This is a genomic window from Pseudomonas sp. ADAK2 TE3594, from assembly GCF_053628675.1.
In genome coordinates, this window is sequence record NZ_JBRJGV010000001.1 from 5,696,562 (window position 1) to 6,619,307 (window position 922,746).

The window sequence follows — 922,746 nt, forward strand, 5'->3', positions numbered from 1 at the left end:
GAAAGCCAAAGCCGCCGAACTGGCGCGGCAGATGCTGGAACGGGTCGGGCTGGGGGAAAAGTTCGATGCCTTTCCGGATCGACTCTCCGGCGGCCAGCAACAGCGGGTGGCGATTGCTCGCGCGTTGGCCATGTCACCGAAAGTGCTGCTGTGCGACGAGATCACCTCGGCGCTGGATCCGGAACTGGTCAATGAAGTGCTGAGCGTGGTCCGGCAACTGGCCAAGGAGGGCATGACGCTGATCATGGTCACCCATGAAATGCGCTTTGCCCGCGAGGTTGGGGATAAATTGGTGTTCATGCATCAGGGCAAGGTGCATGAGGTGGGGGATCCGAAGGTGCTGTTTGCCAACCCGCAGACGGCGGAGCTGGCGAATTTCATTGGGACGGTTGAGGCGGCGGGCTGATAGATCTTCAGTGCCTGCAAGGCCGCCTTCGCGGGCAAGCCTCGCTCCTACAGGGTTTGGCGCCGCACGCGGGTTCTGTGGGAAACACCGCACCCCTTTGCGCCGCACGCGGGTTTGTGGGAAACACCGCGCCCCTTTGCGCCGCACGCGGGTTTGTGGGAAACACAGATTCCTTGTAGGAGCGAGGCTTGCCCGCGAAGAGGCCCTCTGCAACGCCACGAATGCCACCCGTGGTAAAAGATCGCAGCCTTCGGCAGCCCCTATGCGTTGGCGGCAGCGTTTGATCGTGGCACGATGTCGAGGTTATCGACCGAGACCCCCTGACCATGCCGCAATCCCAAGCCAAGAATCTGTCCCTGATCGCCGCAATCGACCTGGGCTCCAACAGCTTTCACATGGTCGTGGCCAAGGCCCAGAACGGCGAAATCCGGATTCTCGAACGTCTCGGGGAGAAGGTTCAGCTGGCCGCCGGCATCGACGAAGAACGCCAACTCAGCGAAGAATCCATGCAGCGCGGGCTCGATTGCCTGAAGCGTTTCGCCCAACTGATCAGCGGTATGCCGCCCGGCACCGTGCGGATCGTCGGCACCAACGCCCTGCGCGAAGCCCGTAACCGCGCCGAATTCATCCGTCGCGCCGAAGACATTCTTGGCCATCCGGTAGAAGTCATCTCCGGCCGTGAAGAAGCGCGCCTGATTTACCTCGGCGTCTCCCACACCCTCGCCGACACCCCGGGCAAGCGCCTGGTGGCCGACATCGGCGGCGGCAGTACCGAATTCATCATCGGCCAGCGCTTCGAACCGCTGCTGCGCGAAAGCCTGCAAATGGGCTGCGTCAGCTTCACCCAGCGCTATTTCAAGGATGGCAAGATCACCCCGGCCCGCTACGCCCAGGCGTACACCGCGGCGCGGCTGGAGATCATGAGCATCGAGCACGCCCTGCACCGCCTGACCTGGGATGAAGCCATCGGCTCCTCGGGCACCATTCGCGCCATCGGCCTGGCGCTGAAGGCCGGCGGGCATGGCACTGGCGAAGTGAATGCCGAAGGCCTGGCCTGGCTCAAGCGCAAGCTGTTCAAACTCGGCGATGTCGAGAAAATCGATTTCGAAGGCATCAAGCCCGACCGCCGGGCGATCTTCCCCGCCGGGTTGGCGATTCTCGAAGCGATCTTCGACTCCCTCGAACTGCAACGCATGGATCACTGTGAAGGTGCCCTGCGCGAAGGCGTGCTCTATGACCTGCTGGGCCGTCATCACCACGAAGACGTCCGTGAGCGCACTCTCAGCTCGCTGATGGAGCGTTACCACGTTGACCTGGAACAAGCCGCGCGGGTCGAACGCAAGGCGCTGCATGCCTTCGATCAGGTGGCCGAGGATTGGCAGCTGGATGACGGTGTCTGGCGCGAACTGCTGAGCTGGGCGGCCAAGGTCCATGAAGTGGGTCTGGACATCGCCCACTATCAGTACCACAAGCACGGCGCCTATCTGATCGAGCACTCGGACCTGGCAGGATTCTCCCGCGAAGACCAGCAAATGCTCGCACTGCTGGTGCGTGGTCACCGACGCAACATTCCCAAGGACAAGTTCGCCGACTTCGGCGACGACGGCATCAAGCTGATTCGCCTGTGCGTGCTGCTGCGCTTTGCGATTCTGTTCCACCACATCCGCGGTACCCAGGAAATGCCACAAGTCGTGCTGCACGCCAATGGCGATAGCCTGGATGTGTTGTTCCCGGAACACTGGCTGGACGACAACCAGTTGACCCAAGCCGACTTCGCCCTCGAAGCGGAGTGGCTGACCCGCGTCAGCTTCGTGCTTAACGTCCGCTAATCAGAAGGCTGCCGAAATAACCCTGTAGGAGCTGCCGAAGGCTGCGATCTTTTGATCTTTCCCACAGACAACTCCCTGTCTGAATGGGCGCCAAGATCAAAAGATCGCAGCCTTCGGCAGCTCCTACGGGAAAATTCGTCCTCGGGCAGCCTTTGAATGGCTACCCGGGAGACTGGTCTTAGCGAACAGCCAGAATCGGGCTGCCCAAACGTTCAAGCAAGGTTGCCTGGGCACTGCGCGGGTTCTGGTTGCCGGTTGGCGTGTTGCGGATGTAGCGACCGTCCGCCTGCAGGCTCCAGCTGTGGGTGTTATCGGTCAGATAAAGCTCCAGCTCTTTCTTGACCCGCAAAATCAGCTTCTTGCCCTCGACCGGGAAGCAAGTCTCGACGCGCTTGTCGAGGTTGCGCTCCATCCAGTCGGCACTGGACAGGAACATCTGCTCCTCGCCGCCGTTGAGGAAGTAGAAAACCCGGGTGTGTTCAAGAAAGCGACCGATGATCGAGCGCACGTGGATGTTGTGGGATACGCCGGCGATGCCCGGTCGCAGGCAGCACATGCCACGCACCACCAGATCGATACGCACCCCGGACTGACTGGCCTTGTACAACGCGCGGATGACCTTCGGATCGGTCAGCGAGTTGAACTTGGCGATGATGTGTGCCGGTTTGCCGTCGAGAGCGAACTGCGTCTCCCGGGCAATCATGTCGAGCATGCCCTTCTTCAACGTGAACGGCGCGTGCAGCAGTTTCTTCATGCGCAGGGTCTTGCCCATGCCGATCAACTGGCTGAACAGTTTGCCGACGTCTTCGCACAAGGCGTCGTCGGAGGTCAGCAGACTGTAGTCGGTATACAGACGGGCGTTGGCCGCGTGGTAGTTGCCGGTACCCAAGTGGGCGTAGCGGACAATCTCGCCAGCCTCGCGGCGCAAAATCAGCATCATCTTGGCGTGGGTCTTGAAGCCGACCACGCCGTAAATCACCACCGCACCGGCGGCTTGCAAACGGCTGGCCAGTTGCAGGTTGGACTCTTCGTCGAACCGCGCACGCAATTCGATTACTGCCGTCACTTCCTTGCCGTTACGCGCAGCGTCTACCAGCGCATCGACAATCTCGGAGTTGGCGCCGCTGCGATACAACGTCTGACGAACCGCCAATACGTGAGGATCCTTGGCCGCCTGGCGCAGCAAGTCGACCACCGGGGTGAACGACTCGAACGGGTGCAGCAGCAGGATGTCCTGCTTGCTGATCACGCTGAAAATGTTCTCGCTGTTTTGCAGCAGTTTCGGGATCTGCGGGGTGAACGGGGTGTATTGCAGCTCTGGATGACTGTCCAGGCCGGTGATGCTGAACAGCCGGGTCAGGTTGACCGGACCGTTGACCTGATACAGCTCGGTCTCGTGCAGGTTGAACTGCTTGAGCAGGTAATCGGACAGGTGTTTTGGGCAGGTGTCGGCCACTTCCAGCCGCACCGCGTCACCGTAACGACGGGAGAACAACTCGCCGCGCAGGGCGCGGGCCAGGTCTTCGACGTCTTCGGTATCGACCGCGAGGTCGGCGTTTCGGGTCAGGCGGAACTGGTAGCAACCCTTGACCTTCATGCCCTGGAACAGGTCATCGGCGTGGGCGTGGATCATCGACGACAGGAACACGTAGTTGTCGCCGGGGCCGCCGACTTCTTCCGGAACCTTGATGATCCGCGGCAGCAGACGCGGTGCCGGGATAATCGCCAGACCGGAGTCGCGACCGAAGGCGTCGATCCCTTCGAGCTCGACGATGAAGTTCAGGCTCTTGTTCACCAGCAACGGAAACGGGTGCGTCGGGTCGAGGCCGATCGGGGTGATGATCGGCGCAATCTCGTCGCGGAAATAACGACGAACCCAAGTCTTGAGCTTGGTGGTCCAGTAGCGGCGACGGATGAAGCGGACCTGATGTTTTTCCAGTTCCGGCAACAGAATGTCATTGAGGATCGCGTATTGGCGATCGACGTGGCCATGCACCAGCTCGCTGATGCGGGCCAGGGCCTGGTGCGGTTGCAAACCATCGGCGCCAGCCTGTTCACGGGCGAAGGTGATCTGCTTCTTCAGGCCGGCCACACGAATCTCGAAGAACTCGTCCAGGTTGCTGGAGAAAATCAGCAGAAACTTCAGCCGCTCCAGCAATGGGTAGGACTCATCCAGCGCCTGTTCCAGCACGCGGATGTTGAACTGCAGTTGCGAGAGCTCACGATGGATGTACAAGCTGCTGTCATCCAGGCCGGGAATGGCAATCGCTGGCGCCGCAACAACGGGCTCGGCCACCACCGCGGGTGGAGCAGGCTCCAGCTCCGGCGGGGTTTCGGCGATTTGCTCCACCACAGGTTGAGCGTCTTTTACGGCAACTTCAGTGAGTCCTTCGGTATTCATCGAATGTTCCTGGGAGGGCTATTTTTGCTCTCGTAACAATTGAGCAGCACGGACGGCAAAGTAAGTCAGGATGCCATCAGCGCCTGCACGTTTAAAAGCGGTCAGGGATTCGAGGATAACCCCTTCGCTCAACCAGCCATTCTGGATCGCCGCCATGTGCATGGCGTATTCGCCGCTGACCTGATAGACAAAGGTCGGCACTTTGAATTCTTCTTTGACCCGGTAAAGGATGTCCAGATACGGCATGCCTGGCTTGACCATGACCATGTCCGCGCCTTCTAACAAGTCCGCCGCCACTTCGTGCAGGGCTTCATTGCTGTTGGCCGGGTCCATCTGATAGGAGGCCTTGTTGGCCTTGCCCAGGTTCAGCGCCGAACCCACCGCATCGCGGAACGGGCCGTAATAGGCGCTGGCGTATTTGGCCGAGTAAGCCATGATCCGCACGTTGACGTGATCGGCCAGCTCCAGCGCTTCGCGGATTGCCTGAATGCGACCGTCCATCATATCCGACGGGGCCACCACCTGAGCGCCGGCTTCGGCGTGGGACAGGGCCTGTTTAACCAGTGCGTCGACGGTAATGTCGTTCTGCACGTAGCCTTCTTCGTCGAGAATGCCGTCCTGACCGTGGGTGGTAAACGGGTCCAGGGCAACGTCGGTGATCACACCCAGCTCAGGGAACCGGTCACGCAGGGCTCGGGTGGCGCGCTGGGCGATGCCGTTGGGGTTCCACGCTTCAGCGGCGTCCAGGGATTTGAGCTCTGGTGGCGTCACCGGGAACAATGCCAGCGCCACAATCCCCAGCTCGACCCACTTGGCCGCTTCTTCCAGCAACAGGTCGATGGTCAGGCGTTCGACGCCCGGCATCGAAGCCACCGCTTCACGACGGTTTTCACCGTCCAGCACGAACACCGGCAAGATCAGATCGTCGACGGTCAACACGTTTTCACGGACCAGTCGACGCGAGAAATCATCACGACGGTTGCGACGCAGGCGGGTTGCAGGAAACAAACGGTTGGCGGGGGTAAAGCTCACGGCAGACTCCTGAGCCCGCGCTGGCGGGCGAGCGTGACAGTTATAAGCGGCCATTATGACGAACGTATTACAGTTATGTGCACCCCTGTGACAGGTAGCCGCATTCCATTGTCCTTGTAGGAAATGTTCACGTCGAGACACATTTGGACACTTTCATGAATGTGCACGAAGGGTTAGGCTGCGCGTTCATTTCGCCAGCACCCAGACAATGCTCCAACAATTTCTGCATGACTTCGGCTACTTTGCCCTTTTCCTCGGGACGTTTTTCGAAGGCGAAACCATTCTGGTGCTCGCAGGCTTCCTCGCGTTCCGCGGATACATGGACATCAATCTGGTGGTGGTCGTGGCGTTCTTCGGCAGTTATGCCGGCGATCAGCTGTGGTACTTCCTGGGGCGCAAGCACGGGCGCAAATTGCTGGCCCGCAAACCGCGCTGGCAACTGATGGGTGATCGGGCGCTGGAACATATCCGCAAGCACCCGGACATCTGGGTGCTGAGCTTCCGCTTTGTCTACGGGTTGCGCACCGTCATGCCGGTGGCAATCGGTCTGTCGGGCTATCCGCCGGGACGTTATCTGCTGCTCAACGGGATTGGCGCAGCGATCTGGGCCACTGCGCTGGCCGCAGCCTCTTATCACTTCGGCGCGGTACTCGAAGGCATGCTTGGCAGTATCAAGAAGTACGAGCTGTGGGTGCTGGGCGCCCTGCTGGTACTGGGCTTTGGCCTGTGGCTGCGACGGCGCTTCAAGAATGCCCGTCTGGCGAAGAAGATCTACGCCGACGAGCAAGCGTTGAAAGCCGAACAGGCCAAGTCCAGCGAACCTACGACGCCCATCGAGTGAAGCGGTTTCTACAACAGTAGAGACCGATTCCGCTGAGCAGACTGTAACTGAGCAGCCCTACCCAGCCCACCGCGCTGCCCGGCCATAGCCCGACCATTGGCGCCAGCCACACCAGCGGCAGGTTCGATGCCAGCCGCAACAGCTCCAGCTTCAATGCCTGCGGGCGATTTTCCAAGGCCACGCCCAACACAAACAACCCCAGTGCCACGGCACCCCAGCCCAACACCAGGGCCGAAGTCGGCAGGCTCTGTTCCAGGTTCATCAAGTAACTGCCCAAGGCGATGTAGACGCAAAATTGCAGCGCCACATACCACTGCTGGCGCCCGTCCAGCGGTACCTCGAATTTGCGGAACTGGCTCAGGTCCGATTTGTTCATCGGGTATTTGGCCGCCACATCCGCCGGCCGCCAACCGGTGCGCATGAACCAGATCCGCAGCTTGTCCCACCAGCGTTCGGCGCGCCGTGCGTCATCCCACAGCTGCGCATAGAACTGCACGTTCGCCCACAACGGATTCCAGCTCGCCAGTGGCGTGGTCACGCCGAAAATCACCGGTTCGTTGTCGTCCTCTTCCTGGAACGAGCCGAACAGACGGTCCCAAATAATGAACACCCCACCGTAGTTGCGATCCATGTAAAGAGCGTTCTGTGCATGGTGAGCCCGATGATTGGACGGCGTGACGAAGAACCATTCGAACCAGCCGAGCTTGGGAATGTGCCGGGTATGCACCCAGAATTGGTACAGCAGATTCAGCGCCGCAACGCTGACGAACACCAGCAGCGGCACGCCGAGCACGGCCATGGGCAGGTAGAAAATCCAGCTCAACAGAAACCCGGTGCTGGTCTGGCGCAAGGCCGTGGAGAGGTTGTAGTCCTCGCTCTGGTGATGCACCGAGTGGGCCGCCCAGAGGATGTTGCGCTCGTGGCCCATGCGGTGCAGCCAGTAATAGCAGAAGTCGTAGAAGACGAAAGCAAACACCCAGACCCAGACGCTGTCGGCCGAGAGCTCGATCACGGCAAGGTGCTTCAGGGCGAAGGCATAAGTCACCAGGCCGACGCCTTTGGTCAACAGGCCTGTGGTGGTCGACAGCACGCCGGTGCTGACGCTGTTGATCGCGTCTGCCACGCGGTAATTGCTCACCCCGCGCCAACGGTCGGCCAGCAACTCGACCGCAATCAGCACAAAGAAAAACGGCACCGCATACAGAATGAAGTCCATGACGCGCCCTGATCAGAATCGTTCAGCAGAGATTAGGTGTAGCCGCGAATTAACCCTATGGCAACGAATGACAAATTAGTGGACATTTAACGCCATGAATCTGGAGAAAAGCCCATGAGCAAAAAAATTGCAGTGATCCTTTCCGGCTGCGGCGTGTACGACGGCGCCGAGATCCACGAAAGCGTGATCACCCTGCTGCGGCTGGACCAGCGCGGTGCCCAGGTGCAATGTTTCGCACCCGATATCGCGCAATTGCATGTCATCAACCACGTTACCGGCGAAGAAATGCCCGAGTCGCGCAACGTGCTGGTGGAATCGGCGCGGATCGCCCGGGGCAACATCAAGGATATCCGTGAAGCCAGCGTCGAAGACTTCGATGCGCTGATCGTTCCTGGCGGATTCGGGTCGGCCAAGAACCTGTCGAACTTTGCCGTCGAAGGTGCCGGTTGCAGCGTTCAACCTGACGTCCTGGCGCTGACCGAAGCGTTCGCCGAGGCCGGCAAACCGGTAGGGCTGATCTGCATCTCGCCGGCCCTGGCGGCCAAGATCTACGGCCCGGGTGTGACCTGTACCATCGGCAACGATGCCGATACCGCCGCCGCGATGAACAAAATGGGCGCCACCCATGCCGAGTGCGCGGTGACCGACATCGTCGAAGACAAGGCGCGCAAACTGGTGAGCACTCCGGCGTACATGCTGGCGCAATCGATCAGTGAGGCCGCTTCCGGCATCAACAAACTGGTCGACCGCGTGTTGGAACTGACCCACGAGAACGACGACTGACACAGTTCAGTGTGGGAGCGAGCCTGCTCGCGATAGCGGTCCAACCATCGACATCAATGTTGAATGTGCCGGCCCCATCGCGAGCAGGCTCGCTCCCACAGGGACCACCGTCATGCTCAAGACTTGCGCGATAACCTCGTGAGTATCCGGTCCAGCGCATTGGCGAACGCCTGCTTCTCGCGGTCGCCGAACGGCGCCGGTCCGCCGCTCATCTGACCCTGCTCACGCAGATCGGTGAACAGGTTACGCACCGCCAGTCGATCGCCCATGTTCTGCGCATCGAACTCCTTGCCCCGTGGATCCAGCGCCGCGACGCCCTTCTTCACCAGCCGATCCGCCAGCGGTACATCGCTGCAAATCACCAGCTCACCTGGCACCGCGTGTTCCACCAGGTAATCGTCGGCGGCATCCGGGCCGCTGGGCACCACGATCAGCTTCACCAAGGCAAGGCCCGGTTTAATCTGCGGCTGACCGGCCACCAGCACCACTTCGAACTGGCGCTTGAGGGCGAATTTCACCACCAGATCCTTGGCCGCCCGAGGGCAGGCGTCGGCATCGATCCACACGCGCATATTATTTCCTCTGTTGAAAAGCATCGCGGGCAAGCCCGCTCCCACAAGGTTAGCGCTGAACCTGTGGGAGCGAGGCTTGCCCGCGAATATGAGCGCAGCGAATGCTTTTAAGAAACCGACACCCGCCGCTTCTCAGCCATCCGGCTACGGCTGTACAGCACGATAATCGCAATGATCGCCACAGCCTGAGCACTCAGCGAATAGGCATCAGCGTGGATCCCCAGCCAGTCGAAGTCAAAGAACGGCACCGGCCGCGTGCCGAAGATCCCGGCTTCCTGCAACGCCTTCACGCCATGCCCGGCAAACACCACCGACAACGCGCAGAGCAGCCCGGCATTGATGCTGAAGAACAACGCCAGCGGCAGTTTCGCCGAGCCACGCAGAATCACCCAGGCCAAGCCGATCAGCATTACCAGCGCCGTCGCGCCGCCAGCCAGTACAGCGTTATGCCCCGCTGGCCCCGCCTGCAACCACAGGGTCTCGTAAAACAGGATCACTTCGAACAGTTCGCGATACACCGAGAAGAACGCCAGGATCGCAAACCCGAAACGCCCGCCGCCGCTCACCAGGCTGCTCTTGATGTAATCCTGCCACGCCGCTGCGTGGCGGCGGTCGTGCATCCACACGCCGAGCCAGAGCACCATGACACTGGCAAACAACGCCGTCGCGCCTTCCAGCAGTTCACGCTGGGCACCGCTGACGTCGATCACATACGCCGCCACTGCCCAGGTCGCCAGCCCGGCCAGCAATGCCAGGCCCCAACCGATGTTGACGCTGCGCACCGCCGATTGCTGACCGGTATTGCGCAGGAACGCGAGGATCGCCGCGAGCACCAGAATCGCTTCCAGGCCTTCTCGCAACAGAATCAACAGACCGGAGATGTAGCTCAGCGACCAGCTCAAGCCATCACTGCCGAGCAGGCCAGCGGACTGTTTCAATTTGGCCTTGGCCGCTTCCAGACGCTGCTCGGCCTGGCCCACCGGCAAACCGTCCTGCAACGATTGACGGTAAGCCATCAGGGACTTCTCGGTGTCTTTGCGTACGTTGGCATCGACGTTGTCCAGAGAGCTTTCGACCAGCTCGAAGCCTTCCAGGTACGCGGCCACCGACAGGTCGTAGGCCTGATCGTGATCGCCGGCGCGGTAGGCGGCGATGCTCTTGTCCAGGGTCGCCGCCGTGTAATCAAGCAACTGCCCCGGGCCACGCTTGACCTGCGGCGGTTGCGCTCGTTGCGCGCGGAAGGTCGCGGCTGCTTGCGGACCTTCGGCGGCCAGCACTTCGGCTGGCGTCTGACGTGCCAGGTCGGCGATGTTGTAGGTTTTCTCGGATTTTGCCGCGGCCGGATCGGCGCTGAAGCTGGCGATGTAGGTTGCAAGGTCCCAACGTTGGCGATCATCGAGCTGATCGGCGAAGGCCGGCATGTCGGTGCCTTCGACACCCATGCCCAGCGTGTTGTAAATCGCATAGAGGCTCAGACGGTCCAGTCGCACGACATCGCGCAGATTGGTCGGCGGTGGCGTCATGCCAACGCCTGCCGGGCCGTCACCGGCGCCCGCGTCGCCATGGCACACCGAGCATTGCTGGGCATACAGCGGCGCGCCGCGGGTCGGGTCCGGGGTGATGACCGGGGCCTGGCTGACCTCATAGGTCACCGCCAGTTTTGCCCCCAGCTGCCGCGCCTGACGGGCGACGTCTGCGCCATCTTTACGAGCGGCGATTGCAGCGCCAAGGCTGCCGACGCCCTGCTCCAGCTCTGCGCGTTCGGGTTTGACCGGCAAATCGGCGATCAAACCTTGCAGCACCTTGAGGAATTCCTTCTGTTCTCGGTATTCAGACTCATCGATGACCTTGCCCGCCTCGACCGTCGCCGGGTAATCGGCGCCAATGTAATCGAGCAAATGCAAGGCCTTGGGCGCACCTTCCGCGGTTTCGGCCAGCGCATTGAAGCTGCAGAACGCGATCACCGGCAGCACGAGCCACGCCAGAAAACGAGAGGAGGCAATCATGAATAACTCTCAAATGGAAATACGAAGTAACACATTGTTCACTCTCAATGAGTTTCGCTCAAGCTTTGTTGGTATTTCCCGCGTGGCTGCGTATAAATTCAGCGGCCAATTGCCACCCTCCGTCGGTTTCGTTCAGGGAAGAATCAACGTCCATGCGTTCACACCTGTTTTTCTCACTGCTGTTAAGCGTTGCCCTGCAACTGACCGGTTGCGCCGCCTACCGCGACTACGACCTGGAACTGGAGCAAACGACCGCCCAGTTGAAAGCGGGAAATCCACAGGGCGCTCTCCAACTGCTGGAGCTGCACAATCCGTCAGAAGAACGGGATCTGCTCTACTACTTCGAAAAAGGTGCAGTCCTGAGTGCCGGTGGTGCGCTGCCGCAAAGCCAGGTTGCCTGGCGCAGTGCAGAGCAAATGGTGATCCAGCGCCAGGACACCGTCGAATCTGCCGGCACACAGCTCTTGTCCGCGATGGGCGATCATTGGGGCAGCATCATCAATGACAAACTGCGGCGCTACGATGGCTACGACTACGAAAAAGTCATGCTGACCACGCAAATGGCCCTGAACCAGTTGGCCGTGAATGACTTCGACGGTGCTCGCGCCGACATCAAGAAAACCCACGAACGTGAAGCACTGATTGCCCGTCAGCGGGAAAAGGAATACGAGCGACTTGAAGAAGAAGCCAAGGCTCAGGGCGTTCGCGTGCACTACAAGGATCTCCAGGGCTATCCCGTGATGACCCTCAATGCGCCCGCCGTGATCGCGCTGAAAAACGGCTATCAGAGTGCATTCAGTCACTACCTGGCCGGGTTTACGTATGAAGCGCTGGGTGAGCGTGATCTTGCCGCCCCGGGTTATCGCCAGGCCATCGAGTTGCGACCCGACCTGCCCTTCTTCGAGCAGGCATTGCGCGAACTCGACAAACCCGCAGCCAAGGCAAATGAAAGTGACGTGCTAATCATCGTGCAAAGTGGCCTGGCGCCGGCGCGCAGCTCGGTTCGTGTCCCCTACCCGGTGCGCCTGGAAGACAATCAGGTGATCGTCGCCAATGTGTCGTTTCCGGTGATGGTTCCCGACACGTCGACCCCGGCGTTCACGCAGATGACGATCGACGGTCGCAAACAGCAACTGATCCTTGTTAACAGCATCACCGACATGTCTTTGCGCACGCTGCGCGACGATATGCCGGGCATCATTCAGCGCACCGCACATCGCGCCTACCTGGCTGCTTCTGTTCAGGCTACAGACAACCGACGCAACCCGAGCAAAGCCTCTTACGTGACGCATTACGATGGCTTTGAGCACGCGGACACTCGAACCTGGCGCACGTTGCCCAACATCACCCTGGTGGCGCGCCTGCGCCTGAAAAAAGGCGAGCACCTTATCAGCCTGCCCAACGCGCCGGGCGCCGCGCCCCTGAAAGTCCGCATCGAGCAGAACCATCAGGTCATAGGCCTGCGAGCGCTGGGCGAGCGGGTTTACAGCAACGGAGTGGCTTTCGAACCTGTCGTTGCGCCTGAAAGCACTGCGGTATCCGGTCTGAAATAAGTAGTGGCACGTTGTGAAAAGATGCAATTAAAAAGCCATTACATGGCCAGCATCCCTGTTTATAATGCCGCGCCGTCGTTATTGCGATACGGCATTTAAGCTCCTCTTTTTATGAGGAATTGGCAGGACGCCAGTCTCCCTGCCGATAGGTCCCAACAGCCCGACCCGCACGCGGCTGCTTATATTCAGGGAAGACGTACCCCTTATGGCATTCCGCGCCCCCACTTTGATCGCGCTCAGCGCTGTCACTCTGCTTTCCGGCTGTTCGGCCTTTCGTAACTACGATTCGGAACTTGCACAAACCAACCAGCAACTGGCTTCCGGCAACGTCGACGGCGCCTTGACCCTGCTGGAAAAGAACAACACCAGCAAAGACAAAGACCTGCTCTATTACTTCGAGAAGGGCGAACTGCTGCGCGCCAAGGGCGACTTGTCCGGCAGCCAGAACGCCTGGACCAGCGCCGATCAGGTGGTGGGCAAGTGGGAAGACGCGGTCAAGCTCGACACCGACAAGTACCTGGCTCAGTTCGGCAGCTTCCTGGTCAACGACAAGGTTCGTCGCTACGAAGGCTACGACTACGAAAAAGTCATGCTGACCACGCAGATGGCCCTCAACCTGTTGGCGGTGAACGACTTCGACGGCGCGCGTACCGCGATCAAGAAGACTCACGAACGTGAAGCGGTGATCGCCGACCTTCGCGACAAGGAATACCTCAAGAGCGAAGAGCAGGCCGAGAAAGAAGGCGTCAAGACCCAGTACAAGGATCTTCAGGGTTACCCGGTGGCCAGCCTCGACGCGCCGGAAGTGGTCAGCCTGAAAAACAGCTACCAAAGTGCATTCAGCCATTACCTGGCAGGCTTCGTTTATGAAGCCCTGGGCGAGAAAGATCTGGCGGCGCCGGGTTATCGCAAGGCCGCCGAACTGCGCCCGAACACGCCGCTGCTGGAACAGGCACTGGTGAACCTCGACAAACCGGCCAAGAACGATGACAGCGACATCCTGATCGTCGTGCAAAGCGGCCTGGCACCGTCCCGCGACTCGATCCGCATTCCGCTGCCATTGCCAATCAGCAACAACGTGGTGATCACGCCGCTGTCGTTCCCGATCATCAAACCCGATACCTCCACCGCCACCTTCGCCCAGATCGGCGTGGACGGTCAGCAGCTGAACCTGACCCAACTCAACAGCACCACTGCCATGTCCCGCCGCGCGCTGCGTGATGACATGCCAGGCATCATCCTGCGCACCACCGTGCGGGCGATCACTCGTGGTGTGGCACAGAAGCAGATCAACGAAACCAACCCGCTGGCGGGTCTTGCAGTCGGTATTACTTCAGCCGTGCTCGAAGGTGCCGATACTCGTACATGGCGTACGCTGCCGGACAACACTCAGGTGGTGCGTCTGCGCTTGAAGAAGGGCGAGCACCACGTCACGCTGCCAAGCGCCGTGGGCGGCTCGGTCGTCAAGATCACCGTTGATCAGCGCTTTCAGGTCATCACCCTGCGCGCCGTGGGCAACCAGGTATTCGCCAACGGCTTGGCCGCACACGTGATCCCGAGCGCCAACGCGACCGCCGTGGCCAGCCTCAAACAACCTTAAGAACGGAGTCTTTGCATGCGTTTCAAATTCATCGCTGTCGTCGCCCTGGCCTTGCTGGCCGGCTGCGCCACCCCGCCACCACCGGAGCCAGGCAGCGCCGCCAGCAAGGTCGTGGCCATGGGCAAGCTCAAGAACATCGTGGTCGGCGCCATGCGCGTGGCCCGGGAAAACGGCTTCATGACGGTCAATGCGCAGCTGAGCAACACCAGCTACAACAACAAGACCTTCTACTACCGTTTTGCCTGGCTCGGCCCTGAAGGTTTCCCGGTTGCCGAAGAAGAAACCTGGAAAAGCCAGATGATGTACGGCGAGCAGACCAGTTTCATTCAGGCCATTGCGCCAACCGCCAAAGCCGTGGATTTCCGTCTCGAAATCAAAACGCCTTAAGCCCGACACCCTATTCGTTCAGTTTTAGAGAGCATTCCCATGTTTGCACGCTTTTCGTTCATCGCCGTCATCGCCCTCCTGGCCAGCGGTTGCGCCAACACTTCGCCAACGCTGGGCAGCAAAAACATCAGCTACGGTGACACCAAGGCCGTGGAAACCGTGACCAACGAGTTCGGTTCCACCGACCTGCAGATGATCGCCGAATCCATGACCCGCTCCCTGGCCCAGTCCGGCATCCTGCAAGGCCGTCCGGTGGTTCAGGTCTATGACGTGAAGAACAAGACCAGCGAGTACATCGATACCCGCGAAATCACCACCAGCATCAAGACCCAACTGATGAAGACCGGCGTCGCCCGCTTCGCCAGCGACAACACTGCCATGCAAAGCCAGGTTGACCAGCTCAAGCTGCAAAACCAGAGCGGCCTGTACAAGAAGAGCACCGTGGCCAAGACTGGCAACATGATCGCCGCCCAATACCGTCTTGAAGGTTCGATCAGCTCGATCGTCAAACGCAGCAGCGACTACAAGGACGTCTTCTACAAATTCAGCCTGCAGTTGATCGACGTTGAAAGCGGTCTGGCCGAGTGGATGGACGAAAAAGAGATCCGCAAAACCACGGAGCGTTAATCGATGCGCACATGGATTGGCATGATGGCCCTGGCTTGCGCGTTCAGCGTGCAAGCGGCCCCGAAAGTCGCAGTAGCGGACCTGGCGTATCAGGAACGGGTGGAACAATACGTCCACACTGTTTCGGCCCAGAGCAACCACAGTCAGAGCTATTACGGCGCCAGTGGTTCGTCCAGTTACGAAGAGTACGAAGCAACCAGCAGCTACATCGAGCAAGGTGAACTGCGAAAATTCACCGGCGACATCAAGGGCGAGATTCTGCGCACCGGCATGTTCCAGCTGGTGCAGGGCACGCCCTACACTGCTTCGTCCAAGGGTGACGTCTACGACGTGATCAAGCGCATCAAGGCCGGTAGCTTCAAGGGTGCCGACTACGTGCTGTTCGGCACCGTGTCAGACATCGACTTCACCCGCGACATGAACGAGCTGGCCAACACCGACAGCTATTCGGCGGTGCTGGGGCTGACGCTGGTGGCGGACTTCAGCCTGATCAACACCAAGACCTTTGAGATCACCTCGGCCTTTACGGCGATGGGCGAAGGTCAGGACACCAAACTGGTGAATGGCCGGGACATCCGGGTTTCACTGAACCGCCCACGGGTGGTACGTGACGTGTCCAAGGCGCTGGGCGAAGATGTGGCTGCGCAATTGAGCCAACAGCTCGGTGGCGGTGGCTACGAGCAGCCGGGGCAAGCGCCGTTGCGCAATAACCTGCCTCGGGATACGGCGCCGGTCATTCTGCACTGAGTCGGCTCTGATCGTTCCCACGCTCCGCGTGGGAATGCAGCCCGGGACGCTCTGCGTCCCAAAGAGCCGAACGCGGAGCGTCCGTTGAGGCATTCCCACGCGAAGCATGGGAACGATCAGGCGACCTGAAGAGGTCGCCTTTTTTGTGTCTGAAAGTTTTACACCGCCGCTTTGCGCAGGGTCGCCATAAACGCCGCCGCGCCGATGAACAGCCCGGCAAAAGTGCGGTTCATGCGTTTTTGCTGTTTGGGTGTGCGCAACAAACGCAGCACCTTCGCCGCCAGCCCGGTGTAGCCGGCCATGACGATCAGGTCGACGCAGATCATGGTCACGCCGAGAATCAGGTACTGGGCCACCAGCGGCGCATGGGGGTCGATGAATTGCGGCAGCACCGCGAGCATGAACACCAAGGCCTTGGGGTTGCTGACGTTCACCAGAAAACCGCGGAACACCAGCGCCATCGGCTTGCCAATCTGCCGGATGGCCGCGTCGTCGTTCATATTATTGGGCAGCGCGCGCCATTGCTTGACCGCGAGGTAGACCAGGTAGGCCACGCCGAACCATTTGATCGCATAGAAAGCCGTGGCGGAGGCCGCGAGGATCGCACCCACACCGGCGGCGACAATTGCAATCTGCAACGCCAGGCCCAGTTGCAGGCCCAGGGCGTTCCAGTAACCGCGCCAGAAGCCGTAGCGCAAACCGCTGGACATCGACGCAATGGCGCCGGCACCGGGAGAAAGGCTGATCACCCAGCAGGCGGCAAAAAACGCCAGCCATGTTTGAAGCACCATCGCACACCTCGACTCAGACTCGTGACAGACGTCTAAGCTAATGCGCCTTTGGGCCGATGACTACCGATTTTTTGCAGGACATGGCGACTGCCGACCAGTGTTTACGGCATGAAGGGCCCATCGTCTGACGGACCGCCATCGCGGGCAAGCCCGCTCCCACAGGGTTTCGGGCTGATCACAAACCTGTAATCCGACTCCAAAAAACTGTGGGAGCGGGCTTGCCCGCGATGGCGGTGTGTCAGGCAACAGAAGGCTTACTTTTCAAACCCGTTCGAAGGAAAAACATCAGTCCCGCGCCAGCGCCGAACTGAACGCTGGAAGAACAGGCTATTGGGCACTTGCACCATGGCGCTGCCGGTACCGAGTTCTTCGGCTTCGATCAGCGTGGTGTAGAGCAGATTGATCGCCACCACCCGGCCTTTGACGCCAGGCTTGTCGGTGGTATCCACCAACTCGACTACATCACCGATACGGAATGGGCCGACGGTGAAGATCAGGATCGCGCACAGCAGGTTGGACAGCACGCTCCACATGGCGAAAAACGCCACGGCGGCCACCGCAACGAAACCGGACAACGCCGTCCAGAGCACCGTGGCCGACACGCCGAGGCGTTCCAGCACGAATATCAGCGTGCTGCCCATGATCAGCCAGCGCAAACCGCCGCGCAGCGGCATGAAAAACTGCGGTGGAAACGGATAGCGCTCGCCCAGGCGAGTCAGGCATTTAGCGACAACACGCTGGGCGACATAACCGGCCAGCAGGATCAGCAGGATTTGCACAACCAGCCAGAGCGGCTCGCCCCACACAGCCGGCAACGGCAGTTTGAAGGCGTCCATCAGGACAGTGCCTCCAGCTCCGCCTGCATGCTTTCCAGCAGTTCCAGCGCTTCCATCCAGGCTTCTTCCAGTTCGGCTTCACGCACCTTCAGCTTGGCTTGTTCAGCCAGCAGATCACGCAAATCGTTCTTGCGCATCGGCTCGTAAATGTCGCTGTCGCCAAGGCTGGCATCGATCTTTGCCAGCTTCTCGTGCAGCTTGCCCAGCTCGGCTTCAAGCTTGTCGGCCTCGCGCTTGTGCGGTGCCAACTGCTGACGCAATGCAGCAGCAGCCTGGCGCTGAGCCTTCTTGTCGGTCTTGTCCGGATTGACCGGGGTATTGCTGACCGGGGCATTGCGCTGACGGTATTCGACCAGCCAACGGGCGTAGTCTTCCAGGTCACCGTCGAACTCCTCGACCTTGCCGTCTGCCACCAGATAGAAATTGTCGGTGGTGCTTTTGAGCAAATGACGATCGTGGGAGACCACCAGTACCGCGCCACTGAATTCCTGCAGGGCCATGGTCAGCGCCAGGCGCATTTCCAGGTCCAGGTGGTTGGTCGGTTCGTCGAGCAGCAACAGGTTCGGTCGATCCCAAGCGATCAATGCCAGGGCCAGACGCGCCTTCTCACCGCCGGAGAAATTCAGTACCGGCTCATCGATACGCGCGCCGCGGAAGTCGAACCCCCCGAGGAAGTCGCGCAAGGTCTGCTCACGCTCGGTCGGCGCCAGGCGCTGCAAGTGCAGCAACGGGCTGGCCTTGGAATCGAGGGAATCGAGCTGATGCTGGGCGAAGTAGCCAACGACGGTGTTTTCACCGCGCGTCAGGCGACCGGCCAACGGCTCAAGCTCACCGGCGAGGTTTTTGATCAGGGTCGATTTACCCGCGCCGTTCGGGCCAAGTAAACCGATCCGCGCGCCGGGGGTCAGTTGCAGCTTGACCTTCTCCAGCACGGTTTTATCGCCGTAACCCAGTCGAGCATCCGACAGGTCGATCAGCGGACTGGAAATTTTCGTCGACTCGCGGAAGACGAAGTCGAACGGCGAATCGACGTGGGCGGCGGACAGTTCTTCCATCCGCTCCAGCGCCTTGATCCGGCTCTGGGCCTGACGGGCCTTGGTGGCCTGGGCCTTGAAGCGGGCGATGTAGCTTTCCATGTGCGCACGTTGCGCCTGCTGCTTCTCGTAGGCCTGTTGCTGCTGGGCCAGACGTTCGGCACGAGCGCGCTCGAAGGCGCTATAACCACCGCGATACAGGGTGATCTTGCGTTGATCGACGTGGGCTACGTGATCGACCACGGCATCGAGGAAGTCCCGGTCGTGGGAAATCAGCAGCAAGGTGCCGGGGTAGCTTTTAAGCCACTCTTCGAGCCAGATGATGGCGTCGAGATCCAAGTGGTTGGTCGGTTCGTCGAGCAGCAACAGGTCCGAAGGGCACATCAAAGCCTGCGCCAGGTTCAGACGCATCCGCCAGCCACCGGAGAAATCTCCTACTTGCCGATCCATCTGCTCGTTGGTGAACCCAAGGCCGGCCAGCAGCTTTCGAGCCCGTGCGTCGGCGGTGTAGCCGTCGGCGCTGTCGAGTTCCGAGTGCAGGCGGGCCTGAGCGGCACCGTCATGGGCCGCTTCGGCTGCGGCGAGGTCGCGTTGCACCTCGCGCAGGCGCAGGTCACCATCGAGCACGTAGTCGACCGCCAGGCGTTCGAGCGTCTCGATTTCCTGGCGCATGTGGGCGATGCGCCAGTCGGCCGGCAGAAAGCAGTCACCCGAGTCCGGGTGCAGTTCGCCACGAATCAAGGCGAACAGGCTCGATTTGCCGGCGCCATTGGCACCGATGAGGCCGGCTTTGTGGCCGGCGTGCAGGGTCAGCTCGGCGTCTTCTAGCAGACGTTGCGGGCCACGCTGTAAAGTCAGGTTCTGAAGTCGAATCATAATGGCGGCGGAGTCTACCAGCTTCGCTCGCAACTGGCGCGAGTAGCACTATGTCCCTCTGACCTGTGGAGCTTTTCCGTTATCACTTACTCCCGTCGCGGGGTAGAACGTGCGTGCCTGCAATTGCAGTCGGCAGGCGTGAATGTGTGCCTGCTGCTGTGCGGGTTGTGGCTGGAAGAGCGTGGAGTTACCTGCAACAAACAACGCTTGCAGCTGCTTCGCGATGTAGCCGGGCCTTGGGACGCGGATGTCGTGCAACCGTTGCGCGCCTTGCGCCTGCAATGGAAAGCCGCCGCTAGCGAGGATGCCGGGCTGAATGATTTGCGCGAACAGGTAAAGTCACTGGAGATGGAAGCCGAACGACATCTGTTGTCGCGGCTGGAACGATTGGCACAGAGTTGGCCGCAGTATGAGGAGACCGAACGAACGGCCTGGCTCGAAGGTGTGGCGGCGGGTGCCGCCCACCTGGACCGCGACGCGCTGCATCAGCTGCGCGTCGCGGCAACCGGCACTTAGGAAGCGCTGGTTGGGGTGGTGCTGGTGCTCGACGGTGCGGCTGGCGTTGGCGCAGGCGTGGTGGTCGAGGTGGTTGCTGCTGGAGCAGGCGAAGCCGATGCAGCGAGCGCTGGAGCCGGGGTAGCTGGCTTGGCAGCAGGTGCTGTAGTCGGCTTGGCAACGGCCGCCGGTTTTTTCACGGCAGGCTTGGCGGCAGGTTTTACCGCAGGCTTCGCAGCGGCTGGCTTGGCAGCAGCAGGTTTGGCTGCTGGTTTCGCAGCGGCAGGCTTGGCAGTAGCGGTTGGCTTAGCGGCGGCTGCGGGTTTCGCGGCAGCTGTTTTGGCAGCCGGTTTAGCGGCAGCTTTTGCAGCCGGTTTGACAGCAGGCTTGGCTGCGGCAGTTTTAGCTGCGACAGGTTTGGCAGCTGGCTTGGCAGCAGCAGCTTTAGCGGCTGGCTTGGCAGCAGCAGCTTTAGCGGCTGGCTTGGCAGCAGGTTTTGTCGCAGCAGTTTTAGCGGCTGGCTTGGCAGCAGGTTTTGCGGCCGATTTAGCAGCTGGTTTTGCAGCTGCAGTTTTCGCCACGGCCGGTTTCGCAGCAGCGGTTTTTGCAGCAGGTTTAACGGCAGCTGTTTTGGCAGCGGCAGGTTTGGCAGCCGTCGTTTTAGCCGCTGGTTTCGCAGCACTGGCAGCGACTGGTTTTTTCGCCGCCGGTTTTGCGGCAGGCTTGGCTGCGGCTTTCACCGGAGCTTTGGCAGCGGGCTTGGCCGATGCTTTTGCAGCAGCCGGTTTGGCAGCGGCTTTCTTCGCAGGTGCCGCGGCTGGCTTGGCCGAACGCAGGGACAACGCCTTGCCGACAGCCTCTTGGACACGACCGACACCCTGGGCCAGTTTCAGGCTTTCTTGAGCGTCGCGTTTGAGTTGCAGGATGTAGCTGCGCGTTTCGGACTGGCGATCCTTGAGGGCATCGAGCAAGTCCTCAAGTTCTTTCACCGCCTCCTTGGCCTTGGCTTGCGCCTTGGCTTTGCCGGCCGCCGCAGCGTCCTGCAATTTGGTCCGGGATTTGTGCAACTTTTCCTGTGCTTTTCCGCGCTGCTTTTCCAACTTGGCGAGCAGTTTTTCAGCATCAGCCAAGGCTTGGGAACAAGCGTTTTCCAAATGCTCGAGCAGGCTGCCCGAGAGTTGTTGGAGTAAGTGCAACGGAGTATTTACTGGCTTCTTGGTGGCCGACATGGTTTACCTCCTGGCTGACGTGAATGCGGCTCATACTAGACCTCTGCTGCAACCGCCGCTAGGGCATGTTGACAGTATCGAAAGCACTACGTTGCAACGAAGTAAAAATGTTCTGTGCTTGTGCAAAACCAGTTCACCTTTGAACGCATTCACACTGGCATAATCCTGCGCATCTCAGGTCGGAGAGTGCCCATGTCGCGCTACCTTTTTTTATCGCTGTGCGTGTTTTTTTCCGTGGCCCAGGCCACCGAAAAAACCGCCGCAAATGACGCTCACGATCTCGCTTACAGCTTGGGCGCAAGCCTTGGCGAACGCTTGCGCCAGGAAGTTCCGGATCTGCAACTTCAGGCCCTGCTCGAAGGTTTGCAGCAAGCCTATCAAGGCAAGCCGCTGGCACTGAAAGATGAGCGGATCGAACAGATTCTGGCCGAGCATGAAGCCCGGGTTGCCATGCAATCGCCTGTGCCGCAAAGCGAATTGGCTTTGGAAAACGAACGACGCTTTCTCGCCGAGGAAAAAGCCAAGCCCGGCGTTCGCGAACTGGCCGATGGAATACTGCTGACAGAGTTGGCGCCGGGCACCGGTGCCAAGGCCGGTCCAAATGGCAAGGTCCAGGTGCTGTATATCGGACGCCTGCCTGATGGTTCAGTGTTCGACCAGAACAGCCAACCGCAGTGGTTCAGTCTTGATAGCGTAATCACGGGCTGGCGCAGTGCGCTGCAAAACATGCCGGTCGGCGCGAAATGGCGCCTGGTGATTCCATCGGCCCAAGCCTATGGTGCCGACGGTGCCGGCGACCTGATCGCGCCGTTCACACCACTGGTATTCGAGGTCGAATTGCGTGGTGCTACAAGCTGAAACCCGGAAACGAAAAACGGCGCGCATAGCGCACCGTTTTGAGGGTGTTGCTGGATAAGGTTCAGGCCTGAACCGAGTCCTCTTCCTTGTGAGCGGTGTGCAGCACTTCGATCAGGCAATCTTCCAGTTCGAAGCGTTCATGTAACAAGCCACCCAGCTCCTTGAACTTCTCCGCGACACACTTACCGGCATCACACAGGTCGTTGAACGCCAGCAGCTTCTCGGTAATGACGTCGATGCGCGGGTAGATCGTCTCGGCCAACTCCAGACCGCGAGTATCACCAAACGCCTTGGCTTCGCCGGTCAGCTGTTCGTAGATCTCGAAATGCCCGGCAGACACGTAGTCGACCAGCACACCGCAGAATTCCTGCAACGGTTTTCGGTTCTCGCCCAAAGTTTCGGGCTTGGCGCCGAGAGCATCATAGGCCCGAACCAGTTCGTGACGCTCCTGCAACCAGCGATCGATCAGCAGATGCACTCCACCCCAGCGTTCCTGAGCATTCTGACAACTTTCGAGCATGGTGATTCTCTCTTCCCTTGTGGGTCATGCTGCTCTACACCTGTCGCACACTTGAAAATCAAGAATCGACCAGGCAGAGCGTCATTCGAGCAACATAAATCCAATGACACGTGCGGGCCAGATTATGCCCGCGCGCCTATGGCTTCAAGGTACGCAGGAGATAAAGTTCATACAAGTGTTTAATCGCCCGCCAGTACCCGGTGCGACGACTCGCCGCTGAGCGGTCGCTGACACGCGATCCAGACAAGGCGCAACAACTGATGCCCGCCCAGAATCATCATCGCAACGAAGAACAGCAGACTCCACTCCGGGATGCTCAGGTCGAACAGCGTCCAGGAAATTTCCGCGCAATCGGCGGTTCCTTTGAACATTCGCTGCACGACACACAGCCAGGGTGTACTGGCGAACAGATCGGTCAGATCAGGCGAGCATGCCGATAACTGATGCACGGGATCGCTCTGCAACACCACCTGCCGCCACGCAGTGATGGTCCCCGCCAGACTGCAGAGCAGACCCAGCAGCCAATACAGGAACGATCCGAAGCGACCAGGCCCCTGCACTGAAGCCACCAGGCAGACACCCGTGAGCAGCGCCAGGCAAACCCGCTGCAACAGGCATAACCCGCAAGGCTTGAGGCCGACCGCATATTCCAGGTAATAGGAAACGCCCAAGGCCAGGGCACCTGCAATGAAAACCATGAAAAACAAGGAGCGTGAGCAGGCCAAAGACATGGCTTTTCCGTAACAGTAGAGACAGACGGTTACGGTAGAGGAAAGCGCGGCAGCCTTTCAAGGCAGACCACCACGGACACTTCACCAGAAGTGTAGGGAATTCCCGACAGCGTCGAGAGGATTTGATGTAGTCCTCTGTAGGACTTTGCCGGCGAAGGATTACAACGCTGAAACAGTGGTGGATTCGAAGCGACTGCGCTCTTATAAAAACATCAAAAGATCGCAGCCTTCGGCAGCTCCTACATAAGGTCCGGCGCGGAAATCAGGCGTGAGCCGGCACCGGCAGCGGTGCCGCCAGCAAGCGCTCATCCAGCAGACCCAAGCCCTCCTGGAACAGCTGATTACTGCGTTCGGTATCACCCAGTTGCGCCAGCAACCGCGCCAGTTCGGCGCAGGCTTCAGGGTTGCGCTGCACACGCAGGCTGCTCTCCAGATAATCCCGGGCCTTGCCCCACAGACTGCCTTGCAGACACAAACGGCCTAACGTCAGCAGCAGGCCCGGGTCGGCCGGATGATCCTTGAGCCAACCCTCGGCGGTGTGCAGTTGCCTGGCAGGGTCGCTGCCGCGAACCAGTCCGTACAGGCGTGCCAGATGGCTGTCGTATTTGCGCTTGAGGGCTGCACGCAGGACTTCTTCGGCCTCGACCTGCGCGCCCAGTTGCCGCAATTGCTCGGCATAGGCCAGCACCAGTTGCGGTTCCTGGCGCTGAGCAGCGGTGAGTTGCTGCCAGGCGCGATTGAGCGATTGCAAACCGACCGTTCCGTCCTCTTCCCGGTGCGCCGCCAACGAAAGATTTTCACCCCAGGCCCGGCGTTCCAGCTCAGCCAGTTCGGCCGGCGGTAATACCTTGTCCTTGCGTAACTCCGGCAACAAGCGAATCACTGCCGACCAGTCGCCCCGCTGCTGAAGCAGGCGCTGCAACTGGCGCAGGGTCTGGACGTTATGAGGATGACGCTCGTGCATGGCTTGCAGGGTCACCAGCGCGCCTTCAGTGTCGCCGCGATCAGTCTGCAATTGGGCATGGTTCAAGGCAATCGCCAGCTCGGCCTGGGGCTGTCGCTCCAGAGCGCGCTCCAACAGGTTGTCGCTTTCCTCGTAGTGACCTTGTTCGTTCGCGGCGCGGGCGGCACCCAGGTAGTAGAGCAACGGCTGGCGCTCGGCTTCCGCTGCGCGATACAGATGACGCTGCGCGCTGGCCCAGCGGCCCTCGGCCAAATCCAGCTGACCATGTTCGATTGCCACTTGCACTCGTCGACTGCGATTGCGCCGTGACCATGGATTGACCACCCCACCGGAAGTCGTCACCAGTTCGACCAACGCCTTGATGCCCCAGAACACCAGCCACAGCACAGCCACCAGGGCCAGGGTGGCCCACAGGCTCGATTCGTAACGGAAGGTCTTATAGGCGATCAGCACATAGCCGGAATGTTCGGCAATCGCCAGCCCCAGCGCGGCGGCAGCGGCAATGACCACGAACACGATCACATAGAGGCGTTTCATGGCGTTGCCTCCTGCGCAGTGCTCGCGGCAGGTTTGGCCAAAGGTTTCACCGAGTCTTCGGCATTGACGTTGCGCCGCTCAAGGTAGCCCTGAACCGCACTCAACGTGCCCGTCAGATCTGGCGTGACCACCGTGACTGGCTGCTTGCTCAACTCGGCCACCTGCTCCAGCATGATTTTGCTCTGAGGGTTATCCGGGTTGAAGTTGCTCTTGAGCACGTCCCGCGCCTCGGCCAGCGCCTGGGTGTAAACCGCGGCCTGGCCATTAAGCGCTGCCCACTGTGCCTGCTCCAGCGCCAGGCTGAGAGCCAGACGCACCTGGCTCAGGCTCTGCCCTGCCAGCAACGGACGGACATTCTTGTCGGCGTTGAAATCGATGCGGATATAACGCGAGATCTGATCCCACCATTGCGCCCAGCGACTGGCACCGTCGCCATCGGCGGTCAGGCCCAGCAGTGATTCGCCACGGTCCTTGTACTCAGGCGCCAACTCGGTGAGGTTGATCACCTGATCGCGCAAGGCACCCAGTCGCAGGAACAACCCGGTGCGATCCGGCTGTTCGGTACTGCGCAGGGCTACCAGGGTTTTGGCCACTTGCTCGCGGGCGGCAAAAGCCCCCGGGTCGTTTTGTTCACGAAGAATTTCATCGGCGCCCTGCACCAGGGCCTGGGCACTGCTGATGTCCTGCAACGCCGACAGACGCAGGCTGGCCAGACGCAGCAGGTGCTCGGCTTCGGCCAGACGCCAGTCCTTGCGGCTTGCGCCGAGGACGGTTTCCAGGCGTTGATTCAGGCGTTGCTGATCGCCTTGGAGTTGAGTGACCAGACGACTGCGCGCGTCGAGTTCCTCGGCGGCCGGCATTTGCTCGAGGCGAGCCGTCAGGCGCTGCTCGTTGAGCTTCAGGCTCTGTGCCTGATCGTTCAACGCCTGTACCTGACTCAACTGTTGCTGGTTATTGGCTTGCAGGTGACGCACCTGCCAGACTCCCCAGCCACCCACGGCAACACCTGCCGCGCCCAACAGCAGCGCGACGATTGCCAACCCATTGCCTCGGCGCTGCTCAACAGCAGGTGGCGCAGTTTCAACCGGTGCATCAGCCGATGCATCAAGCACGGGCCGGACGTCATCTTTAGGCAAGGCTGTTTCGCTCACGTATCCATCCTTTGCATTAGAAAACGGGCACGGGGTGTTCCCGTAACGCCGCCAGCAAGGCCGCGGCACTGGCGCCACGACAATCCACAACTGTTTGGGCCCCGGCGGCACGTGCCAGCTCGGCGACCCTGGGGCTTGGAACAAACAACGGCAGCCGCACCATGCTCGGCCAGGCATCGCCAGCCAATTGGTGCAGGTGCTCAAAACCCTGTCCACTGCTGACCACCAGCCCGTTCAAGCGTTCCGCCTCGATCCGGTCAGACAGCGTTGCCGACGGGTACTGCGGCAAACCGCGTCGGTACAACTCCAGATACTCGACACTAGCACCAAGCTCGCGTAAACGCTCAGCCAGCAGCTCGCGCCCGCCCTCCCCGCGCAGGATCAGCACCCGCGGATCGGGGCCGGCGACAGCCTCGCGCAACGGCGCAAGCGCAAGCAAGGCTTCGCTGTCATCGCCGTCGACCGGGAAGCTCACATCCAGCCCACTATCCTCGAGAATCTGCGCCGTCGCCGCGCCCACGCTGAACCACTTCAGGCCCGGTGGCTGCGGCCAGTACTGGTTGAGCAGACTGACAGCGATTCTAGCGGCCGGTTTGCTGACCACGATCACCGCGCAATAGCTATCCAGGTTCTGAATCACTTCGCGCATTGTGTCAGAGGCGGGAATCGGCTCGATATCCAAAAGCGGCAAGCTGCTGCTGAAAACCCCCGCGTCGGCCAGCACACGGGCAAGCGCCGCCGATTCATCCGCAGGGCGCGTCAGCAACAGGCGCCAGCCAGTCACTCGTGCCCTGCCTCGCCATAGACTGCTTTCAGAATGTCGGCGGCGCCCTGGCTCAACAGGTCTTCGGCCACTTGCACACCCAAAGCCTCGGCATCGGCCCGTGGCGCCCGGGCCTCGGCGCTGAGCAACAGGCCGCCGCTCGGATCACCCACCAACCCACGCAACCAGATCTGCTCGCCTTCAAGCACGGCGTAGCAAGCGATTGGCACCTGGCAGCCGCCATTCAAATGTTTGTTGAGAGCACGTTCGGCCGTAACACGGATGGCCGTGTCCTGGTGATGCAGCGGCGCCAGCAGCGCGTGGATTTCAGTGTCGACGCTACGGCATTCGATACCCACCGCGCCCTGGCCGCCAGCCGGCAGGCTGTCTTCGACGCTGATGGCCGAGGTGATGCGGTCTTCGAAGCCCAAACGAATCAAACCCGCCGCGGCGAGGATGATGGCGTCGTATTCGCCGGCATCGAGCTTGGCCAGGCGAGTGTTGACGTTGCCGCGCAGGAAGCGGATTTCCAGGTCCGGACGGCGGGTCAGCAACTGCGCCTGGCGACGCAGGCTGGAGGTGCCGACGATGCTGCCTGACGGCAACTCATCCAGGCTGGTGTAGGTATTGGAGACAAAGGCATCGCGCGGGTCTTCGCGCTCGCAGATGCAGAACAGACCGAGGCCTTCGGGGAAGTCCATCGGCACGTCTTTCATGGAGTGCACGGCGATGTCGGCTTCGTTTTCCAACAGCGCAGTTTCCAGCTCCTTGACGAACAGGCCCTTGCCGCCGATTTTCGACAGCGGCGAATCAAGCAGCTTGTCGCCGCGACTGACCATGGGAACCAGCGTCACGAGCAGGCCCGGATGGGCCTGTTCCAGACGAGCCTTGACGTATTCGGCCTGCCACAGGGCGAGAGCACTTTTGCGGGTGGCGATGCGGATTTCGCGAGAGGACATGGATCAATCCGTACTGAATAGATACGGCAGATAATAACAGCTCAGCCAAATCCACTTTGACTTGTATCAGAAACTGCACGGCCTCCCTGGCCCTCAATGTCCGGTAATAAGATAGAAATCCGCCCTGAATGGCGGATTAAAGCTGTTGCATCATTTTTCGCACGCCGGCCACATGGCGTCGGCTGACGATCAGGGCATCACCGTTCAGGCCTTTGAGAAACAGCTGGAAATGCCCCAGGGGCGTGCGTTGCAGCCGCTCGATGCGTTCGCGAGCCACCAGTGCGTTGCGGTGGATCCGCACGAAACGGTCGCCAAATTCGTCTTCGAGAGCCTTGAGTGGTTCGTCGAGCAGCACTTCACCGCCTTCATGACGCAAGGTGACGTACTTGTGGTCGGCAATGAAGTAGACCACCTGACCCAGCGGAATCAGCTCGATGCCTTTTCGGGTGCGGGCGCTGATGTGGCTGCGCGGACCGCTACCGGTTTCGGCCGCCGGGCGAGTCAAGGCCGCGAGCTGGACGCGATTGGGTCGCTCGGCTTTCTTTAATGCTTCGTGTAACTGTTCTGTGCGCACTGGCTTCACCAGATAGCCCACGGCGCTGGCCTGTAGGGCTTCCACGGCAAATTCATCGGGCCCGGTGCAAAACACCACGGCGGGCGGGGTTTCGCGTTCGCACAATCGTGCAGCCACTTGCAGGCCATCGAGGCCCGGCATGCGAATATCGAGCAACACGATATCCGGTTTGTGACTGTCGATCAGTGCCAACGCCTCTTCGCCGTTCGTGGCGCTGGGCTCCAGGACATTGTATCCCTCGAGTTCGCCAACCATTCGGCTCAGGCGCTCGCGGGCCAGGGGGTCGTCATCAACGATCAGGACATTCATATTGCGCTGGATTCCTGCGTGAGTCTCGCACAAGGATAGCGTAGACAGGTGAAGTGACGTCCGTCACCGCGATCCACGCTAAGACTAGCGCGAGGGCCAAAAAGTGCCGCGAGACCGGCGGCTAAATTTTTATCTGCCGCGTGACTGGCGGTCCAGGCCCGCACTGGCGAGGCATCGCCGTAGAGTTTGCTGATACACAATATGAACACCCCTCTTCTCTCTATAGTCAGCTGCAGCATCGAGAAGTGCGCTGATCCTCTGTCCAACTGTAGACGGTTGCCGGGACGATATTGCTCAATTGAAAAATATCGTTGCGCAATTTCCGTATCGCTTGCTTCGAGCAGGGGTGGCGCGATAAGAAAAAAACCTGTCGACCAGTGTCAGCGACAGGATTGGCAACCCTGTTATTATCCGCGTCAGCGTTTCACGCCACCTTTCTTCAAGCCGATACGAGCGAATTCATGAGCACTGACAAGACCAATCAGTCCTGGGGCGGCCGCTTCAGTGAACCCGTCGACGCCTTCGTCGCCCGCTTCACCGCCTCCGTCACCTTCGACCAGCGCCTGTATCGCCACGACATCATGGGCTCGATCGCCCACGCCAGCATGCTGGCCAAGGTCGGCGTGCTGACCGATGCCGAGCGCGACAGCATCATCGATGGCCTGAACACCATCCAGGGTGAAATCGAGGCCGGCCAGTTCGACTGGCGCATCGACCTTGAAGACGTACACATGAACATCGAGGCGCGCCTGACCGACCGCATCGGCGTGACCGGTAAAAAGCTGCACACCGGCCGTAGCCGTAACGACCAGGTCGCCACCGACATCCGCCTGTGGCTGCGTGACGAGATCGACCTGATCCTGGGCGAAATCACCCGCCTGCAACAAGGCTTGCTGGAGCAGGCCGAGCGCGAAGCCGCCAGCATCATGCCGGGCTTCACTCACCTGCAAACCGCGCAGCCAGTGACCTTCGGGCATCACATGCTGGCCTGGTTCGAAATGCTCAGCCGCGACTACGAGCGTCTGGTCGACTGCCGCAAGCGCACCAACCGCATGCCGCTGGGCAGCGCCGCGCTGGCCGGCACCACTTACCCGATCGACCGCGAGTACACCGCTCAATTGCTGGGTTTCGACGCGGTCGGCGGCAACTCCCTGGACAACGTGTCCGATCGCGACTTCGCTATCGAATTCTGCTCGGCCGCGAGCATCGCGATGATGCACTTGTCGCGCTTCTCCGAAGAACTGGTGCTGTGGACCAGCGCGCAGTTCCAGTTCATCGATCTGCCGGACCGTTTCTGCACCGGCAGCTCGATCATGCCGCAAAAGAAAAACCCGGACGTGCCGGAACTGGTTCGCGGCAAGACTGGCCGGGTATTCGGCGCGTTGATGGGCTTGCTGACCCTGATGAAAGGCCAACCGCTGGCCTACAACAAGGACAACCAGGAAGACAAGGAACCGCTGTTCGACGCCGCCGACACCCTGCGCGATTCGCTGCGAGCCTTTGCCGACATGATCCCGGCGATCAAGCCGAAACACGCGATGATGCGCGAAGCAGCCCTGCGTGGTTTCTCCACCGCCACCGACCTGGCCGACTATCTGGTACGCCGTGGCCTGCCGTTCCGTGATTGCCACGAGATCGTTGGCCACGCGGTGAAGTATGGCGTGGACACCGGCAAGGATCTGGCGGAAATGAGCCTGGAAGAACTGCGCAAGTTCAGCGACCAGATCGAACAGGACGTATTTGCCGTGCTGACCCTGGAAGGCTCGGTGAATGCCCGTGACCATATCGGCGGAACTGCGCCGGCGCAGGTCAAGAAGGCTGTTGCTCGCGGCCAGGTGTTGCTCGCCAGCCGTTAAAAGCTTCGCGGGCAAGCCTCGCTCCTACAGGGGTTCTTGTGGGAGCGGGCTTGCTCGCGAAGGCATTCTCAAGATCGTTACACGTCTACTTTTTGGACGCGATCATCTCCAGGAACGCTGGCATCGCCGCCTCCTTGTCCTTTGCGATCCGCTGCACATGCGGGTTCTGCCCCAGACGCTCCAGCAGCGCCTTGGCCGCCGGCATCCCGGCCAACAGATCGATATCGAACAGCTTCTGCGCCACGGCACAGGCCATCGGCACGCTGTACAGAAAATACAAATCCGCAATGCTGAGACTGTCGCCCGCCACGTAAGGGGCGAACTTGCCATGCCTGCCCAGCGAGGCGAACCCCAGCAGCAGCTCAGTCTTGGTCTTGTCCTTGATCGCCTCCGGCACAGACATGCCGAAAAACGCTTCGGGGTAGCAGGCGCGCGCCGGCAGTTCGATGTACAACTCGATTTCCTTGGCCAACGCCAGCGCCTGCGCTCGCTCGAAGGGCTCGCTGGACAGCAGCGGCGTGCCTTTCTGGCTCTGCTCGAGGTACTCGAGAATCACGCTGGTTTCATTGATGAAACCTTGTTCGACGCCCAGCACCGGAACCTTTCCACGCGGGCTGATGGCTAGCGTCTCGGGGGTAGTGCCCGGGTAAAACGGCACCTCTTCAAACGGCAGTCCCTTCTCCAGCAACGCCAGCTTGACCATGTTGTAGTAGTTGCTGACGCAAAATCCATAAAGCTTGAGCATTACATAGCCTCCAGGCCGTGCAGGGGGTTGGCAGCGCCAGTTATAGAACGCCCGGGCACTTCTTGCCAGCAGCATCACAGCGCTGAATGCAGGTAAACTGGCCGCCTTAACTTGAGGAGCCTGCCATGAGCGAGCCAACTGATATCGAGATCGACGAAGAAGAGTTCGCCGAAAACACCCTGATCGAAGCCATCGAAAACCAGATCGAAAGCGATAACCCGCCAGCGGCCAAGGCGACCTTCAACAAGCTGACCCTGGTGGGTTACGAGCGTGAGGAAATCCTCAACCTGATGGCCCACGTGCTGGCGGTGGAAATCGACGCGATCCTCGAAGAAGACCGCGCGTTCAACACCGAATGGTACGAAACCGCGCTGCGCGCGCTGCCAGAGTTGCCGCCAGAAAAGAAATAAGCCAGCACCCCCTCCCCTGTAGGAGCGAGGCTTGCCCGCGAAGGCCTCACCGCGGTCTATCTGCAAAACCGCGTCACCGTTCTTCGCGGGCAAGCCTCGCTCCTACAGAAACCACCCCCGCTACCTGCACCACCCACCGGGGAATGCCCCCCAAGGCGAAAAAACCCTGTTACGAGCACTGGACATGCTGCGCGAGTGGGATCACCTTAGGAGCGCTATCGTCCAATTCCTAGAAAGTCTGGAGTCCTTATGTCGCTTACCCCTGAGTTGGTTGCCGAACTGGAAATCCTCGCCCTCTTCAACCTGGACAGTTCCCAGGAAGGTTTGAAAATTCATCAGACCGCTGCCCCGAAAGCCATTGCCGCTGCCCAAAGACTGTTCGACAAAGAATTGATCACCCAGCCCGATGGCGGTTATCTGACCAGCCTGGGGCGTGACGCTGCACAAAATGTGCAAACCGTTCTAACCATTCTGTCCGTGCGCGAAACAGCCTGAGCCTCACCGCATCGCCCACGGAAACCTCTGTCACGGGATTTCCGCGGGCACACTTTGGTGTCCGCTGTCGCCGTGTGATAACAACCCGACGCCAGAAATACAAAATCAGCTGAAAAGTCCCGGGGCCGAGGCGCTAAACTGCCCCTCACCCTGAGCCCTCCCACGTCCGAGCCCCGCGAGCCGGATTGAGCTGACATGACCCGCACCCATGAAATCCGCCCCGATCTGGACGAGGGAATCGACCGCAAGGTTCTCAGCCAGCTGCGCGCCCGTTTTCTGAAACTCAACGAAGGCCGCATGGCCCGTGCCATGGAAGGGTTGTCGACCCGCCAGCAAACGGTACTGACCCTGCTGCCGCTGTTTTTCCATGTCAATCATCCGCTGTTGCCGGGTTACGTTTCGGGTAGCACCCCGGCCGGGCTGTCGAATTTCGAACCTGATGCCAACACCCTCGCTGAAGCCCAGCGCCTGACCCGCTCGTTTTCCTACAGGCCGCGCCACGGCAGCAATCCTCCGCGACCGATTCACGGCCTGTTCCTGATGGGCAGCCTCGGCACCTTGGCCCAGGCCGATCAGAGCGATATGGACGTCTGGGTCTGTCACGGCCCGGACTTGAGCGAAAGCGAACTCACAGAACTGCGCAAGAAATGCCAGTTGCTTGAGGTATGGGCCGCCAGCCAGGGTGCCGAGGCACATTTCTTCCTGATCGACCCTGCTCGCTTCGTGCTCGGCGAGCGCGATACCCAACTGAGTTCGGAAGACTGCGGCACCACCCAGCACTACCTGCTGCTGGACGAGTTCTACCGCACCGCGATCTGGCTGGCCGGCCGTACACCCATCTGGTGGCTGGTGCCGGTTTATGAAGAGTCCGCGTACGACCGTTATACCCATACGCTGTTATCCAAACGCTTCATCCGTGCCGACGAGACTCTGGACCTGGGGCATCTGTCGTATATCCCGCCCGGGGAGTTCATCGGTGCCGGGCTCTGGCAATTGTTCAAGGGCATCGAGTCACCGTACAAATCAGTGCTCAAACTGCTGCTGACCGAGGTCTACGCCAGCGAACACCCCAAGGTCCAGTGCCTGAGCCTGCGTTTCAAGCAGGCGGTGTTTGCCAATCGACTGGACCTCGACGAACTGGATCCATACGTCGTGGTTTACCGGCGCATCGAGGAGTACCTCACAGCCCGGGGCGAACCGGAACGCCTGGAGCTGGTACGCCGCGCGCTGTACTTGAAGGTCAACCGCAAGCTCACCGGCAGCAGCGGTCGCACCCAGAGCTGGCAGCGTTCATTGCTCGAACGCCTGGCCAACGAATGGCATTGGGATCAGCGTCAGCTCGCATTGCTCGACAGCCGTAGTCAGTGGAAAGTCCGCCAGGTCAGCGCCGAACGCCGAGCCCTGGTTGGCGAGCTGAATTACAGCTACCGCTTCCTGACGCAGTTTGCCCGCAACGAACAGACCGTCGGCCTGATTAACAAGCGCGACCTCAATGTGCTGGGCCGGCGGTTGTACGCAGCCTTCGAGCGCAAGGCCGACAAGGTCGAATTCATCAACCCGGGCATCGCGCCCGATCTGGCCGAAGACACCTTGACGCTGGTGCAGGCACCCAACAAGAAAGAACCGGGGCAAACCCAATGGGGGTTGTACAACGGCAGCCTGACCGCCCACGAGTGGGAGCATTTCGCGCCAATCAAGCGCAGCCGCCAGCTGCTGGAACTGCTCACCTGGTGCCACCGCAACGGCGTGATCGACAGCAGCACACGCCTGGCCCTGCACCCCGGCACCAGCGACCTGAGCGAATTCGAACTGTTCAACCTGCTCGGCAGCCTGCAACAGAGCATCGCCCTGCCCCTGACCACTGTCGCCGAAGAGCCTTTGCTGCGCGCCAGTGTGCCGAGCGAAGTGTTGATTCTGGTGAACGTCGGCATCGACCCGCTCAAGCACCATCGCGACCTGAACATCCTGATGACCACCGAGCGCACCGACTCGCTGAGCTACGCCGGCGTGCGGGAAAACCTGGTGCTGACCCTGGATCAGGTCACGCTCAATAGCTGGAACGAGGTGCTGGTCAGCCGCTTTGACGGCCCCCACGCCCTGCTCGACTGCCTGCGCGATTACCTCAACAACCTGCCGGACGGGCCTCAACAGCCCAAGCTGCGGGTGCGTTGCTTCTGTCACAACCGCGCACAATTCATTGCCCGACGGGTCGAAGAAATCCTCGACACCGCGCAGAACCTGCTGCTGAGCAAACTCAATCATCGTTACCTGATTCAGGTCCAGCAGCACTACCACGTGCTGGAGCTGGTGCCGGGCCAAGTCAATCACGTCGCCCTCGCCACTCTGCCGGCGCTGTTCGACTACCTCGGCGAAGAACTGGCGAGCTACAGCCCGTTTCATCTGGACCCGATGGCATTGGAAGACAACGACCTGGCGCTGATCCTGCCCATGGGGCAACCCGACTGCGTTCAGGTGTTCTACCGGATCAACGAACACCAGGCCGATGTGTATGTACTGGATGAATTCAATGCCTTGTGGCAGCAGCGTTTGCCTTATCACGACGAACAAAGCCTGTTGGTGCCGCTGCAACGCTTCCTGCAATCGATCCAGTACCGGCGCGATGCCTTGCTGCCGATGGACGCCGCCCAGCCACTGAGTCTGGACACGTTGTATTACCAGTTGTTGCCTTCAGGTAGCTCACGAGCGCGTCGGGTCGAAGCCCGGCCAGCACCACAAACGCCGGTCAACAAACCGTTCTATGACGTGCAGGCGATCGTCGGCAAAGCCGCACCAGGGCAGGTGCAGGTCACTCTGTATTGCAATCAGCGGGAATTTTCAGAGCTGGAACATGGCGACGAACTGTTCAGCGTAGTCGCCCGGGAAATCGTCGAGCAGCGCCGCGAGACTGAACGCTATCGCTGCTACATCACCGACCTGGACCTGTCGGGCCTGCTCGGTGATGGTCAGGGTTCAAGCCATCTGTATCTGCGCTACAAGGCCGACCTGGAGCGCGCCTTGAACGAAGCGCTCGAGCAGGTCTGAAGGGATATCATTCCGGGAAAGCGCCGCCATTGGCAGGCTGCGACTCGACTTCCAGCAGGGTCAGTTTGAGGGTCTTGCCACCCGGAGCCGGCCAGTCGATGTGCTGGCCGACTTTCAGGCCCAGCAAAGCACTGCCCACCGGCGCCAGAATGGAAATCCGGCCTTCGTCGGCGTTGGCATCCTTGGGGTAAACCAGGGTCAGGTGATAGTCCTTGCCGCTGCTTTCTTCACGGCAATGCACACGGGAATTCATGGTCACGACATCGGCGGGCACTTCCTCGTGACCGACCAGGGTATCGGCGCGATCCAGTTCGGTTTGCAACGCGATAACGCCCGGCAGCGTGTCATCCAGGCTGTCGATCAGGCGCTCCAGACGTTGTACGTCCAGACGGGTAAGGGTGATGGAAGGTGCGGTCATGATCAGGGCAGACTCCTTTCTTCTGCACGAAAAAAGCAAAACCCCGCCAGAAAAAGGCGGGGTTTTCACGAGCCTCGATGGGTTGAGGCGTATCTGGACACTATCACAGCTCAATAAATATACAAGTGAGGCCCAACACCGCCCCTTCCGGCTTATCGGGAAACCCTGTGGCGAGGGGGCTTGCCCCCGTTCGGCTGCGTAGCAGTCGTGAGCTTTTTGGGGCCGCTTCGCGACCCAACGGGGGCAAGCCCCCTCGCCACAAAAAAGCGCCGTTACCCAATAGAGTGATCAGACCGCAGATTTTCGCTGAACAGCCTGCGCACAAATCACTCGCCGCCGCTCATCGTCGGCCGAACGCCATTCGCGAATGTCTTCGACATGGCGAAAACACCCCAGGCAGACCTTCTGCTCATCCAGCCGACACACACCGCTGCACGGCGAAGGCACCGCCGGGCTGACATTGCTGTAAAGCGGTTTGGGCGGACGAACGGGGGCGGGCTGGGTCACGATCTCACAGACCTTCGAAATCGAGTTCGACGTCGGCTTGCTGCTTGACGATGCGTTCGAGCATTTCGCCCAGTTGCTCGTCGCTCTTGTCGCACATCCAGCGTTTGCTCTCTTCGTCATAATCAAAATGGAAGCCACCCGACACGGCCGCCAGCCACAGCTGACGCAGCGGCTCCTGACGACTGAAGATCAATTGGCTGCCGCTTTCGAACTTGACGGTGAGCACACCGGCCGAGCTCTCCAGATCGATATCCAGGCCACTCTCGTCGAAAATATCCTCCAGCGTCTGCTGGGTTGCATCGACCAGGTCGTGGAAACGGGCTTCGGTCAAACTCATTGCGGGAACCTCAAAAAGTGTCTACTCACGCTCAAGCGCCGCAAGATACGGGCGAGCCCCGGTGATTGCAAAGGATAACGATCAAGCACCGATATCGATATGGTAGCGCTGTACCTGTGGGAGCGGGCTTGCTCGCGAAGGGGCCAGCACATCCAACATGTTTGTTGACTGAACCAACGCCTTCGCGGGCAAGCCCGCTCCCACAGGGATTGCACCTCGCCGGACAACATCCGGCCAAGCCCCGCCGGACGGGAGCCCCGTCGCATAGGCAAGCTGCCGGGTGGCCGGTATACTCCGGCGCAATTAACGCATTTTCAAGGATTTCGCCATGAAGCGCCTGATCTCTTCCCTTGCTGCGCTCGCTTCGCTCGTCGCTTTTGTCAGCTTATTATCGGCCTGTGGTCAAAAAGGCCCGCTGTACCTGCCCGATGAAAATCAAGACCCTGCAGAGCAAGCCAAATCGTCGCAGCAGACTCCGTCGAAAGCACACAAGCACGACGTCTACCAATAAGGGAACGCCATGGACGCTTTTAACTACCGTGACGGTGAGCTGTTCGCGGAAGGTGTTGCCCTGTCCGCCATCGCCGAGCGCTTTGGTACACCGACCTACGTCTACTCCCGTGCCCACATCGAAGCCCAGTACCTGGCTTACGCCGATGCGCTGGCCGGCATGCCGCACCTGGTCTGCTTTGCGGTCAAGGCCAACTCCAACCTGGGTGTACTGAATGTCCTGGCGCGTTTGGGCGCCGGTTTCGACATCGTTTCCCGTGGCGAGCTGGAACGCGTACTGGCCGCTGGTGGCAGCGCCGACAAGATCGTGTTCTCCGGTGTCGGCAAGACCCGTGACGACATGCGTCGTGCGCTGGAAGTCGGCGTGCACTGCTTCAACGTCGAGTCCACCGATGAGCTGGAACGTCTGCAAGTGGTCGCCGCCGAGCTGGGCGTTCGCGCGCCGATCTCGCTGCGCGTGAACCCGGATGTCGACGCTGGCACCCACCCGTACATTTCCACTGGTCTTAAAGAGAACAAGTTCGGCATCGCCATCGCCGACGCCGAAGACGTGTACATCCGCGCCGCACAACTGCCTAACCTGGAAGTGGTCGGCGTCGATTGTCACATCGGCTCACAACTGACCACCCTGCCGCCTTTCGTCGATGCCCTCGACCGCCTGTTGGGCCTGGTCGACCGCCTCGGCGATTGCGGCATCTACCTGCGCCACATCGATCTCGGTGGTGGTTTGGGCGTGCGTTATCGCGATGAAGAGCCGCCATTGGCTGCCGACTACATCAAAGCCGTGCGCGAGCGTCTCGATGGTCGTGACCTGGCGCTGGTGTTCGAGCCGGGCCGTTTTATCGTCGCCAACGCCGGCGTGCTGCTGACCCAGGTCGAGTACCTCAAGCACACCGAACACAAAGACTTCGCCATCGTCGACGCGGCCATGAACGACCTGATCCGCCCGGCGCTGTATCAAGCCTGGATGGACGTCACCGCCGTGCGCCCGCGCAACAGCGCCGCTCGCGCCTACGACATCGTCGGCCCGATCTGCGAAACCGGCGACTTCCTGGCCAAGGATCGTCAACTGGCCCTGGAAGAAGGCGATCTGTTGGCCGTGCATTCGGCCGGTGCCTATGGGTTTGTCATGAGTTCCAACTACAACACCCGCGGCCGTGCCGCTGAAGTGCTGGTGGACGGTGATCAGGCATTTGAAGTGCGTCGCCGTGAGACGGTAGCCGAGTTGTTTGCTGGCGAAAGCCTGCTGCCGGAGTAAAACCATGCTGCTGCGTTTTACCAAGATGCACGGCCTGGGCAATGACTTCATGGTTCTCGACCTGGTCAGCCAGCACGCGCACATCCTGCCAAAACACGCAAAGCTTTGGGGCGATCGGCACACGGGGATCGGTTTCGACCAGTTGCTGATCGTTGAGGCGCCCAGCAACCCGGATGTGGATTTCCGCTATCGGATATTCAACGCCGACGGCTCCGAAGTGGAACAGTGCGGCAACGGTGCGCGCTGCTTCGCCCGCTTCGTGCTCGACAAGCGCCTGACCGCCAAGCGGCTGATTCGCGTCGAGACCAAAAGCGGCATCATCGAACTGGACATCCGCAACGATGGCCAGATCAGCGTCAACATGGGCGCCCCGCGCCTGGTGCCGGCCGAGATTCCGTTCCAAGCCCCGAACCAGGCCCTGAGCTATCAAGTCGACGTCGACGGCACCACGGTCGAACTGGCCGCGGTGTCCATGGGCAACCCCCATGCCGTGTTGCGGGTCAGCGACATCAACAACGCACCGGTGCATGAACTGGGACCGAAAATCGAACATCACCCGCGCTTCCCGGCACGGGTCAATGTCGGTTTTCTCCAGGTAATCGACCGGAGCCGTGCGCAGTTGCGCGTCTGGGAACGCGGGGCCGGGGAAACCCAGGCGTGCGGAACCGGCGCCTGTGCTGCTGCAGTGGCCGCGATCAGCCAGGGGTGGATGGATTCGCCGCTATTGATCGACCTGCCCGGCGGGCGTCTGTCCATTGAATGGGCAGGCCCAGGCCAACCGGTCATGATGACCGGCCCGGCAGTGCGCGTATACGAAGGACAAGTGCGTCTTTGAGTGAGCGAAATCCATGACCGACAAACCCCAGGTTCCCGCCCTACAGCCCGACGAATCCCCTTCCGAAAGCCTTGAGGCGGCGGCGATTGCCGCGTACCTGGAGGCTCATCCGGATTTCTTCATCGAGCACGAAGAACTGCTCCCGGCGCTGCGCATTCCGCACCAGCGCGGCGACACCATTTCGCTGGTCGAACGCCAGATGACGATTCTGCGCGACCGCAATATCGAGTTGCGTCATCGCCTCTCGCACTTGATGGACGTGGCCCGGGACAACGATCGACTCTTCGACAAGACACGCCGCCTGATTCTCGCGCTGATGGACGCCACCAGCCTGGAAGATGTGGTGATCAGCGTCGAAGACAGTCTGCGCCAGGACTTCCAGGTGCCCTTCGTCAGCCTGATTCTGCTGGGTGACAACCCTATGCCGGTAGGCCGCTGGGTGACCCATGCCGACGCGCAAACGGCCATCGGCGGTTTGCTCTCGGAAGACAAAAGCGTCAGCGGCAGCCTGCGTGAGCATGAACTGGACTTCCTGTTCGGCGAAGAACAGCGCAAGCAGATCGGCTCCACCGCTGTTGTCGCCATCAGTCACCAAGGCATCCACGGTGTCCTGGCCATCGCCAGCCGCGATCCGCAGCACTACAAGAGCTCGGTGGGCACGCTGTTTTTGAGTTACATCGCCGAAGTCATGGGCCGCGTGCTGCCACGGGTCAACAGCTCCTTGCGCTCGGTACGCTGACCATGGAACGACAACTGGACGCTTACTGCGAACACCTGCGCAGTGAGCGGCAGGTGTCGCCTCACACGCTGTACGCCTACCGCCGCGACCTCGACAAAGTGCTGGGCTGGTGCGTCAAACAGAACATCAGCAGTTGGGCTGCGCTGGACATCCAGCGCCTGCGCAGCCTGATCGCTCGCCTGCATGCCCAAGGTCAATCGTCCCGTAGCCTGGCGCGCCTGCTCTCGGCGGTGCGCGGGCTCTATCACTATCTAAACCGCGAAGGTCTGTGCGATCACGACCCCGCCAATGGCCTGGCACCGCCCAAGGGCGAACGCCGCCTGCCGAAAACCCTCGACACCGACCGCGCACTGCAACTGCTCGAGGGCGCGGTAGAGGACGATTTTCTGGCGCGTCGGGATCAGGCGATTCTGGAACTGTTCTATTCCTCCGGCTTGCGGCTTTCGGAACTGACCGGGCTCAATCTTGATCAGCTGGATCTGGCTGACGGCATGGTCCAGGTGCTCGGCAAGGGCAGCAAGACTCGACTGTTGCCAGTGGGCAAAAAGGCTCGCGAAGCGCTGGAGCTATGGTTGCCTTTGCGGACAATGACCAACCCGGCGGACGACGCAGTGTTTGTCAGCCAGCAAGGCCGGCGCCTCGGTCCGCGAGCGATTCAGGTACGGATCAAGGCTGCCGGCGAGCGCGAACTGGGGCAGAACCTGCACCCGCACATGTTGCGACACTCCTTCGCCAGCCATTTGCTGGAGTCCTCTCAGGACTTGCGGGCGGTGCAGGAACTGCTCGGCCACTCGGACATCAAGACCACCCAGATCTACACCCACCTGGACTTCCAGCACCTGGCGACGGTCTACGACAGCGCCCATCCACGGGCCAAACGCATTAAAGGCGATGATTCATGACCATCCAATTGATCACCTTCGACCTCGACGACACCCTGTGGGACACCGCCCCGGTGATCGCCAGCGCCGAAGTCGTTTTGCGGGAATGGCTGACCGAGCATGCACCGAACCTGGGCGCGGTACCGGTGGAACACCTGTGGTCGATTCGCGAGCGAGTGCTGAGCCACGAACCGAGCCTCAAGCACCGCATCAGTGCCTTGCGTCGGCGGGTGTTGTTCCATGCGCTGGAAGAAGCCGGTTATGGACATACCGAAGCATCCGACCTGGCCGATCAGGGTTTTGAAGTGTTTCTGCATGCGCGGCATCAGATCGAAGTGTTTCCTGAAGTCGAGCCGACGCTGGAGACGCTGGCCAAGCATTACGCCTTAGGCGTGGTTACCAACGGCAATGCCGATGTGCGTCGATTGGGGCTGGCGGATTACTTCAAGTTTGCCCTGTGCGCCGAAGACATCGGCATCGCCAAGCCGGATGCGCGACTGTTTCATGAAGCGCTGCAGCGTGGCGGCGCCACCGCCGAAACAGCGGTGCATATTGGCGACCATCCGGGGGACGACATTGCCGGCGCCCAGCAGGCGGGCTTGCGGGCGATCTGGTTTAACCCGGCGGGCAAGGTGTGGGAAGCACAGACGGCACCGGATGCCGAGATTCGTAGTTTGACCGAGTTGCCGGGGTTGTTGGCGCGGTGGAATACCCAACACTGACCTGAGTACACACATACCCCTGTGGGAGCGAGCCTGCTCGCGATAGCGGTCTGTCAGCCAACATCAATATTGAATGTGACGGCTTCATCGCGAGCAGGCTCGCTCCCACATTGGATCGCGCCCTGCCCAAGACTTTTGCTCCGCCCATGAAAAAGCCCGCAGCGACGGCGGGCTTTTTCAGCAAGCAAGAAGCAGGCGCTTAGATAGGCCGGCTGCCGTACTTGTTATCAGGCTTCTTGGGAGGATCGGCGACCACATTGGCCTCCACTTCCTGCACCTTGCCGCCCCGTGCCAGAAACTCTTCCATGGCCTTGGCCAGGGCATCGCGTTCCTTGTTCTTGGCTTCGACGCTCGGCAGCTCATCGACCGATACCGCAGCCTTGACCTTGCCTTTGGCAGTCGGAACGGGCGTATCACCGCCGTCATCTTCAGCGACGTCTTCTGCCGCCGCTTCAAGGCCTTCTTCGGTTTCGTCTTCGTCGCCTACTTCGAGGTCGTCGTTTTCCAGATCATCGTCGCTCATGTTCTACCTCATGACTTGCGAAAAGCAGATTAGTTATAGCCCAGCTTTGCCGTCTGTCGACGGCTGCCGGAAAAAAATCAACCACCGCTGGTAACCAGCGGTTTTATTCCCCTTCACCGTGCACGGTGGCGAGGACTTTACGGGCACCGCCATGATCACGGTGCTCGCCCAGATAAACACCTTGCCAGGTCCCCAACGCCAGTCGGCCTGCCGAGATCGGCAAACTGAGCTGACAGCCAAGTACGCTGGCCTTGAAGTGCGCCGGGAGGTCGTCCAGGCCTTCGTCGTTATGCTCATAGCCGTCTGTTCCTTGTGGGATCAGACGATTGAAAAATCGTTCGAAGTCGCGACGTACCGCCGGATCGGCGTTCTCGTTGATGGTCAACGACGCCGAGGTATGCTGTAGCCACAAATGCAACAGACCGACCCGACACGCCTTGAGTTCAGGCAAGCCGGCGAGTAATTCGTCCGTTACCAGATGAAAGCCCCGGGGCCGTGCCCGCAGGGTAATCAGAGTCTGTTGCCACATACAGTTCTCCGCACGTTCGGGGCGCATTCTAGCGCGCTCTGGAAAAAAACAAAGGCCCTAATATTCCTTCAATCGTGTAAGCCATTGGCCGTAGAAAATCGCCCGTCGTAAACGCGACTGAACGTGTGAGAAAAAACCTTTCAGCCCTTCCTCCACTGACAAATTCCAGACAAAAAAATGCCCGGCAAGCCGGGCAAATTTTTCATGCGCGTGCTTACAAGTTGTAGCCGCGTTCGTTGTGAAGCGCCAGATCGATGCCGACAGCTTCTTCTTCCTCGGTGATACGCAGCCCCATGACAGCGTCCAGGACCTTGAGGATGATAAAGGTGACGATCGCGGTGTAGATCACCGTGAAGCCCACGCCTTTGCATTGAATCCAGACTTGAGCAGCGATGTCGGTAACGGTGCCGAAACCGCCCAGCGAGGGTGCCGCGAACACGCCAGTCAGGATTGCGCCGAGGATACCGCCGATACCATGCACGCCGAAGGCATCCAGGGAATCGTCATAACCGAGTTTGCGTTTCAGGGTGGTGGCGCAGAAGAAGCACACCACGCCCGCCGCCAGACCGATCACCAGAGCGCCCATCGGGCCCACGGTGCCTGCCGCCGGCGTGATTGCAACCAGACCGGCCACCACACCCGAAGCGATACCCAGTGCGCTTGGTTTGCCGTGGGTGATCCACTCGGCAAACATCCAGCCCAGCGCCGCAGCAGCGGTGGCGATCTGGGTGACCAGCATCGCCATGCCGGCAGTGCCGTTGGCGGCGGCAGCGGAACCGGCGTTGAAGCCGAACCAGCCGAACCACAGCATTGCAGCACCCATCAGGGTGTAGCCGAGGTTGTGCGGAGCCATCGGGGTGGTCGGGAAACCTTTACGCTTGCCCAACACCAGGCAGGCAATCAGACCGGCCACACCGGCGTTGATGTGCACCACGGTGCCGCCGGCGAAGTCGAGCACGCCCCAATCCCACATCAGGCCGCCGTTACCGGACCAGACCATGTGCGCGATCGGTGCATAAACCAGGGTGAACCAGATGCCCATGAAGATCAGCATGGCGGAGAACTTCATCCGCTCGGCGAACGCACCGACGATCAACGCCGGGGTGATGATGGCGAAAGTCATCTGGAAGGTGATGAAGACCGCCTCGGGGAACAGCGCCGCAGGACCGGTCAGGCTCGAAGGCGTGACACCGGCGAGGAACGCCTTGCCCATGCCGCCAAAGAACGAGTTGAAGTTGACGACGCCCTGCTCCATGCCGGTGGTGTCGAACGCAATGCTGTAGCCATAAATGACCCACAGAATGCTGATCAGACCGGTAATGGCGAAACACTGCATCATCACGGAAAGAATGTTTTTCGAACGAACCATGCCGCCGTAGAACAGCGCGAGGCCGGGAATGGTCATGAACAGCACAAGGGCTGTCGAGGTCATCATCCAGGCGGTATCGCCGGAATTGAGGACTGGGGCCGCCACTTCGTCTGCCGCCATGGCCAGGCCGGGCATTACGAGGGACAACAGGGCTCCTAGCCCTGCGAATTTACGCAGAGTCATATTGTTTTCTCCTGGGGCGTTGGGTTTGTGGCGGCTTAGATTGCGTCGGTATCGGTTTCGCCGGTACGGATGCGAATCGCCTGTTCCAGATTGACCACGAAGATCTTGCCGTCACCGATCTTGCCGGTGTTGGCGGCCTTGGTTATCGCCTCGATAACCCGGTCCAGATCCTTGTCGTCAATGGCGACATCGATCTTCACCTTGGGCAGAAAATCGACCACGTACTCCGCGCCGCGATACAGCTCGGTGTGACCCTTCTGCCGACCGAAGCCTTTGACCTCAGTAACGGTAATGCCCTGCACGCCGATCTCGGACAGCGACTCGCGCACGTCGTCCAGTTTGAACGGCTTGATGATGGCAGTGACTAGCTTCATGAAAACTCTCTCCCGAATTGGTGGACTTGCCCCAGGAAAACAAACCCGACTCAAGTCTAAGCGCAGTGCCTGGCTTTGTAACGCATCGTTCGGCCTTACCTGCCCGTCCGACGCCAGCTAACCACTCCGCACGAAACTTCCCCCGTTCCGCTTGGCGCACTGCATTCGTCACAGCGACTGCATCAGTGCATGGGTCATCAGCGACTAAGCAGAAAGCTTGCCATCTATCCAAAACCCATTGATTTCAATGCCTTGGCCGCTGCCGTAAAGCCTATCGCCCGATTGACGCAACCGTTACGCACAACAACAGTGCGCGGCTGCCCACTCGACTGCGCGAAAAGCGTGCATCGCTGCTGCCGAGATTGACTATAGACACTGCGTGATACACTGCCCGCCATTGTTGACAGGACATTTCCCATGCTCGCGCCCAAAGACTTCCTCGACGCCCTGAGCGGCACCGCCTCCCGCCTCTTCAGCGGCGACACCCCACTGCCAAAAAGCGAAATCGAAAGCCAGTTCAAGGCTTTGTTGCAGAGCGGCTTCAGCAAGCTGGATCTGGTTAGCCGGGAAGAGTTCGACAGCCAGATGGTCGTACTGGCACGCACCCGCGCACGGCTGGAGAGCCTTGAGGCGAAAGTGGCGGAGCTGGAAGCGAAGCTCAATCCACCTGCTGACGCCGAGTAAGCTGATCGTTCCCACGCTCTGCGTGGGAATGCCGCCAGGGACGCTCCGCGTTCCGCTCCAGATGTGACGCAGAGCGTCACGGGATGCATTCCCACGCAGAGCGTGGGAACGATCATTCAATGTGTTCTGTAGGAATTGCCGAAGGCTGCGATCTTTTGATCTTAAGCCCCGCAAACATCCCGGCAACGTCCTACAAAGAACACCACCGCCGTCCGATTGCGTCGTAAGGCCCCGGCTCTTAAGCTCACCTTCTGCTGAATGTTCAGCACTGGGTTTGGCGACCCGGAAGCTTAAGGCGCACAACGACCATCCGATGGCGGGTTTATTTCCGCCATATCGAGTCATGGCGGCTGTGCGTGGGAGATCTTCGGGTCTGCCGGGTTCCTTTTGCTCCGGTTCGCCAACCCGCGTACAGCTGCCACCCAATCGTTTGGCGACGGTTGACGGCAGCCCCTTTAGCAAAAGGAGCTGTATCAATGAATAGCGATGACACTTACCTGCCCCCCCACATCTTCACCCGCCACAAACTTCACCTCCACGCCCTCCTCCTGGAAAACCAACCCTGGTTCAGCGCCCGCGACCTCGGCCGATTGCTCCGCCTCTTCCTCGACGAACGAGCGCTACGCAAACTCGATCCCGACCAACACCAGAATCTGCATATGCTCATCCACGGCACCGTCGAAAACACACTGCTCATCAGCGAATCCGGCGTCTACGCGTTACTGATCTACCACTACTGCCCCGAATACCGAGGCCTGCGCGAATGGCTGACCCACGACGTGGTGCCAGCCCTCAGAGACGCCCAACAACCCTCCTCAACCGAACGCCCGATCCTGAGCCTGCTGAATTGGCCGGAAATGTCATTGAGTTTGCTGCACTGGAATAACCAGCCGTGGATTCGGTTGCAGGATGTTCCATACGTGCTGCCTGATGGAGAGCAACCACGACGTGCAGTCAATGCTCCGTGGTGGAAGCGCGCTTCGCGAATACTTCAAACATTCTGAACAAAAAAACCCCACGCTTTAACGTGGGGTTCGTTCAAGTCTGAGGATCAGGCGCAATGTGGAAGACGTTCAACTTGATCCCGGATCGCGGCACCCCGTTCAATCTCAGCCTTGCGCAAATCGTAAGTCGATTGCAGATTCAGCCAAAACTCAGGAGTGGTGTCCAGGCAGATAGAAAGCCTGAGAGCCATATCAGCACTGACCCCACGACGCTGGAGCACAATGTCGTTCACCGTAGGTGTCGACACATTCAACGCTCTGGCCAAGGCTGCAGCCGTAAGGTTCAAAGGCTCCAGGTATTCCTCTTTGAGGATCTCGCCTGGGTGAACCGGGCGCATACCATTCTTAGTCATTACTCACCTCAGTGATAATCAACGATTTCGACATTCTCCGGTCCGTTAGGACCCCAGATAAAGCAAATTCGCCATTGGGCGTTGATACGGATGCTGTGCTGCCCTTTGCGACTACCCTCGAGCGCTTCCAGACGATTGCCCGGCGGTGATCGGAGATCTATCAACACAGCTGCGGCATCAAGCATCGTCAGCTTTCGTTCCGCGACATTCAAAATGGCTGACCACACACGGGTTCTTCCGCTGCGAAACAGGTACTCGGTCTCAGAACACTTAAAGCTAACGATCATAATTTAAAGCTTAACGTTATGCATTAATCTTGAGTGTATAACCTGAATTCACAAATGCAAACGTGCTATTTTGACTTTTGGCCTCCCCTTTCAAAAATCTAGGAAAAGGACTACCTGCGCCCTTCAGAAGGTCTGAAAACCAAGCTGAGTCCTACAAAAAAAACCTCCAATTCCCATTGCCTCACAAGTAAGCACATCTCTTAAGCTGATTGACTCGAACACTCATCCAGGCACGCGAGGTGTCTATGAAACGCAAAAAGCAAAAAGCGAAGCCGTTAATGATCGCTGAGTATCATGCCGAGGCGCTCCGTTTAGCCGGAAACGTTTCTGCCAGCCAACATCGCTTTTTTAAAGTGGCAGCAACGTATGGCAAAGAACTTGAACCTGATGGCTTGCTTGCAGGTGCACGAGCCTGACCAGGCTCCCCAAAGAAACCGCCCGAGTGGCGGTTTTTTTGTGCCTCACGATTGGCCTGCTTCGTACTTGCAACATCCAGTGAAAGTTTGTCGCCTAAACCACCCCACCAGAACTTCCTCCGCCAACTACCCTTCAAAAAACCGCAGGAAGCGGTCCTCGTCAGCTCAAGGAACGACCATGTCCCTCTCCATCGTCCACAGTCGCGCCCAGGTCGGCGTAGAAGCACCCGCCGTCACCGTAGAAGTGCACCTGGCCAACGGCTTGCCGTCGCTGACCATGGTCGGGCTGCCCGAGGCGGCGGTGAAGGAAAGCAAGGACCGGGTGCGCAGCGCGATCATCAATTCCGGCCTGCAATTTCCGGCACGGCGCATCACCTTGAATCTCGCTCCCGCCGATCTGCCAAAGGACGGCGGGCGATTCGATCTGGCGATTGCCCTGGGGATTCTCTCGGCCAGCGTGCAAGTGCCGACGTTGACGCTGGATGATGTGGAATGCTTGGGGGAGTTGGCACTGTCGGGCGCGGTGCGGGCGGTTCGGGGTGTGTTACCCGCTGCGCTGGCGGCGCGCAAGGCCGGGCGCACGCTGGTAGTCCCGCGAGCGAATGCCGAGGAGGCCTGCCTGGCTTCGGGGTTGAAGGTGATTGCGGTGGATCATTTGCTGGAAGCGGTCGCGCATTTCAATGGCCACACGCCCATCGCCCCCTACGCTTCCAACGGTTTGCTCTACGCCAGCAAACCCTATCCAGACTTGAACGAAGTTCAGGGGCAACTTGCAGCCAAGCGAGCCTTGCTGATTGCGGCGGCGGGTGCTCATAACCTTTTGTTCAGCGGTCCGCCGGGGACGGGGAAAACATTGTTGGCGAGTCGTCTGCCGGGACTGTTACCGCCACTGGCCGAGAGTGAAGCGCTGGAAGTTGCGGCGATTCAATCGGTCGCCAGTTGTGTGCCGCTGAGTCATTGGCCACAGCGTCCCTTCCGACAGCCACACCACTCCGCTTCAGGCCCCGCGCTGGTGGGCGGCGGCTCGAAACCGCAACCCGGCGAAATCACCCTCGCCCATCATGGCGTGCTGTTCCTCGATGAACTCCCGGAATTTGATCGCAAGGTATTGGAGGTATTGAGAGAACCATTGGAGTCCGGCCACATCGTGATTTCCCGCGCCAAGGATCGAGTGAGGTTTCCGGCCCGCTTTCAATTAGTGGCCGCAATGAACCCGTGCCCCTGTGGATATCTTGGCGAGCCCAGTGGTAAATGCAGTTGTACACCGGACATGGTCCAGCGTTACCGCAACAAACTGTCGGGGCCACTGCTTGACCGCATCGATCTGCACCTGACGGTTGCTCGAGAAGCCACGGCGTTGAATCCTGCATTAAAACCCGGTGATGACACTGCCACCGCCGCCGAGTTGGTGGCCGATGCACGAGAACGGCAACAAAAGCGCCAGGGCTGCGCCAATGCATTCCTCGATTTACCGGGCCTGCGCAGACACTGCAAGTTATCCACAGTCGACGAAACCTGGCTGGAAACAGCGTGTGAACGGCTGACCTTGTCCCTTCGAGCGGCCCATCGACTGCTCAAGGTTGCTCGCACCTTGGCAGACCTTGAGCAAGTCGATGGCATCAGCCGTGAACATTTGGCCGAAGCGCTGCAATATCGGCCAACAACACTCTAGCCGGCGTCACCCCTTGGTGAGATCAACCAACGGCGTCTGCCGCACCTCAGTCTCCCGCCCACCCTGAATCTCGCTCACCCGCTTCAACGCTTTATCCACAGCCGCCTTGTCCGCCAACAAGCTGTAGCTGATCCCGAACTGCTTCTGTTCCTTCGGCCCAATCGTCGGCACCAGGTTCAGTGGCCGCTGATACCGACGGTTGTAGGAAAAACTCGTCCCCGGCTCCAGCCCCGTGACATAGCCCTGCCCTTGGGTATCGGTGTTTTTCCACAGGGAGAACACGGGCAGTGTTTGAGTATTGAAGCCGACCGAGACACCCAGGCTGCCGGCCTTGTTATGCAACACGGTCAACGTATCGCCCTTGGCATCGGCATACGGCACCACGTTGTAAACCGTTTCGTCGTAGTCCTTGGTCGGTGCGCGGTAGGTTTGCCAGTCCGGCAAGTCGCCTTTGGCCTTGTCGTTGAACGGCGATACCTGTTTCACCGGCGCGGCGAAGCGGGCGCCCTGCTCCAGGAATGGGGTGCTGAAGTTGCTGTGATACAGCGCCTGGTATTCCTTCGGATAGTCGCCGTTATTGGTCAGGGTGTCGTTGAGGGCGAACGCTACGCTGCCGGGCTCGGTGACCAGTTCGGTCGCGACGGAGAAGTCGACTTTCTTGAACGCCTGTTCTTTCAGCTCGCCGCGCAGGGTGATGGCGTACGGCGGTTTTTCATCGATGTGCAAGGTGACTTTGTTCGCGGGGATGTTGGCGGCGCGACCGTGCAGGGTCAGCAGTTCACCATTGTCCATGCCGGGGTGGCCGACCCATTCGTAGCCGCAGCGGGTGACCAGTTCGTTGAAACCTTCCAGCCAGCCCAAGCCTCCGCGGCCGTTGAGTTCGATGAAGGATGGATTGACCACTTCCTTGACCGGCGAATCCCAGCCCATGCGCACATCGCCGACCGAGGCCTGCAGGACGTTCATGCCGCGAGTCGGCACCACCGAGAGTTTCATTGTGCCGTTATCGATGTCGACGATGCTGACACCCTCCTGCCGACCGCCATGCAAAGTACGCAGGGTCACACTGAAGGGTTTGTCGGTTTTTACACCGAGTTGCTGGCTGGTGATCTGCCAGTTCTGGGCGGCTTTGTCGGTGTCGAGCAAAACATAGTCCCAGGCCATGGCTTGGGAAGCAGCGGACAGTGCGCTGAGGGCAACGATAAGTTTGAGCGGGGTCATGGCAGCAGCCTTTCTTGGAGTTGTGCCATTTTTATAGACTTGAAGAAACGTTTCAGCAAGCATAAAAATCGAGACACTGGTGCTAAATGCCAAGGAAGACGACTAGAGAGGAATTGATCCGCAGATTGGGACAAATCGGGAATTGGGTCGATCCCTTCGCGAGCAAGCCCGCTCCCACATTAGATCTAAGGTGAACAACCGAGATCAACTGTGGGAGCGAGCCTGCTCGCGATGGCGATTTGAGCAGCGACTCAGCGAAACCGGTCAACCTCATGCCGCAAGTCCGCCGCGAGCTTCTCCAGCTCTTTGGCAGTCACAGCCAGGTTGGACACTACTTCGCGCTGTTCACTGTTCGCCAAAGCGATGCTTTGCAGATTGCTGCTGAGCAAGGTCGCGGTGCTGCTTTGTTCCTGGGTCGCGGTGGTGATGGCGGCGAATTGCTGACCAGCCGAGCGGCTTTGCTCATCGATCCGCGCCAGAGCCGAGGCGACGTTGGCGTTGCGCGACAGGCCTTCCTGCATCAACACGTTGCCCTGCTCCATGGTGCTGATGGCGTTGCCGGTTTCCTGCTGGATGCTTTGAATCATCCCGGAAATTTCGTCAGTGGCCTGACGGGTACGTGAGGCCAGGTTGCGCACCTCATCAGCGACCACCGCAAATCCACGGCCCTGCTCACCGGCGCGGGCGGCTTCGATGGCGGCGTTGAGCGCCAGCAAATTGGTTTGCTCGGCGATCGCGGTAATCACCCCGACAATGCCGCCGATTTCCTGGGAGCGCTGCCCCAAGGTATTGATCACCGTTGCGGTGCTGTTCAGTGCACCGGCGATTTGCTCCAGGGACGAGGACGCTTCGTCCATCGACGTACGACCGATCTGGGTTTGCTGTGCGTTTTCCTGCGCCAGACGCTGGGTGTTGCCCATGTTGTCGGCGATGTTCAGCGAGGTGGCGCTGAATTCTTCTACGGCGCCGGCCATGCTGGTGATTTCGCCGGACTGCTGTTCCATCCCTTCATAGGCGCCACCGGACAAACCGGATAACGCCTGGGCACGGCTGTTGACCTCTCCCGACGCTCGGCGGATGTGCTCGACCATGGTCGACAGGGCCTGGCTCATCTGGTTGAAGGCGCGGGCAAGTTGGCCGATTTCGTCATTACTCGACACGTTCAGGCGAACACTCAAATCCCCAGCGCCCAAGGCTTCGGCTTGATGCACCAGATCACCCAGTGGCGCCAGCTTGCTGCGCAGCAACCAGACCGCCGCACCGACCGCCAATAACATCGCCAGCAGGCTGCCGATCGCCAATTGAATGCCGACGCTCCAGGTCACCGCGCGGATTTCGGTTTTCGGCATGCTCGCCACCACCGACCACGGCCCGCCTTCGAACGGCACGGCAACACTGTAAAAGTCTTGCGACTTGTCGCTCCAGAAGTCGCCTTTGCCCGGTGTCTTGGCCAGACCGACGATGCTCGGGACCGCCTGATCCAGCGCTTGCACACCGGCAATCGGCACCAGCCATTTGTTCTGCTCATCCAGCAGTGCCAAGGAGCCGGTCTGGCCGATACGGAAGCGTTTGAGGTTGGCGAACTGTGCGTTCTGCGCGTCGGTGTAATCGAATCCTACGTACAACACGGCAATGACCTTACCGCTGCTGTCACGTACGGGGGTGTACTGCGACATGTAGAAGCGTTCAAAAAGCAAAGCTCGACCCAGGTAGCTCTGCCCCGCCATCAAACGGGCGTAAGCCGGGTTTGCGTGGTCGAGCAGAGTGCCAATGGCACGGCTGCCGTCTTGTTTGGTGACATTCGTGCTGACCCGAATGAATTCTTCACCGCTGCGAACGAACACGGTCGCGACGCCTGCAGTCATCTGCTTGAACTCGTCAACTATCTTGAAGTTGTTGTTCAGCACTTCACTCCCCAAACGCAGCCCGGGAGTCTGAGTGCCCGCCACGGCTACCGGTTCGTCCGGATGCACGCTCAGGCCAGTACTGAATCGCTGCTCGAACAGGCCGGCCAGGCGCTGGGTGCTTTCACGCAAGGTGCCGTGAAAGGTGCTCAGCTGATCGGCAAGCAAGCGGGCCTCGCTGGCCAGGTGTTCTTCGCGAGTGGCGAGGTTGGCGGTGTCCAGCGAGCGCAGGGCGAACACGGTACTGCCGCTGATGACAATCGCCAGTATCACGGCAAGCGCAAGACCCAGCTGTGAGGCAATCCGAGCACGAGGTTGAGACATGACAGCTCCTGACCCAGTGGCCGGATCAATCTGATCCCATCGCACACTCGGCAAAATTTCTGATTGTGGGGAAAACATGGAACCTGAACGAAGGTCCCATCAGCAGATTTTCGGCGGCAAAGCTGAATACTTGAGTAATTAACGGGGATATGGCTCAAGGCCGCCATTGCGGCGGCTCTATCGATTCAGCCCAAGCGTTCGACATCCGGTAATTCCATGGCCCGGACTTCGCCTTGCAGGAAATCGCTGAGGCGGCGCAAACGTTCGCCGCCGGGGCGGGTTTTCGGCCAGACCAGGTAATAATTCTCACCACTGGCGACGGCCGTCGGCCACGGCAAACTCAGACGTCCCTGTGCAACATCCTCCGCCACCATCAGCAAATCGCCCATGGACACGCCGTAACCCCGGGCAGCGGCGATCATGCCCAGCTCCAGCGTGTCGAACACCTGCCCACCCTTGAGCGAGACTTGATCGGTCAGGCCCATGCGCTCCAGCCAGTTGCGCCAGTCACGGCGGTCCGGCGTCGGGTGCAGCAGTTCGGTACTGGCCAGGCGCGCAACGTCCCACGGCTGATCCTTCAGAAGATTCGGCGCCCCCACCGGAATCAGCTCTTCGGGGAACAGGAAAGTCGCCTCCCAGTCCGGTGGAAAATGTCCGTTGCTGAGGATGACAGCGCAGTCAAAGGGCTCATGGTTGAAGTCCACCGTATCGATGTCCATCCAGGCGCTGGTCAATTGCACCTCGTTGCCCGGGCGCAAGTGTCGAAAACGGCTGAGCCGCGCCAACAGCCAGCGCATGGTCAGGGTCGATGGGGCTTTCATGCGCAGGATGTCGTCTTCGGCACGCAAGGTATTGCAGGCCCGCTCGAGGGCGGTGAAGCCTTCACGAATGCCGGGCAGGATCAGCCGCGCCGATTCGGTCAGTTGCAGGTTGCGCCCGCTGCGATGAAACAGCCGACAGGCGAAATGCTCTTCGAGCGTACGAATGTGCCGACTGACTGCACTTTGCGTGATCGACAGTTCTTCGGCCGCGCGAGTAAACGAGCTATGCCGCGCCGCCGCTTCGAATGCTCGAAGGGCGTACAAGGGAGGAAGACGACGGGACATCAGGAAGGCTCCTATAGCGCGATGGAACCAACTTATCAGAAACTCCCCAGCATGAGTTTTAATCATGCCACCCATCCTTTTTATCCCTTTGTGCAAACCCCGCAGAGCGCCGAGAATCGACGCTTCCTGTTATCTCTGACAATCGAGCGTGATGACCATGCAGCATCCAGCGCGTATTGAACTCTGGGCCATCCTGCGGCTGGCGGGGCCGTTGATTGCCTCGCAGTTGGCGCACATGTTGATGGTCCTTACCGACACCTTGATGATGGCGCGCCTGAGCCCCGAAGCGCTGGCCGGTGGCGGCCTGGGCGCGGCGACGTACTCGTTCGTATCGATCTTCTGCATCGGCGTGATCGCCGCCGTCGGCACCCTGGTGGCGATCCGTCAGGGCGCGGGCGACATCATCGGCGCGGCGCGGCTGACCCAGGCCGGATTGTGGCTGGCCTGGTTGATGGCGCTGGTGGCGGGTTTGCTGCTGTGGAACCTCAAACCGGTGTTGTTGCTGTTCGGCCAGACCGAAACCAACGTCCAGGCTGCCGGCCAGTTTCTGTTGATTCTGCCATTCGCCCTGCCCGGCTACCTGAGCTTCATGGCGTTGCGCGGTTTCACTAGCGCCATCGGCCGGGCGACACCGGTAATGGTCATCAGCCTCGCCGGCACTGTGGCCAATTTCCTGCTCAACTATGCGTTGATCACCGGCATGTTCGGCCTACCGAAAATGGGCCTGGTGGGCATCGGCCTGGTCACGGCGATCGTTGCCAACCTCATGGCGCTGGCGCTCGCGCTGCATATTCGTCGGCATCCGGCTTACGACGCGTATCCATTACGCCAGGGGCTGTCGCGGCCCAACCGTCAGTACTTGAAGGAATTATGGCGCCTGGGCCTGCCGATAGGCGGCACCTATGCGGTGGAAGTCGGCCTGTTTGCCTTCGCCGCGCTGTGCATGGGCACCATGGGCAGTACGCAACTGGCGGCGCACCAGATCGCCCTGCAAATCGTCTCGGTGGCGTTCATGGTTCCGGCGGGGCTTTCCTACGCGATCACCATGCGCATCGGTCAGCATTACGGCGCCGGGCAATTGCTCGATGCGCGGCTGGCCGGACGGGTCGGGATCGCCTTCGGCGCCGCGTCGATGCTGGGGTTTGCCATGGTTTTCTGGTTGCTGCCGCATCAGTTGATCGGCTTGTTTCTGGACCACAACGATCCGGCGTTCCGCGAAGTCATCAACCTGGCCGTGAGCCTGTTGGCGGTGGCGGCGTGGTTCGAGCTGTTCGATGGCACACAAACCATCGCCATGGGCTGCATCCGCGGGCTCAAGGATGCCAAGACCACATTCCTGGTGGGTTTGGGTTGCTATTGGCTGATCGGTGCGCCGGCCGCGTGGTGGATGGCCTTCCATTTGAACTGGGGGCCAACGGGGGTCTGGTGGGGTTTGGCGCTGGGGCTGGCGTGTGCGGCGGTGAGCCTGACGCTGGCGTTTGAATGGAAGATGAAGCGGATGATCAGACGCGAGCCGGCGTCAGAGCAGAATTTCCAGGTCGCGCAGCCAGATTGAGATCCCTGTAGGAGCGAAGCTTGCCCGCGAATGGCATCACGCGGTGTATCAGAGACACCGCGTGATGCCATTCGCGGGCAAGCCTCGCTCCTACGGTACGTCGTTAAGCGAGCACAACCTGCTGACTGGAACCCAAGGTCAAATACTCAACCAGTTCCGCCAACGGCAACGGCTTGCTGATCAGATACCCCTGCACCTGATCGCAACCAAAGCCGCGCAACAAATCCAGCTGCTCTGGTGTTTCCACGCCTTCGGCGACCACTTCGAGGTTGAGGTTGTGTGCCAGGTTGATCATCGCGTGCACCAGTTTGCGATTTTCTTCCCGCTCTTCCATGCCGCCGACAAAGCTCTTGTCGACCTTCAACAAGGCAATCGGCAGGCTGTTGAGGTGCACGAACGAAGAGAACCCGGTGCCGAAATCGTCCAGCGAGAAGCGCACGCCCAAACGCCCGAGGGCGTCCATGGTCTGCTTGACCAGATCGCTACGACGCATCACCGCGGTTTCGGTCAGTTCAAATTCCAGCCATTGCGCCTCGACGCCACGCTCGGCAATCAGCCGGCTCAGGGTCGACAGTAATTGGCTGTCCTGAAACTGCCGGAACGACAGGTTGATCGCCATGTGCAGCGCAGGCAGACCTCGTTCGCGCAACGCCTGCATGTCCCGCAAGGCCCGGGAAATCACCCAGTAACCCAGCGGCACAATCAAACCGCTTTGCTCGGCCAGCGGCACGAATTCGCTGGGGGGCAGCAAGCCGCGTTCGCCATGACGCCAGCGCACCAACGCTTCGAGGCCGACGATCTGGCCGTCCTCAAGGTTCAGGCGAGGCTGGTAATGCAACTCCAGCTCATCGCGGCGCAAGGCCCGGCGCAGTTCGCTTTCGAGGTCGGCGATGCTGCGGGCATTGCGATTGATCCGTTCGTTGAAAATGTGAAAGGTACAGCCCTGAGTACTCTTGGCTTGCTGCATGGCGATGTGCGCGTGCCACATCAATGGGTCGGCGCCGGCCTGCGCTCGTGCATGAGCGATGCCGAGGCTGGAACCGATCAACAGGCTTTCGCCATCGACCCAATAGGGTTCGGACAGGGCTTCGGTAATGCGTTCGGCCATCCATTCGGCGCGCTGAGGGGCGCGGCGAGTATCGATCAACAGGGCGAATTCATCGCTGCCCAGCCGCGCCAGTTGATCGCTGGCCTCCAGTTGGCTTTTCAGCCGCGAGACCACTTGCAGGATCAACCGATCGCCAGCCTGATGGCCGAGGGCGTCGTTGGCGTGTCGAAAGTTGTCGAGATCAAGGTGACCGAGGGCCAGGCCGCGGCCTTCGTTGTCGGCCAGGCGCGCCGCCAGCAAGGTCTGGAAACCCTGACGGTTGGCGATACCGGTCAACGGATCCTGCTCGGCCAGGCGCTGCAAAGTGTTTTCCAGCACGCCGCGTTCACGCACATGGCGCAGGCAACGGCGCAACATGCCGGGATCCAGCAGATTGCGCACCAGCCAGTCGCTCACACCGTCGGGCGGCGCCAGCGGCTCGTGTTCGAGCAGCAACACCGTCGGCAGGTTGCAACGGCCGGGTGCCGGCTGCAGAGCAGGAATCGTCAATAACACCGCGCTGCGGTTGTCATCGAACAGGTTGCTGACCGACTCCCAGCTCGGCGCGCTGAGCAGCACAGCCGAACTCCCCATCGGAGCCAGACACTCGCGCAACAACGCTGCCCACACCGGCTCTTCGGCCAGTAGCAGCAAACGCAAGGGTTCGACAGGCGTAGACAAGCTAGCTCCCTAGACTCTGCAAAGATGTAGGCGGCGGGCATTATGCCGCGCAGATAACCAATGACAAAATGACATCGGTTATCAAACACGGCTTTTGCGTCTTGAATACGAACATTAGACGCAAATTCACTGCGCATCCTGCGTGAAAGTAGCAAAACCGGCAAATAGAGATAGCGTGTTGCGTCACAAGTCGGAGAGAGCAGCACAATTCGCTGAGCCTGTTAAAATGCCGGCCCATTTCGCTAATGACTCCCTGATTTCGTATGTCCCGACTCAATCCCCGGCAGCAAGAAGCCGTGAGCTACGTCGGCGGCCCTCTTTTGGTGCTCGCCGGCGCAGGCTCCGGCAAGACCAGCGTGATCACCCGCAAAATTGCGCATTTGATCCAGAGCTGTGGCATCCGCGCCCAATACATTGTCGCCATGACCTTTACCAACAAGGCCGCGCGCGAGATGAAGGAGCGGGTCGGCACGCTGCTCAAGGGCGGTGAAGGCCGCGGCCTGACGGTCTGCACCTTCCACAACCTGGGCCTGAACATCATCCGCAAGGAACACGTGCGGCTGGGCTATAAACCGGGCTTCTCGATCTTCGACGAGACCGACGTCAAAGCCCTGATGACCGACATCATGCAGAAGGAATACTCGGGCGACGACGGTGTCGACGAGATCAAGAACATGATCGGCTCGTGGAAAAACGACCTGATCCTGCCGCCCGAAGCCCTGGAAAACGCACGCAATCCCAAGGAACAGACCGCCGCCATCGTCTACACCCACTACCAGCGCACGCTCAAGGCGTTCAACGCGGTGGACTTCGACGACCTGATCCTGCTGCCGGTAAAACTGTTCCAGGAACACGACGATATCCTGGAAAAATGGCAGAACAAGGTCCGCTACCTGCTGGTGGACGAATACCAGGACACCAACGCCAGCCAGTATTTGCTGGTGAAACTGCTGATCGGCAAGCGTAACCAATTCACCGTGGTGGGCGATGACGACCAGTCGATCTACGCCTGGCGCGGCGCCCGTCCAGAAAACCTGATGCTGCTCAAGGATGATTACCCATCCCTGAAAGTGGTGATGCTCGAGCAGAACTACCGCTCCACCAGCCGCATCCTGCGCTGCGCCAACGTGCTGATCTCGAACAACCCGCACGAGTTCGAAAAGCAGCTGTGGAGTGAGATGGGCCACGGCGACGAAATCCGCGTGATCCGTTGCCGCAACGAAGACGCCGAAGCCGAGCGCGTGGCCGTGGAACTGCTGACCCTGCACCTGCGCACGGATCGGCCATACAGCGATTTTGCGATCCTGTATCGCGGCAACTACCAGGCCAAGCTGATCGAGCTGAAGCTGCAGCACCACCAGATTCCGTATCGCCTGTCCGGCGGCAACAGTTTCTTCGGACGTCAGGAAGTGAAAGACCTGATGGCCTACTTCCGCCTGATCGTGAACCCGGACGACGACAACGCCTTCCTGCGGGTGATCAACGTCCCACGCCGGGAGATCGGTTCGACCACGCTGGAGAAGCTGGGCAACTACGCCACCGAGCGAAAAATCTCGATGTACGCCGCCACCGACGAAATCGGCTTGGGCGAGCATCTGGACACGCGCTTCACCGATCGCCTGTCGCGCTTCAAGCGTTTCATGGACAAGGTCCGCGAGCAGTGCGCCGGCGAAGACCCGATCTCCGCCCTGCGCAGCATGGTCATGGACATCGACTACGAGAACTGGCTGCGCACCAACAGCTCCAGTGACAAGGCCGCCGATTACCGCATGGGTAACGTCTGGTTCCTGATCGAGGCGCTGAAGAACACCCTGGAGAAAGACGAAGAAGGCGAGATGACCGTCGAAGACGCCATCGGCAAACTCGTCCTGCGCGACATGCTGGAGCGTCAGCAGGAAGAGGAAGACGGCGCCGAAGGTGTGCAGATGATGACCTTGCATGCCTCCAAGGGTCTGGAATTCCCCTACGTGTTCATCATGGGCATGGAAGAGGAAATTCTCCCGCACCGCTCCAGCATCGAAGCCGACACCATTGAAGAGGAACGTCGCCTGGCCTACGTCGGGATTACCCGAGCGCGTCAGACGTTGGCGTTCACCTTCGCCGCCAAGCGTAAGCAATACGGCGAGATCATCGACTGCGCGCCCAGCCGCTTCCTCGATGAGCTGCCGCCGGACGACCTGGCCTGGGAAGGCAATGACGACACCCCTGTTGAAGTCAAAGCCGTTCGCGGTAATACCGCATTGGCGGATATACGCGCGATGTTAAAGCGCTAGAATTGGCTACTTTTTAACCGCACACTTTTTACACGCCAGGCGCACATGGCGTCAGTAGAGGAAAGCTTCATGGAAGCACTGCACAAGAAAATTCGCGAAGAAGGCATCGTGCTTTCCGACCAGGTCCTGAAAGTCGACGCCTTTCTGAACCACCAGATCGACCCGGCCCTGATGAAGCTGATCGGCGACGAATTCGCCTCGCTGTTCAAGGATTCGGGCATCACCAAGATCGTCACCATTGAAGCCTCGGGCATTGCGCCGGCGATCATGACCGGTCTGAACCTTGGCGTACCGGTGATTTTTGCGCGCAAGCATCAGTCCCTGACCCTGACTGAGAACCTGCTGTCGGCGACCGTTTACTCGTTCACCAAGCAGACCGAAAGCACCGTGGCGATCTCCCCGCGCCACCTGACCAGCAGCGACCGCGTGCTGATCATCGACGACTTTTTGGCCAACGGTAAGGCGTCGCAAGCGCTGATCTCGATCATCAAACAGGCCGGCGCGACGGTTGCCGGCTTGGGTATTGTGATCGAGAAGTCGTTCCAGGGCGGCCGTGCGGAACTGGATGCGCAGGGTTATCGCGTTGAATCGTTGGCTCGGGTGCAGTCGCTGAAGGATGGCGTTGTAACCTTCATCGAATAAACCCGCTGCATCACCGAACCTGTGGGAGCGGGCTTGCCCGCGATGAGGTCATAACATTCAACATTGATGTTGGCTGTTCCACCGCCATCGCGGGCAAGCCCGCTCCCACAGGTTTTTGTGTTGGCTGTTACTGCGCGGTGGCCTTCAGGCCTGTCAGCAGTAACCGCTGAAACAAATCCTCTTTCAAACCCTCCGGTTTCGTCAGTTGCATCCGCTCCAGATGCACCGGAAACTCCGAAGGCGCTGGCGCATCCAGCGCAGCCTTGCCCAATTCCAGAATCTCCGTCAGTTTGAACTTGCTCTTCAACCAGTTCAGCGCCCGCAATAAGTCCCGCTCCTCAGCAGTGAAATCGCAGCCCAACGGATACTCCGGAAACAGATTCGAATGCCGAGCCTGAATGGCCTGCAACCGCTGTGGGCTGTTGTCGGCGAAACGCGGATCGAGGCGAAAATGCTTCGGCAATTTGCCAACGTTCTGCGCCTGCTCGATCAGCCCTGGCTGGAAACGTGAGTCGCTGATGTTGAGCAACGCCTCGATCACCGCCGCGTCGGTTTTGCCGCGCAAATCGGCGATGCCGTACTCGGTGACGACGATGTCCCGCAGATGCCGTGGGATCGTGCAATGGCCGTATTGCCAGACGATATTCGAACTGACTTCACCGCCCGACTCGCGCCAACTGCGCAGCAGCAGAATCGAACGCGCGCCTTCCAGCGCATGGCCCTGGACGACGAAGTTGTATTGCCCGCCGACACCGCTCAGCACCCGCCCGTCTTCGAGTTGATCGGCCACGCCGGCGCCGAGCAGAGTCATGGTGAAGACCGTGTTGATGAAGCGCGCATCGAGGCGCTGCAAGCGTTTGAGTTCTTCCTGACCGTAGAGCTCGTTGATGTAGCTGATGCGGGTCATGTTGAATTCGAGCCGCTTGCTTTGCGGCAACTCGCGCAAGCGCTCGTAGAAACTGCGCGGCCCGAGGAAAAACCCGCCATGCACCGAGATGCCGTCAGTCTGCGTAGCTTCGTCCAGTGTCCCGGCATTCGCCTGCTGCTGGGTTGGTACATCGGGGTAGACCTTACGCCGCACGATCCCGGCGTCGGCCAACACCAACAAGCCGTTGACGAACATTTCGCTGCAACCGTAAAGGCCCTTGGCGAACGGTTCGATACCTCCTTCACGCTCAATCAATTGCGCCCACTGGCTGAGATTCAGATCCGCCAGCAACGCCTTGTAACCGTCACTGTCAGCCTGCCGCGCCAGCAACGCTGCCGTCAGGGCATCGCCCATGGCGCCGATGCCAATCTGCAAGGTGCCGCCGTCGCGCACCAGCGTGCTGGCGTGCAGCCCGATGAAATGATCCTGGAAACCCACTGGCATATTCGGTGTAGAAAACAGCGTGGTGCTGTCCTTCGCGTCGATCAGCAGGTCGAAGGTGTCGATGCCGATTTCCGCATCGCCGGGCATGTACGGCAAATCGTTGTGCACCTGGCCCACCAGCAGGATCGTTTCCCCCGCCGCCCGGCGTTTGGCGATCATCGGAAGCAGGTCGAGGGTGATGTCCGGGTTGCAGCTCAGGCTCAGGCGATCGGGATGCTCGCTGTGGCTGGCGACCAGTTGTGCGACCAGGTTCAAGCCGGCGGCATTGATGTCCCGGGCGGCGTGGCTGTAATTGCTGCTGACGTAATCCTGCTGGGCCGGTGCGCAATCAAGCAGGCTGCCCGGCTGCATGAAAAACTGATTGATGTGAATGTTGGCCGGCAGGCTGTCGCGATGCAGGTCGGCGAGGAAATCCAGCTCCGGGTAGTCGCCGAACACCCGCTCGATGAAGGGTTCGAGGAAGCGCTTTTGCAAGCCATCGCCCAATGGCGGGCGTCCGAGGCACAGGGCGGTGTAAATCGTCAGCTGCCGCTCGGGCAGTTGCGCGATCCGTTGATACAGCGCATTGACGAAGTGATTGGGCTTGCCCAGCCCAAGCGGCAATCCCATGTGGATATGCGCCGGCAACCGCGCCAGAACGTCATCGACCGCCTGTTCGATAGAACACAACTGCACCATCTGATCCTCCCGCCCGTTCCATGAATTGGGGTTGGACCGAGCTTGCCGGGTCTTTGCTGCAAAGCATAGCCTCAGGGGTAAATCGCAGGCACAAAAAAGCCGCTCGTAAGCGGCTTTTCGCTGAAAATGAAGGCTTATTTCAGGCCAGACATCTTCTGGATGGCGCCCTTGAGCTCAGCATCGGCGCAATCGGCGCAGGTGCCTTTTGGCGGCATCGCATTGAGGCCGGAAATTGCTTTGGCGAGCAGGCCGTCAACACCACCTTCTTTCTTGGCGCGTTCGCCCCAGGCTGCAGCATCACCGATTTTCGGCGCGCCCAACAGGCCGGTACCGTGGCAAGCGTTGCAATGTTTCGCAATCACTTCGTCAGGGGTCTTGGCACCACCACCGCCACCAGCAGATGCTGCGACTTCCATCCCCTTGCACTCTTTGCCCTGCACACAAACCTGGCCGACTGGCTCAAGACGTTTAGCAATATCGTCGTTGGTCGCTGCTTGTGCGCTGACTGCCCAAAGGGCCAATACGGTTGCTGGTACGGCCAGCATTTTCATAATTAGATTCACGCGTTCACCCTCAATGGTGGCTAGTCACGCCCACGGCCACGGTTCGCAGGCGGGCGCAAGTATAGCGGTAAGCCCGTCACACTGAAACAACCCCAAAGTCGAAGGGGTCTTGTCGTGGGATGGGAATACAGCATGGGCGTCTCCACAATCCGGGCAGGACGCCTCTTCTCTTAGAAATTCGCTGGGGTAGCTGCGCTGATTAGTCGCGCCGGAGCATCGAACGGATTACGGAAACGGTGCGGCTTGGTACTTTCAAAGTAGTAGCTGTCGCCGGCTTCAAGCACAAATGTTTCGAGCCCGACCACCAGTTCCAGCCGCCCTTCCACCAGAATCCCGGTTTCCTCGCCCTCATGGGTGAGCATCTCGTCACCGGTATCGGCACCTGGCGGGTAGATTTCGTTGAGAAACGCGATAGCCCGGCTCGGATGAGCCCGGCCGACCAGTTTCATGGTCACTGCCCCATCGGAAATATCGATCAGCTCGTGGGCTTTGTAGACGATCTGAGTCGGTTTTTCCTGCAGGATTTCTTCGGAAAAGAACTCGACCATGGACATGGGAATCCCGCCCAACACCTTCCTCAGCGAACTGATCGAGGGGCTGACGCTGTTTTTCTCGATCATCGAAATGGTGCTGTTGGTTACACCCGCGCGTTTGGCGAGCTCACGCTGGGAAAGACCTTTGAGCTTACGGATCGATTGCAGTCGTTCACCGACGTCCAATGCTGGAGCCTCCAGGGATTCAGGTTGCAGGAATATTGAGCGTTATCATGGCGACAGCGTTCAGTATTTACAACACTTGGGCCTGAATCCAGTTTGGCGAAGCGACTTTCGGTCGGGAACGTTTTTCGTCAGGCCCCGGAATAGAGCAGCGGCACCCGACGCAGGTTGCAGAAAATCTGGTAAGGAATCGTGCCCGCGGCCGTCGCAACGTCACTGGCGAGGATATTTTTACCCCACAACTCGACGGGCGAACCAAGGCCGGCTTGCGGCACGTCGGTCAGGTCGACACAGAGCATGTCCATCGACACCCGCCCCAGTAACTGACTGCGCTGCCCGGCTACCAGCACCGGCGTGCCGCTCGGCGCCTGGCGCGGATAACCGTCGGCATACCCCATCGCCACCACGCCCACGCGCATTGGCTTAGGGGTGACGAATTTCGCGCCGTAACCAATTGGCTCGCCGGCCGGCAGTTCACGCACACAAATCACTTTCGATTCCAGGGTCATCACCGGTTGCAGGCGAGACGCCACGGCATTGGCCTCTTCGAACGGTGTCGCGCCATAGAGCATGATGCCCGGGCGCACCCAATCGCTCGGAATCTGTGGCCAACCGAGCACCGCCGGCGAATTACGCAGGCTGATTTCAGCCGACAACCCCTGACGCGCCGCCTCGAACACCGCAACCTGCTCGGCGCTGGTCTGGCAGTGCAGCTCATCGGCACGAGCGAAGTGACTCATCAGCACGATCTTCGCCACTTTGCCGCTGGCCAGCAGCCGTTGATAGGCCGCCTGGTAATCCGCCGGGTGCAGGCCAACCCGATGCATGCCCGAGTCAAGCTTGAGCCAGACCGTGATCGGTTTGCTCAGCGCGGCTTTTTCGATGGCTTCGAGCTGCCACAGCGAATGCACCACGCACCAGAAGTCATGCTCGACGATCAGCGACAGCTCATCGGCTTCGAAAAAGCCTTCCAGCAACAACACCGGCGCACGAATGCCGGCGGCGCGCAGCTCCAACGCTTCTTCGATGCATGCCACGGCAAACCCGTCCGCCTCGGCTTCCAGCGCCTGGGCGCAGCGTACCGCGCCATGACCATAGGCATCGGCCTTGATCACCGCGAGGGCCTTGGCCCCCGTGACTTCACGGGCGATCCGGTAGTTGTGGCGCAGGGCTTGAAGGTCGATCAGGGCACGGGCTGGACGCATGGCGGCAGACTTCTAGTCGGTCATTGAAAAAAAACCGGCGCTGGCTGACAGCGTGAACCGCCAACAGCACCGGGAGAGGGATCTTTCTGGCTTGGCTTTACGGTAGAGCGTTATGGCAGCGCGGCAACAACCGACAGCTCGACCAGGATTTGCGGTTCGCACAGCTTCGATTCGACCGTCGCGCGGGCCGGAGCGACGCCTTTTGGCAGCCACTGGTCCCACACCGAATTCATGCCTGCGAAGTGCGCATCGATGTCTTTCAGGTAAATCGTCACCGACAGCAGACGGTTCTTGTCGGTGCCGGCCAGATCCAGCAAACGCTCGATGTTGGCGAGGGTTTCACGGGTCTGCTGTTCAATCCCGGCGCTCATGTCATCGCCGACCTGCCCTGCCAGATAAACAGTGCTGTTGTGGACGACGATCTGGCTCATGCGTTCATTGGTGAGCTGGCGCTGGATTGACATGTTTTGCGGACTCCTTGAGTTTGTTGCCATAACGGGAAATATCGAGGCCTTCGGCGCTGATCTGCGGCGTTCTCTTCGCCATCAGGTCAGCCAGCAAACGACCGGAACCGCAGGCCATGGTCCAACCGAGCGTGCCGTGGCCGGTATTCAGGAACAGGTTTTTGAACGGTGTGGCACCGACAATCGGGGTGCCGTCCGGAGTGGTCGGACGCAGGCCGGTCCAGAAACTCGCCTGGGCCAGATCGCCGCCCTGAGGATAAAGGTCGTTGACGATCATCTCCAGGGTTTCGCGTCGACGCGGGTTCAACGACAGGTCAAAACCGGCGATTTCCGCCATGCCGCCGACGCGGATGCGGTTGTCGAAACGGGTGATCGCGACCTTATAGGTCTCGTCGAGAATGGTCGACGTCGGGGCCATCGCCGGGTTGATGATCGGCACGGTCAGCGAGTAACCCTTGAGCGGATACACCGGGGCCCGGATGCCTAACGGCTTGAGCAGTTGCGGCGAGTAGCTGCCGAGCGCCAGCACGTAGCGGTCGGCGGTTTCCAGCTTGCCGTCGATCCACACGCCGTTGATGCGATCACCGGCGAAGTCGAGGCGCTGGATGTCCTGGCCGAAACGGAATTCCACACCCAGTTTCGTGGCCATTTCGGCCAGGCGGGTGGTGAAGATCTGGCAGTCGCCGGTCTGGTCGTTCGGCAGGCGCAAGGCACCGGCGAGAATGTCGGTGACACTGGCCAGGGCCGGTTCGACCCGGGCAATGCCGGCGCGGTCGAGCAGTTCGAACGGCACGCCGGACTCTTTCAGCACGGCGATGTCTTTGGCGGCGCCATCGAGCTGCGCCTGGGTGCGGAACAGCTGGGTAGTACCGAGGCTGCGGCCTTCGTAGGCAATGCCGGTTTCGGCGCGCAATTCGTCGAGGCAGTCACGGCTGTACTCGGACAGGCGCACCATGCGTTCCTTGTTCACCGCGTAACGGCTGGCGGTGCAGTTGCGCAGCATTTGCGCCATCCACAGGTATTGGTCGATGTCGGCGGTGGCCTTGATCGCCAATGGCGCGTGACGCTGCAACAGCCACTTGATGGCTTTGAGCGGCACGCCCGGCGCGGCCCACGGCGAGGCATAACCCGGCGAAACCTGCCCGGCGTTGGCGAAACTGGTTTCCATGGCCGCCGCGGGCTGACGGTCAACCACCGTCACCTCAAAGCCGGCCCGTGCCAGATAATAGGCACTGGCGGTACCGATGACGCCGCTCCCCAAGACCAGAACGCGCATTTTCATATCCCTCATCGCGGCTTACCGCTGACGTTTATTGTGCAGACCGAAGATGTGGGCAGTTTAAAAAAGATTATCCAGTGCTTTTCACTATATAAGTGCCTATATTTGGCGACAATTCTCGGCAAAAACCCTTTTCACGGAGGCGCATCCCCTATGCGGACCAACACTCAGACCAAACGTGAGCTGGACAAGATCGACCGCAACATCCTGCGGATCCTGCAAGCGGACGGGCGCATTTCCTTCACCGAGCTCGGGGAAAAGGTCGGTCTCTCCACCACGCCCTGCACCGAACGGGTACGGCGACTGGAGCGCGAAGGGATCATCATGGGCTACAACGCCCGCCTGAATCCGCAGCACCTCAAGGGTAGCCTGCTGGTGTTCGTCGAGATCAGCCTCGACTACAAATCCGGCGATACTTTCGAAGAGTTCCGACGCGCGGTGCTGAAACTGCCCCACGTACTGGAATGCCATTTGGTATCAGGGGACTTCGATTATCTGGTGAAAGCACGGATTTCCGAGATGGCCTCGTACCGCAAACTGCTGGGCGACATCCTGCTCAAGTTGCCGCATGTGCGCGAATCCAAGAGCTATATCGTGATGGAAGAAGTGAAAGAGAGCTTGAACCTGCCGATTCCGGATTGAGGCTTTGTGGCGCCTGTTCAGGCCTCATCGCGGGCAAGCCCGCTCCCACAGGTATGGCGGTGAACCTGTGGGAGCGGGCTTGCCCGCGATGGAGTCGACTCGGACCTGTTGAAGTAACGCCGCTTCTTAAACCAGCACCTGCCGGGTAGAAGCCATATATTCATGAATCTGCTTCTCGACCCGCGGATGGATCAGCTCCACCGGCCGTCTCCCGTTGGGGCATGGCAACGTCTTGGTGGTACCGAACAGCCGACAGATCAGCGGTCGCTCGTCATACACCGTGCAGCCATTGGGGCCCAGATGGACGCAGTTGAGTTCATCCATCGCCGCATCCTGCTCGGCCCGGGTCTTGCGCGGCAGGCGGGACATTTCTTCGGGCGAAGTGGTCACCGGCCCACAGCAGTCATGGCAGCCGGGCACGCACTCGAAAGAGGGTATCTGCTGGCGCAGCGTGCGAATCTTCTGACTGTTGCAACTCATCGAAGCGGTGACCGAATGTGGAATAGACCGGGATTCTGACGCAAAAGCCCCGATCCAGACAGCGCCAACCGACCGGTGTTGCCCGCGTCCGAAGCGGCGGCTTATGCTCCGTCAACTTTTTCAAACACACGCATCAGGATGACGGATATGAACGCCCCCGTTCAGCAACCTGCCTCGAGCCATCAACACGCGGCCTCTTATTACGCCGCCAGCAGCCTGCCGCAGCCCGATTTGCCGGTGCTCACAGGTGATCTGGTTGCGGACGTGTGCGTGGTGGGCGGCGGATTCTCCGGGCTGAACACCGCGCTCGAACTGGCCGAACGGGGCTTCAGCGTGGTGCTGCTGGAAGCGCACAAAATCGGTTGGGGCGCCAGTGGACGCAATGGCGGGCAATTGATTCGCGGCGTCGGCCATGGTCTCGATCAATTCGCCAACGTGATCGGTGCAGACGGTGTGCGTCAGATGAAATTGATGGGCCTGGAAGCAGTGGAAATCGTCCGACAGCGGATCGAGCGTTTTCAGATCCCTTGCGACCTGACCTGGGGCTACTGCGACCTCGCCAACAAGGCTCAAGACCTGGAAGGCTTCGCCGAAGACGCCATCGAGCTACATAGCCTCGGTTACCGTTACGAAACCCGTCTGCTGCAAGCCAATGAAATGCACAGCGTGGTGGGTTCCGACCGCTATGTCGGCGGTTTGATCGACATGGGCTCCGGGCATCTGCACCCCTTGAACCTGGCACTCGGTGAAGCGGCCGCCGCCCGACAATTGGGCGTTGAGCTGTTCGAACGATCAGCGGTGACCCGCATCGATTACGGCCCCGAGGTCAAGGTCCACACCGCCCAGGGCACGGTTCGCGCGAAGACGCTGGTGCTGGGTTGCAACGCCTACCTCAACGATCTCAACCCGCAACTCGGCGGCAAGGTGCTGCCCGCCGGCAGTTACATCATCGCCACCGAACCCTTGAGTGAAGAACAGGCTCACGCTTTGTTACCGCAAAACATGGCGGTCTGCGATCAACGGGTGGCGCTGGATTACTACCGACTCTCGGCCGACCGACGCTTGCTGTTCGGCGGCGCCTGCCATTATTCAGGGCGCGACCCGAAAGACATCGCCGCGTACATGCGACCGAAGATGCTGGCGGTGTTCCCACAACTGGCCGGGGTGAAAATCGACTATCAATGGGGCGGGATGATTGGCATCGGTGCCAATCGCCTGCCGCAGATCGGTCGGCTCAAGGAGCAGCCGAATGTGTATTACGCCCAGGCCTATTCCGGTCATGGGGTGAACGCCACGCATCTGGCGGGCAAGTTGTTGGCTGAGGCTATCAGCGGCCAGCAGAGCGGAGGTTTCGACCTGTTTGCCAAGGTGCCGCATATCACCTTCCCGGGTGGCAAGCATTTGCGTTCGCCGTTGTTGGCGTTGGGGATGTTGTGGCATCGGATGAAGGAGTTGGTCTGATCGGTTAGCTGCATTCTTACGGGCCTCATCGCGGGCAAGCCCGCTCCCACAGGGATTAGAGGCGAACACAATTCTTGTGAACACCAGCAACCATTGTGGGAGCGGGCTTGCCCGCGATGAGGCCCGCAAGAACGCCCTGGAACTCAGATCCGCCAAAAAGGCTTGAGCCCCTCCTCCTGCGCCTCCTCCTGACTCAATCCGACATCCCTGAGCTGTTCCGGCGTCAATTCCAGCAACACCTTTCGCGTGTGCAGACGATGCCAGAACAGGCCCCAGCGACCCAGGCAGGACGGCGCGTTGCGCATCACCGCCTCGCGTGTGCCGTTTTTTTGCCCTGCCGCCAGTTCCTGACTGTGTAACGTCAGCCGCACATCGCTCAAGCCGTTCATTTTCGTCGCTCCTGTTTACTTGGGTAGCCAGAGCTTTCATGATGCGCGGACGGCGAAAAGCATTACAGATTCAACAAGGATGTATTAACTCCATACAGATTTTCCGTTTCAGCCTCTGAATCACATATTTTCGCCCCATCTGTACTGGTTAACCGAATCACTCACACCGAGACTGCGCCATGACCCTTTACGTCAACCTCGCCGAGTTGCTCGGCACGCGTATCGAACAGGGCTTCTATCGCCCCGGCGACCGGTTGCCCTCGGTGCGGGCACTGAGTGTCGAACACGGGGTCAGCCTGAGCACGGTGCAGCAGGCCTATCGAGTGCTGGAAGACGTTGGCCTGGCGATGCCCAAACCCAAGTCCGGCTACTTCGTGCCCGTCAGTCGCGAACTGCCGGAGCTGCCAGCGGTTGGCCGGCCGGCCCAGCGACCGGTGGATATTTCGCAGTGGGACCAGGTGCTGGAACTGATCCGCGCCGTACCGCGCAAGGACGTCGTGCAACTGGGTCGCGGCATGCCGGACATCACCACGCCGACCATGAAACCGCTGCTGCGCAGTCTGGCGCGAATCAGTCGTCGCCAGGACATGCCCGGTCTGTATTACGACAACATCTACGGCACCCTTGAATTGCGCGAACAGATCGCTCGCCTGATGCTCGATTCCGGCTGCCAGTTGAGCGCCAACGATCTAGTGATCACTACCGGTTGCCATGAAGCGCTGTCCACCAGCATCCGCGCCATTTGCGAGCCAGGAGACATCGTCGCCGTGGACTCGCCGAGCTTTCACGGCGCCATGCAGACGCTCAAAGGCCTGGGCATGAAAGCCCTGGAAATCCCCACCGATCCGCTCACCGGCATCAGCCTCGAAGCTTTGGAACTGGCATTGGAGCAATGGCCGATCAAAGCCATACAGTTGACCCCCAACTGCAACAACCCGCTGGGCTACATCATGCCGGAGGCGCGCAAACGTGCGTTGTTGACGCTCGCACAGCGTTTCGACGTGGCAATTATCGAGGACGATGTGTATGGCGAACTGGCCTACACCTACCCGCGCCCGCGCACGATCAAATCCTTCGACGAAGATGGCCGCGTCCTGCTCTGCAGTTCTTTTTCCAAGACTCTGGCGCCAGGCCTGCGCATTGGTTGGGTCGCACCGGGCCGTTATCTGGAACGGGTGCTGCACATGAAGTACATCAGCACGGGCTCCACCGCGCCGCAACCGCAGATTGCGATTGCCGAATTTCTCAAGGCCGGGCATTTCGAACCGCATTTGCGGCGGATGCGCACGCAATACCAGCGCAATCGCGACGCGATGATCGACTGGGTGACCCGCTATTTCCCCGCCGGTACCCGGGCCAGCCGTCCGCAAGGCAGCTTCATGCTGTGGGTCGAACTGCCGGAAGGCTTCGACACCCTGAAACTCAATCGCGCGCTGCATGATCAAGGCGTACAGATTGCTGTTGGCAGTATCTTTTCCGCCTCGGGCAAATACCGCAATTGCCTGCGGATGAACTACGCTGCCAAAACAACCCCGCAGATCGAAGAAGCAGTGCGCAAGGTCGGTGCAACAGCCATCAAACTGCTGGCGGAAACTGACTGACCTTTCTTCGGGATCCGGCGTCCATATAACTAACAACGGCCGCCACCGGAACATTCCCCGTGAGAATCAGACAGCCCCTGCTTGCTCTTCTGTTACTCGCCTCGTTCCTGGGTGGCTGCGCAACGCTCAATGCCCCTCGCGAACCCAGTCAGGCCCTGCCGGCGGCGGACTCGGCGTTCGGCCGTTCGATCCAGGCACAGGCAGCCCCCCATCAGGGCCAATCGGGCTTTCGCTTGCTCTCCGATAGCGCCGAGGCCTTCACCGCCCGCGCCGAGCTGATTCGCAACGCCCAAAGCAGCCTCGATCTGCAGTACTACATCGTCCATGACGGCATCAGCACACGAATACTGGTGAGCGAGCTGCTCAACGCCGCCGATCGCGGCGTGCGGGTGCGGATTCTACTCGACGACACCACCAGCGATGGTCTGGATCGGATCATCGCGACCCTCGCCGCGCATCCAAAGATTCAGATCCGCGTGTTCAATCCGCTGCACCTGGGCCGCAGCACCGTCGTTACGCGAACCATGGGCCGGTTCTTCAACCTGTCGCAGCAACACCGACGCATGCATAACAAACTGTGGGTGGCGGACAACAGCGCGGCGATCGTTGGCGGGCGCAACCTGGGGGACGAGTATTTCGATGCCGAGTCCAAAATGAATTTCACCGACATCGATATGCTTGGCTTCGGCCCGGTCGCCGAACAGCTGGGGCATAGCTTCGATCAATACTGGAACAGCGCCCTGAGCAAGCCGATCGAGCAGTTTCTCTCGACCAAGCCGACAGCCAGGGACCTGAAAAATACCCGGACCCGACTGGACGAGTCCCTGGAGGAAACGCGCAAACAGAATCACGCGCTCTATCAGCAGTTGATGACCTACACCACTCACCCGCGCCTGGACGTCTGGCGCCGTGAGCTGATCTGGGCCTGGAACAAGGCGTTGTGGGACGCACCGAGCAAGGTGCTGTCCGACGGCGAACCTGACCCGCACTTGCTGCTGACCACCCAGTTGGCGCCCGAGCTAAATGGGGTCAGCAAAGAGCTGATCATGGTCTCGGCCTACCTCGTACCCGGCCAACCGGGGCTGGTGTACCTGACCGGTCGCGCCGATGCCGGCGTATCGGTCAGTGTGCTGACCAACTCACTGGAAGCCACCGACGTACCGGCCACGCACGGTGGTTACGCGCCTTATCGCAAAGCCTTGCTGGAGCATGGGGTGCAATTGTTCGAATTGCGTCGCCAGCCCGGCGATATCGGTGATAGCGGCAGCGGACCGCGTCTGTTTCACAGCGGGGCCTACCGTAGTTCCGACTCCAGCCTGCACAGCAAGGCGATGATTTTCGACCAACAGAAAGCCTTCATCGGCTCGTTCAATTTCGACCCGCGCTCGGTGCTGTGGAACACCGAAGTCGGGGTACTGGTGGACAACCCGCAGCTCGCCGGACGAGTGCGTGAACTGGCACTGGAGGGTATGGCGCCGCCCCTCAGCTATCAGGCCCGGCTGGAAAAGGGTCAGATCGTCTGGGTCACCGAAGATGACGGCAAGCCGCACACATTGACCAAAGAACCGGGGGGTTGGTGGCGACACTTCAATTCATGGCTCAGCAGCATGGTCGGCCTGGAGCGGATGCTGTAGTCAGGAGGCTGGTGATGAATTGTGGCAAGCCCCCTCGCCACAGGGTTGTGCAGCGCTCAGGCTGGTTCGGCAACCGTACCAAACGCCCCTTGCCGCGACACCAGAATCACCAGTCCCAACGCGCCCGCCGCCATCAGCAATGGCAAGGCATGCCCGCTGATCCACTGGCTCCCGGCACCGGCTGCCAAGGGTCCGATCAGGCAACCAATGCCCCACAGTTGCGCGATATGGGCATTGGCGCGCACCAGCGCATCGTCGCGATAACGCTCGCCAATCAAGATCAACGACAAGGTGAACAACCCGCCGGCGCTGGCGCCAAACAACACCCACAGCGGCCAGATCAGTAGCGTGTCGATCAGCAACGGAATCGCCAGGCTCGACAGCAACAAGAGCATCGCACAGCCGGTAAATAACGTACGCCGTGACAAGCGATCGGCCAGCGCGCCAATCGGCAATTGCAGCAAGGCATCACCCACCACCACTGTGCTGACCATCGCCAAGGCGATTTCCGTGGTGAAGCCCTGACGCAGGCAATAGACCGGCAGCAAGGTCAGGATCATCGCTTCGAACGCAGCGAACAGCGACACCGCCCAGGCAATCGCTGGCAAGCCGCGGCAGAAGGTCAACAAGTCACCGAGGGTTACGCTGCAGGCTTCGCTGGTGGGTGCGCCGCCGCGGCCCAACAGCAGGAACGGTGACGTCATCAGCAAACCGACGCCAACCCAGAAACCATAATCGTGCTCGGTGCCCAACGCACCCAACAATAACGGCCCGGCCAGCTGACTCAATGCGTAACTGCTGCCATACAACGCCACCAGCCGACCGCGCCATTGCTCGACCACCAGTTGGTTGATCCAGCTTTCACCGAGGATGAAGACGAGGGTCAGGATTACCCCGATCATCAACCGCAGCACCAGCCAGATCGGATAGCTCGGCCACAGCGCAAGCAAGCCGATGGAGACCGCCCCGGCCCACAGGCACAGGCGCATCAGATTGGCCGTGCCAAGACGGGCCGCGAGATGGCTGGAGATTTTCGCCCCCAGCAGTACGCCAATGGCCGGCATCGCCGCCATCACGCCGATCGCGAACGAGCCGTAACCCCAGCCTTCCAGACGCAGCGACACCAACGGCATGCTGACCCCCAGGGCCAGGCCGAGACTCAAGACAGACGCCAAGACGGCGAAATAAGTCGCCCAACGCATGTTCCACACTCCTGTGGATATTTTATGTACAGCACAAAACACTGTGGGAGCGAGCCTGCTCGCGATGACGGAGCAACATTCAACATTGACGTCGACTGTCAGACCGCTATCGCGAGCAGGCTCGCTCCCACAAGGGATCTATGTTGCATCGGGCCCCGGATATGAACCGGAGCCCTGCTACACATTACAACTTAATCCAGGTCGCCTTCAGCTCGGTGTACTTGTCGAACGCATGCAGCGACTTGTCGCGACCGTTGCCGGACTGCTTGAAGCCACCGAACGGGGCCGTCATGTCGCCGCCGTCATACTGGTTGATCCACACGCTACCAGCGCGCAGTGCCTTGGCAGTCAGATGGGCCTTGGAAATATCCTTGGTCCACACCGCTGCGGCCAAGCCGTAAAGGGTGTCGTTGGCGATCGCAATGGCCTCTTCAGCGCTGTCGAAAGTGATGACCGACAACACCGGACCGAAGATTTCTTCCTGGGCAATTTTCATCGCGTTGCTCACGCCATCGAAAATGGTCGGCTCGACGTAGGTGCCACCGGTTTCCTGAAGAATGCGCTTGCCGCCCGCCACCAGTTTGGCGCCATCGGTGTGACCGGACTCAATGTAGGACAGCACAGTGTTCATCTGCTGGGTATCCACCAGCGCACCGACATTGGTTGCCGGGTCCAGCGGGTTGCCCGGCTTCCAGGTTTTCAGCGCCTCGATTACCAGCGGCAGGAATTTGTCCTTGATCGAACGCTCCACCAGCAGGCGCGAACCGGCGGTGCAGACTTCGCCCTGGTTGAAGGCGATGGCACCGGCAGCGGCTTCGGCGGCGGCTTGCAGGTCCGGCGCATCGGCGAACACGATGTTCGGGCTCTTGCCGCCAGCTTCGAGCCAGACGCGCTTCATGTTCGATTCGCCGGAGTAGATCAGCAGTTGCTTGGCGATCTTGGTCGAACCGGTGAACACCAGGGTGTCGACGTCGTTGTGCAGGGCCAGGGCCTTGCCAACGGTGTGACCGTAGCCCGGCAGCACGTTCAGCACACCTTTCGGAATACCGGCTTCAACCGCCAGCGCCGCAATGCGAATGGCCGTCAGCGGCGATTTTTCGGAAGGCTTGAGGATCACCGAGTTACCGGTGGACAGCGCCGGACCGAGCTTCCAGCAGGCCATCATCAACGGGAAGTTCCACGGCACGATCGCACCGACCACACCGACCGGCTCACGAGTCACCAACCCCAGTTGATCATGCGGGGTGGCGGCGACTTCATCGTAGATTTTGTCGATGGCTTCACCGCTCCAGCTCAGGGCTTGCGCCGCGCCTGGAACGTCAATGTACAGGGAGTCGCTGATCGGCTTGCCCATGTCCAGGGTTTCGAGCAGGGCCAACTCTTCGGCGTGCTGTTTCAGCAGGCCGGCGAAACGGATCATGGTGGCTTTGCGTTTGGTCGGCGCCAGGCGCGACCAGGCGCCGGAATTGAAAGTGGCGCGGGCGTTGTCCACGGCACGCTGGGCGTCGGCGGTATCACAGCTGGCAATCTTGCCCAGCAGACGGCCATCGACGGGGCTGATGCACTCAAAGGTCTCACCGGAGACGGCATCGGTGTATTCGCCATTGATGTAGGCGCGGCCTTCGATCTTCAGATCGCGAGCCCGTTGTTCCCAGTCGGCACGAGTCAGGGTGGTCATTCGAGTGTCCTCCTCTTATTGAATACGAGTGCCCCGCGTTCTATGCGGGTGCTGTCAGGAATTCTGCCCGGCCAGCCTGCTTTTCGGCTCAAGGCAACCGTTACCCTAAACCAGCGGCCGGTGAAGTTTCAATATATTTGACAAAAGGCTGGCAAACGGCCTTGCGATGTTCATTTTAATAAACATAGACTTTCAATTTTCCAGCGCAATCACGGGGGAATACCAGCATGAGCATTCAGGATATCGTCGATTTCAGCCAGGCCAACACCCAGCCCGATCGCTATCGGCCAGACCCGGCAAAAGTCCTCAAGGGCGACCCCGAGCAAGCGGTGTACAACCATTACAACAGCCCGTGCGGCCAGATGAGTGCAGGTGTTTGGGAGGGCGAAGTCGGCCAGTGGCGAGTGAACTACACCGAGCACGAATACTGCGAAATCCTTCAGGGAGTTTCAGTGCTGCGCGACGACGATGGCAATGCCAAGACCTTGCGTGCAGGTGATCGCTTCGTGATCCCTGCAGGGTTTCGCGGTACTTGGGAAGTGCTGGAGCCTTGCCGCAAGATTTATGTGGTGTTTGAACAGAAGGCCTGAGATTCACGATAAATAGTTACCGCACGGCTTCGCTGACCATGGCGGATGCTGGTATGGCTCCTGGAAAAAGGAGTCATACCATCATCTTTCACACGGAAGCGAACATTCATGAACAGACTCTTCACCACTGGACTTCTGGTAGGTCTCACCATTGCAATGACCCAGATGCAGGCGCACGCCGCCGAATCGAAGCAGTGCTATGCGCACCGGGCCAGCTATCTCATCGGCGAATATTTGACCCGGACGGTTTTGGAGCAGGCACGCGCGCAGGCACGCGCAGCCAAGGTTATAGTCAATCCCGTCACTCAGGAATTTGAACCCGATCGCCTGAAAATCATCACCGATCTGGACTTGAAGATTACTGGAATGTCCTGCGGTTGATCGCTCGGTGTAACCGTTCATTTGGCAACAAAAAAGGCCCGTATCTCGCGATACGGGCCTTTTTCGTAAGAGGGAAAAATCAATTACTTGATTTTGCCTTCTTTGTAGATCACGTGCTTGCGAACAACCGGATCAAATTTCTTGATCTCGATTTTGTCCGGAGTAGTGCGCTTGTTCTTGTCGGTAGTGTAGAAGTGACCAGTACCGGCGCTCGAAATCAAACGAATCAATTCACGCATGATTAGCTCCCTTAGATCTTGCCAGCTTTGCGGATTTCGGCCAGCACGACAGTAATGCCACGCTTGTCGATGATACGCATGCCTTTGGCAGATACGCGCAGACGCACGAAACGTTTCTCTTCTTCAACCCAGAAGCGGTGATGCTGCAGGTTCGGCAGGAAACGACGACGGGTTTTGTTGTTTGCGTGGGAAATGTTATTCCCAGTCACCGGACCCTTACCGGTAACTTGACATACTCTCGACATGCCTCAGCCCTCTAAAACCACATGCCCAACCCGGCATGGGTTGGCCGCTTAATCTCTCAGTCATTTGGCGCCAGGCGCCGCGTTTCTTTAGAGGTCTTACCGGCTACACCTACAGTGAAGGAACCGGGCCCCTAGAAAAGAGCGCTGCTTTATACCAGAAAGACTGGAGAGCAACAACATTCCGTGTGCGCGGACTTGATAAATTTCCCATTTTTCGGCCACCGGGCGCCTTGGATAAAGGCTGTCGTCGATTAAGACCGCTCGTCGCAGAGAATCGGCCAACCGACCGATTCCGGGTTTTCCTCGGTCCGCATCACCGAAACAAGCGCACATAGTCACCTTAAAATGAAAAAGGGGATAGTCATTTGCAAAAGAGCCCACTAGGGTAAGACTTTTCCAGACTGCACTTGCAGATGGGCCTTCGATCTGTAAAGGAATCCGACCATGCGCCTCGCTGCCCTACCGCTGCTGCTCGCCCCGCTTCTACTGAGCCCACAGGCTATGGCTGCCGCCCTGAGCGTCTGCACCGAAGCCAGCCCGGAAGGGTTCGATGTGGTGCAATACAACTCGCTGACCACCACCAACGCCTCGGCCGACGTGCTGATGGACCGCCTGGTGGACTTCGACACGGCCAGCGGCAAAGTGGTCGCCAGCCTGGCGGACAGCTGGGAAGTCACACCCGACGGCCTGACCTACGTCTTCAAATTGCACCCGCAGGTGAAATTTCACCGTACCGAATACTTCAACCCGACGCGTGACCTGACCGCCGAAGACGTGAAGTTCAGCTTTGACCGCATGCTTGACCCGGCGAACCCGTGGCACAAAGTCGCCCAGAGCGGTTTCCCGCACGCCCAGTCGATGCAGTTACCGGCGCTGATCAAGAAGATCGACGCATTGGACCCGCTTACCATCCGCTTCACCCTCGATCACCCGGACTCGACTTTCCTGCCCACCCTGAGCATGGGTTTCGCCTCGATCTATTCGGCCGAATACGCCGACCAACTCATGAAGGCCGGCACTCCGGAAAAGCTCAACAGCCAGCCGATCGGCAGCGGCCCATTTGTCTTCACGCGCTTCCAGAAAGATGCCTCGATTCGCTACAAGGCCAACAGTGAGTACTTCCGCGGCAAGCCATCGGTAGACCCGTTGATCTTCGCCATCACCCCGGACGCCAACGTGCGCTTGCAGAAATTGCGCCGCAACGAGTGCCAGATCGCCCTGTCGCCCAAACCGCTGGACATACAGGCTGCGAAGCAGGAACCGACCCTGAAGGTGGAAAAGACTGACGCCTTCATGACCGCATTCGTCGGCATTAACAGCCAGCATCCGCCGCTGGACAAACCTGAAGTGCGTCAGGCAATCAACCTGGCGTTCGACAAGGCCAACTACCTCAAAGCCGTGTTTGAAGACACCGCCGAAGCTGCCAATGGCCCTTACCCGCCGAACACTTGGAGCTACGCCAAAGGCTTGCCGGGCTATCCGCACGACGTGGCAAAGGCCAAGGCATTGATAGCCAAGGCCGGACTCAAGGACGGTTTCCAGACCACCATCTGGACCCGCCCTTCCGGCAGTTTGCTGAACCCGAACCCGAGCCTCGGTGCGCAATTGCTGCAGTCCGACCTCGCGGAGATCGGCATTCAAGCCGAAATCCGCGTAATCGAATGGGGCGAGTTGATCCGCCGCGCCAAGGCCGGCGAACACGACCTGTTGTTCATGGGCTGGGCCGGCGACAACGGTGACCCGGACAACTTCCTCACGCCGCAGTTTTCCTGCGCGGGGGTCAAATCCGGCACCAACTTCGCCCGCTACTGCAACCAGGATCTGGACAAGCTGATCAGCGCCGGCAAGACCACTGGCGAGCAAGGTGTACGCACCAAGCTCTACGAACAGGCCCAGGCGCAGATCCAGCAACAGGCGTTGTGGCTGCCGCTGGCTCACCCGACCGCCTTCGCGCTGACGCGCAAGGATGTTCAGGGCTATCAGGTCAGTCCGTTCGGCCGACAGGACTACTCGAAGGTCAACTTCAAGTAGTCACCTCAACACAAAATCCTGTGGGAGCGGGCTTGCCCGCGATAGCGGACTTTCAGACGACAACTATGTTGAATTTGCCATCGCCATCGCGGGCAAGCCCGCTCCCACAGGGACTTGCTTAGCTCCGTATCCCTCGTTCACATCCACCCATACTCGGCCATGGACAGCGGATCGCCGTCACCGACGATGAAGTGGTCGAGCACTCGCACATCGATCAAATCCAGCGCCTCTTGCAGACGCTTGGTCAGCATTCGGTCTGCCTGACTGGGGTCGGAGTTACCCGACGGATGGTTGTGGCACAGAATCAGCGCTGCGGCGTTATGGGCCAGAGCGCGTTTGACCACCTGCCGTGGATAGACGCTGGTGTTGTCGATGGAGCCGCGAAACAGCGCTTCGAACGCCAATACCCGGTGTTTGGAGTCCAGAAACAGGCAGCCAAACACCTCGTGGGGCTCATGGCGGAGCATCGACTTCAGATAATCACGAACAGCTTGCGGATTTTCCAGCGCCGACTTGTGGCGCGAGCGTTCGGCCAAATGCCGTCGGCCCATTTCCTGCGCCGCCTGCAACTGAGCGAATTTCGCGGGCCCGAGCCCTAACTGTTTGCTGAATGTTTGTTGATCCGCCTCAAGCAGCGAACGCAGGCTGCCAAACTGATTCAACAGGTGTCGCGCCAGATCCACTGCGCTTTTGCCGGATACGCCGGTACGTAAAAAAATCGCCAGCAGTTCAGCGTCCGAAAGACTCCCCGAGCCTAACTCCAGTAACCTCTCCCGCGGTCGCTCGGCCACCGGCCAATCGCGAATACTCATAACACCTCCATGTCTGTGGGCGCCGCTGTTCCATAGCGGTCGCTGTGATATCGTAGCCCATCTTTTTTGCTGGCGAATTCATCCCTGGGGAGGGGGTATCGCCAAGCAGTCATCAACGAAATGAAAGGCAGACCTATGCAGCGGCTGTATCGGAAACGCATCGTTCTGGGCGTCGGCGGCGGCATTGCTGCCTACAAGAGCGCCGAGCTGGTTCGCCGCCTGATCGATCAGGGCGCCGAAGTGCGCGTAGTCATGACCCGTGGCGGCAGCGAATTCATTACCCCGCTGACCATGCAGGCCTTGTCCGGGCATCCGGTCCATCTCGATTTGCTGGACCCGGCGGCGGAAGCTGCGATGGGCCACATCGAGCTGGCCAAGTGGGCCGACCTGGTGCTGATCGCTCCCGCCACCGCGGACCTGATCGCCCGTCTGGCCCAAGGCATCGCCGACGACCTGCTGACCACGCTGGTGCTGGCCACCGACGCGGTGGTCGCGGTTGCCCCGGCGATGAACCAGGCCATGTGGCGCGACCCGGCGACCCAGGCCAACCTGCAAACCCTCGAAAGCCGTGACCTCAAGGTCTTCGGCCCGGCCTCCGGCAGCCAGGCCTGTGGCGACGTCGGCATGGGCCGCATGCTCGAAGCCACCGACCTCGCCCAGTGCGCGGCAGACTGCTTCCAGCGCCAGGCGCTGACCGGCAAGCACGTGCTGATCACCGCCGGCCCGACCCAGGAAAACATCGACCCGGTGCGCTACATCACCAACCACAGCTCCGGAAAAATGGGCTTTGCCCTGGCCGAAGCCGCGGTGGAAGCCGGCGCCCGCGTGACCCTGATCACCGGCCCGGTGCACCTGCCGACCCCGGATCGCGTCACGCGCATCGACGTGGTCAGCGCCCGCGATATGCTCGCCGCTTGTGAAGCCGCGATCCCTTGCGACCTGTTCATCGCCTCGGCAGCGGTCGCGGACTACCGTCCGGAAGTCGTCGCCCCACAGAAACTCAAGAAAGACCCTACGAACGGCGACGGCTTGTTGCTACAGATGGTCCGCAACCCGGACATCCTGGCCACCATCGCCACCCGTCCCGACCGTCCATTCAGTGTCGGCTTCGCCGCCGAAACCGAACATCTGCTCGATTACGCTGCCCGCAAGTTGAAAGACAAGAACCTCGATCTGATCGTCGCCAATGACGTCGCGAACCCGAGTATTGGCTTCAACAGCGAAGAAAACGCCTGCAGCGTGATCGACCGTGAGCTGCACGCCACACTCTTCGCCCAGACCAGCAAGAGCAAAATCGCTCGCCAGCTGATCACTTTTATCGCCGAACGTCTGAACCAGGTTTAATTTACATGCACGCTTTGCAAGCCAAGATCCTCGACCCCCGCATCGGTACCGAATTCCCGCTACCGCAGTACGCCACGCCGGGCTCCGCCGGCCTCGACCTGCGCGCCATGTTGGAAAAAGACACCGTCATCAAGCCAGGCGAAACCCTGCTGATCCCTACCGGCCTGTCGGTGTACATCGGCGATCCGGGCCTGGCGGCTTTGATTCTGCCGCGCTCGGGCCTGGGCCATAAGCACGGCATCGTGCTGGGCAACTTGGTCGGCCTGATCGACTCCGATTACCAGGGCCCACTGATGGTGTCGTGCTGGAACCGTGGCCAGACCGATTTCAACATGGTGGTAGGCGAGCGCCTGGCCCAATTGGTGCTGGTACCGGTGGTTCAAGCCCACTTCGAAATGGTTGAAGAGTTCGTCGAAACCCAGCGCGGAACCGGCGGTTTCGGCCATTCCGGCAGCCACTGATCACAATGAGGCCGGGCGCCCTACCCGGCCCGAAACCTGCATTTTGTAATTCAAGGACGAAAAAATGCGCAGACCTCACCTGAAAGGTTTACCGCCAAAAATCAAGGCATTGGCCGGCCATTCGCTCGCGAACGCTGGCGACATGGCCATTGCACACCACGAACTCTCTGCCGAAAACGCCGTCATACCCTTCAGTTTGAGCCAGCCCACGAATTTTTCGCAGGCTTGTCCAGCCACTTTAGAGATGGAGCATTTCCAGAAATGAGCACCCCAGCCCAAGTCGCACCCAAGTTCCCCGACAGCATCTTCCGCGCCTACGACATTCGCGGCACCGTCCCGGAATTCTTGAACGCTGAAACCGCTTATTGGCTTGGTCGCGCCATCGGCTCCCAGAGCCTGGCCCAAAACGAACCCAATGTGTCCGTCGGCCGTGACGGTCGCCTGTCCGGCCCGGAACTGGTGGAACAACTGATCCAGGGCCTGGCCGACAGCGGTTGCCACGTCAGCGACGTCGGCCTGGTGCCGACACCTGCGCTGTACTACGCAGCCAACGTACTGGCCGGCAAATCCGGCGTGATGCTCACCGGCAGCCACAACCCGTCGAACTACAACGGCTTCAAGATCGTCATTGCTGGCGACACGCTGGCCAACGAACAGATCCAGGCCCTGCACGAACGCCTCAAGACCAACAACCTGAGCAGCGGCAAGGGCAGCATCACCAAGGTCGAAATCCTCGACCGCTACAACACTGAAATCGTCCAGGACATCAAACTGGCCCGCCGCCTGAAAGTTGTGGTCGATTGCGGCAACGGCGCGGCCGGCGTAATCGCCCCGCAGCTGATCGAAGCCCTGAACTGCGAAGTCATCCCGCTGTTCTGCGAAGTCGATGGCAACTTCCCGAATCACCACCCGGACCCGGGCAAACCTGAAAACCTGGTCGACCTGATCGCCAAGGTCAAGGAAACCAACGCCGATCTGGGCCTGGCTTTCGACGGCGACGGCGACCGTGTGGGCGTTGTCACCAACACCGGCAGCATCGTCTTCCCTGATCGTCTGTTGATGCTGTTCGCCCGCGACGTCGTGGCGCGCAACCCGAACGCGGAAATCATCTTCGACGTCAAATGCACCCGTCGCCTGATTCCGCTGATCAAGGAATATGGTGGTCGACCGCTGATGTGGAAGACTGGTCATTCGTTGATCAAAAAGAAAATGAAACAGTCCGGCGCCCTGTTGGCCGGCGAAATGAGCGGGCATATCTTTTTCAAGGAACGCTGGTTCGGTTTCGACGATGGCATTTACGCCGCCGCACGGCTGCTGGAGATCCTCAGCAAGGAAAAAACCACCGCGGAAGAGTTGTTTGCGACCTTCCCGAACGATATTTCTACGCCAGAGATCAATATCCATGTGACCGAAGAGAGCAAATTCAGCATCATTGATGCATTGCACGATGCGCAATGGGGTGAAGGCGCCGACCTGACCACCATTGACGGCGTGCGAGTCGACTATGCCAAAGGCTGGGGCCTGGTTCGCGCCTCCAACACCACACCGGTGCTGGTGCTGCGCTTCGAGGCCGATGACGAGGCTGAATTGCAACGCATCAAGGACGTTTTCCACGTCCAGTTGAAGCGTGTTGCACCTGATCTCCAACTACCGTTCTGATTCACCCGGAGCCCTGAATGACCCTCGAACGCGAAGCCGCCGCCAACACCGCCAAGGTCCTGTCCGAAGCGCTGCCTTACATTCGCCGCTATGTCGGCAAGACGCTGGTGATCAAATACGGCGGCAACGCGATGGAAAGCGAGGAGCTGAAAACCGGCTTCGCCCGCGACATCGTGCTGATGAAAGCCGTCGGCATCAATCCGGTGGTGGTTCACGGTGGCGGCCCGCAAATCGGCGACCTGCTCAAGCGTCTGTCGATCGAGAGCCACTTCATCGATGGCATGCGCGTGACTGACGCGCAGACCATGGACGTGGTGGAAATGGTCCTCGGCGGCCAGGTCAACAAGGACATCGTCAACCTGATCAACCGCCATGGCGGCAGCGCCATCGGCCTGACCGGTAAAGACGCCGAGCTGATTCGCGCGAAAAAGCTCACCGTTACCCGTCAGACGCCGGAAATGACCCAGCCGGAAATCATCGATATTGGCCAGGTGGGTGAAGTGGTCGGGATCAACACCGACCTGCTGAACCTGCTGGTCAAAGGCGATTTCATCCCGGTAATCGCGCCAATCGGCGTCGGCGCCAACGGCGAGTCGTACAACATCAACGCCGACCTGGTGGCCGGTAAAGTGGCCGAAGCGCTGAAGGCTGAAAAGCTGATGCTGCTGACCAACATCGCCGGCCTGATGGACAAGTCGGGCACGGTTCTGACCGGCCTGACGACTCAACAGGTCGACGACCTGATCGCCGACGGCACTATCTACGGCGGCATGCTGCCGAAGATTCGTTGCGCGCTGGAAGCGGTACAAGGCGGTGTGGGCAGCTCGTTGATCATTGATGGTCGGGTGCCGAATGCGATTCTGTTGGAAATCTTCACCGACACCGGTGTGGGCACCTTGATCAGCAATCGCAAGCGTCACTGATTCAAACTTAAAAAGATCGCAGCCTTCGGCAGCTCCTACGACAGTGGATTTTCGGATGTACGAAAACCCTGTAGGAGCTGACGAAGTCTGCGATCTTTTTTATGCGCGCAGGAAATGCCTGACCTAACTAAGCGAAACGTCTGACATCGCAAAGTAACCAATCTGCATAGGATCTTCCCTGAGCCCACAGGAGATCTACCCATGCAAAAAGACTATGCCCCATACGGTAGCGATGTTTCACCTGGCACCTATGCCTGCGTCGATTGCGGTCATGAGTACTCGAACCAGGCCAAGACCTCGATGCCGCCTTGCCCGCAACTCCGGAAAACACCACACACCCGTCATGGCTGGAAAATTCTTACCGGCCAGGGCGATGCCGTTGCTGATCCGTACCCGGAGAAAACCAGTAAACCCGTCGGGATCAAAAAGGCCGAGACGCTCAGCAGCACCAGCAAAGAATAATCCTGGAGGACTGAGCCATGCAGATCTCATTCACGATCGACGCCCAGGCCTTCGATCTGGAACAAAAGGAACCGGTCAAAAAGACCCTGAGGATTTCCGACCATGAAATCGCTCATGCCCTACAGCGAATAGCCAAGGCGAGTCTGACCGAATACCTGAAAATGCTGGTCGAAGGCGGCATGCCGAGCAGGGCCGATGAGGCAAAGCAGGATCGTTTGCTGTATCTGATTCAAAACTATTTCGGGCAAACCCTGCCAACCGAATCGCAGATATCGACGATCTTCCAATTGACCCAAAGCCAGAGCAAAACCCTGCTGAAGAACACCGTCTCGCGGTTTCGCAATCAACTCGACGAAATCCTGCAGAACAGCATGCGGGCCGTGATCGAATCCGCAGAGCACGCGCAAACGGTTTATCTGGTGGTGATCAGCTCTGACGTCATCCGTGATGAACTGAACATGCTGATCACGCAGAACCAGCCGACCTTCAAACCCATCACCAAACGCAAAGGCAGCGCCGGGCAGTTCGAGATCAGCGAAGACTCCCACGCCCTGCTGTGCCAGACGCTCGGTCTGAATGCCGTTCAGTGACATCGTCGCGGTCAGCGGCTTGCTGCTGACCCTGACCACGTTCATGTTCAATCTGGCGTGGCCCAGGCTGCATGAAGCGTTGGAACTGGATGAAAAACAATCAGGTCCGCTGGCCAGAAAACGCAGCCAAGGGAAAGTGATGAGCGTTTTGTTGGGCAGCGCCGTACCGCTGACTTGCGCCTTCATGGCGCTGTTTTACGTCAATCTGCCGGCCGCCGTGCGGATCATGCGCGGAAGCACGCTGGATCTGTGGGATTTCGACGTGGATCGCACGCTGTACGTGATGGTCGTTGTAGCGCTGCTGGTGTTTGCGCTGTTCAACTTGGGATTGACGCTGAAACTAATAGGAAAATGGCGAAGACTGCTCTGACGGCACAAACAAAAACCTGTAGGAGCGAGGCTTGCCCGCGAAGAGGTCGTCACATCCAACATGAATGTTGGATGTGAGATCGCTTTCGCGGGCAAGCCTCGCTCCTACAGGGATGGCGTCAGACGCCGAATTGGGCGCGGTAGGCTTCGACGGCAGGCAAGTGCTGCTTGAGCTGCGGATCGTCAGCCAGGAACTCGAGCACCTGGTTCAACGAAACAATGCTGATCACCGGGATGCCGAAGTCACGTTCCACTTCCTGGATGGCCGACAATTCGCCGTTGCCACGCTCCTGACGGTTCAGGGCGATCAATACGCCCGCGGCCTTGGCGCCATCCTGGGAAGCGATGATCTGCATCACCTCGCGAATCGCCGTGCCTGCGGTGATGACGTCGTCGATGATCAGCACGTCGCCGGTCAATGGCGCGCCGACCAGGCTACCGCCCTCACCGTGGGCCTTGGCTTCCTTGCGGTTGAAACACCATGGCAGATCACGGCCATGATGTTCGGCCAGCGCCACGGCGGTAGTCGCCGCCAACGGGATGCCTTTGTAGGCCGGGCCGAACAGCACATCGAACGAAATACCGCTCTCGACGATGGCTGCCGCATAGAAACGCCCCAGCTGCGCCAGGGCAGAACCCGAGTTGAACAGGCCGGCATTGAAGAAGTAAGGACTGGTGCGCCCGGACTTCAGGGTGAACTCACCGAAGCGCAAAACGCCACGATCAATGGCAAAACGAATGAAGTCGCGCTGATACGCTTGCATGAAAAAAACCCCAAATACCACGGATTTAGCTAATTAGGTAGACGCCGTGTATCATACCCGCACGCGATTTTTGGGGCCACTTATGCGGATCATCAGTGTGAACGTCAATGGGATTCAGGCTGCAGTCGAGCGTGGTTTGCTCAGTTGGCTGCAAGCACAGAATGCCGACGTCATCTGCCTGCAGGACACCCGCGCCTCCGCCTTTGAACTGGACGATCCAGCCTTCCAACTGGATGGCTACTTCCTTTATGCCTGCGAAGCTGAAGTTCCCGCCCAAGGTGGCGTGGCTTTGTACTCGCGGTTGCAACCGAAGGCAGTCATCAGCGGTCTCGGCTTCGAGACGGCCGACCGCTACGGGCGTTACCTGCAAGCCGATTACGACAAGGTCAGCATCGCGACCTTGCTGCTCCCTTCAGGGCAGAACGGCGATGAAGACTTGAACCAGAAGTTCAAGCTAATGGACGACTTCGCCCGTTATCTGGATAAACAGCGACGCAAACGTCGCGAGTACATTTATTGTGGCTCGCTGTACGTGGCGCAACAGAAGCTGGATATCAAAAACTGGCGCGACAGCCAGCAATCCCCGGGCTTCCTGGCACCTGAGCGTGCCTGGATGGACGAGATTGTCGGCAACATGGGTTATGTCGATGCCCTGCGCGAAGTCAGCCGTGAAGGCGACCAGTACAGCTGGTGGCCGGACAACGAACAGGCCGAGATGCTCAACCTGGGCTGGCGTTTCGACTACCAGTTGCTGACCCCGGGCCTGCGCCGCTTCGTACGTAGCGCACGCCTGCCACGTCAGCCACGGTTCTCGCAGCACGCACCGCTGATCGTGGACTACGACTGGACGCTGACTATCTAGGTTTTCGCTGACACGAAAGCCTGCTGACCGGTTGACGAAAATGCCCGTATCGAAAGATACGGGCATTTTTCTTTTGCGTTATACCTTCAAACTGCGGCGAAAAACGGCAGTGCCAGATACAACTTGATCACGATGACATTAATGATGTCGATGAAGAAAGCACCCACCATTGGCACCACTAGAAACGCTATCTGCGAAGGTCCGTAACGCTGTGTCACCGCTTGCATGTTAGCGATGGCAGTTGGCGTTGCGCCTAGTCCGAAACCGCAGTGCCCCGCCGCCAGAACTGCCGCATCGTAGTTGCTGCCCATCATTCTGAATGTCACGAAAATCGCAAACAGCGCCATGACCAACGCTTGCGCAGCCAGGATGATAAAGATCGGCAAAGCCAGTGCTGCCAGATCCCACAGTTTGAGCGACATCAGAGCGATCGCCAGAAACAGCGACAAGCTGACATTCCCCAACACCGAAACTTCACGCTCAAACACCTGATACAAGCCCAGCGCTGAAAGCCCGTTCCGTAAAATCACACCCACGAACAAGACGCAAACGAACGTCGGCAGCTCAAATGCAGTTCCTTGGAGCAGACCATTCAGGAGAGAACCAACCAGCAAGCTGACCGCGATCAGAGCGAGCGTCTCGATAAACGAAAATGGCGTGATCGAGCGCTCTTTGTTCGGTTGCTCAAAGCCCTTTGGCAGCTGCGGCTTTTCTTGCTTAAGGCCGGGCACCTGGACACGTTTGATGAGCAGGCGAGCGACCGGACCACCAATCAAGCCGCCCAGCACCAGCCCAAACGTTGCAGAGGCTATCGCGAGCTCAGAGGCAGAAGCCAGACCGTACTTCTCACTGAACACCGTTCCCCACGCAGCGCCTGTACCATGACCACCCGCCAAGGTAATCGAGCCTGTCAGCAGGCCCATCAAGGGATCGAGTCCCAAGGTTTTTGCAAGCGCGATGCCCATGGCATTCTGGACCACCAAAAGCGTAACGACCGCCAGCAGGAAGATCCCCACTACGCGCCCGCCTTTCTTCAGGCTGGCGAAGTCTGCGCTCAAGCCGATGGTGGCAAAAAAAGCCAACATCAAGGGCGTTTGCAGTGAGGTGTTAAATCGGACGTCAATATCAAGTCCCCGCAAAGCCAGGAGAAGCAGAGCCACCACCAGGCCGCCTGCTACAGGCTCAGGGATATTGTAGTTGCGTAAAAAACCGATTCGGGTGACTAGTCCGCGCCCCAATAACAGTACTAAAGAGGCGACCACAAGTGTTCCATAAAAATCGAGCTGAACCATTGGATTATTCTTTTATATATTCAGGGGCGAACTTTTTACCTGGACACGCCTCTTGAACAGGCTGATCTTCTCAACACTGATTTGCTTTAAATTCAAGGACCTTCAATGGTCTGAATATATCGAAATATTTCTGAAGGAATATTACTTGGAACAACCTTATCAACCGCGAAGTCTCATTGCCAAGCAGATAGGCGAGGCAGTTGTGACTAGAAGTGTAAGATAGCTAACCAAACTTTGAGCGGGACTTGGCATTTATCTAAAATGACAACCGTCGAACACGACTTGAGACATTTATTTAATTGCAAAAAAACAAATGCCCCGACAAGTCAGGGCATTTGTTTTAAAACTGCAATGTGGGAGCGAGCCTGCTCGCGAAAGCGATCTTTCAGTCACATCGACGTTGAATATGAAGGCCTCTTCGCGAGCAGCCTCGCTCCACAAGGGGGATTCTCATTGATCGCTATTTGATCAACCGCCAGGTGAACGGATACCGGTAAGGGAACCCTTCATTGGCTTTCACGCCAGCAATAATCGTCAACACCAGCGCACCGATCGCGACCAGACCAAACAGAAAGAACCCGATGATCACCACCATCAGCAGGAAGCAGATGGCGGAAGCAATGGCGACGGTGATCTGAAAGTTCAGCGCTTCCTTGCCTTGCGCGTCGATGAACGGGTCTGACTCGCGCTTCATTTGCCAGAGAATCAACGGCCCGATCAGCGTGCCGAACGGCAGCCAGATCCCCAGCAAGGCGGACAGGTGACAAAACATCGCCCACTGACGAACCTCTCGGGTCGGTGTGGGTAGCGGCAGTTGCTCGTCACTCATGGCGTCCTCCTTGTGTGGAGCAGTTCCGATCAGTCGGCCAGTGCAGCCTTCTGCAATTCGAAAATCTCGATCATGCCTTTCTTCGCCAGTGCCAGCATCGCGTTCAGATCTTCAGGCTGGAACGGCGCGCCTTCGGCAGTGCCCTGAACTTCGATGAAACCGCCAGTGCTGGTCATCACCACGTTGAGGTCAGTCTCGGCAGCCGAATCTTCCAGGTAGTCGAGGTCAAGCACAGGCTCGCCCTGGTACATGCCCACCGAAACGGCAGCGATCATTTGCTTGAGGGGGTCGCCACCTTTCAGGCCGCCGCGCTTCTTGATCACTTTCAAGGCGTCGATCAGTGCAACCATGGCACCGGTGATGGACGCGGTGCGGGTGCCGCCGTCAGCCTGGATAACGTCGCAGTCGACGTACAGGGTGACGTCGCCCAGCTTGGTCATGTCCAGCGCAGCGCGCAGAGAACGGCCGATCAAACGCTGGATTTCCAGCGTACGGCCGCCTTGCTTGCCGCGGCTCGCTTCACGCTGGTTACGTTCGCCAGTGGCGCGTGGCAGCATGCCGTATTCGGCGGTCAACCAACCCTGGCCCTGGCCTTTGAGGAAACGCGGCACGCCATTCTCGACGCTGACGGTGCAGATGACTTTGGTATCACCGAACTCGACCAGTACAGAACCCTCGGCGTGTTTGGTGTAGTTGCGGGTAATGCGGATCGAGCGGAGCTGATCGGCAGCGCGACCACTTGGACGTTTCATAGGGATTACCTGTACGGAGGACGGAAAACTGCCGAGCATTATAGAGCCGTGGGCCGCCAGTGGGCACTTCTAAAAAAATCGCCCGACGATTGAAGCCCCTGAATAGAGCTTAGCCGACGGCCTGCAGCTCTTTGTCACAGCGTGTGTTTGGGCGCATCCGCCCCACTGCGCTACAATCCTGCGCCTTTGCTGCCTGTCGGCTTTAATTCACAGATAGCGGGTCCGCGAACCATGGGTTACGCGCTGACCTGCATTGCGAGGTACCTCCATGGTGCACAGCATGACCGCCTTCGCCCGCGTCGAGAAAGCCGGCGTCCAGGGCACCCTGAGCTGGGAATTGCGCTCGGTCAACAGCCGCTACCTGGAACCCCACCTGCGTCTGCCGGAATCTTTTCGCGACCTCGAAGGCGCGGTCCGCGAAGCCCTGCGCCAGGAACTGTCCCGGGGCAAGCTCGAATGCACCCTGCGCTTTACCGAAGAAAGCACCGGCAAACCGTTGCAAGTGGACCGTGAACGCGCTGCTCAACTGGTCGCTGCCGCCGAGACGGTCGCCAGCCTGATCAAGAACCCGGCCGCACTGAACCCGCTGGAAGTCCTGGCCTGGCCCGGCGTACTGGTGGCTGATGCCGCCGACCCGCAAGCGCTGAATGCCGAAGCCCTGGCGCTGTTCCATCAGGGCCTGAAAGAACTCAAGGCCGGCCGCGAGCGCGAAGGCACTGAGCTGGCGCGATTGATCAACGAGCGCCTGACCTCCATTGAAGGGGATGTGGTGATCCTGCGTGAGCTGGTCCCGCAGATGCTCGCCACCCAACGCCAGAAAGTCCTCGACCGCTTCACCGACATGAAGGCCGACCTCGACCCGCAGCGACTGGAGCAGGAAATGGTCATGCTCGCGCAAAAGAGCGACGTCGCCGAAGAACTGGATCGCCTGAGCACTCACATCATCGAAGTTCGCCGGGTACTCAAGTCCGGCGGCGCTGCCGGTCGGCGCCTGGACTTCCTGATGCAGGAACTCAACCGCGAAGCCAACACACTGGGCTCCAAAGCCTTCGATCCGCGCAGCACCCAAGCGGCGGTCAACCTCAAAGTGTTGATCGAGCAGATGCGCGAACAAGTGCAGAATATTGAGTAAGGCAAACCCGACATGACCCACAGCACCGGCACCCTGTACATCATTTCCGCCCCTTCGGGCGCGGGCAAGAGCAGTCTGGTCAAGGCCCTGACCGACGCTGATCAGGAGATCCGTGTTTCGGTCTCCCACACCACCCGCGCCATGCGCCCCGGTGAAGTGAACGGCGTGAACTATCACTTCGTCGAACGCAGCGAGTTCGTGAAGATGATCGAGCACGGGGATTTCCTCGAACGCGCCGAAGTGTTCGGCAATCTCTATGGCACCTCGCAAAGCCACCTGCAGCAAACCCTGGACGAAGGCCACGACCTGATTCTGGAAATCGACTGGCAGGGCGCAGAACAAGTGCGCAAATTGATGCCCCAGGCCCGCTCGATCTTCATTCTGCCGCCGTCCCTGGAAGCCTTGCGTCAGCGCCTGAACAATCGCGGCCAGGACAGCAACGAGGTCATCGAAGGCCGGATGCGTGAAGCTGTCAGCGAAATGAGCCACTACGTCGACTACGACTACCTGATCATCAACGACGATTTCGCCCACGCGCTGCGCGATTTGCAGGCGATTTTCCGCGCCAATCAGCTGCATCAGAAGCGTCAGCAGCAGCGTAACGGAAAACTTTTGGCTGAATTGCTCGGCTAAACAGCACTTCCCAAAACCGCTGCAAGGGCTTTACATTGGCACTTATAGCGCGTTGAAGAGTCTGGTCAAAAAATCAGCGCTTCCCTAATCGCTGGTGATTTTTTAAACTGTTGAGTCCGCTCGCCCACCCGGGCAGCGCGCATATTGCATTCGCTCCGAGGAATACCATGGCCCGCGTAACCGTTGAAGACTGCCTGAACCACGTGGAAAACCGTTTTGAACTGGTCATGCTGTCCACCAAGCGTGCCCGTCAACTGGCCACCGGCGGCAAAGAGCCCCTGGTTCAGTGGGAAAACGACAAGCCTACTGTTGTAGCGCTGCGTGAAATCGCCGAAGGCCTGATGAGCTATGAGTTCATCGCCAACGCAGAAATCGTCGAAGACGAACCGCTGTTCGCAGCGTTCGAGGACGAGTCCAACGAGGCAGTATAAGTCCATGCCTGGTCGACGTAGCACGGCGCGGGGTCACAACGAACGGCAGGAATTATCATGCCGAGCATAGACGCCCTCGCCGATCGCTTATCGACCTACCTCGGCAAGGACCAGGTCAATCTGGTCCGCCGAGCGTACTTCTACGCCGAACAAGCCCACGATGGCCAACGCCGCCGTAGCGGCGAGGCGTACGTCACGCACCCACTCGCGGTTGCGAATATTCTTGCCGACATGCATATGGACCATCAGAGCCTGATGGCGGCCATGCTGCATGACGTGATCGAAGACACCGGTATTGCCAAGGAAGCGCTGCAAGCGCAGTTCGGCGAAACCGTGGCCGAACTGGTCGACGGGGTCAGTAAACTGACCCAGATGAACTTCGAGACCAAAGCCGAAGCCCAGGCCGAAAACTTCCAGAAAATGGCCATGGCCATGGCGCGCGATATTCGCGTGATCCTGGTCAAGCTGGCCGACCGCCTGCACAACATGCGTACCCTGGAAGTGCTGTCCGGCGAAAAGCGCCGGCGGATCGCCAAGGAAACCCTGGAAATCTATGCGCCCATCGCCAACCGGCTGGGCATGCACGCCATTCGCATAGAGTTCGAAGACCTCGGCTTCAAGGCCATGCACCCGATGCGTTCCGCGCGGATCAACCAGGCGGTCAAACGCGCCCGGGGCAACCGCAAGGAAATCGTCAACAAGATCGAAGAGTCCCTCAGCCACTGCCTGGCCATCGATGGCATCCAGGGCGAGGTCAGCGGTCGCCAGAAACACCTCTACGGCATCTACAAGAAAATGCGCGGCAAGCGTCGGGCCTTCAACGAGATCATGGACGTCTACGCGTTCCGGATCATCGTCGACAAGGTCGATACCTGCTACCGCGTGCTAGGTGCTGTACATAATTTGTACAAACCGTTGCCGGGGCGCTTCAAGGATTACATCGCGATCCCCAAGGCCAACGGCTACCAGTCGCTGCACACCACGCTGTTTGGCATGCACGGTGTACCGATCGAGATTCAGATCCGCACCCGTGAAATGGAAGAGATGGCCAACAACGGCATCGCCGCCCATTGGCTGTACAAATCCAGCGGCGACGAGCAGCCCAAAGGCACTCACGCCCGCGCCCGCCAGTGGGTCAAAGGCGTGCTGGAGATGCAGCAACGGGCCGGCAACTCGCTGGAATTCATCGAGAGCGTGAAGATCGACCTGTTCCCGGACGAGGTCTACGTGTTCACGCCCAAAGGCCGGATCATGGAGCTGCCCAAAGGCTCCACGGCGGTCGACTTCGCCTACGCGGTGCACACCGACGTCGGCAACAGCTGCATTGCCTGCCGGATCAATCGTCGTCTCGCGCCGCTGTCCGAACCGCTGCAAAGCGGCTCCACGGTCGAGATCGTCAGCGCCCCGGGCGCGCGGCCGAACCCGGCTTGGCTCAACTTCGTGGTTACCGGCAAGGCGCGCACCCACATCCGCCATGCGCTGAAACTGCAACGCCGTTCCGAGTCCATCAGCCTCGGCGAACGCCTGCTGAACAAAGTGCTCAACGGCTTCGACAGCTCCCTGGAAAAAGTCCCGGCAGAGCGCGTGCAGTTGATGCTCCACGAATACCGCCTGGAACTGATCGAAGACCTGCTCGAAGACATCGGCCTGGGCAATCGCATGGCTTACGTGGTCGCCCGCCGCCTGCTTGGCGAAGGCGAGCAGCTGCCAAGCCCGGAAGGTCCGCTGGCGATTCGCGGCACCGAAGGTCTGGTGCTCAGTTACGCCAAGTGCTGCACGCCGATCCCGGGGGACCCGATTGTCGGGCACCTCTCCGCGGGCAAAGGCATGGTGGTGCACCTGGACAACTGCCGCAACATCAGCGAAATCCGCCACAACCCGGAAAAATGCATCCAGCTCTCGTGGGCCAAGGATGTCACCGGCGAATTCAACGTCGAGCTGCGCGTCGAACTGGAACACCAGCGCGGCCTGATCGCCCTGCTGGCCAGCAGCGTCAACGCGGCCGACGGCAATATCGAAAAAATCAGCATGGACGAACGCGACGGTCGTATCAGCGTGGTCCAACTGGTGGTCAGTGTGCACGACCGCGTGCACCTGGCCCGCGTGATCAAGAAACTGCGCGCCTTGACCGGGGTGATTCGCATCACCCGCATGCGTGCGTAGCCCACCCTTCACAAGGAGTCATACATGACCAAGACCGTTATCAACAGCGACAAGGCCCCGGCCGCCATCGGTACTTATTCCCAGGCGATCAAGGCTGGCAACACCGTTTACATGTCGGGTCAGATTCCTCTGGACCCAAAAACCATGGAACTGGTCGAAGGCTTCGAAGCCCAGACCGTCCAGGTGTTCGAGAACCTCAAAGCCGTGGCTGAAGCGGCCGGTGGTTCGTTCAAGGACATCGTCAAACTGAACATCTTCCTCACCGACCTGAGCCACTTCGCCAAGGTCAACGAGATCATGGGCAAGTACTTCGACCAACCTTACCCAGCCCGCGCCGCCATCGGCGTAGCAGCCCTGCCAAAGGGTTCGCAGGTTGAAATGGATGCCATTCTGGTCATCGAGTAATGTGTCCGGCGCAGCCTTCCAAAGGCTGCGCCGATCTTGCTTTGAAAGGATTCCACCATGCGCCAAGCGCTAGCTCTCTCGCTGGTCGCCCTTCTCTTGGGCGGTTGTGCCAGCGACCCTGCCGACCGTGATATCAGCGGCACCTGGATCAATCAGTCGGCGATCGATGCTGCATCCAAAGGCGGCCCCCTGCGGGAAGCGCTCCAGGCCTATGGCCCGAACCTGGAATGGGACGTCAACACCAGAGCCGGTCAGGCCCGCTACACCAATGGTTTTGAAAATGTCGAAGGCAAGCTGCTGGGCGAAGAGTCCGGCGCCTGGAAAGTCGACTTTTATGGCAGCTCCGCCAGCGAGCTGAAGCGTGATGGCAAGCAACTGAGCCAGGCCGCCAACGACAACGAGCCGGAACAGGTTTTCGACCGTGCAGCGGTCCCGGCACCGGAAGGCGCACCGATTGGCGCGAGTTTCGAGCGAGCGCTGTATTCGGCTTATATGGGCGGCAGCTGGAAAATCCTCAGCGGCCCCGGCGAAGGCAACACCGTGCAGTTCCAGGCCGATGGCCAGGTTGCCGGCCTGCCCGGAGCGGATCGTTATGCCCTGTGCCTGGCGGGCGATTGCGCATCGATGAGCGGCGGCAACGACAACATCTGGCTGCAGGTGAACGGCCAGGGCAATACCTGGATCTTTGCGCGCAAGGGCAAGGAACTGGAGATTTTCCAGACGGTGAATACCGCACTGGCGGACGAAATGCCTTCGTTTACACCGGGCGATCGCAAGTGGTTGCTGGAAAAACAGTAACCCGAATCTGAAGCCAACAGATAACCCTGTGGGAGCGGGCTTGCCCGCGATGGCGGTGTAACAATCAACCTGGATGTTGAATGTTATGGCCTCATCGCGGGCAAGCCCGCTCCCACAGTTGTTGTGTGTAGCCGGATTTCAGCAGCGACCTTCGAGAATCGCCGCATACCCTTCACGAAAACTCGGATACTTCGGCTCCCAGCCCAACGCCTTCGCCCGGGCATTGCTGCAACGCTTGCTGCCGGCACGACGCACACTGGCGTCTTCGGCCCATTCAGTCACGCCCAGGTACTCCCGCAACCAGCCCACTACCTCGGCCAACGGCGCGGGCGCATCGTCGACGCCGATATAGCAATCGTCCAGCGCCACCCCGCGTCGATCCGCCTCAAGCAAAAACGCCAGCAACCCCGCCGCGTCGTCGACATGAATGCGGTTGGCGTATAGCGGTGGATCGATCGCCACGCGATAGCCGCGGCGGACCTGGGTCAGCAGCCACTCTCGACCCGGACCATAAATACCGGTCAGGCGCACGAGACTGGCCGGGATACCGCTATCGAGCGCCACCTGCTCGGCTTCGAGCATCAAACGACCCGAATAGCCGCCCGCCACAGTCGGCGATGTTTCGTCGACCCACTCGCCATCCTGCTGGCCGTAAACGCTGCTGCTGGAAACGAACAGCAGTCGATTCGGCACTTGCCCGTAATCGCTCAGCCATTCCAGCACGTACTGCAAACCCTGCACATAAGCGGCGCGGTAACCCGCCTCATTGTGATCGGTGGCAGCCGCGCAATACACCAGGTAATCCACCGCACCGACTGGCCAAGTCGCCGGGCAGTCTTTATTGAACAAGTCGCCGGCAACGCCGATCACGCCCTGTGGCAGGCGTGAGACATCACGCCGCAAGCCGTGAACCTCCCACCCGCAAGCCAACAGTTGCGTGGCCAGACGACCGCCAACATCACCGCAACCGGCGATCAAAACAGAAGGCGCGGACATCAGAAAACTCCCATCGGAAAGTCACAGACTAGCGCCGGCAAGGGACCAGCGGCTAGCAATGAAGGAAAAAAAGATACTCTATTACTTTTGTTAACAAGAATTACTTGCAATAATGCCTGCCACTTTTGTTCTCGGCCTCACGAGGCCTGGAAGAACATTTACCGTCTTTTCCTCTCAGGTCCGGCCAGCATGACACCCAATCAATTCCCCGCTTCGCCAACCAAACGACCTCGCGCCTGGAGCGCGGTGGCCGCCCTGCTGCTCAGCCTGATGCTGGCGCCGACCGCCGCATTCGCCGTTGAAACCTCTGTACCCGCAGCCGCCAACGTGCCAGCTGCTAACGCCACGCCTGACGTGCCGAGAAACCCTGACGGCAGCGTCGATACCTCGTCACTGCCACCAGAAGTGCAAAAAGCTTTGGCTGAATTCGGTGAACAGGCAAAGCTGATGGAAGAGCAGCTGGAAGAAGGTAATTCCCTGGGCATGGCCCATGACTTGTCGCCGTGGGGCATGTACCAGAACGCCGACATCATCGTGAAGATTGTGATGATCGGCCTGGCCATCGCCTCGATCATCACCTGGACCATCTGGATCGCCAAGGGCTTTGAGCTGATAGGCGCGAAACGTCGTCTGCGCGTTGAAATCGCCCACCTGAAAAAAGCCGCCACCCTTAAAGAAGCCAGCGCCACGGCGGCCAAGGAAGGCACCCTCGCCAACCTGTTGGTCCACGACGCGCTGGAAGAAATGCGCCTGTCGGCCAATAGCCGCGAGAAAGAAGGCATCAAGGAACGCGTGAGCTTCCGCCTGGAGCGCCTCGTCGCTGCCTGCGGTCGCAACATGAGCAGTGGCACCGGCGTACTCGCCACCATCGGTTCTACCGCACCGTTCGTCGGCCTGTTCGGTACCGTGTGGGGCATCATGAACAGCTTCATCGGCATCGCCAAAACCCAGACCACCAACCTCGCCGTCGTGGCTCCCGGCATCGCCGAAGCCCTGCTGGCGACTGCGCTAGGCCTGGTCGCAGCGATTCCTGCAGTGGTCATCTACAACGTCTTCGCCCGCTCCATTGCCGGTTACAAGGCACAAGTGTCCGACGCCTCGGCAGAAGTCCTGCTGCTGGTCAGCCGTGATCTCGACCACCTGCCGACCGAGCAGCGCAGCTCGCAACCGCACATGGTGAAAGTGGGGTAATCGGCCATGGGCCTGCATTTGAAAGAAGGCGCAGACGACGATCTGGCCGAGAACCACGAAATCAACGTCACGCCGTTCATCGACGTGATGCTGGTGCTGTTGATCATCTTCATGGTGGCGGCCCCACTGGCCACCGTGGACATCAAGGTCGACTTGCCTGCTTCCACCGCCAAACCGGCGCCGCGACCAGAGAAACCGGTGTTCCTCAGCGTGAAAGCTGACCAGCGCCTGTTCCTCGGCGAAGACGAAGTGAAGGCCGAGACCCTGGGTGTCACACTCGACGCCAAGACCCATGGCAAGAAAGACACGACGATCTTCTTCCAGGCCGATAAAGGCGTGGACTACGGCGACCTGATGAGCGTGATGGACGCCCTGCGCGCCGCCGGCTACCTGAAGGTCGGCCTGGTCGGACTCGAGACGGCAGCCAAAAAATGATCAACACGCGCCAAAAGCTGACGCGTTACAGCGGGAGCCTGGCCGTGGTGCTGGGCGTCCATGCGCTGGCCATTGCGCTGGCGCTGAACTGGACGTCGCGCCCGCCGATCGAGCTGCCGCCACAAGCGATGATGGTCGAGCTGGCGCCGGTTCCGGCCCCGCCACCGCCCGCACCGCCGAAGGTGATCACGCCGCCACAGCCACCGGCCCCGGTGGAAGAACTGCCGATACCGAAACTGGCTGAAGCGCCGAAGGCCGAAATCGCCGTGCCCAAACCGGTAAAACCCAAGCCGAAGCCTCAACCGCCCAAGCCTGTGGAGAAAAAGCCGGAGCCGCCGAAGGAGAAACCCTCCGAGGAAAAACCGAGCGACGCGCAACCGACCCAGGCACCGACGGAGAAATCCGCTCAGCCGGCACCCGGCCCATCACCGGCGCAGCAAGCGGCCAAGGCCAGTTGGCAAGGCGAATTGCTCGCTCATCTTGCCAAACATAAGAAATATCCGGCCGCTGCACGGATGCGGAACAAGGAAGGTTTGAACCGTCTGCGCTTCGTGGTGGATGCTAAAGGTAATGTGTTGTCATTCGAACTGGTGGACCGCTCCGGCAACGCCGATCTGGACCGGGCTACCTTGCAAATGATCCGTGAAGCCCAACCGCTGCCCAAACCACCGGCCGACATGCTGAACAACGGCTCCATCGAAATCGTTGCACCGTTTGTTTACTCGCTGGAACGTCGTCGTTAATACGCAATACAAGACCCTGTGGGAGCGGGCTTGCCCGCGATAGCGATGTAACAGCCAACTAAGAGGTTGGATGTGATGGCCTCATCGCGGGCAAGCCCGCTCCCACAGGGACATCCCTACTTCAGAAAGATCCGCGATCGCTAAAAAGGCACTCGAAAGGTGCCTTTTGCATATCTGGCAACGGCAAACCTGCATTGCCCGGTGTCACTCAACACACTCAGTCTGATAACGTGCGTCTATCGATTGCAGCCGGTATGCTTGGCCCGCAACTTCATGGACGCTTGCTATGACTCTGACAGAATTACGCTACATCGTTACCCTCGCCCAAGAGCAGCACTTCGGCCATGCCGCCGAGCGTTGCCACGTCAGCCAGCCGACCCTGTCGGTGGGCGTGAAAAAGCTTGAAGACGAACTCGGTGTGCTGATTTTCGAGCGCAGCAAGAGCGCCGTGCGCCTGACTCCGGTCGGCGAAGGCATTGTCGCCCAGGCACAGAAAGTCCTGGAACAGGCCCAAGGCATCCGCGAACTGGCCCAGGCCGGCAAGAACCAGCTGACTGCCCCGCTGAAAGTCGGCGCGATCTACACCGTCGGCCCGTATCTGTTTCCGCACCTGATTCCACAACTGCACCGGGTCGCCCCGCAGATGCCGTTGTACATCGAAGAAAACTTCACCCACGTGCTGCGCGACAAACTGCGCAACGGCGAGCTCGACGCGATCATCATCGCCCTGCCGTTCAACGAAGCCGACGTGCTGACCTTGCAGCTCTACGACGAGCCGTTCTACGTCCTGATGCCGGCCCAGCACCCGTGGACCCAAAAAGAATCCATCGACGCCGCCCTGCTCAACGACAAGAGCCTGCTGCTGCTCGGCGAAGGCCACTGCTTCCGCGATCAAGTGCTGGAAGCCTGCCCGACCCTGGCCAAAGGCAACGACGGCGCCAAACACACCACGGTGGAATCCAGCTCGCTGGAAACCATTCGCCACATGGTCGCCTCCGGCCTAGGCATTTCGATCCTGCCGCTCTCGGCGGTGGACAGCCACCATTACGCCCCCGGCGTGATCGAAGTACGCCCACTGAGCGCGCCAGTGCCGTTCCGCACCGTGGCCATCGCCTGGCGCGCGAGCTTCCCGCGGCCGAAGGCGATTGAAATCCTCGCCGACTCCATTCGCCTGTGCTCGGTGGCCAAGCCGCCAGCGCCGGTGGTTGCCGGTTAAGCGGCTGCCATGACCGAGTTGTCGCAAGTGTCGGTGACGGCACTCAAGGGTGTCGGCGAAGCCATGGCCGAGAAACTGGCCAAGGTCGGCCTGGAGAATCTCCAGGACGTGCTGTTCCATTTGCCGCTGCGCTATCAGGACCGCACCCGCGTGGTCCCGATCGGCCATTTGCGACCGGGTCAGGACGCCGTGATCGAAGGCACCGTCAGCGGCGCCGACGTGGTCATGGGCCGGCGCCGCAGCCTGGTTGTCCGTCTGCAGGACGGCACCGGCGGGCTCAGCCTGCGCTTCTACCATTTCAGCAACGCCCAGAAAGAAGGCCTCAAGCGTGGCACACGCATTCGCTGCTACGGCGAAGCGCGGCCCGGAGCCTCGGGGCTGGAGATCTACCACCCGGAATACCGCGCCATCACCGGCGACGAGCCACCGCCGGTGGACGAAACCCTGACCCCGGTTTACCCGCTCACCGAAGGCCTGACCCAGCAGCGCTTGCGCCAGTTGTGCATGCAAACCCTGACCCTGCTCGGCCCCAGCAGCCTGCCCGACTGGCTGCCGACCGAACTGGCCCGGGACTATCAACTGGCGCCGCTGGCCGATGCGATCCGTTACCTGCATCACCCGCCTGCCGATGCCGATGTCGACGAGCTCGCCCTCGGTCATCATTGGGCCCAACACCGGCTGGCCTTCGAAGAACTGCTGACCCATCAACTGTCCCAGCAACGCCTGCGCGAGAGCATGCGTGCCCTGCGCGCGCCGGCCATGCCGAAAGCCACGAAGCTGCCAGAACAGTATTTGGCCAACCTCGGCTTCACCCCGACGGGTGCCCAACAACGGGTCGGCAAAGAAATCGCCTACGACCTCAGCCAGCACGAGCCGATGTTGCGGCTGATCCAGGGCGACGTCGGCGCCGGCAAAACCGTGGTCGCCGCCCTCGCCGCGCTTCAGGCGCTGGAAGCCGGTTACCAAGTCGCATTGATGGCGCCCACCGAAATCCTCGCCGAGCAGCACTTCATCACCTTCAAGCGTTGGCTCGAACCGCTGGGCATCGAAGTCGCGTGGCTGGCCGGCAAGCTCAAAGGCAAAAACCGCGTGGCGGCGCTGGAGCAGATCGCTGGCGGCGCGCAGATGGTGGTCGGCACCCACGCGCTGTTCCAGGACGAAGTGCAGTTCAAGAACCTGGCGCTGGCGATCATCGACGAACAGCACCGCTTCGGCGTACAGCAGCGTCTGGCATTGCGGCAGAAAGGCGTCGGCGGGCGGATGTGTCCGCACCAGTTGATCATGACCGCCACGCCGATCCCCCGGACGCTGGCCATGAGCGCCTACGCCGACCTCGACACCTCGATCCTCGACGAGCTGCCACCCGGTCGCACCCCGGTGAACACGGTGTTGGTCACCGACACCCGGCGCGTCGAAGTCATCGAACGGGTGCGCGGCGCCTGTGCTGAAGGGCGTCAGGCCTATTGGGTGTGCACGCTGATCGAAGAGTCGGAAGAGCTGACCTGCCAGGCCGCCGAAACCACTTATGAAGACCTCACCGCCGCCCTCGGCGAGTTGAAAGTCGGCTTGATCCACGGTCGCATGAAGCCTGCCGAGAAGGCCGCAGTGATGGCCGAGTTCAAGGCCGGCAACCTGCAACTGCTGGTCGCCACCACCGTGATCGAAGTCGGCGTGGACGTGCCCAACGCCAGCCTGATGATCATCGAAAACCCCGAACGCCTCGGGCTCGCGCAGCTGCACCAACTGCGTGGCCGTGTCGGCCGGGGCAGCGCCGTCAGCCATTGCGTGCTGCTTTACCATCCGCCGCTGTCGCAGATCGGCCGTCAGCGGCTGGGCATCATGCGCGAAACCAACGACGGTTTTGTCATCGCCGAAAAAGACCTCGAACTGCGCGGCCCCGGCGAAATGCTCGGCACGCGCCAGACCGGCCTGCTGCAATTCAAGGTCGCGGACCTGATGCGCGACGCCGACTTGCTGCCCGCCGTGCGCGACGCCGCCCAGGCTTTGCTCGAGCGCTGGCCGGATCACGTCAGCCCGTTGCTCGACCGCTGGCTACGCCATGGGCAGCAATACGGCCAAGTGTGAGCACTGTCGCAGTTTCTGAGCCCTGGCTTTAAACAAGCTGGTTATACTCCTGCAATTGTTTGCAAACGGATACAGACTATGACCGAAGCTGCCCTCGCCCCCGAAACCCCGCACGCTCCGTCTGTTATTCGGCTGCTGCTCGGCAAGCTGGACATCGCCTACGAAGAAGTCCTCGACCATCACGGCCTCAACGCCGCACGTAAAGTGCAGGCGGTGTTGCTGGACGATGCCGTCGGCGCGCTCATGGTGCTGTTCCCCCAGAGCCAATTGCTGGACCTCAACCGCCTCGCCGAACTCACCGGCCGCCGGTTGACTGCTGTATCCACCGAACGCCTGGTAAAGATGCTCGGCAAACACAGCCTGAGCCTGCTGCCCGGCCTGCCGGCACTCACCAGCTCGCCGTGCCTGTATGAAGAAAGCCTGCTGCGCGAACCGATGTTGCTGATCAACTCGGGCGAGCCGGGCGTGCTGCTGGAAATCTCCAGCGACGCTTTCAAAACCATGCTCACCAAGGCCAGCGCCGGCAATTTCGGCGAAGCCGTGAACCGCATCCGCCCGAACCTCGATCGCCCCGACGATGACCGCGAGGAAATCACCCAGGCCGTGCAAGCGTTCACCGCGCGGCGCATCCAGCAACGTCTGGAAGAGACCATCGAGATTCCGCCGCTGGCCGAAACCGCGCAGAAAATCATCAAACTGCGGGTCGACCCCAACGCCACCATCGACGACATCACCGGCGTCGTCGAAACCGACCCGGCCCTGGCCGCACAAGTCGTCAGCTGGGCAGCGTCGCCGTACTACGCCTCGCCGGGCAAGATTCGTTCAGTGGAAGACGCCATCGTCCGGGTGCTGGGTTTCGACCTGGTGATCAACCTGGCATTGGGCCTGGCCCTGGGCAAAACCCTGAGCCTGCCCAAAGACCACCCGCAACACACCACGCCGTACTGGCAGCAATCGATCTACACCGCCGCCGTCATCGAAGGCCTGACCCGCGCCATGCCCCGCGCCCAGCGCCCGGAAGCCGGCCTGACCTACCTCGCCGGCCTGCTGCACAACTTCGGTTACCTGCTGCTGGCCCACGTGTTCCCGCCGCACTTCTCACTGATCTGCCGCCACCTGGAAGTCAACCCGCACCTGTGCCACAGCTACGTGGAACAACACCTGCTGGGCATCAGCCGCGAACAGATCGGCTCATGGCTGATGCGCTACTGGGACATGCCCGAAGAACTGGCCACCGCCCTGCGCTTCCAGCACGACCCAAACTACGACGGCGACTACGCCGAATACCCGAACCTCGTCTGCCTGGCCGTGCGCCTGCTGCGCGGTCGCGGCATCGGCTCCGGCCCGGATGAAGACATCCCCGACGCCCTGCTGGAACGCGTCGGCCTGACCCGCGACAAAGCCAACGACGTCGTCAGCAAAGTGCTTGAGGCTGAAGTGCTGCTGCGCGAACTCGCCTCACAATTCAACCAAACCTAAAAGTATCGCGGGCAAGCCACGCTCCCACAGATCACCAAAACCCTGTAGGAGCGAGGCTTGCCCGCGAAGAATCCAACTCGGTCCACCTGAATCACCACCCACTGTGGCGAGGGAGCTTGCTCCCGCTCGACTGAGCCAGCAACGACAGGAAGCAAGCGCCCTGCTATGATTTGACGGCAAATAGAGGGCTTTCCTATGACCCAAACAGCCAGTGTTGCAAGCCAAGTCCGTAAGCTTGCTAAAGAAAACAAGGTCACTGCTGGACGTGACGGCATGAGTCGTATGGCCGTGAGCATTACCCGTTTGGCTGGCGATGTCGTCGAGCTGGATGGCATCGAACAGTTGCTCGTCAATCTCAAGAGAAAAGGCGTTCTGACCAAGTCTGAAATCCTGGCGCTCCAAGGGCGCTATCTTCAGGAAAGGCGTGCACAGAAACGTAGCGCATGACTTTTGATCCGTTCGGCGACTTCGAAACTGCTGGATATCTTCAAAACTCGCTGCAACTGAAAGATCCCACTGAAGTAAAAGAGTCAGAGCATCTTTCGTTCGAATTGAGTATCGAAGATGCGCTTGCCTATTTGGCTAAGAAAAAGCCAATTGATTACAAGGCTGTACTCAAAGTTCACGAAATCCTGTTCTCCGGCTTCTATCACTGGGCAGGAAAAGACCGGAACGAGCTTGTCCCTCACCTGGCAGTCTTCAAGGGCTCCCTCGACGATCCCCGCAGCACCGTCTTCGAGCGCCCGGACTCCATCAAAATGTCTGTCGACTATGCGCTTAAGCTAGCAGCTGACAAGAAACGCTTCAGAGACCATCCCGGCGGGGTGATGGGTCAGCTGGCTTTCGCACACCCCTTCCTGGACGGCAATGGGCGCACGATTTTATTAGTCTTCATGGAACTCTGTTATCGAGCCGAGTTCGCCATCGACTGGTCAAGGACAAGCAAAGACGACTACCTGCGGGCACTCAGCGACGAGATCCGAGAGCCTCGCGAGAGGCATCTCGATAACTACCTCAACCCGTTCGTAGTCGATATATCCAGTCGTGACGAGTGGCCAGAGACCATCGGTGGTATCAGAGGCCTGGATGGCCTGGACAAGGAAGACATCACATACGAGAACCTGGACAACCCGCAAGTCCAGCAGATCTACAAGACATACCGGGCCCAGCCACTTGACACCCACGGGCCTCCTGAGTCGGATGGCTGAAGAGGCTGGCTTGCTCTCGAAAAATCCCGGCGAGCTACCCGAAAGACCTATGCCTTTGGCTTGGCCTTCTTCGGCTTCAAATACTTGGTCAACCCCTGAAACCAGATCACCAACGCCGGGTTGCCCTTGATCTGAATCGACTTGTCCTGAATCCCCGTCATAAACGCCAACTGCTTGTTCTTCGCCTGCATCGTGGCAAAGCCATACGCCGCGTCTTTAAAGGCAATCGCAAACGCAGGCTCGGCATACACGCCGGACTTACTGGTAATGCGCTGATCCTTCACAAAGAAATGCCGCGCTACCTTCCCGTCCAGGGTCTGTAGCTGAAACACCAATGCCTTGTCACCCAACTGCTGCTGAAACGCAGGATTAGTCCGACTGGCCTTACCCATCAACAAACCCAGCATCCACAGAAGAAAACGAAATTTCATGCGCACAGCCTCAAAAGAAAAATGAACGGCCGGCGCAGTGTAGCGGCTTCAAGCCAGAACGCCACTGTCGGACTGCGTTAGAAGAAGATGAACCGCTTTTCCCGCATGATGACCGCCAAGTCACGCTTTACCGCCTCAACCCTGATCGTTCCCACGCTCCCGCGTAGGAATGCATCCCATGACGCTCCGCGTCACACCCAACGCCCGCCCTACACCTGAAGAAACACATTCCTGTAGGAGCTGCCGAAGGCTGCGATCTTTTGATCTTGATGCCCGCAAACTTATCGGACATTTCCTTCAAAACGCCGGGCTGTCCATGAACTAGGCAGCTTGACCCCTCATCGATAACCTCTGTTCGTCACCGCAAAATCGGTGACTCGGACGTGCAAGTCCGGTGGAGTACAGATTCGGTTATGGCAATTCATCGAGCGTTTTCCTATGCTCGCGAATCGTTATGGCAGCTGTGTATGGGAGACCTTCGGGTCTGCCGGGTGACTCCACCGGTCTTGCACACCTATGCACAGCTGCCACCTCTTTCGAAGTGCACGCGAAATGGTGTCAGCTCCTTAAATCATGGAGTAACACTTAATGATCAAGCCAACACCGAATCCTCCTGAAAACCCAGCCACATCCCCCTACGAATCCTTCGATTCGAAAAAACTCCACGAAGCCGCCGAACGCGCCCTCGACCACCACCTCGGCCCGTTGCCCACTGAAAAACCCAAACGCAAAGGCAAACTCTTCACCGTCTCCCCCGACATCGACACCGAAGCCCTCCTGGCCAACGCCTCAGAAGACCTGAAGTCCATCAGCGCCATCGCCGCCGACCTGGCCGACGACATCGAAGGCACCCGCCGCTCAGTCGCCTTGGCGCTCAGCAGAATGGCGGATGGGGTGCAGTTGTTGGTAGAGCGAGCACTGGATCACATTGATTCGCCGAATCCGGCGGAGTATCGGGCTAAGGTGTAAACCTTATTCAGGATGGGACAACAGAAAGAAAAAGGGGACGTTGAGTCCCCTTTCTCAATGATCTCGACTCACCACTGACAGCCTGTCTCTGGTGACGCCTCCATGCTGATATCTTGATCGAACGAATACTTCTTTCCGGATTTATAGTTCGTATAAGTCATTCCATAAATCCGAGTACCCTGCCTGACCATTTCATACTCCCCCGTCAGCGCACCGTCAGCCACTTCTACCCACGTCGTCGTGAACTGATAGGGCCCATCTTCAGTCATGACTTCATGCTCAGTGCTCCGATGGACAAGAGCAATGGCCTTCTTCGACTTGCTGTACTTAACTCCCGCCACGTCCCACTTGGCGACCGAGTCGTAATAGGTTCTAAACTCAAAATTGATGCTTTTGCCTTCCAGCGAACGGAAACAAGAAACCTGTGTTGTGATCTCACTGCGGGCCGTCAGCGGCAATACCAACAACAGCATTAAAAATAACTTCTTCACAGATCCCTCTGATCTCATTTTTTTGAAAACGATGACGTGCTCTCAGTAGAGCTTACCGCATGCCTAAAGTGAAAAATCCGAGACCTCTGCAAGCCGCCAACATTGCCCACGAACAAACTGATACTCGAAGACATAATCGGTATCCGGCTTCTGCAGGATCGCCGTGGCGTTGTTGCCCCGCTCTTCCTTGACGGTCAACGTAAGACCGTCGGCCTCTCGTTTCACGCTATCCGGGATGATTGGAAACTTGATCTGATCACCGCTGACGCTGCGCTTTTCCATCTCAGGCTCGGGATCTCCCGCCACAGTCGTGACAAGTTGCAGCGGCTGTTGAACGAACGTTTTTTGCAGGTCTGCGCGCTCGGAAAAAGCTGCGAGGAACGCTGAAAACTCGTTCGAGGGACAAGCGATATTGGCCGCGTTACCACCAATTTTGCGCGGCTCCTGGCTGATGCCATATTCCAGTTTTGAATCCGCAATAATCTTTGCATCCAAGTCTGCCAGACGCTTTTTAATACTCGCCGCATCCTTGTAAGCACATTCAACATCTACGCCCGCTTCCAGGTCTCGCCCATCGCGACAGTCCTGCAATTCGGGATCTGGCGGGTCACCGGGAAAAAACCGCAAAGACAACTGATCCCCGTCCTTAATCAGTGGTAACTCCAGCGTCGAAAAGGAATAGCCCTCGAAACGGGCCGACTCCTTGTTCTTCGTGAGCACATACAGGGACTTGCCCGCTCGCTCAGGAAATTTACGCTCGAAGAAGAACACCGACACTATCTGTTCGCCAATGACCGGCGCTACATAGGTGAGTTCTGGTTTCGTAGCACTCATCGTTGCGTAGAAAATTTCACCATTGGGAACGTACGCGCCTGTCGTCTGACCTTTGAGCGTGCTCTTCAAGAAAAATACCGTGATTTTCTGCTCACCCACCGAAGCCACCACCGGAGCGTGCATCTGCTCGATGGTTTGCAGATCTTTAGCTAACGCTGGTTGTGGCGAAAAACCGAAGATTGATACAACCACGCACACACAACTAAAAAACCTGGCCACTTCCATTCACTTCCCTGTTGATCCACTAGCTGACCATTCTTCAAAGACTGTGCTGCCGATTTAAGGCCGCTCATAGTTGATCCTTTTAACCTCAGGACTCTCTTGCTGTAGCTGTCTCTTCGTGACGCCATAAGCCTTGATCAGCCCGTCCCAGGAACCTTTCGAACCAAACGACCGATAGCTATTGCTGTAGCTGTAATGCTCTAACCGTCCGACCGTCGAGTAGTAACCGCGCCATTCAGGGCAGGATCCGCACCCGCCATAACCGCCAATTGAAACTAGGCTGCCCTTGGTTCCTTTCACGCAATCCATCGCCACTACCACGTTACTCAACATCTTCGTCTTCGCACCGTCGGACGTGAGCTGTGAAACTTTGTCGATGTTGCGCCGAAGCACTTTGCCGCCGATGTTGATTGTCTGGTCGGAGCAGACCGGGATTACGTGGGTTTCAGTTTCTTGCACTGTCACGGATCGACAGGACGAAACCAACACCACTTCAACGCCGCCACACTGCATGACATCGCGTTGGGTGTAGGCATCCGAAGGAGCGGCGAAAGTTGGAAACGAGAGCAGCAGCGAAAGGCTGCCCGCGAGAAGACGCTGATTCATGGAAAATTCCTTTTCACCGTTAACTGGCTTGTTTTTTCGCGAGACACTTTGCATAGCCGTCGGCGAATTTGGCATCGAATGACAGTTCCACCGGTTCTTCCAGTTCAGCCGCGGCATTGAGCAACACTCGGGTATCCGGGATGTATTTGATCCAGCCGATGGTCCCGGTGCCATCCGTGTCATAGAGCAACTTGGCCCGCACGGTTTCACCGTCGTCATCGTCAATCAGAGAAAAACGGGGACAGACCACGTTTTTCAGATCATTATTGAAACGTGGTCTGTCCCCATTTCATGCGATAAATGTAATATGTGTATGCTTTTTCGTTCGTAACAACCATTAACACAAGTGCCATTCGGGACAGATTTATTTATCGAAAGTTAAATTCATCTCACAAATAAATCCGCCCCCTTTACGCCCCTTTACGCCTGTTAAGAGCATTAGCGCGTATCACAGCTCGGCCCACTGAGCACTTCACCGTCAATCTTAAACTTACATACCTCAGTAATGTCTGCGTCCTGTGTTAGAGACATAAGAGTTAGAGTGAATAAAAGTTCATTATTGGAAAACTCTCCTTTTTCCAGCACAACCTCCGAGAAATCGATGTTGAAGCTTTTTCCAGAAATACTGCAAAAATCCATTGAGTTACTGGCAGCACCTTTGCCACCTGGCTTTAGGACCTGAACTTTTATGCAAGGACTGCCCAGCGACTGATAGTAGCGAACCAACTTACCAGAAACGACAGCCGTATCGGCTTTATATATATTTACAACTGGATCTTTTTCATCCGCGGCCAAGGCGCAGCAGGAAAAAGCCAAACCTACCAACAGCATTAAGTTTTTCATTTCTCACCTTATAGATAATTTTTACGCCTAGTAAAGCGATCTAACGGAACATTTGACCAATTGTTTTGATTGGACATAACAGACTTCAATTCAGCCCTATTGTTTTGAACAAAAGGCCGCTGAACCAGTATCCTTGATGTCGGCGTATAATCCCCTCGATACCTCAGGTCCACAATCATGTCTTGAATTTTTGGATCAATCGCATCCCAATTCAACGCACCGTACTCACCAATATTAAAAGCCTGCCCTGATATTGTAATAACTTTATTTTTCATATCGTCATAAACAGAAGTAAACAATTTGTACTGCTGCTTACGCGTAATAAAGATTTTCCGAATCTCAGGACTGGCATTATTAAGATAATCTCTAGCGGCAGTACCGCTTAGGCCCTTCGACCCTATCAACCAACCTAGTAATGGCTCAGAAATGCCTACCGCTGCAAGATCACCCTGTGGATCCGACTTTTGACCAAGGTCATATCCCCTGCCAATCGTAATACCGGACGCACCACCTGGCCAATGCACTTTCCGACTGAAATACTGGTGCAAAGGGTTCGCGGAATCTTCCAGATCATTTCCCTCCGCATCAAATGTTAATTGACCTTTATCGACTTTAAGCCACTTCAAGTCATTGTCATCTTCCATGGCTAGAAAATTGGCAACAAACCCGACAGGATGAAAGTGATAAATCAACCCAGAAGCAACCGGGGACTTATCAGACAATTTATCCCAAAAAACATACCCATCTATTCTTTCTTTCTCATGTGCCAGAAGTTTCTTTGAAACCTCCAAAAGTGAGTCTAGTCTCTTCCATTTTTCAGATCCCGACTCTTCTTTCCACTCTGTAGGATGGTGGGCTACTAGCTTTGTCCATTGGTCTCTTGTGGCAGCACCCTTCAATGCCTCAGCAAGCTCAGTAGGTTCTACTTCACCATCACCGTTTTTGTCTATTTTCTTGAAAAGATCCTTAAAGAACTGGGGCATATCCTCAGGATCAAGAAAGCCATCGGCTTTCGGGTTACTTTCCTCCACAATTTGAAAGCCCATTTTCTTCCAATCGTGTGGAGTGATCATTTTCGCGTCAGATTTTTTTATCAATCCGGAAATCGGTTGATCGTCCTCAATGACGGAGACTTCATACCAATCCTCGCTGCCCTCCTTGACAACTGGCACCTTACCCAAATCGATAGCATGCTCATTCTTGGAAGGATCACTCGTCCCGGTAGCGGGCAATTTTTTCTTAAGCTGCGCACCTACCGGTAAATGCAGGTACTGCCTACCAATTTTCAAACCGGCGACGTTATCGAGGAAATCATTAACGTCGGCTTCGGCGCTGAATATCTCAACATGAACTTGGAATTTACTGTCCGTCATGCCCTGTTCGTCGACGAGATTTTCAGTTTTACCCAAGTAACCGATCGGGTCGCCAGCCTTGATTCCAATGCTAGTCGTCACAACCTCAAACTCTGTAGGCGTGAGCGTCTCCCACTGCACGTACTGGCTATCCGGATCGTTTTCGACAATGGCCCAGAAATTTGCTGGTACGTTCCCCGTGCCTGTCCATATGCTAGCTACCACCGGTGTACATGGGGCCATTCGCCGCAATTTGTTGTCGAGAACCAGGCTCACAACATCTTTGCTATCGAACGCAATAGTGCTGCTGGCCGTTATCTCTCGACTTTCTTCTATACGCGCACCTGCAGGTTGCCCATTCGTAGGGCTCGCTGGTGCGGCATACATCGCCAAGCGTTTGCACGTCCTAGCTTTTACTTTCCCTTGCCAATACTTTGGCTTCGCACGTTCTGGAACATCATCCGCGAGCCAAATACGTTTAGGTTGGGAGTTTTGGTAAGGTGCACCATTCTTCAGATAGGCGAACCAGACCTCTCTCCCTGCTTCACGAATTTTGTGTGACCCGTTCTTCACACTGCCGGAAAGGATTTTTCCTTTGGCATAGGTGACGTTGCCGACGCTTCTCTGCTCCAGCACCTCAAGCTTGGTGCCCGTAGCCAGTTTCCCGGGTGACTGAACGCTGCTTGTTTCGGGAAACTCGTCATACGCCTTGAAGTCATTTACCTTCATGGTCACTTTGGGTTTCGGTGTTTCTTCCTCGGATAGCGGGTAGCGCTTATAAGGCAGCAAATGCATATACAGACTGTAGAAGTTCAGCTTGTTTTGCTTGCCTTTGTTCGGCCCTTCTTCCGGGTTGGGTGCTGATTTGTACTCGTGACGCACCAGGCAGAAGGAGTTGGAATACTTCAGCTTTTTCTCGTTGTCGCCGAAGGTCGACTCCAGATAATCCTCGTTAAGGCGATACGCAACGACTTCGCCATCGGCCATGCAGCGTATCGGCTCATTCAGGACGCATTGTGGGGCACTTGCATCGCTGATGTGGATGCCCCCATGCCAAAATTTGTTGCTCCCCAGCAGGTAATGGCCTGACTTTTCACCTTCAAGTGCTTTGTAGACTTCCTCAGCATCAGTGAACTGTTTTCCGTCAGCCTTTCTAAAAGGATATTGGAAGTTCATTAACGGCGATGCCGCTGGAACAGGGGCGGGTGCAGGGGCAGGTGTCGGAGTTGGATTCCCCCCCGTCCTTGCCGACTCTTTAACTCTCAAAAACTTTGTAGGAACTGGCCAATACCAAGCCTTCCCCAAAGCACCGAATGGTGCAGTGGCTGGACCAGAGCTTTGTGCCCCAAAGAACTTGCCAAACTCAGAGTCTAATGTGCTGTCATAAAACTCGACAATCCCCGTATGATTTAACGTCTTATTTTCATGATTGGACGTTGCGTTAATCCAGAGGACGATATCTCCACGCGTTACATTAGCAGGGCTAATCACATCATAGTATTGAAGGGCCTCACCACCATTGAGAGCCGCTGTATTCTGATAAGGGACTTCGTAGCCGGCACTTGTAAGCAGCAAGTTAACCATATGAGAGCAGTCGACAACTTTTTTTCCATTCTCAACGTCAAAACCGTTCCCTCCCTCCTTATATCTATAATTAGCGCTGGTATAGTTGCTCGAAAAATCAAGTGGCTCTGTCATTTCTGCTTCCTGCAATAATCAATAGCAATAGCTGGCTTTGAAAGTTCCGGCTGGCTGCTTATTCAAACGGTCCAGATGTGCGATAGCCCCTTTACTGCCTTGTTTGGCAGCGAGTTGGTAGCAAGCAACCGCCCTGGACATGTCCTTTGTAACCAATTCTCCCGTTTCAAAGGCGCGCCCGAGTGCATTTATCGCGAAGGCACTTCCCATACGGGCAGCGTGCGTCAGCGCTTCTTCAGCCTGTGCTGGATGCTGGCAAGGGCCGTCAGAGGAAATGTTGTTACCAACGCAATAAAATAACGAAAGACTCATTGCCCCCTCCGGCAAGGTGGTTGCTGCTGCCTTGAATAGCTGCTCAACCTTCTCGTTTTTTAACTGCGGCGCCATACCGGAAAGACTCAAACTTGCAGCATTCAAACTGGCTTGAGGATCGCCGGAAGCTGCAGCGCATAGATAGTTTTCCAGAGAGGCTTCAAACAACTCCCCCGTGAGTCGGTACTGCTCCAGCCCCCCCAAACCTCTAAAGGCTTCCGCACGTTGAAAGCAAAAACTCTCTGCTTCGCTCATGTGAGGATTGCTCGCCGCTACGAGATCTTTCTCACTAATCGACCAATCCTCAACTCCCTCCAAGACCCAACACGCCTGCCGAGAAAAATTGAAGATCTTGATGTTGCTGTTACCCGCCCGCTTATCCACTACATTGAAGTGACTGTCGTCGATCGCTTCGACTTCGACACCTCCTGTCTTGTCTGTGGCTACGGGCGCCATTAGCGGAAACGCCAAATTGGAACTGTTGACTCCCGTCGTTTGCGGCTCAAAAACCCCATGTTCTCCCACCGGTTTCAAAACCTGCGACTTCACCGTCATCGCAGTCAACCGCTGCTGGGTTTCAGCATTCGTAGAGAACGCTGGAAGGAATTGGGCAAAATCCTCAGACGGGCACTCATCCGCATAAACGCTGCCATGAAACAGGCTCAGCAGCGACACACTGAAAACCGCTACAGCGAAGCCATTGCTCTTCTTCAACACACCATTCATGTCGATCACTCAGAAAACACAAAAAAAGCCTTCGGTTTAACCTTCTCAGGCGGCGCATTCCCCAACGCCTGATCCATCAAACTCCCCGCCTTATCCTTATCCGCAGCCCCCGGCAGCACCGGCGGCTTGATGCCAATCCCAGTCCCACTCCCCGCCGAACCACCCGCATTAATCTTCACCACCGGCCCAACCACCGTCACACCACCCGCATCCAGCTTGATAAAACTCCCACCAGCCTTAACCGTGAGTTCCATCCCGGCTTCGATAACAATCTTGTCCCCAGCCTTGAGGTGAATCTCCTTCCCGGCACTGGTCAGCTGTGCAGTTCCAAGCTTGATGTGCTGGTTCTGCCCAACCGTCAGGTGATCATCCACCCGCACTTCACTCTTGCGATCAGCAATCGTGGTCCGATGTTCCTCAGCCTTCAGCTCGGTGTAGGTGTTCTTCACCACCGTGTCGTGGCGTTCATTCCCCACCCGAATCTTCTGGTCGTGCTCGATGTTTTCATCCCAATCCCGCTGGGCATGAATAAAGATCTGCTCTGCACCCTTCTTGTCTTCAATCCGCAGTTCGTTGTACCCACCGCCCCCCGGTGAGCTGAGGGTTTTGAACACGGTGCGAGTTTTGTTGGCCGGCAGATCGTAGGGAACCTGGTTTTCCTTGTGGTACAGGCACCCAGTCACCAACGGTTGATCGGGATCGCCTTCGAGGAAGGTGACGAGCACTTCCATGCCGATACGCGGGATGGCGATAGCGCCGTAGCGGTCGCCGGCCCAGCTGGAGGAGACACGCATCCAGCAGCTGGTTTTGTCATCAGCCAACCCTTCGCGGTCCCAGTGGAATTGCACTTTGATGCGGCCGTATGGGTCGCAGTGAATCTCTTCGCCTTTGGGGCCGGTGACCATGGCGGTCTGGCTGCCGAGGACGCGGGGTTTGGGGTGTTCCAGGGCGGGGCGGTAGAACACGTTCCACGGGGTGGCGAGGAAGCGGTTGCGGTAGCCCTGGTGGAAGTCGTCTTTGTTGTCGGTGGTGTCGCTGGTCACGGATTCTTCGAGCACTTGCGGCTGTTTGCCTTCGTGGACGATTTCGGTGAGTAGCCAGAGGTCGTTCCACTCGGTGCGCGGGTGGTCGGAGATTTCCAGGAAGTGGCCGCTGGCGAGGGTGGTCTGGTCGCCATGGCCTTCGGCTTGCTGGTAGTCGGCGCGGTGGCGTTCGAGGGCGCGTTGGCTGAGGAATTTGCCGCGTGCGCGGTCGAGGAAGCGACCGGGGTAGTCGTAGTCTTCCAGATCCGGTTCAGTGCTTTCGCCGTCGGGTTTGCCGTCGGGTTTATAGCCGGCTTCAAGTCGCAGGTTGGGCTTTTCGAAGTCGTAGTCGCGGCGGGTGACGCGGCCGGTGCGGGTTTCCAGGCGCAGTTTGAAGCCTTTGATCACCGGTTCCTCGGCGACCATGCCGCTGCCTTGTACATAGGCGGTGGGCTGGCCGAGTTTGGGGAACACGGTCTGGTTGTCGCCGAACACCAGTTGGTGGGCTTTTTCGCTGTGCTGGAAGTGGTAGTGAATGCCTTCTTCTTCGCACAGGCGCTGGACGAAGTGCAGGTCGGTTTCGTCGTATTGCACGCAGTAGTCGCGGTCCGGGCACGGGGTGTTCAGCTGGAAGCGGTAGGCGTTGCCTTTGATGCCGTGTTCTTCGAGGATCAGCGCGATGATTTTCGGTGCTGACATCTGCTGGTAGATGCGCTGGTTGGTGCGGTGATGCAGGTATTGCAGCTGCGGCACCAGGGAGACTTTGTAGCGGGTCAGGCGCTTGCCGGCATCGCCTTGGGCGACGCGGTAGATCTGGCCGTGGATGCCACTGCCTTTCGGGTCGAATGCGAGGAACGCCTGCTTGTGCAGGAGCTTTTCCAGGTCCAGGTCCGGGTTTTCGCTGACCAGTTCGAGGTCGAAGCGATACGGCTGGCTGATGCCTTCGGTGCCGGTGAACGACAGCACTTGCAGGTCGCCGGCATAGTCTTCAACGGTCAGACTGAAGTGCGTTTCGTTAGCTGGGTTGAACATAAAGTGCTCCCTGTTCGAATGTCATCCGTTACGCCCGAAGTCGCAGACGTTGTAGCCAGGACGAAGTGGCGCCCATGGCGTCACGCAATTGGGCGGCGGTGATGGTGCGCTTGGCCGCATCGAAAGCCAGCGCCGTTCGCAGGGCTGGCCAGCAGTGTTTCGGTAGATGCTTGGGTGCTTGCAGTTCGCGTTCGAGGTGCCCGTCGCGGGCCTCGGTCGAGGGCAAGCGGCGGAACGGGTGTTTGCCGCCCGCCAACTCGTAGATCACGCAGGCCACGCCGTACACGTCCGCGCTGGCCGACAGCGGTTGGCCTTCGAGCAGTTCGGGGGCGGCGTAGCCAGGGGTCCAGGCGTTGAAGCGGTTGCGGCTCAGGTGCGGCAGGCCGGGCAAGATGCCCTCTTGTGCCTGGCCGAGGCCGAAGTCGAACAGGCGCACGCCCTCTTCGCTGAGCATCACGTTGCTCGGTTTCATGTCGCCGTGCAGCACGCCGCGAGCGTGGGCGTAGGCCAGCGCGTCGAGCAGCGGCAGCGCGATGTCGCGCAGTTCTTTCCATGGCAGGCCCAGAGGCCGCTCGCAGAGCAATTTGTCCAGGGTCAGCCCACGCATGAGTTCCATGGTGATGAAGGCGCGCTGGCAGTCGGTGTCCACTTCAAAGGTGTGCGGTCGCAGCACATTGTCGTGGCGCAGTCGTCGGGTCAGGGCGAACTCGCTGTAGAGCAAGGCGCTGGCGTCCGGCGACTCGGCAAATTCTTCGCTGAGTATTTTCAGCGCGATGTAAGGATCGGGATCGCCGAACTGTTCGCTCAGCAAGTCCCGTGCACGGTAAACCGCGCCCATGCCACCGGCACCGAGCAGGCGCTCGAGGCGGTAACGTCCCGCCAGCACGTCCGGCAGTTCGCCGATACTGGCCCGGGTCGGCGCCAGCGCAGGCTCGGACTGATGCGGCTTTCCGTTTAGAGGCGTGGCGAAGGCGAAGTAAGTCAGGTTATTGGCTTCTTCCTCGGTCACCAGCAGGTCGTCGATCAGTGGCATGAGTTCAGTCATTGGCGGATCACCACGGCGGTCAGATTGTCCCGGGCCGAGCCACGCAGAGCGCCGTCGAACAGACGTTCCAGCGCAACGTGCGGCGCGGTCAGGCTCAGGGCGTTGCCCAGGGCATCGCTAGTCAGCCCTTGATACAAACCATCGCTGCACAGCAAAAACGCATCGCCGGGATAGACCTCGAGTTCGAGCACATCCAGGGTCAGCTGCTCGGCAGCCCCGACCGCACGGGTCAGGGCGTGGGCGGCGGGATGAGCCTGGGCTTGCTCGACGCTCATGTTCTGCTCGTCGATCAGTTGCTGTTGCAGCGAATGGTCCTTGGACAGCTGATACAAACGCTGGCCACGCCACAGGTAGCAGCGGCTGTCGCCGGCCCAGATGCAGGCCGCGCGATTGCCTTCCACCAGCAGCGCCACCACGGTGCTGCCCATGATGCTGTCATGGCGCCCGGCGGTGACGGTCAACTCCTGACCCAATCGGCGGTTGAGCCAGTGCAGGCACTGGCGAATACCTTTGAGTCGTTCGTCGAAGTCGTCCTGTACCGGCAATTCCGCCAGGCTGGCGACGATCAACTGGCTGGCGATATCGCCGCCCTGATGACCGCCCATGCCGTCCGCGACCACCCACAGCCCCTGCTGTGGACAGTCGAGAAAAGCATCTTCGTTGCGCGCCCGAACCTTGCCCGGATCGGTACGCGCAGCGCTGCGCCAGGGACTGGCAACCAGCATCAGAGCTGCACCGGCATACGGAAAGTACGCAGCACGCCCATGTCGAACGGGTTCGGCGTGCGCTGGCTCGTCAGCAAGTAGTTGGCGCGCAGACCACCCACGTCAGCCTTGAGTACCAGCACGTCGCGACCGGTCAGGTACTCGGTCTGCATCAGGTCGAACAGACGGAACAGCGACCATGGGCCGGAGTTCTTCTCGATGCCGATCGGGCGGCCGGCCATTTTGTCGAGGACCAGGCTGGTGCGACCGTCTTCAGCGTCGGTCGGCCATTTGAACGACATCGGCACGATAGGTCCGTGACGGTATTCAATGGTCTTGTCGCCAAACTTGAACTCGGAACGGCTGACGGCCGGGTCGAGGGTGTACGGCTCCAGTTTGAACTGCACTTGCGGCTCGGCCGGGTTGCTGGCGAAGAAGCTCTGGCGGATCACTTGTGCCGCGGCCATCTGGTCGAGGTAGACCTTGGAGATCGGCATGCTGTGACCGTCGATGCTGCGCAGGCGGTAGTTGCCTGGATCGCCACTCACGAACGGACGCATGTAGTTCTCGAAGAAGCGGTCGGCGATGCCCTGGGCCTTGAAGAACTCGCGGAAGTCGCTGATAGCAACGTCGCTGGTGCTGTGGGCGCTGAACGGGTAACGCTTGTTGATCGCCTTGCCGTAGAAGCTGTACAGCTCGCTCTGATAACGCTGGTTCAGGTACTGGTAGGAATCGTTGAGCACCAGACGCCAGGTGTCTTCGGCCAGCACGTTGAACCACACGCTGACAGGGCGCGGCAAACGGTTCGACGCATTGCGCAAGTTGCTCAGCGCATCACGCTGGCCGCTCATGCGGGTCTTGGCCATTTCGAACGCAGCCTGCTCCGGCGCGCTGGCACGGGCCAGGCTCGACAGTTGCAGTTGCAGGTCGTTGAGTGCTGTCAGTGCCGGGGTCAGGTCAGCGGCCGGGCCGTTGTTGTCGTCCAGCAAGCGGTGCAGCGGTTCGAAGCGACGTTGCAGGGATTTCTTTGCGGTGTCCGGCAGGTTTTTGGTCGCGGCCATGTCAGACGCCGCATCCGCTGCGGCCGACGCCAGTTTGCCCAACTTGCCGAGCTTGCCCTTCTGCTCTCCCAGTTTTGCAGCGGCATCCGCGGCCTCATCAACCGGCTCAGCTTCCGCCGGGAACCGGGTGTTCTCGCGCACTTCCACCAGCAGTTGCAGCACTGGGGAGTTGGCGGACGTCAGGCCTGCCAGTTGCTCGGCGCCTTCACCGGCGTCGTTGATCGGTGGCAATGCCACCTGACCGACCGCTTCGCTCCAGAAATTGGCGTAGTCGCGGAAGTACAGTTGCTCCAGTTCGACCATCAGGCGACGCAAGTCCATGCCGCTGATGCCCGAGCCTTCGCCCAGTACCCAGTTGTCACGCAGGATATCGGTGACCAGCGCCGAACCCTGGACCGAGAAGTACTGCTGATAGCCTTGCTGGGTGTAGAACCCCGGAATCACGTAATCGGTGCCGACAAACAACGAACCCTGCGGGCCGATGTGTTGGCTCAGGCGGTATTCCGGCAGGTTGCGAGCCTGCTCGCGCAGCATCCGGTAAACCACGTTGGCCAGCGACTCGCTGCGCAGCACCTGACGCGCCTGCGCTACCAGTTGCTCGTTCAGCGGGTAGATAAACGGCTGCTTGAGCAAACGCTCGAAGTGGGTGTTCAAGCCGTTCTGCACTGCCGTATTGCCGGCGTAACGCAGGGACCAGTCAGTGGCGACCCAATCCTTGAGCCAAGCGGCATCGCGACGATCCTTCATGTTCAGCATCAGGTACGCACGCAGGCTGTTGAGCAGGCGTTCGCGGTCCTTCATGTTGGCGCGGATCTGCCCTTCCAGCAGGGTCGCAACCCGTGGCAGCAGTTGCGCTTCAAGCTCACGCTCGTAGGCGCTCTTGACCACCGGATTGGCGTCTTCGCCTTGGTACAGGCCACCGCGTTCGTGGTACGACACATCACCTTTGTTCGGGAAGACCTGCGTCGCCGCATAACTGGTGTCGAGGGTCTTGAGCACCGCCATGGAGTCATCACGTGCAGTCAGGGCCAAGCGTTGCTGATTCCAGGTTTGTGCCAGGGAACGCAGGTTTTCCAGACGCTCGTAGTTGGCCGAGAACCCGCCAGCCCAAAGCATGCCGAACAGCGCCAGTGCCGCCAGTGCGCCCACATACAACGCACGTTGGCCCCAATGGATGCGGCTGCGTTCGCGTTTGTCCAGACCGGCCAGATCGGCCTCGGGGAAAATTACTCGGCTGAGCAAATGGTGAATGAACCGCGAACGGCCACTGCGCAGGGTCGGCAGCACGCCGGCGTTCATCCCCAGATTGGCGCCGATGCCGGCGGTGGTCTGGTCCATTTCCTGAGTCAGGTGCGGCGCGCTGGTCAGGTAGAAACCGCGCAACTGGCTGACACGCTGGTAGCGGTTGCCGGTAAACGCCATGTCGACGAACAGGCACAGACGCTCGCCGATCTGCCCCAGTTGATGCGGGAAGTCGAGGATGCGACCACGACGCTGGGTGTCGCGCTCCTGGTGCATGCGCATGATCACCTGGCTGTTCAGGCGACGCAGCAGCTCTTCGAACTCGGCGCGCAGCACAGCCACGTCAGTGCCGCTCTGCTCTTTGCGGAAGCTGGTGCCGAGTACCTGATCGCTTTCTTCGCGGGTCAGCTGATCGAAGAACTCGTCGAAACCGAGCAGGCGGTCGGCCTTGCTCAGCACCAGATAAATCGGTACGTCGACGTGGAGTTTCTGATGCACGTCTTGCAGACGCGCACGCACCTGGCGAGCCAGGGTGTCGAGGTCTTGCTCGCTGCCGCCCAGCAGTGTTTCCACCGGGATGGTCACCAGCACACCGTTCAATGGACGGTTGCGGCGACGCTTGCGCAGCAGGTCGAGCAAGGTGCTCCAGGCGTTGCCATCGACTTCCGCATCCGGCTGGGTCAGGTAACGCCCGGCGGTGTCGATCAGCACGCCGTGGTCGGCGAAGTACCAGTCGCAATGCCGAGTGCCGAGGGTGTCGCGGGTGAGTTTGCGGTCGATCTTGTTGATCGGAAACTCAAGCCCCGAGAAGTCCAGCAGGCTGGTCTTGCCGCTGCTCTGCGGGCCGATCAGCAAGTACCACGGCAAATCGCTGCGCCAGCGTTCGCTGCGACCGCGATAGAGGCTCGAGGTCTTCAGGGTTTTCAACGCATCCTTGAAGCGCACGCGAAGCTCTTTCTGCTCTTCGTCGATCAGCTCTTCACGGCGGATACGGTCCTGGCCGTCTTCGGTTTCTTCCACAGCCTTTTTGCGTACACCGGCGCGCCAGCTGACGAAGACCATGGTCAGGCCCCAGATCAGGAACAGCACACTGATGGTCAGCAGGCGGGAGGTCGAACCTTCCCAGAACTTGTAGTCATTGACCGCCAGCAGCGGCCCGACGAACCACACCAGCAGCGCGACGAACAGCACCAGCAGCAAGGTCCAGACCCAGGTCTGGCGCAGGAATGCGCCGACTTTCTTGAAAAACTTTTTCATCACACGTCCCTGTTTACGGCTTCGACTGTGGCTGAACCGCGGCCGGATCCAGCTGCTGGTAAGGTTGCAGAACGGTTTCGCGTTGCTCGCCCAGTACCCAGGCGAAGCCCGAATACATCACCACCAGGCAGACCACAGTGAACAGCACCACCATCCACGCCGGCACGATGCGCACCAGGCTGCGGCGCTGATCGTTCAAGCCTTCCCAATGCGGCGACAGCTCACGCGGCACGTCGCCGCGCAGTTGACGAATCTGCCGATACAAAGCATCGCGGATGCCTTCGAGTTCGAGCATGCCGCGGGCTTGCACCCGGTACTTGCCTTCGAAACCGAGGGACAGGCACAAGTACATCAGCTCCAGCATCGGCAGGTGCTTGACCGGGTTTTTCGACAGGCGATCCAGCAGCTGGAAGAACTTCTCACCACCGAAGGTTTCGTTATGGAAGCTGCTGAGCAGGCTCATCTGCGACCACTCGCTTTCGTTGCCCCACGGCGTGGTGACGACGGCTTCGTCGACCACGGTGCAGAGCACGTAACGGGCAGCCATCACCTGGCTGCTTTCGGCGCCGTTATGCAGCGCACGCACTTCAAACAGTTTGAGCCCGGCAGTCAGTCGCTCGTTGAGCGCGTACAGGTCTTCGCGGGTGTCGCTGTGCTTGAGTCGAACCACTTCCGACAGCAGCTCGGACGCCGCGGCCACCAACGAATTGAGGCTGATGTTGAACGCTTCGGCCGGGCGCAGACGCGCGGCGTAGATCATCCGTTCTTCCAGCTGTTCGAAACGCGGCGGCGCAGCGAAGTCAGTCAGCGGACTCGACGCCGGGCCGTGGCCCTGGCGGTCGAGCAGGACGGTTTTGTCGTCCTGGTTGTATTCCATGTCCTTGATCATGTCGGTCAGTTCCTGATGGCCCAGAATTTCAGTTCAAGCTCGGCGAATTCGCCGGACACGTGAAACGCGAAGCCGCCGGAGCGCTCGAGTTGCGCCAGGTCTTCGGAACTGAGTTCGAGGATGAAATAGGTTTTGTTGGAGTGGAACGCGATCTGCCGTGGGGCCACCGGCAACGGTTTGACCTTGATGCCAGGCAGGTGCAGGTTGACCAGTTGGCGAATGCGCTCCACCGGGCCGACCTTGAGGTGCGCCGGCAAGCGATGGCGCAGTTCTTCGGAGTCGCAGTTGGCACTGGCCGCGAGCACGAACGAGGCCGAGCCCAGTAGTTTGTGGTCGTGCAAGGGCGACACGATGATCCCGTACTGACGCGCTTGCAGCACCAGTTCGATGGCGTGCTGTTCGAGCACCATCGACAGCACCTGACGAATCGCTTCCATCAGTTTGCGGAAGCTCGCGCCCTGGTCGCTGTGCTGGTAACGGCTGTCCAGACGCGGGCGCTTGCTCTCGCTGGAAAACGTCGCCAGATCACCGAGCATGGTCAGCAGCGTGCGGTACAACTCTTCCGGGTGAACCTGTTCCAGGCCGAGGTAATGGCGCAGCAGCATTTCGGTGCGGTTGATCAGTTGCAGCATCATGAAGTCGCCGATTTCCGCGCCACCGACCTTACCGTTGGAGCTGATCCGCTCGGCAATCGTGTCGCCCCGGTGGCCAAGCATGCTGATGACTTCTTTGAGGCACGACAGCAAGTAGCTGGAGGAGTGCGCCTGAATGTAGGTCGGCACGAAGTCGGGGTCGAGGCTGATCACGCCGTCGGGCGTGGTATCGAGCACTTCGCAGATTTTCAGCTTCACGTAGGCCTGGTCGCTCTGCTGCTCGCCGAGCAACAGTTTGAAGTCCGGACGACCGCAGCTGACCTGGCTGGCGGAGTCGTCGCCGGCATTGGAGTCGGCGACTTCCGCGTCGTACGCGGTGTAGCGCGCCAGCACGTCGGACTGCTCCGGGCGGCGAGACTCGATGTGGTTACCGGTGACCAGCGGCAGCGCCAGGTAGATCGGCGTGTTGCCAGTGTTCGGCGGCACGTCCAGGGCCAACGGCTCGGTGTTGCCGCCGAGTTCGAACAGGCTGCCGTCCGGCAGAATCCCCGAGGCCTGGCTGATCACCAGTTTGCCCATGTTGAGGAACTGCAAGTCGATTTCCAGGTTCAGGAAGCCCCAGATGTAGCTGCCCAACAACTGGGTGCGGGTCTTCATCTGGTGGTCGTAGTAACGATCGTTGTGCTGGAAGTGCTGCGGACGCAGCAGCATGCCTTCCTGCCAAATGACTTTATGGGAATTCATGATCAGTCATCCGCCTTGGCGAGCGTTTCATGGGTATTGCGGATGCCGGCCTGATCGAGGGTCAGGTCAGCCACGGTGACTTCCAGCGGAGTGATTTGCACTGTGTAGCGCCACTTGGTTTCCGGCAGGTCGCGGTAGGCCGCGAGCACGCCGACGTAACGGCTGCCCTCCTCCACACTGAGTTTGAGCTCGACGGTTTCACCCGGACGCAGCTCGAGTTCTTCGCTGGCCACCAGGTCCGGGACCAGGGATTCCTTGGCGCGTTCGTACAGGCTGAAGAAGTCGGCGTTCTCGAACGTCACCGGGTGCTTGAGCTCGAACAGACGCACGACAATCGGCGACGGACGCCCGTTGAGGTCCGGGTTCAGCTGATCGCTGCCGGTGAGCTTCAGGTTGACTTTGGTCACTTTGGAATACGGCGACAACGACGAGCATCCGGCCAACAGCACAAGGGCAATGAGCGCCGTCAGCGTCTTGAAAAAAGCGGTCGAGCAGCGAGACATGCGCATCATCCTTGGTGGTCGGTGTGAAGGGTGGAAATCAGGCGGATCTGTTCTTCGTAGGCCTGGGCAAAGTCGCGGGCCAGCAGGCGCTCGCTCCAGTCATCGTCCAGACGCAGAGCCTGGTGATAACGCCCGTAGGCTCTCCAGCGACTGCCAGAGGTGGCGAGCAACGGCTTGTTGTCGCGCTCGAAACGCAGGGTCAGCTGTTGCGGCGAGAAGTGTTCCAGGGTGCCGCGAACAGCGGCGCGGCTGGCGGTCAGCAACGCCACCTGATGCGCCTGCAAATCACGGAACGCACGGGAGATCGCTTGCGCCGCCGGCAACTGACCCGGCTTGTTGCCCTGCAACAAAATGCCCAGCGCTTCACCGGCATCGACGGCAAATTTCAGTGGATTCTTGTGGGTGCCTTGCACGGTGGTCTGGGCCAGGCGCAGTTCGTTTTTCAGTTCACTGCGGGTGCGCAGGCTCTGCTGCAAACCGCCGACGCTCTGCTTGAGCAGGCGTGCCGCGTTCAGGGCCAGGGCTTCGCGGGCGTCGTGGTCGAGGCCTTTGAGGTCCACGCCGAGGGCGGCACCGAAGTGTTCCCAGAAGCCTTCGCTCTGACGCGCCACAGCCGCAGGCTTCGGGGCTGGCGCAGGCTCTGCCGGGGCGTCGATCAGCTCCGGGACCATCAGGCTTTCCATGTCGATGCGTGCGTAGTCGGCGCGTTGACGGGTGTCCTCAATGGTGGTGCTCGGGGAGATCAGTTCGTCGATTTCCGAATACACGCGCTCTTGCTGGTCGAGGGCATTCAGCGGGTCGAGGTCGAGGAAGGCATCGTCTGGAATGATGCTGCCCGCGGCCTGCGGACGGCCAGCTTCAACGTCGAACGTCGCCGGGTCGCGCACCAGTCGCGCGCGGATCTCGAAGTCACCCAGCACGTATACGCTGCCGTGCTCGATGCGCATTGGCTCGCCTTTGCGCAGACGCGCACCGCTTTCGCTGTTCTGGATACCGTTGCTGCTGGTATCGGTCAGGAAAAACGTGCCTTCGCGGTAGCTGATCAACGCGTGGTGGTTGGACAGGTGACGCTTGCGGTCCGGGATGATCCAGTCGCAATCCTCGCCCCGGCCGATCACGCCACCGGCCTGCTTGAAGGTCTTCTGGCACAAATCCGTGGGCACGAACTGCTTGGTATTCAGCATTTCGAAAACCAGTTCCATGGTGATACTCCTTGCGGTCACTTGCCGCGATTGACCGCCTGCGGATCACCCAATGGGCGATAGGTGTTGTCGTTGTATTTGTAATTGCCGCTACAGCCGCCGAGGCCGCATAGAACGACGAGGGTCAGCAGGACGGCTTGCCAGTGACGAACAGGCATCAGAGGGTCTCCAGGGGTAGACAAAGCACAAAGCGCCGACCCGTTTGGGCGGCGCTGTTAGAAGCGAATGAGGTAGATCGGAAGGCTCTATTCCAAGCCCTATAGCCAATCACAAGGGAAATGGTGGCCCCCTGTGGCGAGGGGACTTGTCTCCGTTGGGTCGCGAAGCGGCCCCAAAACCGGCTACCCCGTTTGTTCAGGCAGACCGCGTTGGCTGAATTGCGACTGCTGCGCAGCCGAACGGGGACAAGTCCCCTCGCCACAGGGAATGCGCTGATCAAAGGGAGCATTCCAACCACAGTGTTTGGGTGGCAAAAGTTATGGTCAGCCATCGAAATCACCCAAATTGATATTCAGGCGCCCAAGGCGATAAAGCAGCGTGCGGCGCGGCAATCCGAGTTCGCGGGCGGCGAGGGTCTGGTTGCCGTCGTTTTTGCGCAGGCAGTCGAGCAGCAAACTGCGTTCGACCTGCTCCAGGCGTTCGCGCAGGTTCAGACTGTTGTCTTCCGGCATGGCTTCCATGCGCAGGGAGAAATGCTCGGCCAGCAACTCGCCGCCTTCGCACAACAGCACCGCGCGTTCGACCAGGCCTTTGAGTTCGCGAACGTTGCCGGGGAAGGCATAGCCGGACAGGTGATCCAGCGCCGCGTCGGACCAACGCACCGCATCGCGTTGCAAAAACGCGCAAGCCTTGTCGGCGAAGTGCCGGGCCAGGTCGAGGATGTCGCCTTCGCGCTGACGCAGGGCCGGCAGCTCGATCGGGAATTGCGCGAGGCGGTAGTACAAGTCCTCGCGGAATTTGCCTTCGCTGACCAGCACCGCCAAATCCCGGTGAGTCGCAGCGATGATGCGCACGTCGATCTTGTGGGTGTCGTTGGAACCCAACGGGCGGATCTCGCCTTCCTGCAACACGCGCAACAGCTTGGCTTGCAGGGACAACGGCATGTCGCCGATTTCATCGAGCAACAAGGTGCCGCCATTGGCTGCGTCGAACAGCCCGGCACGGTCGCGGTCGGCACCGGTGAAGGCGCCTTTGCGGTAGCCGAACAGCTCACTTTCCAGCAGGTTCTCAGGGAACGCCGCGCAGTTCTGCACGATGAATGCCTGGGAACGTCGCGGACCGCAGTCGTGAATCGCCCGCGCGACCACTTCCTTGCCGGTACCGGTCTCGCCGCGCAGCAGCACGGTGTACGGGCTGTGCAACACTTTGCTGATCAGCGAATAGGTCTGGCGCATCGCCGCGCTCTTGCCGATCAAGCCATAACCGCTGACGCTCGGGACGCTGACCGACGCTGGTCGTGTATCGCCGGCCGGCCGACGCAAACGTTGCAGCAAGTGCAATTGGCCGAGCACGAACGAGCCCAGTTGACCGAGGGAATCAGCAAAGCCTTGCAGGTCGATCTGCCGGCGACTGGCACACAGCAGCAAACCTTCGACAGCCTTTTGCTGATTGACCAACGGCACGCACAACAGTGACTGCCAGGGCGTGGCCTGGAGCGGCAGAAAACTGGTTTCGTGCAGGCTGCCGCTCAGCTCGCTGAGGCATACCACGCGGTTCTGGCACAAGGAGAATTGCAGCAGTTGTTCACCGTTGTAATCCGCCGGTAGGCTCGCCCCTTCCCGAGGTTGCAGAATGCCGTTCAGGCACTCGGCGTTCATCCCCAGGCAGGTGTGGGTCGCGTCCAGCAGGTACAGTTGCGTCAGCTCGCAACCGCTGAGCTCGGCCAAACCGCGCACGAAGTCACCCAGCAGCGCAGCACCGTCCGCCGCGCGCGACAGGCTGGCGAATTGCGCCAGCAAGGCTTCGGCATAGACCAGCGGTTGCGGCACTTGAGTGAACATCACACCCACCTCAGGCGAACTCGCACATCACGCTGGCGTCACCGTCGAGCGTCGCATGCACACGCTTGAGGCTTTCACCTGTGGCCATTGCGTCGAGCAAACGATCAGCCACCAACGGCAGCACGTGCAGGTCCAGCAAGTGGTCGATCAGGCGTGCGCCGCTGTCGCTTTGGGTGCAGCGTTCGGCCAGGTGATCGACGAGGTCCTGGGAGTAAGTGAAATCGAGCTGACGACGGTTCAGGCGATCGCCCAAACGGCCGAGTTTGATTTCGATCAGCTCGCGCAGCACCGGGCCACCGACCGGGTAGTAAGGCACCACGCGCATCCGCGCCAGCAACGCCGGTTTGAAGTGCTTGCTGAGCACCGGGCGAATGGTTTCTTCAAGGACTTCGGCAGTCGGCCGCGCACCGTTTTCGCAGAGTTCGCTGATGCGGTCGCTGCCCAGGTTCGAGGTCATCAGGATCAGCGTGTTGCGGAAGTCGATCTCGCGCCCTTCCCCATCGTTGGCCACGCCTTTGTCGAAGATTTGGTAGAACAGGTTGAGCACGTCCGGGTCGGCTTTCTCGACTTCATCGAGCAGCACCACCGAGTACGGTTTTTGCCGCACGGCTTCGGTGAGCATGCCGCCCTCGCCGTAACCGACGTAGCCCGGCGGCGCGCCGATCAGACGCGACACGGTGTGCTTCTCCTGGAACTCGGACATGTTGATAGTGGTGATGAAGCGATCGCCGCCGTACAGCAAATCGGCGAGGGCCAGGGCGGTTTCGGTCTTGCCGACGCCGCTCGGGCCGACCAGCAGAAACACGCCGACCGGAGCATCGGGCTTGTTCAGGCCAGCGGCAGTGGCGCGCATCGAACGGTCGAGGGCATGAACCGCTTGTTCCTGACCACGAATGCGGGTGCGCAGGTCGGTGGCGAAGCTCGCGACCTTGGCGTTGTGCTCACGGGCCAGTTGCGCCAATGGCACGCCGGTCCAGGCGCTGATCACTTCAGCCACCAGACGCGGGCAGACTTCGAAGCTCACCAGACGCTCCTTGACCTGGGCCTCGGTCAGGGCGCGGTGGGTTTCGTTCAGCGCAGTTTCCAGGGACAAGACGCTTTGTGCTTCGTCTATTGGCAGGGTTTCAATCACGGTGCCTTCAGCGTCTTCTTCAACCGTGATGGTCGGTTCGACGGCAGCGGCTTCACGGGCCTTGGCCAGTTGCTGACGCAGGTCCAGCAGGCGCTCGGCCAGTGCTTTTTGTTCGGTCCAGAGGGTTTCCAGAGCGACCATTTCTTCTTCGGCGTCGGCCAGGCGATCTTCCAGAGCGTCCAGCGCTTCATGGTCAATCAACAGACCGGCCTCGGCGTCGCGACGCAGGGCCTGACGCTGACGGCCACCTTCGGCCAGTTCACCACGTAGGCGTTCCAGGCTTTCCGGGGCGGCGGCAAGGCTGATGCGCACGCGGGCGCACGCGGTGTCGAGCACATCGACGGCTTTGTCCGGCAGCTGTCGGCCCGCCAGGTAACGGGCGGACAACTCGGCCGCTGCAACCACCGCGTCATCACGCAAATAGATGCCGTGGCTCTTCTCATAAACCTGAGCCAGGCCACGCAGAATGGTCACCGCTTCGCTGACGGTCGGTTCGTGCAGTTGCACCGGCTGGAAACGACGGGCCAGGGCCGGGTCTTTCTCGAAGTATTTTTTGTACTCTGCCCACGTGGTGGCGGCGATGGTGCGCAGCTCGCCACGGGCCAGGGCCGGTTTCAACAGGTTGGCCGCGTCGGAACCGCCGGCATTGCCGCCCGCGCCGATCAGGGTGTGGGCTTCGTCGATGAACAGGATGATCGGTTTCGGCGAAGCTTTGACTTCGTCGATCACGCCTTTGAGGCGACGCTCGAATTCACCTTTGACGCTGGCACCGGCCTGCAACAGGCCCATGTCCAGCGACAACAGTTCGACGCCTTTCAAGACTTGCGGCACTTCACCGGCCGCAATGCGCGAGGCCAGGCCTTCGACAATCGCGGTTTTACCGACGCCGGCTTCACCAACCACGATCGGGTTGTTCTTGCGGCGACGGGCGAGGATGTCGACCATCTGCCGGATCGCGCCATCGCGGCACAGTACCGGGTCGAGTTTGCCGTCGCGAGCCTGTTGGGTCAGGTTGTGGGTGAAGCGCTGCAGCAGCGATTCGCCGGGCACGGCGGGTTTGCCGGTGGCCGGTTGTTCTTTCTGCGACAGGGCGAATTCTTTCAGGCGCTCGATGTTCAGCTTGGCCAGCAACGACTGGTAGCGGCTGCCGGCGTAACGCATCGGGTTGCGCAGCAGGGCGAGGATCAACGCGGCTTGTTCGACCTGGCTCTGGCCCAACTCGAGGTTGGCCACCAGCAAGGCGTCTTGCAGCCACTGCACCAGTTCCGGGGCGAACACCGGGTTACGCGAGGCGCTGTGCTCGACCCGCGATTGCAACGCGGCGCTCAGTTCGCCAGCGTCCACTTCGGCATCCTGCAATGCCCGTGCAAGCAGGCCTTGCGGGCGTTCCAGCAAGCCCAGCAGCAGGTCTTCGACGAGGATCTTGCTGCCGCCACGGGCGACGCAGCGTTCGGCAGAACTTTCCAGATCACGACGGGTTTCGGCGTCCAGCGCCTGGATAAGTTGTTGCAGGTCTACGTTGATCATGTGTCATCTGTCCTTAATGAATTTTGCTGCCCAGGGTCACCACGCCGTCCGCTTTCTCGCGGCCGAGCCAACTGGTCCACCCCAGGCGACAGGCGTTCTGCTCACCGATGCGCAGTTCGCGGATTTCTTCCTGGCGCAGCACCAGGCGAATGTCGTAGTCGAGCGGGTCACGCAGGGTGAACCGCACCAGCGCGCACAGCGGCTGGTAGCCGAAACCGATCGGCAGGAATTCGTGAAAGCGTTGCCAGTCGAGTTCGCGGATGTGAATGCGGAATTTGCCGCTGCGATCGCGCACGTGCTCGCCCAGCACCAGGTCTTCGCCGAGCATGCTGTTGGCGCGGCCCAGGCGATTGCGCTGCTCGTCGAGGATCTCGACGCGGCGCTCGATGCACTGCTCGATGGTCAACTCGGCGTGCTTGAAGTAGTAACGCAGCACCGCTTCGATCAACGCCGCCGAATGCGCCCGCAAACTGAGCAGGCCGAGGTACGGCAGCAGGCGTTTCCAGTTCAGTTCCTGGGCCTTGCGGATCTCTTCGCCACCGAGGCCAATCAACGCAAACAGCTGCGAGGAAAACGGATCGAGGGCGCCGCTCTGGAAACTCGCGCGGTAGCGGTATTTGCGCCAGATCGGCAACATCAGCCGTTGCAGGCGATGGTGAAACAGGTCGAGGAAGTTGCGGGTCGGGTTGCCGTCTTCGCTGTCGCCCAGGGCCTGTTCGCCATAGAACGCCGGCAGCGGCGAACCGGAGCCGACCAGGCCGATCAGGTTGAAACGCAGGCGCGCGCGCATCTGCCCGTGCTCTTCGAAAAACTCCACGCGATCGACGTCGCTGCCAGGGAAACCCAGGCTCGGGTTGGCCTGGAATTCCAGCTGGTCGTACAGGTCGTCTTCGCTCAGGTGCGGGTGTGCATCGCGCAGCCGGTCAATCACCAGCAGCACGGCCTGAAACAGCGAGTACTCGCGTATTACCCGGGTCAGCCCGCTTAAAGCAGGGGCTGCAGGCCCATACGTGGTGTCCATTGGTACACCTCTCCCTGTGTGCTTTTTACCCGCAGCTCGTGGAACGAATTGAGACTGGCGTAAAGCGCGAAAAACTCGTTAAGAACCGAAGCGAACACGAACAGGTCGCCCTCGCCGATATACCCTTCCGGGTCGATGGTCAGCTCGGTGCGCAACCCGCGTACCGGCAACCCTCGGTGCAATCTGTCGACGTGTTGGTGCTTGATCGACTTGAGCCCGCCCAGCAGGCGCTTGCTGACTTTTTCTGCGTGTTGGTCGTAGTAGCGCGGCAGGTCGTAGGTTTCGAGAATCACCTTCAACGCATTGACGTCGGCCAGCGACAAATAGTTGAGCGACATGTTGCTGATCAGCTTCCAGAGGAAGTCACGGTTCAGCGGCGGCGCGAAACTGGAGGTGGCCGGCGTGATGTTGCGGAAACTCAGAAACTCCGGCGTGTCTTCGCAGGCCATGCAGATGTCGCCGAGCTTGAGCTTGCGCGGCAGGTTCTGGTTGGTGCACATCAGCTCGATCGACAGGGTTTCGTGGGCTTCGGTGTGGCGGATGCCGAAGCTCAGGTAGGTGTCGAGGCCGTCGTGCAGCAAGGACGAACGCTGGCGGATGCTGTAATGCGGACGGCTAGTCGGTACATCGAAACTCGGGTCGTGCTCGAAGGATTCGAACGGCACGTACTCCTGATAACCGAGGCCGCCGGGCTTCCAGCCAGTGACGGTTTCCACCGAGAACACGCCGCAGTTTTGCAGGTCGAACTCGGCCGGCAACAGCAGGTATTCGTCCTGTTTGCCATCGAGGCGAATGGGCAAAGCATCGTGCTCGAACAGGTTAACGATCGGCGTGCAGTAGAGCTTCACGTTGTCCAGGGTCGGACGCATACGCATGATGCCGCTCTTGCGAATATCGAAACGCAATTCGAGACCGCGCATCTGCTTGAGCGTGTCTTCCGGCAGCGCCTTGAGCAGGTCCAGACCGTTGATATCGACGAACAGGAACTTGTCCTGGAAGGCGAAATATTCCTGCAAGTAGCGGTAGCCGCGGAAGGTGTTCAGCGGATACGGGATCAACGCCTCTTCTTCGGCAAAACCCACCGGCTGCACACGGTCGCCCGGCATCTTGAACGCCATCGGCTGGCCGCTCACACCGTTGACAGGCTTGCCGGCGCCATCCAGCGGGATCAGTTCGATGCCTTCCAGGTTGCGCAACAGGCTCAGGTAAAGCATCTGGCTGATGTAGCGCTCACCGGCAAAGTGCAGACGCAGTCGACTCAGCTCCAACTCGCCAAGGTGACCATCGGCGCTCATCTCCAGGCGCAGACTCAACAGCGAACCGTCGCCCTTCACCGAGTAAGTCAGCGCAGCCAGATCCAGCGGCAGCACCTCGGTCGGATAGCACGTACGGAAACGGCAGCGCACATCATCGACCGGCACACTCTCCACCGGCGTATCACGCTCGACCCTCAACGCAGGCCCGGAACGCTTCAACGGGTCGAACTGCAAAATGCTGAACGCCGGCAGCGGCCGCATGTAGTTGGGCCACAGCAGCTGCATCAGCGAGTGGCTGAGCTCCGGCAACTCGTCGTCGAGCTTCTGGCGCAGGCGCCCGGTCAGGAATGCAAAACCTTCCAGCAACCGCTCTACATCCGGATCCCGCCCGGCTTGCCCGAGAAAAGGCGCCAACGCCGGGCTACGCTCGGCGAATCGACGACCTAACTGGCGAAGTGCGGTGAGTTCGCTTTGGTAGTAGTGGTTAAAGGACACGGGTTACCTGCCTGGTAGTGGAACTCATGAAAGAACTGCCTTTGGACTGCGCTCGATGTCGGACCTGATCATTGGACGGAACTCAGGAATGCGATCGGGCACTGCAATACCCTGCCCTTCATCGAACGAGCAGCGATCATTGGGTTCGGCCCATTAGAAAATTTCACGGAACACCCACTGATTGAATCGATAAAGGGCAGCCACCCCAAACATCGAGGTCATCAACCAAAATGCCGCGCAGACAAAAAAATAAACGCCGTTCATTTACACCCCCCCTCGGGGTTCGAGCCGAGGGAGTGAAAACAGAACAAATAAGGTGATGAACCATGCAAGCAAAAGCGTGTAATTGCCTTGCATGTTGCAGAGGGCCCAGCCTTTCACAACGGCATAACCAACAACGAGCTGCACAAGCAGAAAAGAAACAACCGCCAAAGGAACCGAGAAAAAATAGCTATAGGGCTCGGCAAATCCATGGACTGTTACTACATAGATTTCAAACACCGCGAACGGCAAAACCAATGCAAGTGCCAGTAGAATTATTGCTCTCACTTTTTTCGCGCAGCTCGTCAATTCCGCTCCTTGCAATGGAGCAGAAAACCGGGGGCAGTCCCTTTTAGCTTTCATTTTTCAACCCTTTCAAGATTCACTAAAGCTATTTCGCCTTCGCCTTATCTGAACTAAGCACTTTTCGCTGCTGAAGATAAATAACACCCTCTCCAGAGAAGGCGATCACACTATTAGCCGTGAGCGGCTCACTATTCTCATCTCCAAACTTGAGCCAGCCTTCGTCCCATAACTCGCCACTCTCATGTCTTACTTGCACGAAATAATAAGGAGGCTCCGACTTGGTCACTTCAATATACTGACCGCCATCGGCACCACCTCTCCAGTGGGAATTAGGATATTCACTGAGCAAATGTGGCTTATCTTTTGAAAAGTCCATAAAAAATATCACCCCCAAAGCTACCAACAAGGACAGTGCGCCAACAACCATTAGAAAGCGTTTCAACCAGATCAATCTTTTATCTCCAGCGTATCGGTGCTAAATATGTAATCCAGATCCGGCTTTGTTTCTTGGAAATCTTCCATATAGTCTTTTGGTATCACAGCGAAATATGACCTTTTAGGCGCTCCGAGATTGAGACTATCAACCAAATCAGCCACAAACGTCATGCAGTTATGGCTTCTCAAGCTGTACGGTTCTCTATCCATATTGGCGTTGTCTTTTTCTTTGTTTTTCAGCCACGCTTCGGCTTGAGCAAAGGCTGCGCCTCTAAGAACGACCCCGGATACATTGCTCGACTGCCCATAAGACGTAGACATGCTCCTCAAGGTTTTTTTGAGCGACAATTCAGTTATCGCTCCACCTTTGATCGTAACGTTAGACACGGGGCGTACCCTTACAATTCCAGGTGGACCTGCGCCTTCATAACGTCCGTATTCCCCATACTTCGTCAGACCTGTTTTCCCATTGACAATCAGCACACCTGCGTGACCTAAATCAGAGAATTTGTGACTAACACCCATTGCCTCAACATGAATCTTGTAGTCTGGAAAGACGACTGGAATTACGAAGTCTTGATCGCTTACCAAGTAAATTTGAACTGGCGTATGGTCTTTCGCGGGAGTTGTCGCAACAGTTGCGACTTTTACGGCCTGAGGCATTTCACTCCCCCCTAACCAACCAATTTGGAATAGCCGAAATTTGAATATTCTGAACTTGAGCTTTTGAACCCAGTGATTTAGACAGTCCGGTCTCGTCCGTTACACCTTGAATTTCCGAGCCATCTTCAAGAGTGGCGATGTATGCAACGTTTTTAAGTGGAGCTCCAGATACCGGGTCCATCAACTGAATACGTACATCAAAACCAAAAATGTTCAACGGAACTGGCGCCACAAACGGCACCGGCGTATGCGAATTCCCAATAATCACCGTCGAAGACCCAGCCGTAACCTTATTGCCATGAGTACCAACAGAACCCACAGTGGCCGCTGGTTTACCGTTGATCAAAACAGTCGTCGCAAGATCGCCAACCAGCGCACCACCACACGCCGAGGCATCGCCTTGGCTAGCGGCCGCGAGGCCGTCGAAGAACACGTCGCCAGAACCGGCGGCGATTGGGTTGGTGCCGTGGCCGGGGAGCGGGCAAGCGGTGGGGTCGGATACGCGTGCTGCGGGTTTGCCGGACATCGGAGTCTCCTTAATTGACCTTTACTTGACCGCTGCCATCCAGGCGCGCGGCGAAACTGACCTGGCGCTTGAAACCATCAACTTCCAGCAGGCCTTCGATGCTGAAGGACAGGCGAAGCTGATCGTTGTCACGCGGCAGGGAAATGACACGCACATTGCTCAGGCGTGGCTCGTAGGCTTCGATGAAATTTTCGATGGCCAAACGGGCCTGACTCAGGGAGTCGTGCAGGCTCAGACGCATGTCATTGAGATCGGGTAGCCCGTAATCGGACAGCGTTTGCACGCTGCCCGCACGGGTGCTGAGCATCTTGGCCAGATGGGCAGCCACGGACGCCATGGCGGAGACCTCGCGGCTCCAGCCGACGCGTTTGTCCGCGTCGCCACCCAGGCGTTCGAAAAGGCTGCCGTATCCAGTCATGAGTCGCTCCGTTTACTCTTTGTCCAGCTTGCCAACCAGCGACAGGGTGAAATCGGCACCCATGTACTTGAAGTGCGGGCGCACGTTCAGGCTGACGCGGTACCAGCCCGGCTCGCCTTCAACATCGCTGACGATGATCTGGGCGGCGCGCAGTGGACGACGGCCACGGACTTCGGCGCTAGGGTTTTCCTGGTCGGCCACGTACTGGCGGATCCACTTGTTGAGTTCCAGCTCGAGGTCGGTACGTTCTTTCCACGAACCGAGTTGCTCGCGCTGCAGCACTTTCAAGTAGTGAGCCAGGCGGTTGACGATCATCATGTACGGCAGTTGGGTGCCGAGCTTGTAGTTCAGCTCTGCGGCCTTGCCTTCTGCGCTGATGCCGAAGAACTTCGGTTTCTGCACCGAGCTTGCGGAGAAGAACGCCGCGTTGTCGGAGCCTTTGCGCATGGTCAGGGAGATGAAGCCTTCCTCGGCCAGTTCGTATTCACGACGGTCGCTAACCAATACTTCGGTAGGAATCTTGGTTTCGATTTCGCCCATGCTTTCGAAGTGGTGCAACGGCAGGTCTTCAACCGCGCCACCGCTCTGCGGGCCGATGATGTTCGGGCACCAGCGGAATTTGGCGAAGCTGTCGGTCAGCTTGGTGCCGAACGCGTAGGCAGTGTTGCCCCACAGGTAGTGCTCGTGGCTGTTGGCGACGGTTTCTTTGTACACGAACGATTTGACCGGGTTTTCTTCCGGGTCGTACGGGTTACGCAGCAGGAAACGCGGCACGGTCAGGCCAACGTAACGGGAGTCTTCCGACTGGCGGAAGCTCTGCCATTTGGCGAATTGCGGGCCTTCGAAGTGATCTTTCAGATCTTTCAGGTCCGGCAGACCGGTGAAGCTTTCCAGGCCGAAGAATTTCGGGCCGGCGGCAGCAATGAACGGCGCGTGGGACATGCAGGCTACGCTGGACACGTACTGCATCAGTTTCACGTCCGGCGAGCTTGGGGACATGTAGTAGTTGGCGATGATCGCGCCCACCGGCTGACCACCGAACTGGCCGTATTCAGCGGTGTAGATGTGCTTGTACAGGCCCGACTGCATCACTTCCGGCGAATCTTCGAAGTCGTCCAGCAGGTCGTCCTTGGAGACGTTGAGGATTTCGATCTTGATGTTTTCGCGGAAGTTGGTGCGGTCGACCAGCAACTGCAGGCCACGCCACGACGATTCCAGGGACTGGAAGTCCGGGTGGTGGAGGATTTCATCCATCTGACGGCTGAGCTTGGCGTCGATCTCGGCGATCATGCGGTCGACCATGGCCTTCTTGACCGGCTCACCGTTGTTCTGCGGCTTGAGCAGCTCTTCGATGAACGCCGATACACCGCGTTTGGCGATGTCGTAGGCTTCGTCGTCTGGCGTCAGGCGGGTTTCGGCGATGATGCTGTCGAGAATGCTGTATTCGCCATTCTCGTTACTTTTTTGCTGCGCTGCACTCGAACTCATAGTGTTGGCTTCCTTGGCTGATAGAGACTCAGGCGTCCTGGGCTGCGGCGTTCAGGCCCAGCTCACCCAGTACGCGACCGCGGGATTCGTCGTCGGCGAGCACGCCTTCGATGGCTTTGCGGAACGCAGGCGCGTTACCCAGCGGGCCTTTGAGGGCCACCAGCGCGTCGCGCAGTTCCATCAGTTTTTTCAGCTCAGGCACTTGCTCGACCAGCGAGGCCGGGTTGAAGTCCTTCATCGAGTTGACGCGCAGTTTCACGGCCAGTTCTTCAGTGTCGCTTTCTTCCTGAAGACGGTTCGGCACGCTCAATGTCAGGCTCAGCTCTTGCTTGGCCAGCACTTCGTCGAAGGTCATCTTGTCGATGCTGATCGGCTTGCGATCTTCGATTTTGCGTTCGTCCTTGCGGTGGGTGTAGTCACCGATTGCCAGTAGTTTCAGCGGCAGTTCAATCTCTTCCTGAGCACCGCCGGTGGCGGGTTTGAAGGTGACGTTGATGCGTTCCTTGGGGGCTACCGAGCCTTCTTTGGCCATGGCTTTTCTCCTTGCGGTTGTGGCCCGGGGGCCTATTCGAGTACCACTTCGAGATCGAGGTGGCACAGCCTGCGATAAATCTCTTCCTTGCGTTCACGCACTGCATGGTTCTGCGGTAACAACTCGCAGCAGCTATGCAGCAAATGCAGCACTTCCAGCGCAAGATCGGGCTCCCAGGCGTGCAGGCCTGAGTCCTGTAATGTTTGGTCGAGGGTTTCGAGTTGGGTCTTGGCCAGTTCGTATTTCTTGGCCATGAAACACAGCCGCGCGAGGGCGAACTGCCAGAAGAATCGAACCCGCCCGCCATGGGCACTTTGCAGGCCCTGCTTGAGGACCTGCACGGCGGCCTTGAGACCGTCCTTGCGCAGAACCGGCAAGACTTCTTCCAGGGCCAGCTCCCAGGCCGGCTGGGTATCGGCGACCTCGACCTTGCGTGGCGCACTGGCGCTTTGCAGGTGCGGCATGACGTGGGCGCCGATCCAGGCGCGGGTGGCCGGATCGGCGAACGGCGCGCCGTCATGGAAACGCAATTCGATGATGCCGGGCAGGCGCTGAACCAAAAGCGCGAAGTGGATTTCCACTTCGCGCATCGCCATCTCGGCGTTCAGCCCCTGGAGGCATTCCCAGACTATTCGCTGGCCATCGAACCAGAACGGCGCCTTCGCCAGGCTCGCCTCCAGCTCTACCAGCAGATCAGCGTATTTCCCCTGGTCATAGCGGTCTTGATAGGCCTTGAGTTTGTCCGCCGGCAGCCCGCGCAGAACGGTGATCTGCTCGGCGTTACGCTCGGGCACCGCGTCGATCGGCAGCCACAGCAGCGTGCGATTGAGGCGCAGGGCACGCAGGTCGGTGGCTTTCTGCTTGAGCCACCAGGCACACAACGGACGGGCGTTTTCCTGCTGGGCACGCAGGGCTTTGTGGGCTTCTTTTTCGTTGTCGATCGGTGCGCCGGGAGTTAACAGCTGGGTCGCGGCCTGCTTGACCTGCGCCACCGCGGCGCCCACCACACCGGGCTCCGGCTGATTGTCGGCGGCGCGCTGGACCATGTTTTTCAAGCGACGGGAAATCGGCAGCAGCAACGGCGCGTCGTCGCCCAAATGCTCGGTGCACGCGGCGTCGAGCCCTTCCAGATGCTCGACCAGACGGCGGAACAGCGGCAACTGCTCTTTGATCGCGACGTTTTCGTTCAGCACCTGCTCAAGACGCGGCACCAACCAGCTGACGGCTGCGGCGCGGGTGCGGGCCTTGTTCGGATGAACCTCAGCCCAGTGATTTTCACAGAGGTGGTGCAGCAAACCGAGGCCGGCCAGCAACCCCGGGAAGGATTCACGCTGGTACAGCGCCCAGGTCAACCAGGCGCCGACGCGCAAATCCTTGGATTGGGTGCGCAGCAGGTTTTCACTGTTTTCGCGGATTTTCAGCCAGTCGATCTGACCGCTTTCGTGCATGGACGAGGCTTTACCCAGCTCACTTTCCAACGCCTCATATTCGCTCGAAAAGCGAACATCCTCGCCCGCGAAATTCTCTTTTGAAACAGAGGCTTTTGCGAGTTCAAGGTAATGAGCGGAAAGTTTGCTTGAGTAGGACATCCGTGACCTTTAATTAGGATTACAGTCACGCGACCATTGGAGTTGAAATGGCGCCGGACAATATCAAAGAGCTGCGATGAGTCTCATCCAATTGAGTTCACGCTCTTTCAAGGCGCGCATCCTAATCACAATGATGGCCATTGGCAAGCATCCGATTAAACAATAAAACTGCGTCTTCGTTATTGCTGTAGGAGATCACCCTATAGGAGACCGGGGATCCCCTGATGCCGGTTTTGACTTCCCTACCCTCGACCCACCCCCCCCGCAACCATTGAGCCAGAGCGGTTTATCAACCCCACCAATAATCACAAGACATTCACACCCTGAAACGGAACCCAGCATGACAAAAATAAAACATAAAAAATGTAGGAGCTTTCCGAAAAGTTACAGTCATCCATGGACGTAGCGATAACTGACAATAAACAATACAGAGCGCCATCAAAATGATGGCACTTTTATTTCACCCATCTTTCTACAAATACGTACTCAGCTCGCCTCAAACTTCTTACAAAAGTATCGAAAGCCATTCGCGCATTGCTGACGCAACATTCTGGAATGCGGAAAACTCTGACGTACTTTCTGGACGAGTCCGACATTCATTCTTTTGCTCTGTTGTTAGCGTGCTGGACAGTTTGCGTTTGCTCACGCCGGGCATGGCTTGAGCGCCGCGATTTGTCTCCTCTTTCGGCTCAAGGACGAGCCACGGAAAGCAAAAGGATAAGCGCATGTTCGCCCCGGCCAATGCTGCTCATTTCACGTTGTTGATCCCAACGGTTCGCAACGATTTCAAAGTGCTGGCCTTTGGAGGCACTGAGGCCATCAGCACCTTGTATTCGATCCAGATCGAGCTGGTTAGCGAATACCCTGACTTCGATCTGGAAAGCTTGCTCAGCCAGCCGGCGTTTCTCCAGTTCGGTCTCAATGGCGAAGGCATTCATGGCCGTATCGAAGATGCGCTCATTGGTGAAGCCGGTAAACGTCTGACCCGTTATCACCTGACCCTGGTGCCCGCGCTTTACTACTTGCAGTTCAGCCACAACCAACGGATTTTCCAGTACCTGACGGTGCCGCAAATCATCGCTCAGGTCCTCGAGGGGCATGGCATTCAGGCCGATGCTTTCACCTTCAACATCGGAACGAATCACGAGCGCGAGTACTGCACTCAATACGGGGAAAGTGATTTCGAGTTCATCCAGCGGCTGTGCGCCGAGGATGGCATCGCGTGGCACCATCGGCATTCCCGGGAAGGCCATGTGTTGGTGTTCACCGACGACCAGACCTTCTTCCCCGAGCTGGGCGAAACCCCTTATCAGCAGGACTCCGGCCTGGTGGCGGAGCATTCGGTGGTCAGCCAATTCTCCCTGCGTTTCAGCACCCGCCCCAGCACGACCACCCGCCGACACTACGACCTGAAACGCCCGAGTCTATTGCTGGAAAGTCGCTTCACAGCCGAGTTCACTCCTGAGCTTGAAGACTATCGCTACCCGCTGTTTTTCGAGAGCGAAAAACGCGGTAAACAGCTCGCCCGGCAGACGCTGGAACGGCACCGTACCGATTACCAATTGGCCGAAGGCGAAAGCGACCAGTCGACCCTGCGCAGCGGTCATTTTTTCAGCCTGACGCAACACCCACGCGAAACCTGTAACGATCGATGGCTGTTGCTCAGTGTCACTCACGCTGGAAAGCAACCCCAGGTGCTTGAAGAGTCAGTTACCAGCGCTGCCAAACCTGAGGACGGTTTTACCCAGGGCTACCGCAACCGCTTCAGCGCGATTCCCTGGGACGTGTTTTATCGACCACCGATGCCTGCGCGAAAACCTGTGCTGGTCTGTCAGACAGCGCGTGTCACTGGGCCGCCCGGAGAGGAAATCTTTTGCGATGAGTACGGCAGGGTTCGTGTCGAGTTTCCTTGGGATCGGGCAGAACTCAACAGCGAAAAAAGCAGTTGCTGGTTAAGGGTTGCATCAAGTTTGGCGGGCGAAGGTTTTGGGGCGGTGACCATCCCGCGCGTCGGCATGGAAGTGGTCGTGACATTTCAGGAGGGCGATCCGGATCAACCGTTGATCACCGGTTGCGTGGTCAACAAGGTCACGTCCGTCGCTCATCAGTTGCCCGAGAACAAGACCAGAACGGTTCTGCGCAGCCAAAGCTCGCCGCGCAACGGCGGCTACAACGAACTGTCGATTGAAGACCGCACCGGGCAGGAAAGAATCTACCTGCGCGCCCAACGCGACATCGAGCAACTGATCCTCAACGACAGCCGCAGCCTGATCAGCAACGACCGTTTCGAGCAGGTGGACAACAACAGCACCAGCCTGATCAAGGGCGAGGAACTCCACACCACCCAAGGCGTGCGCAGCACGGTGATCGGCGGTGATGAACTGATCACTATCAGCGGCAATAGCAGCACGACGTCCACGGGGTCGCTGGTGATTCAGGCAGGGCAACAGACGCATGTCACCGCCACTCACGTGGTGATCGATGCCGGAATGAGCCTGACGCTCGAGGCGGGTGGTCACCACATCGTCATCAACGCCGGCGGGATCTTCAGCAGCGTGGCCATTGTCGAGGGCGGTGCGCCACTGGCGGGTATTGCGCCACTACAGGCGCTTCAGGCTGTGACCAGTAATCCGAATCCCGTCATTGCCAGCCCACTGTCTATCGTCACCGCCGCCCGCCAGCAGGCGGCGGACTACTGCCCGCTTTGCGAGGCTTGTCTCGCTGGCCAATGCAGCATTGGAGAAGTCGCATGAATGCACTCGAACAATGGCTACACGAGCAATCGCGATCCGGGCGGGATCTCTATCTGATGCTCGACACTGACGGTCAGCTCGACGAGCGCATGGCGTTGGCCAAGGAACTGGGAGCCGATCAGTACCGCAATTTGTATGTGGGTACGGCAGCCAACTCAATGGCGCCAGCAGGGCCTTTTCTTTTCCATATTGGCACCGTCAAACATCCGCTCATCCAGGCGCTGCTCGATGCGCCCGAGCGTCATTGGGGCTGGCTGGCGAGCGCGATCAACTTTGACCTTGATGCGTTGGTCACTCACTGGCGCGACCGGCTGGTGGTCGGCGAGCGCCCGAATCAGGCGCTGTATCGCTTCCACGATAATCGCGTACTGGGGCGCGCCCTGGCCTATCTGCAACCTGAGCAGCGCGCCGAATACCTTGGGCCGATCGCCAGCGTCTGCTACTGGCACGCTGAACAATGGACGGTCACTGACAACCCTGACCCCGGCGAACATCCACTGCCGCTCGCTCCGGCCTGGTTGAAAACCCCGACACCGGAAATTGTCTACGCGAACGTGCAGTTCGATAACACTCGCCGCTACCTCATCCGCGAGCACACCGAAGCCCTGGCTACCCTCGCCACACAGCTGAATGTGGATGACTGGTTATGGGGCCAGATTCAATTGGCCCGTTTGTGGGGCTGGCAGCAACCGGAGCAGGTGCATTTTTTGCTGACTCAGTGCTTGAAGGCGCCGGGTTACCTGCCGCCCCGGTCCTGGTTACCCAAGCCCGAAGAAGACCCAGCGGCACATTTTGAGCGCGTGTATCAGCAAACGCTGTATTGGCAGGGAAATGCTCCCGTATGAAGCGAGCCTTTCAAAACCTGACCCTCGGCGGTTGCCTCTCACTGACTCTGGGTTGTTCCGCGCTCGGCAAGTCGAACAGTTTCACTTTCGTTCCCGATTTTCCGCCTGACTTCAAGTACGAACTGACAGCCAAATACGTGCCCGCCCAAGGGCAAACGTGCACCGTGCCGGGCGGGAAAGGTACTCAGCTTGGATTCAACAAGGTCTACATGGAATACGAAGCGACTTCCGAGATCCCGCTTTACAGAACCGTGAGCGGCTGTCCGCTGGCGTTGAACCGTGTGGAGGTCGAGGTGACGGGCATTTTTGGCCCGGAACGAAGTGATAGAAGCACTGACTATGCCGCAATTGCCGTGCGTCCAGAGTTGTTAGAGCGACAGATGGGCACTTTCAACACTGACGGCGTAGGTGAGTTCTTTGGCGAATGCCAATGGTTTTTCCGCACAGTCGGCCCCAAGCGTTACCTCATAAAAATCCTTTACTGCAAAAAGACTGATGCGCAGGGGAACGTCGCGAAAAGTCGTCCCTTCACGGCATACACGCTCGATCAGTTACCAGGAAAAACAGTGAAACTAAAAATTACATTGGCCCGTGAGGAGGAGCCTTATATGGGCGACACATGGGTGAAGGTGCCTGACGGCTGGAAGCGCTGTATGGGAAAAGGTTTCGAAGACCAGCACGCGTTTTGTTACGGCAATCACAAGGATTTCAGCAACTTCAGAATGGTGGATGAACGGATCTGCACCATTTACCCAGGCTGCACGGAAAACAAGGAGGAAAACCCATGAGCGTCGAATCTTTGGCTGCGAGCGATATTCCATTTATGAAAGGCAACATCCACGCTTGCCCATTGCGTGGCCACTCGACAAGTTTTCAGCTAGTAGACGAGTTCGGTGATGGCAAGGCCTACTCCGGTTTGACTTACGAATTTACCGACTACGAAGACACCATTTACACCGGAAAACTGGATGACACCGGCTCTGCCAAAGTGGAAAACCACTTCTGTGGCCCGGTGTTGCTCAAACTGAACGACGAATATCGAGGACTTAATGATGATTACAGCGAATTAGTTCGCAGGAAGCATTACCCACTCCCCATCACCGAGCTCCAAGTACGCGCCGAAAAAACACATTTTTTCGACAAATCAGGCGTACGCACTCTGGCAAATCCAGCGAAGGACCTCGCAGACCCCGATGCCTATTACCAGGTTGAAGTAAGCGAACTGGTCAAGCACGTTGCGCATTTGCCGCCCTTGGCCTCGCGCAGTTCCCCACCCAATACGGTGTTACACACGCTGTTCCGCCAGCCCGCCAATACCAGGGCTTTGACACTTCGGAATAAAGAGGCCCCCTGTGGTGGAATGGGCGCTGTCATGACCCCAGCAGACATGGGCATGTCCGAACTTGGGTTCGCCCCGCCGCCGCCCAAGCCAAAAGGCATCGCCTTACTGCCGAACAAACATCATGTGCTGGAAGTCCGTCCGATGAGAGCGCTGCGACCGATGTTGTCGACTGGCAACGAGTTTTGCGCACTCAACCTCTATCAACTGGCACTGATGTCGACGTTGAGTTACACCGACTTTGGTCAAGACCCGAATACCCAGCCCGTCAAATCGGATAGCGTGACATTTCCACTGCGGCCCAGCAGTGGCAACTGGTTCGGTCATGCCCTGCCGCAATTTGATGAGCTATGGCAAGTCGATGGCTCACAGACTGCGAAGTTCTATCCCTTGTATGAAGAGGTGCCCTACTCCAAACGTCTGGAAGTGGTGCCGTTCGACCCGCAGTTGTACCCAGAGGTTAACGACCCTAAATTGGGTGATGAGCAGGAAAACCCGGCCAAGCTGCATTTCCTTGATGATCGCAATCTAGAGGAAAGCTCGGACACACAGGCTTTCATCACCCATCACGACGAGTTGATATTGATCAGTGTCAGGGGAACCAGTGAGAAAGGACCCGACGCCTGGCTTGATGCGGATGCACACCAAGTACCCTTCGAGGAAGGGGATGGCAAAGTGCACAACGGTTTTTATCGGGCAGCGAAAGTGGCCTACGCGTTTGCCGTGAAGTATTTGGAAAAGTTCTACAGCGGGCAAAAGCTGGTGATCTGCGGGCACAGTCTCGGCGGTGCGGTAGCGCTGTTACTGGGTGAAATGCTGCGACGCAATAATCGGTATCAACCGGAAATCGTGCTTTACACCTACGGCGCCCCCCGCGCCGCGGACTCAACCTTTATCGAAGCTGCAAAACCGCTGAACCACCACCGCATCGTTTTCCACAACGACCCCGTACCGAGCGTTCCTTCTACCTGGATGAACACGCCGTCCAACCGCGTTCCGATGTACGCCACCCATGGGGCGGTACTTGCCCTTCACCCGGTGGGTGGTTTGGCGTTTTTTGTAGGCGGGATCATCAACTTCACGGGTGACCCCTATGGGCATCACGGCCAGTTGCGTCACTTCATGCCGGTGGAATTTGGCGAAGGTCACAGGTCCTCCATCCTCTGGGAACCGGGTTGCAGCACGATCAAAGATCATGGTTGCGCCGAAGCGCTGCGGCAGTTTGATGGCTTGCCCAAGCGCGACTCATTTCTGCGGCAGGTGATAGATAACGGCCATCACTCGATGGTCGGCAGCTACATTCCCGGCTGCTGGGCCAGCCTGCGCCGCTGGCAGGAAGCGCTGGAAAAAAGACGCTCACTGGTGACTTTGACGGAATTCCAATGGGTCGGCGACGCCCTGACAAATGTCTCAGGACAGCTGAGTGCACTCAAAGCGAAAATCGAAAAACTCTCCCGTGCTTATGCCAATCCCGAGCGAGATGCCCAAGCGATAAGAGATCTTGAAAAAGAAGTCGAACAGATCGGCCAAACAAAGGCCCGTCTGCTAGCGCTGCACAAGCGGACAGTCATCGACGCTGATGTTTATGGCAGCTACGCCAACCAGCCCGAGTGGGTGCAGGAAAATCTGCTGCGCTGGAAAGCCCATCCGGAAAACATCGTTCAGGAACAGTTGGCGATGATTCCACCGGTCGCCGAAGACCACGACGCAGCCATTGCGGCAATGACCGGAGGGCATGCCGTGGGCACACCATTTCATCTGGATATTGATTCGGTTGTGTAGCTCTGCTGGTGAAACGAGCGCTGGATCATTTGCAAGCGCAGGAGATGGCGGCGCACAGCGCCAAGGTGTAACCAGTACAGATCACTCCCACGCAAAGCGCGTGGGAATGATCACAGACCTACAAAAACTCAATCAAGCATTCGGGCAAGGCACCGGTGCCCAATCGCCCAGGTCCGGGTTCTTGCACATGCTGTTGACTTGAGTGGTGCCTGCGCTGGCGACCTGTTTGCTTTCAGCCTGTTTGGCTTGTGCGGTCTGCAGGGTTTTCTCGGTGGTGACCGCTTCTTTCGGCACGGTTGGCAGCACCGGTTTTTTCGCCGGTTTCACCGCTTTTTTGCTCTTGGTCGGCGCCACGACTGGCGTGGTGTCGGCGGTTGCCACGGTGACCACGTCAGTGCGCTGTACGCCGACTTGCTGCAGGTCTTTTTCATAGGCCTGGGTGTAGTTGTTCAGGTCTTCGCTGGCTTTACCATTAACCGCGACGATCAGGTCGTTGGACTCTTTGAGGCCCGCGACGATTTCTGCCAGGCGCTTGCGGCCTTCGGTGTCGTTGACGGTTTTGGCCTTGCGGTCGGCGACCAGTTTGGTGAACGCGTTCTGGTAGCACTGCTGCGAAGTCTTGGCGTACGCGGTGCTGCGGTCGATGTCGGCGGCGCTTTTGTTGACGTCGGAGGCGTAGGACGCGATGCGCTGGTTGTCATCGGCGATCTGCTTCTGGCGCTCGGTGTAGTAACCGGCCGCGCCGCCCGCCAGGGCACCGCCCGCTGCACCGATGGCGGCGTTGCGGCCACGGTTCTCGGAGTCGGTCAGGGCGCCCAGCAGTGCACCGCCGACAGCGCCGACGGCCGCGCCGGTGACAACCGACTTGGTCATGTTCGAATCAGTGGCACGCAGGTGCTGCACTGGCTCGTAGCAGTTGGGGTAGTACTCGACCTTGGTGCTCGAGGCGACCTTGGAGGTCGGCGACGTGGCGCAACCGCTCAGTACGGTGCTGAAGCCGACGGCCATCAGCAGCAAGTGACGCTTGGAAAGCGAAGCAACAGGTTTACGGGAGGAAAGCATAGTTGTGTTCTCTTTTAAGTTTGACCAGCTCAGCACGGCCCACCGCCGCCTGAGTCCCTTCCAAGCTCGCTGTACAACGACGATCAAGACCGCTGAGCGTTCGATGCGAGCAATTCCTTCAATATCGCCGCCGGGTCGGCTCGTCGTTGCTGACGATAATCACCGACATGGCGAACGAATAACGTTGCGCGCGTTACCAGGCTTTTGCCCAGTATCGGCTTGCGCTCCAACTCTTCCTTGATGCGTTGAAACTGCGCCTGGATCACGGCATCGGTGTAGCGCGTGCCGGTCGCCAGGTTGTCGATATAGATCGCCACCGCGCCGTCCAGCGCGCTGCGGCCATTGTCGATGGCCGTGGCGAACAGCTTGGCGCTGGCCTCGTCCTTGGCGTCCACGGCCTGCTGGCGACTCTTCTGCAAATTGGTCAGGCGAATGTTGTAGTTGTTGACGGTCTCGGCCACCAGGGCCGCCGACTGGATCAGGTTGCCGGCCGCTTCCTCGCGCTGCTGGGCGATGAGCGAGACGTTGCGCTTGAGCTCTTCGTTGACCAGCCCGAGTTCGGCTTGCAGGCGTGGATCGACACTGGCAGCAATGATGCTGTCCAGGCGTTTGGTCGGGTCCTGGGCGTCGTCGATGGCATCGGTCAGCGAAGCCAGCCGACCTTCCTTTTCCCACTGGACGAACAGTTCCTTGTAGCGCGAACGTGGCGCCGACAACGCGCCAATCGCCACCCGGAACCCGGTGGTTTCGTTGTTTTGCTCGGTGCCGTCGGCGGCGAACAGCGGGTACTCGCGACGCATCCCGGTAAACAAGGTGCCCTCACCTTCCAGGTAGTTGCCGCCCTTGACCACGAAGCCGCCGTAGGTGCCTTGGCGGCGTCCGGCATGCACGAGCTGGAAGGACTCCTGGACCATTTCGGCGGCGTTGCCGATCACGTCGAACAGGCCGATGGGGTTTGGCAGTTTGGTACCGATCGGCATCAGCCGCGCTGCCTGGCCGGTGCCACCGGCGACCTGATTGAAGACGGCCCAATCGGCCAGTGGCCCGTCGCTTTCGCTGCCCTCCAGACGCCGGGGAAACAGGCGCCCTTCCAAATCCTGACGGCTGATGGCCTGCCCACCACGGGCGGCAAATTCCCACTCGACTTCGGTCGGCAAGCGCACAAAACCCAGCCCGCCCTCTTCCGCCGAGGTACCACGACCGCTCACCGGTAGCAGGTCCTTGTGGTATTTCATCAGCCAGGCGCTGTACACCGCCGAGAAGCGTTCGGCCTCGAATCGCGACAACTTCACCTTGGGCAAACGCCCGGCCATGCCTTGCGGCGCCTCGGCTTGCAGTGCCTCGCAGGTGGGCGCCGGCTCGCCGCTGGCCAGCGATTGCGCCTGGGCCATGACCTGAGCGTATTGGCGGGCGGTGACTTCGTATTTGCCGATGAAATAGAGCATCGGCTTGAGCGGGGTCTTGGTGTCAGTCTTGGGCATCAACGGCGTGATGGTCTTGCCCCAATCCTTGGGCAGATCCTTGAGGGTGAACTGGCCGTTGATAAAGTCCCGGCGGTAACCGGAAATGAACGACTGTTGATAACCGGCCTCGCCCTCGCTGAAGGGATAGCCGAGGCTGATCTCGCGGTCGTCCAGGGTGCCCTCGGCCAGAATGTACACGTAGCGGAACACCATCTGCCCTTCGCACGGCAACGGCAGGCTGACGTCATCGGGCAACGGCTTGGGGTTGTCCAGTTTGTCGGTGCTCTCATCGGCCCAGACGATGCTGGCCAGGCTCAGCGCCACGGCGGCGCCCAGTAACTTATACATCTCGGATTCCTTCAAACGCCTGGATACGCACCACTCGCCAGCCACCACAGGCCGCCGCCACGACGCTGACGCCGAGCACGGCTACCAAGGCCCACGCGTAGTGATGCACCAGCAGATAACTGGCGTATTCGCCCGGCGCCTGCGCAAATAAATGGTTCAGGCCCGATTGCGCCAGGCCATACAGCCCGGCGCTCAACAGGGCCGCGAGGCCGGCGCTGTACAGCGCCTGCAACACAACAAACAGCAACAGCGCCGCCGTGGAAAACCCCAGCAGGCGCAATACCGACAACGCTCGACGCTTGCGCTCGACCGCCGCCAGCGCACCGGCAAAAATCGCCGCAAATGCTCCCGACAAAGCCAATCCGGCGATGATCCAGAATACGATCGACAGGTTGCGGCTCAGCGATTGCACCTGGGCGATGGCCTGGGCCTGGGTCGAGACCAACAGGTTCTGCGCAGCGAAGTACTGACGTAGCGGCTCGACATCCGTGAGACGACGGGCGTACAGACGAAACGCCGGGTACACCCGTTGCTCCGTCACGCCCACCGCATCACCTGGCCAACCGAGCGCTGGAACGGCGCGGCCGTCCCGGTAATCTTCAGCCGCTTCCAACAAGGCCAACGGTGCGAACAAGCCGTCCCGGGCGAAGGCTTCCAGCGGCAATACGCGCAGCACCTGGACGCGAGTGCGCTGCGCCTCGCCACGACCGGCCACTTGCCGACCGACGCTGGCCTGCAGCCAATCACCGGCCTTGGCCCCGAGCTTTTCGGCGGCGGTCTGGCTGAGTAGCACCTGGTCCAGACCTTGGGGCACCGGCAGACTGCCGAGCAAGGGATCGTTGGCGGCGGTGGGGATCATTTCGACGGTCACCGTCGAAGCGCCAGCGGTCAGGTCCGCCGTCGCGGCAATCTGCCGGGTGCGCGGCAAGGCGAAAGCCACGTCGTCGCGCCGGCTCAATTGTTCGATAAACGCGGCACTGAACCGGCCGCCCCCCAATGGAATGATTTCCCGGGTGGCCGGGTCGTTTTCCAGGCGCTCGGTCAAACTGCTGACCAGGCCGAATTTCAAGCCGAACAGCACCAGTAGCGGTGCGACCACCGCCACCAGCGCCAGCACCGAACAGGCCGACAGCCACGCGTCGTTGCGGTAATCCTGCCAGGCCAGGGAAGCCACCAGCGCGCTGCGCATCAGCAGGCCTCCCCGAGGGTGGCGGTGACACCGCCATCAACGTCGCGATGACAACTGATGCGCCGCACCTGCAAACCGCTGGCGCGGGCCAGTGATTCGTCGTGGGTGGCGACGACGCAGCACACACCGTGTTCGCGGGCCTGGGTCACCAGCAACTGCATCACCCGTTCCGCGTTCAGCGGATCGAGGGCGGCGGTCGGTTCATCGGCCAGCAGCAAACGCGGCCCATGGGCCAGGGCGCGAGCGCAACTCACCCGTTGCCGTTGGCCGACGGACAAGTCGCCCGGCTTCTTGCCCAGTTGATCGACGATATCCAACGCCCCGGCCAAGCGATCCACGCTGCCGTCGTCTTTCAAACCGAGCAGTTTGCGCGACAGGTCAATGTTCCCACGCACGTCCAGAAAATTCAGCAAGCCACCGGTTTGCAGCACGTAGCCCAAGTGCCGGCGGCGCAGGTCCGCCAAGGCACTTTGCGCCTCTGCGCGCCACAGCCCGGTAATGTCTGTGCTGGTTTGGCCGGGCGAAAAATCAAACTGCCCAGCCTGATCCGGAGCCAGCACCAGCGCCAGCAAATCGAGCAAGGTGCTTTTGCCACAGCCACTGGGACCGACTACCGCCAATTGTTCACCGGCACGCAGTTGCAGCCGCGGAATCACCAGGCTGTAGCGCTGACTGCCGGTGCCCCGGTGTTTGTGCACTGCGCTCATGTTCAGCATCACGGCAGCGTCGACAACGGAACGCGGTACAAGGCATCACCCGGTTCGGCATCGCCGAAACGCACCCAGTTGGCCAAGTCGTTGTGAAAGGTTTCGTAGAGGCGGATTTTCGAGTCCAGTTCGTCGATAAAGTCCTCCTGCTCGGCCACGCTCAACGAAAGCCACAAATCCTGGGTCATGTTCAGCGACTTGCTGCGGTAGGGCAGCCCTTCCAGGTACTCACCCAGAACCCCGCCATCGGCCAGGTTGCCACCCTTGCGCAAGGCCGACGGATCGCGGCTCATGTAGGCACTGGCGCTGGCGATTTCCTGGAAGAAATTCTTCGGCGAGGTCTGGGTCTTGCGAGCGGCATCGACGATCAGTTTCAGCGATTGCTGCAAGTCGTTGAGCTGCAACTTGGTCAGCATCACACACACCTGGAACGCCGGCAGCGCCGGGTTGGTCAGGTCGCGGTCGGCGGTCCAGGCGCTGACCAGTTGCGGCGCCTGGCTGGCGGCTTTACGCCCCAGGAAGTCCATGTGCATCGCGTAGCCGACGGCTGCCGATTTGTCGCTCAGGCTCGGCGCGGCACTCAGCAGCGGCACGGTTTGCGGCTTGTCGCTACGCACCTGATGCACCAGGTCGGCAAACACCGAACCGATCTCGTCCACCCGCTCACCGAACTTGCGCACATCGGCGCCCGGCACCGGAATGTACAGGTCGCCGATCTGTGGGTTGGCGTCGGCGGTCAGGGTGCGGTATTGGCTTTGCGCACCGCTGTGGGTTTTCTTGCCGGCATCGCTGAGCAGGTGCAAGGCGTAGATCTTGATCTGCTTGCCCAGCGCAGCCTGGCGCACTTCGGCCTCGTTCATTTGCGTGGCGGCATACGGGTCGTTCTTGCGCAAGGCACCGGCATCCGTGACCAACAGAATCAGGCGCCCGCCATAGCCGGACCAGTCCATGCCCTCGACTGCTTCCATCACACCGGCAAACGCATCTTCGTTGAACGAATGGCTAGAGACCGTGGACGCCTTGACCTGCCGCGCCAGGTCCATGAAGCGCTGTGGGTCGCGGCCCTGGTCCAGGGTGATCAAGGTCTTGGCGACGTATTCCAGGCCCGGAGTTTTCTGGGTGCTGCTGCGAAACCCCACCAGGCCGAAACTGACACTGTCCTGCTCGCCCCGCTCGGCGATGCGGGTTTGCAGTTGGTGTACTACGTCGCGGACCTGATCAATGTAGGGCTGCATGGACACGGTGGTGTCCACGACCAACACCACGGCGGTGCGGAACGCGTCGGCATTGGCGGTGGTGATTGGCGTGTTGTTGGCAGCGGCCTTCGGAGCATTACCGGGGTCGATGGACGCGACGTTCAGCAACTGCACCGGCTGGCCGTTTTCATCGAAGCTCTCGCGGGAATCGAAGATCGGCAACAGGTAAAACTGGTTCTGCGGAACCGCGCTGGCGGCCGGTTCCAGGGCCAGCACCTGTTGGTTGTCTTCGTGATTCTGCTGGGCCTTGAGCAGCAGGTTTTTTGCCGCCGACGGATCTGCCAGCAACCTCTCCACTTCGCCGGGCTGACGCAGGAACATCACCGGCGCACGGCCGGAGCGTTCGGTGAACTTGAGTACCAGGCTTTGCTTCCAGTCGCTGACTTGCGCGGCCGGCAACCAGCCGTCACTGCGCCCGTCGGTGGCGGCGCCGACACGCAGCCACGGATTGCCATCAACCTCTTTGCGCTGATAGACGTAAAGCACGGAAAACGCCGGCAAGGCCTTGTCAGGGGTGGCCCCCGGTTCGCTGGCGAGTTTCGCCCCCGGTTTGCTGAGCACTCGTTGGAACAAGGTTTTTTTGCCGGCCATCAGCAGCGGCCGCTGACCGCCATCGACCTCCGTCGCCACGGGGGGGTTTACGGGTGGCGCCACGGTCGGCGGCGGGCTGGCCGGCGGTGCTGAAACCACCGGTACCTTGGCCTCGGCTTCGCCGTCACCGGACAGCCACCAATAACCCGCGCCACCCAAGACCAGCGCCACGGCCACCGCGACGGCGGCGAGTGCGAACACCGGCCCCTTTCGCTGCTCCGAGACCGTGGACGACGGCGTCGGCTTCACAGTCGGCGCAACAGGATTGGATCGAGGTTGTGGCTGCGCGGGGCCGGTCGGTATATCGATGGACACCGGTGTCAGTCCCGCCAGGTCATTGCTCACCGCAATCGGCACTACCGGAATTGGCAACGGCCGGATCGTGGTCGCTTCAACCGATTCCCGAGGCAGATTATCCAGCGCCTGCAACAGCGCCGCTGCATCCGGGAAACGGTCGGCCGGATCCTTGGCCAACAGCTTGCGCAGCACCTCTTGATAGCGACCGTGGTGCACTGGCAGCTCCGGCAACGGTTCTGTCAAATGCGCCAGGGCCGTTGAGAGTGCGTCGTTGCCGGTATACGGCAGTTTGCCAACGAGGATTTCGTAGAGCACAACGCCCAGGGCATAAAGATCGGCTCGGCCATCGATATCCTGGCCGCGCGCCTGTTCCGGGCTCATGTAGCTGGGAGTACCGACAGCGAAACCGGCCTGGGTGAACTGGGTGCGGTCATCCATGGACTTGGCGATGCCGAAGTCGGAGAGCACCGCCGTGCCATCGGCGCGGAACAGAATGTTCGCCGGTTTGACGTCGCGATGAACCAGCCCCAGCCCATGGGCATAGCCCAGGGCCGAAGCGATATGACGGATGTAGATCAGGCCCTGTTCCGGCGTCAGGCCGGCGGCGATGCGCTCCTTGAGCGTGCCGTTGGGCAGGAATTCCATGGCCATGTAATACAGTTCACCGACATGGCCGATGTCATGGATGGTGACCGTATGCGGGTGAGACAGGCGCGCCAGGGTTTTACCTTCGCGCAGGAAGCGCTCGCAGAAACTCGGGTCGGCCGCCAGCGCGGCGGCCATGACCTTCAAGGCCACCTTGCGCTCCAGCGAGCGCTGGGTCGCCAGGTAAACGCTGGCCATGGCGCCTTCGCCGATCTCGCCGTCGATGTCATAGCCGGGGATCAGAATATTCAGCGTGGAATTCATGACGGCACCTTCACGACGATGACGGTGATGTTGTCCGGAGCACCACGCATCAGGCCCAGGGACACCAGGCTGCTGGCGATTTCACCGGGTTCGTCGTGGCTCAGCACCTCGCTGATTTCATGGTCCTCGACGGTCTTGGTCAGCCCATCGCTGCACAGCAGGTAACTGTCGCCAGGCATCAACAGCAGATCGACCATCGCCAGCTCCAGTTGCGCCCCTACCCCAACAGCGCGGGTGACAATATTGGACCGTGGATGCACCCGGGCTTCAGCTTCGCTGAGCAGGCCGCTGTCCTGCAGATCCTGAACATAACTGTGGTCCCGCGAGATGCCTTCGAGCAGGCCGTCACGCAGGCGATACAAGCGGCTGTCACCCGCCCACAGGCACACGCCGCGCAAGTCACGCGTCACCAACGCCACCACGGTGCTGCCCATCATGGTCACGCCGCGGTTGGCGGTTTCTTCACGCACGGCGGCGTTGACCCGCAGCAGGTCGGTTTTCAGCGCCGCGACGTATTCATCCAGCGAACGGCCTACGGCAACGTTGCGCAGGCTATCGACGATCAGACTGCTGACGTAGTCGCCCGCCGCGTGCCCGCCCATGCCATCGGCGACCACCCACAGGCCGTTTTCCGGCCGGTCCAGGCAAGCGTCTTCGTTAACCTGGCGGACCATGCCGACATGGCTCTTGCTTGCGGACTTGAACGTCTTTCCAACGCGTGAACACATCTACACAACACCTTCTTGGCCGAGCAAAAATTGCGCAAAATCAGCGGCGGCCGGCAGTCCCTGGCACCGCAATAAAGCAGGGGCGATACGCTCCGAACCCTGGCCCCACCACAGGCTTGCGCCTTCGCAGGCCAGTTCGGCAAGCGCGGTCATTCGCGCCTTCGGGTCGGTGGCATTAAAACGATGCAGGCCGGCAAAACGGCTGCTTGGCGCGCGTGGCAGGTACGCCGGGCTGCCCAGCGTCTCCAGCCCTGCACCGAAGGCTTCGAAGCTCGCCTCCACGCTCAACGTGCTCAACAGCAATTGCTCAACTTGCTCAAACCAGACATCCGAGCCGCCTACCACCGACGCCGGGTCAGCGTCGTGATCCAGCAGCACCGCGACCGTCAGCGGAAAATACCGGCCAACCCGATCGATGCTCGGCATCACCACCCCAACGGCGGCCTGCGGCCCACACACACCGGGCCCGAGCATGAAGCGCCACAGCGGACTGACCAGATAGGCATCCAGCCAACGGTCCCCGAGGCTCTGGCTGGCGAGCAAACCCGCCGCCAGCCACGAATCCCAGGGGCCGATAAAACTCTGCGGCAAGCCACGGCTGACAAAGTCCCCGCGACTGGCCAGCTTTCCATAGAAACCCGGCGTGCTCATAAACGCTCCGGCAGGCTGAAACCGCTGAGCACACGGCTCTTGAACGGGTTGAAGGCACTGTTGGCCCGCAGCTCATAAGAGACGCTGGCGCCGTCGACCCGCAGCCGCAGGTTGAAGCGATCCGGCGAATTGCCGGCGGTCAGGTCCGATTGCTCCAGCAGGCGGAACCAGGCCCAAGGTCCGTCCAGGGTGATGCCCGAACGACCGCTGGCTGAAGGCGGCATGATCGAGATCCGCACCACGCCGATGCTGCCGGGGTTGGGCCATTGCATGGAGGTGGGGCGACTCGGGCCGTGGTCGTAGCTCAATTGCTGGCCGTCGAGGTCGAGCAAAAACTGGGTGATGGTGGCGTCCATCGCCACTGGCTTGAGTTCGAAGCGCACCATCGGCTGGGTGCCGCCGGAACGGAAAAACGCATCCCGGATGGTCGCTGCCCGCTGGAAGGTTTGCAGCACGCCCGGGGCGATGCCAAGCTTCTGTGCGGCGCCCGGCTGCCAACGCCAGGCCTGGGTCGAGGTATCCACGTACGGCTGCAGGTATTTGCGGAAATAGTTGTCCATCACCCCGCCCACACCGAAGAACTGGCCGAAGTCGTCCAGGGTCGCGTCCCGCGCACTGCCCGGCGACATTGGGTAACGCCCTGCCAGGGACTGGCGATAGATGTTCACCACTTCACTGGTCCAGGCCGCGTTCAGTTGATTGCGTACCCCGCCCATCATGCTGTTGGTGGTGGAGTTGACCACCGATTTGACCAGGCCCTGCACCAGTGGCGGCTGACGTTCGGCGTTGAGGCTGACCCGTGTCGCGGCCGCTGCGGCCTGGTTCTTGGCTTCGCCGAGCAAGGCGTCGCCGCTGGCGCCGACCATGGCACTGACCTGCACATACAGGGCGTTCATGTCGGCCAGCAGGCCGTCGATGGCCGCCGGCTCGCCTTCGTTTTTGCTGACGATGCTGTTGAGTTCGGCAAAATGCGCGGTGATTGGATCTTCACTGGCATCCACTGTGTTTTGCGTCGCCTGCTCCTGGCCGAGCAAGGTGCCCAAGCGCTCCTTGAGCTTGTCGACCCCGCCCTCCACCGGCGCGCCCTTGGCGGCCAGCAGGCGTTCTTCCTGTTGCAGGTCGGTTTCCTTCGCCACTGCTACCAGCAGTTTTTTCAACGGCGAGGTCGGGCCGGAAATCACCCGCAACACATCGGCGGCCTGGGCCACGCTGGTGATCGGTACGAAGTCGATATCAGCCAGCAAGGCATCCCACTGGCGCTGGTAATCCTGGAAATACAGGCGGCGTACGTCGGCGGCCAGGCTGACGACGTTCTGTTGTTCTGCCTGGTCGCGACCGAGCACCCACTGCTCCTCGGCCAGAGTGCCGGTCTGGTTCAGGCTGGTAAGCAAAAACCCTTGGCGGTAACCCTTGGCCGTGAAGAAGCCACTCAAGGGTTCGCCCAGCGGCTTGCCGCTCTTGCGGCTGAACACCAGCGCGGCATCACGCCCGGCCGCTTCGTTGATACGAAAGTCCGGGATGCCGTCCGGCAGTTTCTGCCGCTTGACCCGGTCATAGACGCGCTGGGCCACTGGCAGCTGCTGCAACTGCCGACGCAGGTCGTCGATCAGGCGCGGGTCCAGACGTGCGGTGGGCGGATGGCGCTCGAACAGTGCTTGCAAGTGCTCCTCCAGGGCCAGACGCTGCTCGGCCGGCAAGTCGCGCGGCAGGCTGCGATCCCAATCCAGGGCGATCCACGCCTTGATGAAGTCGGCATCGTAATGCTCGCTGTCGGCAAGCATCAGGTAGGCCTTCAAGCCTTCGTAAAGGAAGTCCGAATTGCCGCCGCCGTGCAGTTGCTCTTCGATGCGCGTGAGCAAGCGTGGCGCGAAGACCGCAATCAACAACTTGCGATAGACGCTGCCAGACTCGGCTTCAAGCATGTCGCCCTGATACAGGCCCAGGCCTTCGGCCCAGTTTGGCGAATCGTCGGCCAGGTGCTTCACCGCGTTGAGCAAAGGCAACACTGCAAGCACGTCCCGTTGTGCCGGGCTGAGGTTCTGCACGGACTGGCCCAGGGGCGCGACTTTCTGATCGACTTGCGCGATATACGCCTGGTTGGCGCGGTAACTGACCCACCACAAGGTCCCGACCACCAGCACCAGCACCACGGTCGAGGCCAGCACGCCCCGGGCAATCCACTTGCGCCGACGTTCGACTTTCGGGTTGACCCCCACCAGTCCACGCTCGGCAAAGGCCACGGCGCTGAAGAGTTTTTCGATGAAGTAACTGCGCCCGGTGCCGTTCTGGCGCGCCAGGTGCTGGCGATCCAGGTTCATGCTCTGGGCCATGGAGCCGATCAGCCGGTCAATCGGGCTGCCTTCCTGGGTGCCGCTGGTGAAATACACCCCGCGCAACAGCACCCGCTCTTCAAAGGCGTTGGGTTTGAATACGCCCTCAAGGAAGCTTTGCAGGCAATCCTTCAACGCGCCGAACTGTTGCGGGAAGCCGTAGATCAGATCGCGTCGCGCCGGGTCGCGTTCCTGTTGCAAACGCTCCACCAAACGATCGTTGAGGCGCTGTTCCAGGCCGGTGAATTCGCTTTGCAGATGAGCCAGTGGGCTGTCATTGTTTTTACCGTCGTCCAGGGCAAAGGTCATGCCCCAGACCTGCGCTCGTTCTTCCTTGCTCAGGGTATCGAAATACTCCATGAACCCTGGCACCAGATCGAGCTTGGTCAGCATCAGATAGATCGGAAAGCGCACGCCCAGTTGCGTGTACAGCTCCTGGATACGCAGGCGGATCGCGGCGGCATGGGCAGCGCGCTCGGCGTCGCTGCCCAGCAGCAAGTCGGAGAGGCTGATGGCGATAAACGCGCCGTCGATCGGACGCCGGGCCCGCTGTTTTTTCAACAGGCCGAGAAAACCCAGCCACGCGGCTTTATCGACTGTCGCGTCGCTGTCCTGGGTGGTGTAGCGCCCTGCGGTGTCGAGCAGCACGGCCTGATCGGTGAACCACCAATCGCAATTGCGCGTGCCACCAACGCCACGGACTGCCCCGGCGCCCAACTGCGCCGCCAACGGAAAATGCAGCCCGGAATTGACCAGCGCCGTGGTCTTGCCTGAACCCGGCGGGCCGATGATCACGTACCACGGGAGCTCGTACAGGTTACGGCGCTCGTCACCGCCCAGCTTGGCTTTCTTCAACAGCGCCAAGGCTTCATCCATGCGCTGGCGCAGGGTTTCGAGTTCCTCAGAAGTGGCGATGCTGGTCGGGTCTGGCGGGGTTTGCGCCGCCAGGCTGCGCATCACTTCGGCGGCCTGTCGACGAGCCTGGATAATGCGAAACACCCGGTAGGCGATCCACACCGCGAACACCAGAATGATCAGCGCCCAGCGCCGGCCTTCGGGCACCAGGAATTCAAGCAGCGGCCCGACAAACCAGATGATCAGGCTCAGGGCGATCAGCCCCAGCAACGGAATGACCCAGCGGATGATAAAACTGAAAAACGCCTTCACTCGACCCCCTCCGCCAATACTGTGATTTCGACCCGACGGTTGCGTGCGCGGCCCTCTGTTGTAGCGTTCGAGGCCAACGGTTCGGTGTCGCTGCGGCCTTCGGCGCTGAAGCGTTCGGGCTGGCCAGTCTTGGCCGAAAGGATTTGCAGCACCGAATTGGCCCGCGCCTCGGACAAGGCCCAATTCGATGGAAACCGCAAGGTGGCAATCGGGCGATTGTCACTGTGGCCGGTCACCCGGACCTGGCCCTTGACCTTGCGAATGGCATCGGCGATGCGCAGCATCAGCGGCTGGAAATTGTCGACGATGCTGGCGCTGCCCGAGGCGAACAGCTCATCGCCACGGATGGTCACCACTGAACGGTCAACGGCATCTTCCACAGCGACCCGACCGGCCTTGATTTCATCGGCGAGGAAGCCTGCCAGGCGGGGACGCTCGATCAGCTTCGGTTGCACCACCGGACGGTCGATGGCCTGCACCGGGATCTCGCCCAGCGCATGGATATTTTTAAACACCGGCTCGGCATCGGCGGCCAGTTTCAAGCGCAGGCCGAACAGCAGTGCCAGCAGTAACGCCACGCCGATGGCCACGGCGATCCAAGGCGGCATGAATTGCGCCAGCCGGTCGCGGGCCACGGTGACGCCGCGCCAATGGGGCGACAGTTCACGCTCATAATCGCCACGGGCGCTGCGGATGACTGCACTGGTGCGTTCACGCAAGGCTTCCAGTTGGCTGCGACCGTCGTTCATGACCCGATAACGCCCTTCGAAACCCAGGCACATGCACAGGTACAACAACTCCAGCAGATACAAACGTTCGCGGGGGCTTTGCAGGCAATGTTCCAACAGCTGGAACACCTTCTCGCCGCCCCAGGCTTCGTTGTGCACGGTGATCAGCAGGCTCTGTTTGCCCCAGTCGCTGGCCCCCCCCCACGGCGTACTCAACACCGCTTCATCCAGGGCGGTGCACAAGGCGTAACGGGCCAGCAACACATCGTTGCGCACCACGCCGGCAGCCTCGGCGCGCTCCTCGAACTGGCGCAGGTAGGCCAGTAATTGCGCCCGCAGGCTCGCCGGCGCCGGGTGGGCAATGGTGTTGCGCAAACGGGTCAGCAAAGCCAGCAACGGGCCAGCGGCGCTCTCCAGGGGGTTGAGACCTTCGGCCTTGCCGATCAAAAGCGGCGCGGCCGGCATCGAAAGTGGCGCGGCCTGGGCGCGACCAGCCTCCGGGCGGACCGGGTCGGCGCCACGGCCACCGGGTGTCGGCATGAATTGGGTACGATCGTCGTTGCTCATTGCGGTTTATCCTCGGATCGCCCAGAAAGCCAGGTTCAGCCCCGGGAATTGCCCCGCGATGTAGAACGCAAAACCGCCGGAGTTGGCCAGTTGCTGCCAATGCTCGCTGCCCCGGTCCAGTTCGTAATAGGTGGAGCCGGCGTGATACGGGATCTGCCGTGGCGCCACCGGCAGCGGCAGCAGGCCAATGCCCGGTAATTGCAGGTTGACCAGGTTGCGGATGTGCTCCACCGAGCCGACTTTGCTCTGTTGGCCGAAGTGGCTGCGCAGGGTTTCGGCGGGCACGTCGGCGCGCACCACCAGGATGAAACTGGCGCTGTCGAGCAGGGATTTGTCGGCCAGCATCGCGACGTGGACGCCATAGGCTTTTTCGACGATCGGAATCGGCGTGGCCTTGCTGTCGATCAGCATCGACAGCGCCTCACGCAGGGCTTGCATCACCGGCGCGAAACTCAGCGCCAAGTCATCGTGCTGGTACTGCGGGTATTCCTGGGGCCGTCGCCCGGAAGCGGTAAAGGTCGAGAACTCGCCGGCCAGACTCACCAGCTCGCTGTAGAACCGCTCGGGGTGCAACGGGCTCAACTGGCTCAAGTGCTGGATCAACGGCTGGGCACGGTTGACCAGTTGCAGCAGCATGAAATCGGCAATCTCCGAGGCACCACCGGCACCGGACGCCACCACTCGCCCGGCGAGGGCTTCGCCGCGCTGATGCAGCAGGCCCAGCAGTTCGTTGCGAAACGCGGCCAGGGGGTTGGAGGCGACCACATCCAGTAGCGGCGGGATGTAAGTGTCGTCGAGCACCAAGGCTCGGTCGGCGCGTTTTTCCTTGATTCGTACCAGGCCGATGGCGGCGTAGTCGCTGATGCCATCCTGGGCTACCAACAATCGCAGCGCCCTCGAGCCCACGGCCACCGGCGCCTGGTTTTCGAACGGCGCGTTGTCATCCCGGACTTCGCGCACCTGGCTCACGTAGCGCGCAGCGCCCAGGGTTTCGCCTTCGTCAACGGTATCTCGCGCACCGGCGCGCTTGAGCGGCAAGGCCAGGTACACCAAGCCATCGCGCAGGTTGTCATCGACATTCAGCGGGCTCGGTGCCAGGTCATCCTGGGGAATGTTGAATGGAGTGCCATCCGGCAGCAGGCCCCGTGCCGAGATGATCGCCAGTTTGCCCTGGGCCAGCAGGCCCTGGTCGATCAGCAATTCGGAGAACCCCCAGGCACCGGCCGACAACGGGCGGCTCCGGGCGTCGATGAGGTTCTCCAGGTAACGGTCATGCTGCTGAAAGTGCTGCGTTCCAATGAACATGCCTTCCGACCAGACCACACGATTGTTCCAGGACATGGGGGGCTCCGATTGCTTATTGGGCAGGGCTGGATGGGGAAACCACGACGGCGCTGCGCACGGCTCGCACGTCGAGGCTGATCTGGTATTCGGTGTATTGGCGCGGCGGGACATTCATCACCGCGCGCCACAACGACTGATCCAGCTCGCGATACCCCACCAGCACGCCGATATGGCGGGTGGCCGGGTCGAGGTCGCGCTGCAGGCTCAACTGCTGGCCGGGCTGGATCAGCACTTCGTCCTGATCGATCAGATCGGCGCCGAGTGTCGCCTGGGCCCGTTCGGCCAGTGCGAAATAATCGGAACGACCGAAGGTGGCGGCATTTTTCAATTCGAAAATACGCACCCGGACCGGGGCTGGCTGGCCAGTGGTGCCGGGGTTGAGCCCGGCAATGGCGTGAAAGTGCAACTCGACGGCGGCCGTGTCGGCCTCGGCCTCAGCCTCTTCGGGCTGGGGTTTGGCCGCATCCTTGGCACATGCGGTCAGCAGAAGCGCGGTGGCGACTGCGAGTAAAAACCTGGGAATCATCCTGCGTCCTCAATGACGTTTCAGCTATCCGTTGTTCCGTTCTTTGCTATGAATGGCGCTTTGCGATGGCGATGCTCAGCCGCGCCGCTGCCTTGTACTGTGTTCTTCGTAGGCGCGGCTGAATTCACGACCGAACAGGTCCTGGAAATCCTCTTGGGCCTCGCGGGAAATATTGCTGTAGAGCTCGGTGAATTGCTGCCAGTACTGGGCCTGTCGCGAGCCACTGAAAATGCTCGACAGGCCACCGGGCTTGCCCATGCGCTCTTCCAGTTGCCCCGGCTCGAAGCGCGCCAGCAGGTGCTTGATCGCCGCTTCCACGCCGGCCATCACCGCCAATTGGTGGGCACGCAAGTCATCGAAGCTGTCGCGCACAGCCAGGTCCGGCGCCATGAACGCCTGATTGCTGTGGCGCAACAGCAACAGCAATGCTTCATCGACGTTGGGAGCGAATTTCAGCGGGTTGTTTTCCACCGGTTGAATCATCGTCTGCTGAATGCGGAACTCGCCCTTGAGGCTGCTACGGGCGCGCAAGACATCGATCAGGCCTTCGACCATCAGCCGATAACTGCGGCCGATGCTTTCCATTTGTGCCTCGGCCTGGGCTTTGTCCAGCCGCACTTGATCCAGCCCGGCACCGCGCAGAAAGGCTTGCAACAGGTCGGGTTGAGAATTGTCGGCCGGGCTGACCGGATCGACCAGGCGTTCGACGACGGCCACGGGCGGTTCGCAAAGGGGTGCCGGTTCGATCGGTACGCTGATGTGAGGTACGGGCGGCGGCGCAACCTCTGTAACAGGCAGCGGGGCGATCGCCACCGGTGCAGGCTTGTCGCTGAACAGGTCCCAATCTTCCGGAATCACCGGGGCCGACACCAGCGGCGCAGGCCCGGCCACGGGCGTTGGGGCGGCGATCGGGGTCGGTGGACGGAAGTCATGCTGCTCGGCCGGGACATGGTCGGGCTGGGTGGCCGGCGGGACGCTGGTCGGTGTCAGAAAGTCGAACAGGTCCGGCATCGTGTCCATGGCCGATACGCCCTGAAAATGCGCAGGTGGTGTCACGGGCAACGACGTCGGCGTATTCACGACGGCGCCCTGACGCCCCATCAAGGCCTCGAAGCTGCTGGACGAATCGGCGAAAGGGTTGCCGTCGGTCACCGGCAGACTGAAATCGATACGCGCCTGGATTTCATAATCACCGATGCGGATAACTTCGCCATCTTGCAATGGCTCGCTGTTGCCCTTGCGCAGACGAATACCGGCCTTGACCAATTCCACACCGTTAGTGCTGTTATCAGTTAAGTAATACCGGCCATCTTTATATTGAACAACGCAATGTTTGCCGGACACCAAACGCTCTGGATCGGGCAATACCCAGTCATTATCAGAATTACGGCCAATTGCCATCACGCCCTGATCCATGGATTTCTCAGGGCACTGGCCAGGGGTAATTTTGTGATAACTAGTGATAGTCAAACACAGCGACATCTTGCCTCCTTGCTGAACACTTTGCGCGCGGGCGAATCGGGATTCACTCCCGCCAGACTCGCTCCGACAACCTTGCAAAAACAACCTTGAAACGGCTTTTTACCGGCATGATTGCTGATCTTAACCGGCCTGCGTGACAAAAAACCTGCATTAGTGCCTGCTTCGACCTATCGGTCGCGCAGGTTGTTAAGCACCTCACATCTGTCACACAGAGGAAATAGCTTACCTTGACAAGCCATAAGTACTACACCAAAAATGCATAACTTCTTGAATATACATGATGGCACTTTAAGATCACCGCATATCTAAAAGGCCATTACCCTCAAGGAAACATGTGAAGTTCCATTTGGAACTTACATGTGAACGGCCCGACTCTCGAACGGGCGATATGGAGATCAAATTCAGTGGAAGTGCCTTTGCTGCTCGCCGCCGTTTCCGCGACTTCGCCTTGTGGCGAAGATTTGGAATATGACGCGGATTTTTTGCGCCTGGAACGCGATTCCCAAGGCCAGCCCGAGCGCAGCATGGGCGATTCGATATTGCCTGCCGCCCCCCCTGAATGGCGCAGCATCCAGCAGCAAAGTCTGGATTTGTTGCAACGCAGCAAAGACCTGCGTATCACCCATTTCCTTTTGCAAAGCTCCCTTGCCCTCGAAGGCGTCACCGGCCTGGCTCGCGTCCTGACACTGATCAGTGAATTGCTCAAGCAATACTGGGCCGACCTGCATCCACGCCTGGATGCCGAAGACAACAACGACCCCACCGTGCGCATCAATGCCCTCGCCGGCCTGACGTCCGATGCCACCATTCGCCTGCTGCGTGAAAGCATCCTGGCCCGTTCGCGAACCTTTGGCGCTGTCAGCCTGCGCGCCGCCGCCAATGCCAGTGGCCTGCAAAGCTTCCCTGACGAAAACCTCGGCGCCGAGCAGCTCGCCGGGGCGTTCCTGGACAGCGATCCCGAACAGTTGGAAATCACCCGCGCCGCTTTGCACGAGGCCCGCAGCGTCGCCGAGGCCATCGAGCAACAGATCAGCGAACAAATCGGTTCCGCCCAGGGCGTTGACCTTGGCCCGTTGAAGCAACCGCTAAAAATGGCCCTGCAGATTCTCGGCCAGTTCGCCCCGCAGAGCGGCGACAGTCCCCTGCCCGATGCCATCAGCGACGACAGTGCCGCGCCGGTTGAACACTCCACCGCGCCGAGCACACCGCGCAGTACCGGCACTGGCGAAATCAACAACCGCGACGACGTGCTGCGCAGCCTGGACCGGATTCTTGCGTACTACAGCCGTCATGAGCCCTCCAGCCCGCTGCCGGTGCTGTTGAACCGGGCGAAGAATCTGGTGCACGCCGACTTTGCGGCCATCGTGCGCAACCTGATTCCCGATGGCATGAGCCAATTTGAAAACCTGCGCGGACCAGACAGCGAATAAAAGCGAACGGATCACGCAGTCACGTCACCGGTACCACCGATGACGCCAACACCGTCGCTTGAGCGACCAGGAGCAGCAACGTGGCGAAGCAAAGTTCTCAGAAATTCATCGCGCGCAACCGCGCGCCTCGAGTGCAGATCGAGTACGACGTCGAGCTCTACGGCGCCGAGAAAAAGGTCCAGTTGCCCTTCGTCATGGGCGTTATGGCGGACCTCGCCGGCAAGCCCGCCGAGCCTCTGGCGCCTGTGGCCGATCGCAAGTTCCTCGAGGTGGATGTCGATAACTTCGACTCGCGCCTCAAGGCCATGCAGCCACGCGTCGCGTTCCATGTGCCCAACGAGCTGACCGGCGAAGGCAACCTGAGCCTGGACATCACCTTTGAAAGCATGGACGACTTCAGCCCGGCCGCCGTGGCGCGCAAAGTCGACTCGCTGAACAAACTGCTCGAAGCGCGCACCCAACTGGCCAACCTGCTGACCTACATGGACGGCAAGACCGGTGCCGAAGAAATCATCATGAAGGCCATCAAGGATCCGGCGCTGCTCCAGGCGCTTGCCAGTGCGCCGAAGCCAGCCGAGCCTCAGGCTTAATCAGGACGAATGATCATGACCGATTCAGTACGTGCAGACGCTCAGACACTGGGCACCACCGAAGAAGCCAGCGAGTTCGCCTCCCTGCTGCTGCAAGAATTCAAACCCAAGACCGAACGCGCTCGCGAAGCCGTCGAGACCGCCGTGCGCACCCTGGCCGAACAGGCCCTGGCGCAGACCGACCTGGTGTCCAACGACGCCATCAAGTCGATCGAGTCGATCATTGCCGCCATCGACGCCAAGCTCACCGCCCAGGTCAACCAGGTCATCCACCACCCCGATTTCCAGCAACTGGAAAGCGCTTGGCGTGGCCTGCATTACCTGGTCAACAACACCGAGAGCGATGAGCAACTGAAGATTCGCGTGCTCAATATATCCAAGACCGACCTGCACAAGACCCTGAAGAAATTCAAGGGCACCGCGTGGGACCAGAGCCCGATCTTCAAGAAGATGTACGAAGAAGAATACGGCCAGTTCGGCGGCGAACCTTACGGTTGCCTCGTCGGCGATTACTACTTCGACCAGTCGCCTCCAGACGTGGAACTGTTGGGCGAACTGTCGAAAGTCTGCGCCGCCATGCACTCGCCGTTCATCGCAGCCGCATCGCCGACCGTGATGGGCATGGGCTCGTGGCAGGAACTGTCGAACCCGCGCGATCTGACCAAAATCTTCACCACCCCGGAATACGCCGGCTGGCGCTCGCTGCGCGAATCGGAAGACTCGCGCTACATCGGCCTGACCATGCCGCGCTTCCTCGCGCGTCTGCCGTATGGCGCCAAGACCGATCCGGTGGAGGCCTTCGCCTTCGAAGAAAGCACCGACGGTGCCGACAGCTCCAAGTACACCTGGGCCAACGCCGCTTACGCGATGGCGGTGAACATCAACCGCTCGTTCAAACACTTCGGCTGGTGCTCGCGCATCCGTGGCGTGGAGTCTGGCGGTGAAGTGGAAAACCTGCCGGCGCACACCTTCCCGACTGACGATGGTGGCGTGGACATGAAATGCCCGACCGAAATCGCCATTTCGGACCGCCGTGAAGCGGAACTGGCGAAGAACGGTTTCATGCCGCTGCTGCACAAAAAGAACACCGACTTCGCCGCGTTCATCGGCGCCCAGTCGTTGCAGAAACCGGCCGAGTACGACGATCCGGACGCCACCGCCAACGCCAACCTGGCCGCGCGCCTGCCGTACCTGTTCGCCACCTGCCGCTTCGCCCATTACTTGAAGTGCATCGTGCGCGACAAAATCGGCTCCTTCAAAGAGAAGGACGAAATGCAGCGCTGGTTGCAGGACTGGATCCTCAACTACGTCGACGGTGACCCGGCGCACTCCACCGAAACCACCAAGGCCCAGCACCCATTGGCTGCGGCCGAAGTGATCGTCGAGGACGTGGAAGGCAACCCGGGGTACTACAACTCCAGGTTCTACCTGCGCCCGCACTATCAGCTCGAAGGTCTGACCGTGTCGCTGCGCCTGGTATCCAAGCTGCCTTCGGCCAAAGGCGCGTAACACCGCCTTGATGTGATCGTTCCCACGCTCTGCGTGGGGATGCCGCCCGGGACGCTCCGCGTCCCAGTGACGCAGAGCGTCACCAGATGCGTTACCACGCAGAGCGTGGGAACGATCAGCAAAACACAATGTGGTAGAGACCACACAGGGAGAAAACATGGCTGTTGATATTTTCATCAAGATCGGCGACATCAAGGGCGAGTCCATGGACAAGGCCCACAAGGACGAGATCGACGTCTTGAACTGGAGCTGGGGCATGTCTCAGTCCGGCAACATGCACGTGGGCAGCGGTGGTGGTGCAGGCAAGGTGAACATCCAGGACCTGTCGCTGACCAAGTACGTCGACAAAGCCTCACCGAACCTGATGATGCACTGCGCCAGCGGCAAGCACATCGACAAGGTCAAGCTGACCGTGCGCAAGGCCGGCGGCGAAAGCCAGGTCGAGTACATGATCATCAATCTGGAAGAAGTGCTGGTCACGTCCCTGAGCACCGGCGGCTCGGGTAGCGATGATCGCCTGACCGAAAACCTCACCCTGAACTTCGCCAAGGTGCTGGTGGATTACCAGCCGCAAAAAGCCGACGGCACCAAGGAAGGCGGGCCGGTCAAGTTCGGCTGGAACATCCGCCAGAACGTCAAGGTGTAATCGAAGATGCCCCCGGCGTTATACGCCGGGGGTGTTTTGGTGCTTGCTCGAATCCAATCCTTTCCTATCCGGTGTCTGAGTCATGGCCAAGCCTTCGTTTATTAATTTGTGGAGCAGCTATCCCACCGTCAAGGATCCATGCGACCAGCCCTGGGGCAACCAGTGCGCGATTCGTATGAGTGTCGCGTTGAATGGCGAGCTGACCATCAAGGTCAACAAATCGACCTATACCGATCCCAAATGCAAGCATGACCATGCCCGTGGCGCCGAGTCTCTGGCGAACTGGCTGTGGCGGCATCATTTGGGGCGTCCGACCATTTTGAGTGGTAGCGCAGCCGATCGTCTGAAACTCAGCCAGAAGACCGGAATCATCTTTTTCAAGGATTGCTTTAGCCGTGCAAACGAGCCTGAAAGCGAGCGCTCAGGTGACCACATCGATCTATGGAATCGTGGCCGAACCAAAGGCTTCTTTGATGGTGATTTCCTTTCCAGACAGGTCTGGTTCTGGGAGTTGACATGATAGGGCCAATGCTCCGAGTGACACTCCTGTGCAGCCTGCTGATCAGCTTGAATGCCTGCGCTGAAACCGACCCAGACCAACTCGACGCGCCCGCTCGCACTCAAGGAACGTTCGCCGGCCAACTACTCAAGCTAGTCGACCAGAACGGTCAATGCGCCGTCCTCAAACCGGATCAGACTCATTTGGTACTGGGTATGGAATGGCCGTGCTATTTCAACCTGAACCCAAAGGGTGAATTGCGGGTAGAAATGTTCAGAGACGTCCCGATTTTCCTGGTTGAACGGAGCGTCCCCGAACCATCGCCTAGTCGGGACTGCGATACAAAATCCCAAGCCGTACGCAAAATCAACGGCGTTCTGGAAGCCTCGTCGGTCAACCCTAGCGCCATGTGCGGGCTCGGCCAGCAAGACCAGAAAATGTTTACGGCACTATTCCGGTGGTAACCGAAATCGTCATCCGCGATCGCCTGCAACCGTCCCTGCTGGCCCGGTTGAACGCGCCGAAGACGGTTGGTGCTTGTTCCAATCCAATCCTTTCCTGCCTGGCGTCCGAGTCATGGCCAAGTCGTTGGTCGTCAATGAAAAAGCACCTGCTCACCATGTGCCTGGCGATGAATTTGATTAGCCTGAGCGCATGGGCCGAACATGCCGAGATGCCAACAACCCAGGCAGTTTTTGTGGAACAGAAACTCCGACTGATTGACGATCAGGGACAATGCACGCTGGTCAAACCCGACCAGAGTCGCATGAAACTGGACATGGAATGGCCTTGCAGTTTCAGCCTGGATAAACAGCAGCAACTGCGAGTTGAGACTTTCAACGACATCCCGATATTTGCCGTCTGGCGCAGCGAACACATGCCCGCGCCCAGCCGCGATTGTCTCAGCAAAATGCAGGCTATTCGTCAGATACCTGAAGGCCTGGAGGCGGGTGCAGTTAACACATTTGCGTCCTGCGGCTCGGGCGGGGACCAAAAAATGTATGTGGGGCCATTTACGTGGTAACCGAAATCGCCACCCGCGATCGTCTGCAACCGTCCCTGCTGGACCGGTTGACCGATGACGACCCGAGCAATCCCAAGGAAAGCGCCGACAAGCGCGTGCTCTCCCTGACCCAATTGAAAGCTTCGGTGCTGCGTGACCTGGCGTGGTTGCTCAACACCACTTCATTGCTCGGCGCCGATGCGACGCTGCATACCCCGGCTGGCACGTCGGTGGTCAACTTCGGGCTGCCGGCGCTGGCCGGCAACAGTGCGTCGAATGTCGATATCGCGGCGCTTGAGGCGCTGATCCACCAGGCCATCGCTACGTTCGAACCGCGGATCCTGCGTAACACCTTGCGCGTGCGGGCCCGGGCATCCGCCGAGATGAACCACAACGCCCTGAGTTTCGAGATCGAAGGCGATCTCTGGGCGCAACCAGTGCCGCTGCGCCTGATGCTGCAGACCGACCTGGACCTGGAATCCGGCCATGTGCGAGTGATCAACGCCGATCAGCGGAGACGCTCATGAACCCGCGCCTGCTGGAACTGTACAACCAGGAATTGCACCACGTGCGCGAAAGCGCGGCGGAGTTCGCCCAGGAATACCCGAAAATCGCCAGTCGGCTGACGTTGTCCGGCATGGACTGCGCCGACCCGTACGTCGAGCGCTTGCTGGAAGGTTTTGCTTATCTGACGGCGCGGGTACAGCTCAAGCTCGATGCCGAATACCCGACCTTTACTCATAACCTGCTGGAAATCGCGTACCCCCATTACCTGGCGCCGACACCGTCGATGACCGTGGTGCAATTGCAGGCCGACCCCGATGAAGGCTCCCTGAGCAGCGGCTTCCCGCTGCCCCGGGACACGGTCCTGCGCGCCGCCCTGGGCCGCGAAACCCAAACCTGCTGCGAGTACCGCACCGCCCACGCGGTGACGTTGTGGCCGTTGCAAGTCAGCCAGGCCGAGTACTTCGGCAACCCGTCCGCCATGCTCGGGCGCTTGGCCGCCAGCGAACCCAAGGCCAAGGCCGGCCTGCGCCTGACCCTGCGCACCGGCGCCGAACTACCGTTCAACAGTCTGGCCCTGGACAACCTGCCGCTGTACCTCAATGGAGCAGACGAGCAGCCCTTCCGCCTTTACGAACAGCTGCTGGGCAATGTCTGCGCCGTGTTCGCCCGTCAGCCCGGCGGTGATTGGGTGGAACGCCTGCCGCAGGACGCACTGCGCTCCCAGGGATTCGACGATACCGACGCCGCGCTGCCAGTGGTCTCGCGGGCCTTCCAAGGCTATCGCCTGTTGCAGGAATACTTCGCCCTGCCCCACCGCTTTCTGTTTGTCGACTTCACGCAATTGAGCCGGGCGGTCAAACGTTGCGACGGCCAGGAACTGGAATTGATCGTGCTGTTCGACCGTCACGATCCGAGCCTGGAAGGCAGCGTCGGAGCCGCGCAGTTCCTGCCATTCTGCACCCCGGCCATCAACCTGTTTCCCAAGCGCCTGGATCGCATTCACTTGTCGGAACGGGTCAATGAACACCATGTGATCGCCGACCGCACCCGGCCGATGGATTTCGAGATTCATTCCCTGACCACCCTCACCGGCCACGGCACCGGGTCGGAGCAGCCTTTTTTGCCGTTCTATGCGGTGCGCGATCCGTCTCGCTACGGCCGCGACCAGGCCTGGTACACGGTGCGGCGCGAACCTCGCGTGCTGTCCAGCGGCCAGCGGCGCAACGGCCCGCGCTCGACGTACATCGGCAGCGAAACCTTCGTCAGCCTGGTGGACAGCCAGCAGGCGCCTTATCGCCACGACCTGCGCCAACTGGGCGTAACAGCGTTGTGCACCAACCGCGACCTGCCGCTGTTCATGAGCGTGGGCAATAGCAAGACCGACTTCACCCTGGCCGACAGCGCACCTGTCGCGGCGGTGCGCTGCGTGGCAGGCCCGAGCCGTCCACGCGCCAGCCATGCCCACGACGCCAAGGCCTGGCGGTTGATCAGCCAGCTGTCGCTGAATTACTTGTCCCTCAGTGAACAAGGCCAGGGCGCCGCCGCCCTGCGCGAACTGCTGCGCCTGTACGGCGACAGTAACGATGCAGCCTTGCAATTGCAGATCGAAGGCCTACGCGAAGTCAGCAGCAAGGCCTGCACCCGACGCCTGCCGATGCCCGGCCCGATTGTGTTTGGCCGTGGCCTGGAGATCACCCTGGAATTCGATGAAAACGCGTTTCGCGGCACTGGAGTCTTCTTGCTCGGTGCAGTGTTCGAGCGCTTCCTGGCACGCTACGTGTCGATCAACAGTTTTACCGAGACGGTGATCCGTACCACCGAACGCGGCGAGATCATGCGATGGAAAGCCAAGCCAGGACGCCGTCCGACCCTGTGAGTACTCTGGACGCGATGCACCAGGAGCCCTGGGAATACGACTTCTTCCAGGCATTGCGGCGCATCGAGTGCGAATCGCCTGAGCTGCCGCGCCTGGGCCATTCGTTGCGCCTGGCCGATGATCCGCTGCGCCTTGGGCAACAGGCCGATTGCACCTTCGCCCCGGCGACCCTGGCGTCGGTACAGCCGGGCGTCGACGGTTCGCCGGCGCGTCTGGAGCAGTTCTTTTTCGGCCTCGGTGGCCCCAACGGTCCGTTGCCGCTGCACCTCACCGAATATGTGCGCGAACGCCAGCGCAACAACGCCGACAGCACCAGCAAACGCTTCCTGGACGTGTTCCATCACCGCCTGCTGAGCCTGTTTTACCGGGCCTGGGCCGAAGCACGGCCGACGGTCAGCCATGACCGCCCGGACGATGACTACTGGTCGGCACGCCTGGCAGCACTGAGCGGCCGGGGCATGCCGAGCCTGCTCAAACAAGGGCTGATCCCCGACACGGCGAAGTTGCACTACAGCGGTCATCTGTCGGCACAAACCCGCTACCCGGACGGTTTGAAGGCCATTCTCAACGAGTACTTCGGCCTGCCGGTGGAGATCGAAGAGTACGTCGGCCAATGGCTGGAACTGCCGGAACGCAGCCGCGTGGGCGCCAGCGCCCATCAATTGGGCGTGGATTTTTGCCTGGGCCGTTACGTCTGGGATCGCCAGCACAAATTCCGCATTCGCCTGGGGCCACTCAAGCTGGATGACTACATGAGCATGCTGCCCGGTAGCCAACCCTTCAATGAGCTGGTGGCCTGGGTGGCCGAATACCTGGGCCATGAACTGGACTGGGACCTGAACCTGGTTCTGAAACAGCCCGAAGTACCGGCGCTGCAACTCAATCGCCAGTTCCGCCTGGGTTTCAATACCTGGCTGGGCAAGCCCGAAAAAGATGCCAAGGACTTAATACTGGCCCGGCATTACGCCGAGCAGGCCAACACCTCGCAAACCTCAAGGAACCAAGAGCATGGGTGAAATCAGTCGCGCCGCGTTGTTCGGCAAACTCAACAGCGTGGCCTACAAAGCCATCGAAGCCGCCACCGTGTTCTGCAAGTTGCGCGGTAACCCTTATGTGGAACTGGCCCACTGGTTTCATCAATTGCTGCAATTGCAGGACTCGGACCTGCACCGCCTCATCCGCCAGTTCAATATCGAACCGGCGCGCCTGGCCCGGGACCTGACCGACGCACTGGACCGTTTACCACGCGGCTCGACTTCAATCACTGACTTGTCCTCCCATGTGGAAGAAGCCGTGGAACGTGGCTGGGTCTACGGCAGCCTGATGTTCGGCGAAAGCCAGGTGCGTACCGGTTACCTGGTGCTGGGCATCCTCAAGACGCCGAGCCTGCGCCATGGGCTACTGGGGCTGTCGGCAGAGTTTGACAAGATCAAGGCCGAGGCCCTGAGCGAGCGTTTTGACGAATACGTCGCTGACTCGCCGGAAAATGCGCTCAGCGCCAGCGATGGTTTCAACGCAGGCAGCGTGCCTGGTGAAGCCAGCGGCGCCATGGCCCCAAGTGCCATGGGCAAGCAGGAAGCGCTCAAGCGCTTTACCGTCGACCTCACCGAGCAGGCCCGCAGCGGCAAGCTTGACCCGATTGTCGGGCGTGACGAAGAGATCCGCCAACTGGTGGACATCCTCATGCGCCGTCGGCAGAACAACCCGATTCTGACCGGTGAAGCCGGCGTCGGCAAAACCGCCGTGGTCGAAGGTTTTGCCCTGCGCATCGTCGCCGGTGACGTGCCGCCGGCGCTCAAGGACGTGGAATTGCGCAGCCTCGACGTCGGCCTGTTGCAGGCCGGCGCGAGCATGAAAGGTGAATTCGAACAGCGCCTGCGCCAGGTCATCGAAGACGTCCAGGCCTCGCCAAAACCGATCATCCTGTTTATCGACGAAGCCCACACGCTGGTCGGTGCCGGTGGCGCCGCCGGCACCGGGGACGCGGCCAACCTGCTTAAACCGGCCTTGGCCCGGGGCACCCTGCGCACCGTGGCGGCCACGACCTGGGCCGAGTACAAGAAGCACATCGAAAAAGACCCGGCCCTGACCCGTCGCTTCCAGGTGGTGCAAGTCGCCGAGCCGTCCGAAGACAAGGCGCTGCTGATGATGCGCGGCGTGGCCTCGACCATGGAAAAACACCATAAGGTGCAGATTCTTGACGAAGCCTTGGAAGCCTCGGTCAAGCTGTCCCATCGCTACATCCCGGCGCGCCAGTTGCCGGACAAATCCGTGAGCCTGCTGGACACCGCTTGCGCCCGGGTCGCCATCAGCCTGCACGCCGTGCCGGCCGAGGTGGACGACAGCCGTCGTCGCATCGAGGCGCTGGAAACCGAACTGCAAATCATCGCCCGCGAGCACGCCATCGGCATCGTCATCGGCACCCGTCAGAGCAACAGCGAAAACCTGCTGGCCGCCGAGCGCGAACGCCTGGCCGAACTGGAAAGCCGCTGGGCCGAAGAGAAAACCCTGGTGGACGAACTGCTCGCCACCCGCGCCACCCTGCGCGAGAGCGTCGGTGTAGTGGACAGCGACGTTGGCAGTGACGACAGCCACGCCCTGCGCGAGAAACTGGTGGACCTGCAACAGCGCCTCAGTGCCCTGCAAGGCGAAACCCCGCTGATTCTGCCGACGGTCGATTACCAGGCCGTGGCCTCGGTGGTCGCCGACTGGACGGGTATTCCGGTGGGCCGCATGGCCCGTAACGAACTGGAAACCGTGCTCAACCTCGACCAGCACCTGAAGAAACGCATCATCGGCCAGGACCACGCCCTGCAGATGATCGCCAAACGTATCCAGACCTCCCGCGCCGGCCTCGACAACCCGAGCAAGCCGATTGGCGTGTTCATGCTCGCCGGCACCTCCGGCGTGGGCAAGACCGAAACCGCCCTGGCGCTGGCCGAAGCCATGTATGGCGGCGAGCAGAACGTCATCACCATCAACATGAGCGAATTCCAGGAAGCCCACACCGTGTCCACCCTCAAGGGTGCACCACCGGGCTACGTCGGCTATGGCGAAGGCGGCGTGCTGACCGAAGCCGTGCGGCGCAAACCCTACAGCGTGGTGCTGCTGGACGAGGTGGAAAAAGCCCACCCGGACGTGCACGAGATCTTCTTCCAGGTCTTCGACAAAGGCGTGATGGAGGACGGCGAAGGCCGGGTGATCGACTTCAAGAACACCTTGATCCTGCTGACCACCAACGCTGGCACCGAGCTGATTGCCCAGGTCTGCAAAGACCCGCAAAACGTGCCCGAGCCCGAAGAGATCGCCAAGGCCCTGCGTCAGCCGCTGCTGGAGATTTTCCCGCCGGCATTGCTGGGCCGCTTGGTGACCATTCCGTACTACCCGCTCAGCGACGAGATGCTCAAGGCCATTACCCGTCTGCAACTCAACCGCATCAAAAAGCGCGTGGAGAACACCCACAAAGTGGCTTTCGATTACGACGACGCGGTGATCGACCTGATCGTCTCCCGCTGCACCGAAACCGAAAGTGGTGGGCGGATGATCGACACCATCCTGACCAACAGTCTGTTGCCGGACATGAGCCGCGAGTTCCTCACCCGCATGCTCGAAGGCAAAGCGCTGGCAGGCGTGCAGATCAGCGCCCGGGATAACGAATTGCACTACGACTTCAGCGACGCGGCATAGCCCCAGGAGGAATGCGGTCAGTGTGGGAGCTGGCTTGCCTGCGATTGCGGTGTGACATTCAGCATTGATGTCGACTGATATACCGCTATCGCAGGCAAGCCAGCTCCCACATTTGATGCGGTTCCGGCAGGGAGAAAGCGGCGCGGTGATTACAACGTTTACGGGATAACTGATGCTATTCAAGCAACTCTCACGCCTGGCAAAAATCACCAGCCCCCTGGGGCCGGATGTGCTGTTGCTCAAGGACATGGGCGGCGGCGAAGAGCTGGGGCGGCTGTTCAACTATGAGCTGCAACTGCACTCGCTGGACAACGCCATCGACCTCAACCAGTTGCTGGGCAAACCCATGTGCCTGAGCCTGCAACTGGACGGCGGTGGCGAGCGCTATTTCCATGGCATCGTTGCCCGTTGCAGCCAGAACGTCGACCAGGGCCAGTTCGCCAGCTACCAGGCCACGCTGCGGCCTTGGCTGTGGCTGCTGACCCGCACCTCCGATTGCCGGATTTTCCAGAACCTGACCATCCCGCAGATCATCAAGCAGGTGTTTCGCGACCTGGGTTTTTCCGATTTCGAAGATGCCCTGAGTCGGCCCTATCGCGAGTGGGAATACTGCGTGCAGTATCGCGAAACCAGCTTTGATTTCGTCAGCCGCCTGATGGAGCAAGAAGGGATCTACTACTTCTTCCGCCATGAACAGGGCCGTCATGTGCTGGTGTTGGCCGATGCCTATGGCGCCCACACCAGCGTGCCCGGCTATGCTTCGGTGCCCTACTACCCCAAGAATGAACAGCAGCGCGAACGCGATCACATTCACGACTGGCGCCTGGCCCAGGAAGTCCAGCCAGGCTCGCTGGAACTCAACGACTATGACTTCCAGCGCCCCAGCGCGCGAATTGACGTGCGCTCGGCCATGCCTCGTCCGCACACCGCCGGCGACTATCCGTTGTACGACTATCCCGGCACTTATGTGCAAAGCGCAGACGGCGAACATTACGCCCGCACCCGCATCGAAGCCTTGCAGACCCTGCACGAACAGGTCGAGTTCGCCGGTAACGCCCGGGGCCTGGGGTCGGGTCATTTGTTCAGCCTCACGGGTTTCAGCCGCCAGGACCAGAACCGCGAATACCTGATCGCCGGCGCCCGTTACTACATCGCCCAGGAAAGCGGGGAAAGCGGCGGCGCTGGCGCTTCGGTGCAGTTCGAAAGCAGCCTGACCTGCATCGACGCGCAACAAAGCTACCGTCCCCTGCCCAACACCCACCGGCCTATCGTCAAAGGCCCACAGACCGCACTGGTGGTCGGCCCCAAGGGCGAGGAAATCTGGACCGACCAGTTCGGCCGAGTGAAGGTGCATTTCTATTGGGACCGTCACGACCAGTCCAACGAAAACAGTTCGTGCTGGATTCGCGTGTCGCAATCCTGGGCCGGTAAAAACTGGGGCTCGATGCAGATCCCGCGGATCGGCCAGGAAGTGATCGTCAGCTTCCTCGAAGGTGACCCGGACCGGCCGATCATCACCGGCCGCGTCTACAACGCCGAACAAACCGTGCCTTACGACTTGCCGGAAAACGCCACCCAAAGCGGCATGAAAAGCCGTTCGAGCAAGGGCGGCACACCGGCGAATTTCAACGAAATCCGCATGGAAGACAAGAAAGGCGCCGAGCAGCTGTACATCCATGCCGAGCGCAATCAGGACATCGTGGTCGAGGTGGATGAAAGCCACTCGGTAGGTCACGACCGCAACAAGAGCATTGGGCATAACGAGACGGTGACCATCGGCAACAACCGCCTGCGTATCGTCAAACAGGAAGACATTCTTTCGGTGGGCCAGCGCAAGACCGACAGCATCAGCCAGAGCTACGTCATTGAAGTGGGCGAGAACCTGCGGCTGGTTTGTGGTGAAAGCATCCTGGAGCTCAATGCCAGCGGCCAGATCAACCTGACCGGCGTGCAAATCAGCTTCTATGCCAGCGGTGATGCCGAGTTCAACACCGGCGGCGTGCTGCACCTGAACAATGGCGGCGGCGCTGGCGCCACGCCTGATGGCCAGGGCGTCAAGGCCAGCATCGACGCCAACATCAATGCCGCGTTTCCCAAGCCCAAGGGCTAATCACGAGATCTGTGTTCCATGACTTACCGAATCAATGAATTCCAGTTCCAACTGCCGGCAGGCGAACTGCAAGACGCGTCGATCAACATCCTCAAGTTCCCTGAACTGGGCACTTCGCTGATTGTCAGCCGCAGCTTGTTGGCCGAGGGCGAAACCCTGCAAAGCAACTTCGACGACCAGCTCAAGCGTCTGGAAAAACAAGTGCAAGACTTGCGTTTTCAACCGGGCGTCGCCGTGCGTCTGGGCGCCAGCCAGGAAGTCGAAGGCATCGAGTTGCGCAGCCAGTTCAACAAGGGCAACGACAAAGTCTTCCAATACCAGTTGGCACTGGTGTTGCCCGGCACCCGCAAAATGCTCGCCCTGAGCTACGTAAAGGCCGAAAAACTCGGCGATGCCGAAGCCGCGCATTGGGCGACCATCAAGAGTTCGCTGCTGTTCGACGTTCCGGCCTGATGAGCATCCTGCATGTCTGATGCACTCTGGGCCGCCCGACTGGGCGACGCGCTCGATCACACCTCGATGATGGCCGACATCCTCGGCGGCGTGCTCGAGGTGGCAGCCAACATCGCGATTACCGCGCTGGCCACTGCCGCCGTGGTGGCGGCCACCGGCATCACGGTCGTCACCGGGGGGTTGGGTTGCTTCGTGCTCGGCCTGGTGGTGGGCACGATCGTCGGCCTTGCCATGAGCAAGACCGGGGCCGACAAGGGCCTGAGCAATTTGTGCGAGAGCTTCAGCAACGCGCTGTTTCCGCCCACGGTGCAGGCAAATATTCTCACCGGCTCGACCAACACCCTTACCAACAACATTCCCGCCGCCCGCGCTGCCGGAGCGATCCCGTCCCATGTCGCGCCGGCCGGCACCGAGCTGGCAATACCCGAGCCCGAAGCCGAAGCCAGTTACCTGGACATGGCCGAGAGCTTCTTCTCCCAGATGTGGCGCCCCACCGTTGCCACCCCGGCGCCAGGCGCCGTGCCCAAGCCGCTGGACCTGCTCGTCTGCATGAAGCATCCGCCAATGCCGCCGCAGTTTATGGCCGAGGGCTCGGACAAGGTCACCATCAACGGCCAGCCCGCCGTGCGCAGCGGCGATCGCAGCACCTGCGATGCCAAGGTCGTGTCGTCCGGGCTGATCTCCTCCAACGTGACCATTGGCGGCGGTTCGGTTGTAGTACGCGAGATCCGCAGCGGCAAGACCCCGGGCGTGGGGCTGGCGGTCACCGCGTTGCTGATGCTCAAGGGCGGCAAGGGGAAGTTCTTCAGCAAATTGCCGTGCATGCTGATCGGTGGCGCGACGTCGATGGCCGTCAGCAGCGCGATGGGCGCCATGGCCAACGCCGCCATGGGCTCGTCGAACCCGGTGCACGCGGCGACCGGGGCCAAGGTGCTGGGCGGCGATGAAGAGCTGGATTTCGTGTTGCCGGGGGTGCTGCCGATAGATTGGCAGCGCTTCTACAACAGCCGTGACGAGCGGCGCGATGGGTTGTTTGGCGCGGGTTGGAGTGTGTCCTATGAGGTGCGGGTTGAACTCCTGCCTCACCCCGAGGGTGGCGAAACGCTGGTCTATACCGACGAACAGGGCCGGCGCATCGACATGGGCTCGATCCCTCTGGGCGGCGCGGTGTTCAGTGCGGGGGAAGGGCTTAGTGTTCGACGGCATCTTAATGGGCAGTTGTTGATTGAAAGCGATGACGGTGTGTACCGCTTGTTCAATCCAACGCCGGGGAATGCAGCGCTGCTGCGCCTTAGCCAGCTGGGTGATCGTAATGACAACCGGGTTCACCTCGACTATGACGCCGCCGGACGCCTTGTAAAACTGCGCGACACCTTTGACTTGGTTCAGGTGGAATTGACCTACCTTCAGGCACGGGTCAGTCAGGTGGAACGGGTCTACCCGGACCAGCGCCGTGAAGTGTTGGTAAGTTATGGCTACGATCCGTCAGGCTACCTGACAGAAGTGCGCGATACCGCAGGCCAGATACAGCGCCGTTTCGTTTACGACAGTGAGCGGCGGATGACTGAGCATCAATTGCCCACGGGGTTGCGTTGCTTCTATGAATGGGCTTGCATCGAGGAAAAGGAATGGCGCGTGGTCCGGCACTGGACCGACGAGGGCGATGCCTACCAGTTCGACTATGACCTCGCCGCCGGTGTCACGCGCATCACCGATAGCTTGCAGCGCATCAGTACACGGCGCTGGAACACCCAGCACCAGATCACCGAATACACCGACAACCTCGGCCAGACCTGGCAGTTCGAATGGAACGACGAGCGCCAATTGCTCAGCGCCACCGACCCACAGGGCGGTCGCTATGAATACAGCTACGACGAGGCCGGCAACCTGATCGGCGAAACCGACCCGTTGGGCCGCAGCGAATCGACCTTATGGCTTGAACTCTGGGCCTTGCCGCTGGTGGAAACCGACGCTGCTGGCAACAGTTGGCGGTACCGCTACGATCAGCGCGGCAACTGCATCGCCGAAACCGATCCGCTGGGCCACATCACCCGCTACCGCTACGACACCCACGGCCAGGTCGTCGAGATCATCGACGCCACTGGCAAAAGCAAGAAACTGCGCTGGAACCCGTTCGGCCAACTGGTCGAGCACATCGATTGCTCGGGTTATCCGACGCGATTCAGCTACGACCACCGGGGCTATCTGCAAGTCATCACCGATGCCCTCGGCGAACGCACCCAATTCAGCTATGACGCCCAAGGGCGGTTGCTCAGCAGCCAATTGCCGGACGGGCGCACCGAGCAGTATCAGCGCGACGTCAGCGGCCAGTTGACCGGTTATACCGATCCGGCCGGGCACACCACGCTCTATCAACACAACCGCCGCGGCCAGGTCCGTCAGCGCACCGACGCCCATGGCCGGCAGGTGCAATTCGGGTATGACAGCTATGGGCGGCTGCAAGCGCTGACCAACGAGAACGGCGAGAGTTATCGGTTTTCCTGGGATGCGGGGGACCGGTTGACCGAGCAACAGGATCTGGATGGCAGCGCCAAGCGCTACACCTATGACCTGCTGGATAACGTCGCGGCGGTGACGGCTGTTCCGGCGCCTTACGGCAACGGCTTGGCCATTGTCCCCGAGACGCCCCCGGCCCCCATCGTTCATCGACTGGAGCGCGACGCCGTCGGCCGGCTGATCGCCAAAGTCACCGACGATGGCCGCACCGACTACACCTACGACCCACTGGACCAGCTCACCGCCGTCACCTTCACCGACCACCAGGGCAACGCACAAACCCTGAGCTTCGCCTACGACGCCCTCGGCCAGTTGCTCGAAGAACAGAGCGCGGCCGGCAACCTGCACTACCACTACGACGAACTCGGCAACCTGATCCAGACCCAACTGCCCGACGGCCGCTGGATCAATCGCCTGTATTACGGCAGCGGCCACCTGCACCAGATCAACCTCGACGGCCAGGTCATCAGCGACTTCGAACGCGACCGCCTGCACCGCGAAGTGCTGCGCACCCAAGGCCAGATCAGCACCCGCAGCGAATACGACCGCAGCGGGCGCTTACGCTCACGCCAACGCCGACACACCAGCCAACCCTCGCTGATGCCGGCCGCCGTGCAGAAACATTTCGAGTACGACCCCGCCGACAACCTGATCGGCAAACTCGACCAGCAACCCGCCGCGCAACACCGCCAACTGCTGCACTACGACGCCACCGGCCGCATCATCGCCAGCCAGGACAGCCTGCACGGCCAGCGCGAAACCTTCGCCTACGACGCCGCCGCCAACCTGCTGGACGGCCCACAACCCGGCGCCGGGCTGGTGGTGCACAACAAACTGCTGACCTTCCAGGACAAGCGTTACCGCTACGACGCATTCGGCCGGATGATCGAAAAACGCAGCGCTAAACGGGGCCTGCAGCGCTTTGCCTACGACGCCGAAAGCAGGTTGATTGAAGTGCGTAATGACAACGGCAGCATGGTCAGGATGACCTACGACCCGCTGGGCCGACGCATCGAAAAAACCGAGCACGACACCAACGGCTACCCGCTCGGCGAAACCCGCTTCACCTGGGATGGCCTGCGCCTGTTGCAGGAACATCGCCATCAGCAGACCAGCCTCTACCTCTACGAAGACGAAGGCTACGAACCCCTGGCCCGCGTCGACGGCACCGGCCCGCTGCAAAAAATCCGCTACTACCACAACGACCTCAACGGCCTGCCGGAACAGCTCACCGAAGCGGACGGCCACAACGTCTGGCAGGCGACTTATCGGGTGTGGGGCAACACGTTAGAAGAGGTGCGTGAGCCGTATTACATTGAAGAGCAGAACCTGAGATTTCAGGGGCAGTACCTGGACCGGGAAACGGGGCTGCATTTCAATACGTTCAGGTTTTATGATCCGGATGTGGGGCGGTTTACGACGCCGGATCCGATAGGTCTAAACGGCAGTTTAAATTTTTACGCATACAGCCCCAATCCCTTCGAATGGATCGATCCACTGGGACTGTCTTGCCGCCTAAACTCTGTAGGCAGAACGCCTGGGAAGAGCAGCCGTACGGGGAAAGCCGTGATAGCGCGGATGAGAGCCGAAGGTAAAATAATTGGTTCCGGAAAAAACATGAGATTCCAGAGCACCGACAAGAAATGGTATTCGATTAAAGACGCTGACATGGCGCATAAAACAGATGCCGTTAAATATTGGAACTCCAAAGGCGGTTTCCATGGAGCCAAAACCAAAGAAGTGAGGGGGTGGATGCGCGACCCAGATAACTATGAGCTGGAATACTATTCCCACAACCGGTCCAAAGGCGCACTACTCACGGACCGATACAGGGATTCCGGCGATTTTATCGGCCCAGCTGAAAAACCCATATATTAGGAAAGGATTGTTATATGAAAGATTTAGCAGATAAAAACCCCACGTTGGCGGATGAAATAATGGGCATCATGGCCTCAGGCAATGAGCTCGATGAGCAAAACAAAAAAAATGAAGCCCAGGCCTTGTACCAAAAAGCATGGGACTTACTTCCTGAGCCAAAACTTGAATGGACACCTTTGTCGTCATGGGTCACAGGTTCTTTTTTCAACCTGCACTTCGACAACGGTGACTTCGAAGCCGCTAAAGATTGGGCGCAAAAGACCCTGGATGGCCGAGAGTCAGATATCGATACAGGTCCGTTGATCAACTTGGGAATGGTCTACTTTGAACTGAAAGATTATTCACAGGCTTATAAATACTTTGACGATGCTTATAGCTTCGGTAAGGCACGAGCCTTTCAAGAAAGACCAAAAAAATATCTGAAGTTCTATTTAGAAAAAAAAGCCTGACCATGGCCGAGGGCTCTAGGGCCGACACCTGAGGTTTCAGGGGCAGTACCTGGACCGGGAGACGGGGCTGCATTTCAATACGTTCAGGTTTTATGATCCGGATGTGGGGCGGTTTACTACGCCGGATCCGATTGGGTTGGCGGGAGGGATCAATCTCTACTTGTATGCGGCCAACCCACTCGGCTGGGTAGACCCGCTGGGATGGAGTTGCTCGTCATCCATTAACAAACGAATCAACAAGCTGAAGAAGCAGGGCTATCAGGACCATCACATACTGAGCGACAAACACGACAGTACGAAAAATCACCCGCTGCTCAAATTGGCAGGGTTCGACCTGCAAAGCCGGCAGAACAAAATATTCCTGCCCAATAAAACCAAAGCTTTGACTGATGGGCGTTGATCGATCCACCAAGGACGCCATGCGGGTAGAGTCAATCGAAACCTTGGAAGCAAAATGGACCAAGTGGAAATAATCGGCAAACGAGACAACTGGAATCAGGCCCAATACCGCAAAGCGTTGGATAAAATAGTGTCCAACGAGCGCAAATTACTCCGCTCAGGCGAAAGGCAATTGAATAAAAATGCACGCCCTGGCGCTCATTACAATTAGGAGATCCAGAAATGATCTTAAGCTGGAAAGCCCCTATCTATTACAACGATAAATTGATCGGTTCATACGATGCGGAGCGCGGCTCCTATGAAACGGCAGGATCGAACTTTGACTATCTGTCACTCCTGAAAGGTGAGCCTTACCCTGCCGACATGGACAAACCCAAAATATTTTTTCCATGCAAAAAGAAAAAATTTCTGACTTACGACTGCTTATGGTTATTAGCCGACATCCCTTTGGTGAGCCAGCGGTTAGCGGACTTCCTCGTACAGAACGCCGGTCACTCTATTGAGCTCTTGCGACCCACGAGTATTGCTGCGGACGGGGAGCAAGTGAGCGAAGTCTATTACATTGTCAATGCTGCCCAGGCGATAAGTGCGGTTGATCACAGCAAGTCGGTAGCAGAGCTCTCTGACAATGGCTCAATACTCTACTTCAATGAAATTTGGCTTCATGATAACGCCGCGGAAATGGGCGCAATTGCACGCGAGCGTGACTCGGGAGATCTTTTGATTTCCCAAGAGTTGGCTGATGCCATGATCGAACAGAAATTCAAAAGCGACAAAGGGCTAGGCTTCTACACCGCTGAGCGCTCATTCACCCCCTATAAAAACCAAGCGTGATCTACTAGTGGAAGGCATTCGTTAAAAGCGTCAATCAACGCCTACAAAAAATGGGCACCCGACCCAGTCGGCGTGCCCATTTTTCCAGCTCGCACTCATCATGTTCCCTCGCCATCCGGTCAGTCGCCAAATCAACAAGGAAGTACTAATGCTTTCTACCTGGCGATTACGTAGGCAACCCCAATCCCGATCGAAAATGGTTTTCCAGTCGGTCCCACGCCAATGCCCGACAGTGTTTGTTTAAAAGCCTTGTAGGTAACGCCATGAAAGCTACAACACCTTGCGTCATTGCCTACGGCTACGCCAGAATCCGCCGGCTTGTGCGCCTTGGGGGCGGTCGGTAACTTGGTTCCTGTCACTGCCCATCAGTGATCGGGTTTAGTCGCTCGCTGGTAATTGAAGTGCACAAGCTTCTGTCAGACAGGTATTCCTACCTGCATTTGATGGTGGCTGTGCGTAGGGCACCTTCGGGTGCGCCGGCTTCTTCAATTCCCCGGTCCGACTAACCTGCGTACAGCCGCCACCCCTTCGTTTAGTCGGCGAAGTGTTGTCAGCATCACTCAAGGAATTGAAGATCATGTTTAAAGTTACACCTAACCCACCGGACACCGATCCGGTCTCCCCATACGAAAGCCCCGATTCAAAAAAACTCAACGACGCCGCCGAACGCGCCCTCGACCATCACTTCCCGCCAGCCGAACCAAAACCACCGAAACGCAAAGGCCAACTCTTCAGCGTCTGCCCGGGCATCAACACTGAAGCCCTCCTCGCCAATGCCTCGGAAGATATCTTGTCCATCAGCGCCATCGCCGCCGACCTCGCCGACGACGTGGACGGTTCACGCCGCTCCGTAGCCCTGTCGCTCAGCCGCCTGGCCGACGGGGTGCATTTGTTGGTAGAGCGCGCGCTGGATCACCTCAATGAGCCGGAAATAGCAGCGATTCTCGCCAGGAAACAAAGCCGAGTCGGCTGATCCGCCAGACAGAAAAAATGGGCACCCAACCTCGTTGGCGTGCCCATTTCTTATCCCGCTCACCCGCTGTGCGGGAAGTCGGTGCGTGTTACGGATTAACGCTGTCTTTCAAAGACTTGCCTGGCTTGAACGCAACAGTGTTGCTGGCTTTGATTTTGACTGGCTCACCGGTCTGCGGGTTCTTGCCCGTACGGGCACCGCGATGGCGTTGCAGGAAGGTGCCGAAGCCCACCAGCGTGACGCTGTCTTTGCGGTGCAGAGCGCCGGTGATTTCTTCGAGAACGGCGTTGAGGACGCGGTTGGCCTGTTCTTTGGTGAGGTCTGCTTTTTCCGCAATTGCAGCGGCGAGTTCTGGTTTACGCATTAGTGAAGCCCCTTTGACGGTTTTTTGTTGTTATGTCCGTGCTGTTCTCGTTGGAACAGCGCCTAAGGCGCCGCAGGTGCTCTACTCTGCGGCAGACGGGAGTGAGAATGGCACGCGCTTTAGAGCGGCGCCAGTCTCCCCGCGACCTTTGTGGGGGCAAAAGCGGGGTGATTCCGACAGAACGACCGCTATTTACGCCAGCAAGGCCGGAAGCTCTTTGTTCAGGGCGAGTTTTTCCATCACCGCCGCGCCTGTCAGGGCATAGCCCAGCAATTGGCCGGCGCTGTCGCGGCACAGCACCTTGATGTCCGCGCCCTGCCCTTCGACCGTCCAGACGCCTTCCGCGCCCCGTGGTGGCGGCGAAACCACCAATGGGCAGACCGGTGTTTTCACGGTGATCGGCATCGGGCCATAACTCACCGCTGTAGGGTTTCCGGCGAGGGTCTGGGCCAGCGCTCTCGCACAACTCATGAGGGGCATGACGTACAACAGATTCAGCCCATCGACCTCGGCGCAGTCGCCCAGGGCGTAAATGTTGGCATGGGAGGTTTTCAGGTGACGGTCGACCACCACGCCGCGATTGACCTGCACCCCGGCAGCGGCCGCCAGGTCGATGCGCGGACGCAGGCCGATGGCCGAGACCACCACATCGCAAAGGATGACCTGGCCGTCGGACAGGTGCGCTTCCAGGCCGTCTGCCACTCGCTGCAAGCGATTGAGCACCGGCCCGAGGTGGAAGCGCGCGCCCAGGCTTTCCAGGCCGGCCTGGACCGCAGCGGCCGCCGCCGGGTGCAGCAAGGTCGGCATGACCTGTTCGCACGGTGCAACCAGTTGCACCTCGTAACCACCGAGAATCAGGTCGTTGGCGAATTCGCAGCCGATCAAACCGGCGCCTAGCAGCAACACCCGACGTTTGCCGGCCGCGGCCGCGCGAAAGCGTGCGTAGTCTTCAAGATCGTTGATCGGGAAAACGGCGTCAGCGGCATCGCCTTCGATCGGCACCCGCACGGTTTCCGCGCCCCAGGCCAGGATCAAGTCGCGGTAGATCACCGCCTCTTCACCAATCCACAGGCGCTTATGGCCTGGGTCGATACCGCTGATGCGCGTGTGGGTGCGCACTTCGGCCTTCAATTGCTCGGCCATGGCGCCCGGTTCGGCCATGCTCAGGCCATCGGCGTCTTTATTTTTGCCGAAGCCGGTGGAGAGCATCGGCTTGGAGTAGGAGCGTCCGTCATCTGCGGTAATCAGCAGCAGCGGGGTTTCGCCATCGAGTTTGCGAAACTCCCGGGCCAGGTTGTAGCCAGCCAGCCCAGTGCCGACGATCACGACAGGTGCGTTCATTCCTTGCTCCTTGCTTGTCTTAGTTGATTTCAATCATTTCGAAATCCATCTTGCCCACGCCACAATCCGGGCACAGCCAGTCTTCCGGCACGTCCTGCCACGGTGTGCCCGCCGCAATACCGTCGTCCGGCCAGCCCTCGGCTTCGTTATAGATCAGGCCGCAGACCACACATTGCCACTTTTTCATTCAGGTATTTCCTCGGGATTCAGGCTTTTGCCGGCGCGAACGGTCGATAGGTGGAGCGCTGCCGTCCGGCTCAGGGCGTTTTGTACTGATCGCGCCCGGCAGATGCAAGCCTGTTCGGCGCAACGGCAGGCCGGATCAATCAAAATCGCCGTCTGACATGGTAAGCTCGCCGCCTCATTTGCTGCCAATAATGACTCACTGTGCCGCACTCAAAATTCCCCTCCCCGACGCCGCTCTGGCTCTCTCGAAGCCAACTGACGCCCCTCCCCGACACGTCTACGCTCGATTGGTTGTTCGATGAAGGATCGCTGACCCGGCGCTTGATCCGCTTGTCGAATGACGGTTTCAGCGTCACGCCGCTGTTTGAAGGCTGGCAACCGCTGCGCGCCGATGAATGTGCTGCGCTGGAGCTGGCCGAAGGCAGTGAGGGCTGGGTGCGCGAGGTGTATCTGCGCGGTCACGGTGAAGCCTGGGTGTTTGCCCGCAGCGTGGCGGCGCGTAGCGCGCTGCAAGGCGACGGGTTGCATATGGATGAATTGGGCAGCCGCTCTCTGGGCGAATTGCTGTTTTGCGATCAGGCGTTTCAACGCCGGGCCATCGAGGTTTGTCACTATCCTCAAGGATGGTTGCCGGTGGATGCCCAGGCGCCGGCACTATGGGGCCGGCGTTCGCGCTTCGACCGTGGCGCCCTGAGCGTGCTGGTGGCCGAGATCTTCCTGCCAACCTTGTGGAACGCCGCCCGCGCGCATCCGGAGAATTGCTGATGTACCAGAGCCTGCTCAAGTCCTTGAACCGCTTGAATCCTCGGGCCTGGGATTTCATTCAGCTGACCCGCATGGACAAGCCGATCGGCATTTATTTGCTGCTATGGCCAACGTTGTGGGCGCTCTGGATTGCCGGTGAAGGTTCGCCTTCATTGGCCAATATCGTGATTTTCGTGCTCGGCGTAGTACTGACCCGCGCCGGCGGTTGTGTGATCAACGATTGGGCAGACCGCAAGGTCGATGGCCACGTGAAACGCACCGAACAGCGGCCTCTGGTGAGCGGCAAGATCAGCTCGAAGGAAGCCCTGGTGTTCTTTGCTGTGCTGATGGGCGTGAGTTTCCTGCTGGTGCTGTGCACCAATGCGACGACGGTGTGGCTGTCGCTGGGCGGTTTGGCCCTGGCGTTCACCTATCCATTCATGAAGCGCTACACCTATTACCCGCAAGTGGTGCTAGGCGCGGCGTTCTCCTGGGGCATGCCCATGGCGTTCACCGCCGAAACCGGTGAACTGCCGGCAGCGGCCTGGTTGCTATGGATCGCCAACCTGTTGTGGACCGTGGGCTACGACACCTATTACGCCATGACCGATCGCGACGACGACCTGAAGATCGGGGTGAAATCCACGGCGATTCTGTTTGGCGACGCCGACAGGGCGATTATTTTGACCCTGCAAGGATTGGCGCTGGGTTGCCTGCTACTGGCGGGCTCGAAATTCCATCTCGGTGGCTGGTTCCACCTCGGGTTACTGGCGGCGGCCGGTTGTTTTGTGTGGGAGTTCCGGTACACCCGCAGCAAGGACCGGATGCGCTGCTTCCAGGCGTTTTTGCACAATCACTGGGCCGGGTTGGCGATTTTCGTGGGGATTGTGCTGGATTACGCGTTGCGCTGAAGGCAATGAGGGCAGATCCGCTCCCCGTGACCAAGTCCGAGGAGCGGATTACACGGGTCAGTGTTTCGGCATATGCCACATATCCTTGTACCCTTCGCCCTTCATATCGCCAGGCTTCATGTCCATTTTGTAGGTGTACATCGGCTTGCCGTCATAAGCCCATTGCATCGTGCCGTCATCACGCTTGATGATCGTCCATTCACCCTCGGCCTTGGCACCCGCTGGAGCCATCATCGGTGGCCACATCTTGGCGCAATCGGCATTACACATCGACTTACCGCCAGTGTCCTTGTCGAACGTGTAAACGGTCATGCCTTTGTGATCGACCATCATGCCGTCTTTCATCATGGCCGGTTCGGCGGCGAAGGCCAGGGACGGCAGCGTTAGCGCAGCCGTGACCAGCAGGGCCTTCCAGGATTGAGCAATGTGATTCATGGAAACCTTCCTCTTGTGGTTGTCAGGATTCGGACTTAGAGCTTAGTTCAGGATCACGACAATCGCAGGACGGCTAAAATACTGTCACACGACTGCAATAATTCCGTTATCTAATGCGGCGCAAGACAGTTAAATGACAAGAGGATTAAGGCATGGTTGGCAGGAGCATTCTGATCGTCGACGACGAAGCGCCCATTCGCGAAATGATCGCCGTTGCGTTGGAAATGGCCGGCTATGACTGCCTGGAGGCAGAGAACTCGCAGCAGGCCCATGCCATTATCGTCGACCGCAAACCGGACCTGATCCTGCTCGACTGGATGCTGCCCGGCACCTCCGGCATCGAACTGGCCCGCCGTCTCAAGCGCGATGAGCTGACCGGGGATATCCCGATCATCATGCTCACCGCCAAGGGCGAAGAGGACAACAAGATCCAGGGGCTGGAAGTCGGCGCTGATGACTACATCACCAAACCATTTTCCCCGCGAGAGCTGGTGGCGCGCCTGAAAGCCGTGCTGCGCCGAGCCGGTCCGACCGATGGCGAATCGCCAATCGAAGTCGGCGGCCTGCTGTTGGACCCGATCAGCCACCGCGTGACCATCGACGGCAAACCCGCCGAGATGGGCCCGACCGAGTACCGTTTGCTGCAATTTTTCATGACCCACCAGGAACGTGCCTACACCCGCGGCCAGTTGCTGGATCAGGTCTGGGGCGGCAATGTCTACGTTGAAGAGCGCACGGTCGATGTGCACATCCGTCGCCTGCGCAAAGCCCTCGGCGATGCCTACGAAAATCTGGTACAAACCGTGCGCGGCACCGGCTACCGGTTTTCCACCAAGGCCTGAGCCGACCGCCAGACTCGCTGACAAGGACGCATATTTTCCGTGAACCAAAACTGGCATGGCACCCTGATTCGCCACATGCTGTTGCTGGTCACCGCCTGCCTGGTGATCGGCCTGATTACCGGCTACTACGGCTGGAGCCTCGCCGTGGGCCTGGGCCTTTACCTGGCGTGGACCCTCAAGCAGTTGCTGCGCCTGCATGAATGGCTGCGCCTGCACAAACCCGATGAAGCACCGCCCGATGGCTATGGCCTGTGGGGCGAAGTGTTCGACAGTATCTACCACCTGCAACGTCGCGACCAACGGGTGCGCGGGCGCCTGCAAGCGGTGATCGACCGGGTCCAGGAATCCACCGCCGCGCTCAAAGACGCGGTGATCATGCTCGACAGCGATGGCAACCTGGAATGGTGGAACCGCGCCGCCGAAACCCTGCTTGGCCTCAAGACCCCGCAAGACAGCGGCCAACCGGTAACCAACCTCGTCCGCCATCCTCGCTTCAAGGAATACTTCGAGCAGGACAGCTATGCCGAACCGCTGGAAATTCCTTCGCCGATCAATGATCGCCTGCGCATTCAGCTGTACATCACCCGTTATGGCAACAACGAACACTTGATGCTGGTGCGCGACGTGACGCGTATCCATCAGCTGGAACAGATGCGCAAAGACTTCATCGCCAACGTGTCCCACGAACTGCGCACACCGCTGACGGTGATCTGCGGCTACCTGGAAACCCTGCTCGACAACGTCGAGGACGTGAACCCGCGCTGGACCCGTGCCCTGCAGCAGATGCAGCAGCAAGGCGGGCGCATGCAGACCTTGCTTAACGATTTGCTGCTGCTGGCCAAACTGGAAGCCACCGATTACCCGTCGGACAATCAACCGGTGTCCATCGACAGCCTGCTGCAATCGATCAAGGGCGACGCTCAACAACTGTCCGGTCAACGCAATCAGCACATCACCCTGGAAGCCGATCCGACGATTCTGCTCAAGGGCAGCGAAGCCGAATTGCGTAGCGCGTTTTCCAATCTGGTGTTCAACGCAGTGAAATACACCCCGGCCGATGGCAATATCCGCATTCGCTGGTGGGGTGACGATCAAGGCGCCCACCTGAGCGTGCAGGATTCGGGGATCGGCATCGACAGCAAACACTTGCCGCGCCTGACTGAACGCTTCTACCGCGTCGATTCCAGTCGCAACTCCAACACCGGCGGCACGGGGCTCGGCCTGGCGATCGTCAAACACGTGCTGCTGCGCCACCGCGCGCGGATGGAAATCAGCAGTGTGCCGGGCCACGGCAGTACGTTTACTTGCCATTTCGCCCCGGCGCAGGTGACTAAATCTCAGGTCATCAGCACTACCAACTGATACCGGCTAGCACGCGCCACTAGGCAATTGCCCGGTCAGCCGCTACATTGGCTGACTTGTGCCTGCCCTTCAGGCGCACTTTTTTCTTTCCTTTCGAATACACGGAACCCGCAAAACTCCATCATGGACCCTTCCCCTGGCTTGACCCTCGCGACACTCTTCGCCGATTTCGGCATGATTCTTTTTGCTCTGATCCTGGTTTTGCTCAACGGCTTTTTCGTTGCGGCGGAATTTGCCATGGTCAAATTGCGCTCGACCCGGGTCGAAGCCATCGCTGATAAAAACGGCTGGCGCGGACACATCCTGCGCACCGTTCACAGTCAGCTCGATGCTTACCTGTCAGCGTGCCAATTGGGTATCACCCTCGCCTCCCTCGGCCTCGGCTGGGTTGGTGAGCCGGCGTTCGCGCACATTCTCGAGCCGGTGCTGAGCGCCGTTGGCGTTGAGTCCGCCGAAGTGGTCAAAGGCGTGTCGTTCTTCACGGCGTTCTTCATCATTTCGTACTTGCACATCGTGGTCGGTGAACTGGCCCCGAAATCCTGGGCCATCCGCAAACCCGAGCTGTTGTCGCTCTGGACGGCCGTGCCGCTGTACCTGTTCTACTGGGCCATGTACCCGGCCATTTACCTGCTCAACGCCAGCGCCAACACGATCCTGCGGATCGCCGGCCAGGGTGAACCCGGCCCGCATCACGAGCACCATTACAGCCGTGAAGAACTGAAACTGATCCTGCACTCCAGCCGTGGCCAGGACCCGAGTGACCAAGGCATGCGCGTTTTGGCCTCGGCGGTGGAAATGGGCGAGCTGGAAGTGGTCGACTGGGCCAACTCCCGGGAAGACCTGGTGACGCTGGAGTTCAACGCGCCGCTCAAGGAAATTCTGGCGATGTTCCGTCGCCACAAGTTCAGCCGCTACCCGGTGTATGACAGCGAGCGCCAGGAGTTCGTCGGCCTGCTGCACATCAAGGATTTGCTGCTTGAATTGGCCGCACTGGATCACATTCCCGAGTCGTTCAACCTCGCCGAACTGACCCGGCCGCTGGAGCGCGTGTCTCGCCACATGCCGCTGTCGCAGTTGCTGGAACAGTTCCGCAAGGGTGGTTCGCATTTCGCTGTGGTCGAGGAAGCCGACGGTAACATCATCGGCTACCTGACCATGGAAGACGTGCTGGAAGTGCTGGTGGGCGACATTCAGGACGAACACCGCAAGGCCGAACGCGGGATCCTCGCGTATCAGCCGGGCAAACTGCTGGTGCGGGGCGATACACCGCTATTCAAAGTTGAACGCCTGCTGGGCATCGACCTGGACCACATCGAAGCGGAAACCCTCGCCGGGCTGGTCTACGAAACCCTGAAACGGGTGCCGGAAGAGGAAGAAGTGCTGGAAGTCGAAGGTTTGCGGATCATCATCAAGAAGATGAAAGGGCCGAAGATCATTTTGGCGAAGGTGTTGATGCTCGATTGATGCGCTGATCCAGATCCGCGTCGATCTCTTCGCGGGCAAGCCCGCTCCCACAAGGACTTACGCAGGACCTGTGGGAGCGGGCTTGCCCGCGATGGCGTTGGGTCTGGCAACCCATCACTGCTTGCCCAACGCAAAGTTGGGCAACGCGCCTACCGGTTGATTGAACTGGTACGGAATCGATACCAGCCCCAACCCGGTATTGCGCTGCACCACGAAGTGCAGGTGCGGGCCGCTGCTGTTGCCGGTGTTGCCCGACAGCGCCAGCGCACTGCCCACCGTCACTCGCTGACCTTCCCGTACGCTGACCGAACCTTTCTTGAGGTGCAGGTACACGCCCATGGTCCCGTCATCGTGCAATACCCGCACGAAATTGCCCGACGGATCGTTGCCGCGCCCGGTCTGGCCATTCTCGGTTTTCACCACCATCCCGCCGCGCGCCGCGATGATCGGCGTGCCTTCGGGCATGGCAATGTCCATCGCATAACGGTTCTTCGGCCCGTAGTGGCTGTATTGGCCATTGGCGCCCTGACTCAGCCGAAACGGCCCGCCACGCCAAGGCAGCGGGTATCGATAGGCCATGGCAGCCCCTGAGGGGTCACCCAGTGAATATTCGAACCTTGGGGTGTAGACCAACGGCTTTCCGGCCTTTGTCGCCTTGAGCAACGCCAGGCGAAGGTTGCTGCGCGCCGGCATGACCCGACGGATCGGTCGGCTCGGCGCGCCGCTGACGTTACTCAGCCCGGCAAAACTCAGCTCGATCTCGACCGGCGCATACAGATCGTTGCGCACGAACACACTGTCCATGCCCCTCTGCTTCTTGATATCGAGGTACACCTGCCGCTCAAGGCGCTCGACCATCCGGTCGCGAAAAACGAACACCTTCGCGCCTTTGGTGGGGCGATCGCTGTAAGAGACCACGCCACTGGCGTCGGTGGACCGATAAATCGTCATGGCCACAGCCGAGGTGGAGGCCATGAACAGACCACAGAAAAACAGCAGGCGCGCGAGCATGGGCAAGATTCTGTCGAGTAAGGCCTGGAAAAGAGCCTAGCAGCTGAAATGGACCAGCGTAGTCGACAGATGTTTCAGAATTGGCGGTTCAGGGGATGTGCGGTGCATTCGATGGCCCCTTCGCGGGCAAGCCTCGCTCCCACAGGTAAACGGTGAACCTGTAGGAGCGAGGCTTGCCCGCGAAGACGGACTGTCAGGCGGCGAAGATTACGCGCCCGGTACGAAATGCTTCTGCGCGGTGCCACGGGCGATCAGGCGGGAGATGTAGTCGAGCTTCTGCGCATCCTGGTCGACAAAGCGGAAGGTCAGTTGCAGCCACTCGCTATCAGGCTTCGGCTCGTGGGCGACGATGGCGTGCAGGTAGCCGTTGAGACGGGCGATTTCGGCGTTGTCGCCCTGCTCCAGGTCCAGTACGGCGCTGTCGAGGACTTGCGGCAGGGTGTCGGTGCGCTTCACCACCAGCAACGCTTCCTTGATGCTCAAGGCCTTGATCACGCATTGTTGAATGCCGCTCGGCAAGCGCAGCTGGCCTTGACCGCGCCCGCTGGCAGGCGCGGAAGCAGCGACCGGTGCCTTGACCGGCGGGCTGTTGAGCAAGCCGCGAGACGGTGCGGCAGCCGGGGCTGGTGCGGCGGCGACGACAGCAGCCTTGCCACCGGTCAACGCGCTCAGGGAATCGTTGCCGAACGCCGAGTTTATTTTGGTCGGCGCACCGCTCATCAAGGCGTCAAGTTTGCCGACCTTGTTCAGGGCCTGCTTGACCTTGGTCAGCAGTTGCTCGTTGGTGAACGGCTTGCTGACGTAGCCGGAAACGCCGGCCTGAATCGCCTGGACCACGTTCTCCTTGTCGCCACGGCTGGTCACCATCACGAAGGGCATGGTCTTGAGGTTGTCCTGCTCGCGGCACCAGGTCAGCAGTTCCAGACCAGACATTTCCGGCATTTCCCAGTCGCACAGGACGAGGTCGAACGCTTCCTTGGCCAGCATGGCCTGGGCCTTTTTGCCATTGATGGCATCTTCGGTCCGGATACCCGGGAAATAGTTACGCAGACACTTCTTTACCAGGTCACGAATGAACGCTGCATCGTCCACGACCAACACACTGATCTTGCTCATCCAACACCCCTTTAAAAATCCCGGCAAGCATAACGCTGGCTGATGGCACTTTGCCAAAACTCTTCAGTCACGCCGGGACTTTTCGTTCGCGGGTGCTGCTTTTCAATTCAAAAGCCACACAAACAAAAACGCCCAGCCAAAGGGCCGGGCGCTTTCCCAGGGGCAATCCTACTTATCGTCAGCTTTGCCCGGAACATTAGCGGTTTCGGCACTTGTGCCTTCAACTTCTTCTTTCATGCGCTTGAGGCCCAGGTGACGCACGTCGGTGCCGCGCACCAGGTAAATCACCAGTTCCGAGATATTGCGCGCATGGTCGCCGATCCGTTCCAGGGAACGCAGCACCCAGATAATGCTCAAGACCCGCGAGATAGAGCGCGGGTCTTCCATCATGTAGGTGGCCAGCTCGCGCAATGCAGTCTTGTATTCGCGGTCGATGATCTTGTCGTACTGCGCCACCGACAACGCCAGGTCGGCGTCGAAGCGGGCAAACGCGTCCAGGGCATCGCGAACCATGTTGCGCACTTGGTCACCGATGTGGCGAACCTCGACGTAACCGCGTGGGGCTTCGCCTTCTTCGCACAACTGAATGGCACGACGGGCGATCTTGGTGGCTTCATCACCAATGCGCTCCAGGTCGATCACCGACTTGGAGATGCTGATGATCAGACGCAAGTCCGACGCCGCCGGCTGACGACGGGCCAGAATGCGCAGGCATTCTTCATCGATGTTGCGTTCCATCTGGTTGATCTGGTCGTCGATCTCGCGCACTTGCTGGGCCAGGCCGGAGTCGGCCTCGATCAGCGCGGTGACCGCGTCGTTGACCTGCTTCTCGACCAGCCCGCCCATGGCCAGGAGGTGGCTGCGCACTTCCTCGAGCTCAGCGTTGAACTGCTGGGAGATGTGATGGGTAAGGCCTTCTTTACTAATCATGTTGGCGTCCTTGGAGCGTCCGGTAAGGTGCGGTGGACCGCAGCGTCAGTTCAGTGAGCAACAACCGCTTGCTAGCCGTAACGACCGGTAATGTAGTCTTCGGTCTGCTTCTTCGCCGGATTGGTGAACAGAGTATCGGTGTCGCCGAATTCCACCAGTTTGCCCATGTACATGAACGCCGTGTAGTCGGAAACCCGCGCGGCCTGTTGCATGTTGTGGGTCACGATAACAATGGTGAACTTGGATTTCAGTTCGTAGATCAGCTCTTCGACTTTCAGCGTGGAGATCGGATCGAGTGCCGAGCACGGTTCGTCGAGCAGCAGAACTTCCGGCTCCACAGCGATGGTGCGGGCAATCACCAGACGTTGCTGCTGACCACCGGACAGGCCAAGTGCCGACTCGTGCAGACGGTCTTTGACCTCATCCCACAGCGCCGCACCTTTCAACGCCCACTCGACAGCTTCGTCGAGAATGCGTTTCTTGTTGATGCCCTGGATGCGCAGACCGTAAACCACGTTTTCGTAGATGGTTTTCGGGAACGGGTTCGGCTTCTGGAACACCATGCCGACCCGGCGACGCAGCTCGGCCACGTCCTCGCCCTTGCGGTAGATGTTGTTGCCGTAGAGGTTGATCGCGCCTTCGACGCGGCAGCCGTCCACCAGGTCGTTCATGCGGTTGAAGGTGCGCAGCAGCGTGGACTTGCCGCAGCCGGACGGGCCGATGAAGGCCGTCACGCGCTGTTTCGGGATGTTCATGCTGACGTCGAACAGCGCTTGTTTGTCGCCGTAGAACAGGCTCAGGCCCGGCACTTCGATGGCCACGGTTTCCTGCTCGAGGCTCAGGCTCTGTTTGTCGCGGCCCAAGGCCGACATGTTGATGCCGTGAGTGTGTGCTTCGTGCTGCATGGGAGGCTCCCTGTGCTAACAAATTCGGTTCGTTGAACCGCTGGCTTGGTATTCGGGCCAGCGGCTTACTCAAAATCTCTGTCTGGCGCCGGTCCCTGTGGGAGCTGGCTTGCCTGCGATGGCATCACTGCGGTGTTACTGATAGACCGCGTCGTCTGCATCGCAGGCAAGCCAGCTCCCACAAGGGGCCGCGCCGACTTATAAATTTAACTATCCAGTGCTTTGTATTTTTCGCGCAGATGGTTACGGATATATACGGCCGACAAGTTGAGCGTGGCGATCACCAGCACCAGCAGCAGCGCCGTGGCGTACACCAGCGGCCGCGCGGCTTCGACGTTCGGGCTCTGGAAGCCGACGTCATAAATGTGGAAGCCCAAGTGCATGATCTTCTGGTCCAGGTGCAAGTACGGGTAGTTGCCATCCAGCGGCAGCGACGGCGCCAGTTTCACCACACCCACCAGCATCAGCGGCGCCACTTCACCGGCGGCACGGGCCACGGCGAGGATCATGCCGGTCATCATCGCCGGGCTGGCCATCGGCAGCACGATCTTCCACAAGGTTTCGGCCTTGGTCGCGCCGAGGGCCAACGAGCCTTCACGCACGGTGCGAGGAATCCGCGCCAGGCCTTCTTCGGTGGCCACGATCACTACCGGCACAGCCAGCAGTGCCAGGGTCAGCGAGGCCCAAAGCAGGCCCGGCGTACCGAAGGTCGGTGCCGGCAGTGCTTCAGGGAAGAACAACCGGTCGACCGAACCGCCGAGCACGTAGACGAAGAAGCCCAGACCGAACACGCCGTAAACGATGGCCGGAACACCCGCCAGGTTGTTCACCGCGATGCGGATCAAGCGAGTCATCGGCCCCTGACGTGCATATTCACGCAGGTAGACCGCCGCCAGCACGCCGAACGGCGTCACGATCATCGCCATGATCAGGGTCATCATCACAGTGCCGAAAATCGCCGGGAAAATCCCGCCTTCGGTGTTGGCTTCACGCGGGTCGTCACTGAGGAATTCCCAGACCTTGCTGAAGTAGAAGCCGATCTTGGTGAAGGTGCCCATGGCGTTCGGCTGGTAGGCGTGAACCACTTTACCGATACCGATTTCGACTTCTTTGCCGTTCGCGTCGCGAGCGGTCAGGCTGTCGCGGTTGAACTGAGCGTGCAGATCATTCAGACGCGTTTCGATTTCCTGATAACGGGCATTCAGCTCGGCGCGCTCGGACTCCAGGTCCGCTTGAGCGGCAGCGTCGAGATGGCCGGCCAGTTCCAGTTTGCGACCCTGCAGACGGATACGCTCGAGACCGGCGTTGATCGCGCCGATGTCGACCTTTTCCAGGGTCTTGAGCTGTGCGGCGAGCTGGTTGACACGATCGACACGCGCCTGCAACTCAGTCCATGCGGCCTCACCTTCAGCGATGACCTTGCCGTCCTGTTTGACGTTGACCAGGTAGCCATAGAAGTTGCCCCACTCGCGACGCTCGATGGTCATCAGCTCAGGCGGGGTTTTCTGGTTGGTCAGCCACTCGCCGACAATCCAGGTGAAGTCGGTGCCGTTCAGATCACGGTTGCCGACCTTGATCAGCTCACGGGTCATGAACTCCGGGCCCTGATCGGGCACCGGCAGGCCAGCGCTTTTCAGGCGCTCGCGTGGCACTTCTTCCTTCTGCACCACTTCACCGATGACAAGGTGGTTGGCCTGGCCCGGCACGTCATAACTGGCGTGGATCAGGTCCGCCGGCCAGAAGTGACCCAGACCGCGCACGGCAATCACCGCCAGCAGGCCAATGGTCATGATGACCGCAATGGACACCGCGCCACCGCTGATCCAGACGCCGGGGGCGCCGCTCTTGAACCATCCATTCAGGGAGTTCTGTTTCACAGACTTCTACCTTTCTTAAAGCGACGAGTATTTCTTGCGCAGACGCTGACGAATCAGTTCCGCGAGGGTGTTCATGATGAAGGTGAACAACAGCAGCACCAGCGCCGAGAGGAACAGCACGCGGTAGTGGCTGCCGCCGACTTCCGATTCGGGCATTTCCACAGCAACGTTGGCCGCCAGGGTGCGCAGGCCTTCGAACAGGTTCATTTCCATGACCGGGGTGTTACCGGTGGCCATCAGCACGATCATGGTTTCACCGACCGCACGGCCCATGCCGATCATCAGTGCAGAGAAGATGCCCGGGCTGGCGGTGAGGATCACCACGCGAGTCATGGTCTGCCACGGTGTGGCACCGAGGGCCAGGGAGCCCAGGGTCAGGCCGCGAGGCACGCTGAACACGGCGTCTTCGGCGATGGAGTAGATGTTCGGGATCACCGCGAAGCCCATGGCCAGACCGACCACCAGAGCGTTGCGCTGGTCGTAGGTGATGCCAAGGTCGTGGGAGATCCACATGCGCATATCGCCGCCGAAGAACCAGGTTTCCATGTACGGGCTCATGTACAGCGACAGCCAGCCCACAAACAGAATCACCGGGATCAGGATTGCGCTTTCCCAGCCGTCCGGCACTTTCAGGCGGATGGACTCAGGCAGGCGACTGAAGACGAAACCCGCCACCAGAATGCCGATCGGCAGGAGCATCAGCAGGCTGAAGATGCCGGGCAAATGCCCTTCCACATACGGCGCCAGGAACAGGCCGGCGAAGAAACCGAGGATCACCGTCGGCATCGCTTCCATCAACTCGATCACCGGTTTGACCTTGCGACGCATGCCCGGAGCCATGAAGTACGCGGTGTAGATCGCTGCGGCGACGGCCAGTGGCGCGGCCAGCAGCATCGCGTAGAACGCAGCTTTCAGGGTACCGAAGGTCAGCGGCGAGAGGCTCAGCTTGGGTTCGAAGTCGGTGTTGGCCGCAGTCGATTGCCAGACGTATTTAGGCTCGTCGTAGTTCTCGTACCAGACCTTGCTCCACAACGCGCTCCACGAGACTTCCGGGTGCGGGTTGTCGAGCAGCAACGGTTGCAGCTTGCCGCCCTGCTCCACAATCACGCGGTTGGCCCGTGGCGACAGGCCGAACAGGCCTTGGCCGTCGACCACCTGGTCCACCAGCAAGGTGCGGTGGGCGGTGCTGTGGAACACCCCGAGTTTGCCGGACGCGTCGAGGGCAACGAAGCCTTTACGACGTTCTTCGGCGGTGATTTCAACGATCGGCGCAGTGCCCATCTGGAAAGTACGAATCTGCTTCAGACGCAGCTCGCCATCCGGGTCGCGGGCCATGAACCACTGGGCGAGACCACCCTTGGAGTTGCCGACGATCAGCGAGATGCCGCCCAGCAATTGAGTGCTGGCGGTCACTTCGGCATTGCCATCTTCGAGCAACTTGTAGCGCCCGTTGAGGCTCTTGTCGCGCAGGCTGAAGACGTCGGCCTGAGCGCGACCATTGACCACGTACAACCACTGCTGACGCGGGTCGACGAAGATGTTCTTCACCGGCTCGGTCATTTGCGGCAGTTCGATGCGTTTCTGCTCGTTGGTGACTTCGCCGGTCATCATGTTTTCTTCGCTGGTCAGCGACATCACATGCAGCTGCGCACCGGTGGAGCCGGCCAGCAGCAGGGTCGAATCGGTAGCGTTGACGCTGACGTGCTCCAGGGCACCACCCGCCTCGTTCAGCGCGACCGGCGCTTCACCGTACGGGTACTCGATGGCCGGCGAGATGGTTTTCTTGCCTTCCGGGTAGCTGACTTTATAGGTGTGACGGAACACCAGGACCTGGCCGTTGGACAAACCCACCGCAACCAATGGATGGCCGGGTTGGTCTTCACCGATGGAGGTCACGCTGGTGCCGGCCGGGATCGGCAGGTCGACGCGGCGCAGTTCGGCGCCGGTATCGATATCAAAGAACAATGCCTGGCCGTTGTCGGAAACCCGCATGGCAACCTGGTTCTGTTCTTCGAGGGAGATCATCAGCGGCTTGCCGGCATCTTGCATCCAGGCGGGTGTGATGGCGTCTTTGGCGGTCAGGTCGGCACCCTGGAACAGCGGCGCGACGACATAACCGAGGAAGAAAAAGATCAGGGTGATCGCGCCAAGAACGGCGAGGCCGCCGACGAGGACGTACCAGCGGGTCAGGCGATCTTTCAGCGCACGAATACGGCGCTTGCGTTGCAGCTCAGGCGTATTGAAGTCAATTCGCTTGGGGGGATTTGTAGTCATGGTGGAGTTGGCCAGATCATTCATGCGCACACCCTAGCGATCCTGTATGACAGAAAGATGACAATGCAGTGACGCAACAAATCCGCCGCCAGCGGGAACTGGCAGTGGATCGGAAATTTGGGGGCCGGTATTTACCGGCATTTGTAGGAGCGAGGCTTGCCCGCGAAGGGGTCGTTACATTCAACATCAATGTTGACTGACCCGCCGCTTTCGCGGGCAAGCCTCGCTCCTACGCAGGTCCGGGGTTTAGTCCGGACCTAGGGTTTTACTTTTTTACTACGTTGTTGCCTTCTTGCAGACCCAGGTCAGCCAGTGCTTTTGCAGCAACCTTGGCTGGCAGCGGGATGTAGCCGTCTTTCACAACCACTTCCTGACCCTGTTTGGACAGAATCAGTTTCACGAACTCGGCTTCCAGCGGGGCCAGAGGCTTGTTCGGGGCCTTGTTGACATACACGTAGAGGAAACGCGACAGCGGATACTTGCCGTTCAGGGCGTTCTCTTCGGTGTCTTCGATGAACTCAGTGGTGCCTTTCTTGGCCAGGGCCACGGTTTTCACGCTGGCGGTCTTGTAGCCGATGCCCGAGTAACCGACGCCGTTCAGCGAGGAGCTGATCGACTGCACGACCGAAGCCGAGCCTGGTTGTTCGTTGACGTTTGGCTTGTAGTCGCCTTTGCACAGGGCTTCTTCTTTGAAGTAGCCATAAGTGCCGGATACCGAGTTACGACCGAACAGTTGCACTGGCTTGTTGGCCAGGTCGCCGGTCACACCCAGGTCGCCCCAGGTTTTTACGTCGGTTTTAGCGCCGCACAGACGAGTGGACGAGAAGATCGCGTCGACTTGTTCCATGGTCAGGTGCTGGATCGGGTTGTCTTTGTGTACAAAGATTGCCAGGGCGTCTACTGCAACCGGGATAGCGGTTGGCTTGTAGCCGTACTTCTGCTCGAAGGCAGCCAGTTCGGTGTCCTTCATCTTGCGGCTCATCGGGCCCAGGTTAGCGGTGCCTTCAGTCAGCGCAGGTGGCGCAGTGGCGGAGCCAGCGGCCTGAATCTGGATGTTTACGTTCGGGTATTCTTTTTTGTAGTTCTCAGCCCACAGGGTCATGAGGTTGGCCAGGGTATCGGAGCCGACGCTGGACAGGTTGCCCGACACACCAGTGGTCTTGGTGTAGCTCGGGATCGACGGGTCAACAGCGGCAACCGCGTTGGCAGTCGCAACGCCAGCAGCGACAAAAGTCATTGCCGCCATCAAACGCTTCAGTTTCATGCCTTACTCCTAGCAGATAGGTGTGTTAAGTCGGGGCCAAGTATCAGCAGGCCGTGTGAACACTCTATGGCTGAAATATGACAATTGGATGAAAGGCCAGTATTTGATTTTTTCGCAGGCAGACCGCGTTATCGTTCTTCGCGGGCAAGCCTCGCTCCTACAGGTCATGCATCAATTTTGAAATGAGGCTAATCCTGTAGGAGCGAGGCTTGCCCGCGAAGGCGTCGGTGCAGACGTTGCAAAAAGTCGGCTTAGCGACCTTTCTTCCAGAGATATCCACCCACCACAATCCCGACACCACAAATGATCGCCACATAATAGGCCGGCCCCATCGGGCTTTCCTTCAAGAGCAACGTCACCACCATCGGCGTCAGGCCACCGAAAATCGCGTAAGCCAGGTTGTAGGAAAACGACAACCCGCTGAACCGCACCACCGCCGGGAAGGCTTTGACCATCACATACGGCACCGCACCGATGGTCCCGACCAGCAGACCGGTCAGGGCATACATCGGGAACAGCCAGTCGGGATGGTTGAACAGGCTGTGATAGAACGTCCACGAACTGATCAGTAGCGCGGCGCTACCGAACAGGAACACCCGGCCAGCGCCGAAGCGGTCAGCCAATGCACCGGAGGCCACACAGCCCAGGCTCAGGAACACGATCGCCAGGCTGTTGGCCTGCAACGCGGTAGTCGGCGCGAAGTGGTAAACGGTCTGCAGCACGGTCGGGGTCATGAGAATGACCACGATGATGCCGGCGGACAGCAGCCAGGTCAGCAGCATGGAAATCAGAATCGCACCGCGATGGTCACGTAACACGGCGCGCAGCGGCACTTCCTCGGCCAGGGCCTTGCGCAATTGCAGCTCGGCGAACACCGGGGTTTCGTGGAGCCAGCGGCGCAGGTAGACCGAGAACAGGCCAAATACACCGCCTAGCAGGAACGGTATCCGCCAGGCGTAATCCGAGACTTCAACCGGTGTGTAAATGCTGTTGATTGCGGTGGCGACCAATGAGCCCAAAAGAATACCGGCGGTCAGACCGCAGGTCAGCGTGCCGCAGGCATAACCGATGTGCCGCTGCGGCACGTGTTCGGAAACGAATACCCAAGCCCCAGGCACCTCACCGCCAATCGCCGCGCCCTGGATCACCCGCATCAGCAGCAACAGGATCGGCGCCCACATACCTATCTGCGCATAAGTTGGCAGCAAGCCCATGATCAGGGTCGGCACGGCCATCATGAAAATGCTCAAGGTGAACATCTTCTTGCGCCCCAGCAGATCACCGAAGTGCGCCATGACGATGCCGCCCAGCGGCCGCGCCAGGTAGCCGGCGGCGAAGATGCCGAACGTCTGCATCAGGCGCAGCCACTCGGGCATGTCGGCAGGGAAGAACAGTTTGCCGACCACCGTGGCGAAGAACACAAAGATGATGAAGTCGTAAAACTCCAACGCGCCGCCCAAGGCAGACAGCGATAACGTCTTATAGTCGTTGCGGGTCAGCGGACGTGAGGATTGGGTGGGCTGCGCGATGCTCGAGGGCGCTGTGGTCATGGCAAGGGCTTCTCTTATAGTCGGATCTGCAACCTCAACAACGCTGGCGGAGGCTTGGGCAGGTTCGGCACGATAGCAAATTGTTCGAAAAAGCACATAGAGGCGCGTATTTGACGGTCGAAATGAGAACCGGACGGTCGTCTCGGAGTCTACCGATCGATATACTCCCAATATTGCAACGGCTTGCAAGGGGTTGCTGTGCGAAACCGTCGTTGGCATCCGTCAGCCGATTTCGCAGAGTTTCCCTTTAGGCGCCTTACGAAAAACGTGACGAACGTAGTATGTTCGGGGCTGAATCGTTTTTCTTAGAGACGGCTATTCAACCTGAAGTACCAATGAAGAGTCACGGGTCAGAGGCACCCCCGGCATGATAGAGCTCGAACAAGAAGATCCAATCCCGCAAGGCGACCTGGCCCTGCAAATCACCGCGCTTCCACGCGAAACCAATGGCTTTGGCGATATTTTCGGCGGCTGGCTGGTGGCGCAGATGGATTTGGCCGGCACCGCAATGGCCAGCAAGGTTGCTGGTGGTCGCGTAGCCACCGTTGCGATCGATCGCATGGCGTTCCTGGTGCCGGTAGCGGTGGGTGCTCAGCTCTCCTTCTATACCCAGGCCCTGGAAATCGGCCGCAGCTCGATTCAGATGATGGTCGAAGTCTGGAGCGACGATCCACTGTCCAGCGAATGGCGCAAAGTCACCGAAGCCGTCTTCGTGTTCGTCGCCATCGACGGCAGCGGCCGCACTCGTTCGGTTCCGCCTAGAGCTCGTTAAACCAGAGCCGGTAAAAAACGGTGCGTTAAACCCGGCGACCGTTTTGCGGTCCATTGCAGTCATTGTTCCTGATCGAGAGTTGCCCCATGAGCACGCCCAACGTTGAAGCCGTGAAACTGGATGAACTGAACTGCTGGCGCATCCGCCACGGTCAGGCCGAATTGCTGGTGGCCCAGCAAGGCGCGCACATCCTCAGTTATCAACTGGCTGGCGAGCCGCCGCTGATCTGGCTCAACGACGAGGCGGTGTTCAAGACCGGCAAGAGCATCCGCGCCGGTGTGCCGGTGTGCTGGCCGTGGTTCGGTAACCTGTCGCGCAACCCGCAAAGTGTCCAGGCCATGCGCGTCAGTCAGGATCCACCGACCGCCCACGGGCTGGTGCGGGCAATGGACTGGGAACTGGGCAGCATCGAAACCGAGGGCGAAAGCCTGAAAGTGGAATTTGTCCTGCCCTACCCCGAAGGCGGCCTGCCAGGCTGGCCGCATCAGGTGGGCTTGAAGCTGAGCATTCGTCTGGATGAGCAGTTACACATCAGCCTGACGAGCGAGAACAAGGGCGCTGAAAACGTCACCATCAGCCAGGCTTTGCACAGCTATTTCGCGGTCAGCGATGTGCGCGACGTACATGTCGAAGGGCTGGATGGCTTGAGCTATATCGAAACCCTGGACGACTGGAAAACCGTCACCCAGACCGGTGATCTGCATTTTACCGGCGAGACTGACCGCATCTATCTCAATACCCCGCCGAAGCTGAGCATTGTTGACCCACACTGGGAACGACGCATAGAACTGACCAGCAGCGGTTCGCGTTCAGCGGTGATCTGGAACCCCTGGGTCGACCGCGCCGCGGCATTCAGCGACATGGCCGACGATGGCTGGCAGCGCATGCTGTGCATTGAAACGGCGAATGTGATGGGGGATGTGGTGACGCTGGCACCGGGGACGAGCCATACCCTGGGCGTGAGCATCGCCAGCAAACCTCTCTAAGCAACACCACAACCCCAATGTGGGAGCGAGCCTGCTCGCGATGAGGTCATAACATCCAACATCAATATTGGCTGTTACACCGTCATCGCGAGCAGGCTCGCTCCCACATTTAAAAACCTACAAATCCGACTCTTTGACCACCCGCACCTGCGCTGCATCCAGCGCATACGCCGCATCCGCCAGGTCGTTGTTGACCTTCTCGATCTTCAACGTGCCCGTCACCCACAGCGGCGTGTAGATATCGTTCAGCTTCAAGCCTTGTGGATAACGCACCAGCACCAACTGGTTTGGTGGCGGTGGCGGCACGTGGATGCAAGCGCCCGGGTACGGCACGAGGAAGAACAACGTGCTGCGGCCCTTGGCGTCGGATTCCAGCGGTACCGGATAACCGCCAATACGGATGTGCTTGTCGTTCATCGACGGCACGGTTTTGGTCGAGTACATCACCGCCGGCAAGCCCTTGCTCTGCTTCATGCCACCCTTTTGGGTAAAGGTGCCGTTGGCTTCCGGGGAGTTGTGGTCGATTTCGGGCATGGCCTCGAGGGCTTTCTGGTCCGACTTGGGCATCAGTTCGAGCCAGTCGGTTTCCGGCAGTTCGCCGGCATGGGCCAAACCACTGCCCAGGAAGAGAAGAGTCAACAGAAGACGGCGCATGAAAGTGCTCGGCAAAGGATAGGACAATGTGACGATGGCAACGCCGAGCATTCTAGCCCTCTCCGGCGATGGCGCAGAGAGGGCTTTGTCACTTCAATCAGTTCTTTTTTATCAGGCCGTAGATCACCAGCAATACCACCGCGCCCACCAGCGCACCGATGAAACCTGCACCTTCGCCAGCGTGGTAAATGCCCAGGGCCTGGCCGCCGTAAGTGGCCGCCAGCGAACCGCCGATACCGAGCAGGATGGTCATGATCCAGCCCATGCTGTCATCGCCCGGTTTCAAAAACCGAGCCAGCAGGCCGACGATCAAGCCGATAAAGATGGTTCCGATAATTCCCATGGCATTTCCCTCTGATTGAATGGCTATGCGAAAGCCTAGACAGACTTTGGCATCCTGCCATCAGAGAACGGCGGCCCCTGAAGGTTCCGCCGCTGCCACATGAAACTATTCGGCGATGAGCGCTTCGACCTTGAGGATCTGCGCAGCCAACGTTTCACGGTCTGCACAACGCAGGTTGGCGTGCCCGACCTTGCGACCGACCTTGAACGCCTTGCCGTAGTGATGCAGATGGCAGTCATCGATCGCAATCACTTTCTCTACTGGCGGCACGACACCGATGAAGTTGAGCATCGCGCTCTCGCCGACCTTGGCAGTCGAACCCAGTGGCAAACCGGCAACGGCCCGCAGGTGGTTTTCGAACTGGCTGCACTCGGCGCCTTCGGTGGTCCAGTGCCCGGAGTTGTGCACGCGCGGGGCGATTTCGTTGGCCTTGAGGCCACCGTCGACTTCAAAGAACTCGAACGCCATCACGCCGACGTACTCCAGCTGCTTGAGTACCCGGCTGGAGTAATCTTCAGCCAACGCTTGCAGCGGGTGATCGGTGCTGGCCACGGACAGCTTGAGAATGCCGCTGTCGTGGGTGTTGTGAACCAGCGGATAGAACCTGGTTTCGCCATCGCGGGCACGCACGGCAATCAGCGAGACTTCGCCAGTGAACGGCACGAAACCTTCCAGCAGGCAGGCAACGCTGCCCAGCTCGGCGAAAGTGCCGACAACGTCTTCAGGCTTGCGCAGGACTTTCTGGCCCTTGCCGTCGTAACCCAGGGTGCGGGTTTTCAGCACGGCCGGCAGACCGATCGAAGCCACGGCGGCGTCCAGATCGGCTTGCGACTGGATGTCGGCGAACGCGGGGGTCGGAATCCCCAGGTCCTTGAACATGCTCTTTTCGAACCAGCGATCACGAGCGATGCGCAGCGCTTCGGCGCTCGGGTACACCGGGACGAATTGCGACAGGAATGCCACGGTTTCAGCCGGGACGCTTTCGAACTCGAAGGTCACCAGATCGACTTCATCGGCCAGCTGACGCAGGTGATCCTGATCGCCGTAATCGGCCCGCAGGTGTTCGCCCAACGCGGCTGCGCAAGCATCCGGCGCCGGGTCCAGGAAAGCGAAGTTCATGCCCAGCGGAGTGCCCGCCAGCGCCAACATGCGACCCAACTGGCCGCCACCGATTACACCGATTTTCATCGTCAACAACCTCAGGCGATGCGTGGGTCTGGATTGTCCAGGACGCTGTCTGTCTGCTCAGCGCGGAATTTCTTCAACACGGTATGAAATTGCGGATGCTTGGCGCCCAGGATGCTCGCCGAGAGCAGCGCTGCGTTGATCGCGCCAGCTTTGCCGATGGCCAGGGTGGCGACCGGAATGCCCGCGGGCATCTGCACGATAGACAGCAGCGAATCGACGCCCGAGAGCATCGAAGACTGCACCGGCACGCCCAGCACCGGCAGGTGGGTCTTGGCCGCACACATGCCTGGCAGGTGGGCCGCGCCACCGGCACCGGCGATGATCACCTCGATGCCACGGGCCTCAGCCTCTTCGGCGTACTGGAACAGCAGGTCCGGGGTGCGGTGGGCAGAGACCACTTTCACCTCGTAAGGGATGCCGAGCTTTTCCAGCATATCGGCGGTGTGGCTAAGGGTGGACCAATCGGACTTGGAGCCCATGATCACGCCAACCAGTGCGCTCATCGTCGTGCCTCTTCTCTCTGGGCGCCCGCAGGCGCGTCAAAAAACAACAAGCCACGCAGAATGCGTGGCTTGATTGTACGAATTAAGGCCAGGTAAAACCGGCCGAAGGCCGCGCAGTATACCTCAATGAAGCAGATAAACAGCCCCCGATGCGACCATCTGTCATACGGCGCAAAGTGCCGGTTTTATTGACCTCAAGGTCAATCAAATCCACCACAAATCCCTGTGGGAGCTGGCTTGCCTGCGATGAGGCCGGCATGGCAAACAATGATGTTGCCTGACACGCCGCAATCGCGGGCAAGCCCGCTCCCACAGGGTTTTCATTGTTCTCAGGAACCCGTTGTGCCTTGGGCCGTGCCGCCCTCCAGTTTGCGCCAGAGCAACCGCACATTGGCCTTGCGCACCAGCGCGCAGCGATACAGACGAATTTCCAGTGGCACATGCCATTGCGGACCGCCGCAGACCACCAACTCACCGCGAGCCAGTTCGGCGCGCACGCTCAGTTGCGGTACCCAGGCGATGCCCAGGCCTTCCAGCGCCATGCTTTTCAGGCTGTCGGCCATGGCGGTTTCGTAAATAGTGGTGAATCGCAGCGCCCGCTGGCGCAACAGCATGTTCACCGAACGCCCAAGAAACGCACCGGCGCTGTAGGCCAATAGCGGCACACTGGCCTCGCCCTCCAGGTCGAACAACGGTTTGCCATCGGCATCGGCGGCGCAGACCGGAAGCATTTCGGTGTCCCCCAGGTGCAGCGACGGGAAAATCTCCGGGTCCATTTGCATCGCTGCGTCCGGATCATAGAACGCCAGCATCAGATCGCAGCCGCCTTCGCGCAACGCGTGCACCGCATCGCCAACGTTGGTAGCCACCAGTCGCGTGGCGATGTTCAGCCCTTCATTACGCAATTGCGCGATCCAGCGCGGGAAGAAACCCAGCGCCAGGGAGTGAGCGGCGGCAACCTGCATCACCTCGCCCTGCCCGCCTTCCAGGTGATGAAGATGACGCAGTACTTCGCCCAGCTGTTCGACCACGGTTCGCGCGGTGACGAGAAACAGCTGCCCCGCCGCCGTCAACTCGACCGGTGTCCGGGAGCGATTGACCAGCGTCAGCCCCAACGCGGCTTCAAGGCTGCGGATCCGCCGGCTGAATGCAGGCTGGGTCACGAAGCGTCTTTCCGCCGCCTGGGAGAAGCTGCGGGTAGCGGCCAGAGCACTGAAGTCCTCGAGCCATTTGCTTTCCAGATTCATCACGCCCTCCCGGACACGCACCAATTTAGGTCACACGTTCGCCGCGCACGCGGCGTCACATGGGCATTATGCCGAATGCGCATAGGCTAGTGTTTAACAGCATTGGCCCAAAATTCTTCACAAGCCTAGCATTTGCAGTGTTCCGGCACAGACCGGGTCCATATCGAGATGATTTCTATCATGTCCTCCGCTGCATCTTTCCGCACAGAAAAAGACCTGCTTGGCGTACTCGAAGTACCTGCTCAAGCGTATTACGGCATCCAGACCCTGCGAGCGGTGAACAACTTCCGTCTCTCCGGTGTTCCGATTTCGCATTACCCGAAACTGGTTGTCGGTCTGGCAATGGTCAAACAGGCCGCTGCTGACGCCAACCGCGAGCTGGGTCACCTGAGCGAAGCCAAGCACGCTGCCATCAGCGAAGCCTGTGCCCGATTGATCCGCGGCGATTTCCACGAAGAATTCGTGGTGGACATGATTCAAGGCGGCGCTGGCACTTCGACCAACATGAATGCCAACGAAGTCATCGCCAACATCGCGCTGGAGGCCATGGGCCACAGCAAAGGCGAATACCAATACCTGCACCCGAACAACGACGTGAACATGGCGCAGTCGACCAACGACGCCTACCCGACCGCGATCCGCCTGGGTCTGCTGCTGGGTCACGACGCGCTGCTGGCCAGCCTCGACAGCCTGATCCAGTCGTTCGCTGCCAAAGGTGAAGAGTTCAGCCACGTTCTGAAGATGGGTCGTACCCAGCTGCAAGACGCCGTGCCGATGACCCTGGGCCAGGAATTCCGCGCCTTCGCCACCACCCTGAGCGAAGACCTGGCGCGCCTGAAGACCCTGGCACCTGAGCTGCTGACCGAAGTGAACCTGGGCGGCACCGCGATTGGTACTGGCATCAACGCCGACCCGCGCTACCAGGCCCTGGCCGTTCAGCGCCTGGCAACTATCAGCGGTCAACCGCTGGTACCGGCCGCCGACCTGATCGAAGCCACCTCCGACATGGGCGCCTTCGTGCTGTTCTCCGGCATGCTCAAGCGCACCGCGGTCAAGCTGTCGAAGATCTGCAACGACTTGCGTCTGCTGTCCAGCGGCCCACGCACCGGCATCAACGAAATCAACCTGCCAGCGCGTCAGCCAGGTAGCTCGATCATGCCAGGCAAGGTCAACCCGGTAATTCCGGAAGCCGTGAACCAGGTTGCGTTCCAGATCATCGGCAACGACTTGGCCCTGACCATCGCGGCCGAAGGCGGCCAGCTGCAACTGAACGTGATGGAGCCGCTGATCGCCTTCAAGATCTTCGACTCGATCCGCCTGCTGCAGCGCGCCATGGACATGCTGCGCGAGCACTGCATCGTCGGCATCACCGCCAACGAAGAGCGCTGCCGTGAGCTGGTCGAGCACTCGATCGGCCTGGTCACCGCACTGAACCCGTACATCGGCTATGAAAACGCCACCCGTATTGCCCGTGTCGCCCTTGAAAGCGGCCGCGGTGTGCTGGAACTGGTGCGTGAAGAAGGCTTGCTCGACGAAGAAATGCTCGCCGACATCCTGCGCCCGGAAAACATGATTGCTCCGCGTCTGGTGCCTTTGAAGGCTTAACCGAACGCTGGCTCTTTTGAAGAGCACGCTCACCAGGTCGAGGGACTAGACACCTCTCACCTTTTGAGGGCTTGGGGATTTATTCCCCCAAGCCCTTTTTTTTAACTCTTTGGCAGCCACAAACAGAATGTCTGTAAGCTGAAAAATGTGGGAGCGGGCTTGCTCGCGAAGGCGGTCTGATATCCACCCTTCAGGGTGACTGACACACCGCATTCGCGAGCAAGCCCGCTCCCACAAAAGAGCAGCTTCTGCATAAGCCCGACGCCGGTAACGTCGGGTGTTTCAAAGCTTCGTTTCGTCGCTTGCACCACAACCGTGCAGACGGATGGCACTCTCCTATGTATAGTGCCGGCCCTCTTCGCGTGAGCGGTCGTCGGTAACGAGGCCCAAACCCATGCGAACCCGAACTAATAACAAACCCGCGAAATGGAACCGGGACGAACCTTCGCCTAACCTGTTGTGCCGAGCACAATCGGGTGTAACGCGATGTGTCAACCACCCAGCATTCGCACACACAAAAAATAGCGAGGAATAATCCATGCTCGAAGTCATCAACGACTTCCTCTCAGGGAAAGTACTGATCGTGCTCATTGTCGGGCTCGGTAGCTACTTCACGATCCGCTCGCGTTTCGTCCAGTTCCGTCATTTCTTCCACATGTTCGCGGTGTTCCGTGACAGCCTGCGCAGCAGCGCCGGTCAACTCAGCTCGTTCCAGGCCCTGATGCTCAGCCTCGCCGGCCGCGTCGGTGCGGGCAACATCGCCGGTGTCGGTATCGCCGTGACCCTTGGTGGCCCCGGTGCCGTGTTCTGGATGTGGGTGACCGCGCTGGTCGGCATGTCCAGCAGCTTCTTCGAATGCTCCCTCGGCCAGCTCTACAAGCGCTGCGACTCCGAAGGCCAGTTCCGTGGCGGCCCGTCCTTTTACATTCAGCACGGCCTGCAGAAACGCTGGTTGGGCATGATCATGGCGTTCCTGCTGCTGATCACCTTCGGCTTCGCCTTCAACGGCCTGCAAGCCCACGCCGTAACCCACTCGCTGAACAATGCCTTCGGCCTCGACACCACTTACACCGGGCTGGGCCTGGCGGTATTGCTGGGTCTGGTGTTCATCGGCGGTATCAAGCGGATCGCCAAGGTCGCTGACCTGCTGGTACCGGTGAAAACCCTGGTGTACATCGGCGTGACCATCTACGTGATCGTGCTGCAGTTCGATCACGTTCCGGGCATGTTGATGACCATCGTCAAAAGCGCCTTCGGTCTGGACCAGGCGTTCGGCGGCCTGATCGGCAGCGCCATCGTCATGGGCGTGAAGCGCGGCGTGTTCGCCAACGAAGCAGGCCTGGGCAGTGCGCCGAACGTGGCCGCGGTGGCCTCGGTCGAGCACCCGGTCTCGCAAGGCGTGGTTCAAGCGTTCAGCGTGTTCCTCGACACCTTCGTGATCTGCACCTGCACCGCGTTGCTGATCCTGCTGTCGGGCTTCTACACCCCGGGCTTCGAAGGCGACGGCATTGCCCTGACCCAAAACTCCCTGGCTGCCGTGGTCGGTGACTGGGGCCGGATGTTCATCTCCGTAGCCTTGGCACTGTTCGTATTCACCTCGATTCTCTACAACTACTATCTGGGCGAGAACAACCTGCGCTTCATGATCGGTGAAAATCGCAAGGCGCTGATCGCCTACCGCGCATTGGTACTGGTATTGATCTTCTGGGGTGCCATCGAGAACCTGAGCACGGTGTTCGCCTTCGCTGACATCACCATGACTCTGCTGGCGTTCGTGAACCTGATCGCGCTGTTCCTGCTGTTCAAGGTCGGCATGCGCATCCTGCGTGACTACGATGACCAGCGCGCTGCCGGCATCAAGACCCCGGTGTTCGATTCGAGCAAGTTCCCGGATCTGGACCTGGACCTGAAAGCCTGGCCAGCCAATCCGACAGCCGCCGCTCCTACGGCCGTCGCCGAGCCGCAAGGCGTGACCGCAGCGCAACGCTGATCGGTAAAAAACCGGGCGCATCCCCTGCGCCCGGCGTGACACAGCTTGCGACCGGCGTCATGCTCGGTCGTAGGTTGTGGCAGCTTTTTTGATGCTGCCGTTCTGGTTCGAGCTTGAGACCACATCGCTGCCATCGCGAGCAGGCTCGCTCCCACATCGTTTTCGGAGAACCTCCATGAATTCCTCGACTTTTCCTGCTGCCCAGCACGTCATGGTGCTCTACACCGGCGGCACCATCGGCATGCAAGCCAGTGCCCACGGCCTGGCGCCGGCGTCCGGTTTCGAAGCGCGGATGCGCGAGTATCTGCACAGCCAACCCGAACTGGTGGTACCGCAGTGGCGCTTTCGCGAGATGTCGCCGCTGATCGACAGCGCCAACATGACGCCCGCCTACTGGCAGCAACTGCGTGAAGCGGTGGTCGATGCCGTGGATGTCCAGGGCTGCGACAGCGTGTTGATCCTGCATGGCACCGACACCCTGGCCTACAGCGCCGCGGCCATGAGCTTTCAGTTACTCGGCCTGCATGCCCGCGTGGTGTTCACCGGCTCCATGCTGCCGGCCGGCGTGACCGACAGCGATGCCTGGGAAAACCTCAGCGGCGCGCTGGTTGCCCTTGGCCAAGGCCTGGCACCGGGTGTTCATCTGTACTTCCACGGTGAACTGCTCGACCCGACCCGTTGCGCCAAGGTTCGCAGTTTCGGCCGTCATCCGTTCAAACGCCTGGAGCGTCAGGGCGGCGGCGTGAAAGCGACTTCCGTGCCGGCGCAATTGAACTACAACCAGCCTAAGCAGTTGGCGAAGGTCGCTGTGCTGCCGCTGTTCCCTGGCATCGGTGCCGATCAATTGGATGGCCTGCTCAACAGCGGCATTCAGGGTCTGGTACTGGAATGTTATGGCAGCGGCACCGGGCCAAGCGACAACCCCGCGTTTCTCGCCAGCCTGGAACGGGCGCGGGACAAAGGTGTGGTGGTGGTCGCGGTTACGCAATGTCATGAAGGTGGTGTGCAGCTCGACGTGTACGAGGCGGGTAGCCGTTTGCGTGACGCCGGTGTGTTGTCCGGTGGCGGCATGACCCGCGAGGCGGCGTTTGGCAAGTTACATGCGCTGCTGGGCGCAGGGCTTGAGACCGCTGAAGTTCGGCGGTTGGTTGAGCTCGACCTGTGCGGCGAACTCAGCTGACACAACACCAGACCTTGTAGGAGCGAGGCTTGCCCGCGAAGCTTTTGGCGCACTTGAGGACGCCTTCGCGGGCAAGCCTCGCTCCTACAGGGCTGGTCATAACCGGCATATAACTTGCTCCCCTTCCGGCATGCCCAACGCTGGAAGCACCCATGCTCCACTCCCATCTCACCACCCTCAATGCCGTCTCCCTGGTGCTTAACACCTTCAAGGCCGAAGGCCTGTCCAGTGAAGCATTGCTGGCCGGCAGCGGCATCAGTGCGGCGGATTTGAGCCGGGCGGATACGCGTATCACCACCAATCAAGAGATGCTGGTTTGTGCCAACGCTGTCGCGTTACGCCGCGATATCGGCCTGGAGTTGGGCCGGCGGATGCACGTTTCTTCCTACGGCATGCTCGGGTACGCCTTACTCACCAGCGCCACTTTAGGTGACGCCTTGCGGTTGGCGCTGCACTATCCGGCGCTATTGGGAACACTGTTCGAGTTGAGCCTGGAGGAAGAGGACGAGCGCATCTGGCTCACTGCGGGCGATTATCGGGAGAATCCGGCGCTGGCACCGTTCAATGTCGAGTTTTGCCTGGTCTCGATGAAAGTCACCTGCGAAGACTTGCTCGGCCACCCTCTGCCTCTGCTCGGCGCCCGCTTCGAACACCCTGCGCCGGATTATCAGGCGCGCTACGCCGAGCGTTTCGACTGCCCCTTGCAGTTCGATGCTGTGTCCAATGCCTTTGCTTTCGACAAACGCTGGCTCGAACAACCCCTGCCTCTGGCCGACGCCATCACGCACCAGGCCATGGCCGAGCGTTGTCGCAAGCAAAACACCGAATTCACCGGGCGTCAGGCCTGGCTCGGGCGTATCCGCCAACTACTCGCTGCGCAACTGAGCGCGGCGCCGGGCCTGGATGGGCTGGCCAAACAGTTGAACTGCTCGGCGCGCACCCTGCGGCGACATCTGAAGGACTTGGGCTGCAGCTATCAGGAACTGCTCGATGAATTGCGCTTCGAGCAGGCCAAGCGAATGCTCTGCGAAGATCAATTGCCGATCTATCGGATTGCCGAGGCGTTGGGGTTCAGCGAGACCGCAAGTTTCCGCCATGCGTTTGTGCGCTGGAGTGGCGTGGCGCCCAGCCAGTTCCGTCCTTGAGGATGGCGGCGTCCTGAATGCCGCCATCGCGAGCAGGCTCGCTCCCACATTGGATCTTCAGAGAACCCCGTATTTGTGTGCGGCGCAAAACTACTGTGGGAGCGAGCCTGCTCGCGATGGCGTCTTCAAGTACGCCAAAAGCTTCGCGGGCAAGCCTCGCTCCTACAGGGGTCGGATGCGTCATTCGAGGGCGCCTGTGTGCTTTTAAGGGGCGAATTTCGGTCAAATCTATTGGCCGTATCGATCCCCTTTTGGCCTTTCCTGCCATTCTCCCAAACGCCGCCCGCCGCAAGACTGTGTGCAACCGAATCAGCCTGCGGAGAACAAGAATGCTGACGATCTACTCGCACGATCACCACTTGCATCACGGCCGTTGTGAATTGATGGACGGGCAATTGATGCCCTGCTTCGAAATGCCCTCGCGGGCCGACCATGTGCTGGCACGCGTACAGTACCGCCGTCTGGGCCCGGTCGAGGCGCCGCAGGACTTCGGTCTCGGGCCGATCGAGCGCATCCACAGCCGCGACTACCTCGACTTTTTCAAAGGGGCCTGGGCGCGCTGGACCGAATTCAACACCGATGGCGACTTGCTGCCCTACACCTGGCCAGCCCGCACCTTGCGCCGAATCATGCCCACCAGCCTGCACGGCCAGCTCGGCTATTACAGCTTCGACGGCGGCGCACCGATTACCGCCGGCACCTGGCAAGCGGCGTATAGCGCGGCGCAAGTTGCCCTCACAGCCCAAGCGGTGATCCAGCGCGGTGCGCGCGGTGCCTTCGCCTTGTGCCGTCCACCGGGACACCATGCCGCCAGCGATTTGATGGGTGGTTATTGCTACCTCAACAACGCTGCCATCGCCGCTCAGGCATTCCTCGATCAGGGCCACAAAAAGGTCGCGATTCTCGATGTCGATTACCACCACGGTAACGGCACCCAATCGATTTTCTACGAGCGCAGCGACGTGCTGTTCACCTCGATCCACGGCCATCCGGAAGCCGAGTTTCCGTTCTTCCTCGGCTACGAAGACGAACACGGTGAAGGCCCGGGCGAAGGGTTCAACTTCAACTACCCTTTGCCCGCCGGGTCAGGCTGGGACCGTTGGAGCGCGGCGCTGGAGCAGGCCTGCAAAGAGATCGAACAGTACGGCGCCGACATCGTCGTCGTGTCTTTGGGCGTCGATACATTCAAGGACGACCCGATCTCCCAGTTCAAACTCGACAGCCCGGATTACCTGGCGATGGGCGCGCGCATCGCGGGCCTCGGCAAGCCGACGCTGTTCGTGATGGAAGGCGGTTACGCGGTAGAAGAAATCGGCATCAATGCCGTGAACGTTCTCGAAGGTTTTGAAAGCGCCCAATGAGGAATTAGAACAAATGAACCGACTCAAGCGTTTTATCGCTCCAGTGTTATGCGCCACCGCATTCAGTGGTGTCGTTCACGCCGAAGAGCGCACTTTGCGGGTGTACAACTGGTTCGACTATATAACCCCCAAAGCGCTGGAAGACTTCAAGGCCCAGAACACCCAGACCAAACTGGTCTACGACATCTTCGACACCAACGAAGCGCTGGAGGCCAAGTTACTGACCGGCAACTCCGGCTACGACGTGGTGGTGCCGTCCAACGTGTTCCTCGCCAAGCAGATCGAAGCCGGGGTGTTCCAGCCACTGGACCGCAGCAAACTGCCGAACTGGAACCACCTCGATCCCAAGCTGATGAAGTTGATCGAAGCCAACGACCCGGGCAACAAATTCGCCGTGCCGTACATGTACGGGACCATCCTGATCGGCTTCAACCCGGACAAGGTCAAAGCCGCGCTGGGCGATAACGCACCGGTGGACAGCTGGGACCTGATCTTCAAGGAAGAGAACATCAGCAAGCTCAAGCAGTGCGGCGTGGCCCTGCTCGACTCGCCGTCAGAGATCCTGCCGCTGGCCCTGCAACACCTGGGCCTGGACCCCAACAGCAAGAAGCCGGCGGACTACGCCAAGGCTGAAGCGCTGCTGATGAAGATCCGTCCGTACATCACCTACTTCCATTCGTCCAAGTACATGGCCGACATTGCCAACGGTGACATCTGCGTGGCGGTCGGTTACTCCGGCAGCTTCTCCCAGGCCGCCAACCGCGCCAAGGAAGCCAAGAATGGCGTGATCGTCGACATGCGCCTGCCCAAAGAAGGCGCGCCGATCTGGTTCGACATGCTCGCGATCCCCAAAGGCGCGAAAAACCCGGAAGACGCCTACACCTTCATCAACTACCTGCTGCAACCTCAGGTCATCGCTCCGGTCAGCGATTTCGTCGGCTACCCGAACCCGAACAAGGACGCCACGGAAATGGTCGACCCGGCGATCCGCAACAACCCGAACCTGTACCCGACCGAAGCGGCGATGAGCACGCTCTACACCCTGCAACCGTTGCCTCGTGATGCCGAACGTGCGCGCACCCGCGCCTGGACCAAGATCAAGTCCGGCACTTGAAACACCGCGCAAACCAAAGACCCGCGCCATCGCGGGTCTTTTTTTGTCTGCGATATTTATCTACCACCTGGCCCGGTTTGCGCCTGGGTACTGTCGGTTCGAGACGGCAGTACCTGCCCCCCATTCGCCAACCGGTTCCTGTCCATGACTGAAAACATCCGAACAAACACTTCATCACCGCTGCTGAGAAAAAGTCGCCTGGTCGATCAAACCAGCGGCGGCCCTACACTTCATGATGCCGCCGCGCAGCTTCTGCAAAAAGCCTTGAAGAAACGCTTTCCCGAACAAGACATCGACCCCGACAAAGCCATGCTTGCGTCGCCGGTATGGCACCCTCACGGAGGGGCTCTGGTCACCCATGGCAACCACTTCGAATCGCTGACCCACGTACTGGCACGTTTGGGCTTCACGAAAACAACAGCCAACTATATCGAAGGTGAACATTTCCTGACCCTGACGTCCCATGCCAGCGACCCCTCCACTTACCGGTCAGCATGGATGCGATCACCAGCCTGCTCAATGAACACGCGCCGTTACTGTTTGTGGCCTTCGAACAAAGCCAGCTGGACTACTGGAATGAAACCGTCGGCCCACTGCCGCGCTGGCAGATTCTGTCCGACACCCTGAAAGAGGCGCTCAACGTTCAGTCGGTCACTGGCTGGGACGCGGATCAGTGCACCCTTGGACGGCTCGTTTCGCTATGCCCCGACAAGGCGCTGCGTCAGAGCAGCGGCAGTGGGCTATCGGCTGTCCGCGCCTGCCTGCTCGATCTCGACCTCAACTTCGAGATGGCCGAGAGCAATATCACCCGGCACTTGATACTGCCGGGCGCGCTGGTGCTGACTGCGACCGTTGGTACCCGTGAACTGATCGTGATGTACACCATCACCGGCGGCTACGAATCGTTCAATTCCCTGGAGCAACTGGGCGCAGCCCTCCCCGAGCGAATCGACATCGATCTGAGAGGCCAGAGCCTGAAGTGGCGACTCTACGAACCCGAGGAAAACATTTTCGATGCCATGGTCTGGGCACTGGTGAGCTCTCAGCTCGACGCCATCGATGCACTCGACCCGGTCAGCCGCTCTCCATTGGCCCACACCTCCCCTCGACATGACGCGAGTGGCACTATCAGCGCCAAAGAACGTGCGCATGTGGAACAACTGACAAACGCCATACCCGAGTGGCTATCGACGGGATCGCTTGACGATATTCAAGCCTACGGCCGCTACCTGACCGATCTGGGAACCCTCAGAGACGAGGCCGACAGTGACGTCTTCAATGTCGAAGACATCCCCCTCATTCATACTTACGCCCAGCAGCAAATGCGCGATGCCATCGTCGCCGACAAAACCGACGAAGGCGCTGCCCTACTGCCACTGAACGATATTCGGATCACCATTACCCACAGCTTCGAAGCCGGTGGCTTTACCCTGCCCGACCCGCGCAACCCCAGCGTCGAAACCCTGGCCGAATTTGCGCTGTGCAATACCCGACCGTATAGCGCGACGGTGGCCTACGCCGATGGCACAGCCGTACCAGACTGGATGACTGTCTCTTTTCTGTTGCGCATGGCCAACGAGGTCAACATCGGCGAAACCTATCCGCAGTTGATCAAGCGCACACTCATCGACGACCCGGTGCAGGCCCTGCGCCACAAGGCCCGCTACTGCCGTCAGCTGCCATTGCTGCTGCCGTTGCTGGCGCTGGAGTACAAGCTCAAGCGTCAAGGTGGTGTCGATGAGCAGGGCTACCGTCAGGTCTGCCAACTGATGGAGTCGATCGAAAACAAATCGCCATCCGCAGAGTGGTCGGTGCAGATTCGCCCGCTGGCGTTCATGCCCCGCTATCGTCTCGGCAACACGCCGGATACTGTCGCGAACATGTACATCATCGGTCCGCGCGAGGGCTTGAGCGGCCCTTGCCTGCTTTATCAACCCTTGCTGGATCAACCGCTGCGCCAGTTTCCTTCCGAGCAGAACATGCTGTACGCGTTTTACCAGTCGGGCGAACTGCGCGACTCGATTCTGGCCTGGCTGCCCACCAGCGCGTTGAGTTTCGAATACGCCCAGTATGTGTTTTCCAACGGAATACCTTCGCCCTGGACGATTACCGAACTGGCTTTCGAGCCGTTTATCCATCTCGACCTGACCGCTTCCGTCGACCTGGCGAATACCCCCCTGAGCGGCGACATTCTCTCGACCCTGTTCACCCACAACAGCCAGGCCATGACCAGGCTCGCCGACCGACAATCCACCTCCAACGCCGAGCGTCGCTGGGCGCTGCTGGCCGACAGCGGCTGGGCAGTGTTCAGTGTGGCCACCAATTTTCTCGGCGGGTCGGCGGGCAGCGCCGTCTGGGTCTGGCAAAGCATCAATCAGATCCAGCAGGCACTGGATGCCCATGAGCGTGGCGACACAACTATCGAGTGGTCCTCGACCGGCGATGTCCTGTTGACTCTGGGTATCCTGCTCACGCAACGGGTCGCGACACGGCGCATTCGGCTCTCAAGCCCATTCGGCGAAAACACCTCGCCAAAACGGCTGCCCATGGATGAGCCTTTGTTCATTACACCCTCCTCTACAAAGCCGCCGACGGTCATACATGACACGACCCCGCTGAGCGCCGAACTGCCCGAGACTCATCTCTCGAGCCTGGCGCCCGTCCCGCTGGGCCGTATCAATGCAGGGGCGCAATTTCTACAACAGATCAATCGATTCCAGGTACCGGCGCCGAATCTGCCGGACGGTGCACAGCCCAATGCCAATCATCTCCATGAACTGGCGGGAAAGCTGTACGCCAAAGTCGGTGAGCGATGGTTTCAGGTCAGTGCCGAAACGGACGAACCGGTGCTCATCGTTGACCCGAACGATCCGTTGCGGTCCGGCTTTAGTGTGCAGTTCGACGAGGGCGAAGGTCGATGGCACTGGGATCTGAAATTGCGGTTACGCGGCGGCGGCCCGACCGGCCGGATCGCAGCCCTGCAGCGTGAAAAAACCAAAAGAAAGGAGCAGGCGTGGGCTGCACTGCGTCAGTTCATTGCACAGGAAGCCACTCGAAAAGCCACTCTGGACGAGGCCTTGAAACGCTTGGAGACCAACGACGTATCGACCACGATGTCCGACGAAGCCATAGCCACTTACCTCTCAAAGTCCGAGGAGCTGGCCAACGGATATCGCCAGGCGCTCGAAGACCTCGAAAAGTGGCGCGAAGCGGGGGGCGCGGGTGTTTTCTATCAGTCTCAGCTGATGCGGTTCACCGTTGAGCAGCATCGCTACCTCAGCGGCTGGCTGAGAATGAAGTTACGCGAATACGCGCAAATCGTCGTGCCCCTGGTCAACCCGTCGGAACGTGCGACAGCGATGCCTCGGACCGTGCAAATGGAAGCTGCACAAAAGGCCATCGCCGTGAGCGATGAAATGATTGACTGCCTCGCTCACCTGCACGCCTCATTGGACAGGTTGATGACCAACACCGGCGTTGCCCGCAAGGTCGCTGGCGATCTGAGAAAGTTACTGCCGTCATTCAATCGCTACGACCTTGAAGCCAATGAAATCGGCCTGTCCACCGAGCTTTGCCTGCGTGAAGTGCCCGGCAGCGACATGAGTCAGGTTCGTGAGCTTGTCGAACAGATTTTCGACAACGCGGCTGACGCGGGCCACGCCTTGAGGTCTGCTGACTCCGAGGCAGCGAATGTCGATCAGCTCACCGCCCTCGTCGATCACCTGGCAGACTCCGAACGACGTCTGCGGGAGCTCTCCGTCGCCTGGCCCAATCATTTGGAGCCGGTCCGATTCAAGCGCATTCAGACGCTGGTCGCGGATTTACATCAACTGGCGCGCAACCGTCTGCTCAACTTGCTTCCGGAACCTGAAGAAGTACCGGTCACCGCGATGGCCAGGCTCGAGCCGGTGCCCTCCACTTCACGAGCCATCATCAAGGTGAGCAAATCCCGGCCACGGGGGGGTGAGGCGCAAAAGACCCCGTCTACCGAAAATCCGGAGCCTGTCGAAGAAGTACCCATCGTCAAGGCGGCGACCAGGCGTGCGGCGCAACCGGCGGCACTGGATGATGAAGGTATCGTCGACAACGGGCTTTCTCTGGCCGTTGAACTCGATGTGTTCATCAAACGCCTGCGCACGGACGCACAGCGTCCCTCGCGCATTCCGGCGGACATGAAAGACCTGTTTGATCAACAGGCGACCCGTCTCGAACAAGCCGCCAATGACGTTGATGCGGTACTTGCTCGCAGAAGCGCCGATTTTCCAGTGGGGAGCTTGGGTACCGAACTGCGCGAGGGTGCCGCAAGAGTGCGGCGCGAAGGCATCAGCGTCTACGGCACCATGCTCATGGGGCGCAAACCCCGGGAGGCTTATCTGAAATGGCTGCAGGAACACAGCCAGGTCGAGATCATCAAAGACCAGCGCGGCCGCATCAAGACCAAACAGCGCAAGGACTACTTCCAGGAATACAAAATCGTCGACAAGACACGCCACAACAGACCGTTGTGGGTCGCGCACTTTCACTACGATAAATTGACCGATCCGGATGATCAGTTCACGGCGGCCCATCTCAAGTTCGCCGATGAGTATCTGCAAGAGCTGCCTGCCAAGACACGTCAGGAACTGAACACGTTCGATACGGTGGACAACGCGCTACGCCGGGTCGTCAATCCGCAGGTTCTGGATCTGTTTCTGAAACCAGAACCGCAAGAGTAGTCAACCGCCCCAGACCTTGCGCAAACGGGCCAGAGCCGCTTCGATCGCCGGCTCTGGTACGGCAGCAAAACCCAACACCAACCCGGCTCGCTGATCCAGCGGCGTCTGCGAGTCGGGCAACCAGTAGCTGCTCAAACCGTTGACCTCGACCCCGACGCTTTCGGCTTGATCGATCAACTCGCGCTCACGAGCCACGCTGCTCACCGGGACTGTCAGATGCAGCCCCGCTGCCACACTCGGCACGCTTCCAACGCCCTCAATGTTCGTCGGCCAATGGGCCAACAGACAATTGCGTCGACTCAGGGCGGCGCGGCGCATGCGACGGATATGGCGCTGGAAATGCCCGGCCGCCATGAACTCGGCCATCACCGCTTGGGTGCTCACCTCCGAATGCCGTACATCCACCGCTCGACGTTGGGCGAACGCCTCCACCAGCCCCGGTGGCAGTACCAGATAACCCAGTCGCAACGCTGGAAAAGCGACCTTGCCGAAGGTGCCGACATACAGCACCCGCCCATGGCGATCGAGTGCCGCCAACGGCGCCAGCGGTGCGCCGCTGTAACGGTACTCGCCATCGTAATCGTCCTCGATGATCCAGCCCTGGTTGCGCTCGGCCCAGGCGAGCAGGTCCAGACGTCGGGCCAGGCTCATGACCACACCGCTCGGGTACTGATGGGAAGGCGTGACGTAGGCCAGCCGGCAATCGCTCAACTGCGCGAGCGTGTTGCAATCGATTCCCTCCTCGTCCACCGGCACACCATGCAACCGTGCACCGGCTACCGCAAAGGCATGACCGGCGGCGCGATAACCCGGATTTTCGATCCCCACCCCATCACCAGGCTCCACCAGCAACTGTGCACAAAGGCTGATCCCCTGCTGCGCGCCACTGGTGATCACAATTTGCTCAGCCGTGCACTGCATGCCCCTCGAGCTGCGCAAGTAGGCCGCAATCAATCCGCGCAAGCGTTCATCACCCGCCGGATTGCCATAACACAGCTGCTGTAAATCCGGTTTGCGCCAGAAAGCCGCATTCAGCTTGGCCCAGACCTCGAAAGGAAACAGATCGAAGGCTGGAACGCCGACCCGAAATGCCCGAGGCGGACCACTGGGAGGCAAGGCCAGATGGTTCTTTTCAACGCGCCCCAAAGCGCTGCTGTGGATAACTTTACTGGATGAAACCACAGGTAAATCCAGCCAATTTGTGGATAAGGCTGTGGGTAACCCTGTTGAAAACCCTGTGGATACTTTTGTGGATATTTTTTTCACCGGCAACGCGGCTTGAGGCAATTGCGCCACGTAAGTCCCGTCACCAACACGCCCCTCGATGAAGCCTTCAGCGTAAAGCTGATCGTAGGTCCGGACCACGCTGTTGCGGGAAATCGATAACGCCGCCGCCAGATCGCGACTGGCCGGCAGTCGTGTGCCGCTGGCCAATCGTCCGTCGAGCACTCGCACCCGCAGCGCTTGATAGAGCTGACGACTCAGGCCCTGACGGCGGTCGAGTTCGATACCCGCCGGATTGAACGACGAGGGAAGCGGCGGATTCGGCATGGTAATGGACCTATGAAATTGGTCATTAATGGCTCTTACAACAGACCAATAGCCTGCCTAGGATGAACACATTCGCCAAGGAAAATTTCCATGTACACGCCCAGCAATTTCGCCATCGATGATTTGAATGAACTGCATCAGCAGATACTCGGCACTCGCCTTGCTGTTTTGGTCACCCATGGCGAACAGGGCCTGCAAGCCAGTCATCTGCCGCTGCTGCTGAATGTCGACCATGGCACCAATGGAACCCTCTACGGCCACTTCGCCAAAGCCAATCCGCAATGGAAGGAATTGCAGAACGGCGCCGAGGCGCTAGTGATTTTTGCCGGTGCCGATGCTTACGTCAGCCCCGGGTTCTACCCGAGCAAAGCCGAGCACGGCAAAGTCGTGCCGACCTGGAACTACGTTGCCGTGCATGCCTATGGCACGGCCGAAGTTTTCACCGACGCCGATCGCCTGCGCAATCTGGTCAGCGCTCTGACTGATCGTCATGAAGCGGGTCGCATCAATCCATGGAAAGTCGCCGATGCCCCCACCGACTACATTGATGGCATGCTCAAGGCCATCGTCGGTTTTGCCCTGCCTGTCCAGCGTCTGGAGGGCAAGCGCAAGCTCAGCCAGAACCGCAATGCCGCAGACATCGCCGGTGTGCGCGAGGGGCTGGCCGCCAGCCCTGATGTGCACGACCAGGCCCTCGCCCACTTGATGCGTTAAGGAATCAATATGAGTCAGATCGACATCCGCCAGGTCACCGCCGACGATCACGCTGCCTGGCTGCCGCTGTGGCAAGCCTACCTGCGCTTCTACAACACCGAACTGCCCGAGGCGGTGACCCAAAGCACCTGGCAGCGCCTGCTCGATCCGAGCGAACCGACCCATGGGGCGCTGGCCTGGGCCGATGGCAAAGCGGTGGGCATGGTGCATTTCATCTATCACCGCTCGAACTGGAGCATCGAAAACTCCTGCTACCTGCAAGACTTGCTGGTGACGCCAGAAACCCGCGGCACCGGTGTCGGTCGGCAACTGATTGAATTCGTCTACACCACGGCCAAGGCCGATGGGTGCTGCAAGGTTCATTGGCTAACCCACGAAACCAACGCCACCGCGATCCAGCTCTACGAGCGCATCGCCGAACGCCCCGGTTTCATCCAGTTCCGCAAAGGCCTTTAAGGTTCAAGGAGAGCAGCATGTCGACTTCACTCGCGGACTGGAAAGGTGTTCCGCCACCCTCGGTTCAACTGATCGAAGGGCGTTTCATCCGCCTGGAAAAACTTGACCCGGCGCGTCACGCCGACGGTTTGTGGGAAGCCCTGGAAGGCCCGGGCGCGGATCCGAAGCTCTGGGATTATTTGCCTTATGGGCCTTTCCCGGAACGCAGCGCTTTCAACGATTGGCTGAACAATCACGCGGCCAACAGCGATCCGTATTTCTTCACGGTGATCGACCGTGCCAGCGGCGACGTCCAGGGCATCCTCAGCCTGATGTCGATTGTCCCTGCTCAGGGCCGCATCGAGATCGGCCATGTGACCTTCGGCGCACCGATGCAACGTTCACCAAAAAGTACCGAGGCGGTTTACCTGCTGGCCAGGGAATCCTTTGCCTTGGGTTACCGGCGTCTGGAATGGAAATGCAACAACGGCAATGCCCGTTCCAAGTATGCGGCGCAGCGGTTGGGGTTCAGTTTTGAAGGGGTGTTCCGTCAGCACATGGTGGTCAAGGGGCAGAACCGTGACACGGCGTGGTATTCGATTCTGGATTCGGAATGGCCGGCGATTGGCGCGGGGTTCGAGCGGTGGCTGTCTGATGAGAACCAGACGGGGTCGGGGCAGGTGAAAACGTTGGTGGAGTGCCGCCAGTAATCTTCGGCGTCTGGCAGGACGCCTTCGCGGGCAAGCCTCGCTCCTACAGGTTTTCGGTTGATCATAAATCAACGCAATACCCTTGTGGGAGCGAGCCTGCTCGCGATTGGCATCACGCTAATTTCTGGGCCAACACCGCAATATGCTCCGGCCCGATCCCGCAGCACCCACCCAAATGGCTGGCCCCACGCTTCTGCCAATCAGCGGCCCATTGCAGATAACCCGGCGGGTCGAGATCGTCGCGCAACGGGTCCAGACCGTCATTGGCCGTGGCCTCTTTCGGTTGCGGCGGGAAGGCGTTGGCGTACGCGCCGATGTGGATCTTCACACCCAAACGTTCGAAGGTTTCCCGCGCCGCATCAATCGCCGCGCCGATCACTTCTGGCTGGCTGCAGTTGAACAGCAAGGTCTCGACACCCAACTCCGCCGCCACCGCGGCAGCCTCAGCCACGGGCTCACCAGAGCGCAAACGCGGCACTTCGTCGGTGTCTTCATCCTTCAGGGTAAACGACAGCCAGAACGGCTTGCCGTCCTTCGGCAGACCGGCATGGATCGCCCGCGCCTCGACGATCGAACTCTGGGTTTCCGCCAGCCACAGGTCGACATGCGGCGCCAGACCATTGACCAGAGGGATCAGCAGCTCAGTCACCCGGGCAGCGTCGAACAGATCTGGGCGATAGGAGCCGAACAACGGCGGCAATGAACCGGCCACGCGCACCGGTTTGCCCGCCGCATCGACTGCACGCCGAGCCAGCTCACCGGCCAACGCCGCAAGAGCCTGACCTTCAGCCGCGAAACGCTCTTCGCCAATATGGAACGGCACCACCGCGTAACTGTTGCTGGTGATCACGTTGGCACCGCTCTCTATATAAGCCGCGTGCACCGCCTCCACCGCTTGCGGCGCTTCACTCAAGGCCAGCGCCGACCATTCAGGCTGCCTGAACGGCGCCCCTCGGCGTTGCAGCTCACGACCCATGCCGCCATCCAGAATTACCGTGCTGCCTGCGCCCATATTCTTTTCACTCATAAGCTTATGAAAATAACTCACTATCAGAGTTTTTCTTATAACTATTTAATACGCACCACCCGGTTAATAACAACCTCTTTTTTTCAGGGATCAACTGTGAAATTTCAACCACTGCTGGCCCTGGGCCTGACGATTTTGGCTGCCTCTACCCAAGCCTTTGCGGGCGCTACTCTGGATCGCATCGAGCAAAAGAAAGAACTGGTGGGCGTGTTGATGGAAAGCTATCCACCGTTCTCGTTCCTCAACGATCAGAATCAGCTCGACGGTTTCGACGTTGACGTGGCCAAGGCCGTGGCGAACAAACTGGGCGTCAAGCTGCGCCTTGAAACGCCGTCCTGGGACGTGATCGCCGCCGGTCGCTGGAGCGGGCGTTACGACATCTGCATCTGCTCCATGACCCCGAGCAAAGCCCGCGCCGAAGTCTTCGACTTCCCGGTGGAGTATTACGCCTCCCCTGCGGTGATTGTGGTCAACGCCAAGAACGACAGCATTCACAGCGCCAAGGACCTTAGCGGCAAGAAAGTCGGCCTCACCAGCGCCTCCAGCTATGAAAGCTACCTGAACAAAAACCTGGTGATCGAAGGCGCCGAAGACACCCAACTGCAATACCCGTTCGAGAATGTGCAGATCGCTCCGTATGACACCGACAACGTCGCGTTCCAGGATTTGGGCCTGGGCGCTGGCGTTCGTCTGGACGCGATTCTCACCAACCTGGTGACCGCGCAACCGCGCTTGAACGAAGACAAGCGCTTCAAGCTCGCCGGTGAGCCGCTGTACTCGGAGCCGAACTCGGTGGCCATCGAAAAAGGCGACGCCCAGTGGGACGCCAAAGTACGTGATGTGTTTGCCCAGCTGAAACAGGACGGCACCTTGAGCAAGCTGTCGCAAAAATGGATCGGCGCCGACATCAGCAAATGACTTCTTTCCCCAAACCACCTCATCCGCCGCAACCGGTGGCTGAGTCGATGCTGCAACGGATTTTCGGTTTCCGCACGCGGCTGTACCTGACCTGGGCAGCGATGTTCGGCTTGTTCGCGAGTTTTTTCCTGAGCTTCGACCTGAAGTTCTCGATCATCCTCGACAAACTGCCTAACCTGATCGGCCTGCACCTGGCACCCAACGGCTTTCTGCAAGGCGCAGCGCTGACGCTGTTCTTGTGCCTGTGCTCAATCGTGGTGTCATCGCTGCTGGGCTTCATCACCGCCCTGGCCCGGTTGTCGAAAAGCGCGGTGGCGTTCGGTATCGCGAGCTTCTATGCCTCGTTCTTTCGCGGCACACCGCTGCTGATCCAGATCCTGCTGATCTACCTCGGCTTGCCACAGCTCGGCATCGTGCCCGGCGCCATTGCCGCCGGCATCATCGCCCTGTCGCTGAACTACGGCGCCTACCTGAGCGAAATCTTCCGCGCCGGCATCCTCGGCGTCCCCCATGGCCAACGCGAAGCATCGCTGGCGCTGGGCATGCGCGAAACCGTGATCTTCTGGCGCGTCACCCTGCCCCAAGCCATGCGCACCATCATCCCGCCCACCACCAACCAGTTCATCTCCATGCTCAAAGACTCGTCACTGATTTCGGTGATGGGGGTTTGGGAAGTGATGTTCCTGGCGCAATCGTACGGGCGCTCGAGTTATCGCTATATCGAAATGCTGACGACAGCGGCGATTGTTTATTGGCTGATGTCGATTGGATTGGAGCTGATTCAGGCGCGGATGGAGCGGCATTATGGGAAGGCGTATTTGAAGCGGGGTTAGGAAAAAGATCGCAGCCTTCCTGTCAGCTGAAATCGCGGTGAATCCGCACAACGCCCATCTTCAATCCAAACGGCCGGAACACCGCATTCAACGATTTCAGCGTCTGATTCCCTTCCCCATGTTCGATATGCACCAGCGTGCGCACCGAGACTTTGCACATTTTTGCAAACTGGGTCTGGTGCAGGCCTGTGACTTCCACCCGCAGGCGACGGACTGCCTCGCCAATCTCTAGGGTGCCTTGAGCCAGCCCCTCTTGAATGTTTTCTATGAGCACAGTGCGCTCGGCAACTGTCATGCTCATTTCAGGTCCCACTCTTTCAAGCGCTGCTCCAGGTTTTTCAAGGCTATTCGCGGGTGATTCATTGTTACGTCGGGCAATCCGCTATCAGCCAGAATGTCTGGGAGTGCCATCAAGCGTTTGGCATCTTCGCGCAAGCGTTCAAAAGAGCCCGGCGAGTCAATCAACACTGCCAGCGGATCATTCGGATCAGCAATGTCGGCCAGTGCCTGGCACACACCAAGCCAATTTACATCCCCGGCTCTTTCCAACTCTTTTGGCCACTTGGTGGTTCTTGTTACGCCTTCGTCGTCCATCACCATTGGTGCCAAGTCATAGATCGGTGCCAGTCGAAAGGAGGCCGTATCACGGATGATCGCGGTATTGCGCCCATGGTTATCCGAATTGCCGAGGATTTTGTTCAGCAGATCCCGACGCAAATAGTCAGCAACCAGATCCGGGATCTGGTCTGACTGCCCCGCATCACGCCAGAGTCCAGCGAGCAGCCGAATAACTTCCATGTGGTTCATCGGGCTACCTGGCGTGGTTATCTGCGCCAGTGAGTAGATCGACTCCACAGCAAAACGCTCGACACCCTGAAGGGTTACCTGACGGTCAAAGCGCTGCATCCACAAGCTGGGCTTTGTCGCTTCTTCCAAGGCCAAGCCCTGCACTGCCACCGTTTCGATGCCTAGTGTTTGTAGTGCCTTGTAGTAGTGGTACTCGCTTCTGAGGATGTCCTGATCGTTCCTGGTTCCTTTATTGCGAGAGAACTTCACGAACCAGTGCTGGGTAACGTTTGCGTCGTCCAGTACTGCATCGGGGTATAGATTTCCGTCCTTGCCCTGAGCCAGCAAGAGTTTCGGTGCCTCGCCACCTGCCCCCGTTGCCCCGCCAATCGCAGCGCCCTGCTCATAGGCATACTCGAGAAATCGGTTATCACGGCTAATGACGTCCTGACGCTCAAACCCCATCGCCTCACGCTGACCGACTACATCGACAGATTCCTTTATCCGCATATTGCCTATCGGTGCCGGAGTGCTTCGGGCCAGAAGAAAAAGATCCTCACTGATGTCAGCTGGTTTTTCTCTGCCTACCCGTTGCAGAAGAAATCGTTTTGCCGCGCCGGCAGGCGCAATGTCATGCAGAAATGCAGGTGCATTAGATCGCTTTCCCTCCCAATCCAATGGAAACCTGGCACTCACTGCCTTCGCAAAAGGAGTTGGAATGTCCTCATGGTTATCGACCAGATAGGTTTGTTCGTAACCGAAGCTGCATCGACTTTCGAAGCCTTTTTCAGGACTGTCGAAGCTCAGGAGCATAGCGTCGTGCCATTTTCCTGCCGTATAGACCTGTAAGGTCAGGTTATACATGTCGTCACCACCTGCATCTAAATGCGTTTCTTGAAGGTTATCTAACATTCCGCATGCAATATAGTGCATTTACCTCGATATGACTCTCACACTAAACGCAATAAAATGCAGATATTAATTCAACAGTAACGCAAAAACGCAAAATAATGCAGATCAATTTGATTCCTCGTCGAGACACCATTCTGTAAAAACCCTCCGGACCGGGTGATCGGGGTAGTGGCAGGCGAGTTTCTGATATTTCGCCAATGGAAGCTTCCGGGATTGCTGTAAGGAAAGACGCCTGATGGGCGGGTGAATTCGTACATGCTCTAAGCCCACTGTTGATTCGGCTACAAGCGAAGTCTCCGTGCCTTGCTGAACACCCGGAAATGCCCGGCATCCGGGAATTCGCATCGATTTTAGAGTTTGGTCTCCTTCCACGAGAGACTGAACCCGATGCCCATCCGACGCACTTTTCGACCCCATTGCATAGCGCTGGCGATTTCCCTCGCCCTCGGCCATGCAGGTTCTGCAATTGCTCAACAGCCAGCCGGCATCCCCCCGTCATTCGCCGACCAGATGGCATGGATCGAGGCATTCATCAAGGATCCGGATACCGTCACAACCAAGGTCACCAAGGCAGAATCCGGACCTGAAGGTATCGCATTAAAACTGGGTGACACCCATGACCTTGTCACCGTCAGCGGACGCGGTCGCTTCAATGGACTGGTTGACGGGGGCGGCGGCACAAACGTCCTGCAACTCGATGTCGCGAGCGGCGGCGAACTCGGGGAAACCCGGAACTTCAACGTCCTGCACATCAAGCGAGGCCAGTGGACGCTGACGGGAACAGAGGACTTCCGGGACGGCGCCGTGTTGATGGGCAACGCAGTGTTGACCAATCGCGGACGTATCGCCGGCCCAGTGTCGATTGATACACGAGCGACCTTTCGCGGCAACGGTCATGTCGGCCAGCTGACAGTAGCAGGCCGCCTTGAGGTCAATGCGTTGTACGGAGCGCCACAGGTGAGTGGCAATCTTGAACTGCACGACAGCGCCGAACTGGCCTATGAGGTCAATGCCGATGGCCGCAGTGAAACGATTAAAGTCGACGGCACCGCCAGTCTCGGCGATGCCACCCTGAAAATCGTCGCAGCAACGGGCGATTACCCGGCTACCAGCAAATATCGCATCATCGAAGCCAGCAAGGTGCAAGGCCAGTTCGGTAAGGTGCTCAATGACCTGGCCTTCATGACCCCTACCCTGCATTACGACGACGGAAAAAGTGTCGACCTGACCTACGCCCGCAACGATGTACCAATCGAGAGACTCGCAATCACTGAAAACGGTCGGGAACTTGCTCAAAGCATTGTGGAGCCAAAGCACATCCCGCAAGCACAGGCTCCCTCCGTTACAGCTGCGAAACCTTCCACCCAATTGAACGCCGCCGTCACCGCCCTGCTCGGCTCAAGCAAAGCCACCGCCACCTACGCCATCGAACAACTGGCCGGCGGCAGCAATGCCAATCTGGCCAATGCCACCCTGAGCAGTGTCAATCCGGTGAGCGGAAGCATGCTGTCAGCCATGCGCCAACTGGACAGCAGCGACCTCAACGGACAGAGCGGAGCCCCACGTCTGGCGGCGGGTGGTGAAGCCACTGGCAGGGTCTGGTTACAAGCGCTGGGTCACGGCGGCACACGGGATCGCGGTCATGGCAGCAGCGCCCTGCAACACTCCACCAAAGGTCTGGTACTGGGCGCGGATTGGGCGCTCGATGAACAGTGGCGCGTGGGCGTGATCGGCGGACAATCGCAGACGCGCCTGGACGGCAGCCAACTGAATGGCGACCTCGACAGTTGGCACCTGGGCGCCTACGCCCTGCGCCAAAGTGGTCCGCTGGCATTGCGCCTGGGCGCGACTCACAGTAACCATGATGGCAGCACCAAACGGCAGGTAGCTTTCAACGGTTTCAGCGATCGCCCAAAGGGCAGTTACGACGCCAGCACTCAGCAAGCCTTTACAGAGCTCGGTTACAACCTCGGCAGGGGCAACCTCAGCGCCGAGCCCTTTGCCAATCTTGGCTACCAACACTATCAACGCGACAGCTATACCGAAAAGGGCGGCGCGGCGGCACTGCAGGTCCATGGGCAAACACAGAACAATTTCAGCACCACCTTCGGCCTGCGCCTCGCACAGCTCAATACACTGGATAACGGCGTGCAACTGACGCCGCGATTCAGCGCTGGCTGGAAACACACCTACGGTGATGTCGACAGCAAGACTCAACAGCGACTGGCTACCGGCGGCAAGAATTACATCGTCGAAGGCGCCGCTCTGGATCGCGACAGCCTGATGCTTGATGCAGGGCTGGAGCTGGCGGTTTCGACTCGGCATACGTTCGGGGTCGGTTACAACGGCGAGATCGGCAATGACAGCCGCAGTCATGGCGTAATGGGGCAGTGGCGGATGGCATTCTGATAAAGCCACTGACTTGATGCAGAACCTGTGGGAGCGAGCCTGCTCGCGAATGCGATGTGACATTCAACATCATGGTTGGCTGATACTCCGCTATCGCGAGCAGGCTCGCCCCCACATTTGGCAGGTGGAATATCGGGCAAAAAAAAGGGGAGCACATGCCCCCCCGAGGTTTAAAACAGTATATCGAGGCTGTTAACTCAGCCTTCGATCTCGATCAGTATTTCGCCCGGGTTCACCCGGTCGCCCTTGGCCACGTGGATGGCGGTGACTTTGCCGGCGATGGCCGATTGGACTTCGGTTTCCATCTTCATCGCTTCGGTGATCAGCACGGCCTGGCCGGCTTTCACGGTGTCGCCTTCCTTGACCAGTACATCGACGATGTTGCCCGGCATGGTGGTGCTGACGTGGCCCGGTGCAGTGGCTTGCTTGCGCTTGCTGCTGCCACCGCTGACGAACTCGTTGAGCGGTTCGAACACCACTTCTTCCGGCATGCCGTCGATGGACAGATAGAAGTGGCGCTTGCCTTCCGACTTGACGCCGACACCGGTGATGTCGACGCGGTAGGTTTCGCCGTGAACGTCGATGACGAACTCGGTCGGCACGCCTTCGCCGCCGGCCGATGCCGCGCCGCCCGCTTCCGGAATCGGCAACAGCACTTCTGGCGTGAGGGTGCCGGCAGCGCGCTCTTCGAGGAACTTGCGGCCGATGTCCGGGAACATGGCGTAGGTCAGCACGTCTTCTTCAGACTTGGCCACGGCGCCGATTTCGGCACGCAGCTTGGTCATTTCCGGCTTGAGCAGGTCAGCTGGACGGACGTCGATGACTTCTTCGCTGCCGATCGCCTGGCGACGCAGTTTCTCGTTCACGGTGCCCGGCGCTTTGCCGTAGCCGCCTTGCAGGTAGAGCTTCACTTCGTTGGTGATGGTCTTGTAGCGCTCGCCGGCCAGCACGTTGAAGAACGCCTGGGTGCCGACGATTTGCGAGGTCGGGGTCACCAGCGGCGGGAAGCCGAGGTCTTCACGAACGCGTGGGATTTCCGCCAGCACTTCGCTCATGCGGTTCAGCGCGCCCTGCTCTTTCAACTGGTTGGCCAGGTTGGAAATCATCCCGCCCGGTACCTGGTTGACTTGAACGCGGGTGTCGACAGCGGTGAATTCGCTTTCAAACTGGTGGTACTTCTTGCGCACGGCGTAGAAGTACAGACCGATCTCTTGCAGCAGCTCCAGGTTCAAGCCGGTGTCGAACTCGCTGCCTTTAAGGGCGGCGACCATCGACTCGGTACCCGGGTGGCTGGTGCCCCAAGCGAAGCTGGAGATTGCGGTGTCGATGTGGTCGGCGCCGTTTTCGATGGCCTTGAGTTGGCACATCGCGGCCAGACCGGCGGTGTCGTGGGAGTGAATGAACACGGGCAGCGATTGCTCGCTTTTCAGAGCCTTGACCAACTCGCCAGTGGCGTACGGGGTCAACAGGCCGGCCATGTCCTTGATCGCCACGGAGTCGCAACCCATGGCTTCCATTTGTTTGGCTTGGGCCACGAACGCCTCGATGGTGTGCACCGGGCTGGTGGTGTAGGCGATGGTGCCCTGAGCGTGTTTGCCGGCGGCTTTCACGGCTTCGATGGCGACTCGCAGGTTACGCACGTCGTTCATCGCATCGAAAATGCGGAACACGTCGATGCCGTTGACTGCCGCCTTGGCAACGAAGGCTTTGACCACGTCGTCGCTATAATGGCGGTAGCCCAGCAGGTTCTGGCCACGCAGGAGCATTTGCAGACGCGTGTTAGGCAATGCCGCGCGCAGTTGGCGCAGGCGCTCCCACGGGTCTTCTTTGAGGAAGCGGACGCAGGCGTCGAAGGTCGCGCCGCCCCAGCATTCCAGCGACCAGTAGCCGACTTTGTCGAGCTTGTCGCAGATCGGCAGCATGTCTTCGGTGCGCATGCGGGTGGCGAGCAGCGATTGGTGGGCGTCGCGCAGGATTGTGTCGGTAACGTGGATTTGCTTGCTCATTGTTCTATTCCTCACAGGCCTGCGTGGGCGGCGATGGCGGCGGCGATGGCCAGGGCCAGCTCTTCGGGTTTGCGCTTGATCGAGTAGTTGGTCAGTTCAGGGTGGCTTTCAACGAAGCTGGTGTTGAACTGGCCGCTACGGAATTCCGGGTTACGCAGGATTTCCTGGTAGTACGCGGCGGTGGTCTTGACCCCTTGCAGACGCATGTCGTCCAAAGCTCGCAAGCCACGGTCCATCGCCTCTTCCCAGGTCAGCGCCCAGACCACCAGTTTCAGGCACATCGAATCGTAGAACGGCGGAATGGTGTAGCCGGTATAGATCGCTGTGTCGGTACGCACGCCGGGACCGCCAGGCGCGTAGTAACGGGTGATCTTGCCGAAGCTCGGCAGGAAGTTGTTTTTCGGGTCTTCGGCGTTGATCCGGAACTGCAGCGCGAAACCGCGGTGCTGGATGTCTTCCTGTTTCACCGAAAGCGGCAGGCCGGACGCGATGCGGATCTGCTCGCGAACAATGTCGATGCCGGTAATTTCTTCGGTGATGGTGTGTTCCACCTGCACCCGGGTGTTCATCTCCATGAAGTACACCTCGCCCTCGGCGAGCAGGAACTCCACGGTACCGGCGTTCTCGTAACCCACAGCCTTGGCCGCACGCACCGACAGATCGCCGATGTAGGCACGCTGTTCCGGAGTCAGTTGCGGGCTCGGAGCGATCTCGATCAGCTTCTGGTTGCGACGCTGGATCGAGCAATCACGCTCGAACAGGTGCACCACGTTGCCGAAGCTGTCGCCGAGGATCTGCGCTTCGATGTGTTTCGGATTGACGATGCATTTTTCCAGGAACACTTCCGCCGAACCGAAAGCCTTGGTGGCTTCGGAAATCACCCGTGGAAAGGCTTGTTCGAGTTCTTCGCGGCTGTTGCAACGACGAATGCCGCGGCCGCCACCACCGGAGGTGGCCTTGAGCATCACCGGGTAACCGATGCGGTCGCCTTCGGTCAGGGCTTCTTCGATGCCCGACACGTTGCCTTCGGTGCCCGGGGTGACCGGTACGCCAGCCTTGATCATGCTGCGGCGTGCTTCGGTCTTGTCGCCCATGCGGCGAATCACTTCAGCCGATGGACCAATGAATTTGATACCGCGTTCGGCGCAGATGTCCGCCAGCTCGGCATTTTCCGAAAGGAAGCCGTAGCCAGGGTGCAACGCATCGCAACCGGTTTCCACCGCCAGGTTCACCAGCTTGCGCGGGTTCAGGTAGCCGGCCAGTGGCTCGGCACCGATGCTGTGGGCCTCGTCCGCTCGCTTCACATGCAAGGCATGGCGGTCGGCGTCGGAATAGATCGCGACGGAGCGAATGCCCATCTCGGCGCAGGCACGCACGATTCGTACGGCAATCTCACCACGGTTGGCGATCAGGATCTTTTTTATCACTTGGAGGTTCCCTTGAGCCGGTGGTACCCACGACCTGTCACACCAGGTCGACGCGTGACCAAATGTTTCAATTCAGTCGCAGCTCCACACTAGCCTTCGCAAGGGATTAACAAAAATGAATAATAATTGGGTTACACATAAGCAAAGACTTATAGTTGAGGCATCAGCCTCCGCTCAGGATCTCTAGAAAATGCGTAAGTCATTGATGCGTATGACATTGCGTCAATTGCAGATCTTCAATGAGGTGTGCGACTTAAGGTCCTACAGCCGCGCTGCCGACGAAATGTCTCTCACACAACCTGCCGTGAGCCTACAGATTCGTCAACTCGAAGAGCTGATCGGCCAACCCTTGTTCGATTATGTCGGCAAAAAACTCTACATGACCGAGGCGGCCGAAGCGCTGCAGCGCGCCAGCCGGGACATTTTCGGGCGCCTGGAAAACCTCGACATGCAGCTTTCGGACATGCAGGGATCGTTGCAGGGCCAGCTGAAACTGGCGGTGGAATCGAGCGCCAAATACTTTGTGCCGCACCTGTTTGCCGCGTTCAAGCGCCAACATCCAGAAGTGAACCTGCAACTGACGGTGGTCAACCGTGGTCAGGTCATCCGGCGCCTGTCGGACAACCGTGATGATCTGGTGATCATGTCCATGGTGCCGCAGGACATGGGGCTGGAGTTCTTGCCATTTCTCAACAACCCGATCGTTGCCGTGGCGCCACCGGATCATCCGCTGTGCCACATGGGCCCGCTGCGTTTGCAGGATCTTGAGCCCTACACGCTGCTGATGCGCGAATCCGGCTCCGGGACGCGGCTGGCTTGCGAAGAATATTTCAAAGAGAAGCGCGTGCACTTCAACCAGACCCAGGAAGTCTCGTCAGCCGAAGCACAGCGTGAATGTGTGCTGGCGGGTCTGGGCGTGGCGCTGTTGACGCGTCACGCCCTGAACCTTGAGTTGGCGACCGGCGGATTGATCGAGTTGCCGGTCGAAGAGCTGCCGTTGTACCGCAGCTGGTGCCTGGTGCAAGCCAAGGCGAAACGGCTGTCACCGGTGGCGCACGCGTTCCTTGCGTTTATTCGCAGCGAGCGGGTGCAGATCAGCGCGCTGGTTGAGCGTTTCGACGGGAAGTTGCCGGTGCCGCCTGCCAGTAGTTGAGTTCGAGATCGTCAGGAAAATCGCCAATTTCGGCCAGTAGCTGGCGGCGTTCGCAGCGATCTTCGATGGCGCGGCGAAATTCCATGCGGCGCTGATCTTCTTGCTGACGACGGGTTTTGACGGCGCTGTTGCGTTCTTCGTAGGGCTGAGCCATTTCGAGTCTCCCAAGGCGAGTACGGGAGTTACAAGATAGGTGCGAGGGATGACGGTTTGGCGGCGGGAGGGTTACAGGGAGATGAAAGTAGTCGATTGATGTGGTGAATTTGATGACGCCTTCGCGGGCAAGCCCGCTCCCACAGGGTTCGGTGGTGTTCACGCCTTTTGCGCAACACCGCCGATCCTTGTGGGAGCGGGCTTGCCCGCGAATGAAGGTCGGAACGACCTTCCAGCAATCTCAGATCAGAATCAATCGTCCAGCGCTTTCACCGATTTGGGCGACAGCCGCAAGCTGCGAAGGCTGCGTTTGACGCTTTTCAGGTGATTGACCAGGCTCGGACCGCGGGCCATGGCCACGCCCATCGCCAGCACATCGATCACTACCAGGTGCGCAATGCGCGACGTCAGCGGCGTGTAGATTTCGGTGTCTTCGTGCACATCGATCGCCAGATTGACAGTCGACAGCTCGGCCAACGGTGTCTGGCTCGGACACAACGTGATCAACGAAGCGCCGCTCTCGCGCACCAGATTGGCGGTGATCAGCAGGTCCTTTGAACGCCCGGACTGGGAAATACAAATCGCCACGTCGCTCGGCTTCAGCGTGACCGCCGACATCGCCTGCATGTGCGGGTCGGAATACGCCGCCGCAGTCAGCAGTAAACGGAAAAATTTATGCTGGGCATCCGCCGCCACGGCGCCCGAAGCACCGAATCCATAGAACTCGACGCGCTGGGCCTGAGACATGAGCGACACAGCCCTCTGCAACTCCACCGGATCGAGTTTCTCGCGAACCTCCATCAGCGTATGCAGGGTGGTGTCGAAGATTTTCAGGCTGTAATCGGCGACCGAATCATCTTCATGGATCGCGAATTGCCCAAAGCTCGCGCCAGCCGCCAGGCTTTGCGCCAGTTTCAGCTTCAAATCCTGAAACCCGGAGCAACCGATGGCGCGGCAAAAGCGCACGATGGTCGGTTCGCTGATGCCTACGCTGTGGGCCAGGTCGGCCATGGAGCTGTGCATCACCGCCGCAGGATCAAGCAGCACGTGGTCGGCGACCTTGAGCTCCGACTTGCGTAACAGGTGGCGTGACTGGGCGATGTGTTGCAGCAGATTCAAAGGGCTGGACTCTTTGTTATTGGCAGGTGCCGGGGATGTAGCACGCTTGTAGTTATACTACATGAATCGGCTTTTTGCCTGCTCAATGCGTAACTCAATGCCCCCATTTCATGCGACATGCGCTCCATGTAGCCCTCTCGGTCCTTGTAGCAGCTGGCGAAGCCTGCGTTCGGCGGCGAAGCCGTCGTAAAACCTGCTTGCCGGATTTTTCCTGTTAAAGCGTATTCATCTTCACGACGGCTTCGCCGCCGAACGCAGCCTTCGGCAGCTGCTACAAAGGATCGGCATCGCGACGTAAAAGCTCGGCCAGGTCGACGGCCTCGACCGGACGACTGATCAAATAGCCCTGCACTTCATCGCAGCGCTCGACTTTCAGAAACTCCAACTGCTCCGGCCGCTCCACCCCTTCAGCCACCACCTTCAACGACAGGCCGTGGGCCATGGCGATGATCGCCCGGGTGATCGCCGCATCCTCGCTGCTCTCCCCCAGACCACGGATAAACGCTTGATCGATTTTCACGTAGTCCACAGGGATGCGTTTGAGATAGCTCAGCGACGAATAGCCGGTGCCAAAATCGTCGATCGCCAGTTTCACGCCGAGATCGCGCAATTGCTGGAAGGTCGCAATGATGTGCTCGACGCTGTCCAGCAACTGGCTTTCGGTGAGTTCCAGTTCCAGGTAGTGCGGCGCCAGGCCGGTTTCCTCCAGCACCTGACGCACCAGGCTGACCAGTTTCCCTGAACGCAATTGATGCACCGACAGGTTGACCGACACCCGAATCGGCTCCAGTCCCTGACGCTGCCACTCGCAGGCTTGCCAACAGGCCTGGCGCAAAACGAACTCGCCGATAGCGCCGATCAGCCCGGTTTCCTCGGCCAGGCCGATGAAATTCCCCGGCGGCACTTGGCCCAGGGTCGGGTGATTCCAGCGTACCAACGCCTCGGCGGCATTCAGTCGGCCGGTGGCCAGGCAGAGCTTCGGTTGATAGAACACCTTCAGCTGCTTTTCTTCGATGGCTTTGCGCAACTGGTTCTCGAGCTGCAGGCGCTCGATCGTGCTGGCTTGCAGACTGTCGGTGTAGAACTGGAAATTATTGCCGCCCAAGTGTTTGGCATGCTGCATGGCCATGTTCGACTGGCTGACCAGCGCGGAAATTTCCCGCGCGGTGTCCGGCAACAAGCTGATACCCATGGACGCACTGACCACCAATTCATGACCCTCGACAGTGACTGGCAAACGCAGCTTGGCCGACAATCGGGTCGCTACGCGCGCCAGGCTCGACAAGTTGCCATAGGCATCGAACAGCACCGCGAATTCATCGCCGGACAATCGGGCGATGGTGTCCGCTTCCGGCAGCGCATTGACCAGTCGCCGAGCCATTTTCTGCAACAGTTGATCGGCGATTTCGTGGCCGAGGCTGTCGTTGAGCAGTTTGAATCGATCCATATTGATGTGCAGCAACGCCAGGCTGCGCCGACCGCCCTGGCGCACCCGCTGATGAGCCTCGCGTAGTCGTTCGTGGAACAACGAGCGGTTGGCCAATCCTGTGAGTTCGTCGTAATGGGTGAGGTAGCGCATGCGCTCTTCGGACTCACGCCGAGCAGACAGATCGGCGAAGAAGCCGACAATGTGACTAACATTTCCCCGAGCATCGCGCACGGCATTCAATTGCAGCCATTGCGGATACAACTCGCCATTCTTGCGCGTTTCGACCAGCTCGCCCTGCCAGCTACCGTACTGCTCCAGCGCCTGACGAATCGCCGCGTAATGCCGGCGGGCGTCGCGGCTGCAGGGCAAATCGACCATATTACGCCCGAGCATGTCGTCGATTTCATAGCCAGTTACCCGACTGAAGGCCTGATTGACCGCGATCAACGCATAATTCGGGTCGAAAATCACAATGCCTTCGCTGGCCGCCTCGAACACTGTCGCCGCCAGTTGACGCTGTTCTTCCAGGCCCTTGCTGGCGCTGATATCGCGGCGGGTGCCGACCATGCGAATCACCCGACCATTCTCGGCGCGCTCAACCGCTCGGCCACGGTCCTCGATCCAGACCCAATGGCCATCGCCATGCCGTACCCGATACTCGATCTGATAATCCTCGCTGCGGCCCTTCAAGTGTTCGACCAGCGCCCGCTTTAGCGCAGGCAAGTCGTCGGGGTGCAACCGCGGCTTGAGGTGGCGGAGCATCGCCGTTACGTATTCCGGCTCCAGCCCGAACAACTCCTGAAGCTGAGTGTGATGGACTTCGTCGGTTTGCAGGTTCCAGTCCCACAACCCGAGCTCGCTCGCCTTCAACGCCAGCGCCAGTCGCGCTTCGCTCTTGCTCAAGGCCTGGCTGGCGGCGTCCAGTTCCAGACTGCGTTGGGCGACCCGGCTTTCGAGGTCGACCTGGGTTTCGCGTAACTCGTCTTCGGCACGGCGGCGCTGATCGATTTCCCGGGCCAGCTCGTGGTTGAGCTGGTCGCTGCGACTTTGCGCCTGCTGCAAGTGCTCGATCAGTGCCTGATTTTGAAAGCGTCGCAGCAGCCCCTGGTTGATCAGCCGATTGACCTGCCAGGCGACCACGCTCAACGAACCCAGCAAAATCAGGCCAAACCAGCCCCAGCCCTGTTCCTGCTCATCCCCGCCCCAGAACAGATAGCCGATGGCCGGCAACAGGCAGGGCAAGGTAAAGGACAGAAAAGCCGGCAGGCTGACGGCATAAGCGACGCTGGCCGAGAGCGCCGCAGCGCCGATCAGGCCGAACACCCAGGCTTGCTGCATGAAATTGTCAGCGGGCACCAACGCGATGCCGGCACCGGCCAGGGTCAGGCCAGTCATCGCAGAGCCGAGCATGAACATGCGACGCCAGACCGGATGGGCCTGACGGTTGGGAATCGCCGAATCGAAGGCTGCGACCTGAATCACCCGCAACGCCACCAGCGACAATAACCAGATCAGCCAGACGCTGACCACGAAGTAACGTTGCGGGCTCCAGAGCAAGCCGGCGCACACCAGACCATTGATCAGCATGAACAGCGTAGGCAACAGCGAGCCCTGGTACAGCAGGCGCGTGCGTTCGACCGCCATTTCCATGGCGTACTGTTTGCGGATAACCCGGGGCTCCACAGAGGGGCCCGACAGGTCGGAGCTGAGGGTCATAGGCAATGTTCTTGTTCTTATTAGTGAGCATGCGAGCCCGAATTGTGCACGGAGCATACACAAGCAAATGCCCGGACCAAACTGCCTCAGGTCATAAAACAGACAAAAATATCGGCCACCCGCATAGGCTCCAAAAGCAGCCAGACGAGCCCCGCCAACGCTTGCAGCCTGTGACCGACCGGTCGTCATCGGTGCTTCTTTCATCGGCTAATGCAAAGCTCGGTTTGCCCGGTGTGACGGCGCACCCTAGAATGCCCCGATGCGCGATGATCTCTCCCTTCTGCTGAACTCCCTCAACGATGCCCAACGTCAGGCCGTAGCTGCCTCCGTGGGTCGTCAGTTGGTCCTGGCCGGTGCTGGTTCCGGTAAAACCCGAGTGCTGGTGCACCGTATCGCCTGGTTGATCCAGGTCGAAAACGCTTCGCCCCACTCCATTCTGTCGGTGACCTTCACCAACAAGGCCGCAGCCGAGATGCGTCATCGCATCGAGCAGCTGATGGGTATCAACCCGGCCGGCATGTGGGTCGGCACCTTCCACGGCCTGGCGCACCGCTTGCTGCGGGCGCACTGGCAGGAAGCCGGCCTGAGCCAGACCTTCCAGATTCTCGACAGCGACGACCAGCAACGGCTGGTCAAGCGGGTAATCCGCGAGCTGGGCCTGGACGAGCAACGCTGGCCGGTCCGACAGGCCCAGTGGTTCATCAACGGGCAGAAAGACGAAGGTCTGCGTCCGCAACATATTCAAGCCAGCGGCGATCTGTTCCTGGCGACCATGCGCAGCATTTATGAAGCCTACGAGGCCGCGTGCCTGCGTGCCGGCGTCATCGATTTTTCTGAACTGCTGTTGCGCGCCCTCGATCTGTGGCGCGATAACCCGGGACTGCTCGCCCATTATCAGAAGCGCTTCCGGCACATTCTGGTGGACGAGTTCCAGGACACCAACGCCGTGCAGTACGCCTGGTTGCGTCTGCTGGCCAAGGGTGGCGACAGCCTGATGGTGGTCGGCGACGATGATCAGTCGATCTATGGCTGGCGTGGCGCGAAAATCGAGAACATTTATCAGTATTCCGACGACTTCCCGGATGCCCAGATCATTCGTCTGGAGCAAAACTACCGCTCCACAGCCGGGATCCTCAAAGCCGCGAACGCCCTGATCGCCAACAATACCGGGCGCATGGGTAAAGAGCTGTGGACCGATGGCGGCGAAGGCGAAGCAATCAATCTGTATGCGGCGTTCAACGAACACGACGAAGCACGCTACGTGGTCGAAACCATTGAAAGCGCGCTGAAAACCGGCTTGGCTCGTAGCGATATCGCGATTTTGTACCGCTCCAACGCCCAGTCGCGCGTTTTGGAAGAAGCCTTGCTGCGCGAACGCATTCCATACCGCATTTATGGCGGTCAGCGCTTCTTCGAACGGGCTGAAATCAAGAACGCCATGGCATACATGCGTTTGCTGGAAGGCCGTGGCAACGATGCGGCCCTCGAGCGGGTAATTAACGTTCCGGCCCGTGGCATCGGCGAAAAAACCGTCGAAGCGATCCGCGATCATGCACGCCATAGCGACGTGTCGATGTGGGAAGCCATGCGTCAGCTGGTGGCCAACAAGGGCCTGACCGGTCGTGCTGCCGGTGCTCTTGGCGCGTTTATCGAGCTGATCGAGAACCTCGCCGCCAAGTGCCTGGAAATGCCGCTGCACCTGATGACTCAGACCGTCATCGAGCAGTCGGGGTTAATCGCCTACCACCAGGCGGAAAAAGGCGAGAAAGGCCAGGCCCGGGTAGAAAACCTTGAGGAACTGGTCAGCGCCGCGCGCAACTTCGAAAACCCGGAAGAGGATGAAGAGCAGTCGCCATTGGCGGCGTTCCTCGGTCACGCCTCGCTGGAGGCCGGAGATACCCAGGCCGACGAACACGAAGACAGCATTCAGCTGATGACCCTGCACAGCGCCAAGGGCCTGGAATTCCCTTACGTGTTCCTGGTGGGCATGGAAGAAGGCCTGTTTCCGCACAAGATGAGCCTTGAAGAACCCGGCCGTCTTGAAGAGGAACGCCGTCTGGCCTACGTCGGCATAACCCGGGCGATGCAGAACCTGGTGCTGACCTATGCGGAAACCCGACGCTTGTACGGCAGCGAGACCTACAACAAAGTGTCGCGTTTCGTACGTGAAGTGCCGAAAGGCCTGATTCAGGAAGTGCGGCTGTCCAACAGCGTCAGCCGTCCGTTCGGCGGTGGCCAGCAGCAGAGCTCCAGCAGCCTGTTTGGCGGCAGCGAGATCCCGGACACCGGGTTCAGCCTCGGCCAGACTGTGCGGCACTCGGTGTTCGGCGATGGTGTGATCCTGAATTTCGAAGGCGCTGGCGCTCAGGCGCGGGTGCAGGTGAACTTCAGCGAAGGCAGCAAGTGGTTGATGCTGGGTTACGCCAAGCTGGAAGCCATCTAAAAGCGACCGTCAGGGACATTTCTGTGGGAGCGAGCCTGCTCGCGATGAACGATGACGCGGTGTTTCTGCTATTCCGCGCTGCAACTATCGCGAGCAGGCTCGCTCCCACAGTTTGATCGCGCAGCGGCATTTGTCGCTTTTCCTACAGAACCCATCCACTCGTCCTACAGACCCAAGTCAACAGGCCTTATTGCGCTGACTGAAGCTGAACACAACCTGTCAGGCAAAAGCCCGAAACACTCTGCCGCTAGCCAGCAACACTTCAGCTGTGCAACATGGCGCGCGTGCCATCCACAAATGGGAATTCCCTTTATGAAACGTTTTCTTAGCATCGCCATGGCGTTGTGCATTGGCCTGACGATGAGCCTCGACGCCAATGCCGCCAAGCGCTTTGGTGGCGGCAAGAGCTCCGGCGCTGCGCCGACTCACCAGACCAGCCAAATGGCTCCTTCTTCTGCTGCAGGCGGCGCTGCTGCCACTGCGGGTGCGGCCGGTGCTGCTGGCGCCGCTGCCAAGGCCGGCGGTGCTTCGCGCTGGCTCGGCCCTCTGGCCGGTATCGCGGCGGGTGGCCTGCTGGCCTCCATGTTCATGGGCGGCGGCTTCCAGGGCATGCAGATCTTCGACATCCTGATCATGGCGGTCATCGCCTTCCTGGTCTTCCGCTTCATCGCCGCCCGTCGTCGCAAGCAGCAGGAGCATATGGCTCCAGCCGGCGCGCCGATGCAGCGTGAAGTGTTCGAACAGAAACCAGCAGCCATGGGTTCGATCTTCGGCGGCTCGGCAGCGCCGGTAGCCGCTCGTCCGGTGATCAACGCGCCAGCCTGGTTCAATGAACACAACTTCATTGAAGCGGCCCGCAACCACTTCCAGTCCCTGCAGCAACACTGGGATGCCAACGAAATGGACAAGATCGCCGAGTTCGTGACTCCGCAACTGCTGGAGTTCCTCAAGCGCGAACGTGCCGATCTGGGTGACGGCTTCCAGTCGACCTACATCGATAACCTCCAGGTACAACTGGACGGCGTTGATGACCGTGCGGACAAGACTATCGCCACCCTGACCTTCAGCGGCGTGTCGAAGTCCTCGCGCTTCGATCAAGGCGAAGTGTTCAGCGAAAGCTGGAACATGGAACGTCCACAGGGCGAAAACCAGCCTTGGCTGGTGGCCGGTATCCGCCAGAACGGCTGATCACTTCCCGCGTTTCACCTGTTGTAATAAAACCCCGGCCTCGGCCGGGGTTTTCTATTTCGCGGTTGCATCTATAGCGAGCTACTGTATAAACCGCCCCAACTAAACCGCGCCATCAAGCAAGAGGATCCCGGACGTGGAAGAAATCATCGAACAACTGCGTGAAGCCAACGAACCGGTACCGGTCCCCTTGGAATTGCCTGACGAAGATCAGATTGTGGAAATCGAAGAGCAACTGTTCATCGATATCCCGTTCGTCTTCAGAGAGTTTTTGCTGACCGTAAGCGATGTTGTCTACGGCAGCCTGGAGCCGGTGACCGTCACCGATCCGCAGTCCCACACCTACCTGCCGGACGTTGCCGCCAACGCCTGGGATGCTGGCGTCGATCGCAGCATGATTCCGATCTGCCAGGACGGTGACAATTACTACCTGGTCGAAGAAGACGGCACCGTGGTGCTGTGGCTAGCCGAAGAAGAGCTGATCGCCGAAGAAACCTGGGAATCGGTATGGCACTGGGCGCGGGACGTCTGGCTGGAAAGCTGATCCGCCCTGATGCATCGCGTGTTCAATGCCCGGACGATTCCTTGTGATTGTCCAGCGTATCCAGCAAAGCCACCTGCATCCGCGTATGCACGCGGATGAACCAGCGCCAGAGCAGCGCCGCCACCGCGGCCGCGACTATGACGATCAGCACCAGCAACTTGTTGGTCGGCAGAATACTGGCCGACAAGGCTGCCAGCAGCAGGAAAATCACTAACAGCGAGAGTATCGGGATCACTTCGGCGATCACCCGACGCACTCGCTGTGTGTGCCGGCCGGCCATTTCCGGCTTCACACCCATCTCTGCCAGCAGCATCGACAGCGCCTTGAGCTTGCGATAGGCGGCGATCAGGAACGGCAGCGACAACAGCAACGCCCCGCCCCAGATCAACGCTTTCTGCCAGCTCGGGTCGCTGACCCAGGCTTGCAGGTAAACGGACATGCGCTCGGCGAAGAACGCGCCCGAGAGAAAGATCGCAACCACCAGCGCCAGATTGACCCCTACCTGCAACAGAATCCGCCGAATCATCGACGCCAACAGTGCACCCTCGCCCTGAGGCTGAATGCTGCGCAGCCATTCGCCATACATCCCCAGCACACGGCTCAGACGCTGCGGCATCACCGCAGCAAGCTTGATCGACAGCGGATCGGCCGCGCGGATCAGATACGGCGTCAACAGCGTGGTGATCACCGAAACGGCCACCGCCACCGGGTAGAGAAAGTTGCTGGTGACCTGCAGCGTCATGCCCAACGCCGCGATGATGAAAGAAAATTCGCCAATCTGTGAAAGCCCCATCCCCACTCGCAGTGAGGTGCGTCCGTCATTGCCGGCGATAAAAGCACCGAGGCCACAGGAAAGCATCTTGCCCAGCACCACAGCCACAGTGATCACCGCGATCGGCCAGGCATATTGCAGCAGGATCATCGGGTCGAGCATCAGGCCGATGGCGACGAAGAAGATGGCACTGAACAGGTCGCGGACCGGCTCGATCAACTGCTCGATCTTCAGCAGTTGCCGCGATTCAGCCATGATCGCGCCAATCAGGAACGCGCCGAGAACCATGCTGTATTCAAGTTTGACCACCAGCAGGCAGAAGCCGAAACACAGGCCCAGTACGGTGATCAGCAGCATCTCGTTGCTGTCGAATTTGGCCACATAGGCCAGCAGTCGGGGCACCAGCAGAATGCCGATAACCAGTGCGACAATCATGAACAGTGAAAGCTTGCCGACCGTGGAAAAGACCTCGCCGGAACTGACTGTGCCGCTGACCGCGATGCTCGACAGCAACGCGATGATGCCAATGCCGAGGATGTCTTCGACGATCAGCACACCGAAGATCAGCTGTGCAAAACGCTCGTTCTTCATCTTCAGATCGTTGAGCGCCTTGACGATGATGGTGGTCGAGGAAATCGCCAGGATCGCGCCGAGGAACAGCGAATCCATGGTATTCCAGTCGAACCAGCGGCCGATTTCATAGCCGATCCAGATCATCAGGACGATTTCCAGGAAGGCCGCGATGAACGCCGTGGCGCCGACCTTGAACAGCTTGCGCAGGCTGAACTCCAGGCCCAGGCAGAACATCAGGAAAATCACCCCGAGTTCGGCGAGGGTCTTGATGGTTGCTTCATCGTGGATCAGGCTGAACGGCGGCGTGTGCGGGCCGATGATGAAGCCGGCGACGATATAGCCAAGCACCACCGGTTGTTTGAGACGATGAAAGAGCACGGTCACCACACCCGCGATCAACATGATCACTGCCAGATCCTGAATGAAACTGATGGCATGCATGGCGTAGGCTCCTTGGAGTGGCCTTTCGAAGGGTAACACCGCGACTTCCGGCAGAAAGGCGGTGCAATATATGGAAACAGATCGATCCGGGCGTGACGGCGAACATCCGCCCGGCGTCCCGATAACTGTTGGTTTGAAAAACCAAGCACCCACAGAGGTGTAACCCCGAATCCTGCCTTGAACCCGTGAGTACGTTATGGAACCCGGAAACGCCCAGCTGTCGATGACGGTATTGATGACCCCCGACATGGCCAACTTCTCTGGCAATGTCCACGGCGGCACCCTGCTCAAATACCTCGATGAAGTGGCCTACGCCTGCGCCAGCCGCTATGCCGGCCGCTATGTGGTGACCTTGTCGGTGGATCAGGTGATCTTCCGCGAGCCGATTCACGTCGGCGAACTGGTGACTTTTCTGGCCTCGGTCAACTACACCGGCAACACCTCGATGGAGGTGGGCATCAAGGTCGTGACCGAGAACATCCGCGAGCGCTCGGTGCGCCACACCAACAGCTGCTTCTTCACCATGGTCGCGGTGGATGACCAGCGCAAACCGGCCGCGGTCCCGCCGCTGCAACCGCAGAACAGTGAAGACAAGCGTCGGTACATGCAGGCCCAGCAGCGTCGGCAGATTCGTCAGGAACTGGAAAAGCGTTATCAGGACATCAAGGGCGACGCCTGACGTGTTCGGTCTTTAGATCGCTTTCGCGGGCAAGCCTCGCTCCTACGGGTAATGCGCCATCCCTGTGTAGGAGCAAGGCTTGCCCGCGAAGCTTTTAAAGGCTGATCGCCGTCGCTTCGAACCGCACCCGCGGATGGGCAATCCGGTCCTGCGCCCGCACCAGTTCCAGCTCATAGCTGGCGCAGGCCTGGGTTTCCAGCATCACTTCATGCACCGCCGCCGCGGTGAATTCGAAGGCACTCACCAGACTGTCACCCAGCAGCACGCGCGCCAGGAACAGCCCGGCAGTCAGATCGCCAACGCCCACCGGCTGACGCGGAAACGCCAGCAGCGGCCGACGCAGGTGCCAGCTGCCTTCAGCGGTCACCAGCAACATCTCGAAGCCATCCGCCAATTTGCCGGGATAGTCCAGATGCTTGACCAGCACCGCCTTCGGACCGCGCGCCAGCAGCGCTCGCGCCATGGCCAGGCAATCGAACAATGACTGCGCCTTGCGCCCCGAGAAGCTGTTCAGCTCCAACTGGTTCGGGCACATGAAGTCGGCCACCGCTGCCGCCTCTTCCAGCAGAAAATCGCTGACCTCGGCTGGAACGGTGCAGCCCTTCTCCGGATGCCCCATCACCGGGTCACAGAGGTACACCGCTTTTGGATTGATCGATTTGATTCGTTCCACGCCCGCGAGAATCGCTCGGCCCTGGGCCGCACTACCGAGGTAGCCAGACAACACGGCATCGCAATTGCCCAGCTCGCCAATCGCGGCGATGCCTTCCACCAATTCCGGAATCTGATGCGGGGCCAGCACTTCACCCGCCCACTGGCCATATTGCGTGTGATTGGAGAACTGCACGGTATTGAGCGGCCAGACATTCACCCCGACCCGCTGCATCGGGAAAACCGCGGCGCTGTTGCCAGCGTGGCCGAACACCACGTGGGACTGGATGGCGAGCAGATGGGGCGTACGCTTCATTCGGTGAGTTTTCCGTCAAACGATTGAAATTGGAGCCGCGCAGTATGCGACTAAACACAGCCTGTACGACAGACCGGCGACGCAGTTAAGCTGGCACTATCTTGTTGGAGCACCCTGTTGATGCTGACCCTCGGAAATATCTTCGTGCTGATGCTGCTCGCCACCGGTGGCGCGTGGTTGTGGCACAACCACGGCTTGCGCGAACGCGCGCTGGAGCGGGCCATGCAGCATTGCGCCAAGCTGCGGATCGAGCTGCTGGACGGCAACGTAGCCTTGAAGAAGATCGCTTTCATTAAAGACGCCAACGGCCGTCGGCGCCTGGCCCGTGTGTATAACTTCGAATTCACCGTGACCGGCGAAACCCGCCACACTGGCACCATCACTCAGTTCGGCGCCCATAGCGCACAGATCGAGCTCGCGCCCTACCCGATGCCGTTCGACGACACTCCGCCGGTGGTCGATATCGCGAGGCCCAGAGCCGAGGTGATTGAACTGAGCCAGTGGCGGCAAGAACACACCAAGTGGCGTCCGTGAGTCAGATGTCAGTCAGTTAAAACCAATCGCGGGCAAGCCCGCTCCCACAAGGTTCACACTGTACCTGTGGGAGCGGGCTTGCCCGCGATGAGGCCTTCAAAAACGGCACAAAAACTCGCTAATTTGCCTAAGTGCGGCACCCCGCCAAACCTTCCTGCAGTTCTGGGACAGCCTGCTGCTCACTGAAAATCAGCTCAATACGCGAATCCCGACGCCATTCGCTGGGTTGCCAATCCAATAACGAGTTATCCAGCGCATTCGCCGACACCCAACCCTCTACGCTGTGGATAACCAGCTTCGCCCGCCGCCATTCAAGGCGCTCAAGCCACTCCCCGATCAATACGGAGTCGAATATCTGACTTGGATGCCACCGCCATCCAACACTCCAGCCGCCCTCTTGCGCCTGACTCAAGCAAATTGGCAGTGTGGGGTCGGTCCAGATGGCCGGCATCTGCGCCAATCCCTTGGGCACGACGAAGTTATCCACACCCCCGACAGCCTGAGCCCCGAGCCCCGGCAACTCACTCAATGGCAAAACCGCTTGCTGCGTCCAGTACAAAGGACGCGTCGGCAACCGCGCGGCGATTCGTTGGCGATCACTGTCGTCGAGGCCTTCTGCCTTGTTCAGCAACAGCAACCCGGCACTGTCCAACGCTTGCTGCTGTGCCGCAGGTAGCGGTTTTCCAGCCGCGAGCGCCTGGGCATCCAGCACCAGCACGCACGGCTGCACCGCCAGGACGCCTTGCCACGGCGCCTCCCTCAATTGCCGGAGTAACTGCGCCGGATGTCCCAGCCCAGAGGGTTCGATGAACAGTCGATCCGGTCGTGCCTTGCGCAGCAACCGCCCGAGGCCGATCTGAAACGGCGCACCATTGACGCAACACAAACAGCCCCCGGCCACTTCCCCCAGTGCGATACCATCGGCGTCCTGGGTCAACAGCGCGGCATCCAGACCGATCTGGCCGAACTCGTTGATCAACACCGCCCAGCGCTCACCCGCGGGCCGCTGTGCCAGCAGGTGCTTGATCAGGCTGGTCTTGCCGGCCCCCAACGGGCCGGCAATGACGTGGGTGGGAATGTTCTGCAACATGGTCGAGGTTTTCTGAGGAGGTAAAGGATGCGGTTGATGGGATGGTCGTTGCTTCTGGCGCTCACATCGGGCGAAGCGCTGGCCCAGGCCTGCGTGGTGCACAGCACGGCTGAGCGGCTCGACGTGAAGGTTTGCCAGCAAAACCGCAACATCCCGGAAAAACTGTTCGCCGATGGTTTCTGCCAGCCGAATCTGCCCGGGCAGAAAGTCGAGGTGCAGTACGTCGACCAATGCCCTACCGGCGCGTTCGGGGTGTGCAGCAACGCTCAAGTTGCCAATATGCCTTACCGGCAGGATATTCACTATTACGGCGTGGCCACCGATGCGGCGTATTTGAAGCCGTTTTGCGAAGCCCAGAGCCAGGGAACCTGGCTCAAACCTTAAGCGTTAACTCAGCCAGTCGAGGGTCAGGATCAAACGACGCTCGCCCGGCGCCGGTTGCGGCGAACGATGGATCAAACCGAAGCCTTCGTTGCCGTGCCACTTCTCCCCTTTAAGCAACGCCACTTCGCCACTGGTGATTTGCTGGATCAGCGACTCGTCCTGCGGTTCGGCGTCAGGTTTGCCTAATTGTCGGCGATCGATCGCCCCTTCTTTCAGCCACTGGCTGCCGATACCTGCGTAGGTGGTGATCAACCGCACCGGCACGTGATCGACGTGGAAACGCGGGCACATGGCTGTGTCCAGAACCCGCAGGCGCAGGCCGATACGCTGGGCGCCCAACAGGCAGGCGAAGGCGCTGACCAGCCATGAAACATCGGCGATAAAGCCTTCGTAGCCTTCCAGATCGCTGAAGCCTGAGGCTAAACCGTGGAGATTGGGTTCGGCGTCATCGCTGGGCATTTCCAGGGACAGCGACTCGGCCAGCGGCTCGTTCAGGGACAACAACAAACGACCGAAATCGGCAATGTGCGCCGGGAGTTGGCGTTGCCAGAGGGCGAGGTTCACGCCGTCGTCCAGAATCCCGGTCAGCGCTTTTGGCGTATCACCTTGAACCTGGCGAATGACCGGTCGCAGCTTAAGACTGGGCGCCAACATCAGGCGGCCGCCTCTTCGTGCCAAGGACCGAACGGATCGGGCAGTAACTGCCACCCCTCGACGCCCAAGGCCATTTCATCGTCCGTCAGCAGGCAGATATCGAGTTCGACGGTGAGTTGCGCGAAGTCGATGTTCTGGCCGATAAACACCAGTTCCTGGCGGCAATCACCGGTAGCCGTCGTCCAGTTTTCCATGATCCCGGCGGTACTTTCTTCGTCTTGCGGCCACTGGTTTTTTGGCACGAAGCGCCACCAACGCCCGGCAAAACCGTGGCGCATCAAACCGCCGGCCTGGGACCAGCTACCAGCGTCCCTGTGTTTGCTGGCCAGCCAGAAATAGCCTTTGGAACGCAGCAATTTGCCGTTCACCCACGGGCGGTCGATGAAGCTGAAGAAGCGCTGTGGATGAAACGGTCGCCGTGCCCGATAAGCCGTGGAGGCGATACCGTATTCCTCGGTTTCCGGTACGTGTTCACCGCGCAGTTCCTGCAACCATCCCGGTGCCTGAGCGGCCTTTTCGAAGTCGAAGCGCCCGGTATTGAGGATTTTCTTGAGCGGCACTTCGCCCATGACCATCGGAATGATTTCCGCCTGGGAGTTGAGCCGTTCGAGGATCGCGATCAACTCCTGGCGCTCGCTACTGCTGATCAAATCGATCTTGCTGATCAGGATCACGTCGGCGAATTCGATCTGCTCGATCAACAGGTCGGTGATCGAGCGTTCGTCTTCCTCCCCCAGCGTTTCGCCACGGGATGCGAGGCTTTCGGCAGCCTGATAGTCGAGCAGGAAATTCATGCCGTCGACCACGGTAACCATGGTGTCCAGCCGCGCGATGTCGGCCAGGCTCTGCCCTTCTTCATCGCGAAACGTGAAGGTTTCCGCTACGGGCAGAGGCTCGGAAATGCCCGTGGACTCGATCAACAGGTAATCGAAACGACCGTCCTTGGCGAGTTTGCTGACCTCTTCGAGCAAATCTTCGCGCAAGGTGCAGCAAATACAGCCGTTGCTCATTTCCACGAGTTTTTCTTCGGCACGGTTCAGGCTCACATCACGTTGAACTTCGCTGCCATCGATGTTGATCTCACTCATGTCATTGACGATCACCGCGACTCGCAAATTTTCGCGATTACGTAGTACGTAATTAAGCAGTGTACTTTTTCCGGCGCCGAGAAAGCCCGACAGGACGGTCACGGGGAGACGATTGGGCATCAGGTATTCCTCATCGGATGTGGCCGGTCAAATCGCCCGTTGATGGCGTTCGCGCAGCTCTTCACGTTCTTTGGCTTCAATACACAGAGTGGCGGTGGGTCGCAGCAGCAGGCGTTTGAGGCCGATCGGCTCACCGGTTTCGCGACACCAGCCGTACTCACCGCGAGCCAGGTGTTCGAGGGCTTCGTCAATCTTGTCCAGGAGCTTCTTTTCCCGCTCCAGCAGGCGCAGTTGCCACTGGCGCTGTTCTTCGGCGCTGCCGATGTCAGCGGGATCGCTGTGGGGTTCCTGCTCGCGCAACGCGTCGAACTCGCCGCTAATGCGCTCCTGCAGCTCGCTGCGCTGAGCCAGTAGCAGGTCGCGAAAGAAGCCTTGCTGGGCGTCATTCATGTAATCGGCGGCGGGTTGAGCGAGGAGTTCTTGTTCAGTCATGGCGGTGGATCATCAGAGCGGGTGTATTTTTATGTTATAGTATAACAACACAAATAAGCCACTCCCCTCTTGTTCCTCACGACAAAGGGCACGATGCTTTAGCTCGTTCGCCCCTTTGAGAAATGCCATGGGAAACGCTCTGAAATTCTCGCTGTTGAGCTTTTCGCTGCTGATCGCGGTCGATGCCTGGGGACAAATCCCTAGCCTGGCCAACTGCACCCGCAGCGCCAATCTGCTGGCTTGCGTGGATGTCGACGGCAATGCCTATAGCGTTAATACCGTCGGTAGCACGATCTATCTGCGCGGCTTCGAAGTAGCCGGCAAACGCCAATGGGCGCAAACCAACAGCCGCTACGGGCAACTGACATTCTTCACGGGCATCGCGTCCGATGGCGAAGCCTGGGTCGGCTACAACCGCCGGGTTGGCTGGACAACCATCAATCGTTTTTCCAGTTCCGGCGGCAGTAGCGGCAAGTTCACGTGTAGCCGGATGACTGGCTGCTAGGCCTGGGTCTTTTTCTGTTCCTGCTGCCAGGCGATATAGCTGTTCATCGGTGGGTTCTTCTGGAAATAGCGCTGTAAACCTTCGAACAAACCATCCGCCACGGCTTGCTGATGGCGGGCAGTCACCAGTCGCTGACTGTCGCGGGCGTTTGAGATGAAGCCGGTTTCCACCAGAATCGACGGCACATCCGGCGACTTCAACACGGCGAATCCCGCTTGTTCCACGCGCTTCTGATGCAGCGTGGTGATGCCTGCCAGACTGCCAAGCACCGTGCTGCCCAACTGCAAACTGGCGGCGATGGTGGCATTCATCGACATGTCGAGAATCACCCCGGCAAGCATCGGATCCTTATCCTTGAGATTGAGCAGGCTGGTGGCGCCCAGCAGGTCTGCACCGTTCTCCCGTTGTGCCATGAAGCGCGCCGTGGCCGAGGTCGCGCCGCCTTCGGACAGGCAGTACACCGACGCACCTGAAGCGGTGAGACGCGGCGCCGCGTCCGCGTGAACCGAGATGAACATGTCGGCATTGTGCTTGCGGGCGATCTCCACGCGTTTACGCAGCGGGACGAAGAAGTCGTCGTTGCGCACCAGTTTCACGTCGAAGCCCTTCTCGCGCTTCAGCCGCTTGGCCAGCAATTGGGCGATCGACAGCACCACGTCTTTTTCCCGCTCACCTTTGGCACCGACCGCGCCTGGGTCTTTGCCGCCATGACCCGGGTCGACCACCACGATGATGTCGCGCTTGGGGTGGGCCTTGTCGGTGACGGGTTCACGCTTATCCAGCGGCGGCGCCGCGATCTGTAGCGGCGCAGCGCTCTTCAGATCGAGCACCAATCGGTGCCCCTGCCCGTCCTGTGGTGCCAGCAGGAAACTGTTGAGCTGCACCGGGCCGCTGAGGTCGAGGACGATCCGCGTATCACCCTGGCCGAAATGTCCGGAGCGAATAGAGCGGATCACCGTGTTGCTGAGTGCCAATTGACTGAGGTCGCCACTGAGATTGGCGCCACTCAGATCGATGATCAGCCGCTGCGGAGCGCTCAAGGAAAACGTCTTGTATTGCACCGGCCCGCTCAGATCGAACACCAATCGCAGCTTGTCGTCCGAACGCCACAGTCGTGCATTGCGAATTTGCGTGGCCGACGCACTAAAGGGAAAAGCGAAGGCCGCGCTGGCCAGAATCAGGTTGAGCAAGTGACGTCTGTGCATGGTGAAGGCCCGCTCACGAAAAAGGCATCGTCGATTTTATTGTTATAATATAACATGCCAAATCAACTCCCACGATGGACCTGCTCATGAATGCGCTGACTCTGCCGGATATCGCCGCGCAGGCCTCACGCCAAGCCCTGCCACTTGATTGGGTGGGCATGTGCGGCATTGCTCTTCCTGTTTTATTCGATGGCCAGCGACTGAGCGCAAAGGCCGACGCTGGCGTTAGCCTCGACGATGGAGAGGCGCGTGGCATCCATATGTCGCGGCTGTATCTGGCGTTGGAAATGCTTGAGCAGGAAAACCTTTCGCCCGCGTTATTGCGGCGAGTCTTGCAGAATTTTCTCGAAACCCATGAAGGGCTTTCCCACAACGCTTACCTAAAAATTCACACCGAACTATTGCTCAAAAGACCTGCGCTCGTCAGTCCACTGGCCGGTTGGAAAACTTATCCGGTGAGCATCGAAGCCAGTTTGAAAAGCGCGATGTTCCACGTGGAACTAAAAATCGATGTGCCTTATTCCTCAACCTGTCCGTGCTCAGCAGCACTTTCGCGGCAGTTGATTCAGCAACAATTCGTTGATGACTTTGCCAACAAGGCGCTGCAACACGCTGACGTTCTGGCTTGGCTCGGCTCCACGAAAGGCATCGTCGCCACGCCGCATAGCCAACGCAGCAATGCGCAATTGCAGCTTCGTCTGGACGACTATCTGGATGACCTGCCGTTGATCGCCGCGATCAACGATGCGGAAGCAGCCCTCGGCACCGCAGTGCAAACCGCCGTAAAACGCGCCGATGAACAAGCCTTCGCCCTCGCCAATGGACAGAACCTGATGTTCTGCGAAGACGCTGCCCGACGCTTGAACCTGGCCTTGAAACGCTCCGCCGGAATCAACGCCTTTCACGTGCGAGTCGTTCACGCCGAAAGTCTTCATGCCCACGATGCTGTCGCTGAAAGTCGCTGGAATTGGGAGGCCGCATGATCCAATGCCAAGCCTTGCGCTGGGGCGCACCCGGTCAACCGCTCACTCCATCGGTGGATTTTCAGTTGCCCAAAGGAAGTCTGACCGCTGTCATCGGTGCCAATGGCTCGGGTAAAAGCAGCCTGCTAAAAGTCATCGCCGGTCTGCAAAAGCCACTGGCAGGAAAAGTCATCATTGATGTTCCACGCAAAGGCGGCCTTTCGTTCCTGCCTCAGCAGCAACATCTGGACCGGCAATTCCCCATCAGCCTGCAAGAGTTAGTGGCGGCCGGTTTTTGGGGCAGCAAGCAAACTCCGGAGATTCGCAGCCAGCGCCTCAAGTCTGCGCTGGAAGACTGGTGTCTGACCGGCCTGGAACATCGCCCATTGATGGCCCTCTCCGGGGGCGAATTGCAACGTGCCCTGCTCGCCCGCTTGAGTCTCGCCGAAGCTCCCTTGCTGCTGCTCGACGAACCCCACGCCGCGCTCGACGAACTCGGTCAGGCGCTGCTCTGGAAACACATCCACGCCTGGCATGCCGAAGGCCGAACCCTGGTCGTTGTGTGTCATGACCTGGCCGCCGTGCGTCAACACATCCCCCAAGCCCTATTGATCAAAAGCAGCGGCTGCGTCCTCGGTCTCAGTACCGATCTGATTCGCCAACAACCCCAGACGCAGGTGGCTTGATGATCGCTGCCGCTCAGCTTTGGCAACCGTTCCACGAATTCGTATTCATGCGCCGGGCGTTGCTTGGTGGTCTCGTTCTGGCGTGCAGCACGGCACCGCTTGGGGTGTTTTTGATTCTACGGCGCATGAGCCTGATCGGTGACGCGGTGGCTCATGGCATCTTGCCCGGCGCCGCATTGGGCTTCTGGTTCGCCGGGTTGAGTCTGCCCGCGTTGACCATTGGTGGCCTCGGCGCGGGCCTGAGCATGGCCGGACTGGCCGCCTGGATCACCCGCCGCACCGGCCTGCGGGAAGACGCGAGCCTAGCCGCGATCTACCCGATATCGCTGGCCAGCGGCGTGCTGATCCTCGGCATTGCCGGTAAGCGACTGGACCTGTTGCACCTGTTGTTCGGCTCGGCGCTCGCGGTCGATGGGCCGACTTTGACCGGCATGATTTGGGTCTCGGGCTTCAGCCTGATCGCCATGGCCCTCATCTACAAACCTCTGTTGCTGGACACCCTCGACCCGCTCTTTCTGCAAACCGTCAGCCGCCTCGGGCCATTGGCTCACGGGGTATTTCTGACCCTGGTAGTGCTGAACCTGGTGATCGGTTTCCAGGCCATCGGCGCCCTGATGGTGGTCGGTCTGATGATGTTGCCGGCCGCTGCTTCTCGCTTCTGGAGTCGTCGCTTGCCGGTACTGATGGTCATCGCCGCACTGCTCGGTTGCCTCTCGGTCTGGCTCGGCTTGTTGTTGTCGTTTTACTACTCGCTACCCAGCGGCCCGGCGATCGTGCTGGTGGCTGGCGCTTTGTATTTGCTGTCCGTGGTGTTCGGTCCGGTGCACGGTTTGCTGCGCCGCCCGCCTTTGCTCACATCCCAATGAGGTGTAACCCGATGCGCGCTTTACTCGTGCTGTTCAGTCTGATGCTGTCGATGTCACTGTCTGCCGCGGAAAAACTCCAGGTAGTCACCAGCTTCAGCATCCTCGCCGACATGACCCATCAGGTCGGCGGCGACCATATCCAGATCACCAACATGGTCGGGCCGGACGCCGATGCCCATACCTACGAGCCGACCCCGGACGATGCAAAGGCATTGCTCAAGGCCAGATTGATCATCAAGAACGGGCTAGGTTTCGAGCCATGGCTTGACCGTCTGGTGACCAGCACCGAGACCAAAGCCGCGGTCATCAGCGCCAGCCACGGTGTCATTCCACGCTCGCTGGATGAAGATGGCGAAACCATCCCGGACCCGCACGCCTGGCACAACCTGGCGAACACCGAGCTGTACATCAGCAACATCAGCAAAGCGCTGATCGCCGCCGACCCAGCTAACAAAATCGACTACGAACACAACAGCCAGGCCTACCTGAAAAAAATCTATGCCTTGCTCGCCGAGGCCAAAGCCAAGCTCGGTTCGCTGCCGCCGGGTAATCGCAAAATCGTGACCTCCCATGACGCCTTCAGCTATCTCGGTCAGGCGTACGGCATCGACTTCATGGCGCCTCAAGGGCTGTCCACCGAACGTGAACCGTCGGCCGCCGAAGTCGCTGCGCTGATCACGCAGATCCGTCAGGCCAAGGTCAAAGCGGTGTTCATGGAAAACATCAAGGACGCACGCCTGCTCAAGCAAATCGCCGATGAAAGCGGCGCGCACATCGGCGGCACTCTGTACTCCGATGCCCTCGCGGCGACCGGCCCGGCCAGCACATTCGCCGGGTTGTTCGAATACAACCTCAACACCTTGTATGAGGCGTTGAGCAAGCCATGATCCGCAAGAATCCTTCGGGTGATCTTCCGTTGATTGCAGAGTCGGCGTACGTGGATAAAACCGCCATCATCTGCGGCAAAGTGGTGATCGGCGAGAACGTGTTCGTCGGTCCCTACGCGGTGATTCGCGCCGACGAAGTGGACGACTCGGGCGAGATGGAAGCGATCACCATCGGCGCCAATTCGAACATCCAGGACGGCGTGGTGATCCACTCCAAGTCGGGGGCCGCGGTAAACATTGGCGAGTTCAGCTCCATTGCCCACCGCTCCATCGTGCATGGCCCCTGCACCGTCGGTAATCGCGTATTCATCGGGTTCAACAGCGTGCTGTTCAACTGCGCGGTGGGCGACGGTTGCGTGGTGCGGCACAACTCGGTGGTCGACGGTCGTGACTTGCCTGAAGACTTCTACGTGCCCTCCACCACGCGCATCGGCCCCAACACTGACCTGTCGCAGTTTCCACCGGTGAGCGTCAGCGCCTCGGAGTTTTCCGAGGACGTGGCGCGTACCAACGTCGATTTGGTGCGGGGCTACAAAGCCCTGCAAAACGAATTCTGACCATGAGCAGCGTGTTGATTCGCAACGCCCGGCTGGTCAATGAAGGTCGTGAATTCGACGGTGATTTGCTGGTAAGCCACGGTCGCATCGTCAAGATCGCCAGCAGTATCGAAGGTGAAACGGCCGCCGTGGAAATCGACGCCAACGGCCAATGGCTGCTGCCGGGCATGATCGATGACCAAGTGCATTTCCGCGATCCCGGAGCGCCGGACAAGGGCAGCTTCCATACCGAATCCAGGGCTGCAGTGGCTGGCGGTATCACCAGTTTCATGGACATGCCCAACACCTCCCCGGCCACCCTGACCCTCGCCGCGCTGGCCGACAAGAAGCGTCGAGCGGCGACGAGTTCAGTGGCCAATTACGGTTTTCATTTCGGTGTGAGCAACGACAATCTCGATACCGTCGCCGGGCTCAATCCTTGTGAGGTGGCCGGAGTCAAAGTGTTCATGGGCGCCTCCACCGGCAACATGCTGGTGGACGATCCACGGATTCTTGAGCGGCTCTTCGCCGAGGTGCCGACCATTTTGTTGGCTCACTGCGAACACACACCCAGCATCCAAGCCAATGCCGCGAACCTGCGAGAGCTGTTCGGCGAGCACCTTCCGCCCGCCGCTCACCCGCTGATCCGCAACGCCGAAGCGTGCTTTCGCTCCTCCTCAATGGCCGTTGATCTGGCCAGGCAACACGGCACCCGACTTCACGTTTTACACTTGAGCACGGCCCGCGAACTGGCGCTGTTCGAAGACCAGCCGCTGGCACAGAAACGCATCACCGCCGAAGTCTGTCTGCATCACTTGCTGTTCGATGATCGCGACTACCCGAGCCTTGGCAACCTGATCAAGTGCAACCCGGCGATCAAGACTCAGACCGACCGCGATGCCTTGCGCAAAGCATTGTTGAGCAATCGACTGGATGTGATCGGCAGTGATCACGCGCCTCATACCTGGGCCGAAAAGCAGCAGCCCTACTGTCAGGCTCCGTCCGGTTTGCCGTTGGTGCAACACGCCCTGCCCGCGTTGCTGGAGCTGGTGTCCGATGAGATATTGCCGATCACCACCCTCGTGACCAAGACCAGTCACCGGGTCGCCGATCTGTTTGCCATCCCCGACCGCGGCTACCTGCGCGAAGGCTACTGGGCCGACCTGGTATTGATCAAACCCGAGCCCGATGGCCTTGTCGTTTCCCGGCAACCGATCCTCTCTCAATGCGGCTGGACGCCTTTCATCCACCGTCGTTTTCGCCACAGCGTCAGAACCACGGTGGTGTCGGGGCAAATTGCCTGGCACGACCAACGTCTTAATGACAGCTGCCAGGGTTTAGCCCTACGGTTTATGCGCTAGCGCGCGTTATCGAAAACTTTCGAGAACACGATCATGATCCACATCACCCTGCCCGATGGTTCATTGCGTGAGTACGATCAGCCGCTGACTGTGTATGAAGTCGCTGCAACTATCAGTCTCGGGTTGGCCAACGCGGCGGTGGCCGGTCGCGTCGACGGCGTGTTGGTGGACTGTGGGTTCCTGATCGAGGGCGATGCCCGGGTCAGTATCGTCACGCCCCAGGAACCCGATGGCTTGGAGATCCTTCGCCGTTCCTGCGCGCTGATGCTGGCCATGGCCGTCAAACAGCTCCATCCGAATGCGCAGTTGCGAGCCGGATCGTCGCTGGGTGATGGTTTCTTTTATGAGTTTGCTTTCCAGCGCTCTTTAACTCTGGCCGAGCTGCCAGTTATCGAAGCGCGCATGCATGCACTGGCGACGACCAACCATTCGATCCGCCGGGAACCAGCTCCCCAGGCGACGTCAACCGAACGGTTATCGCTGTATCGCTTGGGGGATTTTGAAAGTTTCGCCGCTGGCCCGCATGTTCCCACCACCAAGGTATTGCAAGCGTTCACTCTGGACCATATCAGCGGCACGTCTCAGCAACGGATCTACGGCACGTGCTGGTCCAGCCAACAGGAGCTGGACACCTGGCGAGCGCCGCCGCAGGTGATGGTCGTGAACATCGATGAACGTCAGACCGCTTATGCGCACTCAGTGACCCAGGCACTGCGCCGCCGCGAACTGCGGGCCAACTCGGATCTGCGTAACGAGAAAATCAGCCACAAGATTCGCCAGCACAGCCAGAAAGTGCCGTATCTGTTGGTAGTGGGAGAGAAGGAAAAGGACGGCGGGTTTGTCAGTATGCGCAGCGGCAACGGAGAGAACTTCGGAGAGAAAGGAATTGAGGCGGTGTGTGAATTGTTGAATCCGCCCAAGATTCAAGGTGACTAAACGGACGTCATCGCGGGCAAGCCCGCTCCCACAGGGATCGCGTATGACCTTGTGGGGGCGGGCTTGCCCGCGATGCTTTTAGGCTCTTGGCTTCACTGTACCGCAATCCTGTCCCAACCACACAGCGCGAGTATCAAGGCTACCCTTCTGCTGAATGCCGGTGGCGTTGAAAGTGCCGTTGACCTTGGTCGTGAACTCTCGATCGCTGAGGAATGTGGCGACACCCGCACCTTGCGCTTTCGGACAGCTGAAACGGAATTTCCACTGATTGCCGGTGCGTTCGGTAATTTGCTGCTTGCAGCCCGATTGCGGGTCCGTCAGTGGAATGTTGTCGGTCTTCACCTGCTCAGGAGTCAGGCAAGCCCGAATCCCTTTACCGCCCATTGTGATGCCCTGCTTCTCCAGCTGCGCGCGCTGTTCAGGGGTCATCTGACTCTGTATCTGGCCGAGGATCAATTGCAGGTCGGGCAGGTTCTGGTCATCGACCTTCATGTTGCTTGAAGTCATTTCCCACAAACCCGGTTGCAACATCTGCGCCTGAGCAGCCACAGGAAGTGTCAAACCAAACGCAATGGCCAAACCCAGCAGACGAACGTTCATCGAGTAACTCCTGATCATTAGTGGCCGTTAGACGTCAGCCACGGGCTTCGGTTCATGGGCCAATTAAATAGCGACATTCTGCCCGGAACATGGTCTGTTAAGCATTGAATCTTCAGGAGCAAGGCTGCCCCATGGATTATTTTGGACCGCATGTTTTCGGTTATCTGATCGCAATGCTGCACACGCTGGGTTCGATTGCCGCCATCCATGCCGTATTGACCGTTCGGACCGCTCAGGGCTCGATCGCCTGGGCTCTGTCACTGCTGTTCATTCCCTACCTCACGCTTATCCCTTATCTGGTCTTCGGCCGCAGCACCTTCGATGGCTATATCAAGGCCCGGCGGCAAGCCAACGAGGAAATGCGCAAGGCCATCTCCGAGCTGAACTGGCGCCCCTGGGTAGAAGAGGCACTGGCTGCTCGTGCCTCCAGCGCCTACGCGTCTTTGAGGGCCATGCCGAAACTGGGACGCATGCCGTGCCTGGCAAATAACGAAGTGCGCTTGCTGATCGATGGCCAAGCCACCTTCGATGCGATTTTCGACGCCATCAGCAACGCCCGGCAAGCGGTGCTGATCCAGTTTTTCATCATCCACGATGACCGCCTCGGCCAACGCCTGCACACCTTGCTGACCAAGAAAGCTGCAGAGGGCGTGGCGATTTACTTGCTCTACGACCGCATCGGCAGCCACTCCCTGCCCCACAGTTACGTGCAACCGTTGCGCGATGCCGGTATCGAGGTCAAAGCCTTCGCTACCCGCAGCGGCTGGCTCAACCGCTTTCAGGTCAATTTTCGTAACCACCGCAAGATCGTCGTGGTCGACGGGATTGTCGGTTTTGTCGGCGGGCTCAACGTCGGCGACGAATACATGGGCGAGAAACCACCCCTGGCACCCTGGCGCGACACCCACGTGCAAGTGCGCGGGCCGGTGGTGGCCTGCATGCAGGAATCCTTTGCCGAAGACTGGTTCTGGGCGGCCCGTTCGTTACCGCCGCTGATCCTGCCGGAGGTTTATCCGGACGACGGCGTGCTCTGCCAATTGCTGGCCAGCGGCCCGGCGGATTCCTACGAAACCTGTTCGCTGTTCTTCGTCGAAGCCATCCATGCGGCGACGGAACGGGTATGGATCACCAGCCCTTACTTCATCCCCGACGAAGCGGTATTCGCCGCGTTGCGACTGGCGGTGTTGCGCGGTGTGGATGTACGGATTTTGTTGCCGTCGCGGCCCGATCACCGGATCGTCTACGCCGCTTCCAGCCTTTATGCCTTCGAAGCAGTACGCGCCGGGGTGCGCGTGTTCCGTTACCAGCCGGGGTTCATGCATCAGAAAGTAGTGCTGATCGACAGCGAAATCAGCGCCATTGGCAGCGCCAACATGGACAACCGTTCGTTCCGGCTGAATTTCGAAGTGATGTTACTGACGGTCGACAGCGTATTTGCCGCCGAAGTGGAACAGATGCTCAACGATGACTTCGCCCAGGCTCACGAGATCGCCAAAGAAGAAGGCCGGGAGACCCGCCGCCTGCAACAGGTCGGCATGCGGATCGCCCGGCTTATTTCACCGATTCTTTAAGGGTTGTAAATGTCGTCGCGGGTCCATGGCAGTTCATGGCTGCCATCGGGATGGGCTTTCACCGCGAGGATTTGATGCAGGTTGATCCAGCCTCTGGCGAAGGCATAGGCGCATCCCGCCAGGTACAACCGCCAGATCCGTAAAGCCTGTTCTGGCACCAGTTTGCCGGCAGCTTCCAGATTGTCCTCCAGGCGTTCGCTCCAGTGGTCCAGGGTCCGCGCGTAATGCAGGCGCAGGCTCTCGACATCGACGATCTCCAACCCCGCGTCACTGATCTCGGCCGAGATCATCGACAGGTGCGGCAGCTCGCCGTTGGGGAACACGTACTTCTCGATGAACTCACCGGCACCGCGCCCGACCGGACGACCGTCGATGTGTTTGGCGGTGATCCCGTGGTTCATCACCAAGCCACCCTCTTTCACCGCGCCGAACAAGGTTTTGCAGTACTCGGCAAGATTCGCATGGCCAACGTGTTCGAACATGCCGACACTGACCACCTTGTCGAAGCGTCCGTCCTGAGGCAAATCGCGGTAGTCGAGCAGTTGCAGTTCGATCTGATCCTCCAGGCCTTCGGCTTTCACCCGTTCGCGAGCCAGTTCCAATTGCTCCTTACTGAGCGTGATCCCGAACACCTTCGCGCCGAACTCACGAGCCGCATACCGCGCCAACCCGCCCCACCCGCAACCGACATCCAGCAGATACTCGCCTGGTTGCAACCGCAGCTTGCGGCACAGGTGACGAAACTTGGCTTGTTGAGCTTGTTCGAGGGTTTCACTGCCGGTTTCGAAATAGGCGCAGGAATACGCCATGTCGCTGTCGAGCCACAGTTGGTAAAACGCGTTGGAAAGGTCGTAATGGTAGGAGATGGCTTTGGCATCGGTTTCCTTGTCGTGAACCGAGCGCACCGGTTGCTCATCTTCGTCTTCGTTGATCAGCGCCTGACTCCATTCATCGCAGACACGAATCACGTCGCTGATGGAGCCTTCCAGCTCTAGCTTGCCTTCGACAAACGCCGCCCCCAACGCATCGAGGCTGGGATGGGTGAACTGGGTAACCATGTGGGGGTCCTTGACCACAATGGTGACGCTGGGCGTCGGCCCCAGATCGAACTCATGGCCGTCCCAGAGTCGCAATCGAAGCGGTAATTGCAGGTTCTGTAAGGCCGGTGGAAGTTGCGCGAGCATGAAAAGTCCCCCTTGTTTCAGACGTCAAATCTGAGGGTAGACCATCCTTGAAAAATAGCAGACTATCGAATTAATAGCCTTTTTCTATTCCCGGTGTTGCCTGCAACACTGAAACCATCCAACGGGCGATCGTTGAAAATGATCGCCTTACCCTAGATGACTACAAATCCGGCACACAGTTCTGAAAAGTTGTAGACGCTCACACCTCATCCTTAAGCTTGAGTAGGGGTTCCTGAAAGCGTAGCAAACGTCCGGCATTACCGAGCACTAATAACGTGCTCAAGTTGTGCAACAGCGCGGCAATCATCGCCCCTGCCGCGCCGAGCCAGCCGAATGCGGCGAACGCGACGATGGCCAAGGTCCAGCCCAACCCGATAATCACGTTGACCTGCAAGGTCTGCCGACATTGGCGACTCAAGCGCACACAGGTTCCGAGCCGGCGCAGGTCGCTGCCGATCAGTACGATATCGGCCGAAGCCAACGCGATGTCCGCACCGCCTGCGCCCATGGCCACACCGACCACACCGGCCTTGAGCGCCAGGGAATCGTTGATACCGTCTCCCACCACCATTGGCCGGAAACCGCTGCCAATTTCTTTCAGTACACGATTGAGTTTGTCCTCGGGCAAGGCCTGGGCTTCGACATCACTGATGCCCACATCCCGGGCCAGCGTGTGCGCAACACTCTGCCGATCCCCGGTGAGCAACAACTGACGACCCAAACCCAGTTCACGCAATTCGCTCAGGGCAAACCGCGCCTCGGGTTTGACACTGTCAGCGAGCAACAGCCAGGCGAGAAATTCACCGTTGAGTGCCAGCCCGGCAATCGGGCCGTCGTGTTCGGGCACAGCTGATGTGGCGATGCCCAATTGTGCGAACAGCTCCGGACGACCGAGGGCCGCTTCGCCCTGCTCGGTCATCGCCACGACACCCAGCCCCTGACGCTCATGAATGTCAGAGAGCAGCAGAAAGTGTTCCTGAGTGACCAGCCCGGCCAAGGCGCGGCTGACCGGGTGACTGCTGGCGGAACCGAGGCTGGCGGCGAGTTTCAGTACGTGACTGCGATCTTCCAGCGGACTGTCGATGGATTGCAGGCGCAAGGTGCCGAACGTCAGGGTTCCGGTCTTGTCGACCACCAACGACGTCAGGTCAGCCAACTCTTCAAGGAACGCCGAGCTGCGAATCAGAATCCCGTGCCGAGCCGCCACCGCCACCCCGGCAATGGCCGTGGCCGGTGCCGACAACACCAACGCGCAAGGGCAAGCCGCGACCAACACTGCGAGCATCGCTTGGGCATCATTGGTAACGAACCAGGTCACAGCCGCCAGCAACAACACCAACACCATGTAGCTGCCGGCATAGCGTTCGAGCAAACGGGTGATCGGCGGCTTGGAACGTTCGGCGCTTTGCATCAGCGCGATGACTTTACCCAGCGTCGATTCGTTACCGGTGCGGGTCACTTCAATGCGCAGCAGGCCATCGAGATTGATCGCCCCGCCGAACACCGCCATGCCCACGCCGGCTTCTATTGGCACCGACTCACCGGTGATCGAGGCGGTGTCGAGGCTTGCCTGACCGGACAACACCCGGCCATCCGCCGGCACGCGATCACCGGCACGCACCTCCACAAGGTCACCGGCCTTGAGGGTGCCGTTGTCGACTTCAACGACGGAACCGTCAGCCTGAATCTTGCGCGCGTGGCTGCGAGTCAGTTTGCCGAGGGCATGAATCGCTTCCTGGGAACCGATTACGCTGCGCTCTTCCAGCACGTGGCCGAAGATCATGATGATCGGCAGCAACGCCGCCGTGAGCAGATCGCCTGTGGCCCAGGCGCCGAGCATGGCCAGGGCGATCAGTTGATCGGTGATCCCGTGCAGGCTCGGATAACGCAGGCTGTACCACGCCGAACGCATGACCGGCACGGCTACCAGCAAGGAAGCAAAACCCAATAGCAATTGGCTTACACCGGTCTGCTCCGGCGACAACCAGCGCCAGATCAGCCCCAGCGCAAGCAACCCAAGCGCAAGCATGGCCAGGGTCAACTGGCGCGCGGCGCTGCGTTGTTCAGCCGAGGACAACATGCTCGGCGCGTCGGCGGTTTGGGCGGTCATTGCGCAGCTCCCTGAATGATCAGGCGGGAATCGTCTTTCGGATCAACCGTAGTTACCGAGCCGGCCTGCCCGAGAATCTTCGGCATCCGTTCACGGTAAATACGCAGCAGCATTTGCGGGTCGGTGCCCTGCTGTTGCGCCTTGGCCAAACTCAGCACCGTGGCGGTGTCGGCGGAGGCTTTTGCCAGGCGCTCGCTGGCTTGGGCGTGAGCCACTTGCAGCGTGCGGTCGGCTTGTTCGTTGGCGCTCTGAGTCAGCTTCTCGGCTTCAGTGCGCGCGTTGGCCACGGCTTTGTCGGCCTGCTGGCTGGCGGTTAACACCGCGTTGAACGCGTTCACCGCCGGGCCGGGCAGACTCGATTGCACATCGACCCGCGCCACTTCAATGCCCAACCCCTGCCCGGTCGCGGTCAGTTCGGCCAAGCGCTGATTGATGCCCCGCACCAGATCACCGCGTAGACGTTCGCGACGTTCGGCGGCCTGATTGTCGGCGCCGATCAGTTCCGGTCGAGCTACCAGAATGGTGTCCAGGTCTCGCGCAGCGGTGAGCGCCACAGCACTGCGCGTCACCAGCCGGTCCAGTGCCGGCAGCACATGTTCACCTTGGAGAACGAAGGCATAGGGTTCGGTGACTTTGTAGAACACCCGCACATCCAGTTGCACCACGCCCGCATCACCGGTCAACAAGTAACCAGAGCCGGCAAGCGCATCGCTGATCGGCGTGGCGAAACTCGCGACTCGATCCGCCTGCAATGCAGCATCGGTGCGCAGCATATTTTCCACCCGACGTTCGATCACCCGATCCGCTGCCGGCAACAAGATCACCTGCTGAAACGGGCGTGGCCATGCCAACAGCAAACCGGCATTTTGAATGCGATCCAGTGCGCCGAAGTGCAGCACCACGGCACGATTTTGCGGGTCGATTTGCCGCACATTGGAGAATGCCCATGCCAAAGCAGCCAGCACAGTCACGGCGTACAGAGCCAAAAAAGCCAAGCGCCCGGCCTGAATCCAGGGGCTGCTTAACTCATGTGTTCCACGTGGAACTAAACTCATGGCTGCGACCCGGGCTTGTTATCGAGTGTCGGCGGACCGTCAACCAACACGCGGAACGGCGCCGCATCGGTACGCAAAATCAGTTTGGTACCCGGCGTGACGATGGTGCCCAAGGTGTCGAGAGAGCGCAGCAAGTTGTAGAGCTGCGGCGAACCGGCGTAGGCACGACCGTAAATTTGCGCGGCTTCGACGCGGGATTGGGCTTCGATGTCCGCGGCTTTCACTGTCGCATCAGCTTGCACGATTCGCGCATCACGCTCGGCCGCCGAGCGAATTTGCGCAGCTTCACGCTTGCCGATGGCCGTGCGTTCAGTGGCGATTGTTTCACGCTCGGCGCGCATACGATCGACGGTGGCGGTCAACGTCACCGACGGCAACGTCAGACGTTCGATACCCACTTGCAGCACTCGCACGCCATAGGTGGTGAGCAACTGCTGATCGATCTGCTGACGCAGTTGCGCTTCAAAATCGGCGATGCGCACCTGGTTGGCGTCGGTGTTCACCAGGTTGGCCAGATCGAAACTGCTGGCGGTGGTTTCCAGCGCCGAGCCGACAAAGGTGCGGATCTGCCGCGCGGCTTCGTCCGGCTGGTTCTGTACGGCGCGCATAAAACGTTGCACGTTGTCTGGATCACCCTGCACCTGCCAGGCCACGTAGGCTTGCACGATGATGCGCAAACCATCGCGCGTGCCCACATCCTGCAAACCGCTGGAGGTGGTACGCAGCCGCAGATCCACCGGGATCGCCGCCTCGAACGGTGCCGGCCAGCGCCAGCCAAGACCCGGTTCCAGCAATACTCGCGATGGATTGCCAAAGCGAGTGATGACGGTGGCCTCTCCCGAACGCACTTGCACCAGGCTCGCCGCCGCGATGGCAAACGCCACCAGCAGCGCCGCCCAACCCATTCGCCGCCACGGGAAAGGACCCGCTTCGTGTGGTTCACCGTGGTGATGATGGTGATGGCCGTGGTGATGCCCGCCATGGCCGTGATCGTGGCCAGCGTGATCATCGTGATCATCGTGATCATCGTGATCGCGATTGTGTGTAGGCGTCGGCTGGCTCAATGGATGGCTCCTGGCTGAACGGTATTACGCGGCGGCGCAGCGTCAGCCGGCAGCGTGAATGTACGTAGGTCGATGGTCGGCGCATTGCTGCTGCCGCCCAGACGATGATCGAGAACCAGCAGCTTGGCGTTGGCCAAACCTTGGGTCAGTTGACTGAGGTATTGCTCCAGCACAAAGGCCTGGCCGGCGCTGGAATAAGCCTTTCGCTCGGCAGCAAATTTCAGGTCGGCGGCCTGAGCGGTCGAGTTGATTTCATGAGCACTGGCCGTGGCTTGATCGTGAGCGATGCTGGCTTGCAATTGCGCCTGGTTGGTCGCCTCCGCCGCGGCACCGCGCTCGCGGGAGATCAACGCCTGAGCAGCAATCTGCGCCGCTTGCACGCCGTGATAAGCGTTGGCCGCCCCCGCTGGCGGGTGGATGGCCTCGACCACCGTGGCGAGAATTTCCACGCCGCTATCGAGTTTTTGCAGATCAACCTGCACGGCGCGACCGATCTCTTCGGCCAGCCCTGCCCTGTCCTCGCCGAGCAAACCATCGAGGGTTCGTGAGGCAAAATCATGAACCAGAATCCGGCTGGCGGTGCTGCGGATTAGCGTTGGCACATCGGCGCTGTTGTACGTTGCTGCCAGCGCCGCCTGATCGCTCAGGCCGATGCGATAGACGAAGCGCACGTCCATATTGACGATCTGGAAGCTCTGTTTGTCAGCGCGGCTGCTGGCGATGACCTGGGATTTATCATTCACATGGCTGGCGTCCCACAATCGATTGGCAATCGCCGGTGCCGGACCTTCGGCCGGTTCGGCCGCGACTGGGGCCGACGTTTCACCCACGCTGGTGGCCAACTCATGGACCACGCCGTTTTCGACACTCAGCACGCGGCCCAACGGCCACGGCAAACCGGCGTGCAAACCAGGGCCGAACACTTCCACCGGTTTGCCGAAACGCTCGTAGATGCCTCGCCCTTGCAGTGGTATTTCGTGAATACCGGTGAGCGACCAACCCACGATGACCACCACTGCCAGCACCGGCAAAAACGCCCGGCGCATGTAGGTGAAAGCCCAGATTTGTCGCAGGTCGATACCGAAGCGGTTGTGCAACTCGTGCTGCAATGCGAGCAAAGGTTGCGGCGGCCAACGCAGCATGTCGGCGACAAAGCTTCGCGCCAGCAACGCCGGTTCCAGCTGCTCACGACGAGGACTGAACAGCGACAACACGGCCCGCAGCAGCAATTCGACGGCGACCAGTCCCGGCAGCAAGCCGATCAGCACCGCCAGACGCACCGGCCAGACCGATGTTTCACTGCCGAACAACAAACACAGGGCGCTGAGCACCAGGCAAATAATCGCGACCCGCGTCAGCTGCGCCAACGGTCCTGCTTCGGGCCACTGGGCGATGTTTTCCTGCGCCAGTTGCCGCTCCAGCACCAGCAAACCGAAAGCCAGCAGCAACGACAGCGCGGCGCCGACACTGGCCGACACCCCCAACGCAGCGGGCGGCAAGGTAAGGTTCCAGACTTGCTCGATGCTGTACAACGTCAACAACGCCCAGCCACCCAACCATAGCGTCGGTTTACCGATCTGCCCCAGCAAGCGCAACCAACGCTGACTGATCCGGTCCAGCAAACGCTCATACCAGCCTTCGGCGACAACGACTTCCTCAGCGACAACCACCGGCACCAACACGGCCGGATTCATCGCCCGCGCGCGCCACTGCGTTACCCACCAGGCCGATTGCAGGCCAGCGACCAGCACCAGCAAACCAGCGCTCTGATTGACCAGCAACGCAGGCCAGAGCGATTGCGGCGCAAACAGCCCGACAAAAAACGCCAGCACCAGCCCAATCGCCGTCAAGGCACCCAAACCGATCGCGAATTGCCGCAATCGACGTCCTTGAACGACCGCCTGCTGAAAGCGCGGCAGCCCTGCTATCTGTGCCCCATCGCCATCGAGATCGACTTGCATACCACCCCAGTCATTGCTCACTTCACCATTCGTTACGATATAACGAAAATCGTGAAATTTTCGTTCTAAATCGTTCTATCTAAAAGCGCTAAACCTGTCGCTAGGCTGAAGCCTTGACCGAAATGCTCCGAAACGCACATATTACGTTCGTAATTTTTGTTGAAGACTACTTTTATCGATCCCGTCCTTTCAATCCAGGAGTCCCACATGAGCACCTATGACGTCGTGATTCTGGGCGCAGGCCCCGGCGGCTATAACGCAGCGATCCGCGCTGGCCAGTTGGGTTTGAAAGCGGCATGCGTGGAAGGCCGCGCTACCCTCGGTGGAACCTGCCTGAACGTCGGCTGCATGCCGTCCAAGGCGCTGCTGCATGCCTCCGAACTCTATGACGCAGCCATGGGGGCGGAATTCGCCAACCTTGGGATTGAGGTCAAACCGGTGCTCAATCTGGCCCAGATGATGAAACAAAAGGATGAAAGCGTTACCGGGCTGACCAAGGGCATCGAGTTTCTGTTTCGCAAAAACAAGGTCGACTGGATCAAGGGCTGGGGACACATCGACGGGCCGGGCAGCGTCACGGTGACCGACAGCCAGGGTGGCAAGACCCAGCTGACGGCCAAGGACATCGTCATCGCCACCGGTTCCGAGCCCACTCCCCTGCCGGGTGTAGACATCGACAACAAACGTATTCTCGACTCCACCGGCGCACTGTCGCTGGCCGAAGTGCCGAAGCACTTGGTGGTGATCGGCGCCGGGGTGATCGGTCTGGAGTTGGGCTCGGTATGGCGGCGCTTGGGCGCCCAGGTGACGGTGGTCGAATTTCTCGACCGGATCTGCCCCGGTGTGGATGGCGAGGCAGGCAAGACCCTTCAGCGTTCATTGAGCAAACAAGGCATCAATTTCAAGTTGAGTTCGAAAGTTACCCGCGCCACCCCCTCGGCGGGCGGTGTTCAGCTCAGCGTCGAACCGGCTGCAGGTGGTACCGCCGAGTTGCTTGAAGCCGACTATGTGCTGGTGGCTATTGGTCGTCGTCCTTACACCCAAGGCCTGGGGCTGGAGAACGTCGGCCTCGCCACGGACAAACGCGGCCAGCTCGCCAACAAGGGCCATCGCACCGAAGCCGCAGGCGTCTGGGTGATCGGTGACGTCACCTCAGGACCGATGCTCGCCCACAAGGCCGAAGACGAAGCCATGGCCTGCATCGAGCAGATCGTCGGCAAGGCCGGCGAGGTCAATTACGACCTGATCCCCAACGTGATCTACACCAGACCGGAGCTGGCCAGCGTCGGCAAGACCGAAGAACAGCTGAAAGCCGAAGGTCGCGCCTATAAGGTCGGAAAATTCCCCTTCACCGCCAACAGCCGGGCGAAGATCAACCACGAGACTGAAGGCTTCGCCAAAGTATTGGCCGATGAGCGCACCGACGAAGTCCTCGGCGTGCACCTTGTGGGCCCGAGCGTCAGTGAAATGATTGGCGAATATTGCGTGGCCATGGAATTCAGTGCCTCGGCCGAAGACATCGCCCTGACTTGTCACCCACACCCGACCCGCTCCGAGGCATTGCGTCAGGCGGCAATGGATGTGGAGGGGATGGCGACGCAGATGTAGGGCCGATGATTTGGCGGTGACTGAACTGGCGCTTTCGCGAGCAAGCCCGCTTGTGTCTTGAGCAGGAATTAGACTGAGGGTGAGAGCGGGCTTGCTCGCGAATGGGCTGACTCGATCTAAAGTGGTAAATGCCCCAGCGGCAACGCCCCCGGGGTCTTCACCGTGTGAATCGCAAAGTTGCTGCGAATGTCGCTCACACCCGGCAATTTCAGCAGTCGCTCGGTGAGAAAACGGTCATAGGCGCGTAAATCCGGCACCACCACTTGCAGCAGAAAATCCGATTCCCCTGACACCAGAAACGCCGAAATCACCTCAGGTAATGCCGTCACGGCCAGGCGAAACGCTTCGGCCTGTTCATCGTTGTGTCGTTCGACTTTGACCCCGACAAACACCGTCAGCCCAAGGCCCACTTCATCTCGATCCAGATTGGCCTGATAGCCGCGAATCACTCCCGCTTCTTCCAGCATCCGTACCCGACGCAAACAAGGCGAGGCGGACAGGCCAATCTCGTCGGCCAATTGCACGTTGCTCAGGCGACCGTCCCGTTGCAGCGCCGCGAGAATCTTGCGGTCGTAGGCGTCCAGTTTCATGGTTTGGCAGATCCCGATGGTTCAATCATCACAAAATGGCAGGTTATGCCAAATATCGAAGCTTTAGAAGCTGACTACGCAACCACCTGCCCTGCTCTTCAGCCATAGACTGACCTCACCAAATCGACAACGAATGGGGTGCAACATGGCAGGACTCTGGCTGTTTTTCATGGCTCTGGCGGTGGTGTACTTGTTGCCCGGCCCGGACATGATTCTGCTGTTGCAGACCGGCGCGCGTCAGGGCAAAGGAGCGGCGCTGGCCACGGCGTTGGGGCTGGGCATAGCGCGTGGTTGTCATGTGGCCTTGGCTGCGTTGGGTTTGGCGGCGCTATTCAAGACGGCACCCTGGACCTTCGACGTGGTACGCCTGGTCGGGGCCGCGTACCTGCTGTGGATCGGCATTCAGTGCCTGCGCACCACGATGCTGCCGAGCTTGAACGGTACAGACGCAACGACCGAAAAACCGCATTGGCGCGAGGCGATCCAACGCGGTTTGCTGACCAACCTGCTCAACCCCAAGGCGCTGCTGTTCTGCTCGGTGCTGTTACCGCAGTTCATTGAGCCGCACGCCGGGCCGGTGCTCGCGCAATTTGCGACGCTGGGCGTGATGCTGGTCGGTGTGGGGTTGTTGTTCGACAGCGCCTACGCGCTGGCCGGCGCCGCTCTGGGCCGCTGGCTGCAACGCAGTCCATCGGCCCAGAGGGTGCAGCAGTGGTTGTTCGGCAGCCTGTTGATCGGATTTGCGGTACGGCTGACCTTTGTGCAGCAGGCTTGAGGGTTATTGCGCTCTACGACGGCGGCGACTGATCAATAACAGCGCCGCTGCCGTAATCGCTAACACACCGCCGATCTGCAATGGTTTTTTGTAGGGCCGCAGCACAGATCGCGCAGCATCGGTGACTTGAGTCACATAACGCTTATCAGCGCTCTGGAAGTCTGGATCCTGGCATTGATGACCGAAATCACCGGCCCAGATCACATACGGTCCCTCCTCTACATAACGGCGGTAGAACGCGCTTTGCTCTTGCAGGCTGGTACCCCACGTTGAAGCCTTGCACAGCACTGAAGCAAACGCCTGACTGGTATGGGGAAGGTGATCAGCGGCCTTACTCGCCAAGGCTGTGGCGATATAACGGTAATGGAAACGTTCATCCGGTTGCGCCACCGTGGCTTGCCGGCGCTGCACCTCACCCTCGGCTATCAGCGGCCCGACCTTGAGATCGGGAGCCTCCAGACTGTAATTACCGCCGAAGGTCGCGTAATCCGGGGACATTTCGTAGCCCAATAACTCCATCCCATCGTAGCGGGCCACTGTCGCGGCGTAGTAGTAAGCGAATGCCCGTTTGGTCGGCCACCATTTGGATTCAGCCTCCTCGCGCAGCTGCCCATACCACCTGGCTTTGGCCTGCAAATCTGAGTTATCAAAATACTCCGGCGCTTCGTCGTAACGCCCTTCGCGCAACAAACGCCGCCCGAGCAAATTGCGCAGGTTCGCGGCTACCGGCAACGGCACATAACTATCGCGATCCTGCTGGCTGAGTGGCGGCGGTGCGGGCACTTGAGTGTCGACGTACTGCTTGAGTTCATCGAGGGTCAGCACCCGCTCGGCAACGGTGGCCGCGTCGTACCAGTAAATGCTTTGGCTGCGATAGAGCTGGTCAAAGGCTTGCAGATAATCGCCGCGTTGCAGGGCCAGGATTGCGCTTTCGCCGTCGACCCGGCACTTGGGCTGCACCGTTTCGTAATCCCAGTCCGGGGTCCGTCGTTCACCCCAGGATTCATTTTGCGGGAAGGCCTGGGCTGCCTTGGCATAGGCCGCGGCGGCAGCGCCTTTGTCGCCATCACGCAACGCGAGTTTCGCCCGCAGCCACCAAGCGAGACCGCCGTCACCGGCCTGTTCGAGAAAGGCTTTGGCACTGGCGTAATCGCCCTGCTGATAGTTCATCGCTGCCAAGCGATCCGCATTATCCAGGCTGCCGCGAGTGCTGTTTTGCAGCAGCTTGATCAGTTTTTGTTCGTTCGGCGGTTGATCACCGAATGACCAGCCCAGTCGACTGATCAACGACGCCGTCACCAGTTGCTGCACCGCTTTGCCCTTGAGCAACACGGCCAGTTGATCGTCGGGCAGCGCAGCCAGATCGGCCATCAACAGCTTCAGCGAGGTGTAGCCCACCGCCGAACCGTGGAGGTTCTGCGTCGCATAAAATTCGATGGCGCTATCCCAATCACCAGCGGTGCGGGCCACCCGCGCTTCTTCGCCGAGGCTGGCAACACCCAGCTCCAACGGGTCGCTGAAGCCGTCGATACTCAATTGACGAGTCTGCTCGAACGCTTTGCGCGACTGAGCCAACAGGTCCGGGCCGGCATCCGCCTCTGAACTCATGGCAAACAGTGCTCGCCCCAACGAGTACGCTGCCCATGTACTGCGCAACGCGCGTTGGTCCGCCGGCAGTGCCAGCACTTTCTGAAAATACTCGGTGGCCAAACCATGGTCACCGGCGTTGAACGCCACAGCGCCCGCCAGATAGAACATGTGCTCGGCCGGCAGGCTCGCGCCTTGCTCTTCAACCTGACGGGCATCGGTCAGGCTGCGCAGCTGTTGCACCAGCGCTTGCTGCTCTGGCGTCAGACCGGCCTGTTCGGCGGTGTTCCGCTGACCCGCGTAATCCGGCGCATCGCCGTAACCGTCCCCCGGAATGTTGGTGGCTGCGGTGACATTTTTCAGTCCCGCGATGGCATGCCCGAGGCGGTTGATCTCAACGTTGAAGTTGCCTTCCGGCAGTTCCGCCAGCGACTGGCCACGGTTGTCCAGCAGTCGCATGGGGAAGTCCGGCCCGCAGGCCAACGCCGAACCCAACGGCAGGCTGAGGCTCAGGCAAAGCACATGGCGGGGCCAGTTACGGGTGAACATTCGAACCTCCTTGATCAATAGTTGCGCAGCGTGCCCAACCGATGGCGCGCTGCCCGCCGGCGGGTATTCGACCCTCGCGCAGGCGGGTGAAGGTAAGCAGATCCGGGCGCTGTTGCAATGCATAACCGGCCAATGCATCGGCGCCATCGCAACCCTGCACCGCCAATGTCAGGCGTTCGGGCCAGGCGCTGTCGAGATTTCCTTGGTTGCTGACGCTGATGTCGTAGAGGCCGTCCTGCGTCGAGAGCTTCAGCCCCACGCGGCTGTCGAGCGTATCGCCATGCGCCACAGCGATTAGTGTCGTCAGGCTCCAGGCCCTGCGATCATTGGCCAGCGGCAGGCGAAACCAGATCAGCCCGGCCAGATGAGCCGGTGGATCGGCGCGCAACTCGGCGCCGAGTTTGCTCAGTTGCAGCGGATCCGCCAGTAACTCCCGGCGTTTGCCGCCCCGCTCGATGGGCACTTCACTTTCCACGACCGGCGCGCCACTGGCCCCTGGCAACAACGCCACGCCATAAGCCGGCAGCGCCAGATAAAATGGTTTCGAGGTGATACGGCTCCAGGCCTTGGCCCATTGCCGGGCCTGATCCGGGTCGAACAGCCCACGCCGTGGATCGCTCACCGCGTGCACCTGCAATACGCTGCTGTCGACCGTCGCCAGCAGCGCCGGCAATTCGGGACTGTCGAGCCAGGCCGGCAACGCGGTGATGCTCAGTGGCAAGGAGGCCGGCAGAACCGCGCGTAAATGCGTGAGAAATTCGCGGTAAGCCGGTAGCCGGGCGTTACCTGCATCGTGGTCGATTTCCACGCCGGAGAGGATCAGCCCCTGCCCTTGCCAATCGCTGAGCACCTGCAGGATTTGCGCCGTGACCTCGTCCTGATCCAGACCCTTGAGTTGGCCATCCAGACGAACCACCGCAATCAGCGGTCGACCGTCACGCTTGAGCAGCGCCGGATCGATCCGCGCCCGGCTCCAGCCGACCTGCGGAAACGCCTGCAAGGCCAGTACGCGCAAGGTCGAGAAATCGGCGCGGCTGTCGCGCAGCGCGGCGTCATGGGCCGGCGTCCATTGCCGTTGCCAGACATAGAGTTGCTGATCGAGCGGCGGCGCGTCCGGTCGCTCGCAACCGTTGAGCAACAGCAAAGCGACAAGCAAGGCCGATAGACGAGCGAGAAAATACATGAAACCCCTTGAGCGAATCCGATCCTTGACCCCAATTGCTGCAAAGGATACAGCGACTTCCGCTTCAGGCTTGCAGGAAATGATCACCTGATTTTTCGAGAAAAATCCCTGTAGGAGCGAGGCTTGCCCGCGAAGGCGGTGTATCAGCCAACATAAATGTTGAATGTCAGGCCGTCTTCGCGGGCAAGCCTCGCTCCTACAGGGGGATTAGCTGTGTGGCGCAGGTTTTGGTATGGCAACGTTATCCAGCATCCGGTTCACCGCCAGTTCAGCCAGCATGACGATCTGTTGAATCGCCATCGCCGTGTGCCGGTGCGGCCCTTTGAACATGGTGAAACTCCATTCGAGGACTGGAGTTCGCCAACACTGCGACCAAGCAGAAGGGTGGCGAACCGTACGCGGGTTGGTCGACCAGGGAATGGAACCCGGCAGGGCCTAAGCCCTCCCACGCACAGCTCGCCATGAAGCAAGCACAAAAGTGCGCCAACCAAACCCGATCACTGAATTTGCAGCCCCCCCCAAAGCCTATCCACCCCATTTCCGACCGACAACCGTCAAAACTTGTCGGAAACATTCCCAAAAATCACTCGGTCTGTAGGACGACAACGATCAAAAATGGGAGCGAGCCTGCTCGCGATGGCGGCGTGTCAGGCGACCTCAATGTTGAATGTGAGAAAGCCTTCGCGGGCAAGCCTCGCTCCTACAGTGGATTTTCTGTGTTTCCCACATGGGTTACAGGTCCGGCTTGGGCTTGCAGGCGCGCATTCGCCTGCGCCCAGGTGCCAGTCAGCAAACTTTTGGGTGACACGCCGTCAAAGCGCCAACGCAAGGCCAGCGCCGCGGGCCGACGCACCACGCGCTCCACCTCGAATGTCCACAGCCGCTCGGCCCCTTGAAAGGCTTCGACCTGAGGGCCTTCGAGGATGACTTGGGTGCGACCGCTGAGGTGCAGCAGGTCGCCCGTATCGAAATCGATGAACAGCAAACCGGCTCGAGGATTGATCAGCAGGTTGCCCAGGGTGTTGAAGAACAGGTTGCCGGCGAAGTCCGGGATGGTCAGGCGATTGCCCTCTACCTGGACGAAGCCCGCCTGGCCACCCCGGTGAGAAACGTCCACCGAGCGTTGGCCATCGACGTCCACATAGCTGGCGACAAAGAAGGTATCGGCGCCGGCGATCATGGCTTTGGCCGCGTCATCCAGACCATTGAGGTGCTGCGCAATACGCGTCGCCGGATCCGCCAATGGCACTGAGCGAAACTGGCGCAATTGAATGTATTGCGGGCAATTGCCGAAAGATTGCTCCACCTTCACCTCGAAGCCACTCGCCGTCACAGCGCCAACTCGACCATTGAGACGGTTGCGACGGCGGGTGTGCAGCTCGATACCGAGCAGACCGATTGCCGCTCCATCTTGCAATTGCGCTGGGTCGTCACTGCCAGGCAGGCTGCTGAACTGCAACAGCGTAGGCTCGGGAGACTTCGCAAAGCCCGGCGCTCCTTCAAGAATGCTGGCCCAAGGGTTGCCGTCAGCATCCACCGCGCCGTACAGCATGAACGGCAGTTGCTGATAGAACGCGCGGTGTTGATCCGGCATCTCGCTGCGAATCACCCTACGACCTAATGTGTCCATTTTCTCGGCGACACCCACGTGAGCCTGCAACTGTTTCTCGCCTGCGTGCCAAGGTGAACGTTCCATAACGGCTTCTCCCCTGCGCTCCTCGCGCAATGTGAGCGGCCCGACTGAATCGGGCCGTGAGCATCAGGCAGTTTTTTGCAAACCGGCGACGGTGCGCGGCATGCCGACAAACCCTGGCAAGGCTTCAATCCGCGCCAGCCAGGCGCGGATGTTGGTGTAGTCGTCCAGCGACACATTGCCTTCGGGTGCATGGGCGATGTAGCTGTACGCGGCGATGTCAGCGATGGTCGGCTCGCTACCGACCAGATATGTCGTTGCGTCCAGTTCCTGATCGATCACTTTGAGCCAGGTGTGGGCATAAGCGATCACCTCTTGCGCGTTGTAAGGCGCACCAAACACAGTGATCAGCCTTGCCCTGCCAGGGCCAAAGGCAATCGGCCCGGCGGCAACCGACAACCAGCGCTGAACCTTGGCCGCACCGACCGGATCGGTTGGCAGCCAGTGGCCGTTGCCGTATTTCAGCGCAAGGTAGACCAGGATCGCGTTGGAGTCGGCCAGCACCACGCCTTGATCATCAATCACCGGAACCTGACCAAACGGGTTGAGCGCAAGAAAATCCGCTTGCTTGTGCGCGCCTTTGGCCAAATCGACGAAGATCAGCTCGGTCGGCAGTTGCAGCAGCGACAGCATCAGCTCCACACGGTGAGCATGGCCAGAACGTGGGAAGTTGTAGAGTTTGATGGCTTGCATGGTCGGCTCCGCTGGGTGGTGGCGCCGTTCAGGAAAGATCAGCGCCGATAGGGGGCTATCTTCCATCCGCAACCAAAACAACAGAATAACCAGCAAACGCAATCCATTATTTCACCCAGTGCAATAACCCTTCATCCGTGCAGGGCGGGGTGTTCGCGCAGTACCTTCACCGCGAAGTCCACAAAACTACGGACCCGCACCGGAGCCTTACGCCCGCCCTGGTAGACCACATGAATGGGCAATGGCGGCAGTTCGAAGTCAGCCAGAACGATTTCCAGCTCACCGGCGGCGACCTTGCTCGCCACTTGATACGACAGCACTCGGGTCAGTCCCAGCCCCATGGCGGCGGCAGTGATAGCCGCCTGATTGGCGGTGACCACCAGACGCGGTTCCGGACGAACGCTGATCGGCTCTCCCGCGTCAAGAAACGGCCAGCTTCTGTGCTGGCCGATGGACGAGGTGGCGATGATCGGGGCTGCGCTCAAATCTGCAGGATGTCGAGGCCGACCATGGTTGGTCAGGAATCCAGGGGAAGCACAGATCACCCGCCGCACTTCGCCCACGCGAATTGCATGTTGATTGCTGTCAGGCAACTCACCGATGCGCACAGCCACATCGATGCCCTCCTCGACCATGCTCACCACCCGGTCGACCAGTAGAGCGTTGATGCTCACTTCAGGGAATTGAGTCAGGTAACCGACCATGACCGGCGTGACGAATAACTCACCGAACAATACCGGCGCCGTGATCGTCATTTGCCCACGGGGTTGGGCGTGGCTCCCGGCTGCCGAATCCTCCGCTTCCTGCACCTCGGTGAGAATTCTCCGACAATCCTCCAGATAACGCTGACCCGCCTCGCTCAAATGCACGCTGCGGGTGGTACGTGTCAGCAATTGGGTGCCAATGCGTTTCTCCAGCGCTGCCACGGCTCGGGTCACGCTGGCCGCCGACATCCCCAACCGCCGCGCCGCCGCCGAGAAGCCTTGTTCCTGGGCGACAGTGGCGAAGACTTGCATTTCCTGGAAGCGGTCCATGGATTAACTCCTGAGCACTGAAAAACGCGAGGCCGACAGTTCCCGATTGGACCTGGATATCGCTGGAAGAGGATGAGCCGTGCAGTTTTACTGGCATTCTGATTATTGTGACGTATAACCCTGAACGTTCACGCTTTCAATTGCTGAGACCGTATCCAGATGCCCTCCATCTACCAACTTAAACCTGCCTTCCAGAATCTGTTGCGACCGCTGGTTCAGCGATTGTTCGATAACGGCACCACCGCCAATCAAATCACCGTGCTGGCCGGCGTCATTTCGGTCGTGACGGGCGTCGCGATTGCCTGTTTCGCCAATCACCTGTGGGTATTTCTGCTGATTCCCGTGTGGATGATCCTGCGGATGGCGCTGAACGCCATCGACGGCATGCTGGCCCGGGAATTCGGCCAGCAGTCGCGCCTCGGCGCCTACCTGAATGAACTGTGCGATATCGTTGCCGACAGCGCGCTGATCCTGCCTTTTGCCCTGATTCCCGACGTGAGTGTGTTGATTGTGCTGTTGGTCACGCTGTTGGCATTGTTCAGCGAGTACAGTGGCGTCCTCGGGCCGATGATAGGCGCGTCGCGGCGTTATGACGGCCCGATGGGCAAGAGCGATCGCGCGTTTGTACTGGGCGTCTTGGCCACCGGCATTGCGATCGGCTGGATCAACGCGTTGTGGATTAACGTTGTGTTTGCGGTGGTCGCCGTCCTGCTGGCTTACACCTTGGTCAACCGGGTCCGTCTGGGCCTGAAAGAAGTGCAGGAAAACGCCCCCTCGGCATAAGGCCTCAGCGTAAGGCTCCCCAAGCATAAGGAAAGTGCAATGCGTGAAACTCAGAATCAGACCTTCACTACCCACGACGGCGTCGAGCTGTTTTACCGCCATTGGCCGGCGACGGCCCGTAACCCGGGTGAACCGCGCAAGGCTGTGCTGCTGTTTCATCGCGGCCATGAACACTCGGGGCGTATCGCCCATCTGGTGGATGAACTGGACCTGCCAGCGTTCGACTTCTTTGCCTGGGACGCGCGCGGCCATGGTCAGTCGCCGGGCGCTCGCGGCGACAGCCCGAGTTTCGCCACCAGCGTGCGTGACGTGCAGACCTTTTGCGATCACCTGAACGCGACCCACCAGATCGACGAAGAGAACATGGCCGTGATCGCCCAGAGCGTCGGCGCGGTGATTGCCTCGACCTGGGTCCACGACTATGCACCGCGCATCCGCTCGTTGGTGCTTGCGTCGCCCGCATTCAAGGTCAAGCTCTACGTCCCTTTCGCCCGTCCGGGCCTGGCGCTGATGCGCAAATTTCGCGGCAACTTTTTCGTCAACAGCTACGTCAAGGCCAAGTTCCTCAGTCATGACCCGGAACGCGTCGCCTCCTACGACAGCGATCCGCTGATCACCAAGGCGATTTCGGTGAATGTACTGCTCGGCTTGTATGAAGCCGCCGACCGTGTGGTGGCCGATGCGCAGGCGATTCAAGTGCCGACCCAGCTGCTGATTTCCGGCTCGGATTTTGTGGTCCACCGCAAACCCCAGGAACAGTTTTTCGAACGTCTGGGCAGCCTGAAAAAGGAAAAACACATCCTCCCGGGCTTCTTCCACGACACGCTTGGGGAACGTGATCGCGCCGTGGCCGTCGCCAGCGCCAAACGCTTTATCCTGCAAAACTTTGAATACCCGCTGGACCGGGCCTCGTTGCTCGATGCCGACAAGATCGGCCTGACCTGCGCCGAATCCGAATCCCTCGCCGCCCCGCTGCCGCACAACTCGTTGCGTGACCTGTACTGGCGCATGACCCGCGCCAGCATGCGCCTGGGCAGCCGGTTGTCCGACGGGGTGAAGCTGGGCTTCGACACCGGTTTCGACTCCGGCAGTACCCTGGACTACGTGTACCGCAACCAGCCCACCGGCAAGGGTGGGCTCGGGCGGATGATTGATCAGAATTACCTGAATTCCATCGGCTGGCGCGGCATTCGCCAGCGCAAACTCAATGTCGAAGAGTTGCTGCGCCTGACCATGGCCAAGCTGCGCGAAGAAGGCCGAGCGGTGCGCATCGTCGACATCGCCGCCGGTCACGGCCGCTACATTCTTGAAGCCTTGCAAGGCGTCAGCCCGCTACCGGAATCGATACTGTTGCGCGATTACAGCGACATCAATGTACGTGACGGTGGTGCGCTGATTCGCGATAAGGGCCTTGGAGACATCGCGCAGTTCGTGAAAGGCGACGCGTTCGACCGCACCGACCTGGCGGCACTGGACCCAAAGCCGACACTGGCGGTGGTGTCCGGGTTGTATGAACTGTTTGCCGACAATGCACTGGTCGGCGGCTCTCTGGCGGGCCTGGCCGAGGCCGTGGAGCCCGGTGGCTATCTGGTCTACACCGGTCAGCCCTGGCACCCGCAGCTGGAACTGATCGCCCGCGCCCTCACCAGTCACCGTCAAGGCCAGGCGTGGGTGATGCGTCGGCGCAGCCAGGCGGAAATGGATCAACTGGTGGAAGCAGCGGGTTTTCGTAAAATCACCCAGAGAGTGGATGAATGGGGGATCTTCACCGTGTCCCTCGCGCAACGGGTGCAATGATGGGGGCTGCCCCGAGGGAGCCGGGTTTGCTGAAACCCGCTGTGCTCTGGTTGCTGGTACTGGCACCGCTGTTTTTCGCCAGTTACGGCTTTGCCACGTGGGTCACGGCGCAGCGCAGCGATGTCGGCACCTTCGTTTTCGATTGGGAAACCGCCATGCCCTTCTGGGCCTGGACCATCGTCCCCTACTGGACGATAGATCTGCTGTACGGTTTTTCGCTGCTGCTGCCCGATAGTCGCCATGAACTCAAGCGCCACGCCTTGCGCCTGCTGAGTGCTCAAGTGATCTCAGTCAGTTGTTTCCTGTTATGGCCGCTGCGCTTCACCTTCGAACGGCCTGAACTGGATGGAGTGTTCGGCTGGCTGTTCGCGGTGCTGGCCGGGTTCGACAAGCCGTTCAATCAGGCGCCGTCGCTGCACATCGCCCTGCTGGTGATTTTGTGGGTGATGTACCAACGGCACTCTCAAGGGTTGTGGCGCTGGCTGGTGCACGGCTGGTTCGCATTGATCGGGATTTCGGTGCTGACCACTTATCAACATCACTTTATCGACTTACCCACAGGCGCCCTCGCCGGCTGGCTGTGCGTATGGTTGTGGCCACTGGATCGGCCCAGCCCCTTGAGTAGCCTGCGGTTGGCCAAGGACCCGAAACGCTGGCGCCTGGCCCTGCGTTATGGCATCGGTGCGGCGATGTTCGCCCTTCCAGCCTTTGGCCTGGGCGGCGGATGGCTGTGGCTGATCTGGCCCGCCGTGGCGCTGCTGCTGGTGGCGCTCAACTACACGCTGCTGGACGCCGCCGGTTTTCAGAAACGCGCTGACGGCCGCCTTAGCCCGGCCGCCCGTTGGTTATTTGCGCCCTACGTGGCAGCGGCGTGGATCAACTCACGGCTTTGGACCCGCAAGCATCCGCAGCCCAATGAGGTTGTGGATAACGTTTGGCTCGGCAGGCTTCCCGACGCTGATCAGTTGGCGCCGTTCAACGCTGTGGTTGATCTATGCGCCGAGCTGCCGCTCAACCCGAGAGGCCGCGCCTATCAAAGCGTTCCGATACTCGACCTGACCGCGCCCAGCGCTGAGCAATGCCTCGCCGCCGCCCAGGCCATTGAACACCTGCGTCAGCAAGGTCCATTGCTGGTCTGCTGCGCTTTGGGTTATTCACGCAGCGCCACCGCTATCGCGGCCTGGTTGCTGCACAGCGGTCGAGCGGCCACTGTCGATGCCGCCGTGGCAATGATCCAGGCCGCACGCCCGCAAGTGGTGCTGCATCCGGCCCATCGCCAAGCCCTGGAGAACGCCTATGCCGGTTGATATGGAACTGCACGTGGTCGCCAGCCTGCTGCGCCGGGGTCGCACCCTCGACCAGTTATCCACAGGGCTGACCTTGCTGGGTGTGTTGTTCGGCCTGCTGCAACTGCTGCTGATCACCCCGACGGCGCCGTTCTTGATCCTCAGCGCCTGGCTGATCATCCTTGGGCTATGGCAAAAATACTGGGCGCTGCGGGTGGCCTTCGACGCTGACCTGTTTACCCTGATGGCCCGCGACGCTGACGCTTTGTCAGACCGCACTCAAGCCCTCGATCAGGCCCTGCAAAACCTCGGCCTGCAACCGGCCAACCGTGCCGGCCGGCCCTGGACCGAACGTCAGCGTGGGGGGCTTAAACTGCTGCGCAAACAGGCTGTCCTGCTGGTCGCCCAAGTGCTGCCACCATTGGCTGTCATTCTGGCCAGCCCTTGGCTGCCCTTCGCTGGATAAGGAAATCGTTAATGTTCGAACCTGTGGTCGCCACCCTCATCACCTCCATGGCCCGAACCGTTACTGGCGCCCGCAGCCTGTGGATGGGTTGCGCGCCGGAACCCGTGCAGCGCATCTATTTTGCCAATCACAGCAGCCACGGCGACTTCGTGCTGCTCTGGGCCTCGCTCCCTTCCACCCTGCGCAAACTTACGCGACCGGTGGCCGGTAGCGACTACTGGAACAAGAGCGCCTTACGCCGTTACATCATCAGCCGGGTGTTCAACGGCGTGCTGATCGACCGCGAGCGTAAGGACCCTGTGGATAACCCGTTGCAGCCCATGCTCGACGCCCTGGAGAAGGGTGATTCGTTAATCATCTTTCCCGAAGGCACGCGCAATCTGGAAGAGGGTTTGCTGCCGTTCAAAAGCGGCCTGTACCACTTGGCAAAAAGTTACCCACAGGCCCAGGTGATTCCGGTATGGATCGCCAACCTCAACCGGGTCATGCCCAAGGGCCGAGTGCTGCCACTGCCGCTGCTGTGTACCACCAGTTTCGGCGCACCCCTGCAACTGACTGAAGACGAGAGCAAAGAGCAGTTTCTTTCACGCAGTCGCGACGCACTGCTGGCCCTCGCCCCGGAGCATTCCTGACATGGATAGACAAACCCTGATGCTATTCGGCGGGATCGGCATGATCCTGGTGCTGGCCTCACTGATTGGCCTGATCCTCAAACTGCGCACCCGGGGCACGCCCAATGCAGTCATCGAAAACCTCAACGCCCGCATCAATGCCTGGTGGGTGATGGTGGTGGTGATCGGCATCGCCTTTTGGCTGGGCACCGGCGCTGTGATCCTGTTGTTTTACGCGGTATCGTTCTATGCGCTACGCGAATTCCTCACCCTCATGCCCACCCGACGCAGCGACTACCCGGCGCTGGTGGCAGCGTTTTACCTGGCATTGCCGCTGCAATATCTGCTGATCTATTCCGACTGGTACGGACTGTTCTCGATATTTATTCCGGTGTACGTGTTTTTGCTGCTGCCGATTCTTGCGTCTCTCGGCGGCGACAGCACGCACTTCCTCGAGCGAGCGTCGAAAGTGCAATGGGGCTTGATGATCGCGGTGTTCTGCGTGTCGTTCGTCCCCGCCCTGCTGACACTGGACATCGTCGGTTATGAAGGCCGCAACCTGCTGCTGATCGCGTATCTGGTGATCGTGGTGCAGCTGTCGGACGTGCTGCAATATGTATGCGGCAAGTTGTTCGGCAAACGCAAAATCGCACCCACTCTGTCGCCGTCGAAAACCGTTGAAGGCTTTGTCGGCGGCGTTCTGTTGTCCTCGCTGATTGGCGCAGCCTTGTGGTGGACTACGCCGTTCAGCCCGTGGCAGTCGTTCTTCATTGCGCTGCTGATCAACCTGCTGGGCTTTGCCGGCGGCATTGTAATGTCGGCAATCAAGCGGGATCGCGGCGTGAAGGATTGGGGGCACATGATCGAAGGTCACGGCGGGATGCTGGATCGACTGGATTCAGTGTGTTTTGCGGCACCGATCTTCTTTCATCTTGTGCGGTATTGGTGGACTTGAAATAGCTGACCTTTTTTAAACAAAAAAAGACCGCAGCCAAAGCTGCGGTCTTTTCATTTCATTGCTTGTGGATAACTTATTCCACAGTCACCGACTTCGCCAGGTTACGCGGCTGGTCAACGTCAGTGCCTTTCAATACAGCGACGTAGTACGAGAGCAGCTGCAGCGGGATGGTGTAGAGGATCGGCGACAGGATGTCGTGGATGTGCGGCATCTGGACGACATGAGTGCCTTCGCCATTGGTCATGCCGGCCTGCTCGTCGGCGAAGACGATCAGCTCACCACCACGGGCGCGGACTTCCTGGAGATTGGATTTCAACTTCTCCAGCAACTCGTTGTTCGGCGCCACGGTGACGACGGGCATATCGTTATCCACAAGCGCCAACGGGCCATGTTTCAGTTCGCCCGCCGGGTAGGCTTCTGCGTGGATGTAAGAGATTTCCTTGAGCTTGAGGGCCCCTTCCATCGCCACCGGGAATTGCGCGCCGCGACCGAGGAACAGTGTGTGGTTCTTCTCGGCGAACAGCTCGGCGATTTTCTCCACGATGCTGTCCATGGCCAAGGCTTCACCCAAACGGGTCGGCAGGCGACGCAGTTCTTCGACCAGCGTGGCTTCGACACCTTCGGCCAACGTACCGCGAACCTGCCCCAGAGACAGGGTCAGCAACAGCAGGCCAACCAGTTGAGTGGTGAAGGCTTTGGTCGAGGCCACGCCGATTTCGCGACCGGCCTGAGTCAGCAGCGTCAGGTCCGATTCACGCACCAGGGAGCTGATGCCGACGTTGCAAATCGCCAGGCTGGAGAGGAAACCCAGTTCCTTGGCATTGCGCAGGGCGGCCAAAGTGTCTGCGGTTTCACCTGACTGGGAGATGCTCACGAACAGGGTGTCCGGCTGCACCACTACCTTGCGATAGCGGAATTCGCTGGCGACTTCGACCTGACATGGGATGCCAGCCAGTTCTTCGAGCCAGTAACGGGCAACCATGCCGGCGTGATAGCTGGTGCCGCAGGCGACGATCTGTACATTGCGCACCTTGGCGAACAGCTCGGCCGCTTGGGGACCGAATGCCTCGACCAGTACCTGGTTATGGCTCAGGCGACCTTCGAGAGTGCGCTGTACTACGACCGGTTGCTCGTGAATTTCCTTGAGCATGTAATGGCGGAATTCGCCCTTGTCAGCCGCTTCGGCACCGTCACGGTACTGAACGCTTTCACGCTCGACGAGTGCGCCGGTGATATCCCAGATCTGCACGCTGTCGCGGCGGATTTCGGCGATGTCACCTTCTTCCAGGTACATGAAACGGTCGGTCACCTGACGTAGCGCCAGTTGGTCGGAAGCCAGGAAGTTCTCCCCCATACCCAGCCCGATCACCAATGGACTGCCACTGCGGGCCGCCACCAGGCGATCCGGTTGAAGGGCGCTGATCACCGCCAGACCGTAAGCACCGTGCAACTCTTGCACGGTCGCTTTCAGGGCTACCGTCAGGTCGGGTTGCACCTTGAGTTTTTCGTGCAGCAAATGCGCGATGACTTCAGTGTCGGTGTCCGACGTGAACACGTGGCCCAACGCCTGGAGTTGCTCGCGCAGGGCTTCATGGTTCTCGATGATGCCGTTATGCACCACCGCCAAACCGCCTGAGAAATGTGGGTGAGCATTGCGTTCACACGGCGCGCCATGAGTCGCCCAACGGGTGTGGGCAATGCCCAGACGGCCGACCAGAGGTTCTTCGATCAGCGCCTGTTCCAGTTCGCTGACCTTGCCCGGACGACGCGTGCGCAAGAGTTTTTCATCGTTGGTGTACACCGCCACACCGGCGCTGTCATAACCACGGTATTCCAAACGCTTGAGGCCTTCGAGCAGGATGGCAGTAACGTTACGTTCTGCGACTGCACCGACAATTCCACACATGCTAGTTCTCCTGACTGACGGCGGCGCAAATCAAATTAATGCCGCGGGCCTGAATCTGATCGCGTGCCGCAAGTGGCAGGCGATCATCGGTGATGAGGGTATGGACGCTGCTCCATGGCAGCTCCAGATTGGGAATTTTGCGGCCGATCTTGTCGGCCTCGACCATCACGATCACTTCGCGGGCAACCTCGGCCATGACACGGCTCAAGCCCAGCAATTCGTTGAAGGTGGTGGTCCCGCGCACCAGATCGATGCCATCGGCACCGATAAATAGCTGATCAAAGTCATATGAGCGTAGTACTTGCTCGGCCACCTGACCCTGGAAGGACTCGGAATGCGGGTCCCAGGTCCCCCCGGTCATCAACAGCACTGGCTCGTGCTCGAGTTCGCTCAAAGCGTTGGCGACATACAGGGAGTTAGTCATCACCACCAGACCCGGTTGCTGGCCGAGTTCCGGGATCATCGCGGCGGTGGTGCTGCCGCTGTCGATGATGATTCGCGCATGCTCGCGGATCCGCGTGACGGCGGCACGGGCAATGGCCTGCTTGTATTTGGAAACCGGTTGGCCAAGATCGGCGACCAACTCCTGAGGCATGGTGACCGCCCCGCCATAACGACGCAGCAACAGACCGTTGCTTTCGAGCGCCGCCAAGTCCTTGCGAATCGTAACTTCCGAGGTTTCGAAGCGCTTGGCCAACTCATCCACGCTGACTTCCCCCTGCTCATTGAGCAAGGCGAGGATGTTGTGGCGGCGTTGGGGTGTATTGCGCTTCGACATGGCTGGTAAGTTTCGATTCGAAAGATAACGTAAGCAATAAAAGCCTATTGTCGAAACTTCGTCAAGCGGGGCACGATAAAAATGATCTGTGGATAAAAAGCTTCGCGGGAAAGCCTCGCTCCTACGGACGGTGATATTCCGTAGGAGCGAGGCTTGCCCGCGAAAGCAATCTCATGGCCATCACATCGTGAACTGTGGATAACTCAGCTCTTCTTGATCTTCTCCGGCCGCTTCCAGCCATCGATGTTCTTCTGCCGAGCCCGACCCACAGCCAACTGGGCCTTACCCACATTCTGGGTAATGGTCGAACCGGCCGCCGTCGTCGCACCCGCTGAGATATCCACAGGCGCCACCAACGAGTTGTTGGAACCGATGAATACATCTTCGCCCAACACGGTTTTCCACTTGTTGGCGCCATCGTAGTTACAGGTGATGGTGCCTGCGCCGATGTTGGTACGCGCACCGATCTCGGCGTCGCCCAGATACGTCAAGTGCCCGGCCTTGGCGCCCTCGCCCATATGGGCGTTCTTCAGTTCAACGAAGTTACCCACATGCGCGCGAGCTTCCAGCACCGTACCCGGACGCAAACGAGCAAACGGGCCGGCATCGCTGCCTTCACCGAGTATCGCGCCTTCGATATGGCTGTTGGCTTTGATCTGCACGCCTTTGCGCAGGGTGCTGTCCTTGATCACGCAGTTCGGGCCGATCACCACGTCGTCCTCGATGACCACTTTGCCTTCGAGGATCACGTTGATGTCGATCAGTACATCCCGACCAACGGTGACCTCACCCCGCACATCGAAACGTGCCGGGTCGCGCAGGGTCACGCCCTGAGCCATCAGACGACGAGCAGCGCGCAGCTGATAGTGACGCTCAAGCTCGGCCAGTTGCTTGCGATCATTGGCGCCCTGCACTTCCATGGTGTCATGGGGGTGTTCGGTAGCCACCACCAGACCATCGCTGACCGCCATGGCGATCACGTCGGTCAGGTAGTACTCGCCTTGGGAATTGTTATTGGAGAGACGACTCACCCAATCGCCCAGACGTCCGAAAGGTAGCGCCAGAATGCCGGTATTGCCCTCAGTGATCGCACGCTCGACGTCGTTGGTGTCTTTATGCTCGACGATGGCGGTAACTTTGCCGGCGGCATCGCGGACGATGCGGCCGTAACCCGTCGGGTCATCCAGCTCAACGGTCAACAAGCCCAGTTGCTGCGGTGCAACCAGCTTGAGCAACCGTTGCAGGGTTTCGACCTCGATCAAGGGTACGTCGCCGTACAGAATCAGCACGGTGTCGGACTTGATGAACGGCACAGCCTGGGCCACCGCATGTCCGGTACCGAGCTGTTGATCCTGCAGGACGAAATTCAGGTCATCGGCCGCCAGACGTTCGCGCACCGCTTCGGCACCATGGCCGATCACCACATGGATGCGTTGTGGATCCAGTTGCCGGGCCGTGTGGATAACATGGCCAAGCATTGAGTTACCGGCAACAGGATGCAGGACTTTCGGCAAGGCCGAACGCATGCGCGTGCCTTGGCCGGCAGCGAGGATAACGATTTCAAGAGACATGACAGGCTACTAATCCTGGGGGTCAGCGGCTGCGACCGGGTGATGAAAGTCGGAAAAGAAAAAAGGGTAGCCGAGGCTACCCTTTTTAATCAATCGCGCAATAAGTCGATGGCCTGTTAGTGGCCGAACTTCTTGCGGATCTGCTGGACGGTGCGCAGCTGAGCTGCAGCCTCGGCCAGGCGTGCGGCAGCAGAACCGTAGTCGAATTCCGCGCCCCGCTCATGCAAGGCCTTCTCGGCAGCCTTAACGGCTTCCTGAGCGGAGGCTTCGTCCAGGTCGGCAGCACGTTGCACGGTGTCGGCAAGAACCTTGACCATGTTCGGCTGAACCTCGAGGAAACCACCGGAGATGTAATACACCTCCTCTTCCCCGCCCTGCTTGACCAGGCGGATCGGGCCCGGCTTGAGATTAGTGATCAACGGCGCGTGACCCAGAGCGATACCAAGATCACCCAGTGCACCGTGCGCAATCACCATCTCGACCAGACCGGAAAAGATTTCCCCTTCCGCGCTGACGATATCGCAATGGACTGTCATAGCCATCTGATTGCCTCAACCTAAATTAGCGCCCGTTGCCGGGCGCCGGGATTACAGTTTCTTGGCTTTCTCGATCGCTTCTTCGATGCCGCCGACCATGTAGAACGCTTGTTCTGGCAGGTGGTCGTAGTCACCGTTGAGGATGCCTTTGAAGCCAGCAATGGTGTCTTTCAGGGAAACGTATTTACCCGAAGCACCGGTGAAGACTTCAGCCACGAAGAACGGCTGCGACAAGAAACGCTGGATCTTACGAGCACGGTTTACCAACTGCTTGTCGGCTTCCGACAGCTCGTCCATACCCAGGATCGCAATGATGTCCTTCAGTTCTTTGTAACGCTGCAGAACATACTGTACGCCGCGAGCGGTGTCGTAGTGGTCCTGGCCGATTACGTTCGGGTCCAGCTGGCGCGAAGTCGAGTCGAGTGGATCGACCGCTGGGTAGATACCCAGGGAAGCGATGTCACGGGACAGAACGACGGTGGCGTCCAAGTGGGCGAAAGTGGTCGCTGGCGACGGGTCAGTCAAGTCATCCGCAGGTACGTATACCGCTTGGATCGAGGTGATCGAACCGTTTTTGGTCGAAGTGATACGCTCTTGCAGAGTACCCATCTCTTCGGCCAGGGTCGGCTGGTAACCTACTGCAGAAGGCATACGGCCCAGCAGTGCGGATACTTCAGTACCGGCCAGGGTGTAACGATAGATGTTGTCGACGAACAGCAGAACGTCGTTACCTTCGTCACGGAACTTCTCGGCCATGGTCAGGCCGGTCAGTGCTACGCGCAGACGGTTACCCGGCGGCTCGTTCATCTGACCGTAAACCAGTGCCACTTTGTCCAGAACGTTGGAATCCTTCATCTCGTGGTAGAAGTCGTTACCCTCACGAGTACGCTCACCCACACCGGCGAACACGGAATAACCGCTGTGCTCGATGGCGATGTTACGGATCAGTTCCATCATGTTTACGGTTTTGCCTACACCGGCACCACCGAACAGACCGACTTTACCACCCTTGGCGAACGGGCAAACCAGGTCGATAACCTTGATGCCGGTTTCCAGCAGGTCGTTGCCGCCCGCTTGTTCAGCGAAGGTTGGCGCAGGACGGTGAATGCCCCAGCGCTCTTCGGTGTCGATCGGGCCAGCTTCGTCGATCGGGTTACCCAGAACGTCCATGATCCGGCCCAGGGTCGCTTTACCGACTGGTACGGAGATGGCTGCGCCAGAGTCATTGACTTCCAGACCGCGCTTCAAGCCCTCGGTGGAACCCATCGCAATGGTACGAACCACGCCGTCGCCCAGCTGCTGCTGAACTTCCAGGGTGGTTTCGGCCGCGCTCACTACTTTCAGCGCGTTGTAGATGCTCGGTACGCTGTCGCGTGGAAATTCCACGTCGATAACGGCGCCGATGATTTGAACGATACGTCCGCTACTCATAGCTGGATCCTCTGAATATTTGAACCGTTAAACCGCGGCAGCGCCGCCGACGATTTCCGAGATCTCTTGGGTGATCGCAGCCTGACGCGCCTTGTTGTAGACCAGCTGCAAATCGCTGATCAAATCACCGGCGTTGTCGGTAGCGTTCTTCATCGCGATCATCCGCGCAGCTTGTTCAGCCGCGTTGTTCTCGACCACCGCCTGGTAGACCTGCGACTCCACGTAACGGACCATCAAGCCGTCAAGCAGCTCTTTGGCGTCCGGTTCGTACAGATAATCCCAGTGGTGCTTGAGTTCTTGATCCGGGGTTGCCACCAGTGGAATCAACTGCTCCACGGTAGGCGATTGCGTCATGGTGTTGATGAACTTGTTGGACACCACGGACAGGCGGTCAATACGGCCGTCCAGGTAGGCATCCAGCATCACCTTGACGCTGCCGATCAAGTCATTGATCGACGGCTCTTCACCCAGGTGGCTGATAGCTGCAACGACGTTACCGCCGAAGTTGCGGAAGAAAGCCGCACCCTTGCTACCCACTACACACAGATCAATCTCGACGCCGTTTTCGCGGTTTACCGCCATGTCCTTGACCAGGGCCTTGAACAGGTTGGTGTTCAAGCCACCACACAGACCACGGTCACTGCTCACCACAACGTAACCGACGCGCTTTACTTCACGGTCGATCATGAATGGGTGGCGATATTCCGGGTTGGCGTTGGCCAGATGGCCAATAACCTGGCGGATGCGCTCCGCATAAGGACGGCTAGCAGCCATGCGCATTTGTGCCTTGCGCATTTTACTGACCGCCACTTTTTCCATGGCGCTGGTAATCTTTTGCGTGCTTTTGATGCTCGCAATCTTACTGCGAATCTCTTTTGCGCCTGCCATGTAACACCTATCAGGTTAGCAAGCGGGAGCCTTGCGGCTCCCGCTGCGGCTTACCAGGTTTGGGTGGCCTTGAACTTCTCGATACCGGCTTTCATGCCAGCGTCGATTTCGTCATTGAAGTCACCCTTCACGTTGATCTTCGCCATCAAATCGGCGTGATCGCGGTTGAAGAAAGCAATCAGCGCTTGTTCAAAGCTGCCGATCTTGGCGATTTCGACGTCAGTCAGGAACCCACGCTCAGCGGCATACAGCGACAGCGCCATGTCAGCGATCGACATTGGTGCGTATTGCTTCTGCTTCATCAGCTCGGTAACGCGCTGACCATGCTCAAGTTGCTTACGGGTCGCTTCGTCCAGGTCAGAAGCGAACTGGGCGAATGCCGCCAGTTCACGGTACTGAGCCAGAGCGGTACGGATACCACCGGACAGCTTCTTGATGATCTTGGTCTGAGCGGCACCACCCACACGGGATACCGAAACACCGGCGTTCACTGCAGGACGGATCCCGGAGTTGAACATGGCCGATTCCAGGAAGATCTGACCGTCGGTGATGGAAATCACGTTGGTCGGAACGAACGCGGAAACGTCGCCAGCCTGGGTTTCGATGATCGGCAGTGCGGTCAGGGAACCGGTTTTGCCGGTCACTGCGCCGTTGGTGAACTTCTCTACGTATTCTTCCGAAACGCGGGATGCGCGCTCCAGCAGACGGGAGTGGAGATAGAACACGTCGCCTGGGTAAGCTTCACGGCCTGGTGGACGGCGCAGCAGCAGGGAAATCTGGCGGTAAGCCACTGCTTGCTTGGACAGATCGTCATAAACGATCAGCGCGTCTTCACCGCGGTCGCGGAAGAATTCACCCATGGTGCAACCGGAGTACGGAGCCAGGAACTGCAGTGCTGCAGATTCCGAAGCGCTCGCCGCCACGACGATGGTGTTAGCCAGTGCGCCGTTTTCTTCCAGCTTGCGAACCACGTTGGCGATGGTCGATTGCTTCTGACCGATGGCTACGTAGACGCAGAAAATGCCGCTGTCTTTCTGGTTGATGATCGCGTCGATCGCCAGAGCGGTTTTACCGATCTGACGGTCACCGATGATCAGCTCACGCTGGCCACGGCCGACAGGGATCATGGCATCGACAGCCTTGTAGCCAGTCTGTACAGGCTGGTCTACCGACTTACGCCAGATCACGCCTGGAGCAACTTTCTCGACCGCATCGGTCTCGGTGTTGTTCAGCGGACCTTTGCCGTCAACTGGGTTACCCAGTGCGTCGACTACGCGACCCAGCAGTTCCTTACCAACCGGAACTTCGAGGATGCGGCCGGTGCACTTGGCGCTCATGCCTTCAGCCAGAGACTGGTAGGAGCCCAATACAACGGCACCTACAGAGTCTTGCTCAAGGTTGAGAGCCATACCGAAGACGCCGCCCGGAAACTCGATCATCTCGCCGTACATGACGTCGGCCAGACCGTGAATCCGCACGATACCGTCAGATACGCTGACGACAGTGCCTTCGTTACGGGCTTGGGAGGTCACATCGAGCTTGTCGATGCGGCCCTTGATAATTTCACTTATTTCGGAAGGATTGAGTTGCTGCATTGCTCTGCTGCCCCTTCAAACTCAAGATTTCAATGCTTCGGCAAGGTTCGCGAGTTTGCCGCGAACCGAGCCATCGATAACCAGGTCGCCGGCGCGGATGACAATGCCCCCAATCAGGGATTTGTCTTCCTCGACTTGCAGGCGCACTTCCCGGTTGAGTCGTGCACTGAGAACCTTGGCGAGTTTGTCTTGCTGTTCTTGGTTCAATGCAAAAGCACTGGTCACTTCAACGTCTACCGACTTCTCTTGTTCAGCCTTGTACAGGTCGAACAGAGCGGATATCTCCGGCAAAAGCGGGAGACGGTCGTTTTCGGCAACGACGTTAATGAAGTTCTGTGCCTTGGCATCAAACTTGTCGCCGCACACGTCGATAAACGTGGCGGCCTTGTTTGCGCTCGTCAGTCGCGGGGCCTTGAGCACGCGCTGCATGGTGTCGTCTTGCGACACTGCTGCAGCCAGGCCGAGCATGGCTGACCAAGAGGCCAGTTGCTGGTGGGCCTGGGCGTGCTCGAAGGCTGCCTTAGCGTAAGGTCGGGCCAACGTGGTCAATTCTGCCATGATCGCCCTCGCTTAAATTTCAGCAGCCAGTTTGTTTACCAGCTCCGCGTGCGCGTTTTGATCGATTGTGGCACCCAGGATCTTCTCGGCGCCGCCGACAGCCAGTGCACCCAGTTGGGCACGCAGCGCGTCTTTGACACTGTTCAGTTCCTGCTCGATCTCGGCCTGAGCCTGAACCTTCACACGGTCAGCGTCGATACGGGCTTTTTCAACAGCCTCTTCAACGATCTGGTTACCGCGTTTCTTGGCTTGCTCAATGATTTCGGCTGCCTGAGCTTTCGCTTCGCGCAGTTGTTGACCCGCTTTATCTTGGGCCAACTCCAGGTCGCGAGCTGCTCGGGCGGCAGCGTCCAGTCCATCCGCGATCTTCTTCTGACGTTCGTGCAAAGCCGCGATGACCGGAGGCCATACGAACTTCATGCAAAAAAGTACAAAAATTAAGAACGCAACGGACTGGCCAATCAGGGTTGCATTAATGTTCACGCCAACACCTCGCTCGTTCGTTGCACAACACACTAATCACTCGACGATTCGAGTGATTAGCCAGCGAGTTGACCAACGAATGGGTTCGCGAAGGTGAAGAACAGAGCGATACCAACACCGATCATGGTCACGGCGTCGAGCAGACCGGCAACGATGAACATTTTAACTTGCAGCATTGGAACCATTTCTGGCTGACGCGCGGCGCCTTCCAGGAACTTGCCGCCCAACAGGCCGAAACCAATTGCGGTACCCAGTGCGCCCAGGCCGATCAACAGTGCAACAGCGATAGCGGTTAGACCAACTACAGTTTCCATCTTTCCTCCCGACTTTTACGTCGTATGGTTTAGGTTTTTTAGATTTTAAAGCGGTAAAACAAATCGTTTCATAGCCCTGTTCGGGCACCCACCCGTGTTACCGGATGGGACATCAGACTAGTCGAGACTGGTCTTAATGGTTCTCTTCGTGCGCCATCGACAGGTAAACGATGGTCAGCATCATGAAGATAAACGCCTGCAGGGTGATGATCAGGATGTGGAACACAGCCCACGCCCACTGCAGAACTACGCCCAGGCCGCTAAGCCAGAGCAGACCGCTGCCGAACATCACAGCAATCAGAATGAAGACCAGTTCGCCGGCATACATGTTGCCGAACAGACGCAGTGCCAACGAGATTGGCTTGGCAATCAGGGTCACGAACTCAAGCAGGAAGTTCACCGGAATCAGCAGGGCTTGAACGAAGATGTTCTTGCTGCCGAACGGGTGCAGGGTCAGCTCGCCGATGAAACCGCCGATACCCTTGACCTTGATGCTGTAGAAAATGATCAACGCGAATACCGACAGGGCCATGCCCAGGGTAGCGTTCGGGTCAGTGGTCGATACGGCGCGGAACGGAATGTGCGCGTCGCCGGAGATCCACATGGCTACTTGAGGAATCCAGTCAACCGGAATCAGGTCGACGGCGTTCATCAGGAAGACCCAGACGAAGATGGTCAGCGCCAGCGGTGCAATCACCGGGCTACGGCCATGGAAGCTGTCTTTCACGCTGCCATCGACGAATTCGACCAATACTTCAACGAAGTTCTGCAAAGCACCAGGCTGACCGGAAGTCGCCTTCTTTGCCGCCATGCGGAAAAGAAGAACGAAAATCAGACCCAACGCGACCGACCAGCCGAGAGTATCGACGTGGAAAGCCCAGAAGCCCATTTCTTTGGCTTCTGCTGCGGTATGGGCAAAACCCCACCCGCCAGTTGGGTGCTGACCGAAGGTCAGGTTCTGCAAGTGGTGCTGGATATAGCCCGAAGCGGTTGTCTCTGCCATGGTTGCCTCAAACGCCCTAAGGTCTCGAAAGTCTTGTTCTCATTAGCAGGGGAGCGAACCAGCTAACCAGTTGGGTCAGCACGAAGACGCCGAATACTGCTAACGGCGCCAATGGCTTCACACCTGCAAACGTCAATGCAAACAGCACTGCCGTCAAAATCAGTTTGCCCGCCTCGCCGGCATAAAAAGACCGGACGATGGCTTGGGCTGCTCGGGCGCCGGAAAACCGAAATGCCCTGTGAGCGAAATAAATATTGGGAAGCAAGGCTATCAGGCCTCCGCAGAGTCCTGAGTACCCGGCAACGACTCCATGCCATTGCCAGAGCGCCAAAGCGGCAATCAGCAAAACGACAAATTGAGCCATTAACACCGGAAAAACTGCCAGGCGATGGAACGGCAAGCGGTCTGGCGTGCGGTTTTCCATCTCTTTTGCTCCCCAATGGTCGGCTGCCAGAACTCAATAACCTGGCATAATTTGTGCCGACAAAATGCGCGCAGAGTATAGGGGCGGTTCTGCCCCTATTCAACTGTCAGGTAGTGATTTCCGACTTCACGCTACATGAGGAATTGTTTCAGCGGATGTGTGCAAGCACACCTTGAAGCTCATCAAGAGAGTTGTAGCCGATCACCAGCTGCCCCTTACCCTTCTTTCCGTGGCGGATCTGCACCGCAGAGCCTAGGCGCTCGGCCAGACGCTGCTCGAGTCGGGCGATGTCCGGGTCCGGTTTTGCAGGTTCCACAGGCTCCGGTTTGCCACTCAACCACTGGCGAACCAGTGCTTCGGTCTGGCGCACAGTCAGCCCCCGTGCGACAACATGTCGCGCCCCTTCAACTTGTTGATTTTCCGGCAAACCGAGCAAGGCACGGGCATGACCCATTTCCAGGTCGCCGTGAGACAGCATGGTTTTGATGACTTCCGGCAGCGCAATCAGACGCAACAGGTTGGCGACGGTGACGCGGGACTTGCCCACAGCCTCGGCCACTTGTTGCTGAGTCAGCTGGAATTCCTGCTGCAAACGCTGTAAGGCCACTGCTTCTTCGATCGGATTGAGGTCTTCACGCTGGATGTTCTCGATCAGCGCCATGGCGATGGCGGTTTCATCCGGCACATCGCGAACCATCGCCGGGATGGTTTCCTGGCCAGCCTGCTGGCTGGCACGCCAGCGGCGTTCGCCGGCGATGATTTCGAAGCGGCCGCTGCCGATCGGGCGCACCACGATCGGCTGCATCACGCCCTGGGCCCTGATCGACTGCGCCAGCTCTTCCAGCGCCTGAGGATCCATGTCCCGACGCGGCTGGTACTTGCCACGCTGGATCAGGTCCAGGGGCAGGTGCTGCAACTCACGCTGATCGGCTTGTACCGCTTGCTCTTCCAGCGAGCTGACAGTCGGACCACTCAGCAGTGCATCCAGTCCACGTCCGAGACCTCGTTTCTTGACGGCCATGGGGATTCCTTAAGTTGCCTGAGCAGCGGCGATGCGTGAGTTTTTGCGCTGACGGCGAACCATCTCGCCAGCCAATGCCAGATAGGCAATCGCGCCCCGCGATGATTTGTCGTACGCCAGCGCCGGCATGCCATAGCTTGGCGCTTCGGCCAGGCGGATGTTGCGCGGAATCACGGTGTCGTAGAGCTGATCGCCGAAGTGTTCCTTGAGCTGCGCCGATACGTCGTTCATCAGGCTCAGGCGCGGGTCGTACATGGTCCGCAACAGGCCTTCGACCTTCAGGTTAGGGTTCAGCAGTTCGGCAATGCGCTTGATGTTATCCACAAGGTCGCTCAACCCTTCGAGCGCGAAGTACTCGCACTGCATGGGGATAATCACCCCGTCGGCGGCAACCAGTGCATTGAGCGTCAACATCGACAGCGATGGCGGGCAGTCGATCAAAATGTAATCGTAGTTTTCACGGATCGGCGCCAACGCACTGCGCAGACGGCTTTCCTTCATCTGCATTTCCAGCAGAACGACTTCGGCCGCGGTCAGGTCGCGGTTGGCCGGCAGCAATTGATAACCGCCATGCTCGGAATAGTGCATGGCCTGGGCCAGATCGCATTCGCCGATCAGCAGGTCGTAGACCGAGTTTTCCAGGCCGTGTTTATCCACACCGCTACCCATGGTGGCGTTGCCCTGTGGATCGAGATCGATCAACAGCACCCGACGCTTGGTAGCGACCAGGGAAGCTGCGAGGTTGATGCAGGTGGTGGTCTTGCCCACACCACCCTTTTGGTTCGCTATCGCGAATACCTTAGCCATTCTTGCTTGTGTTCCCAATCATGCCGTGCGGCGCAGTATCAGCAGATGGCGTTGGCCTTGGCAACCGGGTACGGCCAGGGCGTGTTCGCTATCGAGGTGGAAGTCTGCCGGCAATGCTACCAGCTCATCGGCGGGATGAACGCCCTTCATTGCCAGCCAACGTGTTTCGGCGTCGCCCAAATGGCGAGTCCAGTTACTGAAGTTCTCCATGCTGCTGAACGCACGGGAAATGATCCCGTTGAATGGCAGTTCAGGCTGGAAGGCTTCGACGCGACTGTGGATAACTTGCAGGTTATCCAGTTTGAGTTCGAGTTTGACCTGGGTCAGGAAGCGGGTTTTCTTGCCGTTGCTGTCCAGGCAGGTCACTTGCGACTCGGGAAACAGGATCGCCAGGGGAATCCCTGGCATGCCGCCGCCACTGCCTACATCCAGCCAACGGCCGTTTTCGATGAAGGACATCACGCTCAGGCTGTCGAGCAAATGCCGTGAAACCATTTCGTCGGGATCACGCACGGCCGTGAGGTTGTAGGCCTTGTTCCATTTTATCAACAGGGCCAGATAACCCAGCAGCTGTGCATGCTGGGCGTCCGTCAGGTTGACACCGAGCTGGCGAGCACCTGTGGATAACTCTTCGGCGTGTTGCGAGGTGACCAACGAACTCAAGCGCTTTGCTCCAACTGACGGCCCGCGCCGCGTTTTTTCAAATGAATCATCAACAGCGAAATCGCTGCCGGGGTCACGCCCGGAATACGCGACGCCTGGCCCAGGGTCTCTGGACGGGTCGCGCCGAGCTTGCTCTGGATCTCTTTTGAGAGACCGGAGATGTTCGTGTAATCGATATCCACAGGCAGTTTGGTGTCTTCGCTGGCCCGCAGACGCGCGATTTCATCCTGTTGACGATCGATGTAACCGGCGTATTTGGTCTTGATTTCGACCTGTTCGGCGACCTGTGGATCTTCTGCGCCCCCACCGGTCACGGCGATCAGACCAGCGTAGTCGATTTCCGGACGGCTCAGCAGGTTGAGCAAATTGTATTCGTGGGTCAGCGGCGTACCGAACTTCTCGGAAATCGCATCGCCCTGCTCGGTGCCCGGGCGAACCCAAGTACTTTTCAGGCGTTGCTCTTCCAGATCGATGCTTTCGCGCTTCTTGCAGAACGCCGACCAACGCACGTCATCCACCAGACCCAATTCGCGACCTTTTTCGGTCAAGCGCAGGTCGGCGTTGTCTTCGCGAAGGATCAAACGGTACTCGGCGCGGGACGTGAACATCCGATACGGTTCCTGGGTACCCAGGGTAATCAGGTCGTCGACCAAAACGCCGATGTACGCCTCGTCGCGACGCGGGCACCAGGCATCTTTGCCCTGGGCGCGCAGCGCGGCGTTGGCTCCGGCCAGCAAACCCTGGGCGCCGGCTTCTTCGTAACCGGTGGTGCCGTTGATTTGCCCGGCGAAGAACAGACCGCCGATCACTTTGGTTTCCAGACTGTACTTCAGGTCACGCGGGTCGAAGTAGTCGTACTCAATGGCGTAGCCAGGGCGAACGATGTGCGCGTTTTCCATGCCGCGGATCGATTGCACGATCTGCAGTTGCACGTCGAACGGCAGGGAAGTGGATATTCCGTTCGGGTACAGCTCGTGGGTGGTCAAACCTTCCGGCTCGATGAAGACCTGGTGGCTTTCCTTGTCGGCAAAGCGGTGGATCTTGTCTTCGATCGATGGGCAGTAACGTGGACCGATCCCTTCGATCACGCCGGAATACATCGGCGAACGATCAAGGTTCGAAGCAATGATTTCGTGGGTACGGGCGTTGGTGTGGGTAATCCAGCAGCTGACCTGTTTCGGATGCTGCTCTTTGGAGCCCATGAACGACATCACCGGAATCGGCGTATCCCCTGCCTGCTCGGTCATCACCGAGAAATCCACAGTGCGACCGTCGATACGCGGCGGTGTACCGGTTTTCAGGCGACCGACACGCAATGGCAGTTCGCGCAGACGATGAGCCAGCGCAATCGACGGCGGATCACCGGCACGACCGCCGGAATAATTCTGCATGCCGATGTGGATAAGTCCACCAAGGAAGGTGCCAGTGGTCAGCACCACGGAATCGGCGAAGAAACGCAGACCCATTTGGGTGACAACACCGCGCACCTGTTCCTGCTCGACGATCAGGTCGTCAGCAGCCTGTTGAAATATCCACAGGTTCGGCTGGTTTTCCAAAGCTTCGCGGACAGCGGCCTTGTACAGAACCCGATCTGCCTGAGCGCGGGTTGCACGCACGGCTGGGCCTTTGCGGCTGTTCAATACGCGAAACTGAATACCGCCTTTATCGGTAGCCATGGCCATCGCGCCGCCTAGGGCATCGATTTCTTTAACCAAATGGCTTTTGCCGATCCCGCCAATGGCTGGGTTGCAACTCATGGCACCGAGGGTTTCCACGTTATGCGTCAGCAACAGGGTTTTTGCCCCCATACGTGCTGACGCCAGTGCTGCCTCGGTACCGGCATGACCGCCGCCGATGACGATCACTTCAAAACGGGAAGGGAAATCCACCACGCACCTCGTGCCTGCTTCAGTCAGGTAATCCGGAAATAGTTTGAGCTCAGGTTTTTGGACCTGGTCGGCAAGTATAGGGACTTCGCCCTTCCTAAAGAACCCTTTGCACAAAATTTAACCAGCTGTGGAGAAGTCGGGGTTATAGAAATTAAAAAGAGAGAAATTTATTAAATCTTTGTTTTTATGTTTATTTCTACTGAGCCACCTTTCTGTGGATAGATTGATATAGCCCTTTATTTTCAATGTGTACAGAGATTCAAAACCCTGTGGTCATGTGCCAAGGAGGCCCTTGGATAACCGCTTTAAGCCTGTGGATGAAAGGGGTGGTTATCCACAGAGGCGGTTATCTTCAGTTTTCAGGCCTTGTTATCAACTGCCCTTAGCGGCACTTATTCACAGGGCTTAATCCACAGAAAAGCCGCTGAATGAGCAAATCCCGGGCAAGGGAAATCCGCTCAAGCGAAGAATCTGCTCGGCACTGGGGAAAAATTTCAGGAAAGGAGAGAACAGACAGGCCCGAATGGCCTGTCCGTGAACATCTGAAGGGACTATTTACCGATACAGAAGCTGGAAAAGATCCTTCCCAGCAGATCATCAGAGCTGAATGCGCCGGTGATTTCGCCCAAAGACTGCTGCGCCTGCCGCAAATCTTCGGCCAGCAACTCACCGGCCCCCGCTAATGTCAGCTGCGCACGGCCATGCTCGAGGGATGCACTCGCATGACGCAGCGCCTCCAGGTGACGTCTGCGAGCACTGAAGCTGCTTTCGGACGTCTGCTCGTAACCCATGCAGGCCTTGAGGTGCTCGCGCAGCAACTCCAGGCCTTCGCCGGCAGACCTCGCACTGAGGCTGATCGTAACGTGGCCATCGTTGCTGACTTCCAGGACAATCGCTTCCCCCGTCAGGTCAGCCTTGTTGCGGATCAGCGTAACTTTCGCCGGATCCGGGCGGGTTTCGAGGAATTCAGGCCACAAGGCAAAGGGATCAAGGGCCTCGGGAGCTGTGGCATCGACCACCAGCAACACCCGATCTGCCTCGCCGATGGCTTTCAATGCCCGTTCGACGCCAATTTTTTCCACCTGATCATCGGTATCGCGCAGGCCGGCAGTGTCGACCACGTGCAACGGCATGCCATTGATGTGGATATGTTCGCGAAGAATGTCCCGGGTAGTGCCGGCAATCTCGGTCACGATCGCAGCTTCACGTCCGGCCAAGGCATTCAGAAGGCTGGATTTGCCGGCATTCGGCCGTCCGGCGATGACCACGGTCATGCCGTCGCGCAGCAATGCCCCTTGCCCGGCTTCACGCAGCACTGTGGATAATTCGTCGCGCACTTTGTCGAGCATGCTCAGGACATGGCCATCGGCGAGGAAGTCGATTTCTTCTTCGGGGAAGTCGATGGCTGCTTCGACGTAAATGCGCAGGGCTATCAGTTGCTCGGTGAGGTTATGCACACGCAGGGAAAACGCCCCCTGCAACGATCGCAGGGCATTTCGTGCCGCCTGTGCAGAACTTGCCTCGATCAAGTCGGCAATGGCTTCGGCCTGAGCCAGATCGAGCTTGTCGTTGAGGAAGGCGCGTTCGCTGAATTCACCCGGCCGGGCCAGACGACAGCCCAGCTCCAGGCAACGCTTGAGCAGCATATCCAGGACGATCGGGCCGCCGTGGCCCTGCAGCTCAAGCACATCTTCGCCGGTGAACGAGTTCGGTCCCGGGAAATAAAGCGCGATGCCTTCATCCAGCACCTCTTCGTTTGCACTGAGGAACGGGCCGTAATGGGCAAACCGCGGTTTCAGTTCGCGACCGCTGATGGCTTTGGCCGCCACACTCGCCAGCGGCCCGGAAATACGGACGATGCCCACACCGCCGCGACCTTGAGCGGTGGCGACGGCGGCAATGGTTTCACGAGGAACGCTCATAAACCGGTATCCAGACAAAAGTGACAGATAGCAAAACGCCCCACTAGGGGGCGTTTTGAGTGGTTATCCACAGTGTAAATCAGGCAGCCGCTTTGGTAGCCGCTTCGATTTTACGCGTGATGTACCACTGTTGGGCGATGGACAGGCAGTTGTTCACTACCCAGTACAGCACCAGACCCGCCGGGAACCACAGGAAGAAGAAGGTGAAGATGATTGGCATCATTTTCATGACCTTCGCCTGCATCGGATCTGGAGGAGTCGGGTTCAACTGCTGCTGGATGAACATGGTTGCGCCCATGATGATCGGCAGAATGAAGAACGGATCCTTGATCGACAGGTCAGTAATCCACAGCATGAATGGCGCCTGGCGCATTTCCACGCTTTCCAGCAGAACCCAGTACAGCGAAAGGAAAACCGGCATCTGCACGAGGATTGGCAAGCAACCACCCAGCGGATTGATCTTCTCTTTCTTGTACAGCTCCATCATGGCTTGCGACATTTTCTGCCGGTCGTCGCCATGTTGCTCTTTCAGCGCGGCCAGTTTCGGTGCCACTGCACGCATGCGCGCCATGGATTTGTAGCTGGCAGCCGACAGCGGGAAGAAGATCCCCTTGATCAGCATGGTCAGGAAGATGATTGACCAGCCCCAGTTACCGACCAGCGCGTGGATATGTTGCAGCAGCCAGAAGATTGGCTGGGCAATGAACCACAGAATGCCGTAGTCGACGGTCAATTCCAGACCTGGGGACAACTCTTTCAGCACAGCCTGGCTTTTCGGACCGGCGTACAGAACGGCGCTGGTTTCAGCTTTCGCACCTGGCGCAACAGTCATTGCCGGGGCGGTGTAGCCGATGATGTAGTTGCCTTTGCTGTCTTTACGGGTCTGGACGACGTTGTTTTCGCCCTTGACCGGAATCCACGCGGTCACGAAGTAGTGCTGCAACCAGGCAACCCAACCACCGGTGACGGTTTCTTTCAGCTGAGCCTTGTCCATGTCCTTCATCGACACTTTCTTGTACGGCTCGTTACTTGTCCACAGGGCGGCGCCCAGGTAAGTCGCGGTGCCGGTGGCGGTGCTGGAAGAAGGATCGGAGCTGGCATCACGCTTCAGTTGCGCGAACATTGCACCGGACCAGGGCTGAGCGCTCTGGTTGTCGATCAGGTAGGAAACGGTTACGTCATACAAGCCACGTTTCAGCGTGAAACGCTTGATGTAGTTGACGCCGTCCTTGCTGAACTTCAGGTCCGCGACCAATTGGTCTTGACCGTCAGCCAGTTGATAAATCTTCTTCTCGGAGGAGTAAACCGGACGACCGGCAGGACTTGCGTCCGGACCGTTGGTGCCGATCAGGCCGCTCTGGGCCAGATAAGTCCGTTCGTTGCCGTTATCGAACAGCTGGAATGGAATTTCCGGATGGTCCTGGCGACGTGGATACAGCGGCAGCGTCAACTGGGCAACATCACCACCTTGTGGATCGATAGCCAGGTTGAGCACATCCGTTTTGATCTGGATGAGGTCTTTGCTTGCAGCTACTGGTGTTTCAGCAGGTGCAGTCGCACTGGTATCGCTTGCGGCGCGTGGAATGTCGTCACTGACAGAAGCATTATTGCCAGTCGCCGTGTCCGGTAGGCCCGGTGCGGTAGTACTGGAAGCAACATTCTGAGTCGGCAGGGCAGCCTGGCCATAGTCCTGGTTCCATTTAAGGACCATAACGTAGGACACGATTGCCAGGGCGACGATCAGGATCGTGCGTTTGATATCCATGATTACTCGGCCATCGAAGAAGAACGGGAGGTAGGGATAGATGGAACCGGGTCATAACCACCGGGATTCCACGGATGACAGCGACCTAAACGACGAAAGGTCAGCCAGCCACCGCGCAGAAGGCCATGATTTTCTATGGCTTCATACGCGTAGCAGGAACAACTGGGGTAGAAACGACAGTGACTGGCCATCAGGGGACTGATGGCATAGCGATAAAACTGGATCGGAACGAGTGCCAGTTTACGCATCGGTACTGTCTACCCCTACAGTTTCGGTTTTGACTGCTGGTACCGGCTTGCTGCGTGCCAGACGCTTCCAGAGTTTGTCGAAATGCTGAATCAATTCGGGGCTTTCTACGTCACCCAAACCTTTGCGCGCGACGATAACAATGTCCCAACCGACCAGTAAATCCTGGTTCAGGCGAAACGATTCGCGCATCAGACGTTTGAGGCGATTGCGCTCGACGGAGAGCTTTACGCTCTTTTTCCCGATAACCAGCCCGAGACGGGGGTGATCAAGATCGTTGTTGCGCGCAAGGAGCAGGAGATTTTTTCCCCGGAACCTTGCCGGTAGGGGAGTCAAAGACTGCCTTGAAATGCCGGGGAGTAAGCAGACGCTTTTCCCGACTGAAGTCCTGACTCACCTCCAGTGCCGGCTTATCAAACTGCCAGACGCGCACGACCTTTGGCGCGACGACGCGACAGAACGGCACGACCGTTCTTGGTAGCCATGCGAGCACGGAAACCGTGGGTACGAGCGCGTTTGATAGTGCTTGGTTGGAAAGTACGTTTCATTGTCGTGTTACCTGGTTCGTCCACAACGGGCCGGAATGGCCCCCGTTTTAAGAGACCGGGGATTCTAGAGAAAGCAAGCCTCTAGGTCAATTTCCAACCAGCGTTTCCTTATAAATAGATCTCCAGACGATTTGCTCGCCGAAGGTCGTTCGCTAGATATAGAAATAAAGAAGGGAATTATTTAAAGCTTTTCTGTAAAGCTTATAAAAGCTAGGGCCACGTTCATCTGTGGATAACTACCTTCAGACCTTCTAAACCGTGATGTACAGAGAATGACAACTACGGTGGAAAACGGTGGTCAGCCTGTGCTGCGCTGTCGGATAAGCTGTGTGTGGAAAGGCTAGTTATCCACAGGCAGGTTATCCACCGAGTTTCGCCCCCACTTGTCCAGTGCCCTCATGGGCGGTTATCCACAGAGCTTATGCACATACCGTTGGTCTTCTTTTCGAGGGTTAACGCATTGATAAATCATGCCCTGTGCGCAACCTGCATGTGGATAAGTGGACGTCTGGTCGCTACAATGACCGCTTGTTTTTGCCTCACCGGCTTTCAACTTAGGGGATATCCGTGTCAGTGGAACTTTGGCAGCAGTGCGTTGAGCTTTTGCGCGATGAGCTGCCTGCCCAACAATTCAACACTTGGATCCGTCCACTACAGGTCGAAGCCGAAGGCGACGAGCTGCGTGTCTACGCGCCGAATCGTTTTGTTCTCGACTGGGTCAATGAAAAGTACTTGGGCCGCGTCCTTGAACTGCTGGATGAGCATGGCAATGGCCTGGCGCCGGCGCTTTCCTTATTAATAGGCAGCAAACGCAGTTCGGCGCCGCGTGCGGCACCCAATGCCCCGTTGGCCGCTGCGGCGTCCCAGGCCCAGGCCGCTCAAGCGCCTGTCAGCGCTCCGGCGCCAGCCCCGGCAGCAGCCTCGACCAAACGTGCGACACAAAAAGTAGCCGAGGTCAGTGAAGAGCCGTCCCGCGACAGCTTCGATCCAATGGCCGGCGCCAGTTCGCAGCAGGCCCCGGTTCGCTCCGAACAGCGTACGGTGCAGGTCGAAGGCGCGCTCAAGCACACCAGCTACCTGAACCGCACCTTTACCTTCGAGAACTTCGTCGAAGGCAAGTCCAACCAACTCGCCCGGGCTGCGGCTTGGCAGGTGGCGGACAACCCCAAGCACGGCTACAACCCGCTCTTCCTTTATGGCGGTGTCGGCTTGGGTAAAACCCACTTGATGCACGCAGTGGGTAACCACCTATTAAAGAAGAATCCGAATGCCAAGGTTGTGTACCTGCATTCCGAGCGTTTCGTTGCAGACATGGTCAAGGCCTTGCAGCTGAATGCGATCAACGAGTTCAAGCGCTTCTACCGCTCGGTGGATGCGTTGCTGATCGATGACATTCAGTTCTTCGCCCGCAAGGAACGCTCCCAGGAAGAGTTTTTCCACACCTTCAACGCCCTGCTTGAAGGTGGCCAGCAGGTCATTCTTACCAGTGACCGCTATCCGAAAGAAATCGAAGGTCTTGAAGAGCGCCTGAAGTCACGTTTCGGCTGGGGCCTGACGGTTGCCGTCGAGCCGCCGGAGCTGGAAACCCGCGTGGCGATCCTGATGAAAAAGGCCGACCAGGCCAAAGTCGATCTGCCACACGACGCGGCGTTCTTCATTGCCCAGCGTATTCGCTCCAACGTCCGTGAACTGGAAGGCGCGCTCAAACGCGTGATCGCCCACTCGCACTTCATGGGCCGCGATATCACCATCGAGCTGATTCGCGAATCCCTGAAAGACTTGTTGGCGCTGCAAGACAAACTGGTGTCTGTGGATAACATTCAGCGCACCGTCGCCGAGTATTACAAGATCAAGATCTCCGACTTGCTGTCCAAGCGTCGTTCACGCTCGGTAGCACGTCCGCGTCAGGTCGCCATGGCGTTGTCAAAGGAACTGACCAACCACAGCCTGCCGGAAATCGGCGATGTGTTTGGCGGCCGCGATCACACGACTGTTTTGCACGCCTGCCGCAAGATCAACGAGCTTAAGGAATCCGACGCGGACATCCGCGAGGACTATAAGAACCTGCTGCGTACACTGACTACTTGATGAACACCAGCGCAGCTTATTAAGGCAAGGGACTAGACCATGCATTTCACCATTCAACGCGAAGCCCTGTTGAAACCCCTGCAACTGGTCGCAGGCGTCGTCGAGCGCCGACAGACCTTGCCGGTGCTCTCCAACGTGCTGCTGGTTGTCGAAGGCCAGCAACTGTCGCTGACCGGTACCGACCTGGAAGTCGAGCTGGTCGGTCGTGTGCAACTCGAAGAGCCTGCGGACCCGGGTTCCATCACTGTGCCTGCGCGCAAGCTGATGGACATCTGCAAGAGCTTGCCGAACGATGCGCTGATCGACATCAAGGTCGATGAGCAGAAGCTCGTGGTGAAGGCCGGCCGTAGCCGCTTCACCCTGTCGACCCTGCCAGCCAATGACTTCCCGACGGTGGAAGAAGGCCCAGGCTCGCTGACCTGCAGCCTTGAGCAAAGCAAACTGCGTCGTCTGATTGAACGCACCAGCTTCGCGATGGCGCAGCAGGACGTGCGTTACTACCTCAACGGCATGCTGCTGGAAGTCTCGGCCGGGATCATCCGCGCCGTGGCGACTGACGGTCACCGTCTGGCCATGTGTTCGATGCAGGCCGATATCGGTCAGCCGGATCGTCATCAGGTGATCGTACCGCGTAAAGGTATTCTGGAGCTGGCACGTCTGCTGACCGAACGCGGACGGCAACGTCAGCATCGTGCTGGGCCAGCACCACATCCGCGCCACCACCGGCGAGTTCACCTTCACCTCGAAACTGGTCGACGGTAAATTCCCTGACTACGAGCGTGTTCTGCCTAAAGGCGGCGACAAGCTGGTACTCGGCGATCGTCAGGCATTGCGTGAAGCGTTCAGCCGTACCGCGATTCTGTCCAACGAGAAGTACCGTGGCATCCGTCTGCAACTGGCCAATGGTCAGCTGAAGATCCAGGCGAACAACCCGGAGCAGGAAGAAGCGGAAGAAGAAGTGGGCGTTGAGTACAACGGCGGCTCTCTGGAAATCGGCTTCAACGTGAGCTATCTGCTCGACGTGCTGGGCGTGATGACCACCGAGCAGGTTCGCTTGATCCTGTCCGACTCCAACAGCAGTGCGCTGGTACAAGAGTCCGACAACGACGACTCGGCTTACGTTGTCATGCCGATGCGTCTGTAATCATGCTCAGCAGAACCTAGATGTCCTTAAGTCGCGTCTCGGTCACCGCGGTGCGCAATCTGCACCCGGTGACCTTCTCCCCCTCCCCCCGAATAAACATTCTTTACGGCGCCAACGGCAGCGGCAAAACCAGTGTTCTGGAAGCCATTCATCTGCTGGGGCTTGCCCGTTCGTTTCGTAGCAGCCGTCTGTTACCCGTCATTCAATACGAGCAATTGGCGTGTACGGTGTTTGGCCAGGTCGAATTGGCTGAGGGTGGACACAGTGCGTTGGGGATATCTCGCGACCGCCAGGGTGAGTTCCAGATTCGCATCGATGGGCAGAACGCCCGAAGTGCTGCGCAACTGGCAGAGATCCTGCCGTTGCAATTGATCAACCCGGACAGCTTCCGCCTGCTGGAAGGTGCGCCGAAGATTCGCCGACAGTTTCTCGACTGGGGTGTGTTCCACGTGGAACCCCGATTCATGTCCACGTGGCAGCGCTTGCAGAAGGCCTTGCGCCAGAGAAACTCTTGGCTGCGACATGGTACACTTGACGCCGTTTCGCAAGCGGTTTGGGACAGGGAACTGTGCCAGGCCAGCGCTGAAATAGATGAATACCGCCGCGCTTACATCAAAGCCTTGAAACCAGTCTTTGAACAGACCTTGAGCGAACTGGTTGAGCTTGAGGGCTTAACGCTCAGCTATTACCGAGGCTGGGACAAAGACCGTGAGTTGAGTGCAGTGCTCGCCGGGTCCCTTCAGCGGGATCAGCAAATGGGTCATACCCAAGCCGGACCACAACGGGCTGATTTGCGTCTTAGATTGGGCGCACATAACGCCGCGGACATCTTGTCTCGTGGCCAGCAGAAGTTGGTGGTCTGTGCATTGCGGATCGCCCAAGGGCACTTGGTTAGCCAGGCCCGTCGCGGCCAGTGTATTTATCTGGTGGATGACCTGCCGTCCGAACTGGACGAGCACCACCGTCGCGCGCTTTGCCGCTTGCTGGAAGACTTACGCTGCCAGGTCTTTATCACCTGTGTAGATCACGAATTATTGAGGGAAGGCTGGCAGACGGAAACGCCAGTCGCTCTGTTCCACGTGGAACAGGGCCGTATCACCCAGACCCACGACCATCGGGAGTGAAGGCATTGAGCGAAGAAAATACGTACGACTCAACGAGCATTAAAGTGCTGAAAGGCCTGGATGCCGTACGCAAACGTCCCGGTATGTACATTGGTGACACTGACGATGGCAGTGGTCTGCACCACATGGTGTTCGAGGTGGTCGATAACTCGATCGACGAAGCTTTGGCAGGCCATTGCGACGACATCAGCATTATCATCCACCCGGACGAGTCCATCACCGTTCGCGACAACGGTCGTGGCATCCCGGTAGACGTGCACAAAGAAGAAGGCGTCTCGGCGGCCGAGGTCATCATGACCGTGCTGCACGCCGGCGGTAAGTTCGACGATAACTCCTACAAGGTATCCGGCGGTCTGCACGGTGTAGGTGTGTCGGTGGTGAACGCACTGTCCAAAGAACTGATCCTGACCGTTCGCCGCAGCGGAAAAATCTGGGAACAGACTTATGTCCACGGTGTTCCGCAAGAGCCGATGAAAATCGTTGGCGAAAGCGAAACCACTGGCACCCAGATCCACTTCAAGCCTTCGGCTGAAACCTTCAAGAACATCCACTTCAGCTGGGACATCCTGGCCAAGCGGATTCGCGAACTGTCCTTCCTCAACTCCGGTGTCGGCATCGTCCTCAAGGACGAGCGCAGCGGCAAGGAAGAGTTGTTCAAGTATGAAGGTGGTCTGCGTGCGTTCGTTGAATACCTGAACACCAACAAGACTGCGGTCAACCAGGTGTTCCACTTCAACATCCAGCGTGAAGACGGCATCGGCGTGGAAATCGCCCTGCAGTGGAACGACAGCTTCAACGAGAACCTGTTGTGCTTCACCAACAACATTCCACAGCGCGATGGCGGTACTCACTTGGTGGGTTTCCGTTCCGCACTGACGCGTAACCTGAACACCTACATCGAAGCTGAAGGTCTGGCGAAGAAGCACAAAGTTGCCACCACCGGTGACGACGCCCGCGAAGGCCTGACAGCGATCATTTCGGTAAAAGTGCCGGATCCGAAGTTCAGCTCCCAGACCAAAGACAAGCTGGTGTCTTCCGAAGTGAAGACCGCGGTTGAACAGGAAATGGGCAAGTACTTCTCTGACTTCCTGCTAGAGAACCCGAACGAAGCCAAGCTGGTCGTCGGCAAGATGATCGACGCGGCGCGTGCGCGTGAAGCAGCGCGTAAGGCCCGTGAGATGACCCGCCGCAAAGGCGCGCTGGACATCGCCGGCCTGCCGGGCAAACTGGCTGACTGCCAGGAAAAAGACCCTGCCCTTTCCGAACTGTACCTCGTGGAAGGTGACTCTGCTGGCGGCTCCGCCAAGCAGGGACGCAACCGTCGCACCCAGGCCATCCTGCCGCTCAAGGGCAAGATCCTGAACGTGGAGAAGGCACGCTTCGACAAAATGATCTCTTCGCAAGAAGTGGGCACCTTGATCACCGCGCTGGGCTGCGGCATTGGCCGCGACGAGTACAACATCGACAAGCTGCGTTATCACAACATCATCATCATGACCGATGCTGACGTCGACGGTTCGCACATCCGTACCCTGCTGCTGACCTTCTTCTTCCGTCAGTTGCCGGAGTTGATTGAGCGCGGTTACATCTACATCGCTCAGCCGCCGCTGTACAAGGTCAAGAAAGGCAAGCAAGAGCAGTACATCAAAGACGACGACGCCATGGAAGAGTACATGACGCAGTCGGCCCTGGAAGACGCGAGCCTGCACCTGAACGAAGAAGCCCCGGGTATCTCCGGTGAAGCGCTTGAGCGTCTGGTGAATGACTTCCGCCTGGTGATGAAGACCCTCAAGCGTCTGTCGCGCCTGTACCCGCAGGAACTGACCGAGCACTTCATCTACCTGCCAGCGGTGAGCATGGAGCAACTGTCCGATCACGCAGCGATGCAGGATTGGATGGCTCAGTTCGAAGTTCGCCTGCGCACCGTCGAGAAATCCGGCCTGGTTTACAAAGCCAGCCTGCGTGAAGACCGTGAACGTAACGTCTGGCTGCCAGAGGTCGAGCTGATCTCCCACGGCCTGTCGAACTACATCACCTTCAACCGCGATTTCTTCGGCAGTAATGATTACAAGACTGTTGTGTCGTTGGGCGCTCAATTGAGCACCTTGCTGGACGACGGCGCGTATATCCAGCGCGGCGAGCGCAAGAAGCCGGTCACCGAGTTCAAGGAAGCCCTTGAATGGCTGATGGCTGAAAGCACCAAGCGTCACACGATCCAGCGATACAAAGGTCTGGGCGAAATGAACCCGGATCAGCTGTGGGAAACCACCATGGACCCAAGCCAGCGCCGGATGCTCAAAGTGACCATCGAAGACGCCATTGGCGCGGACCAGATCTTCAACACCCTGATGGGTGATGCAGTCGAACCTCGCCGTGACTTCATCGAAAGTAATGCCTTGGCGGTTTCCAACCTGGACTTCTGATCCGGCATCAGGACGCTGTCTAGTCCTGAAATAGGTTTACACCTGTTTCACCCAACGCCCGATGCACCGCATCGGGCGTTTTGTATTTCAGAGAGAGGTGGTCTGCCTGTTTGAAATCCGCCGTGGGCGTGCCTAATGCAGGTTCAGGCCTAAACCCGAGTAAGCGATTTCATTTCAGTGAGGTTGGTTTTGCCGAGCGGGATCATGCCTGCGTTGCGCAGCCGAGCAATAACCGGTGCATCCTGTGTCGCCGACGCCAATTCGTTGCGGATAGCGGATCCCGCGGTGGTAAGGCTGCCAGCCACATCGATGAGGTCCTTTACCGTAAATGGAAGGCCATCCGCAGCATCTAAGGCATTGCCTTTTCCCTTCTCGATCAATCGCTCAGAACATTGATGCGCCTTTGGACTTGGCCAAATAGCGCCCCGGTGAATCCCCCAGGTTACGCCGAAATACCGAGGTAAATGCGCTTGGGCTGCTGTAACCCAGATCAATCGCCACTTCGGTGATAGATGAACCATTGCTCAGTCTGGATGTTGCTTCCAGCAAACAGACTTGTTGCCGCCAGAACACAAAACTCATGCCGGTCGCTTCCCGAAAACTTCGCGTGAACGTTCTACGGCTCATGTTCGACCAACTGGCCATTTCACTGATGGAAATATTCTGCGTGGGTGCATCAAGGAATCGATGGCACGAAAGAGCTAGTCGAGGTTCTGAGGGCAAAGGTGCGCTCAATGGAAGCTCCGACATGGCGCCGATTTCATCCACCAGTAGAGTCTGCACGGATTGGCTCCGGATATTGGGCGGTTGATCCGGATCAATGGCCAACGCCGCTTCCAACAGGTGCCTGAGCAGCGGCGAAACATTGTAGACCTGGCAATGCTCCGGCAAGTCGGCGCGGATGGAGGCTGCCTCATCGAGGTAAGTATTGATCATGGTCACGTCGCCGCGCATATGCATTTCGTGCGATACGCACGCAGGAACCCAAAGCGCTCTTTGAGGCGGGACAACCCAATTCCCCTGTTCGGTGAACATCTTTAATGCGCCTGTCGAGGCGTACGCAAATTGGCCACGACTGTGCGTGTGCCGCGCAAAAACAGTACCCGAGGAATACTTGCGCAGGCTCACCACAACGTCGGGGCTCCCGTGCTCGTGGAAATCCAATATTTGATTGATCGACATGGCCCGATTTTGACGAAAATAGACCCGCTTTAGCAAGCGGGCCAATATTTTGGACCATAGAATCGCATCTCCAAAATGGGACAATTCGAAGGGCGTGCGCGGGCTTGAGCAATTGCGCGGCGAATTTACCATTCTGATATTCGATCGACTGCGCAAGATGCTAATTGCCGTGCGCGATCGCGTCGGGGTCAAACCGCTGTATTACACCGAGCATGAGGGGGCTTGGTATTTCGCCTCTGAAGTTGAAGGCCTTGCTCGCGGCCGGAGTTTCAAATCCAGTCCGCCCAACGTGGTATTGACCTCCCTGGGTGATCGAATGGAAATGGCTGGCAGCCTGGAAGGTCGTCTGCTGAAAATTACAGGGCTTTGCCTGATGCAAAAACGGTTCGCATTGAACTGATTGGAATGCGGTGTGCCGCTTAATGTGAGGCTAGGGACATGCAGAAAAAACATTTGGTTCTGGCGATACTCGTCACCTTAGTGTGGGGAGTGAACTTTCCAATCACCAAACTTGGTTTACGCTCGATCGATCCCTTTGTGTTAACCGGAATACGCTTTGCGCTCGCTGCTATACCTTTGGTGCTCTTCATCAAGCGCCCCGCCATCAAGTTCAGCTATGTCGCCGCTTACGGCTTCATTTTCGGGTTGGGGATGTGGGGGGTGATCAATTATGGCATTCAGATCGGTGTCAGCCCCGGTATTGCTTCGCTGATCATTCAGCTCAGTGTGTTCTTCACCATGGGTTGGGGGGCGTTACTATTTAAAGAAAAGCTTCGCGGTGCCCAGCTTATCGGGGCACTGCTGGCATTGGTCGGGCTAGCGGGCATCATTTCCACCCAGCAAGGGGAGCACGCAATACTTGGAGTACTGCTGATTGTGCTGAGTGCAGTCGCTTGGAGCGTCGGCAACGTGATTATCAAGAAATCGGGTGTCAAAGAGATTTTTTCATTCATGGTCTGGGCCAGTCTGTTTCCACCCATCCCGCTCTTCTTCATCACTTGGCTCATGCAGGGTGCCGCGCCCTTTGAGAACCTGCAAAGCAGTCTCGACTTCACGGCTGTACTATCGATCGTTTTCCAGGTTTACCTGGCCACACACTTTGCCTATTGGGGATGGAATTCGCTGTTGAAACTTTATCCCGTATCAACAGTGGCACCGCTGTCGTTGTTAATTCCGGTATTCGGCATCGGCAGTTCGATGCTGATTATCGGCGAACACATCTCGACACCGAACTTGATTTCAATTGCGATCATCATTATGGGATTGGCAGTCGGCCTATATCGTAAGTCCCCTGGCACCATCCATGCCGCCCCCAGAGCCGGGTTACGCTCGGACTAAGGCGGTCGTGCCAGAACATTGATCGATTGAAATCTACATGGGTATTGATTCCCCGCGTAGAACTGCCGTAATGGACACTGCCAACGCTTAGCGTTGGCCTTTTTTATTGATCGTCGAAACGTCGTCATTCGCTAGCAGTGGCCACGCTCTCGAGCCGATACCCATACCCGTAAATCGTCAGCAGTTGCCAACCGCGATCGGCCGTCAGGCCCAGCTTGTTGCGCAGGCGATAAATATGAGTATCTAGCGGGCGGGAGGACGCTATTTCTTCATGGGTCCAAAAACGTTCATACAAGTATTCACGGGACAACGGTCGGCCCAGATTGGCGAACAGGCAGCGAGCGAGACGGTATTCCCGTTCGGTCAGGCTGATGGGGGTGGTGGCGCGGGTGACGGTGAGTTCGGCGTCGTCGAATTCGAGGTCATTGAAGGTCAGTATTTCGGTGGCTGCCGCGCGTTGCAGCCCATGCCGACGGAGCACCGCGCTGACTCGAGCCATCAGTTCGTTGGGACGAAACGGTTTGCTCACGTAATCGTCGGCCCCGGCGTTCAACGCCTGGACGATATCGCTTTCGGTATCGCGACTGGTGAGCATGATCGCGGCCGGTGGCACGTCCATGTGTTCACGGGTCCAGCGCAACAACGCCAGGCCGCTGATATCGGGCAGTTGCCAGTCGAGGATCAGCAAGTCGAAGGTCTCCCGCCGAAGTTGCCGTAGCAAGTCCTCTCCCCGCTCGAAGCTGTGCAACGTCCACCCCTGCTCTCCCGCTACGGGGATCTGTCGCAGTGTCTGTTCCACCCGGCGAAGTTCGGCGGGTTCGTCATCCAGTATTGCGACACGCATGCCGAGTGTTTCCTTCATCTCGTAAGTGCAAAGTTTAAGAAATTACCTGCGGGAGTTTAGGCTGATTGATTGAATCTGAACAATTGTGGCGAATTGCTGCGAACTTCCCAAGCATGGTTACGCTGATGTCACTTCGCCGGTAGGCGATGAACTATCGGCAGAATGCTCAAGAGGTACTGTGGGAAAGATGCACCTAAAGATTCTCTCTAATGGTTTCACAAGCCTGGCAGCATTGATGTTAGTGGCTGGCCTTGGACTGGGATGCACCACGGTCCAGTCGATTCCAGTCGTCGACCAGGAGGCTGTACCGCGTTACTTCGGCCCAACAGAAACAAACACGGTTATGGGGGATTCGCCCGGCTTTGCCCCGATGCACTCCCCACAGATAGACGCCGTACAACCTGACCCAACACATCAACGTTGGGTGTTTTAGACGCGCTCGGCCAATTCTGAACAAATATTGATAATTGCCTCACATGGCTTCCATGTCGGTAAATTCGTTGGCGCTGAGCGGCACAGGGGCATTGGGATGTGCTCCGACGCAGGGAGCGTCAAGCCAACCTGGCAGGACCGTCGATTGCCGGTTTTCGGTGGTCCGCACGTTCAGGGGGAAATACAGGGAGTGCCTGCTCGGCTCCGACACAGGGATGTGTCATCCCATTTCCTTTGCTTCCATGGCTATCTGCCAGAGCATCCGGTCAGGTATCGTGCGTCAAGCGCGTGCGTTTCCCGGCATGATTTCCATAAGAGCATAAAAGCCAATCCATGAACCCCATGACCTTATTGCTCTCACGCCGTTCTGGCGTCTGTCTTTTACTGGTTGCCGGCTTGATGGGATTGCTCACCCAGAGTGCATCGGCGGCAGTCTCCTCGGCAAAACGCTTGCCTTATATCGATGAAAACCAACAATGCCGTGGTCAACCGCTGCCGGCGACTGTCGAGCATCTGACCGGTGAAGCCTGGAAGCTGGACGCCAAAGGCAAGCAGACGCCGCTGCAGGAAGGTATGTCGATCGACGAGCAGGAAGGAGTCAAAACCTCGCCCTCAGCGTTTGTCAGCCTGTCCCTGGGTGATGGCTCGCGGGTGGTGTTGCCCTCCAGTTCCCATATCACCCTGCATCTCAATGAAGAACATTCGATCCCTCAGGTCATTCTTGAGCAGGGGCAGGTTGAGTCGTATGTGATCAAACGTCCCAGCGACCATGATCGCTTTCAGATCGTCACGCCGGTCGGTGTACTGGGCGTACGGGGTACGCACTTTCGGGTGCGCAACGATGACGGTGGCGAGGCGCTGCTGGAGGTTCTGAACGGACACGTGGCGGTCAACCGTGATGAGGAAACGTCGGGCTCCCGCCCTGCCCGGTCGGCTGCCAAACGGACTCAGAGCCCTGACGCTGACGAGGTCCAGGTCATGGCCCGTCAGGGTTTGCGTATTCAGAAACAAGGCACATTGACGCCAATCGACTTGCTACCTGCCCCACGTTTGTTGGGGCAAGGCGGTCAGACGGGTAATGTGCCTGTGTGGCAATTGATCATGAAACCCATCGAAGGGGCCACGCGTTATCGGGCGCAAGTGGCTACCGACGCAGCCTTTCTGGACATCAAGCAAGAGCAGTTTTCCAGCACGCCAGAGGTCAAATTCAGCGGGCTCAAAGCATTTTTCTACCATGTTCGCCTGTCGGCCTATGACGCTCAGGGGTTAGAGGGAGAGACCGGGGTGTATGACATTTTCTATTACCCCAGGACCACACGTGTCCAATAGCGCCTTGGCCGACGACCGATGAAGAGACGGCCAAGGAAGGATGACCGCGAGCCGACCCAGGCTCAGCGGTTGTTTCAGCGGATGGTGCGCGAGTGGCTGTGGGTCTGTCTGATCCTGTTGCCGCTGACGGCGATGCTGTCGATGAATCAGGGGCTGGCCCTGAGCAATCTGCTGTATGACAACCTGCGCCGGCTGAGTCCGCTGCCGGTGGACCCGCGAATACTCATCGTCACGATCGATGACTACAGCTTGCAGCAGCTTGGCCAATGGCCGTGGTCGCGGGCCATGCACGCGCAACTATTGGATCGGCTCAGCGCCGCGAACGTTAAAGGCGTTCTATTCGACGTTATCTTCAGCGAGCCCGATAGCCATCCCGGCAACGATCAGCTTTTGGCCCAGGCGGTCTGTCGGACCGGGAATGTTTTCGTGCCGCTGTTGCGCGAAGGCGTCGCACGTTATGGGCAGCCCTTGGGGGAAATCGAACCGGTGGCTGCGCTGAGCCATTGCGCCAAAGGTGTCGGGCACATCAATGCTGAAGCGGATGCCGACGGAATTGTGCGCAGTGTGTATTTAAGCGAAGGACCGGCGCAAAAAGCACGCCCTCAACTGGCCTGGCTGCTGTACGAAGAATCCCTTACCGATAAGGGAAATGTACCGATGCCTGGTACCCCGGCCCTGCCATCGGCGCAAGGCTGGCAGCGAGCCCACGAAATACGGATTCCTTTCATCCATTCCGACGCGGGCTTTCCCACTGTGCCCTACGTCAGCGTATTGCGCGGCGAAGTCCCGCCCGAGTTGTTGCGTGATCGCTTGATCCTGATCGGCTCGACCGCCCCAGGCCTGGGCGACCGCTACGTGACACCGCAATCGGCCAGCATCGGCACCACACCGGGCATCGAGATCCAGGCGAATATCCTCAACGGGCTGCTGCAACAGCGCAACATTGTGGTTCTCGATCAGCGTTTGGCGGCCTTGCTATCGGTGATGATTGTCGGTGAGTTGCTCGGCCTGTTGCTGGTACGTCCGCGTCGCGCCCTATGGCTGACACTGGGTGCAATGGCGGCCGCTCTACTGGGTTCGGGTGTACTGTTGCGGCTTGGTTGGTGGTGGTCACCGGCGGCGAGCCTGCTAGGGATGATGCTGGGATACCTGATCTGGAATTGGCGAAGGCTGAACGCGGTGCTCGCCTATTTCGGCTGGGAGCTGGCGCGCCTGGACAGCGAGCCGAAAGTCTTTCCCGAACGTCGTCGCACCCAGGCCCCGGCCGGTGATGTGCTGCAAGGGCAAATCGTCGCGCTGGAGCAGGCCATGAGTCGGACCCGCGACACCCGACGTTTCATTGCCGATGGACTTGAATACCTGCCGGTGGCGACACTGATCAGCGATCCGAACGGACGTATTCTGCTGGCCAACCGCAAGGCTCGAGAAGTGTTTTGTCGTGGCCTGGTGGGCGAGGACATGCTCGAGCAACTGAGCGACTTGGGTTACCCGGTGCCGTCCAATGGAATGCCATCTGCGTTGTCGACCCTGGAGCCGCTGGAGTTTCGTGACTCCCAGGCACGCAGCCTGCGTCTGGACCTGGCACCGCTGTTGCCAGCCGAGGGTGACGCCGTGATTGGCTGGCTACTGAGCCTCACTGACTTGAGCGTCGAGCGCGACGCCGAAGAACAACGAGCCGTGTTGCTGCGCTTTTTGTCCCATGACCTCAGGGCTCCCCATTCGGCGATACTGGCCTTGCTCGATGTTCAGCGGCATCAGGTATCCGGCGACACTCAAGTGTTCAGTCAGATCGAGTTACAAGTGCGCAAGGCGCTGAACCTGACCGAGGCTTTTGTGCAGTTGGCAAAAGCCGAGTCCGAGGCCTATCAGTTTCAGCCGAGCATGTTCGCGATGTTGTTGCTCGATACCTTCGACCAGGCCTCGAGCATTGCTCATCTGAAGAACATTCAATTACTGCATGACCTCGACGAAGACGCTGAAGCGCTGGTCCTGGCCGATCAATCGCTACTGACACGGGCACTGTTCAACCTGCTGGAAAACGCCATCAAGTACAGTCCGGCGGGCTCGCGGATCTCAGTGCGGGTGAGTTGTGCCGAGGGTTGGCTACTGTGCGAGATCGCCGATCAGGGGCGAGGGATTGCTGTCGATGAACTTCCCGAGTTGTTCAGTCAGTATCGGCGTTTTACCTCGGCTCACGGCAGCGACGGCCTGGGGCTGGGTTTGTCCATGGTCAAGGCAGTGGTTGACCGTCATGGCGGGAGGATTTCCTGCCATAGCGTGGTGGGGCAAGGCACGACGTTCAGCGTCCAGTTACCGCTATTGAGCGAGTGATCCAGACGCTTTCAACGGGCATAAAAAAACCGGCTATATCAGCCGGTTTTTTTACGTCCAAAATATACTTATGCACCTTTTCCGACGTTTTATTTGCTTAAGAAATATGTATGTAAATCATAAGCTTAAAAACTAAAAACGACGTTTTTCAACAAAACGGTACACAGGTTATCCACAGAATCTCAGACAGTCACTTGATCGGTAGCGTTGGGTGCCGCCGGGGCTGCTGGCAGCGAGCCCATCTCGCGCTGCATCTGTTCGTTCCAGGCCTGCACTCGATCATTCAGGTCGGCAATGGCTCGCGGCCCGTTACCCTCGGCGTACATCGGCGCGCCAATGATGACAGTGATCACGCCTTGCTGTTTCGCCCAACCGGTTTTTGGCCAGAACTTGCCGGCATTGTGCGCAATCGGCAGTACCGGTAATGACGCATTGACCGCCAACGCGGTGCCACCGCGGGAGAACTTGCCGATAGTGCCGTAAGGGACGCGAGTCCCTTCAGGGAAGATCAGTACCCAGACATTGTCCTTGAGCAGCTCATCGCCCTTCTTCGCCACATGTTTGAGCGCGGCCTTTGGGTTGCCACGGTCGATGGCAATCGGTCGCAGCATGGCCATGGCCCAGCCGAAGAACGGAACGTAGAGCAGTTCGCGTTTGAGCACCTGGCTCAGAGGCTCGAAATACGCCGAGAGAAAGAATGTCTCCCAAGTGCTCTGGTGGTTCGACTGAATCACGCAGGGCTGGTCAGGCACGTTCTCGGCACCCTTCACTTCATAACGGATACCCAGAAAGACTTTGCTCAGCCATAAGGCGCAGCGGCACCAGTACACGTTGATAAAGCGATAGCGCGCCTTGAATGGCAGAAACGGCGCGATAAAAAAGCTCAGGGTGCACCAGAGCAAAGAGCTGGTGCCCAGCAGCAGGTAAAAGAGGAAAGTTCTGATGGCCTGCAGTATCGACATGGCGACATTTACCGTTGCGGGCATTGCCCGCCTATTCAAGCGCACTCCCGATCAGTCCTTGGCCAGGATGTCAGAAGAGCCTTAGTTGTGGATAAGTTCCGCGGCAATCGCCGCCAGATCGTCAAAAATCAAGGTGCCCGCCGGTAGGGTCTTCCCCAGAGTCTTTTCGCCTTTCCCGGTCTTTACCAAAACTGGCTGAGAGTCGACGGCTCTGGCGGCTTCCAGGTCACCGAGAGTATCGCCGACGAACCATAGATTCGTCAGCGAAACGTTGTAATGCGCGGCGATGGTTTTCAACATCCCAGGTTTTGGCTTGCGGCAATCGCAGCCATCGTCTGGCCCGTGCGGGCAATAGACGATCAGCCCGACTTCGCCACCCTGCTCCGCCACCAGCTCGCGCAAGCGAGCGTGCATGGCATCCAGGGTGGCGATGTCGTAATAGCCGCGAGCGATGCCCGACTGGTTGGTAGCGACCGCCACCGTCCAGCCGGCCTTGTTCAACTGCGCGATCGCTTCGATCGAACCGGGGAGCGGAATCCACTCCTCCACCGACTTGATGTACGCGTCGGAGTCGTAATTGATCACTCCGTCCCGATCGAGAATCAGCAGTTTCAACAGCAGCCCCTTAGCCCAGCAGCGAAATGTCGGCAACGCCGAGGAACAAGCCACGCAGACGCGCCAGCAGCGCATAGCGGTTGGCTCGCACCTTGGCATCTTCGGCGTTGACCATCACCGCTTCGAAGAACGCATCCACCGGCTCGCGCAAGGCGGCCAGACGTGCCAGCGATTCGCTGTACTGACGCGCAGCGGCCATTGGCTGAACAGCCTGGTCAGCCTGCTGGATCGCCGAATACAGGGAAAACTCGTTGGCGTTGTCGAAGTACTTGGCTTCAACGACCGAAGGAACGGTGCCTTCGACCTTGCTCAGCAAGTTCGAAACGCGCTTGTTCACAGCGGCCAGGGCTGCGGCTTCCGGCAATTTACGGAACGCTTCTACCGCTTGTACACGCTGATCGAAGTCCAGCGCCGAGCCCGGCTTCAGGGCACGGACCGACAGGTAAGTCCCGACATCAACGCCTTCGTCTTCATAACGGGCACGCAGACGGTCGAAGATGAACTCCAGCACCGAGTCATTCAGGCCGGCAGCCTTCACCTTGGTACCGAACGCATTCACGGCAAACGCCACGGCGTCATTCAGGTCGAGGTCGAGCTTCTTGTCGATCAGGATGCGCAATACACCCAGCGCAGCGCGGCGCAAGGCGTACGGGTCTTTGCTCCCGGTTGGCAGCATGCCGATACCGAAAATGCCCACCAGCGTGTCGAGCTTGTCGGCGATGGCCACGGCCGCACCGGTCAGGGTGGTCGGCAGTTCAGCACCGGCACCGCGCGGCATGTACTGCTCGTTCAGCGCCAAGGCGACTTCTTCCGGCTCGCCGTCGTTGAGGGCGTAGTAGTAACCGGCGACACCTTGCATCTCCGGGAACTCACCGACCATCTCGGTCGCCAGGTCGCACTTGGACATCAGGCCGGCACGGGAAGCCCAGGCCGGGTTGCCACCAATGCGTTGAGCGATGAACGCGGCGAGCTTGGAAACGCGCTCGGCCTTGTCGTAGACGCTGCCGAGTTTTTCCTGGAACACCACGTTCTGCAGACGCAGGTTGAAGTCTTCGAGTTTTTGCTTCTTGTCTTGCTTGAAGAAAAACTCGGCGTCGGTCAGGCGTGGGCGAACCACTTTCTCGTTACCGGCGATGATCTGCTGCGGGTCTTTGCTTTCGATGTTGGCCACGGTAATGAAACGAGGCAGCAACTTGCCGTCGGCATCCAGCAGGCAGAAATACTTCTGGTTGTCCTGCATGGTGGTGATCAGTGCTTCTTGCGGCACGTCGAGGAAACGTTCTTCGAACGAGCACACCAGCGGCACCGGCCATTCAACCAGCGCGGTCACTTCGTCGAGCAGGCTTTGCGGCACGATGGCCGTACCTTCCTGCAGCGTCGCCAGTTCTTCGGTGCGCTTGCTGATCAGCTCGCGACGCTCGTTGGCGTCGGCCAGCACATAGGCTGCACGCAGGTCATTCAGGTAGTTGGCCGGCGAGGTGATGCGCACGCTTTCAGGATGGTGGAAGCGGTGACCACGGGAATCGCGGCCGGCCTTTTGCGCGAGGATGGTGCAGTCGATGACGTGGTCACCGAGCAGCATCACCAACCATTGGGTCGGGCGAACGAATTCTTCTTTGCGAGCACCCCAGCGCATGCGCTTGGGGATAGGCAGGTCGTTCAGGGAGTCTTCGACGATGGTCGGCATCAAGCTCGCGGTTGGCTTGCCGGCGATGCTTTGGCTGTAGCGCAGTTTCGGACCACTCTGATCGATTTCGCTCAGGTCGACGCCGCACTTCTTGGCGAAGCCCAGGGCTGCTTGAGTCGGGTTGCCTTCGGCATCGAACGCGGCCTGACGCGGCGGGCCGTCGAGGTTGATGCTGCGATCCGGCTGCTGGGTCGCCAGCGCGGTAATCAGCACGGCCAGACGACGTGGCGCGGCGTAGACGGTTTTGGTTTCGTAGTTCAGGCCGGCAGCTTGCAGGCCTTTGTCGATACCGGCCATAAATGCTTCGGCCAGGGTGTTCAGGGCTTTGGGTGGCAGTTCTTCGGTGCCCAATTCAACCAGAAAATCTTGAGCACTCATTGTGCAGCCTCCAGCTTGGCCAGTACTTCATCACGCAGGTCCGGGGTCGCCATCGGGAAGCCCAGCTTGGCGCGAGCCAGCAGGTAGGCTTGCGCAACGGAACGCGCCAGGGTGCGTACACGCAGGATGTATTGCTGACGCGCGGTCACCGAGATCGCCCGGCGCGCATCCAGCAGGTTGAAGGTGTGGGAAGCCTTCAACACCATTTCGTAGCTCGGCAACGGCAAGGGCTGATCAAGTTCGATCAGGCGCTTGGCTTCGCTTTCATAGAAATCGAACAACTCGAACAGCTTCTCGACGTTGGCGTGTTCGAAGTTGTAGGTCGACTGTTCCACTTCGTTCTGGTGGAACACGTCGCCGTAGGTCACCTTGCCGAACGGACCGTCAGCCCAGACCAGGTCGTAGACCGAGTCCACGCCTTGCAGGTACATGGCCAGGCGCTCCAGACCGTAAGTGATCTCGCCGGTCACCGGGTAGCACTCGATGCCGCCCGCTTGCTGGAAGTAAGTGAACTGCGTCACTTCCATGCCGTTGAGCCAGACTTCCCAGCCCAGACCCCAGGCGCCCAGCGTTGGCGACTCCCAGTTGTCTTCGACGAAACGGATGTCGTGCACCAGCGGGTCGAGGCCCACGTGCTTGAGGGAGCCCAGGTACAGTTCCTGGAAGTTGTCCGGGTTCGGCTTCAGGACTACCTGGAACTGGTAGTAGTGCTGCAGACGGTTCGGGTTTTCGCCGTAGCGGCCGTCAGTCGGGCGACGACTGGGCTGCACATAAGCGGCGTTCCAGGTTTCCGGGCCAATGGCGCGCAGGAACGTGGCAGTGTGGAAAGTGCCGGCGCCTACTTCCATATCGTAGGGCTGAAGTACCACACAACCTTGCTCGGCCCAGTATTGCTGGAGGGCGAGGATCAAGTCTTGGAAGGTACGCACGGCTGGCGTAGGCTGGCTCACGAAATTCACCTGTTTCTTGGGCTGCGATTTAAAGAGCGGGAGTATACCCGATTCGGTCCTGCGCACGCCCCCTGGAGCCTTATGCCACGCTGCTTTTGGTGTACCGAAGATCCGCTGTACATGGCTTATCACGATCAGGAGTGGGGCACGCCGCTACGCGATGCGCAGGGTTTGTTCGAGTTGCTTTTGCTCGAAGGGTTCCAGGCCGGGCTTTCCTGGATCACTGTGTTGCGCAAACGAGAGCGTTATCGCGAGGTGCTGTTTGGCTTCGACGTGCAACGCGTGGCACAGATGAGCGACGCGGAAATCGATGAATTGATGCTCGATCCGGGGATCATCCGCAATCGCCTCAAACTTAATGCCGCCCGGCGCAATGCCCAAGCCTGGCTGGCGCTGGAGGACCCGGTGGCGTTTCTCTGGTCGTTCGTCGGCGGAATGCCGGTGATCAATCATTTCAAGGATCGCAGTGAAGTGCCGGCGGTGACACCGGTCGCCGTCGAGATGAGCAAAGGCCTGAAAAAAGCCGGTTTCACGTTCGTCGGCCCGACCATTTGTTATGCGTTGATGCAGGCTTCGGGCATGGTCATGGACCACACTCGCGATTGCGATCGCTACGCCACCTTGGCGAACGGCGGTTAGAATAGCCGCCTCGCGCACAGCACAAGATCAGGAGTGACCTGTGGATAAGTTGAAAGGCGCCTTGCTGGTAGGCGCTCTGCGTCTGTTTGCCCTGCTTCCTTGGCGGGCCGTGCAGGCGGTGGGTTCGGCGATTGGCTGGACCATGTGGAAAACCCCCAACCGTTCCCGCGACGTGGTGCGGATCAACCTCGCCAAGTGCTTTCCGCAAATGGACCCGGCCGAACGCGAGCGTTTAGTCGGACAGAGCCTGAAAGACATCGGCAAGTCCCTGACCGAGAGCGCCTGCGCATGGATCTGGCCGGCTCAGCGTTCCATCGACCTGGTGCGTGAAGTCGAAGGTCTCGATGTGCTCAAGGATGCCCTCGCCTCCGGCAAAGGCGTGGTCGGCATCACCAGCCACCTGGGCAACTGGGAAGTGCTGAACCACTTCTATTGCAACCAGTGCAAACCGATTATTTTCTACCGTCCGCCCAAGCTCAAGGCGGTGGATGAGTTGCTGCGCAAGCAGCGGGTGCAATTGGGTAACCGAGTAGCCGCTTCCACCAAGGAAGGCATCCTCAGCGTGATCAAGGAAGTGCGCAAAGGTGGTGCCGTGGGCATTCCGGCTGACCCGGAACCGGCCGAATCCGCCGGGATCTTCGTGCCGTTCTTCGCCACTCAGGCCCTGACCAGTAAATTTGTCCCGAACATGCTGGCCGGCGGCAAAGCGGTCGGCGTGTTCCTGCATGCCCTGCGTCTGCCGGACGGTTCGGGTTACAAAGTGATCCTCGAAGCCGCCCCCGAGGCCATGTACAGCACCGATACCGAAACCTCCTGCGCAGCCATGAGCCAGGTGGTCGAGCGCTATGTGCGGGCTTATCCGAGCCAGTACATGTGGAGCATGAAGCGCTTCAAGAAGCGTCCGCCGGGCGAAGAACGCTGGTACTGATGCTGCTGTGGATAACTCCCGGTAAAATCAAAAGATCGCAGGCTTCGCCTGCTCCTACAAAAGGCGCGGCGTACACCCCGTAGGAGCTGCCGAAGCCTGCGATCTTTTGATCTTTTGATCTTGCGATTAGCCTGCGTTACTTCTGATCAGTGCGCCTGACGCTCAAGCTTTTTCAGAAACACCGTCATTTCCTTCTCCGCCTGCTTGTCGCCATGATTGCGGGCAGCTTCCAGACCCTGTTCCCAGGCCTGACGCGCCGCCGCGTAATCCGCCAGCGCCAGATGGGCCTTGCCCAGTAGCTTCCAGGCCGCCGAATACTTCGGATCGAACTCGACGCAGCGCTGGAAATGCTCTGCGGCTTTGGCATTTTCACCAAGATCCAGATAACCCTTGCCCAGGCCGAAGCGCAGCAGCGAGTTATCCACACCCTTGGCGAGCATTTTTTCCAGGGATTCGATCATGGTGGATTCCTTATTGAGGTTATTCAGGGATGCCTGTTTGTTCTTGAGATTGCTTTCGCGGGCAAGCCCGCTCCCACAGGAATCTCGGTCGTACACAAGATATGTGTTCACTGCAAAACACTGTGGGAGCGGGCTTGCCCGCGAAGAGGCCCGTCCAGCCACTGCAAATGCCGGATCAGAAGAAGCTCAACCCCACATGGAACAGCTTTTCCACATCCCGAATATGCTTTTTATCCACAAGGAACAGAATCACATGGTCGCCGGCTTCGATCACGGTGTCGTCGTGGGCGATGATCACTTCTTCGTCGCGGATGATCGCGCCAATGGTGGTCCCCGGCGGCAGGCCGATGTTTTCGATGGCCTTGCCGATCACCTTGCTCGATTTCGCATCACCGTGGGCGATGGCCTCGATGGCTTCCGCCGCACCTCGACGCAATGAGTGCACGCTGACGATATCGCCGCGCCGCACGTGGGCCAGCAACGTGCCGATGGTCGCCAATTGCGGGCTGATGGCGATGTCGATGTCGCCGCCCTGGATCAGGTCGACGTAGGCCGGGTTGTTGATGATCGTCATCACCTTCTTCGCGCCCAGGCGTTTGGCCAGCAGCGACGACATGATGTTGGCTTCGTCGTCGTTGGTCAGCGCCAGGAAGATGTCGGCGTCGGCGATGTTCTCTTCCATCAGCAAGTCGCGGTCGGAGGCACTGCCCTGCAACACCACGGTGCTGTCGAGGGTGTCCGAGAGATGGCGGCAGCGGGCCGGGTTCATCTCGATGATCTTCACCTGATAGCGGCTTTCGATGGCCTCGGCCAAACGCTCGCCAATCTGCCCGCCGCCAGCAATGACGATGCGTTTATAGCTCTCGTCGAGGCGGCGCATTTCACTCATTACCGCGCGAATATTCGCTTTGGCGGCGATGAAAAATACTTCGTCGTCGGCCTCGATCACCGTATCGCCCTGGGGCAGGATCGGTCGGTCACGACGGAAAATCGCCGCAACGCGCGTTTCGACATTCGGCATGTGTTCGCGCAGCTGTCGCAGTTGCTGACCCACCAGCGGACCGCCGTAATAGGCTTTCACTGCCACCAGTTGCGCCTTGCCTTCGGCGAAATCGATTACCTGCAACGCCCCCGGATGCTGGATCAGGCGTTTGATGTAGTTGGTGACGACTTGCTCCGGACTGATCAGCACGTCGACCGGAATCGCTTCGTTATCGAACAATTCGGCGCGGGTCAGGTACGCGGCTTCGCGGACCCGGGCGATCTTGGTCGGTGTGTGAAACAGAGTGTGAGCGACCTGACAGGCCACCATGTTGGTTTCGTCACTGTTGGTCACTGCAACCAACATGTCGGCGTCGTCGGCCCCGGCCTGACGCAGGATGGTCGGCAGCGAACCGCGACCCTGCACGGTGCGGATGTCCAGCCGATCGCCGAGGTCACGCAGGCGTTCGCCATCGGTGTCGACCACGGTGATGTCGTTAGCCTCGCTGGCCAAGTGTTCCGCCAGCGAACCGCCGACCTGCCCTGCGCCGAGGATGATGATTTTCATCCAGTCACTCCCTTAAAACCGGTTAACCGCGCGCGGCGGCAATCTTGATCAGCTTGGCGTAGTAGAACCCGTCGTGGCCGCCTTCCTGGGCCAATAATTGGCGACCGTGAGGTTGCTTGATACCGGCTTGAGTCGCGAGGTCCAGTTCACGGGCGCCCGGCGTGCGAGCGAGGAAGGCTTCGATGACTTCGGTGTTCTCGGTCGGCAGCATGGAGCAAGTGGCGTAAAGCAGAATGCCGCCCACTTCCAACGTTATCCACATAGCGTCGAGCAATTCGCCCTGAAGCACCGCCAAGGCGGCAATGTCGTCGGGTTGGCGAGTCAGTTTGATGTCCGGGTGACGACGAATCACACCGGTAGCCGAGCACGGCGCGTCCAGCAAAATGCGCTGGAACGGTTTGCCGTCCCACCAGGTCGCGGTGTCGCGGCCGTCGGCGGCGATCAGTTCGGCGCTCAGGCCCAGGCGTGCGAGGTTTTCCCGCACCCGCACCAGACGCTTGGCTTCCAGATCCACAGCAACCACGCCGGCCAGTTTGGACTCGGCTTCAAGGATGTGGCAGGTTTTGCCGCCCGGTGCGCAGCAGGCGTCCAGCACCCGTTGGCCTGGCGCCAGGTCCAGCAGGTCGGCGGCCAGTTGCGCGGCTTCGTCCTGCACGCTGATCCAGCCTTCGGCGAAACCCGGGAGGCTGCGCACGTCGGCCGCTGCGTCGAGGATGATGCCGTCCTGACTGTAAACGCATGGCGTGGCAGCGATACCCGCTTCAGTCAGCAAACCGAGGTAGGCATCGCGAGTGTGATGGCGACGGTTGACCCGCAAAATCATCGGCGGGTGAGCGTTGTTCGCCGCGCAAATGGCTTCCCACTGCTCAGGCCAGAAGGCTTTGAGGGATTTTTGCAGCCAGCGTGGGTGAGCGGTGCGCACCACCGGGTCGTGTTCCAGCTCGGCCAGCAGCGCTTCGCTTTCCCGTTGGGCACGGCGCAGCACGGCGTTGAGCAAGGCTTTGGCCCACGGCTTTTTCAGTTTGTCGGCGCAACCGACGGTTTCGCCGATGGCAGCGTGGGGCGGAACCCGGGTGTAGAGCAGTTGGTAGAGGCCGACCAGCAACAGCGCCTCGACATCGGCATCAGCCGCTTTGAACGGCTTTTGCAGCAACTTGGCCGCCAGCGCCGACAAACGTGGCTGCCAGCGAGCCGTGCCGAATGCCAGGTCCTGGGTGAAGCCGCGATCACGGTCTTCGACCTTGTCCATTTGCGTTGGCAGAGAACTGTTGAGTGAGGCTTTTCCGTTAAGAACAGCGGCCAGTGCCTTGGCGGCGGCCAGACGTGGATTCATTGAGCGTCCGCCGCTTGACCGAGAACGGTGCCGACGGCGAATTTCTCACGACGGCTGTTGAACAAGTCGCTGAAGTTCAGCGCCTTGCCGCCGGGCAATTGCAGACGGGTCAGGCACAGTGCCTGTTCACCGCAGGCGACGACCAAGCCGTCCTTGCTGGCACTGAGGATTTCACCCGGTGCGCCCTGCCCTTCGGCCAGGCTTGCGGCCAACACTTTCAGCGCTTCGCCGTTCAGCGTGCTGTGGGTGATCGGCCAAGGATTGAAGGCGCGAACCAGACGCTCCAGCTCAACCGCCGGGCGGCTCCAGTCGATGCGCGCTTCGTCCTTGTTCAATTTGTGCGCGTAGGTGGCGAGGCTGTCGTCCTGCACTTCGCCTTGCAGAGTGCCAGCGGCCAGGCCGGCAATCGCCTGCACCACGGCCGGTGGGCCCATCTCTGCGAGGCGATCATGGAGGCTGCCACCAGTGTCTTCGGCGCTGATCGGCGTTGTGACCTTGAGCAGCATCGGCCCGGTGTCGAGGCCCAGCTCCATGCGCATCACGGTCACGCCGCTTTCGCTGTCGCCCGCCTCAACGGCGCGCTGGATTGGCGCCGCACCGCGCCAGCGTGGCAGCAAGGATGCGTGGCTGTTGATGCAACCCAGGCGCGGAATATCCAGTACCACTTGCGGCAGGATCAGGCCATAGGCGACCACCACGAGCAAATCCGGTTTCAGTGCAGCCAGTTCAGCCTGAGCGTCTTCGTTGCGCAGGGTTGGAGGTTGCAACACCTGGATGTTGTGTTCCAGAGCCAACTGCTTGACCGGGCTCGGCATCAGCTTCTGCCCACGGCCTGCCGGACGGTCCGGTTGGGTGTAGACCGCAACGATCTCGTAAGGACTGTCGAGCAGGGCCTTGAGGTGTTCGGCGGCGAATTCCGGGGTACCGGCAAAGACAATGCGCAGTGGCTCAGTCATGGGAAGCTCTCAATTACAAAGCAGTCGCAAAAGAAAAAGGCTTGCCGCAGCAAGCCTTTGAAAGAAGGGCATCAAGCGTTCTGGCGATGGAGCTTTTCCAGTTTCTTCTTGATCCGGTCGCGTTTGAGCGTGGACAGGTAATCAACGAACAATTTGCCGTTGAGGTGGTCGCATTCATGCTGGATGCATACCGCGAGCAGGCCTTCGGCGATCAGTTCGTACGGCTGGCCGTCGCGGTCCAGGGCCTTGATCTTGACCTTTTGCGGGCGGTCGACGTTTTCGTAGAAACCCGGCACCGAAAGGCAGCCTTCCTGGTACTGGTCCACCTCGTCGGTCAGGACTTCGAACTCGGGGTTGATGAACACCCGTGGTTCGCTGCGGTCTTCAGAGAGGTCCATCACGACGATACGTTTATGCACGTTGACCTGGGTCGCGGCGAGGCCGATGCCTGGCGCTTCATACATTGTTTCAAACATGTCATCGACCAACTGACGCACTTCGTCGTCCACTACAGCCACTGGTTTGGCGATAGTGCGCAGGCGCGAGTCGGGGAATTCGAGGATGTCTAAAATGGCCATAAGCTCAATTGCTGCACGTGTGAGGTAAAGTCGGGTCGATGGCCTGGCGAGTCCGAGGATGCAGGCTACCGTTGTGAACGTAGCTTCCGGCTTTTCAATAAGGAGCCGGTAGCGAGCCACGAGGGCTCTGGCGTTTCACGCGAACGTACATAATAAAGGGATTCACCGCATGAGGAAATCACTACTCGCCTTGCTCCTTCTGGCCTCGGTCGGTTTTGCGCACGGGCAAGTGCAACTCAGGGAAGGTTTTCCACAGCAATACACCGTGGTTGCAGGGGACACACTCTGGGACATTTCCGCCAAATACCTGCGTGAACCGTGGGAGTGGCCGCAGCTTTGGCAGGCCAATCCACAGATCGAAAACCCCAATCTCATCTATCCGGGCGATACGCTGTCGCTGGTCTACGTCAACGGTCAGCCACGCCTGACCCTCAATCGCGGCGCTTCCCGGGGCACCATCAAGCTTTCGCCACGAATCCGCAGCTCGCCGGTGGCCGATGCCATTCCGAGCATTCCGCTGAAATCGATCAACAGCTTTTTGCTGAGCAATCGCATCGTCGACAAGGCAGAGGATTTCGACAAGGCGCCCTACATCGTCGCCGGCGATGCCGAACGGGTGCTCAGTGGCACCGGTGATCGAATATTCGCGCGTGGCCATTTCGACCCGGCACAACCGGTGTACGGCATCTTCCGTCAGGGCAAGGTCTACACCGATCCCCAGAGCAAGGAATTTCTGGGGATCAACGCCGACGACATCGGTGGCGGCGAGATCATTGCCACTGAAGGCGACGTCGCCACCCTGGCCCTGCAACGCACCACTCAGGAAGTGCGACTCGGCGACCGGCTGTTCGGCGGTGAAGAGCGCTCGATCAACTCGACCTTCATGCCCAGTGCGCCGGCAACCGACATCAACGGCTTGATCATTGATGTGCCGCGTGGGGTCACCCAGATCGGCGCGCTGGATGTCGTCACGCTGAACAAAGGGCAGCGCGATGGCCTGGCCGAAGGCAATGTGCTGGTGGTGATGAAAACCGGTGAAACCGTGCGTGACCGGATTACCGGTCAGCCATTGAAAATTCCCGACGAGCGGGCCGGTTTGCTGATGGTATTCCGCACCTACGACAAGCTCAGCTACGGGCTTGTCCTTAACGCATCGCGCTCCCTGGCGGTGATGGACAAGGTGCGAAACCCTTAAGCCTGCTCACAAGTTACCAACAGAGTTATCCACAGCTTATTCCCGATTCGACGGGACTATATAACGATCAAGGATGATCCATGTCGCTGTCTGCCTGTACGTCCGTTTCCCCTTCGGAACTGGAAGCCCGTTTACGCCTGCATCGTTTACCGGAACTCGGCCCTGCGCGTTTCAAGAAGTTGCTTGAGGCCTTCGGCTCTGCCTCCAAAGCCATCAGCGCACCGGCCAGTGCCTGGCGTGCATTGGGCCTGCCACTTGCCTGCGCGCAGGCCCGGCGCTCCAGTGAAATACGTGACGGCGCCAGTCACGCATTGACCTGGTTAGAGCGCCCGGGCCAGCATTTACTGATGTGGGACCAACCTGACTACCCCGCGTTGCTGGCGCAAATCAGTGATGCGCCGCCGCTGTTATTCGCCGCAGGCGATCCGGGAATTCTGGAGAAACCACAGCTGGCGATGGTTGGCAGCCGTCGTGCTTCGCGACCGGGCATGGACACCGCCGCCGCGTTTTCCCGCACGCTGGCCGGCGCCGGTTTTGTCATCACCAGCGGTCTGGCCCTGGGCATCGATGCTGCGGCGCATCAGGCGGCTCTGGACGTTGGCGGGCAAACGGTCGGCGTACTTGGCACGGGGCTTGAAAATTTTTATCCACAGCGAAATCGGCGACTGGCAGACGCTATGATCGCCTCGGGAAGCGCGGTCCTTTCGGAGTTCCCGCTGGACGCCGGCCCTTCCCCCAGCAATTTCCCCCGGCGCAATCGAATCATCAGCGGTTTGTCCCTCGGCGTGCTGGTGGTCGAGGCGAGTGTTGCCAGTGGTTCGTTGATCACCGCGAGGCTGGCGGCGGAACAGGGGCGTGAGGTGTATGCGATTCCAGGATCGATCCATCACCCTGGGGCAAAGGGTTGCCATCAACTGATCCGCGACGGTGCGGTGCTGGTGGAGACCATAGAACACATCCTCGAAGCCTTGCGCGGCTGGCAACGGTTGCCGTTATCCACAGAAACACCGACGGAAACTCACCCGCTGCTCATATTGCTCCATGCAGCGCCCCACACCAGTGAAGCCTTGGCGGTCACCAGTGGCTGGGCGTTGTCCAAAGTGCTGGCAGCGCTGACGGAACTGGAAATGGATGGCCGTGCGGTCTGCGAAAGCGGCCGATGGTTTGCGCGGGTAAACTAGGTTTTATAAGCAAGATCGGTAAACTGCGCAGAGCCTTATTCCGGAGAATCTTTCATGGTCAACAGTTGGCGTGTGCAACAAGCCGCACGAGCCATTCGCGCAGGCGCGGTGATTGCCTACCCAACCGAAGCGGTCTGGGGCCTGGGTTGCGACCCATGGGACGAAGAGGCGGTCTATCGTCTGCTGGCGATCAAGGGTCGGTCGGTGGAAAAAGGGTTGATTCTGGTGGCCGACAATATTCGCCAGTTCGACTTCCTTTTCGAAGACTTCCCTGAATTGTGGATGGACCGCATGGCCAGCACTTGGCCGGGCCCGAACACCTGGCTGGTGCCGCATCAGAATATGTTGCCCCAGTGGATTACCGGTGTGCATGAAACGGTGGCGTTGCGGGTTAGCGATCACCCACTGGTGCGGGATTTGTGTGCGTTGGTCGGGCCGTTGGTTTCAACCTCGGCCAACCCTCAGGGGCGGCCGGCGGCGCGGACGCGGATTCGCGTGGAGCAGTATTTCCGCGGGCAGGTTGATTGGGTGCTGGGTGGTAATCTGGGCGGGCGCAAGAATCCGAGCGTGATTCGTGATCTGGCGACCGGCCACGTTGTGCGCCCGGATTGAGTCCGCGTCATCGTTCATCGCGGGCAAGCCTCGCTCCCACAGATCCGAGTCGTATACGAATAATGTGCACGACCGAAATCCTGTGGGAGCGGGCTTGCCCGCGATGGCGTCCTCAAGGCAATAGAATCGTCGAGCCAGTCGTGCGCCGCGCCGATAATTCGGTCTGTGCTTTCGCCGCTTCAGCCAATGGATAGCGCTGGCTGATGTCCACCGTAAGCTTGCCGCTGATGATCATCTCGAACAGCTCATCGGCCATGCTTTGCAGGTTTTCAGCGTTGTTGGCGTAGGTCGCCAGGGTCGGCCGGGTCACGTACAGCGAACCCTTTGCCGCGAGAATCCCCAGGTTCACTCCGTCTACTGCGCCAGAAGCATTACCGAAACTCACCACCAGCCCCCGAGGCGCGACGCTGTCGAGCGACGTCAGCCAGGTGTCTTTCCCTACACCGTCGTACACCACCGGCACTTTTTTACCGTCAGTCAATTCCAGCACGCGTTGTGCGACGTTTTCATGGCTGTAATCGATGGTTGCCCAGGCACCATTGGCTTTCGCCAGGGCGGCTTTCTCTGCTGAACTGACCGTGCCAATCAGCTTCACGCCCAAGGCCTTGGCCCATTGGCAGGCCAGGGAACCGACGCCCCCCGCCGCTGCGTGGAACAGGATGGTTTCGCCACCCTTGAGTTCATACGTCTGACGCAGCAGGTACTGCACGGTCAGGCCTTTGAGCATCACGCCGGCGGCCTGTTCGAAGCTGATGGCATCTGGCAGATGCACCAGATTGGCTTCCGGCAATACATGAACGTCGCTGTAGGCACCCAACGGGCCACTGCCGTAAGCCACGCGATCGCCAATCTTGAAACGGGTGACTTCGCTGCCGACTGCTTCGACCACACCCGCGCCTTCAGCGCCCAGGCCTGATGGCAGGGTGGGTGGCGCATAAAGGCCGCTGCGGTAATAAGTGTCGATGAAGTTCAGGCCGATGGCCTTGTTGGTCACGCGCACCTGTTGCGGGCCGGGCTCGGCGGGTTGGTAATCCACGTATTCGAGCACTTCGGGGCCGCCATGGGCGCGGAACTGGATACGCTTTGCCATCTGCACTCTCCTTAGGTCTTGGCTTCTAGAGTTGTAGCGTCAAGCGCCCTATCGAACTCCCAAGCTTGATCTTCGTCAACTGCGGCGGCACAAGGTGCAGTGTTATCCTACGCAGCAATTTGCCGCCGGCCTGTATCAGCGCCGCGTAGCTTTGCCCGATTCAAGGTGATGCCATGACTACCCGCACCGAGGCCGTAAAAGCCTACCTGCTCGACCTGCAAGACCGCATATGCGCTGCCCTGGAAGCTGAAGACGGTGGCGCGCGTTTCGTTGAAGACGCCTGGACCCGGCCTGCCGGTGGCGGCGGTCGCACCCGGGTGATCGAAAACGGCGCGGTCATCGAAAAGGGCGGCGTCAACTTTTCCCACGTCTTTGGCAGCGGACTCCCACCCTCCGCCAGCGCTCATCGGCCAGAACTGGCCGGCCGAGGCTTCGAAGCCTTGGGCGTGTCTTTGGTGATTCACCCGCACAACCCTCATGTACCGACATCCCACGCCAACGTGCGCTTTTTCATCGCTGAAAAAGAAGGTGAAGAGCCAGTCTGGTGGTTCGGTGGCGGCTTCGACCTGACCCCTTATTACGGTAATGAAGAAGATTGCGTGCACTGGCACCGCGTCGCCGAACAGGCCTGCGCGCCGTTCGGGCCAGACGTCTACCCGCGCTACAAGGCCTGGTGCGACAGTTACTTCCACATCAAGCATCGCCATGAGCCGCGTGGCATCGGCGGCCTGTTTTTTGATGACTTGAACGAGTGGGACTTCGACACCAGCTTCGCCTTCATGCGCGCCATCGGCGATGCGTTTATCGACGCTTACCTGCCAATCGTGCAGCGCCGCAAGAACGATGCGTACACGGCCAAACAGCGTGAATTCCAGGAGTTTCGCCGTGGTCGTTATGTCGAGTTCAACCTGGTCTATGACCGCGGCACGCTGTTCGGTCTGCAATCGGGCGGGCGTACCGAGTCGATCCTGATGTCGCTGCCACCGCAAGTGCGCTGGGCCTACGACTGGAAAGCCGAGCCGGGCAGTGAAGAAGCGCGCCTGACCGAGTACTTCCTGCAAGACCGCGATTGGTTGGCCAAGGCCTGATTCCAGGGTTTGAGTTTTTGCATCGTCGGGGCTGCAGTCAAGATCGCAGCCTTCGGCAGCTCCTACGGTTGAGGAATGTAGATGGATCGTTACGTCGTATTCGGTAATCCGATTGGCCACAGCAAGTCGCCGCTGATCCACCGTCTGTTCGCTGAGCAGACGGGGCAAAAACTGGACTACAGCACCTTGCTGGCGCCCCTCGACGATTTTTCCGGCTGTGCCCAGGCATTTTTCCATGAAGGGCGTGGGGCGAATGTGACGGTGCCGTTCAAGGAAGATGCCTATCGTTTGGCGAACAGCTTGACCAAGCGAGCGCAGCGGGCCGGCGCGGTGAATACCCTGAGCAAACTGGCCGATGGCAGCCTGCTGGGCGACAACACCGATGGTGCCGGGCTGGTACGGGACCTGACGGTCAATGCCGGTTTCAGTCTCAAGGGCAAACGCATCCTGCTGCTCGGGGCCGGCGGTGCGGTGCGCGGGGCGCTGGAGCCGTTGCTGGCGGAGCAACCAGCGTCAGTGATCATCGCCAACCGCACGGTGGAGAAGGCCGAATTGCTGGCCGAATTGTTCGCGGATCTGGGGCCGGTATCGGCCAGTGGTTTCGATTGGTTGCAGGAGCCAGTGGACCTGATCATCAACGCTACGTCGGCGAGCCTGTCAGGCGATGTACCGCCGATTGCCAGCAGCTTGATCGAGTCGGGCAAGACGGTTTGCTACGACATGATGTACGGCAAGGACCCGACCTCCTTCTGCCGCTGGGCCAGTGAGCACGGCGCGGCGGTGGCGATGGATGGCTTGGGAATGTTGGCCGAGCAGCACGGCGCGGCGGTGGCGATGGATGGCTTGGGAATGTTGGCCGAGCAGGCGGCGGAAGCGTTTTACCTGTGGCGCGGTGTGCGCCCGGATACAGCGCCAGTGCTGGCCGAACTCCGACGCCAGCTCGCCGCGTAACCCCTGTAGGAGCGAGGCTTGCCCGCGAAGAACGATGATGCGGTATGCCTGAATCACCGCGGCGCTCCCTTCGCGGGCAAGCCTCGCTCCTACAGGGGGCTGTGTTTCAATCTTCGAAGCGAATCGGGCATTTCTCCGCGCCTTCGAGCTTCCTCAACTCCTCCACCACCTGCGGTCGCGCTCGCCGCAGGGTCAGGCTGCGATCCTGGCGTAGCAGCCGTCGCGCTTCCTGGTGCAGCATTTCCACGCCCGAATAGTCGATGAAGTTGATCTGCTGCGCCTCGATCACCACCCGCGCGCCGTGCATCCGTTGCAAACGCACTTGCAGGTAATGGCTGGCGCCGAAAAAGATTGAGCCACCGACTCGCAGAATGTCCTCGTCGCCCTCACGCCAATGCTGCACCCGTGGTTGCGAGGTGCGTTTGAGGTAGAAGAACAGCGAGGCCAGCACGCCGGCGTAGATCGCTGTTTGCAACTCCAGCAACAGCGTCGCGACACAGGTCAGTGCCATGACCAGAAACTCGGCACGGCTGACCCGCAGCAAGGCGCGAATGCCGCGATGGTCGACCAATCCCCAGGCGATCAACAAAATGCTGCCGGCCATGGCCGGGATCGGAATGTGCGCGATCAATACCGCGCCGAAGATAGCGAACAGCGCCACCCACACCGCAGAAAAAACCCCCGCCAGCGGTGAACAGGCACCGGCGTCGTAGCTCAGGGCCGAGCGGGTGAAGGAACCGGCTGACAGCGAGCCGGAAAAAAACGCACCGACCATGTTCGAGAAACCCTGGGCGCGGACTTCTTGATTGGCATCGAGCAACTGCTGCGAGCGCGCCGACAAAGAGCGGGCAATCGACAGGCTCGTCACCAACCCGAGCATGCCGACCGCCACCGCGCTAGGCAGCAGACGCAACACCAGGTCCAGATCCAGCGGCAACGGGCTGAAGGGCGGTAGCCGCCCGACAAAGGCGCTGACCAACTGCACATGGCCGAACATCGCTGGCCACAGCCACACCAGCAACCCGCTCAGGGCCAGAGCGATCAACAGCGTTGGCCAGCGCGGCAACAGCAGTTTCAGCACAATGCCCACCACGACCGTGGCCAGGCCTAGTACCAGTGAGGGTTTGTCCACTTCGCTGAGATGACTGAACAGCAGCACTAGGCTGTTCAGCGCCGTGGCCTGGTTGGGCACATCCAGCCCCAGCAGGTTTGGCAGTTGCCCAATGGCAATCACCACCGCTGCGCCGAGGGTGAAGCCCAGCACCACCGAGTGAGAGACGAAATTCACCAAGGCGCCGAAACGCAGCAAACCCAGCAGCCACTGGAAAATGCCCGCCAGGAGTGTCAGAAGCAGAATCAGCGTGACGTAGTCCTGCGACGCGGGCACGGCCAGAGGACTGACGCTGGCATACAGGACGATGGAAATGGCCGCCGTAGGGCCGCAGATCAAATGCCACGACGAACCCCAGAGGCAGGCGATCAGCACCGGGATGATGGCGGCGTACAAGCCGTATTCCGGTGGGAGACCGGCGATCAGCGCGTAGGCAATCGATTGTGGCAACGCGAGAATCGCGCCGCTCAGGCCGACGATCAGGTCACGGCCGACGCTGGCGCGGGTTTGCCGGGGCATCCAGGTCAGGAAGGGAAAGAGTGAATGGCGGCTGGGGAAGGCCATGGGTCCTCTCGGGCGGGGTTTTACGCAAGGGTATCAGGACTTCTGTAGGAGCGAGCGGTGCGGCGATCCGACTTGCCCGCGAAGGTCTCGACGCGGTTTTTCTGAAGAACCGCGTTATCGTTCTTCGCGGGCAAGCCTCGCTCCTACAGGGGCGGGTTAGAGTTTGGCTTTCACGGCCGGCAACGCGTCCTTCCCGTCCACGGTCTTCACACCGTCCAGCCACTTATCCAGCACCGCCGGGTTGGTCTTGATCCACGCCTTGGCCGCCTCGGCGTTGCTGACCTTTTTGTTCACCACCTCGGCCATGATGCTGTTTTCCATTTCCTGGGTAAAACTCAGGTTGGTGAGCAGCTTGCCGACGTTCGGGCAGGCCTGTGTATAACCTTTGCGGGTCAGTGTATAAACGCTGCCGGTGTCGCCGAAGTACTTCTCGCCGCCCTTCAGGTAATGCATTTTCAGCTGAACGTTCATGGGGTGTGGCGTCCAGCCGAGGAAGGTCACGAACTTCTGTTTCTTCACGGCGCGAGACACTTCGGCCAGCATCGCCTGCTCGCTGGATTCCACCAGTTTCCACTGACCCATATCGAAGTCGTTCTTCTTGATGATCTCCTGCAGCGAAATGTTCGCCGGGGCGCCTGAGCCGATGCCATAGATCTTCTTGTCGACTTCTTTTGGGTGCAGCTCGGCGTACTTGTTCAAGTCATTAAAGTTATGCACACCCGCGTCCCAAACGTAATCCGGGACCGCCAGCGTGAACTCGGTGCCGTCGAGGTTCTTCGCCAGTTGCGTAACGTCGCCATTGGCCACGAACTTGTCGTAGAAGCCCTGCTGCGCCGGCATCCAGTTACCCAGGAACACATCCACCTGGCCATCCTTCAGGCCGCCAAAGGTGATTGGCACCGCCAGCGTGTCGACCTTGGCCTTGTAGCCCATGCCGTCCAGCAGAAACCCGGTGATGGCGTTGGTTGCAGCGATGTCGCTCCAGCCAGGGTCGGCCATTTTCACCGTCTCGCAGCTTTGCTCGGCATAGGCCGAGGCACTGCCCAGAGCCAGAAGCCCGACCGTCAGTACTGTGGATAACCTTTGCATGGACTTCCCCTTAACATTATTGGTTTTGGCAGGGTTGTGGATAACGTGCTTTACGTTCCAGATCGTCGAGGTCGATGTGGTTACGCATGTATTGCTGACTGGCGTCTACCAGAGGCTGGTGATCCCAGCTCTTCAGCTTGCCGATCGTCAGGGCGTCGGCGACGAAACGCCGGCGTCGCTGACTGGCGAGCACCTGTTGATGGATAGCCGGGATATCCCATTTGGCTCGCGCTTCGGCGAGAAAATCCTCGAAAAGCTGACGATGTTGCGGCGAATGGCTGAGTTCTTCCTGTTCGCGCGGGTCGTTGTATACGTCGAAGAGCAGGCAAGGGTCGTCTTCGCTGTAGATGAATTTGTAGGCGCCACGGCGAATCATCATCAACGGGCTGATGGTGCCTTCGGCCATGTACTCACCGAACACTTCGTCGTGACCGCCCTGCCCTTGCAGGTGCGCAACCAGCGAGCGGCCGTCCAGCGGCAGACCCGGCTCCAGTGAGCCGCCGGCCAGTTCGACAAACGTCGGCAGCAGGTCGGCAGTGGACACCGCCGCGCTGACCCGCCCCGCCCCGAATTGCCCTGGTGCACTGATCAACAGCGGTACACGGGCAGCCATTTCGTACCAGTGCATTTTGTACCAGAGGCCGCGCTCGCCGAGCATGTCGCCGTGATCACCGGAAAATACGATGATGGTGTCGTCGATCAGCCCGGTTTCCTCGAGTGTTTGCAGAAGTTTGCCGACGTTGCTGTCGATATAGCTGCACGCACCGAAGTAGGCACGACGCGCGTCGCGAATCTTATCCACAGGCAGCGGCTTGTTCCACAGGTCATAGACTTTGAGCAGACGCTGGGAGTGAGGATCAAGTTGATCCTGTGCAGGTGTTTCGGGCAAAGGGATGTCGGCGTCGTCGTACAAATCCCAAAAAGCCTTGGGAATCGTGTACGGGTCGTGTGGGTGAGTCATCGACACGGTCAGGCAAAACGGCCGATCGCCATCCTCGCGGATGTGATCGAACAGGTATTGCTGGGCCTTGAACACCACCTCTTCGTCGAAATCCAGCTGATTGGTGCGCACGCATGGCCCGGCTTGCAGCACCGACGACATGTTGTGATACCAGGTTAGACGCACGTCCGGCTCGTCCCAGTTCACTGCCCAACCATAGTCGGCCGGATAGATGTCGCTGGTCAGGCGTTCTTCATAGCCGTGCAACTGGTCCGGGCCGCAGAAATGCATCTTGCCCGACAGCGCGGTGCGGTAACCGAGGCGCCGCAGGTAATGGGCATAGGTCGGAACATCGGCGGGGAAATCGGCCGCGTTGTCGTAGGCGCCGATCTTGCTCGGCAACTGGCCACTGACCAGGGTGAAACGCGATGGCGCGCAGAGTGGGCTGTTGCAGTACGCGGCGTCGAACACCACGCCTTCGGCGGCGAGGCGGCTGAGATTCGGCAGTTTGATCGGCGAAGGGCCGTAGAACGGTAACATTGGCGCGGCCATTTGATCGGCCATGATGAAAAGAATATTTTTGCGCTTCATGTGATCGCGGCATTCCATAGTGGATATTTATGCGAAAGTGCTGTGATCGAGCATGGAGTCCATCAATCTTGCGGTAAAGCCCATGCCAGGCAATGACTAGGATAAGCACAGCTTATGTATGACGCCCTTGGTGATTTGTCTCTGGACCTGCTGCGTGCCTTTGAAGCCGCGGCCCGGCAGCGCAGCTTCACCGCCGCCGCAGTCGAACTCGGCACCACGCAACCGGCCATCAGTCAGCAGATCAAGCGATTGGAAGAACAGCTCGCGACACGGTTGTTCGACCGTATCTATCGCGGCATTGAACTGACTGAGGCCGGGACTATTCTGTTCGAGCAAGTTCAGCTCGGTTTGCAGAATATCGATGCAGGATTGAGCGCGATCAGCGCACAGCAGCAACACGAAGTATTGCAAGTGGCCACCGACTTCGCCTTCGCCGCATACTGGCTGATGCCGCGTCTGCATCGCTTCCATACCGCTAACCCTCAAGTGGACGTCAGCCTGGTCACCAGCGAACGCAGCCACAACATGCTGCGTACCGATATCGATGTGGCGGTGCTGTTCGGCGATGGCCGGTTCAAGCAAGGCGAGAGTCATTGGCTGTTCAGCGAAGAGGTGTTTCCGGTGTGCAGCCCGCTGCTATTGAAGGACCGCGCCCTGCCCTTGCCAGCCCAGTCATTGCTGGAGTTTCCGTTGTTGCACCTGCGAGGCGAACACAGCAGCAACTGGTTCGACTGGAGCGGCGTATTTCGCGAGCTGGGAATCACCTCGGCCCCGGCCCCGGGACAACTGCGCTTCGACAATTACACCTTGCTGATTCAGGCGGCGATTGGCGGCCAGGGCGTTGCGATCGGTTGGCGGCACCTTGTGGATAACTTGTTGGCGCAAGGCCTGTTGTGTCGCCCGATTGCCGACACGGTGATTTCCAGGCTGGGGTATTACGTGGTCCTGCCCCAACGCAAACGGCGTGGGGCGTTGATTCAGCTGTTTGTGGATTGGTTGATGGTGGAACAGGCCAGCAGTGCGCAATCGCTCAATGGTCTTCCTTTGCCTTCGATTGCGGTGTAAAGCGAAAAGATCGCAGCCTTCGGCAGCTCCTACGCGCCTGTGGGCGCTGCCGAAGGCTGCGATCTTTTACTATTCCGACGTCGCAATAAAACTCACATGCTCACCCACATGCAGGTTCAGGTGCAGCTCATCGGCAATCCCTGTGGCTACCCTGTTCAGCCGTTCCAGCGCTGCGGCCAGGCCAGGTTCCAGGCTACTGCTGACGTGACTGAAATGCTCGATGGTCAGCCCGGGCACGCGGCGTGGTGCATTCACCAAGGTCCAGTGCAACGAGCTGCTTTGCAGAGCCTCGCGAATTTCTTCGGCGGCGTGGCGTTGCAACGGGTCTTCGATTTCCGGGTCGTCCAGCACCTCGAAATCGCCCACCACAAACAGCCGGGAAATGCCTGCGGCCTGCATGCCGTCGATCAGTGCATCCACCGCCAGCACCTCCTCGACCGGGCCGGGCACGATGGATTTTTCGATGTGTTCACTGTTCATTGGCAACCCTGGCGCATCGAGCAGGCAGATCACCGCCGAACAGCCGGCCACGCTCTGCTTGACCCGCTTGGCATCGAACAGGTCACCAGCCTTGGTGCGTAAACCCGGGCGCGGTGCGAGCGCGTTCAGGTCATCGAGAATCGCGATCACTTCATGCTGGCGCCGCAGCATTTCAGCCATCAGCGCACTGCCCAGGCTACTCATGGCACCATAAAGCACCACCTTCACCACTGGGGTTTCGGCATTTTTCATGGATGTGCTCCGTACTAGCTGCCTATATAGCGTGTGACCTGCGGGAAGCGGGGTGGGTTCGACAAGTAGTTTTAGAGGGGGGTTGAGATGCAACAGATCAAGGGTTACCACGCCCATGTCTACTTCGATGCCAGCACCCTGCCACAGGCTCGGGCCTTGTGTGAGCAGGCAGCGCAATTGTTTCCACTAAAGATGGGGCGCGTGCACGAACGCCCGGTCGGCCCGCACCCGGACTGGAGCTGCCAATTGGCTTTCGAGCCGCAATACATTGGCGAGGTGTTGCCGTGGCTGGCGCTCAACCGCAAGGGTTTGGTGGTGTTCCTGCACCCGGACACGGGCGACGATCTGCTCGACCACACCGAACATGCGATCTGGATGGGCGCGATCCGGCCGCTGAACCTGTCTATTTTCTGATCAGAGTTTTTCTTGGGCCTCTCCGGGCAAATGCTCGTCCAGATGCAGCCATGGCAAACGACTGTCGGTCCAGATATGCCGTTCGGCCGGTGCTTGCTCGGGATGGTCAAGGGTGGCGATGGTCACGTCGATGCTCTCGGGGCTGAGCTTCGTCACCAGCGCCAGTTGCGCTCCACAATTGCGGCAGAAATACCGCACGCAGGTGGACGAAGACTCGTACCGGGACGGCGTACCCGCCGTCCATTCAAATGCTGAGGCGGGCACGGTGATCCAGGTGGTCACGATCCCGCCACTGACCCGCCGGCAAATCGAGCAATGGCAGTGAGCGATATCGTGCAATGGGCCGCTGAATTGATAGCGCATTTGTCCGCAGTGGCAGCCGCCAGTGTGAAGTTCGCCCATGTTTTTTCTCCTGACCCCGTGTTTACGGACTCTCAACCCGGCCGACGACCGGTTGCACATTCGGTCAATGCTTTCACCAGCGAAAGCTGGCTGAAAGCTTCCGCGATTAGGATCGCCCTCACTGCCGGCAACAGACCGGTTGGCCAATGCGAGTGTTTTATCGCCCGCCCGGTCCATTAAACAACAACAATGGTGATTCTGATGTCCGCTACTACCCGCCTCTTCGCTGTCACTCCGCCCGTACGTCTCGTGCTTCCCGTTCTGCGCTGACCCCATCCGGTTCGCCATTCCCTAGCCGCGCTACGCCTGGAGTATTCCTATGCTGACTTTCCTTGGCTTCGCCATGGTCATCACGTTCATGTACCTGATCATGACCAAGCGCCTGTCCGCGCTGATCGCTCTGATCATCATCCCGATTATCTTCGCCCTGTTCGGCGGTTTCTCGCCGAAGATCGGTCCGATGATGCTTGAAGGCATCACCAAGCTCGCGCCGACCGGCGTGATGCTGATGTTCGCCATTCTCTACTTCGCCCTGATGATCGACTCCGGCCTGTTCGACCCGGCCGTGCGCAAGATCCTCAAACTGGTCAAGGGCGACCCGTTGAAAGTTTCGGTTGGTACCGCCGTACTGGCGCTGATCGTGTCCATGGACGGTGATGGCGCGACCACTTACATGATCTGCGTGGCCGCCATGCTGCCGCTCTACAGCCGCATCGGCATGAGCCCGCGGATCATGGCCGGTCTGATCATCCTCGCCGGTGGCGTGATGAACATGACCCCGTGGGGTGGCCCGACTGCCCGTGCGGCCAGTGCGTTGCATGTCGACCCGTCCGACATCTTTGTGCCAATGATTCCGGCGATGCTGGCCGGCGTGGTGGCGATTCTGGCGATTGCCTACTTCTACGGTAAACGCGAGCGTGCGCGTCTGGGTGAATTGCACTTGGTGGGCGATGAAATCGATCACAGCGAAATCAGTGTTTCGCAGTTCCCGGATGCCCGTCGTCCGAAGTTGATCTGGTTCAACGGCGCACTGACCCTGGCGCTGATGGGCACCTTGATTGCCGGCCTGTTGCCGCTGCCGGTACTGTTCATGGTGGCGTTCAGTATTGCGATGATCGTCAACTACCCGTGCCTGCAACAGCAGAAGGACCGCGTTGCGGCCCACGCCGGTAGCGTACTGGCGGTGGTCGGGTTGATCTTTGCCGCGGGTATCTTCACCGGTATCCTGACGGGCACCGGCATGGTCGACGCCATGTCGAAAAGCCTGCTGGCGGTCATCCCGGATTTCCTCGGGCCGTACCTGGCCGTGATCACCGCGCTGGTGAGCATGCCGTTCACGTTCTTCATGTCGAACGATGCTTTTTATTACGGCGTGTTGCCGGTACTTGCCGAAGCCGCCAGTCATTACGGTATAACCGCAGTGGAAATGGCACGTGCCTCGATCGTCGGTCAGCCCGTCCACTTGCTGAGCCCGCTGGTACCATCGACTTATCTGTTGGTGGCGCTGGCCGGTATCGAATTCGGTGATCATCAGCGGTTCACCCTGAAGTGGGCAGTGCTGGTTTGCCTGTGCATACTGGTCGCTGCGTTGCTGATGGGGATTTTTCCGCTGTTCAGCACTCTATAAGCCCAAGACTCACCATGACGGGTCCAGGCTTTGTTGTTTGAAGCCTGGGCCCTTTGTGGTTTAAACACTCGCTCAAAGGAATACACATGGAATGGCTGACCAACCCTGAAATCTGGGTTGCCTTCTTCACCCTGACTGCCCTGGAGATCGTCCTGGGCATCGACAACATCATCATGATTTCGATCCTGGTCAGCCGCATGCCCAAGCACATGCAGGCGCGCACCCGGATTTTCGGCCTGGCGCTGGCCATGATCACGCGGATCCTGTTGCTGCTGTCGATCACCTGGGTCATGCGTCTCACCGCCGACCTGTTCGAAGTGTTCGGTCAGGGTATTTCCGGGCGAGACCTGATCCTGTTCTTCGGTGGTCTGTTCCTGCTGTGGAAGAGCTCGCAAGAGATGTACCACGCGCTGGAAGGTGAAGATGAAGGCGGCGACGAGCCTTCAGGCAAGGGCGGCAATTTCCTGTACACCATCATCCAGATCGCGATCATCGACATCGTGTTCTCGCTGGACTCGGTGATCACCGCGGTGGGCATGGTGTCCCACGTACCGGTCATGGTCGCGGCGATTGTCGTTGCGGTACTAGTGATGATGTGGGCTTCTGGCACCATCAGCGAGTTCATCGACAAGCACCCGTCGCTGAAGATGCTGGCGCTGTCGTTCCTGTTGCTGGTGGGTACCGTGCTGATTGCCGAATCGCTCGACGTGCACTTGCCAAAAGGCTACGTCTACTTCGCGATGGCGTTCTCGCTGGCGGTGGAAGCGATCAACATCAAGATGCGCACCGCGATGATGAAAAAGAGGAAGCAGCAGGAGCCGGTGAAACTGCGCAAGGATGTTCCGGGTCAGTAACCCGACTCTGTGTGGGAGCTAGCCTGCCCTGTAGGAGCGAGGCTTGCCCGCGAAGGCGGTGTGTCAGTCGACATTGTTGTTAACTGACACACCGCCTTCGCGGGCAAGCCTCGCTCCTACAGGCAGCTTCGCTCCCACATTTGTTTGCTCAATGTGCTATCTGTACGCCCCCTTTCTCTCCTCTACAGCAAACTGTTTTCATGACAGTTTTGTTTCAATCGCCTCTTTAGCTATGCGATGCTGGCGCCCAGACCGTTAGCCAACTACAGCTTAGGGGGCGGTCTCAATTAATTTCCCTGCCGCGTTGTCGCCTTAAAGCGGGCCAGGCAAGGCGCAGGCCGCTGGGAATGGTTGTTCCCTTTCCAAGGCCTGCAACGCAGCCTGGCCCGCTTTAAGGCACAACCCGAAGGGCCGGGCCTGCTGTTGTGCAGGGCTGCGTTGCTCGAAGCTTATTTGGAATGACCAAACCACGCTTCTCGCGCCTTGCCCTGCACAACAGCAGACCCGGCGCGGCAGGGAAACTAATTGAGACCGCCCCCTGGTACAGAACGTAGAAAAACGCGCGGCACCATAGACTTGCCCCACTGGGGCGCTACCACCACAGGGGGCCTGTATGCTCACCCTGCTCAATTTGTTATCGGCCGTGGCCCTTTTGATCTGGGGCACGCACATCGTCCGAACCGGCATCCTGCGGGTTTATGGCTCCAACTTGCGCCACGTGATTGCCCATAACATGTCCAGGCGCTGGCTGGCGTTTGTCGCCGGGATCATGGTGACCGCCATGGTCCAGAGCAGCAATGCCACTGCCATGCTCGTGACCTCGTTTGTCGGTCAGGGCCTGATGGCGCTGACCCCGGCGCTGGCGACCATGCTCGGCGCCGACGTGGGTACCGCACTGATGGCGCGGGTACTGACCCTCGATCTATCGTGGCTGTCGCCGCTGCTGATTTTCCTCGGGGTGATTTTCTTTCTGTCGCGCAAGCAAACCCGGGTCGGACAGATGGGCCGGGTCGGTATCGGTCTGGGGCTGATTATTCTGGCGCTGCAACTGATCGTCGAGGCCGCCGCGCCGATCACTCAGGCGCAAGGGGTGAAGGTCATCTTCGCCTCGCTGACCGGCGACATTCTGCTCGATGCCTTGGTCGGCGCGCTGTTCGCGATGATTTCCTACTCCAGCCTGGCCGCCGTTTTGCTGACCGCGACCCTCGCCGGTGCCAGCGTGATCAGTCTGCCAGTGGCCATCGGCCTGGTGATCGGTGCCAACATCGGCAGCGGCATTCTTGCTTTCCTCAGTACCAGCATGCAGAACGCGGCCGGCCGTCAGGTGGCGCTTGGCAGCCTGTTGTACAAACTGATCGGCCTGCTGCTGATCATTCCGGTGCTCGACCCGTTGGTGCACTGGATGGACAGCCTCGACTTCAGCCCTCAGGAAATGGTCATCGGCTTCCACCTGCTCTACAACACCGTGCGTTGCCTGATCCTGTTGCCCAGCGTCGGGCCGATGGCCAAGCTCTGTGCGTGGTTGCTGCCAGAGCGGCCGGACATCAATGGCACGGCCAAACCGCGGCATCTCGACCCGACCGCGTTGGTCACCCCGAGTCTGGCGCTGGCCAACGCTGCCCGAGAAACCCTGCGCATCGGCGATCTGGTCGACAGCATGCTCGAAGCCATGCTCGACGTGCTGCGGGGCAAACAGACCGCCGTCACCCAGGAAATTCGCCGCCTGACCGATGATGTCGAAGCGCTCTACAGCGCCATCAAACTCTATCTGGCGCAAATGCCCCGCGAAGACCTCAGCGAACAGGACAGCCGGCGCTGGGCGGAAACCATCGAGCTGGCGATCAACCTGAAACTCTCCAGCGACCTGATCGAACGCATGCTGCGCAAGGTTCAGCAGCAAAAAACCTCGCAACGCCGGTCTTTTTCCGAGGTGGGCCTGGAGGAGCTGGCGGGGTTGCACAGTCAGCTGATTGCCAACCTGCGTCTGGGGTTGTCAGTGTTCCTTAGTGCCGACCCGGAAAGTGCTCGCCAGTTACTGCGTGAGAAACGTCGCTTTCGCGCACAGGAACGCCGCCTGGCCCACGCTCATGTCAGCCGTTTAAACCGTAAGATCGTACAAAGTATCGAGACCAGTTCGCTGCACCTGGAGCTGATTGCTGACATGAGACGCTTGAATTCACTGTTTTGCAGCAGCGCCTATGCGGTGTTGGGCACTTCGGACACCGGTGCTCTGGCGGTCGACGATTTGACTGACATCACTCATTCACCCTGAACGTCCACAGTTGCCTGAAGTCTGTTGAACTTACGCTGGTCGTACGGAAACTCGTTATGCGCTGTCTGCTGTTCGCTTGTCTGCTGCTCGGTTCACTGCCTTCAATTGCCCTGGATCGCTTTCAGGTCGAGGGCTACACGTTGCGCAACGGCCTGCAATTGGTCCTCAAACCGGGCACCGAGCGCGGGCATGTGGCGATCCGGTTGGTGGTTGGCGTGGGCCTGGACGATTTCAGCTGCGCCGACAAGGAACTGCCGCATCTGCTCGAGCATTTGCTGTTCAGCGGTATCGACGCCACCGGCGAAGGTGGCCTGGAAGAACGCATGCAGGCCCTGGGCGGTGAATGGAATGCCTACACCAGCAATGCCGACACGACCTTCGTCATCGAAGCCCCGGCGAAAAACCAGCGCAAGGTCCTCGATCTGTTGTTGGCGCTGCTGACCCAGACCCGGATCGACGACAATGCGATCAACGTCGCCAAGCAAGTGGTCGAGCGCGAAGACGGTGGTCATTACTCGCACCTGCAACGCTGGCTGGATCGCCAGGATCTGGGACACACCGCCAGTAATCAGTTGGCGGTGGAACTGGGCCTCAAATGCCCCGAGCGCGCGCAAGTCGATCACCTGACCCGCGAGCAATTGGAGAAGGTGCGCAAGGACTGGTATGCGCCCAACAACATGACCCTGATCGTGGTCGGTGACCTCGACCGCTTGCTGCCGGCCTATCTGGAACGGGCCTATGGCGCGCTCGAAGCGGTTGAGCCTAGCGCTCACCTGCCGCTGCCAGACATTCAGGCCAGCGCGGCCCATGAGCGTAATTTGAGTAAAGGTTTCGTCGGTGGCGGTGCCAAATTGCATTGGCTGGTGCCGGAACCGGTGCTGGAAGACCAGCATGACGAAACCTTCGACCTGCTCAAGGACTATCTGGATTGGGCGCTCTATCGCCAGTTGCGCCTGGTTCATGGATTGTCTTACGGGCCTTCGGCCGAGCGCGAGGTGTTTGGCGGGGTGGGTTTCATGAGCCTGAACGCCGACCTTGATCGCGGCGACGTGCTGGCAGCGGAACAGGTGCTGGATGAGCTTAAAGCCGATCTGCTCAAGAACGGCCTCGACGCCGCCACCTTCGCCCGTCTCAAGCAAGCCGCCATCGCTCGCCAGGCCTGGGCCGTGCAAGGCAACAGCGCCCTGGCGGACTATTACTGGAGCGCCCTTGGCGACTACGAGGACGGCCATTTCGTCAACCCGGCCAAGGCGCTGCAAGACGTGACACTGGCCGAGGCGAACAAGGCAATGCGCGAGTTGCTGCTGCAGCCGGGGTATCTGCGGATCGAGAAGCCGCTGATGAGTTATGACCAGGTGATGTGGGGGATTGTCGGGGGATTTGGACTGATGGTGCTTGGAATATTGGGTTGGCGCGTTCACCGCAGAAAGAAATGATTTCCCTGTGGCGAGGGAGCTGTGTGGCGAGGGAGCAAGCTCCCTCGCCACAGGGTTTTGGGTTTGATCAAAGTGACCGCAAGTCTCGCCACGGGGCCCCTCTGGCGGTACCCTGTCGGGGATTTTCCCCACGACTATTGTGAACCGCCGAATGCCGAATCTGACCCTGTACGTACAGCGCATCCTGGAATTGATGAAGCGCTATCCCGGGGTCATTGCGCTCGGCGGTTTCATTTCAGGGGTCGGCAGCTTCATGCTGGTGGATCGCCAACAGGGTCTGGCGACCTGGATCACCACCATCATGCTGGTCAGCTGGGTCTGGCTGATGCTGGAGAACAGCCTCACCAAGCTGTTCACCAGGGTGTTCAAGCGCGAAATACCCCAGCCACTGCTGCGTTATGCGACGCAGATGATCCATCAGGAAAGCCTGTTCTTCGTCCTGCCATTCTTCTTAATCACCACCACCTGGAACAGCGGCCAGTTGTTCTTCACTGGATTACTGAGCATGGCAGCGCTGATTTCGATCATCGACCCGCTCTACTACAAATGGCTTGCACCGCGCCGCTGGGCATTCCTGGCGCTGCACACCCTAACCCTGTTCGCGGCCCTGCTGACCGCCCTGCCCGTCATTTTGCACCTGACTACCGCCCAGAGCTTCAAGCTGGCGCTGGGCATTGCCATGGTGCTGTCGTTCCCGAGCCTGGCCTCGATCTTCCCGATTCGCACCGTGCGCAATGCGTTGGCGATCCTCAGCATCACCGTCGGCATCGGTGCCGCCGGTTGGGTGCTGCGCTCCTGGGTTCCACCGGCGACCCTGTGGATGACCGATGTGGCGATCAGCACCCAAATGCAGGACCGCACCCCCGGCAAGAGCCTGGAAGAAGTCAGCGCCGAGCAGATTCGCGGAGGTGGGCTGTACGCGTACACCGCGATCAATGCTCCGCGAGGTCTGGCCGAGCGGATTTATCACGTCTGGATGTTCAACGGTAAAGAAGTCGACCGTATCCCGCTGGACATCAACGGGGGGCGCAAGGAAGGCTATCGCGCCTGGACCCATAAGCAGAACTTCCCCGGCAACCCCGCAGGCAAATGGCAGGTCCGGGTGCTGACAGAGGACGGTCAGTTGATTGGCGTGCTGCGTTTCAAAGTCATGGACAGCACACCCATCAAAGAAAAGTAACGCGGTTCGTGCTATTAGTCAGATCTGCGTAATAGCCGAACAAGCACGGAGCTTATGACTAGCAGCACAATGCCCGGCAGTGCCCGACTGGACACCTCGCACAGCCCTGCCCTGTTGCGGGTCACGGGTGACTGGACGCTCGCCCATTACGCCGATCTCAGCCGCCTGAGCGAAAAGCTTCGCGGCCAATACGACAACAACACCCACATCGATCTCAATGGCCTCGGCGCGCTCGATACGGCGGGTGCGTCATTGCTGGTGGAGTTGCTGGGAGCCGAGCGTCTGGGCAAATCTGCCGAACACCCCGATTGCACCCTTTCCTCCGCTGATCGCGCCTTGTTGCAGACGGTGTACTGCTCGCTGACCGATTTCTGCGTGCCGATCAAAGAACCGGAAATCAGCGTCGGCATTCAACTGCTGACCCGCATCGGCCGTGCGGTCGACGCGGTCTGGCAGGACACGTTGCAACTGTTGGGTTTCGTCGGCCTGATCCTGGAAACCATCGCTCGCGGGCTGTTTCGTCCAAAGCGCTGGCGCCTCACGCCGATGGTCGCCCACATCGAACAGACCGGCCTCGACGCCGCCCCCATCGTCGCCTTGCTGACGTTTTTGGTGGGGGCTGTGGTGGCGTTTCTCGGGGCGACGGTGCTGGCGAGTTTCGGTGCGAGTATTTTCACCGTGGACCTGGTGGCGTTCTCTTTTCTGCGGGAGTTCGGCGTGTTGCTTACGGCGATCCTGATGGCCGGCCGCACCGCCAGTGCGTTCACCGCGCAGATCGGTTCGATGAAGGCCAACGAAGAAATCGACGCGATCCGCACCCTCGGCCTCGACCCGATGGAGTTGCTGGTAGTCCCCCGCGTCCTGGCGTTGCTGGTGGCGCTGCCGATGTTGACCTTTCTGGCGATGTTGTCAGGGATTGTCGGCGGTGGCGTAGTCTGTGCGCTGTCGCTGGATATCTCGCCGGCGATGTTCCTGTCACTGCTGCAATCGGACATCGGCGTTCAGCACTTTCTGGTGGGGATCGTCAAAGCGCCGATTTTTGCGTTCCTGATTGCCGCCATCGGCTGCCTCGAGGGCTTCAAGGTCAGCGGCAGCGCCGAGTCCGTCGGCGCGCACACCACGTCCAGTGTGGTGCAGTCGATTTTCGTGGTGATCGTGCTCGACGCCGTGGCTGCGTTGTTTTTCATGGAGATGGACTGGTGAGTCGTTTACCCCGAGCGCCTTCAGAGGCGGTGATCGAAGTCCGTGGGCTGTGCAATCGCTTCGGCCGCCAGAGCGTGCACGAAAACCTCGACCTGGATTTGTACAAGGGCGAGATTCTGGCGGTGGTCGGCGGTTCCGGCAGCGGCAAATCGGTGCTGCTGCGCAGTATTGTCGGCCTGCGTCAGCCCAGCGAAGGGCTGGTGAAGGTCTTCGGCAAGAACTTGCCGAGCCTGTCGGAACACGAGCGCTCGCTGGTCGAACGGCGGTTCGGTGTGTTGTTCCAGAAAGGCGCCTTGTTCTCTTCGCTCACCGTGACCGAGAACGTCGCCCTGCCCCTGATTGAACACGCCGGCCTGAGTCGTGCCGACGCCGAGCATCTGGCGGCAGTGAAAATGGCGTTGGCCGGGCTGCCATTGTCGGCGGCCGACAAATATCCTGCTTCACTGTCCGGCGGCATGATCAAGCGCGCGGCCCTGGCCCGAGCACTGGCGCTGGACCCGGACATCCTGTTTCTCGACGAACCCACCGCTGGTCTAGACCCGATTGGCGCCGCGAGTTTCGATCAACTGATCCTGACCCTGCGCGATGCCTTGGGCCTGAGCGTGTTTCTGGTGACCCACGACCTCGACACGCTCTACACCATCACCGACCGGGTGGCGGTGCTGGCGCAGAAAAAAGTGCTGGTGGCGGACGCCATCGACAAGGTGTCGGAAACCGATGATGCGTGGATTCACGAATACTTCCATGGCCCTCGCGGCCGCGCGGCGCTGACGGCCGCTAACCAGCTCAACGAGGTCTGACATGGAAACCCGAGCTCATCATGTATTGATCGGCCTGTTCACCGTCATAGTGGTGGCAGGCGCCCTGCTCTTCGGTCTGTGGCTGGCCAAGTCCAGTGTCGATACCGAATTCAAGGATTACGAAATCGTCTTCAACGAGGCGGTCAGCGGCCTGTCCAAGGGCAGCGCCGTGCAGTACAGCGGGATCAAGGTCGGCGACGTGGTGATGCTGCGCCTGGACCCGAACGATCCGCGCCGGGTGTTGGCGCGGATTCGCCTGGGCGGAGACACTCCGATCAAAGAAGACACTCAGGCCAAGCTGGCGCTGACCGGGATCACCGGGACCTCGATCATCCAGCTCAGCGGCGGCACGCCACAAAGTCCGACGCTCAAGGGCAAGGACGGCAATTTGCCGACAATCGTTGCATCACCCTCGCCCATTGCCCGGTTGATGAATGACAGCAACGATCTGATGGCGGGCGTGAACGTGTTGATGCACAACGCCAATCAGTTGTTTTCCTCGGAGAATGTCGCGCGTATCAGCAGCACCCTGGAGAACCTGGAGCAAACCACCGGCACCATTGCCGATCAGCGCGGCGATATTCGTCAGGCGATGCAGCAACTGGCTTCGGTTGGCAAGCAGGCCAGCGCCACACTGGAACAGACCACCGCGTTGATGCGCAACGCCAACGGCCTGCTCAACGATCAGGGCAAGCAGATGTTCGGCAGTGCCGAGCAAGCGATGAAGTCCCTGGAACAAAGCAGCGCGACCATCAACACATTGCTCTCCGCCAATCAGGATTCCCTCAACAGCGGCATGCAGGGCCTCAATGGCCTGGCACCGGCGGTGCGCGAGTTGCGCGATACGTTGAGCTCGCTACGAACCATTTCCCAGCGGCTTGAGGCCAACCCCAGCGGTTACCTGCTGGGCAATGACAAGAACAAGGAGTTCACGCCATGAAGCTGGCTCATCTCGCCCTCCTCGCCGGTTTTGCGTTGGTTGCTTCCTGTTCGATTTTCCCCAAGACCGATCCGTCCGATGTCTATCGACTGCCGTCGGTACAGCGCGACACATCGGCCCAACACGGCACGCCGCAGCGCTGGTCGTTGCGGCTGGCCAAGCCTCAAACCAGCGAAGCCTTGAACAACCCGAAAATCGCCGTAATCCCTCAGGGGGATCTGATCAGCAGTTACAAGGCTTCACGCTGGAGCGATCCGGCACCGGTGCTGTTGCGCAATCGTCTGCTCGATGGTTTCCAGCGTGACGGTCGCGTACCGTTGCTCAGCACCGATGACAGTAATTTCCAGGCGGACCTGGAACTGGGTGGCAACCTGCAAGCGTTCCAGACCGAGTACCAAGGCACGGCGGCGAGCGTGGTCGTGCGCCTGGATGCGTTGTTGGTGCGTGGGTATGACCAGCGAATCCTTGCCAGCCGACGCTTTGAAGTGCGTCAGCCGTTAAGCGATGTGAAGGTGCCGGCGGTGGTGACCGGTTTTGGCTTGGCCAGCGACCAGTTGACGGCGCAGGTGGTGGCTTGGACGGTGGAGCAAGGTCAGAAAGTTGCGCCGCCGCTGAGGCCTTGAGGCCACCGCTGAACCCCTGTGGGAGCGGGCTTGCCCGCGATGAGGCCGGAGCATTCAACATTTCTGTTAACGGTTAGACCGCCATCGCGGGCAAGCCCGCTCCCACAGGATTTTCGGTCAACCAAAGAACCAGTAGCACACCCCGATCGCGCCAAGAACACCCGCCAGTTCCGCCAGCAACGCACACCCCACCGCATGCCGTGCCCGCTGAATGCCCACCGCACCGAAGTACACCGCCAGTACATAGAAGGTCGTTTCGGTACTGCCCTGAATCGTCGCCGCCACCAGCGCCGGGAAGCTGTCTACCCCGGAGGTTTTCATGGTTTCAATCAGCATCGCCCGCGCGGCGCTGCCGGAGAAGGGTTTGACCATGGCTGTCGGCAGCGCATCGACGAAGCGCGTGTCCCAACCGGCCCACTCCACCAGATGACGAATCCCGTCCAGACCGAAATCCAGCGCTCCGGACGCCCGCAGTACGCCCACGGCGCAAAGCATCGCCACCAGATACGGCAGCAGGTTCTTGGCGACGTCGAAGCCTTCCTTCGCGCCTTCGACGAACGCTTCGTAGACCTTCACTTTGCGTAACGCACCGATTACCAGAAACAGCATGATCAGCCCGAACAGCGTCACGTTGCCGAGAATCGATGACAAGCCCGCCAGAGCGGTCGCTGAGAGCGTCGCCAGCAACGCCATGAAGCCACCGAGGGCGAGGGCACCGGGAATCAGATACGCCAGCACCACCGGGTCCCAGACGCGCAGGCGCTGCATGAACGCTACGGCCAGGAAGCCGACAATGGTCGAGCAACTGGTGGCGAGCAGGATCGGCAGGAACACCAGGGTCGGATCGGGCGCACCTTGCTGGGCGCGGTACATGAAGATGGTCACCGGCAGCAGGGTCAGGGATGAGGCGTTGAGTACCAGGAAGAGGATCTGCGCGTTGCTGGCGATGGTGTCGCTGGGATTGAGCTCTTGCAGTGCTTTCATTGCCTTGAGGCCGATCGGCGTGGCGGCGTTGTCCAGCCCCAGGCCGTTGGCGGCGAAGTTCAGCGTGATCAGGCCGATGGCCGGGTGACCGGCCGGCACTTCCGGCATAAGGCGCAGGAATAGCGGGCCCAGCGCCTTGGCCAGCCATTCGACGATGCCGGCCTTCTCGGCAATTCGCAGAAAGCCCAGCCAGAGAGTGAGGGTGCCGAACAACAGGACCATGACCTCGACCGACAATTTGGCCATGGCGAAAATGCTTTCCACCATCGCCGCGAAGATCCCGGCGTTGCCGCCGATCAGCCATTGCGCCAGCGCCGAAACGGCAGCCACGATGAAGAAGCCAAGCCACAGGCCATTAAGCATCAGTCAAATCCCCCGGAAGATGCGGCGAATGATAGCGGGGTAGACAGAAACGACAAACCCCGGATTTCTCCGGGGTTTGCTTGCGAGATTGCGTCATACACGTAATGTGCATGCTACCTCGTACTGTAGGAGCGAGGCTTGCCCGCGAATGGGACGCTGCGGTGTTTCAGTTACACGGCGTTATCGTTCTTCGCTGGCAAGCCATGCTCCTACAGGTTTTTGTGTCAGTTGCTGGAAATTTCGCCAACCGGCAGCTTTTCCTTGCTGCGCCAGTGCGGCAGGGAGTTCCAGTAGCGCTGGCCCTTGGCGTCGTCGTACATGCCTTCCCAACGTGCGATGACCAGCACGGCGAGGGCGTTGCCGATCACGTTCAGCGCGGTACGGGCCATGTCCATGATGCGGTCGACACCGGCGATGAACGCCAGGCCTTCCAGAGGAATACCGACGCTGCCCAAGGTGGCCAGCAGCACCACGAAGGACACGCCCGGTACGCCGGCGATGCCTTTGGAGGTGACCATCAGTGTCAGCACCAGCAGCAACTGTTGGCTGATCGACAGGTCGATGCCGTAGAGCTGGGCAATGAAGATTGCCGCGATGCTCTGGTACAGGGTCGAACCGTCGAGGTTGAACGAGTAGCCGGTCGGCACCACGAAACTGCAAATGGCTTTCGGCGCGCCGTAGGCTTCCATCTTCTCGATCACGCGCGGCAGCACGGTTTCGGAACTGGCGGTGGAGTAGGCCAGTACCAGCTCATCCTTGAAGATGCGCATCAGCTTGATCACCGAGAAACCGAACAGGCGAGCGATCAGGCCCAGCACCACGAAGGCGAAGAAGGCGACGGCGAAGTAAACCAGGACGACCAGTTTGGCCAGCGGCAGCAGAGAGGCGAAACCGAAGTTGGCGACGGTCACCGCGATCAGTGCGAACACGCCGATTGGGGCGTAGTTCATGATCATGTGGGTGACCTTGAACATGCTTTCCGACACGCCCTGGAACATCTTCACCAGCGGTTCGCGCAGGTCCGATTGCAGGCTCGACAGACCGAGACCGAACAACACGGAGAAGAAGATGATCGGCAGCATCTCGCCGCGGGCCATGGCCGCAAAGATGTTCGACGGGATCAGGTTGAGGATGGTCTGGATGAACGCGTGTTCATGCTGCACCTCGGCGGCAGTGGCCTGGTACTTGGAAATATCCACCGTACCCAGGGTGCTCATGTCGATGCCGCTGCCCGGATGGACCACGTTGGCCAGCACCAGACCGACCAGAATGGCGATGGTGGTGACGATCTCGAAGTAAATGATGGTCTTGAGACCGATACGCCCGAGTTTTTTCGCATCCCCTACGCCAGCGATGCCGACGACCAGCGAGGACACCACGATCGGGATCACGATCATCTTGATCAGACGGATAAAGATATCGCCTGCCGGTTGCAGAACGTTGCTGATCCACCAGGCCTTTTCGGCACTGAAATGGTTAAGCAGTGCACCAATTGCTATCCCCAGAACCAGACCGATGAGGATCTGCCAGGCGAGGCTAAGCTTTGCCTTCTTCATATCTTTACCCTTACTTGCGTTTGACTCAGGCTGATGCACGAACTGAAACGCACAATGGCGAACAAGTCTTGCATCGACCCCCGTATAAGGTCCCCGCGAGCGAGCATTTACAGCTCTCAGGCAGCGAAAAAGGCGCAACTATTCCGATGCTGGCAAGCGCCGTCTAATGCCGTAAACGCCTACCCTATGCCGAATCGGCATGAGATTTTTCATTCGAAACCCGCGTCCCAGCCGGTTCGAATACGACATTTTGGCGGGCATAAGTGCCGTGAGCCGGCCATTTCAGCGCAGGTTCATGTTTTTTGAATAAGTAAAAATTTGGGAAAATGCCTACGTTTGACGGCGAATTTTCTTCTCGTGAAAGTCGGGGCTTTCTCGATATACGGTCACGAAGAAATACCGCGAAACTGTTTTGCGGGGAATATGCAGCAGAAACAGATGAGCTGAGTGCTCTAGATCAACGTTTTGCACGTTGAAGCTCTCCGCAAGTTCGTCGAGCCGCTCAGGGCCCCGGCGAACTTGCGTCGCAGCTGTGCCTGACCCGGCCCTTGCGCAGGTACTCCCTGTACCCGTAGGTCACTCCGACCTGAAGCAGTCAGAACGTCCCGACCCCTTGGTCATGCGTCTACCGTCCTCGGGCAGCGCAGTGGAAAGAAGCGCTGTGGCCTCTTTCGTGTTTCGAAACTCAATACCAGTCTGGATCTTTTTTAATTGTTCCATCAATTGAGCAATTTATTGGCGCATCTGGCCATCATTGGCCGGCATCGTCATGGCACTGCCGCCCAGAAGCAGGGCGGCTGCCACTGTCTTTAACGAAATGGCTCATGTTCACCCTCGGCCGCGACGGCCAAAGAAGAAGGAAGCAATGAACATCACCAGGAACACGACAAAGAGAATCTTGGCGATACCCGTGGCGGTGCCCGCGATACCACCGAAGCCCAGTACTGCAGCGATGATGGCAATGATCAAGAATGTAATTGCCCAGCTCAACATGGTGATTCTCCTTACGCTTTCTGTTTAAAGGTGTTGCTTGTGGTGCTTTTCCCGGCGCGTCGAGTGCGCCAAGTTCATTTGCTTAAAACACCCAACGTTCCTGAGGCGTCTCATCCACAGGCTGGGCCTGGTCGACGTCCATCATTCGCATCGAGTCGCTATCAGCCAGGCTGCTGCTGACGGCGCTGAAGTGGGTTTGAGGCGTGTGTGGAATCGACAGGTGCGGCGTCTCTGGCTGTTGGCTCTGTTCCCAACGCAAGTACTGTTGGCCGCCAATCAAGGTGATCAATAGCGCCAGCAGGGCAAACAAGCCTTGCTGGACAAGCAATGGCGAGATACGCAATTGGGCGGCACCTTGGCGATTCATCCTGAAGTTCCTCCCACGCTGGGGTAGTGATCTTTGGCGGGCGCTGGTTCATTAGATGCCCTGTTACCCAGACTCTTGCAGCCTGCATGCCATCTTTTTATCTGAATTAATTCTTTAAAAATCAATAATTTATATTGTTTGTAAGAACCGTTTTGGACGCATCCTGCACGATGGCGCCACTGAAGTCGTGCGTAATGCACGATGAACTCATGAAAACTTTCAATATTTTTGGAATTGAGGGAAGGGCGCAGATGTCAGAAAGGGACGCAGGCAATCGCCGAAGAACGGTTCGTTAATAAAAAATTAACTAAATCAGTGAGTTACCTTGTTACTAAGTAGATAGCTCCGCTGATTTGACTGAAATCGGCCACAATCAATCATGCAACTTGCCCGATTTCTCTGGGCCTAACCAAAATCAACCATGTAAAGGAGCGCAGGAACATGGAATCAGCCACTGAGCATCAAGGCCGCATTCTGCTGGTGGACGACGAGTCCGCCATCCTTCGAACCTTTCGCTATTGCCTTGAAGACGAAGGCTACAGCGTGGCCACCGCGACCAGCGCTGCTCAGGCCGAAGCCTTGTTGCAGCGCCAGGTTTTCGATCTGTGTTTCCTCGATTTGCGCCTGGGTGAAGACAATGGGCTCGATGTACTGGCCCAAATGCGCATCCAGGCGCCCTGGATGCGGGTGGTGATCGTCACTGCTCACTCGGCCGTCGACACTGCCGTGGATGCGATTCAGGCCGGTGCCGCCGACTATTTGGTCAAACCCTGTAGCCCCGATCAGTTGCGTTTGGCCACCGCCAAACAGCTGGAAGTACGGCAACTTTCGGCACGCCTGGAAGCCCTCGAAGGTGAAGTGCGAAAACCCAAAGAGGGCCTGGATTCCCACAGTCCGGCCATGAAAGTGGTGCTGGAAACTGCACGCCAGGTCGCCAGTACTGACGCCAACATCCTTATTCTCGGCGAATCCGGCACCGGTAAAGGTGAACTGTCACAGGCCATTCACGGCTGGAGCAAACGCCAGAAGAAATCCTGCATCACCATCAACTGCCCATCCCTGACTGCAGAGTTGATGGACAGTGAGCTTTTCGGCCACAGCCGGGGCGCATTCACCGGTGCCAGCGAAAGTACCTTGGGGCGTGTCAACCAGGCCGACGGCGGAACGTTGTTTCTCGACGAGATCGGCGATTTTCCTCTGACTTTACAGCCAAAATTGCTGCGTTTCATTCAGGACAAGGAATACGAACGCGTGGGCGACCCGGTGACCCGTCGCGCCGACGTGCGAATCCTCGCAGCAACAAACCTCAACCTGGAAGACATGGTTCGCGATGGTCGTTTTCGTGAAGACCTGCTCTATCGCCTGAACGTCATCACCTTGCACCTGCCGCCGCTTCGTGAGCGCAGGGAAGATATTCTGAACCTGGCAGACCGCTTCCTGGCGCGCTTCGTCAAAGAATACTCGCGTCCGGCCCGGTGTTTCAGCGACGAGGCCCGCGAAGCGCTGCTCAGCTACCGCTGGCCGGGTAACATTCGCGAACTGCGCAACGTGGTGGAGCGCGCGAGCATTATTTGTCCGCAGGAGCGGGTCGAGCTCAGCCACTTGGGCATGGCCGAGACCCCGACCAACCACACGCCGCGCATCGGCGCTGCGTTGAGCCTGGATGAGTTGGAGAAAGCTCACATTGGCGCGGTCCTCGCCACGGCCGACACGCTGGATCAGGCGGCCAAGACTCTGGGTATCGATGCTTCGACCCTGTACCGCAAACGCAAGCAGTACAACCTGTGAGTCGTAACCGATGAAACTGGCGATGACGTTGCGCACCCGGCTGTTTCTGAGTATTTCCGCACTGATTACTGTGGCGCTGCTTGGGCTCTTGCTCGGGCTGGTCAGCGTGATGCAGATGGCGGGGACTCAGGAAGCCCTCATCCGTGACAACTTCGTCACACTGGATCTGGGATTGAAGCTGCGTCAGACCCTGGGTGATCAACTGATCATCGTGCTTGGCGAGAACCCTGACCCTGCGGCGTTCGAGGCATCCAGGCAGCACGCCCTTGAATTGTTTGACGAAGGCATTGCTCGCGAGCCGTCCAGCGAGGGTGCCCAATATGGTTTCAGAAAGGCCAAGGCCGATTATCAGAGCTTGCTGCAGGCCTTTGATCTTTCCCGCGCTCCGGTGCAGGTAGTCAGTGATGACGGGGATCTCACGGAAAAATTCAACGCGTTGCGTAATGGTTTGATCGCTGAACAGAAGCGCGCACTGGAAAACATCACTGAGATCGAGCACAAGGCCCGGGAGCGGGCACTGTTGATTGCCGGCCTGCTTGGGTTGGTCGGCGTGGCGGTGTTGTTCATCGGGTTCATTACCGCCCATGCGATCGCCCGGCGTTTCGGGGCTCCGATCGAGGCTCTGGTGCAGGCAGCTGACAATATCGGCCAAGGCAATTTCGAAGTGACCCTGCCGATTTCCTCCGCGGTGGAACTGAACCAGTTGACCCGGCGTTTCGGAATCATGGCCGAGGCATTGCGTGAGCACCAGGCTACCAATATCGACGAACTGCTCGCCGGCCAACAACGTTTGCAAGCGGTGCTCGACAGCATCGACGACGGTTTGCTGATTATCGATCGTCAAGGTCATCTCGAGCACCTCAACCCGGTGGCTCAGCGCCAGCTAGGCTGGGACACCGATCGTCTCGGCCAAGGGCTGGGTACGGCGCTTGAGCGTCCCGAACTGGATGAACAACTGCAGTTGGTGTTGCGCGGCGGCTCTCTGGAACGAGCGCCGGAAGACCTGGGCATCGAGGTCGATGGGGAGTCGCGATTGCTGACGTATAGCCTGACGCCGGTCAGCCATACCCAGGGTCATATTCTCGGCGCCGTGATGGTGTTGCATGACGTCACCGAACAGCGTGCCTTCGAACGGGTACGCAGCGAGTTCGTCTTGCGCGCTTCCCATGAGTTGCGCACACCGGTTACCGGGATGCACATGGCATTCGGCCTTTTCCGCGAACGGACGCATTTTGCTGACGACTCCCGCGAAGCTGACCTGCTGGACACCGTCAACGAAGAAATGCAGCGCCTCATGCAGTTGATCAACGACCTGCTGAATTTCTCTCGCTATCAAAACGGCCTGCAAAAACTCACGCTGGCACCGTGCTCCATCGAAGACTTGCTGGATCAGGCCCAGATACGTTTTGCCGGCCCGGCACAGGAGAAAGGCATTGAGCTGCTGGTGGAAGTGCAGGGACCGTTGCCGCGGCTGCAAGCCGATCAGGCGCAACTGGAGCGGGTGCTCGACAACCTGATCGACAACGCCTTGCGCCATACCTCCCCTGATGGACTGATACGCTTGCAGGCCCGGCGCCATGGAGAGCGGATGATTATCAGCGTCGAGGACAACGGCGAAGGCATTGCTTACGGCCAGCAAGGGCGGATCTTCGAGCCCTTTGTTCAGGTCGGCCGCAAAAAGGGCGGTGCCGGGCTCGGTCTGGCGCTGTGCAAGGAAATCGTGCAGCTGCATGGCGGGCGGATGGGGGTCTACTCGCGGCCGGGGCAGGGGACGCAGTTCTACATGGCACTGGCGATATAAACCGGAGCCCCTCTCAGGCTTCGTCATCCAGACGTCGGGTGGTCAGTCGGCGGCCACGGGTAATCAGTTCGATGAACTGCACGGCGCTCAGTGCGTGGGCGAACAACCAACCCTGGCCGAACTTCACCCCTTCGCTACTCAAAAACACCGCTTGGGCTTCATGTTCGATGCCTTCTGCAATCACCTTGAGTTGCAGGGCCTGAGCCATGCGGATGATGTGCGGTGCCACGCCGCTGCTGGCGGCATCATGGCCCAGCGCGTCGATAAACGCCTTGTCGATTTTCAGGCAGTCCACCGGTAGGGTTTGCAGGTAGGCGAGGCTGCAATAGCCGGTGCCAAAGTCGTCGATCAACACCTGATGCCCGACATCCCGCAGGGCTTGCAGGTTTTCTCTGGCCACCACCACATCCACCAATCCGCGCTCGGTTACCTCAAAGGCAATCTGCCTGGCTGCCACTCGGTGCACGCTCAGCAAGCGCGCCATCACCTGACCGATACGCGGCACCATGACATCGCAGGCCGCCAGGTTGACCGAAATGTACAGCTGTGGATTGGACCGCAACAGTTGCCCGAGCTGTTCCAGCAGGCGCTGTAATACGAAGTCGGTCATCTGGCGAATCTGGCCGGTATTCTCCGCCATCGGAATGAACAGGTCGGGACTGGTCAGCGTACCGTCCGGCCTTCGCCAGCGCAGCAGGGCTTCGGCACCGACGCAGTTGCGGCTGTCGAGGTCGAAGATTGGTTGATACAACACTTGTAGCTCGCCTCGCCGTATGGCGCCTTGCAGTTCGGCATCCAGCGACTGACGCTGGCGTACCAGCAAAAACACCAGAATGCCTACACAGGCACTCAGCGCCAGGCTGGCCGGCAGTAGCCACCACCATACCGCCGGCACATGTATTCCGGTGCGTGGGGTGATCAGTACCAGTTGGTATTCGGGGGTGTTAGTGGGCATTCGGTAAATCAGGCGGGTATGGGTGACTTGCAGCGCATCGCGGCTTTTCGGAGGCCAGGGTTCCGCGGGGGGCCAGGCCTGCGCGACACCGAGTACCGGAATCGCCCGGGTGCCGTGGTCGAGCACCACCAACAGGCTGCTCCCCGGAGACAGATCGACCATGTCGGTCAAATGCCCGCGGGACGTCGCCACCCGGAAATTGCCACGCCCAAGCATCAGTGCGGCGCGGTTCTCATCGGGTTCGGTGGTGGTGTTCAGCCAATAGCTGTAGGTGGGGCCCTTGATGTCCGGCGGTCGGATCAGCGATACCCCTTCCTGGCGGGGGCGGTTGGAGCAGGTTCGCGAAGTGTCCATATAAGCTGCTTCATAAACGAAGCGGTAATTGAAGCTGACCTGCTGCAGGGTGGCGATCATTTCGTCATCGCAACCTCGCAGCGGTTGGGCTTCCAGGTCATCGAGGCTTTCGCGCAACTGCCCGAACAACTGCTCCAGGCGGACCAGAAAGCGTTCTCCCTGGGCATTCATTTCCTGGCTTTCGTTGTGCTCGACTTGATTCATCGCCACGAACAAACTGCCAACTGTTAGAAGCGTTGCGCTCAAGGCAGTAGCCAGCATCGCCAAAAACAAAGGGCGATAGAACCAGCTATGCAGTCTCTCCCGAGCAGCAGGCATCATGGAATATCCGAAGAATTACCAATGAGTTATAGCTGCTGATTTGGAAAAAGCGCTGACCGTCGGGCGGGCGTCATTATTTTGTCTGATTCAACACCTGAAGAATCGCCGCGGTTTGTGCGTCCGGTGTACCGTCGAAACGGGAAGGGCGAAAATGCAGCTGAAAGGCGGCCAGTACATTGCGTGTTTCTACATCCAGTTCGCCGGTTTGCGGCGTGGCATAGCCGAAGCGGGCAAGCTGTCCCTGAAACCAACTGATGCTTGGCAGTTGCACGGCGAACTGCGCTTGCTGCCGCGCCACGGCCTGCTCGTTCGGCCAGATCCCCAGGCCTTCGGCAGCCAGGCGCTTCCAGGGGAACAGCGGGCCGGGGTCGAGCTTGCGCATCGGTGCGATGTCGCTATGGCCAATGATATGGCGGGGGCTGATGCCCTGGCGCTTGCTGATGTCCTTGAGCAGAAAGATCATCGACTGAATCTGGGCTTCGCTATAGGGATACCAGAGACGCCCGGTGGGGGTGTCCTCAAAGCCCTGGTTAACGATCTCGATACCAATGGAACTGGAGTTCAGCCAGGTCCGGCCTTGCCATTCGCTTTCGCCAGCGTGCCAGGCCCGGAAATTTTCATCCATCAGCTTATAAATGGTGGCGCGCTTGTCGTCGCTAATCAGGTAGTGGCTGCTGACCTCGCCATGGGTCAGCAATTGCAGCGAGGTCTCCAGGGATGCGGAGGTGTAATGCATCACCACGAACTGAATGCGACTGTCGTGATTGGCTGAAGGGTGGCTGGTATCGATTCGGGGGCCGCTGGCACACCCGGCTAATAGAAGCAGCGACGCAATAAGAACAAGACATTTCATGGCGGGAGGCAGTACACGCAAGACAATAATGCAACAGTGTAACGGTATTGCCTTGTGCGCAGAGGGCAAAAAGTGCTGTTTTAAACAAAATGGAACAATTAGCTATCAGCCCAGTTCTATTCGATTCCGGCCATTATTTTTCGCACGATATAGCGCCTGATCAGCTCTTTTAAGCACAAGATCGCTATGTTCGCCCGATCTGAAGGCGGTCAGTCCCATGGAAATAGTGACGGTGACTCGCTCGCCCTTGAAGTGAAACGGGCAGGCTTCGATCGATGCGCGCAAGGTTTCCAGCAGCTTCGCGCCCACCGCCGGCACCGTGGCAGGCATCAACAGTACAAACTCCTCACCGCCGAACCTGGCAATGAAATCTGTCCCGCGCAGACGCTTGCGTAGCACGCTGGCGATGATTTTCAGTACCTTGTCACCCGCCAGGTGGCCATAGTTGTCATTGATGCGTTTGAAATGGTCGAGGTCGAGCATTGCCAGCAACAGGGTATTGCCATGTTGTTGCCATTGGCCTATCTCGTGCTCCAGGCGTTCGCTCCAGGCTGCTCGATTCGGCAGGCTGGTCAATGGATCGATCAACGCCTTCTGGCGCTGTTCTTCGAGATGCTCGCGGTAGCCCAGGGCTTCCTGCTCCATGTGGGCAACCCTTTCGGCCAGGCTTTGCAGGCGGGCTGCTACTTCCTGCTCGCGCTCGTCCCGCTGCTTCTGGTGTTGGTCCATGGTGCCGAGCAGGCCTTCGAGATGGTTTTCCAGCACATGCTTGAGATCATCAAGGTCTGCCGCTTCCTGCATGCTGCTTTGCAAGCCGTCGACTTGCTCGCGAATCTGCGTGTCCATTTCCCGCGCGGCCGAGCGGTTGTCGGCGTGGCCGTCGCTCGCGGCTTGCAGGTTGCTCTGAAATGACTCGAGGCGTTCGTTGAGTTGCTGCAGATAGGCTTCGAATTCGTGCTGGCCGCTGTCGGTGATCGCCAGCATCAAGGTTGCCAGGTCATCGAGGATCGGTAGCAATTCGTACCAGTTCAAGCCATTTTGAAGGCGATCGCGCATCGCCTCGGCTTGCGGACGATGACGCTCGGGCAGCGTCAGGTCATCGAGAAGGCCCAGCAGCGTATCTTCGATATGCTTGGCGACAGAGCTGTAGGACGGCTCCGGCGAGTCCGGCAGGGCATACAGAATATCGTGCTCGGGCTGCTCTGGATCGATGGCCATCGGAGTCAGTTCATCGGGATTGATTGCCGACTGAGCCTGAGTGGCCGATAGGGTAACCGCTTGAACCGGTTCTTGTGGTTGCTCGATATTCGGTCGGATTTGTAATTCCGGGACCTGGCTGTTTGTAGCTTCTGGCTCAAGGACAGGCGGGACAAACGCCACGACTTCAGCCGCAGGTGCCATTGCTGTTGGCGCCTGAAGTTGCGGTGGCTCAGGGCGTGCAGCGGCGGGTAGGGCGGCTTCTACGGTTGGCAACACCACTTGTTGCGGTTTATCGGCGGCTGGCGAGAGATTGGCCATCGCTTGTGGAGGCTCGGCCGGTACCGCAACCGGCTCGACAGGTTGCGGGGCAGGCATTTGCGATTCGGAGGCGGCGAGCTGTGGCGCGGTCTCTTCCGTTTCCCTACCGAACAACCGCTGCAGGAAGCCCGGACGATCAGGTTCGGCAGGGTTCTCCAGCAGGTTCAAGGCTTTGCCTTGCAAGCCACTCAGCTCGCTGAGCAGCAACGGGATTTCGCGAGCCTGGCCTACGCGTCCGTCCAGCTGTTTGGCGAATTTTTTCAGCGGTCGGCTTACTTCCCGGGGCAGCGGCAACGCTTGCAACTGAGAGACCAGCGCCGTCAGGGCTGCACTGACTTGATTGACCCGGGTTTCCCGGCGTTGCTCGGAGTCGAGCACGGCTTTTTCCAGGCGCGGCAGCAAGGCTGCCAGGCCGGCGTCCATGTCATCGGTGCGTACGACTTCGCGCATTTCCTTCATGCATTGGTCAACGGCGCGATCGGTACCTTCCGCGGCGAGGGTACTGCGCACCAGCCCGCGACGCAGCAAGTCGAGCCGGGCGTCCCATCGACGTTCCAGCTTTTCTTGTTGTTCGATGCTTTTGAGGTATTTCTCTTTCCAGCGCTGTGTTTCGTCGCTCATTCAGGCAGGACTCAACGCGGGCAATGCATCGGCCGTGAGCGAACCCGGCAGACGAATCTCTACCGCGACCGGCAGGTGATCGGAAATGGGCTGTGCCAGCACTTCGACCTTTTCAAGGGTCAGAGTGGGGCTGAGCAGAATATGGTCCAGGCAACGCTGCGGGCGCCAGCTGGGGAAGGTCGCTTCCAGTTGCGGCGCGAGCAGGCCCAGATCACGCAACGGGGAGTTTTGCAGCAAGTCACTGGCATGGGTGTTCATGTCGCCCATCAACACCTGGTGTTTATAACCGCCGATCAACTCGCGGATGTAGGCCAGTTGCAGGCTACGGGCGCGAGCGCCCAGCGCCAGGTGCATCATCACCACCACGAGCGCCTCCGGACCTTCGCCGAAGCGCACCAGAATGGCCCCGCGACCCTTGGGCCCCGGCAGTGGATGATCTTCAATCGCCCACGGGCGCAGGCGGCTGAGCACGCCATTGCTGTGCTGACCGAGATGACCGAGATTGCGATTGAGTTGTTGATACCAGTAGGGGAAGGCACCGAGTTGCGCCAGGTGTTCGACCTGATTGACGTAGCCTGATCGCAGGCTGCCGCCATCGGCTTCCTGCAAGGCGACCAGATCGAAGTCGCCCAGCAGATTACCGATTTTTTGCAGGTTGTCGGCGCGCCCGGTGTGTGGCAACAGATGCTGCCAGCCGCGGGTCAGATAGTGCCGATAGCGCTCGGTACTGATGCCGACCTGGATATTGAAACTGAGCAAACGCAGACGGCTGTCCACGGGCAACCCCGTCGATTCCAGGTGATGCTCGTTGACCCGCGGATGATGCAGGCCAACGATGCGTTCAGTTCCCCAGCGGCGCATGGCAGGTGCCGCGCTTAGTTGGCGACGGCCTTGGTTGCCGCTCGCTCTTTGGCAACCAGTTGGTCGGCCAGTTTCAGCGCTTGTTCGGCACCGCCGGCAGAGCCGATGTCGAAGCGATACTTGCCGTTGACGATCATGGTAGGCACGCCGGTGATTTCATATTTCTTTGCAAGTTCTTTGGCTTTGTTGATCTGGCCCTTGATGGCGAAGGAGTCGAAGGTGGCCAGGAACTTGTCCTTGTCTACGCCTTGGGTCGCCAGGAAGTCCGCCATGTCTTCTTTGTCGGTCAGTTTCTTGTGTTCTTTCTGAATCGCTTCGAAAACTGCCGCGTGAACCTTGCTTTCGACGCCCATGGCTTCAAGGGTCAGGAACATCTGGCCGTGTGCGTCCCAAGGGCCGCCAAACATGGCCGGAATGCGCACGAAGTTCACGTCGGAAGGCAGTTTTTCAACCCATGGGTTAATGACGGGTTCGAAGGCATAGCAATGCGGGCAGCCGTACCAGAACAGCTCCACGACTTCGATTTTGCCAGGCGCGGCCACCGGGACCGGATTGCTCAGTTCGACATAGGGCGCTTCAGGTTTTTCGGCGGCTTGGGCAGTCATGCCGAACAGGCTGGCAGCGACGAGTGCGGCGCTGATGATCAGATTACGCATGCTTTACTCCTGGACAAATTGGGTCGCCTCGCGCGACCTGTTTTCAGACAGATCCTGGCGGGCTTGAGTTTGTAGTGTAACGGCAGCGGCCACAAAAAAGGGCAGCCAAAGCCACCCTTTTTATGTTTGCATCGACGGATTAATCGAGTGTTAACGTTGCAAGAGATGTACATCTCCAGCAACGCTTGTTCGATCAGTCTCAGTGCAAGCCTTGAATATAGCTGGAGACTGCGGCGATATCTTCGTCGCTCAGCTTTTTAGCGATGCTCTGCATCGGTTTGGTATCGCCGTCGTTGGTGCGGCCACCTTCTTCCTTGCGGAAGTCGGTCAGTTGCTTGCCGACGTACTGGGCATGCTGGCCACCCAGATGCGGGAAGCCTGCAGCGGCGTTACCGGTACCATTCGGCGAGTGGCAGCCAGTGCAGGCGGGCAGGCCCTTGGCCAGATCACCGCCACGGAACAGTGCTTCACCGCGAGCCACGACTTTCGGGTCGGCGGCGCCAACGCTGCCTTTCTGGCTGGCGAAGTAGGCGGAGATATCAGCCAGGTCCTGATCGCTCAGGTTGGTCAGCAGGCCGGTCATTTCCAGTACCGTGCGTTTGCCGGACTTGATGTCGTGTAGCTGCTTGTTCAGATAACGCTCGCCCTGACCTGCCAGCTTCGGAAAGTTAGGCGCCATGCTATTGCCATCCGGGCCATGACAGGCGCCACATACTGCGGCTTTCGCCTGACCAGCAGTCGCATCACCTGCAGCATGGGCAATGCCGGAGATCCCCACGGTCAACAGCAGACTCACGATCAATTTGTTCATCAGCTAATCCAACTACGGCTAAGGGTTAAAGAGTTATGGGCCGGGTTTACTCGCTCATCCACTGGATGATGGCTCGGTAATCCTCGGCACTGCAGTCCATGCACAAACCACGCGGCGGCATCGCCTTGAAACCCTGGGTCACGTGTTGCACCAGCGTCTCCATACCTTTCGCCAACCTCGGCGTCCAAGCTTCCTGATCGCCCTTGCGGGGCGCCATGGGTAGTTGGCCGGAATGACAGGCACCACAAACACGGTTGTACACAGCTTCCGGATCCTGTGTAGCCTGAGCGCTGTAAAGCGGCATCAAGACACCGGCAGCTAGCAGCCATTTCGTCATAAAACGACCTTTTCAGGGTTGAGAGCGTGCTGCGTTCTAGTGCGCAATCAAGGTCAATCGCTCTCGTGAACTTCATCCTACGCTGGGACAAAGCGCACACAAAATCTGCGGCATTATATACTGGCGTCACTGAAACGGAAACGACACTGCTTGCCGCGTCCATTCCCGGCGCCGCCCACATCGGAAATCCCATGCAACTCAAGAACCCCATCCTCGGTCTGTGCCAACAGTCCACCTTCATGCTCAGCGCTGCCAAAGTCGACCAATGCCCCGACGACGAAGGCTTTGAAGTGGCCTTCGCCGGGCGTTCCAACGCCGGCAAGTCCAGCGCGTTGAACACCCTGACACACGCCAGCCTGGCGCGGACCTCGAAAACACCGGGTCGCACGCAGCTGTTGAACTTCTTCAAGCTAGACGATGAACGCCGTCTGGTCGACCTGCCGGGTTACGGTTATGCGAAAGTACCAATCCCGTTGAAGATGCACTGGCAGCGTCACCTCGAAGCCTATCTGGGCGGTCGTGAGAGTTTGAAAGGTTTGATTCTGATGATGGACATCCGTCATCCAATGACCGATTTCGACCTGCTGATGCTCGATTGGGCTGTCGCCAGCGGCATGCCGATGCATATTTTGCTGACCAAGGCAGACAAGCTGACCTACGGTGCAGCGAAAAACGTGCTGCTCAAGGTTCAGTCGGAAATCCGCAAGGGCTGGGGCGATACGATCACTATCCAGCTGTTTTCGGCACCCAAACGCTTGGGTCTGGAAGACGCCTACACTGTATTGGCGGGCTGGATGGAGTTGGCGGACAAGGGCAGCGAGGCTGCCGAGTAAGGCTTTACAGGTGAAAAGCCAGGCAAAAAAAACCCCGGACTTCATATGGGGAGGGAGAAGTTCCGGGGTTCAAGCTCCGGACCGCTAGGGCGGGGTCCAGATATCTGCCAACACTTAACACAACATAGGAGCATCGAAGGGCTTCACCAGCCATTCAGTATCTCTGAGTGGCGGTTCACGGATTTAGTTCAGACTATTTTCAAAAACCATTGGAAATAATCGATGTCATTTTCCGCACTATAGCCCTTCGTTATTTTGTGCTGCGGCATAAGGCCGCAGCACCGGCGTCTTTCAGGCCGATCAGTGCGCCTCATCCCAGTTGTTGCCTACGCCTACCTCGACCAAAAGTGGTACATCCAGCTGTGCTGCGCTACTCATGTGTACGCGAATGTCCTCACGCACCTGGTCGATCAGGTCCTCACGCACCTCAAGCACCAATTCATCGTGTACCTGCAGGATGACTTTGGCGTCCAGGCCTGACGATGTCAGCCAGTTATCCACCGCTACCATGGCTTTCTTGATGATGTCCGCCGCGGTGCCTTGCATCGGGGCGTTAATCGCTGTGCGCTCCGCAGCTTTGCGCAGGGCTTGGTTTTTCGCGTTGATTTCCGGCAGGTACAAGCGACGACCAAAGATGGTTTCGACGAAACCTTGCTCGGCGGCCTGCGCGCGCGTGCGCTCCATGTATTCCAGTACGCCGGGATAGCGGGCGAAGTAGCGATCGATGTAGGCCTGGGACTGTTTGCGGTCTACGCCGATCTGCTTGGCCAGGCCAAACGCGCTCATGCCGTAGATCAAACCGAAGTTGATGGCTTTCGCGCTGCGACGCTGATCGTTGGTGACCGCGTCCAGCTCGACGCCAAACACCTCTGCGGCCGTGGCCCGGTGTACATCGAGGTTGTTGCGGAAGGCGTGCAGCAAGCCTTCGTCCTTGGCTAGATGCGCCATGATCCGCAGTTCGATTTGCGAGTAGTCCGCGGCCAGTAGCTTGTAGCCTTTCGGCGCGACGAACGCCTGACGAATCCGACGACCTTCGGCGGTACGGATCGGAATGTTCTGCAGGTTCGGGTCGATGGACGATAAGCGCCCGGTGGCGGCGACGGCTTGCTGGTAAGACGTATGAATGCGCCCGGTGCGAGCGTTGATCTGCTCTGGCAAACGGTCGGTGTAGGTGCTTTTGAGCTTGCTCAGCGAGCGGTATTGCATCAGCACCTTGGGCAGCGGGTAGTCCTGTTCGGCCAATTCGGCCAACACCGCTTCGGCAGTCGAGGCCTGGCCCTTGGCGGTTTTGCTGAGTACGGGCAAGCCGAGCTTTTCGTAGAGGATCACGCCCAGTTGCTTCGGCGAACCCAGGTTGAATTCCTCACCGGCAATGGCAAAGGCCTCGCGCTCAAGGGCGACCAGTTTCTCGCCCAGTTCGACGCTCTGGATGCCCAGCAGGTTGGCATCCACGAGCGCGCCTTGGCGTTCGATTCGGGCCAGAACCGGCATCAGCGGCATTTCAATCTCGTTGAGCACTTTGCCCAGGCTTGGCGTTGCTGCCAGTTTTTCCTGCAAAGCCAGGTGCAACTGGAAGGTGACATCGGCATCTTCGGCAGCATAGGGGCCTGCCAGCTCAAGAGAGATCTGGTCGAAACTCAGCTGTTTGACGCCTTTGCCCGCGATCCCTTGAATGTCGGTCTTGCTTTGGCCCAGGTACTTGAGCGCCAGGCTGTCCATGTCGTGGCGGGTGGCCGTCGAGTCCAGGACGTAAGACTCGAGCATGGTGTCGTAGGCAATGCCCTGGACAATAATCCCGTTGCTCTGATCGCCACCGATGGCGCAGTTGGCGAGGATATTGGTTTCGAACTTGGCGTGTTGGCCGACTTTCAGTTTGTTCGGGTTTTCCAGCAGCGGTTTCAACGCCAACAGCACCGTGTCGCGATCCAGTTGCTCCGGCACGCCCATGTAGGAATGGGTCAGCGGAATGTAGGCCGCTTCGTTGGCCGCGACGGAAAACGACAGACCCACCAGTTGTGCATGTTGTGCATCGCTGCCGTTGGTTTCGGTGACGAAGGCGATCAACGGCGCCTTGTCGAGCTTGTCCAGCCAAGCCTCGAAATGCTTCTGGTCGAGGATGGTTTCGTACTTCGCTTCGGCAGCGTCCGGCTGTTCCTGGGCAACCTCGACAATGTCCTGCCCCGAGCGCTTGGCGTCACGCTGGTTCTCTTCGAACCAGCTTTTGAATTCCAGCAGGGTGTAGAGCTCGGCGAGCTTGTCGTGATCCGGCTGGCCCATCTGCAGGTCATCGAGACCGACGTCCAGCGGCACGTCGATCTTGATGGTGGCCAAGCGATAAGAAAGAAAGGCCATTTCCTTATGTTCTTCGAGCTTGGCCGGCAGGGTTTTTGCGCCGCGAATCGGCAGGGACGGGACGATGTCGAGCTGCGCATAGAGCTCGGTAAGGCCGCCATTCACGCCGACCAGCAGGCCGGAAGCGGTCTTGGGGCCGATACCCGGAACGCCCGGGATGTTGTCGGACGAATCGCCCATCAGTGCCAGATAATCGATGATCTGCTCGGGAGCGACGCCGAATTTCTCCTTCACGCCCTCCACGTCCAGCGCGCTACCGGTCATCGTATTGACCAAGGTAATGTGCCCGTCGACCAGTTGCGCCATGTCCTTGTCGCCGGTGGAGATCACCACCGGACGGTCGGCCGCCGCGCTGCTGCGGGCCAGGGTGCCGATCACGTCATCGGCTTCGACGTTGTCCACGCACAGCAATGGAAAGCCCAGGGCCTTGACGCTGGCGTGCAGCGGCTCGATCTGGACCCGCATGTCGTCGGGCATGCTTGGGCGATTGGCCTTGTATTCGGCGAACATCTCGTCGCGGAACGTCCCGCCCTTGGCGTCGAATACCACAGCGAACGGGCTGTCCGGGTACTGCTTGCGCAGACTTTTGAGCATGTTCAGTACGCCCTTGACCGCGCCGGTCGGCAGGCCTTTGGACGTAGTCAGCGGTGGCAGCGCGTGAAAGGCGCGGTACAGATAAGAAGAACCGTCCACCAGGACGAGGGGGGCTTGGCTCATGAGCAGGATCAACCTTTTCGGCGGGTCCGGCGCTAGAATAGCGGGACCGTTGACGACAAAGGGACAAGGTTATCATGCGCACACTAAATCGCTTGTTGCTGGCTGGCTTGTTTGCAATCACCCCATTGGCTGTCATGGCGGCGGACGACGCGCCCTCGGCGGACCCGGATGTAACAATCCGCACGGAAGGTGACAAAACCATTCAGGAATATCGGCAAAATGGCTTTTTGTACGCCATCAAGGTGACCCCGAAAGTCGGTAAACCGTATTTCCTGGTGCGCGCTGATGGCTCGGACGGTAACTTCATTCGCTCGGACCAGCCGGATATGCTGATTCCGTCGTGGAAAATATTTGAGTGGTAAACCGCTCCTAACTTAAATCGGCGCCGGCAGTCGCGGCGCCCGTACTGGCAGTTTTAACCATGTCTGTGTTCACCCCCCTGGCTCGGCCCGAGCTGGAAACCTTTCTCGCCCCTTACGGGCTCGGCCGCCTGCTTGATTTCCAGGGGATCGCCGCCGGTAGTGAAAACACTAATTTCTTTATCAGCCTGGAGCAGGGCGAATTTGTCCTGACCCTGGTCGAGCGCGGTCCGGTGCAGGAGATGCCCTTCTTCATCGAACTGCTCGACGTGCTGCACGACGCCGACCTGCCGGTGCCTTATGCTCTGCGCACCACCGACGGCGTTGCGTTGCGCGAACTGGCCGGTAAACCTGCGCTGCTGCAACCTCGTCTGGCGGGCAAGCACATCAAGGACGCCAACGCGCAGCATTGCGCCCAGGTCGGCGAGCTGCTGGCTCATCTGCACTTGGCGACCCAGGCCAACATGATCAAACGCAAAACCGATCGCGGCCTGGACTGGATGCTGGAGGAGGGCACGCAGTTGCTTTCGCATCTGAATGCCGAGCAAAGCGATTTGCTGCAACGGGCGCTGGATGAAATCACTCAGCAGAAGACGAAAATTCTGGCGCTGCCGCGAGCCAACATCCATGCGGACCTGTTCCGCGATAACGCAATGTTCGAAGGCACGCACCTGACCGGGTTGATCGACTTCTACAACGCCTGTTCGGGGCCGATGCTCTATGACGTGGCGATTGCCTTGAACGATTGGTGTTCGGACGAACAAGGGCAGCTTGATGGCGCTCGGGCGCGGGCATTGCTGGGGGCTTATGCCGCGCTTCGACCGTTTACCGCTGCCGAAGCCGAGCTATGGCCGACCATGCTGCGCGTGGCATGCGTACGGTTCTGGTTATCGCGGTTGATCGCCGCGGAGTCTTTCGCCGGGCAGGACGTGTTGATTCACGATCCGATGGAGTTTCAGCTGCGCTTGGCGCAGCGGCAGAAGGTCAGCACGCCGCTACCTTTCGCCCTCTAAAGCATCGCGGGCAAGCCACGCTCCCACAGGGTTTGTGTCGTTCATAATATTGGCGAACGACACAAACCCTGTGGGAGCGTGGCTTGCCCGCGATTGGGGGCGACACAATTTTCGGAACTACAACGACTCCAAACACCCCGCCAAATCATTCCCCAGCTTTTCCAACACCTGCTCATACCCCTGAGCGGTCGCTGGCGTGTACCCGCCCAGTGCATCCAGTTCCGCCAGTTTCACCGGCAGCCCGGCCACCAGGGTTTCTGCCAGGCGTGGGCGCAGCGGAGGCTCGCTGAACACGCAGGTCTTGCCGACTTCCTGCAACCGCGTGCGCATCGCTGCCACGTGTTGGGCGCCGGGCTGCACTTCGGCAGCGACACTGAACACGCCGGTGTGCTTGAGGCCGTAAGCGTCTTCGAAGTAGTCAAAGGCTTCGTGGAACACGAAATATGGTTTGCCCGCGATACCCGCCAGACGGGCCTTCAGGCGCAGGTCTAAAGCATCCAGGCGCTCATCGAATGCCTTGAGGTTGCTCTGGTAGCGCGCCGCGTTGGCCGGGTCGGCGGCGCTCAGATCGGCGGCCATTTTGGTGGCGATCACTCGGGCGTTGATTGGTGACAACCACAAGTGTGCATCCAGGCTGCCGGGGCGGTGATCGTGATCATGCTCGTCGGCTTCTTCGGCGTGGGAATGGTTATCTTCGGCGAAATGTCGCAGTTTCAGGCCAGGCAAGTCCTGCACCGCGACGCTGGGCAGCGTACGACCTTTCAGCACGCGAGGCAGGAAACCTTCCATGTCCGGGCCGATCCAGTACACCAGATCCACCGATTGCACTTTCCGTACGTCGGAAGGGCGCAGGGCATAGTTATGGGGCGAGGCGCCAGGCGGCAGCAAGACTTCCGGAACTGCTACACCGTCCTGTACCGCAGCGGCGATCAGCTGCAGGGGCTTGACGCTGGTGAGGACTTTGACCTCGGCTTGAGCTGAGCCAATCAGCAGAAAAGTTGCGACAAATGCGACAAAGATAGAAAAAACTCGGGACACGATGACCACTCGAAGAGGCGAGAACGGGTAACATAATAACGTCTCTCACAAAACTCGTCGCCGCTCATGCCTAAAACACCGATTGCCAGCCGTCCCCACGACCACTCTCATTGCGTTCATAGCGCACTGTCTGAGGCCGATGCCTTGTGCGCACGTCAGGGGCTGCGCCTGACCGCTTTGCGCCGGCGGGTGCTGGAACTGGTATGGCAAAGCCACAAACCGTTGGGTGCCTATGACATTCTGGCGGTGCTCAGCGAGCAGGACGGCCGCCGCGCCGCGCCTCCTACCGTGTACCGCGCACTGGATTTCCTGCTGGAAAACGGTTTGGTGCACCGCATCTCCTCGCTGAACGCCTTTGTCGGCTGCAATCACCCGGAACACGCCCACCAAGGCCAGTTCCTGATCTGCCGCGAATGCCACGCCGCCATCGAACTCGAACAGAAATCCATCAGCGACGCGATCATCAATAGCGCCAAAGATGTCGGATTCATCGTCGAGGCCCAGACCGTTGAAGTGATCGGTCTCTGCTCGGGTTGCCAGGGGGCTTGATGAGCAACGCGCTGATTCGCCTCGAGCAGGTGGCTGTCACCTTTGCCGGGCAAAACGTGCTGGACAACATCGAGCTGAGCGTCGAACCGGGGCAGATCGTCACCTTGATCGGCCCCAATGGTGCCGGCAAAACCACGCTGGTGCGCGCCGTGCTCGGTTTGCTGAAACCGGACAGCGGCAGCGTCTGGCGCAAGCCGAAGTTGCGCGTCGGTTACATGCCGCAAAAACTCCATGTTGATCCGACCCTGCCGCTGTCGGTGCTGCGCTTCTTGCGTCTGGTCCCGGGCGTGGACCGCGCTCGGGCGTTGGCCGCTCTTAAGGAAGTCGGTGCCGAACAGGTCATCGACAGCCCGGTGCAAAGTGTTTCCGGTGGCGAAATGCAGCGGGTGCTACTGGCGCGGGCGTTGCTGCGCGAGCCGGAATTGCTGGTGCTCGATGAGCCGGTGCAAGGTGTTGATGTGGCCGGTCAAGCCGAGCTCTACAGCCTGATTACACGCTTGCGCGACCGTCATGGTTGCGGCGTTTTGATGGTCTCTCACGATCTGCATCTGGTGATGAGCACCACCGACCAGGTGGTGTGCCTGAACCGCCACGTCTGCTGCTCCGGGCATCCCGAGCAGGTCAGTGGCGATCCGGCGTTCGTCGAACTGTTCGGAAAGAACGCACAAAGCCTGGCGATTTATCACCACCATCACGACCACGCTCACGACCTGCATGGCTCGGTGGTCAGCGCGGCCCCGTCGGCCCCTACCCACGTTCATGGAGATAGCTGCAAGCATGGCTGATTTTCTGCTCTTTGCCCTGCTTGCAGGTCTGGCCCTGGCGCTGGTCGCGGGCCCGCTGGGTTCGTTCGTGGTCTGGCGACGCATGGCCTATTTCGGCGACACGCTGTCCCATGCCGCATTGCTCGGCGTGGCATTGGGTTTTCTGCTGGATGTCAGCCCGACCGTTGCCGTCACGGTAGGCTGCTTATTGCTGGCGGTATTGCTGGTGACGTTGCAACAACGGCAACCACTGGCGTCCGACACGCTGTTGGGAATTCTCGCACCGAGCACGCTCTCGCTTGGCCTGGTGGTACTAAGCTTCATGCATGAAGTGCGGATCGACCTGATGGCTTATCTGTTCGGCGATTTGTTGGCGATCAGCCCGACCGATCTGGCCTGGATTCTCGGCGGTAGCGCGGCGGTGCTGGCATTGCTGGTCACGCTGTGGCGACCTTTGCTGGCGATCACGGTGCATGAAGAACTGGCCAAGGTGGAAGGTTTGCCAGTGGCGGGGTTGCGCCTGGCGCTGATGTTGCTGATCGCTGTGGTGATTGCGGTGGCGATGAAAATCGTCGGCGTGTTGCTGATTACTTCGTTACTGATTATTCCAGCGGCTGCGGCACAGCGTCACGCCCGCTCGCCGGAGCAGATGGCACTGGGCGCGAGCCTGCTGGGCATGCTCGCGGTGTGTGGCGGGCTGGCGTTGTCCTGGTTCAAGGACACCCCGGCCGGCCCGTCGATTGTGGTGACGGCCGCCGCGCTGTTTCTGCTGAGTTTTGTCCTGCCCCGTCGAGGGGTGTAGACTTGCTCGTTTTTTGCGCAAATAGAGAGTCGCAGGAATGAAGCTGTTCGCCTCCCGTTATCTGCTCCTTGTCGCATTTTCGCTGCTGCTGGGCGCTTGCCAGAGCACGCCACCGGCAGCCACCGAGGCCCCCGATGCACGGGCCACGGCTATCGCACAGCTGGAACAAAGCCTGGCCAGCAGCGAGCTGGCCACCGCCGAAGGACAATTGGCGGCCTTGCAGGCCGAGTCGCCCAACGATCAATCCCTCGAGCAGTACCAGCGGCAATTGGCTGAAGCTTATTTGCTGCGTAGCCAGATCGTGTTGCAAAAAGGTGATGTGAATGCAGCCGCCACCGCCCTCAGCCGTGCCCGGGTATTGATGCCCAAGGCCCCGGCGCTGACCGGTGGTGTCAACAGCGCCATTGTCCATGCCCGCAAGGCAGAACTGGATAAAGCCGAAGCGGCTCTCAAGGCTGCCGAGGCCAAACCTCAGGCCAAAGTCATCGACCCGACGGCTGAAAGCACTACGGTGGCGTTGAATCTCACCGATATGAGCAAGCTTCGTCGTCAACTGGATGCCATTGCCGCCGATGTGGTGAATTATCAGTGCGACGTGAGCATTCAGGCGCCACGCACTCAGGATTACCCTTGGCTGGCCACGCTGCTGACCAAGCGGGTGAAGAAGCTGGATTCGGAGTTTGATCTGAAGCTGGAGAAGCAGATTCTGCGCAACATTCCGGCGCAGATGGTTTTGAGTCCGCGCAAGCCTTAAAAGCTTCGCGGGCAAGCCTCGCTCCTACAGGTGCAGCGTAAACCCGGTAGGAGCGAGGCTTGCCCGCGAAGGCGTCCTCCTGTTCGATAAAGATCCTCAAGCCGGAATCGCCTTGGCCTTTGGCTCCCTATCCCAAACCCGATGCTGTCCGATCGCGGCAAAAAACGCCTCGAACAGCTTGGCATCGTTACCCACGATTACCCCCGCATCCACTTCCAGCTTCAACACATCCAACAACTGCCTGGCCTCGCTATGCAGCGCAATCGCTTTCAAGTGCTTATAAGCCTCCAGCAGGTAATGCAGCGCCACGCCATCGGTACTCAGTGCCTTGATCGACGCCGCGCCACCTGGCACGAACACTGCGTCGAACGCTACAGAAGGCAGCCCTTCCATAGACGCATCCACCGGCAGCGCTTTGCCATCGGCGGTTGTCACGGGGGCCGAGGTCGGGCCGAGCAGTTTGGCGTGCGCGCCTTCGGTCATCAGAGCCCTCTTCATCGCATCAATCGCCGCGCCGTCCACCCCGTTGGCCGCCAGAATGGCTACTTTTCGGGTTTTGATGTCCCCCGACAGCAGGTTGGCCTGGCTCAGGGCAGGGGAATGGTCGAGTGACGTTTTACGCACCTCGACCGTTCCGGCCTTCGGTACCGGCAAGCCCAGGTTCTGCGCCACGCGTTTGGCCAGTTCCAGATCGATATTGGCCAGGATCTCATTCACCTGCCGGGTACGAATAAATTCGCGTTCGACCTTGCCCAGCTCGAAGCTGTAGGCCGCGATGATGTGTTCCTGCTCATGCTTGCTCATGCTGTGAAAGAACAGCCGCGCCTGAGAGAAGTGGTCGCTGAACGACTCACTGCGCTGACGGATTTTCGCAGCGTCGATGCGCTCTGGATAAGTCTCGAAGCCGCCGTCCTGCGCTGCCGGTGGGGTTTCTTTCGGCCAGCCGCTGTCGATGGAGTTTGGCTCGTAGGAAGCGCGTCCTTTGTCGATGGTGGTTCGGTGCTGCGCATCTCGTTGACCGTTATGGAACGGTGACACCGGGCGGTTGATCGGGATCTCATGAAAATTCGGCCCACCCAGTCGGCTGATCTGCGTATCGGTGTAGGAAAACAACCGGCCTTGCAGCAACGGGTCATTGGAGAAGTCGATCCCCGGCACGATATGCCCAGGGCAGAAGGCAACCTGCTCGGTCTCGGCGAAGAAGTTGTCCGGGTTGCGGTTGAGCACCATCTTGCCCAGCGGAGTGATAGGGACGACTTCTTCGGGAATGATTTTGGTCGGATCAAGCAGGTCGAAATCAAAGGCATGTTCGCTTTCTTCCTCGACGACCTGTACGCCCAATTCCCATTCCGGGTAGTCCCCTATCTCGATGGACTCCCAGAGATCGCGACGGTGGAAGTCGGTGTCTTTGCCGGCGAGCTTCTGCGCCTCATCCCACACCAGCGAGCAGGTGCCGGCGGCGGGGCGCCAGTGGAATTTTACGAAGCGCGCCTTGCCTTCGGCGTTGATCATGCGAAACGTGTGCACGCCGAAGCCCTGCATGGTGCGCAGGCTTTTGGGGATCGCCCGGTCGGACATGGTCCACATCACCATGTGCGCGGATTCCGGTACCAGAGAAACAAAGTCCCAGAACGTATCGTGGGTCGAACCACCGGTAGGAATATCGTTGTGGGGTTCGGGTTTTACAGCATGTACGAAGTCAGGAAACTTGATCGCATCCTGAATGAAGAACACCGGCATGTTGTTGCCCACCAGATCGAAGTTGCCTTCGTCGGTAAAAAACTTCACCGCGAAACCTCGTACGTCCCGCACGGTATCGCCTGATCCACGCGGACCTTGCACCGTGGAAAAGCGCACAAACACCGGCGTTTTTTGGTTTGGGTCTTGTAGGAAACCGGCCTTGGTCAGTGAGGAATGGGTTTCGTATGGCTGGAAGTAACCGTGGGCACCGGTGCCACGGGCATGGACGATGCGTTCAGGAATGCGTTCATGGTCAAAGTGCGTGATCTTTTCACGCATGATGAAGTCTTCCAGCAATGACGGCCCGCGAGCGCCGGCCTTTAACGTGTTCTGATTGTCCGCGACCTTCACACCCTGGTTGGTGCGCAAGGCCTGGTCGGTGGCATCGGAGCGAAATTTTTCCAGGCTGTCGAGCTTGGCATTGGTGTTGCTGCGGTCCAGGGTGGCGGTCCCGGCCAGTGCGCTTTTGGGGGCGGCAGGCTTTTTAGTACTCATCAGACGTAAACTCCTCGTTGCGATTCCCGTCGTGGCCAAGGCTTATGAGCCATTGCGCAGACAAGGCATCCAGGCATTCTCGAGTTGCTTAATCAGTGACCGATGGCGCGTTGGCGCCGTTCCCTTTTTCTGACCTTTGATCGCGTTATTGCCAAATCGTTGGTTGAATGCGGAATAAATGCTAATAACCTCTATACGGACAGGCTAAAATACGCGCCCGGCTAACCGCTGATCCTTTTCCAACGCGCCCCACAAGGTTCGCTACGTGATCGAGTTTCAAAACGTCCACAAAACTTACCGCGTCGCCGGTAAGGATATTCCCGCCCTGCACCCGACCAGTCTGACGATTGAGAATGGTCAGGTTTTTGGTCTGATCGGCCATTCCGGCGCGGGAAAAAGTACCCTGCTGCGTCTGATCAACCGCCTGGAGAACGCCAGTGGCGGCAAGATCATCGTCGATGGCGAAGAGGTCACGGCGCTGGATACCAATAGCCTGCGGCGCTTCCGTCAGCAGGTCGGGATGATTTTCCAGCACTTCAACCTGCTGGCGTCCAAGACCGTTGCCGACAACGTCGCGCTGCCGCTGACCCTCGCCGGTGAACTGTCCCGTAGCGAAATCGACCGGCGTGTGGCGGAGTTGCTGGCGCGGGTCGGCCTGTCTGACCATGCGAAAAAGTACCCGGCGCAATTGTCCGGTGGTCAGAAGCAGCGTGTCGGCATCGCCCGCGCCTTGGCAACCAAACCGAAAATCCTGTTGTGCGATGAAGCTACCAGTGCCCTGGACCCGCAAACCACGGCGTCGGTCCTGCAACTGCTGGCCGAGATCAACCGCGAACTGAAACTGACCATCGTCCTGATCACCCACGAAATGGATGTGATCCGTCGGGTCTGCGATCAGGTCGCGGTGATGGATGCCGGCAAGATCGTCGAGCAAGGTTCGGTGGCCGAGGTATTCCTGCATCCCAAGCATCCGACCACCAAGCGCTTCGTGCAGGAAGACGAGCAAATCGACGAAAGCGAACAGCGCGACGACTTCGCTCACGTACCGGGGCGCATCGTGCGTCTGACCTTCCAGGGCGAAGCGACCTACGCGCCATTGCTGGGTACCGTCGCCCGGGAAACGGGCGTGGACTACAGCATCCTGGCCGGTCGTATCGATCGCATCAAAGACGTCCCTTACGGGCAATTGACCCTGGCCGTTACTGGTGGCGACATGGAAGCGGCGTTTGCCCGCTTCACCGCAGCTGACGTCCACATGGAGGTGCTGCGCTGATGGAAGTCCTGATGAGTTTCTTTTCCAACATCGATTGGTACGAAATCTGGCTGGCCACCGGCGACACCCTGCTGATGCTCGGCGGTTCGCTGTTGTTCACGGTGCTGCTGGGCTTGCCCTTGGGCGTGCTGTTGTTCCTGTGCAGCCCGCGCCAGTTGCTGGAAGCCAAAGGCGTCTACGCGATGCTGTCGCTGGTGGTGAACATTCTGCGTTCGCTGCCGTTCATCATTTTGCTGATCGTGATGATTCCGTTCACCGTGTTGATCACAGGTACCTCCCTGGGTGTTGCCGGTGCGATTCCACCGCTGGTGGTGGGCGCAACTCCGTTTTTTGCACGACTGGTGGAAACCGCCTTGCGTGAAGTGGATCGCGGCATCATCGAGGCGACCCAGGCCATGGGCGCGACGACACGTCAGATCATCACCAATGCCTTGTTGCCGGAAGCCCGTCCCGGCATCTTCGCGGCGATTACGGTGACAGCGATTACACTGGTGTCCTACACGGCAATGGCCGGTGTGGTCGGCGCTGGCGGTCTGGGCGACCTGGCGATCCGTTTCGGTTACCAGCGTTTCCAGACGGATGTGATGGTTGTGACGGTGGTGTTGCTGCTGATGCTGGTTCAAGTGCTGCAAACCGTTGGCGACAAATTGGTTGTCCATTTCTCACGTAAATAAGTCATGAGCCGGCCATTCGCTGGCAGGCGCCATACGGGCGTCTCACAAGGAGTTAGCTGAATGAAAAAACTACTCGTCGCATTCGCTGCCGTTGCAGCCTTTTCCGCACACGCTGCCGACACCCTGACCGTCGCAGCCACTCCGGTGCCTCACGCGGAAATCCTCGAGTTCGTTAAACCGGCCCTGGCCAAAGAAGGCGTGGACCTGAAGGTCAAAGTCTTCACCGACTACATCCAGCCGAACGTGCAGGTGGCCGAGAAGCGTCTGGACGCCAACTTCTTCCAGCACCAGCCGTACCTGGATGAGTTCAACAAGGCCAAGGGCACTAACCTTGTCAACGTTGCCGGTGTGCACCTGGAGCCGCTGGGCGCTTACTCCAGCAAGTACAAAGCGCTGACCGAGCTGCCGGGCGGCGCCAACGTGGTGATCCCGAACGACGCCACCAACGGCGGTCGTGCGCTGTTGCTGCTGGCGAAGGCTGGCCTGATCAAGTTGAAGGATTCGAACAACATCCTCTCGACCGTCAAGGACATCACCGAGAACACCAAGGACCTGAAATTCCGCGAACTGGAAGCCGCGACCATCCCGCGCGTGCTGACTCAGGTCGATCTGGCGCTGATCAACACCAACTACGCGCTGGAAGCCAAGCTCGATCCGTCCAAGGATGCGCTGGTCATCGAAGGCAGCGACTCGCCGTACGTGAACATCCTCGTTGCCCGTCCGGACGACAAGGACAGCGCGGCGATGCAAAAACTGGTTGCTGCCCTGCACAGCCCGGAAGTGAAAGCCTTCATTCTCGAGAAGTACAAAGGCGCGGTATTGCCGGCGTTCTGATGTTGAAGGGGACGCAGAGCGTCCCTGGCTGCATTCCCACGCGGAGCGTGGGAACGATCAAAAACGGGGACGCATTGATTGCGTCCCCGTTTTTTATGCCTGAAATACCACCCCTGTAGGAGCCAGGCTTGCCGGCGAAGGCGCCCGTGAGATCGCTTTCGCCGGCAAGCCTGGCTCCTGCGGTTCTGTGTTGGTTATTCGCGCTTGAGCATTACCGGCAACTGCGCCACCAGTTTCTGGTTGTTCAACGGTGCACGAATGAACCCACGCTGCGTTCCGTCCGGGCCGAGCACCGCCAGGTTGCCGCTGTGGTCGACGGTGTAGTTAGGCTTGCTGGTGTCCGCCGGAATGAACGGAATACTCACCGCATTGGCCAGTTTCTGAATGTCTTCGACCGAGGACGCAGTCAGCCCGATGAACTGTGGATCGAAGTAGCCCAGGTACTGCTTGAGTTGCTTGGGCGTGTCGCGATTCGGGTCGACGCTGACCAAAACGATCTGCAACTTGTCCACCGAGTCCGCCGGCAGTTCGCTCTTGATCTGCCGCAGCTGGGCGAGGGTGGTCGGGCAGATGTCCGGGCAGAAGGTGTAGCCGAAGAACAGCAAACTCCACTTGCCTTTCAGCTCGTTGACCGCCACCGGCTTACCGTCCTGATCGGTCATCTTCACGTCCGGCAGGTTACGGCTTTGGGGCAACAGGATGATCCCCGCATCGATCAGTGCCGTCGGGTCGCCCTGGTTTTTTCCGGTCAGTACTTTATTGATGGTCAGGCCCAGGATCAGCGCGATCAAGGCGACGAGAATGAAGACGGTTTTCTGGGTTCGAGTCATAGGTTCAACAGTAAGTAGTGGTCTACGAGCAGCGCGATAAACAGCAGGAACAAGTAGTAAATAGAGTACTTGAACGTGTTGATCGCCGCGTGCGGCCGAGTGCCACGGTACAGCACCACGGCCCATTGCAGAAACCTCGCGCCCAATACGAGGGCACAAATCAGGTAGAGCACGCCGCTCATGTGGATCACGTAGGGCATCAGGCTGACGGCCAGTAGTGCAAAGGTATAAAGCAGGATGTGGACTTTGGTGTAGTGCTCGCCATGGGTCACCGGCAGCATCGGAATGTCAGCCTTGGCGTATTCCTCCTTGCGGTGAATCGCCAGTGCCCAGAAGTGCGGCGGGGTCCAGGCGAAGATGATCAGCACCAGCAGCAACGGTTCGGCACTGACATGACCGGTGGCGGCGGTCCAGCCGAGCAGCGGCGGGGCTGCACCAGCGAGGCCGCCGATGACGATGTTCTGCGGCGTCGCACGTTTCAGGAACCCGGTGTAGACCACGGCATAACCGAGCAACGACGCGAGGGTCAGCCATGCCGTCAACGGGTTGGTGAAGGCCAGCAGCAAGGCCTGGCCGAGCAGCGCCAGCACCAGAGCGAAAGTCAGCGCAGCGCTCGGAGATACCCGACCTTCGGCCAAGGGCCGCTTGTGGGTCCGGGCCATGACAGCGTCGATGCGTCGGTCCACCACATGGTTGACCGCCGCCGCACCGCCGGCACACAAGGCGATCCCCAGATTGCCGAACACCAACACCGTCCACGGCACCCCGGCGCGTGTCGCGAGAAACATGCCGACCAGCGAGGTGATGAGCATCAGCACCACCACTTTCGGCTTGGTCAGCTCCAGGTAATCGCGCCAGATTGCCTGACTGTGACGTTCGCCGATCAGGGTCGCCATGGCATTTCTCCTTTTATTGTTATAGGCCCGGCCGAGTGTTTACGCAGGCTGAGGCGCCAGCGTACCGGGGGCTGATGCTTGACCCGAACCAGGCTGGTTCGCGCGTGATAATTGACCAGCACCATTGTCAGTAGCAGCGCTGCGCCACCGGCGTTGTGGGCGACGGCCACCGGCAGCGGCAAGTGAAACACCACGTTGCTGATGCCCAAGGTGATTTGTGCGGCAAGGGCGATTAGCACCATGGCGGCCAGGCGCGTCATGCCGACGACCTTCAGTTGCCAGGCCAGACCGAGCAGAACGAGGGTGACCAGTAGCGCGCCAATACGGTGAGTCAGGTGAATTGCGGTGCGGGCATCGCTGTCCAGTTGCCCGCCCAGGTAATTGGGGCCGATGTGTTGGGTCAGGTGAAAGCCGTTGGCGAAATCAGTCGGTGGCAGCCATTGTCCGTGGCACATCGGAAAGTCGATGCAGGCCACCGCCGCGTAATTGGAACTGACCCAGCCACCAAGGGCAATTTGCAGGATCACCAGCAGCAAGCCGGCGGTTGCCCAGTACTGCAAACGCCGTGGCACGGTCAGCGCCGGCAATACACCGGACAGACGCAAGGTCAGTAGAAACAACAGGCTCAAGGTCGCAAAGCCACCGAGCAAATGCCCGGTGACCACTTGCGGCCACAGCTTGAGTGTCACCGTCCACATGCCGAACGCCGCTTGGCCGATCACCACCGTCAACAGGAAAAGCGGTAACTTGACCGGCTGCCCCGGATGATGACGATGGACCCAGGCGCGGCCCGCCAGTACTGCGATCAATAGCCCCAGCGTGCCGGCGAAGTAGCGATGGAGCATCTCGTTCCAGCCTTTGTGGGCTTCTACCGGCGCGTCGGGAAAATGCAGTTCGGCATGGGCCAGTTGGGCTTCACTTTGCGGCACGCTGATAAAGCCGTAGCAACCGGGCCAGTCCGGACAGCCGAGGCCTGCGTGGGTCAGGCGTGTGTAGGCGCCGAGCAACACCACAATCAGTGCCAGCAAGGTGGCAAACAGCGCGAGGCGAAATCCAGGTTTGGCCATGACGATGCCCTTATCCGATGTTCGACAGTTTCAGCAAATGGCGCAGGTCGTTGAGCAGGTCCTTGCCCTTCACCGTCGGGTCGTAGCGCAGCACCAGATTGCCGTGAGGGTCGATGATCCACAGGTGCGGCGTGTCATTGCTCTGCGCGCCTTTAATATAGGTCGGCAAGTCCAGTGAGTAGCGTTGCAACTGCGGGTACTCGCGTTGAAGTTTAGTCTCGTAATCGCTGTTCAGTGGCTGCGCGATGGCTAGCGCATGGCTGGCGCGGGAGGCATCGCGACCGAGGCCGATCTGGATCTGGCGCGCCAGATAAACCAGCTGCTGGCAGTCCACCGAACAGTCCTTGGGCGCGGTCACCAGCAACTGCCAGCGGTCTTCTTGCGCCGGTACGCCGATGTCGGCGCGGGTCTGGCCATTGCCGATCAGTTCGCCGTGATAACTGCGGCCCTCCGGCACCCAGAACTGCAATTTGTACATGCCGGTGGCGAGGATCATCGGACCCACCACTCCCAACAGGATCAGCAACAACTGCAAGCGCCCGCGCCGACGATTTACCGGCGTTTTCGCCTCAGACATGCCGAGTGGATTCATGGCCGCTCCCATTATTTTTCTCCTTTGCGTTGTGCCAACCGAGATAGAGGTAAAGGCCGAGCAGGGCTATCGACAGGGCGAACCACTGCACGGCATAAGCCAAGTGTTTTTCCGGCCCCATGGCCACCACCGGCCAATCGGCCTGGTAGGTCGCGGGACCGCTTTGCGCGCGTAATTCGTAGGCGAAACCGTCACGCTCAAGCGCTGCCCAGAGCCTGGCAGGTTCAATGGCGGTGACCAGTTGTGGCCAGGTCGTGGCGTCTGGGTCGGCGTGCAATTGGAACGTTGCGCCGGGGGAGACGTAGACCCAGGCGTCGAGGCTCAATGCCTGAGTCGGTGTGGTGAATGACGGCGGTGTGCGCCGATCCGGCCACGGCAACCAGCCGCGATTGACCAGCAGCCAGAGCCCGGTTGCCCGGTCCTGGAACGGTTGCAGCAACTCGACCCCGACCTTGCCGTCGCGCTGACGGTTGTCCAGCAGCAGGCTGTGTTCGGCGTCGAATTGGCCATGCAGGCGAACCCGGCGGAAGGCCGGATCTTCGGTGTGTTGCAGTTCAGTGCTGGCCATCGGTTCGGCCACCCGGCGCTCGGCGTAGCTTTGCAGCAGCGCGCTTTTCTCCGCGCCCCGGCTCAACTGCCAGAACCCGAGTGACACCAGCAAAGGCAGCAGCACCGCGACCACCAGGGTCGGCACGAGGCCCGGCCGGAAGCGTTTCATGGCGTCGCCAGAAAGTCGGTAGTCGCGATAGCTATACTCAAATGCATCGCCTGTCCCCCGGAGTGTCACCATGCTCAAAGCAGCCATCGTCCTGATGCTGATTGCCACGGTTGTCAGCCTGTTCAGCGGCCTGTTTTTTCTGGTCAAGGACGACAGCCACTCGAATCGCCTGGTCATCGCCTTGAGTGTTCGTGTTGCGCTGGCCGCCGCCACTGTCGGCTTGATCGCCTGGGGTTTTTTCAGCGGCCAGTTGGTATCTCACGTGCCTTGGTAGGCAGAGAGTCAAGGCTCAGAGCACGTAGACGAAAACGAACAGGCCGATCCACACCACGTCCACGAAGTGCCAGTACCAGCTCGCCGCCTCGAAGGCGAATTGATGGTCGGCATCGAAGTGCCCGCGCATGATCCGCATCAGCATGACGAACAGAATGATGGTGCCGATGGTCACGTGGGCGCCGTGGAAACCGGTGAGCATGAAGAACGTTGCGCCATAGATGCCTGAACCCAGGGTCAGGCCCAGTTCGTGGTAGGCGTGCAGGTATTCTTCGGCCTGGAAACCGAGGAACGCGCAACCGAGCAACACGGTCAGCGCCAGCCAGATTTTCAGCGCGCCGCGATGGCCCTTCTTCAAGGCGTGGTGAGCAATGGTCACGGTGACGCTGGAGCTCACCAGCAGCACGGTATTGAGCAGCGGCAGGCCCCAAGGGCTGATGACTTCCTTGGGGGGAGGAAAGAGTTTCGAGTCCGGGTTGTTCAGCAGCGGCCAGGTGAATTCAAACGCCGGCCACAGCATGTGAGCGATGCCTTTGGTGCCTTCACCGCCCAGCGCCGGCCCCGCGATGTTGCGCACATAAAACAACGCACCGAAAAAGGCGATGAAGAACATCACCTCGGAGAAAATGAACCAGCTCATGCCCCAGCGGAACGAGCGGTCCATCTGTGCGCTGTACAACCCTTGGCGACTTTCCTTGATCACCGTACCGAACCAGCCGAACAGCATGTAGGCCAGCAGCAATCCGCCGACGAAAAAGATCAGCGGGCCGTGGGATTCCGGCCGCGCAGCCTTCAGGTCGTTGAACCAGGTGCCCAGGCCGAACACCGTGACGAACATGCCGACCGTGGCGATAATCGGCCATTTGCTCTGGGCTGGAACGTAATAATGTTCATGAGTTGCCATTTATTGTTCTCCTTATCGGGCACGCTTTAACGCCTAACCGCCGGTGCTTGCTGCAACAGCCACGGGCGGATGACGTGCGGTGATATCGAACAGCGTGTAGGACAGCGTCAGGTGCTTCACATCCTTGGGCATGTCGCGGTCAACAATGAACCGTACCGGCATCTCGATTCGTTGGCCGGGCTGCAGCACCTGCTGGGTGAAGCAGAAACATTCGGTCTTGTGGAAGTACGCCGCAGCTGCGCTGGGCGCGATGCTCGGCACCGCCTGGGCACTCATCGGGCGATCGGTGGGGTTGTGGGCGATAAAAATCATCTCGTTCACCGCCCCCGGGTGAGCGGTCAGCTCATCACTCTTGGGATAGAAATCCCAGGTCATGTCGGCGGAGTTGGTTGACAGAAACTGCACGCGAACCTGCCGCGAGGCGTCGACCGTTTGCTCGCCTTCATACTGCCCGGAGGTTTTGCCATTGATGCCGAACGCCTTGCACATCACGTCGTAGATCGGCACCAGGGCAAAGCCGAAGACAAACATCGCTACCACCACCAGCAACAGGCGGGTGACCAGTTTCTTCATCGAGATCGAATCAGCCATGATGCTCAACCTCCACCGAGAACTCTGTGGGAGCGGGCTTGCCCGCGATAGCGATATGTCTGACACACCGCGCCGCATGCATCGCAGGCAAGCCAGCTCCCACAAGAATTCCTACAAGGCCGAGGCGTTTCATTTCACTTCCGGCGGTGTGGTGAAGGTGTGATACGGCGCCGGCGACGGAATGCTCCACTCCAGGCCTTCTGCTCCATCCCATGGTTTGGCCGGTGCAGGCTCGCCGCCACGAATGGTCTTGATCACGATGAACAGGAAGAAGATCTGTGTGGCGCCAAACATGAACGCGCCGATCGACGACACCATGTTGAAGTCGGCGAATTGCAGGTTGTAGTCCGGAATTCGCCGCGGCATGCCCGCCAGCCCCACGAAGTGCATCGGGAAGAACGCCATGTTCATGCCGATGAACGAGAGCCAGAAGTGCAGCTTGCCGAGGGTTTCGTCGTACATGTGGCCGGTCCATTTCGGCATCCAGTAGTAGGCCGAGGCGAAGATCCCGAAGATCGCCCCCGGCACCAGCACGTAGTGGAAGTGCGCGACCACGAAGTAGGTGTCCTGGTACTGGAAATCCGCCGGGGCGATGGCCAGCATCAGCCCGGAGAAGCCGCCAATGGAGAACAGAATGACGAACGCCACGGCGAACAGCATCGGCGTCTCGAAGGTCAGCGAGCCTTGCCACATGGTGCTGGCCCAGTTGAACACCTTGACTCCGGTGGGCACCGCGATCAGCAGCGTGGCGTACATGAAGAACAACTCGCCCACCAGCGGAATGCCGACCACGAACATGTGGTGCGCCCAGACGATGAACGACAGGAACGCAATACTCGCCGTGGCGTAGACCATCGAGGTGTAGCCAAACAGCGGCTTGCGCGAGAAGGCCGGGATGATCGAGCTGACGGCACCGAAGGCCGGCAGGATCATGATGTACACCTCGGGGTGGCCGAAGAACCAGAACACATGCTGGAACAGCACCGGATCCCCGCCACCGGCGGCACTGAAGAAACTGGTGCCGAAGTGGATGTCCATCAGCATCATGGTCACGCAGCCGGCCAATACCGGCATCACCGCGATCAGCAGGAACGCGGTGATCAGCCAGGTCCAGACGAACAGCGGCATTTTCATCAACGTCATGCCGGGGGCGCGCAGGTTGAGGATAGTCGCGATCACGTTGATCGCCCCCATGATCGAACTGATCCCCATCAAGTGGATGGCGAAGATGAAGAACGTCACGCTTTCCGGCGCGTAGGTCGTCGACAGCGGTGCATAGAAGGTCCAGCCGAAGTTCGGCCCGCCGCCGGGGGTGAACAGGGTCGATACCAGCAGGATGAACGCCGCCGGCAGCAGCCAGAAGCTGAAGTTGTTCATCCGCGGCAGGGCCATGTCCGGCGCGCCGATCATCAACGGGATCATCCAGTTGGCGAGGCCGACGAAGGCCGGCATCACCGCACCGAACACCATCACCAGGCCGTGCATGGTAGTCATCTGGTTGAAGAATTCCGGCTGGACGATTTGCAGTCCCGGCTGGAATAGCTCGGCACGGATCACCATGGCGAACGAGCCGCCCAGCAGGAACATGGAGAACGCAAACCACAGGTACAGCGTGCCGATATCCTTGTGGTTGGTGGTCAGTACCCAGCGCATCAGGCCTTTGGCGGGGCCGTGGGCGTGGGCGGTGCCGGTATGAACATGGTCATCGACTACAGCAGTCATGTCCTGTCTCCTGCAAACGGATGGGCTGGGCGGGCCGGGGCGTCATGCCCCGAGCGGTTCCTTACATGCGCAATTAACCGGGTCATTTGCTTTCCGCCTGTTTCAGCTCCAGCACTTCTTTAGGGGTGACCATGTCGCCTTTGTTGTTGCCCCAGGCGTTACGTTCGTAGGTCACGACCGCTGCGATATCGACTTCCGAGAGTTGCTTGCCGAACGCCGCCATGGCGGTGCCGGGCTTGCCGTGGAAGACAATGCTCAGGTGATCCTTGATGGGGCCGGTGGCGATTTTTGAGCCCTTGAGCGCCGGGAACATCGGCGGCAGGCCCTGGCCCTCAGCCTGGTGACAGGCCACGCAAGTGGTGTGATAGACCTTGTCGCCGCGCTCCTTGAGTTCGTCGAGGGTCCATTCCTTGCTGGTCAGCTCTTTGAGTTGCGCAGCTTCCGCCTTGCGTTCGCCCAGCCAGGTTTCGTAGTCGGCCTTTTCCTTGACCTCGACCACGATCGGCATGAAGCCGTGATCCTTGCCGCACAGCTCGGCGCACTGGCCACGGTAGATGCCGGGTTTTTCGACACGGGTCCAGGATTCATTGACGAAGCCCGGAATCGCATCGCGCTTGACCGCAAAGGCCGGCACCCACCAGGAGTGGATGACGTCGGCGGAGGTCACCAGAAAGCGCACCTTGGCACCGATCGGCAACACCAGCGGCTTGTCGACCTCCAGCAGGTAATGCTCGCCCTTGGTTTCCTTGTTGTGGATCTGATCGGCGGGAGTGGTCAGGTTGCTGAAAAACTCGACGTCCTGACCCAGGTATTTGTAGTGCCACTTCCACTGATAACCGGTGACCTGGATATCGATATCCGGCTCAGTGTTGTCGTACATCTTGATCAGGGTGGCGGTTGCGGGGACCGCCATGGCCACCAGAATAAGCAGGGGCACGATGGTCCAGAGAATTTCGACGGTGGTGCTTTCATGAAATTTAGCGGCCACCTGCCCGGTCGAGCGGCGGTGGATCATCATCGACCAGAACATGGCGCCGAAGACGATGATGCCGATCACTACACAGATCCAGAAAATGGTCATGTGCAGGTCGAATACTGCGTGACTGATTTCAGTCGCTCCAGGCGCCATATTCACAGTCCAGGCCGCTTGCGCCTGACTGAAAATCGACCACAACAGGAGGCCCATCCAGACATGTGGATGTCGCATCATTGCGGGTTCCCCTTATAGTTCTTTTTATCCCGCCGGCTTTCACCTGCGGCAAGGGAGCGGCTTTTTCAGACTACGAACTTGAATCGCCGAGCCTTGCTGCATATGCAGTCGGGCGTCATCAGCTAACTCCATTCAGAACCGAGTATAGACAGCGACTGCCACCTCGCAACGCGATGGCGTAAATCGTCTGAAACAGCTTGCACTTGCGTTCCAGGTCACGATTGGAGAAGGATGCAGACGAGTGGTGGCAAATCGATATAACGTAGGCGTCTCAAGGATGAAATAATTATGACAAATACGTCTTAGCATTTTTCGTAAGCCAGCTAAGTTATGTCTTCCCTATTTCATTGCCTTTGTTTCCTGGAGTTTTCATGAACACCGCCGCATTGCGCGAGCAGATCCAAAAAGCCCAACAACATGAGGCCGAGACCGGCCTGCTGACTCGTCAGCTGGAAACCCAACTGCCGCACCTTCACTCCGCCATCCAATTGCCGGATGTCGATGCCAACGGCGTGATGACGCGTTTTGTGGCCGCGTATATAGAACAAGTGCCGGACCTTCTGGATGCGGCCAATGAAGTCGCCAGGGAAGCGGGCATCGAATCGCAGATCAAGCCGGTACTGAAAATCGCCGAGCAGTTCTTCCTCCAGCCACCGGCGATCATGGCCGGTCACGTCGGCCTGGACAGCCTGCTGGACGAAGCCTATCTGGCGCATCGGTTGGTCGAAGAGGTCAACGACCTGTACATCAAGCATTTTGGCCAGCCACTGATCCCCTTGGACATGACTGTTGCCAACCTGATTGCCCACCAACTGATCGGCGAGGAATTTGCCAATCAACTGGATGAGGCGGTGCATCACGCTGTGGACGAGATGCTTAACGATGAAAGTTTCGCGCTGGAGTCGGTAGAGGCCTACCGCGAGAAACTCAACAGCCCGGACACCGGCGCCGCCTGGAAGCGCTGGCCGTGCCTGTCGCGCCAATTGGGCGTGGGCCTTGAGCTGGATCAGCCAGCGGCGTAACTGCCTGTGTAACCCTTGCACGAACGAGACTTGCCCTTGTAGGAGCGAGGCTTGCCCGCGAAGCTTTTGGCGTACTCGAGGACGCCTTCGCGGGCAAGCCTCGCTCCTACAGGGGGTTGCCTCAACCCGCCGTTGAGCCAACGCCAGCGGTGGTACGCAACCGTCCTTCAAGCCTGCGCTTCAACCCCCGCGCTTCAATTAACAGCTTCGAGCCCTTGGCCGCATTGGCCCGGCCCCACTCCTCAAGCAACTCCAGACACGAGTGATCGATATAGCTCAGATTGTTGAGCGGTACATGCACCGTTGCACCTGCCGGAATGCTCCCCAGCACTTGGGTCAGCGCCGGTACCTTGAGGAAAGTCGCCGCCCCCACCAGTCGCAGTTCCATCTCGCCGTCTGCCGGCAGATCGATCAGGCTGATTTTCAGGCGCGAAGCCTTCCAGGCCAGTTTGGCCAGCGTCAGGCCGAAGCCGATCAGCACGCCGGTCAGCAGGTCGGTGAAGATGATTGCCAAAGCGGTCGCCGCATAGGTGAACATCGGCATCCGGCCATAACGGCCCAGACCGCGAAAGGCCTTGAGATCCACCAGTTTGAAGCCGGTGTAAACCAGAACCCCCGCCAGACTCGCCACCGGAATGCTTTGCAGCACGCTCGACAGCAGCAGCACGAAAGCCAACAACCACAGGCCATGAAACACCGTCGACAGTCGGGTGGTGGCGCCGGCCTGGACGTTGGCCGAACTGCGCACGATTACCCCGGTCATTGGCAGTGCACCGAGCAGACCACACAGCATGTTGCCCACACCTTGCGCCGACAATTCACGGTCGAAGTCCGAGCGCTGGCCGCTGTGCATGCGGTCCACAGCGGCGGCCGAAAGCAGAGTTTCGGCGCTGGCGATAAAGGCCACGGCGAAGGCAGCGATCAGCAAGGCCGGGTCTGCCAGGTTGAGCAGGTCCGCCGGGCGCAGCCAATCGATGGCTTGCGCCAGGTTGGCCGGGACTTCCACGCGTTTGACCTGTAATGCGAGCATCAGGCTGGCAATCGTTGCCAGACCGACCCCCAGTAAGGCTCCAGGAACGAAACGCAGAGAGTGCGGGCGAAACTTTTCCCACAGCCACATTACGGCAATGGTCGACAGTCCGAGCAAACCCGCTTGCCAACCAAACGACGGCAAAGCCTGAATCACTGCAGCGGGGAAGGCCGCCAGATTATCCAGCCCCGATGGCTTGGGCACAGCGTCGAGCATCACATGCACCTGTGACAGCACGATCAGCACTCCAATCCCGGCCAACATGCCATACACCACAGCCGGCGCCGTGACCCGAAACCAGCAACCCAGTTTCAAACGCCCGGCCACCAATTGCAGAAAACCCGCCAGCAGCAGGATCGGCCCGAGCATGGCGATACCATGCTGGCGCACCAGTTCGAACACCAATACCGCCAGGCCCGCCGCCGGGCCGCTGACTTGCAGCGGCGATCCGGCAAGCCAGCCGACCACCAGACCACCGATGATGCCGGTGATCAGGCCTTTGGCTGGCGGCAGCCCTGAGGCGATGGCGATGCCCATGCACAAGGGCAGGGCGACCAGAAACACAACCACCGAAGCCAGCAGCTCCCGTGGCAGAACAGCTTTTAATTGAGCGGCACGCATGGTGACTCTCCCGGAGTTTTTTTCAGGCGTGGCAAAGCCGTGCCGCCTGATCGGCAGCCTCGGCTAAACCATACTTAGGAGGATTTAGAAGCGCGCTTTGGGCGTCGCCACCGGAATCGGATGGCTGCCATCGAGCGGCAGGAAACAACCCTGATCCGCGTCGTAAGCCTGGATTTCGCTGGTTTCGATGTTGTAGACCCAACCATGGATAAACAGCTGACCGTTGGCCATGCGCGAGGCCACCGATGGATGCGTGCGCAAATGCTGCAACTGAGCGATCACATTCTCCTCGGTGAGGATGTGCATGCTCTCGTTCTCGTCAACGCAATGGCAGTTGTCCTGAACCATGGTTTTCGCCACTTCCGCATGACGCAGCCAGGCCTTTACCGTCGGCATCTTTTCCAGGCTCTGCGGGTTGAGCACGGCGCGCATGGCGCCACAGTCAGAGTGCCCGCAGATAATGATGTGCTGCACGCCGAGGGCCAGCACTGCGTATTCGATGGCCGTGGAAACACCGCCGTTCATTTGCCCATAGGGCGGCACGACGTTGCCGACGTTGCGGGTCACGAACAAGTCGCCGGGGGCGCTTTGGGTAATCAGTTCGGGAACGATGCGTGAATCGGCACACGCGATGAACATCGCCCGAGGCCGCTGGGCCGTGGCGAGTTTTTTGAAGAGTTCTTCCTGCTGCGGAAAGATCTCGTGATGAAAGTGCAAAAAGCCGTCAACGATATGCTGCAGCGCTGCATCGGCGGTTTCCGCCTCGGGTTGGGCTGAAGCCGACGCAGCCAACGGCTGTTTATCCTTGTCACTCATGATTCATCCTCTTTGGCGGAGTCAGGGAATTTTCCCGTTTTGTCCGGTATGAAGCCCAGTGGCTGTTTAAAAAACATCCAGGTCGAAGAGCCAGACCCGTCAGTCACTCGATGAACAAGGTAGCCGTTGAAACTTAACTCAAACTGAATAAAACGCTCTAGAACGAGTGTTCCAGGTCACAAAAAACGTGACCAGCCTAAACGCGGCGTATCGTTTTCACTACTCAACCATAGGGCTAATTGTCCTTAAATCAACGACATTTGGCGACCCGGCGGACAAAAGGCTTCGCAATCCAGATTGAAACCTTCCCGATTATTGAGCCCCAGACGCTTGATGGTTTTGGCGAAGCGTTGCGCCAACAGGTCGGCAAACGGCCCTTCACCGCGCATTCTGGCACCGAACCGGCTGTCGTAGAGCTCGCCACCACGGCTTTGGCGGATCAGGCTCAACACATGAGCTGCACGCTGAGGATAGTGGGCGGCCAGCCACTCTTCGAACAGCGGCGCCACTTCCAGCGGCAGGCGCAACATCATGTAGGCCGCACTTTGCGCGCCGGCCGCATGGGCTTCGGTCAGCAGGCTTTCGAGTTCGCTGTCGTTGATCATCGGAATCATGGGTGAACACAAGACCCCCACAGGAATACCGGCCTCGCGCATCACCCGAATTGCCCGTAGCCGCGCCTTGGGTGCCGCGGCGCGAGGTTCGAGGATGCGTTTGAGTTCATCATCCAGCGTGGTCAGGCTGATCATCACCGCCACCAGCCTTTGTTCGGCGAGTTCGGCCAGCAAGTCCAGATCGCGAAGAATCAGCGAACCCTTGGTGATAATGGTCACTGGATGGCGGTAACGCAGCAGCACTTCGAGAGTCTTGCGGGTGATTCTGTGTTCACGTTCGATCGGCTGATAAGGGTCGGTGTTGGAGCCCAGGTTGATCGGCGCGCATTGATAGCCGCGTTTGGACAGTTGCTCCTCCAGGACATCGGCGGCGTTGGTCTTGGCGATCAGTTTGGTTTCGAAATCCAGCCCCGGTGACAGGTCCCAATAGGCGTGACTGGGGCGCGCGTAGCAATAGATGCATCCGTGTTCGCAACCACGATAGGGATTGATCGAGCGGTCGAAGGGTAAATCCGGCGAGTTGTTGCGGGTAATGATGGATTTTGCCGTTTCAATGCGCACCTCGGTGCCTTGGGTGATTGGCGCTTCCTGATACCAGCCGTCATCCTCGGCCACTGAACGGTTAGGCGCGAAGCGGTTGTGCGGGTTGGTGGCGGTGCCGCGGCCGCGAGGGGGCAATGGCGTATGCATGGGAGGAGATCCTGAGTGCTGTATGTGCATACAGTATACGGGCGTGACGGAGTCGACCAGTGCCGTTCGGCGCCTGACAATTTTAAGCTTCGTCATTATGCGAAACATAAAGCGCGTGGCACTTTTATCTGTGTTGTTAGTATTCTTCACTTCACACGAAGTTGTCGTGTTCTCAATATTAAAAGGATTTAATAGATGTCTGTATACAATCAGCGTGGCGTGTTTTTACAATTACTGGCTCCTTCAATCGTTAGTCCAAAAGAAGTTCGGGTTTCCATGCAGTTTGCGCTGAAGGAAGAAGGTTATGATCCTGAAAACCAAGCACTTACGTATTCGCTGCTGGACTCCAGTACCCGCGAGGCGGTGTCGAATGATGGCGGTGTGACCTTTACCATGGGTGGAGCACCCGATGTCAACGGAAATGGTGGAATCGACGCGCAAGATAAAGTTGTGTTGGTTGCCTTGGCGAAAGCCTATTCAAAAATCATTAACCCTTGATTGCAACTTGGCTTCAGCTATCCATGAATATTGATAAGTTTATGGCTCAGTGATTGCTCCTAAACGATACGGAACTTCTCCGTGTCGTTTTTATTAGAGAAGTTCATAGGGGTTGCGAAGAAATCCGCATGAGCCGTTCAATTCACGATTCTTTGACGGCAGGCTCACAGGCCTTTGACTGCTCGCGGCTGAAGCTATGCAGCACTATTCAATACGGTTGTCCGAGCATGTCCCGACTGCACCTCTTGCCTGCGACATTTCTATTGTCACTGGCCGCATTTTTCAATCTGACATTGGCCCATGCGGACGACATCGCGTCCCCCCGCCCGGCGGAATGGGCCCAATCGGTCGAAGTGCAATACAACCTCTATCAAATGTCCCCGACGCTCTATCGCAGCGCATTGCCGGATCAGGGAGCGGTGCCGTTACTGGAAAGGCTCAAGGTCGCAACCGTTATCAACTTCTTGCCCGAATCGGATTCACGCTGGTTATCCACGCCAGGTATCGCGCAGGTACAGCTGCCTTATCGCACCAATCACGTGGATGATGCGGATGTACTCAAGGCCCTTCGCACAATTCAGACCGCCGAGGCCAAAGGCCCTGTGCTTATGCACTGTAAACACGGTTCGGATCGTACCGGCCTGATGGCCGCGATGTACCGGGTGGTGGTGCAAGGCTGGAGCAAAGAGGATGCCCTGAACGAAATGACCCAGGGCGGCTTTGGTGACAGCACCCATTTCAAGGACGGTGTGCGTTACATGATGCAGGCCGATGTCGACAAACTTCGTACGGCGCTGGCCAATGGTGATTGCAGCACGAGTCCATTTGCCAGTTGCTCGATGAAGAACTGGTTCAAATCGGCCCATGTCGAGTAAGTAATACCTTCCACTGCGTGGCGCAGTGGAAGGTGGTTTCCGGCACTCAGTGTTGCTCGTCTGGCTTCTTCTTCAACTTCGGGTTCGGGAAAAACTGCACGGCCTGAACCTTGGCGTCCGGCACCTTGAGCGCCGAGGTATTGACCCGCGTGCCCAACTCCTTGGGCACCGACAGACCTTGTTCATTCAGCGTATCGGAATAACCGCAGGCCACGCACTCGCGATGCGGAACTGTGTCCTCGCTCCACATCATCAACTTGTCCGGCTTGCTGCAGGCCGGGCAGACCGCCCCGGCGATAAAGCGTTTTTTGGTAATCACAGGTCCCTCACTCATGCTGCCGCGTCCTCACTCAGGCCGCTGTGGCGCAAGAGTGCGTCAATCGATGGCGCACGGCCACGGAAGTCGACGAACAGCACCATTGGCTCTTGGGAACCACCACGCGCCAGGATCGCTTCACGGAACGCGCGACCGGTCTCGGCATTGAGCACTCCGTCTTCTTCGAATTTCGAGAAGGCATCGGCCGACAATACTTCAGCCCACTTATAGCTGTAGTAACCCGCCGCGTAACCACCGGCAAAGATGTGGGCGAAGCTGTTGGGGAAGCGGTTGTAGGCCGGCGGACGCATGACCGAGACTTCGTCGCGCACGCCTTCGAGCACTTGCAGCACGCTGCGGCCGTCGCCGTGGGTGGCGTGCAATTCGAAGTCGAACAGCGAAAACTCCAGTTGGCGGACCATCATCAGGCCGGACTGGAAGTTCTTCGCCGCGAGCATTTTCTCCAGCAGATCCTGAGGCAACGGCTCGCCGGTTTCGTAGTGACCGGAAATCAGCGCCAGACCTTCCGGCTCCCAGCACCAGTTTTCCATGAACTGGCTTGGCAGCTCGACCGCATCCCAAGCCACGCCATTGATGCCGGACACGCCAGCGTGCTCGACGCGGGTCAGCAGGTGATGCAGGCCGTGACCGAATTCGTGGAACAGGGTGGTGACTTCGTCGTGGGTCAGCAGGGCCGGTTTACCGCTGTCGGCCGGGGTGAAGTTGCATACCAGATTCGCCACCGGGCTTTGCAGCACGCCGTTGATTGTGCGGCGATGATCGCGGGCGCCGTCCATCCAGGCCCCGCCGCGTTTGTTGGCGCGGGCATACAGGTCGAAGAAGAAACGACCGACGTGCTGGCCGTTTTCCTTGATTTCGAACAGGCGAACGTCCGGGTGCCAGGTATCGAAGCCTTTCAGCTCGGCGATCTCGATGCCGTACAGGCGCTGGACGATGCTGAACAAACCACCCAGAACCTTGTCGATCGGGAAGTACGCGCGAAGGGTTTCCTGGGCGACGCTATAGCGCTGTTCGCGAAGTTTTTCCCCGTAGAAACCGCTGTCCCAGCTTTGCAGGTCCGGGCAACCCTGTTCGGCGGCGTAGGCTTTGAGCTGTTGCAGATCCTGGGCGGCGAACGGCTTGCTGCGTTTGGCCAGGTCGCGCAAGAAACTCAGCACCTGATCATTGGATTCGGCCATTTTGGTGGCCAGGCTCAGTTCCGAGAAACTGGTGAAGCCCAATAGTTTTGCCAGCTCCTGACGCAGGTCGAGGATTTCCTCCATGACCGGGCCGTTGTCATTCTGACCAGCATTCGGGCCTTGGTCCGACGCACGGGTGCAGTAGGCGGCGTAGACTTCCTCACGCAAGGCGCGGTCCTGGGCGTAGGTCATCACCGCGTAGTAACTCGGGAATTCCAGGGTGATCAACCAGCCATCCAGCTCTTTGGCTTGCGCGGCGGCGGCCATTTGCGCCTTGGCCGACTCGGTCAGGCCGGCGAGGGCGGCTTCGTCGATGACGTGCTTGGTCCAGGCCTGAGTGGCGTCGAGCAACTGGTTGGAGAAGCGGCTGCCCAGTTCCGACAGTTTGCTCTGCACGTCGGCGTAACGCTTTTGTTCGGCTTCAGGCAGGTCGATCCCCGACAGACGGAAGTCACGCAGGGCGTGTTCCAGGATCGTTTTCTGCGCCACGTCGAAACCGGCGGCCTCCGGGCTGTTGGCCAGCGCTTCATAGGCCTGAAACAGTTCACGGTTCTGGCCCAGCTCGGTGGCGTAGGCGCTCAGGGCCGGCAGGCAGGACTCATAGGCTTCGCGCAACTCAGCGCTGTTGCACACGGCGTTGAGATGGCTGACCGGGCTCCAGGCGGCGCCCAGACGATCGTTGAGTTCATCCATCGCCAGCACCAGGCCAGCCCAGGTCGGTTGTTGGCCCTGGGTTTTGAGGATGTCGACGACGGCAGCACGGTTGTCAGCCAGGATCTTTTCAATGGCCGGTTGCACGTGTTCGGCACGGATCGCCGAGAACGGCGGCAGGTCGTAGGACTGCAGAAGAGGGTTGTTCACGCTCACGGTTGGCACCTTGGCTGGAAAACATGCGGGAAGAAACATGGCCCCATCTTAATTACAATCGACGCTCACCGCAGCTATCAGCAAAAGAGAGAGAGCCTATCGTGACCCTTCGCAAGTATCAGAACCACACGCCGCTGCTGGGTAAAGGCGCCTTTGTCGACGGCTCGGCAGTGGTGATCGGCGACGTTGAAATCGGCGAAGACAGCTCCGTCTGGCCGCTGACAGTGATCCGCGGCGACATGCACCGCATCCGAATCGGTGCACGCACCAGCGTGCAGGACGGCTGCGTGTTGCACATTACCCACGCCGGACCATTCAACCCCGATGGCTTCCCGCTGCTGATCGGTGACGATGTGACCATCGCGCATAAAGTCATGCTTCATGGCTGCGCCGTGGGTAACCGGATTCTGATCGGCATGGGCAGCATCGTCATGGACGGTGCGGTCGTCGAGGACGATGTGATCATCGGCGCCGGCAGCCTGGTACCCCCGGGCAAGCGCCTGGAAAGCGGGTTTCTCTATGTCGGTAGCCCGGTGAAACAGATCCGACCGCTGACTGACAAGGAAAAAGCCTTTTTCACCTACAGCGCGGCGAACTACGTGAAGCTCAAGGATCTGCACCTGACCGAAGGCTACGACCAGCTCCAAGCCTTTTAATAACGGAAAGTGTCTCGCTATTGCTCAGGAATTTTCATGCATTACCAAACCGTACTGTTCGACCTTGATGGCACGCTGACCGACCCGCGCGAAGGCATTACCCGCTCCATCCAGTTCGCCTTGGGCAAACTGGGGATCGATGAGCCGGACCTGACCAGGCTCGAGCACTTCATCGGTCCGCCGTTGTTGCAGGCGTTCATGCAGTTCTACGACTTCGACGAGCCCAAGGCCTGGGAAGCGGTGAACTTCTATCGCGAGCGCTTCAAGGTCACCGGTCTGTATGAAAACCGCGTGTTCGACGGCGTCACGCCACTGCTGGAAAGCCTGGTTGGGCAAGGGCGACAGCTGTACATCGCGACCTCCAAACCATGGATTTTCGCCCGGGAAATCGCCCGGCACTTCGACTTCGCCAAGCATTTCAAAGTGATTTACGGCAGCGAGCTGGATGGCACGCGGACCAACAAGGTCGAGCTGATTGCCCACTTGATGAGCGAAGAAGGCCTGGACCCGGGTAATACGCTGATGATTGGCGACCGTAAACACGATCTGATCGGCGCTCGCAGCAATGGACTGGACGCGGCAGCGGTGGGTTATGGGTTTGGCAGCCGGGAAGAGTTGAGCGCCGAAGCACCGGCGTATCACTTCGAGACGCTGGAGGAGATGCATCAGGCGTTTTTGCAGCGTTAGTTGAATTGCCTTCGCGGGCAAGCCTCGCTCCTACAGATGATCGAAGGCCCCTGTAGGAGCGAGGCTTGCCCGCGAAGGCGTCCCCCCAGACACATCCTGAGCAACTGTTCTCACTCCAATCCCTTCTAATCGTCCTAGCCTTAACACTCCGGCCACGATCAAGGAGGATCATCATTGCCAGAACTCAAACATGCTCATCGATTGCGCTCCGGGCGATATTCGGAGTCCGGACAGATTTACCTACTGACCGCGGTGGTTTTGAATCGAGAACCGTTGTTTCGCAACTTCAAGAGTGGTTGATGCTTTAAGGACGGCTGAGCGAGAAGAGTTTGCGACAACGTTAGCCTGGGTTGTGATGCCCGATCATTTTCATTGGCTGATTGAGTTAAAAAATACTCAGCTACCTACATTGATGGCCCGTACCAAATCCCGGATTGCAGTGACGGTCAATCGCTCGATTCGCCGTCAAGGTCCGGTTTGGCAGCACGGCTATCATGATCGCGCCATTCGCAAGGAAGAAGACTTGCAGGCAGTTGCTCGATACATCGTCGCCAATCCGTTGCGAGCGGGGCTGGTGGAGAAGATTGGGGACTATCCGTTGTGGGATGCAATTTGGTTGTGACATTCAAAGACGCCTTCGCGGGCAAGCCTCGCTCCTACAGGAAGACGCGTAAATTCCGTAGGAGCGAGGCTTGCCCGCGAAGAGGCCCGCTCAGCCACCGGAGCTCGCTGATCCGGCCAACACTTTCAACGCCGCCTTACGCTCCCCGACCGGCAATGCGCCCAATTTCTCCACCGCCGCATAAAACCTCAGCCAATCCTCATCGACTTGCCCGAACAACGCGGCAAACGCCGGTACCCATTGGTCATACAAACCAAACGGCAACAGTCGGGCATTGTTCATCGGGGTGTTGATCCAGGCATCGTAGCGTTTGTTCCCGGCCCATTGGCTGTCGCGTAGCGTCCGGTATTCACGGCGCAATTGTTCGAACTCTGCCGCTTTGCGCTCGCGCATGTGCTCGGCAGGCAGTGGCAGGGCGTATAGCCGCTCCAGCCTCTTGCGGGTGTCCAGAACCAACTGGATGAACTGATCGCGTTGCCGCACCAAAGCTCCATTATCTGGTGGCATGCCTCGGAATGCGCGCCATTGGCGAGTGCCCTCCTGCTCGACGAAGGTGGCGAAGGACTCGTTGAACTCGGTGTCGTCTTTCACATAAAAACGTTGATGGGCGAGTTCGTGGAAAATCAGCGTGGCCAACCGTTCGTCGCCCCAACCCATCATCGAGCTCATGATCGGGTCGTTGAACCAACCGAGCGTCGAATAGGCCTCGACGCCGCCAATCGACACGTCCATACCTTGCAATCGTTGCAACGCGGCCTCACCGCGGGCAGCGCTCTGGCTGTAATACCCGCGATAGGCGACGCAGCCGGCGATGGGGAAGCAATGGTTCTGCGGCTTCAGCGAAAACTCCGGCGTGGCAAAGACGTTCCAGACTACAAACGGTCGGCCGATGTCGGCGTACAGGCGGTAGCTCTGGTTGTCCGGCAGGTGCAAGCGCTGGCTGGCGAATGTCCGGGCCTTTTGTGATTGGGCCAGATGCGCGCGCAATTGCTGATCGCGACCGGGATCGGCAATCACACTGGAAACCGGCTCCCGTGCCCGCAGCAAGTGCAGCTGACCACTGGCCAATTGGCCGTAATAGCTGATGCTGGCGCAGCCGTTAAATAACAAAAGAAGCATCCCCGGAAACAAAATGCGTAAAACGCGATCAAGTAACCCAAGGCTTGGACGCGGCCTGATCAAAATGAATCATCCCTGGAAAGTCTGCCCGCAAGACTATCCCGCCTATTGGAGCTCCGCTATGCGCAAGTTGATGCTGACGGGAGGCCTGCTGATGCTGGCCGGTTGTGCTGGACTGCCCACCCCTGATCCTTCGCAGGCATGGATCGATCTGGATTCACGGCAGGAAGACACCGCGCTGCAAGCGGTGGAAGTCGATGACAAGGCTTCCATCGATAAGCGCTACTTCGAGGTGCAGCCGGGTAGCCATGAACTGACGGTTCGCTACTTATTCGCAGTCCAGCCGACCAATATTGGCCCCGACGCCGAGCCGCTGTGGCGCGACTGCCAGTTGAATGTGAAATTCAAAGACTTCAACGCTGGTCAGCGGTATCAGCTGCAAGCGGGGTATATCGGCTTTAGGCCGTGGGCGAAGCTCTATGATCAACAGCGAAAAGTGATTGGACAGGGCACACCTGCAGGCTGCCAACGTACTTGATCGACGCTATGCTGAATGATCAGTCCTTGGGAAATTCATCATGCGCAGGTTGTTGCTGTTGCTCGCTGCAGGCGCCTTTGTCGGTTGCACGAGTCCGTTGCCGGCGGTCGATCCGCAGATGGCCTGGGTCGACTTCGCTACGCCGAGCCCCGGCGGGAAACTGCTGATGGCCGAACGGCTGGACAACCAGCGGCTGAGCGACGGGCGTTACTTCCAGGTCACCCCGGGTAGCCATGAACTGAGGGTACGTTTCGACTTTGAAGTGTATGGCGGTGGCTCGGGCTTGATGAATGCTCCGCTGGAGCGGCTGTGCTACCTGACCATTAACTACGACCATTTCGAGGCCGGCCAGCGTTACCTGCTGGAAGCACGTTCTCTGGCGTTCACCCCCAGCGCCCGGCTCTATAACGCCAAGCGGGAGATTGTTGCCGAGGATCGACTGACCAACTGCGTCATGTGAGACGAATCAACGGTCATTTTTTTGGTAGATGATTTTCTTGGTGCCGCCTTCGCATGAGCCGACGACCATGTTCTGATCGTGGACTTCGTCGTTGGTGACGATTTCCAGCGTGTAGGACGAGACGTTATTGGACTGGATCTTGGCTTCGATCTCGGCCTTGAGTTCCTCACAGGATTTCGGTGCCGCGAGAGCCGATGTGGCCAGCGTGCAACAGATAACCGCCAAGGCAAAACGTTTCATGGTTGAAGCTCCCTTAAGGCAGCGCGCATGGTGATGCGCTGAAGCTGCTGTCATTTATTCGACCACAGTTTTGTCAGTCAGGTTATGTTTCAGGACAAAAAAAGACCGCAACCTGCGCAAGGGAGCCCGCGAAGGCTGCGATCTCTTACCAGCTAGCGTATCAACCCATTATCAGCTGACCAACGTCGCATCCAGGCTGATTTTCGCATTCAACACTTTGGACACCGGGCAGCCTTCTTTGGCCTTGTTGCTCAGTTCCTCGAATTGCGCTTGGGTCGCCCCGGGGATTTTCGCCTTGAGAATCAGTTTTACCGCTGTGATTGCAAAGCCACCGTCAACCTGGTCCAGGGTAACTTCGGCATTGGTGTCGATACTGTCGGCCTTAAGGTTGGCCTCGCCGAGAATCATTGAAAACGCCATGGAAAAACAGCCCGCGTGAGCCGCGCCGATCAGCTCTTCCGGATTGGTGCCTTTACCCCCTTCGAAACGGGCCTTGAAGCCGTAGGGCGCGTCTCTGAGGACGCCAGTTTCCGTGGAAATCGAGCCGATACCGGTTTTCAGATCACCTTCCCAATGAGCCGATGCTTTCTTTGTGATAGCCATGTCTGCCTCCTCAAGATCCGGCGCGAAACGTCGCGCCTTCGTGGTTTTCGGTTACCAGGGTTCTGAGGATAGACCGTCAGGCAAAGTTCACCTCATCTGATCGGTCCTCTAATCGCGCAGGAATTTTGTCTCTCCTATTGAAACTCGGGTATATGCCCTCATTGCATAGAACACGCTTATAGACTCGGCAGGTTTTCGTTCGTGAAAAAACCTGCTTACCCATTGGAGAAGCAGGTTCATGAAACGACTATCCGATATCAAGTTTTCGACCCTCGATCTGGTGCCTGTGCGGGAGAACGGCAGTGCGGCCCAGTCTCTGCGCAATTCCCTGGACCTGGCGCAACACGTCGAAAAATTCGGCTACAACCGCTTCTGGGTCGCCGAACACCACAACATGGACGGGATTGCCAGTTCGGCGACCTCGGTTCTGCTGGGGTACTTGGCTGGCGGCACTTCGAGTATTCGTGTCGGTTCGGGTGGCGTGATGCTGCCCAACCACGCGCCACTGGTGATCGCCGAGCAGTTCGGTACCCTTGAAAGTCTGTACCCGGGACGGATCGACCTGGGCCTGGGTCGCGCGCCTGGATCCGATCAAATGACCGCTCGCGCCTTGCGTCGTGAGCGCTCCGGCAGTGCCGACGACTTCCCGCAAGACGTGACTGAACTGATGCGCTACCTCGGCCCACGCACGCCGGATCAGCGGATCATTGCCATGCCAGGTACCGGCACCAATGTCCCGGTCTGGTTGCTGGGTTCGAGCCTGTTCAGTGCGCAGTTGGCGGGTGAGCGCGGTTTGCCCTACGCCTTCGCTTCACATTTCGCACCGCGCTTCATGCATGAGGCGATTCGCGTTTACCGCAACCACTTCAAGCCTTCAGCGGTTTTGGATAAGCCTTACGTGATGCTTGGCGTGCCACTGGTGGCTGCAGACACTGATGAGCAAGCCGACTATCTGGCCACTTCGGTCTACCAGCGGATTCTCGCGTTGATGCGTGGCCAGAGCCTGGTGCAACGCCCGCCAGTGAAGACCATGGACGGCCTGTGGCTGCCTCATGAGAGAGAGGCGGTCGGTGATTTCCTTGGCCTTGCCATGGTCGGCAGCCCGCAGAAAATTCGCGCCAAGCTTGAAGTGCTGATCGAGCAGACTCAGGCGGATGAGCTGATTTTCACCTGCGACCTGTACGAACATGCTGATCGTATTCACTCCTATGAGTTGCTGGCGCAGGTCATGAAGGGCTGAAGCGCAGCAGCACCCACAAAAAAGCCGACGCCATTGCGTCGGCTTTTTCATTATCGAGGGCAGGTCAGCCCTGCTTGTAGACGATTTGCCTGGAGCCTTTTTCACAGGTGCCGACGACTTTTCCGTCAGCAGCAGCGCCTTTGTCGACGATCTCCAGTGTGTAATTGGAAATGCCCTTGGCATCCAGTTTCGCTGCGATTTCGGCTTTCAGCTCGTCGCACGACTTGCCTTGGGCAAAGGCTGTTCCCGCAAGGCTCAACAAGCCTACCGCCAAAATAAACTTCTTCATGGGTTGCACTCTCTGGTCGGATCAATAGGGGAGAGCATCCAGCTATCGGCTGGATGCGCTCACCGCGTAGCGCTCTGCCATTCCCTATGGCATTCGGCCAGCGCGCAAGTTCAGAAGACTAGCTCAAACTCAGCTACTGGCAATCCGGAATCCGACTTTGAGCGTCACCTGGAAGTGTGCTGCTTTGCCGTCCTTGATGTGTCCGCGGGTTTCGGTCACTTCAAACCATTCCATGTACTTGAGGCTTTTGTTGGCTTCGGCCAGGGCATTGTTGATGGCGTCTTCAATGCTGGTGGTGGATGAGCCAACCAGTTCGACTTTCTTGTAGGTGTGATGGTCAGTCATGGCGTTCTCCTAAGGGTGTGAAATACAGCCTAGCAGTGATTTTTCTTATTTCTTCTGTCGACCAATCCGGATGGAAGTTCAGATTTACTGCACTTTCTCCAACCCCTGAAGTCCCAACCAACACACGCAACTCAAACAATGCAGGAGAGCCACCATGGCCAATACCTCGTTACGCAAAGCCTCATTGCAAAGCATGGAAGCCGAAATCGAGAGTCTGCTGAAATCGTTGGAAAGCCTGAAGGACGACGCCTCGGACGAGTCGCGTAAAACCCTTAAAACGCTGAAAATCAACGCCGAGAACGCGCTGAAGCATTCGCGTCATCTGCTCTCCGATGCCTATGAAGAGGTCAAGGTCAAAACCCGTGAAACCGGGATCGCGACACGTGACTACGCCCAGGAACACCCTTGGACTACAGCCGGTGTCGCCGTTGGTGCGCTGGGCCTGCTCGCGGCCTATTTATTGTGCAGACGTGGTAACTAAGGTGCCTGGCGCAGTTCGTTTTTAAGCCACTGCGCGAGCTGCCGAGCGCGCCCGTCCGCAGCGCGCTTGGGTAGCCACAACGCCAGTTGTGCCGGGGTTTCACAGAAACCCCATGGCGCAACCAGGCGACCGGCTTTCAAATCCTCGGCCACCAGCGGTTCGGGAGCGATGGCTACACCCAATCCGGCGACTGCTGCCTCCAGCAAATAATACAAATGCTCGAAACCCTGACCGTACTTCAGTGCCTTGCCGTCGAGGCCGCTTTGCTGTGCCCAACTCGGCCAGGCTTGCGGACGTGAGGTGGTGTGCAGCAAGGGCTCGGTCAGCAGCGCATGAGCCGGTGCATTCTGCAGCCTTTCGCAGCCGACGAATCGTGGGCTCATGACCGGGCCGATGCGTTCGCTGGCCAATTCGTAGACCTGCATGTCCGCCGGCCATGGCGGCTCGGCAAATACCAACAGAGCATCCAGGCCGGGCCGCCGTGGATCAAGATCGCCTTCGCCAGCCGACAGGTGCAAACGCAGATCCGGCAGATCCGCATTGAGCCGCCCCAAACGCGGAATGAACCAGCGCGCCAGCAGGCTGCCCGAGCAGCCGAGCACGAACGGCGCATCGGCAGTGCTTTGGGTCAATTCGGCGCAAACGCTGCGCAATCGCTCGAAGGCTTCACCGCTGACATCGCGCAAACGGACACCGGCATCTGTGAGTTTCAGGCCGCGTCCATCCTTGATGAACAGACTAACCCCGAGGTGTTCTTCCAGCGCCTTGAGTTGTCGGCTGACCGCACCATGAGTGACGTGCAGCTGTTCGGCGGCCTGGCTGACGCTGTTCAGGCGGGCAGTGGCTTCGAAGGCGCGAAGGGCGTTCAGCGGAGGAAGGTCGTGGCTCATGGTATCTGTGAGTTTTCCTGACAGGTTGTGGCGATCTTATCGGTTTTCAGTGCGGGACGTCAGGGGTAGAGTGAACCCCATCGTCACCTCTCGAATACAACTGGAGCGACCCATGACCCAGACTAATCTGCGCAACGGCCCCGATGCCAACGGCCTGTTTGGCGCGTTCGGCGGCCGCTACGTCGCCGAAACCCTGATGCCGTTGATCCTCGATCTGGCCCGCGAATACGAAGCGGCCAAGGAAGATCCGGCGTTCAAAGAAGAATTGGCCTACTTCCAGCGAGATTACGTCGGACGTCCAAGCCCACTGTATTTCGCCGAGCGTCTGACAGAGTTCTGTGGCGGCGCGAAGATTTACCTCAAGCGCGAAGAGCTGAACCACACCGGCGCGCACAAGATCAACAACTGCATCGGCCAGATCCTGCTGGCGCGGCGCATGGGCAAGAAGCGCATCATCGCTGAAACCGGCGCCGGCATGCACGGTGTGGCGACCGCCACCGTGGCCGCGCGTTTCGGCCTCGATTGCGTGATCTACATGGGCACCACTGACATCGAACGTCAGCAAGCCAACGTGTTTCGCATGAAGCTGCTGGGCGCCGAAGTGATCCCGGTGGTCGCTGGCACCGGCACCCTTAAAGATGCGATGAACGAAGCCCTGCGTGACTGGGTCACCAACGTCGACAGCACCTTCTACCTGATCGGCACCGTGGCCGGTCCGCACCCGTACCCGGCCATGGTTCGTGACTTCCAGGCTGTGATCGGCAAGGAAACCCGCGAGCAGTTGCAAGCCCAGGAAGGCCGTCTGCCCGACAGCCTGGTGGCGTGCATTGGCGGTGGTTCCAACGCCATGGGCCTGTTCCACCCGTTCCTCGATGACAAGAGCGTTGAGATCATCGGCGTCGAAGCCGCCGGTTACGGCATCGAAACCGGCAAGCACGCGGCCAGCTTGAACGGCGGCGTACCGGGTGTGCTGCACGGCAACCGTACTTTCCTGTTGCAGGACGACGATGGCCAGATCATCGACGCTCACTCGATCTCTGCCGGCCTCGACTATCCAGGCATTGGCCCGGAACACGCCTGGTTGCATGACATCGGCCGCGTCCAGTACACCTCGGTGACCGACGACGAAGCCCTCGACGCATTCCACAAATGCTGCCGCCTGGAAGGGATTATTCCTGCACTGGAAAGCGCCCATGCCTTGGCCGAAGTGTTCAAACGCGCACCGACCCTGCCGAAAGATCACCTGATGGTGGTCAACTTGTCCGGTCGTGGCGACAAAGACATGCAGACCGTGATGCACCACATGGAACACTCTCAACAAGAGCAATCCAAGCAGGAGAAACACTGATGAGCCGCCTGCAAACGCGTTTTGCCGAACTCAAGGAACAGAACCGCGCCGCCCTGGTGACCTTCGTGACCGCTGGCGATCCGAGCTACGACACGTCGCTCGCGATTCTCAAAGGCTTGCCGGGAGCGGGTGCCGATGTGATCGAGTTGGGCATGCCCTTCACCGATCCGATGGCCGATGGCCCGGCGATTCAACTGGCCAACATTCGTGCCTTGGGCGCCAAACAGAACCTGGCGAAAACCCTGCAAATGGTTCGCGAGTTCCGCGAAGGCAATAACGAGACTCCGCTGGTGCTGATGGGTTACTTCAACCCGATTCACATGTACGGCGTGCCGCGTTTCATCGCTGAAGCCAAAGAGGCCGGTGTCGATGGCCTGATCGTGGTCGACATGCCGCCCGAGCATAATGGCGAGCTGTGCGACCCGGCACAGGCGGCGGGCCTGGACTTCATCCGTCTGACCACTCCGACGACTGATGATGTGCGCTTGCCGACTGTATTGAACGGCAGTTCCGGCTTTGTTTACTACGTATCGGTGGCGGGTGTGACCGGTGCGGGTGCGGCGACTCTGGAACATGTCGAAGAAGCCGTCACCCGTCTGCGTCGCCATACCGATCTGCCGATCAGCATCGGATTTGGTATCCGCACACCGGAGCAAGCGGCGTCCATCGCGCGTCTGGCCGACGGTGTGGTGGTGGGGTCGGCACTGATCGACCACATCGCCAATGCCTCAACGCCGGATCAGGCTGTGGAGGGTGTACTCAGCCTGTGCGCGGCCTTGTCTGATGGCGTACGTAAAGCGCGGGTCAGCTGAAGGTAAAGTTCCTGATACAGAGGAATTAGAGCTTCTCAGCACAGACTAAACAGCAAGACCGAGGGCTTCAGGACTACGTTCTGAAGCCCTTTTTGCTGTAAGGCTGTGAGGAAAGACCTGATGAAAATGCCGAAACGTCTGATTGCCAGCCTGGGCGTGCTGATGCTCAGTGCGACTCCATTACTGCACGCCAGCGCCGATCAGCGCGACGATAACGGCCGAGGCGGGCCGCAGCAGGGTCATTACGATAACCGCGGTGACAATCGTGGCGACGATCACCGTGGCTCGCAGGACAATCGTCGCGGCGGTCCACCACGGGATTTCGGCCCGGTGCGTCAGACTATCCACGATAACCATGGTTATTTCGTACGCGGTGCGCCGCCACCTCCAGGTGTTCATCTGGTCCGTGGCCGGCCGTTGCCTCACGGTTATTACGGCGAACGTCTGGATAACCGCGCGTTGGGCCGACTGCCGTATTACCCGGGTTACGAGTGGCGTCGAGCGGGCGGCGATATTGTGCTGATCGCCGTAGGCACCGGGATTGTTTATGAGATTCTGGATGGAGTGCTCTACTGACCGCTCGCGGTTGAATACAAAAAGATCGCAGCCTTCGGCGGCTCCTACAGGGGAATGCGATACCTCTGTAGGAGCTGCCGAAGGCTGCGATCTTTTGCTTTCAGGGCAACTCCAACCCACCCGCAGCCTTGTGCAGCTTGCGCAAATGTTCGCCAACCTGCTTCAGGTTGGCTTCATTGGCGGCCATCTCGGCGGCTCGACTCGGTTCGAGCAGTGCTCTCACTTCCTTGTCGAGATCCCCGGTCAGCGCTTGCAGCTGCTTCTGGCGCAGATTGCTTTCCGACTCCAGACGCGTCCACTCGTTCGGTTGCGGCAAACCATAACCACCGGTGCCGAGCAGTTCGGCCGGACGACTGAGGAAGCCGCTGTTGGCGAGAATCTCCTGCAAGGTCGCATTGGCCTTATCCATGCCGCCATTCTTCAGTTCCCGAGCACCCAGATAACGTTGCTTCACTTCGTCCTGGGCCAGCACCATCTGCTGACGGAAACTGGCCTGCTCCAGCAGTAGCAATGCCGCGCTGGTGCGTAAGTCAGCCTGATCAATCCATTTGCGGCGCTCTTCAGCTTTCAAGGACAGCCAGTCCTCGACCTTGTCCTGCTTGATCGGCAAATGCTTTTTCAGCACTTCGAACATCGCTTGATAACGCTCGCGGAAGGAGTCGAAGCGATAGCCCAGGCGCAGTGCTTCGCGGGGATCATCCAGCACGCTGGTGTTTGCCAATCCACGGCCCTTGAGCACTTCCAGCAAACCGTTGGGCATGATGCTGTCGAGGCCGACCAGTTGCGCATTGTTGGTGCTGCTGCGCAGTAATTTCAGGCCTTCTACCGCGCAGTTGTTGGACAGGAAAAAATAGTTGCCGTCGTAACTCCAGTGCATCTCCGCGGCGTGTTCCACCACGTCTTCGATCTCGCTGTGCGACAGGTTCAGCGGCACCGATGCCAGGCTGCGCAGTTCGGTCTTGGTGTATTCGTCGATCACCTGGGCCAGCGGCAAGACAAACAGGCGTGACGGATATTTACCCACCAGGCCATCCCAGCTCGACAACTGTAGGTCACCGACGAAGGCGCGGTAGGACAACACCAGATGCTGATCCAGATCCAGTCGACAATCCGGCCCGCGAGGCCGACCCGGTGCACAGATCACCAGTCGCAGCATGCTGTGGCCCCAGCGGCTGACCCAGTTCTGGTTGGCTTCTGCCAGTAGATAGTCAACAGCGTAAACCCGCTCCGGATCGACCTGACCCAAGGGCTGCTTGGCGAAGTCGTTACCCGCATTGAGGAAGGCGAATGATTGGGCGCATGTGTCTTTGGCGGCGGGCGCCCAACCGAAATGTTCTTTGTAGTAGCGATACAGCGCAGGACGACGGCAGGCATAGCTTGGGTCGAGGAGGAAGTACTCCATATTGACCGCGACGAACTCCTTCGGGCTGCTCGTCTCGTAGATGTCCGGGCTGCGGGCAATCTGCCGGTTGTGCTGTTCGCGCTCACCGCGTCGACCGACGTATTGCGGCCAGCCGGCCAAATCCAGCAGACGAGGATCATCGCTGAGGGTCCAGCGTCGCTCCGTCTGCCCACGGCATTGATCGGGGATGCCGATCAGCCCGGAGCTACTGTTACGTTGCGTGCAACGCTGGATCAGCCTGCGCTCGGCGGCTGGCCACAGGCGCGCGCGATCATAAATGTGGGTGAGTTCGTGCAACACCGTGGCGAGCATTTCCCGGCGCACGGTACCGTGGGGACGATACGTTTTTTGGGTCGCGGCGCTGCCGTTGGTGAGGCTGGCGAGCAGATTGCGATTCAGGTCCAGCTCGGACACCAGCGATGCCTGACCGTAAGCATCGCTCGGCATTTCGTCGGTCCAGCCGACATCAATGCGCCGGTCCAGTTGCTCGATGAAGCGCGGCGGTAACGCCTGCATGGCTTCATCGAGCAACGCCTGACTGGCCTGCTGTTGCGCGGGGCTCAGACCGTCGGTCTTGAGCCGTAATTGCAGGCCGGCCTGAGCCGTGTTGCCAAGCAGCAACACAACCCCGGCCAGCAGCCAGGCGCCTAGCGACTTCACAGTGCGAGGATGGCTTCGGCGAGAACCTGATCACTGGCGTCTCGGGCTTCCGGTACGCGGGTGCGCAAGGTGTCGAAGGCCGCTTCCAGGTGCGCGCCGCGGATTTCACCGTCGCTGGCGACGAAACTGGCCGCATCGTCGTGGGCTTCACGGACGATCTTCGAATCACGGATGGACGTGGTGGTATCGGACGTGAAATCAAGTGTGCGCTGGGAGGCACGAATGATGATGTTACTGGTGGCTACCAGGGTGTGCGCCTGGGCCACGTCGGCCAACAACAGCAGGCCAAGGGTGGCAGCAATCAGCGGGCTACGCATGGAACGACTCCGGAGGAACAAGGGATAACTATTGGACGAGAATTGCCTCTGCCAGTTCAAGGTCGCTGGCATGAAGTTTTGGCTGGGTCTGGCGCAGGTAAATCAAGGCGGACTCCAGTTGCGATCCTCGCAGTTGACCGTCACTGGCAATGAACGCGGCAGCGTCATCCCGGGCGGCGATCAGCAGTTTATGGTCGAAGGGGGCGGAGGTCACCATGCTGGAGGCGTAACCGCTGGCCACGGTGCCTTGCGTAGAGAGGTTGAAAGCATCGAAGGCATGGGCCGAACCCGACCAGCAAGCCGCCAGAAAAACCGCAGTGATCGACAGATTGGAAAGAAAACGCATGAGGCTCGATAGCTGAAAGCGAGTCCCAAGGCTAGCGCAATGCCCGGGCTAGAGCCAGCGCCGAAACATTGGGACACCTGTGGGAGCGGGCTTGCTCGCGAAAGCAGTGTGTCAGGCGACATCAATATTGGATGTGCTGACGCCTTCGCGAGCAAGCCTACTCCCACATGGATTGCGTTTAACTGAACAGCGTCAGGGCGTGTCCCGCGTCAGAGCTGTCGCTTAGATCGTCAGGATGGCCTGGGCCAGCTGTGCGTCGGTCGCATTCAGTTGTGGAGTCTGTTGACGGATGTGGTCGAGCGCGCTTTCCAGTTTCACACCACGAATGGCGCCTTCACTGGCGACGAAGCTGGCGGCATCGTCACGAGCGGCACGGACGATTTTGTCGTCGCGAAAGGACGACGAGACATCCGACGTTGCGTCAGAGGACGCCTTCAGTCCACCCACAATGGAATCGGTGGTCACGATAAAGCTGGTGGCGTGGGAATTGGCAGCAACGGCAAGCAGGGCGGCAGCGCTGAGCAGACGTAGACGGGACATGGGGTAGCTCCTTTGGATAGACCGATTTAGAGGTGGCTCAGGATCAGACGCCTGTCGTAAAGCGTTCGCCACGTTCTATCTGGATATTAGGCCTGTGCACCTCGGTTAGAACAGTCCCGTCTGTTAATGGACAAAGCTAGCACCAGAACGGTTTGTCCACTTCGTTGAGGCGGTCGGCATGACTGATGCCCAGATCCGAGAGCTGTTGATCATTGAGTTGGCCCAGTAACCGTCGGGTGCGAGCCCTTTCCAGGCTGTCGGCGAACGCTCTCAGTAATCCTCGAAGCTTGGTCAAGCGGGGCTTAGCTTGCGGTGTGACGATGGAAACATTTAGTAAGTTATTCATGGGCGCGGTCCTTTTGCCAGCTTGTCGGGATTCAATGGTGACCCCCCTACGCCTGCGGCCACAGACACACCCCGATGAAATTGTACTGGTTAAATTTGTTGAATATATAAACTGTACCTATTGAGGCTATCTCTTCTGTACGACCCAATGTGAACGCTCCAAAACGACAAAACCCGTCGTGGTTTCCCACGACGGGTTTTGTTTGTTCAATTCGGGTTGCTGGCGGTGGATCCGGAGGATCAGAGCCAGCGACGCTAACTTAGCGCCAGAACGGCTTGCTCAGCTCTTCGTAGCGTTGTGCTTCGCTAATCCCGGCGTCAGCCAGCAGACGCGAATCCAGACGAGCCAGTTGATGGCGGCTGGAGATGCGGCGCTGCCACAGCATCAGGTTGGCGATAACGCGCAGAGGCATGGAAGCCTGGGTTTTTGCAGCAGTATCTTCGAAGAACAGTTCGGAACTGAGTGTACGTTCCATGGTTGACATCCTTCCGCTTATGGCGGGATTAGGTAGTGGTTTAACTGATGCCAATGATCCTCTCGTTTGGCCAGTCTCTGTAGATACAGTTCACCTGTATTGTGAGAGACCAGTTAACTGTTAAAAGGCAGTGTACTGGTCTAAATTGAGGCAACTGTACCTATGCGCACCAATACGGTGCCTTTTTGCTCCATTCAACGCAAAGGGTAGGAAAATACCGTAGGAAAAGACCGGTACAGCAGTACAGTTTTTGACGGTGTTGGGTGTTATCACCGCGAGCTGACGAAACTGTGTTTGCGTCAGCTGCAATCTGTATCAATTACACCGCCAGCATGCGCCCGGTTTCTTCCAGGTTTATGTGCCAACTCAGGGCATCGCGAAGGATGTGCGGGGTATGCCCGCCGACTGCGCAAGCGGCAGTGAAGTAGTCATTCAAGGCTGGTCGATAGTCCGGGTGAACGCAGTTGTCGATGATGACCCGGGCGCGCTCACGCGGTGCCAGGCCACGCAAGTCGGCCAAACCTACTTCGGTCACGAGAATGTCGACGTCATGTTCTGTGTGGTCGACGTGGCTGACCATGGGGACCACGCTGGAAATCGCGCCACCCTTGGCAATCGACTTGGTGACAAAGATCGCCAGGTGCGCATTGCGCGCGAAATCACCGGAGCCGCCGATGCCGTTCATCATCCGCGTGCCGCAGACGTGGGTGGAATTGACGTTGCCGTACAGGTCGAACTCCAGGGCAGTGTTGATGCCGATGATGCCCAGGCGCCGTACCACTTCGGGATGGTTAGAGATTTCCTGAGGGCGCAGCACCAGCTTGTCCTTATAGTGCTCCAGATTCCCGAACACATCGGCATTTCGCCGGCTCGACAGGGTGATCGAACTGCCGGAAGCAAAGCTCAGCTTGCCGGCGTCGATCAGGTCGAAAGTCGAATCCTGCAGCACTTCGGAGTACATGGTCAGGTCTTCAAACGGCGAGTCGATCAAGCCGCACATCACTGAATTGGCGATAGTGCCGATACCGGCTTGCAGCGGGCCGAGCTTGTTGGTCATGCGACCGGCAGCCACTTCTTGTTTGAAGAAATCGATCAGGTGGTCAGCGATGGCCTGTGTGTCGCTGTCCGGCGGTAAGACAGTGGACGGCGAGTCGGACTGGTTAGTGATCACGATCGCGACGATTTTTTCTGGCGGTATCGGGATGGCGGTACTGCCGATGCGGTCGTCGACCTTCACCAGCGGAATAGGCGTGCGGGTCGGCCGGTAGGTCGGGATATAGATGTCGTGCAGGCCTTCGAGATTCGGGTTGTGCGCCAGGTTGATCTCGACGATCACGTGTTTGGCGAAAATCGCGAAGCTGGCCGAGTTACCTACCGAGGTGGTCGGCACGATATGGCCCTGCTCGGTGATTGCCACGGCTTCGATCACCGCGATGTCCGGTAGCTTGAGTTGTTGGTTACGCAGTAGCTCTACGGTTTCCGACAGGTGCTGGTCGATGAACATGACTTCGCCGGCATTGATCGCCTTGCGCAGGGTGCTGTCCACCTGGAACGGCATGCGTCGCGACAGTACGCCGGCTTCAGTCAGTTGTTTGTCGAGGTCGTTGCCCAGGCTGGCACCGGTCATCAGGGTGATTTTCAGCGGCGTGACCTTGGCGCGCTCGGCCAGTGCATGAGGCACGGCCTTGGCTTCGCCGGCTCGGGTAAAGCCGCTCATGCCGACGGTCATGCCGTCCTGAATCAGAGCGGCAGCGTCGGCGGCGCTCATCACCTTGTCCAACAATGAAGGCAAGCGAATACGGTCACGGTACATGATTGTTATCTCGGGCAACGGAAGCAAGGGGCGCAGTCTAGTTAATTTTATGGGTACCCGTCCCGCTACCAAGGTCGCATTCGAGGCGTCTATTCTGGGCTTTTCAGACAAAACACCGTTACAGGATCAGTAACAACCACAAACAAAAACGCCCCGACGAGTCGGGGCGTTTCAGGTTGCCGAAGAGTGTTACTCGACGGCTTTGACCATGTCTTCGATGACCTTCTTGGCATCACCAAAGACCATCATGGTCTTGTCCAGGTAGAACAGTTCGTTGTCCAGACCGGCATAGCCGCTGGCCATCGAGCGCTTGTTGACGATGATGGTCTTGGCTTTGAACGCTTCGAGAATCGGCATGCCGGCAATTGGCGATTTCGGATCGTTCTTGGCCGCCGGGTTGACCACGTCGTTGGCGCCGAGCACCAGCACCACGTCGGCCTGACCGAACTCGGAGTTGATGTCTTCCATCTCGAACACCTGGTCGTAAGGCACTTCGGCCTCGGCCAGCAATACGTTCATGTGGCCAGGCATCCGGCCCGCAACCGGGTGAATCGCATACTTCACGGTCACACCACGGTGGGTCAGCTTCTCGGTCAGCTCTTTCAATGCGTGCTGCGCCCGTGCCACCGCCAGGCCATAGCCCGGAACGATGATCACGGTGTCGGCGTTGGTCAGCAGGAAGGTAGCGTCGTCAGCCGAACCGGATTTCACCGGGCGCGCTTCTTTCGAGCCTGCCGGGCCAGCGGCATCTGCTGTGTTGCCGAAACCGCCGAGCAGTACGTTGAAGAACGAACGGTTCATCGCCTTGCACATAATGTAGGAGAGAATCGCACCGCTTGAGCCCACCAGGGAGCCGGCAATGATCAGCATCGAGTTGTTCAGCGAGAAGCCGATACCCGCTGCTGCCCAGCCGGAGTAACTGTTGAGCATCGACACCACGACGGGCATGTCTGCGCCGCCGATCGGGATGATGATCAGCACGCCCATCACGAAGGCCAGGGCCAGCATCAGAGCAAACGCGCTTAGATTGCCGGTCAGCATGAAGGTGACGCCCAGTGCCAGCGTCGCCATACCCAGCAGCAGGTTCAGCTTGTGTTGACCGCTGAACTGTACCGGTGCGCCTTGGAACAGGCGGAACTTGTACTTGCCCGAGAGCTTGCCGAACGCGATCACCGAACCGGAGAAGGTGATTGCACCGATGGCTGCGCCGAGGAACAGTTCCAGGCGGTTACCGGCAGGAATGGAATCACCCAGTTGCTTGACGATGCCCAGGGATTGCGGCTCGACCACCGCCGCGATAGCGATGAACACTGCGGCCATACCGATCATGCTGTGCATGAAGGCGACCAGTTCCGGCATCTTGGTCATTTCAACGCGTTTGGCCATGATCGAGCCGGCAGTGCCGCCAACCAGCAGACCCACGATGACGTAACCGATGCCGGCAGTAGCACTGCCTTGCTCAAAAGAGAGCGCGGCCAGCTTATAGATGAGGCCGATAGTAGTGAGGATCGCCAACGCCATGCCGAGCATGCCGTAGACATTGCCGCGCCGCGACGTGGTTGGGTGCGACAGGCCTTTGAGGGCCTGGATGAAGCAGATCGACGCAATCAGGTAGAGCGTCGTTACCAGATTCATGCTCATTACTTGGGCGCCTCTTCTTTTACGGCTTTCGGGGCTTTTTTCTTGAACATCTCAAGCATGCGACGCGTTACCAGGAAACCACCGAACACGTTCACTGCCGCCAGAGCCACCGCCAGGGTGCCCATGGTCTTGCCCAGTGGGGTCACGGTCAAAGCTGCTGCCAGCATGGCGCCGACGATCACAATCGCCGAAATGGCGTTGGTCACCGCCATCAACGGCGTGTGAAGTGCAGGTGTAACGTTCCACACCACGTGATAACCGACATAAATCGCCAGCACGAAGATGATCAGGTTGTAGATACCGGGGGAGATAAGCTCTTCCATCGTCTGAATCCCTGCTTAGGCGTTTTTGCGGATGACTTGGCCGTCGCGGCACATCAGGCACGCGGCGACGATGTCGTCTTCGAGGTTCACTTCAAACTGGCCTTCTTTGTTGAAGACCAGCTTCAGGAAGTCCAGCAGATTGCGCGCGTACAGCGCCGAAGCATCGGCCGCGACGGCGCCGGCCAGGTTGGTCGGGCCGCAAATGGTCACGCCATTCTCGACGACCACCTGATCGGCCACGGTCAGCGGGCAGTTGCCGCCCTGGGCTGCCGCGAGGTCGATGACCACCGAGCCGGGCTTCATCTGTGCCACGGTTTCGGCGCTCAACAGTGTTGGCGCCTTGCGGCCCGGGATCAGTGCGGTGGTGATGACAATGTCAGCCTGCTTGGCGCGTTCGTGCACGGCCAGGGCCTGACGCTGCATCCAGCTGGCCGGCATGGGGCGGGCGTAACCGCCGACACCGACGGCGCATTCGCGCTCTTCATCGGTTTCGTACGGCACATCGACGAATTTCGCACCCAGGGATTCGATCTGTTCCTTCACGGCAGGACGCACGTCGGACGCTTCGATGACTGCACCCAGACGTTTCGCCGTGGCAATCGCCTGCAAACCGGCTACGCCAGCGCCAAGAATCAGCACGCGCGCCGCTTTCACGGTGCCCGCAGCGGTCATCAGCATCGGCATGAAGCGTGGATAGTAGTGGGCGGCCAACAACACGGATTTATAACCGGCGATGTTCGCCTGGGAGGACAACACATCCAGGCTCTGAGCGCGGGAGGTGCGCGGCGCGGCCTCCAGTGCGAAAGCGGTAATGCCGCACTCAGCCATCTTGGCAATGGTTTCATTGCTGAACGGATTGAGCATGCCCACCACAACGGTGCCGCTTTTTATCAGCGTCAGTTCGCTGTCGCTGGGGGCGACCACCTTGAGAATCAGCTCGGCGCCAAATGCATCATTGGCGCTGCCAATGGTTGCGCCTGCCGCTTCATAAGCACTGTCGACAACGCTGGCATTAATGCCGGCGCCGCTTTGCACAGTGACTTTATGACCCTGGCCGATCAGCTTCTTGATGGTTTCCGGGGTTGCAGCAACCCGTGTTTCACCCGTCTGGGTTTCGAGAGGAACACCAATGTGCACGTCAAATCTCCTGCGTGATCTTATTGAGTAAACCCAGGCACTTCGGATGGTGCGACTGGGGCGGCCGATCAGCACGATCCCGCCGAATCAGGGCGGGGCGCGGCATTTTGCAGGCGAACTTTGTGCCCTTCAAGGGATTATGACGGGTGACGGAAAATTAACTACAAGTCACCCCGTGACCGAATGTCGCACTGATCGGTGCAATCCCTTGCAGGCCGTGGCTTGTGAGGATTCTGTCCAAAATTCAAGAATTTACACATCGGCACGGTGAATGAGGCGTCATTGCCTGCCAATAGAGGCTCAAGGCCACGTATTCAGGCCGTTGTAGGACGTTTGTGCTACTCCTCGGTACAGTCTGCCAATATGCGACAAATACTTATATCTGTAGTGCTTTTGTTTTTCTGACTACGAGGTCAGTTAATAAGGTTGAGCCTTTATCCTTCTAGGCTGTAGCTTTGTGCCTGATTCACCAGCCAATCACGAAATGCCCTCAAAGAGGCAGATTCGACCTTTCGCTCGGGAATCATCAGGTAGTAGGCCTTAATGCTCGATAGTGCCTGGGCGTTGGCGATCACCAGACGCTTCTCTGTCAATTCGCGCTGAATCAAGAACGGTGGAATCAGCGCGATCCCCATATCGTGCATTGCAGCTTGAGCAAGCATGGAGAATAGCTCGTAACGCGGCCCTGTCATGTCTCGCGGGATATTCAGGTTTTGAGAGTTGAACCACTGGCGCCAGGCATAAGGGCGTGTGGTCTGCTGTAGCAGGGGCAGTTTGGCGATTTCACTGGGGCTCAGGTTGGTTTTTTTGCCCAGTAACGCAGGGCTGCACACCGGCATCGGATTTTCGCCCATTAGCCTGTGGGATTCGGTACCCGGCCAATCGGCGTCGCCGAAATAGATCGCGGCGTCGAAGTCGGTGTCGGCAAACAGGAAGGGGCGCGTGCGATTGGTGAGGTTGACCGTCACTTCCGGGTGTTTGTGCTGAAAATCCTTGAGTCGCGGCAGCAGCCATTGAGTGCCGAAGGTTGGCACCACCGCCAGTTCGATCATGTTGGCGCCTTGCTGGCCCATCACTGACAAAGTGTCGCGTTCAACCGCGTCGAGTTGGGTAGCCACTCGGCGGCTGTAGGAAAGCCCGGCCTCCGTCAGCTTCACTCCGCGCCGCGAGCGTCGGAACAGTTCGACGCTGAGGAACTCCTCAAGGCTGGCGATCTGTCGGCAAATCGCTCCCTGCGTGAGGGAAAGTTCCTGGGCGGCCTTGGTAAAGCTCTCGTGGCGCGCTGCAGCTTCAAAACTGATCAGGGCGGTTGTACTGGGGATCTTCCTGCGCATGTACGTCAACCTCACTAATACATCGCATATAGGCTATTTTTGCGACGCTACGGAGTGAGAAATTAGCACAACAGTATGCAAAATCCTCGTTTGTCGTGAAGCCAAACCCGGCCTAGGATCGATCCACGTTATTTGACCCGATTCGAGAGGACTCACTCATGGGCGGTAAAGCTAGCTTCAACTGGATCGATCCCCTGCTGCTGGATCAACAGCTCACTGAAGAAGAACGCATGATTCGCGACACGGCTCAGCAATTCGCTCAGCAGAAACTCGCGCCGCGCGTTCTCGAAGCTTTCCGTCATGAGAAGACCGACCCGGCGATCTTCCGCGAGATGGGTGAAGTGGGTCTGTTGGGTGCGACCATTCCTGAGCAATACGGTGGCAGCGGCCTTAACTACGTCAGCTACGGTCTGATTGCCCGTGAGGTCGAGCGTGTCGACTCCGGCTATCGCTCGATGATGAGCGTGCAGTCGTCGCTGGTCATGGTGCCGATCAACGAATTCGGTACCGAAGCACAGAAGCAGAAATACCTGCCGAAGCTGGCCTCGGGTGAATGGATCGGTTGCTTCGGTCTGACCGAGCCTGACCACGGTTCCGACCCGGGCGCGATGATTACTCGTGCACGCAAAGTGGAAGGCGGCTACAGCCTCACCGGCAGCAAAATGTGGATCACCAACAGCCCGATCGCTGATGTGTTCGTGGTTTGGGGCAAGGACGACGCGGGCGACATTCGTGGCTTTGTTCTGGAGAAGGGCTGGAAAGGCCTGAGTGCTCCGGCGATTCACGGCAAGGTCGGCCTGCGTGCATCCATCACCGGAGAAATCGTCATGGACAACGTGTTTGTCCCTGAAGAGAACATCTTTCCGGATGTCCGGGGCTTGAAAGGTCCTTTTACCTGCCTTAACTCGGCGCGTTACGGCATTTCCTGGGGCGCACTGGGCGCTGCCGAGTTCTGCTGGCACACCGCTCGCCAGTACACCCTGGATCGTAAGCAGTTTGGTCGTCCATTGGCGGCTACACAGTTGATCCAGAAGAAGCTGGCTGACATGCAGACCGAAATCACCATGGCGCTGCAAGGCTGCCTGCGTCTGGGTCGTATGAAGGATGAAGGCACTGCTGCCGTCGAGATTACTTCGATGATGAAGCGCAACTCCTGTGGCAAATCCCTCGATATCGCCCGCATGGCGCGCGACATGCTGGGTGGCAACGGCATCTCCGATGAGTTCGGTGTCGCTCGGCACCTGGTCAACCTGGAAGTGGTGAATACCTATGAAGGTACGCATGACGTCCATGCGCTGATCCTCGGTCGCGCGCAGACCGGCATCCAGGCGTTCTATTAATAGGAGAACGGTCATGGGCGCGCTTTCGCATCTACGGGTACTGGATTTATCGCGGGTGCTTGCCGGGCCTTGGGCCGGGCAGATCCTGGCGGACCTTGGCGCCGAAGTCATCAAGGTCGAGCGCCCGGGCAATGGCGATGACACGCGCGCCTGGGGGCCTCCGTTCCTTAAAGACGCCTATGGCGAGAACACCAGCGAGGCGGCCTATTACTTGTCCGCCAACCGCAACAAGCAATCAGTGACCATCGACTTCACGCGGCCAGAGGGGCAGCAGCTCGTGCGTGAGCTGGCGGCGAAGTCGGACATCCTCATTGAGAACTTCAAGGTCGGTGGTCTGGCAGCTTATGGACTGGACTATGAGTCGCTCAAGGCGATTAATCCGAAGCTGATCTATTGCTCGATCACCGGCTTCGGTCAGACTGGTCCGTATGCCAAGCGTGCGGGCTATGACTTCATGATCCAGGGCTTGGGCGGCCTGATGAGTTTGACTGGCCGTCCCGAAGGAGATGAGGGTGCAGGCCCGGTGAAAGTCGGTGTGGCGCTGACAGACATTTTGACCGGGCTCTATTCAACGGTGGCGATCCTGGCGGCCTTGGCTCATCGGGATCAGGGCGGAGGCGGTCAGCATATAGACATGGCATTGCTGGATGTTCAGGTGGCTTGTCTGGCCAATCAGGCGATGAACTACCTGACTACAGGCGTTGCGCCTAAGCGCCTGGGCAACGCTCACCCGAATATCGTGCCTTATCAGGACTTTCCTACAGCCGATGGCGACTTCATCCTCACCGTGGGTAACGATGGGCAGTTCCGCAAGTTTGCGCAGGTGGCTGGTCAACCGCAGTGGGCGGATGATCCACGTTTTGCGACCAACAAATTGCGGGTGGCTAACCGAGCAGTATTGATTCCGCTGATTCGCCAGGCGACAGTGTTCAAGACTACTGCTGAGTGGGTGGCGCAGCTGGAGCAGGCAGGCGTGCCATGCGGACCGATCAATGATCTGGCTCAGATGTTTGCCGATCCTCAGGTTCAGGCGCGGGGGTTGGCCATTGAGCTGCCTCATGCTTTGGCCGGGATGGTGCCGCAGGTTGCGAGCCCGATACGCCTGTCCGAGACTCCGGTGGAGTACCGCAGTGCGCCTCCTTTGTTGGGTGAGCACACGCTGGAGGTTCTGCAGCGGGTATTGGGTCTGGATGCCGGCGTCGTTGCTGGGTTCAAGGCGTCTGGAGTGCTCTGAGCATTCCTTCTATATAGAAGGGCTGGTTTTGCTCTCCTATATAGAGGGGAATGCGCAGTTTTCCGGCGTTCTGCAAGTTATTGATAGAAAAGCGTAATTAGAGGTTGACGGCAGATTCTGGAAGTCTATAATTCGCCCCACTTCCGGCGCAGTCGAAACGGAAAACTCCTTGGTAAACAAAGAGTTACGCAGTTTTCGGCAGCGGTTACGCTTCAGTTCATCGAAGCCAGAAGGAGTTGGTAGGGCAGTGTGTTTTCGCCTTATTGACGGTTCGATCATCTCGGTCGAAAGCGGAGAAAAAGAGGTGTTGACAGCAGCGAGTAATGCTGTAGAATTCGCCTCCCGCTAACGAGAGATCGGAAGCGCAAGTGGTTGAAGTTGCAGAGGAAACTTTGAAAACTTCTGAAAATAACCGCTTGACAGCAACAGAGGCTGCTGTAGAATGCGCGCCTCGGTTGAGACGAAAGATCTTAACCAACCGCTCTTTAACAACTGAATCAAGCAATTCGTGTGGGTGCTTGTGGAGTCAGACTGATAGTCAACAAGATTATCAGCATCACAAGTTACTCCGCGAGAAATCAAAGATGTAACCAACGATTGCTGAGCCAAGTTTAGGGTTTCTTAAAAACCCAAAGATGTTTGAACTGAAGAGTTTGATCATGGCTCAGATTGAACGCTGGCGGCAGGCCTAACACATGCAAGTCGAGCGGCAGCACGGGTACTTGTACCTGGTGGCGAGCGGCGGACGGGTGAGTAATGCCTAGGAATCTGCCTGGTAGTGGGGGATAACGCTCGGAAACGGACGCTAATACCGCATACGTCCTACGGGAGAAAGCAGGGGACCTTCGGGCCTTGCGCTATCAGATGAGCCTAGGTCGGATTAGCTAGTTGGTGAGGTAATGGCTCACCAAGGCGACGATCCGTAACTGGTCTGAGAGGATGATCAGTCACACTGGAACTGAGACACGGTCCAGACTCCTACGGGAGGCAGCAGTGGGGAATATTGGACAATGGGCGAAAGCCTGATCCAGCCATGCCGCGTGTGTGAAGAAGGTCTTCGGATTGTAAAGCACTTTAAGTTGGGAGGAAGGGCAGTTACCTAATACGTAATTGTTTTGACGTTACCGACAGAATAAGCACCGGCTAACTCTGTGCCAGCAGCCGCGGTAATACAGAGGGTGCAAGCGTTAATCGGAATTACTGGGCGTAAAGCGCGCGTAGGTGGTTCGTTAAGTTGGATGTGAAATCCCCGGGCTCAACCTGGGAACTGCATTCAAAACTGACGAGCTAGAGTATGGTAGAGGGTGGTGGAATTTCCTGTGTAGCGGTGAAATGCGTAGATATAGGAAGGAACACCAGTGGCGAAGGCGACCACCTGGACTGATACTGACACTGAGGTGCGAAAGCGTGGGGAGCAAACAGGATTAGATACCCTGGTAGTCCACGCCGTAAACGATGTCAACTAGCCGTTGGGAGCCTTGAGCTCTTAGTGGCGCAGCTAACGCATTAAGTTGACCGCCTGGGGAGTACGGCCGCAAGGTTAAAACTCAAATGAATTGACGGGGGCCCGCACAAGCGGTGGAGCATGTGGTTTAATTCGAAGCAACGCGAAGAACCTTACCAGGCCTTGACATCCAATGAACTTTCCAGAGATGGATTGGTGCCTTCGGGAACATTGAGACAGGTGCTGCATGGCTGTCGTCAGCTCGTGTCGTGAGATGTTGGGTTAAGTCCCGTAACGAGCGCAACCCTTGTCCTTAGTTACCAGCACGTCATGGTGGGCACTCTAAGGAGACTGCCGGTGACAAACCGGAGGAAGGTGGGGATGACGTCAAGTCATCATGGCCCTTACGGCCTGGGCTACACACGTGCTACAATGGTCGGTACAGAGGGTTGCCAAGCCGCGAGGTGGAGCTAATCCCATAAAACCGATCGTAGTCCGGATCGCAGTCTGCAACTCGACTGCGTGAAGTCGGAATCGCTAGTAATCGCGAATCAGAATGTCGCGGTGAATACGTTCCCGGGCCTTGTACACACCGCCCGTCACACCATGGGAGTGGGTTGCACCAGAAGTAGCTAGTCTAACCTTCGGGAGGACGGTTACCACGGTGTGATTCATGACTGGGGTGAAGTCGTAACAAGGTAGCCGTAGGGGAACCTGCGGCTGGATCACCTCCTTAATCGACGACATCAGCTGCTCCATAAGTTCCCACACGAATTGCTTGATTCATTGAAGAAGACGATAAGAAGCAGCCCTAACAGGTTGTAGCTTAGTTGGTTAGAGCGCACCCCATGTTTTGCGGTAAAGAGCAGGGTGAGGTCGGCCTTAAAGCTCGAAATTGGGTCTGTAGCTCAGTTGGTTAGAGCGCACCCCTGATAAGGGTGAGGTCGGCAGTTCGAATCTGCCCAGACCCACCAATTTTGTGTGGGAAACGCCTGTAGAAATACGGGGCCATAGCTCAGCTGGGAGAGCGCCTGCCTTGCACGCAGGAGGTCAACGGTTCGATCCCGTTTGGCTCCACCACTACTGCTTCTGTTTGTTGAAAGCTTAGAAATGAGCATTCCATCGTGACGATGGTGAATGTTGATTTCTAGTCTTTGATTAGATCGTTCTTTAAAAATTTGGGTATGTGATAGAAAGATAGACTGGATAACACTTTCACTGGTGTTGTTCAGGCTAAGGTAAAATTTGTGAGTTTAATCGCGAATTTTCGGCGAATGTCGTCTTCACAGTATAACCAGATTGCTTGGGGTTATATGGTCAAGTGAAGAAGCGCATACGGTGGATGCCTTGGCAGTCAGAGGCGATGAAAGACGTGGTAGCCTGCGAAAAGCTTCGGGGAGTCGGCAAACAGACTTTGATCCGGAGATGTCTGAATGGGGGAACCCACCTAACATAAGTTAGGTATCTTAAGCTGAATACATAGGCTTAAGAAGCGAACCAGGGGAACTGAAACATCTAAGTACCCTGAGGAAAAGAAATCAACCGAGATTCCCTTAGTAGTGGCGAGCGAACGGGGACTAGCCCTTAAGTGACTTTGAGATTAGCGGAACGCTCTGGAAAGTGCGGCCATAGTGGGTGATAGCCCTGTACGCGAAAATCTCTTGGTCATGAAATCGAGTAGGACGGAGCACGAGAAACTTTGTCTGAATATGGGGGGACCATCCTCCAAGGCTAAATACTACTGACTGACCGATAGTGAACTAGTACCGTGAGGGAAAGGCGAAAAGAACCCCGGAGAGGGGAGTGAAATAGATCCTGAAACCGTATGCGTACAAGCAGTGGGAGCCCACTTTGTTGGGTGACTGCGTACCTTTTGTATAATGGGTCAGCGACTTATTTTCAGTGGCGAGCTTAACCGAATAGGGGAGGCGTAGCGAAAGCGAGTCTTAATAGGGCGTCTAGTCGCTGGGAATAGACCCGAAACCGGGCGATCTATCCATGGGCAGGTTGAAGGTTGGGTAACACTAACTGGAGGACCGAACCGACTACCGTTGAAAAGTTAGCGGATGACCTGTGGATCGGAGTGAAAGGCTAATCAAGCTCGGAGATAGCTGGTTCTCCTCGAAAGCTATTTAGGTAGCGCCTCATGTATCACTGTAGGGGGTAGAGCACTGTTTCGGCTAGGGGGTCATCCCGACTTACCAAACCGATGCAAACTCCGAATACCTACAAGTGCCGAGCATGGGAGACACACGGCGGGTGCTAACGTCCGTCGTGAAAAGGGAAACAACCCAGACCGTCAGCTAAGGTCCCAAAGTTATGGTTAAGTGGGAAACGATGTGGGAAGGCTTAGACAGCTAGGAGGTTGGCTTAGAAGCAGCCACCCTTTAAAGAAAGCGTAATAGCTCACTAGTCGAGTCGGCCTGCGCGGAAGATGTAACGGGGCTCAAACCATACACCGAAGCTACGGGTATCACTTAGGTGATGCGGTAGAGGAGCGTTCTGTAAGCCTGTGAAGGTGAGTTGAGAAGCTTGCTGGAGGTATCAGAAGTGCGAATGCTGACATGAGTAACGACAATGGGTGTGAAAAACACCCACGCCGAAAGACCAAGGTTTCCTGCGCAACGTTAATCGACGCAGGGTTAGTCGGTCCCTAAGGCGAGGCTGAAAAGCGTAGTCGATGGAAAACAGGTTAATATTCCTGTACTTCTGGTTATTGCGATGGAGGGACGGAGAAGGCTAGGCCAGCTTGGCGTTGGTTGTCCAAGTTTAAGGTGGTAGGCTGGAATCTTAGGTAAATCCGGGATTCTAAGGCCGAGAGCTGATGACGAGTTACCCTCTGGGTGACGAAGTGGTTGATGCCATGCTTCCAAGAAAAGCTTCTAAGCTTCAGGTAACCAGGAACCGTACCCCAAACCGACACAGGTGGTTGGGTAGAGAATACCAAGGCGCTTGAGAGAACTCGGGTGAAGGAACTAGGCAAAATGGCACCGTAACTTCGGGAGAAGGTGCGCCGGTGAGGGTGAAGCATTTACTGCGTAAGCCCACGCCGGTCGAAGATACCAGGCCGCTGCGACTGTTTATTAAAAACACAGCACTCTGCAAACACGAAAGTGGACGTATAGGGTGTGACGCCTGCCCGGTGCCGGAAGGTTAATTGATGGGGTTAGCTAACGCGAAGCTCTTGATCGAAGCCCCGGTAAACGGCGGCCGTAACTATAACGGTCCTAAGGTAGCGAAATTCCTTGTCGGGTAAGTTCCGACCTGCACGAATGGCGTAACGATGGCGGCGCTGTCTCCACCCGAGACTCAGTGAAATTGAAATCGCTGTGAAGATGCAGTGTATCCGCGGCTAGACGGAAAGACCCCGTGAACCTTTACTATAGCTTTGCACTGGACTTTGAATTTGCTTGTGTAGGATAGGTGGGAGGCTTTGAAGCGTGGACGCCAGTTCGCGTGGAGCCAACCTTGAAATACCACCCTGGCAACTTTGAGGTTCTAACTCAGGTCCGTTATCCGGATCGAGGACAGTGTATGGTGGGTAGTTTGACTGGGGCGGTCTCCTCCTAAAGAGTAACGGAGGAGTACGAAGGTGCGCTCAGACCGGTCGGAAATCGGTCGTAGAGTATAAAGGCAAAAGCGCGCTTGACTGCGAGACAGACACGTCGAGCAGGTACGAAAGTAGGTCTTAGTGATCCGGTGGTTCTGTATGGAAGGGCCATCGCTCAACGGATAAAAGGTACTCCGGGGATAACAGGCTGATACCGCCCAAGAGTTCATATCGACGGCGGTGTTTGGCACCTCGATGTCGGCTCATCACATCCTGGGGCTGAAGCCGGTCCCAAGGGTATGGCTGTTCGCCATTTAAAGTGGTACGCGAGCTGGGTTTAGAACGTCGTGAGACAGTTCGGTCCCTATCTGCCGTGGACGTTTGAGATTTGAGAGGGGCTGCTCCTAGTACGAGAGGACCGGAGTGGACGAACCTCTGGTGTTCCGGTTGTCACGCCAGTGGCATTGCCGGGTAGCTATGTTCGGAATAGATAACCGCTGAAAGCATCTAAGCGGGAAACTAGCCTCAAGATGAGATCTCACTGGGACCTTGAGTCCCCTGAAGGGCCGTCGAAGACTACGACGTTGATAGGTTGGGTGTGTAAGCGCTGTGAGGCGTTGAGCTAACCAATACTAATTGCCCGTGAGGCTTGACCATATAACACCCAAGCAATTTGTGAACTCGAAAGAGGCCAGATTGCGGTGTGTGAAGACGAAACGAACCGAAAGTTCGAGAACAAACACACAAACTATCGCATACCCATTCGCTGGAGCGTGATCCGTAAGGAGAACGACCTGGCTACCGAATTTCTTGACGACCATAGAGCATTGGAACCACCTGATCCCATCCCGAACTCAGCAGTGAAACGATGCATCGCCGATGGTAGTGTGGGGTTTCCCCATGTGAGAGTAGGTCATCGTCAAGATTAAATTCCGAAACCCCTATCTGCGTATGCAGGTAGGGGTTTTGTTTTAGTAGAAGTCACCGATTTTGCTGGCACGTTACCGTTGTAACGGGCTGGTCACAGAATTTCTTGACGACCATAGAGCATTGGAACCACCTGATCCCATCCCGAACTCAGCAGTGAAACGATGCATCGCCGATGGTAGTGTGGGGTTTCCCCATGTGAGAGTAGGTCATCGTCAAGATTGAATTCCGAAACCCCTGTCTGCTTATGCAGACAGGGGTTTTGTCTTTCTGGGCTATAGAGACTTCAATCCGGAACGGGTCAGATCCAGGTCCTGCGTGCCTTGCTACTCCTTCGAGCCAGCAACTTGCGCCACCAGATATAGATTCCCGTCACCGACAGTACCGCAATCAATACCCCCAACAACGCGATCATCACTTGCCCGGTGAGCCCAATGATCCGCCCTCCGTGTATCGGCAATTGCAGCCGATAAAAACGCTCCCCCAAGGTGCCTTGGCCTGCGATTTCCTGTCCCAGTAAACGCCCGTCCGTGCCATGAAAGAACAGCCAGGACTTTCCATGGGCCTCGGTATCATGTTGCCCAAAGCCTGCCCCATAAAAGTTGTACTCAAAGCTGTAATACAACTCCCCGATCGCAGCTGTTAGCCCCAGCCTTTGCCCTTCCTGCAGCGCACGTTCATAAGCCTGTTGATAACTCAGCCGCATAACCCCCAGCTCCTCGGCAGGCATTCGTCCACGGGCCTCGTAAACGCTCGGCTCAACCGGCGAAAACAGTGAAACGGCAGGCTTGAACACCTGGCTCGGCAGGTTCATGGCGACACTGCTGACCGCAATCGGCAGCAGCAATAACCACAGCCACAAACCACCTGCCCGATGCAGGTCGAAGTTCAGCCGATAGGCATGCCCGCCTTTGATCTTCCAGGCCGTCGTCCACTTCTTCCAGAATGGTTTCCCTCGTGGAAGCGTCAGCCAAAGCGCGATGAAACAATCGACAACCCAGGCGATTGCGACCAGTCCCATTAACAACAATCCCCAGTTATTCGGCAGAACCAGGTTGTAGTGGAACTCAAGAATGAACGGGATGAAGTTCTCCCGCTGAAAGCAGCATTCTCCCCAGAACCGCTGCCCTTTCTGCTCGCCATTGACCGGGTCCAGATAGAACACCTGATTGGGCTCGGCAAAAGGTTTTCCGGTCGCAGGATCATTGCGCGGTACAGCAGCCAGCAATGCGGTATGACCCTGTTCTGACGGGTACTCCATGTACCAGACTTGTAGTCTCGGATGCTCCGCTTGCAGCTTGTCGACCAAGGCTCCAGGTGGCAAACGCTGACCGTCGGCAGACGCTGCATAGAACCCCGGATTGAGCCATTCATCCAGCTCATGATTGAACGCCAGAATGCTGCCGGTAAGCCCTGCCATCAGCAGAAACAACGCGGTCGCCAAACCGATGTAGCGATGAAGTAAAACCAGAAATGCACGCATGGAATTTTCCTGCAGAGACGACAAAGCCAGCCCCTGGATTCAGGGGCTGGCTTTTTTTTTGGATAACAAGTCGTTAGAACTGGTAGCTCACGGTAGCGGCGACGTTGCGCTCTTCACCCATGTAGCAGAAGTTCAGGCTGGCACAGGAGGTCACGTAGGACTCGTTGGTCAGGTTGTTCGCATTCAGACGTACGTCCACGCCCTTCAAACCTACCTTGCCCAGGTCATAGCCGACAGAAGCATCGAACAATGTGTAGGGCGGCACCTTCAAGGTGTTTTCCGCATCGGCCCAGCTGTAACCGACGTAACGCACGCCGCCACCCAGACGCAGACCATCAAGCGCTGCGCTGTCGAACGTGTAGTCCGCCCACACCGAGGCCATATGACGTGGCGCCTGAGTCGGCGAGTTGCCCTTGTTCTCGATTACGTCGGTTGCGGTGCTCAACGTACTGATCATCGACTTCGAATACTCGATGTCGGTGAAGGTGTAGCTGCCGAGCACTTTCAGGTTATCGGTCAGCTGCATGTGCGCTTCCAGTTCCAGACCTTGGGAGCGGACGGCGCCTACAGCGCGATAGAAGTTTTCCTGCGGCAGTTTGGTCGCCAGGTTTTCCTGATCGATGCGGAACAGCGACGCCGTAAACAAGTTGTCGGTGCCCGGCGGCTGGTACTTCAGTCCCATTTCCCATTGGGTGCCATCGGTCGGTGCCAGAGGATTGCCGGCGCTGTCGGCATAGGAATTCGGGTTGAACGACTCGGAGTAGCTGATGTACGGCGCAATACCGTTATCGAACAGATACAACGCCCCGGCTCGGCCGGTCAGCTTGGTGCGTTTGTCACTGATTTCCGTGCCCCCAGGGCGTCCCGCTTCAGCCAGCCGATTTTCATCGGAGGTTTCGACCCAGTCCTGACGCAGGCCCAAAGAGAAGCGCCATTTATCCATCTCGATCAGGTCTTGCAGGTAGACGCCGGTCTGTTCCAGGCGGCGCAGATAGCTGGTTGGGCTATAGAAGTCGATGGCCGAATTGCCGTACACCGGATTGAACGCATCGATCGGCGCAAGACCGCCACTGGTCCAGTCGACCACCGTCTTGCGCCGCTGGTAGTCCGCGCCCATCAGCACGGTGTGTTTGGTTGCGCCGGTGAAGAACTCGGCCTGCAGCATGTTATCGACGATAAAGGCGTGGAGCTTTTCGTCGCCGCCGGTGTAATAGCGGTTCAACTCGTTACTGGTGGGTGTGGTCCAGCCATAGGCGTAAACCTGATCGATCTTCACCTTGGAGTCGAGATAACGAAAGTTCTGCCGCGCGGTGAAGACGTCGTTGAAGCGGTGTTCGAACTGATAACCGAAGGACTGTTGATCACGCTGGAAACCATCAATGCCCGGCTCGCCCTCGAAGAAGTTGGGGGAGATCCGATTGCCATTGCGCTGATGGATCGTGCCATCGGCCGGGACGCCGCCGTGATAGCCGCCGTCGGGATCGTGTTGCAGATAAGCCTGTAGCGTCAGCGAGGTATCTTCGGTGAAATCGATGCTCACCGTCGGCGCCAGGGCGAAGCGCTTTTCCTTATTGTGGTCGAACTGTGTGTCGGACTGATCCGCCAACCCTGTCAGGCGATAGGCAATGCGCTTGTCATCATCCTTCGGCCCGCTAAAGTCGAAACCCATGCCGCGTTGGCCTTGAGTGCCCACCGTGGCCTGAACCTGATGATAGGGCTCATACAACGGTTTCTTGCTGGTCAACGCCACCAGCCCGCCCGGCGAGCTGCGACCATAGAGCACCGATGACGGCCCTTTGAGGATATCGACTCGTTCCAGGAAATACGGGTCCACCTGCATGGTGCTGTAGGTGCCGCTGTCGCCCATGGATTTGAGGCCGTCGAGATAAATATTATCCACCGAGCCGTCGTTGAAACCGCGCATCGCCACGTAGTCATAACGGTGGGTCGCGCCGTAAGGATTGGTCAGCACGCCCGGTGTGTAGCGCATCGCCTGGGACACGGTTTGCGAGCCTTGGTCGTCCATTTGATCGCGGGTCACCACGGACACGCTTTGCGAGGTTTCCAGCAGTGCGGTACTGGTCTTGGTGGCGATCTGGCTGTGCGTTGCGTTGTAGCCATCCATGCTGCCCAGCGCATTGCCCAGGGCGAAGCCTTTGATGTCGGTGGTAGGCAGCGCCAGGGCTTCGGTTTCAGCAACGGGCCGCAGCACATAGCTGCTGCCATCCTGACTGACGGCCACAAGCCCTGTGCCATTGAGCAAATGACTCAACGCCCGATCCGCCGAATAGTCGCCTTGTAGTCCCGGCGATTGAAGGCCCTGAGTTTGCGCCGGAGTCGTCGACAGCGTGATGCCCGCCTGACGCGCGAATTGGTTGAGCACATCGCTCAAGGGGCCGGCGGCGATGTTGTAGCGGTGGCTACTGGCTTCGCTGCCTTGGGCTGCAACACCAAGTGTCGGCAGCAGGCCGACACCCAATGCGGTCGAGAACAGCGCCGCGCGGATGGCGTGGCGCAAGACGCCTGATTCCGCGGCGAAATGGAGAGGGTTCTTACTGATGGCGCGCACAGTCATTGTAGGTTTCCGTAGGAAGTCGCTGAAGGCAGAGTTGAAGTGCTTACTGACTAAGCCGGACTTGTTCAGAAAACCCGCCAAAAATAATTCAGGCCTGTCGCTCCAGCGTCACCCACCAGCGCGTGCGATAGCGCAGTTGCACCGGCAGGGTTTGCGGCAGGATGGCCAGCAATTTGTCGGTGTCTTCAAGACGGAAAACCCCGGACAGCCGCAAGTTGGCAATGTCGGCCGTGCAGGTCAGATAGCCGGGACGGTAACGCCCGACTTCATTAATGAAATCCCCGAGACGCATGTTGCGGGTGACGATCAGGCCGTCGACCCAGGCGCCGGCATCCATGTCTTGAGGCGGTGCCAACTGTGCGTGACTTCGATCGATCAGATAACTCTGCCCGGCCTGCACCTGAATCGGCAGGCCATCGGCGGCCCGTGGCGAATGGATTGCGACCACGCCGCTGGTGACGCTGAGCCGCGTGCAGCCGGCGTCCTGACGAACGATGAAGCGCGCCGCCACACTTTCGAACACACCGTGACGGTTTTGCACTCGCAACGGTCGACCAAGAGAAACCCCTTCACTTGCCACGCCGCACGTCACGACGATCTCGCCGCGAGTCAGTTTGATCAGGCGCTGCTGCGCGGTGTAGTCCAGGTCCACCGCGCTGGCGGTATTGAGCTCCAGGCGCGTGCCATCTGGTAACTGGAAACCGCGTCGCTCGCCCGTGGCGGTGGCGAAGTCGGCGGTCCACTGTTGCCAGCCGATCGCATCCTTGCCCAGCCACGCCGCCGAACCCATCAGCAACGCGCCCGACAGCAGCTTCAATGCCTGGCGCCGACCCAATCCCTGCGCGCTGTTTTCCAAAGTGTTGAAAGCGACTTGAGCCCCGGGCACCGCGCGCAAATTACTGCTCAACTCGGCTTGCAGGGACTGCACCCGTTGCCAGGCCAGTTCGTGTTCATGGTGTTCTGCTCGCCAGACGTCGCATTGCTGGCGCAGTCTGGAGTTGGCCGCGTTGTTACGCAGGCGCAGCAACCAATGGATGGCTTGTTTAACCACCTGCTGATGAGGCTCGCCGCGGCGATTCAGCGCTGAGTTATCCACAGGCATCACGCTTCATACCGCAGCACGTAACAGTGATACAGCGCGTCGGCCACATAGCGTTCCACTGATCGTAGGGATAATCCCATGTGTTCGGCGATCTGCTTGTGGGTAAGTCCTTCGCACTGGGCCAGCAGAAATGCCTGACGCACTTTCGGCTTCAGGCCTTCAAGCATGCGAGCGATGCTTTCCAGCAATTCGAGCACCAATGCCCGTGCCTCGGCGCTCGGGGTTTCGGCCTCGGGCAAATGGGCGATGGTTTCCAGGTACGCGCGCTCGATTTCCTCACGGCGCCAGTGGTCGATCACCAGGCCGCGGGCGATGGTTCGCAGAAAGGCGCGGGGAGCTTTGAGCTCCAGGCGTTCGGTTCTTTGCAGCAGCCGGACGAACGTGTCCTGAGCCAGATCCGCCGCATCGGCCGCATTGCCCAACCGAGCGCGCAACCACGTGTTGAGCCAACCGTGATGGCTGCTGTAAAGCGCCTGTACTGCAAACTCAGGTGAGGACATGAACGCAACAGCCCGAACGTCACAAATGATAATTAGTCGCATTGTCATCAAGGGTCGGGAAATTTGCAACTGCCGTTCATGCGCCCCTCACTAAACACTGCGGCGCGGACCCTCTAGTACGCCGTTCGGCGGTTATCCGACGGGTTTCGTACAAACCCCTAAGATTTCTCCCACTCGTGCCGACAAGACTGGTGAGACATGCGTGCACCAAAGTAGAGCGGCCCCAGAATGCCGTCTGCGCGGTTACATGGAATGTTGCAACCCGGAACGCATCCCCACTTTTTGCATAAGAAGTCCCATGAAATGAATCTCAAGTTCAGCCATAAAATCCTGCTGGCCGCTTCAGGCGTCGTGGTGCTGGCTTTTGCGTTGTTCACTTTGTACAACGACTATCTGCAGCGAAACACCATCCGACAAAACCTCGAGTCATCTGTTGAGCAAGCCGGCGAGCTGACCGCCAGCAGCGTGCAGAATTGGATGAGCGGCCGCGTGCTGGTCCTGGAAAACCTCGCGCAGAACGTCGCTCATCAAGGCGCCAATGCCGATCTGCCGGGACTGGTCGATCAACCCGCCCTCACCTCTAACTTCCAGTTCACCTACGTCGGGCAGGCCAATGGTGTGTTCACCCAGCGCCCTGACGCGAAGATGCCGGACGGCTACGATCCGCGTCAGCGGCCTTGGTACAAGCAAGCTGTGGTCGCCGACAAGACCATGCTGACCCCGCCTTACATGGCAGCGGTCGGCGGGTTGGTGGTGACCATCGCCATGCCGGTGAAAAAGCAAGGCGAACTGCTGGGCGTTGTTGGCGGTGACCTGAGTCTGGAAACCCTGGTGAAGATCATCAACTCGGTGGACTTCGGTGGTATCGGTCACGCGTTCCTCGTCAGCGCCGACGGTCAGGTAATCGTCAGCCCGGACAAGGATCAGGTGATGAAGAACCTGAAAGACATCTATCCGGGTTCCAGTGTCCGTATCGGGAAAGGCAATCAGGAAGTAGAACTGAACAAGCAGGACCGCATCCTCTCGTTCACGCCGGTGAGTGGTTTGCCAAATGCCGAGTGGTACATCGGTCTGTCGATCGACAAGGCCAAGGCCTACGCACCACTGAGCCAGTTCCGCACCTCGGCGCTGATCGCGATGTTCATCGCTGTGACCGCCATTGCAGTACTGCTGAGTCTGCTGATTAACGTGCTGATGCGTCCGCTGACCACGATGGGTCGTGCGATGCAGGACATCGCCCAGGGCGAGGGCGACCTGACCCGTCGTCTGGTCGTAGAAAGCAAAGATGAGTTCGGCGAGTTGGGCGGCTCCTTCAACCAGTTCGTGGAGCGTATTCACGCGTCGATTTGCGAAGTGTCCTCGGCGACCCGTCAGGTTCATGACCTGTCGCAACGGGTGATGGCATCGTCCAACGCTTCGATCATCGGCTCCGACGAACAAAGCGCCCGCACCAACAGCGTGGCCGCGGCGATCAACCAATTGGGCGCCGCCACCCAGGAAATCGCCCGCAACGCCGCCGATGCTTCGCAACACGCCAGCGGTGCGAGTGAGCAGGCCGATGACGGTCGTCAGGTGGTGGAAAAAACCATCCTGGCCATGACCGAGCTGTCGCAGAAAATCAGCCTGTCCTGCACGCAGATCGAAACCCTGAACGCGAGCACCGACAACATCGGGCACATTCTCGATGTGATCAAAGGCATCTCCCAGCAGACCAATTTGCTGGCGCTCAACGCGGCCATCGAAGCGGCCCGTGCCGGTGAGGCCGGTCGTGGTTTTGCGGTGGTGGCGGACGAGGTGCGTAACCTTGCTCATCGCACCCAGGAATCGGCGGAAGAGATCCACAAGATGATCAGCTCGCTGCAGATCGGTTCTCGCGAAGCGGTGACCACGATGAATGCCAGTCAGGCATCCAGCGAGCAGAGTGTCGAAGTGGCGAACCAGGCCGGCCTGCGTCTGGTCAGCGTGACCCAGCGCATCGGCGAAATCGACGGCATGAACCAGTCGGTGGCCGCAGCGACCGAAGAGCAGACCGCCGTGGTGGAAACCCTCAACGTCGACGTCAACCAGATCAACCTGCTGAACCAGCAGAGCGTGGCCAACCTCAATGAAACATTGAAGGATTGCGATGCGTTGTCTCAGCAGGCCAATCGGTTGAAGCAGTTGGTTGATAGTTTCAAGATCTGATTGAGTTCAGTTGAACCGCGTTATCGTTCAATCGCGGGCAAGCCCGCTCCCACATGGTTTGTGTCGTACACACATCCCCTGTGGGAGCGGGCTTGCCCGCGATAGCGGTAGATCAGTCACCGCTAGAACGAAGCCTTAAGCAAATAGCTTCAACACATTCCCCATCGCATCATCGGTAAACCCCTGAAGGAAATCCTTGAACCCCGGCAGGGCTTGCTCACCGCCCTGAGCCGGTTCGGCGATGATGGTCCAGATTGCCCGCGACTTGTCTGCGCCGATGGATTCCACCCTCATCGCCGCCCACAAATTGCCGATGCCCAAGGTGTTGTAGATGAGGGTCCAGGTCATGTTCAGTGCCTGGTCGTCCCGAGAGTTGAGCTGCTCGACCACCAGGTGGTTGTCGTCCTTGAAGAATTTCTTGCGCAGCGACGACACGCCTTCGCCCGTCATCTCGATGTGCGACAGCGCCGGAATGAACCGATCGAAGCCGGCAAAGTTACCGACCACCGCCCAGACCTGTGCCGCATCGGCCGGTACGTCCACCGAAGACACAACGTGGCAGCCGTGAGGATTTTTGATCAGGGTATCGGGTTGCAGAGTATTCATGGTTTTGCTCCGTGCAGGGTTAGGGTGAATCAGATGAAGTTGATTTCTTTGAGGTAGTCGCAGCCGCGCCGCAGCAGCGCCGGGGATTTTTCCGGGTAATGCGCGCCCATCTGCCGTACGCCCGCTTGGGCGTTGTCGTGGCCGATCATCGAGATGTCGCCGATGTCTTCTTCGAAGCCGTTGAGGTAGAAACCCAGCACGCCAAATAGCGCGTTATCGCTATCGACGCGGCCCAGTTGCTGCTGCCAGTCAGCGACGCTGACCATGGCGAACTCCCGGCCGGCCTCGCGAAATGACGCCACGTAGCAATCCCAGCTCAGCGGCTCGGGGTTGTGCAGGTTGAACACCGCTTTTTCGGCCTGGTAACGGCTGGCGTGGAAGGCGATGAAACGGGCAAGAAAATCCACCGGCATCAGGTCAAAGTTCAGCGCGAACTCCGGCACCTGACCGAGCTGAATCGAACCCTTGAGCATCAACATCAAGCGATTCTTGTGGGGCTGGCAGACGCCAGTGAGGCTGTTGAAACTGATGTTGCCGGGCCGAAAAAGATTGACCCGCACCCCACGCTCCCGCGCCCGCTCGAGGATCCGCTCGCCGACCCATTTGGACAGGTTGTAGCCATTCTTAATGTAGATCGGCGGTGTCTGCGCGGCGGGCAATTCCAGAACCCGGCCATCGTCGGAGATCGTGCTGGAAGCCGAGAGTGTCGAGACGAAGTTGAAGATCTTCTTGCTGCGCCCTTCACACAGGCGCAGGCACTCGAAAATCGGCTCGACGTTATCCCGCGCCAACGACTCGTAATCGAGGACATGATTGACGTTGGCAGCGTTGTGCACCAGCGCGCCGAAGGTGCGGTCAATGTGCGCGTAAACGTCGTCCGGCAAACCCAATTGCGGTTGGGTGATGTCGGCGGCGTAAACGCTGACCCGGCTCAGGTCCAGGTGGGTGAGACGGTTATCCCGCAGGGCCTGGGCGAAACGTTCGGCCGCGCTTTGTCCGCCGGATTCGCGCACCAGGCACGCGACCTCGGTGGCGCCCCAGGCCAGCAAAGCCTCGACGATATGTACCCCGAGAAAACTGTTGGCACCGGTCACCAGCACCTTATGCACGTCACCGCACTGGCTGATCGGCAGCGGATCGAGGTTGAGTTCGGCTGCGGCATCGATGAAGGCTTTGGGGCTGAGGGGCGATGCATCGCTTTGCTCGGGCCCCTCGAGCAGTTTCGCAAGGGTGAGCAGCGTGGGCGCTTCGATGAAGCGATTGATCGACAGACTGCGGCCGAACGCCTGGCGGATGCTCAGCAGCAGCTGTGACAGCAGGATCGAATGCCCGCCCAGGTTGAAGAAGCTCTCGTCGGTGGCAATGTCCTCGACCGGCAGCTCAAGCAACTCGGACCACAGCTGGCGCAACTGCATCTGCAGCGGGGTCTGCGGCTGGCGCCGCTGGCTAGCGACTTGGGCCTGTATTGATGTCGCGAGCAGAGCCCGGCGATCGACCTTGCCGTTGCTGGTGAAGGGCAGGTGCGGCAGTTCAATGTAGGCGCCGGGGTGCATGTAGCCGGGCAGCGCGTTTTGCACATGCTCGCGCAAGGCCTGCAGGGCGGTACCGGGCCGGTCCTCCCTGGGGTGAACCAGGTACGCCAGGATCCGCCGCCGTTCATCGATCACCACCGCCACCTGACGAAACAGATGGCTTTCGCGCAGGCACTGCTCGATTTCCTCGGGCTCGACCCGAAAGCCTCGGATCTTCACCTGGTTATCACGACGGCCACTCAGTTCGATCCCCCCGTCGGTCCACTGGCCGATATCACCAGTGCGATAAACTCGCAGCCTTTGCCCGTCGGGCAGCGTCAGGTTGAGGTAGCGCGCCGCGGTCAACGCCGGATCGTTCAGATAACCCACGCCGACGCCCGGCCCGGCGATATACAGCTCGCCGGGTGTGCCTTGGGGCACTGGTTGCAGTTGCTCATCCAGGATCAGCAGCTGGGCATTGGCGATGGGGACACCGAGGTTGCGATTGCTGTCACCGACGCAAAATTGCCGTGTTGTGGCTAACACTGTGGTTTCGGTCGGGCCATAAATATTGTGGAATCGACATTGTGGTGCGAGCTGTTCAATCACGAACGGCTCGCAGACATCGCCGCCGGTAATCAAGTGCTCAAGGCCCAGCGGTGTTTCCAGCGGCATGACGCTCAGCAGCGCCGGCGGCAGGAAGGCGTGGGTCACTTGCTGCCCGCGAATCAACTCGACCAATTGCTGTGGATCGCGGCGCTGGTCGTCGCTGGGCACCACCAGTCGCGCGCCTTGGATAAAAGCCGGCAGGATATCCAGCAGCGACGCGTCGAAATTGATCGTGGAAAACTGCAAAGCCCGACTGCTGTGCTGCAATCCCACGTGGTCGGCGTACCAGGCACAGAAATGGCTGAGGTTGCGATGGCTGAGCAACACGCCTTTGGGCTGGCCGGTGGTGCCGGAGGTGTAGATCGCCACGGCGGGTTCGTCGATGTTCACCGTGCGGCGGATCAGTGAGGCCGGGAGGCCGGGCTTGAGCAAAGGCAGCCGGCGGACGTCCAGCGTCGGCAACGACACGTCGCCCAGATCGCTGTCGCCGTCATGCAACAGCAGGTCCGCGTTGGCGCTCTCCAGGATGAAGCGCCGACGTTGCGCCGGATGCTGCGGGTCCAGCGGCAGGTACACCGCACCGCAACCGAGCACCGCCAGAATCGCCGCGTACAGTTGCGGCGACTTGGGCAGGCTCACGCCGATTACCACCGGGCGGTCGGTTGCGCCGCGATGGCGCAGCACCTCCAGCATCGGTTGTTGCAAGCTCAGCGCCAGGCTGCGTAAGGACTTGTAATCGACGAGCAAACCATCGACCCACAGGGCCGGTTGCGTCGCGTCATCGAGCATGCGCTGCTCAATGCCATGCATCACCGGCACTTGGGCGGCGGCCAGCAGCCACGGCACCACAGGCGCATTGAGGCGGTGCTCGAAGGCCAGCATCTCCAGTGCATCTAGCCCATGCAATAGTGGGTCGGCAGCGCCGACCTCCACCGTGGGCCAGTGATCGAAACAGGTCTCGTCCCGAGAGAGCTGGCTGACCAGCCGTGCGCCGCTTTCGACTACCGCTGCCAGTGTGCGCAGGCGCAGGGACTGGCCGTTGCCGCAGCTCTCAGGAGCGATAACCTGCCGCAATAACAGTCGCTGCGCACCGTCGCGAAAAACCACCACCGGCTGCGGCAACACCTCATCTGGCAGGGCATCAAGTGCCACGCGTACCTCCAGGCGAGATCGAGCCTGGAGGGCGCAAGGCGCCGTCCCGTCGTCGATTAACAAATCCACTGGACCGTGACTGGCCGGCGATTCAAGACGCACGACAGCATGGCCGTGCAGTTCAAGTTCAAGGGTCAGATCAGCCATTGCCTGGCTGCTGCCAGACACTGCAATTTCAAGGCGTCTCATGGGCGGGTCCTCAAGGAGTCAGGTAATCGGCCAGGGCGTCGCGCACGCAGGGGGACGCGAGCATCGAGCTGCTGCGAAAGAAGCGCGTGATATTGCCCACCAGCGGATGAAATCGATTGATGGGATAAGTCAGCGCACTGGCGTCTTCGCGCAGTGACTGGCGCACCGATTCGTCGACGGACAGGTGGGCGATCAGCTCGAAATCGAACGCCCGCTGCAGATCGCTCGCCAAGTACTGGGCGATGAACCCCGGCATCAATCGCGCAATTGCATGGCGGTCCTCTTCGGCGGCGGTGCTCCAGTAAATCTGCACCAGCCGCGTCCAGAAACCGGCGTGACGCCCCTCGTCCATAAGGTGGTCGGCCATCAAACCCTTGATCGAAGCCTTGACCGAATCGTCCCGGGCGAAGGCAGCCACTTCATGGGTCACGGTGTTTTCGGCAATGGCGATGCAGATCAGCTCTACGGCGCTGAGCAGGTGTTCCGGTGCCTGGGCCAGCGTCGCCGGTATCGCGCGGCTGAGTTCGATCTGCATTGGCAGCGGGATCGGTGCGATGCCGGTCATATCGATGGTCTGCTGCATGAAATCCATTGCCACCAGTGCGTGGTAATCCTCGTCCACCACGACCGTCATCGCGTCGTAGCGGCAGGCGAACGGGAACTCAATGCCGAAGCTGTTCTTGGCGATGCGGCGGGCGGTGTTGTCCACCAGCTCAGTCTCGAAAATCACGACGTCGTTGATGAACTTGTAAAGGCTCTGCACCAGCACGAAATCGCGCAACTGCGGACAGTGACTGAGAAAGGTCTGGCTGTGCACCAGGGGCTGGCGGCTCATGGGAAAGATCAGCTTGTCATCGTCTTCGACCCGGCGCCGTGGTCGGGTGCGGATCGTGGCGCGGCTTTCCCAGGCGTCAGCGAAGGATTGGTAGTGGACGGCGTTCATGGCGTCACCTGCGCAACCGGTTGGGCCATGCTCTGACGCAAGCCGTCCCACAGCGCGATACGGCTGTCGACGGCGGCGAGAGCGGCGGCGAGGACATCGGTTTCGCGTTGCGGATCGCCATTGATCAGACGCGCCAGCAGTTTTTCCGCCGCCGGGCCGTGGTCTTCGGAATCGACTTCAATATGCCGTTGCAGGTAGTAACGAAACGTCGGGGCTTGATCCAGGCCAATACCCCAGGCATCCAGCATGCGCTGGAACATCTGCGGAATGACGCTCTCGCGACCATGCACGAACGCGGCAGCCACACTGTGCGCCGGGGCGTGCAGGGCGGTGTGCAGGGTCTGGCGGACGAACTGTGCCGCCGCCGGTTCGACCTCGACACTGTCCAGCGCGGTCTGGGGGCTTACGCCTTCCTGCTGCAGCGTGATGAATCGCTTGATGGCCCGGGTGTCCGCGCCGACCTCCTGCATGGCATCCAGATACAATTCGAAGTGACTGCAAAACCCTGCCCCGGGGCGGTCATCCGACTCCTCGCCCAGCACGATTTCGTTGATCAGGCGTGCAGCCTGCGGGTCCGCCGGCGGTAGCCAAGGCAGGTGCACACAGGTCAACTCCCGTTGCAGGCGTTTGGTCAGCGACATGAAGTCCCACACCGCGAAAACATGGCTTTCCATAAAACGGCGCAATAGATTGATTGATGTTATTTCGGAAAAAACCGGGTGTTGGCCAAGTTCGCGTTTTTTCAGAAAAAGTTGTTCGCTGGTTGGTTGCATTGGAACGTCCTCATCAATGATTTTCTCGGCTAGGATCCCCGCTTTTTTTATAAAGGTGAGCGGGTGCCTGAACCGAAGTCCATGTAATACCTAAGTTACTTAAGTGTTCGCTTTGAATGCGTTGTGTCGCTCTGTAAGCCTTGCTCGTTAAGCCTTTTAAGCAATCAGAAACGATCGATAACGGTTCGGCGAATAAAAAACTAATACACGAAACAAGTAGGCGGCAAGCATTTTTTTATTTATTTAAAGTTGGGTATTTATTGGGCGCGAGGAAGTTTATTAAAACTTCTGATGTAAGTTTTATTTGGGCGAAGAGGCTCCTTCCGATTGTATTTATCAGAATTTAATAGGTTGAGTGAATGCCTCACTCGGAGCACTTCAGGGAACGGGAAATTAAGAAGTTGATGTTTTATGGGAGGGATGTCGGTCGGACCTCCGATCATCCCGCCTGCTGGGCGACGCTCCTTGCGTAATGGCTTCGACTCGCCTGGTTTACAGTCAGGCGCTGACTTCTTTTGGTCTGTTTGAATCGACAAATGCAAGAGTGAGCCTAAATCAATGGCAGTGCCATTGAACTGATGGCAGCGACGGGCGCGGACACGGCTTCGCCGCGCCAGGCAAGAGCGGAGATGGGGAGGGAGAATGTGTAAGAAAGTGATACGCCGGTCAGGTCACCGGCGAGCGGTCAACGGTTCGGCTGTTGTTCCAGATACCGACGCATGGTGGCGGAGGCCTTTTCCAGGTGACGCTCCAGCAAGGCAGTCGCTTTATCGATGTCTTTGGCCCTCGCGGCCTCGAGCAGTGCGCGATGGTCGTCTTGGGTGAGTTTACCCAGCCCCATGGACGACAGATGAAAGCGCAGGAAGCGCTCTTCTTCATTGAGCTCCCGCTCGATCAGGTCCAGGAGCTTGCGGTTAGGCGCCTTGTGGTAAAGCGACATGTGAAACAGCCGATTGAGCTTGCCGATTTCAGAGTAATCGGTTTGCGCTTCCAGTTGCTCGATGTACTGGGCCGACAGCGCCAGGTCGCTGGCATCGAGCAGCGGAATGGACAAGCGCAAAGCGAAAGACTCCAGGACCGAGCGCAAGGCGTAGGTCTCGACCGCATCGTTGTTGATCAGCGGGGCCACCACAGCGCCCTTGTGCTGGACCACATTGAGCAGTGATTGTGCCTCCAGTTGGCGCAATGCCTCGCGCACCGGCATGCGGCTCACGCCAAACAGGTCAGCCAATTCCTGCTGGCGCAGAGCGGTGCCCCAAGGCAGGCGACCGTCGAGAATGGCCGCGCGCAGGGTTTCTTCGATCACCGAGCGTGCCAGATGAGCGGGAATTGGCCCGTTGACCTTGATGCTGCTGAGAGGGTTGGGCTTTTTTGTCACAACAAACGCACCCCGACTGGCTGAAAAATCTGGATCCAAATGGACACTAGTGACTGCCTGACGGGTTGTCAAACGGTCAAAATAGAGCAGTCTTCGCCAGCTCGGATTTCGGCGCAGGAGCTGCCGACGGCTGCGATCTCTTTCTATTGCACCCGCTCTATAAAGTTTAGCGTGTCGCCAGTGATCTCACCGTGCCATTGTCTTTTAGCAGGCTAACCTTCACCATCAAGCGCTTTCCACCTGCCTGATCTGGATGCCTCGCATTGGCGGTACGTTTCGCGATCCCTCGGACTTTGCGCTGGCTAGGCTGCGCACTGCTGCTGGCCGGCGTCATGCTGGGCGGGCTGCATGCCGATTGGGATTTTTCGCTGATCAGCCGTCGCGCGCAGGCGTTGTACGGGCCATTGGGTGAAGGGCGGCAGCGCATCGATGCCTGGCAGCAGTTGCTGGCCACGCAAAAGCAGGTCGGCGAGCTGGAACAGCTCAACGTGGTCAACCGGTTCTTCAACAAGCAGATGCGCTACGAAGAAGACATCGACCTGTGGCACGAGGTCGATTATTGGGAAACGCCGATCGAAGCCTTGTGGAAAGGCGCCGGCGACTGCGAAGACTACGCTATCGCCAAGTATTTCAGCCTGCGCCATCTCGGTGTCTCCAGTGACAAGCTGCGCATCACCTACGTCAAGGCTTTGCGCCTGAACCGCGCGCACATGGTCCTGACCTACTATTCGAGCCCCGAGGCCATGCCTTTGGTGCTCGACAGCCTGATCGACGCGATCAAGCCCGCCAACCAGCGAACCGATTTGCTGCCGGTCTACTCTTTCAATGCCGAAGGGCTGTGGCTGCCGGGTGCCAAGGGCAACAAAAAGGTCGGAGACACCAAACGCCTGTCCCGCTGGCAGGATGTGTTGAAGAAAATGCAGGCCGAAGGTTTTCCGGTCGAGACGACTAACTAGGAGCACGCGCTCAGATGTCTTTGTTCAAACAGCTGTTGATCGCTATCTGTCTGTTCCTGGTGGTCGCCTTCACCGGCAGCTTCATGGTCAGTCTGGAAAGCTCGCGTACCCAGTACGTCAACCAGTTGCGCTCCCACGCCCAGGACGCCGCGACGGCATTGGCGCTGTCCCTGACGCCGAACATCGACGACCCGGCGATGGTCGAGTTGCTGGTCAGTTCGATCTTCGACAGCGGTTATTACGCGAGCATCCGTGTGGTCGATCTGGCCAACGACAAGACGATTGTCGAGCGCAGCGGCATCCCGGCGGTCACCAACGTGCCGGACTGGTTCGTCAAACTGATCGGCCTGGAACCGGCCGGTGGCGACGCCCTTGTCAGCCGAGGCTGGGAGCAGGCCGCGCGGGTCGAGGTGGTCAGCCATCCGATGTTCGCGTTGGCCAAGTTGTGGCAGAGCGCGTTGGGCAGCCTTGGTTGGTTGCTGATCTGCGGTGCGGTGAGTGCGGTGCTGGGCGCGCTGTTGCTACGCCGGCAACTGAAGCCGCTGGATTACATGGTCAAGCAATCCCACGCCATTGCTCGCCGCGAATTCCTCAGCCTGCCGGAACTGCCACGTACTCCGGAACTGCGCCGGGTGGTGCAGGCGATGAACCAGATGGTCGAGAAGCTCAAGGCGCTGTTTCAGGAGCAGGCCGAACGCAGTGAAAAACTTCGGGCCGAATCCTATCAGGACAACCTGACCGGCCTGGCCAACCGGCGCTATTTCGAAATGCAATTGAACGCGCGAGTGAGCAATGCCGAGCAGGCCAGTTCCGGTTATTTGCTGCTGCTGCGGGTCAAGGATCTGGCTGGTTTGAACCAGCGGCTGGGTGGTCAGCGCACCGATGAATTGTTGAAAGCGGTGGGCGAGCAGTTGTCCCGGGAGTGCGCCAAGTACCCGGAAACCCAGAACCTCGTCACGCGCGTTCGTGGCGGTGAGTTCGCCGTGCTGGCGCCGGGGCTGGTGCGCGAAGAAGCGCTGCAACTGGCGAGTAACCTCGACAGCGCCTTGGCGAGCCTGCATGCGACGGGCGCCACGGACGTGGCGTCGGTGGCTTCGATCGGGCTGGCGCCGTTTGCCCATGGCGACTCGCCGCAAGCAGTGATCGGGTTGGCGGATCAGGCGTTGGCCCAGGCGGAAAGTCAGGGTGAACCAAGCTGGGCGTGCCTCGATCACAGTGCATCGGCCCGGGTTGGCGATGACCACCATGCCTGGCACACCTTGCTGGATCAGGCGCTGAATCAGCAGCGTTTCGAGCTGTACTTCCAGCCGGTGGTGGCCAGCCACGACACGCAGGTGGTGCTGCATTACAAAGTGCTGTCGCGCCTGCTCGATGAGCAGGACCAGACCATTCCCGCCGGGCGTTTCCTGCCGTGGCTCGAGCGTTTTGGCTGGACCGCGCGGCTGGACCGTTTGATGCTGGAACTGGTGCTTGAGCAGATGGCCGAGCATGAAGAGTCACTGGCGCTGAACCTGTCTTCGGCAACGCTGGCGGATCCGCAGGCGCTGAACGCGGTGTTCGAGATACTGCGTCAGCATTCAAATCTCGGGGAACGATTGACCCTGGAAATCGGCGAAGAGCAATTGCCCGAGCAGGCGGTGCTGGAACAGCTGACGCGGCGTTTGCGCGAACTTGGGTTCTCGCTGAGTCTGCAACGATTTGGTGGGCGCTTCAGCATGATCGGCAACCTGGCGCGGCTGGGGTTGGCGTATCTGAAGATTGACGGCAGTTACATCCGGGCGATTGATCAGGAGAGCGACAAGCGCCTGTTCATCGAGGCGATTCAGCGGGCAGCGCACAGCATTGATTTGCCGTTGATTGCCGAGCGGGTCGAGACCGAAGGGGAGTTGTCGGTGATTCGTGAGATGGGGTTGTATGGGGTTCAGGGGCAGTTGTTTGGTGAGCCTAAGCCTTGGCAGTGAGGCTTTTGAGTTAAGTCGTCAGTGAATCCGTCTTCGCGGGCAAGCCTCGCTCCTACAGGGCGGATGACAACGCACCATCGCATGAACCAACACAACCCCCGTAGGAGCGAGGCTTGCCCGCGAAGGCGTCAGCACAGGCGCCAGAAAAATCCGATAGCAAGATCCTAGGAGATTTCCTTCAAGTTGTAGCGGTGTTGGTGAACTTGTTCCGGCTGGAATCCAAGGCTAGTCTGGCCTTGTCACTGAATAATCGGTGACACGGACGTGCAAGTCCGACCAAACTGTTTAGGTAGCGTGCTGCCATTCCTCTCAATGAGCATTTCGATGTTCACTGCTTTATGGCGGCTGCGCGCAGGAGATCCTCGGATCTGCTGGGTGTCCTAAACAGTCCCGGTCTTGCACACCTGCGCACGGCCGCCACCCTATTCGCGTGCAAGCGAACGGTGACGGCTCCAACGGAGCGGGCGCTGGATCACCTTGAATCGCCGCAGATGCAGGCTCGGGCCGAGGTTTAGCGTGAGGTAGCACAGATGATCGTTCCCACGCTCTGCGTGGGAATGCAGCCCGTGACGCTCCGCGTCACAATGGTGCCTGGCGCAACGTCGGCGGTGGGGCTGGAACGCGGAGCGTCCCATGAGGCATTCCCACGCAGAGCGTGGGAACGATCGGCGTCGGGTGTTAGATCAACCCGGTCTCATCATCATCGATCAACTGGCTCAACCCGCCCAATGCTTCACGGGCCTGGGTCCGGTCCATCAGCTTGGCTTGCGCGGCGGCCGGCAGGTCGGTGACGCGGATCACGCCTTTTTGGGTCAATACCTGAATCAAGTCGTCGAGTACCCGGATCATTTCCAGGTCGCTCTGCTTGAGCTGCTTGAGGCTGGTTTCAACCACTTCGTGGGCATACCAGGCCTGGATTTCATGGTGATCGGCCGGCAGCGTTTCCGTGGCCTCGGCGTAGGCCGTGGCTTCCACGCGCACCAACTGACCTTGCGCATCGCGTTGCACGTAAAACATTGAGCATCCCTCGGAAATGGACCAGCGTCGTGCTGTCAGCAGCATAGGCCAACGTCGGCGAGTATGCGGTGTGACGACGAAATCGTCACCCGTGAGGTGGACGCAAACGTGACGGCCGCCCGGTCTGGGCGGCCGTCAGTTCGCGGATCAGCTGTTGTTGTGGTCGATCTTGATGGTCGGATCACTGCCGGCGATCAACGAGTTGATGCTGGCGCTGGACCAATTGTTACCTTCCAGTTTGATCGTCACGTCCGGGGTGGCCGCTGCAGCGTCGGCGCCGTTGAACTTGCCGGCGGAGCTGACTTGCAGGGACGACACGCCATCCAAGGTGGTGATCTTCAGGAAGTTGTCGATGGTGCTGCCGCTTTCGCCCTGCAACAGATCACGCAGGTCGATGCGGTCGCCTTCGCTGGCCTTGAAGTCCTTGATCACGTCGCTGCCGGTATCGCCAGCCTTCCAGATGAAGGTGTCGGCACCCGAACCGCCAATCAGAATGTCGTTGCCTTGACCACCGATCAACGAGTCATTGCCGCTGCCGCCGAGCAGGATGTCATTGCCCTTGCCGCCGTCGAGCAGGTCGTTGCCACCCTGGCCGAATAGAATGTCGTTGCCCGCGCCACCCAGCAGCGTGTCGTTACCATCGTGGGCGCCAGATACGTCGAACTCGGTGTAGTGCTCGGTGATGTACTGGTGCACGTTGCTGGTGGTGACTTTGCTGACGTCGACGCCGGTCTGCTGGGCCACGAACGCCTGCATGGCCTGATAACCCTCACCGGCAACGCCGTTGAAGCTCACCAGATCGCCGAACAGCAGGTCGTTGCCGTCGCCGCCGCTGACCGTGTCGGCACCTGGCATCGTCGCTTCGGTATGGCCGATGATCGAGTTGGCCAGGTCTTTCGGGTCGATGTTGGTTTGTGGCGTTTGATCCGAGTCGTACGGCTTGAGGTCGCCGAGGGTAACGTCCTTGTTCAGGCCGATCGCTTCTACTGTCGACACGTTGTTCAGCAGTGCAAAACTGTCAGTGGAGTTGTCGATGGCGTTGGAGCCGGTGCTACTGCCGTTGCCATCGCGATAGGACAGCTCGTAGGTGCCGTTACCCTCGGCATGAAGGGTGCCCAGTTCAGAACTGTTCCAGTGCCCCGAGTTTTTCTGAGTCTGCAGCGTGACGTTGCCGGCGCTGTCGATGGTCAGGTAGTGAGTGCTGTCCAGGTAGCCGGAATAAGTCTGCCCCAACTTGTAATTGGTGGTGGTGATGACGTCATCGAGCTTCACATTGCCGTACAAGGTCGGGTTGGTCTGCTCACCGTTCTGGTAGTAGGTCGGCTTGCCGTCGGTGATGAAGTACGTGAGGTTCTTCGCGCCGGTGTTGGCCAGCGCGTCGGCACTCTGGAACCAGTTGGCCGTGGTTTTGAACACGTCCTCGTAGTTGGTGCCGCCGCCGGACGACATCGAGTCCAGTACCGACTTGAGCAAGGTCAGTGCGTTCGGGTCATTCAGGTTCACCGACACCGACTTGTTGACCTGGGTATCGAAGTCCACCAGGAAGATTTTCACCGTCCCGGAGTTACCGCCCATGCTTTGCTTGAGGGTGTTGAATACCGCGGTTAGCGAATCCTTGGCGGCGCTGATCGAAGAAGTGCTCATGCTGCCCGAGCTGTCGACCATGAATGCGATGTTGTAGTTGGTGCCCGGCACCACGGTCAGCCCGCCGATGTCCGCGACCATGATGTCGTTGCCATCGGTGCCGGTGATGGTGTCGTCGGCCGCTGTGGCGGTGGTGGCGTTGTAAACCGCCGGGTACACCGTGACCGGGATCTGCGCGGTACTCAGTGCCGAACCGCCTTGGGCTTCGGTGGACGTCGATGTCACGGTCAGGGTGAACTGACCGTTGTAGTACGGCGGCGGAGTAACGGTCAGCGTGCCGAGGTTCCAGCCGGTGACGTTGGCTTCACCGTTGGTGGTGGTGAAGGTGTGGCCCGCGCCATCGCTGAGCACCGAACCCGACGGCATGCCGCTGATCTTCACGCTCAGGCTTTCGGAGCCGTCGGTGTCGGTCAGTGCCGTTTTGATCGCGGACAGGTGAACGCTGGTGCCTTCGGCGCCTTCGTTGAGTTTGTAGCCGTCGTAGTAGCCTTCGCCATTGGTGCCGTGCAGGTCGGACACTGTCACGCCAGAAGCGGCCAGATCCGACACGCCAGTGTACAGCGGTACGTCGGCACTGCTCAGGTCGACCGCCGCGCCGCCGTTGACCGACAGGTTGACGTCATAGCTGCCCGGGCCACTCTGGTTGTGGTGGTAAATGTCCAGGGTGTAGTAACCGCTGGTGGTCGGGGTGTACGAACCGTTCAGACTGCCGCCTGCGCCCCACGTGGTGGCGGCCACGTTTTTACCGCCGATGGTCACCAACAGGCTGTCGTCACCGGTACCGCTGAAGGTGTATGTCTTGCCGGCTTCGAGGTAAATCAGCCCGGACGTTTTCGAGGCAGTGCCAGCGGTGACGCTGCCGTTGGACTGTACATTGGTCACAGTGCTGCTGGAGTTTGGGGTGCCTGCGGCGTCGATGACCGATTTCAGTGTATCGGTAGCCGCGCCGCTGCCATTGGTGCCGAGGCCCGACAGACCGGTCCAGACTTCCTTGATCAGGCCGGTGGACTTGACGCTGTTGTCCGCGACGCTCAGGGATGGCGCGTCGGCAACCGGTGTGATGTCGATTTTCACCGTGCCGGTGTTGCCCAGCAGTTGACCGTCGGTTGGCTGGAACTTGATCTGCGCGTAGTCCGCCTGTTTGTTGCCCACGCCGGTGCCGCCGTAGCCATCGACGCCCGATTCGTTGGCATCTGGCGTGAAGCGCAACTTGCCGGCGTCGATGTCGGCCTTGCTGACGGTCTGGTTGGTCGCCACGTCTTTCCAGGTCGCACCGTCCAGGTACTGCAACTTGCCGTCGCCCGGCAGCTGAGTGATTTTCACCCCCAGGTTGGCAGCAGGGCTGTCGACATCGCTGACGCCGAAGGTCGACCAGCCGAGAATCAGCGGGGTGTCTTCGGTGCCGGTGACGTTAACCGGTGCGGCGGTTGGCGCGTCGTTCACAGCCACCACGTTGACAGTGGTGGTTGCGGTGTTGGAGTAGTTGCTGCCATCGGTCACCGTCACCGTGATGATCCGCGGCACGGTGCTCGGATCTTCACTGCTGTTGGTGAAGCTGATGTTTTTGATCTGCTGCATGTAATCGGCCAGCGTCGCGTTGCCCGACAGGGTCAGGGTGACCGTGCCGTCCTGGCTGTTGGCGTTGATGCTGATGCCATTGACGCTATTGCCCAGGTTCAGCGCGTCACCCGGCTGACGGTTGGTCAGCACGATGGTCGCGCCGGTCAGCATCGTGCTGTCCGGGTCGGTGATTTTCAGGTCGGTGTCGCCAATCGAGACGCCCTGGCCGGTAGTGCCTTCGGTGAAGGTCACGTTGTAGTTGGCCCCGGTGGCGCCGCTGGAGTTGTTGGCGTCCAGGTCGAGGACCGGCGCGGCGTCGTTGTCGGTGATCGAGGTGTTGACGCTGCCGTTGGAAGCGCTGACCGCGAGGTTTTCGAAGTTGCCGCCGGTGGCCGAGTCGATCTTGACCACGAAGTTCTCGGTGCCTTCGGTGAGCTTGTCGTCCAGCGTCGCGACGTTGAAGCTCGCGCTGCTGGCGCCCGCCGGGATTTTCACGGTGTACACGCCGGTGAAGTCCGAACCGTCGGCGGCGGTGCCGCTGTAGACGATTTTCAGGGTTACTTCGGTCTGCGCCGGGTGGGTCAGGCTGACGGTGTAGCTGGCGGTCTGGCCTTCGGTGACCGAGGTGTTGCCGTTGATGCTGACTTCGGTTTTGTCGATCGTGTCGGTGACAGTCGTGACCGCAGCGGTATTGCTGGTGACCAGGTTCTCGAAGTTGCCGCCGGTGGTGCCAGTGATGGTTGCCTGGACAGTGCCGGCGTCTTTGTAGACGTCGTCCTTCGGCGCATCGACAGTCACGGTGCCAGTGGTTTTGCCGGCGTCGATGGTGATCACGGCGCCATTGCTCAACGTCACGGTCACTGGAGTGCCGGCGGCGTTGGTCAGGGTCGCGGTGTAAATGATCTGGCTACCTTCGGCGACCGAGTTGGTCGCGCTCAGGCTGAGGTTGGTGGTGTCGACGGTGTCGGTCACGGTGGTGCTGACCGGCGTTTTATCCGCCACCAGGTTCTCGTAGTTACCGCCGCTGACGCTGGTGATCGAGTTGGTCAGCGGAGCATGGCCAGCCAAGGCATCGTTCGGTGTGGTGGTGGTCACGGTACCGGTGGTTTTACCGACTTCGATGGTGATCGTCTGACCGTTGGCCAAGGACACGGTGACCGGGCTGCCCGTCACGGGCGCACCGACAGTCGCGGTGTAAGTGACGGTGCCGCCTTCAGTTGCCGAAGCGGTGGCGTTCAGGGTGACGGTCGAGGTGTCGATGGTATCGGTGATGCTGGTTACTGCTGGAGCAGTGCTTGGCACCAGGTTCTCGAAGTTGCCACCGGTGGCGGTAGAGATGGTTGCCTGGACAGTGCCGGCGTCTTTGTAGACGTCGTCCTTCGGTGCATCGACGGTCACGGAGCCGGTGGTTTTACCTGCTTCGATGGTGATGACGGCGCCGTTGCTCAGGGTGACGGTGACCGGTGTGCCGGCGGCATTGGTCAGGGTCGCGGTGTAGGTGATCTGGCCGCCTTCATCCACGGTGCCGGTCGCGGTCAGCGACAGGTTGGTGGTGTCCGCGGTATCGGCCACCGAGGTGTCGGCCGACTTGCCGTCGACTTCCAGCTTTTCGTAGTTGCCGCCCTTGGCATCGTCGATCTTCACGCTCAGGGAGCCGCCGCCGGCCAATGCATCGTTTGGCGCGGTGAAGTTCACGCTGGCGCTGCTCGAGCCGACCGGGATGGTAATGGTCTGGCCGTTGGACAGGGTGACAACCACTGGCGAACCGGTGACCGGTGCGCTGACAGACGCGGTGTAAACCACGGTGCCGCCTTCGGCGACGGTGGACGTCGCGGTCAGGTTGACCGTCGTAGTGTCGATGGTATCGGTCACATCGGTGACCGCCGCCGCTGGGCTGGTGGCCAGATTTTCGAAGTTGCCGCCTGCAGCATCCTTGATAGTCACTTCGACTTTGCCGGCGTCTTTGTAGACATCGTCCTTTGGCGCATCGACGGTCACGGAACCGCTGGTCGCACCGGCGGCGATGGTGATGATTGCACCGTTGCTCAACGTGACGGTGACCGGAGTGCCGGCGGTGTTGGTCAGGGTGGCGGTGTAAACGATGGAGCCGCCTTCAGCCACGGAGTCCGTCGCGCTCAAGCTGAGGGTCGTGGTTTCTGGAGTATCGGTCACCGAGGTGTCCGCCGACTTGCCGTCGATCTCCAGTTTTTCGTAGTTGCCGCCCTTGGCGTCGTCGATCTTGACGCTCAGGGAACCGCCACCGGCCAACGCATCGTTCGGCGCGGTGAAGTTCACGCTGGCGCTGCTTGAGCCGACCGGGATGGTGATGGTCTGGCCGTTGGATAGGGTCACAACGACTGGCGAACCGGTGACTGGTGCGCTGACGGACGCGGTGTAAACCACCGTACCGCCTTCAGCCACAGCGCTGGTCGCAGTGAGGTTCACCGTCGAAGTATCGATGGTGTCAGTCACGTCAGTGACCGCTGCTGCCGGATTGGTCGCCAGGTTTTCAAAGTTGCCGCCTGCGGCGTCCTTGATGGTGACTTCGACCTTGCCGGCATCTTTGTAAACGTCGTCTTTTGGTGCATCGACGGTCACGGAGCCGGTAGTCGCACCGGCGGCGATGGTGATGATCGCGCCGTTGCTTAGCGTGACGGTCACGGGTGTGCCGGCGGCGTTGGTCAGGGTGGCGGTGTAAACAATGGAACCGCCTTCAGCCACGGAGTCCGTCGCGCTCAAGCTGAGGGTCGTGGTTTCTGGAGTATCGGTCACCGAGGTGTCCGCCGACTTGCCGTCGATCTCCAGTTTTTCGTAGTTGCCGCCCTTGGCGTCGTCGATCTTGACGCTCAGGGAACCGCCACCGGCCAACGCATCGTTCGGCGCGGTGAAGTTCACGCTGGCGCTTCTTGAGCCGACCGGGATGGTGATGGTCTGGCCGTTGGATAGGGTCACAACGACTGGCGAACCGGTGACTGGTGCGCTGACGGACGCGGTGTAAACCACCGTACCGCCTTCAGCCACAGCGCTGGTCGCAGTGAGGTTCACCGTCGAAGTATCGATGGTGTCAGTCACGTCAGTGACCGCTGCTGCCGGATTGGTCGCCAGGTTTTCAAAGTTGCCGCCTGCGGCGTCCTTGATGGTGACTTCGACCTTGCCGGCATCTTTGTAAACGTCGTCTTTTGGTGCATCGACGGTCACGGAGCCGGTAGTCGCACCGGCGGCGATGGTGATGATCGCGCCGTTGCTTAGCGTGACGGTCACGGGTGTGCCGGCGGCGTTGGTCAGGGTGGCGGTGTAAACAATGGAACCGCCTTCAGCCACGGAGTCCGTCGCGCTCAAGCTGAGGGTCGTGGTTTCTGGAGTATCGGTCACCGAGGTGTCCGCCGACTTGCCGTCGATCTCCAGTTTTTCGTAGTTGCCGCCCTTGGCGTCGTCGATCTTGACGCTTAGCGAACCGCCACCGGCCAACGCATCGTTTGGCGCGGTGAAGTTCACGCTGGCGCTGCTCGAGCCGACCGGGATGGTAATGGTCTGGCCGTTGGACAGGGTGACAACCACTGGCGAACCGGTGACCGGTGCGCTGACAGACGCGGTGTAAACCACGGTGCCGCCTTCGGCGACGGTGGACGTCGCGGTCAGGTTGACCGTCGTAGTGTCGATGGTATCGGTCACATCGGTGACCGCCGCCGCTGGGCTGGTGGCCAGATTCTCGAAGTTGCCGCCTGCAGCATCCTTGATAGTCACTTCGACTTTGCCGGCGTCTTTGTAGACATCGTCCTTTGGTGCGTCGACGGTCACGGAGCCGGTAGTCGCACCGGCCGCGATGGTGATGATTGCACCGTTGCTCAACGTGACGGTGACCGGAGTGCCGGCGGCATTGGTCAGGGTCGCGGTGTAAACGATGGAACCGCCTTCAGCCACGGAGTCCGTCGCGCTCAAGCTGAGGGTCGTGGTTTCTGGAGTATCGGTCACCGAGGTGTCCGCCGACTTGCCGTCGATTTCCAGTTTCTCGTAATTACCGCCCTTCGCATCGTCGATCTTGACGCTCAGCGAGCCGCCACCGGCCAGTGCATCATTTGGCGCAACGAAGTTGACGGAACCGCTGCTTGAGCCGACCGCAATGGTGATGACCTGGCCGTTGGACAGGGTGACAACCACGGGCGAACCGGTAACTGGTGCCGAGACGGAGGCGGTGTAAACAACGGTCCCGCCTTCGGCCACACTCGAAGTCGCGGTCAGGTTGACCGTCGAGGTGTCGATGGTGTCAGTGATGTCGGTAACCGCAGCCGCCGGATTGGTGGCCAGGTTTTCAAAGTTGCCGCCTGCGGCGTCCTTGATCGTGACTTCGACTTGGCCAGCGTCTTTGTAGACGTCGTCTTTTGGCGCATCGACGGTCACGCTGCCCGTAGTCGCGCCGGCGGCGATGGTGATGACGGCACCGTTCGACAAGGTCACGATGACCGGTGTGCCGGCGGCGTTGGTCAGGCTCGCGGTGTAAACGATGGAACCGCCTTCTGCGACCGCGTCAGTCGCCGACAGGCTGAGGGTAGTGGTGTCCTGGGTATCGGTGATCGAGGTATCCGCCGACTTGCCGTCGACTTCCAGTTTCTCGTAGTTGCCACCTTTGGCATCGTCGATCTTCACGCTCAGGGAGCCGCCGCCAGCCAGGGCATCGTTCGGCGCAGTGAAGTTGACGCTGGCGCTGCTCGAGCCGACCGGGATGGTGATGGTCTGGCCGTTGGACAGGGTGACAACCACCGGCGAGCCGGTCACCGGCGCCGACACGGACGCGGTGTAAACCACGGTGCCGCCTTCGGCGACGGTAGACGTCGCGGTCAGGTTCACGGTCGAGGTGTCGAGGGTATCGGTCACATCGGTGACCGCCGCCGCTGGGCTTGTGGCCAGGTTTTCAAAGTTGCCGCCTGCGGCGTCCTTGATGGTGACTTCGACGGTGCCGGCGTCTTTGTAGACGTCGTCTTTTGGCGCATCGACGGTTACGGAACCGCTGGTGGCGCCGGCGGCGATGGTGATCACGGCACCGTTGCTCAGGGTGACGGTTACTGGCGTGCCTGCGGCGTTGGTCAAGGTCGCGGTGTAAACGATGGAGCCGCCTTCAGCGACCGAGTCAGTAGCGCTCAAGCTGAGGGTTGTGGTGTCTGCCGTATCGGTCACCGAGGTGTCCGCCGATTTGCCGTCGACTTCCAGCTTCTCGTAGTTGCCGCCCTTCGCATCGTCGATCTTGACGCTCAGGGAGGTGCCGCCAGCCAACGCATCGTTTGGTGCGGTGAAGTTGACGCTGGCGCTGCTCGAGCCGACCGGGATGGTGATGGTCTGGCCGTTCGACAGGGTCACAACCACTGGCGAACCGGTGACCGGTGCGCTGACGGAGGCGGTGTAAACCACAGTGCCGCCTTCGGCGACGGTGGACGTCGCGGTCAGGTTCACGGTTGAGGTGTCGAGGGTATCGGTCACCTCGGTAACCGCAGTCGCCGGGTTGGTCGCCAGGTTTTCGAAGTTGCCGCCCGCGGCGTCTTTGATGGTCACTTCAACTTGGCCGGCGTCTTTGTAGACGTCGTCTTTTGGCGCATCAACGGTTACGGAACCGGTATTCGCACCGGCCGCGATGGTGATGATCGCGCCGTTCGACAAGGTCACGGTGACCGGCGTGCCGGCGGCGTTGGTCAAGGTCGCGGTGTAGACGATGGAACCACCTTCGGCGACCGAATCTGTAGCGCTCAGGCTGAGGGTCGTGGTGTCCGCGGTGTCGGTAACCGAGGTATCTGCCGACTTGCCGTCGACTTCCAGCTTCTCGTAATTGCCGCCGGTAGCGCCGTCAATCTTGACGCTCAGGGAGCTGCCACCTGCCAGGGGGCTGTTTGGCGCGACAAAGTTCACGCTGCCGGTGGTTTCACCGATCGGGATGGTGATGATCTGACCGTTGGACAGGGTCACAACGACTGGCGAACCGGTGACCGGTGCGCTGACGGACGCGGTGTAGACCACGGTTTCGCCTTCGGCGACGTTCGCGGTGGCAGTCAGCGAAACAGTGCTGGTGTCGATGGTGTCGTTGACGGTGGTGACCGCCGGTGTATCGCTGGCGACCAGGTTCTCGAAATTGCCGCCGGTCGTGTCTTTGATGGTCGCTTCGACGGTACCAGCGTCTTTGTAGACGTCGTCCTTCGGTGCATCGACGGTCACGGAGCCGGTATTCGCACCGGCCGCGATGGTGATGATCGCGCCGTTCGACAAGGTCACGGTGACCGGCGTGCCGGCGGCGTTGGTCAAGGTCGCGGTGTAGACGATGGAACCACCTTCGGCGACCGAATCGGTAGCGCTCAGGCTGAGGGTAGTGGTGTCCGCGGTGTCGGTCACCGAGGTATCCGCCGACTTGCCGTCGACTTCCAGTTTTTCGTAATTGCCGCCGGTAGCGCCGTCAATCTTGACGCTCAGGGAGCTGCCACCTGCCAGGGGGCTGTTTGGCGCGACGAAGTTCACGCTGCCGGTGGTTTCACCGATCGGGATGGTGATGATCTGACCGTTGGACAGGGTCACAACCACCGGCGAACCGGTGACAGGTGCATTAACCGTCGCGGTGTAGACCACGGTTTCGCCTTCGGCGACGTTCGCGGTGGCAGTCAGCGAAACAGTGCTGGTGTCGATGGTGTCGTTAACGGTGGTGACCGCCGGGGTATCGCTGGCGACCAGGTTCTCGAAGTTGCCACCGGTCGCGTCTTTGATGGTTGCTTCGACAGTGCCGACGTCTTTGTAGACGTCGTCCTTTGGCGCATCGACGGTCACGGAACCGGTGGTTTTGCCCGCTTCGATGGTGATCACGGCGCCGTTGCTCAGGGTCACGGTGACCGGTGTGCCGGCCGCGTTGGTCAGAGTCGCGGTGTAGGTGATCTGGCCACCTTCATCCACCGAACCGCTGGCGGTCAGCGACAGGTTGGTGGTGTCCGGAGTATCAGTCACTGAGGTGTCGGCCGACTTGCCGTCGACCTCCAGCTTCTCGTAGTTGCCACCCTTCGCATCGTCGATCTTCACGCTCAGCGAGCTGCCACCGGCCAGCGCATCGTTTGGCGTAACGAAGTCGACAGAACCGCTGCTCGAGCCGACCGCAATTGTGATGGTCTGGCCGTTAGACAGGGTCACAACCACCGGCGAACCGGTCACTGGAGAAGTCACGGACGCGGTGTAAACCACGGTGCCGCCTTCGGCGACGCTCGAAGTGGCACTCAGCGAAACGGTGCTGGTATCGATGGTGTCGTTAACGGTGGTGACCGCCGGTGCATCGCTGGCGACCAGGTTTTCGAAACCGCCACCAGTCGCGTCTTTGATGGTTGCTTGGACGGTACCGGCGTCTTTGTAGACGTCGTCTTTTGGCGCATCGACGGTCACGGAGCCGGTAGTTTTACCCGCTTCGATGGTGATCACGGCGCCGTTCGACAGGGTCACGGTCACTGGTGTACCGGCCGCATTGGTCAGAGTTGCCGTGTAGGTGATCTGTCCGCCTTCATCCACGGCACCGGTCGCGGTCAGCGACAGGTTGGTGGTGTCCGCGGTATCGGTAACCGAGGTGTCCGCCGACTTGCCGTCGACTTCCAGCTTCTCGTAGTTACCACCTTTGGCGTCATTAATCTTGACGCTCAGGGAACCGCCGCCAGCCAGCGCATCGTTCGGCGCAGTGAAGTTGACGCTGGCGCTGCTTGAGCCGACCGGGATGGTGATGGTCTGGCCATTGGACAGAGTGACAACTACTGGCGAACCGGTGACCGGTGCGTTGACGGACGCGGTGTAAACCACGGTCCCGCCTTCAGCGACAGTAGACGTCGCGGTCAGATTCACGGTTGAAGTGTCGAGGGTGTCAGTCACCTCGGTGACCGCTGCCGCCGGGTCCGTCACCAGGTTCTCAAAGTTGCCACCGGCGGCGTCCGCGATGGTGACTTCGACCTTGCCGGCATCTTTATAAACATCATCGGCAGGCGCATCGACGCTCACGCTGCCGGTGGTCGCGCCAGCGGCGATGGTGATCACCGCGCCGTTGCTCAAGGTCACAGTGACCGGCGTACCGGCCGGATTGGTCAGCGTCGCGGTGTACAGAATCTGACCACCTTCGGCCACTTCGGTGGACGCCGACAGGCTCAGGCCGGTGTCGTCTTTCGAGTCGGTAATGGTGGTGAGCGCGGGCTCGCTGCTCGGGGTCAGTTGCTCGAAATTGCCGCCGGTGGTGCCGGTGATCGTAGTGCTGACGGTGCTGCCATTGTTGTAGACGTCGTTCGCAGAGGTATCGACAGTCACGCTGCCGGTGGTCTTGCCCGCTTCGATGGTAATGACCGAGCCGTTGCTCAAGGTCACAGTCATCGGCGTGCCGGCCGGGTTGGTCAGGGTGGCGGTGTAGGTGATCTGGCCGCCTTCGACGACGGTGCCGGTGGCACTGAGGCTCAGGCCGGTGTTGTCGATCGAGTCGGTGATGGTGGTGACGGCAGGCGTGGTGCTCGGTACCAGGTTCTCGAAGTTGCCGCCGGTAGCGCCAGTGATCGTAGTGCTGACGGTGCTGCCGTTGTTGTAGACGTCATTGGCCGGGGTGTCGACGTTCACGGAACCGGTGGTTTTACCGGCTTCGATGGTGATGGTCGAACCGTTGGACAGGGTCACGGTGACCGGCGTTTGCGCCGGGTTGGTCAGGGTTGCGGTGTAGGTGATCTGGCCACCTTCAGTGACACTGCCGGTGGCGGACAGGGTCAGGCCAGTGTCGTCGACCGAATCGGTAATGGTGGTGACAGCCGGAGTCGGGTTCGGTACCAGGTTCTCGAAGTTGCCGCCGGTAGCGCCAGTGATCGTGGTGCTGACGGTGCTGCCATTGTTGTAGACGTCATTGGCCGGCGTCGCAACGTTCACGCTGCCGGTGGTCTGGCCGGCATCGATGGTGATGGTCGAACCGTTGGACAGGGTGACGGTGACGGGTGTCTGCGCCGGGTTGGTCAGGGTCGCGGTGTAAGTAATCTGACCGCCTTCGGTGACGGTCGAGCCCGCCGTCAGCGTGACGGTGGTGGTGTCGGCGGAATCGGTAATGGTGGTGACGACCGGGGTTGGATTCGGCACTAGATTTTCGAAGTTGCCGCCAGTCGCGCCGGTAATGGTGGTGCTGACGGTACTGCCGTTGTTGTAGACGTCGTTGGCCGGCGTCGGAACGTTGACGCTGCCGGTGGTGTTGCCAGCGGCGATGGTGATGGTCGAACCGTTGGACAGAGTGACGGTGACCGGCGTCTGCGCCGGGTTGGTCAACGTCGCGGTGTAGGTGATCTGCCCGCCTTCGGTGACGGTCGAACCCGCTGACAGTGTGACGGTGGTGGTGTCGACGGTGTCGGTGACCTGGGTCACGGCCGGAGTAGTCGGCGGGGTGACCACTATACCGCTGCCGCCGGTGGTGCCGGTGACGGTCACGTTGATCTGGGTCGGATCGTTATAAACAGTGTCGTTCGGTGCCAGCGGAACGTTGACGGTGCCGGTGGTTTGACCGGCTGCAATCACGATCACCGAGCCGTTGGACAGGGTAATGGTCAGGTCGGTCAGCGGCGCCTGGGTCAGGGTAGCGGTGTAAACCAGCACGCCACCGGCCTCGGTGATGGTCGGCGTGGCGCTCAGGCTCAGGGTCGATTGGCGCAGGGCATTGGTGCTGGTATCGGCAGTCTGACCGCCGGTGGTGTCTTGTGTTGCCAGCGCGGCAGTGGCGAGACCCTCTGTCGGGAAGCCAATGGTTGGGTCGACCCGGGCAGCGGTTGCCTCCAGGGCCACGAAGCTGTGGCCACCACCGGCAGAGCCGCCCCCGCTCGCAGCCGTAGGGCCGGCCGCGGTGGCTTCAAGAGCGGTGGTCGGGTCGACGCCGGCGGCGATGGCTTGTTGCAATTCGTCAACCGATGGCGCGGCTTGTGCAGTGGCTTGCGCAAGGTTGGTGCTGGAATCCGGTTCGCTGCCGCTCCACTGAGTGTCGCGGCCCAGGTCCAGGGTGGGGCCATCAGCCAGTTCGAGCGTAATGGCGCCGGCGGCACCAGTGTCTACCTGATCGCCGACCAACAACCGGTCGCCTTCAACGAGTACGCGGCGGATGCCTTCTGGCGACACCGCGAAAACCTGACCAACAATGCTTTTGACGATGGCAACAACACTGCTCATTGAAGACTCTCCGGGTGTCACGTTCAGTTGACCTCCATGAACCGGTCAGCGTGTTCGCCGATCGGGGCTGGACGTACTTTCAAAATATTCGGTGCATAACTTTGACGCGTAATCGTCAATAATTTGGCTATATTTTTTCGAAATTAACTTTATGCCAAACTATTGACCTTATGGAAGCCATCCTAAACAATCGTCCAAGTAATGTCACATTGATATTTAAGCGGCGACCTGTCCTACAGTGTGTGACCCAGTTCCGATTTTGAACTTTCCGACATACGGTCATTCCGGTTGCCATCATCCGATGCAGCGCCACGTTCTGCAGTGATTCAAGACAAGAAGTCCCGGGAAAATCCAACTATGCGTTTGCACCTGTTCAAGGTTCTACCCTTCGCCCTTGCCGCCAGCTTTGTTCAGGCGCAAAGCCTTCCGCAGGCCATGCAGCAGGCGCTGGACGTCCATCCGGAAATTCAGGCAGGGGTTAACAGCCGATTGGCCGCGGATTATCAGTTAAAGGCCGCCAAAGGGGGATACCTGCCGAGGGTCGATCTGCTGGGCGGTTATGGTCGTGAAGGCACCGACAGCGTCACCACCCGCGCCGCCGGCAACAACAATCACTGGGAAACGCTGAATCGTAGCGAGTCAAGTTTACGTCTGTCGCAGATGGTGTTTGACGGTTTTGCGACGTCCAGCGAAGTGGGGCGTCAACAAGCCACCGTTAATTCCCGCGCTTATTCCTTGCTGGGTACTTCGGAACGTACCGGGCTGACCGTCGCTCAGGTCTATCTCGATGTATTGACCCGCCGCGAATTCGTGCGCCTGGCCGAAGACAACCTGAAGAACCACGAACGGATTCTTGACCAGATCAAGTTGCGCACCCAGCGCGGCGTGGGCAGCGGCGCCGACCTTGATCAGGCTGACGCGCGTATGGCCCAGGCCCGCAACAACCTGATCACTGAACAGACCAACCTGGCGGATGCCGAAACCAACTTCCTCAGCGCCGTCGGCCAGATGCCCGATCAACTGGAGCGGCCTGCCGATTTCATGGCGCTGTTGCCGGCCAATCTGAATGAAGCCCGGGCGCAGATGCTGGAAAACAGCCCGATCCTGCGCTCCGCCGAATCCGATATCGCTGCCGCCGAGAAGCAGTATGAAGCCGCCAAGTCGAGCTTCTACCCGCGCTTCGATGCCGAACTGGGTCGCACCGCCGATAACGATCTCGATGGTCAGAACGGTCACAACAACGAATGGCAGGCCATGCTGCGCATGCGCTTCAATTTGTTCGCTGGTGGCAGCAACAAGGCTGATCTGGAATCCAAGTCCTATTTGTCGAACCAGGCGCTGGATATTCGCAACAACGCCCTGCGCGTACTGAATGAAGAACTGGGCCTGGCCTGGAATGCCTTGAACAACGCCAATGCCCAAGTGCCGATCGCCCAGCAGTATGTCGATCGCAGCGCCAGTGTACGCAGTGCTTATCAGAAGCAGTTCAGCCTCGGCGAACGCACCTTGCTTGATCTGCTCGACAGTGAAAACGAGCTGTTCAGCGCTTCCCGTCGGCTGGCCGAGATCAAAAACATTCAGTTATTTACTCAGTACCGAATCAAGGCGACCATGGGCGAATTGCTCAAAAGTCAGGGCGTGGTCGCACCATTGGCATCCGTTGTGCAAAACGACGTGAAGCCCAAGGTTCAGCTGCCCGGGATGAATTGAGTCCTGCCCCATTTCAATCGTTAGCCAAGAGTGTCGAGCGTGGAATCAGAAGTCAGTCGAGTTCAACTCATTCATGATCCGCGCGCGCTGCATGACGATCCGTTACTGGACGGCCTGCTAGCCCTTTGCACTTTGCACCAGAAACCGGCCAGCGCCGCGATGCTGACCACCGGCCTGCCGTTACCCAAACAACGCCTGAGCGTCGAACTGCTGCCCCGAGCGGCCGCTCGCGCCGGGCTGCAAGGGCGGGTGTTGCAACGCAAGCTGGAGCAGATTCCGGCGATTGCCATGCCGGCGCTGTTACTGCTCAAGGACGGTCGCAGCGCGGTGCTGCTCGGCTGGCAAGGTGAAGACCAGGCCCGCTTGCTGCTCAGCGAAAGTGATGGTGGTGAGGTCTGCGTCAACCGTGCACTGCTCGCCGACGACTACATCGGCAAGGTCTTCTTCGCCCAGCCTCAACACAAATTCGACGTCAACCACGGCACGCTGATCCCGCGCGCGCGTTCGTGGTTTCGCGACACGCTCAAGCGTTCGCGCTGGCTGTACGTCGACGCCATCGCTGCCAGTTTTCTGATCAACATCATTGCAATGGCCGCGCCACTGTTCGTGATGAATGTCTACGACCGCGTGGTGCCGAACCAGGCCGAGTCGACCCTTTGGGTCCTGGCCATCGGCATCACGGGCGCTTATGTGTTCGACCTGATCCTCAAGAGCCTGCGCAGCTTGTGCCTGGACCTGGCCGGCAAGAAAACCGACCTGATCATCTCCGCAACGCTGTTCGAGCGCATCGTTGGCATGGCCATGAAGTACCGCCCGGCGCGGGTCGGCAGCTTCGCCCAGAACATCCATGAGTTTCAGAGCCTGCGGGACTTCCTCGCGTCGCTGACCCTCACCAGCCTGATCGACCTGCCGTTTACGCTGCTGATCTTCATGGTCATCGCGATCCTGGGCGGGCATCTGGTGTGGATTCCGGTGCTGGCGTTCCCGATTGCCTTGCTGATCGGTTATGCCTTGCAGAAGCCGCTGGTGGCGACCATGGAACGAACCATGGCCCTGGGCGCCGAGCGTCAGTCGAGCCTGATCGAAACCCTCGCCGGCCTCGATGCGGTGAAGGTCAATAACGCCGAAAGCGAACGCCAGTATCAGTGGGAACAAACGATCGGCACCCTCAGCCGCCTCGAGCTGCGGGTGAAAATGCTGTCCGGTCTGGCGATGAACATCACCTTGCTGATTCAGCAACTGGCCGGGGTGATCATGATCGTCTTCGGCGTGTACCAGATCATCGACGGCCACCTGAGCATGGGCGGCTTGATCGCTTGCTACATGCTCAGCGGTCGTGCCCTCAGCCCATTGGCCTCGCTGTCCGGCCTGCTGACCCGCTACCAGCAAGCCCGTGTGACCATGACCTCGGTCGATCAGATGATGGAGCTGCCGCAGGAGCGCAATTTCGACGAGCGCCCGCTGAGCCGCAAAGTGCTGCAAGGCGCCATTGAATGCCGTCAGTTGAGCTTCACTTACCCGGATCAGCAGAACCCCGCGCTGAAGGGTATCAACCTGATCATCAAGCCCGGCGAGAAGATCGGCATCATCGGCCGCAGCGGCTCGGGCAAAAGCTCTCTGGCCAAATTGCTGGTGGGCCTCTATCAACCGGACGACGGCGCGTTGCTGGTGGATGGTGTGGATATCCGTCAGATCGACGTCAGCGAATTGCGCCACAACATCGGCTACGTGCCCCAGGACATCCAGTTGCTCGCCGGTACCCTGCGCGACAATTTGGTCTCGGGCGCGCGCTATGTCGAAGACGAATTGGTGCTGCAAGCCGCGGAACTGGCCGGCGTCCACGAATTCGCCCGTCTGCACCCGCAAGGTTATGAGCTGCAAGTCGGTGAGCGCGGGCAGAACCTGTCCGGCGGTCAGCGCCAGAACGTCGCCCTGGCCCGAGCGCTGTTGCTCAACCCGCCGATCCTGTTGCTGGACGAACCGACCAGCGCCATGGATAACACCGGCGAAGAGCGCCTCAAGCAACGCCTCGCTGCCGTGGTGGAAAACAAGACCGTGGTGCTGGTGACGCACCGGGCTTCGCTGTTGTCGCTGGTGGATCGTCTGCTGGTAATTGATCGCGGGCAGATTCTCGCCGATGGCCCGAAAGCCGCCGTGATGGAAGCGTTGAAGAAGGGGCAGATCAGTGTTGCTTAAGTCCGGGGTCAAAGATTCCATCCGCCGCTATTTCAAAGGCTCCGCGTCGCTGCAAGGCCAGCCTCTTCCCGAGGTCAACAAAGCGCTGATCGAAGACGCCCCACGCGTGGTGCGATTGACGATCTGGGCGATCATCGGCTTCTTCGTGTTCCTGATGCTCTGGGCCAACTTCGCGGTAATCGATGAAGTCACCAAGGGCGACGGCAAGGCGATTCCATCGTCGAAGATCCAGAAAATCCAGAACCTCGAGGGCGGTATCGTCTCCGAGTTGTTCGTCACCGAGGGGCAAATCGTCGAGGCCGGCGCGCCGCTGATTCGTCTGGACGACACGCGGTTTGCCTCCAACGTCGGTGAGACCGAGGCCGATCGGCTGTCGATGCTGCTGCGTGTGGAACGCTTGAGCGCCGAGGTCGATGATCGTCCGCTGAACTTCCCCGCCGACGTGCTCAAGGCTGTTCCCACCCAGGCCGCCAGCGAAGAGTCGCTGTACATCAGCCGTCGTCAGCAACTGCACGATGAAATCGGTGGCTTGCAGGAGCAATTGATCCAGCGTCAGCAAGAGCTGCGCGAGTTCACCTCCAAACAGTCTCAGTATCGCAACGCATTGTCGCTGCAACGTCAGGAAATCAACATGTCCGAGCCGTTGGTGGCTCAGGGCGCGGTGTCTCCGGTGGAAGTGTTGCGACTCAAGCGTGCCGAGGTCGAAACCCGCGGCCAACTGGACGCCACTACCTTGGCGATCCCTCGCGCCGAATCGGCGATCAAGGAAGTGCAGCGCAAAGTCGACGAGACTCGCGGCAAATTCCGCAGCGAAGCCCTGACTCAACTCAACGAAGCGCGCACCGATCTGAACAAGGCCCAGGCCACTGGCAAGGCCCTGGAAGACCGGGTTAGCCGGACGCTGGTGACATCGCCGGTGCGCGGCATCGTCAACAAGTTGCTGGTCAACACCATCGGCGGTGTGATCCAGCCGGGCAGCGATCTGGTGGAGATCGTGCCACTGGATGACACCTTGCTGGTGGAAGCCAAAATTCGTCCGCAAGACATCGCCTTCCTGCACCCGGGGCAAGAAGCGACGGTGAAATTCACTGCATACGACTACACCATCTACGGTGGGCTGAAGGCCAAGCTGGAGCAGATCGGCGCCGACACCATCACCGACGAAGACAAGAAGACCACGTACTACATCATCAAACTGCGCACCGATCGCAGCCACCTGGGGACGGATGAAAAACCGTTACTGATCATCCCGGGGATGGTGGCGTCGGTGGACATCATTACCGGCAAGAAGACCGTGCTCAGTTATCTGCTCAAACCGATTATTCGGGCTCGGGCCGAGGCGTTGCACGAGCGGTGATTCTCGGTTGGGGCTGATGGCCTCTTCGCGGGCAAGCCTCGCTCCTACAGGGACGCGGGGCTTCTGTAGGAGCGAGGCTTGCCCGCGAAAGCGTCCTCAAAGCCACCACAATTCAAAAGCCATATCGTTATTCACTAACGGTATTTAAATTTCAATTCTTATACCTATAAAGTCACTCCCCTGCGTACCTGCCGACCAATCGGCGCGCCGCACGACACGAACCAACACGGGACCTCCGTGAGTTTCTGATCGACGCGCGCCTTTGAGCGTGCCGTGCGTGGGAGTGATTTTTATGTCAGTTGTCTCTTTTTCTCCAAAGCCTGTGTCAACCAGCGTCGCCGCCATCGCGTCGCAAGCCTTCGAAGTCCGGCCATTTAGCGGCGCTGTCGGTGCCGAAATCATCGGCCTGGACCTGTCCCGCCCGATCAACAACCGGGACTTCGCCCGCGTCCATCGCGCGCACCTGGATCATCACGTGGTGGTGTTCCGCGACCAGCGCATTACTCCCGATCAGCAGATCGCCTTCAGTCGCCGTTTCGGTGTGTTGCAGATCCACGTGCTCAAGCAGTTCCTGTTGGCCGGGCATCCGGAAATCCTCATCGTTTCCAACATCATCGAAAACGGTCAATCCATCGGCCTCGGTGATGCCGGCAAGTTCTGGCATTCGGACCTGTCTTATAAAGAGCTGCCGAGCCTGGGCTCGATGCTGCATGCCCAGGAGTTGCCGTCCGAAGGCGGCGACACGCTGTTCGCCGACATGCACAAAGCCTGGGACAGCCTGCCCGAAGCACTGCGCAAAGCGGTCAAAGGTCGCTCGGCCGCGCATTCCTATACCGCGCGTTACAGCGAGAGCAAATTCGAAGGCAACTGGCGCCCGACCCTGACGCCGGAGCAACTCGCTCAGGTTGCCGAAGTGGTTCACCCCATCGTCCGCACCCACCCGGAAAACGGCCGCAAGGCGTTGTTCGTCAGCGAGGGCTTCACCACCCGCATCGTCGGTTTGCCGGAAGACGAGAGCAAACAATTGCTCGACGAGCTCTACGCCCACAGCGTGCAGCCGCAAAACATTTACCGCCATCAATGGCAGGCCCACGACCTGGTGTTCTGGGACAACCGTTCGCTGATTCACCTCGCCGCCGGATGCCCCAGCCATCTGCGCCGCAAGTTGTATCGCACCACCATCCAGGGCGACGCGCCTTTCTGATTTCGGAGAACTCCCATGTCCAAACGTGTTCCATTTGCACCCTTGGCTGCGGCCATTGGCCTGGGTTTCAGCCTGCTCGCCGGTAGCCTGGTAGCGCCGACTGTGGCTCACGCCGAAGGTGAAATCCGTATCGCCGAACAGTTCGGCATCGTTTATCTGCTGCTCAACGTGGTGCGCGATCAGAACCTGATCGAGAAGTACGGCAAGCAGGAAGGCATCGACATCAAGGTCGACTGGACCCAGCTCTCCGGCGGTTCGGCGGTCAATGATGCGTTGCTCTCCGGTTCCATTGACATTGCCGGTGCCGGCGTCGGCCCGCTGCTGACCATCTGGGATCGCACCCACGGTAAGCAGAATGTCAAAGCCGTGGCGTCCCTGGGCAACTTTCCTTACTACCTGGTGAGCAATAATCCCAAGGTCAAAACCATCGCCGACTTCACCGAGAAAGACCGCATTGCGGTGCCGGCGGTTGGGGTCTCGGTGCAGTCGCGCTTCTTGCAATACGCGGCGGCCAAGCAATGGGGCGACAAGGAATTCAATCGCCTCGACAAGTACACCATCGCCGTTCCGCACCCGGATGCCACCGCGGCACTGATTGCCGGTGGCACCGAGTTGAGCGGGCACTTCTCCAACCCGCCGTTCCAGGATCAGGCGCTGCAAAACCCTAACGTGCATGTGGTGCTGAACACCTATGACTTGCTTGGTCCGAACTCGCCGACCGTGCTGTTCGCCACCGAGAAGTTCCGCAACGAGAACCCGAAAACCTACAAAGCCTTCATCGCCGCACTGACTGAAGCCGCCGAGTTTGCGCAGAACGATAAAGGTGCGGCGGCCGATACTTACATCCGCGTCACCAAGGCCAAAATCGACCGCGCGGCGTTGCTGAAAATCATCGACAACCCGCAATTCGAATTCAGCATCACACCGAAAAATACCTACCCGCTGGCCGAGTTCCTCTACCGCGTCGGCGCGATCAAAAACAAACCGGATTCGTGGAAGGACTACTTCTTCCAAGACACCAAGCCGCTGCAAGGGAGCTGACCGACATGAACGCCCCTTTGCAAGGCCACACGGTCAGCAAACCGATCGCGGCAGCTCAAGCGCTGCTGTCGGTCGACCAGGTCAGCCTGGAATACCGCACGCCTGCGCGTGTGGTTCGAGCGACGCATCAGGTCAGTTTCGAGATCGATCCGTCGGACCGCTTTGTGCTGCTCGGTCCTTCCGGCTGCGGCAAGTCGACGTTGCTCAAAGCCGTTGCCGGGTTCATTCAGCCCTGTGAGGGTGAGATTCGCCTGCAAGGCCAGCGGGTCGATGCGCCGGGACCGGACCGGATCGTGGTGTTCCAGGAGTTCGATCAGCTGCCGCCGTGGAAAACCGTCAAGCAGAACGTGATGTTTCCGCTGCTCGCTTCTAAAACTCTCAAGCGCAAAGAGGCTGAAGAGCGGGCGCTGCACTATCTGGACAAGGTCGGTCTGGCGGCGTTTGCCGATGCCTATCCGCATACTTTGTCTGGCGGCATGAAAGCTCGCGTGGCCATTGCTCGCGCCTTGGCGATGCAGCCGAAGATCCTGTTGATGGACGAGCCCTTCGCCGCCCTCGACGCGCTGACCCGGCGCAAGATGCAGGAAGAGTTGCTGCTGCTCTGGGAAGAGGTGCGTTTCACGTTGCTGTTTGTCACTCACTCCATTGAAGAAGCGTTGGTGGTAGGTAACCGGATCTTGCTGCTGTCGCCCCATCCGGGTCGGGTGCGGGCGGAAGTCCACAGCCATCAATACGACTTGCACAGCTTGGGTGGCGTGGCGTTCCAGGAATCGGCGCGGCGGATTCATCGGCTGTTGTTCGATGAAGGTCAGTCTCCGGAAACCGAGCGTGCGCTGGATTTCGCCGACATTCGCATCGCTTATTGAGCCATTGGAGGATTGCCCGATGAGCCATTCATCATCTGCGCGTAAAGAGTACGAAACTGTTTTGCAGCCGCTGACCAGCGTACCGCTGGAGCGTGAATTGCCGCTCGGCCAGCGTCTCTGGCAGCAAGGCTGGCTGCGTAAAAGCCTGATCCTGATTTTGCTCGCGGTGCTTTGGGAGGCTGTCGCCCGCTATCAGAACAACGACCTGCTGCTGCCGAGCTTTTTGCAAACCGCCAGCGCGCTGCAGGACGGCCTGCTCAGCGGCGAACTGCTGGGCAAGGTGTGGATTTCGTTGGTTGTTTTGCTCAAGGGTTACCTGATCGGCATCGTTCTGGCGTTTGTCCTGACGACGCTGGCGGTGTCGACCCGGTTCGGTCGCGATCTGCTGAGTACGCTGACCTCGATGTTCAACCCATTGCCCGCGATTGCGTTGTTGCCCTTGGCGCTGCTGTGGTTTGGCTTGGGGCAGAACAGCCTGATTTTTGTACTGGTGCATTCGGTGCTCTGGGCGTTGGCCTTGAACACCTATGCCGGGTTTCTCGGTGTCTCGGAAACCTTGCGCATGGCCGGGCGTAATTACGGCCTCAAGGGCATGCGTTTCGTGTTGTTCATCCTGATCCCGGCTGCGCTGCCGTCGATTCTTGCCGGGCTGAAAATCGGCTGGGCCTTCGCCTGGCGTACGCTCATCGCTGCTGAATTGGTGTTTGGCGCTACCAGCGGCAAGGGTGGTTTGGGTTGGTACATCTTCCAGAATCGCAATGAGCTGTACACCGATAAGGTATTCGCCGGGTTGGCGGTGGTGATCCTGATTGGGTTGCTGGTGGAGAATCTGGTGTTTGATACGTTGGAGCGGGTGACTGTTAAGCGTTGGGGGATGCAGCGCTAAAGTTCTATGGTGTCTGGTCTGGCCCTATCGCGGGCAAGCCCGCTCCCACAGGTTATTGGTCGTACAGAAAATCTGCATCCACCGAAGATCCTTGTGGGAGCGGGCTTGCCCGCGATGGCGGCAGACCTGCCAATACATCAGTCAGGAGGATGTTTGCTAGCATTGCGTCTGAATCAATCCAGATCAGCCACGAGTGCTCAGCATGCAACTCCCGGACATGAACCTGTTGGTCGCCCTAGACGCCTTGCTCGATGAGGGCAGTGTGGTGGGCGCTGCGCGGCGGATGAACCTCAGCCCGGCGGCCATGAGCCGGACGCTGACGCGGATTCGCGAGGCCATTGGCGATCCGATTCTGGTGCGCGCCGGCCGTGGCCTGGTGCCGACGCCCAAGGCGCTGGAGTTGCGCGAGCAAGTGCGAGACCTGGTGGAGCAGGCCGCTTTGCTGTTCCGCTCCGCCGATGAGGTGGATCTGGGCAGTTTGCGCCGACGGTTCAGCATTCGCGCCAATGATTTCTTTGTTGGCGTCTACGGCGGCAAGTTGTTCGACACGATGGAACGCCAGGCCCCGCATTGCGAGTTGCGCTTTGTCCCTGAGGGCGATGGGGATGACGAAGCGTTGCGCGAAGGACGCATCGATCTGAGCGTCAGCAACAATCGGCCGCTGATGCCGGAAGTCAAAGTGCAGAACCTGTTTTCCACTCACTTTGTCGGGCTGGTGCGTGAAGATCACCCATTGTTCGATGAAGAGATCACCGCCGAACGGTACGCCGGGTTTTCCCATATCAGCATGTCGCGCCGGGGGATCGCCCGCGGGCCGATCGACACGGCACTCAACGCCTTGGGGCTGGAGCGGCGGGTGGCGGTGATTGCGCCGAGTTTCCATGCGGCGATGTTCGCCTTGCCGGATTCCGATCTGATTCTGCCGGTGCCCAAGGAGGCATTGCTGAGCGTGCGACGCCTGGGTTTGAAGCTGCGCTCGTTCACCCTGCCGATCCCGTTACCAACCCTGATGCTGACCCAGGCCTGGCACCCGCGTTTCGACAAGGACCCGGCCCATCGCTGGATGCGTGAAACCCTCAAGACCTGTTGCGATGAGACGTGGTTGGCGGCACAGCCAACCTAAAGTTGATCCCCCAATCCCTGTGGGAGCGAGCCTGCTTGCGATAGCGGTGGATCAGTCAACATTGATGTTGAATGTGTTGGCCCTATCGCGAGCAGGCTCGCTCCCACAGGGTTTTGTATTGCTGCATAAAACACACTTATAAGCTGCCAATAAGTCAATTTTCGTAAGCTTCCACCCTCCCTAAAATGCTTCGGTATTCCCCTTCCGGAGCTTGCAGTAATGACTTCCCTCACGGTCACGGCGCCTCTCGCTGCGGCCAAACCAGCGGCCGCCATCGCACCACCGGTCTTCGGCCCGCGCATCATCATCGGCCTGGTGGGTGTGTTACTGGCGGTGCTGGTGTCGGGCCTGAACGAGATGGTGACCAAGGTCGCCCTGGCCGATATCCGTGGCGCGTTGGCCATCGGTTACGACGAGGGTACCTGGCTGGTCGCCAGCTACACCGCGACCTCGGTGGCCGCCATGGCGTTTGCCCCTTGGTGTGCGGTGACGTTTTCGTTGCGGCGCTTCACTCTGTGCGCGATCAGTGTGTTCACCCTGTTGGGTGTGTTGTGCCCGTTCGCCCCGAATTACCAAAGCCTGCTGGTCATGCGCACCTTGCAAGGTCTTGCCGGCGGCGCGCTGCCGCCGATGCTGATGACCGTTGCCCTGCGGTTCCTGCCGGCCAATGTGAAACTCTATGGCTTGGCCGGTTATGCCCTGACAGCGACCTTCGGCCCCGGTCTCGGTACACCGCTGGCCGGGTTGTGGACCGAGTACGTCGGCTGGCAATGGACCTTCTGGCAAATCGTCGTGCCGTGCCTGTTTGCCATGGCGGCGGTGGCCTACGGTTTGCCCCAGGATCCGCTGCGTCTGGAACGCTTCAAGTCATTCAACTGGCGTGGCTTGCTGCTGGGGTTTCCGGCGATCTGCATGTTGGTGATCGGCATTCTGCAAGGCAATCGGCTGGACTGGTTCGAGTCGAATCTGATTTGCGGACTGCTCGGCGGTGGGTTGCTGTTGCTGGTGTTGTTCCTGATCAATGAGTGGTCGCAACCGATTCCGTTCTTCAAGTTACAGATGCTCGGTATCCGCAACCTGTCATTCGCGCTGCTGACCTTGGCCGGGGTGCTGGTGGTGTTGCTCGCGGTGGTCATCGTTCCTTCCAGTTACCTGGCTCAGGTCCAGGGTTATCGGCCGGTACAGACTGCGCCGATCATGCTGCTGGCGGCGCTGCCTCAGTTGATCGCGCTGCCGTTGGTGGCGGCGCTGTGCAACCTGCGTTGGGTTGATTGCCGCTGGGTGCTGGGGATCGGTTTGAGCATGCTGGCGTTGTCTTGCCTCGGCGGCTCGCAGCTGACGTCGGCATGGATTCGCGATGACTTCTACGTCCTGCAATGGCTGCAGATTTTCGGTCAGCCCATGGCCGTGCTGCCGCTGTTGATGCTCTCCACCGGCAGCATCACTCCGATGGAAGGGCCGTTCGCCTCGGCCTGGTTCAATACCGTCAAAGGCCTGGCAGCGGTGATTGCCACCGGAGTGATCGAGGCACTGACCACCGCAAGGCTGCATTTCCACTCGACCATGCTGGTGGACAACCTCGGCAATTCGCCCCTGGTCGACAGCGACAGCGACAGCGCGGGCCTGGCTCATCGACTGCATCAGCAGGCCGTGGTGCTGACTTCCTCCGATCTTTATCTATGCATGGCCGGCGTCGCCGTGACGCTGATCCTGCTGATTTTCTGGCTGCCGACGCGGATCTATCCTCCGCGCGCGCCGACTTGAATGCTTCACTGAAACAGAAGGTTTTTATGACGACTCAAACAAAGCAAAAAGTCGCTGTCGGCATTGCCGCAGTGATCGCAGTCGGCGTGTTGATTTACCTGCTGGCGCCGGGCTTGTTCGGCAAGCGTACACAGCAGAGCACCAACGATGCTTTCGTCTCGGCGGACTTCACACGGGTGGCGCCGCGCGTGGCGGGGTTCATCAAGGACGTGCTGGTGGAGGACAACCAGCTGGTCAAGGCCGGGCAGTTGCTGGCGTTGATCGACGACCGCGATCTGCGCGCTGCCGCTGAGGCCGCTGACGCTGAAACCCTGGTGGCCAGGGCGCAGTTGCAGAACGCTCGGGCCACCCTTGAGCGTCAGACATCGGTGATCGCTCAGGCCCAGGCCACGGTGGTTTCGGCGAAGGCTGAAATGGCCTTCGCCGAGCATGAACTGAACCGCTACAACCATCTGGCCGGGGTAGGCGCTGGCACGGTGCAGAATGCTCAGCAAGCACGCACACGCATCGATCAGGCCTCCGCCCGTTTGGCCAATGCCACAGCGGTGCTGGCGGCGGAACGCAAGCAAGTGGAGATCCTGACCGCACAGCGTGATGCGGCCGAAGGTGGGCTGAAACGAGAGCAAGCGGCGCTGGAAATGGCCAGCTATGAGCTGTCCTATACGCGCATCGTTGCGCCTCAGGACGGCATGGTCGGTGAGCGCGCGGTGCGGGTCGGCGCCTATGTCACACCGGGCAGCAAGATTCTGGCCGTGGTGCCGTTGGAGCGGGCTTATGTGGTCGCCAATTTTCAAGAAACCCAACTGACCGACGTACAGCCCGGGCAGAGCGTGCAAGTGCACGTCGACAGCCTCGGCGGCGAAGCCCTGCGCGGTCGCGTTGAGAGCATCGCACCGGCCACCGGCGTGACCTTCGCCTCGGTCAAACCGGACAACGCCACCGGCAACTTCACCAAGGTTGTGCAACGGATTGCGGTGAAAATCATTCTGGAGCCGGGCCAGCCATTGGCCGAGCGGTTGCGGGTGGGGATGTCGGTGGAGGCGAGGATTGATACTGCAAGCGCCAGCGAGCATGAGGTCGCGCAACGATGAACTTTGTTAATCGCACACCCCTGTGGCGAGGGGGCTTGCCCCCGTTGGGCCGCGCAGCGGACCCAAAATTTGCGAGCGCTGCGCACTCGAACGGGAGCAAGCTCCCTCGCCACAGGGTCAGTATTCATTCAGTGGTTTTTGTGTTGAGTCTGTTTTCTTTGAGTGCCTGCACCGTCGGCCCGGACTTCCGAAAACCTCAGCCGCAACAAGTGGCCGAATGGTCAAAACCGGCCAAAGCCGCCGCCAGTCAGGCCACTCCCGCCGAAATGGACGAACGCTGGTGGGAGGTATTCCACGACCCGAAACTCTCAGCCCTGACCCAACGCGCCCTGACCGACAACCTCGACTTGAAACTCGCCAGCAGCCGCTTGCAGCAAAGCCGAGCCGCGCGACAGGTGATCACCGCCGACCGCTATCCCAATACCGCCGCCACCGGCAGCTACGGGCGTAAACGCAACAGTGGTGAAGGCCTGAACGATCCGTCGGGCAACAACGGCGACTCGGCGTTCAACCTGTGGGATGCAGGCTTTTCCGCCTCCTGGGAGCTGGATTTCTGGGGCCGTGTGCGCCGTGAAACCGAAGCGGCCGATGCCACGCTGGAAGTGGCGGAAAACGATCGTCGCGGCGTGCTGCTGTCGGTGCTTGCCGAAACCGCTCAGGACTACATTCAACTGCGCGGTGTGCAAAGCACGCGGGCCGTCACCGAGCAGAACCTCGACGTCGCCCGGCACAGTTTGAAACTCTCGCAACTGCGCCTGGCCGATGGCGTGGCGACGGATCTGGACGTCGCCGAAGCCGCTGCGCAAGTGGCGGCCATCGAATCACGTTTGCCGGCGCTGGAGCAGCGTCAGTCGCAACTGATCAACGCCCTGAGCCTGTTGATGGGCGAACCGCCGCAAGCGCTGTCCGCCGAGTTATCCACCGACGCTCCCGTGCCGCAAACCCCGCGTCAGGTCGCCATCGGCTTACCGTCGCAATTGGCCGAGCGCCGTCCCGATATCCGTCAGGCCGAAGCCCGTCTGCATGCCGCGACCGCCAGCATCGGTGTGGCCAAGGGCGACTTTTATCCGCGGATCACCCTGTCGGGCAACATCGGTTCGCAAGCCCTGCAACTGAGCGATTTCGGCTCTTGGGGCTCGCGCTCGTTCGGCGTCGGCCCGCAGTTCAGCCTGCCGCTGTTCGACGGCGGTCGCCTGCGCGGCATGTTGCACCTGCGCGAAGCCCAGCAACAGGAAGCGGCGCTGGCCTACCAGCAAGCCGTGTTGCGGGCCTGGCATGAAATCGACGATCAGCTCACCGCCTACAACGCCAGCCAACTGCGCCGCGACAGCCTCGCCGAAGCCGTGCGCCAGAACCAGATCGCCCTGCGCACCGCGCAACAGCAGTACGTCGAAGGGGTGGTGGATTTCGTCAACGTCCTCACCGTGCAAGGCGAATTGCTGGCGACCCAGCAACAGTGGGTCGAGAGCTCGACCGGGGTGTCGTTGGCGATGGTTGGTTTGTACAAGGCGCTGGGTGGGGGATGGGAGTCGGTGTATCCGGTGGCGGAGACGGCGCAGCGCTGATCTGCGTGCAGAAAAACGAAAAAACCGGCCGGAGCCGGTTTCTTCACCCTGACTGCCAGCGAATCTAATCGCTGCGTGTAGGGTTCAGTGGTGCAGAGAGATTAAAGTCGCATGTCGAAGGCTGCAATGGCTGATTGATGGGGAATGGCGTAGGACGCGTCCTGATAATTTGTAAGGTATTACATACTCCCTGACCAACCAATGATACCCATCCGCTTGACGCTCTCTCCCGCTGTCTTAGACTCCGCTCATCCGTCAGGGAGTTACGGTTATGCGGCGTTTTCGTGTTTGGGTTGCAGGATTAACCTTTGTAACGTGCGTAGTACAGGCGCAAACGCCTGCGCCAGACGATCCGCTGCTGGAAAATAGCGCGGTCGGCGGTAATGCATCAGCCAGCAGTGAAGCCCGTGGTGTGCTGCGGGCTCGGGATCAGGCGGTGCTGGCCAGCGAGTTGTCCGGGCGGATTGTCGAGTTGCCGTTCAGTGAGGGCGAGTCGTTCAAAAAGGGCGACACCCTGGCGCGGTTTGACTGTTCGGCTTATCAGGCTCAGCTCAATGCGGCTCAGGCCGCCAGCCGTGGTGCAGGTGAGGAGCTGGCGCACAACAAACAACTGGCGGCGTTGAATTCAGTCGGGCGCTTTGAAGTGGCGCGGGCCGAGGCCAAGGTCAGCGAGATTCAGGCGCAGTCTCAGGTCTATCAGGTTCAGGTCAAACGTTGCAGCGTGGTTGCGCCGTTTGATGGTCAGGTCGTCGAACGCAAGGTCAAGCGCTACGAAAGTGTTGCCGCCGGTACGCCGTTGCTGGACGTGGTCGATAACCGCACCCTGGAAATTCACCTGTTGGTGCCGTCGCGGTGGATGGCCAGACTCAAACCCGGCCAGACGTTCAGTTTTGTCCCCGATGAAACCGGTCAGCCGCTGGATGCCACGGTCAAACGCCTCGGTGCGCGGATCGACGAAGGCAGCCAGACCTTGCTGCTGGTGGCGACGCTGCCCAACGCCAGCGGTCTGTTGGCCGGCATGAGCGGAACGGCACGTTTCGCGGAGCTCAAGTGAACGCCCCGGTGACGGGCGCCGCCGAGCAGGTGTTCGCCAGGTTTCTCGACCTCGAACGCCAGACCCGCGCCGCGCGCACGCCTTCGCAACTGGCTTACAGCCTGGTCAATGACGGTCAGGCGCTGTTCGGTTTCCGCCATGCCGCGCTGTTGATCGCCGGCAAGGTGCAGGCGGTCACCGGTGTCAGTGCCGTGGAACCGAATGCGCCGTTCGTGGCGTTTGTCGAGCAAGCAGTCGCGCAGTTGTTCAAGCTTGAGGTGCTGAAACAGGCGCGGGTGATTGCGCCTGATCTCCTTAGCGAATCGATTCTGGCCGACTGGCAAAGTCTGTCAGCCGCTCAGGTGTTCTGGCTGCCGCTGATCGATCATCAGGGCGAGGTGTTCGGCGGTCTGTGGCTGGCGCGGGATGTGCCGTGGAACCCTTCCGAACAAGTGCTGCTGTCGCAACTGGGCGACACCTACAGCCATGCATGGCTCGCACAGCAACCGCGCAAACCCTGGCGATTGCGCTGGACGCGCAAGCGTCAGGTGGCGCTGGTCGCCGTGTTGTTGCTCGGGTTGCTGATCCCGGTGCGCCAATCGGTGCTGGCCCCGGCCGAAGTCGTCCCGTTGGGCGGTCGGGTGGTCGCCGCGCCGCTGGACGGGGTGATCGCCGAGTTTCTGGTCAAACCCAATCAGGCGGTGAAAACCGGCGACCTGCTGCTGCGCTTCGAAAGCACCACGCTCAAGGCTCAGGCCGATGTGGCCGAGCGCGCCCTGGGCGTTGCCGAAGCGGAACTCAAGGCCAATTCCCAACGCTCCTTCGCTGATGCCGAATCCAGTTCGAAAATCGATCTGCTGGCGGCGCGAGTGGAACAGAAGCGCGCTGAACGGGATTACGCCCGGGAGCTGCTCAAACGCAGCGAGGTACGCGCCGAGCGGGACGGTATCGCGGTGTTCGCCGACGCCGAGCGCTGGACCGGCAAACCGGTGCAAACCGGCGAACGGTTAATGGAAATCGCCGACCCGAACCAGGCCGAATTGCGCATCGAATTGGCTGTGGGCGATGCGATTGCCCTGGAACCGGGCGCGCAGGTCGCGCTGTTTCTCGACAGCGATCCGCTGCAGCGGCACTTGGCCAAACTCGAACGTTCGGCCTACGAGGCACAGCCCACTGCTGGCGGGCAATTGGCTTATCGACTGGATGCGACGTTCGACGCCGCGCCACCGCGCATCGGTCTGCGTGGCACCGCGAAAGTCTTCGGCGACCGTGCGCCGCTGGCGTTGTATCTGTTGCGTCGACCGCTGGCCGGGTTGCGTCAGAGCGTGGGCCTTTAGATGAGCCTGCCGAGCCTGCGGGCAGACCTGCAATTGTCGGCGGCGGCCCCGGCCCTCGACGGGGCGCCGTGCTGGACCCTGGCCGACCCGGTGCGTGGGCGTTATTTCAAACTCGGTGCGGCGGCGATGCGCCTGCTGCGCCATTGGTCGTTGGGCGATCCCGAGCAAGTGCTGCGTGCTGCCAACCGCGAGCCGGGGCTGCCGCTGGATGGCGCGGCGCTTGAGCAATTGCTGGAGTTTTTGCGCGGCCACGACCTGATCAGCGCCCTTGACCCGTCGCAGCGTGCCAGTTACAGCCTGAAGGCCGCGGCCCAGCGCCAGAGCCTGTGGCAAATCCTGCTGCATCAATACCTGTTTTTCCGGATTCCGCTGTGGCGCCCGGACGCTTTCCTCAATCGAGCCTGGCCGTGGCTGGAGCGTTTCGGCCCGCGTGCATTGCGCTACGGATTGCCCGCGACGCTGGGGCTCGGGGTGTTTCTGGTCTCGCGGGACTGGCAGCGGTTTATCGCGACCTTTCCGCATCTGTTCAGCCTCGGTGGTGCGCTGGCGTTTGCTGTGGCGCTGTTTTTCGCCAAGCTGTGCCACGAGTTCGGCCACGCTTTCATGGCCAAGCGCGCCGGTTGTCGGGTGCAGAGCATGGGCGTGGCGTTCATGGTGCTGCTGCCGATGTTTTACACAGACGTCAGCGATGCCTGGCGCGTCAATGATCGACGGGCGCGGTTGCTGATCGGTGCCGGCGGGGTGTTGGCGGAACTGGTGTTGGCGTGTATCGCGCTGCTCGCTTGGTCACTGCTGCCTGACGGCCCCGGGCGCACGGCGGCGTTCATGCTCGCCAGCGCAACCTGGATCACCACGCTGGTGATCAACCTCAACCCGTTCATGCGTTTCGATGGCTACTTCTTGCTCAGTGATTTCTGGGAAGTGGACAACCTTCAAGGGCGGGCCTTTGCTTTGTGCCGCTGGCGGCTGCGCGAGTTTTTGTTCGGCTATGCAGCCCCGGCGCCGGAGCCGTGGTCGCCGAAGATGCAGCGGCGTTTGTTGATCTGGGGGTATGGCGCGTGGCTGTGGCGCGCGGCGTTGTTTTTCGGGATTGCGCTGGCGGTCTATCACCTGTTCTTCAAGGTGTTGGGGATTTTCCTGATGCTGGTGGAGTTGGTGTGGTTCATCTTCCTGCCGATCCTGAGCGAGTGGCGGCAATGGTGGAGCCGTCGCGAGCAGGCGCATGCGCCACGGGTACTGCTCAGCGGTCTGGCGTTGCTTGGGTTGTTGTTGCTGCTGGCGTTGCCTTGGCGTAGCGCGGTGGAGTTGCCGACGATGCTTGAGGCCGGACGCGCCAGCGCCCTGCACGCGCCGGTGGCGGCGCGGGTCAAAACGGTGAATGTGCACGACGGCCAGATCGTCGCTCAAGGTGAGGTGCTGATCGAGCTGGAATCCCCGGATCTGGACTCACGCCAGGCCATCGTCCGCCGCGAAATCCAGATCCAGCAATTACAGATGCGTCGTCAGGCTGGCCGCAGCGAAACCGCGGCCGATGCCGGTATCGTCGAACAGCGCCTGGCCGAAGCCGTGGCCGAATATCGGGGCCTGGCCGCTCAGCGCGAGCGTCTGTTATTGCGCTCCCCCCATGCAGGCAAGGTGCGCGATCTGCTGCCGCAGTTAACGGTCGGCCGCTGGCTTTCGACCAAAGATCCTTTGGCACGGGTGGTCGAAGACGGCGCGCGGTTGCGCGGTTATCTGGCTGAAGCCGAACTCTGGCGTGTCGCCCCGGGAGCCAGTGGGAGGTTCATCGCCGATGACCCGATGCACCCGGCAATCGCCGTGCAATTGAGCGAAATCGATACCAACGGTGTGGCTTATGTTGATCAGGAAGCACTGACCTCCGATCACCATGGGCCGATTGCCGTACGCCGGGATCAGCATCAGCGCGCCGAGCCGGTGCAGGCGCAGTACGGCGCGCGGTTGAGCATCCTCGAAAATACGCCGACACCGGTGCAGCCGTTGCGCGGCATTGTGGTGTTGCAGGGCAGTGGCGAGTCGTTGCTGGGTGTTGCCTGGCGACGCATGGCGGCCCTGGGAGTCAGGGAAAGCGGTTTCTAAGGGAGGACAGCGATGGCGAACAGCAACTCAGTGGCAGCGGACGGCCTGGTGGTCAGGCCTTCGCGGACCAGCGATGGGCCTTTTCTGCACAGCCTTTACCAGGCGGCGCGGCCGGATCTGCAATGGATCGACGGTGAGCAGGAGGTGGTTGAGCAGGTGGTTGCCCAGCAGTTCAAGGTGCAGGAACAAGGGCTGGGGGAGAATTTCCCCAACGCCATTCATTACGTGATCGAGAAACTCGACACGGCCATCGGCGCGTTGACCACCGACTTCGGCCCCAATGAAATTCGCGTGCTGTACCTGGCCTTCATTCCACAGGCCCGAGGCAAGGGTTACGGTCGGACGGTGCTGCAAGGCGTGCAAAAAGCCGCGCAACAAATCCGCTGCCCGGTGGCGACGGTGGTCTGGGCCAATAATCCTCATGCGCGCCAGCATTACCTGGCGCTGGGGTTTCAGGTTGAAGAGCGCAACCCGGCGGCGGAGCGGTTGGTGTGGTACCCGAAGGGTTGAACCCACCGTCGATCAACTGTGGGAGCGGGCTTCTGTGGCGAGGGGGCTTGCCCCCGTTGGGTCGCGCAGCGGCCCCATGATCTGCGAGCGCTGCGCACTCGAACGGGGGCAAGCCCCCTCGCCACAAGCCCGCTCCCACAAAGTTCTCAGTTGAACGCGATGTAGAAATACCCCAGTTGCGGATCACGCCCCATGGTCGGTACTCGCGAAACAAAAATATCTTCTACCCGGCCCAGCTCCGGCAACTCCAGCGCACACAAGCCATCGACAAAATCGGTAGGTTGCAGGCTGTTGAGCTCGACGCTGAACGGCATGCGCTCGCTGTTTGGCATTTGTGAGCGGGGCGCTTCTTTAAGGGTGTCGATATGGATCGGCAATTCACGGCCATCGGGCAGCCGCAGCGTCCCCGTCTTACCCAGTAGTGCCTGAAAGTGTTCGCTTTGAACCTGTTGCAGCATGGCATCACTCCATCAGCAAAAGTGGCCGGGGGATTTGAACCCCCGGCCAGACCCTCAGTTACGCGAAGGGAACAGCCCGTTCAGGGCGATGCTGAAGTTGAGCACCAGGAACGGGTTCATCACCTCCATGGGCAAGCCGTTGCCGGCGGACGAGATTTCCCCCGTCACCGTGGTGGCTACACCCTTGAGCGGCACGGCCGAGGCACCTTGCTGATCGGAGTAAATACTCGCCGAACCGGGACCGCCGCCCGAGGCACCGATGTACGAGTTGGTCGCGGTCGGGTTGGTGACCGGGTTGCTCGCCGGGCTGGCCAGTTGCAGGGTGGTGGTGGCCGTGAGTCCGGATAAGGCGTGGGTGTGGTTGGGCAGGTTGGTGATGGTCGCGGTGACGTTCTCGGTCCCCGAGTATTCGCCGATGACGCGTGGCGTCAGACCCAAGCCGTTGCCCATGGCGACTGGCATGCGACCTTGCAGGTTGGGCAGCATGAAATTGGTGGTGCCATTGCCTCCGTAGTAGGTTCCCAGCAGTGCGAAAACCGTGTTGTATTGCGAGATGCTCAGCGTCTGGCCGTTGCACAGGGCCCAGCCGTTGGGCGCGAAGTTAAAGGCGAAAGACTGAACAGTGCCGATGAATACTTCCATAGTTCCTCATCCCTCAGGTTAGTGTCTGATACGTCACGTTGCAGGCCCGGTTATCCGGGCAGTTCGCGCTGATCAGCCGACTCCATTCATCTCCGTGGCTGGGTCACGCCACGCCAAAGCGTAGACGCTGATCGGAATGATTGCCGGACGTCGTCCGTCGCAAGGCCAGCATCGACGTCGGGCTCGCGCCTGTCCTACAGTGCTCGAGAGGCTTCGGTTTTTACATGGCCGTTGCAAGGGGAGGTAATGGAGGCGCGCAGAGAAACACCGCTGGGCGATACCCAGGATCCGCATGCAATGCCGGGGGCGTGGGCGGCTGCCCGTCGCTTGCTGCGATGGGCGCGGGAGCACTGGCTGTTGCCGATCCTGGCATTGGCCGCGCTGGCGCGTTTTTACGACCTGACGGCGGCGGCGATCTGGGGCGACGAAGGGTCTAGCCTGTTGCTGAGCCAGTATTCCCTGGCCGGCATCTGGGAGCACGCGGCTCATGATGTGCATCCACCCCTGTATTTCATGTTGCTGCATGGCTGGATCGGCCTGTTCGGCGACGGCATTTTTTCGATCCGCTGCCTGAGTGCGTTGCCGGGGATTGCCACGGTGGGGCTCGGCATCTGGCTGGTGGACCTGCTCGCGACCCGCCGCGCCGCGTTGCTGGCCGGCGTCCTGCTGGCGCTGCTGCCCACGGCGGTGCGTTACAGCCAGGAAGTGCGGATGTATTCGCTGCTGGGGCTGTGGCTGATCGGCGCCACGATCGCCCTGGTGTGCTGGATAAAACGGCCGCAACGCACACGCTATCTGGTGATTTACACCCTGCTGATGAGTGCGGCGTTCTACACCCATTACTTCACGGCGCTGTGCGTGCTTTGCCACTGGCTGTATCTGGGACTGATCCGCGTGCAGCCAGGGTATCGATTGCGGCACATTCAGCGCTCCGGCTGGTGGCTGGCCAATGTGGCCATTGTGCTGTTGTATTTGCCGTGGGTGCCCAACCTGATCGATCTGCTCCAGCACATGGATCAGCTCAAGGCCAATGGTGATGTGGGATGGGAGACACCTGTCACGCTGGGCTCATTACCTTCGATGATCTGGTCGTTCCTGATCCAGGACGACGGCGAGAACCTGCCGACGCTGGTTTTTATCGCGCTGCCACTGGCATTACTGGCCTTGGCGAGTGTGGCGCTGGCGCGGGACCGCAGTGTTTTCCGTGGCAGCGCGTTGGCGGTGATCTACATCGCTCTTCCGTTGTTGCTGGTGTTTTTGGTGTCGTTCATATCGCCGGTGTTCGTCGAGCGTTACCTGACCGCTTATGCCCTGGGCCTGCCGATGTTTGTCGCGCTGGCCATCGATCGCATGTACGCAGGCTTCAAGGTCTTGGCGCTGGTGGTGCTGATGCTGTTTGTCGGCGTCGAGCTGGCGGGGCTGAAGAACAATGCCACGGTGGATACCGACGATCAGATCAGCGTCATGGTCAACTACGTAAACCAGCACTTCACCCCCGGCGACCGGATCGTCACCAGCGACATGCTCTGGTACCTGAGTTACGTCTATTACAACCAGACCGACGCCAAACCGATGCTCTATACGCCACCGCTGGCCGATGGAAGGTCGAGCCGGCCGAACGCCTATGGTTTCGGCACGCTGGTGACCAATGACATTTACCTGGATAACCTCGGCGGCTTGCCCAAAGGCACTGGTCGAGTATGGCTGGTCGGTACCATTGAGGGGCCGGACGAGTTCGCGCCGTTGCCCGCAGGCTGGCAACGCGTCAACGAAACCCGGGCGGGAGGCGCCGAGGCACGCTTGTATATGCTGAAGTAGCCCGTCATCCAGAGCTAAAACGATTCATCTTTCAGGTCGTTATATCAGGCGTGTTTTCCAGTCGATTTAGCTCCGATTTGATATCAAAACACCACTAGCTGTTAGGCAATTCCTGGTCTACGCTCGTCAAACAAAAGGACTTTTGACGGGTGAATGGATGCAGCACTTTCACTTTATTTCCGGCTTGCCGCGCTCAGGCTCGACCCTGCTTTCTGCGATTCTTTTGCAGAATCCGCGCTTCCATGCCGGTATGACCAGCCCCGTGGGTGCGCTCTTTTCCGGTGTTCTGGAACAGTGCAGCGCCGGCAGCGAGTTCGGCGCGGTGATCGATACCGATCTGCGCCGCCGCCTGTTGCGTGGCTTGTTCGATTCCTTCTACGCCGACAAGGCCGACAAACCGGTGGTGTTCGACACGAACCGCCTGTGGAGTTCGCGCCTGCCGGCGATCAGCGATCTGTTCCCTCAAGCCAAAATCATTGCCTGCGTGCGCAATGTCGCTTGGGTCATGGACAGCATCGAGCGCCTGTACCGCGCCAACCCTTTCGAAAACACCAAACTGTTCGGCGATGCGGTCGAACGCAACACGGTCTACAGCCGCTGTGAAACCCTGGCCCAACGCAATCGGCTGGTGGGGTTTTCCTGGGCCGCCCTCAAGGAAGCCTATTACGGTGAACATGCCGACTCGCTGCTGATCATCGATTACGACCTGCTGAGCCAGGCCCCGGAGCGAGTGATGCGGCTGGTCTACGACTTTATCGGCGAACCCTGGTTCGAACATGATTTCGACCATTTGGCCTACGACGCACCGGAATTCGACCAGGCCCTCGGCCTCTCGGGGCTGCACAAGGTAAAGGCCAAGGTCCAATTGCAATCCCGGCGTACGATCCTGCCGCCGGACTTGTTCAAGCAGTACGCCGAGTTGTCCTTTTGGCTCGATGGCTCAGCCAGCGCCGCCAATGTCATTCGTATGAAAGCCGACGCCGCGATCAGTTGATCGCGGCGTTTTCATTGATGCGTCAGAAAGTTCGAGTCCGGGTGAGCAGCATGTGGTGGAGCAAAGGCAAGTCGCGGGTTACCGAAGGCGCACGAGCGCTGGCCTCGCCAATGATCATGTCCCTGGAGCCGCGCATGCTGTTCGACGGCGCGGTGGCCGCGACGGTTGCCGATACCGCCCAGGCTGACGGCCATACCACTGCCGACACGGTCAAGGCTCCGACTGCCGATCAACCGGTCGCCAGCAAGGACACCCACGGCCAGACCGACGCCGCGCCAGCACCAGCACCCGTTGCGGTGCCGGGGCAAAGCGTGGTGTTCGTCGATTCGCGGGTCAAGGATGTCGATAGCCTGCTTCAGGGCGTCGCGCCTGGCACTCAGGTGGTTCAACTGGATGCCACCAAAGATGGCCTGCAGCAAATTGCCGATTATCTGGACGGCCATCAGGGCGTCAGCTCGGTGCAGATCATTGCCCACGGCAACGCGGGCGATTTGTGGCTGGGCAACAGCTACTTGTCCGCCGACAACGTCGCGGCCCGCAGCGCAGTGCTGGCGGAAATCGGCAAGGACATGAACGTTGGCGGCGACATCCTGATCTACGGCTGCTACACCGCCGAAGGTGAGCGCGGCTTGAGTTTTGTCGACTCGCTGGCTCAATTGACCGGCCGCGATGTGGCCGCCTCTAGCAATCGCACCGGGCTCGGTGGCGACTGGGATCTGGAAATTGCCACCGGCAACATTGAAAGCGCCAATGTCCTCTCGACCACGGCCATGACCGACTATCAGTGGGGTCTGGCTACTTGGACCGCCACTAACAACGCCAACACGGGCGTCGGTTCGCTGCGCGCGGCGATCGCCTCGGCGCAGAACGGCGATATCGTTACCTTCAACGGCAGCATGACGGTGCAGCTGACGTCCGAACTGCTGATCAACAAGAACATCACCGTTGATGGCGACTTGAACAACGACGGTGCGGCTGACGTGATTCTCGACGGTCAGTACAGGACCCGAGTGATTGAAGTGTCTTCTGGCAGCATCGTGACGCTCGATGGCCTGGTGATCACCCGCGGCCTGGTGTCGGGCACGGGCGGCAACGGTGGCTACGGTGCCACGGGCTCGATGGCCGGGGGGATTTTCAACGCAGGGATTCTGACCCTGAACAACGTCAGCGTGACTTCCAACGCCGCTTCCGGTGGCGGTGGTGGCGGCGGTGTCACCGGCGCTTTTTACGGCGGTGGCGGTGGTGGCGGCGGCGGTTTGGGCGGCCAGGGCGGCGGGCATGGCGGTTCGGCAGGGCCGGGCACCGGCACATTGGGCGGCCAGGCGGGCGGCGGCGGTGTTGGTGGTTACGGCGGCGGTTATGACGCCACCCACATGGGCGGTCGCGGCGGTACCACCACTGGCGGGGCTGGCGGCGTAGGCGTTTCCTATTACAGCAACGGCGGTAACGGTGCGACGGCCACCAATGGCACGATTTCCATTGGCGGTGGCGGCGGCGGGGCCGGTTGGGACAAGGTGGGGGGCGCCGGCGGCAACGCGGTGGGCGGGATCTACAACGCCAGCAGCGGCACCATCACCATCGTCGGCACGTCGACCATCAGCAACAACATCGGCGCTGGTGGCGGCGGTGGCGGTGGTGGTGGCCAAGGCAGCAATGCCAGCAATGGCGGCATTGGTGGCCGTGGCGTCGGTGCGATCTGGAACAAAGGCACGCTACTGATCACAGCCGCCAACTTCGCGGCCCTGGCCGGTAATGCCGCGGCCAGTGGTGCCGGCGGTACCGCGCAGGGCGGAGGTACAACCGGTACCTCGCCGACCTCTGTCGCGACCATATACAACGACGGCGGCGTACTCAACACCGCGTATTCACCGCCACCGACCGCGACCATTGTGGTCGCTGACACCTCACTGCGCATCGGCGAAACGTCCCTGGTGACCATTACCTTCTCCGAGGCGGTAACCGGTCTCACCAATGCGGATCTGACCATCGCCAACGGCACCTTGACCGCGGTAAGCAGCGCTGATGGCGGCATTACCTGGACGGCAACCTTTACCCCTTCCGTCAGTATTTCCGATACGACCAACGTCATCACCCTGGACAACACCGGGGTGATCAACATTCTGGGCACCGCTGGCGTCGGCACCACCAACTCCAATAACTACACGGTCGACACCGTACGCCCGACCGCCAGCATCGTGTTTACCGACACGGCGCTGAGAATCGGCGAAACCTCCCTGGTGACCATCACTTTCAACGAAGCGGTCACCGGTCTCACCAATGCCGACCTGACGATTGCCAACGGCACCTTGACCTCGGTGAGCAGCGGCGATGGCGGCATCACCTGGACGGGGACTTTCACGCCGAGCGCGAGCATCACCGACACGACCAACCTGATCACCCTGGACAACACCGGGGTCAGCGACCTGGCGGGCAACGCCGGCAGTGGCACCACCGATTCGAACAATTACGCCATCGATACCGTGCGGCCAACGGCAACCGTCGTGGTGACAGACAATGCGCTGAGAATCGGCGAAACCTCGCTGGTGACGATCACCTTCAGCGAAGCGGTCAGCGGTTTCACCAACGCCGACCTGACCATCGCCAATGGCACCTTGAGCGCGGTCAGCAGCAGCGACGGCGGCATCACCTGGACCGCGACCTTCACACCTTCCGCGAGCACTAACGACGCGACCAACCTGATCACCCTGAACAACACCGGGGTCAGCGATCTGGCGGGCAACGCCGGCAGCGGCACTACCGATTCGAACAACTATGCGATCGATACGCTTCGTCCGACCGCAACCATCGTGGTGACGGACAATGCGCTGAAAATCGGCGAAACCTCGCTGGTGACGATCACCTTCAGTGAAGCGGTCAGCGGTTTCACCAACGCCGACCTGACCATCGCCAACGGCACCTTGAGCGCGGTCAGCAGCAGCGATGGAGGTATCACCTGGACCGCGACCTTCACACCTTCCGCGAGCATCACCGACACGACCAACCTGATCACCCTGGACAACACCGGGGTCAGCGACTTGGCGGGCAACGCCGGCAGCGGCACCACCGATTCGAACAACTATGCGATCGACACCGTGCGGCCAACGGCAACCATCGTGGTGGCGGACACGGCGCTGAGAATCGGCGAAACCTCGCTGGTGACGATCACCTTCAGTGAAGCGGTCAGCGGTTTCACCAACGCCGACCTGACCATCGCCAACGGCACCCTGACTGCGGTGAGCAGCAGCGACGGCGGCATCACCTGGACCGCGACCTTCACACCTTCCGCGAGCATCAACGACACGACCAACCTGATCACTCTGGACAACACCGGCATCGCGGATCTGGCGGGTAACGCCGGCAGTGGCACCACCGATTCCAACAACTATGCGATCGACACCGTGCGCCCGACCGCCACGATTGTACTGGCCGATACAACACTGACAGCGGGCGAAACCTCGCTGGTGACCATCACCTTCAGCGAGGCGGTCAGCGGTTTCACCAATGCCGACCTGAGCATCGCCAACGGCACGTTGAGCGCGGTGAGCAGCAGTGACGGCGGCATTACCTGGACCGCGACCTTCACGCCAACCGTCGGCGTGAGTGACCCGAGCAACGTCATCACCCTGAACAATACCGGTGTGGCCGATCTGGCCGGCAACACAGGCAGCGGCACCACCAACTCCGGCAACTACACCCTCGATACGGTGCTGCCGACAGCCACTATCGTTGTTGCCGACACTGCGCTGAGAATCGGCGAAACCTCGCTGGTGACCATCACCTTCAATGAAGCAGTCAGCGGTTTCACCAACGCCGACCTGACCATCGCCAACGGTACGTTGACCGCGGTCAGCAGTAGCGATGGCGGCATTACCTGGACCGCGACCTTCACGCCGAGCGCGAGCATCACCGATACGACCAACCTGATCACCCTGGACAACACTGGCGTGCAGGCTGCCGGCACCGGCAACGTGGGCAGCGGCACCACCGATTCCAACAACTATGCAATCGACACCGTGCGGCCAACGGCAACCATCGTGGTGACGGACACGGCGCTGAGAATCGGCGAAACCTCGCTGGTGACCATCACCTTCAGTGAAGCGGTCAGCGGTTTCACCAACGCCGACCTGACCATCGCCAACGGCACATTGAGCGCGGTGAGCAGCAGCGACGGCGGCATCACCTGGACCGCGACCTTCACGCCGAGCGCGAGCATCAACGACACGACCAACCTGATCACCCTGGACAACACCGGCATCGCGGATCTGTCGGGCAACGCCGGCAGTGGCACCACCGATTCCAACAACTACGCCATCGACACCGTGCGCCCGACCGCCACGATTGTGTTGGCCGATACAACACTGACAGCGGGCGAAACCTCGCTGGTGACCATCACCTTCAGCGAGGCGGTCAGCGGTTTCACCAACGCCGACCTGAGCATCGCCAACGGCACCCTGACTGCGGTGAGCAGCAGTGACGGCGGCATTACCTGGACCGCGACCTTCACGCCAACCGTCGGCGTGAGTGACCCGAGCAACGTCATCACCCTTAACAATACCGGTGTGGCCGACATCGCCGGCAATACCGGTAGCGGCACCACCAGTTCCGGCAACTACACCATCGATACGGTGCTGCCGACCGCGACCATCGTGGTCGCCGACAATGCGTTGAACATCGGTGAAACGTCGCTGGTGACCATTACCTTCAGCGAAGCGGTCAGCGGTTTCAGCAACGCCGACCTGACGATTGCCAATGGTACGTTGAGCGCCGTCAGCAGCAGTGACGGCGGCATCACCTGGACCGCGACCTTCACGCCGACCGTCAGCATTACCGACGCGACCAACCTGATCACCCTGGATAACAGCGGGGTGCAAAATGCTTCGGGCAATGCCGGCAGCGGCACTACTGATTCCAACAACTACGCGATCGACACTGTGCGGCCAACGGCAACCATCGTGGTGGCGGACACGGCGCTGAGAATCGGCGAAACCTCGCTGGTGACCATCACCTTCAGTGAAGCGGTCAGCGGTTTTACCAACGCCGACCTGACCATCGCCAACGGCACATTGAGCGCGGTGAGCAGCAGCGACGGCGGCATTACCTGGACCGCGACCTTCACACCTTCCGCGAGCATCAACGACACGACCAACCTGATCACCCTGGACAACACCGGGCTCAGTGACCTGGCGGGCAACGCCGGCAGCGGCACCACCGATTCCAACAACTATGCGATCGACACGGTGCGCCCGACCGCCACGATTGTGTTGGCCGATACAACGCTGGCAGCGGGCGAAACCTCCCTGGTGACCATCACGTTCTCCGAGGCGGTGAGCGGATTCACCAACGCCGACCTGACGATTGCCAATGGTACGTTGAGCGCGGTCAGCAGCAGTGACGGCGGCATTACCTGGACCGCGACCTTCACGCCCACCACTGGCGTTAACGACGCCACCAATGTCATCACCCTGAACAATACCGGCGTGGCCGACATCGCCGGCAACACCGGCAGCGGTACCACCAGTTCCGGCAACTACACCATCGATACGGTGCTGCCGACAGCCACCATCGTGGTGGCCGACAATGCGCTGAGAATCGGTGAAACGTCGCTGGTGACCATTACCTTCAGCGAAGCGGTCAGCGGTTTCAGCAACGCCGACCTGACCATCGCCAATGGCACCCTGACCGCCGTCAGCAGCAGTGACGGCGGCGTCACCTGGACCGCCACCTTCACCCCGACCGTCAGCATTACCGACGCGATCAACCTGATCACCCTGGATAACAGCGGGGTGCAAAATGCTTCGGGCAATGCCGGCAGCGGCACCACCGATTCCAACAACTACGCGATCGACACCGTGCGGCCTACGGCAACCATCGTGGTCGCGGACGCGGCGCTGGGGGTAGGGCAAACATCGGTGGTGACCATCACGTTCTCCGAGGCGGTGACCGGTTTTACCACCGCTGACCTGACGGTGAGCAACGGTACCCTGAGCAGTCTGAGCACCAGCGATAACATCACCTGGACCGCCACCCTGACACCAACGGCGAGCATCACCGATTCGACCAACCTGATTACCCTGGACAACACCGGGGTCCTGGATGGGGCCGGAAACGCGGGTACCGGTACCACGGATTCGAATAATTACGCAATCGACAGCCAACGGCCGACCGCCACTATCGTGTTGAGCGACACGACCCTGAAACCGGGGGAGACGGCGCTGGTGACCATCACCTTCAGTGAAGCGGTGACAGGTTTTGACAACAGTGATTTGAGCATCGCCAACGGCACCTTAAGCGCGGTCAGCAGCAGCGACGGTGGCATCACCTGGACCGGGACCTTCACCCCGACTATCGGGATTACCGACGCCAGCAACATCATCACGCTGAACAACAGCGGCGTCTCGGACCTGGCCGGCAATACCGGGGCAGGCACCACCAACTCGGCCAATTATGTGGTGGAAACCGAGGTGCCGACCGCCACCATCGTGGTTGCCGACAATGCCCTCAAGGCCGGTGAAACCTCGCTGGTCACTATCACCTTCAGCGAAGCAGTCAGCGGTTTCAGCAACGCCGACCTGACCGTTGCCAACGGCACCCTCAGTAATGTTTCGTCCAGCGATGGCGGCGTGACCTGGACCGCGACCTTCACGCCTACGGTCAGTGTGACGGACACCACCAACCTGATCAGCCTGGACAACAGTGGTGTGACCAACGCGTCGGGTAACAGCGGCGTCGGCGTGACCAATTCCAACAACTACGCGATCGACACCGCTCGCCCGACCGCGACCATTGTGGTCGCGGACAATAAACTGGGCATCGGCGAGACCACCACGGTGACCATTACCTTCAGCGAAGCGGTGTCCGGTTTCGACCTGTCGGATCTCAGCGTGGCCAATGGCGTGTTGTCCAACCTTGCCAGCAGCAACGGCGGTGTGACCTGGACCGCCACGCTCACGCCGACCGCGAGCCTTAATGATGCGACCAACCTGATCATACTCGACACCGGCAATGTGCTCGACGCCGCGGGCAATGCCGGCGCCAGCATCGCTATCTCCAACAACTACGCGCTGGATGCGACCCGCCCAACTGTCACCATTGTGGTTGCCAACCCGAACCTGAGCATTGGCCAGACGACACTGGTGACTTTCACCTTCAGTGAGGCGGTCAGCGACTTCGATTTGTCGGACTTGAGCGTTACCAATGGCGAGCTGACTAACCTGGCCAGCAGCGACGGCGGCAAGACCTGGACCGGGACCTTTACACCCACCGCGAACATCACCGATCCGAGTAACTTCATTGCGCTGGACACCAGCAATGTGACGGACCTGGCGGGCAACGTGGGCGCCAGCGTCGCTGTATCCAATAACTACGCGATTGATACCGCACCGGCGCCGCCCTTGGTTTTGACACCGGTGGTCGTAGTCGATCAACCGAACGTGCCATTGCAACCGATCATCTTCACCCCACCCACTGGCGATCTTGGCTCGCCGCTGACGTTTGCCCCGCTGTTTGAACAACGGGTGATAGGCAATGGCATTCGGCCTCTGGGCGACATTTTCATGAACCACGGGGCGCTGGCGCCAAGTTTTATCGCGCAGGTATTCAGCAGCAGTGAGAGCGGTGGCGATGGCTCAGGCCAAGGCTTCCTGGGTTTTGGCGGGGGCGATGGCGGGGTCTTCGGCAGCAGCACTCTGTCGAGTCTGTTCAATCAGGACACCAGTAGCGAGGGGGATTCGCTGAACACCTTCGGTAATCAGTCAATCAGGGCGGGGGATGTTTCCCAAGGGCTGCGTGGCGTGTTTGGCGCACCGACTCTTGGCCAACAATTGCAACAACTCAAAGACACCGAGCAACGGCAGGTCGAAAGCCTGGCCGCGGCGTTACAACAGGTCGGCATCAGCGAAATGCAGGCCTGAAAAAAACATTAAAGCAGTGAGGCACCGGGGGCTCCAAGGATGAAGAGAAGTCAGAAGTTGTTCGGCGCCAGCTTGCTGGCGCTGGCGATCAGCGGATGTGCAGTCACCAGTGAACCGATCGAACGCAGCGTCAGCCAACAGCGCGCCAAAAGCGATCTGCAAAAGATGTACACGGGTCAGGAGCCCCTCAGCGGCCCACTGACCCTGCACCAAGCCATGGCCCGCGCGGTGAAGTACAACCTCGAAGGCCGGCTCAAGATCATGGAAGAGGCCTTGGCCAAGCGCCAACTCGACCTCGCCAGTTTCGACATGTTGCCACGCATGGCGCTGGATGCCGGTTACGTGGGGCGTAACAACGTCAACGCATCCAGCAGTCAGAGCGTGCTCACCGGTACCCAGTCCCTGGAACCGTCGACCTCTCAGGACCGCGACCGTGAAGTGGCAGACCTGACCATGGTCTGGAACGTGCTCGACTTCGGTGTCAGTTACATCAGCGCCAAGCAGCAGGGCGATCAGCGGCTGATCGTGCAGGAACGTCGGCGCAAGGTGATCAACACCATCGTCCAGGACGTACGCTCCGCCTATTGGCGAGCCATGGCCGCTGAGCGTTTGCTCAAGCAAATCGACAGCCTGATGGCCCGGGTCGAAACCGCCCGCAACAATAGCCAGAGCATGAGCGAGCAGCGTATCGGCGATCCGATTCAATCGTTGGGTTATCAACGCTCGCTGATCGAAGCCACCCGGCAACTGGAAGAGCAACGTCGCGCACTGTCGCTGGCGAAAACCGAACTGGCGACCCTGATCAACCTGCCTCCGAGCACCGAGCTGACGCTGGCGACCCAGGACGACTACGTCATTCCGGAACTCAAAGTCGACCTCGCCAGCCTGGAACAGGAAGCCCTGACCAGTCGGCCGGAGTTGCGTGAGCAGGATTACCAGACCCGCATCAGCGCCGCCGAAACCCGCAAAGCCATGCTGCGCCTGCTGCCGGGGCTGGAGTTTTCCGCCGGTGGGCATTACGACAGCAACTCGTTTCTGGTGGAGCAGGGCTGGGCGGATTACGGGGTGAAAGTCACCTGGAACCTGTTCAATGTGATTTCCGCACCCGCCGCGATCGACGTTGCCAAGGCTGGTGAAGAAGTCGCCACGGCGCGCCGGCAGGCGATGTCGATTGCCGTGCTGGCGCAGCTTTACGTGGCCAACGCCAACTATCGCGAGGCGATGCGGCAGTTCAAGACCAATCAGCAACTGTCAGACATCGATGGGCAAATCGTCGGCCAACTGCGCAATCGCTATCAGGCGGCCGGGCTGGGCGAACTGGATCTGATCCAGGGCGAGCTGAACACGTTGCAGGCCGATCTGCGTCGCGACCTGTCTTATGCTGACTTGCGCAACGCTTATGGGCAAATCTTCGCCAGCGCCGGCCTCGATCCGCTGCCGGACGAGGTACAGTCGACGCAAGTCCAGTCCATCGCCACCGCCCTGGCCAATCGCGAAGAGGCGTGGGCGGCGGGCAACATCTCAGTGCCGGTGGCCCATGCCCCGGTCCAATAACCTGCTGGCGCCGACGGCGAGCATCAGCCGCGCCCAACGGGAGACCCGCAACGGCCATCGTGGCGCGGCGATTCTGCTGACCGGTTTACCGGCCGCGGGCAAGTCGACATTGGCCCAGGCACTGCACGCCGAGTTGTTCGAACACGGCGTGCAAAGTGTGGTGCTCGATGGCGACGGATTGCGGGTGGGGCTCAATCGCGACCTGGGGTTCAGCGACAGCGATCGCCTGGAAAACATCCGCCGCGCCAGCGAACTCGCGGCGCTGTTGGTGGACAACGGGCAGATCGTGATCCTCGCGATGATCGCGCCCTTGGTGGAGTTGCGTGAATTGTTCGTCCAACGGTTGGGCGAGGATTACCGCGAAGTCTGGTGCAGCGCCTCGTTGGCGGTGTGTGAACAACGCGATCCCAAAGGTCATTACGCCCGTGCTCGACGGGGTGAGTTGGCGGGGTTTACCGGTATTTCGGCGCCGTATGAACCACCGCCGTGCGCGTCGCTGGTGCTCGACACGGGCGCGCAGTCGGTCGAGGCCTGTCTCGACCGTTTGCTGACCTGGCTCGGCGAGTGCGCGGTGCTGCCGAAACGATGAGTCGGCCGGCCTTCTCCCGCTTGCCGGTAACGGTGGATTTGCCGTTGCTGTTGCAGGCGCTGGGGGCGATTGGCGAGGACGACTGGCACAGCCACTTCAATAGCGATTATTACGCGGGCGACTGGAGCGGTGTGGCGCTGATTTCCGCAGCCGATGCCTTGACTGAGCTGTCCCCCGGTCGCGGCGAAACTCTTTTGCGTGAGCCCTGGCGGCAAGATGCTCGATGGCAGCAAGGGCTGCGGGATCTGCCGCTGCAGATCGTCTGCGCGCGCCTGTTGCGGCTCGGCCCCGGCGGGCGGATTCACGAGCATCGCGACTATGACCTGGGCGAGCCGGACGCTGATTTGCGTGTACATATCCCGCTGCTCAGCCCACCTCGGGTGGACTTTCTGCTGGATGGCCAACGCATGCCGATGGCCGCAGGCGAATGCTGGTATCTCGATTTGTCGCGGCCGCATCGCGTGGACAATCACGATACCCAGGCACGGGTTCATCTGGTACTCGATTGCCGGCCCGGTGCCTGGCTGGAGCAGGCGATCATCGACGGTGTATCGACCACGCCGCCGCCCGGTGTCGATGATGGGGCTTTGCTACAGTTTCAGCGTTTAGTGGCCAGCGATTCGCAGCTTTCGAAGACGTTGCAGGGCTTGCCGGACACCGAAGCTTTTATCACCCGCACTCTGGAACTGGCGGCTGGGCGAGGCTTGCTGTTCACCCGCGAAGAACTACGCGCAGCGATGCGCGACGGTCGCCGCCAATGGAATGAACAATGGAGCGCCTGAACCTCGAAGGCTGGTTGCCGATTCGTGTCTGGCAAGAGGCCGGGCAATGGCAAGTTGACTGGTGCTGGTTCGGTGACACGCGGCTGCATCAACCGTTTTTTCGTGACGCCGTAGAGGATGCGCTGCGACTGCCGTTCAATCAGGCGTTTCGCCGCACAACTGCATTGTTGACCCTCGCCGACTGGCAGGTTTGCAGCCCCGGTCTGACGCCGAGTGCGTTTATCTTTCATGCCTCGCGCTGCGGCTCGACCCTGATCAGCCAGATGCTCGCGCAACTCGACAACCACATTGTCATCAGCGAGCCACCGCCGCTGGATGCCTTGCTGCGCAGTGATTTACCCGCCGTCGAGCGCTGTGCCGCCATCAAAGGGTTGTTGTCTGCCTATGGCCAGCGTCGACTCGGTTCGGAGCAACGACTGGTCATTAAGCTCGATGCCTGGAACATCACTGAATTGCCTGTGTTACACGAGTGTTTTCCCGAAACGCCTTGGTTGTTTGTGTACCGCGATCCGCTGGAAATCGCCGTCTCGCATCTGCGTCGTCCGGGCATGCACATGGTGCCGGGGATGATCGGGGTGAGCGGGCTGGACGACGAATTGCCGTTCGATAGCCGCGAGGATTACATCGCCCGGCGGGTGGGACGGTTACTGGCGTCGGGGTTGGCGCAATGCCGGGCGTTTGGCGGCCTGGCGGTGAACTACAGCGAACTGCCACAGGCCATGGCGGGGCGGTTGGCTGAGTTTTTCGGGTTGGATGAATTGCAGCGTGAGCAAGTGTTCGCGGCAGTGGGGCAACATGCCAAACAGCCGTCGGACGTGTTTGTCGGAGACAGCGATGGCAAGCGTCGCGAGGCCACGGCCCTGTTGCTCGAGCGGGTAGAGCGTTGGGCGCGAGCGCCGTATGAGGCGCTAGTTGCCAAGTCATGTATCGACGGCACTGACGCCATCGCGAGCAAGCCCGCTTCCACATTGGATGGGGGGCGCCCCCGTATTTCTTGAACATCCGAAATCCACTGTGGGAGCGGGCTTGCCCGCGAAAGCGGTGTGTCAGTCAACATTGATGTTGAAGCTGATGGCCCCTTCGCGAGCAAGCCCGCTCCCACAGTAGTCCTGGGGTGCACACAGCATTTGTGAACGCCCAAGATCAAATGTGGGAGCGGGCTTGCTCGCGAAAGCGATCTTCAATTCACCACAAATCTACCGAGATAAACCTTGGCCCGAGCCTGCATCTGTGACTTCTCCCAATGATCCAGCGAGTAGGAAGGCTGCGATCTGTTCAAGGCTTGGACGACAAATCCGCCATCCCCTTGAGCAATTCGATCGGCAGCGGAAAGACGATGGTCGAACTCTTGTCACCGGCGATCGAACTCAGCGTCTGCATGTAACGCAGCTGCATGGCCCCCGGCTGGCGTCCGAGCATTTCGGCGGCCTGCATGAGTTTTTCCGAGGCCTGCAGTTCACCTTCGGCGTGGATCACCTTGGCCCGACGTTCCCGTTCGGCCTCGGCCTGCTTGGCGATGGCGCGAATCATCGATTCGTTGAGGTCCACGTGCTTGATCTCGACGTTGGCCACCTTGATGCCCCAGGCGTCGGTCTGCGCATCGAGTACTTGCTGGATATCGACGTTCAGCCGTTCCCGTTCGGCCAGCAATTCATCGAGTTCATGTTTACCGAGCACCGCTCGCAACGTGGTCTGGGCCAGTTGGCTGGTGGCCATGAGAAAGTCTTCGACCTGAATGATCGCCCTTTGCGGATCGAGCACGCGGAAATACAACACTGCATTGACCTTGACCGAAACGTTGTCCCGGGTGATCACGTCTTGCGGCGGTACGTCGAGCACCACGGTACGCAGGTCGACGCGAACCATTTGCTGGACCACTGGAATCAACAGGATCAGGCCAGGGCCCTTGACCTGCCAGAAGCGTCCGAGCTGGAACACCACGCCGCGTTCGTATTCGCGCAGGATGCGGAAGGTCGACCCCGCCAGTGCAATCAGCAATAACAGGAGCGCGGCAAAACCCAGTTGCAGACCCATGACTATTCTCCGCCATCATTGTTCATGCGGGCGCCGCGTCAGCCGCGACCACTTCCAGCAGTAAACCTTTGCGTGCCACCACCCGGACCTGCTGGCCCGGTTGCAACGGTGTGGCGCTCATTACTTGCCATTGCTCGCCTTGCAGGTGCACCCAGCCGATATACGCATTACCGGCCTGCAACGACGTTATCGGCGTCACGCTGCCCAGTAATTCGTCGTCGCCGCTGACGTTGCGACGCGGTCGGGTTTTCAAGGCGCGGATCAGCAGGAAAGTCAGCAGCAATGCGCTAATCAGCCCCAAGCCGATCATCAAGGGAACGGGGACTTCGGCATTGGTCAGAATCACCGCGCCAATCACGAACATCACAAGACCGCCAAGACCGACCACGCCGTAATTGGGCAAGGCCGCCTCGGCGATCAGAAACGCAATACCGAACGTGATCAGCCAGAGCCCGATGGGATCGGGAACCAGCACCACGAGAGTGTCCGCCGCGAAAACCGATCCGCTCAAGGCCAGCAGCAGCGCAATTGCCCAGCAACGAGTGTTCACTTGACCCTCCGGGAGAGTCATCCGTCCGCGAGCCGTTTGTGGCTCTGTGTACAAGTCTAGTTGAGCCTGTAGTTGTATGAATTTTGACCAGTGTCGACAGCGTCCGACGGGCGGATTTCCCGCCGGATCCCACCAGCGGGCCTAGACTTTTAAGGGAGACAAAAGTTAACCATCGTCCGCGATTCGTTGCTGCGGACACCGAGGTGCATCATGCGTATGGCAAAAACCGTGCAGAACAGCCTGGACAAGGCCCACTGCGAATATGACATCGTTTCCCACCCGCACTCGGCCAGCAGCCTTGAAACGGCTCGGCTCGCGGGCATCCCTGCCGAACGGGTCGCCAAATCGGTGATCCTCGACGACCGCCACGGGCATTACTTGATGGCCGTGCTACCCGCCAGCCGTCACCTGGACCTGAGCAAAGTCCGTGGCAGCAGCGAATGGCAAGTCACCCGTGAAAGCAACCTGCCGCACCTGTTCGACGATTGCGAACGCGGCGCCGTGCCTGCATTGGGCGAATCCTACGGGATGGATATGGTCATCGACCCACAGCTGACCCGGCAGAAAGACATTTACCTGGAAGCCGGCAACCACAACAACCTGGTACACATGAGCGTGCCGGAATTCTTGAAAATGGTGCCGCATGCCGAAGTGTGCGAGTTGAGTCTTTCGGCATAACAGTCGCCCCGACTGACGTCATCGCGGGCAAGCCTCGTCTCTACATCCCTGTAGGAGCGAGGCTTGCCCGCGAATGGCCGCGCCGCAGTCACCCGTCCAATACGCGATTACGAAGGAGCCAGACATGGAATCCCCCACCCACAGCCTCCCATCCCTGTTCAAACAACTCGGCCTGCCTGACGACGCCGAAAGCATCGATAAATTCATCGCCACCCATTCACCGCTCAAACCCGAACTGCACCTGGCCGACGCGTTCTTCTGGAGCGAGAGCCAGGCAGAACTGCTGCGTGAGGAGATTCTGGATGATGCTGACTGGGCTGAGGTGGTGGATCAGCTGGATGTGATGTTGAGGAAGGGGCGGGGGGTGTAACAGTCATCTTTCTGGTGGCCACTGTCGGGACGTATGCGCTAGAGCGAGTATCCAGATCGCATCTGGCCCCAATTCATAAACGACACGATAGCTCTGATGTGGAATTAACTCGCGGGTACCTGCAATGATTCCGACAGGGCCGATTTCAGGGTATTGGGCAATGCGGGATATCGCGTCTTTGAAGCGGTTGTCCATGTCGATGGCGGCTTTCGGGTTGACGGCATGCAGGTAATCCCAAATATCTGCACGATCCTGTGCTGCTGTTGGCGTCCAGATTATCTTCATTCTTGTATGGCTGCTCGCACTCGCCTGGCAGTGAATTCTGCTTCAACTTCCTCATTTGTCAGGCCATCCCCAGCGCGCATGGAAACTCGGGCCTTGTCGACCTTACGTTGCAGGAATGCTTCGTACTCGCGCGATTCTCGTTGGGTTTGAACGAATTGACGCATCATTTCCCTGACGATTTGAGAGGCAGGACGATGAGAAGCTTCTGCTTCGGCCATGAACTGTTCACGCAATTCGGGTTCGAGTTTCATCGTAAAAACGGCTTGTTTTGACATGTCCAATCCTCGGAATATGTACTGACGAAGTATATACACCTTCACTACTTTCTTTGATTGAAGCAGTGGTTGTCACGACAGACGGCGGTAAATTGTTTCAAAACTTGACCAACTTTCCCCTCGAATGCAATATTGATAGTTAGCAAACTAACAGTGTGTGTATTCCCTCGTGCCGAACCTCGCCGCTCTCCAGATGAACATCAGCAGCTCCATGGTGGTGGCCGCCCGGCATTGGCGGAAGATCTGCCAGACCACGCTGGTCAACTATGGAATCTCCGAAGCCTGCGCCGTGCCGTTGTTGATGATCGGGCGTTTGGGCGAGGGTGTGCGGCAGGTGACGGTCGCGCAGGCGGCGGGGATGGAGAGTCCGTCACTGGTGCGTTTGCTGGATCAGTTGTGCCATGCCGGTTACGTCTGCCGTACCGAAGACGCCCATGACCGCCGCGCCAAGTGCCTGAGCCTGACCGAGACCGGTCGCGAGCTGGTGCAGGCGGTCGAAATCGAGTTGGTGCGCTTGCGTCATGAAGTGCTCGAAGGGATCGACCAGAGTGATCTGGAAGCGGCGCTGCGGGTATTGAGAGCCTTCGAAGCGGCCAATCATCCAGCGGTGGCTCAGCCTTGAGCGGATTTTTCACCGGCGTACCCCCGGCGCGGGACTGGTTCTACGGTGTGCGCACGTTCGCGGCATCGATGATCGCGCTGTACATCGCCATGCTCATGCAAATGCCCCGTCCGTATTGGGCGATGGCCACGGTGTATATCGTTTCCAGCCCGTTCGTCGGCCCCACCAGCGCCAAGGCGTTGTACCGCGCCGTTGGCACTTTGCTCGGTGCGGCGGCGGCGGTTTTTTTCGTGCCGATGTTCGTGCAGAGCCCTTATGTGCTGGTGGTGGTCATCGCGCTGTGGACCGGGATTTTGCTGTTCCTGTCCTTGCATTTGCGCACCGCCAACAGCTACGCCTTGATGCTCGCCGGTTACACCTTGCCGCTGATCGCATTGCCGGTGGTGGATAACCCGCTGGCGGTGTGGGACGTGGCCGAGGCGCGCACCGAAGAGATCTTCCTCGGCATCGCCTGCGCGGCAGTGGTCGGGGCCATGTTCTGGCCACGGCGGCTGGCGCCGGTGTTCAACGATTCGGTGAGTAAATGGTTCACCGATGCCTCGACCTACAGCCTGCGCTTCCTCAGTCGCAACGTGCAGCCGGACGAAGTCAGCGCCCTGCGTTCATCGATGGTGGCGAACTTCAACAGCCTGGAATTGATGATCGGTCAATTGCCCCACGAGGGCGCGCGACCGCAAACGGTGCGTAATACCAAGGAGCTGCGCGGGCGAATGATCCATTTGCTGCCGGTGATCGACGACCTCGACGATGCGCTTTACGCCCTCGAGCGGCGCACGCCGGAGCTTGTGGATAAGTTCGCGCCGCTGCTGGCCGCGACCACCGAATGGCTCGATCACAAAGACGCTGACCTCGAACGCTGGCAGGCCCTGAAAAACCGGCTCGAAGCGCTGCAACCGAGTGCCGAGGCGCTGGACGACCGCAAACAGTTGTTGTTCTCCAACGCCCTGTATCGCCTCGGCGAATGGATCGATGTGTGGCAAGACTGCCGCAGCCTGCAATACGCCATTCAGTGCGAGAGTCAGGACAGTTGGCGCGCGGTGTATCGGCACTGGCGCCTCGGTCGGCTGTCGCCGTTTCTCGACCGTGGGTTGATGCTCTATTCGGCGGCGTCTACGGTCACTGCCATTATTGTCGCTTCGGTGCTGTGGATTCTGCTCGGTTGGACTGACGGCGGCAGCGCGGTGATCCTGGCAGCGGTGGCGTGCAGTTTCTTCGCGTCGATGGACGACCCGGCGCCGCAGATCTACCGGTTCTTTTTCTGGACCGCGATGTCGGTGCTGTTCGCCAGCCTTTATCTGTTTCTGATCCTGCCGAACCTGCATGACTTCCCAATGCTGGTGCTGGCGTTCGCCATCCCGTTCATCTGCGTCGGCACTCTGACGGTACAGCCGCGTTTTTATCTGGGCATGCTGCTGACCATCGTCAACACGTCGTCTTTCATCAGCATTCAAGGTGCCTACGACGCGGATTTTCTCAGCTTCGCCAACTCCAATCTGGCCGGCCCTATGGGCTTGCTGTTCGCGTTCATCTGGACCCTGATCGCCCGGCCATTCGGTGCGGAACTGGCGGCCAAACGCCTGACCCGTTTCAGCTGGCGCGACATTGTCAGCCTCACCGAGCCGGCTTCGTTGGCCGAACACCGGCAATTGGGCGTGCAGATCCTCGATCGCCTGATGCAGCACTTGCCGCGGCTGGCCATGACCGGCCAGGACACCGGCATCGCGCTACGGGAAGTGCGCGTGGCGTTGAACCTGTTGGACCTGCTCGCCTATTCGCCGCGAGTGACCGGCGTGCCGCAAGTGCTGCTGCATCAGGTGGTGGCCGAAGTCGGCGAGTACTTCAAGGCCTGTCTCAAGGCGGGCGAGCGTCTGCCGGCGCCCGGCCCGTTGCTGATGACCCTCGACCGCACCCGTCGCGCCCTCGGCGGCCAAAGTGATGACCAAACCCGTCTGCACCTGCTGCATGCCTTGAGCGGCCTGCGTCTGGCGCTGTTGCCGGGGGTCGAATTTGTCGGCACGGGCGAACGTGAAGAACCGCTTCCCCATGGCATCGATGGAGCGCCTTTATGATCGGTGATCTGGATATCAGCGGGGTATTCCTGCCCACGCTGCTGGTGCTGATGGGCATTACCTACGTGTTGTACCTGTTGGTGCACGGGTTGCTGACGCACCTGCACTTTTACCGTCTGGTCTGGCACCGGGCATTGTTCAACGTGGCCCTCTACGCCGTGCTGCTCGGCGCCGTGGACTCACTCAGTCGATACCTGATGACATGAAAAAACCTTTTTTGACCCTCGGCCGCGTGGTCCTGACGCTGTTGATCGTGACCTTCGCCGTTGTCGTGGTCTGGCGCATGGTCATGTATTACATGTTCGCGCCCTGGACCCGAGACGGGCACATCCGCGCCGACATCGTGCAGATCGCCCCGGACGTCTCCGGGCTGATCCAGCAAGTGGAGGTGCGCGATAACCAGTGGGTGAAACGCGGCCAGGTGCTGTTCAGCATCGATCAGGACCGTTTCAAACTGGCGCTGCGCCAGGCGAAAGCGGCCGTCGCCGACCGCCAGGAAACCCTGGCCCAGGCCCAGCGCGAGGCCAAGCGTAACCGTGGCCTCGGCAATCTGGTACCGGCTGAACAACTGGAAGAAAGCCAGTCCCGTGTCGCCCGCGCCGAAGTTGCATTAATGGAGGCGCAGGTAACGGTGGACAGCGCTCAGCTCAACCTCGACCGTTCGGTGATCCGCAGCCCGGTGGATGGCTACGTCAACGACCGGGCGCCGCGTTCCCAGGAGTTCGTCACCGCCGGGCGGCCGGTGTTGTCGGTGGTGGACAGTAATTCCTTCCACATCGACGGCTATTTCGAAGAAACCAAACTGGATGGCATTCATGTCGGCCAAGGCGTCGACATTCGGGTGGTCGGCGACCGTGCTCGCTTGCGCGGGCACGTGGAAAGCATCGTTGCCGGCATCGAAGACCGCGACCGCAGCAGTGGCAGCAATCTGTTGCCCAACGTCAATCCGGCGTTCAGTTGGGTGCGGCTGGCGCAGCGAATTCCGGTGCGAATCGCTTTTGATGAGGTGCCGGAAGATTTCCGCATGATTGCCGGCCGTACGGCCACGGTGTCGATCATTGACGAGCAAACCCGGGAGCCGGCGAAATGAGCAGGGCTTCGGGTTTGGCGGTTGCCGGATTAGGCTTGCTGCTGTCGGCCTGTCAGGTGGTCGGGCCGGATTATCATTTGCCGGATGAGGCCGCTGTGCACCGTGAAGATTTTCAGGGCGATCTGGCGGTGAACGGCAAAAATGTCGTCTCGGCACCGGTGCCCGCCGATTGGTGGCGGCTGTATCAGGATCCGCGACTGGACCAATTGGTGCAGCAGGCCATGGCCTCCAACACCGATTTGCGGGTGGCGGCGGCGAATCTTTTGCGGGCTCGCGCCCAGGTCGACGAAGCACAGGCGGCGGGTGGTTGGAGTGGCGGTGTGAAGATCGGCGCCCAGCGTTTGCAGGAATCTGGGGAAGCGTTCTTGCTACCGGAGAAAGTGCCGGTGGCCAACGTTGGTGATATCGGCATCACCACCTCGTATCAGTTCGACCTGTTCGGCACGTTGCAGCGCGGTATCGAAGCGGCCAAAGCGAATGCCGATGCGACTCAGGCAGCGGCGGATACCGCACGGATCACCTTGGTGGCCGATGTGGTGCGGGCTTACACCCTAGTCTGCGCGGCCAACGAAGAGCGGGAAATCGCCCAGCATTCCCTCGATCTGCAAGCCCAGAGCACCACGCTGACCCAGCGCTTGCGCGATGCCGGGCGCGGCGATGAAACCCAGGTCACCCGTTCGCAAACCCAATTCAAATCCTTGCGCGCCGATATGCCGCGTTATGAAGCCGCGCGTCAGACCGGGCTGTTCCGCTTATCGATGCTGCTGGCCAAACCGGTCGAGCAATTGCCGGCGGGCACCAGCGACTGCGCCGAGTTGCCAAAAATTACGCAATTGTTGCCGGTGGGTGACGGTGCAACCTTGCTCAAGCGCCGGCCCGACATACGGCAGGCCGAGCGCAGATTGGCGGCCGCAACCGCCGGGATCGGCATTGCCACCGGCGAGTTGTACCCGGACATCAGCATCGGCGCGAGCATTGGCACGGTCGGCATTCTGGAAAACCTCGGCAAACCGTCGACCAATCGCTGGGGCTTCGGTCCGTTGCTGAGCTGGACCGTGCCATCCAACGGTTCCCGCGCGCGAATCCGTGAGGCCGAAGCCGCGACCCAAGGCGCGCTGGCGCATTTCGATGGCGTGGTGCTCAACGCCATTCGTGAGACTCAGACCGGGCTGGCGCAATATGCAGCGCAACTTCAGCGCCGCGATGCATTGGCTGATGCCGAACAGTCGGCGCAACTGGCGGCAGACCAGACCCACCGCTTCTTCCAGGCCGGTCGCGCGTCGTTTTTGGCGGACCTGCAAGCCACCCGCACCTACACCGATGTACGGGCGCAACTGGCCTCGGCCAACACCCAAGTCGCCATGAGCCAGATCGATTTGTTCCTTGCTTTGGGCGGCGGCTGGGAAAGCGGACGAACGCAAGGCTCACAACCCGGCAAACCCTGAGGCCGTTGCTATGCTTTGATTTGATGGGGGCGCGCGGCGAACCCGTCGATCAAGGCTTGCGTTGGTCATGGGGATCTAATAATGAAAAACCCTTACGCTCCCGGCTTCTGGTGCGCCATTGCTGCATTGGTTTTGCTGTCGGCCACCTATTTTTACGGCGTCATGCTGGCCCACCAGCTCGACACGGCGCTGATATTCCTCGACAGCGCGGCGGCGTTGATCGCCGTGATGGCTATCGTGGTGGTCGCCTGGGCTTCACTCCAGGGCCAGCGCATCAAGAAACGACAACTCGAACAAGGCAAGACCCTGGTGCTGATCTGGGACACCAAGGTGGCTTTGCGTCGCGTCGAAACGGTGTTCGACCGGTATTTCTGGGGCAGTTACTGGCAACCGGGGCGCACCTTCCAGGAAGTGATGGGCGAACTCACCGGCACGCCGCTGGAAAAAAGCCTCGAAACCTTGAAAAAGCAATGCCTGGCGCTGGACAAGCAAGTGGCCGACGAGGGGTGGCACTGGCTGAACAATGCGCGAGAGCTGTCGGATGTCGCCAACGCCATGGCCCGCGAGCGTTATCAACTGGACTTCTGCGACCCGCGCGCGGAAGTGACTGGCGGGGCGGTGATCAATCGGGATTTTGAAGTGCTGGTGTATACGTGGACCGCACGGCTCAAGAGCTTTGATCATCAATTGGATGAGATTGAGGTTCAGTATTCCTGAAATGATGTTGGCTGGACTGATGCCTTCGCGGGCAAGCCTCGCTCCTACAGGATTTGTGTCATTTGCGAAATTTGCGCACGACACAAATCCTGTAGGAGCGAGGCTTGCCCGCGAAGGCGATCTCATGACCACTGAAACTCTCGACCCCATGCGCGAGCCATAGACACTCTTTCACCTTTAATCGTTGGGCCGCTTTGCGGCGCAAATGCTAATCTCCATCCCACTTTCAGCGCAGTCGTGACCGCAACCCGTCATGGGTTCAGGGAAGACGACCACACTTTCAACAACGGACATTGAACGGATACTTCATGAATAAATCAGCAGGCGTGCTTCTAGGAATTGTTGTGGCCATCGGTGCAATCAGCGCTGGCGGTGCGTGGTACACCGGCAGCAAGCTCGACGGGGTGCTGACCACCTCGATCGCCGACGCCAACAAAGAGCTGCAAGCCGCGCTGGCAGGTTCCAATGGTACGGCGTCGCTGGAGCTGGTGTCGCTGGACCGCCATGTGTTCAGCAGTACCGCGCACTACCGCCTCAAGGGCGAAGGCGAGATGTTTGGTGAAGCGCCGGTCGAGTTGCTGTTCGCCGACCGCATCGAACACGGCCCGCTGCCGTTCTCGCGCCTGGTATCGCTGAAGTGGCTGCCGGTCCTGGCCACCAGTCACTACGAGCTGGAAAAGACCCCGCTGACCGAAAAGTGGTTCGCCGCCGCCAAGGACAAATCCCCGGTCAAAGGCGTGGTCAACATCGGCTACGACAACTCCACCAAGGGCACCCTCGAGTTTCTGCCGCTGGAAGCAGCGCTGGATGACAAGTCCAACCTGACATTCTCCGGGTTGAAACTCGACGTGGCCGCCAGCGCCCAGGCGCAAAAGGTCAAGGCCGACGGTTACATGGACAGCCTGAAACTGACCACCGTGGCTGAAGATCAGACTCCGGTGCAGGTCGAGCTCAATGGCTTGACCGTGGCCAGTAACCTGAACAAAAGCACCTACGGCTATTACACCGGCGAAAACACCGTCGTGCTGACCAGCAGCAAAACCACCTTCGGCGCCAAGCAATCGGTACTCGGCGTCAAGAACTTTGAAATGAAGAACCAGACCGAGGAAACGGGTACCAACGCTTCGGGGCGTGCCGATTACAAAGTCGGTGAAGTGTCCTTGAACGGCAAGGTTATCGGTTCTGCGCAGATGGCCATGAGCCTGAAAAACCTCGACATCCCGTCAACGATGTCGCTGATGCAGATCTACCAGACCAAACTGCAACCCTACGAAAGGGCCGCCGCTGAAGCCGCTGCCGCCGGTGAACCGGCGCCGCAGCTGAACCTGACCCCGGCTGAAGAGGCGCAGGTCAAGACCGGCCTGGAGAAACTGCTGGCCGCCGGCCCGCATGTGGCCCTGGAAAACCTGTCGTTCAACACCAGCAACGGCGAAAGCCGCGCCAACCTGGTGCTGGACCTGACCAAACCGCAATCCATGAACCTGCCGCCAGACCAGTTGGTCAAGCAGTTGATCGCATTGCTGGAGTTCAACGTACTGGTGTCCAAGCCAATGCTGGTTGACGTGCTCACCCTGCAGTCGCAAATCGACGGCCAGACCGATGCCAAGCTCATTGCCGATCAGGCCAGCGCAACCGCCGACATGTTCAGCAGCATGGCGGTCGGCACACAATTGGCGAAACTGGACGGTAACAACGTCGTCACCAAACTGCACTATGCCAACAATCAGGTGGACTTCAACGGCCAGAAAATGACCCTCGAAGAATTTGTCGGCTTCGTGATGAGCAAACTCGGTGGCACTGGCAACGTCACCATCCAGTAAAACCGCAGGCTTCAACGCAACGCCCGGCCTCTGCAACACGCAGACGCCGGGCGTTTTGCTGTCTGGGGTTTCGAAACGGGGAGAGGGGGAGGAGGTTCCAATGCCAGTCAGTCAAGGCACGGAACCTGTGGGAGCGGGCTTGCCCGCGATAGCGATCTATCAGTCAACATCTTTATCGACTGACACGACCTCATCGCGGGCAAGCCCGCTCCCACAGGTTCTGCATCTTGGCTGACTGGCATTGAGAGAAGGCCCGAGCGTCACGAATCTGAATAATTATTGTGCGCTGAATTGTCGACTACGCTTGCATGCAAGACTGTTGCGATAAAGCTTGGCTGGGTCTTTCGATCCGGCTTTCCGCTACGAATGGGCAAGGGACATTGTGACCCGGCTGGCCATGTAAGGATGCTGACGAATGCCGCGTATTGCTGGTCCCTTTATTCATCGTGGGTTGCGCCCCCTGTTTCGCGTTGCGCTGTGCGGCCAGTTGTTGTGGCCGATGCAGGCGTTCGCCGACACCCCCTACGACCAAATGGTTCGCGATGCACGGGCCGGCAACTACACGCCTGCGCTGACGGTATTGCGCCAGGTGCCAGTCAACCAGGCCACCACCGGCCAGATCAGCGATCACTTGCAGATCGCCAGCTGGGCCGGTCTGGACGCCGAAGTGGTCCAGGTCTATGAAACCCAGGGGCACAATCGGGCGCTGCCGGTTCAGGCCCTGACCGCCACCGCGCGTGCCTATCGCAACCTCAAGCGTTGGGACTCGGCGACCCAGGTGTACAACAAGGCCTTGGCCCTTGAACCGCAAAATCCCGACCTGCAGCTGGGGTTGGCGATGACCCAGGCCGACGCCGGTAAGCCTGACGAGGCGGTTGCCCGCGCCAGGGCGCTGGTGGCGGCGAAACCGGATGACCCTTCCCGTCGCTTGGCCCTGGCCTACGCCTTGACCCGCGCCGGTGCCACCTACGACGCATTGTTTGAATACGACCAGGCTTTCATCCGCGCCGGCAGCAAGCCCGACGTCGCTCGGGAATACGTGATTGCCCTGCAACGCGCCCGCCTGCCAGAACCGGCCTTGCGCCTGGCCCGTCAGCGGCCGGGGCTGCTGGATCCGGTTACGCTGCGACGTCTCGAAGGTGACTTGGCCGCAGAACGCGTGCGCCTGGCCGAGCTGGCCACTCGCAGCGAAAAAGAACGTTATGTGATCGCTGATCGGGCTCTGGCCGATTACGACCAGTTGTTGACGACCTGGACGCCGGATCCTCAGGCCCACGATGACGTCATTCGCTGGCGAATCGATCGCATGGGCGCCCTCAAGGCCCGTGCACGCACCGCCGATGTGATCGCCGAATACCAGAAGCTGCTCGCCGAAGGTGTGAAGATTCCGACCTATGCCCTGCGTTGGGTGGCGTCGTCCTATCTGGACCAGCGTCAGCCGGAAATCGCCACCGATTTGTATCGTCAGGTGCTGGTGGCGCCGGATGCCGATGTTGGCGACCGCCTGGAAGACAGCACCGCGCTTTATTACGCCTTGCTCGAAAGCGATAAGGCCGATGAAGCGCGCCAGGTCGCCGAGGACCAGGCCAAGTCTCAGAAACCGCGTATCGAGCTCAAGGGCTTGCCGGTGGGCAATCCCAACGATGAATGGATGGACGCGCAGCAACTCGCTGCCCAGGCCGGCACCTACGGCGCTGATCTGCCGTCGGGCGAGCAGCGTTTGCAGACGCTGGTGGATCAGGCCCCGGGCAACCTCGGTCTGCGTCTGGCCCAGGCCGATTTGTACCTGGCCCGGGACTGGCCACGGCGCGCCGAAAATCAGCTCAAGGAAACCGAGAGCATGGCGCCACGGGACATCGGCCTGGAAGTTGCGCAAGGCCACACCGCCATGGATCTGCAGGAATGGCGGCAGATGGATGCGCTGACCGACGATGTGGTCGCGCGTTTTCCTGACAACCGTCAGGTCCAGCGTTTGCAGCGCCAGCGTGCGGTCCATGACATGGCCGAGCTGCGGGTGGAGGCCTACGGCGGCAAGAGTTATGGCGGTGGCGACGGCGATGTCGGGGCGGTTAACGGCAGTCGCGATTTTGGCATCGAAACCACGCTGTACAGCCCGCCCATCGATGAAGACTGGCGCGTGTTCGCCGGTGCCGGTTACGCCACCGGCGACTTCCAGGAAGGCACCGGCCACCATCGTTTTCAGCGAGTCGGGCTTGAACGTCGGACCCGCGACATGAGCCTGGAGGCGGAAATCTCCAACCATTCCTACGGCTTCGGTGACAAACAGGGCGCGCGCCTGGCGATTGCCCGAGACATCGACGATCACTGGCAGTACGGCGGCAGCCTCGAATACCTGTCGGCGCAAACGCCGTTGCGGGCCTTGAATAGCGACATTACCGCCAACGGCGGCAGCGGCTTCATCCGTTGGCGCGCCAATGAGAGCCGTGAGTGGAAACTGGCGGTCAGCCCCTCGCACTTCAGTGACGGCAACAACCGTGTCGAAGCCTTGCTCACCGGTCGCGAGGGTGTTTACCGCGCGCCGGGATTGCAGGTAGACCTCGGACTGGAGGTCGGCACCAGCCATAACTCCAAGTCCGACGACGTGCCGTATTTCAACCCCAAATCCGACTTCAGCGTGCTGCCGACGGTGAACGTCAACCACGTGCTCTATCACCGCTACGAAACTTCCTGGAGCCAGCAGTTCCAGGCCGGTGCGGGCACCTATAGCCAGCGCGATCACGGGACCGGCGGCGTCGGCCTGCTGGGTTACGGCCAGCGCTACAGCTGGAACGACGTATTCGAGGTGGGCGGCCTGCTGAGCGTGATCAACCGGCCTTATGACGGCGACCGCGAAACCGATCTTCGCCTGCTCGTCGACCTCACTTACCGCTTCTAGAAGAGTTTGAAGATGCCTTTTATTTCGCGTTTCATCCTTCTGCTGGGAGCGCTGTTGATCAGCGCCTGCGCCCAGCAAGCTCCGGCCTTCGCACCGCCGTCCGAACGCCCTGTGTCGGCCAATGAAAAGCCGTGGCCGAAAAACCACGTGCTCGGGATCGCTTACCACGATGTCGAAGACCGTGACCCCGATCAGGCGGTAGTGGCCGTGCGCACCGAGCGTCTGCTCGAGCAACTGGCGTGGCTGCGGGAGAACAACTACAAGCCGGTCACCATCGACCAGATCATGGCCGCTCGCAACGGTGGCCCCGAGCTACCGCCACGGGCGATCGTGCTGAGTTTCGACGACGGTTATTCGAGCTTCTACACCCGTGTGTTGCCAGTACTGCGCGCCTATAACTGGCATGCCTTGCTGGCGCCGGTCGGGGTGTGGATCGATACGCCGCTGAATCAGCCGGTGGATTTCGCCGGTACACCGCGCAAGCGTTCGGACTTCTTGACCTGGGAGCAGATCCGCGAGATTTCCCGGTCCGGCCTGGTGGAAATCGCCGCCCACACCGATGCCAGCCACAAAGGCGTGTTGGCCAACCCGCAAGGCAACCTGCAACCGGCTGCCGCAACCCGGCGCTATGACGCTGCTACCGGTCGCTATGAAACCGAAGCGCAATTCCAGGCCCGGATGCGCGCCGACGTGGCGGCCATCTCGGAGAAGATCCGCAAGGTCACCGGTTACAAACCGCGTGTCTGGGTCTGGCCATACGGCGCGGCGGACGGCACCTCGCTGCAGGTGGTCAACGAACAGGGTTATCAGATGGCCCTGACTCTGGAAGACGGCCTTGATGCCCTCGACAACCTGATGAGCAGCCCGCGCTTTTTGGTGGCCTCGGACCCGGATGGCGAACACTTCGCCAACAGCATCGTCTCGGTGCAGACCGAATCGCCGATGCGCGTGGTGCATGTGGACCTGGACAACGTCTACGACGCGGACCCGGCCCAACAGGAAATCAACCTCGGCAAACTGATCCAGCGCATGGCCGACATGGGCGCCAACACGGTGTTCCTGCAAGCCTTCGCCGACCCTGCGGGCGATGGCCTGGTGCACTCGCTGTACTTCCCCAACCGTCATTTGCCGGTGCGCGCCGACATCTTCGACCGCGTGGCCTGGCAATTGCGCACTCGGGCTCACGTAAAAGTCTTCGCGTGGATGCCGGTGTTGAGCTTTGCCCTGGATTCGAAGCTGCCGCGAGTCACTCGCTGGGACCCGAAAACCGGGGCCACCTTGATCGATCCGGACCAGTACAAGCGCTTGTCGCCATTCGATCCGAATGTGCGGCGCGTTATCGGTGAAATCTACGAAGACATGGCGCGCCTGACCTCGGTCGACGGCATCCTCTATCACGATGATGCTGTGCTGTCGGACTTCGAAGACGCCGGCCCTGAAGCCCTGAAGGTTTATGCCGCCAACGGTCTGCCCGGTTCGATTGCCAGCCTGCGTGCGGATCCGGCCACCCTGCAACGCTGGACGCGATTCAAGAGCCGCTACCTGATCGATTTCACTCACGAACTGACCGCCAAGGTCCGTGCCATTCGCGGCCCGCAAGTGCAGACAGCGCGCAATATTTTCGCCGAGCCAATGCTCAACCCCGAGAGCGAAGCCTGGTTCGCGCAGAACCTCGATGACTTCCTGGGCGCCTACGACTGGACGGCGCCGATGGCCATGCCACTCATGGAAAAACAGAGCCGCAAACAATCCGGCCCCTGGCTCGAAACGCTGGTGGCAACGGTGAAATCGCGCCCCGGCGCACTCGAGCGCACGGTGTTCGAATTGCAGGCCCGTGACTGGACGAAAAACGCCGACGCCGACATCGACGGCGAACAGTTGGCTGACTGGATGGGCCGCCTCAAGCGTCAGGGCGCCACCAGTTTTGGCTACTACCCGGACAACTTCCTCGAGAACCAGCCGGACTTGAAAACCGTGCGGCCCGCGCTCTCCAACAAGTGGAATCCATAACATGCTGGACAGACTTTTAGCCCTGCTGGTTCTGGCGATCGTCCTTGGGGTTCCCCTCGGGCTGATCTTTCTGCTCACCGGGCAATTCCTGATGGACTTCGTGTTCTTCTATCCACTGTTCATGTCGGGACTGTGGATCGCCGGCGGCTTGTATTTCTGGCTGCACTGGGAGCGGCACTGGCCGTGGCAGGACGATACTTTGCCGCCACCGCTGGCCGGCGAACCGCTGATCTCGATCCTGATCCCTTGCTACAACGAAGGCGACAACGCGGCCGATACCATCCATGCGGCGCTGGCCCAGCATTACCCGAACATCGAAGTGATCGCGATCAACGACGGCTCCAAGGACAACACCGCCGCGGTGCTCGATGCACTGGCGGCGCAGGATCCGCGTCTGCGGGTGCTGCACCTGGCGGAGAATCAGGGCAAGGCCGTGGCCCTGCGCATGGGCGCCATCGCGGCGCGCAGCGAGTATCTGGTGTGCATCGACGGTGACGCGCTGCTGGCGCCGAACACCGCGGCGTATCTGGTGGCGCCGATGCTCGACAATGCGCGACTGGGCGCCGTGACCGGCAACCCGCGAATCCGCACCCGTTCGACTTTGATCGGCCGCGTGCAGGTCGGCGAGTTCTCGTCGATCATCGGCCTGATCAAGCGCACCCAACGGGTGTTCGGGCGGATCTTTACCGTCTCCGGGGTGATCGTCGCCTTCCGCCGTACGGCGCTGAACCGGGTCGGCTACTGGAGCCCGGACATGATCACCGAAGACATCGACATCAGTTGGAAGCTGCAACTGGATCACTGGAGCATTTTCTACGAGCCCCGCGCGTTGTGCTGGATTCTGATGCCGGAAACCCTCGGTGGCCTGTGGAAGCAGCGTCTGCGCTGGGCCCAGGGCGGCGCCGAGGTGCTGTTCAAGAACATCCGTGGCATCTGGCAATACCGCCATCGTTACCTCTGGCCGCTGTTGTTCGAATATTGCCTGTCCACTGGTTGGGCCTTCACGTTCCTGCTGTCGGTGATTTTCTGGGGCGTCGGCAAATTCGTTGAAATGCCGGCAGCCATTGCCGTCGATCACCTGATGCCTCCGGCCTTTACCGGGCTGCTGTTGGCAGTGGTCTGCCTGGTGCAATTCGCGGTCAGCATCCTGATCGACCGCCGTTATGAAAAGGGCCTCGGCAAGACCATGTTCTGGGTGGTCTGGTATCCGCTGGTGTTCTGGTTCATCAGCTTGCTCACCACCTTGGTCAGCTTCCCCAAAGTACTGTTCGGCCAACATCAGAAGCGCGCGCGCTGGGTCAGTCCGGACCGGGGCATCAAACCGCTGAATGATGATGAAGAGGAGGTCATCAAATGAAAATCATCAGAACCCGGCAGCGGCCCTTTCTGGTCGTGATCGATGTTTTTCTCACCGTGCTCGCCTGGGTCGGTCTGCTGTATTTACTGGCGCGGGGTGTGTGGCCGTTGTTCGATACCCATGACGGCCCGCGCATCGATGCGTCATTTTTCGACGCCCTCGGCACGCTGCAGATTTACCTGTGGGTGGCGTTGTTGAACGCGGTGATCCTGATCTCGTGGGCGCGTTATCAACAGCGCAAAAGCAAGAGCTTCGCCCAGCGCCGTTTGCCGGCGCCGGTGGTGGATGATCAGGGGCTCAGCAAAAGCTTCAAGCTGAGCGGCGACCGGCTGGCGAAACTGCGTACGCCGGGCTCGATGACCATTCATAACGATCAGGATGGCGATGTCAGCCATGTCGTTACGCACTTCTTCCCGGTCGACCCGGCTGACCTGCCGCCGCCCTTGGCGCCGCTGGAGCATCCGCTGGTGATCCGCCTGTCAGCCGAAGATGACGACAACCGCGAGCCAATGAGCCACGTCTAGATTGCATTCCCTGTGGCGAGGGGGCTTGCCCCCGTTTGAGTGCGTAGCACTCACAAGATCGTTGGTAAATTAGAGATTTTGCGTCTGCTGCGCAGACGAACGGGGGCAAGCCCCCTCGCCACAGGTTTGCGCCTTGCCCCAGAGGTTTACGTGATTGGCGGGGGAACAGCCGTCAACTCATGTCCCGAACCAAGCGCCACGCCTCATCCACCGACAACGGCTGTTTCATCCGTTCAGCGAGCATCGCCATCGCCCGCTCTTCATCGCAGGCGACGGCTGCCGCCACCACACCGTTCTTGCCGAACAGGCCAATAAACGGTGGATGGTCAGGATCACCCTTGAACTCAACCTCGTCCCAAGCCTGGGCGTGACCGAGGTAGTCGTAGTTTTTGCCGAAGTGCCAGGTCCAGAAATACGGTACGTCGAGGTAGCGTTCGTCGCCGCCGAGCATATTCGTCGCTGCAATCCGCGCCTGTTGCTGGGCCAGGCGCCAATGCTCGATCCGTTGGGGCTGGCCGTTGAGCGGGAAGGTCGCGATGTCGCCGACGGCCCAGAGCCCGTCGGTCACGCGCATCCCGCCGTCGACCTTCAACGACAGATCCTTTTCCTTGGGCAAATCGGCAAACGGGGTCGTTGCCGGGGTGACGCCAATGCCGACCAGCACCAGATCCGCCGGCAAGCGCTGACCATTGTCCAACAGCACCGCTTCGACTTTGCCTGCGCCTTCGATCCGGGCCACTTCGCCATCGGTATGAAACACCACGCCGTTGGCCTCGTGCAGGGCACGAATCGCTTTGCCGACGGCATCGCCGAAGTGCGCCTCGAACGGGATGGCATGGCGGGCCAGGACAGTGACATCCAGGCCGTACTGACGCAGGGATGAAGCGGATTCCAGAGCAATGAAACTGTCGCCAACGATCACTGCCCGTTGACCGGGTTTTGCACTCGTCAGAATCCGCTGCGCCTGCGCCTTCGAGCGCAGCACGAATACCTGCGGCAGATCGGCGCCAGGCAGCGACAGGGTTTTGGGGATGCCGCCGGTGGCAATCACGGCGGCGTCATAGCTCAACGATTGACCATCGGCCAGGCGCAGAGTCCGATCCGATGCATCCAGGCCCATCACATCGCTGTTTATCCGTTCGATGCGCTGTTCTTGATAAAAATTTTCATCGCGCAGAGGTGGCACTTCGTCCGGCGGCATCTCGCCTGCAATCACGAATTTGCTCAACACTGTACGGTCGTAGCCGGCCTCGGGCTCACGGTCGATCAGCAATACCCGGCCGCCGAAGCCTTTCTCCCGTAGCGCTGCGGCACAAGCCGTACCGGCGGCACCGGCGCCGATGATGACAAAGGTGCGCTTATCATCAGCCGGCGGTGTGCTGGCGGTGGGCATCGGCTGGTCGTCGACCCAGACCTCATCGTCGCGGATTTCCAGCGGGTAGCGTCGCAGACTGTCCAGGGACGGCGGCTCGCACAACGCACCGTCTTCGAGCCGGTAAGCCGCCTTGTGCCATGGGCAGATCAGCCGTCCCTCACACAGCGCACCTTTGGCCAACGGTGCCCCGGCGTGGGGACATTTGCCTTGATAGGCGCGCAATTGATCGCCGACCCGCAGCAAGACGATTTTTGTCTTATCGATCCGGACTTCAAGGCCACGGTCTTGGGGCACATCGGCGAAACGGGCGACGCGGTGCAGTGCCATGATCGCTCTCCAGGCAGGTGCTTCACTTAGGAGTTTGGCGCTTATTCCCAGGTTCAGCCAATTCTGCTGCCACCGCGCGAACGGTCCGGCTATAGTTTGCGAGCCGACGACGGCCCCACCCGCACAAGGTGCTCCGGTATGACCCGATTGACCTCTTTGAACCCTTGGCTGGCGGCCGTTGCAGTCGCCCTTTGCGTGCAGTTTCCGGCGCAGGCCCAGGAGCGTTTCACCCTCAGCATTCCCGGTGTTTCGGACAATCGCCTGTTCACGGTGGCGGAGGCCAGCGATGCCAGCGGTTGCGGCGGCAAGAACCTGTCCCCGGCCCTGAGCTGGAACGCCGGCCCCCCGGGCACCCTCAGCTACGCCATCGTCATGCACGACCCCGACGGCCAGAAAGGCCAGGGTGTCGATCACTGGATTCGTTACGGCATCAAGGCCACGACGCGCCAGATCCCGGCCGGCGTTGGCACCAAATCCACCCTCGAAGGCGTGGGCGGCACCAATATCAAAGGCACCACCACCTACATTGGTCCTTGCCCGCCCGTCGGCGACAGCTCCCATCACTACATCATTCAGCTTTACGCCCTGGACCTGGCGCCAGAAGCCTTGCCCGCCGGCCTGACCCGCGCGCAGCTGCTGGAACAGATCAAAGGCCATGTGCTGAAAAACAGCAGCGTGGTGCGGCGTTATCACCGCTGAAAGATATTTCACTTCGGCTTAACCCGAACTGATCGGGCTGTCCGTCTCAGAGGATGAATGAGTCAATTTCCTCCTGAGGTCAGCCCCCATGTCCCTCCCTCTGCATTTCCTCCGCCCGGCCGCCCAGGGTTTCGCCGCCGGGTTGTTGCTGGCCGTTGCCGGTTGCGGCGTTTCATCCACGCCAGACTCTAAGACGAACAGCCCGGCAGCGGTTGTGCCTCCGGCTCAAAGTGAACCGAAAACTGAAGCCTTGGTGCATCGCGAAGCAGTCATGGCGGACACCTCGATGGCCAAGAGCAACGCGCGACCGGCACCGTCGGTCGCGTTCGCGCCCATGTCGGCCGGTGAAGCTTATCCACAGGGCTATCGGGATGAGCAGCGGGAGCAATATCAGGCGCTGGCGGATAACCCGATCCACAGCGTGGCCGAAGCACCAGTCTCGACCTTCAGTGCCGATGTCGACACCGGCGCTTACGCCAACGTCCGGCGCTTGCTCAATCAGGGGCGTTTGCCTCCCGAAGGGGCGGTGCGCCTGGAAGAAATGGTCAATTACTTCCCCTACGACTACGCCTTGCCCACCGATGGCTCGCCGTTCGGCGTGACCACCGAGCTGGCGCCGTCACCCTGGAACCCGCATACCCGCTTGCTGCGTATCGGCATCAAGGCATCCGATCGCGCGGTGGCGGAACTGGCCCCGGCGAACCTGGTGTTTCTGGTGGACGTGTCCGGTTCCATGGACCGCCGCGAAGGCTTGCCCATGGTCAAAAGCACACTGAAATTGCTGGTCGATCAACTGCGCGAGCAGGACCGGGTTTCGCTGGTGGTGTATGCCGGAGAATCTCGCGTGGTGCTGGAGCCGACTTCCGGACGGGAAAAAGCGAAAATTCGTACCGCCATCGATCAATTGACTGCGGGCGGCTCGACCGCCGGCGCGTCGGGTATCGAACTGGCTTATCAAATGGCGCAACAGGCGTTTATCCCCAAAGGCATCAACCGCATCCTGCTGGCCACCGACGGTGACTTCAACGTCGGCATCAGCGACTTCGACAGCCTCAAGCAAATGGCTGTGGATAAACGCAAGACTGGCGTGTCCCTGACCACCCTGGGTTTTGGTGTGGATAACTACAATGAACACCTGATGGAACAACTGGCCGACGCTGGTGACGGCAACTACGCCTACATCGACAACCTGCGCGAGGCGCGCAAAGTGCTGGTGGACCAGCTCGGTTCGACTTTGGCGGTGGTGGCGAAGAATGTGAAGCTGCAGGTGGAGTTCAATCCGGCGCAGGTCAGCGAATATCGGCTGTTGGGTTATGAGAATCGCGCCTTGAAGCGTGAGGATTTCAGCAACGACAAAGTCGACGCCGGAGAAATCGGCGCAGGGCATACGGTGACAGCGCTGTATGAAATTGTGCCCAAGGGTGAGAAGGGCTGGCTGGAACCGTTGCGCTATGGCAATGCTGCGGCCGATGTTTCCGCAAAGACCGGGGAATTAGCGATGTTGCGAGTGCGCTATCAGTTGCCGGAAGGTGGGAATAGTCGCTTGATCGAGCGGCCAATCCTGAAGGGTGAGGCCGGCAAACTCTCGGCCGCCAGCGATGACCTGCGCTTTGCCGCCGCCGTCGCTGCCTTTTCCCAACAACTCAAGGACGGGCGTTACACCGGTGATTTCAGCCTCAAGGACACCGAAGCCCTGGCCCGTGGCGCACGAGGCGATGATCAATTCGGCCTGCGCAGTGAATTCGTGCAATTGGTGGAGTTGGCGCAGAGCCTGCGAACCCCGACGGCCTCGAATCAACAGCCCAATGACAACCGGATAGAGTGAAAGAGGCCAGCACTGACATGTCCGACTCTGAAATCAGCTCAGCCGCCGGCAGCGACGAATCGCTGCTGGCGCGCTACCGCTCGGGCGACGGGCCGGCGTTCGAAGTTTTGTACGCCCGCCATCGCCAGGGCCTTTATCGATTCCTCCTCGGACTCAGCGGCAAGCCCGAACTGGCCGAAGAGGTGTACCAGGAAACCTGGCTGAGCCTGATCCGCAGCACCAGTCAGCCACAAGGCCGGGCGAACTTTCGTACCTGGCTCTACCAGATTGCCCGCAACCGACTGATCGATCACTGGCGCAAACACGGAATCCACAACCCCTTGCACGACAGCTATGACGAGCAAACCCATGCACTGATCGATGACGCGGCCGACCCCGAACAACTGCTGAGCCTGAGCCGCGACGGTCAACGCCTCGAAACCGCCCTGCAAACCCTGCCCGCCGACCAGCGCGAAGTGTTCCTGCTGCGCGCCCACGGCGACCTCGACCTGCCGCAGATCGCCACCCTTACCGAAACACCGCTGGAAACCGTTAAAAGCCGCTTGCGCTACGCCCAGCAAAAACTGCGTCGGCTGCTGGCCGAGGAGGTACTGACATGACTGACGTCCGACAAACACCGCCATCGCCCGACGATGAAGTGCTCAAGCATTTTCGCGATCACAGCAGCGGCGAACCACCGGCGCATCTCGACGCCTTCATCCTCGCCACGGCCCATCGCGAAGCTCCCGCGCCGAAGCCGAACCTGTGGCAACGCTGGCTTCGCGCTTGCCAGCAACCCCGTTGGCAAGTGGCATTCGCCAGCCTCGTTGGCGTGGCCCTGATGCTTGCGCTGGTGCAGCGCACGCCGGAGCAACTGCCGAGTTATGACTTCGCCCCCGCGCCCAAAACGTCCGCACCGCTCTCCAAACAGGAAGCGGCTGAAGTGGATGAACCCGTTGCTCGCTCCCAGGCTGCACCGGCCGGCGCAATGTCCATGCCTGCACCGGCTGCGCCAATGGCGGAGTTTTCTACACCGATGCAACGAGAGTCGATCAATAGCGAAATGGCTGACGAAGCAAAACTCAGCAAACGCGCCTCCGCGCCGGCCAAGTCATTGGATGATCAATTACGTGAAGTGATACGCCTGCAAGACGCCGGTCAGACCCAAGCCGCCGAGGCGCTGATGACGACACTGCACAAGCGCTTTCCCAAGGAAAACCTTGCGGCCCGACTCAAGGATTTGCAGAAGAAATGAAGTGAACAGCGGTCGGCAAATTTGGCATCGACACCCGAAAGCGCGCACTATCGACCCATAGCCGATGCGTTGGAGGATGCCGTGGCACAAAAAATCGACCGCATCGCCCAAATGCTCAACTGCCCGGTGAAGGGTGAGGAATTACGGCGAGCAGTGACTGAGAGTCGTAAGGAGTTTCTTCTGGCGAAGCAGGCAGAAGAAGCGCTTGAGGACGACGTCCTTGATGATGAAGTGGTCGAGGACGAAGAGGATGATGATTACGACGAGTTTGACTGGACGACAGAATGAAAAAACCGCTTTGGCGGTTTTTTGTATGTCTGATCCTGAAATAGGCTTGCGCCGCTTGCCCCCTGACGCCCGATGCAATGCCTCGGGCGTTTTGTCTCTATGAACGTGGGGGCCTTCTGTGCGAGCAGTCAGGCCTGGCAGGCTTCGGAGGCTCCGATGCTGTGGGAACAGTGCTGGGCCTGCAATGCGGCGAACGAGGTGATGTAACCCGCAATGGCACTGGCGACAACCGTCGGCGGACTGGCGAGCCAAACCTGACCCGGACCGGAGCGTCCCGGGAAGTTTCGGTTGATTGCGCTGACGGTTACTTGATCCTGGCTTGTCGATGAACCGGGTCCGCAGTTCGCACAGGCTCCGCATGCAGGCTGAAGCAATTGTGCACCAAAGGTTTCGAAGGCTGACAGATAGCCCTTCTGCTCACAGTAATCACGGACATCCACCGTACCGAACTGCAAGTAGAGCTTTACTTCAGGATGAAGCATCCGCCCGTTTTCGAGTGCCCAGCTGATCACCTCGAAATAGTGATCAAAGTCATCCCGCTTGCCGGCCGTGCATGAGCCACCGTAGGCGATATCGACACTGACCCGGTCTGTCAGGTCGGTGAGGCGCTGTCCATTGCCGGGGTCGCCCGGCGAGGCAATCATCGGAAGAATTTGATCGCAATCAAGCACTATCGTATCGGAGTAGGTCGCCTCTGGATCACTGGTCATCCACGACTCAAGAACCAGGTCGACGTTACGTCTTTCCTTGAGAAAGCGTACGGTCTCCTGATCGGGCACAACAATGCCGGTGAAACCACCCAGCTCTGCAGTCATATTGGTAAGTGTTGTTCGTTCATCGGTCGATAGAAACGCCAGGGCCGGGCCGCCGAACTCGAAGATTTTGCCGACGCCGTGACCCGCTTTAATACGGCTATCGGCTAAAAGGGCGAGCACCAGGTCTTTGGCGGTTACGCCGACAGATAACCGGCCGACCAACGAAATACGCAGGACCTGCGGATACACCGCCCTTACCGACCCGGTCATGAACGCATTGGCCATGTCGGTGGTGCCAACGCCAAACGCCAGGCATCCGAGCGCACCGCTGTGGGGGGTATGCGAATCAGTACCGACCACTACTTGCCCGGGCAGGGCATATTTCTCGGCCATCATCGCGTGGGAAATACCCTCGCTGCCTTCTTCCGATAGATAGCCGTGTGCGCTGAGTTGATGTTTTTCGACAAAGTCTCGATGGGCGCGGGACAAACCATCAAGTTCGCCGACAAGACTTTGTTGCAGGTGCGCCGGGCTGCGGCGCTTATAGGACAGGTGGTCCTCAAAGGCCAGGATCGATTCCGGTTGGTACAGATGGAAAGTTTCGCCGAACGCATCCTGAAGTAAATGGGCGCAAAGGCCGGTGTAGTATTCGTGAATAAAGCGCCAGTCGGCTTTCAATAAAATGCCCGCGCCGTGGCCGACGTGCTCTGCTCCCTGGGCCTTGATCAAATGACGATGAATGATTTTTTCAGCAAACGTCAGTGGTCCGGTTGGCGGAGTGTGCGGTTGATCCGCGGGCATTGCAGGCTCTTGACTTAAATGGTCACGGCCATAGTTAAGCAGCCCACCGCTATTCAGAATGGCCGTTGATAGCGAGTCTCTGTTGCCGATCAGTTCTTCCATCGAAAAGTCTTCGCCTGCCAGTAAACGCGGGACCAATGACAGGTCGGTAGACGTTAGCAGGCCGATGTTATCGGCATTTTGTCGGTAAATACGCTCGAAACTTTCGGCGATGACCAGACGGATTCCCGCTTTTTTTTCAGCCAGTGGGCTGTGCTCACGAGAAGAACCTTTCCCGTAGCGTTTGCCCGCCACTGTCACTTCAAAACACCTGGAAGCCACATCGTCCTTGCCGATAGGCTGCACCGGGCCCGTTTTGAGGCCGACATAAGGGTATGAACCCAGCCGGTCGTCAAAAAAGGCCAATACAGGAATTGGTGTTATTTCGTCCGTTGAAATGTCATCACGCAAGGGCATCGCATCGTCGAGCGTCAGTGCTTGCCCACCCAGCTGCTGTGACATTTTCAAAGGGTCGCTGCTCAGAAACAGCAACTTTCCGTTACGCTTGAAACGCATGATTGTTCACCCCAAAAGAGACAGCCGACGGTTTCAAATCAAGTGTCGACCGTCGTAGACGCTGTTGTCATACGCAGCGCTATTGGCTGCCAGGGCAGGTGCCGCGGTTATCGACGTTACGGCGCCTCCCCATGTTGCATAGATCAACGCGCCGTTGGAGGACTTCCAGGCATGGGTACTACCCGGCGGATAAATCACCAGATCACCCTTGAGGTAAATGCCGTTTTCATCTTCAAAATCCCCGTCCAGGATAAGAAAAGTTTCATGGCCGAGGTGATGATGGGATTCGGCACTGGCGCCCGCTTCGCAACGGATCAACGCAATACGCTGAGCGCTCTCTTTGCACTCGAAAAGCGTGTGAATGCTCGCGCCGCTGCGACCTAATTGCTGGTGAGCCACCCATTGGATCGAATCAGGCTCGGTGGAAGCGTTCAGTAGATTGAGAACTGTCGGGTTCATGGAAAAGAGCCTGTTATAGGGAAGAGGTAATGAAGTTAAGGGTCGAGCTGATGTTCGCCGTGCGCGATATTCTTTCTATCGCCGCCACGTGACGCTCTTGCGTAACCGCCGCACAGGCATCTTCGAGCACGGTAATGTCGAAATCCCGGTCATGCCCGTCGAGCGTGGTGGCGAGGATCACGTGTTCGGTCGAAACCCCCGTCAATACCAACTCTTCGATACCTTGGGTTCTGAGTATCAATTCAAGGTTGGTTTGATAAAACGGATTGACCCGGCTCTTGGCGATAACGATTTCGTCTTCGCGTGGACGCAGGTCTTCGTGTACTTGGGTGGACCAGGTGTTCAGCTTCAAAACCCCATGTTCTTTCGCCGGTGCAAACACCCTGGAGTGCTGAGGGAAGCCTTCGTAGCCGGCATTGAAGCCAACGACGATAAAGATAATCGGCAGGTGATTATTGCGTGCGTAGTTCAGGGCAGATGCGGCCTTTTCCATGACTCGACGCTCTTGAGTCTGTTGGTAATAGCCTTCACGAGCATAAACGCCTTCGGGATGGACAATTTCATTGATGAAGTCCATCACCAGCAGTGCTTTCTTTCCAGACATCATTCATTCCTTTAAATGAGGGTACGGTTACGCAACTTCAGTGATTTCGACAGGCGCATGGGCGTAGGCCAACTTCAAGACATCGGACGCCACGTAGTGCGCATCCTGGGCAAAATCTGTCCAAAAGCCTGGTCGGCTACTGCCGGCCTGCATGAACCAGCGGGTATGCTCGGAAGGGAGCCCCAGTACGTAGAGACCGCGGATAGGCTGGCCGGTGTTGTCGATCGGGTGATAAGGGCCGGGGGTGACGGCCACGCCGCCAGTGACAAAACTGTCGTGCTTGCCTTGATTGACGTAGTTGGTCCAGTACCCGCGCCGCAGCAGGTTTCTGGTCAGCGTCGACGGATCTCTCAGCAAATCTGGCGAAGGGATGCGCCCATCGATGACCACATCAATCAACTGCCTGGACTGGCTGACCCTGGGGGATTCGATGGTGAACTTCTTCTGCTCGATATCTTTGCCATAGACCGTTTCAGGCCCGACCAGGGTCAATACGCCTGCAGCGATCAGTGCCCGGATTTGTTCGGTCCGGTAAAGCGGAGGACCTGCCGTGAGGAACAGGCTCGTGGGGGCGTAATACTGCAAGAAGTCCTCTTGATGAGAACGGGGTGTAAGCCTTCCGAAATCCACCACACTTCTGATTAATGCACGGGTATCTCGAATCGTATCCAGGGCAGCTTTCATCGGATTGTCGACGTTGCCCTCGCGAGCGCTGCGCAAGTCTTCTTCCAGTACCTGGTCGAGCGCTTGAGCAAAGTCTGCAGGGCTGCTGAATGCTTTGGATCGAAATGGTCTGGCCAGACGGTCCAGGTCCAGGGCGGTTAGATCGGTCACACCGAAATGGCCTGCCTCGGCTGCAAGGGCCTCTAAAGAGAACAACTGCTGTTGCGCGACGCGACTCTTGAATTGCAGTTCGGATGCTGATCCTGCGTGTGCCCGTATGGCCGTCGCGAAGTAAACGATGTTGATTTCAACCAACAGCAGCGGGAGAACTTCGGCAGCAAAATCGATATGACCGCGTTTTTGTAACGTGTCGATTTTGGCTCGGGTGATGCAGACAGGTTGGTATTGAAAGTTAGGGCTTTTCTGGTTTCGGCCCCTGGCGGGGATCAGCATGCCGCTGCGAGACCCGGCGAACAGCTTGGGTTCCCGGTTTGATGGCGTATAGGAAGTGACACCGTTCACGACGCTGAACGTGCCTCCGCGACCGACAGTCAGTGCGGCGACGATGTCATGAAATGCCAGCCCCAGACCTACGATACCCACATGGTGGTGAGGTTTGATACGGGACAATGGCATGTCCGCAGCGGAATCGCCACGCAGGAACTCCAGTCCTGGAGTTTGTTGGGCGAAGTCCTGAAGATCCTTTTCCCAGCCGATTAATTCGGGGGTTGGATGTCCGGTCGCAATGACCACTTTGTCGACCTGCAGACACGACCCGCTGTCCAATTTCAGGGTGTGCATGTTTTCATCGATAACAAGGTCGACGACCACGGCAGGTACTCGCTGCAGCGAGATGTTCTGCGTGAAGCTGGCCTCAATGGTCGCCAATACGAATTGCATGTACTCACCATGTACCGCGCGAGGCGCATAAGCATTCGGACCGGGGTAGGCCGGATCTACGGCGCTCCACCACTGTGCCAGTGAAGGCCCGGCGCCAGGCCTGATGGGGCCGTCATCCAGCGGCCCGGAGAAGGAAGAGACCTCCTCGGCGACGGTGTTCATCACATAGTGACGTGGCTGATCGGTTCGCCACACTCGGCCGGTGCCCATTTGGGCGCTGTCGATCAGATAAACAATGACTTGCCTGACGGGGGCGTCCATGAGCATGAGTGCGGCGAGGCGCTCCAGCACAGACAGACCACGAGGACCGCTGCCAATGATAGCTATACGGTGCACAGGCGACGAAGGCGCGGCGTTTCGCAGAGGCATACTAACTCCTGTTTGTATGTGATGACGGATTGAAGGGCGCGGGCGATTAATTGAAGGCTTGATGAAAACGCCTGACAGCCTCGTCTATGGCTTCATCACTGCCGGCAAAAGACAGCCGGATATAACCTTCGCCCCCTTCACCAAACGCCGTGCCGGGCGTGACGGCAACTTTCGCGGTGCTGAGCAGCCAGCGAGTAAATGACAGGGAGTTTTCAAAGCCCAGGTCAGCAATGGAGGCAAATATATAAAGCGCGCCCTCAGGGGCTATGCACTTGATGCCGGCAATTTGTTCAAGGCCATCAATCAGCCTGTCGCGGCGTTTTTGATAGGCGGTCACCATATTGGCTATTTTATTTTGGCAACCGTTAAGTGCAGCAACGCCACCACGTTGAATAAAAGAACCCGCACAGCCGACGGTATGCTGATGAACTTTAAGCATCTCATTCGAAATACGTTCGGCACTGACGACATAACCCAGTCGCCAACCGGTCATCGCGTAGGCTTTGGAAAAGCCGCTGATGGTCACGGTGATGTCCTCGGCACCTTCGATGCTGGCAATGCTGATATGGCGGGCCTGGTCGTAGATAACCTTTTCATAGATTTCATCGGAAATAATGTACAGTCCGTGTTTCAACGCAACCTGTACCACCCCGGTGACTTCTTCGCGTGTCAGCACGCGGCCGGTAGGGTTGTTGGGGTTGTTGATCAGGATTGCTTTGGTGCGTGCAGTGATCGCTTGCTCCAAGACGCCAGGGTCAAGAATGAACCCTTTTTTGCCATCCAGTGGCACAGCCTTGACAGTCGCACCGGCCATGGCTGCCATTGCCTTGTAGCTCACCCAACTCGGCGTCGGGATGATGATTTCATCGCCTTCATCCAGCAATGTCATCAGTGTGATGAACAATGCGTGTTTCGCTGATGGCGTGATGATGATGTTTTTATCGGCGACGAGGTTGAGAGCGTGTTCGGTTTTATATTTTTGCGCGACGGCTTCCAACAGCGCCTTTGTGCCTCGGCTGGGCGTGTAATGAGTATCGCCGTCTGATAGCGCCTCAACGGCAGCATGTACTACATGATCGGGTGTCCTGAAGTCAGGTTCACCGCCGCCGAGATCGACGACATCTTCCCCCTGCTCTCGCAGGCTACGCACCATATCTAAAATGGCGTAAGTTTCCGAAAGTTCCAGGTTTTCAACCCGTTTGGAGAGTGCGCGTAGACGCATTTAAATCACCCTGACATCAAGTATTGGCATGGTCATGCTGGTAATGCGGTTATTGCTTTAATGGTGAAGTCAGTCGATGACACAGCCGGCCCGGTTAGTGGCCCAATAAGATTCGAAACTTTTGGCGGTGCTGGCGTCTTTAAAAGCATATGTCTTCAGGAGCCAGCGGGACGCGGCATTGTCAGGGTTCAGAATGTCGATCTTTTCCCGATTATGCAGACCGTCCTGATTGGCGAAGGTCAACAAGTCGCCGGTAAGAATACGGTGGCGCTTGCAGTGGGACCGAGTCATTGCATTTTTGAACGCAATGAAGGCATCTCGCGCTTCGATCGGAGCTTCTTCAGCAACACAGGTCATCGTGTCGAGGAATCGAATGGAATGAACATTACTCAGGATCGCGTGTTTCTCTGAGGTGCTGAGTTGTTTGTTCATGTCGCGTGAGAATACATCGAAAACTGTGTAGAAGTGTGGCTCGCGCAACCAGGAGATGTGCTCGGGCTCAAGGTTTTTTACGATGTCGGTACCGTCGATATAACCGGTATAAATCAGGTCGTCATCCGGGCAACGCATACCCAGGAGGGTGATGTAATCAGCCCTGACTTTATGTGCTGTCCGGTCATTATGAAAGACTAACTCACTGTCGCTGAACCCAGTAAGTTGCCCGCTGTATTTTTTGATCGCAATGACATCAGTAAAAAAATCACCCTGATTTCTTGTTTCATAGGACAACAGCGGAGTCCCCGTGAGTTGGGCAAACAGTTCAAGAAATCCTTCGCTTATAAACCTGGTTTTTTTGAAATGTTTATCACTGACTGGATCGTCTGGATCCAACTCGGGGATAACGCTGTCCATAGGGCAGTTGCGGATGACATGAATCTTTTGCTGATGGCGGGCGCGTTCATTACTGATGTCTTGACACACTTTCACAAAACGAGAGGGGACGAGGGGGTGCAGTTGTCGAATTTCTTCCGAGAAGTCGGCGTAATTTTTATAAGGCGATAGACGGGTTTGTTCAAGAAGGCTTAGCAGTTGAGCCTTCTCGTCGGGTTCAAAGGTAAATAGCGGGATCATGGGTTTCCTCCAATGGAAAGAGTTCAGTCCAGTTAAACGAAAGTTCAGGTAGTTAATGTGTGTGAGTCAACGCTCGACGCGTGCTACTACGAAAGTTGTGCAGCACGCGGTGTAGTTGTGACGCTCTAGCGAAAAACAATCTCAAGCCGAGCCAAGTTCCAATGCATAGTTTTTTTCAACCCGGGGAAAGAGCGGCACGGTCAACAGTGCACAAAAGGCAGCGGCCAGCCACACCACGCCCCAGGAGAAATGAGTCATGAGGGCGGACGCCGCGATAGGGGTCGCGAACAGCACTACAAAGACGCAGGTGTTGCCCATGGCCAAGGCCGTGCCCGCCCGGCTGGCCCCTGCCAGTGTGGCAAGTTCTGTGTAGGCAACGCCGTGCCAGGCGGACACGCTGATCCCGGCGATGATCATCACACCAATGATCAGGGCGCTCGCCAGCGGGGTTTCGCTCATGCCGTAGAAGCTGGCTGCCGAAACCGTACCACCCAGCACCAGAAAGGTCAGAGCACTCAACCAGGCACAGGTTTTAAGGTAACTGCGACGATTTTTGTTTTTATCGGTCCAGCGCCCGCTCCAGATTCTGCTGACGATCGCACCAATTTGTATGACGGCCAACGTAGCGGAGATCAGCGTGATATTGATGTTGCCAAAGTCATGAAAAAATACGGCTGCATAAGTGAGAATGGCGAATTGCGGTGCGCAGAGCAGGCCAATGGCCAAAACGATTCGCCAGACTCTCGAGTCCTTCAACGGGCTGGTGCTTGCCTCCTGGCTTTGTTTTTTCGCTGCATTGCCGGAGAAATCGGGCTCATACAACCAGAACCACGCAAACAGGCCTGCGACGAGACAGAACAGGGCTGAGGCAGTGAAGACTTCAACAAATCCGTACGTGTGAGCGAGATAGGGCAGCACCACCGCGCCCAAGGCATACCCCCCCGGCACAGCCGTTTGCCGAATGCTCATGGCCAAGCCTCGCTCACCCTCTTTGAACCAGGCCATGATGGCTCGACCACTGGCGCCGTTGACGCTGCTTCCGAGCAAGCCCACCACGAACAGGCCTATCGCCAGCAACATCGCCGTGGGTGCAGACAAGGCAAGCATCGCCAGTATCAGCAAGGCGATCCCGGAAGTGAGAAGCCCCGTCAGCAACACAGGACGATCCCCCCAGCGATCAGTCAGTAGCCCCCATGGGATCTCGCTGACGGCGATGCCCAGACCTAGAACCCCCAAAACAAGTCCCAATTGGGTGTTATCAAGTTGGTACGTCGCTCTCATATAGACCGCTGTCGCGGGTAGTCCCCCCACTACACTGGAAAAGCTTGCATTGGCCGCAACGCCGACGCCAAGCACTTTCCAGCGGTGACCGTTATCTACAGGCATAAGAATCCCACCAGTTCAATAGTTGTGGGTCGAAAGATTCTCATGAGAGTATCGTTTCGAATATCAAATAATTTTGCGTGTTCGTCCCGAAAAACAGGATTGTCATGAGACCAGTAAACTTCGACTTAGATGTCATGCGCAGTTTCGTCACCGGGGTCGAACTGGGCAGCTTTGCCAAGGCGGCACAAAAGCTCGCTCGTTCAACATCAGCCATCAGCGCCCAATTGAAGAAACTGGAAGCCCAGGCGGGATCGCCATTGTTTAAGAAGGCAGGTCGCAGGCTCGCTCTGACGGACACCGGCGAGGTGCTGCTCAATTACTCCCGACGGCTTTTAAGCCTCAACGATGAGACGATCACGGCCGTTTCCGAGCTCAAGCTAAAGGGATGGGTACGTCTCGGGCTTCAAGAGGACCTGAGCAGCTTCTTGCCAACTGTGCTCGGCCGGTTCGCCAGGGCTCATCCCGATGTTCGAGTTGAAGCCCGGATTGCACGCAATGCGGATCTGCTGAGCCGGATCGAAAATGGCTCGCTTGACCTCGCGGTAGTGTGGGGAGATGTAAATAGAGCCGGGTATCAGGAACGGGTGGCGGAGCTGCCCATGCAATGGATCGGTTCTTCTCACCAATACCTTGACTGGCGCATCGAATCAGGAACCCCGCTGCCCATCATCGCGTTCGACGCGCCCTGTCCGTTTCATTCGATGGCCACCGAAGCGCTGACCCGCGAAGGGATTCCTTGGTTACTTTCGTTCACCAGCTCCAGTCTCAATGGTTTGTCTGCAGCGACCGAGGCTGGCTTGGGTTACACGATCAGAACGGCCCTGGGTTTGCAGCCTGGCACCGAGCTATTGATTGCCGGCGAGCGGGGGTTACCGCCATTACCCTCTATCGCACTGACGTTGCACAGGCGAGAGGCTAATCCGGATCCACTGACTGAGCGATTGTCGAGTATTGTCATACAAGCAATTCGAGGTGAAATTTTTTACTGAGTGACAGTTCGAATAGAAGGCTTTGCCAAGTAAGGTCTTCTTTGATTTTTGCCGGATTCAGGACGCAAAAAAGCCCCAGACCTTAAGATCTGAGGCTTTTTCATTTCTGCGTATGGTGCACCAGGCGGGATTCGAACCCACGACCCCTGCCTTCGGAGGGCAGTACTCTATCCAGCTGAGCTACTGGTGCGATGCGGGCGCCATGATACTCATATGCACTGCGGGCGTCCATGCTGCTGAATCGTCTGCCTTTTTCAAAAGCGTAACCTGCGTTTGCTACGCTGATCCGAAAAAATAGGCAAATGCGGCGTTTTCGTTCTTTTTTTCGAACAGCCTATTGTCCTTTACCCCCTTTGATCCTAGGATTCGTTTGAGATTTCAAACGCTCTTGTCTGGGTGCTGAACCGCACGAGTTCGATTTGTGCGCTATTTATGTGCTTCAGCCCGGTGAATGATTTCCCTGACGGCAGCCTATAAGGCGCCTTTCTACAATCATAATTCGCTCCGCGTTTGCCGCGGTGCTGTTAAGGAAAGCCGACATGCAGCTTAAAGACACCCAGTTGTTCCGCCAGCAAGCCTTTATCGATGGCGCTTGGGTCGATGCGGACAACGGTCAGACGATCAAGGTCAATAACCCGGCAACGGGCGAAATTCTGGGCACTGTGCCGAAAATGGGCGCTGCCGAAACCCGCCGTGCGATCGAAGCCGCTGATAAAGCGCTGCCGGCCTGGCGTGGCCTGACCGCCAAGGAGCGCGCGAACAAGCTGCGTCGCTGGTTCGAGCTGATCATCGAGAACCAGGACGACCTGGCTCGCCTGATGACTCTGGAGCAGGGCAAGCCATTGGCTGAAGCCAAGGGCGAGATCGTTTACGCCGCTTCCTTTATCGAGTGGTTCGCTGAAGAAGCCAAGCGTGTCTACGGTGACGTGATTCCGGGCCACCAGCCAGACAAGCGCCTGATCGTGATCAAGCAGCCGATCGGTGTGACCGCTGCGATTACTCCGTGGAACTTCCCGGCCGCGATGATCACCCGTAAAGCCGGCCCGGCCCTGGCCGCCGGTTGCACCATGGTGCTCAAGCCGGCTTCGCAAACGCCTTTCTCGGCATTCGCCCTGGCTGAACTGGCTCAACGTGCCGGTATTCCGAACGGCGTGTTCAGTGTGGTGACCGGCAGCGCTGGCGACATTGGCAGCGAGCTGACCGGCAACCCGATCGTGCGCAAACTGTCCTTCACCGGCTCGACCGAAATCGGTCGTCAGTTGATGACCGAGTGCGCCAAGGACATCAAGAAAGTTTCGCTGGAGCTGGGCGGCAACGCTCCGTTCATCGTGTTCGACGACGCGGACCTGGATAAGGCCGTCGAAGGCGCGATCATTTCCAAGTACCGCAACAATGGCCAGACCTGCGTCTGCGCCAACCGTCTGTACATTCAGGATTCGGTCTACGACGCGTTCGCCGAAAAACTGAAAGTGGCCGTGGCCAAGCTCAAGATCGGTAACGGTCTGGAAGAAGGCACCACCACTGGCCCGCTGATCGACGAAAAAGCCGTGGCCAAGGTGCAAGAGCACATTGCTGACGCCGTGAGCAAAGGCGCAACCGTGCTGTCCGGTGGCAAGAGCATGCAAGGCAACTTCTTCGAGCCGACCATCCTGACCAACGTGCCGAACAACGCTGCCGTGGCCAAGGAAGAAACCTTCGGTCCATTGGCGCCACTGTTCCGCTTCAAAGATGAAGCCGACGTGATCGCGATGTCCAACGACACCGAGTTCGGTTTGGCCTCGTACTTCTATGCTCGCGACCTGGGCCGTGTGTTCCGTGTGGCTGAAGCCCTGGAATACGGCATGGTCGGCGTCAACACCGGGTTGATCTCCAACGAAGTCGCGCCGTTCGGCGGCATCAAGGCGTCGGGCCTGGGCCGTGAAGGCTCCAAGTACGGCATCGAAGATTACCTGGAAATCAAATACCTCTGCCTGGGCATCTAAGGCAAGGCATTGCTTCAAGCGCAAAGGGCACGAGAGCGCTGTCCCTTTGCGCGCTTCAAACGGAATTTTCTCTGTGGCCGGGAAAGCTGTGGCAGTCGATCATCGCATGCTGCCGTAGTTGCCTCCCCGCCGCATTTTCCTTGAACCACGCCGCCCGATGAGCGGTGACTGAGGACACTATGAGCAAGACTAACGCATCCCTGATGAAACGCCGCGAAGCCGCTGTACCGCGCGGTGTTGGCCAGATTCACCCGATCTTCGCCGAGTCCGCGAAGAACGCCACCGTGACCGACGTTGAAGGTCGCGAGTTCATCGACTTCGCCGGCGGTATCGCCGTGCTGAACACCGGTCACGTGCACCCGAAAATCATCGCCGCCGTGACCGAACAGCTGAACAAGCTGACCCACACCTGCTTCCAGGTACTGGCTTACGAGCCGTACGTGGAAGTGTGCGAAAAAATCAACGCCAAGGTGCCAGGTGATTTCGCCAAGAAAACCCTGTTGGTGACCACCGGCTCCGAAGCTGTGGAAAACTCCATCAAGATCGCCCGCGCCGCCACTGGCCGTGCCGGTGTGATCGCGTTCACCGGCGCTTACCACGGTCGCACCATGATGACCCTGGGCCTGACCGGTAAAGTCGTGCCTTACTCGGCCGGCATGGGCCTGATGCCAGGCGGCATCTTCCGCGCGCTGTACCCGAACGAACTGCACGGTGTGAGCATCGACGATTCGATCGCCAGCATCGAGCGCATCTTCAAGAACGACGCCGAGCCGCGTGACATCGCTGCCATCATCATCGAGCCGGTTCAGGGCGAAGGTGGTTTCTACGTCGCGCCTAAAGAGTTCATGAAGCGTCTGCGCGCTTTGTGCGACCAGCACGGCATTCTGTTGATCGCTGACGAAGTACAGACTGGCGCTGGCCGTACCGGCACTTTCTTCGCCATGGAACAGATGGGCGTTGCTGCCGACCTGACCACCTTCGCCAAATCCATCGCTGGCGGTTTCCCGCTGGCCGGTGTGTGCGGCAAGGCCGAATACATGGACGCCATCGCTCCAGGCGGCCTGGGCGGTACTTACGCCGGTAGCCCGATCGCTTGCGCCGCGGCCCTGGCCGTGATGGAAGTGTTCGAAGAAGAGCACCTGCTGGATCGCTGCAAAGCGGTCGGCGAGCGTCTGGTGACTGGCCTGAAAGCCATCCAGGCCAAGTACCCGGTCATCGGCGAAGTGCGTGCCCTGGGCGCGATGATCGCGGTCGAGCTGTTCGTCGACGGCGACAGCCACAAGCCGAACGCGGCTGCTGTGGCATCGGTTGTGGCCAAGGCTCGCGACAAGGGCCTGATCCTGCTGTCGTGCGGCACCTATGGCAACGTTCTGCGCGTGCTGGTACCGCTGACCTCGCCGGACGAGCAACTGGACAAAGGCTTGGCGATCATCGAAGAGTGCTTCTCTGAGCTGTGATCCGAGTGCTCTGATTCATTTGTGAGCTGATCGACAAAAAACCCGCTTCGGCGGGTTTTTTGATGCCGCTTGAAACACATCAGGGGCAATTGAACTGTATCGAATAGCCATCATTGACTAAGGTGCAAGCATTGCCGTTGGAGTGTGTGATGACTGCTGTGGTGTTACCCGCTGTACCGCGTGTGCTGATTGCCGAGGCTGACCCTTGGTCCCGCGATCTGCTCAGGCAGGTGTTGTTGAATGTGCGCTGCGACGCGCGGCTGGACCTGTGTGCCGATGGCCAGGAGACACTGCACCTGTTGGCGGAAAATCCTTACGATCTGGTGATCGTTGACTGGGAGTTGCCTGGCGTCGATGGCCTGAACGTCTTGCGCAGTGTCCGTCAGCGCAAACGTAATCCGCCGCAGCCCTTCATTCTGATGAGCAGCCGCAACGACAGCACCAGCGTGCATGAAGTCTTGCCCCTGGCGCCCACGGCGTACCTGACCAAACCCTTGAACATGGAAAGCCTGACCCAGCGTCTGCAGGATTTGTTGCTGAACGCCGGCGAAGAGGTGTCCTGTGAGGCGCCGTCATTGGCGCCGGGCATGACCTTGTCGGTGTACCTGGAGCGGCGTCGCGAGCTGGCGGACGGTGCGCCGTTGATGACTGACGTGCAGGTGGCGATCAAGCGTAGCCTCAATCCCAATGGCCTCGATCTGACACGGCTGGAAGACGAGATTCGCACCGATCCGCAAATCACCGCTGTCTTGATCGCCGCCGCCAACAGCGCGGCCCAGCATCATGGCGCCGCTGTGCAAACCCTGGCCCAGGCGCTGCATCGTCTTGGCACCGGGCAAAGCATGAACCTGATTCTGGGTCTCGCCCTCAAGCGCAGTGCCCGGCTCAGCGATCCGCAGCTGGCGGACTATGCCGAGCGTTATTGGGAGTTGTCGCTGCACACCGCCGAATACGCGCGGACGCTGGCGCGCTTGCTGGATCTGGATCAGGAGCGCTGTTATTGCGCGGGCATGCTGCATCGCCTCGGCGATCTGGCCTTGCTGCGCTGTTTGCAGGAGTGGAAGCAGGCCGGCGGTGAGCTGGATGAGTGGGAGGAAGTCGGCGATGCCCTGGCCGAATTCGGCGCGGCCTATGGTTCGGCGCTACGGACCCGCTGGCGTCTGCCCCTGGAGCTGCGGGAGCTGATTGCGGCGGTTTACCAGCTCGGTGGCGGGGTTTACTCCCGCGAAGCGCTAGTGATGAGCATGGCCGCGCAGCTGGCGCACCTGACCGAGCATGAGGGGATCGAAGCGTTGTCCAAGAGCCGTACAGCGCGGTTGCTCAAGATCGGATTGCCGGAATTGATGCGTTTGCGCAAAAAATAAGCTTCACGCAAAACCTGTAGGAGCGAGGCTTGCCCGCGAAGAAGTCACCACGGTGGGTCAGTAAAACCGCGGTGACCCCTTCGCGGGCAAGCCTCGCTCCTACAAAAATAAAATCAGCCGGAAATGATGCGGTTCTTGCCCTGGCGCTTGGCCTGGTACATCGCAGCATCGGCGCGGGCGAACAGGCTGTCGATGCTTTCATCCTCGGGCGTGAGGCTGGTCAGGCCCTGGCTGACGGTGATGCCGAACGTCTGGTCGTCGTGGCTGAAGCTTAACCGCTGAATTTCCCGTTGCAGGCGCTCGGCCACCTGCATGGCCATGTCCGGTGCGCAACCGGGAAACACCGCCGCGAATTCCTCACCGCCGATCCGTCCGAACAGATCACCACGCCGCAGGGCCGCGCGACCGCTCTCGGCGATGCGTTGCAGCACCTTGTCGCCTTCCTGATGACCGTAGGTGTCATTGACCACTTTGAAGTCATCGATGTCCAGCAGCAGGAACGCCATTGGCGCACCGTTCAACCGCGCCTCCTCGAATTCGCGATGGGCGCATTCGAAGAAGTGCCGGCGGTTGCTGCTTTGGGTCAATGCGTCGGTGCTGGCCAGATGTTGCAGCTGGGCTTGCATCTGCTTTTTTTCGGTGATGTCTTCGGCGATGCCGACGATGATCACCGGTTGGCCCGACTCGGCCTGACGGTTGATGAAGCACTTGTCGCTGAGCCAACGCACTTGGCCGTCGGCGGCGATGATGCGGTACTCGCGGTCTTCAACGGCGCCTTTGACCAGCACTTGCGCCAGGCTGCGCTCGGCGTAGTCCAGATCGTCGGGATAGACGCTGTCGCGCCAGTGGTTGTAGTCGGACAGCAACAAGCCGGCGGGGCGGCCGAAAATCCGCTCATAGGCCGGGCTGACGTAGAGCACCTGACGGGTTTCCCAGTTGAATGCCCAAAGCACGGCGTTGACGCTGACCAGCAGCGAGCTGAACAGCTGTTCGCGTTCGCTCAGGCGTGCCACTTCACCCTGGGCATGCATCAGCGCCATCAGGGTTTGCGCGGCCTCGGGCCACTGTGGAAGGGATGTGTCTTGTAGGCTTTTATTAACCATCGGCACAAATCTCAAAGGGCGTGCCGCTATGTCGACAGCGGCCAAGAACAAAGCCCGCCTGGATGGCGAAGTGTCTTTGAGATAGGGGATTTGGAGCGAAGTTCCCGCCTTGGGTAGCGAGAGAGCATGCTCCCGCCGGGCGGTTAAAACACGTCGCTGGTTTGCGATGGCTTCGCCGACAAGCGGGGAGGGGGCGGGCGAGCCCGAAGGGCGGATCGGATACGTAGGAGCCAGGCTTGCCGGCGAAGGCGCTCTTAAAGACGCCTTCGCCGGCAAGCCTGGCTCCTACGAAAAGCCTCTTCTGTGGAGGATCAGGCGTTGGCAGGGCGCAGGGAGTAGGTTTTCAACTGGTCGGCGAAGTCGCGCAGGGATTGAATCCCGCTGGCCTCGGCCTCGTGTACCCAATCCTTGATGGCAGCCAGCATGTCGTGGCCATTGGAGCTGGTCTTGACCCAGATCTGCTGCAAGGCCAGGCGTTTTTCGTAAATTACCTTCAGCGCCTGGCTGTGCTCGAGCATGGTCTGGATGCGCATATGGTGTTTGTCGTCCAGCAGGCTGGTTTCCCGCGAGAGCAAACGCTTGGCCCGGTGGAACTGGTGGCGGACCGAGTGATCGACCTTTTCCAGTTCTTGCTTGACCAGCGGCGCGATCACCAGCTTGCGGTACTGGGCCATGATCTGGAAGCGGTTGTTGAGGATCGCCATGGCGGTGTCCATGTCCAGGCTGCCTTTGCCTTCAACGCGGTGGGCGATGGGTGCAACCCGCTGGACCTTGGCCAGACGCAGGAAGCTGAAGACCTGGATCCAGGCCCAGCCGAGGTCGAACTCCCATTTCTTCACCGACAGTTTGGCGGAGTTAGGGTAGGTGTGATGGTTGTTATGCAGTTCTTCGCCGCCGATCAGGATGCCCCAGGGCACCAGATTAGTGGCCGCATCGCGGCATTCGAAGTTGCGGTAGCCGATGGCATGGCCCAGGCCATTGACCACGCCTGCGGCCCACACCGGGATCCACATCATCTGGATGGCCCAGATGGTGATGCCGATGGTGCCGAACAGCAGCAGGTCGATGACGCCCATGATCGCCACGCCCAACAGCGGGAAGCGGCTGTAAAGGTTGCGTTCGATCCAGTCTTCGGGGCAGTTCTTGCCGTAGATGCGCAGGGTCTCGGGGTTTTCCGCTTCGGCGCGGTACAGCTCGGCGCCTTTGCGCAGAACGGTGGACAGACCCTTGATGACCGGGCTGTGCGGGTCATCGACGGTTTCGCATTTGGCGTGATGCTTGCGGTGGATGGCGGTCCACTCGCGGGTGTTCTGTGCCGTGGTCAACCACAGCCAGAAGCGGAAAAAATGTTTCAGGCCGGCATTGAGCTCAAGCGAGCGATGGGCTGAATAGCGATGCAGATAAACCGTGACGCCGACGATCGTCACGTGGGTCATCAGCAGGGTGACTGCCACCAGTGACCAGGGCGATAAGCCAAGAAAACCTTCGTACCACATAGCCTATAGGACCCTCGATAAAGAAAAAAACAGCCGTTGCATTATCACTTAGCCCACAGATAAAACCAGTCGCCCTTTCAGATAAGAGTGGCTGGATGTTTCTTTAATCTATAATTCCAGCCTTTTTGTAGGGACATGGACGCTCTAATGCCAGCCACCTATCGCGATGCTTTGCGTGCAGCGCTGCTCTATCTGGTGCTTTCCGTAGCCTGGTTCCAGTTTAGTGGTTATTTATTGAACAGGTTCTTCGATAGTTCCACCGATCTGCTGCGCTGGCAGCTGATCAACGGTTATGCCTGGGTGGTGTTCAGTGCCGGGCTGATCTTCATTGCGCGGGCGCGATTGTTTCGCTGCCTGGGTGTCGGCGCCAAATTGCGTGAGCGCAATGCAGACAGGGAGCGTTTGCGTCAGGCGGCAGCGGTGTTCGATTGCACCTGTGAAGGGGTGCTGGTCACTAATAGCAACGAGTTGATCGTTCATGTGAACCGGGCGTTCATGGAAATCACCGGCTACCAGCGCGAGGAAGTGCTGGGGCAGCGACCGAACATGTTCAAGTCGGGCCATCACCCGCCGGGTTTCTACCAGGTGATGTTCGCGGCACTCGACAGCCTTGGTGAGTGGAGCGGAGAAATCTGGAATCGCCGTAAAAACGGCGAGATCTACCCGCAATGGCAGACGATCCGCCTCATTCGCGACGATCATGGGCGGCTCAGCCAGTACGTTGCGGTATTTTCCGACATCAGCGCGATCAAGAATTCCGAGCATGAATTGGCGCACCTGGCCCATCACGATCCGTTGACCGATCTGCCCAATCGCCTTCTGCTAACTGACCGTGCCGGGCAGGCCGTGGCCTCGGCGCAGGTCCACAAGCGCGGTTGCGCGTTGCTGATGATCGACCTCGATCATTTCAAGTTGATCAACGACAGTCTCGGTCACAGTGTCGGTGACCAACTGCTCAAGGCTGTGGCTCAGCGCCTGAATACCTTGTTCGGCCCGGGCAATACGCTGGCGCGGCTCAGCGGCGACGAATTTGCGGTATTGACTGAAAACTGCCCGCAACCGGGGCATGCCGCGGCGCTGGCTCAGCGAGTCATCGATGGCCTTAAAGAACCGTTCCAGATCGACGGGCATCCGCTATTTATCAACGCCAGCATCGGCATCAGCCTGTTCCCAAGTGATGCCTTGAGTGCCGAGCAACTGTTGCGCAACGCCGACTCGGCGCTGTTCAAGGCCAAGAGCGCTGGCCGCGACGGCTACGCCCTCTACACCGAAGAATTGACCGCACATGCCCAGCAGCGCGTCGAGATCGCATTCCAATTGCGCCGAGCGCTGGAGCAGCAGCAATTGCGGGTTTATTACCAGCCCGTGCATGACCTCAAAACCAGTCGCCTGATCGGCGTCGAGGCCTTGGTGCGCTGGGAGCATCCGCAACGTGGGTTGGTGTCGCCGGCTGAATTCATCCCCATCGCCGAACGCACCGGGCTGATTGCCGAGATTGATGCCTGGATCATGCGCCAGGCCTGCCAGCAGATGTGCCAGTGGCAAGCGGCGGGCGTGGTGTTGTCGTTTGTCGCGGTGAACGTTTCTTCTCGCCTGTTTGCCCGCCGCGAGTTGTATCAGCAAGTGGCTCAGGTGCTGCACGACACCGGCCTGGATCCAGCGTATCTGGAGCTGGAAGTCACCGAAAGCGCGGTGATGGAAGACCCGGAAGTGGCGCTGGAGCAGATGCATCGCTTGCGCGAGTTGGGTGTGCGGCTGGCCATCGATGACTTCGGCACGGGCTATTCATCGTTGCTGCGGCTCAAGCGTTTGCCGGTGCAAAAGCTCAAGATCGATCAGGGGTTTGTCGCAGGCTTGCCGGGTGATGAGGATGACGCGGCGATCGCGCGGGTAATCATTGCGCTGGCGCAGAGCATGGGGATGCAAGTGCATGCCGAGGGGATCGAGCAGGTCGAGCAGGCAAGTTTCCTGTTCGAGCATGACTGCGATTTGGGGCAGGGCTACTGGTTTGGGCGGCCAGTGCCGGCGGCATCATTGGATTGGGCCCGGGCGCCAGTGATTGGATGAGCGGCTGATCTGCTTTTTTTGGCGAGGGGGCTTGCCCCCGTTGGTCTGCGTAGCAGACGCAAAAATTTGGGGCCGCTACGCAGCCCAACGGGGGCGAGCCCCCTCGCCACAGGGTTTTGTGTGCCCTTGAAAGTAGTTGGTCCTCCGCAACCCCTTGCTCTATCAAATAATGCCTTCTAGTTATATAAACATTCTTAAATAGTCTTTTTAAGAATATCCGCGCCTATCTACTATTGCCCCTACGCCGTAAGCAGTGCCCGCCACTGCCAGGCATATCTCATTAAAGGAGCAGCACCATGAGCGCATCCCTACGTAGTGTTGACGGGCAGGACGAAGCCACCATTTTGCGTGAGATTCAGAGCGCCTTGCGCGATCTGCGCTTTGGCGCGGTGGAAATCACCGTGCATAACGCCCAGGTGGTTCAGATCGAACGCAAAGAGAAATTCCGTTTGCAGAACCCGGTCAACAAGCCGAGCTGAAGCGAAAGATTGAAAAATTGAAAGATCACAGCCTTCGGCAGCTCCTACGCGCCTGTGGGCGCCGCCGAAGGCTGCGATCTTTGAACAGGCAACCCGATTCCAGAAATCCATAAGAAAAGCCAACACATCAAGAATTCCAGGAGCTTTCACCATGTCGTCGATTCGTCATTTTGCTTTGGCCGCCCTGGCCAGTGCCCTTTTTGCTGGTTCCGCGGTTGCCAAGGATTACGAGCTGCTCAACGTGTCGTATGACCCGACCCGTGAGCTGTACCAGGAGTACAACGCCGAGTTCATCAACTTCTGGAAAAAAGACCACGCTGGCGACAACGTGAAAATCCAGCAGTCCCACGGTGGTTCGGGCAAGCAGGGCCGGGCGGTGATCGACGGTCTGCGGGCCGACGTGGTGACCCTGGCCTTGGCTGGTGATATCGATGAAGTGGCCAAGCTCGGCAAGAGCCTGCCGGTCGACTGGCAGAAGCGTCTTCCGGACGCGAGCACACCTTACACTTCGACCATCGTGTTCCTGGTGCGCAAGGGCAACCCGAAAGGCATCAAGGACTGGGGCGACCTGACCAAAAATGGCGTGGAAGTTATCACCCCGAATCCGAAAACCTCCGGCGGCGCACGCTGGAACTTTCTCGCGGCCTGGGCTTATGGCCTGAAAGCCAACGGTGGTAATGAAGCCAAGGCCAAAGAGTACGTGCAGACCCTGTTCAAACACGTGCCTGTGCTGGACACCGGTGCTCGCGGCTCGACCATCACCTTCGTCAACAACGGTCAGGGCGACGTGTTGCTGGCCTGGGAAAACGAGGCCTTCCTGGCGTTGAAAGAAGACGGTGGCGCCGACAAGTTCGACATCGTTGTTCCGTCGCTGTCGATCCTTGCCGAACCACCGGTGGCCGTGGTCGACAAGAACGCCGAGAAAAAGGGCAACACCGACATTGCTGAAGCGTATCTCAAGCACCTGTACAGCCCGGCTGGCCAGGAAATCGCGGCGAAAAACTTCTATCGTCCACGTGACAAAGAGGTGGCCGCCAAGTACGCCAAACAGTTCCCGACACTGGAGCTGGTGACCATCGACAAGGACTTCGGCGGCTGGAAAACCGCGCAACCGAAATTCTTCAATGACGGTGGCGTGTTCGACCAGATTTATCAGGCGCAGTAACCTGAAAAGATCAGCCAATGCGCAATCCATGTGGGAGCGCTTAAGTGGCTGGCATTGGCTAACAGGCCCCGATTTCACCGTCGGGGCTTAGCGCGTTCTCAACCAAGGACTTTTATGTCGCGTCGTATCTCCCCCGTCATACCCGGCTTCGGGCTGACGCTGGGCTACACCTTGGTGTACCTCAGCCTGATTGTGCTCATTCCACTGGCGGCGATGTTCGTGCATGCCGCTCAACTCACCTGGGACCAGTTCTGGGCGATTATCTCGGCGCCACGGGTGCTGGCGGCGTTGAAGCTCAGCTTCGGCACCGCGCTCTATGCCGCGATCATCAACGGCATCATCGGCACGCTGCTGGCCTGGGTGCTGGTGCGCTATACCTTCCCTGGACGCAAAGTCATCGATGCGATGATCGACTTACCCTTCGCATTGCCCACCGCCGTGGCCGGTATCGCGCTGACCGCGCTATACGCGCCCAATGGTTGGGTGGGTCAGTTTGCAGCGAACCTGGGTTTCAAGATCGCGTATACCCCCCTCGGCATCACCCTTGCCCTCACTTTTGTGACACTTCCATTCGTAGTACGTACCGTACAGCCAGTATTGGCCGATATCCCTCGGGAAGTGGAAGAAGCGGCGGCGTGCCTCGGTGCAAAACCGCTACAGGTTTTTCGCCATATTCTGGTGCCCGCGCTGTTGCCAGCGTGGCTGACCGGTTTCGCGTTGGCCTTTGCCCGCGGGGTCGGTGAGTACGGTTCGGTGATTTTCATTGCCGGTAACATGCCGATGAAAACCGAGATCCTGCCGCTGCTGATCATGGTCAAACTTGACCAGTACGATTACACCGGCGCCACGTCCATTGGTGTACTGATGCTGGTGGTTTCCTTCGTCCTGTTGCTGCTGATCAACTTGCTGCAACGACGCATCGAAACCCCATAAGGAGGCGCAGAAATGTCCCAATCGTCTATTGCTGCTGCTTCCTCGAACGCTGCCCGCCGTGGCAGCGCTTCATCGCGGCGAATCTTGATCGGTCTTGGCTGGCTGGTATTCGCCCTGTTCCTGTTGCTGCCGCTGGTGATCGTGGTGTCTCAGGGCCTGAAGCTTGGAATCGGTGCGTTCTTCACCGCGATCTTCGAACCTGACGCGTTGTCGGCCCTGAAACTCACTGTGATTGCCGTGCTGATTTCGGTGCCGCTGAACCTGGTGTTCGGTGTCAGCGCTGCATGGTGCGTGAGCAAGTACTCGTTCCGTGGCAAAAGTATGCTGGTCACGCTGATCGACCTGCCGTTCTCGGTTTCGCCAGTGATCGCCGGTCTGGTCTATGTGCTGATGTTCGGCGCCCAGGGCCTGTTCGGCCCGTGGTTGCAGGATCACGACATCCAGATCGTCTTCGCCTTGCCGGGCATCGTGTTGGCGACGATTTTCGTCACCGTGCCGTTCGTGGCACGTGAGCTGATCCCGCTGATGCAGGAACAAGGCACTCAGGAGGAAGAGGCCGCGCGCCTGCTTGGCGCCAATGGCTGGCAGATGTTCTGGCACGTCACCGTTCCCAATATCAAATGGGGCCTGATCTATGGCGTGGTGCTGTGTACGGCCCGGGCCATGGGTGAGTTCGGTGCGGTGTCGGTGGTTTCCGGGCACATTCGCGGGGTGACCAACACCTTGCCGCTGCACGTCGAGATCCTCTACAACGAATACAACCACGTGGCCGCGTTCGCCGTGGCGAGCCTGTTGCTGATCCTGGCGCTCTTCATCCTGCTGCTCAAGCAGTGGAGCGAAAACCGTATTAACCGCCTGCGCGCCAGCGCCGCGGAGGAATAAGTCATGTCGATCGAAGTGCGTAACGTCAGCAAGAACTTCCACGCGTTCAAGGCGCTGGACAACATCAGCCTGGACATTCAAAGCGGCGAACTCGTGGCGCTGCTCGGCCCGTCCGGCTGCGGCAAGACCACGCTGTTACGAATCATCGCCGGCCTGGAAACCCCGGACCAGGGCAACATCGTGTTCCACGGTGAAGACGTCTCCGGCCACGATGTGCGTGATCGCAATGTCGGTTTCGTGTTCCAGCACTACGCCTTGTTCCGCCACATGACGGTGTTCGACAACGTCGCGTTCGGCCTGCGCATGAAGCCGAAAAACCAGCGCCCGAACGAAAGCCAGATCGCGGTGAAAGTCCACGAACTGTTGAACATGGTGCAGCTGGATTGGTTGGCCGATCGCTACCCGGAACAACTCTCCGGCGGCCAGCGTCAACGCATTGCGTTGGCCCGTGCCTTGGCGGTGGAACCGAAAGTCCTGCTGCTCGACGAACCCTTCGGCGCCCTCGACGCCAAGGTTCGTAAAGAGCTGCGTCGCTGGCTCGCACGGCTGCACGAAGACATCAACCTGACCTCGGTGTTTGTGACCCACGACCAGGAAGAGGCGATGGAAGTCGCCGATCGTATCGTGGTGATGAACAAGGGCGTGATCGAGCAGATCGGCTCACCGGGTGACGTCTACGAAAACCCGGCCAGCGATTTCGTCTATCACTTCCTTGGCGACTCGAACCGTCTGCATTTGGGCGAAGACCGGCACGTGCTGTTCCGTCCTCACGAAGTGTCGCTGTCGCGTCATGAACTGGAAGACCACCACGCCGCTGAAGTGCGGGACATTCGTCCACTGGGCGCGACTACGCGGGTGACGCTGAAGGTCGAAGGCCAGAGCGAGTTGATAGAAGCAGAAGTGGTGAAGGATCACGACAGCCTGGTCGGATTGGCCAAGGGTGAGACGCTGTTCTTCAAGCCGAAGGTCTGGCAGAAAGTCGCCAACCTTTAAAATCAAAAGCATCGCGAGCAGGCTCGCTCCCACAGTGATTTGTGTCGTTCACAAATCCCCTGCTCGCGATGGCATCTCAAAGAGCACCCTGCCCAATCCGTAATAACACCGCCTGGCCTTGCGTCGATCGGTTCTACCCGCGCATTTTTTTTTGCTTCAAACCCTACCTAGACTCTGACTTGCCAGGAGGCAGTAAGAGTCTAGGTAAGGACCGGTGTTATCTCCTGGCGCCCTGATGCCAAGGAGATAGAACATGAGAATGGAAGTCAGTCGGCATGGCCCGTTTGGCTGTGCCTTGTTGAGCGTTTTGCTGGGCTCGTCCGCCATTGCCGCCCCCTCGCTGTCGCCGCAGATACCCTTCGATGTCATGGTTACCCAACCGGTTTCACTGGTTAGCCTGCAAGCCAATTTCGATGACTTGTCGTGGCAGACCTTCGTCGCCCTGAACTGGCCGGCGCTGGACAACGGCGATCCCAATACCGGCACCCCCATCGGCAAGCAGGATGGGGCCACGGTGTGGGAAAGCTGGAAAGAGAGCTACCAGATATTCCGGCCCAGGGGACAGACACCGCCGCCCTGGGATGCGCCGGCCACCCTCCCCGAAGTGTGCAAGTCACTCAAGCCTGGCCGCCTGCTGCAGCAAATGGGCAAGGTGCCCGATGTGCTGGATGAGTTTATCCAGCCCTTCGAGAGCGGCCCGCTGGTGGATCAGAACGGCACCTATACGCGCAACGAAATCGTGGTCAACCAATCGATGTTCAACGGGATCGTTAATAACGGGCTGTATAGCATCGAAGGCCAGCAGAAGTTTTTCGCTGCTAAATCGACCAATACCGTGGCGTTCAGCTGCGGTTCCGCCGACACCAAACAGGTCGGTGCGATGATGGTGAAGGCGTCGTGGAAAGTGCTGGGCCCCAATGATCGCCCGCAGGATTTCCACACGGTCGATGCGCTGGTCTATACGCCGGGCAACAACGACCCGAGCCATGGGCCGATTGTCGAGGAGTCGTGCACGTCAGAGCCGGTCGGGCTGGTGGGGTTGCACATCGTTCATAAGACCAACAGTGCTCCCCAGTGGGTCTGGTCGACCTTTGAACATGTGAAAAAACGTACCGGAAGAATCCACGCCGCCTGCAGATCAGACGGGCCCCTATCTGTTCTACAACGCCAGCAGCAACAGTGCTAGCAACCAGCCTCCGCCACGGCCATGGAACCCGGCGATCAAGGCAACGCCATCGCAGATCATTCGCGAAGTGCCACTGACCGAGGCCACTAAAAACCTTAACGCTACCTATCAAACCCTGTTGCGAACGGTTAATCCGCAGAGTGTCTGGGCGAATTATCAATTGATCAGTACCCAGTGGCCGACAGATGCACCGCCGAACTGCCAGATATCGGCCGCCAACCCGCTGGGCAGTCCTGCGCCTTCGTTCCTGGCTAATGCGACGCTGGAAACTTACATCCAGGGCACGGTGCCCCAGACGTCTTCCAGCTGCATGGCTTGCCATGGCAATGCGGCAACCCACGTCACCGAATCCCCACGCACCAGCTTCGCGGATTTCACTTATTTGCTCGAACGCGCGCAGTCCACTGGCGGACAAGGAGTCAACCATGAGCAGTAACCTGGACAATTTCGTAGGCCTGTCGTCGGCCCTGACCGGCATTCCCACTACGCGACTGGCGCCGCAGATCGACCCGGTCGGGTTGCCGCCGATCTTTCTCGATTACGTCACCCCGCGCATCACCCCCGATGTGCTCAATGCGTTATTGACCCAGTACGCCAACCTGGCGGCCGACCATGTGCCCCCAGACCAGATCGCCCAGCAGGTACTGAAAATCTCCGCGTCACCGACGATCCCGAAAACAGTGTTGGCCGCGCGCACGATCATGAAGCTGTGGCTGCTGGGCGTCTGGTACCAGCCTTATGACGCAGGAAATTTCAAAAAGGGTGATTCGACGGTGGTGTCCGATCAGGCCTACATCTACAGCTGGGCCTGGAAAATCGCCCAGGCCCACCCCATGGGCTACAGCGAATCGTTCTTCGGTTATTGGAACAGTGAGCCGTCGAGCCTTGAGGACTTGACCGGCGTACCCGCCAACGGACAGCAAGGAGCCTTGTCATGAGTACCGAACAAGCCGAGGTGGTGATCGTTGGCGCGGGGCTGGCCGGCAGCATCATTGCTTATCAACTGGGCATGGCCGGGGTGGATGTGCTGGTGCTCGAGTCCGGCCCCGAGATTCCGGCCAACCGCTCGCAATACATGGAACGCTTCTACACCTCGACGCTGAAAACCCCGGAATCGCCTTACCCTCCGGTGTCGAGCCTGGACACGCCCCGTGATCCAGCCGAACAGAATGCTCCACGCGCGACCATTGCCGATCTGATTCTGGGCTGGGACGACCCGAAGATCAGCTACCTGGTGCAGAAAGGCCCGATGCCCTTCACCAGTACCTATGAACGGGTCGGCGGCGGTACCACCTGGCATTGGGTCGGGACGTGCCTGCGCATGGTGCCGAACGATTTTCGCCTGAAGTCAAAATACGGCGTCGGTGTGGACTGGCCAATCGGCTACGACGATCTGCAAAGTGCCTACTGCCGGGCTGAGGCGGAAATCGGCGTGTCGGCCAATGTCGCCGACCAGGAGGCGGAAATCGGCGTGTCGGCCAATGTCGCCGACCAGGCCTATCTGGGCATGACCTTTCCCGAAGGTTATTCATTCCCGATGCACAGCATTCCGTTGTCGCTGGTCGATGGCAGCTTTGTCTCGGCCGTGACGGGGCAGTCTTTCAACGGCTTGCCGCTGGTGGTCAGCCCGACGCCGGCCGGACGCAATTCCCAACCTTACGCGGGGCGCCGGGTATGTGCCGGCAACACCAACTGCACACCGATCTGCCCGATCCAGGCCAAGTACGACGCGACCGTCACCATGAACAAGGCCCTGTCCACCGGCAAGGTCCGGGTCTTGTACCGAACCGTGGCCAGCAAAGTGACCGTCGGGGCGGACAGCAATATCAATGGCGTGGAATTCATTCAGTACCAGCTTGGCGACGGCCCGGCCACTGGAACCGGCGTGGCTGTCGGGCAGCGTTATGTGATTGCCGCCCATGCCATCGAGACACCCAAGCTATTGCTGAACTCCAAGAGTCCGGCCTGGCCCAAAGGCGTGGCTAACAGCAGCGGGCAGGTGGGACGCAGCTTGGCCGATCATCCGATCTACCTGGCATGGGGGCTGATGCCTGAAGGCAAGGCGGTTTTTCCGTACCGCGGTCCTCTGTCCACGGCGGGCATCGAAAGTTTGCGTGACGGTGACTTTCGCAGCTCTCGAGCGGCGTGGCGCATCGAAATCGGTAACGAGGGCTGGAACTGGCCGGCCACCGACCCTTACACCACCGTGGTTGACTTCATCGATGGGACGAACGTCGGTCAAACCAACCCGCTACCGTCGACCCAAGTGCCCAAGCCGCCGTCCGAAAGGCTATACGGGACAGCCTTGGTTCAAAAACTCAACGATATCTTCATCCGTCAGTTCCGGATCGGGTTCCTGGTGGAACAGGTCGAGGACGATCCCGATCACCCCACTTGTTACATCGTGCCGTCGACCGAGTACAAGGACCGGCTCGGCATTCCCCGGCCGGAAATTCACTATGACCTGTCCAAATACACCAAGGAGGGCTTCAAGCAGGCGAAGCAGTTGGCGACTCACATCATCACGGATCTGCTCGGCGCGGTGGAGCTGACGAAGCCTATCTCGCCCGGGACGTTCACCTACGAGAATTTGCCTTACAGTTTCCAGGGCGCCGGACACCTGATGGGGACCTATCGCATGGGCGATGATCCAGCCAAATCGGTAGTCGACAAATACCAGCGCAGTTGGGACCACAAGAACCTGTTCCTGGTGGGCGATGGCGTCTTCCCCAGCACCGGCACCTCGAATCCGAGCCTGACGATTGCCGCGTTGTCGTTCCAGGCCGGGGATGCGCTGGCCAATGACCTGAAGGCTGCGACGGTGGAGGTTCTGGCCAATCTGCCCTGGCAGGGCACCGGTGTACAGATCAACGGTCTGGTTCCACGTCTGGCTCGTTGTGTCCTTGGCTTATGGTGCGCCAGCCCGGTGGGTGGCTGGGTGGATGGAAAGGGTAATCCGGACATCATCGCCAAGTTCGGCTACACCCTGGCAGGGGCCGCCGAAGGTGCTTTGATCGGCCGTGTTGGTGACTTCGGAATCCCCTTCCTGATCGGCGATCTGGCGCAGATTCCGGCCGGCCAGCAAGGCGAGCTGCAGTTGTGTATCAATGATGACCTGCTAGGCCTCTACGGTGCGGGTTTGACTGACAACGTCGGTGCACTGACGGTTCGGGTCGAGTTCGGCACGGTGTGAAGCCAGGAGCGGTAACGGTAGCGATCCGTTACCGCTCTCTTTTTTTCAGGCGGCGGAGTGATGGTTGCGCAAGGCCACAGGCCCGGCGCGTTCTTCGATTTCTCGTTTCAGCTCACCCCGAAGCCCCAGCAGGAAGCCTGCTTCAACCACCACAAACAACGGTCCGACAATCAACCCCGTCACATCATCGATAAACGCCGGTTTGCGCCCTTCGTAATGATGTCCGACAAACTGAATCGCCCACCCCACCACAAACATCCCGATGCCGCTGGCCAGCCAGATGAACGTGCTCTGCTGCGCAAGCACATGCCCCAGCCAGACTGACAACCCCAGCAATCCCGTCATCAGTACCCCGAGGCGCAATTCGAGGCGCAAGTAAAACCACGCCGAAGCCAGTGCCAGAAGCACTGCCGGTGACACCCAGGCCCCGGCCAGCGACCACTCCGGCCGCGACAGCAACACCGCGACCGCCACGACGATCAGCGGAATACCCACGAAGTGGCTGGCAATATTGCGCGGGTCACGGTGGTAGGCGGCGTATTGACTGAGATGGTCAACGAGGCTTTTCATTGTTATTCCTCCTGTAGGGTGATGGATGATGCCCCGGGTTTCATCTCTCGCTCTGTCAGCCAGGCGACAATCTCCAGGAGTTTTCATGGACATGCAGGTTTGGCGTTCGCGCCTGGATACGGGGCAGTGGTTCAGTCATTTACCGGTTCCCTTTCAGGATAGTCTGCTGGCCGCCGCCCGAGTGCGGCGGCTGTCGCCGGGGCAACTGCTATTCAAACGCGGTGATCCGCCGTGCGGGCTGTATGCGGTGCTTGAAGGGGCGGTGCGCATTGGCGCGGTGAGCGAGCAGGGCAAGGAAGCGCTGCTGAGCCTGGTGGAGGCACCGCACTGGTTCGGTGAAATCTGCCTGTTCGATGGTCAGCCGCGAACCCACGATGCCTATGCCGTTGGCCAGTGCATCCTGTTGCACATTGCGCAGGCGACGCTGCTGAAGTTGCTCGACCAACAACCGGTTTACTGGCGGCAACTGGCGTTACTGATGAGTCACAAACTGCGCTTGACCTTCATCAACCTCGAACAGCTGAGCCTGATGCCAGCCCCGGCACGCTTGGCTCATCGCTTGCTGATGATCGCCGAGGGTTACGGTGAAATCGACCCGCCGCGCCGTGTTCTGCAACTGCCTCAGGAGCAACTGGCATCGATGCTGTCGCTGTCGCGCCAGACCACCAACCAGCTCCTCAAGGATTTGCAGGGGCAAGGGATTCTGAATCTCAAGTATGGCGAGATCGAGATTCTGGACGCCGAGCGGTTGCGGGCGTTGGCGGTGATTTGACGTGCACCTGTAGGAGCTGCCGAAGGCTGCGATCTTTTGAAATCACCACGGTATTGATGGGCTTTATCCGCGAACGCGCCTAGCCTGTGACGACGACAATCGAGGTGTGCCATGCGTGTGTTGCTAGTGGAAGACGAACCCGAGACCGCCAGTCTCCTGGCCAAAGGCCTGAGCGAAGCGAGTTACGCGGTGGATGTGGCGCTCAATGGCATGGACGGCCGGCGCTTTATCGAGTCCGGTGAGTACGAACTGATCATCCTCGACGTGATGCTGCCGGGGCTCAACGGCTGGCAGTTGCTGCAACAGATCCGCAAGCTTGGCGACACGCCGGTGCTGCTCCTCACCACCACGGACGGTATCGAGGACCGACTGCGCGGGTTGGAGTTGCATGAGGATGATTACCTGCTCAAGCCGTTTGCTGTCAGTGACCTGGTGAAGCGGGTGCGCAAGGTATTGCGGCGTAAACGTTGATGGCATGCGCTGAATTGATTGACGCTTTCGCGGGCAAGCCTCGCTCCTACAGGGGATCTGTGACCGTCAGAACGACATAAATCCCGTAGGAGCGAGGCTTGCCCGCGAAGAGGCCGGAACATTCCAAACACCACTCGGATCTGTCAGCGCAACCCATCCCGAAACTGCCCCGGCGTCATCCCGGTCCAGCGTTTGAATGCGCGGCTGAAGCTGCTGGTGTCGGCGAAACCCAGCAGATAACTGATTTCGCCCAACGAGCACAGCGGGTCGCGCAGGTGCAGCAGCGCCAGGTTTTCCCGACTTTCGTTGAGCAGCGTATCGAACCGACAACCCTCGTCCGCCAGGTGCCGTTGCAGGCTGCGCAGACTCAAGTGCAGCGCTTGGGCGATGCATTCGGCCGACGGTTCACCTTCGGGTAATTGCTCTTCAATGGTGTCGCGAACCTTGCGCTCCCAGGTCAGGGGTTTGAGTTGCGCCAGGGTGCGTTTGAGCACGGTTTCGTTGTGTTCGGCCAGTTCCGGGTTGGCGTCGTCCAGGTGGCTGTCGAAATCCACCAGGGAGAATTCCAGTCGGTCTTCATCGGCGTTGAAATACACCGGCGAGCGGAACACTTTGTGCCATTGATGCGGGTCGGCAGGTTCCGGGCGGCGCAGGTAAACCGCCAGCGGGGCGTAGTCACGGCCCAGGCGATTGCGACAGGTGCGCACGTAAATCGCCGCGAAGGCATCGATGGCTTCGAAGGCTGGCGCGGGGTTGCCCTGGGGGATTTTCAGGTGGAAGCGGTAACGATCCTCAGCGCGGATCAACTCCAGATCCAGCGCGTTGCTGACCACTTGGTGATAACGCACGATGCGCTCGAAGACTTCCCGCAGGCTGCCGCTGGCCACCAACGCATAACCCAGCGCATGAAACGTGGTGGGGCTGACGAAACGCGACACCCGCAAGCCAATCGCCGGGTCACCGCTGACCTGCACCGCGATGTGCCACAGGCGCGTGGTGCCGGACAACGGGTAACGGGCGTTCGGGTCGTCCATCAACTGCGGGTCGAGCCCCGCCTGTTGGCACAGGGCTGTGCTGTCGAGCCCCAGCGCATCGAGCTGCTTGCGCAGGGCGCGGGTCCAGCTGGCGAGGGAGGTCGGTTCAGTCATGTTGATTGGCGCGTCCGGTCAACAGGTTGGCGTTCACGGCTACCGCTCTGTAAATCATCACAGGGCAGGATGCGAACATCAATAACCAGAGGATGGAAGCATGGACGGTACTTCTGCAAGTCCCCAGCGACTGAATGCAGCACAGCGATCAACGCATATTCGTGAGGTGGTATTGGCCAAAGGCGTCGAATTGCGCCGGCGCTACCCGACTCTCAACCATCAGGACGCCTTGGGCGCGGGCATTCTGGCCTTCGCGTTGGCCGGGATGATCGGTTCCGCAGCGCTGTACATCACCGGGTACATGGCTTGGTGGGTATGCCTGTTGCTCAACGCGTTTTTCGCCTCGCTGACCCACGAGCTGGAGCATGACCTGATCCACAGCATGTATTTCCGCAAACAGCGTGTTCCGCACAACCTGATGATGGGCCTGGTATGGCTGGCGCGACCGAGCACCATCAACCCGTGGATCCGTCGCCATTTGCACCTCAATCACCACAAGGTGTCTGGCACCGAAAGCGACATGGAAGAGCGGGCGATCACCAACGGTGAGCCCTGGGGAATCGCGCGGCTGTTGATGGTCGGCGATAACGTGATGTCGGCTTTCATCCGCATGCTGCGGGCCAAGACCCGGGCGCACAAATTCAGCATCATCAAGCGTTCTCTGAAAGTTTATGCACCACTGGCGCTGGTGCATTGGGGGGCGTGGTACGTGTTCCTCGGTTTTCACTCCGCCAACGGCATCGCGCATCTGCTGGGGGCGCCCATCGAATGGTCGGCAACTACTTTGGCGGTGATGCAGGTGATCAACATCGCGGTCGTAGTGATCATCGGCCCGAACGTGTTGCGTACGTTCTGCCTGCACTTTGTCAGCTCGAACATGCACTACTACGGTGACGTGGAGCCAGGGAATGTTATTCAGCAGACCCAGGTGTTGAACCCTTGGTGGATGTGGCCGTTGCAAGCATTCTGCTTCAACTTTGGCAGCAGCCACGGGATCCATCATTTTGTGGTGAAGGAGCCGTTTTACATCCGGCAGATGACCGTCCCGGTGGCGCACAAGGTGATGCGCGAGATGGGGGTGCGGTTCAATGATTTCGGGACGTTCGGGCGGGCGAACCGGTTTGTGCGCAAGGAAACCACCGAGACGCAAGAGGTGCGTGCCGCTCAGGTTTGATGATGTAACCGGAAACTCAAATGCTGGTCATCAATTTGACCCAAAGGGACGATACGGTGTGACGCAAGCAGTGATTCGCATATTCGATTCAGGCCTATTAAAGTAATTAAATATTCCTTTATCGGATAACCTTTTCAGCCAATTATCACGTCACAGCGATATTGATCAGCGCTAACAGATTTCGAGTTTCCGGGGCCGTCTCCTTGGCAGGGTGCGGCCCCTTTTTTTATCCCGGATAAAGTGCCAGTCAGTGAACCCTGTGGGAGCGGGCTTGCTCGCGAAGGCGTCGTATCAGTCACTATTAATATCTACTGACAGACCGCCTTCGCGAGCAAGCCCGCTCCCACATTGGATTGTGTTGTATATTCGATATGGGTCTTAATAAATAGCTTCTTATTCCTTAACGAATATAACTCTCCTCCCTATACTCGATCAGGAACAGACACGCAGCAGGAGAGCTCCCCCATGCGCAACGAATCAATTCGCTACCTGATTGTGCCGGGCTGGCAAGGATCGCCAGAAGATCATTGGCAAACCCATTGGCAGAACAGCCTGCCAAACAGCGCGCGGGTGGAGCAGGCCGACTGGCTGACACCTCGTCGCGAAGACTGGGTCGCGGCACTGGCCGAGGCGATTGCCGCCGACAGCACGCCCGTGATTCTGATCGCCCACAGCTTGGGCTGCATCACCGTTGCCCATTGGGCGGCCACGGCCCCACTGAATTTTCTGCGTCAGGTGCGCGGCGCCCTGCTGGTCGCGCCAGCGGACGTCGAACGCCCGGCCTGCGCACCGGCCCTGCGCAACTTCGCACCGATCCCGAGCCATTTGCTGCCCTTCCCGAGTCAGGTCGTGAGTTCTGACAACGACAGTGCCGTGAGTGCACCGCGTGCTCTGGAACTGGCACGTAACTGGGGCGCCGAGGCGGGGATTTTATCGGGGGCGGGGCACATCAACGTGAAGTCCGGTCACCAGCGTTGGGAGCAGGGTTTTGCGTACCTCTATCGTCTGCAAAACCGCATGGAACAACACGCCCTGCGTCGCGCTTGAACCCTTTATTTTTTTAAAAACGCCCCCGTCTGCCGGCGGTTTTGGGCGGGAGTCTGCCATGAGCTTGCATGAAACATTCGGTCAGCCGCTGCTGACCTTTCCCGACGCGGAAAAAAGCCCGCTGAGCATTCGCGCCAAGGCGTTGGTGTTCGTCGATCCGCGTTCCCGGCAGTTGCGCCAGGAGCTGGAACAACTGGCGCCACGTTCGATTTCGGTATTGATCCGCGGTGAAACCGGCAGCGGTAAAGAACTGCTGGCCCGGCACATCCATCGTGCCAGTGACCGCGGCGGGTTGTTTGTATCAGTCAATTGCGGGGCGATCAGCCCGACCTATGCCGACGCTGAACTGTTCGGCTACGCCGCCGGCAGCTACAGCGGTTCGGCCAGCAGTCGCGCTGGCTGGTTTGGTTCGGCCAATGGCGGCACGCTCTATCTGGACGAGATCGGCGACTTGCCGTTGCCAATCCAGATCAAGTTGCTCGCAGCCCTGGAAAACCACGAAGTCACTCGTGTCGGCGCTCAGCAGCCAAGCCCGGTGGACGTACGTCTGGTGGCCGCCACCAGCATCGATCTGGCTCAGGCCGTGGCTGCCGGGAAATTCCATGAGCGGCTCTATCACTACCTCAGCGAAGGCCAGCTCGAACTGCCGGCCTTGCGTGAAAGGGTGGGCGATATTTTGTCGCTGGCCGAATACTTCCTCGGCATCTACAGCCAGCGCCTTGATCTGCCGGTGCCATTGATCAGCGAAGCTGCGCAGCATCTGCTGGAGCGGCACAGTTGGCCGGGCAACACACGGGAGTTGGAGAACGTCATCCACTTTGCGTTGTTGGTGAGTACGGGCGATGAGATTTTGCCGGAGCATTTGAATCTGCCCGAGGCGGCTGTGTCGCTGGTGACGATCGAGCAGCAACTCAAACAAATTCTCGGCAACGGTTCCGCCGCCGAGAAAGAGGCCTTGAAACAACTGCTCAAAGCCACTGGCCTTCTGTAGGAGCGAAGCTTGCTCGCGAAGCAGGCGACTCGGTCTGCCCGGGAGGACGCTTTCGCGGGCAAGCCTCGCTCCTGCAGGGTTTTGCGCGAGTTAGATCTGTATGAACAAAATGGAATATGAAAGTGAATAAAAGATATTGTTCGGGAATAAAAAATCCCGGTATTGTCCGCGTCACGCCAGCGATAGCACTTCACTGGCACTTAACAAAAACCACCTGACTGTTTAGCCGTCGTCGATGACGACCGTGATTTTTCGATAAGGACACTGCATGAAAAAGGTTCTGTTGTTCACCGCATTGGCGGCTGCCCTGACCGCGGGCCTGGCCCAGGCTGGCGAGAAACTGGTGGTTGCGGCGACGCCGATTCCACATGCCGAGATTCTTGAATTGATCAAGCCAACCCTCGCCAAAGAAGGCGTGGACCTGGAGATCAAAGTCTTCACCGACTACGTTCAGCCGAACGTGCAGGTCGACCAGAAGCGTCTGGACGCCAACTACTTCCAGACCCTGCCGTACCTGAAAAACTTCAACGAAGGCAAAGGCACTAACCTGGTGACCGTGATCGGCGTGCATGTCGAACCCTTCGGCGGCTACTCGAAGAAAGTCAAAAGCCTGGCTGAGCTGAAAGACGGCGCAACCATCGCCATCCCGAACGAAGGCAGCAACAGCGGCCGTGCTCTGATCCTGCTGCAGAAGGCTGGCCTGATCGAGTTGAAAGACCCGAAAAACGCCGTGGCCACACCGAAAGACATCGCCAAGAACCCGCACAACTTCAAGTTCAGGGAGCTGGAATCGGCCATGCTGCCGCGTGTTCTGGACCAGGTCGACCTGGACATGATCAACACCAACTACGCGCTGGATGCGGGCCTGAACCCGGCTAAAGACGCGCTGGTGATCGAAGGTGCCGATTCGCCTTACGTGAACTTCCTGGTAGCTCGTCCGGACAACAAGGACAGCGTTGCCATCCAGAAACTGGCCAAGGCATTGACGAGTCCTGAAGTGAAAGCATTCATCGCCAAGAAGTACAGCGGCGCGGTACTGCCGGCGTTCTGATCGACCGCAGTCTCAAACCCCTTCAAGGTTTCAAACGCCGACGGCTGATACAGCGTCGGCGTTTTTTATTGCTCCACCTTTGGTGAGCGGGCTTTTATGGCGAGGGGGCTTGCCCCCGTTCGACTGCGCAGCAGTCGCCGATCAGTCGATGAGGTGTGTCAGAGGGAATTGGAGTGCAGGTTTCAGGGCCGCTTCGCCGCCCAACGGGGGCAAGCCCCCTCGCCACAACAAGCTCCTGCCACAGGGAGCCTGCTCGCCTCAGGATCGTTCAGGCCACTCTGGCCTTCAGCGCCTTGCGCAACGCCACCAGCAATTTCACGATGTCTTGCGGGTCCAGCCGCTGCGGCACTTTTACGTCAGCCATTTTCTCTTCCTTGTGATGGTTCGGCCGGGGGAGTCTGGCCAAAAGCTGTACGTCCTTGGAGGGGCTTTTTGAAAAAAAGATCCGTCCTACGGCTGAAAGAAAAATAGTCGTCTTCCCCAGTCTCGGCAAATCCGCAGGATAGTCTTTTGCGTGATATCAATATGCTTTATCGGTATTTAAATTCTGCTTTTTATACCTTTAAAGTCGGTGCCTGCCGGGTGGTTATCCACTGCCCATGGACTGCGCCATCGTCGCTTACCGAGCGGCGTACAGGATGTTCAATGACTTTCGATTACGCGTTTATCCTCAGCACCCTGCCGGCGTTTCTCAAAGCCGTGGGTGTGACGCTGCAGGTCGGCTTTATCGCCATCGGCACTTCGTTGCTGGTGGCGTTGATCAACGCGACGATTCTGGTGTTTCGCACACCCTACCTTCAACGCCTGGTCGGGCTGTACGTGGAACTGGCGCGCAACACGCCACTGCTGATCCAATTGTTCTTCGTCTACTTCGCCTTGCCGGCGCTGGGCATCAAAGTCTCGGGCTTCGCGGCGGCAATCATCACCATGACTTTCCTTGGCGGCGCCTACCTCACCGAAGTCCTGCGTGCCGGAGTGGATGCGGTGCCCCAGGCGCAACTTGAGTCCGGCCGCTCCATTGGCCTGTCCCACGGGCAATTGCTGCGCTACGTGATCCTGCCGCAGGCCGGCATCCTCAGCCTGCCGTCGCTGTTTGCCAATTTCATTTTCCTGCTCAAGGAAACCACCGTGGTCTCGGCGGTGGCGGTGCCGGAGATTCTCTACACCACCAAAAGCTACATCGCGCTCTACTACAAAACCTACGAAATGCTCGCCGTGCTGACGCTGATTTGCGTGCTGCTGTTTTTGCCGTTGTCGTTGCTGCTCAGCCGTCTGGAAAGGAGGCTCCAGCATGGCCAGTTCGGGTCTTGAGTTGCTCTGGGTGTCGTTGCCGCAACTGGGCAAAGGCGCTGCGCAAACCCTGTCGATCTCTTTTCTGAGCATCGTCATCAGCACCGTGGGCGGCGTGCTCTATGGCGTGTTGCGCACGCTGAATTCGAAATGGCTGAACGCGATTCTGCGGGTCTATCTGGAGCTGTTCCGGGCAATCCCGGTGTTGGTCTGGCTGTATTTGCTGTTCTTCGGCTTGCCGATCTTTTTTGGGCTGAGCATTCCGAGCTTCTGGTGCGCGGTGCTGGTGTTGTCGCTATGGGGCGCCAGCGAAGTCGGTGAGGTGGTGCGCGGCGCGTTGCATTCGTTGCCACGCGGCCAACGTGAGGCGGGGCTGTCGATCGGTCTGGATGCCCCGCAACTCTACGGTTACGTGCTGCTGCCTCAGGCGCTGAAACGCATGACGCCGCCAACCATCAACGTCTACACGCGCATCATCAAGACCAGCTCGCTGGCGGTGCTGATCGGCGTGGTGGACGTGATCAAGGTCGGCCAACAGATCATCGAACGCACCTACGAATCAGTGCTGATCTACGGCGCGCTGTTTCTGTTTTTCTTTTTCATCTGCTACCCGTTGTCGGCCGCCTCGCGCGTGCTGGAGCGGCGCTGGACGCAAGCATGAGTGCATTGATCGAGTTCAAGGGTTTCAACAAGTTTTTCGGCGAGCAGCAGGTGCTCAACGGCATCGACCTACAAGTGAAACCGGGCGAGGTGATCGTCATCCTCGGCCCCAGCGGCTGTGGCAAAAGCACCTTGCTGCGCTGCCTCAACGGCCTGGAGGTCGCTCACAGCGGCAGCTTGAATTTTGCCGGACGCGAGTTGCTGGACAAGGGCACCGATTGGCGCGAAGTGCGTCAGCAGATCGGCATGGTATTCCAGAGCTACCACCTGTTCCCGCACATGAGCGTGCTCGACAATCTGTTGCTCGGCCCGCTCAAAGTGCAGAAACGCGAGCGCCGTGAAGCCCGAGCGCAGGCCGAGGCTTTGCTGGAGCGTGTGGGTCTTTTGGACAAGCGCGACGCCTTCCCGCGCCAGCTCTCCGGCGGCCAGCAGCAACGCATCGCTATCGTCCGTTCGCTGTGCATGAACCCCAAGGTCATGCTCTTCGACGAAGTCACCGCCGCCCTCGATCCGGAAATGGTCAAGGAAGTGCTCGAAGTGATTCAGGGCCTGGCCCGCGAGGGCATGACCCTGCTGATCGTCACCCACGAAATGGCCTTCGCCCGCGCGGTGGCCGACCGCATCGTGTTCATGGACGCCGGGCGCATCCTTGAGCAACACCCCCCCGAGATTTTCTTTACGAACCCGCAAACCGCACGAGCGCAGCAGTTCCTGGAGAAGTTCTCCTACGTCGCCGCACTACCCAAAACGACTCAAACAAAGGAACTGGAACTGTTATGAAAACTGCCAAGTCTTCTCTGCTGCTACTCCCCCTGTTCGGCCTGGCGCTGCTCGCCGGCTGCAACAAAACCGAAGAACCGACGAAGCCGAAAGCCGCCAGCGTCAGCACCGCACCGGCTGGTTATCTGGAAAAAATCAAAGCCCGGGACAAGCTGATCGTCGGTGTCTTCACCGATAAACCGCCGTTCGGTTTTGTCGATGAGGCCGGGCGCTACGTGGGGTTCGATACCGACATCGGTCGTCAATTCGCCAAGGATCTGTTGGGCGATGAGAACAAGGTCGAGTTCGTTGCGGTGGAGCCGGCGAGCCGGATTCCGTTCCTGCAAAGCGACAAGGTCGACCTGATCCTGGCCAACATGACCGTCACCCCGGAGCGTAAGGACGCAGTGGACTTCACCAACCCGAACCTCAAGGTTGCGGTGCAGGCACTGGTGCCGCAGGCGAGTTCGGTGAAGAACCTTGATGACCTGGCGACCCGCACCACCATCGTGACCACGGGCACCACGGCGGATATCTGGCTGACCAAGAATCATCCGGACTGGAAACTGCTGAAGTTCGAGAAAAACTCCGAGTCTTTGCAAGCCCTGGCCAATGGTCGCGGCGACGCTTATGCGCAGGACAACCTGGTGCTGTTCAGCTGGGCCAAGCAGAACCCCGGCTACCGTGTGCTGGAGGAAAAACTGGGTGCCGAAGCACCGATCGCACCGGCGGTGAAGAAGGGCAATATCGAACTGCGCAATTGGGTGAATGTGGAGTTGGCGAAGTTGGGTGAGGAGAAGTTTTTGCTCAAGCTGTATGACCAGTATGTGCGTAAAGAATTGAGCGATGACACCAAGCCTGAGAGCGTGATTGTCGAGGGTGGGAAGTGGCAGGGGTGAGTCTCTGAGCTATGCGGTGATCTCTCGGCCGTAATCGCGGGCAAGCCCGCTCCCACAGGGTTTTGGTGTGGACGCAGATTTTGTGTCCACTGAAGATCATTGTGGGAGCGGGCTTGCCCGCGATGGCGGTTTATCAGGCACCACCTAATCCGGCCAATACCACGCCGGCTCATCCAGCATCCGCTGCCCGACCATCCCGGTCTGGCCGAAATTCTTCTCCAGCACAATGCAATTGCATTCCGGGTCTTGCTGCAGCGCCGAGATCAACCGCCGCGCATGGGACACCACCCACACCTGACAATGCTCGGACGCTCGAATAATCAACCGCGCCAACGCCGGCAGCAGGTCTGGATGCAGACTGGTTTCCGGCTCGTTCAACACCATCAACGTCGGCGGTCGAGGGGTCAGCAACGCCGCGACCAGCAGTAGATAGCGCAACGTCCCGTCCGACAACTCGGCGGCGGATAACGGTCGCAACAATCCTTCCTGATAAAACTCGATCGCAAACCGTCCGCCCGGCAGCGGTGCGATATTCAATGTTGCGCCGGGGAATGCATCGCTGATCGCCGCCTGCAAGGCTTCAGGATCGCCGATTTCGCGGATGGTCTGTAACGCTGCGGCGAGGTCGCGACCGTCGTGGTGCAACACGGGCGTGCGGGTGCCCAGTTGCGGTTGGCGCACTGGTGCGTCGGCGTCGCTGCGAAAGTGATCGTAGAAGCGCCAGCGGCGGATGAACTCACGCAATTGCATGACCTCCGGCGAGGTGCGAAAACTGCCGACCTGATCGAACAGGCTGTCGAAGTTCGGCGTATGCTGGGCCAGTACTTCCCAGCCGCGACCGACCCGAGCGCGAATCATCGGGCCGTCGCGATCCACCAGCAGGCTGGCCGGGCGATAGAACGGCCCGGACCAGATGCATTCCTTTTTGATTTCCGGGTCTAGGGAGAACTCCGACAGACTCGGCTCCGGAAGGCCCAATGCGATCGAGTAGCTGAAATCTTCACCGGCAAACCCCAGGCGCAGGCGTTTGACGCCGTGTCGCACGGTCGCCTCGATCGGCACTTCGCCGTTACGCATACGCCGGCTGATGTTTTCCGGCCCGGCCCAGAACGTCGAATCCAGTCCACCCTCGCGGGCCAACGCATTGACCACGCCACCTTGAGCGGTTTCCGCCAGCAGGCGCAAGGCGCGGTAGAGGTTGGATTTGCCGCTGCCATTGGGGCCGGTGATCAGGTTCAACCGGCCAAGCGGAATCACCAATTTATTGATCGAGCGGTAATTGGCCACCGCTAGGGTTTTGAGCATGGGTAGCTTCCTGCTGCATGGTTCGTCATTCTGCCTTATTGTCGGCAACACAATGATCCCTGTGGCGAGCGAGCTTGCTCGCGCTGGGCTGCGAAGCGGCCCCAAAGCCATTCAATGAGGCGTGTCAGGCAAAACGAGATAGCAGATTTTGCGTCTGCTGCGCAGCCGAACGGGGGCAAGCCCCCTCGCCACAGGTAAGCCCCAAGCCACAAGGTGTGCAGCAACCCCGTGCACCTGTTGAACCCTGTTCTAAGCTCACAGTCGTATCGTCACTGGCACGTTCGTACAACGCAAAGGAGTCTGCATGGCGGGTCCCGGATTGAAATTAATGGTTGGCCTGAGCCTCATCGCCTTGCTGACCGCCTGTGGCGATAAAAAGCCTGTCGAGAAGGACCGCCCGCGAGTCTTCGTGCAAGAGGTCAAGCCATCGGATTACGCCGCCGCAGTGACACTCACCGGCGACGTCCAGGCGCGAGTACAAACCGAACTGTCGTTCCGCGTGGGCGGCAAGATCATCCAGCGTATGGTCGACGTCGGTGATCGGGTTTCGGCCAAACAAGTGCTGGCCAAGCTCGATCCCAAGGACCTGCAAACCAATGTCGACTCAGCCCAGGCCCAAGTGGTTGCCGAACAGGCCCGGGTCAAACAAACCGCTGCGGCCTTCGTTCGCCAACAAAAACTCCTGCCCAAGGGCTACACCAGCCAGAGCGAATACGACTCCGCTCAAGCCGCCTTGCGCAGCAGTCAGAGCGCGCTGAGCGCCGCTCAAGCGCAATTGGCCAACGCCCGTGATCAACTGAGCTACACCGCGCTGATTGCCGATGCGCCTGGGGTGATTACCGCGCGCCAGGCCGAAGTTGGCCAGGTGGTGCAGGCCACGGTGCCGATTTTCAGCCTGGCCCGGGACGGCGAGCGTGACGCGGTGTTCAACGTGTATGAGTCGCTGCTGGCCGAGCCGCCGTCGGATAGATCGATTGTGGTCAGCCTGCTCGACAACCCGAAAATCAAGACCACGGGCACCGTTCGGGAAGTCACGCCGGCAGTCTCGGCGCAGACCGGCACAGTGCAAGTCAAAGTCAGCCTCGACCGTCTCCCCGAGGGCATGCAACTCGGGTCGGTGGTGAGCGCCACCGCCAAACCAGTCGGTAAAATCGCAGTGGAGTTGCCTTGGTCGGCCCTGACCAAAAACCTCAGTGACCCGGCCGTGTGGCTGGTGGACGCCGAGGGCAAGGCGCAGCTGCACACGGTCACCGTCGGCCGTTACCTGACCGGCAAAGTCATTGTCAGCGCTGGCCTCAACGGTGGCGAAAAAGTTGTCACCGCAGGCGGTCAATTACTGCATCCGGGCGTGAGGGTGGAGATCGTCGAAAACACCTATAAGACGCCAATGACAGGAGCCCAGCCATGAAGCGCCTGTTGCTGTTGTCCGCCGCTGCACTACTGGTCGCCTGTTCCAAGGAGGAAGCGCCGCCAGAACCGGTTCGGCCGGTGTTGTCCGTGGAAGTGAAAGCGCTCAATCAAGAAGACCTCGGCCGGTTTGCCGGCAGCATTCAGGCCCGTTACGAAAGCAATATCGGTTTCCGGGTGCCGGGACGTATCGCCAGCCGTAACGTTGATGTCGGTGCCGAAGTCGATAAGGGCGCCTTGCTCGCCACCCTCGACCCCACCGATCAGCAGAACCAGTTGCGCTCGGCTCAGGGTGATCTGGCGCGCGTTCAGGCGCAGCTCATCAACGCTCAGGCCAACGCTCGGCGTCAGCAGGAACTGTTCAATCGCGGGGTTGGCGCGCAGGCGCAACTGGACATCGCCCAGACCGACCTGAAAACCACCCAGGCGTCCCTCGATCAAGCCAGGGCTGCGGTCGATCAGGCGAAGGACCAACTCAACTACGTCGAACTGCGCACCGACCACAAAGCCATTGTCACCGCGTGGAACGCCGAAGCCGGGCAAGTGGTGACGGCCGGCCAGCAAGTGGTGACCCTGGCGCAACCGGACATCAAGGAAGCGGTGATCGACCTGCCCGATACCCTGGTCGATCAATTGCCAGCCGACGTGGTGTTCCAGGTCACCTCACAACTGGACCCGAGCATCACCAGCACCGCCATCGTGCGCGAAATCGAACCCCAGGCGCAAAGTGCGACCCGCACCCGTCGCGCCCGCCTGAGCCTGACCGATACACCGCCGGGCTTTCGCCTCGGTACGGCGATCAGCGTGACCCTCAGTTCCGCGATCAAGCCGCGCCTCGAACTGCCGGTGAGCGCGCTGCAGGAGGTCGATGGAAAGCTGCGGATCTGGATCGTTGATCCGCAGACGCAAACCGTTTCGCCACGGGAGGTCAGCCTGATCAGCCGGACAGATGCCACGGTGGTCCTGGCCAACGGCGTGAAGACTGGCGAGCGGGTGGTCAGCGCGGGTGTGAACAGCCTCAAACCGGGGCAGAAAGTGAAAATCGACGAGGGCGGCCCGCAATGAAAGGGAGTTTCAACTTATCCGAATGGGCCATCAAGCATCAGTCGTTTGTCTGGTATTTGATGTTCGTCGCGCTGCTGATGGGCGTGTTCTCGTACCTGAATCTGGGGCGCGAAGAAGACCCTTCGTTCACCATCAAAACCATGGTGATCCAGACCCGCTGGCCCGGCGCGACCCAGGAAGAAACCCTCAAGCAGGTCACCGACCGGATCGAGAAAAAACTCGAAGAACTCGACTCGCTCGACTACGTGAAAAGCTACACCCGCCCCGGCGAATCAACGGTCTTCGTTAACCTGCTCGACACCACCAGTGCCAAGGACATCCCGCAAATCTGGTACCAGGTGCGCAAGAAGATCAACGACATTCGCGGTGACTTCCCGAAGGGCCTGCAAGGGCCGGGTTTCAACGACGAGTTCGGCGACGTGTTCGGTTCGGTGTACGCCTTTACCGCCGACGGCTTGTCGATGCGCCAGTTGCGCGATTACGTGGAGCAGGTGCGTGCCGAAATCCGTGAAGTCCCGGGGTTGGGCAAGGTCGAGATGGTCGGCGAGCAGGATGAAGTCCTTTACCTGAACTTCTCCACTCGCAAACTCGCAGCGCTCGGCATCGATCAGCGTCAGGTGGTACAGAGCCTGCAATCACAGAACGCCGTGACCCCGGCCGGGGTGATCGAGGCCGGTCCGGAGCGGATTTCGGTGCGGACTTCGGGGCAATTTGCCTCTGAGAAAGACCTGGCCAACGTCAACCTGAAGCTCAATGATCGCTTCTACCGACTGGCCGACATCGCCAACATCAGCCGTGGCTACGTCGATCCGTCGACCCCGGAGTTTCGCTTCAACGGCCAGCCGGCCATTGGCCTGGCGATCGCCATGAAGAAGGGCGGCAACATTCAGGACTTCGGCAAGGCGCTGCATCTGCGCATGGATGAGCTGACGGCGGACCTGCCGGTGGGCGTCGGTGTACACACCGTTTCCGACCAGGCTGTAGTGGTGGAAGAAGCCGTCGGCGGTTTCACCAGTGCGTTGTTCGAAGCCGTGGTGATCGTGCTGATCGTCAGCTTCGTCAGCCTTGGTGTGCGCGCCGGGCTGGTGGTGGCGTGTTCGATTCCATTGGTGCTGGCGATGGTCTTCCTCTTCATGGAATACAGCGGCATCACCATGCAGCGGATTTCCCTCGGTGCGCTGATCATCGCCCTCGGCCTGCTGGTGGACGACGCGATGATCACCGTGGAGATGATGGTCACGCGCCTGGAAATGGGCGAAACCAAGGAGCAGGCGGCGACCTTCGCCTACACCTCGACCGCATTCCCGATGCTCACCGGCACGTTAGTTACCGTCGCCGGTTTCGTGCCGATCGGCTTGAACGCCAGCTCCGCTGGTGAGTACACCTTCACGCTGTTCGCGGTGATCGCGGTGGCCATGCTGGTGTCGTGGATAGTCGCCGTGCTGTTCGCCCCGGTGCTCGGTGTGCATATTTTGAGCGCCAAGGTGAAGCCTCATGACGCAGAGCCAGGGCGCATCGGTCGGGCGTTCAATGGCGGCCTGCTCTGGGCCATGCGCAATCGCTGGTGGGCCATCGGCATCACCGTGGCGCTGTTTGTGCTCTCGGTGTTTTCCATGCAGTTCGTGCAGAACCAGTTCTTCCCGTCCTCGGACCGCCCGGAAATTCTCGTCGACCTGAACTTGCCGCAAAACGCTTCGATCGCCGAAACCCGCATGGTTGTGGATAAGCTCGAAGCGACGTTCAAGGATGATCCGGACATCGTGCGCTGGAGCACCTACATCGGCGAGGGGGCGATCCGTTTTTACCTGCCTCTCGACCAGCAATTGCAAAACCCCTATTACGCGCAACTGGTGATCGTCAGCAAAGGCCTGGAGTCACGCACGGCCCTGACGGCGCGACTGCAAAAACGCCTGCGTGAAGAGTTCGTGGGTGTCGGCAGTTACGTCCAGGCGCTGGAAATGGGCCCGCCGGTGGGGCGGCCGATTCAGTACCGGGTCAGCGGCAAGGACATCGATCAGGTGCGCAAACACGCGATTGCCCTGGCCACCGAACTGGATAAGAACACGCACATCGGCGAGATCATTTACGACTGGAACGAGCCGGGCAAAGTCCTGCGCATCGACATCGCCCAGGACAAGGCGCGGCAACTGGGGCTGTCGTCGGAAGATGTGGCGAACCTGATGAACAGCATCGTTGTCGGTTCGCCGGTAACGCAGGTCGATGACGATATCTACCTGATCGACGTGGTCGGTCGCGCCGAAGATGCCGAGCGCGGCAGCCCGGAAACCTTGCAGAACTTGCAGATCGTTACCCCCGGCGGCACCTCGATTCCGCTGCTGGCGTTTGCCACCGTGCGTTATGAACTTGAGCAGCCGCTGGTCTGGCGTCGTGATCGCAAACCCACTATCACCATCAAGGCCGCGGTGCGCGACGAGATTCAACCGACCGACCTGGTGCAACAACTGCAACCGGATATCGATAAATTCGCCGCCAGTTTGCCGGTGGGCTACAAAGTCGCTACTGGCGGTACGGTGGAGGAAAGCGGCAAGGCTCAGGGGCCGATTGCCAAGGTCGTACCGTTGATGCTGTTTTTGATGGCGACCTTCCTGATGATCCAGTTGCACAGCGTGCAGAAGCTGTTCCTGGTGGCCAGCGTCGCGCCGCTCGGGTTGATCGGCGTGGTGCTGGCGCTGATTCCGACGGGCACGCCGATGGGCTTCGTGGCGATCCTGGGGATTCTGGCGCTGATCGGCATCATCATCCGCAACTCGGTGATTCTGGTCACCCAGATCGACTCTTTCGAGAAGAGCGGCTACACGCCGTGGGACGCGGTGGTCCAGGCCACGGAACATCGGCGCCGACCGATTTTGTTGACGGCGGCGGCAGCGAGCCTGGGGATGATCCCGATTGCCCGGGAAGTGTTCTGGGGGCCGATGGCCTACGCGATGATTGGCGGGATCATCATCGCCACCTTGCTGACGTTGCTGTTTTTGCCGGCGCTGTACGTGGCCTGGTACAAGGTTCGCGAGCCGAAGAAAGAGGTGCAGTGAGGCGAGCGCTTTGCGCTCATCGCGGGCAAGCCCGCTCCCACAGGGATTTTGTGAACGCCAGAAATCACTGTGGGAGCGGGCTTGCCCGCGATGGCGTCCTGACAGGCTACACAGGCTTACGCCAAACACTCGCCAACCAAGGTTGCTGCTCCCGTGGCAGCCCCGCCGGCCGGTAGTAATGCTCAAGCTCCACAAACCCGGCCTCAGCCAGCATTTCCTGCCACACCTGAAGATCGTAATAAGCCCCATAACGCGGCCCGTTCCAGCCTTCCTGATTCTCGCCACGAGGATTGGAACTGAACAACACACCGCCCGGTTTCAACGCCCCGCGCAGTTCCTTCAGCACCCGAGGTAACTCCTGGCTCGGAATGTGAAACAGCACCGCATTGGCGAATATCCCGTCGAAGCGTTCGGCCGGCAGGTCGAGCTTCAGAAAGTCTTGCTGCCAGACTTCGCAACCACTGTCCTCCCGGGCCATCTGTGCAAGCTTTTCAGAACCATCGAGCCCGACGGCGCTGTGGCCCAGGCGGGTGAAGGTTTTCAGATCACGGCCAGGGCCACAGCCAAAGTCGAGAATACTGAACGGCGCCTCACCCTGAATATGCCGCAACAGGGCATCGATGTTCTGGCTGACATCATGATCGCGAGTGCCTTCACGGAAGTCCTCGGCCACCGAGTTGTAATGACCCAGGGTGGTGGAAGTGATCTGCTCCAGGTCGTCGGGAGTCTGTTTCATGGTTGGCTGCGCAGGTAATTGGAATTAGCCGAATATACGCCATGACGCCGGGGGCTGCTGCGCAGCCATTCGCGGGCGCCTCGCTCCTACAAGATTTATGTCGCCCCCTGTAGGAGCGAGGCTTGCCCGCAAAGGCGATATCACTAACGCCGACCTGTTACTTTTTACAGTATCGATCCGGCGAAAAAAGGCTCAGTCTTGCCTCGACCATCGCGAAGGACCGTCATGCCGTGAATGTTCGCCACGACACTGCCACACCGACCTTGTCGGTTATGGATCCGCGTTCGCTGGCGATCCGCAGCGTGGGCTACTGCCGACAACCGGACAAGCCAGTCATCGAGTCGCGCATCACTCGGCAGATTTACGATGCAGCAGGGCGGATGATTGAATCATGGGACCCACGATTGTGGGGAATGGCGCCAAGGCCGAACCTGGCCACGATCCACGGCTTGAGTGGTCAGCCGTTGCTGACGGAGAGCGTCGATGCCGGTTGGCAATTGAGCTTGCTGGATCAAACCGGCTCGCTGCGTTCGTTCTGGGATGGCAGAGGCAGTCAGTACCACACCGACTATGACGATCAACAACGCCCAATCATGGTCACGGAACAGGCGGCAGGAGAATTGTCCCGCGTGGTGGAACGGTTGACCTACGGCGGTTCCACCCCGGCATTCGCCGAACACAACCAGTGCGGGCGACTGATCCGCCATGATGACCCGGCCGGTACGCAAGTCGTCAGCGACTATGGGCTGGCCGGAGCGGTATTGAACGAAGCCAGGCGATTTCTCGTTGCGCTTGAAACGCCGGACTGGCCAATCGAAATCGACGCCAGAGACGCCTTGCTGGAAGAGCAGTCGTTCATTACCCGCCACGCCTTCAACCCCGCCGGTGAGCTTCAGCGTCAGACCGATGCCATGGGCAACGTCCGGAGTTTCGGTTACGACGTGGCAGGCAAGCTGCGTGAGGCCTGTCTCCAATCGGCCGGGGATGGCCAACAACCGCAACGGCTGATCAGCGACATCCAGTACAACGCCCATGACCAGATCGAAAGCGAAACCGCCGGCAATGGGGTGGTGAGCCGTGCCGACTACAGTGCCGATGACGGTAGATTGATCAGGCTGATGGCAGCGGTCGGCAGTCAAAAACCATTGCAGGACCTGAACTATCGCTACGATTCGGTGGGCAATATCGTCGAGCTGGAAGACCAGACCCAGGCCGTGAGTTTCTTCAATAACCAGCGCATCTACCCGATCAACCGCTACCGCTATGACAGCCTGTATCAACTGGTCGAAGCCATGGGCTGGGAAGTCAGCACACCCAGCCATGGCCCTGCGTTGCCGGCATTGCTCCCCACACCACTGGACCCTACTCAGCGACGCAACTACACCCAGCGCTTCGATTACGACCCGGCGGGCAATCTGATCACCCGCCACCACAGCGACGCGCCCGGGTTTTCAATGTTTACCTCTGCCAGCAGTAACCGAAGCCTGGCTCAACGGGCCGATGGTTCATTACCAGGTGAGCCTGAAACCGCTTCGGGCTTCGATGCGTGCGGCAATCAATTGGAACTGCAACGCGGGCAAGCCGTGCTCTGGGACATTCGCAATCAGTTGAGCCGCGTCACATTGGTCAAGCGTGACGGCGAGCCCGACGACTACGAGTGTTATGCCTACGACCGCCCCGGTCATCGGCTGCGCAAGGTGCATGTCAGCCAGACCCATCGTCGAACCCTGCGCACCGAAGTGCGCTACCTCCCCGGTCTGGAAATCCACCGACAGGCTGATGGCGAGGAACACCATGTCATCAGCCTCGAAGCCGGGCGCGACAGCGTTCGGGCGTTGCACTGGCCCGCAGCTGCTTATCACGATCAACTGCGCTACGGCTTCGGCGACCACCTCGGGTCCAGCGCGTTGGAACTGGATGATGCGGCCGGTGTGCTGACGCAGGAGCACTATTACCCGTTTGGCGGCACGGCGTGTTGGGCGGGGGAAAGTGCGTTGGTCACGAAGTACAAGACGGTTCGGTACTCGGGGAAAGAGCGGGATGCGACAGGGCTTTATTTTTATGGGTATCGGTATTACGCACCGTGGCTGCAGCGTTGGATTAATCCAGACCCGTTGAAGGTATTCGACGGTTTAAATGTCTACGCTTTCGTAAATTCAAACCCGGTCACCTATGTTGACAAGGATGGACTGTTAGGTGAACACATAGCCGCCTTGCATCTGGATATAAATATAGATCAGATTCTTCGAGCCGATGAGTATTCGGGATATCCAGATTTGAATTCATTTAATCAGAATACTAGTGTCAACACAGAAACACTGGATGCCAGGCAGGGAGTGCTTTGGGGTGATCAGGAGCAGGACTTAGGCCGTGCTTGGGGCTTTTATGCGCCCACTTCGACAAGGTCCTACTATGATCCAGGAATTTATGAGCGATTTACTAAGTTACGGCTTCAAGCCGGTACCGGTCCCATAATCGTTACTACGATGTTTGAACACGTTCAGGATCCTATGAATCCCTATAAAATCACCTCTAAGCACTGGAATGGTGTAGACGAGTTTTCGAATGTTTTCTTACCTGAAGCATGGAAGCTTCAGTCTAACTTTAAGGTAAGTAAGACCAAGGACTATTTCGCGAGTCAAGTAGTCAGTCATCAGTATGAACTGGTCTCCAGAAAGATGGGGTTTTATGGGGTTTTACCTTCGGTTGTAGAGAGTCAGTTCGTGATGAATAAGCAAACATTAGAAGCGACGGCGGAACTCCAAACGTTATCGCCGGAGATGTCGTATGTGTTTCTCAATATGACCCCCATAGGTAAAGGCACACAAATAGCTTTGAAGGAGTTTGGAATGGAAGCTCAATGGGTCCACCGTCAAGCAGACCCCATTTTTCATCCAACTGTTGCTCACTTTGCTGTCGGTGTTTCCCCTCGGAGGGAGGTAGCGGCTTAACGCTTATTCAACCCCCGAGCCAACCGATCCCCACCCAACTGAATCACCGCCACCAACACCACCAGCAGCACAATCACCGTCAGCATGATCTGGCTATCAAACCGCTGATACCCATACCGATAAGCGATGTCCCCCAACCCACCGGCCCCAATCGCCCCGGCCATGGCCGAGGAGTTGATCATGGTCACCAACGTAATCGTGAATCCACCGACAATCCCCGGCAGTGCTTCAGGCAACAACACATGCCAGACGATATGCCAGCGTCGGCAGCCCATCGCCTGCGCCGCTTCAATCAACCCATGGTCGACCTCGCGCAAACTGACCTCGGCAATGCGCGCAAAGAACGGCGTGGCCGCAATGGTCAGTGGCACCACGGCTGCCCAAACACCGTACGTGGTACCGACAATCAGCCGGGTAAACGGAATCAGCGCCACCATCAAAATCAAAAACGGAATCGAGCGGAACAGGTTCACGAACGCGCCCAACGCGCGATTCAGCGCCGGTGCTTCGTAGATCCCGCCTTTGGTGCTGGTGACCAGAATCACCGCCAACGGAATGCCCGCCAGCAGCGCAATCAATGACGACACGCCGACCATCAAAAACGTGTCGATAAAACCCTGAAGCAACCGATCAAACCACATAACCCAGCACCTCCACCTGTTGCGCCCAGTTGCCGGCGCGCTGACGCAATTCCTCGGCGCCCAGGGACGAGCCGGTCACCGCCAGCAGCAATTGCCCGAGCGCATGCCCCTGAATCCGTTCCACGCCCCCTTGCATCAAGCGCACGCGGCCACCGAGGGCGCTGAACAGCGCCGCCAGGTCTGGTTCGTCACTCGCACTACCGGTGAATTGCAAACGCAACACCACGGCGGCGTCCGAAGACTGCGGCTGCGCTCGCAAGCGGCTTTGCAGTTCTTCCGGTAGCCCGTGTTGCAATGGCGCCAGCAAGGTCTTGCTGACCTCATGTTGCGGGTTGCCAAAGACTTCCCAGACCGGCCCTTGTTCGACGATTCGCCCGTGTTCCAGCACCACGACCCGATCACAGATATCGCGGATCACCGCCATCTCGTGGGTGATCAGCACGATGGTCAAACCCAGCCGTTGATTGATCTCGCGCAGCAGGCCGAGGATCGATTGCGTGGTCTCTGGATCGAGGGCCGAAGTCGCCTCGTCGCACAGCAGAATTTCCGGGTCATGCACCAGCGCGCGGGCGATGCCGACGCGCTGTTTCTGCCCGCCGGACAGCTGCGCCGGGTAGGCTTTGTGTTTCTCTTGCAGGCCCACCAGTTCCAGCAGTTCGCGAACTTTCTGCTCGCGCTGCTCCTTGGGCACGCCGGCGACTTTCAGCGGCAATTCGACGTTCTGCCAAACCGTCTTGGCCGACATCAGATTGAAGTGCTGAAAGATCATGCCGATCCGCCGCCGCAGCGCCACCAAGCGGTCTTCATCGAACTCGCCGATGTCCACCTGATCGATCAGCACTCGCCCGCTGCTTGGCTGTTCGAGGCGATTGATGGTGCGGATCAGCGACGACTTGCCGGCGCCGCTGCGGCCGATGATGCCGAACACTTCACCGCGCTGGATCGCCAGATCGATGCCGCGCAAGGCCGCCACCGGACCTTGCTGACCGTTGTAGGTTTTGCCCAGACCGATGAAGCGCACGTGGGCTCGATTGAGGTCTGGGTGCAGTTCGGTTTGTGTGGCGTTATGTGGCTCTGGAAGTTCCAGTCGCCGTTGGATCGCGGCCGTCATACTCAGCTTTCCCAGCCAGCTTGATAGAGCTTGCCGTGGGCTTTATCCAGCGCTGCACGAACGGCTGGCGAATGCTGGTAGATATCGACGAACTTGATCAGCCGCGGGTCGGTTTTGCTTTTCGGCTGGATCACGAACTGGATCACGTATTCCTTGTGATCGAGGCCATCGAATAGCAGGGCGGAGCTGGCATCGAAGGTCTTCGACAGACGGATGTAGGCCGGGTAGCCCTGGACCAGATCGGCGTCGTCGTAGGCGCGCACCAGTTGCACGGCCTCGACCTGAAGGATTTTGATTTTCTTCGGGTTGGCGATGATGTCTTCTTCGGTGGCCTTGTAGCCGACACCCGGTTTGAGGGTGATCAGCCCGGCCTTGGCCAGCAGTTGCAGGCCGCGACCGCTGTTGATCGGGTCGTTGGCAATGGCCACGCTGGCGCCTTCGGGTAACTCGTCGAAGCTTTTGTATTTTTTCGAATAGAGGCCGACATTGTTGATGATCCCCGGGGCGAACGGCACCAGGTCAAAACCGGCGGCGGCCTTGGCGTTTTCCAGGAACGGGATGTGCTGGAAGTAGTTCACGTCGATGTCGCCCGAGGCGAGGCTGACGTTGGGGGCGATCCAGTCGCTGAACTCCACCAGTTCGACTTTCAGGCCTTGTTTGTTGGCTTCTTCTACTGCCGCTTCCAGGGGAATGGCGAAGGCGGCGGTAGTGCCGACCTTCAGCGGTGCGTCGGCGGCGAAGGTGACGGAACTGAAGAGGCCGAGGGCCAGGGCCAGTGCTTTGACTGGGTGGGAGAGGTAGGTCTTTTTCATGATGGGGTTTCCAGTCAGTGCATGAATTTTTGGTGTTTGGGCGGGCCTCTTCGCGGGCAAGCCTCGCTCCTACAGGGGGGTTGTGAGCACCGCAGATCCCCTGTAGGAGCGAGGCTTGCCCGCGAAGCTTTTAGCGCCGGAACGCGGAGCCCGTATGTTGCTCAGGTAAATGCGCCCCTTCGTGAAACAGCTTTTCCCGCAGGCTGCCGTTGTCGTAAGCAGTCTTGTACGACCCTCTGCGCTGCAACTCCGGGATCACCAGTTCAATGAAGTCCACATAGCTTTCCGGGGTGACGATCCTTGTCAGGTTGAAGCCGTCCAGGCCGGTTTCGGCGATCCACGATTCCAGCTCATCCGCCACCTGCTGCGGCGAGCCGACCACGGTGATGTAGCGGCCACCGAGGGCGTGTTGTTCCAGCAATTTGCGGCGGGTCCAATCGTTGTTTTGCAGGTTCTTGGTGGCGGACTGGATGGCGTTGCTCTTCACGTACTGGATCGGTTCGTCGAGTTCGTACTCGGAAAAATCGATCCCGGTGGACGCCGAGAAATGCGCCACGCCGGCCTCGGCACTGGCGTAGCTCAGGTACTCGGCATGCTTGGCCCAGGCCAGCTCTTCTGTCTCACCGACAATCACGTTCAAGCCCATGAACACCTTGATGTCCCAGGGATTGCGCCCGGCCTCGACGGCGCTGGCGCGCACCTTGTCCACTTGAACTCGGGTCGCCGGTTTGTTCTGACCGCTGATGAACACGCACTCGGCGTGGCGCCCGGCGAACAACAAACCGCGATCGGAACTGCCGGCCTGGAACAACACCGGCGTGCGTTGCGGCGACGGTTCGCAGAGGTGATAGCCCTCGACCTGATAGAACTCGCCCTTGTGCTCGACCTTGTGCACTTTGTCTGGCTGGGCGTAGATCCGTTGCTCACGGTCGTTGAGCACCGCGCCGTTTTCCCAGCTGCCTTCCCAGAGTTTGTAGAGCACTTGCAGGTACTCGTCGGCCTGGTCGTAGCGGCGGTCGTGTTCCACCTGTTCGCTCAGGCCCATGGCCTTGGCGGCGCTGTCCAGATAGCCGGTGACGATGTTCCAGCCGACCCGCCCACGGCTCAAATGATCAAGCGTCGACATGCGCCGGGCGAACAGATACGGCGGCTCGTAGGTCAGGTTGGCGGTCAGGCCGAAGCCGAGGTTTCTGGTGACCGCGGCCATGGCCGAGACCAGCAGCAACGGGTCATTGACCGGTAACTGGATCGACTCTTTGAGCGGCACGTCCACCGAGTTTTGATAGACGTCGTACACGCCGACGATGTCGGCGATGAACAAACCGTCGAACAGTCCGCGTTCCAGCAACTGAGCCAGTTCAGTCCAGTATTCGATGGTTTTGTATTGGGTCGACGTGTCCCGTGGATGGGTCCACAGGCCATGGTTGATGTGCCCGATGCAGTTCATGTTGAACGCGTTGAGCAGGATTTTCTTTTTGGCGTCGGCCATCAGATGGTCCCCCGCAATGGCGGGTTTTCATCGTTGAGGTAGTAATTGCCCACCGCGTGATACTTCCAGCGCACCGGGTCGTGCAGGGTGTGCACCCGGGCGTTGCGCCAGTGGCGATCCAGGCCGTGTTCGACCAGCGTCGCCTGGCTGCCGGCCAGTTCGAACAGCGTGCTGCCGGCGGCGAGGGAGATTTCGGTGCTGATGGCGCGGGCTTCGGCAACCGCAATCGACGCGGCGGCGACGGTCTCGGCATTGGTGTCGGCCTGGGCCTGGTCGAGGAATTCGCCGGAACGTTCCAGCAAGGCCTCGGTGGCGTGCAGACGAATACTCAAGTGGCCGAAGCTCTTGATGGTCAGCGGGTCTTCGGTGGCTTTTTCATGAGTGGCGTCGATCCACGGCCGGGTCTTGGTGCGCACAAAATGCAGTGCATCTTCGTAAGCGGCGCGGGCGATGCCAGTGTCGATGGCGGCGTGGAGAATCTGCGCCAGCGGGCCCACGGTGGTCGGGCGCTCGAAAGCGCTTTGAAACGGGATCACATCCTCGGCGGCGACGTAGACATCCTCGAACACCACCGAACCGCTGCCGGTGGTGCGCTGGCCGAAACCGCTCCAGTCGTCGATCACCGTCAGGCCTTTGCTGTTGCGCGGGACGAACGCCAGTTGCTGCACACCGTTTTCGTCCACCACCGACGTGGGGATGCGCTGGGCGTAAATGGCGCCGGTGGCGTAGAACTTGCGACCGTTGATGCGGTAGCCGTTGCCATCGCGAGTCAGGCTGGTGACGCGATCATGGGCGGTTTTTGTGCCCAGTTCCGCGAGTGCATTGCCGAAGCGCTGGCCGGCCAACACTTCGGCGTACAGGCGTTTTTTCTGCTCGTCGGTGCCGTTCACGCGCAGCACTTCAAGGGCATAGAAATGGTTCTGCGGGATTTGTCCGAGGGAGCCGTCGGCCTCGGCGATCAATGCGATGACCTTGGCCAGGGTGACGTTGGAAACCCCGGCGCCGCCGTATTCTTTTGGCACGCTGATGCCCCAAAGACCCGAACGGGAAAACACTTCCAGTTCCGGGTATGGCAAACGACGTTCGCGGTCGCGCAGAGCGCTGTCGCGTTTGAAATCGTCGGCCAGGTCACTGGCGACGATCAGGGCTTGCTCATCGCTGGTGATGACCGCGACGTGGTGAGAAAGAGTCATGTGTTTCTCCAGAGATCTGGTCAAAAAGGTTCTGGTCGTCAGATCCAGGAATGCCGCGCAGGCAAGGTTCCATTGAGGTGGTAAGCGCCAACCGCGTGATACTTCCAGCGCACCGGGTCGTGCAGCGTGTGCACCCGGGCATTGCGCCAGTGGCGGTCGAGGTTGAATTCGGCGAGGGTGGCGCGGCTGCCGGCCAGTTCGAAGAGCTTTTCGCTGGCCAGCAGCGAGATCTCGGTGGTCAGCACTTTGGCTTCCGCCACGGCAATCGAGGCGCGTGCAGCGGACTCGGCGGTGAGCGGCGCGGCGTTGACCTGGTCGAGTACTTGGCCTGCCTTGCGCAGCAGTGCTTCGGCGGCGTGCAATTCGATTTTCAGCTTGCCGATGTCGGCGATCACGTAGAGGTCGTCGCTGGCCCGTTCGACCTTGGCGTCGATCCACGGCCGTGCGCGTTTTTGCACGAATTCTATGGCGTCATCGATGGCGCCCCGGGCGATGCCGGCGTCGATGGCTGCTTGAATCAGCTGCGACACGGCGCCTTGGGTATTCGGGCTGTCGTTGATTTTCCAGTTATCCACCACCAGCTCGGCGTCGACCCGCACGTTGTTGAGCAAAATGGTGCCGCTGGCGGTGGTGCGCTGGCCGAAACCCGACCAGTCATCAACGATGCGCAACCCCGGGGTACCACGACGGACGAAGGCCAGCACTTGCTTGCCGTTGTCGTTCAGCGCTTTGACGGCCACCCAGTGGGCGAACAATGCGCCGGTGGAATAGAACTTCTGCCCGTTGATGACGAAGCCATCGCCATCGGCGGTGATCCGCGCCTTGAGCTCCAGGGTATTTTTGGTCCCGCGTTCTGGTCCCGCGTTACCGATTCGCCAGCCTTCGAGCACACTTTTGAACAGCTGCTTTTTCTGCGACTCGGTGGCGGCACCGAGTATCAGGTTGAGAATCCCGAACTGGTTCTGCGGGATCTGCCCCAGTGCCGGGTCGGCCGCGGAAATGATCGCGAACACCGAGGCCAGGGTGACGAATGAAACCTGCGGGCCGCCGTACTCACGCGGAATGGAAATGCTGCCCAGGCCGCTGCGGGTGAACTGTTCGATTTCCGACCACGGCAACTTGCGTTGCTGGTCACGTTTGGCTGCTTGCAGGCGGGCGACTTGCGCCAGCTCGTGGGCCGCCTTGATGGCTTGTGCATCGTTGCGCAAGACCTGCGCGGGCAACAACAATGGGGCGATGTCCAGATCACTCTGGACGATTGCATCTGCCAGACTGGACATCAGTGCCGCTCCTTGGCTGCACGCAATGCCCTGGCGATTTGCACTGGGGTGATTGTGTTCCGGACCATACCTACCTCACATCTCATGAAAACGCCGCATGGGTTGCGGCGAACGAAAAACACGAATGTCCGGTGGTCCGGTTTATATACCCTAAACGTGTATAAATAATTAATGAACTAACTTTTAGGAATATGCATAGAAGGTCTGTTCTGAACCCCGTGGCGAGGGGGCTTGTCGGAACGCCGCATCGCCCCGTTCGGCTGCGAAGCAGTCGTAAATCCGGTCTATGCGGTTTGCCTGACACAACGTCGGGCGTTCAAGTTTCGGGGGCCGCTTCGCGACCCAACGGGGGCAAGCCCCCTCGCCACAAAGGCCCCCTCCCCACAGAGGTCGGTGTTTACAGCAGGGGCTTCACTTCTTCCGGGATTCAGCGGCCATGAGCGCTTCTTTCTGCGGCACTTTCAGGTAGGGATTGGCACAGCCGATCTTCAGTGTGCGTGCCGGTGCCCAGCGCGAGTTGTTGCCCACCCGGTCGAGGATGCAGTAGGTCACTTCCAGTCGAAGGTCTTCACCGGCTTCGACAATGATCGCCGGTGGCACCCAGACGTGAATTGGCTGACCCACATCGCAAGCCTTGAGCTTTGGCAGGTCCATGCGCACATCGCCCCAGCGCAGGGTGATTTCGTCGTCGACAGCCATGTTCAGGTACGGTTCGATGGTCAACGGGACGCCGCGTTTTATCTGGTTCGGATTGACCCCCTGACGGCGAATGGTCTCGGGGATAAACACGGGCGCCAGGCTCTGGTTTTCCTCATCGTAAAGAGGCGAGGGCAGGCCGCCCGGGCAATCGAGTTTGATCTGGACGCGCGCCGCCGGTGATACCGCTGGCCCTTGTCCGACCTGCATGACCTTGTAATGGACGCGGGCAGAACCATTGGCAATGAAGCTTTCCGGCACCCGCAGGCTCACGGCTTTGCTGTCATGGTCGGACCCCAACACGCTGGAGGCGACATAGCAGTTGTCCCAAAACAGCTCGATCAGATCGCCTTCGTCCATGCCGGGGTAAGGTGGCACGTCGATCATAAGGTGCGCGGCCGAGGTGATGTTGATACCGGCCTTGTGGCTTTGCGCCAGGGTCGGGGCTGCAAGTTCAGGTTTGTTTGAAGTGCTTGTCATGGGTTTCTCTCCTTGAAGCTTTGCCGCGAAGTCCATTTCTGAAAGATCGAAAGGCGTGAATTACCAAGCAACAAAACGATTCGTTATTTGCGCGCTTAAACAATAATTGAAGGTGATGGTTGTTGCCTGTTGGCGCCTAGATAAGAGTGCGCTCGAATAAGTGTCAATAGCGTTGGTTGGTTAAAGGTTAGTTCTTGCGTGATTCAGAAAGCTCCTACGCGGAGTGGTTAATAATCCGCATCGCTCTGTCGAACATAGTCCGGTATTTGGCGGTTTTTATGCCTCCCAGGCAGCAACCCTTTGAGCGTGGACAGCGAGGTGTTTTATAGATTTTAGGCGATATGAATCTGTTGCAGGACATATATATGTACCGCATGGGATGGCGGGAAGTTATTTAGGATGGGGGCGACTCATGTGAGTCGTTGAAAGCTGCTATACGCTTTTATAAAGCGGAGCTAATGTCACTTCCATCCATGGAAGTTGACAGTTTTCGAGTGGGGTAGCACTAAGCGTTATTAAGAAACTTACTGAGAAACTGCTTCGTCCTTTCCTCTTTCGGATTGGCAAACAGTGCCTTGGCTTCGCCTTGTTCGACGATCACACCTTTGTCGAAAAACACCACGCGGTTGGCCACGTCTCGGGCAAAGCCCATTTCGTGGGTAACGATCACCATGGTGCGTTTCTCCTCGGCCAGGCCGCGGATGGTCGCCAACACTTCACCCACCAGTTCCGGGTCCAGCGCTGAAGTCGGTTCATCGAACAGGATCACTTCCGGTTCCATCGCCAGCGCCCGGGCAATCGCCACACGCTGTTGCTGACCGCCGGAGAGGCGTCGCGGGTAAGCGTCTTCCTTGCCCGCCAGGCCGACCTTGGCCAACAGCTTTTTACCCAGGGCAACGGCTTCGGCATGCGGGATCTTTTTCACCACCAACGGGCCTTCGATGACGTTTTCCAGGGCCGTGCGATGGGGGAACAGGTTGAAGTTCTGGAACACAAAACCCACGTGCTGGCGCAAGCGCCGTACCAGGCTCTGCTGCTGGTTCAGGGGACGGCTGCCATCGATCTCGATGTCGCCGACCTTGATCCGGCCGCTGGTGGGTTCTTCCAGAAAATTCAGGCAACGCAGGAAGGTGGTCTTGCCCGAGCCGCTGGGGCCGATGATCGCCACCACCTCGCCTTCCTTCACCTGCAGATCGATGCCGTTGAGCACCACCTGACCCTTGAACTGCTTTGTCAGTTTTTCCACGACAATCATTGGGTCAGGACTCCTGGTCGTGCCGATTGACCCGCGCTTCCAACTGGTTCTGCAGGTGCGACAGGACAGTCGCCAGAACCCAGTAGATCAACGCAGCGGCAAGATACATGGTGAAAATTTCGAAGGTGCGAGCGGTAATCAGCTGTGCCTGACGGAACAGCTCCGGCACCTGAATGGTGGCTGCCAGCGCCGTGTCCTTGACCAACGAGATGAAGCTGTTGCCCAAAGGTGGCAAGGCCGTGCGCGCCGCTTGCGGCAGGATGGCCCGGCGCAGGGTTTGCGCGCGGGTCATGCCGATACTGGCGGCGGCTTCCCACTGGCCGCGCTCGATGGAGCTGATGGCGGCACGCAGGATTTCGCAGGCGTAGGCGGCCATGTTCAGCGAGAAGCCGATCAGGGCAGCCGGCAGCGGATCAAGTTCGATACCCAATTGCGGCAAGCCGTAATAGATCACGAACAGTTGCACCAGCAACGGCGTGCCGCGAAAGAACGACACGTAGATGCGGGCGATCCAGCTCACCAGTTTGAAGCGCGACAGGCGCATCAATGCCAGGCCGAAGCCCATCAGCAGGCCGAAGAACATTCCGCCCAGGCTCAGGATGACCGTGTAGTACGCGCCCTTGAGCAGAAAGGGCGCGGAGTCCAGCGCAAGTTGGAAAGCTTCTCCCATTATTGAGTGACGTCAGCGCTGAAGTATTTTTCCGACAGCTTTTTCAGCGTACCGTCGGCACGCAGCTTGTCGATGGCTTTGTTCACTGCGGCCAGCAGTTCAGGCTCGCCTTTGCGCAGGGCAATACCGGCTTCCTGGCGGGAGAACGCTTCGCCGGCGGCGGCAGTGTCCTTGGCCTTCCTGGCATATTCCAGCGCGGCCAGGCGGTCGATCAGAATGGCGTCGATGCGGCCGACGCGCAGATCCTGGAACTTGCTCGGATCATCTTCGTAGGTGCGGACGTCAGCCTTGGGCACATTCTCTTTCACCCACTGCTCGTAGTTGGTGCCCAGGCCTACGCCGACTTTCTTGCCGGCCAGATCGGCGGCGGTCTTGATGGTGTCTTTGTTTTTGGTCAGGGTCAGCGCCTGAATCCCGGAAACGGTGTAAGGCGTGGAGAAGTCGTACTTCTTCTTGCGCTCTTCGGTGATGGTCACCTGGTTGATCACCGCGTCCAGACGCTTGGATTCCAGGGCGGCGAGGATGCCTTCCCATTTGGTCGGCTGCAGTTTGACCTTCACGCCCAGCTCTTTGGCCAAGGCTTCGGAGAACTCGACTTCAAAGCCGCTCAGTTTGCCGGCCTCGTCGACGAAGCTGAACGGTGGATAAGTGCCTTCCAGACCGACGTTAATCACGCCTGCGTCCTTGATTTTTTGCAGTTGCTCACCGGCCACTGCCTGCCCGAGCAGGCCAGCGCTCAGCGCCAGGCCCAGTGAACCCACCAGCAGATTTCGACGTAATGCGGAAAAATTCATGACAAGCCCCTGTGTTTTCTTATGGAAGACGCTTAAGGAAAGTTGGCAAATTCGGGATTTGAACGACTGCGATATCCTGCCCTAAAGCAGCTTATGCGTCTTGCTGCAAATTCGCCTGCGGCGCGACTATATGATGTTGCCTTTAGATAGGAAAATACTAAATATAAAGTTTGTTATTCTTTTTTTGGCTAAGTGATCGTTCCCACGCTCCTGCGTGGGAATGCCTCTAGGGACGCTCCGCGTCCAGTGACGCGGAGCGTCACGGGCTGCATTCCCACGCAGAGCGTGGGAACGATCATTTACAGAAAGTCTTTGTAGGCAAACAACGCCGGCGCCCCACCGGTGTGCAGGAAGATGATCGGGCCGTCATTGAAGCGCTGGCGCCCAATGCCGTCGAGCAAACCGGCCATGGCTTTGCCGGTGTACACCGGATCCAGCAACAACCCTTCCTGACTCGCCAGCAGCTTCAGCGCTGACAATGTCCCGGCATTCGGCTCGCCATAACGCGGGCCGAAATACTCGTCCCACAGTTCGATTTTGAAATTCGCCGGCAGGCTCACGCCCAGCAGTTCGGCCGTACGCTCTGCGAGGCCCTGGACTTTCGGTCGTTGCGCTTCATCGCTACGGGAAACAGTCACGCCGATCACTGGCAAATCCGGCAGTACTTCACTCAATGCCAGCGCCAGGCCGCTGTGGGTGCCGGCACTGCCGGACGCCAGCACCACCGCGGCGAATTGCAGCCCGGTGTCCTTGATCTGTTCGGCCAGTTCCAGGCCTGCACGGACATAACCCAGCGCGCCCAATGCATTGGAGCCACCAATCGGCACCAGATACGGCTTCTTACCATTGCTGCGCAGACGCCCGGCCAGCGCTTCCAATTGCTCGTCGGCGTTGTCGAGGTTTTCCACCAGTTCGACCTTGGCATCGAACAGGTCCAGCAACAGCCGATTACCGTTGCCGACATAGTTGCTGTCGTCGGTGCCCAGCGGATTTTCCAGCAGCGCTACGCAGCCCAAGCCAAGCTTGGCCGCAATGGCAGCCGTCTGGCGCACATGGTTGGACTGGATCGCGCCAGCGGTGATCAACGTATCAGCGCCCTGGGCCAAGGCATCGGCGGCCAGGTATTCGAGTTTGCGCAGCTTATTGCCGCCCAGTGCCAATGGCGTCAGATCATCGCGTTTGACGTAGACATCGCGGCCCAGCCAAGTTGACAGGCGTTCGAGTTTTTCCAGCGGAGTAGGATGACCGAGCAGGTCGAGGCGGTTAAAGCGGGCAAGCTGTTGTTTGATCATGGGTCCGTACTGGCGGAGGAAGATGTCAGGACTATAGGCACGGGTATTTAGTGGGGCAACTGCCAATCGCTTATAGCCAAAAGTATTGACCACAGCACTATTGGTTCTTAATTCGGCTGCAAGCCGTTGCCGTAAAGTAATCGCGGTTAACGCGGCCAGACAGTCCGGCCGCCCGTGAGGAGTTTTTACCGTGAGCGAGCGTTCCAGCCATTGGCAATTGCAGACCATCGTCAGCCAACTGCGTACGGCACGCGACCAGTGGCGCGCACAAAACGGCCGCGCCAGCGGTGAGCAGGGCGGTCGCGAGTTGCCGTCCCGAGCGGCCATGGCGGACATTCTCGAGGCCTTGTGCGGCGCGTTGTTCCCGATGCGATTGGGTCCAGTGGATTTGCGCGAGGAGAGTGAGGACTTCTACGTCGGCCACACACTCGACGTCGCACTGAACGCGTTGCTGGCGCAGGCGCGGCTCGAACTGCGTTACGCCGCGCGCCACAGTGCCCAGGCCGACACTGAAGTCGAGGCCAAAACTATCCAGATCATTCAGGATTTCGCCCTTGCTTTGCCGGGGCTGCGCACTCTGCTGGACACCGACGTACTGGCGGCCTATCACGGCGACCCGGCGGCTCGCAGTGTCGATGAAGTGTTGCTCTGCTATCCGGGAATTCTGGCGGTGATTCACCATCGTCTGGCCCATCATTTGTATCGCGCCGGCTTGCCGCTGCTGGCGCGGATCAGCGCGGAAATCGCCCACTCGGCCACCGGCATCGACATCCATCCGGGGGCGCAGATCGGGCGCAGTTTCTTCATCGATCACGGGACGGGTGTGGTGATCGGCGAGACCGCGATCATTGGTGAGCGCGTGCGGATTTATCAGGCGGTGACCCTGGGCGCCAAGCGCTTCCCGGCGGACGAAGACGGCCAGTTGCAGAAGGGTCATCCGCGGCATCCGATCGTCGAGGACGATGTGGTGATCTATGCCGGTGCGACGATTCTGGGACGGATCACCATCGGCAAAGGCTCGACCATCGGCGGCAACGTCTGGCTGACCCGTAGCGTGCCGGCGGGGTGCAACCTGACCCAGGCGAATCTGCAGCATGATGATGGGACGCAGAAGTAGGGGCCAAAATCTCCAGATGTCTTACTGACGCCATCGCGGGCAAGCCACGCTCCCACAGGTTTTGTGTCGAACGCTAATTCCGTGAACGACACGAAACCGGTGGGAGCGGGCTTGCCCGCGATGATTTCAGGCCAGGCGGAAATAATGGCATTTAGCCAATTTTCCGCTGAACGAATCCCACAAACCCCGCGTCATACCCTTCCCTGAGCTAGCGTACGAAAAGTACCGCCGAGCCCTGCGATTAGTCCTTAGCCCCCTATCCATGTTTAACTTGAACGCTCATTCAAGTTAAACCGCCGGTTTGCTGCCCGCTCACAACAGGAGGCTTGCCTTTGCCGAGTCCGTTATTGATTGCCCTGTTTCACCCCCTTGAGGTGCACCTTTCATGAGTGCACCGTCCACCCCCGCAAGCGGCCAGGTCCGCATGAATCCGCCGGTGTTTTATTTCGCGGCGACCTTCATTCTGTTGTTCGCCGTTGTGGTCATGGCGATACCCAAACAGGCCGGTGCCTGGCTTCTGGAAGCGCAAAACTGGGCGGCCAATACGGTCGGCTGGTACTACATGCTCGCGATGACGCTGTATCTGGTCTTCGTGGTGGTCACCGCCTTGTCTGGCTACGGCAAGATCAAGCTCGGTGCCGACCACGACGAGCCCGAATTCAGCTACCTGTCCTGGGCCGGCATGCTGTTCGCCGCCGGGATCAGCATCACGCTGTTTTTCTTTTGCGTGTCCGAACCGCTGACGCACCTGGCACAACCGCCGCAAGGTGAAGCCGGCACGGCGGACGCGGCGCGTCAGGCAATGCAGATTCTGTTTCTGCACTGGGGCCTGCACGGTTGGGGCGTGTTCGCCTTCGTCGGCATGGCGCTGGCCTATTTCGCCTATCGACATAACCTACCGCTGGCCCTGCGTTCGGCGCTGTACCCGTTGATCGGCAAGCGCATCAACGGCCCCATCGGCTACGCGGTGGACGGCTTCGGCATCATCGCCACGGTATTCGGCCTAGGTGCCGACATGGGCTTTGGCGTATTGCACCTCAACTCAGGCCTGGACTACCTGTTCGGCATTGCCCACACCCAGTGGATTCAGGTCGGGCTGATCACGCTGATGATGGGCGCGGCGATCATCGTCGCGGTGTCCGGCGTCGATAAGGGCGTGCGGGTGATGTCCGACATCAACATGCTGTTGGCCTGTGCGCTGCTGCTGTTCGTGTTGTTCGCCGGCCCCACCCAGCACTTGCTCAATACGCTGATCCAGAACCTCGGCGATTATCTCGGCGCCTTGCCGATGAAGAGTTTCGACCTCTACGCCTATGACAAACCGAGCGACTGGCTGGGTGGCTGGACGGTGTTCTACTGGGCCTGGTGGATTGCATGGTCGCCGTTCGTGGGCCTGTTCATCGCACGGATTTCCCGTGGTCGGACCATCCGTGAATTCGTCTTCGGCGTGCTGCTGATCCCGCTCGGTTTCACCCTGGCGTGGATGTCGATCTTCGGCAACAGCGCCATCGACCAGGTCCTCAACCACGGCATGAGCACGCTGGGTATGTCGGCCATCGACAACCCGTCGATGACCCTGTACCTGCTGCTGGAAACCTACCCGTGGAGCAAAACCGTGATTGCGGTCACGGTGTTCATCAGCTTCGTGTTCTTCGTGACATCTGCCGACTCCGGAACCGTGGTGTTGTCGACGTTGTCCGCCAAGGGTGGTAACCCGGATGAAGACGGGCCGAAATGGCTGCGAGTGTTCTGGGGCGCGATGACGGCGCTGGTGACCAGCGCGCTGTTGTTCTCCGGCAGCATCGATGCATTGAAGTCTGCAGTGGTGCTGACCTCGTTGCCGTTCTCGATGATTTTGCTGCTGATGATGTGGGGGCTGCACAAGGCGTTTTATCTGGAATCGCAGAAGCAGATCGCGCAACTGCATTCCCTCGCGCCGGTGTCCGGTTCGCGGCGCGGTGGTTGGCGTCAACGCTTGAGTCAGGCGGTGCATTTCCCGTCGCGGGATGAGGTCTATCGCTTCCTCGATACGACGGTGCGCCCGGCGATTGAAGAAGTGACCTCCGTGTTTGTCGAGAAGGGCTTGCACGTGGTCACTCAGCCCGATCCGGCCAATGACAATGTCAGCCTGGAGATTGGTCACGGCGAACTGCATCCGTTCATCTATCAGGTGCAGATGCGCGGTTACTTCACGCCGTCCTTCGCCCGTGGCGGCATGGGTTCCAAGCAACTCAACAACCGCCGTTACCACCGCGCCGAAGTGCATTTGCGCGAGGGCAGTCAGGATTACGATCTGGTGGGCTACACCAAGGAACAGGTCATCAACGACATCCTCGATCAGTACGAGCGGCACATGCAGTTCCTGCACCTGGTGCGTTGATCGAGCGCCGGTGGCGCTCAGGCGTTGCTCATCGCCATGAACAACACCAGAGCCGCCACCGGCACGCCGAACACCACACTGCCGATCACCAGCTCCGAGGTCACTGACTGGTTGGCGGTGACCACGCCGACGGCACCGTTGATGACGCTCAAGGCCAGCCACAACGCCACGAAACTGTAGGTCAGCGTGTGGCGGCTGAAGCCGAGTTTCTGGCCGATGTACAGCATCAACGCCAGCAGGACCAGGCCGAAGGTGATGATGATCGTGGTGTGCATGATGTGTTCCATCCTTTAGATGTGTGCTGCCCTTGAGGCCGCCTTCGCGGGCAAGCCTTGCTTCCTACACGGGTTCGTGTCGATTACGGGATTGCCGTCCGACACAATCCCTGTAGGAGCGAGGCTTGCCCGCGAAGGCATCCTTACAGATTCACACCAAGCAAATCATCAATCCCAATCCGCTTGGCGAAATCCACCCGAACCCGCTCCGCAACCTCCAGCACTTGTGCCGCGCCATCCCCGACAAAGTCGATCACCGACCGTGCCGGCCGCGAACCCTGCGCCAGGCCGACAATCCGCACGATGTCATCGGCCACCGCTTGTGGGTCGGCATCCTCCGGGGTCAACGCGCTCAAACGTTCGCCCACTTTATCCATCACCCCGTCATATCGAGCATAGGCGTCGCTACGTGCTACGTCGGCCGGTTTGCCCGCACTCGGGAAATGATCGGTACCGCGAGTGAACGCCCCGGGCACCACGATCGAGGTTTCGATGCCGAAGCGCGTCAGCTCGTAGGACATGCTCACTGCCAGGGAATCCATCGCTGCTTTCGCCGCCGCGTATGGCCCCATGAACGGTGGGAAACCGCCCTTGGTCGTGGTGCTGCTGATCCACAACACTAATCCTGAAGCCTGGGCCCGCATCTGTGGCAACACAGCACGACTGACTCGCTGGGCGCCGTAGAAGTTGGTGTCGAAGACTTTCATGATTTCTTCAGCGGTGAAGGCCTCGGTCGGGCCGATCACCAAGTGCCCAGCGTTCTGCATCACTACGTCGAGACGACCTTGTTGCGCGACGATGGTCGCGACCGCGGCGTCTGCCGAATCTTGCGACAACACGTCCAGTTCCAGCGGGTGCAATTCAACATTTTGCTCTACGGCCCAGAGGCGAATGTCCTCGGCCCGTGCAGCGTTGCGACCGTTCACGTCACGCATGCTGGCGTAAACGATGTGCCCGGCCTGGGCGAGGGACTCTGCGGCGAGTTTGCCGATACCGGTACCGGCGCCGGTGATGAGAATGACGTTTTTCATGAGCTTCACCTTGATCTCGGATATTCGGAAAAATTGAGGCTTAAACCAACCCACCGTTGACGCGCAGGATTTGCCCGTTGACCCAGCCCGATTCAGGGCCGACCAGGAAGGACACGACGCGGGAAATGTCTTCTGGCTGAGCCAGGCGTTCCAGCGGCGCCATCTTGGCGAAGGTCTGGATCTGCTCTTCGTTCTTGCCGTGCAGGAACAGGTCGGTAGCCACCGGGCCGGGGGCGACGGCGTTGACGGTGATGTTGCGACCGCGCATTTCCTTGGCGAACACCTGGGTCAGGGATTCCACCGCCGCTTTGCTGGCGATGTACACCGCGTAGCCCGGCAGGTTCATGCCAACGGTGCTGCTGGAGAAGTTGATGATCCGGCCACCGCTGTTCAGGCGGGTTGCCGCTTCACGCAGGGTGTTGAAGGTGCCGCGAGCGTGGATGTTGAAATTCTGGTCGAACAGTTCATCGCTGTGTTGCGCCAGTGGCAGAACCTTGAGGATGCCGGCGTTGTTGACCAGCACGTCGACCTTGCCCAGTTGGGTTTCGGTTTCGTCGAACAGTCGGTGTACATCATCGGCGTTGGCCACATCAGCCTTGATCGCTATGGCGCGGTGGCCGGCCTGACGCAGTTCCACAACCAGTTTCGAGGCTTCAGTGGCGCTGCTGGCGTAGTTGATGGCGACGGCGAAACCTTCGCTGGCCAGTTGCCTGGCGATCACAGCGCCGATGCCGCGGGAGGCGCCGGTCACGATGGCAACTTTCGAAATTTGAGTAGTCATGGTGTTGATTCCTTGGAGTGGCTTGGGTGTGGAGCCAATTTCACATGTTTACTCAGGCCGATAAATGCACGAGAGTTGCCTTGACTATTCAATAATCGCCAACAATCGAGCGTCAGGAGTGACCCGTGGATCAAGTCAAAGCGATGAAGGTGTTCGTGCGGATTTACGAGCGCAGCAGCTTCACATTGGCGGCTGATGACCTGAATTTGCCGCGAGCGACGTTGACCCACACGTTGAATCAGTTCGAAGCCTGGCTCGGCACTCGTTTACTGGAGCGCAGCACGCGCAAGGTCCGTCCTACGCTGGATGGCGAGGCGTATTACTTGCGTTGTGTGCAGTTGCTGGCGGAACTGGAAGAGGCCGAACTGGCATTTCGCGGTGTGGCGCCGAAGGGCCGATTGCGAGTGGATTTGCACGGCACGTTGGCCAAACACTTCGTGATCCCGGCGTTGCCGCAATTCATGGCGCGCTACCCGGATATCGAGTTGTCCATCAGCGAAGCCGACCGCTTCGTCGACCTGATCGCCGAAGGCGTTGATTGCGTGTTGCGCGCCGGCACCTTGGGTGACTCGGCACTGATCGGTAAACGTGTCGCCAACCTGCGACAGATCACCTGTGCCAGCCCCGCCTACCTGCGCAAATATGGCGAACCGAAAAGCCTCGATGACCTGAGCCACCACCGCGCGGTGAATTACGTTTCGCGTACCACCGCCAAGTTGTTTCCGTTTGAATTCGTGGTCGATGGCGAACTCAAGGAAGTGGCCATCGAAGGCGCGCTGTCAGTGTTCGGTGCAGAGATTTACGCGGCCTCGGCGATTGCCGGATTGGGCCTGATCCAGTGCCCGCATTACCGAATGGAAACCCTGATTTCCCAAGGGCTTGTGCAGGAAGTCCTGGTCGACACACCACCGCCGCCGATGCCGGTTTCGGTGCTGTACCCGCACAACCGACACATGTCGCCACGGGTGCGGGTGTTTGTGGATTGGTTGGGGGAAGTGTTTGCGGATGCCGTTTGAAGGCAAGCGAAGATCAAAAGATCGCAGCCTTCGGCAGCTCCTACAGTGATATGCGGTCGAGCGTAGAAGCTGCCGAAGGCTGCGATCTTGGCGATGGGGCTGACCCTGAAGATAAAATCTGTGAAACGTTTCAGCAATTAGTCGAATCCGGGGTTTTCTGGCGTTTGTCTGGGCGTATGCTGGGCAACTTGCAAAGCAGTCGACACCCCATTCAAGACCGACAAGAGAGGACTCGATGACCTACACCGCTGCCGAAAATCGCTACGATTCCATCCCTTACCGCCGCGTGGGTCGCAGCGGGTTGGTGCTGCCGGCGCTGTCCCTGGGCTTGTGGCACAACTTCGGTGACAGCACGCCGATCGACACCCAGCGTTCGTTGCTGCGCACGGCATTCGATCTGGGCATCAACCATTTCGACCTGGCCAACAACTACGGCCCGCCGTATGGCAGCGCTGAGATCAACTTCGGTCGTTTGCTGCGTGAAGACTTCAAGCAGTACCGCGATGAGTTGATCATCTCCAGCAAGGCCGGTTGGGACATGTGGGCCGGCCCCTACGGCCAGGGCGGTGGTTCGCGCAAATACGTGCTGGCCAGCCTCGACCAGAGCCTGCAACGCTTGGGGCTCGACTACGTGGACATCTTCTATTCCCACCGCTTCGACCCGGACACGCCATTGGAAGAAACCGCCAGCGCACTGGCCACCGCCGTGCAGCAGGGCAAGGCGCTGTACATCGGCATCTCGTCCTATTCCGGGGTGAAAACCCGCGAAATCGCCGGGTTGCTGAAGGAGTGGAAAGTACCGTTGCTGATTCACCAACCGGCCTACAACCTGCTCAATCGCTGGGTGGAAAAGGACCTGTTGGACACCACCGATGAACTCGGTACCGGCGTGATCGCCTTCACGCCATTGGCTCAGGGGCTGTTGACCGACAAGTACCTCAATGGCGTGCCAGCGGATGCGCGGGTCAATCGTCCGGGCGGTGGTTCGTTGCAGGCGTCTCACCTGTCCGAAGCCAACATCGCCCATGTGCGGGCGCTCAATGAAATCGCCAAACGCCGTGGTCAGAGCCTGGCGCAGTTGGCGCTGGCCTGGACCCTGCGCGACCCGCGGGTGACCTCGGCGCTGATCGGTGCGAGCCGGCCGGAGCAGATTATCGAGAATGTCGGGGCGTTGAAGAATCTGAGTTTTAGCGTGGAAGAACTGGCGGAGATTGATCGGTTTGCCCAAGAGGGTGGGATCAATTTGTGGGAGAAGCCTTCGACGGCGGAGTAAGTGTTCGGCGCCGTACTCTCTGGTGTTCGTTCTGCCCCCATCGCGGGCAAGCCCGCTCCCACAGGGTTTTCAGTTTGACCAAAGACTTATGGTCAACCAGATCCACTGTGGGAGCGGGCTTGCTCGCGAAGAGGCCCTCAAAGTCGATAAAGAACTCCGTGGTTCACCGGAAGAAAGGCACATCCCCCAACACCGTCGCCCGCTGCATCACTCGCCGTGCCGGGCGGTAATCATCCACCGCGTAATGCTGGGTCACGCGATTGTCCCAGAACGCGATGTCGTCTTTCTGCCAGCGCCAGCGGATGGTGAAATCCGGCCGTGTGGCGTGGGCGAACAAGAATTTCAGAATCACTTCGCTTTCCGTCTCCGACAGCTCATTGATCTTCGACGTGAACCCTTCATTGACGAACAACGAGCGGCGCCCGCTCACCGGGTGCGTGCGAATCACCGGGTGCGATAACGGCGGGTTCTTGCGCCGGGCTTCTTCCCACTGGGCCAGGGCTTGCGGTGTATTGCCATAGCGCTCCAGCGGGAACGAGCGGGTGAAGTCGTGAGTAGCGGTCAGCCCTTCTAGCAAGGTTTTCATCGGCGCGGACAGCGCTTCATACGCCGCAATACCACTGGCCCATAGCGTGTCGCCGCCAAATTCCGGCAGCAGCTTGGCGCTGAGTACCGCGCCCATGGCCGGGGTCGGCAGGAAGGTCACGTCGGTGTGCCAGATTGCGTTGTCTCGCACGTCGGTGACGGCGGTGTCGAGGATCAGCACTTCGGGTTGTTCCGGCACGTTCGGGTAGATCGGGTGGATGTGCAGGTCGCCGAAATAGGCGGCGAATCGCGCTTGTTGTTGCGGCTCGATCGGCTGGTCGCGGAAGAACAGCACTTGATGCTTGAGCAGCGCCTGCTCGATGGCGTCGCGTTGTTCCACGTTCAGCGGCTGGCTGATGTCGATGCCGCTGATTTGCGCGCCGAGTGCTGAGCTTAAAGGGACAATAGTCAGGCTGCTCATGGTATTTCTCTTCGAATTCGGGGTATCGAGCTTTTGTGGGAGCGAGCCTGCTCGCGATGGCGGAGTGTCAGGCGACATGGCTGTGGCTGATACACCGCCATCGCGAGCAGGCTCGCTCCCACAGGGTTTTTCACATGATGATCTTTCAGTGAGCCTGACCGTGCCACGGCACCAGTTTGCGTTGCAGGGCACGCAGGCCCATTTCCATGGCGAAGGCGATCAGCGCGATCACCAGAATCCCCAGCACCACCACATCGGTGACCAGGAATTGCGCGGCCGACTGCACCATGAAGCCTAAACCGCTGGTGGCGGCGATCAACTCGGCGGCCACCAACGTTGACCAACCCACACCCAAACCAATCCGCACGCCGGTCAAAATGTCTGGCAAGGCACTGGGCAGAATCACATGCCGAATCAACTGCGCCCGAGTCGCACCCAATGACTGTGCGGCGCGCAATTTCGCCGGGTCGACGGTGCGCACTCCAGTGGCGGTGGCAATCGCGATCGGGGCGAAGATCGCCAGGTAGATCAACAAGACTTTCGACAACTCACCGATGCCGCACCAGATCACGATCAGTGGCAGATAAGCCAGCGGCGGAATCGGGCGATAGAACTCGATCAGCGGATCAAGAATGCCGCGAGCGATGCGGTTGTGGCCGATGGCGATGCCCACCGGCACGGCGGTCAGCACCGCGAAGCCCAGGCCCAGGCCAATGCGGCCAAGGCTCGCGCCCAAGTGCTGCCACAAGGTTGAATCCATGTAGCCGGTGGTCACCAGCAGCCAGCCTTTTTGCAACACGGCGAAGGGTGGCGGCAGGAACAGCGGTTCGATCAAACCTGTGGCCGTGACGGCCCACCAAATGGCAACGAGAGCGACCAGTGTCAGCATGCTGATCCAGCGCGTGTTCAAACTGCGACGCAGCGGGATTACCGCCGAGCCCGGTTTCACCGTTGTAGCGGGAATTTCATAGGTGCTCATGCGCGCTCCTGCCGCTGGACGGCACTGCGTTGGGAGAACACTTTGGCGAGCACGTGTTCGCGGGTTTCGATAAAGCGCGGGTCGGATTTGATCGCTCGCGCCGATTCGCCGGCGGCGTAACGCTGACCGAAATCCAGGCTCAGACGCTCGACGACTTGCCCGGGGTTGGGCGCCAGCAGAATCAGATCCGTGGCGAGGAACACCGCTTCTTCAATGTCGTGGGTAATCAGGAACACCGGTTTGGCGGTGCGTTGCCAGACTTGCAGCAACAGCTCTTGCATCTGTTCGCGGGTGAAGGCGTCGAGGGCGCCGAAGGGTTCGTCCATCAGCAAAACCCGAGGGTCTGCTGCGAGGGCGCGAGCGAGGCCGACACGTTGTTTCTGCCCGCCCGAGAGCTGCCAGATTCGGCGATTTTCGAAACCGGAGAGGTCCACCAGCGCGAGCATTTCCCGGGCACGGATTTCGCGTTTGTCCCGGGCGACGCCAGCCAGTTCCAGACCGAAGCCGACGTTGGCCAGCACATCCTGCCAAGGCAGCAGGGCGTCGTCCTGGAACACCACGCCGCGCTCGGCGCTCGGGCCTTTGACTGGCACACCGTCAAGGGTGATGCGCCCGGCACTGGGTTCCACGAAACCGGCAATCAGGTTCAACAGCGAGGTCTTGCCACTGCCGGACGGGCCTAGGGCGACGAGCAACTGCCGGGGCCCAAGGCTCAGGGAAATATCCGCCAGCACAGGTTCCGCTGCGCCGGGATACTGTGCGCAGATGCGCTCCAGCTGTAGCAAAGCCATTGCGGTTAACTCCCGATCAATTGGTGATGTATTTGGCGCTGACGTACGGCGCGTAGTCCGGCAGCACGGCCTCGACCTTGCCCTGTTCCTTGAGGAACACGGCGGTGTCGGTGATGGCCTTGGTAGTCGGCGCGCCGAGGGTGAGCACCTGATCAGCCGCGAGTGGGAAGACGTTGCCTTGCAGCAGCAATGGAATGTCGCTGGCCTTGGCACCAGAGAGCTTCACCAGTTTGTCGACATTGCTTTGGTTGGCGAGCCAGGCTTTCGGGTCTTTGCGGTAGTCGGCGTAGGCATCGAGAGTCACTTTGGCGAATGCGGTGACGATTTCCGGGTGCTTCTCGGCGAAATCCTTACGCACGATCCAGGCATCGAAAGTCGGCGCGCCGAACTTGGCCAGTTCGCCCGAGGTGATCAGCACTTTGCCGTTTTCCTTGGCCACACCGAGGGCCGGGTCCCACACGTAGGTGGCGTCGATATCACCGCGTTTCCACGCAGCAATGATCGCCGGCGGCGCGAGGTTGAGCACGGTGACTTTCGATGGGTCGATGTTCCAGTGTTTCAGCGCGGCCAGCAGGCTGTAGTGGCCGGTGGAAACGAACGGTACGGCGATTTTCTTGCCGATCAGGTCTTGCGGAGTCTTGATCCCGGAACCGTCGCGCGCAACCAGCGCTTCGGCGGCGCCGATCTGGGTGGCGATGAGGAAAGTTTCCACCGGGACTTTGCGGGTGATTGCCGCCGTCAGGGGGCTGGAGCCGAGGTAGCCGATTTGCACATCGCCGGAAGCGATGGCGGCAATGATGTCGGCGCCGTTGTCGAATTTGCGCCAGTCGATCTTGGCGTTGGTGGCTTTTTCGTAGGTGCCGTCGGCTTGGGCGACTTTGGCCGGGTCAACGGTGGTCTGGTAGGCGACGGTCACATCTGCCGCCTGAGCCAGGAAACTCGCCGACGCCAGGAACGCGGCGGCCAGGAGGCGAAGAGGGGAAGTCAGTTTCATCGGGAAGCTCCTTGTCAGGCGACCGAGAGTCGGCGTGGAAAGGAGACTAAATGATATAAGAATCCGAAAATAAATAACTTTTTCGAATTACCTTATGAGCGGAAAATTCTAAGGGAGACCGTGGTGTGGCCTTCGCGGGCAAGCCTCGCTCCTACAGGTTTTATATGTGCCGCATGATTTGGCACGACACATATTTGTAGGAGCGAGGCTTGCCCGCGAAAAGGTCCGAAGGACCTTCAGAGATTAGTTGCTGATTGCCAGAATACTCGCCTGATACGACCCGACAAACACATCGAAATCGCCGACTTCGTTCTGTTCCAGCTCAATCTGCTCGGCCAGCGACGAACGTGCCCGGTCTTCAAATTTCGCCTGATCTTCGCTTGAAAGCGGCTCGCTACGGAAAAACTCTGCGTGCACCTGACTCTGACGCAAGGAGAACTGAGCAAAGCTTTCCTTGTGCTCGGCCATCGCCGCCAACACCTGGGCCGATGGCGTCAGGGATGAGTCCTTGACCTTGGCCAGTTGTGCGTCCAGTGCCTTGCTGTGGGCATCGCCGCCGTGGCTTTGATCCAGCAATGCCGCCAGTGGCGCAATCTTTTCCAGCAATTCGCCGGCCCATTCCTTCAGGTCTACCGGGTGCCCGTCGCGTTGCAGTTGCAGGCCCGGACGACGACCTTCCTTGACCACGCTGAGGAAGTTCGAGGTTGCGTTGCCGCAGCTGGTACTGGTCAACAGCGGGCTGTCGTTCAGCGCGCAATACAGCAGGAACGCATCGAGGAAGCGCGACTCGGTGAGGTCGATGCCCATCGGCAGGAACGGGTTGATGTCCAGGCAACGCACTTCGACGTACTGAATGCCGCGGGCCACCAGCGCCTGGATCGGCCGTTCGCCGGTGTAGGTCACGCGTTTCGGACGGATGTTGGAGTAGTACTCGTTTTCGATCTGCAGGATGTTGGTGTTGAGCTGAACCCACTCACCGTCCTGGTGCGTACCGATCTCGACGTACGAGGGGTAAGGCGTGGCCACCGCTTTGCGCAGGCTGTCGGTGTAGCTGGTCAGATCGTTGTAGCACGGCGTCAGACCGGCCTGGGCGTTACTCTGGTAACCCAGGTCACTCATGCGCAGGCTGGTGGCGTACGGCAGGTACAACGTGTCTGGATCCAGCTGTTCCAACTGATGCGAGCGACCGCGCAGGAAACCGGCGTCCAGCGCAGGCGAGGCGCCGAACAGGTACATCAGCAGCCAGCTGTAGCGACGGAAGTTGCGGATCAGCGCGATGTAGGCCGACGACTGATAGTCGCGATCGGTGCCGACAAAGCCTTCGGCTTCTTTAAGCAGCGGCCAGAGCTTTTCCGGCAGGGAAAAGTTGTAGTGGATCCCGGCGATGCACTGCATGGTCTTGCCGTAACGCAGGGCCAGGCCCTTGCGATAGACGTACTTGAGCTGACCGATGTTGGAGGTGCCGTAATAAGCGATCGGGATGTCTTCCTCGGCCGGCAACGGGCACGGCATCGAAGGGCTCCACAGGTACTCGTTGCCGAGCTTGCTGTAGGCAAACCGGTGAATCTTGTCCAGGCTCGCCAGGGTATCCGCCGGGTCTGGCAGGGCCGGCGTGATGAACTCCAGCAGCGACTCGGAATAGTCGGTGGTGATTTGTTCGTTGGTCAGCGCGGAACCCAATTCTTCCGGGTGCGGCGTTTGCGCCAGGCGCCCTTCGCCCGTCACGCGCAGGCATTCACGTTCGATGCCGTGAAGGCACTGTTCGAGCAGAGAGAGGTTAGCGCGCTCGCCGAGCAGAGCCAGGCGGCGGTTGAGAAGTTCGCTCAAGTTGGATTCCTTCACGCGTCAGTCGCCCCAATATGGGGGTGGGCAAGACGGTCTACAAGGGTGAAGTTAAAACTGGCGTTTTCGCCTGGTTTTTGGGCCGCACTGGCCATATGCCGATTATTCAAGAACTGCACGATCCCTGTGGGAGCGGGCTTGCCCGCGATGAGGGAGTGTCAGTCACCATTTATGTCGTCTGACACACCGCCATCGCGGGCAAGCCCGCTCCCACAGGTTGCTATGCGCAGAAATTAACTCAAATCGAGGTTAGGTAGCTACAGGACAGCGAACGTGCCTTGTGCTTTTGCGACGAGTTTGTCGCCTTGCATCACGTCGGCTTCGACCACCAGCGTGCGACGGCCCGGGTGGATCACCCGTGCCGTGCACATCACCTCACCGTCGGCGACGGCGCGGATGTAGTTGATCTTGCACTCGATGGTCGCGCTCTGCTGGTCAAAGCCGTGGGTGCTGGAACAGGCCAGCCCCATGGCAATGTCGACCAGACTGAACAAGGCGCCGCCGTGCAGTTTGCCGCCGCGATTGCGCAGTTCTGGCTCAAGCGCCAGGGCGACTTGCGCCACCCCGGTTTCCAGACTGTGCAAGCGACACCCCAGCAGCTTGAAAAACGCGCTTTCGGTCAAGCCGGCCGGGATTTCCATCAGCGTTTTTTCAACTGTTTGGCGTTGGCGAACAGCGAGGCCATGGCGTTGTTGGCCGGGGCTGCCGCCGTGGTTTCCTTGCGCGGTGCGGTGTTCTGGGATTGGCGTGGTGCCGAACCCGGACGCGCGCCACGGGCACCGTCGATCTTCTCGCCCGGGGTATCGCTCATGCGCATCGACAGGCCAACGCGTTTGCGCGGGATGTCGACTTCCATGACCTTCACCTTGACCACATCACCGGCCTTCACCGCTTCGCGCGGATCCTTGATGAACTTCTCCGACAGCGCGGAGATGTGTACCAAACCGTCCTGATGCACGCCGATGTCGACGAAGGCGCCGAAATTAGTCACGTTGGTGACCACGCCTTCGAGGATCATCCCCAGTTGCAAGTCCTTGAGGTCTTCGACGCCTTCCTGGAACTCGGCGGTCTTGAACTCGGGGCGCGGGTCGCGACCGGGTTTTTCCAGCTCTTGCAGGATGTCGGTGACCGTCGGCAGACCGAAGGTTTCGTCGGTGTACTTCTTCGGATCGAGACGCTTGAGGAAACTCGCGTCGCCGATCAGCGAGCGAATGTCGCGATCGGTTTCAGCGGCAATGCGCTGCACTAGCGGATAGGCTTCCGGGTGAACCGCGGACGAATCCAGCGGGTTGTCGCCGTTCATTACACGCAGGAAGCCTGCGGCCTGTTCAAAGGTTTTTTCACCCAGGCGTGCGACTTTCTTCAATGCCGCACGGGTTTTGAAGGCGCCGTGCTCGTCGCGGTGGCTGACGATGTTCTGCGCCAGGGTCGCGTTGAGGCCGGAGATACGGGCCAGCAGTGCCACGGAAGCGGTGTTGACGTCGACGCCCACGGCGTTTACGCAGTCCTCGACCACCGCGTCCAGGCCGCGTGCCAGTTTCAGCTGCGACACGTCGTGCTGGTACTGGCCGACGCCGATGGATTTCGGATCGATCTTCACCAGCTCAGCCAACGGATCCTGCAAGCGACGGGCAATCGACACTGCGCCACGGATCGATACGTCGAGGTCCGGGAATTCCTTGGAGGCCAGTTCCGACGCCGAATACACCGATGCACCGGCCTCGGAGACCATGACTTTGGTCATCTTCATGGCTGGGTATTTTTTGATCAGCTCAGCGGCGAGCTTGTCGGTTTCACGGCTGGCGGTGCCGTTGCCGATGGCGATCAGGTCCACCGAATGCTTGGCGCACAGGGCGGCGAGCACGGCGAGGGTCTGGTCCCACTTGTTATGCGGCACGTGCGGGTAAACCGTGGCGTGGTCCAGCAGCTTGCCGGTCGCATCGACCACGGCGACCTTGCAGCCGGTGCGCAGGCCCGGGTCGAGGCCCAAGGTGGCGCGCGGGCCGGCTGGGGCCGACAGCAGCAAGTCATGCAGGTTGTGCGCGAACACGTTGATCGCTTCGGTTTCCGCGCCGTCGCGCAACTCGCCCAGCAGGTCGGTTTCCAGATGGGTGTAGAGCTTGACCTTCCAGGTCCAGCGCACCACTTCGCCCAGCCATTTGTCGGCGGCACGGTTCTGGTTCTGGATGCCGAATTGCTGGCCAATCATGCCTTCGCACGGGTGCATGGTGCCGGGCAGTTCATCGCCGACTTTCAGCGCGGAACTCAGAATGCCTTCGTTGCGGCCACGGAAAATCGCCAACGCACGGTGCGACGGCATGCTTTTCAGTGGTTCGTCATGTTCGAAGTAGTCGCGGAACTTGGCGCCTTCCTCTTCCTTGCCGGCGATCACGCGGGCACTGAGGGTGGCTTCCTGCTTGAGGTAGTTGCGCAACTTGTCCAGCAGGCCTGCGTCTTCGGCGAAGCGCTCCATGAGGATGTACTTGGCGCCTTCAAGGGCGGCTTTCACATCGGCCACGCCTTTTTCGGCGTCGATGAAGCGCGCGGCTTCGGTGTCCGGCGTCAGGGTCGGGTCGTTGAACAGGCCGTCGGCAAGCGTACCGAGGCCGGCTTCCAGGGCGATCTGGCCCTTGGTGCGGCGCTTCTGCTTGTACGGCAGGTACAAGTCTTCGAGACGGGTCTTGGTGTCGGCGAGTTTGATGTCGCGTTCGAGTTGCGGGGTCAGTTTGCCCTGCTCTTGAATGCTGGCGAGGATGCTGATCCGCCGTTCGTCGAGTTCTCGCAGGTAGCGCAGACGCTCTTCCAGATGACGCAACTGGATGTCATCGAGGCTGCCGGTCACTTCTTTCCGGTAGCGGGCGATGAAGGGAACGGTAGACCCTTCATCGAGTAGCGCGACGGCCGCTTCGACCTGTTGTGGGCGTACACCGAGTTCCTCGGCGATGCGGCTGTTGATGCTGTCCATAAAACCACCTGACAAATTGTGAAAGCAGGCTCGCAGGCGCAGAGATAAGGCCTCGGCGAGTCTGGTTGAGCGGCCTGGCGTGCGCCGCTACCTGAGCCAACAGGCTTCCCGTTGACCCGTGAAATCGAACAATTACTGCCAGCGCCATGAAAAAAAAGCGGCTGCCTACAGTAACGATCAGACGTTGCCTGACACAAAAGGCCGCGCATTATAACCAGCGTTCTGTCCATTCGGGGGCATCGCGGGTTGTAGGCACAATGCCCGGTTTTCTGGCGGTGAAGGAAAAATCTGCTAACAATGCACACGGTGCGTATAACGGCAGCTACGCCATAATGCGCGCCGAGATCAAAGGAGCATCCAATGAGCAGCACTGCAAACATTGCTGAAGGCGAAAAAATTCTTATTGTTGACGACGATCCTGGGCTGAGCAGCCTGCTGGAGCGCTTTTTCGTCAGCAAGGGCTACCGTGCCCGCGCCGTACCGAATACCGAACAAATGGACCGCCTGCTGGCGCGTGAGGTGTTCAACCTGGTCGTCCTCGACCTGATGCTGCCCGGCGAAGACGGCCTGACCGCTTGCCGCCGCCTGCGCACGGCGAACAATCAGATTCCGATCATCATGCTGACCGCCAAGGGCGATGAGCTTAGCCGCATCAAGGGCCTGGAACTGGGCGCCGACGATTACCTGGCCAAGCCGTTCAACCCGGACGAGCTGATGGCTCGTGTCAAAGCGGTTCTGCGGCGTCAGGCGGCACCAGTCCCGGGCGCACCGGGCAGCGAAGACGAAAGCGTGACCTTCGGTGACTACGAACTGTCCCTGGCCACCCGCGAACTGAAGCGTGGCGACGAAGTGCACATGCTCACCACCGGTGAGTTCGCGGTGCTCAAGGCGTTGGTCATGAACGCGCGTCAGCCACTGACCCGCGACAAGCTGATGAATTTGGCCCGTGGTCGCGAGTGGGATGCCCTGGAGCGTTCCATTGACGTGCAGATTTCCCGTCTGCGCAGGATGATCGAACCCGATCCATCCAAACCACGCTACATCCAGACCGTCTGGGGCGTGGGTTACGTGTTCGTTCCGGATGGCGCCGCCACGAAGTGATCGGTGATTTGTAGGCGCGGGTCTTGCGGGCAAGGGGTCAGATGACCTTTCCCGCAGACCCGTGATCCGCAATATGCGAGCATGCTCGCTCCTGCAAGTGTGTAGCGGTTACCCATGAAAACCCCTGTTTGGTTCCCCCAGAGCTTCTTCTCCCGCACCCTGTGGCTGGTGCTGATCGTCGTTCTGTTCTCCAAGGCGCTGACCCTGGTTTATCTGTTGATGAACGAAGATGTGCTGGTGGATCGCCAATACAGCCACGGCGTCGCTCTGACGCTGCGTGCCTATTGGGCCGCCGACGAAGAAAACCGCACCAGGATCGCCGATGCCGCGACCCTGATCCGGGTGGTGGGTGCCGGTGTGCCGGAAGGCGAACAGCACTGGCCCTACAGCGAGATCTACCAGCGACAGATGCAGGCCGAACTGGGTGCCGACACCGAAGTGCGATTACGCATGCACTCACCGCCGGCGCTGTGGGTTCGGGCACCCAGCCTGGGCGATGGCTGGCTGAAAGTGCCGCTGTACCCGCATCCGTTGCGTGGCCAGAAAATCTGGAACGTGCTCGGCTGGTTCCTCGCCATTGGCCTGCTGTCCACCGCCTCGGCGTGGATTTTCGTCAGCCAGCTCAATCAACCGCTCAAACGTCTGGTCTATGCCGCGAGGCAACTCGGTCAGGGCCGCAGCGTGCGCCTGCCGATCAGTGATACACCGAGCGAGATGACCGAGGTTTATCGCGCCTTCAACCAGATGGCTGAAGACGTCGAACAGGCCGGGCGCGAACGGGAACTGATGCTGGCCGGGGTGTCTCACGACCTGCGCACGCCACTGACCCGTTTGCGGCTATCCCTCGAACTGATGGGCGACCACAGTGACCTGACGGACGACATGATCCGCGACATCGAAGACATGGACGCGATTCTCGACCAGTTCCTGGCGTTCATTCGTGACGGACGTGACGAGTCGGTGGAAGAAGTGGACCTGAGCGATCTGGTTCGCGAAGTCGCCGCGCCGTACAACCAGAACGAAGAGAAAGTGCACTTGCGCCTGGAGCCGATCCAGCCGTTCCCGTTGCGTCGGGTGTCGATGAAGCGGCTGCTGAACAACCTGATCGGCAATGCCTTGCATCACGCTGGCAGCGGCGTCGAAGTGGCGGCTTATGTGTCCGGGGATACCAGTGCGCCGTATGTGGTGCTGAGCGTCATGGACCGTGGCGCGGGGATCGATCCGTCGGAGCTGGAGGCGATCTTCAACCCGTTCACCCGTGGCGATCGGGCCCGGGGAGGGAAGGGGACCGGGTTGGGGTTGGCGATCGTGAAGCGGATCGCTTCGATGCATGGCGGCAATGTCGAGTTGCGCAATCGGTCCGGTGGTGGGCTTGAAGCGCGGGTGCGGTTGCCGTTGGGGTTGATGTTGCCGAGGGATGCCGTCTAACCGCCGGCATCTTCTGTGTTGCTGATGGCCCCTTCGCGGGCAAGCCCGCTCCCACAGTGGTTATGTGTTGACCAGACTTTTGCGGCCAACCAATAACCCTGTGGGAGCGGGCTTGCCCGCGAAGGCGGCCTTCCAGCCGCCATAAATTTCAGGGTTTAACCCTTGCCTTTGGTCCGCGTCATATTCGGCCCGCCATTCTTCTCCAGATGCTCGATGATGATCCCCGCCACGTTCTTCCCGGTGGTGGTTTCAATCCCTTCAAGCCCCGGCGACGAATTCACTTCCATCACCAGCGGCCCATGGTTGGAGCGCAGGATGTCCACCCCCGCCACCGCCAACCCCATGACCTTCGCCGCACGCAACGCGGTCATGCGTTCTTCCGGCGTGATCTTGATCAGGCTCGCACTGCCACCGCGATGCAGGTTGGAGCGAAACTCCCCCGGCTTGGCCTGACGCTTCATCGCCGCGATCACCTTGTCGCCGACCACGAAGCAACGAATGTCCGCGCCGCCAGCTTCCTTGATGTATTCCTGAACCATGATGTTTTGCTTCAGGCCCATGAAGGCCTCGATCACCGATTCCGCCGCCGTGGCCGTTTCACACAGCACCACACCGATGCCCTGAGTGCCTTCCAGCACCTTGATCACCAGCGGTGCGCCGTTGACCATCTCGATCAAGTCAGGAATGTCATCCGGGGAGTGGGCAAAACCGGTGACCGGCAAACCGATCCCCCGGCGCGACAGCAGTTGCAGCGACCGCAGCTTGTCTCGCGAACGGGCGATGGCTACCGATTCGTTGAGCGGAAACACCCCCATCATTTCGAACTGGCGCAGCACCGCGCAGCCATAAAACGTTACCGAAGCGCCAATCCGCGGGATCACTGCATCGAAACCCTCCAGCGGTTTGCCACGGTAGTGGATCTGCGGCTTGTGGCTGGCAATGTTCATGTAGGCGCGCAAGGTATCGATCACCACCATTTCATGGCCACGCTCCATACCGGCTTCGACCAGACGACGGGTGGAATACAGACGCGGGTTCCGCGACAGCACAGCGATCTTCATGCAACACCTGTGGAGAAGGTAGATACCGGGAACACCGGCTTGTCTTGTACATACTTAATGCCCGGATTGACCACCAACTGGCCGTCGATCAGGGCTTTGGAACCGAGTAACAGGCGATAACGCATGGACTTGCGGCAGGCGAGGGTGAACTCGACCCGCCAGACCCGATCACCGAGGGCCAGGGTGGTGCTGACCACATAGCGCATCTGCGCATGGCCATTGGAGCTTTTAATGGTTTTCCTCGTTACCAGCGGGGCTTCGCAGCGCCGGTGCCGCAGTTGCACCACCGTGCCCAGGTGCGCGGTAAAGCGCACCCACTGTTCCCCATCGCGCTCGAACGGCTCGATATCGGTGGCGTGCAGGCTGGAGGTGCTGGCGCCGGTGTCGATTTTTGCCCGAAGGCCCGCGACTCCCAAATCCGGGAGCGCCACCCACTCGCGCAGACCGACAACGGTCAAATGGTCAAATGTCTTCAAAAGTGCTCAACCGGCAAAAACCGCTCAGGCCGCGTGCGGCCGAATTCGCGGTATTCACGCAGAATAATGGGTAAAAGGCGACAGATATCTACGGCCCGGATTTCCATCCCTCAATGTGCGGGGGAATGCCTGCATTCTAATCCACAGCGTGATGATTCATGGCACGACAGAAACGGTAGTACAGTTCATCGATATTTCAGAATGAGGTCATCCAATGGCACAAAAAAGCGAAGAGGACGACAAGGTCCGTCTCGATAAATGGTTGTGGGCCGCGCGTTTTTATAAAACACGTGCCTTGGCCAAGGCCGCGATTGAAAGCGGCAAGGTGCATTGCCGGGGCGAGCGCTGCAAGCCAGGCAAGGAGCCGAGGGTCGGCGATGAGTTTCAGATTCGCACCGGCTTCGAGGAGCGCACGGTGGTGGTCCAGGCGCTGTCGATCGTGCGTCGTGGCGCGCCGGAGGCTCAGGCGCTGTATGCCGAAACCGAAGCCAGCATCGCCAAACGTGAAGCGGCTGCGGCCATGCGCAAGGCCGGGGCGTTGGGCGTGAGCACCGATGGCAAACCAAGCAAGAAGCAGCGCCGGGATCTGTTCAAGTTTCGCGGTAATAGCAACGACGAGTAGTGATCGCCGTCGGGCGCAGACTTGCAATCGCGCACCTGTGCAGCCATATGGGTGTACTCGACAGCGGCAAAGTGAAAATGCCGTTCGTCGAAAACCGAGGTTTGACCTTGCTTGGAACAACCCCGGATTGTTCATAAAATGCCCTTACGGCTGAACTTTTTCCGCCCAAAAATGCGGAAATGACGCGATTTTCATTTTTTGTCACCCTTTCAGATACCCAGACCTATGACCAATCTATCGGATAACGACTACACCCAACGCTTCATCTTCGATGACAGCGACACCCGCGGCGAGCTGGTTGGGTTGGAGCGTAGCTATGCCGAAGTCCTCGCCAAACACGCCTATCCGGAGCCGGTCGCGCAATTGCTGGGCGAGCTGATGGCGGCGGCAGCGTTGCTGGTTGGCACCTTGAAGTTCGATGGCTTGCTGATTCTTCAGGCCCGTTCCGAAGGCCCGGTGCCATTGCTGATGATCGAGTGCTCCAGCGAGCGTGAAATCCGTGGCCTGGCTCGTTACGAAGCCGACCAGATCGCCCCCGACGCGACCCTCGCCGACTTGATGCCCAATGGCGTGCTGGCGCTGACCGTCGACCCGACTCAGGGCCAACGCTACCAAGGCATCGTCGACCTCGACGGCGCGACCCTGTCGGAGTGCTTTACCAATTACTTCGTCATGTCTCAACAGACCAATACCCGCTTCTGGCTCTACGCCGATGGCCGTCGTGCCCGTGGCCTGTTGCTGCAGCAATTGCCTGCCGACCGTCTGAAAGACGAAGAAGAACGCGCCGCCAGCTGGCAGCACATCACCGCCCTGGCCAGTACCCTGACGGCCGATGAATTGCTGAGCCTGGACAACGAAACCGTGCTCCATCGTCTCTACCATGAAGAGCAAGTACGCCTGTTCGATGTGCAGAAACTACGTTTCCGTTGCAGTTGCTCCCGGGAACGCTCGAGCAATGCGCTGGTCAGTTTGGGTCTGGAAGATGCTCAGAAGCTGGTCGTCGAACATGGCGGCCGCATCGAGATCGATTGTCAGTTTTGCAACGAACGTTACCTGTTCGACGCGGCCGATATCACCCAATTGTTTGCGGGTGCAGGGGTCGATACGCCGTCAGATACCCGTCACTAAAACGTTTCAGTGCAGGTAAATTCACTGCTTAACGCCGGAATAACGCCGTTCTGACGGGAGGGCCCTACACTTTTTGGGCTTTTCTGGCATAATCCGGCCCACTTTTTTCGCGGTAGTAGTGCACGACTTTCTACTACAAAACGTTTGGAGCACTCGGCCACTGGCCGACGGGGAACCTCATGACGCAAGCCAATAACGCCGTGTACACCGATCTGAGTGTTGATGATCTGGTTAAAGAAGCCCTGAAGCGCGGTGAAGGCGAGCTTGCCGATACCGGCGCGCTGGTTGTTCGCACCGGTCACCGTACCGGCCGTTCGCCAGTCGATCGTTTCATCGTTGAAGAGCCGACCACCCAGGACGCCATCGCCTGGGGCCCGATCAACCGCAAGTTTCCGGCCGACAAGTTCGATGCCCTGTGGGCTCGCGTCGAGGCCTTCAACAACGCGCAAGAGCATTTCGTTTCCCACGTGCATGTAGGTGCTGCCGAAGAGCATTACCTGGCCGTGAAGATGACCACCCAGACTGCCTGGCAGAACCTGTTCGGTCGTTGCCTGTTCATCAACCCGGCCCAGTACAACCCGGCTGGTCGTGAAGAGTGGCAAGTCCTCAACGTTGCCAACTTCGAATGCGTGCCAGAGCGTGACGGCACCAACTCCGATGGCTGCGTGATCCTCAACTTCGCCCAGAAGAAAGTGCTGATCGCCGGCATGCGCTACGCCGGTGAAATGAAGAAAGCCATGTTCTCGGTGCAGAACTTCCTGCTGCCGGCCGCTGATGTGCTGCCAATGCACTGCGCTGCCAACATCGGTGAAGCAGGCGACGTGACCCTGTTCTTCGGTCTGTCCGGTACCGGTAAAACCACCCTGTCCGCCGACGAAAGCCGTTACCTGATCGGTGACGACGAACACGGCTGGGGCGAGGGCGTGGTGTTCAACATCGAAGGCGGTTGCTATGCCAAGTGCATCGACCTGTCCGAGAAGAACGAGCCGGTCATCTGGAAAGCCATCAAGCACGGCGCAGTCCTGGAGAACGTCGTTATCGATGACGCCAAGCACGCCGACTACGCCGACGTCAGCCTGACCCAGAACAGCCGCGCTGCCTATCCGCTGGAGCACGTTGCCAAGCGTTCCGAGAAAAACCTCGGTGGCGAGCCGAACGCTGTGATCTTCCTGACCTGCGACCTGACCGGCGTATTGCCGCCAGTCTCGATCCTCAGCGAAGAACAAGCGGCCTACCACTTCCTGTCCGGCTACACCGCTCTGGTGGGCTCGACCGAAATGGGTTCCGGCAGCGGCATCAAGTCGACCTTCTCCACCTGCTTCGGCGCACCGTTCTTCCCGCGCCCGGCCGGCGAATACGCAGAACTGCTGATCAAGCGTATCCGCGGCTTCGGCTCCAAGGTCTACCTGGTCAACACCGGCTGGACCGGCGGCGGCTACGGCGTCGGCAAACGCTTCAACATCCCGACCACTCGTGGCGTGATCGCAGCAATCCAGAGCGGTGCTCTGATCGGTGCTAAGACTGAGCACCTGGACACCATCAACCTCGACGTGCCATTGGCCGTACCGGGCGTTGAAACTGGCCTGTTGAACCCACGTAACACCTGGGCTGACAAGGCTGCTTACGATGAAGCTGCTAAAGCGTTGGCTGGGTTGTTTGTTGAGAACTTCAAGAAGTTTGAAGTAAGCGACGCGATCAAGGCTGCTGGGCCGAAGTTGTAAGGCTTGGATTTAGCGAATGAAAAAGCCGCCCCTTGAGGGCGGCTTTTTTGTGGGCGCGATTCGGACCATCAGAAATACAACTGCCATTATTCCAGCTGAAAAAGCGTTAAACAGCCAGAATAATGCCACTTACGCGTTCGAGCACATGCCTTCCAACTCCTGCGTATCCCACCGTTGCACCTTGATCGCTCGGTAGAGCATGCCAATGGTCAGCGGCACCTTGTCACCACGCCCCTTCGCCCGACGTTTGAGAAACACATCAAACCCTTCCGGCTGAAAGTAGCGATACGCATCGTAGTCCACGAAGTCGATCCCGAACTGCTCCTCCAGCGCTTCCATCAGCTGCCGCGCATCAGCGCCATCACAGCCCAGGTCGAAGTTGATCGAGGTGGTGAGGCTGATGGTTTTGCGTTCAGGCAGGCCGAGTTCTTCGTGCAGCAGCTGCATGAGCAGGTGCATGGCGTGGTCGTCGGGGAAGTTGGGGGCGAGGTTCATGGTGCATCTTCCGTTAGGGGCATGCCGATGAGTCGGCTTGGGCCTGATTTTGCGGCAAGTTTTGAGTGGAATCATCCGCAATAGACGATGAAGAAGGATCGCACGGTAGGTTCAGATTAGCCCTACAACCGCACTTTCTAACACTCGGTAACTTCACCTGCCTCGGCATTGAGCCGGGGTTTTAGTGGTGACCGAGAGGGTGACGGATGGGCAAGGGCACACCGCAAGTGTGGCAGCACTACGATAATGATGGGGGCGGTTACCGTCGGTTACGGGACATGACCGCTACTGAACTGGCGGAGAGGGAGGCCAGGCAAAACGCCCACGAAGCCATGCTCGCCAGGCAGGACGCATTCGAAAAGAGCCGGGAAGTGGCGTTTCAGAAAAAGCGCCAGTCGCCCGCCGGTTGCGTCTTTGCCAAGTCTTGCAAGTTGCCGGACTCAATCATCGACTACACCAGCCCATCCGGGTTTGTGCCGATGGACAGTGTCGGTGAGTATGGTGAGTTCACCTTGCTGGGAGGCCGTCAGGCTGATGGCTTTGGCCGTTTGCCGCTCAAGAAGATCAGTGGTGTTTTGCCGGCGGGTATCGGCTCTTTGGCATTGGGAGGGGCAGCAATTGCTCCGGCAACGTCCTCTGTCGTGGGCACTGGCGCTGGAGTTGTCACCGCTGGTGTTGCTGCCGCTTCTTTGGTGGGGCTGGTTGCTTTGCTCGCGCCATCGAGCCTGGGTGATGGTGCGCTGTATACCGACGATCAACTCAGATCACTCAAACAAGCTCGAACACGGGTTCGTTTGCGGGTAGAGGAGCAGGCTGACGGAACTCTCAAGGGCTACGGCTACAACACCCAGAGCCGGCGTGATTGGGAAATGGTCCCTGTCGTGATGTTTGAAACGCGTGGATCGCAGCAGGTAGCTGACTTTGGCAGCGGGGTTGAGCTGATCTGGACGCCCGCAGAAAACCCGGCGGATACGTTGGGTGTCCCGGCGCTGGAAGCGGCACCGCAAGCGCCTCAGGTGTGGATTTTTCCACCGACGGATGCGGCTGACAGCATCATCGTCAGCCCGGTTTATCCGCCGGAATATCAGGATTTTATTCTGGTGTTCCCGGCGGATTCGGGTGTTCAGCCGCTTTATGTCGTGTTGAGTATTTCCGATCACAAATATCACCCGACTCCTAAAGGTGTCCTCCCCGCTTTTCCTGATCTTGTTCGCGGGCGATCAAAAACTTCCGTACAGGGAGGAGGTGGTCTACGTCCACGCTGGTTTGATCGGATGGGTAACATTTATGAGTGGGACCGGCAGCATGGTGCTTTGGAGAAATACACCAAACGTGGAAAACATCTAGGTGAGTTCGATCACGTCACAGGCGAACAGACAAAAAGTGCGGATAAGACGCGAGAGGTAGAACCATGAATTTTTCGGTGATGGGTTTTCATCCGGATAAGGATGAATTGGTATTTGAGCAGACCATTAGCTTATCGGTGGAGGACTTGACCCCCGTGATGCAATGGACGAACAGCAATGACTGCGTGGGTGTGGATTTCCGGCTCACAACAGCACAGGCGCTTGAGATTGAACGCTTGGCCTCGATGACTTTTCCTGAAGAGCTGGATCTTTATCTAACTTCTTCTGGTTGAGGGGAGAGGGGCTCTGTGGGACTAACGCAGGATTTGGTAACAGACTCCGGCGGATGGAGATCCAGTGAGGAGAACACAAAAATGAAGCACTCAGTCAGAGCGTTTTATAAAACAACGGAGCGGCTGGCATTTCGAGTTGATATTCCCTCTGAGCATTTTGAGCAGCTCAAGGAGCTCAAGGAGCTCATGGAGTGGAAGGAGCCAGACGATCCCATCTATGAGTACGAGCTATCTCACGAGCAAATAGGCAGTCTGGAGGTACTCACCGGGAAGAAATTCGACAGCCCTGACTACCTCTTTTTTTGTCTTGTAGCGCATGAAAAAGTGGGAATTTACTCGTCAGGACGGACGTTGGATTTTGTCTTGTCGGTATTTGGCAAGTGCTTCTTCTCGAGTAGGCAGCGGTTTTTCGAGGTCTGTCGGTGACGTGTCGAAGCCTGCGAGCCGCAAGCTGGCCAAGTAGTTTGAGCGGCGCATTTTTTCGTAGTGAGCTGATTTTTGTCTGAACGTTAATTCGCTCATCGCGGTTGTCTCGGGTTGCGAGTGTTCGATCATCGCCATGGGTGACGCTCTGCGTTCCAAGAGCCGAACGCGGAGCGTCCGTGGAGGCATTCCCACGCGGGAGCGTGGGAACGATCGTCACCCGGTATCAGCTTGGTGCTTTCCAGTTCAGCATGCGTTGCTGGGCAACCTTGAGCAGGTCGCAGCCGTCCTGCGTCAGCAGGTAAAGCGCGTGGGTGATGTGGGGAATGTCTTCGATGTCGCCGTGTTTGAAGCAAACGCAGTGCAGGGTTTTGAGGAGATCGCTGGAGGCTCGGATGCGCTGGAGGGCGCCTTCAAGGATGTCCTGGGGGTTGGCCTCTGTGTCGATGATCAGGGGCGGGGAATCGGTGAGGTTGGTTTGGAGTGGGCGGTAACGATCGGTGAACGGTTTCCATGAATTCATTTTGTGCAGTCTCAAATGCATCAGAAGGATTCACCGCCATCGTGACCAAGCGATGGGAGGTGGACTGTGTTCGGGTTGGTCAACCGGTGAGACCACACACATGCCGGCACGCCCGAAGGCGTCCCAAACACAGCCACCATAAAGCGTGCAGACACTTGAGGTGCCGGCAGCATACAGCGGACGCATATGTATGATCCATTCGGGTGACCAAGCCCGAGCCGCTGATTTGGCAGCGACAGTCACGACTATAGATTTGAGCTACAGGGCAGCGATAGGCGACAAGGAGTCTTCTGTTGTAGGAACGGGATGAAGCTTTGATAGGCCGTTCCTACCTATCCGGTAACTGCTTAAACACTTCGCGTTTTTCCGCCATCAAACGCCTGGCTTCTTTATCCGGAATGCTCGTCCGAGGATCATCGAGGCTGGCCTGCACCTGTTTGATAAACCATGCCTCGTAGGCCGCATTGTCGATTTGCGCTTCAAAACCGTGGTCGCGGTTTTTCTCCGTCATTCAACCTACCTCTGCATAGTTTTTAGAATTCCCGCGCCCACCGCAGGCAAGCTATCGCCCAGCGCCGCCCACCTGATCAACAAATATGCTGATACGCCGCAACATCCAGCACGCTAGTGGTCAGCCCAGTCGCCGGTGTATAGACCGTGCCTTTCACCGCCGAGAAGTTGACCCCTTTGCTGCCCAGCGAAACGTAGCGTTCGCCTTGGTCCAGTTCGGTGAAGTAGGTGTAGGAGTAGTTGTGCATCAGCCGGTACTTCGCTTCGGCGTCGACCATGGCTTTGCCGAGGCTCCCCAGATCGGCAGGGGTCAGGTTCAACGACTTGTCCAGTTGCACGCCCCAACGCTGGAGGCAGACTTCGGCAAAATGACGGACGAACCGGCCTGGCTCGGCCAGGGTTTTCGGGCCGCTGACGCCGTCGGGGGAGGCGTTGCCTGCCACGGTGGCGTGACGGCCGGGTATGGGGTAAATGTGGGTTTTGGTGCCGGTGGCAGTTTGTGGGATGACGCAGCAGAAGCCTTTCGAGCGTTCGTCCCGGGCATAGAAACCTACGTATTCTTTGACGTTGGCACCGAGTTTGACTTTGTCGTCCTGGAAGTTGCTAATGCCAGGCACCGGATCAATCGCAAAGATATTCACCGGAATGTTTTTAAGTGCGGTGTCCTTGAACATGGCGTTGGCCAGCATGTGGCAACTAATGCCGCCGCGACTCCAGCCCACCAGGTTTACTTGGGTGGGAATAACACCGTCCTTGCGGAAGGTTTTAATGATCTGTTCTTGCAACGCCTGTTGGGTCACGCTGCGATCGCCATAGTTGTATTTGCGCCAGAACCACGAGCCTTCAACTTTCACGTCTTCGATGGGGATGCCGGCCGCTTTGAGGCGGTTGTATTCCTCTTCGGTCAATTGCTCGCGCTGCCAGCTACACTGGCCTTTGATGATGTTAATCGCATGCTGGACGTTTTGCTCCCAGCCTTTGCCGAACAGTGTGCCGCTGAGACCGTACTCCTCGGACTTGGTAAAGAGATCGTCGGCTTGCAGATTACCGCTGCCGGGACCATCGACCACGATCCATTCGGCGAACTCCCTGCCAAGATGGTGGGAGGCAAGTGTCGATACCAGTTCGCCGTCCCAGTAATTTTCATTAGTGGTGTCGAATTTAGTTGAGCCAGTGCCGCAGAAGAAAATAGTTAATACAGTCATTTGTGTTGCCCTTGCTTGATATAAGAGCTGGCACGCTAGTTTGTATTGTTTCAATAGTGAAGTGATTAGTTGTTGCTGTTTTTGTGCGAGGTGTTAATTGTTGTTTGAAAGTATTATTTGATGAGTTGTTTGGCGGTTTCAAGAAGTTGGCAGCCATCCTGGGTCAGCAAGTAAAGCGCGTTGACGATATTGGGAATGTCTTTCACGTCGGCCTGTTTGAAGCACAGGCAATAGAGCGTTTCGAGCAGGTCGCTGGCGGCGCGGATGCGTTGCTGGGCGGCATCGAGAATCTCGTGCGGATTGGCTTCGGTATCGATGACCAGCACGGGGGTATCGCTGTAGTTGGTTTTGAGCGGGCGATAACGGTCGGTTAGCGAGTTGAACGTGTTCATCGAGATCAGTCCTGTGGGAAGTCGGGCAGGCTCGCCGGCGGGCCGACACAGTGTTTTCTGCCGCGTCGGAAACTATAGAGGGCGGCGACGAGGCGTCGCAATAAGACGTAAATGGACAGGTTTTGTAGGGGGTTTACCGGCGCTGTCGACCTTTGCCTACGCACGCTCCGACTATTTTTTAAGCTTTTCCTCCGAGAGGTCGATATTCCTACGGGATTGTCAGGCGTAACGCATCAAACCTCCGTAGGGTGCGCGCCAGAATTTGTAGGACGTTTCGAAACGTCTGAGTCGACTCTTAAAGGGAATTAGGTATGCAATGGCTGCGTATGGCCTCGATATTGTTGTTGTGGGCCGGTGTTTGCCGTTTCACCGGCGCTGCCGATGCGGGTAATTCGCTGATCTTCGCCAACATGGACCGCACCGGTTGGCCGGATGCCCTGACCACTCAGGCAGATGTCGACACCGCATCCCGCGCCGAGGTGTTGATGGTGGGCAAGGCACTGCTGGCCAGCGAAGCGCTGGACGAACAGGGTCTGAAACAGCGACTGGGCGTGCAGGCTGTGAAGCTCAAGTCGGTCAGGCAAGTGCGTGAGGGGTTGTGGGATCGGTTGCTGATTACCTATCGCAACGCCAGTCAGAACTGTGACGGTGAACCCTTTTGCCCCCGTGTACGAAGTGTCGCGGATTTGCGTCAGTTGGCGGCGGCGTTCACTGGCGAAATCAGCCCGGCCCATGCGGTTTGGGCGAGCAAGAGCCAGGTGTTTCATGAGCAGGCGCTGGATGAGCAACTGCGGGTGGCGGTGTTGGTGCCCTGAGTGTGTGTATGAATTTTGGAGTGACTGTGCTGGCCTCATCGCGAGCAGGCTCGCTCCCACATTAGACCGAGTCGCCAAGCAAGAACTCGGTCGACTGTGGGAGCGAGCCTGACTCGCGAAAGCGATCTGACAAACGCCCCTTTTCCTCAAGCCTTACCGTGCCCTGGTTCTATCCGCTGTATCATCCCGTATCGTTTTTGCCCCTGACCTTTTCTCGACTCGCTGCGTTCGCCGGCTAGGCTTTGGGCTTCGCAGCGGTCAATGGAGTGACAGCTTATGCACAACACCCTGGAACAGGTTTTCGGTTATCCACAGTTTCGGCCGGGTCAGGAGGCGGCGGTCAGTGCTGTGTTGGCCGGGCGCTCGGCGGCGGCGATTTTCCCTACCGGTTCGGGCAAGTCTCTTTGCTATCAATTGCCAGCCTTGTTGTTGCCGCACCTGACGCTGGTGGTCTCGCCGTTGCTGGCGTTGATGCAGGATCAGTTAGCGTTTTTGCAGCGCCACGGCATTGCGGCGGGCAGTATCGATTCGGCCCAGAGCCGCGATGACGCCAGCGATGTGATGGCCCGGGCAAAGTCCGGCGAATTGAAGATTTTGATGATTTCCGTGGAGCGCCTGAAGAACGAGCGCTTCCGCCATTTTTTGCAGCAGGTGCCGATCTCGCTGCTGGTGGTGGACGAGGCTCACTGCATCTCTGAATGGGGTCACAACTTCCGCCCCGATTACCTCAAGCTGCCGGACTACCAACGCCAGTTCAACATTCCTCAGGCCCTGCTGCTGACCGCCACCGCGACACCCAAGGTGATTGCCGACATGGAGGCCAAATTCGCCATCGCCCCCGAGGATGTGGTGACCACTGGCTTCTACCGACCCAACCTCAATCTGTTGGTGGAACCGGTACGCGGACAGGACAAGCGACGACGCCTTGTCGAGTGGATGAGCCAGCGTCCCGGCCAGCCGAGTATTGTCTACGTCACCCTGCAGAAAACCGCTGAGCACATCGCCGAACATCTGGGGCGCAATGGTATTCAGGCCGAGGCCTATCACGCCGGTTTGCCCCATGAACAACGGGAAGGGATACAAAAGCGGTTCATGGGCGGGCAGTCCAATTGCATCGTCGCCACCATTGCCTTTGGCATGGGCATCGATAAAAGCGATATCCGCAACGTGGTGCATTTCGACCTGCCTAAATCCATCGAAAACTACAGCCAGGAAATCGGTCGCGCCGGGCGTGACGGGCAGCCATCCGATTGCCTGGTGCTGGCCAACCGCGACAGCCTCAACGTGCTGGAAAACTTCGTCTACGGTGACACGCCGGAACGGGATGGCATTCGTTGCGTGCTCGAGGAGTTGCAAGCCGCTGTGCCCGAGGGGCAGTGGGAGTTTCTGCTGGGACCTTTGGCCGATCAGAGCAACATTCGCCAGTTACCGCTCAAGACCTTGCTGGTACAGCTGGAGTTGCGCGCAATAATCGCACCGCGTTATGCCTATTACGCCGAATACCGCTTCAAGTATTTGCAGGAACCCGAAGCATTGCTTGCCCGATTTGAAGGTGAGCGAAAGGACTTCGTCTCGGCGATCATCCAGACCTCCAGTCGCGCACGGACTTGGGCCACGGTGAATTTCGATGCGCTGTATGAGCAGTATTCCGCCGAGCGCAGTCGGGTGGTCAAGGCGCTGGATTACTTCCAGGAAAAGGGCTGGGTCGAGGTCGAAAGCAAGCAGATGACCGAGGTCTACTGTCTGCTGCAAGCGGACTTTGATTCCCCAACCCTGAGCACTGAATTGCACGCCTACTTCACCCAACACGAGCGCACTGAGATCGCACGGATTCACGCCATGCTCGATCTGTTTGCCACCGACCATTGCCTGGGCTATCGCCTGGCGGAATACTTCGGTGACGAAAACGCACCGAAGCAGTGCGGGCATTGTTCCGTGTGTCACGGCCACGTGGCACGGCTGCCAGCACCGCCGGAATTGCCAGCGCTTGTGGATAAAAATTTCGAGGCGCTATGTGGTGATTTTATCCACAGGCACGAGCAGCACACGGGGAGTGCTCCATCGGCAGAGCGCGTGACGCGGTTTCTGTGCGGGATCAGCGTGCCGTTGTTTACCAAGCTCAAGGCGCGGTCGATTCCGGGGTTTGCGGCGTTGGAGGATTATCCGTATGGCGACGTGCGCGACTGGTCCCTGTCGCACCTGCCAAGCTGAAGCACGGCCTCCTGCAGAGGCCGTTCAAACGTCTTCAGTAGACTCACCGTAAGCATCGGCCAATAGCGACTGAGCTTGTTGCTCAAGAAAGTCGAAGACCTCTTCCTGAATTGATCCTTGGTATTGTTTGCGACGGCCTTTGGACACGATGCCGTTTTGATCCAGGCACTGCATGACTAGCCTGGACAAAAGATTGCCTCGAACGTCGTAGTTTTCGTTTACAACCTTCACGAGAGCATCGAAGCGCTGAAGAAAATCGGTTCCCTCTCTCAGCTCTATCTCGAGGGCCCGTTTGGCCATTTCCATCGTGAACGCTACGCACTCGGTGGCATCCCAATAGCGATAGATACTGGAATCACCGATGAAGTTGAAAGTCATTGTTTCCGCATCGATCCAGCGAACATCCCAAAACTCACGAACTGGCTTTGAAAAAGACTGTAGTGCTTCCAGATAGTGTTGTTCTTCACGCTTCATAGCGACCGAAACAGGTAGCAAGAGGCCGTTTTCGAGAGCACCGCTTCGACACAGAGCCAGGTGGATCAGGAAGCGCGAAAGACGGCCATTGCCATCCATGAAGGGGTGCAGAAAGACGAAGCCAAAAGACGCGATGCCTGCGGCGACCAATGGGTCGAGTTGCTCTGGTGCTCTGTTGGCAAAGGTCATCAGCTCTTCCATCAACTCACGGCAGAGCTCGGGGGCTGGCGGCACGTAGGTCACGCCAACAGCGCCGCGAAATGAATTACTCAGGTGGTTTTGTTCGTGTCGGAATGCTGCTGCACGATCAAAGGGGTTGGATATCGCGCTGTTCTGCAGGGCGACGAGATAATCTTCCGTAAGCGGCTGGCGCTCATGTGCCTGGCGGAGCAGTTGCACAAATCGTTGCGCCTTCTGCTCACTGGGGGCTTCCTTCTCGATTGCAAACGAGTATTCGGTTTCGCTCAAATACGCCCAATTGATCGCCCGATCCATCATTTCTTTTGGAAGGGAGCCAATAAAGGCTTTTGATCGCCCAAGAATGTCATAGTCGAGTAGGGTCTGAATCTCAGCTGTGCGTTCGACTGTTGCGCAATATTGAAGTGTGCCTAGCCCATTGAAGTCGACTCGCCAGCGCGAGTTTCGGACTGATGGCCCGGTGATGTAGTTGTCCGGGTCAAATAGAAAAGTAGCGGTGCCGCGAGGGTTGTCGGGATAGTCCAGGTGCTGGTCAGTGAAAAATTCCCAGAGGAAACAAATTTTGCGCAGGTAGGCGCTACTGGGAGCCTCGGTTATGGCTTCGACCAATATTTGGCCATCAATGCGGGGGAGTGTCTGAGCCAGAATGGCGAGATTGACGCCCTCATGCTTTAGCGCAAACATGATGTGTGCGAGGTAGTCTTCTTTCGCTGGCGCAACGCTCAGCGGAACGGACAACGCACCGCCGATTTTCTCCAGGCGGGTAACTGGCTGGATGAGCGCAGGCCGTTTCACCTCGATAGCTTTTAGATCTAGCGCATCAATCAAATGGGCGTAGCCCACTCTGTTTCCCATCGCAGTTCCCCTATCTGGGTCAGATTTTTTTTACCACACCAAGATTTTTTTTAAAATCATCAAATCAGATAAGAAAATTTTAACCTGATTCAAGTTGTTGGCTAGCGCTCATTTGGGCCTGGATCACTCCTTTGTGATTCTTCCTGAGTTCTGGGTCCCCAGAGCAGATAGCGGTTGTGGGAATGGGCTTCCCGCAATGAATGGCACATCCATCCCCTGAATGTCGCTCATCACAGGAATAAATTTCAAAAAAGCCCGGCGCCTGACTATGGTGAGAACTGTCTTTGGATCGCTAACAAGAGAACAACATGAGCCAGACACCGTTCGATATTCAGCGCGCCGCCGTGATCGGTGCGGGCACCATGGGCCGTGGCATTGTCATGTGCCTGGCCAACGCCGGGGTGCCGGTGCAATGGGTCGATAACAATCCGCAGATGCTTGAGCAAGCGCTGGCCAGCGTAGCTGAGACTTACGCTCACAACGTGCGTCAGGGACGGATCGATCAGGCCGAGGCCGATGCGCGCATTGCACGGGTGACGGCGGCTGCCGATTACGCGGCGATCCGCGATGTCGATCTGGTCATCGAAGCGGTTTACGAAAACCTCGAGCTGAAGCAGAAGATCTTCCGCGAACTCGACGGCCTGCTCAAACCTGAAGCGATTCTGGCCAGCAATACCTCAGCGCTGGACATTGACGCCATCGCCGCTGCCACCCGCCGTCCGCAACAGGTCTTGGGCCTGCATTTCTTCAGCCCGGCGCACATCATGAAATTGTTGGAGATCGTGCGCGGAGCCCAGACGGCGCCGGCGGTGCTTGAAGCGGCGCTGGAGCTGGGCAAGCGCATGGGCAAGGTCAGCGTGGTGTCGGGCAACTGCCACGGTTTCATTGGCAACCGCATGCTGCATCCGTACGTGCTAGAAGCACGCAAGATGCTGCTGGAGGGCGCTTTGCCTTATCAGGTGGATGCGGCGCTGCAAGGTTTTGGTTTCGCCATGGGGCCGTTCCGCATGTACGACGTGGTCGGCATCGATCTGGAATGGCGTGCTCGGGAGCTGGCAGGCAAGGGCCAGGATGCGCCGGAAGTTCAAGTGGACAACCGCTTGTGCGAGCTTGGGCGTTTTGGTCAGAAGAGTGGCGACGGGTATTACCACTACGAACCGGGCAGTCGCCAGGCTGAGCACGATCTACAAGTCGATGCGCTGGTACTGGAAGTCAGCGAAGGGTTGGGGTTCCAGCGTCGTGAGATCGGCCCTGAAGAGGTTCTAGAGCGTTGTTTGCTGGCGCTGGTCAACGAAGGGGCGAAAATTCTTCAGGAAGGTATTGCGACGTCGGCGCAGGACATCGATCTGGTCTACCTCAACGGTTATGGCTTCCCGGCGGAGAAGGGCGGGCCGATGGCCTGGGCGGATCAGCAAGGGTTGGAAGATATTCATCTGCGGTTGTTGCAGCTTGAGACCAAGCAGGGCGATCACTGGGCGCCGGCGCGGTTGATTGGTGAACTGGCGGCAGAGGGGCGAGGGTTCGCTGACGTGTGATTTTATGGGGCGCCTGTGAAGGCCCCTTCGCGAGCAAGCCTGCTCCCACAATTCGATCTCCAGCGAACACAGATTTTGCGCACGGCTGAGATCCAATGTGGGAGCGGGCTTGCTCGCGAAGAACGATAACGCGGTTTTCGTTTTAGACTCGCTGTTCAACCCCAGGAACCAACACTGATGTCCAACCCTATGCCCCAACGCACCGACTACCCGCACTTTCAGCCCATCACCACTCGCTGGCACGACAATGACACCTACGGTCACGTCAACAACGTCACCTACTACAGCTTCTTCGACACGGCGGTGAACACCTACCTGATCGAAGTCGGTGGTCTGGATATCCATGACGGCGAAGTGGTGGGTTTTGTGGTGAGTTCGGCTTGCGACTACTTTGCCTCTATCGCTTTTCCGGACCGGATCGAGATCGGCCTGCGGGTCGGCAAGTTGGGTAATAGCTCGGTGCAATACGAGTTGGCGGTGTTCAAGGCTGGAGAAGATGAAGCCTGTGCGGCAGGGCGCTTCGTGCATGTGTTCGTGGATCGGGCGTCGAATCAACCGGTGGCGATTCCTGCCGGATTGCGCGGGGCATTGGAACGACTGGCGGTTTGAGAGGCAAAAAAAATCGCAGCCCGAGGGCTGCGATTTTTTGATCTACCGGTAAACGAGGCGATTCAAGCCTCAGTCGCGATAGCGATGGTGATGCTTGCGATGGCCATAGGCATGGCCGCGACCCGGGTGGCCACGGTAGTAGCGACGATCATCATCGTCATAACCACGACGATGGGAACGACGATCATCGTCGTCATCGCTCTTGTTGCCCATGTAGTTACCCAGCGCGCCACCGGCGCCGCCGCCGGCTGCGGAACCGATCAGGCTGCCGGTGGTGCCGCCCATGCTGCGGCCGACCACGTTACCGCCTGCTGCGCCCAGCGCACCGCCAATGGCGGCTTCGCCACGGCTGCGTTTGTCTGCGCCGACTGCGCTACCACCCGCGCCGCCCAGGGCCGCGCCAATGGTTGAACCTGTACTGCCGCCTAGCGATTGACCGACGACCGAGCCAAGAACCCCGCCCAATGCGCCGCCCACACCTGCTTCGGTGGTGCCGCCAGCAGAAGCGAAGCCACTGACCAGGCCAAGGGACAACAAGAGAATCGAGGAGAACTTCATAGAGGAACCTCAAGGGGATGACGGCGCGATCCTGAGGCTGTGTCATGGTTGTGACAATCGAAATCCGACGAGTAACACGACTTGAGCACAATTCTATAAGTTACTGTTTTTTGGGTGGAACTTAACTGTTTTTCGCCGGTCTTTAACTACTTCGCAAAGGCCGTTTTTATACAAAAACGGTCTTTTTTGTGGGCGATTGGAAAGTGCTCGTCTATGAGTTTTCAGGTCTGACGCCTTCGCGGGCAAGCCTCGCTCCTACAGAATTGTGTCGTTCACCGACTCTAAAACTGTAGGAGCGAGGCTTGCCCGCGAAGAGGCCAGACCTGCTGCCGCGTCAAGCCGACTTGGCCATGATCAACCCAGTCTCACTCGCCGCCTCCAACCGAATCGCCACAAACTTCGACGTCGGCGTATGGCTGCCATCCCCGGTGCTTTCCAGCGGCACCAGCGGGTTCACTTCCGGATAGTAAGCGGCCGCTTGCCCGGCAGGAATATCAAACGCCAGCAACGTGAAACCCTTCACCCGACGCTCACGGCCATCATCCCAGATCGACACGATGTCAGCCTTCTGTCCTGGCTTGAACCCCAGGCGAATGATGTCGGCTTCATTGACGAACATTACATTCCGCTGACCTTTCACCCCGCGATAACGGTCATCAAGACCATAAATCGTGGTGTTGTACTGATCGTGGGAGCGCATCGACTGCATGATCAGGTCCGGCAGTACGCCGGTGGCGCGAGTGCGTTCGTGCACCAGGTCTTTGGGCAGAATGTTCGCACGGAAATTGGCCCGCCCCGACGGGGTATTCCAGCGACGTGCGCCAGCGCTGTTGCCCAGGTAGAAACCACCCGGGTTCTGGATTTTCTCGTTGAAGTCCCGGAAGCCCGGAATGGTGTCGGCGATCAGGTCGCGAATACGGCTGTAATCGGCCACCAGCCAGTTCCAGTCCACCGGTTTGCTGCCCAGGGTCGCGGCGGCGATGCCGGCGATGATTGCAGGCTCCGAGCGCATCTGGTTCGACAGCGGCTGCAGCTGACCGTTGGAGGCGTGGACCATGCTGAACGAGTCTTCCACGGTTACCGCTTGAGCGCCTTCAGTCTGGATATCGATGTCGGTACGGCCCAGGCACGGCAGGATCAGCGCGTCTTTACCATGGGCCAAATGGCTGCGGTTGAGCTTGGTGCTGATCTGCACGGTCAGGTCGCAGTTGTTCAAGGCCTGGAAGGTCCGTGGGCTGTCCGGGGTGGCTTGGGCGAAGTTGCCGCCCAGGCCGATGAAGACTTTTGATCGGCCGTCGGCCATGGCGTGAATCGCCTCGACCACGTTGTGGCCGTTTTCACGCGGCACTTTGAATTGGAAGCGACGCTCCAGAGAATCGAGGAACGCCACTGGCGGACGTTCGTTGATGCCCATCGTTCGGTCGCCCTGCACATTGCTGTGACCGCGCACCGGGCACAGACCTGCACCCGGCCGACCGATGTTGCCGCGCAGCAGCATCAGGTTGGCGATTTCCTGGATGGTCGCCACTGAATGACGATGCTGGGTAATGCCCATGGCCCAGCACATGATCACGTTCTTGCCTTTGGCGTACATGCGCGCCGCTTGCTCGATCTCCACCAGGGTCAGACCGGACTGCTCGACGATCTGCTCCCATGGGGTATCGTCGATGACGCCCATGTACTCCAGCACGTTGACCGCATGTTCATTGAGGAAGTCGTGATCGAACACCGCCGGGGCGCCGGTCTTCTGCGCATCGCGTTCCCATTGCAGCAGGAACTTCGCCATGCCGCGCAGCACCGCCATGTCGCCGCCCAGTGCCGGGCGGAAGTAGGCGGTGTTGGTCGGCTTGTCGCCGTTGGTGAGCATTTCCAACGGGTGTTGCGGGTGCTGGAAGCGTTCCAGGCCGCGTTCTTTCAGCGGGTTGACGCACACTACCTGAGCGCCGCGTTTCACTGCTTCGCGCAGAGGTTCGAGCATCCTCGGGTGGTTGGTGCCGGGGTTCTGGCCCCAGACAAAAATCGCATCGGCGTGTTCGAAGTCATCGAAGGTCACGGTGCCTTTGCCAACGCCGACACTTTGCGCCAGCGCCACACCGCTGGCTTCGTGGCACATGTTCGAGCAGTCGGGAAAATTGTTGGTGCCGAAGGCGCGCACGAACAGCTGATAGAGGTACGCCGCTTCGTTGCTGGCGCGGCCCGAGGTGTAGAACTCGGCTTGATCCGGGCTCGACAGCCCCTGCAAATGTTTGCCGATCAGCGCGAAGGCGTCATCCCAGCTGATGGGTTTGTAGCGGTCGGTCTCGGCGTCGTAGCTCATCGGCTCGGTCAGGCGGCCCTGATATTCAAGCCAGTAGTCGCTCTGCTCCAGCAGCGAGCTGACGCTGTGTTTGGCGAAAAACGCAGCGTCGACACGGCGTTTGGTCGCTTCCCAATTCACCGCTTTGGCGCCGTTCTCGCAAAACATCACCATGCCCTTTTCCGGAGAATCGCCCCAGGCGCAACCTGGGCAGTCGAAGCCGCCGTTCTGGTTGGTCTTGAGCATTATGCGGAGGTTTTTCAGCGCGTTATCGCTGGTCAACCAGGCCTGGGCGACGCTGATCAGCGCGCCCCAGCCACCGGCTGGGCCTTTGTAGGGCTTGTAGCGGGGGACGGGTTTCTGGTCGGCTTGACGATGTTGACTCACGCTTGATTCTCCGTCGCGGGGCTGTAGACCCGCGGCGCACTTTTCTGCGGCAGGTGGATGAGGTTGAGGTTGTGTCGACGGGCCCATTGCACGGCAAGGCTCGTGGGCGACGACAGGCTGACCAGGGTCTGGATGCCGGCGCGTAAAACTTTCTGGATCAATTCAAGGCTGCAACGACTGGTGACAATCGCCAGGCCGCCAGTGGTCGGGATTTTCTGGCGGATCAACCCGCCGATCAGCTTGTCGAGGGCGTTGTGTCGACCGATATCTTCGCGGCCCAGCAGCAATTCGCCATTGCCGTTCATGAACACTGCGGCATGCACCGCGCCGCAATGTTGGCCCAGCGGCTGGAATTCGCCGATGCGTTGGCGCAGGCCGTCCAGCCATTCGGCCGGGGGCAGCGGGGCGCCAGGCAATACTTTGAGGTCGGGCAGCGCTTGCTCCACCGCTTCCACGCCACAGAGCCCGCAACCGCTGGTGCCAGCCAGTTGCCGACGCTGCTGCTTGAGGTTCCAGAAGGCGCGATTGGCGATGGTCACTTGCGCGTATTGCGCCGAACCTGTGCCACTGAGTTGCAGGTCGTAGATATCTGAAGCGTCTTCGATGATGCCGCTGCCGAGGCTGAAGCCGACGATGAAGTCTTCAAGATCCGTTGGCGTCACCAACATGACCGCCTGGCTGATGCCGTTATAGGCAATTGCCAACGCGACTTCCTCGGCCAGCGCGGTGCTGGCCGATTCGGTGTATTCAAGGTTGCAGTAACTGTACGTCTGGCTTGCGGCGGTCGCGGGCGTTTCAACGGCAGGCGCCGCGCGGGCAGGGCGCTTGGCGTTCATGGGCTCACCAACAGTTTGGTCAGCTTTAAGACTAGGCGTGTCAACTTGTCGCGTCTAATTGCTATTACTGATCTGCCGATAGATGGGGTCGATCAAGAGTCTGTCGGTGATTGTTGATAGATCGCGAAACAGGCTTCTGCGAGCGCCGAACGTGGAGCACTGCGACGCATGATCAGCCCCAGCCGGGCGAGGGTCTGGGCGCTTTCGATGGGTTGGAGGCGCAAATGATCGGTGAGATTTTCAAGACCACCATCCAGCGGCATCACGGCGCAACACAGGCCGCCGTGTACTGCTTGTAACAATTGGTGGACTGAATCGGTTTGCAGCAACGGTTGGGGGGCCAACCCACGACTGTGGAAGTTATGGTCGATGGACTGGCGAAAATGCATGCCGCTGGTGAGCATGCCCAGCGGCAGTTCAATCAACGATTTCCAGCTTAAGGGCGCGTCGCCGAAACTGAAGAAACGCTGATCGTAAAGCAATCCCATGCGGGTTTCGCTGAAGGCCAGGGAGTCGAAACGCTCACCGTCCAGACGCTCCAGGTACGACACGCCGAGGTCTAGACGGTTGTTCGCCAGCTGTTCGAGGATCTGCTCGGAACTCAGGGCCGAGAGTTCGAAGCGCAGGTTCGGGTGCTCGGCGTGCAGGCGATGCATCAGCGGTACCGGGTCGAAACTCGACAGCGGCACCACGCCCAGGCGTAACGTACCCACGAGGTTGCCGCGACAGGCTGCCGCTTCGGCCTGCAAACCGTCGTAGGCCGCCAGCACCGTACGTGCCCACGCCAGCACACGCTCGCCCGGCGCGGTGAAACCTTCGAAGCGCTGGCCACGGTTGACCAGCGGCAGTTCGAGTTCTTCTTCGAGGCTGCGCAGGCGCATGGACAGGGTCGGTTGGGTGATGTGACAACGCGCGGCGGCCTGACCGAAGTGCCGGGTTTCGTCGAGAGCGATGAGGAATTTGAGCTGCTTGATGTCCATCTTCGCTCCAGGGCGCGGGCAAGGTTTGCGATTCTACCGCCTGCGCGGGGTTGGGTCATTGGTCGGCTAGGAACCGGGCTTCGCAAGGCTGGTCTAGTCTTTGGCGTCTGGAACCTAAACCCCAAGGAGAATGCACCATGAGTATTTTTAGCTTTGTGAAAGAAGCAGGCGAAAAACTTATTGATCTGCTGACACCTGGCAATGCGAATGCCAGTGAGCAGTTGAAGGAACACATCAGCAAGGTCGGCCTGGGTAATCCGAATGTTCAGGCGACAATCGAGGGCGACAAAGTCATCGTCACCGGTGAAGTGGCGAGTCAGGAAGAGAAGGAAAAGATTCTGTTGGCCGTGGGCAATATTGCCGGTGTCGGTAGCGTGGATGACCAGATCACGGTGACCGGGCCGGTGGCGAAGGCCGCTCGCTTCGTTACGGTGAAAAAGGGCGACACCCTCAGCGCGATTTCCAAGGCCGAATACGGCGACGCGAACAAGTACAACAAAATCTTCGAGGCCAACAAACCAATGCTGTCGCACCCGGACAAGATCTATCCGGGGCAGGTGTTGCGGATTCCTGAGTAAGGCTTGAGACCGTGTGATGGCTATCGCGGGCAAGCCACGCTCCCACAGGTTTTGTGTCGTATGCACTCTACGCGAACGACACAAAACCTGTGGGAGCGTGGCTTGCCCGCGATGCAGGCGACTCGGTCTAAAGCCCTGCGATGAGCTCCCGATAATCCCCCACTGCCGCAAACTCGGCCGTGTCCTTCGGCCCTTTGCGGCTGTCTGGCTCGCTCACGGCCAGCAGGTGCGCCACGCCAAAATTGCGCGCACTGCGCAGAATCGGCAACGTATCGTCGATAAACAGACTGCGCGCCGGATCGAAGCCGATGTCGGCCTGCAAGGCATCCCAGAACTGTGGGTTTTCCTTGGGGAAACCGTAATCGTGAGAGCTGATCAAGCGCTCGAAATACGGCGCCAGTTCAATTCGCTCCAGCTTCAATGACAGCGAGTCGCGGTGGGCGTTGGTGATCAGTACCACGCGTTTGCCGGCCCGTTTGATCGCGGCTAGAAAAGTGTCTGCATCCGGACGCAGGGCGATCAGGTGCGCGGTTTCCAGTTTCAGTTCGCGCACCGACAGCTTCAGCTCGGCGCTCCAGAAATCCAGGCAGTACCACTGCAACTGACCGGCATTGCGCTCGAACAGCGGCTGCAACTCCAGCTCCGCCATGGCCCGGCTCACCCCGTGCAGCTCGGCATAACGCTGGGGCAGGTGCTCCATCCAGAAATGGTTGTCGTAGTACAGATCCAGCAGCGTGCCGTCCATATCCAGCAAAACGGTATCGATGTCATGCCAGGGCAGCAGGGACATAAAACTTCTCCAGCGGTAAAAAAGATATCCGGGATAAACAATCAGGATAGGCCGGGTATAGTAACCCGCTTACGCCAAGGAGCCTCTCATGCGCCAGAAACCCACCGTACTCGCTCGCGAGATCGTCGCCACCAGCCGTTTGTTCTGCGTCGAAGAGCTGAAATTGCGCTTTTCCAATGGCGTGGAGCGTACTTACGAGCGTCTGGTCGGCAAAGGCACTGGTCATGGCGCGGTGATGATCGTGGCGATGCTCGACGCGGAGCACGCGGTATTGGTGGAGGAATACTGCGGCGGCACCGATGCCTATGAGTTGTCCCTGCCCAAAGGTTTGATCGAGCCGGGCGAAGACGTGTTGGCGGCGGCCGAGCGCGAACTCATGGAAGAGGCCGGGTATGGCGCGCGGCAGCTGGAACATCTGACTGAGTTGTCGTTGTCACCCGGCTACATGAGCCAGAAGATCCAGGTGGTGCTGGCCACCGACCTGTACGAAGAACGCCTGGAAGGTGATGAGCCTGAGCCGATGGGGGTGGACAAAATCAACCTGCGTGAATTGTCAGCCCTGGCGCAAAACCCGCGATTCACTGAGGGCCGTGCCTTGGCGGCGCTGTATCTGGCCCGTGACCTACTGACTCAACGTGGGGTGTTTTTGCCGTGAACTTGAATTTTCCCCATCCGTTGATGGCGCCAGTCGTTGAACTGGCTTTGAAGGCTGGTGAGGCGATCCTGCCGTTCTGGCGCGTCAACGTTGCCGTGACTGCAAAGGCCGATGATTCCCCGGTCACCGCCGCCGACATGGCCGCTCATCATGTGATTCTGGCCGGGTTGACGGCGCTGGACCCGAGCATTCCGGTGCTGTCCGAAGAGGACGCCAATATTCCCCAGAGCGTGCGCGCCGGGTGGCAGCGCTGGTGGCTGGTCGATCCGTTGGACGGGACCAAGGAGTTTATTTCCGGCAGCGAAGAGTTCACCGTCAACATTGCGCTGATCGAGCAGGGGCGGGTGGTGTTTGGTGTGGTGTCGATGCCGACCAACGGGCGCTTTTATGTCGGCGGTGCCGGGTTGGGTGCCTGGCGTGGCGATAAAGGTGGCGAGCCATTGCCGATTCAGGTTCGCGAGGTTCCGACTGCGGGCGCAGCCTTCACGGTGGTTGCCAGTCGTCGGCATTCGAGCCCTGAGCAGGAGCGGTTACTCGCGGGGTTGAGTGACAGTTTGGGTGAGCTGCAACTGGCGAATATCGGCAGTTCGCTGAAGTTTTGCCTACTGGCGGAAGGGGCGGCGGATTGTTATCCGCGGTTGGCGCCGACTTCGCAGTGGGACACGGCGGCCGCGCAAGGCGTGCTGGAAGGTGCGGGAGGTGAAGTGTTGGATTTGAGCGGTGAGCCGTTCTGCTATCCGGCGCGGGAGTCGCTGCTGAATGAGTTTTTCCTGGCGCTGCCAGCCAAGGCGGCTTGGCGGGAGAAATTGTTGGCTTTGGCTCGCAACTAAGATCGTTCCCATGCTCCGCGTGGGAATGCCTCTAGGGACGCTCCGCGTCCAGTGACGCGGAGCGTCACGGGCTGCATTCCCACGCAGAGCGTGGGAACGATCAGTCATCGGTGAAGGACATACTGCCCGGTAAACCGCACCGCATCCTCTTCACTCCCGGCATTCACAATCCGTGAATGCAGCGTCAACCGCGCCCGCCCGTACCGCTGATACATCGCCAGAAACTTCTTCCACACCGCCGCACTCGGCGCCCGGCAAATCGCCGTCGCATCTGTAGTGACCGGTAGCGGATAGCTGATCTGCCCTTCCTGAATCACGATGTGACCGTCTTCGATGATGCCTTCTTCACGCAAACGCAAATGCAGCCAGCCCCAGCCGGCCAGCACTGCGCCGCAATACAGGCTGCCACCGAACATGGTGCTCTTGTGATTGACGTTGGCCGCAAGCGGCAGGTGCAGGCGCAGTTGTTGATCGTGCCAGTCGAGCACTTTGAGGCCCATGTCCCGCGTGAGGGGGATGTCAGAATGGAGGATCGATTCCAGGTGACGACTGTCGCGGTTCATTCACGGGCCTTTTGTTTGAAGGGGATGATTTTACGGTAGCTCAATCAAGGTCGTCAGTGTGGCTGCCGGCGCCCGCATCGGCGAAGTTCAGACCATGCTTACGCAGTTTGTCATGCAAGGTTTTGCGCGGAATCCCGAGCGCTTCGGCGAGGCTGCGCACGGAGCTGTGCGAGCGCGCCAGTTCGGCGGCAATCAGGCTCTTCTCGAAGTTCTCCACTTGCTCGCTAAGGCCGCCGCTGACCACTTCAATCGTGCTGCCGACGCCGCCATCCGGCGTATTGTTGTCCAGCGCCAGTTCCAGACCCAGGGCAAAGCGTTCGGCGGCGTTCTGCAGTTCTCGCACGTTGCCTGGCCAGCTATGGCGCAGCAGCAGCGCCCGGTGTCCCGGTTGCAATTCGTGGGGTGGCAAACCGTGGCGGGCGCTGGCTTCATCAGCGAAATGCTGGAACAGCATCAGCGCATCTTCGCCCCGCTCGCGCAGCGGCGGAATGCGCAGCGGCGCGACGTTCAGGCGGTAATACAAGTCGGCACGGAAGCGGCCCTGGTCGGCGGATTGACGCAGGTCTTCCTTGGTCGCAGCGATAATGCGGATGTCCAGCGGAATCAGCTGGTTGCCGCCCAAGCGCTCGACGACCCGCTCTTGCAGCAAGCGCAGCAGTTTTACCTGCACGTCCAGGCTCATGCTTTCGATTTCATCGAGGAACAACGTGCCGCCATTGGCAAATTCGAACTTGCCGATACGACGCTTCTGCGCGCCGGTAAACGCACCAGGCTCGTGACCGAACAGCTCGCTTTCCACCACCGACTCGGCCAGGGCCCCGGCGTTGATCGCCACGAACGGACCGTTACGCCGACTCGACAGGTCGTGCAGCGCGCGGGCCACCACTTCCTTGCCCGCACCGGTTTCGCCGAGGATCAGCACGTCGGCCTTGGTCGCCGCCAAGGCACCGATCTGTTCACGCAGGCGCAGCATCGGCGCCGATTGCCCGACCAGTCGAGCGCTCAGTTCGTTGCGATCGCTCAGGGCCAGGCGCAGGCTGCGGTTGTCCAGCACCAGCCGGCGCAGGTCCAGGGCACGACGCACGCTGTCGAGCAGGGCGTCGCTGGCGAAAGGTTTTTCCAGAAAGTCATAGGCCCCGGCGCGCATGGCTTGTACCGCCAGCGGCACATCGCCGTGGCCGGTGATCAGCAGCACCGGCAGCTCCGGGTCCTGGGCGTGGAGTTCGGTCAGCAGTTCGAGACCGTCCATGCCCGGCATACGGATGTCACTGACCACCACGCCCGGCCAGTCACGCTCCAGTTGCCCGGCCAGGCCTTTGGCTTCAGCAAGCGGCAGGATCTTCAGGCCGGCCAGGTCCAGAGTCTGGCTCAGGGCTTGGCGCAGGTGGGGATCGTCGTCGATCAACACGACCTGGATGCGGTTGTCGATGGTCATGCACTTCGGTCCTCGGACGGTTGCAGGCTCACGCCCGGTGCGCCTGCGCGCAGCTTCAGGGTAATCAGGGCGCCGCCTTCCTTGTGGTTGGAGAACGACAGTTCACCACCAAAGGCGCGCATCAGGGTGTCGCAGATTGCCAGCCCCAAGCCAAGCCCCTGAGTGCGGGTCTTGGTGGTGTAGAAGGGCTCGCCGGCACGACCCAGCGCTTCCAGGCAGAACCCGGGGCCGTTGTCGCGAATGTACAGATTGACGCCGTCGGCGGTGGACTCGGCACTCAACCAGAGTTTACGCGGCGGGCCTTTTTCCGTCAGGGCATCGAGGGCATTGGCCAGCAGGTTGCCGAGTACCTGGCGCAGACGGGTTTCCCCGGCCTCGACCCATAGGGTGGCAGCCGGCAGGTCACGGATCAGCTCGACCTCCATACTGCGCCGACGCTTGGCCAGTAACGCCAGCGCGTCGTCCAGTGCCGGTTGCAGGGCAACACTTTCCGGGGCGTGGCGATCACGCCGGGCGAAGGCACGCAGGTGGGCGATGATCGAGGCCATGCGCCCGGTCAATTCGCTGATCAGCTTGAGGTTGCCGCGAGCATCCTCGGTGCGCTGATGATCGAGCAGCACTTCAGCGTTTTCCGCGTAGCTGCGGATTGCCGCCAGCGGTTGGTTGAGTTCATGGCTGATGCTCGCCGACATCGTCCCCAGCGCCGAGAGCTTGCCAGCCTGCACCAGGTCATCCTGAGCGCGCACCAATTCCTGCTGAGCGTGTTCGCGCTCCAGCACTTCCTGCTTCAGTCGGCGGTTGAGGCCTTCGAGGTCGCTGGTTCGTTCGGCGACCCGGCCCTCCAGTTCGTGACGGGCCTTGCCTTCGAAGGCGATCCGCTCCAGGTAATGGCGCCGGCGTTGCATCATCAGGCCGAGCAGCAGCATCAATACCAGCAGCGTTGCGCCGCCGATAGCCACGACTGTGCGTACCGGGCGGTCGATCAGGGTGCGCGGGGCAAGGATACTAACGCTCCAACCGGTTTCTTCGATCTGCCGGGTTTGGGTCAGCCAGGCGTTGGCGTCCAGATTCAACGGCTTGGGATCGCGGGTTGGGTAGGGTTGAATCGCGGTGATGGCCTCGCGCTCCGGGTCGCTCAATGGGCGGGTCGAGCGGAAACGCCACTCGGGCCGCGACGTGAGGATGACCACGCCATTGTGGTCGGTGACCAACAGTTGTTCCGGGGTTTTACCCCAGAGGCTTTCGGTATGGTCGAGGTCGACCTTGACCACCAATACACCGATGATTTTTTCGCGATCACGTATCGCCGCCGCGAAGAAGTAACCGCGTTTGGCGGAGGTGGTGCCCAGGCCGAAGAAGCGCCCCAGACGCCCGGCCATGGCTTCACTGAAATAAGGACGGAAGGAGAAATTGCGGCCGACAAAGCTGTCGTGTTTGTCCCAGTTGGAGGCCGCCAGGGTCTTGCCCGTGGTGTCCATCAGGTACATGACTTCGGCGCCGGTCTGGGCACTGATGTTTTTCAGCAGGCGATTGGCATTACCTTGAACCACACCCTCGTCGGGTGCAGCCAATGTCGCACGCAGAGCAGGCAGCTCGCCGAGAATCTGCGGCAATACTTCATACCTGTGCAGGGTGCCCAGCAGGTTGGCGACGTAGAGGTCGAGGGTCTGACGGTTCTGTCCGGCCAGTTCGCTGCGGTAGTAACGCTCGGCCAGATGCTCCAGCGGCCACAACAAGGGCGCCAGGCACAGCGCGAGCAGCGCCAGGCTACGCCAGCGGGGTCTGCGGGGGAGAGTCGGTGTCATGAGCATCAAGCGCCTGTGGGTACAGATGCATTATGCCTAGGCTTGCGGGCGCAGTCTGCGCACCTGGGATCAAGTGCGCGCTGGCGGTGAAGATTCACACAGGAATTCAGGAAAAGACTTCAGCGTCCTTGAAGAACGCGGCGCACTGATCCTTGGCGGACAGTTTCGGTGCTTCGTCCAGCTGCCAGTCGATGCCCAGGTCCGGATCGTCCCAGCGAATGCTGCGCTCAGCCGACGGAGTGTAGTAGTCGGTGGTTTTGTAGAGGAACTCGGCGAAATCACTCAACACCACGAAACCATGGGCAAAACCTTCCGGCACCCAGAGTTGGCGATGGTTGTCGGCGGACAGGCGTACCGCCACCCATTTGCCGAAATGCGGCGAGCTGCGGCGAATGTCCACCGCCACGTCCAGCACTTCACCAGCGGTGACGCGAACCAGTTTGCCCTGAGTATTCTCCAGCTGGTAATGCAAGCCGCGCAGAACGCCTTTTTGCGAGCGGGAATGGTTGTCCTGAACGAACCGGGTGTTCAGGCCGGTTGCCTCTTCGAAAGCCTTGGCGTTGAAGCTCTCATAAAAGAAACCGCGCTCGTCACCAAATACCTTGGGCTCGATGATCAGAACACCGGGCAGGTCGGTGGTGACTACATTCATGGTGCTTCCCCAGCAATAGGCGTGATGGCCGACATTCTTACGTAAAGTGGCGGCGGGTGCGAGTGGGGCGGTGAAGAGAGTTGCGCGGGCATTTGATTCGCGCCAACCAGGAAGGGGGTTGCGTATCGCCCGAAGCAGTGGCGATATAAGCGCCAAATAAAATTTTCAGGGGTCGTTGTATGCCGCTCGCCACGTTGATTCACCGCGCCAGTTTGCCCAGCCCACACGTGTCTGTGACGCAAGCACTAGAGCTGCTGGAGGAGCATTACGGGTTGAGCGGGCGGTTGCAGACGCTTGGAAGCCAGCAGGATCTCAACTACCGGGTCGACAGTGATCAGGGGCGTTTTGTCCTGAAAATCTGCCGTGGCGATTATTCGGCGCTGGAGCTGCAAGCCCAGCACGCAGGGCTCAAGCAGCTGGCGGAACATCCCGACGTGCAGGTGCCGCGAGTTATCCCTGCCAAAAACGGTGCAGACCTTCTTTCTCTGGAAGTCGGGGGGCAGGCGGTGCACGTGCGCCTGCTTGATTACATCGACGGCCAATCCCTGACGCATCTCGATCATCTAAGCCATTCAGTGGTTGCCGGTTTCGGTCGGCTCTGCGGCGAAATGGACCTGGCACTGGCCGGTTTCGATCATCCGGGCCTTGAGCGCACCCTGCAATGGGACGCCCGCCACGCCAACGCGTTAATCGCGCATTTGCTGCCGGTGATCAAGGATGAGCGGCAACGAGCGTTGATTGCTGAAGCCGCCGAACAGGCCGAGCGCCATTTGCAGCCCTTGGTGGACAAGCTGCCGGTGCAGGCGATTCACATGGACATCACCGACGACAACGTAGTCTGGCAGCGAGATTCGCAGCGGCAATGGCAGTTGCAGGGCGTCATCGATTTCGGCGATCTGGTTCGAACCTGGCGGATCACCGATCTGTCGGTGACCTGCGCCGCGCTGCTGCACCATGCCGATGGCGATCCGTTCTGCATTTTGCCGGCGGTTCGGGCTTATCACGCGGTCAATCCGTTGCAGCATGAAGAATTGCTGGCGCTCTGGCCGCTGATCGTTGCGCGTTCGGCGGTGCTGGTGCTGAGTGGGGAGCAGCAGGTCAGCGTCGATCCGGGCAATGAGTACAGTCGCGACAACCTGACCCATGAGTGGGAAATTTTCCGTGTTGCCACATCGGTGCCGTTGGCGTTGATGGAGGCGGCGATTCTTACCGCGGTCGGTCAAAGCCTGCCGAGCATCGGCAGTGAAGGCTTCGCGCCATTGTTGCCGAGTCTGGTGGGGCGTGAATTTGCGTTGATCGATCTGGGCGTGCTCAGTCCGCATTTCGAGGCGGGTAACTGGGAGCAGCAAGGGATCGATCTGCGTTTGTTGACGCAAGCTGCCGCGGCTCATGGTCTGGCGGCCAGTCGATATGGTCAGTATCGTTTGTCCCGCACCCGGCCGGACTGTGCCAGCGAACCGGATACTTTCCCGTTACACGTTGCATTGCGAGTGCCCGACGGCACGGCGGTCGAAGCGCCGTTTGCCGGGGTTATCCATATCGAAGGGGAGAACCTGCTGCAACTGGACGGCCCAGAGCTCAGTGTCCGATTGTGGGGTGTGGCCCCATCGGTACGCAGTAGCGCGGCGCTGGTCAAAGGCCAGGTACTGGGTTCGGTCAGCGGGCCGTTGATCGTGCAATTGTGTCGAAGCGCTCAGCTCGACGCGCCGTTGTTTTGCACACCTTCGCGCGCGGCAGCCTGGCAGGCATTGTGTCCTTCACCTGCCGTGTTGCTGGGCCTGGCCTGTGATGCAGAAGAAGAACTCGACCCGCAGACATTGCTGGCCCGCCGTGACGCGAGTTTCGCTCGCTCCCAGAAGCACTATTACGTCGACCCGCCGCGCATCGAGCGAGGCTGGCGCAATCACCTGATCGACATGCAGGGCCGTTCTTACCTCGACATGCTCAACAACGTCGCGGTTCTGGGGCATGGCCATCCGCGCATGGCTGCTGTCGCCAGCCGGCAGTGGTCGTTGCTCAACACCAACTCGCGTTTTCACTACGCGGCGATTGCCGAGTTTTCCGAGCGCTTGCTGAAGCTGGCACCTGAAAACATGGATCGCGTATTTCTGGTCAACAGCGGTACCGAGGCCAATGACCTGGCGATTCGCCTGGCTTGGGCCTATAGCGGCGGTCGCGACATGCTCAGCGTGCTGGAGGCGTATCACGGCTGGTCAGTGGCGGTGGATGCGGTTTCGACCTCGATTGCCGACAACCCCAAGGCCTTGAGCAGCCGTCCGGACTGGGTGCATCCGGTGACCGCGCCGAACACCTATCGCGGTGAGTTTCGTGGCGTCGACAGCGCACCGGACTACGTGCGCAGCGTCGAGCACAACCTGGCGAAAATCGCCGGGCAAAAGCGCCAATTGGCCGGTTTCATCTGCGAGCCGGTGTACGGCAATGCCGGCGGTATCTCGTTGCCGCCGGGCTATTTGAAGCAGGTTTATGCACTGGTCCGCGCTCAGGGCGGGGTGTGCATCGCCGACGAAGTGCAGGTCGGTTACGGCCGCATGGGCAAATTCTTCTGGGGCTTCGAAGAACAAGGCGTGGTGCCGGACATCATCACCATGGCCAAAGGCATGGGTAACGGCCAGCCGTTGGGCGCAGTCATTACCCGACGGGAAATTGCTGAAGCGCTGGAAGCCGAGGGTTACTTCTTCTCGTCGGCCGGTGGCAGCCCGGTCAGTTGCCGGATCGGCATGGCGGTGCTCGATGTGATGGAAGAAGAAAAGCTATGGGAAAACGCCCAGGTTGTGGGTGGGTATTTCAAGGAACGTCTTGAAGCGTTGATCGACCGACATCCGTTGGTGGGGGCGGTGCATGGTTCTGGTTTCTATCTGGGCGTGGAGTTGATCCGCAATCGAGAAACCCTGGAGCCCGCGACTGAAGAAACCACGGCGTTGTGCGATCGCCTTCGTGAGCTGGGGATCTTCATGCAGCCGACGGGTGATTACCTGAACATCCTCAAGATCAAACCGCCGATGGTTACCTCGCGTCAGAGCGTGGATTTCTTTGTCGACATGCTGTCGAAGGTGTTGGACGAAGGGTTGTAAGACTTGAGATCGCTTTCGCGGGCAAGCCTCGCTCCTACAGGTCCGTGTCGTGCGCATATTCCGCGAACGACATGAATCCGTAGGAGCGAGGCTTGCCCGCGAAAGCGTCATAAAGGCATGCATAAATATCGATTGTTATCGGCTTTTAGTGAGTTATTTTCGACAGAAAGAATATTTATAGCTTTAAAAGCCGATTTTTATCGGCTATAAAGTCGCCACTGCCCACGGTGTGGATGAACCACGCCCGGTGCTGCCTCTTTCTGTCATCGGTCGATGCCACCCTCGACCCTCAGCACTTGCCCAGGAGATGATTCATGAGCCGTATCGTTACCGTCGCCGCTACCCAGATGGCTTGTTCCTGGGACCTTGAAGCCAACATCGAGACCGCTGAAAAGCGGGTCCGTGAGGCTGCGGCGAAAGGCGCGCAAATCATCCTGATCCAGGAGTTGTTCGAGGCGCCGTACTTCTGTCAGAAACCGAACCCTGATTACCTGCAGCTGGCCACGACGGTCGAAGACAACGTCGCCATCAAGCATTTCCAGAAGGTCGCCAAAGAATTGCAGGTTGTTCTGCCAATCAGCTTCTACGAGCTGGCCGGACGCGCACGTTTCAATAGCATCGCGATCATCGATGCCGACGGCAGCAACCTCGGGATTTATCGTAAAAGCCATATCCCGGATGGTCCTGGCTACCACGAAAAGTACTACTTCAACCCGGGCGATACTGGCTTCAAAGTCTGGAATACCCGTTACGCGAAAATCGGCGTGGGCATCTGCTGGGATCAGTGGTTCCCTGAGTGCGCCCGCAGCATGGCGCTGCAAGGCGCGGAAATCCTGTTCTACCCGACCGCCATCGGCAGCGAGCCACACGACAAGACCATTTCGTCCCGCGACCATTGGCAGCGCGTGCAACAAGGCCATGCCGGTGCCAACCTGATGCCGCTGATTGCCAGCAACCGCATCGGCAACGAAGAGCAGGACGGTTACGACATTACCTTCTACGGCTCGTCGTTCATTGCCAACCAGTTTGGCGAGAAAGTCCAGGAGCTGAACGAAACAGAAGAAGGCATTCTGGTTCACAGCTTCGACCTCGATGAGCTGGAGCACATCCGCAGCGCATGGGGCTCGTTCCGTGACCGTCGTCCGAACTTGTACGGCGCGATCAAAACCCTCGACGGTTCCCTGGAGTCCTGAACCATGACCACTTTGAACAGCACCCCTCGCACCGACGGCTTTTACATGCCCGCCGAATGGGCACCACAGACCCAGACCTGGATGGTCTGGCCCGAGCGCCCGGACAACTGGCGCCTGGGCGGCAAACCGGCGCAAGCCGCGCATGTGGCGGTGGCCAAGGCCATCGCGCGTTTCGAACCGGTGACCGTGGCGGTTTCCGCCGGCCAGTACGAAAATGCTCGCGCCCGTCTCGACGTGCCGAATATTCGCGTGGTGGAGATGTCCAGCGATGACGCCTGGGTTCGGGATACTGGCCCGACGTTCGTCATCAACAACCGCGGCGAAGTCCGTGGTGTGGATTGGGATTTCAATGCCTGGGGCGGTTTCGACGGTGGTCTGTATTCGCCGTGGAACCGTGACTCGCAGGTGGCGGGCAAGATCCTCGAAATCGAGCGCAGCCCGCGCTACCGCACCGAAGGTTTTGTGCTCGAGGGCGGCTCGATCCATGTCGATGGCGAAGGCACACTGATCACCACCGAAGAATGCTTGCTCAACCGCAATCGCAATCCGCACATGAACCGTGCGCAAATCGAAGCGGTGCTCAGCGCCAATCTGGCTGTGGATAAGATCATTTGGCTGCCGGACGGTTTGTTCAACGACGAAACCGACGGCCATGTGGATAACTTCTGCTGCTACGTGCGTCCGGGCGAAGTACTGCTGGCCTGGACCGATGACCCGCAGGACCCGAACTACCCGCGCTGCCAGGCGGCAATGAACGTGCTGCAAAACAGCACCGATGCCAAAGGGCGCCCATTCACGGTGCACAAGATGCCGATTCCTGGGCCGCTGTACGCGACCGAAGACGAGTGTGCAGGCGTGGATCCGGTAGACGGCACTCAGGAACGCAATCCGACGGTTCGTCTGGCCGGCTCTTACGTGAACTTCCTGATCGTCAATGGCGGCATCATCGCGCCGAGCTTCGACGATCCGCTGGACGGTCCGGCCAAAGAGATTTTGCAGGCTTTGTTCCCGCAGCACGAAGTGGTCATGGTGCCGGGTCGCGAACTGTTACTGGGGGGCGGTAACATCCACTGCCTTACCCAACAACAACCCGCGCCGCACAAGGAGTGAGTGAGGTTGTAACAGCCTGAGTCGATTGAAGAAACGATTGAGCAACGATTTAGCCTCGTTATTTCACACAAAGCCCGCAGCCCGTCAGGACCGCGGGCTTTTTTGTATCCACTTGTCGACACTTCGAAAACATTGGCACAGCTCTTGTATCTTCGTTGGCGCAACATGGGGAGGGAGAGAACTTCGATGTTCTGTCATAAACCTTGGATAAGTTAGCCGCTCACAAACCAGGAGAGAGCGCTGAGATGAACGCCGAAATGAACGTCGTGAGCGAGCACGCAATGCATCCCCTGGCAGTTAACAGCGAATCGCTCCAGGTCTTGGCGCAGTGGTTGAAGTCCAATGGAACGCGTCAGATCAGGGAACCTGATCCGCGCCGGATGATGATCGAGCGCTACCCCGCTGGTTTATTCAGCGAGGCGGAACTGGAAGCACTGTGGGATGTGATGGAAGGATAAGAAGAAAAACAACGGATTGATAAAAGCGCTGCCGGGAAGGCGGCGCTTTTTTATGGGCGAAGGTTTTTTGTAATCACTGAAAATTAACTGTGGGAGCGAGCCTGCTCGCGATGGCAATTTTACAATCAACGAATATGTTGAATGTAATGGCCTCATCGCGAGCAGGCTCGCTCCCACAAGGTTTTGCAGTGGCTAGAAACTGTACGTACCGGTCACGACCAGGCTCCGTGGTGCGCCCGGCTGAATCTGCGCCGCACTGGTGGCCGACGAGTAATACTCGCGATCGGTGATGTTGTTCAGTGCCGCCCGCAAATCCCAATCCTTGTGCCGGAACCCGGCCAACGCATCCCAACGGCCATAACCTGGCAGCACGGTGGTGTTGAGGTTGTCGGCGTAGCGCTGACCCACCAGGGTCAAACCGGTTTCGGCGTACCAGCCCATTTCCGGTTTCCAGGTCAGGAACAGGCTGCCGTTGTGCTTGGCGACGTTGCTGATGCGTTTGCCTTCGAAGCCGTTGTTGTCCTTCTCCACCGTTGCGTCCTGCACGCCCACGCCACCGCGCACGTACCAGTTGCCAGCGATCTTGCCGGTACCGGTCAGCTCGATCCCGCGGGAGCGTTGCAGGCCGGTGAGCAAGGTCACGGTCGGATCGTTCGGGTCGCTGGTGCGACGGTTGGAGAGTTCCAGCTCGTAGATCGCCAGCGTAGTGCTCAGGCGATCGTCGAGCCAGTCGCTCTTCACGCCGATTTCCTTCTGCTTGGTCAGCTCGGGACTCAGGTCGTTGCTGTTGCCGGCCGCGCCTGGCGTGATGCCGATCAAGCCGCCACCGACCGGGGAGAAAGTCTTGGTCCAGGACGCGTAGAAGGAGTGATTGTGCAGAGGCGTCCAGACCACACCTACACGCGGGCTGGTGCTGTGACTGTCGCGATCTTCGGAAATGTCCCGCAGCTTGTTGGTCGATTCGATATCAAAGGTGTCATAACGCAAGCCGGCTAGCAGTTGCCATTGATCGTTCAGGCGCAGTTGATCCTGCACGTACACCGCACGGCTTTCGACTTCGGTGTGGGTGCTGCTCGACACCTGCATCCGCCCGGTATGGCGCAAGTCGCGATTCGGGTTGTACAGATCCAGCGCCGGTACCGGCGAACTACCACGCCCGAAGGTTGCTGCGTTATATAAAGTAGGATCGCGCCGTTGGCTGCCGATCTCGATACCGGTCAGCAGACGATGCTCCAGGCCGAACGTGTCGAAGCCGCCTTCCAGTTCGAGGTTGTTATAGACGTTGCGGGTGGTCAGGTCCTGCTGCCAGTGCTGGCGCGTGACCTTGTTGGTCGCGGGGGTATAGCCCGTCAGGTAGGTGTTGTCGAAATCGCTGTCGAGCTTGAATACACCCAGGGTATGGCGCAGCTGCCAGTTGTCGCTGAGTTCATAGCTGAGTTTCGAGCGTAGGGATTGCGACTTGTCGTCGATGAAATCGTGCTCGCTGCCGTAGGTCGTGTCCCTTCCTACGTCTGCCGGGCGCCCGTTGACACCGGGGATGCCGCGATCCGGCGTACGGTTGTAGCGGCTGTATTCGTACTGCACCAACCAGTTCAGGTCGGGCGTCAGTTGCCAGCTCATCGACGGTGCGAACAGTTGGCGATTGCCACTGACGCTATCGCGAAAACTGTTCTGGTCCATGTTGCCCATGTTCAGGCGCAGGCTGATGTTCTCGCTTGGATCGGTGCTGAGGTCGGCATACAGGCTGCGCAGATCGTCGCTGCCGCCTTGGGCCTCAATGGTCGAGCGGCGGCCGAACTCCGGCAACTTGCTGACCCGGTTGACGATCCCGCCCTGGCTGCCACGGCCATACAAAACAGCGGCCGGGCCTTTGAGGACTTCGATGCGTTCGATGTTGTGCAAGTCGCGCACGTACTGGCTGTCATCACGGATGCCATCGAGGTAGAAGTCGTTGCTGGCGTCGAAACCACGGATGCGCAGGCTGTCGAAGCGGGTATCGGCGCCACTGCTGACGTTGGGGATGCCGCTCAGTGCCGTGCCCAGATCGTTGGTGCCGTAATCCACGACGTTCGCGGTTTTCACCGAATCGATGGCCTGCGGCACGTAACGCACCGGTGTAGCCGTGCGAGTCGCAGTACTGGTTTCCTTTACGCGTGGATCGTCAACTTGCGCTTCGGCGCTGATCGAGGTTTCGGGTAAAACGGTCGTGGCAGCGCAGGTAAAACCTGCAGACAGGAAAGCAGAGAGCCCAAGGGTGATGGGCGTAAGGCGGGAGGGGGCAGGCATCTGAAGCGCATCCGGAAGGGTAGAAAAATTCGAGGGTGCGAATGGTAATGCTTGCTATTTACTTTCGTTAACTATTCTTGAACGGCTCACTTGTTTGATTGTTTCAAGTTATGTCGTGATTGGTACAAAGGTGCAACGGGGTCATTCGACCGATTCATGAAACAGACTGAAAGCCATTCCAGCGTTTTTCCGAAACTGTCTGGGGATTAATCTGCCGGCATTGAGTTTTCCTACTTTGTTGCCGGAGTCTTCCCATGATCCTTCACTACGTTTACGACCCATTGTGCGGTTGGTGCTACGGCGCCAAACCATTGGTGCATGCCGCCCAAGCGGTGTTGCCTGTCATCGCCCACGGTGGCGGCATGATGACCGGTGCAAGTCGCCAGACCGTTTCGCCACAACTGCGTAACTACGTGATGCCTCACGACCGACGCATCGCCGAGTACACCGGCCAGCCGTTTGGTGAGGCGTATTTTGAGGGTTTGCTGCGCGATGAGACGGCGGTGTTCGATTCCGCGCCGCCGATTGCCGCTGTGCTGGCAGCCGAGCAGATCGCTGGGCGCGGGCTAGTCTTGCTGGGGCGTTTGCAGACCGCTCATTACATGGAGGGTCGACGCATCGCTGACGAAGCCGTTCTGCTGGAACTCGCCACACAGACAGGCCTTGAACCTGAGGCGTTCCTACAAGCATTTAATGAAGCCGATACCGAGCGCCATATCAAGGACAGTCGCGCACTCTTGGCTAATGTTGGCGGTCAGGGTTTTCCGACTTTCGCACTGGAACAGGATGGTCAATTCACCCTGGTCGATATCGGCCCCTGGCTCGGCAAGCCGCAAGCGTTCGCTCAATGGTTGAGCCAGTCATTGGCGGCAAAAGAGTCTTCATCCGCGTTTCAAGCCTGTGGCCTCGACGGCTGCGCCCATTGAATTTCACCTGGAGTTACCATGGATAACCTGAGCCTGATAAAAAGCACCTACGAAGGCGCCAATTCCCAGGAGAATGCGCGCAACACCGCCGCGGCGCTGGCCGATGACGCTCGTTGGACCGAAGCGGCGGGTTTTCCATGCGCCGGTACCTACGTCGGTTTCGATGCCATCGTCGAAAACGTCTTCAAGCGTTTGGCCACTGAATGGGACGATTTTCAGTTCAAGGTCGAGAACTACGTCGCACAAGGCGACAAGGTGTTTGCCTACGGCAATTACAGCGGCATCTACAAAGCCACCGGCCGCCCGATGAATGCTCGGGTCGCCCACTTGTGGACCCTGGCTGACGGCAAAGTCACGCATTTCGAACAATTCGTCGACAGCCACACCGTGCAATTGGCTATCGCTGACAAGTGATTTCTTAGACGATTTTCGCCTATTTACAGACGATTCATGAAATTGACACCTTATTAAGGGCGCGGATAGGATGCGCCCCACGCCTGTGGCTAACCGCCATGACTCACAAAACAATAAAAGGCCCGCCGCGAATTTTCGTGGGCGGGCCTTTTTGTTTTTGGGTGAAAAAAGAGCGCGATAGCGCCATTTCAGTGGTTCGACACAGCGCGTATCAACCCGTAATAAGGAAAATAACATGTTGAACAAGCGAATCAGCCTGATCGCACTGGGGATGTTGAGCGCCACTCAGGCCATGGCTAACGGCCAGGCCGAATCCAAGGGTTTTGTTGAAGACAGCAGCCTCAAAGTGCTGTTGCGCAACGCCTATATCAATCGTGACTACAAGGACGGCCGACAGGACAAAGCCGAGTGGGGCCAAGCGGCCATCGGTACCTTCTCGTCCGGCTTCACCCAAGGCACCGTCGGTGTCGGTGTGGATGCCTTCGGTCTGTACGCGCTGCGTCTGGATGGCGGCAAGGGCCGCAGCGGCGCCGGTGGTATCGACTTTTTCAAACAGGGTGATAGCGGCAACGCAGCTGACGACCTGTCGAAGGGTGGCGCGGCAGTCAAGTTCCGTCTCTCCAGCACCACGCTGACCTATGGCGACCAGATGCCGGCCTTGCCGGTGCTGAACTACGACAACTCGCGCCTGCTGCCGGAAAGCTACACCGGCACCCTGATCACCTCCAAGGAGATCAAAGGCCTGGAGCTGAACGCAGGTCGCTTCACCGCCGAATCGCGCAAAAGTGCTGAAGGCCGTGACAGCGGTGGCTTGAAGTCGATCAACGTGTTGGGTGGTAGCTACCAGTTCACCGAACAGTTCAAGGCTGCGCTGTACGCGTCCGACGTCGAAGACGTGCTGAAGAAGCAATACGTGAACGCCAACTACGTGTTCCCGATCGACAAGGATCAGTCCTTGACCCTGGACTTCAACGGCTACCGCACCAAGCTGGACGATTCCTACGTCCGCGAAAGCGGTGCTACCGGCGACGACAACAAGATCTGGAGCCTGGCAGCGACCTTCGCCACCGGCCCGCACTCGTTCACACTCGCTCATCAACGCAGCACCGGCGACAGCAACCTGGGTTACGCCTACGGTGGCTACCAGAAGGGTCAAGGTCGCGTCGGTGATGGCGGCAACACCATCTATCTGGCCAACTCCTACTGGTCTGACTTCAACGCCGAAGACGAACGCAGCTGGCAGTTGGGCTACGGTCTGGACTTCAGCGCATTCGGCGTTCCTGGCCTGAGTTACAACGTTGCCTACGTGCGCGGTGACAACATCACCACCTCCACCAGCGAAGGCGGCACCGAGCGCGAGATCTTCAACCAGTTCAAGTACGTCGTGCAAAGTGGCCCGGCCAAAGACCTGAGCGTGAAGGTACGCAGCTCGATCCTGCGCGTGTCGCAGAAATCCAGCGAGTACAACGTCAGCGGCAACGAACTGCGCGTATTCGTGGATTACCCGATCAACATCTTCTGATGATCGGCTGAGTTGTTCAGACTCGATAAAAACCCCGACTGGTTCGGGGTTTTTTTTCGCCTCATGACCGTTAGAAAATACGAAAAATGGCTGTTTTCGATCGTAAAAAGTCGAATTAAAGCAACTTCATAGCGCGTTTCAATCAGCGCTTGATATGCCTGAAATTCTTTCTCATGGGCCGCAAATCCCGCACCTACTAGATTAAGCCGCTAAATGCAGTGGAGACCTAGTAATGATCGTTTTGAACAGAGAAGTTGGCGAATCGCTACGGCGCGACAAATATGTCAACGTCCAGGGAGCCGACTTCAATCTCTTCGGTCATTTTTCCGACTTCGTCAGATTGACCAAAAGTTGGGAAAGCATGGAGCCGGACAGTTATTACGGCCAAGCCGACGCAGGCATGCGTTTCCGTCGTTACAGCGATTTCGAATACAACCCGGTCACCCGTGACTTGACGCAGCTGGAACACCGCGCCTACGTGCAATCGAAGGCCAACAACAGCTACGTCGGCGGACTGGAGCGGCACTTCCAGGACTTCTCCAATGAAGTCATCAATTCGCCGGTGATGCGCAGTCTCATCGATGCGGATTTCGAGGTGTACAAAAACGTATTGCCGCCAGAGTTGCACGACGAAATCTGGCAATGCCAGATCCATCAGATCCGCATCGAAATCAAGCCAGGCAAGCAACTGGAAATTACCCCTGAAGGTATTCATTGCGACGGTTATCCGTTCAGCGGTGTGCATTTCTGGGGCCGCAACAACGTGGATGGGGCGGAGAGCCGTTTGTATTCGGCCCAAGAGGAACAGCTGGCGGCGACGACCTATCTGGAAATCCTCGACACCACCTACTTCCTCGATCGCGACATGCGTCACTACGTGACACCGGCACGCAACACCCATGCTCACGAAATGGCCTATCGGCAGATTCTGGCTATTTCCTTCTCGCGGCCCGGGACCGCTTTCGACATTGTTCGCTGAACAGCTCGACCCCATGATGCACATCGCCGAATGCCCTGCACCGGTGATGCTGTGGCGCGCGACGGCCAAGGATGCTCAACGCCTGGAACGCTTCTTTCGGCAATTCGAAGAAGTATCGTTCTGTGAATGGCAGGACGCCAAATGCCTGCGCGGTGTGTTGGTGCAGAAAACCACCACCGCGTTCCTCGCGCTCGATATCCATGGCGAAGTGGTCGGCGCAGTGTTGGGCGGCATGCTCGGCAGCCGTGGCACCATCAATCACCTGGCGGTGAGCCCGTTGTATCGCAGCCAGGGCGTCGGTCAACGTCTGGTTGAAGCGGCTTCGGCAGACATGAAACGGGTCGGTGTGCTGCGGATGTTCCTGTTCGTTGACGATGCTAACCTTGCCGGCAAACGTTTTTGGAGTGCCCAAGGCTTTTGCGAGCCGTGCGGAGAAACTACCTTTGAGAGGGACCTATGAATGAGACGTCCAGCAGCCAGCCGCTGATGGTCGAGCCCCAGCCCTCGCGCACTTTCGCTGAAGCCAGCCCGGTGATTGCGGGCTATTTCACGGTGTCGTTTGTGTTCGGTTTGATGGCCGTCAATGCCGGATTGCCTGTATGGCTGCCGGTCGCGATGTGCCTGTTCGTCTACGCCGGTGCCTCGCAGTTCGCCGCCCTGGCGCTGATCTCCAGCGGCGCGTCGCTGACCACAATCATCCTCACCACGTTTCTGATCAATGCGCGGCACATGCTGATGTCGGTCTACATGGCCAAGGCCTTGCAGGCGATGGGGCTCAGTCGTCTAGAGCGCTGGTGTTATGCCGGCGGGCTGACCGATGAATCGTTTGCCTTCCACAGCGTCAAACTGGGCAAGGGCTCGCCGGTCAATGTGCGTTACCTGATCGGCTTCAATCTGTATTGCCACACATCGTGGGTGCTCGGCGGTTTGCTGGGAGCAATCTGCGCGCAGTACGCGGCGCACCTGATCAAGTATCAGCTCGACTATGCGCTGACTGCGATGATGCTCTACGTGCTGGTATCGCTGTGCAACACCCGCAACAAACTGATCGCCGCACTGGCAGCGGTCGCCTGCATGGGTGTCCTGAGCCTGATCGGCAACTCACCCTTCAACGTGTTCATCGCCACATTCGTGGGCTGTGGAGTGGGTGTATGCCTGACCAAACGTTCCTGATCCTGGTCGTCGCGCTGATGATGGCCGTGACGTTCCTGCCGCGCGCATTGCCGCTGCAGGTGAACACTGACCATTGGCCACCCGTGGTCGCCCGGGCGCTGGAATACCTGCCGGTGGCGATCGTCGCTGCCATCAGCCTCACCCCGCTGTTGATCAAGGATCAGCAGGTGCAGCTCGATCGCCCGGAATTTTATGCAGCCATTCCGACGTTGTTATGTGCGTATTTCAGCAAAAACCTCTTTCTCAGCGTAGCGGTGGGAACGGCTGCGTACATCGCGCTCGGATCGTTCATTTAGCGACAGAGCGACCACGTCGTTCAGGGCCTGGCCCGACAACTCGGGGTTATTGACTGCCAGCCGCACTTCGAGGAAGTCCTCGAAACCCGGGAAAATGGTCAAGCCGTTACGCAGGGCTGCCTCACGGGACACCATGCCGAGGCCGTCCATTTGCGTGATCAATGACAGGGTCAGGGTCTCGCTGCAGGAATAGATCATCCGCTTGCCTGACTCGTAATTACCAAGGCCGGCGTCGAGAAAACGCAAGAAGCTGTGGGAATACGGACAATCGTCGGCAGGACGTACCTGAAATTTATTGCCGAGCAGCATCAGCGGATCGTTTTCCTGACCGCAATGAGCACCCACCACCTGCACCTGCACATCGGGCAGGGCAATGCTGGGTAACCCCGGTTGTTGCGGCCCGATCAGCACGGCCAGGTCAAAGTCCTCATTCTTCAGCTTGCTGAGGTTTTCCATCGACTCCGCGTAGCTGAATTCCAGTTGATAGTCAGGAAACACCTCAATGAGGCGTCCGATCATTCGCCGGTTGAAGTCAGCCGAGAGCGTGGTGTTAAGTGCAACCTTGAGCGTGCGCTGCCCAGGCACCTTGAGCGCGGCGACTTTTTCTTCCAGTTGCCGCGTGGCGACCAACACTTTGTCCATGTAGGGCGTGAGCTCCGTGCCCTGCGTTGTCAGAGTCAGCCCCTTGTTGGAGCGACGAAACAACCGAAAACCGAACTGCTCTTCGACCTTGTTCAACTGCGCGGCCAATGCCTGCACGGTCAAACAGGAATGCTCTGCCGCCGCCGACAATGAGCCGGTCTGCACAATGCGCATGAGGTTACGTAAGGTTCTGCTATCCATTTGGGTAATGCCCTCTAAAGTGGGCTGGCTATTGTTGTGTACCTGATCGCCCCGGTGGGCGTCGGTCGCGTGCTGGCTATGATCCTGCACCAGAGCACGCTTGTCCCGAGTTTAGTAGCGAAATGATTCCGCGTCCGATGGTTGGAGGCTTACACAGGATCGGGGTTTATCAACGAGACCTTTTCCCAAGGCAAAAAAAAGCAGCCTGATCAGGCTGCTTTCATGAAAAAGGTGCTTGATATTGTGCTCCCTCAAGCAGGGGAGGAGAGGTCTTGCCAAGCGTTGATTTCCAGGTCATCAACGGGGTTCCTACGTCGACTATTGCCACCTGAAGGCAGTCGGTTTCGCGCTCTCGATTAAATTTTCTGCTCCTGTGAGGCGGGTGTCAACGTGCGTATTGGACCGTGCGTCGGCGTCTTTTCGGGCTGCAAAAAACTGCGCGAAAAACGTACGGGTACTCGTCATCATCCACGACTAAATTCCCTAACTAGCCTCAATCAACGCTCGCTCCTCCAACCAGATCTCCTGAACAAACTGATCCGTAATCGCATAAATCCCATGCCCACGCCGCATGATGATGTTCTCGGCGACCAGCGCAATCACCACCGGTTGAATCTCTTCAACCCGCACCTCGCGACCTACAGTCTTCGAATATTCAGCCGCCGCATCAGTGGAGAAAATCCCTCGTGCATCGCCTTCCGTGGACGCGATTTTGTTGAAAATAGCGTGGGCAAGGCTGCCTAACTGATCTACTTTCTCAAGCTCAATACCGGCCGCCGCCGAGCGCAAAGTACTGGCAATAACCGGCAAGAAAAGATCGGGATCACCTTCTTGCTGCATCAACTGCCGCAACGCCTTGAGCATTTCCTCAGGCCGATTCCCCAAGGTATTGAACGCTTCAATGGCAACCTCAAGCGACGGTAACTTTTCCTTCTTCACCGTCATCGCGAGCCGGTTGAGCAGGTACTCAACGTAATCACCTTTCAATACCGGATAAGCCGCCGACGTTGCGCCGGAAAACGCTTGGTTACGCTTAGCTGTCAGTTCACTGACTTGTGCCCGGTGCGATCCCGTTCCTATAAACAAAAAGTACCCCGGCGTCTTCGGGCGAGGATTGATCGCGTCCCGAGCGGCTTTGAGTGCGAGGAGCAGCTGATTACCATCGTCAGAGGAGATGGCGTGCTGCACTTCGTCGATGATCAGCACCAAATCTGTCTTCGCTTGATCGACGACTTCTGTTAACGCCTGTGCCAGCGTAGGCCCACCTGCCTTACCAACGCTGTCGAGCTTGAAACCGAACTTGAATCCGGCTACTGCGACGTCTGCACCGCTAACGCGCTTGAGCATTTCCAGCAAACTGGAGCCAGGGGTTTGGAGCTCTTCCAGACGCAGGCGGATTGCGTCATGCACGAGCGTCGCAGGATTGGCCAGCGTATCGCTCCATAAGTCGACGTAAATGACCAGAGCGCCCGCTGCTTCCAGGGCAGGGATGAGGTCATTTCTCAGAAAGGTCGTTTTACCGGTCCTGCGCTGGCCGGACAGAAACAGACCTGAGCGCAAACCTTCATCGAGAACACCTGGATTGAGAAGCTGATTTGCCATCTCTTCAGCTAGTTCGGGGCGCTGAAAAATGCTGCTCATGCATTACCTCTTTTTATGGATACGCCATAATTATTGGCCAGCCATAATTTAGCATAAAGATTGGAACCTAGCCTGAGGCCGCTCAGATCAGTGTTTTTCTGAGGCGGTAGAAAAGTCTCGTTGTGTCGCTAAACCTGAAAAATAGCGGCACGTCTGTGTAAGCTTTGTTGGGCTAAGCCCAACATCTCGCTCTTAACTCATTACACCAAGTAACTAATGATGTTCCAGCACCCACCTTTATCCCCCTGACACAACCCAATACATTCCTCTCCAACGCCTCCCCATCATCCTGATGAGAAGGTCACTGGAGATTCCTCATGCCTTTCGTCAGCGTACGCATCACCCGCGATGGCGTTACCTCAGAGCAGAAAGCTCAGGTGATCGCCGAAATCACTGAAACCCTGGAACGCGTCCTCAACAAGCGCCCGGACCTGACCCACATCGTGATCGAAGAAGTCGACACCGATAACTGGGGCTACGCCGGTATTACCACCACCCAGTACCGAAAACAACTGGCTGAGGCGAAGGAACAGTCATGACCGCGTCCGTCACCCTCGATTTCGTCTCCGACGTGGTGTGTCCGTGGTGCGCCTTGGGCGCCACGGCGCTGGCGCAAGCGATCGAGAACGTGGCCGGTGAAGTCTCGGTCGAGCTGACCTACAAGCCCTTCGAGTTGAACCCGGACATGCCGGCGGAAGGCGAGAACGCGGTCGAGCACTTGATGCGCAAGTACGGACGCAGCGCCGAAGAAGTCGCCGCCGGCAAAGCGATGCAGATCGCTCGGGGCGAGGCCATCGGTTTCAAGTTCGATCTGGAAAAACGCAGCCACTTCTACAACACCTTTGATGCTCACCGGCTGTTGTTGTGGGCGTTGCAGGAAGGGCGGCAGATCGCACTCAAGAAAGCCTTGCTGCGTGCTTATTTCAGCGACGGCCAGAACCTGAGTGATCGCGAGACGCTGGTTCGTCTGGCGGCGGAAGTGGGGCTGGAGGCGGTGGGTGCGCGTGAGGTGCTGGAGTCGGGAGCGTTTGCCGAGGAAGTGCGTGAGCTTGAGACGTTTTATCGCGAGCGTGGCATTAATTCGGTCCCGGCCATGGTGCTGAACGGTCGTCACCTGGTGTCCGGTTCGCAATCGGTCGAGTACTACGAACAGATGCTGAGGCAAATGGCGCAGACACCCGCCCAAGCCTGATTGATCACTTTTCAAACCATCATTTATTAGTTGAGGTTCATCATGAGCAATTCTAAAAAAGTCATCGTCATTACTGGTGCTTCCCAAGGTCTCGGCGCAGGCATGGTCAAGGCTTTCCGTGAGCTTGATTACAAAATTGTCGCCACCTCGCGTTCGATCCAGCCGTCCACCGACCCGGACATTCTCACCGTGGCCGGCGACATCGGCGACCCGGCGGTCGCCCAGCGCGTCATCCGTGAAGCGATCGAACGTTTTGGCCGTATCGACACCCTGGTCAACAACGCCGGGATCTTCGTCGCCAAGCCGTTCACCGCCTACACCCACGAAGACTACGCAGCGGTGCTGTCGGTGAACCTGAATGGTTTCTTCTACATCACCCAACTCGCCATCACCGAGATGGAAAAACAAGGCAGCGGTCACGTCGTCAACATCACCACCAGCCTGGTGGACCATGCCATCGACGGTGTGCCATCGGTACTGGCGTCGTTGACCAAAGGGGGGCTGAACTCTGCAACCAAATCCTTGGCCATCGAGTACGCCAAGCGCGGGATTCGGGTGAACGCGGTTTCCCCGGGCATCATCAAGACCCCGATGCATGGTGAGGAAACCCATGAAGCGCTGGGGAGTTTGCATCCGGTTGGGCGAATGGGGGAGATCGGCGACATTGCTCAGGCTGTGGTGTATCTGGACAGCGCCAACTTTGTCACCGGGGAGATTCTGCATGTTGATGGCGGGCAGAGTGCGGGTCACTGAGACCTGATTTACACCCCAGAAGCAACAAAGCCCTCGCATTGCTGCGAGGGCTTTGTTTTGATGCAGCGCTGGAGCTGCGAAGGATGCTCCAGGCCGATGATTTCGTTTCTTCCCAAGGATGGAATATTTACCCAATGCTCAAGTTCAATGCTCATCTCGGTTTCCAATTCAATGAATTGCCGTTTCTGCAACGCATCGAAGCAGCCGCCGCAGCGGGTTTTCGGGCGGTGGAGTTCCCGTCGCCCTATGAATTCGACGCGAGCCTCCTGGCCGACCACCTGGCGCAATACAGTCTGCCGTTGATTCAGTTCGCCGCACCGGCTGGCGTTACCAAAGGCATCGCTGCCTTGCAGGGCAAGGAAGAAGAGTTTCGCCACGGTTTGCTCCAGGCCGCCCGCTATGCAAAGGCGCTGGCATGTTCGGATGTCCACATCATGTCTGGCGTTACGACGCAGGATGACGCAGGACCTATCTTCGGAGGTAACCTGGAGTATGCCGTCAAGTACTTCGAGGATCAGGGTTTGCGGCCGCTTATCGAAGTCATTTGTACCCAAGAGATGCCGGGCTATTACATGTCTGACTTCAGCAAGGCGCAACAGGTGCTGGAGACCTTCCCGAGTGTCGGGCTGATTCTCGATCTTTACCATGCCCAGCTTCTGACTGGAGACGCGGCAGATATTCTGGCTCGGTTTTATGACAGAACGGTCCATGTGCAAATTGCCGACTGCCCGGGTCGTCACGAACCGGGAACCGGGAACATCGACTTCGCAGCTTTGTTCGCGGCGCTGGAGCAGCGTGGCTACACAGGATGGATCGGGTGTGAATACCGTCCTTGCGGTTCTACCGTTGCGGGCCTCGACTGGATCAAGCAGCTAAGTGCGTAGCGCTTGCGGCGGACGGGACTCAGATAAATCAGGTCCGCACGTCGCCCGCTCTGATGAATTCGATGAGGGCGCTCAAGGCCGGTGGCACATGGCGCCGGCTGGAGTAATAAAGAAAGAATCGGCTTGGCGGTGCTTTCCATTCCTGGAGTATTTCTCTGAGATGCCCGTTGCGGATGTCGTCGCGCGCCAGTTCCTCGTAGACATAGGCAATACCGGCGCCATCTTTCGCCGCCTGAATCATCAGCGCATCGTCTTCCAGAATGAGTGGGCCTGTGACGGATAACCGTATCGGTTGACCGTCTGCTTGATACTCCCAAGCGTAAAGTTTGCCACTGGGAAAACGCCTGGCAATGCACGCATGTTCAAGCAGGTCGCGAGGGGCGTGCGCGATTCCCTTCGCGGCCAGATAGGCATCCGAAGCAACCGTCACGAACGATTGAGGTGCGCCGACGGGGACTGCGATCATGTCGCCGGCCAGGTTTTCACCAAAGCGGACTCCCGCGTCAAACCCGCCACTCACGATATCGGTCAATCCATCATCGGTGATCAGGTCCAATTGAATACGTGGGTACCTGGCCACGAAGGGTGCGAGCACTTTCGCAAACACGACGCGAGCCGCCGGACGCGCCACGTTGAGGCGAAGTTTGCCAGCGGGCACTTCCTGCATCGAGGTCAACTGCGCTAATGCTTCGTTAACCTGGTTCAGGGTCGGGACCAGCGTCGCCAATAGCTGCTGGCCGGCCTCGGTCGGGGTCACGCTGCGAGTGGTTCGGTTCAGCAGTCTGATACCCAGGCGTGCCTCCAACGCTCGCATCGCGTGACTCAACGCGGAAGCCGAAACGCCACGCTCGTCCGCGGCCTTGCGAAAGCTGCGATGGCGAGCGACGGCGGCAAAGGCATCCAGTTCGGAGAGATCGGGGTGATTACTCATGAATGTCGTTCAGTAGTTCAAATACGATTACCTATCTTATCGTCACGAGATCTCTCCCAGATACTTCTCACATCATTTGTGGAGAGGTTGCCATGCAAAAGAATCGTCTTGGATCATCGGATTTTCATATTTCGCCAATTGGCCTGGGAACATGGGCAATCGCCGGCACCGGTTGGGAATACAGTTGGGGAGCGCAGGATGACAACGACAGCCTGAGCGCACTTGAATATGCCGTCGAACGCGGCGTGAACTGGATTGATACCGCTGCGGTTTATGGCTTGGGCCATGCTGAGCAATTAGTGGGGCAATTGCTGCGTCGGGTGCCGGCCTCGCGACGTCCTTTAGTGTTCACCAAAGGCAGCCTGGTCTGGGACCCGGTCACGAAGCAGATTTCGCACTCCCTGGCCCCCCAATCCTTGCTCGCGGAAATCGACGCAAGCTTGCGCCGGCTTCAAGTCGATACCATCGATCTTTACCAGATCCACTGGCCTGCTTTTCCTGCCGACGCAAGCAGTGAAGGTATTGAAATGGCGCTTTCGGCTTTGGCCGCCGCGCGCGATCAAGGAAAAATTCGCGCTATCGGCGTATCGAATTTCGATGTCGCTCAACTCAAGCGGGCGCAGGCGGTGACAGAAATCGTTTCGCTCCAGCCGCCGTACTCCGCCTTGATGCGGGACATCGAGAAGGACGTCCTGCCATTCTGTGAACAAGTAGGGATGGGGGGCCTGGCCTATTCAACACTTCAATCGGGGCTACTGTCCGGCAGCATGACCCGTGAACGCATCTCGCAACTGCCCGATGACGATTGGCGCAAGGCCCGAAGTGCGGATTTCCAGGAGCCTCGTTTGAGTGCGAACCTGGCATTGGTTGACGTCATGGCACGCATTGGAGAAAGACACGGGGTGAGCGCAGCGGCAGTCGCCATCGCCTGGGTGCTTCGCCAACCGGTAGTGACAGGCGCCATCGTTGGAGCCCGCCGTCCAGCACAAGTAGACGGGCTGATTGCTGCCTCGGAGTTGCGCCTTAGCGCCGGGGAAATCGACGAAATTCGACCGTTCCTGCCGTTGGGCATGGGAACAAATGTTCCTGGGGCTGCCTGATATTTTTGAGCAGCCTGCGGGCTTTCCAGGGCGGTAGTTGGATCTGCGTCGGGGTCGAAGTCTGAAGATCTAAAGATTGCGGCCTTCGGCAGCTCCGAGGGGCCAGAAACAACAAAGCCCTCGTATTTCTACGAGGGCTTCGTTTTGTATGGTGCCGGCACCAGGAGTCGAACCCGGGACCTACTGATTACAAGTCAGTTGCTCTACCAACTGAGCTATACCGGCGTGTTGGGCGACGATTATAGCGATTGGGTTGGTTCTGTAAACCCCTGAATTCAGACTATTTTTGCGTAGGCTTTCGATCAGGCGCGAACCGGTACGTTCTTGAGTTTCTGGAGGGCGCGCCAGGTTCGGCTGTTTTTCAGGGCGCGCAGTTGGGCTTCTGCGGATTCGGCGTGTTGCAGGGCGGCGGGTGAGGTGGTTTTCGGTGTCGGTGACGGGGTGGCTGAATTTGTGGCCAGGCCAGGTTGCATGGTGAGATTCGGCGCTCGTAGCAAGGGCTGTCGCAAGGCGCAATTTTCCGCTAATGGGTGTCCGGTATTCGGCGGTTATGTCGTTTTGATGAAATGCTTATGCACAATGGACTAGGGGCGATTGCCTGTTCATTACGATTTTGTAGACTGGTTCTCATTTGTCCGCAAATGCCTGTTTTGCGGGTTTTTTATTTGTGTGAACAAAAAATGATCAGCAGTGTTTAAGGCTTAAAACAGCGTGGATATTGGATCCACGATAATTCCATCAACAGAGTTATCCACAGGCTGCGGTTGTTTAGGGGCGTTCTGCCAGGAGTAGGAAATTGCGCGGGGTGAGCGGGGTTTCACAGAAGGTGCCGAGGCGAACGGCGTAACCCTGCTCAATGAGGAAAAGTGCCCGATCAAGTACCAGCCACAGCTCCAGCGGCCGTCGGAAAAGGCCTCGCAGCAGCTCCAGGTTGCGCACTTCGGCCAATCGCTGCCAACCGGCGGCTTGCAGTGTAGTCCAATCTGGCGCACCGACTGTGGATAAGTCTTTGAGTGCAGCCAGATCGCGGCAGTAATCGGCGAAAGGTTTGTCCAGCCAGGCACTGGGCAGGGAAGGGGTTGGCAGGTATTCATCGACGCCGCGCAGTTGCCGTTGCAGCAGGTCGAACGCCAGGCGCCGGGCCATGGAGGTGTCGCGCTGGCGTCGGACGCGAGCGCCGGCGGTGACGGTTTCGCTCATTGGCAGCGCAAGATCATCGAGGGAAAGGTGTAGGTCGGAGCGCTCAGCCGTGCAGGAAAGCGGCTGATAGGTGTTCAGGCTGATCCGGTTGTAGCAGCACGGCGCGATGGCCAGTTGTTTGCAACCGGCGGCGCTGGCGAGCTGGATCAGTCGCACATGCAGATCACCGCAGGCGTGCAGCGCGACCGGCGTGTGATCGGCGTTCAATAAAGAGGCTGCGCCAGGAGCGAGTACATCCTGCTCGACATGCAACGCATGCAATTGATGACGCTGGCTGAGTGCTTGGCCACTGGCAACCAGCGCCGGATCGAATTCCAGGCAAGTCAGTTGTTGCCCGGTTTGCAGCAGGCGTCGCCCCAAATGGCCTTTGCCCGAACACCAATCCAGCCAATGCGTCGGTGCTTGAGCAAACTGCAGGCGACCGGCGAACGCTTCAATCTGTTGCCATTTGCGTCCCGGCACATCCACATTCAAGCGATGGCCTGCCGCTTCCAGCGCACGAGCCGGCAATTCACCCACCGTGCTCAGTTCAGCAGACATCATCGCCAATGAAGCAAACGGCTCCGGCGCATCGAGCAAGCAAGGTTGGTTATGACTGCTTTCCGCATCCTCCAGCGACCGCCCGCGTAGCCAAAACGCCAACTCCGGGTAGGACGCTTCCCAAGGCAGTTGCAGATGGGTAAACGGTCGAGGCTTCCACAGCACCTGATGCTCGATCAGAAAAGCATCCAGCGCGGTGAAACGGGCGAGCAGGGCCTCGCCCGTCAGCACGCAGGAATCAACGCCCTTGGCAGGCATCGACGCGCAGCCAGCGCTCCAGCAGCTTGAAGCCGCGAACCAGCACGTAAGCCATCAGCAGATAGAACATGCCCGCGGCAAAGAAAATCTCCACCGGCAGGTAGGTGCGGGCAATGATGGTGCGGGCCATGCCGGTCAGTTCCAGCAGGGTCACGGTGCTGGCCAGGGCGCTGGCCTTGAGCATCAGGATCACTTCGTTGCTGTAGGCCGGCAGGCCGATGCGCGCCGCACGCGGCAGCATGATGTAGAACAGCGCTTTGGCCCGGGACATGCCCAGCGCCCGCGCCGCTTCGATCTCGCCCGGAGGAATCGCCTGGATCGCGCCGCGCAGGATTTCGGCGATGTAGGCCGCGGTGTGCAGGGTCATGGTCGCGGTGGCGCACCAGAACGGATCGCGCAGGTACGGCCACATCGAGCTGTTACGCACCGCGTCGAACTGCGCCAGGCCGTAGTAGACCAGGAACAGCTGAACCAGCAACGGCGTGCCACGGAAAAAGAAGATGTAGCCGTAGGGAAATGCCCGCACGTACCAGAGTCGCGACGAGCGAGCGATGCCCAGCGGAATTGCCAGCAGCAACCCGGCGATCACGGCGATGGCCACCAGTTCCAGGGTCAGTGTTGCGCCCTGAGCCAGTTTCGGCAGCCACTTGATGATGACTTCCCAGTTCATTGGGTGCTCCTGGCGAAGCCGCGAGCGGCGCGTCGTTCCATAAAGTGCATGCCGGTCATGGCCAGAACGGTCAGGCCCAGATACATGAAGGCGGCCACCATATAGAAGGTGAACGGTTGCTTGGACACGGTCACGCCAATTTGCGCGTGACGCATGATTTCTTCCAGGCCGATGACGGATACCAGCGCGGTGTCTTTCATCAGGATCATGAACAGGTTGCCCAGGCCCGGCAGGGCGATGCGCCACATCTGCGGCATGATCAGCTTGGTGAAAATGCGAAATTTCGACAGGCCCAAAGCCACGCCGGCTTCACGGTGACCTTTGGGGATCGCCAGAATCGCACCGCGAAACACTTCCGTGGCGTAGGCGCCGAAGCACAGCCCCAGCGCAATCACGCCGGCGGCGAAGGCGTTGAGTTCGAGGTCGGGGTTGCCGAAGAACTCGCCCAGGGCACGCATCAGGTTGACCGTGCCGAAGTAGATCAACAGCACCCAGAGCAATTCCGGGATGCCGCGAACCAATGTTGAATAAGTGCCGCCAAGCCATTGCAGCGGCTTGTACGGGGAAGTCTTGGCCAAGGCGCCGAGCAGACCGAGCACCAGCCCCAGGCACAAGGCCGAGAGTGCCAGTTTCACAGTCATCAGCGCACCAGCGGCGAGCGCCGGGCCGAATCCGTAGAGGTCGATAATCATGGATTTCTTTTCAAATCGCGGCAGGCAATGCGAAGGACCGGCACCGTCAGAGAACGGCGCCGGTCAGGCAGCTCAGAATCAATAGATGCTGAACGGGAAGTACTTGTCGTTGATCTTTTTGTAGGTGCCGTCAGCGACGATTTCTTTCAGCGCGGTGTTCAGCTTCTCGCGGATCGCGTCGCCTTTACGTACAGCGATACCGATCTTGTCGCTTTCTTGCACCGGGTCGCCCTTGAATTCGTAAGCACGGCCGGCGTCGCTTTTCAGCCACTCGTAGTTGACGTACTTGTCGGCCAGGATGCCGTCCAGACGACCCGAAGTCAGGTCCAGGTAGGCGTTTTCCTGGGTGTCGTAGAGTTTGATTTCGACGCCGTCCATGTTGTCTTCAAGCCAGGTGCCGGCCAGAGTCGCGCGTTGGGCGCCGATCACCTTGCCTTGCAGCGAAGCCTTGTCGGTTTTGAAGTCGACGTTTTTCGGCGCGATGAACTGCAGCTTGTTGGAGTAGTACGGTTCGGTGAAGTCGACCGCTTGCTTGCGCTCGTCGGTGATCGACATCGAGGAGATCAGGAAGTCGAATTTCTTGGCGTTCAGCGCCGGGATGATGCCGTCCCAATCGGACGTAACCACGGTGCACTCGACTTTCATCTTGGCGCACAGGGCATCGCCGATATCTTTGTCGAAGCCGACGACATTGCCACTGGCATCTTTGTTGTTGAACGGCGGGTAAGCCGCTTCGATGCCCATCTTCAAGGTCTCGGCGGCGGCACCGGCACTGAAGGCCAGGGTGACAGCAGCGGCCAGGAAGATTTTTTTGTAGTTCTGCATGCGGGTAGCTCCGTTAGCGGTTGCTGGACATGAATTGTTTGCAGCGCGCCGAAAGCGGGTTTTCGAACACCTGCTGTGGCGATCCTTGCTCTTCTACCAAGCCTTGGTGGAGGAACACCACTTCGCTGGAAACCTGACGGGCGAAGCCCATTTCATGGGTCACCAGCAGCATGGTGCGGCCTTCTTCGGCCAATGCGCGGATGACATTAAGTACTTCCTGGACCATTTCCGGGTCAAGGGCGGAGGTGGGTTCGTCGAACAGAATGACCTTGGGCTGCATCGCCAGGGTGCGGGCGATAGCCGCGCGTTGTTGCTGGCCGCCGGAGAGTTGCGCCGGGTAGGCGTGACGCTTGTCAGCGATGCCGACCTTGGCCAGCAAGGCTTCGGCGACTTCGATGGCTTCAGCTTTGCTTTGGCCGAGCACGCGGCGCGGAGCTTCGATGATGTTGTCGAGCACGCTCATGTGCGGCCAGAGATTAAAGTTTTGAAATACAAAACCAATCTCGCTGCGCAGGCGATTGATCTGCTTGCCGTCGGCCGCGACCAGTTCACCGTTCTTGGCGGCTTTGAGCTTGAGTTCTTCGCCGGCCACCAGGATCTGGCCCTGGTGCGGGTTTTCCAGCAGGTTGATGCAACGCAGGAACGTGGACTTGCCGGAGCCGGAGGAACCCAGGATCGAGATCACGTCGCCGTCGCGGGCGGTCAGCGAGATGCCTTTGAGCACCTCAAGCTGTCCGTAGCGTTTGTGCAAGTTGCGGATTTCAAGCGCGGGCGTGGCCTCAGCCATGTGCGTTCCTCATAGTGTTTTGCGCTCCTGCTGTTGGCGGCCTTCCTGGCGAGGCGGCCAAGCTAGCATAGCGTTCGAATGGCAGCCAACAGCGCTACGGACGGTAAGCGGGTGGCATGTGGCAGGTTGTCGCATCGGCACAGCAGACTGTCGCCCCATCAACAACCGAACAGCCGTTTGAACAAGCTTCGGCGCGGCTGTCGCGTAAAAAAAGGCGCGATGTTGCCAGCTTTGGCGGGGTGTTGGAAGCGCTAACCGGCCAAACGTTCCTGATCTGCACTTTTATTGTGCGCGCCCGAATTTTTTGGTGTGTTTCCGGTGCGCTGATTCGTTCTTGAAGTGGGTGGCAGCGTAACGCTTTGGCGAAATGCCATTAATCTCAATGACTTGTGATGATCGCTCGCTCAGCGTCCCGGCCCCCGTGAACCGGGCGCATGAAACATTTTGGCGCAATTATTGCGTGCAGAATAAGGAACGCCCTGTTGGTTTCTTTTTACGAGAAAGAAAATGCCAGACGGGGTGGACTGAATCGCTTTCCTTGCAAAGGTAGTTTCAATGAGCAGCACCCAAAGCTCCAATGGCCTCGAACAGGGGCTCAAACCGCGTCATGTGACTATGTTGTCGATCGCCGGGGTGATCGGCGCCGGCCTGTTCGTTGGCTCGGGTCACGCCATCGCAGCTGCCGGTCCAGCTGTGCTGTTGGCCTACGCTGCCGCCGGTGCCCTGGTGGTGCTGGTGATGCGCATGCTTGGCGAAATGGCGGTTGCTTCGCCGGACACCGGCTCTTTCTCGACGTACGCCGATCGCGCGATCGGTCACTGGGCCGGTTTCACCATCGGCTGGCTCTACTGGTGGTTCTGGGTTTTGGTCATCCCGCTGGAGGCAAACGCCGCCGCGACCATCCTGCATGCCTGGTTCCCGAATGTGGCGATCTGGGCGTTCACCCTGGTTATCACATTATTGCTGACGGTGACCAACCTGTTCAGCGTGAAGAACTATGGTGAATTCGAATTTTGGTTCGCCTTGGTCAAAGTCATCGCGATCATCGGTTTCATCGGCCTCGGCATTCTGGCGATTTTCGGCTTCCTGCCGACCAGCCAGGTCAGCGGCGTTTCGCACCTGTTTGACACTCAAGGCTTCTTGCCAAACGGCATGGGCGCTGTGCTGGGTGCCATCCTGACCACCATGTTTTCCTTCATGGGCACCGAGATCGTGACCATTGCGGCCGCGGAATCGAAGAACCCAGGCCAGCAAATCTCCAAGGCCACTAACTCGGTGATCTGGCGGATTGGCTTGTTCTACCTCGTGTCGATCTTCATCGTCGTGGCCTTGGTGCCATGGAACGACCCGGTTCTGGCCAGTGTCGGTTCCTACCAGACCGTCCTTGAGCGCATGGGCATCCCGAATGCCAAGCTGATCGTCGATATCGTGGTGCTGGTTGCCGTGACCAGTTGCCTGAACTCGGCGCTGTACACCGCGTCGCGCATGATGTTCTCGTTGGGTAAACGCGGTGATGCGCCGGCCGTTTCCCAACGTACCAACAACAGCGGCACACCTTACTGGGCCGTGATGCTGTCGACCGCAGCTGCGTTTCTTGCAGTGTTCGCCAACTACGTGGCCCCGGCCGCCGTGTTCGAGTTCCTGCTGGCCAGCTCCGGCGCCATCGCGCTGCTGGTGTACCTGGTGATCGCCATCTCCCAACTGCGTATGCGCAAGCAGCGTATGGCTCGCGGTGAAAAAATCGCCTTCAGCATGTGGTTGTTCCCGGGCCTGACCTACGCGGTGATCGTATTCATCGTCGCGGCCCTGACCATCATGCTGTTTCAGGAAGCCCATCGCGTGGAGATCCTCGCGACCGGTTTGCTGAGCCTGTTGGTTGTGGCTGCCGGGTTGTCTGTGGCCCGCCGTCGCAAGCTGGAACGGCGTGGAGCGGTGGTGTTGAATTGATTCGCACTGCGTAACACAAAAACGGCCGCTGTCAGTGATGACAAGCGGCCGTTTTTACTTCCGGGGTAGCCTTACTCGGCCTTTTCTTCCTGGGCATCCAGCGACTGACGATAGCTGTCCAGCGCATCGCCAAAGTCGGTGATGAATTGCGGGTCGGTCAGCCAGGCCTGGGCGGCATCGCGGTCCATGCCATCAGCCCACATGCGGTAGTCGATCAGCATGTCGGCGGCCAGGTGCGTGGCGGCCATGGCTTCGTTGTCGGCGTTTTCCATGTCCAGCAGTTCTGGATGATCGCTGATGATCCCGGCGAGGTTCGATAGCAGGGTCAGCAGCATGTCGTTGCGGCTGATGGCTTCGGCGTCACGCATTTTGCTGAACATCGCCAGGGTGTATTCCGGGATCGGCTCACCGATGTCGCCCAGATCATCGTCCAGCGCGGCGGGTTTTCTGCCGTGGATATTGATTTGCTTGGCTTTGATCTTTGCGCGTTTGGCGCGTTTCTGTTGTTTGTTCAGGGATGCCATGGGAACTCAGTTTGGTTTCTGTTGGGTTTGGGCCGCGATGGCGTCGGACGCCGCCACGTAGTCAGCCTGGAAGACCGCAGACTCGATCCACGCCAGGGCGCCGGCTTCGTCTGTCTCGGTGGACCATTGGCGGTATTCGATCAGTGCCGCGAGGATGAAGTCCATCGCGCCTTCTTCGCCTTCCTGCTCGTATACCAGTTCCAGCAGCGGGTCTTCGAGGAAGGCTGCGCACATCGCTTGCTGACTGGTTTTTTCAGCGTCGATCATTTTCTTGAACAGTTCGGTCAGGTCCACCGATTCGAAGTCGATGCGATCGTCGTTCGGGTCCAGCTCGACCGGCGCGGCAGCCCGCTGGGTGCGGTTCTGCTTGGCCTTGGCTTTGGCGCGGGAGGCGCGTTTGTTCTGCTTGTTGGCGGAGGCCATGGGCGTCGTTCCGTAATTCATTGAGGGGGCGCATCCATCAACTGCGTGGCACTCGCCGCCCGGGTGTGTCGGGGGCCAGCTCGCCGGTTTGCAGCCAGGACAATGCAATGGGCCATAGTGTGGCTTGGTATGCGCTGCGAAAAAAGGCGAAATGTCCGACTTCTTCCTCGCCGATGTCTTCGGGGGCGATTCGCAGGTGGGTATTTGTGCTGCCAGTGAAGTAACCGAGCAGGCGTTCGATGGCCGCAATCGTGCCGTAAGGATCGTCGCTGAGGCTGATAGCCAGGTTTTGTGCGGTGACGCTCCTGAACGGCAACTGGCCGCTTTTGACATGGATGACGCGACCGCTGGGGCGTTTCTCGTATCGGGCGGTGGGCATGCTCCAGTCGCGAACTACACCGGCCGGCGTATCTTCGAGCCAACCCAGGCGCTTGCCGGGGAAGTAGCCGTAAAGCATCGTTATCAACGGCATTGCCACATGCCACTTGGCGAACATCCGCCAACGATGGGCGGGGGCATAGTCGCGCCAGTAAGCGAACTGCGCACCCACTGTCACCAGGCGTCGGATCACATGCCCCGAGGCGCCCAGCCCTGCCGCACAGCCGCCGAAGCTGTGGCCGACGACATCGACAGGTTGCTGTGGAAATTCGCGTTGCGCTCTTTGCAGCATTGCCTCGAAATCCAGCGCGCCCCAGTCGGACCATGAGGCCTCAAGCCCCTTCAGCGACGCAGGGCGCGACTCGCCGATGCCGCGGTAGTCATAGGTGATCACGTCGAAGCCGTTGGCGAACAGGTAATCGGCGAAGCGCGAGTAGTGTCGGCAACGGACTGAAGTAGCGGCGTTGATGATCACCACCGGACGGGTTGGGTCTTGATTCGCATGCCGCCAGGTGAAGCCGCCAAGGATGAAGCCGTCGGCGGCGGGTTCGTTGAACGGCTCTCCGGCGGCACTGGAGGGGCGTTTTCCGAATTGAAGCATTGGAAATTGCGTGAGCAGGATTTGTTGTCTCATTGGTGCTCCGTTGCTAACCGGGCCCATTCAGAGCGAGAAAGTTTGTCTAGAGTTTGTCTACGGTATGGCGTCAGTAAAACGCCTGAGAATCCAGCGACCTTTGTGCAAACTGCCTGATTTTTCAATGCTTTGGTCGCGTGTCGACATCGAGTGCAGCAAGTTGCGAAATTTGTTCTGCTTTTGTTTTTCGTCTAAAGCATCCGACAGTTTATCTAGGATTAGCGCGACTAGCTCAAGGCGTGATGCTGACCCATATTGCCTCAAATAATCGAGAATCAGATCTTTGTAGTAGCCATCATTGAAAGCCCGGTTGCGAATATAGTCGCTTTGGTTTCCCGTGCTGCGCGCCACTTGGGCGGCCGCGCCAACTCGTTCACCGGATTACCCTGCCACGTAACCGCTCCTCAAGCACCGCCCATTCCCGATCCAGTTCTGTGCGAAGCTCCTCCTCGCTCGGCAGCACCGGCCGGTAGGTGCTGGCGAACAGTTGTTCGTTGCCTTGCAGAACTGAATAGCGCACCACCGATTCATCTTTTTGCGCGCAGAGAATGAGGCCGACGGTGGGGCCATCCTCCGGTCCGCGCTTGAGGTCGTCGTACATGCGCACGCACATGTCCATCTGGCCGACATCCTGGTGGGTCAGTACTCCGCGCTTGAGGTCGAAGATGACAAAGCACTTGAGCAGGTAGTTGTAGAACACCAGGTCGATGTAGAAGTCTTTGCTCTCGGTACTGATGCGTTGCTGACGAGCGATGAAGGCGAAGCCTTTGCCCAGTTCGAGCAGGAAGCCCTGGAGTTGATTGATCAAGGCTTGTTCAAGTTCGCTTTCCTGGATCAAGCCCGCATTGGGCAGGCCGAGAAACTCCAGTAGCACTGGGTCCCGGATGAAATCACGAGGGCTGGCGTTCATTTGCTGGATGTTAGTGGCGGCTTCCTGTTTGACGGCAGCCCGGTCGCGGCTCGCCAGCAAGCGTTCGTAATAGAGGGTATTGATCTGGCGCTCGAGGGCGCGACTTGACCAGTTCTGCAGAGCAGATTCGTTCATGTACCAGTGGCGAGCATTGTCGTTGTCGACTCGTAGCAGTCTGCGGTAGTGGGTCCAGCTCAATTCGGAACGCACTGCGTTCCAAATTGGAAAGGTCTGATAAAAGTCCCGCATGTATCGCAGGTTGCGTTCGTCAAAACCTTTCCCAAACTCCGACGTAAGTACTTTCGCCAGCGTCGATAGCAGCTGCTTGCCATAAACCGCCCGCCGAGCGCCTTCCTGCTCGAACTCCACAATATGCCGTCCGATCTGCCAACAGGTTTGTACCTGAACGGTATCGACCGCTCGCAGCACCTTCTGACGCGCTTCACGGATCAACTCGCCAAGATTGCCGAGCAGTGAAGTGATCTGTGAATCTTGAGTGTTACCGGGTTTGAGGGGGCTCATGACATTTTCCGCGGCTGAAGGAAACAGGCGCAAGAGGATGGCAAGAGAGTGATAGTCCGCGATGCCGGGCGTTGCTGGTAAATCGGAAGGAAAGGCGAATTTGCTTTGCAGGACCGGGCCGACGGAAGCCCATGCATGAGGAGCACATCGCGTAGTCCGATTCGCAGTGAGCCCAAGTGCGAATCGATCTAAAACTTGAACATTCGGTAACAAATCTAAAAAGAGTAACGATTGGGTTCTGCGTAACCCGGGAGTCGCCATCATGAAGAACGTCCATTCATTCATGCTGCCCATCGCCGCCGTCGGCGTACTGATGTTTCCAGTCGTGCTTAACGCCGCCAGTCTTGAACCGATCGATCCCTCTGGCGTGCAAGTCCAGCAGCAACAGCAAAACGGGATTACCTACCTGTCCGGCGGGATTGGAGAGGATGAGGCTAAAGCCATTCAACAAACCCAGGGCTACAACCTGCACATGACCTTTTCTACCGGGCCTAAGGATGAATACGTTCCCGATGTGGATGTGGTCATTGAAAAAGCCGCAGGGCAACCCGTGCTGACGCTGAGTGAGGCTGGGCCGCTGGTTTACGTTCAGCTGCCTGCCGGCAAGTACACCGTTGTCGCGACACATAAGGGTGAGGTGCGGCGTGATACAGCGGACGTAGGCAGCGGTGCCGCTCGCAATCTGGTTTTCCACTGGGGGACTGAAAACTAGCCGAAGAGAGACGACTTGCGCGATGTCTGATCAAATCGCAGGCATAAAAAAACCCTGAATCTTGCGATTCAGGGTTTTCGGTATTTGGTGCCCAGAGACGGAATCGAACCGCCGACACGGGGATTTTCAATCCCCTGCTCTACCGACTGAGCTATCTGGGCAACGGGGCGCATTAAACTGGTTTTTCAGGGGGTCGTCAAGAAAGTTTTCAAAAAAATTTTAATTATTACCGTCGCTTACGATCCACCCCCCGAAAAAGCGGGGTTATTCAGCTGGCGGAACGTAGCCTTCGGCCTTGGCGTATTCCTCGCCGGAAAAGAACTTGTCCATCTCGCCTTGAAGATATTTGCGATCTTCGGCGTTCATCATGTTCAGGCGTTTTTCGTTGATCAGCAGGGTTTGGTGTTTCTGCCAGTCGGCCCAGGCCTTGGCGGAGACGTGGTCAAAAATGTCCTGGCCTTTTGCACCCGGAAATGGGGCGCGCTCCAGGGCGGGCAATTCTTCTTTGTACTTGCGGCACATGATGGTGCGGGTCATGACGACTCTCCTGCGTTCAATACGGCGGCCGCGCGTTCGAGCAAGGTTTTGACCGGGGCGGCAAGGCCCAGGCGCGGCGGGGTGGCGAGGTTATACCAGAGCCAGTCGGCCTCGGCCACGTGATGGCCGGCCTCCCGGACCTGAACCAGCCAGGGTTCGATGGATAACTGAAAGTGGCTGAAGGTGTGTACCAGGCTTGGCAGTGCCTGTTGGCTGCCCAGTTCCAGCGAGTGCTGCGAAGCCAGATGCTGAAGGTCGTCGAGGTCGTCGAGTTCCGGCAGGCTCCAGAGACCGCCCCACAGGCCCGTGGAAGGGCGACGGTAAAGCAGAATCGCCCCTTCGCCGTTGGCGAGCATCGGCATCAGCGTGCGCTTCTGTGGCACGGCTTTGCGCGGCTTGGGGATCGGGTAGCGGGTTTCCAGGCCAAGCATGTGCGCCTCGCAGCCCTTTTCGAGCGGGCAGAGCAGACAGCTCGGTTTGCTGCGGGTGCAGAGCGTAGCGCCCAGATCCATCATCGCCTGGGTGTAGGCGTTGACCCGATCATGTGGCGTGAAGCGCTCAGCGTTGGCCCACAGCTGTTTGGCAACCTTGGGCTCGCCCGGATAACCCTCTTGCGCGGTAAAGCGCGCCAGCACCCGTTTGACGTTGCCATCGAGGATCGGCGCCCGCAGGCCCATGCTCAGGCTGGCAATCGCGCCGGCCGTGGACAGGCCGATACCCGGCAGATCTGTGAGCTTTTCCACATCACGGGGAAACTCGCCGCCGTATTCGGCAACGACAATCTTCGCGGTTTTCTGCAAGTTGCGCGCGCGGGTGTAGTAACCGAGGCCGGTCCACAGGTGCAGCACTTCGTCTTCCGGCGCGGCGGCCAGGGCTTCGACCGTCGGCAGCGAGGCCATGAAACGGTCGAAGTAGTTCAGCACAGTGCTGACCTGGGTCTGCTGCAACATGATTTCCGAGACCCACACCCGGTAAGGGGTGATGCCCTGTTGCCAAGGCAAATCGTGGCGGCCGTGGCGGTCGTACCAATCCAGCACCGCCGTTGAAAATTGCTCGGCTCTCATCGCTTGAACAGCCCCTTGAGCGCGTTTTTCAATTCCGGGCTGACTTTATCGCCAAGCTTCTCGTCGATTTTTTCGCTGATCCGCTCGCCGGCCAGTTTGCTCGCGACTTGTCCCATGCGTTCGTTGTCGACGCGGCAAGCCTTGGCCCCCAGTTCCAGCGGGCCACGGCAGCGCAGCGGCCACTCGATGCCGACGTAGCGCTCGCCGACCTGGCAGGCCGGGTCCGGCATGTCGCTCTTGTCGCCTTCGACGATGACGCCGACGCGGTAATCCATGCCCAGCACCCGCAGGTCGATGTCGCCGTTACCGTTGACGGTCATGCCCGGGATGCGCACTTTCAGGTCCGGGTTACTGGCCACGCCGTTGTGGAAGGTCAGGTTGCCCTTGAGCTCTTCGAACGGTGTGTCCTTGCCCCGTGGCTCGCCCGTGAGGGTTTTGCGATTCAGGGTGGCGATGCCTTTGCACAGTTGTTGCTCAAGGTTGGCATTGAGCAGCACGCCGTTGTTGATGACGAAACTGGCATTGCCGTTGAGGTTATCGATCAGCACGCTCTGGCTATTGCCGCTGCTGGTCAGCGCGCTATCGAGTGAAACCAGGCCTTGGACCGGTGGATTTTTCCCCTGGCTTTCGAGGATTTTTTCTACAGGCACTTTGCTGATGCGCGTCTGCATGTTCAGCGCCGGCACTTGCTGGCGCACGTCCAGGGTACCTTTGGCTTCGAAGTTGCCGTCGTACAGGTCGCCGCGCAGGTTCTCCAGCGTCAGCAGTCCGCCAAGGCCGGTGGCCTTGAGGGCCGCATTCTGAATCGGCAGTTTGTCGAGGGTCAGCTGGCCGAAGGTCAGGTCGGCATTCACGTCGAGTTTGCTCAGGCGTTCCACCGGCAACAGACGCTCGGTGCTCCATGGGCCTTTGGTCGGTGACGGTGGCAGCGGTGAACTGCCCGCGCCAGCCATGGCCTCGCTCTCGGTGTTGGCCACTTCGGCCTGACGCACCTGCTTTGCGCTGTTGGCTTCGGCGGATTTTGGCGGCAAGTAACGATCGACGTTGAAGGTGTCAGCCTTGAGGTTCAGTCGCAGCGATTGCTTGGCGAAGTCCTCGACAGCGATGCGGCCGCTGAAAGTGCTGTCGTCGAGTTTCAGGTTGAGGTTGTCGAGGGACAAACTGGTCGGCGTGCCGGCAACCTGGCTGGCCAGTTCGACTTTGCTCAGGCTGCCTTCGGCCATCGCCGGGAGTTTCTGGCCGATGCTGTCGACGAACTTCGCCAGATCGAACTGGGCAATCGACAGGCCGCCGCTGATTTGCGGGGTCTTGTCGAGGTCGTTGGCTTTCAGTTCACCCAAGGCGCGCAGCTGATTGGCGGAGATTTTGATGCCAGTCCATTCGGCGACGTTGGCGGCTTTGTCCAGCAGCAGCTGACCTTGGGCGGCGAAGGTCATGGTCTTGCCTTGCAGCGGATCGCCAGCGACTTCACCAGAGAGTTTCATGTCTTCGAATTTGTAGCGCTGCAGCGCACGCTCGAAACGCAACTCGCCGGCCAGCTCGGTCCGCACCCGCAGAACCGGTTGGTTGGTGCCGAGGAACGCGGTGAGTTTGACCGGGATGTTGGTCGAGTCGTGCACGGGGCCGGTGCTCAGCTGGATGCTTTCGGCGCTGAACTGCTTGCCGGTTTTCTCGTCGCTGTACTCAACGCGGGCGTTGTTGACGGTCAGGCTGTCGATGTCCAGGCGGATTGGCTGGGCCGGCTTTTCTGCTTGAGCGGTAGTCGTTGGCGCGGGTTCGCCGGTGGCGGCGGGCGGCGTGGCCGAGGTACCCGGGGTGGCAGGCGCCGGGACCTTGCCGATGTCTTCCCAGTTGCCGTGGCCGTCCTTGTCGCGGTTCAGGCGCAGGTTCAGGCCTTCGACGCGCACATCGCTCATCTGCACTTCGCGGCGCAGCAGCGGAATCACGCGGACCGACAGGCCGAGCATCTGCAAGTCTGCGAACGGTTCGGTAGGCTTGGCCAGGGTCGCAACACTGGCTTCGTGCAATTCCAGGCCCAGCCAGGGAAACAGGCTCCAGCCGATATCGCCATTGAGCGTCAGCTCGATGTGGGCCTTGTCGCGGGCAATCTGGCGAATCTCGTCTTTATAGTCGTTGGGATCGAAGAGGTGGGTCAGGGCAAAGCCCAGCGCCACAATGATCAGCAACAGCCCGAGAAGTACCAGACCCAGGATTTTGCCGAACGCTTTCATGGGCGAGTCCTTGTATTAGTCGAATTCGAAATTTAGCCGGGGAGTATAGCGCTCCGAAGTGGCTGACCGGTCAGCGATCACATCGGGAGCTCATCCAGCGGCACCTTCAGCTTAGACGCCAGCGCTTGAGCTTCGAGGTGCCCGGCAGGCGCCAACAGCCGCAATGTCGCGCCCGATTGCGACGCCATTTTTTGCGCTTCGTTCACCAGACGCTCGGCAACGCCACGGCGACGGGTGATTTTTCGTACGCATAAATGGGACAAATGCCAGACGTCGTGGTGCTGTTGCAAACGTGCCGCACCCAACAGTCGATCGTTGAAGCGTCCGGCGATCAGCGAACCGTCTTGCAGGCAGTCTTCGATCAGCTGCGTCTCCCCTGTGAATGGCGCAAACAGCCAGTCCGGGGCGTCGCGGTAGATCTTCTGCAGATCTTGCTGATCCTGATAAGAGGCTTGGTTCAGTGGCTCGACAACGATCGGCATGGCGCTTCCTTTGAAAAGTTAATCCGGACCCGGACACATGTTCATCCAGTGGTACGAGATCAGATGACATACAAAAGGTGATATCAGTTTGGTTTTTCTGTCACGTGCAAATGGTAACCTCTGCCCGTTCGTCCGTCCCTTCTGCGGCGTGATGTCGCACCAAAATGGAGCTTCACCTAAAAAACAGTCATGCCTGCGTGCATTAAGGCTGGGGGTGAAGAACGGCTGGCGAACAATACTAATAATTGGGGGAAACACCATGACTACGAGTATCACGGCGGACGGCATCAAAGCCGACCAGCCCGCGTTCCTGTCCAAGGAACGCATCATCGCCAAGCCCGGTTTTAACCGTTGGCTGGTACCACCGGCCGCTCTGGCCATCCACCTGTGCATCGGAATGGCCTACGGCTTTTCGGTGTTCTGGTTGCCGTTGTCCAAAGCCCTGGGCGTCACCAAGGCCGTGACTTGCGCGCCGGACATGAGCTTCATCGCTCAGGTCTTTTCGTCTCAATGCGACTGGCCGATCTCGATGCTCGGCTGGATCTACACCCTGTTCTTCATCTTCCTTGGCTGTTCGGCAGCAATCTGGGGCGGCTGGCTGGAACACGCAGGTCCTCGCAAGGCCGGTGTTGTGTCGGCACTGTGCTGGTGTGGTGGTCTGCTGATTTCGGCGCTGGGGGTCTATACCCACCAGATCTGGCTGATGTGGATCGGCTCCGGGGTTATTGGCGGTATTGGCCTGGGCCTGGGTTACATCTCGCCGGTCTCGACCCTGATCAAGTGGTTCCCGGACAAACGCGGCATGGCCACAGGCATGGCGATCATGGGCTTCGGTGGCGGCGCGATGGTTGGTGCTCCACTGGCTGCAGCGCTGATGGGGCACTTCGCTTCGCCAACCAGCGTGGGCGTATGGCAGAGCTTCCTGGTAATGGCCGCGATCTACTTCGTGTTCATGATCGGTGGCGCGCTGTCCTACCGCGTTCCGCCAACCGGCTGGAAGCCTGAAGGCTGGACTGCTCCGGCGAAAAAAGCCTCGAACGCGATGATCACTCACCGTCACGTGCACGTGAATGTGGCGTGGAAGACCCCGCAATTCCGTCTGGTGTGGCTGGTGCTGTGCCTGAACGTTTCGGCGGGTATCGGTATCCTCGGCATGGCTTCGCCGCTGCTGCAGGAAGTCTTCGCCGGTAAATTGCTGGGCACCGACCAGACGTTTGGTCAGCTGGACGCCGGGCAACTGGCCTCGATCGCAGCGATTGCGGCCGGTTTCACCGGTTTGCTGAGCCTGTTCAACATCGGTGGCCGGTTCTTCTGGGCTTCGTTCTCGGACTACCTGGGTCGCAAAAACACTTATTTCGTGTTCTTCGCCCTCGGTTTCGCGCTGTACGCGCTGATCCCGAACCTCGGTCACTTGGGCAACGTTGCGCTGTTCGTGGCGGCGTTCTGCATCATTTTGTCGATGTACGGCGGTGGTTTTGCAACGGTGCCGGCTTACCTGGCTGACTTGTTCGGTACGCAAATGGTCGGTGCGATCCACGGTCGTCTGCTGACTGCCTGGGCGGCAGCGGGCGTATTGGGTCCGGTGTTGGTGAACTACCTGCGTGAATATCAGCTGAGCATCGGCGTTGAACGTGCTGCGGCTTACGACATCACCCTGTACATCCTCGCGGGCCTGCTGGTGCTGGGTTTCCTGTGCAACCTGATGGTTCGCCCGGTGGCCGACAAGTACTTCATGACTGACGCTGAACTGGCGGCCGAACAGGCGCTGGGCCACGACAAAGGTGCTGATGCCAGCACCGTTCTGGAGTGGAAAGCGGATGCGGGCACCAAGCCATTGGCGGTGGCTGCGTGGCTGGTGGTGGGTATTCCGTTGGCGTGGGGTGTGTGGGTGACCCTGCAGAAAACGGCGGTGCTGTTCCATTAATAACCTCGCGCCCGACATGCCGGGCGCGCTGCAATCCCTGTAGGAGCGAAGCTTGCTCGCGAAGAACGATAATGCGGTCTGTCTGGTATATCGCCTTCGCGGGCAAGCCTCGCTCCTACATGTCTTTACAAGTATATCCCCGACGGCAGGGGACTCAGTCCGTCAGTGATATCACCTCTCGTGTTTCTGTTTAGCGCCCGCGACCCTATAATGGCTGCCTTTTTCGCCCCAATGATTTTTTGCGGAGCTGGTGATGGCCGAACGTATGGCGTCTGTCGAGCGCGACACTCTGGAAACCCAGATCAAAGCCTCGATCAACCTGGATGGCACCGGAAAGGCCCGATTTGATATCGGTGTACCTTTTCTTGAGCACATGCTGGACCAGATCGCCCGTCACGGGCTGATCGACCTGGATATTGTCAGTAAGGGCGACCTGCATATCGACGACCACCACACCGTGGAAGACGTCGGTATCACCCTGGGTCAGGCCTTTGCCAAAGCCATCGGCGACAAGAAGGGCATCCGTCGCTACGGCCACGCCTACGTGCCGCTCGATGAAGCGCTGTCGCGCGTGGTGATTGACTTCTCCGGCCGTCCTGGCCTGCAGATGCATGTTCCTTATACCCGCGCTACCGTCGGTGGCTTTGACGTTGACCTGTTCCAGGAATTCTTCCAGGGCTTCGTCAACCACGCCCTCGTCAGCCTGCACATCGACAACCTGCGTGGCACCAACACCCACCACCAGATCGAAACCGTGTTCAAGGCTTTCGGCCGCGCGCTGCGCATGGCTGTGGAGCTGGATGACCGCATGGCCGGGCAAATGCCTTCGACCAAAGGCGTTCTGTAATGCAGACGGTCGCGGTTATCGATTACGGCATGGGCAACCTGCACTCGGTGGCCAAGGCCCTCGAGCACGTCGGTGCCGGCAAGGTGCTGATCACCAGCGATGCCGATGTGATTCGCGAAGCCGACCGGGTGGTTTTTCCCGGCGTTGGTGCGATTCGCGATTGCATGGCGGAGATCCGTCGCCTGGGCTTCGACTCGCTGGTGCGTGAAGTCAGCCAGGACCGTCCGTTCCTTGGCATCTGCGTCGGCATGCAAGCCTTGCTCGACAGCAGTGAAGAGAACGACGGCGTCGACTGCATCGGTCTGTTTCCGGGCGCGGTGAAGTTCTTCGGCAAGGATTTGCACGAAGACGGCGAACACTTGAAAGTGCCGCACATGGGCTGGAACGAAGTGAAGCAGACGGTAGAACACCCGCTGTGGCACAACATTCCGGACCTGGCGCGTTTCTACTTCGTGCACAGCTACTACATCGCTGCCGGCAATGCGCGGCAGGTGGTGGGTAGCGGTCACTACGGGGTCGATTTCGCCGCGGCGCTGGCCGATGGCTCGCGTTTCGCTGTGCAATTCCACCCGGAGAAAAGCCATACCCATGGCCTGCAATTGCTGCAGAACTTCGCTGCGTGGGATGGTCGCTGGTAAATGGCTGCCAAAAAGAAGCCGCCGATCCTGACCCTCACTCCCGAGCAGGAGAACGAGGCCAATCACAAGATCAAACGCTTCATGGAAGACCGCTTCGAACTGGACCTGGGTTCGTTCGAGGCGGCTGAAATCCTTGAGCTGTTTACCCGCGAAATTGCTCCGCACTATTACAACAGGGCGATTTTCGATGTGCAGACGCACCTCAAAGAGAGGTTCGAAAGCATCGAAAGCGACCTGTGGGCGCTCGAGAAAAACTGATTTCCGAGCGAAGCTGAATACTCGAATTTGAAGGTTTGCCAGATGCTGATTATTCCCGCTATCGATCTCAAAGACGGTGCCTGTGTTCGTCTGCGCCAGGGCCGCATGGAAGATTCCACAGTGTTCTCCGATGACCCGGTGAGCATGGCTGCCAAGTGGGTGGAAGGCGGTTGCCGCCGTCTGCATCTGGTCGACCTGAACGGTGCCTTCGAAGGCCAGCCGGTCAACGGCGAGGTGGTCACCGCCATCGCCAAGCGCTACCCGAACCTGCCGATCCAGATCGGCGGCGGTATCCGCTCCCTGGAAACCATCGAACACTACGTGAAAGCGGGCGTGAGCTACGTGATCATCGGCACCAAAGCCGTGAAAGATCCGGCTTTCGTTGCTGAAGCCTGCCGCGCGTTCCCGGGCAAAGTGATCGTCGGCCTGGATGCCAAAGACGGTTTTGTCGCCACTGACGGCTGGGCTGAAATCAGCACCATTCAGGTGATTGACCTGGCCAAGCAATTCGAAGCCGACGGCGTGTCCGCGATCGTTTATACCGACATCGCCAAAGACGGCATGATGCAGGGCTGCAACGTTTCGTACACCGCTGCCCTGGCCGCTGCGACGAAGATTCCGGTGATCGCTTCCGGCGGTATCCACAATCTGGGTGACATCAAGTCGCTGCTCGACGCCAAGGCGCCAGGCATCATCGGCGCCATCACCGGCCGGGCGATCTACGAAGGCACCCTCGACGTCGCCGAAGCGCAAGCTTTCTGCGATTCGTATAAAGGCTGAGGACTGACCATGGCGCTGGCCAAACGCATCATCCCTTGCCTGGACGTGGATAACGGCCGGGTGGTCAAGGGCGTCAAGTTCGAGAACATTCGCGACGCCGGCGACCCGGTGGAAATCGCCCGTCGCTACGACGAGCAAGGTGCCGACGAGATTACCTTTCTCGACATCACCGCCAGCGTCGACGGTCGCGACACCACGCTGCATACCGTCGAACGCATGGCCAGCCAGGTGTTCATCCCGCTGACAGTGGGTGGCGGTGTGCGTACCGTGCAGGACATTCGCAACTTGCTCAATGCCGGCGCGGACAAGGTTTCGATCAACACCGCTGCGGTGTTCAACCCGGAATTCGTCGGCGAAGCGGCTCAGCATTTCGGCTCGCAGTGCATCGTCGTTGCCATCGACGCGAAGAAAGTTTCCGGTCCGGGCGAAACCCCGCGCTGGGAAATCTTCACTCACGGTGGTCGCAAGCCAACCGGCCTCGACGCCGTTGAGTGGGCGAAGAAGATGGAAGGCCTCGGTGCCGGTGAAATCCTGCTGACCAGCATGGACCAGGACGGCATGAAAAACGGCTTCGACCTGGGCGTCACCCGCGCCATCAGCGATGCGCTGGGGATTCCGGTGATCGCGTCCGGCGGTGTCGGCAACCTGCAGCACTTGGCCGACGGCATCCTCGAAGGCCACGCCAGCGCGGTGCTGGCGGCGAGTATTTTCCACTTCGGCGAATACACCGTGCAGGAAGCCAAGGCCTACATGGCGCATCGCGGCATCGTGATGCGTTAAACAGTACAGGCCAGTGGACAGTATGGCGGGCTCAAGGCACTCTTGGGCACGCCATGGATTCCGGTAGTCCGACATGCTTAAACGTCTTCTTCTTGTCCTCGCCAGCGCTTCTCTGTTGTTCATCAACGGAGTTCACGCCGAAGAAAATCCCGGCACCGGTCTGGTGTTGCTGACGGAAAACTTCCCGCCGTACAACATGGCAAAGAATGGCAAGAATTTCGCTCAGGACGAAAACATCAACGGCATTGCCGTGGACATTGTCCGTGAGATGTTCAAGCGCGCCGACATTACCTACAGCCTGACACTGCGTTTCCCTTGGGAGCGAATCTACAGACTCGCCCTGGAAAAACCTGGCTATGGCGTGTTCGTGATGGCGCGGTTGCCGGACCGCGAGAAACTCTTCAAGTGGGTCGGCCCTATCGGCCCGGACGACTGGATTCTGCTGGCCAAGGCCGATAGCAAGATCACCCTCGAATCGCTGGAGCAGGCACGCAAATACAAGATTGGCGCCTACAAGGGCGATGCGATTGCCGAGACGCTGGCCAAGCAAGGACTGAAACCGATCGTTGTGCTGCGCGATCAAGACAACGCGAAGAAGCTGGTTAACGGCCAGATCGACCTGTGGGCCACCGGTGATCCGGCCGGGCGTTACCTCGCCCGACAGGATGGCGTGACCGGCCTCAAGACCGTGCTGCGCTTCAACAGTGCCGAACTGTACCTGGCACTGAACAAAGACGTGCCGGACGAAACCGTCGCCAAGCTGCAAGCCGCACTGGATCAACTGCGCAAGGAAGGCGTGGTGGACGAGATCATGTCGCGGTATTTGTAGCGTTCAATGCCCGATCTTTCGCCATGCATATACCAATGTGGGAGCGAGCCTGCTCGCGATGAGGGAGTGTCAGTCGACATCATTGTTGTCTGACATACCGCGATCGCGAGCAGGCTCGCTCCCACAGTGGTTTTGTGGTGCGGCAGGTTAGCGGTAGACCCCATCCTTGCCATGTGCCGCCGTCGCGCGATTGCCCCGCACGCTGATCATCAATTTGATGTCGATCCAGTCAATGCCCTGAGCCTTGAGCTTGGGCAATTCACGTTCAAGCACCGCCAATGTCTGCGGATACGGATGCCCGATCATCACTGCAGAACCCTGCTTGCGCGCCAGGCTGATTGCCGTCTGTAGCTGAGTGAAGATCGCCGCTTCAGTGGGCTCGTCATCCAGGAACACATCCCGCGAAACACTCGCCAGACCAATCTTCTGCGCCTCGGCGGCCGCCACGGTTTGCGCACTGGTGCGGCTGTCGACGAAGAACTTGTGCCGACGCTGCAACTCCGCCATCAGCCAGGCCATGGCCGGTTGCCGAGCGGTCATGCGGCTGCCCATGTGGTTGTTGATGCCGGCGGCATACGGCACCGCCTTGAACGCCGCGTCCAGGCGTTTCTCGAGTTCTTCGAGGGGCAATTCGGGATGCCAGGCGAACGGGCCAGTGGCCGGGTCCATGGGCATGTGCAGGATGACGGTCTTGCCGGCACGATGGGCTTCGCGGGCGAATTCGCTGGCGTGGGGTGTATCGGGCATGATTGCCGTGGTGACGGGGCCGGGCAGGGCCAGCACGCGACGATCCCGGGGCAGGTTCTGCCCCAGGTCATCGATGATCAGGCTCAGATAAGCCTTGTGGGGTGTGGCCGCTGTTGTGGCCGGCGCCGCGTGAGCAACACCCGCCAGACAGCACAGCAGACCGAGGAGCAACCGCAGGCGCATCTCAGCGGCCGGAGGTGATGCTCAGCCCTTTGAGCAGGCTCAGGGCCTGGGCCAACTGGTAATCGTCATCCTGCGGCATGGCCTTGGCTTTGCCGGCGGAACCGGTCGGTTTGTCGGCGCCGCCGTTGCCATTGCCCAAGTGACCTTGCAGATCGGCTTCCTTGAAGTACTCGCCGTCCTGCTCGCTGGTGATCTTGGCCTTGCGCACTTCGATGTCCGGAACGATGCCCTGCGCCTGAATCGAGCGACCGTTCGGCGTGTAGTACAGCGCCGTGGTGATTTTCAGTGCGCGTTCGTTGTTCAGCGGCAACACGGTCTGGACCGAGCCTTTGCCGAAACTGGTGGTGCCCATGACCACTGCGCGTTTCTGATCCTGCAGGGCACCGGCGACAATTTCCGAGGCCGAGGCGCTGCCACCGTTGATCAGCACGACCATTGGCACGGCTTCGCTTTCGTCCTTGCCGGTGGCGGAGAAGCGCAGTTCGGAGTTGGCGATGCGGCCCTTGGTGTAGACGATCAGGCCCTTGGTGATGAAGTGGTCGACCACTTCCACCGCCGATTGCAGCACGCCGCCCGGGTTGTTACGCAAGTCGAGGACGATGCCGCTGAGCTTCTTGCCGTTGTCCTTGCGCAGCTTGGCCAGGGCCTTGGAGACCTCTTCGCCGGTCTTGACCTGGAACTGGGTGATGCGGATGTAGCCGTAGCCGGACTCCAGCAGCTGGCTCTTCACGCTCTTCACTTGAATGATGGCGCGGACCAGGGTCACGTCGAACGGCGCGCCGCCGTCGCGTACCAGGGTCAGGGTGATCTTCTGGCCGATCTTGCCGCGCATCTTGTCCACGGCTTCGGTCATGCTCTGGCCGCGAGTCGGCTGGCCGTTGATCTTGACGATGAAGTCGCCGGCCTGAATGCCGGCCTTGGAGGCCGGGGTGTCATCGATGGGCGAAACCACTTTGATGAAACCGTCTTCGGCGCCGACTTCGATGCCAAGGCCGCCGAATTCGCCGCTGGTGCTTTCCTGCAATTCAGCGAAGTCTTCAGGACCCAGGTACGCGGAGTGCGGGTCGAGGTTGCTGAGCATGCCCTTGATGGCGTTTTCCAGCAGGGTCTTGTCATCCACCGGTTCGACATAGGCTGCCTTGATCCGGTCCATGACTTCGGCAAAGGTGCGCAACTCGTCCAGCGGCAATGGCGCCTTGGTGGTCGCAGCGGTGCCGGCAGGCGCGACCGCCGGGGCCGGTTGGGCAGCAAACGCCAACGGCGCGCCGATCACCAGGGCAATCGTCAGGGCCAGCGAGGTAAGGCGGGACAAATACAGCATGTCGAACGAACTCCTGAAGTAGATGGCGTACTTATCCTTGCGCACGACACCATTGCGCCGGATCACTCGGGTGACCCTGCTGACGAATAGCGAAATACAGCGCTGGTGTGTCCTGCCCGCCACTGCTACCGACAGTGGAGATGGACTCACCGGCTTTTACCACGTCACCGGCAGACTTGAGCAGCGTCTGGTTGTGACCGTAAAGACTCAAAAAACCGTTGCCGTGGTCGAGGATCACCAGCAACCCGGCGCCTCGCAACCAATCGGCAAACACCACGCGGCCGCCGTGAACGGCATGCACCTGGCTGCCAGCGGAGGCGCTGATCATCACGCCGTCCCATTTGGTGCGGGCATCGTCGCCACGGCTTTCACCGAAGCGTGCGAGCAGTCGACCATCAACCGGCCATGGAAGTCTGCCTCGGGTAGAAGCAAAGGGGCCGCCAAAGGTTTCGCCTGAACTTGAAACCAGTGCGCCGGGTGTCGATTTAACGGTTTTGCGTGGGGCATCGGTGGCATCTGCTTCAGCCTGAGCCTCACGTAAACGCTTTTTTTCGGCTTCCTGCTGGGCGATCAGCGCTTTTTGCCGCGCCTCTTCTGCCTCTCGGGCCTGGCGGGCCAGGGTTTCTTCGATGGTTTTAAGGACTTTAGACAGGTCCGCCTGATCCTGCTCGCGTGCCGCCAGTTTCTGATCGCGAGCCTTTACGTCGTCATTGAGCTTGGCCAGGACTTGCTGACGCTCTTGGCGGACTTTGTCGAGTTCATCACGCTGGCTGTCGAGGCTGCTTTTCTGAACCAGCAATTGCGCCTGCTGCAGGCCGATGTCTTTTTCGACATTGGCCAGTTGGCGCAGGGTTTCGTTGAAATTCTTCAGCTGCTCCAGGCGGGCCTGGCTCAGGTAGTCGTAATAGGTGAGGGTGCGGGCGAATTTTTCCGGGTTCTGCTGATTGAGCAGCAGCTTCAGGTACTCCTGGCGGCCATTCTGATAGGCCGCTCGGGCCTGGATGGCGATCAGTCGTTGCTGTTCAATGCGCGCGCTCTGGAGTTTTTTTTTCTCGGTATCGAGTCGCTGCAGCTCGGATTCGCTTTTCTTCAGCTCTTTTTGCAGGGATTCGACCTGCTTCTCGAGCTTGCCCATCTCGGTTTCGGTGCCCTTGAGGTCTTTCTGCACTCCGGATTTTTCTTCCTGGAGTTTACCCAGCAGTTTCTTCAGCTCGGCAATGTCCTGACGCGTGGCGTCCAACTGTTGTTGGGTTTGCGTGCGCTCGTCGGCAAAGGCCGGTTGAAGCAGGCAAGTCAGGGCAAGGGCTATCAGGACGCGAAGCATAGAGGCGGGCGACACCAGGGAAAGGGACGGCCTAGTATGCCCGCCAAGCGCAGCAAAAAAAATGCCCAATTGGGGTTGTGTGATAACTGGACAAAAAAACACCGAAAACCAATGTGGGAGCGAGCCTGCTCGCGATGGCATCAGTACATTCAACAAAGATGTTGGCTGTCAGATTGCTATCGCGAGCAGGCTCGCTCCCACAGGGTTTTGGCGGTGTTTGATAGGGCGGGTTACACCAGAATCGATGTCCCGGTCATTTCCACAGGTTTCTCAAGCCCCAGCAACATCAGCATGGTCGGCGCCACATCCGCCAGCACGCCGCCATCACGCACCTTGAGATCACGCTTGCCGACATAGATGAACGGCACCGGCTCGGTGGTATGCGCAGTGTGCGCCTGGCCAGTGGATGCATCGGACATTTGCTCGACGTTGCCATGGTCGGCGGTAATCAGGGCTTCGCCGCCGACTTTTTCCAGCGCATCGACGATACGGCCGACGCACAGGTCCAGGCACTCGACCGCTTTGACTGCCGCGTCGAATACACCGCTATGGCCGACCATGTCGCCGTTGGCGTAGTTGACCACGATCACGTCGTAACGCTGGTTTTCAATGGCATCGACGATGCGGTCGGTGACTTCCGGAGCACTCATCTCGGGCTGCAAGTCATAGGTGGCGACCTTCGGCGACGGGATCAGGATGCGTTCTTCGCCCGGGAACGGTTCTTCGCGACCGCCAGAGAAGAAGAAAGTCACGTGGGCGTATTTCTCGGTTTCGGCGATGCGCAGCTGCGTCTTGCCGTTTTTCGCCAGGTAATCGCCCAGCACGTTGTCCAGGCTGCTCGCGGCGAAGGCCGATGGCGCGGGGATGCTGGCGGCGTATTGGGTCAGCATGACGAAACCGGCAAGTGCAGGCTGGCGAGCGCGCTCGAATTCCTTGAAATCGTCTTCGACGAACACGCGGGTCAGCTCGCGGGCACGGTCTGCGCGAAAGTTCATGAAGATCACGGCGTCGCCGTCTTCAACCTTGACCGGCTCACCGATGCTGGTGGCTTTGACGAATTCGTCGCTCTCACCACGTTCGTAAGCGGCTTGCAGGCCTTCCTGTGCGGTAGCGGCGTTGAACTCGCTGGCGCCATCGACAATCAGGTTGTAGGCCTGGGACACACGGTCCCAGCGGTTATCGCGGTCCATGGCGTAGTAGCGGCCGATGATGCTGGCGATCCGGCCTTTGCCGAGGGCTTCGAAGGTCGCGTCCAACAGCTCGATCGACGACTGGGCGCTTTTCGGTGGCGTATCACGGCCATCAAGGAAGGCGTGCAGGTAGATTTTTTCGGCGCCGCGCTTGTAGGCCAGTTCCGCCATGGCGACCAGGTGATCCTGGTGGCTATGAACGCCGCCATCGGACAGCAGACCCATGAAGTGCACGGCTTTGCCGGCAGCAACGGCTTTATCCACCGCGGCGCAGATGGTCGGGTTCTCGAAGAACTCGCCGTCGCGGATCGCTTTGGTCACACGCGTGAAGTCCTGATACACCACGCGGCCGGCGCCAAGGTTCATGTGGCCGACTTCGGAGTTGCCCATCTGGCCGTCCGGCAAGCCGACGTCCATGCCGCTGCCCGAGATCAGGCCGTTCGGCACGGTGGCCCACAGACGGTCCAGCACAGGCTTCTTCGCTGCAAAGATGGCGTTGGATTCAGGGCTCTCGCTGTGACCGAAGCCGTCGAGAATAATCAGGACCAAAGGTTTAGGCGTGGTAGTCATGGATTCCACTCGTGGCTGAGTTATAAAGAGGGCGATGGAAAAGGGAGTAGGAGTTTAAAGCGAAGTTCCGACGGCGTCACCGCCGGACGGGGTTTGGCCCACCATAGTGGCTGTGTATACTGGCCGACATTTTAACGCCCTGGAACCTCCTTCGATGGTTGCTCACCTGATTGAATTTGCCACTAACCACTATTTGCTTGTCGGTATCTTCGTCGTACTGCTGGCGTTGCTGATCGCTTATCAGATGCAAGGCGGCGGCCGCAGCCTGAGCACCGGTGAACTGACCGGGCTGGTCAACAAAGATGCAGGCGTGGTAATCGACATTCGTCCGACCAAGGATTTCACCGCTGGTCACATTGTTGGTGCGTTGAATATTCCTCACGACAAACTGACCGCTCGCGTCGGCGAACTGGAAAAGCACAAGGCCAAGACCATTATCCTGGTCGATGCCATGGGCCAGACGGCCGGCACTCATGCCCGCGAACTGATGAAAGCCGGCTTCACCGCCGCCAAGCTGTCCGGCGGTATTTCCAGCTGGAAAGCCGACAATCTGCCGCTGGTGAAGTGATATGAACAACGTCGTCGTCTATTCCAGCGATTACTGCCCTTATTGCTCGCGAGCCAAGTACCTGCTCGAGAACAAAGGCGTAGCCTTCGAAGAGATCAAGGTCGATGGCAAGCCGCAGGTGCGTGCAGCGATGGCTCAGAAGGCCGGGCGTACGTCCGTGCCGCAGATCTGGATCGGCAGCACCCACGTTGGCGGCTGTGATGATTTGTTTGCCCTGGAGCGCGCCGGCAAGCTCGACGCCATGCTCAAGGCCTGACTGCCTTACTTGAAATAGCCAACCCTACAAGACCCGAGATCAGAAAGGATCTGAGATGACTGACCAACAGAACACTGCAGCTAGCGAAGAAGAAACCGCACCGCAATTCTCCTTGCAGCGCATCTACGTACGTGACTTGTCCTTCGAAGCCCCGAAAAGCCCGGCGATCTTTCGCCAGCAGTGGGAGCCGAGCGTCGGTCTGGATCTGAACACTCGCCAGAAGGCTCTGGAAGGCGACTTCCACGAAGTCGTATTGACCCTGTCGGTTACCGTGAAAAACGGTGACGAAGTGGCGTTCATCGCTGAAGTGCAACAGGCCGGGATCTTCCTGATCAAGAACCTGGACGATGCTTCGATGAGCCACACCCTGGGTGCGTTCTGCCCGAACATCCTGTTCCCGTACGCTCGCGAAACCCTGGACAGCCTGGTGACCCGCGGTTCGTTCCCGGCCCTGATGCTGGCCCCGGTGAACTTCGACGCGCTGTACGCACAAGAGCTGCAACGCATGCAGGCGGCTGGCGAGACTCCAACCGTTCAGTAAGCTGCGCTGCTGAAAATCGCGGGCAAGCCCGCTCCCACAGGATTGTGCAAAACCTGTGGGAGCGGGCTTGCCCGCGATTGTTTCTGTCAGGCGAAAACGATCGTCGGGTTATTTGAACCCCAGCTGACGCCAGCCTTCATACACGGCGACGGCCACGGTGTTGGACAGGTTCAGGCTGCGACAGCCTTCGCGCATCGGCAAACGCAGGCGTTGTTCGCTGGGCAGGGCGTCGAGCACCTCGGCCGGCAAGCCACGGCTTTCCGGGCCGAACAGGAAGGCATCGCCCTCGGCGAAGCTGGCGTCGTGAAAGGGTCGCGAGCCCTTGGTGGTAAAGGCGAACAGCCGTGGATGACCGAGGCTTTCCAGACAGCTGGCGAGGTCTGCGTGGCGTTGCAGGGTGGCATACTCATGGTAATCGAGGCCGGCCCGGCGCAGACGCTTGTCGTCCATCTCGAAGCCCAGCGGTTCGATCAAATGCAGGTGGCAGCCACTGTTGGCGCACAGCCTGATAACGTTGCCGGTATTCGGCGGAATTTCTGGTTGGAAAAGGATGACGTGAAACATGCACGGCTCCGAAGGTAAAGATGACGGGCATTCTACGCCGCCAAAGGACCCTCGTTCGAAACTATTCCCGCGGGTGATGGCTTCGCTGGCAATTGTCGGGATGATGGTGGGCCTGATGATCGGTCGCCTGACTGCGCCCGACCCCAGCGTTTTGCAGCAGGTCGAGGTGACGAACGATGGGCTGGTGGTGTGGTTCAACAACGAACCCAAAACCCACGGCGAGCTGGTCGACGGCAGCGTGGCGCTGTTGTTCGAGGCTGAAGGCAAGGCGCAGAAAGGTCAGCTCAAGCTCAACGGCAAGGACGTGAACTGGCGAACGCGGTTGAGTGATGGGGGATTGTTGCTGACGGTGGTGGCGGCCCGGCCGCTGCAGGGCGAGTGGGCCGGTAGCGAGGTCGATGACCGCTGGCGGCTGGAGATCCATCTCCGAGAGCAATAAAAGAGGGAATCCCCGGCCTGCCTGTACCAAGGTCCCCAAAACGGGAGGGCTCGCGCATTGCGGCGTGAACCCGGTGTAAAGAGGGAATCCCCGGCCTGCCTGTACCAAGGTCCCCGAAACGGGATGGGCTCGCGCATTGCGGCGTGAGCCCGGTGTAAAGAGGGAGTCCCCGGCCTGCCTGTACCAAGGGCCCCAAAACGGGATGGGCTCGTCGCAGTTGCGGTATGAGCCCGGTGTAAAGAGGGGAATCCCCGGCCTGCCTGTACCAAGGTCCCCGAAACTGGGTAGTGAATCGAATCACTGATTGGACTATTGCAGGGGGCGTGCCAGTTTTTAACAAGTTGCAACAGAAAACCGTCGAGCAGCGCTGAAAGCCCCGTAATTCGGGGCTTTTGTGTTTCTGCGATATGGTTTTTCTTGCAGGTGGAGGCGGGGTTTTGGATCGATTGTCGTGCGCGATTGCGGTTCACGGTGCATTCAGGCGGTGCACGGTGGCGCCAAAAGCTTCGCGGGCAAGCCTCGCTCCTACAGGTTCGGTGTTGACCACCATTTGGGGTTCACACCAGACTTGTAGGAGCGAGGCTTGCCCGCGAATGGATTTAGAGAGCGACGAAGATTGAAAGCACTAACTAGCCCTCATCCCCCTCATCATCATCCCCACCATCAACCTTCATCCCCAATTCCTTGATCTTGCGGGTCAAGGTATTGCGGCCCCAGCCCAGCAAAACGGCAGCGTCACGGCGGCGGCCGGCGGTGTGTTTGAGGGCGGTCTCGATCATGATTCGCTCAAAAGCTGGCACGGCACTGTCAAGCAGGCTCGACTGACCGCGAGCCAGCGCCTGATCAGCCCACTGACGCAACGCTTGCTCCCAGTTGGTCACCGGCGCCGAGTCCTGCGGCAGGCTCAGCAGCTCCGGCGGCAGATCGCTGATGTGCACTTCGCGACCTGAAGCCATCACAGTGATCCAGCGGCAGGTATTCTCCAGCTGACGCACGTTGCCTGGCCACGGCAGGTTCTTCAGGTATTCCTCGGTTTCGCTTTTCAGCAGCTTCGGTTCCACCGCCAGTTCTTGCGCGGCGCGGCTGAGGAAGTGCTTGGCCAGGGTCGGGATGTCTTCGCGACGGTCCGACAGCCGTGGAATGTGGATGCGGATCACGTTGAGGCGGTGGAACAAGTCCTCACGGAATTTTCCGGCATGCACCAGGGTTTCCAGATTCTGGTGAGTCGCGGCGATGATTCGCACATCGACCTTCACCGGCACATGACCGCCGACGCGGTAGAACTCACCGTCCGCCAATACCCGCAGCAAGCGCGTCTGAGTGTCTGCCGGCATATCGCCGATTTCATCGAGGAACAGCGTGCCGCCGTCAGCCTGCTCAAAACGCCCGCGACGCAGGTTGGCCGCGCCGGTGAACGCGCCTTTCTCATGGCCGAACAGTTCGGATTCCATCAGGTCCTTGGGGATCGCCGCCATGTTCAGCGCAATGAACGGCGAAGCCGCACGCGGACTGTGACGGTGCAGCGCGTGTGCCACCAACTCTTTACCGGTACCGGATTCGCCGTTGATCAGCACAGTGATGTTGGAGTGGCTCAAGCGCCCGATGGCGCGAAACACTTCCTGCATCGCCGGTGCTTCACCGATGATTTCCGGGGTGCGGGTCAAGGCGACCGGGACTTCCAGGCCTTGCTGTTCCTGGGCGTGTTGGTTCGCGCGTTTGACCAGCGACACCGCTTCGTCAACGTCGAACGGTTTCGGCAGGTATTCAAATGCGCCGCCCTGATAGGACGCGACAGCGCTGTCCAGGTCGGAGTGCGCGGTCATGATGATCACTGGTAGCCGTGGGTGTTGTTCGCGAATCCGCGCCAGAAGGTCCAGGCCGCTGGCACCCGGCATGCGGATGTCGGAGATGATCACGTCCGGCTGCTGGCGCGCCAGGCGGCTCATCACGCCATCGGCGCTGTCGAAGCTTTGCGTGGTCATGCCTTCCTGCTGCAAGGCTTTTTCCAGGACCCAACGGATAGAACGGTCGTCATCGACGATCCACACGGTTTCACTACGGCTCATGTCGATGTGGCTCCTTGTTCCAGTGGCAGAAAGATCGAGAACGTGGTGTGGCCTGGATGGCTGTCACATTCGATCAGGCCCTGGTGCTGGCTGATGATGTTCTGGGTAATGGCCAGGCCCAGCCCGGTACCGTCCGGGCGGCCGCTGACCATGGGAAAGAAGATGGTTTCCTGCAGCTCGGCGGGGATCCCCGGGCCGTTGTCGATGATTTCGATCTTGGTCACCAGGCGATGGCGCACGTGGCCGATGGTGAACTGGCGCATGGCGCGAGTACGCAAGCTGATGCGGCCAAGGCGCAGCTCGTTCTGGCTGCTGATGGCCTGCATCGCGTTGCGCACAATGTTCAGGACGGCCTGAATCATCTGTTCGCGATCAATCAACACATCCGGAATGCTTGGGTCGTAGTCGCGCACCAAAGTGATGCAGCCCTGACTTTCGGCCTCTACCAACTGACCTACGCGCTCCAGCACTTCATGGACGTTGCACATGGCCAGTGACGGCAATTTGTTGGAGCCGAGCATGCGATCCACCAGATTGCGCAGGCGATCGGCTTCTTCAATGATGACGTTGGTGTAGTCGCGCAGGCTTTCTTCCGGCAATTCACGGGCGAGCAACTGAGCCGCGCCGCGAATCCCGCCGAGAGGGTTTTTGATTTCGTGGGCGAGACCGCGTACCAGCATCTTGCTGGTTTCTTGCTTCGACAGTTGCGCCTCTTCCTTGGTGATCCGCAGCAAGCGGTCACGCGGGTGAACCTCCAGCAACAGCAGCGTATCGCCATTGCTCAGGATCGGTGTCACGGCGTAGTCGACGGTCAGGGTCTGGCCGGTGAGGGCGGTGAGCATCGCTTCGCGCTTGGTGAACGGGTGCGCCTGCTCGACCGCCTGGCGCAGGGAGTTCAGCGCCTCGGTGGACTCGGTGAACAACTCACTGATGAACTGCCCATGGCTACGCTGGCCGCTGATGGCCAGCAGCATCTCCGCCGCCGGGTTCATGTACTCAAGGCGCAGTTCGGAGTCGAGCAGAATGGTTGCGGTGGTCAGGTTGTCGAGTAGCAAGCGGTGTAGTGCGTCGCTAATGGTCATCAGGACCTCTTTTGGAGCAGGGCATGCGCATGAATAACGCGCCGATACGAGGAAAATGCAAAAACCAAACCAAGGCTCCGAAAAGAAGCGTTTAGAGCCTGAAACAGGCGTTTGACGCTCATTTGCGTGGCGTTCTGCCAGCTTTTGCGGGTACTTTCGAACCAAAATGGGTTGTGTTGTGAGTACTGTGCACTCTATTGCACCAATATAGTGCGCAAACCTGAACTAAGTAAAAAGAAGCAGAGCCCGGGCCAAGTGCAGAACTGTGGCGAGCAACTTTGAGCGACGAGAATCCTGTGGGAGCGAGGCTTGCCCGCGAAGAATGCACCGCGGTTTTTCAGGTATTACGCGTCATCGTTCTTCGCGGGCAAGCCACGCTCCCACAGGTTCTATGTCTTAACTGGCCGGCGTTAGCGCTAAAAGAAGCTCTTTTCTTCTTCGGGTTTGTCTTTGAGGGGGCATTCCGGCCGTCGGCCGTAGTCGGTGAGGACGCAGGGTTTGACCTGACGTTTCTGCGCGAGGGAAATGCGCTGCATGTGGAAGGGTTGATTGGCCGTGCGTTCGACGGTACGGCCCTGTTCGTCGAGGATTTCCACCGACAGGTGATGGCTGCCGCGGTCGATGTTGCTCAGGGCGAACACCGGGCTCGGGCCGGGCTCGGCGGTGGGTTGGCCATCCAGCAGCAGACGATAGCGATGGCCCTGTTGCAGGCCGGGTTCGCTGGTAACGCTGACGATCAATTCACCGGCTGTGCTACGGATCGTGGCATCCGGGTCCGGCACCAGCACACGAAGCATGTCGTAATGAAACAGTGGTTTGGCTTTCGTGGCCGTCACTGGCGCGGCGCCGCTCGGGTTGGCCGACATTCGATTGCTGGTCGCCAGTGGCACACGCTTGGCATTGCGGGTGCCCGGCTGATCGGTGAAAACCCGATTGCCTTGGGCGTCGATGTAGGTAAAAACCTCGGCCATTGCCGGCAGGCTGATCAGGCACGCGACCAACAGCCAGAACCTCAAGGCTTATGCACCCGTTGTACGGTGAAGGTCACGGTGGGGCTCTGCTGCACGACGTTTTGTCCATCGATCACCTGAACCGCGAGGCGGTGTTCGCCACGGTCGATGTTCACCAGTTGCAGAATCGGCACGTTGCTCGGTTGGCCGTAGGGTTGATCGTCCAGCAACAGCCTCAATCGATGAGGGCCTTGCAGGCGCGGCTGGATCAATACGCTGACCGTGAACGTGCCGTTGTTGGCGCGCAGGACTTCTTCGGTGGGCAAGCCGGTCAGTTCCAGCACCTGATAGGCGCTGTTGGGCTGTTCACGGTTACTGGATTGCGCAGGTGCTACAGGCTCGCTCGGCGACTGACGCTCGACGCTGTTGAGCGGTGGCAACTCCACGGGTTGAGCCTTTACGCCATAGGGCGGTTGATTGCTGTACGCGGTGTTGCCGTTGGCGTCGGTGTATTTGTAGATCTGCGCGGCGGCGGGCAGGGCGATCAGCGCAAGCAGGCATAACAACAATGAGCGCATTGCAGGCTTCCATTGGCCGTTGGGCGAGTGTCCGGCCCTGTTCCGTTCTTGGCGACTAAGCGCTGAGCATAGAGCACTTCAGCGCACATCGGCAGGTCGGCTCAGCGGCTGGCGCTGCACAACTCAGCGGTGGCGCGTACCTGGGCAAGCTCACGCAATGGCGCGTGGGCGCCGGCTTTATTGGCCTTGGCCAGCCAGGATGGGCACTGCGGGTCGTTGCGATAAGGGCTGAAATCGGCCAGTTGTTGCAGCAGGCGTTTTTGTAACCGGTCAAGTTGCGGGCGGATCTGCCCGACGAGATCGGGGCGGGGATCGTTGGGTGCCTTGCCTTGGGCATGCCAGTCAGACAAGTGCGCGTATTGCACCAGTTTGTTGGCCTCGATCTGCGCCGAGAAGAACTGTTCGACGGCTTCGTTGCTCAATTTATAGGCAGGTGCCAGGGCGACAGCACCGGCAATGACTTCGCGCTCGCGCTGCCGGTCTTCGACAGGTTTGCCGCTGTCCCATTTGCTCAGCGCAACCTGATCGGCAATTGCCAGGCGTTCTTCGATGGTGCCAAGCAATGGGGCGAGGGCGGCAGGTGCCGGGCTGGCAAAAGCGCTGTTGGCCAGCAGGGCGGTGAGCAGGGCAAGGCATGGGCGTAGGCGCATGGGGGCATCTCGGCTTTATCGGATGAAGGCCATGATGCACGCAACCGGGCATCCGATGACAGACGGTCGCCCATAAAAAAGGCCTCCCGAAGGAGGCCTCTCTTTTGTCACGCCGCGTAGCGCGACGCTACCGGATCAGCAGCTGTAGTACAGCTCATATTCCAGTGGGTGTACGAAGGTACGAACCTTGATTTCTTCTTCGCTTTTCAGAGCGATGTAAGCGTCGATGAAGTCGTCGCTGAAAACGCCGCCTTTGGTCAGGAACGCACGACCTTTGTCCAGCTCTTCCAGGGCTTCTTTCAGGCTGCCGCAAACTTGTGGGATCTCTTTCGCCTCTTCAGGCGGCAGGTCGTACAGGTTTTTGTCAGCTGCGTCGCCAGGGTGGATCTTGTTCTGGATGCCGTCCAGGCCAGCCATCAACAGTGCAGCGAAGCCCAGGTACGGGTTAGCTGCCGGATCCGGGAAGCGAGCTTCGATACGGCGAGCGCGAGGGCTGGACACGTAAGGAATACGGATCGAAGCCGAACGGTTGCGAGCCGAGTAAGCCAGCATCACTGGAGCTTCGAAACCTGGGACCAGACGCTTGTAGGAGTTGGTCGACGGGTTGGTGAAGCCGTTCAGGGCCTTACCGTGCTTGATGATGCCGCCGATGAAGTACAGAGCTGTATCGGACAGGCCGGCATAGCCTTCGCCAGCGAAGGTGTTCTTGCCATCTTTGGCGATGGACAGGTGAACGTGCATACCCGAACCGTTGTCGCCGTACAGAGGCTTAGGCATGAAGGTCGCGGTGCGGCCGTATGCGTCAGCAACGTTGTGTACGCAGTACTTCAGGGTTTGAACTTCGTCAGCCTTGGCAACCAGGGTGTTGAACTTCACGCCGATTTCGTTCTGACCGGCAGTCGCCACTTCGTGGTGGTGAACTTCGATGACCAGGCCCATTTCTTCCATGGCGTTGCACATGGAGGTACGGATTTCGTGGTCGTGGTCGAACGGCGGAACAGGGAAGTAGCCGCCTTTGACGCCTGGACGGTGGCCTTTGTTGCCGCCTTCCACGTCCTGGTCGGACATCCACGAACCTTGTTCGGAGAAGATTTTGAACATCGAACCGGAGATGTCGGACTTGAACTTCACTTCGTCGAAGATGAAGAACTCAGGCTCTGGACCAACGAATACGGTGTCACCGATACCGGTCGACTTCAGGTATTCCTCGGCACGCTTGGCGATCGCACGTGGGTCACGGTCGTAGCCTTGCATGGTCGAAGGCTCGATCACGTCGCAAACCAGAATCAGGGTCGGCTCTTCGGTGAACGGGTCGAGAACGGCAGTGGAGTCGTCCGGCATCAGGATCATGTCGGAAGCTTCGATGCCTTTCCAGCCAGCGATGGAGGAACCGTCGAACATTTTGCCTTCTTCGAAGAAAGCTTCATCCAGCCCATCGCGAGCCGGCATGGTCACGTGGTGCTGAGTGCCTTTGGTGTCCGTGAAGCGCAGATCAATCCACTTGACGTCATGATCTTTGATGAGTTGAACCGACTTCGACATAGTGTCCTCCGGGTGGCTTCGGGCTTAGTAGTGGATGCCCTTAGAATGTGGGTGATGCCGGCGCGAATACTCTGCCATGGCAACCTGCCTCACAAGGGAGCAAATTGCATGCCAGTGCCCCACCATGGGTTTTTTGCCCCAATATCACGCTTATAAAGGTGCAATGCCTCAAAAAGCACAAAACCTCGCCCTGTAATGTAGCGTCGAAATCCATAAATGACCTGTTTTGGTGCGCGCAAAACCTTCTGCACATTAACTGGTTAAACCTTGAGCAATTTCCGCTATAATCCGCGCCCCCCTTTTTCGGCTGGCCCAGCGCGCGCTGTTTTCATGAAACTAATCGTAAAAGTCTTCCCCGAGATCACCATCAAGAGCCGCCCGGTACGGATGCGTTTCATCCGCCAGTTGGCTAAAAACATCCGTACCGTGCTCCGCGACCTGGACCCGGCTGTGGTGGTGAACGGTGTGTGGGACAATCTCGAGCTGGAAACCCGCGTCAGTGAGCCGAAAGCCCTGAAGGAGATGACCGAGCGCCTGAGCTGCATGCCGGGCATCGCGCATTTCCTGCAGGTCGATGAATACCCGTTGGGCGACTTCGATGACATCGTCGCCAAGTGCAAACAGCATTTTGGTGACGCCCTGGCCGGGAAGATCTTTTCGGTGCGTTGCAAACGTGCCGGCAAGCACGAATTCAGCTCCATGGACGTCGAGAAATACGTTGGCAGCCAACTGCGTCGTCAGTGCGGCGCCGCCGGAATCTCGCTGAAAGAGCCGGAAATCGAAGTCCGCATCGAAATTCGCGACAAACGGTTGTTCGTGATCCACAGCCAGCACAACAGCATCGGCGGTTATCCGCTGGGTGCCCTGGAACAGACGCTTGTACTGATGTCCGGTGGCTTCGACTCCACCGTCGCCGCCTACCAGATCATGCGCCGCGGGCTGATGAGCCATTTCTGCTTCTTCAATCTGGGCGGACGTGCCCACGAACTGGGCGTCATGGAAGTCGCGCACTTCATCTGGAAGAAGTACGGCAGCTCCCAACGCGTGTTATTTGTCAGTGTGCCTTTCGAGGAAGTACTGGGAGAAATTCTCGGGAAAGTCGATAACAGTCATATGGGCGTAGTTTTGAAGCGTATGATGTTGCGCGCTGCTTCCCGTATTGCCGATCGGCTGGAGATCGAAGCGCTGGTCACCGGCGAAGCGATTTCCCAGGTATCGAGCCAGACGTTGCCGAACCTGTCCGTGATCGACTGCGTGACCGACAAGCTGGTCTTGCGCCCGCTGATCGCCAGTCACAAGCAGGACATCATCGACCTGGCCAACGAAATCGGTACTGCCGATTTCGCCAAGCACATGCCGGAATACTGCGGGGTCATCTCGGTGAACCCAAAGACCCACGCCAAGCGTCCACGCGTGGAGCATGAAGAGAAAGAATTCGACATGGCGGTACTTGAGCGTGCGCTCGAGAACGCCAAACTGGTGCCGATCGATCGCGTGATCGACGAATTGGGCCAGGATTTGCAGATCGAAGAAGTCAGCGAAGCACTGGCGGGCCAGATCATCATCGACATCCGTCACCCGGATGCCGCTGAAGACGAGCCGCTGGAACTCGCTGGCATTGAGGTGCAGACGATGCCGTTTTATGCATTGAACGCTCGTTTCAAGGAACTGGACCCTACTCGCCAGTACCTGTTGTATTGCGACAAAGGCGTGATGAGTCGCCTGCATGCCCACCATTTGCTCAGTGAGGGGCATGCCAATGTGCGCGTTTATCGACCGAGCTAAGTGCCCGGGGCTGTTTGCCTGTGGCCTGCGTCACCGGCCCCCCGACGCCGCCGTCAAGCTGTAACGGCTTTGCCGGACTCTACTGTAAATCGCTGCCAAGACTTGTCAGCACACCGAATCCTCTGATCGAGATACACAAGTGATCGAAAATCTACGCAACATCGCCATCATTGCTCACGTTGACCATGGTAAAACCACCCTGGTAGACAAACTCTTGCGTCAATCCGGCACCCTGGAGCGCAACGAGCTCAACGACGAGCGCGTGATGGACTCCAACGACCAGGAGAAAGAGCGCGGTATTACCATTCTGGCGAAAAACACCGCCATCAACTGGAACGGCTACCACATCAACATCGTGGACACCCCGGGCCACGCCGACTTCGGCGGCGAAGTAGAACGCGTAATGTCGATGGTCGACTCCGTTCTGCTGCTGGTTGACGCTCAAGACGGCCCTATGCCGCAAACCCGTTTCGTGACCAAGAAGGCTTTCGAAGCCGGCCTGCGTCCAATCGTGGTCATCAACAAGGTTGACCGTCCAGGCGCGCGTCCGGACTGGGTTCTGGACCAGATCTTCGACCTGTTCGACAACCTCGGTGCTACCGAAGAACAGCTGGACTTCAAAGTCGTCTACGCCTCGGCCCTGAACGGCATTGCCGGTCTGGAACACACCGACATGGCTGAAGACATGACTCCGCTGTACCAGTCGATCGTCGACAACGTACCTGCGCCGAAAGTCGACCGTGACGGTCCGTTCCAGATGCAAATCTCCGCTCTGGACTACAACAGCTTCCTGGGTGTTATCGGCGTTGGCCGTATCGCTCGTGGTCGCATCAAGCCGAACACTCCGGTTGTGGCTATCGACGCCGACGGCAAGAAGCGTAACGGTCGTATCCTGAAGCTGATGGGTCACCACGGCCTGCACCGCATCGACGTTGAAGAAGCAGCTGCCGGCGACATCGTCTGCATCAGCGGCTTCGACCAGCTGTTCATCTCCGACACTCTGTGCGACCCACTGAACGTCGAAGCGATGAAGCCGCTGACCGTTGACGAGCCAACCGTTTCCATGACCTTCCAGGTAAACGACTCGCCTTTCTGCGGTAAAGAAGGCAAGTTCGTCACCAGCCGTAACATCAAGGAACGTCTGGACAAAGAACTGCTCTACAACGTTGCCCTGCGCGTTGAAGAAGGCGACACCGCCGACAAGTTCAAAGTCTCTGGCCGTGGTGAGCTGCACCTCTCGGTACTGATCGAAACCATGCGTCGCGAAGGCTTCGAAATGGGTGTTGGTCGTCCTGAAGTGATCATCCGCATGGTTGATGGCGTCAAGCACGAACCGTACGAAAACGTGACCATCGACCTGCCGGAAGAATCGCAAGGTTCGATCATGGAACAGATCGGTATCCGTAAAGGCGACCTGACCAACATGGTTCCGGATGGCAAGGGCCGTGTGCGCCTTGAGTACAACATCCCGGCTCGTGGCTTGATCGGTTTCCGTAACGAGTTCCTGACCCTGACCTCCGGTGCAGGCATCCTGACCTCGATCTTCGACCGTTACGACGTGATGAAGTCCGGCGACATGTCCGGCCGTCAGAATGGCGTGCTGGTTTCGGTTGCTACCGGTAAGGCTCTGACTTACTCGCTGGAAACCCTGCAAGCTCGCGGCAAACTGTTCCTGGGTCACGGTGAAGACGTGTACGAAGGTCAAATCGTCGGCATCAACAGCCGCGACAACGATCTGGGCGTCAACCCAACCAAAGGCAAGAAGCTCGACAACATGCGTGCTTCGGGTAAAGACGAAACCATCGCTCTGGTTCCGCCTATCCGCTTCACCCTGGAGCAGGCTCTGGAATTCGTTCAAGAAGACGAATTGTGCGAAGTCACTCCTAAGTCCATCCGTCTTCGCAAGAAGATCCTGGGCGAAAGCGAGCGTACCCGCGCTGCCAAGAAAGCTGGTAACTGAGTTTCGACTTAGTTAACGCTTAAAAAAACGCCCCCGACCGCAAGGTCGGGGGCGTTTTTGTTTGTCTGGGGTTTGTGCGGTGTCAGTTCGGGCCCCATCGCGGGCAAGCCCGCTCCTACAGTGATTTGTGGTGGTTACATAATCTGAGTTCGACGCCGAACCCTGTGGGAGCGGGCTTGCCCGCGATGAGGCCCCGTCAGGCAGCGGGATTCTGGATCAGAACTTGTCCAGCGTCCGCGGATTGTTCTCGCGCACCACTTCTTTTGGCTTGTACGCGCAATACCCCGGCCGCGGTCCGATCTTCGGGTGGTTGCGACAGGTGTCCGGGCGCTTATCATAAATAGTGCACAAACGGCTCTTACGATCCAGGTACAGGCAATCGTTGTTGCTCATGCGCTGAAGGGTGAAGATCTCGGACTTCTGGTTATAGCGCTCGACGATCCCTTCCTTTTGCAAACGCTTGGCGATGTTCTTCGGCGGATCGCCACGCTCGAACTCATCGACGATGCCGATACGGATCAGATCCTTGATCTTGACCTCGACCGGCAAGGTGCAGCAGCTGGACACGCAGGAACCGCACATCGGGGCAGAGTATTTTGCCCAGGTATCGAGGCGATCGATCTCCGCGGCGGCGATCAGGTTGGGCTTCATCATCGGTTGTTACCAGCGTGTGCATCAGGGCGCGCGATCATACCGGGACTGGTGGATTTTTGAACAACCTTTCGCCAGATTTTTTCGCTTGGCGCAAAATAATCCCTGTGTCCGGCACGGCCCCTGCATTGTTTCTGGCACGCGACTACGTAATGTCGACCTATCTCGCACTAACAGGAAAAACTGCCGAACCAGAGTCTCAATGGTCTGTCAGACCGACTAGGCTCAGACAACTTCACGCTCGCTCGAGGTCCTATCGATGACTCAAGAACCACTTGTTCGCGAAGCAGAGGTGGCCGCATTCCGCGACGCCGTCTTGACCAAGCTTACCTACGCGGTGGGCAAAGACCCGGATCACGCCTTCGACCACGACTGGTTCGAAGCCATCGCCCTGGCGGCGCGCGATCACATGGTCGAGCACTGGATGGACCACACCCGGCAGATCTACCGCAAAGGCCAGAAACGGGTTTATTACCTCTCCCTTGAATTCCTGATCGGCCGCTTGCTCTACGACAGCCTGAGCAACCTCGGCCTGCTCGATGTGGCCCGCGAGGCCATGACCGAACTTGGCGTGGACATCGAACGTATCCGTCTGCTGGAGCCTGATGCGGCACTGGGCAATGGAGGCCTCGGGCGTCTGGCGGCGTGCTTCATGGAAAGCATGTCGACCCTCGGCATCGCCGGCCACGGTTACGGCATTCGTTACGAACACGGTTTGTTCCGCCAGGCCATCGTCGACGGTTGGCAGCAGGAGCAGACCGAACACTGGCTGGATTTCGGCAACCCGTGGGAGTTCGAGCGGCCGGAGGTCGCCTACCCGATCGGCTTCGGCGGCAGTGTCGAAACCGTGACCGATGAGAACGGCAAATCCAGGCAAGTCTGGTCCCCGGCGGAAACCGTGCGGGCCATTGCCTATGACACCCCGGTGGTCGGTTGGCGCGGCGCGAGTGTCAACACGCTACGACTGTGGCGTGCCCGGGCCATGGAAGAGTTGCACCTGGAACGCTTCAATGCGGGCGACCACCTGGGCGCGGTAGCAGAAGTGGCCCGGGCCGAAAGTATCTCCCGCGTGCTCTACCCGGCGGACAGCACCGAGGCCGGCCAGGAGCTGCGTCTGCGTCAGGAATACTTCTTCGTCGCCGCGTCCCTGCAGGATTTGCTGCGCCGCCATCGCAACATGCACACCTCGGTGCTGACCCTGGGTGATCACGCGGCCATTCAACTTAACGACACTCACCCCTCGATTGCCGTGGCCGAGCTGATGCGTCAGTTGGTCGACGTTTATGACGTGGCGTGGGATGCGGCGTGGCAGGTCACCGTCGACACGCTTTCGTATACCAACCACACGTTGTTGCCGGAAGCGCTGGAAACCTGGCCGGTCGGTTTGATGGAGCGGATGCTGCCTCGGCACATGCAGATCATTTACTTGATCAACGCCCAGCACATCGACTCATTGCGGGCCAAGGGCGTTCACGATTTCGACGTGTTGCGTGCGGTCTCGTTGATCGAGGAGGACAACGGTCGTCGCGTGCGCATGGGCAACCTGGCATTCCTTGGTTCTCACAGCGTCAACGGCGTGTCCGGCCTGCACACGCAGCTGATGCGCAGCACGGTGTTCTCCGAACTGCATAAGCTCTACCCGGAGCGGATCAACAACAAGACCAACGGCATTACCTTCCGCCGCTGGCTCTACCAGGCCAACCCCGAGTTGACCTCGATGATGGTCGACGCCCTCGGCCCGGATCTGCTGGATAACCCCGAAGAGCGCCTGATAGGGCTGGAACCGTTTGCCGAGAAGACTGCATTCCGCAAACAGTTCGCCGAACAGCGCCTGCACAACAAGAAAGCCCTGGCGTACCTGATTCATGAGCGGCTGGGGATCGCGATCAACCCGGCGGCGATGTTTGATGTGCAGGTCAAGCGGATCCACGAATACAAACGTCAGTTGCTAAACCTGCTGCACACCGTTGCGCTGTATCAGGCGATTCGTGCCGAACCGGAAATCGACTGGGTGCCGCGGGTGAAAATCTTCGCCGGCAAGGCGGCAGCCAGTTATCACCAGGCCAAGCTGATCATCAAACTGACCAACGACATCGCCCGGGTGGTCAACAATGACCCGACCGTGCGTGGTTTGCTCAAAGTGGTGTTCTTGCCCAACTACAACGTCAGCCTGGCTGAAAGCATCATTCCGGCGGCGGATTTGTCGGAACAGATCTCCACTGCCGGTTTCGAAGCCTCAGGCACCAGCAACATGAAGTTCGGCCTCAACGGCGCGCTGACCATCGGCACCCTGGACGGGGCCAACGTGGAAATGTGCGAGCGCATCGGCGCGGAACACATGTTCATCTTCGGCCTCAGCGCTGAACAAGTGGAAGCGCGCAAGCTCAACCATGAGTTCAGCGCGGCGCCGGACATTGCCGCCTCTCATCGACTCAACGATGTGCTGCAAGCGATTCGCGGCGGGGTCTTCTCACCCGACGATCCGTCCCGTTACACCACGTTGATCGATTCGCTGGTGGACTATGACCGCTTCCTGGTCTGCGCCGATTTCGACGCCTACTGGAACGCTCAGATGCGCGTCGAGGCCCACTGGCACGACTCCAAAGAGTGGTGGCGCTCGGCGGTATTGAGCAGTGCACGGATGGGCTGGTTCTCGTCCGACCGGACCATTCGCGAGTACGCCACGGATATCTGGAAGGCACTGGAGTAACTTTTAGCAATAATTGCGAGTCAGGCCCGACGGTTGTTGGGCCGGACCGATATACTAAGCGCCGGTTACACCGGGCGGCAGGCATTGGCGTTCCATTGTGGGAGCGAGCCTGCTCGCGATAGCGCACTGACATTCAACATCAATGACTGAATGTCATGGCCCCATCGCGAGCAGGCTCGCTCCCACAGGTTTGTGTGGTTTTCACACTAGACTGAGCCTGACGCTGTATCGCCCGGATTCGCCCCGCCGCGGGGCCGCTTAGGGATATCGACCATGCAATGGATGTTCATGCTGATTGGGCTGCTGCTGGGCTGGCTAGTCGACGAGTCGTTCAGCGATGCGCTGTTGGGCGCTTTGCTCGGGCTGGGTATTGGCCAGGCCATTCGCATCGGCCGCTTGAGTACTCAAACCGCTGAGCAGCAACGCTTGCTCAATCAGGCGCAGGTTGCGCTGAATGCGGTCGAGCAGCGACTGGCATTGCTGGAAGTGTCGGGCGTCAAAACACCTGAAGCCAGTGAACCTGCGACTAGCGAACCGGTTCCATCCTCCGAAATCATTCTTGAGCAAGCCCCTGTCGCAGCCCCGGAGTTGATCTGGGAGCTGCCGCCTGAACTCGAACCCATCACAGCGGCCGCGGCCGAAGCCAGCCGTCCGCTACCCGATGATCCCTGGAAACCCGAGCCAGTCGCCCGCGAACCACAGCAGCCGGCGGCGCCTCGCGGCCCGAACTTCATCGAGCGCGCTATCAGCGGCGCGCGCAACTGGTTGTTCGGCGGTAATACCGTGTTGCGAGTTGGCGTGGTGCTGTTGTTCCTCGGCCTGGCCTTCCTGTTGCGCTACGCCACCGAAGGCATGGTTGTGCCAGTCGAGTTGCGTTACGCCGGTGTCGCGGCGGCGGCCTTGGGCCTGCTCGCGCTGGGCTGGTGGTTGCGTCTGCGCAACAGCAATTACGCGCTGATGCTGCAAGGCACCGGGATCGCGGTGTTGTACCTGACCGTATTTGCCGCGATGCGTCTGCATCCATTGCTCGACCCCACGGCTGCACTGGGGCTGCTGGTGGTGGTCACAGTATTCTCGGCGATTCTCGCCATTACCCAGAACGCATTAGGCTTGGCCGCCGCTGCTGCTCTGGGCGGTTTCGCCGCGCCGATCCTGACCTCCACCGGCGCGGGCAACCACGTCGCATTGTTCAGCTACTTTGCCTTGCTCAACGCCGGCATCCTCGCCATCGCATGGTTCAAGGCCTGGCGGCTGCTCAACCTGATCGGTTTTGTCGGCACCTTCGGCATCGGGTTTGCCTGGGGCCTGCGTTCCTACAAGCCTGAACTGCTGTGGAGCACCGAGCCATTCCTGATCCTGTTTTTCCTGATGTACCTGGCCATCGGTCTGTTGTTCGCCCGGCGCAAACTGCTGGAGATGAGCGATGCGCCCGAGGACGACAGCCGCGATGCACTGTTGCACTGGTCGGCGCGCAAGGGTGATTACGTCGACGGCACCATGCTGTTCGCGCCACCGCTGGTGGGTTTCGGTTTGCAGTTCGCGCTGGTGGAGCATCTGGAATTTGCCGCCGCCTTCAGCGCCTTGGCACTGGGCATGATTTACATGGGCCTGGCCCGGTTGCTGATGGGCGGTCGAGCACTGTTGTTGGCGGAAACCTGTCTGGCACTTGGCGTGATCTTCGCCAGCCTGGCAATTCCGCTGGGGCTCGATGCGCGTTGGACCGCAGCCGCCTGGGCGGTGGAAGGCGCGGGGATTTTCTGGCTCGGCCTGCGTCAACAACGACCGCTGGCGCGAGCCTTTGCCTTGCTGCTGCAGTTGGGCTCGGCACTGGCCTTTCTCAGTGAGCTGCGGACCGGTGAGAGCAGCCTGCTCGATGGCGCACCATTGGGGGCGTTGATGCTCGGTGTGGCGCTGCTGTTCAGCTTCTACCAATTACGCAAAGCGTTGCCTGAACAGGCGTCGCAGTGGGAGCGCCAAGCGCTACCGGTGCTGGCCTGCCTGGGGTTGACGTTCCTCTATCTGCTGGCACCGCTGTTCTTCTTCACTCATGGCACGGCGATCAGTTGGGCGCTGGCCGGGTTGGCGACGCTGTTCGTCGGCCTGCGCCTGCAATCGCGAACCTTCCTGTTCACCGCGTTCGCCGTACAACTGCTCGGTGGTGCGTTGTTCCTGTTGCGGCTGCAAGGGGCGGGCGGTGAGTCGGCTGCGGTGTTCAGCGCCGGTTGGAGCGGTTTGCTCAGCGCGTCCCTGATCGGGTTGGCGTTGATCGCCGGGATGTTGCTGGCGGCCCGCGACGAAATGGTGCGCAGTGATGTGCGTTTGCTGCGCGGCTTGTCAGTGGTGTTGCTGGCCGGTCTGGTGCTGATCAACCTCGCGGTGCTGTTCGTGTTGCCATGGCAAACCGCGAGCGCGGTGTGGGCCGCCAGTGGTTTGTTCATCATCTGGCTGAGCCTGTACCTGAAGCAGCGCGTGAGTTTTGTCTTTGGTCTGCTGTTGCAGGTGATCGGCGGCGCGGCGTTCCTGTTCGCCGGGCCAGACCTGCTCGGGCCGCTGCTCAGCGAAGGGTTGCGGCCGCTGGCGCACAGCGGTTTCTGGACGCCGCTGGTGCTGGGGCTGGCCGCATTCGTCGGGGCCTGGCGTTTGCAGCTGGGCAACCATGCCTCGGCCTTCGATGGGTTGAGCCTGCAGCGCTTGTCCGAAGTATTGCTGGTGTGGGGCGCGGGTTGGTGGGCGCTGGGGTGGGTCAGCGAAGTGCTGCGCTTTGCGCCGTTGAATCTGCAAGCCACCTTGTTGCTGGTCGTCGCCGCCGTGAGTGTCGCGCTGTGGACGTTGTTGGCGCTGCGCCTGAAGTGGTCGTCGCTGGGTTTGCTCTGCACCTTGCTGATTCCGGCCGCCGGTCTGGTGCTGCTCGCGGCCTGGCATTCGCGTTATCACCCGGCCGCCAACTTCGGCTGGCTGGTTTGGGCTGCGGTGTTCGTCGTGCATTTCATCTCCCTGCGGCGTCTGGCGCCGACGCTGCCCGCAACAGCCCTGAGCACCGCCCATGTGCTCGGCTGCTGGTTGTTGATCGGCGTATTGGCCCTGGAGCTGCGTTACGGTCTGCTGCTGTTGTCGGAGCAGTACAACGCCTGGCGCTGGCTGGGCTGGGCGATTCTGCCGAGCCTGTATCTGGTGCTGATGGCTGCACCGCGTGCATGGCCATGGCCGGTATCGGAGTATTCCCGCGAGTACCGGCTCTATGCCGCTGCGCCATTGGCGTTGTTGATGCTCGGCTGGTTCTGGCTGGCGAACATCGCCAGTGACGGCACCGCCGAGCCACTGCCGTATGTGCCGCTGATTAACCCGCTGGAGCTGGGCCTGTTGTTTGCCCTGTTCGGCGTTTACGTCTGGTCTCGCAGCGCCGTGACGCAACTGGCGATTCGCAAGGAGTACGCCGATAACGCCACGCAAGTGATTGCCGGGGTTTCGCTGTTCGTCTTCTTCACCGCGTTGGTGATGCGCGCGGCTCACCATTGGGGTGGCGTGCCGTTCGCGCTGGATCTGCTGCTTGAATCAATGCTGGTGCAGGCGGGCCTGTCTATTGTCTGGACCCTGATGGCCCTGAGTCTGATGATCGGTGGGCATCTGCGTCATCGGCGCGAAGTCTGGCTGATCGGCGCGGCACTGATCGCGCTGGTGGTCGCCAAGTTGTTCTTCGTTGAATTGAGTAACCGTGGCGGGCTGGCGCGGATCGTGTCGTTTATCGGCGTTGGCGTGTTGCTGTTGGTGGTGGGCTATTTCGCTCCGTTGCCACCCAAGCGTGCCGAGGCTGTGCCGGATATTGAAAAACCGGCCCCTGAAACCGAAGGAGTGTCGTCTTGAGTCAGAAGCTGAACCTGGGCTGGTGGGGTGCTGTTGTACTGGGCGTGACACTATCGGCCGGCGCGCAGGAAAAACCGGCGGACTTTGCCGCGCAGGTGCCGTTGTCGGTGAGTGGCGAAGGCCCGTGGTATCGCCTGGAATTACCCTTGAGCGTGCAATTGAAGGCGCGACAAACCGATCTCAGCGATCTACGCGTGTTCAACGCCGCTGGTGAGCCTCAGGCTTATGCCCTGGCCCGGGAACCTGCGCAGACCCGCGAAAACCGCACGCTGAACGATGTGAAGTGGTTCCCGTTGTACAACTCGGCGGATGCCACCGAACGTGCGCCGAGTGTGCGCGTGCAATCGAACACCAACGGCACATTGATCGAAGTGCAGCCGTCCAGCCAGTTGGAGGCGGGCGAAGAAGAGCTGCGCGGCTGGTTACTCGATGCCAGCCGCATCAAGGCGCCGTTACAGCAATTGATCCTCGATTGGACCAGCGATCGCGACGGTTTCCAGCGTTTCAGCATTGAAGCCAGCGACGACTTGCAGCATTGGCAGTCGTGGGGCGAAGGGCAGGTGGCGCGCCTGACGTTTGCCGACGAACGGGTCGAGCAGCATGAAGTCGGCCTGCCGGGGCAATCGGCGCGTTACTTGCGCTTGCTGTGGAGTTCACCGCAATCGGCGCCAGTGCTGACGTCGGCGCAACTGGAAAGCACCAACCCGCGCACCTTGCCGCTGCCGTTGGTCTGGTCGCAACCGTTGGCTGGCACCAGCGTGAAGGCCGGTGAGTACATCTGGCAATTGCCGATGGGATTGAACGTCCAGCGCTTGCAGATCGAGCTGAATCAACCCAACAGCCTGGCACCGGTGACGTTGTCGGGGCGTAGGGAAACCAGCCTGCCGTGGCAAACGCTGACCAGCGGTTTGCTCTACCGCCTGACCCAGAATGGCCAGGACGTGGTGCAGAACGAATTGCAGCTGCCGGGCCAGACCGTGCAGCAATTGAAGCTGACGGTGGATGAACGCGGCGGTGGCCTGGGCGCCGAAGCGCCGACCGTCCGATTTGCCGTGCGCTCCACGCAACTGGTGTTCCTGGCGCGCGGCGCCGGGCCTTATACGTTGGCGCTGGGGAGTGCGACGGTGAAGGCGGCGAGCCTGCCGTTGTCGACGCTGATTCCGGATTACAGCGCTGCGAAGCTGGCGGCGTTGGGCAAGGCGACGGTGGAGGGTGGGGTCGTGGTGACGTCGGCGGCGACCGTGCCAACGGTGGCGAACACGAACTGGAAGAAATTCGGGTTGTGGGCGGTGCTGTTGCTCAGCGTGCTGGTTCTGGGGGCCATGGCGTTCAGCTTGCTGCGCAAGCCACCCGTCAAATCCTAGGCTGGCGCTTCGCGCCAGCTCGCGGGCAAGCCTCGCTCTTGTAGGAGCGAGGCTTGCCCGCGAAGGCGTCCTTCCTGCCACCAAAAATATTGAAACTGCCGCCAATCGCGGCCCCATTTCGAACTACGCTCAACCCCGCACATGAACTCTATTGGGTGTATCACGTCTGATAGGAGGAAATGCGCCCCGACTCGCGTTAAACTGCGCGGGTTTTTAGCCCCCCATTCCACCGGAGCCTTCCATGTCCCGCGTTACCTTGAGTCGCTATTTGATTGAGCAGACCCGCAGCAACAACACTCCTGCCGATCTGCGCTTCCTGATCGAAGTGGTGGCGCGTGCCTGCAAGGAGATCAACCACGCCGTGTCCAAAGGCGCCCTGGGTGGCGTCCTGGGAAGCATGGGCACCGAAAACGTCCAAGGCGAAGTGCAGAAGAAACTCGACGTGCTGTCCAACGAGATCCTGCTTGAAGCCAACGAGTGGGGCGGTCACCTGGCTGGCATGGCGTCCGAAGAAATGGACAACGCCTACCAGATCCCGGGCAAATACCCGAAAGGCGCCTACCTGTTGGTATTCGACCCGCTGGACGGTTCGTCGAACATCGACATCAACGCCCCGGTCGGCACCATCTTCTCGGTACTGCGTTGCCCGAACGAATACCTGAGCCAGAACGAGCCCTTGAATGAAAAGGCTTTCCTGCAGCCAGGTACCCAGCAAGTGGCCGCCGGTTATGCCATCTATGGTCCACAGACCATGCTGATCCTGACCCTGGGCGACGGCGTGAAAGGTTTCACCCTGGACCGTGAAATGGGCAGCTTCGTCCTGACCCATGAAGACATCACCATTCCTGAAACCACCCAGGAATTCGCCATCAACGCGTCCAACCAGCGTCACTGGGAAGCTCCGGTACAGCGCTACGTGGGCGAATTACTGGCAGGCGAAGAAGGCCCGCTGAAAAAGAACTACAACATGCGTTGGGTCGCCGCGATGGTGGCCGACGTGCACCGCATCCTGACCCGCGGCGGTCTGTTCATGTACCCACGCGACAGCCGCGAGCCGTCCAAGCCGGGCAAACTGCGCCTGATGTACGAAGCCAACCCGATGTCGTTCCTGGTGGAACAAGCGGGTGGCGCATCCACTGACGGCCACCAGCGCATCCTCGACATCCAGCCGGAAGGCCTGCACCAGCGTGTTGCGGTGTTCCTCGGTTCGAAAGAAGAAGTTGCCCGCGTCACGGCTTACCACAAGGAATAAACCATGACCGCGCCCTGGCAGCCGTTACTCGAATGGTGGTTTGGATCTTTCGAATCACCCAACGAAATAGCGGCTGACAAGGGCAGGTTATGGTTCGGCAAGCGCGACAGCCAGGATCTCGAGGCGCGGATGCGTTTCGGGGACCAGGTCGAGCAGGCACTGGCCGGCGGATTGACCGATTGGGCGCAACGCCCCGAAGGTTGGCTGGCCCTGGTGCTGCTACTCGATCAACTTCCGCGAATGATCTGTCGCGACACTCCCAAATCCTTTTCAGGCGATCTCAGGGCTCAGGCACTGGTAGCGCAAGGCATTGCTGCGGATTTCGATCGGCAACTGCGGCCGATCCAGCGGGTGTTTATCTATCTGGTGTTCGAGCACTGCGAAAACCTGGCGGTGCAGAACGAAGCGGTTTCGCGGTTTCTTGATCTGGTTGAACAGCAACCGGAGACGGATCGGGCGGTGTTTGCCGACAACCTGGATTATGCCGAGCGGCATCAGAAGATCATTGCGCGGTTTGGACGGTTTCCCCATCGCAATGCGGTGTTGGGGCGCGAATCTACGGCTGAAGAGCTGGAGTTTCTTTCAGGGCCCGGGTCTCGCTTCTAAAGTTTCTTTGTGGCTAATGCCGTCTTCGCGGGCAAGCCTCGCTCCTACAGGTTGTGCGCAGTCCCTGTAGGAGCGAGGCTTGCCCGCGAAGGGGCCCTTGAAAACACTAAATCCTGAAACTACCCACCAACTGCTTCAACCGCGCCGCCTGCTGCTCAAGGTCTGCGCACGCACGCAAGGTCGACTGCAAGTTCTCCACACCTTCCTGGTTCAGCGTGTTGATCTCGGTGATGTCGACGTTGATCGACTCGACCACAGCAGTTTGCTCCTCGGTCGCGGTCGCCACGGACTGGTTCATCCCGTCGATCTCACCGATGCGCTGCGTCACGCTGCCCAGGCGCTCGCCGGCCTGGTTGGCGATGCCGACGCTGCTTTCGCTCTGGCGCTGGCTGTCGGTCATGGTGCTGACCGCTTCCCGGGCGCCGACTTGCAGTTCTTCGATCATCTTCTGCACTTGCTGCGCCGAATCCTGAGTGCGGTGGGCGAGGTTGCGCACCTCATCGGCAACCACGGCAAAACCACGGCCGGCTTCACCGGCACGGGCTGCTTCGATGGCTGCGTTGAGCGCCAGCAGATTGGTTTGCTGCGAGATGCTGGTGATCACTTCCAGAATCTGGCCGATGTTTACCGTGTTGCTGTTCAGGGTTTCGATGTTGCCGCAGGAGTCGCTGATCTTCGCCGATAGCTGCTGCATGGCGGCGATGGTTTTATCCACCACTTGCTGACCGTCTTCGGCCAAGGCGCGGGCGTCGCTCGAATGTTGCGAGGCGAGGGCGGCGTTCTGGGCGATTTCCTGGGCGGCGGCACCCAGTTCGTTGATTGCTGCAGCCACGCTGCTGGTGCGTGAGGCCTGCTGATCGGAGTTGAACATCGACGAGTTGGAGGCCGCGACGACCCGCAAGGCGACTTCGTTGACCTGGCCGGTAGCCGAGGACACTTCGCGGATCGAGGTATGAATACGTTCCACAAAACGGTTGAACGAGGTGCCCAGCGCGCCGAATTCATCTTGGCCGTGAATGGTCAGGCGTTTGGTCAGGTCGCCTTCGCCCTCGGCGATGTCATGCATGGCGCGGCCCATGGTCAGCAGCGGTTGCATCAGCACGCGGATCAACATGCTCAGCAGCGCGATGATGATCACCACGGCGATGATCATGGCGATGATCGCCGAGGTGCGGAATTCGCTGAGCATCGAGAACGCGGTGTCTTTGTCCAGTACCAGCGCCACGTACCAGTCTGCAGACGGCACACCGTTGACGTGAGTGAAGGATATGAACTGGGTTTTGCCGTCCAGTTCGACTTCTTTCAGGCCCGGGCTGATTTTCGGCGCGCCGTTGGGATAGGCGTCGGCCAGGTTCTTGAGCACCAGTTTGTTGTCCGGGTGGATCAGGATCTTGCCGTCGGCGCTGACGATAAATGCATGCCCATGACCGCCGAAATTCAGCAGGTTGATGATCGCGCTGACGCTGGACAGGTCAATGTCTGCGCCGGCGACGCCAATCATCTGGTTCTGGTGTTTTACAGGCGTGGCAACGGTGATCACCAGTTTGCCGGACGAGGCCGCGATGTAGGGTTCGGTGACAATGGTCTGTTGCGCGTTGTTGGCCGCCTTGTACCAGCCACGAGCGCGCGGGTCGTAGTCCGCGGCGCGATTGCCGGCCGGGACCGAGAACATCACGCCATCGGTGCCGCCGAAGTAGCTCAGCTGGAAGTTGCTGGTGTAGGCCGGCAGGTCGATGGCGCGCTTGAGGTTGGCCTGGGCGCTGCCGTCCACGGCGATCTGCTGGGACAGCGATTGCAGCAACTGGATGCGGCTTTCCAGCCAGGTCTGGATGTTGCTGGTAGTCAGGCTGCCGAGTTCCTGCATCGAGGACTCGGTACTGCTGCGCAGGGTCTGCCGCTGGCGGTAATCGTTGAACAGGATGAAGCAGGCGAATGCAACGGCCACCACGAGAGCGGCTGCCAACAGGATTTTGTGGCTGAACTTCATGTTTCTGGTCATTAAATGAGCTACCGCGAAGGGGCTGGTCAACAAGGGGTGTCAATTTGCCACAGTGGAAGGCTTTGCGCTGCTTCTTATGTCGACTGGCCAGCGCCAAAGATTAGGCGGCTGCCGCGAAAACCGACGAAATACTCGGCGGCGCGAAAAAGTAGCTGATTTATCGGCAAAAGGCGGACGGGCGGCCGAACAAATAGCCGGATGCTCAGGGAACCAGAGAGGGGTTTTCTCTTCTAAGCTTCAGCTTGGCAGCCATGCCATTCCCTTCGTCCCAGGAGTTACACCATGTCGCTGCGTTCTATCGCCTTGCTCTCGTTCTGCGTGTTGTTGGCAGCGTGCGGCAAGATCAATCAGGAAAATTATTCAAAGCTGTCGACTGGCATGCCCAAGGCCGAGGTTGAAACCTTGCTGGGCAAACCGACCGATTGCTCGGGCGCGCTCGGCATGTCCAGTTGCACCTGGGGCGACAAAAACAGCTTTATCAGCGTGCAGTACGCCGGTGACAAAGTGCTGATGTTTTCTGGCCAAGGCCTGAAGTAAACCGGGGCTATTCGCCCACGGGAGAAAAAAATAATGAAGCGGTTACTGATCGTTCTTTTTGCCGGCCTGGTATTGGCCGGCTGCGCCACTTCTGGCGTAGATCCGTTGGCACCCAAGACCGTCAACTCGGTCAACCTCAAGCGCTACCAGGGAACCTGGTACGAACTGGCGCGTCTGCCGGTGTATTTTCAGCGCAACTGCGCGCAATCCGAAGCCCATTACAGCCTCAAGCCTGAAGGTGACATGGCGGTGCTGAACCGCTGTCTGACGTCGGACTGGCAATGGGAAGAGGCCAAAGGCACGGCTTATCCGCAGGTACCCGGCAAGGCCGACAAGCTGTGGGTCGAGTTCGATACCTGGTTCTCGCGACTGATACCCGGTGTGGCGAAGGGAGAGTACTGGGTGTTGTACGTCAGCGATGATTACAAGACCGCGATTGTCGGCGACCCGAGCCGTCATCATCTCTGGCTGCTGTCACGCACCCCGACGGTCAATGGTGTAGTGCGCGAAGAACTGCTGAGCAAGGCGCGTCAGCAGGGTTATGACACGACGCGACTGATCTGGCGCACGTCGGATACCAAGATGGCCAAGACTTCGAACTGATTACGCATAACTCTGTGGGAGCGAGCCTGCTTGCGATAGCGGACCTTCAGTCAACTTCATTGTTGAATCTGATGGCCCCATCGCGAGCAGGCTCGCTCCCACATTGTTTGGTGTTAGCCCAGAAGGTCGCGCAAGACTTGGGTGAATGCCCGATTACTCTCTTCTTCCCCGGCATGGCGCCCGTCACGCACGACCCACTGGCCGTTGACCAGCACATCTCGCACCTGGCGATCACCACCGGCAAACAACCAACGATTGAGAATCCCGTCGCCACTGGCCGTCGCCAGATACGGATCGTTACCATCGAGCACCAACCAATCCGCACGCTTGCCGACTTCCAGGGCGCCAATCGGCTGTCCCAGCGCCTGGGCGCCGCCATCCAGGGCTGCGTCGTACAGTGTGCGGCCGACCATCGGTTGATCCGCGCCATACAAACGATTACGCCGCTGATCGCGCAGACGCTGGCCGTATTCCAGCCAGCGCAATTCTTCCACCACGCTTAACGATACATGGCTGTCGGAGCCGATGCCCATGCGCCCGCCCTGCGCCAGGAAGTCTACTGCCGGAAAAATCCCGTCGCCGAGGTTGGCTTCGGTGGTCAGGCATAGACCCGCGATGGCGCGGCTCTTGGCCATGAGCGTAACTTCTTCCGGATTGGCGTGGGTCGCGTGGACCAGGCACCAGCGCTGATCGACTTCAGTGTTTTCGTACAGCCATTGCAGCGGACGGCGACCGCTCCAGCTCAGGCAGTCATCGACTTCCTTCTGCTGTTCGGCAATGTGAATGTGTATCGGGCAATGCTTGTCGCTGGCCGCCAGCACTTCACTGATCTGCTGCGGTGTGACCGCGCGCAACGAATGGAAACACAAACCCAATGCCTGCGCCGGTTGCTGCGCCAGGATCGGCTGCAAGCGCGACTGGAGTTTCAGGTAGTTTTCAGTGCTGTTGATAAAGCGGCGCTGACCTTCGTTCGGGACCTGGCCGCCGAAACCGGAGTGGCTGTAGAGCACTGGCAGCAGGGTCAAGCCGATACCGGCGGAGCTGGCGGCCTGGCTGATGCGCAGCGCCAGTTCGGCCGGGTCTGCGTACGGTTGGCCGTTGGTATCGTGGTGTACGTAATGAAATTCCGCGACCGAGGTGTAACCGGCCTTGAGCATTTCGATGTACAGCTGACGGGCGATCACGCCGAGTTGGTCTGGGCTGATTTTTCCGACGAGCCGGTACATCAGATCGCGCCAGGTCCAGAAACTGTCGTTCGGATTACCCGCCACTTCCGCCAACCCGGCCATGGCCCGCTGGAAGGCGTGGGAGTGCAAATTCGGCATTCCCGGCAGTAGCGGACCGCTCAGCCGTTCGGCGTCATCTGCGTGAGAATCGGCCTGGATATGGGTCAGCACGCCATCGGCGCTGACCTCAAGACGTACATTGTTGGCCCATCCACTAGGCAGCAGCGCGCGTTCGGCAAAGAAGGCGGACATGGTTCAGCACCCCATCGTGTGTTATTTGTATATACATATACAGACGTTTGCCTGCTCGGTAAACTCCGGCAAGCTAGCAACTCTCATAGATGAACAAGGATTAACCGTGCCGACTCCCTCTGCCACATTGCCGCCGAATGCCAATCTGAGCGCCAATCTGGGCGACAGTCCGGCGCCCTTGTACGCCCGCGTCAAACAGATGATCACCCAGCAAATCGACAGTGGAAACTGGCCGCCGCACTACCGCGTTCCGTCGGAAAGCGAGTTGGTCAGCCAGCTGGGCTTCAGCCGCATGACCATCAACCGCGCCCTGCGCGAGATGACCGCCGACGGCCTGCTGGTGCGTATGCAGGGTGTCGGTACATTCGTCGCCGAGCCGAAAAGTCAGTCTGCTTTGTTTGAAGTGCACAACATCGCCGACGAGATCGCCTCCCGTGGCCATCGTCATACCTGCAAGGTGATCACCCTTGAAGAAGAGGCCGCCGGTTCCGAGAGGGCCGTGGCCCTGGACATGCGCGAAGGCCAGAAAGTTTTCCACTCGCTGATCGTGCATTTCGAAAACGATATTCCGGTACAAATCGAAGACCGTTTCGTCAACGCGTTGGTGGCGCCGGAGTACCTCAAGCAAGACTTCACCCTGCAAACGCCTTACGCCTATCTGAACCAGGTCGCGCCGTTGACCGAAGGCGAGCACGTGGTCGAAGCGATTCTCGCCGAGCCGTCCGAATGCAAGTTGCTGCAGATTGAAAAGGGCGAGCCTTGCCTGCTGATTCGTCGCCGCACCTGGTCCGGCCGTCAGCCCGTGACCGCCGCCCGTTTGATCCACCCCGGTTCCCGTCATCGTCTGGAAGGACGGTTCCATAAATAAAGAGCCCTGAATGAGCCAGTTGAAAGTTTTACACGCGGCCGATTACCCGCGTATGCCGTGGAAAAACGGCGGTGGCAGCACCGAAGAAATCACCCGTGATGGAGGTGCTGGCCTTGAGGGTTTCGGCTGGCGTCTGTCGATTGCCGATATTGGCGAGTCGGGTGGGTTTTCAACCTTTGCCGGCTATGAGCGGGTGATCACCGTGCTGCAAGGCGAGGGCATGAACTTGCGCGTCGACGGCCAGGACACGCGGCCGTTGTTACCGTTGGACCCGTTTGCTTTCAGTGGCGAGAGTCATGTGTCCTGCACATTGCTCGGCGGACCGATTCGCGACTTCAACCTGATTTATGCGCCGGACCGCTACAGCGCGCGGTTGCAATGGTTGGGGGGCGATCAGCGGTTTTTCAGCTCGGCCGGCACCGTGTTGGTGTTCAGCGTGTCTGAACAGCTTGAAGTGACGGTTGATAACAGCGCCTCTCGGCTAGGGCGCCATGATTGTCTGCAACTGGACGGTAACGTTGGGCTGCTGGATGTCTCCATCAAGGGCCAGTGCTGTGTGATCGAGCTGATCGCACGCTGATCCAGCACCGAGTCGCCTCTATCGCGGGCAAGCCCGCTCCCACAGGGACATCATCGTACTTGTGGGAGCGGGCTTGCCCGCGATGCTTTTCTGGGCTCAAAATCCGTTTCCCATTGCGCACCACTTTGTTACCGAACGCCCCAGCGTGGCGCAAAACCGCGCTCAAGTAACAGCTGTCCTTCCCCCGCGAAAATTCCTCGAAAAAATTTCATCCTCCTCAAAACCCTTGATCTACAGCCTTTCCAGCCCTTTCAAAACTTTTCTTGAACACTCATCCGGCAAGTTGGCCGCTTGATTGCATATGCTTGTATGTACAAGTAAAGACGTATGCGTATGAGTCGATCAAGACTCCTCGCAACGTCCACTGATTCGCTTGTGGCGCTTTGACGCGCACAGGCTGGCTTGCCCACCGCCAGGGTTGGTTTGGATTGATTGATGAGGAGTCTTTTTCGTGACTGACAATAAGCCTACTAAGTTTCGTAACGTCGAAATCCGCGCTGCCCGCGGTAACAAGCTGACCGCCAAGAGCTGGCTGACTGAAGCGCCGCTGCGCATGCTGATGAACAACCTCGACCCGGAAGTCGCCGAGAACCCTAAAGAACTGGTGGTTTACGGCGGTATCGGTCGTGCGGCGCGTAACTGGGAATGCTACGACAAGATCGTCGAAAGCCTGACCAACCTGAACGACGACGAGACCCTGCTGGTGCAATCCGGCAAGCCGGTCGGCGTGTTCAAGACCCACAGCAACGCCCCGCGCGTACTGATCGCCAACTCCAACCTGGTACCGCACTGGGCGAGCTGGGAACACTTCAACGAACTCGACGCCAAAGGCTTGGCCATGTACGGCCAGATGACCGCTGGTAGCTGGATCTACATCGGCAGCCAGGGCATCGTCCAGGGCACCTACGAAACCTTCGTCGAAGCCGGTCGCCAACATTACAACGATGACCTGAAAGGTCGTTGGGTCCTGACCGCAGGCCTCGGCGGCATGGGCGGCGCTCAGCCTCTGGCTGCAACACTGGCCGGCGCGTGCTCGCTGAACATCGAATGCCAGCAGGTCAGCATCGATTTCCGCCTGAACAGCCGTTACGTCGATGAGCAAGCCACCGATCTCGACGACGCTCTGGCCCGCATCGCCAAATACACCAAGGAAGGCAAGGCGATTTCCATCGCCCTGCTGGGTAACGCGGCTGAAATCCTGCCGGAACTGGTCAAGCGCGGCGTGCGCCCAGACATGGTCACCGACCAGACCAGCGCCCACGACCCGCTCAACGGTTACCTGCCAGCCGGCTGGACCTGGGAAGAGTACCGCGCTCGCGCCAAGACCGAGCCTGCTGCTGTGGTCAAAGCCGCCAAGCAATCCATGGCCGTGCACGTTAAAGCGATGCTCGACTTCCAGAAAATGGGTATTCCGACCTTCGACTACGGCAACAACATTCGTCAGATGGCCCAGGAAGAAGGCGTCGAGAACGCATTCGACTTCCCGGGTTTCGTACCGGCTTACATCCGTCCGCTGTTCTGCCGTGGCATCGGTCCATTCCGTTGGGCTGCGCTGTCGGGCGATCCGCAGGACATCTACAAGACCGACGCCAAGGTCAAAGAACTGATCCCGGACGACGCCCACCTGCACAACTGGCTGGACATGGCGCGCGAGCGCATCAGCTTCCAGGGGCTGCCGGCACGTATCTGCTGGGTTGGCCTGGGTCTGCGCGCCAAGCTCGGTCTGGCCTTCAACGAAATGGTTCGCAGCGGTGAGTTGTCGGCGCCGATCGTGATCGGTCGCGATCACCTGGACTCCGGCTCGGTATCCAGCCCGAACCGCGAAACCGAATCGATGCAGGATGGTTCCGACGCTGTGTCCGACTGGCCACTGCTCAACGCTCTGCTCAACACCGCGAGCGGCGCGACCTGGGTTTCCCTGCACCACGGCGGCGGCGTCGGCATGGGCTTCTCCCAGCACTCGGGCATGGTGATTGTCTGCGACGGTACTGACGAAGCGGCCGAGCGTATCGCTCGCGTGCTGCACAACGACCCGGCCACCGGTGTCATGCGTCACGCCGATGCGGGTTACCAGATCGCGATCGACTGTGCCAAGGAGCAGGGCCTGAACCTGCCGATGATTACCGGCAAGTAACGCAGAAATACCTGTAGGAGCGAGGCTTGCCCGCGAAGGCGTCTTAACTGACACACCGCGGTGCATTCTTCGCGGGCAAGCCTCGCTCCTACAGGGATCACCAACACCGACAAACAATCCATAGAGGTTGAACAATGGCTGTTAATGACGATCGTGCAGGCAGTAAACCGTTGATCGAGAAACGTTCGATCGACTACATCCCGGAAGCGGAGAGACACGGTCGTCTGTTGAGCCAGTTCACCCTGTGGATGGGTGCCAACCTGCAAATCACCGCGATTGTCACCGGGGCCCTGGCCGTGGTGCTGGGCGGTGATGTGTTCTGGTCGTTGATCGGTCTGTTGATCGGTCAACTGCTCGGCGGTGGCGTAATGGCGCTGCATGCGGCGCAAGGGCCCAAGCTTGGCCTGCCGCAGATGATCTCCAGCCGGGTACAGTTTGGCGTGTATGGCGCGGCCATCCCGATCGTGCTGGTGTGCCTGATGTACTTGGGCTTCACCGCAACGGGCACCGTGCTTTCCGGCCAGGCGCTGGGCCAGTTGTTTGGCGTCAGCGACAGTGTCGGCATCCTTATCTTCGCCAGTGTCATCGTGCTGGTCACGGTGCTCGGTTATCGGGTGATCCATTGGATTGGCCGTATTGCCAGTGTCATTGGCGTGATTGCCTTCGTTTACCTGTTCAGTCGCCTGATGAGCCAGACTGACATTGGCGCACTCCTGCAAATCCGCCACTTCAGCTGGAGCAGCTTCCTGCTCGCGGTATCGCTCGCGGCGTCCTGGCAGATCGCCTTCGGCCCATACGTGGCTGACTATTCACGCTACTTGCCGAGCAAGACGTCCTCGGTGAAAACCTTTTTCGCCGCTGGCGCAGGTTCGGTCATTGGCGCACAGGTGGCGATGATCCTCGGCGTGTTCGCGGCCGCATCGGCCAACGGCCAATTTGCCGGCCACGAAGTCGCCTACATCGTTGGTTTGGGCGGTACCGGTGCCACCGCTGCGCTGCTGTACTTCAGCATCGCGTTCGGCAAGGTCACCATCTCCACGCTGAACTCCTATGGCAGCTTCATGTGCATTGCGACCGTCATCAGCGGTTTCCGTGGTGATCTGAAAGTAACGCGCTTGCAGCGTCTGGTGTTCGTGCTGGTCATCGTCGGTGCCGCGACCCTGATGGCGTTGCTCGGTCAGCACTCGTTCCTCGGTGCGTTCAAGTCCTTCATCCTGTTTTTGCTGGCTTTTTTCACGCCATGGAGCGCGATCAACCTGGTGGACTACTACTGCATCACTCGCGAGCGCTATGACGTGCCGGCGCTGGCCGATCCGAACGGTCGCTACGGCCGCTGGAACCCCCTCGGTATCAGCGTCTATGTCTTCGGTGTGCTGGTGCAACTGCCGTTCATCTCTACCAAGTTCTATACCGGTCCGCTGGTGGACGCTCTGGGTGGTGTGGATATTTCCTGGATCATCGGTCTGGTGATTCCCGCAGGCCTGTATTACGTGTGCGCGAAAAAATGGCACAGCGCAGTTCCCTATCACCTGATCCTGCCGTTCGAGCAGGACAGCGATGCAGCACCTATAACAAGCGGGGCCAGTCGCGCTGCGGCGCAGGCCTGATTGGACGTGGACAGGGCTGGATGCCTCTTGACTGCCGTAAGCCAACTCATGATTAGGAGCGTCACTACAATGAAATCGAACAAGACCCTGCTGACCACATTGCTTTCCATGGGCCTGCTGGCCAGCGCTGGCGCCACTCAGGCGGCGGGTTGGTGCGAGTCGGGCAAACCGGTGAAATTCGCCGGCCTGAACTGGGAAAGCGCCATGCTGCTGACCGACGTGCTGCAAGTCGTGTTGGAGAAAGGCTACGACTGCAAGACTGACAGCTTGCCAGGCAACTCCATCACCATGGAAAACGCCCTGAGCAGCAACGACATCCAAGTGTTCGCCGAAGAATGGGTCGGCCGCAGTGAAGTCTGGAACAAGGCCGAGAAGGCCGGCAAAGTCGTCGGTGTCGGCGCTCCTGTCGTGGGTGCCGTCGAAGGCTGGTACGTGCCGCGTTACGTGATCGAAGGCGACGCCAAGCGCAAGCTGGAACCCAAGGCACCGGACCTGAAAAACATTGCTGACCTGGGCAAGTATTCCGCTGTGTTCAAGGACGCCGAAGAGCCATCCAAGGGCCGTTTCTACAACTGCCCGGCCGGCTGGACCTGTGAGCTGGATAACAGCGAAATGCTGAAAAGCTATGGTCTGGAAAGCACCTACACCAACTTCCGCCCAGGCACCGGCCCGGCGCTGGATGCGGCAGTGCTGTCGAGCTACAAGCGTGGCGAGCCGATCCTGTTCTACTACTGGTCGCCAACCCCGCTGATGGGCCAGGTTGATCTGGTGAAACTCGAAGAAAAACCGGGCGTGGACAAGCGCGTGACCATCAAGGTCGGCCTGTCCAAGACCTTCCACGAGCAAGCCCCGGAACTGGTGGCCGTGCTGGAAAAGGTCAACCTGCCGATCGACCTGCTGAATCAGAACCTCGGGCGCATGGCCAAAGAGCGGATCGAATCGCCAAAACTGGCCAAGATCTTCTTGAAGGAACATCCTGAAGTCTGGCACGCGTGGGTGAGCGAAGACGCAGCCAAAAAGATCGACGCGGCCTTGTAGGTTGAGTGTCTCCGACTGCCGGCAACGGCAGTCGGATGCTTGATCGCAACCCCTTGATTGAGAGTCTCTTATGTTTCCCGAAAGCTTTACCTTTTCCATCGCCGACTGGGTCAACAGTTGGGTCGATTCGCTGGTCACCAACTACGGCGATGTGTTCCGCAGCATCTCCGACACCCTGCTGTGGGCCATCGTCAATCTCGAAGGGCTGCTGCGTGCGGCGCCCTGGTGGCTGATGCTGGCGATCGTGGCGGGCGTTGCCTGGCACGCGACCCGCAAAGTCGTGACCACGTCGGTCATCGTCGGTCTGTTGTTCCTGGTGGGTGCGGTCGGCCTCTGGGACAAGCTGATGCAGACCCTGGCATTGATGATGGTGGCGACGGTCATCTCGGTGCTGATCGGCATTCCGCTGGGCATCCTCTCGGCGCGCAGCAATCGCCTGCGTTCGGTGCTGATGCCGCTGCTGGACATCATGCAGACCATGCCGAGCTTCGTGTACCTGATCCCGGTGCTGATGCTGTTCGGCCTGGGCAAGGTTCCGGCGATTTTCGCCACGGTGATCTACGCCGCACCGCCGCTGATCCGCCTGACCGATCTGGGTATTCGCCAGGTCGACGGTGAAGTGATGGAAGCGATCAACGCTTTCGGCGCCAATCGCTGGCAGCAACTGTTTGGCGTGCAACTGCCACTGGCCCTGCCGAGCATCATGGCCGGGATCAACCAGACCACCATGATGGCCCTGTCGATGGTGGTAATTGCCTCGATGATCGGTGCCCGTGGCTTGGGTGAAGATGTGTTGGTGGGGATTCAGACCCTCAACGTCGGACGTGGTCTTGAGGCCGGTCTGGCGATCGTGATTCTGGCAGTGGTCATCGACCGCATTACTCAGGCGTATGGTCGGCCACGGCATGAGGTGAGCAAATGAGCAACGAAGCCATTAGCAAGATCGAAGTCAAAAACGTCTTCAAGATTTTCGGCAACCGTTCCAAGGATGCGCTGGGCATGATTGGCCAGGGCAAGACCAAAGACCAAGTGTTGGCCGAAACCGGCTGCGTGGTCGGCGTGAACGACTTGTCCCTGAGCATCGGCACCGGCGAGATCTTCGTGATCATGGGCCTGTCGGGTTCCGGCAAGTCGACGCTGGTGCGCCACTTCAACCGCCTGATCGACCCCACCAGCGGCGCGATCCTGGTGGACGGCGTGGACATCCTGCAATACGACATGGAAGCCCTGCGCGAATTTCGCCGGCACAAGATCAGCATGGTGTTCCAGAGCTTCGGCCTGCTGCCGCACAAGACCGTGGTGGATAACGTCGCCTACGGCCTGAAAGTGCGTGGCGAGACCAAGCAAATGTGCTCCGAGCGCGCGCTGCACTGGATCAACACCGTGGGCCTGAAGGGCTACGAAAACAAATACCCGCATCAGCTTTCCGGCGGTATGCGCCAGCGTGTAGGCCTGGCTCGCGCCTTGGCGGCGGACACCGACATCATCTTGATGGATGAAGCCTTCAGCGCCCTTGACCCGCTGATTCGCGCCGAAATGCAGGACCAGTTGCTGGAACTGCAAAAGACCCTGCACAAGACCATCGTCTTCATCACCCACGACCTCGACGAGGCCGTGCGCATCGGCAACCGCATCGCGATCCTCAAGGATGGCCGCCTGATTCAGGTGGGGACACCAAGAGAGATCCTGCATTCGCCGGCGGATGAGTATGTGGACCGGTTCGTACAGCGGCGGGCGGCGGTGGTTTGAGAGATTTGCGGTGTCTGTGCCGGCGCCATCGCGGGCAAGCCCCCTCCCACAGGGATTGGTTGTGTTGCACAAATTTTGTTTACACAACAGAACACTGTGGGAGCGGGCTTGCCCGCGATGAGGCCAGTAACGCTGCATCAATATTCAGGTTGTACGCACGAGGTTGAAGATGTCCCAGGCTGAAAAAATCGTTATCGCTGACGCTCCGTTGCGCTGGCAGGATGTGGTCGCAGTCGCTCGTCACGGCGCGCAGCTCGAGCTGTCGCCCCAGATCTGGGCGCGGATCGAGAATGCCCAGGCGATCGTCCAGCGCATCGTCGCCAGCGGCGAGCGTGCCTACGGCGTCAACACCGGCCTGGGCGCCTTGTGCAACGTCTCGCTCAAAGGCGAGCAACTCAGCCAACTGTCGCGCAACACCTTGCTCAGTCACGCCTGTGGCGTCGGCGCGCCATTGGCCGACGAACAGACCCGCGCAATCATCTGCGCCGCTATTCGCAACTATAGCCATGGCAAATCCGGCATTCATCGCCGGGTGGTCGAAGCCCTGTTGGCACTGCTCAACCGTGGCATCACTCCGCAAGTACCGTCCCAGGGTTCGGTGGGCTACCTGACCCACATGGCCCACATCGGAATCACTCTGCTGGGTGTCGGCAATGTCAGCTATCGCGGGCAGATCGTCTCCGCGCAGCAGGCCTTGAGCGAGGAAGGTCTGCAACCGGTTCAGCTCGGCGCCAAAGATGGCTTGTGCCTGGTCAACGGCACGCCGTGCATGACCGGTCTCAGCTGCCTGGCAATTGCCGATGCGACGCGTCTGGTGCAATGGGCCGATGTGATCGGTGCCATGAGCTTCGAAGCCCAGCGCGGCCAGATTGCCGCGTTCGACGCCGAGATTATCGCGCTCAAGCCTCACCCGGGCATGCAGCAAGTCGGCATCAACCTGCGGGCGTTGCTCGACGGCAGTGAAGTGATTGCCAGCAGCAAAGGAATTCGCACTCAAGATGCGTTGAGCATCCGTTCGATCCCGCAAGTCCACGGCGCCGCTCGCGATCAACTTGAACACGCGAAACAGCAGATCGAAACCGAACTCAACTCTGTTACCGACAACCCGATGCTGCTGGGCACGCCGGACAACTTCCGGGTGATGTCCCAGGCCAACCCGCACGGTCAGTCAGTGGCATTGGCGGCAGATTTGCTGGCGATTGCCATGGCCGAAATCGGCTCCATCGCCGAGCGTCGCCTGGACCGCTTGATCAACCCGCACGTCAGCGGTTTGCCGGCGTTTCTGGTGGCCAATCCCGGGGTGAATTCCGGGATGATGATCGTCCAGTACGTTGCCGCGTCCCTGTGTGCGGAAAACCGCCAGTTGGCGCAACCGGCGGTGCTCGACAACTACGTTACCTCGGGCTTGCAGGAAGACCACTTGAGCATGGGCACCAACGCGGCGCTGAAGCTGCATCGCGCGTTGGAAAACTGCACGCAGATCCTCGCCATTGAGTATTTGCTGGCATCCCAGGCTTTTGAATTCCTCAAAGAACAACGCTTTGGCGCTGGCACCGATACCGCGTGGCGTCTGCTGCGTGAACGAGTCCCGGCCTACGACCAGGACCGCTGGCTGGCACCGGACATTGCTGCCGCTGCCAGTGTTTTGAAAGACCCGATTTTGTTGCACAAGGCTTTACCGAACCTGAACTGAAATCCACAACACCAGCGTGCCAAGGCGCCAGCCCCTCTCAACAAGTCGGGAAGCGACGGACAACGGAAATCTCCGGAGCGTCTGGTTAGTTAATAAAAAACTCTCAAAAGGAGAATGAATGTGACTGCGCTTAATTTGATTCCCGGCCAACTGAGCCTTGCCCAACTGCGTGATGTTTATCAGCAACCGGTCAAAATCACCCTCGACAACAGTGCCTCGGCCCAGATCGAAGCCAGCGTTGCCTGCGTGGAACAGATCCTCGCCGAGAACCGCACCGCTTATGGCATCAACACCGGTTTCGGCCTGCTGGCTTCGACCCGTATCGCCAGCGAAGACCTGGAAAACCTCCAGCGCTCGCTGGTGCTGTCCCACGCCGCCGGTGTCGGCGAGCCAATCAGCGACGCGCTGGTTCGACTGGTCATGGTGCTCAAGGTCAACAGCCTGAGCCGTGGTTTCTCCGGCATTCGTCGCGTAGTGATCGACGCACTGATAGCCCTGATCAATGCCGAGGTTTACCCGCACATTCCATTGAAAGGTTCGGTGGGTGCATCCGGTGACCTGGCGCCGTTGGCCCACATGTCCCTGGTGCTGCTGGGCGAAGGCAAGGCACGCTACAAAGACGAGTGGATGGAAGCCACCGAAGCGCTGAAAATCGCCGGTCTGACGCCGCTGACCCTGGCCGCGAAAGAAGGTCTGGCGCTGCTCAACGGCACTCAGGTTTCTACCGCTTATGCATTGCGCGGTCTGTTCGAAGGCGAAGACTTGTTCGCCGGCGCCCTGGCCATCGGTGGTATGACGGTTGAAGCGGTCTTGGGTTCGCGCTCGCCATTCGACGCACGCATTCACGCTGCTCGAGGCCAGAAAGGCCAGATCGATGCCGCTGCCGCTTACCGCGATCTGCTGGGCGAGCGCAGCGAAGTGTCTGACTCGCACCAGAACTGTGAAAAGGTCCAGGACCCGTACTCCCTGCGCTGCCAGCCGCAAGTCATGGGCGCCTGCCTGACCCAGTTCCGTCAGGCTGCCGAAGTGTTGGCCATCGAAGCCAACGCCGTTTCCGACAACCCGCTGGTGTTCGCCGCTGAAGGTGACGTGATCTCCGGCGGTAACTTCCACGCCGAGCCGGTGGCCATGGCCGCCGACAACATGGCCCTGGCCATCGCCGAAATCGGTTCCCTGAGCGAACGCCGCATCTCGCTGATGATGGACAAGCACATGTCGCAACTGCCGCCGTTCCTGGTGGCCAATGGCGGCGTGAACTCCGGCTTCATGATCGCCCAGGTGACCGCGGCAGCATTGGCCAGCGAGAACAAGGCGCTGTCTCATCCGCACTCGGTGGACAGTTTGCCGACGTCGGCAAACCAGGAAGACCACGTGTCCATGGCTCCGGCGGCGGGCAAGCGTCTGTGGGAAATGGCTGAAAACACGCGTGGGGTTCTGGCAGTGGAATGGCTGGCGGCGGCTCAGGGCCTCGACCTGCGTGAGGGTCTGAAGACCTCGACGAAACTGGAAAAGGCTCGTGCCATTCTGCGTGCCGAAGTGCCGTTCTATGAGAAGGATCGGTTCTTTGCGCCGGACATCAATGCTGCTAGCGAGCTTCTGGCGACTCGTTGCCTGAACGAGCTGGTTTCGGCGAAGTTGTTGCCTAGCCTGTAATGGCCTCTTCGCGAGCAAGCCCGCTCCCACATTGGATTGCGCTGAACCTGTGGGAGCGAGCCTGCTCGCGATTCGATTTTGCGTCGAATAAGAATAATTAAGGACGAGAAATGCAACAGCCAGCAAAAGGTTTGAAACGCGGGCTCTCTGCCCGACATATTCGCTTCATGGCGCTGGGGTCGGCGATCGGCACCGGGCTGTTCTACGGTTCTGCCTCGGCCATTCAAATGGCCGGGCCTGCGGTACTGCTCGCTTACCTGATCGGTGGCGCGGCGGTGTTCATGGTCATGCGCGCCCTCGGTGAGATGGCGGTGCACAACCCGGTGGCCGGCTCTTTCGGCCAGTACGCCAGCACTTATCTTGGGCCGATGGCGGGCTTCATCCTCGGTTGGACCTACGCGTTTGAAATGGTCATCGTCGGTATGGCCGACGTCACCGCATTCGGTATTTACATGGGCTTCTGGTTTCCGGAAGTCGATCGCTGGATCTGGGTCCTGGGCATCGTTTCGGTGGTCGGCGGCTTGAACCTGTGCAACGTCAAAGTCTTCGGTGAAATGGAGTTCTGGTTGTCGCTGCTCAAGGTCGCGGCCATCGTTGCGATGATCCTGGGTGGCTTCGGCATCATGCTGTTCGGCATCAGCACGGCCCCCGGTGCCCAGGCGACCGACATCAGCAATCTCTGGAGCCATGGCGGCTTCATGCCCAACGGCGTGGGCGGCCTGATCGCTTCGTTCGCCGTGGTGATGTTTGCGTTCGGCGGCATTGAAATCATCGGCGTGACGGCCGGTGAAGCGAAAGACCCGCAGCACGTGCTGCCCCGGGCGATCAATGCCGTACCGTTGCGTATCCTGCTGTTCTACGTGCTGACGATGTTTGTGCTGATGTCGATCTTTCCATGGCAGCAGATTGGCAGCCAAGGCAGTCCGTTCGTGCAGATTTTCGACAACCTGGGGATCAGTTCGGCGGCGACCATCCTCAATATCGTGGTGATCTCGGCGGCGGTGTCGGCCATCAACAGTGACATCTTCGGCGCTGGCCGGATGATGTACGGGTTGGCCCAGCAAGGGCATGCACCCAAAGGCTTCGCCCGCCTGTCGGGCAATGGTGTGCCATGGATGACCGTGGTGGTGATGAGTGTCGCGCTGTTGCTGGGCGTGCTGCTGAACTACCTGATTCCGGAGAACGTGTTCCTGTTGATCGCCTCTATCGCGACCTTTGCCACGGTATGGGTCTGGCTGATGATTCTGTTCACGCAGGTGGCGATGCGTCGTTCCATGAGCGCCGAGCAGGTCGCACAACTGAAGTTCCCGGTGCCGTTCTGGCCCTATGCGCCAATGGCGGCGATTGCCTTCATGCTGTTCATTTTCGGCGTGCTGGGCTACTTCCCGGACACCCAGGCAGCGCTGATCGTCGGCGTGGTCTGGATCGTGTTGCTGGTGCTGGCCTACCTGACCTGGGTGAAACCGGCGGCAGGCCAGGCAGCATTGGTGGCACGGGACCCTGATTTTTCTCATCGATAACCTAACGGAGGCCAGGATGAAAACGCTCTGGCAACACTGCCACGTCGCAACCATGGCACAAGGCGCCTACTCGATCATCGAGGATGCGGCCATCGTGACGTCCGGTGCGCACATTGAGTGGATTGGTCCGCGCGGCGAACTGCCGCCCGGCGAATACCCAGCAGTCAATGACCTGAAAGGGGCTTGGGTGACCCCGGGCCTGATCGACTGCCACACCCACACAGTGTTTGGTGGTAATCGCAGCGGCGAATTCGAACAACGACTGCAAGGCGTCAGCTACGCAGAAATTGCAGCGGCCGGCGGCGGTATCGCCAGCACCGTGCGCGCCACCCGCGCCGCCAGCGAAGACGAGTTGTTCGCCAGCGCCGCCAAGCGTCTGAAAAGCCTGATGCGCGATGGCGTCACCAGCATCGAAATCAAGTCCGGTTATGGCCTGGACCTGGCTAACGAACGCAAGATGCTTCGGGTCGTTCGTCGTCTCGGCGCCGAACTGCCAGTCAGCGTGCGCAGCACCTGCCTGGCGGCCCACGCCTTGCCGCCGGAATACGCGGACCGTGCCGATGCCTACATCGATCACATCTGCAGCGAAATGCTCCCGGCCCTGGCGGCCGAAGGGCTGGTGGATGCAGTGGATGCTTTCTGTGAATACCTTGGGTTTTCGCCGGAACAGGTCGAACGGGTTTTCGTCGCCGCGCAGAACCTCGGCTTGCCGGTGAAGCTGCATGCCGAGCAATTGTCGTCGCTGCACGGTTCGAGCCTGGCGGCGCGTTACCACGCACTGTCTGCCGATCATCTGGAATTCATGACCGAAGACGACGCCATTGCCATGGCCAAGTCGGGCACCGTCGCGGTATTGCTGCCCGGCGCGTTCTACTTCCTGCGGGAAACCCAATTGCCGCCGATGGAAGCCCTGCGCAAACACGGCGTCAAAATCGCCATCGCCAGCGATCTCAATCCGGGCACTTCGCCGGCGCTGTCGTTGCGCTTGATGCTGAACATGGCCTGCACCTGTTTGCGCATGACCCCGGAAGAGGCCCTGGCTGGCGCAACGATTCATGCCGCCACCGCGCTGGGCATGGCCGAGACTCACGGTTCGCTGGAAGCCGGCAAAGTCGCAGACTTCGTCGCCTGGCAGATTGATCGACCAGCCGACCTGTCGTACTGGCTGGGCGGCGACCTGGAAAAACGCGTCGTGCGTCACGGCGTCGAAACAAGCGTTTAGGAGAGCAGTTGTGGATAAGGTTCTGAACTTCAAACAAGGCCGCGTGCCGCTGCTGATCAGCATGCCCCACGCCGGCCTGCGCCTGACCCCAGCGGTCGAAGCCGGGTTGATTCCCGACGCGAAAAGCCTGCCGGACACCGATTGGCACATCCCCAGGCTTTACGAATTCGCCGCCGAGCTCGGCGCCAGCACGCTGGCCGCCGAGTACTCGCGATTTGTCATCGACCTGAACCGACCGTCCGACGACAAGCCTTTATATGTCGGCGCCACCACTGGTTTGTACCCGGCGACGTTGTTCGACGGTATTCCATTGTTCCGTGAGGGTATGGAGCCCTCGGCCACAGAACGCGCGAATTATCTGGAACAGATCTGGACACCGTACCACCGCACCTTGCAGGAAGAGCTGGCGCGACTGAAAGCCGAATTCGGCTACGCGCTGCTGTTCGATGCGCACTCGATCCGCTCGATCATCCCGCACCTGTTTGACGGCAAGCTGCCGGACTTCAACCTCGGCACCTTCAATGGCGCCAGTTGCGATCCACAATTGGCCAGCCAACTGGAAGCCATCTGCGCACGGCACGGCGATTACAGTCATGTGCTGAACGGTCGCTTCAAGGGCGGGCACATCACCCGGCATTACGGCAACCCGGCCGAGAACATCCATGCCGTGCAACTGGAATTAGGCCAGTGCACATACATGGAAGAGTTCGAGCCGTTCCGTTATCGCCCGGACCTGGCGGCGCCGACGCAAGTGGTGCTCAGGGAATTGCTGCAAGGGCTGCTGGCGTGGGGCGAGAAACACTATCGGTGACTGATCGTTCCCACGCTCCTGCGTGGGAATGCCTCAAGGGACGCTCCGCGTCCAGTGACGCGGAGCGTCACGGGCTGCATTCCCACGCGGAGCGTGGGAACGATCATCGGAACTGTCGCCACCGTGCAAATCTCGGTCGCTACAGTTCGCTTTTAGCCTCTCGACGCTGCGTAATGTTCTGGGCACGGTGCACGAAGACACCGGTCCCTGACAATAATCTGCCGCGCGAGAAAGCTCCCTATGACAAGCACCAAAGGTTTGTTCACCCGCTGCCTTTCAATCCTCTGCGGCACTGCTCTGCTGAGCACCAGCGTCCTGGCCAACGACCCCGCTTCCTGCAAGACCGTACGCATGGGCGTGGTCAACTGGACCGACGTCATCGCCACCAGCGGCATGGCTGACGTATTGCTCAACGGCCTCGGCTACGAAAGCAAACAAACCAGTGCCGTGCAGCAAATCATCTTCGCCGGCATCCGCGACAAACGCCTCGATACCTTCCTCGGTTACTGGAAACCGGCGATGGATAAAAACATCGCCCCGTTCGTGGCCGCCAATCAAGTGAAGGTCATGGACAAACCGAGCCTCTCGGATGCCCAGGCGACCCTTGCCGTGCCTGACTATGTTGCGGCGGCGGGCCTGAAAACCTTCGCCGACATTGCCAGATTCAAGAATCAGCTCGGCGGCAAGATCTACGGCATCGAGCCGGGCAGCGGCGCCAACACCACGATCAAAACCATGATCGAGACCAATCAATTTGGCTTGAAGGATTTCAAACTGATCGAGTCCGGTGAGGCCGGCATGCTTGCCGCCGTTCAGCGGGCGGTCAATCGCAAGGAGTTTGTGGTGTTCGTCGGCTGGACCCCGCACCCGATGAACATCAACATGAACATCGCCTACCTGACCGGCAGCGAAGACGTCTACGGTCCGAACGAAGGTGCGGCGACCGTTTCCACCGTGACCGCGCCGGACTATGCCGAGCGTTGCCCGAACGTGAACCGCCTGCTGGCAAACCTGACCTTTACCGCGGCTCAGGAAAGTCAGTTGATGGTGCCGATCATGGAACGCAAGACACCGCAGGATGTTGCCAAACAGTGGCTGCGTGATCATCCCGAAGATCTTCAGCGCTGGCTGGCGGGTGTCACCAGTGTTGATGGCAAGGAGGGTGTGGCAACCGTTCAGGCCAGTTTGAAAAACTGACTGGTCGAGCGGGATCACTGTGGCGAGGGGGGCGCAGAACCTGTGGGAGCGTGGCTTGCCCGCGAAGAACGATGACGCGTAATACCTGAAAAACCGCGGTGCATTCTTCGCGGGCAAGCCACGCTCCCACAGGATTTGCGTCGTTCAAATTTTTTGACTTCCTCTATTTGGCTGGCTGCAGGCTCATGGCTTTTTATCCACTCTCTGAACAGATGGCGGCTTTCGTCGAGAAAACCCTCAGCTTCAACAGCACCGACAGCACCCTCACCGGTTTGCGTCAGGCCTACAGCGAGATGTGCCGGGCGTTTACCCCGCCGCATCCCGCAGGTCTTGAGGTGGTCGATTTCGAATTGGCGGGAGTGGCGGTGCGCGCCTGGCAACCGCCGGTCAAACCACCGACCAGCGGTTGGCCGTGCATTGTGTACCTGCACGGTGGCGGTTGGGTGGTGGGGGATCTGGATTCTCACGCCTTCATCTGTGCTGAGCTGGCATCGGTGCTCGGCGTGTTGGTGATCGCCGTCGATTATCGGCTGGCGCCGGAGTATCCGTTTCCGGCGGCGTTCGATGACTGCCTGAGTGTCTGGCGTGCGTTGCACACAGGACCGTTTCGGCTCGACCCTGCGCGGACCCTGGTGGCAGGCGACAGTGCTGGCGGCAATCTCGCTGCCGCGTTGTGTCTCGCCTTGCGCGATACCGGCGAGCCAGCGCCGTGCGCGCAGGTTCTGATCTATCCGGGGCTGGGCGGTGACCACCGATTGCCGTCACGCAGCGAATGCGCCGATGCGCCATTGCTCAGCAGCAGCGATCTGGATTGTTATCACGCGTTGTATTTAGGCGGAGCCCGACAACCGGGTGCCTATGCGATGCCCTTGCTCGCCGATGATTTCAGCGGTCTGCCACCGGCGTTGATCGCCGTGGCGCAGTTCGACCCGCTGCGCGATGACGGCGTGCTTTACGCCGAGCGACTCAACGCCGCTGGCGTGAGCGCAACGCTTTACTACGGGGAAGGACTGGTTCACGGCTGTTTGCGGGCGCGGGGGCAGGTCGCCGAAGTCGACCGACTCTATGAAACCCTGCTCGGCTATCTGGCTGAGACGACGGGCTGACAAACTCTGACGCTGTAAGGGGCATGCTCATTGAAGTAATTCGGGTTTATGATGCCGGACGGCAGAATAATAGAAGTCCCCCCAGGGATGACCTCGACCCCTTACGGAGCGCGCAATGCAGACTTTGTACCCGCAGATCAAACCCCACGCCCGGCACGATCTGGCCGTCGATAAAACCCACACGCTGTATGTCGACGAAAGCGGTTCGCCAGAAGGTTTGCCGGTGGTGTTCATCCACGGCGGCCCTGGCGCCGGGTGTGATGCCCAGAGCCGTCGGTATTTCGATCCGAACCTGTATCGCATTGTCACCTTCGACCAGCGTGGTTGCGGTCGCTCCACGCCCCACGCCAGCCTGGAAAACAACACCACCTGGGATCTGGTCGCCGACCTCGAGCGGATTCGCAAGCACCTGGGCATCGACAAATGGGTGCTGTTCGGCGGCTCCTGGGGTTCGACCCTGGCCCTGGCCTACGCGCAAACCCATCCGGAACGCGTGCTCGGTTTGATTCTGCGCGGGATTTTTCTCTGCCGTCCCCAGGAAATCGAGTGGTTCTACCAGTGTGGCGCCAGTCGCCTGTTTCCCGATTACTGGCAGGACTACATCGCGCCGATCCCGCAGGATGAGCGCCACGACTTGCTCTCGGCGTTCCACAAACGCCTGGTCGGCAACGATCAGATCGCCCAGATGCACGCGGCCAAAGCCTGGTCCATGTGGGAAGGCCGAACCGCCACCCTGCGGCCGAATCCGCTGGTGGTCGACCGCTTCTCCGAGCCTCAGCGTGCGTTGTCCATCGCCCGTATCGAGTGCCACTACTTCACCAACAATGCTTTCCTCGAGCCGAACCAACTGATTCGTGACATGGCCAAGATCGCCCACCTGCCTGGCGTCATCGTCCATGGTCGTTACGACGTTATCTGTCCGCTGGACAACGCCTGGGAACTGCATCAGGCCTGGCCGAACAGCGAATTGCAGGTGATTCGCGACGCCGGCCATGCGGCGTCCGAATCGGGCATCACCGATGCCTTGGTACGCGCCGCTGATCTGATGGCCCGTCGTATGCTCAACTTGTCGCCTGACGAAGCATGAAGGGCCTGCTGCAACGCGTGCGTGGCGCGCGAGTCGAGGTTGCGGGAGAGGTGGTTGGGGCGATAGATCAGGGATTGCTGGTGCTGGTGGCGGTCGAACCCGACGATACGCGGGCCAGCGCCGACAAACTTCTGCATAAACTGCTTAACTATCGAGTATTCAGCGACGCCGAAGGCAAGATGAATCTGTCTTTGGCGGACGTAGGCGGTGGGTTGCTGCTGGTCTCACAGTTCACCCTGGCCGCCGACACCAAAAACGGGTTGCGCCCCAGTTTTTCGACTGCGGCTCCTCCGGCTTTGGGCGAGGAGCTGTTCGACTATCTATTGGGCAAAGCGAAACAGGTGCATGGCACTGTGGCATCAGGTAGATTCGGCGCGGATATGCAGGTGCACCTGGTCAATGATGGCCCGGTAACCCTCCTGTTACAGACGTGAAAGCGCTTGAAACATCTTTTTAAGTGCATTTCGACTGAAAACAGGGGCTTTTCCCGATAAATACTTGGTTCCCCCTGATGCGTTGTAACGCGGCCTACTAGATAATCGCGCGCTACGGGGATCAGCGTTCGTTGGTCCGTTTTGACTTAGGTAGAGACTTGTCCGGGACCTGTTGGGGAATCATTTTGCCCCATAGGAGTCGGAACAATGCTCGCCAACTTGGCAAGAGTCGTTGGCAGGGTCGGTTTTTTTCCACCGCACACCGTGCTGGCACTTTAACTGGCCGTTGGTTTTTTGATCTGTTTTCGGCGAGGGTTGCTCGTGATTGTTAGTCCCTGTAATGCACCAAAATTGTCTGCCAAACGGTTTCGAAGCGCTCTGGTAGCAGGCTCTGCACTGCTCTGCCTGTTCAGCGCCGGCCAACTTTGGGCATTCAATCTGGATGACGTATCGGTCAAGGCAAAAGAGCTGGCCGGGCAAAAATACGAAGCCCCGCGCAGTAACCTGCCGAATGAATTTCGCGAGATGAAATTCGCGGACTATCAAAAAATTCGGTTCCTCACTGAAAAGGCCGAATGGGCGAACCAGAAAACCCCATTCAAGCTGTCGTTCTATCACCAGGGTATGCACTTCGATACGCCGGTGAAAATCAACGAAATCACAGCCAACACCGTCGAAGAGATCAAATACGACCCAAGTCGTTTCGATTTCGGCGACGTGAAGTTCGATCCTAAAGCCACCGAACAGCTGGGTTATGCCGGTTTCCGTGTGCTGTACCCGATCAACAAGGCTGACAAGCAAGACGAAATCATGACCATGCTCGGCGCGAGTTATTTCCGCGTCATCGGCAAAGGGCAGACCTACGGGCTGTCCGCTCGCGGCATGGCCATCGATACCGCGTTGCCGTCCGGCGAAGAGTTCCCGCGCTTCACCGAGTTCTGGATTCAACAGCCGAAGCCGGGCGACAAGCATCTGGTGATCTTCGCCCTGCTGGATTCGCCACGTGCCACCGGTGCCTATCGCCTGACCCTGCGTCCGGGCAGCGACACGGTTGTCGACGTCAAGGCCAGGATGTTCCTGCGTGACAAGGTCACCAAGCTCGGCGTTGCGCCGCTGACCAGCATGTACCTGTTCGGCGCCAACCAGCCGTCGAAAGTGCTGAACTACCGTCGCGAACTGCATGATTCCAGCGGCCTGTCGATCCATGCCGGCAATGGCGAATGGATCTGGCGCCCACTGAACAATCCGAAACACCTGGCCGTGAGCAACTTCTCGATCGAGAACCCGCGCGGTTTCGGTTTGCTGCAACGTGGCCGTGACTTCAGTCACTACGAAGACCTCGATGACCGCTACGACAAGCGCCCAAGTGCCTGGATCGAACCGAAAGGCGATTGGGGCAAAGGCTCCGTCGATCTGGTAGAGATTCCTACCGCCGACGAAACCAACGACAATATTGTCGCTTTCTGGAGTCCGGAAAAACTGCCTGAGCCTGGTCAGTCCCTGGACGTTGCCTACCGCATGCACTGGACCATCGACGAAGCCTCCCTGCATTCGCCGGACAGCGCCTGGGTTCAACAGACCCTACGTTCCACGGGTGACGTCAAGCAGTCGAACCTGATTCGTCAGCCGGACGGCAGCGTGGCCTATCTGGTGGATTTCCAGGGCCCGTCCCTGCAAGACCTGCCGGAAGATGCTGAAGTACGCAGCCAGGTGAGCGTTGGCGACAACGCAGAACTGGTCGAGAACAGCGTCCGCTACAACCCTGAAACCAAGGGCTGGCGTCTGACCCTGCGGATGAAGATCAAGGATCCGGGCAAGTCCACCGAGATGCGTGCAGCGCTGGTCAAGAACATCACGCCTGCCGAGGCGATCAAGACCGCGGCACCAGCGTCCAGCTCTTCCGTTGCCAAGGCCGACAAGATTGCCGCCCGGCAGCAGGAGAAGAAGGACAAGCAGGCTGAAGCACAAGCCCAGGCCCAGCAAGTCAAGGATACCAAGGACAAGGACAACAAAGACGCCAAGCAGCCTGTCGCTGCCGAAGCGGCCCCAGCCACAACGGAATCGGCACCGACTGAACAAGTCCTGACCGAGACCTGGAGCTATCAGTTGCCCGCCGATGAGTAATTCACACGTACAGCCACAAACGCTTGCCGAGTACCTGGCGCATTTGCCGATGAGCGACGAGCAGCGCGCGGAACTCGCGGGCTGCAAGTCTTTCAGTGAACTGCACGAACGTCTGTCGTCCTCGACGTTCGACGCGCCGACCGAGGCTGCTCAAGCCTCGGTCGGCCGGCGCCTGACCCTGAACACCGCCGAAGAACTGGCGGACGCGGAAATGCTGGTGCTCGACGCCAGTGGCCGGGTTTGCCTGAAGGCAACCCCACCGATCCGTCGGACCAAAGTCGTGCCGGAGCCGTGGCGCACCAACATTCTGGTGCGTGGCTGGCGTCGGCTGACCGGTCGCACCAATCCGCCAGCACCGCCGAAAGATGAGAACGTGCTGCCGGCGGCTCGCTGGCGCACCGTCGGTTCGATCCGACGCTACATTCTTCTGGTGCTGATGCTCGGTCAGACGATCGTCGCCGGTTGGTACATGAAAGGCATCATGCCGTACCAGGGCTGGTCGTTCGTCGATCTTGAAGAAGTCCTGCATCAACCGCTGAGCCAAACCGCCACGCAAGTGCTGCCTTATGCCTTGCAAACCAGCATTCTGATTATGTTCGGGATTCTGTTCTGCTGGGTCTCGGCCGGTTTCTGGACTGCGCTGATGGGCTTCCTCGAGTTGATCACCGGCCGTGACAAATACCGCATTTCCGGCGCCAGCGCCGGCAACGAGCCGATCGCCAAGGACGCACGCACCGCACTGGTGATGCCGATCTGCAACGAAGACGTGCCGCGGGTGTTCGCCGGTTTGCGGGCGACCTTCGAATCGGTTGCGGCCTCGGGTAACCTGGATCGCTTCGACTTTTTCGTACTCAGCGACAGTAACGACGCCGACATCTGCGTTGCCGAGCAGCAGGCCTGGCTGGACGTCTGCCGTGAAGCCAAGGGCTTCGGCAAGATCTTCTATCGTCGCCGTCGCCGCCGCGTAAAACGTAAAAGCGGCAACCTCGACGACTTCTGCCGTCGTTGGGGCGGTGACTACAAGTACATGGTCGTGCTCGACGCCGACAGCGTGATGAGCGGCGAATGCCTGAGCAGTCTGGTGCGCCTGATGGAAGCCACGCCGGACGCCGGGATCATCCAGACCGCGCCGCGTGCGTCGGGCATGGACACCCTTTATGCGCGTATGCAGCAGTTCGCCACGCGTGTGTATGGTCCATTGTTCACCGCCGGTCTGCACTTCTGGCAGTTGGGCGAATCCCACTATTGGGGTCACAACGCGATCATCCGCATGAAGCCGTTCATCGAGCACTGCGCCCTGGCGCCGTTGCCCGGTAAAGGCGCATTTGCCGGTGCGATTCTGTCCCACGATTTCGTCGAAGCTGCGCTGATGCGCCGTGCCGGCTGGGGCGTGTGGATTGCCTACGACTTGCCGGGCAGCTACGAAGAACTACCGCCGAACCTGCTGGACGAACTCAAGCGTGACCGTCGCTGGTGCCACGGTAACCTGATGAACTTCCGGCTGTTCCTGGTAAAAGGCATGCATCCGGTGCACCGTGCGGTGTTCCTGACCGGCGTGATGTCGTACCTGTCTGCGCCGTTGTGGTTCTTGTTCCTGGTGTTGTCGACGGCCTTGCTGGCGGTTAACACGTTGATGGAGCCGCAGTACTTCCTGGAACCGCGTCAGCTCTATCCGCTGTGGCCACAATGGCAGCCGGACAAGGCAATTGCGTTGTTCTCGACGACCATCGTGCTGCTGTTCCTGCCGAAGTTGCTGAGCATCATCCTGATCTGGGCCAAGGGCGCGAAAGAGTTCGGTGGCAAGTTCAAGGTGACGCTGTCGATGCTGCTGGAGATGTTGTTCTCCATGCTGCTGGCGCCGGTGCGGATGATCTTCCACACCCGTTTCGTACTCGCCGCGTTCCTCGGCTGGGCCGCGACCTGGAACTCGCCACAACGTGACGATGACTCGACGCCATGGAGCGAAGCGGTAAAACGCCACGGTCCGCAAACCTTGCTGGGCTTCCTCTGGGCGCTGTTGGTGATCTGGCTGAACCCGAGCTTCCTCTGGTGGCTGGTACCGATTGTCGGTTCGCTGATGCTGTCGATCCCGGTATCGGTGATCTCCAGCCGTGTCGGCCTGGGCCTCAAGTCCCGTGACGAAAGCCTGTTCCTGATCCCTGAGGAATACAATCCGCCACAGGCGTTGCTGGCAACCGACCAGTACACCCATGAAAACCGTTGGCATGCGTTGAACGACGGCTTCGTCCGGGCAGTGGTCGATCCACAGCAGAACGCCTTGGCGTGCGCGCTGGCGACATCCCGTCACCGTCAGGCCGAGCCAATCGAATGGCTGCGTATCGAGCGGGTTCGCCATGCGATGAAGGTCGGGCCTGCCGGGCTGACCAACGACGAGCGCGTGGCCCTGCTGAGTGATCCGGTCGCGCTGGGTCGCCTGCATGAGCAGGTCTGGAGCGAAGGCCATGCCGAGTGGCTGCAAGCCTGGCGCACATCGGTGGATGCCGATCCCCATGCGCCGCTGTTGCCGCTCAAGCCTGTGAGCGCGCAGCCTCAGTTGGCATAATGAAAAACCCCGCGAAAGCGGGGTTTTTTTTGTGCTGCGCCCAGCATGATCGTTCCCACGCTCTGCGTGGGAATGCCTCAACGGACGCTCCGCGTTCGGCTTTAGATGGGACGCGGAGCGTCCCGGGCTGCATTCCCACGCAGAGCGTGGGAACGATCAGTCACCAGCGTCGATCAACAAATCCCGCGTAACCCCTTGTGCAAACGAACGAGTGCGTTAGCATCCGTCCCCGAATTGGTGCGCCCGGACAACTTTCTGTTCGTATCTGCCGGTTTCTCAAGGGAAACCGGCAGTTTGCGTGCCTCACAACGCGATGGTTTTGGGGACTTGATGATGAAGAAGTATCTCTCGATGCTGCTGGTCGGCGTCACGGCATTGGTTGCAGTCAACGCGGCGCAGGCCGGTGCCATCGACGACGCGGTCAAGCGCGGCACGCTGAAAGTCGGCATGGACCCGACCTACATGCCGTTCGAAATGACCAACAAGCGCGGCGAGATCATCGGCTTCGAAGTCGACATCCTCAAAGCCATGACCAAAGCCATGGGCGTCAAGCTGGAACTGGTGTCCACCGGCTACGACGGCATCATCCCGGCCCTGCTGACCGACAAGTTCGACATGATCGGCAGCGGTATGACCCTGACCCAGGAGCGCAACCTGCGCCTGAACTTCAGCGAACCGTTCATCGTGGTCGGCCAGACGCTGCTGATCCGCAAAGAGCTGGAAGGCACCATCAAGTCCTATAAAGACTTGAATACCGCCGATTACCGCATCACCTCCAAGCTCGGCACCACCGGTGAGATGGTCGCCAAAAAACTCATTTCCAAAGCCAAGTACCACGGCTACGACAACGAGCAGGAAGCGGTGCTTGACGTGGTCAACGGCAAGGCCGACGCCTTCATCTACGACGCGCCTTACAACGTTGTGGCGGTGAACAAGGTCGGCAACGGCAAACTGGTGTTCCTCGACAAGCCGTTCACCTACGAGCCGCTGGCTTTCGGCCTGAAGAAGGGTGATTACGACAGCATCAACTTCATCAACAACTTCCTGCACCAGATCCACGAAGACGGCACCTACGATCGCATCCATGACAAGTGGTTCAAGGACACTGCCTGGATCAAGGACATGGAATAAGGCTCGGTCATATAGACCGAGTCGCTCCATTCGCGGGCAAGCCTCGCTCCTACAGGATTCACGTTTGCCATCCAAACGTGGGCGCGACACAAAACCTGTAGGAGCGAGGCTTGCCCGCGAAGACGGCCTCCCTGGCGACACAGAATTCGGAACCTTCAGACTCAATGAAACATAAAAAAGCCCAATGGCCGTGGCACGTGTTGACCGTGCTGGTGCTGATCGGCCTGGCTGGCGCGTTGTATTACGCCACCTCGCTGATGTCCTACGAATGGCGCTGGAATCGAGTGCCGCAGTACTTCGCCTACCACGCCGAAGAATCCCAACGTGCGGCGGACATATCTACTGTCAGCGAACTGGTGCGCAAGGGCGATAAAGCCGAAGTCACCCTGCGCAATGATGCCGGGGACGAGCAGCACCTGACGGTCGACGACAACAGCCTGCAAGTCGCTCAAGGCGATGATGTGGCCGAAGGCGACGTGATTGGTGTAACTCGCCATTGGGCCGCAGGACCACTGATGTGGGGTCTCTGGACCACATTGTGGTTGTCCATGGTGTCTGGCGTGCTTGGCTTGCTGATCGGCCTGCTCACGGGCCTCTGCCGTCTGTCGAACAACCCGACCCTTCGTGACCTCTCGACGATCTACGTCGAACTGGTGCGCGGCACGCCGCTGCTGGTACAGATTTTCATTTTCTACTTCTTCATCGGCACCGTGATGAACCTCTCCCGGGAGTTCGCCGGGATCGCCGCGCTGTCGCTGTTCACCGGCGCCTATGTGGCGGAGATCATCCGTTCCGGCGTGCAATCGATTGCACGCGGCCAGAACGAAGCCGCACGTTCACTGGGGCTGAGTGCCGGTCAGTCGATGCGCCACGTGGTGCTGCCGCAAGCGTTCAAACGCGTGCTGCCGCCGCTGGCCGGGCAGTTCATCAGCCTGGTCAAGGACACCTCGCTGGTGTCGGTAATTGCGATTACCGAGCTGCTGAAAAGCGGTCGTGAAGTTATCACCACCTCGTTCTCGCCGTTCGAAATCCTGTTCTGCGTGGCCGGGCTGTACCTGTTGATCAACCTGCCGCTGTCGAAAATCGCCAGCCGGCTTGAGCGGAGGCTCGCGCAAAGTGATTGAAGTCCGCGACCTGGTAAAAGTCTTCGACACCCGTGGCCAAGTGGTTCGCGCGGTGGATAACGTCACCACCCAGGTGGCCAAGGGCGAAGTGCTGGTGGTGATCGGTCCGTCCGGTTCCGGCAAGTCGACCTTCCTCCGTTGCCTGAATGGCCTGGAAGAGTTCGACTCGGGCTCGGTGAGCATCGACGGTTTGCAATTGGCCGACCCGAAAACCGACGTCAACGCCTACCGCCGCGAAGTCGGCATGGTGTTCCAGCATTTCAACCTGTTCCCGCACATGACCGTGCTGGAGAACCTCTGCCTGGCGCAGAAAGTCGTGCGCAAGCGCGGCAAGAAGGAGCGCGAGGCCAAGGCGCTGGCGTTGTTGGAAAAGGTCGGTATCGCGCAGAAGGCCAACGAGTTTCCGTCACGCCTGTCCGGTGGTCAGCAACAGCGTGTGGCCATCGCCCGGGCATTGGCGATGGAGCCGAAGGTCATGCTGTTCGATGAGCCGACTTCGGCGCTCGACCCGGAAATGGTCGGTGAAGTGCTGGATGTGATGAAAACCCTGGCCGTGGAAGGCATGACCATGGTCTGCGTCACCCATGAAATGGGCTTCGCTCGGGAAGTGGCGGATCGGGTGCTGTTCTTCGATCACGGCAAACTGCTGGAAGACGCCTCACCGGCCGAATTCTTCGATGCGCCAAAGGATCCGCGGGCGCAGGCGTTTTTGCGGCAGGTTCTCTGACGGCGGCGACCTTACGACCGCCATCGCGGGCAAGCCCGCTCCCACAGGAGTAGCGTGTTGAACACATTACCTGTGAACAACAGAGATCCTTGTGGGAGCGGGCTTGCCCGCGATGGCATCACCTCGGTCCCAATCGACTGAGGTCATTGAATAGCCTTAAACCTTGAACCGCCCCACCAGCATCTGCAAATGCGTCCCCAACCGCGCCAGCTCGACGCTGGAGGCCGCGGTCTCTTCACTGGCGGCCGAGGTCTGCTCGGACACATCACGCACGTTCAGTACGCTGCGGTTGATCTCTTCGGCCACCGCGCTCTGTTGCTCGGCAGCGGCGGCGATCTGCTGGTTCATCGACTGGATTGCCGACACGGTGCGGGTGATGCTTTCCAGCGAGCTGCCGGCGCGGCGGGTCAGTTCGACGCTGCTGTCGGTCAGGCTACGGCTGTTGTCCATGATGGTCGCGACTTGCTGAGTGCCGGTTTGCAGGCCGACGATCAACTCTTCGATTTCTTCGGTGGACTTCTGGGTGCGCTGGGCCAGGCTGCGGACTTCGTCAGCGACCACCGCAAAACCGCGCCCGGCTTCACCGGCGCGAGCGGCTTCGATGGCGGCGTTGAGCGCCAGCAGGTTGGTTTGCTGGGCCACGGACTTGATCACGTCGAGCACGCTGCCAATCTTGTCGCTTTCGCGTTTCAGATGCCCCATGGCTTCGGTGGAGTTACCGACTTCGGTCGCCAGGCGTTCGATCTGGGCGATGGCTTCGCCAACCACCTTGTCACCCTCGCGGGCTTGCTGGTCGGCGGCAACGGCGGCTTCGGACGCTTCTTCGGCGTTGCGCGCGACTTCCTGCACGGTGGCAGTCATTTCGTGCATGGCGGTGGCCACCTGATCGGTCTCGACCTTCTGGCTGTTGACCCCGGCGCTGGTCTGCTCGGTGACGGCGGACAGCTCTTCAGCGGCGCTGGCGATTTGGGTCACGCCATCGCTGATGCCACCGATCAACTCTCGCAGGCCCAGGGTCATGCTCTGCATGGCGCGCTGTAGCTGACCCAGTTCATCCTGACGTTCGGAGATGAGATTGTGAGTCAGGTCGCCCGCGGCGACACGCTCGGCCACTTTGAGGGTCTGGCTCAGAGGAATGACGATCTGGCGAGTGATGGCCCAGGCGGCGAACAAACCAAAGGCCGACGCCAGGACAGTAGCCAACAGCAGCATGTTCTTGGCATGCGCTGTGTCGGTGTCACGTACGACAGTTTGCGAGGCAGTGAGCTTTTTGCTGGTGTCGAACAGAATGTCGCCTTGCGCGCTCATACGCTTGAAGGCTGCAGCGCTGGCGACTTGGGAGTCGCGGAACTGGCTGACGGCCGCGCGATAGGCTTTGAGCGAGTCGGTCGCCTGTTGCAGGTTGGCGATATGTTGTTCCGGCAGTTGAGACGGCAGGCTTTCGAGGTTTTTCAGGGCGTTGCCGATGGCGTCCAGCGCCGGCTGCTCGGCCTCTGGCTTACCGCTGTAGGTGTAACCGCGGACCTGGAAGCGCGCTTGCTGGATCAGTTTGCTCAGGTCGATCACGCTGTTGAACTGAGCAATGCTGTCGCCTTGCAACAAGGATTTTTCGACTTCAGCGACCCGGGCCACGGCGTTATCGGCGGTGGCGCCCAGTTTGCTGCGAGCATCTTCACGGGTGACGGTGGCCTGAGTCACATCGGCGAAGGCGCGTTTGTACTCGCTGACCGCAGCCAATTGCTGGTCGATCATGGCTACGTCGGCAGGCTGCTCTATCAGGGTGCGAGCGGTTTTCAGGCCAGCATCGAGTTGGCCGATCAGCTCGTTGACGGCCCCCGGGCCTTGTTCGCCACGGCGCATGTCGTAATCCAGGCGGGCCAGGCGCAGGTCTTTGGTCAGCTCATTGAGGCTGGAAATAAACCCAAGCGTATCGCCACGACTGATCACACCGCTCAGACCGGTCCAGCCGGTGAAGGTGATCAACAAGGTCAGAAGCAGCACCAGACCGAAGCCGACACCCAGTTTGCGATTGACGCTTACATTTCCCAGTTTCTCGGCCAGCCATCGGTACATGCTGCTACTCCCTCGGACCATTAATCGGTTTTATGGGAACTGTATCGGCCGGCAAACGGCGTTCTGTAGGCGCGGCGCAATGTTCGGGCGGCGAGGGGATTGCCCTAATGTTAAGAAATTTGAGCGACGAAGATCCTGTAGGCGCGAGGCTTGCCCGCGAAGAATGCACCGCGGTTTTTCAGGCATGACGCGTCATCGTTCTTCGCGGGCAAGCCTCGCTCCTACAGGTTGCCCCGTCGCCACAGGTGTGATGTTTGATTTTAAAACAGGCGCGAAAGCAGCGCGGTGACGGCGGTTTCGACCCGCAGGATGCGGTCGCCAAGTTGCACCGGTTGCAGGCCGGCCTTGCCCAGCAAGTCGATTTCGTAGGGAATCCAGCCGCCTTCGGGGCCGATGGCCAAAGTCACGGGTTCGTCCAGGCCGCGAGGGCAGGGCGGGTAGTTGCCGGGATGACCGACCAGGCCGAGGGTGCCTTCGGTAAGGGCCGGTAGACGGTCTTCGACAAAAGGCTTGAAGCGCTTCTCGATGACGACCTCCGGCAACACGCTGTCCCGGGCCTGTTCAAGACCCAGGATCAATTGCTCGCGAATCGCCTCGGGTTCCAGGAACGGCGTTTGCCAGAAGCTCTTCTCGACGCGATAGCTGTTCACCAGCACGATGCGCGGCACACCCATGGCGGCCACGGTCTGAAACACTCGTCGGAGCATTTTCGGTCGCGGCAGAGCCAGCACCAAAGTCAGTGGCAGCTTGGCCGGTGGCGGCTGGTCGAGGGTGACGCGCAACTCGGCTTCATCGGCGTCCAGGCGCAGCAACTCGGCCGAGCCCATCAAGCCGCCGATACGTCCGACCCGCAGGCTGTCGCCAACCACCGAGCGGTGAACTTCCTGCATGTGGGTCAACCGGCGATCGCGCAGGATCGCCCGGTCGGCCGCAATGAAGTCGGCCTCTTCTAGAAGCAGCAGGTTCACGCTTGGGTCGCTGGCGGCTGGTCGTTGTGGTCGTCAGCCGGCTGGTCGTCCGGATGCTCGCCACGCTTGCTGATCAGGCTGCCGAACAGGATGCCGATTTCGAACAGCAACCACATCGGTACAGCCAACAGCGTCTGCGAGAAGATGTCCGGCGGCGTCAGAATCATGCCGACCACGAAGCAGCCGATGATCACGTACGGGCGGATTTTCTTCAGGTAGGCGACGTTGACCACGCCGATCCACACCAGCAGCACCACGGCCACCGGGATCTCGAACGCCACACCGAAGGCGAAGAACAGCGTCATGACGAAATCAAGGTAGCTGGTGATGTCAGTCATCATTTCCACGCCGGCCGGGGTGGCGGCGGCGAAGAACTTGAAGATCAGCGGGAACACCAGGAAATAGGCGAAGGCCATGCCGGTGTAGAACAGCAGAATGCTGGACACCAGCAACGGCACCGCGATGCGCTTCTCATGCTTGTACAGGCCCGGCGCGATGAAGCCCCAGATCTGATGCAGGATCACCGGGATCGCCAGGAACAGCGAGACCATCATCGTCAGTTTCAGCGGCGTCAGGAACGGCGACGACACGTCGGTGGCGATCATCGTCGCGCCGGCCGGCAGGTACTGGCGCAGCGGCGTGGAGACGAAGGTGTAGATCTGCTGGGTGAAGGCGAACAGCCCGGCAAAAATGATGAACACCGCCACGACACAACGCAGCAGGCGAGTGCGCAACTCGGTGAGGTGCGAAACCAGCGGCATGTGCTGGTCGTTTTCGGGGAGATCGCTCATGGGGCTCGCGGCGGCAATGTTGGGTCGTGAGGGGCTGGCGCAACAGGCGTAGCCGCAGGAGAAACAGGTTCTACTGGAGTAGCAGGTTCAGCGGCTGCAACCGCTGGCACAACCTCAGCCGTCGGCGCATGAATCGTCTGCGTCGCTACAGGTTCCACCGGCGTTGGCTCCTGCTGAGTCGGCGTGAAGATTTTCCGCGCCTCCTGCTCCAGGGACAGAATGTGCTCGTTGTGCAGTTGCCGGCGAATCTCGTCGGCACCGATTTCACGTTCAACTTCCTGTTTGATCGCGTTGAAGCTGCGCTTCAACCGCCCGACCCACAGGCCGGCGGTGCGCGCAGCACCCGGCAGACGCTCGGGACCCAGCACCAGCAGGGCCACGAGGCCGACGAGCAGCAGTTCAGAGAAGCTGATACCAAACATTAGTCAGTGCTCACACGTCTTTGCGGATCGGCTCTTCGACTTTTTGCGCCTGCACGTCGATAGTGTGCGGCTGGTTCACCGAGGCCTGTGGCTGAACCGGCGGTACCGGTTGGGACGGCGTCGCGGTCGGATCGGCCGGTTTTTCGTCGTCGTTCATGGCTTTTTTGAAGCCCTTGATCGACTCGCCCACGTCAGTGCCGAGGTTTTTCAGTTTCTTGGTGCCGAACACCAGCACCACGACAACCAGGATGACGATCCAGTGTTTCCAGTCAAAAATGCCCATGTTGCGTTCCTCTCTAATAGTTGTTCAGGCGGACGGGCGAGAGGCTTTCTCGGCATGTCCGGACAGACCGAAGCGACGGTCCAGTTCATCGAGCACAGCCTGTGGATGCTGCCCCAGTTGGGCGAGCATGACCATGCTGTGGAACCACAAATCGGCGGTCTCGTAGATCACATCGCTGCAGTCACCGCTGATGGCGGCATCCTTGGCGGCAATGATGGTTTCGACCGACTCTTCGCCGACTTTTTCCAGAATCTTGTTCAAGCCCTTGTGGTACAGGCTGGCGACATACGAGCTGTCGGCGGCGGCGCCTTTGCGCTCTTCCAGCACCTGGGCCAGACGGGTCAGGGTGTCACTCATGGGTATGTCCTGCCGAGTAGATAGCGTGCGGGTCTTTCAGCACCGGGTCGACGGTTTTCCAGTCGCCGTTCTCGAAGACGCGGTAGAAGCAGCTCTGACGGCCGGTATGGCAGGCGATGTCGCCGATCTGCTCAACCATCAGGATGATCACGTCGGCGTCACAGTCCAGGCGCATCTCATGCAGGGTTTGCACATGGCCGGACTCTTCGCCCTTGCGCCACAGCTTGCCACGGGAACGTGACCAGTAAATGGCACGGTTCTCGGCAGCGGTCAATTCCAGTGCTTCGCGGTTCATCCAGGCCATCATCAGGACGCGTCCGGTCTTGTGATCCTGGGCAATCGCCGGCACCAGGCCATCGGTGTCCCACTTGATCTCGTCCAGCCAGTTTTTCATCTTCGACTCCGACGCGGGCTCTACTTCAATAGTTGAGGCCAATGTTCAAATTCAGCGTTGAAACAGTGTGCCAGCGTGCGGCGCGACTGGCTATCGGCGAACGACCAGATACAAGCCGACCGCCACCATGATTCCGGCGGGCCAATGCCCCAATTCGTTCAGCGGGCCACCGGCGGCGAGTATCGTGCCACCCGCCAGGTGAGCGGTGCCGAGCAACCGCAGGAACCAGTCGTCCTTACGCTTGTGCCAAGGGGGCGGCGGGTCGTTGGCGTGGGGCTGAGACATGCGCTCGAGCAGATCGCGGGCCATGTTGGCCAGATGCGGGATCTGCTCGAACTGGCTCTGCACGTTGCCGATCAAGGCTTTGGGGCTGACGCGTTCGCGCATCCAGCGTTCGAGGAACGGCTGGGCGGTGTTCCACAGATCGAGGTCCGGGTACAACTGACGGCCCAGGCCTTCGATGTTCAGCAGGGTTTTTTGCAGCAATACCAACTGCGGCTGCACTTCCATGTTGAAGCGTCGCGCGGTCTGGAACAGGCGCATCAGCACCTGACCGAAGGAAATATCTTTTAACGGTTTTTCGAAGATCGGCTCGCACACCGTGCGGATCGCCGCTTCGAATTCGTTGAGTTTGGTTTCCGCCGGTACCCAGCCCGAATCGATGTGCAACTGCGCGACACGCCGGTAATCACGCTTGAAGAACGCGAACAGGTTGCGCGCCAGATAGTCCTGGTCTTCCGGGGTCAGGCTGCCGACGATGCCGCAGTCGATCGCAATGTACTGCGGGCTCCAAGGTTGCACGGTGCTGACGAAGATGTTGCCGGGGTGCATGTCGGCGTGGAAGAAGCTGTCGCGGAACACCTGGGTGAAGAAGATCTCCACGCCCCGCTCGGCGAGCATTTTCATGTCGGTGCGCTGGTCGGCCAGGGTCGCGAGGTCGGTAACCTGAATCCCGTAGATACGCTCCATCACCAGCACTTTCGGGCGGCACCAGTCCCAATAGACTTGCGGCACATACAGCAGCGGCGAACCTTCGAAATTGCGCTTCAGCTGGCTGGCGTTAGCCGCCTCGCGCAGCAGGTCGAGTTCGTCGTAGATGGTTTTTTCGTAGTCGCTGACCACGTCCACCGGGTGCAGCAAGCGGGCGTCGGCCGAGAGTTTTTCTGCGGCGCGGGCGAGGATGAATAGCCACGCCAGGTCCTGGGCAATGATCGGTTTCAGGCCCGGGCGGATCACTTTGACCACCACTTCTTCGCCGGTTTTCAGCTGCGCGGCATGCACCTGCGCCACCGAGGCCGAGGCCAGCGGTTCGACGTCGAAACGGCTGAAGACTTCACTGATTTTTTTGCCAAGCTGCTCTTCGATCAGCCGGATCGATACTTGCGAGTCGAACGGCGGTACGCGGTCCTGCAGCTTCATCAGTTCATCGGCGATGTCTTCGGGCAGCAGGTCGCGGCGCGTCGAAAGAATCTGGCCGAACTTGATGAAAATCGGCCCCAGGTCCTGCAACGCCAGGCGCAGTCGCGCGCCACGGCTCAGGTCCAGCGTCTTGCGCGGAAACCAACGCCACGGCAAGGCATAGCGCAGCGCCAGCAAAAACCAGGGCAGTGGCAGGGCGAACAGCAAGTCATCGAGGCGGTAGCGAATCACAACGCGCTGGATGCGCAACAAACGGCGGACGGCAAGCAGCTTCATGCGTTATCGCTTGGGTCGAGGGATCGGGAAAGGCGCTCGAAACGCGCCTCGAGACGTTCCAGATCGAGCTTGATCTGGTCCAGTTCATTAAAACGGGCGTCAGCTTCGCGCTGACCGACGAGGGCGCGCGATTCTTCGGCCAGGTATTCGCCCAGGTTCTGGTTCAGACTGGCGAACCCTTGCTGATACCAGCGTGCGCGACTGCGCAGGTGACCGCCGACCAGTTGCGTGGCCACAGGTCCCAGCCAGCGCGAGAGTTCGTACTCCCAGTCCAGTTCGAGGTCCTGAAGGATCGCCGCCAGTTCCAGCAGCACGCCGCTGTCGCCGTCGAGTTCGACTTCCGGGGCATGCAGAATCGAAGTCTTGTCCTTGCTCGTTGCCAGTTTCAGCAGGCTTGAGGCCGGTGCGCGCAAGGTGCAGTCGGCGCCGGTTTCCCACTGGGAGGCGAGCATCAGGCCTTCGTCGCTGGGCAGGATGAACAGTTGCAGCGCCGGGTTGCGGCAATCGACGGCAATCACCCGGCCGCTCAAATGCGCCAGCCGCGGCAGCGCCGTGCTGTCGAGACGCAGCACCCGGTTCAGGCCGAGTTCAACGCTGGCGAGCAGGCCGGCCAGCAACATCAGGGTTTGATGCCACGGTGCAGGGCGACGATGCCTGCGGTCATGTTGTGATAGGTCACGCGGTCGAAACCGGCCTCGACCATCATCGACTTCAGGGTTTCCTGGTTCGGGTGCATGCGGATCGATTCAGCCAGGTAGCGATAGCTTTCCGAATCATTGGTGATCAGCTTGCCCATCAACGGCATGAAGGCGAACGAATAGGCGTCGTAGGCTTTGGACATCAGCGCGTTGGTCGGTTTGGAGAATTCCAGCACCAGCAAACGGCCGCCCGGTTTCAGCACGCGCAACATCGAGCGCAGGGCGTCTTCTTTGTGCGTCACGTTGCGCAGACCGAAAGCGATGGTCACGCAATCGAAATGGTTGTCCGGGAACGGCAGCTTTTCAGCATCGGCCTGGACGAATTCGACGTTGCCGGACACACCCAGATCCAGCAGGCGGTCACGACCGACCCTGAGCATGGATTCGTTGATGTCGGCCAACACTACCTGACCCGTCGGTCCCACAAGATGCGAGAACTTGCGGGTCAGGTCGCCAGTGCCGCCGGCGATGTCCAGCACGCGGTTACCGGTGCGCACGCCCGACAGCTCGATCGCGAAACGCTTCCACAGACGGTGCATGCCGCCCGACAGGAGGTCGTTCATCAAGTCGTACTTGGCGGCTACCGAGTGGAAAACCTCAGCGACTTTTTCCGCTTTCTGGCTTTCCGGAACGTTTTTGAAGCCGAAGTGAGTGGTGGGTTCGGCATCGCTGCCTTTGCGCTGATCAGTCATATCGCTGTCACCAAAAGAGAATGCGGGACATTCTAATCCCGGTGGCCTGCTTTGTCTTGGCAAGGCTGAAGGTAAGATAGGCAACTACCGGGACGTTTTGACGCATGCAGGGTCAAGATGTCTTGAGCAAGTCACGATAAAGCAGGAGTCATTCGATGGCCCGTATTAGTGTTGAGCGTGCCCACGGCCTGGGTAAGGAAGCGGCCCGCGAGAAGGCCGACAAGTTGGCGCAGAAACTGTCCGAGCAATATGGCCTGGAGCCGCAGTGGTCTGGCGACACACTGAACCTCAGGCGCTCGGGTGTAAAAGGGGCGGTGTATGTGGGCGAGGACTCGATCAAGGTCGATGTCGAACTGGGCCTGTTGATGTCCGCCATGAGCGGCACCATCAAATCGGAAATCGAAAGGGCCCTGGATAAAGCACTGACCTGATCCATTCTTTCTGTGGAATGAGAAACCCTGTGGGAGCGGGCTTGCCCGCGAAGACGATGTTCCTGCCGCAGAAGATATTGCGGATGTACAGGCCTCTTCGCGGGCAAGCCCGCTCCCACAGGTTCGGTGGCATAGTCACTTGTTTATGTCACTTGTTAGGGTGCCGTTTCTAATTATTCTCACTACTTTGTGCCTGAGCCCGACTCTCTGCGGGCAGTTCCTCGACCCTTCTGCGCGTGAGGTGCACCATGGCCAAAGTTATTTTGAAGAAAAAAGTCGACGTTGAGACTAACGCCCTGGGCGACGTCAAATCGTATGCCCGCAAGATCTGGCTCGCTGGCCTGGGTGCTTACACCAAGGTCGGCCAAGAGGGTAGCGAGTACGTTCAAGAGCTGATCAAGGCTGGTCAAGCTGTTGAAAAGAAAGGCAAAAAAGTAGTCACTGAAAAACTTGAAGCGGCCAATGCCGAGATCGATGAAGCCAAGAGTGAAGTGAGCACTTTCAAAGGCAAAGTTGAACTTCAACTCGACAAAGTCGAAAGGGCTTTCGATACACGTATCGCAAGTGCCTTGAATCGTATCGGCATTCCGTCTAAACATGACGTTGAGACACTCTCTGCTAAGCTCGATGAGCTGACGGCATTGCTCGAACGTGTCGCGCGTAAATCTTAAGGAGAACGGGATGGCTGGTAAAAAGAATACTGAAAAAGAAGGCAGCTCGTGGATCGGGAAGGTCGAAGACTACTCCCGCAAAATCTGGCTGGCTGGTTTAGGCGTGTACTCGAAGATTGACACTGACGGCAGCAAGCTCTTCGATACATTGGTTAAGGACGGCGAGAAAGCCGAGAAGCTCACCAAGAGCGCTGTCGGCAAGAAAGTCGATGCCGCCAAGGACTCCGCTTCGTCGGCCAAGTCGCGCATCAGTGGCGTGAAAGATCGTGCACTGGGCAAATGGGATGAGCTGGAAGGGGCTTTCGACAAGCGTCTGAACAGCGCCATTTCGCGCCTGGGTGTACCGAGCCGCAATGAGGTCAAGGCACTGCACAGCAAGGTCGATACCCTGACCAAGCAAATCGAAAAACTCACCGGTGCCAAGGTTGCGCCTGTTGCGGCGAAAACCGCGGCGGCCAAACCAGCGGCCAAAAGCGTAGCCAAACCATTGGCCAAGGCTGCCGCTAAACCGGCAACCAAAACTGCCGCGGCGAAACCTGCAGCCAAAGCGGCCGCAAAACCAGCCGCTAAACCGGCGGCCAAACCTGCAGCTAAAACCGCAGCTAAAACCGCAGCAGCCAAACCCGCCGTTGCGAAAAAGCCAGCAGCCAAGAAGCCTGTAGTGAAAAAACCGGCCGCCCCGAAAGCGGCTGCACCGAAACCAGTAGTGGCTGCCGCCAAGCCGGTAACCCCGGTCAGCACAGCGAACTCCGCGACTGCTCCGACACCTGCTGTAACCCCGACTGTTGCGCCGGCTCCATCGACGCCAACCAGTCAGTCCTGATGATCGTTCCCACGCTCCGCGTGGGAATGCCTCACCGGACGCTCCGCGTCCATTGCGGCAGTGACGCAGAGCGTCACTGGCTGCATTTCCACGCGGAGCATGGGAACGATCACGCCCGGCCTGCGAAGGTCGGGCGTTTTTGTTTGTCGAGCAAGCCCGCTCCTGTAGGAGCCAGGCTTGCCGGCGAACCAGCCGCCTCGGTCCATCAGGAATACCGCGTTATCGTTCTTCGCGGGCAAGTCGGATCGCCGCACCGCTCGCTCCTACAGGATTAGTCGTGCTCTTCGAGGTACTGCAATGCCAATCGCTCGGTCGCAACCTTGATCGGCGGCAGCAAGTGCGGCGCCACCAGCATCATGATCTGATACACCACCAGTCGCACTTCACCTTCGCGGTCGAGGATCCGCTGATAGTCCAGCGAGAACAGCAACGTCATGGTGATTTGTTCCACCAACTGCCCCAGCGCCTGGGTGTCACTGACCAACTGACCTTGAGCTTTCAACTGTGCCAGCAATGAAGCCAGTGTGCGCTTCAACGCATTAAGCAGGTTGCGTATCCCCTTGGCCAGTTTCGGCAGGCGGCCGGCAAGGTTCGACAGGTCCTGGAACAGAAACCGGTAGTGGGCCAGGCGTTCGATGATCAGGTGCAGGAACAGCCAATAATCTTCGGGCGCCAATTCCACATCGGACGGCGGATCAAGCAACGGCGTCAATTCGGCCTGGAAGCGCTCGAACAACCCGAGAATCAGCGGTTCCTTGCCGTGGAAATGGTAGTAGAGGTTGCCCGGGCTGATGCCCATTTCGTTGGCCACTTCCATGGTGGACACATTCGGTTCGCCCTTCTGATTGAACAACTGCAGGGCACATTCGAGAATCCGGTCGCGGGTTTTCATCCAGTCTTCTTAATGGTCGAGTCATGCCACGGCCATTGGCGGCCGTGGTTCGTTGAACGTCAGCGCACGCGCACGTAAGTACCGGGTGCCGCCTCCATCGGTGGATAGTTCTGGTTGCCGAGAGCCATCTGGGTTTCACGTTGTGCGCCGGAGCGTTCCTGAATCCAGCCCAGCCATTGCGTCCACCAACTACCGTCGACGCGCTTGGCGTCGTAATACCAGGCTCGCGGGTCGCTGCTCAGTTTCGGATTCTCGACGTAGTTGGCTTTCGGATTGTGGGGCGGGTTGAGAATGCTCTGCACATGACCGCTGTTGGACAGCACGAAGCGCCGCTCGCCACCCAGCAGCAATGTCGAGCGATACACCGCATCCCATGGGGTGATGTGATCATTCATGCCCGCCACGCTGAAACTGTCGACGGTGACTTTCTGCAGGTCGATCGGCGTGCCGCACACTTCCAGCCCACCCGGATGATTCAGCGGGTTGTGCTTGAAGAAATCCAGCAGGTCGCCATGAAACGCCGCCGGCAGGCGCGTGTTGTCATTGTTCCAATAGAGGATGTCGAACGCCGGCGGCTCCTTGCCGAGCAGGTAGTTATTGACGAAGTAATTCCAGATCAAATCATTGGGGCGCATCCAGGCAAACACCCTGGCCATGTCACGACCTTCCAGAACGCCCTTCTGATACGAGCGGCGCTTGGCCGCTTCCAGCGTCTGTTCGTCGGCGAAGAGGGTGGCCGGGCTGTCTATCTGGCTGTCGAGCATGCTGACCAGGTAGGTCGCGCTGGACACCCGTCGTAGCTGCCGCTTGGCCTGCAAATGCCCTTGTAGCGCGGCGATGGTCAGCCCGCCGGCACAGGCCCCCATCAGGTTGACCTCGCGAGCGCCGGTGATCGCCCGGCACACGTTCATCGCTTCTTCGACGGCTTCGACGTAAGACGACAACCCCCATTCGCGATGACGCACATCGGGATTGCGCCAGCTGATAATGAAGGTCTGCAAGCCGTTTTTAAGGGCGAACTGGACGAAGCTGTTGCTCGGGCTCAAGTCGAAAATGTAGAACTTGTTGATTTGCGGCGGCACGATCAACAACGGTTTTGAATACTGCTTTTCGCTCATCGGCTTGTACTGGATCAACTCCAGCAGCTCATTGCGAAACACCACGGAGCCGGTGGTGGTGGCGACCGTTTTGCCCACCTCGAATGCTTGTTTGGTGACTTGCCTTGGCAGGCCGTGGTTGTGCATAAGGTCGTCGAGCAGATGGCCGATACCCCGCACCAGGCTGTTGCCGCCGGAGTTGAAAAACTCCTTGATCGCCAGCGGATTGAGCAGCGTGTTGGACGGCGCCACGGCGTCGTTGATCAAGGCAAAGGCAAAGTGAGCGCGGGCACGATCGTCCGGGCTCATGTTGCTTTCGTCGATCCAGTTCTTGACTTCTTTCTGCCAGCTCAGATAGGCCTGCAGGCTGCGGCGATAAAAAGGATTGAGGCTCCACGTCGGGTCGGCAAAGCGACTGTCCTGCGGGTTGGTCGGGTGCAGGGTTTCACCCAACAATACACGGCCCAACTGGCCGCCCAGCTTCAAGGCATGCCGGGCCGTATACACCGGATTGCGCAAGCCGTGGGTGGCCAGGCTGCGCAAGGTCGAAAGCAGGTCCCGGCCGCGCAGACCGGTAACCGCACTTTGTGCATTGATGAATGCAGCGGGAGCGGGCAAAGAGCCCTTCGCTGGTTTGTCGCGCATGAGTCAACACTCCTTCGTCATCAGGCCAAAAACAAACACACCCGAACAAAACACCATAGACGGTGTTGCGGGTTGTTGCGCGGCACGGCCTCCTGCCGACTCCTTTTCATAAACAAAAGTCGGGATCGGTTAACCGCCCGATGGCGCCGGATGCGGATGCATTACTGCGCGCTGACGTTCCTCCTCAAGAAACTTCATGATGATCGGTGCCACCGCTTCGGCCCGGGTAATCAAAAACAGATGGCCGTCGTCGATGATGTGCAATTGGGCATTGGGAATTCGCCAAGCCAGCATGCGCATGTTGATCAGCGGGATCAGTGGATCGTCGTCGCCGGCCAGCACCAGGGTTGGTTGGTGGATTTTGTGCAGCCAGTGAATGCTGGTCCAGCCGAGGCCGGCGAACAGCTGCCAGTAATAACCGAGTTTGCCTGCCGAACGAACCCTGGCGGCGTGACTGGCAGCCAGGGTCGGATCACGACGGAACGAGCCGCCATAGATCATCGGTGCGATGCGGATCACATGGGATGGCTGGATGTAGCGCCGTGGGCTGGCCATCATCCACAGCACTTTCGGCTTGCCCGGAACCATCACGGCGCCGGCCGCTGTGGCCGCCAGCACCAGCTTCTTGCAGCGCTCGGGATAGTCATGGGCGAACTGCTGCGCCAGAGCGCCACCCCACGAAACGCCAATCACGTTGACTTGCCCGTAATCGAGATAGTCGAGCATTCGCGCCGTGAGTTTCGCCAGGCCTGAAAAGCGATACGGGCGATTGGGAGTCGATGAACCGCCGACGCCGGGTACGTCGAAGGCGATGACTTCCAGGTCCGGATCCAGAGCCTGGACGAACGGGAATATCAGCTCCAGGTTGGCGCCGATGCCGTTGAAAATCAGCAAGGGCGTCAAGTGAGGCTTGCCGGGGCGTACCGCAGTGCGGAGGGTCTGGCCATCCAGGTTGACGGTACGAAAGACGAACGGTTGCGGCATGCACAGAGCCCTGTAGGTTTAAACGCTGATCGAGCCGTCCCGGGCCGTCGCAGAATGTTCGAGGTTGGCCTCGAGAGTAATCGATAGAGATCGCGGCACCTCCCAGTGCCGCGGACTGCGAGTTATTTGAAGCTCAACGTTCATGCACGTAAGTACCTGGCGAAGCTTCGCCCGCTGGATAGGCCTTGTTGCCAAGGTTGGCGGGGGATTTCTTCAGTTTGCCCGAACGCTCGGCCTGCCACGCCTGCCAATGCAACCACCAGGAATCGGTGTGCTTGGTGGAGTTTTCCATCCATTCTTCGGCTTTGACCGGCATGTCGGTGCTGGTCATGTAGCGCGCTTTCGGATTGCCCGGAGGGTTCAGAATGCTCTGGATATGCCCGCTGCTGGACAACACGAACTCGACCTTGCCGCCGAACAGCTGCGCGGATTTGTAGCAGGACTTCCACGGAGTGATGTGATCGTTGGTACCGGCCAGGGAAAAGATGTCGGCGGTCACCTGTTTGAGGTCGATCGCTGTGCCGCACACTTCCAGGGCGTCGGGACGGATCAATGGGTTGTTTTTGAACATCTCGATCAGGTCGCCATGGAACGCCGCCGGCAACCGGGTGGTGTCGTTGTTCCAGAACAGAATGTCGAAAACCGGAGGCTCATTACCCAGCAAGTAGTTGTTGACCCAGTAGTTCCAGATCAGGTCGTTGGGGCGCATCCAGGCGAAGACTTTCGCCATGTCGCGACCTTCCAGCACACCGGCCTGGTAGGAATGGCGCTTGGCGGCTTCGAGGGTCTGCTCGTCGACGAACAGGGCCACATCGCTGTCCAGGGTGGTGTCCAGCACGCTGACCAACAGGGTGAGGGCGTTGACCTTCTTCTCGCCGATCGCTGCGTAGTGACCCAGCAGGGCGGTGCAGGTGATGCCGCCGGAGCAGGCACCGAGCATGTTCACGTCTTTGCTGCCGGTAATCGCGGTGACGACATCGACCGCTTCCTTGAGCGCTTCAATGTAGGTCGACAGACCCCACTCGCGCTGCTCCTTGGTCGGGTTGCGCCAGCTGACGATAAACGTCTGCACGTTGTTGCGCAGGCAGAAGCGCGCCAGGCTCTTGTCCGGGCTCAGGTCGAAAACGTAGAACTTGTTGATCTGTGGCGGTACCACCAGCAGCGGGCGTTCATGCACCTGCTCGGTGATCGGTCGGTACTGGATCAGTTCCAGCACGTCGTTGCGAAACACCACTGCGCCTTCGGTTACGCCCAGGCTCTTGCCGACTTCGAATGCACCCATGTTGACCTGGCTCGGCATGCCGCCGTTGTGCACCAGATCCTTGGCCAGATGGGAGAGGCCGTCGAGCAGGCTCTTGCCGCCGGTTTCGAAGAAGCGTTTGACCGCCGCCGGATTGGCAGCCGTGTTGGTCGGGGCCATCGCTTCGGTCATGAGGTTGATCACGAAGTGCCCGCGAGCGACGTCCTTGGGCGAGAGGTTGCTGTCATCGATCCAGGCGTGAAGCTCCTTGCGCCACGCCAGATAAGTTTGCAAATAACGTTTGTAGAGCGGGTTCTGACTCCACGCCGGGTCAAGGAAGCGACGGTCATCACTTTGCGGTTGAAGCTCGGATTTTCCGAGCAGCACGTTCTTGAGTTCGATGCCGAAATGGGCGACATGCCTGGCACTGTGGATGGGTTGTCTGATGGCTTGGCTCAGCACCATGCGGGCAGAGCCCAAGAGATCCTTTCTACGTAGTCCAACAACAGGATTCAGCCCCAAGGTATTTTCCGAAGCCTGAAATTTCAAGTCATCGTTAAGCTTGTTACTCATCTACGACGCTCCATTGTCCTGAGACGAGTACCTGAGTCCAGCTGTGTAATCACACAGCACGCCAAGTACTACTGCTCGGGTGACTGTAAATTGCGCATCGCTGCTTTTTTAGTTCAGAGAGCACTGCACGGAACTTGCCAGCTCCATTGGTTACCCGAGTTTAATTTTTTTCGCAAGCGGGCCAATCGTTGCCACCGCAGCGAAGCATTCAAACAGATGGAATTAGAAAATGCCCTCTAAATAGCCAGAGGCCTGAGCTAGAGCATCAGCTTGACGACCGACTCATTCGGATCACGGGTCTTTCCAGCCGCTTTGAGTTCCGCAAGATAATCGTTCCAAAGATCTTCCTGGCGCACTGCCAGCTGGTACAGATATTCCCAAGTGAACAAGCCGCTGTCGTGTCCGTCGTCGAAGGTCAATTTCAGTGCGTACTGACCGGCCGGTTCGACCTTGCTCAGGCCTACGCCGATCTTGCCAAATTGCAGGATAGGTTTGCCATGGCCCTGGACTTCGGCGGAAGGAGAGTGCACGCGAAGAAACTCGGCGGGCAGGTGATATTCCTCGCCGGACGCGTATTTGAGCGACAGGGTTTTCGAGGCTTTGTGAAGTTTGATGTCGGTGGGGATCATGACCGGTTTTTCCGTTTTGTGTGGAACCTTGTGGGAGCGAGCCTGCTCGCGATTGCGGTGTCTCAGCCAACACAATGGCTGAATGTACCTCCGTCATCGCGAGCAGGCTCGCTCCCACAGTTCCACTACATCTGTAAGAGTTGCTTACAGGATATAACGGGACAGGTCTTCGTTCTGCGCCAATTCGCCCAAGTGGCTGTTGACGTAATCGGCATCGATCAGGATCGGCTTGTCCTCGTGGGTGCTGGCCAGATCACCGGCGCTGAACGACACCTCTTCGAGCAGGCGCTCGAGCAGGGTGTGCAGGCGACGGGCACCGATGTTTTCGGTTTTCTCGTTGACCTGCCAGGCGATCTCGGCGAGACGCTTGATGCCGTCCGGCAGGAATTCGATGAGCAGCCCTTCGGTTTTCAGCAGTGCACAGTACTGCTCGGTGAGCGATGCATGTGGCTCGCTGAGGATGCGCTCGAAATCTTCCGGGCTCAGGGCCTTGAGCTCGACCCGAATCGGCAGGCGACCTTGCAGCTCAGGCACCAGATCGCTCGGCTTGCTCAGGTGGAACGCACCGGAAGCGATGAACAGGATGTGGTCAGTCTTGACCATGCCCAGTTTGGTGTTGACGGTGCAGCCTTCGATCAGCGGCAGCAAGTCACGCTGTACGCCTTCACGGGACACGTCGATGCCACCGGAATTGCCGCGCTTGGCGACCTTGTCGATTTCGTCGATGAACACGATGCCGTGCTGCTCAACGGCCTCCAGGGCCTTGGCCTTCAATTCTTCTTCGTTGACCAGGCGACCGGCTTCTTCGTCGCGAACCAGTTTCAGCGCTTCCTTGACCTTGAGCTTGCGGTTTTTGCGCTTGCCCTTGCCCATGTTGGCGAACAGGCTCTGCAGCTGGTTGGTCATTTCTTCCATGCCCGGTGGCGCGGAGATATCGACGCCGGACACTTCGGCCACTTCGATTTCGATCTCCTTGTCATCCAGCTGACCTTCACGCAGGCGCTTGCGGAACAGCTGGCGGGTGTTGGAGTCGGCCGACGGTGCGGAGTCCTCGTTGCTGAAGCCCATGCGTGCCGGTGGCAGCAAGGCGTCGAGGATGCGCTCTTCGGCAGCGTCTTCGGCGCGGTGGCGAACCTTGGTCATTTCCTGTTCGCGCAGCAGTTTGATCGCGGCGTCGGCCAGATCACGAATGATCGATTCGACGTCACGGCCAACGTAGCCCACTTCGGTGAACTTGGTCGCTTCGACTTTGATGAACGGCGCGTTGGCGAGCTTGGCCAGGCGACGGGCGATCTCGGTTTTACCGACACCGGTCGGGCCGATCATCAGGATGTTCTTGGGGGTGACTTCGACGCGCAGCTCTTCGGGCAGCTGCATCCGGCGCCAGCGGTTACGCAAGGCGATAGCGACGGCGCGTTTGGCATCGTCCTGGCCGATGATATGGCGATTGAGTTCGTGGACGATTTCACGGGGGGTCATGGGCATAATAATTGGCGGTCCTCAAGCAAAAGTGAGCCGTGGCGCTAGGCCAGAACAGGCTTACTCAGCGAGGTCCTGCTCCTCAATGGTGAAGGTGTGGTTGGTGAATACGCAGATGTCGCCGGCGATGCCGAGCGCTGTTTCGACAATTTCCCGCGCCGACAAATCGGTTTTCTTCAGCAGGGCACTCGCGGCAGCCTGGGCGTAACCGCCGCCGGAACCCATGGCGATCAGGCCTTCTTCGGGCTCAACCACGTCACCGTTGCCGGTGATGATCAGGGATGCATCTTTGTTGGCGACCGCGAGCATGGCTTCGAGGCGGCTCAGGGAGCGGTCGGTGCGCCATTCTTTGGCGAGTTCGACGGCGGCGCGAACCAGATGGCCCTGATGTTTCTCAAGCTGGCCTTCGAAACGCTCGAAGAGGGTGAAGGCGTCAGCGGTGGCCCCGGCAAAACCGGCGATAACCTGGCCGTGGTAGAGGCGGCGAACTTTCTTCGCGTTGCCTTTCATCACGGTATTGCCGAGCGAAACCTGGCCGTCGCCGCCCATGACGACTTTGCCGTGGCGGCGAACTGAAACGATGGTGGTCAAGGGAGAGTCTCCACGCAGCGGGGCGAAAATGCCTTATGCCAACTCATATGGGGGTGGTGGAGCGTTTTTCAACTGTGGAGCGGGAGAGGGGACGAGCGGTGTAGGGCGGGGATGGGGATGTTGTCTGTTCGGGCGCCTTCGCGGGCAAGCCTCGCTCCTACAGAGATTTACGTGATCCTGTAGGAGCGAGGCTTGCCCGCGAAGAACGATGACGCAATGTCCCTGACCGGGTCAGCGACTCTGGCGTTGTTGTAACAACAGGTTGCTGAAGCCGCTGCCAGCCAGTTGTTTCTGGGCGGTGGTCAGCTGTTCGCGATTACTGAACGGACCGACCAGCACCCGATACCAAGTCTCGTCCTTCACAGTGCCGGATTCAACCGCCACGGCCTGACCCAGCAGGATGATCTGCGCACGCACCTTGTCGGCATCGGCTTCCTTGCGGAACGAACCCGCTTGCAGGAAGAACTTGGTCACCGGCGCAGCTTTCGCCACGGGTGGCGCTGGCGGCGGGGTGATGCCAGCCAATGCCGCTTGAGCTCGGGCGGTGTCGATCTTCGCCGCTTGCTCCGGCGTCACCGGCGTGGTCGGAATGGCCGGCACTTGTGGTGTCGGCAGGGTTTTTTCCGGTACCGCGTCCGGCGGCACAATGACTTCCGATTCCGGCAGCAAAGTGTAGAAGTCGTACTTCGGTTTCACCGGTTGCGTCGGGCTTGGCGGGGTCTTGTTGGCCTCGGCGATCTTGGTGGCTTTCTGCTGCTCGATCTTCTCGCGCTTGACGGTATCGCTGCCCTTGCCCGGCTCCAGCTTCATCAGGAACACAATGAACGCGCCGACCGTCAGGCCGATGGCCATCCACAGCCAGCCCGGGATCGGTTGCTTTGCAGGAGCTTGGTAACGGCTGGCGCCACGCTTGGGTGCAGGTTTTTTCTTGGCAGCCAACTTACATACGCTCCAGAGTTTCCAGACCCAAGAGTTCCAGGCCTTGCTTGAGAGTGCGGCCGGTCAGCGCGGCGAGGCGCAGACGGCTCTGCATTTGCGCCGGGGTGTCGGCGCCGAGGATCGGGCAGTTCTCGTAGAAGCTGGAGAACAGGCCGGCAACATCGTACAGGTAGGTGCAGAGGATGTGCGGCGTGCCTTTGTCGGACACGTTATTCAGGATCTCGCCGAACTGCGCGAGTTTCGCCGCCAGCTCATGTTCGTGTGCGGCTTCGAGGACGATCTGCCCTTCGACTTCGCTGAAATCCTTGCCAAGCTTGCGGAACACGCCGGCCACCCGGGTGTAGGCGTACAGCAGGTATGGCGCGGTGTTGCCTTCGAAGTTCAGCATCAGGTCGAAGTTGAAGCTGTAGTCGCTGGTGCGGTGCTTGGACAAATCGGCGTATTTCACGGCGCCGATGCCCACGACCTTGGCGATGTTGCGCAACTCGTCTTCGGCAAGCTCTGGGTTCTTCTCTTTCACCAGGGTGTAGGCGCGCTCCTGGGCTTCGGTCAGCAGGTCGATCAGCTTCACGGTGCCGCCATCACGGGTCTTGAACGGACGGCCGTCGGCGCCGTTCATGGTGCCGAAGCCCATGTGTTCCATTTCCATCGGGTGCGTCACGAAACCGGCCAGGCGCGCGACCTGGAACACTTGCTGGAAGTGCAGGGCCTGGCGCTGGTCGACGAAATACAGCGCACGATCGGCCTTCAGCACGCCGCTGCGATAACGCACGGCTGCCAGGTCGGTGGTGGCGTAGAGGTAACCGCCGTCGGCCTTGACGATGATCACTGGCAGCGGGTCGCCATCGGCGTTCTTGAACTCGTCGAGGAACACGCATTGCGCGCCGTTGCTCTCGACCAGCAGGCCAGCGGCCTTGAGGTCGTTGACCACGTTGATCAGGTCGTCGTTATAGGCGCTTTCACCCATTACGTCGGCCATGGTCAGTTTGACGTTCAGCAGTTCGTAGATTTTCTGGCAGTGCGACAGCGAGATGTCTTTGAACTTGGTCCACAGCGCCAGGCAGTCCGGGTCGCCGGCTTGCAGCTTGACCACCAGGCCACGGGCGCGATCAGCGAACTCGGCGGACTCGTCGAAGCGTTGCTTGGCGGCGCGGTAGAAGTTTTCCAGGTCCGACAGCTCGTCGCTGGTGATCGGGTTTTCCTGCAGATAAGCCATCAACATGCCGAACTGGGTGCCCCAGTCGCCAACGTGGTTCTGGCGGATCACTTCGTCGCCGAGGAATTCCAGAACCCGGGCCACGCCGTCGCCGATGATGGTCGAGCGCAAGTGGCCGACGTGCATTTCTTTGGCCAGGTTCGGGGCCGACAGGTCAACCACAGTGCGCTGCACCGGGCCGGCCTTGCGTACGCCGATGTGGTCGTCGGCCAGTGCCGCGTCCAGGCGGGTCGCCAGGGCTTGAGTGTTCTGGAAGAAGTTCAGGAAGCCAGGACCGGCGATTTCGGTCTTGGTGACGTTCTCGTCAGCCGGCAGCGCGGCGATGATTTTCTCGGCCAGGTCACGGGGTTTCATGCCCGCCGGTTTGGCCAGCATCATGGCGATGTTGCTGGCGAAGTCGCCGTTTTTCTTGTCACGGGAGTTTTCCACCTGGATCGCCGGCGACAGGCCTTCAGGCAACACACCTTCGTTGACGAGTTGGGTGATGGCTTGTTGGATCAGCTGGCGAATGGTGTCTTTCATGGTCTGCTCTTTCGACCGCAAGCGCGGCGGCGCTTCGATGCGCTGGTGGAAAAACTGGGCATTATCCGTTGCGAAGACGGGCTTGCCAACTATAGCGGGCAGGTTATGGATATGTGGTGACAAATCGACCGCTATCGCGGGCAAGCCCGCTCCCACAGGGTAAGTGGTATGACGTAGAGCATGTGAACAACGCAGATCCCTGTGGGAGCCGGGCTTGCCCGCGATAGCAATCTTGAATTCAATACAAATCGACCGGATCGACATCCAAGGACCAGCGCACCGCCCGCCCACTCGGCATCTGCTCCAAAACCAGCAACCAACTGCTCAGCAATCGATGCAGCGGTGCCCGGGCCGTCGCTTGCAGCAACAACTGCGCACGATAACGCCCGGCCCGGCGCTCCATCGGCGCAGGCACTGGCCCCAGCAACTCAATCCCGGTCAGGTTCTGCTCGGCCAGCAAACGCTCGGCCTCGCTGCACGCTTCATCGAGGAAGCCTTCGGCCTGCCCCGGTTTATGCGCTTCGGCCCGCAGCAGCGCGAGATGCGCAAACGGCGGAAGTCCTGCGGAGCGGCGTTCGCTCAACGCCTGTTCGGCAAAGGCGAAATAGCCTTGTTCGGTCAGTTGCACCAGCAGCGGATGGTCCGCCAGGTGCGTCTGGATAATCACTTTGCCCGGCTCTTCGGCCCGCCCCGCGCGCCCGGCGACCTGGACGATCAACTGTGCCATGCGTTCGCTGGCGCGGAAATCGCCGGAGAACAGCCCGCCGTCGGCATCGAGAATCGACACCAGGGTCACCCGGGGAAAGTGGTGCCCTTTGGCAAGCATCTGTGTGCCGACCAGAATGCATGGCTGGCCCTTCTGGATGGTCGCGAACAGTTGATTCATCGCGTCTTTGCGTGATGTGCTGTCGCGGTCGACCCGCAGCACCGGGACGTGCGGAAACAAAATCCCCAGGCGTTCTTCGGCGCGCTCGGTACCGGCACCCACGGGCCGCAAATCGACCTTGCCGCACTTCGGGCAATGCCGAGGCACTCGTTCGACGTAGCCACAATGGTGGCAACGCAGTTCACCGGAGCGCTGGTGCACGGTCATTCGCGCGTCGCAGCGCTGGCATTCAGACATCCAGCCGCAGTCATGGCAAAGCAGCGTCGGGGCGAACCCTCGGCGGTTGAGGAACACCAGCACCTGCTGGCCGGCGGCCAGGGTCTGACCGATAGCTTGTTGCATCGGCCCGGAAATGCCGCTGTCCAGCGGACGACTTTTCACGTCCAGGCGCAGGAAACGCGGTTGCTTGGCGCCACCGGCCCGCTCATTCAGGCGCAAGAGACCGTAACGACCGGTGTAGGCGTTTTGCAGGCTTTCCAACGAAGGTGTGGCGGATCCGAGGACAATCGGGATGTTTTCCTGCCGGGCGCGGACCAGTGCCAAGTCGCGGGCGTGGTAGCGCAGGCCTTCCTGCTGTTTATAAGAGCCGTCGTGCTCTTCATCAATGATGATCAGGCCGGGGTTCTTCATCGGCGTGAACAGTGCCGAACGGGTACCGATAATAATGTCGGCCTCGCCATCCCGCGCCGCCAGCCAGGCTTCCAGGCGTTCGCGGTCATTGACCGCGGAGTGGATCAGCGCGATACGCGCATTGAAGCGCTGCTCGAAGCGCGCCAGGGTTTGCGGGCCGAGGTTGATCTCCGGGATCAGCACCAGGGCTTGCTTGCCGGCCTCGAGGGTTTCGCGGATCAGCTGCAAATAGACTTCGGTCTTGCCACTGCCGGTGACACCGGCCAGCAGGAACGCGTGATAACTGTCGAATCCGGCGCGAATCGCTTCGTAAGCGGCGCGCTGCTCCGGGTTGAGCGGCAGCTCCGGTTGCGCCAGCCAGTGTTCGTGGCGCACACCGGGCGCGTGCTTGCGGATGTCTACTTGCACCAGATCCTTGGCCAGCAACAGATCGAGACTGTCCTTGCTCAGCATCAATTTGCTCAGCAACTGATGAGCGACACCATGAGGATGCTGGGCCAGGGTCGCCAGGGCTTCACGCTGTCGCGGTGCTCGGGCGATGCGCGGATCATCGAGGCTGGCGCCCGGCGCGGCGGACCAAAAACGCTCCTGACGCGCTTCGGCCAGTTCACCCTGACGCAATAATACCGGGAGCGCCCAGCTCAACGTGTCGCCGAGGCTGTGCTGGTAATACTGGGAAGTCCATAGACACAGCTTGAACAACGCGGGCGGCAGGGGCGGCGTGGCATCGAGCAGCGCCAGGGCCGGTTTGAGTTTTTCTGCCGGTACTTCGCTGGTGTCGGTGACCTCCACCAGAATCCCGATCATTTCTCGCCTGCCAAACGGCACCCGCAAGCGCATGCCAGGGTGCAACTGGGCGCGCAGGACTCCGGCCGGGGCACGGTAATCGAACAGGCGGCGCAGAGGCGAAGGCAGGGCGAGGCGCAAAATGGCGTTGGGCACGCGATTGTTTTCTCGATGAGAGGGCGATGAAGAAGGCCGGGAGCCTAGCAGACGGTCGGTGTAAGGGACAGCTTGCGTGATTGCAAAGGTCTGGTAGAATCCGCGGCCTAATTACGTGCGGTATTCAACAATGGTGTTGAGTGGCGGCACGCTAGCCTGAGGAATACATCATGAAAGCCGATATCCATCCAACATACGAAATCACCGCAGTTACCTGCAGCTGTGGCAACAAGTTCGAAACTCGTTCGAACCTGGCCAAGCCTCTGGCGATCGACGTATGCAACGAATGCCACCCGTTCTACACCGGTAAGCAGAAGACTCTGGATACTGGCGGCCGTGTACAGCGCTTCGCAGACCGTTTCGGCGCTTTCGGCAAGAAAGCTCCTGCTGCTGCAGAGTAAGGTTGAAAGGCCCAATGGGCTTTTCCTTGCTGATGAAAAAGGCGTCCCTCGCGGGCGCCTTTTTTGTGTCCGCGATTTGGCTTTCCGCTGCCCAGGCCTTCTGCCCGGCGCCGAGCGGGCTGACGTCGGTCGCGGTGCAGCGAGTGGTGGATGGCGACACCTTGCGCCTGCGCGATGGTCGCAGCGTGCGCATGATCGGTTTGAATACGCCGGAGTTGGGCAAGCAGGGGCGTTCTGACGAGCCGTTCGCCGTGGCCGCGCGCAAGCGCCTTGAAGCTCTGGTGGCCGCCAGCGACGGGCGGGTCGGTTTGCTGCCGGGTAAGGAAAGCAAGGACCATTACGGCCGTACCCTGGCCCATGTCTATGGCGTCGATGGTGCCAACCTTGAAGCGCAGATGCTCGCCGAGGGCCTCGGTTTTCAGGTGGCGGTGGCACCGAATGTCGATTTGGTCGCCTGCCAGCAAGTGGCCGAACGCAGTGCTCGTCAGGCCGGTCTCGGGCTGTGGCGTCAATCACCTGTACTGAAAGCGGAGCAGATCAGCGCGTCCGGCTTCGCCATGCTCAGCGGTCGTGTGAGCAAGGTTCAGCGCAATCGCGGCGGCGTTTGGATCGAGTTGCAGGATTCGGTTGTATTGCGGGTTGCACCCAATATGCTGGACCAATTCGATGTCGCATCGCTGGAAAAGCTCAAAGGCAAGCAAATCGAGGCTCGTGGCTGGGTGGTGGATCGTTCGCGTCGCGGCGGGCTGAAACCGGGGCAGGCGCGCTGGCTGCTGCCGCTGACCGATCCGGCGATGTTGCAGGCAGCACCGTAAGAAAAAATTGTAGACATTTTTTCTGTTGATTGTGAACAGTCTATCCCTTGTGTTCCGTGGCTCTTGGCTCAAAGTCGTAGGGCCGGGCGCTTGACAGGGGTGACTGGTCAGTCTTGTGAGGACTTTGCGAGGCGAGTATCCTCGGCGGTCCGTCTGTCCAACAGTAAAAAGCGGAATGCCCATATGTCTGATCTGAAAACTGCCGCTCTCGAATATCACGCCCATCCCCGTCCAGGGAAGCTGAGTGTCGAGCTCACCAAGGCCACCGCTACCGCCCGCGATCTGTCGCTGGCCTACAGCCCCGGCGTAGCCGAACCAGTACGCGAAATCGCCCGCGATCCTGAACTGGCCTACAAATACACCGGCAAGGGCAACCTGGTTGCAGTCATTTCCGATGGCACCGCGATTCTCGGCCTGGGTAACCTCGGCCCATTGGCTTCCAAGCCGGTTATGGAAGGTAAGGGTGTGCTGTTCAAGCGCTTCGCCGGCATCGACGTGTTCGACATCGAAGTCGACTCCGAAAGCCCGCAAGCCTTCATCGACACCGTCAAGCGTATCTCCATCACCTTCGGTGGCATCAACCTGGAAGACATCAAGGCACCTGAGTGCTTTGAGATCGAACGCGCTCTGATCGAGCAGTGCGATATTCCGGTATTCCACGATGACCAGCACGGCACCGCAATCGTTACCGCGGCCGGCATGATCAACGCCCTGGAAATCGCTGGCAAAACCCTGGCTGATGCCAAAATCGTCTGCCTGGGCGCCGGTGCCGCGGCCATCTCCTGCATGAAATTGCTGGTGAGCATGGGCGCCAACATCGAAAACATCTACATGGTTGACCGTACCGGTGTGATCCACTCCGGCCGTGACGACCTGAACCAGTACAAGGCTGTGTTCGCTCACGCGACCGAGAAGCGCACCCTGGCTGACGCGCTGGAAGGCGCTGACGTGTTCGTTGGCCTGTCCGGCCCGAACCTGCTGAGCGCTGAAGGCCTGAAGTCCATGGCGGCCAACCCGATCGTGTTCGCGTGCTCGAACCCGGATCCGGAAATCTCCCCGGAACTGGCTCACGCCACCCGTAACGACGTGATCATGGCCACCGGCCGTTCGGACTACCCGAACCAGGTCAACAACGTATTGGGCTTTCCGTTCATCTTCCGTGGTGCCCTGGACGTTCGCGCCAAGCGCATCAACGAAGAAATGAAAGTGGCTGCCGCCAACGCCCTGCGTGAACTGGCCAAGCTGCCAGTGCCTCAGGAAGTGTGCGACGCCTACGGTGGCATCAAACTGGAATTCGGTCGTGAGTACATCATTCCGAAACCAATGGATGCCCGTCTGATCACCCTGATCTCCGATGCCGTGGCCAAGGCTGCGATCGAGACCGGTGTGGCGACCCTGCCGTATCCGAAGAACTACCCGCTGAAAAGCGTGGATGACGTGTTCAACGGCTAAGCCGTTGTAACGCTTCAACACAAAGCCCCGGCGCGCTCTGAGTCGGGGCTTTTTTGTATCCGGGAGTTTTGTATCGTTTGTAAGGGCCTCTTCGCGGGCAAGCCTCGCTCCTACGGGGTTGTGTGCGATATCAAAATCTGCGAACAATCCGTAGGAGCGAGGCTTGCCCGCGAAGGGGCCAGCACAGAAAACCCCGATATAAAAAACCCCGCTCTTCTTTCGAAGGCGGGGCTTTTGCATTGCGCTACACGATCAGAACAAATCGATCGGTGCTGCCTCATCCGCTGGCAGCGGGCTGCCCGGCACATTGCCGTTACCCAGTTCGTTCACCGACGGTGGTGTGTCTTCGGCCTTGAACAGTTCGAAGTAGGCGCCTGGCGTGCCAGGGCTGGCTGCACGGCCGCTGATCGGGTCAACCCGCAGGCTGAGGATGCCTTCTGGCTCCGCCTGGGTGTGCGGCGGCTTGTCTTTAAGGGCTGCCGCCATGTAGTTCATCCAGATCGGCAAGGCAACGGTGCCGCCGAACTCGCGTTTGCCCAGGCTTTCCGGTTGGTCGAAGCCAGTCCAGACGGTGGTTACGTAATCGGCGTTGTAGCCGGAGAACCAGGCGTCCTTGGATTCGTTGGTGGTGCCTGTCTTGCCCGCGATGTCGCTGCGGCCCAAGGCCAGTGCACGGCGACCGGTGCCGAGTTTGATCACGTCCTCCAGCATGCTGTTGAGGATGTAAGTGGTGCGCCCATCGACGATGCGCTCGGCCACGGCTGGCGTTTGTGGCGCTGGCTGGGCGCTCGGTGCTGCGCCTGGAGTGGCGTTGACCGTGAAGGTGTCGGCGGCCGGCACGGCGATGCCATCGCTGGCTACGGCGCCTTTCGGAACACTCGGCGGGTTGGCGACGAATAGCGTGTCGCCGTTACGGCTTTCGATCTTGTCGATGATGTACGGGGTGATCTTGTAGCCGCCGTTGGCGAAGGTGCTCCAGCCGGTGGCGATTTCCATTGGCGTCAGGGTCGCGGTACCCAGGGCCAGGGACAGGTTGCGCGGCAGGTCCTGCTTGTTGAAGCCGAATTTGCTGATGTAGTCGATGGTGCGGTCGACACCCAGCGCTTGCAGCAGGCGGATCGATACCAGGTTGCGCGACTTGTAGAGCGCTTCACGCATGCGGATCGGGCCGAGGAAGGTATTGGTGTCGTTCTTCGGACGCCAGACCTTGTCCAGGTACTCGTCGACGAACACGATCGGTGCGTCGTTCACCAGGCTGGCGGCGGTATAACCGTTGTCCAGGGCGGCGCTGTAGACGAACGGCTTGAAGCTCGAACCCGGCTGACGCTTGGCCTGCATGGCGCGGTTGTAGTTGCTCTGCTCGAAGGCGAAACCGCCGACCAGCGAACGAATGGCGCCGTTCTGCGGGTCGAGGGAAACCAGTGCGCCCTGAGCCTGCGGAATCTGGCTGAACTTGAGCGAATTGTCTGGCTGGCGCTGCACGCGAATCAGATCACCGACCTGCGCGACATCCGACGGCTGCTTCGGATTGGCGCCCATGCTGTTGGTGTTCAGGAAGGGGCGAGCCCACTTCATGGTGTCCCAGGCGACGTGTTCTTCGCCGGAACGGGTCAGTACTTGTACGCCGTTCTTGTCGACCTGGGTCACGATCGCCGGTTCCAGGCTGCTGATGGTCCGCTGCTTGGTCAGCTCTACAGTCCAGGCCTCTCGGGTTTTACCCGGCAGGCGTGACTCGGGGCCGCGATAACCGTGCCGTTGGTCGTAGGTCATCAAGCCTTCGTGAACCGCGGTGTTGGCCATCTCCTGCAAATCGCTTGGCACCGTGGTGGTGACACGGAAACCTTCGGTGTACGCATCGCTGCCATAGCGGCCGACCATTTCGGCACGGGCCATTTCGGCGACGTACGGTGCGTTCACTTCCGGAGTCGGCACATGGTAGCTGGCGTTCAGCGGTTCATTGATCGCGGTGGTGTAGTCGGCTTCGGTGATCTTGCCGAGCTTGTACATGCGCCCCAGGATCCAGTCGCGGCGCTCCTTGCTGCGGGCCGGGTTGGCCAGGGGGTTAAAGCGCGACGGGGCTTTTGGCAGGCCGGCGATCATCGCCATCTGCGCCAGGCTGACGTCACGAATCGACTTGCCGTAATAGACCTGCGCCGCCGCCTCGATGCCATAGGCGCGGTTGCCCAGATAGATTTTGTTGACGTACAGCTCGAGGATCTCGTCCTTGGTCAACTGCCGTTCGATCTGCAGGGCCAGGAGGATTTCGGTGGTCTTGCGCGAGAAGCTGCGTTCGCTGGTCAGGAAGAAGTTCTTCGCCACCTGCATGGTGATGGTGCTGCCGCCGGACTGAATGTGTCCGCTTTTTACCAACTGGGTGGCGGCCCGCATCAGGCTGCTGGGATCGACGCCGTAGTGGTTGGCGAAATTGTCGTCTTCAGCACTTAGTAACGCATTAATGAAATTGGGGGGAATGTCGGCGAAACGGATTGGCGTACGGCGCATTTCGCCAAATTCTGCGATCAATTTGTTGTCGCTGCTGTACACCCGCAAAGGAATCTGCAACTGAATACTTCTCAGCGCCTCCACGGATGGCAATCCGGGGCTAAGGTAAAGAAAAGCGCCGCTCAGACCCAGGAGCAGTCCGCAGAAAACGGCGACGATGGACCAACCGAAAAATTTCAGCAGACGAATCAAGGCTTTTGGATATCCAGGGCAAAGAATGAATTAGGCATCAGGGTTCAGGCTATACAGAGAATGACCCGCGCTTGCAGTGAAAGCGGAAAAAACGCTCGGCATTATAAGCATTTTTCCGTCGGGGGCGTCATTTGCGCTTCTGTCAAGACGGGGGGTATTGAACGCAATGGATATTACAGAGTCCGTAACTCACGGATAGTCATAGGGAATTGGTAGTGCTAGGACTCTTCAATAAAAAAGCCAATACGCTTTTGGGGATCGACATCAGCTCCACGTCGGTGAAGCTATTGGAGCTAAGTCGCCAGGGCGACCGCTATCGGGTCGAGGCCTATGCGGTCGAACCGCTGCCCGCCAGTGCCGTGGTCGAGAAAAATATCGCCGAGCTCGAAGGCGTGGGGCAGGCCCTTGCGCGCGTGCTGGCCAAGGCCAAAACCAGCCTCAGGAACGTCGCTGTGGCGGTGGCCGGTTCGGCGGTGATCACCAAGACCATCGAGATGGACGCCGGTCTTTCCGACGACGAGATGGAAAACCAGCTGAAGATCGAGGCCGATCAGTACATCCCTTATCCACTGGATGAAGTGGCGATCGACTTCGAAGTGCAGGGCGTGTCGGCGCGCAACCCCGAGCGAGTCAATGTGCTGCTGGCGGCGTGTCGCAAGGAAAACGTCGAAGTCCGTGAAGCGGCCCTGGCTCTGGCCGGGTTGACCGCGCGCGTGGTCGATGTCGAAGCCTATGCCCTGGAGCGATCGTTCGGCCTGCTGGCAACCCAGTTGGCCGCTTCTCAGGAGCGTCTGACCGTGGCGGTGGTCGATATCGGCGCCACCATGACCACCCTGAGCGTGCTGCACAACGGGCGGATCATCTACACCCGCGAACAATTGTTCGGCGGCCGTCAACTGACGGAAGAGATCCAGCGTCGTTATGGCCTGACGGTCGAGCAGGCGGGGCTGGCGAAGAAGCAGGGCGGTTTGCCGGACGATTACGTCAGCGAGGTCTTGCAGCCGTTTCGTGACGCGCTGGTGCAGCAGGTATCGCGTTCGTTACAGTTTTTCTTTGCCTCCGGCCAATACAACTCGGTCGATCACATCCTCCTGGCTGGCGGCACTGCCTCGGTCCCCGGGCTGGAGCGATTGATCGAGCAGCGACTGGGTACCCCGACCCAGGTCGCCAATCCATTTTCCGACATGACCCTGAGCAGCAAGGTCAACGCCGGTGCCTTGGCGAGTGATGCTCCGGCACTGATGATCGCCTGCGGTTTGGCCCTCAGGAGTTTCGACTGATGGCGCGGATCAATCTTTTACCCTGGCGTGAAGAGTTGCGCGAAGGGCGTCGCAAACGCTTTTTACTGGCGTTGGTCGGTGTGCTGGTGGGGTCAGTGGGGGCGTTGCTGATCGCGGATCAGGTCCTTAACGGCGCTATTAATCGGCAAGTCGCCCGTAACGATTACATCAGCAAGCAGATTGCCGTGGTCGACGAGCGGATCAAGCAAATCAGCGACCTGAAGGCCCGTCGACAGCAACTCGTCGAGCGCATGCGCATTATTCAGGACCTGCAAGGCAACCGACCGATCAGCGGGAGGATTTTCGATCAATTGGCGCGTACTTTGCCGGACGGAGTTTATTTCACTGAAGTGAAAATGGTCGGCAAGACGTTGTCCATCACCGGCGCGGCGGAGTCCAATAATCGTGTTTCGGATCTGATGCGCAATCTGGATGCCTCCGACTGGTTCGATGCGCCCAACCTTACGGAGGTCAAAGCGACCACCGCTGGTCAGCTGGATCAGGCCAATGTCTTTCAGTTGACCGTCCGTCAGACTCAGCCCGCAGTTGTGGGGGGCGCTAAATGAAGCCGTCCGAATGGTTCGAAGGGTTGCGCCAGATCGACATCAGCGATCTGGACACCAACAACATGGGCTCCTGGCCTGCGCCGATCAAGGTCCTGGCGAGTGTCCTGCTGATGGTTCTGGTGCTGGCCCTGGGCTACAGCTTCTTGATCAGCGATCTGCAAAACCACCTGGAACTCAGGCGCGAGGAAGAGTCGACGCTCAAGGAGCAATTCGCGACCAAGGCCCACATGGCGGCGAATCTGGAGCTGTATACCCAGCAGATGAAGGAAATGGAGAACTCCTTCGGCATGCTGTTACGGCAGTTGCCCAGCGACACCGAAGTGCCCGGCCTGCTGGAGGACATCACCCGCACCGGCCTGGGCAGCGGCCTGGAGTTCGAAGAGATCAAGCTGCTCCCGGAAGTCACCCAGCAGTTCTACATCGAGCTACCTATCCGGATCACCGTCACCGGCGCATATCACGACCTGGCCACTTTCGTCAGCGGCGTGGCCGGGCTGCCGCGGATCGTCACCCTGCATGACTTCGACCTAGCACCGGCCAATCCCGATGGTGGCCCGAAGTTGCGCATGAGCATCCTTGCCAAGACCTATCGCTACAACGACAAGGGGTTGCAGAAATGAGCCCGATTCGTTGCCTGTCGATGGTTATGTGTCTGGTTCTCCTGGCCGGTTGTGGCGGCGACAATGATTTCAGCGACCTGGACGCCTACCTGAACGAAGTGCGCCTGCGTGCACCCGGCAAGATTGAACCAACGCCGACATTCCGGTCTTACCCGACATTCGCCTACAACGCTGCCAACCTGCGTAGCCCGTTCTCCCGGCAGGTCAGAGTCGATCTGGCCGGGCAGAAGCACGGCTCGCGCAACGTCAAACCCGACCCCAACCGGGTCAAGCAGTACCTCGAAGGTTTCAACATCGAGCAATTTGAAATGGTCGGCACTATCTCCAATGCCGCCGGATCCTTTGCGCTGCTGCGCGGGGCGGGCGGCGTGCATCGGCTGAAAGTCGGCGATTACCTGGGGCGTAACGATGGACGGATCGTCGCCATCAGCGGTTCGCAAGTCGACGTGGTCGAAATCGTTCCCGATGGCGAAGGTGCCTGGCTGGAACGGCCGCGAACCATCCCTTTGAAAGAGCACTCATAGTGGAACTCGAATAATGAACAGGATTTTCTCAACCTTCGGTATTTCGCTATGGATAGCGTTTCTGTCGCCGATGGTAGTGGCGGCCAACCTCAAAGCGCTGGATGTCGCCGCGCTGCCCGGTGACCGTGTCGAGTTGAAGTTGTCGTTCGATGGACCACCGCCGCAGCCCCACGGTTACACGACAGAGCAGCCTGCGCGGATTGCGCTGGACCTGCCGGGGGTCACCAGTCAGCTGGCGAACAAGCATCGCGACCTGGGCGGCGGCAATGCCCGCAGCGCCACGGTAGTGGAGGCCAAGGACCGCACACGGCTGATTATCAGCCTGACTCAATTAACGCCATACAACGCCCGCGTCGAAGGCAACAATCTGTTTGTGGTCGTCGGACAGGCGGCCGGTAACAAGGGGTCCAAACCGATTGCCAGCGCACCGCGTGCGGCCACTGTGGTACCCGCGCCCGCCAGAGCCAGTGCTCCCGTGGGCAAATCCATCCGGGGCGTGGATTTCCAGCGCGGCACCCAGGGTGAGGGCAATGTGGTCATCGATCTGTCGGATCCCTCCATCGCCCCGGACATTCAGGAACGCGATGGCAAAATCATCGTCGGTTTCACCAAGACCCAACTGCCTGAACGGTTGCGCGTACGCCTCGACGTCAAGGATTTCGCCACGCCGGTGCAGTTCGTCAACGCCAGTGCCACGGGCGACCGGGCCATTATCAGTATCGAGCCCAGTGGCGCCTTCGATTATTCGACCTATCAGACCGACAACAAACTGACCGTCAGCATCCGGCCGATGACTGTTGACGACTTGCAGAAACGCAACGCCGAACGCTTTGCTTACACCGGCGAAAAACTCTCGCTGAATTTTCAGGACATCGATGTGCGCTCGGTGCTGCAACTGATCGCCGACTTCACCAACCTCAATCTGGTGGCCAGCGACACGGTGCAGGGCGGGATCACGTTGCGCCTGCAGAATGTGCCGTGGGATCAGGCGCTGGATCTGGTGTTGAAAACCAAAGGCCTGGATAAACGCAAGATTGGTAACGTGCTGCTGGTGGCGCCGGCTGATGAAATCGCTGCCCGAGAGCGTCAGGAGCTGGAGTCGCAGAAGCAGATCGCCGAACTGGCGCCTCTGCGTCGCGAGCTGTTACAGGTCAATTACGCCAAGGCCGCCGATATCGCCAAGCTGTTCCAGTCAGTGACCAGCGCCGAAGCGAAAGTCGACGAGCGAGGTTCAATCACGGTTGATGAGCGAACCAACAACATCATTGCCTACCAGACCCAGGATCGCCTCGACGAACTGCGTCGTATCGTTGCGCAACTGGATATTCCGGTGCGTCAGGTGATGATCGAGGCGCGCATCGTCGAAGCCAACGTCGATTACGACAAAAGCCTTGGCGTACGCTGGGGTGGTTCGGTGCAGAAGGGTAACTGGAACACGTCCGGGGTCAACGGCTCTTCGACCACCATTGGTACGCCGGGCAGCACCAGTACCAACTCGCCGTTCGTCGACTTGGGAACCTCTGCCAATACCTCGGGGATCGGCATCGCCTTCATTACCGACAATGTGCTGCTGGACCTTGAACTTTCGGCCATGGAGAAAACCGGCAACGGGGAAATTGTCTCGCAGCCCAAGGTAGTCACGTCCGACAAGGAAACCGCGAAAATCCTCAAGGGCACCGAGATTCCCTATCAGGAAGCCAGCTCCAGCGGCGCCACCTCGGTGTCGTTCAAGGAAGCTTCGCTGTCCCTGGAAGTGACCCCGCAGATCACGCCGGACAACCGCATCATCATGGAGGTCAAAGTCACCAAGGACGAACCGGACTACCTGAACAAAGTGCAGGATGTACCGCCGATCAAGAAAAACGAGGTCAACGCCAAGGTGTTGGTCAACGACGGCGAGACCATCGTCATAGGTGGGGTTTTCTCAAATACTCAGAGCAAGGTTGTAGATAAGGTGCCATTTCTCGGTGATGTGCCGTATCTTGGCCGCCTTTTCCGGCGTGACGTGGTTTCGGAGAAAAAATCCGAGCTGCTGGTATTTCTCACTCCGCGTATCATGAACAATCAGGCGATTGCTGTGAGTCATTGATTCTGTGCGAAATTTGATTCTTGTTGGACCGATGGGGGCTGGTAAAAGCACCATCGGCCGGTTGCTGGCCAAAGAGCTGCGCCTGCCGTTCAAAGATTCCGATAAGGAAATTGAATTGCGCACGGGCGCCAATATCCCGTGGATTTTCGATAAGGAAGGCGAACCGGGCTTTCGTGATCGCGAGCAGGCGATGATTGCCGAGCTGTGCGAGTTCGATGGCGTGGTGTTGGCGACCGGTGGCGGCGCGGTGATGCGCGAAGCCAATCGTCGAGCGCTGCGCGCCGGTGGTCGGGTGGTGTATCTGCATGCGTCTGTCGAGCAGCAGGTCGGCCGAACGGCTCGCGACCGCAATCGGCCACTGTTGCGCACCGCCGATCCAGCGAAGACCTTGCGGGACTTGTTGGCGATCCGTGATCCGCTGTATCGGGAAATCGCCGACCTGGTGGTGGAAACCGATGAGCGGCCACCGCGGATGGTGGTGCTCGACATCCTCGAACGCTTGCAGCAGCTACCGCCCCGTTAATGCGCGGCGCGAAATGCGCTATCCTCGGCGTCCTGTCGCAACCGCTCAAGGTTGTGGCGGCTGGCTACCGAATGGCGTCACAGCAGCAGACGCCATGGAATTCGTAAACTCAAGGCAGGATGCCTGATTCCATCTTCACTGTGGGGACACATGCAGACACTCAAGGTCGATCTAGGCGAGCGCAGCTACCCGATTCATATTGGCGAAGGTTTGTTGGATCAGCCTGAGCTGCTGGCCCCGCATATTCGCGGGCGGCAGGTGGCGATCATCTCCAACGAGACCGTCGCGCCGCTCTACCTGGAGCGTCTGACCCGCAGCCTAGCGCAGTTCTCGGTGATTTCCGTGGTGCTGCCCGACGGCGAAGCCTTCAAAACCTGGGAAACCCTGCAATTGATTTTCGACGGCCTGCTGACTGCACGGCACGATCGCCGCACCACGGTAATCGCCCTGGGTGGCGGCGTGATCGGTGACATGGCCGGTTTTGCGGCCGCCTGCTACCAGCGTGGCGTCGATTTCATCCAGGTACCTACCACATTGCTGTCGCAAGTCGACTCCTCGGTGGGCGGCAAGACCGGGATCAATCACCCGCTGGGCAAAAACATGGTCGGCGCCTTCTATCAGCCCAACGTGGTGCTGATCGATACCGCCACCCTCAACACCCTGCCGCCCCGCGAACTGTCCGCCGGGCTGGCGGAAGTCATCAAGTACGGGCTGATCTGCGACGAGCCATTCCTGACCTGGCTCGAAGAAAACGTCGATCGCCTGCGAGCGCTCGATCAGACCGCCCTGACTTATGCCATCGAACGCTCCTGCGCGGCCAAGGCTGCGGTGGTCGGTGCCGACGAGAAAGAGACAGGCGTGCGTGCCACGTTGAACCTGGGCCACACCTTCGGCCACGCGATCGAAACTCATATGGGCTATGGTGTCTGGCTTCATGGTGAAGCAGTGGCTGCTGGCACCGTAATGGCTTTGGAGATGTCCGCGCGCCTGGGCTGGATCAGCGAACAGGAGCGTGATCGCGGTATTCGCCTGTTCCAGCGTGCCGGCTTGCCGGTCATTCCGCCGGAAGAGATGACCGAAGCCGATTTTCTCGAGCACATGGCAATTGACAAGAAAGTGATCGACGGTCGTTTGCGCCTGGTGCTGCTGCGCCACATGGGCGAAGCAGTGGTGACCGACGATTATCCGAAAGAGGTTTTACAGGCCACGCTGGGGGCGGATTACCGCGCCCTGGCTCAGCTTAAAGGTTAATAAGATCCCGATGACTAGTTTGCATGCCGACGAGGCTTTCCTCGGCCATTACCAGTTAAGTCATGACCCTTTCGCTCCACGGGTGCCTGGCTTCAAATTTTTCCCGGCCCAGCGCAAACCGGTGCTGGGGCAACTGCATCATCTGGCCCGTTACAGCCAGTTGTTGCTGGTGGTCACTGGCCCTCAAGGCAGCGGAAAAACCTTGTTGCGTCAGGCTCTGGTGGCTAGCACCAACAAACAGTCAGTGCAGAGCGTGGTGGTTTCCGCCCGTGGTGCCGGCGATGCAGCCGGTATGCTGCGCCAGGTGGCTCAGGCGCTGAATGTCGAGCAGGCTGAAATCGGCGCGATCCTGGCTCAGGTGGTCCAGCTTGCCCTTACGGGGCAGGAAGTCTATTTGCTGGTGGATGACGCCGAGCAACTCGACGAGTCCGCGCTGGAAGCCTTGCTGGCCTTGGCCGCGGGCGCACCGGAAGGTCGCCCGCACGTGTTCCTGTTCGGTGAGTCTTCGCTGATTGCCCAGCTTGAAGCGCTGACCCTTGAGGAAGAGCGTTTCCACGTCATCGAATTGCAGCCCTACACCGAAGAAGAAACCCGCGAATATCTGGATCAGCGTCTTGAAGGCGCTGGCCGGGGTATCGAACTTTTTACCGCGGATCAGATCTCTGATATTCACGAAAGCTCCGACGGTTGGCCTGGCACCATCAACCAGGTCGCCCGCGATGCGATGATCGAAGCCATGATTGCCAGCCGCTCAGCGGTGAAGCGTCCAAGTATGGGGTTCAACATGCCGAAGAAACACGTATTGGCGATTTCCGCCGTTGTCGTGGTCGCGGTAGCCGCCGCCTGGTTGATGCCGGGTCGCAGCAAAGCGCCGACCACCGGCGCACCTGCCAACGAACAGGCGCAACTGCCGCTGGGCCAGGGCACGCCACAGCCTAACAGCGGTGGCGCTCCCTCCGTCGAGTTCGCCGGTAATTCGCAACCGATGCCGTTGCCGTTGGTCGGCAACTCGCAGCCGGTGATGCGTGGCCCGTTGGCCGAAGCGGCCGGTGGTATCACCGAAGGCGATGACGGCGTGCCGGTCGAAGGTTCCAGCGCTACCCCGCCAACCGTGACCACGACTGCGCCGCCTGCCGGCGTCCAGCCAGGCCCGGCACCAACGCCTGCCGCCAAACCGGTTCCAGCGCCGACTCAGGTCGCGACAGCCAAGCCAGCGCCTGCACCTGTTGCCAAACCGGCTCCAGCGCCCGCCAAGCCGGCCGTCGCCGTCAAACCTGCCGAGAAGCCAGTCACCGTGGCCAAAGCCGCCGGTGGCAGCTGGTACGCAGGCCAGGCACCGGGTAACTACGTGGTGCAAATCCTCGGCACCAGCTCCGAATCGGCCGCGCAAAGCTTCGTCAAGGAGCAGGGCGGCGAGTACCGTTATTTCAAGAAAGTACTCAACGGCAAGCCGCTTTACGTCATCACCTACGGTAGCTTCGCTAACCGCGATGCAGCCGTTACCGCCATCAAGGCCTTGCCAGCGAAGGTTCAGGCTGGTAAACCTTGGCCTCGCACTGTCGCCAGCGTCCAACAGGAACTGGCAACAACTCGCTGAAGATTCGGCGGCCTTACCCAGGCCGCCTCTCCAAGCACCTCAAAATTTCTGCAAGTGCATGCCGCCTCTACAGGCCGCGTGCCTTGTGGTGTCTGCGTCACAGTAGTCTTTGAGTCGCTGCGGTCAAAATTAAAAAAAGTTTTGACTAGCACAGCATATCGCTTTAAACCTTTCACAAATGCGACATAGATTTGCGACATTTCGTCGTCAAATTTGTGAGCCTCTGTGTCGGTGTGTACAATGACCTCCCTTTTGCCCCCGCAAAGCTGGCGTACGTTCGGCGTGGATGGTAACTGGTTGAATTGAAAAGAAATTTGCCTCGATAAGAGGCAGCCTGGTGAGAAAGTGTCTATGAAAGCAGGTCTGTACCAACCAGATGAATTCAAGGATAACTGCGGTTTCGGCCTGATAGCCCATATGCAGGGCGAGCCCAGTCATACCCTTTTGCAAACGGCCATTGAGGCCCTGACCTGCATGACCCACCGCGGTGGGATCAACGCCGACGGCAAGACCGGTGACGGTTGCGGTCTGCTGATTCAAAAGCCGGATGTATTCCTGCGTGCCATCGCCCAGGAAACATTCGGCGTCGAACTGCCCAAGCAATACGCTGTGGGCATGGTCTTCTTCAACCAGGACCCGGTGAAAGCCGAAGCCGCTCGCGAGCACATGAATCGCGAGATCCTGGCCGAAGGCCTGACCTTGGTCGGCTGGCGCAAAGTGCCGATCGACACCAGTGTCCTCGGCCGTCTGGCCCTCGAGCGCCTGCCGCAGATCGAACAAGTGTTCATCGGTGGCGAAGGCTTGAGCGATCAGGACATGGCGATCAAGCTGTTCAGCTCTCGTCGTCGTTCGTCCGTGGACAACGCCGCCGACGTCGATCACTACATCTGCAGCTTTTCCCACAAGACCATCATTTATAAAGGCCTGATGATGCCGGCGGATTTGACCGCCTTCTATCCAGACCTGAGCGACCAGCGCCTGCAAACCTCGATCTGCGTGTTCCACCAGCGCTTTTCGACCAACACCTTGCCGAAATGGCCGCTGGCGCAGCCTTTCCGCTTCCTCGCCCACAACGGCGAGATCAACACCATCACCGGCAACCGCAACTGGGCTCAGGCCCGTCGCACCAAGTTCACCAACGATCTGATGGATCTGGAAGAACTCGGCCCGCTGGTGAACCGTGTCGGTTCCGATTCCTCCAGCATGGACAACATGCTCGAGTTGATGGTCACCGGTGGCATCGACCTGTTCCGTGGCGTGCGGATGATCATTCCGCCTGCGTGGCAGAACGTCGAAACCATGGACCCGGATCTGCGGGCGTTCTACGAATACAACTCGATGCACATGGAACCGTGGGACGGCCCGGCCGGCGTGGTAATGACTGACGGTCGTTACGCGGTGTGCCTGCTCGACCGTAACGGTCTGCGCCCGGCGCGTTGGGTCACCACCAAGAACGGCTTCATTACCCTGGCCTCGGAAATCGGTGTCTGGAACTACCAGCCTGAAGACGTGATCGCCAAAGGTCGCGTTGGCCCTGGCCAGATCTTTGCCGTGGACACCGAAACCGGTCAGATCCTCGACACCGACGCCATCGACAACCGCTTGAAGTCCCGTCATCCGTACAAGCAATGGCTACGCAAGAATGCCCTGCGCATCCAGGCGACCATGGAAGACAACGACCATGGTTCGGCGTTCTACGACGTCGATCAGCTCAAGCAGTACATGAAGATGTATCAGGTCACGTTCGAGGAGCGCGACCAGGTGCTGCGTCCGCTCGGCGAGCAAGGCTACGAAGCCGTCGGCTCGATGGGCGACGATACGCCAATGGCCGTGCTGTCCCAGCGCGTGCGCACGCCGTACGACTATTTCCGCCAGCAGTTCGCGCAGGTGACCAACCCGCCGATCGACCCGCTGCGTGAAGCCATCGTCATGTCGCTGGAAATCTGCCTCGGTGCCGAGCGCAATATTTTCCAGGAGTCGCCGGAACACGCCTCGCGCGTGATCCTCAGCTCGCCGGTCATTTCCCCGGCCAAGTGGCGTTCGCTGATGAACCTCGATCGTCCGGGCTTCGAACGCCAGATCATCGACCTCAACTACGACGAGAGCGTCGGCCTCGAAGCCGCGGTGCGCAATGTTGCCGATCAGGCTGAAGAAGCCGTTCGCGCCGGTCGCACCCAGATCGTGCTGAGTGACCGTCACATTTCCCCGGGCAAGTTGCCGATCCACGCTTCGCTGGCGACCGGTGCGGTGCACCACCGCCTGACCGAAAAAGGCCTGCGTTGCGACTCCAACATCCTCGTGGAAACAGCTACCGCTCGCGATCCGCATCACTTCGCGGTGCTGATCGGTTTCGGTGCTTCGGCGGTCTATCCGTTCCTGGCCTACGAAGTGCTGGGCGACCTGATCCGCACCGGTGAAGTGCTGGGCGACCTCTATGAGGTGTTCAAGAACTACCGTAAAGGCATCACCAAAGGCCTGCTGAAGATCCTGTCGAAGATGGGCATCTCCACCATCGCCTCGTACCGCGGTGCGCAACTGTTCGAGGCGATCGGCCTGTCCGAGGAAGTCTGCGACCTGAGCTTCCGTGGCGTTCCAAGCCGTATCAAGGGTGCGCGTTTCGTCGACATCGAAGCCGAGCAGAAGGCCCTGGCGGCTGAAGCCTGGAGCCCGCGCAAGCCGATCCAGCAAGGCGGCCTGCTGAAGTTCGTCCACGGTGGCGAATATCACGCCTACAACCCGGACGTGGTCAGCACCCTGCAAGCGGCTGTGCAGCAGGGCGACTACAGCAAGTTCAAGGAATACACGGCGCTGGTGGACAACCGTCCGGTGTCGATGATCCGCGACCTGTTCAAGGTCAAGACCCTGGACACGCCGCTGGACATCAGCGAGATCGAACCGTTGGAATCGGTGCTCAAGCGCTTCGACTCCGCGGGCATCTCTTTGGGCGCATTGTCGCCGGAAGCCCACGAAGCCCTCGCCGAAGCGATGAACCGCCTCGGTGCGCGTTCCAACTCCGGCGAAGGCGGTGAAGACCCGGCGCGCTACGGCACTATCAAGAGCTCGAAAATCAAGCAGGTCGCCACGGGGCGTTTCGGTGTAACCCCGGAATACCTGGTCAACGCTGAAGTGCTGCAGATCAAAGTAGCTCAGGGCGCCAAGCCCGGCGAAGGTGGTCAGTTGCCGGGCGGCAAGGTCAACGGTCTGATCGCCAAGCTGCGTTACGCAGTACCGGGCGTGACCCTGATCTCGCCTCCGCCGCACCACGACATCTATTCGATCGAAGACTTGTCGCAGCTGATTTTCGACCTGAAACAAGTCAACCCGAAGGCTTTGGTCTCGGTGAAGCTGGTTGCAGAAGCGGGCGTCGGCACCATCGCTGCCGGTGTGGCCAAGGCCTACGCGGACTTGATCACCATCTCCGGCTACGACGGCGGTACTGGTGCATCGCCGCTGACCTCGATCAAATACGCGGGCGCTCCGTGGGAACTCGGCCTGGCCGAAACCCACCAGACCCTGCGCGGCAACGACCTGCGCGGCAAGGTCCGTGTACAGACTGACGGTGGCCTGAAAACCGGCCTCGACGTGATCAAGGCCGCGATCCTCGGCGCTGAAAGCTTCGGCTTCGGCACCGCGCCAATGATCGCGCTGGGCTGCAAATACCTGCGCATCTGCCACCTGAACAACTGCGCCACCGGCGTCGCGACCCAGAACGAGAAGCTGCGCAAGGATCACTACATCGGTACCGTCGACATGGTGGTGAATTTCTTCACCTACGTCGCCGAAGAAACCCGTGAGTGGCTGGCCAAGCTGGGCGTGCGTTCCCTCGAAGAGCTGATCGGTCGTACCGATCTGCTGGAAATCCTCGAAGGCCAGACCGCCAAGCAGAACCACCTGGACCTGACCCCGTTGCTGGGCAGCGATCACATCCCGGCAGACAAACCTCAGTTCTGCCAGGTCGACCGCAACCCGCCGTTCGACAAAGGCCTGCTGGCCGAGAAAATGGTCGACCTGGCCACCTCGGCCATCAACGACATGAGCGGCGCTGATTTCGCCCTGGATATCTGCAACTGCGACCGTTCCATCGGCGCGCGGATCTCCGGTGAAATTGCTCGCAAGCATGGCAACCAAGGCATGGCCAACGCGCCGATCACCTTCCGCTTCAAAGGCACGGCGGGTCAGAGCTTCGGTGTGTGGAACGCCGGCGGCCTGAACATGTACCTGGAAGGCGATGCCAACGACTACGTCGGCAAAGGCATGACCGGCGGCAAGCTGGTCATCGTTCCGCCGAAGGGCAGCATCTACAAGACTCAGGACAGCGCCATTATCGGCAACACCTGCCTGTATGGCGCCACCGGGGGCAAGCTGTTCGCCGCCGGTACCGCGGGCGAGCGTTTCGCGGTGCGTAACTCCGGTGCTCACACTGTCGTGGAAGGCACTGGCGATCACTGCTGCGAGTACATGACCGGTGGTTTCGTCTGCGTTTTGGGCAAGACCGGTTACAACTTCGGCTCCGGCATGACCGGCGGTTTCGCCTACGTGCTCGACCAGGACAACACCTTCGTTGACCGGGTCAACCACGAACTGGTGGAAATCCAGCGGATCAGCGGTGAGGCGATGGAAGCCTATCGCAGCCACCTGCAACGCGTGCTGAACGAATACGTCGAGGAAACCGACAGCGAGTGGGGTCGTAACCTCGCTGAAAACCTCGATGACTATCTGCGTCGTTTCTGGCTGGTCAAGCCCAAGGCTGCCAACCTGAAATCGTTGCTTTCCAGCACCCGTGCCAACCCGCAGTGATATGCGCCTGAAGAGTTTGATGAGGTTTTAACAATGGCTGAACGTCTGAATAACGACTTCCAGTTCATCGATGTCGGGCGCAAGGATCCGAAGAAGAAACTGTTGCGTCAACGCAAGAAAGAGTTCGTGGAAATCTACGAACCCTTCAAACCCCAGCAGTCGGCCGACCAGGCCCACCGCTGCCTGGGTTGCGGTAATCCGTATTGCGAATGGAAGTGCCCGGTGCACAACTTCATTCCCAACTGGCTCAAGCTGGTGGCCGAGGGCAACATCCTTGCCGCCGCCGAGCTGTCGCACCAGACCAACACCCTGCCGGAAGTCTGCGGCCGGGTGTGTCCACAGGATCGTCTGTGCGAGGGTGCCTGCACCCTCAACGATGGTTTCGGTGCGGTGACCATCGGTTCGGTGGAGAAGTACATCACCGATACCGCGTTCGCCATGGGCTGGCGCCCGGACATGTCCAAGGTCAAACCGACCGGCAAGCGTGTCGCGGTAATCGGCGCGGGCCCTGCCGGCCTGGGCTGTGCCGATGTGCTGGTACGTGGCGGCGTGACCCCGGTGGTGTTCGACAAGAACCCGGAAATCGGTGGTCTGCTGACCTTCGGGATCCCCGAGTTCAAGCTGGAAAAGACCGTGCTGAGCAATCGCCGCGAAGTCTTCACCGGCATGGGCATCGAGTTCCGCCTGAACACCGAAGTGGGCAAGGACGTGACCATCGAGCAACTGCTCGAAGAATATGATGCCGTGTTCATGGGCATGGGCACCTATACCTACATGAAGGGCGGCTTTGCCGGTGAAGACCTGCCTGGCGTGCACGACGCGCTGGACTTCCTTATCGCCAACGTCAATCGCAACCTGGGCTTTGAAAAGTCGCCGGAAGATTTCGTCGACATGAAAGGCAAGAAGGTCGTGGTACTGGGTGGTGGCGACACAGCGATGGACTGCAACCGTACTTCGATTCGCCAGGGCGCCAAGTCGGTGACCTGTGCCTATCGTCGCGACGAAGCGAACATGCCGGGCTCGCGCAAAGAGGTGAAGAACGCCAAGGAAGAAGGCGTGAAATTCCTCTACAACCGCCAGCCGATCGCGATCGTCGGTGAAGACCGTGTCGAAGGCGTGAAGGTGGTCGAGACCCGTCTCGGCGAACCAGACGCCCGTGGCCGTCGTAGCCCCGAGCCGATCCCGGGCTCCGAAGAGATCATCCCGGCCGACGCCGTGGTCATCGCCTTCGGCTTCCGTCCAAGCCCGGCGTCGTGGTTCGAGCAGTTCAGCATCCAGACCGACAGCCAGGGCCGCGTCGTGGCGCCGGAACAAGGCCAGTACAAGCACCAGACCAGCAACCCGAAAATCTTCGCTGGTGGCGACATGGTGCGCGGTTCCGACCTGGTGGTAACGGCGATCTTCGAAGGCCGCAATGCCGCTGAAGGGATCCTGGATTACCTGGGCGTGTAAATCTGCTTGATCGGAGTCGCTCCATTCGCGGGCAAGCCTCGCTCCTACAGGAATGTCACCGGACCTGTAGGAGCGAGGCTTGCCCGCGAAGAGGCCGGCCGAATCAACGCAGAATTTGCCGATGTAACCCGCGACAAATTGACCCGATAGACAAAAGGAACGGCTCTTGCCGTGCCTTTTGCGTCGCGCTCTGAGAAAATGCCCGCACTTTTTTTCCGGATGCCGACATGACTGCCCTGAAGAACGACCGTTTCCTTCGCGCCCTGCTCAAGCAACCCGTAGACGTCACGCCTGTGTGGATGATGCGTCAGGCCGGTCGCTACCTGCCTGAATATCGCGCCAGCCGTGCCAAGGCCGGTGATTTCATGAGCCTGTGCATGAACCCGGCGTTCGCTTGCGAAGTCACGATGCAGCCGCTCGACCGCTATCCGCAACTGGACGCGGCGATCCTGTTCTCCGACATCCTCACCATCCCGGACGCCATGGGCCAAGGCCTGTACTTCGAAACCGGTGAAGGTCCGCGCTTCAAGAAAGTCGTCAGCACGATGGCTGACATCGAAGCCCTGCCGATTCCTGATCCGCACAAAGACCTCGGCTACGTCATGGATGCGGTCAGCACCATCCGTCGCGAACTGAACGGCCGCGTGCCGTTGATCGGCTTCTCCGGCAGCCCATGGACCCTGGCCACCTACATGGTCGAAGGCGGTTCGTCGAAAGACTTCCGCAAGACCAAGGCCATGCTCTACGACAACCCGCAAGCCATGCATTTGCTGCTGGATAAACTCGCGCAGTCGGTCACTTCGTACCTCAACGGCCAGATCATGGCCGGCGCGCAAGCGGTGCAGATCTTCGACACTTGGGGCGGCAACCTCTCCGCAGCGGCTTACCAGGAATTCTCCCTGGCCTACATGCGCAAAATCGTCAGCGGCCTGATCCGCGAGCACGAAGGCCGCAAAGTGCCGGTCATCCTGTTCACCAAGAACGGCGGCCTGTGGCTGGAAAGCATTGCCGACGCCGGCGCTGATGCGCTGGGCCTGGACTGGACTTGCGACATTGGCGAAGCCCGCCAACGCGTCGGCAGCAAAGTCGCCCTGCAAGGCAACATGGACCCGACCGTGCTTTACGCCAAGCCAGAAGCCATTCGCACCGAAGTCGGCCGCATCCTCGCCAGCTACGGCAAGGGCAGCGGCCATGTGTTCAACCTCGGTCATGGCATCACCCCGGAAGTCGATCCGGAACATGCCGGTGCGTTCCTGCGAGCGGTACATGAGTTGTCGGCGCAGTATCACGAGTGATCGTGACCCAATAAAAAACCGCTTTTCTGTGGGAGCGAGCCTGCTCGCGATAGCGGTCTGACAGTCAACTTAGATGTTGATGTTATGACCCTTCGCGAGCAGGCTCGCTCCCACAGTTGTTTGTGGCTGACCGGATATTGCCGTCAGGCTTTCACATTTTCCAATGGCGGCAACTTCGCCAGCTTCAACGCCACCAACAGCGCAATCACCAACAATCCGCCGATAAACAGCCCGATCCCGTTCCATCCACCCAAGTGCCAGGCCACGCCGCCTGCCGTACCCGCGATACTCGACCCGGCGTAATAGCTGAACAGGTACAGCGACGACGCCTGTCCTCTGGCCTTGATCGCACGACGGCCGATCCAGCTACTGGCCACCGAATGCGCCCCGAAGAAGCCGAAGGTAAAGATCAGCATGCCGAGAATCACCAGCGGTAACGGCGTGAACATGGTCAGGGCGATGCCCGCAAGCATGACCACAATGGTTGCCCAGAGCACTTTGCGCCGGCCGAGTTGGTCGGCCAGGGCGCCGATTTTCGCCGAGCTGTAGATGCCCGACAGGTACACCACCGAGAGCAGCCCGACGAAGGCTTGGTCCATATGGTACGGCTCGGCCAGCAAGCGATAACCGATGTAGTTGAACAGCGTGACGAACGCGCCCATCAGCACAAATGCTTCGACAAACAACAACGGCAGGCCGGCGTCGCGAAAGTGCATGGTGAAGCCCTCCAGCAAGCTGCGCGGATGCAGTGAGCGAGCGCGGAAGTTGCGCGATTCCGGGAGGATTTTCCAGAACACCGCTGCGGCAATCAGCGCCAGACCACCGATGACCAGCATCGCCGTATGCCAGCTGACGAAGTCGATCAATACTCCGACGATCAATCGTCCACACATACCGCCGATGGCATTGCCACCGATGTACAAGCCCATGGCCAGGCCAAGGTGCTGCGGGTGTATCTCTTCGCTCAGGTAAGTCATCGCGACCGCCGCCAGACCGCTCAACGACAGCCCCACCAGCGCCCGCATCACCAGCACGCCTTGCCAACTCGGGATCATCGCGCTGGCCATGGTGCACAGCGCTGCGGCGAACAGCGCGGCGACCATCACTGGTTTACGCCCGATGCGATCAGAGATGGGGCCGGTGATCAGCAAGCCGATGGCGAGCATGCCGGTGGCGACCGACAGGATCAGGCTGCTCTGGGCAGCGTTGATGGAAAATTCGCGGGATAGCAGCGGCATCATCGGCTGCACGCAATAAAGCAGGGCGAAGGTCGCGAAGCCACCCGAGAACAGCGCCAGCACCGTGCGCATGAACATCGGCGTGCCTTTTTCGATGTAGATCTCGCTTCGCTCGGCGACGACATCATCCAGCGCAGTGGGCGGAATTTCATGGGCGAGTGGGGCGACAGCAGTTTTCACTTCAGACCTCGGAGGGGCGCAGCCGGTCAGGCAATGAAAAAATCATATAGCTGGCTAATGTTTCTATCCAATATATTGTTCGACCTGTTTGATAGGTTTTACGACCTAATGGAGTTTTCATGGAATTGCGTCACCTGCGCTACTTCATTGCTGTCGCCGAAGAACTGCATTTCGGTCGCGCGGCCCAGGTGCTGGGCATCTCGCAACCGCCGTTGAGCCAGCAGATTCAGGCGCTGGAGCAGGAGCTCGGGGCGCGTCTGTTCGAACGGACCAATCGTCGGGTCGAACTCAGTGAGGCGGGGCGGTTGTTCCTGGAAGAGGCGCGGTTGGTGCTGGCTCAGGTCGACAAAGCGGCGGATGTGGCACGGCGGGCACAACTCGGTGAACTGGGTGAGTTGAAGATCGGCTTCACTTCGTCGGCACCGTTCAACTCGACCATTCCCCAAGCGATTTTTTCGTTTCGCCAGCGCTTCCCGGCGGTGCACCTGAACCTGCGGGAAATGAGCAGCACTCAAGTGGCCGATGCACTGGTTGATGAGTCGATCGAAGTCGGGATCATGCGACCGCTGGGGTTACCGGACTCGCTCAGCGTAGTGGAACTGATGCGTGAGCCACTGGTGGCGGTGCTCAGCTCCAAGCATCCGCTGGTGAATGGCAGCGAAGAAGGTTTATTCCTCTCGGCGCTAGCCCTCGAACCATTCGTATTTTTCCCGCGTAGCTATGGTAGTGGTCTGTACGCCCAGTTGCTCAGCCTGGCGCGGGATGCCGGTTTCAGCCCGCACTTCGCGCAAGAGGCAGGCGAGGCAATGACCATCATCGGGCTGGTGGCGGCAGGTTTGGGGGTGTCGGTACTGCCTGCGTCGTATCAGCGGATGCGTATCGATGGCGTGGTCTACCGCCCGTTGCTGGATCCGGAAGCGGTGTCGGCAGTGTGGCTGGTGCAGCGCAAGGATCAGAAATCGCCGATGGCCAAGGCGTTTGTGGAGTTGTTGACGCGTAAGGTTGAAGGGATGTGATCAGCTTCTAAAAGATCGCAGCCTGCGGCAGCTCCTACGCCGATCGATGTAGGAGCTGTCGAGTGAAACGAGGCTGCGATCTTTTGATCCTGATGTTCAAGACACTGCGCCAGCCCCCAGGTATCAACGCAATCGGTAACGGCTGAGTGTGTCGCGGCTAGTCTGCGTCGGGCGTTACTGAACCTTCGCCAAATCCCCTTTCAACGCAACGCCCGCCATGAGCGCCCCTGCGTGGCACTCATAATTCTTGGCATCCTTGCGCTCATTGCTTTTGTAGAAGCTGACGATGTTGGTCACGGCGTTGGCGCCGGCGTTCTTCGCGGCCTGGTGCAGGCTGATGATTGCCGATTGCGCGACCCATTCGCAGGCCACTTCGTCAGACTTGTTGAAGGCGTTGGTTTTCTTGTTGGTCACGGCACCTGGGCTGACTACGGTGACGTTGCCAGCCGGTGTATTGCCTGCCAGGTAGAACTTCACGCTGCCATCGATTTTGCCGGCACGGGTTGCTTCGGCGACTGCTTTGTCAAAAGGCAGATACACCGCGGTGTCACGGGCCTGGCTGATGCTCGGCAACGCGCAGATCAGCAAGGTGGTGGCGGCAGCGAGTTTCTTGAAGTGCATGAAGGTCTCCTTGACCCTGAGTTATTCGATTACGACCAGCGGCGGAAAATCAACGAGGTGTTGACCCCACCAAAAGCGAAATTGTTGTTCATCACGTACTCATTGCTCATCTGCCGGAATTCACCGCGCAGGTAATCGAGCGTGCCGCACTTCGGATCGACCTCATCGAGGTTGAAAGTGTGCACGTACTGGTCGCGGTTCATCATTTCGATGCTGAACCAGGACTCCAGCGCACCGCAGGCTCCCAGGGTGTGGCCGAGGAAACTCTTCTGTGAACTGATTGGCATGTGTTCGCCGAACAACGCGCTGGTGGCCAGTGTTTCGGCAATGTCGCCCTGTTCTGTCGCGGTGCCATGACCGTTCACATAGCCGATGTCCGAAGGCTGCAGCCCGGCGTCTTCCAGGGCGAGCTCCATGGCCCGGCGCATGGTGAGCTGCTCTGGACGGGTGGCGTGCTGACCGTCGGCGTTGCTGCCGAAACCGACGATCTCTGCGTGGATGTGTGCGCCGCGTGCCAGGGCGTGTTCGAGCTCTTCGAGCACCAGCATGCCGCCGCCTTCACCGATCACCAGGCCATCGCGGCCGATGTCGTAAGGGCGAGGGCTGGTTTGCGGGGCATCGTTTTTCAGGCTGGTGGCGTAGAGCGCATCGAACACCATGGCTTCGGTCGGGCACAGCTCTTCGGCGCCGCCGGCGAGCATCAGCGGCAGGCGGCCGAACTTGATCGATTCGTAGGCGTAACCGATGCCTTGGCTACCGCTGGTGCAGGCACTGGAGGTTGGGATCAGCCGTCCGGTGAGGCCGAAGAAGATGCTGATATTCGCCGCGGTGGTGTGCGGCATCATCCGCACGTAGGAGTTGGCGTTCAGGCCTTCGGCCACCGAGTTGAGCAGCATATTGCCGAACGCCTTGATCTCGTCGGTGCTGCCGGTGGACGAGCCGCAGGAAACGCCCATGCGCCCGTCCTTGATCGATTCGTCACCCAACAGACCGGCGTCGGCCAACGCTTGCTCAGCAGCACCAACAGCGAGCCGCGAGACGCGGCCCATGCTGCGCAGTTGCTTGCGGGTCCAGTGGCTCGGCACTTTGAAGTCATCGATCGGCCCGGCCAGGCGTGTGTTGAGTTCGGTAAAACGATCCCACTCGTCCATGCGACGGATGCCGCTGCGATTGGCGGCGAAGTTGGCGGCGATGGTGTCCCAGTCGCTACCGAGTGAGGTGATGCCGGCCATGCCGGTGACGACGACGCGCTTCATCAGCACAGGCCTCCGTTGACGGCCAGAACCTGCCGGGTGATGTACGACGCTTCCGCTGACATCAGGAAATTCACCGCACTGGCTACCTCTTCAGGGGTGCCCATGCGTTGTGCGGGGATCATTTTCATCAGCTCTTCCACCGGCACATTTTCATCGAGCATCGCCGTGTCGATCAGGCCGGGTGCGACACAGTTAACAGTGATTTTGCGCTTGCCCAGTTCGATCGCCAACGCCTTGGCTGCGCCGATCAGACCGGCCTTGGACGCGCTGTAATTGACTTGCCCACGATTGCCGATCAACCCGGAAACCGAGGTGATGCAAACAATCCGCCCGGCGGCGCGACGACGGATCATCGGCATCATCACCGGGTGCAGCACGTTGTAGAAACCGTCGAGATTGGTGCGCATCACCAGATCCCAGTCCTCCTCGCTCAGGGCCGGGAAAGCACCGTCGCGGGTCAGGCCGGCGTTGAGCACCACGCCGTAATAGGCGCCATGGGTTTCGACGTCGGCTTCAAGAATAGCTTTGCAACTGGCGCGGTCGGACACGTCAAATTGCAGGATGCGCGCGTTGCGGCCTAGGGTCTCGACTTCGGCCTTGACGGCTTCGGCGTCCGCGAGACCGCTGCGGCAGTGCAGCACGATGTCATGCCCGGCCCGGGCCAGACGCAACGCAATGGCGCGGCCGATACCACGGCTGGAGCCGGTGACCAGTACGGATTCAGTCATCACTCGACTCCTTGGGGTTCATGAAGATATTGCGCGGCTTGAGGCGGGCGAAACACGTTCAGCCGGGCGGTGGCGTGGATGCCGGGGGCGGTGAGGTGGCATTCGAACACACCCATGCCGTTGTCGTCTTCCAGCGAGCGTATTCCATGGATGGTCAACTCGGTGCCGGCGGGGAAGTGTTCAACGTTGCATTCGAATTTACGGGTGCCGAGCAGGAAACCCAACTCCACCGCATTGCCTTTCTGGCGCGCATGGCAGCCGGCGTACGCGGCGACGCTCTGGGCCATCAGCTCGATGCCGACCCAGGCAGGCAGGCTGCCGTCGGGGCGATTGAACAGGCCGCCGGGTTTGACGGTGAGTCGGGTGTGAATCTGTTCGTCATCGAACGACAGGATCTGCTCGATGAGGATCATGTCGCCGGCATGCGGCAGCAGTTCGGCGAGCGGCCAGGCAATCATGGGGCGTCTCCGATAATCAGGCTGACGTTATTGCCACCGAAGGCAAAGGAATTGCTCATCAGGTAGCGAGGTGCAATGGACGTCAGGTGGTCGGTCGGGGTCACCCAATGCAGGGCCGGCAGTTCAGGATCGGGCTGGCCGTCCCAGATGTGGGGCGGCAGGGCGTGCTCGTGATTGTAAGCGCGGCTGTCCGCGCTCAGGCTCAACCAGCAGAACGCAGCTTCCAAAGCACCGGCAGCGCCGAGGGTATGGCCGGTCATCGGTTTGGTCGACGAGCAGGGCACGCCTTGCGGGAATAGCGTCGTCACGGCCAGGCTTTCCATGGCGTCGTTGTGTTGGGTGGCGGTGCCGTGCAGGTTCAGATAGCCGATCTGCTGCGGTTGCAGGCCTGCGCGACTCAAGGCTTTGCGCATCGCTTGCAGGGCGCCACGGCCGGTCGGTTCCGGCGCGGAAATATGGTGTGCATCGGAGCTGGCGCCACTGCCCAACAGGGCAATCGCTTGGCCGTTGCCGGCGTTTTTGCTCATCAGAAACAACACCGCCGCTTCGCCGATATTGATGCCGTTGCGGTTGGCTGAAAACGGATTGCAGCGCTGTTCGGACACCGCTTCCAGGGCCGAGAAACCGTTGAGGGTCAGCTTGCACAAACTGTCGACACCGCCGCACAACACGGCGTCGCACATGCCCAGGTCGAGCAGTCGTTGAGCACTCATCAGCGCGCGGGCGCTGGAGGTGCAGGCGGTGGAAATCACATAGGCCGGGCCGCTCAATTGCAGCCAGTCGGCGAGAAACGTCGCCGGTGCGCCGAGTTCCTGTTGCTGATAGTCATAGTCGGCAGGGAACTGATGCTCTCGGATGTAATGGGCCAGACCGCTGCTGGCCTCGTCGATGCCCGAGGTGCTGGTGCCCAGGATGACGCCGATACGGTCGCGGCCGTAGGTCTGGATCGTCTGCTCGATGTCTTCGCGAATTTGCAGCGCGGCCTCCAGCAGCAATTGATTGTTGCGACTGCTTTGATGCGCCAGCTCAGCCGGAATCGGCGCCAGCTCACCGCGCACCGCCGCGACCGGCAGCGTGCGTTCCGCCACCCAGCCCGCCTCGCTGCGCATGCCCGAGCAATCGCCGGCAAACAGGTTGCGGGCGACTTCCTGCTTGTCGCGGCCCAGGGCGCAGATCACCCCGAGGGCGTTCAGATAGGCCGTCATGGCGTGTGCTCGCCTAACGGAGTGACGCGATAGTGCGGGCCTTGGGACACGTTCAATTCAAAGCTCAGTGGTTGTGAATAGCGGATGTTCCAGCGTGGTGACAAGGACCGTTGCCCGCCATCCTGCCGGGCGGCGGGATAGTTGCCATGCAACTCGCCCGCAGGGGTCAACGCAAACAATAAGGCGGCGAACAGCTCCCGGGCTTCCGGATTGGGCGGCAGCAGGCCGTCGGCCTGCCATTGGCCATCGATCAGTTTCTGCCGTGCCACGGGAATCCCCAAAGGGTCCATCATCGACCAGCGAATGCCCGGGCCTTCACGCTGGATCACCAGCAGCCAGTCCTGACGCTGTTCGGCCATCTGACGTTCGATGTGCAGTTGCAGCGGCAACGCCAGGTTCGGGGTTCGCTCGGGCAACGGTGCCTGGCTGGCGCAGGCGCTCAGCAACAGGACGCAACCCAGAAGCAGGAAACGGATCAGCACCGCAGGCCCTGTGGGAGCGAGCCTGCTCGCGAATGCGTCGGCACATCCAACACTTTTGTTGACTGACACACCGCTTTCGCGAGCAGGCTCGCTCCCACAGGTTTGAGTTGCGCTAGACATCAATCAGCACCTTCAACGGGCTTGCGCGCGACTACCTTGACCAGGGTTTCTTCCCGTTGGCCAAAGGGTTTTGGCTGGCGCAAGCCGAAGCGTTCGAACAGGCCGAAATCCTTGGCGCGACTCCACCACAAGTAAGGGTAAGACACGTTCTGCGGGCCGAATTCAAAACCCTGTCGACGAATCATGTCCAGATAGCCGGCAGCGCTCTTTTGCACATGCATCGGGTGGCGGAACAGCCAGCGAATCACCCACGTATCAATGTAAGCCTCGGTGGACTCGGCGAACAGCAAATAGCCGCCCGGCTTGAGCACTCGATAAAACTCGGCCAAGGCCTGTTCCTGCTCGACAAGGTGATGGAAGGTCTGGTGACAGAACAGCAGATCGACACTGGCGTCCGGCACTTTGATGCTGGCGCAGTCGCTGCCGAGCAGCTCTACATCCATGCCCTGGCGGGCCGCTTCCGCACCGCTCAGATTCAGGCTGTGAGGGTCGGCATCCAGCCCGATCAGGCGCAAAGGCGCGAAGGTCTGGCGCAGGTACTGGAACGACTTGCCCTGGCCGCAACCGGCATCCAGCAATACCGGGTTGGCGGGCAATGGCGCGCTGAACAGGTTGCGCAAATCATTGATCGCCACGCGCAATACATGGTGCTGCCAGGTGTGGCTGCGCAGGAACCAGAAACCGAAACGGGTTTCTTCGACGTAGTTGTCGCTCAAGTAACTCATGTCGGATCCTGTGCGCAAAGGTCCGAGATCATCCGCAGTCGACGTTTGGGTTCGCTGACGAACGGGTTGCGTTCATCCCAGGCGTAACCGGCGAGGATCGAGCTGATCATGCGGCGGATATCCGCTGTGCCGCCCTGATAGAAAATCACATCCTGAAAGGTCCCCGCGTACCAGCCTTCGACGTAGCAACGGAAGGTGTCGACGCCGCGCTTGAGCGGTTCGGCGAATTCGGTCTGCCAGTTGACGCTTTCACCTTGCAGTTGGCGGTGCAGCACCCCGGCGGCCATGCTCGCCGAACGCATGGCGATGGTCACGCCGGAAGAGAACACCGGGTCGAGAAATTCCGCCGCATTGCCCAGCAGGGCGAAACCTGGGCCATGCAGGGTTTTGACGTTGGCCGAATAACCGCCGATGGTCCGCGCGGGCGTGTCCCACACGGCATTGTTCAGCACAGCGGCCAGGCTTGGGGTTTCGGCGATGAAGCCGCGCAGGCAGTCGTCCAGATTCTCGGTGCGGCCTTCGAAGTGTTCGGCGGCAGCCACCACGCCCACCGAGCAACGGCCGTTGCTGAACGGGATAGTCCAGAACCAGATATCACGCTGGGTCGGATGGGTGGTGATGAGGATTTTCTCCCGGTCGAAAGCCGGGCTGTCGATGCAATCTTCGACGTGGGTGAACACGGCCTGGCGCACCGGGAAGTTCGACGGTGCTTCAAGGTCGAGCAAGCGCGGCAGCACGCGACCGTAGCCGCTGGCATCAAGCACGAAGTCGGCTTCGACGCGGTACTGGCTACCGTCTTCGCGAAGTACGTCGAGCTGCGGTTTAGGCAGGCTGAAATCGGCGCTGACGATGGCTTCGCCGTAACGGACTTCGACACCTTGCAGCTCAGCCTGATCGGCCAGCAGCTTGTCGAAATCGGCGCGCTGGACCTGGAACGTCGTCGGCTTGCCGTTGCTGAACGTATCGCCGAAATCGAAGGCGCTGTACTGATCGCCCCAAGCGAACGCCGCGCCGTTTTTGCGCTGGAAACCTGCAGCATTTACCGCCTCGAGCATGCCGGCTTCTTCGACGAAATCCAGGCAGTGGGACAGCAGGCTTTCACCGATGGAAAACCGTGGGAAATGCTGGCGCTCGATCATCAACACATCATGACCTTTACGCTTGAGCAGCGCGGCGGCGATGGCGCCCGAGGGGCCAGCGCCGATCACCAGTACCTGACGACGTTCCATTTCAACTGTTGGCACGGGTGCTCCTTGCCGGGGCGGCGATGTTCAAAGGGATTCGGTGCATGCCGGCGAGTGCCGGCAGCAGGGTTGCGATCAGGCCCATCAACATCAGCGCGAAGTACAGGGCCGGGCTGATGAGCTGTTGTTGCAGCAGCAGGTTGAGAAAGACGATCTCGCTCAAGCCGCGAATATTCAGTAAAAGGCTTTCCCGCCAGCGGCTGGCACCTTCAAACGAGGCGCCAGCCCAGCCGAGGCCCAGCCAGTTGCCCAACAGTTTGCTGGCGATTGGCAACAGCAGGAGCGCAGTCAGTTGCATCCCGCCGAGACTGTCGATGGCGCTGTGCACGTTGATCTGCACGATGCCGAACGTGAGGATCAGCGGGATGGCGATCCAGGTCTGCAAACGGCTCATCCACGCCCCCGATAACGGCAGCACCAATGGCACCTTGAGCGCGGCCATGCACAGCAGATAGCCGATGCCGAAAATCAGCGCATTGAGTTTGAAGTGTTCGGCGACCACCAGCAGCGCGAAGAAGCAGCCGCTGTGCAGCAACGGTTGGCGCAACCTGAGCAGTCGCAGCAACAACGGCAGACAGGCGCCGGCCAGCGGCAGCAAGAGGCTGCTCAGGTGCAGGCTGCCCTGGGCGAACGCGAACAGGGTCCAGCAGGTCAGGTCGATCAGGATCGCGGTCTGCACCAGGCGTCGGGTGGCAGCGGGCGGGTAGTTGATGTGTCGCAGGTACAGATACAACACCGGAATCGCGGTGATGGCGAACAGCAGACCGACTGCCAGCGAGCTGATCCACGGCTGCGGCGGCAACAGCCAGACTGCTGTCGCCAGCCCGCAGGCAAACGGGATGCAGAAACTCGGCAGGGCGATTTTCAAGCTCTGGCGTTCCAGCCGCAGGTCGATCACGTCGCTGAGGATGTGCCCCAGCAGCAAGGCAAAGCTCAGGCTGTAGAGGTTCTTCAGCCAGCCCGGCGAGATCAGGTTGGCACCGCTCAGGTGCCAGCCCGGTTCGATCCAGAAGTACATCAGCAACGGCAGGCCGAAGGTCGCCAGCAGCAACTGGCTGACGATTGGAATCAGACCGAAATGACGACCGACACGGGTGGCCACGGCGAACAACACCAGGGCCATCACCCAGAACACCGCGACCATCATGCTGCCGGCTCCGTAATTGGGGCGGCGTGGATTTGGCGTCCGGCCCACGGTGCCAGGATGAAACTGAATGCCAGGCCGAGGCTCACCGACAGGCCGAAGTTGCTCACCGCTGGCGTGCTGGACACCGCCAACAGGCCGAACGACAGCCAGGTGGTCACCGCCGCCAGCAAGGTGCCCAGCAGACTCGCCGCGGCGCCGCCGATTTGTTCGCGCATGAGGATCGCGTAATCGACGCTGATGGCTGTCACCAGCAGCAGGCCGAACAGGCTGAACAGCGTCAGCGGCTGACCGAGCCAACCGAGACTTGCCAGACTGCATAGGGCCGCCAGCAGCGGCAAAGAGACAATACGCAACGCGCCACCGAAACCGAATGGCAGGATCAGTACCAGCACGATCAGCACGCAGGAAGCGAGTTTCAATTCAGCGGCGCTGATTTGAGTGGCGGCGAAAACCTGGTTCAGTTCGCCGAGGCGGTCCACCAGTTCTACACCCGGCAAGTCCAGAGCCTGGACCCGCAACAGCGTGGGATTGTTCAAGCCTTGCAGGCTGACCATCGCGGCCACGCCGTCATCGGTCGGCCCCAGCCACAGGGTGCGGTAGGGCTCGGCCAATGGGCCGACCAGCGCTGTGTCGATGTCTTCGGTGGGCAGCGCCTGCAACGTTGCCAACTCGGCCTGCAACGCGGCGGCCGGTACGCCGAGGTCGAGCAACGGTTGCCAGAACTGTGGCAGCTTGCTCAGTGCTTCACGCACTTTGCGTTGTTCGCTCGGTTGGCTGACCAGTTGATTGAGCGACAGGTAGCCCTGGAGTTTTTCCAGGTTGACCAACTGATCCAGACGCTCGCTCAGTGCCGTCTGGCGTTCGAGCAATTCTTGCTGATTGGCCGCGCGCACCAGGAAGAACTGGCTGGTGGGTTGATAGCCGGTGATGCGTGCGATGGTCTGGGCTTCGTCAGTCAGTTGCTGCGGTGCGCCGACCCATTGGCGAATATCGTTTTTGCTCTGCAGCTGCAACAGACCGCCGACACAAAAGGCGATCAGCAGTGCCAGCAGTACCGGCGAGCGTACGTATTTGAGCAACGTTTCACGCAGCTCCAGCAATTTCTCGGCGATGCGCATCGGCCACTGCGCCGGGCGCAGAACCACGCCCTTGAGCAGCGCCGGCAGCAGGCACACTGCCGACAGATAGGCGCCAAGCAGGCCGGCGGCGGAGAACACGGCAATTTGGGTCAGGGCCGGGAACGGCGTCCAGGCCAGGGCCAGGTAGCCGATGCAACTGGTGATCAGGCTCAGCGTCAGCCCCGGCAGGGTCAGACGTAACGCCGGCCAGCTGTGCCAGGGTTTCAGGCTCCAGCTTTTGGACAGGTAATGCAGTGGGTAATCCACCGCCACGCCGATCAGGCTTGAGCCCAACACCAGCGTCATCACATGCATGTGGCCGAACAGCGCCACGCAGGCCACCGCACCGAACAACATGCCCACCAGCACCGGGACGAACGCCAGCAACACCCGCCAACGCCGGAAGGCCAGCAACAGCAGCAACAGAATACCGACCGTGGCGCCGCCACCGACCCAAGTCATTTCGCGCGCGGCTTGCCGTTGACCGCTGGCGGCATACAGCAGGCCGCTGGCGGCGAGGAGTTGCACATCCGACCGGGCGGCTTCTTCGCGACTGTGTTGCAGCAGGTCAGCCACTTGCAGCGGCAGGTTCATGTCGAATGCGTTGCCGACGGTTCGCGCCCGCAGCATCACCCAACTCTTGCCGTCGGCATCGGCAACCAGCGCACCGCTGCCGATGTCCAGTTGTACCGAGCCGTGTTGCGGCTGGCTGTTCTGGATGCGCCCGGTCAGGCCGAGCCAGTCGTCCTGGCTCGGTACCAGGCTGAAGCCGGTGAACGGGTCGAACAGGGCTTGTACCCGTTGCTGGATAAAGGTGTCGGGGTGCTCGATGAGTTGCTGCCGGTCGGCCACGGACAACATCGCCAGGCGGCCTTGCAGCAATTGTGCGCGTAGTGCCGGCAAGTCGGCCTGCAGGTTCCACTGGACCTTTTCGAACACGCCGCTGGCCTGCCACTGCTCGCCGAGTTTTTGTGCCATGGCGATGGCTTGCTGGCGGTCTTTATGGCCGACCAGCACCAGCATCTCCCGGTTCAGCGGTTCTTGCATACGCTGTTCGGCGCGCAGTTCCAGCGCGTCCGGCGCCGTGCCTGGCACCAGTTCCATCAGATTGGCCGACAGCGGTGCACCGTCACGCCATTGCCAGCCGGCGAGCGCGAGCACCGCCAGCAGCAGGATCAGAAACAGCCGCGGCAGCATCCGTTCACTCGGCAAAGTCATGTTGCTCCGCATCGCTCAAAGGTTGTGCGCTGGTGCTGTCCTGCATGCGCAACAGGGTTCGGTCACCCTGGGTTTCGAGCAGCTCGATGCTGTGCACCAGTTCGCCGCCGTCAATGTTGATCTGATTGAACACCTGCTTGAGCAGCATCGAACGCGGGGTCAGGGTCAGTTTCCAGTTCTGGGCATCGCCGCTCAGCGCAAGCTCGAAATCCCGTTGCAAACCGCTGCTGTCGCCTTGCAGCACCGCGAGGAACAAACGGTTCTGCTCGGCGCCGGCACTCTTGTTCGGCAGCATTTGCCAACCGTTGGCATCACGCCGGGCAATGCCCTTGGCGCTGATGCGGTAGTCCTGTTGCAGCGGGGTTTTCAGCAGCCAGAGCAGGCCGTGATTCTTCGCCAGAACGAAGGTGCCCTTGCTGGTCAGCGGCTGGGGCAGGGCGCGCAGGTGTTTTTCCTGGATGAAGCTGCCGTGGATCACATCGGGTTTGGCCAGTTGATCGCTGAGCTGTTGCAGATCGAAGGCCTGCGCCAATGATGAGAGCCCGAGCAACGCTAAAGCGCCAAGGCATTTGAGGAGCGAGTTCATGGCAGCATCCTTTCAACCGCATCGGTGAAAACCTTCGGTGAAGCCAACTGCATTTCGCGGCTGCTCATGTCGACGGCGACTTGCACGGAACAGGCGCGGGTCAGACGTTCGCCGGTGGCCAGATCGCTGATCAGATAACTGATCTTCAGGCGGTTTTCCCACTCCACCAGGCTGGCGCGCACATTCAGTTTCTGGCCGAACACCGCGCCGCGCACATAACGCAGCTGCAAGTCGATCACCGGCCACGCGTAACCCGACGCCACCATGGCGTCGTAGTTGTGGCCGATCTTGTCCAGCAGCGCACAGCGGGCGACTTCCAGGTATTTGACGTAATGGCCGTGCCAGACCACGTTCATGGTGTCGACGTCAAAGAACGGTACGAGGATTTCCGTGTCGGTGTGAAGCACTCCCTTGCTACGCATGCAGCCTCCAGTGTTGTTCAGCGATGCGTTGCAGGCACAGGCGCAATTCGCCTTCAAGGGCACGGTCTTCGATGACCGGCGGGAAGTCCTTGGCCAATTCTTCGTGCATCGCAGCCAAGGCCGGTGGCAGTGGGCGCGCGTCTTCAGCCTGGCCGCGCAGCCAGACGCCTTGGTTGGCGGCCAGCAGCGTGGCGGCGGCGACCTGTTCGGTCAGCTCCAGCACACGGATGGCGTCGCGGGCGGCGATAGTGCCCATGCTGACTTTGTCCTGATTGTGGCACTCGGTGGAACGCGAGAAGACGCTGGCCGGCATGGTGTTTTTCAGGGCTTCGGCGGTCCAGGCGCTGGTGCCGATCTGCACCGCCTTGAAGCCGTGATTGAGCATCGCGCGGTCGGCGCTGGCGCCAGACAGATTGCTCGGCAAACCATGGTTGTAACGCTCGTCCACCAGCAGCGCGAGCTGACGGTCGAGCAAGTCGGCGACGTTGGCCACCAGGGTTTTCAGACTGTCCATGGCGAACGCGATATGACCGCCGTAGAAGTGCCCGCCGTGCAGCACGCGTTCGGCTTCGGCGTCGATAATCGGGTTGTCATTGGCGCTGTTCAGTTCGATCTCGATGAACGAGCGCAGCCAGTTCAGGCTGTCGGCCAGCACGCCGAGCACGTGCGGCGCACAACGCAGGGAATAGCGGTCTTGCAGGCGATGCAGCGGCGCGGTCGGCGCATCGATCGCCAGATCCTTGCGCAGCCACGCGGCAACTTGCATCTGCCCTGGATGGGGTTTGGCGGCGAACAGACGCTCGTCGAAGTGCTCCGGGTTGCCTTGCAGGGCGACCACGTTCAGCGCGGTGATGCGCGTAGCCAGTTGCAGCAGGTAATCAGCGCGCGCATAAGCCAGGCAGGCGAGGCCGGTCATCACGGCGGTACCGTTCATCAACGCCAGCGCTTCTTTGGGGCGCAATACCAGCGGTTCCCAGCCCAGTTCGCTGTGCACATCGGCGGCTTGTCGACGCTCACCACGGAACATCACTTCGCGTTCGCCGGACAAGGTCGCGGCGACGTAGGACAGCGGCGTCAGATCACCGCTGGCGCCCACCGAACCTTCTTCCGGAATCAGCGGCAGAATGTCGTATTCGAGGAACGCTTGCAGGCGCTCCAGCAGCTCCACGCGCACCCCGGAAACGCCTTGGCACAGCGACTGCAAACGCGCTGCCAGCACCGCCCGAGTGGCTTGGGCGTCGAGCAGTTTGCCCAGGCCGCAACCGTGGAAGGTATACAAATGACGGGGCAGGGCTTCGACGTGGTGCAGCGGCACCGCCACCACACAGGAATCGCCATAACCGGTGGTCACGCCATAGATCACGCCTTCCTTGTCCAGCAGGGAGTCAAGAAACTGCGGGCCCTTGGCGATGCGCTGGCGAAACTCAGCGTCGCCCTGCAACTGCGTCGGCACCTGACGGTTGGCCAGGGCCAGCACGTCTTCGATGCGCAAAGGGAGTTCGCCGAAGGTTACCGGCTCAAGCGTTGGCGTCGTCATCGGTCTTCCAGAAAGGGTAAAAGTTGAACCATTGTTGGGGCGCTTCGAGGCAATAGTGACCCAGACGTTCGGCGTAGCGGGAGGCCCACTGATGAATGACCTGTTCGCGGTCGCTGCGTTTCCACACGATGGCGTCGGCGAACGGTTCGAGGGTCAGTCGATAGTCGCCAGTGGGTTTCTTCAGGCACAGCATCAGGTTGATCGGGCATTTCAGCAGGCCGGCCAGCAACCATGGGCCCTGAGGGAACGCGGCTTGATGGCCGAGGAAATCCACGCTCACGCTGCGCCCGCCATGCAGCGGCACGCGGTCGCCAGCAATCGCCAGCCATTCGCCGCGCTCCAGGCGTTCATGCAGTTGCAGCATGATCACCGGGTCCAGCTCGCTGACCTGAATCAGCCGCAGGTTGGTCGCCCCGGCTTCGCCCAGCAGACGGTTGAATTGTTCGGCGTGCTTGGTATGCACCAGCACGTTCATGGTGACTTTTTCGCCGATCTCGGCCAGCGCCCGGCAAACCTCGAGATTGCCCAGGTGCGCACCCACCAGCATTTGCCCGCGTGTGCCGCGCAGTTTATTGCGCAGCAGCGCCGGGTCGATGATTTCGATTTGATCGATGCTCAGCTTGCCATTCCACACATCGAGTTTGTCGAGCATGGAGTCGGCAAAGGCCATGAACTGGCCGAACACCCGCCAATGGGTCGGACGCAATTCGCCACGACCGCTCCAGTCAGCGAGCCGCTGCTGGTATTGCCAGGCGCTTTTGCGGGCGCTGCGCCCGAACAGGAAAAAGTACAGCACGATGCCGTACAGCAGCGGGCTCAGCAGTCGGCGACCCAAGACTTTTGCGCAAAGCGCAGTGAACTTCATCAGCCAGAAACTGCCGCGCTCCTGGCGGTCGGCCCAGTGCTGTTTGTCTGCGTTGTCGCTCATGCTCGCCACCGTCGCCAGAGGATCACCGGTGTGCGCAGCAACATGCCGAAGAACAGCCGGGTGTGCATGCTCGTAATCAGCACATTGTCGTGGAACAGGCGAAAATGCGAGACGCCATCCGAAGGGTAATGGACCCTGGTTTTCAGCCACTGCATCGGCTGATTACGCCAGGCCAGGCGCACCAGGATGTCGGAGTCGAAGTCCATGCGTTTACCAATCCTGGCCGAGTCGATCAGTGCCAGGGTCGGTGGCAATGGGTAGACGCGGAAGCCGCACATGGAGTCGCGAATCTGCAACGACAGGGTGTTGATCCAGACCATGACGTGCGTCAGGTAGCGGGCGTACAAACGACCTTTCGGCACACTGGCGTCGTATTGCGGATAACCGCAGATGACCGCCTCGGGATGGGCACGCGAATGCTCGATGAAGACCTTGACGTCTTGCAGGTCGTGCTGGCCGTCGGCGTCCACCTGCAAGGCATGGCTGAAGCCCAGGCGCGAGGCTTCGCGCAAACCGGTCATCACCGCGCCGCCCTTGCCTTGATTGATGGTGAGCCTGATCAGGTAAACCCGGTCACGCTGGGCCAGTCGGTCAAGCACCTTGGCGCAGGCCGGGCTGCTGGCATCGTCCACCAGAATGCATGGCAAGCCACTGGCAAGCAGCGCATCGACCACGGCAGTGATTGCGGTTTCGTGGTTGTAGACCGGGATGATTGCGCAGGGGTTATGCATGTTGGCGTACACCTGAAGGATCGAGGTGCCTGCATCGCGAGCAGGCTCGCTCCCACATTGGATGTGTGTCGAGCACAGATTGGACGCATGGCCGCGATTTATTGTGGGAGCGAGCCTGCTCGCGATTGAGTGCGCAGCACTCACCAGAGTTATGCATCGCTGGCAGCCTCCAGCAAAATCCGCCCACTGGAGCAGGTAGCGGTTTCATTGCGATAGGCGAAATACAATTTACTGCGCGCCGAGTCGAAGCGCAGGTGCAACTGGATTTCATCACCGGGGCGTACCAGTTGCTGAAATTTCAAGACTTCCATACCGGCGAATTTTGCCGGCAGGTCCATCAATTGCTGGCCCAGGTTCAACGCCCAATCCACCTGCACTACGCCGGGCAATACTGGCGCTCGGGGAAAGTGTCCGCTGAAATACGCCAGGTCTGGCGGGACGGCCAGTTGCAGGCTCCACTCGCCATCGGCTTCGAGCTGCTCCAGCACTTGCGGCGCCTTTGGGCGGGGCGCCAGCAGCAGGGCTTCGACCTCTGCCTGGGGCAGTTTGCCTTGCGCGTTCAACGGCAGTTGCCGCAACAAGCGCCAGCGGCGTGGCAGGGCCAGCGTTTCACAATGCTGACTCAGATGCTGGCGCAATGCTTGAGTGAGGCTGCGTCGTCCCAGATTACGCAGGGCATACAAACCTTGCTCGCTGAGCACCAGCAGCGCACCCAATGAGGCGCGGTTTTCCTGAACCACACCGAGGCGCGCTTCGGCGACCCAGTCGTGAGCTGTCAACGCTTGTTCGAGCATCGGTAGCGAGATACGTTTTTCTTCCAGTTTGACGATTCGGTCCAGCCGTCCCAACAGCTCGAAACGGCCGTCGGCGGCGATGCGTACAGCATCGGCGGTGTGTTCGATATGGCCGGCCGGCAAGTACGGTGACGCGATAAGCAAGGCGCCATCGCTGTCCTGGCTCAGCGCAACATCAGCGAAGGGCTGCCAGAGATTCTGGCCCTGACGCCAGGCGATGCCACCGGTTTCCGAACTGCCGAAAATTTCTGTCGGCCATTGTTGCAGGCGCTCATGCAGGCTTTGCGCCGCCTCGGCGGGCAGCGCGCCACCGGAGGAAAACACTCGGCGCACCGCGCTCAGCGCTGGCCAGTCGAGGTTATCGCCCATGCGCTTGAGCAGCGCCGGGCTGGCGACCCAGGCGAAGGCCGGATGTTCGCGGCTGGCGCGCTGCAAGTCTTCCGGGAAGGCCAATTGCTTGCGCACGAACGAGCGTCCGGCGCACAACGGCCACAGCACCCGAAACAGCAACCCGTAGATGTGCTGCGTGGCGACGCTGCCAATGATGCAGGCCTCGCCCAGATCTGCGCCCCACAGGTGCTCCAGCGCTTGGACTTCATTGGCCAGTTGGCGCAGGGTTTTGTCGATGCGCTTGGGTTCACCACTGGAACCGGAGGTGCACAGGCTTAGCTGACAGCGATCCAGATCCAGTGGGCTGGCCGGCAGCGGTGGATGCTGATAATCGCTCAGGTGCGCATCCTCGGCGTGATCGGTCAGCCACAGATCGACCTCGGTCGACCAGCGCTGGCGCGTCTGCGCTTGCAGGTCGGCAGGCAGCAGCACGCTGACCCCGGCACGCCAGGCGCCGAGCAGGGCAATGGCCAGGTCGGCAGCGTCCTCAAGGTGCACGGCGATGCGCTGTACCCCCTGAGCTTTCAGGCCGGCAGCCAGGCTCAGGGCCTGTTCGCACAATTGCGCGTGATTCAACGCCGGTTCCACCGTCACGGCACGGTCCGGCTGAGCCTTGAGCAACAGTTGCTCAAGTGTTATCCAATTCATGGGCGGCCTCTTACCCGTTGTCGTATCAGCCATTCAATGGCAAACATCAGGCCGATCAATCCATAGGAGATCAGGCCGGTGTACAACATCCACCAACTCAGCGGCGCCCAAAGGGTCAGGGCGGCGGCGCACAAGCCGTTGCAGAGAAAAAACACGCTCCAGGCAATCGTCACCTGGCGGGTGTAGCGAATGGCCCTGGCCGGTAGTTCCGGTTCTCGCAGACGGGCCAGGCGTTCAATCATCGGCGGGCCATATTTCAGGCTCAGGCCGAACAGCACCAGCATGAACGCGCTGATCAGCACCGGGTACCAGCGCAGCAGCACCGGGCTGTCGAACAACGCCAGCAGCAGGCAGAACGCGATGGCGACCACAGCCATCCACAGGCTTCCAGGTCGCCGCTCGCCAGTCAGCGCCCGCGCCAGCCACAGGCTACCCAGCAGCAAACCGAACTGCCACGGGGCAAAATGCTCCATGCCGAAATACACCGCAAAGGGGTACAACAGGCCTGCCAGCAGCAGGCCCAGGCCGATCAATCGGCTCATGCGGCCGGTTGAACCAGACGGTAGACCGCCTCGACCACGTCGCTGACGGTACGCACCGATTTGAATTCTTCGGCGGCGATTTTCTTGCCGGTCTGGCGTTTGATGTGATCGATCAGGTCGACTGCATCGATGCTGTCGATTTCCAGATCCTGATACAGGTTGGCTCCCAGGCTGATGCGCTCGGGCTCCAGCTCGAAGAGTTCGACCAGAGCATCGCGCAGGGTATTGAAAATATCGTCACGAGTTTGCATGGTCCGGTCTCAAGCTGCCTGTTTTGCAGTGACGAACGCCGCAAGGCTCGCCACGTTGGTGAAGTGATTACGGGTGTCCTTGGCGTCGGCATCGATTTTGATGCCGTACTTTTTCTGGATCGCCAGGCCGAGTTCCAAGGCGTCTACCGAGTCCAGGCCCAAACCTTCGCCGAACAGCGTCTGGTTGTCGCCGATGTCGTCGACGCTGATGTCTTCGAGGCCCAGTGCTTCGATGATCAGTTCTTTTATCTCACGGTGTAGATCGCTCATCTTCGGCGAGCTCCTTAATAAAGTAATGGTGCAAATAATCATTGAGCTTGCGCGAAGCCTGAGGCGCAGGCCCTTGCGTAGCGAAGGCCTGTGGGTCTATATCGGCCCCAACGCGAAAACTGAAGTGCACGCGGCGTTTGGGAATGCGATACCAGGGTTCGGCCTTGGTCAATGTGGTCGGACTGACCTTGATGATCACCGGGGTGAGGATTCTCGCACCGCGCAGGGCGATTGCCGCGCCACCCCGATGAAAGGCCGGCGGTTTACCGGGTTGAGTGCGGGTTCCCTCAGGAAAGATGATCAGGGTCTGACCACTTTTCAGTGCGTCGGCAGCGGCGTCGAGCATGTCCATGCTGCCGTCGTTGCTGATGTAATCGGTGCGGCGTAGCGGACCGCGGGTGAACGGGTTTTCCCAGAGGCTTTTCTTGACCACGCAGTTGGCATGACCCACCAGGCCGATCAAAAACACCACATCGATGAGCGAGGGGTGATTGGCAACGATCATCTGGCCTGGTCGCCCGAGCTTTTCCGCCCCTTGAATGTCATAGGTCAGCACGCCACTGCGAGCCATGAAACGAATGAAAAACCAGAAACACCGGCTGACGGTCTGTCGTGCTCGCTGACGATGGGCCTGGGCGTCTCCCGGCAGGCAGCTCAATAGCGGGAACACTACCAGTCGCAGGCAAAGCCCGCCCAACCCGAACAGGGTGAAGCTTGCGGCAGTGGCCAGCAGGCGCCAGTAATAGGCGTCGCGGTTTTTATCGGTTACGGGTTGCGTTGCCAGGTCCATACACGATTTTTCCAGGCATGTTGGCAGGTGGTCTGCTGGCCGAGCAGGGTGCGTAACAGATTCAGGGCATGGGGCCAGTGGGGTTTGGACAACGCTTGCGAGGTGCTGTTCAGCGACAGCTGCCACTGATTGCCGGGCGTAATCAGCAGGCCAACCGCATAAGGGAATGGCACGTCGTCGATCCAGGCCGAGTAGGCCGCGGGCGGTTGCTCTTCCGTCACTACCAGCAGCACCGCAGGCGCTCCTTCATCAAGCAACGCCGCCGCCTCTAGCATGCCGTGTTCAAGGCCATCGCCAGCCGCGGCGAGGGCAGTCATTTCGCTGGTTTCGCCGCGCATGATCGACCACAGGCCAATGACCGCGTTGTGTACCGACAGGCTGAACTGAGTGGGCGACAACGGTTGGTCAGTCGCCAGATCGCTGAGAATTTCGAAAGTGCGCGGGGTTTCGCCGTGGCGGGAAATAAAGACCAACGGTAGGTCCTGGCGACCATCCGCCAACGGCCAGCCAACGCTGAATGCCATCCGCGCCAGACGGCTGAGTCGCCGACGCTGCATGGCAGGCAGAAACGACACATCGGGGGCGGCATCGCTACGCTCGAGCACGGCCGGTTGTCGGCTCCAGGCCAGCCAATCATCCACGCTTTCAAGCCCAGGGGCCCACGCGCGCCATTGGGCGATGTTGAAGTTGATCACAGACATTCATCCCGCCCCTGCGGGCTTCCTTGACGCGGTGAGTCGCAAAAAAGCGCGGCCGACCTTACGTGGCGCTTAACGCCGAGTGGCGCGCATTATCCCGGTGCGGCGGGCGTGTAGCAAATGCTGGTTACATTTTGCGCAACGAAATGTACCGACTGGTTCGCGAAAAAAGCTGTCGTTTGGCCATTATCCACGTTGCAGCGGACATGTCTGTCGGCTACATCGGCTGTCGATGGACGAGTTGGCGGCTTTTTCTGCCGGATATTTACCAATGACTTCGTAGTCCCGATGCCAGTGAGGTAGCTAAGCAGCGCCGTGGACTACTACACTCGGTCATTCTTTGATACACGGAGGTTTTGACATGCGGCGCGTGGTGTTCAATCAGAAAGGTGGCGTGGGCAAGTCAAGCATTGCCTGTAATCTGGCGGCGGTCAGCGCCAGCGAAGGCTATCGCACACTGTTGGTGGATCTCGATGCTCAGGCCAACTCCACTCAATACCTGACGGGACTCACCGGTGATGATATCCCGATGGGGATCGCTGACTTCTTCAAGCAGACTCTGTCCTCCGGGCCGTTCTCGAAGAAAAACCAGGTCGATATTTACGAAACCCCCTTCGACAACCTTCACGTCGTCACCGCCACCGCCGAGCTGGCGGACTTGCAGCCCAAGCTTGAGGCCAAGCACAAGATCAACAAGCTGCGAAAATTGCTCGAGGAACTGGACGGCGATTACGACCGAATCTACCTCGATACGCCGCCAGCACTGAATTTTTATGCCGTATCGGCCTTGATTGCCGCTGATCGTGTGCTGATTCCCTTCGATTGCGACAGTTTCTCGCGTCAGGCGCTGTATGGGCTGTTGGCGGAAATCGAAGAATTGAAGGAGGACCACAACGAAGGGCTGGAAGTCGAAGGCATCGTCGTCAACCAGTTCCAGGCCCGTGCCAGTTTGCCCCAGCAAATCCTCGACGAACTGATCGCCGAAGGGCTGCCGGTGTTGCCGGTGTACCTGGCCAGTTCGGTACGTATGCGCGAGTCTCACCAGGCCAACACGCCACTGATCCACCTCGACCCGCGGCACAAACTGACCCAGCAGTTCGTCGACCTGCACAACCTGCTCGAAAACGCCTGATTCCTGCAAACAACACGAACCACTGTGGGAGCGAGCCTGCTCGCGAAAGCGGAATTCCAGTCAACAGAGATGTTGAATGTGAAGCCCTCTTCGCGAGCAGGCTCGCTCCCACATTTATTTGTGGCGGCTCTAAATCCCTTGGCTACGCAACCAGCTCATCAATTGCGGTAACGGGAACGCCCCGCTCTGGCGAGCCACTTCCCGGCCGTTCTTGAACAGAATCAGGCTCGGGATCGAGCGAATCCCCAACTGCGCCGACAATTGCTGATTTGCTTCGCTGTCCAGCTTGGCCAGCCGACACTTGCCCGCCAATTGCCCCGCCGCCTGCTCGAGCACCGGCGCAAACGACTTGCACGGCCCGCACCAGTCCGCCCACACATCCACCAGCAACGGCAGGTCGCCCTTGATCTGACTGGCGTAATCGCCTTGCTTCAATTCGAATGGCTTGTTGAGCAGGACTTCGGCCTTGCAGCGACCGCATTTTGGATGGTCGTTGAGGCGTTCGGCGGGGATGCGATTCAGGCCGTTGCAGTGGGGGCAGGGGATGAGGAGTGGGTCGGTCATGAGGGTGGTCCTGTTAAGAAGCCGTTACCTCTATTTGGAGACGTTTGCTCATGTTTTCAATCGTGCAGCGTCCTGCGATGTAACTAGGCTGGGTCGTACTGAGCGACACCGTTGGTCTACTTAGGATTATCGCAACTTGCGATATTTTTGATCTGTGATTAGCCTCCATAGCAGAATGCGATAAGGATGTTGCATGCATGTATTCACCGAAAAACCAGTCCGTGAGGCCAAGGAAAAGTGGCCGCGGGCAGCCAATGCACTGGAGCAGTGGTATTGACTTGCCAAAGGGAGTAACCCAAGAGACTTCGCGGCGATGAAGTCGATTTTTCCCGCGACTGACAAAGTCGGCGAGTTTCATGTGTTCGACATCGGTGGCAACAAGTTGCGGCTGATCGCTTTCGTCAGATATCGGTCTCAAAAGCTTTATATCAAGCATGTGCTGGATCACCGCGAATATGATCGCGGTAAATGGAAGGAGGGAAGGTCATGAGTGTTCTGATCAAAAAGGCTGCCGAGCATTGGGAGTTCGTCTCGCCATTGCTTCGAAAGCCGAAAAACGAAGACGACTACGACAGGTTGGCGCAGGCACTCGATGAATTGCTTGAGATGACCGGGGATGATGAGTCGCATCCGTTGATGAGCTTGGTGGACATCATCGGTGACTGGATTGCGGAGTGGGATCGCAAGCATCACCCCATGCGCGAGGCCTCTGGTGCGGAGGTTCTCGGCTATATGATGCGCGAACATGGCCTCAGCCAGAGCGACCTGCCCGGCGTTGGCACTCAGTCGGTGGTTTCCGAGATATTGAGCGGCAAGCGTCAGCTTAACCTGCGGCAGATCCGCTGGTTAGCCGAGCGATTTGGCGTGTCAGTGGAGACGTTTATCTGACCCGCCTACGACGAACAACTGATCTCCAGATGCTTGCCCCACTCCGGCGGTCGCTCGGCGTAGCTCTCCATTCCAGGCTGCTCCTCGAACGGATTGCTCAATACCGCGTGCAAACGACGAACTTCTGAGTAGTCGCCACTTTCCGCCGCATCGATGGCTTTCTGCGCCAGATAATTGCGCAGGATGTACAGCGGATTGACCGCATGCATGCGCGTGCGACGCTGTTGCTGATCGCCGTTGCCTTCACGAGTAACCCGAGCGATGTAGAGCTCCCCCCATGCATCAAAGCCCTTGATGTCGACGAAGTCATCGCGCAAACGGGCGAGGGCCTGCTCCGGTGATTCGTCGCCGAGGCGGCGGAAGAACAGGCTGTAGTCGACGCCGCTGTTCTGCATCAGTTGCAGCAGGTGTTCCAGCAGTTTCTGGTCGTCGTCTTCGGCAGTGGTTAGACCGAGGCGGCGGCGCATCAGGTCCAGGTAGTGGGCCTGGAACAGCGGCAGGTACAGGCCGAGGGTTTCGCGCAGGGCTTCGACGCTGATGAACGGCGTCAGGGCTTGGGCGAGGGCGCTGAGGTTCCACTGGCCGATCGGCACCTGATTGCTGAAGGAGTAACGGCCTTGGTCGTCGGAGTGGTTGCAGATGAAGTGGGCGTCGAAGTCGTCGAGGAAGGCGAACGGGCCGAAGTCGAAGGTGATGCCCAGGATCGACATGTTGTCGGTGTTCATCACGCCGTGGCAGAACCCATAGGCCTGCCATTTGGCGATCAGCTCGGCATTGCGTTCGACGATTTCGCGGAACATCGCCAGGTACGGTTCCGGCTGTTCCAGGCAGTGCGGGAAGTGCATGGCCAACACGTGCTCGCCGAGTTCTTTCTGTTGCTCGGGGCGCTTGGTGTAGTAGAAGAATTCGAAATGCCCGAAGCGCACATGGCTCGGTGCCAGGCGCAAGACCATGGCCGCGCGTTCCTGTTTCTCGCGCCAGACCGGCGTGTCGGAACCGATCACGCACAGTGCACGAGTGGTGGGAATGTTCAGCGCATGCAGGGCTTCGGAGGCGAGAAACTCGCGGATCGACGAGCGCAGCACCGCCCGTCCATCGCCCATTCGCGAGTAAGGCGTCTGGCCGGCGCCCTTGAGGTGCAGGTCCCAATGCTCACCGGCGTTGTTATAGACCTCGCCCAGTAACAGGCCACGACCGTCGCCCAACTGCGGGTTGTAGGAGCCGAACTGATGCCCGGAATATACCATCGCTCGCGGCTCGGCTTCGGCCCAGAGCTTGTGGCCGCCGAACAGTTCGGCGAACACCGGTGTCTCGGCCTCCGCCGGGTCCAGGTCCAGCAGCGCCATGGCTGCGGGGCTGGCGACCACCAGTCGCGGAGCGGCGATGGGCTCGGGCAGCACATGGGTTGAGAACGCGTCGCCCAGGCGGGCGAAGCGATTGTCGAAGGTCAGTTCGTCGAGGGCTTTCAACGGCCATCTCCAGCAGAATGTCCGAGCATTCTGCTAGGGATAGAGCGGTTAGTCGAGTTCGACAGGTGGCGGTTCGTGTCGCGGTTTGCCGTCGGCCAGCGGCACGATGGTTTTGGTTTCCGGCTCGATCGGCACCATTTTGTATTCCTGGCCGTGAAGGTTTTTGAGGTAGACCTCCATCTGCCGGAACGAGATGTTGATGTGCTGCTTCTTGAACTCGCGATTGATGAAGCGGTTGACCTCGTCGAGCACCGGGTTACGGTCGCCGAGGTCGCGCACATGCATGCGCAACTCGTGGTCGAGAGTGCTTTCGCCGAAGTTCAGGAAGTACACGTGAGGTTCCGGATCCTTCAGTACGCGCGGGTTGTCCCGGGCTGCCTTGAGCAGCAGCTCTTTCACCAGGTCCAGGTCCGAGCCGTAGTCGACACCGAGCTTGAGGGTCACCCGGGTGATGGTGTCGGTCAGGGACCAGTTGATCAGTTGGCCGGTGATGAACGTCTTGTTCGGGACGATGATGTCCTTGCGGTCGAAGTCGGTGATGGTCGTGGCGCGGATGCGAATTTTGCTCACCGTGCCCGACAGGTTACCGATGGTGATGGTGTCACCGATCCGCACCGGGCGTTCGAACAGGATCATGATGCCGGAGATGAAGTTGGCGAAAATCTCCTGCATCCCGAAACCGAGACCGACCGACAGCGCCGCCACCAGCCATTGCAACTTGTCCCAACTCACGCCGAGCGTGGACAGGGTCGAGACGAAACCGATGCCGGCGATCACATAGGACAGCAGCGTGGTCGTGGCGTAGGAACTGCCTTGGGCCAGGTTCAGCTTCGACAGCACAAACACTTCCAGCAAGCCCGGCAAGTTGCGCGCCAGTGCAAAGGTGATACCGATGATGATCAACGCGCCAAGCATGTCGCCGATGCTGATCGGCACCATGCTCATGTTGGCGCCGGTGCCGCTGGTGTATTCGTAGAGGGTGATGTTGTCCAGGTACGAGAACACTGAAATCAGGTCCGACCAGACCCAGTACAGCGCCGCGATGAAACCACCGAGCAGGGCCAGGCGGATCAGTCGCAGGGACTGTTCGTTGACCTTCTCGATGTCCAGGGTCGGCTCTTCGATCACCGCTTCGCCGTCACCAGCCTCTTTCGCAGCCTGACGTTTGGCCAGTGCACGTTGATAGGCCAGGCGCCGTGCGGCAACGCTGAGGCCGCGCACGAAGGTCGCTTCGATCACCAGCCAGAACATCAGCAGGTAAAGCGTGTTGATCAACCGGTCGCTGAGTTTCAGCGCGGTGTAGTAGTAGCCAAAGCACACGGCGACGAACAACGCGATTGGCAGGGCTGTGAACAGAACACCCACGGCCTTGCGGAACAGTGAAGCGTTCTGGTGAGTCGGGCTGCTAACCAGCAGACGGCTGAGTAGCCAGGCCATCAAGGCGTAGCAGGTCAGCACCACCGGCATGCCGAGCACGTCATCGGCCAGTATCGCTGGTTGCAACTCGGCGACCGCCACCACCGCCACCAGGGCCATCACTACCAGGCCGAGTCGGCGTATCCAGCCTTGAAGGAATTCGACCTGAGGTTTTTCCCAGCGGAAATGCAGTTCGGCCACGCCGCCCGGCGCGAGGATGCGGTAGGCGGTGTAGAACACCAGCCAGGCCTGGGCCATTTGCAGCAGCGCCGCGCCCATATTGGCGTTCTGTCCGCGAGCGTCGATCTGCAAGGCCAGGCCGCACAAGGCCAAACCCAGGGATACCGGCATCGCCAGCAGGATGTTGATCAGAATCGCCTGCGGTGTGTGCCACTGGCTGTCGCGCTTGAAATGGCCGATGTCCAGGTGAACTTTATTCAGGCGGGCATAGAGATTTTTGCGGCGCCACAGTAGCGCCCCGATCAGAAAGGCCAGCGGCAGGAACAGCAGCGGCCGCTGCGTCAGGCCATCGGTCAGTTCGCTCAGGCTCGAGGCCCATGGCAGGGTAGTGACCTGACGTTCCAGGCGTTCCGGCACGGCGCGTATCCACTCAAGATCCAGCGGCTTGTTGCTGGGAATCCAGAACATTTGCTCGTCCAGGGTTGCGCGCAGACTTTGCGCGGTGCTGAGCAGTTGCTTCTGGTTGAGTTGCAGCGTGATGGATTCGTTGAGTACCGCGCTCAATTCACGATTCAAACGCTCCAGCAGGTCCGCGCGGGTGGTGGCCAGTTCCAGCAGGCTCTTGCGCAGTTGCGGGGTGACTTGCTCTGGCTGTTGAGTCGCCAGCAAGTTGTCGACATAGGTTGTCGGGTTGCTGAGCAATTCCCGCTGCTGGCTGACTTCGAACTGATACAGGCGAATGTCGGCGATCTGATCCGCCAGGTCGCGGTCGAGTTTGAGGCGCGGCAGGGCCTGTTTCTGTTTGTAGAGAATCTTGGAGAGCAGCAGGCTGCCCTTGAGTACGTTGATCTGTTCGTCCAGCGCCGAATCGCTCTGGGTCACGCTGTCCAGCTGCTGTTTGGTCTGCAGGTTCTGTTGGGTGACTTCGTTGAGACGGTCGGTGCTTTTGAGCAGGTAGTCGGAGAGCTTCAGGTTGGCCGCGCTTTCGGTGGCCAGCAGGCTGCTGCCGCCGGCCTTCTGCGCTTCGATGGATTGCTGGGTCACCGTCTCTTGCGACTGGGCCAGGCGCTTCTGGTTGATCAGGGTTTGCAGGTCCTGGATCTCCTGATCCAGGCGATCGGATTTCTCCGAGAGCAAGTCATGCTGGCTGTTGCCCAAATCCTGCAACAGGCTGTTGCCGGCCAGTTCCTGGCGACGCAGCGGGATCAAGGCGTTCAGCGCCGCGAGTTCGGCATTGAGCTGATCGCGTTGCTCGGCGGTCAAGGTCTTGCCGCTGTCCTTGCCGAGCTTGAGGATGTTGTTGATCTGCTGGATGCGTGTCTGGCTGGCAGATATTTCGGCCTGGGCGCGCTCGGGGCGAGTCTGGGCGGTGATGATCAGGCTGTTCGCTTCGGCCAGGGCTTTCTGCAGGTCGCTTTGCTGGGTGGAGCGCTCGGTCAGCAATTGCTCAAGCTGCTGAATGGTCTCTTTGGTATAGCGTTGCGCCACCGGTACCACTTTGGTGGCCTTGAGACGGGTCAGTTCGCGCTGGTTTTCGATGTTCTGCTTTGGCGCATTGGTCAGCTGCTGCTTGAGACCAATCAGCTTCTGCTCGTAATCGCTCATGTTATTGAGTTGGGTGAGCGTGCTCTGCAGGATCGCTTGCAGGGCTTTTTGATCGGCTTCCGGCAGTTTGCGGTCGGCGATCTTGTCCAGGCTCGCCTGCACGGCTTCGCTGGAGGGCGGTTCGGCGGCTTGCAGCGTGCTGATGGAAAGACTCAAGCCCAGCAGGGCCATGATGAAAAAGGTGCGCAGAGTTGACATAAAGACCGATCGAAAACGAGACGAAGTGTGGAGTTTAGAGGAACAGGCCGGGGCCGGGGCGACTTCCTTCGGGGAATCTGACGCCCACTTTACCAATCTTGTTCCCTTCCATGACAGCGACGGTCCAGAGGGTGTTGTTCCATTCCACCTGGTCACCGACTACCGGCGCACCGCCTACTTTCTGAGCAATGAAGTGGCCCAGGGACATGTTCGGATCGATGCCTTCGACTTTCAACCCGTACAGGGCAGCAACCGCGCCCAACTGGGCGTCTCCTTCGAGTACGAAGTCGCCGAAGAAGCGCAAATCCAGACCTCGTTGCGGAGCCTGACTGAAGAGTTTTCCGAGGGCCGGAAGGTTGTGCTCATGGCCGATGACGCAGAGCAAATCATCGACTTCGAGCACCGTACTACCCGACGGATGGAGCAGTTGTTGGCCGCGAAACAGGGCCGCGATACGGGTACCTTCGGGCATTTTCAGCTCGCGAAGAGGGGATCCAATGCACCATTTCTCGGCACCGAGGCGATACACGAACAGCTCCCACTCGCTGGTGACATGCACTTCCAGCGCCGATCGGGAGATCGGCAAAGGCTCTGGCGGGACGGTCACTTTCAAAAGCTTGGCAACCCAAGGCAGGCTTGTGCCTTGCACCAGCAGCGACACCAAGACGATAAAGAACGCCAGATTGAAGTAGAGCTGAGCATTGGGTAGCCCCGCCATCAGTGGGAACACCGCCAGAATGATCGGTACGGCACCGCGCAGGCCAACCCAGGAGATGAATGCCTTCTCGCGACCATGGAACGCCTTGAAGGGCAACAGGCCGACCAGCACCGAGAGCGGGCGAGCAAACAGAATCATCCACAGCGCCAGGCCCAGCGCCGGCAAAGCAATCGGCAGCAGGTCATGGGGCGTGACCAACAGCCCCAGCACCAGGAACATGCCGATCTGGGCCAGCCAGGCCATGCCGTCGAGCATATGCAAAATGCCGTGGCGACTGCGGACCGGGCGGTTGCCGATCACCAGGCCACACAGGTACACCGCCAAAAAGCCGCTGCCGTGCAGGGCGTTGGTCAGGGCAAATACCACCAGACCGCCAGCAATCACCAGAATCGGATAAAGGCCGGTCGCCAGGTTGATACGGTTGACCAGTTGCAGCATGAGCCAACCACCGCCGAGGCCGATCACGCCGCCGATGCCGAACTCGCGCATCAAATGCAGGAGCAGATCCCAGTGCAGGCCCGTCTCGCCGCTGGCGAGCATGTCGATCAAGGTCACGGTGAGGAACACCGCCATCGGGTCGTTGCTGCCGGATTCGATCTCCAGGCTGGCGCTCACCCGTTCGTTCAGGCCCTTGCCGCCCAGCAGCGAGAACACGGCCGCGGCGTCGGTGGAGCCGACGATGGCGCCGATCAGCAGGCCCTGAATGATATTGAGGTCGAACAACCACGCCGCCGCCATTCCGGTCAGTCCGGTGGTGATCAACACCCCGACCGTGGCCAGCGACAGCGCCGGCCATAACGCCACGCGAAAACTCGCCACCCGGGTGCGCAAGCCGCCGTCGAGCAGGATCACTGCCAGGGCGAGGTTGCCGACCAGATAAGCCGTTGGATAGTTATCGAAAATAATGCCGGCGCCGTCGACACCGGCCGACATGCCCACCGCGAGGATGATCACCAGAATCGGGATACCGAGGCGCGATGAAAGTGAGCTCACCAGAATGCTCGCACCTACCAGCAACGCGCCGATCAAGAACAGGCTGTTGATGGTCGTCGCATTCAAAGGCAGTACTCCAGAAAGCTAAAGGCGGGCACAAACTGACCATGCAGTCTGCGTGCCAGCGATTCTAACCTGTTGAAATGTGATGCTGTCAAAAAGCTTTTGCAGATCAAAAGATCGCAGCCTGCGGCAGCTCTTCGTAGGAGCGAGGCTTGCCCGCGAAGGCGGTGTGTCAGTCTCAATTAATGTCTACTGATACACCGCCTTCGCGGGCAAGCCTCGCTCCTACGAACGCTGCGATCTTTTCGGCCTTACTCGGTTACAGGCTAAACCGCCCAACCATGTTGTTCAGGTCCAGCGCCAGGCGCGACAGCTCGTTGCTGGCCGCGCTCGTCTGGTTGGCACCCGTGGCCGATTGCACCGACAGGTCACGAATGTTCACCAGGTTGCGGTCCACTTCACGGGCCACTTGCGCCTGTTCTTCGGCCGCGCTGGCGATCACCAGGTTGCGCTCGTTGATTTCGGCGATTGCGCTATTGATGGTGTCCAGCGACATGCCGGCACCGCGTGCGATGTTCAACGTCGACTCGGCGCGTTCGGTGCTGTTGCGCATCGAATCCACGGCGTGTTCGGTGCCGCTCTGGATGCTGCCGATCATGCGTTCGATTTCGCTGGTCGACTGCTGGGTGCGATGGGCCAGGGCACGCACTTCGTCGGCGACCACCGCGAAACCACGACCGGCTTCACCGGCACGGGCTGCTTCGATGGCTGCGTTCAATGCCAGCAGGTTGGTCTGGTCGGCCAGGCCGCGAATCACATCCAGCACCTTGCCGATGTCTCGCGACTCGTTGGCCAGATCACCGATCAGGGTGGCGGTGCTCTGTACATCGGCGCTCATGCGCTCGATGGCACTGACAGTTTCCTGCACCAAGTCACGACCGTCGCCAGCCGACGTGGTGGCGTTTTTCGAGGCTTCGGAGGTGCTCACGGCGTTGCGGGCGACTTCTTCCACGGCGCTGGTCATTTCATTGACGGCGGTGGCGGCCTGTTCGATTTCGTTGTTCTGCTGGGTCAGGCCACGGGCGCTTTCGTCGGTGACGCTGTTGAGCTCTTCCGCAGCGGACGCCAGTTGCGTGGCCGAACCGGAAATCCGTTGCAGGGTATCGCGCAGTTTGTCCTGCATCTTCGCCATGGCGGCCAACAAACGACCGGCTTCGTCTTCACCATCGACCGTGATCGGGCGCGTCAGGTTGCCTTCGGCGATTTCTTCGGCGGCGCTCAGGGCGTTGGCGATCGGCTTGGTGATGCTGTTGGTCAGCAGCCAGGCGAACAGCAGGGTCAGACCGGTGGCGATGACCAGCAGAGTCACCACCAGATTGAAGGCCGACGAGTACTGATCGGCGGCTTGCTGGTTGGTGTCCACGGTCTGCTGGGTATTGATCTCCAGCAAGCGGTTGAGCACGGTGTTGATGGCTTCAGAGTTGGTCAGCAAATCGGTATTGACCAGGGTGCGTAGCTCGTCGACCTGATTGTTGCGCGACAGGCTCTTCATCCGGTCTTCGATCTGGCGGTACTGCCCCAGCAACTGCACATACTGATCATAGGCTGCACGCTCCTGCGGGCTGGCGATCAACTTTTCGTAGGCCGCCTGAGCCGCTCGGATCTGCTGGTTACGGGTTTCCAGCAGATCGATGGTTTTCTGCTGGACGTCTGGCTCACGATTCACCAACAGGCGATAAGACAGCACGCGCAGACGCAGGGTCAGCTGAGTGAATTCATCGAGGCTTTTAATGCTCGGCACGCTGTTCGAGGTGATCTCCTCGGCTGCGTCGCGAATCTTGCTCATCTGGTTCAGGGCGAAGACACCCAGGATCAGCAGCATGGCGCCAATCAGGGTAAAACCGAGGAATGCCCGCGGTGCGATATTCATACTTCGTAAGGACATGGTGTTCACCGAAAAAAGCGCATCCGTGCGGGGCTGAGGTGTTGTATGCATGACTTATCGGTCATACGACTAAAGTCTTGAGACGCTGCGCGCTTTTGTCGCAGAAGGGCCGCGGCGACGAAGTGCAGGAACCAGATCCGCCAATCACAGTCTTTAAAACTCGCGAGGAAGGTCGCCCGCCAGGAAAATCAAGGCCTTGCGCCTGCATAACCCTGGCATCTGTGGTGACTTTTCTTTATCGTACGCGCCCTTTGAAAATGCCCGGAAAATCAAAATGTTGGAAGCATCCCTAAGCCAATTGGAACAACTGGTCAGCGACCTGGTGCAGCAGAACCAGACCCTGCTCGGCACCAATCAATCCCTGAGTGCAGAACTGGCCCAGGTCAAGGATGAAAACGAAAGCCTGCAACTGAGCCTGATGGAACAGGAAGAGAAGCAAGGCGCCACTGCTGCACGCATTCAGGCCTTGGTTGAGCGCGTCAGCGCCGGCCCTGTCAGCGCATGAGTTACGGCGCCGCAGGGGTAAAAGTCGTCTCGATTCTGGGGGAAGACTATTCGATCAAGGCGCCGGCCGGGGAAGAGCAGACCCTGCTGGACGCCGCATTAATGTTGAAGGCCGCCCTGGCCGAGACCAAAAAGAAATACCCGACGCTGATCGGTGACCGCTTGCTGGTGCTGGCGGCGATGAATCTGTGCTCGCAGCAGATCGAAATGCAAAAGCGTCATCAACAAGAACTCGACCGTTACCAAGAGCAAGTCAGCGCCACGGTTGAAGTGATCGCCAAGACAATCAATCAGGCCTGATCAGCTTTGCGCACAACCAAAGAATAAATTGTCGTTTGAGTTGTATACAATCGGCATGGCTGTTGCAGTGTTTCAGCCTCTTATTCTTTGGGGGTGCTCCATGCAGTTCTGGCGACGCAGTATTCAATGGCAGTTGATCCTGAGCATGGGCACCGCCCTGCTGGTCAGTATTCTGATCGTGGTTGGCGTTTATACCCTCGTGGTCAATCGCCTCGCCCAGCGCTATCTGGTCGAACAAGCGCTGCCGTCGAGCATCGAGGCGATGCGCAACGACATCGAACGAATCCTCGTTCAACCCCTCACCGCCGCCAAGGACATCGCCAGTAACAGCATGGTGCGCGACTGGTTGGCCGGGGGCGAAAACAGCGCCCAGACCGACACCTTCGTGAAGTATCTGGAAGGCATCCGCGCCGAGCACAAAGCCTTTACCGCGCTGATTATCGGGGCCGCTTCAAATCATTACTTCACTGAAAAAGGCCTGGACCGGACGCTCAGCCGTTCCAATCCCAGCGACGCCTGGTTCTATTCGTTCCTCGACAGCAACCAGCCGCGCACCCTCAATATCGACAATGACACTGCCACCGGTGAGTTGGCGCTGTTCATCGACCTCAAGGTCGAGCACGCCGGCAAAGTCGTGGGCGTCGCCGGGCTGGGCCTGAGCATGAAAGAGCTGTCGGAGCTGATCCACAATTTCAACTTCGGTGAGCGCGGCAAGGTCTATCTCGTGCGCTCCGACGGTTTGATCCAGGTTCACCCCGAGGCGCAGTTCAGCGGCAAGCGGACGCTGGTCGAACAGATCGGCGCTGCGGCGGCGCAAGCGGTCATGGGGCAGCTCTCTACCTCCACCGCGTTCGCCACCAGCAGTTTTGTCCGCGATGGCGAAGATTTTCTGGCATTGAGCCTGCCGCTGCGTGATCTGGGCTGGACCCTGGTGGCCGAAGTGCCGCAGTCGCAGATCTACGCCGAAGCCCGGCGCGCGATGTGGATGAGCAGCGGCATCGGCCTCGCGGTGGCGTTGGTGTGCCTGTTGTTGGTGGTGTTGCTCGCCCGTGGATTGGTGCGACCGATTCGTCAGGTAACAGCGGCGCTGGTAGCCATCGGTAGCGGTGGTGGAGATTTGACCCACAGGTTAGATTCCAGCCGCGCCGATGAACTGGGTGACCTCGCTCGCGGTTTCAATCGGTTCCTGGAAAGTCAGCGCGACATGATCGGCGAAGTCCTGGCCACCAGTGAGCGCTTGCGCACTGCGGTCGGCCAGGTGGCGCGGGTGGTAGATAACACGGCAGAACGCTCGGGTCGTCAGCAGGAAATGACCGACATGGTCGCCACCGCCGTCCACGAAATGGGCCTGACCGTGCAGGAAATCGCGCAGAACGCCGGCAGCGCCGCCGTCGCTTCACAAACCGCACGGGATGAAGCGCTGCAGGCGCGGGTCGTAGTGGGCGGGTCGATTCGGCATATCGAAAGCATGTCCGATGAAATTGGTATTGCTGCCGGCGCGGTGGGCGAGTTGGCCCATCAAGTGGCGTCCATCGATCAGGTGCTGGCGGTGATTCGCGGGATTTCCGAGCAAACCAACCTTTTGGCTTTGAATGCGGCCATCGAAGCGGCGCGGGCCGGGGACATGGGGCGCGGGTTTGCAGTGGTGGCCGATGAAGTGCGGACATTGGCGCGGCGGACTCAGTCGTCCACCGATGAAATTCAGCAGATGATCGGCAGCCTCAAGCAGGGCGCGGAGAATGCGGTGTCTTCCATGCACGCCGGGCAAGCGGCGACCGGCACCGGCGTTGAGTCGAGTCAGCGCACCGGTGCGTCGTTGACGGCGATTACCGGCCAGGTCGAGCGCATCAGCGACATGAACCATCAGGTGGCGACGGCGACGGAAGAGCAGTCGGCGGTGACGGAAGAAATCAACCGCAACGTGCAGGGGATTTCTGATTTGGCCCGAGCTACGGCGGGGGAAGTCAGGGCTTGCCGTGAGGATTGTCAGATGTTGCAGCGCTTGGCGGATGATCTGGCGCGGCAGATGGGCAGTTTCAAACTCAGCTAAAAATTGTGTTGGCTGTGCCGACGCCATCGCGGGCAAGCCCGCTCCCACAGGATTTGTGTGTTGGACACGTTATCTGTGAACAACAGAGATCCCTGTGGGAGCGGGCTTGCCCGCGATTGGATTTCAGCGACGCCACAGGGTTCTAATCAGAACCACTCATCCTGCATGCCCAGGCACACATCATCCCGCGCCTCAAGAATCGCCAGTTCATGGTGGCAACCCGGCACTTCCCACGTCAGGAAATACCGCGCTGCTTGCAGCTTTCCTTTATAGAAGCTCACATCCGCCGTATTGCCCTTGGCCAACCCTTCCTCGGCACGAATCGCCTGTTCCAGCCAACGCCAGCCAATCACCGTGTGCCCGAACACTTTCAGGTACAGCGCCGAGTTCGCCAGGCTGCGGTTGACCTTGCCTTGGGCCAGATCGGTCAACAGGCCGATGGTCACCGTTTGCAAGCGGGCCACCAATTTCTCCAGCGGCTCACGCAGAGCGGTTAACGATTCATACGCTTGAGCGCGTTCGGCGGTATCGGCAATCAGACGGATCAATTGCTTGAGCCCCGCACCACCGTTCTGCGCCAGTTTGCGACCCAGCAAGTCCAGCGACTGAATGCCATGAGTGCCTTCATGAATCGGGTTCAGACGGTTGTCGCGGTAATACTGCTCCACCGGATACTCGCGGGTGTAACCGTGGCCGCCGAGAATCTGGATCGCCAGTTCGTTGGCCTTCAGGCAGAACTCCGACGGCCAGGATTTGACGATCGGCGTCAGCAAATCCAGCAGCTCATGGGCCTGCTTGCGCTCGGCCTCAGTCTCAAGGGTCGTGGTGTCATCGAACAACCGCGCCGCGTACAGCCCAAGGTCGAACGAACCTTCGACGTACGCCTTCTGCGTCAACAGCATGCGCTTGACGTCGGCGTGCTGGATGATTGCCACCGGTGCGGTGGTCGGATCCTTGCTATCCGGCACTCGACCTTGCGGGCGTTCGCGGGCGTATTCCAGGGAATACAAATACCCGGCGTAACCGAGCATCACCGCGCCCATGCCGACGCCAATTCGTGCCTCGTTCATCATCTGGAACATGTAGCTCAAACCGTGGTGCGGCTTGCCCGCCAGATAGCCGACGCACTCGCCGTTATCACCAAAGTTCAGCGCGGTGGACGTTGTGCCGCGCCAGCCCATCTTGTGGAACAACCCGGCCAGCAACACGTCGTTGCGTTTGCCCAGGCTACCGTCATCGTTGACCAGGAACTTGGGCACGATAAACAGCGAAATGCCTTTCACCCCGGCCGGCGCGTCCGGCAGTTTGGCCAGCACCATGTGCACGATGTTTTCCGACAGCGGATGATCACCGCCAGAGATAAAGATCTTGTTGCCCTTGAGTCGATAGGTACCGTCGGACGCAGGCTCGGCGCGAGTACGAATATCCGACAGCGACGAGCCGGCATGCGGCTCGGTGAGGGCCATGGTGCCAAAGAAGCGGCCGTCGATCATCGGTTGCAGGAAGCGCTGCTTCTGCTCATTGGTGCCGAAGCTTTCAATCAGGTTCGCCGCGCCCATGGTCAGGAACGGGTAGGAGGTCGACGCCGCGTTGGCCGACTGAAAGTGCGCAAAGCATGCTTGGGACAGCAGCGTAGGAAGTTGCATGCCGCCGGCGTCGAAACTGCGCGCGGCGTTGAGGAAACCGGCTTCGAGGAACGCATCCACCGCCGGTTTCACTTCCGGAATCAGAATTGCCTGACCGTCCTCATAGCGCGGTTCGTTCTCATCGCCCTTGCGGTTGTGCGGGGCGAAGAACTTCTCGGCGATGCTGCGGGCGGTGCCGATAGCCGCATCGAAGGTCTCGCGGTTGTGCTCGGCGAACCGCTCACGCTGGGTCAGGCCCTCGGCATCAAGGACTTCATACAGCTCGAAAGCCAGATTGCGGGAACTGAGCAACGTCTCGGACATGGCGGCCTACCTTTTTTTGGAATGGGCCGAGTCTAGGCGTGGGAATAGAGGCTGAACAGGATGATTGATATGGGTGATGGTGGAGCAGAGCGGCGACTTAGCGGCGCCACAAAACAAATGTGGGAGCGAGCCTGCTCGCGATGGCGTCTGCACATCCAAAAAAGATGTGACTGACAGACCGCTATCGCGAGCAGGCTCGCTCCCACAGGTCTTGTGTAAACCAGGCACCCATTGCGGGTGCCCGGTCTTATTGCGGTTTAACCGATCGTCATCAGACTGGCGTTACCACCCGCCGCCGCAGTGTTCACGCTCAACGCCCGCTCGATCACCAGGCGTTCCAACGCAATATTGGTCTCGCCTTGCGACAAACCATGAACCCCGACAATCGCACCAGCACGCTTGGCCACTTGCTGGCAGACCGCACGCAGCTGATCGGAATGACCGTGATGCAGAACCGCATCAATGACCACCTCGTCCTTGGTCCAGTCAGCCACCCGCTTGATCCGCGCCTGAATTTCTTTCGGCAGGCGTGCGAACAGGGCCTTGCCCGGTTCAGCGTCCGGCCATACCGCCGAGCCGCCCACGGCCAATACCGCAGCCAATTGGGTCAGCAGATCGCCTTCGACTTCTGCCAGGCACAGCACATGTTCGCGCGGCAGGATGGCGTAGCTGTTGCGCTCGCCGGTCGGGCCCGCCAGAACACGGGTGATCCCGCTTTGCGATTGCGCCGCGAACTGCACGCACAGGGTGTTCAGGTCGGCAAACTTGTTGCTGTCAGCCCAGGTTTGCAGGGCCTTCAGCGGTTTGCTCATGGCATCACGCAGACGAACGTCCGGTGCCGCGATGGCATCACCGCGAGCGAAGGATTGTTCGATCGCATCGGTAGGACGCGTCGACAACAAACGGTACAGGTACAACGGACCACCGGCCTTCGGACCCGTACCCGACAGGCCTTCGCCACCGAACGGCTGCACGCCGACCACAGCACCGACGATGTTGCGGTTCACGTAGACGTTACCGGCGTTGACGTTGTCGATCACCTTGGCGATGGTCTCGTCGATGCGAGTATGTACGCCCAGGGTCAGGCCGTAACCGGACGCGTTGATCTGGCCGATCAGTTGATCGATCTCTTTGCGCTTGTAGCGAACCACGTGCAGTACCGGGCCGAAGATCTCCCGTTGCAGCTCATCGAAGCTTTCCAGTTCGATCAGGGTCGGCATCACGAAGGTGCCGCGTTTGACTTCTTCGCTGTTGGCGATGGCCACCTGGTACACGTTGCGACCTTTGTCGCGCATGGCCTGGATGTGCTTCTCGATGCCGGCCTTGGCTTCGGCGTCGATCACCGGGCCGATGTCCACGGACAGGCGCTCAGGGTTACCGAGACGGCATTCAGCCATGGCACCTTTGAGCATTTCGATGACACGGTCGGCGGAATCTTCCTGCAGGCACAGTACCCGCAGCGCCGAGCAACGTTGGCCAGCACTGTCAAATGCCGACGACACCACGTCGATCACAACCTGTTCGGTCAGCGCCGAGGAGTCGACGATCATCGCGTTCTGGCCGCCGGTTTCGGCGATCAGCGGAATCGGACGGCCTTGTGCATCCAGACGACCCGCGACGTTGCGTTGCAGCAGACGCGCGACTTCGGTGGAACCCGTGAACATCACGCCTTTGACCCGATCGTCGCCGACCAGACGGGCGCCGACGGTTTCGCCACGGCCCGGCAGCAATTGCAGCACGCCTTCCGGAATCCCGGCTTCGAGCAGCAGGCGCACGGCTTGAGCGGCGACCAACGGAGTTTGTTCCGCAGGCTTGGCCAGTACCGGGTTACCGGCGGCCAAGGCAGCAGCGACCTGCCCACTGAAAATCGCCAGCGGGAAGTTCCACGGGCTGATGCACACCACCGGGCCCAATGGGCGGTGGGCATCGTTGGTGAAATCGTTGCGTGCCTGCACCGCGTAATAACGCAGGAAGTCCACGGCTTCACGCACTTCGGCGATGGCGTTGGCGAAGGTCTTGCCGGCTTCGCGAGCCAACAGGCCCATCAGCGGCTGGATCTCGCCTTCCATCAAATCAGCGGCACGTTCCAGAATCGCGGCACGTTCGGCGGGCGGAGTGGCCTGCCAGATCGGTGCAGCGTTCAGGGCGCACTGGATCGCGTTGTCGACGTCTTCGACGGTCGCTTCCTGTACATGGCCAACCACGTCACGCAGATCCGACGGGTTCAGGACTGGCGCAGGGGTTTCAGTGCTGGACGCGCAACCGAGCATCGGCGCCGCTTTCCAGTTGTTATGAGCGGTTGCCAGCAGGGCGCAGGACAAGGAAGCCAGGCGATGTTCGTTGGCCATGTCGATGCCGCTGGAGTTGGCGCGCTCGGCACCATAAAGATCACGCGGCAGCGGGATACGCGGGTGCGGCAGGCCGAAGCCGCCTTCCAGCGTCGCCATCTGCTCGATGCTGGCCACTGGATCGGCCACCAGCTCCTGAATCGAAATAGATTGATCGGCGATGCGGTTGACGAACGAAGTGTTCGCGCCGTTTTCCAGCAGACGACGCACCAGGTACGCCAGCAGGGTTTCGTGAGTGCCGACCGGTGCGTACACGCGGCACGGACGGTTCAGCTTGCCTTCGGAAACTTTACCTACAACCTGTTCGTACAACGGTTCGCCCATGCCGTGCAGGCACTGGAACTCGTACTGACCGGGGTAATAGTTCTGACCGGCAATGTGGTAAATGGCCGACAAGGTGTGGGCGTTGTGCGTGGCGAACTGCGGGTAGATGACTTCCGGCACCGACAGCAGTTTGCGTGCGCAGGCGATGTAGGAAACGTCGGTGTACACCTTGCGGGTGTAGACCGGATAGCCTTCCAGGCCTTCGACCTGAGCGCGCTTGATTTCGCTGTCCCAGTACGCGCCTTTTACCAGGCGGATCATCAGGCGATGACGGCTGCGGCGAGCCAGGTCAATCACGTAGTCGATCACATACGGGCAACGTTTCTGATAGGCCTGGATCACGAAACCGATGCCGTTCCAGCCAGTCAGTTGTGGCTCGAAGCACAGACGCTCGAGCAGATCCAGCGACAGTTCGAGGCGGTCGGCTTCTTCGGCGTCGATGTTCAGGCCGATGTCGTATTGCTTGGCCAACAGAGTCAGCGACAGCAGGCGCGGGTACAGCTCGTCCATCACGCGCTCGTACTGGGCGCGGCTGTAACGCGGGTGCAGTGCCGACAGCTTGATGGAGATGCCCGGGCCTTCATAAATCCCACGACCGTGGGAGGCTTTGCCGATCGAGTGAATGGCTTGTTCGTACGAGGCCAGGTACTTCTGGGCGTCATGTTCGGTGAGGGCGGCTTCACCTAGCATGTCGTAGGAATAGCGGAAGCCTTTGGCTTCGAACTTGCTCGCATTGGCCAGGGCTTCGGCGATGGTTTCGCCGGTGACGAACTGCTCGCCCATCAGGCGCATGGCCATGTCGACGCCCTTGCGGATCATCGGCTCGCCACTCTTGCCGATGATGCGGCTCAGCGACGACGTCAGGCCGGCTTCATTGTGGGTGGCGACCAGTTTGCCGGTCAGCAGCAAGCCCCAGGTGGCGGCGTTGACGAACAGCGACGGGCTGTTGCCCAAGTGCGGCTGCCAGTTACCGGTGCTGATCTTGTCGCGGATCAGCGCGTCGCGAGTGCCTTTGTCCGGGATGCGCAGCAGCGCTTCGGCCAGGCACATCAGTGCCACGCCTTCCTGGGACGACAAGGAAAATTCCTGCAACAGACCCTGAACAATCCCGGCACGGCCGCCGGCGCTTTTCTGATTGCGCAGTTTTTCGGCAATCGAGGCGGCGAGCTTGTTGGTGGCTTCCGCCATCGGGGCCGGCAGGCGCGCTTGCTCGATCAGCATCGGCACCACTTCAGGTTCCGGGCGACGGTAAGCGGCGGTGATCGAGGCGCGCAGCACCGATTGCGGCAGGATGCTTTCAGCAAACTCCAGGAAGCACTGGTGCGCGTGATCGGTATGGACTTCGCCGGCGTCGTCGGCGTCTTTGCCAGTCAAACCGTTCAGCTCGGTCAGGGTTGCACCACCCTCGAGTTTTTCCAGGTAATTGAAAATTGCCTGCTTGATCAGCCAGTGCGGCGTGCGATCAATCGAGGTCGCGGCCGCCTTGAGGCGTTCGCGGGTCGGGTCGTCAAGTTTGACCCCAAGGGTGGTGGTAGCCATATTTTTATCCTCATGTTTGCCACGACCGCGTGGCATCAGCTGGCGGCAAGATTAGCTGCGCGGTCGTCTAGGTGCAACCGGGTGCAACCCTTTTTTTGTCGGAATAATAAGCAGCTCGTCAGGAAATAAATTCTGGTACTCACATCCCGCGCCCGCTTGGTGCTTTTGCTTCTAGCGCAAACTGAAAAACGCCCTGAAAAGGAGCAAAAACCGACCCTTTTCAAGAAAATCCGACTAGGTGCAACTTATTCGAACGAAACTGGTTGCACCTTATTTGCTTTGTTGAATAGCATTCGCGGCCAAGGTGCAACCGGTCAAAAAGATCGGTGTGCCGGCTGATGGCTTTCCTGGGGAAACATCAGTCATAAATGCGCGGGATCCCGAATCGTCTGTCAAACGTCGTCGTTTGCGAGCGGTTCACCAGCCGCTGCTACATAAAAACAATGCCAGGGCGTAACTCAATGAGCGTAAGCAATCCAACCCTGATCACGTTCGTGATCTACATCGCAGCAATGGTGCTGATCGGCTTCATGGCCTATCGCTCCACCAACAACCTTTCTGACTACATCCTGGGCGGTCGTAGCCTGGGCAGCGTCGTGACCGCACTCTCTGCCGGTGCTTCCGACATGAGCGGCTGGTTGTTGATGGGCCTGCCAGGCGCTATCTATATGTCCGGTCTTTCCGAAAGCTGGATCGCCATCGGCCTGATCGTCGGTGCTTACCTGAACTGGCTGTTCGTTGCCGGCCGTCTGCGCGTGCAGACCGAGCACAACGGCGATGCGCTGACCCTGCCGGATTACTTCTCCAGCCGTTTTGAAGATAAAAGCGGCCTGCTGCGGATCATCTCTGCGGTCGTGATCCTGGTGTTCTTCACCATCTACTGCGCTTCCGGCATTGTGGCCGGTGCCCGTCTGTTCGAAAGCACCTTCGGCATGTCCTACGAGACAGCGCTGTGGGCCGGTGCCGCGGCGACGATTGCCTACACCTTTGTCGGTGGTTTCCTGGCAGTGAGCTGGACTGACACCGTACAAGCTACGTTGATGATCTTCGCCTTGCTGCTGACGCCGATCATTGTGCTGCTGGCGACTGGCGGCATCGACACCACGTTCCTGGCGATCGAAGCACAAGATCCAAGCAACTTCGACATGCTGAAAAACACCACCTTCATCGGCGTGATTTCGCTGATGGGCTGGGGCCTGGGCTACTTCGGCCAGCCGCACATCCTGGCGCGTTTCATGGCCGCGGATTCGGTCAAGTCGATCGCCAACGCCCGTCGCATCTCCATGACCTGGATGATCCTGTGCCTGGGCGGCACCGTTGCTGTAGGTTTCTTCGGTATCGCTTATTTCTCGGCCAACCCTGCCGTGGCCATGCCCGTGAGCGAAAACCACGAGCGCGTGTTCATCGAACTGGCGAAAATCCTGTTCAACCCATGGGTTGCCGGTGTGTTGCTGTCGGCCATTCTGGCAGCGGTAATGAGTACTCTGAGCTGCCAACTGCTGGTGTGCTCGAGTGCCCTGACCGAAGACTTCTACAAAACCTTCCTGCGTAAAAGCGCTTCCCAGGTTGAACTGGTCTGGGTCGGTCGCGCCATGGTGCTGCTGGTTGCGCTGATTGCCATCGCGATGGCCGCAAACCCGGAAAACCGTGTACTGGGTCTGGTCAGCTACGCCTGGGCTGGTTTCGGTGCTGCGTTCGGTCCAGTTGTCCTGATCTCCGTGATCTGGAAAGACATGACCCGCAACGGCGCACTGGCCGGTATCCTGGTCGGCGCGATCACCGTGATCGTCTGGAAACACTTCGAACTGCTGGGCCTGTACGAAATCATCCCTGGTTTCATCTTCGCCAGCCTGGCGATCTACATCGTCAGCAAACTGGGCGCGCCGACTCACGGCATGCTTCAGCGCTTTGCGGCTGCCGAGGCAGATTTCCGCCTGAACAAGTGATGGGAATGAGCTGAGGCTCTGATCTGTTGCCGACATGAAAACGGCCCGCTTCCTTGATGGAGGCGGGCCGTTTTTTTTGGTTTGCAGGAAAAGGGTTGGTGTTTTTGATGCCGTCTTCGCGGGCAAGCCTCGCTCCTACAGGATTTGTGTTCGCCGCAGCACTGTAGGAGCGAGGCTTGCCCGCGAAGAGGCCATCCGCTGCAACACACTACTTCTGAGGGGAATGTCTGTAGCCAAACAACCCGATTCATGAAGGAAAAATCCCTAAAAAAGTAGGGTAAATCTGATTTCCTTGTCCCTCCGTCAACACCCCTTGTCGCTCATGCAGAATCGCCCGCCTTCATTCTGCAGAGACACATCGGATGTTCGCGCCTGCCAATCAACCGCGTTTCACGTTGACCCTCGACGGCGTCCAGAATGAGCTCAAGGTACTTGAGTTCACGGGCAAGGAAGCCATCAGCCAACCCTATCGCTTTGACCTGGAACTGGTCAGCGAGCGCCCAGACCTCGAACTCGAAAGCCTGCTGCACCGTCAGGCGTTTCTGAGTTTCGATGCACAAGGTTCCGGTATTCACGGTCAGATTTATCGCGTAGGCCAGAGCGATTCCGGCCAACGTCTGACGGGCTATCAAATCAGTCTCGTACCGCGTCTGGCGTATCTCGGTCAGCGCATCAATCAGCGGATTTTCCAGCATAAAAGCGTGCCGGCGATCGTCACGCAAATCCTCAAAGACCACGGCATCCAGCGCGATGCCTTCGAGTTCCGGCTCGGCAGCGACTACCCCGAGCGCGAGTACTGCGTGCAGTACGCCGAAAGCGACCTGGCATTCATTCAACGTCTGTGTGCCGAGATCGGCATTCACTACCATTTCCAGCACAGCCCAGATGGGCACCTGTTGGTGTTCGGCGATGACCAGACGGTTTTCCCACGGCTGCCTGAACCGACGCTGTACCTGCCAGGCAGTGGGATGGCGGCGGATGCGCCAGCGATCAAGCGTTTCAACGTGCGCCTGGAAACCCGCACTACGGCGGTCACTCGCCGGGACTACGACTTCCGTAAACCGCGTTTGCAACTCGAAAGCCGCCTCGACAGCGAACAGCGACCAGTGCTTGAGGACTACCACTTCCCCGGCCAATTCACCGACCGCGAACACGGCAAGCATCTGGCGCAACGGGCCTTGGAACGCCACGGCGCGGATTACCGTCAGGCCGAAGGTCGCGGCGATGAATCGGCTTTGGTCAGCGGGCATTTCCTACACCTCGCCGAACACCCGCGTCAGACGTGGAATGACCTGTGGTTGATCACCGAAATCGAACACCGTGGCCGGCAGCCGCAGGTGCTGGAAGAGTCGGCCACCAGCGACAGCCCGGATGATTTCCAGGGCTATCGCAATACCTTTCTGGCGACGCCGTGGGATGTTTCCTTTCGCCCGCCACTGGGGCCAGAAAAACCGCGCATGCTCGGCTATCAGCCCGCCATGGTCACCGGCCCGGCTGACAGCGAAATCCATTGCGACGAGTACGGTCGGGTCAAGGTTCAACTTGCCTGGGATCGCGACGGTCGGCTCAACGAGCATTCCAGTTGCTGGCTGCGTGTCGCCACTGGCTGGGCGCATGACCGCTACGGCAGCGTGATGATTCCGCGCGTCGGCATGGAAGTGCTGGTGGGGTTTGTCGACGCCGATGCCGACAAGCCACTGGTCATGGGGTGCCTGCCCAACGCCGCGACCCCGGTGCCCCTGGATTTGCCAGCCGACAAGACCCGCAGCATTTTCCGCAGTCAAAGTAGTCCCGGTGGCGGCGGTTACAACGAATTGCGCATCGAGGATCGCAAAGGCGCCGAGGAAATCTACCTGCGCGCCCAGCGAAACTGGACTCAGCATGTACTGAACGATCAACAGGTGCAGGTCGACAACCAGCGCAGCATCGTCGTCACCGGCACCGCCCGCCATGAGTTAAAGGCCGACGAAAAACGCATCACCCACGGTCAGCGCCAGACCGAAGTGCGGCAGGACGATCACTTGGTAGTGGTCGGCGACCGGCACATTCGCGTGACCAGTCAGGCCCTCAACGCCAGTCAGCAATTTCACGTCAGCGCCGGCCAGCAAGTGGTCATCGACGGCGGTGCCAGCGCGACCATTCAGGCGGGCGGGCAGTGGATCAACATCGGGCCGGGCGGGATTTTCAGCAGCGTGCCGATTGTGGTCGGTGGTGCACCGATGGCGGCCATGGCCGCTGCGCCGAGCCTGCCGGATGTTCCGTTGAAACTCGCCGCCGCCCCGGCGGCGCTGCTCAGTGCCGCACAAATACTCAGCCTGCAAAGCGACGCGCCATTCTGCGAAGAGTGCGAGCGCTGCAAGGGCGGTGTTTGTGCTGCCTGATGCCTTGTCACCTCACGCCTGGCTGGAACGCGAGCCACTGAAACCGTCGGAGCAACTGTTCGCGATTTTCAGCAGTGCCAGTGCGGCTGAACCGTTCAAAGCCTGGCAACGCTCGATCACCGCTCAAGCGCCGAGCCCGATCTGGGCCGACACCGCGTATGCCGAGTGGGAAGCGGTGATGCCCTATGTCGGAATCGTCGCTGTCGGCAGTGAGTTTCTGGGGTGGGTCGCTACGACCGAGTCCCGCGATTGGGGTTGGCTGGCGGTTTCTTCTGCGTCTCAAGAAGGGCTGGTCGAGCATTTGCGCAGCCTCACTCAAGTTCTTTTCCCAAACAACGATGCGGTGTTTTTTCGCTTCTGGGATGGGCGTTATTTGCTGTCGATTCTTCGGTCTGCCGACGTTAACGCCACGCAGTTAATGCCTGTCATTGACCGTTGTTTGATCAATGGGCAATCGCTCGATATTGGCGGCAGTGCATTGAAAACCGCCAGGGATTTTCCGTGGTGGGAAGTTTCTGAATCGCTGCTCAAACACCTCGCCGAAGAGTCCGCAACAACCCGCATCAACAACTTGGTGAAGTGGTTGAGCGAGGAACGCCCTGATCTTTTTGAGGCGTTTTCCGAAAGCGTCTTGCGCCACAAGGTTGCGATCTTTCTTGAAACACCGGACCTGCCTCAAGCACCCAAAACAGCTTTGGTGGACTACCTGATGGCGGAGCTGAACTGATGGATCAGATCGTACGTATCGAGCAGGAGCTTGATGGTTTCAAAGACACGTTGAGTTTGTATCGCCAGCAACTCGGCAGTTTCTTGAGTAGGAATGCGGACAAGGTCAGTCGGGCTGCGGACATGCCCTCGCTGATGGACATGGAACGGCTCATAAAACTTGGTAATACCACCACCGCGGTGAGCAGTCGTGATGACGATTTTTTCTCCAGTCTTGCGCAGTGCCCGAAGAGCGGGATTCTGGAGATCGAGAGCAAGTTCGAGTCGGTTTACGACATTCCGCTGGGGAATATTCAGGTCGATGTGATTGCCCTGGATGGCGGCAAGTCGACGCCTGTGACGCTCGATAAAAACGGTCAAGGACAATTCGAAGGCTTACCCGGCAAGTTCTACCGTGTTCATGTCCAGAGTGAAGTTACCCCGGCTCAAATCGATGATCTTTTTTCGTCCTACGATGGCTTGACCTCAGAGCTGGAAGGCTGGCTGCGCAAGGAGTGGGAAGGGTTCAGACCGCAGTGGTCGCAGCAATCGGCTTCAGCTCCATTGGCGGCAGTGGGCAATGGAATGCTGGCGGGAAGTTGGGCAGCGATTCAGGCTGTTTGGGATGGCATTGGTGAACTCACCGACATCCTGAAAGACCCCAACGCCTTCGCCGAAAAGCTCGGTGAAAGTGCCAGTCAACTCGCCAATCTGGCCGTTACTGCCCCAGACAAAATGGAAAAGGCCATGTTGTTGGCCAGCGACGAGGCAGCACTGTGTTTGCTGGTACGCACCGCGGTGCTATGGCTCGAAACATTGCCACCTTCGCAACTTGCCGGGGCCTCGGCTGAAGCCATTTCCAAGGTTGTGGTCGGTTTGGTCATCGACTTGTTGATTGGCGTGGTGCTGAGTGTCGTTGGGGTAGGCATTGCCTGGCTGACGGTGCGTCTGGCCAAGTACAGCGCGCAGATTTTTCAGGCCGTAATGGGCTTCGTGAAGTCGATGGTCGCGATCATCAACAACTTCATGGAGTACGTCGACCGCTATAAGAAAGTCGCCGCGCGCGGTGTTGCAGCGGGACTGAAAAAGGGTCGTATGCAACTGCGTTGGAATGGCCGCAAGAACACCACGCTGAAAAAAGACGAACCCCACGACGACGCCTCGAAGCAGGCCACCAACCCCAACGGCGACAGCGCCGACTCCGCGGATAAAACCGCGACCAACAAATGCCCGGTATCGATGGTCACCGGCGAAGAACTGCTGACCCTCACCGACGGTTCGCTGGACGGGATCCTGCCGTTCGACTTCACCCGGCTCTATCGCACCAGCGCCGCCGAGATCGATGGCGGGCTGGGCTTTGGCTGGAGTCATTCGCTCGCCCATCGCCTGGAAATCGACGGCGACACCGTCATCTGGATCGACCACGAAAACCGCCGCACCACCTTTCCGCTGCCAAACCGCGAACGCCCGGCGATCCACAACAGCCTGTCACGCGCGGCGATTTATCTCGGTGATGATCCCGAGGAACTGATCCTCGCCCAGGCTGGCGACGACGCGCGTTTCTACCACTTTCATAACGGTCGGCTGACGGCGATCAGCGACGCCTACAACAACCGCCTGCGCATCGCCCGCGACCGCCAGCAGCGCATCCAGCGCCTCGACAACGGCGCCGGCCGTGCCTTGCTGTTGCGCTATGACCGCGCCCATCTGATCGGCGTCGACTACCAGGTGTTTGTCCCCGCGCAGACCCTCGATGAGTCCTGGAAGACTGAGCAAACACTGGTCAGTTACGGCTACGACGAACGCGATCAACTGATCGAAGCGACCAACGCCGCCGGTGAAAGCGAGCGTTACGACTACGACGACCAGCACGTGATTCTGCAACGGCAACTGGCCGGTGGGGCGAGTTTTTTCTGGGAGTGGGAACGGTCCGGCAAGACGGCGCGCTGCATCCGCCATTGGGCGTCGTTTGCGCAGATGGACGCGCGTTACGTCTGGGATGACCAGGGCAGTGTCACCGTTAAGAACATCGATGGCAGTGAAGAGGTTTACGTCCACGACGACCGGGCGCGGCTGGTGCGCAAGGTCGAGCTGGATGGCGGCGAACAGCTCAAGGCCTATGACGAACAGGGCCGCTTGGTGGCCGAGCAGGATCCGCTGGGGGCCGTCACTGAATACCGTTATGACGAAGTCGGACGGTTGGTGGCGCTGATTCCGCCGCAAGACGAGCCAACGGCCTACGAGTACCGCAACGGTTTCCTGCATGCGCGCTATCGCGGCAAAGCGGTGTGGAAATATCAGCGCAACACGCAGGGGGACGTCACCGAAGAGACCGATCCGGGCGGACAGGTCACCCACTATCACTACGACGACAAAGGTCAGCTGCTGTCGATCCGCTACCCGGACACCAGTCGGCATGTGTTCGTCTGGAATGCCTTGGGCCAGTTGCTAGAAGAGACCTTGCCGGACGGCGGTCAGCGGCGCTTTTCCTACGATGCGCTGGGCCGGCAGACGACCCGTCAGGACGAACACGGTGCGCTCACCCACTACCAATGGGATGCCATCGGCCAACTGATTCAGACAACCCTGCCGACCGGCGCCAGTCGCGGGTTCAGCTACAACGCCTACGGCCAGATCACCGCCGAACGCGACGAACTGGGTCGCGTCACCCGCTACGAATACGCCGACGATCTGCATCTGGTCAGTCGCCGGATCAACCCCGACGGCACCCAGCTCCAGTACCGCTACGACAACGCGCAGCTGCTGCTCACGGACATCGAAAACGAAGCCGGCGAACACTATCGGCTGGACTACACCCCCGGCGGATTGATCCGACAGGAAACCGGCGTCGACGGCCGCCGCACGGCGTATGCCTACGATCTCAACGGGCAGCTGCTGGAGAAAACCGAGTTCGGCGATGACGGTTCGCAACTGGTTACCAGCTATCAACGGGATTCGGCCGGGCGTTTGCTGACCAAGACCCTGCCCGACGGCATCCAGGTCGAGTATCGCTACGACCGCCTTGGCCGATTGATCAGCGTCGACGATGGCCACGATCACCCGCTGGAGTTCGAATACGACGCCCAGGACAGGCTGATCACCGAACACCAGGGCTGGGGCACGTTGCGTTACGGCTACGACGCCTGCGGCCAACTCAGTCGTCTGCGCCTGCCGGACGGCAGCAAACTCGATTATCACCACGCCAAGGGCGGCGCGCTGACGGCCATCGACCTCAACGGCGCGCGCCTCACCACCCACCAATTTTCCTTTGGCCGCGAACAACAACGCCAACAAGGTCAACTGACCAGCCAGTACCACTACGACGAACAAGGCCGGTTAAAAGCCCACGCGATCAACCAGCAAACCCGACCGCTGTACATGCGCCACTACAGCTATGCGGTGAACGGCAACCTGGCGACCATCGCCGACAGCCGTCATGGCCAACGCAGTTATTACTACGACCCGCTCAACCGCCTGACTCGCGTGCGCCACACCCGCGACGAGCCGCCGGAAAGCTTCGCCCACGACCCGGCCGGCAACCTGCTGATGCAGGACCGTCCCGGTTTGGCGACCGTTAAAGGCAATCGCCTATTGATGCAGGGCGATCGTCACTACGACTACGACGCCTTCGGCAACCTGATCCGCGAACGCCGTGGTACCGCACAGAAACTCGTCACCGAATACCGCTACGACTGCCAGCACCGCTTGGTTGGCGTCACGTTGTCGGATGGAAGTTGTGCGAGTTACCGCTACGACGCCTTCGGCCGCCGCATCGCCAAAACCGTCGACGACCACACCACCGAATTCTTCTGGCAAGGCGACAACCTCATTGCCGAAAGCAGCCGCGAACACTACCGCAGCTACGTCTACGAACCGGGCAGCTTTCGTCCGCTGGCCATGCTCGACGGCAAAGGCCCGCGCAAGGCTTGCCCGTTCTACTACCAACTCGATCACCTGGGGACGCCGCAAGAACTGACCGATTTTGGTGGCGAGATCGTCTGGTCGGCGAAGTACAACGCCTACGGCAAGGTCACGCGTCTGGCGTTCGGCGGGGGAGAGCAGCTCGAGCAACCGTTACGGTTTCAGGGGCAGTACTTCGATGCGGAGAGCGGCCTGCATTACAACCGGCATCGGTACTATGATCCGGAGGTTGGTCGGTATCTGACACCGGATCCTATCAAGTTGGCGGGTGGACTGAACCAGTATCAGTACACGCCGAATCCGACGGGGTGGGTTGATCCGTTGGGGTTGAACTCGACGAACTGTCCACCACCGAAAAATAAGAAAAAGGTAGGCTGTCCGTCCCCAGCAGATCCTGATAAGCCTGCCGTAAATCAGGGTGCTCCAGCGCTCCCTAAGGCGACTTACCCTGAACCTAAAACAGAGGAAGAAGCCAAGCGTCAGGTATTAAAGTGGGAGAGAGAATATAAAATGCATTCGGTGGGAAAGCATGGTCCAGAAATAAGTGATAAAGCGATAAAACAGAGGTCAATTGATGGGTCTCATCCGACGAAGAAAGGTGTGAGAGGCCCGATCAGACCAAGCTCTCAGTTCCGTAGCTGGATGATGCAATTCCGCGCGATAGATTATGCTTTGTCTAAGATGCAAGGTGATGTACCCGAGCCAACTGGTTATGACGGTGAGCAAAATCCTTATGTTCGAATGGAATTACCGGGCGCAGGACGTGGATACAAGCCTAATAATAAAGATTTAGATAATCCTCGTTATGTAGAAACACTTGATGGGGCGGAAATAAAGTTTGATAGGAAGAATGTGAAACGTCCGTTTACGGCATTTCCTCGATAGGGTAAATAAAATGTTAACGCATCCGTTTGTAGATACCCCATATGAGCCTCAGCTTTCCTACATTCTTGCCGGAATATCGATCTATGACAGAGAAGAAACGCTTGGCGAGGCTTTGTGGGTTTACAACCCTAATAAGCAGGAAGACAGAGAAGAAATAATAAGAAAATTCATAATTTCAGATTTTGACTATTTAACCTATCGTCACAGATTTTTAATTTTTAAGATGCTTGACGAGATTTTGCATCAGCCAGATTTTGACTTTTCTACACAGTTCGAAAGCGACTATGACGAGTATCATGCTCTCGCTTGGGATGAAACAGAAATAGATGATCCACGGGGCTTTTTTGAAGACATATATAGATTGGCAAGCGAAGAGTGGAAAGACGACCTTCATAAAGCCAGCCTCGAAGATCAATCAACTTGGTAAGGCTTGCGATCTCTGACTCAGATAGATTTTATGACCGCTTCGCGCTCAATTCGCGGGCAAGCCTCGCTCCTACAGAATTGGGGGCGTTACCATTTTTGGCGGTCTGACTCGACCCTGTAGGAGCGAGGCTGCCCGAGAAGGCGGTCTTACAGGCAGCGAAATTTCTGGGCAGGGTCGTCGGAAGTTTCCTTCAACTCGTAGCGGTTTCCATGAACTGGTGCGAAATGTTTTCCATCGATAGTCTCTGGTGGTCACTGAATACTCAGTGGCGGGGTGTAGGAACCCTTCAAAGTCGTTGGAAATGTATTGGCGTCAAAGCTAGGTTTGCGGCCGTTAACGTGCGTCCGTAAGATCAGTTGCGGCGGCTGTGCGCGGGCACGCTTCGGTGTGGTCGAGTTTTCCAAAGGCCTCGATATTCCTACCCCGCGCATAGCTGCCACCCCAGCCTGTAGGAAGGCTGATGGCAGTTCCTATTTACTGCCTCTGGAATTTGAAAATGAAAACACTTCACCCCGATCCTCCCTACGAAAAACCAATCCCCCACCCCAACAGCCGCTTCATGGCCCTCACCAGCAACTGCACCGACATGCCCACCCTGTTCGTCGATACCCACGCGCCGCTCGATGTTTTATACGACGCTGCCAGCTATCGAATTCGCGCCGTCACGCAGGTGCTGGAGAACATGTCGATGCGCGGTTCGGTTGAGTGTGAGTCGTTCATTCTTAGTGATTTTGCGTTGCTGTGTGCCATTCCGTTGCGGGATGGGTGTGATGTGCTGGATGTGATTGGACGGCGATTGCGGGCTCGGCCTTCGGAGTAAGGCTGCTGCAAGATCGTTCCCACGCTCTGCGTGGGAACGATCAGTGGGCAGAACGCCCGCTCAGCCACCAACCCCTGACGTTCGGCGCCGTACAAGGTAAACTTCCCGGCCTTCGCAGGAGCAATCATGAATTATCGTCACGCCTTCCATGCCGGCAATCACGCCGATGTGTTCAAACACCTGACTTTGACCCGCCTCATCGCCTTGATGTCGCGCAAGGAGCAGCCGTTTGCCTATCTCGACACCCACGCCGGCATTGGTCTGTATGACCTGCAGGGCGATCAGGCGAGCCGTACCGGTGAGTACCTGGAAGGGATCGCGCGGTTGTGGGATCAGCCGGATTTGCCGGAGCTGACTGCCGATTACATGAAGGTGCTGCACGACATGAACCCGGATGGCCAGTTGCGCTATTACCCGGGGTCGCCGGAGTTGGCGCGGCGTCTGACGCGGCCGCAGGATCGGCTGATGCTCAACGAGAAGCACCCCGAAGATGGCTTGCTGCTCAAGGACAACATGGCCGGCGATCGTCGGGTGAAGGTGCACTTGGGCGAAGGCTGGCATGTGCCGCGGGCGATGTTGCCGGTGCAGGAGAAGCGGGCGGTGATGTTGATTGATCCGCCGTTTGAGCAGCTTGATGAGATGCAGCGTTGTGCGGCGTCGTTGAAAGAAGCGATTGGCCGGATGCGCCAGACGGTGGCGGCGATCTGGTACCCGGTGAAGGATCAGCGCATGTTGCGTCGTTTTTATCAGGACCTGGCTGGCACGGGCGCGCCGAAGTTGTTGCGGGTTGAGTTGTTGGTGCATCCGCTGGATACGCCCAATAGCCTGAATGGTTCGGGGCTGGCGATTGCCAATCCGCCATGGGGGCTTGAAGAGGAATTGCGTGAGTTGCTGCCGTGGTTGTCCAAGAAGCTTGGGCAGACCCAGGGTGGGTGGCAGATGGATTGGTTGATTGCTGAGAGTTAATCAATTGCATGAGTGGCGTCTGATAGGACGCCATCGCGGGCAAGCCCGCTCCCACAGGGATTTATGTCGATCACAAAAATGGGGTCAAACATAAAGCCTGTGGGAGCGGGCTTGCCCGCGATGCTTTTAGGGCCCGAAAATCAGATCGGGCAAGTCACGCCTGTACCGCCAATCCCGCAATACCCTTCAGGGTTTTTCGCCAGGTACTGCTGGTGATACGCCTCGGCGAAGTAGAACGTCGGCGCTTCTTCAATTTCGGTGGTGATGGTGCCTTTGCCAGCCTTGGTCAACTCGGCCTGGAACACTTGCTCGCTGTGTTTGGCGGCGGCCAATTGTGCCGGGTTGGTGGCATAGATCACCGAGCGGTACTGGGTGCCGATGTCATTGCCCTGGCGCATGCCCTGGGTCGGGTTGTGCAGTTCCCAGAACATCTTCAGCAGTTCGTCATAGCTGACTTTTGCCGGCTCGTAGACCACCAGTACCACTTCGCTGTGACCGGTCAGGCCCGAGCAGACTTCTTCGTACGTCGGGTTCGGCGTAAAGCCGCCGGCGTAACCCACCGCCGTACTGACCACGCCTTCGCGCTGCCAGAACTTGCGCTCCGCGCCCCAGAAGCAGCCCAGGCCGAAGATCGCGAAATCCACGTCCATCGCGAACGGGCCCAGCAGCGGGGCGTCGTGGACGAAGTGTTTTTCCGGCACGGTCATTGGGGTTTCGCGGCCAGGCAGAGCTTGTTCTTTAGTCGGGAGCACGTTTTTGTTCACCAGGATTTCCGAGCGCAGAACCATGATCAGTCCTCTCAGTCAGGTTGAGATGTAAATAAACAGACCACCAGTGTGCCCAATGATGCCAAGTTAATCACTACCCAAAATGTGGGAGCGGTGTGCTGTCAGGCGATCGGACCACGCGGGTAGCGTTTGAGCTTTTCGATCAGCTCGGAACCCGGGATCGGTCGGTCGAACAGGTAGCCCTGGCCGACGTCGCAGCGGTGGCGGCGCAGGAAGGCGAGCTGCTCGGCCGTCTCGATGCCTTCAGCCACGACCTTGAGTTTCAGGTTGTGGGCCATGGCGATCACTGCGGAGGTGATTTCCATGTCGTCCTGGTTGTCCGGGATTTCATGGATGAAGCTTCGATCGATCTTGATGATGTCGATCGGGAATTTTTTCAGGTAGCTGAGCGACGAGTAACCAGTGCCGAAGTCGTCCATGGCCAGGGTCAGGCCCAGGCGCTTGAGCTGGTCGAGCTGCAAGTGGGTGTCTTCGGTGGCTTCCAGCAGCAGGCCTTCGGTCAGCTCCAGCTCCAGCAGGTTCGCCGGCAGCTCTTCTTCCTTGAGGATGTTGGCGATGGACGCTACCAGGTCCGGGTCGGAGAACTGTTTGGGCGACAGGTTGATCGCCACTTGCAGGTTGCCGAGGCCGGCGGCGGTCAGGTCTTTGCTCATGCGGCAGGCCTGGCGGGCGATCCATTTGCCGATCGGGATGATCAACCCGGTTTCTTCGGCGACGCTGATGAACTGGTCCGGGCGGATCATGCCTTTTTCCGGATGGTTCCAGCGCAGCAGCGCTTCCATGCCCAGCAAACGACCGCTGCGCAGGCACAGCTTGGGCTGGTAGAACACGTCCAGCTCGTTCTGGGTCAGGGCGCGGCGCAGGTTGTTTTCGACGAACAGTTTGTAGCTGGCCTCGGCATTCAGCGCTTCGGTGAACACCTGCACCTGGTGCTTGCCGTTGGCCTTGGCCTTATGCAGCGCCAAGCCGGCGTTGCGCATCAGCGTCTGAGGGTCGCGACCATGCAGTGGCGCGCAGGCCAGGCCAACGGAGCCGGTGACGCTGATCAACTGGTTGTCGACGAACATCGGTTTGTCGAGGGTTGCCAGCAATTGGTTGGCGACCTGCTGGCCAGTCGAGAGGTCAGTGTCGTCCAGCAGCACCGCGAATTCGTTACTGGCGAAGCGCGCCAGACTGCCGCTCGGGCTCAGGCTGTTGCGCAAGCGTCGCGCCAGGCTGATCAGCAGTTTGTCGCCGGTCTGGTGACCGAGGCTGTCGTTGATCCGCTTGAAGTTGTCGATGTCCACCAGCAGCAGGCTGATCGGCGTGTCGCTGTCTCGGGCGAAGCGTTCGTCGAGGTTGCGGATGAACGCCGGGCGGTTGCCGAGGTTGGTCAGGTTGTCGGTATAGGCCAGGCGCTCGATGCGCTGCTGGGCGAGCTTGGTCTGGGTGATGTCTTCGTAGATGCCGATGTAGTGCGTCAGCTCACGGTTGTCGCCGTAGACCTTGGAAATCGACAGCTGGCCCCAGTAGGGTTCGAGGTTTTTGCGCCGGCTCTTGAACTCGCCCTGCCAGCTGTTGCTCTTGGCCAGCGCCGACGGTGCGTCGAACAGCAGTTCGCTGAGGTTTTCCAGTGCCGGCAGTTCCGACAGCCGCTGGCCGTGGACTTCCTCGGTGGTGTACTGGGTGATTGCGGTAAAGCTTGGATTGACGTACTCCACCACGCCATCGCAATTGACCAGCAGAAAGGCGTTGGCGCTTTGCTCCACCGCACGCTGGAACAAGTGCAGGGCGCTGGTGGCGGTGCGGCGGTTGTGGTTGTTGATGACCTGGGCGAACTGATCGGCCAGCTCGCCGGCAAAGGCGATTTCGTCCGACTGCCAGGCGCGGGTCGCACCGATCTGTTCCAGGCAGAGCACGCCGACCACTTGGCCGTCGACGCGGATGCTGGCGTCGAGCATGGCGTTGACGTCGCGCGGGCGCAGGCTCTCGGCTATTTCCCGGGTGCGCGGGTCGCGCATGGCGTTGTGGGCGTCGATGGCACGGCCGGTGTGCAAGGCTTCGAGGTAATCGGGGAAACCACTGGCATCGATCGGCTCCGGCAGTTGGTGATTGCGGGTGGCGCGGTGATAGGCCGAGATCGGCGTCAGTAGCGAACCGTCGAGGTTCCACAGGCTGGCGCAGTCGATCTCATAGATATCGCAGGCACTGCGGGTGATCAGTTCGGCGGCTTCTTGCAGGGAGTTGTTGGTGCTGTAGCGCTGGCGGGTCAGCAACAGAATCAGATCTTGCTGGGCGCGCACCCGGTCCAGGTGCTGAAGTTGTTCCTGCTGGGCGCGTTGATTGAGTTCCAGGGCAATTTGCAGGCGTGAGTTTTGGGTTTCCAGATCCAGCGCCGGCAGCAGCGGTTCATCGATGAACAGGCCGTCTACCACCATCAGGTAGCCGCGTAGCAGGTGTCGATTGTGTTGTTTGTAAGCTTCGCCCAGTTCCAGCAGGCTCAGTACCCCTGCGGCGGTGTGCAAGGTGTAGCGGATCAGGTAATGCGGGCTATTGGTGAGTTGCTGCTGGATCGTGTCGTGCAGTTGATAGCGCGCTTCGGGCTCCATCAGGCTGGCATAGGGCGAGCCGACCAGAGCACAGAGTTCCACTGCCGGCAGGCCGAACTGTCGTTCGCAATTGGGGTCGAGAAACAGCAGCGCCCAGCTCGGTTCATTCAGCCGTTCGAAACGCAGCATGCCGAGCCGCGAGGGCACAGGCAACTGCGTCACTACCTCGGCCACCATACGGCTGGCGGCATCGGGTTGGCTCTTCATATAGAGGGAAACTCGCTTCGAATATGCTGATCGCGCCGGGCTCTCGCCCTCTTTACTGTTGTCTGCGGCAAGGTTGCATCATTGCGACACCGACTGACAAGAGACATGAAGGCCAAGTGCTATAAGAATATGTCGGCAGGTGTGAAGAATTCTCCAGCGAGGGGTCGAAAGTAATGTTGTGAGTCAAAAAGCTCGCAGCCTTCGGCAGCTCCTGCAAGGCCGCGATCTTTTCCGGAGTCAACGCAGTTTTATGGTTATCGACTGCAGTTGGTTGCCATCCCGATCGTGATAATTGACGCGAACCTGTTCAGCATCGACGACCAGATGCGCGAAATTATCCTGGCTGATTACCTCACTGGTCAGCTCATGCCGATAATCTCCCGCGGCCGTTCGGGCTAACGCTTGGTCGAAGATGAAGGTCGATGCCTTGGCATACGGCAGCAGTTTACTGTTGCACAGTGGTGAAGAGACGATGGTGTGAACTTCGAAGTCCGGTACCTCACTGTGAGTCAGGCGGCTGGTCAGCGAGCCGTGGACATCACCGGAAATGAAGAAGACGTTCTTGATGCCGTGCGTACGAATCGTCTCCAGCAGCCGTAGTCGTTGTTCCGGGAAGGCTTTCCAGGCGTCATCGCCGTTAAGTTTGCGATCGGGGTAGAACATGACGCTGGTGACCACGAATTTGACCCGGGCCGGGCTGTTGATCAGCCATTTGAGCAGCGCCTGTTCCTGTTCTTCATCAAGAATGCGCCGGTCGCTGGCCGACAGATTGCGTCGGGTTCGGCTGTCGGTGATAAACCATTCGATATCGCCCTCGGTGAATTGATACCAATAGTGCGGCAGCAGTGCTCTGTTTACTTGCCCGTTGGCAAGCAGTTCATGTACGGGGCTGTGGCTGACCTGATAGAGCTCATACGCTGCCATGGCATTTTTGTATAAGTGAATGTCACTCTTACTTGCATTGGCTGGCCAGTTGTCTTCAATTTCATGGTCGTCGAGGATCATGTAAGTTGGCACGCCGGACATTAACGCCGATATATGAGGCTGAGAAAAAGCCGTGCGGTATTTGCTGAGAATGTCCTTGTATTCCCGGTCGGGGGCCACGAGGTTCAGGTCATCGACGTAGATTTGGTCGCCAGTCATCAGCATGGCGCTGATGGGCGGTTCGGCGTGTTCCGCCAGGTTTGTGATCGAGGCAAAGATCCGGTCGCCCACATGCGGGGCCGACGCAACGCCGGCGGTCATTCGCAGGTAACGACATGAGCCGACGATATAAGCCCGTGGCGTGGTGGTTTTGCTGGACTGCGTGCGAAAGCGATAGATCTCCCGCGGCCATTGCAGCGGCAGTTCCTGAGCCGTCTCCACGGTATGCACCGGGCTCATGGGGCTGAACCAGCCCGCCTGGTATTCATAGTCGGTATCGGTGGCAAGGTCGTTGAGGGCAATCACATCGGACATATCGCGCAAGATTGTCAGTTTCACAAATACGCCTTTGGACCAGTGGTCCTCGCCGGTGCGTCGATAACGGATGCCTGCAAATACCAAGGCGTCATTCTGTAATTCGCCGCGCAAGAAAATGCGGGCATGGTTAGTTGTAGTGTGGCCAATAATTGGGCCGACAGTCGGTTTGAACATGTTCGAATCCATTCGAAGTAATGCTAACTAAGCAGATTAGGTTGTCGAGGTTTCTATTAGAAATTCTCCAAACTAAGCCTAGTTATTGGCGCGCAAAAAATATCGGGCGGAAGTGGACTTGAGTTGTAGGCGGCGTAAGCCATGTGTGTAGGAATAAAACTCGGAAGAGGGCATTTTTCGAGGCAAAAAAAGCCCCGCCAAATTGGCGGGGTTGAGGTACGAGCGTGGCGCTCGGAAAACATGGAACGCGACAGGCCCTCCGGTGAAGGAGGGCCGGCCGGTGTTACAGCAGGATGGTGCGGATGTCCGCCAGCAGGTCGCTCAGACGCTTGGTGAAGCGTGCAGCAGCGGCGCCGTTGATCACACGGTGATCGTAGGACAGCGACAACGGCAGCATCAGTTTCGGCTGGAAGGCTTTGCCGTCCCAGACTGGCTGGATGGTTGCCTTGGAAACACCGAGGATCGCCACTTCCGGCGCGTTGACGATCGGCGTGAAGCCGGTGCCGCCAATGTGGCCGAGGCTGGAAATGGTGAAGCAGGCGCCTTGCATGTCGTCAGCGGTGAGCTTTTTGTCGCGGGCCTTGGCGGCCAGCACCGCGGCTTCGGCTGCCAGTTGCAACAGGCTCTTCTGGTCGACGTTCTTGATGACCGGTACCAGCAGGCCGTCCGGAGTGTCGACCGCGAAGCCGATGTTCACGTACTTCTTGCGGATGATCGCCTTGCCGCTTGGCGCCAGCGAACTGTTGAAGTCCGGCAGTTCCTTGAGCAGGTGCGCGCAGGATTTGAGCAGCAGTGGCAGGATGGTCAGCTTGACGCCGGCCTTCTCTGCAACGGCTTTCTGGGCGATACGGAACGCTTCCAGGTCGGTGATATCAGCCGAATCGAACTGAGTCACGTGAGGAATGTTCAGCCAGCTGCGATGCAGGCTCGACGCGCCGATTTGCATCAGGCGAGTCATCGGCACTTCTTCGGTTTCGCCGAAACGGCTGAAGTCCACGACCGGAATCGGCGGGATGCCCGCGCCGCCAGTTGCGCCGCCAGCGGCCGGTGCTTCCTTGGCCTTCTGCATCATGGCCTTGACGTAAACCTGCACGTCTTCTTTCAGCACACGACCGTGCGGGCCGCTTGGGCTAACCGAGCTCAGCTCGACGCCGAATTCACGGGCGAGTTGGCGAACAGCCGGGCCTGCATGAACTTTGGCGCCTGGCTTGGCCGGGGCAGCAACAGGTGCGGCCGGAGCCGGAGCAGGTGCTGCGGCGGCTGGAGCTGGCGCGCTCGCTGCAGCAGCGGCCGGAGCGGGGGCCGCAGCAGGCGCAGCGCCTTTGACTTTCAGCTTCAGGATCAGGTCGCCAGTACCGACTTCGTCATCCAGCTTGATGGAAACGCTTTCCACCACGCCAGCGGCAGGCGATGGAATTTCCATGCTCGCCTTGTCGGATTCCAGGGTGATCAGCGACTGGTCGGCGGCGACGGTGTCGCCAGCCTTGACCAGCACTTCGATGATCTTGGCCTTGCCCGCCGAACCGATGTCCGGGACGTGAATGTCCTGAACAGTGTCGGCAACCGGAGCCGCCGGAGCCGCAGCGGCTGGCGCTGGAGCAGCGGCAGCAGGCGCAGCAGCCTGAGCTGGTGCGGCCGCGGCCGGTGCCGCAGCACCCGCCACTTCCAGGTCCAGAATCAGGTCGCCGGTGCCGACTTCGTCGTTGAGCTTGACGCTGATGGCCTTGACCACGCCAGCGGCAGGCGATGGAATTTCCATGCTGGCCTTGTCGGATTCCAGGGTGATCAGCGACTGATCAGCCGCGACGGTGTCGCCGACCTTGACCTGGATCTCGATGATCTGGGCCTTGCCCGACGAACCGATGTCCGGCACGTGCACTTGCTGAACGCTGGCAGCAGCAGGCGCTGCGGCTGGAGCGGCCGGCGCTTTGGCGGCAGCCGGCGCAGCTTCAGCCTTGGCAGCTGGCGCAGCGGCAGGCGCAGGCGCCGCAGCAGCAGCGGCACCTTCGACTTCCAGCTCCAGCAGTTCGTCGCCTTCTTTCAGGCGATCGCCCAGCTTCACTTTCAGGCTCTTGATGATACCGGCCTTTGGCGCAGGCACTTCCATGCTCGCCTTGTCCGACTCAAGTGTCAGGATGCTCTGGTCGGCTTCGATACGGTCGCCGACCTTCACAAACAGTTCAATTACTTCACCTTCACCGCTGCCGATGTCAGGTACGCGAATGAGTTCGCTCACAGAGTGTCTCCTCAGCAGTCCAGTGGGTTGCGTTTTTCCGGGTTGATACCGAACTTGGCGATGGCTTCAGCCACCACTTTAGGTTCGATGTCACCACGGTCAGCCAAGGCTTCCAGGGCTGCCAACACCACGAAATGACGGTCGACTTCGAAGAAGTGACGCAGCTTCTTGCGGCTGTCACTGCGGCCGAAACCATCGGTGCCCAGGACTTTGAATTCCTTGGACGGGACCCACTGACGAATTTGCTCAGCGAACAGCTTCATGTAGTCGGTAGACGCAATGACCGGACCTTTACGGCCGTTCAGGCACTCTTCCACATAGCTCAGCTTAGGCTTCTGGCCCGGGTGCAGACGGTTGGTGCGCTCAACGGCCAGGCCATCGCGACGCAGTTCGTTGAAGCTGGTAACGCTCCACACGTCAGCGCCGACGTTGAACTCTTCACGCAGGATCTTCGCCGCTTCACGGACTTCACGCAGGATGGTGCCGGAGCCCATCAGCTGAACGTGGTGCGCCGCTTCGCGGGTGTCTTCCTCGAGCAGGTACATGCCCTTGATGATGCCTTCCTCGACACCGGCCGGCATGGCTGGTTGCTGGTAGGACTCGTTCATCACGGTGATGTAGTAGAAAACGTCCTGCTGCTCTTCGGTCATCTTCTTCATGCCGTCCTGAATGATCACCGCGAGCTCGTAGCCGTAGGTTGGATCAAAGGTGCGGCAGTTCGGGATGGTGGCAGCCAGGATGTGGCTGTGACCGTCTTCGTGTTGCAGGCCTTCGCCGTTCAGCGTGGTCCGGCCGGCGGTGCCGCCGATCAGGAAGCCACGGGTGCGGCTGTCGCCAGCGGCCCAGGCCAGGTCGCCGATACGCTGGAAGCCGAACATCGAGTAGAAGATGTAGAACGGCAGCATTGGCTGGTTGTGGCTGGAGTACGAAGTACCGGCAGCGATGAAGGAGCTCATGGCGCCCGCTTCGTTGATGCCTTCTTCGAGGATCTGGCCCTTCTTGTCTTCCTTGTAGAACATCACCTGGTCTTTATCGACTGGCTCGTAGAGCTGGCCGACGGACGAGTAGATGCCCAACTGACGGAACATGCCTTCCATACCGAAGGTACGGGCTTCGTCCGGGATGATCGGAACGATGCGTGGACCGATTTCCTTGTCCTTGACCAGTTGCGCGAGGATCCGCACGAACGCCATGGTGGTGGAAATTTCACGGTCGCCCGAACCATCAAGAATGGCCTTGAGGGTGTCAAGCGACGGGGTCGGCACGCTGAAGCTCTGCGCGCGACGCTGTGGCACGAAGCCGCCCAGTGCGGTACGGCGCTCGCTCAGGTAGCGGGCTTCAGCGCTGTTTGGTTCCGGTTTGAAGAACGGCAGGTTTTCCAGCTCTTCGTCTTTGACCGGAATGTCGAAACGATCACGGAACAACTTCAGGCTGTCGACATCGACTTTCTTGGTGTTGTGCGCAGTGTTTTTCGCTTCGCCGGCACCGGTGCCATAACCTTTGATGGTTTTGGCCAGGATGACGGTCGGTTGTTCTTTGTGGTTGACCGCTTCGTGGTACGCCGCGTAGACCTTGTACGGGTCGTGGCCGCCACGGTTGAGTTTCCAGATCTCGTCGTCGGACAAGTCTGCAACCATCGCCTTGAGTTCTGGCGAGTTGAAGAAGTGTTCACGCACGAAGGCGCCGTCTTTGGCTTTGTAGTTCTGGTACTCGCCGTCGATGACTTCGTCCATGCGACGTTGCAGGATACCGTCGACGTCTTTGGCCAGCAGTGGGTCCCAGAAACGGCCCCAGATGACTTTGGTCACGTTCCACTGAGCACCGCGGAACACGCCTTCGAGTTCCTGGATGATCTTGCCGTTGCCGCGAACCGGGCCATCAAGGCGCTGCAGGTTGCAGTTAATGACGAAGATCAGGTTGTCGAGCTTCTCGCGGCCAGCCAGCGAGATCGCGCCCAGGGATTCCGGCTCGTCACACTCGCCGTCGCCCAGGAAGCACCAGACTTTTTGCTTGCCTTCAGGGATGAAGCCACGGGCTTCCAGGTACTTCATGAAGCGTGCCTGGTAGATCGCCTGGATCGGGCCCAGACCCATGGATACGGTAGGGAACTGCCAGAAGTCAGGCATCAGCCAAGGGTGCGGATAGGACGACAGGCCCTGACCGTCGACTTCCTGGCGGAAGTTGTTCATCTGGTCTTCGGTGATGCGGCCTTCCATGAACGCGCGGGCGTAAACGCCTGGCGAGGTGTGGCCCTGGAAGTAGATCAGGTCGCCGCCGTGTTCGTCGGTCGGGGCCTGGAAGAAGTAGTTGAAGCCGATGTCATACAGGGTCGCACTGGAAGCGAAGCTGGAGATGTGACCGCCGAGGTCAGAATCTTTCAGGTTCGTACGCATTACCATGGCCATCGCGTTCCAGCGTACCAACGAGCGAATGCGGCGTTCCATGAACAGGTCGCCAGGCATGCGTGCTTCGTGGGTAACGGGGATCGTGTTGCGGTAAGGCGTGGTGATGGCGTAAGGGAGCTGCGAGCCGCTACGGGTCGCGAGTTCGCCCATACGGGTCATCAGATAGTGAGCACGGTCTTCGCCTTCTTTGTCGAGAACCGATTCCAGGGCGTCCAGCCATTCCTGGGTTTCGACGGGATCGAGGTCTTGCATGGCTTGCTCCAGGGCGGAAAGGCTTCCAGAATCGGTTGCCTGAGTTTGCGACTGGCCTTGTGGGCAGACGATATAAATTCTTGGATTGCCGATAGGTTGTTCCGGCGGCGTGTAGTTTTACTACAAATCATCGGGCATTTCAGCCTTTCGAATGTATAGACGAGTAGTAAAACTACAGAAGATTGGCTTGTGGCCTCCGGCTGCGTTGTGAGAATAATCGTTAAGGTTGGTCTTTTGCCAACCAAAAAAGGTGAAGGCTTGATGATCGCTGCCAAAAATAAACAAATTTCAGCTATTTCTAACCTTTGTTCGACAGTCGGTCAGGTAGCGCATTTTCACGAATCACTACATGCAGCCCTTCACACGCCGATCAAGGATAGACCATGAGCCTCCCTTCGCTTGCCGAACTGCCCGGCGTACTCCAGCCATTTGTCACCCGTGCCGAGCAGTCGTTCCGTACGGCCGTCGCGGCGCTTGCCGATGATCATGGCCTGTCTGCCTGGACGCCTGAGCGCTGGGCGCAATTTGCCCGCGTCACCGCCGCCAGCGACTTTGTCATTGAGCAGAGTGTGCGTGACCCTTTGATGTTGCTGGAGCTGGTGCAGTCCGGCGAGCTTGACCGCGCCTTTGCCCCGGGCGAGTTGTGCGCACAGATTGCGACGGCGGTGAGCGTAGCCGAAACCGACGACCAACTTGGCCGCGCCCTGCGTCGCCAGCGCACCCGCCAGCAAGTGCGGATCATCTGGCGCGATCTGACTCGCCGGGCCGATTTGATCCAGAGCTGCCGCGACCTCTCGGACATGGCCGATGCCAGCATCGATCAGGCCTATCAGTGGTTGTATCAGCGCCATTGCCAGCAGTTCGGCACGCCCACCGGGCGACGTAGCGGCGAGCCGCAACAGATGGTCATCCTCGGCATGGGCAAGCTCGGCGCCGTGGAGCTGAACCTGTCGTCGGACATCGACCTGATCTTCGCCTACCCCGAGGGCGGCGAAACCGTCGGCGTGAAACGGTCACTGGATAACCAGGAATTTTTCATTCGTCTCGGCCAGCGCCTGATCAAGGCGCTGGACCCGATGACCGTCGACGGTTTCGTGTTCCGCGTCGACATGCGCTTGCGGCCTTACGGTTCGTCCGGCGCGCTGGTGCTGAGCTTCAATGCACTGGAGCAGTATTACCAGGATCAGGGCCGCGACTGGGAACGCTACGCGATGATCAAGTCGCGCGTGGTGGCCGGCGATCAAGTGGCGGGCGCGCAACTGCAAGAGATGCTGCGCCCGTTCGTTTACCGGCGTTATCTGGACTTCTCGGCCATCGAAGCGCTACGCACCATGAAGCAGCTGATCCAGCAGGAAGTCCGGCGCAAGGGCATGGCTGACAATATCAAGCTGGGTTCCGGCGGCATTCGTGAAGTCGAATTTATCGCTCAGGCCTTCCAGTTGATTCACGGTGGCCGCGACCTGAGTCTGCAGCAGCGTCCTCTATTAAAAGTACTGAGCACCCTCGAAGGTCAGGGTTACCTGCCGCCAGCGGTGGTCAGCGAGTTACGCGAAGCCTACGAATTTCTGCGTTACACCGAACACGCGATCCAGGCGATTGCCGACCGCCAGACCCAGATGCTGCCGGATGGCGAACAGGATCAGGCGCGCATTGCCTTTATGCTCGGGTTTGCCAATTGGACGGCATTCCACGAGCAGCTGATGTACTGGCGTGGCCGGGTGGCCTGGCACTTTGCTCAGGTGATTGCCGATCCCGATGAAGAAGACGGCGCCGAGAGCGAAGTGGTGGTCGGCGGGGAATGGCTGCCGCTGTGGGAGGAGGCGCAGGACGAGGAAGCCGCGTGCCGTCAGTTGGAAGAGGGCGGTTTTGCCGACGCCTCCAAGGCGCTGAAAGCCTTGGCCAGTCTGCGTGGCAGCCCGCAATTGCGCGCCATGCAGCGCCTGGGGCGTGAACGCCTCGATGCTTTTATTCCGCGCTTGCTGGCTCAGGCTGTGGAGCATGCCAGCCCCGATCTGGTGCTGGAGCGGGTGCTGCCGCTGGTGGAAGCCGTGGCGCGTCGTTCCGCCTATCTGGTGTTGCTGACCGAGAACCCAGGCGCCCTGCGCCGCTTGCTGACGCTATGCGCCGCGAGCCCATGGATTGCCGAACAGATCACGCGCTTCCCGCTGCTGCTCGACGAACTGCTCAACGAAGGCCGGCTGTTCAAGCCACCGTTGGCGCCGGAACTGGCGGCCGAATTGCGCGAGCGTCTGACGCGGATTCCCGAAGACGATCTCGAACAACAAATGGAAGCCCTGCGGCATTTCAAGCTGGCGCACCGCTTGCGCGTCGCTGCCTCGGAAATCGCCGGCAGCCTGCCTTTGATGAAGGTCAGTGATTACCTGACCTGGCTTGCCGAAGCGATCCTCGAACAAGTGCTGGCCCTGGCCTGGCGCCAGACCGTGGCCAAGTACGGCTCACCACTGCGCACTGACGGTACCTTGTGCGACCCTGGCTTCATCATTGTCGGTTACGGGAAAGTCGGCGGTCTGGAGCTGGGGCATAGTTCGGACCTGGATCTGGTGTTTATCCACGACGGCGATCCGCAGGCCGAAACCGACGGGCCGAAGCCTATCGATGGCGCGCAGTTTTTTACCCGGCTCGGGCAGCGCATCATTCATTTGCTGACGGCGCAGACCAACTCCGGCCAGTTGTATGAAGTGGACATGCGCCTGCGGCCGTCCGGTGCGTCCGGTTTGCTGGTGAGTTCCCTGGGGGCGTTTGCCCGGTATCAGGAAAACGAAGCCTGGACCTGGGAGCATCAGGCGCTGGTACGGGCGCGGGTGCTGGTGGGCAGTCAAGATGTCGGCCAGGCATTCGAGAAGGTTCGCGCGGCGGTATTGGCCAAACCGCGGGACCTGCCGACCTTGCGCCAGGAGGTCAGCGAAATGCGCGCCAAGATGCGCGATAATCTGGGCAGCAAGAGCACTGCGGCGGGCATGGCGGCAAATGCCTTCGAGGCCACGGCGCCGTTCGATCTCAAGCAGGACGCCGGAGGTATCGTCGATATTGAATTTATGGTGCAATACGCGGCTCTGGCATGGTCTGAAGCGCATCCGTCATTGCTGCGCTATACCGACAATATCCGCATTCTGGAAGGGTTGGAGGAGGTCGGGCTGATGCCCGCCGAAGACGCCAGCCTGTTGCGTGAAGCCTATAAGGCCTACCGCTCCGCCGCTCACCGGGAGGCCTTGCAGAAGGACGCCGGCGTAATACCGGGCGACCAGTTCGTGGATGAACGACGGCAGGTCATGCGGATCTGGCGCGAGCTGGGGTTAAGCTGAAACGGATATTTGTAGTACCTGATATCCCTGTGGGAGCGAGCCTGCTCGCGATGAGGCCGTCACATTCAACATTTATGATGACTGTGAGGCCGCCATCGCGAGCAGGCTCGCTCCCACACTGGATGTGCGGTGTAAGGTAGATGAAGCCGCTAAGCTGTATCGCATGGATGTGCACAAAATTGATCCGACGAGCCCCAATCGGCTCGTCCAAATGACCTGACGGTTCACCCCGAAGGTGCTGGATTCTCGAGGCGGGGAGGCGTATGCCTCCCCGGCTCGTTTTTGGAAACCACATGAAAATTCTGATCGTTGGGCCCAGTTGGGTCGGTGACATGGTGATGGCGCAGACACTTTTTCAGTGTCTCAAGCAGCGCCACCCGCAGTGCGAAATCGACGTTCTGGCCCCCGAGTGGAGCCGGCCGATTCTCGAGCGCATGCCCGAAGTGCGCCAGGCCTTGAGCTTCCCGCTCGGCCACGGCGTGCTGGAACTGGCGACGCGTCGGCGCATCGGTAAATCCCTGGCCGGTCAGTACGACCAGGCCATCCTGCTGCCCAATTCCCTGAAGTCGGCGCTGGTGCCATTTTTCGCCGGTATCCCGAAACGCACCGGCTGGCGCGGCGAATTCCGCTATGGCCTGCTCAATGACGTGCGCACGCTCGACAAAGAGCGTTACCCGCTGATGATCGAACGCTTCATGGCCCTGGCCTTTGAGCCTGGCGTCGAGCTGCCGAAGCCCTATCCGCGGCCGAGCCTGCAGATCGACCCGGTGACCCGCGACGGCGCACTGGCCAAGTTCGGTCTGGCCCTAGACCGTCCGGTGTTGGCGCTGTGCCCTGGCGCCGAGTTCGGCGAGTCCAAGCGCTGGCCGTCCGAGCACTATGCCAAGGTCGCCGAAGCGAAGATCCGTGAAGGCTGGCAGGTCTGGCTGTTCGGCTCGAAAAACGATCATGCGGTGGGCGAAGACATTCGTGCACGGCTGATTCCGGGTTTGCGTGAAGAATCGGTCAACCTCAGTGGCGACACTTCCCTGGCCGAGGCCATCGATCTGCTGTCCTGCGCCGATGCGGTGGTCTCCAACGACTCCGGCTTGATGCACGTGGCTGCCGCGCTGAACCGCCCGTTGGTGGCGGTGTACGGTTCGACGTCGCCGGGTTTCACACCACCATTGGCCGAGCATGTCGAAATCGTGCGCCTGGGCATCGAATGCAGTCCGTGCTTCGATCGCACCTGCCGGTTCGGTCATTACAATTGCTTGCGCCAACTCATGCCCAAAGCGGTGAACGAAGCCTTGCAGCGGTTGCTGGGCACTGTGGTCGAGGTCAAATAGTTTGCGGGTACTGTTGATCAAGACTTCTTCGCTGGGCGACGTGATTCACGCGCTGCCAGCGTTGACCGACGCGGCGCGGGCTATCCCCGGCATCACGTTCGACTGGGTGGTGGAAGAAGGCTTCGCCGAGATTCCGACCTGGCACCCGGCCGTGGGCAAGGTGATTCCGGTGGCGATCCGTCGCTGGCGCAAGAACATCTGGCAGACCATCAAGAGTGGCGAGTGGAAGCGCTTCAAACAAAGCATTCGCGCGACCAAATATGACTTGGTGATCGATGCCCAGGGCCTGCTGAAAAGCGCGTTGCTGACTCGCTACGCCAAAGCCCCGGTGGCCGGGCTGGACAAAAATTCGGCTCGCGAACCCATCGCCGCGCGCTTCTATTCCCGACGTCTGGCCGTGGCCCGTGGGCAGCACGCGGTAGAGCGAGTGCGTCAGCTGTTCGCGGTCGCACTGGGTTACGACCTGCCTAAAGGGCTGGGCGACTATGGCCTGAACGTCGAGCGACTGGTGGAGTTGCCGCGCAAGAATCCGTACGTGGTGTTTCTTCATGGCACCACTTGGGACACCAAGCACTGGCCCGAAGCCTATTGGCGTGAGCTGGCCGAGCGGGTGGGTTACCTCGGCGTGGCGGTGAAGCTGCCGTGGGGTAATCCGGTCGAAAAGGCCCGCGCCGAGCGCATCGCCAAAGACATGCGACACGTCGAAGTGCTACCCAAACTGAACCTGGCGGGTGTCGGCAAAGTCCTGGCCGGAGCGCAAGCCTGCGTAGCGGTGGACACCGGTCTCGGTCACCTGGCCGCGGCGCTGGACGTGCCGACCCTGTCGCTGTTCGGCCCGACCAACCCGGGCCTGACCGGCGCGTACGGCAAATCGCAGATTCACATGGCCAGCGATTTCCCCTGCGCGCCGTGCCTGCAAAAGAAATGCACCTATCAACCGACGGCCGACGATGCCCGTCGGTTCGACCTGAAACGCGAGTGGCCCCTGTGCTTCACGCGTCTGAATCCCGAGCGTGTCGCGAGCCGACTGAGCACGTTGTTACTGGCTGAGGAGCTGCGCTGATGCAATTGGCATTTGTCCTGTACAAATATTTTCCGTTTGGGGGCTTGCAGCGCGATTTCATGCGCATCGCTCTCGAATGCCAGCAGCGCGGCCATCAGATTCGTGTCTACACGCTGATCTGGGAAGGCGATGTTCCGCCGGGTTTCGAAGTGCTGGTGGCGCCGGTCAAGGCGTTCTTCAATCATCGGCGCAACGAAAAACTCACCGAGTGGATGGAAGCTGATCTGGCCAAGCGTCCGGTGGATCGCCTGATCGGTTTCAACAAAATGCCGGGCCTGGACGTTTACTACGCTGCCGACGGCTGCTTCGAAGACAAGGCGCAAAACCTGCGTAACTCGCTATACCGTCGCTGGGGCCGCTACCGGCACTTCGCCGAGTATGAGCGCGCAGTGTTCGCCAAGGACGCCAAAACTGAAGTGCTGATGATTTCCGAAGTGCAGCAGCCGCTGTTCATCAAGCATTACGACACGCCGCTTGCACGCTTCCATTTACTGCCGCCGGGTATCTCTCAGGACCGTCGCGCACCCGCCAATGCGGCCCAGATTCGCGCTGAGTTTCGTCAAGAGTTCAACCTCAAGGATGACGATTTGCTGCTGGTGCAGATCGGTTCCGGGTTCAAGACCAAAGGCGTGGACCGCAGCCTCAAGGCGCTGGCCGCGCTGCCCGCCGAACTGAAAAAACGCACCCGGCTGTTTGTAATTGGCCAGGACGACCCCAAAGTATTCCAGCTGCAGAGCGCCACTTTGGGCCTGGGCGACAACGTGACGTTCCTCAAGGGCCGCAGCGATATCCCGCGTTTCCTGCTCGGTGCCGATTTGTTGATTCACCCGGCGTACAACGAAAACACCGGGACGGTATTGCTTGAAGCTCTGGTGGCCGGCTTGCCGGTGCTGGTGAGCGCGGTGTGTGGGTATGCCCATTACATCGCCGAGGCCGATGCGGGTCTGGTGCTGGATGAGCCCTTCGATCAAGCCCAACTGACTCAATACCTGACCGGCATGTTGAACGACCAGGATGCACGGGCGGCCTGGAGCCGCAACGGTCTGGCCTTCGCCGAGACGGCCGACCTCTACAGCATGCCGCAGCACGCGGCCGATGTGATTCTGGCGGAGCACGCTTAATGAAGTTGATGCTGGCTGAACCGTTCAAGAGCCTCTGGGCCGGGCGCGATCCGTTTGCCGAAGTCGAGGGTCTCAAGGGCGAGGTGTACCGCGAGCTTGAAGCGCGCCGGACACTGCGTACTGAAGTGGATGGCCACGGGTTCTTCGTGAAGATCCACCGTGGCATCGGCTGGGGTGAGATTTTCAAGAACCTGCTGACCGCCAAGCTGCCAGTGCTTGGCGCGGGCCAGGAATGGAAGGCTATTCAGCGCCTGCAAGAAGTCGGCGTGCCGACCATGACCGCCGTCGCTTACGGCGAGAAAGGCAGCAACCCGGCGGACCAGCATTCGTTCATCGTTACGCAAGAGCTGGCGCCCACCGTCAGCCTCGAAGATTTCAGCATCGACTGGGTCAAGCAGCCGCCCGAGCCAAAACTCAAGCGTGCCTTGATCGCCGAAGTCGCGCGCATGACCGGCATGATGCACCGCGCCGGGGTCAACCACCGCGACTGCTACATCTGCCACTTCCTGCTGCACACCGACAAGCCGGTGACCTTTGATGATTTCAAGCTGTCGGTGATCGATCTGCACCGGGCTCAGACCCGTCCGACGATTACCCAACGCTGGCGCAACAAGGACCTGGCGGCGCTGTATTTTTCGGCGCTGGACATCGGCCTGACCCGTCGCGACAAACTGCGTTTCCTCAAGGGGTACTTCCAACAGCCGCTGCGCCAGATTCTGGCCGAAGAAGCGGGACTGTTGGCATGGCTCGAAGGCAAGGCCAACAAGCTCTACGAGCGTAAGCAGCGATACGGGGATGCGCTCTGATGTCGGGTTGGACACTGGAACCTGCTTACAGCGATCTGGCAGAAGACTTCGGCAGTCTTGACGCGGTGTTCGCGCTCAAGGGCGAACAACTGACCCGCGATCCACTGTCCGAGGTCATTCGCGTCCAGCGCAATGGCGTCAACTATTACGTCAAGCGCTACGTCGGCGCCGGCAAAGGCCTGCGCCGTTACCTGGGCAAGCCGCGGGTGAAAGCTGAATGGCAGAACCTCAAGCGTTTCGCCAAATGGGGCATTCCCACCGCCGAAGTAGTGGCCTGGGGGCTGGAGCGGCGCGGCGCGGCATACAACCGTGGAGCGATGATCACACGCGAACTGCCGCATACCGAAGACTTGTCGGCCCTGGCTGACCGGCATGATCCGAAACTGGCAGATCGCGCTTGGGTCGACAGCATCAGTCGACAGCTGGCGGGTTATACCCGGACCATGCACGACCACCGTTTCACCCATAACGATTTGAAGTGGCGCAACCTGCTGATCGACGATGAGGCTAAATTGTTTCTGATCGATTGCCCCAACGGTGATTTCTGGAGCGGTTTCTGGCTCAAATACCGGATCACCAAGGATCTGGCCTGTCTCGACAAGGTCGCCAAGTATCACCTGTCGGCCACCCAGCGCCTGCGCTTCTACCTGCAATACCGCCAATGCACTCGGCTCAATGCCGCCGACAAGAAACGGATTCGGCACGTGGTGAGATTTTTCGAGGGACGCGAATGACTGATTTTCTGGCTGCTGAAGACCGTGCGCTGCTTGAGCGTCATGGCCTCGGCACCTTCGATGCGCTGTGGGCCAAACAGCTCGAGGCGGTGGACGAACCCAACACCGGTCGAGGTGGCTGGAGCAGTGTGTTTCGGCTGGATCTGGAAGGTCATGGCTACTACCTCAAGCGCCAGAGCAACTATCTGACGCGCACGTGGCATTCGCCCTTTGGCGAGCCGAGTTTTTCCCGTGAGTTTCGTAACATCAGTCTTTATCAGAAACTGGGTATTCCGGCGCTGCAGGCAGCGTTCTTCGGTGAGCGCAAAGTCGATGGCGAAGTCCGGGCGATTCTGCTGACCCGCGCGCTGGACGGCTGGGATGACCTGGATTCGCTATTGCAGCGCTGGTCGGATTTGAGCGCAGCGCAGCACTCGGCCATTCTCAAGGCCTGTGGTCAACTGGCGCGCCGCCTGCACGCTGTGCGACAAATCCACGGTTGTTTCTACCCCAAACACATTTTTCTCCAGGCCACCGGCGACGGCTACCAGGCTCAGTTGATCGACCTGGAAAAAACCCGCCCGCTGTTGTTCGGCCAACGTGATCGGGTCAAGGATCTGGAGCCGTTGCTGCGTCGGGCGCCGGAATGGAGCGAAAGTCAGCTGCGCGAGTTGTTGGCGGTTTATCTGGATCAACCATTGAACAGTTCGCTGGTGGACAGTTGGGTATCGCGCCTGAGTGCGCGGCGCAGTCACAAGGAGACGCGTTGATGCGTTTGTCCGAACTGAAAAACGCCGGCCGCAGCCCGAGCCTGCCGCTGAACATTCCACTGGCCGATGCCGCGGGGCCTGCGGAGTTACAGCTACTGAGTCTGCTGCGGGTGTTGCCGGGGCAGCGTTACGTTGGTGCCGGGGTCTGGCGCGGCCGGCCGGTGTTGGCCAAATTGCTGGTCGGCGGTAAAGCTGCGCGGCATTTTCAGCGTGAACTGGACGGCGTGCGTTTGCTCGCCGCTCAGGGGCTGACCACGCCGTTGTTATTGGCTGATGGCCTGAAGGACGGCGAAGGCGGCTGGTTGTTGTTCGATTTCCTTGAAGGCGCCGAGAGCCTGGGGGATGCCTGGAAACAGGTCGAACACTTGCCCGTGCTGGCGGATGAACAATCGGCGGTGCTGGCCGAGGCGTTGGGCGCCATCGGGCAATTGCACAGCAAAGGCCTGTGGCAGGAAGACTTGCACCTGGACAACCTGTTGCGCCACGGCGGTCAGTTGTATTTGATCGATGGCGCCGGGATCTGTGCCGAGACGGCTGGCAAACCACTGTCGCAGCAGAGAGTCCTGGAGAACCTCGGGGTGTTTTTCGCCCAGTTACCCAAATCACTGGAACCCTTCACCGAAGAGTTGCTGGTGTATTACCTGTTGGGGAACGGCGAGCATGCCTTGCCCATGGAAGCGTTGCAGAAACAGATCGACAAGGTCCGTCGCTGGCGCTTGAAGGATTTCCTGATCAAGGTCGGCCGCGAATGCACGCTATTCAGCGTCCAGCGCGGAGCGTTCGGCTTGCGGGCGATTCGCCGCGAGGAAGAGACGGCGATGTTGCCGGTACTGGAACAGGCCGATGCCTTGCTCGATCAAGGCCATCTGTACAAGACCGGTGGCGCGGCGAGCGTCGGCAGGGTCGAGGTGGCTGGTCGTACATTGGTGGTCAAACGCTACAACATCAAAGGCTTTGCCCATTGGCTCAAACGTTTCTGGCGTCCGAGCCGCGCCTGGCACTCATGGCGTGAAGGCAATCGCTTGGCGTTCCTGGGCATCGCCACGCCCAAGCCGCTGGCGTTATTGGAGAAGCGTTTTCTCTGGCTGCGCAGCCGGGCGTACCTGGTGACCGAGTATTTGCCGGGGCCGGACATCATCGAGCGATTTGCGCCGTACGTGGAAAGCGGCGAAGCGCCGGAAGCCGAGCTGCAGGCTCTGGATCACCTGTTCGCCGAGCTGATTCGCGAGCGGATCAGCCATGGCGATTTCAAGGGCCATAACCTGTTCTGGCAGCAGGATCGCTGGGCGCTGATCGATCTGGATTCGATGTGTCAGCATGGTTCGCTCAGTAGCTTTGCCCCGGCATACGCGCGGGATCGGGCTCGATTCATGCGTAATTGGCCCGAGAGCAGTGCGCTGTATCAGGTGATTGACCAGCGTTTGCCTAAAGATATTTCTAGCGCTGCCTGAATCGGGGCTTTGCCCCTATCGCGGGCAAGCCCGCTCCCACAGGCTAAGTGGTGTGCACAAGCTTTGTGTGCGGCGCGATAACTGTAGGAGCGGGCTTGCCCGCGATGGCGGCAGATCAGCCTCCCAAGATCTAGAGGACAAGTTCTTGTGAACCGTCCTACATGATCTACAGACCCCATGAACTGTGTCCTGAATAGCCACGATGCTAGTTTGCCTGACGTTCTCGGAGGGCAGATTTTGACGATAAAAATGGCTGTGTTGCTGAGCACTTTCTCACTGGCGCTATCTGGCTGCGGGACCGCTGTCACGGTGTTGCAGGATGACGAAGCCGCCGCCCGTGGCCTCAGGAAGCAAAAAACCTACTGCCAATCCATCCCTCGCATCTACAGCGGCCTGGCCCACGACTTTTGCCTGCTGCATGCGCCGCCTGATCCCACCGGTATTCTGGTGCCGGTTGTCTTGCTGGATCTGACCTTGTCTGGTGCGCTGGACACGGTTGCCTTGCCGTACACAATTTACCGACAGGCAACCGACGGAAATATCAGGATCTACTGGCGGCCGGGTCGCGGGTAGCTCTTTTGTATTCTCGCGTGTCAGTGCTACACCTAACGCACTTGGTTAGAAACAAAGGGTGAATAGCGCGTGTCGACCCCGATCTTGCCTTCTCAACAGTTTTTTCTTTTTGAAAACGAGGCCTTGACTAATGTTGAGGCGAAAAAGCCTTTACCTCCGTTCGGGAGGTATAGCGATTTCATAATCTATGTGGATGAGAGTGGCGATCATGGGATGCAAACATTAGATCCAAACTATCCAATGTTTGTGCTGGCATTTTGTGTGTTTCATAAAAGGCATTATTGCGAGAAGGTTATTCCTGCCCTTCAGAAGTTTAAATTTAATCATATGGGGCACGACCTGATCGGTCTGCATGAATTGGACATTCGAAAAGAAAAGGGAGCGTTCTCTAGTCTGTTCATGTCGAGGCAACACAAACATGCCTTTCTCAATGAGTTGACGGGCATCATTGAAGCCAGCAATTTCGTCCTGATCAGCTGTGTTATCGACAAAGCTGCCCTTCGCGAAAAACAAGGTCCTGTCCACAATCCTTATCACGTCGCACTCGGCTTTTGTCTGGAAACGCTTTATGAGTATTTACAGGAAAAGAATCAACAGAGCGTTTTAACTCATGTGATTTTCGAGCGTCGAGGGAAGCGGGAGGATAACGAGCTTGAACTGGAGTTTCGTCGCATGTGCGATGGCGCGAACCGATTGGGCATTCAGTTGCCGTTCGATATCGTCTTTGCAACCAAGCAAGTGAATTCTACGGGGTTACAGCTAGCGGATCTTGTTGCAAGACCCATTGGTATGAGCGTTTTGCGGTCTGGGCAAGAAAATCGTGCCTTTGACGTACTCAAGCGCAAGTTCTACTGCAGTGGCGGGCGTAAAAATGTGGGGAAGGGTTTCGAGAACTGGGGTTTAAAGATTTTCCCTCTCTCAGAAAGCGAAAAGCCCCGGTGAAACTCACCGAGGCCACAACGCCGACCGGGATCCCCCAGTCCATTTGCGCAGGAGTCTATGTCGAGGTCCTTCATCTGTCAACGCGCCAGCTTGCCACTTCCCGCTAGAGGCTTGCCGCCGCTTTTAAGCTATAATCCCGCGCTTTAGCTGTCTCTCGCCCCTTGCGAGGGCACATTAATTTTTGAGGCGCGTTGCGCCTGCATGCAGACTAAAGAGGCTAGACCCCTGTGGCATTGACGATTCTTGGCCTGTCCGGCGCCCTTAGCCATGATCCTTCCGCAGCCCTGTATATCGACGGCAAGCTGGTCGCGGCGGCTGAAGAAGAGCGCTTCGTGCGCGATAAACATGCAAAGAACCGCATGCCTTATGAATCGGCGAAGTTCTGCCTCGAGCAGGCGGGCATCAAGCCGTCCGACGTTGATGTGGTGGCGATTCCGTTCGCGCCGATCAGCCTGTTCGGCAAGGCTCGCTGGCACTACGCCAAGCGTTACTGGTACGCCCCGGACCGCGCCCTCGACGCGATCCTGATGGGCAACCGTCGCTACAAGCGCTACCGCAACAAGATTGTCTGGTGCCTCGAGCAACTGGGCTTCGATCCGAAGAAAATCAAGATCGAACCGGTCGAGCATCACCTGGCCCACGCCTCCAGTGCCTACCACTGCTCCGGTTTCAAAGAGAAAACCGCGATCCTGGGGATCGACGGCAAGGGCGAGTACGCCACGACCTTCTTCGGTTACGGCGAAAATGGCAAGATCCACAAGATCAAGGAATTCTTCGATCCGGACTCCCTCGGCGGCCTTTACGGCGCGATCACCGAGTTCCTCGGTTTCGAGATGCTCGACGGTGAGTTCAAGGTCATGGGCATGGCGCCGTACGGCGATGCCAGCAAATACGATTTCTCGCGTCTGGCCTCGTTCGAGAACGGCGAGCTGGTGATCAACACCGACTACGCCAACGTCATCGGTCTGCGTCGTTATAAAGAGAAGGGCAAGGGGTTCTACTTCTCGCCGAAGCTGATCGAGTGGCTGGGGCCCAAGCGCGAAGGCGACATCGCCGACGAGCCGTACATTCACTACGCCGCAAGCATGCAAGCGCTGTTCGAGAAACTGGCGTTGCAGATGATCGACCACTACCTGGGCGATGTGCTCAAGGAAACCGGCAAACTGGCCTTTGCCGGTGGCTGTGCGTTGAACGTCAAGCTGAACCAGAAAATCATTGCCCGCGACGATATCAAAGAGTTGTTCGTTCAACCTGCGTCCGGCGATGCCGGTACCGCGGTCGGCGCAGCGGCTTACGTGTCCCACGCCCGTGGCGTACCGGTCGAGAAGATGGAACATGTCTATCTCGGCCCGTCCTACAGCAACGAAGACGTGCTCGCTGCCTGTGCCCGTCACCCGAGCAAGCCTGCGTGGCGCAAGCTTGAGAACATGCCGGAAAGCATCGCCAAGATCATGGTCGACGGCAACCCGGTGGCCTGGTTCCAGGGCCGCATGGAGTTCGGTCCGCGCGCCTTGGGCGGTCGTTCGATCATCGGTTGCCCGAGCGCGACCGGCGTGGCTGACCGGATCAACCACCAGATCAAGTTCCGTGAGCGCTGGAGGCCTTTCTGCCCGTCGATGCTCGACACCGTTGCGCCACAGATGATCAAGATCGATCACCCGGCACCATTCATGACCTTTACCTTCGAAGTGGCTGAAGAGTGGAAGGCGCGCGTGCCGGAAGTCGTCCACGAAGACGGCACATCCCGGGCCCAGGTGCTGAAGCGCGAATACAACCCGCGCTACTACGACATGATGAAGGCGCTGGAAGTGCTGACCGGTAACGGCGTGTCGCTGAACACCTCGCTCAACCGTCGTGGCGAACCGATGATCTGCTCGCCGACCGATGCCTTGAATATGTTCTTCGGTTCCGACCTGCAATACCTGATCATGGAAGACATTCTGGTGGTCAAAGAAGGCGCGGACGCTTATGACTCGCTCGGCTGAGCGCCATGTGCTGCAGTTCTGCCACGGCTATGACGGGCCGTTTCTGGACTGCGCCCGGCAGTACGCCAGCCTGTTCGCGGGGACCGGTTATCGAGTGACCACGGTGTTTCTGACCGGGGCTGCCGATGCCGAAGTCGCCGCGAGCTGTGCTTCCGATGAAGTGCTGTTCATGGAATACAGCTCCAAGGCCATTCGTGGCTTGAAGCTGGGCGCCATCGGCGATCTGCGCAAGATCGCCGCCTCGCGCAATTTCAGTTTCTGCATTGCTCACCGCTTCAAACCGATCTATATCGCCTTGCTCGGCACCTCATTGCCGGTCATTGGCGTGCATCACGCGTTTGGCGATTACCAGCGCGGTACCCGCAAACTGTTCGCACATATTTTCCGCAAGCGCCTGAGCCTGCTCGGGGTCTCCGATGCGGTGCGTGACGACATGCGCCGTTGTTTGCCGAAATGGCCGGTCGGGCGGATTCAGACGCTTTATAACCGTATCGATGTGCAGGCGTTGCAGTCCAGTCAGGTATCGGTTCGTGAGGCCCGGGAAACCCTCGGTCTGTCGATGGATGCCTGGATCGTCGGCAACGTCGGGCGCCTGCATCCGGACAAGGATCAGGCCACGCTGCTGCATGGTTTTGCTGCTGCATTGCCGGGGTTACCGGCCAACAGTCAGTTGGTGATCCTTGGTAGCGGTCGGCTGGAGCAGGATCTCAAGGCCATGGCACGTGAGCTGGGTATCGGCGATCGCGTGTTGTTCCTCGGCCTGGTGCCCGAGGCGCGTCGCTACTTCCGCGCTTTCGATGTGTTTGCCCTGAGCTCCGATCACGAACCGTTCGGCATGGTATTGCTGGAGGCCATGGCTGCCGGCGTGCCGTTGCTCGCCACTGCGTGCGGTGGGGCCAGGGAAGTGGTTGAAGGCGTCGGCATTCTGTTTCCGCTGGGCGATGCCGAGCGTTTGGCTCAAGGGCTGCAACATATGGCCGCGATGGATGACCAGCAACGTCGCCAGTGTGCCGAGCTGATGTTCGACCGCTTGCGCGAGCGCTTCTCCGATCGCGCGGTGCGCGACGCTTTCTGGCATTTGCCGCATGTCACCGAACTGGCACCGAGGGGCTGATGCTCAACCGATTTGAAGGCTGGCGCGAACGTGGCTGGGCGCAGGTCGACGCCTCGACTTATGCACAGGCCTGGCAACGTTTTGGCGGCAGCGTCGCGACTCATCCCCTGGTGGTCGAGCGTCTGGCACAGTTGGCTGACATTCCGGTGCGCTATTTGGCCTGGGAACAGGATGGCGCAGTGAAAGCTGCCATCCCGACCTGGGGTCGCGACCTGGCACTGTCCAAGGACGTGCTCAAGCGCAGTGGTAAAAAGGGCCTGTTCGACCTCGGCAATGCCGAGCTGATCTTGCCGGCCGCCGCCGATGCCCAGGCACCGTTGCGTCATCGCGGACGTTACCTGTCGGCGCTGAGCGAAGGCCGTTTTACCGGCATCAAGCTGCAGGCCGAACAACTGGCCATGGCCCGGACGCCTGAAGAGCTGTCGAAGAAGTTTCGCTACAACCAGCGCCGCGAATTGCGTCTTCTGGAAGAAGCAGGTGGTGTAGCGCGGCCGGTTACCGAGTTTTCCAGCAGCGAACTGGCGGCGATCTATTGCGACCTGTTCCAGCGTCGTTGGGGTTTCCCGGCCACCGGAGCCGAGCGTATGGGCGAGGTGATCGAGCTGATGCGCGAGTTGCTCATAGGCTCAGTGATTTTCCTCAACGACGCACCGATTGCGATTCAACTGGTATACCGCGTCGAGGCGCCGGAGTGGATCAGCGTCGAGTACGTCAACGGCGGTGTCGATCCCGAAACCCGCGAACTCAGCCCCGGCAGCGTGCTGAGTTTTCTCAACACCCAAAGCGCCTGGGAACATGCGCGCGCGCTGAATAAGCCCCTGCGGTTTTCCTTTGGTCGGACCGACCGGGAGTACAAGGACCGCTGGTGCAATTCTGTGCCGGTCTTCACGGTATGAGCCAACCCATGAGCCGCAAACAGCAACTGCTCAAGCGCCATCGGCGCAACAAACGCATAGGCCTGCTGATTGCGCTGATGCTGTTGATCGCTATGGGTGTGCTGGTCGCCTGGTGGCTGCCGCTAGTGCTTGCGGTGCTGGGCTGGATTGCCCATGAGGCGTGGTTCGCCGACCATCTGTTTTATTCGCCCAAAGACGATTACCAATACAGCTTCCCGCCTTATACCCCGCAGCCCAAGGTTTATCTGGACGGTGAGCGGCTGCGTCTGGACGAGAGCGTCATGTTGGTCGATGACGCTACGCTGGTGCTGGCGCTGCGGGTGAAAAGCACGTGGCTGGGGCGCTTTATCGATCCGGTGGTCGAATTGGCGGGTGGCGATAATCCCGACCGGCAAACCTTTGAGCGTGGTGTAAATGGCCTGCGTTACCTGAACCTGACGGGGCAGGCACAAGTGCTGTCGCAAGGTGAGCTACGTCTGCGCGGGCGTTTCTGCCGATTACTCGGCGAGCCCGTGCTCTGGGCGTTCGAGCAACCGGACTATCGCCGTCAGCGAGTGATGGTGATTGCGCCCCATGCCGATGACGCCGAACTGGCCGCCTACGGTTTGTACAGTCAGGCCGATGAAGCCTGGATCGTCACCCTGACCGCGGGTGAGATCGAAGCCGGGCACTATCAACAGATGGGCCTGAATACGGTCGAGGCGGCGCGCCTCAAGGGCCGTTTGCGGGCTTGGGACAGTATCGCTGTGCCGCGCTGGGCCGGGGTGCCCGAGGCTCATTGCGTGCAGTTGGGGTATTTTTGTCTGCAACTGGCGACTATGCAGGCCGCTCCAGCCACGCCGGTGGGGTCGCGAGAAGCGGATTTGAGCGACACCCGGCTTTTTCGCCAACTGAATCCATTTGTCCTGCCGGGTGATGTCGACGGTGCGCCAACCTGGAATAATTTGCTGGCCGACTTGCGTGAGCTGTTGCTGCAAGCCCGTCCGGAAGTGATCGTGCTGCCGCACCCGACCCTCGACCCGCATCCCGATCACATCTGTGCTCAGGAAGCGGTTCTCGAAGCGTTGAAAGGGCTGGAATGGCAGCCGGCCACCGTGCTTGGCTATGCCAATCATCTGCACGACAATGATCGTTGGCCGATGGGTGATGCGAGTCATGGTATCGCCCTGCCGCCGGCATTCGATTCGGCAACGCCGATGCAGCCCTGCTGCCTGCCAATTGCTTTGGAGCGCCAGCGTGATAAAGCGATGGCGTTGGGTATGATGCACGACCTGCAGCCGCCCATGCCGTTCAAGCGCCGTTTGCGACGGTTGATACAGTGGCTGCTGGCCAGTAGAGTGCCATCCGTCTATGGAAAGAACGATTTCTTTCGTAAAGCGGTCAGACGCCACGAGTTATTCTGGGTTTTGAAGCATGATGAAACATCTGTAAAGCAGAAATGAAGTATCACGCGGCCTAGCATGGTCGCGCATTTAAGCAGTAGTGAGTATTTCTGTGATCAATCCATGCCCGCGTATTCTTTTCCTGATCCCGTACTTCGGTCATTGGCCGTTCTGGATGCCGTTTTTCCTCGAGAGTTGCCGACGCAACCCCGATATCGACTGGTTGCTGTTCAGTGACTGCGGTACGCCCGAAAATCTTCCGCCCAATGTAACTGTCGAGGCAATGAGCTTCAGTGAGTACTGCGCGCTGGTGTCGCGACGGCTGAATATCGACTTTGCGCCTGAGGCGGCGTACAAGCTCTGCGACATCAAGCCGGCTCTGGGGCATATCCATGTTGACCGCCTGCAAGGCTATGATTTCTGGGCGTTCGGCGATATTGATCTGGTGTACGGTGACCTGCGAAGTTATTTCACCTCTGCTCGGCTGGCCAGTTATGACCTGTTCTCCACCCATGAGCGGCGAGTGGCGGGGCATCTTTGCCTGATGCGCAACACTGCGCGCAAGCGTGAGTTGTTCATGCAGATCAAGGACTGGCAAAAGCGATTTACCGATCAGGCGCATCACGCACTGGATGAGGGCGCATTCAGTCGAATCTTCCTCTGGCGCAAAAATTTTCCCGAGCCGTTGTTCACCCTGGTGGGCAAGTTCAATCCCTGGCGTCGTCGCAGCGAGTTCACCGAGGCGTTCAGCACCCCGGGTGGCTGCATCAAGTGGCACGACGGCACGGATGATTTTCCGCATCAATGGTATTGGCGCAATGGCTGTTTGAGTAATGATCGCGATGGCGATCGCCAATTTCCGTATTTTCACTTCGTCTGCTGGAAACGCAACGAATGGTCGCGGTTGCCTCCACCCGATTCGGCCGAGGTCAAGCGCATCGCCGCCGAGCCGGCGTGGGTCATCGATGCGACTGGTTTTCACCGGGGAGAGTTATGAGTCAACGGTCAAAGGTTCTGCAATTGCAGCCTGACTACAACGTCAAAGCCCATGATTTTGCCGACTTGGCGGAACAAATCGTCAAGGCGTTGCCGAGCGATCGCTATGAAGTGGTCGCGGCGTTCCTGCGCGGCAAGCCCGGGCCTGGCGAGGCGGTGAGCCGCGCTGACCGTTCGGTGTATTTCGAGTTTTCCGACAAGTCTCTCAAGGGCATGCGCCTGCGTGCGATGTGGCAGTTGTACAAGTTCTGCCGCAAAGAAAAATTCGACGTGGTGATTTGCAACCGTTTCAAACCGGTGAACATGATGCTGGCGCTCAATCGCTGGTTGAAAGTACCGCTGTGCATCGGTATCTCCCATGGTTTTGGCGAGTACGACCGGTTTTACCGGCGCCGCCAGACCCAGCGACTGGTCGATCGCCACTGGCGCTTTGTCGGCGTGTCGCCGGCGGTCAAACAGTACCTGCTCGATTGTGACTGCGGCTTTACCGACCAGAATACCTACGCGATCACCAACGCCATCGACATCGAGCAGGCTGAAGGTTTGCAGCACAGCCGCGAGCGTGCTCGCGAGTTGCTGGGCATCGAGCCGTCGGTGCGTCTGGTCGGTGCATTGGGGCGGTTGGTGCCGGTCAAGGGCCACACCTATCTATTGCAGGCTTTTGCCGCGCTCAAGGACAAATACCCGAACACCCAACTGGCAATCATCGGGGCGGGGCGCGAAGAATCACGCCTGGCTGCGGAAATCGAACACCTGGGCCTGAACGGTCGCGCGTCTTTGCTGGGTTTCAAGGAAAATGCCTTGCAGTATGTTCGCGCGTTCGACATCTGGACCATGCCATCCCTGGCTGAAGGCCTGGGGCTGGCGTTGCTCGAAGGCATGAGCGGGCATCTGCCGGTAATCGCCTCGAATGTACCGGCCATGTTGCCGCTGATTCAAGGCGCAGGCGGTCTGGCGATTACCCCGGCGGACGTGCCGACGCTGGTCGCCGCGCTGGATAACTACCTGGGGCTGTCGGACGACGAGCTCAAGGCCAAGGGCGAACAGGCCTACCGTTATCTCCAGGAACAACACGACATCGAGGTGTTCCGCCAGGAGTACCTGAACCTGATCGACTCCGGCTTGAGTCAAGCCCGCAAGGAACAATCATGAGCGACGCCCAACCCCTCGTCACGGTCATTATCGCGTCGTACAACCACGGCCGTTATATCGAGGAAAGTATTCTCAGCGTCCTCAACCAGACCTATAAAAATATCGAACTGCTGGTCATCGATGACGGCTCCAGCGATGACAGCGTCGAGCGGATCAATGCCTTGCAGGCGCAGCACGGCTTCGATTTCCGGGTTCAGCAGAACCAGGGGTTGACCAACACCCTCAATGGCGCCATCGCGCGCTCAAAGGGCAGCCTGATTGTGCCGTTCGGGTCCGATGACATCATGCTGCCGGAGCGTATCGCTACTCAGGTGGCGTATATGGATGGGAAGCCGGAGGTCGGGATCTGTGCTGGCAACATCGAGCTGATCGATGCCGACGGCAATCTCTATCCGGAGAAACGTCAGCGTCGCGACGTGCCGTTCCGTCGCCTGGATTTCGATGACATGTTCCTGGAGCGCAAGCCCTATCCGCCAGCACCGACCCTGATGATCCGCCGCGAAGCGCTGGACAAGGTGGGCGGCTTCGATCCGAACATTCGCCTGGAGGACTTGCTGATCGAGTTGAAGGTGACCCGCGCCGGTTACTTCATCGATGGCTTGAATGTGCTGATGGCGCGCTATCGCAAGCACGCCACCAACTCCTACAAGAATCACCGCTTCATGATCGACAACATCCTGCGCTCCTACGCGCTGTTCAGCGATCATCCGCTCTACGACGAGGTACGTTACAAGTTCCTCAGCTCGATGTTCCTGAAAGCCTCCAATCGCGATCGCAAGTTGGCGCGGGAGCTGCTGGCGCAGATACCATTCAAGGCCTGGAACAAGAAGACCTGGCGCGGTCTGGGACGGTTGTATTTCTCGCCGCTGGAAAAAGACTGATTGTCTTGAGGCGGACTGAGTAGCAACTGGCGCAGCCTGCGCCAGCTGCTACATAGAGTGCATTATCAGTGCTTCAGCGAGCGATCTTCTCGGCAAAAGGTCGAGTATCAATGAGCTCTCGCCGGGTGCCCTCCGGCCAGCACTTGCCTGTGCAGGCTATCGACCGCGGATTTCGACGCCGTCACGGCGTATCCCTGCAGTAGCGCGTCAAAATGGTCCTCGAACAACCAGCGCCTATCCTCGGTGTAACGCTGCATATGGCGCAGATTGCGCTGGCGCAGGGACAGGCTCAACGATGACGGATAGATGCGCATGTCCGCCAGATCGATCAGGCCGAATTCTCCGTCGTTCAGTACCAGTACATTCCCCAGGTGCAGGGAACGAAAGTAGACACCTTGCTCGTGCAGCTGTGCCATGAATTTGCCGAAACGCTCAACCAGCGCCTGACGCACTGCTGGCGCGGTAATGCCTTGAAGCACCTGGCGCAAGGTGCTGCCCGGCAGTGGCGTGTAGTGCACGGCGCTGCTGCCGTCATTGAGACGGTACAGATCCAGAATTTGTGGGGTCGGGATCCCCTTGTTACGCAATTGCTCGCTGTTGGCGGCAAAACGTTCGGAATAGGGGTTGAAGCTGCCCGAGGTGTACCAGCGGCGACGCCGGAACAGCTTGAGGAAGCTGCCATCGATCAGGCGCAGGACTTTGGGGCCCAGGCCATCTTCTTCGATCACCTGGGCGCTGTCGGTCAACTGTTGCAGGGCCGTCGAGGTCAACGTCTTGACCGGCATCGTCGACAGGCGCCTGGCTCGCTGGTTGATGCTCAGCGCGGCGATCAGTGCCAATGGAATCCACAGCAGGAACCAGTGTTCCTTGGGCCGAGAGATGATCCCGCCGCCTTCGGTCAGGCCTGCCCCGATGCCGAATACCAGCCAGGTGGAGGCGATGATGAACAGCGGTTGTAGGCGATTCCGCCAGCTGCTCAGCAACCCCCAGGCCTGGAAAAACAACCATGGCAGCAGCCCGAAGATGCCGACGTAGTAAAGCACGCCCAAGGCGAAGCTATGAGGCTCCTGCAGGGTGTAGCCAATACCCGGGTCGAGGGTCAGGCTGGCGTTGTAGCCATGACCTATCCACGGGTGATCGGCAATTTTTTGCAGGGCCAACTGCCAGATTTCGAAACGATAGGAGTCGCCGCGTTCGATGATCATCTGCGAAAGCAGCAAGGCGACCGCTGTCCCGCTGATAAACAAGGTACCCAGCAGTACGATGGTGCGACGGTTCCAGCAGATGAAACTCAGCCAGAATGCAGCCAGTGTCAAGGCAACCAACGGCGTTCTGGAGCCAGTGGCAAGCACCGCGGCGAACATGATCGCCATCGCCGGGATACTCAGCCAGAGCAGCCGGCGACGTTTGCAGGTCATGCTCAGGCTCAGCCAATAGGTACAAAAGAAGCCGAATACGTGGGAGCTGAGAAGCGGATTGTCGAATGCGCCGCCACCGATCAGGCGCATGCCCGGTTCGTAGATACGGGCAAACATGAACAGGTTGTAGACCGAAGCGATCAGCCCCACCACCGCGGCGCTGAATAGCAGGGGTTGAACGATGTCGCTACGGTAACGCACCAGCACATAGCTGCCAGCGAACAGCAATAGTGTGTGCAAGGAGGGTTTGAACTGGCTAGCGACACGGTGCTCCATCGGCGGTCCCCAGCTCAGGCTGAGCAGCGCCCAGGCGACGAACAGCAGCAGCGCGACAAAGATTGGCTCGCGGAGCAACTCTTTGAATTCTCGCGGACGCAGGCAAAGGGCAATCAACGCTGGAATGCTGAACAAGCCGTAGAAAAGCTTGTGATGCAGGCTGCGCCCGGGCAGAAAGAACAGGGCGCACAGAAGCAAGAGATAGCCGAGAGGAAGAATCCAGAGGCAAATGAAATCGAAGACTCGATTGGACGTGCTGTTGAAACCACTGAGTTGCATGCTGAAAGATTCAATCCTGAAGTTGATCGGCCATCTTGGGGTGATGGCTATTTGATGCTGAATATGACGCCTAACAATAACAGCCTTTATGCGATTGCCAGAACCCTGAAGAAGCTGTGCTAAAGTCAGCGTCCTTTTTATCGACATTCGCGTGATATGACCGACTCCAGTCTCGCTGCAAGCCCATCGAGCTTGAAAATCTACTTCCGCCTGCTCGGCTATGTCCGGCCGTACATCAGTCTGTTCCTGATCAGCATTGTCGGTTTTCTGATTTTCGCTTCGACTCAGCCAATGCTCGGCTACATCCTCAAGTACTTCGTCGACGGGTTGTCCAACCCTGAAGCAGTGCTGTTTCCAAGCGTGCCGTACCTGCGTGACCTGCAACTGCTGCAGGCGGTGCCCTTGCTGATCATTCTGATTGCCGCGTGGCAGGGGCTTGGATCTTATCTGGGCAACTACTTCCTGGCCAAGGTTTCCCTCGGGCTGGTTCACGACTTGCGGGTGCAGTTGTTCAACAATCTGCTGGTCTTGCCCAACCGCTACTTCGATAAGCATAACTCGGGTCATCTGATTTCGCGCATCACCTTCAACGTGACCATGGTCACGGGGGCGGCCACAGATGCGATCAAGGTCGTAATCCGAGAAGGCATGACGGTGATCTTCCTGTTCGCCTCGCTGCTGTTCATGAACTGGCGCCTGACGCTGGTCATGGTTGCGATCCTGCCGTTGATCGCCTTGATGGTGCGTACCGCCAGCAAGAAATTCCGCAAACAGAGCAAGAAGATCCAGGCCGCCATGGGTGACGTGACCCACGTGGCTTCGGAAACCATCCAGGGCTATCGCGTGGTGCGCAGCTTCGGCGGCGAAGTCTACGAACAGAAGCGCTTCTTCAATGCCAGCCAGGGCAATACCGACAAGCAACTGCGCATGACCCGTACGGGAGCCATCTATACGCCGCTGTTGCAACTGGTGATTTACAGCGCCATGGCGGTCCTGATGTTCCTGGTGCTGTTCCTGCGCGGTGATGCGTCCGCCGGTGACATGGTGGCCTACATCACCCTGGCGGGCCTGTTACCCAAGCCGATCCGCCAATTGTCCGAAGTCAGTTCGACCATCCAGAAAGGTGTCGCCGGTGCCGAGAGTATCTTCGAGCAACTTGACGTCGAACCCGAACTCGATAAAGGCACCGTCGAGCGCGAGGCCGTCAGTGGTCGGCTGGATGTGCGCCACCTGAGCTTCACCTACCCGGGCACCGAGCGGCAGGTACTCGATGACATCAGTTTCACGGTAGAACCGGGGCAAATGGTGGCGTTGGTGGGGCGTTCGGGCAGTGGCAAGTCGACCCTGGCCAACCTGATTCCACGCTTCTATCACCACGACAAGGGCGAGATCCTGATCGATGGCGTTGAAGTGGAACAGTACAAACTGCTGAATCTGCGCAAGCACATTGCTCAGGTGACCCAGCATGTGACGCTGTTCAGCGACACCGTGGCCAACAATATTGCGTATGGCGATCTGGCCGGCGCGCCCCGTGAAGACATCGAGAAAGCGGCAAAAGACGCCTACGCGATGGACTTCATCGCGCAGTTGCCCGAAGGGCTGGACACTCAGGTCGGTGAGAACGGCGTGTTGTTGTCCGGCGGTCAGCGCCAGCGTCTGGCGATTGCCCGGGCCCTGCTGAAAAATGCGCCATTGCTGATCCTCGACGAAGCCACTTCTGCCCTCGATACCGAATCCGAGCGACATATTCAGGCCGCACTGGATCAGGTCATGAAAGGCCGGACCACTCTAGTCATCGCTCACCGTCTGTCGACCATCGAGAAAGCTGACCTGATTCTGGTCATGGATCAGGGCCGTATTGTGGAGCGCGGCCCCCATGCCGAACTTCTGGCGCAGAACGGTTACTACGCCCGCCTGAACGCCATGGGCCTCGACGCCCCGGCTGAAGATATCGCCTGACCGTTGCGAGGGTGAGCCCGGCTCACCCTCGCGTTCACCGGCGTGCAACGCGTCCCGGTGCTTGTAATCAGCCCCTTGCGCTTTGACCATGCCGGAATAAATCTCGACAACGCGCTAGTTTAAGGTTTGCTCAACTGAAGCGTCGCTGACAGTGCGGGATCGACACCAGGATCTGCAACGTGCGGACGCTGTCAGCATCTATCGGTATTTCTGCTCAATAAATGAGCAGAGCCTCTTGCCAATTCATCCGGTTGCAGCCGTCGCGCTAGCCAGCGCCAACCCTGTGCTAATATCGCGCCCCTGTTCATTTTGTATGTGGGTTGCTCCATGAAGTTGTCCATGCCGCGATTCGATCAAGCCCCTGTCTTGGTGGTCGGCGATGTCATGCTCGACCGTTACTGGCATGGTGGTACCTCACGGATTTCCCCTGAGGCACCGGTACCGGTAGTCAAAGTCGAGCAAATCGAGGACCGCCCGGGCGGTGCCGCCAACGTTGCCCTGAACATTGCCGCGCTCGGTGCGCCGGCCTCGCTGGTCGGCGTGACCGGCGACGACGAGGCTGCCGATAGCCTGGTCAATAGCCTCAAGGGCGCCGGCGTGCGGGCGTTGTTCCAGCGCATCGCGCACCAGCCGACCATCGTCAAGCTGCGGGTGATGAGCCGCCACCAGCAATTGCTGCGTATCGATTTTGAAGAACCTTTCGCAACCGACGCCTTGGCGCTGGGCGAGCAAGTCGACGAATTGCTCGAAGGCATCAAGGTGCTGGTGCTGTCCGACTATGGCAAAGGCGCGCTGAAAAACCATCAGGTGCTGATCCAGGCCGCCCGTGCCCGTGGGATTCCAGTGCTGGCCGATCCCAAGGGCAAGGATTTCTCGATCTACCGCGGCGCGAGCCTGATCACCCCGAACCTCAGTGAATTCGAAACCATCGTCGGTGGTTGCGCCGATGAACACGAGCTGGTGAGCAAGGGCGCGCAGTTGATGCACGACCTCGACCTCGGCGCCTTGCTGGTGACCCGTGGCGAGCACGGCATGACCTTGCTGCGCCCGGATCATCCGGCGCTGCACCTGCCGGCCCGTGCCCGCGAAGTGTTCGACGTGACCGGCGCCGGTGACACGGTGATTTCTACCCTGGCGGCGGCGATCGCCGCTGGCGAAGAACTGCCTCACGCGGTGGCCCTGGCCAACCTGGCGGCGGGCATCGTGGTCGGCAAGCTCGGTACCGCGGCCATCAGTGCCCCGGAATTGCGTCGTGCGATTCAGCGTGAAGAAGGTTCCGAGCGTGGTGTGTTGGGGCTGGAGCAGCTGTTGCTGGCAGTCGACGACGCACGTGCACACAACGAGAAAATTGTGTTCACCAATGGCTGCTTTGACATCCTGCATGCCGGCCACGTGACCTACCTCGAACAGGCGCGTGCCCAAGGCGATCGTCTGATCGTGGCGGTCAACGACGATGCGTCGGTGAGCCGCTTGAAAGGGCCGGGTCGGCCGATCAACAGCGTCGACCGTCGCATGGCTGTACTGGCCGGTCTGGGCGCGGTGGATTGGGTGATCAGCTTTCCTGAAGGCACACCGGAAAACCTGTTGCGCGAGGTCAAGCCGGACGTACTGGTCAAGGGTGGGGACTATGGCATCGAGCAGGTAGTCGGGGCGGACATCGTCACCGCTTATGGCGGGACAGTGAAAGTGCTGGGGTTGGTGGAAAACAGCTCGACCACGGCGATTGTCGAGAAGATCCGCAACCATTGAAGTGAACGTCTTCCGTTTTGTACTGTATGTGAGCGGTTTTACCCTGAGGGTATAACCGTTCCCGTTGATGTTGGCCGGTACGAACCCGCGCTTAGCTGCTTTTGTCTCGGTAATGAATGAATGAAAGTCATGCTTCTGGTGATGGACGAACAACGAGTCATTCTGGATCGGCTGTATGAGATCGTGCAGCAGAACTGCGATGAGTGTGTCGTCTATCGTTTGAGCAAAAAACAGCAGATGAAACTTGGTCCGTTTCTCGCCTCGGTCAATTATCAGAACTTCGATCGGGTCGTGATTTTCTCCAGAGTCAAGCGTCTCGCCCCGCAGCTCAGTGTTCTAAAATGTATTCCCGGTCTGATTTTCCTCGAGCATGACGCCTATCAGAACTACATGCCCGAGAGTAAATACCTACGGGTATATTCGCGCCTGTACAGCCGTCTCCCAAGTGCTCGCGTACTGGTTTCTGGAGCTATTGTTGCGCGTCGGATGCAAGCTGAAAATATTGATGCAGTGTTCGTTTCAAAAGGATATGACGAACAGATGCTGCATAACATGGACGGTGTCCGAGACATTCCGATCGGTTTTCTGGGCAGTCTGAAAAGTACCGAGTATGCGCAACGCAAGGCACTCCTTGAAGCGCTTTCTCAGCGCACTGGCATGCTGGTCGCCCGCACCAAGTCAGGCACCGAGTACCTGGAAATGCTCAATCGCATCAAGATTTTTGTCAGTGCCGATATCGGCATGAACGAATTCATGATCAAGAACTTTGAAGCGATGGCGTGTGGCTGTGTACTGTTGGCCTGGAGCCAGGGCGAAGAAGACGAGTTGCTGGGCTTTCGGGATATGCACAACACGGTGTTCTATCGCTCCGAAGATGAAGCTGTGGAAAAACTCGAGCTATTGCAGAGTGATCCTTTGCTGACGGCTCGTATCGCCAGTAACGGACAGACATTCGCGCAGAGCCAGTATTCCTTTGCCCGGGTGGGGCGTACGCTGGCCACCGAGATACAGCGCGAAATGCGTCCTTGGCAACCACCTTCATCGTTCACTCGCCTGTGGGTGAGGGTACGCCACGGGATGAAGGTTCCGGAGTAGATGATGGAATATCAAAAGCCTCAAGCTTGTGAGCAAGTAGCGCTGGATACGATGCCTGGTGGGCACCAGTCTGTTATGGATGGACTGCCCGAGGAGCTGAAAGAGTGCTTGCGCAAGGCCGCTCGTGTTGTGCTCATAGCCAATAATCCGGCTATCACGTCGACCGATTTCCAAGCGTTGAATATAGGCATTGATGACGTAGTGGTCAGCTTCAACACCTGTATTAAATCGGGACTGCTTTGCCCGCAGAGCGTCAATGTATTCGTACATGGTTTCAATGCACCGGACGCCTACTTCTTCGGCCTTCCCTATGGGCCTGAAGTGCAGCGCCTTTTTGAAAACGCTGGCGGGCGTTGTTTTACGATGCTGGTGGGAAGCACGGAGGCAATGTGTCCTTTGCCGCGAGTGGCTCTTTATTGGGAGCGTATACCGTTACCGGCATTGTGGAACTACCCGGTCGATCGACCAGGAGGTAAACGTTATGTTGGACCGTCCACTGGTTTCAACGCGCTGGTGCTGTTCGATTGGCTGCGCAGTCACGCCGGTTATACCTACCAACTGATGACATTAGGTTTTTCCAACGAAGCGGGAAAACTCTGGGGCGGGCATGCCTGGGACTATGAGCGGGACTGGTTGCAGAAGTCGGACGTCATCGTCGTGCCTCTGCAGCGTCGTAGTTGGTGGCAAGTATTGCTTCGTCGCAAATAAATCATGGCTTGTGACTGGTCGCTACTAGAGCGCCGAAAAGGCTCGGTTTTTTCAGGGGTGTTGTCGAGTGTTAAATATTGCGGTGGCTTTTTTTGGTATTCCAAGAAATTCGGAAATCTGCTTTCCCTCCATTCAAGAAAACGTTCTTGCACAGCTGCCTTCGAACAGCAACGTAAAGTGCTTTTATCATCTCTATAAAATCGACGAAATCCAGAACGCACGTTCAGGTGAGAGGGGGGCGCTGGCGGCGGACAACTATGAGGCCTTTGAGTCTATGACCGGCCGACTCACCTCAACGGAAGGTGTTCTGGAGCATTGGAATTTTGAACAAGTAAAAGCACTCGGCGATACGTGGGCTGATGAGCACGCATCACTTCGCAACCTGATCTATCAGCTGAATTCGCTGCACACCGTCACCGCCATGATGGAGTCCTTCAATCCTGATTTCGTAGTATTCGTGCGACCGGATAATTTCTATCACACACCGCTTCCCACTTATGTGTTCAAGCACCCCAATGCCAGGCGGTTGAATACTTACATCCCTGATTGGCAGTGGTGGGGAGGATTGAATGATCGTTTTGCCATTTGTGGACGGGATACCTACATGGCTTATGGGAAAAGGATTGAGCACATCTTCGACTTCTGTAAGGCGACAGGAAGGAAGTTACATTCCGAACGGCTGCTCAAATACGTGCTGCAACAGGCTGGCGCCAGGATCTGCACCATGGATACCAAGGCGTCCCGTGTTCGTATCACGGGTGCATTTGCTGATGAGTCGTTCTCTCCCAAGCGGGGTATGGGCAAGCGCGAGAATCGCTACTTTCATCTGTTTGCGCAGTTTCGCACGTTCATGGACAGGCAACGATCGGACAAGACGGAAGCCCCGTGAGAGGTGGTTTTTGATCGTACCTCCACTGTAAGAATCTCACTTACGCCCACGACAACTTCACAGTTATTTACGCAGTGTTCCCTGCACCAGCCTCACCAGTCGCAGAGCCTTGACGCTCAGTTGCTTCAACCCTTGTTGCCGGGCTTTCGGTACCCCCACCCCTTGTTGTGCAATCCAGTCCTTCCAGCGAATACGTTCTTCGCGCACTACCCAGCCTTCCTGGATAGCAAAGCTCTCTGCCAGATACAGTCCACGGGTACTGGCCGGTAAAAGCTTATCGCGCTTGAGCGTATACAGCTCGGGAAGGGGCACCCCATCTTCAAGTGGCATCAGATACAAATCAGGGCGTTTGCGATCGAGCCGGGCCACCAATTGATCGCCCTCCAGCCGTTCGTCCACATGGAACAGGCTCAGGGATTTGGCTTCCTTGGGCACGTCCAGACGCAAGTCATAGATCAATTGCAGCGACGCGGTCGGCAAATGCACATAGGCCCGCGGGCGCTCGATCAGCGGCATGTTGGCGCAGCGCACCGGCCGCGCCGAACCGGACAGCGGTGTCAGGCGAAACGGCAGGGCTTCGCGGTAATGCAGGGCGGACGAGTAGGGCGCGGGCAGCCAGGTGTCGTTGAAACGCCCGCTGAGCCAGCCTTCCGGGGTTTCCAACAGGCACTCTTCGGCAATTTCCTGGGTCGCCGTGTGCAGCGGCAGATTCAGTTCATGGGCCGGCACATAACCCGAGATCAGCTTGAGCACCACATCGCCGCGGTCCTGCCGACGCTGACGCACCAACACCCAGTAATCGCGATTCTGCCAATGCAGGGTCAGGCGCACCGAAACCCCGAGGTTCGCCAGTTCCAGGGCAAACCGCTCGCTGTCGGGCACCGTTACCGGACGGCGGCGCTGCAAAGTCTGGGAGAAATTCAGCGGCATCCCGACGCTCTGGTAACTCAAGCCTTCGGGTGTCGCTTCGACGAATAACGGCAGGGTCTTGAAGTTGCTCGGGTTCTTTCTTATCAGCGTACGCGGCATGTCGGCTCCTGCTTAAGGCCGCATGGGCGGCATCAATTGCTACGAAGGACCTGGGCAACGGTCGCAACGTTGTGGGCGAGGTGCAGCGGATTGATGGTCCCGACAATAGCACTGGCCACACCCGGGTGTTCAAACAACAACTCGAAGCTGGCGCGCACCGGCTCCACACCCGGGCTCAAGCATACGTGGCCGCTGGCCAAGGCTTTTTTGACCAGGATCGCTTTGCCGTGAGCAGCAGCATAGTCAATGACCGGCTTCTCGTTCTGTTCGTTCAGATTGTAGGTGACCATCGCGCAATCACCTTGTTCCAGAGCCTTCAAGCCGCCTTCGACGGTTTTGCCGGAAAAACCGAAACCGCGAATCTTGCCTTCGCGCTTGAGCTCGGCGAGGGTTGCGTAGACCTCGGAGTCATTGAGGATCGCCAGGTCGTTGCCGTCGGAATGCACCAGCACCAGGTCGATAACATCCGTTTCCAGACGTTGCAGGCTGCGTTCAACCGACAGGCGAGTATGGGCGGCGCTGAAGTCGTGACTCGACTGGCCGTCGGCAAACTCTTCGCCGACCTTGCTGACGATCACCCAGTCCTGACGTTGACCACGCAGCAACGGACCGAGACGCTCTTCGCTGCGGCCATAGGCCGGTGCGGTGTCGATCAGGTTGATGCCCAGGTCGCGCGCGAGTTTGAGCAGCATGCGCGCTTCGTCATCGCCGGGGATCTGGAAACCGTTGGGGTACTTCACCCCTTGATCGCGGCCAAGTTTCACCGTGCCCAGGCCCAGGGGCGAAACCAGCAGGCCGGTGCTGCCCAAAGGGCGATGCAGATCGTGCAGGGTTGGTTGACTCATGGCAGCAGTTGCTCCCAGGCAGGGACGCCCATCGGCGGCTTCGGCAGGTCCGGCAGTGGTGCCGGATGGCTCGGCTGAATGCCGTCGCGCTGCAGTGAGGCGATGACCCGGTCAGCGAAGTCCGGCGCCAGGGCCAGTTTGGTTGGCCAGCCCACCAGCAGGCGATCCTGCTCGGCGAGGAAGGCATTGTCCGGGCGGGTCAGGCCCGATTGCAGCGGCTCGGCGCGGTCGACCCGCAAGGTCGCCCACTGCGCGGTGCTCAGGTCGATCCACGGCAGCAGGTTACCGAGTTCTTTCTGCGCGGTGGCGATCTGCGCTGCAGGATCGCGGGCCACGCCTTCGGCTTCGGCGATGTCGCCCCCCAGGTACCAGACCCATTGGCCATCGGCGGCCGGGTGGGTGGTCACGGTGATGCGCGGCTTCGGCCCGCCGCCCAGGCAATGGGCGTACAGCGGTTTGAGGCCCGGGCCCTTGACGATGATCATGTGCAGGGGGCGGCGCTGCATGGCCGGCTGGCTCAGGCCCAGCGCCGTGAGCAGGTCGGCGGTGCCGCCCCCTGCACTGAGGACGATGCGCTGGGCGCGGATCTCACGTTCGTCGACTTTCAAACCGACCAGTTCGCCGTTTTCCAGCAGCGGTTCGATGTGCTGACCAGCAAGCAGACCGTCGCCGGCCAGCTCAGCCAGGCGCTGGATCAGGCTCGGAACGTCAACCACCAGTTCCGCCAGGCGATAGACCTTGCCCTTGAAACGCTTGTCTTGCAGGGCTGGTGGTAGCTGCTCGCCCTTGACCTGATCGACCCGCCCGCGCACGGCTTTGCTGGCAAAGAAACTGGTGAGGTTGCCGGCGAGGGTGCCGGGGGACCAGAGGTAATGGGCTTCGGACAGCAGACGTACGCCGGACAGATCCAGCTCGCCGTCGCCGGCCAGCGCTTCACGCCAGCGACGCGGCATATCGGCAATGGCTTCCGAGGCGCCGGTCAGGGCGCCGTGCAACGCGTACTTGGCGCCGCCGTGGATGATGCCCTGGGACTTCACGCTCTGCCCGCCACCAAGGCTGGCGCTTTCCACCAGCACGGTCGAAAAACCCTGACGGCGCAGACGCGCATTCAGCCAGAGGCCGGCGACACCAGCGCCGACAATCAGAACGTCGGTGGAAATAACGGATGGCATGCAGCGACCTCAGTGTTCAAGACGAGGGCGCAGTATACAGACTCGAAGAAAAGGGGATTGTTGGTTGATCAAGCGGATGGATGCAAAACCTGTGGGAGCGAGCCTGCTCGCGATGGGGCCGGCACATGCAACATAAGGGTTGAATGCAAGACCGCTATCGCGAGCAGGCTCGCTCCCACAATGGAAAGTGCTTAGGGCCTTAGTGTCCCGCGGTCTTCGAGAACAGCTGGATGACTACGACACCCAATACGATGAGCGCCATCCCCAGCATCGCCGGCACATCCAGCTTCTGCCCGTAGATAAACAGCGCCGCGACGCTGACCATCACGATGCCCATGCCGGCCCATACCGCGTAGGCCACGCCCACCGGAACGCTGCGCACCACCAGGGTCAGCATCCAGAAAGCAATGCCGTAACCAACGATGACCAGCAGCAGCGGCAGTGGCGTGCTGAAACCCTTGACCGCTTTCATCGAAACGGTGGCGATCACTTCGGCGCAGATGGCGATAGCCAGGTAGTAGTAAGCGGTCATGGGTCAATCCTCGTATGAAGTGTTGCTCTCTGAGGTCGGCATTCTAGAGATTCGCCAGATGCGGTAAAGTCATTACCTATCTGTTCTGAAGATGGGTTGAGCCATGAACATGCAATGGAATCTGGAACAGCTGCGCTTGTTTGTCAGCGTCGCGGAACAGCGTTCGTTCTCCGCGGTGGCGCGGGATCAGCGCAAGGCACAGTCGGCGGTCAGCAGTTCGATTGCGCTGCTGGAAGAGGACCTGGGTGTCAGCCTGTTCGATCGTAGCAGTGGTCGTCAGCCGAAACTCACCGAAGCCGGTACCGCCCTGCTTGAGGAGGCGCGGGAAGTGCTGCGCCAATGCGAGCGCCTCAATGGCCGGGCACTGGCGATGATGCGCGGCCAGGAAGCGAGCCTGCGTGTGGCTCAGGACGAGGCAATGCCCTATCAAGCGGTGGTTGAAAGCTTCGAGGCTCTGGCAGAAAAGTTTCCCAGTCTCGAAGTGCAACTGACCAGCGCCGCCCAGGGGGATGTTGCGCGCAAGCTAGTGGAGCGCAGGGCTGACCTGGGTTTGCTGTTTTATCATGAGCAAATTCCCGAAGCCCTCGAGCGGCGGGTGCTGGGTAGCGTCGAAATGGTCACGGTGTGCGGCGTCGGGCATCCCATGGCGAAGCAGGCGCACGTCGATTGCCAGCAAATGGCGCAGCATCGACAGTTGCTGATGTCCACGCAATCCAGCGTCTATCCAGGCAGTGAGCCGGCCAGCCCGCAGGTCTGGCGCGCCGACAGTTTCTATGTGATGGCCGAATGGGTGATGCGCGGCCTTGGCTGGGCCTGGTTGCCGCGCCATGTGGTGCAGTACCCGGCGTACCAGAATCAGATGGTCGAACTGGCCAGCGAATGGACGCCGCCGGCCTTGATCGTGGAACTGGTCTGGCGTCGCGACGAGCCCCTCGGCCCGGCGGCCCGTTGGCTGGCGGAACGTTTTGCCGTGCACTTGCAGGCGATCGGCTAAAAAACCGATAAACTCCGCCGCCATGAATAGAACTCTCTACACCGCGCTGTTTTACCTGGGGCTGCCATTGGTAGCGATTCGGCTTTGGCTGCGGGCGCGCAAGGCGCCGGCGTATGCCAAGCGCATTGGCGAGCGTTTCTCCCTCGCGCTGCCGGCGATGAAGCCGGACGGTATCTGGGTGCACGCGGTGTCGGTGGGCGAAAGTATCGCCGCGGCACCGATGATCCGCGCCTTGTTGCAACGCTACCCGACGCTGCCGATCACCGTCACCTGCATGACACCGACCGGGTCCGAGCGCATCCAGGCGTTGTTCGCCAACGAGCCGCGCATCCAACACTGCTATCTGCCTTACGACTTGCCTTGCGCAGCCAAGCGATTTCTTGATCGGGCCCGGCCAAAACTGGCGGTGATCATGGAAACCGAGCTTTGGCCCAACCATATTCACCAATGCGCCAAACGCGGGATTCCCGTGGCGCTGGCCAATGCGCGACTGTCCGAGCGTTCGGCCAAAGGCTATGGCCGCTTCCATAAACTGACCGGGCCGATGCTCGCCGAGATGAGCCTGTTCGCGGTGCAGACCGAAGCCGAGGCGCAGCGCTTCCGGGATTTGGGCGCGCGCCCGGAAACCGTCGAAGTGACCGGTTCGATCAAGTTCGACCTGACCATCGACCCGCAACTGCTGCAACGTGCCGCCGAGTTGCGTGCGCAGTGGCAGGCACAGGAGCGCCCGGTGTGGATCGCCGCGAGTACCCATGAAGGTGAAGACGAGGTGGTGCTGGCCGCCCATCGTCGGCTGTTGGCCAATCATCCTGATGCGCTGCTGATTCTGGTGCCGCGCCATCCAGAGCGTTTCAACCCGGTGTTCGAGTTGTGCCGGCAGCAGGGTTTCGCCACGGTGCGGCGTTCGACGGGTGAGCCGGTTACCGCAGGCACTTCGGTGCTGTTGGGCGACACCATGGGCGAGTTGCTGTTTCTCTATGCGTTGGCCGACAGCGCGTTCGTCGGTGGCAGCCTGGTGCCCAACGGCGGCCATAATCTGCTGGAGCCGGCGGCATTGGCCAAACCGGTGCTCAGCGGGCCGCACCTGTTCAACTTCCTCGAAATCGCCGCGCAGTTGCGCAGCGCCGGGGCGTTGGCCGAGGTCGATGATGCCGAAAGTCTGGCGCTGGCGGTGCAGCGGCTGTTCGAATTGCCGAGCGATGCGCAGCGGATGGCAGAGGCGGGGCTGAAAGTGATGCGCACCAATCAGGGCGCGTTGCAACGGTTGCTGGATGGGTTGGGCAGGTTGATCGAGCGTTAGACCGAGTCGCCTGAAAAAAAGATCGCAGCCTTCGGCAGCTCCTACAGGATGTACATCAATCCCAATGTAGGAGCTGCCGAAGGCTGCGATCTTTTGATCTTTTGCTTTTACTGAGCCGGATTAGCCCTCAACTGCTCCGCCGCAGCCTTGGCCAGATCCGGCGGCAGGAAGTCCTTGTCCGGGTTGTAGTCGGCTTTGAGGTAACGCGTCAGGTCCTGCAAATCCCCCGGGTTCAAGGTGCCGGCGGCCTGCTTCAAGCGCAGGTTGTCGAGGATGTAGTCGTAGCGGGTGTTGTTGTAGTTACGCACCGAGGTGTACAGCTGACGCTGGGCATCGAGCACGTCGACGATGTTGCGCGTCCCCACCTGATAACCGATTTCGGTCGCTTCCACCGCGCTCTGGTTGGAGATGATCGATTGTCGGCGGGCCTGCACCTGCTCGACGTCGGTGTTCACTGCGCGGTGCAGATTGCGGGTGTTTTCCACGACCTGACGACGCAGCGCTTCGCGTTGCTGCTCGGACTGAGTCAGCCGTGAATAGGACTCGCGCACCTGCGAGCTGGTCAGCCCGCCGCTGTAGAGCGGGATGCTCAATTGCAGGCCAACCGTGCGCTGCTCGACATCGCCGCCGTAACGCACGCCGTTCGGGCTCGGGTTGGTAAAACCGAGGGCGTCGTTGTCACCTTTCTTGTATTGCGCGACCGCATCCAGGGTGGGCGCATGCCCGGCCTTGCGCTGCTTGAGGGTTTCTTCGGCGGCGCTTACTGCATAGTTGCTGGCCAGCAAATTCAGGTTCTGTTTGGCGGCGGTGTCGACCCAGGCCTTGGCATCGTTCGGTGCCGGCGGCAGGATCGGCAAGGTGTGGACGATGCCCTGAATCGAGTTGTACTGACGGTTGGTCAGGGTGATCAGCGCTTCGAACGCGTCATCCACCTGGCGCTGAGCGAGAATCCGGTTGGCCCGTGCCGTGTCGTAACTGGCTTGGGATTGCAGCACGTCGGTCTTGTCGGACAGGCCAACGTCGAAGCGCTCGTTGGACTGGTCGAGCTGCCGCTTGAATGCCGCTTCTTCGGCCTTGGTCGAGGCCAGGGTGTCCTGGCTGCGCAGCACGTTGAAGTAGCTTTCGGCACTTTGCAGAATCAGGTTCTGTTCGGTGGCCGAGAGTTGCAAGGCGGCCTGTTCGTTGACGTCCTTGGCGGCCTGCAACTGGAACCAGCGATCGGCGCGGAAAATCGGCTGCGCGAGAGTCGCCTGATACACCGTGCCACTGCGGGTCGCGGTCACCGATGGTTGATCGATCGAGGTACGGGTGTTGTTCAGATCGGCACCGGCTGACAGGTTGGGCAGCAGGCCGGCGCGAGCCTGGGGCACGACTTCCTTCTGGGCGCCATATTGGGCGCGGGCAGCGGCGATGTCGGCGTTGTTGTCCACCGCTTCCTGATAGACGCTGACCAGGTCAGTCTTGGTCGATAAGGGCGCTTCTGCTGCCCAGGCCATTCCATTGGACGCACAAGACACGGCAAGGGCCAGTGAGAGTTTGCGCAGCATGAGGCCATCCCTAAAATTACGCTGATAATTTGAGCGCCAAGGCTACGGCGCGGCGCCCTGCAGCGTCAAGGCGCGGCACGGCGTAGCGAGTGTAGTTGCACGCAGGCAAGGCAACAATCCTGCAATTGCGCCATTCATCATGGTGTTTGCTGCGGAGTTGGCGTTCTTTGCCGGTTGTGTCTAGACTGGCCGGGTTCTTGTCGGGGTGCCTTGCTATGAGGCTGAGATCGAATAATTTCGGATCCCGTTGAACCTGATCAGGTTAGCGCCTGCGTAGGGAACAAGATTTCTCGTCACCCGGCGAGTCCTCTTGTGCTTCGTCCGGGATGTTGTTCGACAATCGAACACCCCTCGAGCACTGAGCACAGCACGGCTGGTTTCCCCAGCGCCCGTGCGTCCATTCGTTTACAGGTTCGCTCCGACAAAAATCCACTGCCTGGATGTGTGTCTGGAGAGCCCGTGATGACTACAAAATCAAAAATCGCAACCAACCTGAGTGACTCGGCCAAGGTCGATCAGCAATCGGTTCAGCCGTTTACCCGCTCGCAAAAAATCTATGTCCAGGGCACTCGCCCCGACATCCTCGTGCCAATGCGCGAAATCAGCCTGGACGTGACCCCGACCGACTTCGGCGGCGAAATCAACGCGCCGGTGGTGGTGTATGACACCTCGGGCCCGTACACCGACCCCAACGTCATCATCGACGTACGCAAAGGTCTCGCCGATGTACGTTCGCCGTGGATCGAATCCCGTGGCGACACTGAGCGCCTGCCAGGTCTGAGTTCCAACTTCGGCCAGGAACGCCTGGCCGATGCGGAATTGACCAAACTGCGTTTCGCCCACGTCAACAATCCGCGCCGCGCCAAGGCCGGGGCCAACGTCAGCCAGATGCACTACGCCCGCAAAGGCATCATCACCGCCGAGATGGAATACGTCGCCATCCGCGAAAACATGAAGCTGGAAGTGGCCCGTGCCGCAGGCTTGCTTGACCAGCAACACGCCGGTCACAGCTTCGGCGCCAGCGTGCCGAAAATCATCACGCCGGAATTTGTCCGTGAAGAAATCGCCCGCGGTCGCGCGATCATTCCGGCCAACATCAACCACACCGAACTGGAACCGATGATCATCGGCCGTAACTTCCTGGTGAAGATCAACGGCAACATCGGCAACAGCGCCTTGGGTTCGTCCATCGAAGAAGAAGTGGCGAAACTGACCTGGGGCATTCGCTGGGGTTCGGACACGGTCATGGACTTGTCTACCGGCAAGCACATTCACGAAACCCGCGAATGGATCATCCGTAACTCGCCGGTGCCGATCGGTACCGTGCCGATCTACCAGGCCCTGGAAAAAGTCGGCGGCGCCGCTGAAGACCTGACCTGGGAGCTGTTCCGCGACACGCTGATCGAACAGGCCGAGCAGGGCGTCGACTACTTCACCATCCACGCCGGCGTATTGCTGCGCTACGTGCCGCTGACCGCCAAACGCGTGACCGGCATTGTGTCTCGTGGCGGTTCGATCATGGCCAAGTGGTGCCTGGCGCACCACAAGGAAAACTTCCTCTACACGCATTTCGAAGACATCTGCGAAATCATGAAGGCCTACGACGTCAGCTTCTCGCTGGGCGATGGCCTGCGTCCGGGTTCGATTGCCGACGCCAACGACGCGGCACAATTCGGTGAGCTGGAAACCCTCGGCGAGCTGACCAAGATCGCCTGGAAGCACGACGTGCAATGCATGATCGAAGGCCCGGGCCACGTGCCGATGCAGTTGATCAAAGAGAACATGGACAAGCAGCTCGAGTGCTGCGACGAAGCGCCGTTCTACACCCTCGGCCCGCTGACCACCGACATCGCCCCAGGCTACGACCACATCACTTCGGGTATCGGTGCGGCGATGATCGGCTGGTTCGGTTGCGCGATGCTTTGCTACGTGACGCCGAAGGAACACTTGGGCCTGCCGAACAAGGATGACGTGAAGACCGGGATCATCACTTACAAGATCGCCGCTCACGCTGCCGACCTTGCGAAGGGGCATCCGGGCGCGCAGATTCGCGACAATGCCTTGAGCAAGGCGCGTTTCGAATTCCGTTGGGAAGACCAGTTCAACCTGGGCCTGGACCCGGACACCGCGCGTTCGTACCACGACGAAACCCTGCCGAAGGATTCGGCCAAGGTCGCGCACTTCTGCTCCATGTGCGGGCCGAAATTCTGCTCGATGAAGATCACCCAGGAAGTCCGTGAATACGCGGCCAACCAGCGAATCGAAACCGTCGATGCCGAAGTCGCCCAGGGATTGGCGGATCAGGCCGAGCGGTTCAAGCAGGAAGGTAGTCAGTTGTACAAGAAGGTTTGATCTGATCCGAAAGGGTGGGGCCTGAAAGGGCCTCATCGCGGGCAAGCCCGCTCCCACATAGACTGCATAAATCCTGTGGGAGCGGGCTTGCCCGCGATAGCGATCAACACAACAACAAATGTCCCTCTGAGATAACACCCTTGAGCATTCAACCCAGCACTTACTCCCCGGATACCGCGGTGCCGATCGACAAACGTGTGTTCGGCGGCCGCGATCTGTTTTCCCTGTGGTTCTCCCTCGGCATCGGCCTGATGGTTCTGCAGACCGGCGCTTTACTCGCGCCGGGTCTGGGCCTGTCCGGCTCGTTGCTGGCGATTTTTCTCGGCACGCTGGTCGGCGTTCTGTTGCTGGCCGCTGTCGGTGTGATCGGCAGCGACACCGGCCTGTCGTCGATGGCGGCACTCAAACTCAGCCTGGGCCGTCATGGCGCGAGCCTTCCGGCGGTGTTGAACCTGCTGCAACTGATTGGTTGGGGCTCGTTCGAAATCATCGTCATGCGTGACGCCGCCAGCCTGTTGGGTGCGCGGGCGTTCAGCGAAGGCAGCCTGCTGTCGAATCCACTGCTTTGGACAGTTTTCTTCGGTGGTTTGGCGACGTTGCTGGCGGTCAGCGGGCCACTGACCTTCGTGCGCAAGATCCTGCGCAAGTGGGGCATCTGGCTGCTGCTGGCCGCGTGCATCTGGCTGACCTGGAACCTGTTCGCCAAAGCCGACCTTGCGGCGTTGTGGGCGCAGGCCGGTGATGGTTCGATGCCGTTTGCCGTGGGTTTCGACATTGCGATCGCCATGCCGCTGTCCTGGCTGCCACTGATTGCCGACTACTCGCGGTTCGGCAAGCGTGCGAAGAATGTCTTCGGCGGTACGGCGCTGGGCTTCTTTATCGGTAACTTCTGGCTGATGAGCCTGGGCGTGGCCTACACCCTGGCGTTCGCGCCGAGCGGTGAAGTGAATGCCTTGCTGCTGGCGTTGGCCGGTGCAGGTTTGGGGATTCCGTTGTTGCTGATTCTGTTGGACGAGTCGGAAAATGCCTTTGCCGATATTCACTCGGCGGCGGTGTCCAGCGGGATTCTGTTGCGCTTGAAAGTCGAGCATCTGGCCTTGGTCATCGGCGTCATCTGCACGCTGATCGCCTGCCTGGCGCCATTGGCCCAGTACCAGAACTTCCTGCTGTTGATCGGCTCGGTGTTTGCGCCGCTGTTCGGCGTGGTGCTGGTGGATCACTTCATCCTGCGCAAGCGCAGTGGCCAGGTGGCGTCAGCCGCATTGCGCTGGCCGGCGTTGCTCGCCTGGTTAGGCGGGGTGAGCACCTATCATTTGCTGGCCAATCTCTATCCGGACATCGGCGCAACCCTGCCGTCGCTGGTACTGGCAGGGCTGCTGCAACTGCTGCTCGGTCGAGCCTTCAGCTACGGCCGGGAAACAGCTCAGGCTTGAGAATGCCGTTCAGGCGCGGGTAGGGGATCTTCAGTTCGACGTGGCCCAGTGCGTAAGGCGCAAGGGTGCTCACTTCGTACTTGAGGATCACCCCGCCGTAGGTCAGCGCCACATTCTGGGTTTTCACGAAGGGCCAGCTCTTCACGAACTCCGGTTCCTGATCGAGTTTGGTGCTGATCAGCCAGCTGTTGTGCGCCACTTGGGCGGCTTTCCAGAACGCTTCTTCCTGCCCCGGAATCAACATATCCGACAGTGTCAGCACTTTATGCTGTTGACGTGAATAGTTGATGAAACCGCGGCCCGGCGTGCCATGGGCACCGCCGGTGTCCAGGTAGCTGGACAATTCTACGATCACCAAGCCGTCATGCTGCTCACGTACCTTGGCTTGCAGGTAGCTGCTGTAGCGCGGGCCGGCACTGCTCAAAAACTGCTCGCGATACGCCGCCAGCGTCGGCGCTACCGGGGCGTCAGGCGAGGTGCGGGTCATTTGCAGCAGGCGTTTTTCGATGATGCCGTCAAGCGCAGGCTCATCCGGGAAACGCAGCGTATCGATGTTCACCAATGGGCAGTCAGGGGTCGTGCAGCCTGGTTTCAACTGTTCCGATGCGTCGCGGGTGGTTTCCAGCGGCGCCCGGTAATTGGGCTGGAACAGACTCTGGCACGCACCCAGGGTCAGGGCGATGGCGGCCACGGAGGCGATCTTGAAAAGCGACATGGGCGTCCTTTACGAAACAGGGGAAGGCGAAAAGTTACCCGCTTCGACTCTCAACGAAGCAGTCAGTTCGCCACTAAGCTAATTAGAGTTGGTTTCACCCTCACCGTCTATCCCGCTGACTGGAAAGGGGCTGCATCAAACATCGCGGGCGCGTTAGGATGGCGCGAAGTTGAGGTTGCAAGTAACAAAAAGGAGCCTCGTAACGGATTTGCAGTAAAGAGGATTGTCATGACTGATTTTGCCAACGCCATTCCGACCGCCGTTGAGATCGTTCGGCGCGAAAAGTGCTACGAGGGCTTCTACAAGCTCGACCGCGTGCACTTGCGTCACGAATTGTTCGCCGGTGGCATGAGTCGCGAGATCAATCGTGAAGTGTTTGTTCGCCACGATGCGGTGTGCGTGCTGCCGTACGATCCGCAACGCGATGAAGTGGTGCTGATCGAGCAGTTTCGCGTCGGCGCCATGGGCAAGACCGACAACCCGTGGCTGATCGAACTGGTCGCCGGTCTGATCGACAAGGATGAAGTACCGGAAGAAGTTGCTCACCGCGAAGCGCAGGAGGAAGCTGGGCTTGTATTCGGGGCGCTCTGGCCGATGACCAAATATTTTCCATCGCCGGGCGGCAGTAACGAGTTTGTGCATTTGTACCTGGGGCGTTGCGAGACAACCGGGGTGGGCGGCCTGCATGGGCTGGAGGAAGAGGCAGAAGATATTCGCGTCACGGTCTGGGCGTTCGAAGATGCCCTGCAAGCCGTGCGCGACGGACGTATTGCCAACGCGGCAAGCATCATCGCCTTGCAATGGCTGGCTTTGAACCGCGTTGAAGTGAGGGGGTTATGGTCGTAAACAAGCTGCGCGATCGCTACCGGATCGACCTCGTGGGGCTGCAAGCCTCCTGCGAGGCCAACTACGCGCGCCTGATGCGACTGCTACCGGACATGCGCAACGAGCCGCAGGCGCGGCGCATTGCCGTGACCCACGGCGACCAGATGCTAGGTGTGCTGGCCCTCGAAGTGCTTCAGGTTTGTCCTTACACCACGACGCTGCAAGTACGCCAGGAACACAGCCTGCCGTGGCTGCCGGTGCCGCAACTTGAAGTTCAGGTGTATCACGACGCGTGCATGGCCGAAGTGGTCAGCGCTGAACATGCACGACGCTTCCGGGGCATCTATCCTTACCCGAACGCCGCGATGCATCAGCCAGATGAAAAAGCTCAGCTCAATCTGTTCCTGGGGGAATGGCTGAGTCATTGCCTGGCTTGCGGTCACGAGTACGCCGTTGTGCGCTAAGAGCCCTGTGTAGTTGTGAACTGCGTCCGGTTCACAGGTTTCCTCTTTTGATTGTCCCCCAGCATAATTGCGGCATTCATCAATCCCGTGATCACGCCCTGGGAGAACGCCTTGCCGAGCGTATCCACATTAACCACCGCCGATCCGGCGTTGCTGGTGCAACTCTCCGACAGCCATCTGTTTGCCGAGGCGGACGGGACGTTGCTGGGCATGAATACCCGCGACAGCCTGCAACAGGTCATTGAGCTGGTATTGAAGCAGCAGCCGCAGATCGATCTGATGATTGCCAGTGGTGACCTGTCTCAGGACGGGACGCTGGAGTCGTATCAGCTGTTTCGTGACCTGACCCGACAGATCGATGCACCAGCGCGGTGGATTCCCGGTAATCATGACGAGCCGCAGATCATGGCTGTGGCGGCGGTGCAGAGTGCGCTGCTGGAGCCGGTGGTGGATATCGGCAACTGGCGGGTCACGTTGCTCGATTCGGCGGTGCCGGGGTCGGTGCCGGGGTATTTGCAGGATGAGCAATTGCAGTTACTCGCGCGCTCGTTGAGTGAGGCGCCGGAGCGACATCATCTGGTGTGTTTCCATCATCATCCGGTATCGATCGGGTGTGCATGGATGGAGCCCATTGGCTTGCGCAATCCAGAGGCATTGTTTGCGGTGCTGGATCGCTTTCCACAGGTGCGTGCGGTGTTGTGGGGGCATGTGCATCAGGAGATTGATCAGCTACGCAACAATGTTCGACTGATCGCATCGCCCTCGACCTGTATTCAGTTCGAGCCGGGCAGTGATGATTTCAAGGTGAGCGAGCAGGCGCCGGGGTATCGGTGGTTGCGGTTGTTGCCGGATGGCCAGCTCGAAACAGGCGTTGAGCGCGTCACCGGTTTCGATTTCCAGATTGATTACGGCTCCAACGGCTACTGATTTATTTGTCATTTCCAAAGACCGAGGCGCGGCCATCGCGGGCAAGCCCGCTCCCACAGGGGATTTGTGAGCGCCTAAGATCCTTGTGGGAGCGGGCTTGCCCGCGATGGTGTTCGCTCAGGCGACATGATTTCCACGCATATCCCCGATTTTCCCGACACCCTGTAAACTGCGCCTCTTTACCTGACGCACAGGGAGCTCAAATGTCTGGTTCGATCCTTTATATTCACGGTTTCAACAGCGCGCCGGCGTCGAAAAAGGCCTGTCAGTTGATTAATGTGATGGACCGGCTGGGCTTGAGCGACCAATTGCGTGTGCCGGCCTTGCATCACCATCCCCGCGAGGCCATTGCTCAGCTGGAGCAGGCGATTACCGAGCTGGGGCGGCCACTGCTGGTCGGCAGCTCACTCGGCGGCTACTATGCGACTCACTTGGCCGAACGCCATGGCTTGAAAGCCCTGTTGATCAATCCTGCCGTCAGCCCGCACCGGATGTTCGACGGGTTCCTGGGGACGCAGAAAAATCTGTACACCGATGAGACCTGGGAAATGACCCACGACCACGTGACGGCCCTGGCCGAGCTGGAAGTGCCGGCGCCCCAAGATCCGCAGCGGTTTCAAGTGTGGTTGCAGACCGGCGATGAAACGCTGGATTATCGCCTCGCCCAGCAGTATTACCGGGCCTGTGCCTTGCGCATCCAGGCTGGCGGCGACCATAGCTTCCAGGGTTTTGCCGAGCAATTGCCGGCAATGCTGAGTTTCGCCGGCATCGGCGCAGATTTGTATCAGGCGATTGATTTCACTGCACTGTGATTTGTCGCCTCTTTTTCACAGAATACTTTTTTTCACAGAACACTTTTTACAGGCGGACGACGAGACCCCATGGCCACTCCCAGCGCTAGCTCTTATAACGCAGACGCCATCGAAGTCCTCTCGGGCCTCGACCCGGTGCGCAAACGCCCCGGCATGTACACCGACACCAGTCGGCCGAACCACCTCGCCCAGGAAGTCATCGACAACAGCGTCGACGAAGCCTTGGCCGGGCATGCGACATCGGTGCAGGTCATCCTGCACGCCGATCACTCCCTGGAGGTCAGCGATGACGGCCGTGGCATGCCGGTGGACATTCACCCGGAAGAGGGTGTGTCGGGTGTCGAGCTGATCCTCACCAAGCTTCATGCGGGCGGCAAGTTTTCCAACAAGAACTACCAGTTCTCCGGCGGTCTGCACGGGGTGGGTATTTCTGTGGTCAACGCCTTGTCGACCGAAGTCCGGGTGCGTGTAAAGCGCGACGGCAATGAATACCAGATGACTTTCGCTGACGGTTACAAGAAGACCGAGCTGGAAGTGATTGGCACCGTCGGCAAGCGCAACACCGGCACCAGCGTGTTCTTCGCGCCGGACCCGAAGTACTTCGATTCACCGAAATTCTCCATCAGCCGCCTCAAGCACGTGCTCAAGGCCAAGGCCGTTCTGTGCCCGGGGCTGCTGGTCAGTTTTGAAGACAAGGCCACCGGCGAGAAAGTCGAATGGCATTACGAAGACGGCCTGCGCTCCTACCTGGTGGACGCGGTCAGCGAGTTCGAACGCCTGCCGGATGAGCCGTTCTGCGGCAGCCTGGCCGGTAACAAAGAGGCGGTCGATTGGGCGTTGCTGTGGTTGCCCGAGGGCGGCGACAGCGTTCAGGAAAGCTACGTCAACCTGATCCCGACAGCCCAGGGCGGTACGCACGTCAACGGTCTGCGTCAGGGCTTGCTCGATGCGATGCGCGAGTTCTGCGAGTTCCGCAGCCTGTTGCCGCGCGGTGTGAAGCTGGCGCCGGAAGACGTCTGGGAGCGCATCGCGTTCGTCCTGTCGATGAAAATGCAGGAGCCGCAATTCTCCGGTCAGACCAAGGAACGCCTGTCATCCCGTGAAGCGGCCGCTTTCGTTTCCGGTGTGGTCAAGGACGCCTTCAGTCTGTGGCTCAACGCTCACCCGGAAACCGGCATGCTGCTGGCGGAACTGGCGATCAACAACGCCGGCCGTCGTCTGAAGGCCAGCAAGAAGGTTGAGCGTAAACGCATTACCCAAGGTCCGGCATTGCCGGGCAAACTCGCCGACTGCGCCGGGCAGGACCCGATGCGTTCCGAGCTGTTCCTGGTGGAAGGTGATTCCGCCGGCGGTTCGGCCAAACAGGCGCGGGACAAAGAGTTTCAGGCGATTCTGCCGTTGCGCGGCAAGATTCTGAATACCTGGGAAGTCGACGGCAGCGAAGTGCTGGCCAGCCAGGAAGTGCACAACATCGCCGTGGCCATCGGTGTCGATCCGGGCTCGGCGGACATCGCCCAGCTGCGTTACGGCAAGATCTGCATTCTCGCCGACGCCGACTCCGACGGTCTGCACATTGCCACGTTGCTCTGCGCCTTGTTTGTCCAGCATTTCCGCCCGCTGGTGGATGCCGGTCACGTCTACGTCGCCATGCCGCCGCTGTACCGTATCGACCTGGGCAAAGAAATTTACTATGCCCTGGACGAGGCCGAGCGCGATGGCATTCTCGATCGTCTGGTGGCCGAGAAAAAACGCGGCAAACCACAGGTCACCCGATTCAAAGGTCTGGGTGAAATGAACCCGCCGCAGCTGCGCGAAACCACCATGGACCCGAACACGCGGCGTCTGGTGCAGTTGACGCTGGAAGATTTCGACGCGACCTCGGAAATGATGGACATGCTGCTGGCGAAAAAACGCGCTGGCGATCGCAAGTCCTGGCTGGAGTCCAAGGGCAACCTGGCCGAGGTTCTGGGCTGATGCGATTTGGCTGGGCCCTGGCGTGTGCGTTGCTGCTGACCTCGGTAACGGTTTCGGCGGAGCCTGCACCCGAGCTGCGCTTGTTATCCGAGCATGCCGTCGACGGCATGCGCGGCGGCAATCTGTCGGGGCTGGCCCAGTGCGGCAAGGATCTGTGGACCGTTTCGGACCGTGACGATGATCAAATCTATCGCCTCGACACCCGCAACAACACCTGGCAAGCCGAAACCGTGCGCATCGACGTACCCCTGCCGCCCGACAGCGGTTTGCCCTGGGGCTTGCGTTCGCGGACCTGGGCGGCGTCGTTCGTGCGGGGCGGGGACCTGGATTTCGAAGGCATCACCTGCGACAGCGCCGGCAATCGTTACATCGTCAGCGAAGCGCACGCCGCGGTGTTGCAAGTTCCGCCAATCGGGCCTGCGTCCTGGCTGAAAATCTCGCCGATGCTGGTACGCGAAGCACGGGCCAGCGGTATGTTGCTGCACTTCAATGCGTTGTTCGAAGGGCTGGCGATCAATCCGGCCGGTGACACGCTGTGGCTGGCCGCCGAACGTGAGCGTCGCGGTTTGCTGCTGATCAAGCGCCAGCAAACGGTCTGGGGCTGCGAGGGTGGTTGTGTGCTGCTGAGTGAAGCCGGGGTGGAGATGCAGCCAGCACAATTTCCCAAGGCCAGAGCGCGTTCACGGGATTTTGCCGATCTGTCATTGTTCGACGGCAAGCTGTTTACCCTTGAGCGCAATGTCTTTCAGATTTGCCGCCGTGATGCAGTGACAGCCAAGGTGGAGCGCTGCTGGTCGTTTGCCACCGAGGCCTTGCAGGAAAACCGTCGTTATTCACAGGCCTATGGGCTGGCGGAGGCGTTGATCGTGGACGCCGACGGCGCCTGGATCGGCATCGACAACAATAACGGTGCGCGAGCCGATGGCGAGGTACGTCCGATTGTCTGGCGCTTTGCCGCGCCTGAAGGCGGCTGGAGTGCCAAGCCATGAGTCAGCAACCGCCGGGCAAGCGCGCCGGTCGGGTGTTGATGGTGCTGGCCTGGTGCGCCGCGCTGTTTCTGGCGACGCGGTTCTTCGGTCAGTGGGAGGAGCGTCAACAGAATCCCAACACCGTCGTCAGCTCTGAGCAGGGCCAAGGTTTTATCGAAGTGAAGCTGATCGGCAACAGCCAGGGGCATTTTGTTGCTACCGGCCAGATCAACGGCCAGCCCGTGGAGTTCATGCTCGATACCGGTGCGACCGATGTGTCGATCCCGGCCGAAATGGCCGAGCGGCTGAAACTGGAAAAAGGCTTTGGGGTGACCCTGAGCACGGCCAATGGCTTGAGCGAGGGCTATCGAACCCGCCTCGACCGGCTGCAATTGGGCGACATCGTGCTGCGTGACGTTCGCGCGCTGGTGGCGCCCGGTTTGCACGGCAATCAGGTGCTGCTCGGTATGAGCGCACTGAACAAACTTGAATTTACCCAGCGCGGTGGCACCATGCTGCTGCGCCAGACAACGAACTGATGAGGCCCGCATGAGCGACTCCCTTGATCTCAGCCTGGACGGTGTAGAACGCCGGTCACTGGCTGACTTCACCGAAAATGCCTACCTCAACTACTCCATGTACGTGATCATGGACCGTGCCCTGCCGCATATCGGCGACGGCCTGAAACCGGTACAGCGGCGCATCATCTATGCGATGAGCGAGTTGGGGCTGGACGCTGATTCCAAGCACAAGAAATCGGCGCGTACCGTCGGTGACGTGCTCGGCAAGTTCCACCCGCACGGCGACTCGGCGTGTTATGAAGCCATGGTCCTGATGGCCCAGCCATTCAGCTACCGCTACACGCTGGTCGACGGCCAGGGTAACTGGGGTGCGCCGGACGATCCGAAGTCCTTCGCCGCCATGCGTTACACCGAAGCGCGGCTGTCGCGCTATTCCGAAGTGCTGCTCAGCGAACTGGGCCAGGGCACTGCGGATTGGGGCCCGAACTTCGATGGCACGCTGGAAGAGCCTTTGGTGTTGCCGGCCCGTTTGCCGAACATCCTGCTCAACGGCACCACCGGCATCGCCGTGGGCATGGCCACCGACGTACCACCGCATAACCTGCGCGAAGTCGCGACCGCTTGCGTGCGCTTGCTGGACGAGCCGAAAGCCACGGTCGAGCAGCTCTGCGAACACATCCAGGGCCCGGATTACCCGACCGAAGCAGAAATCATCACGCCGCGCGCCGACCTGCTGAAAATCTACGAAACCGGCAAGGGCTCGGTGCGCATGCGCGCTGTTTACCACATCGAGGACGGCGACATCATCGTCACCGCGCTGCCGCACCAGGTGTCCGGTGCCAAGGTGCTGGAACAGATCGCGGCCATGATGCAGGCCAAACCGTCGAAAGCCCCGCAGATCGCTGACCTGCGAGACGAATCCGACCACGAAAACCCATGCCGGATCGTGATTATTCCGGGCGCACGCAAAAACTTCGACCACGATGCATTGATGACCCACCTGTTCGCCAGCACCGAGCTGGAGTCGAGCTACCGGGTCAACATCAACATCATCGGTCTGGACGGCAAGCCGCAGCTGAAAAACCTGCGTGCGCTGTTGGTCGAGTGGCTGGAATTCCGGGTCCAGACTGTGCGTCGTCGCCTGCAATTCCGCCTCGACAAGGTTGAGCGTCGCCTGCACTTGTTGGACGGTTTGTTGATCGCTTACCTCAATCTGGATGAAGTGATTCACATCATCCGCACCGAGGAACACCCGAAAGCCGCACTGATCGAGCGTTTCGCCCTGAGCGAAATCCAGGCCGATTACATCCTCGACACCCGTTTGCGTCAGTTGGCGCGACTGGAAGAAATGAAGCTGCGTGCCGAGCAGGATGAACTGCTCAAGGAACAGGCCAAGCTGCAAGCCCTGCTGGGCAGCGAAGCCAAGCTGAAAAAGCTGGTACGCACCGAGCTGATCAAGGACGCCGAAACGTATGGCGACGACCGTCGCTCGCCAATCGTCGAGCGTGCAGAAGCCAAGGCCTTGACTGAGCACGATCTGCTGCCGAACGAGAAAGTGACCGTAGTTCTGTCGGAAAAAGGCTGGGTTCGCTCTGCCAAGGGGCACGAAATCGACGCCACCGGGCTTTCCTACAAGGCCGGGGATGGTTTCAAGGCCTTGGCGCCCGGTCGATCCAACCAGTTTGCAGTGTTTATCGACTCCACTGGTCGCAGCTATTCGGTGGCTGCACACACGCTGCCATCGGCCCGCGGCCAGGGCGAACCGCTGACCGGCCGTCTGACGCCGCCGCCAGGGGCGAGTTTTGAATGCGTGCTGATGCCTGAAGACGATTCGCTGTACGTGATCGCCTCCGACGCCGGTTACGGTTTCGTGGTCAAGGGTGAAGACCTGCAAGCCAAGAACAAGGCGGGCAAGGCCCTGTTGAGTTTGCCGAACAACGCCAAAGTGATTCTGCCGCGTCCGGTAGCCGACCGTGAGCACAACTGGCTGGCGTCGGTGACCACCGAAGGTCGCCTGCTGATTTTCAAAATCAGCGATTTGCCACAATTAGGTAAAGGAAAAGGGAATAAGATCATCGGGATTTCCGGTGAACGTGTTGCCAGTCGCGAAGAATATGTCACGGACATTGCCGTTCTGCCGGAGGGTGCCACTTTGGTGCTGCAGGCCGGAAAACGTACCTTGTCACTGAAGGCGGACGACCTCGAACACTACAAAGGTGAACGTGGGCGTCGCGGAAACAAACTTCCACGTGGCTTTCAGAGGGTTGATGCGCTGTTCGTCGAAAACCTCAATTAAGCGTCCTAGAGCGCTCGATCTACGATTTAACGCGTAGATCGACGCTTTGCCGCTGGAGTCGGAACGCATATTCACGGATGATATGGCCTTTCAAGCGCCGGCGTAGCCGAGCGTTCTTCATATTTTTTGAGTATTTTCACTGTGGTTAGCCTTGTGGCGGCCACCTGGATGGGACGATGACTGCTCTGCGCCTTCCTTTTATTTTGATGCTCGCCGGCGTTCTTGGCCTGGCGGGTTGCAGCGTTCACCAACCGGTGTCGCTGTATCAGCTGGACAGCGGAAGTCCGGCTCAGCCTGCGCAAAGCGCGGGCATGGCGGTATTGTTGGGCCCGGTAACGGTTGCCGACTACCTGCAACGCGAAACCTTGTTGCAGCGTCAGCCCGATGGCAGCCTGCAAGCTTCGGCTGATGGTCGTTGGGCGGGTAGCCTGTCGTCCGATATCGATCAGCTGTTGCTGCGTCAGGTCGCCGGCCATCTGGACAGCCAGCGCGTTGTCCTGGCACCGGCGACATTAGGCTTCACGCCGGATGTTCAGGTGCTGCTGACGATCACGCGACTGGACTCGGGTGCATCGCAACCGGCGATCCTTGATGCGCAATGGCGCCTGATCGACCGTCGTGGTCAGGTGCGCGATAACCGCATCATTCATCTGCAGGAGCAGCACACTGGCGGGACTGCGGCTCAGGTTCAGGCTCAGGGTGTGTTGCTGCAGCGTCTGGCCGAGCAACTGTCCACAGCGCTCAAGCCGCTGGCCAACCAGCCACCGATCGCCGAAGCGCCGCGCAAGCCAGCTGCCAAGCCTGTGGCACCGGCAGCAGAGCCGGAGAAGCAGCCGAAAATCCCGATGGCTTCGCCGATTCGCACGGATATGGAAGTGTTCAGGTTCTAAGCCTGGATTGATCCAAAGCAAAGCCCGCCATTGATGCGGGCTTTGTTGTTTCTGGTGCGCGCCGATCGTTCCCACGCTCTGCGTGGGAATGCCTCCAGGGACGCTCCGCGTTCCAGCCTCACCTCATACGTCGCCTGTACCGGCCTCTTCGCGGGCAAGCCCGCTCCCACATTGACCGCTGCGAATACAAAACTTGTGTACTACCGAGACCCTGTGGGAGCGAGGCTTGCCCGCGATGGGGCCGGGACAGGCAACAAAAAGCCCGCAGACAATTACTTGTCTGCGGGCTTCTTTACAACGGGGACTGGGGTTTACGCCCGGCGCTCATGCATCCGCGCCAGTTGCCGTTCCAGCATCGATGGATAAGGCTCCATCAAGCGTTCTACGCAGCACGCTCCCTCCGGGCTGGCGATCGGCCGGATCCGCGCACGCTGGCGAATCAGTGCGTCGTCGCTGATCTTGCGCTCCACCAGCAGCAGGTTGCGGCTGTGTTGCGACAGGGCCAGTGCATCCTGAGCGGTTTCGGTCAGCAGCAGGTCGATCTGGCTCAGGCCGAACAGTTCGTCGCCGAGTGTAAGACCCAACTGCAATTGCAGGGTGATGCCGCTGTCGGCGACTTCGATCTGCAACTGATGACCCAAGGCACGCAGCAACTCGCCGCAGCAGATAGCGTTGGTCAGGTAATCGTCGCCGCTGTCTTCGGTGTGGAACAGCATCAGCGTGCTGCCATCGTTCAGGGTGTGCAGTTCGCTCTGGTAGAGCGACGCAGCCTGATCGAGGCAATCGCGATAGCGCTTCAGCAGCTCTTCCAGGCGTGCGCGGGGCAGGCGACGCAGCTGATCCTGTGCGCCCAGTTGTACCGCCAGTACCGCGCTGTGCTGAGGCACGTTCGATACCTGCGGTTTTGCCACCGGTATCGGCGCGCTGTCTGTCGAGTCGTCACGCAGGTCGGCAAACGGATCTTCGTCGTCCTCATCATCTTCGACGGTGCTGACAACGCGTCGTGGCGCAGGCTTGAGGCCGGCTACAGGCTTGGTTTCGTCGAAACCTGGATCGCGCAGGTTGCGCACTTCGAAGGTCGGCTCGTTATCGTCGGCGTCTTCGTAATCGCTGTCGTCGTATTCAGGCTCCGGCTCGGCAGGCTCTGGCGCGAAATTGGCGTGCAACTGACGAGCGAGGTCGCCGACTTCATCCTGACGCTCGGTGGCCGGGGTGTATTCGTCGATATTGCGCAGCCACACCCGCAGCTGCAGCAGCGGTGTGGAGATATTGCGTCCCAGGCGCAGGCTCAAGGCCAGGGACAGCGCCAGCAGAATCGCACTCAGAATGCCCATGCTTTGCAGGCTGATGGTCATCGGCTGCTGGAACTGATCCATGTCCAGGCTGATGCGCAGTTGCCCGGCGGTCACGTCCTGGAAGGTGATCTTGCTCTGGTACATGCCCTCGGCTTCGCCCAGCAGGCTATGCTTGGGACGCTGTCCGGCTTCGGCGAGGATGCGGTTATCCACGCTGTAGATGGCGGCGTGGGCCACCAGTTTGTTCTTGGTCAGGTTGTTGAGCAGCACGTTCAGGCTGAGGATGTCATTGGACACCAACAGTTCCGTGGCCGAGGTCGCGGTCTGGGTGGTCAGGCTTTCGCCCAGGGCATCCGCCTGCTCGTGCATGGCCTGCTTGAACTGCAAACCCATCACGCAGGCATAGATCACCAGGGCCAGAGCGACCAGGATCACGTTATGGCTGGCAATGCGCAATGCAATCGGTACACGGCGATGACGCAGTGCCCGGAAGATCAGCAGAAAGAAGTTATCGGTTTTTACTGGCGTGGGCCGGTTCACTTGAGCTCGGCTCTTTGTCCGTGAAGTTGACGCGCAGTATAGCGACAGGCCCTAGACCGTCAAAGCGCTCGCGGTGCCCGATGGTCACTGAAAATGGGTAGAATGCGGTTTTTTTCCACCTGCGGGGGTGCGCCTTGCGCGAAATCGTCCTGATAAACATCACGGGAGTCGACCGTCCGGGTCTGACTGCGGCCATTACCGGCGTTCTGGCCCAGGGTGGTGTGAACATTCTCGACATCGGTCAGGCGGTGATCCACGACACCCTGTCGTTTGGCATCCTGGTTGAAATTCCCGATACCGAACAAGGTAACTCGGTGCTCAAGGACATCCTGTTCAAAGGCTATGAGCTTGAGCAACAAGTGCGTTTCACGCCGGTGTCCGAAGAGGATTACCAGCTGTGGGTCGGCAATCAGGGCAAAAAACGCCATATTGTCACCCTGCTGACCCGCAAAGTGACCGCCGAGCAATTGCAGCGCGTGAGCTCGATCACCGCCAAATATGGCCTGAACATCGATCATATTGATCGCCTGTCCGGGCGCATGCCGCTGGACACCCCGGCCGACAAGGGCAAGGGCTGCATCGAGTTTTCCGTGCGCGGCGAGGCGGCGGATCCGCAAGCGTTGCGGGCCGAATTTCTCAGCGTCGCTCAAGAATTGAACGTCGACATCGCTTTCCAGGAAGATTCGCTGTTCCGCCGTAACCGCCGTCTGGCGGTGTTCGACATGGACTCGACGCTGATCGAAGCCGAAGTCATCGACGAACTGGCCAAGGCTGCCGGTGTGGGCGACCAGGTGTCTGCGATTACCGAGCGGGCGATGGCCGGCGAGCTGGACTTTCGCGCCAGCTTCAAAGAGCGCCTGGCCTTGCTGCAAGGGCTGGACGTCAGCGTGCTGGATTCCATCGGTGCTTCCCTGCGCCTGACCGAAGGCGCCGAAACCCTGTTCGCCGAACTCAAGCGCCTGGGCTACAAGACGGCGATTCTGTCGGGTGGTTTCACCTACTTCGCCAAGCAACTGCAGGCCAAGCTGGGCATCGACTATGTATTTGCCAACGAACTGGAAGTGGTCGACGGCAAGGTGACGGGTGTGGCGGTCGAGCCGATTGTCGATGCGCAACGCAAGGCGGATCTGCTGCGTGAGCTGGCGCATAAGGAAGGTTTGCGTCTGGAGCAGACGATTGCGGTCGGTGACGGTGCCAACGACCTGCCGATGCTGGCGATCGCCGGGCTGGGTGTGGCGTTCCGTGCCAAGCCGCTGGTCAAGCAATCGGCGAAGCAGGCGATTTCCACCCTCGGGCTGGATGGCGTGCTGTACCTGCTGGGCTTCCGGGATCGCGACGGGCAGCTCTGAGTTTCAGGTTGTCTGGGCGGGCCTCTTCGCGGGCAAGCCTCGCTCCTACAGGGTTTGCGCGGACCCGTAGGAGCGAGGCTTGCCCGCGAACGCATCACCGCCGATAAAATGCCGGACGCTCAAAGCGACTTCCACAACGAATCAAATTCTTCCGCTACCCCGACCACGCCGCTCCTCGCGGCGTTTTCGTTTCTGGCTGTCTCAAGCGAACGGTAGGCAAACTGATTGAAGCTGTTGGTGCTCGCCATCAGTCGCTCCAGCCCGGCCCGGCGTTCCTCGCCGTTGGTATTGATCAGCACCTTATTACCTTCCTGGAACGGCAGGCGCGGAGTGAGCAGGGTGGCCGGCAGGTCGATGGCGCTGATGGCGGGCAGCAACAGCCCGCGCAAGTACTGACTGTGCTCGTCGTGGGAACGCATCAGTTGCAGGCCGCAGGGTTCGGCGCAAGGCGCGACTTGCTCGATCCCCATCTGCGTGCCACCGCCCCGCACCTGGCGGATCCAGCGCACCACTGCAATGCTCCAGCCTTGACCGGCAGCATCCTCGATACCAACCATTTCGCCAGCCTGTAGCTCGGCGGGCACCGCGCCGGGCCAGGCCAGGCAATAGCCGCCAGGGCTGTGATTGATCACCGGCAGCACATAGGTCGGGAAATGCTGTTGGCGATCGGCTGCCTCGTGGCTGTCATCGTTCTGAAGGTGCGGGTATTCGATCTCTTCGTAGGGCAGCAGCGTGTCTGCGGTGCCATGGGGGGCGGCGTCGAAAGCCTGGTTCCATTGGTCTTTGGCACGATGTGTCGGGTCGGTAGCCGAGAACTGCGCGGGGCGGGCGCCGGGTTTCTTCAGGATGTCGTTGAACGAGCGTTGCCCGCTGAGATAAAAGTGCAATGCACTCATGCCCACGCACAGGGTCAACGTGCCATGGCCGACAGTGCGCTGGAAACTGCGCTCGGCGGCCTGCCCCCAGGCGGCATGCAGGTGTTGCAGCGTATCGAGATTCAGCCCCGTCGGAACGGGCAGCGGCGATGCCTTGTCGGCTGGCTGTTGCAGATGGTTTTCGATGGCCGTGACCAAGGGTTGCGGGTCGATCCCTAGCAAACTCTCCTGTTGTTCGGCGAGGAATTTGGAGCGGTAACGCGGCCCGGTGTCGAGATCCGGGGCGATGGCAAACAGCCCGTTGTCCGGTTTGGCCGGTTGCAGCTTGATCCACTGGCTCCACGGTTCGAGCACCTCCGCGAGCCGGGCGATCTGGTTCTGGCGCAGTTGATTGCAGCGTGAAGCCCCCAGCAGGAGGGCGACGACGTAGGTTTGCTCGATGCTCAGGCTTTGCGTCTGACTGGCCAGTTCATCGCGCACGCTCAAATGTTGTAGTTGGAACTGACAGCCAATCCGGTACAGCTGATGTAACTCGAGCCACAGACTTTCGGGCACCGGACAATAGAGTTCAGTGGCGCGGATCAATGCGCCGTTCAGGCAATGGATTGCCCGTTGCAAAGCCTGGGTCAGCAGCGGCGCACGGTCCTTGCTGAAGCGCGGTGTGGTGCGGATGACGATTTGCTTGTAGCCGATCGCCAAGTGGCTTTGCAGCGCCTGGCAAAGGTTGGCGATCTTGCGCGAGCGCTCGTCGAGCACAATCGCCTGATGCAGGAAATGTCGCTCCAGGTGCTTGCAGACGTAATACACCTCGGGCCGCAGCAGTTCGAGCAATTGCAGGCGATTGTCGCTGGGTGTGAGCAGTTGGTTGAGTTCGCTCAAGCCTTGATACAACTGGCGAGCGGTTTCGCCGATGTTGGCTTTGGGCAGGTTGGCGATCCAGCGCTTGAGATCGCGAGGCGTGGCTTCGCAGAAAGACAGACGAGACTGCGTCGGGATCGGTGCGCGTAGCAGCAGGACAGGATTGGTCTCATTCATGCCGTAGACAAACTCCGACCGGGAAATGGGCAGTGAATGACTTGACTGTAGCAGCTATGAACGCGGAGGGGGTGTCGCGATTTTTACGTCACGTTTGCCTTACGGGGGGAATGCGCCACCCGGAAAAAATTCCGGGTGGCGGGCCCGGGATCAGGCGGTTGGCAAGCCGATGCCTTGACCCATCTGTACGGGTGAAAGGGCGCCCAGGCCTTCAGCCCATTTCACTTGATCCGGCCCGAACAGCACGACCGCCGTAGAGCCGAGCTTGAAGCGACCCAATTCCGCGCCTTTCTCCAGATGGATCGGCGCACGGGCCGCTTCGTCGTAGCGGAAGGTTTTCAGCTCGCGCTTGGGCGGTGTCACCAAACCGGCCCAGACAGTTTCAATCGACGCCACAATCATCGCGCCCACCAGCACCACGGCCATCGGCCCGCGCTCGGTATCGAAAATGCACGCCACACGCTCGTTGCGAGCGAACAGCTCCGGTACGTTTTCAGCAGTGGTCTGGTTGACCGAGAAGATGCGGCCGGGGATGTAGACCATCTCGCGCAGGGTGCCGGCCAGCGGCATGTGCACACGGTGGTAATCCTTGGGCGACAGGTAAATGGTGGCGAAATCACCGCCCATGAATGGCGCTGCGTTGGCGGCGTCACCACCGAGCAGTTCCAGCACGCTGAAGCTGTGGCCCTTGGCCTGGAAAACGCGACCGTGTTCGATAGGGCCGAGCTGGCTGACGGCACCGTCGGCCGGGCTGAGGATCGCGCCTGGGGTTTGGTCCAGCGGGCGAGCGCCGTCTTTCAAGGCACGAGTGAAGAACGCATTGAAGTGCTCGTAAGCCGTCAGGTCTTCGACCAGCGCCTGGGACATGTCCACTTGATAGCGCTTGGCGAACCAGGCGGTAAAGGCGTTCTTGAACCAGCGCACGCGGCATTCGGCAATGCAGCCGGCCAGTCGCGAGAGCAAGTGGTGGGGCAGCAGGTATTGGCTGAGGATAAACAAACGCTTATTCATTAACTGTCCTTAAAAACCTTAAATCTCTACGGGCGTGTCGGGATGGTTGCCCCATTCGCCCCAGGAGCCGGCGTAGCCTTTGACGCGCGGATAACCGAGCGACTTGGCCACTAGATACGTGAAGCCAGAACGATGGTGAGTCTGGCAGTGGGTAATGACTTCTTTGTCTTTGGTGATACCGAGTTGTTCCAGGATTTTCGGCATGTCGGTGCGGATGCGCAGGTTGCGCGCCTGATCCATGCCGGCTGTCCACTCGAAATTGACCGCGCCGGGAATGTGCCCGCCCTTGGCCGCCAGCACTTTCTCGCCGGAATATTCCAGCGGCCCGCGCGCGTCCCAGATCGCCAGGTCAGCGGCGCCGAGGCGGCTTTGCAGGTATTCGCGGGTGGCGATGGGGTCATCGTGCAGGGTCAGGGCGACCGGGCCACCGACCGCCGGCGGGATCTGGATCGACATGGGCAAGCCTTCTGCCAGCCAGGCCGGCAGGCCGCCATCGATATAGTGATACTTGCTGTGGCCGATGACATCCAGCAGCCAGATAAAGCGCCCGGCCCAACCGCCGCCTTCGTCGTCATAGACGACGTAGACCGCATCGGGGTTGTGTCCCAGCTCGCCGAACAATGCTTCAAGCGCAGCTTGGGTCGGCAGCAGGCCTGGCGCAGGCGCCTGACCCAGTTGAGTACGTTTTGGATCGACAAAGCGTGCCCCGGGGATATGCCCTGCGGCATAGCGGGCGCTGCTGGTCAGGTCCACCAGAATCAGTTCGCGGGAGTCGAGACGCGGGAGCAGGTCGCTCGGCTCGATCACCAGCGCCAAGCCAGAGAAGTCAGACATGTGAGGTCTCCAGAGCACAAAGGGGAGGATTGTAGCGCAGCGTCATGAGGGCCTGTTATCAGTTATTTCGGCACGGGAAATAACTGATAACAGGCCCGGTGGTGGTCCTAGCGGTGGCTAAAGCTGTGCAGGGCTTTTTCGATGCACTGCGCGGTTTTGCCGAACGCTTGCACGGTGATTTCCGAGAACGGCCCGCCGCCCTGATCCGCCACCACGATCATGATCACCCGACCGTTGTTGGTCAGGGAGCGCAGCAGCAAGTGTTCACCGCTGAACTGTTTACGCAGGCTGGCCGGCAGCAGGGCCGAGAATTGTGCGTTGTTGGCCGGCGTCAGGCGCACCTGGGCCTGTTGCGCGAGCAGGCGTTGCAGTACGGTGCTTTGGCTGACCGGCAGGTTCAGGCCGGCCACTTCCTTGGGCAGCCCGGCGGTCTGGTGCGCGCGCAGATTAGCGTGCGTGCGGTCGGCCATCAGGATCATCACCCGCCGCATGCCACACGCCACCAGGGCGTCTCGGGCCGAGCTGGTCAAGTGCATGGCATTGGTAAAAGGGCTCGGCTCCACCAGCAATTCGGCGCATTGTTTACGCCACTTCGCCAGGTCTTCAGCGGTGGGTGCCGGGGCCGGCAGCAAACCGCCGTGAACACGGTTGATGCCCGACGGCCAGATCAGCGCTTCGGCCGGGTGCCAGAGGTCCGGCATGGCGTGTTGGCGCGCACTGTTAGCGGCCTGTTGGTGCAATTGTTGTTGCACTTCATCCATCGGCATTTGCAGGTAAAGGCTGGCCAGGTACTGCCAGCGTTCACAGTGAGGACTGTCCCAGCCCTGTTGTGCCGACAACGCCAGACCATTGGCCAGCAGCACGGTATTGGCGGGCTGATTGAGCCAACGCCGTAGCGTCGGGTCGTCATCGAGACGATTCTGTTGGCGTAGCGGGTGATCGTTGTCACGCGCGATGCGCAGGACTTTCACCAGTTCGCGTTGTTCGTTGAGCAGTAGCCGATAACCCTGCTGCACCCAGATCGGCAAACGCCAGACATCCACCAGCGCCAGACAGATTTCCAGCAGGCGCACGCCGAACAATTGCTTTTCGACTTTGCGTGCCGACTCGCCTTTATGGATGATCCGCAGCTCCCATTCTTCAAGCAACTGCGGATGGGTCAACGCCATGGGCCACAGTGGCGAAAGAAACAGCAGGCTGCCCCAGTGGATGTCCTGCCACAACCGCGCCAGGCGACCGGCAAAAAAACCATTGGCCTGTTGGGTGGCGTGCTGGCTGATCAACTGAAGCTGGCGCAAGGCGACAGGGAGCTGCGATTGGGGTTCGGCGGGCAGGCGCTCGAGCAATTCTTCGGTGCGTTTCAAACCGAGCCGATTGATCGCCACTTCAAGATTTTCAGCAGGCTCGGTCATGCTGCCATGGGTATGGCGATTAGCTTCGCGAATCACGCTCAAGGCCAGGGCCGGGCTGTCCTGCATCAGTTCGGCGATGTCTCGCAGCGAGCTGCGGTTGTCGCGGATGGCTTTGCAGACTTGGTCGTGACTGGCTTGCGGAACCGGCAGGCGTACGCCATCGAGAAGCTTGACCCAGCCTTCGAGCGTGGTTGGTTTTGGTGTTGGGACGTTCGTTTCGTTAGCCATGGTTGCACGCGATCATTGTCTGCATTACCTATCCCTGCGCGGGCTAATTTAGCTTTTCGATTGAACTGGCTATAGTCTGGCGCAGTTTTGCCGATAAGGAGAAGAAGAGATTTTTTAACTTCCGAATATGACCTTGAACCCGACTCAGTAAGTGCTCTCCTACCTATGGCTAAAATTCTCGGCATCATCGTCGTATTCGCGAGCGTACTCGGCGGATACGTGCTCTCCCACGGCAAGATTGCCGCCCTTATTCAGCCTTTCGAGGTGATGATTATCGGTGGTGCGGCCCTCGGTGCATTCCTGCAGGCCAACCCAGGTCATATGGTCAAGCACGTTCTCAAGAAAGCCTTGGGAATGTTCAGCTCGCGTTTCAATCACACTTTCTATCTGGAAGTGCTGGGTCTGATTTACGAGATCCTCAACAAGAGCCGCCGCGAAGGCATGATGGCGATCGAAGGCGACATCGAAGATGCCGCCGCGAGCCCGATCTTCGCCAAGTACCCGGCAGTCCTGAAAGATGACCGCATGACCGCGTACATCTGCGATTACCTGCGCATCATGTCCTCCGGCAACATGGCTCCCCATGAGCTTGAAGGCCTGTTCGACATGGAGCTGACCAGCCTTAAGGAAGACCTGGATCACCCTTCCCACGCGGTGAATGGCATCGCCGACGCCATGCCCGGTTTCGGTATTGTCGCGGCAGTATTGGGTATCGTGGTGACCATGGCCTCCCTGGGTGAAAGCGACCAGAAAATGATCGGTGTGCACGTAGGTGCGGCACTGGTGGGGACCTTCTTCGGTATTCTCGCGGCCTACGGTTTCTTTGGTCCGCTGGCCCATGCCCTGGCCCACGATGCCAAGGAAGAACTGAACGTCTACGAAGCCATCAAGGCCTCGCTGGTGGCTTCGGCTTCTGGCATGCCGCCATCGCTGGCAGTGGAATTCGGTCGCAAGGTTCTGTACCCGGCGCACCGTCCTAGCTTCGCTGAGCTGGAACAAGCGGTTCGCGGTCGCTAAGTCATGGAAAATAACCAGCCGATAATCATCAAGCGCGTCAAAAAGTACGCGGGCGGGCATCACGGGGGCTCCTGGAAAATCGCCTTCGCGGACTTCGCGACGGCGATGATGGCGTTCTTCCTGGTGTTGTGGCTGTTGTCCACGGCAACACCGGAGCAGAAGATTGCCATCGCCGGTTACTTCAAGGACCCGGTCGGTTTTTCCGAAAGCGGTACGCCGTACATCATCGATCTGGGCGGCTCGCCGACCCTGGCACCGGAGAGAACCCTCAACCCTGAGGTGAAGTCCCAGCCTCAGCCGGACAAGGTGACTGTCGACTCCGAGCAGGTCGAAGGCATGGCCGAGCTGGTCGAGAAGGAGCGTCTGGAACTGCTGCTGCAAGAGTTGCAGAACAAGGTCGAAGAAAACCCGCAGTTGCAGAAGTTCAAGGACCAGATCCTCTTCGAGATTACCCAGGACGGTTTGCGCATCCAGATTGTGGACGCCGAAAACCGCCCGATGTTCGACTCCGGCAGTGCGCGTCTGAAGCCGTATTTCGAAGACATCCTGCTGGCCATGGCCGACACCATCAAAGCGGTGCCGAACAAGATCAGTATCAGCGGCCACACCGATGCCAAGCCGTACTCGGGCACCGGCGACTTCGGCAACTGGGAACTCTCGGCCAACCGCGCCAACGCGGCTCGTCGTGCATTGATCGCTGGCAGCTATCCGGACTCTCAAGTAGCGCGAGTCGTGGGTTATGCCTCGTCGGCGCTGTTCGACCGGGAGAACCCGTTCAACCCGGTCAACCGCCGCATCGACATCATCGTGCTGACCAAGAAAGCCCAGCGGGCCATCGAAGGTTCGCAAGGTGCCGAACCTGCGCCAGTGCCGACGCAAGGGCAGGGCGGCCCGGGCGAAGTGCCCACGCCGCCAGCCGATCCGAATGCCTTGCCGGCGGATAAGGAACCGCTGCCGGCGCATGAGCTTCGCGAGCGTTTGAATCTGTTCGACAACCCGGCGCCGAAACCGGGTGAGTCGCCCAAGCAGTGACCCACGAAAAAGCCGCGAATGATCGCGGCTTTTTTGTCTCTATTCACCGGGCACGGGACTGACGCTGCCAGCAGCAAAAATAAAGAACATGGCTTGCTTCCGAGATTGGCGTAGGACCGTTCTGAGGCGTATTGGCCGGGTTTTACTTCCCTAGGTTGCTCGCCTATAGTTCGCCCGTCGCCGACGTTTCGGTGATCGACTTTAGCCGGTCGTAACAGATGATGCACAAGCGCCCGTATAATCGTGGCGCTTTTTGCTGCCTGGCATCTGCATGTCTATGGTGGCTGTGCGTGGGACACCTTCGGGTGTGCCGGGTTCATCTGTCCGGTCGGCTAACCCGCGTACAGCTACCACCCAATTCGTTTAGCCGCGAAAGGGTGGGAGTTTCACTTATCAGATGAGATATAAACATGACCCAGTACCACCCTCTGCAAGGCAATTTCAGCGTCGGCCCGACGCTGTACATAGATACCGAAGCCAAAGTCTCGGATCTCCTCGAAACCGCCACTCACCGAATCAAAGCCGCGCGCAATCTGCTCAACAGCATTACCTGCCTGTGCATCAAGGACGCCGAAGGTCACGACCTGGAGCATTTCGCCAATGCTGCACACGTGTTGATTCAGGATGGCTGTGACGCCCTGGATGCGCTGGGCTGGAAGCTGGAAAAAGCTGTACGCTGAAAATCAGAAAGCCGCGATATTCGCGGCTTTTTTGCGCGTGTCAGAAACCGCGTCGGATGCGGCTCTTGAGTTGGTCGTGGAACAGCTCGGCGTTGCCTCTGTAGGTGCGGTAAAGAGATTCGTTGATCGAGCCTAGCGTCATTGAGCGCTTGGTCGCCACTTCTTCACGATAGGCATCAATGAAAAACTCCAGATCCTTGTCGGTGCTGAGCTTTGGCCATTTATCGAGATATAGCGGCAGTTCCGCCGGTCCGGTCTTGAAGGAGCATATCCGCCGGTTGCTGATGGTCGCTTCACCGATTTCGAACGGCACCCACCACGACAGCGCGGTCTTGTCCGAGACTATCGCCAACAGATGCGTGCACTCGGTGATGTTGCGGGTGATGACCCCGGTGATGTCGTCAGTGGTCTGTGATTCCGGATCCAGCACGTCGAAGTAGGTCTTGATGTTGGCCCGAATCAGACGGGTGCTGATGGCGATGGCGTGGGACCGATCGGTATGGCGGTAGCTGATAAACACTGGCATCAGAAATGTCCCTTGATCGCGAGTTCGCGGTAATAGGCGCCGAGGGCGGTGAGGCGACAGCCCGTGGAGTTGATGGCGGCGTAGTACATGTGTTCGGCGTCCACCGGTTCGATCAGGCTGTGGCGATTGCACTTTTGCAGTTGGGCGAAGACTTCGCCGTGTTCTGGATCGAACGTAGCTTCGGTAGGTTCGTAGCTCGGATCGAGGGCAAACATTGACTCCGCCTCTTCGAACCAGTCGGGCAGTTTGCGCAGAATCTCTTTGGGGATCAGCGGCGAGACTTCTCGCAATGAAATGAATTGCGACACATTGGTCTTGAACACCGGGCGCTGTTCCCACGCGTCTAGAGCGTTGTCGACGAATGAATAGAGGCTGCCGGGGGTAATCTTTCCCAATATGTTTGCGGCGCCGCCGTGCAGTGCTTGCAGCAACAGCCCCGTGAAGACGCCGTGGTTGGCGCCTTCCATAGCCGGCTCTGCCTTTTTGCACGCGGTGAGGATGGTCATGCCTTCGCAGACCATGCTGCTTTCGCTGCGTAGCGCCCGCACTTCGCCCGCCGAGCCCGCCTGGCAGCAGTCGAGAATAATCACTTTGTTTTTGATTTTTACCGCTTTGGTCGCCCAATTCAGGATGTCGCTGATGCGAATTCCATCCTTGGCGGATTTGTAGTCCTGGGGGATCAGCATGCCTTCGTCCGTATCGACGTCGAAGTTGCCGTGACCGGCGAAGTACAACAGTGCAACGCTGCAATCGCCTGAAAACAATTCCTGGATATGCCCTTCGAGCTTTTCGCGGCTCAGATAATCTTCGGCGGAGGTCAGGACCAGGTTCTTGAAATTCGGATCGCCATTGGCGTCGGTTTTCAGCACCGAAGCCATGGCCATCGCGTCATTGTTGCAGCCACTCAATTGCGAAACATGGCTGTAGTTATTAATGCCGATGAACAGTCCCTTGCGCATGGTTCAGCCCGCCCCGTGAGTGCGAATGGCGCTGATGATGCTGTTGGTGTTCCACGCACACTCCGCGTGCGCCGCCCGGCGTACCACCGTGGAAATCCGTTCGGCGCCAAACGGCTTTATCGCAATGATGACCTTGCCCATTCGCCTGGCGATCTCGATTTCCTTGTTGATCCACTTGCTGTAGGTCGAATACATCCCCGCCATGATCAGCACTGCCGAGCAGAGCCGAATCTTGTTTTCGATTGCTTCTTCAAGTTGCTTGTCGGTTTTCGCGCCGATGATCGGGTTGTCCGGCGGCACCGAAAAATTCTTGAACGCGAAGTCGGGCTTCGCATTGAGCAGGCGGACCAGATTGTCGTGGGCGTCTGAGTAGTTCCACGAGTGGCTGATGAACAAATGATAGGTTTGCATGGCTGTCCCTCGGTATCGCCTGAAATGCGATGAGGGCTCGAATGTATGCACTTGAGTGGCCGCAACAAGGCCTTGGCGGTTAAAGAGACGCGTCCTTCAGGCAGGCGCGAAGAAGCCTTACAGAAAGGTCTGACGTTTAATTGAGGGAGTTTTTGTAGGACGCCACGAACGACCTACCGCCCCGTAAGAGTCAGGGGCGGCTGGCACGTCTGTTTAATAGCTGCTTTCAGGCAAGCTGGCGATGATCGAGCGGTAGCTGTTCATCCGTTGCTGCTGCACGCGGCCCTCTTCCAGGGCCTTGAGCAGGGCGCAACCCGGCTCGCGGTCGTGTTTGCAATCGCGGAAGCGACAGGTGCCGATCAGGTCGTTGAACTCGATGAAGCCGGCTTCGACGTCGGCCCGGCTGACGTGACCCAGGCCGAATTCCCGAATACCCGGGGAGTCGATCAACTCACCGCCGCCAGGGAAGTGGAACAACCGCGCGGTGGTGGTGGTGTGGGTGCCTTGGCCGGACAGCTCGGACAGCGGGCCGACACGGGTGTCGACTTCCGGCAGCAGGCTGTTGACCAGCGACGACTTGCCGACACCGGACTGGCCGACGAATACGCTGATGTGCCCGTCCAGCTGCTTCTGCAACTGTTCCATGCCATTGCCGTGGTGGGCCGACACTTCCAGCACCGGGTAACCCAGCGTGCGGTAAACCGCCAGCAAGGCATTCAGCGCCGGGGCGTTCTGCTCGTCGATCAGGTCGAATTTGTTCAGCAGCAGTAACGGCCGAATACCCGCGTGTTCCGCGGCGACCAGATAACGGTCGATCAGGTTGGCGTGAGGCTCGGGCAGCGGCGCGAAGACGATCACGATCAAGTCGACGTTGGCCGCCACCGGCTTGAGCTGGCCACGGCTGTCCGGACGGCAGAGCTCGGTCTTGCGCGGCAGTTGCGCCACGATCACGCCGATGCCCTGGTTGCCGGCACGCCAGACAACCTGATCGCCGGTCACCAGCGCTGGCAGGTTGGCGCGCAAATGGCAGCGGAACACCTGGCCGGCCAATTCGCCATCGAGGGCCTCGACTTCGACCTGCACACCGAAGTGCGCGATCACCAGGCCCGTCTGTTCCGGGCCCAGGTCGCCGCCTTCGAGTGCCTCGACAGCCGAGGACTCGCGTTTGGCGGCGCGGGCAGCGCGCTCGCCCTGAATCTTTTCGATGCGCCAGTTTTGACGACGATTGAGTTGGCGTTTGGCCATGGGTGTTCCGTATCGAGAATGCAGCGATTAGGTAAAACGGCCGCGAGTTTAGCACGCCCGGTGGCCTCCCTAGGCTAAACTGCGCACCTACGCCGAGGAGCCGACTCATGCAAAACCCGCTGAACCTGATCTGGATCGACCTGGAAATGACCGGTCTGAACCCTGATACCGACGTCATCATCGAGATGGCCACCATCGTCACCGACAGTAATTTGAACACCTTGGCCGAAGGTCCGGTGATTGCCATCCATCACAGCGACGAGATCCTCGCGGGCATGGACGAGTGGAATACCCGTCAGCACGGCGGCTCCGGGCTGACCCAACGGGTTCGCGACAGCCGTATCAGCATGGCCGAAGCCGAAGCCGAGACCATCGCTTTCCTGGAAAAATGGGTGCCGAAGGGCAAGTCGCCGATCTGTGGCAACAGCATCTGCCAGGATCGCCGCTTCCTTTATACCCACATGAAATCGCTGGAAAGCTACTTCCACTACCGCAACCTCGACGTGTCGACCCTCAAAGAGCTGGCCGCGCGCTGGGCACCGGACGTACGCGACAGCTTCAAAAAGGGCAGTACCCACCTGGCCCTGGACGACATCCGCGAATCGATCGCCGAGCTGCAGCACTACCGCAAGAATTTCATCAAGTTCTGATTGGGTGGTGTGTCTGTTCTGACGCCTTCGCGGGCAAGCCTCGCTCCTACGGGGCCTGCGTTGTACCTGTAGGAGCGAGGCTTGCCCGCGAAGAAGGCGACGCGGTCTATTTGAATAAGCGCCCCCTTTTGGTGCCGGCCCTAAATGGCTAGACTGCGCGCCTTCCTGCCAGGACCGCCACCATGTTGCTGATGCTCTACCTGATCGCCATTACTGCCGAAGCCATGACTGGCGCCCTGTCTGCGGGCCGTCGCGGTATGGACTGGTTTGGCGTGGTGCTGATCGCGTGCGTCACCGCACTGGGCGGCGGTTCGGTGCGCGACGTGCTGCTCGGGCACTACCCGCTGACCTGGGTCAAACACCCGGAATACCTGGTGTTGACCTCGGTCGCGGCGATGCTGACGATCTTCATCGCCCGCTGGATGCGCCACCTGCGCTCGCTGTTTCTGGTGCTCGATGCCGTGGGCCTGGTGGCGTTCACCCTGATCGGCTGCATGACTGCCCTGGAAATGGGCCACGGCATGCTGGTGGCCTCGGTCAGCGGCGTGATCACTGGCGTGTTTGGCGGCATCTTGCGGGACATCTTCTGCAACGACATTCCGCTGATATTCCGCCGTGAGCTCTACGCCAGCGTCTCGTTCGCCGCGGCGTGGTGCTACCTGCTCTGCATCTACCTGCAATTGCCGGGTGAACAGTCGATCCTGATCACCCTGTTCGGCGGCTTCCTGCTGCGGTTGCTGGCGATCCGCTTCCACTGGGAAATGCCCAAGTTCGTTTATAACGACGAAGCTTGATCCCACCCTTATCCTTAGGTCGTACTCATACCTGTAGGAGCTGCCGCAGGCTGCGATCTTTTGACTTTGATTTTTTTAAGATCAAAAGATCGCAGCCTGCGGCAGCTCCTACGCGAGTCCGTGTTGTTTCAGGGCCCACTCCACATGTTCGCGGACCAGTTCTGACGGATATTCGCGTCGTGCTTTCAACGCTTCCAGCACCGGAATGCTTGACGGCGCATTACCCAGGCCGACCGCCAGATTGCGCAACCAGCGCTCGTAACCCGCGCGTCTGAGCGGTGAGCCTTCGGTGCTGCTGAGGAACTTCTCTTCGTCCCACATGAACAGTTCGGCCAGTTCGGCGTTGTCCAGATTGTGCCTGGGTTTGAAGTCGCTTTCCCCGGACGGTCGGGCGAAGCGGTTCCATGGGCAGACGATCTGGCAGTCATCGCAACCGAACACCCGGTTACCGATCAGTGGCCGCAAATCTTCAGGGATCGCACTTTTCAGTTCGATGGTCAGGTACGAAATGCAGCGCCGGGCGTCCAGTACATACGGGCCGACAAAGGCGTTGGTTGGGCAGATGTCCAGACAGGCGGTGCAGCGACCGCAGTGTTCGGTGGCGTGGGGCGGGTCCACCGGTAGCGGCAGGTCGACGAACAGTTCGCTGAGGAAGAAGTAGCTGCCAGCCTTGCGATTCAAGACCAACGTGTTTTTGCCGATCCAGCCAAGGCCAGCCTGTTCGGCGATGGCTTTTTCCAGTACCGGGGCGCTGTCGACAAAGGCGCGGTAGCCGAACGGGCCGATCACTGCCTGAATTTTTTCCGCCAGTTGTTGCACGCGTTTACGGATCAATTTGTGGTAATCGCGGCCCAAGGCATAACGCGAGACGTAGGCTTTTTCTGGTTCGGCCAGGCGTTTGGTCATTTCGGTGTCGCCCGGCAGGTAGTCCATGCGCAGGGAAACGACTCGCAAGGTGCCGGGCACCAGTTCTTCCGGGTGCGAACGTTTGCTGCCATGGGCGCCCATGTAGTCCATTTCGCCGTGGTAGCCGGCCGCGAGCCAGCGCTCCAGGTGCTGCTCATGCTCGGCCAGGTCGAGGCCGCTGATGCCGACTTGCTGAAAGCCCAGCTCGCGGCCCCAGTCCTTGATGGATTGGGCGAGGGCGGACAGGTCTGTGGTAATAGCGGGCATGAGGCGAGAGAAACCGGAGCTGAGGTGCGTATAATTCTGCCAGACATCGGAGCCTGAAGACGCATGCCGCACACTAAAGATGAATTACCCGACGCGCTGTATAGCGCCGCGCAAGTCCGAGGGCTCGATGCGAGCCTGATTGCGGCCGGTACACCGGGCTTCGAATTGATGCAGCGTGCGGCGCGGGCGACCTGGCGCGCGCTGGTCCGTCATTGGCCCACGGCACACGAATTGAGCGTGGTGGCCGGCCACGGCAATAATGCGGGCGACGGTTACCTGGTGGCCGTGCTGGCCCGACGTGCCGGCTGGCACGTGCGGGTGCTGGCCGCCGGTGATCCCGGGCGTTTGCAGGGCGATGCCGCGTCGGCCCATGCCGAGGCAGTAGCCGAGGGCGTCGCCATTCAAGACTGGAATGCGCACTGCGAATTACGCGGCATCGTGCTGGATGCCTTGCTCGGCACCGGCCTGACCGGTGAAGTACGCGAACCATACGCCAGTGTCATCGCCGCGATCAACGCCAGTGGGCTAGCGGTTGCGGCGGTGGATATCCCTTCGGGGCTGTGCGCCGATACGGGGCGCGAGCTCGGCATTTCGGTTCGAGCGGACCTGACGGTGACGTTCATCGGTTTGAAGCTGGGTCTGTTCACCGGTGACGCTGCGGATATGGTTGGCGATTTGGTATTCAATGATCTGCTAGCCGCCCCTGAGACGTTTATCGGGGCCACGGTCAGTGCTCGTCGCCTGACGGCCGCTAATGTGCCGCGTCTGACCGGTCGCGCTCCAACTGCCCACAAAGGCAAATTTGGTCATGTATTGCTGATCGGTGGTGATCGTGGTTTTGGCGGCGCCATCCTGCTCGGTGCACAAAGTGCTTTGCGCAGCGGCGCCGGCATGGTGTCTGTGGCCACCCGCAACGAACATGTTCCAGCCGCCTTGGCGCGTTTGCCAGAAGCGATGGTGCTCGGCACTTCGTCGGCCAATCAATTGATGGGGCTGCTTGAGAAGGTCACGGTGCTGGTCGTCGGCCCGGGGCTGGGGCAGGCCGCTTGGGGGCGCAGTCTGTTGTCGGCCGCAGCCAATGCGCCGTTGCCGCAAGTCTGGGACGCCGATGCGTTGAACCTGTTGGCCGAAGGTGGCGTGAGTTTGCCCGCACGTTGTGTTATCACGCCGCACCCTGGCGAGGCGGCGCGATTACTGGGGCTATCGACGGCCGATGTTCAGGCCGACCGCCCGGCCGCTGCCCATGCATTGAGCAAAAAATATACGGCTGTCGTGGTGCTCAAAGGCGCCGGCAGCCTGATCGCCAGCCCCGACGGGCGTCTGGCGTTGTGTCATCAGGGCCATCCGGCCATGGCATCTGCCGGTTTGGGCGATGTGCTGGCCGGTCTCGTCGGCGCCTTACTCGCTCAGGGCATGGACGCGTACGACGCGGCATGCCTGGCGGTCTGGCTGCACGCCAATGCCGGCGCGCAACAAGGTGAATTCGGCCGTGGGCTGGCGGCCAGTGATCTGATTCCAGCCATTCGTCAGTTGTTGGAGGAGCAAGCACCGTGTCTGAAGTAACCCTGTACCTGGCTGATGAAGAGGCGATGACCGCGTTTGGTGCGCGCATCGCACAAACCACTGAAGGGCACGGTCTGATTTTTCTCGAGGGAGATCTGGGCGCCGGGAAAACCACGCTGTCCCGGGGCATTATTCGTGGCCTGGGGCATACGGGGGCGGTAAAAAGTCCGACCTTCACCCTGGTTGAGCCTTACGAGATTGGGGAGGTCCGCGCCTTCCATTTCGACCTCTATCGACTGGTCGATCCGGAGGAGCTGGAGTACCTCGGCATCCGCGACTATTTCGAAGACGACGCGTTGTGCCTGATCGAATGGCCCCGGAACGGTGCAGGCTTTTTGCCAAAGCCCGACCTGACCATTACCATTAGCCCGCAAGACAGCGGGCGTTCGCTGAAAATTTTGCCCCAGGGCTCGCGTGGCGAGTCGTGGTGTGCCGCTTTGGCATTGGAATCCAATTAAATGATGGGGTTAGGTATGCGCTTTCGCGCGTTGGTTGCTGCCGTAGGATTGTTGTTTTTGGCGGTGACCGTCGACGCTGTGGCCGAGACGAAGGTCAACAGTGTTCGCCTGTGGCGGGCGCCGGACAACACGCGACTGGTGTTTGACCTGACAGGGCCTGTCCAGCACAGCGTTTTTACCCTGAGCTCCCCGGATCGGCTGGTGATCGACATTAATGGTGCAACTCTGGGGTCGCCGCTGAACGTCAATACCTCGAACACCCCGATCACCGCGATGCGCTCGGCTCAACGAACGCCGACCGACCTGCGAGTGGTCATCGACCTTAAAAAGGCCGTCACGCCGAAAAGTTTTACCTTGGCGCCCAACGCCCAATACGGTAATCGCTTGGTGGTCGATCTGTTCGATAACGCCGCCGACGCCGCACCAATTCCTGTGCCGACTAACGTCGCTACCGTGGCCCCGGTGCCGGTCACTCCGGTAGATCCTCCGGTCAAACTGCCACCCGCCCCGGCCGGCAAGCGCGACATCATTGTGGTGATCGATGCCGGCCACGGCGGCGAAGACCCAGGCGCCTCGGGCTCTCGTGGTCAGCGTGAAAAAGACGTGGTGCTGGCGATCGCCCGTGAACTGCAGCGTCAGGTCAATGGCATGAAAGGCTTCCGTGCCGAACTGACGCGTACAGGTGATTACTTCATTCCGTTGCGTGGCCGTACCGAAATTGCCCGCAAGAAGGGGGCTGACCTGTTCGTTTCGATCCACGCCGATGCCGCGCCTTCGGCCGCCGCCTTCGGTGCGTCGGTGTTCGCCCTGTCCGACCGCGGCGCTACGTCGGAGACCGCCCGTTGGCTGGCCGACAGCGAAAACCGTTCCGACTTGATCGGCGGTGCCGGCAACGTCAGCCTCGATGACAAGGACCGCATGCTGGCCGGCGTGCTGCTCGATTTGTCGATGACCGCTTCCCTGACATCCAGCCTCAACGTGGGCCAGAAAGTCTTGAGCAACATCGGCCGCGTCACGCCGCTGCACAAACAGCGCGTAGAGCAAGCCGGGTTCATGGTGCTGAAGTCGCCGGACATCCCGTCGATCCTGGTGGAAACCGGGTTTATCTCCAACGCCAACGAAGCTTCCAAGCTTGCCGCAGCGAACCACCAGCAAGCTCTGGCGCGTTCTATCAGCAGCGGCGTGCGGCAGTTCTTCCAGCAGAATCCACCGCCGGGCACCTACATTGCCTGGCTGCGCGACTCCGGCAAGATCGCTCAGGGCCCACGTGACCATCGCGTGAATCCTGGCGAAACCCTGGCGATGATCGCTGTGCGTTATCAGGTGTCCCCGGCCACCTTGCGTAACGCAAACAACTTGAAAAGTGACGAGCTGAAGATTGGTCAGACTCTGACCATCCCCGGCACTGAACTGGCGGCCAAAGAATGAACCAGGTGCTGACCAACACTGCGCGCATCGAGCTGCTCAGCCCGCGACTGGCGAACCAGATTGCCGCCGGTGAAGTGGTTGAGCGCCCGGCCTCGGTGATCAAGGAGTTGCTGGAGAACAGCCTCGACTCCGGCGCCAAACGCATCGATGTCGATGTGGAGCAGGGCGGCGTCAAGCTGCTGCGGGTACGCGACGACGGTAGCGGCATTTCTGCCGATGACCTGCCTTTGGCGCTGGCCCGTCACGCCACGAGCAAGATTCGTAACCTGGAAGACCTTGAGCAGGTGATGAGCCTGGGGTTTCGTGGTGAGGCGCTGGCGTCCATCAGCTCCGTCGCTCGTCTGACCCTGACGTCCCGCACTCGCGATGCCGATCAGGCTTGGCAGGTGGAAACCGAAGGCCGGGACATGGCGCCTCGCGTACAACCGGCGGCCCACCCGGTGGGGACTTCGGTGGAAGTGCGCGATTTGTTCTTCAACACCCCGGCGCGCCGCAAGTTTCTCAAGACCGAAAAAACCGAGTTCGATCACCTGCAAGAAGTGATCAAGCGTCTGGCGCTGGCGCGGTTCGATGTGGCATTCCATCTGCGCCACAACGGCAAAACCATCCTCAGCCTGCACGAAGCCCACGATGACGCGGCCCGCGCCCGGCGTGTGGCAGCGATCTGCGGGGCGGGTTTTCTGGAGCAGGCGCTGCCGATCGAAATCGAGCGCAATGGCCTGCATTTGTGGGGCTGGGTCGGGTTGCCGACCTTTAACCGCAGCCAGGCGGACTTGCAATATTTCTTCGTGAACGGCCGCGCGGTGCGCGACAAACTGGTGGCCCACGCGGTGCGCCAGGCTTATCGCGACGTGCTGTTCAACGGTCGGCACCCGACGTTCGTGCTGTTTTTCGAAGTCGATCCGGCGGGCGTTGACGTCAACGTGCACCCGACCAAGCACGAAGTACGCTTCCGTGACGGGCGCATGGTTCACGATTTCCTCTATGGCACTTTGCACCGCGCCCTCGGCGATGTGCGGCCGGAAGATCATCTGGCCGCGCCTGTTGCGACGGCCATTGTCCGGCCCACCGGGCTCGACGCCGGTGAGTTCGGTCCGCAGGGCGAAATGCGTCTGGCGGCCAATGCGCTGCTGGAACAGCCTCAGGCACAACCGTCGTTCAGCACGCCGGCTGGCTCGGGCGCTGGCGCCGGTTATCAGTATCAATACACGCCGCGGCCTCAATCCGGCGTGCCCGTCGCCGAAGCTCAAGCGGCCTACCGTGAGTTCTTCGCGCCGTTGCCCGAAGCCAATGCGGTCGCGCTGCCGGCCGGGCAGGACGACATTCCGCCGCTGGGCTACGCGTTGGCGCAGCTCAAGGGCATCTATATTCTTTCGGAAAACGCCCAGGGCCTGGTGCTGGTGGACATGCACGCCGCCCACGAGCGGATCATGTACGAACGCCTGAAAATCGCCATGGCCAGCGAAGGCCTGAGTGGTCAGCCGCTGTTGGTGCCGGAGTCCCTGGCGGTCAGTCAGCGCGAAGCCGATTGCGCCGAAGAACACGTCGCGTGGTTCCAGCGGTTGGGCTTTGAGTTGCAGCGTCTTGGCCCGGAGTCGCTGGCGATCCGGCAAATCCCCGCGTTGCTGAAACAGGCTGAAGCCAATCGATTGGTGAGCGACGTTCTGGCGGATTTGATGGAGTACGGCACCAGCGACCGGATTCAGGCGCACCTGAACGAACTGCTCGGCACCATGGCCTGCCACGGAGCGATTCGCGCGAATCGGCGTCTGGCCTTGCCGGAAATGAACGGTCTGCTGCGGGACATGGAAAACACCGAACGCAGCGGTCAATGCAACCATGGCCGACCGACCTGGACCCAATTGGGCCTGGACGATCTGGACAAACTGTTTTTGCGCGGTCGTTGATGAGCCAGTTCCCTCCTGCGATTTTCCTGATGGGGCCGACGGCTGCCGGCAAGACCGACCTGGCCATCGAACTCACCAAAGTTTTGCCCTGCGAGCTGATCAGCGTCGATTCGGCGCTGGTCTACCGTGGCATGGACATTGGCACCGCCAAGCCTTCCAAGGAGTTGTTGGCCGAATTTCCGCATCGCTTGATCGATATTCTCGATCCGGCCGAGAGTTATTCCGCTGCGGATTTTCGTCGCGATGCGCTTGAGGCCATGGCCGAGATCACCGCGCGAGGCAAAATTCCGCTGCTGGTAGGCGGCACAATGCTCTACTACAAGGCTTTGCTCGAAGGTCTGGCCGACATGCCGGCGGCCGATCCGCAGGTGCGCGCGCAAATCGAAGAAGAGGCTGCACGCCTTGGCTGGCAAGCCCTGCACGATCAATTGGCGGTCATCGATCCGCAATCTGCAGCGCGAATTCATCCGAACGATCCGCAGCGCCTCAGTCGAGCGCTGGAAGTTTATCGCGTCAGTGGTCAGAGCATGACTGAGCTGCGCTTGCGACAATCTGCGCAAAGTACTGAAGCAGCCGCTTCGGGACTGCAACAATTGCCCTATACTGTCGCGAACTTGGCCATCGCTCCGGCAAATCGCCAGGTACTGCACGAGCGCATTAAACAAAGATTCACAAATATGTTGGAACAGGGATTCATCGACGAGGTCGTAGCCCTGCGAGATAGAGGTGACCTGCATTCGGGGATGCCGTCTATACGTGCTGTAGGCTATCGACAAGTCTGGGATTACCTGGATGGCAAGCTGACGCAAGCCGAGATGCAGGAGCGTGGAATCATTGCCACGCGCCAATTGGCAAAGCGCCAGTTCACCTGGCTGCGCAGTTGGGCTGATTTACACTGGTTGGACAGCCTCGATTGCGACAATCTGCCGCGCGCCTTGAAATACCTCGGGACCATCTCCATATTGAGCTGAGTCCTTGCAATTGCCGTCTATCCTTGGGGGTGTGACGGCCCCAAGCCATCTGTTTACCTATTTTTTATATTGAATCCTTAAAGGAGTGCGGCACATGTCAAAAGGGCATTCGCTACAAGACCCTTACTTGAATACTTTACGTAAAGAGAAAGTGGGGGTTTCCATCTACCTGGTCAACGGGATCAAACTGCAAGGCACGATCGAGTCTTTCGACCAGTTCGTTATCCTGCTGAAAAACACCGTTAGCCAAATGGTTTACAAACACGCTATCTCTACAGTGGTGCCGGTTCGTCCAATTCGTCTGCCTAGCGCAACCGAATCCGAAGCAGGTGACGCTGAGCCAGGTAACGCCTGATAGGAGTCTCCTTTGTTCTTTGAGCGCCACGGTGGTGGTGAACGGGCAATTCTCGTTCACTTGGATGGTCAGGACCCTGAGGCGCGCGAAGATCCGCAGGAGTTTCAGGAGTTGGCAATTTCGGCAGGCGCCGAGACCGTCGCGTTTTTTAACGTGCCGCGTCATCGGCCAACCGCCAAAACCCTGATCAGCAGCGGCAAGGTCGAAGAGTTACGCGACCTGGTCAGCGCCGAACAGGTCGATCTGGTGATTTTCAATCACATCCTCACGCCCAGTCAGGAACGTAACCTCGAACGTATTTTCGAGTGTCGCGTGATCGACCGCACGGGTTTGATTCTCGATATCTTCGCCCAACGCGCCCGCACCCATGAAGGCAAGCTCCAGGTCGAACTGGCCCAGCTTGAACACATGAGTACGCGGCTGGTTCGTGGCTGGACTCACCTTGAGCGGCAGAAGGGCGGTATCGGTCTGCGCGGCCCGGGTGAAACCCAGCTGGAAACCGACCGGCGCCTGTTGCGGGTTCGCCTGCGGCAGATCAAGGGGCGCCTGGAAAAGGTCCGCAGCCAGCGCGAGCAATCTCGTCGCGGGCGCAAACGTGCTGACATCCCGACGGTTTCTCTGGTGGGTTATACCAACGCCGGCAAATCGACGCTGTTCAACTCGGTCACCGATTCCGACGTCTTCGCCGCCGACCAGCTATTCGCTACCCTCGACCCGACCTTGCGCCGACTCGAACTCGACGACCTCGGGCCGATCGTGCTGGCCGACACCGTGGGCTTCATTCGCCACCTGCCGCACAAACTGGTCGAGGCATTTCGGGCTACGCTCGAAGAGTCGAGCAACTCCGACCTGTTGCTGCACGTGATCGATGCGCATGAGCCTGAGCGTATGGCCCAGATTGAACAGGTCATGGTGGTGCTCGGGGAGATCGGGGCGCAAGACTTGCCGATCCTTGAGGTATACAACAAACTCGATTTGCTCGAGGGTGTTGAGCCGCAGATCCAGCGCGATGCCGATGGCAAGCCGCAGCGGGTCTGGTTGTCGGCCAAGGACGGTACCGGTCTGGACCTGCTCAAGCAGGCAGTGGCCGAACTGTTAGGCAGTGATTTGTTTGTTGGCACCTTGCGCTTGCCGCAACGTTTTGCTCGACTGCGTGCGCAGTTTTTCGAACTCGGTGCGGTGCAAAAAGAAGAACACGACGAAGAAGGCATCAGCTTGCTGGCCGTTCGCTTGCCACGGATCGAATTGAATCGACTCGTGAGCCGCGAGGGTCTGCAACCGATGGAGTTCATCGAGCAACACACTTTGCAATAAAAGCCTGAGAAAGCGGTTGTGCCGTGGTGACAGGCATTCTGTAGCATTGGTCGGCGCGCCGTGGGTGCGTCTTTGCTTTATCAGATGGAGAGCGCTATGGCTTGGAATGAGCCGGGTGGCAACTCGAATAATCAGGATCCTTGGGGTGGCAAGCGCCGCAATAACGGCGACCGCAAGGGACCACCGGATCTCGACGAGGCCTTCCGAAAGCTGCAGGAAAGCCTGAACGGGTTGTTCGGTGGTGGTAAAAAACGCGGTGACGAGGGCGGTGGTTCGGGCAAGAGTGGCGGCTTCGGCGGCCTGCTCGGCATCGGCCTGGCCGTGCTGGCGGCTGTGTGGCTGTACAGCGCTGTCTACGTGGTCGACGAGCAGGAGCAAGCCGTAGTGCTGCGCTTCGGCAAATACTATGAAACCGTCGGCCCGGGCCTGAACATCTATTTCCCGCCGATCGATCGCAAGTACATGGAAAACGTCACGCGTGAGCGTGCCTATACCAAGCAGGGTCAAATGCTGACTGAAGACGAAAACATCGTCGAAGTGCCGCTGACCGTGCAGTACAAGATCAGCAACCTGCAGGACTTCGTGCTGAACGTCGATCAGCCGGAAATCAGCCTGCAGCATGCGACCGACAGTGCCTTGCGTCACGTGGTGGGTTCTACCGCCATGGATCAGGTGCTGACCGAAGGTCGTGAATTGATGGCCAGCGAAATCAAGGAGCGTCTGCAACGCTTCCTCGATACCTATCGCACCGGTATCACTGTCACCCAGGTCAACGTACAGAGCGCAGCTGCACCGCGTGAAGTTCAGGAAGCCTTCGATGACGTGATCCGTGCCCGTGAAGACGAGCAGCGTTCGCGCAACCAGGCTGAAACCTACGCCAACGGCGTCGTGCCGGAAGCCCGTGGTCAGGCCCAGCGCATCCTCGAGGATGCCAATGGCTACCGCGACGAGACCGTCTCCCGTGCCAAGGGTGAGGCTGATCGCTTCACCAAGTTGGTGGCCGAGTATCGCAAGGCCCCTGAAGTCACCCGCCAGCGTCTGTACCTGGACACCATGCAGGAAATCTTCAGCAACACCAGCAAGGTTCTCGTGACCGGCAACAAGAATGGCCAGAACAATCTGCTGTACTTGCCGCTGGACAAGATGATCGACAGTGGTCGCAGCCCCGGCACTCCAGTAACCGGCGCGGCAGCCAGCAGCAATGAAGTGAATGCGCGTGCGGCAGCTGATCTGCAGCAACAGCAAGCACGTACCAGGGAGAGTCGCTGATGAGCAATAAATCGCTGATCGCCCTTATTATCGGCGTCGTCGTGGCGATCGTTGCCTGGAACTGCTTCTACATCGTGGCTCAGACCGAGCGCGCGGTGATGCTGCAGTTCGGTCGCGTGGTCCAGGCCGATGTTCAGCCGGGCCTGCACGTGAAAGTGCCTTACGTGAACAAGGTGCGCAAATTCGACGCGCGCCTGATGACACTGGATGCACCGACACAGCGCTTCCTGACGCTGGAAAAGAAAGCCGTCATGGTCGATGCCTACGCCAAGTGGCGCGTGAAAGATGCCGAGCGCTTCTACACTGCAACTTCCGGCCTCAAGCAGATTGCCGACGAGCGTCTTTCCCGTCGTCTGGAATCGGGCCTGCGTGACCAGTTCGGTAAGCGCACCCTGCACGAAGTGGTGTCCGGTGAGCGTGATGCGCTGATGGCAGACATCACCTCTTCGCTGAACAAGATGGCGGAAAAAGAGCTGGGCATCGAAGTTGTCGATGTCCGGGTCAAAACCATCGACCTGCCGAAGGAAGTGAACCGCAGCGTGTTCGAACGTATGAGCACCGAGCGTGAGCGTGAAGCTCGCGAGCACCGCGCCAAGGGTAACGAGCTGGCCGAAGGCATTCGTGCCGACGCCGACCGTCAACGCCGCGTGCTGCTGGCTGAAGCCTATCGTGAATCTGAAGAGGTTCGCGGTGACGGTGACGCCCAGGCTGCTGCGATCTACTCCAAGGCATACGGTCAGGATCAGGAGTTCTACGCGTTCTACCGTAGCCTGCGTGCCTACCGTGAAAGCTTCGCGAACAAATCCGACGTCATGGTCCTGGACCCGGGCAGCGACTTCTTCCGTTACCTGGAAAAAGCCAAGCCTTGATACGGCGTTGACCTGAATCATCCCCCGCCTGGCGGCTAAAGCCTCGGGCGGGGTGATCCTTTGGGAAAACGTGTGTATGATGCGGCAGCCGGGAAATTCCCGGCTTTTTTGCGTCTGCACGTTTGATTGCTGTTTTTATGCAGGCGCCCGAGTTGAATGACTCGACAGGTTTTTCGAGGAAAGTGGTTGGCGAAGCCGGTTTCAGGCTTTTCGCCCCGTTGTTCATGCGCGTGGTTTGCACATGAGCCAATCATTTTCTGCTTCACTCAAGGCTCGCCCAAAGGCTTGTCGCCCGGATCATAGGGGAATGGCGTAATGGCAACGGTAGACCGCTGGCTGCTGCCAGATGGCATCGAAGAAGTACTGCCACCAGAAGCTGCGCGCATCGAAGTAGCGCGTCGCCAGGTGTTGGATCTGTTCCAGAGCTGGGGTTACGAGTTTGTCGTGACTCCCCATATCGAGTACCTGGAATCCCTGCTGACCGGCGCGGGTTCGGACCTCGATCTGCGTACCTTCAAGGTCATCGACCCGCAGTCGGGCCGGCAGATGGGTTTCCGTGCCGACATCACGCCGCAAGTGGCGCGCATCGATGCGCATACCCTGCGTCGCGAAGGGCCGAGCCGTCTGTGTTATGCCGGTAGCGTGCTGCATGCCCAGCCGCGTGCCTTGTCGTCCTCGCGCAGCCCGATTCAACTGGGCGCCGAGTTGTACGGCGATGCCAGCCCGAGCAGTGACGTGGAAGTCATCAGCCTGATGCTGGCCATGCTGCAGCTGGCCGATGTGCCGGATGTGCACATGGACCTCGGCCATGTCGGCATCTACCGCGGCCTGGCCCGCGCCGCCGGTTTGTCTGGCGAAGTCGAGCAACAGTTGTTCGATGCGTTGCAACGTAAAGCCATCGACGAGGTCATTACCTTGACCGAAGGCCTGCCTGCCGATCTGTCGGGCATGCTGCGAGCGCTGGTCGACCTGTGTGGCGGTCGTGAAGTGTTGAGCGCAGCGCGTGAGCGTCTGGCCAATGCGCCGGCTCCCGTGCTGGCGGCCCTGGACGATCTGCTGGCAATTGCCGAGCGTCTGTCCACGCGTTTCCCGGAATTACCGCTGTATTTCGACCTGGGCGAGTTGCGCGGCTACCACTACCACACCGGTGTAGTGTTCGCCGTGTTCGTCCCGGGTGTTGGCCAGTCCATTGCTCAGGGTGGTCGTTACGACGACATCGGCGCCGACTTCGGTCGTGCCCGTCCGGCGACTGGTTTCTCTACCGATTTGAAAACCCTGGTGACCCTGGGGCGTGCTGAAATCGAGCTACCGTCTGGCGGTATCTGGATGCCTGACAGTACGGATGCAGCACTCTGGCAGCAGGTTTGCCAGTTGCGCAGTGAGGGTCAGCGTGTCGTTCAGGCATTGCCTGGGCAGCTTTTGGCCGCCGCCCGTGAAGCGGACTGCGACCGGCAATTGATTCAGCAGAACGGGCTTTGGCAAGTATTGCCGCTGGCTTCTTGAGTTTTCCTGCCGGCCGCCGCCGGCACCAAGTTTGCGCGAATGAGGACAAGTGTTATGGGTAAGAATGTCGTAGTCCTGGGCACCCAATGGGGTGATGAGGGCAAAGGCAAGATCGTTGATCTGCTGACCGAACATGCTGCCGCCGTAGTGCGCTACCAAGGTGGCCACAACGCTGGCCACACCCTGGTGATCGACGGCGAAAAAACCGTCTTGCACCTGATCCCGTCGGGCGTGCTGCGCGAAGGCGTGCAGTGCCTGATCGGTAACGGCGTGGTGGTTGCACCCGACGCCCTGCTGCGGGAAATCATCAAGCTGGAAGAGAAAGGCGTACCGGTGCGCGAGCGCCTGCGTATCAGCCCGTCCTGCCCGCTGATCCTGTCCTACCACGTAGCGCTGGACCAGGCCCGTGAAAAGGCCCGTGGCGAGCTGAAGATCGGTACTACCGGTCGCGGCATCGGCCCGGCTTACGAAGACAAGGTTGCCCGTCGCGGTCTGCGCATCGGTGACCTGTTCCACCGCGAGCGTTTCGCCGCCAAGCTGGGCGAGTTGCTGGATTACCACAACTTCGTACTGGTCAATTACTACAAAGAGCCAGCAATCGACTTCCAGAAGACACTCGACGAGTGCATGGAATACGCCGAGCTGCTCAAGCCGATGATGCTCGACGTCACCGCTGAACTGCACGAGCTGCGTCGCGCTGGCAAAGACATCATGTTCGAAGGCGCCCAAGGCTCCCTGCTGGACATCGACCACGGTACCTACCCGTACGTCACCAGCTCCAACACCACCGCAGGCGGCATCGCCACCGGTTCGGGTTTTGGCCCGATGTACCTGGATTACATCCTCGGCATCACCAAGGCTTACACCACTCGCGTGGGTTCGGGTCCGTTCCCGACTGAGCTGTTCGACGACGTCGGTGCTTTCCTGGCCAAGCGTGGCCATGAGTTCGGCGCTACTACCGGCCGTGCCCGTCGTTGCGGCTGGTTCGACGCCGTCATCCTGCGTCGCGCCATCGACGTCAACAGCATTTCGGGCCTGTGCCTGACCAAGCTGGACGTACTGGACGGTCTGGAAACCATCAACATCTGCGTGGGCTACAAGAATCAGGACGGTGCAGTGATCGACGCACCGACTGACGCCGACAGCTACATCGGCCTGGAGCCGGTGTACGAGCAAATGCCAGGTTGGACCGAATCCACCGTCGGTGCCAAGACCCTGGAAGAGCTGCCTCAGGCTGCACGCAACTACATCAAACGCGTCGAAGAGTTGGTCGGTGCGCCGATCGACATTATTTCGACGGGCCCGGACCGCAACGAAACCATCGTTCTGCGTCACCCGTTCGCTTAATAAGTCGTTGATGTAAAACACGAAGGCCCCTTAATTGGGGCCTTTGTCGTTTATGCC

Annotated in this window: 796 protein-coding genes, 5 tRNA genes, 4 rRNA genes, 13 pseudogenes and 1 riboswitch (1 of these 819 cut by a window edge); of the genes and pseudogenes, 419 read left to right on the plus strand and 399 right to left on the minus strand. The window is 59.5% G+C overall.

The window, feature by feature from the left end; genetic code table 11:
- Together AB7M22_RS25655 and ppx are read left to right on the plus strand one after the other, a co-directional pair.
- Positions 1 to 406, plus strand: the 3' portion of a protein-coding gene (locus AB7M22_RS25655) for an amino acid ABC transporter ATP-binding protein (RefSeq protein ID WP_454188158.1). Its footprint begins 332 nt before the window's first position; only the last 406 of its 738 coding nucleotides appear in the window; its start codon lies beyond the left edge, outside the window; the stop codon is at positions 404 to 406.
- Between the two features lie 326 nt (positions 407 to 732).
- The gene (gene ppx, locus AB7M22_RS25660; RefSeq protein WP_454188159.1) at positions 733 to 2,235 is read left to right on the plus strand and encodes an exopolyphosphatase; all 1,503 of its coding nucleotides are present in this window, start codon (positions 733 to 735) and stop codon (positions 2,233 to 2,235) included.
- A 178-nt stretch (positions 2,236 to 2,413) separates the two neighbouring features.
- Here ppx and ppk1 read toward each other — a convergent pair whose 3' ends face one another.
- Together ppk1 and hemB are read right to left on the minus strand one after the other, a co-directional pair.
- The gene (gene ppk1 / locus AB7M22_RS25665; protein ID WP_008012510.1) at positions 2,414 to 4,636 is read right to left on the minus strand and encodes a polyphosphate kinase 1; all 2,223 of its coding nucleotides are present in this window, start codon (positions 4,634 to 4,636) and stop codon (positions 2,414 to 2,416) included.
- An 18-nt stretch (positions 4,637 to 4,654) separates the two neighbouring features.
- Positions 4,655 to 5,668 (minus strand): porphobilinogen synthase, encoded by a 1,014-nt coding sequence (gene hemB / locus AB7M22_RS25670; protein ID WP_454188160.1) that lies wholly within the window; start codon positions 5,666 to 5,668, stop codon positions 4,655 to 4,657.
- Between the two features lie 208 nt (positions 5,669 to 5,876).
- Here hemB and AB7M22_RS25675 point away from each other — a divergent pair, with 208 nt between their 5' ends.
- The gene (locus AB7M22_RS25675) at positions 5,877 to 6,509 is read left to right on the plus strand and encodes a DedA family protein (RefSeq protein WP_007899360.1); all 633 of its coding nucleotides are present in this window, start codon (positions 5,877 to 5,879) and stop codon (positions 6,507 to 6,509) included.
- Here the strand turns inward: AB7M22_RS25675 and AB7M22_RS25680 are convergent.
- Positions 6,490 to 7,725 carry a sterol desaturase family protein gene (locus tag AB7M22_RS25680; RefSeq protein WP_454188161.1) on the minus strand — a complete coding sequence of 412 codons (1,236 nt, stop codon included), beginning with the start codon at positions 7,723 to 7,725 and terminating at the stop codon, positions 6,490 to 6,492. The two genes, AB7M22_RS25675 and AB7M22_RS25680, sit on opposite strands and share 20 nt — an antisense overlap.
- Before the next feature lie 114 nt (positions 7,726 to 7,839).
- Between AB7M22_RS25680 and elbB the strand changes: the two genes are divergently transcribed.
- Entirely contained in the window at positions 7,840 to 8,508 is a 669-nt protein-coding gene (gene elbB / locus AB7M22_RS25685) for an isoprenoid biosynthesis glyoxalase ElbB (RefSeq protein WP_454188162.1), read from the plus strand.
- A 116-nt stretch (positions 8,509 to 8,624) separates the two neighbouring features.
- Here elbB and AB7M22_RS25690 read toward each other — a convergent pair whose 3' ends face one another.
- Complete coding sequence (locus AB7M22_RS25690; protein WP_008012502.1) at positions 8,625 to 9,080, minus strand: YaiI/YqxD family protein; 456 nt, start codon at positions 9,078 to 9,080, stop codon at positions 8,625 to 8,627.
- Between the two features lie 107 nt (positions 9,081 to 9,187).
- Entirely contained in the window at positions 9,188 to 11,086 is a 1,899-nt protein-coding gene (locus AB7M22_RS25695; protein ID WP_454188163.1) for an FTR1 family protein, read from the minus strand.
- 152 nt (positions 11,087 to 11,238) lie between these two features.
- Between AB7M22_RS25695 and AB7M22_RS25700 the strand changes: the two genes are divergently transcribed.
- The 5 genes from AB7M22_RS25700 (at position 11,239) to AB7M22_RS25720 (ending at position 16,000) form a co-directional block, all read left to right on the plus strand.
- Positions 11,239 to 12,639 (plus strand): COG3014 family protein, encoded by a 1,401-nt coding sequence (locus AB7M22_RS25700; RefSeq protein WP_454188164.1) that lies wholly within the window; start codon positions 11,239 to 11,241, stop codon positions 12,637 to 12,639.
- 205 nt (positions 12,640 to 12,844) lie between these two features.
- A complete protein-coding gene (locus AB7M22_RS25705; protein WP_454188165.1) occupies positions 12,845 to 14,239 on the plus strand; it encodes a COG3014 family protein in 1,395 nt (464 codons plus the stop codon).
- Positions 14,240 to 14,254: 15 nt separating this feature from the next.
- Complete coding sequence (locus AB7M22_RS25710) at positions 14,255 to 14,626, plus strand: YcfL family protein (RefSeq protein ID WP_007899347.1); 372 nt, start codon at positions 14,255 to 14,257, stop codon at positions 14,624 to 14,626.
- A gap of 39 nt (positions 14,627 to 14,665) precedes the next feature.
- A complete protein-coding gene (gene lpoB / locus AB7M22_RS25715; protein ID WP_105340689.1) occupies positions 14,666 to 15,253 on the plus strand; it encodes a penicillin-binding protein activator LpoB in 588 nt (195 codons plus the stop codon).
- Positions 15,254 to 15,256: 3 nt separating this feature from the next.
- Positions 15,257 to 16,000 carry a penicillin-binding protein activator LpoB gene (locus AB7M22_RS25720; protein WP_454188166.1) on the plus strand — a complete coding sequence of 248 codons (744 nt, stop codon included), beginning with the start codon at positions 15,257 to 15,259 and terminating at the stop codon, positions 15,998 to 16,000.
- Positions 16,001 to 16,158: 158 nt separating this feature from the next.
- On the opposite strand, the gene AB7M22_RS25725 is transcribed toward AB7M22_RS25720, so the two are convergent.
- The 3 genes from AB7M22_RS25725 to AB7M22_RS25735 all read right to left on the minus strand — a co-directional run bounded on the left by AB7M22_RS25725 (position 16,159) and on the right by AB7M22_RS25735 (position 19,537).
- Positions 16,159 to 16,791: a LysE family transporter gene (locus AB7M22_RS25725; RefSeq protein WP_454188167.1), complete on the minus strand. Its 633-nt coding sequence runs from the start codon at positions 16,789 to 16,791 to the stop codon at positions 16,159 to 16,161.
- A gap of 254 nt (positions 16,792 to 17,045) precedes the next feature.
- Complete coding sequence (locus tag AB7M22_RS25730) at positions 17,046 to 17,627, minus strand: mechanosensitive ion channel domain-containing protein (RefSeq protein ID WP_454188168.1); 582 nt, start codon at positions 17,625 to 17,627, stop codon at positions 17,046 to 17,048.
- Positions 17,627 to 19,537, minus strand: a complete 1,911-nt coding sequence (locus tag AB7M22_RS25735; protein ID WP_008006738.1) for an ATP-binding cassette domain-containing protein — start codon at positions 19,535 to 19,537, stop codon at positions 17,627 to 17,629. Before AB7M22_RS25735 ends, AB7M22_RS25730 begins: the two co-directional genes overlap by 1 nt.
- 33 nt (positions 19,538 to 19,570) lie before the next feature.
- Between AB7M22_RS25735 and AB7M22_RS25740 the strand changes: the two genes are divergently transcribed.
- Positions 19,571 to 20,053 carry a TIGR02444 family protein gene (locus tag AB7M22_RS25740; RefSeq protein ID WP_454188859.1) on the plus strand — a complete coding sequence of 161 codons (483 nt, stop codon included), beginning with the start codon at positions 19,571 to 19,573 and terminating at the stop codon, positions 20,051 to 20,053.
- On the opposite strand, the gene AB7M22_RS25745 is transcribed toward AB7M22_RS25740, so the two are convergent.
- A complete protein-coding gene (locus AB7M22_RS25745) occupies positions 20,050 to 21,261 on the minus strand; it encodes an AlgP family protein (RefSeq protein ID WP_454188169.1) in 1,212 nt (403 codons plus the stop codon). The two genes, AB7M22_RS25740 and AB7M22_RS25745, sit on opposite strands and share 4 nt — an antisense overlap.
- Positions 21,262 to 21,453: 192 nt before the next feature.
- Here AB7M22_RS25745 and AB7M22_RS25750 point away from each other — a divergent pair, with 192 nt between their 5' ends.
- A complete protein-coding gene (locus AB7M22_RS25750; RefSeq protein ID WP_008006744.1) occupies positions 21,454 to 22,119 on the plus strand; it encodes an FKBP-type peptidyl-prolyl cis-trans isomerase in 666 nt (221 codons plus the stop codon).
- A 61-nt stretch (positions 22,120 to 22,180) separates the two neighbouring features.
- Here AB7M22_RS25750 and rsd read toward each other — a convergent pair whose 3' ends face one another.
- The 7 genes from rsd to AB7M22_RS25785 all read right to left on the minus strand — a co-directional run bounded on the left by rsd (position 22,181) and on the right by AB7M22_RS25785 (position 28,627).
- Positions 22,181 to 22,639, minus strand: a complete 459-nt coding sequence (gene rsd / locus AB7M22_RS25755; RefSeq protein ID WP_454188170.1) for a sigma D regulator — start codon at positions 22,637 to 22,639, stop codon at positions 22,181 to 22,183.
- Positions 22,640 to 22,818: 179 nt separating this feature from the next.
- On the minus strand, positions 22,819 to 23,370 hold the full coding sequence (locus tag AB7M22_RS25760; RefSeq protein WP_008006746.1) for a disulfide bond formation protein B: 552 nt from the start codon (positions 23,368 to 23,370) through the stop codon (positions 22,819 to 22,821).
- 262 nt (positions 23,371 to 23,632) lie between these two features.
- Complete coding sequence (locus tag AB7M22_RS25765) at positions 23,633 to 24,871, minus strand: heme biosynthesis HemY N-terminal domain-containing protein (RefSeq protein ID WP_454188171.1); 1,239 nt, start codon at positions 24,869 to 24,871, stop codon at positions 23,633 to 23,635.
- Entirely contained in the window at positions 24,868 to 26,022 is a 1,155-nt protein-coding gene (locus AB7M22_RS25770) for a uroporphyrinogen-III C-methyltransferase (RefSeq protein WP_454188172.1), read from the minus strand. The genes AB7M22_RS25765 and AB7M22_RS25770 overlap by 4 nt, the downstream gene beginning before the upstream one ends.
- Before the next feature lie 16 nt (positions 26,023 to 26,038).
- Complete coding sequence (locus AB7M22_RS25775) at positions 26,039 to 26,806, minus strand: uroporphyrinogen-III synthase (protein WP_454188173.1); 768 nt, start codon at positions 26,804 to 26,806, stop codon at positions 26,039 to 26,041.
- Positions 26,803 to 27,744: a hydroxymethylbilane synthase gene (hemC, locus tag AB7M22_RS25780; RefSeq protein WP_454188174.1), complete on the minus strand. Its 942-nt coding sequence runs from the start codon at positions 27,742 to 27,744 to the stop codon at positions 26,803 to 26,805. Before hemC ends, AB7M22_RS25775 begins: the two co-directional genes overlap by 4 nt.
- A gap of 136 nt (positions 27,745 to 27,880) precedes the next feature.
- Positions 27,881 to 28,627 (minus strand): LytR/AlgR family response regulator transcription factor, encoded by a 747-nt coding sequence (locus AB7M22_RS25785; RefSeq protein ID WP_007941588.1) that lies wholly within the window; start codon positions 28,625 to 28,627, stop codon positions 27,881 to 27,883.
- Between the two features lie 461 nt (positions 28,628 to 29,088).
- Between AB7M22_RS25785 and argH the strand changes: the two genes are divergently transcribed.
- Complete coding sequence (gene argH, locus AB7M22_RS25790) at positions 29,089 to 30,483, plus strand: argininosuccinate lyase (RefSeq protein WP_454188175.1); 1,395 nt, start codon at positions 29,089 to 29,091, stop codon at positions 30,481 to 30,483.
- An 85-nt stretch (positions 30,484 to 30,568) separates the two neighbouring features.
- On the opposite strand, the gene AB7M22_RS25795 is transcribed toward argH, so the two are convergent.
- Positions 30,569 to 31,228 (minus strand): glutathione S-transferase family protein, encoded by a 660-nt coding sequence (locus AB7M22_RS25795; RefSeq protein ID WP_454188176.1) that lies wholly within the window; start codon positions 31,226 to 31,228, stop codon positions 30,569 to 30,571.
- Between the two features lie 125 nt (positions 31,229 to 31,353).
- Here AB7M22_RS25795 and AB7M22_RS25800 point away from each other — a divergent pair, with 125 nt between their 5' ends.
- From AB7M22_RS25800 to AB7M22_RS25810, 3 genes are all read left to right on the plus strand, one after another.
- Positions 31,354 to 31,638 carry a hypothetical protein gene (locus tag AB7M22_RS25800; RefSeq protein ID WP_007894899.1) on the plus strand — a complete coding sequence of 95 codons (285 nt, stop codon included), beginning with the start codon at positions 31,354 to 31,356 and terminating at the stop codon, positions 31,636 to 31,638.
- Positions 31,639 to 31,887: 249 nt separating this feature from the next.
- Positions 31,888 to 32,133 carry a TIGR02647 family protein gene (locus AB7M22_RS25805; RefSeq protein ID WP_007894898.1) on the plus strand — a complete coding sequence of 82 codons (246 nt, stop codon included), beginning with the start codon at positions 31,888 to 31,890 and terminating at the stop codon, positions 32,131 to 32,133.
- A gap of 195 nt (positions 32,134 to 32,328) precedes the next feature.
- Positions 32,329 to 35,175: a class I adenylate cyclase gene (locus tag AB7M22_RS25810; RefSeq protein WP_454188177.1), complete on the plus strand. Its 2,847-nt coding sequence runs from the start codon at positions 32,329 to 32,331 to the stop codon at positions 35,173 to 35,175.
- A 7-nt stretch (positions 35,176 to 35,182) separates the two neighbouring features.
- On the opposite strand, the gene rnk is transcribed toward AB7M22_RS25810, so the two are convergent.
- The 3 genes from rnk to cyaY all read right to left on the minus strand — a co-directional run bounded on the left by rnk (position 35,183) and on the right by cyaY (position 36,437).
- On the minus strand, positions 35,183 to 35,593 hold the full coding sequence (rnk, locus tag AB7M22_RS25815) for a nucleoside diphosphate kinase regulator (RefSeq protein WP_454188178.1): 411 nt from the start codon (positions 35,591 to 35,593) through the stop codon (positions 35,183 to 35,185).
- Positions 35,594 to 35,881: 288 nt separating this feature from the next.
- A complete protein-coding gene (locus tag AB7M22_RS25820) occupies positions 35,882 to 36,100 on the minus strand; it encodes a DUF1289 domain-containing protein (RefSeq protein WP_081501249.1) in 219 nt (72 codons plus the stop codon).
- A 4-nt stretch (positions 36,101 to 36,104) separates the two neighbouring features.
- The gene (cyaY, locus tag AB7M22_RS25825; RefSeq protein ID WP_008007543.1) at positions 36,105 to 36,437 is read right to left on the minus strand and encodes an iron donor protein CyaY; all 333 of its coding nucleotides are present in this window, start codon (positions 36,435 to 36,437) and stop codon (positions 36,105 to 36,107) included.
- A 328-nt stretch (positions 36,438 to 36,765) separates the two neighbouring features.
- On the opposite strand from cyaY, the gene lptM reads away from it, so the two are divergent.
- The 6 genes from lptM to AB7M22_RS25855 are packed head-to-tail and all read left to right on the plus strand — an operon-like array spanning position 36,766 to position 41,382.
- Positions 36,766 to 36,948 carry an LPS translocon maturation chaperone LptM gene (gene lptM / locus AB7M22_RS25830; protein WP_007894883.1) on the plus strand — a complete coding sequence of 61 codons (183 nt, stop codon included), beginning with the start codon at positions 36,766 to 36,768 and terminating at the stop codon, positions 36,946 to 36,948.
- A gap of 9 nt (positions 36,949 to 36,957) precedes the next feature.
- Positions 36,958 to 38,205: a diaminopimelate decarboxylase gene (gene lysA / locus AB7M22_RS25835; RefSeq protein ID WP_454188179.1), complete on the plus strand. Its 1,248-nt coding sequence runs from the start codon at positions 36,958 to 36,960 to the stop codon at positions 38,203 to 38,205.
- Between the two features lie 4 nt (positions 38,206 to 38,209).
- Positions 38,210 to 39,040, plus strand: a complete 831-nt coding sequence (gene dapF / locus AB7M22_RS25840; RefSeq protein ID WP_007894879.1) for a diaminopimelate epimerase — start codon at positions 38,210 to 38,212, stop codon at positions 39,038 to 39,040.
- A gap of 13 nt (positions 39,041 to 39,053) precedes the next feature.
- Entirely contained in the window at positions 39,054 to 39,779 is a 726-nt protein-coding gene (locus AB7M22_RS25845) for a DUF484 family protein (protein ID WP_007894877.1), read from the plus strand.
- Between the two features lie 2 nt (positions 39,780 to 39,781).
- Positions 39,782 to 40,681, plus strand: a complete 900-nt coding sequence (gene xerC, locus AB7M22_RS25850; RefSeq protein WP_454188180.1) for a tyrosine recombinase XerC — start codon at positions 39,782 to 39,784, stop codon at positions 40,679 to 40,681.
- On the plus strand, positions 40,678 to 41,382 hold the full coding sequence (locus AB7M22_RS25855; RefSeq protein ID WP_454188181.1) for an HAD family hydrolase: 705 nt from the start codon (positions 40,678 to 40,680) through the stop codon (positions 41,380 to 41,382). The genes xerC and AB7M22_RS25855 overlap by 4 nt, the downstream gene beginning before the upstream one ends.
- Before the next feature lie 199 nt (positions 41,383 to 41,581).
- Here the strand turns inward: AB7M22_RS25855 and sutA are convergent, their stop codons facing one another.
- The 4 genes from sutA to glnK form a co-directional block, all read right to left on the minus strand.
- Positions 41,582 to 41,905 carry a transcriptional regulator SutA gene (gene sutA / locus AB7M22_RS25860; protein WP_007894873.1) on the minus strand — a complete coding sequence of 108 codons (324 nt, stop codon included), beginning with the start codon at positions 41,903 to 41,905 and terminating at the stop codon, positions 41,582 to 41,584.
- Positions 41,906 to 42,008: 103 nt separating this feature from the next.
- Complete coding sequence (locus tag AB7M22_RS25865; protein WP_007894872.1) at positions 42,009 to 42,434, minus strand: secondary thiamine-phosphate synthase enzyme YjbQ; 426 nt, start codon at positions 42,432 to 42,434, stop codon at positions 42,009 to 42,011.
- Between the two features lie 214 nt (positions 42,435 to 42,648).
- Complete coding sequence (locus tag AB7M22_RS25870; protein ID WP_008007557.1) at positions 42,649 to 43,986, minus strand: ammonium transporter; 1,338 nt, start codon at positions 43,984 to 43,986, stop codon at positions 42,649 to 42,651.
- A 35-nt stretch (positions 43,987 to 44,021) separates the two neighbouring features.
- Positions 44,022 to 44,360, minus strand: a complete 339-nt coding sequence (glnK, locus tag AB7M22_RS25875; protein WP_002555808.1) for a P-II family nitrogen regulator — start codon at positions 44,358 to 44,360, stop codon at positions 44,022 to 44,024.
- A gap of 417 nt (positions 44,361 to 44,777) precedes the next feature.
- Between glnK and AB7M22_RS25880 the strand changes: the two genes are divergently transcribed.
- Positions 44,778 to 45,044, plus strand: coding sequence for an accessory factor UbiK family protein (locus AB7M22_RS25880; protein ID WP_007894783.1), 267 nt, complete (start codon positions 44,778 to 44,780; stop codon positions 45,042 to 45,044).
- A gap of 476 nt (positions 45,045 to 45,520) precedes the next feature.
- Entirely contained in the window at positions 45,521 to 46,048 is a 528-nt protein-coding gene (locus AB7M22_RS25885; protein WP_454188182.1) for a BRO-N domain-containing protein, read from the plus strand.
- Positions 46,049 to 46,095: 47 nt separating this feature from the next.
- On the opposite strand, the gene AB7M22_RS25890 is transcribed toward AB7M22_RS25885, so the two are convergent.
- On the minus strand, positions 46,096 to 46,401 hold the full coding sequence (locus AB7M22_RS25890) for a HigA family addiction module antitoxin (RefSeq protein WP_007894777.1): 306 nt from the start codon (positions 46,399 to 46,401) through the stop codon (positions 46,096 to 46,098).
- Between the two features lie 8 nt (positions 46,402 to 46,409).
- Positions 46,410 to 46,688: a type II toxin-antitoxin system RelE/ParE family toxin gene (locus tag AB7M22_RS25895; RefSeq protein ID WP_007894775.1), complete on the minus strand. Its 279-nt coding sequence runs from the start codon at positions 46,686 to 46,688 to the stop codon at positions 46,410 to 46,412.
- 245 nt (positions 46,689 to 46,933) lie between these two features.
- Between AB7M22_RS25895 and AB7M22_RS25900 the strand changes: the two genes are divergently transcribed.
- Both AB7M22_RS25900 and AB7M22_RS25905 read left to right on the plus strand, forming a co-directional pair.
- Positions 46,934 to 47,104, plus strand: a complete 171-nt coding sequence (locus AB7M22_RS25900) for a hypothetical protein (RefSeq protein ID WP_201061277.1) — start codon at positions 46,934 to 46,936, stop codon at positions 47,102 to 47,104.
- A gap of 178 nt (positions 47,105 to 47,282) precedes the next feature.
- On the plus strand, positions 47,283 to 48,776 hold the full coding sequence (locus tag AB7M22_RS25905) for a YifB family Mg chelatase-like AAA ATPase (protein WP_007894770.1): 1,494 nt from the start codon (positions 47,283 to 47,285) through the stop codon (positions 48,774 to 48,776).
- A 6-nt stretch (positions 48,777 to 48,782) separates the two neighbouring features.
- Here the strand turns inward: AB7M22_RS25905 and AB7M22_RS25910 are convergent, their stop codons facing one another.
- The 3 genes from AB7M22_RS25910 to AB7M22_RS25920 form a co-directional block, all read right to left on the minus strand.
- A complete protein-coding gene (locus AB7M22_RS25910; RefSeq protein ID WP_454188183.1) occupies positions 48,783 to 49,997 on the minus strand; it encodes an aldose 1-epimerase family protein in 1,215 nt (404 codons plus the stop codon).
- 251 nt (positions 49,998 to 50,248) lie between these two features.
- On the minus strand, positions 50,249 to 52,225 hold the full coding sequence (locus tag AB7M22_RS25915) for a methyl-accepting chemotaxis protein (RefSeq protein ID WP_454188184.1): 1,977 nt from the start codon (positions 52,223 to 52,225) through the stop codon (positions 50,249 to 50,251).
- 185 nt (positions 52,226 to 52,410) lie between these two features.
- Positions 52,411 to 53,331, minus strand: coding sequence for a LysR substrate-binding domain-containing protein (locus tag AB7M22_RS25920; protein ID WP_007894759.1), 921 nt, complete (start codon positions 53,329 to 53,331; stop codon positions 52,411 to 52,413).
- Positions 53,332 to 53,488: 157 nt separating this feature from the next.
- Here AB7M22_RS25920 and AB7M22_RS25925 point away from each other — a divergent pair, with 157 nt between their 5' ends.
- Entirely contained in the window at positions 53,489 to 54,886 is a 1,398-nt protein-coding gene (locus AB7M22_RS25925; protein ID WP_454188185.1) for a NorM family multidrug efflux MATE transporter, read from the plus strand.
- Between the two features lie 103 nt (positions 54,887 to 54,989).
- On the opposite strand, the gene AB7M22_RS25930 is transcribed toward AB7M22_RS25925, so the two are convergent.
- The gene (locus AB7M22_RS25930) at positions 54,990 to 56,654 is read right to left on the minus strand and encodes a putative bifunctional diguanylate cyclase/phosphodiesterase (RefSeq protein ID WP_008007572.1); all 1,665 of its coding nucleotides are present in this window, start codon (positions 56,652 to 56,654) and stop codon (positions 54,990 to 54,992) included.
- Between the two features lie 263 nt (positions 56,655 to 56,917).
- On the opposite strand from AB7M22_RS25930, the gene rep reads away from it, so the two are divergent.
- The gene (gene rep / locus AB7M22_RS25935) at positions 56,918 to 58,927 is read left to right on the plus strand and encodes a DNA helicase Rep (RefSeq protein WP_007894754.1); all 2,010 of its coding nucleotides are present in this window, start codon (positions 56,918 to 56,920) and stop codon (positions 58,925 to 58,927) included.
- A 69-nt stretch (positions 58,928 to 58,996) separates the two neighbouring features.
- Positions 58,997 to 59,569, plus strand: a complete 573-nt coding sequence (locus tag AB7M22_RS25940) for a xanthine phosphoribosyltransferase (protein WP_018927509.1) — start codon at positions 58,997 to 58,999, stop codon at positions 59,567 to 59,569.
- Positions 59,570 to 59,696: 127 nt separating this feature from the next.
- On the opposite strand, the gene AB7M22_RS25945 is transcribed toward AB7M22_RS25940, so the two are convergent.
- From AB7M22_RS25945 to dadA, 6 genes are all read right to left on the minus strand, one after another.
- Positions 59,697 to 61,619, minus strand: coding sequence for an acetyl-CoA hydrolase/transferase C-terminal domain-containing protein (locus AB7M22_RS25945; protein ID WP_454188186.1), 1,923 nt, complete (start codon positions 61,617 to 61,619; stop codon positions 59,697 to 59,699).
- 134 nt (positions 61,620 to 61,753) lie between these two features.
- Positions 61,754 to 62,170 (minus strand): c-type cytochrome, encoded by a 417-nt coding sequence (locus tag AB7M22_RS25950; protein ID WP_033053381.1) that lies wholly within the window; start codon positions 62,168 to 62,170, stop codon positions 61,754 to 61,756.
- Positions 62,171 to 62,352: 182 nt separating this feature from the next.
- Positions 62,353 to 62,901 carry a cupin domain-containing protein gene (locus AB7M22_RS25955; RefSeq protein ID WP_007894746.1) on the minus strand — a complete coding sequence of 183 codons (549 nt, stop codon included), beginning with the start codon at positions 62,899 to 62,901 and terminating at the stop codon, positions 62,353 to 62,355.
- A 128-nt stretch (positions 62,902 to 63,029) separates the two neighbouring features.
- Complete coding sequence (gene alr, locus AB7M22_RS25960; protein ID WP_454188187.1) at positions 63,030 to 64,103, minus strand: alanine racemase; 1,074 nt, start codon at positions 64,101 to 64,103, stop codon at positions 63,030 to 63,032.
- A 110-nt stretch (positions 64,104 to 64,213) separates the two neighbouring features.
- On the minus strand, positions 64,214 to 64,567 hold the full coding sequence (locus AB7M22_RS25965) for a RidA family protein (RefSeq protein ID WP_007894740.1): 354 nt from the start codon (positions 64,565 to 64,567) through the stop codon (positions 64,214 to 64,216).
- Complete coding sequence (dadA, locus tag AB7M22_RS25970) at positions 64,539 to 65,843, minus strand: D-amino acid dehydrogenase (RefSeq protein ID WP_007894735.1); 1,305 nt, start codon at positions 65,841 to 65,843, stop codon at positions 64,539 to 64,541. Before dadA ends, AB7M22_RS25965 begins: the two co-directional genes overlap by 29 nt.
- A 156-nt stretch (positions 65,844 to 65,999) precedes the next feature.
- Between dadA and AB7M22_RS25975 the strand changes: the two genes are divergently transcribed.
- Entirely contained in the window at positions 66,000 to 66,488 is a 489-nt protein-coding gene (locus AB7M22_RS25975) for an Lrp/AsnC ligand binding domain-containing protein (RefSeq protein ID WP_003206849.1), read from the plus strand.
- Positions 66,489 to 66,614: 126 nt separating this feature from the next.
- Here the strand turns inward: AB7M22_RS25975 and AB7M22_RS25980 are convergent, their stop codons facing one another.
- Positions 66,615 to 66,968: a YkgJ family cysteine cluster protein gene (locus AB7M22_RS25980; RefSeq protein WP_007894729.1), complete on the minus strand. Its 354-nt coding sequence runs from the start codon at positions 66,966 to 66,968 to the stop codon at positions 66,615 to 66,617.
- Between the two features lie 147 nt (positions 66,969 to 67,115).
- Between AB7M22_RS25980 and AB7M22_RS25985 the strand changes: the two genes are divergently transcribed.
- Positions 67,116 to 68,429, plus strand: coding sequence for an NAD(P)/FAD-dependent oxidoreductase (locus tag AB7M22_RS25985; protein ID WP_454188188.1), 1,314 nt, complete (start codon positions 67,116 to 67,118; stop codon positions 68,427 to 68,429).
- A gap of 143 nt (positions 68,430 to 68,572) precedes the next feature.
- Here the strand turns inward: AB7M22_RS25985 and AB7M22_RS25990 are convergent, their stop codons facing one another.
- Entirely contained in the window at positions 68,573 to 68,818 is a 246-nt protein-coding gene (locus AB7M22_RS25990) for a DUF1127 domain-containing protein (protein WP_454188189.1), read from the minus strand.
- Between the two features lie 179 nt (positions 68,819 to 68,997).
- On the opposite strand from AB7M22_RS25990, the gene AB7M22_RS25995 reads away from it, so the two are divergent.
- Positions 68,998 to 70,419 (plus strand): aminotransferase-like domain-containing protein, encoded by a 1,422-nt coding sequence (locus AB7M22_RS25995; protein WP_454188190.1) that lies wholly within the window; start codon positions 68,998 to 69,000, stop codon positions 70,417 to 70,419.
- 59 nt (positions 70,420 to 70,478) lie between these two features.
- Positions 70,479 to 72,053, plus strand: a complete 1,575-nt coding sequence (locus AB7M22_RS26000) for a phospholipase D family protein (RefSeq protein ID WP_454188191.1) — start codon at positions 70,479 to 70,481, stop codon at positions 72,051 to 72,053.
- A 56-nt stretch (positions 72,054 to 72,109) separates the two neighbouring features.
- Here AB7M22_RS26000 and AB7M22_RS26005 read toward each other — a convergent pair whose 3' ends face one another.
- A complete protein-coding gene (locus AB7M22_RS26005) occupies positions 72,110 to 73,255 on the minus strand; it encodes an MFS transporter (protein WP_454188192.1) in 1,146 nt (381 codons plus the stop codon).
- 184 nt (positions 73,256 to 73,439) lie between these two features.
- Positions 73,440 to 74,933, minus strand: a complete 1,494-nt coding sequence (locus tag AB7M22_RS26010; RefSeq protein ID WP_454188193.1) for an aldehyde dehydrogenase — start codon at positions 74,931 to 74,933, stop codon at positions 73,440 to 73,442.
- A 227-nt stretch (positions 74,934 to 75,160) separates the two neighbouring features.
- Here AB7M22_RS26010 and AB7M22_RS26015 point away from each other — a divergent pair, with 227 nt between their 5' ends.
- Both AB7M22_RS26015 and AB7M22_RS26020 read left to right on the plus strand, forming a co-directional pair.
- A complete protein-coding gene (locus AB7M22_RS26015) occupies positions 75,161 to 75,523 on the plus strand; it encodes a cupin domain-containing protein (RefSeq protein WP_454188194.1) in 363 nt (120 codons plus the stop codon).
- 108 nt (positions 75,524 to 75,631) lie between these two features.
- On the plus strand, positions 75,632 to 75,904 hold the full coding sequence (locus AB7M22_RS26020; protein ID WP_007894710.1) for a hypothetical protein: 273 nt from the start codon (positions 75,632 to 75,634) through the stop codon (positions 75,902 to 75,904).
- A gap of 83 nt (positions 75,905 to 75,987) precedes the next feature.
- On the opposite strand, the gene rpmG is transcribed toward AB7M22_RS26020, so the two are convergent.
- The gene (gene rpmG, locus AB7M22_RS26025) at positions 75,988 to 76,143 is read right to left on the minus strand and encodes a 50S ribosomal protein L33 (RefSeq protein ID WP_007894709.1); all 156 of its coding nucleotides are present in this window, start codon (positions 76,141 to 76,143) and stop codon (positions 75,988 to 75,990) included.
- An 11-nt stretch (positions 76,144 to 76,154) separates the two neighbouring features.
- Positions 76,155 to 76,388, minus strand: coding sequence for a 50S ribosomal protein L28 (rpmB, locus tag AB7M22_RS26030; protein ID WP_007894701.1), 234 nt, complete (start codon positions 76,386 to 76,388; stop codon positions 76,155 to 76,157).
- A gap of 444 nt (positions 76,389 to 76,832) precedes the next feature.
- On the opposite strand from rpmB, the gene AB7M22_RS26035 reads away from it, so the two are divergent.
- Positions 76,833 to 78,419: an ABC transporter substrate-binding protein gene (locus tag AB7M22_RS26035; protein ID WP_454188195.1), complete on the plus strand. Its 1,587-nt coding sequence runs from the start codon at positions 76,833 to 76,835 to the stop codon at positions 78,417 to 78,419.
- A 137-nt stretch (positions 78,420 to 78,556) separates the two neighbouring features.
- Here the strand turns inward: AB7M22_RS26035 and radC are convergent, their stop codons facing one another.
- Positions 78,557 to 79,231, minus strand: a complete 675-nt coding sequence (gene radC / locus AB7M22_RS26040; protein WP_008007598.1) for a RadC family protein — start codon at positions 79,229 to 79,231, stop codon at positions 78,557 to 78,559.
- A 135-nt stretch (positions 79,232 to 79,366) separates the two neighbouring features.
- Here radC and coaBC point away from each other — a divergent pair, with 135 nt between their 5' ends.
- The 8 genes and pseudogenes from coaBC to AB7M22_RS26080 all read left to right on the plus strand — a co-directional run bounded on the left by coaBC (position 79,367) and on the right by AB7M22_RS26080 (position 85,040).
- Complete coding sequence (coaBC, locus tag AB7M22_RS26045; protein ID WP_007894693.1) at positions 79,367 to 80,575, plus strand: bifunctional phosphopantothenoylcysteine decarboxylase/phosphopantothenate--cysteine ligase CoaBC; 1,209 nt, start codon at positions 79,367 to 79,369, stop codon at positions 80,573 to 80,575.
- A gap of 5 nt (positions 80,576 to 80,580) precedes the next feature.
- Complete coding sequence (gene dut / locus AB7M22_RS26050) at positions 80,581 to 81,036, plus strand: dUTP diphosphatase (RefSeq protein WP_007894692.1); 456 nt, start codon at positions 80,581 to 80,583, stop codon at positions 81,034 to 81,036.
- Positions 81,037 to 81,100: 64 nt separating this feature from the next.
- Positions 81,101 to 81,301 (plus strand): hypothetical protein, encoded by a 201-nt coding sequence (locus AB7M22_RS26055; RefSeq protein ID WP_454188196.1) that lies wholly within the window; start codon positions 81,101 to 81,103, stop codon positions 81,299 to 81,301.
- Positions 81,292 to 82,695, plus strand: a pseudogene (locus AB7M22_RS26060) (phosphomannomutase/phosphoglucomutase); the annotation flags it as partial. The gene AB7M22_RS26055 and the pseudogene AB7M22_RS26060, both read left to right, overlap by 10 nt.
- Before the next feature lie 17 nt (positions 82,696 to 82,712).
- Positions 82,713 to 83,618 carry an acetylglutamate kinase gene (gene argB, locus AB7M22_RS26065; protein ID WP_008007602.1) on the plus strand — a complete coding sequence of 302 codons (906 nt, stop codon included), beginning with the start codon at positions 82,713 to 82,715 and terminating at the stop codon, positions 83,616 to 83,618.
- A gap of 201 nt (positions 83,619 to 83,819) precedes the next feature.
- On the plus strand, positions 83,820 to 84,080 hold the full coding sequence (locus AB7M22_RS26070) for a hypothetical protein (protein WP_454188197.1): 261 nt from the start codon (positions 83,820 to 83,822) through the stop codon (positions 84,078 to 84,080).
- 17 nt (positions 84,081 to 84,097) lie between these two features.
- A complete protein-coding gene (locus AB7M22_RS26075; RefSeq protein WP_454188198.1) occupies positions 84,098 to 84,670 on the plus strand; it encodes a hypothetical protein in 573 nt (190 codons plus the stop codon).
- Entirely contained in the window at positions 84,657 to 85,040 is a 384-nt protein-coding gene (locus AB7M22_RS26080) for a hypothetical protein (protein ID WP_454188199.1), read from the plus strand. The genes AB7M22_RS26075 and AB7M22_RS26080 overlap by 14 nt, the downstream gene beginning before the upstream one ends.
- A 118-nt stretch (positions 85,041 to 85,158) precedes the next feature.
- Here the strand turns inward: AB7M22_RS26080 and pyrE are convergent, their stop codons facing one another.
- Complete coding sequence (gene pyrE, locus AB7M22_RS26085; RefSeq protein ID WP_007894680.1) at positions 85,159 to 85,803, minus strand: orotate phosphoribosyltransferase; 645 nt, start codon at positions 85,801 to 85,803, stop codon at positions 85,159 to 85,161.
- 82 nt (positions 85,804 to 85,885) lie between these two features.
- Here pyrE and AB7M22_RS26090 point away from each other — a divergent pair, with 82 nt between their 5' ends.
- On the plus strand, positions 85,886 to 86,665 hold the full coding sequence (locus AB7M22_RS26090; protein WP_007894678.1) for an exodeoxyribonuclease III: 780 nt from the start codon (positions 85,886 to 85,888) through the stop codon (positions 86,663 to 86,665).
- Positions 86,666 to 86,751: 86 nt separating this feature from the next.
- On the opposite strand, the gene gltS is transcribed toward AB7M22_RS26090, so the two are convergent.
- The 3 genes from gltS to rph form a co-directional block, all read right to left on the minus strand.
- Entirely contained in the window at positions 86,752 to 87,957 is a 1,206-nt protein-coding gene (gltS, locus tag AB7M22_RS26095) for a sodium/glutamate symporter (RefSeq protein WP_454188200.1), read from the minus strand.
- Positions 87,958 to 88,417: 460 nt separating this feature from the next.
- Positions 88,418 to 88,786 carry a DUF4870 domain-containing protein gene (locus AB7M22_RS26100; RefSeq protein WP_008007611.1) on the minus strand — a complete coding sequence of 123 codons (369 nt, stop codon included), beginning with the start codon at positions 88,784 to 88,786 and terminating at the stop codon, positions 88,418 to 88,420.
- A 29-nt stretch (positions 88,787 to 88,815) separates the two neighbouring features.
- Positions 88,816 to 89,538 (minus strand): ribonuclease PH, encoded by a 723-nt coding sequence (gene rph / locus AB7M22_RS26105; RefSeq protein ID WP_454188201.1) that lies wholly within the window; start codon positions 89,536 to 89,538, stop codon positions 88,816 to 88,818.
- A gap of 268 nt (positions 89,539 to 89,806) precedes the next feature.
- Between rph and AB7M22_RS26110 the strand changes: the two genes are divergently transcribed.
- From AB7M22_RS26110 to AB7M22_RS26135, 6 genes are all read left to right on the plus strand, one after another.
- The gene (locus tag AB7M22_RS26110) at positions 89,807 to 90,670 is read left to right on the plus strand and encodes a YicC/YloC family endoribonuclease (protein WP_007894674.1); all 864 of its coding nucleotides are present in this window, start codon (positions 89,807 to 89,809) and stop codon (positions 90,668 to 90,670) included.
- A gap of 12 nt (positions 90,671 to 90,682) precedes the next feature.
- Positions 90,683 to 91,303 (plus strand): guanylate kinase, encoded by a 621-nt coding sequence (gmk, locus tag AB7M22_RS26115; protein ID WP_007894672.1) that lies wholly within the window; start codon positions 90,683 to 90,685, stop codon positions 91,301 to 91,303.
- A 167-nt stretch (positions 91,304 to 91,470) separates the two neighbouring features.
- Entirely contained in the window at positions 91,471 to 91,734 is a 264-nt protein-coding gene (gene rpoZ, locus AB7M22_RS26120; protein WP_007894670.1) for a DNA-directed RNA polymerase subunit omega, read from the plus strand.
- A gap of 57 nt (positions 91,735 to 91,791) precedes the next feature.
- The gene (gene spoT, locus AB7M22_RS26125; protein WP_007934594.1) at positions 91,792 to 93,897 is read left to right on the plus strand and encodes a bifunctional GTP diphosphokinase/guanosine-3',5'-bis pyrophosphate 3'-pyrophosphohydrolase; all 2,106 of its coding nucleotides are present in this window, start codon (positions 91,792 to 91,794) and stop codon (positions 93,895 to 93,897) included.
- A 24-nt stretch (positions 93,898 to 93,921) separates the two neighbouring features.
- Positions 93,922 to 94,302, plus strand: coding sequence for a RidA family protein (locus AB7M22_RS26130; RefSeq protein WP_003177257.1), 381 nt, complete (start codon positions 93,922 to 93,924; stop codon positions 94,300 to 94,302).
- A gap of 57 nt (positions 94,303 to 94,359) precedes the next feature.
- A complete protein-coding gene (locus AB7M22_RS26135) occupies positions 94,360 to 95,100 on the plus strand; it encodes a hypothetical protein (RefSeq protein ID WP_454188202.1) in 741 nt (246 codons plus the stop codon).
- Between the two features lie 138 nt (positions 95,101 to 95,238).
- Here the strand turns inward: AB7M22_RS26135 and AB7M22_RS26140 are convergent, their stop codons facing one another.
- Positions 95,239 to 96,096, minus strand: coding sequence for an SDR family oxidoreductase (locus tag AB7M22_RS26140; RefSeq protein ID WP_454188203.1), 858 nt, complete (start codon positions 96,094 to 96,096; stop codon positions 95,239 to 95,241).
- A gap of 189 nt (positions 96,097 to 96,285) precedes the next feature.
- On the opposite strand from AB7M22_RS26140, the gene exbB reads away from it, so the two are divergent.
- The 8 genes from exbB to AB7M22_RS26180 all read left to right on the plus strand — a co-directional run bounded on the left by exbB (position 96,286) and on the right by AB7M22_RS26180 (position 104,453).
- Positions 96,286 to 97,287 carry a tonB-system energizer ExbB gene (exbB, locus tag AB7M22_RS26145; protein WP_454188204.1) on the plus strand — a complete coding sequence of 334 codons (1,002 nt, stop codon included), beginning with the start codon at positions 96,286 to 96,288 and terminating at the stop codon, positions 97,285 to 97,287.
- A 6-nt stretch (positions 97,288 to 97,293) separates the two neighbouring features.
- Positions 97,294 to 97,722 (plus strand): TonB system transport protein ExbD, encoded by a 429-nt coding sequence (exbD, locus tag AB7M22_RS26150; protein WP_008007616.1) that lies wholly within the window; start codon positions 97,294 to 97,296, stop codon positions 97,720 to 97,722.
- Positions 97,719 to 98,465 (plus strand): energy transducer TonB family protein, encoded by a 747-nt coding sequence (locus AB7M22_RS26155; RefSeq protein ID WP_454188205.1) that lies wholly within the window; start codon positions 97,719 to 97,721, stop codon positions 98,463 to 98,465. The genes exbD and AB7M22_RS26155 overlap by 4 nt, the downstream gene beginning before the upstream one ends.
- A 286-nt stretch (positions 98,466 to 98,751) precedes the next feature.
- On the plus strand, positions 98,752 to 99,681 hold the full coding sequence (locus AB7M22_RS26160; protein WP_008007618.1) for a hydrogen peroxide-inducible genes activator: 930 nt from the start codon (positions 98,752 to 98,754) through the stop codon (positions 99,679 to 99,681).
- Positions 99,682 to 99,690: 9 nt separating this feature from the next.
- A complete protein-coding gene (recG, locus tag AB7M22_RS26165; RefSeq protein ID WP_454188206.1) occupies positions 99,691 to 101,766 on the plus strand; it encodes an ATP-dependent DNA helicase RecG in 2,076 nt (691 codons plus the stop codon).
- 78 nt (positions 101,767 to 101,844) lie between these two features.
- Positions 101,845 to 103,245, plus strand: a complete 1,401-nt coding sequence (locus tag AB7M22_RS26170) for an aminoacyl-tRNA deacylase and HDOD domain-containing protein (RefSeq protein WP_454188207.1) — start codon at positions 101,845 to 101,847, stop codon at positions 103,243 to 103,245.
- Between the two features lie 195 nt (positions 103,246 to 103,440).
- Positions 103,441 to 103,692 (plus strand): hypothetical protein, encoded by a 252-nt coding sequence (locus AB7M22_RS26175; protein ID WP_454188208.1) that lies wholly within the window; start codon positions 103,441 to 103,443, stop codon positions 103,690 to 103,692.
- Positions 103,689 to 104,453, plus strand: coding sequence for a Fic/DOC family protein (locus AB7M22_RS26180; protein WP_454188209.1), 765 nt, complete (start codon positions 103,689 to 103,691; stop codon positions 104,451 to 104,453). Before AB7M22_RS26175 ends, AB7M22_RS26180 begins: the two co-directional genes overlap by 4 nt.
- A gap of 47 nt (positions 104,454 to 104,500) precedes the next feature.
- On the opposite strand, the gene AB7M22_RS26185 is transcribed toward AB7M22_RS26180, so the two are convergent.
- A complete protein-coding gene (locus AB7M22_RS26185; RefSeq protein ID WP_008007623.1) occupies positions 104,501 to 104,884 on the minus strand; it encodes a hypothetical protein in 384 nt (127 codons plus the stop codon).
- 588 nt (positions 104,885 to 105,472) lie between these two features.
- On the opposite strand from AB7M22_RS26185, the gene AB7M22_RS26190 reads away from it, so the two are divergent.
- Positions 105,473 to 105,853 carry a DUF6124 family protein gene (locus AB7M22_RS26190; protein WP_454188210.1) on the plus strand — a complete coding sequence of 127 codons (381 nt, stop codon included), beginning with the start codon at positions 105,473 to 105,475 and terminating at the stop codon, positions 105,851 to 105,853.
- A gap of 68 nt (positions 105,854 to 105,921) precedes the next feature.
- Here AB7M22_RS26190 and AB7M22_RS26195 read toward each other — a convergent pair whose 3' ends face one another.
- The 28 genes from AB7M22_RS26195 to tssA (AB7M22_RS26330) all read right to left on the minus strand — a co-directional run bounded on the left by AB7M22_RS26195 (position 105,922) and on the right by tssA (AB7M22_RS26330) (position 137,880).
- Positions 105,922 to 106,344 carry a hypothetical protein gene (locus tag AB7M22_RS26195; protein WP_454188211.1) on the minus strand — a complete coding sequence of 141 codons (423 nt, stop codon included), beginning with the start codon at positions 106,342 to 106,344 and terminating at the stop codon, positions 105,922 to 105,924.
- Positions 106,345 to 106,407: 63 nt separating this feature from the next.
- A complete protein-coding gene (locus AB7M22_RS26200; RefSeq protein WP_454188212.1) occupies positions 106,408 to 107,403 on the minus strand; it encodes a hypothetical protein in 996 nt (331 codons plus the stop codon).
- Positions 107,404 to 107,457: 54 nt separating this feature from the next.
- Positions 107,458 to 108,006, minus strand: a complete 549-nt coding sequence (locus tag AB7M22_RS26205) for a hypothetical protein (RefSeq protein WP_454188213.1) — start codon at positions 108,004 to 108,006, stop codon at positions 107,458 to 107,460.
- Between the two features lie 19 nt (positions 108,007 to 108,025).
- The gene (locus tag AB7M22_RS26210) at positions 108,026 to 108,256 is read right to left on the minus strand and encodes a hypothetical protein (RefSeq protein WP_454188214.1); all 231 of its coding nucleotides are present in this window, start codon (positions 108,254 to 108,256) and stop codon (positions 108,026 to 108,028) included.
- A 188-nt stretch (positions 108,257 to 108,444) separates the two neighbouring features.
- Positions 108,445 to 108,849, minus strand: a complete 405-nt coding sequence (locus AB7M22_RS26215) for a hypothetical protein (RefSeq protein ID WP_454188215.1) — start codon at positions 108,847 to 108,849, stop codon at positions 108,445 to 108,447.
- 8 nt (positions 108,850 to 108,857) lie between these two features.
- Complete coding sequence (locus AB7M22_RS26220) at positions 108,858 to 111,899, minus strand: hypothetical protein (RefSeq protein WP_454188216.1); 3,042 nt, start codon at positions 111,897 to 111,899, stop codon at positions 108,858 to 108,860.
- A gap of 18 nt (positions 111,900 to 111,917) precedes the next feature.
- A complete protein-coding gene (locus AB7M22_RS26225; protein ID WP_454188217.1) occupies positions 111,918 to 112,937 on the minus strand; it encodes a tetratricopeptide repeat protein in 1,020 nt (339 codons plus the stop codon).
- A 5-nt stretch (positions 112,938 to 112,942) separates the two neighbouring features.
- Complete coding sequence (locus tag AB7M22_RS26230) at positions 112,943 to 114,991, minus strand: type VI secretion system Vgr family protein (protein ID WP_454188218.1); 2,049 nt, start codon at positions 114,989 to 114,991, stop codon at positions 112,943 to 112,945.
- Positions 114,992 to 115,019: 28 nt separating this feature from the next.
- Complete coding sequence (locus tag AB7M22_RS26235) at positions 115,020 to 116,036, minus strand: serine/threonine-protein kinase (protein WP_454188219.1); 1,017 nt, start codon at positions 116,034 to 116,036, stop codon at positions 115,020 to 115,022.
- Complete coding sequence (locus AB7M22_RS26240) at positions 116,033 to 116,761, minus strand: PP2C family protein-serine/threonine phosphatase (protein WP_008007637.1); 729 nt, start codon at positions 116,759 to 116,761, stop codon at positions 116,033 to 116,035. Before AB7M22_RS26240 ends, AB7M22_RS26235 begins: the two co-directional genes overlap by 4 nt.
- Positions 116,761 to 120,300, minus strand: coding sequence for a type VI secretion system membrane subunit TssM (gene tssM / locus AB7M22_RS26245; protein WP_454188220.1), 3,540 nt, complete (start codon positions 120,298 to 120,300; stop codon positions 116,761 to 116,763). The genes AB7M22_RS26240 and tssM (AB7M22_RS26245) overlap by 1 nt, the downstream gene beginning before the upstream one ends.
- Before the next feature lie 13 nt (positions 120,301 to 120,313).
- Positions 120,314 to 121,189: a type IVB secretion system protein IcmH/DotU gene (icmH, locus tag AB7M22_RS26250; RefSeq protein ID WP_007894606.1), complete on the minus strand. Its 876-nt coding sequence runs from the start codon at positions 121,187 to 121,189 to the stop codon at positions 120,314 to 120,316.
- A 5-nt stretch (positions 121,190 to 121,194) separates the two neighbouring features.
- Entirely contained in the window at positions 121,195 to 122,526 is a 1,332-nt protein-coding gene (tssK, locus tag AB7M22_RS26255; RefSeq protein ID WP_007894604.1) for a type VI secretion system baseplate subunit TssK, read from the minus strand.
- A 2-nt stretch (positions 122,527 to 122,528) separates the two neighbouring features.
- On the minus strand, positions 122,529 to 123,029 hold the full coding sequence (tssJ, locus tag AB7M22_RS26260; protein ID WP_008007643.1) for a type VI secretion system lipoprotein TssJ: 501 nt from the start codon (positions 123,027 to 123,029) through the stop codon (positions 122,529 to 122,531).
- A 5-nt stretch (positions 123,030 to 123,034) separates the two neighbouring features.
- Complete coding sequence (gene tagH, locus AB7M22_RS26265; protein ID WP_454188221.1) at positions 123,035 to 124,231, minus strand: type VI secretion system-associated FHA domain protein TagH; 1,197 nt, start codon at positions 124,229 to 124,231, stop codon at positions 123,035 to 123,037.
- Positions 124,232 to 124,248: 17 nt separating this feature from the next.
- Entirely contained in the window at positions 124,249 to 124,389 is a 141-nt protein-coding gene (locus tag AB7M22_RS26270) for a hypothetical protein (RefSeq protein WP_007894589.1), read from the minus strand.
- Positions 124,390 to 124,713: 324 nt separating this feature from the next.
- The gene (locus tag AB7M22_RS26275; RefSeq protein ID WP_008007647.1) at positions 124,714 to 126,231 is read right to left on the minus strand and encodes a sigma-54 interaction domain-containing protein; all 1,518 of its coding nucleotides are present in this window, start codon (positions 126,229 to 126,231) and stop codon (positions 124,714 to 124,716) included.
- Between the two features lie 10 nt (positions 126,232 to 126,241).
- Positions 126,242 to 128,890, minus strand: a complete 2,649-nt coding sequence (tssH, locus tag AB7M22_RS26280; protein ID WP_454188222.1) for a type VI secretion system ATPase TssH — start codon at positions 128,888 to 128,890, stop codon at positions 126,242 to 126,244.
- 13 nt (positions 128,891 to 128,903) lie between these two features.
- Positions 128,904 to 129,911, minus strand: a complete 1,008-nt coding sequence (gene tssG, locus AB7M22_RS26285) for a type VI secretion system baseplate subunit TssG (protein ID WP_454188223.1) — start codon at positions 129,909 to 129,911, stop codon at positions 128,904 to 128,906.
- Positions 129,875 to 131,662 carry a type VI secretion system baseplate subunit TssF gene (gene tssF / locus AB7M22_RS26290; RefSeq protein ID WP_454188224.1) on the minus strand — a complete coding sequence of 596 codons (1,788 nt, stop codon included), beginning with the start codon at positions 131,660 to 131,662 and terminating at the stop codon, positions 129,875 to 129,877. The genes tssG (AB7M22_RS26285) and tssF (AB7M22_RS26290) overlap by 37 nt, the downstream gene beginning before the upstream one ends.
- Positions 131,663 to 131,926: 264 nt before the next feature.
- Complete coding sequence (locus tag AB7M22_RS26295) at positions 131,927 to 132,286, minus strand: hypothetical protein (protein WP_454188225.1); 360 nt, start codon at positions 132,284 to 132,286, stop codon at positions 131,927 to 131,929.
- 28 nt (positions 132,287 to 132,314) lie between these two features.
- A complete protein-coding gene (locus AB7M22_RS26300; protein WP_007894571.1) occupies positions 132,315 to 132,680 on the minus strand; it encodes a hypothetical protein in 366 nt (121 codons plus the stop codon).
- On the minus strand, positions 132,677 to 133,327 hold the full coding sequence (locus tag AB7M22_RS26305) for a hypothetical protein (protein ID WP_454188226.1): 651 nt from the start codon (positions 133,325 to 133,327) through the stop codon (positions 132,677 to 132,679). The genes AB7M22_RS26300 and AB7M22_RS26305 overlap by 4 nt, the downstream gene beginning before the upstream one ends.
- Before the next feature lies 1 nt (position 133,328).
- Complete coding sequence (locus tag AB7M22_RS26310) at positions 133,329 to 133,853, minus strand: PAAR domain-containing protein (RefSeq protein ID WP_454188227.1); 525 nt, start codon at positions 133,851 to 133,853, stop codon at positions 133,329 to 133,331.
- Between the two features lie 10 nt (positions 133,854 to 133,863).
- Complete coding sequence (gene tssE / locus AB7M22_RS26315; protein WP_007894554.1) at positions 133,864 to 134,271, minus strand: type VI secretion system baseplate subunit TssE; 408 nt, start codon at positions 134,269 to 134,271, stop codon at positions 133,864 to 133,866.
- 12 nt (positions 134,272 to 134,283) lie between these two features.
- The gene (tssC, locus tag AB7M22_RS26320; RefSeq protein ID WP_007894551.1) at positions 134,284 to 135,759 is read right to left on the minus strand and encodes a type VI secretion system contractile sheath large subunit; all 1,476 of its coding nucleotides are present in this window, start codon (positions 135,757 to 135,759) and stop codon (positions 134,284 to 134,286) included.
- Between the two features lie 28 nt (positions 135,760 to 135,787).
- The gene (gene tssB / locus AB7M22_RS26325; protein WP_007894548.1) at positions 135,788 to 136,291 is read right to left on the minus strand and encodes a type VI secretion system contractile sheath small subunit; all 504 of its coding nucleotides are present in this window, start codon (positions 136,289 to 136,291) and stop codon (positions 135,788 to 135,790) included.
- Between the two features lie 32 nt (positions 136,292 to 136,323).
- Positions 136,324 to 137,880 (minus strand): type VI secretion system protein TssA, encoded by a 1,557-nt coding sequence (tssA, locus tag AB7M22_RS26330; protein WP_454188228.1) that lies wholly within the window; start codon positions 137,878 to 137,880, stop codon positions 136,324 to 136,326.
- Between the two features lie 725 nt (positions 137,881 to 138,605).
- On the opposite strand from tssA (AB7M22_RS26330), the gene AB7M22_RS26335 reads away from it, so the two are divergent.
- The 4 genes from AB7M22_RS26335 to AB7M22_RS26350 are packed head-to-tail and all read left to right on the plus strand — an operon-like array spanning position 138,606 to position 144,599.
- A complete protein-coding gene (locus AB7M22_RS26335) occupies positions 138,606 to 140,633 on the plus strand; it encodes a type VI secretion system Vgr family protein (protein WP_454188229.1) in 2,028 nt (675 codons plus the stop codon).
- Complete coding sequence (locus tag AB7M22_RS26340) at positions 140,630 to 141,478, plus strand: DUF4123 domain-containing protein (RefSeq protein ID WP_454188230.1); 849 nt, start codon at positions 140,630 to 140,632, stop codon at positions 141,476 to 141,478. The genes AB7M22_RS26335 and AB7M22_RS26340 overlap by 4 nt, the downstream gene beginning before the upstream one ends.
- A complete protein-coding gene (locus AB7M22_RS26345; protein ID WP_454188231.1) occupies positions 141,475 to 142,266 on the plus strand; it encodes a hypothetical protein in 792 nt (263 codons plus the stop codon). The genes AB7M22_RS26340 and AB7M22_RS26345 overlap by 4 nt, the downstream gene beginning before the upstream one ends.
- The gene (locus tag AB7M22_RS26350) at positions 142,263 to 144,599 is read left to right on the plus strand and encodes a lipase family protein (protein ID WP_454188232.1); all 2,337 of its coding nucleotides are present in this window, start codon (positions 142,263 to 142,265) and stop codon (positions 144,597 to 144,599) included. The genes AB7M22_RS26345 and AB7M22_RS26350 overlap by 4 nt, the downstream gene beginning before the upstream one ends.
- 132 nt (positions 144,600 to 144,731) lie before the next feature.
- On the opposite strand, the gene tagQ is transcribed toward AB7M22_RS26350, so the two are convergent.
- From tagQ to tagH (AB7M22_RS26410), 12 genes are all read right to left on the minus strand, one after another.
- Positions 144,732 to 145,661, minus strand: coding sequence for a type VI secretion system-associated lipoprotein TagQ (tagQ, locus tag AB7M22_RS26355; protein WP_454188233.1), 930 nt, complete (start codon positions 145,659 to 145,661; stop codon positions 144,732 to 144,734).
- Positions 145,662 to 145,744: 83 nt separating this feature from the next.
- A complete protein-coding gene (locus AB7M22_RS26360; RefSeq protein ID WP_454188234.1) occupies positions 145,745 to 147,472 on the minus strand; it encodes a formylglycine-generating enzyme family protein in 1,728 nt (575 codons plus the stop codon).
- Positions 147,465 to 148,661: an ABC transporter permease gene (locus AB7M22_RS26365; RefSeq protein WP_454188235.1), complete on the minus strand. Its 1,197-nt coding sequence runs from the start codon at positions 148,659 to 148,661 to the stop codon at positions 147,465 to 147,467. Before AB7M22_RS26365 ends, AB7M22_RS26360 begins: the two co-directional genes overlap by 8 nt.
- A complete protein-coding gene (locus tag AB7M22_RS26370; protein ID WP_454188236.1) occupies positions 148,661 to 149,377 on the minus strand; it encodes an ABC transporter ATP-binding protein in 717 nt (238 codons plus the stop codon). Before AB7M22_RS26370 ends, AB7M22_RS26365 begins: the two co-directional genes overlap by 1 nt.
- The gene (locus AB7M22_RS26375) at positions 149,377 to 152,421 is read right to left on the minus strand and encodes a serine/threonine-protein kinase (RefSeq protein ID WP_454188237.1); all 3,045 of its coding nucleotides are present in this window, start codon (positions 152,419 to 152,421) and stop codon (positions 149,377 to 149,379) included. The genes AB7M22_RS26370 and AB7M22_RS26375 overlap by 1 nt, the downstream gene beginning before the upstream one ends.
- Positions 152,418 to 153,149 carry a PP2C family protein-serine/threonine phosphatase gene (locus tag AB7M22_RS26380; RefSeq protein WP_454188238.1) on the minus strand — a complete coding sequence of 244 codons (732 nt, stop codon included), beginning with the start codon at positions 153,147 to 153,149 and terminating at the stop codon, positions 152,418 to 152,420. The genes AB7M22_RS26375 and AB7M22_RS26380 overlap by 4 nt, the downstream gene beginning before the upstream one ends.
- Complete coding sequence (tagF, locus tag AB7M22_RS26385; protein ID WP_454188239.1) at positions 153,150 to 153,800, minus strand: type VI secretion system-associated protein TagF; 651 nt, start codon at positions 153,798 to 153,800, stop codon at positions 153,150 to 153,152. It lies immediately after the preceding gene.
- The gene (gene tssM, locus AB7M22_RS26390; protein WP_454188240.1) at positions 153,797 to 157,297 is read right to left on the minus strand and encodes a type VI secretion system membrane subunit TssM; all 3,501 of its coding nucleotides are present in this window, start codon (positions 157,295 to 157,297) and stop codon (positions 153,797 to 153,799) included. Before tssM (AB7M22_RS26390) ends, tagF begins: the two co-directional genes overlap by 4 nt.
- Positions 157,294 to 158,592, minus strand: a complete 1,299-nt coding sequence (locus AB7M22_RS26395) for a DotU family type VI secretion system protein (RefSeq protein WP_454188241.1) — start codon at positions 158,590 to 158,592, stop codon at positions 157,294 to 157,296. The genes tssM (AB7M22_RS26390) and AB7M22_RS26395 overlap by 4 nt, the downstream gene beginning before the upstream one ends.
- Positions 158,593 to 158,598: 6 nt before the next feature.
- Complete coding sequence (tssK, locus tag AB7M22_RS26400) at positions 158,599 to 159,933, minus strand: type VI secretion system baseplate subunit TssK (protein WP_454188242.1); 1,335 nt, start codon at positions 159,931 to 159,933, stop codon at positions 158,599 to 158,601.
- A 16-nt stretch (positions 159,934 to 159,949) separates the two neighbouring features.
- The gene (tssJ, locus tag AB7M22_RS26405) at positions 159,950 to 160,462 is read right to left on the minus strand and encodes a type VI secretion system lipoprotein TssJ (RefSeq protein ID WP_454188243.1); all 513 of its coding nucleotides are present in this window, start codon (positions 160,460 to 160,462) and stop codon (positions 159,950 to 159,952) included.
- A 75-nt stretch (positions 160,463 to 160,537) separates the two neighbouring features.
- Positions 160,538 to 161,944 (minus strand): type VI secretion system-associated FHA domain protein TagH, encoded by a 1,407-nt coding sequence (tagH, locus tag AB7M22_RS26410; RefSeq protein WP_454188244.1) that lies wholly within the window; start codon positions 161,942 to 161,944, stop codon positions 160,538 to 160,540.
- A gap of 404 nt (positions 161,945 to 162,348) precedes the next feature.
- Between tagH (AB7M22_RS26410) and tssA (AB7M22_RS26415) the strand changes: the two genes are divergently transcribed.
- The 17 genes and pseudogenes from tssA (AB7M22_RS26415) to AB7M22_RS26495 all read left to right on the plus strand — a co-directional run bounded on the left by tssA (AB7M22_RS26415) (position 162,349) and on the right by AB7M22_RS26495 (position 183,304).
- Positions 162,349 to 163,374, plus strand: a complete 1,026-nt coding sequence (gene tssA, locus AB7M22_RS26415; RefSeq protein WP_454188245.1) for a type VI secretion system protein TssA — start codon at positions 162,349 to 162,351, stop codon at positions 163,372 to 163,374.
- A gap of 80 nt (positions 163,375 to 163,454) precedes the next feature.
- Positions 163,455 to 163,964: a type VI secretion system contractile sheath small subunit gene (tssB, locus tag AB7M22_RS26420; RefSeq protein ID WP_007894500.1), complete on the plus strand. Its 510-nt coding sequence runs from the start codon at positions 163,455 to 163,457 to the stop codon at positions 163,962 to 163,964.
- A gap of 15 nt (positions 163,965 to 163,979) precedes the next feature.
- Positions 163,980 to 165,473 (plus strand): type VI secretion system contractile sheath large subunit, encoded by a 1,494-nt coding sequence (tssC, locus tag AB7M22_RS26425; protein ID WP_052967842.1) that lies wholly within the window; start codon positions 163,980 to 163,982, stop codon positions 165,471 to 165,473.
- A gap of 157 nt (positions 165,474 to 165,630) precedes the next feature.
- Entirely contained in the window at positions 165,631 to 166,119 is a 489-nt protein-coding gene (locus AB7M22_RS26430; protein WP_007894494.1) for an Hcp family type VI secretion system effector, read from the plus strand.
- An 82-nt stretch (positions 166,120 to 166,201) separates the two neighbouring features.
- Positions 166,202 to 166,639 carry a type VI secretion system amidase effector protein Tae4 gene (locus AB7M22_RS26435; protein WP_123500799.1) on the plus strand — a complete coding sequence of 146 codons (438 nt, stop codon included), beginning with the start codon at positions 166,202 to 166,204 and terminating at the stop codon, positions 166,637 to 166,639.
- Positions 166,640 to 167,075: 436 nt separating this feature from the next.
- Positions 167,076 to 167,642 (plus strand): hypothetical protein, encoded by a 567-nt coding sequence (locus tag AB7M22_RS26440; RefSeq protein WP_454188246.1) that lies wholly within the window; start codon positions 167,076 to 167,078, stop codon positions 167,640 to 167,642.
- Positions 167,636 to 168,148, plus strand: a complete 513-nt coding sequence (tssE, locus tag AB7M22_RS26445; RefSeq protein WP_008007710.1) for a type VI secretion system baseplate subunit TssE — start codon at positions 167,636 to 167,638, stop codon at positions 168,146 to 168,148. The genes AB7M22_RS26440 and tssE (AB7M22_RS26445) overlap by 7 nt, the downstream gene beginning before the upstream one ends.
- The gene (gene tssF, locus AB7M22_RS26450) at positions 168,145 to 170,004 is read left to right on the plus strand and encodes a type VI secretion system baseplate subunit TssF (protein WP_008007711.1); all 1,860 of its coding nucleotides are present in this window, start codon (positions 168,145 to 168,147) and stop codon (positions 170,002 to 170,004) included. The genes tssE (AB7M22_RS26445) and tssF (AB7M22_RS26450) overlap by 4 nt, the downstream gene beginning before the upstream one ends.
- Positions 169,968 to 171,020 carry a type VI secretion system baseplate subunit TssG gene (tssG, locus tag AB7M22_RS26455; RefSeq protein ID WP_454188247.1) on the plus strand — a complete coding sequence of 351 codons (1,053 nt, stop codon included), beginning with the start codon at positions 169,968 to 169,970 and terminating at the stop codon, positions 171,018 to 171,020. The genes tssF (AB7M22_RS26450) and tssG (AB7M22_RS26455) overlap by 37 nt, the downstream gene beginning before the upstream one ends.
- Entirely contained in the window at positions 171,013 to 173,691 is a 2,679-nt protein-coding gene (gene tssH / locus AB7M22_RS26460) for a type VI secretion system ATPase TssH (protein ID WP_454188248.1), read from the plus strand. The genes tssG (AB7M22_RS26455) and tssH (AB7M22_RS26460) overlap by 8 nt, the downstream gene beginning before the upstream one ends.
- Before the next feature lie 172 nt (positions 173,692 to 173,863).
- Positions 173,864 to 175,801: a type VI secretion system Vgr family protein gene (locus AB7M22_RS26465; protein WP_454188249.1), complete on the plus strand. Its 1,938-nt coding sequence runs from the start codon at positions 173,864 to 173,866 to the stop codon at positions 175,799 to 175,801.
- Between the two features lie 18 nt (positions 175,802 to 175,819).
- Positions 175,820 to 176,254, plus strand: a complete 435-nt coding sequence (locus tag AB7M22_RS26470; protein WP_008007718.1) for a DcrB-related protein — start codon at positions 175,820 to 175,822, stop codon at positions 176,252 to 176,254.
- A gap of 12 nt (positions 176,255 to 176,266) precedes the next feature.
- Positions 176,267 to 180,649: an RHS repeat-associated core domain-containing protein gene (locus tag AB7M22_RS26475; RefSeq protein ID WP_454188250.1), complete on the plus strand. Its 4,383-nt coding sequence runs from the start codon at positions 176,267 to 176,269 to the stop codon at positions 180,647 to 180,649.
- 14 nt (positions 180,650 to 180,663) lie between these two features.
- Positions 180,664 to 181,098 carry a hypothetical protein gene (locus AB7M22_RS26480; protein ID WP_454188251.1) on the plus strand — a complete coding sequence of 145 codons (435 nt, stop codon included), beginning with the start codon at positions 180,664 to 180,666 and terminating at the stop codon, positions 181,096 to 181,098.
- A gap of 22 nt (positions 181,099 to 181,120) precedes the next feature.
- A pseudogene (locus AB7M22_RS26485) lies at positions 181,121 to 181,465 on the plus strand (RHS repeat-associated core domain-containing protein); the annotation flags it as partial.
- Positions 181,466 to 181,719: 254 nt separating this feature from the next.
- Positions 181,720 to 182,331 (plus strand): imm11 family protein, encoded by a 612-nt coding sequence (locus tag AB7M22_RS26490; protein WP_454188252.1) that lies wholly within the window; start codon positions 181,720 to 181,722, stop codon positions 182,329 to 182,331.
- A 577-nt stretch (positions 182,332 to 182,908) separates the two neighbouring features.
- Positions 182,909 to 183,304: a DUF6124 family protein gene (locus AB7M22_RS26495; RefSeq protein ID WP_111453148.1), complete on the plus strand. Its 396-nt coding sequence runs from the start codon at positions 182,909 to 182,911 to the stop codon at positions 183,302 to 183,304.
- Between the two features lie 88 nt (positions 183,305 to 183,392).
- On the opposite strand, the gene AB7M22_RS26500 is transcribed toward AB7M22_RS26495, so the two are convergent.
- The 3 genes from AB7M22_RS26500 to AB7M22_RS26510 all read right to left on the minus strand — a co-directional run bounded on the left by AB7M22_RS26500 (position 183,393) and on the right by AB7M22_RS26510 (position 185,196).
- Positions 183,393 to 183,668: an HU family DNA-binding protein gene (locus AB7M22_RS26500; RefSeq protein ID WP_003213368.1), complete on the minus strand. Its 276-nt coding sequence runs from the start codon at positions 183,666 to 183,668 to the stop codon at positions 183,393 to 183,395.
- Positions 183,669 to 183,860: 192 nt separating this feature from the next.
- Positions 183,861 to 185,009, minus strand: coding sequence for an NAD(P)/FAD-dependent oxidoreductase (locus AB7M22_RS26505; RefSeq protein WP_454188253.1), 1,149 nt, complete (start codon positions 185,007 to 185,009; stop codon positions 183,861 to 183,863).
- A 19-nt stretch (positions 185,010 to 185,028) separates the two neighbouring features.
- Positions 185,029 to 185,196 (minus strand): rubredoxin, encoded by a 168-nt coding sequence (locus tag AB7M22_RS26510; protein WP_007896465.1) that lies wholly within the window; start codon positions 185,194 to 185,196, stop codon positions 185,029 to 185,031.
- A 200-nt stretch (positions 185,197 to 185,396) separates the two neighbouring features.
- Here AB7M22_RS26510 and AB7M22_RS26515 point away from each other — a divergent pair, with 200 nt between their 5' ends.
- Together AB7M22_RS26515 and ubiA are read left to right on the plus strand one after the other, a co-directional pair.
- Complete coding sequence (locus tag AB7M22_RS26515; RefSeq protein ID WP_454188254.1) at positions 185,397 to 185,960, plus strand: chorismate--pyruvate lyase family protein; 564 nt, start codon at positions 185,397 to 185,399, stop codon at positions 185,958 to 185,960.
- Positions 185,960 to 186,850 carry a 4-hydroxybenzoate octaprenyltransferase gene (ubiA, locus tag AB7M22_RS26520; RefSeq protein ID WP_454188255.1) on the plus strand — a complete coding sequence of 297 codons (891 nt, stop codon included), beginning with the start codon at positions 185,960 to 185,962 and terminating at the stop codon, positions 186,848 to 186,850. Before AB7M22_RS26515 ends, ubiA begins: the two co-directional genes overlap by 1 nt.
- Positions 186,851 to 186,907: 57 nt before the next feature.
- Here ubiA and AB7M22_RS26525 read toward each other — a convergent pair whose 3' ends face one another.
- Entirely contained in the window at positions 186,908 to 187,285 is a 378-nt protein-coding gene (locus AB7M22_RS26525; protein WP_454188256.1) for a COG4315 family predicted lipoprotein, read from the minus strand.
- 152 nt (positions 187,286 to 187,437) lie between these two features.
- Here AB7M22_RS26525 and phoB point away from each other — a divergent pair, with 152 nt between their 5' ends.
- The 3 genes from phoB to AB7M22_RS26540 all read left to right on the plus strand — a co-directional run bounded on the left by phoB (position 187,438) and on the right by AB7M22_RS26540 (position 190,953).
- Positions 187,438 to 188,127, plus strand: coding sequence for a phosphate regulon transcriptional regulator PhoB (phoB, locus tag AB7M22_RS26530; protein ID WP_008007735.1), 690 nt, complete (start codon positions 187,438 to 187,440; stop codon positions 188,125 to 188,127).
- Between the two features lie 75 nt (positions 188,128 to 188,202).
- On the plus strand, positions 188,203 to 189,489 hold the full coding sequence (gene phoR / locus AB7M22_RS26535) for a phosphate regulon sensor histidine kinase PhoR (RefSeq protein ID WP_454188860.1): 1,287 nt from the start codon (positions 188,203 to 188,205) through the stop codon (positions 189,487 to 189,489).
- A 123-nt stretch (positions 189,490 to 189,612) separates the two neighbouring features.
- A complete protein-coding gene (locus AB7M22_RS26540) occupies positions 189,613 to 190,953 on the plus strand; it encodes a hemolysin family protein (protein WP_008007739.1) in 1,341 nt (446 codons plus the stop codon).
- Positions 190,954 to 191,067: 114 nt separating this feature from the next.
- Here AB7M22_RS26540 and AB7M22_RS26545 read toward each other — a convergent pair whose 3' ends face one another.
- The 8 genes from AB7M22_RS26545 to AB7M22_RS26580 all read right to left on the minus strand — a co-directional run bounded on the left by AB7M22_RS26545 (position 191,068) and on the right by AB7M22_RS26580 (position 201,880).
- Entirely contained in the window at positions 191,068 to 191,964 is an 897-nt protein-coding gene (locus AB7M22_RS26545) for a peptidoglycan DD-metalloendopeptidase family protein (protein WP_008007740.1), read from the minus strand.
- 207 nt (positions 191,965 to 192,171) lie between these two features.
- A complete protein-coding gene (locus tag AB7M22_RS26550; RefSeq protein ID WP_454188257.1) occupies positions 192,172 to 193,080 on the minus strand; it encodes a response regulator in 909 nt (302 codons plus the stop codon).
- A 168-nt stretch (positions 193,081 to 193,248) separates the two neighbouring features.
- The gene (phoU, locus tag AB7M22_RS26555) at positions 193,249 to 194,010 is read right to left on the minus strand and encodes a phosphate signaling complex protein PhoU (RefSeq protein WP_008073516.1); all 762 of its coding nucleotides are present in this window, start codon (positions 194,008 to 194,010) and stop codon (positions 193,249 to 193,251) included.
- A 71-nt stretch (positions 194,011 to 194,081) separates the two neighbouring features.
- Positions 194,082 to 194,915 (minus strand): phosphate ABC transporter ATP-binding protein PstB, encoded by an 834-nt coding sequence (gene pstB / locus AB7M22_RS26560; RefSeq protein WP_007896484.1) that lies wholly within the window; start codon positions 194,913 to 194,915, stop codon positions 194,082 to 194,084.
- 206 nt (positions 194,916 to 195,121) lie between these two features.
- Positions 195,122 to 196,792 (minus strand): phosphate ABC transporter permease PstA, encoded by a 1,671-nt coding sequence (gene pstA / locus AB7M22_RS26565; RefSeq protein ID WP_454188258.1) that lies wholly within the window; start codon positions 196,790 to 196,792, stop codon positions 195,122 to 195,124.
- A gap of 15 nt (positions 196,793 to 196,807) precedes the next feature.
- The gene (locus AB7M22_RS26570) at positions 196,808 to 198,841 is read right to left on the minus strand and encodes an ABC transporter permease subunit (RefSeq protein ID WP_454188861.1); all 2,034 of its coding nucleotides are present in this window, start codon (positions 198,839 to 198,841) and stop codon (positions 196,808 to 196,810) included.
- A 490-nt stretch (positions 198,842 to 199,331) separates the two neighbouring features.
- Positions 199,332 to 200,330 carry a phosphate ABC transporter substrate-binding protein PstS family protein gene (locus AB7M22_RS26575; protein ID WP_454188259.1) on the minus strand — a complete coding sequence of 333 codons (999 nt, stop codon included), beginning with the start codon at positions 200,328 to 200,330 and terminating at the stop codon, positions 199,332 to 199,334.
- A gap of 251 nt (positions 200,331 to 200,581) precedes the next feature.
- The gene (locus AB7M22_RS26580; RefSeq protein ID WP_454188260.1) at positions 200,582 to 201,880 is read right to left on the minus strand and encodes an MFS transporter; all 1,299 of its coding nucleotides are present in this window, start codon (positions 201,878 to 201,880) and stop codon (positions 200,582 to 200,584) included.
- Between the two features lie 367 nt (positions 201,881 to 202,247).
- On the opposite strand from AB7M22_RS26580, the gene AB7M22_RS26585 reads away from it, so the two are divergent.
- Positions 202,248 to 202,652, plus strand: coding sequence for an acyl-CoA thioesterase (locus AB7M22_RS26585; RefSeq protein ID WP_007896491.1), 405 nt, complete (start codon positions 202,248 to 202,250; stop codon positions 202,650 to 202,652).
- 86 nt (positions 202,653 to 202,738) lie between these two features.
- The gene (locus tag AB7M22_RS26590) at positions 202,739 to 203,638 is read left to right on the plus strand and encodes a D-hexose-6-phosphate mutarotase (RefSeq protein ID WP_454188261.1); all 900 of its coding nucleotides are present in this window, start codon (positions 202,739 to 202,741) and stop codon (positions 203,636 to 203,638) included.
- 117 nt (positions 203,639 to 203,755) lie between these two features.
- Here AB7M22_RS26590 and AB7M22_RS26595 read toward each other — a convergent pair whose 3' ends face one another.
- From AB7M22_RS26595 to AB7M22_RS26615, 5 genes are all read right to left on the minus strand, one after another.
- Positions 203,756 to 204,292, minus strand: a complete 537-nt coding sequence (locus AB7M22_RS26595; protein WP_454188262.1) for a DUF3299 domain-containing protein — start codon at positions 204,290 to 204,292, stop codon at positions 203,756 to 203,758.
- Between the two features lie 97 nt (positions 204,293 to 204,389).
- Positions 204,390 to 204,635 (minus strand): GlsB/YeaQ/YmgE family stress response membrane protein, encoded by a 246-nt coding sequence (locus AB7M22_RS26600; RefSeq protein WP_027926291.1) that lies wholly within the window; start codon positions 204,633 to 204,635, stop codon positions 204,390 to 204,392.
- A gap of 105 nt (positions 204,636 to 204,740) precedes the next feature.
- Complete coding sequence (locus AB7M22_RS26605) at positions 204,741 to 205,823, minus strand: 5-(carboxyamino)imidazole ribonucleotide synthase (protein ID WP_008007760.1); 1,083 nt, start codon at positions 205,821 to 205,823, stop codon at positions 204,741 to 204,743.
- Between the two features lie 11 nt (positions 205,824 to 205,834).
- The gene (gene purE, locus AB7M22_RS26610; RefSeq protein WP_003196369.1) at positions 205,835 to 206,326 is read right to left on the minus strand and encodes a 5-(carboxyamino)imidazole ribonucleotide mutase; all 492 of its coding nucleotides are present in this window, start codon (positions 206,324 to 206,326) and stop codon (positions 205,835 to 205,837) included.
- A 329-nt stretch (positions 206,327 to 206,655) separates the two neighbouring features.
- A complete protein-coding gene (locus tag AB7M22_RS26615; protein WP_007896502.1) occupies positions 206,656 to 207,573 on the minus strand; it encodes a LysR substrate-binding domain-containing protein in 918 nt (305 codons plus the stop codon).
- A gap of 180 nt (positions 207,574 to 207,753) precedes the next feature.
- On the opposite strand from AB7M22_RS26615, the gene aspA reads away from it, so the two are divergent.
- From aspA to AB7M22_RS26655, 8 genes are all read left to right on the plus strand, one after another.
- Positions 207,754 to 209,178, plus strand: a complete 1,425-nt coding sequence (aspA, locus tag AB7M22_RS26620; RefSeq protein ID WP_007896503.1) for an aspartate ammonia-lyase — start codon at positions 207,754 to 207,756, stop codon at positions 209,176 to 209,178.
- Positions 209,179 to 209,716: 538 nt separating this feature from the next.
- Complete coding sequence (locus AB7M22_RS26625; protein WP_454188263.1) at positions 209,717 to 211,168, plus strand: alanine/glycine:cation symporter family protein; 1,452 nt, start codon at positions 209,717 to 209,719, stop codon at positions 211,166 to 211,168.
- Between the two features lie 175 nt (positions 211,169 to 211,343).
- Positions 211,344 to 212,348, plus strand: coding sequence for an asparaginase (locus tag AB7M22_RS26630; RefSeq protein ID WP_454188264.1), 1,005 nt, complete (start codon positions 211,344 to 211,346; stop codon positions 212,346 to 212,348).
- Between the two features lie 152 nt (positions 212,349 to 212,500).
- Complete coding sequence (locus tag AB7M22_RS26635; RefSeq protein ID WP_454188265.1) at positions 212,501 to 213,493, plus strand: AraC family transcriptional regulator; 993 nt, start codon at positions 212,501 to 212,503, stop codon at positions 213,491 to 213,493.
- A gap of 329 nt (positions 213,494 to 213,822) precedes the next feature.
- On the plus strand, positions 213,823 to 214,854 hold the full coding sequence (locus tag AB7M22_RS26640; protein ID WP_454188266.1) for a histone deacetylase family protein: 1,032 nt from the start codon (positions 213,823 to 213,825) through the stop codon (positions 214,852 to 214,854).
- Positions 214,855 to 214,867: 13 nt separating this feature from the next.
- Positions 214,868 to 215,968: a polyamine ABC transporter substrate-binding protein gene (locus AB7M22_RS26645; RefSeq protein ID WP_454188267.1), complete on the plus strand. Its 1,101-nt coding sequence runs from the start codon at positions 214,868 to 214,870 to the stop codon at positions 215,966 to 215,968.
- 144 nt (positions 215,969 to 216,112) lie between these two features.
- Complete coding sequence (locus AB7M22_RS26650; protein WP_454188268.1) at positions 216,113 to 216,595, plus strand: hypothetical protein; 483 nt, start codon at positions 216,113 to 216,115, stop codon at positions 216,593 to 216,595.
- A 695-nt stretch (positions 216,596 to 217,290) separates the two neighbouring features.
- On the plus strand, positions 217,291 to 220,683 hold the full coding sequence (locus tag AB7M22_RS26655; protein ID WP_454188862.1) for a dermonecrotic toxin domain-containing protein: 3,393 nt from the start codon (positions 217,291 to 217,293) through the stop codon (positions 220,681 to 220,683).
- Here the strand turns inward: AB7M22_RS26655 and pdxR are convergent, their stop codons facing one another.
- Complete coding sequence (gene pdxR / locus AB7M22_RS26660; RefSeq protein ID WP_454188269.1) at positions 220,684 to 222,234, minus strand: MocR-like pyridoxine biosynthesis transcription factor PdxR; 1,551 nt, start codon at positions 222,232 to 222,234, stop codon at positions 220,684 to 220,686. It lies immediately after the preceding gene.
- A 90-nt stretch (positions 222,235 to 222,324) separates the two neighbouring features.
- On the opposite strand from pdxR, the gene AB7M22_RS26665 reads away from it, so the two are divergent.
- Genes AB7M22_RS26665 through AB7M22_RS26675 form a run of 3 tightly spaced genes read left to right on the plus strand, consistent with a single transcriptional unit; the run spans position 222,325 to position 224,093 of the window.
- A complete protein-coding gene (locus AB7M22_RS26665; protein WP_454188270.1) occupies positions 222,325 to 222,948 on the plus strand; it encodes an FMN-binding negative transcriptional regulator in 624 nt (207 codons plus the stop codon).
- A gap of 9 nt (positions 222,949 to 222,957) precedes the next feature.
- Entirely contained in the window at positions 222,958 to 223,404 is a 447-nt protein-coding gene (locus tag AB7M22_RS26670; protein ID WP_007896516.1) for a GNAT family N-acetyltransferase, read from the plus strand.
- A gap of 17 nt (positions 223,405 to 223,421) precedes the next feature.
- A complete protein-coding gene (locus AB7M22_RS26675; protein WP_008007781.1) occupies positions 223,422 to 224,093 on the plus strand; it encodes a GNAT family N-acetyltransferase in 672 nt (223 codons plus the stop codon).
- A 112-nt stretch (positions 224,094 to 224,205) separates the two neighbouring features.
- Here AB7M22_RS26675 and AB7M22_RS26680 read toward each other — a convergent pair whose 3' ends face one another.
- Positions 224,206 to 225,105, minus strand: coding sequence for a homocysteine S-methyltransferase family protein (locus AB7M22_RS26680; protein ID WP_454188271.1), 900 nt, complete (start codon positions 225,103 to 225,105; stop codon positions 224,206 to 224,208).
- A 111-nt stretch (positions 225,106 to 225,216) separates the two neighbouring features.
- Between AB7M22_RS26680 and AB7M22_RS26685 the strand changes: the two genes are divergently transcribed.
- Both AB7M22_RS26685 and AB7M22_RS26690 read left to right on the plus strand, forming a co-directional pair.
- Complete coding sequence (locus AB7M22_RS26685; protein ID WP_454188272.1) at positions 225,217 to 226,038, plus strand: ABC transporter substrate-binding protein; 822 nt, start codon at positions 225,217 to 225,219, stop codon at positions 226,036 to 226,038.
- Positions 226,035 to 226,871 (plus strand): amino acid ABC transporter permease, encoded by an 837-nt coding sequence (locus AB7M22_RS26690; protein ID WP_454188273.1) that lies wholly within the window; start codon positions 226,035 to 226,037, stop codon positions 226,869 to 226,871. Before AB7M22_RS26685 ends, AB7M22_RS26690 begins: the two co-directional genes overlap by 4 nt.
- A 22-nt stretch (positions 226,872 to 226,893) precedes the next feature.
- Here the strand turns inward: AB7M22_RS26690 and AB7M22_RS26695 are convergent, their stop codons facing one another.
- Together AB7M22_RS26695 and AB7M22_RS26700 are read right to left on the minus strand one after the other, a co-directional pair.
- Positions 226,894 to 227,172 (minus strand): helix-turn-helix domain-containing protein, encoded by a 279-nt coding sequence (locus tag AB7M22_RS26695; RefSeq protein ID WP_454188274.1) that lies wholly within the window; start codon positions 227,170 to 227,172, stop codon positions 226,894 to 226,896.
- Positions 227,169 to 228,521, minus strand: coding sequence for a HipA domain-containing protein (locus AB7M22_RS26700; RefSeq protein ID WP_454188275.1), 1,353 nt, complete (start codon positions 228,519 to 228,521; stop codon positions 227,169 to 227,171). The genes AB7M22_RS26695 and AB7M22_RS26700 overlap by 4 nt, the downstream gene beginning before the upstream one ends.
- A 435-nt stretch (positions 228,522 to 228,956) precedes the next feature.
- Here AB7M22_RS26700 and AB7M22_RS26705 point away from each other — a divergent pair, with 435 nt between their 5' ends.
- Positions 228,957 to 230,978, plus strand: coding sequence for an autotransporter outer membrane beta-barrel domain-containing protein (locus tag AB7M22_RS26705; protein WP_454188276.1), 2,022 nt, complete (start codon positions 228,957 to 228,959; stop codon positions 230,976 to 230,978).
- Between the two features lie 197 nt (positions 230,979 to 231,175).
- Here the strand turns inward: AB7M22_RS26705 and oadA are convergent, their stop codons facing one another.
- Positions 231,176 to 232,984: a sodium-extruding oxaloacetate decarboxylase subunit alpha gene (gene oadA, locus AB7M22_RS26710; protein ID WP_454188277.1), complete on the minus strand. Its 1,809-nt coding sequence runs from the start codon at positions 232,982 to 232,984 to the stop codon at positions 231,176 to 231,178.
- Between the two features lie 11 nt (positions 232,985 to 232,995).
- Positions 232,996 to 234,411, minus strand: a complete 1,416-nt coding sequence (locus AB7M22_RS26715) for an acetyl-CoA carboxylase biotin carboxylase subunit (RefSeq protein ID WP_007896523.1) — start codon at positions 234,409 to 234,411, stop codon at positions 232,996 to 232,998.
- Positions 234,412 to 234,601: 190 nt separating this feature from the next.
- Between AB7M22_RS26715 and AB7M22_RS26720 the strand changes: the two genes are divergently transcribed.
- Positions 234,602 to 235,564, plus strand: a complete 963-nt coding sequence (locus tag AB7M22_RS26720; protein ID WP_008007793.1) for a LysR family transcriptional regulator — start codon at positions 234,602 to 234,604, stop codon at positions 235,562 to 235,564.
- On the opposite strand, the gene AB7M22_RS26725 is transcribed toward AB7M22_RS26720, so the two are convergent.
- The 3 genes from AB7M22_RS26725 to AB7M22_RS26735 form a co-directional block, all read right to left on the minus strand.
- The gene (locus AB7M22_RS26725; protein WP_454188278.1) at positions 235,506 to 235,718 is read right to left on the minus strand and encodes a PA3496 family putative envelope integrity protein; all 213 of its coding nucleotides are present in this window, start codon (positions 235,716 to 235,718) and stop codon (positions 235,506 to 235,508) included. The two genes, AB7M22_RS26720 and AB7M22_RS26725, sit on opposite strands and share 59 nt — an antisense overlap.
- Before the next feature lie 251 nt (positions 235,719 to 235,969).
- Complete coding sequence (hexR, locus tag AB7M22_RS26730; RefSeq protein WP_007896526.1) at positions 235,970 to 236,836, minus strand: transcriptional regulator HexR; 867 nt, start codon at positions 236,834 to 236,836, stop codon at positions 235,970 to 235,972.
- A gap of 271 nt (positions 236,837 to 237,107) precedes the next feature.
- On the minus strand, positions 237,108 to 239,981 hold the full coding sequence (locus AB7M22_RS26735; RefSeq protein ID WP_454188279.1) for an EAL domain-containing protein: 2,874 nt from the start codon (positions 239,979 to 239,981) through the stop codon (positions 237,108 to 237,110).
- A gap of 259 nt (positions 239,982 to 240,240) precedes the next feature.
- On the opposite strand from AB7M22_RS26735, the gene uvrD reads away from it, so the two are divergent.
- From uvrD to AB7M22_RS26750, 3 genes are all read left to right on the plus strand, one after another.
- Entirely contained in the window at positions 240,241 to 242,424 is a 2,184-nt protein-coding gene (gene uvrD / locus AB7M22_RS26740; protein WP_008007799.1) for a DNA helicase II, read from the plus strand.
- 312 nt (positions 242,425 to 242,736) lie between these two features.
- On the plus strand, positions 242,737 to 243,612 hold the full coding sequence (locus tag AB7M22_RS26745) for a Tim44 domain-containing protein (RefSeq protein ID WP_454188280.1): 876 nt from the start codon (positions 242,737 to 242,739) through the stop codon (positions 243,610 to 243,612).
- 136 nt (positions 243,613 to 243,748) lie between these two features.
- Complete coding sequence (locus AB7M22_RS26750) at positions 243,749 to 244,156, plus strand: SMI1/KNR4 family protein (RefSeq protein ID WP_008007803.1); 408 nt, start codon at positions 243,749 to 243,751, stop codon at positions 244,154 to 244,156.
- Positions 244,157 to 244,178: 22 nt separating this feature from the next.
- Here AB7M22_RS26750 and AB7M22_RS26755 read toward each other — a convergent pair whose 3' ends face one another.
- Positions 244,179 to 245,942 (minus strand): cation:proton antiporter, encoded by a 1,764-nt coding sequence (locus AB7M22_RS26755; RefSeq protein WP_454188281.1) that lies wholly within the window; start codon positions 245,940 to 245,942, stop codon positions 244,179 to 244,181.
- A gap of 196 nt (positions 245,943 to 246,138) precedes the next feature.
- Here AB7M22_RS26755 and AB7M22_RS26760 point away from each other — a divergent pair, with 196 nt between their 5' ends.
- A complete protein-coding gene (locus AB7M22_RS26760; RefSeq protein WP_007896533.1) occupies positions 246,139 to 246,621 on the plus strand; it encodes an acyl-CoA thioesterase in 483 nt (160 codons plus the stop codon).
- 94 nt (positions 246,622 to 246,715) lie between these two features.
- On the opposite strand, the gene pdxY is transcribed toward AB7M22_RS26760, so the two are convergent.
- On the minus strand, positions 246,716 to 247,588 hold the full coding sequence (gene pdxY, locus AB7M22_RS26765) for a pyridoxal kinase PdxY (RefSeq protein ID WP_007896534.1): 873 nt from the start codon (positions 247,586 to 247,588) through the stop codon (positions 246,716 to 246,718).
- A gap of 120 nt (positions 247,589 to 247,708) precedes the next feature.
- On the opposite strand from pdxY, the gene AB7M22_RS26770 reads away from it, so the two are divergent.
- Positions 247,709 to 248,122 (plus strand): DUF3301 domain-containing protein, encoded by a 414-nt coding sequence (locus AB7M22_RS26770; RefSeq protein WP_454188282.1) that lies wholly within the window; start codon positions 247,709 to 247,711, stop codon positions 248,120 to 248,122.
- 127 nt (positions 248,123 to 248,249) lie between these two features.
- Here AB7M22_RS26770 and AB7M22_RS26775 read toward each other — a convergent pair whose 3' ends face one another.
- Positions 248,250 to 249,212 carry a CobW family GTP-binding protein gene (locus AB7M22_RS26775; RefSeq protein ID WP_454188283.1) on the minus strand — a complete coding sequence of 321 codons (963 nt, stop codon included), beginning with the start codon at positions 249,210 to 249,212 and terminating at the stop codon, positions 248,250 to 248,252.
- Positions 249,213 to 249,239: 27 nt separating this feature from the next.
- Here AB7M22_RS26775 and AB7M22_RS26780 point away from each other — a divergent pair, with 27 nt between their 5' ends.
- The gene (locus tag AB7M22_RS26780; RefSeq protein WP_008073576.1) at positions 249,240 to 249,596 is read left to right on the plus strand and encodes a hypothetical protein; all 357 of its coding nucleotides are present in this window, start codon (positions 249,240 to 249,242) and stop codon (positions 249,594 to 249,596) included.
- Between the two features lie 3 nt (positions 249,597 to 249,599).
- Here AB7M22_RS26780 and AB7M22_RS26785 read toward each other — a convergent pair whose 3' ends face one another.
- Genes AB7M22_RS26785 through dksA form a run of 3 tightly spaced genes read right to left on the minus strand, consistent with a single transcriptional unit; the run spans position 249,600 to position 251,890 of the window.
- Positions 249,600 to 250,250 (minus strand): DUF1826 domain-containing protein, encoded by a 651-nt coding sequence (locus AB7M22_RS26785; RefSeq protein WP_454188284.1) that lies wholly within the window; start codon positions 250,248 to 250,250, stop codon positions 249,600 to 249,602.
- Positions 250,250 to 251,458 carry a zinc metallochaperone GTPase ZigA gene (gene zigA / locus AB7M22_RS26790; protein WP_454188285.1) on the minus strand — a complete coding sequence of 403 codons (1,209 nt, stop codon included), beginning with the start codon at positions 251,456 to 251,458 and terminating at the stop codon, positions 250,250 to 250,252. Before zigA ends, AB7M22_RS26785 begins: the two co-directional genes overlap by 1 nt.
- 27 nt (positions 251,459 to 251,485) lie before the next feature.
- The gene (dksA, locus tag AB7M22_RS26795; RefSeq protein ID WP_007896547.1) at positions 251,486 to 251,890 is read right to left on the minus strand and encodes an RNA polymerase-binding protein DksA; all 405 of its coding nucleotides are present in this window, start codon (positions 251,888 to 251,890) and stop codon (positions 251,486 to 251,488) included.
- A 127-nt stretch (positions 251,891 to 252,017) separates the two neighbouring features.
- Between dksA and AB7M22_RS26800 the strand changes: the two genes are divergently transcribed.
- Positions 252,018 to 252,395 (plus strand): glutamine synthetase, encoded by a 378-nt coding sequence (locus AB7M22_RS26800; protein WP_454188286.1) that lies wholly within the window; start codon positions 252,018 to 252,020, stop codon positions 252,393 to 252,395.
- Here AB7M22_RS26800 and AB7M22_RS26805 read toward each other — a convergent pair.
- The gene (locus AB7M22_RS26805; protein ID WP_454188287.1) at positions 252,392 to 253,600 is read right to left on the minus strand and encodes an N-acetylmuramoyl-L-alanine amidase; all 1,209 of its coding nucleotides are present in this window, start codon (positions 253,598 to 253,600) and stop codon (positions 252,392 to 252,394) included. The genes AB7M22_RS26800 and AB7M22_RS26805 overlap by 4 nt on opposite strands.
- An 86-nt stretch (positions 253,601 to 253,686) precedes the next feature.
- On the opposite strand from AB7M22_RS26805, the gene folE2 reads away from it, so the two are divergent.
- From folE2 to AB7M22_RS26840, 7 genes are read left to right on the plus strand one after another with little or no spacing between them, the layout of a single operon-like run.
- On the plus strand, positions 253,687 to 254,583 hold the full coding sequence (folE2, locus tag AB7M22_RS26810; protein ID WP_454188288.1) for a GTP cyclohydrolase FolE2: 897 nt from the start codon (positions 253,687 to 253,689) through the stop codon (positions 254,581 to 254,583).
- On the plus strand, positions 254,580 to 255,248 hold the full coding sequence (locus tag AB7M22_RS26815) for a metal ABC transporter ATP-binding protein (protein WP_454188289.1): 669 nt from the start codon (positions 254,580 to 254,582) through the stop codon (positions 255,246 to 255,248). The genes folE2 and AB7M22_RS26815 overlap by 4 nt, the downstream gene beginning before the upstream one ends.
- Positions 255,248 to 256,114, plus strand: a complete 867-nt coding sequence (locus AB7M22_RS26820; RefSeq protein WP_007896554.1) for a metal ABC transporter permease — start codon at positions 255,248 to 255,250, stop codon at positions 256,112 to 256,114. Before AB7M22_RS26815 ends, AB7M22_RS26820 begins: the two co-directional genes overlap by 1 nt.
- An 11-nt stretch (positions 256,115 to 256,125) precedes the next feature.
- Complete coding sequence (locus AB7M22_RS26825; protein ID WP_454188290.1) at positions 256,126 to 257,001, plus strand: metal ABC transporter substrate-binding protein; 876 nt, start codon at positions 256,126 to 256,128, stop codon at positions 256,999 to 257,001.
- Complete coding sequence (locus tag AB7M22_RS26830) at positions 256,998 to 257,558, plus strand: gamma carbonic anhydrase family protein (protein WP_454188291.1); 561 nt, start codon at positions 256,998 to 257,000, stop codon at positions 257,556 to 257,558. The genes AB7M22_RS26825 and AB7M22_RS26830 overlap by 4 nt, the downstream gene beginning before the upstream one ends.
- A gap of 2 nt (positions 257,559 to 257,560) precedes the next feature.
- Positions 257,561 to 258,898 carry a dihydroorotase gene (locus tag AB7M22_RS26835; RefSeq protein WP_454188292.1) on the plus strand — a complete coding sequence of 446 codons (1,338 nt, stop codon included), beginning with the start codon at positions 257,561 to 257,563 and terminating at the stop codon, positions 258,896 to 258,898.
- 33 nt (positions 258,899 to 258,931) lie between these two features.
- On the plus strand, positions 258,932 to 259,834 hold the full coding sequence (locus AB7M22_RS26840; protein ID WP_454188293.1) for a His/Gly/Thr/Pro-type tRNA ligase C-terminal domain-containing protein: 903 nt from the start codon (positions 258,932 to 258,934) through the stop codon (positions 259,832 to 259,834).
- 78 nt (positions 259,835 to 259,912) lie between these two features.
- On the opposite strand, the gene AB7M22_RS26845 is transcribed toward AB7M22_RS26840, so the two are convergent.
- Positions 259,913 to 260,434, minus strand: coding sequence for a DUF3617 domain-containing protein (locus AB7M22_RS26845; protein ID WP_008007839.1), 522 nt, complete (start codon positions 260,432 to 260,434; stop codon positions 259,913 to 259,915).
- Between the two features lie 131 nt (positions 260,435 to 260,565).
- On the opposite strand from AB7M22_RS26845, the gene cls reads away from it, so the two are divergent.
- On the plus strand, positions 260,566 to 262,005 hold the full coding sequence (gene cls, locus AB7M22_RS26850; protein WP_454188294.1) for a cardiolipin synthase: 1,440 nt from the start codon (positions 260,566 to 260,568) through the stop codon (positions 262,003 to 262,005).
- On the opposite strand, the gene cfaB is transcribed toward cls, so the two are convergent.
- From cfaB to hflK (AB7M22_RS26875), 5 genes are all read right to left on the minus strand, one after another.
- Complete coding sequence (gene cfaB, locus AB7M22_RS26855; protein ID WP_454188295.1) at positions 262,002 to 263,189, minus strand: C17 cyclopropane fatty acid synthase CfaB; 1,188 nt, start codon at positions 263,187 to 263,189, stop codon at positions 262,002 to 262,004. The two genes, cls and cfaB, sit on opposite strands and share 4 nt — an antisense overlap.
- A 199-nt stretch (positions 263,190 to 263,388) precedes the next feature.
- Positions 263,389 to 265,299 (minus strand): cation-translocating P-type ATPase, encoded by a 1,911-nt coding sequence (locus AB7M22_RS26860; RefSeq protein WP_454188296.1) that lies wholly within the window; start codon positions 265,297 to 265,299, stop codon positions 263,389 to 263,391.
- Complete coding sequence (gene hflK, locus AB7M22_RS26865; protein WP_454188297.1) at positions 265,296 to 266,354, minus strand: protease modulator HflK; 1,059 nt, start codon at positions 266,352 to 266,354, stop codon at positions 265,296 to 265,298. Before hflK (AB7M22_RS26865) ends, AB7M22_RS26860 begins: the two co-directional genes overlap by 4 nt.
- Positions 266,351 to 267,418 (minus strand): protease modulator HflC, encoded by a 1,068-nt coding sequence (gene hflC / locus AB7M22_RS26870; protein ID WP_454188298.1) that lies wholly within the window; start codon positions 267,416 to 267,418, stop codon positions 266,351 to 266,353. Before hflC (AB7M22_RS26870) ends, hflK (AB7M22_RS26865) begins: the two co-directional genes overlap by 4 nt.
- Positions 267,415 to 269,379, minus strand: a complete 1,965-nt coding sequence (gene hflK / locus AB7M22_RS26875; RefSeq protein ID WP_454188863.1) for a protease modulator HflK — start codon at positions 269,377 to 269,379, stop codon at positions 267,415 to 267,417. The genes hflC (AB7M22_RS26870) and hflK (AB7M22_RS26875) overlap by 4 nt, the downstream gene beginning before the upstream one ends.
- A 207-nt stretch (positions 269,380 to 269,586) precedes the next feature.
- Between hflK (AB7M22_RS26875) and lpdA the strand changes: the two genes are divergently transcribed.
- Positions 269,587 to 270,987, plus strand: coding sequence for a dihydrolipoyl dehydrogenase (lpdA, locus tag AB7M22_RS26880; protein WP_454188299.1), 1,401 nt, complete (start codon positions 269,587 to 269,589; stop codon positions 270,985 to 270,987).
- A 116-nt stretch (positions 270,988 to 271,103) separates the two neighbouring features.
- Here the strand turns inward: lpdA and AB7M22_RS26885 are convergent, their stop codons facing one another.
- The gene (locus AB7M22_RS26885; RefSeq protein ID WP_454188300.1) at positions 271,104 to 271,577 is read right to left on the minus strand and encodes an Lrp/AsnC family transcriptional regulator; all 474 of its coding nucleotides are present in this window, start codon (positions 271,575 to 271,577) and stop codon (positions 271,104 to 271,106) included.
- A 145-nt stretch (positions 271,578 to 271,722) separates the two neighbouring features.
- Between AB7M22_RS26885 and AB7M22_RS26890 the strand changes: the two genes are divergently transcribed.
- Positions 271,723 to 272,352: a LysE family translocator gene (locus AB7M22_RS26890; protein ID WP_454188301.1), complete on the plus strand. Its 630-nt coding sequence runs from the start codon at positions 271,723 to 271,725 to the stop codon at positions 272,350 to 272,352.
- A gap of 3 nt (positions 272,353 to 272,355) precedes the next feature.
- On the opposite strand, the gene AB7M22_RS26895 is transcribed toward AB7M22_RS26890, so the two are convergent.
- From AB7M22_RS26895 to AB7M22_RS26920, 6 genes and pseudogenes are all read right to left on the minus strand, one after another.
- A complete protein-coding gene (locus AB7M22_RS26895) occupies positions 272,356 to 274,488 on the minus strand; it encodes a hypothetical protein (protein WP_454188302.1) in 2,133 nt (710 codons plus the stop codon).
- Positions 274,475 to 275,671: a DUF3142 domain-containing protein gene (locus AB7M22_RS26900; protein ID WP_454188303.1), complete on the minus strand. Its 1,197-nt coding sequence runs from the start codon at positions 275,669 to 275,671 to the stop codon at positions 274,475 to 274,477. Before AB7M22_RS26900 ends, AB7M22_RS26895 begins: the two co-directional genes overlap by 14 nt.
- Before the next feature lie 207 nt (positions 275,672 to 275,878).
- Positions 275,879 to 275,995 (minus strand): annotated as a pseudogene (locus AB7M22_RS26905) (DUF6124 family protein); the annotation flags it as partial.
- 418 nt (positions 275,996 to 276,413) lie between these two features.
- Positions 276,414 to 277,367 (minus strand): annotated as a pseudogene (locus tag AB7M22_RS26910) (pyridoxamine 5'-phosphate oxidase family protein); the annotation flags it as partial.
- A gap of 63 nt (positions 277,368 to 277,430) precedes the next feature.
- Positions 277,431 to 278,057 carry a glutathione S-transferase family protein gene (locus tag AB7M22_RS26915; protein ID WP_454188304.1) on the minus strand — a complete coding sequence of 209 codons (627 nt, stop codon included), beginning with the start codon at positions 278,055 to 278,057 and terminating at the stop codon, positions 277,431 to 277,433.
- Positions 278,058 to 278,188: 131 nt separating this feature from the next.
- The gene (locus AB7M22_RS26920) at positions 278,189 to 279,091 is read right to left on the minus strand and encodes a LysR family transcriptional regulator (protein ID WP_454188305.1); all 903 of its coding nucleotides are present in this window, start codon (positions 279,089 to 279,091) and stop codon (positions 278,189 to 278,191) included.
- Between the two features lie 159 nt (positions 279,092 to 279,250).
- On the opposite strand from AB7M22_RS26920, the gene AB7M22_RS26925 reads away from it, so the two are divergent.
- The 6 genes from AB7M22_RS26925 to AB7M22_RS26950 are packed head-to-tail and all read left to right on the plus strand — an operon-like array spanning position 279,251 to position 284,989.
- Complete coding sequence (locus tag AB7M22_RS26925; protein ID WP_007896586.1) at positions 279,251 to 279,874, plus strand: CDP-alcohol phosphatidyltransferase family protein; 624 nt, start codon at positions 279,251 to 279,253, stop codon at positions 279,872 to 279,874.
- A 39-nt stretch (positions 279,875 to 279,913) separates the two neighbouring features.
- The gene (locus AB7M22_RS26930) at positions 279,914 to 281,671 is read left to right on the plus strand and encodes a bifunctional alpha/beta hydrolase/class I SAM-dependent methyltransferase (protein WP_454188306.1); all 1,758 of its coding nucleotides are present in this window, start codon (positions 279,914 to 279,916) and stop codon (positions 281,669 to 281,671) included.
- A complete protein-coding gene (locus AB7M22_RS26935; protein WP_454188307.1) occupies positions 281,668 to 282,978 on the plus strand; it encodes a phosphatase PAP2/dual specificity phosphatase family protein in 1,311 nt (436 codons plus the stop codon). The genes AB7M22_RS26930 and AB7M22_RS26935 overlap by 4 nt, the downstream gene beginning before the upstream one ends.
- Positions 282,968 to 283,423: a hypothetical protein gene (locus AB7M22_RS26940; RefSeq protein WP_454188308.1), complete on the plus strand. Its 456-nt coding sequence runs from the start codon at positions 282,968 to 282,970 to the stop codon at positions 283,421 to 283,423. Before AB7M22_RS26935 ends, AB7M22_RS26940 begins: the two co-directional genes overlap by 11 nt.
- A gap of 11 nt (positions 283,424 to 283,434) precedes the next feature.
- Positions 283,435 to 284,055 carry a lysophospholipid acyltransferase family protein gene (locus tag AB7M22_RS26945; RefSeq protein ID WP_454188309.1) on the plus strand — a complete coding sequence of 207 codons (621 nt, stop codon included), beginning with the start codon at positions 283,435 to 283,437 and terminating at the stop codon, positions 284,053 to 284,055.
- 1 nt (position 284,056) lies between these two features.
- A complete protein-coding gene (locus tag AB7M22_RS26950) occupies positions 284,057 to 284,989 on the plus strand; it encodes a phosphatidate cytidylyltransferase (protein WP_454188310.1) in 933 nt (310 codons plus the stop codon).
- 76 nt (positions 284,990 to 285,065) lie between these two features.
- Here the strand turns inward: AB7M22_RS26950 and glmS are convergent, their stop codons facing one another.
- The 21 genes and pseudogenes from glmS to rpmH all read right to left on the minus strand — a co-directional run bounded on the left by glmS (position 285,066) and on the right by rpmH (position 305,340).
- Positions 285,066 to 286,898 (minus strand): glutamine--fructose-6-phosphate transaminase (isomerizing), encoded by a 1,833-nt coding sequence (gene glmS / locus AB7M22_RS26955; RefSeq protein WP_454188311.1) that lies wholly within the window; start codon positions 286,896 to 286,898, stop codon positions 285,066 to 285,068.
- Position 286,899: 1 nt separating this feature from the next.
- Positions 286,900 to 287,676: a DeoR/GlpR family DNA-binding transcription regulator gene (locus tag AB7M22_RS26960; RefSeq protein ID WP_007903040.1), complete on the minus strand. Its 777-nt coding sequence runs from the start codon at positions 287,674 to 287,676 to the stop codon at positions 286,900 to 286,902.
- 203 nt (positions 287,677 to 287,879) lie between these two features.
- Positions 287,880 to 289,247, minus strand: a complete 1,368-nt coding sequence (gene glmU, locus AB7M22_RS26965; protein ID WP_454188312.1) for a bifunctional UDP-N-acetylglucosamine diphosphorylase/glucosamine-1-phosphate N-acetyltransferase GlmU — start codon at positions 289,245 to 289,247, stop codon at positions 287,880 to 287,882.
- Positions 289,248 to 289,363: 116 nt separating this feature from the next.
- On the minus strand, positions 289,364 to 289,789 hold the full coding sequence (locus AB7M22_RS26970; RefSeq protein WP_007969909.1) for a F0F1 ATP synthase subunit epsilon: 426 nt from the start codon (positions 289,787 to 289,789) through the stop codon (positions 289,364 to 289,366).
- A 45-nt stretch (positions 289,790 to 289,834) separates the two neighbouring features.
- The gene (gene atpD, locus AB7M22_RS26975; RefSeq protein WP_008007883.1) at positions 289,835 to 291,214 is read right to left on the minus strand and encodes a F0F1 ATP synthase subunit beta; all 1,380 of its coding nucleotides are present in this window, start codon (positions 291,212 to 291,214) and stop codon (positions 289,835 to 289,837) included.
- Between the two features lie 27 nt (positions 291,215 to 291,241).
- The gene (gene atpG, locus AB7M22_RS26980) at positions 291,242 to 292,102 is read right to left on the minus strand and encodes a F0F1 ATP synthase subunit gamma (RefSeq protein WP_007903034.1); all 861 of its coding nucleotides are present in this window, start codon (positions 292,100 to 292,102) and stop codon (positions 291,242 to 291,244) included.
- A 50-nt stretch (positions 292,103 to 292,152) separates the two neighbouring features.
- Positions 292,153 to 293,697, minus strand: coding sequence for a F0F1 ATP synthase subunit alpha (gene atpA / locus AB7M22_RS26985; RefSeq protein ID WP_008007884.1), 1,545 nt, complete (start codon positions 293,695 to 293,697; stop codon positions 292,153 to 292,155).
- A gap of 21 nt (positions 293,698 to 293,718) precedes the next feature.
- Positions 293,719 to 294,255: a F0F1 ATP synthase subunit delta gene (locus AB7M22_RS26990; protein ID WP_007903030.1), complete on the minus strand. Its 537-nt coding sequence runs from the start codon at positions 294,253 to 294,255 to the stop codon at positions 293,719 to 293,721.
- 12 nt (positions 294,256 to 294,267) lie between these two features.
- A complete protein-coding gene (locus AB7M22_RS26995) occupies positions 294,268 to 294,738 on the minus strand; it encodes a F0F1 ATP synthase subunit B (RefSeq protein ID WP_007903028.1) in 471 nt (156 codons plus the stop codon).
- A gap of 56 nt (positions 294,739 to 294,794) precedes the next feature.
- Entirely contained in the window at positions 294,795 to 295,052 is a 258-nt protein-coding gene (gene atpE / locus AB7M22_RS27000) for a F0F1 ATP synthase subunit C (RefSeq protein ID WP_002555987.1), read from the minus strand.
- Positions 295,053 to 295,185: 133 nt separating this feature from the next.
- Positions 295,186 to 296,055 (minus strand): F0F1 ATP synthase subunit A, encoded by an 870-nt coding sequence (gene atpB, locus AB7M22_RS27005; protein ID WP_008007886.1) that lies wholly within the window; start codon positions 296,053 to 296,055, stop codon positions 295,186 to 295,188.
- A gap of 16 nt (positions 296,056 to 296,071) precedes the next feature.
- Positions 296,072 to 296,479, minus strand: a complete 408-nt coding sequence (locus AB7M22_RS27010) for a F0F1 ATP synthase subunit I (protein ID WP_007903021.1) — start codon at positions 296,477 to 296,479, stop codon at positions 296,072 to 296,074.
- A 148-nt stretch (positions 296,480 to 296,627) separates the two neighbouring features.
- The gene (locus tag AB7M22_RS27015) at positions 296,628 to 297,500 is read right to left on the minus strand and encodes a ParB/RepB/Spo0J family partition protein (protein WP_305424387.1); all 873 of its coding nucleotides are present in this window, start codon (positions 297,498 to 297,500) and stop codon (positions 296,628 to 296,630) included.
- A 9-nt stretch (positions 297,501 to 297,509) separates the two neighbouring features.
- The gene (locus tag AB7M22_RS27020; RefSeq protein ID WP_008007890.1) at positions 297,510 to 298,307 is read right to left on the minus strand and encodes a ParA family protein; all 798 of its coding nucleotides are present in this window, start codon (positions 298,305 to 298,307) and stop codon (positions 297,510 to 297,512) included.
- Positions 298,308 to 298,325: 18 nt separating this feature from the next.
- Positions 298,326 to 298,970: a 16S rRNA (guanine(527)-N(7))-methyltransferase RsmG gene (gene rsmG / locus AB7M22_RS27025; RefSeq protein WP_007903014.1), complete on the minus strand. Its 645-nt coding sequence runs from the start codon at positions 298,968 to 298,970 to the stop codon at positions 298,326 to 298,328.
- Positions 298,967 to 300,859 carry a tRNA uridine-5-carboxymethylaminomethyl(34) synthesis enzyme MnmG gene (mnmG, locus tag AB7M22_RS27030; protein WP_454188313.1) on the minus strand — a complete coding sequence of 631 codons (1,893 nt, stop codon included), beginning with the start codon at positions 300,857 to 300,859 and terminating at the stop codon, positions 298,967 to 298,969. Before mnmG ends, rsmG begins: the two co-directional genes overlap by 4 nt.
- 551 nt (positions 300,860 to 301,410) lie before the next feature.
- Positions 301,411 to 302,781 (minus strand): tRNA uridine-5-carboxymethylaminomethyl(34) synthesis GTPase MnmE, encoded by a 1,371-nt coding sequence (gene mnmE, locus AB7M22_RS27035; protein ID WP_454188314.1) that lies wholly within the window; start codon positions 302,779 to 302,781, stop codon positions 301,411 to 301,413.
- A 79-nt stretch (positions 302,782 to 302,860) separates the two neighbouring features.
- A complete protein-coding gene (gene yidC, locus AB7M22_RS27040; protein WP_008007895.1) occupies positions 302,861 to 304,546 on the minus strand; it encodes a membrane protein insertase YidC in 1,686 nt (561 codons plus the stop codon).
- 2 nt (positions 304,547 to 304,548) lie between these two features.
- Positions 304,549 to 304,794 (minus strand): membrane protein insertion efficiency factor YidD, encoded by a 246-nt coding sequence (yidD, locus tag AB7M22_RS27045; protein ID WP_052966011.1) that lies wholly within the window; start codon positions 304,792 to 304,794, stop codon positions 304,549 to 304,551.
- Positions 304,787 to 305,189: pseudogene (rnpA, locus tag AB7M22_RS27050) on the minus strand (ribonuclease P protein component). Before rnpA ends, yidD begins: the two are co-directional and overlap by 8 nt.
- 16 nt (positions 305,190 to 305,205) lie before the next feature.
- On the minus strand, positions 305,206 to 305,340 hold the full coding sequence (gene rpmH, locus AB7M22_RS27055) for a 50S ribosomal protein L34 (RefSeq protein ID WP_003213577.1): 135 nt from the start codon (positions 305,338 to 305,340) through the stop codon (positions 305,206 to 305,208).
- Positions 305,341 to 305,907: 567 nt separating this feature from the next.
- On the opposite strand from rpmH, the gene dnaA reads away from it, so the two are divergent.
- The 4 genes and pseudogenes from dnaA to gyrB all read left to right on the plus strand — a co-directional run bounded on the left by dnaA (position 305,908) and on the right by gyrB (position 312,119).
- Positions 305,908 to 307,428, plus strand: coding sequence for a chromosomal replication initiator protein DnaA (gene dnaA, locus AB7M22_RS27060; RefSeq protein WP_008007897.1), 1,521 nt, complete (start codon positions 305,908 to 305,910; stop codon positions 307,426 to 307,428).
- 39 nt (positions 307,429 to 307,467) lie between these two features.
- Positions 307,468 to 308,572: pseudogene (gene dnaN, locus AB7M22_RS27065) on the plus strand (DNA polymerase III subunit beta).
- Between the two features lie 20 nt (positions 308,573 to 308,592).
- Entirely contained in the window at positions 308,593 to 309,696 is a 1,104-nt protein-coding gene (gene recF, locus AB7M22_RS27070) for a DNA replication/repair protein RecF (RefSeq protein WP_008007898.1), read from the plus strand.
- 5 nt (positions 309,697 to 309,701) lie between these two features.
- Positions 309,702 to 312,119 (plus strand): DNA topoisomerase (ATP-hydrolyzing) subunit B, encoded by a 2,418-nt coding sequence (gene gyrB, locus AB7M22_RS27075; RefSeq protein ID WP_007902994.1) that lies wholly within the window; start codon positions 309,702 to 309,704, stop codon positions 312,117 to 312,119.
- A gap of 149 nt (positions 312,120 to 312,268) precedes the next feature.
- Here gyrB and AB7M22_RS27080 read toward each other — a convergent pair whose 3' ends face one another.
- Complete coding sequence (locus AB7M22_RS27080; RefSeq protein WP_454188315.1) at positions 312,269 to 312,499, minus strand: amidase family protein; 231 nt, start codon at positions 312,497 to 312,499, stop codon at positions 312,269 to 312,271.
- Positions 312,500 to 312,503: 4 nt separating this feature from the next.
- Positions 312,504 to 313,301, minus strand: coding sequence for an AraC family transcriptional regulator (locus AB7M22_RS27085; RefSeq protein WP_454188316.1), 798 nt, complete (start codon positions 313,299 to 313,301; stop codon positions 312,504 to 312,506).
- Between the two features lie 94 nt (positions 313,302 to 313,395).
- On the opposite strand from AB7M22_RS27085, the gene AB7M22_RS27090 reads away from it, so the two are divergent.
- Complete coding sequence (locus tag AB7M22_RS27090; RefSeq protein ID WP_454188864.1) at positions 313,396 to 313,701, plus strand: hypothetical protein; 306 nt, start codon at positions 313,396 to 313,398, stop codon at positions 313,699 to 313,701.
- A gap of 38 nt (positions 313,702 to 313,739) precedes the next feature.
- Complete coding sequence (locus AB7M22_RS27095) at positions 313,740 to 314,639, plus strand: EamA family transporter (RefSeq protein ID WP_454188317.1); 900 nt, start codon at positions 313,740 to 313,742, stop codon at positions 314,637 to 314,639.
- 124 nt (positions 314,640 to 314,763) lie between these two features.
- Here AB7M22_RS27095 and AB7M22_RS27100 read toward each other — a convergent pair whose 3' ends face one another.
- Positions 314,764 to 315,483 carry a response regulator transcription factor gene (locus AB7M22_RS27100; RefSeq protein WP_008007900.1) on the minus strand — a complete coding sequence of 240 codons (720 nt, stop codon included), beginning with the start codon at positions 315,481 to 315,483 and terminating at the stop codon, positions 314,764 to 314,766.
- 765 nt (positions 315,484 to 316,248) lie between these two features.
- On the opposite strand from AB7M22_RS27100, the gene AB7M22_RS27105 reads away from it, so the two are divergent.
- Together AB7M22_RS27105 and AB7M22_RS27110 are read left to right on the plus strand one after the other, a co-directional pair.
- Positions 316,249 to 317,244 (plus strand): FecR family protein, encoded by a 996-nt coding sequence (locus AB7M22_RS27105; RefSeq protein ID WP_454188318.1) that lies wholly within the window; start codon positions 316,249 to 316,251, stop codon positions 317,242 to 317,244.
- An 18-nt stretch (positions 317,245 to 317,262) separates the two neighbouring features.
- Positions 317,263 to 319,575, plus strand: a complete 2,313-nt coding sequence (locus tag AB7M22_RS27110; protein ID WP_454188319.1) for a CHASE2 domain-containing protein — start codon at positions 317,263 to 317,265, stop codon at positions 319,573 to 319,575.
- Positions 319,576 to 319,757: 182 nt separating this feature from the next.
- Here AB7M22_RS27110 and AB7M22_RS27115 read toward each other — a convergent pair whose 3' ends face one another.
- From AB7M22_RS27115 to glyQ, 4 genes are all read right to left on the minus strand, one after another.
- Entirely contained in the window at positions 319,758 to 320,537 is a 780-nt protein-coding gene (locus AB7M22_RS27115; protein WP_032835069.1) for a lysophospholipid acyltransferase family protein, read from the minus strand.
- Between the two features lie 81 nt (positions 320,538 to 320,618).
- Positions 320,619 to 321,158, minus strand: a complete 540-nt coding sequence (gene gmhB / locus AB7M22_RS27120) for a D-glycero-beta-D-manno-heptose 1,7-bisphosphate 7-phosphatase (protein ID WP_454188865.1) — start codon at positions 321,156 to 321,158, stop codon at positions 320,619 to 320,621.
- A gap of 4 nt (positions 321,159 to 321,162) precedes the next feature.
- Positions 321,163 to 323,217: a glycine--tRNA ligase subunit beta gene (glyS, locus tag AB7M22_RS27125; protein WP_454188320.1), complete on the minus strand. Its 2,055-nt coding sequence runs from the start codon at positions 323,215 to 323,217 to the stop codon at positions 321,163 to 321,165.
- Positions 323,214 to 324,167, minus strand: coding sequence for a glycine--tRNA ligase subunit alpha (gene glyQ / locus AB7M22_RS27130; RefSeq protein ID WP_003213601.1), 954 nt, complete (start codon positions 324,165 to 324,167; stop codon positions 323,214 to 323,216). The genes glyS and glyQ overlap by 4 nt, the downstream gene beginning before the upstream one ends.
- Positions 324,168 to 324,248: 81 nt before the next feature.
- Between glyQ and tag the strand changes: the two genes are divergently transcribed.
- Complete coding sequence (gene tag, locus AB7M22_RS27135; RefSeq protein ID WP_454188321.1) at positions 324,249 to 324,806, plus strand: DNA-3-methyladenine glycosylase I; 558 nt, start codon at positions 324,249 to 324,251, stop codon at positions 324,804 to 324,806.
- A gap of 40 nt (positions 324,807 to 324,846) precedes the next feature.
- Positions 324,847 to 325,734, plus strand: coding sequence for a lysophospholipid acyltransferase (locus AB7M22_RS27140; RefSeq protein ID WP_454188322.1), 888 nt, complete (start codon positions 324,847 to 324,849; stop codon positions 325,732 to 325,734).
- A 146-nt stretch (positions 325,735 to 325,880) separates the two neighbouring features.
- On the opposite strand, the gene AB7M22_RS27145 is transcribed toward AB7M22_RS27140, so the two are convergent.
- The 5 genes from AB7M22_RS27145 to def all read right to left on the minus strand — a co-directional run bounded on the left by AB7M22_RS27145 (position 325,881) and on the right by def (position 330,611).
- Positions 325,881 to 326,195: a tetratricopeptide repeat protein gene (locus AB7M22_RS27145; protein WP_008007911.1), complete on the minus strand. Its 315-nt coding sequence runs from the start codon at positions 326,193 to 326,195 to the stop codon at positions 325,881 to 325,883.
- Between the two features lie 175 nt (positions 326,196 to 326,370).
- Positions 326,371 to 327,744: a Trk system potassium transporter TrkA gene (trkA, locus tag AB7M22_RS27150; protein WP_008007913.1), complete on the minus strand. Its 1,374-nt coding sequence runs from the start codon at positions 327,742 to 327,744 to the stop codon at positions 326,371 to 326,373.
- Positions 327,745 to 327,766: 22 nt separating this feature from the next.
- Positions 327,767 to 329,077: a 16S rRNA (cytosine(967)-C(5))-methyltransferase RsmB gene (rsmB, locus tag AB7M22_RS27155; protein ID WP_454188323.1), complete on the minus strand. Its 1,311-nt coding sequence runs from the start codon at positions 329,075 to 329,077 to the stop codon at positions 327,767 to 327,769.
- Positions 329,074 to 330,033, minus strand: coding sequence for a methionyl-tRNA formyltransferase (gene fmt, locus AB7M22_RS27160; protein WP_454188324.1), 960 nt, complete (start codon positions 330,031 to 330,033; stop codon positions 329,074 to 329,076). The genes rsmB and fmt overlap by 4 nt, the downstream gene beginning before the upstream one ends.
- A gap of 71 nt (positions 330,034 to 330,104) precedes the next feature.
- The gene (def, locus tag AB7M22_RS27165) at positions 330,105 to 330,611 is read right to left on the minus strand and encodes a peptide deformylase (protein ID WP_008007919.1); all 507 of its coding nucleotides are present in this window, start codon (positions 330,609 to 330,611) and stop codon (positions 330,105 to 330,107) included.
- 169 nt (positions 330,612 to 330,780) lie between these two features.
- On the opposite strand from def, the gene AB7M22_RS27170 reads away from it, so the two are divergent.
- The 3 genes from AB7M22_RS27170 to AB7M22_RS27180 all read left to right on the plus strand — a co-directional run bounded on the left by AB7M22_RS27170 (position 330,781) and on the right by AB7M22_RS27180 (position 333,599).
- Positions 330,781 to 331,806: a LysM peptidoglycan-binding domain-containing protein gene (locus tag AB7M22_RS27170; RefSeq protein WP_454188325.1), complete on the plus strand. Its 1,026-nt coding sequence runs from the start codon at positions 330,781 to 330,783 to the stop codon at positions 331,804 to 331,806.
- 80 nt (positions 331,807 to 331,886) lie between these two features.
- On the plus strand, positions 331,887 to 332,987 hold the full coding sequence (gene dprA / locus AB7M22_RS27175) for a DNA-processing protein DprA (RefSeq protein ID WP_454188326.1): 1,101 nt from the start codon (positions 331,887 to 331,889) through the stop codon (positions 332,985 to 332,987).
- A gap of 54 nt (positions 332,988 to 333,041) precedes the next feature.
- Entirely contained in the window at positions 333,042 to 333,599 is a 558-nt protein-coding gene (locus AB7M22_RS27180) for an L-threonylcarbamoyladenylate synthase (protein WP_008007923.1), read from the plus strand.
- A gap of 112 nt (positions 333,600 to 333,711) precedes the next feature.
- Here AB7M22_RS27180 and AB7M22_RS27185 read toward each other — a convergent pair whose 3' ends face one another.
- Positions 333,712 to 334,689: an NADPH:quinone reductase gene (locus AB7M22_RS27185; RefSeq protein ID WP_454188327.1), complete on the minus strand. Its 978-nt coding sequence runs from the start codon at positions 334,687 to 334,689 to the stop codon at positions 333,712 to 333,714.
- Between the two features lie 173 nt (positions 334,690 to 334,862).
- On the opposite strand from AB7M22_RS27185, the gene hemF reads away from it, so the two are divergent.
- Complete coding sequence (gene hemF, locus AB7M22_RS27190) at positions 334,863 to 335,777, plus strand: oxygen-dependent coproporphyrinogen oxidase (protein WP_454188328.1); 915 nt, start codon at positions 334,863 to 334,865, stop codon at positions 335,775 to 335,777.
- 81 nt (positions 335,778 to 335,858) lie between these two features.
- Positions 335,859 to 336,728, plus strand: coding sequence for a shikimate dehydrogenase (aroE, locus tag AB7M22_RS27195; protein ID WP_454188329.1), 870 nt, complete (start codon positions 335,859 to 335,861; stop codon positions 336,726 to 336,728).
- 106 nt (positions 336,729 to 336,834) lie between these two features.
- Here aroE and AB7M22_RS27200 read toward each other — a convergent pair whose 3' ends face one another.
- The 3 genes from AB7M22_RS27200 to betC form a co-directional block, all read right to left on the minus strand.
- Positions 336,835 to 338,403: a SulP family inorganic anion transporter gene (locus tag AB7M22_RS27200; RefSeq protein ID WP_454188330.1), complete on the minus strand. Its 1,569-nt coding sequence runs from the start codon at positions 338,401 to 338,403 to the stop codon at positions 336,835 to 336,837.
- Between the two features lie 156 nt (positions 338,404 to 338,559).
- Complete coding sequence (gene choX, locus AB7M22_RS27205) at positions 338,560 to 339,492, minus strand: choline ABC transporter substrate-binding protein (RefSeq protein WP_454188332.1); 933 nt, start codon at positions 339,490 to 339,492, stop codon at positions 338,560 to 338,562.
- Positions 339,493 to 339,508: 16 nt separating this feature from the next.
- The gene (gene betC / locus AB7M22_RS27210) at positions 339,509 to 341,023 is read right to left on the minus strand and encodes a choline-sulfatase (RefSeq protein WP_454188333.1); all 1,515 of its coding nucleotides are present in this window, start codon (positions 341,021 to 341,023) and stop codon (positions 339,509 to 339,511) included.
- 114 nt (positions 341,024 to 341,137) lie between these two features.
- On the opposite strand from betC, the gene AB7M22_RS27215 reads away from it, so the two are divergent.
- Positions 341,138 to 342,088 (plus strand): choline sulfate utilization transcriptional regulator, encoded by a 951-nt coding sequence (locus AB7M22_RS27215; protein WP_454188334.1) that lies wholly within the window; start codon positions 341,138 to 341,140, stop codon positions 342,086 to 342,088.
- Positions 342,089 to 342,157: 69 nt separating this feature from the next.
- Here AB7M22_RS27215 and AB7M22_RS27220 read toward each other — a convergent pair whose 3' ends face one another.
- Positions 342,158 to 342,820 carry an NAD(P)-dependent oxidoreductase gene (locus AB7M22_RS27220; protein ID WP_454188335.1) on the minus strand — a complete coding sequence of 221 codons (663 nt, stop codon included), beginning with the start codon at positions 342,818 to 342,820 and terminating at the stop codon, positions 342,158 to 342,160.
- Between the two features lie 87 nt (positions 342,821 to 342,907).
- Here AB7M22_RS27220 and AB7M22_RS27225 point away from each other — a divergent pair, with 87 nt between their 5' ends.
- Complete coding sequence (locus AB7M22_RS27225; protein WP_427626062.1) at positions 342,908 to 343,234, plus strand: DOPA 4,5-dioxygenase family protein; 327 nt, start codon at positions 342,908 to 342,910, stop codon at positions 343,232 to 343,234.
- Here AB7M22_RS27225 and AB7M22_RS27230 read toward each other — a convergent pair whose 3' ends face one another.
- The gene (locus tag AB7M22_RS27230) at positions 343,235 to 343,636 is read right to left on the minus strand and encodes a GFA family protein (RefSeq protein WP_454188336.1); all 402 of its coding nucleotides are present in this window, start codon (positions 343,634 to 343,636) and stop codon (positions 343,235 to 343,237) included.
- 319 nt (positions 343,637 to 343,955) lie between these two features.
- On the opposite strand from AB7M22_RS27230, the gene AB7M22_RS27235 reads away from it, so the two are divergent.
- The 9 genes from AB7M22_RS27235 to AB7M22_RS27275 all read left to right on the plus strand — a co-directional run bounded on the left by AB7M22_RS27235 (position 343,956) and on the right by AB7M22_RS27275 (position 354,571).
- On the plus strand, positions 343,956 to 345,263 hold the full coding sequence (locus AB7M22_RS27235; RefSeq protein WP_008007945.1) for a CitMHS family transporter: 1,308 nt from the start codon (positions 343,956 to 343,958) through the stop codon (positions 345,261 to 345,263).
- 86 nt (positions 345,264 to 345,349) lie between these two features.
- Entirely contained in the window at positions 345,350 to 346,117 is a 768-nt protein-coding gene (locus tag AB7M22_RS27240) for a TerC family protein (protein WP_454188337.1), read from the plus strand.
- Positions 346,118 to 346,730: 613 nt separating this feature from the next.
- Positions 346,731 to 348,389: a Na/Pi cotransporter family protein gene (locus AB7M22_RS27245; RefSeq protein WP_454188338.1), complete on the plus strand. Its 1,659-nt coding sequence runs from the start codon at positions 346,731 to 346,733 to the stop codon at positions 348,387 to 348,389.
- Between the two features lie 56 nt (positions 348,390 to 348,445).
- Positions 348,446 to 349,825 carry a M16 family metallopeptidase gene (locus tag AB7M22_RS27250; RefSeq protein ID WP_454188339.1) on the plus strand — a complete coding sequence of 460 codons (1,380 nt, stop codon included), beginning with the start codon at positions 348,446 to 348,448 and terminating at the stop codon, positions 349,823 to 349,825.
- Positions 349,826 to 349,976: 151 nt separating this feature from the next.
- A complete protein-coding gene (locus AB7M22_RS27255; protein ID WP_454188340.1) occupies positions 349,977 to 351,005 on the plus strand; it encodes a DUF5924 family protein in 1,029 nt (342 codons plus the stop codon).
- Positions 351,006 to 351,059: 54 nt separating this feature from the next.
- Positions 351,060 to 352,208: an ABC transporter permease gene (locus tag AB7M22_RS27260; protein WP_427626068.1), complete on the plus strand. Its 1,149-nt coding sequence runs from the start codon at positions 351,060 to 351,062 to the stop codon at positions 352,206 to 352,208.
- Complete coding sequence (locus tag AB7M22_RS27265; RefSeq protein ID WP_008007958.1) at positions 352,205 to 353,008, plus strand: ABC transporter ATP-binding protein; 804 nt, start codon at positions 352,205 to 352,207, stop codon at positions 353,006 to 353,008. Before AB7M22_RS27260 ends, AB7M22_RS27265 begins: the two co-directional genes overlap by 4 nt.
- Before the next feature lies 1 nt (position 353,009).
- Positions 353,010 to 353,948, plus strand: a complete 939-nt coding sequence (locus AB7M22_RS27270) for an MlaD family protein (protein ID WP_454188341.1) — start codon at positions 353,010 to 353,012, stop codon at positions 353,946 to 353,948.
- The gene (locus tag AB7M22_RS27275; RefSeq protein ID WP_454188342.1) at positions 353,945 to 354,571 is read left to right on the plus strand and encodes an ABC-type transport auxiliary lipoprotein family protein; all 627 of its coding nucleotides are present in this window, start codon (positions 353,945 to 353,947) and stop codon (positions 354,569 to 354,571) included. The genes AB7M22_RS27270 and AB7M22_RS27275 overlap by 4 nt, the downstream gene beginning before the upstream one ends.
- A 117-nt stretch (positions 354,572 to 354,688) precedes the next feature.
- Here AB7M22_RS27275 and AB7M22_RS27280 read toward each other — a convergent pair whose 3' ends face one another.
- The 4 genes from AB7M22_RS27280 to AB7M22_RS27295 form a co-directional block, all read right to left on the minus strand.
- A complete protein-coding gene (locus AB7M22_RS27280; RefSeq protein ID WP_454188343.1) occupies positions 354,689 to 355,918 on the minus strand; it encodes a nucleoside recognition domain-containing protein in 1,230 nt (409 codons plus the stop codon).
- 224 nt (positions 355,919 to 356,142) lie between these two features.
- A complete protein-coding gene (gene gltP / locus AB7M22_RS27285) occupies positions 356,143 to 357,474 on the minus strand; it encodes a glutamate/aspartate:proton symporter GltP (protein ID WP_427626072.1) in 1,332 nt (443 codons plus the stop codon).
- A gap of 828 nt (positions 357,475 to 358,302) precedes the next feature.
- Positions 358,303 to 358,467 carry a DUF1328 domain-containing protein gene (locus tag AB7M22_RS27290; protein WP_003177151.1) on the minus strand — a complete coding sequence of 55 codons (165 nt, stop codon included), beginning with the start codon at positions 358,465 to 358,467 and terminating at the stop codon, positions 358,303 to 358,305.
- 82 nt (positions 358,468 to 358,549) lie between these two features.
- The gene (locus AB7M22_RS27295) at positions 358,550 to 358,834 is read right to left on the minus strand and encodes a hypothetical protein (RefSeq protein WP_454188344.1); all 285 of its coding nucleotides are present in this window, start codon (positions 358,832 to 358,834) and stop codon (positions 358,550 to 358,552) included.
- Positions 358,835 to 359,275: 441 nt separating this feature from the next.
- On the opposite strand from AB7M22_RS27295, the gene algB reads away from it, so the two are divergent.
- Positions 359,276 to 360,622: a sigma-54-dependent response regulator transcription factor AlgB gene (algB, locus tag AB7M22_RS27300; RefSeq protein WP_454188345.1), complete on the plus strand. Its 1,347-nt coding sequence runs from the start codon at positions 359,276 to 359,278 to the stop codon at positions 360,620 to 360,622.
- 10 nt (positions 360,623 to 360,632) lie between these two features.
- Positions 360,633 to 362,423 carry an ATP-binding protein gene (locus AB7M22_RS27305; protein WP_454188346.1) on the plus strand — a complete coding sequence of 597 codons (1,791 nt, stop codon included), beginning with the start codon at positions 360,633 to 360,635 and terminating at the stop codon, positions 362,421 to 362,423.
- Positions 362,424 to 362,436: 13 nt separating this feature from the next.
- Here AB7M22_RS27305 and AB7M22_RS27310 read toward each other — a convergent pair whose 3' ends face one another.
- From AB7M22_RS27310 to AB7M22_RS27340, 7 genes are all read right to left on the minus strand, one after another.
- Positions 362,437 to 364,053 carry an EAL domain-containing protein gene (locus AB7M22_RS27310; protein WP_454188347.1) on the minus strand — a complete coding sequence of 539 codons (1,617 nt, stop codon included), beginning with the start codon at positions 364,051 to 364,053 and terminating at the stop codon, positions 362,437 to 362,439.
- Positions 364,054 to 364,126: 73 nt separating this feature from the next.
- Positions 364,127 to 364,906 (minus strand): N-acetylmuramoyl-L-alanine amidase, encoded by a 780-nt coding sequence (locus AB7M22_RS27315; RefSeq protein WP_454188348.1) that lies wholly within the window; start codon positions 364,904 to 364,906, stop codon positions 364,127 to 364,129.
- Positions 364,907 to 365,011: 105 nt separating this feature from the next.
- Positions 365,012 to 367,045, minus strand: a complete 2,034-nt coding sequence (locus tag AB7M22_RS27320) for a diguanylate cyclase (RefSeq protein WP_454188349.1) — start codon at positions 367,043 to 367,045, stop codon at positions 365,012 to 365,014.
- On the minus strand, positions 367,046 to 367,906 hold the full coding sequence (locus AB7M22_RS27325; protein ID WP_123500509.1) for an endonuclease/exonuclease/phosphatase family protein: 861 nt from the start codon (positions 367,904 to 367,906) through the stop codon (positions 367,046 to 367,048). It lies immediately after the preceding gene.
- Positions 367,907 to 367,920: 14 nt separating this feature from the next.
- Positions 367,921 to 368,562 (minus strand): thiol:disulfide interchange protein DsbA/DsbL, encoded by a 642-nt coding sequence (locus tag AB7M22_RS27330; RefSeq protein WP_008007973.1) that lies wholly within the window; start codon positions 368,560 to 368,562, stop codon positions 367,921 to 367,923.
- A gap of 199 nt (positions 368,563 to 368,761) precedes the next feature.
- A complete protein-coding gene (locus tag AB7M22_RS27335) occupies positions 368,762 to 369,373 on the minus strand; it encodes a c-type cytochrome (RefSeq protein ID WP_008076257.1) in 612 nt (203 codons plus the stop codon).
- A 46-nt stretch (positions 369,374 to 369,419) separates the two neighbouring features.
- Positions 369,420 to 369,710: a c-type cytochrome gene (locus AB7M22_RS27340; RefSeq protein WP_003196231.1), complete on the minus strand. Its 291-nt coding sequence runs from the start codon at positions 369,708 to 369,710 to the stop codon at positions 369,420 to 369,422.
- A gap of 191 nt (positions 369,711 to 369,901) precedes the next feature.
- Between AB7M22_RS27340 and yihA the strand changes: the two genes are divergently transcribed.
- Positions 369,902 to 370,543, plus strand: coding sequence for a ribosome biogenesis GTP-binding protein YihA/YsxC (gene yihA / locus AB7M22_RS27345; RefSeq protein ID WP_007902875.1), 642 nt, complete (start codon positions 369,902 to 369,904; stop codon positions 370,541 to 370,543).
- Between the two features lie 300 nt (positions 370,544 to 370,843).
- On the opposite strand, the gene polA is transcribed toward yihA, so the two are convergent.
- A complete protein-coding gene (gene polA / locus AB7M22_RS27350) occupies positions 370,844 to 373,612 on the minus strand; it encodes a DNA polymerase I (protein WP_454188350.1) in 2,769 nt (922 codons plus the stop codon).
- A gap of 74 nt (positions 373,613 to 373,686) precedes the next feature.
- On the opposite strand from polA, the gene AB7M22_RS27355 reads away from it, so the two are divergent.
- Together AB7M22_RS27355 and AB7M22_RS27360 are read left to right on the plus strand one after the other, a co-directional pair.
- Positions 373,687 to 373,974: a DUF2782 domain-containing protein gene (locus tag AB7M22_RS27355; protein ID WP_008076254.1), complete on the plus strand. Its 288-nt coding sequence runs from the start codon at positions 373,687 to 373,689 to the stop codon at positions 373,972 to 373,974.
- Positions 373,975 to 374,033: 59 nt separating this feature from the next.
- The gene (locus AB7M22_RS27360; RefSeq protein WP_253545653.1) at positions 374,034 to 374,984 is read left to right on the plus strand and encodes a homoserine kinase; all 951 of its coding nucleotides are present in this window, start codon (positions 374,034 to 374,036) and stop codon (positions 374,982 to 374,984) included.
- A gap of 117 nt (positions 374,985 to 375,101) precedes the next feature.
- Here the strand turns inward: AB7M22_RS27360 and znuA are convergent, their stop codons facing one another.
- Positions 375,102 to 376,022, minus strand: a complete 921-nt coding sequence (znuA, locus tag AB7M22_RS27365; RefSeq protein WP_454188351.1) for a zinc ABC transporter substrate-binding protein ZnuA — start codon at positions 376,020 to 376,022, stop codon at positions 375,102 to 375,104.
- A gap of 66 nt (positions 376,023 to 376,088) precedes the next feature.
- On the opposite strand from znuA, the gene zur reads away from it, so the two are divergent.
- The 4 genes from zur to AB7M22_RS27385 are packed head-to-tail and all read left to right on the plus strand — an operon-like array spanning position 376,089 to position 378,891.
- Positions 376,089 to 376,571, plus strand: coding sequence for a zinc uptake transcriptional repressor Zur (gene zur, locus AB7M22_RS27370; RefSeq protein WP_007902861.1), 483 nt, complete (start codon positions 376,089 to 376,091; stop codon positions 376,569 to 376,571).
- Positions 376,571 to 377,356: a zinc ABC transporter ATP-binding protein ZnuC gene (znuC, locus tag AB7M22_RS27375; RefSeq protein ID WP_008007978.1), complete on the plus strand. Its 786-nt coding sequence runs from the start codon at positions 376,571 to 376,573 to the stop codon at positions 377,354 to 377,356. The genes zur and znuC overlap by 1 nt, the downstream gene beginning before the upstream one ends.
- Positions 377,349 to 378,137 carry a zinc ABC transporter permease subunit ZnuB gene (gene znuB / locus AB7M22_RS27380; RefSeq protein WP_007902855.1) on the plus strand — a complete coding sequence of 263 codons (789 nt, stop codon included), beginning with the start codon at positions 377,349 to 377,351 and terminating at the stop codon, positions 378,135 to 378,137. The genes znuC and znuB overlap by 8 nt, the downstream gene beginning before the upstream one ends.
- A 37-nt stretch (positions 378,138 to 378,174) precedes the next feature.
- Positions 378,175 to 378,891: a PA5502 family lipoprotein gene (locus AB7M22_RS27385; RefSeq protein ID WP_007902852.1), complete on the plus strand. Its 717-nt coding sequence runs from the start codon at positions 378,175 to 378,177 to the stop codon at positions 378,889 to 378,891.
- A gap of 96 nt (positions 378,892 to 378,987) precedes the next feature.
- Here AB7M22_RS27385 and katE read toward each other — a convergent pair whose 3' ends face one another.
- On the minus strand, positions 378,988 to 381,126 hold the full coding sequence (gene katE / locus AB7M22_RS27390; protein ID WP_454188352.1) for a catalase HPII: 2,139 nt from the start codon (positions 381,124 to 381,126) through the stop codon (positions 378,988 to 378,990).
- 265 nt (positions 381,127 to 381,391) lie between these two features.
- Here katE and AB7M22_RS27395 point away from each other — a divergent pair, with 265 nt between their 5' ends.
- From AB7M22_RS27395 to AB7M22_RS27405, 3 genes are read left to right on the plus strand one after another with little or no spacing between them, the layout of a single operon-like run.
- Positions 381,392 to 382,399 carry a methionine ABC transporter ATP-binding protein gene (locus AB7M22_RS27395; protein WP_454188353.1) on the plus strand — a complete coding sequence of 336 codons (1,008 nt, stop codon included), beginning with the start codon at positions 381,392 to 381,394 and terminating at the stop codon, positions 382,397 to 382,399.
- The gene (locus tag AB7M22_RS27400) at positions 382,399 to 383,073 is read left to right on the plus strand and encodes a methionine ABC transporter permease (RefSeq protein WP_008007981.1); all 675 of its coding nucleotides are present in this window, start codon (positions 382,399 to 382,401) and stop codon (positions 383,071 to 383,073) included. The genes AB7M22_RS27395 and AB7M22_RS27400 overlap by 1 nt, the downstream gene beginning before the upstream one ends.
- A gap of 60 nt (positions 383,074 to 383,133) precedes the next feature.
- Positions 383,134 to 383,907, plus strand: coding sequence for a MetQ/NlpA family ABC transporter substrate-binding protein (locus AB7M22_RS27405; RefSeq protein WP_454188354.1), 774 nt, complete (start codon positions 383,134 to 383,136; stop codon positions 383,905 to 383,907).
- A 194-nt stretch (positions 383,908 to 384,101) separates the two neighbouring features.
- Here AB7M22_RS27405 and AB7M22_RS27410 read toward each other — a convergent pair whose 3' ends face one another.
- From AB7M22_RS27410 to AB7M22_RS27430, 5 genes are read right to left on the minus strand one after another with little or no spacing between them, the layout of a single operon-like run.
- Entirely contained in the window at positions 384,102 to 384,737 is a 636-nt protein-coding gene (locus AB7M22_RS27410; RefSeq protein WP_454188355.1) for an SCO family protein, read from the minus strand.
- Complete coding sequence (gene cyoE, locus AB7M22_RS27415) at positions 384,734 to 385,633, minus strand: heme o synthase (RefSeq protein ID WP_454188356.1); 900 nt, start codon at positions 385,631 to 385,633, stop codon at positions 384,734 to 384,736. Before cyoE ends, AB7M22_RS27410 begins: the two co-directional genes overlap by 4 nt.
- Positions 385,621 to 386,700, minus strand: coding sequence for a COX15/CtaA family protein (locus AB7M22_RS27420; protein ID WP_454188357.1), 1,080 nt, complete (start codon positions 386,698 to 386,700; stop codon positions 385,621 to 385,623). The genes cyoE and AB7M22_RS27420 overlap by 13 nt, the downstream gene beginning before the upstream one ends.
- 10 nt (positions 386,701 to 386,710) lie before the next feature.
- The gene (locus tag AB7M22_RS27425; protein ID WP_454188358.1) at positions 386,711 to 387,304 is read right to left on the minus strand and encodes a hypothetical protein; all 594 of its coding nucleotides are present in this window, start codon (positions 387,302 to 387,304) and stop codon (positions 386,711 to 386,713) included.
- A complete protein-coding gene (locus tag AB7M22_RS27430) occupies positions 387,270 to 388,010 on the minus strand; it encodes an SURF1 family protein (RefSeq protein ID WP_454188359.1) in 741 nt (246 codons plus the stop codon). The genes AB7M22_RS27425 and AB7M22_RS27430 overlap by 35 nt, the downstream gene beginning before the upstream one ends.
- Before the next feature lie 70 nt (positions 388,011 to 388,080).
- Here AB7M22_RS27430 and AB7M22_RS27435 point away from each other — a divergent pair, with 70 nt between their 5' ends.
- Complete coding sequence (locus AB7M22_RS27435) at positions 388,081 to 388,284, plus strand: twin transmembrane helix small protein (protein WP_007902820.1); 204 nt, start codon at positions 388,081 to 388,083, stop codon at positions 388,282 to 388,284.
- Positions 388,285 to 388,299: 15 nt separating this feature from the next.
- Here the strand turns inward: AB7M22_RS27435 and AB7M22_RS27440 are convergent, their stop codons facing one another.
- The 4 genes from AB7M22_RS27440 to coxB all read right to left on the minus strand — a co-directional run bounded on the left by AB7M22_RS27440 (position 388,300) and on the right by coxB (position 392,710).
- On the minus strand, positions 388,300 to 389,187 hold the full coding sequence (locus tag AB7M22_RS27440; RefSeq protein ID WP_008007995.1) for a cytochrome c oxidase subunit 3: 888 nt from the start codon (positions 389,185 to 389,187) through the stop codon (positions 388,300 to 388,302).
- A gap of 33 nt (positions 389,188 to 389,220) precedes the next feature.
- The gene (locus AB7M22_RS27445; protein ID WP_030129648.1) at positions 389,221 to 389,778 is read right to left on the minus strand and encodes a cytochrome c oxidase assembly protein; all 558 of its coding nucleotides are present in this window, start codon (positions 389,776 to 389,778) and stop codon (positions 389,221 to 389,223) included.
- 129 nt (positions 389,779 to 389,907) lie between these two features.
- Entirely contained in the window at positions 389,908 to 391,500 is a 1,593-nt protein-coding gene (gene ctaD, locus AB7M22_RS27450; RefSeq protein ID WP_454188360.1) for a cytochrome c oxidase subunit I, read from the minus strand.
- Positions 391,501 to 391,582: 82 nt separating this feature from the next.
- Positions 391,583 to 392,710, minus strand: coding sequence for a cytochrome c oxidase subunit II (gene coxB, locus AB7M22_RS27455; protein WP_008007999.1), 1,128 nt, complete (start codon positions 392,708 to 392,710; stop codon positions 391,583 to 391,585).
- Positions 392,711 to 393,081: 371 nt separating this feature from the next.
- On the opposite strand from coxB, the gene AB7M22_RS27460 reads away from it, so the two are divergent.
- Positions 393,082 to 393,732: a hypothetical protein gene (locus AB7M22_RS27460; RefSeq protein ID WP_063341985.1), complete on the plus strand. Its 651-nt coding sequence runs from the start codon at positions 393,082 to 393,084 to the stop codon at positions 393,730 to 393,732.
- Positions 393,733 to 393,853: 121 nt separating this feature from the next.
- Here the strand turns inward: AB7M22_RS27460 and AB7M22_RS27465 are convergent, their stop codons facing one another.
- The 3 genes from AB7M22_RS27465 to AB7M22_RS27475 form a co-directional block, all read right to left on the minus strand.
- Complete coding sequence (locus AB7M22_RS27465; protein WP_454188361.1) at positions 393,854 to 395,383, minus strand: SulP family inorganic anion transporter; 1,530 nt, start codon at positions 395,381 to 395,383, stop codon at positions 393,854 to 393,856.
- A gap of 84 nt (positions 395,384 to 395,467) precedes the next feature.
- Positions 395,468 to 396,199: a carbonic anhydrase gene (locus AB7M22_RS27470; RefSeq protein WP_008008004.1), complete on the minus strand. Its 732-nt coding sequence runs from the start codon at positions 396,197 to 396,199 to the stop codon at positions 395,468 to 395,470.
- A gap of 245 nt (positions 396,200 to 396,444) precedes the next feature.
- On the minus strand, positions 396,445 to 397,503 hold the full coding sequence (locus AB7M22_RS27475; protein ID WP_454188362.1) for a PA0069 family radical SAM protein: 1,059 nt from the start codon (positions 397,501 to 397,503) through the stop codon (positions 396,445 to 396,447).
- A gap of 195 nt (positions 397,504 to 397,698) precedes the next feature.
- On the opposite strand from AB7M22_RS27475, the gene AB7M22_RS27480 reads away from it, so the two are divergent.
- Together AB7M22_RS27480 and AB7M22_RS27485 are read left to right on the plus strand one after the other, a co-directional pair.
- Complete coding sequence (locus AB7M22_RS27480) at positions 397,699 to 398,001, plus strand: hypothetical protein (protein WP_454188363.1); 303 nt, start codon at positions 397,699 to 397,701, stop codon at positions 397,999 to 398,001.
- Positions 398,002 to 398,228: 227 nt separating this feature from the next.
- Positions 398,229 to 398,876 (plus strand): phosphatase domain-containing protein, encoded by a 648-nt coding sequence (locus AB7M22_RS27485; RefSeq protein WP_008008010.1) that lies wholly within the window; start codon positions 398,229 to 398,231, stop codon positions 398,874 to 398,876.
- A gap of 46 nt (positions 398,877 to 398,922) precedes the next feature.
- Here the strand turns inward: AB7M22_RS27485 and AB7M22_RS27490 are convergent, their stop codons facing one another.
- Both AB7M22_RS27490 and prlC read right to left on the minus strand, forming a co-directional pair.
- Positions 398,923 to 399,210 carry a YheV family putative zinc ribbon protein gene (locus tag AB7M22_RS27490; protein ID WP_454188364.1) on the minus strand — a complete coding sequence of 96 codons (288 nt, stop codon included), beginning with the start codon at positions 399,208 to 399,210 and terminating at the stop codon, positions 398,923 to 398,925.
- Positions 399,207 to 401,258 carry an oligopeptidase A gene (gene prlC, locus AB7M22_RS27495; RefSeq protein WP_454188365.1) on the minus strand — a complete coding sequence of 684 codons (2,052 nt, stop codon included), beginning with the start codon at positions 401,256 to 401,258 and terminating at the stop codon, positions 399,207 to 399,209. Before prlC ends, AB7M22_RS27490 begins: the two co-directional genes overlap by 4 nt.
- A 101-nt stretch (positions 401,259 to 401,359) precedes the next feature.
- Between prlC and AB7M22_RS27500 the strand changes: the two genes are divergently transcribed.
- The 3 genes and pseudogenes from AB7M22_RS27500 (at position 401,360) to AB7M22_RS27510 (ending at position 403,223) form a co-directional block, all read left to right on the plus strand.
- Positions 401,360 to 401,914, plus strand: a complete 555-nt coding sequence (locus AB7M22_RS27500; RefSeq protein WP_454188366.1) for a gamma carbonic anhydrase family protein — start codon at positions 401,360 to 401,362, stop codon at positions 401,912 to 401,914.
- 36 nt (positions 401,915 to 401,950) lie between these two features.
- Positions 401,951 to 402,601 (plus strand): HAD family hydrolase, encoded by a 651-nt coding sequence (locus AB7M22_RS27505; RefSeq protein WP_454188367.1) that lies wholly within the window; start codon positions 401,951 to 401,953, stop codon positions 402,599 to 402,601.
- A 174-nt stretch (positions 402,602 to 402,775) separates the two neighbouring features.
- Positions 402,776 to 403,223 (plus strand): annotated as a pseudogene (locus tag AB7M22_RS27510) (REP-associated tyrosine transposase).
- A 90-nt stretch (positions 403,224 to 403,313) separates the two neighbouring features.
- On the opposite strand, the gene AB7M22_RS27515 reads toward AB7M22_RS27510, so the two are convergent.
- Complete coding sequence (locus tag AB7M22_RS27515) at positions 403,314 to 404,405, minus strand: aminopeptidase (RefSeq protein WP_454188368.1); 1,092 nt, start codon at positions 404,403 to 404,405, stop codon at positions 403,314 to 403,316.
- A gap of 58 nt (positions 404,406 to 404,463) precedes the next feature.
- On the opposite strand from AB7M22_RS27515, the gene AB7M22_RS27520 reads away from it, so the two are divergent.
- Together AB7M22_RS27520 and AB7M22_RS27525 are read left to right on the plus strand one after the other, a co-directional pair.
- Positions 404,464 to 404,880, plus strand: coding sequence for a PA0061/PA0062 family lipoprotein (locus AB7M22_RS27520; protein ID WP_008008024.1), 417 nt, complete (start codon positions 404,464 to 404,466; stop codon positions 404,878 to 404,880).
- 40 nt (positions 404,881 to 404,920) lie between these two features.
- Entirely contained in the window at positions 404,921 to 405,340 is a 420-nt protein-coding gene (locus tag AB7M22_RS27525; protein WP_008008026.1) for a PA0061/PA0062 family lipoprotein, read from the plus strand.
- Positions 405,341 to 405,346: 6 nt separating this feature from the next.
- On the opposite strand, the gene AB7M22_RS27530 is transcribed toward AB7M22_RS27525, so the two are convergent.
- Both AB7M22_RS27530 and AB7M22_RS27535 read right to left on the minus strand, forming a co-directional pair.
- Positions 405,347 to 405,580: a DUF1161 domain-containing protein gene (locus AB7M22_RS27530; protein ID WP_123500560.1), complete on the minus strand. Its 234-nt coding sequence runs from the start codon at positions 405,578 to 405,580 to the stop codon at positions 405,347 to 405,349.
- Positions 405,581 to 405,751: 171 nt separating this feature from the next.
- Entirely contained in the window at positions 405,752 to 406,183 is a 432-nt protein-coding gene (locus tag AB7M22_RS27535) for an OsmC family protein (protein WP_007902777.1), read from the minus strand.
- 238 nt (positions 406,184 to 406,421) lie between these two features.
- Here AB7M22_RS27535 and AB7M22_RS27540 point away from each other — a divergent pair, with 238 nt between their 5' ends.
- Positions 406,422 to 407,423: an LLM class flavin-dependent oxidoreductase gene (locus AB7M22_RS27540; protein WP_454188369.1), complete on the plus strand. Its 1,002-nt coding sequence runs from the start codon at positions 406,422 to 406,424 to the stop codon at positions 407,421 to 407,423.
- 64 nt (positions 407,424 to 407,487) lie between these two features.
- On the opposite strand, the gene AB7M22_RS27545 is transcribed toward AB7M22_RS27540, so the two are convergent.
- Positions 407,488 to 407,712 carry a DUF1161 domain-containing protein gene (locus tag AB7M22_RS27545; RefSeq protein ID WP_008008034.1) on the minus strand — a complete coding sequence of 75 codons (225 nt, stop codon included), beginning with the start codon at positions 407,710 to 407,712 and terminating at the stop codon, positions 407,488 to 407,490.
- Positions 407,713 to 407,841: 129 nt separating this feature from the next.
- Entirely contained in the window at positions 407,842 to 408,057 is a 216-nt protein-coding gene (locus AB7M22_RS27550) for a dodecin (RefSeq protein WP_007902773.1), read from the minus strand.
- Positions 408,058 to 408,211: 154 nt separating this feature from the next.
- On the opposite strand from AB7M22_RS27550, the gene AB7M22_RS27555 reads away from it, so the two are divergent.
- Positions 408,212 to 408,538: a DUF883 family protein gene (locus AB7M22_RS27555; protein ID WP_008008037.1), complete on the plus strand. Its 327-nt coding sequence runs from the start codon at positions 408,212 to 408,214 to the stop codon at positions 408,536 to 408,538.
- Here the strand turns inward: AB7M22_RS27555 and AB7M22_RS27560 are convergent.
- Positions 408,535 to 409,428 (minus strand): LysR family transcriptional regulator, encoded by an 894-nt coding sequence (locus AB7M22_RS27560; protein ID WP_454188370.1) that lies wholly within the window; start codon positions 409,426 to 409,428, stop codon positions 408,535 to 408,537. The two genes, AB7M22_RS27555 and AB7M22_RS27560, sit on opposite strands and share 4 nt — an antisense overlap.
- Positions 409,429 to 409,540: 112 nt before the next feature.
- Here AB7M22_RS27560 and trpB point away from each other — a divergent pair, with 112 nt between their 5' ends.
- The 3 genes from trpB to AB7M22_RS27575 all read left to right on the plus strand — a co-directional run bounded on the left by trpB (position 409,541) and on the right by AB7M22_RS27575 (position 412,164).
- A complete protein-coding gene (gene trpB / locus AB7M22_RS27565) occupies positions 409,541 to 410,776 on the plus strand; it encodes a tryptophan synthase subunit beta (RefSeq protein ID WP_007902766.1) in 1,236 nt (411 codons plus the stop codon).
- The gene (gene trpA, locus AB7M22_RS27570; protein WP_201061002.1) at positions 410,776 to 411,588 is read left to right on the plus strand and encodes a tryptophan synthase subunit alpha; all 813 of its coding nucleotides are present in this window, start codon (positions 410,776 to 410,778) and stop codon (positions 411,586 to 411,588) included. Before trpB ends, trpA begins: the two co-directional genes overlap by 1 nt.
- 120 nt (positions 411,589 to 411,708) lie before the next feature.
- Positions 411,709 to 412,164: an anti-virulence regulator CigR family protein gene (locus tag AB7M22_RS27575; RefSeq protein ID WP_454188371.1), complete on the plus strand. Its 456-nt coding sequence runs from the start codon at positions 411,709 to 411,711 to the stop codon at positions 412,162 to 412,164.
- 100 nt (positions 412,165 to 412,264) lie between these two features.
- Here the strand turns inward: AB7M22_RS27575 and AB7M22_RS27580 are convergent, their stop codons facing one another.
- The 11 genes from AB7M22_RS27580 to AB7M22_RS27630 form a co-directional block, all read right to left on the minus strand.
- The gene (locus tag AB7M22_RS27580) at positions 412,265 to 414,226 is read right to left on the minus strand and encodes a DUF7844 domain-containing protein (RefSeq protein WP_454188372.1); all 1,962 of its coding nucleotides are present in this window, start codon (positions 414,224 to 414,226) and stop codon (positions 412,265 to 412,267) included.
- A complete protein-coding gene (locus tag AB7M22_RS27585; RefSeq protein WP_008008047.1) occupies positions 414,223 to 414,543 on the minus strand; it encodes a DUF2388 domain-containing protein in 321 nt (106 codons plus the stop codon). The genes AB7M22_RS27580 and AB7M22_RS27585 overlap by 4 nt, the downstream gene beginning before the upstream one ends.
- Before the next feature lie 28 nt (positions 414,544 to 414,571).
- Entirely contained in the window at positions 414,572 to 414,889 is a 318-nt protein-coding gene (locus AB7M22_RS27590) for a DUF2388 domain-containing protein (protein ID WP_008008049.1), read from the minus strand.
- Positions 414,890 to 415,111: 222 nt separating this feature from the next.
- On the minus strand, positions 415,112 to 415,429 hold the full coding sequence (locus AB7M22_RS27595; RefSeq protein WP_007902756.1) for a DUF2388 domain-containing protein: 318 nt from the start codon (positions 415,427 to 415,429) through the stop codon (positions 415,112 to 415,114).
- 136 nt (positions 415,430 to 415,565) lie between these two features.
- Positions 415,566 to 415,775, minus strand: coding sequence for a DUF1127 domain-containing protein (locus AB7M22_RS27600; protein ID WP_454188373.1), 210 nt, complete (start codon positions 415,773 to 415,775; stop codon positions 415,566 to 415,568).
- Between the two features lie 259 nt (positions 415,776 to 416,034).
- Positions 416,035 to 416,250, minus strand: a complete 216-nt coding sequence (locus AB7M22_RS27605) for a DUF1127 domain-containing protein (RefSeq protein WP_007902752.1) — start codon at positions 416,248 to 416,250, stop codon at positions 416,035 to 416,037.
- A 319-nt stretch (positions 416,251 to 416,569) separates the two neighbouring features.
- Positions 416,570 to 418,063 carry an acetyl-CoA hydrolase/transferase family protein gene (locus AB7M22_RS27610; RefSeq protein ID WP_454188374.1) on the minus strand — a complete coding sequence of 498 codons (1,494 nt, stop codon included), beginning with the start codon at positions 418,061 to 418,063 and terminating at the stop codon, positions 416,570 to 416,572.
- Positions 418,064 to 418,252: 189 nt separating this feature from the next.
- Positions 418,253 to 419,704 (minus strand): NAD(P)(+) transhydrogenase (Re/Si-specific) subunit beta, encoded by a 1,452-nt coding sequence (locus tag AB7M22_RS27615; RefSeq protein ID WP_454188375.1) that lies wholly within the window; start codon positions 419,702 to 419,704, stop codon positions 418,253 to 418,255.
- Complete coding sequence (locus tag AB7M22_RS27620; protein WP_003187010.1) at positions 419,704 to 420,027, minus strand: NAD(P) transhydrogenase subunit alpha; 324 nt, start codon at positions 420,025 to 420,027, stop codon at positions 419,704 to 419,706. Before AB7M22_RS27620 ends, AB7M22_RS27615 begins: the two co-directional genes overlap by 1 nt.
- Before the next feature lie 15 nt (positions 420,028 to 420,042).
- Positions 420,043 to 421,164: a Re/Si-specific NAD(P)(+) transhydrogenase subunit alpha gene (locus tag AB7M22_RS27625; protein WP_454188376.1), complete on the minus strand. Its 1,122-nt coding sequence runs from the start codon at positions 421,162 to 421,164 to the stop codon at positions 420,043 to 420,045.
- A 434-nt stretch (positions 421,165 to 421,598) separates the two neighbouring features.
- Positions 421,599 to 422,498 carry a LysR family transcriptional regulator gene (locus AB7M22_RS27630; protein ID WP_454188377.1) on the minus strand — a complete coding sequence of 300 codons (900 nt, stop codon included), beginning with the start codon at positions 422,496 to 422,498 and terminating at the stop codon, positions 421,599 to 421,601.
- A gap of 158 nt (positions 422,499 to 422,656) precedes the next feature.
- On the opposite strand from AB7M22_RS27630, the gene AB7M22_RS27635 reads away from it, so the two are divergent.
- The 8 genes from AB7M22_RS27635 (at position 422,657) to rrf (AB7M22_RS27670) (ending at position 431,214) form a co-directional block, all read left to right on the plus strand.
- Positions 422,657 to 423,838 (plus strand): acyl-CoA dehydrogenase, encoded by a 1,182-nt coding sequence (locus tag AB7M22_RS27635; RefSeq protein WP_007897013.1) that lies wholly within the window; start codon positions 422,657 to 422,659, stop codon positions 423,836 to 423,838.
- 13 nt (positions 423,839 to 423,851) lie between these two features.
- The gene (locus AB7M22_RS27640) at positions 423,852 to 425,072 is read left to right on the plus strand and encodes a CaiB/BaiF CoA transferase family protein (protein ID WP_050681404.1); all 1,221 of its coding nucleotides are present in this window, start codon (positions 423,852 to 423,854) and stop codon (positions 425,070 to 425,072) included.
- Positions 425,073 to 425,713: 641 nt separating this feature from the next.
- A 16S ribosomal RNA gene (locus AB7M22_RS27645) occupies positions 425,714 to 427,252 on the plus strand.
- A gap of 161 nt (positions 427,253 to 427,413) precedes the next feature.
- A tRNA-Ile gene (locus AB7M22_RS27650) sits at positions 427,414 to 427,490 on the plus strand.
- A 30-nt stretch (positions 427,491 to 427,520) separates the two neighbouring features.
- Positions 427,521 to 427,596, plus strand: a tRNA-Ala gene (locus AB7M22_RS27655).
- Between the two features lie 235 nt (positions 427,597 to 427,831).
- A 23S ribosomal RNA gene (locus AB7M22_RS27660) occupies positions 427,832 to 430,723 on the plus strand.
- A 152-nt stretch (positions 430,724 to 430,875) separates the two neighbouring features.
- Positions 430,876 to 430,991, plus strand: a 5S ribosomal RNA gene (gene rrf / locus AB7M22_RS27665).
- A 107-nt stretch (positions 430,992 to 431,098) separates the two neighbouring features.
- Positions 431,099 to 431,214 (plus strand): 5S ribosomal RNA (gene rrf / locus AB7M22_RS27670).
- Together the 16S, 23S and 5S rRNA genes with 2 tRNA genes alongside form the textbook arrangement of a ribosomal RNA operon.
- 80 nt (positions 431,215 to 431,294) lie before the next feature.
- On the opposite strand, the gene AB7M22_RS27675 is transcribed toward rrf (AB7M22_RS27670), so the two are convergent.
- From AB7M22_RS27675 to AB7M22_RS27690, 4 genes are all read right to left on the minus strand, one after another.
- Positions 431,295 to 432,476, minus strand: a complete 1,182-nt coding sequence (locus tag AB7M22_RS27675; protein WP_454188378.1) for a PepSY-associated TM helix domain-containing protein — start codon at positions 432,474 to 432,476, stop codon at positions 431,295 to 431,297.
- A 73-nt stretch (positions 432,477 to 432,549) separates the two neighbouring features.
- Positions 432,550 to 435,051, minus strand: coding sequence for a TonB-dependent siderophore receptor (locus tag AB7M22_RS27680; protein WP_454188379.1), 2,502 nt, complete (start codon positions 435,049 to 435,051; stop codon positions 432,550 to 432,552).
- 88 nt (positions 435,052 to 435,139) lie between these two features.
- Positions 435,140 to 436,153 (minus strand): FecR domain-containing protein, encoded by a 1,014-nt coding sequence (locus AB7M22_RS27685; RefSeq protein WP_454188380.1) that lies wholly within the window; start codon positions 436,151 to 436,153, stop codon positions 435,140 to 435,142.
- A complete protein-coding gene (locus AB7M22_RS27690; protein ID WP_008005709.1) occupies positions 436,153 to 436,653 on the minus strand; it encodes a sigma-70 family RNA polymerase sigma factor in 501 nt (166 codons plus the stop codon). Before AB7M22_RS27690 ends, AB7M22_RS27685 begins: the two co-directional genes overlap by 1 nt.
- 303 nt (positions 436,654 to 436,956) lie before the next feature.
- On the opposite strand from AB7M22_RS27690, the gene AB7M22_RS27695 reads away from it, so the two are divergent.
- Positions 436,957 to 438,837: a methyl-accepting chemotaxis protein gene (locus AB7M22_RS27695; RefSeq protein WP_454188381.1), complete on the plus strand. Its 1,881-nt coding sequence runs from the start codon at positions 436,957 to 436,959 to the stop codon at positions 438,835 to 438,837.
- Positions 438,838 to 438,972: 135 nt separating this feature from the next.
- Here the strand turns inward: AB7M22_RS27695 and AB7M22_RS27700 are convergent, their stop codons facing one another.
- From AB7M22_RS27700 to AB7M22_RS27720, 5 genes are all read right to left on the minus strand, one after another.
- Positions 438,973 to 439,443, minus strand: coding sequence for an SRPBCC family protein (locus tag AB7M22_RS27700; RefSeq protein ID WP_454188382.1), 471 nt, complete (start codon positions 439,441 to 439,443; stop codon positions 438,973 to 438,975).
- 29 nt (positions 439,444 to 439,472) lie between these two features.
- A complete protein-coding gene (locus tag AB7M22_RS27705; protein ID WP_454188383.1) occupies positions 439,473 to 442,904 on the minus strand; it encodes a non-ribosomal peptide synthetase in 3,432 nt (1,143 codons plus the stop codon).
- A gap of 10 nt (positions 442,905 to 442,914) precedes the next feature.
- The gene (locus tag AB7M22_RS27710) at positions 442,915 to 443,847 is read right to left on the minus strand and encodes a diiron oxygenase (RefSeq protein WP_454188384.1); all 933 of its coding nucleotides are present in this window, start codon (positions 443,845 to 443,847) and stop codon (positions 442,915 to 442,917) included.
- Entirely contained in the window at positions 443,844 to 444,620 is a 777-nt protein-coding gene (locus AB7M22_RS27715) for a DUF3050 domain-containing protein (RefSeq protein ID WP_454188385.1), read from the minus strand. The genes AB7M22_RS27710 and AB7M22_RS27715 overlap by 4 nt, the downstream gene beginning before the upstream one ends.
- A gap of 685 nt (positions 444,621 to 445,305) precedes the next feature.
- On the minus strand, positions 445,306 to 445,998 hold the full coding sequence (locus AB7M22_RS27720) for a GntR family transcriptional regulator (RefSeq protein WP_454188386.1): 693 nt from the start codon (positions 445,996 to 445,998) through the stop codon (positions 445,306 to 445,308).
- Positions 445,999 to 446,261: 263 nt separating this feature from the next.
- On the opposite strand from AB7M22_RS27720, the gene lapG reads away from it, so the two are divergent.
- Both lapG and lapD read left to right on the plus strand, forming a co-directional pair.
- Positions 446,262 to 446,954 carry a cysteine protease LapG gene (gene lapG, locus AB7M22_RS27725; protein WP_454188387.1) on the plus strand — a complete coding sequence of 231 codons (693 nt, stop codon included), beginning with the start codon at positions 446,262 to 446,264 and terminating at the stop codon, positions 446,952 to 446,954.
- 14 nt (positions 446,955 to 446,968) lie between these two features.
- Positions 446,969 to 448,915 carry a cyclic di-GMP receptor LapD gene (lapD, locus tag AB7M22_RS27730; RefSeq protein ID WP_454188388.1) on the plus strand — a complete coding sequence of 649 codons (1,947 nt, stop codon included), beginning with the start codon at positions 446,969 to 446,971 and terminating at the stop codon, positions 448,913 to 448,915.
- 678 nt (positions 448,916 to 449,593) lie between these two features.
- On the opposite strand, the gene AB7M22_RS27735 is transcribed toward lapD, so the two are convergent.
- Positions 449,594 to 449,932: a hypothetical protein gene (locus AB7M22_RS27735; RefSeq protein ID WP_008005691.1), complete on the minus strand. Its 339-nt coding sequence runs from the start codon at positions 449,930 to 449,932 to the stop codon at positions 449,594 to 449,596.
- Between the two features lie 147 nt (positions 449,933 to 450,079).
- Complete coding sequence (locus AB7M22_RS27740; RefSeq protein ID WP_454188389.1) at positions 450,080 to 463,309, minus strand: retention module-containing protein; 13,230 nt, start codon at positions 463,307 to 463,309, stop codon at positions 450,080 to 450,082.
- A 357-nt stretch (positions 463,310 to 463,666) separates the two neighbouring features.
- Between AB7M22_RS27740 and AB7M22_RS27745 the strand changes: the two genes are divergently transcribed.
- The 15 genes from AB7M22_RS27745 (at position 463,667) to AB7M22_RS27815 (ending at position 483,089) form a co-directional block, all read left to right on the plus strand.
- Positions 463,667 to 465,019, plus strand: a complete 1,353-nt coding sequence (locus AB7M22_RS27745) for a TolC family outer membrane protein (protein ID WP_008014090.1) — start codon at positions 463,667 to 463,669, stop codon at positions 465,017 to 465,019.
- Between the two features lie 39 nt (positions 465,020 to 465,058).
- Positions 465,059 to 467,215, plus strand: coding sequence for a type I secretion system permease/ATPase (locus tag AB7M22_RS27750; protein ID WP_454188390.1), 2,157 nt, complete (start codon positions 465,059 to 465,061; stop codon positions 467,213 to 467,215).
- Positions 467,205 to 468,572 (plus strand): HlyD family type I secretion periplasmic adaptor subunit, encoded by a 1,368-nt coding sequence (locus AB7M22_RS27755; RefSeq protein WP_008014085.1) that lies wholly within the window; start codon positions 467,205 to 467,207, stop codon positions 468,570 to 468,572. Before AB7M22_RS27750 ends, AB7M22_RS27755 begins: the two co-directional genes overlap by 11 nt.
- A gap of 292 nt (positions 468,573 to 468,864) precedes the next feature.
- On the plus strand, positions 468,865 to 469,776 hold the full coding sequence (locus AB7M22_RS27760; RefSeq protein ID WP_454188391.1) for a TauD/TfdA dioxygenase family protein: 912 nt from the start codon (positions 468,865 to 468,867) through the stop codon (positions 469,774 to 469,776).
- Between the two features lie 15 nt (positions 469,777 to 469,791).
- Positions 469,792 to 470,817 (plus strand): ABC transporter substrate-binding protein, encoded by a 1,026-nt coding sequence (locus AB7M22_RS27765; RefSeq protein ID WP_454188392.1) that lies wholly within the window; start codon positions 469,792 to 469,794, stop codon positions 470,815 to 470,817.
- Positions 470,818 to 470,822: 5 nt separating this feature from the next.
- On the plus strand, positions 470,823 to 471,683 hold the full coding sequence (locus AB7M22_RS27770; RefSeq protein ID WP_454188393.1) for an ABC transporter ATP-binding protein: 861 nt from the start codon (positions 470,823 to 470,825) through the stop codon (positions 471,681 to 471,683).
- Between the two features lie 19 nt (positions 471,684 to 471,702).
- The gene (locus AB7M22_RS27775; protein WP_007906397.1) at positions 471,703 to 472,569 is read left to right on the plus strand and encodes an ABC transporter permease; all 867 of its coding nucleotides are present in this window, start codon (positions 471,703 to 471,705) and stop codon (positions 472,567 to 472,569) included.
- Between the two features lie 202 nt (positions 472,570 to 472,771).
- Positions 472,772 to 473,692, plus strand: a complete 921-nt coding sequence (locus AB7M22_RS27780) for a LysR family transcriptional regulator (protein WP_008014076.1) — start codon at positions 472,772 to 472,774, stop codon at positions 473,690 to 473,692.
- Between the two features lie 219 nt (positions 473,693 to 473,911).
- The gene (locus AB7M22_RS27785; RefSeq protein WP_454188394.1) at positions 473,912 to 475,456 is read left to right on the plus strand and encodes an MFS transporter; all 1,545 of its coding nucleotides are present in this window, start codon (positions 473,912 to 473,914) and stop codon (positions 475,454 to 475,456) included.
- A 26-nt stretch (positions 475,457 to 475,482) separates the two neighbouring features.
- Positions 475,483 to 476,547, plus strand: a complete 1,065-nt coding sequence (locus tag AB7M22_RS27790) for an HlyD family secretion protein (RefSeq protein WP_454188395.1) — start codon at positions 475,483 to 475,485, stop codon at positions 476,545 to 476,547.
- Entirely contained in the window at positions 476,544 to 478,112 is a 1,569-nt protein-coding gene (locus AB7M22_RS27795) for an efflux transporter outer membrane subunit (RefSeq protein ID WP_454188396.1), read from the plus strand. Before AB7M22_RS27790 ends, AB7M22_RS27795 begins: the two co-directional genes overlap by 4 nt.
- Before the next feature lie 271 nt (positions 478,113 to 478,383).
- Positions 478,384 to 479,166 (plus strand): efflux RND transporter periplasmic adaptor subunit, encoded by a 783-nt coding sequence (locus tag AB7M22_RS27800; RefSeq protein WP_454188397.1) that lies wholly within the window; start codon positions 478,384 to 478,386, stop codon positions 479,164 to 479,166.
- A complete protein-coding gene (locus AB7M22_RS27805) occupies positions 479,163 to 480,482 on the plus strand; it encodes an efflux RND transporter periplasmic adaptor subunit (protein ID WP_454188398.1) in 1,320 nt (439 codons plus the stop codon). Before AB7M22_RS27800 ends, AB7M22_RS27805 begins: the two co-directional genes overlap by 4 nt.
- A complete protein-coding gene (locus AB7M22_RS27810) occupies positions 480,483 to 482,579 on the plus strand; it encodes a biotin/lipoyl-binding protein (protein ID WP_454188399.1) in 2,097 nt (698 codons plus the stop codon).
- Positions 482,580 to 482,591: 12 nt separating this feature from the next.
- Positions 482,592 to 483,089 (plus strand): GNAT family N-acetyltransferase, encoded by a 498-nt coding sequence (locus tag AB7M22_RS27815; protein WP_454188400.1) that lies wholly within the window; start codon positions 482,592 to 482,594, stop codon positions 483,087 to 483,089.
- A 146-nt stretch (positions 483,090 to 483,235) separates the two neighbouring features.
- Here the strand turns inward: AB7M22_RS27815 and AB7M22_RS27820 are convergent, their stop codons facing one another.
- Together AB7M22_RS27820 and AB7M22_RS27825 are read right to left on the minus strand one after the other, a co-directional pair.
- Entirely contained in the window at positions 483,236 to 483,547 is a 312-nt protein-coding gene (locus tag AB7M22_RS27820) for a DUF6916 family protein (protein WP_454188401.1), read from the minus strand.
- 54 nt (positions 483,548 to 483,601) lie between these two features.
- Entirely contained in the window at positions 483,602 to 484,189 is a 588-nt protein-coding gene (locus AB7M22_RS27825; protein WP_454188402.1) for a phage tail protein, read from the minus strand.
- A gap of 246 nt (positions 484,190 to 484,435) precedes the next feature.
- Between AB7M22_RS27825 and AB7M22_RS27830 the strand changes: the two genes are divergently transcribed.
- The 7 genes from AB7M22_RS27830 to AB7M22_RS27860 all read left to right on the plus strand — a co-directional run bounded on the left by AB7M22_RS27830 (position 484,436) and on the right by AB7M22_RS27860 (position 498,834).
- Positions 484,436 to 486,007, plus strand: coding sequence for a glycosyltransferase family 39 protein (locus AB7M22_RS27830; protein WP_454188403.1), 1,572 nt, complete (start codon positions 484,436 to 484,438; stop codon positions 486,005 to 486,007).
- A 157-nt stretch (positions 486,008 to 486,164) separates the two neighbouring features.
- Positions 486,165 to 487,001, plus strand: coding sequence for a sulfotransferase family protein (locus AB7M22_RS27835; protein WP_038978410.1), 837 nt, complete (start codon positions 486,165 to 486,167; stop codon positions 486,999 to 487,001).
- A gap of 50 nt (positions 487,002 to 487,051) precedes the next feature.
- Entirely contained in the window at positions 487,052 to 494,911 is a 7,860-nt protein-coding gene (locus AB7M22_RS27840) for an Ig-like domain-containing protein (protein ID WP_454188866.1), read from the plus strand.
- Positions 494,912 to 494,950: 39 nt separating this feature from the next.
- Entirely contained in the window at positions 494,951 to 496,465 is a 1,515-nt protein-coding gene (locus AB7M22_RS27845) for a TolC family protein (RefSeq protein ID WP_454188404.1), read from the plus strand.
- Positions 496,449 to 497,054, plus strand: coding sequence for an adenylyl-sulfate kinase (gene cysC, locus AB7M22_RS27850; RefSeq protein WP_454188405.1), 606 nt, complete (start codon positions 496,449 to 496,451; stop codon positions 497,052 to 497,054). The genes AB7M22_RS27845 and cysC overlap by 17 nt, the downstream gene beginning before the upstream one ends.
- A complete protein-coding gene (locus AB7M22_RS27855; RefSeq protein WP_454188406.1) occupies positions 497,051 to 497,836 on the plus strand; it encodes an aspartyl/asparaginyl beta-hydroxylase domain-containing protein in 786 nt (261 codons plus the stop codon). The genes cysC and AB7M22_RS27855 overlap by 4 nt, the downstream gene beginning before the upstream one ends.
- Positions 497,824 to 498,834 carry a sulfotransferase family protein gene (locus AB7M22_RS27860; protein ID WP_454188407.1) on the plus strand — a complete coding sequence of 337 codons (1,011 nt, stop codon included), beginning with the start codon at positions 497,824 to 497,826 and terminating at the stop codon, positions 498,832 to 498,834. Before AB7M22_RS27855 ends, AB7M22_RS27860 begins: the two co-directional genes overlap by 13 nt.
- Positions 498,835 to 499,111: 277 nt before the next feature.
- Here AB7M22_RS27860 and AB7M22_RS27865 read toward each other — a convergent pair whose 3' ends face one another.
- Together AB7M22_RS27865 and AB7M22_RS27870 are read right to left on the minus strand one after the other, a co-directional pair.
- Positions 499,112 to 499,870: a slipin family protein gene (locus tag AB7M22_RS27865; protein ID WP_008009522.1), complete on the minus strand. Its 759-nt coding sequence runs from the start codon at positions 499,868 to 499,870 to the stop codon at positions 499,112 to 499,114.
- Between the two features lie 22 nt (positions 499,871 to 499,892).
- Positions 499,893 to 500,420, minus strand: coding sequence for an NfeD family protein (locus AB7M22_RS27870; protein WP_454188408.1), 528 nt, complete (start codon positions 500,418 to 500,420; stop codon positions 499,893 to 499,895).
- A gap of 210 nt (positions 500,421 to 500,630) precedes the next feature.
- On the opposite strand from AB7M22_RS27870, the gene AB7M22_RS27875 reads away from it, so the two are divergent.
- Positions 500,631 to 501,098 (plus strand): aminoacyl-tRNA deacylase, encoded by a 468-nt coding sequence (locus AB7M22_RS27875; RefSeq protein WP_007899556.1) that lies wholly within the window; start codon positions 500,631 to 500,633, stop codon positions 501,096 to 501,098.
- Positions 501,099 to 501,222: 124 nt separating this feature from the next.
- The gene (locus tag AB7M22_RS27880; RefSeq protein WP_007899563.1) at positions 501,223 to 501,468 is read left to right on the plus strand and encodes a DUF2789 domain-containing protein; all 246 of its coding nucleotides are present in this window, start codon (positions 501,223 to 501,225) and stop codon (positions 501,466 to 501,468) included.
- 3 nt (positions 501,469 to 501,471) lie between these two features.
- On the opposite strand, the gene AB7M22_RS27885 is transcribed toward AB7M22_RS27880, so the two are convergent.
- Entirely contained in the window at positions 501,472 to 501,753 is a 282-nt protein-coding gene (locus AB7M22_RS27885) for a type II toxin-antitoxin system RelE/ParE family toxin (RefSeq protein WP_454188409.1), read from the minus strand.
- Positions 501,750 to 502,028, minus strand: a complete 279-nt coding sequence (locus AB7M22_RS27890; protein WP_008068580.1) for a hypothetical protein — start codon at positions 502,026 to 502,028, stop codon at positions 501,750 to 501,752. Before AB7M22_RS27890 ends, AB7M22_RS27885 begins: the two co-directional genes overlap by 4 nt.
- Positions 502,029 to 502,221: 193 nt before the next feature.
- On the opposite strand from AB7M22_RS27890, the gene AB7M22_RS27895 reads away from it, so the two are divergent.
- From AB7M22_RS27895 to pgaD, 11 genes are all read left to right on the plus strand, one after another.
- On the plus strand, positions 502,222 to 502,650 hold the full coding sequence (locus AB7M22_RS27895; protein ID WP_454188410.1) for a MarR family winged helix-turn-helix transcriptional regulator: 429 nt from the start codon (positions 502,222 to 502,224) through the stop codon (positions 502,648 to 502,650).
- The gene (locus AB7M22_RS27900) at positions 502,647 to 504,719 is read left to right on the plus strand and encodes an FUSC family protein (RefSeq protein WP_454188411.1); all 2,073 of its coding nucleotides are present in this window, start codon (positions 502,647 to 502,649) and stop codon (positions 504,717 to 504,719) included. Before AB7M22_RS27895 ends, AB7M22_RS27900 begins: the two co-directional genes overlap by 4 nt.
- The gene (locus AB7M22_RS27905; RefSeq protein ID WP_454188412.1) at positions 504,716 to 504,925 is read left to right on the plus strand and encodes a DUF1656 domain-containing protein; all 210 of its coding nucleotides are present in this window, start codon (positions 504,716 to 504,718) and stop codon (positions 504,923 to 504,925) included. Before AB7M22_RS27900 ends, AB7M22_RS27905 begins: the two co-directional genes overlap by 4 nt.
- Positions 504,922 to 505,809: an efflux RND transporter periplasmic adaptor subunit gene (locus tag AB7M22_RS27910; RefSeq protein ID WP_454188413.1), complete on the plus strand. Its 888-nt coding sequence runs from the start codon at positions 504,922 to 504,924 to the stop codon at positions 505,807 to 505,809. The genes AB7M22_RS27905 and AB7M22_RS27910 overlap by 4 nt, the downstream gene beginning before the upstream one ends.
- Positions 505,806 to 507,254, plus strand: coding sequence for an efflux transporter outer membrane subunit (locus tag AB7M22_RS27915; RefSeq protein ID WP_454188414.1), 1,449 nt, complete (start codon positions 505,806 to 505,808; stop codon positions 507,252 to 507,254). Before AB7M22_RS27910 ends, AB7M22_RS27915 begins: the two co-directional genes overlap by 4 nt.
- A gap of 81 nt (positions 507,255 to 507,335) precedes the next feature.
- Positions 507,336 to 507,971 (plus strand): hypothetical protein, encoded by a 636-nt coding sequence (locus tag AB7M22_RS27920; RefSeq protein WP_007899588.1) that lies wholly within the window; start codon positions 507,336 to 507,338, stop codon positions 507,969 to 507,971.
- A gap of 308 nt (positions 507,972 to 508,279) precedes the next feature.
- The gene (locus AB7M22_RS27925; protein ID WP_454188415.1) at positions 508,280 to 509,791 is read left to right on the plus strand and encodes a YdgA family protein; all 1,512 of its coding nucleotides are present in this window, start codon (positions 508,280 to 508,282) and stop codon (positions 509,789 to 509,791) included.
- A gap of 415 nt (positions 509,792 to 510,206) precedes the next feature.
- Positions 510,207 to 512,687 (plus strand): poly-beta-1,6 N-acetyl-D-glucosamine export porin PgaA, encoded by a 2,481-nt coding sequence (gene pgaA, locus AB7M22_RS27930; RefSeq protein ID WP_454188416.1) that lies wholly within the window; start codon positions 510,207 to 510,209, stop codon positions 512,685 to 512,687.
- A 12-nt stretch (positions 512,688 to 512,699) separates the two neighbouring features.
- Positions 512,700 to 514,697, plus strand: a complete 1,998-nt coding sequence (gene pgaB, locus AB7M22_RS27935) for a poly-beta-1,6-N-acetyl-D-glucosamine N-deacetylase PgaB (protein WP_454188417.1) — start codon at positions 512,700 to 512,702, stop codon at positions 514,695 to 514,697.
- A 1-nt stretch (position 514,698) separates the two neighbouring features.
- Positions 514,699 to 516,054, plus strand: a complete 1,356-nt coding sequence (pgaC, locus tag AB7M22_RS27940; RefSeq protein ID WP_454188418.1) for a poly-beta-1,6-N-acetyl-D-glucosamine synthase — start codon at positions 514,699 to 514,701, stop codon at positions 516,052 to 516,054.
- The gene (pgaD, locus tag AB7M22_RS27945) at positions 516,051 to 516,578 is read left to right on the plus strand and encodes a poly-beta-1,6-N-acetyl-D-glucosamine biosynthesis protein PgaD (protein ID WP_008009550.1); all 528 of its coding nucleotides are present in this window, start codon (positions 516,051 to 516,053) and stop codon (positions 516,576 to 516,578) included. The genes pgaC and pgaD overlap by 4 nt, the downstream gene beginning before the upstream one ends.
- A 172-nt stretch (positions 516,579 to 516,750) precedes the next feature.
- Here pgaD and AB7M22_RS27950 read toward each other — a convergent pair whose 3' ends face one another.
- The gene (locus tag AB7M22_RS27950; RefSeq protein WP_454188419.1) at positions 516,751 to 518,280 is read right to left on the minus strand and encodes an FAD-dependent oxidoreductase; all 1,530 of its coding nucleotides are present in this window, start codon (positions 518,278 to 518,280) and stop codon (positions 516,751 to 516,753) included.
- 138 nt (positions 518,281 to 518,418) lie between these two features.
- On the opposite strand from AB7M22_RS27950, the gene AB7M22_RS27955 reads away from it, so the two are divergent.
- The 5 genes from AB7M22_RS27955 to AB7M22_RS27975 all read left to right on the plus strand — a co-directional run bounded on the left by AB7M22_RS27955 (position 518,419) and on the right by AB7M22_RS27975 (position 522,326).
- Entirely contained in the window at positions 518,419 to 518,979 is a 561-nt protein-coding gene (locus tag AB7M22_RS27955; protein ID WP_454188420.1) for a YbhB/YbcL family Raf kinase inhibitor-like protein, read from the plus strand.
- 88 nt (positions 518,980 to 519,067) lie between these two features.
- A complete protein-coding gene (locus tag AB7M22_RS27960; RefSeq protein ID WP_454188421.1) occupies positions 519,068 to 520,804 on the plus strand; it encodes a vWA domain-containing protein in 1,737 nt (578 codons plus the stop codon).
- Positions 520,805 to 520,821: 17 nt separating this feature from the next.
- Positions 520,822 to 521,403, plus strand: a complete 582-nt coding sequence (locus tag AB7M22_RS27965; protein WP_008009559.1) for an RNA polymerase sigma factor — start codon at positions 520,822 to 520,824, stop codon at positions 521,401 to 521,403.
- Positions 521,400 to 522,038 (plus strand): hypothetical protein, encoded by a 639-nt coding sequence (locus AB7M22_RS27970; protein WP_454188422.1) that lies wholly within the window; start codon positions 521,400 to 521,402, stop codon positions 522,036 to 522,038. The genes AB7M22_RS27965 and AB7M22_RS27970 overlap by 4 nt, the downstream gene beginning before the upstream one ends.
- Before the next feature lie 21 nt (positions 522,039 to 522,059).
- Complete coding sequence (locus AB7M22_RS27975; protein ID WP_454188423.1) at positions 522,060 to 522,326, plus strand: hypothetical protein; 267 nt, start codon at positions 522,060 to 522,062, stop codon at positions 522,324 to 522,326.
- Positions 522,327 to 522,454: 128 nt separating this feature from the next.
- Here the strand turns inward: AB7M22_RS27975 and AB7M22_RS27980 are convergent, their stop codons facing one another.
- From AB7M22_RS27980 to AB7M22_RS28010, 7 genes are all read right to left on the minus strand, one after another.
- Entirely contained in the window at positions 522,455 to 524,437 is a 1,983-nt protein-coding gene (locus AB7M22_RS27980; protein WP_454188424.1) for an aconitase family protein, read from the minus strand.
- Between the two features lie 33 nt (positions 524,438 to 524,470).
- Positions 524,471 to 524,896: a cupin domain-containing protein gene (locus tag AB7M22_RS27985; RefSeq protein ID WP_454188425.1), complete on the minus strand. Its 426-nt coding sequence runs from the start codon at positions 524,894 to 524,896 to the stop codon at positions 524,471 to 524,473.
- 13 nt (positions 524,897 to 524,909) lie between these two features.
- Complete coding sequence (locus AB7M22_RS27990; RefSeq protein WP_454188426.1) at positions 524,910 to 525,500, minus strand: cysteine hydrolase family protein; 591 nt, start codon at positions 525,498 to 525,500, stop codon at positions 524,910 to 524,912.
- 27 nt (positions 525,501 to 525,527) lie between these two features.
- The gene (locus AB7M22_RS27995) at positions 525,528 to 527,432 is read right to left on the minus strand and encodes an FAD/NAD(P)-binding protein (RefSeq protein ID WP_454188427.1); all 1,905 of its coding nucleotides are present in this window, start codon (positions 527,430 to 527,432) and stop codon (positions 525,528 to 525,530) included.
- A 46-nt stretch (positions 527,433 to 527,478) separates the two neighbouring features.
- On the minus strand, positions 527,479 to 528,654 hold the full coding sequence (locus tag AB7M22_RS28000) for a pyridoxal phosphate-dependent aminotransferase (RefSeq protein WP_454188428.1): 1,176 nt from the start codon (positions 528,652 to 528,654) through the stop codon (positions 527,479 to 527,481).
- A 69-nt stretch (positions 528,655 to 528,723) separates the two neighbouring features.
- Entirely contained in the window at positions 528,724 to 529,725 is a 1,002-nt protein-coding gene (locus AB7M22_RS28005) for a taurine catabolism dioxygenase TauD (RefSeq protein WP_454188429.1), read from the minus strand.
- 141 nt (positions 529,726 to 529,866) lie between these two features.
- Entirely contained in the window at positions 529,867 to 531,111 is a 1,245-nt protein-coding gene (locus tag AB7M22_RS28010) for an MFS transporter (RefSeq protein WP_008009566.1), read from the minus strand.
- Positions 531,112 to 531,215: 104 nt separating this feature from the next.
- Between AB7M22_RS28010 and AB7M22_RS28015 the strand changes: the two genes are divergently transcribed.
- A complete protein-coding gene (locus AB7M22_RS28015) occupies positions 531,216 to 532,100 on the plus strand; it encodes a LysR substrate-binding domain-containing protein (protein WP_454188430.1) in 885 nt (294 codons plus the stop codon).
- A 113-nt stretch (positions 532,101 to 532,213) separates the two neighbouring features.
- On the opposite strand, the gene AB7M22_RS28020 is transcribed toward AB7M22_RS28015, so the two are convergent.
- A tRNA-Arg gene (locus AB7M22_RS28020) sits at positions 532,214 to 532,290 on the minus strand.
- Between the two features lie 349 nt (positions 532,291 to 532,639).
- Between AB7M22_RS28020 and gabD the strand changes: the two genes are divergently transcribed.
- From gabD to AB7M22_RS28035, 3 genes are all read left to right on the plus strand, one after another.
- The gene (gene gabD / locus AB7M22_RS28025) at positions 532,640 to 534,082 is read left to right on the plus strand and encodes an NADP-dependent succinate-semialdehyde dehydrogenase (RefSeq protein WP_008009570.1); all 1,443 of its coding nucleotides are present in this window, start codon (positions 532,640 to 532,642) and stop codon (positions 534,080 to 534,082) included.
- A 179-nt stretch (positions 534,083 to 534,261) separates the two neighbouring features.
- A complete protein-coding gene (gene gabT / locus AB7M22_RS28030) occupies positions 534,262 to 535,539 on the plus strand; it encodes a 4-aminobutyrate--2-oxoglutarate transaminase (protein ID WP_007899625.1) in 1,278 nt (425 codons plus the stop codon).
- A 149-nt stretch (positions 535,540 to 535,688) separates the two neighbouring features.
- The gene (locus tag AB7M22_RS28035) at positions 535,689 to 536,903 is read left to right on the plus strand and encodes an HDOD domain-containing protein (protein WP_454188431.1); all 1,215 of its coding nucleotides are present in this window, start codon (positions 535,689 to 535,691) and stop codon (positions 536,901 to 536,903) included.
- 113 nt (positions 536,904 to 537,016) lie between these two features.
- On the opposite strand, the gene AB7M22_RS28040 is transcribed toward AB7M22_RS28035, so the two are convergent.
- A complete protein-coding gene (locus AB7M22_RS28040; protein ID WP_454188432.1) occupies positions 537,017 to 538,006 on the minus strand; it encodes a GGDEF domain-containing protein in 990 nt (329 codons plus the stop codon).
- A 311-nt stretch (positions 538,007 to 538,317) separates the two neighbouring features.
- Positions 538,318 to 539,502 carry a delta-9 fatty acid desaturase DesA gene (gene desA, locus AB7M22_RS28045; RefSeq protein WP_007899628.1) on the minus strand — a complete coding sequence of 395 codons (1,185 nt, stop codon included), beginning with the start codon at positions 539,500 to 539,502 and terminating at the stop codon, positions 538,318 to 538,320.
- A gap of 147 nt (positions 539,503 to 539,649) precedes the next feature.
- On the opposite strand from desA, the gene dibA reads away from it, so the two are divergent.
- From dibA to AB7M22_RS28090, 9 genes and pseudogenes are all read left to right on the plus strand, one after another.
- Positions 539,650 to 541,569 (plus strand): phosphodiesterase DibA, encoded by a 1,920-nt coding sequence (dibA, locus tag AB7M22_RS28050; RefSeq protein ID WP_454188433.1) that lies wholly within the window; start codon positions 539,650 to 539,652, stop codon positions 541,567 to 541,569.
- A 296-nt stretch (positions 541,570 to 541,865) separates the two neighbouring features.
- Positions 541,866 to 542,048 (plus strand): sulfur starvation response protein OscA, encoded by a 183-nt coding sequence (gene oscA, locus AB7M22_RS28055; protein ID WP_123498265.1) that lies wholly within the window; start codon positions 541,866 to 541,868, stop codon positions 542,046 to 542,048.
- Positions 542,049 to 542,199: 151 nt separating this feature from the next.
- Positions 542,200 to 543,213, plus strand: coding sequence for a sulfate ABC transporter substrate-binding protein (locus AB7M22_RS28060; RefSeq protein WP_008009582.1), 1,014 nt, complete (start codon positions 542,200 to 542,202; stop codon positions 543,211 to 543,213).
- A 114-nt stretch (positions 543,214 to 543,327) separates the two neighbouring features.
- The gene (cysT, locus tag AB7M22_RS28065; RefSeq protein WP_454188434.1) at positions 543,328 to 544,146 is read left to right on the plus strand and encodes a sulfate ABC transporter permease subunit CysT; all 819 of its coding nucleotides are present in this window, start codon (positions 543,328 to 543,330) and stop codon (positions 544,144 to 544,146) included.
- Between the two features lie 12 nt (positions 544,147 to 544,158).
- Complete coding sequence (gene cysW / locus AB7M22_RS28070; protein ID WP_007899636.1) at positions 544,159 to 545,028, plus strand: sulfate ABC transporter permease subunit CysW; 870 nt, start codon at positions 544,159 to 544,161, stop codon at positions 545,026 to 545,028.
- Positions 545,029 to 545,031: 3 nt separating this feature from the next.
- A complete protein-coding gene (locus AB7M22_RS28075; protein ID WP_123357244.1) occupies positions 545,032 to 546,021 on the plus strand; it encodes a sulfate/molybdate ABC transporter ATP-binding protein in 990 nt (329 codons plus the stop codon).
- Between the two features lie 253 nt (positions 546,022 to 546,274).
- Positions 546,275 to 547,643, plus strand: a pseudogene (locus tag AB7M22_RS28080) (cytochrome C).
- Positions 547,633 to 548,145, plus strand: a complete 513-nt coding sequence (locus AB7M22_RS28085; protein ID WP_454188435.1) for a sorbitol dehydrogenase — start codon at positions 547,633 to 547,635, stop codon at positions 548,143 to 548,145. The pseudogene AB7M22_RS28080 and the gene AB7M22_RS28085 overlap by 11 nt, the downstream one beginning before the upstream one ends.
- A complete protein-coding gene (locus AB7M22_RS28090; protein WP_454188436.1) occupies positions 548,142 to 550,400 on the plus strand; it encodes a GMC oxidoreductase in 2,259 nt (752 codons plus the stop codon). The genes AB7M22_RS28085 and AB7M22_RS28090 overlap by 4 nt, the downstream gene beginning before the upstream one ends.
- Positions 550,401 to 550,445: 45 nt before the next feature.
- Here AB7M22_RS28090 and AB7M22_RS28095 read toward each other — a convergent pair whose 3' ends face one another.
- A complete protein-coding gene (locus AB7M22_RS28095; protein WP_454188437.1) occupies positions 550,446 to 550,970 on the minus strand; it encodes an Mpo1 family 2-hydroxy fatty acid dioxygenase in 525 nt (174 codons plus the stop codon).
- 85 nt (positions 550,971 to 551,055) lie between these two features.
- Here AB7M22_RS28095 and AB7M22_RS28100 point away from each other — a divergent pair, with 85 nt between their 5' ends.
- Together AB7M22_RS28100 and AB7M22_RS28105 are read left to right on the plus strand one after the other, a co-directional pair.
- Positions 551,056 to 551,742 (plus strand): Crp/Fnr family transcriptional regulator, encoded by a 687-nt coding sequence (locus tag AB7M22_RS28100; protein ID WP_454188438.1) that lies wholly within the window; start codon positions 551,056 to 551,058, stop codon positions 551,740 to 551,742.
- 111 nt (positions 551,743 to 551,853) lie between these two features.
- Entirely contained in the window at positions 551,854 to 552,213 is a 360-nt protein-coding gene (locus tag AB7M22_RS28105) for a response regulator (RefSeq protein ID WP_454188439.1), read from the plus strand.
- Between the two features lie 143 nt (positions 552,214 to 552,356).
- Here AB7M22_RS28105 and AB7M22_RS28110 read toward each other — a convergent pair whose 3' ends face one another.
- Positions 552,357 to 553,361 (minus strand): AraC family transcriptional regulator, encoded by a 1,005-nt coding sequence (locus AB7M22_RS28110; protein ID WP_454188440.1) that lies wholly within the window; start codon positions 553,359 to 553,361, stop codon positions 552,357 to 552,359.
- A gap of 100 nt (positions 553,362 to 553,461) precedes the next feature.
- Here AB7M22_RS28110 and AB7M22_RS28115 point away from each other — a divergent pair, with 100 nt between their 5' ends.
- The 8 genes from AB7M22_RS28115 to AB7M22_RS28150 all read left to right on the plus strand — a co-directional run bounded on the left by AB7M22_RS28115 (position 553,462) and on the right by AB7M22_RS28150 (position 561,232).
- Complete coding sequence (locus AB7M22_RS28115) at positions 553,462 to 554,535, plus strand: fatty acid desaturase (RefSeq protein WP_454188441.1); 1,074 nt, start codon at positions 553,462 to 553,464, stop codon at positions 554,533 to 554,535.
- A 465-nt stretch (positions 554,536 to 555,000) separates the two neighbouring features.
- Complete coding sequence (locus AB7M22_RS28120; protein WP_454188442.1) at positions 555,001 to 555,582, plus strand: alpha/beta hydrolase; 582 nt, start codon at positions 555,001 to 555,003, stop codon at positions 555,580 to 555,582.
- 58 nt (positions 555,583 to 555,640) lie between these two features.
- Positions 555,641 to 556,573 (plus strand): sigma 54-interacting transcriptional regulator, encoded by a 933-nt coding sequence (locus AB7M22_RS28125; protein ID WP_454188443.1) that lies wholly within the window; start codon positions 555,641 to 555,643, stop codon positions 556,571 to 556,573.
- Between the two features lie 268 nt (positions 556,574 to 556,841).
- Entirely contained in the window at positions 556,842 to 557,624 is a 783-nt protein-coding gene (locus AB7M22_RS28130; RefSeq protein ID WP_454188444.1) for a MetQ/NlpA family ABC transporter substrate-binding protein, read from the plus strand.
- Between the two features lie 645 nt (positions 557,625 to 558,269).
- Complete coding sequence (locus AB7M22_RS28135; protein WP_007941049.1) at positions 558,270 to 558,935, plus strand: amino acid ABC transporter permease; 666 nt, start codon at positions 558,270 to 558,272, stop codon at positions 558,933 to 558,935.
- Positions 558,916 to 559,575 (plus strand): amino acid ABC transporter permease, encoded by a 660-nt coding sequence (locus tag AB7M22_RS28140; protein WP_454188445.1) that lies wholly within the window; start codon positions 558,916 to 558,918, stop codon positions 559,573 to 559,575. Before AB7M22_RS28135 ends, AB7M22_RS28140 begins: the two co-directional genes overlap by 20 nt.
- Positions 559,572 to 560,354 (plus strand): amino acid ABC transporter ATP-binding protein, encoded by a 783-nt coding sequence (locus tag AB7M22_RS28145; protein WP_454188446.1) that lies wholly within the window; start codon positions 559,572 to 559,574, stop codon positions 560,352 to 560,354. Before AB7M22_RS28140 ends, AB7M22_RS28145 begins: the two co-directional genes overlap by 4 nt.
- On the plus strand, positions 560,351 to 561,232 hold the full coding sequence (locus AB7M22_RS28150; protein WP_454188447.1) for a transporter substrate-binding domain-containing protein: 882 nt from the start codon (positions 560,351 to 560,353) through the stop codon (positions 561,230 to 561,232). The genes AB7M22_RS28145 and AB7M22_RS28150 overlap by 4 nt, the downstream gene beginning before the upstream one ends.
- A 144-nt stretch (positions 561,233 to 561,376) precedes the next feature.
- Here AB7M22_RS28150 and AB7M22_RS28155 read toward each other — a convergent pair whose 3' ends face one another.
- Positions 561,377 to 562,537, minus strand: coding sequence for an AAA family ATPase (locus AB7M22_RS28155; RefSeq protein ID WP_454188448.1), 1,161 nt, complete (start codon positions 562,535 to 562,537; stop codon positions 561,377 to 561,379).
- Positions 562,538 to 562,841: 304 nt separating this feature from the next.
- On the opposite strand from AB7M22_RS28155, the gene AB7M22_RS28160 reads away from it, so the two are divergent.
- From AB7M22_RS28160 to AB7M22_RS28170, 3 genes are read left to right on the plus strand one after another with little or no spacing between them, the layout of a single operon-like run.
- Positions 562,842 to 563,945: an efflux RND transporter periplasmic adaptor subunit gene (locus AB7M22_RS28160; RefSeq protein WP_454188449.1), complete on the plus strand. Its 1,104-nt coding sequence runs from the start codon at positions 562,842 to 562,844 to the stop codon at positions 563,943 to 563,945.
- Positions 563,942 to 565,009 carry an efflux RND transporter periplasmic adaptor subunit gene (locus AB7M22_RS28165; protein WP_454188450.1) on the plus strand — a complete coding sequence of 356 codons (1,068 nt, stop codon included), beginning with the start codon at positions 563,942 to 563,944 and terminating at the stop codon, positions 565,007 to 565,009. Before AB7M22_RS28160 ends, AB7M22_RS28165 begins: the two co-directional genes overlap by 4 nt.
- Entirely contained in the window at positions 565,006 to 568,059 is a 3,054-nt protein-coding gene (locus tag AB7M22_RS28170) for an efflux RND transporter permease subunit (RefSeq protein WP_454188451.1), read from the plus strand. Before AB7M22_RS28165 ends, AB7M22_RS28170 begins: the two co-directional genes overlap by 4 nt.
- A gap of 106 nt (positions 568,060 to 568,165) precedes the next feature.
- Here the strand turns inward: AB7M22_RS28170 and AB7M22_RS28175 are convergent, their stop codons facing one another.
- Complete coding sequence (locus AB7M22_RS28175) at positions 568,166 to 568,795, minus strand: class I SAM-dependent methyltransferase (protein WP_454188452.1); 630 nt, start codon at positions 568,793 to 568,795, stop codon at positions 568,166 to 568,168.
- A gap of 230 nt (positions 568,796 to 569,025) precedes the next feature.
- Here AB7M22_RS28175 and AB7M22_RS28180 point away from each other — a divergent pair, with 230 nt between their 5' ends.
- On the plus strand, positions 569,026 to 571,746 hold the full coding sequence (locus tag AB7M22_RS28180; RefSeq protein ID WP_454188453.1) for an RHS repeat domain-containing protein: 2,721 nt from the start codon (positions 569,026 to 569,028) through the stop codon (positions 571,744 to 571,746).
- Here the strand turns inward: AB7M22_RS28180 and AB7M22_RS28185 are convergent.
- The 11 genes from AB7M22_RS28185 to AB7M22_RS28235 form a co-directional block, all read right to left on the minus strand.
- Entirely contained in the window at positions 571,743 to 572,387 is a 645-nt protein-coding gene (locus tag AB7M22_RS28185; RefSeq protein WP_019581723.1) for a methionine ABC transporter permease, read from the minus strand. The genes AB7M22_RS28180 and AB7M22_RS28185 overlap by 4 nt on opposite strands.
- Positions 572,377 to 573,498, minus strand: a complete 1,122-nt coding sequence (locus AB7M22_RS28190; RefSeq protein ID WP_454188454.1) for a methionine ABC transporter ATP-binding protein — start codon at positions 573,496 to 573,498, stop codon at positions 572,377 to 572,379. Before AB7M22_RS28190 ends, AB7M22_RS28185 begins: the two co-directional genes overlap by 11 nt.
- A gap of 2 nt (positions 573,499 to 573,500) precedes the next feature.
- Entirely contained in the window at positions 573,501 to 574,310 is an 810-nt protein-coding gene (locus AB7M22_RS28195; RefSeq protein ID WP_123498305.1) for a MetQ/NlpA family ABC transporter substrate-binding protein, read from the minus strand.
- Positions 574,311 to 574,440: 130 nt separating this feature from the next.
- Entirely contained in the window at positions 574,441 to 575,799 is a 1,359-nt protein-coding gene (locus AB7M22_RS28200; protein ID WP_454188455.1) for an LLM class flavin-dependent oxidoreductase, read from the minus strand.
- Positions 575,799 to 576,992 carry an SfnB family sulfur acquisition oxidoreductase gene (locus AB7M22_RS28205; RefSeq protein ID WP_454188456.1) on the minus strand — a complete coding sequence of 398 codons (1,194 nt, stop codon included), beginning with the start codon at positions 576,990 to 576,992 and terminating at the stop codon, positions 575,799 to 575,801. Before AB7M22_RS28205 ends, AB7M22_RS28200 begins: the two co-directional genes overlap by 1 nt.
- A gap of 38 nt (positions 576,993 to 577,030) precedes the next feature.
- Positions 577,031 to 578,272: an SfnB family sulfur acquisition oxidoreductase gene (locus tag AB7M22_RS28210; protein WP_454188457.1), complete on the minus strand. Its 1,242-nt coding sequence runs from the start codon at positions 578,270 to 578,272 to the stop codon at positions 577,031 to 577,033.
- Positions 578,273 to 578,683: 411 nt separating this feature from the next.
- Entirely contained in the window at positions 578,684 to 579,448 is a 765-nt protein-coding gene (locus AB7M22_RS28215; protein WP_454188458.1) for a hypothetical protein, read from the minus strand.
- Between the two features lie 505 nt (positions 579,449 to 579,953).
- Positions 579,954 to 580,703 (minus strand): L-cystine ABC transporter ATP-binding protein TcyN, encoded by a 750-nt coding sequence (gene tcyN, locus AB7M22_RS28220; RefSeq protein ID WP_454188459.1) that lies wholly within the window; start codon positions 580,701 to 580,703, stop codon positions 579,954 to 579,956.
- Positions 580,704 to 580,707: 4 nt separating this feature from the next.
- Positions 580,708 to 581,373 (minus strand): cystine ABC transporter permease, encoded by a 666-nt coding sequence (gene tcyL, locus AB7M22_RS28225; protein ID WP_007903115.1) that lies wholly within the window; start codon positions 581,371 to 581,373, stop codon positions 580,708 to 580,710.
- Positions 581,373 to 582,167, minus strand: coding sequence for a cystine ABC transporter substrate-binding protein (tcyJ, locus tag AB7M22_RS28230; protein WP_008005157.1), 795 nt, complete (start codon positions 582,165 to 582,167; stop codon positions 581,373 to 581,375). Before tcyJ ends, tcyL begins: the two co-directional genes overlap by 1 nt.
- Before the next feature lie 299 nt (positions 582,168 to 582,466).
- Positions 582,467 to 583,459 (minus strand): D-cysteine desulfhydrase, encoded by a 993-nt coding sequence (locus tag AB7M22_RS28235; protein WP_454188460.1) that lies wholly within the window; start codon positions 583,457 to 583,459, stop codon positions 582,467 to 582,469.
- A 190-nt stretch (positions 583,460 to 583,649) separates the two neighbouring features.
- Between AB7M22_RS28235 and epsC the strand changes: the two genes are divergently transcribed.
- Together epsC and betT are read left to right on the plus strand one after the other, a co-directional pair.
- On the plus strand, positions 583,650 to 584,576 hold the full coding sequence (gene epsC / locus AB7M22_RS28240) for a serine O-acetyltransferase EpsC (RefSeq protein ID WP_008005160.1): 927 nt from the start codon (positions 583,650 to 583,652) through the stop codon (positions 584,574 to 584,576).
- Positions 584,577 to 585,000: 424 nt separating this feature from the next.
- Positions 585,001 to 586,956, plus strand: a complete 1,956-nt coding sequence (betT, locus tag AB7M22_RS28245) for a choline transporter BetT (RefSeq protein ID WP_454188867.1) — start codon at positions 585,001 to 585,003, stop codon at positions 586,954 to 586,956.
- 17 nt (positions 586,957 to 586,973) lie between these two features.
- Here the strand turns inward: betT and AB7M22_RS28250 are convergent, their stop codons facing one another.
- The 3 genes from AB7M22_RS28250 to AB7M22_RS28260 form a co-directional block, all read right to left on the minus strand.
- The gene (locus AB7M22_RS28250; protein WP_454188461.1) at positions 586,974 to 587,231 is read right to left on the minus strand and encodes a hypothetical protein; all 258 of its coding nucleotides are present in this window, start codon (positions 587,229 to 587,231) and stop codon (positions 586,974 to 586,976) included.
- A gap of 143 nt (positions 587,232 to 587,374) precedes the next feature.
- Positions 587,375 to 588,262: an SDR family oxidoreductase gene (locus AB7M22_RS28255; protein WP_454188462.1), complete on the minus strand. Its 888-nt coding sequence runs from the start codon at positions 588,260 to 588,262 to the stop codon at positions 587,375 to 587,377.
- 40 nt (positions 588,263 to 588,302) lie between these two features.
- Positions 588,303 to 589,043: an SDR family oxidoreductase gene (locus AB7M22_RS28260; RefSeq protein WP_454188463.1), complete on the minus strand. Its 741-nt coding sequence runs from the start codon at positions 589,041 to 589,043 to the stop codon at positions 588,303 to 588,305.
- A gap of 125 nt (positions 589,044 to 589,168) precedes the next feature.
- Here AB7M22_RS28260 and AB7M22_RS28265 point away from each other — a divergent pair, with 125 nt between their 5' ends.
- Complete coding sequence (locus AB7M22_RS28265) at positions 589,169 to 590,059, plus strand: LysR family transcriptional regulator (protein ID WP_454188464.1); 891 nt, start codon at positions 589,169 to 589,171, stop codon at positions 590,057 to 590,059.
- 235 nt (positions 590,060 to 590,294) lie between these two features.
- Positions 590,295 to 591,332: an L-glyceraldehyde 3-phosphate reductase gene (gene mgrA / locus AB7M22_RS28270; RefSeq protein ID WP_320392578.1), complete on the plus strand. Its 1,038-nt coding sequence runs from the start codon at positions 590,295 to 590,297 to the stop codon at positions 591,330 to 591,332.
- A 163-nt stretch (positions 591,333 to 591,495) separates the two neighbouring features.
- Here the strand turns inward: mgrA and tauD are convergent, their stop codons facing one another.
- The 7 genes from tauD to AB7M22_RS28305 form a co-directional block, all read right to left on the minus strand.
- Positions 591,496 to 592,338: a taurine dioxygenase gene (tauD, locus tag AB7M22_RS28275; protein ID WP_454188465.1), complete on the minus strand. Its 843-nt coding sequence runs from the start codon at positions 592,336 to 592,338 to the stop codon at positions 591,496 to 591,498.
- A gap of 145 nt (positions 592,339 to 592,483) precedes the next feature.
- Complete coding sequence (gene tauC / locus AB7M22_RS28280) at positions 592,484 to 593,317, minus strand: taurine ABC transporter permease TauC (protein WP_454188466.1); 834 nt, start codon at positions 593,315 to 593,317, stop codon at positions 592,484 to 592,486.
- Positions 593,314 to 594,108 (minus strand): taurine ABC transporter ATP-binding subunit, encoded by a 795-nt coding sequence (gene tauB, locus AB7M22_RS28285; protein WP_454188467.1) that lies wholly within the window; start codon positions 594,106 to 594,108, stop codon positions 593,314 to 593,316. Before tauB ends, tauC begins: the two co-directional genes overlap by 4 nt.
- A gap of 16 nt (positions 594,109 to 594,124) precedes the next feature.
- On the minus strand, positions 594,125 to 595,102 hold the full coding sequence (tauA, locus tag AB7M22_RS28290) for a taurine ABC transporter substrate-binding protein (RefSeq protein ID WP_454188468.1): 978 nt from the start codon (positions 595,100 to 595,102) through the stop codon (positions 594,125 to 594,127).
- 243 nt (positions 595,103 to 595,345) lie between these two features.
- The gene (gshA, locus tag AB7M22_RS28295; protein WP_454188469.1) at positions 595,346 to 596,929 is read right to left on the minus strand and encodes a glutamate--cysteine ligase; all 1,584 of its coding nucleotides are present in this window, start codon (positions 596,927 to 596,929) and stop codon (positions 595,346 to 595,348) included.
- Between the two features lie 272 nt (positions 596,930 to 597,201).
- The gene (locus AB7M22_RS28300; protein WP_008076564.1) at positions 597,202 to 597,585 is read right to left on the minus strand and encodes a PaaI family thioesterase; all 384 of its coding nucleotides are present in this window, start codon (positions 597,583 to 597,585) and stop codon (positions 597,202 to 597,204) included.
- Positions 597,585 to 599,909, minus strand: coding sequence for a Tex family protein (locus AB7M22_RS28305; RefSeq protein ID WP_454188470.1), 2,325 nt, complete (start codon positions 599,907 to 599,909; stop codon positions 597,585 to 597,587). The genes AB7M22_RS28300 and AB7M22_RS28305 overlap by 1 nt, the downstream gene beginning before the upstream one ends.
- A gap of 360 nt (positions 599,910 to 600,269) precedes the next feature.
- Between AB7M22_RS28305 and ompR the strand changes: the two genes are divergently transcribed.
- Both ompR and AB7M22_RS28315 read left to right on the plus strand, forming a co-directional pair.
- Positions 600,270 to 601,010 carry an osmolarity response regulator transcription factor OmpR gene (ompR, locus tag AB7M22_RS28310; RefSeq protein WP_007903084.1) on the plus strand — a complete coding sequence of 247 codons (741 nt, stop codon included), beginning with the start codon at positions 600,270 to 600,272 and terminating at the stop codon, positions 601,008 to 601,010.
- Positions 601,011 to 601,124: 114 nt separating this feature from the next.
- The gene (locus AB7M22_RS28315) at positions 601,125 to 602,438 is read left to right on the plus strand and encodes an ATP-binding protein (RefSeq protein WP_008005187.1); all 1,314 of its coding nucleotides are present in this window, start codon (positions 601,125 to 601,127) and stop codon (positions 602,436 to 602,438) included.
- A 155-nt stretch (positions 602,439 to 602,593) separates the two neighbouring features.
- Here AB7M22_RS28315 and rimK read toward each other — a convergent pair whose 3' ends face one another.
- A complete protein-coding gene (gene rimK / locus AB7M22_RS28320; protein WP_008005189.1) occupies positions 602,594 to 603,499 on the minus strand; it encodes a 30S ribosomal protein S6--L-glutamate ligase in 906 nt (301 codons plus the stop codon).
- Positions 603,496 to 603,975, minus strand: coding sequence for a retropepsin-like aspartic endopeptidase RimB (gene rimB, locus AB7M22_RS28325; RefSeq protein ID WP_008005191.1), 480 nt, complete (start codon positions 603,973 to 603,975; stop codon positions 603,496 to 603,498). Before rimB ends, rimK begins: the two co-directional genes overlap by 4 nt.
- A gap of 214 nt (positions 603,976 to 604,189) precedes the next feature.
- On the opposite strand from rimB, the gene AB7M22_RS28330 reads away from it, so the two are divergent.
- The 3 genes from AB7M22_RS28330 (at position 604,190) to AB7M22_RS28340 (ending at position 607,446) form a co-directional block, all read left to right on the plus strand.
- On the plus strand, positions 604,190 to 604,597 hold the full coding sequence (locus AB7M22_RS28330; RefSeq protein WP_007903079.1) for an RNA-binding S4 domain-containing protein: 408 nt from the start codon (positions 604,190 to 604,192) through the stop codon (positions 604,595 to 604,597).
- Positions 604,598 to 604,822: 225 nt separating this feature from the next.
- Positions 604,823 to 605,725: an Hsp33 family molecular chaperone HslO gene (gene hslO / locus AB7M22_RS28335; RefSeq protein ID WP_454188471.1), complete on the plus strand. Its 903-nt coding sequence runs from the start codon at positions 604,823 to 604,825 to the stop codon at positions 605,723 to 605,725.
- 179 nt (positions 605,726 to 605,904) lie between these two features.
- Positions 605,905 to 607,446 carry a phosphoenolpyruvate carboxykinase gene (locus AB7M22_RS28340; RefSeq protein ID WP_454188472.1) on the plus strand — a complete coding sequence of 514 codons (1,542 nt, stop codon included), beginning with the start codon at positions 605,905 to 605,907 and terminating at the stop codon, positions 607,444 to 607,446.
- Positions 607,447 to 607,575: 129 nt separating this feature from the next.
- Here the strand turns inward: AB7M22_RS28340 and AB7M22_RS28345 are convergent, their stop codons facing one another.
- A complete protein-coding gene (locus AB7M22_RS28345; RefSeq protein ID WP_454188473.1) occupies positions 607,576 to 607,941 on the minus strand; it encodes a DUF1493 family protein in 366 nt (121 codons plus the stop codon).
- Positions 607,942 to 608,147: 206 nt separating this feature from the next.
- Here AB7M22_RS28345 and AB7M22_RS28350 point away from each other — a divergent pair, with 206 nt between their 5' ends.
- The 3 genes from AB7M22_RS28350 to AB7M22_RS28360 all read left to right on the plus strand — a co-directional run bounded on the left by AB7M22_RS28350 (position 608,148) and on the right by AB7M22_RS28360 (position 610,006).
- Positions 608,148 to 609,356, plus strand: coding sequence for a colicin E3/pyocin S6 family cytotoxin (locus AB7M22_RS28350; protein WP_454188474.1), 1,209 nt, complete (start codon positions 608,148 to 608,150; stop codon positions 609,354 to 609,356).
- Positions 609,353 to 609,580, plus strand: a complete 228-nt coding sequence (locus tag AB7M22_RS28355; RefSeq protein WP_008005204.1) for a DUF7683 domain-containing protein — start codon at positions 609,353 to 609,355, stop codon at positions 609,578 to 609,580. The genes AB7M22_RS28350 and AB7M22_RS28355 overlap by 4 nt, the downstream gene beginning before the upstream one ends.
- 81 nt (positions 609,581 to 609,661) lie before the next feature.
- On the plus strand, positions 609,662 to 610,006 hold the full coding sequence (locus AB7M22_RS28360) for a DUF7683 domain-containing protein (RefSeq protein WP_454188475.1): 345 nt from the start codon (positions 609,662 to 609,664) through the stop codon (positions 610,004 to 610,006).
- Here the strand turns inward: AB7M22_RS28360 and AB7M22_RS28365 are convergent.
- From AB7M22_RS28365 to AB7M22_RS28385, 5 genes are all read right to left on the minus strand, one after another.
- On the minus strand, positions 609,920 to 610,102 hold the full coding sequence (locus AB7M22_RS28365; protein ID WP_454188868.1) for a YhfG family protein: 183 nt from the start codon (positions 610,100 to 610,102) through the stop codon (positions 609,920 to 609,922). The genes AB7M22_RS28360 and AB7M22_RS28365 overlap by 87 nt on opposite strands.
- Before the next feature lie 127 nt (positions 610,103 to 610,229).
- Complete coding sequence (locus AB7M22_RS28370) at positions 610,230 to 610,526, minus strand: hypothetical protein (protein WP_454188476.1); 297 nt, start codon at positions 610,524 to 610,526, stop codon at positions 610,230 to 610,232.
- A gap of 328 nt (positions 610,527 to 610,854) precedes the next feature.
- Complete coding sequence (locus AB7M22_RS28375) at positions 610,855 to 611,037, minus strand: antitoxin PaaA2 family protein (RefSeq protein ID WP_454188477.1); 183 nt, start codon at positions 611,035 to 611,037, stop codon at positions 610,855 to 610,857.
- A 76-nt stretch (positions 611,038 to 611,113) separates the two neighbouring features.
- Positions 611,114 to 612,241 (minus strand): hypothetical protein, encoded by a 1,128-nt coding sequence (locus AB7M22_RS28380; protein ID WP_454188478.1) that lies wholly within the window; start codon positions 612,239 to 612,241, stop codon positions 611,114 to 611,116.
- A 113-nt stretch (positions 612,242 to 612,354) separates the two neighbouring features.
- Positions 612,355 to 612,633 (minus strand): hypothetical protein, encoded by a 279-nt coding sequence (locus AB7M22_RS28385; RefSeq protein WP_008005212.1) that lies wholly within the window; start codon positions 612,631 to 612,633, stop codon positions 612,355 to 612,357.
- 311 nt (positions 612,634 to 612,944) lie between these two features.
- On the opposite strand from AB7M22_RS28385, the gene AB7M22_RS28390 reads away from it, so the two are divergent.
- Entirely contained in the window at positions 612,945 to 613,448 is a 504-nt protein-coding gene (locus AB7M22_RS28390; protein WP_454188479.1) for a polysaccharide deacetylase, read from the plus strand.
- 276 nt (positions 613,449 to 613,724) lie between these two features.
- Positions 613,725 to 615,659, plus strand: coding sequence for a RecQ family ATP-dependent DNA helicase (locus AB7M22_RS28395; protein WP_454188480.1), 1,935 nt, complete (start codon positions 613,725 to 613,727; stop codon positions 615,657 to 615,659).
- Positions 615,660 to 615,683: 24 nt separating this feature from the next.
- On the opposite strand, the gene AB7M22_RS28400 is transcribed toward AB7M22_RS28395, so the two are convergent.
- Positions 615,684 to 617,186, minus strand: a complete 1,503-nt coding sequence (locus tag AB7M22_RS28400) for a Fic family protein (RefSeq protein WP_454188481.1) — start codon at positions 617,184 to 617,186, stop codon at positions 615,684 to 615,686.
- Positions 617,187 to 617,494: 308 nt separating this feature from the next.
- Here AB7M22_RS28400 and AB7M22_RS28405 point away from each other — a divergent pair, with 308 nt between their 5' ends.
- Both AB7M22_RS28405 and AB7M22_RS28410 read left to right on the plus strand, forming a co-directional pair.
- Positions 617,495 to 618,721: a 3-hydroxyacyl-CoA dehydrogenase NAD-binding domain-containing protein gene (locus AB7M22_RS28405; protein ID WP_454188482.1), complete on the plus strand. Its 1,227-nt coding sequence runs from the start codon at positions 617,495 to 617,497 to the stop codon at positions 618,719 to 618,721.
- A gap of 177 nt (positions 618,722 to 618,898) precedes the next feature.
- Complete coding sequence (locus AB7M22_RS28410; RefSeq protein WP_007903048.1) at positions 618,899 to 619,330, plus strand: acyl-CoA thioesterase; 432 nt, start codon at positions 618,899 to 618,901, stop codon at positions 619,328 to 619,330.
- A gap of 69 nt (positions 619,331 to 619,399) precedes the next feature.
- Here the strand turns inward: AB7M22_RS28410 and AB7M22_RS28415 are convergent, their stop codons facing one another.
- The 4 genes from AB7M22_RS28415 to AB7M22_RS28430 form a co-directional block, all read right to left on the minus strand.
- The gene (locus AB7M22_RS28415; protein WP_454188483.1) at positions 619,400 to 619,888 is read right to left on the minus strand and encodes a glycine zipper domain-containing protein; all 489 of its coding nucleotides are present in this window, start codon (positions 619,886 to 619,888) and stop codon (positions 619,400 to 619,402) included.
- A 334-nt stretch (positions 619,889 to 620,222) separates the two neighbouring features.
- Positions 620,223 to 622,571, minus strand: a complete 2,349-nt coding sequence (locus AB7M22_RS28420; protein ID WP_454188484.1) for an FdhF/YdeP family oxidoreductase — start codon at positions 622,569 to 622,571, stop codon at positions 620,223 to 620,225.
- Positions 622,568 to 623,407, minus strand: coding sequence for a formate dehydrogenase accessory sulfurtransferase FdhD (fdhD, locus tag AB7M22_RS28425; RefSeq protein WP_008005229.1), 840 nt, complete (start codon positions 623,405 to 623,407; stop codon positions 622,568 to 622,570). Before fdhD ends, AB7M22_RS28420 begins: the two co-directional genes overlap by 4 nt.
- A 92-nt stretch (positions 623,408 to 623,499) precedes the next feature.
- Positions 623,500 to 624,387 carry a LysR family transcriptional regulator gene (locus AB7M22_RS28430; protein ID WP_007895225.1) on the minus strand — a complete coding sequence of 296 codons (888 nt, stop codon included), beginning with the start codon at positions 624,385 to 624,387 and terminating at the stop codon, positions 623,500 to 623,502.
- Between the two features lie 137 nt (positions 624,388 to 624,524).
- On the opposite strand from AB7M22_RS28430, the gene lysM reads away from it, so the two are divergent.
- Positions 624,525 to 624,965 carry a peptidoglycan-binding protein LysM gene (lysM, locus tag AB7M22_RS28435; protein ID WP_008005230.1) on the plus strand — a complete coding sequence of 147 codons (441 nt, stop codon included), beginning with the start codon at positions 624,525 to 624,527 and terminating at the stop codon, positions 624,963 to 624,965.
- 127 nt (positions 624,966 to 625,092) lie between these two features.
- On the opposite strand, the gene yrfG is transcribed toward lysM, so the two are convergent.
- The gene (gene yrfG, locus AB7M22_RS28440) at positions 625,093 to 625,755 is read right to left on the minus strand and encodes a GMP/IMP nucleotidase (protein ID WP_008005231.1); all 663 of its coding nucleotides are present in this window, start codon (positions 625,753 to 625,755) and stop codon (positions 625,093 to 625,095) included.
- Between the two features lie 88 nt (positions 625,756 to 625,843).
- Between yrfG and nudE the strand changes: the two genes are divergently transcribed.
- A complete protein-coding gene (gene nudE, locus AB7M22_RS28445) occupies positions 625,844 to 626,410 on the plus strand; it encodes an ADP compounds hydrolase NudE (protein ID WP_454188485.1) in 567 nt (188 codons plus the stop codon).
- Complete coding sequence (gene cysQ, locus AB7M22_RS28450; RefSeq protein ID WP_454188486.1) at positions 626,407 to 627,240, plus strand: 3'(2'),5'-bisphosphate nucleotidase CysQ; 834 nt, start codon at positions 626,407 to 626,409, stop codon at positions 627,238 to 627,240. Before nudE ends, cysQ begins: the two co-directional genes overlap by 4 nt.
- 104 nt (positions 627,241 to 627,344) lie before the next feature.
- Here the strand turns inward: cysQ and AB7M22_RS28455 are convergent, their stop codons facing one another.
- The 4 genes from AB7M22_RS28455 to rfbC all read right to left on the minus strand — a co-directional run bounded on the left by AB7M22_RS28455 (position 627,345) and on the right by rfbC (position 631,695).
- A complete protein-coding gene (locus AB7M22_RS28455; protein ID WP_454188487.1) occupies positions 627,345 to 627,803 on the minus strand; it encodes a YiiD C-terminal domain-containing protein in 459 nt (152 codons plus the stop codon).
- 40 nt (positions 627,804 to 627,843) lie between these two features.
- A complete protein-coding gene (locus AB7M22_RS28460) occupies positions 627,844 to 629,238 on the minus strand; it encodes a sigma-54-dependent transcriptional regulator (RefSeq protein ID WP_454188488.1) in 1,395 nt (464 codons plus the stop codon).
- Positions 629,235 to 631,043: a sensor histidine kinase gene (locus tag AB7M22_RS28465; RefSeq protein ID WP_454188489.1), complete on the minus strand. Its 1,809-nt coding sequence runs from the start codon at positions 631,041 to 631,043 to the stop codon at positions 629,235 to 629,237. The genes AB7M22_RS28460 and AB7M22_RS28465 overlap by 4 nt, the downstream gene beginning before the upstream one ends.
- Positions 631,044 to 631,149: 106 nt before the next feature.
- Positions 631,150 to 631,695 (minus strand): dTDP-4-dehydrorhamnose 3,5-epimerase, encoded by a 546-nt coding sequence (gene rfbC, locus AB7M22_RS28470; RefSeq protein WP_454188490.1) that lies wholly within the window; start codon positions 631,693 to 631,695, stop codon positions 631,150 to 631,152.
- A 179-nt stretch (positions 631,696 to 631,874) separates the two neighbouring features.
- Here rfbC and AB7M22_RS28475 point away from each other — a divergent pair, with 179 nt between their 5' ends.
- The 4 genes from AB7M22_RS28475 to AB7M22_RS28490 all read left to right on the plus strand — a co-directional run bounded on the left by AB7M22_RS28475 (position 631,875) and on the right by AB7M22_RS28490 (position 637,548).
- The gene (locus tag AB7M22_RS28475) at positions 631,875 to 634,787 is read left to right on the plus strand and encodes an aminotransferase (protein WP_454188491.1); all 2,913 of its coding nucleotides are present in this window, start codon (positions 631,875 to 631,877) and stop codon (positions 634,785 to 634,787) included.
- 314 nt (positions 634,788 to 635,101) lie between these two features.
- Positions 635,102 to 635,980: an N-carbamoylputrescine amidase gene (aguB, locus tag AB7M22_RS28480; protein ID WP_007895250.1), complete on the plus strand. Its 879-nt coding sequence runs from the start codon at positions 635,102 to 635,104 to the stop codon at positions 635,978 to 635,980.
- 3 nt (positions 635,981 to 635,983) lie between these two features.
- Positions 635,984 to 637,090, plus strand: coding sequence for an agmatine deiminase (aguA, locus tag AB7M22_RS28485; protein WP_454188492.1), 1,107 nt, complete (start codon positions 635,984 to 635,986; stop codon positions 637,088 to 637,090).
- A gap of 245 nt (positions 637,091 to 637,335) precedes the next feature.
- The gene (locus AB7M22_RS28490) at positions 637,336 to 637,548 is read left to right on the plus strand and encodes a hypothetical protein (protein ID WP_007895252.1); all 213 of its coding nucleotides are present in this window, start codon (positions 637,336 to 637,338) and stop codon (positions 637,546 to 637,548) included.
- Between the two features lie 192 nt (positions 637,549 to 637,740).
- Here AB7M22_RS28490 and AB7M22_RS28495 read toward each other — a convergent pair whose 3' ends face one another.
- A complete protein-coding gene (locus AB7M22_RS28495) occupies positions 637,741 to 639,834 on the minus strand; it encodes a TonB-dependent receptor (RefSeq protein ID WP_454188493.1) in 2,094 nt (697 codons plus the stop codon).
- A gap of 254 nt (positions 639,835 to 640,088) precedes the next feature.
- On the opposite strand from AB7M22_RS28495, the gene AB7M22_RS28500 reads away from it, so the two are divergent.
- The 7 genes from AB7M22_RS28500 (at position 640,089) to AB7M22_RS28530 (ending at position 645,144) form a co-directional block, all read left to right on the plus strand.
- Entirely contained in the window at positions 640,089 to 640,760 is a 672-nt protein-coding gene (locus AB7M22_RS28500) for a DsbA family protein (protein ID WP_454188494.1), read from the plus strand.
- Between the two features lie 18 nt (positions 640,761 to 640,778).
- Complete coding sequence (locus tag AB7M22_RS28505) at positions 640,779 to 641,174, plus strand: nuclear transport factor 2 family protein (RefSeq protein ID WP_008005248.1); 396 nt, start codon at positions 640,779 to 640,781, stop codon at positions 641,172 to 641,174.
- 235 nt (positions 641,175 to 641,409) lie between these two features.
- Entirely contained in the window at positions 641,410 to 642,696 is a 1,287-nt protein-coding gene (locus AB7M22_RS28510; RefSeq protein ID WP_454188495.1) for an OprD family porin, read from the plus strand.
- 232 nt (positions 642,697 to 642,928) lie between these two features.
- A complete protein-coding gene (locus AB7M22_RS28515) occupies positions 642,929 to 643,675 on the plus strand; it encodes a 2OG-Fe dioxygenase family protein (RefSeq protein WP_008005252.1) in 747 nt (248 codons plus the stop codon).
- Between the two features lie 46 nt (positions 643,676 to 643,721).
- The gene (locus AB7M22_RS28520; protein WP_454188869.1) at positions 643,722 to 644,135 is read left to right on the plus strand and encodes a GNAT family N-acetyltransferase; all 414 of its coding nucleotides are present in this window, start codon (positions 643,722 to 643,724) and stop codon (positions 644,133 to 644,135) included.
- Positions 644,132 to 644,848, plus strand: coding sequence for an AzlC family ABC transporter permease (locus AB7M22_RS28525; RefSeq protein WP_007897519.1), 717 nt, complete (start codon positions 644,132 to 644,134; stop codon positions 644,846 to 644,848). Before AB7M22_RS28520 ends, AB7M22_RS28525 begins: the two co-directional genes overlap by 4 nt.
- The gene (locus tag AB7M22_RS28530) at positions 644,827 to 645,144 is read left to right on the plus strand and encodes an AzlD domain-containing protein (protein ID WP_454188496.1); all 318 of its coding nucleotides are present in this window, start codon (positions 644,827 to 644,829) and stop codon (positions 645,142 to 645,144) included. Before AB7M22_RS28525 ends, AB7M22_RS28530 begins: the two co-directional genes overlap by 22 nt.
- Here AB7M22_RS28530 and AB7M22_RS28535 read toward each other — a convergent pair.
- Positions 645,061 to 645,987, minus strand: coding sequence for a LysR family transcriptional regulator (locus tag AB7M22_RS28535; RefSeq protein ID WP_454188497.1), 927 nt, complete (start codon positions 645,985 to 645,987; stop codon positions 645,061 to 645,063). The genes AB7M22_RS28530 and AB7M22_RS28535 overlap by 84 nt on opposite strands.
- Positions 645,988 to 646,470: 483 nt before the next feature.
- Positions 646,471 to 647,628, minus strand: coding sequence for an AAA family ATPase (locus AB7M22_RS28540; RefSeq protein WP_454188498.1), 1,158 nt, complete (start codon positions 647,626 to 647,628; stop codon positions 646,471 to 646,473).
- A 317-nt stretch (positions 647,629 to 647,945) separates the two neighbouring features.
- Between AB7M22_RS28540 and AB7M22_RS28545 the strand changes: the two genes are divergently transcribed.
- From AB7M22_RS28545 to AB7M22_RS28560, 4 genes are all read left to right on the plus strand, one after another.
- Complete coding sequence (locus tag AB7M22_RS28545) at positions 647,946 to 648,167, plus strand: tautomerase family protein (protein WP_454188499.1); 222 nt, start codon at positions 647,946 to 647,948, stop codon at positions 648,165 to 648,167.
- Entirely contained in the window at positions 648,164 to 648,820 is a 657-nt protein-coding gene (locus tag AB7M22_RS28550; RefSeq protein WP_454188500.1) for a DsbA family oxidoreductase, read from the plus strand. Before AB7M22_RS28545 ends, AB7M22_RS28550 begins: the two co-directional genes overlap by 4 nt.
- A 42-nt stretch (positions 648,821 to 648,862) precedes the next feature.
- Complete coding sequence (locus AB7M22_RS28555; RefSeq protein ID WP_454188501.1) at positions 648,863 to 649,573, plus strand: SDR family NAD(P)-dependent oxidoreductase; 711 nt, start codon at positions 648,863 to 648,865, stop codon at positions 649,571 to 649,573.
- 134 nt (positions 649,574 to 649,707) lie between these two features.
- Complete coding sequence (locus AB7M22_RS28560) at positions 649,708 to 650,457, plus strand: hydroxypyruvate isomerase family protein (RefSeq protein WP_454188870.1); 750 nt, start codon at positions 649,708 to 649,710, stop codon at positions 650,455 to 650,457.
- Positions 650,458 to 650,485: 28 nt separating this feature from the next.
- On the opposite strand, the gene AB7M22_RS28565 is transcribed toward AB7M22_RS28560, so the two are convergent.
- On the minus strand, positions 650,486 to 651,388 hold the full coding sequence (locus AB7M22_RS28565) for a LysR family transcriptional regulator (RefSeq protein WP_454188502.1): 903 nt from the start codon (positions 651,386 to 651,388) through the stop codon (positions 650,486 to 650,488).
- Positions 651,389 to 651,480: 92 nt separating this feature from the next.
- On the opposite strand from AB7M22_RS28565, the gene AB7M22_RS28570 reads away from it, so the two are divergent.
- The gene (locus tag AB7M22_RS28570; protein ID WP_454188503.1) at positions 651,481 to 652,488 is read left to right on the plus strand and encodes an aldo/keto reductase; all 1,008 of its coding nucleotides are present in this window, start codon (positions 651,481 to 651,483) and stop codon (positions 652,486 to 652,488) included.
- A gap of 149 nt (positions 652,489 to 652,637) precedes the next feature.
- Here the strand turns inward: AB7M22_RS28570 and AB7M22_RS28575 are convergent.
- From AB7M22_RS28575 to AB7M22_RS28605, 7 genes are all read right to left on the minus strand, one after another.
- Positions 652,638 to 652,713 (minus strand) — tRNA-Thr (locus AB7M22_RS28575).
- 77 nt (positions 652,714 to 652,790) lie between these two features.
- The gene (locus tag AB7M22_RS28580; RefSeq protein WP_454188504.1) at positions 652,791 to 652,961 is read right to left on the minus strand and encodes a hypothetical protein; all 171 of its coding nucleotides are present in this window, start codon (positions 652,959 to 652,961) and stop codon (positions 652,791 to 652,793) included.
- 295 nt (positions 652,962 to 653,256) lie between these two features.
- A complete protein-coding gene (locus AB7M22_RS28585; protein WP_454188505.1) occupies positions 653,257 to 654,486 on the minus strand; it encodes a methyltransferase in 1,230 nt (409 codons plus the stop codon).
- Positions 654,467 to 655,156, minus strand: a complete 690-nt coding sequence (locus AB7M22_RS28590) for an ABC transporter permease (RefSeq protein WP_007897471.1) — start codon at positions 655,154 to 655,156, stop codon at positions 654,467 to 654,469. Before AB7M22_RS28590 ends, AB7M22_RS28585 begins: the two co-directional genes overlap by 20 nt.
- Positions 655,153 to 655,848: an ABC transporter permease gene (locus tag AB7M22_RS28595; protein ID WP_008005292.1), complete on the minus strand. Its 696-nt coding sequence runs from the start codon at positions 655,846 to 655,848 to the stop codon at positions 655,153 to 655,155. The genes AB7M22_RS28590 and AB7M22_RS28595 overlap by 4 nt, the downstream gene beginning before the upstream one ends.
- Positions 655,849 to 655,926: 78 nt before the next feature.
- Positions 655,927 to 656,673, minus strand: a complete 747-nt coding sequence (locus AB7M22_RS28600) for an ABC transporter substrate-binding protein (protein ID WP_454188506.1) — start codon at positions 656,671 to 656,673, stop codon at positions 655,927 to 655,929.
- Positions 656,674 to 656,686: 13 nt separating this feature from the next.
- A complete protein-coding gene (locus AB7M22_RS28605; RefSeq protein WP_007897462.1) occupies positions 656,687 to 657,460 on the minus strand; it encodes an ABC transporter ATP-binding protein in 774 nt (257 codons plus the stop codon).
- Positions 657,461 to 657,576: 116 nt separating this feature from the next.
- On the opposite strand from AB7M22_RS28605, the gene AB7M22_RS28610 reads away from it, so the two are divergent.
- On the plus strand, positions 657,577 to 657,798 hold the full coding sequence (locus AB7M22_RS28610) for a hypothetical protein (protein ID WP_454188507.1): 222 nt from the start codon (positions 657,577 to 657,579) through the stop codon (positions 657,796 to 657,798).
- A 217-nt stretch (positions 657,799 to 658,015) separates the two neighbouring features.
- Positions 658,016 to 659,407 (plus strand): GABA permease, encoded by a 1,392-nt coding sequence (gene gabP / locus AB7M22_RS28615; protein ID WP_454188508.1) that lies wholly within the window; start codon positions 658,016 to 658,018, stop codon positions 659,405 to 659,407.
- A gap of 71 nt (positions 659,408 to 659,478) precedes the next feature.
- Here gabP and AB7M22_RS28620 read toward each other — a convergent pair whose 3' ends face one another.
- The 4 genes from AB7M22_RS28620 to AB7M22_RS28635 form a co-directional block, all read right to left on the minus strand.
- A complete protein-coding gene (locus AB7M22_RS28620) occupies positions 659,479 to 659,931 on the minus strand; it encodes a hypothetical protein (RefSeq protein WP_454188509.1) in 453 nt (150 codons plus the stop codon).
- Positions 659,932 to 659,937: 6 nt separating this feature from the next.
- The gene (locus AB7M22_RS28625) at positions 659,938 to 660,354 is read right to left on the minus strand and encodes a hypothetical protein (protein ID WP_454188510.1); all 417 of its coding nucleotides are present in this window, start codon (positions 660,352 to 660,354) and stop codon (positions 659,938 to 659,940) included.
- A 37-nt stretch (positions 660,355 to 660,391) separates the two neighbouring features.
- The gene (locus AB7M22_RS28630) at positions 660,392 to 661,333 is read right to left on the minus strand and encodes an alpha/beta hydrolase family protein (protein ID WP_454188871.1); all 942 of its coding nucleotides are present in this window, start codon (positions 661,331 to 661,333) and stop codon (positions 660,392 to 660,394) included.
- A 406-nt stretch (positions 661,334 to 661,739) separates the two neighbouring features.
- Positions 661,740 to 662,798, minus strand: a complete 1,059-nt coding sequence (locus tag AB7M22_RS28635; RefSeq protein ID WP_454188872.1) for a PDDEXK nuclease domain-containing protein — start codon at positions 662,796 to 662,798, stop codon at positions 661,740 to 661,742.
- Between the two features lie 262 nt (positions 662,799 to 663,060).
- Here AB7M22_RS28635 and AB7M22_RS28640 point away from each other — a divergent pair, with 262 nt between their 5' ends.
- Positions 663,061 to 663,510, plus strand: coding sequence for a carboxypeptidase regulatory-like domain-containing protein (locus tag AB7M22_RS28640; protein WP_218396945.1), 450 nt, complete (start codon positions 663,061 to 663,063; stop codon positions 663,508 to 663,510).
- A gap of 85 nt (positions 663,511 to 663,595) precedes the next feature.
- On the opposite strand, the gene AB7M22_RS28645 is transcribed toward AB7M22_RS28640, so the two are convergent.
- The 5 genes from AB7M22_RS28645 to panM all read right to left on the minus strand — a co-directional run bounded on the left by AB7M22_RS28645 (position 663,596) and on the right by panM (position 667,824).
- Positions 663,596 to 663,671: transfer RNA gene (locus AB7M22_RS28645), tRNA-Phe, on the minus strand.
- A gap of 103 nt (positions 663,672 to 663,774) precedes the next feature.
- The gene (locus AB7M22_RS28650) at positions 663,775 to 664,047 is read right to left on the minus strand and encodes an oxidative damage protection protein (RefSeq protein WP_007897448.1); all 273 of its coding nucleotides are present in this window, start codon (positions 664,045 to 664,047) and stop codon (positions 663,775 to 663,777) included.
- Positions 664,044 to 665,111 carry an A/G-specific adenine glycosylase gene (gene mutY / locus AB7M22_RS28655; RefSeq protein ID WP_454188511.1) on the minus strand — a complete coding sequence of 356 codons (1,068 nt, stop codon included), beginning with the start codon at positions 665,109 to 665,111 and terminating at the stop codon, positions 664,044 to 664,046. The genes AB7M22_RS28650 and mutY overlap by 4 nt, the downstream gene beginning before the upstream one ends.
- On the minus strand, positions 665,108 to 667,342 hold the full coding sequence (locus tag AB7M22_RS28660) for an AsmA family protein (protein WP_454188512.1): 2,235 nt from the start codon (positions 667,340 to 667,342) through the stop codon (positions 665,108 to 665,110). Before AB7M22_RS28660 ends, mutY begins: the two co-directional genes overlap by 4 nt.
- A 77-nt stretch (positions 667,343 to 667,419) precedes the next feature.
- Positions 667,420 to 667,824, minus strand: a complete 405-nt coding sequence (gene panM / locus AB7M22_RS28665; protein WP_454188513.1) for an aspartate 1-decarboxylase autocleavage activator PanM — start codon at positions 667,822 to 667,824, stop codon at positions 667,420 to 667,422.
- Between the two features lie 259 nt (positions 667,825 to 668,083).
- Between panM and AB7M22_RS28670 the strand changes: the two genes are divergently transcribed.
- From AB7M22_RS28670 to AB7M22_RS28700, 7 genes are all read left to right on the plus strand, one after another.
- Entirely contained in the window at positions 668,084 to 669,748 is a 1,665-nt protein-coding gene (locus AB7M22_RS28670) for an OFA family MFS transporter (RefSeq protein WP_007897438.1), read from the plus strand.
- A gap of 253 nt (positions 669,749 to 670,001) precedes the next feature.
- Positions 670,002 to 670,595, plus strand: a complete 594-nt coding sequence (gene hisB / locus AB7M22_RS28675; protein ID WP_007897437.1) for an imidazoleglycerol-phosphate dehydratase HisB — start codon at positions 670,002 to 670,004, stop codon at positions 670,593 to 670,595.
- Complete coding sequence (gene hisH / locus AB7M22_RS28680; RefSeq protein WP_007897436.1) at positions 670,595 to 671,233, plus strand: imidazole glycerol phosphate synthase subunit HisH; 639 nt, start codon at positions 670,595 to 670,597, stop codon at positions 671,231 to 671,233. Before hisB ends, hisH begins: the two co-directional genes overlap by 1 nt.
- Entirely contained in the window at positions 671,234 to 671,491 is a 258-nt protein-coding gene (locus AB7M22_RS28685; protein ID WP_046045558.1) for a DUF2164 domain-containing protein, read from the plus strand. It abuts the gene before it with no gap.
- Between the two features lie 42 nt (positions 671,492 to 671,533).
- Positions 671,534 to 672,271, plus strand: coding sequence for a 1-(5-phosphoribosyl)-5-[(5-phosphoribosylamino)methylideneamino]imidazole-4-carboxamide isomerase (gene hisA, locus AB7M22_RS28690; protein WP_007897434.1), 738 nt, complete (start codon positions 671,534 to 671,536; stop codon positions 672,269 to 672,271).
- 9 nt (positions 672,272 to 672,280) lie between these two features.
- Complete coding sequence (hisF, locus tag AB7M22_RS28695) at positions 672,281 to 673,051, plus strand: imidazole glycerol phosphate synthase subunit HisF (RefSeq protein WP_007897430.1); 771 nt, start codon at positions 672,281 to 672,283, stop codon at positions 673,049 to 673,051.
- Between the two features lie 73 nt (positions 673,052 to 673,124).
- Positions 673,125 to 673,880: a substrate-binding periplasmic protein gene (locus tag AB7M22_RS28700; protein ID WP_454188514.1), complete on the plus strand. Its 756-nt coding sequence runs from the start codon at positions 673,125 to 673,127 to the stop codon at positions 673,878 to 673,880.
- A gap of 147 nt (positions 673,881 to 674,027) precedes the next feature.
- Here the strand turns inward: AB7M22_RS28700 and AB7M22_RS28705 are convergent, their stop codons facing one another.
- The 4 genes from AB7M22_RS28705 to gpmI form a co-directional block, all read right to left on the minus strand.
- Positions 674,028 to 674,810, minus strand: coding sequence for a divergent polysaccharide deacetylase family protein (locus tag AB7M22_RS28705; protein ID WP_454188515.1), 783 nt, complete (start codon positions 674,808 to 674,810; stop codon positions 674,028 to 674,030).
- A 1-nt stretch (position 674,811) separates the two neighbouring features.
- Positions 674,812 to 676,131, minus strand: a complete 1,320-nt coding sequence (locus AB7M22_RS28710) for a S41 family peptidase (protein ID WP_454188516.1) — start codon at positions 676,129 to 676,131, stop codon at positions 674,812 to 674,814.
- A 31-nt stretch (positions 676,132 to 676,162) separates the two neighbouring features.
- On the minus strand, positions 676,163 to 677,455 hold the full coding sequence (locus AB7M22_RS28715; protein WP_454188517.1) for a murein hydrolase activator EnvC family protein: 1,293 nt from the start codon (positions 677,453 to 677,455) through the stop codon (positions 676,163 to 676,165).
- Positions 677,456 to 677,685: 230 nt separating this feature from the next.
- Entirely contained in the window at positions 677,686 to 679,215 is a 1,530-nt protein-coding gene (gene gpmI / locus AB7M22_RS28720) for a 2,3-bisphosphoglycerate-independent phosphoglycerate mutase (RefSeq protein WP_454188518.1), read from the minus strand.
- Positions 679,216 to 679,369: 154 nt separating this feature from the next.
- On the opposite strand from gpmI, the gene AB7M22_RS28725 reads away from it, so the two are divergent.
- From AB7M22_RS28725 to secB, 3 genes are read left to right on the plus strand one after another with little or no spacing between them, the layout of a single operon-like run.
- Entirely contained in the window at positions 679,370 to 679,783 is a 414-nt protein-coding gene (locus AB7M22_RS28725) for a rhodanese-like domain-containing protein (RefSeq protein WP_008005327.1), read from the plus strand.
- Between the two features lies 1 nt (position 679,784).
- Positions 679,785 to 680,039: a glutaredoxin 3 gene (gene grxC / locus AB7M22_RS28730; RefSeq protein WP_007939440.1), complete on the plus strand. Its 255-nt coding sequence runs from the start codon at positions 679,785 to 679,787 to the stop codon at positions 680,037 to 680,039.
- A 55-nt stretch (positions 680,040 to 680,094) separates the two neighbouring features.
- Positions 680,095 to 680,580, plus strand: a complete 486-nt coding sequence (gene secB, locus AB7M22_RS28735; protein ID WP_007949026.1) for a protein-export chaperone SecB — start codon at positions 680,095 to 680,097, stop codon at positions 680,578 to 680,580.
- 108 nt (positions 680,581 to 680,688) lie between these two features.
- Here secB and AB7M22_RS28740 read toward each other — a convergent pair whose 3' ends face one another.
- Entirely contained in the window at positions 680,689 to 681,144 is a 456-nt protein-coding gene (locus AB7M22_RS28740; RefSeq protein WP_008068783.1) for a tRNA (cytidine(34)-2'-O)-methyltransferase, read from the minus strand.
- Between AB7M22_RS28740 and AB7M22_RS28745 the strand changes: the two genes are divergently transcribed.
- Entirely contained in the window at positions 681,143 to 681,583 is a 441-nt protein-coding gene (locus tag AB7M22_RS28745) for a hypothetical protein (protein WP_454188519.1), read from the plus strand. The genes AB7M22_RS28740 and AB7M22_RS28745 overlap by 2 nt on opposite strands.
- Before the next feature lie 629 nt (positions 681,584 to 682,212).
- On the opposite strand, the gene ntrC is transcribed toward AB7M22_RS28745, so the two are convergent.
- From ntrC to glnA, 6 genes are all read right to left on the minus strand, one after another.
- Positions 682,213 to 683,649: a nitrogen regulation protein NR(I) gene (gene ntrC, locus AB7M22_RS28750; protein ID WP_007897405.1), complete on the minus strand. Its 1,437-nt coding sequence runs from the start codon at positions 683,647 to 683,649 to the stop codon at positions 682,213 to 682,215.
- Complete coding sequence (gene glnL / locus AB7M22_RS28755) at positions 683,646 to 684,731, minus strand: nitrogen regulation protein NR(II) (RefSeq protein ID WP_454188520.1); 1,086 nt, start codon at positions 684,729 to 684,731, stop codon at positions 683,646 to 683,648. The genes ntrC and glnL overlap by 4 nt, the downstream gene beginning before the upstream one ends.
- Before the next feature lie 416 nt (positions 684,732 to 685,147).
- Complete coding sequence (locus AB7M22_RS28760) at positions 685,148 to 685,747, minus strand: DUF4124 domain-containing protein (RefSeq protein ID WP_454188521.1); 600 nt, start codon at positions 685,745 to 685,747, stop codon at positions 685,148 to 685,150.
- Complete coding sequence (locus AB7M22_RS28765) at positions 685,744 to 686,259, minus strand: DUF4124 domain-containing protein (RefSeq protein ID WP_454188522.1); 516 nt, start codon at positions 686,257 to 686,259, stop codon at positions 685,744 to 685,746. Before AB7M22_RS28765 ends, AB7M22_RS28760 begins: the two co-directional genes overlap by 4 nt.
- A 101-nt stretch (positions 686,260 to 686,360) precedes the next feature.
- A complete protein-coding gene (locus AB7M22_RS28770; RefSeq protein ID WP_454188523.1) occupies positions 686,361 to 686,909 on the minus strand; it encodes a chorismate mutase in 549 nt (182 codons plus the stop codon).
- Between the two features lie 135 nt (positions 686,910 to 687,044).
- Positions 687,045 to 688,451 (minus strand): glutamate--ammonia ligase, encoded by a 1,407-nt coding sequence (gene glnA / locus AB7M22_RS28775; RefSeq protein ID WP_007907861.1) that lies wholly within the window; start codon positions 688,449 to 688,451, stop codon positions 687,045 to 687,047.
- A 330-nt stretch (positions 688,452 to 688,781) separates the two neighbouring features.
- On the opposite strand from glnA, the gene thiI reads away from it, so the two are divergent.
- Both thiI and typA read left to right on the plus strand, forming a co-directional pair.
- Complete coding sequence (gene thiI, locus AB7M22_RS28780; protein WP_008005335.1) at positions 688,782 to 690,236, plus strand: tRNA uracil 4-sulfurtransferase ThiI; 1,455 nt, start codon at positions 688,782 to 688,784, stop codon at positions 690,234 to 690,236.
- A gap of 139 nt (positions 690,237 to 690,375) precedes the next feature.
- Positions 690,376 to 692,196 (plus strand): translational GTPase TypA, encoded by a 1,821-nt coding sequence (gene typA / locus AB7M22_RS28785; RefSeq protein WP_007907857.1) that lies wholly within the window; start codon positions 690,376 to 690,378, stop codon positions 692,194 to 692,196.
- A 216-nt stretch (positions 692,197 to 692,412) separates the two neighbouring features.
- Here the strand turns inward: typA and AB7M22_RS28790 are convergent, their stop codons facing one another.
- Entirely contained in the window at positions 692,413 to 692,850 is a 438-nt protein-coding gene (locus AB7M22_RS28790; RefSeq protein ID WP_008005123.1) for a YkgJ family cysteine cluster protein, read from the minus strand.
- A gap of 256 nt (positions 692,851 to 693,106) precedes the next feature.
- On the opposite strand from AB7M22_RS28790, the gene AB7M22_RS28795 reads away from it, so the two are divergent.
- The 5 genes from AB7M22_RS28795 to AB7M22_RS28815 all read left to right on the plus strand — a co-directional run bounded on the left by AB7M22_RS28795 (position 693,107) and on the right by AB7M22_RS28815 (position 702,640).
- On the plus strand, positions 693,107 to 695,557 hold the full coding sequence (locus tag AB7M22_RS28795; protein WP_454188524.1) for a glycogen/starch/alpha-glucan phosphorylase: 2,451 nt from the start codon (positions 693,107 to 693,109) through the stop codon (positions 695,555 to 695,557).
- A gap of 273 nt (positions 695,558 to 695,830) precedes the next feature.
- Positions 695,831 to 699,418: a DUF2339 domain-containing protein gene (locus AB7M22_RS28800; RefSeq protein WP_454188525.1), complete on the plus strand. Its 3,588-nt coding sequence runs from the start codon at positions 695,831 to 695,833 to the stop codon at positions 699,416 to 699,418.
- Positions 699,415 to 700,782 carry a DUF3999 domain-containing protein gene (locus tag AB7M22_RS28805; RefSeq protein WP_454188526.1) on the plus strand — a complete coding sequence of 456 codons (1,368 nt, stop codon included), beginning with the start codon at positions 699,415 to 699,417 and terminating at the stop codon, positions 700,780 to 700,782. The genes AB7M22_RS28800 and AB7M22_RS28805 overlap by 4 nt, the downstream gene beginning before the upstream one ends.
- 241 nt (positions 700,783 to 701,023) lie before the next feature.
- Positions 701,024 to 702,034: a class 1 fructose-bisphosphatase gene (locus AB7M22_RS28810; RefSeq protein WP_123361133.1), complete on the plus strand. Its 1,011-nt coding sequence runs from the start codon at positions 701,024 to 701,026 to the stop codon at positions 702,032 to 702,034.
- Between the two features lie 3 nt (positions 702,035 to 702,037).
- Complete coding sequence (locus AB7M22_RS28815; RefSeq protein WP_454188527.1) at positions 702,038 to 702,640, plus strand: DUF924 family protein; 603 nt, start codon at positions 702,038 to 702,040, stop codon at positions 702,638 to 702,640.
- 106 nt (positions 702,641 to 702,746) lie between these two features.
- Here AB7M22_RS28815 and AB7M22_RS28820 read toward each other — a convergent pair whose 3' ends face one another.
- Positions 702,747 to 703,511: a methyl-accepting chemotaxis protein gene (locus AB7M22_RS28820; protein ID WP_370694726.1), complete on the minus strand. Its 765-nt coding sequence runs from the start codon at positions 703,509 to 703,511 to the stop codon at positions 702,747 to 702,749.
- A gap of 93 nt (positions 703,512 to 703,604) precedes the next feature.
- Positions 703,605 to 704,639 (minus strand): annotated as a pseudogene (locus tag AB7M22_RS28825) (HAMP domain-containing protein); the annotation flags it as partial.
- A gap of 282 nt (positions 704,640 to 704,921) precedes the next feature.
- Between AB7M22_RS28825 and AB7M22_RS28830 the strand changes: the two are divergent.
- Positions 704,922 to 705,176 carry a hypothetical protein gene (locus AB7M22_RS28830; RefSeq protein ID WP_007907841.1) on the plus strand — a complete coding sequence of 85 codons (255 nt, stop codon included), beginning with the start codon at positions 704,922 to 704,924 and terminating at the stop codon, positions 705,174 to 705,176.
- 33 nt (positions 705,177 to 705,209) lie between these two features.
- Complete coding sequence (locus AB7M22_RS28835; RefSeq protein ID WP_454188528.1) at positions 705,210 to 705,779, plus strand: lipocalin family protein; 570 nt, start codon at positions 705,210 to 705,212, stop codon at positions 705,777 to 705,779.
- 113 nt (positions 705,780 to 705,892) lie between these two features.
- Here AB7M22_RS28835 and AB7M22_RS28840 read toward each other — a convergent pair whose 3' ends face one another.
- Positions 705,893 to 707,257 carry a formimidoylglutamate deiminase gene (locus tag AB7M22_RS28840; protein WP_454188529.1) on the minus strand — a complete coding sequence of 455 codons (1,365 nt, stop codon included), beginning with the start codon at positions 707,255 to 707,257 and terminating at the stop codon, positions 705,893 to 705,895.
- Positions 707,258 to 707,456: 199 nt separating this feature from the next.
- Here AB7M22_RS28840 and hutC point away from each other — a divergent pair, with 199 nt between their 5' ends.
- The 21 genes from hutC (at position 707,457) to AB7M22_RS28945 (ending at position 733,625) form a co-directional block, all read left to right on the plus strand.
- A complete protein-coding gene (gene hutC, locus AB7M22_RS28845) occupies positions 707,457 to 708,125 on the plus strand; it encodes a histidine utilization repressor (protein ID WP_454188873.1) in 669 nt (222 codons plus the stop codon).
- A 10-nt stretch (positions 708,126 to 708,135) separates the two neighbouring features.
- Positions 708,136 to 708,705 (plus strand): HutD/Ves family protein, encoded by a 570-nt coding sequence (locus tag AB7M22_RS28850; RefSeq protein WP_454188530.1) that lies wholly within the window; start codon positions 708,136 to 708,138, stop codon positions 708,703 to 708,705.
- Between the two features lie 451 nt (positions 708,706 to 709,156).
- Positions 709,157 to 710,839, plus strand: a complete 1,683-nt coding sequence (hutU, locus tag AB7M22_RS28855) for a urocanate hydratase (protein ID WP_454188531.1) — start codon at positions 709,157 to 709,159, stop codon at positions 710,837 to 710,839.
- Between the two features lie 134 nt (positions 710,840 to 710,973).
- Entirely contained in the window at positions 710,974 to 712,446 is a 1,473-nt protein-coding gene (locus tag AB7M22_RS28860) for a purine-cytosine permease family protein (RefSeq protein ID WP_454188532.1), read from the plus strand.
- A 69-nt stretch (positions 712,447 to 712,515) separates the two neighbouring features.
- On the plus strand, positions 712,516 to 713,484 hold the full coding sequence (locus tag AB7M22_RS28865) for an ABC transporter substrate-binding protein (protein ID WP_454188533.1): 969 nt from the start codon (positions 712,516 to 712,518) through the stop codon (positions 713,482 to 713,484).
- A gap of 70 nt (positions 713,485 to 713,554) precedes the next feature.
- Positions 713,555 to 714,406: an ABC transporter permease gene (locus AB7M22_RS28870; protein WP_030129253.1), complete on the plus strand. Its 852-nt coding sequence runs from the start codon at positions 713,555 to 713,557 to the stop codon at positions 714,404 to 714,406.
- Positions 714,403 to 715,233, plus strand: a complete 831-nt coding sequence (locus AB7M22_RS28875) for a quaternary amine ABC transporter ATP-binding protein (RefSeq protein ID WP_454188534.1) — start codon at positions 714,403 to 714,405, stop codon at positions 715,231 to 715,233. The genes AB7M22_RS28870 and AB7M22_RS28875 overlap by 4 nt, the downstream gene beginning before the upstream one ends.
- A 169-nt stretch (positions 715,234 to 715,402) precedes the next feature.
- Positions 715,403 to 716,926 carry a histidine ammonia-lyase gene (gene hutH / locus AB7M22_RS28880; RefSeq protein ID WP_454188535.1) on the plus strand — a complete coding sequence of 508 codons (1,524 nt, stop codon included), beginning with the start codon at positions 715,403 to 715,405 and terminating at the stop codon, positions 716,924 to 716,926.
- A gap of 114 nt (positions 716,927 to 717,040) precedes the next feature.
- A complete protein-coding gene (gene hutH, locus AB7M22_RS28885) occupies positions 717,041 to 718,579 on the plus strand; it encodes a histidine ammonia-lyase (RefSeq protein ID WP_454188536.1) in 1,539 nt (512 codons plus the stop codon).
- A 110-nt stretch (positions 718,580 to 718,689) separates the two neighbouring features.
- Entirely contained in the window at positions 718,690 to 720,099 is a 1,410-nt protein-coding gene (locus tag AB7M22_RS28890) for an amino acid permease (protein ID WP_454188537.1), read from the plus strand.
- Positions 720,100 to 720,115: 16 nt separating this feature from the next.
- The gene (hutI, locus tag AB7M22_RS28895) at positions 720,116 to 721,321 is read left to right on the plus strand and encodes an imidazolonepropionase (protein ID WP_454188538.1); all 1,206 of its coding nucleotides are present in this window, start codon (positions 720,116 to 720,118) and stop codon (positions 721,319 to 721,321) included.
- Between the two features lie 10 nt (positions 721,322 to 721,331).
- Entirely contained in the window at positions 721,332 to 722,132 is an 801-nt protein-coding gene (hutG, locus tag AB7M22_RS28900) for an N-formylglutamate deformylase (RefSeq protein WP_454188539.1), read from the plus strand.
- 240 nt (positions 722,133 to 722,372) lie between these two features.
- Positions 722,373 to 723,329 (plus strand): choline ABC transporter substrate-binding protein, encoded by a 957-nt coding sequence (locus AB7M22_RS28905; RefSeq protein WP_454188540.1) that lies wholly within the window; start codon positions 722,373 to 722,375, stop codon positions 723,327 to 723,329.
- A gap of 185 nt (positions 723,330 to 723,514) precedes the next feature.
- Positions 723,515 to 724,435, plus strand: coding sequence for an alpha/beta hydrolase (locus tag AB7M22_RS28910; RefSeq protein ID WP_454188541.1), 921 nt, complete (start codon positions 723,515 to 723,517; stop codon positions 724,433 to 724,435).
- 115 nt (positions 724,436 to 724,550) lie between these two features.
- Positions 724,551 to 725,522: a prolyl aminopeptidase gene (pip, locus tag AB7M22_RS28915; protein ID WP_454188542.1), complete on the plus strand. Its 972-nt coding sequence runs from the start codon at positions 724,551 to 724,553 to the stop codon at positions 725,520 to 725,522.
- Positions 725,519 to 725,956 carry a D-aminoacyl-tRNA deacylase gene (dtd, locus tag AB7M22_RS28920; protein WP_454188543.1) on the plus strand — a complete coding sequence of 146 codons (438 nt, stop codon included), beginning with the start codon at positions 725,519 to 725,521 and terminating at the stop codon, positions 725,954 to 725,956. The genes pip and dtd overlap by 4 nt, the downstream gene beginning before the upstream one ends.
- Positions 725,957 to 726,277: 321 nt before the next feature.
- Positions 726,278 to 728,080: a glucan biosynthesis protein G gene (locus AB7M22_RS28925; RefSeq protein ID WP_454188544.1), complete on the plus strand. Its 1,803-nt coding sequence runs from the start codon at positions 726,278 to 726,280 to the stop codon at positions 728,078 to 728,080.
- Positions 728,073 to 730,643: a glucans biosynthesis glucosyltransferase MdoH gene (gene mdoH, locus AB7M22_RS28930; RefSeq protein ID WP_454188545.1), complete on the plus strand. Its 2,571-nt coding sequence runs from the start codon at positions 728,073 to 728,075 to the stop codon at positions 730,641 to 730,643. The genes AB7M22_RS28925 and mdoH overlap by 8 nt, the downstream gene beginning before the upstream one ends.
- A gap of 333 nt (positions 730,644 to 730,976) precedes the next feature.
- A complete protein-coding gene (locus AB7M22_RS28935; RefSeq protein WP_008005073.1) occupies positions 730,977 to 731,774 on the plus strand; it encodes a transporter substrate-binding domain-containing protein in 798 nt (265 codons plus the stop codon).
- A 164-nt stretch (positions 731,775 to 731,938) separates the two neighbouring features.
- On the plus strand, positions 731,939 to 732,898 hold the full coding sequence (locus tag AB7M22_RS28940; protein ID WP_454188546.1) for an amino acid ABC transporter permease: 960 nt from the start codon (positions 731,939 to 731,941) through the stop codon (positions 732,896 to 732,898).
- A complete protein-coding gene (locus tag AB7M22_RS28945) occupies positions 732,891 to 733,625 on the plus strand; it encodes an amino acid ABC transporter ATP-binding protein (protein ID WP_007899285.1) in 735 nt (244 codons plus the stop codon). Before AB7M22_RS28940 ends, AB7M22_RS28945 begins: the two co-directional genes overlap by 8 nt.
- Before the next feature lie 156 nt (positions 733,626 to 733,781).
- Here the strand turns inward: AB7M22_RS28945 and AB7M22_RS28950 are convergent, their stop codons facing one another.
- The 11 genes and pseudogenes from AB7M22_RS28950 to ubiE form a co-directional block, all read right to left on the minus strand.
- Positions 733,782 to 734,654 (minus strand): methyl-accepting chemotaxis protein, encoded by an 873-nt coding sequence (locus AB7M22_RS28950; RefSeq protein WP_447795463.1) that lies wholly within the window; start codon positions 734,652 to 734,654, stop codon positions 733,782 to 733,784.
- Positions 734,640 to 735,719 (minus strand): annotated as a pseudogene (locus tag AB7M22_RS28955) (methyl-accepting chemotaxis protein); the annotation flags it as partial. The pseudogene AB7M22_RS28955 and the gene AB7M22_RS28950, both read right to left, overlap by 15 nt.
- A 239-nt stretch (positions 735,720 to 735,958) precedes the next feature.
- Positions 735,959 to 736,666: a 16S rRNA (uracil(1498)-N(3))-methyltransferase gene (locus AB7M22_RS28960; protein ID WP_454188547.1), complete on the minus strand. Its 708-nt coding sequence runs from the start codon at positions 736,664 to 736,666 to the stop codon at positions 735,959 to 735,961.
- Complete coding sequence (gene tatC, locus AB7M22_RS28965; RefSeq protein ID WP_007899282.1) at positions 736,663 to 737,457, minus strand: twin-arginine translocase subunit TatC; 795 nt, start codon at positions 737,455 to 737,457, stop codon at positions 736,663 to 736,665. The genes AB7M22_RS28960 and tatC overlap by 4 nt, the downstream gene beginning before the upstream one ends.
- Positions 737,454 to 737,879 (minus strand): Sec-independent protein translocase protein TatB, encoded by a 426-nt coding sequence (tatB, locus tag AB7M22_RS28970; protein ID WP_454188548.1) that lies wholly within the window; start codon positions 737,877 to 737,879, stop codon positions 737,454 to 737,456. Before tatB ends, tatC begins: the two co-directional genes overlap by 4 nt.
- Before the next feature lie 10 nt (positions 737,880 to 737,889).
- Positions 737,890 to 738,162, minus strand: coding sequence for a twin-arginine translocase TatA/TatE family subunit (locus tag AB7M22_RS28975; protein ID WP_008005062.1), 273 nt, complete (start codon positions 738,160 to 738,162; stop codon positions 737,890 to 737,892).
- 24 nt (positions 738,163 to 738,186) lie between these two features.
- Complete coding sequence (locus AB7M22_RS28980; protein ID WP_007899279.1) at positions 738,187 to 738,519, minus strand: phosphoribosyl-ATP diphosphatase; 333 nt, start codon at positions 738,517 to 738,519, stop codon at positions 738,187 to 738,189.
- Positions 738,512 to 738,913 (minus strand): phosphoribosyl-AMP cyclohydrolase, encoded by a 402-nt coding sequence (gene hisI, locus AB7M22_RS28985; protein WP_030129235.1) that lies wholly within the window; start codon positions 738,911 to 738,913, stop codon positions 738,512 to 738,514. Before hisI ends, AB7M22_RS28980 begins: the two co-directional genes overlap by 8 nt.
- Before the next feature lie 90 nt (positions 738,914 to 739,003).
- Positions 739,004 to 740,608, minus strand: coding sequence for a ubiquinone biosynthesis regulatory protein kinase UbiB (gene ubiB, locus AB7M22_RS28990; protein ID WP_008005060.1), 1,605 nt, complete (start codon positions 740,606 to 740,608; stop codon positions 739,004 to 739,006).
- Complete coding sequence (locus tag AB7M22_RS28995) at positions 740,605 to 741,228, minus strand: ubiquinone biosynthesis accessory factor UbiJ (RefSeq protein ID WP_454188549.1); 624 nt, start codon at positions 741,226 to 741,228, stop codon at positions 740,605 to 740,607. The genes ubiB and AB7M22_RS28995 overlap by 4 nt, the downstream gene beginning before the upstream one ends.
- A complete protein-coding gene (gene ubiE / locus AB7M22_RS29000) occupies positions 741,228 to 741,998 on the minus strand; it encodes a bifunctional demethylmenaquinone methyltransferase/2-methoxy-6-polyprenyl-1,4-benzoquinol methylase UbiE (protein ID WP_454188550.1) in 771 nt (256 codons plus the stop codon). The genes AB7M22_RS28995 and ubiE overlap by 1 nt, the downstream gene beginning before the upstream one ends.
- Before the next feature lie 155 nt (positions 741,999 to 742,153).
- Between ubiE and AB7M22_RS29005 the strand changes: the two genes are divergently transcribed.
- The 3 genes from AB7M22_RS29005 (at position 742,154) to AB7M22_RS29015 (ending at position 743,923) form a co-directional block, all read left to right on the plus strand.
- Positions 742,154 to 742,429: a polyhydroxyalkanoic acid system family protein gene (locus tag AB7M22_RS29005; RefSeq protein WP_030129232.1), complete on the plus strand. Its 276-nt coding sequence runs from the start codon at positions 742,154 to 742,156 to the stop codon at positions 742,427 to 742,429.
- A gap of 248 nt (positions 742,430 to 742,677) precedes the next feature.
- Positions 742,678 to 743,100 carry a phasin family protein gene (locus AB7M22_RS29010; RefSeq protein WP_007899266.1) on the plus strand — a complete coding sequence of 141 codons (423 nt, stop codon included), beginning with the start codon at positions 742,678 to 742,680 and terminating at the stop codon, positions 743,098 to 743,100.
- 10 nt (positions 743,101 to 743,110) lie between these two features.
- Positions 743,111 to 743,923: a phasin family protein gene (locus AB7M22_RS29015; protein ID WP_454188551.1), complete on the plus strand. Its 813-nt coding sequence runs from the start codon at positions 743,111 to 743,113 to the stop codon at positions 743,921 to 743,923.
- A gap of 271 nt (positions 743,924 to 744,194) precedes the next feature.
- Here the strand turns inward: AB7M22_RS29015 and AB7M22_RS29020 are convergent, their stop codons facing one another.
- The 10 genes from AB7M22_RS29020 to AB7M22_RS29065 form a co-directional block, all read right to left on the minus strand.
- Positions 744,195 to 744,815 carry a TetR/AcrR family transcriptional regulator gene (locus AB7M22_RS29020; RefSeq protein ID WP_008009235.1) on the minus strand — a complete coding sequence of 207 codons (621 nt, stop codon included), beginning with the start codon at positions 744,813 to 744,815 and terminating at the stop codon, positions 744,195 to 744,197.
- Positions 744,816 to 744,874: 59 nt separating this feature from the next.
- The gene (phaC, locus tag AB7M22_RS29025) at positions 744,875 to 746,557 is read right to left on the minus strand and encodes a class II poly(R)-hydroxyalkanoic acid synthase (RefSeq protein WP_454188552.1); all 1,683 of its coding nucleotides are present in this window, start codon (positions 746,555 to 746,557) and stop codon (positions 744,875 to 744,877) included.
- Between the two features lie 129 nt (positions 746,558 to 746,686).
- Positions 746,687 to 747,541 (minus strand): poly(3-hydroxyalkanoate) depolymerase, encoded by an 855-nt coding sequence (phaZ, locus tag AB7M22_RS29030; RefSeq protein ID WP_454188553.1) that lies wholly within the window; start codon positions 747,539 to 747,541, stop codon positions 746,687 to 746,689.
- Positions 747,542 to 747,674: 133 nt separating this feature from the next.
- Positions 747,675 to 749,354 carry a class II poly(R)-hydroxyalkanoic acid synthase gene (gene phaC, locus AB7M22_RS29035; RefSeq protein ID WP_008009232.1) on the minus strand — a complete coding sequence of 560 codons (1,680 nt, stop codon included), beginning with the start codon at positions 749,352 to 749,354 and terminating at the stop codon, positions 747,675 to 747,677.
- 257 nt (positions 749,355 to 749,611) lie between these two features.
- Positions 749,612 to 749,983 carry a gamma-butyrobetaine hydroxylase-like domain-containing protein gene (locus AB7M22_RS29040; protein ID WP_427625443.1) on the minus strand — a complete coding sequence of 124 codons (372 nt, stop codon included), beginning with the start codon at positions 749,981 to 749,983 and terminating at the stop codon, positions 749,612 to 749,614.
- A 144-nt stretch (positions 749,984 to 750,127) separates the two neighbouring features.
- A complete protein-coding gene (hslU, locus tag AB7M22_RS29045) occupies positions 750,128 to 751,468 on the minus strand; it encodes an ATP-dependent protease ATPase subunit HslU (RefSeq protein WP_253546978.1) in 1,341 nt (446 codons plus the stop codon).
- Between the two features lie 54 nt (positions 751,469 to 751,522).
- Positions 751,523 to 752,053 (minus strand): ATP-dependent protease subunit HslV, encoded by a 531-nt coding sequence (gene hslV / locus AB7M22_RS29050; RefSeq protein ID WP_007899242.1) that lies wholly within the window; start codon positions 752,051 to 752,053, stop codon positions 751,523 to 751,525.
- 231 nt (positions 752,054 to 752,284) lie between these two features.
- A complete protein-coding gene (locus tag AB7M22_RS29055; RefSeq protein WP_008009226.1) occupies positions 752,285 to 752,992 on the minus strand; it encodes an SPOR domain-containing protein in 708 nt (235 codons plus the stop codon).
- A 1-nt stretch (position 752,993) separates the two neighbouring features.
- Positions 752,994 to 754,730 (minus strand): arginine--tRNA ligase, encoded by a 1,737-nt coding sequence (gene argS / locus AB7M22_RS29060; RefSeq protein WP_454188554.1) that lies wholly within the window; start codon positions 754,728 to 754,730, stop codon positions 752,994 to 752,996.
- Between the two features lie 238 nt (positions 754,731 to 754,968).
- Positions 754,969 to 757,188: a primosomal protein N' gene (locus AB7M22_RS29065; protein ID WP_454188555.1), complete on the minus strand. Its 2,220-nt coding sequence runs from the start codon at positions 757,186 to 757,188 to the stop codon at positions 754,969 to 754,971.
- 170 nt (positions 757,189 to 757,358) lie between these two features.
- On the opposite strand from AB7M22_RS29065, the gene rpmE reads away from it, so the two are divergent.
- The 3 genes from rpmE to AB7M22_RS29080 all read left to right on the plus strand — a co-directional run bounded on the left by rpmE (position 757,359) and on the right by AB7M22_RS29080 (position 759,856).
- Complete coding sequence (rpmE, locus tag AB7M22_RS29070) at positions 757,359 to 757,589, plus strand: 50S ribosomal protein L31 (RefSeq protein ID WP_007899231.1); 231 nt, start codon at positions 757,359 to 757,361, stop codon at positions 757,587 to 757,589.
- Positions 757,590 to 757,603: 14 nt separating this feature from the next.
- Complete coding sequence (locus AB7M22_RS29075) at positions 757,604 to 758,404, plus strand: thermonuclease family protein (RefSeq protein ID WP_454188556.1); 801 nt, start codon at positions 757,604 to 757,606, stop codon at positions 758,402 to 758,404.
- A 183-nt stretch (positions 758,405 to 758,587) separates the two neighbouring features.
- The gene (locus AB7M22_RS29080; protein ID WP_007899225.1) at positions 758,588 to 759,856 is read left to right on the plus strand and encodes a malic enzyme-like NAD(P)-binding protein; all 1,269 of its coding nucleotides are present in this window, start codon (positions 758,588 to 758,590) and stop codon (positions 759,854 to 759,856) included.
- A 252-nt stretch (positions 759,857 to 760,108) separates the two neighbouring features.
- Here the strand turns inward: AB7M22_RS29080 and AB7M22_RS29085 are convergent, their stop codons facing one another.
- A complete protein-coding gene (locus AB7M22_RS29085) occupies positions 760,109 to 762,547 on the minus strand; it encodes a penicillin-binding protein 1A (RefSeq protein WP_454188874.1) in 2,439 nt (812 codons plus the stop codon).
- A 218-nt stretch (positions 762,548 to 762,765) separates the two neighbouring features.
- Between AB7M22_RS29085 and AB7M22_RS29090 the strand changes: the two genes are divergently transcribed.
- The 11 genes from AB7M22_RS29090 (at position 762,766) to hemE (ending at position 778,544) form a co-directional block, all read left to right on the plus strand.
- Positions 762,766 to 763,830, plus strand: a complete 1,065-nt coding sequence (locus AB7M22_RS29090; protein ID WP_007899221.1) for a pilus assembly protein PilM — start codon at positions 762,766 to 762,768, stop codon at positions 763,828 to 763,830.
- On the plus strand, positions 763,830 to 764,396 hold the full coding sequence (locus tag AB7M22_RS29095) for a PilN domain-containing protein (protein WP_454188557.1): 567 nt from the start codon (positions 763,830 to 763,832) through the stop codon (positions 764,394 to 764,396). Before AB7M22_RS29090 ends, AB7M22_RS29095 begins: the two co-directional genes overlap by 1 nt.
- Positions 764,393 to 765,016 (plus strand): type 4a pilus biogenesis protein PilO, encoded by a 624-nt coding sequence (gene pilO / locus AB7M22_RS29100; RefSeq protein ID WP_007899217.1) that lies wholly within the window; start codon positions 764,393 to 764,395, stop codon positions 765,014 to 765,016. The genes AB7M22_RS29095 and pilO overlap by 4 nt, the downstream gene beginning before the upstream one ends.
- Positions 765,013 to 765,540 carry a pilus assembly protein PilP gene (locus tag AB7M22_RS29105; RefSeq protein WP_007899215.1) on the plus strand — a complete coding sequence of 176 codons (528 nt, stop codon included), beginning with the start codon at positions 765,013 to 765,015 and terminating at the stop codon, positions 765,538 to 765,540. The genes pilO and AB7M22_RS29105 overlap by 4 nt, the downstream gene beginning before the upstream one ends.
- 13 nt (positions 765,541 to 765,553) lie before the next feature.
- Complete coding sequence (gene pilQ / locus AB7M22_RS29110) at positions 765,554 to 767,629, plus strand: type IV pilus secretin PilQ (RefSeq protein ID WP_454188558.1); 2,076 nt, start codon at positions 765,554 to 765,556, stop codon at positions 767,627 to 767,629.
- A 4-nt stretch (positions 767,630 to 767,633) separates the two neighbouring features.
- Positions 767,634 to 768,152, plus strand: coding sequence for a shikimate kinase AroK (gene aroK / locus AB7M22_RS29115; RefSeq protein WP_033036282.1), 519 nt, complete (start codon positions 767,634 to 767,636; stop codon positions 768,150 to 768,152).
- 150 nt (positions 768,153 to 768,302) lie between these two features.
- The gene (gene aroB, locus AB7M22_RS29120) at positions 768,303 to 769,403 is read left to right on the plus strand and encodes a 3-dehydroquinate synthase (RefSeq protein ID WP_038978611.1); all 1,101 of its coding nucleotides are present in this window, start codon (positions 768,303 to 768,305) and stop codon (positions 769,401 to 769,403) included.
- A gap of 10 nt (positions 769,404 to 769,413) precedes the next feature.
- The gene (locus AB7M22_RS29125) at positions 769,414 to 771,000 is read left to right on the plus strand and encodes an AAA family ATPase (protein WP_454188559.1); all 1,587 of its coding nucleotides are present in this window, start codon (positions 769,414 to 769,416) and stop codon (positions 770,998 to 771,000) included.
- A 351-nt stretch (positions 771,001 to 771,351) separates the two neighbouring features.
- Entirely contained in the window at positions 771,352 to 775,797 is a 4,446-nt protein-coding gene (gene gltB, locus AB7M22_RS29130) for a glutamate synthase large subunit (RefSeq protein WP_454188560.1), read from the plus strand.
- 33 nt (positions 775,798 to 775,830) lie between these two features.
- The gene (locus AB7M22_RS29135) at positions 775,831 to 777,249 is read left to right on the plus strand and encodes an FAD-dependent oxidoreductase (RefSeq protein WP_454188561.1); all 1,419 of its coding nucleotides are present in this window, start codon (positions 775,831 to 775,833) and stop codon (positions 777,247 to 777,249) included.
- Between the two features lie 227 nt (positions 777,250 to 777,476).
- On the plus strand, positions 777,477 to 778,544 hold the full coding sequence (gene hemE / locus AB7M22_RS29140; protein ID WP_454188562.1) for a uroporphyrinogen decarboxylase: 1,068 nt from the start codon (positions 777,477 to 777,479) through the stop codon (positions 778,542 to 778,544).
- 143 nt (positions 778,545 to 778,687) lie between these two features.
- Here the strand turns inward: hemE and AB7M22_RS29145 are convergent, their stop codons facing one another.
- Positions 778,688 to 779,929: an MFS transporter gene (locus AB7M22_RS29145; RefSeq protein WP_454188875.1), complete on the minus strand. Its 1,242-nt coding sequence runs from the start codon at positions 779,927 to 779,929 to the stop codon at positions 778,688 to 778,690.
- Positions 779,930 to 780,081: 152 nt separating this feature from the next.
- Between AB7M22_RS29145 and AB7M22_RS29150 the strand changes: the two genes are divergently transcribed.
- Positions 780,082 to 780,978, plus strand: a complete 897-nt coding sequence (locus AB7M22_RS29150) for a LysR substrate-binding domain-containing protein (protein WP_454188563.1) — start codon at positions 780,082 to 780,084, stop codon at positions 780,976 to 780,978.
- Between the two features lie 174 nt (positions 780,979 to 781,152).
- Here AB7M22_RS29150 and AB7M22_RS29155 read toward each other — a convergent pair whose 3' ends face one another.
- From AB7M22_RS29155 to AB7M22_RS29255, 21 genes are all read right to left on the minus strand, one after another.
- The gene (locus tag AB7M22_RS29155) at positions 781,153 to 781,599 is read right to left on the minus strand and encodes an excinuclease (protein ID WP_454188564.1); all 447 of its coding nucleotides are present in this window, start codon (positions 781,597 to 781,599) and stop codon (positions 781,153 to 781,155) included.
- A 29-nt stretch (positions 781,600 to 781,628) separates the two neighbouring features.
- Complete coding sequence (locus AB7M22_RS29160) at positions 781,629 to 782,855, minus strand: beta-ketoacyl-ACP synthase (RefSeq protein ID WP_454188565.1); 1,227 nt, start codon at positions 782,853 to 782,855, stop codon at positions 781,629 to 781,631.
- A complete protein-coding gene (gene fabG / locus AB7M22_RS29165; protein WP_008009167.1) occupies positions 782,855 to 783,583 on the minus strand; it encodes a 3-oxoacyl-ACP reductase FabG in 729 nt (242 codons plus the stop codon). The genes AB7M22_RS29160 and fabG overlap by 1 nt, the downstream gene beginning before the upstream one ends.
- The gene (locus tag AB7M22_RS29170; protein WP_008009164.1) at positions 783,583 to 784,041 is read right to left on the minus strand and encodes a hotdog family protein; all 459 of its coding nucleotides are present in this window, start codon (positions 784,039 to 784,041) and stop codon (positions 783,583 to 783,585) included. The genes fabG and AB7M22_RS29170 overlap by 1 nt, the downstream gene beginning before the upstream one ends.
- Entirely contained in the window at positions 784,038 to 785,246 is a 1,209-nt protein-coding gene (locus tag AB7M22_RS29175; RefSeq protein WP_454188566.1) for a beta-ketoacyl-[acyl-carrier-protein] synthase family protein, read from the minus strand. Before AB7M22_RS29175 ends, AB7M22_RS29170 begins: the two co-directional genes overlap by 4 nt.
- Positions 785,243 to 785,725, minus strand: coding sequence for a hypothetical protein (locus tag AB7M22_RS29180; RefSeq protein ID WP_454188876.1), 483 nt, complete (start codon positions 785,723 to 785,725; stop codon positions 785,243 to 785,245). Before AB7M22_RS29180 ends, AB7M22_RS29175 begins: the two co-directional genes overlap by 4 nt.
- Before the next feature lie 122 nt (positions 785,726 to 785,847).
- On the minus strand, positions 785,848 to 786,573 hold the full coding sequence (locus AB7M22_RS29185) for a class I SAM-dependent methyltransferase (protein ID WP_454188567.1): 726 nt from the start codon (positions 786,571 to 786,573) through the stop codon (positions 785,848 to 785,850).
- Positions 786,570 to 787,817, minus strand: coding sequence for an NAD(P)/FAD-dependent oxidoreductase (locus AB7M22_RS29190; RefSeq protein WP_008009158.1), 1,248 nt, complete (start codon positions 787,815 to 787,817; stop codon positions 786,570 to 786,572). The genes AB7M22_RS29185 and AB7M22_RS29190 overlap by 4 nt, the downstream gene beginning before the upstream one ends.
- Positions 787,804 to 788,964, minus strand: a complete 1,161-nt coding sequence (locus AB7M22_RS29195; RefSeq protein ID WP_454188568.1) for a sodium:proton antiporter — start codon at positions 788,962 to 788,964, stop codon at positions 787,804 to 787,806. The genes AB7M22_RS29190 and AB7M22_RS29195 overlap by 14 nt, the downstream gene beginning before the upstream one ends.
- A complete protein-coding gene (locus AB7M22_RS29200) occupies positions 788,961 to 791,300 on the minus strand; it encodes an MMPL family transporter (protein WP_454188569.1) in 2,340 nt (779 codons plus the stop codon). Before AB7M22_RS29200 ends, AB7M22_RS29195 begins: the two co-directional genes overlap by 4 nt.
- Positions 791,284 to 791,886 (minus strand): outer membrane lipoprotein carrier protein LolA, encoded by a 603-nt coding sequence (locus AB7M22_RS29205; RefSeq protein ID WP_454188570.1) that lies wholly within the window; start codon positions 791,884 to 791,886, stop codon positions 791,284 to 791,286. The genes AB7M22_RS29200 and AB7M22_RS29205 overlap by 17 nt, the downstream gene beginning before the upstream one ends.
- Entirely contained in the window at positions 791,883 to 792,308 is a 426-nt protein-coding gene (locus AB7M22_RS29210; RefSeq protein ID WP_038978628.1) for an acyl-CoA thioesterase, read from the minus strand. The genes AB7M22_RS29205 and AB7M22_RS29210 overlap by 4 nt, the downstream gene beginning before the upstream one ends.
- Positions 792,301 to 793,845: an HAL/PAL/TAL family ammonia-lyase gene (locus tag AB7M22_RS29215; protein WP_454188571.1), complete on the minus strand. Its 1,545-nt coding sequence runs from the start codon at positions 793,843 to 793,845 to the stop codon at positions 792,301 to 792,303. Before AB7M22_RS29215 ends, AB7M22_RS29210 begins: the two co-directional genes overlap by 8 nt.
- Positions 793,826 to 794,773, minus strand: coding sequence for an LpxL/LpxP family acyltransferase (locus tag AB7M22_RS29220; RefSeq protein ID WP_454188572.1), 948 nt, complete (start codon positions 794,771 to 794,773; stop codon positions 793,826 to 793,828). Before AB7M22_RS29220 ends, AB7M22_RS29215 begins: the two co-directional genes overlap by 20 nt.
- On the minus strand, positions 794,770 to 795,504 hold the full coding sequence (locus AB7M22_RS29225) for a glycosyltransferase family 2 protein (RefSeq protein WP_454188573.1): 735 nt from the start codon (positions 795,502 to 795,504) through the stop codon (positions 794,770 to 794,772). The genes AB7M22_RS29220 and AB7M22_RS29225 overlap by 4 nt, the downstream gene beginning before the upstream one ends.
- A gap of 149 nt (positions 795,505 to 795,653) precedes the next feature.
- Positions 795,654 to 797,336, minus strand: a complete 1,683-nt coding sequence (locus tag AB7M22_RS29230; protein ID WP_454188574.1) for an AMP-binding protein — start codon at positions 797,334 to 797,336, stop codon at positions 795,654 to 795,656.
- Positions 797,333 to 797,878: a hypothetical protein gene (locus AB7M22_RS29235; RefSeq protein ID WP_454188575.1), complete on the minus strand. Its 546-nt coding sequence runs from the start codon at positions 797,876 to 797,878 to the stop codon at positions 797,333 to 797,335. The genes AB7M22_RS29230 and AB7M22_RS29235 overlap by 4 nt, the downstream gene beginning before the upstream one ends.
- Positions 797,875 to 798,129 carry an acyl carrier protein gene (locus AB7M22_RS29240; protein ID WP_123721557.1) on the minus strand — a complete coding sequence of 85 codons (255 nt, stop codon included), beginning with the start codon at positions 798,127 to 798,129 and terminating at the stop codon, positions 797,875 to 797,877. Before AB7M22_RS29240 ends, AB7M22_RS29235 begins: the two co-directional genes overlap by 4 nt.
- Before the next feature lie 9 nt (positions 798,130 to 798,138).
- Positions 798,139 to 798,399 carry a phosphopantetheine-binding protein gene (locus tag AB7M22_RS29245; protein WP_007903179.1) on the minus strand — a complete coding sequence of 87 codons (261 nt, stop codon included), beginning with the start codon at positions 798,397 to 798,399 and terminating at the stop codon, positions 798,139 to 798,141.
- Positions 798,380 to 799,189 (minus strand): lysophospholipid acyltransferase family protein, encoded by an 810-nt coding sequence (locus AB7M22_RS29250; RefSeq protein WP_454188576.1) that lies wholly within the window; start codon positions 799,187 to 799,189, stop codon positions 798,380 to 798,382. Before AB7M22_RS29250 ends, AB7M22_RS29245 begins: the two co-directional genes overlap by 20 nt.
- Positions 799,165 to 799,890: a beta-ketoacyl synthase chain length factor gene (locus AB7M22_RS29255; protein ID WP_454188577.1), complete on the minus strand. Its 726-nt coding sequence runs from the start codon at positions 799,888 to 799,890 to the stop codon at positions 799,165 to 799,167. The genes AB7M22_RS29250 and AB7M22_RS29255 overlap by 25 nt, the downstream gene beginning before the upstream one ends.
- Positions 799,891 to 800,248: 358 nt before the next feature.
- Between AB7M22_RS29255 and AB7M22_RS29260 the strand changes: the two genes are divergently transcribed.
- Positions 800,249 to 801,019: a ParA family protein gene (locus AB7M22_RS29260; protein ID WP_008009127.1), complete on the plus strand. Its 771-nt coding sequence runs from the start codon at positions 800,249 to 800,251 to the stop codon at positions 801,017 to 801,019.
- 129 nt (positions 801,020 to 801,148) lie between these two features.
- On the opposite strand, the gene trxC is transcribed toward AB7M22_RS29260, so the two are convergent.
- Positions 801,149 to 801,583, minus strand: a complete 435-nt coding sequence (trxC, locus tag AB7M22_RS29265) for a thioredoxin TrxC (protein ID WP_454188578.1) — start codon at positions 801,581 to 801,583, stop codon at positions 801,149 to 801,151.
- A 193-nt stretch (positions 801,584 to 801,776) separates the two neighbouring features.
- Between trxC and AB7M22_RS29270 the strand changes: the two are divergent.
- Together AB7M22_RS29270 and AB7M22_RS29275 are read left to right on the plus strand one after the other, a co-directional pair.
- Positions 801,777 to 802,073: pseudogene (locus AB7M22_RS29270) on the plus strand (type II toxin-antitoxin system HigB family toxin).
- Complete coding sequence (locus tag AB7M22_RS29275) at positions 802,070 to 802,471, plus strand: helix-turn-helix domain-containing protein (RefSeq protein ID WP_123721552.1); 402 nt, start codon at positions 802,070 to 802,072, stop codon at positions 802,469 to 802,471. Before AB7M22_RS29270 ends, AB7M22_RS29275 begins: the two are co-directional and overlap by 4 nt.
- 5 nt (positions 802,472 to 802,476) lie before the next feature.
- Here the strand turns inward: AB7M22_RS29275 and selO are convergent, their stop codons facing one another.
- From selO to AB7M22_RS29300, 5 genes and pseudogenes are all read right to left on the minus strand, one after another.
- On the minus strand, positions 802,477 to 803,940 hold the full coding sequence (selO, locus tag AB7M22_RS29280) for a protein adenylyltransferase SelO (RefSeq protein ID WP_454188579.1): 1,464 nt from the start codon (positions 803,938 to 803,940) through the stop codon (positions 802,477 to 802,479).
- A gap of 48 nt (positions 803,941 to 803,988) precedes the next feature.
- A complete protein-coding gene (gene mscK / locus AB7M22_RS29285; protein ID WP_454188580.1) occupies positions 803,989 to 807,339 on the minus strand; it encodes a mechanosensitive channel MscK in 3,351 nt (1,116 codons plus the stop codon).
- A 34-nt stretch (positions 807,340 to 807,373) separates the two neighbouring features.
- On the minus strand, positions 807,374 to 809,116 hold the full coding sequence (locus AB7M22_RS29290) for a potassium/proton antiporter (protein ID WP_454188581.1): 1,743 nt from the start codon (positions 809,114 to 809,116) through the stop codon (positions 807,374 to 807,376).
- A gap of 256 nt (positions 809,117 to 809,372) precedes the next feature.
- Complete coding sequence (locus AB7M22_RS29295; RefSeq protein ID WP_454188877.1) at positions 809,373 to 810,245, minus strand: methyl-accepting chemotaxis protein; 873 nt, start codon at positions 810,243 to 810,245, stop codon at positions 809,373 to 809,375.
- A 30-nt stretch (positions 810,246 to 810,275) separates the two neighbouring features.
- Positions 810,276 to 811,049: pseudogene (locus AB7M22_RS29300) on the minus strand (MCP four helix bundle domain-containing protein); the annotation flags it as partial.
- Positions 811,050 to 811,272: 223 nt separating this feature from the next.
- Here AB7M22_RS29300 and AB7M22_RS29305 point away from each other — a divergent pair.
- The 4 genes and pseudogenes from AB7M22_RS29305 (at position 811,273) to AB7M22_RS29320 (ending at position 813,852) form a co-directional block, all read left to right on the plus strand.
- Positions 811,273 to 811,503 (plus strand): hypothetical protein, encoded by a 231-nt coding sequence (locus AB7M22_RS29305; protein WP_007903194.1) that lies wholly within the window; start codon positions 811,273 to 811,275, stop codon positions 811,501 to 811,503.
- Positions 811,500 to 811,802: a cell division protein ZapA gene (locus tag AB7M22_RS29310; protein ID WP_007903196.1), complete on the plus strand. Its 303-nt coding sequence runs from the start codon at positions 811,500 to 811,502 to the stop codon at positions 811,800 to 811,802. The genes AB7M22_RS29305 and AB7M22_RS29310 overlap by 4 nt, the downstream gene beginning before the upstream one ends.
- 145 nt (positions 811,803 to 811,947) lie before the next feature.
- Positions 811,948 to 812,985: pseudogene (locus tag AB7M22_RS29315) on the plus strand (HAMP domain-containing protein); the annotation flags it as partial.
- A 135-nt stretch (positions 812,986 to 813,120) separates the two neighbouring features.
- On the plus strand, positions 813,121 to 813,852 hold the full coding sequence (locus AB7M22_RS29320; RefSeq protein WP_454188878.1) for a methyl-accepting chemotaxis protein: 732 nt from the start codon (positions 813,121 to 813,123) through the stop codon (positions 813,850 to 813,852).
- 146 nt (positions 813,853 to 813,998) lie between these two features.
- Here the strand turns inward: AB7M22_RS29320 and AB7M22_RS29325 are convergent, their stop codons facing one another.
- Both AB7M22_RS29325 and putA read right to left on the minus strand, forming a co-directional pair.
- A complete protein-coding gene (locus AB7M22_RS29325) occupies positions 813,999 to 815,801 on the minus strand; it encodes an acyl-CoA dehydrogenase (RefSeq protein WP_454188582.1) in 1,803 nt (600 codons plus the stop codon).
- A gap of 257 nt (positions 815,802 to 816,058) precedes the next feature.
- Positions 816,059 to 820,012 (minus strand): trifunctional transcriptional regulator/proline dehydrogenase/L-glutamate gamma-semialdehyde dehydrogenase, encoded by a 3,954-nt coding sequence (gene putA / locus AB7M22_RS29330; RefSeq protein ID WP_454188583.1) that lies wholly within the window; start codon positions 820,010 to 820,012, stop codon positions 816,059 to 816,061.
- Between the two features lie 461 nt (positions 820,013 to 820,473).
- Between putA and putP the strand changes: the two genes are divergently transcribed.
- The 7 genes from putP (at position 820,474) to AB7M22_RS29365 (ending at position 832,063) form a co-directional block, all read left to right on the plus strand.
- Positions 820,474 to 821,958 (plus strand): sodium/proline symporter PutP, encoded by a 1,485-nt coding sequence (gene putP, locus AB7M22_RS29335; RefSeq protein WP_454188584.1) that lies wholly within the window; start codon positions 820,474 to 820,476, stop codon positions 821,956 to 821,958.
- 362 nt (positions 821,959 to 822,320) lie between these two features.
- Positions 822,321 to 824,339 carry a type VI secretion system Vgr family protein gene (locus AB7M22_RS29340; protein ID WP_454188585.1) on the plus strand — a complete coding sequence of 673 codons (2,019 nt, stop codon included), beginning with the start codon at positions 822,321 to 822,323 and terminating at the stop codon, positions 824,337 to 824,339.
- A complete protein-coding gene (locus tag AB7M22_RS29345; protein ID WP_454188586.1) occupies positions 824,329 to 825,066 on the plus strand; it encodes a DUF4123 domain-containing protein in 738 nt (245 codons plus the stop codon). The genes AB7M22_RS29340 and AB7M22_RS29345 overlap by 11 nt, the downstream gene beginning before the upstream one ends.
- A complete protein-coding gene (locus tag AB7M22_RS29350; protein ID WP_454188587.1) occupies positions 825,066 to 829,850 on the plus strand; it encodes an RHS repeat-associated core domain-containing protein in 4,785 nt (1,594 codons plus the stop codon). The genes AB7M22_RS29345 and AB7M22_RS29350 overlap by 1 nt, the downstream gene beginning before the upstream one ends.
- Before the next feature lie 10 nt (positions 829,851 to 829,860).
- On the plus strand, positions 829,861 to 830,277 hold the full coding sequence (locus tag AB7M22_RS29355) for a hypothetical protein (protein WP_454188588.1): 417 nt from the start codon (positions 829,861 to 829,863) through the stop codon (positions 830,275 to 830,277).
- A 496-nt stretch (positions 830,278 to 830,773) separates the two neighbouring features.
- On the plus strand, positions 830,774 to 831,097 hold the full coding sequence (locus AB7M22_RS29360) for a hypothetical protein (RefSeq protein ID WP_454188879.1): 324 nt from the start codon (positions 830,774 to 830,776) through the stop codon (positions 831,095 to 831,097).
- 126 nt (positions 831,098 to 831,223) lie between these two features.
- A complete protein-coding gene (locus AB7M22_RS29365) occupies positions 831,224 to 832,063 on the plus strand; it encodes a 23S rRNA (adenine(2030)-N(6))-methyltransferase RlmJ (RefSeq protein WP_454188589.1) in 840 nt (279 codons plus the stop codon).
- A 140-nt stretch (positions 832,064 to 832,203) separates the two neighbouring features.
- Here the strand turns inward: AB7M22_RS29365 and msrA are convergent, their stop codons facing one another.
- From msrA to aceE, 5 genes are all read right to left on the minus strand, one after another.
- Positions 832,204 to 832,851, minus strand: a complete 648-nt coding sequence (msrA, locus tag AB7M22_RS29370; RefSeq protein WP_454188590.1) for a peptide-methionine (S)-S-oxide reductase MsrA — start codon at positions 832,849 to 832,851, stop codon at positions 832,204 to 832,206.
- A gap of 101 nt (positions 832,852 to 832,952) precedes the next feature.
- Positions 832,953 to 835,646, minus strand: coding sequence for a putative bifunctional diguanylate cyclase/phosphodiesterase (locus AB7M22_RS29375; RefSeq protein WP_454188591.1), 2,694 nt, complete (start codon positions 835,644 to 835,646; stop codon positions 832,953 to 832,955).
- 237 nt (positions 835,647 to 835,883) lie between these two features.
- Positions 835,884 to 837,281 (minus strand): alkaline phosphatase D family protein, encoded by a 1,398-nt coding sequence (locus AB7M22_RS29380; RefSeq protein ID WP_454188592.1) that lies wholly within the window; start codon positions 837,279 to 837,281, stop codon positions 835,884 to 835,886.
- Between the two features lie 283 nt (positions 837,282 to 837,564).
- Positions 837,565 to 839,517 carry a dihydrolipoyllysine-residue acetyltransferase gene (gene aceF, locus AB7M22_RS29385; protein ID WP_454188593.1) on the minus strand — a complete coding sequence of 651 codons (1,953 nt, stop codon included), beginning with the start codon at positions 839,515 to 839,517 and terminating at the stop codon, positions 837,565 to 837,567.
- Positions 839,518 to 839,528: 11 nt separating this feature from the next.
- Positions 839,529 to 842,174 carry a pyruvate dehydrogenase (acetyl-transferring), homodimeric type gene (aceE, locus tag AB7M22_RS29390; RefSeq protein ID WP_454188594.1) on the minus strand — a complete coding sequence of 882 codons (2,646 nt, stop codon included), beginning with the start codon at positions 842,172 to 842,174 and terminating at the stop codon, positions 839,529 to 839,531.
- 383 nt (positions 842,175 to 842,557) lie between these two features.
- On the opposite strand from aceE, the gene glnE reads away from it, so the two are divergent.
- The 17 genes from glnE to AB7M22_RS29475 all read left to right on the plus strand — a co-directional run bounded on the left by glnE (position 842,558) and on the right by AB7M22_RS29475 (position 862,670).
- On the plus strand, positions 842,558 to 845,497 hold the full coding sequence (gene glnE, locus AB7M22_RS29395; RefSeq protein ID WP_454188595.1) for a bifunctional [glutamate--ammonia ligase]-adenylyl-L-tyrosine phosphorylase/[glutamate--ammonia-ligase] adenylyltransferase: 2,940 nt from the start codon (positions 842,558 to 842,560) through the stop codon (positions 845,495 to 845,497).
- A 293-nt stretch (positions 845,498 to 845,790) separates the two neighbouring features.
- Entirely contained in the window at positions 845,791 to 846,825 is a 1,035-nt protein-coding gene (gene waaF, locus AB7M22_RS29400; RefSeq protein WP_218397135.1) for a lipopolysaccharide heptosyltransferase II, read from the plus strand.
- Position 846,826: 1 nt separating this feature from the next.
- A complete protein-coding gene (waaC, locus tag AB7M22_RS29405; RefSeq protein ID WP_008074629.1) occupies positions 846,827 to 847,888 on the plus strand; it encodes a lipopolysaccharide heptosyltransferase I in 1,062 nt (353 codons plus the stop codon).
- Positions 847,888 to 849,009 (plus strand): glycosyltransferase family 4 protein, encoded by a 1,122-nt coding sequence (locus AB7M22_RS29410; RefSeq protein ID WP_454188596.1) that lies wholly within the window; start codon positions 847,888 to 847,890, stop codon positions 849,007 to 849,009. The genes waaC and AB7M22_RS29410 overlap by 1 nt, the downstream gene beginning before the upstream one ends.
- Entirely contained in the window at positions 849,009 to 849,815 is an 807-nt protein-coding gene (rfaP, locus tag AB7M22_RS29415) for a lipopolysaccharide core heptose(I) kinase RfaP (RefSeq protein WP_008004909.1), read from the plus strand. The genes AB7M22_RS29410 and rfaP overlap by 1 nt, the downstream gene beginning before the upstream one ends.
- Positions 849,815 to 850,549: a lipopolysaccharide kinase InaA family protein gene (locus AB7M22_RS29420; RefSeq protein ID WP_454188597.1), complete on the plus strand. Its 735-nt coding sequence runs from the start codon at positions 849,815 to 849,817 to the stop codon at positions 850,547 to 850,549. The genes rfaP and AB7M22_RS29420 overlap by 1 nt, the downstream gene beginning before the upstream one ends.
- Positions 850,546 to 851,298, plus strand: coding sequence for a lipopolysaccharide kinase InaA family protein (locus tag AB7M22_RS29425; protein ID WP_454188598.1), 753 nt, complete (start codon positions 850,546 to 850,548; stop codon positions 851,296 to 851,298). Before AB7M22_RS29420 ends, AB7M22_RS29425 begins: the two co-directional genes overlap by 4 nt.
- A complete protein-coding gene (locus tag AB7M22_RS29430) occupies positions 851,298 to 852,749 on the plus strand; it encodes a lipopolysaccharide kinase InaA family protein (protein ID WP_454188599.1) in 1,452 nt (483 codons plus the stop codon). Before AB7M22_RS29425 ends, AB7M22_RS29430 begins: the two co-directional genes overlap by 1 nt.
- A 237-nt stretch (positions 852,750 to 852,986) precedes the next feature.
- Positions 852,987 to 853,322 (plus strand): YceK/YidQ family lipoprotein, encoded by a 336-nt coding sequence (locus AB7M22_RS29435; RefSeq protein WP_454188880.1) that lies wholly within the window; start codon positions 852,987 to 852,989, stop codon positions 853,320 to 853,322.
- Positions 853,323 to 853,391: 69 nt separating this feature from the next.
- Positions 853,392 to 854,264, plus strand: coding sequence for a DUF3800 domain-containing protein (locus AB7M22_RS29440; protein ID WP_454188600.1), 873 nt, complete (start codon positions 853,392 to 853,394; stop codon positions 854,262 to 854,264).
- Positions 854,265 to 854,491: 227 nt separating this feature from the next.
- On the plus strand, positions 854,492 to 856,249 hold the full coding sequence (locus AB7M22_RS29445) for a carbamoyltransferase family protein (protein ID WP_454188601.1): 1,758 nt from the start codon (positions 854,492 to 854,494) through the stop codon (positions 856,247 to 856,249).
- Positions 856,233 to 857,363: a glycosyltransferase gene (locus AB7M22_RS29450; protein WP_454188602.1), complete on the plus strand. Its 1,131-nt coding sequence runs from the start codon at positions 856,233 to 856,235 to the stop codon at positions 857,361 to 857,363. Before AB7M22_RS29445 ends, AB7M22_RS29450 begins: the two co-directional genes overlap by 17 nt.
- The gene (locus AB7M22_RS29455) at positions 857,363 to 858,259 is read left to right on the plus strand and encodes an antimicrobial resistance protein Mig-14 (RefSeq protein WP_454188603.1); all 897 of its coding nucleotides are present in this window, start codon (positions 857,363 to 857,365) and stop codon (positions 858,257 to 858,259) included. Before AB7M22_RS29450 ends, AB7M22_RS29455 begins: the two co-directional genes overlap by 1 nt.
- Before the next feature lie 8 nt (positions 858,260 to 858,267).
- Positions 858,268 to 859,701: a PIG-L deacetylase family protein gene (locus AB7M22_RS29460; RefSeq protein WP_454188604.1), complete on the plus strand. Its 1,434-nt coding sequence runs from the start codon at positions 858,268 to 858,270 to the stop codon at positions 859,699 to 859,701.
- A gap of 52 nt (positions 859,702 to 859,753) precedes the next feature.
- The gene (locus tag AB7M22_RS29465; protein ID WP_454188605.1) at positions 859,754 to 860,638 is read left to right on the plus strand and encodes a DUF6625 family protein; all 885 of its coding nucleotides are present in this window, start codon (positions 859,754 to 859,756) and stop codon (positions 860,636 to 860,638) included.
- The gene (locus tag AB7M22_RS29470) at positions 860,635 to 861,789 is read left to right on the plus strand and encodes a glycosyltransferase family 4 protein (protein WP_454188606.1); all 1,155 of its coding nucleotides are present in this window, start codon (positions 860,635 to 860,637) and stop codon (positions 861,787 to 861,789) included. The genes AB7M22_RS29465 and AB7M22_RS29470 overlap by 4 nt, the downstream gene beginning before the upstream one ends.
- Entirely contained in the window at positions 861,786 to 862,670 is an 885-nt protein-coding gene (locus AB7M22_RS29475; RefSeq protein WP_454188607.1) for a glycosyltransferase, read from the plus strand. The genes AB7M22_RS29470 and AB7M22_RS29475 overlap by 4 nt, the downstream gene beginning before the upstream one ends.
- A 107-nt stretch (positions 862,671 to 862,777) precedes the next feature.
- Here the strand turns inward: AB7M22_RS29475 and AB7M22_RS29480 are convergent, their stop codons facing one another.
- Complete coding sequence (locus AB7M22_RS29480) at positions 862,778 to 864,328, minus strand: O-antigen ligase family protein (protein WP_454188608.1); 1,551 nt, start codon at positions 864,326 to 864,328, stop codon at positions 862,778 to 862,780.
- Between AB7M22_RS29480 and AB7M22_RS29485 the strand changes: the two genes are divergently transcribed.
- From AB7M22_RS29485 to AB7M22_RS29510, 6 genes are all read left to right on the plus strand, one after another.
- Positions 864,323 to 864,766: a hypothetical protein gene (locus tag AB7M22_RS29485; protein ID WP_454188609.1), complete on the plus strand. Its 444-nt coding sequence runs from the start codon at positions 864,323 to 864,325 to the stop codon at positions 864,764 to 864,766. The two genes, AB7M22_RS29480 and AB7M22_RS29485, sit on opposite strands and share 6 nt — an antisense overlap.
- 33 nt (positions 864,767 to 864,799) lie before the next feature.
- Complete coding sequence (gene msbA, locus AB7M22_RS29490; RefSeq protein ID WP_454188610.1) at positions 864,800 to 866,602, plus strand: lipid A export permease/ATP-binding protein MsbA; 1,803 nt, start codon at positions 864,800 to 864,802, stop codon at positions 866,600 to 866,602.
- A 327-nt stretch (positions 866,603 to 866,929) separates the two neighbouring features.
- On the plus strand, positions 866,930 to 868,351 hold the full coding sequence (gene hldE / locus AB7M22_RS29495; protein WP_007902573.1) for a bifunctional D-glycero-beta-D-manno-heptose-7-phosphate kinase/D-glycero-beta-D-manno-heptose 1-phosphate adenylyltransferase HldE: 1,422 nt from the start codon (positions 866,930 to 866,932) through the stop codon (positions 868,349 to 868,351).
- A gap of 120 nt (positions 868,352 to 868,471) precedes the next feature.
- Positions 868,472 to 869,446, plus strand: a complete 975-nt coding sequence (locus AB7M22_RS29500) for a glycosyltransferase family protein (RefSeq protein ID WP_454188611.1) — start codon at positions 868,472 to 868,474, stop codon at positions 869,444 to 869,446.
- A 3-nt stretch (positions 869,447 to 869,449) separates the two neighbouring features.
- Positions 869,450 to 870,154, plus strand: a complete 705-nt coding sequence (locus AB7M22_RS29505) for a hypothetical protein (RefSeq protein WP_454188612.1) — start codon at positions 869,450 to 869,452, stop codon at positions 870,152 to 870,154.
- Between the two features lie 67 nt (positions 870,155 to 870,221).
- Entirely contained in the window at positions 870,222 to 871,043 is an 822-nt protein-coding gene (locus AB7M22_RS29510) for a hypothetical protein (RefSeq protein WP_454188613.1), read from the plus strand.
- Positions 871,044 to 871,106: 63 nt separating this feature from the next.
- Here the strand turns inward: AB7M22_RS29510 and AB7M22_RS29515 are convergent, their stop codons facing one another.
- The 4 genes from AB7M22_RS29515 to AB7M22_RS29530 form a co-directional block, all read right to left on the minus strand.
- Entirely contained in the window at positions 871,107 to 872,072 is a 966-nt protein-coding gene (locus tag AB7M22_RS29515; RefSeq protein ID WP_454188614.1) for a metal ABC transporter ATPase, read from the minus strand.
- A 32-nt stretch (positions 872,073 to 872,104) separates the two neighbouring features.
- Positions 872,105 to 872,917 carry an aldo/keto reductase gene (locus AB7M22_RS29520; protein WP_454188615.1) on the minus strand — a complete coding sequence of 271 codons (813 nt, stop codon included), beginning with the start codon at positions 872,915 to 872,917 and terminating at the stop codon, positions 872,105 to 872,107.
- Positions 872,914 to 874,089 carry an NAD(P)/FAD-dependent oxidoreductase gene (locus AB7M22_RS29525; RefSeq protein ID WP_454188616.1) on the minus strand — a complete coding sequence of 392 codons (1,176 nt, stop codon included), beginning with the start codon at positions 874,087 to 874,089 and terminating at the stop codon, positions 872,914 to 872,916. Before AB7M22_RS29525 ends, AB7M22_RS29520 begins: the two co-directional genes overlap by 4 nt.
- 199 nt (positions 874,090 to 874,288) lie before the next feature.
- Positions 874,289 to 874,621, minus strand: a complete 333-nt coding sequence (locus AB7M22_RS29530) for a DMT family transporter (RefSeq protein ID WP_008004867.1) — start codon at positions 874,619 to 874,621, stop codon at positions 874,289 to 874,291.
- A 103-nt stretch (positions 874,622 to 874,724) separates the two neighbouring features.
- Between AB7M22_RS29530 and AB7M22_RS29535 the strand changes: the two genes are divergently transcribed.
- Positions 874,725 to 875,615 carry a LysR family transcriptional regulator gene (locus AB7M22_RS29535; protein ID WP_007902583.1) on the plus strand — a complete coding sequence of 297 codons (891 nt, stop codon included), beginning with the start codon at positions 874,725 to 874,727 and terminating at the stop codon, positions 875,613 to 875,615.
- A gap of 22 nt (positions 875,616 to 875,637) precedes the next feature.
- Positions 875,638 to 876,915, plus strand: coding sequence for a lipid IV(A) 3-deoxy-D-manno-octulosonic acid transferase (waaA, locus tag AB7M22_RS29540; protein WP_454188617.1), 1,278 nt, complete (start codon positions 875,638 to 875,640; stop codon positions 876,913 to 876,915).
- Positions 876,916 to 877,022: 107 nt separating this feature from the next.
- Here waaA and AB7M22_RS29545 read toward each other — a convergent pair whose 3' ends face one another.
- On the minus strand, positions 877,023 to 878,462 hold the full coding sequence (locus AB7M22_RS29545; protein WP_454188618.1) for a TolC family outer membrane protein: 1,440 nt from the start codon (positions 878,460 to 878,462) through the stop codon (positions 877,023 to 877,025).
- Between the two features lie 191 nt (positions 878,463 to 878,653).
- A riboswitch (TPP riboswitch) is annotated at positions 878,654 to 878,759 on the plus strand.
- A gap of 165 nt (positions 878,760 to 878,924) precedes the next feature.
- Here AB7M22_RS29545 and thiC point away from each other — a divergent pair.
- Together thiC and cytX are read left to right on the plus strand one after the other, a co-directional pair.
- A complete protein-coding gene (gene thiC / locus AB7M22_RS29550; RefSeq protein ID WP_007902586.1) occupies positions 878,925 to 880,814 on the plus strand; it encodes a phosphomethylpyrimidine synthase ThiC in 1,890 nt (629 codons plus the stop codon).
- A gap of 140 nt (positions 880,815 to 880,954) precedes the next feature.
- Positions 880,955 to 882,247, plus strand: a complete 1,293-nt coding sequence (gene cytX, locus AB7M22_RS29555) for a putative hydroxymethylpyrimidine transporter CytX (RefSeq protein ID WP_454188619.1) — start codon at positions 880,955 to 880,957, stop codon at positions 882,245 to 882,247.
- On the opposite strand, the gene AB7M22_RS29560 is transcribed toward cytX, so the two are convergent.
- Complete coding sequence (locus AB7M22_RS29560; RefSeq protein ID WP_454188620.1) at positions 882,216 to 882,962, minus strand: RsiV family protein; 747 nt, start codon at positions 882,960 to 882,962, stop codon at positions 882,216 to 882,218. The two genes, cytX and AB7M22_RS29560, sit on opposite strands and share 32 nt — an antisense overlap.
- 228 nt (positions 882,963 to 883,190) lie before the next feature.
- Between AB7M22_RS29560 and AB7M22_RS29565 the strand changes: the two genes are divergently transcribed.
- The 9 genes from AB7M22_RS29565 (at position 883,191) to AB7M22_RS29605 (ending at position 892,639) form a co-directional block, all read left to right on the plus strand.
- Positions 883,191 to 883,808, plus strand: coding sequence for an NUDIX domain-containing protein (locus tag AB7M22_RS29565; RefSeq protein ID WP_427625098.1), 618 nt, complete (start codon positions 883,191 to 883,193; stop codon positions 883,806 to 883,808).
- Positions 883,799 to 884,251: a DUF1249 domain-containing protein gene (locus AB7M22_RS29570; protein WP_008004854.1), complete on the plus strand. Its 453-nt coding sequence runs from the start codon at positions 883,799 to 883,801 to the stop codon at positions 884,249 to 884,251. Before AB7M22_RS29565 ends, AB7M22_RS29570 begins: the two co-directional genes overlap by 10 nt.
- Positions 884,252 to 884,362: 111 nt before the next feature.
- Positions 884,363 to 885,178: a 3',5'-cyclic-AMP phosphodiesterase gene (gene cpdA / locus AB7M22_RS29575; protein WP_454188881.1), complete on the plus strand. Its 816-nt coding sequence runs from the start codon at positions 884,363 to 884,365 to the stop codon at positions 885,176 to 885,178.
- 203 nt (positions 885,179 to 885,381) lie between these two features.
- The gene (locus tag AB7M22_RS29580) at positions 885,382 to 885,990 is read left to right on the plus strand and encodes a YqiA/YcfP family alpha/beta fold hydrolase (RefSeq protein WP_454188621.1); all 609 of its coding nucleotides are present in this window, start codon (positions 885,382 to 885,384) and stop codon (positions 885,988 to 885,990) included.
- 69 nt (positions 885,991 to 886,059) lie between these two features.
- The gene (gene parE, locus AB7M22_RS29585; RefSeq protein ID WP_007902595.1) at positions 886,060 to 887,964 is read left to right on the plus strand and encodes a DNA topoisomerase IV subunit B; all 1,905 of its coding nucleotides are present in this window, start codon (positions 886,060 to 886,062) and stop codon (positions 887,962 to 887,964) included.
- The gene (locus tag AB7M22_RS29590; RefSeq protein ID WP_454188622.1) at positions 887,964 to 888,953 is read left to right on the plus strand and encodes an esterase-like activity of phytase family protein; all 990 of its coding nucleotides are present in this window, start codon (positions 887,964 to 887,966) and stop codon (positions 888,951 to 888,953) included. Before parE ends, AB7M22_RS29590 begins: the two co-directional genes overlap by 1 nt.
- Positions 888,950 to 889,471, plus strand: coding sequence for a retropepsin-like aspartic protease family protein (locus AB7M22_RS29595; protein WP_007902598.1), 522 nt, complete (start codon positions 888,950 to 888,952; stop codon positions 889,469 to 889,471). Before AB7M22_RS29590 ends, AB7M22_RS29595 begins: the two co-directional genes overlap by 4 nt.
- Before the next feature lie 10 nt (positions 889,472 to 889,481).
- Positions 889,482 to 891,749 carry a DNA topoisomerase IV subunit A gene (gene parC, locus AB7M22_RS29600; protein WP_007902602.1) on the plus strand — a complete coding sequence of 756 codons (2,268 nt, stop codon included), beginning with the start codon at positions 889,482 to 889,484 and terminating at the stop codon, positions 891,747 to 891,749.
- A gap of 176 nt (positions 891,750 to 891,925) precedes the next feature.
- Positions 891,926 to 892,639: a PqiC family protein gene (locus AB7M22_RS29605; protein ID WP_454188623.1), complete on the plus strand. Its 714-nt coding sequence runs from the start codon at positions 891,926 to 891,928 to the stop codon at positions 892,637 to 892,639.
- Between the two features lie 311 nt (positions 892,640 to 892,950).
- On the opposite strand, the gene AB7M22_RS29610 is transcribed toward AB7M22_RS29605, so the two are convergent.
- Positions 892,951 to 894,474, minus strand: a complete 1,524-nt coding sequence (locus AB7M22_RS29610) for an AhpA/YtjB family protein (protein WP_454188624.1) — start codon at positions 894,472 to 894,474, stop codon at positions 892,951 to 892,953.
- A 134-nt stretch (positions 894,475 to 894,608) separates the two neighbouring features.
- Here AB7M22_RS29610 and serB point away from each other — a divergent pair, with 134 nt between their 5' ends.
- Positions 894,609 to 895,823 carry a phosphoserine phosphatase SerB gene (serB, locus tag AB7M22_RS29615; RefSeq protein WP_007902606.1) on the plus strand — a complete coding sequence of 405 codons (1,215 nt, stop codon included), beginning with the start codon at positions 894,609 to 894,611 and terminating at the stop codon, positions 895,821 to 895,823.
- Positions 895,824 to 895,942: 119 nt separating this feature from the next.
- Here serB and AB7M22_RS29620 read toward each other — a convergent pair whose 3' ends face one another.
- The 4 genes from AB7M22_RS29620 to AB7M22_RS29635 form a co-directional block, all read right to left on the minus strand.
- Positions 895,943 to 897,733: a molecular chaperone gene (locus AB7M22_RS29620; RefSeq protein ID WP_454188625.1), complete on the minus strand. Its 1,791-nt coding sequence runs from the start codon at positions 897,731 to 897,733 to the stop codon at positions 895,943 to 895,945.
- Between the two features lie 150 nt (positions 897,734 to 897,883).
- Positions 897,884 to 898,744 (minus strand): archaetidylserine decarboxylase, encoded by an 861-nt coding sequence (asd, locus tag AB7M22_RS29625; RefSeq protein WP_007939614.1) that lies wholly within the window; start codon positions 898,742 to 898,744, stop codon positions 897,884 to 897,886.
- 18 nt (positions 898,745 to 898,762) lie between these two features.
- Positions 898,763 to 899,578 carry a rhodanese-like domain-containing protein gene (locus AB7M22_RS29630; protein WP_454188626.1) on the minus strand — a complete coding sequence of 272 codons (816 nt, stop codon included), beginning with the start codon at positions 899,576 to 899,578 and terminating at the stop codon, positions 898,763 to 898,765.
- 107 nt (positions 899,579 to 899,685) lie between these two features.
- Positions 899,686 to 901,218, minus strand: coding sequence for an HDOD domain-containing protein (locus AB7M22_RS29635; RefSeq protein WP_454188627.1), 1,533 nt, complete (start codon positions 901,216 to 901,218; stop codon positions 899,686 to 899,688).
- A 165-nt stretch (positions 901,219 to 901,383) separates the two neighbouring features.
- Here AB7M22_RS29635 and motA point away from each other — a divergent pair, with 165 nt between their 5' ends.
- The 3 genes from motA (at position 901,384) to AB7M22_RS29650 (ending at position 903,947) form a co-directional block, all read left to right on the plus strand.
- Positions 901,384 to 902,235, plus strand: coding sequence for a flagellar motor stator protein MotA (gene motA, locus AB7M22_RS29640; RefSeq protein WP_007902618.1), 852 nt, complete (start codon positions 901,384 to 901,386; stop codon positions 902,233 to 902,235).
- A gap of 3 nt (positions 902,236 to 902,238) precedes the next feature.
- A complete protein-coding gene (motB, locus tag AB7M22_RS29645; RefSeq protein WP_454188628.1) occupies positions 902,239 to 903,267 on the plus strand; it encodes a flagellar motor protein MotB in 1,029 nt (342 codons plus the stop codon).
- Positions 903,268 to 903,677: 410 nt separating this feature from the next.
- On the plus strand, positions 903,678 to 903,947 hold the full coding sequence (locus AB7M22_RS29650; protein ID WP_454188629.1) for a hypothetical protein: 270 nt from the start codon (positions 903,678 to 903,680) through the stop codon (positions 903,945 to 903,947).
- 40 nt (positions 903,948 to 903,987) lie between these two features.
- Here the strand turns inward: AB7M22_RS29650 and AB7M22_RS29655 are convergent, their stop codons facing one another.
- The 4 genes from AB7M22_RS29655 to rsgA form a co-directional block, all read right to left on the minus strand.
- Entirely contained in the window at positions 903,988 to 904,473 is a 486-nt protein-coding gene (locus AB7M22_RS29655) for a toll/interleukin-1 receptor domain-containing protein (RefSeq protein ID WP_007902631.1), read from the minus strand.
- Positions 904,473 to 905,432, minus strand: coding sequence for a caspase family protein (locus AB7M22_RS29660; protein ID WP_454188630.1), 960 nt, complete (start codon positions 905,430 to 905,432; stop codon positions 904,473 to 904,475). The genes AB7M22_RS29655 and AB7M22_RS29660 overlap by 1 nt, the downstream gene beginning before the upstream one ends.
- Positions 905,433 to 905,435: 3 nt before the next feature.
- Positions 905,436 to 905,843, minus strand: coding sequence for a TIR domain-containing protein (locus AB7M22_RS29665; RefSeq protein ID WP_454188631.1), 408 nt, complete (start codon positions 905,841 to 905,843; stop codon positions 905,436 to 905,438).
- 213 nt (positions 905,844 to 906,056) lie between these two features.
- Positions 906,057 to 907,088 (minus strand): small ribosomal subunit biogenesis GTPase RsgA, encoded by a 1,032-nt coding sequence (gene rsgA, locus AB7M22_RS29670; RefSeq protein ID WP_007902636.1) that lies wholly within the window; start codon positions 907,086 to 907,088, stop codon positions 906,057 to 906,059.
- A gap of 107 nt (positions 907,089 to 907,195) precedes the next feature.
- Between rsgA and orn the strand changes: the two genes are divergently transcribed.
- On the plus strand, positions 907,196 to 907,738 hold the full coding sequence (gene orn / locus AB7M22_RS29675; RefSeq protein WP_008068863.1) for an oligoribonuclease: 543 nt from the start codon (positions 907,196 to 907,198) through the stop codon (positions 907,736 to 907,738).
- Positions 907,739 to 907,920: 182 nt separating this feature from the next.
- Positions 907,921 to 908,532, plus strand: a complete 612-nt coding sequence (locus tag AB7M22_RS29680; RefSeq protein WP_007902638.1) for a trimeric intracellular cation channel family protein — start codon at positions 907,921 to 907,923, stop codon at positions 908,530 to 908,532.
- 108 nt (positions 908,533 to 908,640) lie between these two features.
- Here AB7M22_RS29680 and queG read toward each other — a convergent pair whose 3' ends face one another.
- Entirely contained in the window at positions 908,641 to 909,705 is a 1,065-nt protein-coding gene (gene queG / locus AB7M22_RS29685; RefSeq protein ID WP_454188632.1) for a tRNA epoxyqueuosine(34) reductase QueG, read from the minus strand.
- 63 nt (positions 909,706 to 909,768) lie between these two features.
- Here queG and AB7M22_RS29690 point away from each other — a divergent pair, with 63 nt between their 5' ends.
- The 11 genes from AB7M22_RS29690 (at position 909,769) to AB7M22_RS29740 (ending at position 922,689) form a co-directional block, all read left to right on the plus strand.
- Positions 909,769 to 911,268 (plus strand): NAD(P)H-hydrate dehydratase, encoded by a 1,500-nt coding sequence (locus tag AB7M22_RS29690; protein WP_454188633.1) that lies wholly within the window; start codon positions 909,769 to 909,771, stop codon positions 911,266 to 911,268.
- Positions 911,256 to 911,726: a tRNA (adenosine(37)-N6)-threonylcarbamoyltransferase complex ATPase subunit type 1 TsaE gene (gene tsaE, locus AB7M22_RS29695; RefSeq protein WP_008009834.1), complete on the plus strand. Its 471-nt coding sequence runs from the start codon at positions 911,256 to 911,258 to the stop codon at positions 911,724 to 911,726. Before AB7M22_RS29690 ends, tsaE begins: the two co-directional genes overlap by 13 nt.
- Positions 911,727 to 913,154 carry an N-acetylmuramoyl-L-alanine amidase gene (locus AB7M22_RS29700; protein ID WP_454188634.1) on the plus strand — a complete coding sequence of 476 codons (1,428 nt, stop codon included), beginning with the start codon at positions 911,727 to 911,729 and terminating at the stop codon, positions 913,152 to 913,154.
- A complete protein-coding gene (mutL, locus tag AB7M22_RS29705; RefSeq protein WP_454188635.1) occupies positions 913,151 to 915,061 on the plus strand; it encodes a DNA mismatch repair endonuclease MutL in 1,911 nt (636 codons plus the stop codon). Before AB7M22_RS29700 ends, mutL begins: the two co-directional genes overlap by 4 nt.
- Positions 915,061 to 916,032, plus strand: coding sequence for a tRNA (adenosine(37)-N6)-dimethylallyltransferase MiaA (miaA, locus tag AB7M22_RS29710; protein WP_063341743.1), 972 nt, complete (start codon positions 915,061 to 915,063; stop codon positions 916,030 to 916,032). The genes mutL and miaA overlap by 1 nt, the downstream gene beginning before the upstream one ends.
- Positions 916,033 to 916,126: 94 nt before the next feature.
- The gene (hfq, locus tag AB7M22_RS29715) at positions 916,127 to 916,387 is read left to right on the plus strand and encodes an RNA chaperone Hfq (protein WP_007902656.1); all 261 of its coding nucleotides are present in this window, start codon (positions 916,127 to 916,129) and stop codon (positions 916,385 to 916,387) included.
- A 12-nt stretch (positions 916,388 to 916,399) separates the two neighbouring features.
- On the plus strand, positions 916,400 to 917,701 hold the full coding sequence (hflX, locus tag AB7M22_RS29720; protein ID WP_008009827.1) for a ribosome rescue GTPase HflX: 1,302 nt from the start codon (positions 916,400 to 916,402) through the stop codon (positions 917,699 to 917,701).
- 96 nt (positions 917,702 to 917,797) lie between these two features.
- Complete coding sequence (gene hflK / locus AB7M22_RS29725; RefSeq protein ID WP_454188636.1) at positions 917,798 to 918,970, plus strand: FtsH protease activity modulator HflK; 1,173 nt, start codon at positions 917,798 to 917,800, stop codon at positions 918,968 to 918,970.
- Positions 918,970 to 919,839 carry a protease modulator HflC gene (gene hflC / locus AB7M22_RS29730; protein ID WP_008009823.1) on the plus strand — a complete coding sequence of 290 codons (870 nt, stop codon included), beginning with the start codon at positions 918,970 to 918,972 and terminating at the stop codon, positions 919,837 to 919,839. Before hflK (AB7M22_RS29725) ends, hflC (AB7M22_RS29730) begins: the two co-directional genes overlap by 1 nt.
- A gap of 315 nt (positions 919,840 to 920,154) precedes the next feature.
- The gene (locus AB7M22_RS29735; protein WP_007902665.1) at positions 920,155 to 921,342 is read left to right on the plus strand and encodes an ATP phosphoribosyltransferase regulatory subunit; all 1,188 of its coding nucleotides are present in this window, start codon (positions 920,155 to 920,157) and stop codon (positions 921,340 to 921,342) included.
- A 54-nt stretch (positions 921,343 to 921,396) separates the two neighbouring features.
- Complete coding sequence (locus AB7M22_RS29740) at positions 921,397 to 922,689, plus strand: adenylosuccinate synthase (protein WP_201189510.1); 1,293 nt, start codon at positions 921,397 to 921,399, stop codon at positions 922,687 to 922,689.
- Positions 922,690 to 922,746 lie beyond the last annotated feature (57 nt).

Bases quoted from the DNA above. Each gene is read 5' to 3' on its own strand.
- ppx (WP_454188159.1), top strand. From the start codon at position 733: ATGCCGCAATCCCAAGCCAAGAATCTGTCCCTGATCGCCGCAATCGAC.
- ppk1 (WP_008012510.1), bottom strand. From the start codon at position 4,636: ATGAATACCGAAGGACTCACTGAAGTTGCCGTAAAAGACGCTCAACCT.
- AB7M22_RS25675 (WP_007899360.1), top strand. From the start codon at position 5,877: ATGCTCCAACAATTTCTGCATGACTTCGGCTACTTTGCCCTTTTCCTC.
- AB7M22_RS25680 (WP_454188161.1), bottom strand. From the start codon at position 7,725: ATGGACTTCATTCTGTATGCGGTGCCGTTTTTCTTTGTGCTGATTGCG.
- elbB (WP_454188162.1), top strand. From the start codon at position 7,840: ATGAGCAAAAAAATTGCAGTGATCCTTTCCGGCTGCGGCGTGTACGAC.
- AB7M22_RS25690 (WP_008012502.1), bottom strand. From the start codon at position 9,080: ATGCGCGTGTGGATCGATGCCGACGCCTGCCCTCGGGCGGCCAAGGAT.
- AB7M22_RS25695 (WP_454188163.1), bottom strand. From the start codon at position 11,086: ATGATTGCCTCCTCTCGTTTTCTGGCGTGGCTCGTGCTGCCGGTGATC.
- AB7M22_RS25700 (WP_454188164.1), top strand. From the start codon at position 11,239: ATGCGTTCACACCTGTTTTTCTCACTGCTGTTAAGCGTTGCCCTGCAA.
- AB7M22_RS25705 (WP_454188165.1), top strand. From the start codon at position 12,845: ATGGCATTCCGCGCCCCCACTTTGATCGCGCTCAGCGCTGTCACTCTG.
- AB7M22_RS25710 (WP_007899347.1), top strand. From the start codon at position 14,255: ATGCGTTTCAAATTCATCGCTGTCGTCGCCCTGGCCTTGCTGGCCGGC.
- lpoB (WP_105340689.1), top strand. From the start codon at position 14,666: ATGTTTGCACGCTTTTCGTTCATCGCCGTCATCGCCCTCCTGGCCAGC.
- AB7M22_RS25720 (WP_454188166.1), top strand. From the start codon at position 15,257: ATGCGCACATGGATTGGCATGATGGCCCTGGCTTGCGCGTTCAGCGTG.
- AB7M22_RS25725 (WP_454188167.1), bottom strand. From the start codon at position 16,791: ATGGTGCTTCAAACATGGCTGGCGTTTTTTGCCGCCTGCTGGGTGATC.
- AB7M22_RS25730 (WP_454188168.1), bottom strand. From the start codon at position 17,627: ATGGACGCCTTCAAACTGCCGTTGCCGGCTGTGTGGGGCGAGCCGCTC.
- AB7M22_RS25735 (WP_008006738.1), bottom strand. From the start codon at position 19,537: ATGATTCGACTTCAGAACCTGACTTTACAGCGTGGCCCGCAACGTCTG.
- AB7M22_RS25745 (WP_454188169.1), bottom strand. From the start codon at position 21,261: ATGTCGGCCACCAAGAAGCCAGTAAATACTCCGTTGCACTTACTCCAA.
- AB7M22_RS25750 (WP_008006744.1), top strand. From the start codon at position 21,454: ATGTCGCGCTACCTTTTTTTATCGCTGTGCGTGTTTTTTTCCGTGGCC.
- rsd (WP_454188170.1), bottom strand. From the start codon at position 22,639: ATGCTCGAAAGTTGTCAGAATGCTCAGGAACGCTGGGGTGGAGTGCAT.
- AB7M22_RS25760 (WP_008006746.1), bottom strand. From the start codon at position 23,370: ATGTCTTTGGCCTGCTCACGCTCCTTGTTTTTCATGGTTTTCATTGCA.
- AB7M22_RS25765 (WP_454188171.1), bottom strand. From the start codon at position 24,871: ATGAAACGCCTCTATGTGATCGTGTTCGTGGTCATTGCCGCTGCCGCC.
- hemC (WP_454188174.1), bottom strand. From the start codon at position 27,744: ATGTCCTCTCGCGAAATCCGCATCGCCACCCGCAAAAGTGCTCTCGCC.
- AB7M22_RS25785 (WP_007941588.1), bottom strand. From the start codon at position 28,627: ATGAATGTCCTGATCGTTGATGACGACCCCCTGGCCCGCGAGCGCCTG.
- argH (WP_454188175.1), top strand. From the start codon at position 29,089: ATGAGCACTGACAAGACCAATCAGTCCTGGGGCGGCCGCTTCAGTGAA.
- AB7M22_RS25795 (WP_454188176.1), bottom strand. From the start codon at position 31,228: ATGCTCAAGCTTTATGGATTTTGCGTCAGCAACTACTACAACATGGTC.
- AB7M22_RS25800 (WP_007894899.1), top strand. From the start codon at position 31,354: ATGAGCGAGCCAACTGATATCGAGATCGACGAAGAAGAGTTCGCCGAA.
- AB7M22_RS25805 (WP_007894898.1), top strand. From the start codon at position 31,888: ATGTCGCTTACCCCTGAGTTGGTTGCCGAACTGGAAATCCTCGCCCTC.
- AB7M22_RS25810 (WP_454188177.1), top strand. From the start codon at position 32,329: ATGACCCGCACCCATGAAATCCGCCCCGATCTGGACGAGGGAATCGAC.
- rnk (WP_454188178.1), bottom strand. From the start codon at position 35,593: ATGACCGCACCTTCCATCACCCTTACCCGTCTGGACGTACAACGTCTG.
- cyaY (WP_008007543.1), bottom strand. From the start codon at position 36,437: ATGAGTTTGACCGAAGCCCGTTTCCACGACCTGGTCGATGCAACCCAG.
- lptM (WP_007894883.1), top strand. From the start codon at position 36,766: ATGAAGCGCCTGATCTCTTCCCTTGCTGCGCTCGCTTCGCTCGTCGCT.
- lysA (WP_454188179.1), top strand. From the start codon at position 36,958: ATGGACGCTTTTAACTACCGTGACGGTGAGCTGTTCGCGGAAGGTGTT.
- dapF (WP_007894879.1), top strand. From the start codon at position 38,210: ATGCTGCTGCGTTTTACCAAGATGCACGGCCTGGGCAATGACTTCATG.
- AB7M22_RS25845 (WP_007894877.1), top strand. From the start codon at position 39,054: ATGACCGACAAACCCCAGGTTCCCGCCCTACAGCCCGACGAATCCCCT.
- xerC (WP_454188180.1), top strand. From the start codon at position 39,782: ATGGAACGACAACTGGACGCTTACTGCGAACACCTGCGCAGTGAGCGG.
- AB7M22_RS25855 (WP_454188181.1), top strand. From the start codon at position 40,678: ATGACCATCCAATTGATCACCTTCGACCTCGACGACACCCTGTGGGAC.
- sutA (WP_007894873.1), bottom strand. From the start codon at position 41,905: ATGAGCGACGATGATCTGGAAAACGACGACCTCGAAGTAGGCGACGAA.
- AB7M22_RS25865 (WP_007894872.1), bottom strand. From the start codon at position 42,434: ATGTGGCAACAGACTCTGATTACCCTGCGGGCACGGCCCCGGGGCTTT.
- AB7M22_RS25870 (WP_008007557.1), bottom strand. From the start codon at position 43,986: ATGACTCTGCGTAAATTCGCAGGGCTAGGAGCCCTGTTGTCCCTCGTA.
- glnK (WP_002555808.1), bottom strand. From the start codon at position 44,360: ATGAAGCTAGTCACTGCCATCATCAAGCCGTTCAAACTGGACGACGTG.
- AB7M22_RS25880 (WP_007894783.1), top strand. From the start codon at position 44,778: ATGCTCGCGCCCAAAGACTTCCTCGACGCCCTGAGCGGCACCGCCTCC.
- AB7M22_RS25885 (WP_454188182.1), top strand. From the start codon at position 45,521: ATGAATAGCGATGACACTTACCTGCCCCCCCACATCTTCACCCGCCAC.
- AB7M22_RS25890 (WP_007894777.1), bottom strand. From the start codon at position 46,401: ATGACTAAGAATGGTATGCGCCCGGTTCACCCAGGCGAGATCCTCAAA.
- AB7M22_RS25895 (WP_007894775.1), bottom strand. From the start codon at position 46,688: ATGATCGTTAGCTTTAAGTGTTCTGAGACCGAGTACCTGTTTCGCAGC.
- AB7M22_RS25900 (WP_201061277.1), top strand. From the start codon at position 46,934: ATGAAACGCAAAAAGCAAAAAGCGAAGCCGTTAATGATCGCTGAGTAT.
- AB7M22_RS25905 (WP_007894770.1), top strand. From the start codon at position 47,283: ATGTCCCTCTCCATCGTCCACAGTCGCGCCCAGGTCGGCGTAGAAGCA.
- AB7M22_RS25910 (WP_454188183.1), bottom strand. From the start codon at position 49,997: ATGACCCCGCTCAAACTTATCGTTGCCCTCAGCGCACTGTCCGCTGCT.
- AB7M22_RS25915 (WP_454188184.1), bottom strand. From the start codon at position 52,225: ATGTCTCAACCTCGTGCTCGGATTGCCTCACAGCTGGGTCTTGCGCTT.
- AB7M22_RS25920 (WP_007894759.1), bottom strand. From the start codon at position 53,331: ATGTCCCGTCGTCTTCCTCCCTTGTACGCCCTTCGAGCATTCGAAGCG.
- AB7M22_RS25925 (WP_454188185.1), top strand. From the start codon at position 53,489: ATGCAGCATCCAGCGCGTATTGAACTCTGGGCCATCCTGCGGCTGGCG.
- rep (WP_007894754.1), top strand. From the start codon at position 56,918: ATGTCCCGACTCAATCCCCGGCAGCAAGAAGCCGTGAGCTACGTCGGC.
- AB7M22_RS25940 (WP_018927509.1), top strand. From the start codon at position 58,997: ATGGAAGCACTGCACAAGAAAATTCGCGAAGAAGGCATCGTGCTTTCC.
- AB7M22_RS25945 (WP_454188186.1), bottom strand. From the start codon at position 61,619: ATGGTGCAGTTGTGTTCTATCGAACAGGCGGTCGATGACGTTCTGGCG.
- AB7M22_RS25950 (WP_033053381.1), bottom strand. From the start codon at position 62,170: ATGAAAATGCTGGCCGTACCAGCAACCGTATTGGCCCTTTGGGCAGTC.
- alr (WP_454188187.1), bottom strand. From the start codon at position 64,103: ATGCGTCCAGCCCGTGCCCTGATCGACCTTCAAGCCCTGCGCCACAAC.
- AB7M22_RS25965 (WP_007894740.1), bottom strand. From the start codon at position 64,567: ATGTCAATCCAGCGCCAGCTCACCAATGAACGCATGAGCCAGATCGTC.
- dadA (WP_007894735.1), bottom strand. From the start codon at position 65,843: ATGCGCGTTCTGGTCTTGGGGAGCGGCGTCATCGGTACCGCCAGTGCC.
- AB7M22_RS25975 (WP_003206849.1), top strand. From the start codon at position 66,000: ATGCGGACCAACACTCAGACCAAACGTGAGCTGGACAAGATCGACCGC.
- AB7M22_RS25980 (WP_007894729.1), bottom strand. From the start codon at position 66,968: ATGAGTTGCAACAGTCAGAAGATTCGCACGCTGCGCCAGCAGATACCC.
- AB7M22_RS25985 (WP_454188188.1), top strand. From the start codon at position 67,116: ATGAACGCCCCCGTTCAGCAACCTGCCTCGAGCCATCAACACGCGGCC.
- AB7M22_RS25990 (WP_454188189.1), bottom strand. From the start codon at position 68,818: ATGAACGGCTTGAGCGATGTGCGGCTGACGTTACACAGTCAGGAACTG.
- AB7M22_RS25995 (WP_454188190.1), top strand. From the start codon at position 68,998: ATGACCCTTTACGTCAACCTCGCCGAGTTGCTCGGCACGCGTATCGAA.
- AB7M22_RS26005 (WP_454188192.1), bottom strand. From the start codon at position 73,255: ATGCGTTGGGCGACTTATTTCGCCGTCTTGGCGTCTGTCTTGAGTCTC.
- AB7M22_RS26010 (WP_454188193.1), bottom strand. From the start codon at position 74,933: ATGACCACCCTGACTCGTGCCGACTGGGAACAACGGGCTCGCGATCTG.
- AB7M22_RS26015 (WP_454188194.1), top strand. From the start codon at position 75,161: ATGAGCATTCAGGATATCGTCGATTTCAGCCAGGCCAACACCCAGCCC.
- AB7M22_RS26020 (WP_007894710.1), top strand. From the start codon at position 75,632: ATGAACAGACTCTTCACCACTGGACTTCTGGTAGGTCTCACCATTGCA.
- rpmG (WP_007894709.1), bottom strand. From the start codon at position 76,143: ATGCGTGAATTGATTCGTTTGATTTCGAGCGCCGGTACTGGTCACTTC.
- rpmB (WP_007894701.1), bottom strand. From the start codon at position 76,388: ATGTCGAGAGTATGTCAAGTTACCGGTAAGGGTCCGGTGACTGGGAAT.
- AB7M22_RS26035 (WP_454188195.1), top strand. From the start codon at position 76,833: ATGCGCCTCGCTGCCCTACCGCTGCTGCTCGCCCCGCTTCTACTGAGC.
- radC (WP_008007598.1), bottom strand. From the start codon at position 79,231: ATGAGTATTCGCGATTGGCCGGTGGCCGAGCGACCGCGGGAGAGGTTA.
- coaBC (WP_007894693.1), top strand. From the start codon at position 79,367: ATGCAGCGGCTGTATCGGAAACGCATCGTTCTGGGCGTCGGCGGCGGC.
- dut (WP_007894692.1), top strand. From the start codon at position 80,581: ATGCACGCTTTGCAAGCCAAGATCCTCGACCCCCGCATCGGTACCGAA.
- AB7M22_RS26055 (WP_454188196.1), top strand. From the start codon at position 81,101: ATGCGCAGACCTCACCTGAAAGGTTTACCGCCAAAAATCAAGGCATTG.
- argB (WP_008007602.1), top strand. From the start codon at position 82,713: ATGACCCTCGAACGCGAAGCCGCCGCCAACACCGCCAAGGTCCTGTCC.
- AB7M22_RS26070 (WP_454188197.1), top strand. From the start codon at position 83,820: ATGCAAAAAGACTATGCCCCATACGGTAGCGATGTTTCACCTGGCACC.
- AB7M22_RS26075 (WP_454188198.1), top strand. From the start codon at position 84,098: ATGCAGATCTCATTCACGATCGACGCCCAGGCCTTCGATCTGGAACAA.
- AB7M22_RS26080 (WP_454188199.1), top strand. From the start codon at position 84,657: ATGCCGTTCAGTGACATCGTCGCGGTCAGCGGCTTGCTGCTGACCCTG.
- pyrE (WP_007894680.1), bottom strand. From the start codon at position 85,803: ATGCAAGCGTATCAGCGCGACTTCATTCGTTTTGCCATTGATCGTGGC.
- AB7M22_RS26090 (WP_007894678.1), top strand. From the start codon at position 85,886: ATGCGGATCATCAGTGTGAACGTCAATGGGATTCAGGCTGCAGTCGAG.
- gltS (WP_454188200.1), bottom strand. From the start codon at position 87,957: ATGGTTCAGCTCGATTTTTATGGAACACTTGTGGTCGCCTCTTTAGTA.
- AB7M22_RS26100 (WP_008007611.1), bottom strand. From the start codon at position 88,786: ATGAGTGACGAGCAACTGCCGCTACCCACACCGACCCGAGAGGTTCGT.
- rph (WP_454188201.1), bottom strand. From the start codon at position 89,538: ATGAAACGTCCAAGTGGTCGCGCTGCCGATCAGCTCCGCTCGATCCGC.
- AB7M22_RS26110 (WP_007894674.1), top strand. From the start codon at position 89,807: ATGGTGCACAGCATGACCGCCTTCGCCCGCGTCGAGAAAGCCGGCGTC.
- gmk (WP_007894672.1), top strand. From the start codon at position 90,683: ATGACCCACAGCACCGGCACCCTGTACATCATTTCCGCCCCTTCGGGC.
- rpoZ (WP_007894670.1), top strand. From the start codon at position 91,471: ATGGCCCGCGTAACCGTTGAAGACTGCCTGAACCACGTGGAAAACCGT.
- spoT (WP_007934594.1), top strand. From the start codon at position 91,792: ATGCCGAGCATAGACGCCCTCGCCGATCGCTTATCGACCTACCTCGGC.
- AB7M22_RS26130 (WP_003177257.1), top strand. From the start codon at position 93,922: ATGACCAAGACCGTTATCAACAGCGACAAGGCCCCGGCCGCCATCGGT.
- AB7M22_RS26135 (WP_454188202.1), top strand. From the start codon at position 94,360: ATGCGCCAAGCGCTAGCTCTCTCGCTGGTCGCCCTTCTCTTGGGCGGT.
- AB7M22_RS26140 (WP_454188203.1), bottom strand. From the start codon at position 96,096: ATGTCCGCGCCTTCTGTTTTGATCGCCGGTTGCGGTGATGTTGGCGGT.
- exbB (WP_454188204.1), top strand. From the start codon at position 96,286: ATGACACCCAATCAATTCCCCGCTTCGCCAACCAAACGACCTCGCGCC.
- exbD (WP_008007616.1), top strand. From the start codon at position 97,294: ATGGGCCTGCATTTGAAAGAAGGCGCAGACGACGATCTGGCCGAGAAC.
- AB7M22_RS26155 (WP_454188205.1), top strand. From the start codon at position 97,719: ATGATCAACACGCGCCAAAAGCTGACGCGTTACAGCGGGAGCCTGGCC.
- AB7M22_RS26160 (WP_008007618.1), top strand. From the start codon at position 98,752: ATGACTCTGACAGAATTACGCTACATCGTTACCCTCGCCCAAGAGCAG.
- recG (WP_454188206.1), top strand. From the start codon at position 99,691: ATGACCGAGTTGTCGCAAGTGTCGGTGACGGCACTCAAGGGTGTCGGC.
- AB7M22_RS26170 (WP_454188207.1), top strand. From the start codon at position 101,845: ATGACCGAAGCTGCCCTCGCCCCCGAAACCCCGCACGCTCCGTCTGTT.
- AB7M22_RS26175 (WP_454188208.1), top strand. From the start codon at position 103,441: ATGACCCAAACAGCCAGTGTTGCAAGCCAAGTCCGTAAGCTTGCTAAA.
- AB7M22_RS26180 (WP_454188209.1), top strand. From the start codon at position 103,689: ATGACTTTTGATCCGTTCGGCGACTTCGAAACTGCTGGATATCTTCAA.
- AB7M22_RS26185 (WP_008007623.1), bottom strand. From the start codon at position 104,884: ATGAAATTTCGTTTTCTTCTGTGGATGCTGGGTTTGTTGATGGGTAAG.
- AB7M22_RS26190 (WP_454188210.1), top strand. From the start codon at position 105,473: ATGATCAAGCCAACACCGAATCCTCCTGAAAACCCAGCCACATCCCCC.
- AB7M22_RS26200 (WP_454188212.1), bottom strand. From the start codon at position 107,403: ATGGAAGTGGCCAGGTTTTTTAGTTGTGTGTGCGTGGTTGTATCAATC.
- AB7M22_RS26205 (WP_454188213.1), bottom strand. From the start codon at position 108,006: ATGAATCAGCGTCTTCTCGCGGGCAGCCTTTCGCTGCTGCTCTCGTTT.
- AB7M22_RS26215 (WP_454188215.1), bottom strand. From the start codon at position 108,849: ATGAAAAACTTAATGCTGTTGGTAGGTTTGGCTTTTTCCTGCTGCGCC.
- AB7M22_RS26220 (WP_454188216.1), bottom strand. From the start codon at position 111,899: ATGACAGAGCCACTTGATTTTTCGAGCAACTATACCAGCGCTAATTAT.
- AB7M22_RS26225 (WP_454188217.1), bottom strand. From the start codon at position 112,937: ATGAATGGTGTGTTGAAGAAGAGCAATGGCTTCGCTGTAGCGGTTTTC.
- AB7M22_RS26230 (WP_454188218.1), bottom strand. From the start codon at position 114,991: ATGTTCAACCCAGCTAACGAAACGCACTTCAGTCTGACCGTTGAAGAC.
- AB7M22_RS26235 (WP_454188219.1), bottom strand. From the start codon at position 116,036: ATGACTGAACTCATGCCACTGATCGACGACCTGCTGGTGACCGAGGAA.
- AB7M22_RS26240 (WP_008007637.1), bottom strand. From the start codon at position 116,761: ATGCTGGTTGCCAGTCCCTGGCGCAGCGCTGCGCGTACCGATCCGGGC.
- tssM (WP_454188220.1), bottom strand. From the start codon at position 120,300: ATGAAAAAGTTTTTCAAGAAAGTCGGCGCATTCCTGCGCCAGACCTGG.
- icmH (WP_007894606.1), bottom strand. From the start codon at position 121,189: ATGATCAAGGACATGGAATACAACCAGGACGACAAAACCGTCCTGCTC.
- tssK (WP_007894604.1), bottom strand. From the start codon at position 122,526: ATGAATTCCCATAAAGTCATTTGGCAGGAAGGCATGCTGCTGCGTCCG.
- tssJ (WP_008007643.1), bottom strand. From the start codon at position 123,029: ATGTCTCGCTGCTCGACCGCTTTTTTCAAGACGCTGACGGCGCTCATT.
- tagH (WP_454188221.1), bottom strand. From the start codon at position 124,231: ATGGAACTGGTTTTCGAAATGCTGAATACCAAGCAGTTCGTGCCCACG.
- AB7M22_RS26270 (WP_007894589.1), bottom strand. From the start codon at position 124,389: ATGCCTGTTCGTCACTGGCAAGCCGTCCTGCTGACCCTCGTCGTTCTA.
- AB7M22_RS26275 (WP_008007647.1), bottom strand. From the start codon at position 126,231: ATGTTCACTCAAGTGCCGCAACCGCTGGTCTATGCCGAAGCCTTGCTG.
- tssH (WP_454188222.1), bottom strand. From the start codon at position 128,890: ATGATCAACGTAGACCTGCAACAACTTATCCAGGCGCTGGACGCCGAA.
- tssG (WP_454188223.1), bottom strand. From the start codon at position 129,911: ATGGACACCACGTATGGGCCTGCAGCCCCTGCTTTAAGCGGGCTGACC.
- AB7M22_RS26295 (WP_454188225.1), bottom strand. From the start codon at position 132,286: ATGAAAGCTAAAAGGGACTGCCCCCGGTTTTCTGCTCCATTGCAAGGA.
- AB7M22_RS26305 (WP_454188226.1), bottom strand. From the start codon at position 133,327: ATGCCTCAGGCCGTAAAAGTCGCAACTGTTGCGACAACTCCCGCGAAA.
- AB7M22_RS26310 (WP_454188227.1), bottom strand. From the start codon at position 133,853: ATGTCCGGCAAACCCGCAGCACGCGTATCCGACCCCACCGCTTGCCCG.
- tssE (WP_007894554.1), bottom strand. From the start codon at position 134,271: ATGACTGGATACGGCAGCCTTTTCGAACGCCTGGGTGGCGACGCGGAC.
- tssC (WP_007894551.1), bottom strand. From the start codon at position 135,759: ATGAGTTCGAGTGCAGCGCAGCAAAAAAGTAACGAGAATGGCGAATAC.
- tssB (WP_007894548.1), bottom strand. From the start codon at position 136,291: ATGGCCAAAGAAGGCTCGGTAGCCCCCAAGGAACGCATCAACGTCACC.
- tssA (WP_454188228.1), bottom strand. From the start codon at position 137,880: ATGTCCTACTCAAGCAAACTTTCCGCTCATTACCTTGAACTCGCAAAA.
- AB7M22_RS26335 (WP_454188229.1), top strand. From the start codon at position 138,606: ATGTTCGCCCCGGCCAATGCTGCTCATTTCACGTTGTTGATCCCAACG.
- AB7M22_RS26340 (WP_454188230.1), top strand. From the start codon at position 140,630: ATGAATGCACTCGAACAATGGCTACACGAGCAATCGCGATCCGGGCGG.
- AB7M22_RS26345 (WP_454188231.1), top strand. From the start codon at position 141,475: ATGAAGCGAGCCTTTCAAAACCTGACCCTCGGCGGTTGCCTCTCACTG.
- AB7M22_RS26350 (WP_454188232.1), top strand. From the start codon at position 142,263: ATGAGCGTCGAATCTTTGGCTGCGAGCGATATTCCATTTATGAAAGGC.
- tagQ (WP_454188233.1), bottom strand. From the start codon at position 145,661: ATGCTTTCCTCCCGTAAACCTGTTGCTTCGCTTTCCAAGCGTCACTTG.
- AB7M22_RS26360 (WP_454188234.1), bottom strand. From the start codon at position 147,472: ATGTATAAGTTACTGGGCGCCGCCGTGGCGCTGAGCCTGGCCAGCATC.
- AB7M22_RS26365 (WP_454188235.1), bottom strand. From the start codon at position 148,661: ATGCGCAGCGCGCTGGTGGCTTCCCTGGCCTGGCAGGATTACCGCAAC.
- AB7M22_RS26370 (WP_454188236.1), bottom strand. From the start codon at position 149,377: ATGCTGAACATGAGCGCAGTGCACAAACACCGGGGCACCGGCAGTCAG.
- AB7M22_RS26375 (WP_454188237.1), bottom strand. From the start codon at position 152,421: ATGAATTCCACGCTGAATATTCTGATCCCCGGCTATGACATCGACGGC.
- AB7M22_RS26380 (WP_454188238.1), bottom strand. From the start codon at position 153,149: ATGTGTTCACGCGTTGGAAAGACGTTCAAGTCCGCAAGCAAGAGCCAT.
- tagF (WP_454188239.1), bottom strand. From the start codon at position 153,800: ATGAGCACGCCGGGTTTCTATGGAAAGCTGGCCAGTCGCGGGGACTTT.
- AB7M22_RS26395 (WP_454188241.1), bottom strand. From the start codon at position 158,592: ATGAGCAACGACGATCGTACCCAATTCATGCCGACACCCGGTGGCCGT.
- tssK (WP_454188242.1), bottom strand. From the start codon at position 159,933: ATGTCCTGGAACAATCGTGTGGTCTGGTCGGAAGGCATGTTCATTGGA.
- tssJ (WP_454188243.1), bottom strand. From the start codon at position 160,462: ATGATTCCCAGGTTTTTACTCGCAGTCGCCACCGCGCTTCTGCTGACC.
- tagH (WP_454188244.1), bottom strand. From the start codon at position 161,944: ATGTCGCTGTGTTTGACTATCACTAGTTATCACAAAATTACCCCTGGC.
- tssC (WP_052967842.1), top strand. From the start codon at position 163,980: ATGACCGATTCAGTACGTGCAGACGCTCAGACACTGGGCACCACCGAA.
- AB7M22_RS26430 (WP_007894494.1), top strand. From the start codon at position 165,631: ATGGCTGTTGATATTTTCATCAAGATCGGCGACATCAAGGGCGAGTCC.
- AB7M22_RS26435 (WP_123500799.1), top strand. From the start codon at position 166,202: ATGGCCAAGCCTTCGTTTATTAATTTGTGGAGCAGCTATCCCACCGTC.
- tssF (WP_008007711.1), top strand. From the start codon at position 168,145: ATGAACCCGCGCCTGCTGGAACTGTACAACCAGGAATTGCACCACGTG.
- tssG (WP_454188247.1), top strand. From the start codon at position 169,968: ATGGAAAGCCAAGCCAGGACGCCGTCCGACCCTGTGAGTACTCTGGAC.
- tssH (WP_454188248.1), top strand. From the start codon at position 171,013: ATGGGTGAAATCAGTCGCGCCGCGTTGTTCGGCAAACTCAACAGCGTG.
- AB7M22_RS26465 (WP_454188249.1), top strand. From the start codon at position 173,864: ATGCTATTCAAGCAACTCTCACGCCTGGCAAAAATCACCAGCCCCCTG.
- AB7M22_RS26470 (WP_008007718.1), top strand. From the start codon at position 175,820: ATGACTTACCGAATCAATGAATTCCAGTTCCAACTGCCGGCAGGCGAA.
- AB7M22_RS26475 (WP_454188250.1), top strand. From the start codon at position 176,267: ATGTCTGATGCACTCTGGGCCGCCCGACTGGGCGACGCGCTCGATCAC.
- AB7M22_RS26480 (WP_454188251.1), top strand. From the start codon at position 180,664: ATGAAAGATTTAGCAGATAAAAACCCCACGTTGGCGGATGAAATAATG.
- AB7M22_RS26490 (WP_454188252.1), top strand. From the start codon at position 181,720: ATGATCTTAAGCTGGAAAGCCCCTATCTATTACAACGATAAATTGATC.
- AB7M22_RS26495 (WP_111453148.1), top strand. From the start codon at position 182,909: ATGTTTAAAGTTACACCTAACCCACCGGACACCGATCCGGTCTCCCCA.
- AB7M22_RS26500 (WP_003213368.1), bottom strand. From the start codon at position 183,668: ATGCGTAAACCAGAACTCGCCGCTGCAATTGCGGAAAAAGCAGACCTC.
- AB7M22_RS26505 (WP_454188253.1), bottom strand. From the start codon at position 185,009: ATGAACGCACCTGTCGTGATCGTCGGCACTGGGCTGGCTGGCTACAAC.
- AB7M22_RS26510 (WP_007896465.1), bottom strand. From the start codon at position 185,196: ATGAAAAAGTGGCAATGTGTGGTCTGCGGCCTGATCTATAACGAAGCC.
- ubiA (WP_454188255.1), top strand. From the start codon at position 185,960: ATGTACCAGAGCCTGCTCAAGTCCTTGAACCGCTTGAATCCTCGGGCC.
- AB7M22_RS26525 (WP_454188256.1), bottom strand. From the start codon at position 187,285: ATGAATCACATTGCTCAATCCTGGAAGGCCCTGCTGGTCACGGCTGCG.
- phoB (WP_008007735.1), top strand. From the start codon at position 187,438: ATGGTTGGCAGGAGCATTCTGATCGTCGACGACGAAGCGCCCATTCGC.
- phoR (WP_454188860.1), top strand. From the start codon at position 188,203: ATGCTGTTGCTGGTCACCGCCTGCCTGGTGATCGGCCTGATTACCGGC.
- AB7M22_RS26540 (WP_008007739.1), top strand. From the start codon at position 189,613: ATGGACCCTTCCCCTGGCTTGACCCTCGCGACACTCTTCGCCGATTTC.
- AB7M22_RS26545 (WP_008007740.1), bottom strand. From the start codon at position 191,964: ATGCTCGCGCGCCTGCTGTTTTTCTGTGGTCTGTTCATGGCCTCCACC.
- AB7M22_RS26550 (WP_454188257.1), bottom strand. From the start codon at position 193,080: ATGAGCAAGATCAGTGTGTTGGTCGTGGACGATGCAGCGTTCATTCGT.
- phoU (WP_008073516.1), bottom strand. From the start codon at position 194,010: ATGATTAGTAAAGAAGGCCTTACCCATCACATCTCCCAGCAGTTCAAC.
- pstB (WP_007896484.1), bottom strand. From the start codon at position 194,915: ATGCAGCACGAAGCACACACTCACGGCATCAACATGTCGGCCTTGGGC.
- AB7M22_RS26570 (WP_454188861.1), bottom strand. From the start codon at position 198,841: ATGCAAGATGCCGGCAAGCCGCTGATGATCTCCCTCGAAGAACAGAAC.
- AB7M22_RS26575 (WP_454188259.1), bottom strand. From the start codon at position 200,330: ATGAAACTGAAGCGTTTGATGGCGGCAATGACTTTTGTCGCTGCTGGC.
- AB7M22_RS26580 (WP_454188260.1), bottom strand. From the start codon at position 201,880: ATGACCACAGCGCCCTCGAGCATCGCGCAGCCCACCCAATCCTCACGT.
- AB7M22_RS26585 (WP_007896491.1), top strand. From the start codon at position 202,248: ATGATAGAGCTCGAACAAGAAGATCCAATCCCGCAAGGCGACCTGGCC.
- AB7M22_RS26590 (WP_454188261.1), top strand. From the start codon at position 202,739: ATGAGCACGCCCAACGTTGAAGCCGTGAAACTGGATGAACTGAACTGC.
- AB7M22_RS26595 (WP_454188262.1), bottom strand. From the start codon at position 204,292: ATGCGCCGTCTTCTGTTGACTCTTCTCTTCCTGGGCAGTGGTTTGGCC.
- AB7M22_RS26600 (WP_027926291.1), bottom strand. From the start codon at position 204,635: ATGGGAATTATCGGAACCATCTTTATCGGCTTGATCGTCGGCCTGCTG.
- AB7M22_RS26605 (WP_008007760.1), bottom strand. From the start codon at position 205,823: ATGAAAATCGGTGTAATCGGTGGCGGCCAGTTGGGTCGCATGTTGGCG.
- purE (WP_003196369.1), bottom strand. From the start codon at position 206,326: ATGAGCGCACTGGTTGGCGTGATCATGGGCTCCAAGTCCGATTGGTCC.
- AB7M22_RS26615 (WP_007896502.1), bottom strand. From the start codon at position 207,573: ATGAATCTGGAAAGCAAATGGCTCGAGGACTTCAGTGCTCTGGCCGCT.
- aspA (WP_007896503.1), top strand. From the start codon at position 207,754: ATGTCCTCCGCTGCATCTTTCCGCACAGAAAAAGACCTGCTTGGCGTA.
- AB7M22_RS26625 (WP_454188263.1), top strand. From the start codon at position 209,717: ATGCTCGAAGTCATCAACGACTTCCTCTCAGGGAAAGTACTGATCGTG.
- AB7M22_RS26630 (WP_454188264.1), top strand. From the start codon at position 211,344: ATGAATTCCTCGACTTTTCCTGCTGCCCAGCACGTCATGGTGCTCTAC.
- AB7M22_RS26635 (WP_454188265.1), top strand. From the start codon at position 212,501: ATGCTCCACTCCCATCTCACCACCCTCAATGCCGTCTCCCTGGTGCTT.
- AB7M22_RS26640 (WP_454188266.1), top strand. From the start codon at position 213,823: ATGCTGACGATCTACTCGCACGATCACCACTTGCATCACGGCCGTTGT.
- AB7M22_RS26645 (WP_454188267.1), top strand. From the start codon at position 214,868: ATGAACCGACTCAAGCGTTTTATCGCTCCAGTGTTATGCGCCACCGCA.
- AB7M22_RS26650 (WP_454188268.1), top strand. From the start codon at position 216,113: ATGACTGAAAACATCCGAACAAACACTTCATCACCGCTGCTGAGAAAA.
- AB7M22_RS26655 (WP_454188862.1), top strand. From the start codon at position 217,291: ATGCGCGATGCCATCGTCGCCGACAAAACCGACGAAGGCGCTGCCCTA.
- pdxR (WP_454188269.1), bottom strand. From the start codon at position 222,234: ATGCCGAATCCGCCGCTTCCCTCGTCGTTCAATCCGGCGGGTATCGAA.
- AB7M22_RS26665 (WP_454188270.1), top strand. From the start codon at position 222,325: ATGTACACGCCCAGCAATTTCGCCATCGATGATTTGAATGAACTGCAT.
- AB7M22_RS26670 (WP_007896516.1), top strand. From the start codon at position 222,958: ATGAGTCAGATCGACATCCGCCAGGTCACCGCCGACGATCACGCTGCC.
- AB7M22_RS26675 (WP_008007781.1), top strand. From the start codon at position 223,422: ATGTCGACTTCACTCGCGGACTGGAAAGGTGTTCCGCCACCCTCGGTT.
- AB7M22_RS26680 (WP_454188271.1), bottom strand. From the start codon at position 225,105: ATGGGCGCAGGCAGCACGGTAATTCTGGATGGCGGCATGGGTCGTGAG.
- AB7M22_RS26690 (WP_454188273.1), top strand. From the start codon at position 226,035: ATGACTTCTTTCCCCAAACCACCTCATCCGCCGCAACCGGTGGCTGAG.
- AB7M22_RS26695 (WP_454188274.1), bottom strand. From the start codon at position 227,172: ATGAGCATGACAGTTGCCGAGCGCACTGTGCTCATAGAAAACATTCAA.
- AB7M22_RS26700 (WP_454188275.1), bottom strand. From the start codon at position 228,521: ATGTATAACCTGACCTTACAGGTCTATACGGCAGGAAAATGGCACGAC.
- AB7M22_RS26705 (WP_454188276.1), top strand. From the start codon at position 228,957: ATGCCCATCCGACGCACTTTTCGACCCCATTGCATAGCGCTGGCGATT.
- oadA (WP_454188277.1), bottom strand. From the start codon at position 232,984: ATGAGCAAGCAAATCCACGTTACCGACACAATCCTGCGCGACGCCCAC.
- AB7M22_RS26720 (WP_008007793.1), top strand. From the start codon at position 234,602: ATGCGTAAGTCATTGATGCGTATGACATTGCGTCAATTGCAGATCTTC.
- AB7M22_RS26725 (WP_454188278.1), bottom strand. From the start codon at position 235,718: ATGGCTCAGCCCTACGAAGAACGCAACAGCGCCGTCAAAACCCGTCGT.
- AB7M22_RS26735 (WP_454188279.1), bottom strand. From the start codon at position 239,981: ATGACCCTCAGCTCCGACCTGTCGGGCCCCTCTGTGGAGCCCCGGGTT.
- uvrD (WP_008007799.1), top strand. From the start codon at position 240,241: ATGCGCGATGATCTCTCCCTTCTGCTGAACTCCCTCAACGATGCCCAA.
- AB7M22_RS26745 (WP_454188280.1), top strand. From the start codon at position 242,737: ATGAAACGTTTTCTTAGCATCGCCATGGCGTTGTGCATTGGCCTGACG.
- AB7M22_RS26755 (WP_454188281.1), bottom strand. From the start codon at position 245,942: ATGCATGCCATCAGTTTCATTCAGGATCTGGCAGTGATCATGTTGATC.
- AB7M22_RS26760 (WP_007896533.1), top strand. From the start codon at position 246,139: ATGGAACCCGGAAACGCCCAGCTGTCGATGACGGTATTGATGACCCCC.
- pdxY (WP_007896534.1), bottom strand. From the start codon at position 247,588: ATGAAGCGTACGCCCCATCTGCTCGCCATCCAGTCCCACGTGGTGTTC.
- AB7M22_RS26770 (WP_454188282.1), top strand. From the start codon at position 247,709: ATGCTGACCCTCGGAAATATCTTCGTGCTGATGCTGCTCGCCACCGGT.
- AB7M22_RS26775 (WP_454188283.1), bottom strand. From the start codon at position 249,212: ATGTTGCAGAACATTCCCACCCACGTCATTGCCGGCCCGTTGGGGGCC.
- AB7M22_RS26780 (WP_008073576.1), top strand. From the start codon at position 249,240: ATGCGGTTGATGGGATGGTCGTTGCTTCTGGCGCTCACATCGGGCGAA.
- AB7M22_RS26785 (WP_454188284.1), bottom strand. From the start codon at position 250,250: ATGTTGGCGCCCAGTCTTAAGCTGCGACCGGTCATTCGCCAGGTTCAA.
- zigA (WP_454188285.1), bottom strand. From the start codon at position 251,458: ATGCCCAATCGTCTCCCCGTGACCGTCCTGTCGGGCTTTCTCGGCGCC.
- dksA (WP_007896547.1), bottom strand. From the start codon at position 251,890: ATGACTGAACAAGAACTCCTCGCTCAACCCGCCGCCGATTACATGAAT.
- AB7M22_RS26800 (WP_454188286.1), top strand. From the start codon at position 252,018: ATGGGAAACGCTCTGAAATTCTCGCTGTTGAGCTTTTCGCTGCTGATC.
- AB7M22_RS26805 (WP_454188287.1), bottom strand. From the start codon at position 253,600: ATGCACAGACGTCACTTGCTCAACCTGATTCTGGCCAGCGCGGCCTTC.
- folE2 (WP_454188288.1), top strand. From the start codon at position 253,687: ATGAATGCGCTGACTCTGCCGGATATCGCCGCGCAGGCCTCACGCCAA.
- AB7M22_RS26815 (WP_454188289.1), top strand. From the start codon at position 254,580: ATGATCCAATGCCAAGCCTTGCGCTGGGGCGCACCCGGTCAACCGCTC.
- AB7M22_RS26820 (WP_007896554.1), top strand. From the start codon at position 255,248: ATGATCGCTGCCGCTCAGCTTTGGCAACCGTTCCACGAATTCGTATTC.
- AB7M22_RS26825 (WP_454188290.1), top strand. From the start codon at position 256,126: ATGCGCGCTTTACTCGTGCTGTTCAGTCTGATGCTGTCGATGTCACTG.
- AB7M22_RS26830 (WP_454188291.1), top strand. From the start codon at position 256,998: ATGATCCGCAAGAATCCTTCGGGTGATCTTCCGTTGATTGCAGAGTCG.
- AB7M22_RS26835 (WP_454188292.1), top strand. From the start codon at position 257,561: ATGAGCAGCGTGTTGATTCGCAACGCCCGGCTGGTCAATGAAGGTCGT.
- AB7M22_RS26840 (WP_454188293.1), top strand. From the start codon at position 258,932: ATGATCCACATCACCCTGCCCGATGGTTCATTGCGTGAGTACGATCAG.
- AB7M22_RS26845 (WP_008007839.1), bottom strand. From the start codon at position 260,434: ATGAACGTTCGTCTGCTGGGTTTGGCCATTGCGTTTGGTTTGACACTT.
- cls (WP_454188294.1), top strand. From the start codon at position 260,566: ATGGATTATTTTGGACCGCATGTTTTCGGTTATCTGATCGCAATGCTG.
- cfaB (WP_454188295.1), bottom strand. From the start codon at position 263,189: ATGCTCGCGCAACTTCCACCGGCCTTACAGAACCTGCAATTACCGCTT.
- AB7M22_RS26860 (WP_454188296.1), bottom strand. From the start codon at position 265,299: ATGACCGCCCAAACCGCCGACGCGCCGAGCATGTTGTCCTCGGCTGAA.
- hflK (WP_454188297.1), bottom strand. From the start codon at position 266,354: ATGAGTTTAGTTCCACGTGGAACACATGAGTTAAGCAGCCCCTGGATT.
- hflK (WP_454188863.1), bottom strand. From the start codon at position 269,379: ATGCAAGTCGATCTCGATGGCGATGGGGCACAGATAGCAGGGCTGCCG.
- lpdA (WP_454188299.1), top strand. From the start codon at position 269,587: ATGAGCACCTATGACGTCGTGATTCTGGGCGCAGGCCCCGGCGGCTAT.
- AB7M22_RS26885 (WP_454188300.1), bottom strand. From the start codon at position 271,577: ATGAAACTGGACGCCTACGACCGCAAGATTCTCGCGGCGCTGCAACGG.
- AB7M22_RS26890 (WP_454188301.1), top strand. From the start codon at position 271,723: ATGGCAGGACTCTGGCTGTTTTTCATGGCTCTGGCGGTGGTGTACTTG.
- AB7M22_RS26895 (WP_454188302.1), bottom strand. From the start codon at position 274,488: ATGTTCACCCGTAACTGGCCCCGCCATGTGCTTTGCCTGAGCCTCAGC.
- AB7M22_RS26900 (WP_454188303.1), bottom strand. From the start codon at position 275,671: ATGTATTTTCTCGCTCGTCTATCGGCCTTGCTTGTCGCTTTGCTGTTG.
- AB7M22_RS26915 (WP_454188304.1), bottom strand. From the start codon at position 278,057: ATGCAAGCCATCAAACTCTACAACTTCCCACGTTCTGGCCATGCTCAC.
- AB7M22_RS26920 (WP_454188305.1), bottom strand. From the start codon at position 279,091: ATGGACCGCTTCCAGGAAATGCAAGTCTTCGCCACTGTCGCCCAGGAA.
- AB7M22_RS26925 (WP_007896586.1), top strand. From the start codon at position 279,251: ATGCCCTCCATCTACCAACTTAAACCTGCCTTCCAGAATCTGTTGCGA.
- AB7M22_RS26930 (WP_454188306.1), top strand. From the start codon at position 279,914: ATGCGTGAAACTCAGAATCAGACCTTCACTACCCACGACGGCGTCGAG.
- AB7M22_RS26935 (WP_454188307.1), top strand. From the start codon at position 281,668: ATGATGGGGGCTGCCCCGAGGGAGCCGGGTTTGCTGAAACCCGCTGTG.
- AB7M22_RS26940 (WP_454188308.1), top strand. From the start codon at position 282,968: ATGCCGGTTGATATGGAACTGCACGTGGTCGCCAGCCTGCTGCGCCGG.
- AB7M22_RS26945 (WP_454188309.1), top strand. From the start codon at position 283,435: ATGTTCGAACCTGTGGTCGCCACCCTCATCACCTCCATGGCCCGAACC.
- AB7M22_RS26950 (WP_454188310.1), top strand. From the start codon at position 284,057: ATGGATAGACAAACCCTGATGCTATTCGGCGGGATCGGCATGATCCTG.
- glmS (WP_454188311.1), bottom strand. From the start codon at position 286,898: ATGTGTGGAATTGTCGGTGCAGTCGCAGAACGTAACGTTACTGCCATC.
- AB7M22_RS26960 (WP_007903040.1), bottom strand. From the start codon at position 287,676: ATGTCGAAGCGCAATACACCCCAACGCCGCCACAACATCCTCGCCTTG.
- glmU (WP_454188312.1), bottom strand. From the start codon at position 289,247: ATGTCTCTTGAAATCGTTATCCTCGCTGCCGGCCAAGGCACGCGCATG.
- AB7M22_RS26970 (WP_007969909.1), bottom strand. From the start codon at position 289,789: ATGGCTATGACAGTCCATTGCGATATCGTCAGCGCGGAAGGGGAAATC.
- atpD (WP_008007883.1), bottom strand. From the start codon at position 291,214: ATGAGTAGCGGACGTATCGTTCAAATCATCGGCGCCGTTATCGACGTG.
- atpG (WP_007903034.1), bottom strand. From the start codon at position 292,102: ATGGCAGGCGCAAAAGAGATTCGCAGTAAGATTGCGAGCATCAAAAGC.
- atpA (WP_008007884.1), bottom strand. From the start codon at position 293,697: ATGCAGCAACTCAATCCTTCCGAAATAAGTGAAATTATCAAGGGCCGC.
- AB7M22_RS26990 (WP_007903030.1), bottom strand. From the start codon at position 294,255: ATGGCAGAATTGACCACGTTGGCCCGACCTTACGCTAAGGCAGCCTTC.
- atpE (WP_002555987.1), bottom strand. From the start codon at position 295,052: ATGGAAACTGTAGTTGGTCTAACCGCTATCGCTGTTGCACTGTTGATC.
- atpB (WP_008007886.1), bottom strand. From the start codon at position 296,055: ATGGCAGAGACAACCGCTTCGGGCTATATCCAGCACCACTTGCAGAAC.
- AB7M22_RS27010 (WP_007903021.1), bottom strand. From the start codon at position 296,479: ATGGAAAACCGCACGCCAGACCGCTTGCCGTTCCATCGCCTGGCAGTT.
- AB7M22_RS27015 (WP_305424387.1), bottom strand. From the start codon at position 297,500: ATGGCCGTCAAGAAACGAGGTCTCGGACGTGGACTGGATGCACTGCTG.
- AB7M22_RS27020 (WP_008007890.1), bottom strand. From the start codon at position 298,307: ATGGCTAAGGTATTCGCGATAGCGAACCAAAAGGGTGGTGTGGGCAAG.
- mnmE (WP_454188314.1), bottom strand. From the start codon at position 302,781: ATGAGCGTTCCTCGTGAAACCATTGCCGCCGTCGCCACCGCTCAAGGT.
- yidC (WP_008007895.1), bottom strand. From the start codon at position 304,546: ATGGATATCAAACGCACGATCCTGATCGTCGCCCTGGCAATCGTGTCC.
- yidD (WP_052966011.1), bottom strand. From the start codon at position 304,794: ATGCGTAAACTGGCACTCGTTCCGATCCAGTTTTATCGCTATGCCATC.
- rpmH (WP_003213577.1), bottom strand. From the start codon at position 305,340: ATGAAACGTACTTTCCAACCAAGCACTATCAAACGCGCTCGTACCCAC.
- recF (WP_008007898.1), top strand. From the start codon at position 308,593: ATGTCCTTAAGTCGCGTCTCGGTCACCGCGGTGCGCAATCTGCACCCG.
- AB7M22_RS27085 (WP_454188316.1), bottom strand. From the start codon at position 313,301: ATGTCGATCAATCAAATATTGGATTTCCACGAGCACGGGAGCCCCGAC.
- AB7M22_RS27095 (WP_454188317.1), top strand. From the start codon at position 313,740: ATGCAGAAAAAACATTTGGTTCTGGCGATACTCGTCACCTTAGTGTGG.
- AB7M22_RS27100 (WP_008007900.1), bottom strand. From the start codon at position 315,483: ATGCGTGTCGCAATACTGGATGACGAACCCGCCGAACTTCGCCGGGTG.
- AB7M22_RS27105 (WP_454188318.1), top strand. From the start codon at position 316,249: ATGAACCCCATGACCTTATTGCTCTCACGCCGTTCTGGCGTCTGTCTT.
- AB7M22_RS27110 (WP_454188319.1), top strand. From the start codon at position 317,263: ATGAAGAGACGGCCAAGGAAGGATGACCGCGAGCCGACCCAGGCTCAG.
- AB7M22_RS27115 (WP_032835069.1), bottom strand. From the start codon at position 320,537: ATGTCGATACTGCAGGCCATCAGAACTTTCCTCTTTTACCTGCTGCTG.
- glyS (WP_454188320.1), bottom strand. From the start codon at position 323,217: ATGAGTGCTCAAGATTTTCTGGTTGAATTGGGCACCGAAGAACTGCCA.
- tag (WP_454188321.1), top strand. From the start codon at position 324,249: ATGCCACGCTGCTTTTGGTGTACCGAAGATCCGCTGTACATGGCTTAT.
- AB7M22_RS27145 (WP_008007911.1), bottom strand. From the start codon at position 326,195: ATGATCGAATCCCTGGAAAAAATGCTCGCCAAGGGTGTGGATAACTCG.
- trkA (WP_008007913.1), bottom strand. From the start codon at position 327,744: ATGAAAATCATCATCCTCGGCGCAGGGCAGGTCGGCGGTTCGCTGGCG.
- rsmB (WP_454188323.1), bottom strand. From the start codon at position 329,077: ATGAATCCACGTCTGGCCGCCGCCAAGGCACTGGCCGCTGTTCTTAAC.
- fmt (WP_454188324.1), bottom strand. From the start codon at position 330,033: ATGACTGAGCCACTGCGCATTGTCTTTGCCGGTACCCCGGAATTCGCC.
- def (WP_008007919.1), bottom strand. From the start codon at position 330,611: ATGGCCATTTTAGACATCCTCGAATTCCCCGACTCGCGCCTGCGCACT.
- AB7M22_RS27170 (WP_454188325.1), top strand. From the start codon at position 330,781: ATGAGGAAATCACTACTCGCCTTGCTCCTTCTGGCCTCGGTCGGTTTT.
- dprA (WP_454188326.1), top strand. From the start codon at position 331,887: ATGTCGCTGTCTGCCTGTACGTCCGTTTCCCCTTCGGAACTGGAAGCC.
- AB7M22_RS27180 (WP_008007923.1), top strand. From the start codon at position 333,042: ATGGTCAACAGTTGGCGTGTGCAACAAGCCGCACGAGCCATTCGCGCA.
- AB7M22_RS27185 (WP_454188327.1), bottom strand. From the start codon at position 334,689: ATGGCAAAGCGTATCCAGTTCCGCGCCCATGGCGGCCCCGAAGTGCTC.
- hemF (WP_454188328.1), top strand. From the start codon at position 334,863: ATGACTACCCGCACCGAGGCCGTAAAAGCCTACCTGCTCGACCTGCAA.
- aroE (WP_454188329.1), top strand. From the start codon at position 335,859: ATGGATCGTTACGTCGTATTCGGTAATCCGATTGGCCACAGCAAGTCG.
- AB7M22_RS27200 (WP_454188330.1), bottom strand. From the start codon at position 338,403: ATGGCCTTCCCCAGCCGCCATTCACTCTTTCCCTTCCTGACCTGGATG.
- choX (WP_454188332.1), bottom strand. From the start codon at position 339,492: ATGCAAAGGTTATCCACAGTACTGACGGTCGGGCTTCTGGCTCTGGGC.
- betC (WP_454188333.1), bottom strand. From the start codon at position 341,023: ATGAAGCGCAAAAATATTCTTTTCATCATGGCCGATCAAATGGCCGCG.
- AB7M22_RS27215 (WP_454188334.1), top strand. From the start codon at position 341,138: ATGTATGACGCCCTTGGTGATTTGTCTCTGGACCTGCTGCGTGCCTTT.
- AB7M22_RS27220 (WP_454188335.1), bottom strand. From the start codon at position 342,820: ATGAAAAATGCCGAAACCCCAGTGGTGAAGGTGGTGCTTTATGGTGCC.
- AB7M22_RS27225 (WP_427626062.1), top strand. From the start codon at position 342,908: ATGCAACAGATCAAGGGTTACCACGCCCATGTCTACTTCGATGCCAGC.
- AB7M22_RS27230 (WP_454188336.1), bottom strand. From the start codon at position 343,636: ATGGGCGAACTTCACACTGGCGGCTGCCACTGCGGACAAATGCGCTAT.
- AB7M22_RS27235 (WP_008007945.1), top strand. From the start codon at position 343,956: ATGCTGACTTTCCTTGGCTTCGCCATGGTCATCACGTTCATGTACCTG.
- AB7M22_RS27240 (WP_454188337.1), top strand. From the start codon at position 345,350: ATGGAATGGCTGACCAACCCTGAAATCTGGGTTGCCTTCTTCACCCTG.
- AB7M22_RS27245 (WP_454188338.1), top strand. From the start codon at position 346,731: ATGCTCACCCTGCTCAATTTGTTATCGGCCGTGGCCCTTTTGATCTGG.
- AB7M22_RS27250 (WP_454188339.1), top strand. From the start codon at position 348,446: ATGCGCTGTCTGCTGTTCGCTTGTCTGCTGCTCGGTTCACTGCCTTCA.
- AB7M22_RS27255 (WP_454188340.1), top strand. From the start codon at position 349,977: ATGCCGAATCTGACCCTGTACGTACAGCGCATCCTGGAATTGATGAAG.
- AB7M22_RS27260 (WP_427626068.1), top strand. From the start codon at position 351,060: ATGACTAGCAGCACAATGCCCGGCAGTGCCCGACTGGACACCTCGCAC.
- AB7M22_RS27270 (WP_454188341.1), top strand. From the start codon at position 353,010: ATGGAAACCCGAGCTCATCATGTATTGATCGGCCTGTTCACCGTCATA.
- AB7M22_RS27275 (WP_454188342.1), top strand. From the start codon at position 353,945: ATGAAGCTGGCTCATCTCGCCCTCCTCGCCGGTTTTGCGTTGGTTGCT.
- AB7M22_RS27280 (WP_454188343.1), bottom strand. From the start codon at position 355,918: ATGCTTAATGGCCTGTGGCTTGGCTTCTTCATCGTGGCTGCCGTTTCG.
- gltP (WP_427626072.1), bottom strand. From the start codon at position 357,474: ATGAAGAAGGCAAAGCTTAGCCTCGCCTGGCAGATCCTCATCGGTCTG.
- AB7M22_RS27290 (WP_003177151.1), bottom strand. From the start codon at position 358,467: ATGTTGAGCTGGGCAATTACATTCTTGATCATTGCCATCATCGCTGCA.
- AB7M22_RS27295 (WP_454188344.1), bottom strand. From the start codon at position 358,834: ATGAATCGCCAAGGTGCCGCCCAATTGCGTATCTCGCCATTGCTTGTC.
- algB (WP_454188345.1), top strand. From the start codon at position 359,276: ATGGAATCAGCCACTGAGCATCAAGGCCGCATTCTGCTGGTGGACGAC.
- AB7M22_RS27305 (WP_454188346.1), top strand. From the start codon at position 360,633: ATGAAACTGGCGATGACGTTGCGCACCCGGCTGTTTCTGAGTATTTCC.
- AB7M22_RS27310 (WP_454188347.1), bottom strand. From the start codon at position 364,053: ATGATGCCTGCTGCTCGGGAGAGACTGCATAGCTGGTTCTATCGCCCT.
- AB7M22_RS27315 (WP_454188348.1), bottom strand. From the start codon at position 364,906: ATGAAATGTCTTGTTCTTATTGCGTCGCTGCTTCTATTAGCCGGGTGT.
- AB7M22_RS27320 (WP_454188349.1), bottom strand. From the start codon at position 367,045: ATGAGCGACGAAACACAGCGCTGGAAAGAGAAATACCTCAAAAGCATC.
- AB7M22_RS27325 (WP_123500509.1), bottom strand. From the start codon at position 367,906: ATGCGCCGCTGGGGAACTGAACGCATCGTTGGCCTGCATCATCCGCGG.
- AB7M22_RS27330 (WP_008007973.1), bottom strand. From the start codon at position 368,562: ATGCGTAATCTGATCATCAGCGCCGCACTCGTCGCTGCCAGCCTGTTC.
- AB7M22_RS27335 (WP_008076257.1), bottom strand. From the start codon at position 369,373: ATGAACAAATTGATCGTGAGTCTGCTGTTGACCGTGGGGATCTCCGGC.
- AB7M22_RS27340 (WP_003196231.1), bottom strand. From the start codon at position 369,710: ATGACGAAATGGCTGCTAGCTGCCGGTGTCTTGATGCCGCTTTACAGC.
- yihA (WP_007902875.1), top strand. From the start codon at position 369,902: ATGCAACTCAAGAACCCCATCCTCGGTCTGTGCCAACAGTCCACCTTC.
- polA (WP_454188350.1), bottom strand. From the start codon at position 373,612: ATGAGCCAAGCCCCCCTCGTCCTGGTGGACGGTTCTTCTTATCTGTAC.
- AB7M22_RS27355 (WP_008076254.1), top strand. From the start codon at position 373,687: ATGCGCACACTAAATCGCTTGTTGCTGGCTGGCTTGTTTGCAATCACC.
- AB7M22_RS27360 (WP_253545653.1), top strand. From the start codon at position 374,034: ATGTCTGTGTTCACCCCCCTGGCTCGGCCCGAGCTGGAAACCTTTCTC.
- zur (WP_007902861.1), top strand. From the start codon at position 376,089: ATGCCTAAAACACCGATTGCCAGCCGTCCCCACGACCACTCTCATTGC.
- znuC (WP_008007978.1), top strand. From the start codon at position 376,571: ATGAGCAACGCGCTGATTCGCCTCGAGCAGGTGGCTGTCACCTTTGCC.
- znuB (WP_007902855.1), top strand. From the start codon at position 377,349: ATGGCTGATTTTCTGCTCTTTGCCCTGCTTGCAGGTCTGGCCCTGGCG.
- AB7M22_RS27385 (WP_007902852.1), top strand. From the start codon at position 378,175: ATGAAGCTGTTCGCCTCCCGTTATCTGCTCCTTGTCGCATTTTCGCTG.
- katE (WP_454188352.1), bottom strand. From the start codon at position 381,126: ATGAGTACTAAAAAGCCTGCCGCCCCCAAAAGCGCACTGGCCGGGACC.
- AB7M22_RS27400 (WP_008007981.1), top strand. From the start codon at position 382,399: ATGGAAGTCCTGATGAGTTTCTTTTCCAACATCGATTGGTACGAAATC.
- AB7M22_RS27405 (WP_454188354.1), top strand. From the start codon at position 383,134: ATGAAAAAACTACTCGTCGCATTCGCTGCCGTTGCAGCCTTTTCCGCA.
- AB7M22_RS27410 (WP_454188355.1), bottom strand. From the start codon at position 384,737: ATGACTCGAACCCAGAAAACCGTCTTCATTCTCGTCGCCTTGATCGCG.
- cyoE (WP_454188356.1), bottom strand. From the start codon at position 385,633: ATGGCGACCCTGATCGGCGAACGTCACAGTCAGGCAATCTGGCGCGAT.
- AB7M22_RS27420 (WP_454188357.1), bottom strand. From the start codon at position 386,700: ATGGCCAAACCTGGATTTCGCCTCGCGCTGTTTGCCACCTTGCTGGCA.
- AB7M22_RS27425 (WP_454188358.1), bottom strand. From the start codon at position 387,304: ATGGGAGCGGCCATGAATCCACTCGGCATGTCTGAGGCGAAAACGCCG.
- AB7M22_RS27430 (WP_454188359.1), bottom strand. From the start codon at position 388,010: ATGAAACGCTTCCGGCCGGGCCTCGTGCCGACCCTGGTGGTCGCGGTG.
- AB7M22_RS27435 (WP_007902820.1), top strand. From the start codon at position 388,081: ATGCTCAAAGCAGCCATCGTCCTGATGCTGATTGCCACGGTTGTCAGC.
- AB7M22_RS27440 (WP_008007995.1), bottom strand. From the start codon at position 389,187: ATGGCAACTCATGAACATTATTACGTTCCAGCCCAGAGCAAATGGCCG.
- AB7M22_RS27445 (WP_030129648.1), bottom strand. From the start codon at position 389,778: ATGGCTGATTCGATCTCGATGAAGAAACTGGTCACCCGCCTGTTGCTG.
- ctaD (WP_454188360.1), bottom strand. From the start codon at position 391,500: ATGACTGCTGTAGTCGATGACCATGTTCATACCGGCACCGCCCACGCC.
- coxB (WP_008007999.1), bottom strand. From the start codon at position 392,710: ATGATGCGACATCCACATGTCTGGATGGGCCTCCTGTTGTGGTCGATT.
- AB7M22_RS27460 (WP_063341985.1), top strand. From the start codon at position 393,082: ATGAACACCGCCGCATTGCGCGAGCAGATCCAAAAAGCCCAACAACAT.
- AB7M22_RS27465 (WP_454188361.1), bottom strand. From the start codon at position 395,383: ATGCGTGCCGCTCAATTAAAAGCTGTTCTGCCACGGGAGCTGCTGGCT.
- AB7M22_RS27470 (WP_008008004.1), bottom strand. From the start codon at position 396,199: ATGAGTGACAAGGATAAACAGCCGTTGGCTGCGTCGGCTTCAGCCCAA.
- AB7M22_RS27475 (WP_454188362.1), bottom strand. From the start codon at position 397,503: ATGCATACGCCATTGCCCCCTCGCGGCCGCGGCACCGCCACCAACCCG.
- AB7M22_RS27480 (WP_454188363.1), top strand. From the start codon at position 397,699: ATGTCTGTATACAATCAGCGTGGCGTGTTTTTACAATTACTGGCTCCT.
- AB7M22_RS27485 (WP_008008010.1), top strand. From the start codon at position 398,229: ATGTCCCGACTGCACCTCTTGCCTGCGACATTTCTATTGTCACTGGCC.
- AB7M22_RS27490 (WP_454188364.1), bottom strand. From the start codon at position 399,210: ATGAGTGAGGGACCTGTGATTACCAAAAAACGCTTTATCGCCGGGGCG.
- AB7M22_RS27505 (WP_454188367.1), top strand. From the start codon at position 401,951: ATGCATTACCAAACCGTACTGTTCGACCTTGATGGCACGCTGACCGAC.
- AB7M22_RS27520 (WP_008008024.1), top strand. From the start codon at position 404,464: ATGCGCAAGTTGATGCTGACGGGAGGCCTGCTGATGCTGGCCGGTTGT.
- AB7M22_RS27525 (WP_008008026.1), top strand. From the start codon at position 404,921: ATGCGCAGGTTGTTGCTGTTGCTCGCTGCAGGCGCCTTTGTCGGTTGC.
- AB7M22_RS27530 (WP_123500560.1), bottom strand. From the start codon at position 405,580: ATGAAACGTTTTGCCTTGGCGGTTATCTGTTGCACGCTGGCCACATCG.
- AB7M22_RS27535 (WP_007902777.1), bottom strand. From the start codon at position 406,183: ATGGCTATCACAAAGAAAGCATCGGCTCATTGGGAAGGTGATCTGAAA.
- AB7M22_RS27540 (WP_454188369.1), top strand. From the start codon at position 406,422: ATGAAACGACTATCCGATATCAAGTTTTCGACCCTCGATCTGGTGCCT.
- AB7M22_RS27545 (WP_008008034.1), bottom strand. From the start codon at position 407,712: ATGAAGAAGTTTATTTTGGCGGTAGGCTTGTTGAGCCTTGCGGGAACA.
- AB7M22_RS27550 (WP_007902773.1), bottom strand. From the start codon at position 408,057: ATGACTGACCATCACACCTACAAGAAAGTCGAACTGGTTGGCTCATCC.
- AB7M22_RS27555 (WP_008008037.1), top strand. From the start codon at position 408,212: ATGGCCAATACCTCGTTACGCAAAGCCTCATTGCAAAGCATGGAAGCC.
- AB7M22_RS27560 (WP_454188370.1), bottom strand. From the start codon at position 409,428: ATGAGCCACGACCTTCCTCCGCTGAACGCCCTTCGCGCCTTCGAAGCC.
- trpB (WP_007902766.1), top strand. From the start codon at position 409,541: ATGACCCAGACTAATCTGCGCAACGGCCCCGATGCCAACGGCCTGTTT.
- trpA (WP_201061002.1), top strand. From the start codon at position 410,776: ATGAGCCGCCTGCAAACGCGTTTTGCCGAACTCAAGGAACAGAACCGC.
- AB7M22_RS27575 (WP_454188371.1), top strand. From the start codon at position 411,709: ATGAAAATGCCGAAACGTCTGATTGCCAGCCTGGGCGTGCTGATGCTC.
- AB7M22_RS27585 (WP_008008047.1), bottom strand. From the start codon at position 414,543: ATGCGTAGCCCGCTGATTGCTGCCACCCTTGGCCTGCTGTTGTTGGCC.
- AB7M22_RS27590 (WP_008008049.1), bottom strand. From the start codon at position 414,889: ATGCGTTTTCTTTCCAATCTGTCGATCACTGCGGTTTTTCTGGCGGCT.
- AB7M22_RS27595 (WP_007902756.1), bottom strand. From the start codon at position 415,429: ATGTCCCGTCTACGTCTGCTCAGCGCTGCCGCCCTGCTTGCCGTTGCT.
- AB7M22_RS27600 (WP_454188373.1), bottom strand. From the start codon at position 415,775: ATGAATAACTTACTAAATGTTTCCATCGTCACACCGCAAGCTAAGCCC.
- AB7M22_RS27605 (WP_007902752.1), bottom strand. From the start codon at position 416,250: ATGGAACGTACACTCAGTTCCGAACTGTTCTTCGAAGATACTGCTGCA.
- AB7M22_RS27610 (WP_454188374.1), bottom strand. From the start codon at position 418,063: ATGTACCGTGACCGTATTCGCTTGCCTTCATTGTTGGACAAGGTGATG.
- AB7M22_RS27615 (WP_454188375.1), bottom strand. From the start codon at position 419,704: ATGAGCATGAATCTGGTAACGACGCTCTACCTGATTGCGTCGATCTGC.
- AB7M22_RS27620 (WP_003187010.1), bottom strand. From the start codon at position 420,027: ATGGAAGAGCTTATCTCCCCCGGTATCTACAACCTGATCATCTTCGTG.
- AB7M22_RS27630 (WP_454188377.1), bottom strand. From the start codon at position 422,498: ATGCGCAGGAAGATCCCCAGTACAACCGCCCTGATCAGTTTTGAAGCT.
- AB7M22_RS27635 (WP_007897013.1), top strand. From the start codon at position 422,657: ATGGGCGGTAAAGCTAGCTTCAACTGGATCGATCCCCTGCTGCTGGAT.
- AB7M22_RS27640 (WP_050681404.1), top strand. From the start codon at position 423,852: ATGGGCGCGCTTTCGCATCTACGGGTACTGGATTTATCGCGGGTGCTT.
- AB7M22_RS27675 (WP_454188378.1), bottom strand. From the start codon at position 432,476: ATGCGTGCATTTCTGGTTTTACTTCATCGCTACATCGGTTTGGCGACC.
- AB7M22_RS27680 (WP_454188379.1), bottom strand. From the start codon at position 435,051: ATGACTGTGCGCGCCATCAGTAAGAACCCTCTCCATTTCGCCGCGGAA.
- AB7M22_RS27685 (WP_454188380.1), bottom strand. From the start codon at position 436,153: ATGCCTGTGGATAACTCAGCGCTGAATCGCCGCGGCGAGCCTCATCAG.
- AB7M22_RS27690 (WP_008005709.1), bottom strand. From the start codon at position 436,653: ATGTCCTCACCTGAGTTTGCAGTACAGGCGCTTTACAGCAGCCATCAC.
- AB7M22_RS27695 (WP_454188381.1), top strand. From the start codon at position 436,957: ATGAATCTCAAGTTCAGCCATAAAATCCTGCTGGCCGCTTCAGGCGTC.
- AB7M22_RS27700 (WP_454188382.1), bottom strand. From the start codon at position 439,443: ATGAATACTCTGCAACCCGATACCCTGATCAAAAATCCTCACGGCTGC.
- AB7M22_RS27705 (WP_454188383.1), bottom strand. From the start codon at position 442,904: ATGAGACGCCTTGAAATTGCAGTGTCTGGCAGCAGCCAGGCAATGGCT.
- AB7M22_RS27710 (WP_454188384.1), bottom strand. From the start codon at position 443,847: ATGAACGCCGTCCACTACCAATCCTTCGCTGACGCCTGGGAAAGCCGC.
- AB7M22_RS27715 (WP_454188385.1), bottom strand. From the start codon at position 444,620: ATGCAACCAACCAGCGAACAACTTTTTCTGAAAAAACGCGAACTTGGC.
- lapD (WP_454188388.1), top strand. From the start codon at position 446,969: ATGTCTTTGTTCAAACAGCTGTTGATCGCTATCTGTCTGTTCCTGGTG.
- AB7M22_RS27735 (WP_008005691.1), bottom strand. From the start codon at position 449,932: ATGTTTTACGTGCAACGCGATGCGCAAGGTCAGTTGGTGCGCGTGGAA.
- AB7M22_RS27740 (WP_454188389.1), bottom strand. From the start codon at position 463,309: ATGAGCAGTGTTGTTGCCATCGTCAAAAGCATTGTTGGTCAGGTTTTC.
- AB7M22_RS27745 (WP_008014090.1), top strand. From the start codon at position 463,667: ATGCGTTTGCACCTGTTCAAGGTTCTACCCTTCGCCCTTGCCGCCAGC.
- AB7M22_RS27760 (WP_454188391.1), top strand. From the start codon at position 468,865: ATGTCAGTTGTCTCTTTTTCTCCAAAGCCTGTGTCAACCAGCGTCGCC.
- AB7M22_RS27765 (WP_454188392.1), top strand. From the start codon at position 469,792: ATGTCCAAACGTGTTCCATTTGCACCCTTGGCTGCGGCCATTGGCCTG.
- AB7M22_RS27770 (WP_454188393.1), top strand. From the start codon at position 470,823: ATGAACGCCCCTTTGCAAGGCCACACGGTCAGCAAACCGATCGCGGCA.
- AB7M22_RS27775 (WP_007906397.1), top strand. From the start codon at position 471,703: ATGAGCCATTCATCATCTGCGCGTAAAGAGTACGAAACTGTTTTGCAG.
- AB7M22_RS27780 (WP_008014076.1), top strand. From the start codon at position 472,772: ATGCAACTCCCGGACATGAACCTGTTGGTCGCCCTAGACGCCTTGCTC.
- AB7M22_RS27785 (WP_454188394.1), top strand. From the start codon at position 473,912: ATGACTTCCCTCACGGTCACGGCGCCTCTCGCTGCGGCCAAACCAGCG.
- AB7M22_RS27790 (WP_454188395.1), top strand. From the start codon at position 475,483: ATGACGACTCAAACAAAGCAAAAAGTCGCTGTCGGCATTGCCGCAGTG.
- AB7M22_RS27795 (WP_454188396.1), top strand. From the start codon at position 476,544: ATGAACTTTGTTAATCGCACACCCCTGTGGCGAGGGGGCTTGCCCCCG.
- AB7M22_RS27800 (WP_454188397.1), top strand. From the start codon at position 478,384: ATGCGGCGTTTTCGTGTTTGGGTTGCAGGATTAACCTTTGTAACGTGC.
- AB7M22_RS27810 (WP_454188399.1), top strand. From the start codon at position 480,483: ATGAGCCTGCCGAGCCTGCGGGCAGACCTGCAATTGTCGGCGGCGGCC.
- AB7M22_RS27815 (WP_454188400.1), top strand. From the start codon at position 482,592: ATGGCGAACAGCAACTCAGTGGCAGCGGACGGCCTGGTGGTCAGGCCT.
- AB7M22_RS27820 (WP_454188401.1), bottom strand. From the start codon at position 483,547: ATGCTGCAACAGGTTCAAAGCGAACACTTTCAGGCACTACTGGGTAAG.
- AB7M22_RS27825 (WP_454188402.1), bottom strand. From the start codon at position 484,189: ATGGAAGTATTCATCGGCACTGTTCAGTCTTTCGCCTTTAACTTCGCG.
- AB7M22_RS27830 (WP_454188403.1), top strand. From the start codon at position 484,436: ATGGAGGCGCGCAGAGAAACACCGCTGGGCGATACCCAGGATCCGCAT.
- AB7M22_RS27835 (WP_038978410.1), top strand. From the start codon at position 486,165: ATGCAGCACTTTCACTTTATTTCCGGCTTGCCGCGCTCAGGCTCGACC.
- AB7M22_RS27840 (WP_454188866.1), top strand. From the start codon at position 487,052: ATGTGGTGGAGCAAAGGCAAGTCGCGGGTTACCGAAGGCGCACGAGCG.
- AB7M22_RS27845 (WP_454188404.1), top strand. From the start codon at position 494,951: ATGAAGAGAAGTCAGAAGTTGTTCGGCGCCAGCTTGCTGGCGCTGGCG.
- cysC (WP_454188405.1), top strand. From the start codon at position 496,449: ATGCCCCGGTCCAATAACCTGCTGGCGCCGACGGCGAGCATCAGCCGC.
- AB7M22_RS27855 (WP_454188406.1), top strand. From the start codon at position 497,051: ATGAGTCGGCCGGCCTTCTCCCGCTTGCCGGTAACGGTGGATTTGCCG.
- AB7M22_RS27860 (WP_454188407.1), top strand. From the start codon at position 497,824: ATGGAGCGCCTGAACCTCGAAGGCTGGTTGCCGATTCGTGTCTGGCAA.
- AB7M22_RS27865 (WP_008009522.1), bottom strand. From the start codon at position 499,870: ATGGGTCTGCAACTGGGTTTTGCCGCGCTCCTGTTATTGCTGATTGCA.
- AB7M22_RS27875 (WP_007899556.1), top strand. From the start codon at position 500,631: ATGCGTATGGCAAAAACCGTGCAGAACAGCCTGGACAAGGCCCACTGC.
- AB7M22_RS27880 (WP_007899563.1), top strand. From the start codon at position 501,223: ATGGAATCCCCCACCCACAGCCTCCCATCCCTGTTCAAACAACTCGGC.
- AB7M22_RS27885 (WP_454188409.1), bottom strand. From the start codon at position 501,753: ATGAAGATAATCTGGACGCCAACAGCAGCACAGGATCGTGCAGATATT.
- AB7M22_RS27890 (WP_008068580.1), bottom strand. From the start codon at position 502,028: ATGTCAAAACAAGCCGTTTTTACGATGAAACTCGAACCCGAATTGCGT.
- AB7M22_RS27895 (WP_454188410.1), top strand. From the start codon at position 502,222: ATGAACATCAGCAGCTCCATGGTGGTGGCCGCCCGGCATTGGCGGAAG.
- AB7M22_RS27905 (WP_454188412.1), top strand. From the start codon at position 504,716: ATGATCGGTGATCTGGATATCAGCGGGGTATTCCTGCCCACGCTGCTG.
- AB7M22_RS27910 (WP_454188413.1), top strand. From the start codon at position 504,922: ATGAAAAAACCTTTTTTGACCCTCGGCCGCGTGGTCCTGACGCTGTTG.
- AB7M22_RS27915 (WP_454188414.1), top strand. From the start codon at position 505,806: ATGAGCAGGGCTTCGGGTTTGGCGGTTGCCGGATTAGGCTTGCTGCTG.
- AB7M22_RS27920 (WP_007899588.1), top strand. From the start codon at position 507,336: ATGAAAAACCCTTACGCTCCCGGCTTCTGGTGCGCCATTGCTGCATTG.
- AB7M22_RS27925 (WP_454188415.1), top strand. From the start codon at position 508,280: ATGAATAAATCAGCAGGCGTGCTTCTAGGAATTGTTGTGGCCATCGGT.
- pgaA (WP_454188416.1), top strand. From the start codon at position 510,207: ATGCCGCGTATTGCTGGTCCCTTTATTCATCGTGGGTTGCGCCCCCTG.
- pgaB (WP_454188417.1), top strand. From the start codon at position 512,700: ATGCCTTTTATTTCGCGTTTCATCCTTCTGCTGGGAGCGCTGTTGATC.
- pgaC (WP_454188418.1), top strand. From the start codon at position 514,699: ATGCTGGACAGACTTTTAGCCCTGCTGGTTCTGGCGATCGTCCTTGGG.
- pgaD (WP_008009550.1), top strand. From the start codon at position 516,051: ATGAAAATCATCAGAACCCGGCAGCGGCCCTTTCTGGTCGTGATCGAT.
- AB7M22_RS27950 (WP_454188419.1), bottom strand. From the start codon at position 518,280: ATGGCACTGCACCGCGTCGCCCGTTTCGCCGATGTGCCCCAAGACCGT.
- AB7M22_RS27955 (WP_454188420.1), top strand. From the start codon at position 518,419: ATGACCCGATTGACCTCTTTGAACCCTTGGCTGGCGGCCGTTGCAGTC.
- AB7M22_RS27960 (WP_454188421.1), top strand. From the start codon at position 519,068: ATGTCCCTCCCTCTGCATTTCCTCCGCCCGGCCGCCCAGGGTTTCGCC.
- AB7M22_RS27965 (WP_008009559.1), top strand. From the start codon at position 520,822: ATGTCCGACTCTGAAATCAGCTCAGCCGCCGGCAGCGACGAATCGCTG.
- AB7M22_RS27970 (WP_454188422.1), top strand. From the start codon at position 521,400: ATGACTGACGTCCGACAAACACCGCCATCGCCCGACGATGAAGTGCTC.
- AB7M22_RS27980 (WP_454188424.1), bottom strand. From the start codon at position 524,437: ATGCGTTTCAAGCGTAACGGAAAGTTGCTGTTTCTGAGCAGCGACCCT.
- AB7M22_RS27985 (WP_454188425.1), bottom strand. From the start codon at position 524,896: ATGAACCCGACAGTTCTCAATCTACTGAACGCTTCCACCGAGCCTGAT.
- AB7M22_RS27990 (WP_454188426.1), bottom strand. From the start codon at position 525,500: ATGTCTGGAAAGAAAGCACTGCTGGTGATGGACTTCATCAATGAAATT.
- AB7M22_RS27995 (WP_454188427.1), bottom strand. From the start codon at position 527,432: ATGCCTCTGCGAAACGCCGCGCCTTCGTCGCCTGTGCACCGTATAGCT.
- AB7M22_RS28000 (WP_454188428.1), bottom strand. From the start codon at position 528,654: ATGCGTCTACGCGCACTCTCCAAACGGGTTGAAAACCTGGAACTTTCG.
- AB7M22_RS28005 (WP_454188429.1), bottom strand. From the start codon at position 529,725: ATGATCCCGCTATTTACCTTTGAACCCGACGAGAAGGCTCAACTGCTA.
- AB7M22_RS28010 (WP_008009566.1), bottom strand. From the start codon at position 531,111: ATGCCTGTAGATAACGGTCACCGCTGGAAAGTGCTTGGCGTCGGCGTT.
- AB7M22_RS28015 (WP_454188430.1), top strand. From the start codon at position 531,216: ATGAGACCAGTAAACTTCGACTTAGATGTCATGCGCAGTTTCGTCACC.
- gabD (WP_008009570.1), top strand. From the start codon at position 532,640: ATGCAGCTTAAAGACACCCAGTTGTTCCGCCAGCAAGCCTTTATCGAT.
- gabT (WP_007899625.1), top strand. From the start codon at position 534,262: ATGAGCAAGACTAACGCATCCCTGATGAAACGCCGCGAAGCCGCTGTA.
- AB7M22_RS28035 (WP_454188431.1), top strand. From the start codon at position 535,689: ATGACTGCTGTGGTGTTACCCGCTGTACCGCGTGTGCTGATTGCCGAG.
- AB7M22_RS28040 (WP_454188432.1), bottom strand. From the start codon at position 538,006: ATGGTTAATAAAAGCCTACAAGACACATCCCTTCCACAGTGGCCCGAG.
- desA (WP_007899628.1), bottom strand. From the start codon at position 539,502: ATGTGGTACGAAGGTTTTCTTGGCTTATCGCCCTGGTCACTGGTGGCA.
- dibA (WP_454188433.1), top strand. From the start codon at position 539,650: ATGCCAGCCACCTATCGCGATGCTTTGCGTGCAGCGCTGCTCTATCTG.
- oscA (WP_123498265.1), top strand. From the start codon at position 541,866: ATGAGCGCATCCCTACGTAGTGTTGACGGGCAGGACGAAGCCACCATT.
- AB7M22_RS28060 (WP_008009582.1), top strand. From the start codon at position 542,200: ATGTCGTCGATTCGTCATTTTGCTTTGGCCGCCCTGGCCAGTGCCCTT.
- cysT (WP_454188434.1), top strand. From the start codon at position 543,328: ATGTCGCGTCGTATCTCCCCCGTCATACCCGGCTTCGGGCTGACGCTG.
- cysW (WP_007899636.1), top strand. From the start codon at position 544,159: ATGTCCCAATCGTCTATTGCTGCTGCTTCCTCGAACGCTGCCCGCCGT.
- AB7M22_RS28075 (WP_123357244.1), top strand. From the start codon at position 545,032: ATGTCGATCGAAGTGCGTAACGTCAGCAAGAACTTCCACGCGTTCAAG.
- AB7M22_RS28085 (WP_454188435.1), top strand. From the start codon at position 547,633: ATGAGCAGTAACCTGGACAATTTCGTAGGCCTGTCGTCGGCCCTGACC.
- AB7M22_RS28090 (WP_454188436.1), top strand. From the start codon at position 548,142: ATGAGTACCGAACAAGCCGAGGTGGTGATCGTTGGCGCGGGGCTGGCC.
- AB7M22_RS28095 (WP_454188437.1), bottom strand. From the start codon at position 550,970: ATGAAAAGCCTCGTTGACCATCTCAGTCAATACGCCGCCTACCACCGT.
- AB7M22_RS28100 (WP_454188438.1), top strand. From the start codon at position 551,056: ATGGACATGCAGGTTTGGCGTTCGCGCCTGGATACGGGGCAGTGGTTC.
- AB7M22_RS28105 (WP_454188439.1), top strand. From the start codon at position 551,854: ATGCGTGTGTTGCTAGTGGAAGACGAACCCGAGACCGCCAGTCTCCTG.
- AB7M22_RS28110 (WP_454188440.1), bottom strand. From the start codon at position 553,361: ATGACTGAACCGACCTCCCTCGCCAGCTGGACCCGCGCCCTGCGCAAG.
- AB7M22_RS28115 (WP_454188441.1), top strand. From the start codon at position 553,462: ATGGACGGTACTTCTGCAAGTCCCCAGCGACTGAATGCAGCACAGCGA.
- AB7M22_RS28120 (WP_454188442.1), top strand. From the start codon at position 555,001: ATGCGCAACGAATCAATTCGCTACCTGATTGTGCCGGGCTGGCAAGGA.
- AB7M22_RS28125 (WP_454188443.1), top strand. From the start codon at position 555,641: ATGAGCTTGCATGAAACATTCGGTCAGCCGCTGCTGACCTTTCCCGAC.
- AB7M22_RS28130 (WP_454188444.1), top strand. From the start codon at position 556,842: ATGAAAAAGGTTCTGTTGTTCACCGCATTGGCGGCTGCCCTGACCGCG.
- AB7M22_RS28135 (WP_007941049.1), top strand. From the start codon at position 558,270: ATGACTTTCGATTACGCGTTTATCCTCAGCACCCTGCCGGCGTTTCTC.
- AB7M22_RS28140 (WP_454188445.1), top strand. From the start codon at position 558,916: ATGGCCAGTTCGGGTCTTGAGTTGCTCTGGGTGTCGTTGCCGCAACTG.
- AB7M22_RS28145 (WP_454188446.1), top strand. From the start codon at position 559,572: ATGAGTGCATTGATCGAGTTCAAGGGTTTCAACAAGTTTTTCGGCGAG.
- AB7M22_RS28150 (WP_454188447.1), top strand. From the start codon at position 560,351: ATGAAAACTGCCAAGTCTTCTCTGCTGCTACTCCCCCTGTTCGGCCTG.
- AB7M22_RS28155 (WP_454188448.1), bottom strand. From the start codon at position 562,537: ATGCTCAAAACCCTAGCGGTGGCCAATTACCGCTCGATCAATAAATTG.
- AB7M22_RS28160 (WP_454188449.1), top strand. From the start codon at position 562,842: ATGGCGGGTCCCGGATTGAAATTAATGGTTGGCCTGAGCCTCATCGCC.
- AB7M22_RS28165 (WP_454188450.1), top strand. From the start codon at position 563,942: ATGAAGCGCCTGTTGCTGTTGTCCGCCGCTGCACTACTGGTCGCCTGT.
- AB7M22_RS28170 (WP_454188451.1), top strand. From the start codon at position 565,006: ATGAAAGGGAGTTTCAACTTATCCGAATGGGCCATCAAGCATCAGTCG.
- AB7M22_RS28175 (WP_454188452.1), bottom strand. From the start codon at position 568,795: ATGAAACAGACTCCCGACGACCTGGAGCAGATCACTTCCACCACCCTG.
- AB7M22_RS28185 (WP_019581723.1), bottom strand. From the start codon at position 572,387: ATGTGGTTTGATCGGTTGCTTCAGGGTTTTATCGACACGTTTTTGATG.
- AB7M22_RS28190 (WP_454188454.1), bottom strand. From the start codon at position 573,498: ATGACGGCCGCGATCCAACGGCGACTGGAACTTCCAGAGCCACATAAC.
- AB7M22_RS28195 (WP_123498305.1), bottom strand. From the start codon at position 574,310: ATGAAAAAGACCTACCTCTCCCACCCAGTCAAAGCACTGGCCCTGGCC.
- AB7M22_RS28200 (WP_454188455.1), bottom strand. From the start codon at position 575,799: ATGGCCGACGCCAAAAAGAAAATCCTGCTCAACGCGTTCAACATGAAC.
- AB7M22_RS28205 (WP_454188456.1), bottom strand. From the start codon at position 576,992: ATGACTCTTTCTCACCACGTCGCGGTCATCACCAGCGATGAGCAAGCC.
- AB7M22_RS28210 (WP_454188457.1), bottom strand. From the start codon at position 578,272: ATGTCCAGTCTGGCAGATGCAATCGTCCAGAGTGATCTGGACATCGCC.
- AB7M22_RS28215 (WP_454188458.1), bottom strand. From the start codon at position 579,448: ATGACAAGCACTTCAAACAAACCTGAACTTGCAGCCCCGACCCTGGCG.
- tcyN (WP_454188459.1), bottom strand. From the start codon at position 580,703: ATGATTGTCGTGGAAAAACTGACAAAGCAGTTCAAGGGTCAGGTGGTG.
- tcyL (WP_007903115.1), bottom strand. From the start codon at position 581,373: ATGGGAGAAGCTTTCCAACTTGCGCTGGACTCCGCGCCCTTTCTGCTC.
- tcyJ (WP_008005157.1), bottom strand. From the start codon at position 582,167: ATGAATTTTTCCGCATTACGTCGAAATCTGCTGGTGGGTTCACTGGGC.
- AB7M22_RS28235 (WP_454188460.1), bottom strand. From the start codon at position 583,459: ATGATCAAACAACAGCTTGCCCGCTTTAACCGCCTCGACCTGCTCGGT.
- betT (WP_454188867.1), top strand. From the start codon at position 585,001: ATGAATCCGCCGGTGTTTTATTTCGCGGCGACCTTCATTCTGTTGTTC.
- AB7M22_RS28250 (WP_454188461.1), bottom strand. From the start codon at position 587,231: ATGCACACCACGATCATCATCACCTTCGGCCTGGTCCTGCTGGCGTTG.
- AB7M22_RS28255 (WP_454188462.1), bottom strand. From the start codon at position 588,262: ATGAAAAACGTCATTCTCATCACCGGCGCCGGTACCGGTATCGGCAAA.
- AB7M22_RS28260 (WP_454188463.1), bottom strand. From the start codon at position 589,043: ATGACTACTCAAATTTCGAAAGTTGCCATCGTGACCGGCGCCTCCCGC.
- mgrA (WP_320392578.1), top strand. From the start codon at position 590,295: ATGACCTACACCGCTGCCGAAAATCGCTACGATTCCATCCCTTACCGC.
- tauD (WP_454188465.1), bottom strand. From the start codon at position 592,338: ATGAGCAGCCTGACTATTGTCCCTTTAAGCTCAGCACTCGGCGCGCAA.
- tauC (WP_454188466.1), bottom strand. From the start codon at position 593,317: ATGAGCACCTATGAAATTCCCGCTACAACGGTGAAACCGGGCTCGGCG.
- tauB (WP_454188467.1), bottom strand. From the start codon at position 594,108: ATGGCTTTGCTACAGCTGGAGCGCATCTGCGCACAGTATCCCGGCGCA.
- tauA (WP_454188468.1), bottom strand. From the start codon at position 595,102: ATGAAACTGACTTCCCCTCTTCGCCTCCTGGCCGCCGCGTTCCTGGCG.
- AB7M22_RS28300 (WP_008076564.1), bottom strand. From the start codon at position 597,585: ATGGAAATCCCGGCCGGCTTGACCGAAAGCGCGTTTTTCAAGCTGCTG.
- AB7M22_RS28305 (WP_454188470.1), bottom strand. From the start codon at position 599,909: ATGGACAGCATCAACAGCCGCATCGCCGAGGAACTCGGTGTACGCCCA.
- ompR (WP_007903084.1), top strand. From the start codon at position 600,270: ATGAGCAGCACTGCAAACATTGCTGAAGGCGAAAAAATTCTTATTGTT.
- AB7M22_RS28315 (WP_008005187.1), top strand. From the start codon at position 601,125: ATGAAAACCCCTGTTTGGTTCCCCCAGAGCTTCTTCTCCCGCACCCTG.
- rimK (WP_008005189.1), bottom strand. From the start codon at position 603,499: ATGAAGATCGCTGTGCTGTCGCGGAACCCGCGTCTGTATTCCACCCGT.
- AB7M22_RS28330 (WP_007903079.1), top strand. From the start codon at position 604,190: ATGGCACAAAAAAGCGAAGAGGACGACAAGGTCCGTCTCGATAAATGG.
- hslO (WP_454188471.1), top strand. From the start codon at position 604,823: ATGACCAATCTATCGGATAACGACTACACCCAACGCTTCATCTTCGAT.
- AB7M22_RS28340 (WP_454188472.1), top strand. From the start codon at position 605,905: ATGACGCAAGCCAATAACGCCGTGTACACCGATCTGAGTGTTGATGAT.
- AB7M22_RS28345 (WP_454188473.1), bottom strand. From the start codon at position 607,941: ATGAACCTCGCCCCCAACTTCCCCGACGACCACGCCATGCACCTGCTC.
- AB7M22_RS28350 (WP_454188474.1), top strand. From the start codon at position 608,148: ATGGGCAAGGGCACACCGCAAGTGTGGCAGCACTACGATAATGATGGG.
- AB7M22_RS28355 (WP_008005204.1), top strand. From the start codon at position 609,353: ATGAATTTTTCGGTGATGGGTTTTCATCCGGATAAGGATGAATTGGTA.
- AB7M22_RS28360 (WP_454188475.1), top strand. From the start codon at position 609,662: ATGAAGCACTCAGTCAGAGCGTTTTATAAAACAACGGAGCGGCTGGCA.
- AB7M22_RS28365 (WP_454188868.1), bottom strand. From the start codon at position 610,102: ATGAGCGAATTAACGTTCAGACAAAAATCAGCTCACTACGAAAAAATG.
- AB7M22_RS28370 (WP_454188476.1), bottom strand. From the start codon at position 610,526: ATGAATTCATGGAAACCGTTCACCGATCGTTACCGCCCACTCCAAACC.
- AB7M22_RS28375 (WP_454188477.1), bottom strand. From the start codon at position 611,037: ATGACGGAGAAAAACCGCGACCACGGTTTTGAAGCGCAAATCGACAAT.
- AB7M22_RS28380 (WP_454188478.1), bottom strand. From the start codon at position 612,241: ATGACTGTATTAACTATTTTCTTCTGCGGCACTGGCTCAACTAAATTC.
- AB7M22_RS28385 (WP_008005212.1), bottom strand. From the start codon at position 612,633: ATGAACACGTTCAACTCGCTAACCGACCGTTATCGCCCGCTCAAAACC.
- AB7M22_RS28390 (WP_454188479.1), top strand. From the start codon at position 612,945: ATGCAATGGCTGCGTATGGCCTCGATATTGTTGTTGTGGGCCGGTGTT.
- AB7M22_RS28395 (WP_454188480.1), top strand. From the start codon at position 613,725: ATGCACAACACCCTGGAACAGGTTTTCGGTTATCCACAGTTTCGGCCG.
- AB7M22_RS28400 (WP_454188481.1), bottom strand. From the start codon at position 617,186: ATGGGAAACAGAGTGGGCTACGCCCATTTGATTGATGCGCTAGATCTA.
- AB7M22_RS28405 (WP_454188482.1), top strand. From the start codon at position 617,495: ATGAGCCAGACACCGTTCGATATTCAGCGCGCCGCCGTGATCGGTGCG.
- AB7M22_RS28410 (WP_007903048.1), top strand. From the start codon at position 618,899: ATGTCCAACCCTATGCCCCAACGCACCGACTACCCGCACTTTCAGCCC.
- AB7M22_RS28415 (WP_454188483.1), bottom strand. From the start codon at position 619,888: ATGAAGTTCTCCTCGATTCTCTTGTTGTCCCTTGGCCTGGTCAGTGGC.
- fdhD (WP_008005229.1), bottom strand. From the start codon at position 623,407: ATGAACGCCAAGCGCCCTGCCCGCGCGGCGCCTGCCGTTGAAACGCCC.
- AB7M22_RS28430 (WP_007895225.1), bottom strand. From the start codon at position 624,387: ATGGACATCAAGCAGCTCAAATTCCTCATCGCTCTCGACGAAACCCGG.
- lysM (WP_008005230.1), top strand. From the start codon at position 624,525: ATGAGTATTTTTAGCTTTGTGAAAGAAGCAGGCGAAAAACTTATTGAT.
- yrfG (WP_008005231.1), bottom strand. From the start codon at position 625,755: ATGTCCCTGCTGCCCTGGCATGACATCGATACCGTTTTGCTGGATATG.
- nudE (WP_454188485.1), top strand. From the start codon at position 625,844: ATGCGCCAGAAACCCACCGTACTCGCTCGCGAGATCGTCGCCACCAGC.
- AB7M22_RS28455 (WP_454188487.1), bottom strand. From the start codon at position 627,803: ATGAACCGCGACAGTCGTCACCTGGAATCGATCCTCCATTCTGACATC.
- AB7M22_RS28460 (WP_454188488.1), bottom strand. From the start codon at position 629,238: ATGACCATCGACAACCGCATCCAGGTCGTGTTGATCGACGACGATCCC.
- AB7M22_RS28465 (WP_454188489.1), bottom strand. From the start codon at position 631,043: ATGACACCGACTCTCCCCCGCAGACCCCGCTGGCGTAGCCTGGCGCTG.
- rfbC (WP_454188490.1), bottom strand. From the start codon at position 631,695: ATGAATGTAGTCACCACCGACCTGCCCGGTGTTCTGATCATCGAGCCC.
- AB7M22_RS28475 (WP_454188491.1), top strand. From the start codon at position 631,875: ATGCCGCTCGCCACGTTGATTCACCGCGCCAGTTTGCCCAGCCCACAC.
- aguB (WP_007895250.1), top strand. From the start codon at position 635,102: ATGAGCCGTATCGTTACCGTCGCCGCTACCCAGATGGCTTGTTCCTGG.
- aguA (WP_454188492.1), top strand. From the start codon at position 635,984: ATGACCACTTTGAACAGCACCCCTCGCACCGACGGCTTTTACATGCCC.
- AB7M22_RS28490 (WP_007895252.1), top strand. From the start codon at position 637,336: ATGAACGCCGAAATGAACGTCGTGAGCGAGCACGCAATGCATCCCCTG.
- AB7M22_RS28495 (WP_454188493.1), bottom strand. From the start codon at position 639,834: ATGCCTGCCCCCTCCCGCCTTACGCCCATCACCCTTGGGCTCTCTGCT.
- AB7M22_RS28500 (WP_454188494.1), top strand. From the start codon at position 640,089: ATGATCCTTCACTACGTTTACGACCCATTGTGCGGTTGGTGCTACGGC.
- AB7M22_RS28505 (WP_008005248.1), top strand. From the start codon at position 640,779: ATGGATAACCTGAGCCTGATAAAAAGCACCTACGAAGGCGCCAATTCC.
- AB7M22_RS28510 (WP_454188495.1), top strand. From the start codon at position 641,410: ATGTTGAACAAGCGAATCAGCCTGATCGCACTGGGGATGTTGAGCGCC.
- AB7M22_RS28515 (WP_008005252.1), top strand. From the start codon at position 642,929: ATGATCGTTTTGAACAGAGAAGTTGGCGAATCGCTACGGCGCGACAAA.
- AB7M22_RS28520 (WP_454188869.1), top strand. From the start codon at position 643,722: ATGCTGTGGCGCGCGACGGCCAAGGATGCTCAACGCCTGGAACGCTTC.
- AB7M22_RS28525 (WP_007897519.1), top strand. From the start codon at position 644,132: ATGAATGAGACGTCCAGCAGCCAGCCGCTGATGGTCGAGCCCCAGCCC.
- AB7M22_RS28530 (WP_454188496.1), top strand. From the start codon at position 644,827: ATGCCTGACCAAACGTTCCTGATCCTGGTCGTCGCGCTGATGATGGCC.
- AB7M22_RS28535 (WP_454188497.1), bottom strand. From the start codon at position 645,987: ATGGATAGCAGAACCTTACGTAACCTCATGCGCATTGTGCAGACCGGC.
- AB7M22_RS28540 (WP_454188498.1), bottom strand. From the start codon at position 647,628: ATGAGCAGCATTTTTCAGCGCCCCGAACTAGCTGAAGAGATGGCAAAT.
- AB7M22_RS28545 (WP_454188499.1), top strand. From the start codon at position 647,946: ATGCCTTTCGTCAGCGTACGCATCACCCGCGATGGCGTTACCTCAGAG.
- AB7M22_RS28550 (WP_454188500.1), top strand. From the start codon at position 648,164: ATGACCGCGTCCGTCACCCTCGATTTCGTCTCCGACGTGGTGTGTCCG.
- AB7M22_RS28555 (WP_454188501.1), top strand. From the start codon at position 648,863: ATGAGCAATTCTAAAAAAGTCATCGTCATTACTGGTGCTTCCCAAGGT.
- AB7M22_RS28560 (WP_454188870.1), top strand. From the start codon at position 649,708: ATGCTCAAGTTCAATGCTCATCTCGGTTTCCAATTCAATGAATTGCCG.
- AB7M22_RS28565 (WP_454188502.1), bottom strand. From the start codon at position 651,388: ATGAGTAATCACCCCGATCTCTCCGAACTGGATGCCTTTGCCGCCGTC.
- AB7M22_RS28570 (WP_454188503.1), top strand. From the start codon at position 651,481: ATGCAAAAGAATCGTCTTGGATCATCGGATTTTCATATTTCGCCAATT.
- AB7M22_RS28580 (WP_454188504.1), bottom strand. From the start codon at position 652,961: ATGCAACCTGGCCTGGCCACAAATTCAGCCACCCCGTCACCGACACCG.
- AB7M22_RS28585 (WP_454188505.1), bottom strand. From the start codon at position 654,486: ATGCCTGCCAAGGGCGTTGATTCCTGCGTGCTGACGGGCGAGGCCCTG.
- AB7M22_RS28590 (WP_007897471.1), bottom strand. From the start codon at position 655,156: ATGAACTGGGAAGTCATCATCAAGTGGCTGCCGAAACTGGCTCAGGGC.
- AB7M22_RS28595 (WP_008005292.1), bottom strand. From the start codon at position 655,848: ATGATTATCGACCTCTACGGATTCGGCCCGGCGCTCGCCGCTGGTGCG.
- AB7M22_RS28600 (WP_454188506.1), bottom strand. From the start codon at position 656,673: ATGCAGAACTACAAAAAAATCTTCCTGGCCGCTGCTGTCACCCTGGCC.
- AB7M22_RS28605 (WP_007897462.1), bottom strand. From the start codon at position 657,460: ATGGCTGAGGCCACGCCCGCGCTTGAAATCCGCAACTTGCACAAACGC.
- AB7M22_RS28610 (WP_454188507.1), top strand. From the start codon at position 657,577: ATGTGGCAGGTTGTCGCATCGGCACAGCAGACTGTCGCCCCATCAACA.
- gabP (WP_454188508.1), top strand. From the start codon at position 658,016: ATGAGCAGCACCCAAAGCTCCAATGGCCTCGAACAGGGGCTCAAACCG.
- AB7M22_RS28620 (WP_454188509.1), bottom strand. From the start codon at position 659,931: ATGGCATCCCTGAACAAACAACAGAAACGCGCCAAACGCGCAAAGATC.
- AB7M22_RS28625 (WP_454188510.1), bottom strand. From the start codon at position 660,354: ATGGCCTCCGCCAACAAGCAGAACAAACGCGCCTCCCGCGCCAAAGCC.
- AB7M22_RS28630 (WP_454188871.1), bottom strand. From the start codon at position 661,333: ATGCTTCAATTCGGAAAACGCCCCTCCAGTGCCGCCGGAGAGCCGTTC.
- AB7M22_RS28635 (WP_454188872.1), bottom strand. From the start codon at position 662,798: ATGAGCCCCCTCAAACCCGGTAACACTCAAGATTCACAGATCACTTCA.
- AB7M22_RS28640 (WP_218396945.1), top strand. From the start codon at position 663,061: ATGAAGAACGTCCATTCATTCATGCTGCCCATCGCCGCCGTCGGCGTA.
- AB7M22_RS28650 (WP_007897448.1), bottom strand. From the start codon at position 664,047: ATGACCCGCACCATCATGTGCCGCAAGTACAAAGAAGAATTGCCCGCC.
- mutY (WP_454188511.1), bottom strand. From the start codon at position 665,111: ATGAGAGCCGAGCAATTTTCAACGGCGGTGCTGGATTGGTACGACCGC.
- AB7M22_RS28660 (WP_454188512.1), bottom strand. From the start codon at position 667,342: ATGAAAGCGTTCGGCAAAATCCTGGGTCTGGTACTTCTCGGGCTGTTG.
- panM (WP_454188513.1), bottom strand. From the start codon at position 667,824: ATGCCGATCGTTGTCGAGCCACTGAACCAAGCCTCTTATCAGGATCAG.
- AB7M22_RS28670 (WP_007897438.1), top strand. From the start codon at position 668,084: ATGACTACGAGTATCACGGCGGACGGCATCAAAGCCGACCAGCCCGCG.
- hisB (WP_007897437.1), top strand. From the start codon at position 670,002: ATGGCCGAACGTATGGCGTCTGTCGAGCGCGACACTCTGGAAACCCAG.
- hisH (WP_007897436.1), top strand. From the start codon at position 670,595: ATGCAGACGGTCGCGGTTATCGATTACGGCATGGGCAACCTGCACTCG.
- AB7M22_RS28685 (WP_046045558.1), top strand. From the start codon at position 671,234: ATGGCTGCCAAAAAGAAGCCGCCGATCCTGACCCTCACTCCCGAGCAG.
- hisA (WP_007897434.1), top strand. From the start codon at position 671,534: ATGCTGATTATTCCCGCTATCGATCTCAAAGACGGTGCCTGTGTTCGT.
- hisF (WP_007897430.1), top strand. From the start codon at position 672,281: ATGGCGCTGGCCAAACGCATCATCCCTTGCCTGGACGTGGATAACGGC.
- AB7M22_RS28700 (WP_454188514.1), top strand. From the start codon at position 673,125: ATGCTTAAACGTCTTCTTCTTGTCCTCGCCAGCGCTTCTCTGTTGTTC.
- AB7M22_RS28705 (WP_454188515.1), bottom strand. From the start codon at position 674,810: ATGCGCCTGCGGTTGCTCCTCGGTCTGCTGTGCTGTCTGGCGGGTGTT.
- AB7M22_RS28710 (WP_454188516.1), bottom strand. From the start codon at position 676,131: ATGCTGTATTTGTCCCGCCTTACCTCGCTGGCCCTGACGATTGCCCTG.
- AB7M22_RS28715 (WP_454188517.1), bottom strand. From the start codon at position 677,455: ATGCTTCGCGTCCTGATAGCCCTTGCCCTGACTTGCCTGCTTCAACCG.
- gpmI (WP_454188518.1), bottom strand. From the start codon at position 679,215: ATGACTACCACGCCTAAACCTTTGGTCCTGATTATTCTCGACGGCTTC.
- AB7M22_RS28725 (WP_008005327.1), top strand. From the start codon at position 679,370: ATGGTTGCTCACCTGATTGAATTTGCCACTAACCACTATTTGCTTGTC.
- grxC (WP_007939440.1), top strand. From the start codon at position 679,785: ATGAACAACGTCGTCGTCTATTCCAGCGATTACTGCCCTTATTGCTCG.
- secB (WP_007949026.1), top strand. From the start codon at position 680,095: ATGACTGACCAACAGAACACTGCAGCTAGCGAAGAAGAAACCGCACCG.
- AB7M22_RS28745 (WP_454188519.1), top strand. From the start codon at position 681,143: ATGCACGGCTCCGAAGGTAAAGATGACGGGCATTCTACGCCGCCAAAG.
- AB7M22_RS28740 (WP_008068783.1), bottom strand. From the start codon at position 681,144: ATGTTTCACGTCATCCTTTTCCAACCAGAAATTCCGCCGAATACCGGC.
- ntrC (WP_007897405.1), bottom strand. From the start codon at position 683,649: ATGAGCCGTAGTGAAACCGTGTGGATCGTCGATGACGACCGTTCTATC.
- glnL (WP_454188520.1), bottom strand. From the start codon at position 684,731: ATGACCATTAGCGACGCACTACACCGCTTGCTACTCGACAACCTGACC.
- AB7M22_RS28765 (WP_454188522.1), bottom strand. From the start codon at position 686,259: ATGCGCTCATTGTTGTTATGCCTGCTTGCGCTGATCGCCCTGCCCGCC.
- AB7M22_RS28770 (WP_454188523.1), bottom strand. From the start codon at position 686,909: ATGCGCCTACGCCCATGCCTTGCCCTGCTCACCGCCCTGCTGGCCAAC.
- glnA (WP_007907861.1), bottom strand. From the start codon at position 688,451: ATGTCGAAGTCGGTTCAACTCATCAAAGATCATGACGTCAAGTGGATT.
- thiI (WP_008005335.1), top strand. From the start codon at position 688,782: ATGAAACTAATCGTAAAAGTCTTCCCCGAGATCACCATCAAGAGCCGC.
- AB7M22_RS28790 (WP_008005123.1), bottom strand. From the start codon at position 692,850: ATGATGAAGCCCAACCTGATCGCCGCCGCGGAGATCGATCGCCTCGAT.
- AB7M22_RS28795 (WP_454188524.1), top strand. From the start codon at position 693,107: ATGACTCAAGAACCACTTGTTCGCGAAGCAGAGGTGGCCGCATTCCGC.
- AB7M22_RS28800 (WP_454188525.1), top strand. From the start codon at position 695,831: ATGCAATGGATGTTCATGCTGATTGGGCTGCTGCTGGGCTGGCTAGTC.
- AB7M22_RS28810 (WP_123361133.1), top strand. From the start codon at position 701,024: ATGTCCCGCGTTACCTTGAGTCGCTATTTGATTGAGCAGACCCGCAGC.
- AB7M22_RS28815 (WP_454188527.1), top strand. From the start codon at position 702,038: ATGACCGCGCCCTGGCAGCCGTTACTCGAATGGTGGTTTGGATCTTTC.
- AB7M22_RS28820 (WP_370694726.1), bottom strand. From the start codon at position 703,511: ATGTTCAACTCCGATCAGCAGGCCTCACGCACCAGCAGCGTGGCTGCA.
- AB7M22_RS28830 (WP_007907841.1), top strand. From the start codon at position 704,922: ATGTCGCTGCGTTCTATCGCCTTGCTCTCGTTCTGCGTGTTGTTGGCA.
- AB7M22_RS28835 (WP_454188528.1), top strand. From the start codon at position 705,210: ATGAAGCGGTTACTGATCGTTCTTTTTGCCGGCCTGGTATTGGCCGGC.
- AB7M22_RS28840 (WP_454188529.1), bottom strand. From the start codon at position 707,257: ATGTCCGCCTTCTTTGCCGAACGCGCGCTGCTGCCTAGTGGATGGGCC.
- hutC (WP_454188873.1), top strand. From the start codon at position 707,457: ATGATCACCCAGCAAATCGACAGTGGAAACTGGCCGCCGCACTACCGC.
- AB7M22_RS28850 (WP_454188530.1), top strand. From the start codon at position 708,136: ATGAGCCAGTTGAAAGTTTTACACGCGGCCGATTACCCGCGTATGCCG.
- AB7M22_RS28860 (WP_454188532.1), top strand. From the start codon at position 710,974: ATGGCTGTTAATGACGATCGTGCAGGCAGTAAACCGTTGATCGAGAAA.
- AB7M22_RS28865 (WP_454188533.1), top strand. From the start codon at position 712,516: ATGAAATCGAACAAGACCCTGCTGACCACATTGCTTTCCATGGGCCTG.
- AB7M22_RS28870 (WP_030129253.1), top strand. From the start codon at position 713,555: ATGTTTCCCGAAAGCTTTACCTTTTCCATCGCCGACTGGGTCAACAGT.
- AB7M22_RS28875 (WP_454188534.1), top strand. From the start codon at position 714,403: ATGAGCAACGAAGCCATTAGCAAGATCGAAGTCAAAAACGTCTTCAAG.
- hutH (WP_454188535.1), top strand. From the start codon at position 715,403: ATGTCCCAGGCTGAAAAAATCGTTATCGCTGACGCTCCGTTGCGCTGG.
- hutH (WP_454188536.1), top strand. From the start codon at position 717,041: ATGAATGTGACTGCGCTTAATTTGATTCCCGGCCAACTGAGCCTTGCC.
- AB7M22_RS28890 (WP_454188537.1), top strand. From the start codon at position 718,690: ATGCAACAGCCAGCAAAAGGTTTGAAACGCGGGCTCTCTGCCCGACAT.
- hutI (WP_454188538.1), top strand. From the start codon at position 720,116: ATGAAAACGCTCTGGCAACACTGCCACGTCGCAACCATGGCACAAGGC.
- AB7M22_RS28905 (WP_454188540.1), top strand. From the start codon at position 722,373: ATGACAAGCACCAAAGGTTTGTTCACCCGCTGCCTTTCAATCCTCTGC.
- AB7M22_RS28910 (WP_454188541.1), top strand. From the start codon at position 723,515: ATGGCTTTTTATCCACTCTCTGAACAGATGGCGGCTTTCGTCGAGAAA.
- pip (WP_454188542.1), top strand. From the start codon at position 724,551: ATGCAGACTTTGTACCCGCAGATCAAACCCCACGCCCGGCACGATCTG.
- dtd (WP_454188543.1), top strand. From the start codon at position 725,519: ATGAAGGGCCTGCTGCAACGCGTGCGTGGCGCGCGAGTCGAGGTTGCG.
- mdoH (WP_454188545.1), top strand. From the start codon at position 728,073: ATGAGTAATTCACACGTACAGCCACAAACGCTTGCCGAGTACCTGGCG.
- AB7M22_RS28935 (WP_008005073.1), top strand. From the start codon at position 730,977: ATGAAGAAGTATCTCTCGATGCTGCTGGTCGGCGTCACGGCATTGGTT.
- AB7M22_RS28940 (WP_454188546.1), top strand. From the start codon at position 731,939: ATGAAACATAAAAAAGCCCAATGGCCGTGGCACGTGTTGACCGTGCTG.
- AB7M22_RS28950 (WP_447795463.1), bottom strand. From the start codon at position 734,654: ATGCAGAGCATGACCCTGGGCCTGCGAGAGTTGATCGGTGGCATCAGC.
- tatC (WP_007899282.1), bottom strand. From the start codon at position 737,457: ATGAGCGATCTCCCCGAAAACGACCAGCACATGCCGCTGGTTTCGCAC.
- tatB (WP_454188548.1), bottom strand. From the start codon at position 737,879: ATGTTTGGTATCAGCTTCTCTGAACTGCTGCTCGTCGGCCTCGTGGCC.
- AB7M22_RS28975 (WP_008005062.1), bottom strand. From the start codon at position 738,162: ATGGGCATTTTTGACTGGAAACACTGGATCGTCATCCTGGTTGTCGTG.
- AB7M22_RS28980 (WP_007899279.1), bottom strand. From the start codon at position 738,519: ATGAGTGACACCCTGACCCGTCTGGCCCAGGTGCTGGAAGAGCGCAAA.
- hisI (WP_030129235.1), bottom strand. From the start codon at position 738,913: ATGAAAAACTGGCTGGACGAGATCAAGTGGGACACCGATGGCCTGGTG.
- ubiB (WP_008005060.1), bottom strand. From the start codon at position 740,608: ATGAAGCTGCTTGCCGTCCGCCGTTTGTTGCGCATCCAGCGCGTTGTG.
- AB7M22_RS28995 (WP_454188549.1), bottom strand. From the start codon at position 741,228: ATGTTGCTGGCCGGCCTGCTCGCCAGCGTTGAACTCGGCCTGAACCGG.
- ubiE (WP_454188550.1), bottom strand. From the start codon at position 741,998: ATGACTGATCAGCGCAAAGGCAGCGATGCCGAACCCACCACTCACTTC.
- AB7M22_RS29005 (WP_030129232.1), top strand. From the start codon at position 742,154: ATGGCCCGTATTAGTGTTGAGCGTGCCCACGGCCTGGGTAAGGAAGCG.
- AB7M22_RS29010 (WP_007899266.1), top strand. From the start codon at position 742,678: ATGGCCAAAGTTATTTTGAAGAAAAAAGTCGACGTTGAGACTAACGCC.
- AB7M22_RS29015 (WP_454188551.1), top strand. From the start codon at position 743,111: ATGGCTGGTAAAAAGAATACTGAAAAAGAAGGCAGCTCGTGGATCGGG.
- AB7M22_RS29020 (WP_008009235.1), bottom strand. From the start codon at position 744,815: ATGAAAACCCGCGACCGGATTCTCGAATGTGCCCTGCAGTTGTTCAAT.
- phaC (WP_454188552.1), bottom strand. From the start codon at position 746,557: ATGCGCGACAAACCAGCGAAGGGCTCTTTGCCCGCTCCCGCTGCATTC.
- phaZ (WP_454188553.1), bottom strand. From the start codon at position 747,541: ATGCCGCAACCGTTCGTCTTTCGTACCGTCAACCTGGATGGCCAGACC.
- phaC (WP_008009232.1), bottom strand. From the start codon at position 749,354: ATGAGTAACAAGCTTAACGATGACTTGAAATTTCAGGCTTCGGAAAAT.
- AB7M22_RS29040 (WP_427625443.1), bottom strand. From the start codon at position 749,983: ATGATCCCCACCGACATCAAACTTCACAAAGCCTCGAAAACCCTGTCG.
- hslU (WP_253546978.1), bottom strand. From the start codon at position 751,468: ATGCCCATGACCCCCCGTGAAATCGTCCACGAACTCAATCGCCATATC.
- argS (WP_454188554.1), bottom strand. From the start codon at position 754,730: ATGAAAGACACCATTCGCCAGCTGATCCAACAAGCCATCACCCAACTC.
- rpmE (WP_007899231.1), top strand. From the start codon at position 757,359: ATGAAAGCCGATATCCATCCAACATACGAAATCACCGCAGTTACCTGC.
- AB7M22_RS29075 (WP_454188556.1), top strand. From the start codon at position 757,604: ATGGGCTTTTCCTTGCTGATGAAAAAGGCGTCCCTCGCGGGCGCCTTT.
- AB7M22_RS29080 (WP_007899225.1), top strand. From the start codon at position 758,588: ATGTCTGATCTGAAAACTGCCGCTCTCGAATATCACGCCCATCCCCGT.
- AB7M22_RS29095 (WP_454188557.1), top strand. From the start codon at position 763,830: ATGGCGCGGATCAATCTTTTACCCTGGCGTGAAGAGTTGCGCGAAGGG.
- pilO (WP_007899217.1), top strand. From the start codon at position 764,393: ATGAAGCCGTCCGAATGGTTCGAAGGGTTGCGCCAGATCGACATCAGC.
- AB7M22_RS29105 (WP_007899215.1), top strand. From the start codon at position 765,013: ATGAGCCCGATTCGTTGCCTGTCGATGGTTATGTGTCTGGTTCTCCTG.
- pilQ (WP_454188558.1), top strand. From the start codon at position 765,554: ATGAACAGGATTTTCTCAACCTTCGGTATTTCGCTATGGATAGCGTTT.
- aroB (WP_038978611.1), top strand. From the start codon at position 768,303: ATGCAGACACTCAAGGTCGATCTAGGCGAGCGCAGCTACCCGATTCAT.
- AB7M22_RS29125 (WP_454188559.1), top strand. From the start codon at position 769,414: ATGACTAGTTTGCATGCCGACGAGGCTTTCCTCGGCCATTACCAGTTA.
- gltB (WP_454188560.1), top strand. From the start codon at position 771,352: ATGAAAGCAGGTCTGTACCAACCAGATGAATTCAAGGATAACTGCGGT.
- AB7M22_RS29135 (WP_454188561.1), top strand. From the start codon at position 775,831: ATGGCTGAACGTCTGAATAACGACTTCCAGTTCATCGATGTCGGGCGC.
- hemE (WP_454188562.1), top strand. From the start codon at position 777,477: ATGACTGCCCTGAAGAACGACCGTTTCCTTCGCGCCCTGCTCAAGCAA.
- AB7M22_RS29150 (WP_454188563.1), top strand. From the start codon at position 780,082: ATGGAATTGCGTCACCTGCGCTACTTCATTGCTGTCGCCGAAGAACTG.
- AB7M22_RS29155 (WP_454188564.1), bottom strand. From the start codon at position 781,599: ATGCACTTCAAGAAACTCGCTGCCGCCACCACCTTGCTGATCTGCGCG.
- AB7M22_RS29160 (WP_454188565.1), bottom strand. From the start codon at position 782,855: ATGAAGCGCGTCGTCGTCACCGGCATGGCCGGCATCACCTCACTCGGT.
- fabG (WP_008009167.1), bottom strand. From the start codon at position 783,583: ATGACTGAATCCGTACTGGTCACCGGCTCCAGCCGTGGTATCGGCCGC.
- AB7M22_RS29170 (WP_008009164.1), bottom strand. From the start codon at position 784,041: ATGATTGCCTGGCCGCTCGCCGAACTGCTGCCGCATGCCGGCGACATG.
- AB7M22_RS29175 (WP_454188566.1), bottom strand. From the start codon at position 785,246: ATGACGGCCTATCTGAACGCCCTCGGGGTGATCTGCGCCCTGGGCCGC.
- AB7M22_RS29185 (WP_454188567.1), bottom strand. From the start codon at position 786,573: ATGAGTTACTTGAGCGACAACTACGTCGAAGAAACCCGTTTCGGTTTC.
- AB7M22_RS29195 (WP_454188568.1), bottom strand. From the start codon at position 788,964: ATGATGGTCGCGGTGTTCTGGGTGATGGCCCTGGTGTTGTTCGCCGTG.
- AB7M22_RS29200 (WP_454188569.1), bottom strand. From the start codon at position 791,300: ATGACTTTGCCGAGTGAACGGATGCTGCCGCGGCTGTTTCTGATCCTG.
- AB7M22_RS29205 (WP_454188570.1), bottom strand. From the start codon at position 791,886: ATGAACTCGCTCCTCAAATGCCTTGGCGCTTTAGCGTTGCTCGGGCTC.
- AB7M22_RS29210 (WP_038978628.1), bottom strand. From the start codon at position 792,308: ATGCGTAGCAAGGGAGTGCTTCACACCGACACGGAAATCCTCGTACCG.
- AB7M22_RS29215 (WP_454188571.1), bottom strand. From the start codon at position 793,845: ATGACGACGCCAACGCTTGAGCCGGTAACCTTCGGCGAACTCCCTTTG.
- AB7M22_RS29220 (WP_454188572.1), bottom strand. From the start codon at position 794,773: ATGAGCGACAACGCAGACAAACAGCACTGGGCCGACCGCCAGGAGCGC.
- AB7M22_RS29225 (WP_454188573.1), bottom strand. From the start codon at position 795,504: ATGCATAACCCCTGCGCAATCATCCCGGTCTACAACCACGAAACCGCA.
- AB7M22_RS29230 (WP_454188574.1), bottom strand. From the start codon at position 797,336: ATGAATTGGATAACACTTGAGCAACTGTTGCTCAAGGCTCAGCCGGAC.
- AB7M22_RS29235 (WP_454188575.1), bottom strand. From the start codon at position 797,878: ATGAGCCGATTGATCGGCCTGGGCCTGCTGCTGGCAGGCCTGTTGTAC.
- AB7M22_RS29240 (WP_123721557.1), bottom strand. From the start codon at position 798,129: ATGCAAACTCGTGACGATATTTTCAATACCCTGCGCGATGCTCTGGTC.
- AB7M22_RS29245 (WP_007903179.1), bottom strand. From the start codon at position 798,399: ATGAGCGATCTACACCGTGAGATAAAAGAACTGATCATCGAAGCACTG.
- AB7M22_RS29250 (WP_454188576.1), bottom strand. From the start codon at position 799,189: ATGGACCTGGCAACGCAACCCGTAACCGATAAAAACCGCGACGCCTAT.
- AB7M22_RS29255 (WP_454188577.1), bottom strand. From the start codon at position 799,890: ATGTCTGTGATCAACTTCAACATCGCCCAATGGCGCGCGTGGGCCCCT.
- AB7M22_RS29260 (WP_008009127.1), top strand. From the start codon at position 800,249: ATGCGGCGCGTGGTGTTCAATCAGAAAGGTGGCGTGGGCAAGTCAAGC.
- trxC (WP_454188578.1), bottom strand. From the start codon at position 801,583: ATGACCGACCCACTCCTCATCCCCTGCCCCCACTGCAACGGCCTGAAT.
- AB7M22_RS29275 (WP_123721552.1), top strand. From the start codon at position 802,070: ATGAGTGTTCTGATCAAAAAGGCTGCCGAGCATTGGGAGTTCGTCTCG.
- mscK (WP_454188580.1), bottom strand. From the start codon at position 807,339: ATGTCAACTCTGCGCACCTTTTTCATCATGGCCCTGCTGGGCTTGAGT.
- AB7M22_RS29295 (WP_454188877.1), bottom strand. From the start codon at position 810,245: ATGGCGAAGATGCAGGACAAACTGCGCGATACCCTGCAACGGATTTCC.
- AB7M22_RS29305 (WP_007903194.1), top strand. From the start codon at position 811,273: ATGTTGGAAGCATCCCTAAGCCAATTGGAACAACTGGTCAGCGACCTG.
- AB7M22_RS29310 (WP_007903196.1), top strand. From the start codon at position 811,500: ATGAGTTACGGCGCCGCAGGGGTAAAAGTCGTCTCGATTCTGGGGGAA.
- AB7M22_RS29320 (WP_454188878.1), top strand. From the start codon at position 813,121: ATGGTCGCCACCGCCGTCCACGAAATGGGCCTGACCGTGCAGGAAATC.
- AB7M22_RS29325 (WP_454188582.1), bottom strand. From the start codon at position 815,801: ATGTCCGAGACGTTGCTCAGTTCCCGCAATCTGGCTTTCGAGCTGTAT.
- putA (WP_454188583.1), bottom strand. From the start codon at position 820,012: ATGGCTACCACCACCCTTGGGGTCAAACTTGACGACCCGACCCGCGAA.
- putP (WP_454188584.1), top strand. From the start codon at position 820,474: ATGAGCGTAAGCAATCCAACCCTGATCACGTTCGTGATCTACATCGCA.
- AB7M22_RS29340 (WP_454188585.1), top strand. From the start codon at position 822,321: ATGTTCGCGCCTGCCAATCAACCGCGTTTCACGTTGACCCTCGACGGC.
- AB7M22_RS29350 (WP_454188587.1), top strand. From the start codon at position 825,066: ATGGATCAGATCGTACGTATCGAGCAGGAGCTTGATGGTTTCAAAGAC.
- AB7M22_RS29355 (WP_454188588.1), top strand. From the start codon at position 829,861: ATGTTAACGCATCCGTTTGTAGATACCCCATATGAGCCTCAGCTTTCC.
- AB7M22_RS29360 (WP_454188879.1), top strand. From the start codon at position 830,774: ATGAAAACACTTCACCCCGATCCTCCCTACGAAAAACCAATCCCCCAC.
- AB7M22_RS29365 (WP_454188589.1), top strand. From the start codon at position 831,224: ATGAATTATCGTCACGCCTTCCATGCCGGCAATCACGCCGATGTGTTC.
- msrA (WP_454188590.1), bottom strand. From the start codon at position 832,851: ATGGTTCTGCGCTCGGAAATCCTGGTGAACAAAAACGTGCTCCCGACT.
- AB7M22_RS29375 (WP_454188591.1), bottom strand. From the start codon at position 835,646: ATGAAGAGCCAACCCGATGCCGCCAGCCGTATGGTGGCCGAGGTAGTG.
- AB7M22_RS29380 (WP_454188592.1), bottom strand. From the start codon at position 837,281: ATGTTCAAACCGACTGTCGGCCCAATTATTGGCCACACTACAACTAAC.
- aceE (WP_454188594.1), bottom strand. From the start codon at position 842,174: ATGCAAGACCTCGATCCCGTCGAAACCCAGGAATGGCTGGACGCCCTG.
- glnE (WP_454188595.1), top strand. From the start codon at position 842,558: ATGAGCCTCCCTTCGCTTGCCGAACTGCCCGGCGTACTCCAGCCATTT.
- waaF (WP_218397135.1), top strand. From the start codon at position 845,791: ATGAAAATTCTGATCGTTGGGCCCAGTTGGGTCGGTGACATGGTGATG.
- AB7M22_RS29410 (WP_454188596.1), top strand. From the start codon at position 847,888: ATGCAATTGGCATTTGTCCTGTACAAATATTTTCCGTTTGGGGGCTTG.
- rfaP (WP_008004909.1), top strand. From the start codon at position 849,009: ATGAAGTTGATGCTGGCTGAACCGTTCAAGAGCCTCTGGGCCGGGCGC.
- AB7M22_RS29420 (WP_454188597.1), top strand. From the start codon at position 849,815: ATGTCGGGTTGGACACTGGAACCTGCTTACAGCGATCTGGCAGAAGAC.
- AB7M22_RS29425 (WP_454188598.1), top strand. From the start codon at position 850,546: ATGACTGATTTTCTGGCTGCTGAAGACCGTGCGCTGCTTGAGCGTCAT.
- AB7M22_RS29430 (WP_454188599.1), top strand. From the start codon at position 851,298: ATGCGTTTGTCCGAACTGAAAAACGCCGGCCGCAGCCCGAGCCTGCCG.
- AB7M22_RS29450 (WP_454188602.1), top strand. From the start codon at position 856,233: ATGACTCGCTCGGCTGAGCGCCATGTGCTGCAGTTCTGCCACGGCTAT.
- AB7M22_RS29455 (WP_454188603.1), top strand. From the start codon at position 857,363: ATGCTCAACCGATTTGAAGGCTGGCGCGAACGTGGCTGGGCGCAGGTC.
- AB7M22_RS29460 (WP_454188604.1), top strand. From the start codon at position 858,268: ATGAGCCGCAAACAGCAACTGCTCAAGCGCCATCGGCGCAACAAACGC.
- AB7M22_RS29470 (WP_454188606.1), top strand. From the start codon at position 860,635: ATGAGTCAACGGTCAAAGGTTCTGCAATTGCAGCCTGACTACAACGTC.
- AB7M22_RS29475 (WP_454188607.1), top strand. From the start codon at position 861,786: ATGAGCGACGCCCAACCCCTCGTCACGGTCATTATCGCGTCGTACAAC.
- msbA (WP_454188610.1), top strand. From the start codon at position 864,800: ATGACCGACTCCAGTCTCGCTGCAAGCCCATCGAGCTTGAAAATCTAC.
- hldE (WP_007902573.1), top strand. From the start codon at position 866,930: ATGAAGTTGTCCATGCCGCGATTCGATCAAGCCCCTGTCTTGGTGGTC.
- AB7M22_RS29500 (WP_454188611.1), top strand. From the start codon at position 868,472: ATGAAAGTCATGCTTCTGGTGATGGACGAACAACGAGTCATTCTGGAT.
- AB7M22_RS29505 (WP_454188612.1), top strand. From the start codon at position 869,450: ATGGAATATCAAAAGCCTCAAGCTTGTGAGCAAGTAGCGCTGGATACG.
- AB7M22_RS29515 (WP_454188614.1), bottom strand. From the start codon at position 872,072: ATGCCGCGTACGCTGATAAGAAAGAACCCGAGCAACTTCAAGACCCTG.
- AB7M22_RS29520 (WP_454188615.1), bottom strand. From the start codon at position 872,917: ATGAGTCAACCAACCCTGCACGATCTGCATCGCCCTTTGGGCAGCACC.
- AB7M22_RS29525 (WP_454188616.1), bottom strand. From the start codon at position 874,089: ATGCCATCCGTTATTTCCACCGACGTTCTGATTGTCGGCGCTGGTGTC.
- AB7M22_RS29530 (WP_008004867.1), bottom strand. From the start codon at position 874,621: ATGACCGCTTACTACTACCTGGCTATCGCCATCTGCGCCGAAGTGATC.
- AB7M22_RS29535 (WP_007902583.1), top strand. From the start codon at position 874,725: ATGAACATGCAATGGAATCTGGAACAGCTGCGCTTGTTTGTCAGCGTC.
- waaA (WP_454188617.1), top strand. From the start codon at position 875,638: ATGAATAGAACTCTCTACACCGCGCTGTTTTACCTGGGGCTGCCATTG.
- AB7M22_RS29545 (WP_454188618.1), bottom strand. From the start codon at position 878,462: ATGCTGCGCAAACTCTCACTGGCCCTTGCCGTGTCTTGTGCGTCCAAT.
- thiC (WP_007902586.1), top strand. From the start codon at position 878,925: ATGACTACAAAATCAAAAATCGCAACCAACCTGAGTGACTCGGCCAAG.
- AB7M22_RS29560 (WP_454188620.1), bottom strand. From the start codon at position 882,962: ATGTCGCTTTTCAAGATCGCCTCCGTGGCCGCCATCGCCCTGACCCTG.
- AB7M22_RS29565 (WP_427625098.1), top strand. From the start codon at position 883,191: ATGACTGATTTTGCCAACGCCATTCCGACCGCCGTTGAGATCGTTCGG.
- AB7M22_RS29570 (WP_008004854.1), top strand. From the start codon at position 883,799: ATGGTCGTAAACAAGCTGCGCGATCGCTACCGGATCGACCTCGTGGGG.
- AB7M22_RS29580 (WP_454188621.1), top strand. From the start codon at position 885,382: ATGTCTGGTTCGATCCTTTATATTCACGGTTTCAACAGCGCGCCGGCG.
- parE (WP_007902595.1), top strand. From the start codon at position 886,060: ATGGCCACTCCCAGCGCTAGCTCTTATAACGCAGACGCCATCGAAGTC.
- AB7M22_RS29590 (WP_454188622.1), top strand. From the start codon at position 887,964: ATGCGATTTGGCTGGGCCCTGGCGTGTGCGTTGCTGCTGACCTCGGTA.
- AB7M22_RS29595 (WP_007902598.1), top strand. From the start codon at position 888,950: ATGAGTCAGCAACCGCCGGGCAAGCGCGCCGGTCGGGTGTTGATGGTG.
- parC (WP_007902602.1), top strand. From the start codon at position 889,482: ATGAGCGACTCCCTTGATCTCAGCCTGGACGGTGTAGAACGCCGGTCA.
- AB7M22_RS29605 (WP_454188623.1), top strand. From the start codon at position 891,926: ATGACTGCTCTGCGCCTTCCTTTTATTTTGATGCTCGCCGGCGTTCTT.
- AB7M22_RS29620 (WP_454188625.1), bottom strand. From the start codon at position 897,733: ATGAATGAGACCAATCCTGTCCTGCTGCTACGCGCACCGATCCCGACG.
- asd (WP_007939614.1), bottom strand. From the start codon at position 898,744: ATGAATAAGCGTTTGTTTATCCTCAGCCAATACCTGCTGCCCCACCAC.
- AB7M22_RS29630 (WP_454188626.1), bottom strand. From the start codon at position 899,578: ATGTCTGACTTCTCTGGCTTGGCGCTGGTGATCGAGCCGAGCGACCTG.
- AB7M22_RS29635 (WP_454188627.1), bottom strand. From the start codon at position 901,218: ATGGCTAACGAAACGAACGTCCCAACACCAAAACCAACCACGCTCGAA.
- motA (WP_007902618.1), top strand. From the start codon at position 901,384: ATGGCTAAAATTCTCGGCATCATCGTCGTATTCGCGAGCGTACTCGGC.
- motB (WP_454188628.1), top strand. From the start codon at position 902,239: ATGGAAAATAACCAGCCGATAATCATCAAGCGCGTCAAAAAGTACGCG.
- AB7M22_RS29650 (WP_454188629.1), top strand. From the start codon at position 903,678: ATGACCCAGTACCACCCTCTGCAAGGCAATTTCAGCGTCGGCCCGACG.
- AB7M22_RS29655 (WP_007902631.1), bottom strand. From the start codon at position 904,473: ATGCCAGTGTTTATCAGCTACCGCCATACCGATCGGTCCCACGCCATC.
- AB7M22_RS29660 (WP_454188630.1), bottom strand. From the start codon at position 905,432: ATGCGCAAGGGACTGTTCATCGGCATTAATAACTACAGCCATGTTTCG.
- AB7M22_RS29665 (WP_454188631.1), bottom strand. From the start codon at position 905,843: ATGCAAACCTATCATTTGTTCATCAGCCACTCGTGGAACTACTCAGAC.
- rsgA (WP_007902636.1), bottom strand. From the start codon at position 907,088: ATGGCCAAACGCCAACTCAATCGTCGTCAAAACTGGCGCATCGAAAAG.
- orn (WP_008068863.1), top strand. From the start codon at position 907,196: ATGCAAAACCCGCTGAACCTGATCTGGATCGACCTGGAAATGACCGGT.
- AB7M22_RS29680 (WP_007902638.1), top strand. From the start codon at position 907,921: ATGTTGCTGATGCTCTACCTGATCGCCATTACTGCCGAAGCCATGACT.
- queG (WP_454188632.1), bottom strand. From the start codon at position 909,705: ATGCCCGCTATTACCACAGACCTGTCCGCCCTCGCCCAATCCATCAAG.
- AB7M22_RS29690 (WP_454188633.1), top strand. From the start codon at position 909,769: ATGCCGCACACTAAAGATGAATTACCCGACGCGCTGTATAGCGCCGCG.
- AB7M22_RS29700 (WP_454188634.1), top strand. From the start codon at position 911,727: ATGATGGGGTTAGGTATGCGCTTTCGCGCGTTGGTTGCTGCCGTAGGA.
- mutL (WP_454188635.1), top strand. From the start codon at position 913,151: ATGAACCAGGTGCTGACCAACACTGCGCGCATCGAGCTGCTCAGCCCG.
- miaA (WP_063341743.1), top strand. From the start codon at position 915,061: ATGAGCCAGTTCCCTCCTGCGATTTTCCTGATGGGGCCGACGGCTGCC.
- hfq (WP_007902656.1), top strand. From the start codon at position 916,127: ATGTCAAAAGGGCATTCGCTACAAGACCCTTACTTGAATACTTTACGT.
- hflK (WP_454188636.1), top strand. From the start codon at position 917,798: ATGGCTTGGAATGAGCCGGGTGGCAACTCGAATAATCAGGATCCTTGG.
- hflC (WP_008009823.1), top strand. From the start codon at position 918,970: ATGAGCAATAAATCGCTGATCGCCCTTATTATCGGCGTCGTCGTGGCG.
- AB7M22_RS29735 (WP_007902665.1), top strand. From the start codon at position 920,155: ATGGCAACGGTAGACCGCTGGCTGCTGCCAGATGGCATCGAAGAAGTA.
- AB7M22_RS29740 (WP_201189510.1), top strand. From the start codon at position 921,397: ATGGGTAAGAATGTCGTAGTCCTGGGCACCCAATGGGGTGATGAGGGC.